The sequence below is a fragment of the Stenotrophomonas maltophilia genome (genome assembly GCF_025642255.1).
GTDB classification, from domain to species: domain Bacteria; phylum Pseudomonadota; class Gammaproteobacteria; order Xanthomonadales; family Xanthomonadaceae; genus Stenotrophomonas; species Stenotrophomonas maltophilia_P.
The window spans coordinates 3,181,562-4,057,500 of the sequence record NZ_CP106759.1; the positions used below are offsets into that span (position 1 = coordinate 3,181,562).

Genomic DNA, 875,939 nt, shown 5'->3' on the forward strand with positions numbered 1-875,939 from the left:
CCGCGTCCAGTGGCTTCCGCGCGCCATCGCTGGGCCAGCAGGGCTACCAGGCGGTGACCAGCACCATCATCAACGGTGACTTCTTCGAACGCGGCACTTTCCCCACCACCAGCCCGGCCGCACAGGCGCTGGGCGCCTCGCCACTGAAGGCCGAGACCTCCACCAGCTACAGCCTGGGCCTGGTGCTGCAGCCGGTGGACCGCCTGTACGTGACCGTCGATGCATACCAGATCGACATCGACGATCGCATCGCGCTGTCCTCCAACATCACCACCACGCCGGCTGCCGCCGCGCTGCTGGGCGGGCTGGGCCTGCCGCAGGTGACGGCCTTCTCGTACTTCACCAACGCACTGGACACGCGCACGCGCGGCGTGGACTTCGTCTCCAGCTATACCGTGCCCTTCAGTGCCAGCAGCCTGGAGCTGACGGCGGCCTACAGCTACAACGAAACCGAAGTGAAGCGGGTGAACGGGTCTCCGTCGGTGTTCCCGACGCTGGGTATCTCGCAGTCGCTGATCGGCCGCGATGAGATCGGCCGCATCGAGGACAGCTATCCGCGCGACAAGGCGATCCTCAGCGGCACCTGGCGCTCGGATCATTGGGAGCTGGGCCTGGCGGCCACACGCTACGGCAAGTTCACCGTGCGAAATTCGGCCACCGCGCTGCGTGACCAGACCTACGGTGATGCCTGGGTAGTGGATGCCTCGGCCAGCTACAAGCCGAGCAGCAACTGGACCCTGACCGTCGGCGCGGACAATCTGCTGGACAAGTATCCGGACCGGACGGCGGACCTGCAGAACTCGACCTTCGGCATGCTGCCGTACAGCAACTACTCGCCGTTCGGCTTCAACGGCGCGTATGTGTACGGGCGTATCAGGTACACCTGGTAAGCGGCACCGGTAACGCCGGGCCACGCCCGGCGGCGCGGTGGAACCTGCATCCCTTCTGTTCCGGCAGAAGGGATCGGCCCTGTACTGCTCAAACCATCCGTTCCACCTGCCGGGTTTGCTGCATCTGGCCGCTTGGGTGAAAATCGGGACATCCCCCTCCCCGAACCCTGCGAGTGCCGATGCACCATGACACCGACCTGATCAACATCGTCGCCGTTGGCCTGGGGCTCGCCTTCATCTTCGGCGCGCTGGCCAACAAGCTGCGTTTGTCTCCCCTGGTCGGGTATCTGGTTGCTGGCATCTGCGTGGGGCCATTCACCCCGGGGTTCGTCGCCGACCAGGCGCTGGCCAACCAGCTGGCCGAACTGGGCGTGATGCTGCTGATGTTCGGCGTCGGCCTGCACTTCTCGCTGAAGGACCTGATGGCGGTCAAGGCCATCGCCATCCCGGGTGCCATCGGCCAGATCGCAGTGGCCACCCTGCTCGGCTGGGGCGTGGCGTGGTTGATGGGCTGGCCGACACTGCATGGGGTGATCTTCGGCTTCTCGCTGGCCACCGCCAGTACCGTGGTCCTGCTGCGGGCGATGGAAGAGCGCCGCCTGCTGGAGACCATGCGCGGCAAGATCGCAGTGGGCTGGCTGATCGTGGAGGATCTGGCCTGCGTACTGGCACTGGTGATGATGCCGGTGCTCGCCGGCGTGTTCGGCCCCGATGCGGCCAAGGAAACCCACACCGTCGGCAGCGTGCTGGCCGATCTGGGCTGGACGTTCGTGCAGCTTGGCCTGTTCGTGGCCGTGATGCTGGTGGTCGGTCGGCGGGTCATTCCCTGGATCCTCGAACGCATCGCCGGCACCGGCTCGCGCGAGCTGTTCACCCTGTCAGTGCTGGCGATCGCACTGGGCGTGGCCTTCGGTTCGGCCATGCTGTTCGGCGTGTCCTTCGCGCTGGGCGCGTTCTTCGCCGGGATGCTGCTCAACGAATCGGAACTGAGCCACAAGGCGGCGCATGATTCGCTGCCGCTGCGCGATGCGTTCGCGGTGCTGTTCTTCGTTTCGGTGGGCATGCTGTTCGACCCCAACATCGTCGTGCAGCATCCGTGGCAGGTACTGGCCACGGTGCTGATCATCATGTTCGGCAAGTCCGCCGCCGCCTTCTTCATTGTGCGTGCGTTCGGCCACCCGAGCAGCACCGCGCTGACCATCTCGGCCAGCCTGGCGCAGATCGGTGAGTTCGCCTTCATCATCGCCGGCCTCGGTGTCTCGCTGCAGATCCTGCCGAAGGAAGGACAGTCGCTGGTGCTGGCCGGTGCACTGGTGTCGATCATGCTCAACCCGCTGGTGTTCGGCCTGCTCGACCGCTGGCAGGCGAAGCAGGAGCAGCTGCCGCAGGCGCCGGAGCCGGAAGAAGCCACCGGGCCCTCGCGCGACCTGCATGACCACGCCATCGTGATCGGCTACGGCCGCGTCGGCAGCGAGCTGGCGCAGGTGCTGCGCGACCGCGGCGTACCGGTGCTGGTGATCGATGACAACAAGGACCATGTCGAGCGTGCACATGCCAGTGGCCTCGCGGCGATCCGTGGCAGCGCCGCGGCCGACCGGGTGCTGGCCGAGGCCCACCCGGAGCGCGCCAAGATCGCCGTCCTGGCCATTCCGCAGCCACTGGAAGCCGGCGAAGCGCTGGCCAAACTGCGCGCGATCAATCCCGAGCTGACCCTGCTGGCACGGGCACACAGCGATGCTGAAGTGAAGCACCTGCTGGAACATGGCGCCGATGGCACGGTGATGGCCGAGCGCGAGCTGGCCTATTCGCTGGCGGAGATGATCATGTCCACCCCGCCCTACCGGAATCTCGGCCAGCACAGCATTCCGGTGGTGTGAGGCAGGGCGGATGGCGTAGCGCCGGGCCATGCCCGGCGGCTGCCATGAAAAATCCCCGGTCGACCCGCATCGACCGGGGATAGGTAACACCAGTGCCACGCCTTGGAGAGGCAGCTCCACCGTAGCGCATCGCGGCGGCGGTGGTGATCGCCACTGGCGATGACGACCAAGCGCCTGGCTATCAGGCGCCGGCCAGCGCCTGCTGCAGGTCGGCCTGCAGGTCGCCGATGTGCTCGATGCCGATCGACAGCCGCACCGTGTCTTCGCTGACCCCTGCGCGGGCCAGTTCATCGGCATCCAGCTGGCGATGGGTGGTGGATGCCGGATGGGTGGCCAGCGACTTGGCGTCACCCAGGTTGACCAGCCGCGTGAACAGCTTCAGTGCGTCCAGGAAGCGGGCACCGGCCTCACGTCCGCCAGGGAGACCGAAGGTCAGCACGCCCGAGCCCTGCCCACGCAGGTAACGCTGTGCGCCCGCATGCTCAGGGTCATCCGGCAGGCCGGCATAGCGCACCCACGCCACCTTGGGATGCTGCTTCAGATACTGCGCCACGGCCAGCGCGTTGGCGTTGATCCGTTCCATGCGCAGGGCCAGGGTCTCGATGCCCTGCAGGATGAGAAACGCATTGAACGGCGACAGTGCCGCGCCGGTATTGCGCAGCGGTACCACCCGCGCCCGGCCGATGTAGGCGGCCGGGCCGAGGGCGTCGGTGTAGACCACACCGTGATAGCTCGGGTCCGGCTGGTTGAGACGGGCGAAACGCTGTGGCTGCGCCGTCCAGTCGAAGCGGCCCGAATCGATGATCGCTCCCCCCAGACTGTTGCCATGGCCGCCGAGGTACTTGGTCAGCGAGTGCACCACGATATCCGCGCCATGCTCGAATGGGCGCAGCAGGAAAGGCGTGGCAACCGTGTTGTCGACAATCAATGGCACGCCGGCGGCATGGGCGACTTCGGCAATCGCGGCGATGTCGGTAACATTCCCGCGTGGATTGCCGATCGACTCCACGAACACGGCCTTGGTTCGGTTGTCGATGAGGGGAGCAAAGGCTGACGGATCGGCCGGATCGGCGAATCGCGCCTGGATGCCATACTGCGGCAGCGTATGCGCCAGCAGATTGAGGCTGCCGCCATACAGCGCACTGGCGGCGACGATGTTGTCGCCTGCTTCGGCGATGGTCTGGATCGCATAGGTGATCGCAGCCTGCCCGGATGCCAGCGCCAGCGCACCGATCCCGCCTTCCAGCGCGGCCAGACGTTGCTCCAGCACGTCGGTGGTGGGATTCATGATGCGGGTATAGATGTTGCCCTGCACCTTCAGATCGAACAGATCGGCGCCGTGCTGGGTGTCATCGAAGGCGTAGGCCACGGTCTGGTAGATGGGCACCGCCACTGCGCGCGTGGTCGGGTCGGGCCGGTAGCCGCCGTGCACGGCCAGGGTTTCCAGTTGCCACTGCGGATCACTCATCGCGTCAGGTTCCATCCGGGGAAACCTGCACGATAGGCGACCCCACCGCGCACGCTGAGAGCCGCTGGCGATGAGCCCGTAACCTGTGGTTATCAGGACCTGCCCGGCAGCCCGCAGGTTCCCGCCCCCATGGGCGGGAACCCGGCCGACATCAGGCCTTGGCGAACACCAGGTGACCGCCGTCGTTGCCGACCTCGATGGTGTCACCGTTGGCGAAGGCGCCCGACAGGATCTTCTGTGCCAGCGGATTCTCCAGCTGCGACTGGATCGCGCGCTTCAGCGGGCGTGCGCCGTACACCGGATCGAAGCCCACATTACCCAGCAGGTCGAACGCGGCATCGGACACCACCAGCTTCAGGCCGCGCTCGGCCAGCCGCTTCTCCAGCCCGCGCATCTGGATGCGCGCGATCTGCTTGATCTGCTGCTTGTCCAGCGGGTGAAACACCACGATATCGTCGAGGCGGTTGATGAACTCCGGACGGAAGTGCGCCTGCACCACCCCCATCACCGCGGCCTTCATCTGCATGTAGGCCTCCGGGCTGTCGTCACCGCTCATGTCCTGGATCTGGTGCGAGCCCAGGTTCGAGGTCATCACGATGACGGTATTGCGGAAGTCCACCGTGCGGCCCTGGCCATCGGTCAGGCGGCCATCGTCCAGCACCTGCAGCAGGATGTTGAATACGTCCGGATGCGCCTTCTCGACTTCGTCGAGCAGGATCAGCGAGTACGGACGGCGACGCACGGCTTCGGTCAGGTAGCCCCCTTCCTCATAGCCGACGTAGCCCGGAGGCGCACCGATCAGGCGGGCGACGCTGTGCTTCTCCATGAACTCGCTCATGTCGATGCGGACCATCGCGTCGGCGCTGTCGAACAGGAATTCGGCCAGGGACTTGCACAGTTCGGTCTTGCCGACGCCGGTCGGGCCCAGGAACAGGAACGAGCCGGCAGGCCGGTTCGGGTCGGACAGGCCCGCGCGTGAGCGACGCACCGCGTCGGACACCACCTTGATCGCCTCTTCCTGGCCGACCACGCGGTTGTGCAGCACCTCTTCCATCCGCAACAGCTTGTCGCGCTCGCCTTCGAGCATCTTGTTCACCGGGATGCCGGTCCAGCGCGACACGACCTCGGCGATCTCCTCATCGGTCACCCGGTCCTGCACCAGCTTGAAGTCCTTGTGCTCGGCTTCCTGGGCAGCCGCCAGCTGCTTTTCCAGTTGGGGCAGCAGCCCATACTGGATCTCGCTCATCCTGGCGAAATCCTGCCGGCGCTGCGCGGCTTCCAGCTCCAGCTTGGCCTGCTCCACCTGCTCCTTGATCTTTGTTGCGCCCTGCAGCGCGGCCTTCTCCGACTTCCAGATTTCATTGAGGTCGGAGAATTCACGCTCCAGCACCTCGATGTCATTCTCCAGATCGGCAAGGCGCTGCCGCGAGGCATCGTCCTTCTCCTTCTTCAGCATTTCGCGCTGGATCTTCAGCTGGATCACGCGCCGCTCCAGCCGATCCAGTTCCTCGGGCTTGGAGTCGATCTCCATGCGCAGGCGCGAGGCGGCCTCGTCCATCAGATCGATGGCCTTGTCCGGCAGCTGGCGGTCGGTGATGTAGCGGTTGGACAGCGTGGCCGCAGCAACGATCGCCGGGTCGGTGATCTCAACGCCGTGGTGCAGGGCGTACTTCTCCTTCAGCCCACGCAGGATGGCAATGGTGTCCTCCACCGAAGGCTCGCCCACGAATACCTTCTGGAAGCGGCGTTCCAGTGCGGCATCCTTCTCGATGTACTTGCGGTACTCGTCCAGCGTGGTGGCACCGATGCAGTGCAGCTCGCCGCGCGCCAGCGCCGGCTTCAGCATGTTGCCGGCGTCCATCGCACCGTCGGCCTTGCCGGCCCCGACCATGGTGTGCAGCTCATCGATGAACAGGATGATCTGCCCTTCGTTCTTGGCCAGGTCGTTCAATACGCCCTTCAGTCGCTCCTCGAATTCACCGCGGAACTTGGCGCCGGCGATCAACGCGCCCATGTCCAGTGACAGCACGCGCTTGCCGCGCAGGCCCTCGGGCACTTCGTCGTTGATGATGCGCTGGGCCAGCCCTTCCACGATCGCGGTCTTGCCCACGCCGGGTTCGCCGATCAGCACGGGGTTGTTCTTGGTCCGGCGCTGCAGTACCTGGATGGTGCGGCGGATTTCCTCGTCACGGCCGATCACCGGGTCCAGCTTGCCGCTCTCGGCGCGCGCGGTCAGGTCGATGGTGTACTTCTCCAGCGCCTGGCGCTGCTCTTCGGCGTTCTCCGACTGCACGTTCTCGCCGCCGCGCAGCTTGTCGATCGCCGACTGCAGGCGCGCCTTGTCGGCACCGGCGGCGCGCAGCGCCATGCCAAGCGTGCCGCCATCCTCCAGCGCCGCCAGCACGAACCACTCGCTGGCGATGAAGGCATCGCCGTGCTGCTGGGCCAGCTTGTCGGTGTGGTTGAGCAGGCGGTTGAGATCATTGCCGATCGACAGGTTGCCGGCCTGCCCGGACACCTTCGGCAGCGCGTCCAGCGCCTCGTCCAGGCGCTCGCGCAGCACCGGTACATTGACACCGGCCTGCGCCAGCAGCGGGCGCGTGCTGCCGCCCTGCTGGTCCAGCAGTGCGCTGAACACGTGGACCGGTTCGATGATGCTGTTGTCGCGGCCCACGGCCAACGACTGCGCGTCCGCCAGCGCCTGCTGGAAACGCGAGGTGAGCTTGTCCATCCGCATTGCGAATCCTCATCGGTCGTCAGTGCCGGCCCGTGCCGGCGATGCTGGAAAGATGCGGTTGCACCACCCGGTTTCAAGGGTGGCTGCGACTGCACCCCGGGGCCAGTCAGCCTGGGGCCAGCATGCCGGAGCGGGTGTGGTCGGCGCGTTGATCCGGATCAGTTACGCATGGCGGGCCGCGCCCGCGATCGCTCAGCGCGCGATCGCGCTGCGGATCGCCCGGAGCTGCTGCTTGACCGCCCGCGATTGCGCCACATCCATGCGCAGCAGGGCCTTCTGGCCAATCGAGCGCGCCTGCAGATCCGGATCCACGAAGCGGTAGCGGCCCCGTTCATCGCGTTGAACGAGGGGCGCCTGCTGCGGCTCCGGGGTCTCCAGCAGATGGTCGATCACCGCCACCAGGCGATCATTGAAGTAGCCCTCTGGCCGCCCAAGATCGACATAGGCCTGCTGGATCAACGGGTAGAAGCGCTTGTACGCCGTAGCCGTTGCCGCCGGGTCCAGCGCGGTGAATGCCTGCACATAGGGCGCATAGCGCGCGGCGTTGCTGGCGGCGATGCGTTCCCCGCCCTCGCCCGGCTCGACCTGCAGGCTCCCCGGCAGAGGCCGCGCGGCCAATGCGGTCGGCGGAACACTGGGCTTGTCCAGATTGTCGACCTGGGTCACCAGGCGCTGGATCAGGTGATCGCGCAGCAGCAGGGTGAGCGGCCGCTCCCCCTGGAACAGCTGGCTCAATGCGCTCCAGGCCGCGATATCGCTGTCGGCCAGTTTCGGCAGCGCGGGATCGGCCGCGGCTTCGGTGTCCAGCGGATGCTGGATGGCGGGCGGCGCCGGTGCGGTTTCTGCGGCCGCCTTCGGTTGTGGCGGTGCGCCAGCACTGGCGGGGGGCGACTGCACCGGCACCGGGACACCGTCCGCCAGGCTCTTGAGCTGATCGCGGAACAGCCAACCGCCCGCGCCACCGATCACCACCACACCCAGCACCCAGGGCCATACCGCCTTTCCACTCTGCATGATGCAGTCCCTCGTTTTCCATCTGCATGGACAAGGTGTGACCCTCTCGATTCCCGAGGGTTCCCCGCGTGTTCCGCTGCCGTTGGGGTTGGCGCCGCACGCAGGGCACGCTCACGCCTGCTTTGCGCGCGCTGCGCGAGGCTGTGCATCTTGTCGCGGGGAGACCGTGTCATGCACTACGCGTTGTACTACTGGACCGGCATCCAGGGACGTGGCGAATTCGTACGATTGGCCTTGGAAGACGCTGGCGCCGACTACATCGACATGGCGCGGATACATGGCGACGCCGCGATGCAGCCCTTTCTCGATGGCCACAGTGAGGGCGCGCAACCGTTCGCCCCCCCGTTCCTCAAGGCGGGGCGTGAGGTCATCGCGCAGGTCGCAGCGATCCTGGATTTTCTCGGCCCAACCCTGGATCTGGTGCCGCAGGCCGCGGCGCGGCGCATGCAGGCGCTGCAGTTGCAGCTGACCATTGCCGACCTGGTGGCTGAAGTACACGACACCCACCATCCGATTGCCGCGTCGAAGTACTACGAGGAACAGAAGACCGAAGCCAACGCACGTGCGGCGTCATTGCGCAGCGAGCGGCTGCCGAAGTTCCTCGGCTATTTCGAGCAGGTGCTGGCGGCCAACGGTGGCCGCCATGCACTGCGCGAGCACTCCTACGTGGATCTGTCGCTGTTCCAGCTGATGAGCGGGCTGGACTACATGTTGCCGCGCCGGATGCAGGCACTCACGCCGCGCCTGCCCCTGCTGCGGGCACTGCAGGAGCGGGTGGCGAAGCGACCGAACATCGCTGCCTATCTCGCGTCGGAGCGGCGATTGGCGTTCAACACCAACGGCATCTTCCGCCACTACTCCGAGCTGGACGGAGAGCGGTAGCGCCGGGCCATGCCCGGCGTGTTCCCGGTCAATGATCGGCGCGATCACCCAGCGGCTTCACCGCCTGCTTCTGCAGCGACAACAGCCCCAGCAGCAGTGCCAGCGCCACGTAAGCCCCTGCAAACTGCCAGCTGATGGTACGCGCCAGGCCTTCAAGGTCCCACGGCAGGTAGATGCCGCCGCGCGGATCCACCGAGTGGATCAGGCCGAACAGGGTCAGCACAGCCGCCACCAGCAGGAAGCCGCAGGCACGGCGCAGACGGCCGTCAACCATCGCGGCCACGGCGGAAATCCACAGCATCGAGGTGATGATGAAGCCGTTGCCCAGAGTGAAGATCACCGCCAGTTCCGGCAGGCCGTGTCCATCGAGCTTGGTCAGCAGCTGCGGCAGCTGGTCCGGTGCGATCCAGCCCGGCGCTTTGATCGCCAGCAGGTAGGCCACCGAAGGCAGGAAGCCGAACACCATCGCTCCGGCGTGCTGTCGCGGTGTGGCCTGGAAGGCCTGGGTGGTGATGTCGATGGCGACGTACACGATGATCGGCGCCAGCACCGCCAGCGGCAGCCACTGCACCAGCCCGGAAATGATGCCCAGCATGCCGCCGATGCCGACGAACAGGCCCGTCAGCAGCGTGTACCCGCTGCGTGCGCCCATGTGCTTGTATGCAGGCTGGCCGATGTAGGGGGTGGTCTGCGCGACACCGCCGCAGACACCGGCCACCAGCGTGGCCACCGCTTCCACCAGCAGGATATCGCGGGTGCGGTAATCATCCCCGGCCGCGCGCGCGCTCTCGGACACGTTGATGCCACCGACCACCATCAGCAGGCCGAACGGCAACAGCAGCGGCAGGTAGGTCATTGCCGTGGGCAGGCCGTCCAGGAAGCCCAGCGTCGGCAGCGGCAGCACCACCTGCGGCGGCGTCCACGCCGGCACGTGGAAGCCGGGGGCCCCCAGTCCCGCCAGACCGAGGCCGTAGTACAGGACGGTGCCGAACACGAACGCCAGCAGCACACCCGGGCCACGCACCGGCAGCCGGCCCTTGGCGATCAGCACATACAGCAGCAGGCCCAACGTGGTGAAGCCGACCAGTGGCGAACGCAGGGTTTCCAGCAACGGCAGCAGGCCCATCAGTACCAGCGCGATGCCGGCGATGGAGCCGAGCAACGCTGCACGCGGCAGCGCGCGGGTGACGGCTTCGCCGAAGAAGGAGAGCACCAGCTTGAGCGCGCCCATGATGACCAGCGCCGCCATGCCCAGCTGCCAGGTCGCAATGCCGGCGGCATGCGGGTCCATGCCCTGCTGCTTGAACGCGACGAACGCCGGACCGAGTACCAGCAACGCCATGCCGATGCTGGTGGGTGCATCCAGCCCCAGCGGCATCGCGGTGACGTCATCACGCCCCGTGCGTGCCGCCAACCGGCGTGCCATCAGGGTGTACAGCAGATTGCCGATCAGCACGCCGAAGGCGGTACCGGGAAACATGCGGCCGAACACCACGTCGGCGGGAAACTGGAAGATGCCGACCAACGCCATGGCGATGAAGCCGAGGATGGAGAGGTTGTCGACGACCAGGCCGAAGAAGCCATTGAAGTCACCGGCGACGAACCAGCGACGCGGTGCGGCGGAAGCGGGAGCGGACATGGAAGGGGCGATGGGGGTGGGGAGCGCCGATGGTAGGCCCAGCGGGGCCGGCGCGCCAATTCCACGGTGGAATGATGGGTTCCAGCCAACGGCAGGGCCCCTCGTGGCTGGACGCAAATCGCAGATTCCCGGGCTGGCCCGTGCGGGTGGGCGTCGCGGGGGACGCCGTGAACCCATCCCTGGGGGCTTGTCCGCGGCATCCATGCCGCGGACACCCCCGCGACGCCCACCCGCCCGGCCCCTGACAGTTTCCCGCGTGTGCCAGCCACGGAAGAGAATCAAAAGATCAAAAGCAAAGGCAGGCTCTCGTTGTAGCGCCGAGCGCATGCTCGGCTGCCATACGCGAAGCCTCTGAGCCGAGCATGGCTCGGCTACAGAAGATCATCCCGATCACTCCTTCGTTCATCCACGCATGGCGTGGATCTACCGTGTCGACCAAGGTCGACACCCATCAGGCAACAGCCATGCCATTCCGACAGATCACAGGAATCTGTCGAAGGCGGGGTGGGTCCGGTTGCGGGGGTGTCCGCGGCATGGATGCCGCGGCCAAGCCCCCAAGGACGGGTTTACGGCGTCCCCCGCAACCTGACCCACCCCGCCATCCCCCAGATAACCCGCTTCTGCTCTGGCTCTGGCTCGTAGCGGGTGCAGGGCGCAGCCCTGCATAAAACCCCAACCCTCACTTCTTCAGGAAGTTGTCCACCAGCAGATGCTTCACGTCGTCGAAGCGGCCATTCAACACCGCCTTGGCCGCATACAGGGCCGTACCCGCCACCTGTTTGGCCTCGATCTGCGGCGGCATCACCAGCTCCGCCCGGCTGGTATGCACGTCCAGCAATGCCGGACCGCGCTGGGCGAGGAAGTCCTGTACGGCCTTCTCCAGGTCCTCGCTGCGGGTGACCGTGCGGCCATGGAAACCGATCACCTCGGCCAGACGGCCGAAATCCGGATTCTTCAGATCGGTGTAGTTGTCCAGCAGCCCTTCCACCTTCTGCTCCAACTCCACGAAGTTCAACGAACCGTTGTTGAACACCACCACCTTGATCGGCAGCTTCTCCTGCACGGCGGTCAGCAGATCGCCCAGCAGCATCGCCAGGCCGCCATCGCCCGACAGCGAGATCACCTGCCGGCCCGGGAACGCCTTCTGCAGGCCCAGCGCCTGCGGCATCGCATTGGCCATCGTCCCGTGCAGGAGACTGGTGAGCGTGCGGCGACGGCCATTGACGCGGATATGCCGCAGCACCCACACCATCGGCGAGCCACCGTCGGCGGTGAACAACGCATCGTCGCTGGCGTATTTCGACAGCAGCGCGGTCAGGTGCTGCGGATGGATCAGTTCGCCCTCGCCCGGCTGCTCCTCCTGCTCACGCTTGGCCAGCGCCTTGTCGCGACGCTCGATACACTCGTCGAGGAACGTGCTGTCCTCGCGGGGTGGCAGCATCGGCAGCAGTGCATCCAGCGTCGGTGCGATGTCACCCACCACGCCCAGGTTAACCGGATGGCGGCGACCGAGATGGCTGCCATCGCGATCGACCTGGATGATCGTCGCCTTGTCCGGATAGAACTGCCCCCAGGCAAAATCGGCGCCGAGCAGCAGCAGCGTGTCGCACTCCATCAGGGTGTGGAACCCGGATTCGATGCCGAAGATGCCGGTCATGCCCATGTTGTACGGGTTGTCCGGCTCGACGAAGTCCTTGGCACGCGAGGTGTGCGCGATCGGGGCCTGCAGGCGCCGGGCCAGTTCCAGAAGCTGCGCATGGGCGCCCTGGCAACCGGCACCGGCATAGATGCCGATGCGCTTGCCCTGCCCCAGCAACCCGGCGATGCGCTGCAGCTCGCCATCCGACGGGCGCAGCACCGGCTGGGTGTAGTGCACCGAGAACGGTACATCGTGCTTCACCTCGGCCTGGCTGATGTCGGCCGGCAGGATCACCACCGCCACGCCGCGGCGGCTGATCGCCGCCTGGCAGGCCAGGGCGACCACGCGTCGTGCCTGCGCCGGGCTGTGCACCTGCTCGCAGAACACCGTGCAGCTGCCATAGACCGCCTTGAAATCCACTTCCTGGGGGAATTCCATGCCCAGTTCGCTGGTCACCACCTGGCTGGCGATCAGCACCATCGGTGCGCGGTTGCGGTTGCTTTCAAAGATGCCATTGATGAAATGCAGGCCGCCGGGACCGCAGGAGCCGGCACAGGCCGTCAGCTCGCCGCTCACCAGCGAGTCGGCGCCGGCGGCGAAGGCGGCCACCTCTTCGTGGCGCACATGCACCCATTCGATTTCGCTGCGATGCAGTGCATCGGTGACGTGGTTCAACGTGTCGCCGACGATGCCATAACAGCGGCGGACACCCGCCTGCTGCAGGGTATCGACAACGATCTCGGCAACGCGCTTGCTCATCGGATGCATCCTCGAACGGGGGAACGTCCGAGGCTAGACCCGACGAAGTGATGCCTCCGTGGGCAAGGCATGCATCGCCTCGACAGGCAAAGTACAGAGCGATATCGGGTCAATCGTTGACGTTGATCCAGCCCACCACCGCGCCGCTCTTCGGGTTGCGATACCGCACCTTCAGCCAACCCTCGTGTTCATCCAGCAGTTCCACGCGGTCGCCCTGCAGCAGGTAACGCTGGGTGCTGGGCGCACCGGGCCGGTCGAACAGGAACAGGCGCGCCGGCACCACGGTGGCCTGCTGGCTGCGCAGCGGGCCGTCGGGCGGTGCGCCCAGGCCATCAGCGATCGCGCTCTCCAGCACACGACCGGTGGGATCAAAGGTGCGCCAGACCGCCGACGGGCCCTGCTCGTCGGCCTGCACCCAACGCAGTGCGGCGTTCAGGGTATCGCCCAGCATCAAGACGCGCTCGGCGCGGTACAGATAGAGTTTCGCGCCTGCAAACCGGTACTGGTCCGTGTACCACATCGGGCCGCTGCGGCAGCTGCTGGTCAACGTGCGCGTGGCGGCATCAACGGTGAGCCCCATCAGGCCGCCGCAGTTGTCACGCCCATGGGTTTCGGCCTGCAGCGCGCGGAAACCACCGCTGGCCGGATCGTAGCGATACACCGCCACCGCTTCATTGACCATGCCGACCGACGCGCGCGCAACCAGCTCCGGGCGCCCATCGAAATCAACATCCTCGGCTGACAACCGCGAATTGCCGTCGACGTCCGGGGCACCCGGCAGGCTCAGCCGCTTGCCAGAGGGCAGCAGCTGCACGGCAATGCTGCCGTCCTCCGCCACCTCAGCCTGCACGCCAATGCCAGGTGCCGCCTCGAAGCGCAGCGGCGCATCGCTGTCAGCAGCGTGCGCCAGCGGTACCAGCAGGCCCGCCAGCAGGCCAATCACGGTGTCCCTGTGTCTCATCGTCTTTCCCTGCGGCGCCAGGGCGGCGCCTCCCGGTCAGAACGATACGTCAACGGCCTGTCGCGACCACAGCACCGACTGGTGCCCGGTCTGCTGCTTCCACGCCAGGCGGATGGCTTCGATGTCGGCACGACGCTGCGGGCTGTCTTCGTGCAGCACCACCAGTACCTTGGTGCGCAGGCGGTTCGGCGCAGCGTCACCCCGGAACAGCCACTGGCCGTAGGCATCGAACACGGTCAGGCCATCGGGGAAGCGCGGGGTCACTTCCTTGTCCAGGAACGTCCGCCACTGCGCCTCGCTGATGGTATCGGCCTGCGGTCGGTTGCCGGCGCCCTGCTCCTCGCCCACCCCGAAGTACAGCTCGCTGCGCACCCAGCCCTGGCCAGCGGACGGGCGTGCGGCATCCCCCTTCAGTTCAGCGGTCGTGGCCGTAGCGTAGGCGCTGGGCGCCTGCGAGGAGAGGCTGGCGCAGCCACTGGCGGCGAGCAGAACGGCGAAGGCAAGGCCAAGGTGTTTCATCGGTACAGCTCCGGGGAAGGGGGACAGTGCGAGCCGGCAGCGTACAGCGCCACCGGCCCGGCGTGCTGATGCCAACAGGGCATCAGCTCATGCCGGACCGGCAGGGGCTTGCATCAGCACCGGTCATCACGCGAAGATAATATATCGCTTCATCCGGATGGATGTAAGTGAAACTATCTCCCCCTTCCCCGTCGTCGTTGTTGCTGGAGCCCCCATGTCCGCCCGCCTGCCCGCGTCGCCGCTCGGCCTCGCCATTGCCCTTGCGCTCTCCCCCATCGCCCCGGCCCTGGCCCAGGACGCCACCAACCTCGACACCGTGATCGTCACCGGCACCCGTGCCGCCGACCGCACGGTGCTCGAATCCACCTCGCCGGTGGATGTGCTTACCGCCGAAGACATCCGCAAGGCCGGCGTGGTCAACGGCGAACTCGGCAGTGCGCTGCAGGCGCTGTTGCCGTCGTTCAACTTCCCGCGCCAGTCCAATTCCGGTGGCGCCGACCACGTCCGCGCCGCGCAGCTGCGCGGCCTGTCGCCGGATCAGGTACTGGTGCTGATCAACGGCAAGCGCCGCCACCACACCGCCCTGGTCAACACCGACAGCAAGATCGGCAAGGGCACCACGCCGGTCGACTTCAATGCCATCCCTGTCAGCGCGATCAAGCGCATCGAAGTGCTTCGCGACGGTGCCGGCGCGCTGTATGGCTCCGACGCCGTGGCAGGTGTCATCAATGTGATCCTCGACAATGGTGGCGACGGCGGCGAGATCGAAGCCAGCTACGGTGCAAATCACACCGATCTGAAGCCGATCGGCCGCACCCTTACCGATGGGCAGGCCGGCAACATCAGCGCCAAAGTGGGCACCTCGCTGGGTGAGGACGGTGGCTTCCTGCGCGTCGGCCTAGAGTACAAGCACCGCAACGGGACCAACCGCGCCGGCTTCGACCAGATTCCACCGTGGGACCAGACCCCGGACAACCTGGCACTGCAGGGCAAGCGCAACTACGTGCTGGGCGATGGTGAGAGCAAGGACATCAACCTGTGGCTCAACACTGAAATCCCGGTCGGCCAGACCTCCACCTTCTACGCGTTCGGTACCTTCAACCAGCGCGATACCGAAGGCGCGAACTATTTCCGCTACCCGGACGGCGAGGCCAACTGGAAGGAGGTCTATCCGAACGGTTACCGGCCGGTCTCCGAAGGCGAGAACCGCGACGTGCAGGCGGTCGCCGGTGTGCGCGGCCAATGGGGTGAGTGGAGCTACGACGGCAGCCTGGACCATGGCCAGAACGATTTCACCTATCGCCTGCGTGATTCGCTCAACGCCTCATTGGGCCCGGCCAGCCCGACACGCTTCAAGACGGCTGATTATGAGTACGCTCAGACAGTCGGCAACCTGGACCTGAGCCGTGTGTTCACCCAGAGCGACAGCATCAGCCATACGCTGGGCCTGGGCGCGGAAGCGCGCCATGAGCGCTACCAGACCCGTCCCGGCGACCCCGCCAGCTATGCGGCCGGCCCGTTTACCGACCGTCCCACCGGCTCGCAGGCCGGTGGCGGCCTCACGCCGCAGGATGCCGCCACCCTGTCGCGCGATGTGGCCAGCGCCTATGCCAGCCTGTCCAGCCAGTTCGGCGATCACTTCTCCAGCGACCTGGCTGCGCGCTACGAGCACAGCGATGATTTCGGCGGCGAACTGACCGGCAAGCTCGGCCTGCGTTACCAGTTCACCCCGGCCTTCGCCCTGCGTGGCGCGATCTCCAACAACTTCCGCGCCCCGTCGCTGGCACAGATCGGCTACGAGTCGACCTCCACTGGCTACAACGCCGGCGGCCAGCTGGTGCAGGGCCGGCTGCTGTCGGTCAACAATCCGATTGCCCGCGGCCTGGGCGCGCAGGACCTCAAGCCCGAAAAGTCGATCAACACGTCGCTGGGCTTCACCAGCCGCATCGGCGAGCACTTCGACCTGTCGCTGGACTTCTTCCAGATCGACATCGATGACCGCATCGCGCTGTCCGAAAGCATCACCGGCGATGCGCTGACCGACTACGTCGCCGCCAACTACGGCGTCAGTGGCCTGCAGAGCGCCAGCTTCTTCGTCAATGCCGCCGATACACGTACCCGTGGCGCCGAACTGGTCAGCAACTGGCGGCAGGCGCTGGGCAACGGCCAACTGCTGCTGACCGGCACTTACGCCTATACCAAGACCACGCTGAAGAACGTGCTGGCCACCCCTGCACAACTGCAGGCGCTCGATCCGGACTATGTGCTGTTCGGCATCGAAGAGACCAACACGCTGACCGACGCCACCCCGCGCACGCGCGGCAGCGTCTCTGCAGCATGGAGCAATGACCGCTGGTCACTCAGCAGCCGGGTGAACCGCTATGGCAGCGTCACCCGTGTCTTCAACTTCGGTGACGGTTACATTCCGCGCCAGACCTACCAGGCCGAATGGCAGCTGGATGCAGAAGTGGAGTATCGCATCAGCGCCCGATGGAGCGTGGCCATCGGCGGACAGAATCTGACCGACAACTACCCGGATCGATCCAATGAGGACATCCATTACTTCGGCAATCTGCCCTACGACGTGCTTTCGCCGATCGGCAGCAACGGCGCCTACTACTACGGCCGCGTCCGTTACACGTTCTGACCGCGGCTGACGCGTGTCTGCGGTGGTGCGGACCACGGGTCCGCACTGCCCCGCTCCGGTACCGCTCCCTTGTGCCGGCAACCGACAGACAGCGCCGACGCACCGTCGTCGCCTGCTCTCGACCCCACGTACACGCCCACGCTGGCAGGCTGGGCGTCATGGCTGAACCGCTCCCCCTGCGTCCGCCACCTCCATTGCTGGACGATGCCTGCGCGTTGTTCCTCGATGTCGATGGCACCCTGATTGAATTCGCTGCACGACCGGACGCCGTGCAGCTGCTGCCCGATGTGCGTGAGGCCATCGGTCGTATCAGCGAACGCCTGGAAGGTGCCGTAGCACTGGTCAGTGGCCGTCCTCTGGCACAGCTTGACCAGTTGTTCGCGCCTCTGCAGCTGCCTGCGGCCGGCTTGCACGGCCATGAACTGCGTGGCCAGGACGGACGCGTGCTGCGCGACGAACATGACGATGACACCGCCGAATGGCTGCATGCCCTGCATCAGCAGGCGATGCGTTTTGCCCATGGCCATCCCGGGGTACTGGTGGAAGACAAGGGTGTGGGCCTGGCCCTGCACTGGCGCGAGGCGCCGCACGCTGGAAGCGAGGTGCGGGCGTTCGCTGACCGCCATGTGCGCGGTCGCTCCAGCTACCGCCTGCAACCCGGCGATCACGTAGTCGAGTTCGTGCCCGTCGGCACCGACAAGGGCCGCGCGATCCGGCGGATGATGCAGTACCTGCCGTTCCGGGGCCGCCTGCCCGTGTTCCTCGGCGATGACCTGACGGATGAATTCGGATTCGACGCCGCCAACGGCCAGCATGGCTGGAGCGTGCTGATCGGCGAGCGTGAACCCAGCGCCGCCGTGTTCGCGCTGCCTGACATACGCAGCGTGCACGCCTGGCTGCGCGAGAATGCCTATTGACCCGGCCACCCCCACGGCCGCAACCGAGATGTACCGCGTGATGACCCAACCCGATCTTGATCTGGGCGTGGTCGGCAACGGCAGCTTCGGCGCCCTGGTCGACAAACATGCCCGTGTCGTCTGGAGCTGCCTGCCCACCTTTGACGGCGACCCCACCTTCTGTGCGCTGCTGGGCCCGAACCAGCAGACAGGCGGCGACTTCGCCGTCGAGCTGGAGGACTTCGCCGACAGCGAGCAGGAATACCTCACCAACACCGCCATCCTGCGCACGGTGCTGCGCGACACGCATGGAGGTGCGCTGGAGATCCTCGATTTCGCGCCACGCTGGCGGCAGAACGACCGCTTCTACCGGCCGGTCAGCCTGATCCGCCAGGTGCGGCCATTGGCCGGCAGCCCACGTATCGTCATCCGCGCACGGCCGCTGGCCGACTGGGGCGCACGTGTTCCCGAATCCACGTGGGGCAGCAACCACGTGCGCTGGATCCTGCCCGACCACGTGCTGCGGCTGACCACCGATGTGCCGGTCCGGATGGTCCGTGATGGCCTGCCGTTCGTCCTCAACCACCCTGTGCACCTGATCCTGGGCGTGGATGAATCGCTCAACCGCTCGATCAGCGGCTATGTGCAGGAAGCGTTCCAGCGCACGCGTGACTACTGGCGCGAATGGGTGCGCTATCTGTCGATCCCACTGGAATGGCAGGACGCGGTGATCCGCAGCGCGATCACTCTCAAGCTGTGCCAGTACGAGGACAGTGGCGCGATCATCGCGGCGATGACCACCTCGATTCCCGAGGCTCCCGGCAGCGTACGCAACTGGGACTACCGCTACTGCTGGCTGCGCGATGCTGCGTTCGTGGTGCGTTCGCTGAACCGGCTTGGCGCCACCCGCACGATGGAGCAGTTCCTCGGCTACATCTTCAACCTCGCCACCACCGACGGCACGCTGCAGCCGCTGTACGGCATCGGATTCGAGGCCAAGCTGGACGAGGACGAAGTCCCCAGCCTGTCCGGCTACCGTGGGATGGGCCCGGTGCGCCGCGGCAACCTGGCCTGGGTGCAGCGCCAGCACGACGTGTATGGCAGCGTGGTGCTGGCCTCCACCCAGTTGTTCTTCGATCGTCGCCTGCAGGACCCCGGGGATGCCCATACCTTTGCCCGGCTGGAACCGCTGGGCGAACAGGCCTTTGCCCTGCACGACGTCCCCGACGCAGGCCTGTGGGAGTTCCGCGGCCGCACCGAGGTGCACACCTACACCAGCGCGATGTGCTGGGCAGCCTGTGATCGCCTGTGCAAGATCGCCGTGAGGCTCAAGCGCGATGACCGTGCACGCTACTGGCGCGAGCGCGCCGACATCATCCACGCGCGCATCATGCAGCGGTCCTGGAGCGAATCGCTGGGCCACTTCACCGACACCTTCGACGGCCATCGCCTGGACGCGTCGCTGCTGCTGCTGGCCGACATCGGCTTCATCGATGCACTCGACGCGCGTTTCATCGCCACCGTCGAGGCCATCGGCCGCGACCTCAAGCATGGCAATTCGCTGTACCGCTACATCGCACCGGACGATTTCGGCGAGCCGGAAACCAGCTTCACCATCTGCACCTTCTGGTACATCGATGCGCTGGCGGCGATCGGGCGCATGGATGAGGCACGCGAGATGTTCGAGACGCTGTTGAAGCAGCGCAACCATCTTGGCCTGCTGTCAGAGGACCTGGCCTTCGACAGCGGCGAAGCGTGGGGCAACTTCCCGCAGACGTATTCGCATGTGGGTCTGATCACGGCAGCGATGCGCCTGTCGCGTTCGTGGCAGGAGGCATCATGAGTCGTCTGGTGGTGGTCTCCAACCGCGTTGCCGTGCCCGGCGAGAACCGCGCCGGGGGCCTTGCGGTGGGCCTGCTGGCTGCGCTCAAGGAGCGCGGCGGCATGTGGTTCGGCTGGAGTGGCAAGACCGTGCGTGATGGCAGCGGCGCGCTGCATGAACAGCAGGACGGCGACATCCGCTTCGTCACCATGGACCTGAACAAGCGCGAGGTGGACGGCTACTACAACGGCTTCGCCAACCGCACGCTGTGGCCGCTGCTGCATTTCCGCCTGGACCTGGTCGACTATGACCGCGGCACGCGCGAGACGTATCACAAGGTCAATGCGATGTTCGCGGACAAGCTCGCGCCGTTGCTGCGCGAGGACGATATCGTCTGGATCCACGACTACCATCTGATCCCGCTGGGTGCCCTGCTGCGCGAGCGCGGCATCGGCTGCCGCATCGGCTTCTTCCTGCACATCCCGATGCCCTCGGCGGACCTGCTGCAGGCCATGCCCGACCACCTGCGGCTGTTCTCCGCGCTGTATGCCTATGACCTGGTGGGATTCCAGACCCAGCGCGATGCCGACCGCTTCCAGACCTACCTGCGGCTGTTCGGCGGCGGTCGCGTGCTCGACAACGGCGAACTGGAGGCCCCGGGGGGGCGCCGCTTCCGCGCTGCCGCCTTCCCGATCGGCATCGACACCGGGCTTATCGCGCGTCAGGCCAGCACCGCAGCGGCCAAGGCCGCCGTGAAGAACCTGCGGGCCAGTCTGCGGGATCGGCAGCTGGCCATCGGCGTGGACCGCCTGGACTATTCCAAGGGGCTGCCCGAACGTTTCCTCGGCTTCGAACGTTACCTGCAGCGCCACCCCGACCAGCGCGGCACCCTGACCTACCTGCAGATCGCGCCGGTCTCGCGCGGTGATGTCACCGAGTACCGGCAACTGCGCAGCCAGCTGGAACAGATCGCCGGGCACATCAACGGTGGCCATGCCGAGCCGGACTGGACGCCGCTTCGCTACGTCAACCAGAACTTCACCCATGCCACCCTCACCGGCTTCTACCGCGCGGCGGCCGTCGGTCTGGTCACCCCGCTGCGCGATGGCATGAACCTGGTCGCCAAGGAGTACGTCGCCTCGCAGGACCCGGAGGATCCGGGCGTGCTGGTGCTGTCCCTTCTGGCCGGCGCCGCCGATGAACTGAAGCAGGCGCTGCTGGTCAACCCGCACGATCTGGACGGCGTGGCCGATGCCATCGCCACGGCCGCCACCATGTCGCTGCGCAAGCGCCAGGAGCGCTGGCACGCCATGATGGAGCACCTGCGCACCTACGACATCAACCATTGGCGGCGCAGCTACCTGGACGCCCTCGAAGGCTGAATCAGGCGCATTCTGTACGCCGAAACTTGACGCTTTTGGCTCGAAAGTAATTGCGCATGCAACCATCCCGCCGCTGTGGCGTGATCTCCACAGCCGCTGTCGCAAGTGGCACTCAGGCAGGCGAACGTCCTGCTGCCCCAAGGCTTCCAGCCAGCTGCGTGGCGTCCTCGCGACGCCATCGCGGAAAACGAAAGAAAATGAACCGGCGATATTTCATTTCGCATTGACGCGACCTCCCCACAGTGGCGCCCCCAGAGCTCCTGCAATCGACAGAAGCCGCACCGTGCACGACTGCGTGCACATCACTCCGGGGATCCACTGCATGCACGCGTACGACCGTTTCATCGAAGAAGCCAGCCACCGCCTGGGACTGGGCCATCGCACCCGTTGGGTGGTTGATGTGATTGCCGGCTGGATAGCCTCCCACCCGCGGGGACTGGACGGACTGGAGCAGACCTTCGAGCAGGCGGGCCTGGGGGTTCACTTCCGATCCTGGCGGCGTCCCGGGCAGCCGCCGCTGCCGGTGCTGGCCAGCGACCTGCAGCGTGCGCTGGGTGATCCGGTCATGGACCGGCTGGCCCGGCGCAGCAGACTGTCATCGGGGGCGTTCCGGGTCGTGGCCTGCGATCTGCTGCCGGGGCTGATCGCATTGACGTCCCAGCCCATCGAGCCGGCCCCTTCGGAGCCGCGCCAGCTGCGCAACCGCCCGCAGCGGCAGCGACCGCAGATGGCCGGCACCCTGCTCACCCCGCGGGTGCAGGGCATGGCCCTGCGCAGCCTGCTGTGGATGATGGCCGCCGTGGTCGTGCTCGGCGCTACCGCATGGCTGCAGCTGAAGGCACGCACGCCGCTGTGGACGCCACAGGTGATCGTCCGCGAGCACGACGCGCGGCTGTTCCTGCACCAGCGCGGCGCGCAGGTCTCGGTCCATGGCAGCCTGCCCAGCGACGCCCTGCGCCGCCGCCTGTGGAGCGCGTTGATTGCGGTGCATGGCGCAGGGCACGTCAGTGGCCGTATCGAGATCGATCCGCAGGCCCGGTCGCCGCGCTGGTTCGAGCGCCTGATCCGCACCCTGCCCTGCCTGCAGGGCGACGGACTGCGCCTGGAGTTCGCCGGCAACCAGCTGGATATCGACTCCACCGCCCTGAGCGAAGAGCGGCGCCTGGCGATCTCGCGGCAGCTCCGCCAGGATTTCCCCGCCCTGCGGATGAGTGGGCTGTGGGGTCCGGGCCGGGCGGCATTGTCGCGGCTGCCGGCCGATGCCGGCGCCGCGCAGCGGATCGCTGCGCTGAACCTGACCCGGCTGGAGTTCCATCCCGGCTCCAGCGAACTGCGCGGCAGCTCCAGCGAAACGCTGCAGGTGGTGGCCGACGCATTGCGCAGCACTGCGCCAGGCACACGGGTGGAAGTGGCCGCTCACACCGACAGCCAGGGCGCGTCCGAGGCCAACCGGCAGCTCAGCCAGCAGCGTGCGGACGTGGTGGTGACGGCGTTGCAGGCGCATGGCGTGCCGGCACCGACGCTGGTCGCGGTGGGGTACGGCGAGGAGCATCCGGTAGCCGACAACCGCAGCGAGGACGGCCGCGCGCGCAACCAGCGCATCGCCTATCGGCTGCTTGCGGCTCCGCACTGACACCGCGCGCGGACCGACCGGCGCATCAGTCCAGGAAACGGCCGGCCTGCTGCGTCGTCGCCAGCGTGCAGCGGTCGTGACGACCGAACCAGCGGTATCGGTTGCGGGCCAGCCTGCGATAGGCGGCATCCCGCCAGCTGCGCGGCAACAGGCGCAGCACGCCCGCCAGCCGCCATGCGCCTCCCAGCCCGGTCAGCACGCGCAGGATCGCGTCCGTGTCAGTCCAGGCGCCCTGCTCGTCCAGCAGCAGAAAGGAGCGCGGGTCCTGCGGATCCAGCCCATGGCTGCGCAGCAGCAGGCTGCCATGCGTACCCTGCATCGCTGCGAAGCGATAGCGCCCGTGGCGGTCCACACGCAGCAGGAAACGCACCCAGCGGCTGCACAGCGCACAGACGCCATCGAACACGATCACTGCGTCAGTGCGGGTCGAGCCAGCCTTCATAACGGATCAGCGCTCCAATCCAGGGCAATGTCACATCAACCAGGAAAGTGTAGCGCTCTGCGGCCCAGGCCTCGCGGCAGCGCACGCCGTCGAACCAGCGCGTCGGCAGCGGCAGCAGGCCGAACACGCGGACGCTGCGCACCGACCAGTCGATGCCGCCTTCACGCGCCCGCAGCTCGAATCCGAAGTGCACGGCACCGAGCTGCTCATGCAGACCGCCTTCCTGTGCCCACAGCCGCGACACCATCGGCCAGCGCCCGAAACGTCGCGCCCACTGCTCGCCTTGCCCGCAGGCGCTGAACACCACCTCGACCGGCAAGGCGTGCGCCTCCTTCGGCAGCCGCGCCAACGCGGCCAGCATGGGCACCAGCCAATGGCGGCCCCGTGCGATCCGCGCCTGCCCGGTACGGCGGCACGGCAGCGGCGCCGCATGCAACGCCTGCACCGGTGCTGCCAGGGTGGCGAAGGCCGGCCCCAGCACCTGCGCGAACAGCGGCACGGTCAGGGAGCGATCCAGGCCAGCGTTGCCATGCGGCCGGTGCGGCGGTCGCGACGGTGCGAATACAGGTCCGGATCGGCAATGGTGGAGATCGTGCCGCCAGACACCTGGGCCGGGTCCACGCCCACGGACTGCAGGCGCTGGCGGGCCAGTGCGAACAGATCGACCTTCCAGTGCCCCGCGCGGGTGGCCACGAAGGCGGCGGCCGCCGCCGGTTCGTGGCCGACGAAGGCCTGATACACCTCTTCGCCGATCTCATAGTCGGCAGGCCCTGCCGCCGGGCCCAGCCAGACCCGCAGCTGCGACGGCGCGGTGCGCATCGCGGCTACCGTGTGTTCCAGCATGCCATCGGCCAGGCCGCGCCAGCCCGCATGGGCCGCGCCCACTTCGCTGCCGTCGGCGGCGGCAAACACCACCGGAAGGCAGTCCGCGGTCAGGATGGCCAGCACCACCCCCGGCACCGACGTCACCGCGGCATCGGCCACCGGCTCGCTGGCCCCGGCCACTGGCGGGCCATCAAAGCGCAGCACGGTGGTGCCATGCACCTGGCGCAGCCAGTGCGGCGCGGAGGGCAGCGCCAGTCCCTGCTGCAGCAGTTGCCGGTTGTGTTCGACGTTGGCCGGCGCATCTCCATCGGCTGCGTGCCGGTTGCCCAGGTTGAACTGGGCAAAGGGTGCCGGCGAAATGCCCGCGCCGTGCCGGCGTGTGGTCAGCGCCCGCACGCCCGGCGGCGCCGGCCAGTCAGCCTGCAGCAGCGGCAGCGCGGTCGCCATCACCAGCGATCCCGCTCGCGTTCGGTAAAGGCCTCGCTGTCTTCGCGCAGCACCTTCATCAGGTGCAGCATGTCGTCCGGTACCGGCGCCGAATTGCGCACCGGCTCGCCGGTGATGGGATGCACGAACTCCAGCGTCTCGGCGTGCAGGGCCTGGCGCTTGAAGCCACGCAGCGCGGCCACCAGTTCGTCGCTGGCGCCCTTGGGCAGCTTCAGCGCACCGCCATACAGCGGGTCGCCGATGATGGGGTGGCGCAGGTGCGCCATATGCACGCGGATCTGGTGGGTGCGGCCGGTTTCCAGCCGGCATTCCAGCGCGGTGTGCGCCCGGAAGCGCTCGCGCAGGCGGTAATGGGTAATCGCGTCCTTGCCGTCTTCGCGCACCGCCATCTTCAGGCGGTCGCGCGGATGACGGTCGATCGGCGCATCGGCGGTGCCGCCGGCCACCAGAGCGCCCATCACGATGGCCAGATACTGGCGGTGCACATCACGCGCGGCCAGCTGTTCGACCAGGGCCGTCTGCGCCTCCAGGGTGCGGGCGACCACCATCACGCCGCTGGTGTCCTTGTCGAGGCGATGCACGATGCCGGCGCGCGGCAGAACCGCCACCGACGGGTCGCGGTACAGCAGCGCATTGACCAGGGTGCCGCTGTGGTTGCCGGCACCCGGGTGGACCACCAGGCCGACCGGCTTGTTGATCACCAGCAGGTGCTCGTCCTCGAACAGCACGTCCAGCGGGATGTCCTCCGGCTGGGCATCGGTCTGGGTCTCCAGCACCACGTTCAGGGTCACCACCTCGCCACCGCGCAGCGGATCGCGCGGCCGCGCCTGGGCGCCATCGAGCAGGACGTCGCCGGCCTTGATCCATTCGGTCAGGCGTGAACGGGAGTACTCGGGGAACAGTTCGGCCACGACGGCGTCGAAACGCCGGCCGGCGGCGGTGTCGGGGACGATGGCCTGGCGGGCCGATTCGGAGGGTTGTTCAGACATGGCAGGGGGGTATCTTTGAAATTTTGGGGTCCCGGCGGTCGGTTTCAGTCGCAGGACAGGACACTAGGCTATCATCGACCCTTCGTATTCCAGACGCGTCCCGCCTTGACCCCATGATCCGACGCTCCGCCATGCTCTCCGCGCCCGTCCGCCTCACCGCCCTGCTGCTGGTGCTGGTCATCGCCGCCACCGGCTGCCATCGCGGCGCCAAGAAGGGTGATCGCCCCGACGAGGGGACGCCGGTCGAACAGCTGTACGAGAAGAGCCACACGCTGATGAAGGGGGGCAACTGGAGCGGCGCCGAAGCCAGCTTCCGTCGCCTGGTGGCCCAGTATCCCTACGGCCCGTACACCGAACAGGCGATGATCGAAACCGCCTACGCGCAGTACAAGGCCGGCAAGCACGACGATGCGGTGTCGAGCATCGACCGCTTCATCCGGACCTATCCGACCCATCGCAACATCGCCTACCTGTATTACCTGCGCGGCCTGGCCAACTCCAACCGCAATACGGTTTTCCTGCGTCGCGTATGGTCCCTGGACCCCAGCCGCCGCGATCTGTCCACGCCGCACCAGGCGTATTCGGACTTCAACATCGTCGTTGACCGCTACCCGAACAGCCGCTACGCCGCCGACGCCCGCCAGCGGATGATCGAGCTGCGTGACGTATTCGCCCAGCACGAGCTGGACAACGCGCTGTACTACATGCGCCGTGGCGCCTGGGTGTCGGCCGCTGGCCGCGCCAACTACCTGCTGGAAACCTATCCGCAGAGCGCCTTCCAGTACGACGCCGTGGCAGTCCTGGCCGACTCCTACACCCACCTGGGCAACAAGACCCTGGCCGACGATGCCCGGCGCGTGCTGGAGCTGAACCAGCCCGATCACCCGTGGCTGGCAGGCAACTGGCCGAAGTACCCCTGGATGATCCGCAAGCTCAACCCGTTCGCAGGCGAGAAGTCCGCCAGTACCGGCCAGCGCAACGCGCGGCTGGAAAAGAAGTAAGAAAAGGGCCCCGCAAGGGGCCCTTCCTTTTTGTGGGGCCCGCCATGGCCGGGCCCTGCGGAGGCGCGGGCCTCAGCCCTTGTAGCCGTTGCTGATCGGATAGCGGCGTTCGCGGCCGAAGGCGCGACGGGAGACCTTCGGCCCCGGTGCGGCCTGGTGCCGCTTCCACTCGCTGATGCGCACCAGCCGCAGCACGCGGTCGACCACGGCCGCATCGTAACCGGCTGCAACGATCTCGGCGCGCGACTGCTCCTGGTCGACGTAGCGGTACAAAATGCCGTCCAGCACGTCATAGGCCGGCAGCGAATCCTGGTCCAGCTGGTTCTCGCGCAGTTCGGCCGACGGCGGGCGGCTGATCACGGCCGGCGGAATCACCGGCGCGCCCCCCACGGTATTGCGCCACTTCGACAGACCGAATACTTCGGTCTTGTACAGATCCTTCAACGGCGCGTAGCCGCCACACATGTCACCGTAGATGGTGGCGTAGCCGACCGCATACTCGCTCTTGTTGCCGGTGGTCAGCAGCAGGCCACCGAACTTGTTGGCCAGCGCCATCAGGATCACGCCGCGGCTGCGCGACTGCAGGTTCTCCTCGGTCACATCCGGGGTTGTGCCCTCGAACAGCGGCGCCAGCGATTCCATCAGGCCCTTGAACGCCGGCTCGATCGACACCGCTTCCAGCTTCACTCCCAACGCCTGGCACTGCTCTGCAGCCAGATCGTTGGACAGGCCTGCGGTATAGCGTGACGGCAGGCGCACGGCAGTCACGTTCTCGGCCCCCATCGCATCCACCGCCAGGGCCAGCACCAGGGCCGAATCGATGCCGCCGGACAGGCCCAGCCACACCTTCGTGAAACCATTCTTGCGGCAGTAATCCTGGATGCCACGGGTCACCGCGCGCCAGGCCAGGGCGTCCATGCTCTCGTCACCATCGTCCATCCAGACGTGCGGCATGAAGCGACGGCTGGCGCCGTCGTACTCCACCACCAGCCACTGGTCGACAAACGCAGCGGCAGCCGGGTGCACCGTACCGTCGCCATCGGCCACCACCGAAGCGCCGTCGAATACCAGTGCGTCCTGGCCACCGACAACATTGAGATACGCGATCGCCGCACCGCTCTCGCGGGTGCGCGCGGCCAGCACGGCATCGCGCTGGGCGTGCTTGCCGCGCTCGTAGGGCGAGGCATTGGGCACCACCACCAGCTGCGCGCCAGCACGCACGGTATCGGCCAGCGGCTCAGCGAACCACAGGTCCTCGCAGATCAGCAGGCCCACCGGAATGCCGTCGACGTCGAACACGCAGCTGCCGCCATCAGGGTCGACGTCGAAGTAGCGGCGCTCGTCGAACACCGCGTAGTTGGGCAGCTCGCGCTTGCGATAGGTCTGTTCGACCCGGCCATCGCGCAGCACGCTGGCGGCGTTGTACACCACCGCGCCCGCCGCCTGCGGCCAGCCGACCACAGCGGTGATACCGCGGCAGGCAGCCGCAATGCGCGCGATCGCCTGCTCGCATTCGTACAGGAACCCCGGACGCAGCAGCAGGTCTTCCGGCGGATAGCCGCTGACCGCCAGCTCGGGGAACATCACCAGCCCGGCGCCATACTCATCGCGCGCCTGGCCGATCATCTCGATGATGCGCTCGGTATTGCCGGCGACATCGCCGACCGGAAAATCGAACTGCGCCATCGCGATGCGGATCGAAGCCATGGAAGGTCCAGCCTGTGGTTGCAATGGCCCATTGTAACGCCGCACCGTGTGCCTGCCGGGCGGACCCTGCGGGTAGCGCCGGGCCATGCCCGGCGGATGACTGCGCGACGCCCAGACGCAGAAAAGCCGCCCGGAGGCGGCTTTTCCAAAGCAAGCCGAGCATGGGCTCGGCTCTACAGATCGTGCCGGCCGGAAGCCGGCAACAACCTTACTTCACCAGCTTGGCGATGGCAGCGCCCAGGTCGCCCGGCGAACGCACGGTGACGACGCCAGCCGCTTCCATGGCGGCGAACTTGCCTTCCGCCGTGCCCTTGCCGCCGGAGGCGATCGCACCGGCATGGCCCATGCGCTTGCCGGCCGGAGCCGAGGCACCGGCGATGAAACCGACGACCGGCTTCTTCACGTGGTTCTTGATGTATTCCGCACCGGCTTCCTCGGCGTCGCCACCGATCTCGCCGACCATGATGATGCCTTCGGTCTGCGGGTCTTCGTTGAACAGCTTCAGGCAGTCAACGAAGTTCAGGCCGTTGATCGGGTCGCCGCCGATGCCGATGCAGGTGGACTGACCCAGGCCGACTTCGGTGGTCTGCTTGACCGCTTCATAGGTCAGCGTGCCCGAACGCGACACGATGCCGATCTTGCCGGGCTTGTGGATGTGGCCCGGCATGATGCCGATCTTGCACTCACCCGGGGTGATGACACCCGGGCAGTTCGGGCCGATCAGCACGGTGTCCGGGTAGGAACGGGTCAGCACGTTCTTGACGCGCAGCATGTCCAGCACCGGGATGCCTTCGGTGATGCAGACGATGACCTTGATGCCGGCAGCTGCGGCTTCCAGGATCGCGTCGGCCGCGAACGGCGGCGGCACGTAGATGACCGAAGCATTGGCGCCAGTGCTCTGCACGGCGTCGGCAACGGTGTTGAAGACCGGCAGGTCGATGTGGGTGGTGCCACCCTTGCCCGGGGTCACGCCGCCAACAACCTGGGTGCCGTACTCGATCATCTGAGTCGCGTGGAAGGTGCCCTGCTGGCCGGTGAAGCCCTGCACGATCACCTTGGTGTTCTTGTTAATCAAAACAGACATGGGAATTTCCTTCGGTGTCGTGGATCAGGCGGCGTTCTTGACCGCTTCAACGACTTTCTTGGCGCCGTCGTTGATGTTGTCAGCCGGGATGATGGCCATGCCGCTGTCACGCAGCAGCTGCTTGCCTTCTTCCACGTTGGTGCCTTCCAGGCGCACCACGACCGGCACCTTGACGCCCACTTCCTTCACGGCGGCGATGATGCCCTCGGCGATCATGTCGCAGCGGACGATGCCGCCGAAGATGTTGACGAAGATGCCTTCCACCTTGTCCGAGGACAGGATCAGCTTGAACGCTTCGATGACGCGCTGCTTGTTGGCACCGCCGCCCACGTCCAGGAAGTTCGCCGGCTCGCCGCCGTTGAGCTTGATGACGTCCATGGTCGCCATGGCCAGGCCGGCGCCGTTCACCATGCAGCCGATGTTGCCGTCCATGGTGACGTAGTTGATGTCCAGCTCCGAAGCGGTCACTTCGGTTTCATCTTCCTGGGACTTGTCGCGCATCGCGACCAGTTCCTTGTGGCGGAAGTTGGCGTTGTCGTCGCTGTTGAACTTGCCGTCCAGCGCGTACAGGTTGCCGTCGTCCAGGATCGCCAGCGGGTTGATCTCAACCAGCGCCAGGTCCTTTTCGTTGAAGATGCGGTACAGGTTCACCATGATGTTGGCGAACTGGCCGGCCTGCTTGGCGGTCAGGCCCATCTTGAAGCCGATGTCACGGCCGTGGTAACCCTGCACGCCCTCGACGAAGTCCACATTCAGGGTGTGGATCTTGTCCGGGGTCTCGGCAGCCACCTGCTCGATTTCCATGCCGCCTTCCGAGGAGGCGATGTAGCTGATGGTGCGGGTGCCGCGATCCACCAGGACCGACAGGTACAGTTCCTTGACGATCTCACCGGCGGTGGTCACCAGCACCAGGTTGATCGGCAGCTCGACGCCGGCGGTCTGGTAGGTGGCCATCTTGGTGCCGAGCATCTTGGCCGCTGCGGCCTTCACGTCATCGACGGTCTTGCAGAACTTGACGCCGCCAGCCTTGCCGCGGCCGCCAGCGTGGATCTGCGCCTTGACCATCCAGGGGCCCTGGCCCAGCGACTGGGCGACTTCAACCGCCTCGTCCGGAGTAGCCGCGACCTTGCCGGCCGGGACCGGGATGCCGTATTCGGCAAGCAGTTGTTTTGCCTGGTATTCGTGGAAATTCATGCGTCACCGTGGGAATAGGAACGACCGCACGCAATTCCTCAGGGCCTCCGGGGGAGGCACCGGCACGGACCGCGGCGGGCCCACTATTGTGGCCGAGCCGGCGCCGGGGCGCAAAGAAGTCTGTACGCAGTACCGGATCCGGGCGGATTTCCGCTGTCATTCAGGCAGTTGCGGATCGCCGGCAGCCGCCCGGCCGCCCTCGCCACAGGCCGATTGCGCGACGCGGACCCGCGGCCGGGCATCGCCACGACCGTATACTGGGCATCTGCGTCCGCTCGGGCATGCCCGTCGCACAACCCAGATCCAGGCAGCCAGAAGGGGAGTTCCGGCGTGTCACCCAGTGCTTCATTGATCGACCGCATCGAATCGATTCCGCGGCGCGAGCTGTACTTCTTCGCCCTGTACCGGGTGCTGATCGCAGCCGTGATCGCCGCCCTGCTGTACAGCCCGTTGTCGATGATGGTCGGCGAGGCCCACCACCCGCGGCTGGCCTACACCGTCGGCGCGGCCTACCTGGCGTTGTCGCTGCTGGCCCTGGCGATCGGCCGCAACGAACGCTGGCTGCGGCCGATCGTGGTCACCGGCGTGCTGGTGGACATCATCGCCGCCATCCTGCTGGCCCACGCCCTGCCCGGCGCCAGTGCCGGCATCTCGATGTCGCTGCTGTTCAACATCGCCGCGGCCGCCACCCTGCTGCCGCTGAGCTGGGGTCTTGGGCTGGCCCTGGCGGCGAGCCTGGCAACGGTGGGCGAATACCTGTGGAAGCTGCTGGAGGGCGGCGACCCGACCCGCACCCTGGCCGAACTGGCGATGTTCACGACCAGTTACCTGGCCCTGGCCTTCATCAGCTACCAGGTCGGCAGCCGCGCCCGCCGCAACCAGCAGCTGGCCAACCAGCGCGGTGACGAGGTGGCCAATCTGTTCCAGATCAACGAACTGATCATCCGCCGCATGCGCACCGGCGTGCTGGTGGTGGATGCCGACAGCCGCATCACGCTGGCCAACGAGGCTGCCTCGATGCTGCTCGGCGACAGCGACGGTGCGGGCGGAACCGGCCGCCTCGATCTGGCCAGCGTCGCACCCGAGCTGGCCCGTCGCCTGCAGCGCTGGCGCAACGGCTGGACCCAGGACGAACTGCCGCTGCAGCTCAATCCGGACCAACCCGAAGTGCAACCGCGCTTCGCGCGCCTGCTGGCCGGCAGTGAACTGGCCCTGGTCTTCCTGGATGATTCCAGCGTGGTGTCGCGGCGCGCCGAGTCGCTCACCCTGTCGGCGATGGGCCGCTTCTCGGCCAGCCTGGCCCATGAGATCCGCAATCCGCTGGCGGCGATCAACTATGCCGTGCAGCTGCTGGAAGAAGGTACCGGCTTCAACGAAAGCGACCGCCGCCTGCTGCAGATCATCCGCCAGCAGTGCCAGCGCACCAACGGCATCGTCGAGAGCGTGCTGGGCCTGGCCCGGCGCGAACGTGCCACGCCGGAGAACGTGGATCTGGTCGCCTTCGTGCGCCGCTTCGTGCTGGAGTACAAGCAGGGCCAGACGCTGGAAACCGACAGCATCGAACCGATCGTCAGCGACACCTCGGTGCCGGCGCAGGTCGACACCCGCCACCTCTACCAGGTGCTGACCGTGCTGGTCCATAACGCCCTGAAGTACGGCCGCATCGGCCAGCAGCCGGCCCGCGTGCGGCTGCGTGTGGCCCGGCACGAACGCAGCGCGGTGATCGACGTGATGGACCGTGGCCCCGGCATTCCCGAAAGCGTGGCGGCGCAGCTGTTCCGGCCGTTCTTCACCACCTCCGAGCACGGCACCGGCCTGGGCTTGTACATCGCCCGCGAATTGTGCAGGGCCAACCAGGCACGGCTGGATTACATCCCGGTGCCAGCCGGCGGCTCGTGCTTCCGCTTGGTCCTGCCAGGTCCGCACACCCTGCTGCCCGATGGTTCCTGATTCTGTGCGTCAAACATTTGTCGCTTTCAGCCCCCTCGTTTATCTTTTCCGCCCATGAACGAAACCCGCAGCGCCCTCGTCGTCGACGACGAACGCGACATCCGCGAACTGCTGGTGCTGACGCTCGGCCGGATGGGGCTGCGCATCAGTACTGCAGCCAACCTCGCCGAAGCGCGCGAGCTGCTGGCCAGCAATCCTTATGACCTGTGCATCACCGATATGCGCCTGCCGGATGGCAACGGCATCGAGCTGGTCAGCGAGATCGCCCAGCACTACCCGCGCACACCGGTGGCGATGATCACCGCCTTCGGCAGCATGGATCTGGCAGTGGAAGCCCTGAAGGCGGGCGCCTTCGACTTCGTCAGCAAGCCGGTGGACATCGCCGTACTGCGCGGACTGGTCAAGCACGCGCTGGAATTGAACAACAGCGAGCGGCCCGTACCGGGCCCCGTCGCCGAACAGGGCGCCCGGCTGCTCGGCAATTCGCCGGCGATGGACGTGTTGCGTGCCACCATCGGCAAAGTCGCGCGCAGCCAGGCCCCGGTCTACATCCTCGGCGAATCCGGCGTCGGCAAGGAACTGGTCGCGCGGACCATCCACACCCAGGGGGCACGTGCTGCCGGGCCGTTCGTGCCGGTCAACTGCGGCGCGATTCCCGGCGAACTGATGGAGAGCGAGTTCTTCGGCCACCGCAAGGGCAGCTTCAGCGGCGCCCACGCCGACAAGCCCGGCCTGTTCCAGGCCGCCCATGGTGGCACCCTGTTCCTGGATGAGGTCGCCGAGCTGCCGCTGCAGATGCAGGTGAAGCTGTTGCGCGCGATCCAGGAGAAGTCGGTGCGCGCGGTGGGTGCGGCCAGCGAGGAACCGGTCGATGTGCGCATCCTGTCGGCCACCCACAAGGATCTGGCCGAGCTGGTCGAGGACGGCCGCTTCCGCCACGACCTGTACTACCGCATCAATGTGATCGAACTGAAGGTGCCGCCGCTGCGCGAACGCCGCCAGGATCTGCCGGAGCTGGCCGCTGCCGTGCTGGCACGGCTGGCCCGCAGCCACGGCCGCACCACGCCGCTGCTCGCGCCCTCGGCGCTGGAGGCACTGGCGCAGTACGCCTTCCCCGGCAACGTGCGCGAACTGGAGAACATCCTTGAGCGCGCGCTGGCCCTGGCCGAGGAAGACCGCATCGGTGTCGACGATCTGCGCCTGCCGCAACACGCCCCCCGCATGCCCGGCAACGGCACGGCCGCCGAAGCCGTGGTCGATCTGCAGCCGGGCAGTGCCGCCCTGCCCTCGTACATCGAACAGCTCGAACGCAGCGCCATCCAGCGCGCGCTGGAAGAAAACCGCTGGAACAAGACCCGTACCGCCGCGCAGCTGGGCATCACCTTCCGCGCGCTGCGCTACAAGCTGAAGAAGCTGGGCATGGAGTAAGGGCCGCAAGACCCAGCGGTCGGATCCCTTTCCGCAGGAAAGGGCTCCGACCCCGCCAGCACAACCGCGTCAATCCTTGGTAACGCGATTGATCTCGGCCAGGCTGGTCACGCCCGCCGCGACCTTCCTCAATGCCGACTGCCGCAGGTCATTGACCCCGATCGCCTGCGCGGCTTCGGCAATCTGCAGCGCATTGCCACCGGCCAGCACGATCGTGGCAATCTCGTCGGTCATCGGCATCACCTGGTAGATACCGGTGCGGCCCTTGTAACCCTCGGTGCATTCATCACAGCCCACCGCCTCATGCAGCTGGATGCCCTCATCCAGCTGGGCCTGGGTGAAGCCCTCGGCCAGCAATGCATGCTCCGGCAGCTGCGCCGGGCGCTTGCAGTTCGGGCACAGCCGTCGCGCCAGACGCTGGGCGATCACCAGGGTCACCGAACTGGTGATGTTGTACGGCGCGATGCCCATGTTCATCAGGCGCGCGATGGTCTGCGGCGCGTCGTTGGTATGCAGGGTGGACAGCACCATGTGGCCGGTCTGCGCGGCCTTGATGGCGATCTCGGCGGTCTCCAGGTCGCGGATTTCGCCGACCATGATGATGTCCGGATCCTGGCGCAGGAACGAGCGCAACGCAGCGGCGAACGTCATGCCGCGCTTGTTGTTCTGCTGCACCTGGTTGACGCCGGGCAGCCGGATTTCCACCGGATCTTCCGCCGTGGAGATGTTGCGCGTCTCGTCGTTGAGAATGCCCAGCGCGGTGTACAGCGACACCGTCTTGCCCGAACCGGTCGGCCCGGTCACCAGCACCATGCCGTACGGCTTGTGGATCGCATCCAGGAACAGCTTCTGCTGGTCGGGCTCATAGCCGAGCTTGTCGATGCCCAGCTTGGCGGCACTGCCGTCGAGGATACGCAGCACGACTTTCTCGCCGAACAGGGTCGGCAACGTGCTCACACGGAAATCGATCTGCTTGGACTTGGACAGGTTGAGCTTGATGCGGCCATCCTGCGGCACGCGCTTCTCGGCGATGTCCAGCTGTGCCATCACCTTCAGGCGCGCGGCGATGCGCTGGTTCAACTTCACCGGCGCGCGCGCGACCATCTTCAACAGCCCGTCGATGCGCAGGCGCACGCGGTAATCGTCTTCGTACGGCTCGAAATGGATGTCCGACGCGCCCTTGCGGATCGCATCGACCAGCACCTTGTTGACGAACTTCACCACCGGGGTGTCGTCGCCCTTGGCATCGATGCCGGAGTCGCCGCCCGCGCCATCCTCATCGCCCAGGCCCACGTCGAGGTTGGCCATCCCCTCATCGTCACCGCCCAGCGCGTCACCCAGCGTGTCGTGGCTGGCGTGCCACTGTTCCAGAGTGCGGCGGATCTGGTCCTCGTCGACCAGGATCGGCTCCACCACCAGGTTGGTGTGGAACTTGATCTCGTCCAGTGCGTGGGTCGGGTTGCTGGTGCCGACGAACAGCTTGCCGCCACGCTTGAACAGCGGCAGTACGTTGTGCTTACGCAGCAGTTCCTCGCTGACCAGGCTCATCGCGTTCTGGCTGGCATCGAAGGTCGAGACGTCGAACAGCGGCATGCCGAACTCAACCGCATTGGCCGCGGCCAGCTGTGCTGCCCCCACCACCTTGTTCTGCGCGAACCACTGCGGCAGCGGCTGCCGCGCGGCGGCGGCCCGGGTCATGGCGTCGCGGGCGGTGGCCTCGTCCAGCGCACCATCCTGGACCAGGCGGCGCGCCAGCCCGGTGATGCCGACAAGGTTGGGGGATGAAACAACGCTCATGGGAGTCCTCGTTACTCGTGCCCTGACGGCCGGAATTCAGTTTCAGAAACGGGTTGCCGGCCCATAGCGGCCAGGTAGCTCAGCAAACGCAGGGGTCCGCTTCCTCGCGCATCGGGCGCGAGCGCCTTCCAGTACTGGTCCGTCAGTTGCCGCGACGCCGTGGTATCCCCCAGCTGCCGCGCAGCGTGCTGCATTGCACCGAACAGATAATAGCCGGTGGCAGGGTCGGCCAGCAGCATCGGCGCATGCTCGCTGCCCAACAATCGCCGGCCTTCCGTGAGTACAGCGTGGTGGTCGTCGGTGGCCGCGGCGGCAACCAGGGCAAGGCTGGCGGACACGACGGGATCTGCCGGGGTGCAGTCCATCCAGTCGCGCTGCGCCCAGAGGGCCGCCCGCTGCGCTGCCGGCAGGAACGGGATCGTTTCTCCGGCCAGCACGAACAGCAGCCGGGTGGTTTCCATCGGAGATCCGTCCAGTTCGCAGCGCGCTGCCAGCCCACGCAGCGCCTGCGCACTCATCCAATCGGCATCCGCCGCATCCGTGGGCACCTCGCCCTGCAGGAAAGCTGCCACGGCCAGTGCGGTCGGACGTTTGTCATCCCGGCTGGACGCCGGTTGCGGCAGACCCGCCGCAGCACCCGTCACCTGCCCCGTTGGCGGCGCACTGACGATCCGCCAGGGGGCCGTCATCACCTGCTGGAAATCACGGGTGAACGCCCCCTGGAAACGTGCCACCGGGGCATTCAACTTCAAGGTCGGGAAGTAATCGGAATTGCGCGCGGCCGGATACAGAGGAACGAAGGCGCGCAGCGCTGCGTCATCCATGGACAGGGCGTTCTCCAGATCGGCCACCGAATGCACGCCGATCCGCGCCAGTTCCCCGCGCAGCTGCGGCTGTTGGAACAGGCTGCCCTTCATCGGCGGCAACGTGCCCTTCGGCGTCGCCACCAGGATCAGGTCGCCACGATTGGCCAGGTAAGCGCGCACATCGGAGAACTGTTCCAGCAGCCCCGCCAGTACCGAGCTGACCAGTTCGGGGGTGATCTCATACAGCTGCAGCCACTGCACGAACACGCCACCTTCGTTGAGCTGCTGTGGCACGAACGCATAGAACTCGTCGCTGAACAGCGCCGCCGTTCCACCCACCCAGGGATTGGACGGCTCGGAAATGATCAGATCGTACTTGCGCGGACTGGCGGCGAAATAGGACTTCGCATCGTCGATCACCACGTGCGAGCGCGGATCGTTGAAGGCGCGCTCGACACGCTCGCCGAACAGACGCGCGCCCTCCACCATGGCCGGCTCGATCTCCACCGTTTCCACGCGCCCGACGCGCTGGTCGCCCAACAGCGTGTGCGTGCTGAGCCCGGATCCGAAACCGATCACGCCGACGCGCTGGTAATCATCGCGCAGCGCCAACGGCAGAGCCGCCAGCAGGATCATGGTCGATTCGTCGCTGGTGGGTGCCTGTACCATCGACACGGCCATGCCTGCATCCACTTTGCCGTTGGTGGCGATGGCACGCATGCGGCCGATCGGCTGGGTGCTTTCATAGACCGCCACGGTGGCCGTCTGCCCATCGCGCGAGAACAGCATCGTGGCGGTATCCGCCAGACGGGCCGTGCCATGGCGGTACACCGACGAATTCAGCACCAGCGGATCGAAGCGGACCAGCACGACGGCCGCCACTACGCCAGCGACACCCAGCGCGCCAGCCTGCCACAGTGGCGAGCGCAGACGGCCCGGGGCCGCAAGCCGAAGGCGCTGCAGCAGCACCAGGCCCAGCACGATGTCGACCACTGCCGCGACCAGCAGCGCGTACTTCAGCCCCAGCAGCGGCATCAGCAGATGGATGGCCGCCAGCACACCGACGATCGCGCCGAGCGTATTGAACGCATAGGCCTGGCCGATCGCGCGCTCGCCCTGCCCGGCGCGCAGCAGCGCCAGGGTCAGCAGCGGCAGCGTCATGCCGGCGAAGAACGCCGCCGGGAACATCACCAGGCCGGCAATGGCGGCACTGGCCAGGTTGTACAGCACGTAACCATCCGCGCTGCGCACGATGACCCGCATCAGCCAGCCGACCCAATCGAAGGCCTGCGCATAGACGAACATCGAGGCCAGCGCCGCCAGCCCCATCCACACCTGCACCCAGCCTGCCACCCGCAGGGGCGACGGCATCCGGTCGGCGCGGCGGCGCAGCCACAGGCCACCGAAGGCGATGCCGAGGATGAACGCCGCCAGCATCAGCTCGAACGAATGCAGCGTGGTGCCGAGTGCGAGCGACAGCATGCGCACCCAGGTGATTTCGTAGACGAAGGACGACGCGCCGGTCGCCGCCGCGACCAGCAGCACCAGCCGCACCGGCACTGCGGTTTCCGGGCGTGCGCCGCCGGCCGCCGGCGCGGCGGAGGCCACTACCGCAGGCGCGCTGCCGTCGCGGGCCAGTGGATAGACCAGGATGGCCACCACGATGTTGAGCAGGCCGGCACTGAGGACGGTGCCCGGCAGCCCTACCGCCGGCAGCAGCGCGTAGGTGGCCACCAGGGCGCCGGCGGCCGCGCCCAGGCTGTTGGAGAAATAGAGCCCGGCCAGCACCTCACCCTGCGATCCGGGCTGCAGGCGCATGTAACCCGCACTCATCAGCGGGAAGGTCGCGCCCAGCAGGATGCATTGCGGCAACACCAGGGCCGTGGCCAGCGCCCAGCGCAGCGCCGTGGACGAGGTGCCCTCCATGCCTGGCATGAGGTGGGTGTACGCCCAACCGGTCACGCCCTGGAACAGCCCGTCGAAACCGATGCCCAGCACCCCGATCACCAGCTCGATGACCGCGTAGGCCAGCAGCGGCCGGCGCAGCAGCGCGCTGCGGCGGCTGACCAGCCACGCCCCCAGCGCCATGCCGCCCATGAACAGGATCAGCACCAGCGATTGCGCGTGCGAGGAATGCCCCAGGAACAGCCCCAGGTACTGCGTCCAGATGGACTGGTAGATCAGCCCGGCGAAGCCGGAGAGCACGAAGATCAGAAGCAGCCATGGGCCATGGCTGAATGAAGGACGGCGCATTGCGAACTCCCCAGTCGCACGGTCGAATCTGCAAGGAGACACCATCCGGGGGGCATCTCGCAAGGATTTACATGACTGTGTTGAGACTGCGAACAGGAATCGTCTTGATGGCTGCCATAAAAAAAGAACAGGGAGCCAAAGCTCCCTGTCCTTCATCCGATCACACTAGCTGTGAGAATCACTCTTCCGGAGTTTCTTCTTCACCGGCAGCGGCCTGGCAGGAACCCGGGCGGAACTTGACATCGATCGAGCCACCGCAGCTCCAGCTCGGAACCACGCCCTTCGAGCCATCACCCGACGGGGTCAGCGTGATGGTCTTGTTGTCAATCAGGGTATCGCCAACGCCCTTCGCAGTGGCAACGATCGACTTGCCATCCCATTCCAGCTTGGAGACGTACTGAGTTTCCTGGAAGTCCGGCTTCCACGACGCCGGCGGCAGGGCATTGTTGCTGGCCACGTATTCCGACACGTCGGTACGCAGCGAAGAAGCCGCAAGGATCACTTCCGAGACCTTGGCCTTCTTGGTGTAGTTCGAGTAAGCCGGCAGCGCGATGGCGGCCAGGATGGCGATGATCGCAACGACGATCATCAGTTCGATCAGGGTGAAGCCCTTCTGGTTCTTCATGGTGGTACGTCCCCAAGTAGTGGTGGTTGATTTTCCGGGTGCGGCAACCGGCCGGCCAGATGACCGGATGAGCAGGCTGCCCGTCCCCGCGGGTGGATCAACGCAGGTTGCGTGCCAATCTCCCATGGCCACGCCTCCCCCGATTTCCCCGCGCCAATGATGGCAGCTATTTCGCGGATGGGAACCCCCCTGCGCCGAATCTGCGATGGACGCGGCAATGTGACGCAGCGCGTCACCTTCCGCCTCGACGCGTCGAAAACCCTGCACGCCGTCACGTCGGCAGGCTCCCCGGACGGGCCTGAACCGGCTACCATCGCCGCTCAGGATGCCCGCCTGGGGATGGCGGGCCTGGGGAGCCAACATGTCTGTGAGTCGCAGTGCGATCAAGAAGGAGCCCGTGGCCCGCGCCACGATGGAGCTGCAGCCGTTTGTCTGGGAGGGGACCGACAAGCGGGGCATAAAGATGAAGGGCGAGCAGCTGGCGAAAAACGCCAACCTGCTGCGCGCCGAACTGCGCAAACAGGGCATCAGCCCGGGCCAGGTCAAGCCCAAGCCGAAGCCGCTGTTCGGTGCGGCTGGCAGGCCGGTCTCGCCGAAGGACATCGCGTTCTTCAGCCGGCAGATGGCCACGATGATGAAGTCCGGCGTGCCGATCGTGTCGGCGCTGGAGATCATCGGCAGCGGGCACAAGAACCCGCGCATGAAGAAGATGGTGGACACGATCCGCACCGACATCGAGGGCGGCTCGTCGCTGTACGAGGCCATCAGCAAGCATCCGGTGCAGTTCGATGAGCTCTACCGCAACCTGGTGCGGGCCGGCGAAAGCGCCGGTGTGCTGGAGACCGTGCTGGACACCATCGCCTCCTACAAGGAAAACCTGGAGGCGCTGAAGGGCAAGATCAAGAAGGCGCTGTTCTACCCGGCCATGGTGCTGGTGGTGGCGTTCCTGGTCAGCACGATCCTGCTGGTCTGGGTGGTCCCGCAGTTCGAGGAAGTCTTCCAGAGCTTCGGCGCCGACCTGCCGGCATTCACCCAGATGGTGGTGAACCTGTCGCGGTTCATGGTGTCGTGGTGGTGGCTGATCGCCATCGTCGCCATCGGCGCGGTGGTGGCGATCGCCATGACCTACCGGCGATCGGAGAAGATGCAGCACACCGTCGACCGGCTGATCCTGAAGGTGCCGGTGATCGGGCAGATCATGCACAACAGTGCGATCGCCCGCTTCTCCCGCACCACAGCGGTGACCTTCAAGGCCGGCGTGCCGCTGGTGGAGGCCCTGGGCATCGTCGCCGGCGCCACCGGCAACAAGGTCTACGGCGAGGCGGTGCTGCGCATGCGCGACGACGTTTCGGTCGGCTATCCGGTCAACATGGCGATGAAGCAGCTGAACCTGTTCCCGCACATGGTGATCCAGATGACCGGCATCGGCGAGGAGGCCGGCGCCCTTGACACCATGCTGTTCAAGGTCGCCGAATACTACGAGCAGGAGGTCAACAACGCCGTGGATGCCTTGAGCAGCCTGCTGGAACCGATGATCATGGTGTTCATTGGTACCATTGTCGGCGGCCTGGTCATTGCGATGTACCTGCCGATCTTCAAACTGGGCGCCGTCGTCGGATAAAAATACATGGCTTTTCTCGACCAGCACCCCGGCCTCGGCTACCCCGCCGCGGCCGGACTGGGACTGCTGCTGGGCAGTTTCCTCAATGTTGTCATCCTGCGCCTGCCCAAGCGGCTGGAATGGCAGTGGAAGCGCGATGCGCGCGAAGTGCTGGAGGAACCGGACTTCTACGAGCCGCCGCCGCCGGGCATCGTGGTCGAGCCGTCGCACTGCCCGCATTGCAAGCACAAGCTGTCCTGGTACGAGAACATCCCGCTGTTCAGCTGGCTGATCCAGGGGGGCAAATGCCGCCACTGCAAGGCGCCGATCTCGCTGCAGTACCCGCTGGTGGAAGCGATGACCGCCCTGCTGGTGCTGGCCTGCGTGTGGCAGTTCGGCTTCGGCTGGCAGGGCTTCGGCGCCATCGTGCTGACCTGTTTCCTGATCGCGCTGTCCGGCATCGACCTGCGCACCCAGCTGCTGCCCGACCAGCTGACCCTGCCCCTGATGTGGCTGGGCCTGATCGGCAGCATCGACAATCTGTACATGCCCGCCAAGCCGGCCCTGGTCGGCGCGGCCGTGGGCTATCTGTCGCTGTGGACGGTCTGGTGGCTGTTCAAGCAGCTGACCGGCAAGGAGGGCATGGGCCATGGTGACTTCAAGCTGCTGGCGGCGCTCGGCGCCTGGTGCGGCCTGAAGGGCATCCTGCCGATCATCCTGCTGTCCTCGGTGATCGGCGCCATCGTCGGTTCGATCTGGCTCTACAGCCGGGGACGCGATCGCGCCACGCCGATTCCGTTCGGCCCGTACCTGGCCATCGCCGGCTGGTTGTTCTTCATGTGGGGCGAACCGCTGGTGGAGCGCTACCTGGCCCTGAGCGGCCTGCGCTGAGGGGGCCGCCGTGAGCCGCTACGTGGTCGGCCTGACCGGCGGCATCGCGGCCGGCAAGAGCGAAGTGACGCGGCGCTTCGAAGCGCTGGGCATCGTGGTGGCCGACGCCGATCTGGCCGCCCGCGCGGTGGTGGCCACCGGCAGCCCGGCACTGGCCCGCATTGCCGACCGGTTCGGCACGGACATGCTGCTGGCCGATGGCAGCCTGGACCGGGCGCGCCTGCGCACCCATGTCTTCGCTGACCCGGCCGAACGGACGGCACTGGAAGCCATCACCCACCCCGCCATCCGCCTGTTGATGCAGCAGCAGTGCACGCAGGCGCCGAGCCCGTACGCCATTGCTGCGATTCCGCTGCTGACCGAGGTGGGCGGCCGCCAGGCCTATCCATGGCTGGACCGGATACTGCTGGTGGATGCACCCGAGGCCGTACAGCACGCCCGGCTGATGCAGCGCGATGGCATCGACGCCGCCCTGGCCGACCAGATGATCGCCGCCCAGGCCAGCCGCGCGCAGCGCCGGGCACTGGCCGATGACGTGGTGGTCAACGATGGGCAGCCGGACGACCTGCAGGCGCAGGTGGAGGCGCTGCACCAGCGCTATCTGGCACTGGCCGCGGGCTGACCCGCCGGGCACGTGCCCGGCGTTGCAGAATCGTCGTGGCAGTGCCCCCGACCATCACTGCAATGTGGCTGTCCCCCTGATTCTCTCGGCCTGCAGCTGCTGCTGCACGTGACACGTCAGTTCCCGCGCGGCCAGAATCAGGCCTTCCATCGCGCCCGGTGGCAGCACGTTCTGCTGGCCACCCCGCGTGCGCGCGATGTGCGCGGCGTACATCATCCGGGTCAGGGTGCCGAGACCTTCGACGGCGCGCCTGAGATCGGCAGGCTGCACTGCGTCGGCGCTGACGCCGCCGGCGTCGATTGGCGTCTGCTGGGCCGGCATATGGCCGTCGCAGCGGGACAGTACGTCCTCGACGCGCTGGGCGACGTCCGGAGACAACTGGCTGATCGAATCACCGACCAGTTGATGCAGGTTGGGGTAACGGATGCGATGCGACATGGCGATGCTCCTGGCAGCCGGCAGAGTGCGCGGACTGGCATCTTGGCCATCTGCACGTCCGGCAATCAGGAGGTAAAAGCGTCAACTGCCCTATAACTATCCGGAACCGTGAGATCGGACACGCAGCGGACGCGGCAGAGCGTGCGCGCGCCGGGTGTCTGGCCGTGCAGAACAGATGCGTTCATGCCGTTAGCGACAGCGACGCCCTGGAAGAGGCGTCCCTGCAGGGCCGGGCCCTGCTCCGCAGGCAAAGGATCTGCTACAGCGGCCTGGGCGAGAACGTCAGCGTTGCGATCACGCCCCGCTCGCCCCCGGGGCGCACGCTGACCTGCCAGCCGTACAGGTCGCAGAGGCGGCTGACGATCGACAGGCCGATGCCGCCGCCCTGCGAATGGCCCGCGTGCGTACCGCGGTAACCGCGCTGGAACAGCTTGGCCGCATCTTCCTCGCTCAGGCCCGGACCACTGTCGGTGACCGAGACCGAGTTGGCCCCTACGTGCACGCGGACTTCGCCATCCTGCGAGTACTTCACCGCGTTGCCGATGAGGTTGCCCAGCGCCACCGAAAGCGCGGCCTCGGGCGCGTCGATCACCAGGTTGCGCTCGCCCTCCAGCGCCAGTTCCAGGGGTTTGCCCCCCAGCTGCGCGCGGTGCGCGTCCAGCAGCTGCTCGGCCACGCGGGCAACATTGCTGGTGCCCTGCCCCCGCTCGTTCCGGGACAGCAGCAGCAAAGCGCCGATCAGATCACTGCACTGCTGCTCGGCACGCTGGATGCGCTGCAGGCGCTGCAGCACCTTTTCATCCAGGCCGGGACGGGTCAGCAGCAGCTCGGTGGCGCCGCGGATCACCGCCAGCGGCGTGCGCAGTTCGTGGCTGACGTCCGCATTGAACTCACGGTCGCGCTGCACCACTTCGGTCAATCGCGAGGAGTAGTCGTCCAGCGCCTGGGCCAGCTGGCCCACTTCGTCGTCGGGGAAGCGCGGCGCCAGCGGCTCAGGCTCGCTGGTGCCGCCCCGGTAGGCGCGCAGGCGGGCCGCCAGGTCCGATACCGGCTTCATCACCTTCGAGGCCGACCACCAGCCCAGCACCAGCGACAGCAGGCTGAACACCAGCACCGACAGTACCAGGGCGCGGTTGAGCTGCTTGCTGCCGCGCATGCTGTCGGTCATGTCATAGGCCAGGAAGAACCACGCATCGTCGGCCTTGCGCACGGCAAGCTTGTAGGCGTACGGCTGCCCCTGTTCGTCGGTCCCGCTGAGGTTGTAGTTGCCGGTCTGCAGGTCAGCCCATTGCGGCCAGGACTCACGCGCCTTGTCGAACTTGTCCGCCGAATAGGCATACGCGCGGATCTGCTGTACCGGCACGGCCGGATTGCGTCCGGGGTGCTCGTAGAAGCGACGGGCGTATTCTTCAATGTTGTGGTTGATCACATCCTCGACCAGCTGGTTCTCCACCCGAATCCGGGCCCAGTTGGTGGCGAACGCGAACAGTGTTGTCAGGCAGAAGCCCAACAACACGAATGACACGATGATTCGACTGCGCAGGCGGCGCCGATACGGCGTGCGCCGGCGCTCCCCCTTGGTTGCCACGGGATCAGCTTTCCGGGGTGGCGATGCGGTATCCGATGCCATGGCGGGTCTGGATCAGCGGCACTTCGAACGGCTTGTCGACCACGGCACGCAGACCGTGGATATGGACGCGCAGCGAATCCGAGTCGGGCAGCTCCTCGCCCCACACGCGGGTTTCCAGTTCCTGGCGGGTGACCACGGCCGGCGCCGCTTCCATCAGCGCCTGCAGGATTTTCAGTGCGGTCGGGTTGAGCTGCAGCAGCTTGCCCTGGCGGCGCACTTCCAGCGTGTCCAGGTTGTACTCCAGGTCGCCGGTTTCCAGCACGCGGGTCTGCACCCCCTTGCCACGTCGGGACAGCGCGTTCAAACGCACTTCCACTTCCTGCAGCGCGAACGGCTTGATCAGGTAGTCGTCCGCACCGGAATCAAAACCCGCCAGCTTGTTGTCCAGCGAGTCACGAGCGGTCAGCATCAGCACCGGGGTCTGCTTGCGTGCTTCGTTGCGAAGCTTGCGGCAGACCTCGATTCCGTCCATTCCCGGCAGGTTGAGATCCAGCACGATCGCGTCGAACTCGTGCACTACGGCCAGATGCAGTCCGGTCACGCCATCGGCGGCGAAGTCCACGGTGTGGCCCCGGTCCTCGAGGTAGTCGCCCAGATTGGCCGCAATGTCGCTGTTGTCTTCGATTACCAGGATTCTCACTGTCACCTCTAGTTGACGAATTTTCCGACGCGCTGGGCCTGGCCCATATCACGCTGTGCCTTGTCCTTCTGCCGGGCGCGCTCGGCGACAGTCATGCACTGCGTCGTGTGCCGGTTCGAACCCGTGGCTTTCTCACGTTGGCATATTAGACGACTATCTTCACGTGACTGTGTCAAAACCGTGTTCACGACCTGCTGGTCGTTGATGACATCGGTTCGTACCCGTTCAGGCATCAGATCCCGGTTCGGGTACTGCTCCACGGCAGCGCGCAGGCGCACCAGCGCTTCGCGGACCCGGCTGCGGTCGGCCATCGTCAGTTCGCTGTAGGTCTCGCCGTCGTTGAGTTCGACTTCGATGCGCTCGAGCTGCTGCTGCAGCGGCTTGCCGGAGGCAAAGACCTCGCCGCCCTGCTTGGATGCGGAGGCGGTGGCGGCCAGGGCCAATCCGGAGAACAGGAGCGCAGGCAAAAGGAGGGACTTCATGGCAAACGGATCCTTGTCTGAGTTGAGAGCCGACTGTATTCGCACCACCTTCACGCCAGCAAGTGCCACGCGTGGGGGCGGCGGACGGCCTAGCGGTTGCTGGCAGGGTTGAGATTGTTGAACGTGCGCTGGTCATTGATCAGCGCCTTGCCCTTTTCTTCGATGCGGCGACGTTCGGCGACAGTGAGGCAACGGCCCTTGGGCATGTTGCTGCCGGTGGTGCGCTGGTAGGTGCAGACCTGGCGGCTGTCGTCGTGCGCGCGGGCGAGCAGCTGGTTGACCCGCTCCTGGTCGTTGAACACCTGCGCCTGTACCTGCGGCGGCAGCTCATCGACCCGCTGCCGGTCCCCCATGCGCTGGGTGATGCGGGCCAGCGCCTGCTGGATCTGGCTGCGGTCATCGGCGCTCAGTTCGGCGTACTCCGGCGCCTGCAGCGCCTTCTCGACCTGTTGGACCTGGCCGGCAACCGGAGCCTGGCGATCCATCTGCAGGGCGCTCTTCTCTGTCTTGGCGACAGCAGCGCCCGACAGGCACAGCAACAACGCGATCATCGTGATGCGGTACATCGCCTACCTCCCGGTCCATCGGAACGAAGGCCCAACTCTACGAGCGCCCCTGGGTCGCCACAAGTGGCGCGTGGCCTACGGACGCGCATAAAAAAGGCCCAGGCGGTGCACCCGCCTGGGCCTGAAGTCGTATCCCGATACCGATCCTGCTGAGAGGCAGAGCTGCGGTTCGCTGAAGCCTACGCCCGCACCGATTAAAGGCATGTTAAAGCAGCGTCTCGCCGCCCAAAGAGAATCTCAACTTACTGAAAAATCAGGGTTTTTTCAGCTTCTCGACGTGCTCGATGATGCGCATGGCCACGTCCACCCCGCAGGCTGCCTCGATACCTTCCAGGCCCGGGGTCGAGTTGACCTCCAGCACCAGCGGGCCCCGCTGCGAGCGGATCAGGTCGACGCCGCAGACCGACAACCCCAGAGCCTTGGCCGAGCGCACCGCGACCTGCTGTTCGGCGCGGCTGGCCTTGGCCGCCACGGCGGTGCCGCCGGCGTGCAGGTTGGAACGAAAGTCGCCTTCAGGCGCCTGCCGCTGCATCGAGGCCACCACCTGGTCGCCGACCACGAAACAGCGCAGATCGGCCCCCTTGGCTTCTCCGATGAACTCCTGCATGAGGAAGTTGGCATACAGGCCACGCAGCGCCTCGACGATCCCGCGCGAGGCACTGGCCTTTTCGGTCAGGATCACGCCGCGCCCCTGCGTTCCCTCGTTGAGCTTCACCACATGCGGCGGCGGCCCCAGCATCGACAGCAGATCGACGGTGTCATCGGGGTTGTCGCCGAACACCGTGACCGGCATGTCGATGCCTTTGGCCGCCAGCAGCTGATGCGCGCGCAGCTTGTCGCGCGAGCGCAGGATCGCGTCGGACGGATTGGGCGTACGCGCGCCCATCAGCTCGAACTGGCGCAGGACCGCAGTGCCATATCGCGTGATCGACGCACCGATGCGCGGAATGACCATGTCCACACCGGTCATCGGCCGCCCTTTGTAGTGCATCGAGAATCCGTCGGCAGCGATGCGCATGTAGCAGCGCAGCGGATCGAGGATGCGCACCGTGTGGCCGCGCGCACGCCCCGCCTCGACCAGCCGGCGGGTGGAATACAGGGAGCTGTTGCGGGACAGGATGGCGAGCTTCATCGCGGCGGGATCGGTCGGCAGGCGCGCAGCATAGCGCGGCCGTGTGGCGGGCGGATGATGCCCCGCGGTTGCCGGGACAGGGGGCCACAGTCCAGCCAGCAACAGCCCGACACCGATGCCGTCGGGCTGCGGCTGCCGCGTTTTATCGGCCCGTATTGATCCGTGCAACGACCTCCCGCACCCTCTTGGTGTAGGCCGCCAAAAGCTCTCTGGACTGCTCCGGCGTGACCGCCTTGCCGACGTGGCCAGGCTGTGCGGCATAGTCCCGCTGGAAATCGCACATTTCCACGGATACCGCGCTGCTGACGTCGTCCTGCGCAACGGAGGGCGCACCGGTACTGCCATCCGCATTGACGTTGATCATGAACGCGCGGTCGCCCGTGTAGCCGCCGAAGCTGTTCTTCGCGTTGACCATCCCGCAGACAATCGTACCGTCGAACATCGCAAACGCCTGACGGATGACGATCTTTGCCGAGTCAGGATCCTTCAGCGCCCGACGGACCCCCGCCTCCGCTATGGCCCGATCAGCCTCGACCTTCTGCTTTCTTGCATCTTCTTCGGTCGGCGTGCATGCCGCCGCAATACCCATCAACGCAACCGCAAGAATCCGATTCCGCATTCCCCCCCCCTGCCACTGGCTTGAATGTTGCCGCACTTTACCGGCTTATCGCCCCGCCAGACCATCGGCAAGCACGGGAAGCGCCCACGCTTCACCGACTCACAGAGCCGGCAGGCACAGAAAGATGCAAAAGGGGAAACATCTAGGTTCGCGGCCGATCCGGAAAACACACGCATCGTTGCGGAAGATGGAGCGGGCGATGGGAATCGAACCCACGTCAGTAGCTTGGGAAGCTACAGCTCTACCATTGAGCTACGCCCGCGTCGCGTGGTGAAAGTCTATGCGGTCGAGCCGGTGTTGCGCAATGGTGGCCACCGCATGCGCCGGGCATGGCCCGACGCTACCATGCAGCCTTCCCAGGCCCTTGCGGGGCCTGGGAAGGTGCGTTCGTCAGAAACTGCCGCTGAAGCTGGCAAACAGCGTCGCGTCACGTGCACGCTTCTGCGCGGTGGAGGTGCTCAGGCCGATGTTGCTCTGCAGCCCGAACAGCTCCGTGCGGGCGCCCAGCACCAAGGTGGCGTAATCCTTGTCGAACTTCAGGCCCGGCACGCGGTAGCTGCCCAGCTCCGGCAGGGACTGCAGCCAGGCGCTGGCCTGCTTGGTGTCTTCGAACTCGTGGTCGTAGGTGGCCTGCACGTAGGGCTTGAAGGTGCCGCCATCGAAGCGCGCCTGCCAGCCGATGCGACCGACAGTGGAGTCCAGCTCCTGGTTGTTGTAACCCAGCGCAGTGGCCAGCGTGCCGGCGTCGGCGCTCTCCGTATAGCCGTCGATCTTCACCTTCTGCCAGATCACGGCAGCCACCGGACCGTGGCGGAAGCCGCCCTCGGTGCCGAACTCGTACCCCGCATTGATGGCGGCGGTGAGATTGCTGCCATCTGCCGAACCGCCATGCTCACGGGTGGCCGGACCCAGCTGCACCTTGCGGGTCACGTCGTAGTCGAGCCAGCTGTAGCTGACCTGCCCGTTGACCCAGGCACGCTCGCCGTACCAGCCAGCGAACAGGCCCAGCGTGGTGTCGGACTGGGTGAAATCGCCGCGGCTGTTGCCGAAATCGGCATCCATGCGTCCATAGCCACCGAAGCCGCCAAAGACCATGCCGTCACGCGACCAGTCGACACCGAACAGGCCGGCCGGCGCCAGGCCGTCGTAGAGATCGGCGTGGTCATAACGCTGCATGTCGCCGCGCACACCGCCCCACCACGACAGGCCGTCAGCGGGACGACCGCCCAGATGCATGCCGACCTGGTCGGCGCGCGAACGGCCGATGGTCTGCGCCGAATGGCTGAGCACCTGCTGCAGGCGCGGGCCTTCCAGCACGGATACCGCGTACTGGCCCAGCAGTGCATGGCCTGCCGTGGTCGGATGCACGCCGTCGGCGAACAGGTAGGTCTTCGCGGCATCCGGGCTGACGTAGGACGTCGGGTTGCAGCCGATGATGCTCTGCGTCGAATTGGCCGGGTCGATGGTGCAGGCCGTGCTGGTGACGTTGGTGAAACCGTACATGGCCGGATTGGCGGCCACTTCACTGAGCACCGTGAAGGTATCCAACGGGATGAATTCGATGCCCGCCTGCTTCAGCCCGCCATACAGGGCGTTGTTGTAGCCGGCCGACAGCGCGGTGGCGGCGGCGGCATTGGGGCCACGGAAGGACGGCGTCAGGCCGACGTTGGGCAGGTTCGGCACCAGCACGTACTGGGCGCCCGCCTGCTTCAGCGCGCCGACCAGGGCGATCTGGTCGGTGACGGCCGCGCCGATGATGGCCTGCGCCTGTGCCGGCGCCGCAGCGGCCGCGAACAGGTCGTTGGCGCCGCCCCAGACGGTGTACAGCGCGTTGGCATCGGCTTTGCCGCCATTTGCGGCCAGGTAGCGGGTGAGTTGCGTCTTCAGCGACGGAATGGGCCCCAGGGCACCAGTGACCTCCACCGACACGCGCGCACCGCCGGCGGCATAGTTGTCGCCGTTCTGGCCGTTGCCGTTGGGCGTACCGTTCAGGCCGTAGTAGTTGGCGACCTGCTGCGACCAGACCCAGCCCGGATTGGTGGTGAACTGGCCGGTGACCTGCTGTGTTGCCGGGGGCAGCAGCGGCCGGAAATAGCCCGCGTCGGTCAGGCTGTCGCCGAAGAACACCGCGTGCGAGTAAGGGGATTCGCCTGCCATGGCCGGAACCGCGGCCAGTGCGATCGCGGCCGCCATCAGGGAGCGGATCGGGCGTTTGCTGAGCAGCATGTAAAGAACTCCTGTGGGGACGTCATTGAGGATCCGGCGTGCGTACGCCGGCGCACGGTGAATGGTTTCACCGCACCGACGATTGCTCACGCTGCGCCGCCGCATGAATTGCCGCGCAGCCCGCCAATCGCAGGCTGCGCCGATGCGGGCGCCGTGCGGAGGAACGGATGGTTTCCGTCCTGACGGGCCATACGCGACAATGCCGCCATGAACATCCAGCTCAACGGCGAACCCCGCACCCTGCACGCTTCGGCAACCCTCCATGACCTGCTCGAGGCCGAGCAGCTGCTGCAGCGCCGGGTGGCGGTCGAGGTCAATGGCGAGATCGTCAGCCGCAGCCGCCATGGCGAGCACCGCCTTGCCGAAGGTGACGTGGTGGAGATCGTGCACGCCCTGGGTGGGGGTTGAGGCACGACGCCCACGCTGCGCGCTCGCCGGGCATGGCCCGGCGCTGCCCCTGCACCTGCCTCCCGGCGGCATCGAAGTGACGACCCCATCTTCAGGCGGATAAGCGATAATCGCGCCATGAACGTTCATGTCTCCCCCGATTCGCTGGTGATCGCCGGCAAGACCTACGGCTCGCGGCTGCTCACCGGCACCGGCAAGTTCAAGGATCTGGAAGAAACCCGCCTGGCCACCGAGGCCGCTGGCGCCCAGATCGTCACCGTGGCCATCCGCCGCACCAACATCGGGCAGAACCCCGGCGAGCCGAACCTGCTGGACGTGCTGCCGCCGGAGCGCTTCACCATCCTGCCCAACACCGCCGGCTGCTACACCGCCGAAGACGCGGTGCGCACGTGCCGCCTGGCCCGTGAACTGCTGGACGGCCACAACCTGACCAAGCTGGAAGTGCTGGGCGACCAGAAGACCCTGTACCCGGACGTGATGCAGACCCTCAAGGCCGCCGAACAGCTGGTCAAGGATGGCTTCGAGGTCATGGTCTACACCTCCGACGACCCGATCCTGGCCAAGCGCCTGGAAGAGATCGGCTGCGCTGCGGTGATGCCGCTGGCCGCGCCGATCGGTTCGGGCCTGGGCATCCAGAACAAGTACAACCTGCTGCAGATCATCGAAGACGCCCGGGTGCCGATCATCGTCGATGCCGGCGTCGGTACGGCATCGGATGCGGCGATCGCGATGGAGCTGGGCTGCGATGGCGTGCTCATGAACACGGCCATTGCCGGCGCGCGCAGCCCGGTGCTGATGGCCAGCGCGATGCGCAAGGCGGTCGAAGCCGGCCGTGAGGCGTTCCTGGCCGGGCGCATCCCGCGCAAGCGCTACGCCAGCGCGTCGTCGCCGGTGGATGGGTTGATCGGCTGATGACCAATCCTTTCGACAGCGCTGGGTCCAAGGCCCCGCCCAAGCCGTTCACCGTCAGCGAGGGGCGCCGCGAGGTGCGCAGTTTCGTGCTGCGCCAGGGCCGCTTCACGCCTGCCCAGCAGCGCGCGTTCGACGAACGCTGGCCGCGCTTCGGCCTGGATTACAGCGGCCAGCCGCGCGACCTGGACGCCACCTTCGGTCGCCCGGCGCACAAGGTGCTGGAGATCGGCTTCGGCAACGGCGCTGCACTGCGCTTTGCTGCCCAGCATGACCCGTCGCGCGACTACATCGGCATCGAAGTGCACGCGCCCGGTGTCGGCCGCCTGCTGAACGCCCTGGCCGACGACAACGCCGACCACGTGCGCCTGTACCACCATGACGCGGTGGAAGTACTGCAGAACGAGATCGCCGATGGCGCGCTCGATGAAGTGCGCATCTACTTCCCGGACCCGTGGCACAAGAAGCGCCACAACAAGCGCCGACTGCTGCAGCCGGCCTTCGCAGAGCTGCTGGTGCGCAAGCTGCGTGCGGGCGGCCGCCTGCACTGCGCCACCGACTGGGAAGACTACGCCGAACAGATGTGGGACGTGCTCGATGCGACCGCCGGCCTGGTCAACCGGGCCGGTCCACGGGGCAGCGTGCCGCGCCCGGAATGGCGGCCGCAGACCCACTTCGAGACCCGCGGCCAGAAGCTCGGCCATGGCGTCTGGGACCTGTTGTACGACCGCACCTGACGATCGCCCGAGGACGCCGCGCCCCACATGGATACCGCGCTGACGCTGACCAACGACATGAAGCTCGTACTCGGGCTGGTCGGCTTCACGATGGCGATGTTCCTGTTCGAGCGGATCCGCGCCGACGTCGTCGCGCTGGTGGTGCTGGTGGTACTGGGTGTGACCGGCCTGATCGCCCCGGAGGAAATCTTCGGCGGCTTCTCCGGCAACGCGGTGATGAGCATCATCGCCACCACCATCCTCGGTGCGGGCCTTGACCGCACCGGCGCACTGAACCGGCTCGCGGCCTGGCTGCTGCGACGCGGACATGGCATCGAGCAGCGCCTGCTGATGATGACCACGGCCATCGCCGGCCTGAACTCGTCCTTCATGCAGAACCCGTCGGTGATGGCGCTGTACCTGCCGGTCGCCTCGCGGTTGGCGGCACGCACCGGGCTGACCATGCAGCGGCTGCTGCTGCCGATCTCGGCGGCGATCGTGATGGGCGGTGCGCTGACCATGGTCGGCAACTCGCCGCTGATCCTGCTGAACGACCTGCTGGCCTCGGCCAACAACAACCTGCCCTCCGGCCTGGCCAGCATCGAGCCGCTGCGCATGTTCGCGCCGCTGCCGATCGGCGTGGCGCTGCTGATCGCCTCGCTGCTGTACTTCCGCTATTACGGCGATCGCAAGCTGATCGAGGAAGAGACCCTGGTCAACGATGGGGTCACCCCGGCCCGTACCGAGAGCTACTTCGCCAAGACCTACGGCATCGAAGGCGATGTGTTCGAACTGGTGGTCACCGCCGAAAGCCCGCTGGTCGGCATGACCCTGGGCGAGGCCGAGAGCCTGCATGACGCGCCGCTGCTGCTGGCGCTGAAGACCGGCAACGATACGCGGCTGGCGCCACCGGCGGAAATGCGCATCTGGGTGGGCAGTGTGCTGGGCGCGATGGGTCCGCGCGAGCAGATCGGCGATTTCGCCCAGAACCAGTTCCTGCGCATGTCCTCGCGGCTGAAGCACCTGGGCGACCTGTTCAATCCCAGCCGCGCGGGCATTTCCGAGGCGGTGGTGCCGCCGACCTCGAACGTGATCGGCAAGAGTGCGGCCGACCTGCGCCTGCGCAAGGAGCGCGGCATCAGCCTGCTGGCGATCAACCGCGACAAACAGGTGATCCGCGAGGACGTGCGCGACGTGCAGCTGCGCGCTGGCGACATGCTGGTCTTCCACAGCATCTGGACCGACCTGGCGCAGGCCGCCAAGAGCCGTGACTTCGTGGTGGTCACCGACTACCCGACCGGCGAACAGCGCCCGCACAAGTTCAAGATCGCCATGGCGATATTCGCGCTGACGATCCTGATCGCGCTGACCAGCAAGCTTCCGGTAGCGCTGACCCTGATGACCGGCGTGGCCGGCATGTTGCTGACGGGCGTGCTGCGGATGGACGAGGCCTATGCCTCGATCAACTGGAAAACCGTGTTCATGATGGCCGGACTGATCCCGCTCGGCTGGGCGATGGACTCCAGCGGCGCGGCGGCCTGGGTCGCCGGCCACACCATCGACAAGCTCCCCACCGGCATACCGGTGTGGGTGCTGGAGCTGGCCCTGGCGCTGCTGACAACGGTGTTCTCGCTGGTGATCAGCCATGTCGGCGCAACCATCGTGATGGTGCCCATCGCGGTGAATCTGGCGCTGGCGGCGGGTGGCAACCCCACCGCGTTCGCACTGATCGTGGCGCTGTCGGCCTCCAACAATCTGATGACGGCCTCCAATCCGGTCATCTCGATGATCACCGGCCCGGCCAACTACACCCCGCGCGAGATGTGGCGGGTCGGCGGACCGTTGTCGCTGATCTACACCTGTGTGGTGGTGCTGATGATCAACCTGATGTTCTGAGGGTCGGGTTCATCGGCAGGGCTGCGCCCTGCACCCGCAGAAGCAACGTCAACACCAACGCCAAAGGCAGGCACTCCGCCTTCGACAGATCGGTAGCGTCGAGCCATGCTCGACTGCATCTGGCCTCAGGCCAGGTAGACCTGCCCATCACGCACGTCCACCGGCACCGCGCGCAGGCGGTCGCCCTTGCAGGGGCCGGCGATGCAGTCACCGCTGTCCAGCGCGAACGAGGCGCCGTGGGCGGCGCAGACCAGATGCCCCTCGCGGCTCTTCAGGAACTGCCCCGGCGCCCAGTCCAGGCGACGGTCGGCATGCGGGCAGATGTTCAGGAAGGCGCGCACCTGTGCGCCGTCGCGATACAGCAGCAACGACTCGGCATCGCCCTCGACCACTGCTTCGACCTCGGCAAACGCACCATCGGCAATGGCATCAAGGGCGATCAGGGCAACAGCGGCAGTCATGGCGAAGGCTCGGACAGTAAAGAAGCATTGTCGCATGCCTGCTCAGGTGACTGGCTGCAGGATGAACACAAGTCATTGATTCGTAATAAGCACAGGCTATATTTAACGAGTTTTTCACTCAATGACAGTGCGGGCTCCCGATACTCTGGTTTCGCTGATTTCCCAGCCTATCGAGCCGCCATGTTCAATCGCGATTCCGCCTTCAACCAGTTCCGCACCCTGTTCGCGCCGCGCAAGCCGCGGCACCCGCTGGTGCGCGTTGCCGTGGGCCTGCTCGGCCTGGCGATCCTGGCCGCGATGGTGTTCATCGGCGTGTTCGTCGGTGCGGCGATGATCCTGGTCGGCCTGGCGTGGAAGCTGCTGGCCTCGCGCAAGGCGGGTGCAGCCCGACCGGCCGACCCGACCGTGGTCGAGGGCGAGTACCGGGTGGTGCGCAAGCCGGTGCTGCCGGCCTCGCGCTGAGCCCTGCCGGCCGGCGTGCCCGCTGACGGCGGGCGCCATGCGTTCTAGACTGCGGGCATTCCCTTCCTGGATGCCCGCATGTCCGATGTTTCCGATGTGATCCCTGCACCTGCCACGCCGCGTGTTCCGGTGGTGGGCGGTGGCAGCTTCCCCGTGCACCGCGTCTACTGCGTGGGTCGCAACTTTGCCGACCATGCGCGCGAAATGGGAGCCGCGGTGCCGGCGGCCGACGACCGCGGCCGGCCGATGTTCTTCAGCAAGCCTGCCGATGCGCTGGTGGTCGGCCATGACGATGCCATCCCCTATCCGCCCGCGACGGCCAACCTGCATCACGAAGTGGAGCTGGTGGTGGCCATCGGTCGTGATGCCCCGGCCGGCGAGCTTCCCGTGGCCGATGCCGAAGCGCTGGTGTACGGCTATGCCGTCGGCCTGGACCTGACCCGCCGCGATCTGCAGGCGGCCGCCAAGGAGAAGGGCCATCCCTGGGACGCCGCCAAGGGCTTCGATGCCTCCGCACCGATCAGCGAGATCGTGCATGCCGGCGAAGTGGGCGATCTGGCGGCGCTGAACCTGTCGCTGGAAGTCAACGGCGAAGTGCGTCAGCAGGCCCTGCTGGACCAGATGATCTGGAACGTGCCGGAAATCCTGCACGAGTTGTCCAAGCTGTGGCAGCTGCGCGCCGGTGACCTGGTGTTCATGGGCACGCCGTCCGGAGTGGCCGCACTGAAGCCGGGCGACCGTTTCAGCGCGCGCCTGGAAAACGTGGCCGAGCGCCACGGCGTGATCGCCGGCTGACACCACCTGCGCTACTCTGCGCGCTGTCCACATCCCCCACAGGAGAAAACACATGGGAGTGCTCACCGAATTCAAGGAATTCGCGATGCGCGGCAACGTCATCGACCTCGCCGTCGGCGTGGTGATCGGCGCCGCCTTCGGCAAGATCGTCACTGCACTGGTCGAGAAGATCATCATGCCGCCGCTGGGCCTGCTGATCGGCAAGGTGGACTTCTCGCAGCTGGCGTGGACGCTGTCGCCGGCACGCATCGGGCCGGACGGCAAGGAGATTCCGGCGGTGGTGATCGGCTACGGTGATTTCATCAACACCCTGATCCAGTTCGTGATCGTGGCGTTCGCCATTTTCCTGGTGATCAAGGTCATCAACCGTCTGTCGCGCAAGAAGGAAGCCGCTCCCGCCGCCCCGGCCGAGGAAGTGGTGCTGCTGCGCGAGATCCGCGACAGCCTGAAGAAATAAGGCGTAGCGCCGGGCCGTACCCGGCGAGCCCGCCGCATGTGAAAGCCCCGCTCCGGCGGGGCTTTCGCTTTGCCGGATGTGGCGGAAAACAGCGTTCGCTCCGGACATGACCTCCCGCCCATGCGCGCGTCTGAACGACTGTTAAGCTCCAAGGCTTGGTCCCTTCCCGGAGTTGTCCATGCGTCGCCGCGTCCTTGCCATCGCATCCTCCCTTGCCCTGCTGGCCGCCCCGGCCTTCGCGGCACCGCGCGCCACCACCCTGCCCCCGGCGTCGCTGGCCACGGCCGCGCAGCTGCGCGATCAGGCCCTGGCCGATGACACCGGCTGGAAGGTGGTCGAGTCGCTGACCACCGAAATCGGTCCACGCATCGCCGGCAGCGAAGCCGACGCGCGTGCGGTCGCCTGGGCCGAAGCCAAGTTCAAGGCCCTGGGTTTCGACAAGGTCTGGAAAGAACCGGTGACCTTCCCGAAGTGGGAGCGCCGCAGCGAACACGCCGCCGTGACCGGCAGGAACCCGCAGCCGCTGCAGATCACCGCACTGGGTGGCAGCCCGGGCGGTACCGTTGAAGCAGAGGTCGTGCGCTTCGCCGACCTGGCCGCGCTGCAGGCCGCGCCCGCCGGTTCACTGAAGGGCAAGATCGCCTTCGTCGATTACCAGATGCTGCCGTTCCGCGATGGCCGCGACTACGGCCGTGGTGGCGCGATCCGCAGCAAGGGACCTTCCGAGGCGATCCGCAAGGGCGCCGTCGGTTTCCTGATGCGCTCGGCCGGCACCGATTCGCACCGCGTGCCGCACACCGGCATCACCCGATTCGATGACGGCCTGACCCCGGTACCGTCCGCGGCCCTGTCGGTGCCCGATGCCGACCAGCTGGCACGTCTGCTGGCACGTGGCAGCACTACGGTGAAAGTCGCGCTGGACTGCGGCTGGGATGGTACTGCGACCTCCTACAACGTGATCGGCGAGATCACTGGCCGCACCCTGCCCAAGGAAGTCGTGGTGATCGGTGGCCATCTGGATTCGTGGGATCTGGGCACCGGTGCCGTCGATGACGGCGCAGGTGTCGGCATCACCATGGCCGCGGGGCATCTGATCGGCCAGCTCAAGCAGGCCCCCAAGCGCACGATCCGGGTGATCGCGTTCGCCAACGAAGAGCAGGGGCTGTACGGCGGCAAGGCTTACGCCGAAGCACATGCAAAGGACGTGGCGCTGCACCAGCTGGCTGCCGAGAGCGATTTCGGTGCCGGCCGCATCTATGCGTTCAATACCGGCTCGCCAAACCCGGAAGGCTCGCGCGAAGCGACCCGGCAGATCGCCGAGGTGATGAAGCCGCTGGGCATCGAGTACGCAGCCGACAAGGGCGGCCCGGGTCCGGATATCGGCCCGCTGGCGGCCAAGGGTGGCGCCTGGGCGTGGCTGGCACAGGATGGTTCGGACTACTTCCACCTGCACCACACCGCCGACGACACGCTGGACAAGATCGACCCGAAGGCGCTGGCGCAGAATGTGGCGGCATACACCGTATTTGCCTATCTGGCCGCAGAGGCCGACGGCAACTTCGGCAGTGAAGCCAAAGCGACCACACCGCCGAACGAGTGAGGGGGCCACGCCGGGCGATGCCCGGTGGGTGCTGCGGGAAAGGAGGTGCGGACCGAGGTCCGCACCCACCAGAGGGGATCGCACCCACCAGGCTGGGTCGCCCCATCTGCCCGGACAGTTACCGTTCCCACGCGCAGGTGTTGCGAACACCAAGCCGGTGCGGATCGAACAGGGGATCCGTCCCCAAGCGACGGTGGTGCTCGTAATCGCGCAGCGCGGCCAGCGCCGGCTTCTGCAGCAGCAGGATGGCGAAGATGTTCAACCAGCTCATCAGGCCCACGCCGATATCCCCCAGCGACCAGGCGACCGTGGCACTGTTCAGCGCCGAGTAGCCGGTGGCCAGCAGGAACAGCAGCTGGAACCCGCCTATCACCCACGGCATCGGGCGGTCCCGGCACAGGTAACTGATGTTGGTCTCGGCCATGTAGTACAGCGCCAGGATGGTGGTGAACGCAAAGGGTAGGATGGCCAACGCCACGAATGAACGGCCGAAGCCCGGCAATGCCGATTCCACCGCGTGCTGCACGAAACGCGGTCCGGCCTCGACGCCCGGCAGATTGCCCAGCAGCAGACGCGCATCATCCGGAATGCCGTTTACCGCCGGGTCGTAGACGTTGTACAGGCCGGTCGAAAGAATAAGGAAGGCGGTCGCACTGCACACCACCATCGTGTCGATATAGACCGAGAACGACTGCACCAGGCCCTGCTTGACCGGATGGGAGACCTCCGCTGCGGCCGCCGGGTGCGCACCACTGCCCATGCCGGCTTCGTTGGACAGCACGCCGCGGCGCACGCCCCACTGGATCGCCGTGCCGATCATGGCGCCGAACGCTGCATCCATGCCGAAGGCACTGCGCAGCACCAGCGCTGCGACCTCCGGCACTTTGTCCGCGTTGAGCACCATTACCATCGCGGCCACCAGCAGATAGGCGATGGCCATCAGCGGTACCAGCCACTGGGCGACACCGGCGATGCGGCGTACACCGCCGACAAGGATGGCACCCAGCGCCACCAGCAGTACGCCGGTGGTGAACACGACCGGTACATCCCAGGCTTCATTCACCGCGCTGGTGATCGCATTGGACTGCGTACCCGCCAGCATCGCGCCGGCCAGCACGGCGACCAGTGCAAACAGCACCGCATACCAGCGCTGGCCCAGTCCCTTCTCGATGTAGTAGGCCGGGCCACCCCGATACTGGCCACCGGCGTCGCGATCCTTGTAGATCTGCGCCAGCGTCGATTCGATGAAGGCGCTGGACGCACCCAGGAAAGCGACAACCCACATCCACAGGATCGCACCGGGACCACCGAAGGCGATGGCCATCGCCACACCGGCGATATTGCCAACGCCCACCCGGCTGGACAGCGACAGGGACAACGCCTGGAACGGGGACACCCCTGCATCGGACCGCTCATGGCGGAACACCAGGCGCAGCATGTCAGGCAGCGCGCGCAGCTGGATGAAGCGGGTGCGCACGCTGAAGTACAGGCCGGCGAGCAGGCACAGCACCACCAGGTAAGGGCTCCACACCACGCCGAGAAGGGCATTGACGATCGATTCGACGTTCATCGCGCCCCCTCAGAAGGACATGCCCAGGGCGACCTGGGGGCTGATGAGGCGGGCGGCATTGCGGCCGGCCACCGTGACCTCCACGCCGGCGATCAGGCCAAGCGAGGGACTGAAGTGGTACTGCAACGCAGGGGCGAAAGTCAGCGTACGGCTGGCCGGGCGCCATTCGTCGACGCGCGCGATGGCGCCGTCCGCGCCGGGAGCGAAGCCGCTGAGGCGTTGCCGGGTCTCGCGGCTGGCCGCCACTTCCATCACCGCCACCCAGCGGGGGTTGACGCTGTATTCGGCGCCGATCGACAGGCCCAGTACCGAACCGCGCGCGACGTGGCCCTGGAAGCCCGCGGCGGTACCGTACACGCTGGCACCGGTGAGGGCCGTGCGGGAAGGCGCCGGACCCGCGCTGAGCTGGGCACGCCAGCGCAGTGGCCGCTCGTTGCCCAGCCACACCACCTGCTGCACGCCCAGCGCGGCAACGGTACGCTGCACGCCGTCACCCTGCGCGTCGAGCGGATTGCCGGTGATGCGGTCATGGCTGCCCGTGCTGAAGCGCTGCACGAGCGCTACTGAAACCGCGGGCCGGGTGCCATCCGCATTGGCCGCCTGCAGCAGATACTGCAGGCGCGCAGTGGTGTCACCCGCGCGGAAACCCTGGCTGTGGGCGGCACCGGATTCGGCGCGCGACGCGCTCAGGTTGACCTGGCCGGTGATCCGCTCACCCAATCCATAGGCGATGGGCACCACCACCGTCCAGCCGCCACTACGTTCACCGCTGCGCTGGCGCTGGCCACGGTCATCGAAGTGATCACGGCTGTCGACACGTACCAGATAGGGTTCGATGTAGCCGCGCCCCTTCGGCATGCCGGCCGGATTCGGGGTGATCAGCGGACCCGTGAAATTGACGCCTTCCAGACTGCGTGCACTGGCATGCACATCGACCGACGCAAGCAGGCTTGACAGCGAGAGGAGCGCGCCGAGGGCGCAACGATGACGACCATGCATGTGGAACACCTTGCCTGACAGGAATGGAACTCCAACCTGCGTCGAGCAAGAGGGCGCAACAATGAGGCAAGTTTCAAAAGCATGCTTGATCGGAAAAATCAGGCTGTACGCAACGCAAGACGACGCAATCCGCCTTAAGCCGCCTTGACGCTGCACGACGTCCGCGGTGGTCCCGCCGGCACATCGCGCAAAAAAAACCCGGCCACGGGGGCCGGGTCCTGGCAGCCGATGGCGGCGACCTGTCCGTCAGCCGTCGCGACGGCTCGCCCACTGCGCCAGCAGCACTGCGGTGGCCGAGGCCACATTTAGGCTCTCCACCGCGCCACTGCCGGGAATGGAGACCTGCAGGTCACATTCCCCGGCCAGGTCGCGGTCCATCCCCTCGCCTTCGGCGCCCATGACGTAGACCAGACGCGCCGGCAGCGACGTGCGGAATACATCGTCACCGCCATCGACGAGTGTGGCCGCCAGACCGAAGCCGGCATCGCGCAGCTGGGCCATCGCCTGCGGGGTCGCAGGCAGCTGCACCAGCGGCACTGCTTCGGCACCGCCTTCGGCCACGCGGGCAGCCGCACCGGACAGCGCCAGCGTGCTGCCGGCCGGCAACAGCAGCGCCTTCGCGCCGAAGTGCGCCGCCGAACGCAGGATCGCGCCGAGGTTGTGCGGATTGCCTACGCCATCCAGCCACAGCGCCAGTGACGGGCCTTCGCCGATCTGCTGCAGCCACTGCGCCAGCGGCACGGTCGGCGCACGCAGCACGTCGGCCACCACGCCTTCGTGGTGGGTGGTGCCGGCCAGCTTGTTCAGATCGCCTTCCTCGACCACGCGGTAACCCACGCGGTTGGCCACGCACCACTTCAACAGCGGCTGCAGGCGCGGAATCCGGGCCTCCAGCAGATACAGCTTGCGCAGTGCCTGCGGCCGCGCTGCGAACGCGGCCAGCACGGCATTCAGGCCGTACAGGCGCAGCTCATCGCTGACTCCGCGTCCACCGCCGCCCGTTGCCGGCAGGTCCGTGCGCGGCAACGGTGTGGCGCGCGGCGGACGAGCGGACGGGCGGCGGTTGTTCCAGGGGTTGTTCACTTACACGTTCTCCTGCTTGCGCTGGCGCCAGAAATCGGCGTTCCGGATGCCCAGTGCATCGGGATCGAACGTCGGATCCAGGCCCAGCTTCTTCTGTCGTTCGTAATCGCGCAGCGCCAGCATGGCGGGCTTCTGGATGATGAAGATGGCGATGATGTTCAGCCAGGCCATCAGGCCCACGCCGATGTCACCCAGGCCCCAGGCCAGGGTCGCGTTGTGGAACGCACCGAACACCACCATGGCGATGATGCCCAGGCGCAGACACAACACGGTCAGCGGACGGTGCTTGTTGTGGTTCACATAGCTGAGATTGGTCTCGGCCATGTAGTAGTACGCCATGATGGTGGTGAAGGCGAAGAAGAAGATCGCCAGCGAGACGAACGACGCGCCCCAGCCCGGCAGCACGGCTTCAACGCCGGCCTGCGCATAGCCCGCCCCTTCCGGAATGCCGGCCAGGCCCTGGAACACCGGAGCCGCGCCTTCCACCGGCGAGTACACGTTGTAGGTACCGCTGGCCAGGATCAGGAACGCGGTGGCGGTGCACACCATCATGGTGTCGAAGTAGATCGCGAACGCCTGCACGTAGCCCTGCTTGGCCGGATGCGAGACTTCCGAGGCCGCCGCCGCGTGCGGGCCCGAGCCCTGTCCGGCTTCGTTGGCGTAGATGCCGCGCTTGACGCCCCATTCGATCGCCAGGCCCATCATCGCGCCGAACGCCGCATGGGTGCCGAACGCGCTGTTGAAGATGATGCCGAACATCTCCGGCACCTGGTCGGCATTGAGGATCATGATGACGATGGCCATCAGGATGAAGGCCGCCGCCATGAACGGCACCACGATCTCGGCGAAGGTGGCGATGCGCTTGACGCCGCCGAAGATCACCACGCCCAGCAGCAGCGCGACCACGATGCCGATGCCGAGCTTGAGCGCGGCAACCGATTCCATGCCGAAGGCCTGGCCATCCAGCGGCCCGCACAGCGCACCGCCACGGCAGGCATTGATGATGCTGTCGGCGATGGCATTGGCCTGTACGCCCGGCATCAGGAAGCCGGCGGCGATGATCGTGGCGATGGCGAAGGCCATGGCATACCACTTCAGGCCCATCGCCTTTTCAATGTAGTACGCCGGGCCGCCACGGTAGCGGCCTTCGGCATCCTTGGTCTTGTAGATCTGCGCCAGGGTGCATTCCACATACGAGGTGGATGCACCGAGGAAGCCCATCACCCACATCCAGAAGATCGCACCGGGGCCACCGAAGGCGATGGCCGTGGCCACGCCGGCGATGTTGCCGATACCCATGCGCCCGGCCATGGACATGGCCAGCGCCTGGAACGAAGAAACACCGGCGTCGGACTTTTCGCCCTTCACGGTGAGGCGGCACATTTCCACGAAGCCGCGGATCTGCATGAAGCGGGTGCGGACGCTGAAATAAAGGCCGGCCGCCAGGCACACGAAGATCAGTGCCTTGCTCCAGATGATGCTGTTGACGAAATGTACGGTAGCTTCCACGCGCGCTCTCTCCAGTCGGCGGGGTGAATGGACGTCCCGTCGGCTGGAAGGGACCGGTCGATTCTCCCTGATCGAAGGTCGCTGCGATAGCGCCGGAAGGCATCCGCCGGGCATGGCCCGGCGCTACCGGTTCCGCCGCGGGTAGCGCCGGGCCATGCCCGGCGCCGTTCAGGGCAGCTGGGTGCGCACCCGCGCGAACCGGCGCAGGTCATGCAGGGTGCCGCGCTTGTAGATGGCGCAGCGCTCCACGCCCTCTTCCTGGAAACCGTTCTTTTCCAGCACCCGGGCCGACCCCAGATTGAAGTCCACCACGGTGGCCTGAAGCCTGAACAGGCGCAGTCCGTCCATCACCCACGGCGCGAAGACGCCCACCACGCGGGTCATGATGCCCCGCCCCCAGTACGCCCGGCCAAGCCAGTAGCCCAGCTCGGCGGTATGCCCACGCTCGGCCACGCCCGGCTGGGCACCGATACTGCCGCAGGCCTGGCCGTCGATCTCGATGGCCAGTGCCAGGGTGCCCGGGGTCAACACGCGACCGGCAAGGAACGCCTCACCGTCCTCACGTGTGTAGGGATAGGGGAAGCGATCGCGCAGGCCGCGTGACACCTCGGCATCGTTGGCATGACGCAGCAGCGATTCGAGGTCGCCGCCGCGCCATGGACGCAGCTGGAAACCGTCGCCGCGCAGCACTGGGGTCGGGGCCCTTTCCTGCGGGGAAAGGGATCCGCCCCCGTCGGCGCGACGGTCAGGCATGCCCGCCCACCGAGGGCGACGCTGCTTCCTGCTTTTCCAGCTCGCGCTTCACTGCTTCCGGCGAGCGCGTGTACGGGGCCAGACGTGCGTAGAACGCCGGCACCACGAACAGCGACAGGAAGGTGGACAGGGTGACGCCGAAGATGATCACGATACCGATCGTGCCACGGCTCGCCGAACCCGGTCCACCGGCCACCACCAGCGGAATCGCGCCGACCACGGTGGCGATGGACGTCATCAGGATCGGACGCAGGCGCACCATCGATGATTCGATGATGGCCTCGCGCACGCTGCGGCCGTCGTCACGCAGCTGGTTGGCGAACTCGACGATCAGGATGCCGTTCTTCGCCGCCAGGCCGACCAGCATCACGATGCCGATCTGGCTGAACAGGTTCACTGTGCCCCCGCTCAACCACAGGCCGACCAGCGCGCCGAGCACGCCCAGCGGTACCGTCAGCATGATCGTCAGCGGATGGATGAAGCTCTCGAACTGTGCGGCCAGGACCAGGTACACCACCAGCAGGGCCATGGCGAAGGTCAGCAGGACCGCACCGCCGGCGCTCTGGTACTCGCGCGACTCGCCCTTCCAGTTCACCTGCGCGTACTGCGGCAGCTCCTCGCGCGCGACGTTCTGTGCCCAGGCAATGGCCTCGCCCAACGGGTAGCCCGGCGCAAGGCCTGCGCTGATGGTGATCGAGCGCAGGCGGTTGAAGCGGTTCAAGGTGCCTGCCTCGGCAACCTCGCTCAGGGTGACCAGGTTCGACAAGGGCACCAGCTCACCGGAGGTGGCACGCACGCGGATCGCGGCCAGATCGGCCGGCGTGGCGCGTCCGTCGCGGCCCGCCTGGACCAGCACGTCGTACTCTTCGCCGTTGTCGACGAAGGTGGTGACGCGACGCGAGCCCATCATCGTTTCCAGCGCCGAGCCGATTGCGGTGACCGGCACGCCCAGGTCGGCCGCGCGCTGGCGGTCGATGTTCACCCGCATCTGCGGGCGGGTTTCCTTGTAGTCCGAGTCGGGGCCGACCAGGCCGGGATTGTCGGCCATGCGCAGCAGGATGCGGTCGCGCCACTGCGCGATCTCGGCGTACTCCGGGCCTCCCAGCACGATCTGGAAGGGCTGGCCGCCGCTGCGGACCAGGCCACCGCCGACCTGCGTGCGCACGCGCACGCCCTGGATGGTGTCCAGCTCCTTCTGCAGCTCATTGGCGACCTCCGGGGTGCCTTCGCTGCGCTGGCGCCACGGCTGCAGGAAGATGCTCACCCGGCCGGTGTGCATTTCCTCGCTTGCGCCCCAGCCACCGGGCACGCGCGGGTTGGCGCGCACGATCGGCTTGTCCGCTCCGACGTGGGGCGCCAGCATCGCTTCGACCTGCTGCACCTGCTGCACGGTGTAGTCGTAGCCTGCGCCTTCCGGGCCGTCGATCATGATCTGGAACGAGCCACGGTCTTCGGCTGGCGCCAGTTCCGAGGGCAGCACCTTGATCAGCAGCCAGCTGGCAGCCAATGCCGCCGCCATCACCAGCAGGTAGATCCAGGTGCGATCGACGTGGCGCTGCAGGATGCGGCCATAGGCGCCGGCCAGCCGCTCCAGGTTGCGGTTGACGAAGCCATGCAGGCCACGCGGCGCCTGCCCGGTATGCGGCTTGAGCAGTTTGGAGGCCATCATCGGTGTCAGCGTCAACGCCACGAACGCGGACAGCGCCACGGCCGCGGCCAGCGCCACCGCCAGCTCGCGGAACAGGCGTCCGGTGTTGCCCTCGAGGAAACCGACCGGCAGGAACACCGCCACCAGCACCGCGGTGGTCGCGATCACCGCGAAGGCCACCTGCGTGGTACCCCGCTTGGACGCCACCAGCGGCGGCTCACCCAGATCGATCCGGCGCTGCACGTTCTCCACCACCACGATCGCATCGTCGACCACCAGGCCGATGCACAGCACCAGCGCCAGCAATGTCAGCAGGTTGATCGAGAAATCGAACGCGTACAGCGCGATGAATGCGGCCACCAGGCACACCGGTACCGTCACGGCCGGAATCAGCGCTGCGCGGAAGCTGCCGAGGAACAGCCAGATCACCGCCAGCACGAGGATCATCGCCTCCACCAATGTGGCATAGACGCGATCGACGGCCGCTTCGATGAAGGTGGTGTTGTCGAAGGCAACGAAGATCTGCGTGCCCTTGGGCAGCGTCAACGCGACCCGCTCGGCTTCGGCGCGCGCGGTGCGCGCGACGTCCAGCGAGTTCGCGGTGGAGGTCTTGACGATGCCCAGGCCGATGCCCGGCTCGCCATTGCTGCGGTAATAGGCGCGGCGCTCGGCCGACGCCAGCTCGATCTTCGCCACGTCGCCCATGCGCACGACGTAACCGTCGCTGCCCTTGCCCAGCGGGATGGTCGCGAAGTCTTCGGGCTTGATGTAATTGCGTTCCACGCGCAGGGTGAAATCGCGGTCGGTGGATTCGATGCGCCCGGCGGGCAGTTCCACGTTCTCGTTGCGCAGCGCGGTTTCCACATCACCGGTGGTCAGTCCACGCGCGGCCAGCTGATCGCGGTCCAGCCAGATGCGCATCGCATAGCGCTGGCGACCACCGATACGGACCTGGGCGACGCCATCGAGGCTGGAAAAGCGGTCGACCACATAGCGGTCGGCGTAGTCGCTCAGCTCCAGCGTATCCATGGTCGAGGAGACCATGTTGAACCAGATGATCGGATCGGCATCGCTCTCGACCTTGGCGATCTCCGGCGGGCGCGCCTCTTCCGGCATGCGGTCGGCAACCCGGCTGACGGCATCGCGCACGTCATTGGCCGCGGCCTCGATATCGCGGTTGGAGGTGAACTCGATGCTGACCTGCGAGCGGCCGTTGGTGCTGCGCGCGTTGATGGTATCGATGCCTTCGATGCCGGCGAGCGCATCTTCCAGCACCTGGGTGATCCGGCTTTCGATGACCGCTGCCGAGGCACCGGTGTAGTCGACCGAGACCGACACGATGGGCGGGTCGATGGCCGGCAGTTCGCGCAGCGTGAGGCGGGTGAAGGACATGATGCCCAGCACCAGCAGCAGCAGGCTCATCACTACGGCGAACACCGGCCGCTGGATGGAAACGTCGGACAGCTTCATCCGCCCTGTTCCTCGGTCGCGACCGGCGCAGGCGCATCGGCAGGCTTGGCACCGCTGGCCGGCGCCGCATCACGGGCGGCCACCTTCAGACCCGGGCGCAGCTTGCCGGTGCCGTCGACCACGATGCGCTGACCGGCGGCCAGCCCCTGCTTGATCTCGACCACGCCCGCACGGCGCGCGCCGGTGACCACGTCCACGCGCTCGACGCTGTCGTCGGCGCCGATGCGGTACACGAAACTGTCACGGCCCACCTGCACCACCGCGATCTCCGGGATCACCAGCGCCGGGCGCTCGGGGCGGAACAGGCGCACATCGAGCAGCATGCCCGGGCGCAGCGCATGGTCGGCGTTGGCGAAGTCGGCCCGCACGGTCACCGCGCGGGTGGCCGGGTCGATACGTGCATCGATGGTGGTGACCTCTCCTTCGAACGTGCGCCCCGGCCACGCGACGCTGGTCGCGCTGACCTTGTCGCCCGCCGAAAGCGCGGCCAGTTCCACTTCGGGCACCTGGAAATCGACGTGCATGCGCTCGATGTCGTCCAGAGTGGCAATCACCGTGGTCGGCGTCAGCAGCGTGCCAGGGCTGACCTGGCGGATACCCAGCACGCCTGCGAACGGCGCACGCACACGACGGTCGCCGATGTCGGCCTGCATCTGCGCGACACGGGCCTCGGCGGCATCGCGGATCGACTTCTGCGTATCCAGCGTGGCGCTGGACACCAACCGCTGCGTGGCCAGTTCGCGCTGCCGGCGGTACAGCTGGTCGGCCTCGTGGAAGGTGGCCTGCGCCTGCACCAGCGCCGCTTCCTGGGCCTGGCCACGCAGAGTCACGATCGGCGCACCCGCAGCGATCTGCTGGCCGCTTTCGAAGTGCACCTTCTCCACGATCTCACTGACCTTGGCGGTGACGCTGATCGACTCCCGCGCCTTGGCCGTACCCAGCGCCTGCAGGGTGTCGTTCCATTGCGTGGGCTGCACGATCTGCGCGGTGACCGGCACCGCTTCCCCCTGCCGTCGCGCGGCGGCCTCCTGTTTGCCTGCGCACCCGGCCAGGACGGCCAGGCTGAGGCCAAGGGCCAGGGTCGAAGCGATACGAGCCAACATGAACGGTCCTGATTGATCCACGGCCGCCGAGTGTAGGCATCCCCCCGCGAAGGCGGTATATGCCAAGCGTTTACCGGCGTGGAACCGGCGTCGCGATAGCGGCCTGAACCCGTTCCATGCAAGGGTCTGTGCGGCGGTGTCGGCGTATGTCGGGATGTATCCGGGCGGCCGCTGGGCGCGCCGCTGCCGTAGAGTCGGACAGGTCCGGCGGAGGGCGTCGGACCGGGTCGGATCCTGGCGGGGATCCGATCCGGTTGTTCCTCTCCCCGGCCGATCCATCGGGGCCTGGCCGCGTTGTTGCTGTTGCGACAGTTCTTCGCAGGTGCAGGGCGCAGCCCTGCCCGAGCATCCTCACACCGTGATGGTCTGGGTCAGCGATTCCCAGGTCGGCGGCAGCGGCCACGCGGCCACCTGGTTGCCGTCCAGCACCCGGCGCAGGTCCCGCGGATCGATCTGTGGCGCCAACACATGCACCAGCTCCAGCGCGTAATCGCGCAGCACGCGGTCACGCGGCAGAACCGCCCAGGCGATGCACTCCGCGATCGGAGCGGGTGCCGGCCATGCCTTGAGGTCTTCGTCGAGGGAACTGACCGCCATTTCGGCCAGCAGGCCCACACCCAGGCCGGTACGGACATAGGTCTTGATCAGATCGGCGTCCAGCGCAGTCAGCGCCAGATCCGGAACCAGCCCGTTGGCAGCAAAGGCACGCTGCAGCGACGAGTTCGGGCGCGTGGACGATTCATAGCTGATCAGGGGCTGGCGGGCGAGCGCCGCCAGGTCCGGTGCGCGGCCCGCGCGATCCAGCGGATGGCCCTTGGGCACCACCACCAGCCGCCGCCAGCGGAACAACGGTACGGCGATGCCATCGCCAGGCTCCCCACCGGCCGTACTGATGATGGCGATGTCCGCATCACCCTGGTTCAACCGATCCAGCGCATCGGCTTCGGCGGCCTGCTGCAGGTGCACGCTGACCTGCGGATACGCCTGCTTGATCGCCGCCACCGCCGGCGGCAGCACGAAACGCGCCTGGGTATGGGTGGTGGTCAGGATCAGCTGGCCCTGGCTTTCGCGGCGCTGGTTGGCCGCGTAGGTGCGGATGTTGTTGGCCTCGGCCAGCACGGCGCGCGCGCGGGAGATCACCTCGGTACCGGCCGGGGTAACGGACTCCAGGCTGCGACCCTTGCGTACGAACAACAGGAAGCCCAGCTCGTCCTCCAGCTGCTTGAGCTGCTTGGACAGGCCGGGTTGGGTGGCGTGCACGCGCGAGGCAGCCAGCGTGATGTTCAGCTCGGCGTCGGCGATGGCGACCAGATAGCGCAGCTGGGTCAGCGTCATGGGCGGGCAGGCAGCAGGGGCGGAGGTCCACTCTAGGGTCAATTGCCGTCACCAGCTTATAACCAAAGGTTGTTTAAGAAAGGCATCTGGTCATTTCCGGGCGTCATATGCCGGCGCTACGGTCAGCCGGCAGCCGCTGGCGTGAACAGCCAGCCCTCCCTCTTCCGCCCGCCGTCCTGGCGTGGCCCCGCCTCCGGAGCGCTTCCATGGCCCTGTACGACTCCATCCTCGACACCGTCGGCAACACCCCCATCGTCAAGCTGCAGCGCCTGGCGCCGCCGCAGGTCAGCCTCTACGCCAAGGTCGAGTCGTTCAATCCCGGCGGTTCGGTCAAGGACCGCCTGGCGCTGGCGATCATCCTCGACGCCGAGGCCCGTGGCCTGCTCAAGCCGGGTGACACCATCGTCGAAGCCACCTCGGGCAACACCGGCGTGGCGCTGGCGATGGTGGCCGCCGCCCGTGGCTACAAGTTCGTGGCGACCATGGTCGAGACGTTCTCGGTGGAACGCCGCAAGCTGATGCGTGCCTACGGCGCCAAGGTGATCCTGACCCCGGCGGCGGAACGTGGCAGCGGCATGGTGCGCAAGGCGCGCGAACTGGCCGAACAGCATGGCTGGTTCCTCGCCAGCCAGTTCGCCAATCCGGCCAACCCGGCCTACCACCGCAACACGACGGCGGCGGAGATCCTGCGCGACTTCGCCGGCAGGCGCCTGGACTATTTCGTCAGCGGCTGGGGAACCGGCGGAACCCTCACCGGTGTCGGCGAGGTGCTGAAGGTCGCACGGCCGCAGACCCGCATCATCGCCACCGAGCCAGCCGGCGCCGCGCTGCTCAAGGGCGATGACTGGAAGCCGCACAAGATCCAGGGCTGGACGCCGGACTTCGTGCCGGACGTGCTCAACCGCGACGTGGTGGACGAGCTGCTGAGCGTGGACGACGAACGCGCCATCGCCACCGCGCGCCGGCTGGCCGCCGAGGAAGGCATCTTCGTCGGCATCTCCGCCGGCGCCACGGTCGCCAGCGCGCTGGATGTGGCCAGCCGTGCCGAGCCGGGTTCGGTGATCCTGGCGATGCTTCCGGATACCGGCGAGCGCTACTTCTCCACGCCCCTGTTCGCCGACGTGAACGAAGGTTCCGACGACGACTGGCTGGCCGGCCTGCCGTGATGCACAGGGTCGGATCCCTTTCCCGTCCGGGAGAGGGCTCTGACCCTGCCTGCGCACCTCGGAAACATGGGGTCAGGGCCTTTTCCATACGGAAAAGGATCTGACCCCTCTCTGCTTCAGCCTGCGTGAAGGTGGCGACCGCCATCGTGCGTGAAGACCGTCGGATCGCAGCGCGTGAGACGGTCATGACGCAGCATCGATGGCCTGTCCCCTACGCTGGGTACAGCCGCCGCAGGTACTGCGCGGAACATCCGACAGGCAGGAGACGGACGCATGAAGATCGAAGTGTGGCAGGGCGACATCACGACCCTGGCGGTGGATGCGATCGTCAACGCGGCCAATGAATCGCTGCTGGGCGGCGGCGGAGTGGACGGTGCGATCCACCGTGCCGCCGGCCCCGGCCTGCTGGCCGAATGCCGGCAACTGCCGGAACTGCGCCCAGGCGTGCGCTGCCCGACCGGTGAAGTGCGCGCCACCGGCGCCCATGCATTGCCGGCGCGGCACGTGCTGCACACGGTGGGCCCGGTCTGGCACGACGGCCTGCGCGATGAACCCGCGCTGCTGGCCAACTGCTACTGGAAATCGCTGCAGCTGGCCGAATCGCTCGGGGTGCAGTCGATCGCGTTCCCGGCCATCAGTTGTGGCGTGTACGGCTATCCGCTTTACCAGGCCGCGCAGATCGCCGTGACGGAAACCCTGGCGTGGCAACGCAGCCATGCACAGCCGATGCGGATCGTGCTGGTTGCTTTCAACACCGCCACGGCCAAGGCGTATCAGCAGGCCCTGGCCAGTGCCGGGCAGAACGCGGACAACGAAGTGCGCGGCACGCTGCTGCCGCCACTGGGTGATACCGGCTTCGCTGCCGCGCATTGAACACGGGGCGGCGGCACTGAAGAAAAGGCCGGGCAATGCCCGGCCTTTTCATTGCGGCAGTGCCCCTGGACGCGTCAGCGGCTGGCCGCGTCGACCGCGGCGTCATCCGGCACGGCCGCCGCATCCGCCGCTGCGCGGGCCGCCGACGCCGCGGCGCCGGCAGCGCTGGCGCCATCGATCTGCACGCGCACCTCGACCAGGCCCTGCTCGTCGCTGAGGCTGGAAACATCGACGGTGTAATGACCGGCCGGCAACGATTCCTGCAGACGCGCGTTGGTGCCGTTGCCGCCGTCGTCGTCGACCAGCTCGACATCACCGCCGACCACACGCAGCACGGTGTCCACCTGACCGGAGATCGCATCCAGGCGAACGTCGCCCGGACGCTCCAGTGTCAGCAGGAAGCGACGGCGACCTTCGCTGTCGAGCATGGTGAACACGCTGCCCGACTGCGGCAGTTGGGTACCGTCGCGCTCGACGATGTTGCCCGGCAGCTCGGTGCGGGCAACGGTCAGCTTGAAGGTGCCGGACGCATCGTCGTCCAGCCCGCGCACGCCCAGTGTGTACTTGCCGGGCTGCAACGGCAGCGACAGGCGCGAATTGGTGCTGTCACCGCCATCGTCGTTCTCCGCGTCGATCTCGCCGCCCTTCAGCTTCAGCACGGTATCGAACGCATCGGACGACAGGTTGACCTCATAGAGGCCGGCCTTGTCCACCTGCAGGGTGTAGTCCTGCGATCCGGAAACCAGCATGTCCACGACTTCGCCGCTGCCTGCGATGGGCTTGCCGTCGTAGGGCACCAGCTTCTCTACCCGCAGGCGGTAAGGGCCGTAGGCGGTCGGGCTGTCGGCGTTGACCGCCACCTGGTAGGTGCCGGCACCGTTGGCGCGGAACGCCAGCGATACATCCCCGCTGCGCTCATAGCCGGTGCGGCTGCTGGCGACCAGGCTGCCATTGTTGAACACGGCAATCGAGCCACTGAGGGCACCGGTCAGCTTCATGCCCACCAGCTGCTTGTCCTCCAGCGTGATCTGGTACAGCTGGTGGTGGCTGCCGTCATTGAAATTGATGCCGCTGCGCGAGGTGATCTCGCCGGAAACGGGCTTGTCGAACTCGAGCGACGGGGCCTTGCCCACATCCGCATTGCTGCCGGAGCGGTTGCAACCGCCTGCGGCGAGGACCGTAGCAACGGCCAGCGTGATTGCTGCCAAACGCATGTTTTTTCTCCTTGGCCTTCCATGTGTGTCCCCCGGGCCGGCCGGGCCCGCGGGAGGCGGAAAAGATACCCGCAAAAGCAAACGCCGGCGTGAGGCCGGCGTTGCCCTGTTCATCCTGCGATGGAACCGATCAACCGTTCCACTTGCCCAGTGCAGCCAGGCCGTTTTCCTTGGCGCGCTCGAACACGGTCTTCTGCGCGGCGGCGTAGTTGCCCTTCATGTCCTTGGCCCACAGCTTCAGTGCCGCCTGCTGCATGGCACGGCCGTAGGAGAAGCTCAGCGGCCACGGCAGGTTGCCCAGCTGGTTCATCGCATTGAGGTGGGCGGTGGACTGTTCATCGCTCTGGCCGCCGGACAGGAACACCACGCCCGGCAGGATCGCCGGCACGGTGCTCTTCAGGCACATCACGGTGGACTCGGCCACTTCCTCGACGTCGGCCTGCTCTTCGCAGTCCTTGCCCGAGATGACCATCGAAGCCTTCAGGATGGTGCCTTCCAGCAGCACGTTCTGCTGGTACAGGGCGTCGAACAGCGAACGCAGGGTGGCTTCGGTGACTTCGTAGCAGGTCTCGATGTCGTGGTCGCCGTCCATGATCACTTCCGGCTCGACCATCGGCACCAGGCCGCATTCCTGGCACAGCGCGGCGTAGCGGGCCAGCGCATGGGCGTTGGATTCGATGCAGGTGCCCGACGGAATGCTCTCGCCGATGTTGATGACCGCACGCCACTTGGCAAAGCGCGCACCCAGCTTGTAATACTCCTGCAGGCGCTCACGCAGGCCGTCCAGGCCTTCGGTGACCAGTTCGCCCGGGCAGCCGGCCAGCGGATGCGCACCCTTGTCCACCTTGATGCCCGGAATCATGCCGTGGTCGGCCATGTACTTGGCGAACGGCACGCCGTCCTTGGTCGACTGGCGGATGGTTTCGTCGTACAGGATGGCGCCGGAAATGTGCTCGTTGAGCTTCGGCGTGGTCAGCAGCAGTTCGCGATAGGCGCGACGGTTCTCCTCGGTGTTCTCGATGCCCACGCCGGCGAAGCGCTTGGCGATGGTACCGGTGGATTCGTCGATCGCGATGATGCCCTTGCCCGGGGCAACCATGGCCTGGGCGGTTTCAGCCAGCTGTTCGATGCTCATGTACTTCCTGTGGCGGGTGCGGGAAAAACGTAAGTATAGCCCCGCAGCCCGTGGCCTCGACGTGGAGGCCAGACTGGAAACGATTCCAATGTCCGTTCAGGACAGGCGCTGTCCTGCGGCGTTCCGGTCAGAGCCCCGGTGGGGCTCCGACCCGGTTCCGCAGCGGTTACAGATCGCCCAGACCGCTGGCGCGACCGTCTTCGCCCACCTCGAGCAGGCGCAGGGTGTTGGTCGCACCGTGGGTTTCCATGTGCTCACCGCTGGTGAACACCACCCGATCGCCGGCCTGCAGCAGATCCGATTCGACCAGCAGGCGGATGCTGCCACGTGCGGCTTCGCGCGGGGTCAGGCCACGGCTGTCGAAATTGATCGGAAACACATCGCGCATCAGCGCCATCTGCCGGCGTGCGCCGTCATGGCGGGTCACCGCGAACACCGGTGCCTTGGCACGGAAGCGCGACAGGTAGCGCGCGGTACCGCCGGACTCGGTCATGGCCACGATGGCCCGCACGCCCACGTGCTGGGACAGGAACATGGTCGCCATCGCGATGGCCTGGTCGGCGCGCTCCAGGTTGCGCGGCGACGCATTGAAGTCGGTCTCGGTCTGGAACTGGCGCTCGGCGCCCAGGCAGATGCGCGCCATCGCCTCCACGGCCTTGACCGGATACGCACCGGCAGCGGTTTCGGCCGACAGCATCACCGCATCGGTGCCGTCGATCACCGAGTTGGCCACGTCCAGCACTTCCGCGCGGGTCGGGATCGGGCTTTCCACCATCGACTGCAGCATCTGGGTGGCAGTGATCACCACCTTGTTCTGCGCCAGCGAAGCCTTGATGATCTTCTTCTGCAGGCCCGGCAGTTCGGCATCGCCGATTTCCACGCCGAGGTCGCCGCGCGCCACCATCACCACGTCACTGGCCTCGACGATCTCCTCCAGGTTCTCGATCGCTTCGGTGCGCTCGATCTTGGACACCAGCGCGGCGTAGCAGCCGTGCGATTCGGCGATCGCGCGGGCATCGTTCATGTCCTGCGCATTGCGGCAGAAGGAAACGGCGATGAAGTCGACACCGATCTTGGCGACGATCCCGATCAGCTCCTTGTCGCGCTCGGTCAACGCGCCCAGCGACAGGCCACCGCCCTGCTTGTTCAAGCCCTTGCGATCAGACAGCACCCCGTCGTTGAGCACGGTGCTGATGATCCGCTCACCCTGCACCTCGACGACCTGCAGCTGCATCAGGCCGTCATCGAGGAGCAGGACATCACCGGGGCCGACGTCCTGCGGCAGGCCGAGGTAGCTCACACCCACCTGCGTGGCATCGCCGGCCGGTGCGTTGGGCGAGGCGACCAGATCGAAACGATCGCCCGCCTTGAGATGGATCTTGCCTTCGGCAAAGCGCTCGATGCGGATCTTCGGGCCCGGCAGGTCGGCCAGGATGCCCACTTCCACGCCCACCCGCTGCGCGGCAGCGCGCACGTCGGCGGCACGCTTGGCCTGGCCGGACGGGTCACCGTGGCTGAAGTTCAGGCGCACCACGTTGACGCCGGCGCGGAACAGATCCTCCAGCACGCCCGGCGGATCGGTGGCCGGACCGAGGGTGGCTAGGATCTTGGTGCGACGCTGACGCTCGAACATGGTGAATGGGCCTCTCCCGTTAAAGCACGGAAATTAGCACATCCTTCACGCCCCATGTATGCGGTTACAACCTTGTGCTGCCTGACTCTGCGGGACATGTAACGGACATCGCCCGGACATACGCCGGCGCAGGGTGCCCGGTATCAGGCCAACAGTGTCGTCAGCTGGACCGGTTCGCGTGCCAGCTGGCCCGCACCGGCTTCAGTGAGTTCCGCTTCGCCACCAAACCCCCACAGCACGCCGATGCTTCGCAGGCCGTGGTGACGCGCGCCCTCGATATCCATGCGACGGTCGCCGATCATCCAGCACTGCGTGGGCGACACCTGCAGCCGGCGCAGCGCTTCGCCGACCAGCTCGGGCTTGTGGCTGCGCGAACCATCCAGGGTCGAGCCGATGATGTCCTCGAACAATCCGCCGAACGGCAGATGGGCCAGGATCCGGCGCGCGTGCGGCTCGTTCTTGGCGGTGACCACCGCCAGGCGGTGGCCACGCGCATGCAAGGTGCGCAGGGCGTCCTCCACCTGGGGGTACACCGTGTGCTCGCGCCAGCCCTCGGCATCGAAGCGCTCGCGGTAGTACCCGACGGCCTGCTCCACCCGCGCCGGTTCGATGAACAGCGGCGCGAACGTGGTGCGCAGCGAAGGCCCGATCCAGCCCAGCAGCGTTTCCCGCGCCGGCACCGGATGCTCCATCTTCTGCAGCGCATAAGCGATGCAGGTGGTGATGCCCACCTGCGAATCGATCAACGTACCGTCCAGGTCGAAGAAGAGCGTCGCGCGTTCTTCCGGTGCCGGGTGGGCAGAACCGGCCTGGGTGCCGTCCGGGTTCATGCGCCGCGCGCGGCGAGCGCGGCCACGGCCGGCAGGGTCTTGCCTTCCAGGAATTCCAGGAACGCGCCGCCACCGGTGGAGATGTAGCTCACGTCCTTGGCGATGTCGAACTTGTCGACCGCTGCCAGGGTGTCGCCACCGCCGGCGATGGAGAATGCCGGGGACGTGGCGATGGCACGCGCCAGCGCTTCGGTTCCCTTGCTGAAGGCTTCAAACTCGAACACGCCGACAGGGCCGTTCCAGACCACGGTGCCGGCATTCGCAATCAGCTGCGCGTACTGGGCAGCGGTCTGCGGACCGATGTCCAGGATCAGATCATCTTCGGCGACCGCATCCACGGCCTTCACTTCGGCAATGGCGTCGGGCAGGAACTGCTTGGCCGTGACCACGTCCACCGGAAGCGGAATCTCGGCCCCGCGCGCCTTGGCGTCGGCAACGATCTTCCGGGCGGTGTCCAGCAGGTCCGGCTCGTACAGCGACTTGCCGACCTTGTAGCCGGCAGCCGCGATGAAGGTGTTGGCGATGCCGCCCCCCACGATCAGCTGGTCGACCTTGCCCACCAGGTTGGCCAGCAGTTCCAGCTTGGTGCTGACCTTGCTGCCGGCCACGATGGCCAGCAGCGGCTTGGCCGGTGCGTCCAGCGCCTGCGCCAGGGCATCCAGCTCGGCCATCAGCAGCGGGCCACCCGCGGCGACCGGGGCGAAACGGATCACGCCATGGGTGGACGCCTGCGCGCGGTGCGCGGTACCGAAGGCATCCATCACGAACACATCGCACAGCGCGGCGTACTTCTTCGACAGGGCTTCGTCATCCTTGCCCTCGCCGACGTTCATCCGGCAGTTTTCCAGCAGCACCAGCTGGCCCGGCTGCACCTCGACGCCGTCGATCCAGTCGCGCACCAGCGGCACCTCGCGACCCAGCAGTTCGGACAGGCGTGCGGCAACCGGTGCCAGCGAATCGGCTTCGCTCCACACGCCTTCCTTCGGCCGGCCCAGGTGCGAGGTGACCATCACCGCCGCGCCCTGCTCCAGTGCGCGCTTGAGCGTCGGCAGCGAAGCGGTGATGCGCTGTTCGGAAGTGATGCGGCCATTCTCGATCGGCACGTTCAGATCCTGGCGGATCAGCACGCGCTTGCCGGAGAGGTCGAGGTCGGTCATGCGGACGATGGACATGGGCAACTCTTGGGCTCAGGGACGGGGTGCCGGCGTTCGGCAGACCGTCATTGTATCGGCTGCGGCAGAACGGATGGCGCCGGCCGCAGCGCCGCTCCATGCGCGGCCGGGATTCGTCGGGATCTACGCCGAAGGCGAAGGCTTCTGCCTGAGCAGGCTGACCGCCAGACCGCCCACGACCAGGACCCCCACGCCCAGCAGCGCCCACAGCAGCCAGGCCTTCCAGTCCCGCTGCGGTTCCAGCGCTGCGTCTCCGGCCAGCGGCTCGGGACGGCCCTCCAGGCGTGCCAGCGTCGGCTGCCAGGCCGGATCGTTGCGCTGGCGAAGTTCCTCGATCAGCACCCCGATCGGCGCCTCCGCGCGGCGCGCCGTCGCGCTGCCCACCGCCAGTGCATAGGGCGCAGCGCCCTGGCTCAGGAACACCATCACTTCCGGCTGGTAGCCCAGGCGCAGGGTGGGGGCGCCGGCGATCTCCGCCGGGCTTGCCACCAGCTTCCAGTAGCGGTCGCGGTGCACATCGCCCAGCACCTGCGCCGCCGACTGCTGACGCGGGCCCTGCGTTCCCTGCTGCAGCTGATAGGCGATCCACGGTGCACTGCGTCGTTGCCACTCCGCGCCTTCATCGTCGCGGCTGAACAGCGTCCACTGCACCAGGCTGTTGTCGGTACTGGCGACATCGGCGCGCGCGATCGGGAAACGGCCGTCCAGTTCGAAGGTGTATTCGCCCTTGCCCTGCGCTGTCGGCGTCAGTGACAGCCATTCCCACGGCAACGTCGCCGGCGCCGGCGGAAGCTCGGCGAGCACGCCATGCAGGGCAGGCAGTCGCGCGTCGCCCTGCGGCAGCACGCGCAGATAGCGCGCATTGCCGTCAACCTGCAGGCGTCGCTGCAGCAATCGTTTGCCGGCGCGCTGCAGGTCCACCAGCGGAATGTCCCGACTGATGGAGCGCCAATGCTGCAGGTCATCGCTGGCATCAAGCTGCACCTGCGCCTGCAGCGGCTGGCCACTGTCGGCCCAATCCAGCACCAGCGCCGCCAGCGGCTGCTGGCCGAGCACGCTGGCATCGATCAGCCAGCCGCCCTGTCCGTTCACCGTGCCAGCACCGACACGCGCTTCGACCCGGCGCACGCGGCCGTCGGTATCGCGCTCGGTCAGCAACTGCAGGTCGTTGCGTTGCGCATCGGCCAGCGGCGGCAGTGCGAACCAGGGCAGCTCGCGCTGCACCGGCGGCTGTGCCAGCGGCGCGTCGGGTGCCAGCAATGCCGACGGCAGGGCCTGTCCGGCCGCGTTGAACACCTGCAGGTCACCCAGGTCTGCTGCGCCTGCACGGCGGTAGATCGCCGGTTCCAGCACCACCCGATAGGCGCCGGACTGCGCACTGGACAGCGTCAGCGGCCACTGCTCGGCGTACTGCGTGCGGTAGTCGGACGCGTGTACGGCCATGGTGGCGAACAGGCCCAGCATCGCCGGCACCACCATCCTGCTCCACATTCTCATTGGTTTTCCTCCACGGATGGCACCGCGCCCGGTGGCGCCGGTGCCAGATAGCCGACGACCGTACACAGCAGGCCATAGGCGATGAACGATGCGATCCCGAGCAGGTTGCCCAGGTGCTGGCGGTCGATGAGGACCAGCTTGGCCAGGACCACGCCCATCAGCACCGCACCGACCATCCACAACACACGTTGGCCACGACGCGAGCCCCATACCCAGGCGATCACGCCGAGCACGCTCCACAGCACGGTCAGGCTGGTCTGGGCCAAGCTGTAGCGCGCCATCGACGTACTCCAGGCCAGTCCCCCCCAGTGGTGCACGCCATGCAGGACCAGGCTGGTCAGGGCGATGAAGCCCGCCAGTGCCAGCACCGGCAGGCGCAGCCTGCGCAGCGCGGGCGGTGCCACATCGCTGTACAGCCAGCGCGCCAGCAGCAACAGGCTCAGCCACTGCCCCATCTCGGCCGGGTTCAGCACCGGCAGCCACGGCAGCGGTGCCGCAGTGCCCGGCAGCAGCTGGCCCAGCAGCCATCCGGTCGCCAGCAGCGCGAACAGCACGCACTGCAGCGGCACGCGTGCGGTATCGAATGCCGGGCCCAGCGGCCAGCGCAGCCAACCCCAGCGCCACAGTGACAGCGCGGCCAGCAGCAGCCAGGGCAGCGTCACCAGCAACAATGTCCAGCCCTGTGCCAGGCCAGCCTCGCCGCCTCCCCACAGGGCCAGCAGCGAAAGCAGCGATGGCCACAGCAGCCACCACAGGAACTGGGCGATGCGCGCCACCGTGTCGCCGCCCTGGCGCAGGCACAGCAACGTGCGCACCCCCAGCACGGCGAACAGCGCCCATGCCAGGGCGCCGTGGCCCGCGAACGGTTGCTGGTGTGCATGGCTTTGCGCCAATGCCAATGGGAACGCCATCGCCAGCATCGCCAGTGCGGTCATCCCCAGCGCACGTGCCGGTTGCCGGCGCTGCACCTCGGCTGCCAGCCAGGCGGTCGCCGCCGCCAGCACCAGCAGTGCATCGGCCTGCGAGGCATGCGCGAGGAAACGACCGATCTCGTGCACCCAGCCGCCGAGCCACCACAGCAGGCCCCACAGGTAGTAGACCAGGGCGATCTCATGACGTGCCCGGCGCTGGTAGCTCCACGCCGACGCCAACCCCGCCACGGCCAGCAGCAGCGCACCGATCGCGGTGGGATTGAGCAGCAGGCGCGCGTCCTCGTGCCAGTGGTTGCCACCTGCCACGAAGGCGAATGCCGCCGCCATCTGCAGCAGCGCAGCGGACACCTGTGGCAGCCAGCGCCTCTGGCGCAGACCGAGCCAGGCCAGCCCGGCACCTTCCAGCGCGAACACCGCACCGGTGGCACGGGCGGACAAGGCCAGCGGCACGGCCAGCGTGGCGAAACCCACCGCCAGCACCGCGTGCGACTGCGCCAGCACCGTATACGAGGCCCGGGCGATCAAGGCACGCGCCAGCACCGCGTAGATCACCGCCAGGCCCAGCGCGCACAGTGCCAGTGTCATCGGCTGTTCGTGCAGCATCGCCGCCTGCAGCGAGAAGGCGATCAACGGCGTGCCGAACACCAGGCTGCCATCGACCAGATCGCGGCGACCGGCAGGCTGCCTGCGCGCGTACAGCAGGGGAATCAGCAGATAGAAGGCGAAGAACAGCAGCAGGAACGGTTCGGTGCTGGAGAACTTCTCGGCCCTGTACTGAAGCACGCCCCAGAACGTGCCGATACCGAAGGTGAACGCGAAGCCCAGCAGGTTCAGCGCGCGCCACGGACGGAACCAGGCGATGGCGAAGATGCCGGCGTTGAGCACTGCGTAGTAGCTGAAGAGGCCGACATGGTTGCCACTTCCGGTCGACAGCCACAGCGGGGCCATGAAGCCCGCCAGGATGCCCAGCACCGCCAGGGTGCGCGAGTTCTGCAGCACTGCCAGCACGCACAGGCCGGCGACCAGCGCGATCGAACTGGCGAACGCAAATCCCGGCGCAAGCAGTTCAAAACGCTTGAATGCCGCGAAGATGGTCAGCAGCAGCACACCGATGGCGCCGCCCTGCAGGGCCAGCGCGAACAGGCGCCGGCGTTCGCGCTGATGCCAGCCGAAGGCCAGCAGGCCCAGCGCACCAGCGGTGACGGCCGCCAGCCGGAGTTCGACCGGGAGCACCAGCCAGCCCTGGTCACTGACGTACTTCAGCAGCGCGGCAACACCGGCCAGCAGCACCAGCATGCCGATCTTGACCGGCACGTTGCCCTCGGTGAACCAGCGTTTGACGGCGCCGATGCCACGCTCGAAGAAGCCCGGCCCGGCCGGCTCGACCGGCGGCGCAGGCGGGGGCGGCGTGGCCGGCAGCGGTGGTGGTGGCGGCGCTGCCTGCCGCGGCGGCGCCGGCACGGAGGATTCCGGCGCATGGGCCGCCACGGGAGAAGGTGCTGCCGCAGCCCGCGGTCGCTCCATGGCTGGCGCGTCCGTTGCCGGAACGGGGGCGGGCCCGGGCGGTGGCGCGGCAGCGCGCGGCGATTGCGACACATCGGCCAGTGCGCTCTCAAGCGCAGCGACCCGGCGCCGCAGGCCGGCGATCATCACCAGCGCGACCACCAGCAGCAGCGGAATCGCCAGCAGTATCAATACGACCAGGGCTATCAGTGCTTCCATTGCGTGCCTTCCCATGCGATCCCGCGCCCCTGCGGCGGCGGTCGGACCGCCCCATGCTACGACAGGGCCGGTCCCTCAAACGACGAACCCCGGCCAGGCCGGGGTTCGTGCGCGATCTTCGCCGGCCTTACTTGGCGGCGACGACCCTGGCCATTTCCAGGCACTTGTTGGAGTAACCCCACTCGTTGTCGTACCACGACACGAGCTTGACGAAGGTACCGTCCAGGGCAATGCCGGCTTCGGCATCGAACACCGACGTGTGGGTCTCACCGCGGAAGTCGGTAGCCACGACCTTGTCTTCGGTGTAGCCGAGGATGCCCTTCAGCGCGCCTTCGCTCTGTGCCTTCACTTCGGCGCAGATCTCGGCGTAGGTGGCTTCCTTTTCCAGCTCGACGGTCAGGTCGACCACCGACACGTCCGAGGTCGGCACGCGGAAGCTCATGCCGGTGAGCTTCTTGTTCAGTTCCGGAATGACCACGCCGACCGCCTTGGCCGCACCGGTGGAGGACGGAATGATGTTCTCCAGGATGCCGCGGCCGCCGCGCCAGTCCTTGTTGGACGGGCCGTCAACGGTCTTCTGGGTAGCCGTGGCGGCGTGCACGGTGGTCATCAGGCCACGCTTGATGCCCCACTTGTCATTGATGACCTTGGCCAGCGGGGCCAGGCAGTTGGTGGTGCACGAGGCGTTGGAGATGATCGCCTGGCCGGCGTAGGTCTTGTCGTTCACGCCGAACACGAACATCGGCGTATCGTCCTTGGACGGGGCGGACAGGATGACCTTCTTGGCGCCGGCATCGATGTGCTTCTGCGCGGTTTCCTTGGTCAGGAACAGACCGGTGGACTCGATGACCACGTCCACGCCCACTTCGTCCCACTTCAGGTTGGCCGGATCGCGTTCCTGGGTCAGGCGGATCTTCTTGCCGTTGACCAGCAGGTCGTTGCCCTGCACCGACACGTCAGCCTTGAAGCGACCGTGCACGGAGTCGTACTTGAGCATGTAGGCCAGGTAATCCGGCTCCAGCAGATCGTTGATGGCCACGATTTCGATGTCGTCGCCGAAGTTCAGCACCGCCGAGCGCAGGACGTTACGCCCGATGCGACCGAAACCGTTGATACCAACCTTGATTGCCATTTCTCAAGCTCCTGCAGCCGCGACGGGTGCGGCGGGGTGGATAGGGCCCACAAGTCTAGCAGGCCCGGCCTGGCCACCGCCGGCCAGACCGGGCCGGTGGCGGGCGGGCTGGCCGGATTTGATCCGGATCAAAGCGTTAGCGCGGCGTGAGGCCGAGACTGGCCCCATCCACCCCGCAACGAGAACACCCCCATGCGCAAGACCTCTCCCCTGATCGTGGCCAGCCTGGCCGCCGCCCTGTCCCTCGCCGCCGCCCCGGCGATGGCCCAGTCCAAGGGCGACTGGACCCTTTCGGCCGGCGTGCACCAGGTGGCACCGAAGTCGAACAACGGCTGGCTGGCCGGTGGCACGCTGAAGGTCGACGTCGACAACGACGTCAAGCCGACCATCACCGGCGAGTACTTCATCGCTGACAACCTGGGCATCGAAGTGCTGGCGGCACTGCCGTTCAAGCACGACATCAACATCAACGGCCTCGGCCGTGTCGGCAGCACCAAGCAGCTGCCGCCGGTGGTGACCGTGCAGTACCACTTCAACAGCAAGGGCAAGGTGTCGCCGTTCATCGGTGCGGGCGTGAACTACACGACCTTCTTCAGCGAAGACACCACGGGCGCGCTCAAGGACAGCCGGCTGAAGCTGCAGGACTCCTGGGGTCTGGCCGCGCACGCCGGCGTGGACTTCGCGATCGGCGAGAAGGGCGCGCTGCGCGTGGACATGCGCTGGATCGACATCGACAGCAAGGTGAAGCTGGACGGCCAGAAGATCGGTACGGTCAACATCGATCCGCTGGTCTACGGCGCCTCCTACGTCTTCAAGTTCTGAGCGCGGCCTCCGGCGTGGCGGGCCTGCCCCGCCCTCCGGCCAACCGCTGAACCCTCCGCAGCATGTTGCCCCGGTGATCGCCGGGGCTTTTTTCGGCTTACCCATCCGTGGCCACCTCGACCCGGTTGCGCCCGGACGCCTTGGCCCGATACAGCGCGGCATCCGCACGCGCCAGTGCCTGCTCCAGCGAATCGGCGCCATCGTCATGCCACCGCGCCACACCAATACTGACGCTCACCACCGGCGCGGCGTCCGAATCGGCATGGGCGATCGCCAGCGCCTGGACCTGCTGACGCATCCGCTCGAACGGCGCGGTTTCCGGCTCGCCTGGCGACCACTGCCCCAGCGCCACGAACTCCTCACCGCCGTACCGCGCCACCACCGAGTCAGCGCCGCGAAGCTGCGCGGCCAGCGTCACCGCCACCGCATGCAGGACCGCATCGCCCGCCGGGTGACCATGATGGTCGTTGTAGCGCTTGAAGTAGTCGATGTCGATCATCGCGATGCGCAAGGCGCCACGCGCGTGCGGCCGGCGGAGATAACGCTGGAAGATCTGGTTGGCACGACGATCGAATGCGCGCCGGTTGAGCAATCCGGTCAATCCGTCGTGGTTGGCCAGTGCATCCAGCCGCTGCTCGGCGCGCCAGGTTGCACGCGCCTGCCTTTCCAGGATGTAACTACCGAAGATGCCAGCCAGGTTGCTGGCCAGCACGAACGTCACGCTCTGCAGCATCTGCGCCCAGTGCCGGCCGACCTGCAGCTCCGCCAGCACGAACGCCGATGCGATCAGGGTTCCGGTCAGCGTGGCGACGCCGAAGCGCAGGCCACACAGGAAGTAGTTCAGCAGCAGGAACAGGCTGACGCCTTCATAGGGATAATCCACGCCGGCGCGATGCGCCGTCCAGATCATCGTCACCAGCGCCAGCCCGCTGATCAGCACCGCACCGCCCCCCAGCCACTGCAGATGGCGGCGGAACGCCGGGACGAAGGTGAGTGCTACCGCCACCAGCAGTACCGGCAGCAGCAGCCCGAGCCGCCAGCGCAGTACCTGTGCATGCACATCCGGCGGAAGCCAGAAATGGTCCAGCACGGCAAAGCCGATTGAAAAGATGCCGGCAACGGCACAGGCCCAGCGCATCCGCCAGACCACCTGTTCATCGAACGCGCGGGCAAAGCCGTCGTCCGCATGTACTGCCGTGATGCGCCGGTCCGTGATGCTCATCGCGATGTCCCCGCCCGTGGCCGCGCCAACGTACCGGTCCGCGCATCAAGGGCGCGTGGCGAGCGGCCATGCTGGATCAAACGCGTCCGGCCGCCGCCCCGCTAGAATGCCGGCATGAAAGCCCTGCATTCCCTGTTCCTCGCCGCCGCGATCGCGCCGGCTCTGCTGTCCGCCTCCGCCCCTGCCCATGCCTGGGGCGCGCAAGGTCATCGCCTTGTCGCTGAGGTAGCGGATTCCCGCCTCTCGCCCGCTGCACGCGCCGAAGTCGACCGCCTGCTGGCCACCGAACCCGGCGCCACCCTCGCCAGCGTGGCGCCCTGGGCCGACCAGCTGCGCGCCAAGGACCCGGGCCTCGGCCGCCGTTCCGCCGGCTGGCATTACGTCAACATCGCCGAAGACGGCTGTCACTACGAAGCGCCGAGGCACTGCACCAACGGCAACTGCATCGTCGAGGCGCTGAAGGCACAGAGCGCGATCCTCGGCGATCGCAGCCTGACCGACGGCGAGCGGCTGCAGGCCCTGAAGTTCGTGGTGCATCTGGTCGGCGACATCCACCAGCCAATGCATGCCGGCTACGGTCACGACAAGGGCGGCAACGACTTCCAGCTGCAGTACGGCAACCGCGGCACCAACCTCCATTCGCTGTGGGACAGCGGCATGCTCAACACCCGCAAGCTGGACGACAACGGCTATCTGCCGGTGCTGCGGTCGCTGCCGGCGCCGAAACTGGCGCGCCAGTCCAATCCGCAGCGCGATCCGCAGGCGTGGGCTGAAGCCAGCTGCCGCATTTCGATGCAAGCCGGCGTTTATCCAGCCTCGCGTAAGATCGGCGATGAATACACCGCGCGCTACCGCCCGGTGGCGGAAGCGCAGCTGCGGCTGGCCGGCGAGAATCTGGCGCAGCTGCTGAACCGCGTGCTCGCCGCACGCTGAGGAGGTTGCCGATGCCGGTCCAGGTCCAGTCGTTCTTCCATCGTGACAGCAATACCTTCAGCTACCTGGTCAGCGACCCGGCCAGCGGCGAGGCTGCGCTGATCGATCCGGTCCTGGACTACGACCCGGACACCGATGCCAGCAGCGAGTCGCCGGTCCAGCCGGCACTGCACGCGATCGAGCAGCAGGGGCTGCGGCTGAGGTGGCTGCTGGAGACCCACGCCCACGCCGACCATGTGTCGGCCGGGCGGCGGCTCAAGCAGCGTTTCCCTCACGCCACGCTGGCCATCGGTGAAGGCATCCGCGCCGTGCAGGCGACCTTTGCGCCGCGGTTCGGCCTGCAGCTTCCTGCCGCGGACAACATCTTCGACCACCTGTTCGCCGACGGCGAGACCTTCACGCTGGGCGAAGTGCGCGGCCAGGTCATCGCCGTGCCCGGCCACACCAGCGACAGCATCGCCTACCTGATCGGCGACGCACTGTTTACGGGCGATTCGCTGTTCATGCCCGACGGCGGTACCGCCCGCTGCGATTTCCCCGGCGGCGATGCGGCGCAGCTGTACCGCTCGATCCAGCGCCTGCTGGCGCTGCCCGAGTCCACCCGTGTGTTCGTCTGCCACGACTATGGCCCGGGCGGCCGCGACATCGCCAACGAGACCACCATCGGCGAGCAGCGCGCGCGCAACATCCACGTGCATGACGGCGTGGCCGAAGCCGACTTCGTCAGCGTGCGCCAGGCCCGCGACGCCACGCTGGCCGAGCCGGCGCTGATGCAACCGGCGGTGAAGGCCAACATCCAGGGCGGCGCCTGATCGACGCCGCTGTACTGGCCGGACATGGCCCGGCGCTACCCGGCATCACGCGCGATCATTTCCCCTGCGTACGGACCGTCTGCCGGCCCTTCACGATCTCGAAGGTGAAGGCGTACAGCAGGCTGACCGGCACCGGCTCGATGCGCTCGGCGCTCCCGCAGTCGCCGCGGTCGGCTGGGACCTTGCCGACCGGGTAGTGGCAGACCGCGGCAGCGCTGTACTTCCACATCGCCACCGCCTCCTGCGCCGCCTGCAGCAGCGGCGCGTTCTCCGCTGCAGCGCCGGCGGCGCACTCGGGGCGGTCGGTCAGCGGCAGGCTGCGCTCTACCATGCCTTCCGCATCGACCACCACCTGCAGGCAGATGGTGGTGGGCGCCAGTTCGGTACGCGGATCGCGGTCGCCCACCTTCGGATCAGGCGCCGCATACAGCTGCGGCATCCGATAGCCTTCGCCCGCTGCCAGCGCATAGGCCTGCACCTGGCCGCTGCCGCCCGCCGCTGTGGGCTGCAACCGCTGATGGCCGACACTCTCGCTGCGGGTGTCAACGGTGCCCAGTCGCTCCTGGGTGGCACAGCCGGCCAGCAGCGTGGCCAACAGAAGCGCGGCCTGCCTCACCGCGCGCGCTCCGCTTCCCTCTCGTCCTCACTCATGGAGAACGTCAGCGGAATGCGCACGGCGGAAGCCACCGGACGCCCATCCTTCAGGGCCGGCCGGAAGGTCCAGCCCTTGGCGGCCGTGATCGACACCGCATCGAACACACCGGGATTGGTGGCACTGAGCACCTGTACGTCGGTCGGCCTGCCCTCTGCGTCGATCTCGACCTTCAAGGTGACGACGCCGGTCAGGCCCTGCTGGAACGCAGACTCCGGATACTTCGGCGGTGCCATCCTCTCGACCTGCGCTGGACGCTGCAGGCCGGCCGCAGCGGCATCGGCCTGCGCGTACTCGGCTGGCTCGACGCCGATCGACGACACGCCGGCCATCCCGAGCTGGCTTGCCCACGCCACCGTGGCCAGGCCCGCGCAAACCCCGACCACCAGCACCTGCCCGGACACCCACGGCAATGCCTTCCGCTTGGACTGCTTCAACATGGCGATTCGCTCCTTCAACACGGGTTGGCTGCGCCAGTGACACACTGCCGGCGCAACCGGGTGAACCAGCTGCGCCTTCAGCAGCGTGCTGGCGTAAAGTCCGCGCAGCGCAGGCTGCGTGGCAATGGTGCGGGCGTCGCAGGCCAGTTCCTGGTCGCGCAGGAACCTGCGTGTTGCCCACGGCATCAGCGGATGGAACCAGAACGCTGCGCGTGCAAGCAGCAACGCGCCGTTCGCCCAGTGATCGCCATTGCGGCGATGGCTGCGTTCATGTGCCAGGATCAAGCCCTGCTCGCGTGCATCGAACTGCTGGTCGAAATCGGGGCCGACCACGATGCGCGGCCGCCACAGGCCGACCAGGGCCGGCAGACCGGGATCGGCACTGGCCTGCCAGCTGCCGTCGACGCGCGCCTGCAGACGGCCCAGGACACGTTCGAAGCGCTGCTGCGCGCGCAGGCTGCGCAGCAGACTGATCGCCACGCCAAGCATCCAGGCCAGCAGCAACCATTGCGACCAGCGCATGACCTGGGTGGGCTCGCCCTCCGGCGCGACAGGCATCACGTTCAGGGGCAGGGTCGGCACATGCTGCAGCAGGGGCAGCGCAGGCAACGGCAGCAACAGGCCTGCCAGCAGCAGGGGCAACAACCACCAGCTGCGATAGGCCAGCGAGGGCCCTCCCAGCCGCAGCAGCAGCGGCCGCATCGCCGCCAGCAGGATCACCGCCAGCGCCAGCCACACGCTGGCCCGCCACACGCTGTCGAGCACCTCACTCATGGTCCAGCTCCTGGATCAGCTTCTTCAGTTCGGCGATGTCCTGCGCGCTGAGCTGGCCGCGCTCACTGAAATGGGCAACCAATGGCGCCACCCGTCCTTCGAACACCCGGCCCAGAAAGTCCTGGCTCTGCGCCGCGACCCAAGCCTCGCGCTGCAGCAGCGGCCGATACAGATAGCGGCGGCCTTCGCGTTCGGCAGCGATCGCGCCCTTGGTCAGCAGGCGGTTGAGCAGCGTCTTGATGGTCGGTTCGGCCCAGTCCCGATGGACCAGTGCGGCAACCACCTCATCGGCACCGCGGGGCGCCTGCTGCCACAGCACTTCCATCACGACGGCTTCGGCCTCACTGATCGGATTCATTGTTTACGCCCGTAATCGACAATTCGATTACGCACGTAATCAAAACTGCTGTCAAGCCCTCCATCGACCTGCACTTCATGCGCTCTGGCCCAGCATCGGCCCTTCCGGTCCCGGAGTGCGCATGAAACCGCTGCCCAAGAAGGATTTCCCCGTCGAACAGGCCCGCCGCTTCCTCGAACCCGGCCCGATCGTGCTGGTCAGCACCGCATGGCGTGGCCAGCGCAACCTGATGACGATGGGCTGGCACATGGTGATGGGCTTCTCGCCATCACTGGTGGCGACCTATCTGTGGAACGAGAACCACAGCTTCGCGCTGGCGCGGGGCAGCGGCGAATGCGTGATCAATGTGCCGGGCGTGGAGCTGCTCGATACCGTAGTGGACATCGGCAACTGCAGCGGGCGGGAGGTCGACAAGTTCGCGCACTTCGGCCTGGATGCCCTGCCCGCCCGCGAGGTCGGCGCGCCGCTGGTCGGCCAGTGCCATTCGTGCTTCGAGTGCCGCCTGTACGACGACAGCCAGATCGAGACCAGCAACCTTTTCATCTGGGAGATCGTGCGTGCCCACGTCGCGCCACGGCCGAAACTGCCGCGCACCGTGCACTACCGTGGCGATGGCCGCTTCATGGTGGCCGGTGCGGAAGTCTCGCGTCGACGGCGGTTCAAGCCCGACATGCTGTAATGCCGGAACTCCCCTTACGCAGGACTGCCCCGGATGACCGAACACCTCACCGACCTGGACGCCGCCGTCGATTGGCTGTTCGCGCGCGTGGAAGGGCCGCTGCGGATCGGAGCACCGCTGGCGCTGGGCAAGCCACACCGGTTGCTCAATGCACTGTATGCACGGGTCGAGAACGATCCCTCGCACCCCCTCCAGCTCTACACTGCCCTGTCGTTGAATCCGCCGAAGGTGCGGGGCAGCGGCCTGGAGGCCCGCTTCCTGGGCCCCTTCGCGCAGCGCCATTTCGGCGAGGATTTCCCCCGCCTGGCCTATGCCGACGCGATCGCCCGTGACGCACTGCCCGCCCATGTGCAGGTGGAGGAGTTCTACATGCAGTCCGGCGCCCTGCTCGGTTCCCGGCAGGCGCAGTCCAGCTACACCAGCCTCAACTACACCCATGCCGCTGATGCAGTGGCCCAGCGCGCGCCGCAGGTGATCGTGCAGAAGGTGGCGATGCGCCCGGACGATCGCCGCCTCTCGTTGTCCTGCAACAACGACATCACCCAGGACACGCTCGATGCAATCGCCGCACGCGGCCTGCCGCGTCCGCTGATGGTGGCCGAGATCGATCCGCAGCTGCCTTATCTGGGCGGCACCGCCACGGTCGATGTGTCCTTCTTCGACCTGGTCATCACCCCGCCGCCGCCGTATCCGGCGCTGTTCGGCCTGCCGCGGCAGCCGGTCGCCGACGCCGACTATGCGATCGGCCTGTATGCCAGCACCCTGGTGCGCGATGGCGGCACGCTGCAGATCGGCATCGGCACGCTGGCCGATGCACTCAGCCATGCACTGGTGCTGCGGCATACCGACAACGCGCGCTACCGGCGCGTGCTGCACGCGCTGGACCCGCAGCTTGCGCGACATCCGCTGGTACAGGAAATCGGCGGCCTGGAGCCGTTCGAGATCGGCCTGTACGGCTGCAGCGAGATGCTCAACGAGGGCTTCCGGCGGCTGGTCCAGACCGGCGTAATCAAGCGCAAGGTGCATGACGACCTGGCGCTGATGCAGCGCATCGAGAACGGCAGCACGCTGTCCATCGACCATGCCACGCTGGCCGCCGAAGGCGAATACCTGCATGGCGCGTTCTACCTGGGCTCGCCGGAGTTCTACCAGTGGCTGCGCGAGTTGCCGGCGGATGAACGTCGCGCCATCGGCATGCGCCGCATCAGTGAGATCAACCAGCTTTACGGCGGCAACGAGACGCTGGAGCGCCTGCAGCGCCGCCATGCACGCTTCTTCAATTCCTGCATGATGGCCACTGCGCTGGGTGCGGCGGTCTCCGATGCCCTGGACGATGGCCGCGTGGTCTCCGGCGTCGGCGGCCAGTACAACTTCGTGGCGATGGCCCATGCCCTGCCGGAAGCACGCAGCGTGCTGATGTTCCGCGCCGCGCGCGATGACAAGGGCCATCGCGAATCGAACGTGCGCTGGAATTATGGCCACACCACCATTCCCCGCCATCTGCGTGATATCTACCTGGACGAGTACGGCATCGCCGACCTGCGCGGGTTGACCGACGAGGACTGCGTGCAGGCAATGGCGGCGATCACCGAGGCGCCGTTCCAGCAGGGCCTGCTGCAGCAGGCACAGGCCGCGCGCAAGCTGCTGGCCGCACCGCAGCCCGATCCGCAGCGGCTGCAGCGCAATACCCCGCAGACCCTGGCCGCAGCGCTGGCCCCCTTCCGCTCCGACGGCACCCTGCCCGACTACCCGCTGGGCAGCGACTTCAATGAGATCGAGCAGGTACTGGTCAAGGCGCTGAGCTGGTTGAAGGCCAACACGCAGACCCGCGGCGACAAGCTGCGTACCGTCTGGGCAGCGCTGCGGCAACCGGCCGGCGATGGCGATGCGGTGTACCTGCAGCGCATGGGCCTGCAGTCACCGAAGGACTTCAACGAGCGGCTGGACGCGCGCCTGCTGCGGCTGGCGCTGGCACGCACGGCCTGAAGCCGGTAGCGCCGGGCCATGCCCGGCGAGCAGCCGATCCGCCGGGCATGGCCCGGCGCCAGCCCAAAAGGAAAGGCCGGCTTGCGCCGGCCTTCCCTGCATCACATCGCGATGCTGCTTACAGCGCCTTGGCGGCGTCCACCACGTGCGCGGCGGTGATGCCGAAGTGCTTGTACAGCTGGTCGGCCGGGGCCGAGGCACCGAAGGTGTCGATACCGATCACCGCACCGTCCAGGCCGACGAACTGGCGCCAGAAACCAGTGACGCCGGCTTCCACCGCCACGCGCTTGCGCACGGCGTTCGGCAGCACCGATTCACGATATGCCGCATCCTGGCGCAGGAACACATCGGTGGACGGCATCGAGACCACGCGGGTCTTGAGGCCGGCCGCGTCCAGCTGGGCTTTCGCTTCCGTGGCCAGCGAGACTTCCGAACCGGTGGCGATCAGGATCACGTCCGGGGTACCGGCGGCGTCGGCCAGCACATAGCCGCCACGCTCGATCTGCGCGATCTGCTCGGCGCTCCGTGGCTGGTGCGGCAGGTTCTGACGGCTGAACACCAGGCAGCTCGGGCCGTCCTGGCGGGTGATCGCCGCCTTCCAGCTCACCGCCGACTCGACGGCATCGCACGGGCGCCACACGTCGTTGTTCGGGATGTAGCGCAGCGAGGCCAGATGCTCCACCGGCTGGTGGGTCGGACCGTCTTCGCCCAGGCCAATCGAATCGTGGGTGTAGACGTGGATGGCATGGGCCGGGATCAGCGCGCTCATGCGAACGCCGTTGCGGGCGTAATCGCTGAACACCAGGAAGGTGGCATCGAACGGAATGAAGCCGCCATGCAGCGCCAGGCCGTTGGCGATCGCGGTCATGCCGAACTCGCGCACGCCGTAATACACGTAGTTGGCGTTGGCGTCGTCGCTGGCGACCGAGGTGCTGCCCTTCCACAGGGTCAGGTTGGAGTGCGCCAGGTCGGCCGAGCCGCCGACGATTTCCGGCAGCAGCGGCGCGAAGGCCTCGATGGCCAGCTGCGAGGCCTTGCGCGAGGCGATCGTCGGGCCTTCAGCCGCGACCTTGGCGATGTACGCGTCGGCCTGGGCAACGAAGTCGGCCGGCAGTTCGCCGTGCGAACGACGGGTCAGTTCAGCGGCTTCGGCCGGATACTGGGCCGCATACTTGTCGAACAGCTGTTCCCATTCGGCCTGGCGCAGGGTGCCGGCACCGTTGGCGCGCCAGCCATCGTAGATGGCCTGCGGGATTTCAAACGGGCCGTACTGCCAGCCCAGCTGCTTGCGGGTGGCTTCCAGCTCGTCCTTGCCCAGCGGGGCACCGTGGCTGGATTCCTTGCCGGCCTTGTTCGGCGAACCAAAGCCGATCGTGGTGCGGCAGCAGATCAGGGTCGGCTTGTCGCTCTGCGACAGCGCGGCCTCGATGCCGGCCTTGATGCTCTCCGGGTCGTGACCATCGACATCGCGGACCACGTTCCAGCCATAGGCCTCGAAACGCTCCGGCGTGTTGTCGGTGAACCAGCCTTCGACGTTGCCATCGATGGAGATGTGGTTGTTGTCCCAGAAGCAGACCAGCTTGTGCAGGCCCCAGGTGCCGGCCAGCGAAGCGGCTTCATGCGAGACGCCTTCCATCAGGCAGCCATCGCCCATGAACACCCAGGTGCGATGGTCGACCACTTCCAGTTCCGGACGGTTGAAGCGCTGCGCCAGCAGCTTCTCGGCCAGGGCGAAGCCCACGGCATTGGCGAAACCCTGGCCCAGCGGGCCGGTGGTGGTTTCCACGCCGGGAGTTTCATGGCGCTCCGGGTGACCGGCGGTGTGGCTGCCAAGCTGGCGGAACAGCTTGAGCTGCTCGATCGGCAGGTCGTAACCGCTCAGGTGCAGCAGCGCGTACTGCAGCATCGAGCCGTGGCCGTTGGACAGCACGAAACGGTCGCGGTTGAACCAGTGCGGATTGCTCGGGTTGTGGCGAAGGTAGTCGTTCCAGAGCACTTCGGCGATGTCGGCCATGCCCATGGGCATGCCGGGGTGGCCGGACTTTGCGGTTTCAACCGCATCGGCGGCAAGGAAGCGGATGGCGTTGGCCAACTGGCGACGGGTAGGCTGCGTCATGGTTCTGTCGGAATCGGGAGGCGGCCGCGGACGTGCGGGCGGCCTATTGTCCCATAGTCACCGGGTGGGGGTCAGTTCCACTTGCCCGGTCGTGCGGGCGCTGGCCGGCAACGTCGTGATCTCCGCCGGATTCCGCATGTGAAAAGGGGGCGGAGCCCTTTCCCTGCGGAAAGGAATCCGACCCCGATCAGGTCGCCAGGACTCAGTCGCGGTCGGGAACCAGCGCCGGGCCGTCGTGGCCCTCGCCCTTGGCCACCAGGGTGGTCAGCGCCAGATCGCCGGTCACGTTCAGCGCCGTGCGGCACATGTCCAGGAAATGGTTCACGCCCAGGATCAGGCCGATCCCCAGCGGGTTGACCCCCACCATGGCGCAGATCATCGCCACCACCGGCAGCGAACCCGACGGCACGCCCGCGGTACCGATGCCCCCCAGGATGCACACCGCCATCACCATGATCTGCTGGCCGATGCTCAGGTCCACGCCGAAGAACTGGGCCAGGAAGATCACCGTCACGCCCTCGAACAGCGCCGTGCCGTTCTGGTTGGCGGTGGCGCCCACGGTCAGCACGAAGCGGGACACGCGCTGCGGCAGGCCCATCTGGTCGGCCACGCGCAGCGCGGTCGGCAGGGTGGCGTTGCTGGAGGCGGTGGAGAAGGCCATCACCGTCGCTTCCTGGGTATCGCGGAAGAACGACAGCGGCGAACGGCCCGACAGCCACACGGCGGCGCCGTAGGTCACCACCATGTGCAGGCCCAGTGCCAGCACCACCACGCCCACGTAGGCGCCCAGGCGGATGATCAGCTCGAAACCGAACAGCGCGGCCAGGTTGAACATGAAGCAGGCCACCGCATACGGTGCCAGGCGGATGACCAGGTTGATCAGGGTCATCGAGATTTCGAACACGCCTTCGATGGCGCGGCGCAGCGGGGCGACCTTCTCGTCATCGGTCAGCACCATGCCGATGCCGAACATCAGCGCGAAGAACATCAGCGAGAGGATCGCGCCGTTGTCGGAGGCCGCCTGCAGCACGTTGCTCGGCACGATCGACAGCAGCATGTCCATGCCCTTCGGCGTGCCATGGATGCCGGCGACGATCTCCTTGCTGCGTTCGGCGTTCTCCGAGAGCATCAGCGCGGCGGTCTGCGGATCGACGCCGACGCCGGGCTTGAGCAGGTTGACCAGCACCAGGCCGATGGCCACGGCGATGCCGGACAGCAGCACGGTATAGGCCAGCGTCTTCCAGCCGATGCGGCCGAGGGCGCGGATGTCGCCCATCTCCGACACGCCCATGATCAGCGCCGAGAAGATCAACGGCACGATCAGCATGAAGATCAGGTTGAGGAACAGCCCCGATGCAGGCGTGGTGATGTAGTCCATGACCCACTTGGCACCGGTCTGCAGACCATCGACGCTGCCACCCAGGGCGTGCACGGTCAGTCCCAGGATCAGGCCGATCGCGAAGCCGATGCCCATCTTCCAGTGCAGGGGCAACGTCTTCTTGCCGGCGGCAGCTGCTGTCATACGCAGGTTTCCTCGAAAAATGAATGCACTCTAACAAAGCGCGCAAGCGGCGCCGGTTCAGGTTCGGCGCTGCGGATACAGCGGCGCCAGCCCAGTGTCGGTGCCGCGGGCGGTCCCCGACCAGTGTGGTCCGTCACGGAAGGCCTCGCGCAACCGCACACGCAGCGGTGCCGGCTCTCCCTGCCCGCCCCATCGCACCTGCTGGAGGTCCTGCAGCACTCGGCGCTGGATCGGATCACCCAGCCTGGCGATGACCTGCTCCAGCCGCGGTACACCTGCCATCGCGCACAGCTGCGCTTCGACCTGGTCGAAGCCCTCGCCGTCCAGCACCCGGCGCAGTTCGGCGACGCTGCCGCGTCCTTCGCTGGCTTCCGGCCCGGACGGCGGCCCCGGCGGGCGAGTGGCACCGCGCATGGACGGCCCACCGCGTCCGCGCTGCCAGCCCCACAGCAGGGTCAGCAGCCACAGCAGCGCCAGGCCGATCACCGCGGCAATCCAGGGCCAGGGCTGGCTCGGCGTCCCCGAGGCGATCGGATCGGTGGGCGCAATGCGCGTGTCGTCGTCGGGCAGCGCTGCATCGGTGTCGATCGGCGGCGGCGGGGCGGGCGCGGCAGTGCCCGTACCGGCGCTGACCGTCAGTGCCAGGTCCGGCAGTCGTGCCTGCTGCGCGCTGCCGTCGCGCACGTTCCACCATGACACCCTCGGCCCCGGCACCTGCAGCGGACCCGGCTCGCGGGGCACGACGGAGTAACGACGGGTGATCTTCAACCGCGGGGTGCTGCCAGTGAAGGTCTCTTCGTACTGCGCCGGTTCGGCGAACACCTGCGCCGCCGTGCCGAGGTCCGGAACCGGAAGGTCGGTGAACTGGGCACGGGTGGCACCTTCGGCGATCGCTTCGACCACGATGGTGGCGGCCTCGCCGGTACGCGCAGTACTCGGCGCGCTGGTATAGCGCAACTGCAGGCCCTGCAACGGCAGCCACGGCTGCGGCGCCTGCACCGGCTGTGCCTGCACCTGCAGCGTGCGGTCGGCGCCGGTGGCGTTCATGCGGCCATCGCCCCCTCCGAAGAAGTCATCGAAGAAGCCGCCTGCGCTGCGGCCGTTGAAGCGCGCGCCGGCCAGGCGCAGTGTCCCGCTGCGCTCGGGAATCAGCAGGAAGCGGCGCTCGACCACGTTGTAGCGGCGTCCATTGACCTGCCTCACGTCGGTGCGGTCGTCGCCCACCCGCTGCAGCGAGGCACCGGCGGGCGTATCCACGATGAGCTCGCCGGAGGCCAGCTGCGAGGCGAAGAACAGGCGCACGACCACGCCAACGCTCTGCTGCACGTAGGGCGTGTCATCGTCGACATCGGTCTGTATGAACGCCATGGCCGCACCGTTGGCAGCGGTGACCGGGGCGGCGGCGTCCACCTGCAACGTCAGCGGTGCGGTCTGCGCAGTACCCACCTGCAGGGCCGGGATCGTCAGCGCGCCACTGCGTCGCGGTGTCAGTGCCACGCCATACAGACTGCGTTGCTGCATGCTGCCGTTGCTCCACTCCACCTGGCGGCTGCTGGTCTGCCCACTGAGATCGAAGTCACCGCGCAGCGGCGCGAAGTCGGGCGCACCGGCATCACTCTGCACGTTGAGGGTGACCGTATCGCCCATCGCGATGCGATCGCGGTCCAGCCATGCCCGCGGCTGTGCCCAGGCCATCAATGGCAGCCACAGCAGCAGCATTGCCGCACACCGGCGTAGGCCGTGCATGTTCATCGCCCTTCCCTCTTCCTGCGTTCGTTTTCCAGCTGGAACTTGGCACGCAGCAACGCGCCCGGATCATCCGGCACGCGCCGCATCCAGGCGTCCACCGCCTGTTGTTCCTCACGCTGGCGCGGCGTGCGGCCGTCATCGCCCGCCACGGTCGGATCATTCTTCTCCCGGCCCTCGCGCCCCTGTTCGATGGCCTGCTGCATGCGCTGTCGCTGCTGCGCGTCGGCCTCGGCCTGCGCATGGGCGTCCTCGGCCTGGGGCGGTGACGGCGGCCCCTGATTACCACGCTCACCGGGCCGCGGTTGCGGCTGGGCGCCGGCGTCTGAGGGCGGGGGGCGCTGCGAGGGCGCCTGCGGCTGTCCCTGCCCCGACGGCTGGCCCTGCTGTGGCTGGCCCTGCTGATCCTGCGGCGTCGAGGACGGCTTCCGGGGCGGATTCTGCTGTCCCGGGTTCTGCCGCTGGCCACCCGGCGACTTGCGCTTGCGTGCAGCATCGACAAACGCACGGTTGGCCACCGCGTCGGCCATCCCCGGGTGCAGGGCCAGTGCGCGATCGTAGGCGGCTATGGCATCGTCGTACTGGCCCTGGCGGGCCAGCACATTGCCGAGGTTGTACCAGCCGGCCGCGGTGTCGAGCCCTTCGAACTGCTGCCGGGCACGTGCGAAGTCACCCTGGCGGTAGGCCTGTACGCCTTCGGCCAGACGCTGATGCTGCACCTGGTCCGCCCGCTTCCACAGCGTGCCCTGCACCGGCCGCGTCTGTGCCTGCGCCTGCGCCTGCGCGCCGTCCGTCCACGGCAACAGGCCGACCGCCAGCACGGCAGCCAGCAGCGCACGCCGTCGGAACGCCAGCAGCGCAAGCAGCATCAACGGCGGCAGCAACCAGAAGCCTTCGTCGCGCCATTGGTGACCGGTACCCGGCCGCTGCAGCGCTGTGCCCTCACGGGCATCGAGCACACCCAGCGCGCGCAGGTCGCGGTCATCGGCGGCGATCCGCACATAGCGGCCGCCGCCGGCCGTCGCCACGGCGCGCAGGCGGCCTTCGTCCAGCGCGGCCTGGCGGATCTGGCCGCTGCTGTCGCGGTACGCGGCACCGCCCGGAGTTCCCAGACCCAGCACCGACACCTGCAGCCCCAGGCTGCGGGCCTGCGAAGCAGCGAGTTCGGCCTCATCGTCAGCCTGGTCGGTGACCACCAGGATCTGCCCCTGGGGCGTGCCGGTCTGCCGCATCAGCCGTGTCGCCCAATCGATGCCACGATCGGCACGCTGGCCATCGCGCGGCATGACATCCGGCGACAGCGCGTCCAGATAGAGCGCGACATTGCTGGCATCCTCGGTCAACGGAGCGACGGTATAGGCATCGTCCGCATAGACGATCAGCCCAACCTGGCCACCCTCGCGGGCGCGCAGCAACGTGCCGATCTTGGCCCGCGCCTGCAGCAGGCGCGACGGCGGCAGGTCGGTGGCGGTGATCCGGCTGGACAGGTCCAGCACCACCAGCAACGGTGCGCTGGCCTGGAACATCGGCTGCGCCTGCTGTCGCCAGCTGGGCCCGGCCAGGGCCAGGCACGCCAGCGTCCAGCCCAGCAGCTGCGCCCACGGCAGGCGCATGCGACGGCGCGGCCCCGACGCCAGCAGATGGGGCAGCAGATGGGCATCGACCGCCTGCCGCCATGCATCGCTGCGGCGCTGTCGATACACCGCTACGGCCACGATCAACGGCAGCGCGGCCAACGCCCACAGCCAGTCAGGCCGCAGGAAATGCAGCGCGTTCCAGTCCGGCAGATGGGATGCCAGGGCGATCATCGACGACGCTCCGGCCATGCCCACGCAAGCGCACCGAGCAGCAGCGCCACGCCCAGCGGCCAGGGATAACGCTCATCGCGCGGGCGCAGGACCGGCCCCTTCTCCGCGATGGGCTCCAGCCGGTCCAGCTCGGCATAGATGCCTGCAAGCTCGGCCGTGTCGCGGGCGCGGAAGAACTGGCCGCCGGTCATCCGGGCGATCTGCCTGAGCGTCGCCTCGTCCACCGGGTCCTGGTCGGCGGAAATCGGAATGCCGAGAAAGCGCATGCTGCCATCGCCGCCAAAGGCGACGGTGTGGATGCGCACGCCCTCGGCACGCGCTACCTCCGCCGCACGCAGCGGTTCCAGCACGCCTGCATTGCTGACGCCATCGGTGAGCAGGATCAGCACACGCTGGCCCTCGGGCTGGCTGCGCAGGCGCTTGACCGCAAGGCCGATGGCATCGCCGATGGCGGTCTCGCGCCCGGCCAGGCCGACCACGCTGTCGCGCAGCTGGTCGCGGACGCTGGCCAGGTCGGCAGTGAGCGGGGTCAGCGTATAGGCCCGATCACCAAAGATCAGCAGGCCGATGCGATCGCCTGCACGACGGTCAAGAAAGTCGGCCAGCACGGCCTTGGCGGCGGTCAGCCGATCGACGGCCTGGCCGCCGAGCACCATGTCGGCCTCGCCCATGCTGCCGGACACGTCCATCGCCAGCATCATCTGGCGCCCCTGCTGCGGCGGTGTGGTCGCCTCGCCCAACTGCTGCGGCCGCGCCAGCGCCACGCACAGCGCGATCCAGCCCAGCCACAGCAGCAGCGCACGCCACCTGCGCGCATCGATACGGCCTGCTCCGGCCAGGGCCTCCAGTTCGGTCGCGGCATAGGGCACGCGCAGCGCAGCGCCGGGGGCGGCACGGCGCTTCCAGGCCAGCATCAGCAACGGCAACGGCACCGCCAACAGCGCCAATGGCCAGGCCAGCTGCAGGTCCGGCCAGGGCCAGTAACTCGCCAGCGCACTCATCGGCGCCGCTCCTGCAGCATCGCCAGGTAACGTCCGCGTGCCCAGCGGCGCAGCACTGCGACATCGGCCGCATCCACCTGCGGCCGGTACGCGCCCTCGGCAAGCAGATCGCGCTGCGCCGCCGACAACGTCGCCTGCGGATCCACCCGCTGCCACCAGGCGTGGTCATGCAACGCTTCGCTGCCCGGCCGTGCCTGACGCGCGGCACGGCGCAGCAGGCCCGCAATGGCCGCCACCTCAGCGGCGGCATCGGTCGCGCCCGCCAGCTCGCGATCAAACGCCTGCAACCAGCGCTGCTGACGCCGACGGCGACGCCACCACAACAGGGCGAGGATCAGCAGCGCCAGCAGCAGAACCGCCCCGATCATCAGATAGCCGGGGGCCGGTGGCCACCACGACGGTGCCGGTGGCAGCTGCACATCGCGCAGGGGCAGGGCTGCGCTCATGCGGGTACCTCGGTAGGCGCCGGCGCCAGCCAGGCATCGCTGGCCGCGTCACTGCTCAGTACCTGCACATCGATGCGGCGTGCCCCCAGCTGGCGCTGCAGTTCCTGCAGCGGTTCAACGAAATGCGCATGCCACTGCGCCTGCACGTCGCTGCGGCGCAGGTCCAGTCCGATGCGCTGCTGGGCGGCAAGGAACTGCAGGGGCGCCGACGGCGGCTGCAGCTCCAGCGGATCGACCAGCAGCACCAGGCTGAGGTCGTGATGCTGGGCCAGCGCTCCCCATCGCGCCGGCGCAATGCGGATGGCCTGCTGCGGGTCGGCCAGCACCAGCAGCCGTGCACCCGGACGCAGTACGCGCGCCGCGTGGTCCAGCGCGCGCTCCAGGCCCAGGTCATCGGCCGGAGGTTGCGCATACCAGCGCGTCAGCGCGTCGAGCACGCGCAGCACGCCACGCGGCCCACCGGCCGGCGCCACCGGCGCTTCGCGGTCACTGCCGCGCAGCGCACCGATGCGGTCGCCGCGGCGCTGCGCCGACCAGGCGGCGACTGCGCCGGCACGCGCGGCCTGCACCGACTTGAAGCGCACGCGGGTGCCGAAATACAGCGCAGGCGAGGTATCGGCCACGATCAGACTGACCCGTTCGCGTTCGGCCTGGAACAGCTTGGTATGGGCACGACCGGTGCGCGCGGTCACGCGCCAGTCGATATGACGGGCATCGTCACCGGCGACGTACTCGCGCGATTCCGCGTACTCCATGCCGCGCCCGCGCAGCGGCGATGGTGCCTGCCCCGCATTGCCGGCGCGGCCGCGACGGGGCGGCGGCGGACGCTGGGCCAGACGGCGCAGCGCCACCAGCTCGGCCAGCTGCGGGCGCAGTCCATCGCCTTCGCTGGCGGACACTCCATGCTCCTGGGATGTATCGGTCATGCGCAGGCTCAGGGTGCCGGCACCCGGGCCAGCAGTTCCTGCACCAGCCGTTCGCCATCCCAGCCTTCGGCGGTCGCCTCGTAGCTCGGCAGCACGCGATGGCGCAGCACGTCCGCAGCCACCGCACGCACATCATCAGGGGTGACGAAGTCACGGCCGGCCAACCATGCGCGCGCACGCGCGCAACGCTCCAGCGCGATCGAACCGCGCGGGCTTGCGCCCCACGCGATGCGACGGCCCAGCGCGGGGTCGTAGCGGGCCGGATCGCGGGAGGCCAGCACCAGCTCCACCAGGTAGCGTTCCAGGGCCGGTGCCATGTGCAGGTCCAGTACCTGGCGACGCGCCTGGAAGACATCCTGCATCGGCATTTTCTCCGGGGCCGCCGGGGCTTCACCCAGCGCGCCGCGCGCACGTTCGCGCGCCAGCCGCAGGATTTGCGCCTCGGCCGTCTGGTCCGGATAACCGATGCGCACATGCATCAGGAAGCGGTCCAGCTGCGCTTCGGGCAACGGGAACGTGCCCTCCTGCTCAATCGGGTTCTGCGTGGCCATCACCAGGAACAACGAGGGCAACGCATAGGTGTGGCGACCCACGGTGACCTGGCGCTCGCCCATCGCTTCCAGCAGCGCCGACTGCACCTTGGCCGGCGCACGATTGATTTCATCGGCCAGCAGGATCGGATGGAAGATCGGGCCCGGCACGAATTCAAAACGGCCTTCCTGCGGGCGCCAGATCTCGGTGCCGGTCAGATCGGCAGGCAACAGGTCCGGGGTGAACTGCACGCGCGCGAAATCGGCCTCCAGGCGCGCTGCCAGGGCGCGGATGGCGGTGGTCTTGGCCAACCCGGGCGCGCCCTCCACGAGCAGATGGCCATCAGCCAGCAGCGCGATCAGCAGGCGCTCGACCAGGGCGGCCTGGCCGACGATCTCGGCCGACAGCGCCTCGCGCAACGTGTTGAACGCCGCGTGCAGGTGGGACGTGGCCGGCGTGGCAGCCGGCATTGCAGATTCGGGCATCGGCGGGGGCAGGTTCATGAGGGCCTTTGACCGGCACAGGACGGCACGGGTTCCCGACATCATCGCAGGGTGCCCCGGCGATGGCATCAAGAGACGCTGAACAGCGTCCACGCCCTGCGTGGATGCATGGCCGCAACGCAGACGGGGCCGCACATGGCGGCCCCGTTTCGCACCTGCTGCAGGCGGTGGCTCAGTTCTGCTTGGCCACGCGCAGCACCTTCGGCGTCACGAACACCAGCAGCTCGGCCTTGTCCTTGTTGCGACCGCGCTTCTTGAACAGATTGCCCAGGAACGGCACATCGCCCAGGAACGGCACCTTGCTGATGCTGTTGCGATCGGTGAACTCGTACACACCGCCGATCACCACGGTCTGGCCGTCCTCGACCAGCACCGCGGTATTGACTTCGCGGCGGTTGATCGACGGCACCGTACCGTAGCCCTGCAGTTCGATCAGGCGATCGACTTCATCCTTCTTGACCTGCATGTTCAGGAACACGCGGTTGTCATTGGTGATCGTCGGGGTCACCCGCAGCTCCAGCACGACTTCCTTGAACTGCACGTTCGGCGTCGAACCCGCGCCCCCGGCGGCACCGGTACCGCTGATGGTGACGTAACCGATCTCCTTGCCCTGCTTGATCATCGCCTCGCGCTGGTTGGTGGTGACCACGCGCGGATTGGAGATCACTTCGCCACGCGATTCCTCCTGCATGGCCGACAACTCGACATCCAGCAGGTAGCCCGCGTTGAGGATCGACAGCGCCAGCGAACCCGGGTTGTTGGCCAGGGCCACCGGCAGGTTCCAGTTCAGGCCACGCTCGATGGTCGAGCCGGTCGGCACGGGTGCCGGACCGACACTGCCACCGGCCTGCCACTCACGCACGGCCTTGGCGTTCTCCAGCGCGGTATCGACCTGCGATTTGCGGGTCTTGGCGTTGGCGTCGAGGCTGCCGCTGAAGTAGACATTGTCGCGGCTGCCGCTGATGCCGAACTTCGCACCCAGTTCGCGGGCGAAGGTGTCGGTGGCGATCACGATGCGGCTTTCGATCAGCACCTGGTCCACTGGACGATCGATCACCCCGATCAGTTCGCGCATGCGTGCGATCTTCTTGGGGATGTCGCTGATCATCAGCGTGTTGGTGCGCTCGTCGGCAACGATGCGGCCGCGCGTGGACAGGAACCCGCTTTCCTCCTGCGACGAGGAACCGCCACTTCCACCACCGCCACCGCCGCCGATGCCCTTGGCCTCGGTCAGCGCTTTGAAGATCTGCGTCGCGCTGTGGTAGTTGATCTGCACGTAATCGGTCACCAGGTCTTCGCGGTTCTCGATGGCGATGCGGGCGTCTTCCTTCTCCTGCTCGAACTTGGCCAGCTCGGCCTGCGGCGCGACCCAGATCACGCTGCCATCGCGACGCTTGTCCAGGCCCTTCGCGCGCAGCACGATGTCCAGCGCCTGGTCCCACGGAACGTTGACCAGGCGCAGGGTCACGTTGCCCTGTACCGAATCGGACGCCACGACATTGAGGTTGGATTCTTCGGCGATCAACTGCAGCACCGTGCGCACCGGCACGTCCTGGAAGTTGAAGGTGACCGGCTTGCCCGAGTAGCCACGCTGGCCGACGGCCTTCGCCGCCTGGGTGACCGTACCGGCGTTGACCGCACCGACGGCGGCGGGCGCCTGTCGCGGACTGATCTCGACCACGTATTCGTTGCCGCTCTGGTAGGCCAGCGACTCCACCGTACCCGCCGTGCTCAGCACCAGCTGGGTCCCGGCGCCCGATGGCTTGGCATCGATGCGCTGCACGGGCGTGGCAAAGTCGACCACGTTCATCGGCTTCTGCAGGTTGGCCGGCAGGCGCGCGTTGCCCACGTCGACCACGACGTTGCTGCCCTGCGTGCGCAGGTCGGGAATCGCGCCCTGGCCGTCGAACTGCAGGATCAGGCGGCCGACGCCATCATCGCCGCGCTTGAAATCGATCTTGGACACCGACAGGCCAGTTGTCGCCGGGGCCGAAGGGGCCACCGCGGTGCTGGCCGGTTTCTCCGCCGGTGCGGCGGCCAGCGCCGGAGCGCAGGCCAGCATCAGCGCGACTCCCAGCGCGCTGACACGGTTCAAGGTAGAGCGCCGGATGGGACGCAGCCCCTTGGCTTGGTGAAAGGTCATCGTGCTATCCCCAGTAAACGATCATTGATCTTCCAGCGCGAGCGTCGCTGGCCGTTCCAGCCAACCACCCGCGCCATCCGGCACCAGTTCGATCAGTTCAACGCGGTCCTCGAAGACCGCGGTGACCCGCCCGTCGCTCTGCCCCAGGTAGCCGCCCGGGCGGACCCGGTAGGTGACCTTGTCCGGCCCCATCACCAGCGCGACGGTGCTGCCGCCGGTGCCGATGGTGCCGACCATGTCCAGTGCGTCCAGCGGGAAGCCCTCCAGGGGCTCCTTGCGCCGGTTCGGGTCCGGTCGCAATCCGCCGTTCCCCTGCTGCGGATTGGTCCAGGCATCGGTGAACGGATCGCGCATGCCCTGCGCGGAGTATTCGAAGGTCTCGAACTGCTGCATCACCGGCAGCGGCTCCAGCGGCTGCGCCGGTCGCGCACGCTCGCCCTCCACCCACTTCTCCAGGTTCGGCGCATCGCCCGGCGTGCTGGTCACGCCGCGGCCACAGCCGGCCAGCAGCAGGACCGCCAGCACCATCGACCCGCGTACGATCTGTGCGCGCATCACTTCCCGCCCTCCTTGCCGGCGTCAGCGCTCTGCTGCGCCTGCACTTCGGCTTCGTCCAGATACCGGTAGGTCTTGACCGTGCCGGACAGCTCCAGCGCACCTGCGCGGACGTTGCCGCTGGTCTTGTCCTTGGGCTTGAGGTTGATGTCGTGCATGGTCAGGATGACCACCCGCGGCAACGAAGCCACGCCGCTGACGAACGCACCGAACTGGTGGTAGCTGCCCACCATCCGCAGCTTGATCGGCTTCTCGGCGTAGAACTCCTTGATCTGCTCGGACTCGGGTTCGAACAGCTCGTTGGACAGGCCGCTGGACAACGCGGTCTGCGAGATGTCGATGATCAGGTCCGGCATTTCGGTCTTGCTCGGCAGCTGCCGCAGCATCTGCTGCAGCACCTGCTCCATCTGTGCCAGCTGCTGCTTCAGCGGCGCCAGGTTCACCGCACGTTCCTGCTGCTTGGTGAACTCGGTGCGCAGCTCGGTCTCCTGCCGCTCCAGGCCCTCCAGTTCCTCGCGCTTGCCACTGATCAGCAGCATCCACGCCACGAACATGATGACCAGCGCCAGCAGCGCGCAGAAGACGATCTTGGCCTTCTGCGGCCAGTTGCCGATGTCGTTGAAATCCAGGTTCTTGAGATCGATCTTCTGGCTCATGCGCGATCCCCCTGCAACGGGGCGTGGAAGGCCTGCGGCGGCTGTGCCAGGCGGCTGCCCTCCGGCTTGGCCGGCGCAGCGGCCGGCGGGGCCGTTGCCGGGGGCGGCGTGGTGGCGGGTGCGGGTGCGGTGGCCGGTGCGGCGGGCGCGGCGGCTTCGGGCGCGGCCGACAGCGGTGCGACCGGTTCGGCGGCTGCGGCCGGTGCCACGGTGCCATCGGCATTCAGGCCCGGCGGCGCGGTGGCCTCCTCGCTCTGCGCCGGCAGCTTCACCTTGACCACGAACACATACGGCAGCGCCTTGATGTCCGATACCGGGCCCGGGCGACCGTCCTTGTCCTTGTCCGGCTCACGCGCCTCGATGATCGACAGCTCCGGACTGGCCATCCAGCCGGACGTCTCCAGGTTGCGCATGTACGCCGAAACGCGGGCGTTGGACTGGGTGCGGCCTTCCAGGGTAAGGGTGTCCCCTTCCTGCTTCAGGGCGGTCAGCACGACGCCATCGGGAATGGTGCGCACCAGCGCGTCGAACAGGTGGACCATCTGCGAGCGCTTGGCCTGCAGTTCCTCGATCACCTTCTTGCGCGCCAGCAGCCGCTCCTTCTGCGCGTCGAGGCGGTCGATCTCCTTGTTCTGCTCCTTGACCTTGTCGATCTCGGCCTGCAGGTAGGCATTGCGGTCCATCTGGCCGCTGACCTGGCGGTCGTAGTAGAACCAGATCATCAGCGACAGCAGCAGGCCACCCACGGCGGCCATGCCCAGCATTGCGTAGAACTCGCGCTGGCGTTGCTTGCGCCGTTCGGCGCGCCAGGGCAACAGGTTGATGCGTGCCATCAGTCGAAGCTCCTCAGCGCCAGACCGGTCGCGATCATCAGCGCGGGAGCATCCTGGGCCAGCGCATGCGCGTTCACCTTCGGTCCCAGCGTCATCTGCGCCAGCGGATTGGCGACCACGGTCGGCACACCCAGCTGCTCCTCGACCATTTCCGGCAGGCCCCCAAGAACCGCGCAGCCTCCGGCCAGCACGATATGATCGACACGATTGAATTCGCTGCCGGCGTAGAAGAACTGCAACAGGCGGCTGATCTGCTGGACCGTGGCTTCCTTGAACGGCTCCAGCACTTCCATCTCGTAGCTTTCCGGCAGCCCGCCCTGGCGCTTGGCCAGGCCGGCTTCCTCGTAGCTCAGGCCGTAGCGGCGCATGATCTCGTCGGTCAGCTGCTTGCCGCCGAACACCTGTTCGCGGCTGTACAGGCTGCGCCCGCCGCGCAGGACGTTCAGGGTGGTCATCGTGGCGCCGATGTCGACCAGCGCGACCACGCCGTCGGTGGACACCGGCAGCTCACTGGCAACCAGGGCGAAGGCGTTCTCGACCGCGAAGGCCTCCACGTCCATCACCTTGGCCTGCAGGCCGCCGAGTTCCAGCGCCGACTGGCGCAGTTCCACATTCTCGGACCGCGACGCGGCCAGCAGCACCTGGACCATCTCCGGGTTGTTCGGGATCACCCCGATCACCTCGAAGTCCAGGTTCACTTCCTCGATCGGATAGGGAATGTAGTTGACCGCTTCCAGCTCGATCTGCGCTTCCATGTCGTTCTCGTCGAGCTCGGCCGGCATCGGGATCACCTTGGTGATCACGGCCGAGCCGGCCACGGCGGCGGCGGCCTGCTTCGCCTTGCTGCCGGAACGGTTCAACGCCCGGCGGATGGCCTCACCCACGGCCTCCACCTCGACGATGTTCTTCTCCACGACCGCATTCGGCGGCAGTGGTTCCACGGCGTAATGTTCCACACGGAAACGATTGCCACTGCGGGAAAGCTGCAACAGCTTTACCGCAGTCGAACTGATGTCGACGCCAATAAGCGGCGACTGACTTTTTGGGATGAGCCCCACGGTTTCTCCCCTGCCGACGGGCACTTGGACGCAAGAACTGCGACCGCGCATTAATAACGTATTCTTAGCAAATGGCAACCGCCCTGCTGTGAATTCCCTCACAGGTTCACGATGCAGCCCCTGGCGTTTCCCCTTGCGCTCCCCGGTGCCGACCCCAGCCGCCACCTTGCGTAATCTATACTCTGCGACCACGAAATTCGCAATCGGAATCTGAACCCGATGACTCGACTCCGCCGCTGGCTGCGCTGGATCTTCCTGATTGTCCTGGTCCTGGCGCTGATCGGTGCGGCCGCTGTGGGCGGTCTCTACTACGCTGTGTCCTCCAAGCTCCCCGACGTGCAGACCCTGCGCGACGTGGAGATGCAGGAGCCGATGTACGTCTATGCCGCCGACGGCAAGCTGATGGCGGTGTTCGGCGAGACCCGGCGCACCCCGGTCACCATGAAGGAGGTGCCGGAGAAGCTCAAGCAGGCTTTCCTGGCCACCGAGGACGCCCGCTTCTATGAACATGGCGGCGTGGACTACAAGGGCATCGCCCGCGCGGTGTGGCTGCTGGCCACCACCAACGACAAGCGCGTGCCCGGCGGGTCCACCATCACCCAGCAGGTGGCCCGCCAGTTCTTCCTCAGTTCCGAGTACAGCTACACCCGCAAGCTGGCCGAGATCCTGCTGGCCCGCAAGATCGAGTCCGAGCTGAGCAAGGACGAGATCTTCGAGCTGTACCTGAACAAGAGCTTCTTCGGCAACCGCGCCTACGGTGTGGCCGCGGCGGCGGAGTTCTACTACGGCAAGAAGCTGGCCGAGCTGGACCTGGATGAGATGGCCTCGCTGGCCGGCATCCCGAAGTTCCCCTCCTCTGGCAACCCGATCTCCAACCCGGAACGCGCCCGCCAGCGCCGCGACAACTATGTGCTGCAGCGCATGGCCGATCTGAAGTTCGTCAGCCAGGCCGAGGCCGATGCGGCCAAGGCCGTGCCGATGCATGCCACCGCGCATGAGCCGCCGGTGCAGGTCGAGGCGCCCTACGTGGCCGAACTGGTGCGCCAGGAGATGATTGCGCGCTTCGGCGGCGATGTGGTCAACAAGGGATACCACGTCACCACCACCATCGATTCGACCCTGCAGACCGCGGCCAACCTGTCGGTGCGTGACGGCCTGCTGCTGTATGACCACCGCCACGGCTGGCACGGCGTGGAGAAGCAGGTGCAGCTGGGGGCCGGCGACGATGCCGCAGCTCTGGCCGAACATCTGCGCGGCATCCCGGCGCAGGCAGGCCTGCTGCCGGCGATCGTTGCCAGCGCCGGTGCCGATGGCAGCGCCACGGTGGTGCTGGCCAACCGCAGCGAGATCGTGCTGCCGGCCGGTGCCGCCCGGTGGACCAACAAGACCCCTGGCAAGCTGGTGCAGCGCGGCGACATCGTGCGTGTGCGCGCCGGCGACAAGCAGGGCGAGTGGCTGCTGGACCAGATCCCGCGCGGTCAGTCCGCGCTGGTCTCGCTGGATGCCCACAGCGGTGCGCTGAAGGCGCTGGTCGGCGGTTTCAGCTTCTCCGGCAACAAGTTCAACCGCGCCACCCAGGCCCGTCGCCAGCCCGGTTCGAGCTTCAAGCCGTTCGTCTATGCCGCAGCGTTCGACAAGGGTTACAACCCGGCTTCGATCGTGCTTGATGCCCCGGTCGTGTTCCGCGACCGCCGCGGCAAGACCTGGGCACCGCAGAACGATGGCGGTGGCTTCCGCGGCCCGATGCGCCTGCGCGAAGCCCTGGTGCAGTCGCGCAACCTGGTCTCGGTACGCCTGCTCGACGGCATGGGCGTGGACTACGCCCGCAAGTACATCAGCGAGTTCGGCTTCGCCGAATCGGAGCTGCCGCCGAACCTGTCGATGTCGCTCGGCACCGCCTCGCTGACCCCGCTGTCGGTGGCCCGTGGCTATGCCGTGTTCGCCAACGGCGGCTCGCGCGTGGACACCTGGCTGATCGACCAGGTGAACGACCGCGACGGCAACCTGGTGTTCAAGGAGAACCCGGCACTGGCCTGCCGCGACTGTGCCGGCAGCAGCGACCAGCCGGTCAGCCAGGTCGTGGACGGCTTCAACTTCGGTGCCCCGGCCCCCACGCCGGACCCGGCCGCCGCCAAGGCGCAGGCCACCACCGAAACCGCTGCCGCACCGGTCAACCCGGATGCGCGCACCGCGCCGCGCGCGATCGATGCACGCACCGCCTACCAGCTGGTGTCGATGATGCGCGATGTGGTCCAGCGCGGTACCGGCACCCAGGCCAAGGTGCTCGGCCGCGAGGACGTGGGCGGGAAGACCGGCTCCACCAACGACCACCGCGACGCCTGGTTCTCCGGCTTCGGCGGCCCGTACGTAACCACCGTGTGGGTGGGCCGGGATGACTTCCGTTCGCTGGGTTACCGCGAATACGGTGGCAAGGCCGCGCTGCCGATCTGGATCGAGTACATGCGCACTGCGCTGAAGGACACGCCGATCGCGCAGAACGACCCGCCCAGCGGCATGGTGCAGACCACGCTCAACGGCGCGACCGAGTGGGTCAAGGTGGAGGACATGGATCGCCTGACGGACTATGACCTGAACCTCAATACCCCGCAGGCCGACGCGGCTGCGTTCGATATCTTCTGACGCGCACCGCGGGCGTCACCGTCGAGCCGGCGCATGCCCGGCTCGATGGCCCGGCCAGCCGAGCGAGGGCCCGGCCCCGCATCCCTTCTCCATTGCCCACGCAGATGTCACACCGTTGCGCTAGTCTGTAGCCAGGTCGCAACAGGAGTTCCCGCATGCATCGCGCCCGCCAGCATGCCACCACCCAGACCCGTGAGCGTCGTCACCGCCTCGCCCACGAAGCCGCCCGCCTGATGGCCGAAGGCGGTATCCGCGACTTCCACCAGGCCAAACTGAAGGCGGCCAGCCGGCTCGGCATCCATGACGATGCCTCGTTGCCCCGCAATGTCGAGATCGAGGATGCGCTGCGCGAGTACCAGCGCCTGTTCGCTGGCCCCCAGCACGGCAACGAGCTGCAGCGCCGTCGCGAAGCTGCGTTGCGCGCACTGGAGTTCCTGCATGCCTTCGCCCCGCGCCTGGTCGGCCCGGTGCTGGACGGCACCGCCGATGCCAACAGCCCCGTGCAGGTGCATCTGCACAGCGACGACCCCGAAGCCGTGCATCGCTTCCTGGACGAACAGGGCATTCCGGCCGAGTCGCGCGTGCGCCGGCTGCGCCTGGACCGCGAGCGCAGCCTGGACGTGCCGGTCTGGGTGTTCAGTGCGGAGGACCTGACGTTCGATCTGGCCGTACTGCCGTATGACGCCCTGCGCCAGGCACCGCTGTCACCGGTCGACGAGAAGCCGATGCGACGCGCCTCGCAGGGCCAGCTGCGCGAACTGCTCAGCCAGGAGCAGATCGAAAGCTATCTCGGCAGCATCTGAGCCCCACAACGCAGACGCCCCACGCGGCGGACCGCGCGGGGCGTCGTCATGCATCAGGGCGACCGGACCGCGTCGCCCTGCCGGTTACCAGCCCACGCCGAAGCCCACGCCCACGGTGCGCTCACCGCTGTTGGTGAAGGCACCATTGAGGCTGAAGGTGGCCGAGCCGCGCTCGTTGAGCACGCGCTGGTAACCCACCGCCAGCGCCGACTCGCCTTCGGCATGGCCTACACCCGCGCCGAGGCGGTTGTAGGTCTGCAGGCCGGCGGTGTTCATCGCCATCGCCGCCTGCGCACTGCCCATTGCCGCCATGCGGTTCAGGCGCTTGTCCATCCGGTCCAGCCGGCGGTCCACGCTGGCCATCGCCTGGTCGGTGTAGGCCTGCGCCTGGTTCACCGCCTGATCCACGGCACGCGAGTCCACCTGCGGCAACGGATCGTCGGCTTCCGGCTTCGGCTTCGGCGTGTCGGTGGAGGCCACCGACGGCGCGTCCTTGACCGGCGGGGCCGGGGTCTGGCCGTCCGCCGGCGACTCGCCAGCGACGTCGTCCACCGCTGCCTGGCGGCTGGCCGTCGCCGACCCGTCGATCTGCGACTGCAGTCCGTCGATGCGGCCGTTGAGCTGCTGCTGCACGGCGTGCAGCTGACCGCCATTGACCGCATCGCGGCTGCCCGGCGCGATCATGCCGTTGGCCACGTTGCCCAGCACCCTGCCGTGCTCCCCGGCCAGCCGCAGCTGGCCGGTACCGTCACTGCGGATGCCGCCATCGTCGAACAGGCGCTCGAAACGCGCATCGATGCTGGCCAGATCCCGGCGCGTGTCGACCACCGCACCGTCGAGCGACTTCAGCGCATCGCCGACCGTCGCCTGCCGCTGGCCCTGCACGTGGAACTCCGGCGCGACGATGTTGCCGTCGGCATCCATGCGCATGTCGCCGCCGAAGGCAGCAAAGGCGCTGCGGAGCTGGGAGACGGTGGTGAGGTCGCTGGCATCGCGGCCGTTGGCAGCGTTGGTTACGCGGCGCTTGAGAGTCGCATGCCCCAATGAAACTTCATTGGCTCCTCGCGCTTCAGACCATGAACCAAGTGCAACACTCTGAGTGGCGCCAGAGTGAACTACAGCGGAAGAACCAAGTGCGACACCATTGAGCACTTGCACTTGCGAGCGCGCACCCAGCGCAAAGCCATTCTCCGCACCCTCATGAACCAATGCCGCACGACCCAGAGAAACTGAATTTTTGCCCCGAGCTTGAGCAAAACTGCCGATTGCAGTGGCCCCCTCAGCCATAGCCAATGTATCACTTCCCATTGCCGTGGCCAGCAGCCCTGCTTGTGCAGGCTTGCTCAGCTCGTCATAGCCCACGACCGCATAAAGGTGCTTCTCCTCCAGGCCTGCGATCCGCTGGTTGCTGGCATGAAGCTGCCCGCCCGTGACCACCTCCCGGCTGCCCGCATGGCTGATATCGCCTTCGCCAACGTTGATGAGGCGCGCGCCACCGAAATCGACGGCGGAACGGTCGGCGCCGAAGCGCACGGCACTGGCATCCGCCATCGCCCGCGCCTGATCCAGCGTATCGAGGCGCGCGTCCATCGCATCCAGTCCGCCACGATTGCTGTCCACGCCTGCATCCAGCGCGGCCAGCGCATCGCCTACCGTGCCGTGTACAGCGCCCTGCACGCCGTAGGAAGGAGCAATCACGCTGCCATCTGCGGCAAAGCCCGCGCCGCCGCCGAGTGCGTACACGACGCCGGAGAGCTGGTCGACGGTGGTGAGGTCATAAGCGTGGATACCGTTCATCGCATTGGTGACCTTTCGTCGGGCACCAGCTCCGCCCAAGGAAACCTCATTTTCCTCTGTAGCTATCGATCCGTAGCCCAAAGCAACGCTGTTACGTGCCTCTGCCAGAACCTTGGCTGCACCACCCAACGCAATACCGTTATTGCTCTGCACCTGGGAGCGAGCGCCCAAAGCGAATCCGTCCTCAGCCCCGTCAAGCACATACGCGGCACGCCCCAACGCGACGGAATTCTTACCTCGCGCGTGAGCAAAACTGCCGATCGCCGTGGCACCCTCGGCCATAGCCTTGGTATCACTGCCCAATGCCGTCGCCAGAATCGCAGCTTGCGCCGGCATGCTCAGATCGTCATATCCGACAACCACATACTTCTGCGCCTCCTCCAGCACCGACACCCGCTCATTCGTCACGAACAGCTGCCCGCCCGTGACCGCCTCGCGGCTGCCTGCACCGATCTCGCCATCAGCCAGGGCGACCAGACGCGCATCCTTCAGGTCCACCGTGCCATCCTCGCCGAACTGCACGACGCTGCCCAGGTCAGGCATGTAGTTGTCGAAGTCCACGCGCAACGCGTCCAGGTCTTCCCGCGCGGAAGCGATCTGTGCGCCCTGCTCGGTCACCTTCGTATTGGTGGCGAACAGCTGCGCGCCATTGACCGCCTCGCGGCTGTCGGCACTGAGTTGTCCGTCGCCCACGGCGAGCAGGCGGCCCCCCTCGAGGTCGACATTGCCGCCTGCGTCGAAACGCACCACATCGAACAGGTCCGGATCGAAGCCCTCGAAGTCCTCGCGCAGGCGGTCGATGTCCGTACGGTTGCGGGCGATCTGCGCGTTGCTGTCGAACAGCTGGCGGCCACTGACCGCATCGTCGCTGGTGGCCGACAGCTGCCCGGCAGCAACGCCGTGCACGCGACGCGCCTGGTAGCCCTGGTTGCGCACATCCAGCACGCCGCCGCTGTTGGCCGCACCCAGGCGAACGTCGCCGCTGGACGAGGTCTGGCCGAGCAGGCCACCGAGCACGTTGGCCTTGCCCTGTGCATCGTTGGCGGTGGACTGGGCGGCGTTGGCCACGGTGTGCGCCGTATTGGCCAGGGTGGTGGCCGTGGTCACGTTCTGGTTGGTGGTGTTGAGCTGGCGACCACTCACCGCGTCGGTACTGGCTGCACTCAGCACACCATCGGCAACACCACTGATGCGACGGTTGGCATTGCCCTGGTTGCGGACGTCGAGGAGGGTGCCGCTGTTCTGCGCGCCCAGCCGCAGATCGCCGCCGGCTGCCGCCTGGCCGACCAGGCCACTGAGCGTGGCGGCGGTGGCGGTGACCTGCGTGACGTTCTGGTTGGTGGCATGCAGCTGCCGGCCACTGACCGCATCGGCACTGGTGCTGCTGAGTGCCGCGTCGGCCACGCCGGTGACGCGACGGTTGGCGCTGGACTGGTTGCGCATGTCCACCGCGCCACCGGTATTGCTGGCACCGACGCGAACGTCGCTGTTGCCGGCACTCTGGCTGAGCAGGCCCCCCAGCGCGTGGGCCTTGGTCTGCGCATCGTTGGCGATGCTGTGCGCGGTGTTGGCCAGCGCATTCACCGTGGCGAGGTTCTGGTTGGTGGCATGCAGCTGCCTGCCGGTCACCGCCTCGGCGCTGGTGGTGCTCAGCGTTCCGTCAGCCACATTGACGATGTTCCGCTTCACCGTGGCACTGCCCACCGAGACCTGGTTGGCGCCGGTCGCCACCGAGCCCGCGCCCAGCGCGACGCTGTTGCCCGCCTGCGCATTGACCTTGGCGTTGGTGCCCAGTGCGATGGCGCCGCTGGAGGTGGCATCCACGGCGGCACGATTGCCCAGCGCCACCGAGGAGTCAGCCGCGGCGCCCGCCAGGGTGCCCGCGCTCACCGCGTTGGCGCCGCCCGCGCTGGCCTGGTAACCGAAGGCATTGCTGTGGGAGCCCTCCGCTTTCGCCGAATGGCCCACCGCCACGGCATTGCTGCCGGCCGACGCGCCTTGGCCGACGGCGGTGGTGGTGCTGGCCAGGGCCGTCAGCGCGCGTGTGGCATCGGCCTGGGCCGCAGTAGCTGCCTGGGTGACTGCGGTGACATTCTGGTTGGTGGCATGCAGCTGCTTGCCGGTGACCGCCTCAGTGCTGGTGCTGCTCAGCGTGCCATCGGCCACATTGACGATACGGCGCTTGAGATCGTCATTACCCACGGAGATTTCATTGTCGCTGCCGGACTTCGAGTGCTGCCCCAGTGCCACCGAGCCGGCATGGCTGGCTTCGGCCTGCGCCCCAAGCGCCACGGAGCCGCCGCGCCCGCCGGTGTACGCACCGTGCCCGATGGCGACTCCTTCCGCATAGCCTCCGGACCGCGCACCGGTACCCAACACGACGGCATGCTGCGCATTTGCGTTGGACAGTCCGGCCCCGTCGCCGATGACAATGGCTCCGGCTGCAGGTGCATTGGCCTTGCGTCCCAGTGCAATGGCGGTCTGGCCGCCCGCGCTGGCTTCTTCGCCGACACTGATGGACGTGGAGGTCAGCCGCGTTGCCAGAGCATCGGCCTGCTGCTTGGCTGCAGCAGCCACCTGGGCGGCGCTGGCAACATTCTGGTTGGTGGCATGCAGCTGCTTGCCTGTCACGGCTTCGGCACTGCTGGTGCTCAGCGTGCCATCGGCCACATTGACGATGCGGCGCTTGAGCGTGGCATTACCGACTGAGACCTGGTTGCTGCCGGAGGTGGTGGAGGAACTGCCCAGCGCCACCGAACCGGTGTGGTTGGCCAGCGCGCGGTCGCCAAGGGCGGCACTGCTCTCGGCCGTCGCTTCGGACAGATTGCCGACGGATGTAGCGAAGCGGGCGCTTGCCACACTGCCGCGGCCCAGCGCCGTGGCCTGGTTGGCGGTGGCCGCCGCCTGATAGCCCAGTGCGGTGGCATGGATCACGTCGGCCTTGGCGTCGTTGCCGATGGCCACGGCACGGTCGCCGGTGGCCGAGGCACGCAGGCCCGATGCCACGCCGCCATTGCCGCTGCGCGAGCCGGTGCCGAGCGCCACGCCGCCGTTGGACGCGGCAACGCGCTCACCGGCCGCATTGACGCCGCTGCGGGCATTGTTGCCCAGTGCAAGACCGTCATTGTTGTAGGCCAATGCCGCATTGCCGATGGCCACGCCGTTGTCGCCCCCCTCGGTCCGCGCGCGGTTACCCAATGCCACTGCACTGCTGCCGTCCGCAGATGCCAGGGTGCCCATCGCCACGGCGTTGCTGCCGGCGCTGGACGCCTGGAAACCCAGGGCGTTGCTGTAGCCACCGGACGCATCGGCGGCATTGCCGATGGCGGTGCTGTTGGTGCCCGTTGCAGTGGCACCGGTCCCAATCGCGATGCGGCTGCCATCCAGCCTGGCCAAGGCCTGCCCGGCTTTCGTCGCAGCCTGGTCTGCGGCCGTCTTCGCCGCGTTCGCCGTGCCCGTCGCGCTGGCGATGCTCTGGTTGGTGGCGTGCAGCTGCTTGCCGGTCACTGCTTCGCTGCTGGTGGTGCTGAGGGTGCCATCGGCCACATTGACGATGCGGCGCTTCAGGGTGTCATTGCCCACCGAGACCTGGTTGCTGGCACTGGTGACCGAGCCGGCGCCCAGGGCCACTGCATTGCTCTGCCCGGCATTGGCGTTGGCACCCAGCGCCACGGCCTTGCCGTGGCCGTCGGTCACGGCGTTCTGGCCGATGGCGATGCCCGCATCGTAGCCGCCGGAGCGCGCACCGCTGCCGATCACGATGGCGTGGTGTGCGTTGCCGTTGGCAAGTCTGCTGCCGTCACCGATGACGACGGATCCCTGCGCCTGTGCCTGCGCATTGTTGCCCAGCGCTACCGATCTGGATCCCGACGCCTGTGCCCTCGGCCCCATCGCCGTGGCATCGCTACCCTCGGCCCGGGCATTGCGCCCGACCGCGACCGCACTGTTACCGGACGCGCCAACGTAGCTGTTGAGGCCGATCGCGACGGCCCCGACTCCCAGCGCCGTGGCGCTTTTGCCGATCGCAGTGCCCCCTTCGCCGCTTCCCGTGCCCGCATTGATGCCGATGGCCACGCCACCGGCAAGTCCCTGGGCATTGTTGCCGATACCGATGCCGTCGAACGCCGTGACCGAACCCACGCCGATGGCCACGCCCTTGGTGCTGTTGACCGTGGAACCCCCACCGATCAGCACGTTCTGGTAGCTGGTAGTGCCGACACTGCGCGACGTGGCAGGCGAGCCGATGAACGCGCTCATCAACGCGTCCCACTCTGCCGGTGCTGCGTCAGCCTCCGCCGCAATGGCGTCGGGCACGCTCAACGGATCCGATGCAACCTCGGTCGCGAACGCGGGAGCGGCCAGCATCACGCACAGGGCGGCGGCAAGCGGGCGTGCCGCCGAAGCCGGCTTGCCGCGCGAACGGGTGTGCTCGCTGGCAACCGCCCAGCAACGCAGTCGGGTATTCCAGATCAAACGGTAGATGCGATTCATCGATGTCTCGGTGGTTGGGAAATGGGAACCTGGGGGCGAAAGGCCAGTCATGGGCGGTCAGGGCTGCAGCGTCTGCCGGTGCTCGCGGAAGCCGGCATGGCTGAGCCGGTAGTCGATCTCCACGCGCCCGCCAGCGCGGGGCACGAACGGCAGCGTCATCGCCGCGCCGGGGTAAAGGCTGCGTTTGATTTCGTGCGTGGTGCAGCGGCCGTCTGCGGCGCAGTCCTGCACCTGGTTGACGCCGAGCCGCAGCGTGCCGCGGTTCAACAGGCGATCACCGTCCAGGGCCATCTCGACGCGCCCCTCGGCGGGCAGCACATTGACCAGCACGCCCCAGACCAGGCTGACGCCGAGGGTGGCGCTGGCGCCCTGCACCGGTACCTCCGGCGTGCTGTCATCGGGACCGCGTACGCCTTCGAAGTAGACGCGGAACGCGGTTTCCTGCTCGACCGGCTGCAGCGGAATGATCCGTATCAGGCGCGTGCCGCCCCCTGCCAGACCGAAGCGTCCTGGCGTGACCGCCATGACGGCGGCGGTGCCGACGGCCTCATCGACTTCTTCCTCGTGGTCACTGGCCGGGTGCAGGATGCGTTTCACCGTGGCCTGCACGTACTGCGGCTGCGGTGATTGCGAATGCACGCGCACGGTCGTGGTCTTGCCGGCTTCGGCATGCACGCGCATCGGATGGACGTTGAGATTGGCCAGCACCGGTGCCGCTGGCAGAAGGGCCAGCAGCAGCGCGCCGGCCAGGGGAATCTTGCTCATGGGATCGGGTTCCAGGGGAAGGTCAGAGGCGGTCGGTCGGCAGGCGCATTTCGAGCTTGAGGCGGCCGTCGTAGTAGCCCTCGCGTTTCTCGGACGCCGGCACACGGGGGGTTTCCAGGGTCAGCGGCGTGGGCACGCAGTACACCCACTGGTTCATGTCGGGCAGCATCACCAGCCGCAGCTCGGCGGTATCGATGCCGCGCAGCAGCACTTCCTCGTTGTTGTGCAGGGCGATCTTCTGGCCGCTGTGGTCCAGGGTGAGCTGGTAGTCCAGGCGGTCCTGCGCCTCGCGCCCACCGTCGCGGTGCCAGACCGAGTACTGCGATGGCGGACGCCCGGGCGCGGCGGGGCCCATGTCACGCGCGGTGATGGCCAGATACTCGCTCTGCGAGCCCATGCCGTCGTACAGGCACATGTCCAGCACGGCGGTGCCCCCGATCGTGCCGGGTGAGGGAATCGGCCGGTAGTCCAGCTGCAGGCCCACCAGCGGCTCGGCCATGCCGAACTCGGGCAGGTAGATCATGGTGCGGTCGCGATCGGTGATGGTCAGATCGAACCGGAACACATGGGTGGCGATGATCGGGCCGTCAGGATCGATGCGCAGGTTGAGGCGGAGTTCTGCAGTCCAGCGGCCGGCGACGAGATCTGCGACGTCCTGATCCTCTATTACCAATCTTGCTGCTGTGCCTCCAGGAGGAACCTGGCAATCATTACTGGCGGATGTCCAAAGCGGAAATTTGGCTTGATCCCAATAATCGATACTGCAATCTCGTTCCCACTCCACACGCTCCAACCAGGCGACAGTCCGAAGGTCAATTCTTTGTCCACTTCTTTGCTCTCGAAAGCTGAGAGTGAAGTCCTTGCTAGCGAGCGGCCCCTCCTGAGTGTCATGCATTGGACACCTTCCTTGTCCAACGTCTCGATCACACGTCAAATGGATCTTCCCGTACCCCAGCTCCACCTCCCCATACCCGAGCACGGTCCTGGGCGCCCACAGCTCCAGCGCTTCGGGCGCGGAGCGGTCGAAGGTGCGGACGATGTCGGTGGTGATCACGCCGGTGGCCGGCGTCGTTGCCGGTGGGCGCTGTGCCAGCGCCTGTGCACTGGCAAGCAGGCAGGCCGCGGCCAGCACCAGCCTCCATGCGGTTCTCATCGCGCACCTCCACTCATCACGTTGCGTTCGTTGCGCCCCGCCACCGGGGCCAGTTCGTTGAGCAGCCGCTGTACCCGCGCCTGGTGGCGGATCGGTGCCGGCAACTGCTCCAGCGCCAGCGGTTCGCACTGCACCTGGCCGACCAGCAGCACCACGCTGCGGCGCTCACGCACGGTGAGCGGGCACTGCAGCAGGTCGCCTGCACGCAGCAGGTAGAGCACCGGCTCGCGCTGCGGGAACTCGGCGATGAAGCCGCCGTCGCGGCCCAGCGAGGGCACCGGCGCATTGAGGATGCGGGCGCCTTCCAGCGGGGTACCGGCGATGTCGCGTGCGTTGCCGATGAAGGTGTAGGTCACGTCCAGCGTGACCGGCAGCGCGATCACCTTTCCCGGTAGCAGGAAGGCGTGCTGCGCCGCGCCCAGGCGGGCGACACGCACTGCGGCGTCGCTGTCGTGCGCACTGGCGTCCTGCACGTCCACGCGGTGACGCTGGTAGCCGCCCAGCGGCAGCAGCCGGCGCTCGCCGAAGCCGAGGATGCGGCGCCGGTTGCTGCCGGCGCGGATGTCGGCAGCCGCGCCACTCAGCTCCAGATCGCGCGCATCGTCCACGCTGACCACTACCCCGGCATCGGCGCCATGGGCGCCGCCCCAGTGCAGCCCGCGTGCGGACAGCGACAGCCCCGACGTGTGGTTGCCGCTGTAGGCCAGTTCACCCCCACCGTGGTGCTGGTAGTACGACACCGATGCACCGCTCTGCCCGAAGCGGTTGTCGATACGGGCGCTGGCCAGCGCGCTGTAGCGGTCGTCGTTGTACGCGCTCAGCTCGGCGCCCAGATCGCGCGCGTCGCCGTCGCGCTCCTGCCGCAGCGAATGCGACAGGCCCAGGCGGGCATCCGGGCGGCTGTGCTGAGGCTGGCGCATGTCCAGCGCCACGCGCTGCTGCACGCTGCCGTCGTCGATCCGCTGCAGCCGCGAGACTGCAATGTTCAGGTAGAGGCCGCGATCACGGGCAGGCCCGCGCCCGCTGCCGGTGTCGGTGTCCTGCTGCCACACCCCCAGCCGGCTGCCGATGCTCAGTCCACGCCACTGCCGGGTACGGCTGTAACTGGCCTGCAGGCTGCGCGAGGTCTGCGCAGGACGCAGCGCCGGCACATGAGGCGGCAGCAGGCCCGGCGGCAGGCCCGTCCAGGCATCGTCGTCTTCGCCGGGCAGGCTCCACTCCGGGGTGAAGCTGCGCCGGCGCGTGTATCCCAGGTACAGGCTGCCGCCGAACAGGGGCGCCGATACCGAGGCACTGAGCGCATCGACACAACCGAAGCGGTCGTGCTGCACCGGTGTGCTGCTCTGGCACGCACCGCCGCGCAGGCGTTGCCGATAGACGTTCCAGGACGCGTAGTGGCGATAGCTCAGCTGCTGCTGCAGGCCGTGGCTGCCGTCGCCTCCGCTCAGCACGCCGACCATCGCCTGCAGGTCATGCCGCCCGAACTGCTGGCGTCCCTCCAGGCGCAGTTCGCCGTAACCGGTATCGCCGACGCGGGCGATCCCCGCTATCATGCCGTAGTTCCGCGCGAGGGGGATGCGCAACCCCGCCTGTACCGCCGTGTCGGACGCATCGCCGATGTCACTTGCACGTGTCGCATGCGCACGACGCCGCCCGCCCTGCACGAACCACTGCAGGCTGCGCTCGGACCAGTCGCCGCCCCGGCTGAAGGGTGCCTCCTCGCTGCGCACGAAGCGGCCATCCTCATAGATGCGCAGGGTGACGGTGTAGCTGCCGAGCGGAAACCGGCGCGTATCGAGATCGTTGACACCGGCCTGCAGGTAGAAGGTCTGCAGCAGGCGATCACCGTCGAAGGCATCCACGCGTGCATCACGGCCGAGCAGCACGGTCAACGGGGTGGAGGTGACGTTCGCGTCGGTATCGACGTAGGCCTGCGTGGTACCCACGCGCAGCCCCTCGAAGCGATCCAGCGGCAGCATGCCGAACCCGAAGGTGCCGCCCTGCTGGCTGGACAGATTGCGCCGGTCCATGCGGCCCAGCTGCACGTAGTGGCGCTGGGCAAGATCGTGGCGATAGTAGAGATCGTCCATCTGGAAGCGGTCATGCGCGCGATAACCCTGCCGCGCCTGGCGGCTGTAGTTCCAGCTGCTGGCGACATGGCCATCGCGCAGCACGCCAAGCACCGTGCTGCCCTGCACGCTCAACGCCTGATAGCCATCGCCCCCGCTGAAATTCACGGTCTGCTGCTGCAGCAGCGCGTTCTGTGCCTGCTCGGACACCTGGTGGAACGGCGAGCGCTGCGCGCTCTGCTGTGGCAGCCACCGGCGTGCCGGAAACAACATCAATACGCCGTCGCTTTCATCGAAGATGGCGTGCACCTGCGCGGGATCGTCCGGACTGTCGATCCAGCCGCAGCCGGGATCCGGTTGGCCGTAGGGACAGGCCAGATGACTGTTGCGCGGCAGCGGTGCAGCCAGTGCCGCCTGCAGCGCGTCGCGCGCATCGGCGCTGAGACCCAGGGCTTCCAGTACCTGCGCGGGCTGGTCCAGCTGCACCGTATCCAGCGTGACCCAGGCGGACCACAGGCCGGCCGACTGCCCGAACAGGCGTACCTCGACACGCTCGGTCTGGCCGCTGGCGAGGTCTTCGAAACCGGCCGGTACCGGCCGTGCGTGGACAGCCGGCAGGGTCGGAGTGGCCAACGTCAGGGCGAGCGCGACCGCCAGCCGGCTGTGGGCAGGTGCAGGTATCAACATGGGGAGACAACCGATGGCCGGCCGGCCCGCGCACGGGCCGGCGCGGTGGGGATTACGGCGCGGCGGTGTTCTGCGACACGACCAGCGCAACGGTGCCGCTGTACAGGCCCGCGAAGTTGATCTCGCCGGACACGGTCTGCTGCACGCGCAGCGGCATGGCGATCGACGCACCCGGAATCGCGCTGTCGAACAGATCGTCTGCAGCGAAGTCGATCGGGGTGGTCTCCAGGGCGCGGCCGTTGAGGCTGACCGTCAGCGGCACGTTGATGGCACCCGGTGCGGCGAGGTCGGGACGCAGCACGGCGTCGGCCGCCAGGCGCACGCTGACGTCCTTCTCGGTGTCGTTGGTGAAGATGCGCACATCTTCGCTCCACGACGACAGGCCGGCACCGCCGGCGCGGTAGACCAGCTGCACCGCGTCCGGCAGCGCGGTGCCGTCGGCCTTGAGCAGGGACAGGGTCGGATCGACGTTCGCCCACACGGTGATGTTGGTTTCCACGGCGGCCTGCGCGGTCAGCGAAGCGCCGGCGAGCGCCACGGCCAGGGCGGCCTTCTTGAACATGTGCGACATGGTTTCTCTCTCTGATGGATTGGGTTGCCTCCTGGATGGAAGCACTGCCGGCACGGACCTGCCCTGCCAGCAGCGCGGTCAAGGTATTGATCGGCTCCTGCGGTGTACATGCAACGTTTCTTGATTGCCGATTACGCGTACTTCTGCGACATCACACACGCATCGCGCGTGCCGTGACCAGCAGAATGCGACGCTTTCGGCATTGCTCCGACCAGGGCACGACCACGGCATGGGCAAAAAAAAACGCCCCCTTGCGGGGGCGTTCTTCCACGTTGCGGTTGCGGGGCGATCAGCCCTGGTAGTCGCGCACGTCGCTGCCGGTGTAGACCTGGCGCGGACGGCCGATCTTCATTTCCGGATCGACCTGCTGTTCCAGCCAATGCGACACCCAGCCGGAGGTACGGCCCAGGGCGAACATGACGGTGAACATCTCGGTCGGAATCTGCAGCGCCTTGTAGATGATGCCGCTGTAGAAATCGACGTTCGGGTACAGCTTGCGGGCGACGAAGTAGTCGTCCTGCAGCGCGGCCTGCTCCAGCTTCACGGCCACGTCCAGCAGCGGGTCCTGCACGCCCAGCTGCTTGAGCACCTTGCTGGTCATCTCGCCGATGACCTTGGCGCGTGGATCGAAGTTCTTGTAGACGCGGTGGCCGAAGCCCATCAGGCGGAAGCCGGAGGTCTTGTCCTTGGCCTTGAGCACGGCCGATTCCACGTTGTCGGCCGAACCGATTTCTTCCAGCATCTTCAGCACGGCTTCGTTGGCACCGCCATGGGCCGGACCCCACAGCGCGGTGACGCCCGCGGCAACCGACGCATACGGATTGGCACCGGTCGAGCCGACCAGGCGCACCGTCGAGGTGGACGCGTTCTGCTCGTGGTCGGCGTGCAGGATGAACAGCAGGTCCAGCGCCTTGACCACGTCCGGATTCAGTTCGTACTGGCCGTCGGCCGACTCGAAGGTCTGCTTCAGGAAGCGGCTGACGTAATCCAGCGAGGTGTCCGGCGTGTTGGCCGGCAGGCCCTTGCCGTGACGGTAGATCAGCGCCGAGAGGGTCGGCACCTTGGCGATCAGGCGCACGGCGGCCTGGCGGCGCTGTTCGGCGTCGGACAGGTCCAGCGCGTCGTGGTAGACGGCCGACAGCTGCGCGATCGCAGCAGCCAGGATGGCCATCGGATGGGCATCCTTGGCGAAGCTGCCGATCAGGGTGTTGATCGAATCGGGGACGTTGGCCTCGGCAGCCAGCTCATCGGTGAAGGCCTTCAGCTGCTCGGCGCTCGGACGCTCGCCGTTGATCAGCAGGTAGGCCACTTCGACGTAGCTCGACTTTTCCGACAGCTGTTCGATCGGGTAGCCGCGGTACAGCAGCACGCCCTTGTCGCCGTCGATGTAGGTGATGGCGGACTTGCAGCTGGCCGTCGCGGTGAAGCCGGAATCGTAGGTGAAGAACCCCGTTTCCTTGGTCAGCTTCGCGATGTCGACGCAGTCGTTGCCAAGGGTGGGTGTGATGACGGGCAGAACGACCGACGTGTCGCCGGCGTTGAGCGTGACCTGATCAAGATCGGACACTGTGTGCGCTCCTTCATGGGAAGGCGCCTGCCCAAGCGCATTGGTCAGGCACGTGAATGACGTCCACGACCTGTGTCGTGGATCACGCCATTATCGCACAGCAGCATTTGCCCGGTGCTAGACGGAAGTCGTAGACGGCAGGCGGCCGGAACCCGGCCAGCGAGTGGCCCGGATCGGCAAAAGCGTTGTCACGCGAACGCAGTGTTCTGTCCATCCAAACGCCTGTTGGGCAGGCGCCGGGGAAAAACAAACGGCCGCGCAGAGCGCGGCCGTCGGTTCGGAGCGGGATCGACAGATCAGCGCGCGTAGCGCTTCTGGAACTTGTCGATGCGGCCCGAGGTGTCGATGACCTTGTGCTTGCCCGTGTAGAACGGATGCGAAGCCGAGGAAATTTCAACCTTGACCAGCGGGTATTCGTTGCCGTCTTCCCACTGGATGGTTTCCTTCGTCGCCATGGTGGAGCGGGTCAGGATCTTGAAATCGGAGGTGACGTCATGGAAGACGACGTCGCGGTAGTTCGGATGGATATCGGCCTTCATGGGCTCACACCGTAAATGGGCTGGTGGTCAAGAGCGGCATTATAAGCACCGGCCGCCCCTTGGGGCAACCGGTGGCGTGGATCCGCGCTCAGTCCGCGCCAAGTGCCTGCCGCACAAGGCTTTCGAAGCGGGCCTGGTCGTAGGCCATCAGCAGGTCGCAGTTGTCCGGCTGGCCGGTCTGGCGGTTCCAGTCGACGAGGGTCGCGCCGCGACTGAACGTGCCGTTCAGTTCCACGTTCAGCGGCCGCGATTCCACCCGCAGCTGCCCTTCCGGGTTCAGCGCCCAGGCCATGGCCAGGGCATCGGCGGTGTACCAGCGTCCGCCCTTGCTGTCTTCGGACAGGCCACGGGTCTTGCGCGAGATCAGCTCATAGAAGCGGGCGCGCTCCGAATCGGCCTGCAGCCACGTCTCGGCCTCCTTCAGCGGCAGGCCGTGGGCGACGGTGGCTTCCCAGTCCGACACCAGCAGGTGCTTGAATGCGGTGAACACCACGTGCGCCGCTTCCGGATCGAAGGCGATGTTGAACTCCGCCGCCGGCGTGATGTTGCCGTGGCAGGTGACCGCGCCGCCCATCACCACGATGCGCTTGATGCGCTGAGGCAGGGTCGGGTCCAGCTTCAGCGCCAGCGCCAGGTTGGTCAGCGGGCCGAGCATCACCAGCATCAGTTCGCCGGCATGCTTGTGCGACAGGCGCAGGATCGCCAGCGCGGCATGCTCGGCTTCGGCCTGTCGGCCCGGCGGCGGCAGATCGACATCGCCGTAGCCATCACGGCCGTGCACATGCGCGGCATCGACGGAGGGATGCAGCAGCGGATCGGGGCTGCCGGCAAACACCGGCACGTCGGGACGGCCGACGATGTCGCAGAGCTTGAGGGCGTTACGGACGGTGTACTGCAGGCCGACATTGCCGGCGGCGATGGTCAGGGCGACCACGTCATGCCGTTCATCGGCAAAGGCCATCAGCAGGGCCAGGGCGTCGTCCACACCGGGATCGGTGTCGATCAACAGGGGGATCTTGTGGGTCATCGTTGCCGTCTTCAGATCGGCAACGAAGTGTGGACCGGGATGATGACCGTTGCAAGTATGGGGATTCTGGCAGGGCTGTGCCCTGCACCTGCCGGATCAACGGCAGACGCCAGAGCAACGGCAAAAGCTGGTTTTCTGGGGGATGGCGGGGTAGGTCCGGTTGCGGGGGACGCCGTGAATCCATCCCTGGAGGCTCGGTCGCGCCATCCATGGCGCTCACGCCCCCGCAACCGGACCCACCCCGCCTTCGACAGTTTCCCGCGGTCTGTCGGAACGGCGTTCTGCTCTGCCAGGTGTCGACCTTGGTCGACACATCCACGCAATGCGTGGATGAACATGGAAATGATCGAAAGCGCTGTCTGTAGAGTCGAGCCATGCTCGACTCCCGCGCGCAGCGCACAGAGGTCGCTTAGGCCGAGGCGTAGCGCACGGCCGCGCCGATCCAGCGGTTGACCACGCGGTCGGCCAGTGCGGGCTGCTGCGCCAGCAGGCGCTCGGCCAGGTCATGCACGCCGGGCAGCAGGCCGGCGTCGCGTGCCAGATCGGCGATGCGGAAGCCGGCCAGGCCTGTCTGCCGCGTGCCAAGCAGTTCGCCCGGCCCGCGCAGTTCCAGGTCCTTCTCGGCGATGACGAAGCCATCGTTGGTGTCACGCATGGTCTGCAGGCGCTCGCGCGCCATCTGCGAAAGCGGCGCCTGGTACAGCAGCACGCAGCGCGACACCGCCGAACCGCGGCCGACGCGACCGCGCAGCTGGTGCAGCTGGGCCAGGCCCAGACGCTCGGCGTTCTCGATCACCATCAGCGAGGCATTGGGCACGTCCACACCCACTTCGATCACCGTGGTCGCCACCAGCAGGTCGATGTCACCGGCCTTGAACGCGACCATCGTCGCCTGCTTCTCGGCGGCTTTCATCCGCCCGTGCACCAACCCCACGCGCACGCCCGGCAGCAGCGCCTGCAGCGATTCGAAGGTGGCCTGTGCGGGCGTGGCATCCAGCTCTTCGCTTTCCTCGATCAGCGTACACACCCAGTACACCTGCCGCCCTTCCGCGCAGGCCAGGGCGATACGTTCGATCAGCTCCGGACGGCGGTCGTTGTTCAGGGCCACGGTCTGCACCGGCGTACGGCCCGGTGGCAGTTCGTCGATGGCCGATACGTCCAGGTCCGCGTACTCGGACATCGCCAGCGTGCGCGGAATCGGCGTGGCGGTCATCACCAGCTGGTGCGGCACGCTGTTGCCGCCGGCGCCCTTGTCGCGCAGCGCCAGGCGCTGGTGCACGCCGAAGCGGTGCTGTTCGTCGACGATGGCCAGGGCGAGGTCCTGGAACACCACCGCCTCCTGCATCAGCGCGTGGGTACCGACCACCACCTGCGCTTCGCCATTGGCGACCTGTTCCATCACCTTCGCGCGCGCCTTGCCGGTGACCTTGCCGGCCAGCCAGGCGATACGTACGCCCAGCGGCTCCAGCCAACCGCGCAGATTGTTGAGATGCTGTTCGGCCAGCAGTTCGGTGGGCGCAGCCAGCGCGACCTGCTTGCCCTGCTCTACCGCCAGCATGGCGGCCAGCGCGGCCACCACGGTCTTGCCGGAACCCACGTCGCCCTGCACCAGCCGCAGCATGGGACGGGGTCGCGCGAGGTCTTCGCGGATCTGCTTGAACACGCGCGCCTGCGCACCGGTGAGGGCGAACGGCAGCTGCTTCAGCAGGGCCTTGGCCAGCGCACCGGGGCCGGCCAGCGGCGGCGCATGATGCGCCTGCAGCGCGATGCGTTGGCGACGCAGGCTGAGATGGTGTGCCAGCAGTTCTTCCATCGCCAGCCGGCGCTGCGCCGGATGGGTGCCGGCGGCCAGCGCGGCCAGGTCGGCATCCGGTGGCGGCCGGTGCACCGTCAACAGCGCACTGCGCAGCGACGGCAGGCCGAGGCCATCGAGCCAGCCAACGGGCAGCAGTTCCAGCGCGGCTTCTTCGGGGAGGCGATCCAGTGCCTGGCCGATCAGCCTGCGCATCGTCATCGGGCCCACACCTTCCACCGTGGGATACACCGGATCGAGGCGGTCGCCAAGTTCAGGATCATCGTTGCGCCCCAGCACCTGGTAGCTGGGATGAACGATTTCCAGGCCAAGGTGGCCCGGCTTGGGCGTTCCGAAACAGCGCAGGCGGTTGCCGACCGCGAACTGGCCGACCTGCTGCTGGCGGAAATGGAAGAAGCGCAGCACCAGGGTGCCCTGCCCCTCGTCCTCGACCGCCACCTTCAGCATCGGCCGGTAGCGCATGCCGCGCTCGACCGCGACGACGCGCACTTCCACCTGTGCCGGCACGCCGGATCGCAGGTCTTCGATGCGGGTCAGCCGGGTCCGGTCCTCATAGCGCAGCGGCAGGTGAAGCCAGAGATCCTGCAGGGTGGCCAGGCCACGCGCCTGCAGCTTGGCGGCCACGGCCGGACCCACGCCGGCGAGCATCGCCAGGGATGCTTCGCCGGACGGTGACAGGACCGGAGTGACCGCCGCCTTGCGTGCCACGGGGGCGTCAGTCGATGACCATCACCGCGTCGACCTCGAAGTTGGCGCCCTTCGGCAGGCCGGAGACTTCGATGGTGGAACGGGCCGGGAACGGAGCCTGGAAGTAGTCCTGCATGACCGCGTTGACCTTGGCGAACTCGCCCAGGTCGGTCAGGTACAGGCCAAGGCGCACGACCTGGTCCAGCGAACCGCCGGCAGCTTCGGCCACGGCCTTGAGGTTGTCGAACGCGCGGCGGGCCTGGGCTTCGACATCACCGGCACCGACGATGTCGCCGGTCGCCGGATCAAGCGGGATCTGGCCGGAGAAGTACACGGTGTTGCCGGCGCGCACGGCCTGCGAGTAAGGGCCGATGGCGGCAGGCGCCTTTTCGGTGTTGATGATCTGGCGGGACATGGTCGCTCCGGTGCATTTGGAAAACAGAGCGGCGATTGTAGCAACCCGGTAGCGCCGGGCCATGCCCGGCGACGTTTGGTTCATGCTGCGTGGCGCGCTCGCCGGGCATGGCCCGGCGCTACCGGTGCACCATCCACCCATGGTCTCCGGGCCGGGCGCATCCGTAGACTGGCTGCTGATTCCTGTGGGACCAAGCCATGGCAAACGTGTTCGACTCCCCCTTCAAGGGCAAGCTGCTGACCGAAATGGTCACCAACCCCAACATCCTCGTCGGCCGCTACAGCTACTACTCCGGCTATTACCACGGGCACGGCTTCGACGACTGCGCGCGCTACCTGCTGCCTGATCGCGACGACGTGGACAAGCTGATCATCGGCAGCTTCTGCTCGATAGGAAGCGGCGTCAGCTTCATCATGGCTGGCAACCAGGGCCACCGGCACGATTGGGCATCGACGTTTCCGTTCTTCTACATGCAGGAAGAGTCGGCCTTTGCCGCGGCCAATGACGCCTTCAGGCCGGCCGGTGACACCGTGATCGGCAACGACGTGTGGATCGGCGCCGAGGCGATGATCCTGCCGGGAGTGCGCATTGGCGATGGTGCCGTGATCGGTAGCCGGGCACTGGTGACCCGCGACGTGGCGCCCTACGCCATCGTGGGCGGCAACCCGGCCAAGGTGCTGCGCAGCCGGTTCGAAGCGGAGGACATCGCGCGGTTGCTGGAAATGGCGTGGTGGGAGTGGCCGCTGGCGCAGATCAAGGCGGCGATGCCGTTGCTGACCGCTGGGGATATCCCGGCGCTGCATGCGTATTGGCGCGAACAGGCGGCGTGATCCGACCTCGCGCATCGTGTGCACGGAATATCATCCACGCATGGCGTGGATCTACTTCAATCCGGGCTTGCGATGCGCCATCCGTAGAGCCGAGCCCATGCTCGGCTGCTTCAGGCAAGAGCAGCCGAGCGTGGGCTCGGCTCCACAAGAACCATCCACGCATGGCGTGGCTTTACTGGCGGCGCACCGACTGCACGACCGACAGGCGGCGCAGGCGCCGCATGACCTCGGCCAAGTGGTTGCGGTCGCGCACCTGGATGTTGAACGCCAGCACGGCAGCGTTGAAGTCGCGATCCAGATAATCCACGCGCTCGATGTTGGACTGGCTCTGCGCGATCGCGGCGGCAAGCTGGGCCAGCACGCCGGTACCGTTCTCCACCTCCACCACCAGCGAGGTGTCGTAGTCACCGGAAACGGTGGTATCCCAGCCGATCAGCACCCAGCGCTCGGGCGACTTGCGCAGCTCGGCCAGGTTCGGGCAGTCCATGCGATGCACCACGATGCCCTTGCCGGCGGTGTGGTACCCCATGATGTCGTCGCCGGGAATCGGCTGGCAGCAGCCCGCGAAGGTGACCACGCCGCGCTCGCTGCCATTGATCAGGATCTTCTCCTGCGAGTGGTGGCGCGAATGCGGGCCGCCACGCAGTTCCGCATAGGCCATCAGCGCCTGCGCGGCCTGGGTCGGCATCCAGTTGCCGAGCGCGACTTCCGCCAGCAGGGCCTCCAGACGCGGGAAACGGTGCTCGGCCAGGAATGCATCCAGGCGCCCCTTCGGCAGCCGCTCCAGCGAGGAATCCATCGCCTCCAGCGCACGGTCAAGCATGCGGTGGCCCAGCTGCACGGCGTCCTCGTGCTCCAGCTGCTTGAGCTGGTGGCGGATCGCGGTGCGCGCCTTGCTGGTGACCACGAACTCCAGCCACTGTGGTTTGGGCGTGGCCGAACGCGCGGTGATGATCTCCACCGACTGCCCGGAGACCAGCTTGGTGCGCAACGGCACCAGCTTCTTGTCCACGCGCGAGGCCACCGCCATGTTGCCGACATCGGTATGCACGGCGTAAGCGAAATCGAGCGCGGTGGAATTGCGCGGCAGGGCCAGGATCTTGCCCTTCGGCGTGAACAGGTAGACCTCGTCCGGGAACAGGTCGACCTTCACGTTGTCGAGGAATTCCAGCGAGGAGCCGGCCGCGCGCTGCGAATCGATCAACTCGACGATCCACGCGTGGGCACGGCTCTGCGCGCTGTTGGGAGAATCGCCACCGAACTTGTAGGTCCAGTGTGCGGCCACGCCTCGCTCGGCAATCAGGTCCATTTCCTCGGTACGGATCTGCACCTCGATCGGCGAGCCGTACGGTCCGAAGAGCACGGTGTGCAGCGACTGGTAGCCGTTGGCCTTGGGAATGGCGATGAAGTCACGGAAGCGACCGTCCAGCGGCTTGAACGTGGCATGCACCGAGCCCAGTGCGTGATAGCAGGTGGGCACGCTGCGCACGACCAGGCGGAACCCGAACACGTCCATCACCTGGTCGAAGCTCTTGTTCTCGTCGCGCATCTTGTTGTAGATGCTCCACGGCGTCTTGATGCGGCTGACCAGGCGGTGTTCGATGCCCTCCTTCGCCAGTCGCTGCGAGAGCTGCACTTCCACCTGCGCCATCGCCTCGCGGCGCACCACCGGCTGGCTGCGGATGTGCTTTTCCAGGATCGCGTGGCGCCACGGATACAACGCCTTGAAGCCCAGGTTCTGCAGCTCGCTCTTGACCAGGCTCATGCCCAGCCGCTGCGCGATCGGCGCGTAGATCTCCAGCGTCTCGCGGGCGATGCGGCTCCTCGCTTCGCGGCTCTGGGCGCCCAGCGTACGCATGTTGTGCAGGCGGTCGGCCAGCTTGATCATGATCACGCGCAGGTCGCGCGACATCGCCAGCAGCATCTTGCGGAAGCTCTCCGCGGCAGCTTCCTGGCGGTCCCGGAACTTCAGCTTGTCCAGCTTGGTCACGCCATCGACGAGTTCGGCAACCGGCTCGCCGAACTCGGCGGCCAGCGCCTCGCGGGTCAGCGGCGTGTCCTCGATGGTGTCGTGCAGGATCGCGGCGATCAGCGCTTCGACATCCAGGCCGAGCTCGGCCAGCACCTGCGCAACCGCCACAGGATGGGTGATATAGGGCTCGCCCGACTTGCGTGTCTGCCCAGCGTGCGCAGCGGCCCCGACTTCCCAGGCACGGCGCAGCAGCGGCAGCTGCTCCGGCGGCAGGTAATGGGCGGCGCGTTCAAGCTGGAGGACGTAGTCGGGTACGGCGGCAGTGGGGGCTGCGGCGACCTTGGCAGTGGGGCCTGGGTTCATGCCCGAAGCCTATTCCAGCGCGACGTTTACGGCAAATCCTGAATGCGAAACAGCCCGCACGGGGCGGGCTGTTCGGCGTGTCCAGCGATGACGTTGATCGATGCGATCAATCGTCGTTCTTGGACATGTCTTCATCGGCGACCACTTCCGCGGCGGCCCACTCCAGCGCTTCGCGCTCGGCGCGCTCACGCTCGGCCTTCTCGACTTCGTCGATCAGCGCGTTGTCGATCTTGCGGGCAGCGATCTCGCGCAGCGCCAGCACGGTCGGCTTGTCCTCGGTCTCGCTGTTGTCCAGCGTGGCCTGCACGCCATTGGCGAGCTGGCGGGCACGCTTGGAGGCCATCATGACCAGCTCGAAACGGTTGTTAACGACTTCCAGGCAATCTTCTACGGTGATGCGGGCCATACGGGCTCCCGGCGACCGGTCGGCCGCTCAGTCGAATGAGGGAAAGGGGACGGAGTGTACCGGCAGGGGCTGGACAAAATCAAGCCAACCCTCACCCGATTCTTTTGGAATCAGTCAGTTGCGCCCGGATCAGGGGTCAACAGGGCCTGGATCAGCCCGGCGTGGCGGACCTTCTGGGCCTCGCGGCGCAGGCGGCTGGCGGTGAAGATCGCGCACAGCTCGTCCACGGCGGTGTCGAACACCTCGTTGACGATGACGTAGTCGAACTCATTGAAGTGCAGCATCTCGTCGCGGGCGGCGCCCAGGCGCTGGGCGATCACCGCCTCGCTGTCCTGCCCACGCTTGCGCATGCGGTCCTGCAGGGCCTGCTTGGACGGCGGCAGGATGAACACGGTGACCGTGCCCGGTACCAGCTGCCGGACCTGCTGCGCGCCCTGCCAGTCGATCTCCAGCAGCACATCCTGGCCGGCCGCCAGCTGCGGTTCCACCGACTGCCGCGCCGTGCCCTTCCAGTCTCCGTGCACCCATGCATGCTCGAAGAAGTCGCCCGCAGCAATCATCTGCTCGAACTTCTCTGCGGTGACGAAGTGATAGTGCTCACCGTTCACTTCACCCGGCCGCATGGCCCGCGAAGTGAAGGAGATCGACAGGGCGATCTGCGGGTCGCGGGCCAGCGTCGCGTTGACGATGCTGCTCTTGCCGGCGCCTGAAGGGGCGGCAACGATGTACAGCGTGCCGCGCGCGATGGTGGCCGACGGGGTGGACGGGGCGCTCATGCACGGAACCCAACTGGTTGATTTCGCAAAATTTTTCCTCGATGTTCCAGACGTGGCGCGGAGGATCGCGCCAGGACGGCAGGGACTGCGCGGAACATCCTGGAACCAGGCCCGGCAGACGGCTCCCCGGGGTGCGGGCACGCAACTTTACCAGAGCGGCCCCTCCGCGCGCCCGGCCACACCCGGGCCGGCCTTGTGCCACATGGGCATGCGGGGGGCTGTGCTATAACCGGGGCATTGCGGTCGTTCCCGGAAAGACGCTCGCGGCATGCTGGCGGTTCTCCCCTTCGACGGCCGTACCCACCGACAGCCCGGAGGCCTGCACGCCTCCCCGCCATCCAAGGAGAACGGCATGCCCTCGATGAGTCGCCGCCAGTTCCTGAAGGTCACCGGGACAACCCTGGTGGGCTCCAGCCTGGCCCTGATGGGCTTCGCGCCCGGCATCGCGCTCGCGGAGGTGCGGCAGTACAAGCTGACCCGCGCCACCGAGACCCGCAACACCTGTACGTACTGTTCGGTGGCCTGCGGCATCCTGATGTACAGCCTCGGCGATGGCGCCAAGAACGCCGAGCCGAGCATCTTCCACATCGAGGGCGACCCGGACCATCCGGTCAACCGCGGCACGCTGTGCCCGAAGGGCGCCGGCCTGGCCGACATCATCCACAGCAAATCGCGCCTGCTCTACCCGGAATACCGTGCACCGGGTACGAACGAATGGAAGCGCCTGAGCTGGGACGACGCTCTGGACCGCATCGCGCGGCTGATGAAGGAAGACCGCGACGCCAACTTCGTGCAGAAAAACGAGGCGGGGCAGACGGTCAACCGCTGGCTGACCACGGGCATGCTGGCGGCCTCGGCCACCAGCAATGAAACCGCGGTGTTGACCCACAAGGTCGTCCGCTCGCTTGGAATGCTCGCATTCGACAACCAGGCACGTGTCTGACACGGCCCGACGGTGGCAGGTCTTGCCCCGACGCTAGGCCGAGGTGCGATGACGAATCACTGGGTCGACATCAAGAATGCCGACCTGATCCTGATCATGGGTGGCAATGCCGCCGAGGCACACCCGTGCGGGTTCAAATGGGTGACCGAGGCCAAGGCACACAACAAGGCCCGCCTGATCGTCATCGATCCACGCTTCAACCGCTCGGCCGCGGTGGCCGATGTCTACGCGCCGATCCGCACCGGCACCGACATCGTGTTCCTGGGTGGCCTGATCAACTACCTGCTGGCCGAGGACCGCATCCAGCACGAGTACGTGCTGAACTACACCGACATGTCGTTCCTGGTGAAGGACGAATTCGCCTTCACCGACGGCCTGTACTCGGGCTATGACCCGCAGAAGCGCAGCTACGACCGCTCCAGCTGGGACTACCTGTATGGCGACGACGGTTACGTACGCAGCGACCCGACCCTGAAGGACCCGCGCTGCGTCTACAACCTGCTCAAGCAGCACTACGCACGCTATACCGTGGAGATGGTCGAACGCATCTGCGGTACGCCCGCCGACAGCATCCGCCAGATATGGGACATGATCGCGTCCACCGCCGGCAAGGACAAGGCGATGACCATCCTGTACGCGCTGGGCTGGACGCAGCACTCCGTCGGTGCGCAGAACGTGCGCGCCGGCACGATGGTGCAGCTGCTGCTGGGCAACATCGGCGTGGCCGGCGGCGGCATGAACGCCCTGCGTGGGCATTCCAACATCCAGGGCCTGACCGACATCGGCCTGATGTCCGACCTGCTGCCGGGCTACCTGACACTGCCCAGGCAGGACGAGCAGGACTACAACGCCTACATCGCCAAGCGCACGCAGAAGCCGCTGCGCGCCAACCAGATGTCGTTCTGGCAGAACTACCCGAAGTTCCATGTCAGTCTGATGAAGTCGTGGTGGGGCGATGCCGCCACCGCCGACAACAACTGGTGCTTCGATCACCTGCCCAAGCTCGACAAGCCCTACGACATGCTGCAGGCCTACGAGCTGATGAACGAAGGCAGGATCCATGGCTACATCTGCCAGGGCTTCAACCCGCTGGCCTCGGCACCGAACAAGGGCAAGCTGATCAGCGCGTTCTCCAAGCTGAAGTTCATGGTCAGCATGGACCCGCTGGAAACCGAAACGATCGCCTTCTGGCAGAACCATGGCGCACTGAACGACGTCGACCCGAGCACCATCCAGACCGAAGTGTTCCGCCTGCCGACCACCTCGTTCGCCGAGGAGAACGGCGCGGTGGTGAACTCCTCGCGCTGGCTGCAATGGCACTGGAAGGGCGCCAACGCACCGGGCGAAGCGCGCAGCGACATCGAGATCATGTCCGAGCTGTTCCACCGCATCAAGGCGCTGTACGAGAAGGACGGCGGCGCGTGGTGGGAGCCGGTGCGCGACCTCGCCTGGAATTACGCCGACCCGAAACTGCCGACGCCGGAAGAACTGGCGATGGAGTACAACGGCAAGGCCCTGGTGGATGTGTTCGATCCGAAGGACCCGACCCGGCTGGTGCGCAAGGCCGGCGAACAGCTGGCCGCGTTCGGCGACCTGCGCGACGACGGCAGCACGTCTTCCGGCTGCTGGATCTACATCGGTGCGTGGGGGCCGACCGGCAACATGATGGCACGGCGCGACAACAGCGATCCCACCGGTATCGGCAACACGCTGGGCTGGGCCTGGGCGTGGCCCGCCAACCGCCGCGTGATGTACAACCGCGCCTCGTGCGACGTCGCCGGGCAGCCGTTCGATCCACGACGCACCCTGCTCGCCTGGAACGGCAGGAACTGGGGCAACATCGACGTGCCCGACTTCAAGGCCGATGAAGACCCGGCCGGCGGGATGGGCCCGTTCATCATGAACCCCGAGGGCATCGCCCGCTTCTTCGCCAAGGCCGGCATGGCCGAAGGCCCGTTCCCGGAACACTACGAGCCCTTCGACACGCCGTTGCGCAGCAACCCGCTGAGCCCGGGCCAGGCGCTGACGCTGAACAATCCGGCCGCGCGCGTGTTCGACAGCGACCGCGCGCAGATCGGCTCGCCGGACGAGTTCCCGCACGTGGCCACCACCTACCGGCTGACCGAGCATTTCCACTTCTGGACCAAGCACGGCAAGCTCAACGCCATCATCCAGCCGGAGCAGTTCGTCGAGATCGGCGCAGCCCTGGCCGAAGAGCTGGGCATCGGCAACGGCAGTCGCGTGCGGGTCAGCTCCAAGCGTGGCCACATCGAAGCCGTAGCGATGGTGACCAAGCGCATCAAGGCACTGCAGATCGATGGCAGGACGGTGCACCAGGTGGGCGTGCCGATCCACTGGGGCTTCCTGGGTGCTGCCAAGCCCGGTTACATCGCCAATACGCTGACCAACGCCATCGGTGACGGCAATTCGCAGACGCCTGAATCGAAGTGCATCCTGGTCAAGGTCGAGAAGGTGTAGGAGACACGCCATGTCACTGCAATCGCTGGACATCATCCGCCGCTCGGCCACCACCACGCCCTCGCCGCAGGCGCGCGGTGCCCACACCGGACAGGTCGCCAAACTGATCGACGTGAGCAAGTGCATCGGCTGCAAGGCCTGCCAGGTCGCCTGCATGGAGTGGAACGACCTGCGCGACGAGGTCGGCAGCTGCGTCGGCAGCTATGACAACCCGCCGGACCTGAGCGACCAGTCGTGGACGGTCATGAAGTTCCGCGAGTACGAGGACGAGAAGGGCAAGCTGGAGTGGCTGATCCGCAAGGAGGGCTGCATGCACTGCAGCGACCCGGGCTGCCTGAAAGCCTGCCCGTCGCCGGGCGCGATCATCCAGTACGCCAACGGCATCGTCGATTTCCAGGAGGAGAACTGCATCGGCTGCGGCTACTGCGTGACCGGCTGCCCGTTCGACGTGCCGCGGATCTCAAAGAAGGACCACAAGGCCTACAAGTGCACGCTGTGCTCGGACCGCGTGGCCGTGGGCCAGGAGCCGGCGTGCGTAAAGACCTGCCCGACCGGGGCGATCACGTTCGGCAGCAAGCAGGCGATGACCGAGCATGCCGCCGGCCGCGTCGAGGACCTGAAGTCACGCGGCTACGGGAATGCCGGGCTGTACGACCCGCAGGGCGTCGGTGGCACCCACGTGATGTACGTGCTGCAGCACGTGGACAAGCCGGAGCTGTACGCCGACCTGCCCAAGGACCCGCGCATCAGCCCCATGGTCGAGGTCTGGAAGGGGGTGGCCAAGCCGCTGGGCGTGCTGGCAATCGCCGCGACAGCCTTCGTGGGCTTCCTGCACTACATCGGCATCGGCCGCAACACGGTCAACGATGAGGAGGAAGAGCAGGCCGAGCACGAAGCAAAGAAGATCGAAGAGGAGCAGCGGCCATGAAGTACGCCCCGCACCCCCGCCAGATCGTGCGCTACCGCGCTCCGACCCGCATCAACCACTGGATCGTGGCGATCTGCTTCGTGCTGACCGCGCTGTCCGGCCTGGCCCTGTTCCACCCTGCGCTGTTCCCGTTGACGGCGCTGTTCGGTGGCGGGCCGTGGACACGCATCCTGCATCCCTTCGTCGGCCTGGCCATGGTGGTGGGCTTCGCCCTGCTCGCCTTGCGCATGTGGCGTGACAACCTGCCTACCGCCGACGACCGCGCGTGGCTGCGCGGCATGCGCGAAGTGCTGCGCAACGAGGATGAGACACTGCCACCGGTTGGCCGCTTCAACGCCGGCCAGAAACTGCTGTTCTGGGCGATCATCGGCTGCCTTTCAGCGTTGCTGCTGACCGGCTTCGTGATCTGGCGGCAGTATTTCAGCCATCTGTTCCCGATCGGCGTGATCCGTTTTTCGGTGCTGGTGCACGCACTGTTTGGCTGGGTACTGGTATGCGCCATCGTGGTGCACATCTATGCCGCGATCTGGATCAAGGGTTCGGTGCGCGCGATGACCCAGGGCAAGGTGACCTATGGGTGGGCCTACAAGCACCATCGGCAGTGGTTCAGGGACATCCTGCGCGGGCGGCGCGGAGAGGGGTAACGGCAGGGCCTGCGGCCCTGCACCCGCCGGATCAACGTCAACGTCAACGTCAAAAGCAGGTTGCCGCCGGATGGCGGGGTGGGTCCCGCTGCTGTTGGTGGGTGTCGACCTTGGTCGACACGATGAACACGGCAACAACCAATGGGGTCAGATCCGTTTTCCAGAGGAAGACGGATCTGACCCCGACCTTTCAGATGGCCGGCAACACGCTGGACGCCAGCGTCGACAACGGCGAGGATGGAGACTGGTTCTTCCGGCTGGCCCCGCATGGCGCAACGCATCCTTGAACCCGGTGAGATCGAGACGCTGGCCTCGCGCGATGTCCCGCGCATCATCCTGCCGGATATCGCCTCGCTGTTCGGCGGACGTGCGGACCGGCTGCGCAGCCTGGCCGGACGCAGTGCCATCGGTGGCTACCTGCAGCTGCTGGCGGCACTGGCCGATGCACAACAGGCGCTGCTGGACGAACTGACGCCGCAGCAACGCGAAGCGCTGCAGGCGCAGGCCCGCGCGCAGCAGTCGAGCGCGGCGGCCAGCGCCGGCATGCCATTGCGGCCCGCCAACACGCTTCAGCTCGATGGCCGATGGCGCGACTGGTTGCGCGCGCTGTGCCGGCACTGCGCCGATGAAGCCGGGCTGCCTGTGGAGACCCGACAGGAACTGCAACGGGTTGCCGCGGCCGCTGACACCTGGCTGGATGCACAGGCGCATGCGGTGCTTGAGCGCGACGACGCACCGTCGGTGGACGCGGTCGCTGCCCTGCTGGTGATGAACGCGCTGCAGGTGTACTGGGCCGTACTCGCGGCCAGCTTCCGCCCCACCGACCTGAAACCGCTTGCCGATGCACCCGGGCTGTGCCCGCTGTGCGGCTCGTTGCCGGTGGCCAGTGTGGTGCAGGCGCGCCCACCCTACGCCTCCTACCGCTATCTGTCGTGCTCGCTGTGCGCCTGCCAGTGGCACTACGTGCGCGTGCAGTGCAGCCAATGCGGCGCGGCCGGCAAGGACATCGCCTATCGCGCACTGGCCGAGGTCGACGGCGATGCAGGCGAGGTGGTGCGTGAAGGCGCGATCCGTGCCGAGACCTGCGAGCACTGCCACAGCTACCGCAAGATCCTGTACATGGAGAAGGATCCGGCGCTGGAGCCGGTCGCCGACGACCTCGGCACCCTGGCGCTGGATCTGTTGCTGGGCGAGGAAGGCTACATGCGCGCCAGCCAGAATCCGCTGCTCTGGCAGTCCGACGGCGACTGAACCGATGCCTCGCGTGCACGCCCCCACCGCCCCGGCCAGCGCCCTGCCCTCGCTGGACCGCCTGCTGCGCCTGCCGGCGTTGTCGACGCTGATCAGGGACCACGGCCGCAGCCGCATCGCCCATCTGCTGCGCGAGCACGTGCAGGGGTTGCGCGAGCGCAGCGGCCGCGGCCAGCTGTCACCCGAACAGCTGCAGCGGGCCGTCGCGGAACCCGGCGTGGTCGCGGCCCTGCAGTCGGCGCTGGCAGCCGATGCACGCCTGGATCTGCAGCCGGTATTCAACCTCACCGGCACGGTGCTGCATACGAATCTCGGCCGCGCGCTGTTGCCGGACGCGGCGGTACGCGCAGTGACCCGCGCGATGACTGCGCCGGTGGATCTGGAATTCGACATCGCCCTGGGCCGACGGGGCGACCGCGATGCGCGCGTGCGGGCACTGGTCTGCGAACTGACCGGCGCCGAAGCAGCGACCGTGGTCAACAACAACGCAGCAGCAGTCCTGTTGCTGCTCAACAGCCTGGCCAATCGCCGCGAGGTAGTCGTGTCGCGGGGCGAACTGGTGGAAATCGGCGGCGCCTTCCGCATTCCCGATGTAATGCGCAGCGCCGGTGCGCGGCTGCGCGAAGTGGGCACCACCAACCGCACCCATCCGGCCGACTTCGACAGCGCCATCGGCACGCGCACCGCGCTGCTGATGGAAGTGCACGCCAGCAACTACGCCATCACCGGCTTCACCGCCAAGGTCGATACTGCACGGATGGCATCGATCGCGCACGGGCACGGGCTGCCACTGGCGGTGGACCTTGGCAGTGGCAGCCTGTGCGACCTGTCTGCCCACGGTCTGCCGCGCGAACCTACAGTGCAGGAGACGCTGGCGGCGGGCGCCGACCTGGTCTCGTTCAGCGGCGACAAGCTGCTCGGTGGACCGCAGGCCGGGATCATTGCCGGCCGCGCCGACCTCATCGCACGCATCAACCGCAATCCGCTCAAGCGCGCCCTGCGTATGGACAAGATGGGCCTGGCCGCGCTGGAAGCGGTACTGGCGCTGTACCGCGAACCGGAACTGCTGCCGCAGCGGCTGCCGACCCTGCGCACGCTGTCCCGCGAACAGGGAGACATCCATGCGCAGGCACAGCGCCTGCTGCCTTCCGTGCAGCAGGCGCTGGCCGCGCATTACGCGGTTGAAGCGGTGCCGATGTACAGCCAGGTCGGCAGTGGCGCGCAGCCACAGGCGCAACTGGCCAGCGCCGGCCTGCGCATCCGCGTCGCTGCAGCTGCCGGGTTGGACCGTCTGGCCAAGCGCCTGCGCGGCCTGCCACGGCCGGTGCTCGGGCGCATTGCCGAGGATGCGCTGTGGCTTGATCTGCGCGGGCTTGAGTACGGGGATGAGGCTGCTTTCCTCGCCCAGTGGAGCGCGCTGCAGGCATGATCGTCGGTACCGCCGGGCATATCGACCATGGCAAGACCAGCCTGGTGCGGGCACTGACCGGCATCGAAACCGATCGCCTGCAGGAAGAGCGCGCGCGCGGCATCTCCATAGAACTGGGGTATGCCTATGTGCCGGTGGAGGCCGCACGCGCAGAGGGGTCTCCGGCGATGCTGGGCTTCGTCGATGTGCCGGGTCACGAGCGCTTCGTGCACACGATGGTGGCCGGTGCCACCGGCATCGATGTGGCGCTGCTGGTGATCGCCGCCGATGACGGCGTGATGCCGCAGACCCGTGAGCATCTGTCGATCCTGCAGCTGCTGGGTGTGGACCGCGCTGCAGTGGCATTGACCAAGATCGACCGTGTGGATGCGGCGCGCATTGCCGAGGCCGAAGCGGAGATCGTTGCCCTGCTGGCCGGTACACCGCTGCAGGGGTCTGCAGTATTCGCCTGCAACAGCACCGACAGCGCGGATGCCGGCATCCATGCGCTGCGCGCCCACCTGCATGCGTGGGCCGCCGCTAACGACAGCCGCCGGACGGCCCAGCGCCGCAGCGAGCTGTTCCGCATGCCGGTGGATCGCGTGTTCTCGCTGGCCGGTCACGGCACACTGGTCACCGGCGCGGTACAGGGCGGCGTGGCCGCGGTCGGCGCGCATCTGCAGTTGATGCCGACCGCCATCGACGTGCGCATCCGCAGCATCCATGCGCAGAACCAGGCCAGTGGACAGGCTGCCGCGGGACAGCGCTGTGCCCTGAACCTGGCCGCCATCGCCCGCGACGGCATCACCCGCGGCGACTGGATCGCCGATCCGCGCGCGCTGCAGGCCACCACCCGGGTCGACGTACGCCTTCGCCTTGCGGCACAGGTGCGGCCCCTGCGCGACTGGACACCGCTGCACATCCACTGGGGCACGATGCACCGGCAGGCCCATGTGGTGCTGCTGGAGGATGAAGACAGTGGCAACGGCCAGCTGGTGCAGCTGGTGTTCGATGCCCCGGTCTGCGCGATGTGCGGCGATCGCTTCATCGCCCGCGATTCGGCTGCAGCGCATACGCTGGGCGGCGGCACCGTGCTCGATCCCGATCCACCGCAACGACGTCGGCGCAGCCCGGCACGCCGGGCGTGGTTGGCAGCCCTTGAACAGCTCGCGGCCGGCGCCGGCGTCGGGCCGCTGCTGCAGCAGGCACCGGCCGGCATCGCGCTGGCCGCCCTGCAACGCTACTGCCGGCGTGAGGCCGCACAGATCGATCTCCCTGCAGATGCCCGGCGCATCGCCACCCGCGAGGACACGGTGATCATCCTCGCCTCGCACTGGCAGGCGCTGCGCGAACAGGTGATCCGCTCGCTGCATGACTGGCACGAGCGACGGCCGGACGAGCCCGGTGTCGACAGCGGGCGCCTGCAGCGCAGCACCCTGCCCGCGCTCTCGACCAGTCTCTGGAACGCACTGCTGCAGGACCTGTTCGACGATGGCGCGTTGCAGCGCGTGGGCGCGTGGTGGCGGCTGCCAGGCCACGACCATGCGCCGCCGGAACGCGAGCGCGCGCTTCTCGAACGCGTGCTCCCACGTCTGGATGCCGGTGGTTTCGATCCGCCCTGGGTGCGCACGCTTGCGGCCGATCTCGGCTTCGCCGAGGAGGAGATGCGTGCGGTCCTGCGCCGCGCCGCAGCGCGCGGCGAGCTGTTCCAGGTGGTGCCGGACCTGTTCTACGCACCGGCCCGCATCGACGCGCTGGCGGCAACGGTCGCCCGGCTGTCACAGGCAACCGGCATGGTGGATGCTGCAGCATTCCGCGATGCCATCGGCCTGGGCCGCAAGCGCAGCATCCAGATCTTGGAGTTCTTCAATCGCGTTGGCTACACTCGACGCGTCGGTGACCAGCATCGGCCGCGCGGCGACCTGCAATGGAACACCGCCCACGGATGACTGCACCGGTACCGCCGTACCTTCGGAAGGCATGCGCATCCGGGCATGCGGCTGGGCTTCAAACCCAGCAGGGGGCGTCGATCGCTCCCTGGTAGGTTCGACTCCTGCTGCCTTCCGCCATTCGTGTTCCTGCAGGAGATGCCGGCATGGCCTCGCATGTGCAGTCCCCACTTCCCCCGTCGGCCGAGGCTCCGCAGCGATTGACTTCGCTGGCCCACGGCGGCGGTTGTGGCTGCAAGATCGCACCCGGCGTGCTGGCCGAACTGCTGCGGGGCACCCCAGCGTTCCCTGCGCCGGCCGAACTGCTGGTCGGCCGCGAGACCAGTGACGATGCCGCGGTCTACCGGCTTGATGATCGCCAGGCGATCGTCGCCACCACCGACTTTTTCATGCCGATCGTCGATGACCCGTTCGACTTCGGCCGCATCGCCGCCACCAATGCGCTGTCGGACCTGTATGCGATGGGCGCGCGGCCGCTGTTCGCACTGGCCATCGTCGGCATGCCCATCAATACGCTGCCACAGGACACGATCCGCGGCATCCTGCAGGGCGGCGAACGTGCCTGTGCCGACGCCGGCATCGTGGTGGCCGGGGGCCACAGCATCGACTCGGTGGAGCCGATCTATGGCCTGGCCGCGATCGGCGTGCTGGATCCGCAGCGGCTCAAGCGCAATGCCGATGCCCGCGCCGGCGATGTGCTGGTGCTGGGCAAGCCATTGGGCGTGGGCGTGTATTCGTCGGCGCTGAAGAAAGAAGTGCTGAATGCCGAGGGCTACCGGCAGATGGTCGAGTCGACCACCCGCCTGAACAGCGTGGGCCTGCCCCTTGCCGCGCTGGACGGCGTGCATGCCATGACCGACGTCACCGGCTTCGGCCTGCTCGGCCATCTGCTGGAGGTGTGCCGTGCCAGCGGGGTCGCCGCCGAGGTGGACAGCACACAGGTGCCTCTGCTGCCGCAGACCCTGGACCTGCTGCAACGTGGCTGCGTTACCGGCGCATCCAACCGCAACTGGGCCTCGTATGGCGGCCAGGTGCATTTCGCCGAAGGCGTGGCCGCCCACTGGCAGCCACTGCTGACCGACCCGCAGACCAGCGGCGGCCTGCTCGTATCCTGCGCAGCGGACGCCGTGGATGCGGTGAATGCCGTTTTTGCCGGCGCCGGGTTTGCCCAGGCCGCGGTGATCGGCCACCTGCTGGCGGGGCCTGCCGGCGTCAGCGTGCGCTGAAACGATGAGGGCGCCCGAAGGCGCCCCGCAGCATCACTCGATGTTCTGCACCTGCTCGCGGATCTGGTCGATCAGCACCTTCAGCTCGACTGCGGCATTGGACGTGCGGCTGTCCACCGACTTCGAGCCCAGCGTGTTGGCTTCACGATTGAACTCCTGCAGCAGGAAGTCCAGGCGGCGGCCGACCGGCTCGCGCTGCGTGAGCACGCGGCGGATCTCGACGATGTGGCTCGACAGGCGGTCCAGCTCCTCATCCACATCCAGCTTCTGCAGCCACAGCACCAGCTCCTGCTCGGCGCGGCCGGGATCGACCGGATGCGGCAGATCGGCCAGGCGCGCAGCCAGCTTGGCACGCTGGCCATCACGGATGGCGGGAATCAGCGTGCGGACGTCACCCGCGATGCGCTCGATGCCATCCACGCGCTCGGCAATGGCCGCGGCGAGCTTGCCGCCCTCGCGCTCGCGGGCTTCGACGAATCCGTCCAGCACCTGATCCAGCAAGGCCAGCGCCTCGACCTGCAGGGCCGCCGCATCGGTGGCCTCGCCCCGGGTCACGCCCGGCAGCTGCAGCAGATCGGTGAAGCTCACCTGCAGGTTGGGAAAATCCGACGTCAGGCGGTGGGCCAGATGCCCGAGCTGGCCCAGCAGGGCCTCATCGACCTGCAGATTCCCCGCCGCGTCCGGCGCACGCAGTCGCAGCACCAGATCCAGCTTGCCGCGGCTCAGGCGCGCGGCGATGCGCTCGCGCAGCTGCGGCTCCAATGCCCGCAGCTCTTCAGGCAGGCGGGTGCCGACCTCCAGGAAGCGGTGGTTGACCGAGCGCAGCTCGCAGCCCAGCGTGCCCCACGGGGTGACCCGCTCGCCACCCGCGTAGGCGGTCATGCTTCGAATCATGGAATGTGTCCGGTGCGTGCAAAGGGGGAATGGTACCCTAGCGCCCTCACCAGAGCCCCCCTGCCCGCCCCGTGAAGGTCGCGGGCATGGCGGCGTACTCCCCGCCCTTACGGAACCCGCATCATGTCCGATTCCCGCCCCAGTGGCCGCCAGCCCGACCAGCTCCGTCCGGTCGTCATCCAACGCGGCTTCACCCGCCACGCCGAAGGCTCGGTACTGGTGTGCTTCGGTGAAACCCGCGTGCTGTGCACGGCCAGCGTCGAGAACCGGGTTCCGGGCTTCCTGCGCGGCAAGGGCGAAGGCTGGGTGACCGCCGAGTACGGCATGCTGCCGCGCGCCACCCACACCCGCAGCGACCGTGAAGCGGCGCGTGGCAAGCAGGGCGGCCGCACGCTGGAGATCCAGCGCCTGATCGGCCGCAGCCTGCGCGCCTGCGTGGACCGCAATGCCCTCGGCGAACGCACCATCACCCTGGACTGCGACGTGCTGCAGGCCGACGGCGGCACCCGCACCGCGGCCATCACCGGCGCCTACGTGGCCCTGGTCGACGCCGTGAACGTGCTCATCAAGCGCGGCGAGATCAAGCGCAACCCGATCCTGGGTGCGGTGGCAGCGGTGTCGGTGGGCGTTTACCGCGGCACTCCGGTGCTGGACCTGGACTATGCCGAAGACAGCGACTGCGACACCGACATGAACGTGGTGATGAACGATGGCGGTGGCTTCATCGAGCTGCAGGGCACTGCCGAAGGCCATGCCTTCCGCCGCGATGAACTGGACGCGCTGCTGGGACTGGCCGATAAGGGCGTGAACGAACTGCTGGCCGCACAGCAGGCGGCGCTGTCGGCATGAACCGGCGCCTTGCCCTGACCACCCTGGTGGTGGCCGACTATGACGAGGCCATCGCCTGGTACACCGGCAAGCTCGGCTTCGCACTGCTGGAGGACATCGACCAGGGCCACAAGCGATGGGTCGTGGTCGGACCGACCGACGGCAGCGCCGCCGCCCTGCTGCTGGCGCGCGCCAGTGACGAGGAACAGCGCAGCCGCATCGGCAACCAGACCGGTGGGCGCGTTGCGTTCTTCCTCAACACCGACGACTTCCACCGCGACCATGCGGCGATGCTGGCCGCCGGGGTGGAGTTCCTGGAATCGCCGCGCGAAGAGCCCTATGCAACGGTCGCGGTGTTCCGCGATCTGTATGGCAACACCTGGGACCTGCTGGAGCCCCGTCAATGAAGAAACTGGTACTGGCCAGCCACAACGCCGGCAAGCTGGTGGAGATGCAGGAGATCCTTGCCGACCTGCCGCTGCAGATCACCTCGGCCGCCGAACTGGGCCTGGGCGACGTCGAAGAGACCGGCCTGACCTTTGTCGAGAACGCGCTGCTGAAGGCGCGCGCGGCCTGCGAAGCGACCGGCCTGCCGGCGCTGGCCGATGATTCGGGGCTGATCGTCGATGCGCTCGGCGGCGCACCCGGCCTGTACAGCGCGCGCTATGCCGGCCACCCGACCAATGCCGCCGCCAACAACGCCAAGCTGCTGGACGCGATGGCCGACATCCCCGATGGCCAGCGCAGCGCCCGCTTCTATGCGGTGATCGTGCTCCTGCGCCACGCCACCGACCCGCAGCCGCTGATCTGCGAGGGCCGCTGGGAAGGGCAGATCATCCGCGAACTGCGTGGCACGAACGGTTTTGGCTACAACCCGGTATTCCTGGACACCACCCACGGCCTGACCGCCGCGGAAATGGAGCCAGCCCTGAAGAACGCCATCAGCCACCGTGCCATTGCCCTGCAGCAGCTCAAGCAGCAGCTGGCGACGCTGTACTGAAGCCATCCGATCGAGCCAGGGAAGCCGGCCAACGGCCGGCACTACCGATGAAGCCCATGCCGCACGCCCACGACCACTGCAACCACCTGCCCGGCGAAGCCTGCTCCGCTGACCACGACAGCCCACCGCGACTGGTGCCACCGCCACTGTCGTTGTACGTGCACCTGCCGTGGTGCGTGCGCAAATGCCCGTACTGCGATTTCAACTCGCACCAGGCCAAGGGCGAGCTGCCGTTCGAGGCCTACATCGATGCTCTGCTGCGCGACCTGGACCAGGACCTGCCGCTGGTCTGGGGCCGGGTGGTGCACAGCGTGTTCTTCGGTGGTGGCACGCCCAGCCTGTTCCCGCCGGAGGCGATCGATCGCTTCCTGCAGCAGGCCAGCGCCCGCCTGCGCTTCGCGCCGAACGCCGAGATCACGCTGGAAACCAATCCCGGCACCGCCGAGCATGGCCGCTTCGACCGCTACCGCGCGGCCGGCGTGAACCGCCTGAGCTTCGGCATCCAGAGCTTCGACGACGCCGCGCTGAAGCGGCTGGGCCGCATCCACGACAGTGGCGAAGCCGAGCGTGCGGTGAAGATGGCCCAGGATGCGGGGTACGACAACTTCAACATCGACCTGATGTACGCACTGCCCGAGCAGACGCTGGCCGGTGCCGAATCGGACCTCGAGCGCGCCTTTGCACTGCAGCCGGCGCACATCTCGCACTACCAGCTGACCCTGGAACCGAACACGGTGTTCTTCGCGCGCCCGCCGCAGGGCATTCCCGATGAAGACAACGCCTGGGACATGCAGGAACACTGCCAGGCGCTGCTGGCGCAGGCCGGCTTCGGCCAGTACGAGGTCAGCGCCTACGCGCGCCCCGGCCGGCAGAGCGCGCACAATCTGAACTACTGGCGCTTCGGCGATTACCTGGGCATCGGCGCCGGTGCACACGGCAAGATCAGTTCCGGCGCCGAAGAGCACGTGCTGCGGCGCTGGAAGCTCAAGCATCCGCAGGCCTACCTGGACAGCGCTGGCACCCCGGCGTCGTTCGGTGGCGATGACGTGATCACGCCCGCGCGGCTTCCGTTCGAGTACATGCTCAACCTGCTGCGCCTGCACGAGGGCTTCAGCCTGCGTGATTTTGAATCGCGCACCGGCCTGCCGCGCAGCGTGCTCGACGCACCGCTGGCCGAGGCCGTGCAGCGCGGCTGGCTGGAGACGGCCGATGGCCAGGTCCGCCCGACCGAACTGGGCCGCCGTTTCACCAATGATGTGGTGAGCCTGTTCCTGGACGAATGAGCGCCCCGTCGCATCCGCCGGGCATGGCCCGGCGCTACCCACCGGCCAGCATGCCGTCGCATCCGCCGGGCATGGCCCGGCGCCACCCAGCGGCCAGCATGCGGTAGCGCCGGGCCATGCCCGGCGTGCAGCGTGTGCATTCACCCTAAAGTAGCGCCGGCCTCGGCCGACACGGTAGATTCACAGGATCGCTCCGCGGGAATCCGGGTACCGCACGCCGATGTCAGCTGTCTTCTCCCTCTCCGCCACCGACGCTGCCCGCCTGGCCAGCACCGACCTGCCACCGCGGGTACGTGAACTGCTGGGGGCGTTGACCGGCCTGTGCCGGCAGGCACTGACCGCGCCGCTGATCCTGACCGTCGAAGCGCTGGAACAACTCCTGTTGCACGATGCCGACCGCGCGCGCAGTCCGCAGCAGCAGGCTGAACTGATGGCGCAGCGTAGCCAACTGCATGCCTTCGCCGGCCACTTCAGCGAGCGCATGCTCGATGCGGTGGCCGAGGCACTGGCGCGGCTGCGCGAACCGACCGCCTTCACGGCAGCAGCACCACCGCCCGCACTGCCGGGCACGATCGGCCTGTCGCTGGTCGACGAGCACGAGGTCGACCGCGACCTGCTGCTCACCGAAATGGTCCGGCGCGAGACGCAGCGCTCGGCCAACGCCCTGAACCTGCTCGGCCAGCGCCTGGGCGTGCTGGCTGCGGCGCCTGCGTTCGAAGCCGATACCCTTCCGCTGGCACCGCAGGCGCTGTGCGCGATGGTGCGCAGGGTCGCCGAACAGGATGGCCTCGGGGCAGAGGTGCAGCTGGCGCTGTATCGCAGTTTCGAGCGCCAGGTGCTGGAACGCCTGGGCGACCTGCTTGATCGGGCCAATGCCCTGCTCGCCCAGCAGGGCGTGCTGCCGGGCCTGGTCTACACCCCGTATCTGGCCCGCTCGTCGAGTACGCGACGGATCATCACCCAGTCCGTCGCTGGCGGCCGTGCCACGCAGCCAGCCAGGCGCGCGGCGGCCCCCATGACCGGCTGGGGCGAGAACCTGCCTGCCGGCTCCTGGTCGACCCTGATGCAGGATGCCTTCCAGTCCGGTTCCGCATCCGCTGCAGCGACCCCCGGGCTGACCACCGCCACCGGCACCCTGCTGCACGACCTGCTGCAGCGCGCGCGCGCCACGCCGGCGGCAGACGCGCCTGCGGTACCGACTGCTGCCGTCGATGCGGTATTGGCAAGGCTGCAAAACCAGGCCAGCGCCGCTACCGGTGTGGTCGACCTGCAGGCCGCCGTGGTCGCGCAGCTGCGCAGCGAGCATGGCCCGCATGCGCAGATCGGCAGCCATGATCGCGACAACCTGGACCTGCTGCGCCTGTTGATGCAGCAGATCCAGCAGCAGCAGCGCCCGGACCCGGTGCCCGCCGCCCTGCTGGCGCGCCTGCAGGTACCGTTGGCACGTGCAGCGATGGCCGATCCGGGCTTCTTCGTACGCGACGAGCATCCTGCGCGCGAGCTGCTCAACCATATCGCCGAAGCCGGTGCCCGCTGGCTGGGGGACGACGACGTCGATCCGCAGTTTCTGCAGCGCATGGCACAGAGCGTGCAGAGCCTGCTCGGCGAGGATGCACGCACGCCGGAAGCCTTCGCTGCTGCCAACGAAGAGGTGCAGCAGCACCAGCGCGCGGCCGCCCATCGCGCCGAACTGGCCGAACGCCGCCACGTCGAAGCCGCGCGCGGCAGAGAGCGGTTGGAACTCGCCAGGCGCCAGGCCAGCGCCCAGATCGAGCAGTGCTGCAGCACGCAGCAGCCGCCGCGCTTCGTCCAGACCCTGCTGCGCCAGGCCTGGTCCGACGCGCTGACCCTGACCCGGCTGCGCCATGGCGAGGACTCGCCCCAGTGGCAGGAGCGGCTGCAGCAGACCGAGCGCATCGCGGCCGTTACTGCAACCGCCGCCAACGGCGTCGATGGCACCGATGGCGCCTTGGCCGCCGATGTGGAGGCCGCGCTGCTGCAGGTGGGCTATCACGCCGAGGAAGCCTCAGCGGTGGCCCGTCGCCTGGCCACGCCCGGGGGCGAGGACGACAGCACGTCGCGTACCGAACTCAGCGCGCGGCTGAAGGCCCGCGCCCGGCTGGGCGAGCACACCGACAGCCGCAGTGCGTCCGCCCCTGCCGCGCCACGCAGCGGTGCGGAGGAGGCCGCCTACGAGCAGCTGTGCTCCCTGCCCTTCGGCAGCTGGTTCGACATCGACAACGGCGACGGCACGCTTCGCCGCCAGCGCCTGTCCTGGTACAGCCTGCTGACCGGCCATGTGCTGTTCGTCAATCCGCGCGGGCAGAAGATTGCCGAAACCGACCTCGACAGCCTGGCGCGGCAGATCAGCGCTGGGCGTGCGCATCTGGTCACCGAAGACAAGGGCCGGCTGGTCGACCGCGCCTGGAAGGCCAGCCTGGGCGCCCTGCGTGCGCTTGCCGGCCGCAACCCGCAGGACACCCCCGCATGAGCATGACGCCGCCGCAGGACACCCGCCGCGCCCCCCGACGCCAGGTGTCGGACCTGGTGCCGGTGACCGACCAGATGCGCGACTGCGTGGTCGGTCGCCTTGGCAATGTGTCCGAAACCGGCATGCTGATGCTGGCCAGCACTGCGCTGCGCGACGACGCGCTGTATCAGTTCCGCTTCCCGCTGCCGCTGGGCGATGGCCAGCAGGCAGCCATCGACGTGGGCGTGCACCTGTTGTGGAGCGAGCCGGCGCACGCCCCGGGACAGAGCTGGGTGGGCTTCCGGTTCCTCACCCTGTCACGCGAACACCGCCAGCTGCTGCGGCAGTGGGTAGGCGAAGACAGCGACGAAGGACCGCTTTCGACGGACTGACTGCCGGTTCCGGCACAGCGGTTTCCGCCGGTATGCGGCAGAATCTAGGGCCGTTTTCCGTGTCGAGCCACCGCAATGATCCAGCAAGACCCCGGCGCCCTGTATCCCGATCACCTGGCCGTGCTGTGCCGACGCGCCGAGCAGGCGCTGGCGCGCGGCGGCTTTGATCACCTCGTCGTGCCCAGCGGCACCCTGCACTACCAGGTGTTTGATGATCGCGACTATCCCTATGCGGTGAATCCGCAGTTCAAGGCATGGTTGCCGCTGACGCGCGTGCCCAACAGCTGGATCGTGTTTACGCCCGGCAAGCGGCCGGTGGTGATCTTCCATCAGCCGTTCGATTACTGGCACGTAGTGCCGGACGCGCCGAGCGGCTGGTGGGTGGAGCACTTCGACATCCACATCATCCGCACGCCGGACGAAGCGCTGGCGTTGCTGCCGGCCGATCCGTCGCGCTGCGCGATCCTGGGTGAGCCGCAGAGCGCCCTGGGCAGCCACGTGCCGAACAATCCTCCGGCGGTGGTGAATTACCTGGAATGGCACCGTGGCAGCAAGACGCCCTACGAGATCGCCCTGATGCGCCAAGCGCAGGTGCTGGGCGTGCGCGGCCATCGCGCCGCCGAAGCCGCGTTCCGCAACGGTGCCGACGAATTCAGCATCCACATGGCGTACTGCCAGGCGGTGGGCCAGGACGCCAATGAACTGCCCTACGGCAACATCGTGGCGTTGAACGAGCACGCCGCCGTTCTGCACTACACCGAACTGGGCCGCAAGGCACCGCAGCCGCTGCGCAGCTTCCTCATCGATGCCGGCGCCAGCGCGCACGGCTACGCCAGCGACATCACCCGTACCTACGCGGCGCACGGCCACGACGAATTCGCTGCGATGATCGCTGCCGTCGATGCCGCCCAGCAGCAGATGTGCGCGGCGGTGCGCCCGGGCGTTGATTACAGGACGCTGCACGTGGACGCGCATCTGTCGCTGATGGGCGTTCTGAAGGACTTCGGCGTCATCAGGGTATCGCCGCAGACCGCGCTGGAAACCGGCGTCAGCGCCGCATTCTTCCCGCACGGCATCGGCCATCTGATCGGCCTGCAGGTGCATGACGTGGCCGGATTCGCCGCCAGCGACGAAGGCGGCCGGATCGAACGTCCGGCGGGTCATCCCTACCTGCGTCTGACCCGCGTGCTGGAACCGGGGATGGTGGTGACCATCGAGCCGGGCCTGTACTTCATCGACATGCTGTTGAACGAGGTCAAGGACGCCGGCCATGGCGATGCGATCAACTGGGAGCGCGTGGACTTCTTCCGTCCGTATGGCGGCATCCGCATCGAGGACGAAGTGCTGTGCACCGACGGCGAAGCGGACAACCTGACGCGGCCGGAGTTTGCAGCAGCCAACGGTTGAGCCCCTCGTGGTTGGATGCTGAATCAAAGCAGCGCTTGGCGGGGCGGGTAGGCCATGCAGGGGACGCTGCAAGTACGTCCCTGTAAGCTCGATGGCGCCATCCATGGCGCCAACGCCCCTGCATGGCCTACCCACCCCACCTTTGACAGTTTCCTGCCGCGTCCAACCACGGAAAAGAAAAAAGAAAAGCAGAAGCGGGTCGCTCGCTGCGCTCGCTCCGTGTCGACCAAGGTCGACACCTACCAACAGCTACCGGACAACTGTCGAAGGCGGGGCACTGTGGGTTTGCGGGGTGTGAGCGGCATGGATGCCGCGACCAGGCCCCCATGGACGGGTTCACGGCGTCCCCGCAAACCCACAGTGCCCCGCCATCCCACGGATAGCCCGCTGTTGCTGTTGCTCCAGCTGTTGCGTCTGCGGGTGCAGGGCTGCAAGCCCTGCCGGCAACCCTCAACCCGCCATCACCGCTTCGATCTCGTCCGCACTCCGCGCCAGCCCTTCGGTCAGCACGCGATGGCCATCGTCGGTGATCAGCACATCGTCCTCGGTGCGGATGCCGATGCCACGCCAGCGCGGCTCCACCGTCGTATCGTCCACGCCGATGTACAGGCCCGGCTCGATGGTGAACGCCATGCCCGGCTCCAGCAGCCGCGAGTCCCCGGCCAGGCGGTAGTCGCCCACGTCGTGCACATCCAGCCCGATCCAGTGGCCGGTCTTGTGCCGGTAGAAACGCTGGTACAGGCCTTCGGAAAGATTCTTCTCCAGCGTGCCCTTCAGCAGGCCGAGCCGCAGCAGGCCTTCGGTCAGCGTCTGCACCGCCGCCAGGTGGCCGGCTTCGTAGGGTACGCCGGGCCGGGCCTGGGCCAGCGCCGCCGCCTGGGCCTGGCCGACCAGATCATGCAGCGCGCGCTGCTCGGCGCTGAAGCGCCCGTTCACCGGGAAGGTGCGGGTGATGTCGCTGGCGTAGCCACGGTACTCGGCACCCGCATCGATCAGCACCAGCTCGCCGTCGCGCGCACGCCCGTTGTTGTCGCGATAGTGCAGGATGCACCCGTTGCGGCCGGCGCCGACGATGCTGCAGTACGCCGGCACCGCATCGCTGGCGCGGAACACGCGCTCCAGTTCGGCCTGCAGCTCGTACTCATGGATGCCCGCCTTCGCCGCCTTCATCGCTGCCAGGTGCGCACGCACGCTGATCTGCGCGGCGTGCTGCATCAGCGCCACCTCCGCGCCGGACTTGAACAGGCGCTGCTCATGCAGCAGGTGGCCCAGCTCCAGGAACTCGTGCGGCGGCTGCGCACCGTGGCGCACCTGGGAGCGGACACGGTTGACCCAGCCGATCAGCTTCAGGTCGAAGTCCGCGTCACGGCCGAAGTGGTAGTAGACGCGCGAGCGTCCCTCCAGCAGGCCCGGAAGGATGTCGTCCAGATCGTCGATCGGATAGGCATCGTCCATGCCGAACTGCGCCACGGCGCCTTCCTGGCCGGCGCGGCTGCCGTCCCAGGCCTCGCGCTCGGCATCGCGTTCGCGGCAGAACAGGATCGCCTCGCCGTGACGACGCCCGGGAATCAGCACCAGCACGGCTTCCGGCTCCGGAAAGCCGCTCAGGTACTGGAAGTCCGAATCCTGCCGGTACGGGTAATGGGTATCCAGGCTGCGCACCTTCTCGGACGCGGCGGGCAGCACCAGGATGGCGTCTTCGCCGGCCATGTCCATCAGCTGCCGGCGACGACGCTTGTACTCGCCGGCCGCGATGCCGGTGCGCTGCTTGATGTCCATCAGTTCAGGCGCTGCCGGTGGCGCGCGGCCAGCACCACATCGCCGTGCAGCAGCAGCACCGCCACGCGGATGAATTCCTCGATCTCCGACAGCGCCTCATCGTCGTCCTCGCCACCCGCCTCGAAATCCTCGCTGGAAGCACGCGCCAGGCTGGCCATGTCGGTCAGCGCCTCTTCGCCCTCTTCGGACAGGGCCGGACGACGGCCGCCACTGCCCAGTCCGAATCCACCCAGGAAGGCGCGGGTCCAGCTGAACATGGCGTCGGCCTGCGCAGCCACGTCCTCGCTGTCGCTCAGCAGCAGCTCGAACGCGAAATCGCGGTCCTCCAGCTGCTTGATGGTGGCCTGCAACAACTGCCCGAGGGCGCTGTCGGCCGCCACCGGCGGCAGGCTGTCGTCGGCCAGCACACGCGCCGGCCAGTCGTTGCCGGGAGCTCCACCGGCGGCCAGCCAGCCGCACAGGCCGCCATGCAGCTCGGCAGCGGTGGCGCCCAGGCCCAGGTCCTGGCTGGCGCGGGAAACGTCGTCGACGGAGGGAAGTTCGGTCATCGTGCGGCTCGTTCGGAGAAGGAAACCCCGAGCGCGCACGCGCGCGCCCGTGAGCCCTGTAGTGTAGCAACCCGATAGCGACCTCCCCGTGGCCATCGGGGCCTGCTGCGACAGCGCTTGACCGCCCAGACCCGGCTTGCCTATCGTGCCTGCATGGAACCCGCCGATCCCCTTGCCCAGCTGCAGGACTTCGCCGCCCGCGTGGAAGCGTTGCTTGAACGCAACCAGCGCCTGGCCGAAGAGAACCGCAGCCTGCGCCACCAGCAGGAACAACTGGTGGCCGAGCGCTCGACGCTGCTGGCCAAGAACGAACAGGCGCGCTCGCGGGTGGAAGCGATGATCAGCCGGCTCAAATCCCTGGAGCAGCACACATGAGCGCCGAACCGGTCAGCGTCCGCATCCTCGACCGCGAGTACACCGTCGGCGTGGGTGCCGATGAACGCGACAGCCTGATGGCGGCCGCGCGCCTGCTCGACGCACGGATGCGCGAGATCCGTGGCAGCAACCGCATGGCGGCGGTCGACCGCATCGCGGTCCTGGCGGCACTGAATCTGGCCCATGAACTGCAGCTGTTGCGTGACGAGAACGCCCGCCAGGCCGTGGCCCTGCAGCAGACGCTGGCCGACCTGAACCGGCGGCTGGACCGCGCCATCGACGGCAATCCCTGACAGATCGCGCGACACGCGTCTTCTCATTTCTGAATTGGCACGGACTGTTGCCGACGAACGGCCTATCCAGATCAGGACCGGCCGCTATAATGGCCCTGCGTTCTCTGCGGTACTCGACGGCATGTGCAAACATTCGCCTTGTCCCTTAAGAACGACACCGGGAGCGCGACAGCGCCGGGAGTGCAGGTCCGCCTTGTAGCGGGAAGCCCGATGGTTCTCCAGCGTTCCCACTTGAGCCCCCGGGTTCAAGGTCGTTTCGCATGCATCGACATTGCGGAGAATGCAATATTCCAGCAAGGGCGGCGTCTTCGGGCGTCGCCCTTGTTCTTTCCGGCACAATGACGGCTGTTCCTTGCCGCACTCTGCCATGACCGACCCGCGCCAGGCCCTGCGCCACGACCTGCGGCAACGCCGCCGTGACCTTTCCGCCAGCGAGCGCATCGCCGCCGCCGATGCCCTTGCCGATGGGCTGCTGGCGTTGCCGTTTGCGCCGCTTCACGGCCACGTTGCCGGCTATTGGGCGCTGGACGGTGAGATCGCGCTGCATCGCTGGCAGCTGCAGCTGCCCGATGGACTCACCTACTGCCTGCCGGTGCTGGCCGGCGACACGCTGCGCTTCGCGCCCTGGCGGCCCGGTCAGCCCCTGACCGGCAACCGCTACGGCATTCCGGAACCGGACGTGGCCGTGGAAGACACGCTGGAACCGGCGCAGATGGCGCTGGTAGTGACCCCGCTGGTGGGTTTCGACACACAGTGCCGGCGGCTGGGCATGGGGGGCGGCTGGTATGATCGCAGCTTCGCCTTCCGCCACGACCGGCCGGCGCCGCCCTGGCTGGTCGGTGCTGCCTTCGCGGTGCAGCAGGTCGAGTCCTTGCCGGTGGCGTCGTGGGACGTGCCGGTGGATGCGATCTGCACCGAAGCCGGCACCCTGTTCCCCTCCGCTGCCCCCGTGAACGCATGACCGCCCGCAAGCGCTACTGGCTGATGAAGTCCGAACCGGACGCCTTCTCCATCGATGACCTGGCCAAGGTCAAGGTCGAGCCCTGGAACGGGGTGCGCAACTACCAGGCGCGCAACTTCATGCGCGATGGCATGCAGGTCGGCGACGGCATCCTGTTCTACCACTCCAATACCAAGGTCCCCGGCATCGTCGGCCTGGCCACGGTCGCCAGCCCGGCCTACCCGGACGATACCCAGTTCGACCCGAAATCCGACTACCACGACCCGAAAAGCACGCGCGAGAACCCGCGCTGGATGCTGGTGGACGTGGCCTTCGACCGCAAGCTCAGGCAGGTGATCGCGCTGGACGAGATCAAGCTGCACGCCGAAGCGCTCGGCGAGGGCTTCCCGCTGGTTGCCAAGGGCAACCGCCTGTCGGTGTTCCCGGTGACCGCCGCGCAGTGGAAGCTGCTGCTGTCGCTGGAAAAGAAATCCTGATTCCCTGCTGAGAGTTGCTCCCATGTCCGAAGCCAAGCGCCTGGCCGCCGAGAAAGCCATCGAGTACGTCGAAGACGGCATGATCGTCGGTGTCGGCACCGGTTCCACCGTCGCCTATTTCATCGATGCGCTGGCGCGCATCCAGCATCGCATCAAGGGTGCGGTGTCCAGCTCGGAACAGAGCACCGCGCGCCTGAAGCAGCACGGGATCGAGGTGATCGAGCTGAACCACACCGGCAACCTGTCGCTGTACGTCGACGGCGCCGACGAGTGCGATCCCGGCAAGTGCCTGATCAAGGGCGGTGGCGCTGCACTGACCCGCGAGAAGATCATTGCCGAGGCCAGCGAGCGCTTCGTCTGCATCGTCGACCCGAGCAAGCAGGTCCCGGTGCTGGGCAGGTTCCCGCTGCCGGTGGAAGTGATTCCGATGGCACGCAGCCTGGTGGCCCGGCAGATCCGCGACATGACCGGGGGCCAGCCGACCTGGCGCGAGGGCGTGGTCACCGACAACGGCAACCAGATCCTGGACATCCACAACCTGCAGATCACCGATCCGGAAAAGCTCGAGCGCGAACTCAACCAGCTGCCGGGCGTGGTCTGCGTCGGCCTGTTTGCCCGTCGCCGTGCCGACGTGGTGATCATCGGCGGCGAACCGCCGGTCGTGCTCTGACCCTCACGCGAAGGATCCTGACGATGTCGCTGCTGCGTTCGCTGCTGATGCTTCCCTTGCTGGCCCTGGCCGGCTGTGCCACCGATGCGGCCCGTCACTGGGTCGAACTGGACGGCGCCCGCTACCACGTGGAGCTGGCAACCAATGATGAGACCCGCGCACGCGGGCTGATGTTCCGCGACCAGATGCCCGTTGACCACGGCATGCTGTTCATCCATGACCGCGAGGAAATGCAGGCGTACTGGATGAAGAACACCAAGATCGCGCTGGACATCCTGTACTTCGACAGCCAGCGCCGGCTGGTGAGCCAGCAGCGCGACGTGCCGCCCTGCTCGGCCGGCGACATGTGTCCGCCCTATCCCAGCGGCGGCCCGGCCCGGTACGTGCTGGAACTCAACGCCGGCCAGGCCGAGAAGCTCAAGCTGAAGGACGGTACCGAACTGACCTTCGGCCCGGGCATCGAGAAGTAGGCCCACGCGGCCCGGCGGCCGGCCGGCACCCCGGTCGGGGTCGGATCCCTTTCGCACGCGGACGGGATCTGACCCCTGGATTTTTCACGCCACACCGCTTGAATCCGTCTGCGATTGCCGCCAGTCTGTGACCATGCCGGACCGGATCACACTCCCCGACTGGGATGCACTGGCCGACCTCGAAGACGAGGCGCTGCCGTTGTTGCCGACCGCGCTGCTGATCGCGCGCGATGAATATCCGGATCTGCAGCCGTCCACCTACGACGCGCTGATCCAGAGCCATGTCGACCACCTTCGCGCCGAAGTGGACAGCATCGAGCGCAGTCCGCTGAAAATGGCCGCGATCAATCGCCACCTGTTCGACGAACTGGGCTACAGCGGCGACCACGACGAGTATTACGATCCGCGCAACAGTTATCTCAACCAGGTATTCGAGCGCAGGCTCGGCAATCCGATCTCGCTGGCGCTGGTACAGATGGAGGTCGCGCGGCGGCTGGGCATTCCGCTGGACGGCGTGTCCTTCCCCGGCCACTTCCTGGTGCGCCTGCCGGTGGATGACGGTGTCCTGGTGATGGACCCGTTCAACGGCGGTCGGCCGCTGGATGTGGACGAACTGCGGGAGCGCGCAAAGTCACATCTGGGCGGGCAGATGCCCGACGACCAGGTGCTGGCGCAGATTCTCGATCCGGCACCGTCCCGCGCGATCCTGATGCGGATGCTGCGCAACCTGCACGGCGTGTATGCCGAGGCCGGTGAATGGGACCGTGCCGCGCGCAGTGCCGACCGCCTGCTGAAGCTGGCGCCGGAGCAGGACGACGCCCTGCGCGACCGGGGCCTGGCCTACCTGCAGCTGGAGTACCTGACGGGAGCCCGGCACGATCTGGGGCAGTACCTCAAGCGCAATCCCGAGGCCAGCGACGCGCAGTGGCTGCGCGAGAAGCTGATCGATCTGGGCGGGCCGATGCCACGGCTGCATTGAGGCGGTCGGTGCGCGGACCTGCGGCCCGCCCCACGTCCGTCAATCGACCTCGACCATCTCGAAATCGGCCTTGGTGACGCCGCAGTCAGGGCAGGTCCAGGTGTCCGGAATGTCTTCCCAGCGCGTGCCCGGCGCAATGCCCTCTTCCGGCAGACCGTCGGCCTCGTGGTAAAGGAAGCCGCAGACCACGCACATCCAGGTACGCAGGGTGGTGGGGGTGGCGTCGCTCATCGGATAATCGGGGTTGAATTCACGGGCCGCCATTGTCCCATCGCGGTCCACTCACCGGTAGCCATCGATGACCTCTGCTTCCCCGGCGCCCCGTGGCGTCTACCTCATCACCCCGGATGAGCCCGACACCGCACGCCTGCTGGCCCGCACCGCGCCCTTGCTGGCCGCCGGCGCCACCTGGCTGCAGTACCGCAACAAGACCGCCAGCGACGCGCTGCGGCTGGAACAGGCCACCGCACTGCAGGCGCTGTGCGCAGAGCACGGCGTGCCGCTGATCGTCAATGATGACCCGGTACTGGCCCGGGCCGTGGGCGCAGCCGGCGTGCATCTGGGCGGTACCGACGGCGACATCGCCAGCGCGCGCGCCCTGCTCGGTGCCGACGCCATCATCGGCGCCTCCTGCTACGACCAGCTGGCCAACGCCGAGGCCGCCGCAGCCGCTGGCGCCAGCTATGTGGCCTTCGGCGCCTTCTTTCCGACCACCACCAAGATCACCACCAGCCGTGCCCACATCGATCTGCTGCGGCAGAGCGCCGCACTGGGCGTACCGCGGGTGGCGATCGGCGGCCTGACGCCGGACAATGTCGGTCCCCTCATCGAGGCCGGCGCCGACCTGGTGGCCGTGGTCAGCGGCATCTACGCCGCAGCGGACCCGGTCGCCACCCAGCGCGCCTACCTCGCCCAGTTCCGGTAACACCCAGGAAACCCGATGAACCACGACCAGTCCCACGCCCTGTTCTCCCGTGCCCAGCACTTGCTGCCGGGCGGCGTCAATTCGCCGGTCCGCGCGTTCAAGTCGGTCGGCGGCGAGCCCTTCTTCGTCGAGCGCGCCGATGGCGCCTACCTGTACGACGTGGACGGCAACCGCTACATCGACTATGTCGGTTCCTGGGGTCCGATGATCGTCGGCCACAATCATCCGGCCGTACGCCAGGCGGTGAAGAAGGCCGTCGAACAGGGCCTCTCGTTCGGTGCGCCGTGCGCCGCCGAAGTGACCATGGCCGAGACCATCACCCGCCTGGTGCCGTCCTGCGAGATGGTGCGGATGGTCAACTCCGGCACCGAAGCGACCCTGTCGGCGATCCGCCTGGCCCGCGGTGCCACCGGTCGCAACCGCATCGTCAAGTTCGAAGGGTGTTACCACGGCCATGGCGACTCGTTCCTGGTGAAGGCCGGCAGCGGCATGCTGACCCTTGGCGTGCCCACCTCGCCGGGCGTTCCAGCAGGCCTGAGCGAACTCACCCTGACCCTGCCCTACAACGACTTCGAAGCCGCCACCGCGCTGTTCGAGGCACAGGGCAGCGAGATCGCCGGCCTGATCATCGAACCGGTGGTGGGCAACGCCAACTGCATCCCGCCGCGCGACGGCTACCTGCAGCACCTGCGCGAGCTGTGCACGCAACACGGCGCACTGCTGATCTTCGATGAAGTGATGACCGGCTTCCGCGTGGCGCTCGGCGGCGCGCAGGCGCATTACGGGATCACGCCGGACCTGACCACCTTCGGCAAGATCATCGGCGGCGGCATGCCGGTGGGCGCCTATGGCGGTCGCCGCGACCTGATGCAGCAGATCGCCCCCGCCGGCCCGATCTACCAGGCCGGCACGCTCAGCGGCAATCCAGTGGCGATGGCGGCCGGCCTGGCAATGCTGGAACTGGTCCAGCAACCCGGCTTCCACGCCGACCTGGCCGAGCGCACCGCACGCCTGTGCGAGGGCCTGGAAGCTGCGGCCGCAGACGCCGGAGTGGCCGTGACCACGACCCGGGTCGGGGCGATGTTCGGGCTGTTCTTCACCAGCGAGAAGGTGGAGACCTATGCGCAGGCCACCGCCTGTGACATTCCGGCGTTCAACCGCTTCTTCCACGCCATGCTGGACCAGGGCGTGTTCCTGGCACCGTCGGCGTACGAGGCCGGCTTCCTGTCCAGTGCGCACGACGATGCGGTGATCGAAGCGACGCTGGCCGCTGCACGCGTGGCGTTCAAGGCCGCCAAGGGCTGAGCCCTGCCCATGGCAGGTGCCAACCTTGGTTGGCACTGCCTTGCACCGTATCCACGCCTGGCGTGGATCTACTGCAACGTGTAGAGCCGAGCCATGCCCGGCTCATCGTACGCAGCGCGGAAAAGAGCAGTCGAGCATGGTGCGACGCTGCAAACGGCATCAACCAAAGACGAACGTGCCCTTCATCATCGCGAAGTGGCCGGGGAACGAGCAGAAGAAGGTGTAGTCACCGCCCTTCTGCAGGCCCTGGGTAGAGAAGCGCACGCGCGTGGTCTCGCCGCCGCCGATCACCTTGGTGTGCGCCAACACGCGCTTGTCGGCCTTCGGCAGGTAGCTGTCGGCCAGGGTCATGCGCATGCCCGCCATCGCCACCGGCTGGTAATCGGCACTGCGGGTCAGCACCCAGTTGTGGCCCATGGCAGTGGCGGCCAACTTGCCGGTGTGGCGCAGCGTCAGATCCACGGCGGTGCAGTCGGCGGCGACCTTGATCTCGCGGCTGCTGAAGCTCATCTGGTCGGTGCTGTCGATGCTCACCGCACACACACGCGCCATCGCCGACGGCGCCAGCATCAGCGCGCCCAGTCCCACTGCCACCATCCAAGCCTTCATCGTTGCCTCTCCTGCGGATTCAAGCGCCATTCTAGGCAGCCCCCCGTGGCCGCGTCTGCGACCGTCTGTCGCATGCCCGCTCCAGGGTTTCCCGCACACTTGCCGCAATGGCATGCTCGGCCGATGCGGATCGACCTGTTGCTGCTGGATGTAGACGGCGTGCTGGTGCATTACCAGCGCGCGCAACGCGTGCTGCATCTGGCGAAGGCGCTGGGGGTTCCGACGCAGGCCGTGCAGACCGCGTTGTACGACAGCGGGCTGGAAGCCGCGCATGACAATGGCTCGCTGGGCGGCCCTGCCTATCTGGCGCGATTGGGAGAGCTTCTGCACAGGACCATCGACGTGGACACCTGGACGGCAGCGCGGCAAGCCGCGAGCCATCCGCAGCGCGCAGTCCTGCAACGGCTGCAGGCCCTGCAGCTGCCGATGGCGGTGCTGACCAACAACGGCGCGCTGATGAAGCAGGCGTTGCCTTCCCTGCTGCCGGAGCTGTTCCCTGCCCTGCTGGGTCGCGTGTTCTGCAGCGCCGATTTCGGCCTGCGCAAACCGGCGCCGGAGGTGTTCCTGCGCACGCTGGAGATGCTTGATGCAGCGCCTGCGCACACGCTGTTCGTCGATGACCTGTTCGCCAACGTGCGCGGCGCACGCGCCGCTGGGCTGCACGGGGAAACGGTGCACGATGGCCGTGGGCTGGGCAAGGTGTTGAAGCGCTACCGGATCACGTGACCGCGGTAGAGCCGAGCCCATGCTCGGCTGCTGTTGCCTGACGTGGAGATGAGCCGAGCATGGGCTCGGCTCTACAGCGATTCCGCGGCAACGGGGTCAGCGCCAAGGCTTCAGCGTGCGGCGACGAACGCCGCAACAGCGGCACGCAGGCGCTTCAGGCCTTCGGCCACTTCTTCGTCGGTGATGTTCAACGACGGCACGAAGCGCAGCACGTCCGGACCGGCCTGCAGGGTCAGCAGGCCGTGTTCGGCCGCGTGATCGAGGATGGCACCGGCCTGCCCGGCGAAGTCCTTGGCCAGGACCGCGCCCAGCATCAGGCCGCGACCGCGTACGCCACTGAACACGCCGAATTCCTCGCTGATGCGGGCGAAACCATCGCGCAGCGCCTTCGACTGGCGGCTGACATTGGCGGCGATCTCAGGCGAGGACAGTTTGCGCAGCGCTACGCGGGCGACGGCAGCAGCCAGCGGATTGCCACCGAAGGTGGTGCCGTGCGCACCGAACTGCATGGTCTCGGCGACCTTCGGGCCGGCCAGCATCGCGCCGATCGGGAAGCCGCCTCCCAGCGCCTTGGCCAGGGTGACCATGTCCGGCACCACGTCATCCTGCCAGTGCGCGAACAGCGTGCCGGTACGGCCCATGCCCGCCTGGATCTCATCCAGCACCAGCAGCGCGCCGTGCTGGTCGCACAGCTCGCGCACGCGCTTGAGGAAACCGGACTTGGCCGGCATCACGCCACCCTCGCCCTGCACCGGCTCCAGCATCACCGCCGCCACGTCGCCCGCGGCCATCGCCGTTTCCAGCTGCACTTCGTCGTTGAAGTCGATGTAGCGGAAGCCACCGGGCAGCGGCTCATAGCCTTCCTGGTACTTCGGCTGGGCGGTGGCGGTCACCGCGCCCAGGGTGCGGCCGTGGAAGCTGCCGCGGAACGTGATGATCACCCGCTTGTCAGCCGGCCGCCCCTGGCTGGAGGCCCACTTGCGCACCATCTTGATCGCCACTTCATTGGCTTCGGCGCCGGAATTGCACAGGAACACGCGCTCGGCGAAGCGGCTGGCCTTCACCAGCTCTTCCGCCAGGTGCAGCGGCGGTGCGCTGTAGAACACATTGCTGGTGTGCCAGAGCTTGCCGGCCTGCTCGACCAGTGCCGCCACCAGATCCGGGTCGTTGTGGCCCAGGCCGCACACGGCGATGCCGGCCGCCAGATCGATGAACTCACGGCCCTGGCTGTCCCACACGCGGGCGCCCTGGCCACGCTCCAGCACCACCTGGCGAGGCTTGTAGACCGGCAGGTAGTAGTGCGAAAGGGAGATCAGCGGGTCGGTCGCGGAGGTCATGGCAGTCGGCAGGATTCAGGAATGCCCATTCTCGCGCCGGAACCCCTGCGGCACAATGCGCCCATGCGACCGTTCTCCGCCCCCCAGCTGAACCCCGCCACCGAAACCGGCTGGCGCCGCCAGTGGTTCGACATCATCTACCGGCACGATACCCGGCCCTCGCGCAATTTCGACCTGCTGCTGGTGGTGACCATCATCGCCAGCATCCTGGTGGTGATGATCGACAGCGTGCAGCACCTGCACGCCGAGTGGTCCACCAGCCTGTACGTGCTCGAGTGGGGCTTCACCCTCATCTTCACCGCCGAGTACCTGCTGCGGCTGGCGGTGGTCAAGCGCCCGCTGCGCTATGCCGTGAGCGTGTGGGGCATCATCGACCTGCTGTCGATCCTGCCCGCGTACCTGTCCATGTTCATCCCCGGCGCGCAGAGCCTGCTGGTGGTGCGCGCACTGCGCATTCTGCGCGTGTTCCGCATCCTCAAGCTGACCCGCTACATCGAGGAAAGCGGCGTGCTGATGCAGTCACTGTGGCGCAGCCGGCGGAAGATCCTGGTGTTCCTGTTCACGGTGATCACCATCACCATCATCGCCGGCGCGCTGATGTACGTGATCGAAGGACCGGAGAACGGCTTCAGCAACATTCCTGCCAGCATGTACTGGGCGGTGGTGACCATGGCCACGGTCGGCTTCGGCGACATCGTGCCGCAGACCGTGCTCGGCCGCTTCGTCACATCCGTGCTGATCCTGATCGGCTACAGCATCATTGCCGTGCCCACCGGCATCTACACCGCTGAACTGGCCAGCACCATGCGCGAGGCCGAGCTGGCGGCACGCCGCGATGCCCGGGGTTGCCCGCACTGCGGGCTGGAAGGCCACGAACCGGATGCACGCCACTGCCGGGCCTGCGGCAACGCGCTGCCGGAAGCCTTCAACCGCTGACCCGTACCTGCGCGGGGCGGTGAGCGGCCTGCCGCCGCTCCCGCCTCAGCGCATCTGATTGCTGGCACTGACCAGTGCGTCGGCACACTGGGCTGTCACCCGGATCTACTGCCGGTTGCTCTGGAACACCAGCGCGTTGTAGACATGCAGCAGTCGCCCGGCCGAACCCCGCGGGGCCATCGACGGCGAATCCAGCATGCGCCGCTCGAAGTCGTTGTACGGGGTCTTGCTGCTGACCCGCTGCAGGCGCTCCTTGCCCTCGCGACGGAAGTTCTCGGCTTCGCGCTCGAAGCTGTTCCAGTCCAGCTTGCCCGGCTCCTGATCGGCCACCTTGGCATGTGCTTCGTCGGAAATGCGATTGAAGGCCTGCAGCCGTTCATCGGCCTGCGCCGGATCGAAATCGTCGTCGCCCATCAGGTCCATGATCGCTTTCGCTTCCAGCATCATCGCCAGCCGGTAGTACTCGCGGGTGCGGCCCTCGGCCTGTTCCAGCGCCTTGAGGTGCTCGCGCTGGGCAGCATCGTTCTGGCGTTCCAGTTCAACGTTGAACGTTTCGCTGGCGCCGGCGAAGGCCTTGAACGCCGCCATCAGCGGCGCGTGCAGCTGCTTGCCCTTGGCGAACTGGTCGTCCTCATAATCCTGGCGCTCGTAGTAGTCGTGTGCCTCATGGCTGACCGGCACCAGTGCCTTAAGCGCCTGCAGGTAGCGGCCAGCCGCCGCATCGAGTTCCGGCAGCGCGGGCTGGGCCGCGATCGCCTCGGTGATCGGTGCGTCGCACTGCTTCATGTCGTAGTCGTCGATCTCGCTTGGTCCGTACACACGGGTCTCGCGTCCGCTCGGACCGGCCTCCAGATCCTTGATCCAGCCCGTGTAGGCGCGGGCGCTGCCATGCACCTCGGAATCGACCGCGTTGAAGCAGCCGATATAGGCGTTGAGCTTGGCGGTCAGCTGCTGCTGGGCATCCTGCGTAGGCGCGGCATCGGCCTTGTCGGACGTGCCGGACGAGGCGGGCGGCTTGCCACCACAGGCGACCAGGGCAAGCGACAACGACGCAGCGAGCAGCGCTGCAGTGGTACGACGGAACATCTACGCACATCCTTGTTGAAAACGATTACAGCCGCGAATTCTATCGCAGTTGGCCGATCATGACACTCGCATCGGATCAGTCGAGGAACAGATCCGGCAGCAGCGGCCGCGACGGATCCACCGCGTAGCCGGACAGGTCGGTGATGCCGGCCTGTGCCAGCACCTCGTCATCGATCAGGAACTGGCCGTGGAAACCCGCGGCTTCGCGTACCAGCACTGCATGCGCGGCATCGGCCATGATCTGCGGCGTGCGGCATCCCGCCGCGTCAACGCCGGGGATCATGTTGATGGCGTCGGTGGCGATCACCGTGCGCGGCCACAGCGCATTGACCGCCACGCCCTGCGGCCCGAACTCGGCGGCAAGACCGAGGGTGACGAAGCTCATGCCCATCTTCGCCAGCGTGTAGCCGGTATGCGCACCCCACCACTTCGGTTCCAGGCTCGGCGGCGGCGCCAGGGTAAGGATGTGTGGATTCGGGGCCTGCCGCAGGTACGGCAGGCAGGCCTGTGCGCACAGGAAACTGCCACGCGCATTGACCTGCTGCATCAGGTCGAAGCGCTTCATCGGTGTCTCCAGCGTGCCGCGCAGCCAGATCGCGCTGGCATTGTTGACCAGGATGTCGATGCCACCGAAGGTATCGACCGTAGCGGCGACGGCCGCCTGCACCTGCTCTTCCTCGCGGATGTCGCATTTCAACGCCAGGCCCTGGCCGCCGGCCGCATTCACCGCATCGGCAGCGCTGTGGATGGTGCCCGGCAACTTCGGGTTCGGCACCGACGACTTGGCCGCGATGGCCACGTTGGCACCATCGCGCGCGGCACGCAGCGCGATCGCCAGGCCGATGCCACGCGAGGCACCGGTGATGAAAAGGGTCTTGCCCTGCAGACTGCCCACGTTCCAGACTCCAGCGTATGCAATGAGCGGCTAGTATGCCGCGCCGACGCGGAGTTCACCCGGTCTTGACGATACTCGGGCCTCCAGTCAACGCACGAGGTCCACGCCATGCGCCGTTCCCGTCTGCTGCTGCCTGCCCTCGCACTCGCCCTGATGACCGCCTGCCAGGGCAGCTCGCCCGAGCCCGGCAAGGAACCTGTCGCCACGGACACCCCCAGCGCGGAGAAGGCAGCGACCGATGGCCGGATGCGCTGGAGCGAGGCGGTGGTGTGGGACGGCGATCTCAACGCCTGCCGTCAGGGAGGCGATGCGGCGACGCGCGACTGCCTGCGCGATGCGATGCGCAGCGGCGGCGCCAGCTCGGATGCAATCACGGCCGCCGAGCAGCTTTCCACCGGCGGCGAACTGGCCTATGTCAGCGCGTGGCATGAGCATGACGGACTGGGCGTGGCCACGGTTGAATATCCCTTCCGCGCCAACACCAACCAAGGCACGCGCCTGGTGGATGCAGGCGGCAAGCGCATCGATGTCGATGCGGTGCAGCTGGACGATGCGCTGCGCGCCGACCCGACTGTGCAGGCAGTGCTGAAGGCCAACCCGCAGGCGACGCCGTTCGCACCGGCGCAGGCCGCAGGCACCGCACCACTGGAAGGCGGCGGCATCCGCCTGCTGTACCGCACGCCGCTGCGCGACTGCCATGCCTGCCCGGATGTGGGGCAGCTGCAGATCGGCTATGACTTCGATGCCAAGCGGAACTTCATTGGCCAGCAGCTGGTGCCGGCAACGCCCTAGCGCTCCGGTGGCGCCGGGTGCCGCCGGGTGCCGCCGGGTGCCGCCGGGCCCGGCCTACCCGTACGCGCGTACCTGCCTGCGCAGCAGATGCGGCACGATCAGCCGGTGCATCGGGTCCACCGGCAGCATGTACAGGCGCCCGAACGCGTTGTGCGTATGCACCACCGTCGCCACTTCCAGCGTGTCACCCTGCCACTGCAGCGCCAGCTGCACGTGCAGGTGCCGGTCGTCATCCTCCAGCACGATGGCATCATCGTGCAGCGACTGCAGGGTGAAAATACCGAGCCGCTGCCCGGGACTCGGATGCTGCGCAGCCTGCACCGCACGCAGCGAACCCAGATCCTTCATCCCGAGCAGGCGCATGCCCTGGTTGCGCAGCGCCATCAGCCCGTCAAACCACGCGGGGACCGTCGCTGCCATGTCGCGATAGGCCTGCAGTGCACTGCGCCCCTGTCGATGGGTGGCGACGCGGCAGGCATGCACGAAACCCGCACCCGCCAGCTGCGGATGCAGGACGCTGGCCGCGGTCGGCAGCGTGGTCACTACGTTCCACCGTCTCACGGCTTCGGCCCCTGCCCTTCGTTGTCTTCCCAGTGCAGGATGCGCCGTGTGACGAAGCGGTAAACCGGCTTGCCGGTGGCGAACCACAGTTCGCGTACCCACGACGTGCGCTTGAGCACGCGCTTCTCCACCGGCGTCAATGACTCGCGGCAATACATGCGTTTGTGCTTGAGCAGATGGCGCAGGTCCTCGCGGGCCAGCAGGCGCATCCAGCGCGAGCGCGGATTGCCGATCACCGCCAGCTGGAAGTCGATCAGCGCCGGACGACCATCCTCGGTGACCAGCCAGTTGGCCTCCTTGGCCAGGTCGTTGTGGGCGACGCCGCGCCGGTGCAACTGCTGCAGCAGGCGCCGCGCGGCGCGGAACCAGGCGAGGTCGCCGCGCGGCGGGCGCTGGTACATGGCATCGCCGGCCATGAAACTGCGATCCAGGTGGCGGCCATCCCAATCGATCAGCTGCGGGACATCGGCCATGCCGTGGATATGACGCAGCGCGCGTGCTTCGCGCCGCGCCAGCCACCACGCCGGCAGGCGCAGCCACAACGGCGTCGCCCCCAGATCGCGGCGCACGAACGGCCCGTCGGGGCCCTCCATACGAAGGATGCGGCCGAAGCTGTCGGCCTTCAATGCATGTGGTGGGACGTCTGGCGAATGCGGCATGGCGCCATTCTAGGCGATGCCGACGGTGGCAAACGGTCGGCAAGCGGCTGGGAACCAGTCACCTTCACGCCTTTATAATCGGGCAATGGACTCTTCATGGATCGACGCCACCCTCGCGTGGATTGCCGCTCATCCCGTGCTGGCGGGCGCGGTCATTTTTCTGATCGCGTTCTGCGATGCGGTCATCATTCTCGGCGCCATCGTGCCCGCACTGCCCCTGCTGTTCGCCGTGGGCGTGTTCATCGGCCTTGGCCAGATCTCCGGGCCGTACGCGGTCGCTGCGGCAGCGCTGGGTGCGTTCGCGGGCGACGGCATCAGCTACTGGATCGGCCGCCGCTGGGGCGATCGCCTGCGCGGCGTGTGGCCGTTCAGCCGCTACCCGCAACTGCTGGACCGTGGCGAGAACCTGTTCCGCCGCAATGCCTTCAAGAGCATTCTGGTGGCCCGCTACGTCGGCGCGATCCGGCCGTTCGTCCCCGCCATCGCCGGCATGATGAACATGCCCGCCAGCCGCTACATGCAGGCCAGCGGCATCGCCAGCATTTCCTGGGCCGTGCTGTTCCTGGCGCCAGGCTGGATCCTGGGCGAAGCCTATGACGCGGTCGCGGCCGTGGCAGGTCGCCTGGTGGTGGTGGTCGGCCTGCTCGCGGTGATCCTCAGCCTGGTCTGGGCCATCGTGCTGTACGGCTACCGCTGGTCCGCCGCGCGCATGGATCATTGGCTGTCGCGCCTGCTCGACTGGTCCAACCGCCATCCGACTCTGGGCCGTTACACGGTCGGCGTGCTCGACCCGAAGCGGCGCGAGTCGGTGCCGTTGGCGATGCTGGCACTGATGCTGCTGCTGCTCGGCTGGGGCTGGTTCGCACTGCTCACCCTGGTGGTTGCGCACGGTGAACCGCTTGCGGTCGATCTGCTGGTGCACCAGGCCATGCTGGCGCTGCGCAACCCGCTGGCCGACTACCCGATGGCGGCGCTGGCCTCGCTCGGCGCATGGCCGGTACTGCTGCCGGCCACCGCCGCGGCGATGGGCTACCTGATCTGGCGCCGGCGCTGGATGGCTGCGGCGCACTGGCTGGCCGCGCTCGCCTTCGGCCTGGCCCTGACGCTGCTGCTCGGCGCGACCGTGGATGTGGTCCGCCCGGTCGACGCCAGCAGCGGCTTCGGCTTCCCGTCGGTATCGGTGACCATGGCCACCATCACCTTCGGCTTCTTCGCGGTCCTGATCGCGCGCGAGATGCCCGGCCGCACCCGCGTCTGGCCGTACCTCGTATCGGGCATCGTGGTCAGCCTGATCGGCTTCTCGCGCCTGTATCTGGGCGCACACTGGCTGAGCGATGTGATCGGCGGCATGCTGTTCGGCACGTTCTGGCTGCTGGTGCTGGGCATTGCTTACCGCCGCCGGTTCAACCGGTCGTTCTGGGTCAAACCGGTCGCCTGGCTTTTCTACGGCGTCTTCGCCGTTGCCGCGATGTGGTATGCGCCGCGCAACATCGCGGTGAAGCTGGAACGTTTCGAGCCGTCCCTGCCCGCCGCGCAGGCGATGGATATGCAGGCGTGGTGGCAGCACGACTGGTCCGCGCTGCCGGCGCGCCGCAACGAGTTCGACGATGACCAGCGCTGGCCGCTCGATGTGCAGGTCGCCGGTCCCCTGGCCCCGTTGCAGGCACAGCTGGAGGCACGTGGCTGGACGCTGCAGGAGCAGGCCGGTTGGCAGGAAGCATTGCTGATGCTGGACAAGGACACCGGTGCGGAGCAGCTGCCGGTCTTGCCGGCAACGCTGGACACGCGCGTGGAAGCATTGCTGATGGTGCGCCAGGGGGCGCGTCCGGACGAGCGCTACGTGCTGCGCCTGTGGCCGGCCGCCGTGCAGCTGCAGCCGGGCGACACGCCACTGTGGCTGGGCAGCGCACAGACCCTGCGCTACGAGCGCCACTTCCAGTGGATCGGCATGTGGCATCCGCTTCGCGGCGTGGACCCAGCCTTGAACGCGGTGAAGGACGCCGTGCAGGACCTGCCGCAACGCGAGGATGTGCACGGCGAAACCGGGTTGCCGGTACTGCGGTTGAAGACCGTCGCACCATGAGGAGCCGCCGGGCGTGGCCCGGCGCTACCGCGCGGGTTCCGGATGCCGCCGGGCATGGCCCGGCGCTACCGCGCGGGATGATTCTTTACGGCATCCAGCCCAGCAGCTGCTGCAGGCGCTGATGCGGGTCGTCCATCTGCAGCAGTTGCAGGCGCTGCTGTTCGCTCAACGGCAGCAGCTCGGCCAGGCGCCAGCCGACCCAGCTTGCCTGGTCCAGCAACGCAGGGTTGGCCGGAGCGTAGGCTTCGCCGGCCTGCTCGATGATGTGACCCAGCACGGTGGCCAGCAGCGCATGCTGTGGACGCAGCTCGTCATCCGGGTCTTCTTCGCACCAGCGCACATCGGCCACCACCAGGCCGTTGTCGCGCACCCGGGTGCGCTCGACATGGAAGCGGCGGGTACCGCGCAGGCGCAGCTGCAGCACGCCGTCGGCGCCGACATCGAAGTCCTCGATGCGTACCTGCACACCGTAGGCGGCCGGCGTTGCCGGCGCACCGACCTCCTGGCCATCAAGGATCAGGCAGACGCCGAATCCCTCCGCACTGCGGCCGCTGTCGCGGATCAGGTCCAGATAGCGGCGCTCGAACACGCGCAGGCCGATCGCCGCGCCAGGCAGCAGGGTGCTGTGCAGCGGGAACAGGGGCAGTGACGCGTCCGTGCTCATCGCGCCTGCAGTGCTGCAAGGAATCGGCGCGGCGCGCCGTCGAAGCCACCATTGGACATGAACACCACGTGGTCACCGCGGTGCACGCGCTCCTGCAGCTGTGCCAGCAATGCGTCGGTATCGGGTACCGCGTGCGCGTGGCCGCGCACCGCTGCGATCACCGACGCTGCGTCCCAGGCCAGCTCGGGACGATGCAGGAACACCACCTCGTCGGCCAGCGCCAGCGAGGGCGCAAGCGCGTGTGCATGTGCGCCCAGCCGCATCGAATTGCTGCGCGGTTCCATCGCCACCACGATGCGTGCATCGCCCACCTTGGCGCGCAGGCCCTCGAGGGTGGTGGCGATCGCGGTGGGATGGTGCGCGAAGTCGTCGTAGACGGTGATGCCGTCGTGGCTGCCGATCACTTCCATGCGCCGCTTGACGCTGCGGAAGCGCGCCAGCGCCGGGATCACCTCGGCCGGTGCCACGCCCACCGCATGGGCAGCGGCCAGCGCAGCGAGGCCATTGAGCACGTTGTGCCGCCCCAGCAGCGACCATTGCACATCGCCCAGCGCTTGCCCGTGGTGGTGCACGCGGAAGGCGCTGCCATCGGCGGCCAGCAGTTCGGCATGCCATTCCAGCGCCGGATCGAATCCGAAACGCTCGACCGGCGTCCAGCAGCCCATTGCCAGCACTTCGGCCAGGTGCACGTCCTCGCCGTTGACGATCAGACGGCCGCGCGCCGGCACGGTGCGCACCAGATGGTGGAACTGGCGCTGGATCGCGGCCACGTCCGGGAAGATGTCGGCGTGGTCGTATTCGAGATTGTTGAGGATGGCGACCAGCGGCCGGTAGTGGACGAACTTGCTGCGCTTGTCGAAGAAGGCGGTGTCGTACTCATCGGCTTCCACCACGAACTCACGGCCCTGACCGAGGCGGGCGGAAACGCCGAAATCCTCGGCCACGCCGCCGATCAGGAAACCCGGTGCGCGACCGGCATTCTCCAGCAGCCAGGTGAGGATGGTCGTGGTGGTGGTCTTGCCGTGGGTGCCGGCCACAGCCAGCGTGTCGCGGCCCGGCAGCACCTGCTCGGACAGCCACTGCGCGCCGGAGCTGTAGCGCTGGCCGGCGTCGAGCACCGCCTCCACGGCCGGGTTGCCACGCGAGAGCGCGTTGCCGATCACCACCTGGTCGGTGCCCGCCGGCACGCTGTCGACCCGGTAGCCCTGGTCCAGGGTGATGCCCAGCTGCTCCAGCTGGGTCGACATCGGCGGATAGATGGCCTGGTCACTGCCGCTGACCGTATGGCCCAGTTCCCGCGCCAGGGCGGCCACGCCACCCATGAAGGTGCCGGCGATTGCAAGGATATGTACGCTGCTCATGAGCGAGGATTGTGACCGATCACGGCTGTATAGGGCCAATGTCCGTAATGGGGTCAGACAAGTCCTACACCCGATGTGAGAAAACTCCAGCCACCTGTCAGGGAATTCCCGATAGCGATGTTCTGTGAACCCGGACACAATTCGGATTGCCAGCCGCAGTACCCGAACCGGTCCTACTCCCCAAGAGGCCATCCCCAAGGGAGCTCATGCTGCGGGGCCCTGAGCAAGCCCTCCGCTGGCACCTATGAAAACGACACAGGCCTGGTCCGCAAGGACCAGGCCTGTGTTCTGCATGCCGACCGCAGCCGGCCGCGCGCCTGGTTCAGGCCTTGATCGCGGCCAGGATGCGGGCTTCGATCTCGTCGAGCTCGCCGACGCCATCGACGCGGGCCAGGGTGCCCCGGCCTGCATAGAAATCCACCACCGGCGCGGTCTGGTCGTTGTAGACCTGCAGGCGCTGGCGCACCGATTCGGGATTGTCGTCGGCGCGGCCCTGCTCCTTGGCGCGGCCGGCGATGCGTTCGACCAGCAGTTCGGTGGCCACATCCAGCTGCACCACCGCATCCAGCGGCTGACCGATCTTGGCCAGCAGGCCGTCCAGCGCATTGGCCTGCGCCACGTTGCGCGGGTAGCCATCCAGGATGAAGCCCTTGGCGACATCCGCCTGGGCCAGCCGCGACTCAAGCATGCCCAGCAGGATCTCGTCCGATACCAGGTTGCCGGCATCCATCACCGCTTTCGCCTGCTTGCCCAGCTCCGAGCCCGCAGCGATCTCCGCACGCAGCATGTCACCGGTCGAGATGTGGGCGATGCCCAGCTTGTCCTTCAGGCGCGTCGCCTGTGTCCCCTTGCCCGAACCGGGCGGTCCCAACAGAACCAATCGCATTGACCTGACTCCAACGTGTTGAAAACAAAGAAGGTTCGCGTCCCGGACGGTCCGGTATCGCTGCACCGCAATAGCGCCACTTTACCGCATCCGGGTAATGTCCCTGCAATGTCCCTCCCCTGAGCAGGTAGAAGCATGCGCAACGGTACCCTCCTCTATGCCCAGTCCGGTGGTGTCACCGCGGTCATCAACGCCACCGCTGCGGCGGTGATCGAACAGGCCCGGGCCAAGGGCATCAAGGTCCTGGCGGCCCGCAACGGCATCCTGGGCGCCCTGCGCGAAGAGCTGATCGATACCAGCAGGGAGAGTGCGGCGGCCATCCGCGCCCTCGCCCATACACCGGGCGGTGCCTTCGGTTCGTGCCGCTTCAAGCTGAAGTCGCTCGATGCCGACCGTGCGCGCTACGAACGTCTGCTGCAGGTCCTGCGCGCGCACGACGTGCGCTGGTTCCTCTACAACGGCGGCAACGACTCGGCCGATACCGCGCTGAAGGTCTCGCAGCTGGCCAAGGCCTCCGGCTACGACCTGACCTGCATCGGCGTGCCGAAGACCATCGACAACGACCTGGCTGTTACCGATACCTGCCCCGGCTTCGGCTCGGCGGCCAAGTACACCGCGGTGTCGGTGCGCGAGGCGGCGCTGGATGTCGCGGCGATGGCCGAGACCTCCACCCGCGTCTTCATCTACGAAGCGATGGGCCGCCATGCCGGGTGGCTGGCCGCTGCCGCAGGCCTGGCCGGCAATGGCGACGATGAGGCCCCGCACATCATCCTGCTGCCCGAACGTGCCTATGACGAGGCGGCCTTCCTGGCCAAGGTCAAGGCGGTGGTCGAACGGGTCGGGTACTGCGTGGTCGTGGCCTCCGAGGGCATCGCCACGGCGGATGGCCGCTTCGTCGCCGATGCCGGCGGCAGCAAGGATTCATTCGGTCATTCGCAGCTGGGCGGCGTCGCCGCGCACCTCGCTGGCCGGGTCAAGGACCAGTTGGGGCTGAAGGTGCACTGGGCCCTGCCCGATTACCTGCAGCGCTCGGCACGTCACATCGCCAGCCGCACCGACTGGGACCAGGCGCAGGCCGTGGGCAAGGCGGCCGTGCAACTGGCATTGAAGGGCCAGAACGGGGTGATGCCGGTGATCGTGCGCAGCAGCGACGCACCGTACCGCTGGAAGATCGAGTCCGCGCCGCTGTCGAAGATCGCCAACCACGAGAAGAAGATGCCGGCCGGCTTCATCCGGCGCGACGGCTTCGGCATCACTGCCCGGGCGCGCGCCTATCTGTCACCGCTGATCAAGGGCGAAGCGCCACTGCCGTACGGCGCCGATGGCCTGCCGAAGTATGTGACGCTGAAGAACGTGGCAGTGAAGAAGACGCTGCCGGCCTTCGAGGTCTGACTGCGATCATGGCCCTGCGGATCGTCCGCCTCGGTTCTCCGCGCGTTCCGGGCGAAGGCCTGCGCATCGGCACCGTACGCCGCCCGCCGCGCGGCGTGCCACGCAGCGAGTTCGCCCGCCAGGACTGGTACGACGTCTGGTTCCCGACGTTGTCGCCCAGCGCGGAACGGGTGAAACAGGCTCGCGGGGCGACCACCGCGGCCGACTGGAATGCCTTCTTCCGCAGCTACCGTGCCGAGATGAAGGCGCCCGACGCAGCCCACGCGCTGGATCTGCTGGCCGCGCTGTCGCAGCACACCGACATCAGCGTGGGGTGCTACTGCGAGGATGAGGCGCACTGCCATCGTTCGGCACTGCGTGACCTGCTGGTGGCCCGCGGTGCGAAGCTGGCCGAGTGATGGCAGGGGTGCCGGCCAGCGGCCGGCACTACCGGGTTCTCCGCCGGGCATGGCCCGACGCTACCGGTGCGCGCCGAAGTACATCCACGCCCTGCGTGGCTTCGCCCTGCCGGACGGCGTCAGTTGCAGGCCTTGCCTTCCACCTGCAGCTGCGCGGCGAACATCGTCACCTGCGGAATCTTGCCGGCGGCGGCCTGCTTCTTTGCTTCTTCCAGATAGATGCGCGACTGCCCCTGGCCGTCCAGCGCCTGGCGGTTGTCGACCGGCAGACGCCACACCCGCACCACCGCCTGCTGTGCCGGGCACGTCGCGCTGGGCACGCGGATCACGTCATTGAGCTTCCAGCCCTTGTCGACAGCGGGCTGCGCCTTGGCGAAGTCGACAAAACGAGCGCGCGGCTGGCACTGCTCGCTGGTACGGACCACGGCGAATCGATACGGCTCGGCAGCCTGGCCGGTGAAGGCGCCCTCCAGCCGCGCACAGGCTTCGGGAATCTGCCGCAGCGTGTGTACCGCTCCCACCGCCTGCGGCGCACCCACCGCGCGTTGCAGTTCCGGGGTCTCGGCGGCAGATGCAGGCATTGCCGGCACAAGGGCGGCAAGCATCAACAGGGACAGACGCATGGGAGGGTCTCCTTCAGGACTGAGCGCAGGCTTGCAGAGGAAGGCTTAACAGGGTGCAAAGGCGCGTCGGTGGAGGGGCAAGCGCTGCGCCTTCCACGCACGGCGCTACCATCCGGGCGCATGTGCACGCATACTGCGGCCACCAGGGAATGCTGAACACCGCCATACGTCGGACGACCGCCACGGTCGGCACGGGTTGGTTCCAGGCTGCAGCCCGTCGTCCCCCTCGTGGTGAAGTTCATCGCCACTGGATGCTCATCATCCATTCTGCGGAGGGGTCTAATGCTGGAACGTCACGGGCTGTCATTGGCGCTGGGCTGCGCCATTCTCGCGATCCTGTTCGGAATCGTCTCGGCGCGCTGGATCCTGCGCCAACCCACCGGCAATGAGCGCATGGTCGCGATCGCCACCGCGATCCAGGAGGGCGCACGCGCCTATCTGAACCGCCAGTACCTGACCATCGGCATCGCCGGCGCGGTGTTGTTCGTGCTCGTAGGCGTGTTCCTGAGCTGGTACACCGCTGTCGGCTTCGCGGTGGGTGCGGTGCTGTCCGGCGTTGCCGGCTACATCGGCATGAACGTGTCGGTGCGCGCCAACGTGCGAACCGCTGAAGCCGCACGCAACGGCATCAGCGCCGCGATGGACGTAGCGTTCCGTGGCGGTGCGATCACCGGCATGCTGGTGGTCGGCCTGGGCCTGCTGGGCGTGGCCGGCTATTACGCCCTGCTGCTGCGGCTCGGGCTGCAGATGGACCAGGCGCTGCATGCGCTGGTCGGCCTGGCCTTCGGCTCTTCCCTGATCTCGATCTTCGCGCGCCTGGGCGGCGGCATCTTCACCAAGGGCGCCGACGTCGGCGCCGACCTGGTCGGCAAGGTCGAAGCCGGCATTCCCGAAGACGATCCGCGCAACCCGGCGGTGATCGCCGACAACGTCGGCGACAACGTCGGTGACTGCGCCGGCATGGCCGCCGACCTGTTCGAAACCTACGCGGTCACGGTGATCGCAACCATGCTGCTGGGCAGCCTGATGCTCGCCGAAGCCGGCGCCAACGCCGTGCTGTATCCGCTGGTGCTGGGAGGCGTGTCGATCATCGCATCGATCATCGGCGCGCTGTTCGTCAAGGTGAAGCCCGGTGGCTCGATCATGGGGGCCCTGTACAAGGGCGTGATCGTGTCGGGTGTTCTGGCGGCGGTCGCCTTCTACCCGATCACCACGGGGCTGATGTCCGACAACGTGCACGGTCCATTGGCGCTGTATGGCTGCGCCCTCATCGGCCTGGTCCTGACCGGCCTGATCGTCTGGATCACCGAGTACTACACCGGTACCCAGTACAAGCCGGTGCAGCACGTCGCCCAGGCGTCGACCACCGGACATGGCACCAACATCATCGCCGGCCTCGGCATCTCGATGAAGTCCACCGCGCTGCCGGTGGTGGCGGTCTGTGCCGCGATCTGGGGCGCCTACGCGCTGGGCGGCCTGTACGGCATCGCCATCGCCGCTACTGCCATGCTGTCGATGGCCGGCATGATCGTGGCCCTCGACGCCTACGGACCGATCACCGACAACGCGGGCGGCATCGCGGAGATGGCCGAACTGCCCTCGGAGATCCGGGACATCACCGATCCGCTTGACGCGGTAGGCAACACCACCAAGGCCGTGACCAAGGGCTATGCGATCGGCTCGGCGGCGCTGGCGGCGCTGGTGCTGTTCGCCGACTACACGCACAACCTGCAGGCGGCGAACCCCGGGCAGGAGTTCCGCTTCGACCTCAGTGACCACACGGTGATCATCGGCCTGCTGATCGGCGGCCTGATTCCGTACCTGTTCGGCGCGATGGCCATGGAGGCGGTGGGTCGGGCCGCAGGCGCGGTGGTGGAGGAAGTGCGCCGGCAGTTCCGCGACATCCCCGGCATCATGCAGGGCACCGGCAAGCCGCAGTACGACAAGGCCGTGGACATGCTGACCCGTTCTGCGATCCGCGAGATGATCCTGCCCTCGCTGCTGCCGGTGGTGGTGCCGGTGGTGGTCGGCCTGCTGCTGGGCCCACGCGCACTGGGGGGCCTGCTGATCGGCACGATCGTCACCGGCCTGTTCGTGGCGATTTCGATGACGACCGGCGGCGGTGCCTGGGACAACGCCAAGAAGTACATCGAGGATGGCCACTTCGGCGGCAAGGGCAGCGAAGCGCACAAGGCCGCGGTGACCGGCGACACGGTCGGCGACCCGTACAAGGACACGGCCGGGCCGGCGATCAATCCGCTGATCAAGATCATCAACATCGTGGCGCTGCTGCTGGTGCCGCTGCTGTAGCGGATCGGTGGAGCCGGGCGTGGGCCCGGCTCCACCCCCTCACGCGGACTCAGCGATTCCAGCGACGCCCACAGCGGCGCGGATCGCCGACATCGCCACGTTCGACACTCTGGGGCGGCTCCAGCCGTGGCGCCGGCCGGCTGAGCACATAGCCGGCGCTGACCGCGAAGAACAGGCCCACGCCCAGCAGCAGCCGCCAGGAAGGGTGTGCGCCCCAGCAGAACAAGGCGAACCCCACCGCCATGCCAGCGCTGGCCAATGCCTTGCCCCGGCGCGACACCGCGCCCTGTTCCCGCCACAGTCGCAGCGGCGGGCCGTAGCGAGGATGTGCCAGCAGCCGTTGCTCGAACCGTGGCGAACTGCGCGCGAAGCAGCCCAGCGCCAGGATCAGGAAGATGGTGGTGGGCATCACCGGCAGCAACGCGCCGATCACCCCCAGCCCGACCATCATCCAGCCCAGCGCGAACCACAGCCAGCGCATCAGCGCATCGCCCGCAGGCAGAGCCCGGGCATCAGCCGAACTCGATTTCAACGTGGCCATGCACGCTACGGAACGCGGCATCGGCGGCATCGATCACCTGCTGTTCCTGCGCGGCGCTCAGGGGCACCGCATCCAACGCGGCGGTGAATTCCCGCCAGTGGCGGGCCGCGCCATCCGGGTGCGCAGCCAGGTGGCGGGCACCGAACCCTTGGTCCAGGCCAAGCCGCGCGGCCATCTTGTACAGCACCGTGCCCCCCAGGTTGGAGCCTTCGGCCACGTACAGCCACCCCAGCGCCACCGGCAACGGCAGGTCACCTGCCAACGGCGCCATGTCCGCGCCAGGGAGATCCTGCCCCAGGTCGTGCAGATCAGCTGCCACCTGCTGCAGACGCCGACGCCCGGCCAGCCCCGGCAGCAATGCCTCCAGCGCCGGGCTGGCGTACAGCCGGTCGATGCTGCGATGGAAGCGGTACTGCACGCGCAGGAAGCGGGCGAAGCTGCCGAGATCGGCAAAGATGTCACCGGCCATGATGCGCTTGTCCAGTGCGCCGTGGCTGTCGCGCGTGGCGGCCTTGAGGCGCAGGCTGCGGCTGTCTTCAGGAGCGATATGTGCGTTCATGGAGGGTACCTGGGAGAGAGGTCCTGCTGTAGACGTGTGGCGCAGGGCTTTCCCCAAGCCCGCTTGCGTCGATAATGCCCCTCCCTCTTTCCCGCCGGGAACCGATGATGATCACCACCGAACCGCGCATGACCAACCTGTTCCTGCAGCTGGGCCTGGATGCCAGCGCCGAGGGCATCGCCCGCTTCATCCGCGACCACCAGCTGGCTACCGGCGTGGCGGTGGCCGACGCGCCCTACTGGAACGATGGCCAGCGGCAGTTCCTGGCCGAATCGCTGCAGGCCGATGCGGCCTGGAGCACGGTGGTCGATGAATTGAACGAGTCGCTGCACGAAGATGCGGTGAAGGCAGCGACCGGGCTGTAAGCCCGCAGTCGCGGCAAGGCGGTGCGGACCAAGGTCCGCACCCACCGAAGGCGCTCTGCGCAGGTAATCAGTACCTCCAGGTGAACGCAAGGCGCGCGGTACGGCCCGGGGCGGGCATCACGCCCAGGGCGAGCGGATCGAGATAGTAACGATCCGTCACGTTGTCCACATTCGCCTCCACCGACAGCTGGTCGCTGAAGCGCCAGCTGGCGAACAGATCCACCAGGGTGGTGGGCCGGTACAGCTGCTGGATCGCCGAAAGGCCGACATTCCAGTCCTTGTCCAGTCTGCTGATCGGGCCGGCGTTGTGGATCACCCGGGTGCCGAAGGTCAGGCGCTCGTCGAACAGGCGCGATCCAGCCGTCAGGTTCACCATGTAGCGCGGCGGGTTCTGCGTATTGGTGTAGGAACCCTCGAAGCCACCGTCCACGCAGTTGGGCGTACTGGCCAGTTCATCATTGTTGCGCTGTGCACCGTACGCCCGGCGCTCGGCGGCGATGTCCGGGGCGCAGGTCTTGGCCTTGAAGTAGTAATGCGCGGACAGGTCGGCAAATACCTTGCCGCTGTCATAGCTGGACTGGAACTCCATGCCTGAGACCTTGAACTGGTCGACGTTGCGGATCAGGCCGGCCGACAGCGTGCGGTAGTCACGCGTGATCAGGTCATCGATGCGCGTATCGAAGTACGCCAGCTTCAGCGCCAGGCGATCGCCGGCGGTGAACAGGTCATGGTGGACGGTGCTGGCACCGATTTCCCAACTGCGCGCGCGCTCCGGCTTCAGCTCTCCGACGGGTTTGGCAGCGGTGAACAGGCCCAGTGTCGTCTCGAACAGGCTCGGAAGCTTGGTGCCCTCGGCGTACTTCACGTAGACCATCGTGTCCTCGCTGAAGCGATAGGCCACGCTGGCGGTGGGTGAGAAGGCACTGTCGCGGCGACGGATCGGCTGCGACCAGGTCCAGCTGACCGGCACCTCCAGGTCTTCCGGTGCATCAGCGTCGTAGAAGTTCCAGCCACCGATGTCAGCCACCGTGCCTTTCTTGTACGGCGAGGCCAACAGCGAGGCCTGGGTGAACGCACCATCGGCGTCCGGATACCAGTTCAGCAGCGCGATGCGCTTGGCGCGCCAGGAGGGCAGTGCCGGGTTGCCATCCAGCAGCTCGGTGTAGCGGTACTGTCCCTGCACTTCATAGGCATCGGGTGTGGCCAGACGATTGCGGTCATGCACGTCCACCCGGTTCCAGCGGCCACCGGCCATCAACTCCCAGTGTTCGTCGGGCTGCCACTTCAGCGACGCCACCGCACTGTACTCCTTGCGCTCAGCGTTGCGCAGGAAACGGTTGTTGACCAGATCATCCTGCTTGATCGGTGCGGAGCTGCCCGGTGCGATGTCCTCGTCGCTGTAGGACAGGCCGTAGTCGAGCGTGAACACGCCTGCACGGGTATCGAAGATCGAGGTGTTGCTGGCATCCAGGCCGAAGCGCTTCTGTCGCAGCGGATTGCGGTAGGCATCCTTGTAGCCCGGATCGCCGCTGAAACTCGGCGCGTCGTACCACTCGGTACGGCGGTCGAAGTACCACGGCGTGATGCCGGTCAGGCTGTTGTACATCACGCTGTCAGCATCGGTGTACCAGGCGTTGACGCGCAGATCGATCCGTTCGCTGTCTGGATCGAAGCGATAGCGCAGGCTGTAGCTGTCCATGTCGACGTGGCCGGGATCCCACTGTGGGATGCGATCCCGCTCAACGCGGATGATCTGCGAGGCCATGATCTCGCCGGCGCGGCCCTCATAGCGGCGATAGCCAGCTTCGAGGGTCTGCGCATCGTCGATGCGCCAGGTGCCCTTGAGCAGGGCCGACGTCGAGCGCGAGGAGGTGTTGAACACTTCGGTGCGCGGCGGATTCAACGGTGCCAGCGTGCGCCGGGTCTGCGGAAAGTCATCGTATCCGTGCCTGCCGGAGAAGTAGTTGCCGTTGTCGCGGTGGGCGTACGCCGCGACCAGATCGAAGCGGTCCCAGTGCCCGGCGGCGGCAACGTTGAAGAACTGGCTTCCGGTGGCGCTGCGGTCCGTCCGGGGCACGGCGCTGTAAGCCGGCACGCTGTTGGCGCTGGCGTTGGCCAACCCAGCGCGCACGCGGACGCCGACGTCGCGGCCCTCGCGCAGGATGTCACCCACGTTCAGCGTCTCCATCTCCACCACACCTCCGATGCCGCCGGACGCGTTGGCCTGCAGGCTGGGGCCCTTGGTGATGGTCAGGCGGGAGATCAGGTCCGGATCAAGATAGCTGCGTTGTGACTGGCCGGCGTAGCCTCGGTAGGTGTCCATGCTGGACTGCCCGCCATCGATGATGACCGGCACCCGGCTCTGGCCCTGGATGCCGCGGATGTTCACGTCGAAACCGTTGCCCACGCGCGGATCACCGGCGGTGACCCCGGCCACGCCCTTGACGATGTCGCCGTTGGATGTGCCACGGAAGCGCTCCAGCGTTGTGCGATCCAGCGTGGTGGTCGAGCCGACGCTGCGATAGCTATCGAGCAGGCGCGCCTCGTCGCTGCCGATGCCTTCAGCGACGCGATCGCCGGCCACACGCAGCGGGCCGGTGATGGTCGGCGATTGCGCCTGCAGGGCGCCGGCCGCTGCCAGTGTCACTGCACCGTCGCCGACCCGGCGCACGCCCATGCCACTGCCCTGCAGCAGCCTTGCCAGCGCCTCGTCCGCGGTGAACGGGCCGCTGACCACCTGCGACGTGACGCCGCTGGCCAACGCAGCCGGATAGACCACCTGTACGCCGGACTGCCGCATGTAGCTGCGCAACGCGCTGTCGAGTGGCTGCGCGGGAATGTCGAAGCGCTGCGCGGCTGCCTGCGGGTTGGCAGTATCCTGGGCCAGCGCAGGCGTTACTGCGCCGGCGATACCGGCGGCGAGCAGTGCGACGCACAGGCGGGACGGGCGCGGAGTGCGGCCCGGACGTGGGGAATCGAACATGGAGAAACCTGTCAGGAAAGCGGAGCCGCAGGCGCGGCGTCATCCACGGCACGCGTGGACACGGCGACGTACGTGGCGGCTGCGGGTACGTTCGTGGAGTAAGACGAACGGCAGCGCCACAGCCCCAAGGGGGATCACTGCAGACCACGTCTCCACGCGTGACGCGGCGTCATCTGTGAACGATGACCACACCCATCGGCAGGCGGGTGATCCTCAGCCCCGTCGTCTCCGCGAGTGCATCCAGGGCCTGTTCGGGGCGATCGATACGCAGTGCGGCACTCACGGCCGGCAAGGTCGACAGGTCGCCCTGCACGAAGGTCGGACCGGCACGATAACGACCAAGCAGATGCACTGCATCGGCGACACTGGCCTGCTCAAGCAGCAGTTCGCCCTGGCGCCACGCACCCACGCTGTCGGCAGCGACATCGCTCAGGCGGACGACGCCGGACGCGGAACCGTACCGCGCACGCTGCCCCGCCTGCAGATAGGTCCAGCCACTGTCGGCCGGGGCGGCCACGCGCACCCTGCCCTGCCCGACCTGGGTTTCAACCGCTTCCTCGACCCGCGACACGGAGAATGCCGTGGAGATGTCTTCAACCACGCCGTTGCCTGCGGCCACGCTGAAGCGCCGCTGCGGATCGGCGACCACCTCGAACCAGGCGCGGCCACGCAGCAGATCGACCCGCCGAGTGCCCGCATCGAAGTGCACGGCGATCGCGCTGTCCGCGTCGAGCACCGCACGGCTGCCGTCGGGCAACTGCACATGCTGGACGCTCTGGCGGCTGCGGTGGTCCGCCTGCAGGCGCAGGGACGCTTCGGGCCAGATCATCAGCATCGCCAGGGCGGCAGCGGCAGCCGTCACCCAGCGCAGCCGCTGACGCCGGCGCCGGCGCCGCACCGCAGACGCGACGGTCGGTCGAGGGCCGAGGCTGCGCCACAGCGTGCGCTGCTGCTCGAAGGCGTGGCGATGGCCCGGTTGCGCCAGCCACTCTTCGAATTCGCACATGCCAGCATCGGTGATGTCGCCCGATGCCAGCCATGCGATCCAGCGCATGGCCTGTTCGGCCACGACGTCTTCGCAGGCGGCGGAAGAAGAAGTGTTCGGCGGGCTCATTGGCTGGCGGACAGGAATATTCACGCGCGGGGAGAGGGAACTGGACCGCAGGTACAGTCCAGCCATCAAGACGTTTGAGCCAGCCCCATCCCCAAGCGCGTCCGCTCAGCGGCCGCTGCGGGCCCAGGCCAGGCGCTGCAACGCGGCGCGGATGTGGTTCTCCACGGTGGTGACCGACACGCCAAGGCGACGCGCGATCTCGGCCTGGGTCAGGCCCTGCAGCCGATTGAGGCGGAAGATGGCGCGGGTCGGCTCCGGCAGGTGGCTGGCCGCATCGAGGACACGCTGCAGCTCATCCTGCGCCATCACCTGCTCTTCGGTGGACGTGGACGTAGCCTCGTCCGGTCCCCACAGGTAGTGATCGGCCAACAGGCGGTTGCGGCGCGTCGACTCGCGTCCATGATCGGTCGCCAGGTTGGCTGCCAGGCGGTACAGATAGGCCCTGGGATTGTCGATCAACGGGGCGTTGCCCACCCCGCGGGCCTTGAACCAGACAGCCTGGATCACGTCCTCCGCACCCGGGTCGCCCCCCAGGATGCGCTGCACCCGGCGCAGCAGCGCCGGCCGCTCTCGGATCAGCAGTTCGGTGAGGGTGGCGGCATTGGATGGCATGCGCGGAGCCGGTACGACGGGAGGGCGCCGCGCATGCTACACCGTCAATGCGAATCAGTCACGTTCTCATTTGAGAGGATCACAGGCAACCGATCAGCCCCTCATGAATCGAAATGCGGCTGCCTGGCGGCGTGACATGGATCGCACGGACGGGCGCGGCCTGCTCCAGCGCACGGAGTAAGTCCTCAAGCCGTGTTCCCGTCGCCACGGGCAGTGGACAGGCGAAACTGCGCAGGTCGACATCGATCCGTCCATCATCAGCCACCGTGGTGGCGCTGCCGGCGAAGGTCCAGATGCAGCTCTGGATGGCGCCGCTCGCCGCATGCACCGAGCAGCGCAACCGCATCGGCAGCAGATTGCTGTATTCGCCTTCGCAGAAGGTGTCACCGCAGACGTGGTCAAAGCTCTGCCGCAGCGACCGTTCGACCGCCAGGAAGCGTTGCCACCCAGCCGCCTGGTTGGGGAACAGGCGTGCATCCACATAGGCCGGCGCAGCGTGTGCCGCGCCGGCCAGCCCCATCAGGCCTGCAAGAACACCCCTCTTCAGCGCGCGCATCAGGCGGCCCTCCCGGCATTGCCCGGCCGCCCCAGGCAGGTCGGCAGTGTGTCGAAGACCGTCACATCGGTTCCCGGGAAGGGCTCGAACGCGCCCTCCTCCTGCTCCAGCGTCGCGTGGAACACCTCCACCGGAATCCCCTCCCCAAGGGTGACGGGGCAGATCCAGCGCGCATTGTCCACCTGCACTTCGCCGCGGACCGGTTCGACCTGCAGCTCGCTGGCCACGATGCCCCAGGCGCAGTGGCGTACGGTGCCGGCGTCGGCCTGCACGGCACAGCGGAACGTCAGTACCCGGTAGTTGCTGTACTCACCTTCGCAGAAGGTGTCGGCGCAGATGCCGTCGAACTCGCGCACCAGCGACGCCTGCAACCGGTGGAAGCGGTCCCGATTGGCTTGGAGCGAGGGGTAGTCGACAAGGTCGACATGGCTGGCGTGTGCCAGCGCCGGCAGGGTTGCGAACAACAGGAACGTGCCGCAGCAGCGGGTTGTCCAGGACATGGCGGGTATCTCCCAGGGAACGAGCCAGCAGCCTGCGCCGGCCGGCCTTCCGGGCCCATCGGGCAAGGCGGGCGCCGCAGGTCGTCCACCTGCGCAGCGGCCTGTAGGGGTCGCCCCACCTGCACAGCGGCCTGCAAAGGCATAAAATGGAGGGCTATCCGCCTACATCCCCACCTGGAGCACGACCATGGGTCTGGAACTCGTCTCGCCCGGCAAGAACCCGCCGGAAGAAATCAACGTCATCATCGAGATCCCGAAGGACTCGGAGCCGGTGAAGTACGAAGTGGACAAGGAAACCGGCGCGATCTTCGTCGACCGCATCCTGTCGACCCCGATGCGCTACCCGTGCAACTACGGCTACGTGCCCAGCACCCTGTGCGGCGACGGCGATCCGGCCGACGTGCTGGTGGTGCTGCCGCTGCCGCTGGTGCCGGGCTCGGTGGTGCGCTGCCGCCCGGTCGGCGTGCTGAAGATGAGCGATGAGGCCGGCAGCGACGAGAAGATCCTGGCCGTGCCGGTCGCCAAGATCTTCAGCGGCTATGCCCACGTGGAGGACATCGAGCAGGTTTCCAGCCACTGGCTGGAGCGCATCGGCCACTTCTTCGAGCACTACAAGGACCTCGAAAAGGGCAAGTGGGTCAAGCTCGACGGCTGGGGCGGCGCGGCGGAAGCCAAGCAGATCCTGATCGAAGCGCACGCGCGCTACCTGGAAGGCAGCAAGGCCTGATCCTGAACCGCGTCGCTCCGGTGTGTCCTGCCGGAGCGATGCGGGTCACGTTTCAACACCGCGGCACAGCACTCCGGGTGCTGTATTAGGTAAATTGCGTCACTTCACACGTCGTCGACATCCAGCGTCGAGACAGCCAGGGGATTGTGTCGTGCGTATTCTGCTTGTTGGAGATGCAGCCAGCCTGCCGGCCGAGCTGACCGAATTCATTGCCGATCTTGGGGAAGACTGGCAGCCGCTGACCGCCGCCGACGGCCACACCGCGATGACGGCAGTGGCGACGCAGGGCGTGGACGCGGTGATCGTCTGCCCGCAGCTGCCGGACCTCAATGCCACCACCTTGCTGGGGCAGATCCGGACACTGCGCCCGGAAACCATCCGTATCGCCCTGGTCGATGCCCAGCACGGCAACCGGCCACCACCGGCGCGCCTGATCGGCGTTGCCCACCGCTTCCTGCCGCTGCCACTGGCGCCGGAGGTGCTGCTGGAGGCCTTGACCAGCCTGGAAGAGCTGCGCGAGGTGCTGGACAGCCCGCGCCTGCGTGATGCCATCGGCCGCATCGAGAAGCTGCCTTCGCCGCCACACCTGTACCTGAGCCTGACCCAGGCCCTGGAACACGATGACGATACCGACAGCGCCGACGTGGCCAAACTGGTCGCCGCCGATCCTGCCATCGCCGCGAAAGTCCTGCAGCTGTCCAACTCGGCCTTCTTCAGCCAGGGCCGCACCATCGCCGATCTGCGCACGGCGGTCACCCGACTGGGCCTGTCCACCCTGCGCGACCTGGTCCTGGCAAGCGAGGTGTTCTCGGCACCGACGCTGTCTGCGGCCGAACGCAACTCGCTGCAGCAGCGCGCCCTGCTCGCCTCGCGCCTGGCCGCCCGCCTGCTGCCCGATTCCAGTGCGGAACTGGGTGCCACCGCGGCGCTGCTGGCTGACATCGGCCTGCTGCTGCCGGGCGTCCGCAACGAGCGCAGCGAGCCTGCGCTGGCCGGCGACCTCCGTCCCGGGCACGCCGAAGCCGGCGCCTACCTGCTGGGGCTGTGGGGCCTGCCGATGCCGATCATCGAAGCGGTGGCGTTCCACCTGCAGCCGCAACGCGCCACGACCCGCAGTTTCTGGGTGACCGGCGCGGTGCACGTGGCGCTGGCGCTGGTCAACGGCGATCCCGTTGACGAGGACTACCTGCAGCGCGCAGGCGTACTCAATCGATTGCCGCAGTGGCGTGAGCATGCCAATGCACTGATGGGGCTGACACCCACTGACGCCTGAGCAGCACGCAGGCGACTGCCGTCACCTCGCATGAGGGCGCGTCCAACGGACGCGCCCTTTTTTCTCTCTCAGCGCTGCGGACAGGCGTCCAGCACGCACAGACGCCATTGACGCTCGCACAGGGCCGGGGCGTTGCCCTTGGCCAGGCACTCCAGCCGGAGTTGCTCGCAGTACACACCGCCGCCGCAGACGATGATGTTCTGTGCGGACAGCGAGCCCACCAGCGTTGCATAGATCAGGACGGCGGCCGATACCTGGCGGAAAAGCGTGCGCTTCATATCCATCTCCCAGTGTCCGGTATTGGACGCACCTACTGTGCTGAATGCGACAAGAGCAGACAGTGACCGCACTCACTTTCCCGACCTGATCAGAATTCCCTTACAGAAATGAAAAGGGCGGACCTTGCGGTCCGCCCTCCTCGTTCTGCTATCGCACTTCGATGGATCAGAAGCGCTGGGTGTACTTCATGTACAGGAAGCGACCCACGTCGAAGCCGCCGTAGTAGGCGAAGCTCGAGTTCGGCTGGGTGAACATGATCGGACCCTTGTGGTCGAACACGTTGTTGGCGCCCAGCGCGATGGTGGCATCCCACGGTGCCTTCCAGCTGACCTGCAGGTCGTGGAAGGTGTTGGAGCCGGTCTTGCGCAGCGGCGACTTCTCACCGTTCTGGTAGCGGTCGGCGTCGTCGCACGGACGGTTGGCCACGCAGGCTTCATTCATGCCCGAGTAGTAACGCGCGGTGTACGCCACGCCGAAGTCACCCTTCGACCAGGTCAGGCCCAGGTTCGAACGCACGCGGAACAGGCCCGGCTCACCGACACGGCCGATGGTGATGTTGTCACCGTCAGCGTTCTGGCCCTGCTCGTCGTACTTGGCCAGGTAGCTCGTCTGCCAGTCGATCGCGAACTGGCCGATGGCCAGCTCCGGCAGGCGGTACTTGATGCCCAGGTCGTAGCCCTGGGTTTCCATCTGGCCGAGGTTGGCCAGGCCGTAGGTCATGCCGTTGATGTGGCCATCGCCTGCACGGGTGTGTGCGGCGCAACGCGAAGCATCGCCCAGCACGTAGCAGTCACGCAGGATGCGGTCGACGCTGTCAGCGATGATCATGTCGCTGATTTCGTACTTGTACCAGTCCAGCGAGATGTCCAGGCCCTGCACCCAGCGCGGGCTCCAGACCAGGCCGACGGTGGTGCTCTTGGAGGTTTCCGGGGTCAGGTTCGGGTTGGCACCCGAGATGAACTGGTCCGGCGTCGCACACGGGGTCGAGGTGCACGGAATCAGGCCCTGGCCCAGCTGGGTGTAACCGACCGGGACGCCCGCCGCCGAGCAGGCCGCGTTGCCGTTGACCGAGCCCGGCGCGGTGATGCCGCACGGATCGGTGTACGACTCGAAGCTGCTGCTCAGGCCACCGTACAGGTTGTCGATGGTCGGAGCACGGAAGCCCTCAGCCCAGGTACCGCGAACCAGCAGCTCGTCCAGCGGACGCCAGGTGAAGCCGAACTTCGAGTTCAGGGTGTCGCCGAAGTTGCTGTAATCCGAGTAACGGGTCGCAGCATTCAGGGTCAGTTCCTTGGCAAACGGCATGTCCGCCAGGACCGGCACGTTCAGTTCCAGGTAGACCTCGTCCAGCGAGTACTCACCCTGGGTGGTCTGCGCGCCCAGGCCGGTGGACTGGCCCGACTGTGCGAAGGCATCCGGCGAGAAGCGGCCTTCTTCCTTGCGGTGCTCGACGCCCACGGCGAAGCCCAGGTCACCGGCCGGCAGGGTCACGATCGAACCCGACAGGTTGGCGGTGAAGCTGGTGGTCTTGGTCAGACCGGTATCGGTGAAGTACGGGAACAGGAAGTCCTGGGTGGCCTGGTCGGCCAGCGAACCGGCACCGGCAACGCCGAACGGCAGCAGCGGGTTCCACGGACGGCAGCCGCTGGTGGCGAGCGGATCGGACATGCTGGTGCCGCAGCGGGCGACGCCATCAGCACCGATGAACGAAGCGCCCAGCGCCTGTTCCGATGCGATCAGGCTCATGTCGCCGTGACCACGCTTGGTGGTTTCGTTGCGGTTCCACAGCGCGCCGACGTCCCAGTCGAAGGTCTTGCCGGCGAAGTCGAAGAAGCCGCTGATGCTCGGGGCGAAGCGCAGGGTCTTGACCTGGCTTTCGGTGGTGCGCGGCACTTCCCACAGACGGCGGCGGAAGGTCAGGTCTTCACCGGTCGGGTTGAACGCGCTGTCGGCCGACAGCGGGGTGTCGAAGGATGCCGACTGGTACGGATAGCCTGCGATCTGCTGGGTGGTGTTGCGCTCGTTGTAGAGCACGTCAGCGTTGAACGAGATCGCGTCGGTGAAGTCGTAGTTGCCGTTGACGTACAGCGACTTACGCTCGATACCGGTCTGCACCATCATCTGCTGGTTGGCATTGACGGCGTCAGCGGAGGTTTCCAGACGGTAGTCGGCGCGGTTGGCCGGGTTGCCGCCATCACGCAGGGTGTACCAGCGCTGGTCGCTCGGGCCGACATAGCCCGGCTCGCCCTGCTTCAGGTTCGGGGTGACGCACGGGTCGCAGAAGCCACCCTTCTGGTTGATCGGGCTGGCGCCCGAACCCGGGTAGTTCGGGCCGGCGTTGCCGTCACGGCTGAACCAACGGTCCTTCGCCCACACCGGATCCTGCTTGGAGTACTCGGCGGACATGGTGATACCGCCGCGCTCGCCCATGCTGCCGAGGGTGAACGAATAGGTTTCGGTGTCGCCGTCGCCCTTGCCGTACTGACCGACATAGACGCTGGCTTCAGCGCCGTCGAAGCGCTTGCGGGTGATCACGTTGACCACGGCCGCGATGGCGTCCGAACCGTAGATGGCCGAGGCGCCGTCCTTCAGGATCTCGATGCGCTCGATGGCGGCCATCGGGATCTGGCTCAGATCCTGGTAGCCGGCGGTGGTCGCGCCCAGGCGCTTGCCGTTCATCAGCACCAGGGTGCGCTGCGCGCCCAGGTTGCGGATGTCGACGTAGTAGCCACCGACGTTTTCGCCCGAAGCCAGCGACTCCGAACGGGAGATGGCCGGGGAGCCGGCCGAGGTCAGGTTCTGCAGGACGTCGGCAACCGAGGTGTAGCCCTGCTTTTCCAGGTTCTCACGGCTCAGGGTGACGATCGGCTGCTGGGTTTCAACGGCAGCGCCGCGGATGCGCGAGCCGGTGACCGAAATGCGGTCCAGGTCGGTGGTGCCCTTTGCTTCCGGTGCTTCCTGTGCGGAAGCGAAGGCGGGCGCCAGCGCCAGCGCAATGCCGGCCGGCAGCAGGCCGAACCGCACTGCGGGGTTACGAACGTTCATCAATCTCTCCAAGGTACGTGTTAGCAGCGTGTTAAAACACCCCAGCACGTTACGATTGCGTTGCAGCGCTGTATTTGCGCGAACCAACCAGAGACTTTGCGGATTGTGGCGGGAGCAAGCCGCCGTTTTCCCTGAAGCGCGAAGCGGACTGCCCGTAGCGGGCGCGGAACGCCCGGGCGAAGCTGCAGCAGTTGTCGAAACCACTGGCCGCAGCGACCTCTCCCACCATCATGTCGGTGTCGCGCAGCAGGTCGGCGGCGCGCTCCAGGCGCAGCCGTGCCGAAAGCGACTGCGGGCTTTCTTCATACAGGCTCTGGAACGTCTTGGAGAGATACCAGCTGGAGAAGTTGGTCAGCTCGGCCAGTTCGCCGATGCGTACGACGCGGTGGCTGTTGCCTTCCAGATAGAGGCGGGCGCGCTGCATGCGACCGAACACCTGGCGCTTGCGGCTGCGCGAACGGCCAGGGCAGCGCTGCACGTTGTCGGCCAATCCACGCTGCAGGCCGGCCAGATGCAGCAGCAGCGGGCGCAGGTGCTGCGCCGGGTGGCCACTGGCCAAGGCATCACGCCACAGGCGCAGCGCCACGCGAGCGTCACTGCGGCCCATCCGGCCGCGGCCCGCGTACAGGCCGCAGTCGGCCATCTCCGCCAGCACACGCAGCGCTTCCACGTTCAGGTTCAGGCCGATGCACAGCCCGTTGCGCCCTGCCTGCACCAGCGGGCGCGATTCCTTCTCGAACGCGATCCATTCGCCGTGGCGCAGGCGGAAGCGCCCCTCCTTGGCCTCCACCCAGGAGCTGCCGCGCACCTGCATCCACACGGTGAAGCTGCTGCCCGCGGTCTGCAGGCTGCCGAGCCGGGCCACGCCCAGGCAGGTCGGCACGACGTCATCGAGTGCCTTGTCCAGGGAGACGGATTGGCCACGATCGGCCAGTGAGAGTTGACGCATGGTGCACCACGGATTTGCCAAGTACAGGCCTCCGTTTTGCCCAATCAGGCGGCACCGCGTCAGGAAAGACCGACGAGATCGCCACGAATTCGCGGCGAGATCCCGACGAAAAAATTACGAAGGCCCATTTCCCTTGAACATCAACATCTTGGAGAAGGCCGGGAACAGCGCTGGCGCCTTTTCGGGCAGCCGCATCACGCCGATGTCGGCGCCATCACTGACTGCCAGAGCGACAAACAGGGCCGTCCCGTCTGCGCTGGCGCTGAGTCCGTTGCTCGCGCTCAAGCGCTGCGCGTCCAGGCAGCGCCCGGCATCCTCCTGCCCGGCGGCGATGCGGACGAGGATGGTGCTGCAGCGGGTGGAACTGCCGAGATAGCCGATGCTGTCGTGGCCGGCAACCGTCCACGAGCGGTAGCGCCAGCGGCTGGGTTTGTCCTCGCTGATCTGCCGCACGCTGTCCGGGGACAGCGCCGCGTCCGCCGCCCACAACCCCTCCGCCGCCAGGCGGGTGAACAGCACCCGACGGCCTGCGCGGTCAAAGCGGACCTGGGAGACGCCGTCGATGCTCGCCAGCCGCCGCCAGGGTTGGGTGCTGCGATCGAACAGACTGAGCCGCGTACGCTGGTCGGCATCACGTTCGACCACCAGCAGCTGCTCGGGCGTGGCGCCATACAGCGCCTGCAGCGGCTGTTCGGCGGGCACGGGCAGCGGTTGCAGACGCTCGTCGCGGGGTGCGATCTCGTAGACCACCGCGCGACCGTGTGCATCGCGCCCAACCACCAGAAGTTGCCGGCTGTCGGCCGACCAATCGGGGGCCTGCCGTGCTTCCGGGCGCAGGCCCTCGATCGGCCGCAGCGAATCGGGGCGTTGCATGTCCGCCCACCAGAGAGCGAAGCTGCCCGAGCGGTCAGAGGTGAATACCAGCTGGCGACCGTCCGGTGCTGCCATCGGTTGACCGTCGCGACCGCTGGACGCAAACAGGCGCTCCGGTTCACCGCCCTGCATCGGCACCTTGAACACGCCGAACTGTGCACGGCGATGGACGAAGGCCAGCATGCCGCCATGCCGCGATACCGCCGGCCACTGCGCGTCATCCAGTCCGGCATCACGCAGCGTGCGCCGCTCGATGTCGAGGTAATAGAGCCGCACCTCGCTGTCGACCCGGCGGCCGAACACGATGGTGCGGCCGTCGCCAAGCCAGGCCCATCCGCGCAGCTCGGCCGACTCGCTGGTCAGCTGCTCCGGCGTGCCACCCGCGGCAGGAACCCGCCACAGGTCGCCCATCTGCGGGTTGCGCACGAACACCAGCCATTTGCCGTCCGGCGAATAGCGCGGCGCGTAATCGAAATCGTCCTGATCGACGGCGTACTGCAGCGGCTGCCACTGTCCGCTGGCCAGATCGAGTACTCGGATACCGCGGTGGGCATAGCGGCCCACCATGCTGCCGAATACCAGGCCGCGCCCGTCGGGTGTCCAGTCGAAGCTGAGCAGCTCGGTGCCATCGCAGCGCGTGGCCTGGCGCAACGCGCCGCCGGTCGCACTGGCGATCAGCACCTGACAACCCCCATCGGCGGAGAAGCGGGCAAAGGCGATGTCGCGTCCATCCGGCGACCAGTTCGGGAAGCGGTCAACCGCGCCCGCAGGAGGAACAAGCAGCTGCCGCGCCGGCGCGTTGCCGGACGTCTGTACCTTGATCGCACCACCGCCCAGGCCATCCTCGCTGGCGCCTTCGTAGGCCACCTGCGAACCATCCGGCGACAGCGTGGGATAGGTTTCGAAGCCTGCGGTGGCGGTGATCAGCCGATAGGGCCGCTGCGGGCTGCCGATCACCCGCGTGCCGTTCTCCACCGCCGCCTCCACCGGAGAGCTGGCCGGCGCACGGCGCAGCAGCAGGACCGTCATCACCAGCAGTGCGGCCAGCATCAACAGGCCCAGCACCAGCAACAATCGACGTCGCAGGTAGCGCCAGCGACGGCGTCGCATGTCCTCCGGGGCTGGCGTGTGCACTTCCACGACCGCGTTGGAATCGCCAGCCGCGCCTTCGGCATCGACCGCCAGTTCCGCTTCGGGCTCGGGCATGGCCTGCACCGGCACGCGCAGGCGGTAGCCGGTCTTGGCGATCGTCTCGATATACGCCTGGCCGTTGTCATCGTCGTTGGCGAAGGCTTTGCGCAGCTGGGTGACCGCCTGCGTCAGCACATCGTTGGTGGGCAGCGTATCGGGCCACACCTCGGCGAACAGTTCTTCGCGGGTGACCACGCGCCCGGGTTGCCGCAGCAGCACACGCAGCACGCCCAGCGCCTTCGGCGTCAGCCGGCGCGGGCGACGCGCGCCGGCAACTTCGACCTCTCGCGAGGACAAAGTGACGACACATTCGCCGATCCGGATCCGATCAGATTCGGTGGGCTGGATTTCGCTGCGGTTCATTTTTTGCTAAACAGTAGAGACAGTTTCCGGGCAGTGTTCGCCTTCGATACCGTCCCCAACGGGGAACAGCGAAAAGCCAGACTCCGCACAAAGCATCGGCGCATACCGCAAAAACAATGGAGCGCGCGAATACTAGCCTATGCCGGTTACCTCGCCTATCGCGTGGTCGACATCAGGCTCTCTCTCGCCGACGCATTCACATAACTTCGCATCATCATTCGCGCCCTTTCGGGCGCGAAATTTTTATCTTCCATTCATTTTCAGAAACGCCGCAGCATGGTCAATCCGACCAGCCGCGAAACCACCAAAGCCACGTACATCACGCCTGAGAACTGCTCCAGCATGACCAGTGCGCGTGCCTGCGGATGCAGCGGCACGACATCGCTCAGGCCGACCCCGGACAGCAAGCTGAAGCTCAGATAAAGCAGCTCCATCCAGCTTCGCTGAGGTCCCTCGCTGCTGCCCTGGAAACTGCCCGGATACCACTGTTGGCACACCCCAAATGCGAAGGCGAATGCCCACGCCAGCAACGTGAAGGTGGCGCCGGCCGCGAACAGCTCGTCGCGGGTGACTTTGTGGTCCTGCAGCATGTAGGCGATCAGGGCGCCGGCCGTATAGAAGTAGAGCAGGCTCTCCAGCAGCTGCGCGGTGGTCACCAGCGCGGCGCGGTCCAGCAGCGCGCCGGCGATGGAGAACACCACCGCCGGAATCGCCAGCAGCAGCGCCAGCCATGTACCCAACGGGCTGCGCTGGACCACCCACAACGCCAGGCCCAGCACCGCCATTCCAAACATGCCCAATGCGGCGCGGCCGGCGGCCGTGTCGTCCAGCGCGGGATACAGCATCACCGCCAGCAGCTGCGCGCCCAGCAGCCACGCGGACGGATGGCGGCGGGCGATGGCCAGCCAGCGGGTGGTCACGGCAACAGGCATGGCGTCCCTTCCCCGGAAAGATGGGCGGAGGATAACGGGATGCGCGTGAGGCGCGCGATGCAGCGCCGCCGGGGCACGCCCGGCGACGCCAGTCCGATCAGCCCTGCTGGTAGACCTCCGCGCCCGCAGCGCGGAACTGCTCGGACTTCTCCTTCATTCCGGCCTCGGCGTACTCGCGCACGTCCTGGGTGATCTTCATCGAGCAGAAGTGCGGCCCGCACATCGAGCAGAAGTGCGCCAGCTTGTGCGCGTCCTTGGGCAGCGTCTCGTCATGGAATTCCTTTGCCTTCTCCGGGTCCAGCCCGAGGTGGAACTGGTCTTCCCAACGGAACTCGAAGCGCGCCTTGCTCAATGCGTTGTCGCGGACCTGCGCGCCCGGATGCCCCTTGGCCAGGTCGGCCGCATGTGCGGCGATGCGATAGGCCATGATGCCGTCGCGCACATCCTGGCGGTTGGGCAGGCCAAGGTGTTCCTTCGGCGTCACGTAGCAGAGCATCGCGGTACCGAACCAACCGATCATCGCTGCGCCGATGGCACTGGTGATGTGGTCATAGCCGGGCGCGATGTCCGTGGTCAGCGGCCCCAGCGTATAGAACGGAGCCTCACCACATTCGCGCAGCTGCTTGTCCATGTTTTCCTTGACCAGCTGCATCGGCACGTGCCCGGGACCTTCGATCATCGTCTGCACGTCATGCTTCCATGCGATCTTCGTCAGCTCGCCAAGCGTTTCCAGCTCGCCGAACTGCGCCGCGTCGTTGGCGTCTGCGATGCAGCCCGGGCGCAGCCCATCGCCCAGCGAGAAGGTCACGTCGTAGGCCTTCATGATTTCGCAGATGTCCTCGAAGTGCGTGTAGAGGAAATTCTCCTTGTGATGGGCCAGGCACCACTTGGCCATGATCGAGCCGCCGCGACTGACGATGCCGGTCACCCGCTTGGCGGTCAGCGGCACGTAGCGCAGCAGCACGCCGGCATGGATGGTGAAGTAGTCCACGCCCTGTTCGGCCTGTTCGATCAATGTGTCGCGGAAGATCTCCCAGGTCAGTGCCTCGGCACGGCCATCGACCTTCTCCAGGGCCTGATAGATCGGCACCGTGCCGATCGCCACCGGCGAGTTGCGGATGATCCACTCGCGGGTCTCGTGGATGTGCTTGCCGGTGGACAGGTCCATCACCGTATCGCCCCCCCAGCGGATCGCCCACACCAGCTTCTCCACTTCCTCGGCAATGCCGGATGACACCGCGCTGTTGCCGATGTTGGCGTTGATCTTGGTCAGGAAGTTGCGGCCGATGATCATCGGCTCGCTTTCCGGGTGGTTGATGTTGTTGGGCAGCACCGCCCGGCCACGGGCGATTTCGTCGCGGACGAACTCCGGGGTGATGATCTTCTGGATGGATGCGCCAAAGGCTTCGCCCGGATGCTGCTGCAGCAGGCCTGCATCGCGGATCGCGTCCAGCCGCTGGTTCTCGCGGATGGCGACGAATTCCATCTCCGGCGTGATGATGCCGCGGCGCGCATAGTGCATCTGGGTGACATTGCCACCCGCACGGGCGCGGCGCGGCAGGCTGCGGGCCGGGAAGCGCACCGCATCGAGCTTCGGGTCGTGCTCGCGATCGCGGCCGAAGGAAGAGCTCAGGCCATCAAGCTGTTCGGTGTCACCCCGCGCTTCGACCCAGGCACGGCGCAGGGCCGGCAAGCCCGCGGACAGGTCGATACGCACGTCAGGATCGGTGTAGGGGCCGGAGGTGTCATACACCGTGACCGGCGCGTTCTCTTCGCCGCCGAACAGGGTCGGCGTGCGGCTCAGTGTGATCTCGCGCATCGGCACGCGCAGGTCCGGGCGCGAGCCGGTGACATGGATCTTGCGCGAGCCGGGAATCGGCCGGGTCACGGATTCGGAGAGTTGCTGGGCCTGTTGCTGCAGGGCGGAGAGCTGTGCGTTCATCGGGCATCGTCCAGGAGGGTCAGGGACGAAGCGGCGGCGCACTGCCCCCGCACGCGGACGGCCCTTGGGCCGCGTCCGGGTTCGGTTGCATTGCAAAGCTTCCCTACGCCGGTATGAGCCGGATCAGGTTCCAAGGGACTGTCTCAACCGTGGCCGATGGCCGCGGTACCCCCGCTTCTTGCCGGCATTAGACCATAGAAGTCCTGCAACAGGGCGAGCCCACGGGGCGGCTGCGCGTCACGCGCCATTGATGAATTAACGCAACCATGACGTCGCGTTCAGTAACGTGCACGCGCATCGTGTCGCTGCGACCGATGACGCATCGCCGCCATCGCGGCCCCTGCCCGGCTAGCGCTCGAGTGCCGCCGGCCCCTCGCTGCAAGCATTTGCTCGCTCCCTCAATCCCTTTGATCGGAGAAGCTCCTTCATGGTGTTTCGTGTTTCCATCGCACTGGTCCTGTTGCTGGTGCTGCTTGCCGGCGTAGCACCCGGTCCCTTCAACGCCGTGGTGCAGAGCATCCTCGGCGAACTCATCCGCGGCATCGGCTGGCTGTACCTGCTGGTGGTGTTCCTGGCGCTGGTGTTCCTGATGTACCTGGCGTTCGGCCGCTTCGGCAACCTGCGCATCGGTGGCGAAGACGCCGAACCCGAATTCTCGCGGGCCAGCTGGATGTCGATGCTGTTCGCCGCCGGCATGGGCATCGGCCTGGTGTTCTGGGGGGCGGCCGAGCCGATCTCCCACTTCAGCAAGCCGCCGGAAGGACTGGCACCGGAAAGCATGGACGCCGCACGTGCAGCGATGCGCTATGCGTTCTTCCACTGGGGCCTGCATCCGTGGGCGATCTACGCGCTGATCGGTCTGGCAATGGCGTGGTTCCAGTTCAACCGCAACGGCCGCGGGCTGGTCAGCGACATGCTGCAGCCGATCATCGGTCATCATCATCGGGGCTGGATCGGACGGATTGTCAACATTGCCGCGGTGGTGGCCACGGCAATCGGTGTGGCCACCACGTTGGGCTTCGGCACCATCCAGATCGCAGCCGGCATGCAGCGCGTGTTCGGCGTGCATGCCGGTGTGCCGCTGCAGCTGACCATCATCGCCGTCGCCTTCGTGCTGTACATGGCCTCCACCCTCAGCGGCGTGGAGCGCGGCGTGAAATGGCTGTCGAACTTCAACCTGGCACTGGCCGCCCTGCTGCTGGCACTGGTACTGGTGCTCGGGCCGACCGGCGCGATCTTCAATACCTTCACCACGACGCTGGGGTCCTACCTGAACCAGCTGGTGACGATGAGCCTGCGCATGTCACCGTTCTCCTCCAGTACGTGGGTCGCCGACTGGACGATCTTCTACTGGGCCTGGTGGATTTCCTGGGCACCGTTCGTGGGTTCGTTCATCGCGCGCATCTCGCGTGGCCGCAGCGTGCGCGAGTTCGTGGTGGGCGTGGTACTGGCGCCGACGCTGCTGGGCTTCTTCTGGTTCTCGGTGTTCGGTGGCACCGCGATCTGGTCGCAGATCTTCGGCCATGCAGACCTGGTACAGGCGCTGGGCAACGGCTATGAGACCGTACTGTTCACCCTGTTCGACAGCATGCCGCTGCCATTGCTGCTGTCGTGCATCGCGCTGGTTCTGCTGATGATCTTCTTCGTGACCTCGGCTGACTCGGCGGTGCTGGTGCTGGCCAGCATGTCCACCGACGAGGCAGGCGACCCGCCCGCCAAGCGCAAGCTGGCCTGGGGTGTGGGCATCGCACTGATCGCAGGTGCGTTGCTGCTGGCCGGCGGCCTCGACGCGCTGCAGGGCATGATCACGATCTCGGCACTGCCATTCGCGCTGCTGATGGTGCTGGTGATGGTCTCGCTGTACCGGGTACTGGACCAGGAGTACACGCGGGAGCGGCGGCAGGCACAGCGCCAGCGGCACATGATCGATGCGTGGATCGCGCGCGAAATGGCGGCACAGGAAGAAACCCAGGCCGAAGCAGCGCGCGCGCAGGATTCGGATTGAGGGTGTTCGGCAGCCTGCGCCGGAAAAACACGAAGGGGTCGGATCCGTTTCCTCTGGAAGACGGATCCGACCCCAACCCACAGCGCGCGGCTGTTGCCTTTGATCTTCTTCTTTCTCTTCCGTGGCTGACGCGCACGGAAATTGTCGGGGGGCGTGCGGGTGGGAAGGACGGGGGTGTCCGCGGCATGGATGCCGCGGCCAAGCCTACAAGGACGTATTCACGGCGTCCCCCGGCATTCCCATCCGCACGCCCCCATCCATGATCGGCTCTGGCGATCAGCCGCGAGGGGGCTCAGCCCGGTGGCCGGGACCTTAATACCCCGCCGCCTGCCCATCCTTCCGACTCTCCGACGCGCCGTAGTACACGCCCGTGTCCGGATCCCGCATGATCGCCTGATACCCGCCGTACGGACCATCGGCGAACACGATGCGATGCCCCTTGCGCATCAGCGCGCGCACCGTTTCGTACGGGAAGCCCGTCTCCAGGTTCACCTCCCCCCCATCGGTCATCGCCGTGGCCTGACCGGTCGGCTCCGTGGAACCTTCATGCTGGATACGCGGCGCATCTCCGGCCTCCTGCAGGTTCATGCCGAAGTCCACCAGGTTCATCACGATCTGCGCGTGGCCCTGCGGCTGCATCGCACCGCCCATCACGCCGAAACTGGCATAGGGCTTTCCATCCTTGGTGATGAACGCCGGAATGATGGTCTGGAACGGGCGCTTGCCCGGTGCGTAGCCGTTCGGATGGTTCTTCTGCAGCACGAACATCTCGCCGCGGTCCTGCAGGATGAAACCGAGCCCCGGGGGCGCCATGCCGCTGCCCATCCCGCGGTAGTTCGACTGGATCAGCGACACCATCATGCCGTCAGCATCGGCCACGGTCATGTAGATCGTATCGCCCTCCTCCAGCTGCTTCGGCGTGCCCGGCTGCACTTCCTTCAACGCCTTGTCCATGGAAATCAGTGCACGCCGCTGCGCGGCATACTCCTTGGAAATCAGCTTCTGGACCGGTGCGGGCTGGAAGGCCATGTCGGCGTAGAAGCGCGCACGATCGGCGAAGGCCAGCTTCTTGGCCTCCACGAACAGATGCACGTGCTCGGGCGAGCCGAATGGAATCTTCGAGAAGTCGTAGCCTTCAAGTACGTTGAGAATCTGCAGCGCGGCGATGCCCTGGCTGTTCGGCGGCAACTCCCATACGTCGTAACCGCGATAGTTGCTGCTGACCGGCTCGACCCACTCGCCGTGGTGGTCGGCCATGTCCTGGTAGCTCAGGTAGCCACCATTGGCCTTGAAGTAATCGCCGATGGTGTGGGCGATCTCGCCCTTGTAGAAGGCATCCCGGCCGCCGTCGGCCACCTTCTGCAACGTATCGGCCAGGTTCGGGTTCTTCCACATCTCGCCCTTGCGCGGGGCATGCCCGTTGACCGTGAACTGTTCCTTGAAGCCGGGATACTGCGACAGCCGTGGCACGGAACGATCCCAGTAATAGGCGATCACCTCGGCCACCGGGTGGCCTTCGCGCGCGTAGCGGATGGCGGGCGCAAGATTGTCGGCCATGGGCTTGCGGCCAAAGCGGCCATGCAGGGCGAACCAGCCATCGACGGCACCCGGCACGGAGACCGGCAACGGCCCGGTCGCCGGGATCTCCTTCAGGCCGCGGCGCTGGAACTCGGCCAGGGTCAGCGACTTCGGCGAGCGGCCGGACCCGTTGTAGCCGTACAGCTTCTGTGTCTTCGGGTCCCAGACGATGGCGAACAGATCGCCACCGATGCCATTGCCGGTCGGCTCCATCAGGCCCAGCGCAGCATTGGCGGCGATGGCGGCATCGACCGCCGAGCCGCCGGATTTCATCACGTCCAGTGCGATCTGGGTGGCCAGTGGCTGCGAAGTGGCCGCCATGGCGTGAGGCGCGATGACTTCCGAGCGGGTGGCGAAGGTGTGGCCGGTGATGCGGTCGGCAGCGAGGGAAAGCGCGGGCATGGCCGCCAGGACGGCGGCAGCCAGCAGGGAACGGGCAAGGCGTCGGGACACAGTCGGGTTCCGATGGAAGGGTGGTAGCACCGATCATCGCCGCTGCGGCCTTCACGCGGTATCGGGCAGAGGTCATGGGGCGAGGCGGCCGCGGCGACCGCTGCCGGCACCGGGTCATGCCCGGCGGGCAGACCCCCCGAAATCCGCGCAAAAACCTTGGTGAAAGGAGTGAATTCGGGTTCACCGAAACACTTTCAGCGGCAACCATCCTTGCGCCACAAGCGATTCCGCTGGACGCAGCGGAAAGTGCCTGGAATCACCCCGACAAGGGTTGACATCGTCAAAACAGCTGTGTTTCTCTCGATCACATGCTGCAACACAACACACCACCGCGAACCCACATCGAAGCCGCCGACATCGGCGCCGCGTCGCTGCGTTCGATTCTTGTGCTCGTACTTATTACCCAACCAACAGGTGCGGGACGAGCCAGCGTGTAAGCAGATAGAACACACCGGAACTCGATCAAAAACCCGCACCCGCCCAGGTGCGGGTTTTTTCATTTCAAGACCTGGTTTCAGACGCAACCACCATGACCACCGCCTTCTGCAAAACCCGGACCTGCTGCACCACGATGCCTCGTGGCGGCCGTTCCTGTGCGATGCGCGGCCCCTCCTCCACCGCTTTCCCCTGACCGGCCGGTACGTCGCTTCGACGACCGGCCGTTCTTTTTTCTTCCCACCGCAAGGAACCTCCCCCATGAGCACCAACGACCTGCCCCAGACCAAGATCGCCGTCATCGGCTACGGCAGCCAGGGCCGCGCCCACGCACTGAACCTGCGCGAATCCGGCTTCGATGTGGTGGTAGGCCTGCGGCCGGGCGGCCCGACCGAAGCCAAGGCCCAGGCCGATGGCTTCACCGTCGTGGCTCCCGCCGATGCGGTGAAGGATGCCGACCTGGTCGCCGTGCTGACTCCGGATATGGTGCAGAAGAAGCTCTACAACGACGTGCTGGCGCCCAACATGAAGCAGGGCGCGTGCCTGCTGTTCGCCCACGGCCTCAATGTCCACTACGGCATGATCGAGCCGCGCGCCGACCTGGACGTGGTGCTGGTCGCACCGAAGGGCCCGGGCGCGCTGGTGCGTCGCGAGTACGAGATCGGCCGTGGCGTTCCGTGCATCTGGGCGGTCTACCAGGACACCAGCGGCCAGGCCGCGCAGCATGCGCAGGCCTATGCGACCGGTCTCGGTGGCGCCCGCGCCAATCTGATCCAGACCACCTTCAAGGAAGAAACCGAGACCGACCTGTTCGGTGAGCAGGCGGTGCTGTGCGGTGGCGCCTCGGCGCTGGTACAGGCCGGTTTCGAGACCCTGGTGGAAGCCGGCTACCAGCCCGAGATCGCCTATTACGAAGTGCTGCACGAACTGAAGTTGATCGTGGACCTGTTCTACGAAGGCGGCATCTCGCGCATGCTGGAATTCATCTCCGAAACCGCGCAGTACGGCGACTACGTCAGCGGTCCGCGGGTGATCGATGCCGGCACCAAGGAGCGCATGAAGGAAGTACTGAAGGACATCCAGGACGGCACCTTCACCAAGAACTGGGTGGCCGAGTACGAAGCGGGCCTGCCGAACTACAACCGGTTCAAGCAGGCCGACCTGGAGCATCCGATCGAGAAGGTAGGCAAGGAACTGCGCGCCAAGATGGTCTGGTTGCAAGGACAGGCCGCGTAACCACGCGGCCCTCCCCCACCCGCTTGCAAGGTCCCCCATGAACTCTTCCACACACCGCAGCGCGCCACCCAACGGGGCGCGCTGGCTGACCCAGGCACTGGAGGCCGAAGGCGTCCGCACGCTGTTCGGCTATCCCGGCGGCACCATCATGCCGTTCTACGACGCGCTGGTGGATTCGTCGTTGAAGCACATCCTGGTGCGGCACGAGCAGGGCGCGGCGCTGGCCGCCAACGGTTTCGCGCGCGCCAGCGGCCAAGTGGGCGTCTGCGTGGCCACCTCCGGCCCCGGCGCATCGAACCTGGTCACCGGTATCGCCGATGCGATGCTGGACTCGGTGCCGATGGTCTGCATCACCGGCCAGGTCGGCACGCCCCTGCTGGGTACCGACGCCTTCCAGGAGCTGGATGTGTTCGGCCTGACCATGCCGATCGTCAAGCACAGCTGGCTGGTACGCAGCGTCGATGACCTGCCCCGCGTGGTCGCCGATGCCTTCCGCATTGCCCGCGAAGGACGTCCCGGCCCGGTGCTGATCGACCTGCCCAAGGACGTGCAGGTGGCCGATGCCAGTCACCTGCCGGTGCATGTGCCGAGCAGCGTCGAACCACCGCCGGCAGCCACCGGCGACGCCATTGCCGCCGCCATCGCAGCGCTGGCGGCGGCGGAGAAGCCGGTGGTGTATGCCGGCGGTGGCATCGCACTGGGCGATGCAGTGCAGGACCTGCGCGATTTCGTCGAGGCCAGTGGCATTCCCACGGTGATGACCCTGCGTGGACTGGGTGCTCTGCCGGCACACCATCCGCAGTCGCTGGGCATGCTGGGCATGCACGGCACCCGCGCTGCCAACATGGCGGTGCAGGAAAGCGATCTGCTGCTGGTGCTGGGCGCACGGTTCGATGATCGCGCCACCGGCAAGCTGGCGGAGTTCGCTCCGTTCGCGCGCGTGGTCCATATCGATGCCGATGCGTACGAGATCTCCAAGCTGCGCAGCGCCGACGTCGCCGTGCCCGGCAATGTCGGCCACGCCATCCGTGCCCTGCATGCGGCCTTCCCCTCCCCCAGGGCCCATCAGGACGCATGGCGCAGCCGCTGTGCGCAGCATCGCGACCGCTTCGCCGCCCGCTACGACGCGCCTGGCCAGCACATCTACGCACCGGCGCTGCTGAAGCGCCTGAGCGAACTGGCACCCGCCGACACGGTGATTGCCTGCGACGTCGGCCAGCACCAGATGTGGGTCGCCCAGCATTGCCGTTTCAATCATCCGCGCAACCATCTGACCAGCGGCGCGCTGGGCACGATGGGCTTCGGCCTGCCGGCGGCGATGGGCGCGCAGTTTGCCTGCCCGGAGCGCACCGTGGTGCTGGTGTCCGGCGATGGCAGCTTCATGATGAACGTGCAGGAGCTGGCGACCATCGCCCGGTGCCGGTTGCCGGTGAAGATCGTGCTGCTGGACAACAGCTCGCTGGGCATGGTCCGGCAGTGGCAGGAGCTGTTCTTCGCCGAGCGCTACAGCGAGATCGATCTGTCCGACAACCCGGATTTCGTCGCCCTGGCCCAGGTGTTCGGCATCGCCGCCAGCCGCATCGATTCGCGCGATGACGTCGAAGGCGGCCTGGCCGCGCTGCTGGCCGAGCCGGGCCCGGCGTTGCTGCACGTAGCCATCGACGCGCGCGCCAACGTGTGGCCGCTGGTGCCGCCGAACACCGCCAACAGCACCATGCTGGAAAGCAATCCAGCCCATGCCCGCCAGGAGATTCCCAATGCAATACCGGCTTGACCTGGTGCTGCAGCCGGCCGAAGGCGCGCTGCTGCGCGTGATCGGCATGGCCGAGCGCCGTGGCTTCGCGCCGCGTTCGATCAGCGGTGCTCCGGACGCCGCCGATGACGGACGCTGGCACCTGCAGCTGGTCGTGGACGGCCAGCGACCGGCGGAGACGCTGTGCCGGCAGATCGAAAAGATCTACGACTGCGTATCGGTGGAGCTGACGCCGGTAGACAGCAGCGTCGAAGGAGTATCGCAATGAACACCCGTACCGTTGTGACCACGGTGCCGGTACGGAGGCGTCTTCTTCGCCGCCCGTACCCGCATGCGGTGGTCGCGCACACCGCACCGGTGGCCCATGCCGGCCGCTGATACCAGCAAGGAAAGTGATGTCGGCGACGTAAGCGTCGCCGATGTCCTGGCCGCGCAGGCGCGCCTGCGCCGCTTCCTGCCGCCCACGCCACTGCATCATGCCGAACGCTTCGGCACCTGGCTGAAGCTGGAGAATCTGCAGCGGACCGGCTCCTACAAGGTGCGCGGAGCGTTGAACGCCCTGCTGGCCGGCCGCGAGCGCGGTGACAGCCGCCCGGTGATCTGCGCCTCGGCAGGCAATCACGCCCAGGGCGTTGCCTGGGCCGCCTACCGGCTGGATGTCCCCGCGATCACCGTAATGCCGCACGGTGCACCGGCAACCAAGATCGCCGGTGTCGCCCATTGGGGTGCCACCGTACGCCAGCACGGCAACAGTTATGACGAGGCCTGCGCCTTCGCCGTCGAACTGGCGCAGCGTCATGGCTATCGCTTCCTGTCCGCCTTCGACGACGCCGACGTGATCGCCGGCCAGGGGACGGTCGGCATCGAGCTGGCCGCGCACGCGCCGGACGTGGTGATCGTACCGATCGGCGGTGGCGGCCTGGCCGCCGGCGTCGCCCTGGCGCTCAAGTCGCAGGGCGTGCGCGTGATTGGTGCGCAGGTGGAAGGCGTGGACTCGATGGCCCGTGCGATCCACGGCGATGTCCGCGAGATCGCCCCGGTGGCATCGCTGGCCGATGGCGTGCGGGTGAAGATCCCCGGTTTCCTGACCCGTCGCCTGTGCAGTTCGCTGCTGGACGACGTGGTGATCGTGCGCGAGGCCGAACTGCGTGAAACGCTGGTGCGGCTGGCACTGGAAGAACACATCATCGCCGAAGGCGCGGGCGCGCTGGCACTGGCTGCCGGTCGACGCATCGCCGGGCGCCGCAAGTGCGCCGTGGTCTCCGGCGGCAACATCGATGCCGGCGTGCTGGCCGGCCTGCTGACCGACATCCGCCCACGCCCGCCGCGCAAGCCGCGCCGGCGTCGCGCCGAGACGCCCCGCCCGCCGGCACGGACCGGCGTCACGCCCACCACCGCTGCCCCCCTTCCCCCCTGCACGCCGTTGCACCTGTTGTCGAGGAGATCTCCCTGTGACCACCATCGAACGAATTACCACCCCGCGCATCCGCATCTTCGACACCACCCTGCGTGACGGCGAGCAGTCCCCCGGCTGCAGCATGAGCCCACCGCAGAAGCTGGTGATGGCGCGTGCGCTGGACGAACTGGGCGTGGACATCATCGAGACCGGCTTCCCGGCCAGCTCGCAGTCCGACCGCGAAGCGATGGCCCTGATCGGCCGCGAACTGCGCCGTCCGGGCCTGAGCCTGGCCGTGCTGTCGCGCTGCCTGCAGGCCGATATCGAGACCTCGGCACGTGCCCTGGAAGCTGCGGCCAACCCGCGCCTGCACGTGTTCCTGTCGACCAGCCCGCTGCACCGCGAGCACAAGCTGCGGATGACCCGCGAGCAGGTGCTGGAGTCGGTACGCAAGCATGTATCGCTGGCCCGTTCCTACATCGACGATGTCGAATTCTCGGCCGAAGATGCCACCCGCACCGAGCTGGACTACCTGATCGAGGTCTCGCGCGTGGCCATCGCCGCCGGCGCCACCACCATCAACCTGCCCGACACCGTCGGCTTCACCACGCCGGAGGAAATCCGCGCGATGTTCCAGCAGGTCATTGCCGGCGTGGCCGACGTGCCCAATGCCGCCAACGTGATCTTCAGCGCGCACTGCCACAACGACCTGGGACTGGCTGTGGCCAACTCCCTGGCCGCCATCGAGGGCGGCGCCCGCCAGGTCGAGTGCACCGTCAACGGCATCGGTGAACGCGCCGGCAACTGCTCACTGGAAGAAATCGCGATGGCGCTGAAGGTGCGCCAGGCCTTCTACGAGCAGGACACCGCGATCAACACCCCGCGCATCGTCGGCACCTCGCAGCTGCTGCAGCGCCTGGTCGGCATGCCGGTGCAGCGCAACAAGGCCATCGTCGGCGCCAATGCCTTCGCCCATGAATCGGGCATCCACCAGCATGGCATGCTGCGCCATCGCGGCACCTACGAAATCATGCGCCCGGAAGACGTGGGCTGGGAGGATTCGCAGATGGTGCTGGGCCGCCACAGTGGCCGCGCCGCCGTCGAAGCGCGCCTGCGTGCACTGGGCTTCTGGCTGGACGAAGAAGAGCTGAAGCTGGTGTTCGAACAGTTCAAGGGCCTGTGCGAGCAGCAGCGGGTGGTCACCGATGCCGACCTGCAGACCTTGATGCAGGGCGGCGCCAATGCACAGGGCTATCGCCTGGCCTCGATGACCATCAGCGATGTCGGCAGTCGCGCCAATGCACTGGTCGAGCTGTCCGACCCGGACGGCAACCGCGTGGCCGAGACCGCGCAGGGCGATGGCCCGGTGGATGCGCTGTTCGGCGCGTTGTCGGCCGCCACCGGCGTGCAGCTGATGCTCGACAGCTATCACGTGCACAGCGTCGGCATCGGTGCCGATGCACGCGGCGAGGCCAACCTGAGCGTGCGCCACGACGGCATCGAATACGACGGCACCGGCACCAGCAAGGACATCATCGAAGCCTCTGCGCTGGCCTGGCTGGACGTTGCCAACCGGCTGCTGCGCCAACGCCAGGCTGCTGCCAGCAGCGTCAGCGAAACCGCCACCCCTGCTACCGCCTGAGAAACCTGACATGAGCGCCTTCGACACGACCACGTCCGCTACGGCGGGCCAGCAGTGGAACGCCCAGGACTATGCGATCGATGCCGGCTTCGTGCCGCTGCTCGGCGGCGCGGTGTCGCGCCTGCTCGACCCGCGCGCCGGTGAGCACATCCTCGATCTGGGCTGTGGCGATGGGGTGCTCAGCAGTGAACTGGCGTTGAGCGGTGCACGCATCCACGGCGTGGACGCGTCGCCGGAACTGGTGATCGCCGCGCGCGCGCGCGGCGTCGATGCGCAGGTGATGGACGGCCATGCCCTGTCCTTCGACAGCGCGTTCGACGCAGTGTTCAGCAACGCCGCGCTGCATTGGATGCGCCACCCCGACGCCGTGCTCGAAGGCGTGCGCCGTGCACTGCGTCCCGGCGGCCGCTTCGTGGCCGAGTTCGGTGGCCATGGCAACGTGGCGACCATCATCGCAGCGGTGCAGGCCGCACGTGCTGCGCATGGCCATGGCGCCAGCGGTTTCCAGTGGTATTTCCCGACCGCCGACGCCTATGCCGACCGCCTGCGCCAGCACGGCTTCCAGGTGCAGCTGATCGAATGCCTGCCGCGCCCCACCGCACTGCCGACCGGCGTGGCAGGATGGCTGCGGGTGTTCGCCGCACCGCTGCTGGACGACCTGCCGGTCGAGGCCCGTGCCACCGTTCGCGAGGCCGCCGCGGCCCTGCTGGCCGACCTGCCCCGCAACGCGGCGGGCCAGCCGCTGGCTGACTACGTGCGCCTGCGCGTACTCGCGCGCCGCCGTTGACTTGACCCTTTCCCGTTATTTCCCGATGTTCGTTCAATCGTACTTCTGCCAGGCAACCGCATGACCTCCGCACCCCGCACCCTGTACGACAAACTGTGGGACGCCCACGTGGTCGTTCCCGAATCCGACAGCGCCCCTGCGGTGCTGTACATCGACCTGCACCTGATCCACGAGGTGACCTCGCCGCAGGCGTTCACCGAGCTGCGCGAACGCGGTCTCCGCCCACGCCGGCCGGACCGCACCAAGGCGACGATGGATCATTCCACGCCGACCCTGCCGGCCACCGCCGACGGCCGGCTGCCGTACGCCAGCGCCGCCTCCGAGGCGCAGGTCGCCACGCTTGCGCGCAACTGCAGCGAGCACGGCATCGAACTGTTCGACATGAGCTCGGACAACCGGGGCATCGTCCATGTCATCGCGCCCGAGCAGGGTTTCACCCAGCCCGGCATGACCATCGTCTGCGGCGACAGCCATACCTCCACCCATGGTGCGTTCGGCTCGCTGGCCTTCGGCATCGGCACCAGCGAAGTGGGTCATGTGCTGGCAACACAGTGCCTGCTGCAGCGGAAGGCGAAGACGCTGGCAATCACGGTCGACGGCCCCCTGGCGCCGGGCGTCGGCGCGAAGGACGTGGTCCTGCACATCATCGGTGTGATCGGCGTCAACGGCGGCACCGGCCATGTGATCGAGTTCCGTGGCAGCACCATCGAAGCGATGGACATGGAGCAGCGCATGACCCTGTGCAACATGTCCATCGAGGCCGGCGCGCGCGCGGGCATGGTGGCTCCGGACCAGGTCACCTTCGATTTCGTCGCCAACACGCCACGCGGCCCCAAGGGCGCCGATTTCGAGGCGGCCGTGGCCCGTTGGCAGGAACTGCGCAGCGATGAAGGCGCCCGCTTCGACAGCGAAGTCCACATCGATGCAGCCGACATCCGTCCGACCTTGACCTGGGGCACGCATCCCGGCACCGCCATCGCGGTCGATGTGCCGATTCCTGCGGCCAACGACGCCGCCGCGCAGAAGGGCCTGGACTACATGCATTTCCAGGCCGGCCAGGCACTGGCCGGCACGCCGGTCGATGTCGTGTTCGTCGGTTCATGCACCAACGGCCGCCTCAGCGACATGCGCGAAGTGGCACAGGTGCTGCGCGGCCGCCGCGTCGCCGAGCGCGTGCGCATGCTGGTGGTACCGGGCTCGGAGATCGTCAAGCGCCAGGCCGAAGCGGAGGGCATCGATGAGATCGTGCGTGCAGCCGGTGCCGAATGGCGCGAGCCGGGCTGCTCGATGTGCATCGCCATGAATGGTGATCTGGTCGCCCCCGGCCAACTGGCAGTGAGTACCAGCAACCGCAATTTCGAGGGCCGCCAGGGGCCGGGCTCGCGCACACTGCTGGCCTCGCCGATGAGCGCCGCCTGGGCGGCGGTGAAGGGCCACGTGGCCGATACCCGCGAACTGTTCGCGCAGGAGGTGGCGTAATGGCCGGTTTCCGCACCTTGACCTCGTCCAGCGTCGTGCTGCACCAGACCAACATCGACACCGACCAGATCATTCCGGCCCGGTTCCTGTCCACCACCGAGCGTGCCGGACTGGGCCGCAACGCGTTCAATGACTGGCGCTGGCAGTCCGACGGTTCGCCGGTGGCCGATTTCGCCTTCAACCAGCCGCACAACGCCGGCCGCAGCATCCTGCTGGCGGGCCGCAACTTCGGCTGTGGTTCCTCGCGCGAGCACGCGCCGTGGGCGCTGACCGACCTGGGCCTGCGCGCCATCGTCAGCAGCGAGATCGCCGACATCTTCCGTGGCAACTCACTGAAGAACGGCCTGCTGCCGATCGTCCTGGACGAAGCCGACGTTCAGGCGCTGATGCAGCGCCCCGACGACGAACTGACCATCGACGTGGCGGCACGCGAGCTGCGTACGCCGGATGGCCGGGTCTACTCCTTCCCGCTGGATGGCTTCTCGCAGACCTGTCTGCTGGAAGGCGTCGATCAACTGGGTTATCTGCTGGGCCGCGTCCCTGACATCGAACGTTACGAGAGTGAGCATGCACGCTGAGATCGTTGTACTCCCCGGTGATGGCATCGGCCCGGAAGTGGCCGCCGCTGCGGTTGCGGTCCTGAAAGCCATCGCCGAACGCTTCAACCACACCTTCACGTTCAGCGAGCACGATATCGGTGGCATCGCCATCGATCGCCATGGCGAGCCCCTGCCCGCCGCCACCCTCGCCGCATGCCAGGCCGCGAATGCCGTGCTGCTGGGTGCAGTGGGTGGACCGAAGTGGTCCGACCCGAACGCCAAGGTGCGCCCCGAGCAGGGCCTGCTGGCGATCCGCAAGGCGCTGGGCCTGTACGCCAACCTGCGGCCGGTGCGTACCCATGATGCCGCCCTGGGGGCATCGCCGATCAAGGCCGAACTGCTCAAGGGCGTGGACTTCGTGGTGGTACGCGAACTGACCGGCGGCATCTACTTCGGCGACAAGACCCGCGATGCCGACAGCGCCAGCGACCTCTGCCGCTACACCGTGGCCGAAATCGAGCGCGTGCTGCGCAGCGCGTTCCGCCTGGCACAGCAGCGCCGAGGCAAGGTGACCTCGGTGGACAAGGCCAACGTGCTGGAGACGTCCCGCCTGTGGCGCGACGTCGCCGCCCGCATCGGCCGCGAGGAGTTCCCGGACGTCGCGCTGGAACACCAGCTGGTCGATTCGATGGCGATGCACCTGCTGGCCAAGCCACGCGAATACGACGTGATCGTGACCGAAAACATGTTCGGCGACATCCTCACCGACGAGGCCTCGATGCTGGCCGGCTCACTGGGCCTGCTGCCGTCGGCATCACTGGGAGAACCGGGTGCGGTCGGCATCTACGAGCCGATCCACGGTTCGGCACCGGACATCGCCGGCAAGGGCATCGCCAACCCCTACGCGACGATCCTCAGCGCGGCCATGCTGCTGCGCCACTCGCTGGGCCTGGATGCCGAAGCGGCGGCGGTGGAGGCGGCCGTGCACGCGGTGCTGGATGATGGCGTGTTCACTGCTGATCTGGCTGCAAAGGGCCAGGCCGTGAGCACGGCGGCGGCGACCGACGCCGTGCTGGCGAAGCTGGGCTGACCCGCCGGGCGGCACCTGTAGCGTCGAGCCATGCCCGATGGCTGTTGCATGAGCCGGGCATGGCCCGGCGCCACAGGTGCAGTGCGGTGGAGCCGCGCCCGGCGTGGCCCGGTTATTTGGTGGTGTAGCCACCGTTGACCAGCACCGTCTGCCCGGTCATCCACCAGCCGTCGGTGACCAGAAAACGGATCCACGGCACGATATCGGCAATGTCGGTCAGACCGGTGCGGGTGAACGCGGACAGCGCCGCCGCGGTCTTGTGATACGCCTGCGCATCGGCACTCTCGGCAGGATAGAAGAACGGCGTGTCCATCGGCCCGGGACCGATCGCGGTCACCGAGATGCCCCGCTCGCCGAACTCCTTCGATGCCGCGCGGGTGAAGTGCTCCACCGGCGCCTTGGTACCTGCATAGCTGGAGTAGAACGGCGTGTAGGCGCCCAGCAGCGACGTCACCAGGGTGCAGATGCGGCCACCATCATTGACGTGACGGCCGGCCTCCTTGAGGAAGAAGAACGCCGCCTTGGCATTCACCGCGCTCATCTCGTCGTACTCCGCTTCGCTGATCTCCAGCAGCGGCTTCTTCAGGACCTTGCCGACGGTATTGATGGCGACATCGGGACGGCCGACGGCTGCGACAGCGTCGGCGAACAGGCGCTCCATGGCGGCAGCGGAGGTCAGGTCGCCCTGCAGGGCCACGGCCTTGCTGCCCGCAGCCTGGACCGCCGCGACGGTCGCTTCGGCGTCGGCCTGGCTGGCGTCGCTGTTGTAATGGATGACGATGGCCCCGGCGCCGTGGGCGGCGAAATCGCGGGCGAGCAGGCCACCGAGGTTCTTGGCACCGCCTGCGATCAGCACGGTCTTGCCCTTGAGGGAGTGGTCGGTCATGGCTTCGGTCTCGGAGTGGGGCTGTCCGGGATGGCAACCCTGCCCCAATGACGATATCGTGCGGAAAATGCGGATAAAGCCCGCAACATTGACTTAACTTTCCAGATCGAGCGAACAATGGATCGGATCGACCGCTTCCGCATCTTCAGCCGGGTGGTGGAGTGCGCCAGCTTCACCCGCGCCGCCGACCAGCTCGGACTGCCCCGTTCCACGGTATCGGCGGCGGTCGCCGAACTGGAGCAGCGGCTGGGTACGCGCCTGTTGCAACGCTCGACGCGACGCGTCTCCACCACCCACGATGGCGATGTGTTCCACGCCCGCTGCCTGCGCCTGATCGCCGAGGTCGAAGATGCCGAATCGCTGTTCCGCCAGGAGGACGCGCAGCCGGTCGGCCTGCTGAGGATCGACGTACCCAGCCGCATCGGCAGGCGCATCGTGGCGCCGGCGCTGCCTGACTTCTTCGCCCGTTACCCGCAGGTGGAGGTGGATCTGGGCATGACCGACCGCGCAGTGAACCTGATCGAGGAAGGCTGCGATGCGGTGTTGAGGGTCGGCCAGCTGGGCGATTCCAGCCTGGTTTCGCGCACGCTGGGCACGCTGGACTTCGTCAACGTGGCCGCGCCGTCCTACCTGCGCGCGTACGGCGTCCCGCAGCAACCGACGGACCTGCAGCAGCACCGGGCGGTGAACTACGCCTCGCCGACGACCGCGCGGGTGGAACCGTGGGAATGGCAGGACGGAACCCAGCTGCGCACGCTGCCCATGCAGGGTTGGGTGCGGGTGAACAGCGCCGAAGCCTCGATCGCCTGCTGCGTGGCCGGACTGGGACTGCTGCAGATTCCGCGCTATGACGTGCAGGACGAGCTGCAGTCCGGCACGTTGGTGGAAGTGATGCCACGGCACGTCGCACAACCGTTGCCGGTGACCCTGCTGCAACCGCATCGGCAGCATCGGGCACAGCGCGTGCACGTATTCCTGGAGTGGCTGGTGCCACTGCTGCGGAGCGGCCTGCAACTGCAGTAGATCCACGCCATGCGTGGATGCTTCTGTAGAGTCGAGCCATGCTCGACTCATCCCATCATCGCGCAAAGAGCAGCCGAGCATGGCTCGGCTCTACAGAAAGCAGATCCCGCGAGCAGAGCCGTGCCAACCAGGGTTGGCACCTGCCAGAGGCGGTGGTCCTGGAACCCGGGGGCATTACGCCCCGGATTCATCCGGCTTCACCCGGAACCACGCCGCATACAGCGCCGGCAGGAACACCAGGGTCAGCACGGTACCCACGATCAACCCGCCCATGATCGAGATCGCCATCGAGCCATAGAACGCGCTGCGCGACAGCGGAATCATCGCCAGCACCGCCGCCAGGGCGGTCAGCACGATCGGGCGGAAACGCCGTACCGTCGCGTCGATGATCGCATGCCAGCGATCATGCCCGGCATCGATGTCCTGCTGGATCTGGTCTATCAGGATCACCGAGTTGCGCATGATCATGCCGGCCAGCGCGATCGTGCCCAGCAGCGCCACGAACCCGAACGGTGCACGGAACAGCAGCAGGAACAAGGTCGCGCCGATGATGCCCAGCGGTGCCGTCACCAGCACCATCGCGGCACGCGAGAAGCTGCGCAGCTGCAGCATCAGCAGCGTTGCGACCACGATCAGGAACAACGGCATGCCTGCCTTGATCGAGTCCTGGCCACGTGCCGAATCCTCCACCGTTCCGCCGGTTTCCAGCAGGTAACCGCTCGGCAGTGCAGCGCGGATGCCATCCAGCGTCGGCAGGATCTGCTGCACCACGTCCAGCGCCTGGCTGCCGTCGCTGATATCGGCACGCACGGTCACGGTCGGCAGGCGGTTGCGATGCCAGATGATGCCGTCCTCGAACACGTACTCCAGGCGCGCCACCTGCGAGAGCGTCACCGACGTGCCACTGGCGGTGGGAATGGCCAGGCTGCCCAGCATGCCCAGCTGCACGCGCTCGTTCTCCGGCCCCCGCAGCAGCATCTCGATCAGGCGATTGCCCTCGCGATAGGTGCTCACGCTCATGCCCGACAGCGAAGTGCCCAGCAGCTGGCTCACCTGCGCACTGCTCACGCCCAGCGCGCGCGCACGGTCCTGGTCAAGCACCAGCCGCACGACCTTGCTCGGCTCGCTCCAGTCCAGGTTCACGTTCATCACATGCGGGTTCTCCCGCACCTTGTCCTGTACCTGGCGTGCGATCGCCTGCACCTGCTCGATGTGCTCGCCGGAGATCCGCAGCTGCACCGGGTAGCCCACCGGCGGACCGTTCTCCAGCCGCGTCACGCGCATCTGCACATCCGGGAACTGCGGGATCACGTCCTTCAGCAGCCAGTCGCGCGTGGCCTCGCGCGCCTTGGCGTCTTCGGTGAGCACCACGAACTGCGAGAAGTTGGTCGCCGGCAGCTGCTGGTCCAGCGGCAGGTAGAAGCGCGGCGAACCGGTACCCACATAGGCCACATAGTTGGCGATGCCCTCACGGCCCTTCAGCAGCTTTTCCAGCTTGCTGGCCTGCGCCTGCGTGGCCTGCAGCGACGCGCCTTCAGCCAGTTCGATATCCACCATCAGTTCCGGGCGGGTCGAATCCGGGAAGAACTGCTGCGGCACGAAGCGGAACATCAGCAGCGAGAACACGAACAGGGCCACCGTTGCTGCGATTACCCACCAGCGGTGGCGCAGGCACATGTCCAGGAAACGGCGGAAACGCGTGTAGAACGGCCGCTGGTACGGATCGTGGTCGTGTGCATGCTCCTTCGGTGCGATCCAGCGCAGCAGCGCCGGATGGCGATCGGCCCAGGCCAGGCGCTTCGCACGCCAGCGACCGGCCAGGCTGTCCGGCTTGGGCAGCTGCGGATTGAACAGATCCGGCAGCATCTTGTCACCCAGGTACGGAATGAACAGCACCGCCGCAATCCATGACACCACCAGTGCGATGGTCACCACCTGGAACAGCGAACGGGTGTACTCACCGGTGCTTGACGCCGCCGTGGCGATCGGCAGGAAACCTGCCGCCGTGATCAGCGTACCGGTGAGCATCGGGAACGCCGTGGATTCCCAGGCGAAGCTGGCCGCGCGCAGGCGGTCGTAGCCCTGTTCCATCTTGGTGGCCATCATCTCCACCGCGATGATCGCATCGTCCACCAGCAGGCCCAGCGCCAGCACCAGAGCGCCCAGCGAGATCTTGTGCAAGCCGATATCGAAGTAGTGCATGACGAAGAAGGTCATCGCCAGCACCAGCGGAATGGTCACGCCCACCACCAGGCCCGTACGCAGGCCCAGCGAGAAGAAGCTCACCAGCAGCACGATCACCACCGCTTCGGTCAGCACCTGCACGAACTCACCCACCGACTCTTCCACCGCATGCGGCTGGTCGGAGACCTTGCGCAGGTGCATGCCCGCCGGCAGCGTCTTCTGCAGGCGCTCGAACTCGGCATCCAGCGTGGAGCCCAGCTTCAGGATGTCGCCACCGTCCTTCATCGCGACCGCAATGCCGATCGCATCCTCACCCATGAAGCGCATCTTCGGCGACGCCGGATCGGCGAAGCCGCGCTTGATCTCGGCGATATCGCCCAGGTGCACGGTGCGGTCGCCGGCCTGGATCGGGAAGCGACGGATGTCATCGATGCTCTGGAACTGGCCGGTCACGCGCAGCTGCACGCGATCGGTCGGGGTCTCGAAGAAGCTGGTGGCGCTGATCGCGTTCTGGTCGGCCAGCGCCTGCTGCACCTGCTGCAACGACACGCCCAGCGTGGCCAGCTTGGTGTTGGACAGCTCGATCCAGACCTTCTCGTCCTGCAGGCCCTGCAGCTCGATCTTGCCCACGTCCGGCACCCGCTGCAGTTCCAGCTGGATGCGATCGGCGTAGTCACGCATCACGGCGTAGTCGAAGCCCTGCCCGGTCAGCGCGTAGATGTTGCCGAAGGTGTCGCCGAACTCATCGTTGAAGAACGGACCGACGATTTCGCGCGGCAGGTTCGGCTTGATGTCGCCCACGCGTTTGCGCACCTGGTACCACAGGTCCGGAATGGCCTTGGAGCGCAGGCTGTCCTTGGCCGCGAAGATCACCTGCGACTCGCCCGGGCGCGAGTAGGAGCGGATGAACTCGTACTGCCCGGTGTTGAGCAGCGCCTTCTCGATCGGCTCGGTCACCTGGCGCGAGACCTGCTCGGCGGTCGCGCCCGGCCACATCGTGCGTACCACCATCACCTTGAAGGTGAACGGCGGATCCTCGGACTGGCCCAGATGCTTGTACGACCAGGCGCCGATGAGGGCGAAGGCGAGCATGGCGAACAGCACCAGCGCGCGGTTGCCCAGCGCCCATTCGGATAGATTGAAACGGCGCACAGGCTTACTCCTTCGCCTTCGGTGCGGCAGCCGGCGCTGCGGGCTTCAGCACCGGGCGATTCTGCCGGTCCACCGCGACGACCTGCTGGCCGGATCGCAGCAGATGGCCGCCCGCAGCCACCACCCAGTCGTCGGCGTCCACGCCGGACAGCACCGGCACGGCGTCGATGCCATAGGCGCCCGTGCTGACGGTGACCGATTTCAACGTGCTGCTGGCCGGGTCCACCACCCACACACTGGTTGCGCCACCTGCACCGCGCTGGAGAGCGGCCATCGGCAGCTGCAGGGTGCCGTGGCGGCCGGCGCTGCTGAACACGCGCGCGCTCTGCCCCAGCTCGACATCGGCCAGTGCATCGGCGGGCAGGCTGACCCGGGTTGCGTAGGTCCGCGCCTGCGGATCGGCGGCGGCGGCGATCTCGCGGATCGTGCCGGGCAGGCGCTGCCCCGGGCGGTTCCACAACTCCACTTCCACCGGCTGGCCTACCGCGTAGTCGCGGATGGTGGCTTCCGGCAGGTCGATCAGCACTTCGCGGCCACCGTCTGCGGCCAGGTTGAAGATGGTCTGGCCCGCGGCCACCACCTGCCCGGCTTCCGCCTCACGGCTGGCGATCACACCATCGGCCGGCGCACGCAGCTGGGCGTAGCCGGCCTGGTTGCGCAGCACGTCCAGGTTGGCCCGGGCCGCGTTGGCCTGGCCCTGCGCGGCCTTGAACGCGGCAGACTGCTGATCCAGCTGCGAGCGGCTGACCAGCTGCTGGTCGGCCAGCACCTGGTAGCGCTTGAGATCGTCGCGGGCGCGTACCAGATCGGCTTCGGCCGCGGCCAGCTGCGCCTGCGAGGCGCGCGCCTGCAGGGCGAAGTCGGCGACATCCAGCTCGGCCAGCACCTCCCCCTTCTTCACCCGTTGGCCGGCGTCCACATGGCGCTTGACCAGGTTGCCGCCGACGCGGAACGACAGCGGGCTCTCCTGGCGTGCCCGGACCGTACCGGGAAACGCCGCCGGCGCCTGCCCGACCTGCTCGCCGGGATGCACCACCAGCACCGGCACGGCCGCCGGTGGCGCCTGCTCCTGTCCCGAACAGGCTGCCAGCGCAGCCACCCACACGATACCGCCCATCCAGCGCACGATCTTCATCGGTCAACGTCCTGACAACACTGAGTCCAGCAGGGGAGCCGCAACGTCCGGCCCAATTTAGTAAACTGGCCGGTATAGTATAAATATCGAACCGCTTGGTCTAGTATTGCCGCAATGAGTTCTTCCACTTCCCGCAAGCCGTCGGCCAAGCCTGCTGCCAAGGCCGCCGGACCCGGGCGTCCCAAGGATCTTGGCAAGCGCGCGGCGATCCTCGAGGCGGCCAAGACCCTGTTCATCGAACAGGGCTATACCGGTGTGAGCATGGACAGCATCGCTGCCCAGGCGGGCGTGTCGAAGCTGACGGTGTACAGCCATTTCGGCGACAAGGAGACCCTGTTCTCCGAGGCCGTGCAGTCCAAATGCATCGAGATGCTGCCGGATGCGCTGTTCGTGGCCGACGCCGAAGGGCCACTGCGCGACCAGCTGATCGGGATCGGCCTGGCCTTCTTCAAGCTGATCACCTCCGACGCGGCGATCTCGATCCAACGGGTGATGATGGCCCCGGAGACCGACGAACGCCTGCGTGAGCTGTTCTGGCAGGCCGGGCCCGAGCGCACCTGCGAGGCGCTGGCCGACTTCCTGCGCTCGCGCAGCGAGCGGGGCGAGCTGCAGATTCCCGACCATCACCTGGCCGGGCAGCAGTTCCTGACCCTGGTCAAGGGTGAAGTGCACATGCATATGATGTGCGGCATGCCACTGTCATCGGTGGAGATCGATCCTGTCACCCACGTGGCGGCCAGCGTCGACTTCTTCCTGCGCGCCTATGCGCCCGGAGGAGCCGGAACCGGCTGAAACGGCAAAGCTGAACGAACCGGTGGTCGCGATGACTTCCGGCACTGCGACCCCGGCCCCCCGGCAGCGGATGCTCTGGGCGCGCCGCCGGCCTCCGGCACCGGTAAAATGGCCGGCCCACTGCGCTGGATTTGAACCTCATGACGATTGATTACGCCCACGCCCGCGAACTGATGGTGGAACAGCAGATCCGTCCCTGGGACGTGCTGGACATCAAGGTGCTCGACGTACTGGCCCGCCTGCCGCGCGAGGCCTTTGTCGCCGACGCGCACCGGGCACTGGCCTACGCCGATGTTGAACTGCCGATCGGCAATGGCCAGAAGATGATGAAGCCCGTCATCGAGGGCCGTACCCTGCAGGCGCTGGACCTGCAACCGGGTGACGAAGTGCTGGAGATCGGCACGGGCAGCGGCTTCCTGGCCGCCTGCATCGGCGCGCTGGCGCGCGACGTGCTGAGCCTGGAGATCGATCCGGAACTGGCGACCGCCGCGCGTGCGCGACTGGATGCCTCCGGCCTGGGTACCAACGTCCGTGTGGAAGTGGCTGACGCGCTGGCATGGCAGACCGAACGTCGCTTTGACGTGATCTGTGTCACTGGTGCTGTCAACGTGGTGCCGTCACAGTTCGCCTCGTGGCTGCGTCCGGGTGGTCGCCTGTTCGTGATCCAGGGCCGTTCGCCGGCGATGGAAGCGCTTCTGATCAAGGCCGATGGCAGCACCGAATCCCTGTTCGAGACCGATATCGATTACCTGCGCGGTGCCGCCCCGGCACCCCAGTTCCACCTCTGAGTCCAAGGAAGCCGCAATGATCCGCCGATCCCTCGCTGTTGCGCTGGCCACTGCCCTGCTGCCGTTGTCTGCCCATGCCGCTGACCTGTTGCAGGTCTACGAGATGGCGCGCAACGGCGATCCGCAGCTGTCGGCCGCCGAATCCACCCGGCTGTACGACAAGGAAGGCGCCGTGCAGGCGCGCGCTGCCCTGCTTCCGCAGATCAACGGCCAGGCCACGCTGAACCGCACACGCAGCGAAGCCAACGCCGATGCCAATACCGGCACGGTCAGCAGCAAGCGCCGCAACTACACGATCGACGGTTCGCAGACCCTGTTCAACTGGACGCAGATCAACAACCTGCGCTCGCAGCGCGAACTGAGCAAGGCGGCTGACTTCACCCTGGATTCGGCCAACGACAGCCTGATCGTCCGCACCTCGGCGGCCTACTTCAACGTGCTGGTGGCGATCGAATCGCTGAATGCCGCACAGACCAACGAAGCGGCCGCGAAGAAGCAGTTCGACTTCGCCGACAAGCGCCTGGAAGTGGGCCTGGCGCCGATCACCGACGTGCACGAAGCGCGCGCGCAGTATGACCAGGCGCGCGCCAACACCATCGTCGCGCAGAACACCCTGGCCGATAACTACCAGGCGCTGACCGAACTCACCGGCCAGCCGGTGCTGAACCTCAAGGGGCTGCCGGCCGACTTCCGTCCCGAAGTGCCGGCCAACCGCGGCAACATCGATGAACTGGTGCAGCAGGCGACCAGCCAGAACCCCTCGCTGAAGGCGCAGGAGCTGAAGGTCAGCGCGGCCGAGGCCGGCGTGCAGGCCGCCCGTGGCGCCCACTACCCGACGCTGTCGCTGGGCGGCAGCTGGGGCAAGACCGCGACCTGGGGCGACAGCACCGGTTCGGGTTCGCTGTCCCCGGATGCGCGCACCAACAGCATCGGCCTGACCCTCAGCGTGCCGATCTTCGCCGGCGGCGCCACCCAGTCCGGCGTGCGCCAGGCGCTGGCCCAGCGTGACATCGCCCAGGATGGCTACGAACAGCAGAAGCGCGCGCTGGATCGCAACACCCGCAATGCCTACCAGACCCTGGTGCAGGGCATCAGCGAGGTGGAAGCACGCCGCCTGGCCGTCGTCTCGGCACAGAGCGCGTACGACGCCTCGCAGGTCGGCCTGGAAGTGGGTACCCGCACGGTGCTGGACGTGATCCAGAACCAGCGCATCCTGTTCTCGGCACAGCTGGACTACGCGCAGGCCCGCTACACCTTCCTGCAGAACCGCCTGCTGCTGAGCCAGTCGCTGGGCGCGTTGGACGTGGCCGAACTGCAGGACATCAATCGCCTGCTGACCCAGGACGCGGGCAATCCCGCCACGACCACGCAGTAAGTCGTCACCCGCGTTGACGGAAAGCCACCCGACCGGGTGGCTTTTCTGTTTGTGCCGCGGCGATGAGATCTAGCGCAGGAGCGGCAGCAGGCACAACGCTGCTGCCGCCATGCCCAGCACGGCGTCGGCAGGCGAGCGCGTCACCTCGCTGCGCCGCTGAAGTCCTCCCAGGCACACGGCGGCCACCACCAGCAGTCCCACCGGCCCCGGCATCGTCGGCAAGACGCCGGCCGGCAGCCACAGCGCCAGCAGGGTCGCCAACAGGATGATCGCCACGGTCGCCACGCACGCCGCCGGTGGGTCGCCCTCGTTTCCAAGCGGCCACAGCGGCAGCGCCAGCCGCGTCGCCAGCATCAGCAGCACCAGCTGCAGCGCCGCCAACCCTGCATAGCCTGCCAGCGGCAGCCACGGCAACATCCAGGACAACTGGGGATGGCTTCGCAGCGCAACCGTCAAGGGCCGGCTGCTGGCCAGCGCTGGATAGTCGACCAGGCCCGCCTGCAGTGCGGCCAGTGCGATCAGCATCAGCGTCGCCGCGACGAGCACCATGAGCATCGTCAGTGGGCGTCGCGCCAGCCCGCCAACAGGCAACCCGGGAACGCCCAGTGCCAGGCCGGCGCTGGCAAAGATGCCCAGCAGCGGCACAGCCGCAGCGAGCACGCCTCCCAGGCCGAAGCGATACGGTGCAGTGGCGGGGGGGACCCATGGGATCCAGTGCGCGTAGTGCACATACCGGGCCGCCAGCGCCAGCAGCAGCACGCCGATGCCGATCTTCACGGTCAACAGCGCGCACACCAGCAGCACCGTCCGCGCCGGTCGCATCAGCGCGGTGGCTCCCAACAGCAGCAGGCCTGCAGCGGCCGTCACCTGCACCGGCAGCGTACCGGCGCTGGATGCGCCCGCCGCCGCCAGTGCCGCATGCAGATGGCCAGCCCCGGACTGCGCCGCACCCGCCAGCGTCGCCGTGCACTCCAGCAACAACGCCAGGCACAGTACGCGGGCAATCGACCGCCCCCAGCCGGCCACCAGCAGGCCATGCAGGCCATGCAGGCCATCGGCCATATCCGCCTGCGTCACCACCCTGTACAGGCATGCCAGCACCAGCGCCGCACCGAGGGCTGCGAGCAGCAGACTGAGAACGACGGCCGGCCCCGCCTGCGCCGCCGTGTACTGACCGACCCGTGCGATGACACTGCCACCGAGCAGCAACGTCATCAGGATCACGCCCAGATGATCCATTCCAAGCCGATGGCCATCGCTGCCGCTCATCTCAAGCTCCCTTGATGCCGTCCAAGCACGGTCGACATCAGGCTGGCAGCCTGTGTTGGCAATCGATAGTCAATTTGCATCTGCATGCCGCGAGGTGTGATCCGAGGCACGTTGCGGCGTCGGCAATCGGTCCTGCGGCGACAGAACGATGGCCGTCAAGCAGGCTTAATCCAGTTGATCGCGACAGTACGGCGGCGAGCGCGCCGCGTGCGGCTCAGCCGCGGGGCGGTGGCAGGTGCGGGGCCACCAGCGCCAGCGTCCGCTGCAGCGCGCCGCGCCCATTGCTGACCAGCGTGCATCCAGCGTGCGCCATGTCCTCGCGGGCCTGCGGATCCTCCAGCAGGTGCTGCAGCAGACCGCCGACCGCCTGCACGTCTTCGCCGATCAACAGCGCACCGGCCTCGCGCATGCGCCGCGAGATCTCCGAGAAATTGTGCAGGTGCGGACCGGTCACCGCGGCAGTGCCCATCGCCGCCGGCTCCAGCAGGTTGTGGCCACCGATCGGCTGCAGGCTGCCGCCGACGAAGGCAACCTGCGCACAGCCATAGAACGGCATCAGTTCGCCCAGGGTGTCGATGATGAAGGCATCGGTATCGGCGGACGGCCACTGCTGCGCACGGCGGGTCGCCACGTTCCAGCCCTGCTCGCGCGCCAGCGCCTCCACCTTCGGGAAGCGCTCGGGATGCCGGGGTGCCCACAGCAGCAGCAGGTCCGGATGGTGCTGGCGCAGGCGCCGGTGCAGATCGATCACCGCCTGCTCTTCGCCATCATGGGTACTGGCCGCGATCCAGACCGGTCGCGTGTCAGGCACCCGTGCGTGGAACTGTTCGATGAAGGCCTGCACGTCCGGCGTGGCGATGTCGAACTTGAGGTTGCCCAGTGCCTGCACCTGGTCAGGCGCCGCCCCCAGCTGCACGAAGCGCTCTGCGTCGTCCTGCGACTGGGCCGCCACGCACGTCACCGTGCGCAGCGCGCGGCGGATCAGTGCGGCCAGCAGCCGGTAGCCACGCAGCGAGCGGGCCGACAGGCGGGCATTGAGGATGTAGACCGGAATGTCGCGGTCACGGCAGCCGAACAGCATGTTCGGCCACAGTTCGGTTTCCAGGATCAGCGCCAGGCTGGGCTGGAAGTGGCCGAGGAAACGGTTGACGCTGCCGGGCACGTCATACGGCAGGTAGACGTGGTCCAGCGCATCGCCCCACAGCGCGCGCACGCGCTCGGAGCCGGTGGGGGTGATGGTGGTGATGACCCAGCGGATGTCCGGGCGCTGCTGGCGCAGGGCGTTGACCAGCGGCGCGGCGGCGTTGACCTCGCCCACCGAGACCGCATGCAGCCAGACCCGTGGCTGGCCGCTGGGCTGGGGATAGGAGGCGTAGCGCTCGTCCCAGCGGCGGAAATACTCACGGACCCGGAAGCCGCGCCAGACCAGGTGGTACACGGTGATCGGCAGCAGGATGTAGAGCACGACCGAATACAGGCCGCGCAGGATCCATTCGACAGGGTCTTTGCGCATGCGGCAAGGATACGGGACACCCCCGGGAAAGACACGCAGCCGGATTGCTAGAATGGCGCCATGTCCGATGCCTCCACTGCCGTCCGCCCGTCACTGCGCGATCCCCGCAACTGGCCGATGTTCGCCGCCATGTACGGCGCTTTCGCCATCGCCCGCCTGCCGTGGATGCTGCAGCGCGCCCTCGGTCGCGGGGTGGGGTCGATCGCCTGGCGCCTGGCCGGAAGCCGTCGCCGTGCAGCCGAGGTCAATCTCGCACTGTGTTTCCCGGAAAAGGACGATGCCTGGCGCAAGCGGTTGGTTCGCGACAGCTTCGATGCCCTGGGCGTGGGCGTGTTCGAGTGCATCCGTGCCTGGTGGGGCAGCATCGACAGCATCCGCCCGCAGGTGCAGATCGAAGGGCTGGAGCACCTGCGGCAGATGCAGGCCGAGGGTCGCGGCGTGCTGCTGGTGTCCGGGCACTTCATGACCCTGGAGATGTGCGGCCGCCTGCTGTGCGACTACGTCGACCTGTCCGGCATGTACCGTAAACACAAGAATCCGGTGTACGAGTGGGCGGTGAAGTTCGGCCGCCTGCGCTATGCCAAGGCGATGTTCGCCAACGAGGACATCCGCGCCACCGTGCGCCACCTGAAGAAGGGCGGCTTCCTCTGGTATGCCCCCGACCAGGACATGCGTGGCAAGGACACCGTGTTCGTTCCGTTCTTCGGCCACACCGCCGCCACCATCACCGCCACCCACCAGCTGGCGCGGATGACCGGTTGCGCGGTCATTCCGTACTTCCACCGCCGCGAAGGCGGGAAGTACTTCCTGAAGATCGGCGCGCCGCTGGAGAACTTCCCGAGCGAGGATGTGGAAGCCGATACCGCGCGCGTCAACCAGGCGATCGAAGAGATGGTGCGCGAAGCCCCTGACCAGTACCTGTGGATCCATCGCCGCTTCAAGCGCCAGCCCGGCGGGCGCAGCGACTTCTACAAGTAGACCCAGGCACGCCTCGATCCGCCCGGATTACCTGCCCGTTTCCATCGCGCGTGGTGAGTCATCCGCGTCACGCGCCAGCAGGCTGCCGGCGAACAGCGCCGCCAGCAGCACGGTCAGCCCACCCCAGAACGCAGAGTAGAACGCCAGGTGGGTGTTGAGCGGGAACACGGTGACTGCCAGCGCCAACATCGCCGGCCGCGCCCGCTCGCGGGCCGCGGTCGGTGCGAAGCGCCACGCCCGCCAGGCCTGTGCCACGGCGGCCAGCCACAACAGCAGGCCCAGCACGCCGGTCTCGGCCACGATCTCCAGCACGATCTGGTGCGCGTGCAGGGCCGGTTCCGCGCCCCACACCGCGGTTCCCTCCCCTGCGACGCAGGCGGGATACGCGTCGCGGAAGCCACGCGCGCCGACACCGTTGATCGGATGTGCTTCGATCATGCAGGCCGCTGCGCTCCAGATCCGCGCACGCCCGGACAACGCCTGGTCGACGCCCGTCTCGTCCCCCTCCCAGGCCATCGTCGTGCGCAGCACGCGCTCGCGCAGCTGCGGCACGCTGGCAACCAGGACCCCGGCCCCCAGGACCCCGACCATCGCCAACAGCGCCAGCCGCTTCCAGCCGAACTGGCGCATGCCGCTGTAGGCCAGCACGAGCGCGAAGGTGATCCACGAGGCGCGTGAGCCGGCCAGCAGCAACACACTGCCGAGGGCCGCAGCGGCCAGCAGCCAGCCGGCAGCACCGAAGCGGCGCGCCAGCGGCAGCAGCAGGAACGGCGACAGGCTGGCCAGCACCTGGCCGAATTTCAGGTTGCACGGGCCCAGCACGCCACTGAGCCGGTCGGCCAACGCCGCTTCATCGGCCGGGCACAGCGCACGCCCGCTGATTGCCAGTTTGAGCTGCTCCAGCGACCAGAACCATGGGCTGGTGCCGGCCACCGCCTGTGCCAGCGCATCCAGCGTCCAGGCGCCGGTGATCACCGCCAGTCCACCCAGGGTGAGTCTGCGCCGCTCCGGCGTGGCCACTGCGATCGCTACCAGCCACATGAAGGGCAGGTAGCGCAGGCCTGCTGCCGCCTTGGTCCACGAGGCCGACGGGTCGATCGCATCGAATGCGGAAAATGCCTGCGGCAACCAGTAGCCGAGGAACAGGATCGAGGTCAGCGCCCAGGCCGCCGGGCTCAGCAGATGCGGCCGGCGCTGCAGGCGGCGGATGACCATGCGCACTGCGGCATAGATCGCGCCCAGGCCCAGGACGGTCTCGGCGATGCCTGGCAGCGGCCACAACGCCACGTAGGCAAGCACCCACCAGGGCGCCCAGCGCCCGGCGCGTTCATCGCGCAGGACGGCTGCGGTGTCAGCCTGCGAGGTCGGCATAGAGACGGAGGGTATCGCGCTGCATGGCCTGCAGGGTAAACGGGATACGGCCAGGCAACGATGGCGGCTGCGCCAGAAGGGCCAGCGCACGTTCACCCAGTGCCTGCGCATCTCCCAGCGGCACCGCACCGGTGGGCTGGAGCTGCTGCAGCAGTTCGCCCACCCCACCGTGGTTCCAGCCGAGCACCGGTCGGCCCACCGACAGTGCTTCCACCACGGTACGGCCGAAGGCTTCGGGCTTGTCGGACAGCTGCAGCACCAGATCGCTGGCGGCATAGGCCTGGGCAATGCGGGCGGTCGGCGTGCTGATGTGGACCGCGTCTGCGATGCCGAGCGTGGCGGCCTGGCGGCGCAGGTCGGCCACATAGGCTTCGCGCCCCGGCTCGTCGGTGCCCAGCATCCACAGCTGCGCCGGCACGCCGGCAGCGCGGACGTCGGCCAGCAGCTGCAGCGCGTGCGCGTGCCCCTTCAGGCGCGTGCCACGGCCCGGCAGCAGCAGCAGCGGCCCGTCCACCCCGGCCAGCCACGGGTAGTCCGCCACCAGCGACAGGCGCGGCCGGCGATCACCGCGCGCCACCCGCGGGAACTGACTGACATCAACACCACGCGGGATCACCCGCAGGTGGTCCTCCGGCACGGTCGGATAGTGGCGCTGCACGTATTCGCGCACGCTGTTGGAGACACAGATCACGCGCTCGCCGCTGGTCATCACCGCGCTGTAGCGGCTGGGCGAGTTCAGCCCGTGCACGGTGGTTACCCAGTGCGGCCGCTGCGCCTGCGGCATCGCCCGGATCGCATACAGCCCCAGCCACGCGGGCAGGCGCGAGCGGGCGTGCACGATATCGGCGCCGACCTCGGCGAACAGGCGACGCAGGGTCGGCAGATGACGCGGGGTCAGCAGCGACTTGCGGCCGATATCGAGGGTGAGATGCTCGGCACCGCTGGCCAGCAGCGGTTCAACGAGGCGGCCACCGGCAGACACCACCAGCGCGCGATGGCCGGCTGCCACCAGTGCCGACGCGATTTCCAGGGTCGAGCGCTCGACGCCGCCGGAGTGCAGCGCCGGCAGCAACTGCACCACGGTCAGTCGACGCATCGGTGAAGGCCGTTCAGTCAGCCAGTACGAACACGGAACCGCAGTACGGGCACTGCGCTTCACCGTTGGGTTCGTCTTCGATCGCCAGGTAGACCCGCGGATGCGAGTTCCACAGCGCCATCTCCGGGGTCGGGCAGCTCAGCGGCAGGTCGCTGCGGTGCACGGTGTAGCGCTTCTCGGCGTTGGCGGGCGCGGTGGCGGTATGGCTCATGGCGGATGTCGATGAACGGATTGCGAGGCCTGCGATTCTAGCACCTGGGGCGGCGACCCGGCCGCCCCTGTCCTTTCCTGGCCCCCGCCCCCTGACAGCCGGGACCTGCCAGCGCCCGGCCTACTGGAAGTCCAGCGACAGCTCCAGGAAGGCCGAGCGGCCATAGGCGTTGTAGATGCCCTGGTCGTAGTACGGCCAGTTGCCGTTGCTGCGGTCGATCGGCGGCATCTCGTCGGTCAGGTTGTTGACCGTCAGCAGCAGGCTGGCCAGGTCATTGATGCGGTAGCCGACCGTGGCGTTCCAGGTGGTCCACGGGCCGATGTTGCGCTGCTCGCCACGGCTGTCCCAGGTGGGCGCGTTGCGCACGCCGAACGCACTGGCGCTGAACGGCCCGCGCTTCCAGTTCACGCCCAGCGTGGCCCGGTACTGCAGTTCATTGGAATTGCCGCAGCACAACTGGTCGTAGACCGGATCGCCTTCCTTGTCCTGGGTGGTGTGCTTGAGCGGGCGGTAGTAGCCCGCATTGACCGTGAAATCTCCCACCGACGACGTACCCCAGCGATAGTCCAGCGCTGCCTGCACACCGGTCTGGCGTTGGCTGGCGATGTTGATCGGGTAGGAGAACACCTTGTCCACACCGTTGGGGTTGAGCGGATCGGTGGCCGGCTTGCGCTGCACCTGGCCCAGGACCTGCTGGCAGGTGGGCGAGGTGATATCGAAGCGGGTCTGCCCGTTCTCCGATACGCCCAGCCGGCAGTTGGCCTCGGTGTCGAGGATGCTGTCGGTACCGAGGATGCGTACTTCGTTCTCGATCACCACCGAGTTGTAGTCCACCGACAACGTCAGCGCGTTGTCCAGTGTCGACCACACCGCACCATAGGTGAACGTGCGTGCAGTGATGTCCTTCAGATCGCGGTTGCCGGTACTGGAAGACAGCACCGCCAACCCGGACTGCTCGCAGTCATCGAAGTTGTCGGAGGTGTATCCGGCCTGCCGGCACTGGTAGAGGTCGGTGTTGGTGGTATAGCCGCTGCTCTCGCGGGAAAACAGGTAGAACATGTCCGGCGAACGGAACGCAGTGGCGTAGCTGCCACGCAGCAGCAGCGATTCGATCGGCCGGTACTCCAGGCCAAGCTTCCAGGTCGCCTTGCCGTTGCCGCCACCGCCCTGCAGGGCGTACTTGTCGTAGCGGCCGGACAGGTTGGCGCTGAAGGTATCGATGATCGGCACCTGCAGTTCCGCACCCAGCGCGTACAGATCCCGCTGGCCCTGCGCCGAGGTGCCGGCGGTCTGCCCGCGGAACAGCACACCGGCATCGGGATCGGCCGACTGGTTGAAGAATTTCTCGCGCTGGCCCTGGGCGATCAGCGCGAAACCGACGTCGCCGGCCGGCAGGGTGAACAGCGAACGATGGGTCAGCAGTGCCGTCACTGCCGTGCGCGACGCGCTGGATGCAGCACGGTTGAGGCCGCTGAAGCTGTCGTACTGGTCACGGGTGATCGGCTGGTACAGGCGCGACAGGTCCGGGGCGTAGACCTCGTAGCCATCCTGCATGCCCAGCATCGGCCCCAGGTAGTAATCGTCCACGCCGTTCCGGGCGAGGAAGTCGGTGGATTTGCGGGTGACATCGGTGCTGGAACGGTTGACGTAGACGTCGTAGTCGAAGCTGCCCAGCACGCCACGCACGCCGGCGGTGACGTTCAGCGATCGCGTGTAGACGCGCTGGTCCTTGGCATCCAGGCCGACTTCCTCGGGCGCGTAGATGCGCTGCCACTGCTCGTACTGGCCGCTGGTGCGGTTGTAGAAGGTCTTGTTCCAGAACGGGCTGCCACCGCTGTAGGTCGGCCGGCTGAAGCCGAACAGGATGTCCGAGTACAACTCGGTATCCGGGCTGAGGTGATAGCGCAGGAAGGTGGTCGCGTTGACGTCCTGGCTGGCGTTGTACAGCGACGCGGTGCCGACGTTGTCGGGGGTGCCGCAGTAGTAGCCGCCGCCGGAAATGTCGCGGTGCGCGTACACGGTGCTGCCACCGAACAGATTCGACAGCGGCGCGCAGGTGGCCGCGCCCGGGTCGATGTAGGCGTTGGGCCCCTGGCGCATGCGCAGGAAGCTGCGCGATGGATCCTGCGGCCCGGTCGGGTTGTCGTTGACGCTGTCGATGCGGCTGCGGTCGAAGGCGTAGATCGCCTTCTGGTTGATGTATTCCAGCCCGTAGCTGATATCGAGGTTGCCGAAGGTCTGCCCACTGCTGGCGCTGAAGCGCTGGCTGGAACCGCCGCCCTGGCTGTAACCACCGACGCGGTAGCGCAGATGGGTGCCTTCCACGCGGTCTTTCAGCACGATGTTGACTACGCCGGCCACGGCCGACGAGCCATACACCGAGGACTGGCCACCGGTGAGCACATCGATGCGTTCGACCATGCCCAGCGGGATGTTGGCAATGTCGGCGATGCTGGTGTTGCCGTTGTAGGCCAGCGGATAGCTGTTGATCGGCCGCCCGTTGATGAGGGTAAGGGTGTAGCTGGGGTCCAGACCGAACAGGCTGATGGTCTTGGCGCCCGGAGTGTAGAAGCCGGTTCCCTGGGAATCCTGCACCGACCCATTGGAGACCGGCAGCGAGCGCAGCGCATCGAACACCGTGGTGAAACCCTGCGCCTGGATCTGCTCGGCGGTGATGGTCGTCACCGGTGAGGGGCCCTCCACCTGCGCGCGCGGAATGAGCGACCCGGTCACCGTGACCGCATCCAGGTCGCGCGTACGCGGCGGATCGGCGCCCTCCCCTGCGTTGGAGGACTGGGCCTGCACGGCCAGCGGCGACAGCAGCAGCGAAGACATCAACAACGACAGCAACCTGGGTTTCATCAAGCGCTCTCCAGAGACGGATGACGGTCCTGCCGGTGGGGGGCGGACGGGAGGGTCGTGGATGGACGGTGGTGACGGGCAGCAGCAAGCGCAGGCCGCCCGCCCGGATCAGGGCATGCAGGGTGTTCCGGGACAGATGGAAGGGTTGGGATCGGGACGGGAAGGACGCCGCCTTCCCCGGGCCTGGACCCCGGCCACTTTTAAATCGATCCAATCCCCTCTGTCAATAATTTGAAATGAAACGTTTTTCCCGGATTTGGATCGAACTAATTGCACTTGTCAGGGGGCAACGCACTGAGGCAGGATCGGGACCACTCCGACGACCCGATCGCATGGCCCGCCCCCACCGGACCGGCATCGCTCCTTTCCACCGCCCCTGGGCGGCGGGCGCGATGCTGGCCGTGGTACGTGCCGATGCGGGTCCTGCCTGCCGCCTGCCCTTCCGGGAGACCCTGCATGACCCTGTCCGATCCGCGCCGCGCCCTGCTTCCGCTCGCCCTGGCCCTGGCCTGCGCCACGCCCGCCCTGCCCGCAGTGGCACAGGGCCTGCAGACCTCGTTCGAGGCAGGTGAGCCCGCACCGGCCAAGGCCGGCGGCGCGCTGCAGGTGCAGATCGGCACCGGTCCGGCGGCGCCGTATGCGGCCAAGCGCAACGCGGGCTACAGCGGCCTGCGCGCGCTGCACTATCAGGCCGACGGTGGCGCGGCGCGGCGCGACCTGTTCAGCACGGACCTGACCATCGACGCCGACACCACCCTGTCCTGGCTGGTGCTGCCGGAGATCGTCGACAAGGACACGGTGGCCTCCACCTACGTCTCGCTGGACCTGCGCCTGGACGATGGCAGCCGCGTATCGGCCAGCTCCGCGCGTGATCAGCACGGCATCGCCGTGGGCGCGCGTGCGCAGGGCGATTCGAAAACGCTGTATCCGCAGCAGTGGGCGCGCAAGGCCGTACGCCTGGGCGATGTGCCTGCGCTGCGCGGCCGCCGGGTGGTCGCCATCGAGCTGGAAGTGGCCAGCGCCGACGGTGCGCCGGTGTCCGGCTGGATCGATGACGTGCGCCTGGATGCGCAGCCGCGGCAGGTGCCGCAGCGGGTCTCGGACTGGGTGCTGACCACCCGCGGTACGCAGGCCAACGGCACGTTCTCGCGCGGCAACAATTTCCCGGCCACGGCGGTGCCGCACGGCTTCAACTTCTGGACCCCGGTGACCGATGCCGGTGCACTGAACTGGCTGTACCGCTGGAACGAGCAGAACGATGCGAACAACCGCCCGCAGCTGCAGGCGCTCGCGCTGAGTCACCAGCCCAGTCCCTGGATGGGCGACCGCCAGACCTTCCAGGTGATGCCGTCGGCCAGCCGCGGTGTGCCCGAGGCCGACCGCAGCAAGCGGGCGCTGTCCTTCGACCGCACGCACGAGAACGCGCGCCCCTACCGCTACGACGTGCGCTTCGACAACGGCATCGCCGCCTCCATCGCGCCGACGGACCACGCCGCGGTCTTCCGCTTCGATTTCCCTGCGGAAGGTGATGCCAACCTGCTGTTCGACAATGTGGATGCGCGCGGCGGGCTGACCCTGGATGCGGCCACGCAGACACTGTCCGGCTACACCGACACGCGCAGCGGCCTGTCCAACGGTGCCGGCCGCATGTTCGTGGTGGCCCGCTTCGACCGGCCCTGGCGCAGCAGCGGACGCATCGACAGCGGCCGCCCGACCGGCTACATCAAGTTCGATGCCGGCAGCGATCGCCGCGTCACCATGCGCATTGCCACCTCGCTGATCTCGCTCGAACAGGCGCGGCACAACCTTGCTCTGGAGATTTCCGCCACGGATACGCTGGAAAGCGTGGCCGGCCGCGCCCAGGATGCCTGGGATGCGCGCCTGGCCCGCTTCGATATCGGCGATGCCACGGACGACCAGAAGACCACGCTGTACTCCAGCCTCTACCGGTTGTACCTGTATCCCAACTCCGGCCACGAAAACGTCGGCAGCGCTGCCGCCCCCGAGTGGCGTTACGCCAATCAGGCCAGCGCCAGCGAGAACAACACCGATGGCAGTGACAGTCGCACCTTCAGTGGCGTGCGCGATGGCCGGGTGTTCGTCAACAATGGCTTCTGGGATACGTTCCGCACGACGTGGCCGGCGTACGCACTGTTCACGCCGGAGGACGCCGGCCAGCTCGTGCAGGGTTTCATCGAGCAGTACCGCGCGGGCGGCTGGATCGCCCGCTGGTCATCGCCGGGCTACGCGGACCTGATGGTCGGCACCAGTTCCGACGTGGCCTTCGCCGACGCATGGCTGAAGGGCGTCGGCGGTTTCGATCCCGCCGAGGCCTATGCCGCGGCGCTGAAGAACGCCACCGTGGTACCGCCCGATCGCCATGTAGGGCGCAAGGGCATGGACCGCTCGACGTTCCGCGGCTATGCCAGTGCCGACGTGCATGAAGGCATGTCATGGACGATGGAAGGCGCGCTGAACGACTTCGGCATCGCCAACATGGCCGAGGCACTGGCCAAGCGCGCGACCACCGCCGCGCAGCGCGAGCGCTACAGCACCGAAGCCGACTACTTCCGCTACCGCGCTGCCGGCTACGCGACCCTGTTCGACCCTGCCGCCGGCTTCTTCCAGGGCCGCAAGGCCGACGGCAGCTGGCGCGTGGACGCCAAGGACTACGATCCGCGCGTGTGGGGCCACGACTACACCGAATCCAACGGCTGGACGTTCGCCTTCACCGCCGCGCACGATGGCGAGGGCCTGGCCGCGCTGTACGGTGGCCGCGACAGGCTGGCCGCCAAGCTCGATGCCTTCTTTGCCACGCCGGAGACCGCCGATGCAGCGTTTGCAGGCTCCTACGGCGGCATCATCCATGAGATGACCGAAGCGCGCGACGTGCGCATGGGCATGTACGCGCACAGCAACCAGCCGGCGCACCATATCCCGTGGATGTATCTGTACGCCGGGCAGCCCTGGAAGACCCAGCAGCACGTGCGCGAGATCCTGTCGCGGCTGTACGTGGGCAGCGAGATCGGCCAAGGCTATCCGGGCGATGAGGACAATGGCGAGACCTCCGCATGGTACGTGCTGGCTTCGCTGGGCCTGTATCCACTGCGGATGGGCGCGCCGGAATACGTGATCGGCTCCCCGGCATTCAGGCACGCCCGGGTGGAACTGCAGGGTGGCGCGGTGCTGACCGTCAACGCGCCGCAGAACTCCGCGGAGAATGTCTACGTCCAGTCGCTGAAGATCAACGGCACGCCATGGACCCGGACCTGGGTACCGCACGAGGTGATCGCCAAGGGCGCGACGCTGGACTTCGAGATGGGCCCGCAGCCTTCGCGCTGGGGCACAGGCGCCGACGACGTGCCCCGTTCGCTGACCGCACCGGGCCAGCGACCGCAGATGCTGCACGATCTGCTGGGCAGCGGCACGCGCGCTGCGCTGGCCGATGGCCGCGCCGTGCCCGCGCTGTTGGACGACGATGCGACCACGGCCGTTCCGCTGGGCGCGGGTGCCACCCTCATGCTGAGCGCCGTGGGTGATGGCGCGCCGACGATGTATACGCTGACCAGCGGCGAAGGGCCGATCCGGGGGGCCGGATGGACGCTGGAAGCCCGTAACGGCGATGGCCGCTGGACCACGCTGGACCAGCGGCGTGGCGAAGACTTCAGTGCTGCGCGGCAGACCCGTCCGTTCCGCATCGCCTCGCCCTCACGCTATGCCGAGTACCGCCTGCGCGTAACTGCGCCGGGACGCCTGCAGCTGGCTGAGATCGAACTGCTGTCCCCCTCCACTGTACGGTGACCCCATGCGCATTCGCCTGCTGCCCCTTGCACTTGCTGCATTCACCCTGCCCGGCATTGCGCTGGCCCAGCCGTCGCAGAGCCGGGCCTTCGATGGCCAGTTCACCCGCGAAGGCATCACGTTGCACTACCAGGATGCGACCGGTGCGCTGGCCGCACCGGCACGCCAGCGCATCGTCGATACGTTCTATTCCGCCTACCTGCGCGAACGGGCGGACTTCCACCCGGCGGCACCGGCCGAGGTGCACATCGTGATCGATCCGGCCTACGACGGCGTCGCCTACGTGGGCGAGAAGGACAAGGCGAGCACCATCACCATCAACCCGGGCTGGCTGGTGAAGCACCCCGATGACATCGACCTGGTGACCCACGAGGCGATGCACATCGTGCAGGGCTACCCGAGCTACGGCGACACGCGGGTGCCGGGCTGGCTGGTGGAAGGCATCGCCGACTACGCCCGCGACCGCTACGGCACGGACAATGCCGCAGCGGGCTGGGCGCTGCCGGAAAAAGTGGGCAAGGGCCAGAGCGTGGAAAGCGGCTACCGGGTAACCGGGGCCTTCCTGAAATGGGCCGAAGCTGGACACCCCGGCTTGGTACTGGCGCTGGACAAGGCCCTGCGCAACGGCCAGTACACCCTGGCGCTGTGGCAGCAGCACACCGGCAAGGGCCTGCCGGCGCTATGGGCCGAGTACGCCACGCCGCGTTCGGATGCCCCGCCGCCGGCACCGGCACGAGGCGGCAAGCGCTGACCGGTAGCGCCGGGCCATGCCCGGCGGAATGCCTGATTTGCCGCGCTGCGCGCTCGCCGGGCATGGCCCGGCGCTACCGATCGCGTTGACGAAGGATTACGCCTTCTTTTCCGCTTCCAGCTGCTTGCGGATCTGCGCATCGACCGCGGCGATGGCGGTCATGTTCAGGATGCGGCGCGAGGTCGCGCTGGTGGTCAGGATGTGCACCGGCTTGTTCACGCCCATCAGGATCGGGCCGATCGCCACGCCATCGGTGAACACACGCACCAGGTTGTAGGCGATGTTGGCCGCTTCCAGATTGGGCAGCACGAACAGGTTGGCGCGACCCTGCAGGGTGGAACCCGGCAGCAGCTTCTGGCGCAGCGCCTCGTCCCAGGCGGTATCGCCCTGCATCTCGCCGTCCACGTTCAGGCGCGGATTGCGCTTGAGCAGCAGCTCGCGGACCTGGCGCATCTTCAGCGCGTCCTTGGAATCGTGGCTGCCGAAATTGGAGTGCGACAGCAGCGCCACCTTCGGTTCGATGCCGAACAGCTTCATGCGGTACGCGGCCTGCAGGGTCGCCTCGCAGATCTGCTCGGCACTGGGATCTTCCTGCACGTGCGTGTCGACGAAGAAGAACACGCCCTGCTGGTTGATGACGCCGGTCATCGCCGAGGTCGAGGTGACCTTCGGCTCCAGCGGCAGCACGCTGCGGACATAACCCAGCTTCTTGTGGAAACGGCCGACGATGCCGGTCAGCATTGCATCGGCTTCGCCACGCGCGACCATCACCGCGGCGATCAGGGTCGGCCGCGAACGCATCAGGTTCTTCGCCGCCGCCACGGTGACGCCGCGACGACCGGTCAGCCCGTGGTAGTACTGCCAGTATTCGTTGAAGCGCGGATCGTCATTGATGTTGGTGATCTCGAAGTGCTCACCAGCCTTCAGGCGCAGGCCCAGGCGCTCGATGCGCGCTTCGATCACGTCCGGCCGGCCGATCAGGATCGGATGTGCGAGCCCTTCATCGACCACGTTCTGCACCGCCTGCAGCACCACTTCCTCTTCGCCTTCGGCGTAGACCACGCGCTGCTTGTCGGTGCGTGCACGGTCGTACACCGGCTTCATCATCAGGCTGGTGCGGTAGACGAACTGGGCCAGCTTGTCACGGTAGGCACCCATGTCGGCGATCGGCCGGGCGGCCACCCCCGAGTCCATCGCGGCCTGGGCCACGGCAGCGGACAGCTCCACCAGCAGGCGGCGATCGAACGGGCGCGGGATCAGGTACTCGCGGCCGAAGCTCGGGGTTTCACCGCCGTAGGCCGAGCCCATGTCGGTCGCGGCGCGGCGTGCCAGTGCGGCGATGGCGCGCACGCAGGCGATCTTCATTTCCTCGTTGATCGCGGTGGCGCCCACGTCCAGCGCACCGCGGAACAGGTACGGGAAGCACAGCACGTTGTTGACCTGGTTCGGGTAATCCGAACGGCCGGTGCCGATGATCGCGTCCGGACGCGCCGCACGCGCCACTTCCGGCATGATTTCCGGGGTCGGATTGGCCAGTGCGAAGATCACTGGGTCCGGCGCCATGGTCTTGACCATTTCGGCGGTGAGGATGCCGGGCGCCGACAGGCCCAGGAAGATATCCGCGCCGTCGACGATCTCGGCCAGGGTGCGCTTGTCGGTGTCGCGTGCGTAACGCTGCTTTTCCGGGTCCAGATCGGTACGACCGGTGTGGATCACGCCCTCGCGGTCGAACGCCAGGATGTTCTCCGGCTTCAGGCCCAGCTGCACCAGCATGTTGACGCAGGAAACGCCCGCCGCGCCCATGCCCGTGGTCGCCAGCTTCACCTCCTCGATCTTCTTGCCGGTGATCGCCATGGCGTTCAGCACCGCCGCGCCGACGATGATCGCCGTACCGTGCTGGTCGTCATGGAACACCGGGATCTTCATGCGCTCGCGCAGCTTGCGCTCGACCACGAAGCATTCCGGCGCCTTGATGTCTTCCAGGTTGATGCCGCCGAAGGTCGGCTCCAGCGAGGCGATGATGTCGACCAGCTTGTCCGGATCGGTTTCGTCCACTTCGATGTCGAACACATCGATGCCGGCGAACTTCTGGAACAGCACGCCCTTGCCTTCCATCACCGGCTTGCCGGCCAGTGCGCCGATGTTGCCCAGGCCCAGCACCGCGGTGCCGTTGGAGATCACCGCCACCAGGTTGCCGCGGGCGGTCAGCTCGCTGGCCTGCTGCGGGTCGGCCTTGATTGCTTCACAGGCGTACGCCACGCCCGGCGAGTACGCCAGCGACAGGTCGCGCTGGGTCAGCATCGGCTTGGTCGCGGAGACCTTGATCTTGCCCGGCGGGGACATCCGGTGGTAATCGAGGGCGGCCTGTTTGAAATCTTCGTTGGACATCGACGTTGGATACATGAATGGGCAAGAGGGACAGGGGATCATACCCCCGTTGGGGCGCCCGGACCTGTCGCTATCCTGTCGCAGGCATGCTGCGACCGCACAATTCCCTGGCGTATGCGACAACCTGGAGCCACCAGCTTCGGCGCTGCCCATGACAGCCATGGGACGCCTTGAAACGCCGCGGGGCCGCACCACTCACGTGACCGGCCCCGCGGTACCACACACCTGGATCAGCCCTTGGCGGGCAGTGCCTCCGGCACGGCATCGACCGGCGGCGGCAGTTCGCTTTCGCGACCATCCAGCGCCAGCTTCAGGCGGTCACGGTCCAGTGCGCCTTCCCAGCGCGAGACCACCACCGTGGCCACGGCATTGCCGATGAAGTTGGTCAGCGAGCGGCATTCGCTCATGAAGCGGTCCACGCCGAGGATCAGCGCCATGCCAGCCACGGGCACTTCCGGCACCACGGCCAGGGTGGCCGCCAGGGTGATGAAGCCGGCACCGGTGACGCCGGCCGCGCCCTTGGAGCTGAGCATGGCGACCAGCAGCAGCGCGATCTGGTGGCCCAGGGTCAGTTCGGTGTTGGTGGCCTGGGCGATGAACAGCGCCGCCAGGGTCATGTAGATGTTGGTGCCGTCCAGGTTGAACGAGTAGCCGGTGGGGACCACCAGGCCCACCACCGACTTGCTGCAGCCGGCCCGCTCCATCTTCTCCATCAGCGACGGCAGCGCCGACTCGGACGAAGAGGTACCCAGCACCAGTAGCAGTTCGGCCTTCAGGTAGCGGGCCAGCTTGAACACCGAGAACCCGCACAGGCGGCAGACCACGCCCAGGATGACCGCCACGAACAGGAAGGCGGTGATGTAGAACGAACCGACCAGCCAGGCCAGGTTGATCAACGACCCCACGCCGTACTTGCCGATGGTGAAGGCGATCGCGCCGAAGGCGCCGATCGGAGCAGCCTTCATCAGCATGTGCACCAGCTTGAACACCGGAGCCACCAGCGCTTCGAGGAAGTTCTGGATCGGCTTGCCCTTCTCGCCGACCGACGCCAGCGCGATGCCGAACAGCACGGCCACGAACAGCACCTGCAGGATGTTGCCGTCCACGAAGGCGCTGATCAGCGTCTTCGGGATGACATCCATCAGGAAGCCGACCAGGGTCAGGTCATGCGACTTCTCGACGTAGCTGTGCACCGCGGTCTGGTCCAGCTCGGCCGGGTTGATGTTCATGCCCGCGCCAGGCTGTACGACGTGGGCCACGATCATGCCCACCACCAGCGCCAGCGTGGAGAAGAACAGGAAGTAGGCCATGGCCTTGGCGAACACGCGGCCGACCGTGCGCAGGTGGGTCATGCCGGCAATGCCGGTGACGATGGTCAGGAAGATCACCGGCGCGATGATCATCTTCACCAGGTTGATGAAGGCATCGCCGAGCGGCTTCATCTTCTCGCCGATCAGGGGTTCGTAATGGCCGAGGATGGCGCCCAGGACGATCGCCACGATCACCTGGAAGTACAGCTGGCGGTAGATCGGCAACGGCTTTGCAGGCGCCGGGGCAGCGGTCGGGATGTGCATGGCGGACTCCGGGGAAGGGCGTTTTCAGGCACGTACGGCCCCGGAACTGCATGGGAGCCGATACCGTGGAAGCTGGTCACCGCCCCCCTCGCTCCACGCGCAGGGTGGCGACCAATGGACGCCTTTGTACGCGCCGGGCACGCCAACGCAGATAACCTATTGGTACTAGCCCCCCGGTTCAGGTGGCCGGCCCCCCTAAACTGGCCCGGCATCGCACCGCGCCGGGAGGCCGGTGGCGCGGGCTGAACGGCCCGTGGCGTCCCTGCCCAAGTTCCGGCCCTGGCGGCCGTTGTTGTCCTGACCCTACGCAATCCGAGAGAGCCGCACCCAACATGCGCCCCATTCCCACCCTGCTGGCCCTGTCGCTGGCCGCCCTGCCCGCCTTCGCGTCCGCTGCCGATTTCGACAACTGGCCGACCAAGTACGCGTTCGGCGACGGCACCGAGCTGGCGGCCACCGCCAACATCGCCTACGACTACAACGATTTCTCCTCCGGCAGTGGCCTGGACGATGACGATGCCGTGCGCCGCAAGGAATTCGGCGCCACGCTGAAGAAGAAGGGCGTGTACGACGCGATGGTGTACTACGACTTCCAGGCCGACACTTGGCTGGACGTGTTCCTGCGCCTGGAGAGCAAGGCCTTCGTGGGCCGCGACATCGGCCGCTTCCGCTTCGGCTACATGAAGACGCCGGTCGGCCTGGATGCCAACACCTCCTCGCGCGCCGGTAGCTTCCTGGAGACCGCGCTGCCGGTGCAGGCGTTCTACGCCGGCCGCCGCACCGGTGTGGAATGGGTGCTGGAGCGCCCGCAGTACCTGCTGCAGGCCGGTGCCTACGGCGGCAAGGACCTGCAGGGCGACAACCCCGGCACCACGCAGGCGGTACGTGCGGTGTGGACGCCGGTGAAGGCGCCTGGCGATGTGATCCACCTGGGCCTGGCCTACTCGCAGGAAAACCCGCGCGGCTACCGCGATGGCCGTGACGTCCATCACGAGGCCAGCGCACGGTTGCGCGCGCGCCCGGAAGCCGGCCTGACCGACATCCGCTACGTGGATTCCGGCGCGCTGGTGACCGCCGACCAGATCCGCCGCACCGGCCTGGAAGGCATCTGGATCCGTGGCCCCTTCTCGCTGCAGGCCGAAGCGCTGCAGGCCACTGTCACCCGCAACGACGGCAAGCCCGACTACACCGGCCACGGCCAGTACGCGATGGCCAGCTGGGTGCTGACCGGCGAGTCCCGTCCGTACAACGCCGGCGCCGTGGCCAACATCAAGCCCGCCCACGACTATGGCGCGGTCGAGCTGGTGGCACGCTACAGCCGCCTGGATCTGGACGACGGCAGCATCCTGGGGGGCCGTCAGCACGACCTGACCCTGGGCGCGAACTGGTACCTGACCAGCCATTTCAAGTTCCAGGCCAACTACGTCAAGGTCGATGCCAGCCGCCGCGGTGTGCACAGCACCCCGGAGATCTTCGAACTGCGCGCACAGATGCACTTCTGATCCGCGCCACGGTGCGGAATCCGGCGGGCATGCACGTCATGCCCGCCCTCACTGCGTAGACTGCCGCCATGTACTGGCTCGGCCGCCACCGGATGCTGCTGCTGACCCTCCTCGCGCTGGCCGGAGGCACCGTGCTGTGCGCGATCGCGGCGGGCCACTACGCGTGGCGCAGCGCCTTGGCGGCCGAGAGCACGCAGGTCCAGCGCCAGCTGCAGCTATACGGCCAGGGCCTGCAGCAGCGTATCGACCGCTTCGGCACCCTGCCGCAGGTGATGGCACTGGACCCGGACCTGCTGCGCGTACTGCGCACGCCGCCCTCGCCCGCCGAGCGCCAGCAGCTGAACCTGAAACTGCAGCGCGCCAACCAGGTCACCCGAACCTCCACCCTGACCCTGGTCGGCCGCGATGGCGTCGCGGTCGCGGCCAGCAACTGGGACCAGCCGACCACCAACGTCGGCGAGGACTACAGCTACCGGCCCTATTACCAGCAGGCCCTGGCCCACGGCCGCGGCCGCTTCTACGGCATCGGCATGACCACCGGCGTGCCCGGCTATTTCATGTCCGAGGCGATCGTCGACGACCGCGGCCAGCGCATCGGCGTGATCGTGATCAAGATCGAGCTGTCGGCGCTGGAACAGGAGTGGCTGAACAGCCCGGACGTGGTGCTGGCCAGCGACAACCATGACGTGGTGTTCCTGTCCAACCGCGATGCCTGGCGCTACCGCCTGCTGCGGCCGCTGGGCGCGGACGAGCGCCGCGAGATGCTTGATGCCCGCCAGTATGCCGACCGCTCGTTGCAGCCCCTGCGGGTGCGTACCGAGGATGTGCTGGCCGATGGTGGCCGCATGGTGCGCCTGCTCGACCCGGTGCTGCCGCAGGCGATGCTGTGGCAGAGCCTCGCACTGCCCGACGAACACTGGAACCTGCATCTGCTGCACGATGCCAGTGCCGCCACCAGCGCCGGACGCGGTGCCGCCCTGGCCGGCGCCGCTGCGTGGCTGGCGCTGGGGTTCCTGCTGCTGTTCGTGCAGCAGCGCCGGCGCCTGGCCCGGCACCGCCAGCGCAGCCGCAGCGAACTGGAAACCCTGCTCAAGCAGCATGCACAGGAACTGCGCACCGCCCAGGACGGATTGCTGCAGGCTGCCACCGATGCCGACAGCGGCCTGAGCCGCAGCCTGGAGCACCTGCCGCAGGGCGTGGTGATCATTGATCGCGAACAGCGCCTGGTCGCCTGGAATTCCCGCTATCTGGAACTGTTCCGCTTCCCGCCGGGGCTGGTCCGTGTCGGCCGGCCCATCGAAGAGCTGTTCCGCTACAACGCACGCCGCGGCCTGCTCGGGCCGGGGCCGATCGACGAGGCCATCGAGCGTCGTCTGAACCACCTGCGCAGTGGCCGCCCGCACATGCGCGAGAGCGAAAAGGACGATGGCACCGTTCTGGAGATCCGTGGCAATCCGCTGCCTGATGGCGGCTTCGTCACCAGCTACGCCGACATCACCAGCTACAAGAACGCTGCACGCGAACTGCGGTCACTGGCCGATGCGCTGGAACACCGCGTGGCCGAGCGCACCCATGACCTCGACGAGGCCCGCCGCGAAGCCGAACAGGCCAACCGCTACAAGACCCGTTTCGTCGCATCCGCGGTGCACGACCTGCTGCAACCGTTGAACGCCGCGCGCATGTTCGTCTCCGTGCTGCGCGGCAAGCTGACCGACCCGGCGCAGCAGCAGACCACCGACCACATCGATGCCGCACTGGCCGCGCAGGATGCCATCCTCAACAGCCTGCTCGACATCGCGCGACTGGAGTCAGGCAGCCTGCCCACGCGCGTGCATGCGTTCCGGCTGGGCCCGCTGCTGCAGACGCTGGCACGCGAGTTCGGCATCGCCGCGCAGACACGCGGGCTGGTCGTGGACTGGGTGGATACCCGCGCGGTGGTGGTCAGCGACGAAGCACTGCTGCGCCGCATCCTGCAGAATTTCCTGTCCAACGCACTGCGCTACAGCGAGCGTGGCCGGGTGCTGCTCGGCTGCCGCCGGCGCGGAGACCAGTTGTGGATTGAAGTGCATGACCAGGGCCCCGGCATTCCTGATGCGCTGCAGGGTGAAATCTTCGAGGAATTCCGCCGTCTGCACGATGGTCACCAGCGCGGCGCCGGCCTGGGCCTGGCAATCGTCGACCGTATCGGCCGCCTGCTCGGCCATCCGATCCGCCTGCGCTCGCAACTGGGGCGAGGCAGCGTGTTCGCAGTGGGCGTACCTCTTGGCGATGCCAACGCGATTCCCGCTGTTGCGCAGGCACCGGCGCAGGCACAGGAACCGGCGGCAGACAATCCGCTGCGCGGCCGCCGCGTGTGGGTGATCGATGATGATCCGCATGTCTGCGCTGCCAGCCGTGCCCTGCTGGAGCGCTGGGGATGCGAGGTGGTGCTGGCCGATGGCCCCCAGGCCGCGCTACAGCTGGCCGGCGTGGGGTCCGTCCCGGAGCTGGTGCTGCTGGACGTTCGCATGGGCGACCATCACGGGCCGGTGCTGTACGAAGTGCTGGCCGAGCACTGGCAGGCACGGCCGCCGGTGGTGCTGGTGACCGCCGAGCGCGACGCAGGACTGCGCGAAATGGCGGCCGAACGAGGCTGGGGCATGATGGCCAAGCCGGTGAAGCCGCCCGCGCTGCGGGCGCTGATGACACAATTGCTGATCCGCCATCGCGGGTGACATGTAACGCAGTTCATGGTTGAGGTCGGACACGCTCCTTGTTCGTCCGCTCACGGCGAAGAAAAAGAAGATCAAAAGCGGGTCGCGACGCCGCGCTTGCCCGTGTAGAGCCGAGCCCATGCTCGGCTCCACAGAAGGCGGCCGGACAGGCTGCTTCTGCTTTTGATCTTTTCCCTTTTCCGTGGGTGGCAGGCCACCGAAATCTGTCAGAGATCGGCCGGGTTGGGTTCGCGGGGGCGTCCGCCGCATGGATGCGGCAGCCAAGCCTCCAGGGACGGATTCACGGCGCTCCCGCATCACCTTCCGGCTCAAGCGCCTTCACCAGCACCGCGGCCTGCGTGCGGCTGTGGCATTCGAGCTTCTTCAGGATCGCGGTGACATGCACCTTCACCGTGTTTTCGGCCAACCCCAGCGTGTAGGCAATCTGCTTGTTGAGCAGGCCATCGGCCAGGCACAGCAGCACCCGGAACTGCTGCGGTGTCAGCTGCGCCAGGCGGCTGGCCAGCAGTGCATCGGCCTCAGAACGCTCGGCCGCCATCGCCGGGAACCACAGGCCACCCTCCAGCACCGCCGTCACCGCCTCGCCAATGGTCTCGGCGGGCGCCGACTTCGGGATGAAACCGGCTGCGCCGAACTGCTGCGCGCGCCGGATCACCCGGGGATGATCGTTGGACGACAGGATCACCACCGGAATGTCCGGATGCGAGCCACGCACGTGCAGCAGCGCGGAGAAACCGTGGGCACCGGGCATGGTCAGGTCGAGCAGCACCAGGTCCACGTCAGGATGCGCATCCAGCGCCTCGGCGAGCGCTTCGGCACTGGCCACCTCGCGCACCTGGGCAAGTGGCAGGCTCTGCCGCAATGACTGCACCACCGCCGAACGCAGCAACGGGTGGTCATCGGCGATCAGGATGGTGTATTCGCTCATGCGGCCATTGTACGGGCAGCGCACTGCATCCGCCGGGCATGGCCCGGCGCTACCAGGGCATCAGCGCCCCGCCGGCTCCACGCTGCTGCGCCAGGCATCGAAGAACTGGCGCCGCTTGAGCGCGTCCAGGTAGACCAGCAGTCCCGGCCCAAGCTGGATCGGGCGCCGGCTGCGACCGGGCGCATCATCGCGCCGGGCATCGCTGCGCACGATCGGCATCAGCCGCGCCTCGCGCGACAGCACCTGCTGGCCACGCGGCGACAGCAGGTAATCGAGGAAACGCCGCGCCTCCTCCGGATGCGGACCGGTGCGCGGGATCACGGCCGTGCGCAACACCACCAGCGTGTAGTCCTCCGGCTCGATGATGGCCAGTGGCGCGCCGGCATCGATGCGCGCCTGCGCGTACGAGCCGAGCACGTTGTAGACCAGCGACAGCTGGCCGCTGGCAACCTTGTCCAGCAGCACCCCGGTGCGCTCCTCGCGAACCACCTCGTTGTCGCCGAGCGCCCCGAGCAGCGCACCGGCAATGCTGCCACGCTGCGCATCCTGCGTGGCCAGCAGGTAGCCCACGCTGCTGCGTTCGATGTCGTAGGTGCCCACCCGTCCGCGCAGGGGCGCGCCTTCCGCGCGCAGCAGGTCCAGCAGCTGCCGGCGTGTATGCGGCACCTTGGCAGCAGGCAATGTGCGCGTGTTGTGGACCATCACCACCGGCTCGTAGCTGATCCCGAATGCCTCGCCCCGCCACTGTGCCCAGGCCGGCAGCGCCGCGGTCTGCGCCGAGCGGTGTGGCAGGGCATGACCGTCATTGACCAGCTTGGTCTGCAGGTCCATGCCGCTGGAGATCAGCAGATCCGGCGACGCATGGCTGGTGCGGTCCTGCAGGTAACGCGCGTACAGATCCTGGGTGATGATGTCCTCGTACACCACTTCCGTGCCGGGATGCAGCCGCTGGTAATCGGCGATCACCACGGCGAACACCTCGATGTCGGTGGTGCCGTGGATGCGCAGCTGGGCAGTGGCGGTCTCACGTGCGGGGAAACGGCGCACATCGCCGGGTGCAGCCTGCGCAGGCAGAGCCAGCAGCAGCGCGATGACGGCGGCAAACAGGCGGATCATGGGTTGCTCCGGGGCAGGCGGATGGTGGCGATCAGCCCCCCCTGCGGGCGGTTGCTGAGGTCGATATGGCCTGAATGGCTGTCGATCACGCGTTTGACGATGGCCAGCCCCAGGCCGGCGCCACCGGATGGCACGCCTTCGCCACGGGCGAATCGCTCGAACACCCGTTCGGCGTCGGCCGCGGCGATGCCCGGGCCGTGGTCGGCAATGGTCAGCACCGCCTGGCCGCCCTCGACCGTAAGTGCGATCTGCAGCGGACCATCGCCGCCATACTTCAACGCATTGTCGACCAGGTTCTTGATCGCCTCGCGCAGCAGCAGCGCATCGCCGTGCACATGCACCTGCTCGGAAGTGACGGCCAGCTGCACGCGCGGCGCGGGACCGGCCTGCGGCAACGCATCGTGCAATGCCTGGTGCACGGTTTCTGCCAGATCCACCGGCGCGAACCGCTGCAGATGCGAACGGTGGATCACGCTGGCATCGCTGAGCAGCTGGTTGAGCAGCCGGCTCATGTGCGTGGCATTGCGCTCGATGGCCTGCAGGCTGCGCCGCATGTCCTGCGGGTCGTCATCATCCAGCGCCAGCTGCGCCTGCGCGCGCAGGGCGGCCAGCGGGGTACGCATCTGGTGCGCGGCTTCCGCCATGAACGCGCGCAGGGTCTCGTTGCTGCTCGACAGCCGCTCCATGAAGCGGTTCAGCGCCGCCACCATCTGGTCCATCTCACGGGGCACACGTGCATCCAGCGGCTTCAGGTCCGACGGTTCACGGCGCGAGAGTTCGCGTTCCACCCTCACCAGTGGCCGGAATGCACGGTGTACACCGAAGGCGACCAGCGCCAGCAGCAGACCGGACAGCACACCGATCGCCAGCAGCGACCGGTTGACCATGTCCTGCGCCACCGCCTCGCGCGCGCGCCGGGTCTGGCCGACCTGCACCAGCACCTCGCCCTGCGCGGACGCAGCAGCGAAGCTGCGGCCCACCACCACGAACCGCACGGTCTCACCGCTGTAGCGCGCATCGAAGAACTGCGGTTGGCTCCCCGGCCGCCGGGGTGGCACCGGCAGGTCGCCGTAGCCGGTGATCAGCGTGCCGCGACTGTCCGCGACGCGGTAGAACACCCGGTCCTCCGGCGCCATCGCCAGCAGGTCGAGCGCCGCGTACGGCAGGTCGACCTGCCATTGGCCATCGGCCAGCGCCACCGAATCCGCGATGGACAGTGCAGAGGACGCCAGCAGGTGATCGTAGGAGCGATTGGCCGCACGCTGGCCGTAGTCGCGTGCGGCAAACAGCAGGGCGACTGCGAACACCGCCAGCAGCGCACCCAGATACAGCAGCAGGGTCCGCCGCAGCGAACCCGGCGCGGCCGCTGCCGGGCGCGCGTCAGCCATCGCTGTCCACGCCTTCGTCGCGGGCCTCGAGCAGGTAGCCGACGCCGCGCACGGTCGTGATGCGCAGCGGCGCGTCGGCGAGCTTCCTGCGCAGGCGGCCGACATAGAGCTCGATCGCGTTCGGCCCGGCCTCGTCGTCGAAGCCGAACAGGCCGTTGCCGATCTCATCCTTGCCGACCACGTGGCCCAACCGGCCGACCAGGATTTCCAGCAGACGGTACTCGCGGTTGGGCAGCTCGATGGGCTCGCCATCCAGGGTGACCCGATGCGCGGCATTGTCGAACTGGAAGCCGCCCACCTGCACCACCTCACTGGCCTGGCCGCGGGCCCGCCGCAGCAGCACGCGGCAACGCGCCTCGAACTCGCGGAAGTCGAAGGGCTTGCCGAGATAATCATCGGCACCCACGTCCAGCGCCTGCACGCGGTCCTCGATGCCGTCGCGCGCGGTCAGCATCAGCACCGGCGTGCTGTCGCCGCGCTCGCGCATGCCGGCCAGCACGCGTAGCCCATCAAGCTTGGGCAGGCCGATATCCAGCACCACCAGATCGAAACTCTGGTAGCGCAGCACGCTTGCGGCGGCCAGGCCATCGGCCTGCCAATCCACCGCGTGCCCACTGCGGCGCATGCGACGGATGATCGCATCAGCCAGATCCGGGTTGTCTTCAACCAGCAGCAGGCGCATGGGGACAAGCGTGGGAGGGGAAGCGAATGCTACCGCATGCGGCCCGGCCTGCCCGCCGGGCGTGGCCTGGCGCTACCCGGGCGTCGCGGGGGGGGATGGATGGACCGGCGCGACCGGGCAGCCTGCCCGGGGGTAGCGCCGGGCCATGCCCGGCAAGCGCAGCGGCCGCTTTTACGCTGCAACGCACAAACCGCTGACAGGCGGATGACAGCTTGCGCGACCCAGACTGCGGCCGCGCACCATCCGGTGCCCACGATTGCCGCGCGCCTGGCGCGCACCTGGGAGGGTTTGTGGAATTCACGTTTGCCTGGCCGCGTTCCGCCGCCATGATGGCCCTGGCTGCGTTGGCTGCGCCGGCCTTTGCCGCTGATGACGAGCGGCCGGTCACCGCCACGCTGGGCGGTCGCCTGCACCTGGACTTCGCCACGTTCGACAATGACAACCGCGGTACGCCGAACAAGGATGACACCGAGATCCGCCGCGCCTGGCTGGATGTCTCCGGCAGGTTCTTCGTGGTTGACTACAAGATGGAAGCCGACTTCTCCGGCGACCGTGTAGAAGCCAAGGACGTCTACCTGGCACGCAGCTTCGGCAAGGCCGGCAAGCTGACGGTCGGCCAGTTCAAGCAGTACTTCTCGCTGGATGACCGCACCAGCTCCAACTACGGCAGCTTCCTGGAGCGCGGCAATGCCGGTACCACGCTGGCGCCGCTGTACCGGCTGGGTGCCTCGTGGCAGGCCAATCCGGGTGACTTCACCTGGGCCGCCAGCGTCTACAGCCTGGAGAGCATCGATGCCTGGCAGGTGAAGGGGCGCGCCGCCGGCGGCCGCGTGACCTGGGCGCCCTCGCCCAGCGACGGCGATGTACTGCACCTGGGCCTGTCGCTGGCCCGTGAGGCGTACGACAACCCTGGCGCCAACGGTGTGCCGGCACTGCGCATCCGCCCGCGCCCCGCCGGCCATCTGTCCGATGAGAGCCGCCTGACCCTGGTCGATTTCTCCGCAGGCCGCGATACCGACGTCAACAAGTGGTCACTGGAGTACGCCCAGGTCCGCGGCCCGTTGTCATGGCAGGGCGAGTTCAGCGGTGCGACCTTCGATGACGGCGCCCAGCGCGGCGACGTCATGGCCGGCTACGGCATGCTCAGCTGGTTCGTTACCGGCGAGAGCCGCGCCTACGACCGCAAGACCGGCCGCTTCGCCAGGGTGAAGGACATCCGCCACAAGGCCGGTGCCTTTGAAGTGGCGCTGCGCTACGACCGGATGTGGGGCGCGCAGCACCTCGACGGCGCTCCCGACCTGCGCCGCGGCAGTACCGAAGCCTGGACGCTCGGCGGCAACTGGTACCTGCGCGACAACCTGCGATTCATGCTCAACGTCATCGAAAGCCGCAACCGTGACCGCCTGGCCGGGATCACGGTGGACCGCACGCGCGCCGTGACCGGCCGCCTGCAGTACGACTTCTGAGCCTCTTCCACGCCCTCCTCCGCACCCGCCCCTCCCTTTCCCACGTCCTGTTTTCTCAAGGAGTCCGCAGATGATGCTGAGCATCCTCGGCTTTGGCATGGTCATTACATTCATGTACTTGATCATGAGCAAGCGGCTGTCACCGCTGGTGGCCCTGATCACCATCCCGATCCTCTTCGCGCTGATCGGTGGCTTTGGCGCCGGCATCGACGAAATGATGCTGGAAGGCATCAAGAAGATCGCGCCGACCGGCGTGATGCTGATGTTCGCCATCCTCTACTTCGGCGTGATGATCGACGCGGGACTGTTCGATCCGCTGGTGCGGGTGATCCTGCGCTTCGTCAAGGGCGATCCGATGAAGATCGTGCTCGGCACCGCCGTGCTGGCGATGCTGATCTCGCTCGATGGCGATGGCTCGACCACGTACATGATCACGGTCTCGGCAATGCTGCCGCTGTATCAGCGGCTGGGCATGAACGCGCTGAACATGACCTGCGTGACCATCCTCGCCGGTGGCGTGATGAACCTGACTCCGTGGGGCGGCCCGACCGCACGCGCCGCCACCGCACTGCACGTTGATCCTGCTGATGTGTTCGTGCCGCTGATCCCGTCGATGGTGATCGCCTGCGCGGGCGTGCTGCTGCTGGCGTGGTACCTGGGCCTGAAGGAACGCCGCCGGCTGGGCGTGGTGACGCTGCCCAAGGGCGGCAGCTGGATGGACAGCAGCGTGTCCGACGACAGCAATGCGCTGCCGACGGTTGAGGATGCCGAGGACATCAAGCGGCCCAAGCTGCTGTGGGTGAACCTGGTGCTGACCCTGGTCCTGATGACCGCGCTGATCGTCGGCGTGCTGCCGATGCCGGTGCTGTTCATGGTCGGCTTCGCCATTGCCTTGGTGATCAACTACCCGAACCTGGCCGAGCAGCGCCGTCGCGTGGTTAACCACGCCGGCAACGTGCTGTCGGTGGTGTCGCTGATCTTCGCGGCGGGCATCTTTACCGGCATCCTCAACAACACCGGCATGGTCGAGGCGATGTCGCACAGCTTCCTGGCGGTGATTCCGGATTCGTGGGGCCCCTATCTGGCGGTGATCACTGCCGTGGCCTCGATGCCGTTCACCTTCTTCATGTCCAACGACGCGTTCTACTTCGGCGTGTTGCCGATCCTGTCCGAAGCCGCTGGCAACTACGGCATCACGCCGGTGGAAATGGCCCGCGCCTCGCTGGCCGGCCAGCCGGTGCATCTGCTCAGCCCACTGGTGCCCTCCACCTACCTGCTGGTGGGCCTGGCCAAGGTCGAGTTCGCCGACCACCAGAAATTCACCCTGAAGTGGGCCATCGCCATCTCGCTGCTGTTGATGGTCGGCAGCCTGCTGTTCGGCCTGTATCCCCTCGCCGCCTGATCCCGTTACCAAGGAGCGTTCCGCAATGACTCTTCGCATCGCTTACGTCACCAGCGGCATGGGCAGTGTCGGCACTGCCATCTGCCAGAGCCTGGCCCGCGCCGGCCATACCGTTGTTGCCGGCTGTGCGCCGAACTCGCCGCGCAAGGCCAACTGGCTGCGCGAGCAGCGCGAGCAGGGCTTTGACTTCATCGCCTCCGAGGGCAATGCCACCGACTGGGCCTCGACCAGCGCCGCCTTCGCCAAAGTGCGCGCGGAAGTGGGAGAAGTGGACGTGCTGGTCAACAACTCCGGCGGCAGCCGCGACCTGCTGTTCCGGCAGATGACGGTGGAGGACTGGAACGCGGTGATCGCCTCCAACCTCAACGCGCTCTTCAACCTGACCAAGCAGGTGGTCGATGGCATGGCCATGCGGGGCTGGGGACGCATCATCAACATCGGTTCGGTCAGCGCCCACAAGGGGCAGATCGGCCAGGTGAACTACGCCACCGCCAAGGCCGCCATGCATGGCTTCAGCCGGGCGCTTGCCGCCGAAGTAGCGTCACGCGGAGTGACGGTCAACACGCTCTCGCCGGGCTACATCGCCAGCCAGGCCATCAGCAGTTTCCCCCCGGATGTCCTGGACCGCCTGGCCGCATCGGTGCCGGTGCGGCGCCTGGGCCGTCCGGAAGAAGTCGCCGGCCTGTGCGCCTGGCTGGCCTCGGACGAGGCGTCGTATGTGACCGGCGCCGATTATCCGGTCAATGGTGGGCTGTACATGGGCTAATGAGCCGCCCCGGGTGCGCCGCCAACGCGGCGGCGCGTACCCGCATGGGTGTTCCGTAAAGAAGCTTTCATGTTCCGTTCGCATAGTGGGGCGGCATCGCGCACGCACGCCGGTGCCCATCCCCCATGCAACGGACCACCATGCAGACTCGACACCTGACGATCGCCGTAGCGATCGCGCTTTCCGCCGCTACCAGCGCCTCCGCCGCCGATACCGACGCCGCGCCCAGCGCGCAGACGCTGGATACCGTCTCGGTGATCGGCCAGGGCGAGACCCGTCAGGTGCAGCGCATCACCAGCGTCGACAAGCAGGTGCTCCCGCCAGGCACCAGCGGCCAGAAGATCCTCGATCGGCTGCCGGGCGTCTCGGTGCAGTCCAACGATGCGTTCGGCGCCAATGAGGAGTCGCAGACCATCAGCCTGCGCGGATTCGACAAGAGCCGGCTGGGCTATACCCTCGATGGCATTCCGCTGGGCGACAACAGCTACGGCAACTACAACGGCCTGAGCATCGCCCGTGCGCTGATCGCCGAAAACCTGGCCGGCGCCGAGCTGTCGCAGGGCATCGGTTCACTCGGCGTGGCCTCGACCAGCAACCTCGGCGGCACCATCCAGTACTTCTCGGCCGATCCGTCCACCGAGTTCGGCGGCCGTGCCAGCGTCACCGTCGGCGACGACAATCAGCGCCGTGGATACCTGCGCGTGGATACGGGCGACCTCAACGGCTTCTCTGCGTATGTCTCCGGCGTTCACCAGGACCAGGACATGTGGGCCGCGCCGCATCAGAACCAGACCACCCGCCAGTTCAATGCCAAGGCCGTGTGGAACGTGGGCGACCATCGTTTCGGTGCGTTCGTGGCGACCTCGCGTGCCAGCCAGGCCAACTACGCCTACCTGTCCAAGGACATGCTGGCCCGGGGCCTGGGCTGGGACTGGAACATCTATGCGCCGGACTGGAACCGCGCGGTGGCCGCCGCCTACTGCGCGCCGGCTACGCGTGATCCGGCGCGGTGTGCCTACAGTGGCGGCGTCACCAGCATCGACGATGCGTACTACCAGAGCCGTGCGCTGCGCGATGACAACCTGTACTCGATCGATGCCGACCTTCGCCTGGGCGAGCAGGGCCGCCTGAAACTGCTGGCCTACCACCATGACAACCGCGGCCAGGGTCACTGGTGGGCGCCGGGCCAGCCGTCCTACCCCGGCACCGACCGGATGCTGCCGATCTCCATCCGCAGCACCAACTACACGATCAACCGCGACGGCATGACCGCAGCGCTGTCATGGACGGCGGGCATCCACGAGCTGGAAGCCGGCCTGTGGTACGAGCAGAACGACCACAACGTGTCGCGCAATTTCTACTACATCAGCGGTCCGTTCCTGGACGACCTGTACCTGAAGAATCCGGACCGCCTGCTGTTCAACCAGGACTACGACATCCGCACGCAGCAGTTCTACGTGCAGGACCGCATGCGCTTCCTCGACCAGCGCCTGACCGTTGATGTCGGCATCAAGAGCCCGAACACCCGCATGCGTGCCACGGCCCGCCCGGGCGTGGAAACCCGCCTGGCGTCCGGCACACTGACGGCCAAGGAGTCGGCGCTGCCGCAGCTGGGCGTGGGCTTCAAGCTCAACGCCAACAACGAGCTGTTCGCCTCGTACGCCGAGAACATCGCCGCCTTCGTCGGTGGTGGCAGTGGCGGCCCGTTGCAGGTGGCACCGGAATCGTTCGCTGCCAGCGCCGACCTGGAACCGGAAAAGTCGAAGAGCTTGGAGGCCGGTTTCCGCACGTTCGGCGAGAAGTACCAGGCCTCGATCGCCGCCTACAACGTCACGTTCGACAACCGCCTGCTGTCACTGAACCCGTGCTCCAGCATCGAAGTGGGCACCCGACCGGAGTGCGTGACACGCTTCATCAACGTCGGCTCGGTGAAGAGCCACGGCGCGGAACTGACCTTCATCCTCAAGCCGGTCGATGGCCTGCAGTGGTACAACGCGCTGTCCTGGAACAAGACCACCTACGAAGATGACTACATCTCCGGCGGCGCGGTGGTGCCGGTGGCCGGCAAGATCACGGTGGACACGCCGCAGCGCATGGCCTCCAGCGAAATCAGCTGGAACCGCGATGGCTTCTTCGCCAGCCTGCGTGCCAAGTACACCGGCAAGCGTTATTACACCTACACCAACGATCAGTCGGTGCCGGGCGTGACCACCTTCGATGCGGGTGCCGGCTATGACTTCGGCCCTGGGCTGGGACTGCGCAACGTGCGGGTCTCGTTGAACGCGACCAATCTGACCAACAAGCGCTACGCCGGCCAGCTGAGCTCGTTCGCGCCGACCGACCCGGAAGGCAAGCGCTACGCGATCCACGCCAGCGCACCGCGGCAGGTGTTCATGACGGTGGCGGCAGAGTTCTAAGTCAGAAGCGGGCGCTGCGGCGCATCGAGTGTTCCTGCATGGCGCGGGCAGGCAGGCCCATGCAGGATCCGCCAACGCATGTCACTCCGGCGCCAGCTGGTCCATCCGTATCCGGTTGGCAAACAGCGAAAACGCCAGCATGCCGGCCAGGCCATTGGCCCGGCTGACCCAGTGCGGCAGCCAGCGTGGTGGCTTCAACACCCCGGCCTGGAACAACGGTGCGAACGCGATGGCGTCCTGCAGGCTCATCTTGCCCGCGAACAGCCACCGGCAGACCTGCAGGCGATCCTCGGCCAGCATGTGGCGGAAGAAGGTGTGCACCGAAACCAGCCCGCGCAGGTACACGGTGTCCTTGGTGAAGGCCAGCCCGCCGCCGGGGGGCACCCCGCGGAACACGCGCTGGGCCGATGCGAAGCTCTCTTCCGGGTTCTGCCCGGCATCGCAGAAGTAGCGGAACACCTCGATGAAGTCGGCGCCCTCGCGGGCCATCGCGATGGCTTCGGTACGCAGGCTGATCCGCTTCAGGCGCTCGATGTCGATGCTGCCGGTGATCTGCTCGGCAAACGTGGCCAACCCTTCCTGGGTAGCCGTCACCCGGGGTGAGGACAAGGCCAGGCTGGGCAGCACCGGTTGCTCCCGGCCATTCAACGCGGTCAGCGAATGCACCAGTGCTTCGTGATGGAACAGCTGTGCACGATCGTAGGCGCTGAAACGCGCACTGGTACGCAGGCGGATCCGCGTCGGCCCGGCAGCCGCCTTGGACACCAGTTCCGGGTCCAGCTGCACCTGGATGATCCGCGATTCGAAGAAGGCATCCAGATCGTTCTGCAGCTGCAGTTGCAGCGCGATCGCAGACACCGGTACCTGTTCTTCCGGCGCCAGCAGTTCATGGTCCAGCTCGGCCGCGATCTGGATGAAATGGCGCGCTGCATCGCGCGTGCTCGGGCCATTGCCCGGCAAGGGCTGTTCGGGGGCGCCGAACAGCTGCACCGAACAGGTGTCCACCGCTGCGGTACCCAGGCCCTCCAGCAGGCGTGCGGCCAGGTCCCAGCTGTGCGCGGACTGCTGCACGTAGTGACCCAAGGGATGCCCCGCGTCGCAGTCGGCGGCGATGGCCGCCAAGGTGCGGCGTTCCTCGCTGAAATCCAGCTTCGGGTAATCCACCTTCGGCAACTGCGGCTGCCCGCGCGCAACGCTGTCCAGGAACGGTGCCTGCACCGTCGCCGGCCAGCTGGTCAGGCCCAGCAGGCGGATGCCACCCACGGCCTCGACCAGCCGCGCATCGAGCGCCGCATGGTGGGCCACCTCGCGATCCAGCACGGCGGTCGTTTCCATGCGCGGACTATAGCGCCCTGCCCGGCCGTGCGCTGTCCTCCGCGCGCCCAGCATCAGTGAAGGCGTTACCCCGGCAACCCGGGATGAATCTCCATGCAGCCGCGCCCGTGGCCGGCTGCCTCATCACCGACGTCGCGGCTTTCCTGCCGGACGGAACTGCTGGCCCTTGCCTTTCCTGCCACCTCGTTCCTGCGCGGTCTCGGCCTGGCGCACGGCCAGCTTGGCGGCCGCAGCCGCCACTTCTTCCTTCAACTTGAAGTAGTTCAGCAGCCGGCTTTCCTCGATCTCACCCGCGTCGATGGCCGCCCGTACCGCACAACCGGGCTCCTGGTGATGCGAGCAGTCGCGGAAGCGGCACTGTTCGGCCAGTGCTTCGATATCGGCGAAGCCCCCTTCGGCCAGCGTCTCCTCGCCGGTCGGCTTGAGCTCGCGCATGCCGGGCGTGTCGATCAGGCAGGCGCCGGTCGGCAACGGCATCAGCGCACGATGGGTGGTGGTATGACGCCCGCGTGAGTCGTTGGCGCGCACCGCATTGGTCTTCATCCGCTGCTCGCCAAGCAGCGTGTTGGTCAGCGTGGATTTGCCGGCGCCGGAGGAGCCCACCAGCACCACGGTGCGGCCCGGCCCCAACCATGGCTGCAGCACAGCCACGCTGCCAGCATCCAGGCCATTGATGGCATGCAGGGCGATCCCCTGCATTTCCAGTTCTTCCAGCACCGCCAGCGCATCTTCGCTGTATTCGGTCTGGTCGGCCTTGGTCAGCACCACCACCGGTTCGGCACCGCCGCCGCCCACCAGCAGCAGGTAGCGCTCGATACGGCGTGGATTGAAGTCCGCATCCAGCCCGCAGACGATGAACACCGTATCGATGTTGGCCGCGATCACCTGCTGGTGATAATGCTCGCCGGCGGCACCGCGCTTGATCGCGGTGCGACGTGGCAGCAGCGCCACGATGCGGATGCCGTCGAGCAGCACCCAGTCGCCGACCGCCGGCCGCTCATGGCTGGGAAAGCGTGGCCGCTGCCATTCCGGCAGCGATTCGGCCTTGATCGCAGCGTCCGGGGCGTCGGCCACGACATAGTGCGTACGGTGCTGCTCGATCACCCGGGCCGGGCGGGCCTGCGGGTGCTCGGCCATCATGGCCTGCCAGTCGGCCTGCTGCGCCGGGCCCGGCCAGGGCCAGCCGATGGTCTGCAGGGCGGTGAAATCGGGGGTCTGGGTCATCGCCTCCATTCTACCCGTGCCAACGCCGCTCCAGCCCAGCAGCGGCGGGCCCTGGGGGCCTTGCCATGCAGTGCAGCAATTCCGCTACCATGGAACCTCCATGCCATCCGACGGCTCACCGACCATGTCAACCTCCGCGCCCAAGCCCCTGGCCACCCGCGAGCGCCTTTCCGAAGTGCGCTACGAAATCCGCGGAGAACTGGCCCGGCGAGCCCGGGAGCTGGAGGCGCAGGGCCGCAAGCTGATCAAGCTCAACATCGGCAACCCCGGCAATTTCGGCTTCCGCGCCCCGGAACACCTGCAGCGCGCGATCGCCGACGACATGGGTCGCACCGATCCCTATACCCACCAGCAGGGCCTGCCGGTGGCGCGCGAGGCGATCGCTGCCTACTACACCCGTCGCGGCGCTCCCGACGCGCACCCGGACCGTGTGTTCGTCGGCAACGGCGTCAGCGAACTGATCGACCTGTCGCTGCGTGCGCTGCTCAACCCCGGCGATGAAGTGCTGGTGCCGTCCCCGGACTACCCGTTGTGGTCGGCCTCCACCATCCTCAACGACGGCCGGCCGGTGTACTACCGTTGCGCCGCCGAGAACGGCTTCCAGCCGGACCCGAGCGAGATCGAGACCCTGGTGTCCTCGCGCACCCGCGCGATCGTGCTGATCAATCCGAACAATCCCAGTGGCGCCAGCTACCCGCGCGAACTGCTTGAACGCGTGGTGGACATCGCGCGCCGGCACAACCTGCTGCTGCTGGTCGACGAGATCTACGACCAGATCCTGTATGACGAGGCGGTGTTCCAGCCGGTCGCACCGCTGGCGGGCGACCATCCGTGCCTGACCTTCAGCGGGCTGAGCAAGGTGCATCGCGCCTGCGGCTGGCGCGTGGGTTGGGCGCACCTCAGCGGCGATGACGCACGCCTGGGCGACTTCCGCGCGGCGATGGACCTGCTCAGCGCGCTGCGCCTGTGCGCCAATGTGCCCGGCCAGTACGCCATCGAAGCCGCGGTGAACGGGCCCGACACCATTTCGGCACTGTGTGCCCCGGGCGGGCGCCTGTACGAAACCCGCCGCGCGGTGATCGAAGCATGCGAGGCCAGCGAGCATCTGTCGCTGGTGGCCCCCGCCGGCGCGCTGTACGCCTTCCCGGCGGTGGTCGGCGCTGCCGCCAAGGGCTTCGACGATCACACCTTCGCCCTGGACCTGATGGACAACGAGGGCGTGCTGGTGGTGCCAGGTTCCAGCTTCAACGTGCCCTACCGCAACCACTTCCGCGTAACCCTGCTGCCGGAGGCCTCGGTGATGCGCGATGTGTTCGCCCGCATCGACCGCGTGCTGGCCCGCCGCGCCGAGGATGCAACCAAGGTCGTACCGATCAAGCCACGCCGTTCGGTGGCCTGAGTCGTGGGCTTGTCCTATCTGGCGCTGGGCGACTCCTACACCATCGGTGAGGCCGTCGCGGTCGAAGGCCGCTGGCCCCATCAGCTGGCCGCCGCGATGCGCGCACAGGGCGTCGCGCTGGCCGATCCGCAGACCATCGCCACCACCGGCTGGACCACGGACGAGCTCGATGCCGGCATCGACGAGGCCGCCCCGCAGGGGCCGTTCGACTTCGTCAGCCTGCTGATCGGGGTCAACAACCAGTACCGCGGCCGCCCGCTCGACGAATACCGCACGCAGTTCCAGGCCCTGCTGCAGCGCGCGATCGGTTTTGCCGGCGGCCGTACCGATCGGGTGCTGGTGCTGTCGTTTCCCGATTGGGGCGTGACGCCGTTCGGCGCCAGCAGCGGCCGACACCGTGGCCGCATCGGCATCGAAACCGACGCGTTCAACGCGGCTGCGGAGCAGGTCTGCAGTGGCCTCGGCGTCGACTTCGTCGACATCACCGACATCAGCCGCGTCCACGGTCACGACCCGGCGATGATCGCCGAAGACGGTCTGCACCCCTCCGCGCGCATGTATGCATTGTGGAGCGAGCGCGCCTTGCCGGTCGCCCTGCGCCGGCTCGGCGACGCGGGCTGACCCGATGGACGGCACGCCACGGAATGGCACGCCCCTGCCCTGCTCCCCGCTGACCTCCCCGCAGGCCCGCGCGATCGCCGAGGCGTTCCGACCTGCACAGGCCTGGGGCAGCCGCCGCGACTATTACTACACCCGCGGCAAGCTCGGCAGCGATCCGTTGTACGACGGCGTGCTGCAACAGCTGCCCGAGGATGGCCAGCCGGTGCTGGACCTGGGTTGCGGACTGGGCCTGTTCGCGCATGTGCTGCGCCAGCGCGGGCGCGGCCAGCCCTACCTCGGGGTGGACGTGGACGCCGCCAAGATCGAGCGGGCGCGGCAAGCCGGTGAAGGCCTGCCGGCCGTGCGCTTCGAATGCCTGGATGTGCAGGCTGCGCTGCCGTCGCACGTCGGCCATGTACTGCTGCTGGACGTGGTGCAGTACCTGGATGCCGGACCGCAGCAGACGCTGCTGCGTGCCGCAAGCGCGCGGGTGTCCCCCGGAGGACGGCTGCTGCTGCGCACGCCGCTGGCGACCGGTGATGGCCGGGACCGCACCACGCGGGTCGCGGACCGCCTTGCCTGGCTGGTGGGCTGGATGGGTACCCGCCCGCGGCACTATCCCCAGCCGAAGACCCTGCTGGCGACACTGAGCGAAGCGGGATTGCGCGTCGCCGCACCACGGCCGCTGCACGGGCGCACACCGTTCAACAGCTGGCTGGTGGTGGCCGAACGGCCTAGGTGACGCCGCGCGTGGCCCGGCGCTACCGGATGCCTGCCCATTCCCCTGGTAGCGCCGGGCCGTGCCCGGCGGATTCCGTGCGTGCCGCTGCGCTATACCGAAGGCAGCGTTGCCTTCAATCCACGCTGATCCAGTGCCTGCAGCACGCGTTCGATGATTACCAGGTTGTGGCCATGGGCGGCCCCCTCATGCAGCAGCACGATGGCGCCCGGGCGAAGATCCGGCAGCAGGCGCTCCAGCACGCGCTCGGGCGTACAGCCGACACCATCGAAGCCGCGGGCGCTCCATCCCACCCGCACCAGGCCCAGGCGGCGCAGCACCGGGCCCACGAACGGATTGGTCATGCCCACCACCGACCGGTACCAGCGCACCGGCGTGCCCGACAATGCCTGCAGCGCATGCTGGCAGCCTTCGATCTCCGCACGCATCGCCTTCGGTCCCAGTCGCCAGAAGCGCGCCTGCGGATGGCTGAAGCTGTGGTTGCCCAGATCGTGCCCGCGGCGCAGGATCTCGGCCACCAGCGCCGGCTGGGCCAGGGCCCGCTCGCCGACCAGGAAGAATGTCGCCCGCGCCTGATGCCGATCCAGCAGATCAAGCACGGCCAGCGTGTCCGCACCGGGACCGTCATCGATGGTCAGCCAGACCGCGTCGTCCGCCTGCGCCAGGCGGCTCAGCACCGGCGTGTAGAAGCGGCTGTTGGGCAGGAACACCGGCACGATGAACAGCGCGTGGCTGGCCACCATCAGCGGCAGACCCCAGTGCCATCCCGCCAGCACCCAAGCCAGGATCACCCCCAACTGCGACGCCACCAGCCAGGGCAGCCAGCGCCATGGCCGGGGCGGAATGCGATGCAATGTTCCTGCGCTGCTCATACCCCATGATGCCATGAGGGGTAGAATCGAAGATTCGAATTACTGGACCCCCGACTTCCCATGTCTCTCGATCCTGCCCTGCGTTCGCGCATCGAATCCCTCCTCAACGCCAACCGCGTCGTGCTGTTCATGAAGGGCCAGCCGTCGATGCCGCAGTGCGGCTTCTCGGCCAAGGCCGTGGGCGCGCTGCAGGACCTGGGCGTCGAGTTCGCTCACGTCAACGTGCTGGCCGACCAGGAAATCCGTGAAGGCATCAAGGCCTACGGCGACTGGCCGACCATCCCGCAGCTGTACATCGACGGCGAACTGGTCGGTGGCAGCGACATCGTGCTGCAGATGGCCGCCAGCGGCGAACTGAGCAGCGTGCTGGGCCTGCCCGCGCCGGACCGCACCCCGCCGCGCATCACCGTCACCCCGGCCGCGGTGGAGATGCTCAAGGGCGCGCTGGCCGACGCCCCGGGCGCCGCCCTGCAGCTGAGCATCGATGCAGGCTTCCAGCCCAACTTCCAGCTCGCTCCGCATGACGAGGCTGCGATCGCCGCCGAATCCAATGGACTGCGCGTGCAGTTCGACCTGGCCAGCGCGCGCCGTGCCGAAGGCATCACCATCGACTGGGTGGACGACATCCGCGGCAAGGGCCTGGCCATCGACAACCCGAATGCGCCCAAGCCGGTGCAGGAAATCAGCGTGCGCGACGCCGACGACCTGGTGCGCGCCGGCAACGCGATCCTGGTGGACGTACGCCCGGCTGACGAGCGCGCCATCGCCGCCGTCGGCGTGCCGTTCAAGGTGTTCGACGGCAACGGCCGCGCCGAGCTGGAAGCACTGCCGAAGGACACCGCACTGGCCTTCCTGTGCCACCACGGTGGTCGCAGTGCGCAGGCTGCCGAGCAGTTCCGCGCGCTTGGCTTCACCAAGGTCTTCAACATCACCGGCGGCATCAACGCCTGGTCCGAAGAGGTGGACAACGGCGTGCCGAAGTACTGATCGGCTGCAGCGCGGAACAGGAAAACGCCGGCGCACGCCGGCGTTTTCCGTTTCCTGCCTGTCCCGCGCGTGGCCGGCCCCGCCCGGTCAGCCGGCAAACCCGCCTTCGGCCAGGTAGTCCAGTTCCTCCGGCGTGGGAATGCGGCCCAGCACGGCGTTGCGGTGCGGGAAGCGGCCAAAACGGCGGATGATGTCGCGATGCAGGTCGGCGTACTGCAGGTATTCCTTGTCACCCAGCACGTCGAACATGGCCACCGAACGGTCCTGGTCCAGCGGATCCTCGGAATGCTCGAACGGCAGGTAGATGAAGGCCCGCAGCTTCGGAACCAGCTGCAGGTCCAAGCCTTCCTCGATGGCACGCATGGCGTAGTGCCGGGCCAGCCCATCGGTGGCGTAGGAGTGGGCGGTGCCACGGAAGCAGTTGCGCGGGAACTGGTCCAACAGCAGCATCAGGGCCAGCGCACCCTCGGCGCTGCCCAGCCAGTGTTCGCGCGCACGCGCGGCCGCAGCGAAATGCTCATCGAGGAACAATCGGCGGAACTGCGCGTCGAACGCATCGTCGCGGGCGAACCACTTCGCAGGGCCCGCCTCCTTCCAGAATTCCACCACCTGCGCGGCAACGTCCATTACCTACTCCCGGGCCCGGACGTCCCGCGCCCGGCCCTCATCATCATTCGTCGAAGCGCAGATGGCGGACCGACTTGCCGTTGCGCCGGATAAGCTTAAGCGCCTCGATGCCGATCTGGATATGGTTTTCCACGAACTGGGAGCTGACCTTGGCATCGGAGGCTTCGGTCTTGACCCCGTCGGGAATCATCGGCTGGTCCGAAACCAGCAGCAGGGCGCCGCTGGGGATGTGGTTGGCGAAGCCGGCGGCGAACACCGTGGCCGTTTCCATGTCGATGGCCATGCAGCGCATCGCGCGCAGCCGTTCCTTGAATGCCTCGTCGTGTTCCCAGACCCGCCGGTTGGTGGTGTAGACGGTACCGGTCCAGTAGTCGTGCCCCAGATCGCGGATCATGGTCGAGACCGCGCGCTGCAGGGCGAAGGCCGGCAGTGCCGGTACTTCCGGTGGCAGATAGTCGCCCGAAGTGCCTTCACCACGGATCGCGGCGATCGGCAGCACCAGGTCGCCCAGCTGGTTCTTGCGCTTCAGGCCCCCGCACTTGCCCAGGAACAATACCGCCTTGGGCATCACCGCCGACAGCAGGTCCATGATGATCGCGGCATTGGGGCTGCCCATGCCGAAGTTGATCATCGTGATGCCATCGCTGGTGGCGCTGGCCATGGGCCGGTCCAGGCCGACGATGGGCGCACCGGTCAGTTCGGAGAAGGTGTGCAGGTAGCCGCCGAAGTTGGTCAGCAGGACGTGCGGGCCGAACTGGTCCAGGGGCACGCCGGTATAGCGCGGCAGCCAGTTGTCGACGATTTCCTGCTTGCTCTTCATGCTCGGTCCGGAACGGCGGGGACCGGCTATTTTCGGCCAGTGGGGCGACGCCGTCGAGGCACGCGGTCGCACCCTGTGAAGAAGGTCACTTGGCAAGCCCACCGCTGCCCGGCTAGCGTCAGCGGTTGCTTACGTAGCCGAGGGGATCTGCATGACGTCGACGTTGTTGCGCGCCGGGCTGGGGCTGGCGCTGGTTACGCTGGCCGCCGCGCCAGCACTGGGCGCCTCGCGCTTCATGGCCGATCCTTACCCCAGCACCTATCGGGCGCAGCCCGACGCGCCGGTGCTGATCCACAACGCAACGGTGCTGACCGGCACCGGCCAGCGCCTGGACAATGCCGACGTGCTGCTGCGTGAGGGCCGCATCGTTGCTGTCGGCCAGCAGCTGCAGGCCGAGGCCGATGTCACCCGCATCGACGCGCAGGGCAAGTGGGTCACCCCCGGGCTGATCGACGTGCACTCGCACCTGGGTGTATATCCAAGCCCGGGGGTCGGCGCGCACAGCGATGGCAACGAGATGACCGCACCGGTCACGGCCAATGTCTGGGCGGAGCACTCGGTGTGGCCGCAGGATCCCGGCTTCGCTGCCGCCCTGGCCGGCGGCGTGACCAGCATGCAGGTGCTGCCCGGCTCGGCCAACCTGGTCGGTGGCCGCGGCGTGACCCTGAAGAATGTTCCGGCCATCACCTACCAGGCGATGAAGTTTCCCGGCGCGCCGTGGGGCCTGAAGATGGCCTGCGGCGAGAACCCCAAACGCGTCTATGGCGAAGGCAAGGGTGTGACGCCTGCTACCCGGATGGGCAACGTCGCCGGCTACCGCGCAGCCTTCATCGATGCCGCCGACTACATCACCAAGAACACGCCCAAGGCAGCCAAGCGCAAGCGCTGGTTCGGCAGCGACAAAGGTGACAGCGCGGGCGATGCCGGTGGCAAGCGCGATCTCAAGCTGGACACCCTGGCCGGCGCGATCCAGGGCGACATCCGCGTGCACATCCACTGCTACCGTGCCGACGAAATGGCCACCATGCTCGACCTGGCCAAGGAATTCGGTTTCAAGGTGGCAGCGTTCCACCATGGCGTGGAGGCCTACAAGCTGGCCGACCGGCTGGCGGGGGACGGCGTCTGCGGTGCACTGTGGGCCGACTGGTGGGGCTTCAAGATGGAAGCCTTCGATGGCATCCCCGAGAACATCGCGCTGGTGGACCGGGCGAAGAACAGCTGCGCCATCGTCCATTCCGATTCGCCCGAAGGCATCCAGCGCCTGAACCAGGAGGCCGCAAAGGTCATGGCCGCCGCGCGCCGCGCACGCATGGCCCCGATCACTCCTGAACATGCGATCACCTGGATGACCGCCAATGCCGCCAAGGCGCTGGGCATCGAGCGCCAGACCGGCACGCTGGAGCCCGGCAAGATGGCCGACGTGGTGGTGTGGAACGGCAATCCCTTCAGCTCCTACGCATTGGCCGAGCAGGTCTATGTCGATGGCCGCCGCCTGTACGACCGCAGTGCGTTGCCGGCAACGCCGCAGTCGGACTTCCAGCTCGGGCAGGAGGTGCACTGATGGCCGGTTCCATGCAGATCGCAAGGTCTTCCAGCCGCAACCGGGCATGGCTCGGCGCTGCGATCATGGTGCTGGCAGGCATCACCGGCGCGGCATCGGCACAGGATCTGCTGGTGCGCGGCGCAACGGTTCACACCGCCAGCGCACGCGGCAGCCTGCAGCACGCCGATGTGCTGGTGCAGGGCGGCATCATCCGTGCCGTGGGTACGGGCCTGGCCGCACCGGCCGGCACGACCGTGGTTGAAGCCGATGGCCGCCCGCTCACGCCCGCGCTGTTCGGTGGCATCGCCGAGATCGGCATCGAGGAAGTCTCGGGAGAAGCGAGTACGGTCGACAGCAGCCTGAAGATCGGCGAGCAACCGCTGCGCCCGGAGTTCGACGTGACCCTGGCCTACAACCCCGCGTCGGTGCTCATTCCGGTGGCGCGACTGGAGGGCATCGGCTTCACCGCGCTGGGCGCCGTCACCGGCGGTGGCTTCGTGGCGGGCCAGGGTGGGGTGATGCGGCTCGATGGCAGCGCCGACCCGCTGGGTCCACGTGCGCTGTTCCTGCGGCTGGGCGCCGCAGCGTCGGAACTGACCGGTCATTCGCGTGCAGCACAGTGGATGCTGCTGCAGCAGATGGTGGATGAAGCGCGCGGCCAGGTCGCCGCCGATTCTCCGCACGCCGTGCTGACACCGGCCGGTCGCCGCACACTGTCGCGCTATCTGGCCGGCCAGGGCCGCATCGTGGTTGAAATCGATCGCGCTGCCGATATCCGCCAGCTGCTGCGCTGGGCTGCACGCGAAAAGGTGAAGATCGCCCTGTCTGGAGCCAGCGAAGCCTGGCAGCTGGCGCCGGAGCTGGCTGCGGCCGGCGTGCCGGTGTTCGTCGACGTGCTGGCCAACCTGCCGGCCAGCTTCGACCAGATCGGCGCCACCCTGGAAAACGCGGCACGACTGCAGCGTGCGGGCGTGCCCGTCAGCTTCGTGCAACGTGGCGATGCCTCGCACAACGCACGCAAGATCCGCCAGCTCGCAGGCAATGCGGTAGCCCATGGCCTGCCCTGGGCCGACGGGCTGGCAGGCCTGACCCGGGTTCCCGCACAGGCGTTCGGGGTGGCCGACCAGATCGGCAGCATCGAGCCCGGCAAGCGCGCCGACCTGGTGCTGTGGGAAGGCGACCCGCTGGATGTGGCGCACTATGCCGAACAGGTCTGGATGGGCGGGCGGCCGATGCCGATGCGCTCGCGCCAGACCGACCTGCGCGACCGCTATCTGCAGCGCAACGCGCAGCCCTGACCGACGAGGAAAGCCCCATGGCCCCGCTGCACTGGTACTTCGATTTCGTCTCGCCCTACTCCTACCTGCATTGGCAGAAGGTCAAGCAACTGCCCCAGTTCGCACAGGTACAGCCGGTGCCGATCGCCTTCGGGGCGGTGCTGCAGCAGCTTGGCAATCTCGGCCCGGCCGAGATCCCGGCCAAGCGGCGCTTCATCTACCGCCAGTTGCTCTGGAACGCGCAGGCGGAAGGCGTGACGCTGCGCTTCCCGCCTGCCCACCCGTTCAACCCGCTGGCCGCTCTGCGGCTGTGCCTGGCCGCAGGCGGCGGCGCGCAGGCCGTGGACGTGCTGTTCGACTGGATCTGGCGCGAGGGCAACGCCGCCGACAGCGCCGAGGCGCTGCGCGAACCCGGCGCGCGGCTGGGCATCGCGGATGTGGCGGCCGCCACGGCAACCGCAGAGGTCAAGGAGCAGCTGCGGCGCAACACCGAGGCTGCGCTCGCGGCCGGCGTGTTCGGCGTACCGACCTTGGCCATCGGCGACGAGCTGTTCTGGGGCAATGACGCGCACCCGCTGATGGCCGCTGTGCTGGCCGATCCGGACCTGCTGAAGCAGCCGGAATGGCAGCGGGTGGAGGCCCTGCCGATCGCGGTACAGCGCAGACGCTGAACAGGGCGCCTGCGCTTCCCTCGCGCGCGGGCTCCCGTTTTGAGATATTTTTCACACTTCCGAACCAACAACCGCCCTGGAGGGGGAGCCGCGGATGCGCATCGGAATCGTCGTCGACTCGGCCTGCGACCTGCCGCAGGCGTTCATTGCCGAACACAACATCGTGCTGCTCCCGATCACCGTACGGATCGGCGAAGCCGTACTCGCCGACCACCGCGACGAACAGGCCACGCTCAGCTTCCTGCACGCACACGTGGCCGAACATGGTGCCGAGGCGGAGACCATCCCCTTCAGCGTCAACCAGATCCGTGACCTGTTCCTGCAGCAGTTGGTGATCGACTACGACCACGTCTTCTGCATGACCATCACCAAGACCCGCAGCCCGATCCACGACAACGCCCTGCAGGCCAGCTTCGCCATCCTCAACGACTACAAGCCGGTGCGGCAGGCCGCGGGCTACAACTCGCCCTTCGCACTGCGCGTGCTCGACACCCAGAACCTGTTCGCCGCGCAGGCGGTGACGGCGGTGGAGGCGGTTCGCCTGCGCGACAGCAACGCCAGCGTGCAGCAGATCCGCGAGCGGCTGGAGGAACTGGCCGGCAACGTGCATGGCTACATGGTCACCCGTGACCTGTATTACATGCGGGCCCGCGCGCGGCACAAGGGCGACCGCAGTGTCGGCCTGCTCAGTGCCGCGCTGGGCAGCGCACTGGACATCAAGCCGGTGCTGCACGGCTACCGCGGTGAGACCGGCCCGGTGGCCAAGATCAAGGGCTTCGACAATGCCGTGCAGAAGCTCTTCGCTGTGGTCGGCCAGCGCGTGCGCAGTGGACTGATGACACCGACAGTCTGCGTCAGCTATGGCGGTGAGCTGGAGGAGCTGCGCGCCCTGCCCGGCTATGCGCAGCTGACGGACGTCTGCGCCACCCACGGCGTCACCGTGTACGAATCGGTGATGAGCCTGACCGGCATGGTCAACGTCGGCAAGGGCGCCGTTACCGTGGGCTTTGCCGATGGACCGCATCGGTTCGAATGAGGGCGGGCGACGCCTGCATGCAGGTGCGCCGGATGTACACAAGCATTGCACCGCGTCTATGCCAGCCTTGCCGCACTTCAAGGAGATCACCATGCCTGCGCAGTACCACATCAGCCTTCCCGACCCGTCCAAGGCCCGCGGCAACGACCCCGACCTGTCCTTCCATTCGCAGGGCGCCGCCGGCTTTGCCGAAGAACTGCAGGACGCCCTGCGCAGCGGCGCGCTGTTCGAGCGCTGGAAAGCCAAGCAACCCGATCCGGATGCAGTGGAGCCGCAGTGGGGCGTGACCGACCCGGACGCCACCGTAACCGGTGAGCAGAAGGACCTGCGCATCAACCTGGTGGCCACCACCCGCATCGACAGCGATGTGTTCAAGCAGCGCCTGCGTCTGCTGGCCGGCCATCACTGGGAACTGCGCGACGTGCGTTGAGCGGCGAACGCGCTGGCGTCTGCTGGGCTTCGCCCGTCGAAGCCCTCATCGCGCGGACGTGGGGCGGGCCTGGCCGTATTCGGACCGCAGCGCATCGCCACGGATGAAGTCCGTCATCAGCTGGAAGTACCCGGCCGGCTGCCGTGTCGATACACGTTCCCCGGCCGCATCCAGCTCGAACTCGTACATGCCATGATCGGCGTCTGCATACACGGCCGTGTAGATCGGCCGTCCCTGGCCCTGCAGAACCGCAAGACGCCTGAGCGTCTCTCCCGGCGGTGCATCGCGGTCCTGCCCGCCAAAGATCCACAACTGCGGCACCTGCAGATGCGTGAGCACCGGTAAAGGGTCGTAATGGGCCGGCACCCCGTCCAGCAACCGTGGCCCCTGCTCGCGTGCAGTCACCTCCGGAGTCGACAAGAGATACCCGGTAATGTTCCCGCGTACCGCAGGGAACCAGGGCGCATGCTGGTAACGCTGCTTCACCTCCGCCAGTACATCGAATCCCTCGGTGAATCCGCTCTCGACGATGGTCGCCACCGCATCGGCGATCTGCATCGCCTGCGCAGTGGCTTCTGCGTCCTGGCCGGCCCGCTGCATGTCGAAAGCGATCGCCTCGCGGTCTTCCTCCAGCGGCGAGACCGCCAGGCCGAAGCTGATCACGATGAAATCCACAGGCTCGATGCGTGCCGCCAGCGGCGCCACCCAGCCACCCTGGCTGCCGGCCTGGTAGCCGACCCGCTGCGCACGTGCCCCCGCCAACCGGCGTGCTTCGCGCGTGGCCAGGATCAGATCATTGGCCAGGGTCAGGTAGTTCTGCGTGTACCGCCCGCCAGAGCGTCCCGTGCCCCGCTTGTCGTACGCGAACACGGCGATGCCGGCACTGGCGAACTCGCGCTGCAGCGAGTAGCGCTCCAGCGCGGAGCTGTTCTCCGCACCATGCACCAGCACCACCAGTGGAACCGGCGCATCGCCCGGAGGCAGCGTCAGCCGCCCCTGCAGCGTTGCGCCGGCACCGCTGAAACGGGTGTCGATCTGCCGCAGCGGAATGCGCTCGCCCTTCATTCCATCGACGCTGATGCCGCGCTTCCCACAGTCCGTGAGCACCATCCGGTGCCCGTCCGGCTGCCCGGTCCAGCCGCGGGTACTGGTCCAGGCATCGCCCGCGGTGCGCTGCAGTGCGCCGCTGCGACCATCTGGCGTGCGCCACCGCAGTTGATCGCCCGCACCCGGGCCGATGTCCAGCGTACTGCCATCGGCCATCCGATAGCTCGCAGCGGCGCAAGGCGACGCCGCCGTGGCCGCGACCGCCTGCGCACTGAAGGCCATCGCGCTCCACGCGGCCAGCGACACCAGGGTTCTGTGCATGTCTGCTCCTCTCCACACTGGTGGGTGACGGTGAACCGGCTCCCGCGTGATCGCCAGCGCGGTGCGACGGAGTGCGGGTACCGCCGACGAAGGCGCGTCCGCGGGCGACAGCCACCAGCGGCGGAACCGCGTTGCCCTGGCGAATGCGCGGGGCGGGGTCTAGCGGCGGTCTGCACCGGCCAGCGTTGCGCCCTGCATCGCCACACGATTGCGTCCCGCGCGTTTGGCCACATACAACGCCGCATCCGCATCGGCGAGCAGCTGCCCGGCATCGGCTGTTGCCGGCGGATGCAGGAATGCGATGCCGATGCTGATGCTGACCCGCCCTTCCGGCAGCTGCAGCGCTTCCACCGCGCGTCGCAGCCGCTCGGCCAAGGCCTGTACGCCGTCCAACGCCGTGCCTGGCACGATCACCGCGAATTCCTCACCGCCGTAACGCGCCACGCTGTCGCCCGCACGCCCGGCGCTGTGCTGCAGCAGCGCCGCCACGGCCTGCAGGCAACGGTCGCCGGCGGGATGACCATGGGCATCGTTGAACGCCTTGAAATGATCGATATCGACCAGCAGCAGCGCCAGTTCGCTGCCGCTCCGCCGCGCCCGGTTCCATTCGGCCTGCAGTTCGGCATCGAACTGGCGGCGGTTGGCTACGCCGGTCAGGCCATCCTGGCGCGCGAGCTGGTCGAGCCCGGCCTGCCGTTCCAGCAGATCGATCTGCAGAAGCGCACTGCGCAGGCTGAAGCCCAACGTGGCCAGAACGAATCCAGCCAATGCCAGGGGCCTGGCATGGTCCACCACCAGGGTGCCCACCACCAGCAGCAGCAGCGGCAGGATGATCGGGCCGCCGGCCTGCACCAGCCGGGCCAGCCGCGGCTGCAGCACGAATCCGGTAGCTGGCGACCGCCGCAGTGCCAGCAGCGCGAGCAACAGGAACGGCACGTCGATCAGCAGATCGTTGTAGGCGCCGAAAGACTGTTCGGAGGTGAAGTGGTTGATGTAGTAGGCCACCAGCAGATAGGCCAGCGCGTACAGCGCCAGCGCGCGGAACACGCTGCGTCGCTCCGGGACATCACAGGACACCCAGCGCACGATGGCAAAGACAGCGATGCACAGGTTCTGGATATCGAACATGCGCTGCATGTTGGTCAGCGCCTGGTCGTCGATGCCGACATGGTCGGCAAATGACTGGGTATGCACGAAGAACAGCACGCCCAGCAGGGCCGCCATGATTCCGTCGATCACGCTGATGGCCCAGCGCTCCCGCCGCGAGCGGGCCAGGATGAACACCAGCGGCACGCCATACAGCACGTACAGCAGCAGGCTGGCGCCCGGGGTGATGTCGGGGCGGTCGGCACGGAGTGCATCGAGCATGTTGATGCCCATGCCCCCCGCCCACAGCAGCAGTGCCAGCGCGATGGCACGCCAGCCCAGCGCGGCGCGATCCGCACGCGCGCGCCACAGGCATGCGGCGGCGGCCAGCAGCGGCGCGCCGGTGAGGAACACGAACGAACCCAGGCCTGCCGGCCCCGGCCACAGGGCCACGACCAGGCCATGGCCGAACACGTACAGCAGCGCCAGCACTACCGGCATGCATCCCCCACTGCGCAAGCCTGTCTGCACGCACGATAGCGCGACAGGCCGCCATGGAGGCGTGATCCACGCCACACCTGCTTCCCCTGCCCCTGCGCCGGGCATGGCGCGGCGCTACATCGACGCAGGCGGTCCGTCGCGCCGGGGCATGCGCGGTTGCGTCCCCGGGACCGCAGCTGTCACGCGGGCTATTCAGCCGTGCAGCGCGCGGGCGTGGTGAGCGATGTGCTCGCCGATGAAGCTGGCGATGAAGTAATAGCTGTGGTCGTAGCCATCCTGCAGGCGCAGGGTCAGCGGATGGCCGACGGCGTCGCAGGCCTGCTGCAGGCGCTGCGGCTGCAGCTGGCTCTGCAGGAACTCATCGGCCCCGCCCTGGTCCACCAGCAGCGGCAAGCGTTCGCTGGCCGCAGCGATCAGTTCGCAGGCATCCCACGCGGCCCAGTCGGCGCGGTTGTCGCCCAGATAGGCCTGGAACGCCTTCTGTCCCCAGGGCACCTGGCTGGGGGCAACAATCGGCGAAAATGCCGACACGCTGCGGTAACGCCCCGGATTGCGCAGCGCGACCACCAGTGCACCGTGACCTCCCATCGAGTGACCACTGATCGCGCGTGCCCCGGTCACCGCGAAGTTCGCCTCGATCAGCGCCGGCAGTTCCTGCGCCACATAGTCATGCATGCGGTAGTGCTTGGACCACGGCTCGCGGGTGGCGTTGAGGTAGAAGCCGGCACCCTTGCCCAGATCGTAGCCCTCCGCGTCGGCGACATCGTCGCCACGCGGGCTGGTGTCGGGCGCGACCATAATCACGCCATGTTCGGCCGCATAGCGCTGCGCGCCCGCCTTGGTGATGACGTTCTGTTCGGTGCAGGTCAGTCCGCTCAGCCAGTACAGCACCGGCAGCGCCTGCGTTTCCGCCTGCGGCGGCAGGTAAACGGCGAACTGCATGTCGCAGCCCAGCGTGGACGAGGGATGACGGTACACGTCCTGCCAACCGCCGAAGCAGGCACGATGTTCGATGCGTTCCATGGTGTCTCTCCAGAAGGGTGGCAGCCCTGATGGCCTGCCACCCGGGATGGCTCAGTAGTGCACGACCGAACGGATCGACTTGCCTTCGTGCATCAGATCGAAGGCATCGTTGATCCCGTCCAGATCCATGGTGTGGGTGACGAACGGCGCCAGTTCGATGTCGCCCTTCATCGCGTCCTCCACCATGCCCGGCAGCTGGCTGCGACCCTTGACGCCACCGAAGGCCGTGCCCATCCACTTGCGGCCGGTGACCAGCTGGAAGGGACGGGTGGAGATTTCCTGGCCGGCGCCGGCCACGCCGATCACCACGCTCTGGCCCCAGCCACGGTGCGCGCATTCCAGCGCCGCGCGCATCACGTTGACGTTGCCGATGCACTCGAAGCTGTGGTCCACGCCCCAGGTGGTCATTTCAACAATGACCTGCTGGATCGGCTTGTCGAAGTCCTTCGGATTGATGCAGTCGGTCGCACCGAACTCACGCGCCAGCTCGAACTTGGACGGATTGGTATCCACCGCGATGATGCGGCCGGCCTTGGCCTGGCGCGCGCCCTGGATCACGGCCAGGCCGATGCCGCCGAGGCCGAACACTGCCACGCTGTCGCCTTCCTGCACCTTGGCCGTGTTGTGCACCGCACCGATGCCGGTAGTGACACCGCAGCCGAGCAGGCAGACATGTTCCGGGTTCGCCTGCGGATTGATCTTCGCCAGCGAGACTTCGGCCACCACTGTGTACTCGCTGAACGTCGAGCAGCCCATGTAGTGATAGATCGGCTCGCCGTTGTAGCTGAAGCGGCTGGTGCCATCGGGCATCACGCCCTTGCCCTGGGTCGCGCGTACCGACACGCACAGGTTGGTCTTGCCACTCTTGCAGAACAGGCATTCGCCGCACTCGGCGGTGTACAGCGGAATCACGTGGTCACCCGGCTTGACGCTGGTCACGCCCTCGCCTACTTCCACCACGATGCCGGCACCTTCATGGCCCAGCACCACCGGGAACAGACCTTCCGGATCATCCCCTGACAGGGTGAACGCATCGGTGTGGCAGACGCCGGTGTGGGTGATCTTGACCAGCACTTCGCCGGCCTTCGGCGGGGCGACGTCGATCTCGACGATCTGCAGCGGCTGGCCGGGAGCAAAGGCGACGGCGGCACGGGATTTCATGGTGGGATTCTCCAAAGACAGGCAGTAACAGATGGACGACGCTATGCTGCGCCGTTGCTTATTTCAGGTACGAGCGGATCAGCCCGCTCATCTCGCGCACGCGCTCGGCGCGCTGTTCATCGGACGCTGCGGGTTGTCCGAACTCTTCGCGCAGGTGGGCTTCCATCACCTCGGACATCAGCCCGTTGACCGCCCCGCGGATGGCGGCGATCTGCTGCAGCACGGGCCCGCAGTCGGCGCCGGCTTCCAGCGCACGGTCCAGTGCATCGCACTGGCCGCGGATGCGGCGCACGCGGGCCAGGACCTTCTTCTTCTCTTCGGGAGAGTGCGGCATGGCAGGGTGACCCAGGAACTATACTGGGGGATAGTATACACAGGTGGCGGAAAGGTACATCCTGCGCCTCAGCGCAGGCGGTGCGCGGGTACGCCCTCGTGCGTCATCTTCACCGGCAGGATGCGGCCCTGCGCGTCGAAGTACAGGCGATCGATCGCGGTGACGCGGGCATTGCGGTCGGTCTGGTCGAGCGGCCGGCGGTGGTAGACGATGTACCACGTGTCATCGCCGGGCGCGTGGATCAGGGAGTGGTGCCCGGCGCTGGTCGCGATGGCCGGGTCCTGCTGCAGGACCCGGCCGATGCGTGTGAACGGCCCGGTCGGCGCGTCGGCGATCGCATAGGCCACCGAGTAGTCCGGCTCGCCCCAGCCGCCTTCGGACCACATGAAGTAGTAGCGGCCGCCCCGCTTGAACATCAGCGGACCTTCCACGTACTCCGGCGCCGGCGTGATCTCCTTGAACAGCGTGCCGTCGTCCCAGGGCAGCAGGCCGCTGAAATCCGCCTTCAGGCGCACGATGTTGGCGTGCTTCCAGCCGCCATAGATCATGTACCAGGCACCATCGTCATCCTTGAACACATACTGGTCGATCGGCTGCGCGCCATTGTGGAACGCGCCCACCAGTGGCTTGCCGAGCAGATCGCGGTAAGGCCCTTCGGGCTGGTCGGCCACGGCCACGCCGATGCCACCGGTCTCGCCGTCGTTCTGGATGTCATTGGCGGAAAAGAAGAAGTAGTAGCGCCCTTCGTTGGCCACCACCGAGGGTGCCCACAACGCCTGCCTGGCCCAGGGAATGTTCTCGATGGACAGCACGCTGTCGTGCCGGCGCCAGTGCACCAGGTCGGGCGACGAAAAGGCATCGAAGGCAACCTGTTCTGCATAGGGCCGCGAGCGCGTGGGGAAGATCCAGTAGGTGCTGCCGAATACGGCCGCCTCCGGGTCCGCGTACCAGCCCGGCAGGATCGGATTGCCGGACATCACCGGTGCCTGGCTGTCACGCGCATCCGCGATGCCGACGCCAGTGGCTGCGAGCAGCACGGCCAGTGCGGCCCCCCTCCCCCATTCGCGCAGTCCCATCAGAGCCACTCCCATGCAGGTTCGATCGCTCGAGTCTAGAACGATCGCCGGCGCCTTTCCGCGACACGCTGCCTCAAACCGCGCACCCTCTTGATCGACGGGAATCATCGGCGCATGGTGCCTGGCACAACGCAGGGCCCGGGCCATGATCCCCTTCATCATCAATCTGGACGTTCCGGACCTCGCGGCCGCCGAGGCGTTCTACACACGCGCCTTCGGCCTCCATGCCGGGCGCCGTCTCGGCCCGGAGGTGCTGGAACTGCTGGGCGGCCCGACACCGCTCTATCTGCTGCAGAACGAAGCGGGCAGCGCAGCTACCGTCGACGGTGACGTGCGGGATTACGAACGTCACTGGACCGCGCTGCACATCGACTGGATCGTGGAGGACCTCGACGCCGCCCTTGCCCAGGCGTTGGCGGCAGGCGCGGCGCTCGAGCAGGCGCCACGCGAGCGTTCATGGGGGCGCATCGCAGTACTGGCGGATCCGTTCGGGCACGGCTTCTGCCTGATCCAGTTCACCGGCCCCGGCTACGACGCCTTGCTGGATTGATCGGCGGAATGCACCGCGCCCGCCGCCAGCATCAGCGCACGTAGGCGAATGATTCGTCCAGCCGCTCGAATCCGATCAGCTGCTGCACCAGCGCCTGCGCCTGATCCTCATCGATCTCTCCCTGCTCGATCTCTGCGCTGCGTGCAAACAGGGCCTCCAGCGCAGTGGCCTGGTCGTCCCGCAGCCACGCGCGATGCGAGCCCAGCCAGCGCTGGAGATTGTCGGCCAGGTCACCGTGCGACAACAGCGTGTAGGGGGCCTCGTAGTCCGCCACTGCCTCCACCATCTTGCGGAACAGGAAATCCTGAAGGTTGCGGGCCAGTACGTCAGCGCGATCATCGTCGTGCCACACCAGCAGCACCGGCGGCTCGTCGCAGCCCGGCGCATTGGTCCAGAAGCAGTAGCTGTCACCGGCCCCCGTGCGGGCGAACGGCAGCAGCTGCAGATCCTGGCGCAATGGGTTGTAGTGATCCTCTGCAGTCAGCTCCTGCCAGGCCTCGAGCAGTTCGCCACGCTCAAGCGGCTCGTAATCCTGCGCATACAGCAGAATCGGCGGTACCGGTTGCAGCTCCGAAAGGCACACCTGCGCCCATTGCGGATGGGTCGCCCCCCAGCTCAGCCGGTCTTCCGTATCGAGCCGGTGGTAGAGAGCAGGAAAGGTCTGGCCGGTGGCCAGTTCGATCTCGGCAAGCGTATGCATGAACGTCCCTGTGATTGGATCGGCGCGCACTTTACCTCGACAGGCAGCGTCCGCGCAGGCATGGATCTATTCGCGCAGCATGTCCACGAATGCGCGCAAGGCCGACGCCATCTGCCGTTGCCTGGGGTAATACAGCACGAAGCCGGGAAACGGTTCGCTCCAGTCCTGCAGTACCGCCACCATCCGCCCGGCTTCGATGTGTGGGCGCGCGGCATCCTCGAGCACATAGGCCAGGCCGAAGCCATCCAGCACCGCGCGCATGATGGTGGTCTGCTCGCTCAGCGTCAGTCGCCCACGTACGTCGATTTCCAGCGACTGCCCATCGCGGTCGAACTGCCACTTGTACAGGTGACCGCTGGCGAAGCGGAAGCGGATGCATTCGTGCTGCAGCAGGTCGCGGGGATGCTGCGGCGCCGGGTGCTGGCGCAGATACTCGGGCGAGGCCACGATCATGCCGTGCAGGGCCGGGCCCAGCGGCACGGCCACCATGTCCTCGGGCACGAACTCATGCAGCCGCACGCCGGCATCGAAGCCTTCGGCAACGATGTCCACCAGCCCATCGTTCTCGGTCAGCTCCAGGCGCACATCGGGGTGCGCGCGCAGGAAGCGGGTCAGGCGTGGGCCGAGCTGGGTCGGCACTGCCGCGCGGGCCGCGTTGATGCGCAGCAGGCCCGTCGGGCTGTCCCTGAACTGGTTCATTTCCTCCAGCGCCTCGTGCACCTGGCCCAGCGCTGGCTGCAACCGGTCCAGCAGGCGCTGCCCGGCCTCGGTCAGGGCCACGCTGCGGGTAGTGCGATGGAACAGGCCCACCCCCAACCGCTCTTCCAGTGCCCGGATCGCATAGCTCACCGCCGAGGTCGACAGGGCCAGTTCGGCGCCGGCCCGGCGGAAGCTGCGGTGGCGGGCCACCGCCGCGAAGGCGGCCAGGTGGGTGAGATTGTCAGTGGCCATGATTGTGCAGTCTGCCTTGATGAATCATGCCGATATCCACGCTTTGTGGGCGGGTATGAGGGGCGTATTGTAAAACGCCTTTCCACAAACCCCGCCAAGGATTCCCCATGTCCCTCGCCCATGGTTATGCGGTGCGTACCAATACCGCTCCGCTCGAGCCCTTCACCTTCGAACGCCGCGCCGTCGGCGCCAACGATGTCCGCATCGAAGTGCTGTACAGCGGCATCTGCCACTCCGACCTGCACCAGGCCCGCGACGACTGGGGCGGCGCGGAGTACCCGATGGTTCCCGGCCACGAAATCATCGGCCGCGTGGTCGAAGTCGGTCCGGCCGTCACCCGCCTCAGCGTCGGCGATATCGCCGGCGTCGGCTGCATGGTGGATTCCTGTCGCCATTGCGATGCCTGCGACCACGACCTTGAGCAGTACTGCGAAAAGGGCCCGACCTATACCTACAACAGCCGCGACCGCAATACCGGTGAGCTGACGATGGGCGGCTACTCCGACCACATCGTGGTCGAGCAGCGCTTCGTGGTGAAGGTCTCCGAGACGCTGGACCTGAAGGCCGCCGCGCCGCTGCTGTGCGCCGGCATCACCACCTACTCGCCGCTGCGCCACTGGAAGGTCGGCCCCGGCCAGAAGGTGGGTGTGATCGGCCTGGGCGGTCTGGGCCACATGGGCGTGAAGTTTGCCAAGGCGATGGGCGCCACCGTAGTGATGATCACCACCACCCCGGAAAAGGGCGCCGACGCCAAGCGCCTGGGCGCGGACGAGGTGCTGGTCTCGCGCGATCCGGCGCAGATGAAGGCGCACGCCAACAGCTTCGACTTCCTGCTCAACACCGTGCCGGTCAGCCATGACACCAACCCGTACATGAGCCTGCTCAAGCGCGATGCCACCATGTGCCTGGTCGGCGTCATCACCGAGCTGGACCCGCCCCTGATGGGTGCCAGCGTGATCTTCGGCCGCAAGCACGTCACCGGCTCGGCCATCGGCGGCATGGCCGAGACCCAGGAAATGATGGATTTCTGCGCCGAGCACAACATCGTCAGCGATGTTGAGGTGATCGACATCAAGGATGTCAACCACGCGTGGGAGCGCATGGCGAAGAACGATGTGCGCTATCGCTTCGTGATCGACATGGCCAGCCTCAAGGCCTGACGGCCCGGCTGATGGAATGAAAAACCCCGGCGTGGAGGCCGGGGTTTTTTCTGCGCGCAACACCCGCCGGGCATGGCCCGGCGCTACCGGAGCCATTGTGGGTAGCGCCGGGCCATGCCCGGCGGCCGCATTCAGTACGCGAATTCCCGGAACACCGGGTCCACGTTGCCGTGCCAGCGACCATGGAACAGCGCCAGCTTGCGCTCGGCCGGTGTCAGGCCGGATTCGACGATCTCCTGCAGCACATCCAGGAACTTGCTCTCGTCCTGGCCATCGGCATTGCGCGCGGCGCGCCGCTTCAGGCCCTCAACGGAAATCTTCACCGCCTCGCGCGCCAGATCGCGCACGGTGCCATCGCGGAACGGCAGGTTCATCGCATGCTTCGGCACGCCGTCGCGCAGGACATGGCGCTCGGCCAGGGTGAAGTCACGCACCAGATCCCAGGCGGCATCCAGCGCGGTGTCGTCGTACAGCAGGCCGACCCAGAACGCCGGCAGGGCGCACAGGCGGCTCCACGGGCCGCCATCGGCGCCCCGCATTTCCAGATACTTCTTCAGGCGCACTTCCGGGAACGCCGTGGTCGTGTGGTCAGACCAGTCGCGCAGGGTCGGCAACTCGCCCGGCAGCACCGGCAACCGGCCCTGCATGAAATCGCGGAAGCTCTGCCCGCTGGCATCGTGGTAGATGCCATCGCGGTAGGAGAAGTACATCGGCACGTCCAGCAGGTAATCGACGTAACGCTCATAGCCGAAGCCATCCTCGAACACGAAGTCGAGCATGCCGGTGCGGTCGGCGTCGGTGTCGGTCCAGATGTGCGATCGATAGCTCAGGTAGCCGTTCGGCTTGCCTTCGGTGAACGGCGAGTCGGCGAACAGCGCGGTGGCGATCGGCTGCAGTGCCAGCGAAACGCGGAACTTTTTCACCATGTCCGCTTCGCTGGCGTAGTCCAGGTTGACCTGCACCGTGCAGGTACGGGTCATCATGTCCAGGCCGAGCGAACCGACCTTGGGCATGTACGCGCGCATGATCCTGTAGCGGCCCTTCGGCATCCACGGCATCTCATCGCGCGCCCACTTCGGCTGGAAGCCCATGCCCAGGAAGCCCAACTGGAGCTCGCCGGCCACCTGCGCCACTTCGTTCAGATGGGTACCGGTCTCCACGCAGGTCTGGTGGATGGTCTCCAGCGCCGCGCCGGACAGTTCCAGCTGGCCGGCCGGTTCCAGCGTCACCGACGCGCCATCGCGCAGCAGGGCGATGGTGTTGCCGTTTTCCTGCACGGGTTCCCAGCCGAAACGGACCAGGCCGTTGAGCAGGGCCTCGATGCCACGCTCGCCTTCAAAGGCCGGCGGTCGCAGGTCGTCCAGGCGGAAGCCGAACTTCTCGTGCTCGGTGCCGATGCGCCACTGCGCGCGGGGCTTTTCGCCGGAGGCGATCACCTCCACCAGCTGCGAGCGGTCGGTAATGGGCGTATCGGCGACGTGGCTGGGGCTCGACAAGGGGAAGACTCGCTGTACGGTGACGGGGGATGTGGGGCTGGGAGCCTTCCATCGCAAGGGCGCACTATAGCGTGGCGCCCCGTCGCAGCATGCGACGGAGACGGGTTTCAGCATCCTACCGACGACCTCTTGACCCTCGTACACTGCAAGGCATGACCCGTCATTCGCGCCATCCGGAACGACACAGGGCCGACCGCGTCGGCTGGCTGCGCGCCGCCGTGCTCGGCGCCAACGACGGCATCGTTTCAGTGGCAGGGCTGGTGGTCGGCGTTGCCGCCAGTGGCGCATCGGCCAGCACCCTGCTGGCCACCGGCCTGGCGGGCACGGTCGCAGGGGCGATGTCGATGGCCGCCGGCGAGTACGTCTCGGTGCAGACCCAGGCCGACACCGAAGGCGCCGACCTGGCGATGGAGAAGCGCGAACTGCAGGACGATCCGCACAGCGAGCTGGAAGAGCTGGCCGCCATCTACCGCCATCGCGGCCTGGCCCCGGCGCTGGCGCGGCAGGTGGCCGAACAGCTCACTGCCCACGATGCCCTCGGTGCGCACGCTCGCGACGAACTGGGCATCACCGATACCCTGCGCGCCCGGCCGCTGCAGGCCGCACTGGCCTCGGCCGCAGCCTTCACCTGTGGGGCGGCCCTGCCGGTGCTGACCGCACTGCTGGCACCGGCCGACTCCGTGGCAGGGGTGACCACCGCCAGCACCCTGCTGGGCCTGTGTGTGACCGGCGCGATGGCGGCCCGCGCCGGAGGTGCGCCTGCCCTGCGCGGCGCCCTGCGCGTCATGTTCTGGGGCGCACTGGCAATGGCTGCAGCCGCCGGCGTCGGCCGGCTGCTGGGAGCCCACGTGACATGACCACGATGCTGCCCGCCGCAACGGCGCTGCTGGCCGAGATGTCTTCGCTGGCCGGTTGTGATCGCGCCGAGGGTTATGCCTGCATCACCGCGCGGCGCGAACATGGCGCCAGCTCGGTGGAGATCCCGCAACCGCAGTTCGCGATCCTGCTGGAAGGACGCAAGCAGGTACGTACCGCACACCAGACGCTGGAGTTCGCGCCCGGCGACATACTGCTGCTGACCCAGCGTTGCCGCATCGACGTGGTCAACCGTCCAGACCCGCGCAGCGGCCGTTACCTCAGCGCCATCGTGCCGCTGTGTGCGGAAGTGCTGGCCGCGGCGCGGACACTGTGGAACGAGGAACTGCCCAGCGCCGGTCCGTCGATGGCGCGGTTGTCGCTGGCCGAACATGGCGCCGTGCTGCGCCGCTGGCGGCAATCGCTGCAGGATGGCCATTACAGCGACGCCCGGCTGGCCCTGGCCTCGATGGTGCTCACCCTGTGCCGGCAGGGCCACGGCAACCTGTTGCTGCCCACTGCACCGACGCTGGGTGAGCAGATACGGGATCGCGTCGCCGCTGAACCTGCGCGCGACTGGCAATCGCGTGATCTGGAGGAGCAGTTCGCACTGAGCGGCGCCACCCTGCGTCGTCGGCTTGCGGCCGAGCGCACCAGCCTGCGCCAGCTGCTGACCGAGGCACGACTGGCCCACGCCATGCAGTTGCTGTACACCACCGACCTGCCGCTGAAGACCGTGGCCGCACGCGCGGGCTACCGTTCCGCGGCCAGTTTCAGCAAGCGCTTCGCCGAGCAGTACGGACTGGCTCCTACAGACATCTGAGGGGGTCAGGCAGGGCTGCGCCCTGCACGCGCAGAGGCAACGGCCGAAGCAACAGCAACAGCGGGCATTCCGTGGGAAAGCGAGGCACTCTGCGCCGCCTTCGACAGATTCCGGCGGCTGATCGAATGAAGTTCCGGGGTCAGATCCGTTTTCCCGCGGAAAACGGATCTGACCCCAAGAGCATTTCCGACAGATCGTGGAAAACTGTCGAAGGCGGGGTGGGTCCGGTTGCGGGGGCGTGAGCGCCATGGATGGCGCGACCGAGCCTACAGGGACGTATTTACGGCGTCCCCCGCAGCCGGACCCACCCCGCCATCCACGGATAGCCCGCTGTTGCTTCGGCCGTTGCCTCTGCGGGTGCGGGGCGCAGCCCTGCCAGCACACTCCCTTCCCTGAGCATTCCGCGCAGCGGTTTGAGCGCCGCGCGCACGCCGGCCACGGCACGCTAGCCGCAACGGAACCGCCCTTCCTCCATCGAGAACCCTCATGACCCTGCATCACCTGCCGCTGCGCGGCGCCCTGCTGCTGGCCCTGGCTGCGCTGCCGCTGACCGCACTCGCCGAAGCCACCTCACCCGCACCCACCCGGCAGATGCCCGGCGTCTATCACCACCGCATCGGCACCCTGCAGGTCACCGCCCTGTTCGATGGTGTGGTCGCACTCGGCCGGCAGGAAGTGGTCGACGTGCCGCCGACGCTGGTCACCCGCCTGCTGGAAGGCCGCTATGTCCCCGAAGACAGCAAGGGCCTGCAGACCGCGGTCAATGCTTACCTGATCCGCCAGGGCAATCACCTCACCCTGGTCGACACGGGCACCGCACAGTGCTTCGGTCCCGGCCTGGGCCAGGTACTGGGCAACCTGCGTGCCGCAGGCGTGGATCCGGCCGAGGTGGACGACATCCTGCTGACCCACGCCCACCCCGACCATCTGTGCGGCGTGCTCGACGCGCAGGGCAAGCCGGCCTATCCGAACGCGACGGTGTGGCTGTCCAGGGCCGACGCGGACTACTGGCTCAACCCGGCCAGCGAAACCACCGCACCGGAGGGCGTGCGCTTTGCCTTCCCGCTCGCCCGAACCGCCGTGGCGCCTTATCAGGCCAGCGGCCACCTGCGTACCTTCCAGCCTGGCGATGCCCTCCCCGGCGGTGCCCTGGCGATGGATACCCATGGCCACACCCCCGGCCACGTCTCTTACCGGTTCGACAGCCAGGGCCAGTCACTGCTGGTGTGGGGCGACGTGCTGCACTTCCACGCGGTGCAGTTCGCCCACCCGGAAGCCGCGTTCGAGGCCGATTCGGACCGCAAGGCGGCCACGGCCAGCCGCCGCAGTCTGTTGCAGCAGGCCACCGCCGGGGCGTGGTGGGTGGCGGGTGCGCATCTGCCTTTCCCGGGCCTGGGCCACGTGCGCAGGGACGGCCAGGCCTATGCCTGGGTGCCGGCGGAGTATTCGCCATTGTGAGGGTGTGCCGACCAAGGTCGGCACCCACCGATCCGGCAGCGCCGGGCCATGCCCGGCGGGCAAGAGGTTATTCCAGGCCCAGCCAGCCACCGATCACGGCACGGGCTTCGTCCACGCCGGTGCGGTCCTCACCGGAAAACACCTGCACGCTGACGCTGTCGCCGTAGGCCGACTGCAGTTCCTTGCGCACCTTCTGCAGCGTCTGCATCTGCTGGCCGCGGCCCAGCTTGTCGGCCTTGGTCAGCAGCGCATGCGCCGGCAGGCCGCGCTGTACGGCGTAAGACAGCATCTGGCGGTCGTAGTCCTTCAGCGGGTGGCGGATGTCCATCACCACCACCAGCCCCTTCAGTGCCTCCCGGGTACGGAAGTACCTGTCGATGAAGGCCTGCCAGTGCGCCTGCAGCTCCAGCGGCACCTTGGCGTAGCCGTAGCCGGGAAGGTCGACCAGGCTTGCTTCCGGGGTGATCTGGAAGAACACCAGCTGCTGCGTGCGGCCGGGGGTCTTGGAAACGCGGGCCAGGGCATTCTGCCGGGTCAACGCATTGAGGGCGCTGGACTTGCCGGCGTTGGAGCGGCCGGCGAAGGCCACTTCGGCCCCTTCGTCGGGCGGCAGCTGCCGCGCGTTGTGGGCCGAGAGGTGGTAACGGGCGCGTTCAAGGAGCAATGACATGCGCATAGGATCGCATGTTGCGGCGCCGCGCGCCCGTGCCGACGGCCCCAGCGGGGATTTTGCTGCACTGCTTCGTTGACCGTGCGTGGAAACGCCGTTGATAATCCGGGCGATGCCGGCGGCCACCGCCCGGCCCGGTCCATACGGAGCTTTAGCATGCGCCACGCTCGCGTTCTTGCCGTATCCGCCCTTGCCACTGCTGTCGTGGTTGCCGCCGCTGCGTTCGCGCAGACCACGTTGACCCCGCTGCCCGACAACGGGCCGATCAACACCGCCTCGCTGGAGGTGGATTTCAGCAAGACGACCTGGGGCGATGCCAAGGCTGGCCAGGGCAAGGCTGCGGCCTGCGCGGCCTGCCATGGTGCCGACGGCAATTCCACGGTCGAGATGTACCCGTCCATCGCCGGCCAGAGCGAGCGCTATGTCGCCCAGCAGATGGCCCTGATCGCCAACGGCCAGCGCAGCTCCGGTGCGGCAGTGGCGATGGTGCCGTTCGTGCAGAACCTCACCCCGCAGGACATGCGCGACATCGGCGCGTTCTTCGCCACGCAGAAGGCCACCGCCGGCATCGCCGACGACACCGAGGTGACCGAAGGCCCCTACAAGGGCATGAAGTTCTACCAGATCGGCCAGCAGCTGTACCGCGGCGGCGACGCGTCGCGCGGGCTGCCGGCCTGCATGGCCTGTCACGGCCCCAGCGGCGCCGGCAACCCGGGCCCGGCCTACCCGCATATCGGTGGCCAGCACGCCAGCTATGTCGCGCGCCGCCTGCAGGAGTACCAGGCCGGGCAGACCAACGAAACCGACAAGGCGCACTTCCAGATCATGGCCGCGGTGGCACAGAAGCTGACCGAACAGGAAGTGCAGGCGCTGTCCAGCTACCTGCAGGGCCTGCACAACCGGGCCGACGACGTGGTCACCGAAGCCACGCCGGCACGACCGGCCGCCGCCCCCTGACCGCCACTGGTCGGCCCGGGCCGCCACCGCGGCCCGCGCCTGCGGTATGTTTCCTTCACGCCGGCGACTGCGCCGGCGTTGCTTTTTCAACGGAGATGCGTGTCGATGAGGTTGATTCCCCGCCTGCTGTTGTCCCTGCTGGTGCTGCTGCCGATGGCCGCCAGTGCCGCCCCTGCCGCAGCCCCGCTGGTCGAAGGTCGCGACTACGAGCGCATCGCCCAGGCCGGTCCGTTCCAGCCGCTCGCCGGCAAGATCGAAGTGGTCGAGGTGTTCGGCTACACCTGCCCGCACTGCGCGCGTTTCGAACCACAGCTGGAAGCCTGGGCGGCCAAGCTGCCGGCGGATGTGCGCTTCACTCCGGTGCCGGCGGCGTTCGGGGGCGCCTGGGATGCCTGGGCGCTGGCCTATTACGCCGCCGAAGAAGTCGGCGTCGCCAAGCGCAGCCATGCGGCCGTGTTCAAGGCTCTGCACGAGCAGGGCACCCTGCCGATGCAGAATGTCTCGGCCGATGAGCTCGCCACCTTCTACAAGGCGTACGGCGTGGCGCCCGAGCGTTACACCCAGGCCCTGCGGGGCGACGCCGTGCAGAAGAAGGTCGACGCGGCGCGGGCATTCGCCCAGCGCACCCGCATCCCCGGTACCCCGGCGCTGATCATCAACGGCCAGTATCTGGTCCGCGGCAACAGCTTCGACGACCAGCTGCGCATTGCCTCGGCGCTGATCGCCCAGGTCCGCGCCAACCGCGGCCGCTGAACCAACGCCCACTCCCGACACGGCGCTGTCGCCGCCGCGTGTCATCATTTCCCCCTGGCCGGCGCCCGCCGCCGGCCCCACCATTCCAGATGCTGGAGACGCTTCCATGAAGATCCGCTACGCCCTCGCACTCGCAGCGCTGCTGCCGATCCTGGCGGCCTGCAAGGCCGACGACGGCACCGCCAACACCTCCGCCGCCCCGGCCGAGCCGACCACCACCCCAGCCAGCACCGAGCCCGCTGCGGCACCGGCCGCTGACAGCGCAGGCGCGGCCCCGGCAGCCGAAGGCGAGAAGGCCGCCGAAGCCGCTCCGGCGGCCGCTCCGGCCCCGACCACCACCGCACTGACCGGTCCGGCGCCGGTGGCCGGTGAGGACTACCAGGAAATTCCGAACGGCCAGCCCTTCCAGCCGGTTGCCGGCAAGGTCGAAGTGGTCGAGATCTTCGGCTACGTCTGCCCGGCCTGCGCCGCCTTCCAGCCGCTGGTCGGCCCGTGGAAAGCCGGTCTGCCGGGCGACGTGAACTTCGTCTACGTGCCCGCCATGTTCGGCGGCACCTGGGACGACTACGCCCGTGCCTTCTATGCCGCGCAGACGCTGGGCGTGCAGGAGAAGACCCACGAGGCGCTGTACGCCGCCATCCACTCGCAGAAGACCCTGAAGGGCGAACGCGGCCGTGATTCGGTCGAGGACATCGCCAAGTTCTACGCCGGCTACGGCGTCGATCCGAAGCAGTTCGCCGCCACCATGGGCAGCTTCGCGGTGAATGCCAAGACCAACTCGGCCAAGCAGTTCGCGCAGCGCAGCCAGATCAGCGGCACCCCGTCGATCATCGTCAACGGCAAGTACCTGGTGAAGGGCAAGAGCTTCCCGGACATGCTGCGCATCGCCGACCACCTGATCGCCCGCGAGCGCGGTGCGGCCCAGGCTCACTGATCCAAGAGAAGCTGTCCCCGGCCGTGAATTCCCCCTCTACACGGACCCTGCGTCTGCTGACGGCCAACATCCAGGCCGGCTCCAGTACCCGCCGCTACAGCGACTATGTGACCCGCAGCTGGTCACATGCGCTGCCGGCGGGTCGCAAGCGCAGCAGTCTTGATGCGATTGCCACACTGGCGCGTGGGCACGACATCGTTGGCCTGCAGGAAGCCGATCCAGGCAGCCTGCGTTCGGGCTTCACCAACCAGACCCACTACCTGGCCCAGCGTGCCGGCTTCAACTACTGGAGCCACCAGCCGAACCGGCGCATGGGCGGGGTGGCATCCAGTGCCAACGGCCTGCTGAGCAAACTGGAGCCGGTGGAGGTGCAGGACCACGCCCTGCCCGGCCGCATCGGCGGGCGTGGCGTGCTGCTGGCCAGGTTCGGTGATGGCAGGGACGGCCTGGCCGTGGCCGTGGCCCACCTCTCGCTGGGTGCCGGCTCGCGGATGGCACAGCTCGGTTTCATCGCCGAGCTGCTGTCCGACCACCCCAATGCCGTGCTGATGGGTGACTTCAACTGCCTGGCCGAACGGCCGGAAATGCAGGTGCTGTACCAGAAGACCCGGCTGCAGCCTCCAGGCTGCATCGTGCCGACATTCCCCAGCTGGCGCCCGGACCGCGCCATCGACCACATCCTGGTCAGCAGCAGCCTGCAGACCCGCGCGGTCGAAGCCGTACCGGCGGCCTTCTCGGACCATCTGGCGCTGGCCATGGCCATCGACGTACCGGCCAGCGCCCTGCGCTGATCGGTAGCGCCGGGCCATGCCCGGCGAACGGAACCCAATCCGCCGGGCATGGCCCGGCGCTACCCCGCCTGCAATGCCGGCGCCTTCGACCGCCGCGCCGTCATCGTGCTCCCCACCGAAGCCACCACGGTGCAGCCGATCGCCAGCCACTGCAGTCCATGCAGGTGTTCGTGCAGCAGCAGCATCGCCCACAGTGCGGCCACCGCCGGCTCCATGCTGATCAGGATGCCGAAGGTTTCCTTCGGCAGGCGCTTGAGCGCCACCATCTCCAGCGACATCGGAATCGCACTGGACACCAGTGCCACCAGCAGGCCCGCCAGCAGGATCTTCGGATCGAGCAGGGCCGCGCCGGCATGGATCACCCCGACCGGCACCACCACCAGCGACGCCGCCAGCAGGCCCAGCGACACCGAATGGCCGGCATGCAGGTGGCCGGCGCGCTTGCCGAACACGATGTACAGGCCCCAGCACGCCGCCGCACCCAGTGCATACAGCACGCCCACCGGGTCCAGTGCCGCCGCACCGCCCAGCGGCAACAGCAGGAGCAGGCCGACCACTGCGCATCCCACCCACAGGAAATCGATCGGGCGCCGTGACGACAGCATCGCCACGGTCAACGGCCCGGTGAACTCGATGGCCACCGCGATGCCGAACGGGATCGTGCGGATGGCCATGTAGAACAGCAGGTTCATCAGGCCCAGCGTGAGCCCGTAGCGCAGGATGGTGATCGCATCCGCGCGGCGGGTCTTCCAGCGCCAGGGTCGCCAGAACAGCAGCAGCAACAGTGCGGAGAAGCCCACGCGCAGCGCGCTGGTGCCCTGCGCGCCGATCAGCGGGAACAGGTGCTTTGCATAGGACGTGCCAACGGACAGCGCCGTTACCGAGCCGAGCACCGCCAGCGCCGGCAACATCGGCGCGAATCGTGAAGTCTGCATGCGTCCAGTCTATTGCGTCGACGGCGAGCACTTGGCTCAATTACCGGCCCGTCCATGCAACTTCTGCTCACCATGGCCACTGCCCCCGTGCTGGACAGCTTCGACCGCGCCATCCTCACCCTGCTGCAGCGGGATAACACGCTGCCACAGCGGGAGATCGCCGAAGCCGTGCACCTGTCCACGCCGGCCGTGCAGCGGCGGGTCAGGCGTCTGCAGGACAGCGGTGTGATCGCGGCCAATGTGGCCGTGGTGGCGGCGGCGCGGATCGGCCGACCGCTGACCCTCATCGTCGAGGTGCGCATGGTCAGCGAGCAGCGTGATCGCGTGGCGCCGTTCAAGCAGCGCGTGCAGGACGACCCGGCGGTGCAGCAGTGCTATGCCATCACCGGTGACGGCGATTTCCTGCTGGTGCTTTCGGCCACCTCGATGGAGGAATACGACGCCATCAGCGAGCGGCTGTTCGGTGGCGACGACAACATCGAACGATTCCGCACCGCGGTGGCACTGTCCACGCTGAAGCGCAGTTTCGAAGTCCCCCTGGAATGAACCGGCCTCGACACCCACCGCGCCATACTGGCGCGGCATGAATCCTTCGCCCCGCACACCCTCCACGTCTTCCGCCCGCCTGCTGCGCCGTTGGCTGCTGCGTGCGTTCCTGCTGGTCGTCACCGTCGTTGCCGCCCTGTCCGTCTGGAACAGCCGCTGGGCCGAAGCGCCGAAGATGCTGTGGTCATTGGCCCGGATGCCACCGGCCACCGAGCTGCCGGTACCGGTGGACGGCGTGCGGCCGGGCCAGATCGCCGATACCTTCGGCGCGCCGCGCGGGCGCGACCGCAGCCATGCCGGCATCGACATCTTCGCCGCGCGGGGTACCCCGGTCCGCAGCGCGACCCCGGGCGTGGTTGCCGAGGTGCGGGAAGGCGGCCTGGGCGGCCGTCAGGTCTGGGTGATCGGCCCCGGCCGCGAGCGCTACTACTACGCCCATCTGGAGAGCTGGGCCGCAGGCCTCGCGCGCGGCCAGGTCGTAGGCGCGGGCGATCTGCTCGGCCACGTCGGCGACAGCGGCAACGCCAAGGGCACCCCGCCGCACCTGCACTGGGGCATCTACGGCGCAGACGGCGCACGGGATCCTCTGCCACTGCTGCGCCGCTAAGCCGCCGGACGGCGATCTCCCGCAGCAGCCTGACGATCCAGCGCTGCGCGCCCCTGTTCATGATTTGTAAATAGGAATAGTTCGTATTAACATTCCTTTCGATTGCAGCGTCGCCAGGAAGGCGCGCCCGCCTTTCCCCTACCCTTAGCGCCTCGCCTCCTGGATGTCGGCCGAACGCGCATGCTCGCCCAGGAATCCCATGAACCGTCCTGCATTCCGTATCCCGCAGCCTCAGCGGCTGTCCGTTGCCGTGCTCGCCGCACTCTGCGCCATCGCCCCGACCGCCTTCGCAGAAACTGCCACCGATGCGACCACCCTCGACAAGGTGGTGGTCAAGGGCGAGCGCGCGGAGGGCTACTCGGTGCGCCGCACCTCGGCCGGTACCCGCTTCGACCTGACGCCGCGCGAGATTCCGCAGTCGGTCAGCATCATCAGCCATCAGCGCATCGAAGATCAGAACCTGGACGACATCATCGACGTGCTGGCCAACACTACCGGTGTGACCAGCACGCAATCGGACAGCGAGCGCACCGAGTTCTATGCGCGCGGCTTCTACATCGACAGTTACCAGTTCGATGGCCTGCCCACGCAGATGGTGCAGAACTGGAGCTACGGCGATTCCGGCCTGGACCTCGCCCTGTATGACCGCGTGGAGGTGGTGCGCGGCGCCACCGGCCTGCTCAGTGGCGCAGGCAACCCGTCCGCCTCGGTGAACCTGATCCGCAAGCATGCCGACAGCGCCGAGCTGGCCGGCAGCGTATCGGTGAACGTCGGCAGCTGGGGCCGTACCCGTACCACCGTGGACGTGGGCAGCGCGCTGAACACCAGCGGCACCGTGCGTGGCCGGGTGATCGGCAGCTACCTCGACACCGACGCGCAGATGGACCGCTATAACCAGCACAAGACGCTGGGCTACGCGGTGATCGACGCCGACCTGACTCCGGACACGCAGTTGAGCGTGGGCTATGACTACCAGCAGAAGCGCGCCAATGGTGCGACCTGGGGCGGCTTCCCGATGCTGTTCTCCGACGGCTCGGCCACCGGCTACGACGAATCGTTCAACGCCAGTCCGAACTGGACCTACTGGGACACCACCAGCAAGCGTGCGTTCGCCACCCTGCAGCACGCCTTCAGCAATGGCTGGAAGTTCAAGGTCGGTGCGACCCACGATGAGACCAAGGCCGACGACAAGCTGTTCTACCCGGCCTACAACGACTGGACCAGTGGTGCCTCGTTCTTCGACAGGACCACCGGCACCGGCATTTCGCCGTCGGCCGGCTTCTACAACACCGAGCGCAAGGTCAACGCGGTCGATGGCTATATCGACGGCCCGTTCCGGCTGTTCGGCCGCGAGCACCAGTTCATGGCCGGCCTGAGCTACAACAAGCGCGAGTACGCCAACTACGGCGACTACCAGATTGGCGGCCCCGGCCAGAGCTGGGACCCGTTCACCAGCTACCTTGGCTGGACCGGCGACATCTCCGAGCCGAACTGGAACCCGCTGGCGCTGGCCAGCGAAGGCACGATCACCCAGAAGGCCGGCTACATGGCCACGCGCCTGTCGCTGGCCGACCCGCTGAAGCTCATCGTCGGCGCACGCTACACCGACTGGAAGAGTGAAGGCGAAGGTGCGGACCGCTCGCACAAGGTCACCACGCCCTATGCCGGCCTGGTATTGGACATCAACGATACCTTCTCCACCTACGCCGCCTATACCGAGATCTTCCAGCCGCAGACACTGAAGGACCGCAACGGCAGCTACCTCGATCCGGTCGATGGCAAGAGCTACGAAGTGGGCGTCAAGGGCGCCTGGTTCGACAACCGCCTCAATGCTTCGCTGGCAGTGTTCCGCATCGAGCAGGACAACGTCGGCCAGGCCACCGGTGAGCCGGTGCAGGGCAGCCAGAACGAATTCGCCTACCGCGCCGCGCGCGGCACGGTCAGCCGCGGCTTCGAATTCGAACTGAACGGCGAGCTGGCCCCGGGCTGGAACGCGACCTTCGGTGCCTCGCGTTACGTGGCCAAGGATGCCAACGATGCCGACATCAACACCAACCTGCCGCAGACCGCGCTGAAGCTGTTCACCAGCTACACGCCGCAGTCGCTGCAGGCACTGACGGTCGGCGGTGGGGCAAACTGGCAGAACCGCATCTACTATGCGGTGCCGGCCTACGGCCGCATCGAGCAGAACGGCTATGCCCTGGTCAGCGCCTTCGTGCGCTACCGCATCTCGCCGGAGTTCAGCGTGCAGGCCAACCTCAACAACCTGCTGGACAAGCAGTACCTCTCGCAGATCAACGGCTACGGTGCGTACGGCGATGGCCGCAACGGCTCGCTGACGTTCACCTGGTCGTTCTGATCAACTGCAGGGAATCAGCCGGGCATGGGCTCGGCTCTACACCCGCAGGGCAGCGCCGGAGTGTCCGGCGCTGCCCCTCATCACATCAGAACCGCAGGTCCGCGCGCATGTACCAGTAGCGGCCACGCGGAATGTCATAGGTCGACGCGTCATAGCCGTTCAGCGAGCACGACAGGCAGATCGGGGGATCCTTGTCGAACACGTTGTTCAGGCCAGCGGTCAGCTGCAGTCCCTTCATCCAGTCGATCCTGTAACCCACCTGCAGATCATGGAAGGTGGTCGCCGAGAGCGTGTTGGTGCCCGCCACCTGGTTGCTGCACACCGGGAACGCCACGGCGTCGCCACAGTCTTCGGTCAACTCGGAGATGTGCCGCACCGTCCAGTTCGCGCTCCAGTTGTCCAGTGTCCAGCCGATGCTGGCGTTGCTGGTCCATTCCGGAATCGAGCTGTCGGCCACTTCCACGCCCGGCTTCTGTGGCTGCCGCTGGCCGGCCGCACCGGTGGCCTCGTAACGACCGACGAAGGTGTTCTTCCAGCCCAGCTTGAACTGGCCGATCGAGGTCTGCGGCAGGGTCCAGAACAGGTCCACGTCCCAGCCATCGGTCTTGATCGAACCCAGGTTGGTCAGTCGGTTGTTGAAGCTGCTGACCGCGCCGGTGCTGGCACGGGTGATGCCATCGCAGTACACCGGATCCAGCGTATCCACGCACAGGTCCAGCTGGGTCTGCGCGTTGATCGCCTGGATCGCGCCATCGATGTTGTGGCGGTAGAACGTCACTTCCACGTCGAAGCGCTCCGACCAGGAGGTGTTGTTGCCGAACCACGGGCTCCAGACGAATCCGGCACTGAAGCTGCGTGAACGCTCCGGTTCCAGCTCGCGGTTGCCGCCGGTGGTCACCGAGATCTGCGAGTTGGCCTGCTGGAAGCCGGCCGGCACGCCCAGCGCGGCACAGTTGGCGGCGCTGCCACGCGGCGGCGTGCCGCCCAGGCCGATCGAGCACGGATCGAACAGCTGCAGGTCCGCGCGCGCGGCCGAGCCGTACAGTTCGCCGATCGACGGCGCGCGGAAGCCTTCGGCATAGGTGGTGCGCAGCACGAAGTCATCGGTCACCTGCCAGCGCAGGCCGTACTTGGGCGTGAACTCACCACCGAAGGTGGAGTAATCCGAGTAGCGGCCTGCCAGACTCAGGTCGAGCTTCTTGCCCAGTGCCGAATCGGCGAAGATCGGCACGCTCAGTTCCAGGTAGGCTTCATTGACGTCGTACGAGCCGGAGGTCGGCTGCGACGGCACGCCGTTGTAGTGACCGATCACCGTCAACGGGTCGGGCTGGTACCAGCCTTCGTACTTGCGGTACTCGTAACCGGTGGCGAAGGACAGCGGGCCGGCCGGCAGGTTGAACAGATCGCTGGACAGATTGGCGGTGAACAGACTCAGCTCGTTCTGGCTGCGGTCGCGTACCACCGGCTGGATCCAGCGCAGCATGTCCGGGGTGATGGAACCGGCACCGCCGAAGATGTTCAGCGGCACGCAGCCCGGCGTCGCCGCACATGCGGCAGGATCGCCCAGCGCCAGGTTGACGTTGTAGATGTTGTAGCTGCCGTAGTTGGTCTGTTCGGCCTTGTTCTTGCTGTACATGCCGTTGACGTCCCAGAACCAGCTGCGGTCGGCCGCCTGGAAGTTGCCGACCAGGCCGGTGGCGAAGTACGTGGTGTTGACCTCCTGCTCGAACACGCGCGCGCCACCTTCCACCGGGCGGCGGCCGACCAGGCTCATGTTGCCGGACGACACCAGGTCGAAGCCGAACGGGTTGTAGGGATTGAGCGCCGAGATGGTGATGTTGTCGGCCAGCGGATTGCCGGTGGCGCCATCGGGGCCGAAGAACAGCGGCTCGGGGCCAGCCTGGTTGGTCGACTCGCGACGGTTGCCCAGTGCCTTGACGTACCACTGCACGTTGTCGGTGATGTCAAAGCGGAACTGACCGAAGAGGCCCTTCCGCTCCGACGGCGTCAGCACCATGTTGTACTCGGCGAAGTTGAAACGGTCAGCGCTGGTGAAGCAGTGGTAGTCGTCAGTGCGGTTGCAGCCGGCACTGCCGTCATAGCGTGGATTGCTCACGCCGGTGTTGGGCACGATGTTCTGCTGCGCGCCCGTGTTGGGGTCGACAAAGGCGAAGCGGCCCTGCGGAATGGCACCGCTGCCGAAGGCCAGGCCGGTACCGGGAATCGGGAAGCGCGACTGTTCACGGTCCTTCGCATACACCGGATCCTGCTTGGTCCAGCTGGCGCCGAGGAACAGACTGAAGCGATCACCGCTCTTGCCCCAGGCCAGGTCCACGCCCTTCTGCGTGCCGTCGCCCTTGCTGTATTCGCCGTAGTTCAGGGTCACCTGGCCGCCATCGAAATCACGGCGGGTGATGATGTTGACCACGCCGGCGATGGCATCGGAGCCGTACAGCGACGACGCGCCGTCTTCCAGCACTTCGATGCGCTCGACGATGGCCAGCGGAATGGTATTGAGATCGGTCGCGGCGCCGACACCCGACGCCGATGACTCATTGACCCAGCGGATGCCATCGACCAGCACCAGCACGCGCTTGGCCCCCAGGTGGCGCAGATCGACCTGCGCCGAACCCGCACCGACGCCGCTGCCATCCGGGGGGAAGCCGAAGTTGCCGGACGAATTGAACTTGGCATTGAGCGCCGAACCGGAGCCGGTGAGCTGCTGCAGCACTTCGCCGATCGAACTCAGGCCGGTGCGCTCGATGTCGCCGCGCGTCAGGGTCTGGATCGGAACCTGGCCCTCCACTTCAGCGCGCTTGATGCGGGTACCGGTGACCTCGACCGCGTCCAGGTTGGTGGTGGACTGTGCGGCGGCGCCCAGCGGTGCCAGGGCAGTCACGCACAGGGCGACGGCAACCGCCAGGGGGCGGTGGTGCAGGTGATTCATTCGCTCTCTCTCCAAAGGAATGTCGGGACATTGGCTGCCGTACGCCCCTCCTGCATGGCGGCAGCGTCTCCTTTGTAAACAAGTAGTCAAAATCACGGCGTGATGACCGACACCCTTTCACGCGGGCTTGACGCGATTGACGGGCAATCGCATCAGATAGCGACAGATTCTGTGCCGTGTCCCAGCCTTGGCGCGCTGACCACGCGCCTGTTGCGACAGCAGGTGCCGGCATCCGCGGAATGCTCCAAAGCACTCTTGGTGGAGGGGCTGTGCATCGACAGCCCCTCGTCCGCTGCTCAGCGCACGAACGCAACGCGCTCCATGCCGGTGGCCTCGGCCGCCGCCAGGATGCGTGCCATCCCTTCGTACTCGGCCGCCGGATCGGTCGCGATGCGCAGCTCCGGCAGGTTGCCGGCATGCTCACCCGCCTGCGCCTGCAGGCGCGACTGCAGATCGGCAATGGCCAGAGGCTGGCCGTTCCAGCTGAGCTGGTTGGCTGCATCCAGACGCAGTTCGATCGGTGGCGGCGGGTCCGGCCGGGCGACCACGCGATCGGTCGCCTGCGGCAACTGCACTGCGATCGGCCGGGCCACGATCGGTGCGGTCACGATGAAGATGATCAACAGCACCAGCATCACATCCACCAATGGCGTGACATTGATCTCCGCCAGCGGGCCATTCCTTCCTGCGCTACTGAACGCCATGTGCCGCTCCCTGCAGCCGGGCGGTTCGCCCGGCTCTGACGTTACGCCGGCATCCCGCCGTTGCGGCAGAGGCTGCATGCACCTGCATTCAGCCGCCGTTGCCTTCGCCTGGCGTGCACGCGATGCGAAACTGAATTCAGCCAGTGCCCGCTATGCTGGCGCCATGACCCGACGCTCTTCGACCGCCCTGTCCCTGCTCCCGCTGGCCTCCCTGCTGCTGATCGGCTGCGCCGGTGCCCAGTCCCTCGATGCCCAGAACGCGCAGCTCAAAGCCGCCATCGCCGCTGCCGAACGCGGCCAGTTCGATCCCGGCCAGGCTGCCGCGCTCAGCCGCCATCCGGCCTATGGCTGGCTGGAGTACGCCAATCTGCGGCGCAACATCGACACGGTCGACACTGCCCAGGCGCAGGCCTTCCTCAAGCGTTACGAGGGCCAGGCCGTGGCCACCACCTTCCGCAGCGTGTGGCTGCCTTCGGTGGCACGCCGGCAGGACTGGCCCACCCTGCTCGCCAACTGGGTGCCTACCGACAATCTCGGCCTGCGCTGTGCGCAGTTGACCGCCCGACAGGTGACCGGCGGCGTCGATCCGCAATGGATCAGCGACGCCCAGGAGCTGTGGCGCCGGAACGGCAAGTCACTGCCCGACGGCTGCGATGCGGTGTTCGCCGTGCTGCAGGCCCAGGGGGGCCTGAGCGACGCACTGCGCTGGGAGCGCATCGACGCGGCCGCCGACGCGCAGCAGCCGGCGGTGATGCGCAGTGCCGCGCGCGGACTGCCGGCTGCCGACTTGGCGCTGGCCAACACCTATGCTGCGTTCGTCGACAAGCCCAACGCCAGCGCACTGAACTGGCCGCGCAATGATCGCAGCCGGCGCATCGCCACCGATGGCCTGGTCAAGCTGGCCAAGGCCGATCCGGATGCCACCGAGCAGCAGCTGCCGCAGTACGCGCAGGCCCTGGGCCTGAGTGCCGAGCAGCAGGCCCAGGTGCGCTACCAGATCGCGTTGTGGACGGTCGCCTCCTACCTGCCTGATTCCGCGCGGCGCCTCAATGCAGTCCCCGACGCCGCCTACGACGAGCGCCTGCATGAATGGCGCGTGCGCGAAGCGATGTCGCGTGGCGACTGGCCGGCGACCCTGGCAGCAATCCGCAAGATGGCGCCGAAACAGCGCAATGATCCACGCTGGCGCTATTACGAAGGACGCATGCTGGAGAAGACCGGGCAGGCACAGCAGGCACAGTCGCTGTTCCGGGAGGCCGCGCGCACGCCCACCTTCCACGGCTTCCTCGCGGCCGACAAGCTGCAGCAGGGCTACACGCTGTGCCCGTGGAAACCCAACGACAGCGAACAGGCCAAGGCCGCAGTGGCTCGCGATCCTGCCATCCAGCGCGCAGTGGCGTTGTTCCAGATCGATCGCGCCGGCTGGGCGGTGGCCGAATGGAACAGCGCGCTGTCGCGCTTCGATGACACCCAGCGCCGACTGGCCGTGCGGGTGGCCCAGGACAACGGCTGGTTCGACCGCGCGGTGTTCTCCCTCGGCAAGCAGCCGCAGGAACAGCGCCTGTACGATCTGCGCTTCCCCCTGCACCATGACGCCACGATCCGCCGCGAATCGGCGCGCAATGCCATCGATCCGGCCTGGGTCGCTGCGGAAATCCGCGCCGAAAGCATCTTCACTCCGCGCGCGCGCTCGCCTGCCAATGCGATGGGCCTGATGCAGGTGCTGCCGGCCACCGGTGCCGCCGTGGCAAAGTCCATCGGCCTGACCGGCTACGGCGGTGCCGACAGCCTCTACGACCCCGACACCAACATCGCCATCGGCACCGCCTACCTGCGCCAGCTGATGAACAAGTACGACGGCCTGCCCTATGTGACCATCGCCGCCTACAACGCGGGTCCGACGCCGACGGCACGCTGGCAGAGCCAGCGCCCCGGTTTCGATCCCGACCTGTGGATCGAGACGATCAGCTACAAGGAAACGCGCGAGTACGTCGCGCGCGTGCTGGCCTTCAGCGTGATCTACGACTGGCGCCTCAACGGTGACGCCCTGCCGCTGAGCGACCGCCTGATGGGACGCCTGGTCGACAAGCGCAAGCGCTTCAGCTGTCCGGCGGACGCGGGCCAGGGCGGCGACTGATTCGGCTCTGCACGCCGGGCATGCCATCATCCCCGCCATGAAGATCTATCTTGTCGGCGGCGCCGTGCGCGACCGCCTGCTGCAGCGTCCCGCCGGCGACCGCGACTGGGTGGTGGTCGGGGCCACGCCTGCGCAGATGGAAGCGCAGGGCTTCAGCGCCGTGGGGCGGGACTTCCCGGTGTTCCTGCATCCGCAGACCGGTGAGGAATACGCCCTGGCCCGCACCGAGCGCAAATCCGGCCGCGGTTATCGCGGTTTCGTGGTCGATGCCGATCCGGCGGTAACGCTGGAAGAGGACCTGCAGCGCCGCGACTTCACCATCAATGCCATTGCCTGCGACGAAGACAGCGGTGCGCTGGTCGATCCTTACGGCGGCGTGCGTGACATCGAGCAGCGCGTGCTGCGCCACGTCGGTCCTGCCTTCGTTGAAGATCCATTGCGCGTGCTGCGCGCGGCCCGCTTCATGGCCCGCTTTGCCCCGCTGGGGTTCACCGTTGCCCCCGAAACCATGGCGCTGATGCGCGAGGTCGCTGCCAGCGGTGAGCTCGACGCGCTGGTACCAGAGCGCGTCTGGCAGGAACTACGAAGGGCGCTGGCAAGCGAACGGCCTTCGGCGTTCCTGCGCACCCTGCACGAGGCGCACGCACTGGGCCCGGTCCTGCCCGAGCTGGAAGCGCTGTATGGCGTTCCGCAGCGTGCCGAGTTCCATCCGGAAATCGACACCGGCCTGCACCAGGAGATGGTCAGTGACATGGCAGCGGTACTGGCCCCGGGCGATGACCTGGTCGGCTTCGCCGCGCTCACCCACGATCTCGGCAAGGGCCTCACCCCGCCGGAGGAATGGCCGCGCCACATCATGCACGAGCAGCGCGGCATCACGCCGCTGAAGGCGCTGTGCGCCCGCTTGAAGGTCCCGGCCGAACACCAGCAGCTGGCGGAAGCGGTCTGCCGTGAGCACTTGAACGTGCACCGCATCGACGAGCTCCGCGATGCCACCGTGCTGGAACTGCTCGGTCGCTGCGACGCGCTGCGCCGGCCCGAGCGCATCGCGCGCATCGCACTGTGCTGCGAGGCCGACAAGCGCGGACGACTGGGATTCGAGGACAGTGACTACCCGCAGGGCGAAACGCTCAAGCGCCTGCATCAGGCGGCGCTATCGGTACAGGCACGGGATCTGGATACGACGCACTTGAAAGGCCCGGCGATTGGTGAAGCACTGGCCAGGGCGCGGGTGAAGGCGATTGCGGCGGCACGCTGACGCTGGAGTGGGGGCTGAGGTGCCTTGAAGCTGGTCCATGCCAGGCGTTTGGCTGGAAGACCCCACGCCGAGACTCACGCACTGCAATGCCGACTCTCTGTCGATGAAAACCTCAAAGTGATCGTCGAATCACTTCTCAGCGGCAATCCCGGTCCTTATGCGACACCACATGTGAGCGCATCCGGATCCACCACCGGCACCGGTGTGGTCAGTGCGCCATGCCCCGCGTGATCGCAGCAGCGCGCTGCTTCAACTGCGCCACGGCATCGGGAATCATCTCCATGCCCACGTCCAGGCCGGGGTTCAGCACCAGGCCGACACCGTCGCCGATTCCGGCCAGCAGCGCATGCACCGCGATCGGCATGGCATGCGCGAACTGCGGCAGCTGTTCGTGCCACAGGCCGGCACGCTCGGGGGCGGTGAACACCGCGAACATCGGCTCGCCACTCTCGCTGGTCAGCACCAGGGGCGAGATGCTCTCATCCCATGCGCCGTCTTCGCCGATGGCCTTGTCCAGCAGCACGAACGCCGTCGAGGTCAGCAGCCCATCGAGGAACTGCGACGCGGTCAGCGTGCCATCCTGGGCCTGCAGCAGGCGCACCTCGAGGTCGTTGAGGGGTTCGAACGGGGTGTCGTGGTCCATGGTCGCTTCCGCTACGTGATTGCAGGAGAGACTTTAACAGGCCGAGCCCTCGAGCGATGAACCGGTGTCAGCGGACCCTTCCGCGGCTCGCTTTCCTGCGTGCAGATCAACGCCCCGAGCAGGCGGGCTGGGCCAGCAGCCAGTCCTGCGCGGCCTGCAGACCGGACGCTCCGGGGGCGGTGGGCTGATCCGGCTGCAGCTGGCGACCGTCACCCTGCCCCTGGCGGTCGGTCATGACATTCACGGTCAGCAGCAGCATGCTGCCATCCACCAGGGGCACGGGTTGATTGCCGGTGGAATAGCCTGCACTGGGCTGCCCGAAACTGCGGCTGCCGGGCTGGCCGCGGAAGGCCAGCGCCACGGCCTCGCCCGAACTGGCAGTACGGGGGCCGAACACCACCGCGACCGGTGCGGGACCGCCGCGCAGCGCATAGGCCGCCTGGCGCGAGCGAAGCCGCGAATTCGCGCCATCCAGGACCTCTCCGTCGCGCTGTCGCCACGGCCGTTGCCCTTCGGCGCTGCGGAAGCCGCCGATCACGGCCCCTTCCTTATCCGGGGTGCCCTGCAACAACGGCAGCAGTCCCAGCAGCATGGGCCACATGTTGCCGCCGCCATTGCCGGACAGATCCACCACCCAGCCGCACCGCGTGCCGTCATCCAAGGCCACGATGCGGTGCTGCAGCGCCAGCGCGTAGGTTCTGCGAGCGTCATACCGTGCCTGCTCGCCCGCCTGAGGATCGTCCAGGAACGGGCTCACCTGCAGTACACCGACGCGCGCATCGGCCTGCCACGGCATTGGCGATGCCGCATCCTGGCCGGCCTTCAAGCGTTGCGCACGCCCGGAACGATGGCGTTGCAGGCTGGGCGGAATCCAGCGGCCATGGCCGCCCGTGCTGCGGGTAGCGGCGTCATCCAGCAACTGGCGCCGGCCAGCATCATCGGTTGCGGCGGCCAGCGTCGCGCGTACACCGGCCCAATCGACACGGTCGCGATACAGCGCGCGCGCCTCCAGCAGCTGCAGCATCTGCACCTGCGCCTCCGGTGAGGGCAGTTCAACCGCGGATGCCGAGGCCGTTGCGGCCATCGTCTGCGCAGCCCACAGCACGACCACCGTCGCACCCGCCCGGCGCACTCCGTTGCAGATCTGCATACGACGTTCCTTGCCGTTGAGTCAGGCGTCCAGCATAGCGGGTTGATGATCGGCACGGCCATCGCGCAGGTTGTCGCATCTGAGCTGGCTGGCAGCGCAGGCATTGCGCGATGCCGACACGGCGCTCCGGTCACGCGACAGATGGGCGATACGGACACACACATTGCAACTTTGCCCATGTCATCGCGCTGTCGAAGGCGTGACCCTGATGCTGTCGGCGCTCCCTGCGCTGACCGGGATTGGCGTCCCGAATGAAGCTTTTCAGCGGCGGGCTTGCGACAACATCGCGGGCCCGAATAGTGCACCCTCCGTCGTTCTGCGGCGGGCGGTGCGTGGGGATCTCCGGATCCGCCGGCTTTTTCTCCGTTGAAAAGCTTCACCGGCACGCCAACCCGCACCGCCCGCCACCCTGCGCCCCGCAGGTGGCCTTGCCTGTGAGGTTGCTGCCATGACCCTGCCCCATCCCACCCATCCCCGCCTGCACGCGCTGCTGGGTGATGCCCTGCCTGGGCTGCGGCTGCCCGCCGCTGCCGCCGACATCCTGGAAGATGCGCTGGCCGCAGCCCACGAGAACGTGCCGCAGCCTGCATTCTTCGCCCGGTTACGCAGCATCGCGCGCGGCGACGGTGCCAACGGCCAACCTTGGCCCGAAACGCGGATCACGGAAGCGAGGGCGCGTGATCTGGCCGGCGCTACGCGCTGCCTGGCCGCAGTGTCTTCCTGCGCAGGACTGCTGCTGGCCGCGCAGGCGGCGCGGGAGATGGACGATGCCCGAGCGCACTGCCCGCCGCAGGTGGAAGAAGGGCTGCTGCACGCGGTACAGGTGCTGGCCGATCACGCGGGGGCGCTGGTGGAGCCCGCAGCGGCAGTCCCCGGCCAGCAATGAGCCGAGCTGGCCCTGCTCCACCGCAGGTGCGTCCATACCCCGGCGCTGTCAGATCTTGAGATAGATCCTGCGCCGGTCCAGCCACCACACGACGCCCCACCACAGCGTGACGAAGGCCAGGGCCTGCAGCATCGACGCCAGCTCCAGCGCACCCGGCATCGCCGCCGCCAGCTGCTGCCAGACCCAGCCCCAGGCGCCGGTTGCCAACAATGCCACCGACATCACCGAGGCCCCCAGGTACGCGGTGATCGCGTTGACGCCGAAACGACGGCCCCACGCGGGCCAGCCCTTCTGGTCGATCAGCACATGCGCCAGCCACAGGGCCAGCGCCGCAAGACCTCCGGTCCACAGCACGTAGCTGGGCGTCCACAGCTGCTTGTTCAACGGCAGCACAATGGCAAGCAGCAGGCCCAGCACTGCCGTTGCGGCGCCCAATCCTGCCAGCGCCACAGCGCGACCTCTGCGCAGCAGTGCGCCGGCCAGCAGGCCCAGGGTGGTGCTGGCCAGCGCGCCCAGCGTGCTCAGCAGCCCTTCCGGGTCATGGCCAAGCCCGGTATCGGCGTGCCATTGGTAGATCCACGGGGCGAACAGAGCGGTATCCAGACGGCTGGCCGGGTTGGTCCATGGCGCCAGATCACCGAGGCCGAGCAGCAGCACGGTATAGCCCACCAGCAGCCCGACAAGCACTCCGACCTGCACGTGCAGCCGCGCATACACCGCCAGCAGGCCAACCAGCGCCGCACACACCGCGATGCGTTGCAGCACGCCCCAGATGCGGAAGTGATGCGTATCCAGCGCCCACCAGATCAGCAGATGCAACAACGCGCCGGCTACCAGGATGCGCAGCGCGCGCTCCAGCACGCCACGCGCCAGTGTGGGTCGCTTCGAAGCATCGAGCGCGCGCGGTGCCACGCTGAAGGCCATCGACACGCCCACCAGGAACAGGAAGAACGGGAACACCAGATCGGTGGGCGTGCAGCCATGCCAGTCCGAATGACGTAGCGGTGCGAACACCGCACTCCAGTCGCCTGGGTTGTTGACCAGCAGCATCGCCGCCACGGTGATGCCGCGCAGGGCGTCGATCGAGCCCAGGCGCGCTGACGGCGCAGCACTCATCAGGCGGCCTCGTACTGTCCGGCAATCCAGGTGCCCCGCACCTGCAGGGCATCGTCCAGCAGCACCAGGTCGGCCTGGTAACCCTCGGCGATGTGGCCCAGCCGGTCGTCCACATTGAGGAACTGCGCCGGATAGGTCGAGGCCATGCGCGCCGCTTCGGCAAGCGGCTGGCCGAGCAGGTGCACGGTGTTGCGCACGGCCGTGGCCATGTCCAGTGCCGAGCCGGCCAGCGCGCCAGCTGCGTTGCGCACCACCCCATCGACGGCAGTGATGGTCTCGCCATACAGCACATAGCTGGGATCATCGGCGCCGACCGGCGGCATCGCATCGGTCACCAGCAGCAGGCGGCCGCGTGGCTTGGCCGCCAGCGCTACCCGCAGGCTGGCCGGATGCACGTGCACGCCGTCGACGATGATGCCGATCCAGCTGTCGCGATCTTCCAGCGCGGCACCCACCGCGCCCGGCTCCCGGCCCTGCAGCGGCGACATCGCGTTGTACAGATGGGTGAAGCCGCGCACGCCGGCATCCAGGCCGGCGCGGATCTCTTCGTACGTTCCAGCGGTATGTCCAGCCGCGACGATCACCCCGCGCTCCACCAGTGCGCGGATCGACTCCAGCGGTACCCGTTCCGGCGCAAGGGTGAGCAGGGTCACGCCATTGTCCAGCGAGGTGGCCAGCGCGATCTCCTCCGCATCGGGCACGCGGAACTTGCTGGCGTCGTGGGTCCCCTTCCGTGCCGGGGCGATGTACGGCCCTTCCAGATGGATGCCGATGACACCGGGCACGCCTTGAGCGATGGCTTCGCGCAAGGCGGCGATCGCCTCGCGCATCACCGCCACGTCATCACTGATCAGCGTCGGCAGCATCGCGGTGGTGCCGAAACGGCGGTGCGCCTGCGCGATGGTGCGCAGGGCCGCCACGTCCGGCGTGTTGTTGAACAGCGCGCCGCCACCGCCATTGACCTGCACGTCGATGAAACCCGGCAGCAGCCAGCCGCCGCCGAGATCGACCTGCTCGGCCGCCTGGCCCACCTGCGGCGCGGCATCGGGGAGCAGCGCGCTGATCTTCCCGTCCTCGATGAGCACTGCCAGGTCATCGCGGAAATCATCCCCGATCAGGATGCGGGCATTGCGCAGCACGGTTGCCATCACACGGTCTCCGTGACCTTGTTCAGATGCGGCGGCAGGTCCGGGTTGAACCCGCGGCGCAGCGCCAGCGCATTGATCGCACGGTAGAAACTCTGCACGGTGAGCAGCGGAGCGCACAACGGATGCGGCGCGGCAGCCACCGGCAGGTTGCCTGCGGCGCCGGCCATCCATACCTGCGCACCACGCGCTGAGAACTCCTCCACCACGGCACGTGTGCCCGCGCCGGTCTCATCGGGCTGGGCGAAAGCCAGCACCGGGAAGCCGCGGCCGACCAGCGCCATCGGGCCATGCTTGACCTCGGCCGAGCTGTAGGCCTCGGCATGCAGACTGCAGGTTTCCTTGAACTTCAGCGCCGCCTCCTGCGCGGCGCCAAGGCCGAGCCCACGCCCGAGCACGAACAGGTTGGTGGCGTCCACCAGGCCATCGGCCAGCGCCGTCCAATCGCACTGCCATGCCTCGCGCAATGCATCCGGCAGCAGCTCCAGCGCAGCGCGCAGGCCACTGTCCTGCTTCCAGTAGGTGGCCAGCTGCAGCAGTGCCGCCAGCGACGCCAGGTAGCTCTTGGTCGCGGCCACACTCTTCTCCGGGCCCGCATGCAGCGGAATCACCGTGTCGGCCAGCTGCGCCAACGGCGAATCCTCGACATTGACCAGTGCGACCACGCGCGCGCCGGCGGCCTTGGCCGCTTCGGCATTGCGCAGCAGATCCGGACTCTTGCCCGACTGCGAGATGACGATGAACAGTGCACCGCGCAGCTGCAGCGGCGCGGCATACACCGAGCCCACCGACGGCGAGGCGGAGGCGACCACCAGGCCCAGCTGGGTTTCCAGCAGGTACTTGCCGTAGGTGGCGGCATGATCGGAGCTGCCGCGCGCGCAGGTGACCACGAACGGGGGTGGCGCGGCGCGCAGGCTGGCAGCCAGCGTCTCCATCGTGGCGTGGTTGCGCGAGAACTGGCGGGCGACGACGTCGGCCGCTTCAGCGGCTTCGGCGAACATCAGGGTGGAGGTGGGGTCGGACAGCGACATGGCGGGCTCAGGCAGGATCGGAAGGGAGTGGGCGGGCGCCGGCGGGACGCATCGGCGCAGTCGACCCGCGCACTACCAGCTGCGGCACGAAGCCCTGGTTGTGCAGCGGTGCAGGCGCGTCGTCATAGGCATCGCTGCGCAGCTGCGCGATCAGCAGGCGCGCGGCGTGGCGTGCGATGTCCTCGGTGGCCTGCTTGGCGGTGGTCAACGGCGGCCAGGACTGGCGCGAGAACGGGCTGTCCTCGAAGCCGGCAATGGACAGGTCGTAGGGCACGTTCATCCCCGCCGATTTGGCAGCGGCCAGCACGCCCGCAGCGATTTCATCGTTGGAACCGAAGATGGCGGTGGGCGGCTCGCGCAGCGCCAGCAGGCGGCGCGCGCCCCGGAAACCGTCGTCGAAGGTGTAGTCGCCCTGCACCACAAGATGCTTGTCCACGGTCATGCCGTAGTCCTTCAGCGCCGCTTCGTAGCCGGCATAGCGTTCGCCGGAAGAGCGGTGCGAGCTGCCACCCCACAGGAAGCCGATGCGCTGATGGCCCAGCTGGATCAGATGCTCGGTGATCTCGTAGGCCGCTTCGCGGTCGTCGACGAACACGCAGGCTCCGTCCGCCGGGTCCTCGGTCGCCGCGATGATGCGCACCAGCTTGATGCCACGTGCGGTCAGCGCCTGCACCAGATCGCGGCGCTCGGACATCGGTGCGGTCAGCACCAGGCCGGCCAGGCGCGAGCGCTGTACCCAGTCGGCCAGTTCATCGGCCAACAGGGGCGAGCTCGAGTCGCAGGGGTGGATCTGCAGGCCGAAGCCGGTCTCCCGGCACGCGGCCAGCACGCCGTTCTGCACGCCGATGATGTGGTACGGGTTGGGGTTGTCGTAGACCAGCCCGATCACGAAAGTGGTCCCGCTGCGCAGGTTGCGCGCGGACGGATCGGGCTCGTAGTCGAGCTCGGCGATCGCCCGCAGCACCCGTGCGCGGGTGGCCTGCATCACGGAGGGCTCGTTGTTGATCACCCGCGAGACGGTCTTCAGAGAGACCTTGGCCTTCTCCGCGACGTCCTTGATGGTCGCTCTGCGCATGGGTTTTCCCTGGGGTTGGCTGCCGTCCATCATCGCCTATCAGCGCTCCTGCGGCAGGCCGGCGCGGTGGCCGATGACCGAGTAGAACAGGATGTACAGGTAGCACGGCACCATCAGCAGCACGAACACCAGCTGGAAATCGATGTGCTGCTTGAGCACGGCGAACAACTGCGGAATGATCGCGCCACCGGCGATACCCATCACCAGCAGCGCCGAGCCGGTCTCGGTGAAACGGCCCAGGCCACGGATCGCCAGCGGGAAGATGGCCGGCCACATCATTGCGTTGGCAAAGCCCAGCAGGGCCACGAAGGCCACCGAAACGTAGCCGTGGGTGGCCCAAGCACCGAGGCAGAACACCACGCCCAGTACCGCCGAAACGGTCAGGTAGCGCGACTGCGAAACCACCCGGGGAATCAGCAGCAGGCCCACCACGTAGCCAGCCAGCATCGCCGCCAGGGTCAACGAGGTGAACATCTTGGTCTGGTCCAGCGGCAGGTCGAAGCCGTGGCCATAGGTACCGATGGCATCACCGGCCATCACTTCCACGCCGACATACACGAACAGGCAGAGCACGCCCAGCCACAGGTGGGGGAACTGGAAGATGCTGCTGCGCTCGGCCGCGCCGGCGGCCGTCGGGGTGGCGTTGGCCTCGGAGGACTTGATCTCCGGCAGCGGCGAGAACAGTACGGCGACGGCCAGCAGCACCAGCAGGCCGGCCATCGCCAGGTACGGCGCATGGATCTTGGCGGCGAACTCATTGAGCAGGGCCGCCTTGGTGACCGCGTCGGCCGCCTGCACCTGCTTGTCCAGGTCACCGATGCCATGCAGCACCAGGGTGCCGATCAGCACCGGCGCCAGCATGCCGGCGATCTTGTTGCAGATGCCCATCAGCGCGATGCGACGCGCTGCGGTCTCGATCGGGCCGAGGATGGAGATGTAGGGATTGATCGCCGTCTGCAGCAGGGCCAGGCCGCTGCCGATCACGAACAGCCCGCCCAGCGCGCCGGGGTACCAGCGCTGCGTCGCGAATTCACCGAAGAGTGCCGCGCCGCCGGCCATCACCAGCAGGCTCAGGCTGAGGCCCTTCTTCATGCCGGTGCGGCGCAGGATCCACGACGACGGCAGGGCCAGGAAGAAATAGGACAGGTAGAACACCATCAGCACCAGGAAGGCGCCGACCTCGCTGAGCTCGAAGGCCAGCTTGACGAAGGTGATCAGCGGGCCGTTGAGCCAGGTGAAGAAGCCGATCAGGAAGAACAGGACGCCGACGATGGCGATGGAGGTGGCCACGTTCGGGCGCGCGCTTGCAGCGGGGACGGCGGACATCAGGAGGGCTCCTGCGGCGACGGTCGCAGAACGCGGCGTCGGAGAGTGGCTGGGAACAACGTTGTCACATTCTTTCGATGGACAACGGCGGTTTGTCAACTTCCCTGCGCGGGGCAGCGCAGGCCATGCTGCATCGCGCAACCGCCGCGTGCGGTCGCGTGCTGAATGCGCTGGAGCCGTTGAGCCCCGTGCAGCAAGGGCTCCGGCGTGAAGGCGCTGTTCACGCCATGGAAACGTTTACCGCACGCCCCATTCGTTGCGCCGCAGCAACGAAAGTGTCACGAACTCGTTGACATCGTTGTCAGCGGGGTTACAGACTCCGCCCAACAGCCGGCCTCACCCTCGGATCCGGCCCCCTCTTCAGCAGGAGCCCGCGTGACCGCCAGCCATCCCGCCCCGGCCCATGTCCTGTCCCGCGTCGCGCCCTCGTTCCTGGCCGCCGACGTCGGCGGCACCCATGTGCGTGTCGCCCGGGTCCAGGCCAGCGGCGATGCCGCCCATCCGGTGCAGGTGCTGGAATACCGCAAGTATCGCAATGCCGACCACGCCGGCCTGAGTGCGATCCTGTCCGACTTCCTGGGCGACGGCCCGCGCCCGGCGCATTGCGTGGTGGCCACGGCCGGTTATGCGCGCGAAGACGGGACGGTCATCACTGCCAACGTGCCCTGGCCGCTGTCCGCGCGGCAGATCGAGGCCGACGTCGGCGTACAGCAGGTCCACATCGTCAACGACTTCGAAGCGGTGGCCTATGCCGCGGCACAGGTCGACGCCAGCGGCGTCCTGCACCTGTGTGGGCCGGAAAGCGCCCCGCGCGGACCGACCCTGGTGGTCGGTCCGGGTACGGGCCTGGGTGCGGCACTGTGGATCCCGACCGCCCATGGCCCGGTCGTGCTGGCTACCGAAGCCGGGCAACCTACGCTGGCCGCCAGCACCGAACTGGAAATGGCCATCGTCCGCCACATGCAGCGCGAGCGCGCTCACGTGTCGATCGAGCACGCAATCTCCGGCCCCGGCCTGATGAACCTGTACCGCGCGGTGTGCGCCCTGCAGGGACAGCAGCCCACCCTGGCCAGTCCGGACGCGGTCACCGCCGCGGCGATGGCCGGCACTGATGCGCACGCACGCAAGGCGCTGGATGTGTTCTGCGGCCTGCTCGGCAGCACCATCGGCGACATGGCCCTGTTCTACGGCGCCCATGGGGGCGTCTATCTGGCCGGCGGCATCCTGCCGCAGATCCGCGAGTACCTGCGCACCAGCACCTTCGTCGAGCGCTACCTGCAGAAGGGGCCGATGGGCGAAGCACTGGCACGCATCCCGGTGAAGGTGGTCGAGCACGGCCAGCTGGGCGTGGTCGGTGCTGCCAGCTGGTACCTGCAGCAGTCGGCCGCCTGACACCGCAACAGGCTTCAACGCAATCGCAGCACGCAGTACGTGGCACGCCAATGCACGGGACATCGCCGCCGCCCCGCGCACGTCAACGCAACCGCAACCGAACACCGCCGCCGGCACCCAATCGAGTGATGAGGAGAGACATCATGAACACCCGCAAGACCCTGCTTTCGGCCGCCATCGTCAGCTGCCTCGCTTTCAGCGCACATGCCCAGCAGGCTGCGCCGACCGCAACCGACCTGGACACCGTGACCGTCACCGGCATCCGTGGCTCGATGGAGAAGTCGCTGGATACCAAGCGCGAAGCCAACGCGCGCGTGGAAGTGGTGACCGCCGAAGACGTCGGCAAGCTGCCGGCGCACAATGTGGCCGACACCCTGCAGCGCCTGCCCGGCGTCAACATCAGTTCGTCCAGCGCCGACGAAGGCGGCTTCGATGAAGCCGACCGCGTCAGCCTGCGTGGCACCAGCCCGAGCCTGACCCAGACCCTGATCAACGGCCACACCGTCGGCTCGGCCGACTGGTTCGTACTCAGCCAGGGCAACAACGTCGGCCGCAGCGTCAGCTACTCGCTGCTGCCCTCCGAGCTGGTGAGCTCGGTGGAAGTGAACAAGTCCTCGCAGGCCAAGCTGCAGGATGGCGGCACCACCGGTACCGTCAACATCATCACGCGCAAGCCGCTGGAGTTCGCCAAGCCCTTCAGTGCGGAAGCCTCGGTAGGTGCGGTCCGTTCGGACCAGGCCAAGTCGACCGACCCGCAGTACTCGGCGCTGTTCAACTACAAGAATGACGCCAACAACTTCGGCGTGATGCTGCAGGCCTTCTACCAGAAGCGCGAGCTCCGCCGCGAGGCGCAGGAAATCCCGGGCGGTTTCACCCGGATCGGCGCCGATGATCCGGTGGCCCTCACCAATCCGGACCTGATCGGCGTGGCCGTCCCCGGCCTGCTGGGTTCGACCCTGTTCGAACAGACCCGCGAACGCAAGGGCGGGCTGGTGACCATCCAGTTCAAGCCGACCGATACGCTGAACCTGTCGCTTAGCGGCTTCTCCTCCAAGCTGGAAGCCAACAACTACAACCGCAATTTCATGCTGTGGGGCGGCAACTTCGCCAAGTCGCAGGCGCCGAACCCGGGCTACACCGTGACCGACGGCGTGCTGAGCAATGCCACCTACGCGGGCGTCCCGGGCACCAACTACGGTGTCTACGACATGATCTACCGTGAAGCCACGGCCAAGACCAACTACGTCACGTTCGACGCCGACTGGCAGATCAACGACACCCTGGACATGAAGTTCCAGGCCGGTACCACCAAGGGCACCGGTGAAACCCCGCGCCAGTTCATTGCTGAAGTCACGCTCGGCCAGGGCGGCGGTGCCAGCTGGGCAACGCACGGCGCCGGTTCGCCGGTGGACTGGAACATCGGCGGCGACATCAGCCCCAGCGGCGTCACCAGTTTCGGCACGTGGGGCAACCAGCTGGTCCGCGCCGAAGACAAGGAAGACTGGGCCACGCTGGACTTCAGCCAGTATTTCGGCACCGGCGTGCTGAACTCCGTGGACTTCGGCGTGCGCTTCGCCGACCACGAACGCGAAGCGCTCTCGCCGGAAGGTGCGACCCCGGGTGACATCTGGTCCGCACTGCAGGGCAGCGCCACCGCCAACTATCCCAGCGGCTTCGCCGGTGATGTCGGCGGCACCTTCCCGCGCAACATCTGGTACTACACGCCGGATGCACTGAAGAACGCGATCATCAACAACTCCACCTGGCTGGCCGGCAACGATGGCCCCACCGGCCGCCACAACTACGGTGCCGAGTGGAAGGTGAAGGAGAAGAACTTCGCCGGCTACGTGCAGGCCAACTTCAGCGGCGACTGGTGGAGCGGCAACGTCGGCCTGCGCTACGTCAACATCAAGCAGGACATCAACACCTACAACGCGGTCAGCAATGCCGCCGATGCCGATGTGAGCAGCCTGTTCGGCATGTGGGAGCGCACCGCCTTCCAGAACAAGCGCAACCGCGTCCTGCCCAGCGCCAACATCAAGTTCGACCTGGACGACAGGCTGGTGCTGCGCGTGGCCGCGTCGCAGACCCAGACCCTGCCGGATTATTCGGCCCTGGGCGCTTCGTCGTGGGGTTCGGACCTGAACAAGACCGGCGGCGGTGGCAACCCGAACCTGAAGCCGACCCTGTCCACGAACTTCGACGCCAACCTGGAGTGGTACTTCATGCCGCGCGGCCTGCTGTCGGTCGGTGCGTACCACATGGACATGAAGGACTACATCGCCTTCGACGTGGTCTCGCGCCAGCTGTACAGCGAACTGACCAACCAGCTCGAGACCTACCAGATCTCCACCCCGATCAATGCCGACGGCAAGGTCACCGGCGTGGAAGTGGCCTATGAGCAGCCGATCGGCGAGTACTTCGGCATCAACGCCAACTACACCTACGCCAACGGCACCACGGCCCACACCTGGTCCGACGGTTCGCACAACCTGCTGGGTACCTCGAAGAACACCTACAACGTGGGGGCCTACTTCGAGAACGAGCGTTTCGGAGCACGCGTCAGCTACACGCACCGCTCGTCGTTCCTGATCAGCCTGTCGGGCACCAACCCGTACTACCAGGATGATTTCGGCACGCTGTCGGCCTCGTTGAGCTACAAGGCCACCGACTGGCTGAGCATCAGCCTGGATGCGCTGAACCTCAACAACCCGACCTACAAGTACTACCAGACCGCGGCCATTCCGACGTCGTTCTACAGCAACGGCCGCCAGTACTACCTCAACTTCCGCTTCAAGTACTGATCCATCGGCCGCGTCATCGCCGAGTCGTGCACGCACGCCGGGCCTGGGTCATTCCGGGCCCGGCGTTTTTCATGTATAGCGTTCATCGCACCGTTCCAAGGAGTCGTTCCGATGGTCAAGCCCTTCCGCGCCAGGATGCACGGCGCACTGCTGCTGGGCAGCCTGTTTGCCCTGCTGCCGGCCCTGCCGGCCTTCGCCGCCGATCCGGTGCCCGCCGCTGAAGCTCCTGGCCCGCAGCTGCGCGCCAACAGCCTGATGCTGATTCCTGCCCCCGCCAGCGTGCAGCCCGGCCAGGGCAGTGGCATCACTGTATCCGCCACGACCGCGCTGTACGCAGACGGCGAGGCCGCACAGCGGGTCGCCACCCAATTCGTCGACCTGCTGGCGCGCAGCGGCGGCCCGCGCCTGGCGCTGGCTACCGGCAAGGCTGCGGCCAAGGCAGGCGGCATCCGCTTCCAGATCATTCCCACCTTCCGCGACAGCGGCGAGAGCTACACGCTGGACAGCACCGCGCAGGGCGTGCTGGTGCAGGCCGGCAACGAGACCGGCCTGTTCTACGGCGCCACCACGCTGGCCCAGCTGGCCACCGGCGGCAGCCAGGGCGCGCTGCCGGCCGTGCAGATCCAGGATGCGCCGCGTTTCCCCTGGCGGGGCTTCATGCTCGACTCGGCGCGGCATTTCCAGAGCCTGGACGAGATCAAGCGCGTGCTTGATGCGATGTCCGCGCACAAGCTCAACACCTTCCATTGGCACCTGACGGATGACCAGGGCTGGCGCATGGAGATCAAGCGCTACCCGAAGCTGACCGAGGTCGGCAGCTGCCGCCTGCCGGCCGGCGATGGCGGCATCGATCCGGTGACCAGACAGGAGTACCCGTACTGCGGTTTCTACACGCAGGAGCAGATCCGTGAAGTGATTGCCTATGCAGCCAAGCTGCACATCCAGGTGATTCCGGAAATCGACGTGCCGGGCCATGCCACGGCCGCGATCGCCGCCTATCCGGAGCTGGGCTCGATCAGCACGCCGCTGAAGCCGATCAGCGAATGGGGCGTGTTCCCCAACCTCTTCAACGTGGAAGACAGCACCGTGACCTTCCTCGAGAACGTGCTGGAGGAGGTGATCGCACTGTTCCCGGCGAAGTACGTGCACGTGGGTGGCGACGAGGCCGTAAAGGACCAGTGGGAGGCGTCCGCGCAGATTCAGCAGCGCATGCGCGAGCTGGGCATCAAGGATGAGATGGCCATGCAGAGCCACATCATCAAGCGCCTGGAGACATTCCTGGAGGAACACGACCGGCGCCTGATCGGCTGGGACGAAATTCTCGAGGGCGGGCTGCCCCCCCAGGCTACGGTGATGTCCTGGCGCGGTACCGAAGGCGGCCTGGCCGCTGCCAGCGCCGGCCATGACGTGATCATGTCGCCGGTCGGCTACCTGTACCTGGACTACCTGCAGACCGCCTCGCCCAATGAACCGCCGGGCCGCCCCACGCAGGTCAACCTCGGCAAGCTCTACAACTTCGAGCCGGTGCCGGACGAACTGCCCGCCGACAAGCGCGGACACATCCTCGGCCTGCAGGCGAACATGTTCACCGAGCACACCCGCAGCTATGCGCGGCTGCAGCACAACCTGTTCCCACGCCTGGCGGCGGTGGCCGAGACCGGCTGGAGCCCGCCCGGGAAGCGTGACTTCCGCGACTTCCTGGCACGCCTGCCGTCACAGCTGCAGCGCTACCGCGCATGGGGACTCGCCTATGCACAGACGCCGTTCGAAGTGGGCGTGGAGTACCACGATGATCGCGCCGCAGGCACGGTGACGGTGTCGCTGGCCAACCCGCTGGGCTACGAGGTGCGCTACAGCACCGATGGCCAGCCGGTGACCGCGCAGTCGCCGCTGTACCAGCAGCCGCTGACCGCGAAGGTGCCCGCCACGGTACAGGCCGCAGCGTTCTACCAGGGCCGGATGCTGGCCGCAGAGCCCACCGTAGCCGCGTTCACTCCGCAATCGCTGCTCGCCCGCCGCAGCGACGAACTGCTCAGCTGCGTTGGCAACAAGGGCCTGGTACTGCGCCTGGAAGACGATGGCCCGCGCGAGGGCGCACGCGCGGTCTTCAACGTGGACATCTTCCAGCCCTGCTGGCGCTGGCCACAGGCGCAGCTGGACGGCATCGGCAGCGTGGAGGTGCGCGCCGGTCGCATCCCCTACTACTTCCAGCTGGCGCATGACGAGCCGAACCGTCGCTTCGAGAAGGCCAGGCGCGCGCACGGCGAGATGCTGATCCGCCGGGGCAGCTGCACGGGCAAGGTGCTGGCCGAAGTCCCGCTGCCGGCCACGCCCGATGCCGATGGCTTCGTGAGCCTGCGTGCGACGCTGCCGAAGGGCACGCATGGCACCGACGACCTGTGCATCAACTTCACCGGTGATACCCGCCCGGCGATGTGGGTGCTGGACGAAGTGACGCTGCAGAAGTAACCGGAAGGCTGTGGAGCCGGGCCATGCCCGGTTCCACTTCAACCAGGGAAGGCGTGTCAGCCCCGCCAGCGCAGCAGGAGGTCGCGCAGCGGGGTCAGCGCGAGGCCCAATCCGGCAAGAACGCCAACCGTGTTGGCGAGGGCGTCCATCGGGTCGGCCATGCGGTCGCGTGTCAGCGCCCCCTGTGCGAACTCGATCCCGATTCCCATCAGCACCAGGCCCAGCCCGACCCACAGCAGCGGACGTCCTTGCCGGAACAGCTGCACGGCACTGCCGGACAGAATGAAGTACGCCAGGAAATGCTCGACCTTGTCGCCGTTCTCCGGCACGGGAATCGGTGGCGGGGGAATCAGGCAGACCACGATCACAAACAGCACGGCCAGCACCCACAGCGCAGTCCATAGACGCGGCCGCCGCAGCGGCTTGATCATGCGCGTCGCGCTCACAGGCGCCAGCTCAGATCGCCCAGCGCGAACGCCGGCTCGAAGTCGATTCCACGCTGCAGGCCGATCGCCTGGAAGCGCTCGCCCATGCCGGTCGGCAGGGTCAGCTTCTTCACCTGGTCGCGCAGCTGGATGCGCCCCACTTCATCGGTACGCTCCTCGGCCAGGCTCAGCACCTGGTCCAGGCCATTGCCGATCAGGAAGCTGGCCTGGCTGCAGTACCCCGCCAGCTCGAAGCCACCGTGCAGGCCCGCTTCGGCCATCGCGGTGAAGTCCACCGAGGCCGTGATGTCCTGCAGGCCCGGCCAGCGATGCACGTCGTTATGCACGTGGTGGCGGTAGAAGGCGCGCACCGTGCCGTCGTCGCGATCGTGCTGGTAGAACTCGCTGCGGCTGTAGCCGTAGTCGATGAACAGCATCGCGCCACGTTGCAGGCCGCCAGCCACTGCCTGCAGCCAGTACGGCAGCTGCGGCAGCACCTCTGAGCGGTATCCGTCGGCGAAGGGCCTTTCGAGATAGCGTTCGATGTGGCGCACGGCGCCGTTGAGCAGAATATCGGCCGGCTGCGCGCCACGGATGAAGTTGCCCTCCGCGTCCAGTTCCACGGTCTCCTCGTAGACCTCGCCGTCCCTGATCAGGAAGCGCGGGGTCGGAAGTGCGTCGATCACCTCGTTGGCGAACACCACACCTTCCCAGTCCTCTTCGAACGGACGCTCGATCCAGTCCACGCGCGTGGCCAGCTCTGCCGGCAGCGCCTGTTGCAGGCGCTGCTGCTGGCGCTGGCGCAGGTCGGCACTGGGTTCAAGGATGGCATAACGCGAAGGCACCGCATCCAGCTCGGCCAGCCGCAGCAGCACGGCTTCGGCGAAGGCACCGGTGCCGCCACCCAGTTCCAGCATCCGCGACTGCGCACCGAGCTGGGCGAACACCGGCGCCAGCGCATTGGCCACGCTGCCGGCGAACAGGCCGCCCAGCTCGGGCGCGGTGGTGAAGTCACCACCGCCACCGAACTTGCTGGAACCGGCGCTGTAATAGCCCCACCCGGGTGCGTACAGGCACAGTTCCATGAAGCGGGAAAACGGCATCGCGCCCCCCTGGGCGAGGATTTCAGCGCGCAGTGCGGCGGCCAGCTGGTCGCTGTGGGCCAGGGCGTCGGCATCGGGCAGAGGGAAGGTAGGCTGCATGGCGTCTTCGAATGCGGTGACAATGGTGCACAGGATAGCCGAGCCTTGGAGGACCCTCGATGAGCGAAACCGCCCCCGTGGCCCTGATCACCGGCAGCGCGCGCCGGATCGGCGCCGCCATCGCACGCCAGTTCCACGCCTGTGGCTGGTCGGTGGTGCTGCATGCCAACACGTCCAGCGCCGAGCTGCAGCAGGCCGCCTTCGACCTGGACAACGTCCGTCCGGGCAGTGTGCTGGCCCTGCAGGCCGACCTGCGCGATGCCGGCGCCCTGCCCGATCTGGTCGAACAGGCCGTGGCCCACTTCGGCCGCCTCGATGCGCTGGTCAACAACGCGTCCAACTTCTTCCCCACCCCGCTCGGCCAGGTGACCGCCGAAGCGATGGATGAGCTGTACGCGGTCAATGCGCGTGCACCGCTGCTGCTGTCACAGGCGGCCGCGCCGTACCTGCGCCGCCAGCAGGGCTGCATCGTCAATCTGACCGATCTGCACGGCACCGACCCGATGCGCGACCATGTGGCCTACACCATGGCCAAGGCCGCACTGGAGATGGCCACCCGGTCACTGGCGCTGGAACTGGCGCCGAAAGTGCGGGTCAATGCGGTCGCCCCCGGTGCGATCCTGTGGCCCGAGCAGGGAAAGGACGATTTCGCCCGCGAGGCCCTGCTGGCGCGCACGCCGCTGGCACGCACCGGCACGGTGGAGGAGATCGCCGAGGCGGTGTACTGGCTGGTGGCCGAAGCCAGCTTCGTCACCGGCCACACCCTGCGCGTGGATGGCGGACGCACGGTGAGTTGAAGTCCGCCGGGCATGGCCCGGCGCTACCGATCTACGTAGGCGAGCGCAGCGGCCCTCATTCCAGGTCAACCACCTCGAATGCCTCGCCAAACTGAGCGTGTGCGCGCCACAGCGCCGCCAGGGCCAGGCCGCTGACCGGGTCGATGAAGTCTGGCGCGATGTCCGCCAGCGGCTTCAGCACGAAGGCGTGCTTCAGCTCGGGGCGCGGAATGCGCAGATGGCCCGGGCCTTCCACGATGTGGTTGCCGTAGAACACCACGTCGATGTCCAGGGTGCGGTCGGAGAAGCGCGGACCACTGCGATCACGACCGTGGGCGTCTTCCAGTGCGTGCAGCCAATCATCCAGCGCCTGCAGCGGCAGATCGGTCTGGATCAGCACGCCATTGTTGAGGAAGGCCGGGCCATCGAAGCCGACCGCGGCCGTGCGGTAGGCCGGAGACACCTGCAACGCGCCGAAACGCTCGCGCAGGGCCGCCACCGCGGCGTGGAGATGGCGGCGGGGCTGGACGTTGCTGCCCAGGCTGAGGAGCACGGTGGTCATGCGGTTCAGGTGACGGGTCTGGGGGGCGTGGGCATGCCGTCGTCACGGCGGCCTGCCTACAATCCGGGACGCACATGATAGGGCACCGACATGACCTATTGCGTTGGAATCGAGGTGGACCAGGGCCTGGTCTTCGCTGCCGACACCCGGACCAATGCCTCGCTGGACGATGTGCGCGTGCACCGCAAGCTGCACGTGTTCGAGTATCCCGGCCAGGCGGCCTACGTGTTGATGGCGGCGGGCAACCTGGCCACCACCCAGTTGCTGGTCTCGCGCCTGACCCGGGACGCCAGCGAGCGGCGCACGCCCAACCTGCGCGACATGACCCATCTGTTCGAAGCGGCTGCCTACGTCGGTCGCCTGCTGGTGGACAGCCAGGTGCACGGCGGCCACAGCGAGCACGGCCATGACGGCGTCAACACCCAGGCCACGCTGATCTTCGGCGGCCAGGTCGCCGGCGAACGCCCCGGCCTGTACATGATCTACCCGCTGGGCAATGCCATCGCCGCCTCGCCGGAGACCCCCTACCTGCAGATCGGCGAGTCCAAGTATGGCAAGCCGATCCTCGACCGCATCCTCAGCCCAGCCACGCGCCTAGAGGACGCCGCACGCACGGCGATCGTGTCGCTGGATTCGACCATCCGTTCCAACCTGTCGGTCGGGCTGCCGATCGATCTGGCATTGCTGCGCGACGGCGAGCTGCGGATCGCCCAGCAGCTGCGGCTGGGCGCGGACTCGCCCCTGTATGCGGACATCCACCAGAACTGGTCACGGCGGCTGGAACAGGCCGTGGACAGCCTGCCACGCTTCCCGTGGGAGACCCCGGAACGGCCGGCGTGACCTGCCGCCGGGCATGGCCTGGCGCTACCTACCGCTTCCGGTAGCGCCGGGCATGGCCCGGCGACGCAAATTCAGCCCAGTGCCTCTGCCACAGCGCGGAACACCTGCTGCATCTGCAACGGCTTGCGCAGCACATGCACCTCGATGCCATCAGGGAATGCATCGGCCGGAACGTCCACTGACGCGTCTTCCAGCACCAGCGCCGGCCCCCGGTAACCCAGCCCGGCCATTTCGCCCAGCAGCTGGCTGGCCGGCAGCAGTTTGGAGCCGGCGTCGGCGATCACCAGCGCCGGCATCGCCTCCTGCTGCATCCAGCGCAACGCCGCCGGTCCATCGGAAGCCAGCTGCAGCTGATATCCCTGGCTGGACAGCGCGTTGCCCAGCAGCGACAGGCGCGTGGCTTCGCCATCGACCACCAGGATCGACTGGCCACTGCCGAGTGCCACCAGCTGCTCGATCGGCTCGCCGCTCTCGATGGTGTCACGCATCGGCAGGCGCAGCTCGAAACAGGTGCCCTGCCCCGGCTGGCTGGTGACCGTGATGCTGCCGCCAGCACCTTCGACGATGCGCTTGCAGGAAATCAGGCCCAGGCCGGTACCGTCCGCCTTGGTGGTGAAGAAGGGATTGAACAGATGCGAGAGCGTATCGGCATCCATGCCGATGCCTTCATCGGCCACGGCGATGCGCATCCAGTCCACACCGTCGCGCTCGCCGGCATGGCTTGCGGTCAGGCTCAGGCGGCCGCCGCTGGGCATCGCCTGGATCGCATTGAGTGCCAGGTTCAACAGCACCTGCTGCAGCTCGGTGTAGTTCGCATCGACCGCCAGGCCCTCATCCTCCACCTGCAGGTGCAGGCGCACCGCATCGGGCACGTTGCTGCGCAGCAGCAGCGCCACCGCGTCGAACAGGCCGTCGATCTGCACGCGTTCGCTGGGCTTGCGCGAGCCACGGACGAACGACAACATCGATTCCGCCATTTCATGACCGCGGCGGCCGCACTCGGCGATCACATCCGCAAGGTGGTGCAGCTGCGGATCATCGGTGCGCGCCTTCAGCAGGTCCGGCATGATCAGCAGCGGCTGCAGGATGTTGCGCAGGTCGTGGCTGAGGCCAGCGGCGAGCAGCGAAAGGCTTTCCAGCCGTTGCGCGCGCATCAGCTCGGTCTCCACGCGCGAACGCTCCACCGCGCTGCGCGCCTCGCGGATCGCACGGGCCACCGCCGACGGCAGGCGCGCCGGCTGGTGCTTGATGATGTAGTCGTTGGCGCCCTTCTGCAGCGCCGCCACTGCATTCTCCTCACCCATCGTGCCCGAGACGAAGATGAAGGGAACGTCCGGCGCCGTCTCGCGCACGATGCGCAGGGCATCGTCGCCGGAGAAACCCGGCATGCTCAGGTCGGACAGCACGATATCCGGCTGGAATGCGGCCAGCGCCTGGCGCAGTTCCGCCTCGCTCTCAACGCGCTCGAAGCGGGCTTCCAGGCCCGCATCCAGCATCTGTTCGGACATCAGCTCGGCGTCTTCCGGCGAATCCTCCACCAGCAGGATGCGCAGTGCCCCGAGGGAGGGACCGGTCAGGGGCATGGGCTTACTCGAGTTCCGGTGCCTGGTTGATCAGTGCCCAGAACTTGCCCAGGGTCTGCACGGCACCGAAGAACTGGTCCACGTCCACCGGCTTGACCACGTAGGCGTTCACGCCCATGTCCCAGCTGCGGGCCAGATCGCTCTCTTCGCGCGAGGACGACAGGATCACCACGGGAAGGCGCTTGAGCTCCTCGTGCTCACGGATCTGCCGCAGCACTTCCAGGCCGTCCATGCGCGGCATCTTGATGTCCAGCAGCAGCACCGCCGGCAGGCCCTCCTCGCGGCTGGCGAAGGTGCCGCGCCGCAGCAGGTAGTCCATGACCTCCACGCCGTCCTCGACGTGCACGATGGGATTGGCCAGGCGGGCTTCCTGCAGGGCGTCGATCGCCATCTCGGCATCGGCCGGGCTGTCTTCGGCAAGAAGGATGGTGCGCAGAGTCGTCATGCGGAGGGACCTTGTTTGTCCGCGTCGAGCGCGGGAGGCAGGTAGAAGTGGAAGGTTGCGCCGGCGTCCGGCTCGGCTTCGGCCCAGACCCGGCCTCCATGACGGGTCAGCACGCGGCGTACGCTGGCCAGGCCGATGCCGGTACCGGGGTAATCACTGGCCTTGTGCAGGCGCTGGAACACGCCGAACAGCTTTCCGGCATAGGCCATGTCAAAGCCTGCACCATTGTCGCTGACCGTGAACTGATGGCCGCCATCGGGCTGCGCCTGGTAATCCACGCGGATCTTCGCCGGTTCGCGGTTACTGGAATACTTGACCGCGTTGCCGAGCAGGTTCAGCCACACCTGGCGCATCATGTTCTCATCGGCCACCACGATCGGCAGCGGTGCGATGTTCCATTCGACGTGATGGACCTGGCCACTGCTTTCAGCCTCGGCCTGCAGGTTGGAATCGAGCATCGCGCGGGTATCGGACACCAGCGACTGCATGTCCACTGCCTGCTGGCGCATCGCTGCGCGCCCCAGCCGCGAATAGACCAGCAGATCGTCGATCAGCGTCGCCATGCGCCGCGCCGAGCTGGAGATCACCCCAAGGTAATGCAGGCTCTTCTCGTCGGCGCTCTCGCCCAGGTGGCGCGACAGCTTGTCGGAGAAGCCGGCAACGTGGCGCAGCGGCGCGCGCAGGTCATGCGACACCGAATAGCTGAATGCTTCCAGCTCGCGATTGACCTCCGAGACCTGCGCCACCTTGCCTTCCAGCTGGCGGTTCAGTTCCTCCACACGCGACTGCACGGCGCGCTGCACGGTGACATCGCTGACGGTCAGCAACACCACTTCATCGTCGGTATCCGGCAGCGGCATGCGCCGCGCGTTGAGCAGCATGTAGCGCACCACGCCCTCGGAGGTGCGCTGTTCGTGCTCGAAGTCCCACAGCTCGCGACCGCGCAGCAGCACATCGACCAGGCGCTGGCGCACGACGGCGTCCCGCCAGGCGCCGTCGCCGACGTCATCCAGCAGCAGGCCATCGGCACGTTCGTCCTGCAGACCGTACAACTCGGCAAAGGCCGGATTGTGCAGCTGCACGCGCAGCTCGCGGTCGAGCAGCACGATCGGCTCACGCACGGTCTGCAGTACTGAGGCAGCGCGCGCGGCCGAGCGCAGCGACTGCCGTTCGGCCTGCAGGCGCCGACCGATCTGCCGCTGCAGCAGCCAGAGCACCAGGCCGAGCAGCGCCAGCTGTACCACCAGCGAGCTCCACGAGACGAATTCGGTCTGCCTGCGCTGCCGCGCAGCCTGTTCGGCCCGCTCGGCCAGCAGCGCCTGCTCGCTGTTCTGCAGCTCTTCAACCACGCTGCGGATCGGGTAACGGGTGCTCAGGTCCTGTACCAGCGCGCGCTGGTCACTGTTCGGTTCGGCCTTGGCCAGCGCGCGCGCCACCGCCAGCCGCCCTTCCAGCATGGACTCGATGCGACCGATGCGGATCAGCTGCTCAGGATTATCGCGTGTCATCCGGCCCAGCTCTGCGAGTCGGCCGGGAATCTCGTTGGCCTTGGCCATGCGCTCGCGCAGGCCGGGCGCGTCCACGCCCTTGGACAGCGTCAACGCCGCCGACTCGACATCGCGCACATCGGCCTGCAACTGTTGGAGCGCCACGCCAACCGCCTGCGTATGCGTCACCCAGGCCATGGCTTCTTCGTTTTCACGCTGAAGCTTGCGCTGGGTCAACCACGGCACGACGATGATCGCGGCGGCAGCCAGCGCCAGGGCCGGCAATCGCCAGCGATCCCAGATGTCGTCACTGAACACCAGCGCCATAGTTCCTCATCAGCACGGCCGCAGAGGGATGGGCCGGAGAGCCCAGCTGCGGCGGAACCGGCAATATAGCGCAGGCGATCACACCTCTGGAATGTCTGGCCCCGGCAGCTGAACGGTCCAGAAAACATCATGAGTGGAGCCGGGACTGGCCCGGCTCCACCGTCATGCAGCTGTATTGCAGCGCCCCGACGGGGCGGCGCCCGGGATCAGCGCTTGGCGGCCGCATTGACTTTCAACGCGCTGGCATCGACGCGGGTGACGCCCTTGATGCCCTTGGCCGTGGTGACGGCCTTGTCATGCTCGGCCTGGGTCGCCACCGTGCCGCTGAGGCTGACGACGCCATTCACGGTTTCCACCTTGACCTCGGTGCCCGGCACATTGCTGCTGGCAAGCAGGTCGGCCTTCACCTTGGTGGTGATCCAGGTGTCGGTCACCGGCTCGTTGGAGTCGTGGCGATCGGCGTGGGTCATCGCCGAATGGTCGGTGGCAGGCGGACTCTTGGCTGCCGGATCCTTGGCGAATGCAGCCGAGGAGGACAGTGCCAGGCCCAGGGTGAGGGCCGAAGCAATCAGCGTACGGGTCGGGTTGTTCATCGTGTGTTACCTCCTGCGGAATGTGGGGCCAGTGTGGCCGCAGCGCCGTGCAGCAGGCGTGGCGCTACGGTCACGCCGCCGTGAATCGCGCCGGCTTTCAACGCAACCGTTCAGCTTTGGATCCTGGCCCCCGTCGTTTACCCTGCATGTCTGATCTGCGCGGAGCACTGCCATGCGCCCTGACCTGCAACTGGCCCTGATCGGGTACGGCCTTGCCGGCCGCGTTTTCCACGCGCCGCTGATCCAGCACACCCCGGGACTGACCCTGCACAGCGTGGTCAGTTCACAGCGCGACCTGCTGCTGCGCACGTTCAGCGATGTACGCGTGCGCGCGGCACCCCGGGACGTATTCGACGATCCGGCGGTGGACGCGGTGGTGATTGCCACGCCGAATGACCAGCACGCGCCATTGGCGATGTCAGCGCTGGCCGCTGGCAAGCATGTGCTGGTGGACAAACCCTTCGCACTGGACGTGGCCGAAGCCGAAGCCGTGCTGGCGGCGGCGCGCGATGCAGACCGCATCGTCACGGTGTTCCAGAATCGCCGTTTCGACGCGGATTTCCTGACGCTGCAGGCCCTGCTGGCCGAAGGTGCGCTCGGCGAAGTCGCCGAATGCCATGCGCATTTCGATCGCTACCGCCCGCACGTGCGCGAGCGCTGGCGGGAGCAGGAGGGGCCTGGCAGTGGCCTGTGGTACGACCTTGCACCGCATCTGCTGGATCAGATGCTGGTGCTGTTCGGCTGGCCGCAGGCGATCGACGCGGACCTGGCGGTGCAGCGCGAAGGGGGCAGCGGCATCGATTACTTCCATGCGGTGCTGCATTACCCGAGGCACCGCGCGATCCTCCATGCCGGTTCGCTGGTGGCGGCACCGGCGCCCCGGTTCGCCGTGCACGGCAGCCGCGCCAGCTGGATCAAGCAGGGCCTGGACGTGCAGGAAGCACAGCTGCGCCGCGGCGTTGCGCCGGGCGCGCCTGGCTGGGGCATCGACCCGCGTCACGGCGAGCGGGTGTACTGCGATGCCGAGGACAACGTGCAACGCAGCACGGTCGACAACCTGCCGGGCGACTATCGCCGCCTGTATGCCCAGTTCGCTGCGGCGATGCAGGGTGACGGTGAACCCACGGTCAGCCCGTTGCAGGCGCTGCAGGTAATGCGCTTGCTGCAGGCTGGCAAGGACAGCGCTTGCGAGGCCCGGCGCATCGCACTGAACTGATCGCGGTCCGCGGCCCGGAACCCCACGGCAGCGCCGAAGGGCTCCGGTCCTGGCGCTTACGACTTCTTGATCGCATGCCCACCGAATTCATTGCGCATCGCCGCCAGCAGGCGGTCAGTGAACGAATTCGACTCGCGCGACCGCAGGCGTTCCAGCAGCGAGAGCGTGATCACCGGCGCCGGCACATCCAGCGCGATCGCTTCGGCCACGGTCCAGCGGCCTTCACCGGAATCCTCCACGTAGGGGGCGATGCCATCCAGCGACGGATTGCGCTTGAGCGCCTCGGCACTCAGGTCCAGCAACCACGAACGCACCACGCTGCCATGGCGCCAGACCTCGGCAACCTGCGCCAGGTCCAGCTCCATGTCCTGCTTGCGTTCCATCAGTGCGAAGCCTTCGGCGTAGGCCTGCATCATTCCGTACTCGATGCCGTTGTGGACCATCTTGGTGAAATGGCCCGCACCGGGAGGACCGACGCGTGCCCAGCCCCGATCCTCCGCCGGCGCCAGCGTGCGCAGCAGCGGCGCAACCTGCTCCACCACCTTCGCCTCACCGCCGACCATCAGGCTGTAGCCCTCCTGCAGACCCCAGATGCCGCCGCTGGTGCCGCAGTCGACATAGCCCAGGTCGTCCTCGGCCAGCGCCTTGGCGCGGCGGATCGAATCCTGGTAATTGGAGTTTCCGCCGTCGATGACGATGTCACCCTCGGCCAAGTGCGGGGTCAGCTGGCCGAGGGTCTGGTCGACCGTTTCGCCCGCCGGCACCATCAACCACAGCACGCGCGGCACCGGCAGCGCGGCGACCGCGGCGGCCAGTGAATCGACCACTTCGATGCCGGCCTCCGCGGCGCGCTGGCGGGCGCCCTCGCCCGGGTCGTAGCCGACCACGCGGTGGCCGCCGCGATGCAGGCGCTGGGCCATGTTGGCGCCCATGCGGCCAAGGCCGATCATTGCAATATCCATTGTTTCACCTTCAGTTGGGGTCTAGGGTCAGGCTGCCTGGCCTGCCGGTTGACGCACAGTGGCGCAGCTGCGCCTCGCGCCAACGCCGGTAGAGCGTGGTATGCAGATTGTGCACCGCCAGGTCGATCGAAAACGGCGTTCGTGGATTGCGGTCGAGCAGCCGGGCGATGTGGTAGCCGATAGGACGTATACCGCGCGGATGCACGTAGATCACGAACTGCTGGTAGAACGGATCGTCCAGCACCTGATCCATGCGTGCCAGGCGGGCGTGGTAGCGCGCTGGAAGGCGCGCCCGCAGTCCGGGGTCGCGTTCGAACAGGAGCCGCTCGAAATAGCGCCGCCCCACCCGCGGCAGCCCCTGCGCCAGTTGCCACAGCTCGGCGTTGCGCTGGTCGTACCAGGCCAGGCCTCCGTGGCGGGCAAGCGCCTGTGCTGCGTCTGGCCCGACGTCGACCACGACGAAGTTCTCGGCCTGGTTGCTCAGATCGTCCAGCGTGCTTTTGTCGTATACGTGTTCGATGAAGCCGGGCACGCCCGCGAAGGCCTGACGTCCCCTCGCCGAGGTGCGCACGGCTTTGCCGTCGGCAAGGAAGTCGCCCGCATGCGCACCGAGCAGGACACTGTCGGTGCCGTGCAGCGCGATGAAGGTGCCGATCGACAGTTCGCCTGCGGTGAACTCCGCGTCGAACGCAGCATCGCCATACAGCTCACGCTGCGTTGCCAGCTGCGCGACCTGGCGGCCGACACCGCATTCGGCACGCACCGCACCGCCGTAGAACGCCTGCAGCGCGCGGCTGTTGCCATCCACGGGAACGTAGCCGCGGCCGAAGCTGCGCACGCGTTGCCACCCCTGCGCCCGTGCGCCCTGCATCCCGAAGCCGATCCAGCCCAGCTGTGCGCCGGAGAAGCGGAACTGCGGGTTGCCCTGCAGCGACGTGGCGGCACGCCGGGTCGCCGCGCCCAGTTCGAAGGCATAGGCACAGACCGTGGCAGGATCCTCCAGCAGCTGCTGCAGCAGCGCCTCGCGCTGCGCCCCGTCCAGCGTCTGCGGCCATCGCACACGCAGATCACCTGCGGCCTGCGCCTCGGCCAGCGATGCCCGGGTGCACACCGGGCCACCCTGGACCTGCGGCGCACTGACCGCAGCCACTTCAAACCGCCAGCCCAGCCGCTGCAGCAGGCCCTGCGTGCAGTCCGCGGCCGCCGCCGCGCTGCCTGCCGGCGAAGCCAGCAGCAGGGCCATGACCATCAGCCCACGCCGCACGCTCAACCCTGATCCGTCGCCGCCGCCGGCTCCGATACGGGGGGAGCAGGCAACCGTTCCGGAACCGGCGGCGCCTCACCGGGGGCGGCCGGCAGGTACTGCTGCAGGCGCTGGAAGAACCGGCGGTAGAAGTCGGCATCGGTGATGGTGCTGCTGGCGACCTTCACCAGGGAATCGTCATTGCTGCCGAACGGCAGCGATACCGAACCCAGCGCGCCCACGCCCACGCTGGCCGAGGTCGGGCTCTTCTTCAACGCATAGCGGTCCTGCACCGCGCTGACGAACACCAGCGACTGGCCGCCACGCGGCGCGCAGGAGATGCGGAGTACCAGCTGCTCGTGATCGTCCTCGCGTGGCTGGAAGTTCTTGCTCCCCTCCACCTGCGTGTCATCGACGCGGGCGATCGCATAGCCCTGGCTGAGCAGGGCCCGTCGCGCCGCTTCACAGGCATCGGCCGGGCGGCTGTCGACCGTCCGGGAGAAGGTGTCGCCGGAATCGAAGGACTCGCGCAGTACGGTGCTGTCGGCGGCGCGGCCACCGCAGGCCGACAGGATCAGGGTACTGGCGATACCCACGGCAACGCTGCACAGAGGGGAGACCCGCATGGGAACTCCTGCGAGAAAGGTAGCTGCAAGGGTAGTCCCGCCCCCGTGTGCGGCAGGTCGACAGCACCGCTGGCGGCGCAGGCTGTTGCTCCCGGTTCATGCACCGGCAGCCCCGGCCATGGCCCGACAGCGTCCGCCAACCGCTGCGCTCGCCGGGCATGGCCCGGCGCTGCCCGTCAACGCAGACGGGGCCGGCATTGCCGGCCCCGTGGGGTACTTCATGTCACGCGTGGCTCAGTCGGCCCAGCGACCGGCCCCGGTGGACTGCGGCAGCACCTGCGCCGACAGCGGGCGATCATTTGCCAGCAGATTCACCGCATCGGCCAGGATCGCAGCGGATTCACGCAGCAGCGGGTCCGGTCGCTTCTCGGCGGCCTTCTCACGGGCGGCATCCTTGACGATATCGCGCTCGTTGCCAGTCAGGCCGTCATCGCTGCTGTCATCGGCCAGCGGATCCAATGCCAGGCCCAGCTCCTTGCGCATGATCTGGCGCTCCTTGCGCTGGGTGTCCTGGCGTTCCCGCTCGGCACGACGCGTCGCCTCATTGAGCGAGACATACTTCTTCGCCGCTTCGGCACGGAACTGCTCGACATCCTCGTTCCACCACACGAATTCCTTGTCGGTGGCGATGCGTGCCTCGTGGCGGGTTTCCAGCTTCGGCAGCAGCGGCGCGAAGTTGCCGTACTGCGTATGCGGCACCGCGGCGATGCGGGTCCACGGCAGGGCGTTGTCGTAGGTGCTTTCGCCGAACTCGGTGGCATCGACGCTGGCGGGGAACGCCAGGTCCGGCACCACGCCCTTGTGCTGGGTGCTGCTGCCGCTGATGCGGAAGAACTGGGCGATGGTCAGCTTGACCTGGCCGAAGCGCTGCGTTTCGCCGCTCGGCCAGCGGTCAAGGTCGACGATGTTCTGCACGGTGCCCTTGCCGAAGGTGGTCTCGCCGATCACCAGGCCGCGGCCGTAGTCCTGGATGGCACCGGCGAAGATTTCCGACGCCGAGGCCGAACCACGGTTGACCAGCACGGCCAGCGGGCCGTCCCACGCCACGCCCTGATTGCGGTCGCTGTTGACGGTGATGCGGCCGCCCGATTCACGCACCTGCACCACGGGGCCCTGTTCGATGAACAGCCCGGTCAGTTCGATCGCCTCGTCCAGCGAGCCACCACCGTTGTTGCGCAGGTCCAGCACGACGCCGTCGAGCTTGTCGTTCTTGAAGCCCGCCAGCAGCTTGGCCACATCGCGCGTGGCCGACGCGTAATCGGCGGCATTGCGGCGACGGCCCTCGAAGTCCTGGTAGAAGGTCGGCAGCTTGATCACGCCGATCTTCCGTGCCGGCTCGCCGTTGGCGGCCGGAATGGTCATGGTTTCACCCTTGGCGGCCTGCTCGGCCAGGCGCACCTTCTGCCGGGTCAGGACCAGGGTGTGATGCTTGCCATCGGCGCCCTCCTCGGCCGGGATGAACTCCAGCTTGACCTGGGTATCCTTGGCACCGCGGATCTTGGCCACGACGTCGTCGATGCGCCAGCCGATCACATCCTCGACCACGCCCGACTTGCCCTGGCCGACACCGACGATGCGGTCACCCGGCTTCAGGGTGCCATCCACGGAGGCCGGTCCGCCGGCGATGATCTCGCGGATCACCACCATGTCGTCCTGGCGCTGCAGCTGCGCACCGATGCCTTCCAGTGACAGCGACATCGCCTGGTTGAAGTTCTCGGCGGTACGCGGAGTGAAGTAGTCGGTGTGCGGATCGACCGCACTGGTGTAGGCGTTGAGGAAGAACTGGAAGACATCCTCGCCCTTCAGCTCGTTGACCGACTTCTCCAGCGTCGCGTAACGCTTGTCCAGCGTCTTGCGGATGTCGTCCGGCTTCTTGCCGGCCAGCTTCAGGCGCAGCCAGTCGTTCTTGACCGACTTGCGCCACAGCTCATCCAGCTCGGCATTGCTGGCTGCCCACGGCACCTTCTTGCGGTCGTACTCAAAGCGCTCGTCGGTGGTGAAGTCCGGCTCCTGCCTGAGCAGCTTGCGTGCGTAGGCCACGCGCTCGCCTACGCGCTGCTTGTACACCGCGAAGACCTGGAAGGCCGGCTCAAGTTCACCGCCACGGATGGCATTGGCGATGTTCGCCTCGAAGGGTGCGAAGCGCGCCACATCGGCCTGGGTGAAGTACTGCTTGCCGCCGTCCAGGGTCTCCAGGTAACGCTTGAACACATCCTTGGAGGTGGCTTCATCGAGCGCACGCGGACGGTAGGCGTACCGGCTGTCGGACAACAGGCCGTACACCAGCTTGGAGGTGGTCACCTGATCGGCGGTCGCCGCAGCCGGCAGCGCCGGCGAATCGGCCTTGGCCGACAGCGCCAGCGGCGCTACCAGCGCCAGGGCCATCAGGAATGCGGGGGCTTTGAATTTCATGAACGTGCTCGAAGGCGCCTTGCCAAGGGGGAGACTGCGTGGTGTTCAGACATCACGACAGTGCCGAAAGTTGCCGGGTTTGTCACCCGTCCGCATCCGGTGGAAAACCAGCCTAGCGGGGCCGGTGTAGCAAATTGTGAATGCAGGCGAAGGCGTGCGGACCAACGGTCCGCGCCCACCACGGTGGTAGGCACGCCCATCGGTAGCGCCGGGCCATGCCCGGCGAGCGCAGCGGGAAAGAACCGCCGGGCATGGCCCGGCGCTACCGGTCAGGAAACGCCGGCGCCCTTGGCCTGCACGTCGGCGTGGTACGAAGAGCGCACCATGGGGCCGGAGGCGACGTGGCTGAAGCCCAGCTCATACCCGTAGTCTTCCAGCGCCTTGTAATCCTCGGGCGTCCAGTACTTCAGCACCGGGTGGTGGTGCGCGGTCGGCTGCAGGTACTGGCCGATGGTGATCATGTCCACGTCGTGGGCACGCAGGTCACGCATCGTCGCCTTGATCTGCTCGAAGTCCTCGCCCAGACCCAGCATGATGCCGCTCTTGGTCGGCACCTGCGGGTGCTGGGCCTTGAAGTTCTTCAGCAGCGTCAGCGACCACTGGTAGTCCGCGCCCGGGCGCACGTTGCGGTACAGGTCCGGCACGGTCTCGATGTTGTGGTTGAACACGTCCGGCGGGTTCTGCGCGAGGATGTCCAGCGCGCGCTCCATGCGGCCCTTGCCGCGGAAGTCCGGGGTCAGCACTTCGATGCGGGTACCCGGCGACTTCTCACGGATGGCGGTGATGCAGTCGACGAAGTGCTGGGCACCGCCGTCGCGCAGGTCATCGCGGTCGACACTGGTCACCACCACATACTTCAGGCCCATGTCGGCCACCGTCTGGCCGAGGCTGGCCGGCTCGTTGGCATCCGGCGGCTTGGGCCGGCCGTGGGCGACGTCGCAGAACGAGCAGCGGCGGGTACAGACCTCGCCCAGGATCATGAAGGTCGCCGTACCGTGGCCGAAGCACTCATGGATGTTCGGGCAGCTGGCTTCCTCGCAGACCGTCACCAGGCGGTTCTCGCGCAGCTTGGCCTTCAGGTTCTGGACCGCATTGCCCGAGGGAATGCGCACGCGGATCCAGGAGGGCTTGCGCAGCACCGGTGCATCGGCGAACTGAACCGGCGAACGGTTGATCTTGTCCCCGCCCAGCTGCTTGACGCCGGCCTGCAACGGTGCGGCGGTCGGAATGTCGCCCTGCACGATCTGCAGGGGAATGGTGCGGGCAGTGGTTTCAGTCATGGCAGTTCCGGGGAGCGGTCACGCGGCCGCAGAGAGATCAGGCAGTTCGGGCACCTGCTGCAGCCGCAGGCCGAACTGGCGGGCCAGCTGTTCCAGCAGCACCGTCTTGACGGCATCCATCCCGGACGGCCCGCCCAAGTCTACCACCGAGGTCACCTGCAGCCCCTGGTAACCACAGGGGTTGATGCGGTGGAAGGGTTCCAGGTCCATGGCCACGTTGAAGGCCAGGCCATGGAAGGTGCAGCCACGGCGCACGCGGATGCCCAGCGCGGCAATCTTGGCATTGCCAACGTAGACGCCCGGGGCACCTTCGCGGCGTTCGGCACCGATGTTCCATTCGGCCAACGTATCGATGATGGCCTGCTCGATGCGGCACACGTAGTCGCGCACGCCGATGCCCAGGCGCGGCAGGCGCAGCAGCGGGTAGATTACGATCTGCCCCGGCCCGTGGTAGGTGACCTGGCCGCCGCGGTCCACGTGCAGCACCGGGATCGCCCCCGGCGCCAGCACATGCTCGTCCTTGCCGGCCTGGCCGAGGGTGAACACCGGATCGTGTTCGACCACCCACAGCTCGTCGGTCGTCTCGTCAGCGCGCTGATCGGTGAAGCGCTGCATCGCCCGCCAGACCGGCTCATAGGCCTGGCGGCCAAGGTCGCGCACCAGCGCCGGACGCGGCGGGCGGTTTTCCGGAGCGGCGTCGGCCGGGCAGCTGTCGGCTACAGCGTCCACTTCACTTCCGGGTGATCGCGCAGCGCCCGATGGGCGGCGTCGTACTGTTCGCGGGTCTCGGCCTTGAACACCAGCCGGACCGACACGTACTTGCCATTGGACGAATGCTTCCAGCTGATGCGCTCGTTCACGACGTCGAGGCCTTCGGCCTGCAGCAGTCGGGGAAGCTCATGCTCCAGGCCGCGGTTGGCCGGGCCCATGGCGCTGAGCTCGAACTGGCCGGGGAACTGGAAGCCGTGGTCGGGGTTGTCGGACTTGATTTCCATGGACCCATTATCGGGCCGCAGGGCAACAAACCCAAGAGTATTCATCCAGGTCAACACGGACACCGGCAGGCCGCTGCGTTGCACCTGAATTCCCATTCAGCTTCCTGCTGCGCCGGGGCGCGGCACGCCCCGGCGCCGGTTGTCGTCACGAGACAATGTCGTTTTCGGAACAGACAAGTGACCGGGACGCGCTCGTACCGTCACGCGGGCCGGGGTACCGTGTCGTTGCATATAACGACAGACGACCACCCCTTTCCCCATGAGCATTCCATCCATGCGTAGCGTCGCAGCCCTCGGGCTGTCCGGCCTCCTGGCCGCCGCCCTCCCCCTTGCCGCGCAGGCCGCCGAACAATGCGGCCCCGATGCCATGCGTGAGCACCCGCCGCAGATCAATTTCCGCGTTGACAACGACCTGTTCGGCGGCCGCCACCAGGACCAGGGGTATACCAACGGTGCCGAACTGACCTTCGTATCACCGAACCTCGTCGATTACACCGACGATCCCTGCCTGCCGCGCCTGGCGCGCTGGGTCAACGGCTATCTGGAGCGCCTGCACCCGGGCCGGTTCGAACAGCAGAACATGATCTTCAGCATCGCCCAGGGCATCTTCACCCCGACCGACTTCACCCGGAAGGATCTGATCAAGGATGACCGCCCCTACGCGGGCGTGCTGATCGCCAGCTTCGGCTACAACGCGCGCAGTGGTGATCGGCTGCAGACCACCCAGCTGACGCTGGGCGTTGTCGGTCCGTGGGCCCAGGGCAAGCAGGTGCAGAACGCTGTGCATGAGGTGCTGGGCGACGAGAAGTTCCAGGGCTGGGACAACCAGCTGCACAACGAGCCGCTGGTGATGCTGACCCATGAGCGGATGCGTCGTTGGCCGGGCGACGCCAGCATCAACGCGGGCGGCTGGGGCTGGGACGCGATCAGCCACTACGGCGGCTCGGTCGGCAACCTGGCGACCAAGGCCAACATCGGTGGCGAGGTGCGCTTCGGCTGGAAACTGCCGGATGACTTCGGCAGCACGCCGCTGCGTCCTGCCGGCGAGAACACCGCGCCGACCCGCGGTGGCAGGCCGAGCGGCTGGTCATGGCACCTGTTCGCCACCAGCGATGCCGCCTGGGTGATCCGCAACATCACCCTGGACGGCAACACCTTCCGCAACAGCCACAGCGTCGACAAGCGCCACATCGTGGCCTACGGCGGCTACGGAATCGCGGTGATGCGCGGTCGCTGGAAGTTCGCGGCGGCGCGCTACCACAGCACCCGCGAGTTCAACGGCCAGCGCGAGGCACCGGTATTCGGCAGCTTCACCATCAGCCGTTCGCTCTAGAACAGTGCGGACATCTGGTCCGCACATTGGCTGCAACGGAAAAGGCCGGCATGCGCCGGCCTTTTCCTTTTCATGTCAGCGCACGTCGCTGCGCATCATTCCGATTCCCACCACATCCAGAAGCTGTCCCACAGGCGCTTGAAGAAACCGGCCTGCTCGACGGCAGCCACCGCCACCAGCGGCGCTTCGGCCACCACCTTGCCATCCAGGCTCACCTTCACCGTGCCGATCTGCTGGCCGGCCGTGAACGGCGCTTCCAGGGTCTTGGGCACATCGATGCTCGGCTTCAGATCGTTGTAGCGGCCACGCGGCACGCTGACCAGCATCGGCTGCGCCACGCCCAGCTGCACCTTGTCACTGGTGCCCTTCCACACCTTGTGCTCGGCGACGGCCTTGCCCGGCTCATACAGGCGGTGCGTTTCGAAGAACCGGAAGCCCCAGTTCAACAGCGCCAGGCTGTCATCGGCGCGCTGCTTCTCGGAGGCGCCGCCCAGCACCACCGCGATCAGGCGCTGGTCGCCGCGCTGCGCCGAACTCATCAGGCAGTAGCCCGCCTCGGAGGTGTGCCCGGTCTTGATGCCATCGACACTGCCGTCGCGCCACAACAGCAGGTTGCGGTTGGGCTGCTTGATGTTGCCGACCTGGAATTCCTTGATCTTGTTGTACGCGTAGGTTTCCGGGTAATCACGCACCATCGCCCGGCCCAGCAGCGCCAGGTCATAGGCGGTGCTGTGGTGGCCCGCGGCGGTCAGGCCGTGGGCGTTGACGAAGTGCGAGTTCTTCATGCCGATCTTGGCGGCGTAGCTGTTCATCAGCGAGGCGAAGGCTTCCTCGCTGCCCGCCACGTGCTCGGCCAGGGCGATCGCGGCATCGTTGCCGGACTGGATGGCCATGCCCTTTTCCATGTCTTCCAGGCGCGCGGTCTGGTTCACCGGGAAGCCGCTGTAGCTGCCGTCGGTACCCGCACCGCCTTCGCGCCAGGCGCGCTCGCTCATCATCACCTGGTCATCCGCACGGACCTTGCCGTTCTTGACCTCAGCGGCGATCACGTAGGAGGTCATCACCTTGGTGATGCTGGCCGGCGCCAGCTGCTCGTGGATGTTCTCGCCCGCCAGCACCTGGCCGGTGGCGTAGTCCATCAGGATCCAGGCCTTGGACACACTCGGCACCGGGGCCGGTGGCGTGGCCACGGTGGCCGGAGCCGCAGCGGCGGCAGGTGCAGGTGCGGCCGGGGTCGGCAGCGGCGTCTGGGCAGAAGCCAGGCCCACCACCAGGGTGGCGGCCAGGGCGGTGGCGGCGGAACGGAAATTCATTGGACAGCGGGCTCCAGGGACGGCCGGGAATGGAGGGGGAACAGAATGGCCATTGTAGGCCGGGGGGGCCCGGGCCGGCAGCACCGACCCGGGCGGGATCAATCCTTGACGATCTGCGGCGATCCAAGGCCCAGACCGGCGATGCGGCCGACAAGTTCCGCGGCACTGGCATGGTCGCTGGCGGGTACGCGCAGACGGAAGAGCGTGCGGCCACCGGCGGCGATGTCGCTGATGGTCGCGCCGACGATGCCGGCCGCATTGAGCTGGCCCATCGCACGATTGGCATTGTCACGGTTGGAGAAGCTGGCCACCTGCACCATCACCGCACCCACCACCTGCTGCGACAGCGTGGGGCTGCTGGCCGGTGCCGCGGAAGCGCGCGGCGCCGTGGCGGCGACCCTCGCCGGCGCAGCGGCAGGTGCCGCAGTGCGGACGCCCACTGCACTCGGCGGCAGGCTGCTGACCGCCACGTCCGGCAACGTGCTGACCACCGCCTGCGTGGTGGCCGGCTGGCCCCGGGTCGGCGCCGCATCGGCAGGCAGGCGTTTGACCAGGCGGTCGATGTCGCTGTCGGCCGCCGGGCGCGTGGCGACAGTGCTCGCCATCGTCGTCGCCGCACCGGCAGCGGCGGCGGCTTCGGCCGCCCGGCGCTCGCGGCGCGACGGCTTCTGCGCCAGCAGATTGCCCTCACCCGGCTGCAGCGCGCGCACCTCCACATTGCCGGTTCCGCGCTGGGTGATGCCCAGGCGTACCGCAGCGGCATAGCTCAGATCGACCACGCGGCCATCGTGGAACGGGCCCCGGTCATTGACCCGCACGATCACCGACTCGCCGTTGTCCAGATTGGTCACGCGGGCGAAGCTGGGCAGCGGCAGCGTCTTGTGCGCAGCGGTGAACTGGTACATGTCGTAGACCTCCCGGTTCGAGGTCAGGCGGCCATGGAACTTGGCGCCGTAGTACGACGCCGTACCGCGCTCGACATAATCGCGGGTATCGTCGAGCACCTTGTACGACTTGCCCAGCACCACGTACGGCGATTTGTTGCCGATGGCCGAGCGTGTTTCAGCCGTCACTTCCGGCTCGGGAATGCAGGCCACGTTCGGAATGTAGGTCGGCGTGCTGTCTTTCACGCCCGGCCGGTACAGGCCGCCGGCGGTGTAGTTGCCCCGCGTGTTCGGGTCTTCCTTGGCCGCCGCATAGGGCGATCCCTCCGGACAATGCGCCGGGCGCGTGCCCCTGCCCTGCACCACCGTACCGGAAGGCGTTCCACCGTGGCCGGCGGTGGCCGGCTTCTTCGGCGCGCTGCTGCAGGCGGCCAGCGCGAGGACGATCAATCCAGGGACCAGCCATCTGATGTTCATGCCGGGGGCAGCTCCTGTCCGGCAATGGCCTGCGACAACTGGAACACGGCCATCGCATACATCTTCGAGAGGTTGTAGCGGGTGATCGCGTAGTAGTTCTGGAAGCCCAGCCAGTACTGCTTGCCGGCGCTGCCCTCGAGCGTAACCGGAGTGGCCGTCGCACCCGGCTGTACCGGTGCGGCAGGCTGATAGCCACGCTGGGCCAGATCGGCCAGCGACCAGGTCGGTGCCCACTCGGTCGGATTGAATTCCTCGCGCCCCGGAGCGAGTGTCGCCGGCACGGCCACCTGCCCGCCCCGGACCCAGCCTCCCTTCTTCACGAAGTAGTTGGCAATGGAGGAAAACACGTCGTCGTAGCTGTTGAACAGGTCACGGCGACCGTCGCCGTTGCCATCCACGGCATAGTCCAGGTAGCTGGACGGCATGAACTGGCCCATGCCCATCGCACCGGCATAGCTGCCCTTGAGCGTGGTGATGTCGAGTTTCTCCTCGCGGCCCAGTTCAAACAGCTTGGCCAGTTCATCACGGAAGAACAGCTCGCGGCGCACCTCGCGTTCCAGCTTCTCCGGATCGCCGCTGCGCGGGTAGTAGAAGGCCAGCGTGTACAGCGCATCGAGCACGCGGTGGTTGCCGGCATTCCTGCCATAGCTTGTCTCCACGCCGATGATCGCCACGATCACCTCGGCCGGAACACCGGTGCGCTGCTGCACGCGATCCAGCTCGGCGCGGTGTTCGGCGAGGAAGGCACGGCCCCCCTCGATGCGCGCCTTGCTGATGAACATCGGCCGGTATTCGTTCCAGGGTTTGACCCGTTCGGCAGGGCGCGACATCGCGGCGATGATCGGCTGGCGCACCTGCGCCTGGTCGAGCACGCGACGGATCTCGTCGGGCTGGAGTCCGTAACGCTTGGCGGTATCGGCGATGAAGGTGGCGCGCGCAGTCTCGAACGGAACCGGCGTGAGATCGACCGGCGGCGCGGTGGCGGCGGTGGCTTCCGGCGCGGCCTCGGCCGGTCCCTTGGGCTTGGTGGCCGGATGGCGCGGCGTACTGCTGGCCTGCGGTGAAGACGGTGGAGATGTCGGCTGGGTCGCGCAGGCGACCAGGCCGAGGGTAAGCATGCAGGCCAGAGTGCGTCGAATCATCGTCGCAGGTTAGCAGGTCATGGATGAATTAAAACCCCTAACACCATGAATCACAACGATTTGCTTGCAAGCAGTCGAAATTGTGAAAACGATGTGAGCGATCCATCGTATTCAGTTGAGAGGTTGCCGGTTGCGTCCCCATCCCCGCAGACGCAACCGGCGACCGGATCCGGTCGATACGCGCGCGGCTGCCGCTCCCCAGTGGCAGTGCCCCGCGCGCCTGTATCCGTTGGATCAGTACTGCTTCCCGCCCGACGCCCCCTCGCGCTGCAACGATAGACGGCGCGCCGTGCCGAACGGGCCGCCATTGTGCAGGCCGTTTACGACAAGTCCATTGATCAAAATCAACGCAGTGTAAAAGTGTGAACCAGATAACGTTTTTTTAGGGCTTTGGTCGGCAGACCTGCTGTCGCGCGTCTTCATGGGAACGCTTCCATGAAGGGCCTTGCGCAAGCGTTGGAGGGCCCCGCCTTGCGCGAAACCGCAGACGTGCCGCAACCCGCACCGGCCGCGCGCTCCCGGAGGTACTAGCCGTAGCCGCCGTGCACGGGATTGTGGCTGCGCACCGCCATCACCAGCCCGAAGCCGGCCAGCAGCGAGACGGCCGACGTACCGCCATAGCTGATCAACGGCATCGGCACGCCCACCACCGGCAACAGACCCGAGATCATTCCGCCATTGACCAGCACGTAGACGAAGAACGCCAGGCCGGTGGCACCGGCCAGCAGCCGCGAATAGGAGTCGCGCGACTGGCTGGCAATCCACAGGCAGCGCCCGATCACCACCAGGTACAGCGCCAGCACGACGGCCACGCCGATCCAGCCGAATTCCTCGCTCAACACCGAGAACGCAAAGTCGGTGGTCTGCTCGGGAATGAAGTTCAGGTGCGACTGCGAGCCTTCGCCCCAGCCCTTGCCGTCGAACCCGCCGGAACCGATCGCGATCTTCGACTGGATGATGTTCCAGCCCGCGCCCAGTGCATCCATTTCCGGGTCGAGGAACATCATGATGCGGTCCTTCTGGTAGGGCCGCAGCAGCCAGAACCAGGCCACCGGCGCAACCGCGGCCACGCCGCCCACGCCCAGCCCCACCCACCACCATGGCAACCCGGCCAGCAGCAGCACGAACACGCCGCTGGCGGCGATCAGCACGCCCGTGCCGAAGTCCGGCTGCAGCATCACCAGACCGGTCGGCACGCCGATGATGACCAGCGACACCAGCACCGTATTGATGCGTGGCGGCAAGGGCACCCGGTGCAGGTACCAGGCCACCATCATCGGCAGGCTGACCTTCAGCAGTTCAGCCGGCTGCAGGTAGAAGAACTTCAGGTCCAGCCACTGCCGGCCGTATTTGCCGGTACCGAGCACGAACACCGCCAGCAACGGGATCATCGAGATCGCGTAGATCATCGGCGTCGCCGAACGGATGCGCAGGATCGGTACCCGCGAGATGGCCCACAGCGCGGCCATGCCCACGGCGAATCGGGCGCCCTGCGCCATCACCAGGCTGTCGCCGCCTGCACTCTTCAGCGTGGCCAGGCCGATCATCATCAACGCGCCCAGGGCAAGGCACAGCACCCAGTCCAGCGTGCTGAAGAAGCGCCGCAGCATGTCCCCGGCCCATCGCAGGAAGGCCTTCATCGCGTCGCCTCCGCAGCTGCCGGTGGACGCGGCGCGGCAGGCAGTGCCGGTGCCGGCGCAGCGGGTGTTCCCGGCTGCGGCTGGGGCTGCGGGGCCGCAGCGCCGATCAGCACCGGATGCTCACCGACCTGCGCGGCGGCAGCATCCCCCGCCTGGCGGGCGCCCACGTCCTCGTTGTCGAAAGCGGTCGCACCGATGGCGGTGGTGCCGCGTTCGCTGTCCAGCGGCTGGATGCCATCGGGCATCTTGCCCAACAGCCAGGCATCGAACACCTTGCGTGCGATCGGCGCAGCTGCCGAGCCGCCGTAACCGCCGCCTTCCACCGCGATCGCCAATGCGATCACCGGCTGATCAGCCGGCGCGAAGCCAACGAACAGCGCACGGTGGCGCAGGTGCATCGGCAGGCTCTTGGGATTCACCGCTGCCGTGCCACGGCGGCTGACCACCTGCGCGGTGCCGGTCTTGCCGGCCATCACGTACGGCGCCCCGACCGCCACCCGCCAGCCGCTGCCGCCGGGCTGCATGGTCGCCATCATGCCTTCGCGCACGGCCTGCACGTTGTTCGGATTGGGGCTGACCGGCTTGCTGTCGCGTGCCGGCACCCCGGTCCACTCGCTGTCGAACCCTTCGCGCTGCTGGATGACCAGGTGCGGCGTGCGCAGCTGCCCGCTGGCCAGACCGCTGACGCCCCGCGCCAGCTGCAGCGGGGTGACCTTCCAGTCGCCCTGGCCGATGCTGATGTTGACCGTATCGCCGGGGTACCACGCTTCCTTGCGGGTCTTCCGCTTGTACGCCGGTGACGGCAGGATGCCGCCGATCTCGCCGGTCAGGTCGATGCCGGTCGGCTGGCCGAAACCGTAATAGTCCATGTAATGGTCGAAACGCTCGATGCCCAGGTCCAATGCCAGCCGGTAGTAATAGGTATTGACCGAATTTGAGATCGACTTGCGCAGGTCGGTCCAGCCATGGCCGCCACGGTTGGCATCGCCCCAGCCGCGGCTGGTGCCGGGCAGGTAGAACATGCCGGTGGACAGGATCTTGTCTTCCGGGCGGCGCACACCGGCGTCCAGACCGGCCAATGCGATCAGCGGCTTGAGCGTCGAGCCGGGGGCCACGCCGCCCAGTACAAGGCGGTTGAACTGCGGGCGCGATGGATTGTCGTTCAACGCTTTGAAATCGGCGTGGGAGATGCCGTTGACGAACAGGTTCGGGTCGTACGACGGCAGGCTGACCATCGCCAGGACCTCGCCCGTGCGCGGGTCCATCGCGACCGCCGAGCCTTCCTGGTCGCCGAAGGCGGCAACCATCGCCCGCTGCAGGTCGGCGTCGATCGACAGGCGCAGGTCGACACCGGACTGCGCGGCAACGCGGCCGATGGTGCGGATCGCACGGCCCTGCACGTTGGTCTCCACCTGCTCGTAACCGACCTTGCCGCGCAGCTGCTGCTCGTAATAACGCTCCAGGCCCGACTTGCCGATGTGGGTCAACGCGGCATTGCCCTCGCCAAGGATCTCCAGATCCTTGTCATCGACACGACCGACGTAGCCGATGATATGCGCGAACAGATCGCCGTACGGATAACGACGGGTCAGGTAGGGCTCCAGCTCGACACCCGGGAAGCGCCAGCGATCGACGGCGAAGCGTGCCATCTCATCGTCGGTCATGCGCAGCTTGAGCGTGACCGGCAGGAACTTCCGGCGCGCCTTGCGCGACTTGTTGAACGCCTCCAGCTCTTCCGGACTGATCTCGATGATCTTTGCCAGTCCTTCCAGCGTGGCATCCATGTCCTTGACCTTGTCCGGGGTCACGTCCAGGCGGAAAGCCGGCACGTTCTCGGCCAGCAGGCGGCCGTTGCGGTCGTAGATCATGCCGCGCCCCGGCACCACCGGCCGCGGCTTGATGCGGTTGGCTTCCGAACGGGTGGCGTAGATGTCGTGGTCCAGCACCTGCAGCTTGAAGTACCAGCCGCCCAGCCCGAGCAGGCAGACCAGCACCCCCAGGAAACCCAGCGCCGCACGACGGCGGAACTGCTCGGCTTCGGCGTGCGGGTTCTTGACCTGGCGGCGCGGAATCATGGCTCAACGCCCGCGTTTGCCGAAACGCACCGCGTCCAGCAGCACGAATACCAGCGGCCACAGGCCCATGCCCAGCAGCGGCGCCCACCAGTACGACCACGGCAGCGTCGGCTCATCCACCACGATGTGCACCAGCGCGCTGACGATGCGGTCGTTGAACAGCAGGCCACCAATGGCGAGCATCTGCTGGGATATCGGGAAGAAGCGGATGCGGGCTCGGAAGCGCTGCAGGATGAAGGCCAGCATCACCAGGCGCAGCGCTTGTTCACCCAGCACCCCGCCATACAGCAGGTCGGCGACAACGCCACTGGCGAATGCGATGCCGAGACCAACGCGCTCGGGCGTTTCGATCACCCAGTACGCCAGCACCAGCGCCAGCCAGTACGGGCGCAGCGGCTGCAGCAGGGCCGGCAACGGCAGCAGGCCCAGCAGCAGGGCCACCACCAGACTGGCCGGCAGCACCCAGGGATTGTCGCGCAGGCGGCTCATCGCTGGACCTCTGCGGCGGCGGCCGGTCCGGTTGCCGGCTGCGGATCCGGGGCGGTCGAAGACGCCGGAGTGACGGCCGGCGCCGACGGCTGCCCTGCGCGGGTGTCTGCCGGTGCTGCTGCCGGAATTGCCGGGACCGGCACGGTAGCCGCATTGGCTGGCCCGCCCGGCGCGGTGTCCTCCAGCTGCAGGCGTACTTCCGGCGGGATGCGGATCGCTGCGCCCGGGCGCAGCAGCAGCACATCGCGGCCGCGGTCGAGCTGTGCGGCCGGCTTCAGCTCACCGACCAGGAAGGCATGGGTGTCATCCGGGCGCAGCGCGGTGATGGTGCCGACCGGGAAACCGGCCGGGAAACGGCCACCGAGACCAGAGGTGACGATCTCATCGCCCACTTCCACCCCGGCACTGAGCGGGATGTCGCGCAGTTCCAGCGTATCGCCGCGACCGTAGACGATCAGGCGGACACCGTTGCGGGCCACGGTCACCGGCACGGCATGGTCGGGGTCGGTCAGCAGCAGCACGGTAGAGGTGCCGCCGGTAACGCTGATCACCTGGCCCATCAGCCCACCGGCGTCGATCACCGCCTGGCCGACATGCACTCCCTCGCGGCTGCCTGCGTCGAGCACCAGACGCTGTTTCACTGGGTCCAGGTCGATATCGAGGATCGGCGCCAACTGCACGTCCAGGCCGCTGCGCTCGGCCACGTTCAACAGTTCGCGCAGCTGGGCATTGTCCAGCGCAGCGGTCTGCAGACGGGTCAGGCGGGCGTTGGCCAGCAGCAGCTGGTTGCGCAGCTCGCGGTTCTCGCTGACCAGCTGGCTGTGGCTGGCCGCGTTGTCCTTGACCTGGCTGCCCAGCTTGCCCGGCAGGCCTGCCAGGGCCCAGACCGGCTGCACCAGGGTGTTGGCCTGTTCGCGCAGGCGCGCCAGCCAGCCGGCCTGGTCGTCGAGGACGATCAGGGTGATGGCCAGCGCGAGATAGGCCAGCAGCCGCAGCGGGCTGGCGGCATCACCGGATCGGGAAGCAACGGGAGGACCGGCGTAGGGCGGCACGGCAACGATTCAACTGGCAGAAGGCGGAGGGGAAACACGCGGACGCCCCGCCGGTGCCGGCCCGCCAACGCGACGGGCCGCACCCCGGAGGGGCGCTGCGGGCAGGAACGGCCGGGACGGCTTATTCCGGCGCAAAGAACTCGTTGCCGTGCATGTCGACCAGCTCCAGCGCACGACCACCGCCGCGGGCCACGCAGGTCAGCGGATCGTCGGCCACCTGCACGTGCAGGCCGGTCTCCTCGGAGATCAGGCGATCCAGGTCGCGCAGCAGGGCGCCACCACCGGTCAGCACGATGCCGCGCTCGGCGACGTCGGCGCACAGTTCCGGCGGCGTCTGCTCCAGGGCCAGCTTGACCGCGCTGACGATGCCCGACAGGGGTTCGTGCAGGGCTTCGAGCACTTCGTTGGAGCTGATCTTGATCATCTTCGGCACGCCCTCGGCGAGGTTGCGGCCGGAAATCTCCAGCTCCTGCACCTCTGCCTGCGGGTAGGCACAGCCCAGCTCCACCTTGATGCGCTCGGCCGTGGCTTCACCGATCAGCATGCCGTGGTTGCGGCGCACGTAGTTGGTGATCGACTCGTCGAAGCGGTCGCCACCGATTCGGACGGAGGCCGAATAGACGATGCCGTTGAGGGAGATGACCGCCACTTCGGTGGTGCCACCGCCGATATCGATGACCATCGAGCCACGGGCTTCGGTGACCGGCATGCCGGCGCCGATCGCAGCGGCCATCGGCTCTTCGATCAGGTACACGTCGCGGGCACCGGCTTCCTCGGCCGATTCCTTGATCGCACGACGCTCGACCTGGGTCGAGCCGGCCGGCACACAGACCAGCACGCGCGGACTCGGGCGCAGCACGCGGGACTTGTGCACCTTCTTGATGAAGTGCTTGAGCATCGCCTCGGTATAGGTGAAGTCGGCGATGACGCCATCCTTCATCGGGCGGATGGTGGTGATGTGGCCCGGGGTACGGCCCAGCATCTGCTTGGCCTCGGCACCGACGGCTGCCACCGAGCGGGTGCCACCGATGGCACGGTCCTGGCGCACGGCCACGACCGACGGCTCGTTCAGCACGATCCCCTGCCCGCGCACGTAGATGAGGGTGTTGGCCGTGCCCAGGTCGATGGACAGGTCATTGGAGAACATGCCACGGAGTTTCTTGAACATCTGAGGAAGGAGTCCTGAGGGGTGTCGTGCCCGCCGCGGGATGGCGAAAAAATGGGCAGAAATCGAGGCCGACAAGCCTAGCAACCCGCCTGCCGCCGAGCAAGGAAAAATCCAGCTGAACCCGCGTCTTCACAGGCTTTGGGCCTGATCCGGCATCACCCGCTTCTGGCCCTGAGCGGCACCAGCGGGTAACCTTTGCGCCGTCGGGCGCCCAAGGGCGCCGTTTGCTTGCCCGTCGAAGCGGGCAGGCCCACCCCAAAATTCACCGCATAGGCTTACATCGATGTCCGCTCTGATCTGTGGTTCTCTTGCCTTCGACACCATCATGGTGTTTCCGGACCAGTTCAAGAATCACATCCTGCCGGACAAGGTGCACATCCTGAACGTGTCGTTCCTGGTCCCGCGGATGCGCCGCGAGTTCGGCGGCTGCGCCGGCAACATCGCCTACAACCTGCATCTGCTGGGCGGCCACCCGATCCCGATGGGCACGGTCGGCTCGGACTTCGGCCCGTACCGCGAGTACTTCGATGGCCTGGGCATCGACCTGTCGCGCGTGCGCGTGATCGATGAGCTGTTCACCCCGCAGGCCTTCATCACCACCGACCACGACAACAACCAGATCACCGCCTTCCACCCGGGCGCGATGATGCGCTCCTACGAGAACCACGTGCGTGGCGTGCCGGGCGTGACCCTGGGCCTGGTCGGCCCGGACGGCCGCGAAGGCATGATCCAGAACGCGCTGGAGTTCCACGAGGACGGCATCCCGTTCATCTTCGACCCGGGCCAGGCCATGCCGCTGTTCAACGGACCGGAGCTGCGCCAGTTCATCGAGCAGGCCGACTACGTGGTGGTCAACGACTACGAGTCGAACCTGCTGCAGGAACGCACCGGCTGGGACGAGAAGGAAATCGTCAGCCGCGTGCAGGCCTACATCACCACCCGCGGCCCGAAGGGCGCGGTCATCCACACGCCGGACAAGAGCTACGACATCCCGCCGGCGCACGAGCGCCGTGTGGTCGATCCGACCGGCTGCGGCGATGCCTTCCGCGCCGGCCTGATCTACGGCATCCAGAAAGGCTACGACTGGCTGACCATCGGCCGCATGGGCAACCTGATGGGCGCACTGAAGGTCGAGCACCCGGGCACCCAGAACCAGCGCTTCACCTTCGATGAGTTCAACGAGCAGTTCAAGCAGCAGTTCGGTTACGCGCTGGGCGCGTAAACCGAGCTGCCCGCGCATCTGCTCGGTGGGTGTCGACCTGGGTCGACACTGCCGGCCAGCGGCCGGCACCACCGGAACTTCCGACCGACACGTTGCCTGCTGTCTGTAGAGCCGAGCCCATGCTCGGCTTGCGCGCGCCAGCGCGATCTGACCGCAGAGCAGCCGAGCGCGGGCTCGGCTCTACACGGTCATGCGCCCTGCCACGCTGCCAACAGGGCGCGGCAATCGGCGAAGTGCCAATCCGCGCGGCCCGGCCACGGGTTGTCAGGCAGGTTGACCAGCACGGTGTGGGTGCCGGCGGCACGGCCGCAGTCCAGATCATAGGCGTGGTCACCCACCATCACCGCCTGCGCGGCGGCAATGCCCCAACGCCGCAGGTGCTGCTGCAGGCCATCCGGCGAGGGCTTGGGCACCGCTTCTTCGCGGCCGATGATGTCGGCATCGTCGAACAGTTCCCCGACCCCGATCGCCTCCAGCGTCAGCTTCGCCAGCGCATGGTCGTTGCGGGTCAGGATGCCCAGCCGGCAGCCAGCCGCCGCCAGCGCGCGCAGCAGCTTCACCGCGCCCGGTGCCGGCAACGCCTCCTCGGCCAGCCCGCGCTCGTGGTCCAGCAACCACTCACGCTTGGCCTGCGCCGATGCGTCGGGCAGCGCCGCGATATGGTCGAGGATGTCTTCCTCGGCGGCGATCTCCAGTGCGCGGCGGATCGCGGCGAAATCATGCACGGCCACAGTCAGCGTGCCGTCCATGTCGAACACCCAGTGCCGGATCGCGGACAACGCGTGCACTGCGCTGCCCGTCGCGATCATCACTGCCACCACGACGGCATGCGGCTTGCGTCCACGCCCCCGGTCTCGAACACCGCCGTGCGGGTGCCGCCGGCCTTGACCGGGAACTCGATGCTGATCGACTTGCCCTTGCGCGCCAGCTTCCACAGCGCCTTCTGATCGGTGATGAACAGCGCAATCGCCTCATCGGTCTGCGGCCGCCAGGCGGCCATCGACACCGGCTTGCCGTCGTCCACGGTCACCTTCACCGTGCACTTCGGGCAGCGGAAATCGCCGGCCTGCAGCACCAGGTAGGCGTGCCGCTTCCACTCCGGATGATCGCGGAACACCAGCTGCACCGGCTTTGCGCCGCTGCCATCCACGTCCACCCGTTCCTTGCTGTAGATCTGCGCCGACACCTGGTTGCCCTTGTTGCCGACCGGTATCTGGTTGTACTGCCACAGCGCCTGCATGCGGCGCAGGTCGCGCGCGGCATCGCCCTTGGCCTTGACCTCGTCGAAGCCTGCGGCGATGCGCTCGGCGGCGGCCGTGTCCTTGTACTCATCCAGCAGCGCGGCGCCATGCAGTCGCGCGCGCTCCCAGTCCTGCGCGGCGACGGCCATGTCGTACTGCCTGGCCACGTCCTCGGCCTTGGCTTCCTTCTGCGCCTGAACGGCGGCCGCGGCGGCTTCCTGCGCCTTGCGCTCTTCTTCGGGATTGCTGCAGGCGGCCAGGGCCAGGGTGCAGGCGGTGAGCAGGATCAGTCGTTTCATGGCAGAGGTCCTTCGTGTTTTTCGCATGCTTGCAAAGTCGAGCATGGCTCGACTCTACAAAAAAAGCGCCGGGCAGTGCCCGGCGCTTGTTCTTACTTGGCTTCGGCCTTGGCCAGCATGTCCTGGACCGAGGCAGTGGTGATCGGATGGTAGCCCGGCTTGGCCTTCTCGAAGGCCTGCTTGGCCAGCTCCAGCCCCTTCGGCGTCTTCACCAGTTCGGCGTAGATCGGCAGGATCAGCTTGCGACGGCCGACACGCTCGATGAATGCCGCCGCGGCCTCATTGGCCGGCTCGTAGCCGCTGCGGATGGCCAGCGGATACCAGCGCATGGCGATCTCGCCATTCGGCGTGCCCGTGAAGTGGAAGGCCTTGTCCAGCGTGGCCAGCGTGTCCAGCGGCTGGGTCGTGCCCAGGCCGTCGATGAAGCGCACCCACTCCTGGGTGCTCCAGTCAGCGATGACCTGGCTGCTGGGCACGGTGCCGGCGCTGGTGAACGCAATGCGCGCGGTATCGACGCTGCCGAAGTTGCGCGACTGCGCCTTGGCCGCGAACGCCGGGATGCCCGGCTCGTCCAGCCATGCCTTCAGTTCGGCTTCCGTCACTGCCGACGGGTTCTTCGGCAGCAGGTTCTTCTTCAGGTACTCGACGAACTGGTCGGTACTCGCGCTCTGGAAGGCGTGGTCATCGAACCAGCCGCGCAGGAACGGATCGAAGGTCTCGCGGCCGAAACGCTGTTCCAGGAACTCCAGGAACCAGGAACCCTTGACGTAGGCCACCTGGCTCAGGGCTTCATCGGGGTCACGCTCGTTCAGCGGCGGCAGCGCCAGCGCCTGGTCGGCGGGGCTCATGTCCTTCACTTCCGCCAGCAGATCGGTCTGGTCGATCTGCCGCTCCATTTCGGCCATCTCCTTGCCGTACAGCGCTTCGGTGATGCGGCCCTGGACGTAGGTGGTGAAGCCTTCGTTGAGCCAGATATCCTTCCAGCTCGCGTTGGTCACCAGGTTGCCCGACCAGCTGTGCGCCAGTTCGTGGGCGACCAGCGACACCAGCGACTTGTCGCCGACGATCACAGTCGGGGTGGCGAAGGTCAGGCGCGGGTTCTCCATGCCGCCGAACGGGAACGACGGCGGCAGCACCAGCATGTCGTAACGGCCCCAGCGGTACTCGCCGTACAGCTTCTCGGCAGCACCAATCATCTTCTCGGTGTCCTCGAATTCCTTGGCCGCCTTGCCGACCATGGTCGGTTCGGCCCAGACGCCGGAGCGGCCGGAGATCGGCTCGAACACCAGATCGCCGGCGGCGATCGCCAGCAGGTAGGACGGGATCGGCTGCGGCATCTTGAAGGTGTAGTCACCATCACGCGCGGCCTTGGGGTCGTTGTCGGCGCTCATCAGCACCATGACGTCCGGGCGCGAGACCACGTGCGCGCTGTAGGTGAAGCGCACGCTCGGGGTGTCCTGCAGCGGCACCCAGGAACGGGCATGGATGGCCTGCGACTGGCTGAACATGAAGGGCAGCTTCTTGCCTTCGGTCATCGACGGCGCCAGCCACTGCAGGCCCGAGGCGGTCGGCGCGGTGTGGTAGGTCACCTCGACCTTGGCCGGCTGCTGCGGGGCCTCGATGGTCAGCTTGCTGCCGAACACCTTGTCGGCCGCCGCCAGCTCGAACTTCAGCGGGCTGCGCGCGCCGTCAGCGGCAACGGCTTCGACCTTGGACACGGTCAGCTCGCGGGTGTCGAGCACCAGCTGCGTGGCGTCCTTCTGCTTCCATTCCAGGGTGTAGGTCGCGGTACCGCCGATCTGCTTCTGGTCGAAGTCCAGCTTCAGGTCCAGCGCGATGTCCTTGATGACGACCTTGTCCGGCTCGGCGTACGAGCTTTCGTCGTGGCTGCGGTTCTCGGCGTTCACGGGAGCGGCGGGGGCCTTTTCGGCAGTCGGGGCGGCGGCGGGCGCGGCCGCCTCCTGGGAGCAGCCAGCGGCCAGGGCCACGGCCAACGGAAGGAGCATCAGCGGATTGCGCATGAATCGGGACCGTTACGGGGAGCAAACCCCAATGGTACCTCCCTCCGGCCCCGCAGGCGTTGCGCGGTGCGGGGTAAGGCGGGGCGGCGGGCGTTGCCAGGTAGCGCCGGGCCATGCCCGGCGAGCGCGCAGCGCGGCCTGCGTCGGACCTTGCGAGCGTCTGATCGAACAGCCGCCGGGCATGGCCCGGCGCTACCGACGGATGCCGGGCTATGCCCGGCGGCCCTGGATGCCTTACAGCTTGTAGCCGGAGTGGATCGACACGATGCCGCCGGTCAGGTTCTTGTAGTGGCAGCGCTCGAAACCGGCCTCGCCCATCATGGCCTTCAGCTCGTCCTGCGGCGGATGCTTGCGGATGCTCTCGGCCAGGTACTGATAGCTGTCCGAATCATTGGCGAACAGCTTGCCCAGCTTCGGCAGGATCTTGAACGAGTGGAAGTCGTAGATCGGCTTGAACCAGTCGGCGGTGACCTCGGAGAACTCCAGCACACGCGCCTGGCCGCCGACCTTGAGCACGCGGTACATCTCGCGCAGGCCGGCATCCTTGTCGGTCACGTTGCGCAGGCCGAAGGCGATGGTGACCAGGTCGAAGCTGTTGTCCGGGAACGGCAGGGCCTCGGCATTGCACTGGACGTAGTCCAGGCCCAGCACCAGGCCGCGGTTGGTGAGGCGATCACGGCCCACCGACAGCATGCCGGCATTGATGTCGCCCAGAACCACCGAACCTTCGGCGCCGACGCGCTCCTTCAGCAGGGCGGCAATGTCGCCAGTGCCCCCCGCGAGGTCAAGCACGCGGTCACCGGGCTTCACCTGCGCGGTCGCCACGTAGTAACGCTTCCACGCCCGGTGCACGCCCAGGCTCATCAGGTCGTTCATCAGGTCGTAGTTGCGCGCGACCGAGGTGAACACCTGCCCGACCAGCTTCTGCTTGTCCTTGGCGGCGACGTCGCGGAACCCGAAATGGGTGGTACCGGATTTGTAGGGGGATTCGCTCATGCCCCGATTATCGCACCGCCAGGGCCGCTGCGGGGGAACGGCGCCTTATCATGGCAGCCCATGACCTTCCGGAGCCCCGCATGATCACCACACCTGATTACCAGGCCCTGCTGCAGACCGCCATCGCCGAAGCCCGCCAGGGCCTGGCCGAGGGCGGCGTGCCGATCGGCGCGGCGCTGTACCACAACGACGGTCGCCTGCTCGGCTGCGGCCACAACCGCCGGGTGCAGGAAGGCGATCCCTCCGTGCACGGCGAGACCGACGCCTTCCGCAAGGCCGGGCGCCAGCGTCGCTACCGCGACACGATCATGGTCACCACCCTGGCCCCGTGCTGGTACTGCTCGGGACTGGTGCGCCAGTTCAACATCGGCACCGTGGTGGTCGGCGAGTCCCGCACGTTCCAGGGCGGCATCGACTGGCTGCGCGAAAACGGCGTCAATGTGATCGACCTCGACAGCCAGGAATGCGTCGACCTGCTCGGGAGCTTCATTGCGCAATATCCCGAGATCTGGAACGAAGACATCGGCGAATGAGTGCCGTGGACTGACCCCAGCCCGCGTTTAATGAATGCTTCATCCGCGGCAGGCCCTTGTGCAGTCAGCGTCTGCGGCGTTCGATGTGACGCGCTGCGCACTCCGTCGGCACGCATGCACACGCCGCGGTAACACCCCACCGCTCCGGCACGCCTACGGTGGGGTTACCGGGGCCCCCTACCCCGGCGGAGCCAGCCATGTGCGCGCACGCTGCAAGCCCCACGCCCAATCTGATCCTTGACGGAATCCGCGCCCGCCTGCGGGGCCAATATCGGTTGCATCGGCGCGGTGCCCTGTTCTGGACCGCTTATCAGAGCATGCAGCTGGAACTGGTGCGCGACCATCCACGCGACCACGTCCGCCTGTGCAACGCGATGGCGGACATCGCTGAAGACCTCGGCGTGGTCGAGCACGCCCAACTGATCGGCAATCGCAACGCTGTTTCCACATTGCGATGACACCGCTTCCACCGGTGATCAGGCAACACTGCGATTCCCCCCACTCCACGTCCACCTCAACCGATTGGATCGACATGCACACTGAAGTCCCTGCCATTCCCCCGGTCATCGACGTCGATGCGGAACTCGAGCACTGGCGCCGCCAGCATGCCGACGGTGCGCTGCCTCATAATTCGTTCGGTTCCTACGTACCCTGGATCAAGTTCGCCTGCGATTCGCTGATCACCCAGCCGCGCGCCAGCAACGAGCAGCGTGACGAGATGTTCCAGACCCAGTATGCGCTGCAGATCATGCCGCGGCTGAGCGAAGCACAGGCCCGCGAGTTCGTTGACCGCTGCTGGCAGCACGTCTACCAGGCCAGCCGCGTGCGCCTGCAGGACGCACCGCGGCTGCGCGCCTGAGCAGGCCTGCTGCACGCAGGCTGCACGGCCACGCGCCGATCATCACGTCATCCCAGCGGGACGACGACGATGAAAGCAAGAAACCTGTTCAATACCATCGCCAAGAAGGCCGCGGCCGCCACCGGCTCTCCGTGGACCTTTCTGGTCGCAGTAGCCATCGTGGTGGTATGGGGCATCTCCGGCCCGGTGTTCGGCTTCAACGACACCTGGCAGCTGGTCATCAACACCGGCACCACCATCATCACCTTCCTGATGGTCTTTCTGATCCAGCACACGCAGAACGCCGATACCGCGGCGATGCAGATCAAGCTGGACGAACTGATCCGGGCCACCGCGGAAGCCAACAACGAGCTGCTGGATCTGGAAGAACTGGACGAACAGCGGCTGGAAGAGATCCGCGCCGAGTATGAGCGGATGGCACGCGAAGCCGGCGACGCCCTGGCCCGTGTGCGGGCCTGCCACACGGTGCGCCGTGATGATGAAGCGGTGTAGCCCTGACGCGACGACCCGCGAACGCGTGATCGAAGCGCCGCCGGGTATGACCCGGCGCTACCGTAATCCACGTCGGACCATGCCCGGCGAGCGCGTAGCGCGGCCTGCGTCAGGCCCTGCGAATGTCTGACCGAAAAGCCGCCGGGTATGACCCGACGCTACCACAATCCCACCGACAGGTAGCGCCGGGCCATGCCCGGCGAGCGCGCAGCGCGGCCTGCGTCAGGCCCTGCGAATGTCTGACCGAAAAGCCGCCGGGTATGACCCGGCGCTACCGGAATCCCGCCGACAGGTAGCGCCGGGCCATGCCCGGCGAGCGCGCAGCGCGGCCTGCGTCAGGCCTTGCGAATGTCTGACCGAGAAGCCGCCGGGTATGACCCGGCGCTACCGGGATCCCGCCGACAGGTAGCGCCGGGCCATCCCCGGCGAGCGCACAGTGCGGCCTGCGTCAGGCCCTGCGAACGCCTGATCGAAGCGCCGCCGGGTATGACCCGGCGCTACCGGAATCCACGTCGGGCCATGCCCGGCGCGTCCCGTCAGCTGCGTTCGTGCCACCCGCCGCCCAGCACCTTGTACAGGGTGATGCGGTTGGCCTGCTGGGCCAGTTGCGCCTGCAGCCGCGTCTGCTGCGCGCTGTAGGCCGTACGACGCGCGTCGAGCAGGCTGACGAAGCTGTCCAGGCCGGCGTCATAGCGTGCCTGCGACAGCCGGTTGGCCTGCTCGGCCGCGTCGACCAGACGCTGCTGCGCGCTGACCTGCTCATCCAGGCTGACATTCATCGCCAGCGCATCCGCCGCTTCGCGGAAGCCGTTCTGGATCGCCTTCTCGTACTGCGCCAATGCGATATCACGATCTGCATTGGCGATGTCGAGATTGGCACGCAGACGGCCGCCCTGGAAGATCGGCAGGGTGATCTTCGGCAGGAAGCTCCACACGCGCGTGCCGCTGTCGAAGAGGTTCGACAGTTCATTCGATCCGCTGCCGATGCTGCCTGTCAGCGAAATGCTCGGGAAGAACGCTGCGCGGGCAGCGCCGATGTTGGCGTTGGCGGCCAGCAACTGGTGTTCGGCCGCCATGATGTCCGGGCGCAGCAGCAGCACGTCGCTGGGCAGGCCGGCCGGTGGTGGGGCCAGTGCCAGCAACTGCGGCTCGATGCCATCCGGCAGCAGAGCCGGGTCGACCTGGCCACCGGCCAGCAGCGCCAGGGCATTGCGGTCCTGCGCGAGCTGGCCGCGCAGGCGTGCGGCATCGGTGCGCGCGGTTTCGACCAGGGTGCGGGTCTGGGTCAGTTCAAGTGCTGAACTGCCGCCACGTTCATGGCGTGCTTCTGCCAGGCGCAGCGAATCCTCATAGGTCTTCAGCGTCGCTTCGGCGATCTTCAGCTGCTGGCTGTCGGCGCCGTAGGTCAGCCACGCCGTTGCCGTCTCGGCCACCAGGCTCAGCTGTGCATTACGGCGGTTGGCGGCGATGGCAAAGTACTGCTGCAGGGCTGCTTCGCTGAGGTTGCGCACGCGGCCGAACAGGTCCAGCTCGAATTCGGCCACACCGACGCCGGCAGTGAACTGCTCGGTGACTCCCGCATCCGTACCTGTGCGCTCCATCTGCCCGGTGATGGCCACACCCGGCACCCGGTCGGCGCGCTGCACCCGGTACTGGCCGCGTGCGCGCTCGACATTGAGCACGGCCACACGCAGGTCGCGGTTGTTGTCCAGCGCCTGGCCGATCACCTGCTGCAGGCGTGGATCGGTGAAGAAGTCACGCCAGCCCAGCGTGGCCACATCGGCAACCTGGCCCTGCGTGGCCTCTGCCGGCCACTGCGCAGGAATCGCCGGGGCAACGGCCGTGTCCTTCGGCGCGAGGGTGGAGCAGCCGGCGACCGTGAGCACGGCGGCCAGGGATACAGCAAGAGAAGAGAGTTTCATGGCGACACCTTGGGGGTCACGGTGGTAGCGCCGGGCCGTTCCCGGCAGCTACGTGGTAAGGCATCCGCCGGGCATGGCCCGGCGCTGCCGGATTCCATCACTCGGCGGTCCTGCGTTTGAACACGCGCTGCACCACCACGAAGAACAGCGGCACGAAGAACACGCCCAGCGCGGTGCCGACGATCATGCCGCCCAGCACGCCGATGCCGATGGCCTGCTTGGCGCCGGAACCGGCACCGGTGGAGATCGCCAGCGGCACCACGCCCATGCCGAATGCGAGCGAGGTCATCACGATGGGACGCAGGCGATCGCGCACGGCATGCATGATCGATTCGATCAGGCCGGCCCCCTTCTCCAGGTTTTCCTTGGCGAACTCGACGATCAGGATCGCGTTCTTGCTGGTCAGGCCCACCGTGGTCAGCATTGCCACCTGGAAGTAGATGTCGCGCTCCAGGCCCTTGAAGGTGTTGGCCAGCACCGCGCCGAGGATACCCAGCGGGGCGGCCAGCAGCACGGCGGTCGGAACACTCCAGCTTTCGTACATTGCGGCCAGGCACAGGAACACGATCATCAGCGACAGCGTGTACAGCAGCGGGGTCTGCGAGCCGGCCTGGCGTTCCTGATAGGACATCGCGGTCCACTCGATGCCGAAGCCCGCCGGCAGCTGCTTGGCCAGCTGCTCGATCTCCACCATGGCGTCACCGGAGGCGACTCCCGGGGCCGGTTCGCCCTGGATTTCCATTGCCGACACGCCGTTGTAGCGCTCCAGGCGCGGCGAGCCGTAATCCCAGTGCTTGCTGGCGAAGGCGCTGAACGGAACCATCTCGCCCTTGTCGTTCTTCACCGACCAGAGATCGAAGTCCTCCGGCACCATGCGGAACGGCTGGTCGGCCTGCACGAACACGCGCTTGACGCGGCCACGATCGACGAAATCATCGATGTACGCGCTGCCCCACGCGGTCGCCAGGGTGGTATTGACCTGGGCGATCGACAGCCCCAGCGACGTTGCCTTGGCCACGTCGATGTCGATGCGGAACTGCGGCGTGTCTTCCTGGCCGTTCGGGCGGACGTTGGCCAGCTTCTTGCTGCCGGCCGCCAGGCCGAGCAGCTGGTCACGCGCGGCCACCAGTGCATCGTGGCCTTGGCCGCTGTTGTCCTTCAGGAAGAAGGTGTAGCCCGAAGCGGTACCCAGCTCCGGGATCGCCGGCGGCGGGAAGGCGAAGATGAAGGCGTCCTTGATCCCACCCAGCGCAGCCATGGCGCGGCCGGTGATCGGCATCACGCCGTTGTCGGCGTCACGCTCGCTCCAGTCCTTCAGCTTGACGAAGGCCATGCCCGCGTTCTGGCCCATGCCGGCGAAGCTGAAGCCCTGCACCGAGAACACCGACTCGACCGCCGCCTTCTCGTTCTCCAGGAAGTGGTTCTCCAGTGCCGCGATCGATTCCAGGGTACGTTCCTGGGTGGCGCCGACCGGGGCCTGCACCAGCGCCATCAGCACGCCCTGGTCTTCATTGGGCAGGAACGAGCTGGGCAGGCGCACGAACAGAACCGCCATCAGTACGAACAGCGCGGCGACGATGCCCATGAAACGCCACGGACGGTTCAGGATGCCGCGTACACCACGCTGGTAGCTTTCGCTGGTGCGGTCGAAACCCCGGTTGAAGCCGTTGAAGAAGCGACCGGCCAGGCCGCGGTGGGCGACATGATGCTCGCCCTTCTTCAGCGGCTTGAGCAGGGTGGCGCACAGCGCCGGGGTCAGTACGATCGCGACCAGCACCGACAGCGCCATCGCCGAAACGATCGTGGCCGAGAACTGCCGGTAGATCACGCCGGTGGAGCCACTCATGAAGGCCATCGGCACGAAGACGGCCGACAGCACCAGGCCGATGCCGACCAGTGCACCGGTGATCTGGCCCATCGACTTGCGGGTGGCCTCCAGCGGCGACAGGCCCTCCTCGGACATGATGCGCTCGACGTTCTCCACCACCACGATGGCGTCGTCCACCAGCAGGCCGATCGCCAGCACCATCGCGAACATGGTCAGCATGTTCACCGAGAAGCCGAGCATCGCCAGTACGCCGAACGTGCCCAGCAGCACCACCGGCACGGCGATGGTCGGGATCAGGGTGGCGCGGAAGTTCTGCAGGAACAGGTACATCACCACGAACACCAGCACGATCGCTTCGATCAGGGTCTGCACGACGCCCTTGATCGACACGCGTACGAACGGCGTGGTGTCGTACGGAATCTCGGCCTTCAGGCCGGCCGGGAAGAAGTTCTTCAGGTCGTCCAGCGCGGCATCCACGCCGGCGGCAGTGTCGAGCGCATTGGCGCCGGTGGCCAGGGTGACGGCCAGGCCGCTGGCCGGCTGGCCGTTGTAGCGGGTGACGAAGTCGTAGGACTCCGCGCCCAGCTCGACGCGGGCGACATCACCCAGGCGCAGTTCGGCACCGTCCTGCGCGCCGCGCACGACGATGTTGCGGAACTGCTCCGGCGTCTGCAGGCGCGACTGCGCATTGATCGTGGCGTTGAGCTGCTGGCCCTTGACCGAGGGCGCGCCGCCCAGCTGGCCGATCGCCACCTGTGCGTTCTGTGCCTGGATCGCTGCGGTCACTTCCGGCACCGACAGGCCGTAGGTATGCAGCTTGTGCGGGTCCAGCCAGATGCGCATGGCGTACTTGCCGCCGAAGACCTGGATGTTGCCCACCCCCGGGACTCGGCTCAGGCGATCGACGACATTGGAGCCGACGTAATCGGCGATGTCGTTGGCATCCATGCTGCCGTCTTCGGAGACGAAGGCGATCACGTTCAGGAAGCCCGAGCTGGACTTGGCCACGTTGATGCCCTGCCGCTGCACTTCCTGCGGCAGCAGCGGCATGGCCAGCTGCAGCTTGTTCTGCACCTGCACCTGCGCGATGTCCGGATTGGTACCGCTCTCGAAGGTCAGGGTGATGGTCGCCTGGCCGTTGGCCGAGCTGTTGGAGGAGAAGTAGATCAGGCCATCAAGCCCCTTCATGTTCTGCTCGATGATCTGCGTCACCGAGTCTTCGACCACTTTGGCCGAGGCACCCGGGTAGGTGGCGCTGATTTCCACCGCCGGCGGAGCGACGTTGGGATACATCGAGACCGGCAGCTTGAACAGGGCCAGGCCGCCGGCGAGCATGATGATGATGGCGATGACCCACGCGAAGATGGGTCGATCGATGAAAAAGCGTGCCATGGAATTCTCCGCTTACTTCGCGTCGCCGGCCGGAGCCGCAGGCGGGGCAGCGGCCGGCTTGGCCGGTGCGGCGCCCTTTTCGGTGGCGTTGACCGGCATGCCGGGGCCGATCTTCTGCAGGCCTTCGACGATGACCTTGTCGCCGGGCTTCAGGCCATCCTCGACCAGCCACTTGTCGCCGATGGTGCGGCTGACCTTGACCGGGCGGACTTCGACCTTGCTGTCCTTGCCGACCACCATCGCCGTGGTGTCACCCTTGGCATCGCGGGCGATGCCCTGCATCGGCACCAGCACGGCGTCGCTGCGCACGCCGCCACCGATCACTGCGCGCACGTACATGCCCGGCATCAGCAGGCCATCGGGGTTTTCCACCTTGACCCGCAGGCCGAAGCTGCCGGTGGCTGGATCGACGCTGACTTCGGAGAACTCCAGCGTGCCCTTGTGCTCGAAAGCGCTGCCGTCTTCCAGCAGGATGCTGACCGGCGTCTGCTGGTTGTCCTGCAGGCGGCCGGCGGCCAGCTCGCGGCGCAGCTGCAGCAGCTCGGCCGAGGACTGGGTGAGGTCGACATAGATCGGATCCAGCTGCTGCACTGTGGCCAGGGCGTCGGCCTGGCCGGCGTTCACCAGCGCACCCTGGGTGACGCTGGACTTGCCGATGCGGCCGCTGATGGGCGCGGTGATGCGGGCGTAGCCCAGCGTGACGTTGGCCGAATCCAGCGAAGCCCGGGCGGCGCCGACGTCGGCCTCGGCCTGCTTCTGCGCGGCTACGGCGTTTTCCAGATCCTGCTGGCTGACCGCATCGACCTTGGCCAGCTCGGTGATGCGCTTGGCACTCAGGCGCGCGGCGTTGGCCGTGGCTTCGGCGCGGGCCAGCTGTGCGCGGGCACTGTTGGCCTGGGCGCGGTAGCTGGCGTCATCCAGCTGGTACAACGGCTCGCCGGCCTTGACCATGCCGCCCTCGGTAAACAGGCGCTTGGCCACGATGCCGCTGACCTGCGGACGGACTTCGGCCACCAGGAAGGCATTGGTCCGGCCCGGCAACTCGCGGGTCAGGCCCACGGTCTCGGACTTCAGCGTGACCACGCTGACCTGGCCGGGCCCCTGTTCGGGGGCCTGGGGTTCGCCGCCACAGGCGGCCACGGTCGTGGCGATGGCCAGCGACAGCGCAAAGGGTCGGATTCGGCTCAGCAACATGGGGAAGGCTCTTGGAAGGAAGAATCTCAGCAGGCGCTGATACGGCGGACACTTCCCGGGAACGGGTTGAGGCCTCTCGTACAACGCCCCCCCCGGGCAGGCATGGGTGCCGGAACAGGACAGCCACGCACACGACGGGAACGATGGAGGTGAAATATACATACATGCTTGTTTGTTTGTAAACAGGTACAATTCAGCCACGTTTCACCCGTACTCGTACCCATGGCCCGCAAGACCAAAGAGGACACCCAGGCAACCCGGGAAGGCATCCTTGACGCCGCCGAAGCCTGCTTCCATGAACATGGCGTGGCCCGTACCACGCTGGAGATGATCGGTGCCCGCGCCGGCTATACCCGCGGCGCCGTGTACTGGCACTTCAAGAACAAGGGCGAGGTGCTGGCCGCGATCATCGAACGGGTGCACCTGCCTTTCATGCAGGAACTGGAGCGCACCTCCACCGAGCAGCGCGATACGCCGGTGCATGATCTGCGCGCGGTGATGATCCATTCCTTCATCGAGCTGTCCGAAGACGAGCGCCTGCGCAAGACCATGGAGATCATGCTGCGCAGCGATGCTTCGGCCGACACCAAGGTGCTGACCGAACTCCAGCAGGCCGGTTTCCGCGACGCGCTGGACCGGATGGAGCGTGCGCTGCGACGCGCGCAGGCGCTGGGCCAGCTGCGCGAAGGCGCCGACCCGAAGATCGCCGCGCGCATGCTGCACGCGACCGTGCTGGGGGTGCTGCATGGCGCGATGGTCGAGCCGGATCTGATGGATCTCCAGCGCGACGGCATGCTCGCGCTGGACATGACCCTGGCCGCCTACGTGAAGGAAGGCGTGTTCGAGCCGGGCACCGTACCTGCGCCGTTGCCGGAGGCGTGAGCGAACAGGGGTCAGAGCCCTCGCCAGGGCGAGGGATCCGACCCCTCAAACAAGAAGGCCGCCTTTCGGCGGCCTTCTGCGTTACAGGATGTAGCGGCTCAGGTCCGGATCCTGCACCAGTTCACCCAGATGCGCATCGACGTAAGCGCTGTCGATGGCCAGGGTCTCGCCATCGCGGTCAGGCGCTTCGTAGCTGAGCGAATCCAGCAGGCGCTCCAGTACCGTATGCAGGCGGCGGGCACCGATGTTCTCTTGGCGCTCGTTCACCTGGAAGGCGATCTCGGCCAGGCGGTCGATGGCGTCGGCAGTGAAGCTGACCTTGACGCCTTCGGTGGCCAGCAGCGCTTCGTACTGCTTGGTCAGCGCCGCCTTCGGCTCGGTCAGGATGCGCACGAAATCACCCTTGCTCAGCGCGCCCAGTTCCACGCGGATCGGGAAACGACCCTGCAGCTCCGGAATCAGATCGCTCGGCTTGGCCAGGTGGAAGGCACCGGAAGCGATGAACAGGATATGGTCGGTCTTGATCGTGCCGTACTTGGTCGACACGTTCGAGCCTTCCACCAGCGGCAGCAGATCGCGCTGCACGCCTTCACGCGAGACGTCGCCACCACCCACGTTGTCACCGCGCTTGGCAACCTTGTCGATCTCGTCGATGAAGACGATGCCATGCTGCTCGCAGGCTTCGATCGCCGCAGTGCGGATATCGTCCTCGTTGACCAGCTTGCCGGCTTCTTCCTCCAGCAGCAGCGGGCGTGCCGCCTTGATGGTCAAGGTGCGCTTGTGCGCCTTGGCACCACCGCCGAGATTGGCGAACATGGACTTCAGCTGCTGGCCCATCTCCTCCATGCCCGGCGGCGTCATGATGTCCATGCTGACGTTGGCGGCCAGATCCAGTTCAATCTCGCGCTCGTCCAGCTCGCCATTGCGCAGCATCTTGCGGAACTTGATGCGGGTTTCGTTGTCCTGTGCCGACGGCTCGTTGCGCGCCACTTCCGGGTCGAAACCGATGCCGCCGCTGCGGCGTGGCAGCAGCGCATCGAGAATGCGGTCTTCGGCACGTTCTTCTGCCTGGGTGCGCACGCGCACCTTGGCCTGCTCGCGGTACAGCTTGACCGCGGTATCGGCCAGATCGCGGATGATCTGTTCGACGTCCTTGCCGACGTAGCCGACCTCGGTGAAACGGGTCGCTTCGACCTTCACGAACGGCGCATTGGCCAGCGTGGCCAGGCGACGCGCGATCTCGGTCTTGCCGACGCCGGTCGGGCCGATCATCAGGATGTTCTTCGGCATGACCTCGTTGCGCAGCTCGGCCGGCAGCTGCATGCGGCGCCAGCGGTTGCGCAGGGCGATGGCCACGGCGCGCTTGGCGTCATGCTGGCCAACGATGTGCCGGTCCAGCTCCTGCACGATCTCGCGCGGCGTCATGGTGGCGGAGGAAACTTCGATCTTCGACATGGATGGGCTCACGAATGCGTTGTCGATGACACCGGAACCAGACGGCCCGGCCGGTAGCGCCGGGCCATGCCCGGCGGATCAGGGAGCGTCACAGCTCCTCGACCACCACGTTGCGGTTGGTGTAGATGCAGATGTCGCCCGCGATGTTGATCGCTTCACTGGCGATGGTGCGCGCATCCAGCGCCGTGTGCGCCATCAGCGCGCGGGCCGCCGACAGCGCGTAGGAACCGCCGGAACCGATGGCGATGATGCCGTCTTCCGGCTCGATCACATCGCCGGTACCGCTGATGATCAGCGAGGTTTCCTTGTCGGCCACGGCCAACAGTGCTTCCAGCTTGCCCAGGCGACGCTCGGTGCGCCAGTCCTTGGCCAGCTCGACGGCGGCACGCTGCAGCTGGCCGTGCTTTTCCAGCTTGGCCTCGAACAGCTCGAACAGGGTGAAGGCATCGGCGGCCGCGCCGGCGAAACCGGCCAGCACCTGGCCATCGCGACCCAGCCGGCGCACCTTGCGCGCATTGCCCTTCATCACGGTGTGGCCGAGCGTGACCTGGCCGTCGCCGGCAATGGCCACATGCTCGCCGCGACGCACGCAGACGATGGTGGTGGCGTGGAAAACGTTGGGGTTCTGACTGGGGTCCATGCGGCCTCCGATAGCTGTTCCCGGGACATGGGGACAGCGCCGGGGCCGATCAAGCCTGCGCGGATGGCTGCCGTTCAGGGCTCGGGCGCCAGCGGCCGCTGCATCCGCCGGGCATGGCCCGGCGCTACCACTGCCGCCGGGCGTGGATTGGCGCTACCGGCGGCGCTTGGCGCGCGGATGCGCAGCGTCGTAGACCTTGGCCAGGTGCTGGAAATCCAGATGGGTGTAGATCTGCGTGGTGGCGATGTCGGCGTGCCCCAGCAGTTCCTGCACGCCGCGCAGGTCGCCGGACGACTCGAGGATGTGGCTGGCGAAGCTGTGCCGCAGCATGTGCGGATGCACGTGCTTGAACAGCCCTTGCCGCTGCGCCAGCTGGCGGATGCGGATCTGCACCGCGCGCTGGCTGATCGGCCCGTTGCGGCCCGGAAACACCGGGGTGGCCGGGGCGCCGCCGCTTTCGCTGCGCCAGGCGAGCAGTGCCTCGCGCGCCGGCTTGCCGAACGGTACCCGACGCTGGCGGTTGCCTTTGCCCATCACGTTGACCAGTCCGCTGGCAAAATCCAGGTCACGCCAGGTCAATGCGCAGACCTCGCTCAGGCGCAGGCCGGAGGAATAGAACAGCTCCAGCAGCGCGCGGTCGCGTCGCCCCAGCTCGCCTTCCGGTTCCAGTTCGACCAGTTGCACTGCTTCATCGGCGTCGAGCACCTGCGGCAGCCTGCGCGGCGCTCGCGGTGCCTTCAGGGTGGCCGCTGGACTGACCTCGATGCGGCCATGCCTGAGCAGCCACGCATAAAAGCTGCGGCAGGCAGACAGCCGCCGCTGCAGGCTCTTGGCCGACAGGCCCCGGCGATGTTCATCGGCGACGAACTGTCGCACGGCGTCAGCATCCAGCGCCTCCACCGGCACGCCCCGCGGCTCGGCCCATGCCGCCAGCGCATCCAGGTCGCGACGGTAGGCGTCCAGCGTATGCGCCGACATCCGCCGTTCCACCTGCAGGTGCTGCAGGAACGCCATGACCGCGCTCATCGCCGCCGCGCTCCGCTCAGTCCTGGAAGCGCTTGAGGCCGGTGGCCAGGGCCTCGCCCATCATGCGCAGGAACAGCGTGCCCATGCCCGGGTAGAAGCGGTTCGGGTCATGGCTGCCGACCGCGATCAGGCCGACACCCGGCAGCGGCAGCAGGGCGGTGGTCTGCACCTCCTCACTGCGCGCGCCATACAGCACCGCGTTCTTTTCCGGCTGCAGGCGGCCGCAGATCGGCTCACCGTCCTTCAGGCAATCACGGAAGGGGCCCAGGCGTGGATCGTCGGCCGCGATGACCTGCAGCCATTCGGCCTGTTCCAGCCCGGCCACCGGCACGTGCACGACCAGCCGCACCAGATCACCCGCAAAATCCTCCTGCAGCGAGGCGGCCATCGCACGCAGGGTATCGGCGGCACTGCCCTGCTTCATCAGTGCCAGCGTCAGCTGGTGGGTGCGCACCGCCAGCCGTTCGTTGACCTGGGCGGTCGCGCCCAGATCGGCCAACCGTCGCGCCAGCTCGCGGTTCTTTTCCCGCAGCAGCTCCAGCTGGTAGCTGGCCAGCGATGCGGTCGGGCCGTCATCGCGCGGCACCACCAGGGTCAGCGCCAGGTCCGGGAACTGCTTGAGGAAGGCCGGATGGCGCCGCAACCAGGCAGCGACTTCATGGGCCCCGAGCTTGTCGACGGTCTCAGTCATGCGATCCACTCCCCTTCGAAGACGAATGCGGTGGGGCCGGCCATCACCACGGGCTGCCCCTCGCCCGGCCACTGGATGCGCAGTTCGCCGCCGGGCAGGCTGATGCGTGCATCGCGCTGCAGGCGACCGCGCTGCATGAGGGTGACTGCGGCTGCACAGGCGCCGCTGCCGCAGGCGAGGGTCTCGCCGACGCCCCGCTCGAACACGCGCAACCGCGCATGGTCCGGCGCGATGACCTGGGTGAAACCCACGTTCACCGACTTCGGGAACGAGGCATGCTGCTGCAGCAGCGCGCCGACGCGCTCGACCGGCGCCGCATCGATCAGGCCCACCTCGATCACGGCATGCGGATTGCCCATCGACACCGCAGCAAACCGCACGCTCTCGCCCTGCAGCGGCAGCAGATACTCCTCGCGCGGGTGGGCAAAGCCGACCAGCGGCACGCTGGCAGGTTCGAATGCGGGTACGCCCATGGTCACCGCATACTGGCCCTGGCCCAGCACCTGCACCGCATGGCTGGCCAGTGGGCTGTCGATGACGAATGCATCGCCCTGGGCACTGCCCTCGCGCACCAGCCAGGCCGCGATGCAGCGCGCGCCGTTGCCGCACTGCTCGGAATTGGAGCCATCGGCGTTCCAGATCCGGTACGAGGCGACCGAGCCTTCGACGCGCGGGGCCTCGATGGTCAGGATCTGGTCGCAGCCCACGCCGGTGTGGCGGTCGGCCAGGCGCGCGGCCAGCTGTGGCGTGGGCGGCGCGGTGCCGTCGCGCAGGTCGATCACTACGAAATCGTTACCCGCGCCGTGCATCTTGCTGAAACGCAGCGCGGTGGAACCGGTCTTACTCATTCCCGTCGTCCACCTTCTTCACCGGGTCCGGGGTCACCGACGGACTGCCGTCACCCGTGTCCTGGGTGGCAGGCGGGGTGGCTTCGCCGTCGGCATCGGTGGCCGGCTCGACGGTCTCTTCCACCGGCACCGGCTTCTGCGGCAGCACCAGCGGGCCCTTGTTGCCGCAGGCGGACAGGAACAGCAGCGAGGCCGCTGCCAGCGGAATCAGGATGGCGTTTCGATGGGGAATCTTCATGCCCCGAGTATAGCCACTGCCGGCTGAGCGGTTGGTGGAGGGTACGGCCCCCATGGCAGCGCCGGGCCATGCCCGGCGGAAGGGTCAGTCCTGCGGCGGCAGCGGCCGCGTCCACAGCCAGATCGCCACCACGGTCATGCTGCCGATGGAAAACCATTTCACCCAGGCGATCGGCACGCACCACAGCATGATCCCGGCGCAGACCGCCATGGTGATCGTGGCCATCCATTTGCCATAGCGGCTGACCGCGCCATGCGCCTGCCAGTTGCCGATGGCCGGCCCGAAGCGCGGATGCTGCAGCAGCCAGGCATGCAGCCGCTCGGAGCCGCGCGAGGCGGCCCATGCCGAGATCAGGATGAATACGGTTGTCGGCAGCCCCGGCACGAAGATGCCGACGATGCCGGTGCCGAGACTGACATAGGCGAGCAGCCACCATGCCCAGCGGAAACGCACCGGCCGGCGGGTCGGGGCTGCGTCCTGGGCGGCAGGCGGTTCAGGCAGGCTCATGCTCGCAAGGATAACGGTTCGGGGTGCCCGGCAACGCCCGGCACCCCGCCGCAATCACGGTGCTGCGATACCCAGCTGCTGCAGCACGAAGGCATACGATTCGGACAGCTCGCGGTAACGCTGGAAGCGACCCGACTTGCCGCCATGGCCGGCCTCCATGTTGGTGCGGAACAGGATCGGGTAATGGCCAGTGTTGTCGTCGCGCAGCCTGGCCACCCACTTGGCCGGTTCCCAGTACTGCACCTGCGAATCCCACAGGCCGGTACCGACGAACAGCGCCGGATAATCCTGCTTCCTGACATTGTCGTAGGGCGAGTACGAGAGCATGTAGTCGTAGTACTGCTTCTGCTCCGGGTTGCCCCACTCGTCGTACTCGTTGGTGGTCAGCGGGATGGTCGGATCCAGCATGGTGGTGACCACGTCCACGAACGGCACCTGCGCCACCATCACCCGGTAGTCCTGCGGCGCCTGGTTGGCCACCGCCCCCATCAGCAGGCCACCGGCACTGCCACCGGACGCGGCCACGCGATCCTTCGCCGCCCAGCCCTGGGCCACCAGTCCACGGGTAACGTCGATGAAGTCGTTGAAGGTGTTCTGCTTGTGCAGCAGCTTGCCGTTCTCGTACCAGTCGCGGCCCATCTCCTGGCCACCGCGGATGTGGGCGATGGCATACACCACGCCGCGATCGAGCAGGCTCACTGCCGTCTGGTTGAAGTACGGGTCCATCGACATGCCGTAGCTGCCGTAGGCGTACTGGAACAGCGCGCCCTTGCCGTCCTTCTGGTAGCCCTTGCGGTAGACCAGCGACACCGGCACCTTCACGCCATCGCGCGCGGTGATCCAGACGCGTTCGGTTTCGTACTTCGATGCGTCATAGCCGATCACCGGCTGCACCTTCAGCTGGCGGCGCTCGCCGGTGGCGGTGTTCAGCTCGAACACGGTGGTCGGGGTGGTCATCGAGGTGTAGACGTAGCGCAGCCATGGCGTATCGGCCTCGGTGTTATCGCCCAGGCCCATCGAGTACGCCGGCTCATCGGCCTTCACGTAGTCGCTGCGGCCATCCTTGAACAGCAGGCGGATGCGCTCCAGGCCTTCGGAGCGCTCGGCAATGGCGGTGAAGCCATCAAACAGCTCGAAGCCTTCGATGAACACCGCATCGTCATGCGCGATCCAGTCCTTCCACTGCGCACGCGAGGTGGCATCGGTCGGTGCGGTGACCAGTTTGAAGTTCTTTGCACTGTCGTTGGTACGTATCACCCAGCGGCCATCGTAGTGGTCGGCGTCGTACTCGACGTCGCGCTGGCGTGGCGCCAGCACGGTGAACGTGGTCGGGTCGCTGGCCGGCGCGTAGCGCTCTTCCGACGACACGGTACTGTGCACGCCGATGGTGATGAAGCGGTCGTCGCGGGTGCGGCCGATGCCCATGTAGAAGCTGTCGTCCTTCTCTTCGTATACGACGGTGTCGGCGCTGGCCGGGGTGCCCAGCACGTGCTTCTTCACGCGCACGGTCAGCAGCGTTTCCGGATCGTTCTCGACGTACAGCACGGTGCGGTTGTCGTCGGCCCAGACCAGGTCGCCGGAACTGCCGGTGATCACGTCGGGCAGCACCTGCCCGGTCCGCAGGTCCTTGAAGCGGATCGTGTACTGGCGACGGCCCACGTCATCGTCGGCCCAGGCCAGCAGCTGGTTGTCCTGGCTGACTTCCATCGAGCCGACATTGAAGTAGCCCTTGCCGGCGGCCATTGCGTTGACGTCCAGCAGCACTTCTTCGGCGGCATCCATGCTGCCCTTGCGGCGTGCGTGGATCGGGTAGTCCTGCCCGGTCTCGAAGCGGCTGTAGTACCAGTAGCCGCGCTCGCGCGCCGGCACGCTGGAATCATCCTGCTTGATGCGGCCGACGATTTCCTTGTACAGCGCGTCTTCCAGCGGCTTCAATGGCGCCAGCACCTGGTCGGCATAGGCGTTCTCGGCCTGCAGGTAGGCCAGCATGTCCTTGTTCGCGCGCTTGTCGTCACGCAGCCAGTAATAGTCGTCGTTGCGGGTCGCGCCGAACGGGGCCTTGACCTCGTGCGGATGCCGGGCGGCGTCCGGCGGAACAGGCAGGGGGACGGCGGTAGCGGTGCTGGTCATCAGGCTGGCGAGCAACAGGCAGAGGGTGGACTTCATGAGATAAGGCTCCAGGCGCTTCAATGCAATGGTCTTCGACGGGATCGGTTCCCTTTCCCCGAACAGCGATCTGACCCCAATCCCGTCGGCACCACAACCCTGCAGGTCGTCACGGTGCGGGTCCGCCGGCAGCGGTCGGCGTACCATGGGCGCATGAGTACCCTGCCCCACCCGCCGGTCTACAGCCGGCGCAGCCATGAAATCGCTCCTTTCCACGTGATGTCCCTGCTGGCCCGCGCGCAGGCGCTGGAACAGGCCGGCCACGATGTCATCCACCTGGAGATCGGCGAACCGGACTTCACCACGGCCGCGCCGGTGGTGCGTGCCGGCCAGGCGGCCCTGGCCGCCGGGCACACGCGCTACACCGCCGCACGCGGCCTGCCTGCGCTGCGCCAGGCAATCAGCGGCTTCTATCGCAGCCGTTACCGGCTGGATGTGGACCCGGAACGCATCCTGGTCACTCCTGGCGGCTCCGGCGCGCTGCTGCTGGCCAGCAGCCTGCTGGTCGACCCGGGCCGGCACTGGCTGCTGGCCGATCCCGGCTATCCCTGCAACCGGCATTTCCTGCGCCTGGTGGAAGGTGCCGCACAGCTCGTCCCGGTCGGTCCGCAGACCGCTTACCAGCTCACACCCTCGCTGGTGCAACAGCACTGGAACACGGACAGCGTCGGCGCACTCGTCGCCTCGCCGGCCAACCCCACCGGCACGGTGCTGTCGGCCGATGAACTTGCGGCGCTGTCACGCGCACTGCACGCACGCGGCGGGCACCTGGTGGTGGACGAGATCTATCACGGCCTGACCTACGGCGTGGACGCGGCCAGCGTATTGCAGGTCGATGACAGCGCGTTCGTGCTGAACAGTTTCTCGAAGTACTTCGGCATGACCGGCTGGCGCCTGGGCTGGCTGGTGGCGCCGCCCGCAGCGGTGCCCGAACTGGAGAAGCTGGCGCAGAACCTGTACATCAGTGCGTCGAGCATCGCCCAGCATGCAGCCCTGGCCTGTTTCACCGATGAATCGATGGCGATCTTCGAACAGCGACGGGAGGCCTTCCGCCAGCGTCGCGATTTCCTGCTGCCGGCGCTGCGCGAGCTGGGCTTCCGCATCGAGGTGGAGCCGCAGGGCGCGTTTTATCTGTATGCCGATGTCAGTGCGTTCACCGATGATGCCCAGGCGTTCTGCGCACACTTCCTCGAAACCGAGCATGTGGCCTTCACCCCGGGCCTGGATTTCGGCTTCCACCGCGCCAACCAGCATGTGCGCCTGGCCTATACCCAGGAAATACCGCGGCTGCAGGAAGCGGTGGAGCGCATCGCGCGCGGGCTGCAACATTTCCGCTAGCGCCGGGCCATGCCCGGCGAGCGCGCAGCGCCGCCCATGAAAAACGCCGCCCGGGGGCGGCGTTTTTCATTTCGTCATTTACCGCCCAGGCGCTCCCACAGGAAGCTGTAGGCCAGGGCCGCCATGTGCGCGGCCTGCGCGTTGTTGGCTGCGCCGCCATGACCACCTTCGATGTTCTCGTAGTAGGTCACATCCTTGCCGGCATCGATCATCTTCGCCGCCATCTTGCGGGCATGGGCCGGGTGCACGCGGTCATCGCGGGTGGAGGTGGTGAACAGCACCGGCGGGTAGTTCTTCTTCGCGTCGAACAGGTGGTACGGCGAGAAGGTCTTGATGAACTCCCAGTCGCTGGTATCGGGGTTGCCGTACTCGGCCATCCACGACGCGCCGGCCAGCAGGTGGCTGTAGCGCTTCATGTCCAGCAGCGGAACCTGCACCACCACCGCACCGAACAGCTCCGGGTACTGCGTCAGCATGTTGCCGGTCAGCAGGCCGCCGTTGCTGCCGCCCTGCACGCCCAGGTGCCTGGCACTGGTGATCCTGCGCTTGACCAGATCCTGTGCCACCGCGGCCATGTCCTCGTAGGCCTTGTGACGATTCTGCTTCAGCGCCGCCTGGTGCCAGCGTGGGCCGTACTCACCGCCACCACGGATGTTGGCGACCACGTACACACCGCCCTTCTCCAGCCAGGCGCGGCCCATGCCACCGGAATAGCTGGGTGTCAGCGAAATCTCGAAACCGCCGTAGCCGTACAGCAGGGTCGGATTGGAGCCGTCCAGCTTCATGTCCTTGGCATGCACCACGAAGTACGGCACACGGGTGCCATCCTTGCTGGTGGCGAAGTGCTGCTCGATCACCTTGCCCTCGGCATTGAAGAAGGCCGGCATGGTCTTCAGCGTTTCCGGTGCCTTGCCGATCTCGGCCAAAGCCAGGGTGGTCGGCGTCAGATAGTCGGTGGCGGTCAGCCAGACCGCATCGCTGTCGTCGCTGTCCACTGCGCCCACGGCCAGAGTGCCGAATGCCGGCGCGCCGACAAACGCGCTCTTCTGCCAGCCATTGGCGCCCGGGGTCAGCACGGACAGGCGATTCTTCACATCGTCCAGCACGTTCAGGACGAGGTGGTTCTTGGTCCAGGTCGCACCGGCCAGCGAGGTGGTCGCGGTCGGGGTGAACAGGACCTCGAAGTCACGCTTGCCGGCCAGGAAGTCATCGAGCCGGGTCGCCAGCAGCGAGCCGGACGCGTAGGTCTTGCCGCCCACGGTCCAGGCGTCGCGCAGCTCCAGGGTCAGCCACTGCTTGTGCAGGCCCTTCTCGGCGGAGTTCGGCGCATCGATCTTGGTCAGCGTGCCATCGTCGCCGCGCAGGTAGACCTCATTGTTGTAGAACGCCAGCGTGCGGCTGACCAGGTTGCGCTCGAAGCCCGGGGTGTCATCGTGCATCGCCGCGATGTACATGTCCTCCGGCTTGCCTTCGTACACCACGCTGGCCGACGACATCGGCGTCCCACGCTTCCACAGCTTGGCCACGCGCGGGTAGCCGGAGGTGGTCATGGTGCCGGCACCGAAATCGGTGTAGACGAACACGGTATCGCGATCGATCCAGTTCAGGCCGCCCTTCGACTCGGGACGGAAGAAGCCATCCTCGATCCAGCGCTTCGTCGACAGATCGAACTCGCGGGTGACATCGGCATCCGCGCCGCCGCGTGACAGCGCGATCAGGCAGCGGCTGTAGTCCGGGCGCAGGCAGTCGGCGCCGTGCCAGACCCAGTTCTCGCCCTCGGCCTTGTTCAGTGCGTCCAGGTCAAGCACGGTTTCCCACTGCGGCGAGGCCTTGCGGTACTCGGCCAGGGTGGTGCGCCGCCACAGGCCACGTTCGTGCTGCTTGTCCTTCCAGAAGTTGTAGTAGTAGTCGCCGATCTTCTGCACGCCGGGAATCTTGGCATCCGAATCGAGCACCTCACGGATGCTGGCCTCCATCTGCCTGAAGGCCGGAGTCTGCGCCAGGCGCGCCTCGGCCTTGGCGTTCTGCTCCTTGACCCAGGACAGCGGCTTGTCGCCGGTGACGTCCTCCAGCCAGGCATAACGGTCGGTATCTTCAGCAGCCACGGCGGTCCCCACCGAGGCAGCGGTCATCATGCCAGCCAGCAGGCAGGCGGAAGCGAGTCGTGACATTGCAGCTCCAGGCAGTCATAAGCCGTGGAACGCTAGCACGGATCCGGACACCGCCCCCGTGTCGAAGGTCAGGCCGCCGCCGTTGCGCCGCGCCGGCCGCGCGCGCCGGCTGCCCTGCGGCGGCGCGCCTGTCCACCGGTACGACGCGACGACCGCCGCCGCAGCGACGGCAATGGGCAGCGCAGCAACGCCCACCAGGCCACCAGCGGCATGCCGATCAGCCACAGGGGCAGCCAACCCAGCCAGGCACTGCTGCCACGGGCGGCCGGCCACACCAGGACCAGTGCGACGCCGGCCAGTGCCAGATGCTGTACACCTCGCAGCAGGCGCGGATCGGCGCGTTCGCTGACGCGTTCAGTCGAGGGGCGGCGTGTGAGGCGTGCGCTCATGCGGGTTTCTCCGGTGGACAATGCAACACAGCTTGGGCAAGGGCCTTCTCATACGCTGCGACACCATTGACGGACCGCGTGCACACAGTCGACCATGCGCGTGCAAGCCCACTGGAGCCCGCTCCCGCATGACTTCGATCCGCCCGCTCTGCGCCGTGCTGCTAGCCCTGTCCCTGGCGGGCCCGGCGCTGGCTGCCAGCGATCCGCCGTCGCCGCGTGCCGCGGCGCCCCGCGCCCCCGATCCGAACGCGCCGATCGATCTGCAACGTTTCATGGGCACCTGGTACGTGATCGGCCGCGTACCGAACTTCGTCGAGCGCGGTCACGTTGCCAGCGTCAACGAGTACGCGCTGCGCGACGATCACAAGGTTGCCATCACCTACCGCTACCGCAACGGCTTCAGCGAACCGCAACAGGAGATCCGCGCCCGTGCCAGCGTCGACCCGGACAGCGGCAACCATGGCTGGCGGACCTGGTTCTACCGCGTGGTGCCGACCCATTCGCGCGTTCTGGAAGTGGCGCCGGATTACTCCTGGGCACTGATCGGCTATCCGGGCCGCGAGATGGCGTGGATCTTTGCCCGTCGGCCTGACATGGACAAGACGCTGTACAAGGAGCTGGCCGAGCGCCTGCGCGACGAGTACGGAGTGAATACCGACAAGCTCAAGCGGGTGCCGCAGCGCCCGGACCAGGTCGGCAAACTGGGCTATGAAGTGCCCAACGCGCGGTGAGACGACGCCGCCGGGCATGGCCCGGCGCTACTGGAACGTCCGCGTGGCAGGGTAGCGCCGGGCCATGCCCGGCGGACGTGCCGGTTACCTGCGGGTGTAATGTGCGACCAGACGGTCGCCGAGCATCTGCAGCAGCTGCACCAGCACCAGCAGCAGCACCACGGTCACCAGGGCGACGTCGGTGTGCGAACGCTGGTAGCCATCACGGAACGCCAGATCGCCCAGGCCGCCCGAGCCGATCGCACCGCCCATGGCGGTGAAGCCGATCAGCGCAACGGTGGTGACCGTGGCACCTGCGATCAGGCCCGGCCGCGCTTCCGGCAGCAGCACACGGGTGACCAGCTGCCAGGTGGTTGCGCCCATCGCCTGGGTCGCCTCGATCACCCCACGGTCCACTTCGCGCAGCGCGGTTTCCACAAGCCGCGCATAGAACGGTGCGGCGCCGATCACCAGGGGCACGATCGCACCGCGAACACCCAGCGACGTCCCCATCATGAACAGCGTCACCGGAATCAGCACGATCATCAGGATGATGAAGGGCACCGAGCGCAGCAGGTTGACCACCAGCGCCAGCACGCCATAGGCGAACGGACGACGCTTCATCTGCGGCGCACCGAACAGGTACAGCAGCACGCCCAGCGGCAGCCCGATGGCCAGGGTCAAGGGCAGCGAACCGGCCAGCATCAGCAGAGTGTCGATGGTGGCCTGGCCGATATCGGCCCACTTGCCGGCATCCAGGTGGCGGAAGAATCCGTCCGCAGCAGCAATGATCATCGACGCAGTTCCTCGACATGCACGCCAGCGGCCACGAACGCGGCCTGCGCGGCGGCGTGATCGCCACCGACCAGGGCCACGACCAGTTGGCCATACGGTGTGTCCTTGATCCGGTCGATACGCCCGGACAGGATGTTGTAATCGACCCCGGTCTGGCGCGCGATGCTGCCCAGCAGGGGTTCGTAGGTATCGCCACCGAGGAAGGTCAAGCGCACGATGCGCCCACTCACGGCGTCGAAATCACGGTGCAGCGTTCCTTCGTCCACATGCTCCGATTCGCTGACGAAACGGCGGGTGGTGGGATGCTGCGGATGCAGGAACACCTGGGTGACCGGACCGGTCTCCACCAGCTGGCCGGCATCGAGCACCGCCACCCGGTCGCAGACGCGGCGGATCACATCCATCTCGTGGGTGATCAGCACGATGGTCAGGCCCAGCTCGCGGTTGATCTTCGACAGCAGCGCCAGCACCGACGCGGTGGTCTGCGGGTCGAGAGCACTGGTGGCCTCGTCGCACAGCAGGATCTGCGGGCGGGTGGCCAAGGCACGGGCGATGCCCACGCGCTGCTTCTGGCCTCCGGACAGCTGGGCCGGGTACTTCTGTGCGTGTGCCTGCAGGCCGACGGTCTGCAGCAGCTCGGCCACCCGGCTGTCGATCTCCGCCTTCGGTGTACCGGCCAGCTCCAGCGGGAAGGCGACGTTGCCCGCCACCGTGCGCGAGGACAGCAGGTTGAAGTGCTGGAAGATCATGCCGATTCGCCGGCGCAGCGAGCGCAGGCCGTCGGCATCCAGCGCGGTGATGTCCTCGCCTCCGATCAGCAATCGGCCACCGGAAGGCTCTTCCAGGCGGTTGATCATGCGGATCAGCGTCGATTTGCCGGCACCGGAATGACCGATGATGCCGAAGACCTCGCCGGCCTCGATGGTCAGGTCCAGCGGTTGCAGCGCGCTGACCGCGCGGCCGGCAACGGCATAGGATTTGTGCAGGCGCTGGAACTCGATCACGGGAGCGGCTCACCGGCAGGCGACAGAAGGGGGCGTGCAGCCTACCAGCGCCGGCGGTCGCGCGCCCGCGCCATGGGCCAGAATGTTATTCCTTTTGGTTCTAAGACGCCTACTCCGGCGCGGATTCCGGGGTCAGAGCCCCTGTGGGGATCTGACCCCGCTCCCCGGCCAAACCGGTTCAGGGATGATCCAGCGGCTTCGGCGGCTGCTGGCGGTTCACCCGCTCGCGGTGCAGCAGGTACAGGCCCGACGCCACGATGATCGCCGCCCCCACCCAGGTGTAGCCATCCGGCAACTGCCCCCAGAAAGCCAGATCCCATCCGATCACCCAGACCAGGCCGCTGTACTCCAGGGGCGCGATCATGGATGCCTCGCCCAGCTGGAAGGCCTTGGTCAGGGCGATCTGACCCAGCGCACCGGCCAGCCCCATGCCCGCGATCAGCGGCGCGTGCGCCAGCAGCAGCGGCCTCCAGCCGGGAATCGCCAGCAGGCCCGCGCCGATCGCCATGATGACCAGGAACCAGACCACCATCGACTGCGAGGTGTCGGTACGGGTCAGCAGGCTGACCGTGATCGCGGCAACGGCGTAGGCGGTGGCCGCGGCCAGCACCATCAGGCCCGGCACCGAGATGAACCCATCCACGCCGGGCCGCAGCACCACCAGCACGCCGACCAGGCCGATGCCGATGGCCACCCAGCGACGCGGTCCGACCCGTTCGCCCAGCAGCGGCACCGACAGGGCCGCGATCAGCAGCGGCGCGACGAAGTAGATGGTGTAGGCGGTGGACAGTGGCAGATCGCGCAACGCGAACACGAAGCAGCCGATCATCGCCATGCCCAGCGCGCCACGCAGCAGATGCAGGCCCCAGCGACGTGGCACCAGCGAACGCGGGCCCGCGCTGACCAGCACCCAGACCAGCACGAACGGCAACGACGCCGCGCCGCGCAGGAAGGTCACCTGCAGGGTGGGATAGCTGGCCGCCAGCTGCTTCATGCCGGCGTCCATCAGGGAGAAGCAGGCGACCGCGGCGACCATCCAGGCCACCGCGCGCGAGGGGGAGCGTTGCACGTTCATGGCCCATTATCGCCGAGCCGGCGGCGGGATGCCGTTGCAGCGATGCCCAGCGCCACGGAAAGCGGGCAGGCTGGCCGGCGCGATAGAATGTCCGCACTGAATTCTGTGGAGCATCGCCCATGCCTTCCTTCGACGTCGTCTCCGAAGTCGACACCCACGAGCTGACCAACGCCATCGACCAGGCCAACCGCGAACTGAGCACCCGCTTCGATTTCAAGGGCGTGGACGCCAAGTTCGAGCGTGATGGCGATGTCATCAACCAGTTCGCGCCGACCGAGTTCCAGCTCAAGCAGATGAACGACATCCTGCGTGCGCGTCTGGCAGCGCGCGGCATCGACGTGCTGAGCCTGGAGTTCGGCGACATCGAGACCAATCTGGCGCAGGCGCGGCAGAAGATCACCGTCAAGCAGGGCATCGAGCAGAAGGTGGCCAAGAAGATCGCCGCCGCACTGAAGGACGCCAAGCTGAAGGTGGAAAGCCAGATCAATGGCGACAAGCTGCGCGTGCAGGGCAAGAAGCGCGACGATCTGCAGGACGCGATCGCAGTACTGAAGGCCGGCAAGTTCGAGCTGCCGCTGCAGTTCAACAATTTCCGCGACTGACTGCTCCGCCGGGCGTGGCCCGGCACCGCGCTCGATCAATCACGCAGCAGCTTGTACAGCGTGGTGCGCGAGATGCCCAGCTGACGTGCGGCCAGACTGAGATTGCCGTCCGCCGCCTGCGCCGCCCGGCGCGCCGCTTCACGCTGCTGATCGCGCAGCGCCGGCGCCGCCATCGTCGCCGGTGAAGACCGTCGCACGCTGTTGCCAGCGACCTTGCGCGGCGCCTGCAGATGCTGCAGGTAGACCGCACTGCCCTCGCCCAACCGGACCCGATGCGGCGCCCCCGGCTGCAGCAGGCGCCGCCGCTGTGCGGCACTGGCGCCGGCAAACACCGCTGCAATATCCAGCAACGGCAGTGGCCCGCGCCGCGGCAGGCCCAACAGACGCCGGGCCACACGGTTGGCGGCGCGCAGCTGGCCATCCTCCTGCACGGCCAGCAGCCCCTGCAAGGGTGACGCCAGCCAGCGCGGATCATGCTGCAGCGCCAGCAGGTGCACATCGGCAAGCGTGTGGAACAGGCGATTCTCGCTGGCCAGTGCGGCCTGCCGGAAATAGCCCTGCAGCAGCGAAGGATCGCGCTCACCCAGCCCGGTGATATCGATCACTCCGCATACCCGCCCGTCGAGATCGTGCAGGGGTTCACTGAGGCAGAACACCGGAGCGAAACGCTGCAGGTAATGTTCATTGCCGCGCACCAGCGCTGGCAGGTCGTCGGCCAGGCTGACCGCCGGCGCGGTGGTGCCGATCTCGCTTTCGCCCAGCCGCCGCCCGACCTGGATCGGCCGCAGCAGGGGCGAGTCTTCCAGGCCATGCGCCTGCTGCGCGATCACCATGCCCTCGCGGTTGGCGCAGAACATCGTCCAGCCACGTCCGCCGAAAGCGGCCCACAGCTGTTCCAGCTCCGGTTGCACGCAGCGTGCCAGGCGACGGTCGTCGCGCTGTGGCAGATGCCGGCCATCGCTCTGCAGCGGCAGGTAGACCGGTTCCTGCCCGGGCTGCAGGCCAGCCGCGCGCGAGCGCATCCACGACTGCTGCAACGGCTGCGGCAACACGTTCAATGAGCGCGCATCGCCCTCGGCAAAGGCCGCGCGTGCCGCTACCAGCTGCTGTTGCCCGACGGAGGTTGCGATCATGGGCGCAGCGTACACCCGCCAGCGGCAACGCCACGTTACGCTCCGATGAGGTATTGGCCTGCGGTTGCCGCCCATCCGGCAGGTGCAGGGCGAAGCCCTGCAGCCCTGCCCTCAGATCACGCCGCGATGCGCAGGATCGGCTTCAGGGTGATGCCCCGGGTGCTGTCCTCGGCCGCCTGGTTGATCTGCTCCAGCGGGTAGAACTTCACCAGCCTGTCGAACGGGAAGCGGCCCTGCTGGAACAGCGTGACCAGCTGCGGAATGAACATCTGCGGCACGCTGTCGCCTTCCACGATGCCACGGATGCTGCGGCCACCCAGCAGCAGGTTGTTCACGTCGAAACTGGCGGTCGTGCCCAGCTTTGGTGCACCGACCACGCCCATCATGCCCAAGCCCCCCAAGGCCTCGATACCCGCAGAGAGCACCTCCGGGCGACCGGTCGATTCCAGCGCGAAATCAGCGCCACCGCCGGTGATGGCGCGCACGGCCTCGACCACATCGGTCTCGCGGCTGTTGACCACGTGGGTGGCGCCCAGCTCCAGCGCGAGTGCCAGCCGCGACGGCACCACATCGATGGCGATGATGGTCGTGGCACCGGCCACCTTGGCCGCCATCACCGCACTCAGACCGACTGCGCCGGCACCGTAGCTGGCAAAACTGCTGCCCGAGCGTACCTTCAGCGAATTGAGTACCGCGCCGGCACCGGTCTGGATGCCGCAGCCCAGCGGGCCCAGCAGTTCCAGAGGCGCATCGTCGGGCACTTTGATCGCATTGATCTCGCGCGCCAGCGCATAGGTGGCAAACGAAGACTGCGCGAAGAAATGGTCGTGCAACGGCTGACCCTGCCCATCGGTGATGGCGGTATGGCCGTGGCCATCATCGCCCCCGAAGTTCAGCGCGAAGAAATCCCTGCAGTAGGCGCCATGACCGCCCCGGCACGGATTGCAGTGGCCGCAGGCGCCATAGGTCAGCACCACGTGATCCCCTGCTTTCAGTTCCTTTACGTTGGGGCCGACCGCCTCCACGACGCCGGCGCCTTCGTGACCCAGCACCGCGGGCAACGGCACCGGGTAGTACTGATCGCGCACGATCAGGTCGGTGTGGCACAGGCCGGTGGCTACCACCTTCACCAGGACCTCATCCTCCTGCGGGCCGCGCAGCCGGGCCTGCTCGATGACGAAGGGTTGTTCCTTGCCGCGGACCACTGCGGCGGTGATCTCGCGTGTTGCCGTATTGTCGTTCATCGTGATGGCTCCTTCGATCAGATCGGGTAAGCGGGCGCCTCGCCCTTGACGGTCAACCACTGCCACTGCGTGAACTCCTCCCAGTTGGCGGGGCCGCCGATACTGGTGCCATTGCCGGATGCTCCGACGCCGCCAAAGGGATTGATCACCTCGTCGTTCACGGTCTGATCGTTTATGTGCAGCAGTCCGGTGCGCAGGCGCTCGCCGAGCTTCAGTGCGCGGCCGACATTGCTGGAAACGATGGCCATCGACAGGCCGTACTCGCTGTCGTTGGCCAGGCGCACGGCATCGTCGTCATCGTCGAACGGCACCACCACCGCCACCGGCGCGAAGATTTCTTCGTTGAACGCCGGATTGTCAGCAGCGACGTTGCCAAGCACGGTCGGCGCGAAGAACAGATCGCGATAGGTACCTCCGGCCTCCAGCGAGGCACCGGCCTGCACTGCCTGCTCGACCACGCGCGTGGCGTGGTCGCGCTGGCCGGCATTGATCAGCGGACCGATCGCCACGTCTTCGCGCGCCGGATCGCCCACCTTCAATGAATTGGCCTTGGCCACCAGCTTCTGCAGGAACGCGGAGTGGATCTTCCGCTGCACCAGCACGCGGCCGGTCGCCATGCAGATCTGGCCCTGATGCAGGTAGACCCCCCACGCGGTGTTGGCCACCGCCAGGTCGAGGTCGGCATCATCGAGGATGATCAACGAGTTCTTGCCGCCCAGCTCCAACGAGACCTTCTTCAGATGCTTGCCCGCCGCCTCTCCGACCTTGCGCCCGGCGGCGGTGGAGCCGGTGAACTGGATCATCGCCACGTGCGGATCGCTGGTCAGCGCAGCGCCGGCCGCGCCATCACCGGGCAGCATGTGCAGAACGCCTGCCGGCAGGCCGGCCTGCTCGAACAGGCGTGCGATCACCGCCCCGCCGCACACCGCTGTGCGCGGGTCAGGTTTGAGTACCACCGCGTTGCCCAGCGCGATGGCCGGCGCCACCGCGCGCATGGCCAGATACAGCGGGAAGTTGAAAGGCGAGATGACCCCCACCACACCCAGCGGTCGGCGCCGCGCCAGATTCAGCCGGCCCGGCTCGGAAGGCAGAATCTCGCCGGTGCTGCGCGACGGCAGCGCCGCAGCCTCGTGCAGTGCCTTGATGGTCACCTTGGCCTCAAAACCTGCCTTCAGGCGGGTGGAGCCGCTTTCGCGTACCAGCCATTCGACCAGGGTGTCGATGTGTTCTTCGGCCAGGCGTGCCGCTTTGCGCAGCACTTCAGCGCGCTGTTCGTACGGAGCCGCCGCCCACGCCTGCTGCGCCTGCGCAGCGGCCGCCGCCGAGCGCGCCACCTGCGCCGGGTCGGCCAAGCCGATCTGGCCGAGCGTGTTACCGGTGGCCGGCTCGATCACCGGCTGCCGTTGCGCGGCCGCCTGCCACCGGCCATCGAAGAGGGCGCCGGCCCAAAGGGCGTCCGGCAGCCACGGAGAAGATGCAGTCATGGGTGTCCTCCTGTGTCGTGCGTCCATTCCACGCCTACCGCCCGCAGCAGGCAATCGGCCATCTGCCGGTGGCCTGCAAAGGCTTGAATCGGCGGGGATTTGCAGCATGGCGACTGTCCAGTTCCTGCACAGTGAACAGCGCAGCGGCGGCACACTGCCTACAATGGCGACCTCGCCCGCCGATGTGCCCGCCATGACCGATATCGCCCTGCCCACCGACGACCCGATCGCCGCCACCCGCCTGTGGCTGGAGCGCATCGTCATCGGCCTGAACCTGTGTCCGTTCGCCAAGGCCGTATATGTGAAGGACCAGGTCCGCTTCGTGCTCAGTGATGCCACCACCCCCGAAGCACTGGTCGAACAGCTGGCCGAGGAACTGGTGCTGCTGCGGGACACGCCGGCCGAGCAGATCGACACCACCCTGATCGTGCACCCGCAGGTGCTGACGGATTTCCTGGACTACAACGACTTCCTCGACAACGCCGACGCGGCGATCGAGGCGCTCGATCTGCAGGGCATCCTGCAGGTGGCCAGCTTCCATCCGGACTACCAGTTCGAAGGCGTGGCCGCCAACGACGCCAGCAATTACACCAACCGCGCGCCCTATCCCACGCTGCACCTGCTGCGCGAGGACAGCGTGGCACGCGCGGTGGACGCCTTCCCCGATCCGGACGTGATCGTCGAGCGCAACATCCAGACGCTGGACCGCATCGGCGTGGACGGCTGGCATCGCCGCCTGCGTGGCGAAGACCTGTCATGAGCGCGGCTCCGCCGATCGCTGCCTGGCCTGCCGCGCCGCTGGCGGGCAAGGTGGTGCTGGTCACCGGTGGCGCCAATGGCATCGGCCGCGGCATCGCCCAGGCCGTGCTCGGTGCCGGCGGCCGCGTGCTGATCGGTGATCTGGATACGGAAGCCGGCCACGCCTGCCTGGCCGAATGGCAGCGCGATGACGATGCGGCGTTCCAGCCCCTGGACATCACCGACGAAGCCAGCGTGCGCGCGTTCATCGCCACGGCGGTGCAGCGGTTTGGCGGCATCGATGGCCTGGTCAACAATGCCGGCATCGCCGGTGCGCACGGTACGCCGCTGCAGGACATGGCGTGGGACGAATGGCAGCGCCGCCTGTCATCGCTGCATGGCGCTTTCCTGTGCAGCCGGCATGCCCTGCCGGCACTGTCATCCGGTGGCGCCGGCGCCATCATCAACATCGCCTCGACCCGCGCCCGGCAGTCCGAAGCCCATAGCGAAGCCTATGCCGCGGCCAAGGGCGGACTGGTGGCATTCACCCACGCGCTGGCAATCAGCGCCGGACCGGCGGTACGGGTGAACAGCATCAGTCCGGGCTGGATCGGCACCAGCGAGTGGCAGGCGCCCTCCCGGCGCCATGCGCCCGAGTATTCGGCCATCGACCACGCACAGCATCCGGTCGGCCGCGTCGGCCGCCCGGAAGACATCGGCGCGCTGGCGGTGTACCTGTTGTCGCCGCTGTCCGGATTCACCACCGGCCAGGATTTCATCGTCGACGGCGGCATGACCCGCAGGATGATCTACGCCGAATAGAGCACCGCTTTCCGGTAGGTGCGGACCTTGGTCCGCACCATTGCCAGGAAGTGCCAACCAAGGTTGGCACCTACCAGAGCGGCTTACGCCATGCCCGAATGGCGCAGCAGTGCATCGATCTGCGGCGCACGGCCACGGAAGGCCTTGAAGTTCTCGGCCGCTGGACGGCTGCCCCCGCGCGAGAGGATCTCGTCGCGGAAACGTGCACCGGTCGCGGCCAACGCCTGCGGTGCTTCCTCGAACGCCGCATAGGCATCGGCACTGAGCACCTCGGCCCATTTGTAACTGTAGTAGCCGGCCGCATAGCCACCGGCGAAGATGTGGCTGAACTGATGCGGGAAGCGGTTCCAGGCTGGCGGATGATTCACCGCCACTTCGCCGCGCACGCGCTCCAGCAGTGCCAGCACACTGTCCTGCGTGGGCTCGAACTGGCTGTGCAGCAGCATGTCGAACAGACCGAACTCCAGCTGGCGGACAGTCGCCATGCCGCTGTGGAAATTGCGCGCGGCCAGCATGCGCTCATACAGCGCACGTGGCAGCGGTTCACCCGTCTCCACGTGCGCAGTCATGCGCTGCAGGTGGTCCCATTCCCAGCAGAAGTTCTCCATGAACTGGCTGGGGAGCTCCACCGCATCCCATTCCACGCCATTGATGCCGGCCACGCCCAGCTCACCAATCCGGGTCAGCAGCTGGTGCAGGCCATGGCCCATTTCATGGAACAGCGTGGTCACTTCATTGTGGCTGAACGTAGCAGGCCTGCCGCTGGCGCCGCGACCGAAGTTGCACACCAGGTACACCAGCGGCGTCTGCACGCTGCCATCGGCACGCTCGCGCCGGTTGCGGCAATCGTCCATCCACGCACCGCCGCGCTTGCCCTCACGGGCGTACAGATCCAGATAGAACTGGCCTACCAGCGCGTCCTGCGCATCGACCAGGCGGAAGAAGCGTACGTCCTCGTGCCAGACCGGCGCGCTGTCCTCCTGCACGCGCAGTCCATACAGCTGCTCGATCACCGAGAACAATCCACCCAGCACCTTCGGCTCGGTGAAGTACTGTTTCACCTCCTGCTCGGAATAGCTGTAGCGCGCCTGCTTCAGGCGGTCGGCCGCGAACGCCAGGTCCCAGGCCTGCAGGCTGTCGATGCCCAGGTGGTCACGCGCGAACTGCTCCAGTTCGGCACGGTCCCTGGCCGCGAACGGCTTGGCGCGCGACGCCAGGTCACGCAGGAAGCCCAGCACTTCGGCCGGGTCCTGCGCCATCTTGGTGGCCACCGAGTAGTCGGCGTAGGAATCAAAGCCGAGCAGTGCGGCCAGTTCGGCCCGCAGGGCCAGGATGCGGTCGATGTTGCCGCTGTTGTCCAACGCGTCATCGCCGAATTCGGAAGCGCGCTGCGCGCTGGCCCGGTACAGGATCTCGCGCAGGTCACGATCTTCGGCCCAGGTCTGTACCGGCAGATAACACGGCATCTGCAGCGTCAACTTCCAACCGTCCCTGCCATCGTTCGCCGCTGCCGCACGCGCGGCAGCCTTCACGTCGTCCGGCACGCCGGCCAGGCGTGCTTCGTCTTCCACGATCAACGACCACGCATCGGTGGCGTCCAGCACATTCTGCGAGAACTTCGCGGACAGCGCCGACAGTTCTTCCTTGATCGCGGCGAACCGCTGCTGGGCGTCCGGCGCCAGCTCCGCGCCCCCCAGGCGGAAGTCGCGCAGCGTATTGTCCAGCACCTTGCGCCGGGCCTCATCGAACGACCCCGCCTCCGGGCCGGTGGCCAATGCCTGGTACTGGCGGTACAGCGCCAGGTTCTGGCCCAGCGCACTGGCGAAGCGGGTCACCCGCGGCAGGTTGCTGTTGTAGGCCTCGCGCAGTTCCGGCGTGTTGACCACGCCCTGCAGGTGGCCGACCAGGCCCCAGGCGCGCCACAGCCGCTCGGTGGCATCGTCCAGCGGGACCACGAAGGTGTCCCAGCGGACCGGCTGCACCTGCTCGGCTGCGTTGACGGCGGCCTCGGCCTCGGCCAGCAGCACGTCCAGCGCCGGCGCCACGTGCTCGGGGCGGATCGCCTCGAAGCGCGGCAGGCCGGAGAAATCGAGCAGGGGGTTGGCAGCGGTCACGGCAGATCTCCAGTTACGGGCCCGAGGAGCGGGCAGCCCAGTCGATATGGCGCTGGCCGGAGCCGCAGACAAGGGGGGCGCGCCGATCATTCACGTCGGCCTTACGGGGTCGCGCGGAAGCTCTGGGTGCGGGGGAGTCCGCAGCGGAACATGCCGATAGAGGCCCCACATGGAAGGTCTGGCTCAGGTTGCAACCGCGTTGCCGGTCCGGTCGCTGGCGCTGTCTGCCAGCGCGGAGGAGTTGTCCTGGATCGCCACATTGTGCGATCCCGGCGATGATGCCCGGCGCCATCTGCAGGAGCTGCAGGTGCTCATGCAGCAGGGCGGCATCCTCAACGATGAGCAGGAGTGGTACCCGTTCGAGGTGATCGAACGCGGTGCCCGCCACCTGCACCCGGGGCACGAGCGTGAGTTCGTGATCTGCGTGCTGCTGTGGCTGCAGGCGCTGGCCCAGGACCGCATCAGCAGCCTGGACCCACGGCTGCACCTGGATGATCGCGCGATGGACATCGAGGCGCTGCCTGATGCGCTGCGCGATGCGGTGCTCGACGCGTTCACTGCGGCGGGATACTGATCGGGATGCGCCGCTGCGCTCGCCGGGCGTGGCCCGGCGCTACCGGGATCGACGGGCTCTGATACGCCGCTGCGCTCGCCGGGCATGGCCCGGCGCTACCGCGATCGACGGGCTCTGGTAGCGCCGGGCCATGCCCGGCGGAGGCACCGCAGGCTTACAGCGCTTCCAGGCTGCAGCACGGCAGCGCAGGCAGGCCCTGACCCGCCACGGCCGCGGCCAGCTGCGCATCGGCACCGTCCACATCGATGCCCTGTCGTGCGTACCACGCCGGGTCGTAATAGCTCTGCGCGTAGCGCTCGCCACTGTCGCACAGGATGCTGACGATGCTGCCGTGGCGGCCGGCTTCGCGCATCCACTGCGCCGCCTGCAGCACACCGATGAAGTTGGTGCCGGTGGAGCCTCCCACGCGCCGACCGAGCTGCCGGCTGACGTGGCGCATGGCTGCCAGGCTCAATGCATCCGGCACCTTCACCATCGCATCGACGCTGGTTGGAATGAAGCTCGGCTCCACCCGCGGTCGGCCGATGCCTTCCACACGGGAGCCACCGCTGCAGGTCAGGTCACGCCACTGCTGCTCGCCCGCCACCGCCGCCTGGTAGCCCTCGAAGAACACCGAGATCTCCGGATCCGCGCAGAGGATGCGGGTGTCGTGCCGCCGGTAGCTGACGTAGCGGCCCAGCGTGGCCGCAGTGCCGCCGGTGCCTGGGCTGCACACGATCCACTCGGGTACCGGGCTGGGCTCTTCGGCCATCTGCTTGAAGATGGACTCGGCGATGTTGTTGTTGGCGCGCCAGTCAGTGGCCCGTTCGGCGTAGGTGAACTGGTCCATGAAGTGACCGCCGGTTTCGCGCGCCAGCCGTTCCGATTCGCAGTTGAGATCACAGGCGCGCTCGACCAGGTGGCAGCGGCCACCATGGAATTCGATGGCAGCGATCTTTTCCGGCGAGGTCGTGGCCGGAATCACCGCGATGAAGGGCAGCCCCAGCAGGCGTGCGAAATACGCTTCGGACACCGCGGTCGAGCCGCTCGACGCCTCGATCACCGGCCGCCCTTCGCGCAGCCAGCCGTTGGCCAGCGCGTACAGGAACAGCGAACGCGCCAAGCGGTGCTTGAGGCTGCCGGTGGGGTGGCTGGATTCATCCTTCAGGTAGACATCGATGCCTTCGAACCCGGGCAGCGCCATCGGGATCAGGTGGGTATCGGCGGACCGGTTGAAATCGGCTTCGATCTTGCGGATGGCCGCAGCCACCCAGGCGCGCTGGGACATGGAACGCCACTTCGGTGAGTACAGCTGCGCATTCTACTCCGCCCGCACCGCTGCAACGGGCGCCGCGGCCGCCCTGCACGGCCACGGCGCCTCCACTTCAGATCTTGAAATCGTCGTATGCGATCCGCTCTTCCGTCACCCCCAGCCGCTGCAGCAGCTGCCGGGTCGCGGCCAGCATCGGTGGTGGCCCGCACAGGTAGAACTCGCAGCCGGAAAGATCCGGATGCCGTTGCAGCAGATCCTCATGGATGGCGTCATGCACGCGCCGGCCAGTTCCCTGCCCGGACCAGACGGGATGCCAGCTGAAGTTCGCGTGCGCTGCCTGCAGGGCCTGCATCTGCGCCATGTAGGGGCAATCGCGGTCGCTGCGGGCACCGTACCAGTAGTGGATGCGCTCCTGCCCTCCCTCGGAAAGCCGATGTTCGATCATCGCCCGCAGCGGCGCCATGCCGGCGCCGGCTCCGATGAAGATCTTTTCCCGGGACACGCCGCTGAGCGCGAAATCACCGAACGGTCCGCTGTAGCGGACGCGATCGCCGGGGCGCAACGCGTACAGATAGCTGGACCCTTTGCCCGGCGGATGCCGCTTGCCCTGCTGCCAGCCAGGGCTGAACCGGGCCAGCAGCACCAGGCGCCCCGCTTCGGCGGCAACCGGCATCGCCAGCGAGTACGAACGACGCACCGCCGCCTTGTTGTGCAGGGTTTCCGGCAGGGCCAACGGTGCCCAGTCCTGCCGGTGTTCGTCCGGATGCCAGAGCGCGGAACGGGGCAGCTCGTATTCGGGCACATGCAGCTGCAGGTAGCAGCCGGGTTGATAGAGTGCGTCGGCGGCGTGGTCGGGACGCAGGTGGATCTCGCGCAGGAACGGGGTCACCGCTTCGATCCGCTCGACCGTTGCCTCATGCTCGGTCCACAGGCTGGCACCGCCGGCTACCTCGATCTCCATATCCGCCTCCACCTGCAGGTTGCAGGCGAGCCGGCAGCCGACCTTCAGGCGCGATCCGGCCAGGTGCGCCCGATCTGCGGCGGAAGGGGTTCCAGCCTGTCCACGGACCCGGACTTCGCACAGTCCACAGCTCTGCCCGCCGCCGCAGTTGGAAGGCAGGTTCACGCCTTCGCGGGCCAGCGCCAGGTAGACACTGTCCCCCTGCGCCGCGGCCACGGTGCGCAGGTGCGTGCCTCCCGGGGCGAACACTGCCAACTGCCGGCGGCTGCGCCATCGATGTGGAACGAACTCATGCAGGCGGACGCTTGCCAGCAGCAGCCACGCGCCGGTCAAGGCCATCCACAGCCCCCCCAGCCCCATCCCCACCACCAGCGGATTGTTGAAGTTGGCCCGCGCCGCGTAGTCCATGATGTGCAGCATCCAGAACACATCGAACAGCCGCCACGTTGCGGTGCGATGCTCGAGCACCTGTCCGCTGTCGGCGGAGACGTAGACGGTGGTGTCCTGCGCATCGCCGAAGTCCACCCGCCACACCGCGTCGGGATGGCCGCGCGTCTCCAGACTGTGCGCCAGATGCACCGGCGCTGCGGGCACGCCCTGGCCACGGTAGGCGGCCTGCGCGACGCGCAGCGCGATCACCGGATCGATGGTGATGCGCCTGCCATCACGCGCATCGATCACCTCGGTGCCTTCCGCTGACTGCAGTCGATACACCGGCGCCTGCAGCAGCCAGCCGCTGTCCAGGGTCGCGGCCGGCCACCGCGCAGCACGCAGCGCATCGGCCGGTGAGACGGTATCTGCCGGCCATGCCAGGGGCGCCGCGGGCGCAGCCCGCTGCGAAGTGCCGGCGATCCGGTCCGGGTCAAGCAGGCTCATGCCCAGTCCACTGCCGAGCCAGACCAGGAACTGCAGTCCCACCAGCACCCCGATCCACCTGTGCAGCCGGCGCAGCCACGGCGTCATGCGCGCCTCCTCTGGCCGAAGCTGTAGAACAGCAGCCACACGCCACTGAGGCCGAATGCCAGCCCGATCACCGATGCGACGCGCAGCAGGCCATTGTTGACGTCGGTGCGCTGCTCGTAGTCCATGATGTGGAACATCCACAGGAAATCGAACCAGCGCCACAGGCTGTGCCGGCGCGCCAGCAGTTCACCGCTGTCCGGTGACAGGTACAGCGTGGTGCTTCCGCGGTCAGCGAAATGGACGGCCCACATCGGCACCGGTCGCGTCTTCACTTCCGACGGCGCACGGGTCACCCATTCCACCCGCGCGACCTCGCCTGCGCCCTGGTACAGCGCTGTGGCCAGCGCGATGGCGCCATCCCGGTCCAGCCGCGGCAGGCGCTCTCCACTGCGGGCATCGACCAGGAAGCGTTCCGGTCCGCGCTGGACGTCGTAGACCTCACGCTCCAGCAGCCGCTTGAGGCGGAACGACTGCAGGCCGGGATAACGCGCGGCCAGCACATCGACACCGACCCGATCATGCACCGGCGCCAGCGGTTCGCCACGGACATGGGCCAGGTGGTCGCCATGGATCACCTGCAGCGGCACCACGGTCATGTAGACCCCGCTGAGCATCCACAACAGCGCCTGCACACCGATCACCAGTCCGATCCATTTGTGGGCGCGGCGCGCCCAGAATGCGGGTTTCATCTACCTTCTCTCCCTTGCGGAGCACCCCCGCCGCAGGCGACGGGGGCGCGTGCGATCACCAGCGGTAGCCGATGCGTGCATACCAGCGACGACCGAGCAGGTCGTAGGTCATGGTGTCTGTGTTGGCGTCGGTATAGCTCTGGATGAACGGCGCCGAGCGATCAAAGACGTTGTCCACGCCCAGCGCCACATCCAGCGCCTTGCTGACCGCGTACCTGAGCTGGAGATTGTGATAGAACACCGATGGCGCATGATCACCGATGTCGCCACGCGCGGCATTGATGTCGTCGGCCCGGCCGATGTACTGGGTGGTCCAGGTACCGGACCATTGCCCACGGGACGCGTTCATCGACATCAGTCCACGCCACTTGGCATAGCTGCCACGGCCGCCGGTGATCCTGCCGGCATACGTGATCACCTCTGCTCCGGCATACGGGCGCACGTCATAACGCTGAAGGTAGGAGATGTCGGCACTGATGCTGGCGTCCATGCCCCACGGCTTGAACTCGTAGAGTGCGCCCAGGTCGTAGCCACTGACCTGCTCATCGGCCGTGTTCACCGGCTGCGATGAGAGGTAGTTCACTTCGCCGGTGCGCGGGTCGCGGGTGAAGTTGCTGGCGTCGCAGAACGGATGCGCCAGCGACGGAGTGTTGTAGCAGATGGCCAGCTTGGTGGAGCCGGCGATACGCTGGATCGCGTTCTCGATGCGGATGCGGTAGTAGTCCAGGGTGAGCGTCAGCCCGGGTGCGAACGTGGGTGTCCACACCACCCCGGCGGTGAAGGAGGTCGCATCTTCCGGCTCGAGATCCGCATTGCCGCCGGACGTGGTCAGGATGGTATTGCCCGGCTGCACGTAACCAGCCGGCACGCCATCGGCCTGGCAGTTCGCACGCACGATCGAGCTGGCCGGCAGTCCGCTCCAGCCACTGCAGGGGTCGGTGGTGGTGAGGTTGCCCTCGGACACGCCACCGAACAGTTCGGGGATGTTGGGAATGCGGAATGCCGTAGCATAGGTGCTGCGCAGCTTCAGCGAAGGGCTGACCTGCCAGTCCAGCCCGGCCTTGTAGTTGAAGTCGCGCCCGAACAGGTCGTAGTCGGACACGCGGCCGGCCAGGTTGAGGTACAGCGAATCTGCGATGACCGCGTCCTGCAGCAGCGGCACCGCCAGCTCCATGTACGCTTCCTTGGCCGTGTATCGCCCGGCGATCGGATCCTGCTGGTTGGTGTTGCCGATGCCGAGCACGGTCAACGGATCCGGATCACGCCAACCGCGCTCCCTGCGCACCTCCACGCCCGCGGCGAATCCCACCCAGCCTGCCGGCAGCTCGAAGATCTGCCCGCTGAGATTGGCGGTGAAGCTCTTCTGCTCGTTTCCGCCGGTATCGCGCGAGGTGTACAGGATGTAATCCAGCACGTCACGGCTCAGGTCCCCGTAGCCGAGATAGTCGCCGCAGGGAATCGCTGCGCCGGGCGCGGTACTGCACAGGGACCGGTCCAGCGTCTGGTCGACGCGATCGAGGTTGGCGACATTGTCCGAACCATCCACGCCGGTGTTGCGCCCCCAGTTGAAGGCCACCGACCAGTCCCAGCTGGTGCCGAACTGGCCTTTCAGGCCCGCTACCACCCGGTAGGTGTCGGTCTCCTGGAAGAAGTGGCGGGGACCGGCCTCTTCCAGGCGCCGGCGCTGCAGCAGCAGATCCTGCCCGGTGGGATTGGTCGGATGGTCGGCGGCGATGTTGATCGGCCGGTAGACGCCCAGCCCACCCGAGGTCGCCAGCTGCCTGGACTGGCGGTTGGTGTACATCGCTTCGATGAACGCGCGTGTGCTGTCATTCAACTGGCTGTCGCCGAACACGCTCAGGCTGAGCCGCTCGATCGGGTTGACCGCGTTGAGCGTGGGATTGCCGTTGTAGTTGTGCTTGGCCGCCGAATAGGGCTCGTAGAAATCGCCGTCGCCTCCGGGCACCTGGTTGAAGTTGACCCGTCGGCCATCCGCCAGCAGTGCACGACCACCGATGGTGGACGAACTGCCGGAGCAGACCAGCCGGCCATCGGATTCGATCAGGCCGCAGGGCGCGCGCGAGGCCATGTTGACCGCTCCGCTGTCGAAGTAGCTGACCGCAGCCATCAGCGAGCCGCGTTCGCTGCTGACACCCCAGCTGACATCGACCGAGGTTTCCTCGCCGTCGCCCTGGCTGGTCTGGCCATAGCGCACCACCGCTTCGGCACCCTCGAATCCCTGCTTGGTGATGATGTTGACCACGCCAGCCACCGCATCGGCGCCATAGATTGCCGATGCACCGTCCTTGAGCACCTCCACGCGCTCGATCAGTGAGACCGGAATGACATTGAGGTCGACCGAACTGTTGGCGCCGGTGCCGCCATTGACGATGCGCCGGCCGTTGAGCAGGACCAGGGTCCGGTTGATGCCGAGACCGCGCAGATTGACCTGGGTGGTGCCGTAGCCGTTCTCGGCCCAGTACGCATTGCTCTGGCTGCCCGCGAACCCTGCCGAGGCCGGCAGGCGCTGCAGCAGGGTTTCCACCGAGGTGGCGCCGGAACGTTCGATGGCCTCGGCATCGACCACGCTCACCGGGCCGACGCCTGACAGCTGCGCGCGCTTGATGTGGCTGCCGGTCACCTGCACGGTATCCAGCGTGCGTGCCTTCGCATCGGGCGACTGCGCATCCTGCGCGGCGACGGAGTGGACAACGGAGACGCACAGCAGACTGCCGATGGCCGCAGCCATGGCATTGGACTTCAGATACATGTTTTCTCTCCCGCAGGAATACTGTCTCTGGGTGCCCCCGCCACGATTCGGGCAAAGGGACACGACGGCGTCATGTCGACGCGGGGACAGCCGCTCAGGCGATGGGAGGTCGGAATACGCGGGAAAGTTTGCTGGCAGGCAGGATCAGTGCCGGCAGCGCAATGTCCAGCGCGATGCGCGGATGGGCGCTGGGCAGCAGCAGCGATGGCATCGGAGGGTAGAGACTCAACAGGCAGCGGCAGTCGCAGCCGGCCGCATCGACACAGCTGCAGTGATCCTTGTGCACGTCGCCGGCGGCCACCGGCGCCTGATCATGGCGGGTGTGGCCCGACGCCGGTGCCGCGCTGCGCGGTGTTGCCTGGCAGCCCGCAATCGCCCGGCCCGCGGAGCCTGCAGCGTCCCCGCCAGGCAGCGCCATGCGCGTCCCCGCCCACGCTCCGAAGACACCTTCGAAGAGGAGCACGGCCATCAGCAGCAGCGGCAGCCATCGGCGGTAAGGCATGGGACCCCTGAAGACCCTCGGTTATTTGTATATACATACCATCATTAGCGCGGCAGGCAACGGGCTGTCAACCGCCCGCGACGATGCGCGGGCGTCTCGCCATCCCTGCCGGATTCCCCTGCGTCCCACTGCCGCGCCGTACTGCTCTGGTTGCAGGCATTTCACCCGACGTTGCGGAAGCGCTCATCCCATTGCGGACGCACACCGATTATCCTGCGCTGCAACATGACCCGACGATCCCAGATCGACAACGAGGATGCAAGCGAAGTGTGGGTTCCGGCAACTGCCGGTTTCAGATGCAACTTCCAGCCACTCTCCGCGGGTCATTTCCCTCCATTGCTGACAGGACGCGAATCATGAGCCTTTCTTCCCTCCAACAGGTCCCCGGCGTCGCCGCCCAGGCCCCGGCCGAAACCACCGGCTTCGTGTTCAACCACACCATGCTGCGGGTGAAGGACATCACCGCCTCGCTGGACTTCTACACCCGCGTGCTGGGCTACCGGCTGATCGACAAGCGTGACTTCGCCGAAGCGCAGTTCAGCCTGTATTTCCTGGCCTACGTGCCGTCCGGCGCCGTGGTGCCGGAAGACGATGCCGAGCGCCGCCTGTGGATGGCCGGCCTGCCGGGCGTGCTGGAGCTGACCCACAACCACGGCACTGAAGCCCAGGATGGCCCGGTCTACCACGACGGCAACAGCGATCCGCGCGGCTTCGGCCACATCTGCGTCTCGGTGCCCGAGCTGGAAGCTGCCTGCCAGCGCTTCGAGGATCTGGGCGTGCCGTTCCAGAAGCGCCTGACCGACGGTCGCATGAAGAACATCGCCTTCATCAAGGACCCCGACGGCTACTGGGTGGAAATCATCGCCAACGCCTGATCCGGAAAGGGGCACAATTGCGCTGGCGCCAGGCCATGCCCGGCGGCCTTGCTCCGATATTCATCGCATGGGAAGCAGGCCGCGCTGCGCGCTCGCCGGGCGCGGCCCGGCGCTATCCACACTGTCCCCTTTTCTGCAGAGGTACGCATGGAAACTATGGAACTGCACCGCGGTCGATTGATCGATCACCTGCAGCTGGTGGTGCGCGACCTGCCGGCCAGCCGCCGCTTCTACCAGGCGGTGTTCGACACGATCGGCATTCCGGTTGCCGGCGAAGGGCCGGACTATTTCTGGGCTGACGAGCTGTTCATTTCCACCGCCAGCAGCGAAGCCGCTGCCGGCCAGCTGACCGGACGCCACCACCTGGCATTCCAGGCGCGCGATGCGGCGACCGTCGATGCGTTTCATGCTGCCGCCATCGCCGCTGGCGGCACCGACAACGGCGCACCGGGCGAGCGCCCCTATCATCCGGGCTACTACGGCGCGTTCGTGCTTGACCCGGATGGCAACAACATCGAAGTGGTCTATCACGGCCCGGCGCGCTACAGCGCCGATTCGGTGAAGGTGACGTTCTGATTCCACCGCTGCCGTGAACGAAGAAGCCGGGCAGTGCCCGGCTTCTTTTTTTCTACTGCGCCGGCGTCAATGCGCGGCCATGTAGATGTCCTGCAGCACGGCCTTTTCCAGCTCCAGCTCGCCCAGCAGATTCTTCACGATGTCGCCCAGGCTGAGGATGCCGACCAGGCGCGTGCCATCGGTGACCATCAGATGACGGCGCCGCGAGTACGTCATCAACGACATGGCCTGCTTCAGGGTGGCCTCGGGTGCGATGCCTTCCAGCCCCGTGGACGGCAGGGTGGAAATCACCCGGCGGCCGGCCTGCGGGCCATCGTCAGCCAGGGTACGCACGATGTCTTTCTCGGAGATGATGCCGACCGGCGCATCATCCTTCATCACCACCAGGGCAGCGATCCTGTTCGCGCTCATCTTGTGGGCGGCGGCACCGATGGTGTCTTCCGCATCGATGGTGATGACAGCTTCTTTCTTGGATTGCAGGAGTTCGCGGACGTTCATTCTTGTTTCCTGTTGCAGGTCACTGAAGTCAAAAAAGTGTGCTCTTCCGATTCGCCCCCTCCCCGGGAACAGACCTTTCAGCGCACGTCTGGCGCACCGGTCTGCCCATGGGGAATGCATCGGCAAGGCGAGGTGCTGCAACGCGAACGAGGCGGGTCCGGCAACGCAACCCGTATCTCGGTCGGCTCGATTCTACGACTGCGATCCTCGGTCACTACCGGCATCGATAGGACAGTACGTCGTGGGAACCTGCCGACAATCCAGAGAATGGCACTGCGGCTGAAACCGCCGCTGAACACAAGCGGTGCCGTACGTTAAAGATTGATTGCCTGCTGCCGAGCGCGGACAGAACACCCTGCGGGTGTCCCACTTGGCGCTGTGAGCGGCGCAAACGAAAGGGGGCCACGTGGCCCCCTTCACCTGCAGCATCCCATGCAGCCGACGGCAGTTACTCCACCGTCACGCTCTTGGCCAGGTTGCGCGGCTTGTCCACGTCGGTGCCACGCGCCAGTGCGGTGTGGTAGGCCAGCAACTGCACCGGAATGGTATGCACCACCGGACTGAGCACGCCCGCGTGGCGCGGCGTACGGATCACATGCACGCCTTCGCTTTCGGAGAAGTTGCTGTCCTGGTCGGCGAACACGAACAGCTCGCCTCCCCGCGCGCGGACTTCCTGCATGTTCGACTTCACCTTCTCCAGCAGGCTGTCGTTGGGGGCGATCACCACCACCGGCATGTCCTCGTCCACCAGCGCCAGCGGACCGTGCTTGAGCTCGCCCGCCGGATACGCCTCGGCATGGATATAGGAGATCTCCTTGAGCTTGAGCGAACCTTCCAGTGCGATCGGATAGTGCAGTCCACGGCCCAGGAACAGCGCGTTGGATTTGCGCGCGAAGCGCTCGGCCCAGGCCGCGATCTGCGGCTCCAGGTTCAACGCGTGCTGCACGCTGCCCGGCAGGAAGCGCAGCTGCTCCAGATAGTCGGCTTCCTGTGCGGCATCGACGCGCCCATGCAGCTTGCCCAGCACCACGGTCAGCTGGAACAGCGCGGCCAGCTGGGTAGTGAACGCCTTGGTCGAAGCCACGCCGATCTCGGCCCCGGCACGGGTATAGCAGACCAGTTCACTGGCGCGTGGAATCGCGCTTTCCGGCACGTTGCAGATAGACAGCGTGTGCTGGTGGCCGAGCGACTTGGCGTACTTCAGCGCCTCCATCGTGTCCAGCGTTTCGCCGGACTGGGAGATCGTCACCACCAGGTGCTTCGGGTTCGCATACGCCGCGCGGTAGCGGTACTCGCTGGCGATCTCCACGCTGCACGGCAGGCCGGCGATGGACTCGATCCAGTAGCGCGCGGTCAGGCCGGCGTAGTAGCTGGTGCCGCACGCCAGGATCTGCACGCCTTCGATGCCCGCCAGCACCGCCTCGGCATTCCTGCCGAACAGCTCGGCCGGGAAGCCACCGGCGTCGATCGCCGCCTCGATGGTGTCACCCAGCGCGCGCGGCTGCTCGTGGATTTCCTTCTGCATGAAATGGCGGTAAGGGCCGAGTTCCAGCGAGGCCAGCGACACGTCGGACAGGTGCACCTCGCGCTGTACCGGCTGATCGTGCTCGTCGAAGATGCGCACGCCCTCGCGGCGCACCTCGGCCGTGTCGCCCTCCTCCAGGAAGATCACCTTGCGGGTGGCCGAGATCACCGCCGAGACATCGGAGGCAACGAAATTCTCGCCCTCGCCCAGGCCGACCAGCAGCGGGCAGCCCATGCGTGCGCAGACGAAGCGCTCCGGCTCGGCACGGCTGACCACGGCCAGTGCATAGGCGCCGGTGAGTTCCTTCACGGTGCGCTGCAGCGCCACCAGCAGATCGTCACCGCTCTGCAGATGATGATGGATCAGGTGGGCGATCACTTCGGTGTCGGTCTGCGACTCGAAGGTGTAGCCCAGCGCGCGCAGCCGCTCGCGCTGTTCTTCATGGTTCTCGATGATGCCGTTGTGGACCAGGGCCACGCCCTGGCTGATGTGCGGATGCGCATTGGCCTCGGTGACGCCGCCATGGGTGGCCCAACGCGTATGGCCGATACCCAGCTGCGCATTGAACCCCTCGGCGGCGGCGGCAGCGGCCATCTCGGCGACCCGGCCGGTACGGCGGACGCGGTGCACGTCAGGTTGATCGGTCGCGTCGATCACCGCGATGCCTGAAGAATCGTAGCCGCGGTACTCCAGTCGCTTCAGACCTTCGATCAGCACCGGCACCACGTCGCGATCAGCGATCGCTCCCACGATTCCACACATGTCACGCATTTCCTTGAAGACGGTCGCGGCATTCTAGCGTGCGTGTCCGGTTTCCCCCTCCTGTCCGCTTAATGAATGTGTCCGCACAGGTGTCCGCGGACACCCGGACACCGCCACTCGAATTGCAACTCATTGATAGGAAAGGAAATAAAGTTGGCACGCAACGTGCTTGGTATGGATCACCACCGTCAGGCACGAACCCGATGATCCGCGACACTTCCGCCCAGGACCAGATCGTTTCCTCCACCCCGGCCCGCCCGACCGCCGCCGCCTGGCATCGCTACCGTTGGCCGGCACTGGGCAGCATCGCCCTGCTCGCCGGCATCGGCTGGGCCGTGTACGCCTGGGCAAACGCCAGCCGCTCGTTCGACAGCAGCCGGGTGCGCATCGCCGAAGTGCAACGTGGCGACCTGGTGCGTGACATCGCTGCCGACGGCCGTGTGATCGCCGCCAACAGCCCGGTGCTGTATGCGATCTCCGCCGGTACCGTGGACCTGAAGGTCGTGGCCGGCGACGTGGTCAAGAAGGGACAGGAGCTGGCGATCATCGACAGCCCGGAACTGCGCAGCAAGCTGGCCCAGGAACAGGCCACCCTGGCTGGCCTGGAAGCCGAGGCCAGCCGCGCCGCGCTGGACGCAACGCTGGCCCGCGCCAAGTCGCGCAAGGAAACCGATCAGGCCACCATCGAGCGCCAGGCTGCCGATCGCGACCTGCAACGCTACCAGCGCGGCTTCGACGGCGGTGCGGTGCCGCAGATCGACCTGGCCAAGGCCCAGGACAGCCTGAAGAAGGCCGACATCAGCCTTGCCAACGCCACCACCGATGCCCGCCTGCAGAGCCAGGGCGCCGACCTGGATGCACGCAACAAGCGGTTGCTGGCCGATCGCCAGAAGGCGGTGGTGGCCGAAGTGCAGCGCCAGGTCGATGCGCTGACCCTGCGCGCGCCGTTTGATGGCCAGGTAGGCCAGGTGCAGGCCACCCAGTCCACCAACCTGGCGGCCAATGCGCCGGTGCTGGGCGTGGTGGACCTGTCCAAGTTCGAAGTCGAGATCAAGGTTCCGGAAAGCTTCGCTCGTGATCTGGCCATCGGCATGCCCGCACAGCTCACCGGCGGCAACGGCCAGCCGTTCCCGGGCGAGATCAGCGCGGTGTCGCCGGAAGTGGTGAACGGCGAGGTCAATGCCCGCGTGCGCTTCGCCGACAAGCAGCCCGAAGGCCTGCGCCAGAGCCAGCGGATGTCGGTCCGGGTGCTGCTGGATACCCGCAAGAACGTGCTGAAGGTCGAGCGCGGCCCGTTCGTCGAACAGGGCAACGGCGTGGCCTACGTGATGGATGGCCGCACGGCGGTGCGCCGTCCGGTGGAACTGGGCGTCAGCAGCCTGGGCGAAGTGGAAATCAAGTCGGGTGTGCAGCCGGGCGACCGTATCGTGGTCTCCGGCAGCGACCTGTTCAAGGACGCCGAACGCGTCTCCGTCAACTGATACATCCTGGAGAGAGGACACCCCATGTACATGCTCGAAATGCGTTCGGTCGCCAAGGTCTTCCGCACTGAACAGGTGGAAACCCATGCACTGCGCTCGCTGGAACTGCAGGTCAAGGAGGGCGAGTTCGTCGCCGTCACCGGTCCCTCCGGCTCCGGCAAGACCACCTTCCTCAACATCGCCGGCCTGCTGGAAACCTTCACCAGCGGCACCTACCTGCTTGATGGCGAGGATGTCAGCCAGCTCGGTGACGATGCGCGCAGCCGCCTGCGCAACCAGAAGATCGGCTTCATCTTCCAGGGCTTCAACCTGATTCCGGACCTGAACCTGTTCGACAACGTCGACGTGCCGCTTCGCTACCGCAAGATGAGTGCCGGCGAGCGCCGTGAGCGCATCGAGAAGGCGCTGACCCAGGTCGGCCTGGGCTCACGCATGAAGCACTACCCGAACGAACTGTCCGGCGGCCAGCAGCAGCGCGCGGCGATTGCCCGTGCCCTCGCCGGCAGCCCGCGCCTGCTGCTGGCCGACGAACCGACCGGCAACCTGGATACGCAGATGGCACGTGGCGTGATGGAGCTGCTGGAGGAAATCAACGCGGCCGGCACCACCATCGTCATGGTCACCCATGATCCGGAACTGGCCGCGCGTGCGCAGCGCAACGTGCACATCGTCGATGGCCAGGTCACCGACCTGGTGCGCGAGCCGGTGCTGGCCACCCCGCGCCGCATCGTCGCCGTCAACGAGTGAGGGCATGCCCATGTTCGCCTACTACGCTCGACTGGCGGTACGCAGCTTCCGCCGCAACAAGGTACTGACCGCGCTGATGGTGGTGGCCATCGCACTGGGCATCGGTGCCTCGATGACCACCCTGACCGTGTTCCATGTCCTGTCCGGCGATCCGATTCCGGAGAAGAGCGACCGCCTGTTCTACGCGCAGCTCGATCCGCGGCCGCGCTCCGGCTACCTGACGGACGAGGAGCCGGAAGGCCAGATGACGCGGTTCGACGCCGAAGCCCTGCTGCGCGAGAAGCGCGCCGTGCACCAGGCGATGATGAGTGGCGGCAGTGCCATCGTCGAGCCGGAGGGCAGCACCCTCAAGCCGTTCTCGGTGGATACGCGCTGGACCTCGGCGGACTTCTTCCCGATGTTCAACGTGCCGATGCAGTACGGCCGCGCCTGGTCTGCCAGCGACGACGATGCGCACAGCCGCGTGGTGGTGCTGTCCAAGGCCATCAATGAAAAGCTGTTCCAGGGCGCCAACAGCGTGGGCCGGGAGATACGCGTGAACAGCCAGTCGCTGCGCGTGATCGGCGTGATGAAGGAATGGAATCCCGAACCGCAGTTCTTCGACCTGACCACCGGTTCCTACGGCAAGGACGAGGACCTGCTGGTGCCGTTCTCCACTGCCATGGATCTGGATTTCGGCAACAACGGCAACATGAACTGCTTCCGCGACGGCGGCCCGGGCGGCGACAGCCACTCGCTCAGTGCGGCCTGCACCTGGATCCAGTACTGGGTCGAGCTGGAGCCGGGCAAGGTCGATGACTACCGCCGCTATCTGGTGAACTACTCCGACCAGCAGCGCGCTGCAGGCCGCTTCGAGCGTCCCGCCAACGTGCGTGTGCGCAGCGTCATGGAGTGGCTGGACTTCAACGGTGCGGTGCCCAGCGACGTGCGCCTGCAGATGTGGCTGGCGCTGGGCTTCCTGGGCGTGTGCCTGGTCAATACGGTCGGTCTGCTGCTGGCCAAGTTCCTGCGCCGCAGCGGTGAGATCGGCGTGCGGCGTGCGCTGGGTGCCAGCCGTGGGCAGATCTTCCTGCAGTGCCTGGTCGAAGCCGGTGCCATCGGTGTGGTCGGCGGTGTGCTCGGCATCGGCCTGGCCCTGATCGGTCTGGCCGCAGTGCGCAGGCAGCCGGTGGAGTACGCCCAGCTGGCCCATCTGGACGGCAGCATGCTGCTGCTCGCCCTCGGCCTGACCCTGCTGGCCAGCCTGGCCGCCGGATTCCTTCCGGCCTGGCGTGCCATGCAGGTCACCCCCGCCATCCAGCTCAAGTCGCAGTAAGCACAAGGACACTGCCATGGATATCCGCCCCATCCTCAGCACGCTGCGCCGGCACAAGACCGCCGCTGCCCTGATCGTGCTGGAAATCGCGCTGACCTGCGCCATCGTCTGCAACGCGTTGTTCCTGGTCAGCCAGCGCGTGGAGAAGATCACCCAGCCCAGCGGCCTGGCCGAGAACGAACTGGTGATCGTCCGTACCAGTGGCATCGGTACCCAGACCAATGCCATGGCGCGTACCCAGGAAGACCTGGCCGCGCTGCGCGCCGTTCCCGGTGCGACCAGCGTGACCAAGGTCAACCAGCTGCCGTTCCGCCCCAGCTCGTCCAATACCAGCATCTCGCGCGAGCGCGACCAGGAACGGCCGACGACCTCGGCGACGCTGTACATGTTCAACGAAGGTGCGTTGTCCACCCTGGGCCTGCAGCTGGTGGCCGGCCGTGACTTCCTGCCCAGCGAGTACATCGACTTCGAGGACGCACGCAAGTCGGCCAGCACCACACCGGACAAGGCATCGGCGGTGATCCTCAACCAGGCCGTGGCCGAGAAGATGTTCCCGGGCCAGAACCCGCTGGGCAAGACCTTCTACATGGGTCGGCAGGCGCTGCACGTGGTGGGCGTGGTTGCCCACCTCGCGCCGCCGACGGACTGGAACAACAACACCACCCTGTCGATGATCCTGCCGGTGCGCACCGACTTCGCCAGCGGCGGCCCGTACATGCTGCGCACCACGCCTGAACGCCGCGATGAAGTGCTGAAGGGTGCCCTGGCGGCCCTGGAACGCAACGATCCCAACCGCCTGGTGCGCGAGAAGCTCAGCTATGAGGACCAGCGCAACGACTACTTCAAGAACGACCGGGCGATGGTCGGGCTGCTGGTCACCGTATGCATCGCCCTGCTGGTGGTGACGGCGCTGGGCATCGTCGGCCTGGCCAGCTTCTGGGTGCAGCAGCGCAGCAAGCAGATCGGCATCCGCCGTGCCCTCGGTGCCACCCGCGGCCAGGTGCTGCGCTACTTCCAGACCGAGAACTTCCTGCTGGCCTCGCTGGGCATCGTGCTGGGCATGCTGGCGGCCTACGCCATCAATCTGTGGTTGATGAACATGTACGAGCTGCCTCGCATGCCGCTGCTGTACCTGCCGCTGGGTGCGGTGCTGCTGTGGGCACTGGGCCAGATCGCCGTGTTCGGCCCTGCGCGCCGGGCGGCCGCCGTGCCTCCGGCCGTCGCCACGCGGGGGGCCTGACATGCGCGCACCTTTCCTGGCGATGATGCTGATGCTGCCACTGCCGGCCCTTGCCGGCAGCAGCAACCAGCAGACCATGAGCTGGCAGGACGACGGCGCCCATGTGGCGCTGGCTTCCTCGGGTGGCCACGTGCGGGTCGATGCGGCGCATCCGGAGGCGCGCTTCGGCGTGCGCCGTGGCGACCGCATCCTGCGCGTGGACGATACCGCCGTGCAGCAGGTCGACCAGCTGACAGCCGCGATGCAGGCCACCGACGCATCCAGCGTACGGCTGCTGCTGCAGCGCGATGGAAAGACGCTGACCGTGCCGGTGTCCCTGGCTGGCTGGCGGCCCCTGCTGTCACCGCCCACCGCACCACCACCGCCGCCGGCTCCGCCGCCGCCACGACGGTGATCCGGCACCGGCTGCAGGGCGGCAGCTTTTAGCTATGCTTGATGGGTGGCGCCGGCTCCTGCCGGCGCCCTGGAACCTACAGCTCTCTCCGGCGCTGCCCATCCCTTTTTCCAGAACCGGTCCATGCCCGCGATCCTCATCATCGACGACAACGCCAGCGTGGGCACCGCGCTGGACGTGCTGTTCTCCCTGCACGACATCGACACGCTGCAGGCACAGAGCCCGGCCGAAGGCCTGGCCCTGCTCGAATCGCAGCCGGTGGACCTGGTGATCCAGGACATGAACTTCAGCGAGGACACCACCTCCGGCGAGGAAGGTGAGGCTCTGTTCGCACAGATCCGCGCACGCCACCCCGACCTGCCGGTGATCCTGCTGACCGCCTGGACCCATCTGAGCAGCGCGGTGGACCTGGTCAAGGCCGGCGCGGCCGATTACCTGGCCAAGCCCTGGGACGACCGCAAGCTGCTGACCACGGTCAACAACCTGCTGGAACTGTCCGAAGCACGTCGCGAACTGGACCGTCGGCGCGAACGCGAGCAGCGTCAGCGCACCGCGCTGGAACAGAAGTACGACCTCAGTGGTGCCGTCTTCGCCGATCCTGCCAGTGAACGCGTGATCGCCCTGGCCTGCCAGGTCGCACGCTCCGAACTGCCGGTCCTGATCACCGGACCCAATGGCGCCGGCAAGGAGAAGATCGCGCAGATCATCCAGGCCAATTCGCTGGTGGCAAAGGGACCGTTCGTCACGGTCAACTGTGGTGCGCTGCCGTCCGAGCTGATCGAAGCCGAGCTGTTCGGCGCCGAGGCAGGTGCCTACACCGGTGCCAACAAGGCGCGCGAAGGCAAGTTCGAGGCGGCCGATGGAGGCACCCTGTTCCTGGATGAGATCGGCAACCTGTCGCTGGGCGGGCAGATGAAGCTGCTGCGCGTGCTGGAGACCGGTCGCTTCGAGCGCCTGGGCTCCAACCGCGAACGCCAGGTCAAGGTACGCGTGGTCAGCGCCACCAATGCCGACCTGCCGGCGATGATCCGCGACGGCACGTTCCGCGAGGACCTGTACTACCGCCTCAACACCGTGGAGCTGGTGCTGCCGCCGCTGGCCGAGCGGCCCGGCGACATCCTGCCGCTGGCCGAACGCTTCCTGGCGGGCGGCAAGCCGTTGTCCAGCGCCGCCGCTGCCGCGTTGCAACGGCACCCGTGGCCGGGCAACGTGCGCGAACTGCGCAACGTGATCCAGCGCGCCGAGCTGCTGGCCACCGGCAACCGCATCGAAGTGACCGATCTCAACCTGCCACGCGCTCCGGCTGCGCCACGCCCGGCGCCGAGCGCCGGCAACGATCCGGACCGCACGCGCATCGAGGAGGTACTGGCGCGCAATCATGGGGTCATCGCGCAGGCGGCCGCCGAACTCGGTCTCAGCCGCCAGGCACTGTACCGGCGCATGGACCGCCACGGCATTCCGCGCGAATGAAGCGACGCTCGTTCACCTTCCGCCTGTTCCTGCGCCTGCTGCCGGTGCTGGCGCTGGCTGCCGCGCTGCCCTGGCTGCTGGCCTACTGGCTCGACCACGGCTGGGCGGTGGCCATCGTATCCACGGTGATCCTGCTTGCCCTGATGTGGTGGGCGCTGCGCCGCGCCACCGCACCGGTCCGCTCGCTGATGCGTGCGTTGTCCGGCACCACCAGCAGCTACCGCGATGGCGAGTACAACTTCGGCGTTCACTGGGAAGGCAACGACGAACTGGGTGACCTGGTGAAGGCACATCGCGAGCTGGGCGACGTGCTGCGCGAGCAGCGCCAGGGTCTGGTGCAACGCGAACTGCTGCTGGACACGATGGTGCAGAACACGCCCGTGGCGATGCTGCTGATCGCATCAGGCGGCGATGGCATCGCCCGTGTGGTGTTCTCCAACCTGGCTGCGCGCAAGCTGCTGCATGGTGGCTGGAAGCTGGAGGGCCAGCGCCTGGAGGAGGTGCTGGAGCAGGTGCCGGTGGAACTGCGCGACGCCATCGCCCGCGGCGGCGACAGCCTGTTCGCGGTGCAGGCCGAAGGCGAGGACGGCGACGAGGATGACGAGCAGGTCTACCATCTCTCGCGGCGCGCGTTCCATCTCAATGGACGGCCCCATGATCTGCTGCTGGTGCGTCTGCTCACCGCCGAGCTGCGCAGGCAGGAGGTCCAGACCTGGAAGAAGGTGATCCGGGTGATCAGCCACGAGCTGAACAATTCGCTGGCACCGATTGCCTCGCTGGCGCATTCCGGAGGGGAACTGGTCAAGCGTGAGCGGTTCGACCGCCTGCCGGAGATCTTCACCACCATCGAAGATCGCGCCCGCCACCTGGAGGGATTCATCCGCGGATACGCACGCTTCGCCAAGCTGCCACAGCCCCAGCTGCAGACCGTGCACTGGGCCCCGTTCCTGTCCAGCCTGCGCCAGCAGATTCCGTTCGGCATGGAGCAGGAGCCGGACGAGGAGATGAGCAGCCGCATCGATATCGCGCAGTTCGGGCAGGCACTGCTGAACCTGCTGAAGAACGCGCACGAAGCCTGCGCGGAAGCCGATCCGCCCAACGATGACGTGCAGGTGCAGTTGACCCGCCTGCCCCAGTGGCTGCGTCTGGATGTGCTTGATCGCGGCAAAGGCATGAACGAGCAGGTACTGCAGAATGCGTTGATGCCGTTCTATTCGACCAAGCGCAACGGCACCGGGCTGGGACTGGCGCTGACCCGGGAGATCGTGGAGGCGCACGGTGGACGGGTGTCGCTGCAGAACCGCAGTGAGGGTGGGTTGTGTGTTTCGATCCTGCTGCCGGCGGGGTGAGGTGACGCTCCGGGAAGCGGAAGCGGCCGCTCCACTCGCCGGGCATGACCCGGCGCTGCCCGACATCATTGGCGAAGGCACCCCGGAACGACCTTCAGCCATCCATCGAAGACAGGACACGCCGCATCGCCACCCGTAGATGCATCGGAAACCCCAATGCGGCTTCCTCCGCCATCACGGCCTGCAGCCCGTCACCCCATTCCTCCTGCGCAAGCCCCACGAATCCCTCGCCGGCATAGAACGGCGCATTCCACGGCACGTCTGCCAGCGTCGTCAGCACCGCAGAGCGATAGCCCTGGGTCCCGGCCATTGCCAACGCGTGCCGCAGCAAAGCACGACCATGGCCACGACGCGCATGCGCCGGGTCCACATCCATCTGCAGCACATGGAATTCGCCGCACAGCCCGCCTGCCAGCAGGTAACCGGCGATGCCGCCGCCGTCGGCGTCATCCACCACCCACAGCTGCCCACGCCGGAGGCCGTCCCGCAGCGCCTGCAGATCCAGGCCGTGGCCGGCGAACACCGGATAGGCTTCGTGGCCCTTCAGCAGTTCGCCGGCACGCTGTTCGATCGCCGGCAGCACGCCGAGCTCGTCGGCATGCGGAATCCGTGGCTCAGGATTTCTTGACCGGCCGCTTCCAGCCATCGATGGTTTCCTGCCGTGCGCGTGCCAGCGTCAGCTTGCCGTCCGGCGCGGTGCGGGTGATGACCGAACCGGCGGCGATGGTGGCGCCCTCGCCGATCAGCACCGGCGCCACCAGCGAGCTGTTGGAACCGATGAAGGCATTGTCGCCGATGGTCGTGGTCGACTTGTTCACGCCGTCGTAGTTGCAGGTGATGGTGCCGGCGCCGATGTTCACCTTGCTGCCGATCACCGCATCGCCCAGATAGGTCAGGTGGTTGGCCTTGCTGCCCACGCCGAGGGTCACTTTCTTGGTCTCCACGAAGTTGCCTACGTGGACGCCATCGGCGAGCACCGTGCCCGGGCGCAGCCGGGCGAACGGACCGACGGATGCGGCACCTTCGGTGACCACCCCTTCCAGGTCGCAGTGCGCGCGCACTTCGGTGCCCGGCCCGAGCGTCACGTCCTTGAGTCGATTGAACGGGCCGATGGTCACGCCATCTCCCAGCACCACCTTGCCCTCGAGAATGACATCGACATCGATGAGCACATCGCTGCCGACCGTCACGCTGCCGCGGATATCCAGCCGTGACGGGTCCAGCACGCGCGCGCCCTGCGCGCACAGCGCACGTACTGCGCGGCGCTGCCACGCGCGCTCGAGCTGCGCCAGCTGCCAGGGATCGTTCGCCCCTTCTGCTTCCTGCACATCGGCCACCAGTGCCATCTCGGCCGGGGTGAACTCACGGGCTGCAAAGGCAAATACGTCGGTCAGGTAGTACTCGCCCTGCGCGTTGCTGTTGGACAGCTGCGAGAGCCACCGGCGCAGCGCGGTCGATTCGGCGGTGATGATGCCGGTATTGATCGTGCGCACGCGCAGTTGGTCATCGCTGGCGTCCTTCTGTTCGACGATGGCACCGACCCGGCCCTCGGCGTCGCGCAGCACGCGGCCATAACCGGTCGGGTCATCCACATCGGCCACAAGCACGGCCAGCCGGCCCGGCTGCGCCAGCAGGTCGCGCAGCGTCTGCGCGCGGATCAACGGCACATCGCCGTACAGCACCAGCACCTGCGCGGCGTCGGGCACCTGCGGCATCGCCTGCGCGACCGCGTGGCCGGTCCCCAGCTGCCGTGCCTGCTCGGCCCATTGCAGGTCGGTCTGGTCGGCGAAGTGGCGCCGCACTGCCTCGCCACCATGGCCATACACCACGTGGATCGCAGCGGGGTCCAGCTCGCGGGCGGCAGCGATGACATGCGCGAGCATCGGCTGCCCGGCGATCGGCTGCAGCACCTTCGGCAGCACCGACTTCATGCGCTTGCCGGCACCTGCGGCCAGGATGATCACGTGCAGGGGTTGGGTCATGGGGGGAATCCGTGGTTCGATGACACCGATTCTAGAGCGTGGCCCGTTAACATGGATGCCCCTCCTTCTTCAGCATGCCGATGAGCCTCATCCGCCAGGGAAGCACCTACCTCGTCATCGGGCTCGTGCAGCTGCTGGTCGACTGGGTGGTCTTCGTGGCGGCCACCGCACTGGGGTTGCCGGTTGCACCGGCCAACGTCACGGGCCGGCTGGCGGGGATGCTGCTGGGCTTCTGGCTCAACGGTCGCTACACGTTCGCCGAGCCGGGCACGCACAAGCTGGGCTGGAAGCGCTTTGCGCGCTTCTGCGCGCTGTGGCTGCTGCTGACGGCGGCCAGCACGCTGCTGGTCAGCCTGGTCGACCAGGCTCTGGGCCTGCGCTACGCGTGGCTGGCCAAGCCGCTGGTCGAGGGCGGACTGGCGGCGGTGTCGTTCCTGCTGATGCGCCACGTGGTCTACCGCTGACCGGCGGTGATGGCGCACAAACAAAAACGCCGGCACGAGGCCGGCGTTCCTGTGGGTGTGGCGAGCCTCAGTGCTTGAGGTTCTTGCGCAGGCGCTCCAGCGCCTGCAACTGGACCACGGCTTCGGCCAGCTTCTGCTGGGCTTCGGCCACTTCCATGGCTTCACCACGGTTGGCCAGGATGCGCTCGGCTTCTTCCTTGGCCTTGCGGACCGAGGCTTCGTCGATGTCCTGCGCGCGGATCGCGGTGTCGGCCAGCACGGTCACCACCTGCGGCTGAACCTCCAGGATGCCGCCGGAAATGGCGAAATCCAGCTGCTCGCCGTTCGGCGTGGTCACCACCACCTTGCCCGGCTTCAGGCGGGTGATCAGCGGTGCGTGCTTGGGCGCGATGCCCAGTTCGCCCAGCTCACCGGTGGCCACGACCAGGGTCGCTTCGCCACGGAAGATTTCCTGCTCGGCGCTGACGATGTCGCAACGGATCGTGCTCATGCAAATCTCTTCGCTGTTCGCGGTGGCGCGATGCCACCGTGGAGGTCCACCGGCCCGGGCGGCTGCCCGGCGCCGGCGTCAGGTGGGGCAGGATCGCTCCCGCCCCTCCCGGATCAGGCCTTCTCGGCCATCTTCTTGGCCTTCTCGACCGCTTCTTCGATGCCGCCGACCATGTAGAACGCCTGCTCCGGCAGGTGGTCGTACTCGCCATCGACGATGGCCTTGAAGCCACGGATGGTGTCCTTCAGCGGCACGTACTTGCCCGGCGAACCGGTGAACACTTCGGCCACGTGGAACGGCTGGCTGAAGAAGCGCTCGATCTTGCGGGCGCGCGACACGGCCTGCTTGTCTTCTTCGGACAGTTCGTCCATGCCCAGGATGGCGATGATGTCCTTCAGTTCCTTGTACTTCTGCAGGGTCTGCTGGACGCGCTGGGCGGTGTCGTAGTGCTCGTGGCCGATGACCAGCGGGTCCATCTGACGGCTGGTGGAGTCCAGCGGATCGACGGCCGGGTAGATACCCAGCGAGGCGATCGAACGCGACAGGGTCACGGTCGAGTCCAGGTGGGCGAAGGTGGTCGCCGGCGACGGATCGGTCAGGTCGTCCGCGGGAACGTAGACGGCCTGGATCGAGGTGATCGAACCGTTCTTGGTCGAGGTGATGCGCTCCTGCAGGACGCCCATTTCCTCGGCCAGGGTCGGCTGGTAACCCACGGCGGACGGCATACGACCCAGCAGTGCCGACACTTCGGTACCGGCCAGGGTGTAGCGGTAGATGTTGTCGACGAACAGCAGCACGTCCTTGCCCTTGCCGTTCTCGTCCTTCTCGTCGCGGAAGTACTCGGCCATGGTCAGGCCGGTCAGCGCGACGCGCAGGCGGTTGCCCGGCGGCTCGTTCATCTGGCCGTACACCATCGCCACCTTGTCGAGGACGTTGGAGTCCTTCATTTCGTGGTAGAAGTCGTTGCCCTCACGGGTACGCTCACCCACGCCGGCGAACACGGACAGACCGCTGTGCGCCTTGGCGATGTTGTTGATCAGTTCCATCATGTTGACGGTCTTGCCGACGCCGGCGCCGCCGAACAGGCCGACCTTGCCGCCCTTGGCGAACGGGCACATCAGGTCGATGACCTTGATGCCGGTTTCCAGCAGCTCGGTGGCCGGGGACTGGTCTTCGTACGACGGTGCCGCACGGTGGATTTCCCAGTTGTCGCTGGCAGCGACCGGGCCGGCTTCGTCGATCGGACGGCCCAGCACGTCCATGATGCGGCCCAGGGTGCCGGCGCCGACCGGCACCGAGATGCCACGACCGGTGTTGGTGGCGACCAGGTTGCGCTTCAGGCCATCGGTGGAACCGAGGGCGATGGTACGAACCACGCCGTCGCCCAGCTGCTGCTGGACTTCAAGGGTGATTTCGGTGTTGTCGACCTTCAGTGCGTCGTACACCTTCGGCACCGACTCACGCGGGAATTCGACGTCGACGACCGCGCCGATGATCTGAACGATCTTGCCCTGACTCATTGCTGCATCCTCTAAATGTGTGCTTTGAACGAACGCGGTCAGACTGCTGCCGCGCCGCCGACGATTTCGGAGATTTCCTGGGTGATCGCTGCCTGGCGCGCCTTGTTGTAGACGAGCTGCAGCGTACCGATCAGCTTGTTGGCGTTGTCGCTCGCCGCCTTCATCGCGACCATGCGTGCGGCATGTTCGGAGGCGACGTTTTCCAGCAATGCCTGGTACACCAGCGACTCGATGTAACGCGTCATCACGTGCTCGAGCACGGTCGCGGCATCGGGTTCGTACAGGTAATCCCAGTCGTGGTGCGCGACCTGCTTCTCGGCCGCCGGCAGCGGCAGCAGCTGATCGAAGCTGGCCTTCTGCGTCATGGTGTTCACGAAGCGGTTGTAGACCAGGTACACGCGGTCGACCTTGCCTTCAGTGAAGGCGTCGAGCATGACCTTGATCACACCGATCAGCGATTCCAGCTTCGGCACGTCGCCGATGTGGGTCACGCTGCCGACCATGTTGACCTTGACGCGGCGGAAGAAGGTCGATGCCTTCTGGCCGATGGTCACCAGATCCACTTCCGCACCCTTGTCCTGCCATGCCTTGGCTTCGCCCAGCATCTTGCGGAACAGGTTGTTGTTCAGGCCGCCGGCCAGGCCGCGATCGGAGGAGATCACGATGAAACCGACCCGCTTGACCTGCTCGCGCTCGACCAGGAACGGATGCTGGTAATCGGTGCTGGCCTGCGCCAGGTGGCCGATCACCTGCTTCATCGCCTGCGCGTACGGACGCGAGGTCTTCATCCGATCCTGCGCCTTGCGGATCTTGGAGGCCGAGACCATCTCCAGGGCGCGCGTCACCTTGCGGGTGTTCTGCACGCTCTTGATCTTGGTTTTGATTTCGCGTCCGCTTGCCATCTCTTGTTTCCCGTGGCGCGGGGCTGATGCCCCGCGTTGTTCAACGGTGGAACGAGGCCACGCCCCGTTCCCCATGCGCTGTTACCAGCTGCCGGTGGTCTTGAAGTCGGCGATGCCCTTCTTGAAGGCACCTTCGATATCGTTGTCCCAGCCACCGGTGGCGTTGACCTTGTTGATCAGCTCGCCCTGGGTGTTGGCGAAGTGGGCGTGCAGGCCCTCTTCGAACGCCAGCAGCTTGTTGACCGGCACGTCGTCGAGGTAACCCTCGTTGACGGCGTAGATCGACAGCGCCTGGTTGGCGATCGACATCGGCGCGTACTGCTTCTGCTTCATCAGCTCGGTGACGCGCTGGCCACGTTCCAGCTGCTTGCGGGTGGCTTCGTCCAGATCCGAAGCGAACTGCGCGAACGCAGCCAGCTCACGGTACTGGGCAAGCGAGATGCGGATGCCGCCCGACAGCTTCTTGATGATCTTGGTCTGCGCCGAACCACCGACGCGCGACACCGAGATACCGGCGTTCACGGCCGGGCGGATGCCGGCGTTGAACAGGTCGGTTTCCAGGAAGATCTGGCCGTCGGTGATCGAGATCACGTTGGTCGGAACGAAGGCGGACACGTCGCCGGCCTGGGTTTCGATGATCGGCAGCGCGGTCAGCGAACCGGTCTTGCCGGTGACCTTGCCTTCGGTGAACTTCTCGACGTACTCCTCGGACACGCGGGCAGCGCGTTCCAGCAGGCGCGAGTGCAGGTAGAACACGTCGCCCGGGTAGGCTTCACGGCCCGGCGGGCGCTTCAGCAGCAGCGAGATCTGGCGGTAGGCAACGGCCTGCTTGGACAGATCGTCGTACACGATCAGCGCGTCTTCGCCGCGGTCCATGAAGTACTCGCCCATGGTGCAGCCCGAGTAGGCGCTGATGTACTGCATCGCAGCCGATTCGGACGCGGTGGCGGCCACGACGATGGTGTGGGCCAGGGCGCCGTTCTCTTCCAGCTTGCGCACGATGTTGGCGATGGTCGATGCCTTCTGGCCGATCGCAACGTACACGCACTTGATGCCGGTGCCCTTCTGGTTGATCACCGCGTCGATCGCCATGGCGGTCTTGCCGGTCTGGCGGTCACCGATGATCAGCTCGCGCTGGCCACGGCCGATCGGGATCATCGAGTCGACCGACTTGTAACCGGTCTGCACCGGCTGGTCGACCGACTTGCGCCAGATCACGCCCGGAGCAACACGCTCCACTGGAGCGGTCACGTCGGTGCCCAGCGGGCCCTTGCCGTCGATCGGCTCGCCGAGCGCGTTGACGACGCGGCCCAGCAGTTCCGGACCGACCGGCACTTCCAGGATGCGGCCGGTGGTCTTGGCGACGTCGCCTTCGCGCAGGTGCTCGTAGTCACCCAGGACCACGGCGCCGACCGAGTCGCGCTCCAGGTTCAGGGCCAGGGCGAAGGTGTTGTTCGGCAGTTCGATCATTTCGCCCTGCATCACGTCGGCCAGACCGAAGATGCGCACGATGCCGTCGGACACGCTGGTCACGGTGCCTTCGTTGCGCGATTCCGCGGCCAGCTTGACCTTCTCGATGCGGTTCTTGATCAGTTCGCTGATTTCGGAGGGGTTGAGCGTGGTTGCCATCGTCAAGTCCTAGTGCCGGCAGCGGGGCCGGACGTTAAATGAATTCAGTTAGCGAGCGCGGTCTGCAGGCGGGCCAGCTTGCCCTTCAGCGAACCATCGATGACCACGTCGCCGGCGTCGATCACGGCGCCGCCGATCAGCGAGGCATCGACCGCAGTGGTCACATCGACCTCGCGGTTGAAGCGCTTGCGCAGCGCGACCTTGATCGCGTCCAGCTCACCGGCCGACAGTTCGGCGGCCGAGGTCACGGTGGCCTTGACCACGTGCTCGGCTTCGGCGCGCAGGGCGTCGAACATGCCGGAGATCTCCGGCAGCAGCGGCAGACGATGCGATTCGGCCAGGATGGCCAGGAAGCGCGAGAAGCTTTCGCCGTGGGTCGCCGGCGCCAGCAGGGCGACAGCGTCGTCACGACCGAGCTCCGGGTTGGCGAGCAGGGCCGCCACGCGGGGGTCGGCGGCGACGTGGGCGGAGAACGCCAGGGCGTCCGACCACGGCGCGAACGCGCCTTCGTCGCGCGCGGTCGCGAACGCGGCGCGGGCGTACGGGCGGGCAAGCGTGAGGGCCTGGCTCATCCTTAGATCTCCGAGGCCAGCTCGTCGAGCAGCGCCTTGTGGGCGTTGGCGTCGATTTCGCGCTTGAGCAGCTTTTCGGCACCGGTCACGGCCAGCGCGGACACCTGCTTACGCAGATCTTCACGGGCACGGTTGGCGGCGGCGTCGATCTCAGCCTGGGCCAGTTCCTTCTGACGGGTGGCTTCGGTGATCGCTTCGGTACGGGCTGCGTCGACGATCTGGTTGGCGCGCGCGTGGGCCTGGTCGATGATCTCGTTGGCCTTGGTGCGGGCTTCCTTCAGCGCTTCGTTGACCTTCTCCTGCGCCTGGGCCAGATCTTTCTGGCTGCGGTCGGCAGCAGCGAGGCCTTCAGCAATCTTCTGCTGGCGCTCTTCGATCGCGTTCATCAGCGGCGGCCAGATCTTGGTCGCGATGATCCAGATCAGACCAGCGAAGGCGAGCGCCTGCGCAAGAAGGGTGAAATTGATATTCATGGTTAGCTCGATCGCTGGTTTCGGGGTGGACGCGCCGCCGGGGCGGCGCATCCGGCCTTCATCCGAAACCGGGTGCATCAGCACCCGGTCGTCTCAAACCGCTGTATCAGCCGGCCAGAGCCTTGGTGACGGCACCGGCGAAGGCGGCCGACAGCGGGTTGGCGAAGGCCAGCAGCAGGCCGACGGCGACCGAGATGATGAACGCGGCGTCGATCAGGCCGGCGGTGATGAACATGCGGACCTGCAGGACCGGGATCAGTTCCGGCTGGCGGGCGGCCGACTCCAGGAACTTACCAGCCATGATGGCCAGACCCAGACCGGCGCCCAGCGCGGCCAGGCCGATCATGATGCCGACGGCGAGGGCGGTGGAGCTCTGAATCTGCGCGAAGTTGGTCAGGACGGCGAAGTACATGGTTATCTCCAGGAACTTAAGTTGCTAAGGGTGATGAAACGGATGAAGGTTGAAACGCGTTGAAGCTTGAAACTCAGTGAGCGTCTTCCGACAGGCTCAGGTACACGATCGACAGCATCATGAAGATGAAGGCCTGCAGCGGGATCACCAGCAGGTGGAACAGCATCCAGCCGAGGCCGAACGCACCACCGGCAATGGCGCCGAAGAAACCGGCACCACCCAGCACCCAGATCAGCAGGAACACGATTTCGCCGCCGAACATGTTGCCGAACAGTCGCATCGCCAGGGAGATCGGCTTGCTCAGCCACTCGACGATGTTGAGGATCAGGTTGAACGGCATCATCCACTTGCCGAACGGAGCCGTCAGGAACTCCTTGATGAAGCCGCCCAGTCCCTTGGACTTCAGCGCGAAGAACAGCATCAGGAAGAACACGCTGATGGCCATGCCCAGGGTGGCATTGACGTCGGCGGTCGGCACCGGCTTCCAGTAATGGATGCCCGCCAGCTCCAGCGGCTTGGCGATGAAGTCGGCCGGGATCATCTTGATGAGGTTCATCATCAGGATCCAGAAGAAGATCGTGATGGCGATCGGCGTGACCAGCTTGCTCTTGCCGTGGTAGGTGTCCTTGGCCTGGCGGTCGACGAACTCCAGGCAGATCTCCACGAAGGCCTGCCACTTGCCCGGCACGCCAGCCGTGGCCTTGCGGGTGCCCAGCCAGAAGGCGACCACGATCACCAGGCCCATCAGGACCGCGGTGAGGAAGGTATCGACGTGGATATGCCAGAACATCCCGTCGCCGTTGCCGACCGGTGCGGTCAGGTTCTGCAGGTGATGCTGGATGTAGCTGGTAGGGGTTAGAGCCTCGCCCGCCATGTGTCCGGAACCTTAGTTAATTGAATTCTGTCAACGCCTGGCCATCGCCAGGACCTGGAACATCAAGCCGACGGCGATACCGGCCAACAGCGCCAATGCAGGCAGCTTGAAGACCAGGAACCCCACCAGCAGGACGCCGAAAACGACTACCCACTTCGCCACGATCGCAATGATCAGCCGTGCCATTGCCGACCCCGCAGCCAGGGCACCCCCGCCCAGCGCCATCCGTGCCGCGACCCAGCCACCGGCCGAGATCGCCACGCCGGATGCCAGGGCACCGAGCGCGTACTTCGGCCCTACCAGCAGGAAGGCCAGGGCCAGGACAGCCACTGCGGCCAGCGGGTAGACCGCGGCGCGCAGCATCAGTCGCCGACCCGCTTCAACGGAGTTCAGCACAGGACGTCCCGCGTGGTTGCAAGTGGAGGGCTGAGGCGGCTACAGCAGGGGGGCCTCATCGAGCCGCCAAATTATAGCAATGGGACAATTTGCGAGACAACCGCTGCCTGTTCATCCCGGAAGGGCGCAAGTTGCGGTAACGGTTACATTTTTGCGTGCCGCCCAAGGGACAATGACGTCCACATGATGCTGCGGTGCAGCGCATTGAACTTTGGTCGCACGCCTGGGAACTTTCCGCGACCTTGCCGGTCCGACCTTCCGACCTGCCTGCAGCAACCTCGTCGACGCTTCGCCCCGCAGGTCCTCGATGGCCCCGAAGCCCGGCTCCGGGGCCATCCTTTTTCATGGTCGTGACAGCGCTGAACCGTGCACACGCCATCGACCATACGTTCACGCATGGTGGACGAGTGCGTCCTGCACAGTGGGCTTCATTCTGATGAACCACTGCAAGGACTCTTCGATGCGCTCCGTCCCCACCCTGCTCGCCCTCTCCCTGCTTGCCGCCGGCGCATCGTTCGCCAGCGCCGCCCATGCCGCCGAAGGCGATGACCGTTTCGCCCTGCGCCTGGGTGCGATGAACATCGATTCGGACAACACGCTGCGCGGCAACACCACTGTCGCCGGCCAGGACGTCGGTTTCTCGGAAGATTTCAAGCTCGGCGGCAAGGAATGGGAACCGCGGGTAGACGGCATGTTCCGCCTCAGCGACCGCCAGCGCTTCCTGTTCAACTACTTCAAGTACGACAAGGACCGGCGCGAGACGCTGGGCCAGGACATCTCCTTCGGCGGCGTCAACGTGCCGGCTGACAGCTTCGTCAAGGCCGAGCTGAAGTACCAGGTGGCCAGCCTGGTCTACGACTACTCCGTTGTCGACACCGACACCTTCGATCTGGGCCTGCAGCTGGGTGCGGAGTACGCCAAGGTCAGCACCAAGGGCTATGCGGACCTGGGCACCGTGTATGAAGGCCAGTTCCTGGACGAGAAGACCGACGGTGTGGCACCGGTGGTCGGTGCACGCCTGAGCTTCACCCCGTCCGAGAAGTGGATGATCACCCTGCAGGGTCAGTACCTCAACACCCGCTGGGGCAGCTTCGACGACTACAAGGGTGACCTGAGCCGCGCCAATGCCATCGTCGATTACCGCCTGACCAAGAACTTCGGCCTGTTCGCCGGCTACGACTGGTTCAAGCTGGATGCGGACAAGAAGGGCAGCGACGGCACCATCGGTCTGAAGCAGGAATTCAAGGGCCCGGTGGCCGGCGTCAGCTTCGTGTTCTGATTCCTGCCCCTTCCATCGCACTCTCTCCTGGCGCGGCCTCCGGAACATCGGGGGCCGCGTTTTTTTGTGCTGCTTTGTCCTGCCGGGGTAAAGCGGCATGGTCGAGCGCTGGAGGGAGAGGGGGCTGCATGCGAATGTCCCCCGGCGCCGGCCTACCGTCACCTCCTCCTTTACTTCGCACGCAGCCCCCTCTCCCTCCGCGTGTCAGGCCGCCACGCGCCTGTTGAAGTGGCTCTGTGGCTGGACCCTCCGCACGCCGAGCCGCTGCGCGAGTGGCAGGCGTTTGGACAAAGTAAAGGAGGAGGCGACCGCCGCAGGCGGACGGCGGGGGACATTTGTCCAAGCGCCTGCCGCTCACGCAGAGGCCCGGACGCTCGCGATCACACATGCCGCAATCGCAGGATCGCGGGTGCGCAGGAGTGAGAGGAGGCTGCATGCGAATGTCCCCCGGCGCCGGCCTGCGGCCGTCACCTCCTCCTTTACTTCGCATGCAGCCCCCTCTCCCTCCGCGTATCAGGCCTCCACGCGTCTGCTGAAGTGACTCTGCGGCTGGACCGTCCGCACGCCGAGCCGCTGCGTGGGTGGCAGGCGTTTGGACACAGTAAAGGAGGAGGCGACCGCCGCAGGCGGGCGACGGGGGACATGTGTCCAAATGCCTGCCACCCGCGCAGCGGCCCGGAAGCTCGCGACCACAGTCACCGAAGCCACAGAAGCCACCAACAAAAAACCCGGCTTTCGCCGGGCTTTCCGTTTCACCGGGCATGGCCCGGCGCAAGCGCCTTACTTCTTCTTCGGCATGTACAGATCGGTGATCGTGCCGTCGTAGATTTCCGAAGCCATCGCCACCGATTCACTCAGCGTCGGATGGGCATGGATGGTGTGGCCGATGTCTTCGGCTTCCGCGCCCATCTCGATGGCCAGACCGATCTCGGCCAGCAGGTCACCGGCATGCACACCGACGATCGCGCCACCGATGATGCGGTGAGTCTCTTCATCGAAGATCAGCTTGGTGAAGCCCTCGGTACGACCGATGCCGATCGCGCGGCCACTGGCCGCCCACGGGAACTTGGCCACGCCGACCTTCAGGCCCTTGGCCTTGGCCTCGGTCTCGGTCACGCCCACCCAGGCGATCTCCGGATTGGTGTAGGCCACCGACGGAATCACGCGGGCCACCCACTCCTTCTTGTGGCCGGCCGCCACTTCAGCCGCCAGCTTGCCCTCGTGCGTGGCCTTGTGGGCCAGCATCGGGTTGCCGACGATGTCACCAATGGCGAAGATGTGCGGCACGTTGGTACGCATCTGCCGGTCAACCGGGATGAAGCCACGCTCGGTGACCTGCACGCCGGCCTTCTCGGCATCGATCTTCTTGCCATTCGGCGAACGACCCACGGCGACCAGCACGCGGTCGAAGGTCCCCTGCGCCAGCGCCGGCGACTGCCCTTCCTCGGCCGCCTCGAAGGTCACGGTGATGCCCTTGGCATCGGCGGTGACGCCCGACGCCTTGGTCTTCAGGTGAACGTCGATGCCCTGCTTCTTCAGGCGGTCGGCCAGCGGCTTGACCAGGTCCTTGTCGGCGCCCGGCATCAGCTGGTCCATGAATTCGACCACGGTGACCTTGCTGCCCAGCGCACCGTACACGGTCGCCATTTCCAGGCCGATGATGCCGCCACCGACAACCAGCAGCGAACCCGGCACTTCGGCCAGCTCCAGCGCGTCGGTGGAATCCATCACGCGCTTGTCGTCCCATGGGAAGTTCGGCAGCTTCACCGCCTGCGAACCGGCGGCGATGATGCACTTCTGGAAGCGCAGCAGCTGCGTGCTGCCGTCAGCGGCGGTGATCTCCAGCTCGTTGGCCGACAGGAACCGGCCGACACCCTGCACGTTGCGCACCTTGCGCTGCTTGGCCATGCCAGCCAGACCCTTGGTCAGCTGGTTGACGACCTTTTCCTTGTACTGGCGCAGCTTGTCCAGCGTGATCGTCGGCTTGCCGAACTCCACGCCGAAATCGCCGGCATGGGCGACTTCATCGATGACCGCCGCCGCATGCAGCAGTGCCTTGGACGGAATGCAGCCGACGTTGAGGCAGACGCCGCCGAGGCTGGCGTAGCGCTCGACCAGTACCGTATCCAGGCCGACATCGGCTGCGCGGAACGCGGCGGTGTAGCCGCCCGGGCCGGAGCCCAGCACGACCATCTCGCATTCGATGTCGGCCGGCTTGCCGCTGGCCAGCGCCGGCTTCGGTGCGGCCGGTTCGGCCGGGGCACGATGCGACGGGGTGACCGGCGGCTTGCTGGCCGGGGCGGCGGCCGCCGGCGCAGGTGCGGACGCCTTGGCCGGGGCCTCGGCGGCTCCTTCGGTGTCCAGCAGGACCACCACGGCCCCCTCGGACAGCGTATCGCCGAGCTTGACCTTCAGTTCCTTGACCACACCGGCGGCCGAGGACGGCACTTCCAGCGTGGCCTTGTCCGATTCCAGGGTCACCAGGCCCTGGTCCTTCTTCACCGTATCGCCGACGGCGACCAACACTTCGATCACCGGCACATCGCTGTAATCGCCGATGTCGGGAACCTTGACTTCAATCGTGGCCATGGTGGTTTTCCTCATGCCCGGCCGGGGTGGCCGGCGGGCTGTCACTGCGTTTCGTCAGGCGGCCGCGCCAAGGGCGACGGCCACACGGTGGGGGCGAAGCGGGTGCCTTACAGCAGCACGCGACGCATGTCGGCCAGTACCTGCGAGAGGTACGTGGTGAAGCGTGCGGCCAGGGCGCCATCGATGACGCGGTGGTCGTAGCTCAGCGACAGCGGCAGCAGCAGCTTCGGTGCGAATTCCTTGCCATTCCAGACCGGCTGGATGGAGGACTTGGACACGCCCAGGATGGCCACTTCCGGCGCATTGACGATCGGGGTGAACGCGGTGCCACCGATCCCGCCCAGCGAGCTGATCGAGAAGCAGCCGCCACTCATGTCGGCCGGGCCCAGCTTGCCGTCGCGCGCCTTCTTGGCCAGCTCGCCGGTTTCCTGCGCGATCTGCACCACGCCCTTCTTGTCGACGTCGCGGATCACCGGCACGACCAGGCCGTTCGGCGTATCGGCGGCGAACCCGATGTTGAAGTACTTCTTCAGGGTCAGGTTCTCGCCGCTGGCGTCCAGCGAGGCGTTGAACTCCGGGAACTTCTTCAGCGCCGCGGCGCTGGCCTTGATCAGGAAGGCGAGCATGGTCAGCTTGATGCCGGCCTTCTCGTTCTCCTTGTTCAGTGCCACGCGCAGTGCTTCCAGATCGGTGATGTCGGCCTGGTCGAACTGGGTGACGTGCGGAATCATCGCCCAGTTGCGGGCCAGGTTCGCGCCGGAGATCTTCTTGATGCGCGACAGCGGCTGCACTTCGGTCTCGCCGAACTTGCTGAAATCGACCTTCGGCCACGGCAGCAGGTTCAGCCCACCGCCTGCGGCGGCAGCGGTGCCGCCCGCGGCCGGAACGCCACCACTGAGCGCGGCCTTGACGAATTTCTGCACGTCACCCTTGGTGATGCGCCCGCCCTTCTCGGTACCGCTGATCTGCAGCAGGTCCACGCCCAGCTCGCGGGCGAACACGCGCACCGCCGGGGTGGCATACGGCACCTTGGCCGGCAGCACGCCATCGGCGTTGAACTGTACGGGCGGGCTGGACGGAGCGCCGGCCGACGCGATCTCACGAGCCGCCAGCTTGTCCGGCTGGGCGGGCACAGCGACCGGCTCGACCTGGGTGGCGGTCTCGGCAGCGGCCGGGGCCGCCGCAGCCGCTTCGCGGGTCGGCGCCGGCGCAGCAGCACCCTCGGCTTCGATGATGGCCACCACATTGCCCTGCGACAGGGTGTCCCCCACCTTGACCTTCAGTTCCTTGACCACACCGGCCACCGAGGACGGCACTTCCATGGTCGCCTTGTCGCTTTCCAGCGTGACCAGGCCCTGATCCTTCTTGACGGTGTCGCCCACGGCGACCAGCACTTCGATGACCGGGATGTCGGTGTAATCGCCGATGTCCGGCACCCGGGCTTCAACCGCACCGCCACCGGCAGCCGGGGCGGCCGGCGCGGCAGCCGCCGGGGCCGGGGCGCTCTGGGTGGCAGCCGCCGGGGCAGCGGCCTTGGCCGGGGCCGGGGCCGGAGCGGCCGGCGCTGCGGCCTCGTCTGCCGCCACTTCGATCAGCGCCACGACCTTGCCCTCGGACAGGGTGTCACCCACCTTGACCTTGATCTCCTTGACCACACCGGCCACCGAAGACGGCACTTCCATGGTCGCCTTGTCGCTTTCCAGCGTCACCAGGCCCTGGTCCTTCCTGACCGTATCGCCAACGGCGACAAGCACCTCGATTACCGGGATATCGCTGTAGTCACCGATATCGGGGACAAGTGCTTCCTTGATTTCGGCCATGGGGATAACTCCGGCAATCTGGTGTAGGGAAACGTCTATTGTGCGGCCAGCGGGGGCCAGCGCCAACCGTTACAGGTGTTTTCAGTACGCACGCAGCCGGGACACGCTGTTGCCCATGGGGCGCAGGCACCTCCAGTGGGTAGCGTATTGTCCGCACGATGTCCGCTTCATGTCGCCAGTGCATCGGCCACCGGCTGCCAGGCCTGACGCAGGCGCTGCAGCGACCAGGCCGCATTGGCCGGGCTGGTCGAGGGCAGCGCCAGCACACGCGGTGGCTCCCCCAGGACAGGCAGCACCCAGCGCTGGAATGCCTGCATCGACGCAGCACCATTGCAGCCGATCAGCTGCAGCTCAGGCAGCAGGGCGATCAGTTCCGGCAGCGCGTTGGCCACTTCCGTGCCACGCACGATGTCCGCATCCAGGCTGCCCCGGCGCTCGCATCGGCCGATCACATCCCACACCCCGACACCGGCGGCGTTCAGCGCGCGCATGCGTTGCGGATAGGGCAAACCGGCGTCAAAGCCGCAGATATCGGACATGAGCGGCCAGAAACGATTGCGTGGATGCGCGTAGTACTGGCCAGCGTGCAGCGACGCAGCACCCGGCATCGAACCAAGCAGCAACACGCGCGATCGCGTGTTCACCTGCGCGGGCAGGCCGGTGCAGAGCGTTGGCGCGCTCACGGTTTGTGCAACTGCATGAACATTCCTCCAGAGCAAAAACCCCATGAAAACAGGCTTTTCGAACTCATCGCTGAACAGAGCGAACTATTTTTTAACGCGCGTCGGATTCGATTCATGTTGAGGCGACTACGGTGTGCTCGCCCCGCAACCGGGGGCCCAAAAACAAGAAACATTAGGAGATACCCCCATGCGCTCCATCCGTATCCTGAGTCTCGCCCTGCTGACCTCGGCCGCCTTCGCGCCGGCCGCTTTCGCCCAGGACAGCAGCACCACCGACACCGCCTCGGGCAAGCATTTTGCCGTGGTTGGCGGCGTCACGCTGCTGCAGCCGAAGAATGATCCGATCACCGGCGTCAAGAAGCTCGATGGCGGCCCGGCGCCGACCGTCAGCTTCAGCTACTACGTCAACGACAACTGGGCCGTTGAGCTGTGGGGCGCTGCCGACAAGTTCGATCACCGCGTCAAGGGTCCGGGCAACACCCGCCTGGGCAGCGTCGAGCAGCAGCCGGTCGCGCTGAGCGGCCAGTACCACTTCGGCCAGGCCGACAACGTGTTCCGCCCGTTCGTGGGCGTGGGCTACTTCCAGTCGGCCTTCAGCAACGAATCGCTGGCTGACGGCAGCAGCTCCGACATCCGCCTGAAGGATGCCAAGGGCGTGATCGGCACCGTCGGCGTCGACATGAACATCAACTCCACCTGGTTCGCCCGTGCTGATGCCCGCTACATGCGCGCCCGCCCGGACGTGAAGGTTGGTGGCGAGAAGATCGGCGAAGCCAAGCTGGATCCGTGGACTGTCGGCGTGGGTATCGGCGCCCGCTTCTAAGCACCGTCTGCTTCACTGTCTGTACGCGACGGGCCCTTCGGGGCCCGTCGTCGTTTTCGTCACCCGCGTTCTGTGTAGAGTCGGGTCGTGCTCGACTGCTTTTTTCCGGACGTCGAGCAGGGCTTGACTCTGCAAAGGACGGAAGGCCGGTGATCGGGATGGACAATGTCGACCTGCTGGTGATCGGAGGTGGCATCAACGGCGCCGGCATCGCACGCGACGCCGCAGGCCGCGGCCTGCGCGTGCTGCTCTGCGAGCAGCACGATCTTGCGTCACATACCTCCAGCGCCAGCAGCAAGCTGGTCCATGGCGGGCTGCGCTACCTGGAACAGGGCGAGTTCGGCCTGGTGCGCAAGGCGCTGGGCGAACGCGATGTACTCCGCAGGCAGGCGCCCTGCCTGGTCCGGCCGCTGCGCTTCGTGCTGCCCTGGGAACCCCACCTGCGGCCACGCTGGATGCTGCGGCTCGGCCTGTGGCTGTATGACCACCTCGGCCATCGCGGCGCAGCGTTTCCGGCTTCGCGCGCACTGCACCTGCCACACGACCCGTTGGGCACGTGGCTGTCGCCATCGTTGCACCAGGCCTTCAGCTATACCGACGCGCAGGTGGACGATGCACGCCTGGTATTGCTCAACGCGCTGGATGCCGCGCAACGCGGCGCGCGTGTACAGGTTCGCACCCGCTGCGTCGAACTGCACGGCGAGCAGGGCCACTGGCGGGCGGTACTGGTCGATGCAGCGGGACAGCAGCAGACGGTGCATGCACATGCCGTGGCCAACGCGGCCGGTCCCTGGGCCGGAGGCCTGCTGCAACGCATGCAGGCGCGCAGCGGCACACCGGCCCTGCGCCTGGTGCAGGGCAGCCACATCGTGCTGCGCCGGCCCTGGCCCGATGACAGCGCCTGCCTGCTGCAGCAGCCCGACGGACGGGTCGTATTCCTGCTGCCCTTCACCCACGACCACCTGCTGGTGGGTACCACCGACACCGACTATCAGGGCGATCCGGCGCGCTGCCACGTGCTGCCTTCGGAAGTGACATACCTGTGCGAGGCGGCCAACCGCTATCTGCGCCAGCCGATCACGGCGACGGAGGTGGTCTGGCAGTTTGCCGGCGTGCGCCCGCTGCTGGCCGACCCGGATCCGCGCGCGGCACGACTCAGCCGCGACTATCGCCTGCAGTTGCAGGTGCAGGGCGCGCCCGCCGTGCACGTGCTGGGGGGGAAGCTGACCACCTACCGCGTTCTGGCCGAAGAAGCGCTGGATCTGCTGCGGCCCCACCTGCCGCAGATGGGGCCGGCATGGACGGCAGCCGGGACGCCGCTGCCGGGCAGCGACTGGGGCGATGCCGTGCAGGCACGCTCTCACCTGCGGAGACTCGCACCGTGGTTGCCTGAGGACACTACGCGGCGCTGGGCCGAGGCCTATGGCAGCCGCAGCACCGAGCTGCTGCACGGGGTGCAGGGCATGGACGATCTCGGCGAACACTTCGGCGGTGGGCTGCACGCCCATGAGGTCGTGTTCCTGCGCGATCACGAATGGGCGCATACCGCCGAGGACATACTGTGGCGGCGGAGCAAGCTGGGACTGCGGCTGGACACCGCACAGGTGGCACGCCTGCAGGACTGGTTGGAGGAACAGCAGCACCAGGCCATGCCCGGCCGATCGCGGTGACACCCGGCATGGCCCGTCGCTGCCGATGCAGTAGGATTTCCCCATCGCTACCGGAGACGCCGCATGACGCCCCGCTACGTGCTGGCCATCGATCAGGGCACCACCAGTTCGCGCGCGATCCTGTTCGATCACGCCGGCGACATCGTCGGCAGCGCGCAACGTGAGTTCGCCCAGATTTTCCCGCAGCCCGGTTGGGTGGAACATGACCCGCGCGAGATCCTCACCAGCGTCTACGCCACGCTGACCGAGCTGCTCAGCCGCGAACAGATCGACCCGCGCCACATCGCCGCACTGGGCATCACCAACCAGCGCGAGACCACCGTGGTCTGGGAACGCGCCACGGGCCAGCCGATCCACAACGCCATCGTCTGGCAGTCCCGGCAAAGCCAGGCCATCTGCGAGCGGTTGCGCTCGCAGGGGCACGAAGCGCTGATCCGTGAACGCACCGGCCTGCTGATCGATGCCTACTTCTCGGCCACCAAGGTGCGCTGGATCCTCGATCACGTGGAAGGCGCACAACAGCGCGCGGAGCGTGGCGAACTGCTGTTCGGCACCATCGACAGCTGGCTGGTCTGGAATCTCAGTGGCGGCCAGGCACACATGACGGACTACAGCAACGCCGCACGCACGCTGCTGTTCAACATCCACACCCTGGACTGGGACGACGAGCTGCTCGCGCTGCTGGACATTCCGCGCGCCATGCTGCCGCAGGTGCGTGACTCCAGCGCGGTGTACGCGCACACCCGGCCGCAGTTCTTCTTCGACCACCCGATTCCGATCGCCGGTATCGCTGGCGACCAGCAGGCCGCGCTGTTCGGCCAGGCCTGCTTCCAGCCGGGCATGGTGAAGAACACCTACGGCACCGGCTGCTTCATGCTGATGCACACCGGAACGCAGGCCGTGCGTTCGCACAATGGCCTGCTGACCACCATCGCCTGGGGCCTGGACGGGCGCGTGGAGTACGCACTGGAGGGGTCGATCTTCATCGCCGGCTCGGTGGTGCAGTGGCTGCGCGACGGCCTGCGCATGATCGATCGGGCCAGCGACAGCCAGGCGCTGGCCGCGAAGGTCGGCGACAGCGCTGGCGTCTATCTGGTGCCGGCGTTCGTGGGCCTGGGTGCGCCTTACTGGCGCAGCGACGTGCGTGGAGCGATGTTCGGCCTGACCCGGGGCACCAGCAGGTCGCACTTCGTGCGTGCAGCATTGGAAGCAATGGCTTACCAGACCCGCGATGTACTCGATGCCATGCAGTCCGATGCAGGTATCGGCCTGAGCGAGCTGCGTGCCGACGGCGGCGCGATCGGCAACGACTTCCTTGCCAGCTTCCAGGCCGACATTCTCGGCGTTCCGCTGCTGCGGCCACGGCTGACCGAGACCACGGCGCTGGGCGCGGCCTACCTGGCCGGGCTGGCGGTGGGATTCTGGGAAAGCCGCGAACAGATCGCCGCGCAATGGGGACTGGACCGCCGTTTCGAGCCGCAGATGCCGGCAGCACGGCGCGAGACGCTGTATGCCGGGTGGCAGCAGGCGGTCGCCGCCACCCTGGCCTTCCACGTCGATTGAGGGCGGTAGCGCCGGGCCATGCCCGGCGAATCAATCCCCAATCCGCCGGGCATGGCCCGGCGCTGCCCCAACATCAGAACGCCGGCAGCACGGCACCCTTGTACTTGGTCTCGATGAACGTCTTCACCTGTGCGCTGGTGAGCGCCTTGGCCAGCTTCTGCACGCGCGCGTCATCCTTGTTGTCGGGCCGGGCCACCAGGAAGTTCACGTACGGCGAGTCCTTGCTTTCGATCGCCAGCGCATCCCGGGTCGGGTTCAGACCCGCATCCAATGCATAGTTGGTGTTGATCAGGGCCAGGTCCACCTGATCCAGTACGCGGGGCAGCATCGCCGAATCCAGCTCGCGGAACTTCAGCTGCTTCGGATTGGAGACGATGTCGCGCTGGGTTGCCAGCGCATTGGTCGGATCCTTCAGCTCGATCACACCGGCCTTGTGCAGCAGGATCAGCGCCCGGCTGTTGTTGCTCGGATCGTTCGGGATGACCACATCCGCGCCTTCGCGCAGTTCGGCCAGCGACTTGATCTTGCGCGAGTATGCGCCGAACGGCTCGATGTGCACGCCGATCACCGTCACCAGATCGGTCTTGCGGTCGCGGTTGTAGGCGTCCAGGTACGGCTCGGTCTGGAAGTAGTTCACGTCCACCTGCTTCTGCACCAGCTGGTCGTTGGGCTGCACGTAGTCGTTGAACACGCGCACGTCCAGTTCCACGCCTTCCTGCTTGAGGATCGGCTTGACCACCTCGAGGATTTCGGCGTGCGGCACGGCCGTGGCGGCCACCACCAGCTTCTGCGAAGGCTCGCCGGACTTGCCGCAGGCGGTCAGGGCCAGCGCAGCGGCGAGCAGGGGCAGCAACAGGGTCTTCTTCATGGGCGGAATGATTCTCGGGGGGAGGTCAGGATCTATCGTAGTTGCTCAGGGCCAGCTCGAGCAGCGCCTTGGCCTGCTCGCGCAGCATCGTCGGTTCGACGATCTCGGCATCCGAGCCGTAATGCAGCACATCCATCAGCAGTTCGCGTGACACGCTGTAAGGCACTTTCAGCTCATAGCGGCCGTCGGCCAGGAAACGGCCCTGCTGCTTGGAATGCCAGTGCTCATCGGCGACCCAGCGCGCAGCCTTGGCGCTGAACAGGATGGTGGCCCAGCCCTTCGGCGCACCGGAGAAAATGCCGTAGCTGGCACCCAGCTGCTCGTCCAGTTCGCTGTCGGCCACGTCACGGGCCGTGTGGTCGATCACCCGCGCCTTGTGGATCCGGTCCACCGCGAAGCTGCGGAGGGCCTCGCGGTCGTGGTCCCATGCATCGAGATACCAGTTGTCGCGGTAGTGGGTCAGGCGCTGCGGCGAAACAGTGCGCTTGGTCGGTTCGTCGGTGGAACGGGCGCGGTACTCGAAGCCCAGCTGGCGCCGCTCGAGCACGGCCGAAGCCACGCTGCGGAAGCTGCCTTCGTCGAATTTGCGGCCGCGATGCGGAATGACCCGCACCCGGTCCACCGGCCAGCTGGAGACCCCCGCCTGCGCGGCCAGCAGGCTTTCGATGCGCTGCTGCAGCGGTGCCAGCACCGAAGACAGCACGCCCCCGCCGGTACGGGCCAGCAGGTGCTGCGATGCCAGCAGGGCATGCAGCTCCTCCGAGCTGAGCCAGAGGCCGGGCAGTTCGAAGCGGTCGCTTTCGTCGGCGTGATAGCGGAAGCCGGCCTCGCCATCGCCCTCGATCGGCGCCATCAGCGCGTCGCGCAGGAACGCCAGGTCGCGGTAGACGGTGGCACGGGAACAACCGAGCTTGTCCTGCAGGGTCGCCACCGTCACCGGATAGCGCGCGGACTTGAGCAGACGATGCAGGGCGGTGATGCGTTCGTATCGGTCCATGCCCCCGATTATGTCCGAGTCGCGGGTCTTGTGTGGGGGGTTTGGGCTATCGTGGGCGCCCCGCCCTCTGCGAAAGCCCTCCCATGCGCCGGTTGCCCGCCCTGCCCCTGCTGGCCTGCCTGCTGCTGGCTGCCTGTGGTCGCCCCCCAGCGCCGTCCGGCGGCGACGCGGTCGTTCCGCAGGCCGACCCGGCGCAGGCGGTACTGGCCGCCAGCCAACGGTTCGCCGCCCTGCGCAGCTTCCACGCGGAACTGGAAGTGCTGGGTACGCCACAGCCGGTCCGCAGTGCGATGGACTTCGTGGCCCCGGACCGGTTCCGGGTACAGACGGCGGCCGGTGCACAGACCATCATCGGTGACACGATGTTCCTGCAGGCCGACGGGGCCATCCGCCAGGTGCCGACACCGCCCGGTCTGCTCGAGCAATGGCGGACACCGCTGCCGGCCGACGTCGCGCCCGCGGCGCTGCAGGCCGAGGATCTGGGCAGCCAGACGCTGGACGGGGTCCAGACCCGCCGCTACCGGCTGCGTGGCGCCGGCCCCGGCGAGCGCCTGGAGTACTGGGTGGATGGGCAGGGCCTGCCACGCCAGATCGTGCGCAGCGGCAGCAGCAACGGCAAGGTGTTCCAGCTGCGCCTGCGCTATTCGCGCTTCAACGACCCCTCCCTCCGCATCGAGCTGCCCTGAATGGGGAGCGGTGACAACGCCTGCTGAAGCGGCCAGCGCCATGGGGCGGACGGCCATCACGCTTCCAGTATCATCACGGGTTGTTAACCGCTTCGGAGAAGCCTCGATGTCCCTGCGCGTGTCCCTGCTGATTCCCCTGCTGCTCTGCGCCCCGCTGGCGTACGCGCAGGATGCATCCGAACTGGCGGCGATGTCCTCGCCCTGGAGCGGCAGCGGCGGCGAGCTCGGCTTCGCCTCGGCACGCGGCAACAGCAGCACCGAGAGCTTCAACGGCCGCCTGCGCCTGCGCTACACCGACGGTGACTGGGTGCACAGCATGGACCTGTTCGGCCTGCGTTCCAGCTCCAAGGTGACCGAGACCAACGACGACGGCACCACCACCCGCCGCAACAACACCACCGCCAACCGCTACACCGGCAGCGCCGGCAGCGCGCTGCAGCTGGGCGAGCACCGCCAGCTGACCGCCACGGTGCGTACCGAGCGCGATGACTTCGCCACCTACGACCGCCAGAGCTCGTTCGGTCTGGGTTACGGCACCCGTCTGTGGAGTACCGAGCGCTTCTATTTCGATGCCCAGGTCGGCCCCGGTGTGCGCCGCACCCACAGCACCGAGGATGATCGCACCCGTACCGGGCTGATCGGTCGTGGCCTGTTCGACATGAAGTACTCGCTTACCGAGAACACCGATCTGGTCAACACGCTGCTGGTCGAATCGGGGTCGTACAACACCTTCGGCCAGAACGATTTCGGCCTGTCGGTGAGCATGAATGAACACCTGGCCTTGAAGGCCGGCTGGCAGGCCCGCTACAACAGCGACGTCGCGGTGGACAAGCGCAAGACCGATACGCTGACCACCATGAACGTGGTCTACAAGTTCAAATAAGCGAAACGGGCGCCTGGCGCCCGTTTTCGTTTCTGTTCCGTAGCCCCTGGCCGAGGAAATCGGCCGGGTCAGGCGTTCAGCAGCTCAGCCGCACCGCCATCGAGCAGCCTCTGCGCCACGCGCTGGCCCAGCGCGTCCGGGTCGCTGGCCGGACCCACGCCTTCGGCGCGCACCGCACGGCCATCGCTGGCGCTGCCGACCAGCCCCTGCAGGTGCAGGTCCTGCCCCTGCCACTGCGCGATCGCCGCCACCGGCACATGGCAGCTGCCATGCAGCGCGCGGTTCATTGCCCGCTCCGCTTCCACGCAGGCCCGTGTCGCGGCGTCATCGAGCGCAGCGAACAAGGCCATCAGCGGCGCATTGCTGCCGTCGCACTCCACGGCCACGGCGCCCTGCGCCGGCGCCGGCAGCCAGTGCGGCGGCTGCAGGCGCAGCACGATCCGATCGCCCAGTCCCAGGCGCTCCAGCCCGGCGACGGCCAGCACGATGGCGTCGTAGCCCCCGTTGTCGAGCTTGGCCAGGCGCGTATTGACGTTGCCACGCAGGTCCAGCAGTTCCAGGTCCGGGCGCAGCGCACGCAGCTGGGCCTGGCGGCGCAGCGAGGACGTGCCGACGCGCGCGCCGATGGGCAACGCATCAAGCGAGGCATAGAGGTTGGAGACGAAGCCGTCGGCCGGGTCATGACGGGGCAGCATGGCCGGCAGCACGAACGGCGCATCCAGTTCCATCGGCACATCCTTCAGCGAATGCACGGCGCAGTCGGCGTCGCCGCGCAGGATGGCCAGCTCCAGTTCCTTCAGGAACAGGCCCTTGCCACCGATGGCGGCCAGCGAGCGGTCGAGCACTTCATCGCCGCGCGTGCTCATCGGGACCAGCTCCACGTGCAGGCCGGGATGGGCCTGGCGGAGGCGGTCGGCGACGTGTTCGCTCTGCCAGAGGGCGAGCGGGCTCTTGCGGGTGGCGATGCGGACGGTTTCCATCCGGTCATTATCGCGCCTTCGGCGCGGATACGGCCAACGGCGGAGCCCCTCATGGCTGGCTGGGGACAAGGCTGAAGCAACAGCCGTGCTTGGCCGGGCGGGATGGGCTGCGCAGGGGCCGCTGCAAGCACGTCCATGTAAGCTCGGTCGCCGCATCCATGCGGCTCACGCCCCTGCGCAACCCACCCCGCCCGGCCTCTGACAGTTTCCGTGTGCGCCAGCCACGGAAGATCAAAAGAAAGAAGCAGAAACAACAGCCAGCGGCTCTCGGGGTCAGATCCCTTTTCCTGCGGAAAAGGGATCTGACCCCTCTCTCCCACCCGATAACACGTTGCCGTCCGTCACCGGGAAATTCGCGAGGGTGAGTCGGACACTCACAGATGCCGCAGTTCCTGCTTCAGCGTCGCCACACAGCGGCGGCTGACCTCCAGCGGCTGCTTGCCATGCCGGAGCACCGCCTGCACCTGCCCGCCCACGCCACGACGCAGTTCCACCAGTTCGTGCCGCGCCACCAGACAGTTGCGGTGGATGCGCACGAAGCGGCTGGCGAATTCCTCCTCCAGCGACTTCAGCGACTCCTCGATCAGGTCCTCACCGCGCGCGTGGTGCACCACCACGTACTTTTCCTCGGCCTGCAGGTAATGGATGTCATCCAGCGGAATCAGCCGCAGGCTGCCCCGCAGCCGGGCGCACAGCATGCTGCGTGCCTGTTGCCCCGCATCGTGCTGTGGCTGCCCCCCGCGCCCGGCCAGAAAGGTCCGTGCGCGCGCGATGGCCGCTGCCAGCCGCTCGGCACGCACCGGCTTCATCAGGTAGTCGATGGCCGCCGCTTCGAATGCCGACAAGGCATGCGCGTCATAGGCCGTACAGAACACCACCGCCGGGCGTGGCTCGAAGCTGGCCAGGTGACGGGCCGCTTCCAGCCCATCCAGTCCGGGCATCGCGATGTCCAGCAGCACCAGGTCCGGCTGCAGTTCCGCGCAGGCGTGCAGGGCCTGCTCGCCGTTACCGGCCTCGGCCACCACGTCCACCCCCTCCTGCGCGGCCAGCAGGCTGCGCAGGCGCTCGCGCGCCAGCGGTTCGTCATCGGCGATGACTACCCTCACGATCGTTCCCTCACTGGATCGGCACCGTCACCTGGCAGGCATAGTAGCCCTCGCTCCAGCCGGCCGTCATCCGTGCGGCACTGCCGAAGCGCCACGCCAGGCGATGACCGATGCTGTGCTGGGCATGCCCGGCGCCGCGTGCCAGGGCCAGCCCCGGCATCTGTGGATCGGGAGCGGGATTGCGTACGCGGATGTGCAGCTCGTTGCCTTCGCGCGCCACGTGCAGCTCGACGGTGCCACCTTCCGGCAACCGCGAAATGCCATGCAGCACCGCGTTTTCCACCAGTGGCTGCAACACCAGCCGCGGCAGCGGCTGCTCCCACGGCAGCGGCTCGTCACGCTGCCAACGCACCTGCAGGCGCTCTCCCAGGCGCAGCGACTCGATCGACAGGTAACGCTCGGCCAGCTCGCATTCGGCCTGCAGGGTGGAGTCTCCATCGCCCGCCCCCAGCGCCGCGCGGAACAGATCGGACAGGTCCAGCACGGCGCGTTCGGCCACCGCCGGATCACGATGCAGCAGGCTGGCGATCAGATTCATGCTGTTGAACAGGAAATGCGGACGGATCCGGGCCTGCAGTGCATCGGCCTGTGCACGTGCGTTGGCCTGCACCTGCGCGGCCCAGCGGTCGCTCACGTAGAAGTAGCGCAGGGCCAGCGCGCTGATCAGTGCGCTGGTGGCCGCACTGCCAAGGGTGAAGCGCCAGAAGCTGATGCCACGGGCGAAGCTGTCGCCCAGCACGGCATACAGCGCGTGGATGATGCCCGCGCAGACCACGGCGATCAGCGCCGCCAGTGCGATCGCCGCAGCGGCGCCCAGCAGCGGTGGCAGCCTCGACAGCGCCTGCCGCAGCATGCACAGGCTGGCGGTCACCGCCAGCGCCAGCCAGAGTGCGAAACCGCTGGCCGAAAGCAGCTCGCCCACCGTCCAGTGACGGCTGCCATCGGGCGCCAGGGCCAGCAGCACCACCACCAGCTCGGCCAGGCCGAGCATCGCCGCCAGCCGCCGCAGGCGGCACAGTTCCGGCATCCAGGGAGGCGTGCTGGCCGGAGACATGGGTCAGGCGACGCCCAGGCGTTCCTGCAGCCAGTCACCCAGGGCATCGATCTCCTCGGCACAGACCTGGTGCGCCATCGGGTAGCTGTGCCACTGCACCTGCAGGCCCAACGCGCGCAGCGCCTGCGCGCTGTGTGCGGCTACCGCCTGAGGAATGACCGGATCGCCGCTGCCGTGGGCCATGAACACCGGCACGTCCACTGCGGTAGCCACGCGCTCGGCGCTGTCCGCGTCGGGCAGGTAGGTGGACAGCGCGATCAGCCCGGCCAGCGGCGCCGTGCGCGACAGCGCGGCGGTAAGAATGATCGCGCCCCCCTGCGAGAAGCCGGCCAGGAAGATCTGCTCCGGCGTGATGCCCCGCTCGATCTCGCGGGCGATCAGGGCCTCTACCTGGGCCACCGATTCGCGCACGCCGGCCATGTCGGCGCGGGAACGGAAATCCATGCCGACGATGTCGTACCAGCCGCGCATCGGCACGCCGTTGTTGATCGTGATCGGCCGCACCGGGGCGTGCGGGAACACGAAGCGCAGCGCCGGCCAGTGCGGACGCACCAGCTCCGGAACGATCGGGGCGAAGTCATGGCCATCGGCGCCGAGGCCGTGCAGCCAGATCACCGACCACTGCGGCGAGGCGCCGGTTTCCTGTTCCACCGTTTGCAGCATGTTGCGGCTCCTTCAGATGCGAGCCGCATTATGCCGCCGGTGTGGGGCGATCAGTACAGCGGCGGCTGTTCGGCCGCTTCCCGGCGCAGCTGCGCGGCGCGTACCAGCACCGGCGGCGGAATGTTCTCCTCGGGGATGTCGAGCAGGCCCAGCCGGTGCAGGAACGCACCGGGACCGCGCGACGAGGTCAGTGCGACCACCGGGATGGCCAGCACCATGCCTATCACCACCGGCGCCATCCATGCCGCCAGCGACGGCGAGACCAGCCAGGCCAGCACGCCCATGAAGGCGCCGAACAGGCCCAGGCCGCCGTAACCGCGCACCAGCGCCATCCAGGAAATGCCACCGTCGTCGCGCTGCTGGGCGTCCCACCCCGAGTCGCGTCCGGACAGCACTTCGGCCACGCCGCGGGACTGCACATACATGACCACCGGCGCCATCAGTGCCGCCAGCACGGTCTCCACCAGCATCGACACGAAGGCACGGAACGCACCGCCGCAGCCACGACGATCCACCGGGTCCAGCAGCATCGCCAGGTAGCCCAGCACCTTGGGCATCAGCAGTACCGCCATGGTGGCGGCGAACAGGCGCACCACCTGCTGCTCGTCCTGCGCGCGCCAGTACACGCCGGGCGCCAGGTGCAGCACGGCATTGAAGTCGATGCCTTCCTGGAACAGCGGGATGGCGATGCCGATCAGCATCAGCATCGCCCACATGGGCGCAGTGAAGTAATGGCCGATGCCGATCAGCATGTGCATGCGGCTGATCCAGTGCAGGCCGCGGCTGCCGACCACCTTGCCGTGCTGCAGGTTGCCCTGGCACCAGCGACGGTCGCGCACCAGCAGGTCGGTCAGGGTCGGCGGGCCTTCCTCATAGCTGCCCCCCAGGTACGGCACCATGTGCGCGGCCCAGCCGCCACGCCGCATCAGCGCGGCTTCGACGAAGTCGTGGCTGAGCACGTGGCCGCCGAACGGCTTGCGCCCAGGCAGCGATGGCAGGCCGGCATGGTCGGCGAAGGCACGGGTGCGGATGATGGCGTTGTGGCCCCAGTAGTTGCTTTCAGCGCCGTGCCACCAGGCCACGCCCCGGGCGATCACCGGCCCGTAGACGCGGCCACCGAACTGCTGCATGCGGGCGAACAGGGTGCGTCCGCCGATCACCGACGGCAGGGTCTGAATCAGGCCGACGTCAGCGTTGTGTTCCATGCCGGCCACCAGGCGCACGATGCTGTCGCCGGTCATCAGGCTGTCGGCGTCCAGGATCAGCATCTGCGGGTAGGCCCCGCCGAAGCGGCGCACCCAGTCGGCGATGTTGCCCGCCTTGCGGCCGCTGTTGTCGCCACGACGGCGGTAGAACAGCCGCACGCGGCCGTCGGGCACCTGCTCGCGGAGCTCGGCGAAGACCTGCTCTTCGGCCCGCGCGATATCGTCACGGCGGGTGTCACTGAGCACGAAGAAGTCGAAACGCTCCAGCTGGCCGGTGGCCGCCACCGATTCGTAGATCGCACGCAGGCCGGCCAGCAGCCGGCGCGGATCCTCGTTGTAGGTCGGCATCAGCAGCGCCGTGCGGCTGTGCACGGTGGGCAGCGGCTTGTCCGGATCAATGCCCAGGCGATAGCCACGGTCGAACACGGCGGTGAGGAAGCCTGCCACCGCGCTGGCGAACGACAGCGCGATCCAGGCGAACAGGCCCACGAACAGCACCAGCAGGCAGGCTTCGAGCACGCTGATGCCGTTGACCGACAACACCCGCCACATCATCCGGGTGGCCGCTGCGGTCATCACCAGCGTGCCGCCCAGGATGTACAGCCGACGCAGGCCGATCAGGCGTGGCGAGGTGCGGTGCCGGCGCACCCTGAGCTGCCCTTCGCGCAGGGTCTGCTCGGGCATCGGCAAGGGCACTTCGGCAGGCAGCAGCGCCCAGCCGGCGTCAGGCCCGGCCGATTCCGCCTCCGCATGGATGGTCTGCACCCCCATCGGCGCCTACTCCGCGCAGTCGGCATGGCCGGCCGTCCGGGCCAGGCTGCATGCACGAAGGTTCCCGGCGCGCCTTCCCGGCGCCCGCACTTGTCCTGGCTGCGTCGGCCTGAGGCCGCGCAGTCGCTGTCTGTCACTACCGGAACCCACACGATCTCCAACGGGGCGGAATCGAAAATGCGGCCCAGTCTAGGCCGCTACATGTAAGCCGGGTGCGAAGGCCTACGCCGGGATTTCTCCCCATTCAGCAAACAGCAGGCGAGGCTGCCGACGGCCTGCCGGATCGACCGCAATTGGATCGAGCAAAACGGGCGGCGGCACATCCCTCGGCGATCGCGCTGGCGACGGGGCCAACGCGATCGATCGTACTTCAGCAGCGCGCGTTACTCGTCCTGCAGGACGACGCCGGCCGCGTCCTGCAGGGCAGCGGTGCGCGCACGGTCCATCGCCACCGCCAGTTGCTGGCGGGCGAGCAGTTGTTGGGCCTGCACCACTTCGGGTGTGGGCAGAAGCACCGGTCCCGGTGCGTTTTCCGGTGTAGCGGGTGTGGTCATGCAACCTCCGTGGACATCCCCGCTGCCGCGCGGGTCCAACCGGGCGGCAGCGGAACTGCGCACCCTATCCTAAAAACAAGGCGGATGGGTGACGTGCAAGCCGGTGAGGCCTGCGCCTGCAAAGGGCATGCGTCACGTTCCAGGCACGCAGCGCTGGATCCTGAATAGGCATTTCCGGTAGCATGAAAACGTTTTCTCACAGGGAAGTTCCTCCCATGAATACCGTCGACCTCACCCACTTCAGCCCCAAGTGGCAGTTCCGCTTCAACTTCTACCGCCAGCACGGCGCGCCCAAGGAGCCCGGCTTCAAGCAGGCCTGGCGGGCCCTGTCCTTCGGCGACCGCCTGAAGATCAACCTGAACATCTTTGCCCTGTTCTTCGGCCCCATCTACCTGCTGATCCTGGGCATGTGGCGCAAGGCGCTGGTGGTGATCGGCATCGCCATCGGCCTGGCGGCCATCACGATGTTCCTGCCCGACATCGTCGGCCGCGCGGTGTTCATCGCCTTCAATGTCCTGGTCGCCTCCAGCACCAACTACAGCTATTACCTGGAAAAGGTGGAAGGCCGGACCGGCTGGAACCCGTTTGAAGGAATGTTCTGAGCCACTCAGACCTGCGCACGGACGCGCGGCAAGGATGCAACCGACGCCCGGCCCCCGCCGGGCGTCTTCGTTTCCGGCATCAGGCAGCGCGCAGCGTGGCCGTCGTGCCCGTGCCCGCTTCCGACTGCAGCCGGAAGCGGGACACCGCCACCGCAAGCTGCTCGGCCTGCTCTTCCATCGCGCGCGCGGCAGCACTGGCCTCTTCCACCAGCGCCGCATTCTGCTGGGTGGTTTCATCCATCTGCACCACGGTCTGGTTGACCTGCTCGATGCCGGCCGACTGCTCGCGCGAGGCGGCCGAGATCTCGGCCATGATCTCGTTGACCCGCCCGACCTGGCCGACGATCTCCTGCATGGTGTTGCCTGCGCGGTGCACCAGCTGCGCACCGCTGCCGACTTGGGCCACCGATGCGTCGATCAGTCCCTTGATTTCCTTCGCCGCTGCGGCCGAGCGCTGGGCCAGCGCGCGCACTTCGCTGGCCACCACGGCGAAGCCGCGACCCTGTTCGCCCGCACGCGCGGCCTCAACGGCGGCGTTCAGGGCCAGGATGTTGGTCTGGAAGGCGATGCCGTCGATCACCGAGATGATCTCGGCGATGCGTTGCGACGAGGTTTCGATCTGCTGCATGGTCTGTACCACCTGGCCGACCACCTTTCCGCCTTCGCTGGCCACGTCCGCCGCCGATGCGGCCAACGTGTTCGCCTGCAGGGCATGATCGGCATTCTGGCGCACGGTGGAGGTCAACTCCTCCATCGACGCTGCCGTTTCTTCCAGGTTGGCCGCCTGCAGTTCGGTGCGACGCGACAGATCGCTGTTGCCCGCGGCGATCTCACCGGCCGCAAGGCGGATGCTCGCCGCCGACTGCTGGATCTGGCCGACGATATGGGTCAGCTGTTGCGCAGTGCTGTTGGCATCGTCGCGCATCACCGCGAACACACCGTGGAAGTCGCCCTGCATGCGTGCACTGAGATCGCCGGCGGCGATGGCGCGCAGCAGCGTGGAAAGCGCCGCGAGGTTGTGGTCGCTGGCCTGCATCATCGCGTTCAGCGTGGTCACCATGCGGCGGAAATCGTGCTCGAACCGCTCACTGTCACCACGCACGGCAAAGTCGCCGGCGGCAGCAGCGGCGGCCAGCTGCTGGATCTGCTCGTTGATCGCCGCCAGGTTGCTCTTGGTGGTGGCCATGGCGGCGGTGAACACCGCCTTCTCGCCCGGCAGCGGCTCCATGTCCACGCTCAGATCGCCCACCGCGTAGCGCTGCATCACGTCCACCAGCCGCTGGGTGACCGCATTGCTGGACGCCACCAGCTGATTGCTGTCGGCCACCATGCGACCGTACTCCCCCGGGAAGGCCGCCGCGTCCATCCGGTAACTGAGCTCGCCCGCATCATGGCGGCGTGCCATCTCCGCCTGCGCCGCCATCACAGCCTGCAGCTGTCCCCGCATGCCCTGCATCGCCTCGAGCAGGCGCCCGACCTCATCGTTGCCGCGCGCCGGCAGCGCGGTGTCCAGCTTGCCCGCCGCCACGTCACCTGCAATGCGTACCGCCTGCGCCAGCGGCCGGATCGCCAGGTGACGCAGCAGCAGGTAGACGCCGGCGCTCAATGTCAGCGCGGCCAGCACGCCGACCAGCAGCGTCAGCCACAGCAGCTGGCGAGCCTCGGCCACGATCACGGCATGCGGCACCACCACACCCAGCGCGAAGCGCTGCGGGGCATCGCCAACCCGCAGTGGCACGTACAGGCGCACATTGCCGGCGGCATCCGGCTCGAACGCTTCGACGGTCCTGTCGGCCGCGATTCCGGCCAGCATGTCGCGGGTGAAGGCATCGGTGCGCGGCTTGCCGATCTCGGCGGCGTCGGCCGAAGCCAGGACTACGCCCTTGGGCGAAAGCAGTTCAACGCGGCCTGCTCCCATCGGCGCAAGCGTCGCCAGATGCTTCTGCAGCGCCGCCAGCGAGAAATCGACGGTGAACACGCCGAGGAACGTGCCGTTCTCCACGATGGGCGTGCTCAGGGTGCTCATCAGCACCTGCTGGCCGGCGATCTCATAGGCATAGGGCTCGCTCACCTTGGGCAGCTTGTCGCGGCTCGGCCCCATGTACCAGTCACCGGACCCGCTGGCGGTGTCGGTGTAGTCGGTCATCACCGACTGCTGCGGCTTGCCGTCCTGCCAGGCCCAGTAGCTCATGTAGCGACCGGTGGCGTCATGTGCCTCGCTGTTGACGAACTCCGCGTCCTTGCCATCGAAGGCATCGGCCTCCCACATGGTGCTCTTGCCCAGCCACTCCGGGTGCGCGCGCAGCTGTTCGCCGAGCACGGCCGCCAGGCTGGCACGATCAGGCTGGTCGCCCCGCGCGCGCTGGGCCAGGACGGCCTCGACCATGGCATCGTTGCTGGCGAAGCCGGTGCCCAGATCGGCCGCAACCTGGCGCGCTTCGGCATGCGCCTCGCTGGCCATGGTCTGCCGCGACGCGTTGATCAGGCTGGCACTGGCCTGGCGGTAGATCAGAAAGGCGGTCAGGCCGAAGCACAACAGCGCGATGGCAGCGGTGCCCAGCATCAGCTTGTGGGCGATGCTGCCCGGACGACGGGCAGCGGCGGAGCGGGAAGACGGCATGGGAGGGTCCGCAAGGCAGGTCAGGACATCCGGCACCGCGTTGGCGCCGCGCTGGTGCGCGATCCCTCGCGCGGCGACCTGTCTGAGCCGGGCGATGCCCGGCACCGCAAGGGCGCACCGGGTTAGCGGCCGTTCCGCGGCGGGGTTGAGCCGTTGCCCTGCGTCAAGCTGAATGCACTCAGTTTGGGATGGCTCATACGTGCGGCGAACCTACTCGACCACCCGGTCCTTCAGCCACTGCGTGCGTGGCAGCACTTCGATGCTGCCTGCCGCGTACTGCTGCAGTACATCGTCCGGACCGTAGCGCGGCTGCCAGCCCAGCACCGCAACCGCACGGCTGCCGTCGTACACGCGGTCGATGCTCAGCGGCAGTGGCCAGCCGCGGCGCTCGAACTCGGCCAGCAGCTGCGGTGCGCGCCGCGCCAGCACCCGGCGTGGCTGGGTGGCCAGTTCCAGGCAGTCCTCGCGCCGGAAGGGGGTCGGCGCGCAGGCGATGTAGCGCTGGAACGGTGCGCCCGCGTTGTGCAGCAGCGCGGCATGCGCGCTGGCCACATCGCGTGCGTCCAGGCCCCGGTGCAGGCGGAACATCGCCATGCGCTCGGGAGGCTCGGGGAAGCAGCGGCCCATGCGCAGCACGCGCACGGCGAACGCCTCCGATGCCGCCGCTTCGGCCAGCGCCTCGGCCTGCAGCTTGGTGCGGTGGTAGATCGTCCTGGGCAGGGGTTCAGTGTCTTCGTCGATCCAGCGGCAACCGCCCGCCACCACGGCATGGCCGTACAGGGCGGTGGTGCTGGTCAACACGAAGCGTCCGACGCCAGCATCGCGCGCCAGCCGCAGCAGCTGCGCGGTCGCCTCCACGTTGATCTGCTGGAACACCGTGTCCGGCACCAGCCCGACATGCGGTGCATGCAGCGCAGCGGTGTGGATCACCGCATCCACGCCGCGCACGGCACGCTCCAGTGCCTTCGTGTTGGTGACGTCGGCAATGATGCGTGTAGTGGCGAACGGGCTGCGATCCAGCCCGATGACTTCATGGGTGGCCGCCAACGCGCCGAAGATCGCGCGCCCGATCCGCCCGGAACTTCCGGTCAACAGAATCTTCATTGAGTCCATTCACTCAACAGCGCCCGGGAGCTACCGGGATGAACCGATTCTAGGCGTGGCCTGTGTCCAGGGCGATAGCGGCGCTGCGCAAGTGCAGCGTCAACAGCAGGCAGGCACAGCGTGAAGGCCACGCGCCATCCGCGGACGCACCGTTAGCCTGCCGTCGGCAAGCATGAGACTCCGCCACGCCGAGAGAGATCCCCTATGGCCAGCAGCAACCGCGGGTTCGCGTCGATGGACCAGCGCACGCAGCGCGCGATCGCCGCCAAGGGTGGGCGCGCCGCCCATGCCTCCGGCAACGCCCATGAATTCAGTCCCGCCGAGGCGCGCATTGCCGGCCGCAAAGGAGGCGAAGCCATCAGCCGCGATCGCCAGCACATGGCCGCGATCGGTCGCGAAGGCGGGCATGCACGCCACGCCCGCGCACAACAGCAGCGCCAGCAGTCCGATCAAGGTCCACAGGGCCGCGACGAACCGGGTCAGCAGGACTGAGCGACGCGCCTCAGCCGTGGCTGAGGAGGTTCAGCAGGCGCCCGAACGGGTCCCGCACGAAGAACCGGCGCACGCCCCATGGCTCCTCGACGGGGCCATACACGACGTCGATGCCAGCGCTGCGGATCCGTTGCAGAACGTCATCCAGATCGTCCACCTCGATCGACAGGTCCGGTACCGGCGTTCCCGACCCGCCCTCGCTGGCGAAGCTGAGCTGCGCAGGCGCAGTGTGCTGCCCGGCGTAGGTGACGATCCAGCCATGATCCATCACCACCGGCATGCCGAGGATGCCGCCGTAGAACGCGGCGGCGCGCGTCGGATCGGGTGTGGCGATGTTGGCGACGATGCGTCTGACAGCCATGACGTTCCTGTTCAATGAGGGGCAAAAACGAAACTGCGCGACCGGCAGGCACGCCGTCAATCTTCAGGGGGCGTGTACAGACTGATGCGGCAGGGCGCGAAAAGTGTGGCTTCCGTCACGAAACATTAACGCGTTAACAAAATTCCCGTCACATCGCTGGGGGTGAAACGCATCCAGGACAGTTAGCGGCTGGGTAGACCGTCAATCAAGGAAGTTTGCCTGATGAATCACCCGCTGCATGGCCGTTCGTCCCGCTCCCGTTCCCCCTTGCAACGCCCGCTGGCACTCGCGGTGGCCAGCTCCCTGCTGCTGGCAGCCGCCCTGCCGGCGATGGCCTCCGATTCACTCGATGCCTGGCAACAGCAGCGCCAGCTGCAGGCGGCGTGGGCCCAGCCAGGCGGTGCACAGACGGACGCAACCGTTGGTGCTTCGGCGCAGGCCACGTCCACCCCGGTCCTGGGCAACGCGGGCGACGCCGCCAGTTGGCACAGCGACGAGTTCAATGCCGACTGGGGCCTGGCCGCGATGGGGGCCGACCATGCCTATGCCCGCGGCCTGACCGGCCAGGGTGTACGCCTGGCGCTGTTCGATTCCGGCTCGGCGCTGGCCCACCCGGAATTCGCCGGCCGCAACACCACCAGCATCACCATCGGCCCGGACTGCGCGACGGCGGGGATCGTCGCCGGCGAAGGGGCCTGCGCGCAGACCCGCGGCGAACAACCCGGCTACAACTATTACGGCCTCGGTGCCGGGGTGCCGGCGGCGCTCGCCGGTCGCCTGATCGCGGCCGGCCTGCCCTACGGCTTCAGCTACGCCGATCATGGCACCCACGTGCTGGGCACCATCGGCGCCAACCGCGACGGCACCGGCATGCATGGCGTGGCCTTCGGTGCCGACCTGACGGCAGCGCGCGTGTTCGGTGACACCTACTATGAGTGGCGCCTGGATCCGGATGGTTTCTATCGCCCCCGCGCGGTGTACCGCACCGACCCGGACGACGACGCCGTACTGGACATGTATGCGCAGATCCAGGCGCAGGGCGTGCGCGCCATCAACCACAGCTGGGGCATCTCGACCCGCAACATGAGTGCCGCGGCGCTCGACCGCCAGTACGCCGCGATTGGCGCGGATTACGACGTCTACGGCAGCATCTACGCAGGCAGCGACGCTGCCCCCGGGTCGACCCTGATCCAGGTGTGGTCGGCCGGCAACGGCAGCGGGGCCGTCGCGGGCATCACTGCGGCCCTGCCCCGCTGGAAGCCGGAGATCGAACCCTACTGGCTGGCCGTGGCCAACGTGCGCCAGCCGGTCGCCGACGATGGCGAAACCGACTATGTGCTCGACGACAGCTCCAGCATCTGCGGTGCCGCCGCCAACTGGTGCATCTCCGCCCCGGGCACCGACATCGCCAGCACCATCGTCTCCGGTGAGATCCAGGGACGCATCGAGGAAACCAGCGAGTACCTGCGGCTGATCATCGACAGCGAGAACACCGAGTACACCTACGGCCTGAAGACGGGCACCTCGATGGCGGCGCCGCACATCACCGGCGCCCTGGGGCTGCTGTTTGAGCGCTTCCCCTACCTGGACAGCGCACAGGTCCGCGACGTGCTGCTGACGACCGCCCGCGATCTGGGCGATCCGGGCATCGATGAGATCTACGGCTGGGGCATGGTCGACCTGCGCAAGGCCATCGAAGGCTTCGGCTCGCTGCGCGTGGACACCGATGTGGTGATGAACCAGAAGGCCGGTGGACTGAAGGTCTGGGAAGGCGAGGCCTGGGATGACTGGACCAACGACATCGGTGGCCCCGGCAAGCTGACCAAGTCCGGCATCGGCTGGCTGCGCCTGAGCGGCGACAACAGCTTCAACGGTGCGGTGGTGAACGATGGCGTCCTGGAATTGAATGGCGCCAACACGCTCACCTCGGCAGTGGAGGTGAAGGGCGGCCAGTTCCTGCTCAACGGCTCGCTGGTCTCCACCGCCCTGAACACCACCGGCGGCGTCAGCACGGTCAGCGCCGGCGGCGTGCTTGACCACAGCAACCTGGTGGTCGATGGCGGCGTGGTCTCCTTCAACGGCACGCAGGCCGGCGGTAATACCACCGTGGGCGCCAACGGCCTGCTGAAGGGTGTCGGCACCCTGGGTACCACCCGGGTCGACGGCATCATCGCGCCGGGCAATTCGATCGGCACGCTGACCGTCAACGGTGACTATGTGCAGGGCGCTACCGGTGTGTTCACGTCTGAACTGGCGCCGGGAGGCCGCAGCGACCAGCTGCACGTCACCGGCACCGCCACGCTGGACGGCACGCTGGTCGCGCTGCCCGAACCGGGCGTGTACTACCTGGGTGAGCAGTTCAACATCCTGCGCGCCGACGGTGGCATCAACGGTCAGTTCGCCCGTACCGACTTCAGTGCATTCTCGCCGTTCCTGCAGTTCAGCCTGGCCTACAGCGCCAATGGTGCGCGCATCGACGTGGCCCGGGGTGCGCTGCTGGCCACCGCGGCCACCACGCGCAACCAGCGCGCCGTCGCTGGCGTAGCCGATGGCCTGGCGATCAACCAGGGCCTGCCCCGGCCGCTGACCCAGCTGTTCCCCGCCCAGGTCGGCGCCGCGCTGGACGGCCTGAGCGGCGAGCTGCATGCCGCCACGCCGCTGGTGCTGGTCGAGAGCAGCCGCTACGTGCGTGATGCAGCCTTGTCGCGGCGTGCGGGCAATGCGTCGCCGGGCAGCACCGGCGACGCGACCGGTGCGTGGGTACAGGCGATCGGCGGCAACGGCAAGCTCGATGGCGATGTCGAAACCGCGCGCACGGATGCCAACAGCAACGGCCTGCTGGTCGGTATCGACCGCGAGTTCGATGGCTGGCAGGCCGGCGTACTGGCCGGCACCGGCCGTACCGACGTCAAGCAACGCGACCGCCGTGCCAAGTCGAAGATCGACAACACCCACTTCGGTGCCTACGCCAGCCACAGCTGGGGCGGCTTCGGTCTGCGCGGTGGCGTGGCCTGGAGCAAGCACGAGGCAGAGAGCACCCGCGAGCTGGCGTTCGCAGGATTCAGCGACACGCTCACCGGCCGTTATGACGCCCGTACCCGCCAGGCTTTCCTCGAAGCCGGCTACCGATTCGGCTCTGCTGAAGGCGGCCTGGAGCCCTACCTGCAGGTTGCCCGCGTCGAAGTGGACCTGAAGCGCATCAGCGAGCGGGGCGGCGCCGCCGCACTGCAGGGCGAAGTGGAAGACACCCGTACTACCGTGGCGACCGCCGGGCTGCGCTTCGACAAGGGTCTGAAGGCATCCTTCCAGCAGGACAGCTGGCTGCACCTGCGTGGCGCGGTGGGTTATCGCCGGGCCTCCGGCGACCGCAGCCAGGTGGCCAACCTCGCCTTCGCCAACGGTGGCGGCGCGTTCGCCGTCAGCGGAGCGCCGATCGCCGACAGCGCTGTCGTGGCCGAGCTGGGGCTGTCCGCGTGGCTGACCCCGCGGCAGTCGCTGGAGCTGGGCTACAGCGGCCAGTTCGGCAGCGAGAGCCGTGACCACGGCGCTACGGCGCGCTGGTCCGTGCGCTTCTGATCCACGTTCAACTTACCTTCTGAAGAGCATTGGGGCGGCCTGGGGCCGCCCCTTTTTTCTCCGACAATGCAGCCCGCGCGATCAGGCTGCCTTCATCGCGTGCTTCCGCGCACGCATCACGTTGTGGCATTCCTGCACTTCCGGCAGCAGCTGGGTCACTTCCTGGCGTACCGCCGGCGGCAGGCCCTCATCCTTCAGCGCGTCCTTGAAAGCTGCCAGCAGGCGGTCTTCCGATTCTTCCAGCTCGGCCACATAGCCATAGTTGGTGTCGCCGAACGCTGCGCGCACCTTGCCGTAGAACTGCTGCATCGAGCCGACCAGGGTGCCGTGCTCTGCAGGCTTGCCACCGGTGGCCGCAACCGCGCCACTGAGTGCCGACACGATGCGGCCCTTGACGCCGGCAATGCGGGTGAACAGTGCCGCCAGCTCGGCGTCCTTCACCTTCGTGGCCGCCTCTTCGTAGAACGACTTGCCGTCGCGTGCGATCTCGATCAGGTCGTTGAGACGATGTTCGATGGTGGACTGGGTGCTCATGTTCTGCTCCTGAAGTTCAGATTCGTTGGGAACCGACAACGGTGTGCGTTGCCTGCATCACTACCTTGGACAAAGGAATGTGGCCCCGGGGTGAGCGTCGTTTGATGCATGCATCACGTCGCCCAACGCGGCCTGACCGCCGTTACCAGGGCACGAAAAGGATGATCCCGGTAATCACCAGCACGGCGGCCAGCACTCCCAGCAGCACCTTCCCTTGTCGCCAGCTCGGCGTCGGTTTTCCTGGCGTATTCATCGTGTTTTCTCCTGTCGATGCGGACGCTGGCAGCCTGATGCATACGCCAGCGTCGGCACGTGCACGCCATGTGCATCGCGCGTGCACATGTGAGGGCCCTGCATGGATCATGCCGGTGGACAGCGAGATCGCGCTCACTGCATGTACGCCGGGCATCAACGCCGGGCCCGCTACGGTCATCCTTCCTTCCCGACTGGAGCCGCACATGGCCATCAAGACTGCCGAAGACCTGTTCATCCACGAACTTTCGGACATCTACAGCGCCGAGAAGCAGCTGACCAAAGCCCTGCCCCGCCTTGCCCGTGCGGCCGAGAATCCGGATCTCGCCGCCGCCTTCGAAACCCATCTGGAGGAAACCCAGGGCCAGATCGAGCGGATCGACCAGGTGGTCGAGACGCTGGGCATCCGTCTCAAGCGCATCAAGTGTGCAGCGATGGAAGGGCTGGTGGAGGAAGGCAAGGACGTCATCGACAGCATCGACAAGGGACCGGTGCGTGATGCCGCACTGATCGGTGGCGCCCAGAAAGTCGAGCACTACGAGATCGCGTCGTACGGCACCATCGCCGCGCTGGCCAAGCAGCTGGGCTACAAGGACGCGCTCCCCCTGCTGCTGGAAACACTGGCCGAAGAAAAGTCGACCGACGAGAAGTTGACCCTGCTGGCCAAGGGGGGCGGCAACGCCAAGGCAGCACAGGCCGCCTGATTTCCACTGCGATACGCCGCCAGGGACGGCGGCGGCAACAGGAGATCCCGATGCATCCGGATATCATCGGCTGGATGGCGACCCTTGTGCTGGTCGCCACCTTGCTCAGGCAGATGGTCAAGCAGTGGCGTTCGCCACATCCCGAGACACTGTCACGATGGTTGTTCGCAGGCCAGATCGTGGCCTCGGCGCTGTTCACCCTCTACAGCCTGATGCTGGGCAGCAGCGTCTTCGTGGTGACCAATCTGCTTCTGTTGGCGACGGCTCTGCTTGGGCAGGTGTTGGCGCGGCATCGCCAGAGGCAGGCCCCCCTCCCTCCCCCCTGTTGATCACCGCTGGCGGATACCGGCCGGCCCGGGATCGCCGAACAGGACCTGATCGCGGGGACAGAAAAAGCTGCGTCGCCGGGTTCTGCCCAGATACTGCTTGCTGACGGGGCCGCCACATCGCGGACAGCTGCGTTTGGCATGCACCTGCCAGTGCTTCTTGAGCTCGTGACGACGCTTCCATTCCAGGAACTCGTAGCTGTAGGTCCTGGCTTCGCGGATCAGTGAACCCAGCCTGCGCGGCGGCAGGTCACCCACACGCGTGGCCGGGTGTACGCCGATCCGGAACAGCACTTCGTTCTTGATGATGTTGCCAACGCCGGCAAAAACGTTCTGGTCCAGCAGTGCGTCGCACACCAGGACGTCAGGCATCGCTTTCAGGCGGCGGCGCGCGAGCCGGGGGTCCCACGCATCGCTCATCACATCGGTGCGCCAGTCGTAAGCTTCTTCCAACGGGCCGTCGATGAGTTTGACCGAACAGGCATAGAGGTTCAGTTCGCCGGCATCGAACCTCAGCGATACGCGCGGAGGCGAAGGCTTGCGCTCATCGATGCGCCAGCTGCCGAACAGCATCAGATGGATCCGCAGGGTATGCGTGCCGAACTCCAGCAGGAAGTGCTTCCCCCAACTGCGCACGGATCGCACGCGCTGCCCTGCAAGCATGGACAGGTCAATCCGGCTGTTGCCCCCGACATGTCGCAGTATCTGGCCGGTGAACATCTCGGCGGCCTCGCGCAGCAGCACGATGGAAGGGCCTTCAGGCATGGCCGTGTTCTCCGAGCAGTGCCTGCAATCGCAGTGCATTGCTGACCGCATGGCCCTGCGCCGTGTTGTCCAGGATCATCCAGGCGCAATGGCCGGCACGCGCGCGGTCCCTGAGCAGCCCGGCCAGCCGTGCCAGTGTGGTCTCGTCATAAGCGCTGCGATAGATATCCGGCTGGCCGTGCCATCGCCAATAGCTCCAGCCGCGGGCCCCGCCCGGCTCGCCCGCCTGCGCGACCCGCGCCGGGTCCGCCGCCACGCGCGCGATGTCATGGACCGCCAGCAGCGCATCCACCTCGGCACTGAACCAGGACGGATGTCGAGGCTCACACGCCACCGGCCTGCGCGTGCGCCGACGCAGATCGTGCAGAAACGGTTCGACGTGCTGCGGCTCGTACGCCAGGCTGGGAGGCAACTGCAACAGCAGCGCACCCAACCGGCTGCCGAGTTCTTCCACCGCAGCCAGGAACGGGTCGAGCAGCGGGCCGGCACCGCGCAGCCGCTGCTCGTGCGAGATGGAACGCGGCATCTTCACCGTGAAGCGGAAATCGTCCGGAACGGAAGCGGCCCAGCGCCGATAGGTCTGGGGCAGGTGCGGGCGATAGAACGAGGAGTTGATCTCGACCAGGGAAAGGCGCGTGGCGTAGCGCTGCAGCAGACTGTCGCCTCCACCGAAGCTGGAGCGATCCGCCGCCGACAGGGACCATCCTGCGCAACCGATGCGTATCCGCGTTCCGGCAGCGTGCTGCCCCACCCCAACGCTCATGACCCGTCCCCGCCAGAAAGCGCGGCCTGCATCATCGGTCCGCCCTGACCGGTTCGCAGCAGAGGCGCCGTCAACAGCTGCAGCCTGTCCAGCGCGCTGGTCGGGATTCCGCTGATGGCCGTGCTGCGCACGAACCCGGTCCAGTCGGACAGCGCCACCCTCCCGAGTTCCGTGTGCTCCACCTGCAGCCAGCCCATCCGCCAGTGCGAGAACTGGCGGCGACCGATGCGACCGCGGTTGAGCTCGACCACACTGTGATGGCTGCCGCTGTCGAGGATGCGCCGCCACGCGGCGTCCACGCCCTGCTGTGGCCCCTCCAGATACTGCAGGAAGCGATGGCCATCGAACAGAAGCACGCCGGTGATGTCCGCTGCTTCATTGAATGCCACCGCGTCGTCGACGAGACCGCGCAGGCGCTCCGCGCTCAATGAGGCAACGGCTTCGCTCGCATAGGCAATCGCACGCAGAGGCATGGGGGCACCGACGGTTGCAATAGGCTCTACCTTAGTCTTCGCCGCCGAAGGTCCAGTGACTTCGGCGTGGAGACTGCGTTCAAGTGTGGGGTCGACTCTGCACTCGAGGAGATGGCACGAGGTATACGGCAGCCCAACACGGGAGACATTCCAGGGCCGACCAGAACCGGAACCCGGGCAACAGCAATCGCGGTTTCGCTTCGTTGCAGTGGTGCTCCAGCCCCTCGCCCTGCCCGTTGCCGCCGATGCGCGCTCAGGCCTGCAGCACGGATGAGGGAGCCGCAGGCGGCATCGTGTACGTGCGCGCGGCAGCGGCCGGCCGACCCTCCGCAGCGGACAGCACCTGCATGACCCGATGCTCGGCTCGACGCTGCGTGACCTCCACGCCCACCACGTAGACGAAGCGGCCATCGAACTTGGCCTGTGCGCCGTCGAGGCCGTCTGCCAACAGCAGTGCCCGCTTCAGCGACTTCATCCAGGCGCGGGAGGGCACCCTGTCAAGTTCGACGACGACTGCCATGCCACCGCAGGCGAGCGGCATGCTTTCCACGCGCAGCACCTGGGGCGCAGACAGGGATCCGGAAGCGTTCATTGGGCGACTCCTCGTGCGGGGACGGCGGCAGTATCCACAGTGATCGCCAAGGCATCGTCAACGTTGCCGGCCCATCCGTGCACGCTGCCTGCACGGCACGCGCGGCTTCGCGTCGACACCACATCATCTCCGCATCGCCTTGATGGCCTGCGGCGGACACTGTCGTTCCCACGGCTCTATAGACCTACCTCATGCCTCGCACGACCGGCCAGCCTCCCTGCAATCTGCTTCTGGTGGAGGACCAGTTCGATCTGGCGGCACTCATGGAACAGGCACTTGAGGACAGTGGCGACCACGTCACCCATGCCTACAGCGTGTTTGATGCCCTCGGCCTGCTGGACCGTCAACGGTTCGATGGCGCGGTGCTGGATGTGGAACTGCGCGATGGCGTGGTGTTTCCGGTAGCCGACCGCCTGGCCGAACTGAAGATTCCCTACCTGTTCGTCTCCGCGGTGTACGACCAGCTGGTACCTGCACGCCACCGGCGTGCCCCCTTCGTCGCCAAGCCGTTCCACATCGAGGGCCTGCAACGCGCTGTCCGTCAGACGCTCTGCAGCGATACGGCGGCGGGAGGCCAGCGCCGTGGATGTTCGCTGCGCTGAACACCGTCGAGCCGCCCATCGTCGAGCGATCCATGGCATGGCTGCTGGAACGCGAGCAGCCCTGGTATGCGCGATGGCACCTACGACACGCTCTTCGCACTGATGAATCCAGCCTAGCGCAGGCACGGAATGCAATGTAGGCCGCCGCCGGCAGACGCCGGCGGTGGCTTCAGCGCGCGCTGCGCCGGCAGGCCGCCTGCACCAGCATCAACTGCGCGACCAGGATCAGCATCGCGCATCCCGACAGCAACCACGGGTCGATGTACCACTGCGCGTTGAAGCTGAAGCTGCCTGAGGAAATCCGCTTCCAGCCGTTGAAGTGCTGCATCGCCGCCACCACGAACGCGAAGCCTCCCGCGGAGAAGGAGAGCCAGGGCACGACGATGCCGCCGGGCCGCGCGAACAGGGTCAGCACCCCCAGCACGCCGATGACCGTGCGCTGCACACGGCAATAGGGACAGACGTAGGCCAGCCCGCTCCACTCCACCGACCACGCCAGCAGGCTCACCAGCACAGCCACGGCGCCTGCGATGTACAGGGTCTTCGCTGGAATCGTCATGCCGCCATCGTCTGCCATCCTATGCCTCCTTCGTCTCCGGACCCGCGCAGGGTAGCGTGAAACGCGCCGTATGACCCCACCCCGCAGCCCTGTGCGCGGAATGCTCTCAACGCGGGCTTCACCGGCTCTGGAGTCCGATCGGCCCATCTCCTGTGCCCTCGCGCACGGCCACCCTGCCTGTCTCCGCCTGAGGATATCGACGTGAACCACTCATCGCCTCCCCTTGCCATCCTCGTTGCACGCGTACTGCTGATGCTGCTGTTCCTGGTCTCCGGCCTTGGCAAACTCGGCAACCTGGCCGGCACACAGAGCTACATGGAGACGATGGGCGTGCCCGGCATCCTGCTGTGGCCAACCATCGCGTTCGAGATCATTACCGGCCTGTGCATCCTGCTGGGCTTCCAGACCCGTCTGGTCGCCGCGGTCCTGGCCGCCTTCAGCCTGGTGACCGCCTTCATCTTCCATCACCAGTTCAACGATCCCACCCAGCAGATCATGTTCCTGAAGAACATGGGCATCGCCGGTGGCTTCATTCTGCTGGCCTGCACCGGCGCCGGCCGCTACAGCATCGATGGTCGCCGGCGTCGCGGATGAGGGCAGCCTCGTCCATCTGAGGCTGACGGGGGTGGCGGCGTGTCGTTTTTCACCGCTCCCCCGCCTTCGCGATCTGCGCCGGCGCCCGACACCGCGCCAGTTGCGGGCCCCTGCCTTGCCTGCATCGGCGGGCCTGTGATTACGTGGTGCTCCAGATCGGCAACGCGCAAGGTCCTGCATGAGCGACACGGTGGATACCTTCTGCCCCTGGATCATCGGCCGTCCCTGCCTGCCGGTCGGCGAATGGGCGGACTGGTCACAGGTGCTGGTGGCAGTGGTGATCGGCTTCGCTGCCATCTATGTGCCCTGGCAGATGTCCCGCGCGCAGACCCAGCGCCGCATCACCACCTCGCTGACACTGTGCGGCATCACCCTCTTCCAGTTCCTGCAGGCGGCGAAGCTGGCCACGGATCGATCCGGCGACACACAGCTGTATCGCTACCACCGCACCTGCGGCATGGACATGCTCAACTCGCTGCGTCAGATTCCAACGCACGAGCTGATCGACTGGGATGTGATCCACGCACGTATCCATCTGGAGATGCGCTGCGTGCAGCTGATCGAGTACGCCGACAACTGGCATATCGAGCAGGAGGGCTTCGCGCGCCTGCCCGACAGTACGCTGGAGGAGCTGGCGCACCGCATCGGCCTGCTCCATGCAAGCCTGGATGAGGTGCGCGGCCTGCTGTTGCGCAGGCGGATGTTCTGGCCATGGCTCTCGCGCCGGGTCGTTGCCTTCGAGCGGCTGCCGACAGCGCCCGGGCCGGTCAGCCGGAGCGCATCAGCGATCCAATAGGGGTGGCCGACGCCAAGCCCGTTGATCACACGGTGGGGACCGTACCCCCATCGATCCGATACTCCGTCCCTGCGATCGACGCGGAGCGCGGGGAGGCCAGGAAAGCGATCAGGTCGGCCACCTCCTGTGGCTTGGCAGGTCGACCCACCGGAATCCCGCCCAGCCAATCCATCACGATCTTCCTGCCACCTTCGTAATCCGTTCCGGCCTCTGCGGCCATCCTCGCCGCGAACGCCACGGACGCCTCGGTCTCGATCCAGCCCGGCGCAACGCTCAGTACGCGCACTCCCTTAGGTGTCACCTCTCTGGCAAGCGACTTGCTGTACGTGGTGAGAGCGCCCTTTGCCGCAGCGTACGCAGTGGTGGACTCCGGCAGCGGCAGCACGCGCTGGATCGAGCTGACATGGATCACCACACCCGAACCCTGGTGCAGCATCGCAGGCAGCAGTGCACGGTCCAGGCGCACCGCGGACATGAGATTCAGGTTCAGCTCGGCGAACCAGTGCGCATCGCTAATGGCAGCGAAGCCACCACCGGGCGTGTTCGAGCCTCCGAGCACATTGATCACGATGTCCACACCTCCCCACTGCCGGAGGACGGCCTGCGCAAGGTGATCCGTGCCTTCCGCGGTCGACAGGTCGGCAGCGACGTAGGTGACGCCCTCGCGCGTCTGGGTGGGAACGGTACGCGCGGACGTCGTCACGCGCGCTCCGGCCTCCGCCAGGGTTTTCACAACGGCAGCCCCCAGTCCCAGCGTTCCTCCTGTGACCACTGCCCTCAGGTCCTTCAGTTGAAGGTCGAAGTTCATGCCGTGATCTCCAGCGATGCGATCCGGCCACGCTCCAGTCGAAAGCGGTACGTCAGAACCGTCGGGCTGCCGGGAAAGTCACCAGTGACGTCGGCCTGCACCCTGTGGATGTCGTCCTGCCGCTCGATGGCAAACGGCACACTCGTCGCGTGGTACCGGGCCGTTGCCTCGGCCATGAACGCCTTGATGGCATCGATGCCCACGTAGGTATGTCCGTCGTCCTTCATCACCGCGTGTGCCGTGAAGCACTGCGTCAAGGCGTCCGGGTTCTGCTCTGCCGCGAAGTACGCCGCAATGGGCTCGGGAAGGGTCAAGGCGCTCACGTTTCTGTCTCCTCGGGTGGATGGCCCGTAGGATGCTCACCCAGGCTAATTTATTGAATATCCTAGAATCCGGATGGGCTCTTTAGAAACGAGTACATAATGCGCGGATCCGACTTTGCTGAACTCAGGGCCTTTGTTGCCGTCGTGGAGCGTCAGAGTTTTGCGCGAGCCGCAGAGCATCTTGGCCTGTCGCCTTCGGCGCTGAGCCAGACGATCCGCCAGCTCGAAGGTCGCATCGGCGCCCGCCTTCTGAATCGCACCACGCGCAGCGTCGCACCCTCGGCAACGGGCGAACTGCTCTACAGGCGCATCGCCCCGCTGTTCCGGGAGATGGCTGCTGCAGTGGCGGATGCCGGTGAGGCGACGGGGCGGATGAGCGGCACGCTGCGCATCAACACGCTGGGCATCGCGGCAAGGACGGTCATCGCCCCACGGCTTGCGCGCTTCCATCGCGCGCATCCTGATGTCGTGCTCGACATCGTGGTCGACGATGCGCTGGCCGATATCGTCCGGGGCCGCTTTGATGCAGGCATCCGCGTCGGCGGCCAGCTGGAAAAGGACATGGTGGCCGTCCGCCTCACTCCCGACATGAAGATGATGGCGGTGGCATCGCCCGACTACCTCTCACGTCGAGGCACCCCCACCTCGCCGGCCGAGCTGCACGAGCACGCGTGCATCAACTGGCGACTCGAGATGGATGGCAGGCACTATCGCTGGGAGTTCGAGAAGCAGGGGCATCGGCTCGATGTAGCCGTCGATGGCCCTGTCATCACCAATCACGCTGACGTCGGCATTGCTGCTGCGCTGGGTGGGCTCGGCATTGCCTATCACTTCGAGCAGGACGGCGTAGGCGAACTGCTGGCCCAGGGGCGGCTGGTCAGGGTCCTGTCGGACTGGTCGATCTCACGCCCCGGGCTGTTCCTCTACTACCCGAGCCGGCAGCATCGACCCGCCCTGCTGGGCGCCTTCATCGACTGTCTTCTGGATCAAGGGCCATTCGATGAAGGGAAGCAGACAGAGGTGCGGTTGCGCTGAGGATGGGGTGGGCCCACCCGCAAACGAACTGAAACGGTTCTGGATATCCGATCCACGTCGAGGCGACGGTCCGCTTCGCGCTGCAGGATCGGCCATGACGGGATCCGGCCGCCGCGCACGATGACGCACGCCCGGCGGCCTTCGCTTCAGGCCTTCGATGACGCCGGGGATTTCCGGCGACGCGCCTTGGGCACCATCTTCGTCGGTGGCGGGAGGCGTTCCACCTTGCCGGGGCGCACCGCATTTTCGTCGCCATGCAGCGTCAGCAGCGACTCCATGAGATGCTCATCGCTGCTGGAGCAGACCCCAAGCAGCACCACCTCGTCACAGCCCTCGGCCGCGATGTAGGCGTGGCCCATGTTGGAATCGATGTAGACCGACTGCCCGGCCTCGAGCACGACCGGATCGTAGAATTCGGTATGCACTTCCATGCGGCCTTCGAGTACGTGGATGTACTCCTCGCCGGAGTGGTGTACCAGGGCACCGAATTCCTCGATGGTTTTCGCCCGCACACGGGTCAGTACCGGGATCATGCGCTTGCGGCGCAGCTCCGGGCAGAGATAGAAATAGTCATAGTTTGGCGTGGTGACCCGGATCGCGTCCTCAATGCGGCCGATGCTGCGGCGCGCGGTCACCGACGGCTCTACGGCATCGGCATCCTCGGCGAACAGCTCGGACATCCGCAACTGCAGCCGCTGCGCGAGCTGCAGGAGCTTGTCATAGCTGAGGGTCAGGCGATCGTGCTCGACCTTGGACAAGGTGGACAGCGGAATGCCGGAGTGTTCGCTCATCTGCTTGAGCGTCCAACCCTTGCGAGCGCGCAGCGACCGCAGCAGTCCGCCAATGGTGGGGTGTTGTGACGTCATTCTTGCGGTATCTCCTGGAACACCAGTACTTCTGCTGGAACCTCCCAGCCCGGGCCATGATCACCCTCGGGGATGTCCTTTGGAAAGAGCAGTTCCCTGCCCAGGCACCCTGGCCCGGGACTTTCGGCACGGGTTGACAATTCTCTGATTAGGATCATTATCGCCAAATCAGGATATATCCGCCACCGTGCGACGTGCCAGACGCACAGGAGGCCGTCCAGTCGCTTCAGTTCGGAGAGCGTTCGATGCGTAAGATCCCTGTCCTCCTGTGCAGCGCGGTGCTGACCATGGTCGCTGCGCTGCCGCTGCAGGCCCAGCAGGCCATCGCTCCGCCCGTATCGGTGCCGCCGACAACGGCGCCCGTACCCACCGCGCCCTCCTTGCTGCCGGCCGCAGAGAACACGCCTTCCGCGCCGTCAGCAGGCGCGCCGGTACTGACCCGCGAAGACGCCGAGGCCTGGCTGGACGGCATCATGCCCTATGCACTGGCCAACGGCGACATCGCCGGCGCCGTCGTGGTGGTGGTGAAGGATGGGCGGATCCTGGTGCAGAAAGGCTACGGATACGCCGACCTGGAGAAGCGCGCACCGGTTGATCCGGAAAGCACGCTGTTCCGCCCCGGCTCTGTCTCCAAGCTGTTCACCTGGACGGCGGTGATGCAACTGGTCAGCCAGGGCAAGCTGGACCTGGACGCCGACATCAACACCTATCTTGATTTCAAGATACCGCAGCGTGACGGCAAGCCCATCACGCTGCGGCACGTGATGACCCATACCACCGGAATGGAAGAGCAGATCCGCGGGCTGATCACCTCCCGCCTGGACGAGGTGGTACCGCTCGGTGATGCACTCAAGAACTGGACACCCGAGCGCATCTACGCACCGGGCACCACACCGGCCTATTCGAACTACGCCACGGCACTGGCCGGCTACATCGTCGAGCGCGCCTCGGGCCAGCCGTTCTACGACTACATCGACGCGCAGATCTTCAAACCGCTGGGCATGAAACACTCCAGTTTCCGCCAGCCATTGCCGGCAACGCTGCTGTCCGGCATGTCCAAGGGATATGAGCGCGCATCGTCCGGCGAGGCCAAGGAGTATGAATTCATCAGCCTGGCGCCCGCCGGCAGCCTGGCCGCCACGGGATCGGACATGGGCCGTTTCATGATCGCCCACCTGCAGGACGGTGCTTTTGGTGATGCGCGCATCCTCGATGCCGCCACTGCACAGCAGATGCACTCCACCGGTCAGGCGTCGATCGGACCGCTGAACCGGATGATGCTGGGTTTCTACGAGACCTCGGTCAATGGCCACCGTGCCATTTCGCATGGTGGCGATACCCAGTGGTTCCATAGTGACCTGCAGCTGTTCCTGGACGATGGCATCGGCCTGTTCGTGTCGATGAACAGCGCCGGGCGCGACGGGGCAACCGGACACATCCGCACTGCGCTGTCGCGCGGCTTCGCCGACCGTTACCTGCCCGGCAAGCCGGCCGCACCACAGGGCGTGTCGAAGGAGGAGGCCCTCCTGCACGCTTCACAGATGGCAGGCACGTACGTAAGCAGCCGCCGTGCGGACAGCAGCTTCGTGTCGCTTTCCAATCTTCTGGGACCAGTAAAGGTCATCGCCAACGACGATGGCTCCCTTACCGTGAGCGCGGCGATCGGCTACGGTGGCGCGCCGAAGAAGTGGCGCGAGATCGCACCATACGTCTGGCAGGACACCACCAGCACCGATCGCCTGGCGGCAGACGTGGTGGAAGGAAAGGTCACGCGCTTCACCCTGGAACCGTACGCACCGATCATGGTTTTCCAGCGCCTGTCGAGCTGGCACGCCGCCTACCTGCCGCTGCTGATCGCCAGCCTGATCGTCGTGCTGCTGACCGTGGTCGCCTGGCCGGTGTCGGCACTGGTCCGTCGTTATTATGGCGTGCCCTACCGGCTGAGCGGCGTGGACGCACGCGCCCATCGCCTGGTGCGGATCGGTGCGCTGCTCTCGCTGCTGGCCACGAGCGCCGCGCTGGCGCTCGTGGCGAGCATGCTGAGCGCCCTGGAAATGACCTCGCCAAGAAGCGACGTCATGATCAATGTGACGCGCCTGTTCGCCACCGTTGCCCTGCCCGTCGGCGCAGCGTTCGCGGTCTGGAATGCCTGGCATGTCCTGCGCAGTCAGCGCAGATGGTTGGCCAAGCTGTGGGCCGTGCTGCTGGCACTGGCCTGCCTGTTCCTGCTGTGGCTCGGCTTCGCGCAGCATGTCATCGGATTCGGCGCGAACTACTGATGCCACCGGCCGGCGGGGCCTCCGCCGGCCGCCCCCCTCCTTCCTTCTGCACGAGGCAGTGGTGGCCCTTCGACTTGAGCTGCACAACGAACCGTTGCCGATGTCGGCACCGTTCCGCATCGCCGGACATGTCTTCGAGGCAATGCCCGCCACCGTGGCGACCCTGTACGACGCGGACTTCATCGGCCGCGGCGAGGCTGCCGGCGTCTACTACAACGACGACCAGCCGGACACGATGAAAGCCACGCTGGAAGCACTGCGTCCACGCATCGAAGCCGGCATCGACCGCGATGTGCTGCGCCAGCTGCTGCCCGCAGGTGGCGCGCGCAATGCATTGGATGCCGCGCTGTGGGAACTGGAGGCACAGCGCAGCGGGCTGCCGGTATGGCAGCTGGCCGGCCTGGATGGTGTGCGCCCGCTGTTGACGACCTTCACGGTGGGCGCTGATACACCGGAGGTCATGGCCGAGCGCGCAGCCGCCTATGCGCAGGCACGCGCGCTGAAACTCAAACTGACAGGCGACCCCGAACTGGACACAGCTCGCGTGCGCGCCGTACGCGCACGCTGTCCGACGCCGTGGATCGGGGTGGACGCCAACCAGGGCTACACCGCGGCCACGCTGCCGTTGCTGCTGCCGGCACTGGTCCAGGCGCACATCTCGCTGCTGGAACAGCCCTGTCGGCGCGGGCACGAATCCGACCTGGACGGCATCGAACGCCCACTGCCCTTCGCCGCCGATGAAAGCATCCTTGACCTGGCCGAACTGGAAGCGTTGCACCATCGTTTCAACGTCATCAACATCAAACTCGACAAATGTGGCGGGCTGACCGAAGGCCTGATGATGGCCCGTCGCGCGCGTGAGCTGGGCAAGCAGGTGATGGTCGGGAACATGTGCGGGACCAGCCTCGCGGCGGCACCGGCCTTCGTGCTCGGGCAGTTCTGCGACATCGTCGATCTGGACGGCCCCACCTTCCTGGTGAAGGATCGCACGCCTTCGGTACGTTACGTGGATGGTTTCATCGATTGCGGCGACGAGGTATGGGGGCCGCGGACCCACCCATGAGCATGCCGGCCGATCTCCATGGCAAGACCTGGTTCGGCCAGCCGCGCGGACTGACGATCCTGTTCCTGACCAACATGTGGGAGCTGTTCTCCTACTATGGCATGCGCACGATGCTGGTCTATTACATGACCAAGCAGCTGCTCTTCGCACAGGAAAAAGCATCTTTCGTCTACGGCCTGTACACGGCGATGGCGTACTTCACGCCGATCATCGGCGGGATCATCGCTGATCGTCATCTCGGCAAGCGCAACGCGGTCATCCTGGGCGGCAGCATCATGGCCTTCGGCCATTTCCTGATGGCGTTCGATTCAATGTTCTACCCCGCGCTGGCGACGATCGCGCTGGGTAATGGCCTGTTCCTGCCCAGTCTACCCAGCCAGATCAACGACCTGTACGCCAGCGACGATCCCCGCCGTGGGCGGGCCTACAACGTCTATTATGTCGGCCTCAACATCGGTGGCCTGCTGGCCCCGCTGGTGTGCGGCACCCTGGGCGAACTGTACGGTTGGCATTATGGCTTCGGCGCCGCCGGCATCGGCATGTTCATCGGGCTGCTGATCTACGTGGCCGGTCGCCGTTACCTGCCACCGGAGCCACCCCGCCGCACGCGGGTGATCACCGATGCCGGGCCCACCCGCAGCGACCCGCGGATCTGGTGGTTGCTGCTGGGCGTTGGACTGGCCGCGACGATTTTCCGTGGCGCCTACGAGCAGATCGGCAACACGCTGCCGTTGTGGATCGACAGCCGCGTTGACCGTGTGGTCGGAGGCTTCCTGGTACCGATGACGTGGTTCCAGTCGCTCAATCCGCTGCTGGTGATCGCGATCACCCCCGTACTGCTGGCCCAGTGGCGACGTCGTGCAGACCAGGGCCGTGAATCCTCCCCGGCCCGTCGCATGGCCATCGGTGCCTTGATCGTCGCCGTCGCCTACGTGCTGCTTGCCGGGCTCGCTGCGGGTGCCGGCCAGATGCTGGTCAACGGACTCTGGCTGGTGGCCTTCTTCATGATCCTGACGCTGGGTGAGCTGTACATCCTGCCGACCGGGCTGGGGCTGTTCGCCCGGCTCGCGCCACCGCGCCTGGGCGCGACCACCGTTGCCTCCTGGTTCCTCGCCGTCTTCAGCGGCAGCCTGCTGGCGGGACTGGTGGGCACGCTGTGGTCGAGGACCAGCCACGCCGGCTTCTTCCTGCTGCTTGCCGGGCTGGCCGCGGTTGCCGCGCTGATCCTGTGGCGGCTGGATCGGCCGATACGTTCGTTGTCATCATGATGGAGAAAGCACCATGCCGCGATTCACGCCGACCCTGCTCGCCTTCACCCTCGCCCTCGCCGCCTGTACCACGGCCCGCAGCGCCGATGCGCTCCCGCGCTACGACCTGGTAATCCGCAACGGCGTGGTCTACGACGGCAGCGGCAGTTCGCCCCAGCGCGTGGACGTGGCAGTGCGGGATGGTCGCATCGTGGAGCTGTTGCCCGCCGGCAAGGCGGCGCTCGCCGGGAAGGAGATCGACGCCGGCGGCAAGGCAGTCGCCCCGGGTTTCATCAACGTGCTGAGCTGGGCGACGGAGTCGCTCATCGTTGATGGACGCGGTGTCAGTGATACCAAGCAGGGGGTGACGCTGGAGATCTTCGGCGAAGGCTGGTCGATGGGACCGGTCAACGAACGCATGAAGGCCGATGCCCTCAAGCAGCAGGCCGATATCCGATACGACATCCCCTGGACCACCCTCGGTGGCTACCTGGAACATCTGCAGCAGCGGGGCGTCACACCCAATGTCGCGTCGTTCATCGGCACTGCGACGGTCCGCATCCATGAGCTCGGCGAGGACGACGTCAAGCCAACCCCCGAGCAGCTTTCCCGCATGCAGGACGTGGTTCGCCAGGCGATGCGCGAAGGAGCGCTGGGCGTAGGCAGTTCGTTGATCTACCCGCCGGGCAGGTTCGCCGAAACCGACGAACTGATCGCGCTGGCCAAGGCCGCTGCCGAATCCGGTGGCGGATACATCTCCCATATGCGCAGCGAAGCCGATCGCCTGCTCGAAGGCATCGATGAGGTCGTGGCCATCGCACGTGCAACCGGCCAGCATGCCGAGATCTACCACCTGAAGGCAGCCGGCGAGAAGAACTGGCCGAAGATGCAGCAGGCGATCGATCGCATCGAGGCAGCGCGCAAGGAAGGACTCAAGCTGAGTGCGGACATGTACGTCTACACCGCAGGCGGGACATGGCTTGCGGCGAGCATGCCACCGTGGCTGCAGGCCGGTGGCCACGACGCGATGATCCGGCGGCTCAAGGATCCCGCCAAGCGCGCGCGGCTGATCGCCGAAATGCGCGATCCGAACGTGCCCTGGGAAAACCTGCGCATGCTCGCCGGATCGGATGAACGATTGGTTCCAATCGAATTCAAGAGCGAAGCACTGAAGCCCCTGGCCGGAAAGTCACTGGCAGCGATCGCGCGTGAACGCGGGACATCCGTTGAAGAAACAGCGATGGACCTGATCGTCGAGGACGACCACCGCATCGGCACCGCCTACTTCCTGATGAGCGAGGACAACATCGAGCTGGGGTTGAAGCAGCCGTGGGTGAGCCTGGGTTCGGATGCCGAGTCCGCCGCGCCGGAAGGTGTTTTCCTGAAATCCAGCACGCATCCGCGCGCCTACGGCAACGTGGCGCGTTTCCTCGGCCACTACGTCCGCGACCGCAAGCTGATGCCGCTGGAAGAGGGCATCCACCGACTTACCGGCCTGCCGGCCAGCAACTGGAAGCTGACTGATCGGGGTTGCCTGCGCGCGGGCTGTCATGCCGACATCGTGATCTTCGATCCCGGCACCATCACCGATCACGCGACCTACGAAAAACCCCAGCAGTACTCGACCGGCGTCAGCGATGTCTTCGTCAACGGCGTACAGGTGCTGCGCGAAGGCGAGCATACCGGCGCCACGCCGGGCCAGGTGGTCCGAGGGCCGGGCTGGACGCCAGCCACGCGCTGACCGCTTCACACATGATTTTTCTGAATGTATTGACAATTCTCCGATTAGGATCATTATCCCGGATCAGGACAGATCGCGTGCGAAGGGCGACATGTCGACGCCAGACCATCACTGATTCAACCTTGCCCGGGAGAGCAGGCATGACCCAGTTCCAGTCCGCACGGCCGTGGTACCGCACCCACCTTTCCCTTTCGATCGCTGGCGCGCTGGCCTGTTGCAGTGCTTCGGCACTCGCACAGGACGGCACGAACGCGGCGAATGCAGGTGCCCAGCGCACCGATGCCCAGCAGCTCGATACCGTGGTGGTCACTGCCAACAAGCGCGAAGAGAATGTGCGTGAAGTGGGCGCCTCGATCAGCGTGATCGGTGAACGCCAGTTGGAAAACACCGGCGCGGTCTCGCTGTCAGACTATGCCGCCTATATTCCCGGCCTGCAGGTGCAGAACGACGGCACCCCTGGCCTGACCCGCGTGTCCCTGCGCGGCATCTCCGCGCTGTCGTCCGGCGCGACGGTGGCCACCTACATCGACGACGTGCCCGTCGGCTCCAGCGGGATCTACCAGGGCGCCAGTGCGCTGATGCTCGACCTGATGCCCTACGACATCAGCCGCGTCGAAGTACTGCGCGGTCCGCAGGGCACCCTGTACGGCGCAGGCGCCATTGGTGGCCTGCTGAAGTACGTGACCCGCGCGCCGGAAGTAGTGGGTGAAGAAACCCGTGTGGGTTTCGGCCTGCGCTCCGTGCAGGGCGGCGGCCAAGCCTGGAACGCGCGCCTGGGCGCCAGCCTGCCGCTGAAGGACGAGCGGCTCGGCCTGCGCATGAGCTTCGCCCGCAACGGTCTTGCCGGCTTCACCGACAACGTCATCGACGGCCGCAAGGACATCAACGCCGGCGACCAGATCGGTGCCCGTACTGCGCTGGCCTGGGATGGTGATGCATTCGATCTCGGACTGTCGGTGCTGCACCAGCGTATCCGCAGTGATGATCGCGCCGGTGTGGCGCTCGATCCGGAAACACTGACGCCGCTGTTCGGCGAACAGAAGGACACCGTCTGGCAGCCGCGTCCCTTCTCCAAGGACCTGACGCTGGTGTCGCTGAGCATGGACTGGGACCTGGGCTGGGGCAATCTCGTATCGGCAACCGGCTGGTCGCAGACCAAGACCATGGACCAGATCGACGCGACGACACAGTTCGGTGAAGTGGCCGACCTGTTGCTGGGCCTGCCCGCGCCGGGAAGTTCCAGCCTGCGCTACGGTTACGACATGGACAAGATCACCCAGGAGTTCCGCCTGCTGTCCAAGGATGGTGGAACATTCGAATGGATGGTCGGTGGCTTCTACACCAAGGAAGACAGCAAGCAGGATCAGGTGGCCAGTCTCGCCGAGCGGGATGGCACGCCGCTGCCGCCGCCCTACGATGCGCAGTTCGGCACCCTGGCGGTCATTGGCCTGCCCAGCACCTACAAGGAATACGCGGTGTTCGCCAATGGCTCCTGGCGCATCAGCGATCGCTTCAAGCTGGACCTCGGCGTCCGCCAGGCGCGCAATGACCAGTGGTACAGCCAGCGGGTATCGGAAGGCATCCTCGCACCGATCGGTGTAACCACCGGAACCTCCAGCGAGAATGTGTTCACCTGGAGCGTGAGCCCGCAGTTCAAGCTCTCCGACGACATCATGCTGTATGCCCGCGTCGCCACCGGGTACCAGCCCGGTGGCCCCAACGTGGCGATGGTCGGCATTCCGCCGCAGGTGGATTCGTCGATGCTCGACAGCTATGAGGTCGGTATCAAATCGCAGTTCGCCGATCGCCGCGTCACGTTCGATCTTTCCGTCTTCCGCATCGACTGGGACGACATCCAGGTTTCCTCTTCGTTCAACGGCATCAGCGGCCTGGTCAATGGCGGCCAGGCCACCAGCGAAGGCGTTGAGCTTTCTTCGCAGTTCAGTGTCACCGATGCATTGACGCTCGGGCTCAACGGTGCCTACACCAACTCACGGCTGAAGAACGATTTTGACCCTACCGTGATTCCGCAGGATGGGTTTGATTTCATCCAGTGGACCGGCCTGGCCGACGATCGCATGCCGTATTCCCCGCGACTGTCCTGGACGGCGACCGCCGAATACGCGTTTTCCACCGCCAACGGCTACAACGGCCAGATCGGCGGCGCGTTCCGCTGGACCGGTGAACGCTTCAATGGCACCACCGAACGGCAGCGCTTCACTGCCCCCGGTGATCCAGATACCCAGGTGATGCCGGACGTCATCACCTCGCCGCTGAAGCTCGGCAGTAACCATTCCCTCGACCTGTATGCCGGCATCGGCCGTGGCAGCTGGGAACTGCGTGCTTACGTCAACAACGTGACCGGGGAGGACGGCTGGCTGACGCTGGCACGCGTCGCCGGTGCGCTGTCGCGGGTCAACTCGCACGTGGCCGCAGTCCCCGTACAACCGCGGACGTACGGCATGGAGCTGGACTTCCGGTTCTGAGCCTGGCCTGCATCGCTTCACTGCCGCCGTTCATCCTCCCACCCCCTTCGGGACCCGCGCATGCAGACCGCCGTTTCGAGCTTGCACGAAGCCGCAGCGCTTCCGCAGCCCTACCTGTTGTTCCTCGGCGACACCCGGGAGCCGAACTATGCGAAGACCGCCTACGGCCTTCGCGACTGGGCACGCGAGCGCTGCGTGGGTGAGTTCGCGTGCGAGGATGTCGGCGTCAGCGCCGGCCTGCCCTTTCTCACCCCCGAGCATGCCCGCATGGCGGGCGCCCGGGCGATGGTGATCGGCGTCGCCAACCCCGGCGGACATATCCCCAACGCGTGGATTCCGTTGCTGTTGCAGGCACTGGAAGCCGGCCTGGACCTGATCGGCGGCATGCACATGCGGCTGTCGGACATCGATACCCTTCGCAACGCGGCACGCGCGCTCGGCCGTAGGCTGATCGATGTCCGTGAGCCACCACGCAACCTGCCCATCGCCAGCGGCATCCGTCGCACGGGCAAACGCCTGCTCACTGTCGGCACCGATTGCGCGCTCGGCAAGAAATACACGGCGCTCACGCTGGCCCGCGCGTTCCAGGCCCGCGGGGTTGATGCGGATTTCCGCGCCAGTGGTCAGACGGGCATCCTGATCGCCGGCGCCGGCATTCCGATGGACGCGGTCATCGCGGATTTCGCCGCCGGCGCAGCTGAAATGCTGTCTCCCGATGCGGACCCCTGCCATTGGGACGTGATCGAAGGCCAGGGATCGCTCTCACATCCCGCCTACGCCGGCGTATCACTGGCCCTGCTGCATGGCAGCCAGCCGGACGTGGTGGTGGTCTGCCACGAGCATGGACGCGACCATGTGCTGGGCTATCCCCACTATGCGCTCCCCTCGCTGGAAGACACGGTCGAGCTGGCCCTGACCCTGGGATCGCGCACCAACCCGGACATCCGTTGCGCCGGCATCAGCCTCAATACCGCGAAACTGGAGGCGGACGCCGCGTACCGCGCCATCAATGCGCTTTCCGACCGCCTCGGCATGCCCGTGGCCGATCCCGTGCGGGGTGGGGAATCATTCGATGCCCTGGTAAGCGCCTGCCTGGCCAAGCAGGCAGAATGAGCCGATGACCAACGCCGCGACGCGATTCCAACGTTGGATACTTCCCGGTCTTGCCTTCAAGGCCGCGGTGATCGGCGGCGGATACGCGACGGGCCGCGAGTTGGCGGAATACTTCATTCCCAGCGGCCCCCAGGGCGGCATGCTGGCGATCCTGGTAGCGATGGCCTGCTGGAGCCTCGTCTGCGCACTGACCTTCGCGCTGGCGCACGCCACCCGCAGTTTCGACTACCGCAGCTTCTTTGAAATGCTGCTGGGGCCGTTCGCTTTCCTGTTCGAGCTGGCGTACGGCATCTTCATGGTGCTCATCCTGGCGGTGTTCGGAGCAGCGGCAGGGGAAATCTTTTCGGCGTTGCTGGGTTGGCCGACACTGGCCGGCACGCTGCTGCTGATGGTGACCATCGGATTCTTCGTCACCTTCGGCAACGATACCGTGGAGGCCCTGTTCAAATGGGTCTCCGTACTGCTGTATGGCACCTATGCCGCCTTCCTGGTGCTGGTGCTGGCCCGCTTCGGCGATGCGGCGTTCACCACGCTGTCGGAGCCGCAACCGACCACCGGCTGGCTCCAGGGCGGCTTGACCTACGCGGGTTACAACATCGTCGGCGCGGTGATCATACTGCCGCTGGCCAGGCACTTCCTCAGCCGTCGCGATGCCGTGGTGGCCGGCGTGCTGTCCGGCCCGCTGGCGATGCTCCCGGGGCTGTTCTTCTTCCTGTGCATGCTGGCGTGGTATCCGCAGATCGGAACCGTCGCGCTGCCTTCGGACTTCATCCTGCGCCAGTTGAACCTGCCGGTATTCCATGTGCTGTTCCAGCTGATGATCTTCAGCGCTCTGCTGGAAAGCGGAACGGCCGTCGTGCATGCCTGCAACGAACGCATCGCCCGTACGTTCGCAGGAGGTGATGGTGCGGGACTGGGCAAGCCCGCACGGTCGATGATCGCCGGCGTTCTGCTGGTCGGCTCCATTTTCATCGCTGATCGCGTGGGCCTCGTGGCGCTGATCGCGCAGGGCTACCGGGGACTGGCCTATATGTTCCTGTGCCTCTACATCCTGCCGCTGCTGACCGTTGGCAGCTGGCGCCTGTTGCAACGTGCTGCGCGCCGCACGGCGCCTACCGCCCATTCCTGATCGGAGATCGCGCATGACCCGCACGTCCAGAACATGGAAGACAATGATCTCCTGCGCGCTTTTCTGCGTGGCGGCACTGGCCCACGCACAGTCCTCGCTGCCGGCGGACTTTGATGCCCGTGTTCTGCAGGCGATGAAATCCCGCGAGGTACCGGGCATGGCGATCTCCATCGTCAAGGACGGGCAGATCGTGCAGGCCCGGGGATATGGCGTACGCCGCCTGGGAGGCAGCGAGCCGGTCGATGGCGATACGATCTTTCCCACCGGCTCGACCGGCAAGGCCGTTACCGCCGCCGCGCTGGCGATTCTGGTGGATGAGGGCAAGCTGGGATGGGACGACAAGGTGATCGACCACCTGCCCGACTTCCGCATGTACGACCCGTGGGTCACCCGCGAAATGACCGTGGCGGACCTGCTGCTGCACCGCAGTGGCCTGGGACTGGGCGCAGGCGACCTCCTGTTCATTCCGCGCACGTCCCGCACGCGCATGGAGATCGTGAGAGCACTGCGCCATCTCAAGCCCGCCACCAGTTTCCGCAGTGGGTATGCGTACGACAACATCCTGTACATCGTGGCCGGTGAACTGATAAGCCAGGTCAGCGGGCAGTCCTGGGAAACCTTCGTGGCCAACCGGATCTTCAAGCCGTTGGGCATGACAACCGCCGTCAGCGACGAGGCCAACCGGTTCGCCACTGCCAATCGGGTACAACCGCATGCACGCCTGGACGCACGGCTGCGCGGCCTGGGAAAACAGCAGATGCTGCCTGAGCGGGAAGGTCTGGGCCAGGTGGGCGCTCCCGCCGGCGGCCTGTCGTGGAGCGCAAAGGATTTTGCCCGCTGGATGCTGGTGCAGTTGGGTCAGGGCGCGCTGCCCGATGGTGGCACGCGCCTGTACAGCGAGGCCTCCGCACGCGCGATGTGGACACCGCAGGTGCCGACCCCCATCAGCCCCTATCCGGCTCCGATCAGCGACATCACCCCGCAGTTTTCCGGCTACAGCTACGGGTGGTACGTGCAGGACTATCGCGGTGTGAAGGTGATACAGCACGGCGGCGCGGTGTTCGGTGTGATCACGTTCGTCGTGCTGGTACCCGACCGGAAACTCGGTATCGCCCTGCAGATGAACGCCGAGGACGTGGACGTGCTCCGTGGCCTCGGTTACGAGCTGATGGATCATTATCTGGGCTTTGAGCGGCGCGATTGGGTGGGCGCTTTTTCGAGCTGGTACCAGGATCGCCTGACCGGCGGATTGAAGGCACTCAAAGACATGGCGCCGATCGCACGCACCGCTTCGCGTCCATCGCTGCCGGCACGCGGCTACGTGGGTCGCTACGCGGATGCGTGGTATGGCGAAGCGACCGTCGCCGAACAGGGGGGAACGCTCCGCATGGATTTCACCCGCACCCCCAACATGGTGGGTACGCTGCGGCATTGGCAGTACGACACGTTCCGCGTCGACTGGGATGACACGGCGCTCGAACCCGCGTTCGTGACCTTTGCGTTGAACGCGGAAGGACACGTGGCGAACATCACGATGAAAGCGGCGTCACCGCTTGCGGACTTCAGTTACGACTACCAGGACCTCAGGTTCGAGCCGGCCGGGAGATAGGTTTCCTGGCCGCTCCAGGGGCGGGGGCGGTTGCTGCCCTGCGCTCTCACCGGGTCCTTCACGTTGATCCAGGCCACGGCCGGCAACTGGCTGAACTGACTACTACACTGTTGAAGCCCTCTCGCTATTGCGTCACAGTTCGTCACTTCCTATGGAGCTGCCGCATGCACGGAACGACTCAACACCTCAGGATCGCAGCAGCCGGAATCACCCTTATGCTGCTGGCAGCCTGCACCTCTGTTGGCGACATGCGCAGTACCGGACCTGTAGCCACTTTTTCGTCCAATCAGGATCCCTTAGCCGCTGCCACTTGTGTCCGTGACGCATGGGGAGAGGTGAGCATTGGAGGATCACGATGGCAGTATGTGCTTGAGCCCCGTTCCGATGGCTACTCCGTGTCGAACTCCAATGGCGGCGTCCCGGCGGAGTTTGTTGAGGTCGCCCCTCGAACTGGAGGGGGAAGCGATATCAGGTTCTACAGCAAATTCCTGAAGCGCCGACAGGCTCGATACATCGAGGCCGTCACCCAATGTGGTGTCCGCTCACAGTAATCCCAGTTCTTGGTCCTCGCGAAGATCACCCCTTTTGCCGGGATGACTGCCATGCGCTGATTCAACTTGCATGTACTTCGGCCTCCAGCTTGGTCTCGGCCGAAGTTCTGCGTGGCCACAGCGCTGCCTTGATTCGCGCCAGTTCCTCGGCCCCGGCCTCGCCGAGATTCAGCCCAGCTACACTGGGCGCCGACGCAGCGCGCCTCAGTGATTCTGTATAGCTGCGAGGGCCGGGAGGTCGATCGGTTGTCTTGGGGGCTGTTGCCGTTCTGGGCCAGAGCCAAGGCAATGCAGGGCTCATCCAACGGATCCAGGGGAAAGACCTTCCTTCGTCCGCTTGGCGAGCAACTCCATTCCAATTTACCAGCACTATCGGACATCCCCGGACTTCACTGGACGTCAATGTGGTGGGCCCACCAGGATTCGAACCTGGAACCAAAGGATTATGAGTCCTCTGCTCTAACCGTTGAGCTATAGGCCCGTGCAACGTGAAAGTGTAGTTGAGTCAGGCCCTCTCTCGCCACCGACCGGCCGCAGAAGCGTGCCTCAGCCGAAACGATTCCCCATGGCCCGGACCCGAGCCGCATTCTGTCCGGCCACTCCCAGCAGCACCTTGGAGCGCAGCAGGCCAGACGCTGCAACCCGCTCCCAGAAATCTACCGCGAGCGGAGCTGCCCATTGCAGGTGATCCAACTGGCCTGCGCGCCGTGGTGCGACCGGGGGAAGCGGCGTTGTCGCCCGCAGAACGCCCGTTCGCGAGGGGGCCAGGGACATCGGCAGCATGTCGTAGGCAGGGGCAAGCGGCAACGCCCCCCCCGATCCAGCAGATGGAAGCCGACGTTGCGCTGATGCATATCGGTATTGCCGATCAATTGCCCAAAGGCGTGCAGCCGCGACAGGACGGTTGCGGTCTCCTGATGGATCCACCGCTGCGCCAGCAACTGCTCACCCGCCTGCCCCCAATCCATGGTTACGTCACCCACATACGCCGAGGACAGGGTCAACAGCGACACAAATCCACGCCGTCCCAGTGTGCCCGGCAAGCGGTCAAACCGCTTCACCTCCAGGAAGGTGTGGCTGTTGGTCTGGATGAGCGACGATTCTGCTGCAGATACACCCGCCTCGCGCAGAACCTCAAGCGCCAGATGCTCGCAGGCCAACAGGTCTGCCCACCGCTCGGCAGCCTCCCCCGCGCCCGGCAGGGCGAACTTCACCAGCGCGGCATAGCGGCCGCCATCGTGCTCGACCGTCGCGGTGAACTTGGGCTGTTCGCCGCCGGGCGAGGAGCCGACGTCTTCGCCTTCCAGCGCAGCAGTTGCCCATTCGGGATAGCGCTGCTTCCGATCCTCGCTGCGCACGCGGTCCGGCGGTGTGTCCATCGTCGCAAGAGCAGACGCAACCGCGTCCGCGCCCAGCAGCAGCTCGCCGACACCGGTACCACCTGCGCGCGGCCCAGCCGCACGACCGCGCCTCCCGCGTCGGCGACCAACCGCCCCAGGGTCGCGCGAGTGATCCCAAGGCCCGCCAGAAGATCGCCCGCCGGCACCGAATTAATTTACGAAAAAAGAAAACCCCGCCGAAGCGGGGTTTTCCAGTTCACGACACAACCGCTGGAATCAATCGATATCCAGGAAGCTGCGCAGCTGTTCCGAGCGGCTCGGGTGACGCAGCTTGCGCAGCGCCTTTGCTTCGATCTGGCGGATGCGCTCGCGGGTCACGTCGAACTGCTTGCCGACCTCTTCCAGCGTGTGGTCGGTGTTCATGTCGATGCCGAAGCGCATGCGCAGCACCTTGGCTTCCCTCGGGGTGAGGCCGGCCAGCACGTCACGCACGGTTTCAGACAGATTGATGTTGGTGGTGTTCTCGATCGGGGACTCCACATTGGTGTCCTCGATGAAGTCGCCCAGATGGGAATCCTCGTCGTCGCCGATCGGGGTTTCCATCGAGATCGGCTCCTTGGCGATCTTCATCACCTTGCGGATCTTGTCTTCCGGCATGTCCATTTCCTTGGCCAGCTCCTCCGGCGTGGCCTCGCGGCCGTACTGCTGGAGCATCTGGCGGGAAATGCGGTTCAACTTGTTGATCGTCTCGATCATGTGCACCGGAATACGGATGGTGCGCGCCTGGTCGGCGATCGAGCGGGTGATGGCCTGGCGGATCCACCAGGTCGCATACGTGGAGAACTTGTAGCCGCGGCGGTACTCGAACTTGTCCACGGCCTTCATCAGGCCGATGTTGCCTTCCTGGATCAGGTCGAGGAACTGCAGGCCGCGGTTGGTGTACTTCTTGGCGATCGAGATCACCAGGCGCAGGTTGGCCTCGACCATTTCCTTCTTGGCCTTGCGCGCCTTGGCTTCACCGTAGGCCATGGCACGGCTGATTTCCTTCAGCTCTTCCAGGTCCAGCTGGGTCAGCTTCTCGATGTCGATCGTGGCCTGCTGTTCGGCAATGATCTGGTCCTTCACCTCACGCAGCGCCGACGACCACTTCTGCTTGCGCTTCAGTGCGTCTTCCACCCACTCCAGGTTGGTCTGGTTGCCTTCCCAGGAGCGGATGAAATCCTTGCGCGGCATGCGCGCGGTGACGGTGGCCAGGTTCAGCACGCGGCGCTCATGGCTCTTGATCTCGGCCATGGTGTCGCGCAGCTGCTTGGTCAGCACGTCGGTCAGCGGCAGCGGCAGCTTCAGGGTGACGAACACGGCCGACATCTCTTCGCGCAGGCGCGGCAGATTCTTCTTGTCGCCCTTGCCGGCGGCCTTCTTGAAGGCATTGAAGGCATCGCTCAGCGCCTGCATGCGCGCAGCGACTTCCTCCGGGTCCGGACCGGTCGGTGCGGCTTCCTCATCGGCGCCGTCGACATCATCGTCCTCGTCCTCGTCGGCTTCGGCGTCGGCATCGTCGCTGTCATCGGCGGCGGCCGCCGGCGGAGCCGGCTCTTCGTCGGTCAGGTCGTTGAAGCCGACGATCACTTCGGCCAGGCGCTTCTTGCCTTCCTTGTGGGCTTCGTAATCGGACAGCAGCGATTCGACCGACACCGGGAACTGGCCCAGTGCGGCCTGTACCTGGCCCAGGCCTTCTTCGATGCGCTTGGCGATGGCGATTTCGCCTTCGCGGGTCAGCAGCTCGACAGTACCCATTTCGCGCATGTACATGCGCACCGGGTCGGTGGTACGGCCACCTTCGGTGTCGAGCGCGCTCAGCGCGGCAGCGGCTTCTTCGGCCGCGGTGTCGTCGACTTCGCGGTTGCCGGTGTTGCCGTCGTTGAGGAGGAGAGTCTCCACATCCGGCGCAACTTCATGGACATCAATGCCCATGCCGTTGATCATGCCGATGATGTCTTCGATCTGTTCCGGGTCGACCATGTCGTCCGGCAGATGGTCATTGACTTCGGCGTAGGTCAGGTAGCCCTGTTCCAGGCCCTTGCTGATCAGTTGCTTGATTTCGGATTGGGCAGGACGTTCGTTGGCCATGTAGTGCTCGCGCCACCGGCTGGGTAGGAAATAGGGAACGTAGCATTATACCAGCCCGGGGCCCCGCCTGCCGGGCGGTGGTCCCGGCGGCTTCAGGGCCTGAGAAGGAAGGTCACGGGACCATCATTGACCAGGCTGACGATCATATGGGCACCAAAGCGGCCCGTTTCCACCCCTGGCGCGTGATTTTCACGGCAGATGTCGACAAATCGATTGAACCCGCGTTCAGCCTCGGCCGGCGGCGCCGCAGTGGTGAAGCTGGGGCGCATGCCCGACCGGGTGTCGGCCGCCAGGGTGAACTGGCTGACCAGCAGCAGGCCGCCGCCGGTATCGCGCAGCGAGCGGTTCATCTTCCCGGCTTCATCGGCAAACACCCGGTAGCCCAGCAGGCGCTCGGCCATGCGCTGCAGCTGCGGCTCGGTGTCGCCCGGCTCCATTCCCACCAGGGCCAGCAGGCCAGGGCCGATCTGGCCGACGGCCTCGCCATCGACGTGGACGGCGGCCTGGCTGACGCGTTGGATCAGGACGAGCATCTGTGGGTTTCCGGTCAGGGGGCCGGCCACGATAGCAGCGCCCTTGGCTAAACTTGCGTGGATGAACCCGCAACGCAAAGCCCGGCTGGCCTATCGCGCCACCACCCTGTTCACGCGCCTGCCCTGGCCGCTGCTGCGCGGCGTCGCGCAGGCCCTGGCCTGGGCCTGGATCCGTCTCAACGCCCGTGAGAGTCGCGTCACCCGCCGCAACCTGGAGCTGGCCTACCCGGATCTGGACCCCGTCGCGCGCGAGCGCCTGCATCGCGATCTGCTGCGCTCCACCGCCCTGCAGGCCATCGAGACCCTGCGCCTGTGGAGCCGCCCGCCGGCCGAGAACCTGCGCCTGCACCTGAAGCAGCGTCACGGTGAAGCGCTGTATGACGCGGCGCTGGCCAGCGGCAGGGGCGTGATCGTGGCCGCGCCGCACTTCGGCAACTGGGAGCTGCTGAACCAGTGGCTGGCCTCGCGCGGACAGATCGCCATCGTCTACAAGCCGCCGGAGGATGAAGCCAGCGACGCGTTCCTGCAGCTGGTGCGGGGTGGCCAGAACGTGCAGCAGGTGCGCGCCGAGGGCCCGGCGGTGCGCCAGTTGTTCAAGGTACTCAAGGATGGTGGCGCCACCGGCATCCTGCCGGACCAGCAGCCGAAGGCCGGTGACGGCGTGTTCGTTCCGTTCTTCGGTGTGCCGGCGCTGACCATGACCCTGGTCAACCGCCTGGCCGAACGCACCGGCGCCATCGTCCTGTATGGCTGGTGCGAGCGCATTGGGCCAGACATGGAATTCGCCCTGCACGTCGAGCCGGCCGACCCCGCAGTGGCCGACCCGGACCCGCAGACTGCGGCCACCGCCCTCAACGCCGGGATCGAACGCATCGCCCGCCGCGATCCGGCGCAGTACCAGTGGACCTACAAGCGCTATACGCTGCGGCCACCGGGCAGCGGCGAGGATGATCCCTACGCGACCGAGGAACACCCGCACTGAGTCCCACCGTGCCGCCCTGCGACCGGCGGCCGCAGCACGTTGAATACGACGCCGGCGCCCCCATAGAGACTGCGATGTCCGCCTCCCCCGGTCCTGCCATGCCTGCTGCCTCCTCCCTGTTCGGCGACCCGGCCGCGATCCGCTGCGAGCGCGCGGTCGCGGAACTGCGCGCCGGTCGCCCGGTCCTGCTTCACGACGGCCAGGGCCAACGCCTGGCCGTGATCGCGCTGGACAGCGCCACCGCCAGCAGCTTTGCCGCCTTTGCCAGCGCAGCGCGCGAGCGTCATTACCTGTTCCTGACGGCGACCCGCGCCCGCGTGCTGGGGGTGGAGGCACCTGACGGTGTGCGCCTGCCGCTGGCCGGTATCGCCTTCGACGCCCTGCCGACGCTGGGCTACCTGCGCGAGCCCGGGCCGATGCCGGCTCACTGGACCGCAGGCGATGCCTTCGATGCCGGCGCGGTTGAACTGGCCCGCCTGGGCCTGCTGCTGCCGGCCATGGTCGCGGTGCGCCTGGATGTGGATGATGCGACCTTCGACGGCGCCGCCGACGTCGCCCTGTGCGACCTGGCCGAAGGTGCGGCGCACGCCGCCCACGACTATGAGCTGGTCGCCCGTTCGCCGGTACCGCTGCGCGATGTCGGCATGACCACCTTCGCGGTGTTCCGCGGCGGCGTTGCACAACGCGACCAGGTGGCGATCATCGTCGGCGACCCGGACCTGTCTGCCGTGGTGCCGGTACGCGTGCACTCCTCGTGCCTGACCGGCGACCTGTTCGGTTCGCTCAAGTGCGACTGCGGGGACCAGCTGCGACGCGGTCTGCGCAAACTGAAGGAACTGGGCGGCGGCGTGCTGCTGTATCTGGACCAGGAAGGCCGGGGAACGGGCATCGCTGCAAAGATGCGCGCCTATGGCTACCAGCACGACGGGCTGGACACGATCGACGCCGATGCACAACTGGGCTTCGGCGCCGATGAGCGACGCTATGGCAGCGCCGTGGCGATGCTGCGCGGCCTGGGCATCAGCCGCGTGGCCCTGCTCAGCAACAATCCGACCAAGGCACAGCGCCTGCGCAATGCCGGCATCGAAGTGCTGGACTGCATTCCGGTCACTGGCGAGATCACGGCCGAGAACGAACACTACCTGCGCACCAAGGCCGACCGTGCCGGCCATCTGCTCGATGTCGATGCACTGATCCAGGCGGCGCAGTAGCGCGCCCGACCTGCTACCGTCTGCGCGGTGCGGCTGCGGCCGCCCCGCCTGCCCTGCCGCCCGACGGAGCCCGTGTGACCGACCAGCCTCTTCCTGCTGTGCCCATCAACGACTGGCAGCCGCTGCCGGCCCGCGCCGCACGCCTGGCTGCGCTGGAAGGCGCATTCGGTGGACTGTTCGTGCCAGGCGCACCGCTGGCAGCCGCGTGGTGGTTCTTCGATCTGCCTGCCGGGCTGTGGGGTGCAGCGTCGGGCCTGCTGGTCGGCGCCCTGTTCGGCGCGTGGCTGGGCCATCGCCGCCTGACCCGCACACGCTGGCGCCTGGACGCACAGGGCCTGGGCCTGCGCAGGGACCTGATGTGGCAGACCGAAACGCAGGTACCGGTCTCGCGCGTGCAGCACCTGGATCTGCGCCGTGGTCCGCTGGAGCGGCGTGCCGGCCTGGCGACGCTGATCGTGCACACCGCAGGCACCCGCCTCAGTGCCGTGACTGTCAGCGGCCTGGATGATGCCGACGCCGAACGCCTGCGCGACACCCTGGCCCACCAGCTCGACCAGGACGCCGACGCCCTGTGAGCCAGCCACCGCCCCTGCCGCCCCCGCTGCCACGCGGCGGCGACGAACAGCGCCTGCACCCCTGGTCATGGCTGTTCGTGCTGCTGATGCAGCTGCGGCATTACTTCCTGCCACTGGTCGCGCTGCTGGTGTTCGGCCAGCGCGGCGACCGCGACCCGCTGTGGGCGCAGCTGATGCCGCTGCTGGCCATCGCCGCGCTGGTGGTGGTCTCGGTGCTGCAGTACCTGAGCTACCGCTACCGCATCGGCAGTGATGCGATCACCGTGCGCAGCGGGCTGCTTGCGCGCAACCGCCGGGAAATTCCCTTCGCCCGCATCCACAACGTGGAAGTGCGGCAGAACCCGTTGCACCGGCTGTTCGGCGTGGCCGAGCTGCGCCTGGAGTCGGCCGGCGGCGTGCGCCCGGAGGCAGAGATGCGGGTGCTGCGGTTGGACCAGGCATTGGCACTTGAGCAGCTGGTGAAGCAGCGCGGAAAGGCGCCTGGCAACGCACCGGCTGCCACCGCCGACCCGACCGATGAAGTGCTGCTGCGTATGTCCACCGCCGAAGTGATCCGGCTTGGCCTGCTGTCCAACCGCGGCTGGGTGCTGTTCGCCGCCGCCATCGGTGCGCTGCTGCAGGTGATCCCGCGCCGTTCGCTGGACGGCGTGATCTCCAGCGGAGGACGCGAGGCGTTCGGCTACGCCAGCCAGCTGCACGAGGGCCTTGCCGGCCTGCTGATCCTGGCCGCGCTGGTGCTGGTCGCAGGCTGGCTGCTGATGCGCCTGCTGTCGGTGGTGCTGGCCCTGCTGCGCTATGCCGGCTTCACCCTGACCGAGCAGGAACACCGGCTGACGGTCGCGGCAGGCCTGCTCAGCCGCACGCGCAGCAGCGTGGCGCGCCGGCGCATCCAGGCCTGGACCCTGCGTGAAGGCACCCTGCAACGCTGGTTCGGGCGGCGCCAGCTGCAGATTGACAGCGCTGCCGGCGGCCCCACCCGCGAGGAAGATCGGGCGCTGCGCGAACTCGCGCCGCTGGCACCGGCCGCCGACTGCGATCATCTGGTGCAGCACCTGCTGCCTCAGCTGCAGTGGCCGCCCGCGCACTGGCAGCCGGTGCCGCAGCGCGGCTGGTGGCGGTTGTGCCTGGGCAGCGTACTGCTGGTGCCGTTGCTGGCCGCCGCGATGTACTGGCGCTGGGGAACACCCGGCCTGCTGGTGCTGGGCTGGCTGCCGGTCGCGCTGTGGGTCGCCCATCGGCAGATGGCGCGCATGGGCTGGCATCTGGATGATCGCTACGTCGCGGTGCGCGGCGGATGGTGGAGGCGCTGGTGGCGCTGGGCGGAACTGGACAAGCTGCAGGGCCTGCGCCTGCAGCGCTCACCGCTGGACAGGCTGCTGGGCACGGCCAGCCTGCAGTTGGACACCGCAGGCGCGCATGGTGATGTGGCCCTGGCGCTGCATTACCTGCCGCACGCACAGGCACGGGCGCTGATGGCGCAGCTGGCCGCCGCGCTGCCGCGCCGCAAGCTGCGCTGGTGACCCGTTGCCGCCCTTCCGCGCCTGGCGTGGATCTACTGTAGAGCCGAGCCCATGCTCGGCTTGCCACAGCCGAGCGTGGGCGTGGCTCTACATCCCCCGATCACCGCTGTGATGGCCCCCAGTAGCCCAGATCCCTGCGGATCTGCAGGTCACGCATCCAGCTGCCGAAGGGTTTGCGGCGCAGCGCGCCCATCTCGCCGGACAGGAAATCCTCGGTTGCGGCAATCACCCGCTCACTGGAGCGGCCGTCACGGTACGGATGGATCGCGTCGGCATAGCGCACGATCTCCGCCTGCAGGGCGGCATCCGGGTGCAGCGCGCGCTGCAGCATGACGGGCAGCTGCGCCGGCACGTCGAAATCGATCATGTGCGGTTTCGGGACGCGGTTGCGGAAGGTCACCACCGGCTTGTGCTGGACGATGAACTCCGAAACGATCGAAGACGTATCGGACACCAGCACATCAGCGGCGCGCTGTGCGGCCATGACCTGCTCCGGTTCGATGAAGCGGGCATTGGCGCCGGCCAGCGCACGGTAACGCTCGAACAGCTCCGGCGGGCACTTCGGGTGCAGGGTCAGCAGCCAGTAGCGTTCCCCGACCGCGATGTCGGCAGCGATCTGCGCATGCAGATGCGGGGCGGCGCTGAGCCGCTCGGTGAAGGTCGAGCCGAACAGGATCACCGGACGACCGCCCGCCGCTGCGCGCAGCGCGGCGCTTTCGCCACCATCGTCGCGGAACAGCGGGTCCAGCTTCGGCCAGCCGGTCTCGGCCACCGCGAAGTGACCCTGCAGGGCGGCGATGTCGCGGAACGGCGCGGTGGTGGCCGGGCCCTGGGTGCAGTACAGGTCGAACATCCCGCGTACCCGGAAATGGCCACGTGCGCTGTCGCGCTTCTCCACGTTGAAGCCATGGAACAGCTGCACCTTGGCACCGGACAGGAACGTCGGCACCCAGTTGGCCGCGCTGTACACCGCGCGCGGGCGCATCGCCAGGGCCTGCTTCAGGCCGATCACGGGCACGCCCGGCAACTGGCTGCCGGCGGCGCCACCTTCGAACCAGGCAGCCACCTCCTGCCCGGACGCGTGCAAGGCCTGCGCCAACGGGGCGAGAATAGGCAGCGCATAGCGCTCCGTCGCAAACAACAGGTACCCGGCCATCATGTCCTCCACGACCGCTCCCATCGAACGGCCTCGCATCTCGGCGTGCATTATCGCGTTCAACGAGGCCGGCCGCATCGGCGACTGCCTGGCCTCGCTGGCCTTCTGCGACGAGATCATCGTGGTGGACTCGTATTCCAGCGACGCCACCGTGGCCATCGCCGAGGCCGCCGGTGCCCGCGTGCTGCAGCGGCCGTTCGATGGCTTCCGCAGCCAGAAGGCGTTCTGCGTCGAGCAGGCAGCACATGACTGGGTGGTGTGCCTGGATGCCGACGAGCGCATCAGCCCGGAACTGCGCGCCTCCATCGAACAGGCCCGCGAGGGGGGATTCAGCGGCCACGCGGGCTACCGCTTTGCCCGCCTTTCAGAGTATTTCGGCCGCTTCCTGCGCCACGGCAACGCCTATCCGGACCGGGTGATGCGCCTGTTCGACCGCCGCCGCGGCGGCTGGCGCGGCACCCGTGAGATCCACGAGGCCGCCAGCGTCGATGGCAGCGTCGGCACCCTGCGCGGTGACCTCATCCACTACCCCTACCGCTCGCTGCAGCAGCAACTGGCCAAGACCGAGAAGTACGCGCGGATGATGGCCGAGCACGAGTTCGCACGCGGCAAGCGCGCCACCCTGGGCAAGCTGGTGCTGGCACCGGCCTGGCGCTTCTGGCGGGGATTCATTTTCCGCGGCGGTTTCCGCGATGGTTGGCACGGCCTGGTCTATGCCTACGTGCGTGCCAACTACGTGCGGCAGAAGACCATCATGCTGTGGATGCTCGGCAACGGTCAGGCGGTGGCCGACCCGCCGCAGCCCTGATCCGCCGGGCATGGCCCGGCGCTACCGCTCCCGTGCACCTGCGTGCGCCGGGCATGGCGGTGCAGGGGTAGCGCCGGGCCATGCCCGGCGGCGGGGCGTCAACCCGCGTTGGCCCCGCGGTGGCGGGCACCTTCCAGGATCGACAACCCGGCCAGCAGGCCGACGATGGTGACGTAGAAGCTGGCCGTCATCTGGTGCGCGAACATCGACTGGGTCAGCCCGCACAGCACGTACGTGGTCACGATCATGATCCCGGCCGCGGCAGGCCCGCGGAACGTACTGCGCCCGCTGCGCCGATGCAGGCGCACGAACACCCACAGCGGAACGCCATACACCGCCAGCAGCAGCAGCAGGCCGGGCATGCCCTGGGTGGCGGCCCATTCGGCTACGTCGTTATGGGCATGGCCAAGGTGGCAGCGCTGTTCGTCCGGGTTCTCGCGGCAGACCGGCACACGCTGCATCGCGTCATCGAAGTGGCCGATTCCGACACCGACCAGCGGGTGGTCCAGGAAGGTATCCCAGGCAACCTGCAGACGCTCCACGCGGGCACCGGCGGAAGAGTCGCTGTCGCCCTGCTCCATGCGCTGCATGTCGCTGTGCAGCTCGCTCAGCCGCACCTGGTGACGCAGCTCGGGCACCGACAGCAGCAGGGTGGCGCCAATCGCCAGCATGCCTGCCAGCACCGACAGGCGGGCGGTGCCGGTCCGCCAGCGCAGGCTCAGCGCGAGCACCACCAGCAGAGCCAGCAACGCCGCGAACACGCCACGGCTGCCGGTCAACACGATGGTTCCACAGCCGGCCGCCATGCCGACGATCACCAGCGACCAGCGTCGCGAAGGTCGGCAGAACACCAGCAGCACCATCAGCACCATCACGATGTCGGCCAGCACGATGGCATTGGTGAACAGCTCCGCACGCGGAGCCCCCTGCAGTACCTGCCACAGCGACATCGCGAAGGTGACCAGCAGCCCGGCCAGCGCGCCACGCCAGAGCCAGCGCAGGTCCGGGCGCAACGCGCAGACCCACAGGGCGATCCAGGGGATCACCACGAAGCGCGAGCGGTTGTCGACATCGCGCAGCCCCTGCTCGAACAGCAGCACCGACAGCAGGCCCAGTGCCAGCACCGCGAGCATCAGCCAGGTCAGCACCTTCACCGGCTGCCCGCCCATGTGCCGGGCGCGCCACAGCAGTTCCGGCGCCAGCAGCGTGCTGGCCAGCAGCAACAGGCCATACGGAAGCAGGTTGATTGGCACGGTAAGCACCAGCGCCGGAAGGCAGAACAGACCGATCTGCGCCAGCCAGTGCGCCGTGCGCTGCCGACCGCCGACGGGGGCACCCGGCAGGTCGCCGGCCGCGGGGTTCAGGTTGTCCGGTGGAGCTGGCACGTCGGAAGTTTCGCTGCGGGTGTGCGGGAAGAACGGGGGCGGCCACAACGGCCACTCCCAGTGTGCTGTTTTACTGCCTTTGTCGCCTGTTGGGCAGTCTGGACAAGCGTGGACACAGGTCGTTATCCCCGTTCCTGCAAACGCCGTTCACGTTCGCGCTCGCGATCGCTGGCCCGGCAGGGCGCGACCACCGCCTCCGCCGGCACCAGCCACCAGCGTCGACGATTGGCCACGCCCGCCGGTTCGGCCCGGTCGCGGTCCACGCACGGCAACAGGGCGTCCTCCTGCACCAGCAGCCAGCGCCGCGCCGGCACCAGCCGCTGCCAGCGCGTCGCCGCCTGCAGTTGTTCATCCCAGGGGGTGTTGAAGCCGAACGTGGCCGCCGGTCGATCGGCCATCAGCAGGTTCTGTTCCTTCCAGGCCACCAGGCCCAACTCGGCCTGCGGACCGATGCGCTCCCCCACATGGCGCATCAGGCCCCGCGCCGAACCCGAATCGTTCAACAGCGGGTAGCCCACCAGGCTGTACAGCACCCACACCGTGGCCAGGGTCGACACCATGGCCAGATGACGCCGGCCACGGCCGGACAGCAACAGGCTGGCCACACCGCAGGCGCCCATCGCCAGCGCCGCCCAGGCCAACGCATCCATCACGCCCGGTGCCAGACCACGTTCGTGCTCCAGCCTCGTCTCGAATCCCGGCTCGCCCAGCAATGCCAGTGCGCCTGCCAGCAGCGTGCCCAGGGCCAGAGCCAGCGTGAACAGCCCCAGCAGTGCCTGCACGTCGCGACGGCGCAGAAGGCCGGGCAGCAGCGGCGCCAGGGCCAGGCAGAACATCGGCAGCGCAGGGAGAATGTACACATCGCGCTTGCCCTCGGGAATCGAGAAGAACAGCACGATCAGCAACCACCACCCCAGCAGAAGCAGGTAGCGCGCGTCGCGTCGCTGCAGCCGGCGGCGCCAGGCCGGAATCGCCCACGGCAGTGCCAGGAACGCGGGAATCCACATCGACGGCATGATCGCCAGGAAGTACCACCACGGCTGGTGATGGTCCCAGGACTGGGCATAACGCCCTGCGGTCTGCTGGAACAGGATGTCGTCCATGTAGGCGCGGTACTCGTCCAGCCCGGTCGCCAGCGCCGCCAGCACCATCGGCAGCAGCCACAGCGCCACGGCCAGCAGGAACGCCAGCGGCGCCAGCCAGAAGCGCAGGTCGCGCGCATGCAGGCGCACACCGTTCCACCGCAGCGCCGAGCCGATCACGGCCGGAACGAGCATCAGCAGGGCGATCACGCCCACGCCCTTGGTGATGACGCCGATCCCGGCGAAGAACCAGCCCAGCCACCACCAGCGCCATGCCGGGCCCAGCAGCAGGTGGCGCAGCAGCCCGTAATTGGCCAGGGTGATGAACAGCACCACCAGCGGATCGATCTGTGCCTTCTTCGCCTGGAAGGTGAACTGCAGTGCGAACAGCAGTGCCCAGCCTGCGTACAGGCCGACGCGTCGCGTCCACAGCCGGCCGCCGAGATCGACCACGCACCACAACGTGCCCAGCGCGGCGATCAGCGAGGGCAGCAGGAACGCCAGCCGCCAATCGCCGATCAGGTGATAGAGCGTGGCCTGCCACCACATCAGCATCGGCGGCTTGTCCGAGTACAGCTCCAGGCCGCGATGCGGGAACAACCAGTGACCGCTGTCCACCATCTGCTTGGCGACGAGCGCGAAGCGCGGCTCATCCGACGGCCAGGGATCGCGCAGGCCGAGTCCAGCCCCCAGCACCAGCAGGGCCATCACCACGAACAACCACGTCTCTCGCGACGCGCGGGTTTTCAGCATGAGGACTTGAACGGCAGCGGATTCACACCGCTTTTAGCAGACGCGCGTAGAAGAATCCGTCAGCATCGCTGTCACCGGGCAGTCGTTGCCGTGCAATGCCTTCGCAATCCAGCCCGAACGCCTCGTCCAACGGCTGTGCCACCGCATCCGGGTGCCACTTCAGGAACGCGCGGATCTGCTCGATGTTCTCCGCACGCAGGATCGAGCACGTGGCATACAACAGGACGCCACCGGGGCGCAGCATCGACCAGCATGCCTCCAGCAGCCGGGCCTGAACGCCGACCAGCGCATCGATGTCCTCGGCGCGGCGGTGGAACATCACATCCGGCTGGCGGCGGATCACGCCCGTGGCCGAACAGGGCGCATCGAGCAGGATCGCATCGAACGGCGTGCCATCCCACCACGCGCCAGGATCGCTGGCGTCTGCCGCCAGGGTCTGTGCGCCCTCACCGACACCCGTGCGCGCGTACGTGTCACGGGCACGCGCCAGGCGACGGGCGTCGATGTCCAGCGCCAGCAGGCGCAGGCTGGGATCACGCTCCAGCAGGTGCGCCGACTTGCCGCCCGGTGCGGCGCAGGCATCCAGTACCCGCGCCCCGGCGGCCGGCGCCAGCGCATCGGCCGCGCACTGCGCCGACAGATCCTGCACCGAGAGCGCGCCCTCGGCGAAGCCGGGCAGCTGGTTGACAGCGACCGGCGTCGCCAGCCGCAACGCGTCCGCACTGAGCGGACTCGGCTCGGCGACGATACCGGCCTCGGCCAGCACGGCCAGGACTTTCTCGCGGCCACCGTGCTGGCGGTTGGCGCGCAGCCACAGCGGCGCAGGCTGCAGGCTGGCGCTGAAGATCGCCTCGGCCTGCGCCGGCCAGTCGCGCTCGATGGCCTCGGCCAGCCAGGCCGGAAATGCATCGCGGGCCGGCTGTTCCGGGAATCCCTCACGCTGGGCGCGGCGCAGGATGGCATTGACCAGGCCCGCCTGGCGCTCACGGCCCAGCGCACGCGCTGCGTCGACGGTGGCCGACAGGGCCGCGTGCGCCGGCAGTTCCAGTACGTCCAGCTGGGCGAAGCCGACCATCAGCAGCGTGCGCAGGTCTGCATCGCGCGCCGAGAGCGGCTTCTGCATCCACGCCTGCAATGCCGCGTCATAGGTACTGCGACGGCGCAGCACGGCAAAACACAGCGCTTCCAGCAACGCCCGATCACGGCTGTCGGCCAGCTTCGGCAGGGCCCACGCCAGTTCCGCCTTCAGCGAACGGCCACGGGTGAACACCTGGGCCAGCACGCGTGCGGCCAGCATGCGGGTGGCTGCACCCGGCGCCGCCCTGGCGATGGAGAAGTCATTCTGTTTCGTCACCGCTTACGCTCCCACGCGCAGGTCGCGACGGGCGTTGAGGTAATCGGCGGCAGTGATCGCCTTGCCACCTTCGCGCTGCAGCACGCGCAGGCGCAGCGCGCCCTGGCCGCAGGCAATGTCGATGCCTTCGCGGCCGGCAGCAAGTACCGTTCCCGGTGCCTGGCCGTGCTCCATCGCCTGCGCCACGGCGCCATGGATGCGCACGCGCTCGCCGGCCAGCGTTGCTTCGGCGACAGGCCACGGGTTGAACGCGCGTACGGTCCGCGCCAGCACCGCTGCATCCTGCGCCCAGTCCAGCTTCGCCTCGGCCTTGTCCAGCTTGTGTGCGTAGGTCACGCCCTGCTCCGGCTGCGGCCGCGCGATCGGCTTGATGCCGGCGCGCAGCAGTCCCAGGCCATCGGACAACACCTGCGCACCCAGCTCGGCCAGCTTGTCGTGCAGCTGGCCACCGGTATCGGTGGCCGCGATCGGCAGCGCCTGGTGCAGCAGCACCGGGCCGGTATCCAGTCCGGCTTCCATCTGCATCAGGCACACGCCCGTGGTCTCGTCACCGGCCTGGATCGCGCGCTGGATCGGCGCCGCACCGCGCCAGCGCGGCAGCAGCGAAGCGTGCACGTTCCAGCACCCGTAGGTCGGGATGGCCAGCACGGCCTTGGGCAGGATCAGGCCGTAGGCCACCACCACCATCAGGTCCGGCTTCAGGTCACGCAGCTGCTGCTGGGCCGCTTCGTCCTTCAGCGATTCGGGCTGGTACACCGGAATGCCGCGGGCCACCGCCTCAAGCTTCACCGGCGAGGGGGCCAGGCCGCGACCACGGCCTGACGGACGGTCAGGCTGGGTGTAGACGGCCACGACCTCGTGGTGGCGCGCCGCTGCGCGCAGCGATGACACCGCGAATTCCGGCGTACCGGCAAAGACAATCCTCATGGCTACCCCACTTGCAGGATGGATTCGTGCAGGAAAGAAAACGGCGCCGTCGGCCGGCGCCGTACAGCCCGCGCGCTGCGCGCGGGCACGGGCCACCCCTGCGGGCGGCCCGGAGCGGCGATCACGCCACGTGCTTGCGCTGCTTGGCCAGCTTCTTGCGGACCATCTCGCGCTTGAGCGGCGACAGGTAATCGATGAACAGCTTGCCGTCCAGGTGATCCATCTCGTGCTGGATGCAGGTGGCCAGCACTTCACCGGCCTCCATCTGCTGTTCCTGGCCATTGCGGTCAAGGAACTTCACGGTGATGGTGTCGGCACGGGTCACGTCGGCGAAGATGCCCGGCACCGACAGGCACCCTTCCTGGTACACCCGGCCCCCGTCCTTGGCGACGATCTCCGGGTTGATGAACACCAGCGGCTGGTTCTTCTCTTCGCTGACATCGATGACCATGAAGCGCTTGTGCACGTCCACCTGGGTAGCGGCCAGGCCGATGCCCGGCGCGTCGTACATGGTCTGGAACATGTTGTCGACCAGTTCCTGGAAGGCCGGCGTGGTCACTTCGGCGGCGTCGATCAACGCGGCCTTGGTACGCAGGCGCGGATCGGGGAACTCAAGAATCGGGAGGAGGGCCATGGCAGTTTCCGGATAGGGGGCCGGCACGCCGGCATACGTCGCAGATTCTAGCTGCAACGCTTGCCTTGCGCCCCGGTTTCTGGACTATAGTGCGCGGACCTGTTGGGGAATCAGGGCTTCACACCTATGTTGCTTCGTTTTCGTACGGTCGTCGCCGCGGCGATGCTGACCGTGGCTGCCTATGCTACCGCCGTGGAAGTGAATGGCGGGCACCCGGATACCTATGTGGTCCGAAAAGGGGACACGCTGTGGGATATCGCCGCGCGTTTCCTGCAGAAGCCCTGGCTGTGGCCGGAGATCTGGCAGGCCAACCCGCAGATCGCCAACCCGCACCTGATCTATCCGGGTGACGTGCTGAGCCTGGCCTACCTGGACCGTGTGACGGCCCAGCCCGGGCCCCGCCAGGAGGCCCCGATCGATGCCATTCCGCTGGCCCAGGTCGAGCCGTTCCTGAAGCAGCTGAGCGTGGTCGACCGCATCGACCACCTGCCCTACGTGGCGGGCCTGGAAGAAGACCGCCTGCGCGCCAGCAGTGGCGAAGCCGTGTACGTGCGCCTGGCCGATGCCCAGGTCGGGCAGCGCTGGGCCGTGGTCCGCCCGACCGTGCGCTATGGCGTGCCCAAGCCCACCGAGGACCTGACCGCCAATGGCGAGGTCACCCCCGGCAGCGGCAACCTGTGGCGGGCCTACAACGCGCCGACGCGACGTGCGCACCAGATGCTGGGCTACGAGCTGATGCAGGTCGGCACGGGCACCATCACCCAGGTTGCCGGCGGCAAGGTCGAAGCGTCCACCCTGGTGCTGGACAAGAACAGCGGCGGGCGTGAAGTCCGCGCCGGCGACCGGCTGGTGCCGGTCGAGGCAAGGCCCTACGACCTGCAGTTCGTCCCGCATGTGCCGGCGGCGGGCGTCGAGGGCGTGGACGTGCGCGTGCTCGCGGTGACCGACATGTTCAGCGTTGGCGGGCCACGCGATGTGATCGCCATTTCGGCGGGCCGCGCGCAGGGCGTGGACAACGGCACCGTGTTCTCGCTGTGGCGGCCGGGCCGCCACGTCGCGCACCGGATGAAGTACCCGGGGTCCTCGCGCATGGATGATTCGCTCAGTACCGGCGCCGGCCGGGTCTCGCTGCCCGACGAGTACGCCGCGCATGCGATGGTGTTCCGCACCTTCGACAACGTCAGCTATGCGCTGGTGATGCAGGGCGTGAAGCCTGTACGAGTGGGCTACAGCGCGCTGCATCCGGACACGAAGTAGGGTTGCCGGGAACATCCCTGACAGCCGCACGCGAAGGCGCCCTAGGGCGCCTTTGTTGTCTGCGGTCGATAGTGGGGGGATGACCAAGCAGGCAGATGAGGCGCTGGTGCGCCTGGTGATGGCGGGAGGCGCGCTGGCGCCGCGGCGGGCACTGCTGCAGGGCGCGGGCAGCGCCGAAGCGGCCCTTGCGCTGGGCGTGGCCGGCTGGCGCGCCCATGGCTGCACCCCGGAGCAGTGCGCAGCACTGGAACGCCCCGATGCGCAGCGGTCGAAAGCCGCCCTGCACTGGCTGCAGGACGACCACCATCACCTGCTGGCCGTTACCGACCCGGCCTTCCCGCCCCTGCTGCCGGAGGTCCCCAACCCGCCGCTGGCGCTGTTCGTGGCCGGCGACCCCGGCCAGGCCTGGCGCCCGGCGGTGGCGGTGGTTGGCAGCCGCTCACCCACACCGGCCGGTCGGGCACTGGCGGCGCGTTTTGCCGGCAGCTTCGCCGAAGCCGGACTGGCGGTCGCCAGTGGGCTGGCGGCCGGTATCGATGCGGCCGCCCACCTTGCGGTGCTGGACGCCGGCGGCAGTACCGTTGCCGTCATCGGAACGGGCCCCGACCGTGCCTATCCGGACCACCATGCGCCACTGCAGGCCCGGATCGGCGCCGAGGGTGCCGTGCTCAGCGAGTACCTGCCCGGTACGGCTGCCCGTCCCGGCCACTTCCCCGCGCGCAACCGGCTGGTGGCCGGGCTGGCCCTGGCCACCGTGGTGATCGAGGCGGCGCACCGCTCCGGTGCCCTGATCACGGCGCGTCTGGCCGCCGAGGCCGGTCGCGAGGTATGCGCCGTGCCCGGCTCGGTGCTCAATCCGCGGGCGGCCGGCTGCCACCGCCTGATCCGCGAGGGAGCTGCCCTGGTGGAACGGCCCGAGGACGTGCTGGAGCTGCTGGCCCCGGCCCTGCGCCAGCAGCTGCCGGCCTTGCAATCGCGGCTGGCCACCCCCACTGAACAGGCAGTGCCAGCCGACCTGCCGGCACGCTGGGTCGGCGACCCTGACTACCAGCGGTTGTGGCAGGCCCTGGACCTTGACCCAATCAGTATGGATTCACTGATCACGCGCTGTGGATTGACGGCGCCGCAGGTGTCCTCCATGCTGCTGGCCATGGAACTTGCGGGAATCGTGGTCTGCGTACACGGCCGCTACTGTCGAACTCCCTAGTTTCTTCACCTCCACAGCGTCGCGCGACGCAGGCCGAGGGGCAATGAAAGAGAGCATCCTGGATGTACTGCTGTACCTGTTTGAACACTATTTCAGCGAAGATGCGGACCTGATCCGTGACCGCGATTCGCTCCAGAACGGCCTGATCCAGGCCGGATTCAGCCCTACCGAGATCAACAAGGCATTCGACTGGCTCGATGCCCTGGCGGCACAGCGTCCGAGTGTGGCCCAGGCGCGGGTCGATGGCCCGGTGCGCATCTATCACGGGCCCGAGCTGGACAAGCTGGACGTGGAATGCCGCGGTTTCCTGCTGTACCTGGAGCAGCACGGCATCCTCGATGCCGACCAGCGCGAGCTGGTGCTGGACCGGGCGATGGCGTTGGACCAGGACGAACTGGACCTGGACGATCTGAAATGGGTCGTGCTGATGGTGCTGTTCAACCAGCCCGGCGCCGAGGCGGCTTACGCCTGGATGGAAACGCAGATGTTCATGGACGAGCCAGAACCCCTGCACTGACCTTACACTTGGGGCATAGCGCATTCAGGAGCGTGCCCCGTGAGCGAGTGGTTCCATGCAGAAGGCAACCGGCAGCAAGGCCCACTGCCGGCAGAACAGCTTGTCGAGCTGTTCCGCAACAATCAGATCAGCCTGGACACCCTGGTGTGGCGCGATGGCCTGCCGCAATGGCAGCCATTGCGCAGCGTGGTGGATGAGCTCGGCCTGATCGTACCGGCCGTCGATGCCGCCCGCGACGAACCCGGGCTGCAGCCCCCTGCCCCGCAGCCTCCGGTACTGCCGGCGGCAACCCCCTATGCCCACAGTGCGCCCGCGGCCGCGTTGCCGCCACCGAAGAAGGGCCTGTCCGGCTGCGCCCTGACCGCCATCATCGGCGGGGCACTGCTGCTGGTGGTGGTACCCATCGTGGCGATCCTGGCGGCCATCGCGCTGCCTGCCTACAACGACTACACCCTGCGCTCCAAGGTCGCCACGTCGCTGACCGCACTGCAGCCGCTGAAGGACCAGGTGCAGCATTTCGCCGATGAGGAAGGACGCTGCCCGGGTGCCAACGATGCCGGTTTCCCGGCGCCGGGGGACTTCTCCGCCGCAGGCCTGTCAGCGGTCCACATCGGCCGCTTCAACAACGGTCATTGCGGTATCGAAGCCACGGTGGCCGCGCCCGGCAAGACCATCGATGGCGATCTGCTGTGGCTGGAATACGACCGCGACAGCGGCCGCTGGGAATGCAGCGGCGAAAGCAACGACAAGTATCTGCCGCAGCAGTGCCGCGGCTGAGCCATCGGCACTACACCCCAAGCAAGGACGACCCAGGAGGGACACACAATGACTGAGTGGTATTTCGCCGAAGGACAGCAACGCCAGGGACCGCTGCCGGTCGAGGACATCCGCCAGCGCTTCCAGCGCGGCCAGCTGACACTGGATACGCTGGTCTGGCGTGAGGGCATGGCGCAATGGGCCGCGCTGCGGCAGGTGGTCGACGAGCTCGGCCTGCAGACCCTGGCCAGCGCCACCACGGCCGCTGACAGTGGCGGCTTCGACCTGCGCAGCGACTACCAGGCCATCGACAACGGCACGGCGCCGCTGCCCGGCACCGGCGCGCTCAGCAGTTCGCCCTACAGCGCGCCGGGCACCGCAGCCATGGCCGGCCACGCACAGCCGGTGATGGGCGGCGAAGTGGTGTACGCAGGCTTCTGGAAGCGCGTGGCTGCCTATGTGATCGACTACTTCGTGCTGCTCATCCCCGGCACGATCATCGGCGTCATTTCCGCCCTGGCACTGGGTGCGGGCATGGGGGCCGCCGGCAGCGGCGAGTCGGCCATCGAGATCATGGGCCAGCTGGTCAGCGGCCTGCTCAACCTGGTGATCTCCATGGTGTACTACACCTGGTTCCACGCCTCGCGCGGCGGTGCCACCCTGGGCAAGATGGCCGTCGGCATCAAGGTCGTGCGCAGCAACGGTGACCGGCTGACCGTGGGACGTGCCTTCGGACGCTACTGGGCCGCCGTGCTGAGCGGCCTGATCCTGTGCATCGGCTACCTGATGGCCGCGTTCACCGAGCGCAAGCAGGGCCTGCACGACATGATGTGCGACACCCTGGTGGTGGACCGCTGGGCCTTCACCGACCAGCCGCAGCTGCAACGCCGCGAGCTGGGCGTGGTCACCATCGCCGTCCTGGTCATCACCGCCCTGCTGGCCCTGGCCGGCCTGGTCCTGATGGTGGCGGCCATCGGATTCATCGCCAAGATGGCCTCCTGACCGGCCATCCTCACGCCTGGGCGCTTGACATGGAGCGTCCGGGCGTGATTCCTCTAATAAGGAAACCTGAACGCCCGGCACCCAACCGGGCGTTCAGTTTATGGATTTGCCCGTGGCCGCTTCACTAATGCGGCCGTTTGCTCCACCCTAGCGGCCCCTCCCCTGCGGCTCGCCCCACAGACACTGCTGCCATGCCCAAGCACCTGCTCATCGTCGAATCGCCGGCCAAGGCCAAGACGATCAACAAATACCTCGGCAAGGACTACACCGTCCTGGCCTCGTATGGGCACGTGCGCGATCTGATCCCGAAGGAAGGCGCGGTCGATCCGGACAACGGGTTCGCCATGCACTACGACGTGATCGACAAGAACGAGAAGCATGTCGATGCGATCGCCAAGGCGGCCAAGGGTGCCGATGACATCCTGCTGGCGACCGACCCGGATCGCGAAGGCGAAGCGATCAGCTGGCACATCGCCGAGATCCTGAAGGAGCGCGGGCTGGTCAAGGACAAGCCGATGCAGCGCGTGGTCTTCACCGAGATCACCCCGCGCGCCATCAAGGAAGCGATCAACCAGCCGCGGGCCATCGCCAGCGATCTGGTGGACGCCCAGCAGGCACGCCGTGCGCTGGATTACCTGGTCGGTTTCAACCTGTCGCCGGTGCTGTGGCGCAAGGTACAGCGCGGCCTGTCCGCCGGCCGCGTGCAGAGCCCGGCACTGCGCATGATCGTCGAGCGCGAGGAAGAGATCGAAGCCTTCATCGCGCGCGAATACTGGTCCATCGCCGCCGAATGCGCGCACCCGTCGCAACACTTCAATGCCAAGCTGGTGAAGCTGGACGGACAGAAGTTCGAACAGTTCACCATCACCGACGGCGATACCGCCGAGGCCGCCCGCCTGCGCATCCAGCAGGCGGCGCAGGGCTCGCTGCACGTCACCGACGTGGCCAGCAAGGAGCGCAAGCGCCGCCCGGCGCCGCCGTTCACCACCTCCACCCTGCAGCAGGAAGCCTCGCGCAAGCTCGGCTTCACCACCCGCAAGACCATGCAGGTGGCGCAGAAGCTGTACGAAGGCGTGGCAATCGGCGATGAGGGCACGGTCGGCCTGATCTCCTACATGCGTACCGACTCGGTCAACCTGTCTCAGGATGCGCTGGCGGAAATCCGCGACGTGATCGCCCGCGATTACGGCATCGGTTCGCTGCCGGACCAGCCCAACACCTACCAGACCAAGTCCAAGAACGCCCAGGAAGCGCACGAAGCGGTGCGACCGACCTCGGCGCTGCGCACGCCGGCGCAGGTGTCGCGGTTCCTGACCGACGACGAGCGCAGGCTGTACGAACTGATCTGGAAGCGCGCGGTAGCGTGCCAGATGATTCCGGCCACGCTCAACACCGTCAGCGTCGACCTGTCGGCCGGCAGCGAACACGTCTTCCGTGCCAGTGGCACCACCGTGGTCGTGCCCGGCTTCCTGGCCGTGTACGAGGAAGGCAAGGACAGCAAGAGCGCCGAAGACGAGGACGAAGGCCGCAAGCTGCCGGCGATGAAGCCTGGCGACCGCGTGCCGCTGGAACGCATCCTGGCCGAGCAGCACTTCACCCAGCCGCCGCCCCGCTTCACCGAGGCGGCACTGGTCAAAGCGCTGGAAGAGTACGGGATCGGTCGTCCCTCGACCTACGCCTCGATCATCCAGACCCTGCTGTTCCGCAAGTACGTGGAGATGGAAGGTCGCAGCTTCCGTCCGTCCGACGTCGGTCGTGCAGTGTCCAAGTTCCTGTCCAGCCACTTCACCCAGTACGTGGACTACGACTTCACCGCCAGGCTTGAAGACGAGCTGGACGCCGTCTCGCGCGGCGAGGAAGAGTGGATCCCGCTGATGTCACGCTTCTGGGAGCCGTTCAAGGAGCTGGTCGAGGACAAGAAGGAATCGGTCGATCGTGCCGAAGCCAGTGGTGCGCGCGAGCTTGGCACCGACCCGAAGACCGGCAAGCCGGTCAGCGTGCGCCTGGGTCGCTTCGGGCCGTACGCCGCCATCGGCAGCACCGCCGAAGATGCCGAGGAGAAGCCGAAGTTCGCTTCGCTGCGCCCGGGCCAGTCGATGCACACCATCACCCTGGAAGACGCGCTGGAGCTGTTCCTGATGCCGCGCGCGCTGGGTGAGGACAAGGGCGAACCGGTCAGCGTCGGCATTGGTCGCTTCGGCCCGTTCGCCAAGCGTGGCAGCACCTATGCCTCGCTGAAGAAGGAAGACGACCCGTACACCATCGACCTGGCCCGCGCCGTCTTCCTGATCGAAGAGAAGGAAGAGATCGCGCGCAACCGGATCATCAAGGAATTCGAAGGCAGCGACATCCAGGTGCTGAATGGCCGCTTCGGCCCGTACATCAGCGACGGCAGGATGAACGGCAAGATTCCCAAGGACCGCGAGCCCGCCTCGCTGACGCTGGCCGAAGTGCAGCAGCTGATGGAAGAAACCGGCAAACCGGTGCGCAAGGGCTTCGGCGCGAAAAAGGCCGCTGCCAAGAAGGCACCGGCGAAGAAGGCAGCGGTGAAGAAGGAAGCCGCGCCGAAGAAGGCAGTGGCCAAGAAGGCACCGGCCAAGAAGGCGGCCGCGAAAAAGGCGCCGGCAAAGAAGGTCGCCGCCAAGAAGGCACCGGCGAAGAAAGCGGCCAAGAAGGTCGTCAAGAAGGCCTGATGTGGGACAGCGCCCGGCCATGGGCCGGGCGCAGGCAGTGCAGTACCCGGTCCGCCGCCGCCTCGATGGCGCCGGTCCACCCCATCTGCACGCGGTGGGAGGATAATGAAGGCCCATGCCGGGCCGGTCGCCACCATGAAAGAACTCACCCTGGATTCTGCCGTCACCCTGCTGCGCTCCGGCGGCGTGATCGCCTATCCCACCGAAGCGGTCTGGGGCCTGGGATGCGACCCGTCGCACGAAGCGGCGGTGCACACGGTGCTGCGGCTGAAGCAGCGGCCGATCGAGAAAGGCATGATCCTGGTGGCCGCCGAGCTGGCGCAGCTGGAAGGCTGGGTACGCCTGCAGGCGTTGCCCGACGAGCGTCAGCGTGCAGTGCTGGCCAGCTGGCCCGGCGCCAACACCTGGATTCTTCCTGCCGGATCACGCGCGCCAGGCTGGATCACCGGCGAACACAGCGGCATCGCGGTGCGCATCAGCGCCCACCCGCTGGTGGCGGCACTGTGCCACGCGTGGGGCGGGCCCCTGGTCTCCACCAGCGCCAACCTGGCCGGCGAGCCACCGGCACGCAGCCGCGAGGAACTGGATCCGCGCCTGCTGCGCCTGCTGGACGGCATCCTGGACGGCCCGACCGGCGGCCTGGCCCAGCCGACGCCGATCCGCGATGCGCTCAGCGGCAACGTCCTGCGATCCTGAGCCGCCCTGTGGACGCGCGGATTGCGCCGCTCCGCCGGATCCCGCACGCTGCCTCCATGAGCCCGCTGCGCGCCGCCCTCTGCCTGAGCCTGCTGCTGCCATTGACCGCCACCGCCGGCGACGATGTGCGTGTCTACCGCTGTGTCGGCAGCAATGGCGCCGTGGCACTGCAGGACACGCCGTGCAGCAGCGGCCGCCAGGAAGTGCGCGACCTCCAGCGGCCGCGTGATCCGGCGCCGCAGGTGGTGCGCAGCGACGCCGCGCCCGCAACCAGCACGCCGCCGGCCGTGATCGAGCGCGAGGTCCGGCACGTCTACGTCCAGCCTCCGCAACCGATGTACGAATGCGTTACCGCCGACGGCGAGCGTTACACCAGCGACAGCAACGAAGGCAATCCACGCTGGGTCCCGCTGTGGACCACGGTCTGGTCGCCGCGCGGCCATTTCGGGCCAGGCCATCCCGGGCCCCGCCCGGCCACGGGCGCATCGGCCGGAGGTCCGCCGATCTACCGGCCACCTGCGGTCGGCGTCGGCGTGCAGGTGCCGGCAGGCAACATCCTGGTCCGCGACACCTGCCATGCGCTGCCGCCGCAGGAAGTCTGTTCGCGCCTGCGCGATCGCCGCTGGGAGCTGGACCGCCGCTACAACAGCGCGCTGCAGAGCGAGCGCACCGCGATCAGCAACGAACAGCGCGGTATCGATGCGCGCCTGTCGCGCGACTGCGGGCGTTGAGCCCCTGCCCGTGTAGGCTGCACGCATGAGAAGAGCACTCTGGCTGGTTCTGGCGCTGCTGCCCGCAAACGCGTTCGCCGAGGACATGGTGATCTACCGCTGCACATTCAGCAGCAGCGACGTTCCTACCCTGCAGCGCACGCCCTGCCCCGAAGGCAGCACGCAGCAGATCCAGCGGGTACCGGAGCCATCAGCGACTCCGGCACCGCGCGTGGAGCCGCCCGCCGGCCAGGAAATGGAGCTCGCCCCGTCGTCAGCGCCGCCGCCGGCAGCGGCGGACACGCCGCGCGGGCTCGACCAGGCGCGCACCATCATGGAAGCGGGCATGGTTGAACCCGCTGGCGGCGGCGACGCCATTCTGGACAGCGCAGCGCTGCCGCTGCGGACGGACCCGGCAAGCCGCAGCGACACCGCGCCACGGGCACCGCTGCCGCCGATCTTCCAGTGCAGCAGCGAGGAAGGAAGCCGCTACCTGCACGAGTACGAGGCGGCGCCACCGCACTGCGTGCTGCTCGACGTACAGGGTCTTGGCGGTGTCACCCCGGCCAATGCCGCCAGCTGCGAAGTGGTACGCGACCGCTGCGAGGAGGTTCCCGAGATCCAGCGCTGCGGCATCTGGCAGCAGCGCCTGCGCGACGCCCGGGGGCGCGAGCGCTTCGCCGCGCCGGAGAACCTCGACGCCGCGCGCAGCGAGCGCGAGCGTCTGCAGGCCGTGCTCAAGGCCAGCGACTGCCCGGTACCGGGGTGAGGACCTGCCGGCGTGGCGCGGGCCCAACGCGGTGACGGTCAGAACCCGTAGCGCAGGAAACCGCCGTCCACGGCGATGCATTCGCCGGTGACATAACTCGCCGCCGGCAGGCACAGGAAGCCCACGGCCGCGGCGACTTCCTCCGGCTCACCGATGCGGCGCATCGGCGTGCGATCGATGACTTCCTCGTAGTAGTCAGGGTCGGACAACGGCCCGGAGGTGCGGCGCGTGCGGATGTACCACGGCGCCACCGCGTTCACGCGGATGCCATCCTCGGCCCATTCCACGGCCAGGTTGCGGGTCATCTGGTGCATCGCCGCCTTGCTCATGCCGTACACCACGCCACTGCGCACATGGGTCAGGCCGGAGACGCTGCCGACGTTGACGATGGCCGACGAGGCGTGACGTGCCAGCAGCGGATGCGCATAGCGCGACAGTTCAAACGCCGAGAACAGATTGGTCTCGAAGATGCCGCGCCACTCGTCCTCGGTATAGTCGATGGCGGCGCGGGTGATGTTGCCACCCGCATTGTTGACCAGCACGTGCAGGCCATCGGCATGGTCCTCGACCCAGTCCAGGATCTGCCGGCGATCCTCGTCGTCGGAGACGTCGGCGGCAAGCGCGCGCACCTGCTGGTCGGGATAGGCGTCGGCCAGCTCGTCGCGCGCGGTTTCCAGCGCGTCGATGTCGCGCCCGACAATCATCAGGTCGGCACCGAAGCCGGCCAGTTCACGCGCGATGGCCAGGCCGATGCCGGCGCTGGCGCCGGTGATCAGTGCGGTCTGCCCGTCCAGTCGCCACCGTTGCTGTGTCATGTGTCCTCCCGGGCTGCGCCCGCTGTGTTCCGATGCAGAAAGGATACGCGCTCACGGCACGCCCCTGCCGGCGGTGCCACACTGGCCGCACGCCCGTCGTGGAGAGCCGCCATGCGCATCCTGATCCTGTCCGTACTGCTGTCGGCGACTGTATTGCTGGCCGGCTGCCAACGCCCACCGGCACCGGACCCGGAACGGCCGCCGGAACCCCAAGCCCTGGCCCGTGCAGCGCAGCAACCGATCGATCGCGCGCGCGCCGTGCAGAAGACCGTCGATGATGGCGCCGAGCGCGAGCGCAGCGCGGAAGCCGACGCAGCGCGCTGATCGCCGCGATGGCGCCGTCAGCGGAGCGCCGCCAAACGAAAACGCCCGGCCAAGGGCCGGGCGTTTTCCGTCGATCCACGCTACGCGTGGCTGGCTGTGCTCAGAACCCGCAGAAGCAGTACGCCAGGGTCTTTACCGGAGCGCCGTTACCCTTCTCGCGCGCGGCGTTCTCGACGAAGCGCAGCTGGGTATCCACTTCCGGCATCGTGCGCGCCAGCATCATCCGCGCCACGCCCGAATCGGACAGCATCCAGGCACCAGTACGGCTGCCGGCAAACCCACTGACGAACTGCGCGAACGGGGTCGCGGCCTTTTCGATGTAACGCACGCGGAACTTGTCTTCGCCGCCCAGCTTGGCGCGGCTGGCGGCGTCGGCCACGGCGTCTTTCAGGCCACCGAAGGCATCGACCAGACCACGTTCCTTTGCCTGCGCGCCACTCCAGACACGGCCACGGGCCACCTCATCGATGGCCTCGACCGGCTTCTTGCGTGCTTCGGCGACACGTCCGGTGAAGTCGGCATAGCCCTTGTTGATGACCGTCTGGATGACCTGGCCCACCGCCGGATCCATCGGCCGGGTGACGTCGAACGCACCGGCGAAGCGCGTGGTGCCGACACCATCGGTATGCACGCCGATCTTGTCCAGCGCGCGGCTGAAGTTCGGGATCATGCCGAAGATGCCGATCGAACCGGTGATGGTCGAGGGATCGGCGTAGATGCGATCGGCATTCATGCTGATCCAGTAACCACCGGACGCGGCCAGGTCACCCATTGACACCACCACCGGCTTGCCGGCGGCCTGCAGGGCCACCACTTCACGGCGGATCTGCTCGGAGGCGAACACTTCGCCACCCGGCGAATTCACGCGCAGCACCACGGCCTTGACCTGCTCGTCGTCGCGCGCAGCGCGCAGCAGCGCCGACGTGGACTCACCACCGATGCGGCCGGCCGGCAGGTCACCGCCACTGATCTCGCCCGCGGCAACCACCACGGCCACCTGCGGGCGTGCATCCACTGGACTGCGGCGGGCGTCGAGCAGGGCCATGTAGCGACCGAAATCGACATTGCGGAAGCCGCCCTCAGCGTCTTCATCGGCCACGCCGCGTTCGATCATCAGGTCTTCGAACTCCTCGCGGGTCTTCAGCGCGGTCACCAGCTTCTGCTGCAGGGCGAACTTGGCCAGATCGCCACCGGCAGCCGCCACGCCTTCGGGCAGCGTATCGATACCGGCGGCCAGCTGCGCCGGATCCAGCCGGCGCGCCTTGGCGATGTCGCCCAGATAGCGCTGCCACACGTCGTTCATCCAGTACAGGTCGGCTTCCTTGGCTGCCGGCGAAGCGGCATCGAGCACATAGGGCTCGGCCGCGGACTTGTACTCGCCCACCTTGAACAGGTGCACGTCCACGCCCAGCTTGTCCTGCAGGCCGGAGCGGAAGTACTGGCGGTAGCGACCCAGACCCTCGAGCACCACCGATCCCATCGGATCCAGGTAGACCTCGTCGGCCTGCGCAGCCAGCAGGTACTGCGACTGGCCCATGCTTTCGCTGTAGGCCACCAGCTGCTTGCCGGACGCGCGCAGGCTCTGCAGCGCGGCGGCGACTTCACGCAGCGAAGCGAAACCGGAGGGCTGCAGCTTGTCCAGTTCCAGCACCACGCGTTCGATCTTCTTGTCGTCGCGCGCCGATTCGATCACCCGGACCAGGTCACGCAGCTGGACCTCTTCGGCGCTGTTGTCGCCCACGGCCTTGGCCAGCGCGCGGCTGACCGGATCGGCACTGAACTGCTCGACCAGGCGCCCTTCCGGCGCGATCACCAGGGTCGTGCGGTCCTGCAGCGATTTGCTGGCGCCGGCGCCCATGCCGGCAGCGATGACGAACACCACCAGCAGCAGGAACAGCAGGCCGAAGAACACCAGGTTGAGGATCAACCGGCGGGTGAAATTCATGACGTCCCACAGCCCGATGAAGAAACTGGCGACGGGATTGCGACGCGCCTGGGGCAGCGGGGGCACGGGTTGATTCATGGAGCGCTCCGGATGGCTTCTTGCCGTGGTAACAGCATAGCCGGTGCCGTGTGAGGCGGCATCGGACACAAGTCAGGGGATCGCCCGTCACGGGGTGACGGGCGGAGGGTCAGGACAGCGCGGACTGGCCGATGCGCTGGCTGCTGCGACGCAGGCGCCAGCCCATCAGGATGGCGGCGGCAGTGAGGCCGACGATCAGGCCGATCCACATGCCCTGCGGGCCCATGCCCAGCCCCAGGCCGAGCCCGGCGCCGAGCGGCATGCCCAGGCCCCAGTAGGCGAACATGGCGATGAACATCGGCACGCGGGTGTCCTTCAGGCCGCGCAGAGCTCCGGCCGACAGCACCTGGATGCCGTCCGGGAACTGGAAGGTGGCCGCGTACAGCAGCAGCGTGGAGGCCAGGCCGGCCACCGCCAGATCGTTGGTGTACACCCCGACGATGGCATCGTGGCCGAACAGCAGCACCAGTGCGGACAACGTCTGTGTACCCATGATGATCGCGTAGCCGGCCCAGGCTGCACGACGCACACCGAAGCCATCACCCCGCCCCACTGCATGACCCACGCGCACCGTGGTGGCCTCGGCCACGCCCATCGGGATCATGAAGCACAGCTGCGCCACGTTGATCGCGATCTGGTGGGCTGCCGCCTCGTTGGCGCCGAGGCGGCCGATCAGCAGCGCGGTGACGATGAACAACCCACCTTCCATCAGCACGGTGATGCCGATCGGCAGACCGGTGCGCAGCAGGTCCCAGATCGCCTTCCAGCGCGGCCACTCGAAGTGCGAGAACAGCTGCAGATGGGCGAATCGCCGGGTACGCCACAGATAGAGGGCAAATGCGCTTGCCTGCAACCACATCATCACCGCCGAGGCGATGCCCAGGCCCTCGGCACCCAGCTCCGGGAAGCCCAGCTTGCCGTTGGCCAGCACGTAGCCCATCGGCGCCAGCACCACCAGGCCGCCGAAGCCGATCAACATGGTCGGCAGCGTCCAGTGCATGCCCTCGCTGAGATAGCGCATGCAGAAGTACAGCGTCAGCGCCGGCCCGCCCCAGCGCACCGCATGCAGGAACGCTGTTGCGCCGGGCACGATGTCCGGCGCGATGCCGAAGGCGGGCAGCAGCGGCGGCACCACCGTGAGGAAGGTGAACATGATCAGGCCCAGGCCCAGCGCCAGCCACAACGCCTGCCGGAACAGCGGACCGATCTCGCGCTCGCGGCCGGCGCCGTGCAGCTGTGATACCGAGGCGGTCAGCGAGATCAGCGTGCCGATCGGAATCAGCATCGGCAGCCAGAGCAGGGCCGTGCCGATGGTCACGGCCGCCAGGGTTGAGGTGGCGTGATGACCGGCAATCACGTTGTCGACGAAGGAGATCAGGCCGGTGGAGACATGCCCGAGCACGAGCGGCAGGGCGAGCAGACCGGTGGCGCCGACTTCCTTGCTGAAGCGCGGCGTGGAGGTTGCGTTGGACATGGGATGCAGAACGCGAACTGCGGTTGCGCGCGAAGGGCACAGGCACCGGGTTGCGGGCCGTCATCTTACGCGCGCGGTGCGTTCATTCCCATGACATGGCGTGAACGCTGGGTTTGACCGCGCGCTTACTGGCCGGCCTGGCGCTTGAGCCAGGCGTCTCGTTCCGCAGCAGGTACGGCGAGGAACGCGCTGCGCACCGCATCGCGTTCTTGCGGCGGCGTGCGCTGGGCCACCAGCGCCAACTGCGCCAGCTGTGCCGGGCTGAGCTGGTGCAGCACGGCCAGTGCACTGTCGCGCTGCTGCGGTGGCAGGAAGCCGAACAGCCCATGCAGCTTGGGAAACTCCACGCCCAGTTGCGGCCCCAGCCGCCAGCCATCGCGGAACGCCTGGTCCTGTGCCTGGAATTGCGAGCGCAGGCGCTCCTGCTGTGCGGCCGGCAGTGCGGCGAACCGCGTGGCCGCCTGACGGATGCGTTCGCGCTCGCTTTCCGGCAGCGCGCGCCAAGCGGCGTAGTCGGCGCGGCGCTGCCGCTGCTGCTGCGCGTCGAGCTGGACGAACGCGGTGGGTGCCGCCGATGGCGGGACCGCGGGCGTGGCCGCCGGCGCGGGTGGCAGTGGAACATTCAGGGTCTGGGGCGTTGCGGACAGCGACAACGGGATGGCCAGCAGCAGGCTGGTGATCACGGACTTATTCATCGGCGGCGGCGGTTTCCAGCACTGCGCTGGCCGGCTCTGGCCGGCTCGGCTTGGTCTGCGACTCGTCCACCGGCAGCGGACCACCGGCGGCCGTCCAGGCATACAGATCGGCCTCGGCCAGCAACGGATAATCGCGGTCGGCCAGCATTGCTGCGTCATCGCTGGCCGGGGCGCTGTCCGCCTGCGGCGTGGCAGCGACCGTGCTCGGCGGCAGCGCCTCGACCGTGACCGGGCCGGCCTCGGCAACGACCCCCTCCGGCAGCGGCGCATCGCTCACCAGCGACCGACCGCTCCAATGGCGCCAGCCCAGAGCGGCTGCCAGCAGTACTGCCACCGTCAGCAGCAGGATCGCCGGCCCGCGCCAGCGCGGTCGGGCATCGGGGCGCCGGCGCCGGGGGCTGGCAGCGCTCCGTTCATCGCGCTGCGGTGCCCTCCAGCTGGACGTCGGCGCCTGCGGATTGCTGCTGGTGGCAGCTGCCGGCTGCTGCAGCTGCTGCAGGCGCTGCGCCGGCAGGTCGCGGATGCGCTGCTGCACCTGTTCGGCCAGGCCGCGCCAGGCAACGGCATCCGGCTGACCCTGGGCATCACGCGGGCAGGCATCGGCCAGCAGCTGCTGGTAGCCGGCCTCATCACGATCGAGTACCCGCGTGGCGATGTTCTCATCCAGGCTGCCGCCCACCCGCAGCAGCAGGGCCAGCCGTGGCAGCGGTGCCATGCCGCCCAGTGCGGCGAGTGCCGGCGGCCACTGGCCCGGGGCCGGCTCGCGCAGTGCCTGCCGCTGCCCCAGCAGGGTCCAGAAGCGGGTCGGCCACTGTGCCATCGGCAGATCGCTGGCAACGGCCGAGAAGGCGCGCATCACCGCCACCAGGGTCTGCTCGGCCCGGGCCGGGTCGCCGCATTGCAGCTCCGCCACTACCAGGGCACGGCGCTCTACGCCACGCAGAAACGCCGACAGCGCACCGGCCGCGGTCGAGGAAACAGGGGCGGGCACAGCGGTCATCGGTCACTCCAGAGGTCTGCCGGCATGATAGCGGCAGGCCATCGGCGCCCGGCAGGACTTGCGTCCGTGGGCACTTCATGCTGCAGGTTGTGCACAGCACCACGCTGGCGCCCGGCAAAACCGCGACATCTCGCTGAATTCACTCTGTTTCAGCAATGTTTCACACATAACATATTGATTTTAATACATTTTAAAGTATGGCGATTTTTTGACCAACCCAAGGGCGAGGCCGTCGCCATCGGCGTCCTGCGCAGCCGTTGACCGGTAACGCACAGTGTTATCCACAGAACGTGTGGATAAGACTGAATCTCCAATGGACACCGATATTTAGGTGACATTTATGATTCGGCGACGTCCCCCGTGTGGGCCTTCCGGGCGGCATGCGGGTGCACACGGCCCGTTACACTGCCCCGATGCTCGACCCGATTCCGACCCTGCAGGTCGCCCTGCCCGTCCCCCTGCCCCGCCTGTTCGACTATCTGTCGCCGCAGGGCGATGCCCCGGACGTGGCGGTCGGCTGCCGGGTGAAGGTGCCGTTCGGCAACCGCGAACTCATCGGCGTGGTGGCCGGCCACGGCCAGGCCGACGACGGCCAGGGCCTGCGTCAGGCGCTCGCGTGGTGCGACCCCGCGCCCCTGCTGCAGGGCGAACTGTGGCAGAGCCTGCAATGGCTGGCCCGATACACCCACGCGCCGCTGGGCGAAGTGCTGAGCACGGCCCTGCCGGGGCCGCTGCGGCACGGCGAAGCCCTGCCCGACACCCATCATTGGGGCTGGCAGCTGACCGCCGCAGGCCACGCGCAGCGCGGCACGCTGCGCGCAGGCAGCCGCCCGCGGCAGTTGGCGGAACTGCTGGCCGACGCCGTCGTGGACGAGGACGTGCTGGGGGCGCGCATGGAGGACTGGCGCAGCGCGGCGCGCAGTCTCGGCAAGCGCGCACTGGCCGAGCGCGTTGCACTGAGCGTGGCGCCACAGCACGCGCAACCGCTGCCCGGCCCGACCCTCAATCCGGACCAGTCCGAAGCCGTTGCCGCGATCAACGCCGCGGAGGGGTTCCAGCCCTTCCTGCTCGATGGGGTGACCGGCAGCGGCAAGACCGAGGTCTACCTGCAGGCGATCATCCACTGCCTGGCCCAAGGCCGGCAGGCGCTGGTGCTGGTGCCCGAAATCGGACTGACGCCGCAGACCCTGGCGCGTTTCCGCGGCCGCCTGGGCATCGCCGTGCATGCGCTGCATTCGGGATTGAACGACAACGAGCGCGCGCGCGTCTGGGCAGCCGCCTCGCGCGGCGAAGCGCGGGTGATCGTCGGCACCCGCTCGGCGGTGTTCACGCCGCTGCCGCAGGCCGGCCTGCTGATCGTGGACGAGGAACATGACGGCAGCTACAAGCAGCAGGACGGCATCCGCTACCACGCGCGCGATTTCGCCCTGGTGCGTGCCAAGGCGCTGGGGGTTCCGGTGCTGCTGGGCAGCGCGACACCGTCGCTGGAAACCCTGCACAACGCCTATGCCGGTCGTTACCTGCACCTGCGCCTGAAGCAGCGCGCCGGCGACGCGCGGCCGCCACGCGTGCGCATCCTGGATGTGCGCAAGCGTCCCCTGCAGGACGGTCTCTCGGCCGAAGTGCTGGCCGGCATCGGCGAGCACCTGCAGCGCGGCCAGCAGGTGCTGGTGTTCAAGAACCGGCGTGGTTACGCACCGGTACTGCTGTGCCATGACTGCGGCTGGACGGCGCCGTGCCAGCGCTGTGATGCGCCGATGACCGTGCATGGCGGCGGCCGTCGCCTGCAGTGCCATCACTGCGGTGCGCGGCAACCGGCGCCACTGGCCTGCCCCGCCTGCGGCAGCCTGGCCCTGCAGCCACAGGGAATCGGCACCGAGCGGCTGGAGGAGCACCTCACCGCCGCTTTCGCCGAGTACCCGGTGGTGCGCATCGACCGCGGCACCACCGCCCGTCGCGATGCGCTGGAACAGCAGCTGGCCAAGCTGGGGGACCAGGCCGGCATCCTGGTCGGCACGCAGATCCTGGCCAAGGGCCACGATCTGCCCAGACTCACGCTGGTGGTGGTGGTCGGCATCGACGAGGGCCTGTTCTCGGCCGATTTCCGCGCCAGCGAGAAACTCGCGCAGCAGTTGATCCAGGTCGCCGGCCGCGCCGGGCGCGCCCGCGATCCGGGCGAGGTGTGGCTGCAGACCCACCATCCGGGTCATCCCCTGCTGGAGACGCTGGTCAACGGCGGCTACCACCCGTTCGCGCAGGCCGAACTGAACCAGCGGCAGGCCGCCGGCTTCCCGCCATTCGCGCATCTGGCACTGATGCGTGCCGAAGCGCAGCAGGTGGAGCACGCCAACGCGTTCCTGCTGGCTGCACGGCGACTGCTGGGCGAACAGGCGCTGGTGGAAGCGTACGGACCGATGCCGGCACCGATGCCGCGCCGGGCCGGCTACCAGCGCACGCAGCTGCTGCTGTCATCGGCACAGCGCCCGCCTCTGCACGGCGTGCTGGCGCAGCTGGTACCGCAGCTGTATGCCTTGCCGGAAGCCCGCAAGGTGCGCTGGTCGCTGGATGTGGATCCGACGGATCTGTATTGAATGCAAGCGGAATCCGCCGGGCATGGCCCGGCGCCATCGTTACCGCGCGCGATTCCCGCTTACGTCAGCGGTGACATCACGCCGCGCTGGTAAGCGGGTCGCTCACGCAGGCGGGCGTACCACTCAGCCAGGTGGGGCAGGTCCGGACGCTGGATCGGCAGTTCATACCAGGCGTACACCAGTGAACCCAACGGGATGTCGCCCATCGCGAATGTCGCGCCCGACAGCCACGGCTGCGTGGCCAGCGTCGCGTCGGCCATCGCCAGGTAATCGGCGGCGCGGACGATGGCGGCATTGATGCGCGATTCGTCGCGGTCTGCCGGCGCCGTGCGCATGATGCCCCAGATCAGATCGCTGTACAGCGGCGCCATCCGCGAGGTGCTCCAGTCCATCCATTTCTCGGCCTGTGCGCGTTCCATTGGATCCTCCGCGTACAGCGTCCCCAGCGCGTAGCGCGCGCTCAGGTAGCGCACGATGGCGTTGGACTCCCACAGCGGCAGGCCCTGGTCCTCGATCACCGGCACCAGGCTGTTGGGGTTCATCGCCAGGTATTCCGGCGTCTGTGTGCCACCGTGGCTGCCGCCCACTTCGATGGACTCGTAGGGCAGGCCGATCTCTTCGGCACACCACAGCACCTTGCGGACGTTGCTGGAATTGCGACGGCCCCAGATCTTCAACATGCGGGTATTCCTTGCGGGCAATGCAAGCGGCAACGATACGCCTGATCGGTGTACATGTGGGCGTGCGGAATGATGCGCGGGGGCGTCGGCCGGGCATGGCCCGGCGCTACCGGTTCTTCTTCGGCAGCGCGCGCACGTAGGACGACTTGCCATCCTTCTTCAGTTCGAACAGACCGATCGCCGCCAGCAGATCACTCAGCTTTCCATAGCCGTAGTTGCGCGAATCGAACGAGGCCTGGTTGGCGATCTGGCTGCCCACCGGCCCCAGGTGCGACCAGCCGTCTTCGCCTTCCGCTGCGGACACGGCGCGGCGCAGCATCTTCACCAGACGTGTATCGCTGCGCATTTCCGCGCCGCTCTTGCGCGGGCGCACTTCCTCGCCGCTGCCCGTTTCACCGGTGGCCGGCTCGATGGCACCCGGCTCTGCCGTGCCCTGTTCCACTTCCGGCACGCTGGCATGGGCCTGGCCCAGTGCTTCCAGATAGGTGAATTTGGAACAGGCATTGACGAAGGGTTCCGGCGTCTTCTTTTCGCCGAAGCCATACACCTTCACCCCGTCGGTCAACAGGCGCATCACCATTGGAGTGAAATCAGCATCGCTGGAGACGATGGCGAAGCCGTCGAGGTTGCGCGCGTACAGCAGGTCCATCGCATCGATCACCATGGCCATGTCCGAGGCGTTCTTGCCCTTGCTGTAGGCGAACTGCTGGATGGGCCGGATCGCATACTCGTGCAGCACTGCCTCCCAGCCTTTCAGCCGTGGGCTCTTCCAGTTGCCGTAGGCACGGCGGACATTGGCCACGCCGTAGCGGGCCACCTCCGCCAGCACTTCGTCGATCTTCGATGCGGGCGCGTTGTCGGCGTCGATCAACAGGGCGATGCGCTTTTCCGGTTCGCTCATGGGCCTCTCGCTGGCGGTTGCCTGAATCCGAGTATCGCCGATCCGCGCGCACGCTGACGTGACAGGCCGCCGCCGTGCGAAGATGCCGGACGGTTCCCCATGCCCCCTGGAGTGAGTCGATGAGTCGTGAGCGCGTTCCCCACCTGGTCGTTGTCGGCGGCGGTTTTGCCGGCCTCTGGGCCACCCGTGCGCTGGCACGCGAACGCATCCGCATCACCCTGGTCGACCGCCGCAACCATCACCTGTTCCAGCCGCTGCTGTACCAGGTCGCCACTGCAGGCCTGTCAGCGCCGGACATCGCCGCACCGCTGCGCCACATCCTCGGCCACCAGCGCAACGTGGAAGTGCGGCTCGGTGAGGTCGTGGCCATCGACAGGCAGCTCCGCCAGGTGCGGCTGGCCGACGGCAGCACGCTGGACTACGACAGTCTGCTGCTGGCTACCGGCGCCACTCACGCCTACTTCGGCAACGACCAGTGGGCCGATGATGCGCCCGGCCTGAAGACCCTCGACGATGCCATTGCCCTGCGCCGCAAGCTGCTGCTGGCGTTCGAGCGCGCCGAAGCCGAACCGGACCCGGCCAGGAAGGCGGCATGGCTCAGCTTTGCCGTCGTCGGCGGCGGCCCGACCGGCGTCGAACTGGCGGGCACCCTGGCCGAGATTGCGCGCCATACGCTGCGCAATGAATTCCGCCACATCGATCCGGCCAGCGCCAAGGTGCGCCTGGTGGAAGCCGGTCCACGCGTGCTGTCCTCGTTCCCGGAAGTGCTCTCGCTGAAGGCGCGCCGGCAGCTGGAAAAGCTGGGTGTGGAAGTGCTGACCGGAACGCCGGTGAGCAACATCGACAGCCAGGGCTTCACGTTGGGTGACCAGTTCGTGCCGGCGCGCACCGTGGTGTGGGCGGCCGGCGTGGCCGCCTCGCCGCTGGCGCGCACGCTGGACGTGCCACTGGACCGTGCCGGGCGCGTGCAGGTGCAGCCGGACCTGACCCTGCCCGGGCATCCGGAACTGTTCGTGGCCGGCGATCTGGCCGCGGTGAACCAGGCCAACGGCAAGCCCGTGCCAGGCGTAGCGCCCGCCGCCAAGCAGATGGGCAAGTACGTGGCCGAGGTCATCCGTGCACGCCTGCACGGCAGGCCGGAGCCCGGGCCCTTCAAGTACGCGGACTACGGCAACCTGGCCACCATCGGCCGCATGGCCGCCATCGTGCACCTGGGGCGCCTGCAGCTGTCGGGCGTGCTGGCCTGGTGGTTCTGGCTGGCCGCGCACGTGTTCTTCCTGATCGGCTTCCGCAACCGCATCGTGGTGCTGCTGAACTGGGCGGTGGCGTATTGGAGCTACCAGCGCAGCGCACGCATCATCTTCGGCGATGACCAGGATGACCGCCGGCCGAAACGGTAGCGCAGGTCTGCAAGGGGTCAGATCCCTTTCCTGTGGGGATCTGACCCCACATGGTGTGAACCTACTGCTGCATCAGGCCCATTTCGTCAGCACTCACCTGCATATACATGAACGCAGCGGCCTCGTCGGACATTGACTGCCCCGGCGGAAAGCTGTCGAGCCACGCGGTGATACGCGCATGACGGTCTTTCAATGCATCGCCCATCGCTTGCTTCTCCGCGTCAGTGGCACGTTCCTGCATCTCGCTGCGCAGCAGGTCATCGCCGATGCCCCATTTTTCGGCGAGCGGAATCAGATCGACCAGTTCGGCCGGCACCAGATCGCGGCGTAAACGGGGCGTATTCGGCGCGGTCAGGCCACGCTGCGAGGCCAGCTCGGCGGCGGTACCGATCTGCCCGTGCTGAAGCGGCGACGGCGGTGCCGGTGTCTGCGTGCAGGCCTGCAGGGCCAAGCAGAGGGTCAACAGCAGCATCCAACGGACCTTCATCGGATCGATCCCTGTGTCGATGGTCGCAGCGATAATCGCATGGTCAGAGTTCCTGTCGTCGCATGTTGTGAATGTCCTGAACCTAGTGATGGCGGAGGGCCGGAGCCGAGCACGGCCCGTCTCTAAAGAATTCCCTCGGTCGGCGCCTGCAACCACGCCAGCTTGCGCTCGCGCGGCAGCCGTTTGAGCTGCCACTCGGCGCGCGAAGCCGCGGAGCGGTCCGGGTACTCACGCACGGCCAGGATGCGCAGCGGCGGGCGGGCCCGGGTGTAGCGCGCCCCCGTACCGGCGCGATGGGCGGCGAAACGCGCGTCCACGTCGGTGCTGATGCCAGCGTAGTAGCTGCCATCGTGGCATTCGAGCAGGTACAGGAACCACGGGCGGTGGGATGGGGACATGCCGGGATTATGCCGTGCTGCACCGCAGCGGATATACTGCGCGCGAATGCAGGAGAGAGGCGCCGCGCTGGCGCCCGCCGAAGGCGCAGGCTCCCATGATCGCTCAGGCCGGTGGGCTGGAATCCCACCAACCATGCATTCGACTCGCCGAGCTGGAGAGAGGTCACCGGGCATGCCCGGCACGATCCGCCGAAGGGGCACGCGGCCTACGCCGCTGAACTCTCAGGCAAAAGGACAGCGGGAGCGGCACCGGTCATCGTCATCCCGTCATTGCGCAGGCAATGGCGGCGTCCGCGCATGGCCGGCCCCACCGCGTCCGGAGCCTGTTCCATGTTGCTGTCCATCATCTACCTGATCGCCATTTCCGCCGAAGCCATGACCGGCGCACTGTCCGCGGGACGCCGCCGCATGGATCTGTTCGGCGTGGTCATGATCGCCTGCGTTACCGCGCTCGGCGGTGGTTCACTGCGCGACATCCTGCTTGGCCACTATCCGCTGGGCTGGGTCAAACATCCCGAGTACCTCGGCTTCACCGTGTGCGCGGCGCTGATCGCCACCTGGGTCGCACGCTGGATGCACCACTTCCGCCGCACCTTCCTGGTGCTCGACGGCCTGGGCCTGATCGCCTTCACCCTGATCGGTTGCTCGATCGCACGCGAGGCCGGTCATGCCACACCGATCGTGCTGATCGCAGGCATGCTGACCGGTGCGTTCGGCGGCGTGCTGCGCGACATTCTGTGCAACGAAGTGCCCCTGATCTTCCAGAAGGAGCTGTACGCGATCATCGCGCTGCTGACCGGCGCCGCCTATCTGCTGCTGCTGCACTGGAACGTGTCCGATGCCACGGCCATCCTGTGCTGCCTGGCGGGCGGCTTCGCCCTGCGCCTGCTGGCGATCCATTACCGCTGGGAAATGCCGAAGTTCGTGTATCACGACGAAGTGCATTGAACGATGGCGTGTTCGCCGGGCGTGGCCCGGCGCTACAGAAGAGCGGTATCCACGCATAGCGTGGATCTAGAGCCTGAACTTCATAGGGCTGCCCCCCGCGCGTATCCGCTCTGGATAGTCATCCGACGGATACAGTTGGGGTTCGCATCCCCAACCGCTGTCGGAATCGTGGGCTTCCAGCAACGCAGGATCGATCCATTCGCACAAGTAGTCGCTATCAGATCGTCTTTCGAAGCCTGGACAGTTCACTTTTCCCTCCACTTCAATGGAGTTGTGGGTGCTGCCGAGGTAGCTAGCGCTCAGGTGCCCCGCCACTTGGGTGTAAGTCCCCGTCTCGAGGAAAGTCTGAACAGTCAGATCGCCACCTACGGCCAAAATCCCATCATTTAGTGAGCACGCGTGGAGATGCTCACACACAAGATCGTCGCGTACGAAGACCCAACCACCACAGTCAAGATTGCGGGCGCTGAGACTGCCCAGGACGATCACACACCGGGTCTCGCCCAGATCATTGAGCGCCAGCGTGCCTTCTACGCTCAGATCTCCGTCGACGATCACGCAATCCGTTTCCCAGTCCGAGCGCCAGTCGCCAACGAGGGACGCCGCAGGCACCACCTTGTACGAAGCGGGGACTCACGATCATCGCTCGGTTGGTCGGCAGAGGCCGCGATCATCGCCCTGGCCTTCAACGTCGTACGCAGAAGTGCCTGGTCTCCTTCGTTGCGGTAAAGCTCGATTCTTTCATCAAGCTCCGCCAGCAGACTTGCCGTCGTCGCGGGAGACGAGGGTTCAAACCAGTCCTCGATGACGGAGATCGCATCATCGGCAATCGGGCCGCCCTTCAAGCGAACGAGGGCCGCTGCGGCCTCTCCGGAAACTGATCGGCATTCTGGCCCCAGCGGGCTGTCGTCGGGGAAAACGTACATCGGCGGGGTCCAGCCAGGCGAGGCCCCGATCTTCGGCCCAAGCCGCAAGCAGGTTCCATGCAATTCTTCCGAAATCGTGCCGTGGCCTGCCCCTATCCACGCATGGCGTGGATCTACCGCGTCAACCGCATCGTGAATGGTCGGGGTTCGCACCACCCCGGCGATGGACCTGGCGCTGTCGCTCATGCGCAGCGCCAGGCGCATCGCCGGTGCGGACGGGCCGGTCTCCAACTCCGACCGGCCCTGATCGCGGCCGCACCCCCGCAGGCGCAGGCCGCCATCCACACACATGCCGCGCTCAGGCGGCTTCTGACACCGTCACTTCGCGACGGACGCGCACGGCCGCAGCCAGTCGCTCCAGCACCGTCACCGTGGTGTCCCAGTCGATGCAGCCATCGGTGATGCTCTGTCCGTAGACCAGCGGCTGGCCTTCCACCAGTTCCTGCCGGCCTCCCACCAGATGGCTCTCGATCATCACGCCCACGATGCGCTGTTCGCCGTCTTCCAACTGAACGGCGATGTCTTCGATCACCTTCGGCTGGTTTTCCGGGTTTTTCAGGCTGTTGGCATGGCTGGCATCGATCATCAGCCGCGTCGGCAGCCTGGCCTTGGCCAGTGCCTGGCAGGCGTCGGCCACGCTGGCCGCGTCGTAGTTCGGCTGCTTGCCGCCGCGCAGGATCACATGGCAATCCGGGTTGCCGGTGGTCGAAACGATGGCGGTGCCGCCCTGCTTGGTCACCGACAGGAAGTGATGCGGGTTGGAGGCCGCGCCGACCGCATCGGCCGCGATCTTGACGTTGCCATCGGTGCCGTTCTTGAAGCCCACCGGGCACGACAGGCCGGAGGCCAGTTCGCGGTGCACCTGGCTTTCGGTGGTGCGTGCGCCGATCGCGCCCCATGCCACCAGGTCGGCGATGTACTGCGGCGAGATCACGTCGAGGAATTCAACGCCGGCCGGCAGGCCCAGCTTGTTGATGTCGCGCAGCAGGCCGCGGGCAATGCGCAGGCCCTTGTCGATCCGGAAGCTGCCGTCCAGGTCCGGGTCATTGATCAGGCCCTTCCAGCCCACCGTGGTGCGCGGCTTCTCGAAGTACACGCGCATGACGATCTCCAGCTCGCCGGCCAGCGCGTCGCGCAGCGGCTTCAGGCGCTGTGCGTACTCGATGGCCGCATTCGGATCGTGGATCGAGCACGGGCCGACCACGATCGCCAGGCGATCGTCGCGGCCATGCAGGATCTGGTGCAGGGCCGCGCGCGAAGCACTGACGGTGTCGGAGGCTTCATCGTCACACGGCAGCATCGCCAGCAGCTGGGCAGGCGGTGTGAGCGGTTCGATGGTGCGGATGCGCAGGTCGTCGGTATGGGGGGGCATGGGGGAGGTCTCCGGTACGTTGGGGGTCCCCAGCGAGGCGGCATGAAAAAAGCCGCCAGGTTCGCTGGCGGCTTTCGGGAATGCGTCTGAAGCTTTCTTCAGGGTGAGCGCAGTCCTTCCTCCGCCAGTGGCTTCGGAAAGTAATACCAGTAAAAGCGGGTAGCGGCTGCGTTCATGGGATGTATTGATAGCACAGCTTCTGCGCAGTACAAAATGTTTCATCCGCAACTGGGGCAGCGGTTCAGCAGCACGGCGATCTAGCGGCTGCCATGCACTTCCACGTCCAGCAGCAGGCCCTCGTGGATATCGGCCCAGCGCTCCAGCACCTGATCCAGCTCCCGCCTCGCCTCCTCCAACTGCTCGGGGTTGAGCAGGGACCGCGCCGTGTAGAGATCGGAGACCAGCCGCCGCAGGGTCGATTCCGGTATCGCCACCGAGGGCCCGTCCACATCCGGCAACTGCAACGCCGGGGTGTCGCCGGGAGGGCCGAACAGCGTGACCTGGAGCGTGCTCTGCATGATCGACTTCCCTGTGGGTAGACGTGGGCAATGCACTGTTTACCGCGTTCGGATGACCGGCGCATGTGCCGGTGTACGGATCGATCGTGTCGCGACTGGACCGATGGTGCCACCGCGTTGAGATCTTCCTTCCAGGCTTCCCACCCTTCGGCCCGGAAGGGGCGTGCAGGCGATCGATGCGCGGTTATACGGGCAATGGCATATGCGATACATGTGCTCAAGATGGTTTGCCACCGGAAAAGGGTGGCCGGGTCGGCAAAGCCCGAGGAGATGTTGTTTACGCTTGTCAGCCGGCGTCGCCGTGGGCGGCGCCGGCTGGCAATCCGTCCGCGTTCCATGGCGGGCGGTGCGGGGGGGCGCTTGCGCCCGCCGGATCAGTGACCCGGTCTTTGCCGCCACGTACCGTCCGCCACCTCTTCCGGTGGCGGTGTCGTCTGTCCTGTACGGAGCACACGCCATGAACACACCACACGTTCCCTTCCCCGGTGCCCACCCCGATCCGGCCAATGCCGATCAGGCGCCGTTCGATCCCAACAGTCTGGTCGCCCACCTGCAACGCATCGGCAGCGGTGCGGCCGCCGATGGCCAACCCTGGCCCGAGCGCCATCCAGCGAACGGCCGACGCATGATGCTGGCCGATGCCGATGGCGCACTGGCCGGCCTGCGCATCGTGCAGGAGGTGCTGCTGGCCGCCGAACGCTGCCGCCAGAATGCCGCGCCCGAACATCGCGTGAGCGACCGGGTGATGGAAGGGTTGATGCTGGCATCCCTGGGGCTGGCCACGCATGCGGCCGAACGCCTGCAGCCCCACTAGCCGCGTCCGCGCAATGTGACCGGGCCCGATGGCCCGGTCATGGGCCGGCACCCGCCGGATCACAGTGAACGCAGTGCGCGCCTGCGGATGTAGGCGTTGGCAGGGCTGTCGCGCTCGCGTTGCCAGCGTGTGCACAGGTCACGCAGCCACTGCGGCTGGGTCTTCCCGGCATCGTTGAGCCAGTTGCCGACGGAATCCTGCACATAGCGTTCGGGATCATCAGCCAGTGCCTCCAGCAGCGAATGCGCGTGTTCGGGATGCTGCTTGAAGAGAGCGATGTGCGCCGCCCAGACGCCACGGGGACGCAGTGCTTCACAGGCAAACCGGCGCAGATGGGCGGACGGTTCCTGCGTCCACGGCTGCAGGCATTCAAGCGCCAGCAGTGGCCCGGCAACGATGTCGGTGCGCAGCGCCAGCCACGCCCATTCGCGCACGCCGAAATGCGGATCATCTGCCAACGGGCGCATCTTCTCCAGCTTCACCGGCAGGGAGGCGGTGGCATCGCCACCGATCAGGTAGCAGGCCCAGCCGCGCACGGTGTCGGATGCATGCGACTGCCATTGTGCAGGATCACCCTGCCTGGCCTCACGCAACAGCGTTGCCGCCAGAACCATGCGCTGGGTAATGCCTTTGCTGGCGGCATCGCGCATGCATTGAATGGCAGTCTCCGGCAGCACCGCAACGGTCTGCAGCAACACCGCGAAATCCACGGCCAGACATTCCGCCAGATGCGTGCTGGCGGCTGTCCCGGTATCCAGTTGATGCTTTCGCGCCGGGCTGATCGCTGCGCTCACTGCGGGTCCTTCCGTCCGCCGCCGGTGTGCTGCCACACCTTGGCCAGCAGCTGTGAGAGCTGCACCTGCTCGGCAGTGTCCAGGCCGTTGAACAGGCCCGCGATCCACTGCGTGTGCTGATTGAAGAGGTCTTCGGCCAGGCGCTTGCCCTGCACGGTCAGCACGATCTGGAGGCGACGGCCATCGTCCGCATCGCTGCGCCGCTGCAGCAACCCTTCGCGCTGCAGGCCATCGAGCAGGCCGCTGATGGTGGCGCGGGTCACGCCTGCACGTTCGGCCAGCGCATGCGGCGACAGTGTGCCGCCGGCACCGTGCAGCAGGAACAGCACGATGAAGCGGCCTTCACTGAGCCCGTGCGGTGCCAGCCGGCTGGCGCAGTCGCGATCGATCGCCGAGGACAGCGACAGCAGCTGGAAGCACAGATGCAGCAGGGCGACATTGGCGTGGCCACGTCGCCGGGCCTCATCCAGAAGGGCGCCATGTTTTGCCTCAAGCACGGTGATTTCCAATATGTTTAGGCGCCTAATCATATTCATGACGGGATGGAACGCAACACCTACGGGGCCTGCCGCCGGGCCCGGCCGGGCGCACTCCTCGCGCAGGGGGCTGCAAGCAGCCGAAGCTGCGGTAGCATCGCGCCACGTCCCGCCAGGAGTTCCACGCATGCGCCGTGCCGTCCTGCTGTTGCTGACGCTGTTCCCCGCCGCCGTAATGGCCGCTCCCCCTCCCGTGCCCTCCCCGGCCCGGATCGATGCCGAAGCCAAGCGCCTGATGCAGGTCGCCCACGCCCGCGGGATGGCAGTGGCCGTCGTCGACGGTGGCAAGGTCGTGCACGTCGCCGCCTATGGCGAGCGCAACGCTGCCGGCGAACCGCTACAGACCGACACGGTGATGTATGCGGCATCGCTGACCAAGATGGCCTTCGGCCACCTGATCGCGCAGCTTGCACAGGACAAGGTGATCGATCTGGATGCCAGCATCGCCAGCGCGCTGGACAGACCGCTACCGGACTATCCGGCCGAGCCGAAGAAGTACGCCGATTACACCGTGCTGGCCGGCGACGAACGTTGGCGCCGGCTGACCCCGCGCCTGCTGCTCAACCATGCCAGCGGCTTTGCCAACTTTGCATTCCTGGAACCGGACGGAAAACTGAAATTCCACTTCGATCCGGGCAGCCGCTATGGCTATTCCGGCGAAGGCCTGATCCTGCTGCAGTTCGTGCTGGAGCGCGGGCTGGGCCAGGACGTGGGGACGCTCATGCAGCAGCGCGTATTCGACCGCTTCGGCATGCCCCGCACCAGCATGATGTGGCGCGAGGATTTCGCCACGAATCTGGCCGACGGCTGGACCGTCGAAGGCACGACGGAACCGCACGATGAACGCAGCCGCGTGCGTGCCGCCGGTTCGATGGACACGACCATCGCCGACATGGGCAATTTCGCGGCCGGCTATGTCAGTGGCCAGGGGCTGTCGGCATCGATGCGCCGGGAGCTGGTGCGGCCGCAGCTGCCGATCACCACCGCCAGCCAGTTCCCGACACTGCAGCCGGAACTGCCGACGGCGCAGCGGCGCAGAAACCTGGCTGCGGGACTGGGCGTGGTGACATTCACCGGTCCACAAGGCGCAGGCTTCTACAAGGGCGGACATGACGATGCGGTGGGCAACACGCTGGTGTGCGTCGAACAAGGCCAACGCTGCGTGGTGATCCTGGGCAACGATGTGCGCGCCGAAGCGGCCTTTCCGGCACTGGTGCGCTTCGTGCTGGGCGAGACGGGGGTGCCGTGGGATTGGGAATACGGCGCCACGAAGGCATTCGTGCGCTGACAGGTCGACCACGGTCCACGTCCAGCAGAGGGGGCGGAACGCCCACAAAAAAGAACCCCGCCTTGCGGCGGGGTTTTTCACTTCATCGGGAACAACGCAGACCTTAGAAGTCCATGCCGCCCATGCCACCCATGCCGCCCATGCCACCGGCGCCGCCCAGGGCCGGCTCGTCCTTCTTCGGAGCTTCGGCAACCATGGCTTCGGTGGTGATCATCAGGCCAGCGATCGAGGCCGCGTTCTGCAGCGCCGAGCGGGTCACCTTGGTCGGGTCCAGGATGCCGAACTGCAGCATGTCGCCGAACTCACCGGTGGCGGCGTTGTAGCCGAAGCTGCCGCTGCCTTCCTTGACCTTGTTGACGATGACGGACGGCTCTTCGCCGGCGTTGGCGACGATCTCGCGCAGCGGGGCTTCCATCGCGCGCAGGGCGATCTGGATGCCGTGGTTCTGGTCTTCGTTGGCGCCCTTCAGGCCGGCCAGCGCGGTGACCGCACGGACCAGTGCAACGCCGCCGCCCGGAACCACGCCTTCTTCAACGGCTGCACGGGTAGCGTGCAGGGCGTCGTCGACGCGATCCTTCTTTTCCTTCATTTCGATTTCGGTGGACGCACCCACCTTGATCACGGCAACGCCGCCGGCCAGCTTGGCCACGCGTTCCTGCAGCTTCTCGCGGTCGTAATCCGAGGAGGTGTCCTGGATCTGGGTCTTGATCTGCGCAACGCGCGATTCGACCGCAGCCTTGTCGCCCACGCCGTCGATGATGGTGGTGTTCTCCTTGGAGACCTGCACCTTCTTGGCGCGGCCCAGGTCCTTGATGGTGGCCTTCTCCAGCGACAGGCCCACTTCTTCGGAGATCACGGTGCCGCCGGTCAGCACGGCCATGTCTTCCAGCATCGCCTTGCGACGGTCGCCGAAGCCCGGGGCCTTCACGGCCACGACCTTGACGATGCCACGGATGGTGTTGACCACCAGGGTCGCCAGCGCTTCGCCTTCGACTTCCTCGGCCACGATCAGCAGCGGCTTGCCGGCCTTGGCGACGCCTTCCAGCACCGGCAGCAGGTCACGGACGTTGGAGATCTTCTTGTCGTGCAGCAGGATGAACGGGTCATCCAGGTCAGCGGTCTGCGACTGCTGGTTGTTGATGAAGTACGGGGACAGGTAGCCGCGGTCGAACTGCATGCCCTTGACCACGTCCAGCTCGTTGTCCAGGCCCGAGCCTTCTTCAACGGTGATCACGCCTTCCTTGCCGACTTCCTTCATCGCGTCAGCGATGATCTGGCCGATCGACTCGTCCGAGTTGGCCGAGATGGTGCCGACCTGGGCGATCGCCTTGTCGTCAGCGGTCGGCTTGGAGATGTTCTTCAGCTCGGTGACGGCAGCCACGACGGCCTTGTCGATACCGCGCTTGAGGTCCATCGGGTTCATGCCGGCAGCAACGGCCTTGGCGCCTTCGCGGATCAGGGCCTGGGCCAGCACGGTGGCGGTGGTGGTGCCGTCGCCGGCGTCGTCGTTGGTGCGCGAAGCAACTTCCTTCACCATCTGCGCGCCCATGTTCTCGAACTTGTCAGCCAGTTCGATTTCCTTGGCGACGGAGACGCCGTCCTTGGTGATGGTCGGGGCGCCGAAGCTCTTCTCGAGCACGACATTGCGGCCCTTCGGGCCGAGGGTGGCCTTGACGGCATTGGCGAGAACGTTGACGCCGCGCACCATGCGCGAACGGGCGTCTTCACCGAAACGGATATCCTTGGCAGCCATTGCAATTACCTCATTGGTCGCGCCGGGCCGTGCCCGGCGGCTGGGATGTGGGGATCAGGTTGAAACAGGTCGCGGCGGGGCTCAGCCGATGACGGCGAGCACGTCGTCTTCGCGCAGGACCTTGTACTCGACGCCTTCGCTCTTGTACGAGCTGCCGGCGTACTGGCCGTAGATGACCTTGTCACCGACCTTCAGCGACGGCGCGCGCACGCTGCCGTTGTCCAGCGGCTTGCCGGGGCCGACGGCCACGACTTCACCCTTGGTGGACTTTTCCTTGGCCGAGTCGGGGATGACGATGCCACCGGCGGAGATTTCGTCGGCTTCGATCGGCTTGACCACAACGCGGTCGTGCAGCGGCTTGATGCTCATAGGAGACCTCTTAAGTGATTGATTGGTCTAAAAAAGTCCGGCGATGTTAGCACTCGCACCAGGCGAGTGCCAGAACCGCACGTGAAGAAACCCGACAAGGTCGGGAGCACGGCAGAGATGGAGCCCTCCGGGAGGCTTTCAAGGGGCGTCGCGAAAAAAGTTTCCGCGCCGGACGCTGCGGCAGTGCGGTGGGGTGGCCCCGAATTAGGTGACCAACGTCGCACTGTCAGATATCTGACGTTCATTTACGACAAAGTGTCACTGGATCGGCCTTAGGCTCGGCCGCGCATTCCCAATCACAAGGAGTCGTCGATGCGATTGCTGTCCCCGCTCGCCACCGCCTGCGTGCTGGCCCTGGCCACCGCGCCGGCCCAGGCCGAGGTCTTCATCAACGAACTGCATTACGACGACAGCACCGCAGCCGGTGACGTCGGCGAGGCGATCGAGGTCGTGGCCACCGCCGGCGAGGATCTGTCCGGCTATCGGCTGTATCTCTATAACGGCAGCACGCCGTCGGCCGCTTCGGTGTACGCCAACACGGCCCTCCCTGCCGGCAGCGCGGCCGGGTGCGGCAGCGCCACCCTGGCCGTGGTCAGCTATCCGACCAACGGCATCCAGAACGGTCCCAACGACGGCATCGCGCTGGTCGACGCCAGCGGCAAGGTGGTCCAGTTCCTCAGCTATGAGGGCACGATCACTGCCTCCGGCGGTCCTGCCGCAGGCATGACCAGCCAGAACATTCCGGTGGCCGAGACCAACAGCACGGCCCCTGGCACCTCACTGCAGCTCACGGGCAGCGGCAGCCAGTACGCCCACTTCACCTGGGCCGAATCGGCGACGCAGACCTTCGGCAGCTGCAACAACGGCCAGACCTTCAGCGGTGGGGGTACGCCCGGTCCCAATACGCCGCCATCGGTGTCCACCACCACCCCCGCCCAGGGCAGCAGCACGTTCCCGGCCGCGGCCGATCTGGAAGTGGTGTTCAGCGAGACGGTGAACCTGGCCAGCGGCGCCTTCGCGCTGAGCTGCGGCGCCTCCGGCAGCGTACCGCTGACCCACCCGGCCAGCGGCAGGAGCGTGAAGCTGTCCACCAACACCGCGCTGGTGGCCGGTGAGGCCTGCCGCTTCGACATCCGCGCCGCGCGCATCACCGACCTGCAGGGCGCGCATCCGGCTGCCGACAGCCGCATCGCCTTCACCGTGGCCAGCGCCACGGGCAACCCCGATCCGGGCAATCCCGGCGTACCGGCGGGCTACTACTCCAGGGTCAACACCTCCAGCCCGAGCCAGCTGCGCTGCTCGCTGCACGCGACCATCAAGGGCCACACCGCCTATCCGTACAGCGGGTCGGGCACCAGCACCTGGACCATCCTGGAGATCGCCGACGAGGATCCGAACAATCCCAACCGCATCCTCGATGCCTATCGCAACCGCAGCTACGCCAAGGTCAGCGATCGCGCTGGCACGGGCAGCGGCCTGACCTACAACCGCGAGCACACCTGGCCGAACTCGCTGGGCTTTGCCAGCACCACCGGCGACAAGGGCCTGCCGTACGCGCCCTACACCGACACCCACATGCTGTACCTGACCGATGCGCAGTGGAATGCCGACCGCGGCAACAAGCCGTTCGGCAAGTGCGATGCCAACTGTGGCGAGCGCGCCACCGAGGCCAACAACGGCCATGGCGGCGGCAGCGGCGGCTACCCGGGCAATTCCAACTGGGTGCGCACGCCGGACGGCAACACCGGCACCTTCGAGGTGTGGGGCCATCGCAAGGGCGACATGGCGCGCGCGGTGATGTACATGGCGATCCGCTACGAGGGCGGCAAGGATGCAGCCACAGGCCAGTCCGAGCCGGACCTGGAGCTGACCGACGACCGCAGCCGGATCGTCAGGACCAGCAGTTCGCCGGCCTACATGGGCCTGCTCTCGACCCTGATCGACTGGCATCTGTCCGATCCGCCGGACGACGCCGAGCGCGCGCGCAACGACGTGATCTACAGCTTCCAGGGCAACCGCAACCCGTTCATCGACCACCCCGAGTGGGCGACGCCGGCGTTGTTCACCTCGGCCAAGCCGGCGACCTGCCAGCTGGCCAACTGACCGCGCAACGCAGCGGTCCATCGCCGCCGCCGGACCTTGATCCGGCGGCGGCCCTATACTCGACGGTCATGCCGACCGTCGATCCCGTCCTGCTGCTGTTGACCACCTGCCCGGACCGGGCCAGTGCCGAGCGCATCGCGCATGCGCTGGTCGGCGAGCGCCTGGCCGCCTGCGTGACGCGCCTGGAAGGGGCGCAGTCGACCTACCGCTGGCAGGGCGAGGTCACTACCGATGCCGAGCTGCAGCTGCTGGTGAAGACTACGGCCAGCCGCGTGGAGGCAGCGATGGCACGGATCGTCGAACTGCATCCGTATGAACTCCCCGAGTGCATCGCGGTCGAAGCCCGGGCCGGACTGCCGGCCTATCTGGATTGGATCCGGGCGCAGACCCGGGAGGACACCGCTTGATGAATCTGTTTGCCCGTGCCGCCGCGCTGTGCGCCCTGCTCTCGCTGGCCCTGCCTGCATTCGCCCTGGACGAGAAAGATCTGCTGCCGGTGGACCAGGCGTTCGCGCTGACCGCCAGTGCGCCGGAGCGGAACCAGATCCAGCTGCAGTTCAAGATCGCGCCGGGGTACTACCTCTATCGCCACCGCACCAGCGTCAAGGCCGACCCGGCCTTCAATGCCGGTGCGCTGCAGATGCCCAGCGGCACCAAGCACCACGACGATTTCTTCGGCGAGGTCGAGACCTACCGCGAACGCCTGCAGGTTTCGCTGCCGGGCGCCCCGACGGATGCGGCCGGCACCCTCAGCCTGGAAGTGCGCTACCAAGGCTGCGCCGATGCCGGTGTCTGCTACCCGCCGCAGAAGCGCGTGGTCCAGGTGACACTGCCCGGTGGTGGCGGTGGCGCCGCAGCCGCCCTGCCAACCGCGCGGGTCACCGGCGTGAGCGCGTTCAACACTCCGCTTGCCGGGGCCGGCAGCGGTGGTGGCCTGCGCCTGCCCGGCAGCAGCAACAGCCAGGCGCTTCCGCTGCCCTCCGAACAGGCCTTCGGCTTCGACGCGATCGCCAGCGATGGCAACACCCTGCTGCTGCGCTTCAGTCCCGCGCCGGGCTACTACCTGTATCGCGATCGCACCTCGCTGAAGCTGGAAGGCAGTGCCGGTGTGCTGGCAGATGCGCCGCGCTGGCCCGCCGCGCAGTCGCATCGCGACGAGCACTTCGGCGATGTGTCGGTTTACTTCAACCAGGTCGAAGTGCCGCTGCCGCTACGCCGCACGGTGACCGACGCGGTGGACAGCACACTGGTAGTGACCTTCCAGGGTTGCCAGACCGATGGCATCTGCTACCCGCCGATGACCCGCCGGGTGAAGCTGTCGATCCCCGCGGGAAAGATCAGCGCCCACGCCGGCCAGCCTGCGCCACGCAGCGAAATGATCCGACCGCTGCCGGCGGGCAGCGCCGCACCGCGCGAGGCGGCCAACGGCACCCCGTTGCGCCTGCTGCCGACCGTGCCGAACAGCGAACCGGCGCGTGCCGATGTGGCCGGCGCGCAGGCAGGGTTCGCCGCCGATGCGCGGGGCGACAACGCGCTGCGTACCCGCCCGCCGGCCACGACCCCGGATCCGGACCGTTCGTTCCTGTGGGTGCTGCTGCTGGCACTGGCCGGTGGCCTCGTACTGAACCTGATGCCCTGCGTGCTGCCGATCCTGTCGCTGAAAGTGCTGGGCCTGGCACAGAGCGGTGAGAGCGCCGAGCGCGCCCGCAGCCACGCCATGTGGTACACGCTGGGCGTACTGGTCGCCTTCGCGGTGATCGGCGCGCTGATGGTCGGCCTGCGCATGCTTGGCAATGCGGTGGGCATCGGTTTCCAGCTGCAGCACCCAGGCGTGGTCGCGGCACTGGCCTACATCATGTTTGCGGTTGGCCTGAGCCTGTCCGGCGTGTTCACCCTCGGCGGTGGCCTGGGCAACCTCGGCCAGTCACTCGCCCGTCGCAGCGGTCCGGCCGGCGATTTCTTCACCGGTGCGCTGGCCTGCGTGGTCGGCAGCGCGTGCGTCGGTCCGTTCATGGGAGGCGCGGTCGCCTATGCCTTCGTTGCCACGCCCGTACAGGCGATGGCCGTGTTCCTGTTCCTGGGCCTGGGCCTGGCCCTGCCGTTCCTGCTGATCGGCTTCGTGCCGGCGCTCGCGCGGCGCCTGCCCAAGCCCGGCCCGTGGATGGAAACGCTCAAGCACGTGCTGGCGTTCCCGATGTATGCCACCGCACTGTGGCTGCTGTGGGTGCTGGGCAAGCAGCGTGGCGTGGACGGCATGGCGCTGGCGCTGGGCGGACTGCTGCTGCTGGCCCTGGGCCTGTGGTTGTTCGAGCGCAGCCGCTGGCGCAGCCAGCGCGCCGCCGGCCTGCTGGGCGTGCTGCTGGCAATCGCCGCGCTGGTACCGGTGTGGGGCGTGACCCAGCTGAAGCCACCGGCACGTGCGGCACAGGCCACCAGCGAGAACGTCGTGGAGTATTCGCCGCAGCTGCTCGACCGCCTGCGTGCCGACAACCGCGTGGTGTTCGTCAACATGACCGCCGACTGGTGCGTAAGCTGCAAGGCGAACGAGCGCGCCGTGCTGTCGCGACCGGAGTTCAGGGAGCTGCTCAGGCGCACCAACGCGGTGTACATGCGCGGCGACTACACCAACGTGGACCCGCAGATCACCGCTTTCCTCGATGAGCACAAGGCCGTGGGCGTTCCGCTTTACGTGGTGTACGGGCCCGGCGCACCGCCGACGGTGCTGCCGACCCTGCTTACCCAGGCCGTGGTCGAAGAAGCGCTGCTGCGCACCGCACGATGAGGTGGCAACGGCCAGCGCTGCTGTGGACCGCGGTGCTGGCTGCCGGCCTGGGCCTGTGGGCCGGCCATCGGCTGACGCCGGTGCCGGCGGCGGACGCTGGCGATCCAGACGTGCAGCCACCTGCAGCACCGCTGCCCGTGCTGCAGGCAGGCGATGCCCTGCCCGCACTGGTGCTGCCGGACCTGCAGGGACAGCCGCTCGATCTGCGCCAGCGTTTTGCCGGCCGGCCGCTGCTCATCAATGTCTGGGCCAGCTGGTGCGGGCCCTGCGTCGAGGAAATGCCGGAACTGTCGCGCTTCGCGCAGGCGCAGCAACCTGACGGCGTGCAGGTGCTGGGGCTGGCGCTGGATACACCCGAAGATGTGCAGCGCTTCCTGCAGCGGGTGCCGGTGGACTACCCGATCGTGCTGGAGACGCCCGGTCCGCGCGATGCCAGCGTGCAGCTGGGCAATGCCCAGGGGCTGCTGCCTTACAGCGTGCTGGTGGATGCACAGGGCCGCATCGTGAAGCAGAAGCTGGGGCCGTTTGCCGCCGGCGAAGTGCAGACGTGGGCCCGGCTGTAAGCCTGGCCGCGGCCGGCATCCACGCGTCCTGATCCCGGTCAGACCAGAGAGCGCGCCCAGAGCTGGGACACCTGTGGCTGGCCGAACAGCTGCTCGTGCTGCTCGGTCATCAGTTCGAAGCCGGCCCGTTCGTACAGGCCGCGGGCGTCGATGAGCGCGGCATTGGTCCACAGCACCATGCGCTTGTAGCCCACCGCGCGCGCGAAGCTCATCGCCTCGTCCACCAGTCGCTGCCCGATGCCCCGCCTGCGCGCGCTGGCATCGACATGCAGCAGCCGCAGCTTGGCATTGTGCGCGTCGTGCCGGACCACGAACACCGACCCCACCGGGGTGCCGTCCAGTTCAGCGATCCAGCAGCGCTCGGTCTGCGGGTCGTGTTCGCGCAGGTAGCGGGTGACGATGTCGGCCACCAGCGCTTCAAACTCCGCGTTCCATCCGAATTCGCGTGCATACAGCGCGCCGTGCTTCTGGATCACCCAGCCCATGTCGCCGGGGCGGGGATCGCGCAGCACGCAATCCGACGATGCACCTCCCAGCAGTGCCTGGATGTGCGCCATCGCCTCAAGAAGGCGCTGGCATCCTGCTTCGCTGATATCTCCCAGCATGGCAGCGACGCTTTCGCTGGACGCTGCATCCAGCTGTGCGAAGGCGGCGCGGCCCGCCTCGGTCAACACCAGCCGGTTCGCGCGCGCATCCATCACCGACGGTTCGCGTTGAACCAGACCGCGCGCCTGCAGCCCGCTCAGCAGCCGGCTGAGGTAGCCCGCGTTGAGGTCCAGCCGATGGCCCAGCTGCGCAGCCGTGATGCCCTGGCCCGCCGCCAGTTCGAACAGCACCCGCGCCTCGGTGAGGGTGAAGTCGCTGTGCAGCAAACGCTCCTCGAGCACCGCGATCCTGCGGGTGTAGAAGCGGTTGAAGGCGCGGACCTGTGCGACGGGATCGGAAGTGAGCGCAGACACGGGGACGTTCCTGATGGTTGCCTTGGGCACATAGTACATGCCTTGAGCAACCATATAAGGCTGTTTTGCGATCCATTCCGCGTCTTGGCGCCTTAAAACGAAAGATTCGTTGCAGTACGGTTTACGTTCTGTTAATTCTGCGTTTAGCGACCAGGGCCCTGGCTGCAAGGAGAACCAACAGGATGAACGACTGACCGACAAACCACTCAAATCGACTGCAGGGTGCATGCATGAAACACGGAATTCGCAGAAGTGTTCAGGCTCCAGACGCAATCACGCCATTGGCATCCGCAGTAATGGTGGCCCTCGCCACCGCGCTGCTGTCCACCAGCCCCGTTGCACGGGCGCAGGACAGCGGCACATCGACGACGCCCGACGCGGCCACCACCCTGGATACCGTTTCGGTACTGGGCAGCCGCACCAAACCGCGCACGGTGTCCTCGTCGGCGGTGCCGATCGACATCATCAGCGGTGAAGAGTTCCGCAACCAGGGCGCGACCGACGCCCTCGACCAGCTCAAAGTGCTCGTGCCTTCCTTCAACGTCAGCACGATTCCCATCGACGATGCGGCCAGCCTGGTGCGTCCGGCCAACCTGCGTGGCCTGCCGCCGGACAACACCCTGCTGCTGGTCAACGGCAAGCGTTTCCACCGCTCGGCGGTGATCACGTTCCTCGGCCACGGACTGTCCGACGGCGCACAGGGACCGGACCTGTCCGTGTTCCCCTCGCTGGCGCTGGAACAGGTGGACGTGCTGCGCGACGGCGCAGCGGCACAATACGGCTCGGACGCCATTGCCGGCGTGCTCAACTTCAGCCTGAAGAAGCTGCGCGAAGGCGGCACCGCCGAGGTGTTCGCCGGCCAGTACTACGAGGGCGACGGGCTCACCACCCAGTACTCGGCGCAGATCGGCCTGCCGCTCACCGAGCACGGCTTCGCCACCCTTACGGCCGAATGGCGCAACGCCGACGACACCTCGCGCAGTGTGCAGCGCGACGATGCCGCCGCGGTCGCAGCGGCAGGCTACCCCGGGGTGAAAGATCCTGCGCAGATCTGGGGATCGCCGAAGGTGGACGACGACCTCAAGCTGGTCGCCAACCTCGGTTACGACACCGAGAACGTGGAGTTCTACCTGTTCGGCAATTACGCCAAGCGTGAAGTGGATGGCGGGTTCTACTACCGCGACCCCACCGCACGTTCGGGCGTCTACTCCAACGATGGCGGCCAGACATTGCTGGTGGGCAACCTGACCGGCGTGGGCGCATGCCCCACCATCGCCCTGCGCGATGGCGCCGGCAACCTGCTGCCGTACGGCACCGTGAGCGGCGCGGTGGCTGCCCTGCCCGCCAACTGCTTTACCTTCCTGTCCAGCCTGCCCGGCGGCTTCACCCCACGCTTCGGCGGCAAACTGGAAGACGCCTCGGTGTTCGCCGGCGCCAAAGGCACCTGGGGTGAGTGGTACTGGGACGTGAGCGGCTCCTGGGGACGCAACGACATCGAGTTCACCATCTACAACACCGTCAACGCCTCGCTCGGTCCCGACCAGCCGGCCGGGCTGTTCTTCCGCCCGGGTGGCAATACCCAGACCGAAAAGAACCTCAACGTGGACGTCAGCCGGGACATCCCGGTCAGCTTCAGCAGCCAGCCGCTGCGCCTGGCGATGGGTGCCGAATGGCGCGAGGAGAGCTTCAGGATCAGCCCCGGTGACGGCCCGTCCACAGCCATCGGGCCGCTGACCGAACAGGGCTTCGCGCTGGGCTCCAACGGATTCAACGGCTTCAGCACGCGCACCGCCGGCACCTTTGATCGTCGCAACTGGGCCGCCTACGCCGACCTGGAAGCCCAGCTCACCGAGCGGCTGCTGCTGGCCGGTGCGCTGCGCTACGAGGACTACGATTCGTTCGGCAGCACCACCACCGGCAAGCTCACCGCGCGCTTCGACTTCAACGAGCACTTCGCTCTGCGCGGCGCCTACAACACCGGCTTCCGTGCACCAACGCCCGGCCAGGCCAACATCAGCCAGATCAGCACCGTGTTCGGCGGTACCGCACTGGAAGACATCGCCACCCTGCCGCCGACCAATCCGATTGCCCAGCTCAAGGGCGCGCAGCCGCTTACTCCGGAAGAGTCCAGGAATGTGTCATTGGGCGCGGTGTGGACCGAAGGTGACTGGCTGGTCACCCTGGACGGCTATCAGATCAAGGTGGAAGACCGCATTGCCCTGAGCACCAGCTTTGCGGTCACTCCGGAAGAGCGTGCGGCGCTGGTGGCCGGCGGCAATGCAGAAGCCGCTTCCATCTCGCAGGTGACCTACTTCGGCAACGCCTTCGATACCACCACCACCGGCGTGGACCTGGTGACCAGCTTCAAGAGCAACCACTTCGGCGGGGTCACCACCTACTCGCTGGCGGCCAACTGGAACCGCACGAAGGTGGACCGCTACGACACCGACTTCATCGACGAAGCGCGCGTGTACAAGCTGGAGAAATCGCTGCCCAGGACCAAGGGCTACTTCAGCATCAATCACCAGCGGCAGATCTTCCACGCCAATCTCCGGTTCAACTATTACAGCAGCTGGTACGAGGATCACCTGGACAGCGGCGTGATCTCCGCCGAGGACGGCGGCCTGCCGATCTACGGGGGCAGCGCGTTGATCGTGGATGCGGAGGTGGGCTGGAAGTTCGATTCGGGCCTGTACGTCAGCGTGGGCGCGCAGAACCTGTTCGACCGTGTGCCGGCCAGCAACCCCTGGGGGGGCGTGGCCGGTGCGCAGTATCCGGTGCATTCGCCCTACGGATTCAACGGCGGGTTCTATTACACGCGGGTGGGCTGGAAGTTCTGACGCAGGTGCAAGTGCGCGCAACGGTGGCCATGGAAGGCCCCGTCGCTGGCGCCACCCCACCGGCTTGACCGCAGGCAGGGCGCCCCCGAGAATTACGCGACTAATTCTCATTTGCTGTTGCGCAGGATGCGGGCGGCAGCCCTCCTGGCTTTCATCCCCCGATGTTCAAGAACGTCCTGTTCCAACTGCACTGGCTGCTGGGCATCACGGCCGGCACCGTTCTGGCCATCATGGGCCTGAGCGGCGCAGCCCTGTCTTTTGAAGATGAACTGCTGCGCGCCGCCAACCCCGGCTTCGCCGCCATCGCCGAACATCACGCCGAAGGCCAGCAGCCGCTCCCCCTGAGCGAGCTGGTGCCGATGCTGCAGGCCGACAGCAAACGGCCGTTGCAGCGGCTGCGCGTGGATGCCAGCGGCCAGCGCCCATCGGTGGCCCGTTTCGCCGGCGGCAAAGCGCACTGGGTGTACTTCGACCCATACAGCGGCGAGCGCTTCAGCGCCCTGCGCGGGCAGGCCTTCTTCGACTTCGTCGAAGACCTGCACCGCCACCTCGCCGCGGGCGAGCGCGGAAAATGGATCACCGGCAGCTGCGCGATCGCCCTGCTGTTCTTCACGCTGTCCGGGCTCTACCTGCGCTGGCCCCGCCGCTGGTGGCACTGGCGAAGCTGGCTGGCCGTGGAATGGAAGCGCAGCGGCCGCGGCTTCCTGTGGAGCCTGCATTCGGTGGCCGGCACCTGGGTGCTGCTTATCTACCTGATGAGTGCCCTGACCGGCCTGTGGTGGTCGTTCGACTGGTATCGCAGCGCGGCCAATGCCCTGCTCGGCGTGGCGCCACCGGCCAAGCAGGTGATCGATGCCGGCGCCGTGCTCGACCTGCGCCGCGTGGAAGCGACGCTGTACGCGCAGGCCGGGGTGCGCACCGGTTACATCGACCTGCGGCTGCCCGAGAAGCCCGGCCAGGCACTGAATGTGCGGACCATGGCGGGCGATCCAGCATTGCGCGGCGGCCATCATGACCGCGCGCACGATCTGCTGCAGCTCGACCCTGCCAGCGGTGCGATTTTGGACGCGCGTCCCTACGCGCGCCAGGGCGCTGGCGGTCAGCTGGCTACCAGCGTGTTCGCGCTGCACTCGGGCAGCTACTTCGGGATTCCCGGGCGCATCATCGTGATGCTCAGCAGCCTGGGCATGAGCCTGTTCTTCATCACCGGCTGGCTGCTCTATCTCGACCGTCGCCGCAGCCAGCGCGCCGCACGTGCGCTGCGCCAGCCGCTGCCGGCGGCCGCAGCCAACGGCGCCGCATGGCTGATGGTGCATGCCAGCCAGAGCGGCCTGGCCGAGCAGCTGGCATGGCGCGCGGCAGCGCAGCTGCAGGCCAGCGGACAGGCGGTGCAGGTATTGCCGCTGGCAAGGATCGACGCGCACCGCCTTCAGGCGGCGAGCCACGCGCTGTTCGTGCTCAGTACCTTTGGTGACGGCGAACCGCCGGATTCGGCACGACGTGCCTCGCGCCAGCTACTGGGCCGATCCCTGGACCTGGCCACACTGCAGTTCGGCATGCTCGCGCTGGGCGACCGCCAGTACCCGCACTACTGCGCCTTCGGCCGCCAGTTCGATGCGTGGCTGCTGGGCAACGGTGCCCGCGCGATGTTCGACCGCATCGATGTGGACGCTGCATCGGTCACGGCACTGCGCCAGTGGCAGCAGCAGCTCGGCCTGTTGACCGGCATTGCTGCCGACGACAGCGTGCTGCCGGCGGCCACCCGCATGCACGACTGGCAGCTGCTGGATCGCCAGCAGCTGAACCCGGGCAGCGTCGGTGGTCCGATCTGGCGGATCCGGCTGGCCGCGCCGGATGACGTGCAGTGGCAGGCCGGCGACATCCTGCATATCGCGCCGCGGCACAGCGCCGCGCATGCCCGTGCGGTACTGCTGGCGCATGGACTGGACCCGCTGCAACCGCTGCTGATCGAAGGCGACACGCAGACCCTGCAGTGCCTGGCCAGCGAACGCGAACTGCCGGACGCGGCCAGTGCGCTGCAGGTGCAGGATGCCGGACGCTGGCTGACGGCCCTGCCCGTACTGCCGGGCCGCGAGTATTCGATCGCCTCGTGCCCGGCCGATCGCGTGGTGGAACTGGTCGTGCGCCTGGTGCACGACAACAACGGGCGCCCGGGGCTGGGTTCGGGCTGGCTGTCGCTGCATGCGCCGGCAGGCGCGCACATCGCCGCGCGCGTGCACCGCAACCCCGGCTTCCATCGCGTGCCGGGCGCACCCATGGTGCTGATCGGCAACGGCACCGGCATCGCCGGCCTGCGCGGCCTGCTGCGCGAGGCGGCACACGCAGGCGAGCACGGCCACTGGCTGCTGTTCGGCGAGCGCCAGCGCGCTCATGACTTCCTGTTCGCCGATGAGGTGAGCGCATGGCAGGCGCAGGGCCATCTGATCCGGGTCGACCTGGCGTTCTCGCGCGACGCAGCGGGCGGTTACGTCCAGGACCGCCTGCGGTCGGCCTGCGATGAACTGCGGGAATGGATGCAGCGTGGCGCCGTGATCCATGTCTGCGGCTCGCTGCAGGGCATGGCCGAGGGCGTGGATCAGGTACTGCGGGGCGCGCTCGGTGACGAGGTGGTGGAAACGCTGCTCGAGAGCGGCCGCTACCGGCGCGACGTGTATTGAGCCGCGCCGCCGGGCTGGACCCGGCGGCGGACGCGATCATGCCGCCGCGCGGGCCTGACGGTCCGGCTGCAGGCGGAACGCGGACACGGCTTCGGCCAGCGCGCGCACCTGCGCCTGCATCTGCGCGGTCGACGAGCCGGCGTCTTCCACCAGGCTGGCATTGCGCTGGGTACTGGCTTCCATCTGCACGATGGCGTGGTTCACCTGGGCGATGCCTGCGTGCTGATCCTGCGAGGCGCTGCGGATGCCGGCGAGCAGGTCCGCCAGCTGCTGCACGCTGCCGACGATCTCGTCCATGGTGGTGCCCGCCTGCGCGGCCTGCACGCTGCCCTGGCCGACGCGTGCCACGGAATCCTCGATCAGCGCCTTGATCTGCCTGGCTGCCTCGGCACTGCGCTGCGCGAGCAGACGCACTTCCGCCGCCACCACCGCGAAACTGCGGCCCTGCTCTCCGGCACGCGCAGCCTCCACGGCGGCGTTGAGCGCAAGGATGTTGGTCTGGAATGCGATGCCGTCGATCAACTGGGTGATGTCCCCGATGCGGTGAGATGCTTCACTGATGCCCTGCATGGTCTCCACCACCTGACCGACGGCCACCCCACCCCGCTGTGCAACCGCTGCAGCCCCCTGCACCAGCGCGTCGGCACGTTCGGCGGCGTCGGCGTTGCGGCCGACGGTGTCGGTCAGCTCATGCATCGAGGCTGCGGTCTCTTCCAGATTGGCCGCCTGCTGCTCGGTACGCTGCGAGAGGTCGTGATGGCCGGCAACGATTTCACCGACACCGCTGTCCAGGCTGGCAGCGGCGCGCTGGATGCGGGTCACGATGCGGCCGAGCTGTGCGACGGTTGCATTGGCATCGTCGCGCATGCGTGCGAACACGCCCTGCAGCTCGCCTTCCATGCGTACGCTGAGATCCCCACGGGCCAACGCCGCCAGCAGTGCCTGCAGGTCCCCCAGGTTGGTTTCAAAGGTGGACAGCAGGCGGTTGATGCTGGTGGACAGCGTATGCACGAAACCGTGCTTGCCCTGCAGCGAAATGCGCCCGTGCAGGTCACCCTGCGCGGCAGCGTCGACCAGTGCCGCCACCTCGGTCTCCAGCAGCGTTTCCAGCGCACGGCTGCGCCACTCCAGCGCCACGCCCAGGAACTGGTCGTCATCGACGATGGCATTGGCGATCAACTGATAGCGCACACCGGCATGACTGATTTCCCGCTCCTGGCGGTGGCGCGCGTCGACCAGGCTGGCCAGGGCCGGATGCAGGTCCCGCGCGTCAGTGCCGACCAGCGCGTCGGCCTGCAGGCCCAGCACGTGCCGCAACGCAGGATTGGCGTAGGCCACCTGGCCTTCGGCATCGACCACCATCAGCCCGGTCTGCGCGCAGTCCAGGGCCTGGCGTACGCGCGTGTTGCCACGGGCCATCGCACGCTCGGTCTCGATGCGCGCACGCAGCCGCTGCTGCATGTCCACCAGGCGCTGTGCCAGCTGGCCGATCTCGTCGTTGGCGTTGTGCACGCGCAACGTGGTATCGAGCCGGTCATCGGCGATGTCGCTGGCGAACCGCAGGGTATCCTGGATCGGCCTGCGCACCGCGCGCAGCACCAGCAGCAGGCTGGTGATCAGCACGCCGGCCACCAGCAGCAGGGTGAGGGCGAACAGCACGCTCATGGTGCGTGCACCGGCCTGCTGCCGCGCCTGCGCCAGGGCCAGCGCCTTCACCTGTGCCTGCTGGAAGGCGGCGAGCGCGGGCGCCACGCCGGCAGCCGTCTCCAGCAGCGATTGCGTCTCCACGTCAAGGCCGACGCGGGCAGCGGTATAGCCGAGCAGTGCCGACTGATAGGCGTCCATGCCGGTGCGGAGCGCCTCCTGCACGTCGGGCGGCAGCCCCGCCAGCGCCAGATCGAACGGCAGCTTCTCTTCGCTTGCACGGTCGGCATGAGTCGAATCGCCATCGAGCAGCAGCAGCGCTTCCTGGCGCCGCATCTTCTGCAGGTGCAGCGCCAGTGCCGGCCGGTCCAGGCCATCCACCCGCTGCTGCAGGGCATCGGCGGCCTGCTGCAGTTGTGCAGCCAGGCCGGCATCACCCCGCCCCATCTCATCCACACGTTCGAACAGCGCGGCCACTCCCTGCGAGAATCCCTCGGCGGCCTCGGTGAGCGCCTGCAATGCCTTGCGGCGACCGGCATCCATCGGCATCGCCCTGAGCGCATTCAGATCGACCTGCAATGCCTGCTGGGCAGCCTGCAGCTGGCTGCGGTCAGCGTCGTCGAAACTGCGTGCATACTGGGTCTGCAGGCGACGCGCCTCCGCCACCCGTGTCGCCAGGCGTGCGGCCAGATCGCTGCCACGCTGGTAACTGGCCTGACTGCGTGCGGCCTGGCTGCTGGCATAACCGGTCCAGGCATGGACAGCGGCAATCGCCACCAGGCCCGCGCCGCAGACCAGCAGGGTGGCCTTGAGTTTGTTGGCCACGCTGAGTCGATGCGGCTGCAGCCAGACCAGCAGGCGTGGAAACGCCGAGCGCATCGCGATGAGACGGGTGCGCAGGGACCGAAGGGGGACGGCGGCCGACATCACAGACTCCAGGCGGAAGGACGCACCTGTATCGGCCTGACCGGCGGCAACTTTAGGCACATTGCCGATGCCGTGGCACGCACCGTGCCGGTTGCGCTATTTGTACCGGCCCCAGGCGACGGAGACGTGACACAGCGCCCGCGCTTGACCTCAACCCCGGTTGCGGTTGCACAGTGGGATTCTTCCCACCGGCCGCCCTCGCCATGACCCCGCTCGACGTCCCCCGTTATCTTCAGCGCCTGCAACTGGATGCTCCGCCGTCGCTGGACCTTGCCGGACTGACCCTGCTGGTGCAGCGCCACAACGCCCTGCTCCCTTTTGAAACCCTCAGCAGCCTGCTGCGCGACGCGGTGCCGATCGATCTGGACAGCGTGCAGCACAAGCTTCTCGACCAGCAGCGCGGCGGTTACTGCTTTGAACTCAACGGCGGCCTGCTGGCGCTCCTGCAGGCAGTGGGCTTCGACGCACAGCCGCTGAGCGCGCGCGTGCTGCTGGCAGCACAGGACGATGCCCCGACGGCGCGTACCCACCTGCTGCTGCGCGTGCACGTGGAGGGAGAGGACTGGCTGGTCGATGCCGGCTTCGGTGGCCTGACGCCGACGGTGCCACTGCGGCTGCACGAAACGGCGCCGCAAACCACGCCGCATGAGTCTTTCCAGCTGCAGCAGCTGCCGGGCGGGGACGATTTCGTGCTGTCCGCCCAGGCGGGCGACGCATGGCGGGCGCTGTACCGCTTCGACCTGCGGCCGCCAGCGCCGATCGACAACGTGGTGGCCAACTGGTACGTGTGCACGCACCCGGATTCGGGTTTCCCTGGCCAGCTGCGCGCCTCACTGGCCGGCCCGGACTGGCGGCGCACCATCGGCAGTGGCAACTACACCGAGTACCGCCCCGGGCAGGCGCCGCTCAAGCGCCCGCTGCGCGATGCCGCCGACGTGCGCGACGTGCTGCAGTCGGCATTCGGCCTGCGCGTGCCGGACGATGCGCGGCTCGATCCGGCGATCACCGATTGGCTGCAGCGCTCGCACGCCGCATCACGGTAGCACCGCGCGGCACGGTGCCCGGGTTACGGCGTCACCGGCGCCTGCAGCGCAATGCGGTTGCCCTCGCTGTCGCAGATCTCGGCCACCCGCCAGTGGCCGGCACCATGCAGTTGCAGGTAGAAGGCAATGGCGCGAGCAGGTCGCTGGCCGGAATCTCGACATGCGCGATGGGGTGCATCGTCGCAGGATGGCGCCGCCCTGACATTCCGTGCGCATCGTTGCGGGCATGCTGGCCTGCCCACCCTTCGCGGAGCGCTGCATGACCCTGGCCGATCACCGAAGTGCACTGACGCCACTGGGCCATCTGCGCGTCGCCATCAATCTGGGGAATCCGGTCCTTGCGAGGGGCGACGCACGATCGCCGCGCGGCCCCTCGGTGGAGCTGGCCACCGCGCTGGCGCAGCGGATGGGCGTGCAGGCGCGATTCACCTGTCACGATGCGGCCGCATCGGTGGTCGCGGCGGCAGCCGACGACGCATGGGACCTGGCCTTTCTCGCCATCGATCCGGCACGAGCCGATCGCATCGCCTTCAGTGCACCGTATGTGGAGATCGAAGGAACCTACCTGGTGCGCGAGGACAGTCCGGCGCGGCAGGTGGCCGATCTGGACCGCGATGGGCTGCGCATCGCCGTTGGCCGGGGTGCCGCCTACGATCTGTTCCTGAGCCGGGAACTGCGGCACGCCACGATCGAGCGTGCCGACACGTCGGCGGCAGCCATCGATCTGTTTGACGCGCGGCGCCTGGATGCCGCCGCTGGCGTGCGCCAGCCACTGCAGGCCTGGGCACTGCAGCATCCGGGACACCGCGTGCTCGCCGACCGCTTCACTGCGATCCAGCAGGCCGTGGCCGCACCTGCGGCGCGCCCCGCTGCCGCCCTGCGGGCCCTGTTCGACGAGGTCGAGGCGATCAAGGCAGGGCCCCTGCTCGAGGACGCTTTCGCACGTTCCGGACAGGCGGTCACCCTGGTGCGATGACGCAGCAGTGGCCCGCAGCACGCGACAGGTGGCTGCGTGCGCCGGGCCGGATCAGCCCTGCGTCTCCATGTGCCGCGCATGCTCGCTGGCCTGCGCATGCAACCACTCACGGAAGGCGAGGAATCCACGGTGGCGCGCCGAGCGCTGCGGATACACCAGCCAGTGCGGCCAGGCGGTTTTCAGCCGCTGCTCCGACAGCGCGACCAGCTGGCCCGAATCCAGCAGCAGGCGCGCGCGCGTCAGCCGGCCCAAGGCCACACCGACGCCATCGAGCGCTGCACGGTGATGCGCTTCCGAATCGTCGAGCACCGCCACGAACCGCGAAGGGGGGCTCTGCCCGATCAGGGCAAACCACGCGGCCCATGCGCCATCCGGATCGCCCAGCAGCGGCCACTGCGCCAGTGGAGCACGGTCGATGCCGCCCATCCGCGCGATCAGCGCCGGGCTGGCCATCGGCACCAGCCACTCATCGAACAGCCGCTCGACCACCAGCCCGGCCCATTGCCCGCCGCCTACGCGCAAGGCCGCGTCGAACTGCAGCTGCCGATCGAAATCGACAAGACGTTCGCTGGACTGCAGGTTGATCTCGATCTGCGGGTGTGCGGCGACGAAATGACCCAGCCGTGGCACCAGCCATGCGGAGGCCATCGACGGTACGGCGCTGATCGTCAGCACATGTTCGGCGCGCGCGGCGTAGCGCTGGAACACCTCGTTGATTGCATCCAGGTGCGGCCCGACCCGATCGAGCAGGCGCTGGCCCTCCAGGGTCAGTGCGACCCCGCGCGCCTGGCGGACCAGCAGCGGCTGGCCGAGGCGTTCTTCGAGCTGCCGCATCTGGTGGCTGAGCGCGCTGACGGTCAGGTTCATCGACGCCGCGGCGCGTGACAGGTTGCCCAGGCGCGCGGCAGCCACGAAACCCTGCAGGGCATGGAGGGGTGGGCGGGACATGAGGCTTGAATCCTGTTCAAGTCAAGCTTGCGGAAATGTCGCTTTTTACGTCCTCATGCTGCCCGTATCGTTCAATCCACTCAAGTGGAGCGACGATCATGAACATCTTCAGCAGTCTGTTGTTCCTGCACGGTCACATCGCAAGCGCCGAGCTGGCCCGCCAGTTGGCCACGCCGGTGGCCAGCACGACCGGGGCACCGGCAAAGCCGTACCGGACCACACACCTCGACCGTCCAGCTGCGGCAAAGGTGCCTTGCCCCACCTGCCCCGCCCCGCGCTGAGCGCGACAGCGGCGGGCTCACAGGGGCCGGGCCGCTAGTGCCCGTACCAGGCCTGCACATGGGGCGGCAGCGATGGCAGCGGGTCGATGTCCAGCGCGCGATAGCCATCGAGGGTATCGCGCAGCACCGCCGGTCCGGGGCTGCCCGGCATGCGCAGGCTTTCCTCTTCCGGCAGCTGCAGGGCGGCCCAGTCATGCAGGCGATCCAGCCGCTGGACCATGGCGGCGCGCAGCCAGGGGCGCAGCGGGAAGGTCCGATATCCGCGCCCATCCAGCGTACGCACAGCATCGGACAGGGCCTGGTTCGCGCCACGCACCCATTCGGTGCGTCCGCCGGCCTTGTCCTGCACGGTCATCGGTGCCGGCGCGCGATGGGCTCGGAAGGGGGCACGCAGCTCCAGCTCCAGGTCACGCGCATCGCGCTCGGTTTCCGCCTCCACCAGCGCCCCGGCGCACAGATCGAAGAACTCGAACCAGCGCCGATGCAGTGCGCTGATGCGACCGAGCGGGTCACGCGAGAAGCCGATCTTGGCGTAATCCTCCCAGGCGCAGGGAAAGACGTAGGCGAAGACACGACCATCGATGCGGATCTGCGGTTCCATCGGCGCAGGCTGCATCGCTTCGGACGCGATGGCAACCGGGCCGAACCGTGCGCCGTTCGGGTCACGGCCGCTGCAGCACGTCCTCCACTGCGGCAGCCACGTCGGTGTTGTCGATGTAGCTGCCATCATTCCACCGCACATGCTGGCGGTAACCGGCGTCGATGCCGCGCACGCGGGCGGTGAGCCGCTCGGCGCCGGCGCCCTTGGCCCACAGCGGTACCAGTGCGTTGGAGTGATTGCCGGTGGGGCGGAAGCTCATCCCCGGCATCCGCCCGCGCCCGTTGTTGCGCACCGGCTCGAACGCCACCTGCTGCGCGTCGGGGCCCATCGGCATGCTGTTGTCGTGGTCGGTGGTGACGATCAGCAGATTGCGCTGCCATCCGCCGTTGCGCTCGATCCACGCCACCACCGCCGATACCGCATCGTTGAACTCGACCGTCTCTTCGATCAGGCGGCCGTACTGCGGCTGGTCGCCGCACTGGCCGTAATGCCATTCCGTGCCGCACGCGCTGGTATGCGCGGCCCAGTCGGTGGCCCCGCCTTCCACCATCAGGAACAGGCCCTTGGACGAGCGCTGCTGCAGGAACTGCAGGGCGCCGCGGGTCATGGTCGCCAGGTCCGGCACGCTGTCGATCTTCCTCACGCCGGAGGGAGTGGTCTCATCCCTGCCCAGGACCTGCAGCTGACGCGCCTGCTGCAGGGTGCTGGCCACACGCGGTACGCCGATCAACGGGCGGTCGGCTGGCACCCTCCCCTGTGCAAGCGCAGCGAACGCTTCCTTGCTGCGGATCAACCGCCACGGTCCGGCAGGATTGCCAGCGATGGGGGTGCCTGCTTCCAGCTGCTGCCAGTCCTGCTGCGACACCCACTCCCAGGGGTTCGCGCAACCCTCTTCCTTCACTGCGCCTGCATCGTCATCGCAGGCGCGGCCATCGACGCTGTAGCCGGGGCCGCCGGTTCCCATGACCAGGTCCATGTGGCCCTGCGCCAGCATCTGGTGGGCGATGGCATGGTAGTTGTTGCGCGACGCGTTCTGCGCGGCGAACGCGGCCGGTGTCGCGTGCGAGAACGGCACCGAGGTGACCACACCGGTTGCCATGCCCAGGCGCTTGGCGCGCAGGGTGTTGAACTCGACCGCGACGCCGTCGTTGTCGACGTTGATGGCGTTGTTGTACGTCTTGATGCCCGACGACAACGCCGTGCCCGCCGCGGCGCTGTCGGTCGCCACCGCGGCCAGGTACTGATAACCGGCGAACGGAAGATCCGCTGCCGGTACCGGGGTGGCATCCCATGCTTTCGCGGCGTCGTAGCCGAGCGTCTGCGCCGAATCGTGCGTGGGCTGGCTGCTGGCGTTGAGCGGGAACGTGGCCACCGCAAGGCGCTGCGGGAAGTGCGCGTACGGGGCGCCTTCGCGGCTGCCATACTGCCAGTACGCGGCGGCATCCCAGGTTCCCCAGCCCGCGCCGTCGTTGATCATCACGATCACGTTGTGCGGGTAGCCGCCGGTCGCCACCGGCGCCTGCGCACGCGGTGCCGGCTGGCAGCCGGCGAGGGCTGCCAGCGCGGCCAGAATCGAAGGGTAGAGCCAACGGCGCGGCGTGTGTGCGGTCATCGTGCATCCTGTGGGGTCGGGCAGGCGGCCCGGAATGCGCGACGTTATATCATTGCAATATTGCAGATTCACGCATCGTGGCAGCGGTATCCTGTGGAACGTCTCCCCTGCCGCGCCACCATGCCGTCTCCACGTCCCCCGGTCTCCTCGATCACCCTGGATGCCGGCAGCTTCGCGGTCATCCACCAGGAGAACGCCGACCTGCAGCGTCCGCCTGCTTCACTGACCAAACTGATGACCGCGTACGCAGCCTACGAACAGGTCGCATCCGGCGCCGCCGGTTGGGAGATGCCGGTGACCGTTGCCGCCGAGGACGTGCAGGCGGTTGCTGACGATGAAACGCGCATGGGCCTGGTGCCCGGCGAAACGGTCACGCTGGGCCGGCTGCTGCAGGGCATGCTGGTGGTATCGGGCAACGACGCGGCCCTTGTGCTTGCCCGCCATCTGCACGGCTCGCAGGCGGCGTACCTGCAGCACATGAACGCGCTGGCGCGGCGTCTCGGCCTGGGCAGTACCTGGTTCGCGTCGGTGTCCGGCATCACCACGCCGCGGCACGTATCCAGCGCACGCGACATGGCGGTGCTGGCGGGCCGCCTGCTGGCAGATCATCCGCAGGTGCTGGCCATCACCGCACAGCCGGCGTTCGCGCACGGGACGTTCAGCCGCAGCAACCAGAACGCACTGCTCGCCGATGAAGGTGTGGACGGCCTGAAGACCGGCTATACCCGCGCGGCCGGGTTCTGCCTGGCGGCTACGGCGCGCCGCCCCATCGCCGGACACGCGCAGCCGGTGCGATTGATCACCGTGGTGCTTGGCTCGGAAGACCGCGAAGCACGCGATGCGCGGGTGCGCAGGCATCTTGCCAGTGGATTCGCCGCGTTGGCCGGCGACACCGTCGCAGAAGCCTGAGCTGCGCGGGCAGTCAGTCCCGTACAACGGTGGATACGATCACCCGCTGCAGTTCGCGTTCCGCGTCGGCTTTGCCGATCGCGCCATTGGCCACCGCTTCGGACAGCGCTTCGGCAGCGCCGAGGATCGCCCAGCGCCCCTCCACCGGTACCTGGCCGTCACCGGCGAACGGGCCCAGCCAGTCCGCGCAGTTGTCGATGAACTCCTGCTGGTAGCAGTGACGCACCTCGCGCAGCTCCGGCGCGCCGACCAGCGCTGCGAGGATGCTCTGCACGTCGCTGCCCTGGCTCAGCACGCAGTCGATGTAACCGGACGCGATGGCCGCTGCGCGCGCGGTCAGTTCTGCCGGCGCCGCGGCGATACGGTCATTGAAAATGAGCGTCTGCCGCTGGTCGTAGTCATGGTAGAGCGCCGCCAGCAGGCCGTTGCGCGTCACGAAGTGATCGTAGGCCACCGGCTTGGTCACGCCCGCCGCTTCGGCCAGGCGCCCCAGGGTCAAGGCATCGGTGCCTTCGGCGCCTACCAGCGCCCATGCGACATCCAGCAGCTGGCGGGCCCGCTGCTCGCGGGTCAGTCGGCGACGCGTGGGGGTGTCGGTGGCAGGCATCGGCGGAACACGGCTGTCAGCTCGTTGGATGTCCGATTTTACGGCCGATCTCCATCGCGGTCTGCAGATGCGCCGCGGCCGCCCCGGTGTCCGCCTCCAGCAGCAGGGTGGAGGACAGCACGCGCGCGCCGCAGTAATCGAAGATGCCCATGTCGATCTGCGTGTTCATGGCCGCGCCATAGCCACGGCGTTCAATCATCGCGGCATCGGCACCCCCGATGCCGACCAGATGCACCTGCAGCCGCTGCAGCCGCTTCTCCACTTTTCCATCGGCACCCTCAGCGTAGGCCCAGCCCTGGGTGAAAACGCGATCGATCCAGCCCTTCAGCAGCGCCGGGAACGACCACCAGTAGAGCGGGTAGACCAGCACCAGCGTGTCGGTCGCATCCAGCCGTGCGTGCTCGGCCGCCACATCGGCCGGTGGCGGCGCGATGCCGCGGAACAGGGCCTGGTCCTGCCCGTTGAAGCGCGGGTCGAAGCCTTCGGCCATCAGATCGGCCATGGCGGTGGTATTGCTCTCATCGGCATCGGCGATGGCCTGCGCGATGCGAGCGGCTACCGCGTGGGTCAGCGAGGCAGGATCGGGATGGGCAACAACAATCAGGCTGTGCATGGGCAACTCCTTGGAGATTAGTTACTAATGGTAACTAGCGAACCCAGCCCGATCAGCACTGCCAGCAGGACACTGTTTCTGGCGTTCTGTATCGCCTCAAGTCAAATGCAAATGATTCGTGATACGATTGTTAAGGAGATCTGAAACCCCACACGGACGTCCCAGCCATCGCCAGTGGACCCCCTCACCCGGAGTACCGCGCGATGTTGCATGCCAGTCTGAAGTCCCGTCGTTCCGTTGCCACGCTGGCCGTGGCCATCGGCCTTGCCCTCGCCTCCCAGGCCCACGCCGAGGCGTCAGTCGATGCCGCCGCCAAGCAGATGGACACCGTGGTGGTCACCGCCACCGGCGCCCAGCAATGGATCCGGGATGCCCCCGCCAGCATCAGCGTGATCACCCGCGAGGACATCGAGCGCAAGCCGGTCAGCAGCATCGGCCAGCTGTTGAGCACCGTGCCCGGCGTGACCGGCGGTTACGCGCTGTCCGGTGCGCAGTCGAAGATCCGGCTGCGCGGCCTGCCGGAGCAGTACACACTGATCCTGATCGATGGCCGCCGCCAGGGCAGCTCGGCCGGCGTGAACTATCGTGATGACCTGGGCCCGCAGGATCTGAACTGGCTGTCGCCGGACATGATCGAACGCATCGAAGTGGTGCGCGGCCCGATGTCCTCGCTGTACGGATCGGACGCGATGGGGGGTGTGATCAACATCATCACCCGCAAGATCGCCGACCACTGGGGCGGCTCGGCCACCTTCAACTACAGCAAGCCCGATTCGGACACCCGCGGCAATACCACGCAGATGGGAGCGCTGTTCAGTGGCCCGCTGACCGACAACCTGGGCGTGCGCATCGGCGCCAACGTCACTGACCGCGAATCTGACCGCGGCGCGCGGCAGACGCCGGGCAACAAGGCAGAGAACGCCAACGTGCTGTTCGACTGGCGCATCAGCGACAGCCACGTCGTGGGCGTGGAGGCCTCGCGCGGAACGCAGCGCAACAGCGGGGCCGGCCAGGTCAACAGCTGGGGACTGTCCAAGCTGGTGCAGACCGGCTACGTGATCCGCCATGACGGCACCTACAGCGACGCCACCACGTCGAAGACCACGCTGGTGCAGAACGAATACGAAGACAAGGGCAGCGACGTCGGCAACCGTTCGAAGGAAACGGTGTTCGATACCGCCTTCAACACCGGCTTCCACTGGGGCGTCGAGCACAGCCTGAATGTGGGCGGGCAGTGGAAGCGCGAGGAGTTGGAGAACAGCGACACCATCGGTACCGTTCCGGTCACCTGGACGGGCAGCGGCCGCATCAGCCCGACCAGCGAGGCCGACTCCTGGGCGCTGTTCGCCGAGGACCACCTCACCCTGCACGAGCGCTTCGTGCTGACCCTGGGCCTGCGCTGGGACAACACGGAAAACTACGATGACAACCTGAGCCCGCGCATCTACGGCGTCTGGCACCCGGCCGATGCATGGACCGTGCGCGGCGGCATTTCCAAGGGCTTCCGTGCCCCCAACCTGAAGCAGGGAACGGCCGGCGCTGCGACCCAGTCCGGCGGCAACGGCTGCCGTGCCCTGACCGCCGAAGGCTGGAGCAGCCGTTCGGTGAATGCCGACGGCACGCGCGGCTGCTACATGGCCGGCAACCCGAACCTGGAACCGGAGACCAGCACCAACTACGAGCTGGGCGTGGGCTTCGACCGCGAGGGCTGGTCGGCCTCGGCCACCTACTTCCTGACCAACTTCGACGACAAGATCGAACAGGTGCCGCTGAGCCAGATTCCCGGCCAGACCACCAGCTTCGTCAACGGCTACTGGTGGACGGTGGCACAGAACATCCAGAAGGCACGCACCCGCGGTGTGGAAGCCAGCGTGACCGTGCCGCTGCACGAACGCCTGAACTGGACCACCCACGCCACGCGCATGCTGGAATCGAAGAACCGCACCACCGGCGCTACCCTGCTGGTAGTACCGGAGCTGACAGCCAACACCTCGCTGGAATGGCAGGTGACCGATGCCTGGTCGTTGAATGCCAGTGCGCAGCACATCGGCAAGCAACTGGTATCGGCCACCAGCGCGACCTTCGCCAAGGCGTACACCACCTGGGATCTGGTGACCGGCTTCGACGTGAACGACAACCTGACCCTGCGTGCCGGCGTCCTGAACGTGGGCGACGTGTCCACCATCGACGAAGGCAACAACTACGACGGCGGCGCGCGCACCTTCTTCGTGGGCGCCACCGCACGGTTCTGATGCAGCACTGGCTCGGATCCCTTCGCGCAGCGAAGGGATCCTGCCGTGCATCCGCGGCCCTGCCTCAGCGGAACAGCGCGTTCAGCGCCGCACCCGATGCTGCCGCCTGCAGGCCATCAAAGCGGCCTTCCTGCTGGATGGGATCGGTGGCCCGCATCAATCCCCCCCACGCCGCACGGGCCAACGCCCCGCCCAGGCTGACCCGGCGTACCCCCATCGCAGCGATGTCCTGCAGCGTCAGTGACGTCGGTCCGCCCACCAGCAGGTTCACCGGCTTGCCGCCGGCCGCGGCCACCACCGCCTGGATCTGTTCGGCCGTGGTGATGCCCGGTGCGTACAACACATCGGCACCTGCGGCCGCGTAGGCACGCAGGCGCTGCAGCGTGTCTTCCAGATCCGGTACGCCCACGAAGAAGTTTTCCGCCCGGCCCACCAGCAGCACATCGGCCGCGGCGCGATCGATGGCCGCACGCGCCGCACGCAGGCGTTGCACGGCCTCCTCCAGCGGGCGCAGCGGCGCGTCGGCCAGACCGCTGGCATCTTCAATCGACAGAGCGGCGATGCCCGTATCCAGGGCCGCCGTCACGGCCTCAGCCACGTCCTGTGGCGTGGCGCCGAAGCCATCGCCGAAGTCTGCGTTCACCGGCAGGTCGGTGGCGGCCACCATCAGCCGCAGGTGGTCAAGCGTCGCCTGCAGCGATACCGCACCATCGGGGCGACCTTCGCTCCATGCACACCCCGCGCTGGTGGTGGCCAATGCCAGGAAGCCCTGCCGCTGCAGGTAGCGCGCGCTGCCGATGTCCCACGGATTGGGCAATACGAAGCAGCCCTGCGCATGCAACTGCCGGAACGTGGCACGTCTGCGGGCAGTGGTGGCATCTGCGCTGTTCATGGCGGGTATCCGTGCGGTGAGCTGACCACCCTATCCGGGCGGCGCACAGGACTCAACGCACCTGCGGCGCAGCATCAGGTGATGCCACCGGATCATTGGACGCGGCCCCGCATCCGTCCGACGGTGACGGTCCGCCGTCCACGGAAACAACCATGCCGCGCTCCCCGCATTCTTCTGACGCCATTGCTGGCGACGACACCGATGCACACCAGGCCGCGCCGTTCTCACCCAGCCGGCGCCGCCTGATCGCATCGGCCGGCCTGGCCGCAGGTGGCCTGGCCGGCGCCACGCGTCCGGCCGCCGCAACACCGGCCCGAGAGGTGGCGAACACGACCGCACCGGGGCGTCCCGGATTCCAGGCGATCGTCCCGCCGCCGGCGCAGGGCCGCAGTCCCTGGGGACAGGACACCGCCAGCGAACCGACCCCACGACCGCGCAGCACACGCCCGGGCGAATCGCCATTGCCGACCCTCCCACGCCCCTACACCGACATCAAGAGTTACCACGCCCACATCTATTTCGACGAGGACACCTCGGCCAAGGCCGCACTGATCCGGCGCTGGGTGGCGGAACGCTTCCCGGTGGAACTGGGCAACTGGAATCCGGAGCCACGCGGCCCCCATGTCACCCCGTCCTTCTACTTCGGCTTCACCAACGATCTCCTGCCGGTCGTGGTGCCATGGCTGCAGCTCAACAGCCTGGGCCTGACGATCCTCATCCACCCCAACACCGGCGATGGGCGCGCCGACCACCTGCATTACGCGCTGTGGGTGAACCGCGCGCAGCCGGTGAACGCCTTCGACTGGCCCGCGCCCCGGCCGGGCGAACAGGAGCCGCTGGAACAGGTGTTCCCCAACGTCGTGCCGACGCGGCCGCTGGAAACCTGAGCAGACCCGCCCGGCCTGGCCGGGACAGGAGCGGCTGGCCGCCATCGTCGGCGTACGTGCGGGTATCAGCAGCCGTCGCCACGTTCAGCGCGCCTTGAGGCGCTGCCCGGCATACGGGCACAAGCGCTTCCAGCGATTTCAAACAATCGATTGAAACGCGGCAAACTTCGCCGAACTGGACAGCATCGGCCGCTTCCGCCAGACTGCCGCCCTTTCCAGTCGATCGGATCCCATGGCGAAGCTGCTGGTCCTGCACGGCCCCAACCTCAACCTGCTCGGTACCCGCGAGCCGGAGGTCTACGGCCACACCACCCTGGCCGATATCGACCAGGCGCTGGCCCGCCAGGCCGACGCCGCCGGGCACGTGCTGGAGAGCCTGCAGTCCAACGCCGAACACGCGCTGGTGGACCGCGTACAGGCCGCCCGCACCGACGGCACGGCGTTCATCCTGATCAACCCGGCCGCGTTCACCCACACCTCGGTCGCCCTGCGCGATGCGCTGGCGGCCGTGGCCGTGCCGTTCATCGAAATCCACCTGTCCAACCCGCACGCCCGCGAACCGTTCCGCCAGCACAGCTATTTCAGCGACAAGGCGGTCGGCGTGGTGTGCGGCTTCGGCGCCGACAGCTACCGCTACGCGATGGACGCGGCGCTGCTGCGGTTGTCCGCCACCTGATTGTCGACCCGGGCGCCCACGGCGCTCTCCTCACCTAGATAGAAACCCAAGAGGCCCTCATGGATCTGCGCAAAATCAAGAAGCTGATCGACCTGCTGGAAGAGTCGAACCTGGCCGAAATCGAAATCAAGGAAGGCGAAGAGTCCGTGCGCCTGTCGCGCGCGCCGGTCGCCGGCTATGCCGCCCCGGTCGCCGCTCCGGTGTATGCCGCCCCTGCCGCGCCGGCGCCGCAGGCAATGCCGATGCAGTCGCCGACCGAAGCCTCCACCGGCGGCACCGCCAAGCCGGGCCCGGCGCTGCCGGAAGGCCACGTGCTGCGTTCGCCGATGGTCGGCACCTTCTATGCCTCGTCCGCTCCGGACAAGCCGGCCTTCGTCACCGTGGGCCAGCAGGTCAAGGAAGGCGAAACCCTGGCCATCATCGAAGCGATGAAGATGTTCAACCCGATCGAAGCCGACGCGTCCGGCACCATCGTCGCCATCCTCGGCGAGAACGGCCAGCCGGTGGAGTTCGACCAGCCGCTGTTCGTGATCGGCTGAGGGGCACGCCATGCTCGACAAAGTCGTCATCGCCAACCGAGGGGAGATCGCGCTGCGCATCCTGCGCGCGTGCCACACCCTGGGCATCCGCACGGTGGCCGTGCACTCCACGGTCGACCGCAACCTCAAGCATGTGGCCATGGCCGACGAGTCGGTCTGCATCGGCCCGGCGCCGTCGCCGCAGAGCTACCTCAACATCCCCGCCCTGATCGCCGCGGCAGAAGTCACCGATGCCCAGGCCATCCATCCGGGCTACGGCTTCCTGTCGGAGAACGCCGATTTCGCCGAGCGCGTGGAGGAATCCGGCTTCATCTTCATCGGCCCCAAGGCCGACACCATCCGCATGATGGGTGACAAGGTCGAAGCCATCCGCGCCATGAAGGCCGCCGGAGTGCCGTGCGTGCCCGGCTCGGGCGGCCCGCTGGGCGAGGACATCGTCGCCAACACCAAGATCGCCCGTGAGATCGGCTACCCGGTCATCATCAAGGCAGCGGGCGGCGGCGGCGGTCGCGGCATGCGCGTGGTGCACGCCGAAGCCTCGTTGAAGACCTCGATCGAAACCACCAAGAGCGAAGCGAAGGCGGCGTTCGGCAATGGCGAGGTCTACATGGAGAAGTTCCTGGAGAACCCGCGCCACGTGGAGATCCAGGTGCTGGCCGACGGCCAGGGCAATGCCATCCACCTCGGCGAGCGCGACTGCTCGATGCAGCGCCGTCACCAGAAGGTGGTCGAGGAAGCACCGGCACCGGGCATCACCGCCGAGCAGCGCGAGCAGATCGGCAAGGTCTGCGTGGAGGCCTGCATCCGCATCGGCTACCGCGGCGCCGGCACGTTCGAGTTCCTGTACGAGGACGGCCGCTTCTACTTCATCGAAATGAACACCCGCATCCAGGTGGAACATCCGGTCACCGAAATGGTCACCGGCATCGACCTGGTGGCCGAGCAGCTGAAGATCGCCGCCGGCCAGAAGCTGTCGATCAAGCAGAGCGACGTGGTGCTCACCGGCCATGCCATCGAGTGCCGCATCAACGCCGAGGATGCTGAAACCTTCGTGCCGAGTCCGGGCACCATCACCGGCTTCCATCCGCCGGGCGGCCCCGGCGTGCGCGTGGACACCCACATCTACAGTGGTTACCGCGTGCCATCGAACTATGACTCGATGATCGGCAAGCTGATCGTGCACGGCCCGGACCGCGAAACCGCGATCGCCCGCATGCGGGTGGCGCTGAGCGAAATGGTGGTCGACGGTATCAAGACCAACATCGCCCTGCAGCAGCGGATCATGCGCGACAAGGGCTTCCAGGCCGGTGGCCAGAACATCCACTACCTGGAAAAGCGTCTGGCCGAGCGCAAGAACAAGCCGATCGCGCTGACCTGATCGGCACAGGTGCCGGACACGAAAAGGGCGGGGATATCCCCGCCCTTTTCTGCTTTCTGCAGCGCCTTCCCCCGCGCCCGGCGTACCGGGAAAAGCTGCCGCGCGTGAGGGCCCGGCGCTGCAGGATCGGTGTCAGTGCCTGTCGGCCGCGGTTGCCGGAATCTGCGAGTTCGGCAGCGGGCGCACACCATTGGGCGAGGTCGGATCGACGATCACCATGGTCTCGGTCGAGCCATCGGGCCAGACCACCTGGAAGGTGCTGCCCGCCGGCAGCGATGCGAACGGCACGCCGCTCTGCGCGCGATAGACCGCAGCGACCTGGCTGGCGCCGGCGCGGCGCAGGTCTTCCTGTGCCTTCACCGTGGTCAGCTCCACCTTCGACAGATGCCGGTAGCGATCCTCGTAGGTATCGATCATCAACAGGCCCACCGCGCCGGCCGAATACGCCACGAACAGTGCCACCCAGAACCAGAACTTGGCTCCGTGAAGGAATCGACGGTAGTTCATGGCCTGCTCCCCCTTCCAATCAATCGCTTGATCCATTCGTTCATCTTCCCAGCACCTTGCCGCGAAACCGCAGCGTCATACACGAAATCCCGGAAATCCTGCGTCTCATCCTGCGAACAGATCCCTCCATTCGCACAAAAACTGTTGACCAGCACGCTGTCGGCCCCACACGGTAGACCGAGTTCGCAGGCCGCAAGCCGCCACGCCATTTCGCTGAGCTGCTCGCCGGCCACCAGCCCGTCCAGTGCACTGTCACCGGCGGCGCGCACGCCCATTCCCGGAGCGAGGGCCATGAATGCCTCCGGATCGCGCGACAGGCGCACGCGCTCGACCAGGCCACGGCGGTAGTCCGCGCTGTCATGCAGCGGCTCACCTTCAGCGAACAGCGCGGCTTCGGCCGCCAGATTGCCCTGCGCGGCCGCCTTGCGACGCTCCGCCAGCACCAGCGCCGCGCCCAGTTTGTCGCCGGGCACGAACCCGCCGCAGCGCTGGGCCACGCGCTCGCGCGCATCGACCATGGCCGGTGCGGCACTCAGGCCCAGCCCCGCCAGCACGTTGTTGTCCAGGCGATACCCCCCGGGATCGACCGCGTACTGCGCGCAGTAGTCATACACCCGGCTGAGCATCCAGCGCGCTTCGTGGTTGCCACCGTCGGCCTGCGCACGCAACCGCTGCGCATAGGCGAACAGATCGGTGGCGCCCTCGATGTCGGCCCGGATGTCCAGCGGCAGGCCGGACGGCAGTGCGCCGCCCCGCTCGAAGGCCGCCAGACGCCGCGCCAGCGCCTCGGGCATGACCGGCATCGTCGTCCCATCCTCGTTGCCCGCCACCTGGGCCGTCGGCAGCCCGGAGGCCGCGACCGGAGACGATACCGAGCCCACGTGCCCGCTGGCCCGATACCCGGCCACGCCCAGCACGGCCACCGCCGGCAGCACGAGCAACCAGGTTTTCAGGGTCGGAGCGAGGGCCATCGGCAACGGAAAGCGTCGGGGGCGCACAGGAAAGCGCGCAGTTTAGCAAGGCCCGGCAGGCCTGTCTGAACGGGGGGCGTTCATCTCAGAGCATACGGAGACGCCCCGATGGTCTAGCATGGCCCCCTTTCCCGCGATTGCCCCCGATCCCATGCCGTTCCTGGAACTGACCCTGCGTTGCACCGAAGCCACCCAGCCCCGCTATGAGAATGCGCTGGAGGACGTCGGGGCGTTGGCCGTGACCCTGCTCGATGCCGAGGCCGACACCAGCAACGAGCAGGCGATCCTGGAACCGGGCGTGGGCGAGACGCCGCTGTGGGACAGCCTGGTGCTGACGGCGCTGTTCCCGGCTGACAGCAACGCGCTGTTGCTGCTGGCGGCGCTGGAAGCGTTCGACCCGGAACTGGACTGGAGCGGTGGCAGCTTCCGCGCCGTCGAGGACGAGGACTGGGAGCGTGCCTGGCTGGACCAGTTCCAGCCGATGGACTTCGGCAGCCGCACCTGGATCGTGCCGTGGAACCATGAGCTGCCGGAGGCGGCGCAGGCCGCCGACGCGGCCGTCGTCCGGCTGGACCCGGGCCTGGCCTTCGGCTCCGGTACTCATCCCACCACCGCGCTGTGCCTGCGCTGGCTGGACCAGCTGGCCGTGGACGGCCAGCTGCAGGGCCAGCGCGTGCTCGATTTCGGGTGCGGCTCGGGCATCCTCGCCTTGGCTGCGCTGAAGCTGGGCGCCGCCGAGGCGATCGGCGTGGACAATGATCCGCAGGCCCTGGTCGCGACCGCCGACAATGCCGAGCGCAATGGCGAGCAGGGCCGCATGCAGGTCTATCTGCCACAGGACGAGCCGGTGGCAACCTATCCCATCGTGGTCGCCAACATCCTCGCCTCGGCCCTCGATGCGCTGGCCGAGCTGCTGGCCGCGCGCGTGGCCGGCGGTGGCCGCATCGCACTGTCGGGCATCCTGCATGGACAGGAGCACGAACTGCTGCAGCGTTACAGTGCCTGGTTCGACGACCTGCAGGCGACCCGCGATGGCGACTGGATGCGCATCACCGGCGTGCGCCGCGCCTGATCGTGTTTGAATGAGCGCTCGACCCGAACCCGCACCGTGAGCATGTCCGAGCCGACCCCCGCACGACGTCCACTGGCCACCTTCCTGCGCCCCGCGCCGGAAGGCGGAACGGCACCTGCCGTCGAGGCGCACGTCGATATGCCTGCACAGGCCGGTCCGGCGCCCGAACCCACTGCGGCGGAGATCGAACATGCGCCGGCAGCGGCGGTGATCACTGCGCAACCCGTTCCGCAGCACACCGATGATGTGCCCCCGCATGCCGCGGCGGTGGCATCACCATCGAACCATGACGCACCCGGTTTCCTCGCCCGTGCACCTTCACGCTCGCGCCCGGCGCCGCGCTGGCACTGGCTGCTGGTGGCGGGGCTGGCGGCGCTGCTGATCCTGCAGAGCGTGCTCGCCGACCGCGCGCGGCTGGCCGCCGATGCCGGCCACCGCACATGGCTGGTGGCGCTGTGCAGCGTGCTGCGCTGCAGCCTGCCCGCCTGGCACGAACCCACCGCCTTCACCATGACCAGTCGCGACATCCGCCCGCTGCCTGGTCAGGCCGGCGTACTGCAGGTGCAGGCCAGCATCCGCAATGACGCGCGATGGCCACAGGCCTGGCCCGACCTGCGGCTTTCGCTGTCCGATGCGGACGGACGGGTCATCGGCAGTGACGTTTTCAGCCCCACGCAGTACCTCGGCGAGAACCCGGGTACCGCCGTGCTGGAACCGGGTCAGAGCGCACACATCGCGTTCCGCGTGCAGGAGCCTGCGGCGTCCACTGTCGCATTCACCTTCGAGTTCCTGTGATCGGGACGAAGGCGACCAGCCATGGCAGGTCGGGCACGCTCGCGCTAGACTGACCGCCACCACCTCATCCGGCCGCGCGCTCCGCGTGCACGGGCCAACCAGATCGGGAACCCCCTTGAACGCTGTCCTTTCTCGTCCTGACAACAGTCGTGGCGCTCCCCGGCCACCGCTGCGCGAACACGTCGCCCAGTCCGTGCGCCGGTACCTGCGCGACCTTGATGGCTGCGATGCAGACGACGTCTACGAGATCGTGCTGCGCGAGATGGAGATTCCGCTGTTCGTGGAAGTGCTCAACCACTGCGAAGGCAACCAGAGCCGGGCCGCGGCGATGCTGGGCATCCACCGTGCCACGCTGCGCAAGAAGCTGAAGGAATACGGCATCAGCGCCTGAGCGCGGATGGCGACGTCGTGGAAGCGGGGTCACCCGCCGCCGCCCGCCTTCCAGTAATACCGCACCACGTGGAAGAACACCGGTGCGGCGAAGCACACCGAATCCAGCCGGTCGAGCATGCCGCCATGGCCCTCGATCATGTGGCCCCAGTCCTTGATGCCACGGTCGCGCTTGATCGCCGACATCACCAGGCCACCCCAGAACCCCATCAGGTTGATCAACAGCGACAGGCCGAACGCCTGCAGCGGCGTGAACGGCGTGATCCACCACAGCGCAGCGCCCACCACGCTGGCACTCAGCACGCCACCGATGAAGCCCTCCACTGTCTTCGACGGCGACAGCCTGGGCGCGATCAGGCGCCTGCCCAGCAGCTTGCCCCAGATGTACTGCAGCACGTCCGAGGACTGCACCACGATCACCAGGAACGCCAGCAGCAGCACGTTGCGCGCGGGCTCATGCCCGGGCACACGCAGGTTCAGCAGCAGGGGCACGTGCGAAATGCAGAACACGCAGATCATCAGCCCCCACTGCACCTTGGCCGTGCGCTCCAGGTAATGCGTGGTGTCACCGCCGATGGTGGCCAGGATCGGCAGGAACAGGAACGCGTAGACCGGAATCAGCAGCGTGTACATGCCATACCAGTCGATCCACACCAGGTAGTACTGCCAGGGCAGCACGATGTAGAACGCCGCCAGCAGCGCGTAGTAGTCACCTGACCGGGTGGGCGCCAGGGTGATGAACTCGCGCAGGGCAAACAGCGAGATGATCGCGAACAGCACGATCACCCCGGCCCGGCCGAACAGCAGCGCTAGGCCGACCACGATTGCCATCACCCACCAGGCGCGGATGCGCGAGACCAGGTTGGCGATGACCGCGCTGGGCCGTCCACGCTGCCGCCAGCGCAGGGTCTCGGCCACCAGCGTCGCCAGCACCAGCACCGCGCCGACCCCGGCGAACAGCAGCCCGGTCTGCTGGCCCACGCTGCGCGCGGCGAGATCACCCGATACGGCGATCAATCCGCTCATGCGCGTCCTCCGCCCGGTGCCAGATCCAGCAGCGCCTGGCGGCTGCGCTGGAGAAACGCCGCCTTGTCCTCGTCGGCCTGCAGCCGCAGCGGAGTACCGAAGGTGGCCGTGCACAGCAACGGCAATGGCAGGAACCGTCCCTTGGGCATCACCCGCTTCAGGTTGTCGATCCACACCGGGACGAATTCCAGTTCCGGACGCTGCCGCGCGAGATGGTAGATGCCACTCTTGAACGGCAGCAGCGGCTCATCGCCGACGTTGCGCGTGCCTTCCGGGAACAGGATCAGCGAGCACTCCGCATCCACCGCCTCACGCAGCGCCTGCAGCGGATCCTGCTGGCGGCGCGCCGCTTCGCGCTCGACCAGCACGCCGTTGAACACCGCATCGATCAGATAGCGCCGCAGGGCGTCGCGCTGCCAGTATTCGGCGGCCGCCACCGGACGCACCTGCCGCCGCAGTGCCGGCGGCATCGACGACCAGATCAGCACGAAATCCCCGTGGCTGGCGTGGTTGCCGTAGTAGACACGGCGCTCGCTGGAGGGCGCGCAGCCGACCCACAGCGCCCGCGCGCCGGTGAGCACATGGATGGCGCCACTGCAGGCGCGGGCGATCAGTTCAGCAAACATCGATGTCTCCCCTCAGGTCTGCGGCCACAGCACGGCCAGCAGCAGCGTGGCGAACTGCAGCAGCGCTGCCGCGTACTGACGCAGCAGCAGGCCCCGCATGCCCGCCCAGCGCACATCCCATCCGCGCGTAGGCGCCTGTGCGTCGCGGCGGCGCAGGCCGGCGACATGCAGGGCGGCGTCCACCCGTTCGGCCGCCGCCTCACCGTGCAGATTCTCCTGCAGCAGCAGCTGCAGGAGGCTGGCGTCCAGCTGTACGCGCACCGCGTAGTACGCCTGCACCATCCCCGCCGCCACGCTCAGCAGCAACAGGCCGGCCGCGAACATCGCCAGTCCCGGCTCGATGCCCAGCAGCAGCAACGCCACCAGCAGCAGTCCCAGCGACAGCGCAGCGGGCAGCCGGCCCTGGCGCAGCAGCAGGCGCATCATCGGCAGGTCGACAGCGAGGCTCATGCGGGGCTCTCCGAGGTGATGGCGGCCTGGATGGCGCGCAGGTGGTCGTCATGCAGAACGATGGAGGGCCGCGCGGCACGTATCCGTGCAACCGCCTCCGCTGCGTCCCGTGCCCGGCCGCTGCACAGCAGCCAGGTCGCTACGCTGGCCGCACTGCGCGAATAGCCCAGGGCACAGCACACCAGTACTGGCCCCTGCATGCGCAGGCGTTCGATGGCGGTAGCGGCCTCGCGCAGCTGCGCCGGCGAGGGCACCACCATGTCCAGCATCGGAACGCTGGCATACGCAGCACCTGGCGCCCGGCACGACAGCTCTGCGCAGGTATCGACCACGCCGTGCAGTGGCGACGCCAAGGCCGCCCGTGGAATCCGTCCCAACCACACGCCATCGGCCACCGCCGAGGGCTGCGGTGCCCGCCATGTCCATAGCCGCGAATTGATCCAGGCGGCGCCCAGGTAAGGCGCGAGCAGCCAGCGCGCGGCCATGGTCAGGCGCCCGTCGTCGCGCTTCTGGAACATGGCCGTGCCCAGTCCGGCGTACGCCAGCGCCACCAGCAGCAGCGAGATCGCCGGCCACAGCAGCCACAGCGCAGTGCCTCGCAGCGCCAGCGCCGGCACCAGCAGCACGGCGGCACCCAGAAGGTAGAGCAGCGCCAGCCGCCACCGCGCGGGATCCTCCGCGGACTGCCAGGCACGCAACGGCGGTGTTCCCTGGTCCGGCCACAGCCACACGCACAGCCAGCCCACCAGCAGGCCGGTGGGAATGTCGATGAAGTGATGCTGGAACGTGGTCAGCACCGAAATGCCGATCAGCAATGCCCACGCATGCAGCACCAGCCGCCAGCCGCCCTGCAGGTAGTGGGCGAACTTCACCCACAGCACGATCAGCAGCACGATGTGCAATGACGGCGCCTGGTTGAAGGGCTTGTCGAACCCCAGCAGCACCTCGAACAACCAGCCATAGGCACCGCCCGTCTCCGGCCGCTCGAAGCTGAAGCGCAGCGGCCACAGCAGAAAGCAGGCCACTGCGATCACCTGAGCACTGAGCAGCCGCAGCGCATGGCGGTCCAGCTCCAGGCGCTGCCGGCACAGGAAGAACGACACCGCGTAGAACAGGTCGATCGACCAGTACGGCACGATCGTCCAGGGCACGAACGGAATGCGCGTCTCCCAGTCGAACACGACAACCGGAACCACGTCGTGGCGGCCGGCCATCCAGTTGGCAAAGCCATAACTGGCAAAGAAGAACGGGCCCAGCACCGCCAGCCACAGCAGCGCGCGGCGCCACGGACGCGGTGCCTCGGCAACGATCGGCGTTGCGGTGATGGCCATCAGGCGACCCGACGTGCCAGCGATACGGTGAAGATGCCGAACGCATCGATGCGCTGGGTCACCTTCTCAAAGCCCGACAGCCGCACCAGCTCGTCCATCTCCTGCTGGGTGCGCCGTCGCATGACCCAGGCCGCGCCCCCGCGGTGGCTGGTGAGTGCACGGGCGATGAATTCCAGCTGCGGGTGCCAGGGCTGGCCGGTATAGGCCAGGTAGCCCCCCTCCGGCACCACCGCGGCAATACCCTGCAGCGAACGCAGCACGGCGTCGTTGTCGGGGAACAGCTCGTACAGCCCTGAGACCACTGCCAGCGTCGGCGCGGGATCCACCGTCGCCAGCAACGCCGGATCGAACGCATCGCCCTGCTCGAAGCGGGCGATGTCGGCGGCTCCCAGCCGTTCGATCAAGGCCTGGCCCTGGGTCACATTGAGCGGGCTGAAATCGCGCAGCACGATGCGGTCGGCGCGCTGTTCGCCCTGGCCCAGAGCTTCCAGCACATACCGGCCATGGCCGGCGGCCACGTCCAGCACCTGCACCGGCAGATCCTGGCCGCGCAGGCGCGTGGCGGCATCTCGCAGCAGTTCCTGCAGGTGCTGGCCACGCACGCGGATGCCGCGCCAGCCGATCGCATCGAGGTAGTTGCGGTCGATCATCCGCCCCAGCGGCCCCTTGCCCCGCGCTTCGTCGCGGTAGATGTAGTCCAGCGTGCTGCCGGAGTCGAAACCGGTCTGCAGGCCCAGCGCGATGCCTTCGGACAGGGTGCCGCCCAGGCGCAGGCCCGCACGCACCCCGCGCCAGCGCAGGTCGGCCAGGCTGTTGCGTTCCGGAGGCCAGGCCAGGATCTCCGACTCCTCGAACGTCGGCCCATGCCGATGCGCGTCGCGCCGCGACAGCGTGCGCAGCGGTTCGGCGAAACGCGCCTGGATGAAGTCGCGGATGCGCGCCAGTGCCGGTGCACGATCGCGCTCGCCCAGCGTGTCGTGGAAGAAACCCGGCAGGTACACGCGCTCCTTGATCGGACTGGACAGGCGCTCATAGAAGCGGTCCTGCGGACCACGGTGCACCACGAAGTCGGAGCCGGACACCAGCAGTTGCACCGGCACGCTGATCGCCTGCGCGTCGGCCACGATGCGGTCGGCGGCTTCATACAGGCCCAGCAGCACGCGTACCGAGATCGGCCGGGTGATCAGTGGATCGGTGCGGTAACTCTCCACCCGTGCCGGATCATGCGTCAGCCACTGCGGCTTGACGTAGCTGCTGACGAAGAAATTGCCGCGCAGCTTCTGCATCAGGGCCAGGCCTGGACGTGCGAACGGCACATACAGCTTCACCTTGAATGCCGGTGACGCCAGCACCAGCGCGCGCAGGCGGGGGGCATAGTCGTGTACCCAGGTCGCAGCGATGACCGCGCCCACGCTCTGCGCGACCACGACGATGTCCTCGACCGCGATGCCGTGCTCGCTGCCGATGTGGGCGATGAAGCTGTCCAGGTCGCGCACCAGCGCAGGGAAGCCCGGTGCGTCGCCACGCTCGCCCGGCGAGCGGCCGTTGCCGCGCGCGTCCCAGGCGAAGAAGGCGATCTCCGGCAGGTCCAGCTCGTCGACCAGGTGGGCGACCCGCCCTGAATGCTCGTGGCCACGATGCAGCAGCACGATGGCCCGGACCGTGCGCCCCGGTGGTGTGCCTGCGGCCGCAACCGGCCAGTGCCGGTAGAACAGCGGTACTTGGTCGAAGCTGTGGAATTCCCGTTCCTGCACCTGACGCATGCCTTCTCCTGGTGGGCTGTTGACTTATCGCTGCGCTGTGGCCGCTTCCTTCAGTCCCCGCCGGACGCGGTTGACCGCCGTTACCCCGCACAGCAGCGCCATCGCTGCGGCCACGCCGCCGACCGTCAAGGCACCGGCCCAACCGAACGCCAGCAGCAGGCCCAGCAGGCCGATGACGAAGGCACGGTCGCTCTTGCCCATCGGGCCGTCATAGCGGCGGCTGGCACCGACCATCAGGCCCAGCACGCCGGCGTACTCGCTCAGTGCTGCGCCCCAGGCCAGCAACCACAGCGCTTCCGGGCGAACGCCCGGCACGCTGAGCAGACTCAGGTACAGCGCCGCATCGGCCACCACATCGCACAGCTCGTTCAGATAGGCGCCCAGCCGCGACTGCTGGCCGAACTCGCGGGCCAGCATGCCGTCCACGGCATTGAGGGCCATGCGCAGCAGCATCCACAGCGGCAGGGCCAGATACAGCAGCGGTTGCTGTGGCGCACAGCACCAGACCACGACGGCGACCAGCAGCGAGACCACGGCAGCGGCCACGGTCACGACATTGGCGGTGATCCCCGCGCGATGCAGGCCGCCTACGGCCGGACGCAGCAGGTCCTGGAAACGTCCTTTCAATGCATAGATCGACACGATCCGAACCCGCAGCTCCCTGGCAGTTCCGGCACAGCCTACCCGATTGGGAGCGCACCTCCGTCGAAATGTCCGCGGCGCGGCGCCGGCCAAGGCATACCGAAGGCGGCCGCAGGGCCGTTGGGGCCGGTCAATTTTGCCGCCGCCGCCCGCCGTCGGCCCCCACCGCCTACAATATCGGCCCCGCTCCGCTGCCGATTGCCCTGTCCCATGACTGCTGATCTGTTGCCCGTCCGTCGGGCCCTCCTCTCCGTTTCCGACAAGACCGGCCTGGTCGAGCTGGCCACCGCTCTGGCCGCCCGCGGCGTCGAGCTGCTGTCCACCGGCGGCACCGCCAAGGCGATCCGTGATGCGGGCCTGGCCGTGAAGGACGTCGCCGAGGTCACCGGTTTCCCGGAAATGATGGACGGGCGGGTCAAGACCCTGCACCCGATGGTGCACGGCGGCCTGCTGGGCCGCTCGGGCCTGGATGACGCCGTGATGGCCGAACACGGCATCGGCGCCATCGACCTGCTGGTACTGAACCTGTACCCGTTCGAATCGGTCACCGCCAAGGCCGACTGCACCCTGGCCGACGCGGTGGAGAACATCGACATCGGCGGCCCGGCCATGCTGCGCTCGGCGGCCAAGAACTTCGCCCGCGTGGCCGTGGCCACCGACCCGTCGCAGTACGCCGAGCTGCTGGGCGCCCTGGACACCCATGATGGCCAGCTGCCGGCGGCCACCCGCTTCGCCTTCTCGGTCGCCGCGTTCAACCGCGTCGCCCAGTACGATGCGGCGATCAGCAACTACCTGTCGGCGGTCACCGCCACCGACGCCGCCGTGCCGGTGCGTGCCGAGTACCCGGCGCAGATGAACTCCACCTTCGTCAAGGTGATGGACCTGCGCTACGGCGAGAACCCTCACCAGAGCGGCGCGTTCTACCGCGACCTGTACCCGGTGCCGGGCACCCTGGCCACCTTCCAGCAGCTGCAGGGCAAGGAACTGAGCTACAACAACCTGGCCGATGCCGATGCCGCCTGGGAATGCGTGCGCCAGTTCGATGCGCCGGCCTGTGTCATCGTCAAGCACGCCAACCCGTGCGGCGTGGCGGTGGGTGCCGGCAACGGCGATGCCTACGAGCTGGCCTACGCCACCGACCCGACCAGTGCCTTCGGCGGCATCATCGCCTTCAACAAGCCGCTGGACGCCGCCACCGCACAGGTCATCCTGGACCGTCAGTTCGTGGAAGTGCTGATCGCCCCGGACTACGAGCCGGCGGCGCTGGAATACGCGCAGAAGAAGGCCAACGTGCGCGTGCTGCGCATTCCGCATGGCGACGGCCTGAACAACTTCGACAGCAAGCGTGTCGGCTCGGGCCTGCTGCTGCAGTCCTCGGACAACCGCGGCATGACCCGTGACGAGCTGAAGGTGGTCAGCAGGCTGGCGCCGACCGACAAGCAGTTCACCGACCTGCTGTTCGCCTGGAAGGTGGCCAAGTTCGTGAAGTCCAACGCGATCGTCTATGCCAAGGACAACCGCACCATCGGCGTGGGTGCCGGCCAGATGAGCCGCGTGTATTCGGCGCGCATCGCCGGCATCAAGGCGGCCGACGCGAACCTGGTGGTTGAAGGCTCGGTGATGGCTTCCGATGCGTTCTTCCCGTTCCGCGACGGCATCGATGCCGCCGCCGCCGCCGGCATCAAGGCGGTCATCCAGCCGGGCGGCTCGATGCGCGACGCCGAGGTGATCGCCGCCGCCGACGAGCATGGCCTGGCCATGGTGTTCACCGGCGTGCGCCACTTCCGCCACTGATCCGCATCACCAAGCCGGGCCCTGCCCGGCTTTTCTTTTCTGCTTACGAGAACCCTGTCCCATGAAGATCCTCGTCATCGGCTCCGGCGGCCGCGAACACGCCCTGGCATGGAAGCTGGCCCAGTCCTCCCGCGTCGATGAGGTACTCGTGGCACCCGGCAACGCCGGCACCGCCACCGAAGACAAGTGCCGCAACGTGGCGGTGAAGGTCACCGACATCGATGGTCTGCTGGCCCTGGCCCAGGCCGAAGGTGTTGAACTCACCGTGGTCGGCCCGGAAGTGCCGCTGGTGGCAGGCGTCGTCGATCGGTTCCGTGCCGCCGGCCTGCGCATCTTCGGGCCAACCGCCGCCGCTGCCCAGCTGGAAGGCAGCAAAGCCTACGCCAAGGACTTCCTGGCCCGGCACAACATCCCGACCGCGTTCTACGCCGTGCACACCGACGTGGAGGCGGCACTGGCCTACATCCGCGAGAAGGGTGCGCCGATCGTGGTGAAGGCCGATGGCCTGGCCGCCGGCAAGGGGGTGATCGTTGCAATGACCCTGGCCGAGGCCGAGGATGCGGTGCGCGACATGCTCTCCGGCAACGCATTCGGTGACGCCGGCGCACGCGTGGTGATCGAGGAATTCCTCGACGGCGAGGAAGCCAGCTTCATTTCGATGGTCGATGGCGTGCATGCGCTGCCGATGGCCACCTCGCAGGATCACAAGCGAGTCGGCGACGGTGATACCGGGCCGAACACCGGCGGCATGGGCGCATACTCACCGGCCCCGGTGGTCACGCCGGAGGTGCACGCGCGGGTGATGCGCGAGGTGGTGAACCCGACCGTGCAGGGCATGATCGCCGACGGCATTCCGTTCACCGGCTTCCTTTACGCCGGCCTGATGATCGATGCCAGCGGCGCACCGAAGGTGATCGAGTTCAACGTGCGCTTCGGTGACCCGGAAACCCAGCCGGTGATGCTGCGCCTGCAGTCGGATCTGGTCGAGCTGGTGGAAGCCGCCATTGATGGCCGCCTGGACCAGGTGCAGGCACAGTGGGATGCGCGCCCGTCGCTGGGTGTGGTGCTGGCCGCGAAACCTTACCCGGAATCGCCGGTCACCGGCGATGTGATTTCCGGCCTGGATGAGGTGCCGGCCAGCGCCAAGGTCTTCCATGCAGGTACTGCACTGGTCGCGCAGGGCAGGGTGGTCAGTGCCGGCGGCCGCGTGCTGTGCGTGGCGGCGCTGGGTGACAGCGTGCGTGATGCGCAGGCCAACGCCTACGCCGGTGTGGCCAAGGTCAGCTGGGCCAACGAATTCCACCGCAACGACATCGGCTGGCGCGCGATCGCGCGTGAGCACGCGTAAAAGGCAGCGGACTGCTGCTTGGCAGGCCCAACAAAAAACCCGGCAATGCCGGGTTTTCTGTTGGATACCTGTGATGTCACATCACGCGGTGAACAGCGCCTTCATCTTCTTCAGGGCATTCGCCTCGACCTGGCGGATGCGTTCGGCCGACACGCCGTACTCGTCTGCCAGTTCCTGCAGCGTCACCTTGCTGTCCGCATCCAGCCAACGGCGGCGGATGATGTCACGCGAACGCGCATCCAGTTCGGCCATGCCTTCGCGCAGCAGCTGCAGCTGGTTGTCCTCGCTGTCGGCACGCTCGTAGGCCATCGACGGATCTTCATCGTTGGCCACCAGGTATGCGGCCGGCGACGGCGGCGCATGATCATCATCCTCGTCGCTGGGCGCATCGAAACCGATATCGCGACCGGACAGGCGCGACTCCATTTCCATGACCTCGCGCTCGGACACGTTCAGATCCTTGGCCACCGCGCTGACTTCCGCGGCGTTCATCCAGCCCAGGCGCGTCTTCGACTTGCGCAGGTTGAAGAACAGCTTGCGCTGCGCCTTGGTGGTGGCGACCTTGACGATGCGCCAGTTCTTCAGGATGAACTCGTGCATCTCGGCACGGATCCAGTGCACGGCGAAGGAAACCAGGCGCACGCCCATGTCCGGGTCGAAGCGCTTGACCGCCTTCATCAGGCCGATGTTGCCTTCCTGGATCAGGTCGCCCAGGGCGAGGCCATAGCCGTTGTAGCCGCGGGCCACGTGCACCACGAAGCGCAGGTGCGAATGCACCAGCTCACGGGCAGCGTCCAGATCGTTGCCGTCGCGGAAGCGACGGGCCAGGTCCTGTTCGTCATCGACCGACAGCACCGGGATCTGGTGCACGGCACCGATGTAGGCGTCCAGCGAACCGAGCGCACTGGGAATCGGGAGATTGTTTGCCACAAGGGCAGTAGAGGTGTTCTGGCTCATAGGCACCCATCTTAGCAGTCCGGGATTTGGACTGCTAAAGGAGGAAAAAGTTCCAGCATCCTATTGATGCAACACTGGTCCCAAACAGAGCCCTACCGTAGCGCGATTTGATGACAGTGGCGAGCGCGCTTTTCGGGATTCACAATCCCTTGGAATTCAACCAATTACCTGCTGGAAACCGGCCGATTCCGGTCAAGCGGAGCTGAACGGGCCGTTCCGGAGGCCCATTCAGGCCAGGAAACGTTGCCCGGTGTTCAGGCCCGGCCGCCTGCGGAGGTCAAAGCGCCGCGCGCGGCGGCAGCGACCAGTCGATCGGCGCCTGCCCGCGACGCTGCAGGTAATCGTTGGCCATCGAGAAATGCCGGCAGCCGAGGAAGCCACGATGGGCCGACAGCGGCGAGGGATGCGGGGCTTTCAGCACACGGTGGCGCCGGGTATCGATGACCTTGCCCTTCTGCTGCGCGTAGGCCCCCCAGAGCATGAACACCAGGCCTTCGCGTTCGCGGTTGAGCACATCCACCACATGGTCGGTGAAGCCTTCCCAGCCGCGGCCCTGGTGGGCGCCGGCCCTGCCCTCCTCCACCGTCAGCACGGCATTGAGCAGCAGCACGCCGCGCTGCGCCCACGGCACCAGGCAGCCGTGATCGGGACGGGGGATGCCCAGGTCGCCTTCGATCTCCTTGTAGATGTTCAGCAGCGATGGCGGCACCGGAACGCCGGCGGGCACCGAGAAGCTCAGTCCATGCGCCTGGCCGCGCCCGTGGTACGGGTCCTGGCCCAGGATCACCACTTTCACCTGTTCGAACGGCGTGGCGTCGAACGCCGCGAAGATCTGCGGCCCCGGCGGGAACACCGCCGCGCCGGCCGCCTTGCGCTGGCGCAGGAAGGTGGAGAGTTCGCGCATCTGCGGCTGCAACAGGTAATCGCCGACCTGCTGCTTCCAGCTCGGTTCCAGCTGGATCGTCGGGGTGTCCACTACGTCATCGGTCATCGCAACAGGGGTCCATCGTTCAAGCGGGCCAGGCGCAGCTGGAACAGCACCTTGGTCACCAGCAGGCGCTCCTCGATCGGCTTCAGCACCAGATCATTGGCACCGGCCTGCAGCAACCCGGTCTGGTTGTGTGGATTGCCGTCGCCGGTCATCACCAGCACCGGCAGTCGGCGTTTGCCGTAGCCGAAATCCACGCGCACGCGCTGCACCACGTCGCGTCCGCTCAATTCGCCCTTCAGGGTGACGTCGGTCAACACCAGGTCGATGCGGTGGCGGCTGCGGCCCAGCGATTCGGCCGTGAGCAGGGTGAAGGCCTCTTCGGCACTGACCACGTGCAGCACGTTGAGCTGCTGGCGTTCGAGCATGCGCTTGGTCGCCTCCGCCACCACCCGGCTGTCCTCGATGTAGAGGATGGTCGCCCCGGGAATGGTCTGCGGCTGCACATAGCCACGGATGAAGGTCGCCAGCGCCTCATGGCCCAGCGCCTTGTCGAAATAGTCGGTGACGTACTCGGTGAAGCGCCGCTGCTCCAGATGCTGCTGCGCATCGCCGGAGACGACGATCACCGGCACGTATGCCTGGCCGGCAGCTTCGCGGACCGTCCGCGCCAGCGCCAGGCCGTCGCCATCACGCAGGGTCAGCGAGGTGGTGACCAGGTCCACCGGCCCCTGCGCCAGCGCCTGCTGGGCACCCTCGATGCTGTCGCAGCCGATCACCTCCACGCCCGGCAGATCACGCTGCAGCACGTCGGCGATCAGCTTGCGCACCAGTTTGGAACCGTCGACCACCATCACCCGCGTAGCGGGCCCTTCAAGGTGCTTCAGCGCTTGCGGTTGCATGCCGGTCTCAGGTGTCGGTCGGGCGGGTCTGGCGGAGGAAGTGGCCGGTGACCAGCCACGCGCCCAGCCATCCCAGCAGCAGCGTGCCCAGCAGGACCAGGCTGCCATGCAGCAGGTCCAGGCCGTGCAGCACGAACGGGCTGCCGTAGCTGCGTGACAGGTCAGCCAGCGGCGCGCGCAGGGCGGCGCCGGCAACACCGATCAGGGCCAGCGCCACCGCGCCGGCGCCCAGCCCGTACCAGGCGCCCAGATACAGGAAGGGCCGGCGGATGAAGCCATCGCTGGCGCCGAGCAGCTGCAGTACGCCGATTTCCTCGCGCCGTGCCTGGATGTCGAGGCGCACGGTATTGCCGACCACCAGCGCAGCGCCGACGCCGAGCAGCACCGAAAGCACCTGTACCAGCCGCGCGCCGAACGCCAGCCACGCATCCAGACGCTGCCGCCACAGCGCATCGTGCTGCACCAGATCGGCCTCGGGCAGGCTTTCCAGCGCACGCGCCAGACGCGCATCGTCCTTGCCCTGCCCCGGGGTGATGACCAGCAGCGAAGGCAGCGGATTGTCATTCAGCGCGTCGATCGCCTCGCCAAGGCCGGCATCGCGCAGCTCCTGCAGCCCTTGCTCGGGCGTGCGCACGGTCACCTCGCCGACGTCATCGCGGTCGCGCAGCTGGCCGGCCAGGCGCAACGCACCCGGGCCATCCACCGTGCCCTTGAGGAAGACATTGATGTCGCGCGACTGCTGCACGCTGCCGGCGAAATGCTTGAGGTTGTCCAGCGCGATCGACAGGCCCAGTGGCAGTGCCAGCGCCAGCGCCATGACCATCACCGTCAGCAGGGTCGCCCACGGCTTGCGGCAGGCGCGGCCCAGGCTGAACACCACGCTGTGCACGTGGTGCTGGAACCACACGCCGAGACGCGAGGGTGCGGCGGCTTCGCTGTTTTCGTTCTTCGCCATGCGTTACTCCGCCAGATCCTGCGGCGAGATGTCGTCCACCAGCCGGCCGTGGTCGAGAATCAGCACGCGCTTGCGCATGCGACGCAGCAGGGGAAGGTCGTGGCTGACCACCAGCACACTGGTGCCGCGCGCGGGCAGCTCGGCAAACAGGGCCATGATCTCCGCCGCCAGGGTCGGGTCCAGGTTGCCGGTCGGCTCGTCGGCAACCAACAGCTTGGGTTCACCCACGATGGCGCGGGCGATGCCCACGCGCTGCTGTTCGCCGGCCGACAGCTGCGATGGCAGCGCCTTCTCGCGATGGCCCAGGCCCATCCGTTCCAGCACGGAACGCACGCGCTTGCCGATGTCGCCACGGCGCGTACCGCGCAGGATCAGCGGCAGTGCCACGTTCTCGGCGATGGTCCGGTCCATCAGCAGGCGATGGTCCTGGTACACCGCACCGACCGCGCGCCGATGGCGCGGGACGTCGCCGCCGCGCACCTTCAGCAGGTTGCGCTCGTCGAAGACCACCGCGCCGCGGCTGGGCCGCTCGTCGAGGTGGATCAACTTGAGCAGGGTGCTCTTGCCCGCCCCGGAATGGCCGGTGACGAACAGCATCTCGCCCGGCGCGACCTCGAAGCTGACGTCGATCAGTGCTTCGTGGCCACCGGCGTACTGTTTGCTGACATTGTCGAAGCGCAGGACACTCATGCCCCGATTATGCAGGACCGGCGCGAAGTATCGATAGCGCCGGGACGCGCCCGGGTGGAATCGTCGATCTGCCGCTGCGCGCGCCGGGCATGGCCCGGCGCTACCGCTGACCGGGTGCGCCGATCAGCCGCCCGACAGCATCCGGCGGATCTTGCGGCCGATGCGGGTCAGGAACGAGTCGGCGGCGTCGGTGCTGCGCACCGGCTTGGCCACCACGTGAACCGGCGTCACCGGCGAGGCACCGTTGCCGGCGCTGCCGTTGGCGACCATCGCCTCGCCACCCTCGACCGGACGGCCATGGCGACGACGACGGCGCTTGCGCGGCTTGCGCTCGCCGTCCGCCGCGAGCTCCGGAGCACCTTCGGCACGCGGCGGACGCGGCGGGCGCGGGGCCTGGGCCGGGGTGCCGGACCCGGCACCTTCCACCGGCGCGGTCGCGCCCTGCTCGCCTTCCACCCGCGGCTTGCGCGGACCACGCGAGCGGCGTTCGCCGCTGCGCTCGCCCTCGCGGCGCTCGCCACGGCCGGCGCCGGAGCGACCACCGCTGCGGCCACCGCCACGACGCTCTTCCTCGGCGGCGCGGGCTTCGCGCGCCTCGCGGAAGATCTGGCCGACGCTCTCGTTCTCGTCACCGTCCTCGCCAGCGACCGTGGCCGGGCGTTCCGGACGCGGCAGTGCGGTCATCAGTTCCTTGGTGACCGGCTCGGACGGAATCTTCTGTTCGATGTAGGCCTCGATGTCCGGCAGGCTCATCGCATAACGCTCGCAGGCGAAGCTGATCGCGTCACCCTCTTCGCCCAGGCGTGCGGTACGGCCGATGCGGTGCACATAGTCTTCGGCGTCGAACGGCAGGTCGTAGTTGTAGACGTACTTGATGCCGTCGATATGCAGGCCGCGGGCAGCCACGTCGGTGGCGACCAGGATTTCCAGCTGGCCCTTCTGGAAGCGGTTGAGCAGGCTCTCGCGCTTCTTCTGCGGCACGTCGCCGGACAGGACGCCGACCCGGTACCCGGCCTTTTCCAGCGAACGCGCCACGCGCTCGACGAAGACCTTGGTGTTGACGAAGACCATGGTGCGGGCGCCCTCGCTGCGCGAGAGCAGGCCCAGCAGCAACGGGATCTTCTCGTCGTCGGCCGGGAAGTAGATCTTCTGGCGCACGCGCGCGGCGGTCACTGTTTCAGCTTCGACCACCAGCTTCTGCGGCTCGTTCATGTGCTCGTAGGCCAGCTCCAGCACGCGATGGCTGAGGGTGGCGCTGAACAGCAGGGTCTGCCGGGTGGTGCGCTCGGGCATGCGGCGCAGCAGGAAGCGGATGTCCTTGATGAAGCCCAGGTCGAACATGCGGTCGGCTTCGTCCAGCACGCAGATCTCGCAGGCGTGCAGCGAAACCACCTTGTGCTGCTTGACGTAATCGATCAGGCGGCCGGGGGTGGCGATGATCACATCCACGCCCTGCTGCAGGATCTCGCGCTGCTTGTCGTAATCCACGCCACCGTAGACGAGGGCGAAACGCAGGCCCAGGTCGGAACCGAACTTCACGGCGTCCTTGTGGATCTGGATCGCCAGCTCGCGGGTGGGCGCCAGGATCAGCGCGCGCGGGTCTTCCGCCTTGCGGTCGGCCAGCGCCGGGCGGCTCAGCAGGCGGTTGACCACGGCAACCAGGAACGCCAGCGTCTTGCCGGTGCCGGTCTGGGCCTGGCCGGCGACATCACCACCGGCCAGCGCGACCGGCAGTGTCAGCGCCTGGATCGGGGTGCAGCGGGTGAATCCGGCTCCTTCAAGGCCGGCCTGCAGGGCCGGATGCAGCTCAAAGGAGGAAAAGGTCAAATCGGTCAGCGGTTTGTCGCTCATGAGTCCGTCTTGGTATGGCCACCGGCCAGCGGGCGGGCGGCACTGCATCGTCTGGGGGCACCGTCGCAAACTGCGGCCCCTGCGGCGGGTCGGCGGACCGGGGACCACCGGGTCCGCGCGCCGCTCAATGCCCCAGTTTAACGCACTCCGGCGGCCAAACCGGAATGAGCCGTCTCACACAACCGCGAGACCGGCCCGTGCGGGACGCCTCTTCACCCAGCCACACCGCGCTTGAACAGCCCTGCCGGGGTCGCTGGAGTCCGCGGCTGCCGGCCCCCACTTCAGGAGGACAGTGAAATCCGACACATACCGCGCTTCGAAGCGATCACGATACGCTGGGTTCCAGCCGGCCACTGTCCATGCCCCGCGATAGGGGTACACTGCCGGCCGTGAGCGTCCAGGCATCCCGCCGAACGCACCGCGGCAGGACGCCGCGAGGCAACGACGAGGGTCGCGCCACCGGGCAAGGCCCAGTTCACCCACCTCCGGCCTGGCCGGGTGCAATCCAAGACGAGAAACCAAGATGAGCGACAAGGTTGTACACGTCGGCGATGCCGACTTTGATAGCGCCGTGCTGAATTCCAAGGAACCGGTGCTGGTCGATTTCTGGGCCGAGTGGTGTGGCCCGTGCAAGATGATCGCCCCCGCGCTGGACGAGCTGGCCGATGCCTACCAGGGCCGCGCCAAGATCGCCAAGGTCAACGTCGACAACAATCGTGCGCTGGCCGCCAAGTACCACGTGCGTTCGATCCCGTACCTGGTCGTGTTCAAGGATGGCGAGAAGGTCGGCGAGCAGATCGGCGCGGTGGGCAAGGCCCAGCTGGCCGGCCTGCTGGACAAGGCCCTGGCCTGATCCTGTAACGACTCCGGCAGCCGCCCGGTGCGGCTGCCGGCAGGCGCGGACCGCGCCTGCATGAATGCTGTTCCCGGCGACCCTTGCACGGCGCCGCGGGCCGATGATAGTGTCGGCACATCCGGCCGCGTTCGCGTGCCGCACCTTCTGGACGCAGTTTCTTCCAGACCCATCCCCAACGTTCGCCGCCCCAGCCGGGCGCTCGCACCTTCAAGCGAGGAATAACGCTCTTGTCCGATAACACTCCCGAAACCGGCAGCGCAGAAGCGCCCGCCGAAAAGCGCGTGCGCAAGGCCCGCGTGACCAAGGCTGCCGCACCGGCCGCCGCCGAAACCAGCGCGCCCCCCGCGCAGCCGACCCTGCCGCTGGCCGCCGCGCCCGAAGCACCGGCGCCGGCCGCAGCCGCTCCCGCGCCGAGCGCGCCCGCCGCCGAGGCCCCTGCCAGCAGTGGCGGCGGTGAAGGCGGTGAGGGTCGCGAATCCGGCCAGCCGCGGCAGCAGAACCCTCAGGGTGGCGGCCAGCATCAGCACAACCAGAATGGCCAGCAGGGCCAGCAGGGCCAGGGCCAGGGCAACCGCCGTGACCGTTTCCGCAACCGCCGCGACCGCGACCGCAACAACCGCTTCCGCGATGACGGCATGCCCAACGAGGGCGGCGAGCAGCAGGCCTTCGTGCCGCGCGTGCAGCCGACGGTGCCGGAAGGCTTCCCGGTCTATTCGCTGAGCGATCTCAAGCGGATGCCGGCACAGAAGCTGCTGGAAATCGCCGAACAGCTGCAGATCTCCGAAGGCGTGGCGCGTGCCCGCAAGCAGGATGTGATCTTCGCCCTGCTGAAGGTGCTGACCCGCCATGGCGACGGCGTCGCCGCCGATGGCGTGCTGGAGATCCTGCCGGACGGCTTCGGCTTCCTGCGCGCGGCCGAAGCCAGCTACCTGGCCGGCCCGGACGACACCTACATTTCGCCCAGCCAGATCCGCCGTTTCAACCTGCGTACCGGCGACCACCTGTCCGGCCGCATCCGCTTCCCGAAGGACGGCGAGCGCTACTTCGCGCTGTCGATCGTGGACACCATCAACGGTGAGCCGCTGGAAGCGTCGAAGAACAAGGTGCTGTTCGAGAACCTGACCCCGCTGTTCCCGCGTCGCCGCTTCACCCTGGAGCGCGGCAACGGTTCGTCGGAAGACATCACCGGCCGCATCCTCGACCTGATGGCCCCGCAGGGCAAGGGCCAGCGCTCGCTGATCGTCTCCCAGCCGAAGGCGGGCAAGACGATGATGATGCAGCAGGTCGCCACCGCGATCACCACCAATCATCCGGACGTGCACCTGATCGTGCTGCTGATCGACGAGCGCCCGGAAGAAGTGACCGAAATGCAGCGCACCGTGCGCGGCGAGGTCATCAGCTCGACCTTCGACGAGCCGGCCGCACGCCACGTGCAGGTCGCCGAAATGGTGATCGAACGGGCCAAGCGCCTGGTCGAGCACAAGAAGGACGTGGTGATCCTGCTGGACTCGATCACCCGCCTGGCACGCGCCTACAACAACGTCGTGCCGAGCTCGGGCAAGGTGCTGACCGGTGGTGTGGACGCCAACGCCCTGCACCGCCCGAAGCGCTTCTTCGGTGCCGCGCGCAACGTTGAAGAAGGCGGCAGCCTGACCATCATCGCCACCGCGCTGGTCGACACCGGCTCGAAGATGGACGAGGTGATCTACGAAGAGTTCAAGGGCACCGGCAACAGCGAAGTGCACCTGAGCCGCCGCATCGCCGAGAAGCGCGTGTTCCCGGCCATCGACATCAACCGCTCCGGCACCCGCCGCGAAGACCTGCTGATCGAGCCGGAACTGCTGCAGAAGATCTGGATCCTGCGCAAGCTGCTGCATCCGATGGATGAAATGGCCGCGATGGAATTCCTGCTGGACAAGATGAAGAACACCAAGTCCAACGACGAGTTCTTCGGTTCGATGAAGCGATAAGAAGAAAGCCCCGCACTGCGGGGCTTTTTTTTGCTCGGGAACGGCGCATTCGCCGGGCATGGCCCGGCGCTGCCTTCGGTTACGGGCAGGCCACCGCGCCCTCGGCGGTGGCCGTGTTGGCCGTCAACCTGACCTGGGTGAATGCCGCGGCGAACGGCGCGTCGGCGCTGACCACGAACGGGGCTTCCACCGCGCCCAGGTCCACGCCGCGCTTTGCAAAGCAGGCCAATGGCACGGTCACCGTCTGCTTCTGCCCGGGCGCCAGCGCGACCAGCTGCGGGGCGATGTCCACCCCACCCTCACAGCCGCTGCCACACTGCATGGTCACCTTCACCGGCGATGCCGGGCGCTTCACCAGCTGCACATCGAACTGCAGCGCGCCGTTGCTGCGCGCCAGTGCGCCGAGATTGCGGCGCGAGGTGCTGCGTGCGATCAGCTGCGCCGGGGCCCGCCAGGTCACCTCCTTGGCGTCCTGCTGGGTGTTCACCTGCACGGTGCGCACCTGCACCACCGGCTTGGCGGTGGGCCAGCGCAGCGTAGCGTTCAGATCATTGCCAAGCGGTTGGGTCGCTCCCGCGGCGGCAACGTGCAGGGCGAATGGCGGCGTGTCGGCGCGGTTGAAGATCGGCAGCACGGTGACTTCGCCGCAGCTGTCCGGGTCAGCTTCCTCGAGCCTGGCGACCTTGCCGCCCTTGGCGTAGCTGAGGCCATAGCCAAGCGCGAACAGCGCCGGCTTCTTCGCGTCGGGCTGGTCGATCGGTGCCGGGCACGGAACGCCCGGCCACGGGAAGCTGAGGCGTCCACGGAAGTCGTGTGCCGGCTTGCCGCCCTTGCCCGCCACCAGCACATCAGTCACGCCCTTGCCTTCGGTGCCCGGCAGCCAGGCGGCGACGAAGGCGCTGGACAGATTGAGCAGGTCGTTGACATACATCGGGCGACCGGACAGGTAGACGGTCACCACCGGCTTGCCGGTTGCAGCTGCGGCCTTCAGCGCGGCCAGGTCCTGCGGGTAGGCCCGGCTGTGGCTGACGGTATCCGAAGCGAGAATATCGCCGTTGGTTTCCGCATAGGGCGTCTCACCGATCACCGCCAGCACCACATCGAAAGCCTTCGGATCGACGCCTTGGCCATCGGCGCTGAAGCTGACCTTGTCCGCCCCCAGTTCGGCGCGCAGCGCGCCCAGCACGGAATCGGCGTTGGGAAAATCGGAATTCCTGTTCTCGGTGCCCTGCCAGGTCAGCGACCAGCCACCGGACTGGTCGCCGATGCTGTCGGCGCTCTTGCCGACCACCAGCACCCGCGCATCGCGGCGCAGCGGGAGTGCCTCGCCTTCATTCTTCAGCAGCACCAGCGATTCGCGCACGGCACGCCGGGCCAGGTCACGGTGCTGCACGGCCCTGGCATCGCCGGCGTAGCGGCTGTCGGACGGCTTGTGGTCGAACAGGCCCGCGCGCAGCTTCACCCGCAGGATGCGGGCGACCGCATCGTCGATGCGCGCCAGCGGAATCTCACCGCTCTTGACCTGCGCGGTGGTGTTGGCGATGAACGCTTTCCAGTCGTCGGGCACCATCACCATGTCGATGCCGGCATTGATGGCCTGCGCACAGCTGTCGTTGCGGCAGCCCGGCACCTGCGCGATGCCGTTCCAGTCGGAGACGACAAAGCCATCAAAACCCATCTTGTCCTTCAACGCATCGGTCAGCAGCGCCTTGCTGCCGTGCATCTTGCCGTAGTCCACGCCTGCGGCGCGGTCGTTCCAGCTGTTGAACGAGGCCATCACCGTCTGCGCACCCTCGGCAAGCGCACCATAGTATCCCTGCGCGTGGACGTTGATCATGGTGTTCTTGTCGACCAGCGCCTCACCCTGGTCGCGGCCGTTGTCGGTGGCACCATCGCCCAGGTAGTGCTTGGCTGTGGTGACCACGTTACCGTCGTCCTTGAAGGTGCCCTGTGCTCCCTTCACGTAGGCGTGGGCGTAGCTGCGGATCACCGCCGGGTCGGACGAATAGCTCTCATAGGTGCGGCCCCAGCGAGGGTCATGGGCCACGGCCAGGGTGGGTGCGAACACCCAGCCGATGCCGGTGGCGCGCACCGAGCGCGCGGTCGCCTCGCCGATGCGTTCGATCAGTTCGGCATCGCCGGCCGCGCCCAGGCCGATGTTGTGCGGGAACAGGGTCGCACCCAGCACGTTGTTGTGGCCGTGCACCGCATCGGTGCCCCAGATGACCGGCACCGGCGTCTTCGCATCGGTTGCCAGCGATGCAGCGTGGTAGGCATCGGCCAGCTGCAGCCAGTCCTGCACGCTGGCGTGCTTGTCCATGCCCGGCCAGGAGCCACCGCCATTGAGGACCGAGCCGATGTAGTAGCGGCGCACCTCGTCCGGCGTGATGGTCTTGATCTCGGCCTGGGTCATCTGCCCGATCTTCTGCGCCAGCGTCATCTGCGCAAGGATCTCCTGCACGCGCCTTTCGATATCCGCATCAGCAGCGATCACGCTGTGGACGCGCGGCCAGTCCTGCAGGCGTTCGCCCGTGGACGGCGCGGCACCCGCCGATGCGGCCAGGGCGGCCAACAGACAGCCGGAAAGAAGGGTCTGGGTGGGGCGCTTCACTGGGTACTACCTCCGTGGATGACGTTCCTGGCGTGCGGGACTGCAGCGGCACGTCGGTATGGGCGATCGGACGCCCGTCCTGACAGCGCTGTCATATAAGCCTGCCTGCATCGTGTCAATGAGCGATCGCACATCCTGTGGCGGCAATCGCGTAGCGGCGGGCTTTGCGGCCGACGCAGCACACGGCCCGCGGCGGTGGGTGTTGCGACGCGACAAGAATTCAGGACGTGCCAGTCCCCCTCGCGTCGTGGCACCATCCGCCTGCTCCGGCAACACCGACATCGCAGGTACGCACTACCATCGGCGCGTCGCCGCCGCCTTCCAGGAGGATCCACCGCATCATGCGCAGTCGAATCGAGGATGTCGCCGCCGTTGCCGGGGTATCGATCAAGACGGTGTCCCGCGTGCTCAACCGCGAGCCCAACGTGCGCGAGCAGACCCGCGAACGGGTGCTGGCGGCCGTGGCGCGCCTGGGCTACAAGCCCAATCTCTCCGCGCGCAGCCTGGCCGGACAGCGCTCGTACGCGCTGGCACTGGTCTACAACAATCCTTCGCGCAACTACCTGATGGAAATCCAGAACGGCATGCTCGAGGCCTGCCACGCACAGCACTACAACCTGATCCTCGGCCCGGTGGGCACTGGCCGGCGTACCCTGCCCGACATGACCGCGCTGTTCGAGAACTCGCGTCCGGATGGCGTGGTGCTGATCCCGCCGCTGACCGACGACGAAGTAGTGCTGTCGTACCTGGAAGAGCATGACATTCCCTTCGCCTGCATCGCCCCGCGACACCCGGAGGGACGCATCGGCGTGCGCATGGATGAAACCACTGCGGTGGTCGAGCTGATCGGTCACCTGGTCGCGCAGGGCCACCGCCGCATTGCCCACATCAAGGGGCCGCGCGCGCATGGTGCCTGCCAGTGGCGCTACGCCGGTTACCGCCAGGCCCTGCGGCAGGCAGGTATCGCCTACGATCCGGCGCTGGTGGTCAACGGCCAGTTCTCGTTCGAGTCCGGCGTGGACGCAGCCAACCTGCTGCTCGACATGGATGAGCCTCCCACGGCAATCTTCGCCGCCAACGACGACATGGCCGCGGCCGTGTATCGCGTCGCGGGCGAACGCGGCCTTCGCGTGCCGCGCGACCTCTCGGTGTGCGGGTTCGACGACACCCCGATCGCAGGGCACATCTACCCTGCACTCACCACCGTGCGCCAACCGACCTCGCACATGGGGCGGCTGGCCACCGAACAGCTGATCGAGCACATCCGTGCCGAAGCCGCTGGCCGCATGATCACGGTCGAGCACGCGGTACTCGAACGCGAGTCGACCGCCGCACCACGGCGACGTTGAGCCAGCGGCGAACCTGCGGCTCACGCGGCAGGCAGCCGCGAACCCTTCCATGCATAGAAGGCAATGTAGAGATAACACAGCGCCGGCAGCAGGAACGACAGCTGCAGGCCATGATTGTCGGCAAGCCAGCCCATGGCCAGCGGGATGACCGCACCGCCGACGATCGCCATCACCAACAGGCTTGAAGCCTGTCCGGTGAGAGCTCCAAGGCGGGTGATCGCCAGCGCGAAGATGGTCGGAAACATGATGGAGTTGAACAGTCCGATGCTCACCACCGCCCACTTGGCCAGGCCACCCGTGGTGGAGACGGTGATGCCGAGCAGCAGCACCACCGCGAGCGCGAAAAGACCGAGCAGCCAGCGCGCATCCAACCGCGCCAGCAGCGCCGCGCCAAGCAGGCGCCCGACCAGCGCACCGCCCCAATAGAGCGAGACATAACCGGTGGCCTCCTGCTCGGTCATGCCCTGGCCGATGCCCGGCGAGGACAGGAAGTTGACCAGCACGCTGCCGATGGAAACTTCCGCGCCCACGTAGCAGAAGATGGCCAGCACACCCAGTCGCACATGGCGATGGCGCAGGACGTCCCACGGCCGGCTTCGCGCGCCGGTGCGTTTCTCCACGCCGGGAATGGTGGGAAGACGGAACATCCAGATCGCTGCCGCCAGCAGGAACAGGACCACGGCCAGGCCGAAGTACGGCAGCTGCACCGATTGCGCTTCGGCTGCACGGTAGGCCAGTGCTTCGGCCTGCGGCAACAGCGCCAGCTGCTCCTCGCTGCGCGGCTGCGCCGACAGGATCAGCAGGCCACCGAACAACGGTGCCAGCGTGGTGCCCAGCGAGTTCATCGATTGCGCCAGGGTCAACCGGCTGGAGCTGGTGCGCTCCTCGCCCAGCAATGCCACGTAGGGGTTGGCTGCCACCTGCAGCACGGTGATGCCAGTGGCCAGCACGAACAACGCTGCCAGGAACAGCCCATAGACATGGGCGGCCGCAGCCGGCCAGAACAGCAGCGAGCCGACGCCTGCAATGGCCAGCCCGGCGACGATGCCGCGCTTGTATCCCACCGCAGCCACCAGCCGGCCAGCAGGCAGCGACATCAGGAAGTAGGCGCCGAAGAAGGTGAACTGGATGAGCATCGCCTGCACCCAGCTCAGCGCGAACGCCGCTTTCAGGTGCGGAATGAGGATGTCGTTGAGGCAGGTCAGGAAGCCCCACATGAAGAAGATGGCGGTGACCACCGCCAGTGCGCGGGTGGTGCCCTGCACGTGATGTCCTCGAATGGTCGTTGCTGTGTCCATTGCTTGTCCTTCCAGTCAGTGATCGAAGCCATCCTGCGGTCATGCGTGACATTTGCAGCCATTGTGATTGTCCAGCGCTGTCAGTCCGACGAATGCCCTGACACGTGCGGGCTGAAAGCTGATCCGCGCAGTTTTGTTCTGCACCGCACAACACTTTCCTGCCCTCGTGTTGGCAGCGCTGTCATCCCTGCAAAACCGCTGCAGATGCCGTCGCACAAGGCGTTGTTTCCGAAGCGACGAGGTTCTGGCAACGATTTCACAGCGCGCCTTGCGACCGCCGACGCGGCGCACTTCATGGCAGTTTGTTGACAACGCTGTCAAGCGTCGCTCCAATCCGGGCCACATGCAGTAGTCCGTGATTGAACGAAGCAGGATCGCCATTACCGAATTCCCTGGGGAGGGAGCTTCCATGAAGACGTACAAGGCAGTACCTCGCAAGACGATGCTCACTTCCGCGCTGCTGGCTGCGCTGGCCGCCCCGGCATGGGCACAGGACGCACCCGGCACCAACGAACCAGTCGATCCGACCACGCTCGATGCGGTGCAGGTCACCGGTATCCGCGGCAGCCTGACCTCATCGATGAACCTCAAGCGCGACAGCCAGGGCGTGGTTGACGGCATCGTCGCCGAGGACATCGGCAAGTTCCCGGACACCAACCTGGCCGAATCATTGCAGCGCATCAGCGGCGTTTCCATCGACCGCACTTCCAGCGGCGAAGGGTCCAAGGTGACCGTGCGCGGCATTGGTCCGGACTACAACCTGGTGCTGCTGAACGGGCGGCAGATGCCGGCGTCGAATCTGGGCAACGGCGGCGGTGGCCTGTCCGGCTCGCGCTCGTTCGACTTCGCCAACCTCGCTTCCGAGTCGATCTCTGCGGTGGAGGTATACAAGACCAGCCGCGCCGACAATCCTGCCGGTGGCATCGGTGCCACCATCAACATCAAGACACTGCGGCCGCTGGAGTCCGAACCAGTGATCAGCCTTGGCCTGAAGGCGGTCAACGATTCGTCCAACGACAACCTGCCGCGGACCCTGCGCGGCTCCAACGTCACCGGTGAGCTCTCGGGCATCTTCAGCCAGCGCTACGCCGACGATCGCTTCGGCGTGACGTTCAGCGCCAGCCACCAGGAACGTGATTCCGGCTTCAACCAGGCCACCGTGGCCGAGGGCTGGGCCACGTTCAAGGGCGACGAGAGCGCGGACTGGCGGGCACTGCCGCTGCCGGGCCAGGGGTATTCCGACCGCATCACCAACCGCCCCGGCCCCGACGACGTCTACGCACGTCCGCAGAACACCGCCTACAACGTCAATGGCGTGCAGCGGCAGCGCACCAACGCGCAGGCGACGTTCCAGTGGAAGCCGGCCGACAATGTCACCACCACGCTGGACTACACCTATGTCGAGAACAAGGTGCAGCAGCAGCGCAGCGAGCTGTCGGTCTGGTTCAACTATGGTCCGGGCGACAGCATCTGGACCAACGGCCCGGTGTCCGCGCCGATCATCTACAGCGAGGACATGACCAATTCGGACGTGTCGATGGGCGGCGCCAAACTGGCCACCAAGACCGACATGCACTCGCTGGGCTTCAACGTCGACTGGGAAGTGAACGACGCGCTGGACCTGTCCTTCGATGTGCACAACGCCGAGTCGGAATCGCGGCCGGACAGTCCCTATGGCTCGGCGGGCGTGCTCGGCGTGGCCGCCTTCGTGCGTGGCACCACCACCGTCGACTACAGCGGCGACCTGCCGATCATCAACATCGCACTGCCGCCGGGCGGCGTGCAGGCCTCCGACGCACTGGTCACCGGCTCGGTGTTCCAGAACAGCTACAACAAGTCCAAGGTGCAGCAGTATCAGGGCCGCGGCACGTTCCGCTTCGCCGACTACTCGGCGCTGGACTTCGGCGTGGGCCACACCCAGGTGGAGAACCGCTCTGCCTCGGCCATCATGCAGCGCAACAGCTGGGGCGGTCTGGGCTCTCCGGCCGACTACGCCGATGACATCTGGTACGCCGACAACATGGGCAAGTACTTCAAGGCATTCTCCGGCCACAACGATCCGCGCCTGACCGGCCAGTTCCTGGTGTTCGACTTCGACCGCCTGATCGATCGCGCGGCCCAGGTCGGCACCGATTCCGATCCGGCCTGCCCGAGCTGCTACTACGCACCGACGGAATACTCCGAGGACATCCGCACCACCGAGAAGTCGAAGAGTGCCTACCTGCAGTACCGCACCACGTTGGATTGGTCGATGCCACTGCACGTGGCCGTCGGCGCGCGCTACGAGCAGACCGAGGTGGAGTCGAATGCGCTGGTGCGCGTACCGACCGGCATCAGCTGGAGTTCGGCCAACGAGTTCAACATCGACTACGCCGCCGATCGCGGCTTCGTCGGTGGCAAGGGCAAGTACGACTACGTGCTGCCGAACGTTGATCTGAAACTGGACCTGGCCGAGACGCTGGCGCTGCGCGGCAGCTACAGCCGCACCCTGGGCCGGCCGAGCTGGACGCAGATCCAGAGCGGTCAGTCGCTGGCCGACATCGTGCGCACCCAGGGCGGCACCGGCACCCGCGGCAATCCGGGTCTGGAGCCGCTGATCTCGGACAACTTCGATCTGTCGCTGGAGTGGTACTACGGCGAGGCCAGCTATGCCTCCGTGGGCTTCTTCCGCAAGAACATCAAGAACTTCATCAGCGATACCATCGTGCGCGAGAACGCCGGCACCCTGCATACGCCGGTCGGTGGCGCGTACTGGAACGAGGCACTGGCATCGGGCTGCGGCACCACCGACATGCCCTGCATCCGCGACTACATCTTCACCAACCATGCCGGGGATCCCGGCGTGACCTATACCGGGCGCAATTCGGCCGGGCAGATGACCGGCACCATCGTCGGCCAGCCCAACGACCCGGTGGCCGGTTTCGACATCACGGTACCGGCCAACCAGCACTCGGATCACCTCGACGGCTGGGAAGTGGCGGTGCAGCACCTGTTCGGCCAGTCCGGCTTCGGCGTGGCCGCGAACTACACCAAGGTGAAGTCGGGGCTGACGTTCAACAACCTCAGCCTGGGCGACCAGTACCCGATGATCGGCCTGAGCGATTCGGCCAACGTGGTCGCGTTCTACGACAAGAACGCCTGGCAGATCCGCGCGGCCTACAACTGGCGCGACAAGTTCCTCAACGGCATCGGTGGCCAGGGCCCGAACCCGAACTACACTGCCGCGTACGGTCAGCTCGATCTCAACATCAGCTACGCGGTCAGCGAACAGCTGACGCTGAGCCTGGAAGCAATCAACCTGACCGACGAGACCATGCGCACCTATTCGCGGCACACCAACATGCTGCGTTATGCCACCCAGACCGGTCCGCGCTACATGTTCGGCGTCCGCTACAAGTTCTGACCGGCGGCGGAGGGCTCGTGGAGCCGGGTTCATGCCCGGCCCACGCCGCACGGGTGCATGATGCGCGGACCCAAGGCCGCCGGGCACGGGCCCGGCCCTCCATCACGACCAGGATGTCCACGCATGCTGCCCCACCCCCGACCCATCGATGACGTGCGGGACCTGGACCCGGATGAGCTGCCGGCCCGGCTGCACACCTGGACCACGCCGAAGGTGATCCGCGGGCTGGTCGCGCACTGGCCCCTGGTCGCGGCCGCGCGCCGCTCGCCTGCGGAGGCGGTTGCGCACCTGGCCGCGTTCGACCACGGGCAGATGCCGGTGACCGCGACCACGGCAGCACCCGACGCCGGCGGCCGGCTGTTCTACAACGCGGACATGAGCGGCTTCAACTTCCGCCGCGAGCAGGTACCGTTGAAAGTGGTGCTGGCCACGCTGCTGAAGTACGCCACCGATCCGGCGCCGCCGTCGATCTACGTGGCATCGACGACGCTGGACAGCTTCCTGCCCGGCTTCACCCGGGCCAATCCGCTGCAGCTGGGCGTGGACGAACCTCTCAGCAGCATCTGGATCGGCAACCGCTCGCGCATTGCCGCCCATCAGGACGTACCGGACAACCTGGCATGCGTGGCGGCCGGGCGCCGCCGGGTGACGCTGTTCCCACCGGACCAGATCGACAACCTGTACATCGGCCCGCTCGATTTCACTCCCGCTGGGCAGGCGATCAGCCTGGTCGATTTCCACGCACCTGACCTTGATCGCTTTCCGCGCTTCCCGCAGGCGCTGCAGCAGGCGCTGGTGGCCGAACTTGAACCGGGCGATGCGGTCTTCATCCCTTCACTGTGGTGGCACCACATGGAAGGTCTGGAAACATTCAATGTGCTGGTCAACACCTGGTGGCGGCCGGTGCCGGCCTGGATGGACTCGCCGATGAATGCCCTGATGCTGTCGATCCTGGCCCTGCGCGGATTGCCCGCGGCACAGCGCGCGCAGTGGCGCGCGATGTTCGACCACTATGTGTTCGCCGACAGCGAGGCGGCGACCGCACACATACCGATGCAGGCGCAGGGTGTGCTGGGAACGCTCGACGCGGCGGCGGCCGCGCACGTGCGCCAGACCCTGCTGCGCCGCCTGCAGCGCTGAGGCCGCCGGTCGCGCCGGGCTTCACCCGCGCCGACGCCGTTTCTGGCGATAATGCTGCCTGCATTCCGCCTGCGCCTGCCCGCATTGCGGTCCCCCCCGCCCCATCCTGCTCCGCATGCGCCTGATTTCGCCCCGCCTCAACCTGGGCAAGCTGATCCTGGCCCTCGCCCTGCTCAGCGCCATCATCGCCCTGGCCAATACACTGCTGGCCAGCTACCGCGTGCAACGCGACCAGCTGGTCGGCAACACGCTGGAGGCCAACCGCGTCTATGCCAGCAAGCTGGCCGAGACGACCCAGAACTTCCTGCTGTCCGCCCAGCAGCAGTTGGCCTACAGCGCGACCCGGCTGGGCGAGGCGGACATGGATCCGCGCCAGGCGCAGGGCGAAGCCAGCCGCCTGCAGCTGCAGTCGAGCAGCTTCAACTCCTCGCTGGTCGTGGATGCCGATGGCCTGGTGATCGCCACCTCGCCCCAGACGCTGCAGCTCCAGGGCGAGATCCTGCACAGCGCGGGCAACAATGCGGCACTGGCCTCCCGTCAGCCGATGATCAGCGATCCCTACCAGTCGGCCACCGGCAAGCTGCTGGTCTCACTGTCGCATCCGATTTTCGACGGCCAGGGCCGCTACCGCGGCTATATCAGCGGCACCCTGTACCTGCGCCAGCGCAGCGCGCTGCATACGCTGCTGGGTACGCATTACTATCGCGACGGCTCGTATCTGTATGTGGTCGACCGCCATGGCCGCCTGCTGTACCACGTCGAAGGCGAGCGGGTGGGCGACTATGTGGTCGGCAATCCGGCGGTGACGGCGGTGATCCACGGTGAGCGGGGAGCGCAGCAGGTACGCAACAACCGCGGTGTATCGATGCTGGCCGGCTATGCCCCGGTCGCTGTCACCGGCTGGGGCATCGTCGCCCAGCGGCCCACCGAAGCCACCCTGCAGCCACTGTCGCGGCTGATGTCGGCGGTGATCTGGAACGCGATCCCGCTGGGTGTGTTGTCACTGGTGATCACCTGGTGGTTCGCCCGGCGCATTTCGCTGCCGCTGTGGCAGCTGGCGCGCAACGTGCAGGCCGGCGAGGACACCGGCAACGCGATCAGCCATGTCAACGGCATCCGCGCCTGGTACTTCGAGGTTGCCCAGCTCAAGCATGCGGTGCTGCACAGTTTCAACGCACTGCAGGACCGGATCGGCACGCTCAACCGCGCCAGCCGCACCGATCCGATGACCGGTCTGTTGAATCGTCGCGGGCTGCAGCATGCGCTGGATGCGCTGCAGGCGCAGGGCATTCCCTTCGCGATCCTGGCGCTGGACATCGATCGCTTCAAATCGATCAACGACGGCCATGGGCATGACGTCGGTGATGCCGTCATCGTCCATATCGCCGAGCAGATGCGCCGCCACTCGCGCGAGAGCGATCTGTTGTGCCGCGCTGGCGGCGAGGAGTTCCTGCTGCTGTTGCCGGGTATCGGTACCGAGCCTGCGCGCCAGGCCGCCGAGCGCCTGCGCCAGCACATCGCCGATCACCCCTTCGCACCGGTCGGCACGATCACGGTGTCGCTGGGCGTGGCCCATTTCCCCAGCTTCCATGCCGATGCCGAGCAGGCCCTGCGCCTGGCCGACAAGGCCCTGTACCTGGCCAAGGAACAGGGGCGCAACCGGGTAATCGTCTACCCCCACGCAGACTGAAGCGCAGGCGCGCGGGGCTACGCCAGCCGGTGGCTGGCGGCATAGGGCGGCGTGTCCGGATAGTCGCCACTGGCGAAGCGGGCCTGCAAGGCCTGCCACCAGCCGGGATCGAACAGGTGCCGATAGTGCTCACGCACGGCCGCCAGTTCGCCGGCCGGCAATCCCATGAAGGGGCCGAAGCGTTCGGGGAACACATCGCGCGGGCCAACGTGGAACCAGGGCTCGTCGGCCATCGCCTCTTCCGGCGAGCTCGGCTGCGGCCAGGCACGGAACACACAGTCGCTGACGAGGCACAGTTCGTCGTAATCGTAGAAGACCGCGCGGCCGTGACGTGAAACACCGAAATTCTTCGGCAGCATGTCACCGGGGAAAATGTTGTTGCGCGCCATGTCGGTGATCGCCTGCGCGTAGTCGAGCACCGCAGCGCGCACCGGCTCTGCGCCCTGCTCGCGCAGGTACAGGTTCAACGGGCGGAAACGGCGCTGCACGTAGCACAGCGCCACTTCCACTTCGTCGCCATCGACGCGGATGCTCTGCGCGCACTGGCCCAGCAGTTCGTCAAGCAGCGCCGGCGCAAAGCGGTCGCGCGGGAAGCGCAGGTGCCGATAGGGTTGCGCGTCCAGCAGGCGGCCGACACGGTCCAGGTTGAACACCAGCGCGTACTTCTCTTCCACCTGCTGCCGTGACATCGCCTTCGGCCAGGCGAAACGATCGCGGATGAGTTTGAACACCAGCGGATAGCTGGGCAGGGTGAACACGGCCATGACCATGCCGGGGGTGCCTTCGGCGTGGACCAGGCGCTCGTGTGGATGTTCATTGAAATGGCGGAAGAAGGTGCGGTAGCGCTCGGTCTTGCCCTGCTTGGCACGGCCCAGCACGGTGTAGATTTCGTCGATCGGCTTGCCCGGCAGCAGGCTGCGCAGGAACACCACGGCGTCGCCGACGGTGGCCAGGTCGGCCTGGAAATAGCTGCGCGACACGCCGAACAGGTGGGCGACATCGCGGCGACGGGTCAGCACTGCATCGGCACGCAGGCCCTGTTCGTCGTTGACCAGCGCGATCACGCAGGGCGAGAAGCGATGCTCGCCGAAGACGCGCCCTACCAGATAGGCGCGACGCTCGCGGTAGAACACGGTATCCAGCAGTTCGATGCTGCGTACCGGCGTATCGCCCCAGTGCGCAAGATCATCCTGCAGGCGCACGGCGATGGCGGCGGCACAGCGCAGCTGGTGCGCATAGGGAACATCGAAGCGATAGTCAGCCAGCACCCGCTGCAGCGCCTCCACCGGGCGCGTCGGTGAGACCGCATAGGTGTGGCGGGCGACCGGATGGGTGATCGCATCGGACGGCTCGACATCGAAGGCGATGAACTCCACCGCCGGGTCCACGCCGCGAGTGGCGAACAACCGCCGCGACAGCGTGTTGTAGAACGTCTTGTACAGCTCGGCGTCGATCAGCCCCTGCAGCAGGGCGCTGTAGGCGCCGTGCACCTGCAACCACAGCGAGCGCTCGCCGATCGCCTCGCCGGCAAGCCGGCGCAGTGCATCCATCTGCTCGGCGATGCACAGGTCGTACAGGGCGATGCGCTCGACGGCGTCCTGGCGGGCACCGTTCCAGTCGCGCTGCTCGAAGCGCTGCCGCGCGCGGGCGGTGATCGCCGCGAAGCGGGCATGGTACTGCTCGAATCCATCGCGGATGGCGCCTGCGATGCGCGGCGCCAGTTCGGCAGCGATGTCAGGCGTGGACATGCAGGGCTCACCGGAGAAGATGGCTCAACCATACGCCGGCGTGGGGTGGAATGGGTAGAGCCGGGCCATGCCCGGCTCCAACAGGCATCGGCTCAGATGGCCAGCTCGGCCTCCACTTCCTGCACCTTGCGCCGGGCCAATGCCAGATTGGATTTGCTACGGTCCAGCACGATGTAGAAGAACAGGCCCTTCTTCCTGGCCACCGGGCGCATGATGTGGTACGCCCTGCCCAGCGAGATCAGGATGTCCTCGATGCTGTCGTTGAGGTTGAGCGACGCTGCGGTTTTCATCTTCGCGCGGATCACTTCGGTGTTGCCGGCTGCCGCCACTTCCATGTCCATCCCCGCACCGGCTTCGCCCAGCAGCATGCCGCTTTCATAGTCGACCAGCGCCACGGCCTGCGCGCCATCGATACCCATCAGTGCATTCAACGATTCAGTCAATCCAGACACGTTGCACCCCTTGTCGGTGTAGGTTCGAGCCCCTCGTTCCCCTGCGGCCGGGCTCACGGTCCGCCGAGTTCGGCCAGGATCGCCTGGCCACATTCCCTGCTCTGCCACAGCACCTGGCCGATCACGCTGCGCTGGTCGCAGGCTGCCATCAGCAGCAGCGGCACACGCCCTTCACCGTGAATGGCCAGCATCAGCACCTTGCCGCCCGCGGCTTCCAGCATCAGCGTCTGCAGGTCTCCCAGGACCAGCTCGCGCCCTACTGCTGCCGCCAACGCCAGCATTGCGCTGGTCATCGCGGCCAGGCGTTCACCACGCCCTTCGGCGCCGGCGCTGACCAGCGCGAAGCCATCGACACTGGCCAGCACCACGGTGCGCACCCCTTCCACCCGGTGCTGCAGGTCCTGCAGCAACGGCTGCAGGCGTTCGCGCTGGCGTGCATCGGGCAGCAGTGCGGCCTGTCCGTCAGCCATGCGCGGTCACCAGCGCGTACGCTTCGATCTCGCTCATCAGCACATCCATCAGCAACAGCCCCTGTTCGCGGTCGCGCGCATCCAGCGGCAGCAGCGGCAGCGGTTGGCCGTCGATCTGCGCATGTGCTGCCCACTGTTCCATCGCGGCCGCCGGTGCCTGGTCCAGATGGGTCACCGCCACCACCAGTGCCAGCGCCGGTCCGAACGGCCGCAGCACCTGCAGGTAGCCGTCCAGTTCGGCAGCCACGCCGGCACGTCGGCCATCGAGCAGCAGCACCGCGCCGCGCGCGCCCTGCAGCAGGATCGGCCACAGGAAATCAAAACGTTGCTGACCCGGTGTACCGTACAGGCGGAGGCGCTCGCCATTGGGCAGATCGATGTCGGCGTAATCGAGCGCCACCGTGGTCGATGCCTTGTCGGCGCCAAGCCGATCGCTGTTGGCGACGTCGGTGTCCACTACCGTGCCGGCGGCGATGCTGCGCACCAGCGTCGACTTGCCGCTGCCCATGCCACCCAGCACGACCACCTTGTGCTCACGCATTGCGTTCGCTCCCGCGCAGGTGGCGCCACAGCCGGGCCAGCAGCCCATTGTCGTTGCCCGTGCCGCGCATGACCGTCACCGTCGCCGCAGGCGCCGGTTGCAGCTGCGCATAGCCACACAGATAAGCGGCGTGCACGAAATCGCGTACTGCAGCCTGCGGAAGGTCGAGCAGCACGGCACACTCGTCCACCGTACAGGCGCGCTTGAGCAGCAGCGAGCACAGGCGGAAGCCATCGTGATCGTGGCCCAGTACGCGGAAGTCAGGCCAGCGCAGCAGTTTCACCGAGGCGACGCGCAGGCGCTCGTCCAGGGCCTGCCAATGCGGGCTGCGCTGCGCCCACTGCCACAGCAACGGGCGCAATGGCTGCCGGGTGCGATCTGCCGCCTGGGCCTGCAGCTGCGCTGCTGTCAGCGCATCGAGCCAGAGCTGTTCGAACCCCCGCGCAAGGCGTTCGACCAATGCCACGACGGGCTCGTGCAGTGCGATGGCCTGGTCCTGCTCCAGGTCCAGCAGCAGCAGGGGCGCAGCGGCATCCCCCAGCAGCGCGTATCCCTGCCGCAGTGGCAAGCGCTCGCGCAGCAGGCGGGTGATCGCGTGTGCACCATCGGCCAGGCGGATCGGCGCGGGCACGTGTGGAATTACGGGTTCCGGTGGGCGCTGCATGCCACGCAGTGCGCGGCCGATGGCGCCGTCATCGAGCACACGCTGCTGGCCATCGCCGTCGCGCAGCTGGCCACCGGGATCTTCGATCCAGCACTGCAGGCGGGGCCGCTGCTGGCGCATGCGCAGGGCCGCGTTGCGCAATGCGGGCGTATCGCGGATGACCAGCAGATCACAGTCGTCCAGATCCTGGCTGCGGCGGATCTGGCCGTCAGGCAGGGCCGAAGCGATGCGCAGGCGCCTGAGCAGGGCCTGCTCTCCCTGGATATCGGTTCCCACTACCAGCACGCGTGCCATCCGTGTTCCCCGTGCGACCGCCTCCCCGGCGATCTCGCGTCGCCAAGGCTAGGTCATCGCCCGCGGCATCCGTCGTGATCGACCGCTCAGATTGACAGTGCCCGCGCCTACGCACGCATCGGTTCTGCGACGGCCATCGCGGGCAAGTTTCATGCCGTATTGACGGCATTCCGACAGCTGACGGAAGTCACGTTTTCATCGCTTGGGGTCAGATCCCTTTTGCATGGCAAAAGGGGATCTGACCCCGGAGCCAAAAAGAAACCCGCGCCGAAGCGCGGGTTCCGGGGTCACGACCGAACGGCGATGGATCGATCAACCGCGCAGCTGCTCCAGCGCGGCGTTGAAGGTCGCGCTCGGGCGCATCGCCTTGCTGGCCTTTTCCACGTCCGGGCGGTAGTAGCCGCCGATGTCCACGGCCTTGCCCTGCACTGCGATCAGCTCTTCGACGATCTTCTGCTCGTTGTCGGTCAGGGCCTTGGCCAGCGGGGCGAAGCGTGCCTTCAGTGCGGCGTCCTCGTCCTGCGCGGCCAGGGCCTGCGCCCAGTACAGCGCGATGTAGAAGTGGCTGCCACGGTTGTCGATGCCACCGAGCTTGCGCGAAGGCGACTTGTCGTTGTCCAGGAACTGGCCGTTGGCTTCGTCCAGCGCCTTGGCCAGCACACGGGCTGCTGCATTGTCGTAGCGGTTGCCCAGATGCTCCAGCGACGCTGCCAGCGCCAGGAACTCACCGAGCGAATCCCAACGCAGGTAATCCTCTTCGACGAACTGCTGTACATGCTTGGGGGCCGAGCCGCCGGCACCGGTCTCGAACAGGCCACCACCGGCCATCAACGGCACGATCGACAGCATCTTGGCGCTGGTGCCCAGCTCCATGATCGGGAACAGGTCGGTCAGGTAGTCACGCAGCACGTTGCCGGTCACCGAGATGGTGTCTTCGCCCTTGCGGATGCGGGCCAGCGAGAACGCGGTGGCTTCCACCGGCGGCAGGATGCGGATGTCCAGGCCGGCGGTGTCGTGGTTCTTCAGGTACTGCTCGACCTTGGCAATGACCTGCGCGTCATGGGCGCGGGCAGCGTCCAGCCAGAACACGGCGGGGGTGCTGCTGAGGCGCGCGCGCTCGACCGCCAGCTTGACCCAGTCCTGGATCGGGGCGTCCTTGGTCTGGCACATGCGCCAGATGTCACCGGCCTCCACCGCGTGCTCGAACACCACGCTGCCCGCGTCATCGGTGACCTTGACCACGCCGTCGGCGGCGATCTGGAAGGTCTTGTCGTGCGAGCCGTACTCTTCGGCCTTCTGCGCCATCAGGCCGACGTTCGGCACCGAGCCCATGGTGGCCGGGTCGAAGGCGCCGTGCGCCTTGCAGTCGTCGATGACGGCCTGGTAGACGCCGGCATAGCAGCGGTCCGGGATGACCGCCTTGGTGTCCTGCAGCTTGCCTTCGGCATTCCACATCTTGCCGGAGTCGCGGATCATCGCCGGCATCGAGGCGTCGACGATCACGTCGCTCGGCACGTGCAGGTTGGTGATGCCCTTGTCCGAGTTGACCATCGCCAGGCCCGGGCGCTGCGCGTACTCGGCCTTCAGGTTGGCTTCGATGGCGGCGCGGGTGGCCTCCGGCAGCGACGGCAGGCGCGCGACCAGGTCTCCGATGCCGTTGTTGGCATCGAAACCGGCCTGCCGGATGGCGTCGGCGTGCTTGGCCAGCACGTCCTTGTAGAACTCTTCCACGACCACGCCGAACATGATCGGGTCGGAGACCTTCATCATGGTCGCCTTCAGGTGCAGCGAGAACAGCACGCCCTGGCTCTTGGCATCGGCGATCTGCGCGTCGATGAAGGCAGCCAGCGCCTTGCGGCTCATCACGGCGGCATCAACGATCTCACCGGCCTTGACCGCGGTCTTTTCCTTCAGCACGACGGTGCTGCCGTCATTGCCATGGAAGGTGATCTTCAGGGTGCCGGCGTTGGCGAGGGTTGCCGACTTTTCGCTGCCATAGAAGTCGCCCGCGTCCATGTGCGAGACGTGCGACTTCGAATCGGCGGACCAGGCGCCCATGCGATGCGGATGCTTGCGGGCATAGTTCTTCACCGACAGCGGCGCGCGACGGTCGGAGTTGCCTTCGCGCAGCACCGGATTCACCGCGCTGCCCTTGACCTTGTCGTAGCGCGCCTTGTAGTCGCGCTGCTGGTCGTCGGCCGGCGTTTCCGGGTAGTCCGGCAACGGATAGCCCTGGTCCTGCAGCTCCTTGATGGCCGCCTTCAGCTGCGGCACCGAGGCGGAGATGTTGGGCAGCTTGATGATGTTGGCGTCCGGCGTGGTCGCCAGCTGGCCCAGCTCGGCCAGGTCGTCACTGACCTTCTGCTCCTCACCCAGCAGTTCCGGGAACTGCGAAAGAATGCGCCCGGACAGCGAGATGTCGCGGGTTTCCACCACGATGCCAGCGGTGGCGGTGTAGGCATCGACGATCGGCAGCAGCGACTGGGTGGCCAGGAACGGGGCTTCGTCGGTCAGCGTGTAGAGAATCTTGGACATGGGGGACTTGGACTCTGTAGCAGTGCTCAGGGAAAGCCCGGCGGCAGCGCCGGACCACGTGCAACCGTGTCTCGCGCGGGGCCTGGCCCCACGCTTTCCCCCGTCGCCGTCAGGGTGGGCGCGCGGCGGGGAAACCCCTGCATTGTCGCGTTTTCAGCCGCGCGGGGCAAAGCCGCGCCATACGCGCCGGTACTGCAACGCAGTGATTCACCCGGCTGGGGGTGTCACGCAAAAAAAGACGCAGCCTCGCGGCTGCGTCCATCGTGAGCCCTGCCGGGAGAGAGTCGGCAGGACTTACTTGACCTCGAACTCCTGCGGCGTTCCGGCCGCCTTACCATCAACCATGACTTCGGCGCGGTACTTGCCGGCCGGCCAGCCATTGGCATTCTTGAAGGTGATGTTGGTGGTCTCGGCACCGCTGGTGTTCAGCGTGGCATTCTGCTCGCCGGCGACCTGACCGTCCTGGAAGGTCAGCTTGGCGCCGACGTTGACGTTGTTGGCAGCACCGTCTGTGCGGACCGACACGATCACATCGTCCTTCGGCGCGAACAGTGCTGCCGGAGCGACGGACTTGTCCGCTGCCGCCGTCTTGCCGACGGAGACGGAGGAGACGGCTACTGCCGCCTCAGACATCGGCGGCGGCGCGCCGGTCATCGGTGCCGGGGCCGTTTCGGCCGGGGCGGTGGCAGCGGGCGCTGCATTGCTGTCGGTCGACTCTTCCTTCTTCTTGCAACCCACCAGGGCGACGCTGCCCAACAGGGCGGTCAGCAGGGCGGTCTGGAGCGGCGTGGTCTTGATCATTCGGTGTTCCTCCCAGGATTGTCGGATGGCGTGCGGGCGCGGCCGGCTTACTTCGGTGGCAGTTTCAGGGTCTGGCCAGGGAAAATCTTGTCCGGGTCATCGAGCACGTCCCGGTTGGCTTCGAAGATCTTCTTCCAGGCATTGGCGTCGCCAAGATGCGCCTTGGCGATCTTCGACAGCGAGTCCCCCTTCTGCACGGTGTAGGTGCCGCCGCTGACCACCTCGGCGGTGCTGTCCACCGAGCCGCTGACGCCGGAGAAGTCCGCCTTCGGTGCCTGCTGGGCGGTACTGTCGACGCTGGCGCTGACGCCGGAGAAATCAGCTTTCTTCTCGGTACTCATCCACAACTCCCGTCTGCATGACTACGTGGTTCGCACGGTGCCATGGCGGTTGTTAAATGGGGATGGTGCAGATGTGAAGCCGCCCCCCCGGGGGGCTGAACAATCGGGAGATGGACACCCCCTGCCCGCTGCTCCACCGGTAGCGCCGGGCCATGCCCGGCGGCGGTGGCTGGGACCGCTGCGCTCGCCGGGCGTGGCCCGGCGCTACCCGCAACCGCCTGCGGGGGATCGGTGGGGCCGCTGCGCTCGCCGGGCGTGGCCCGGCGCTACCGTAACCGCCTGCGGCGGTTACTGGCGCAGCTCGCGGTAGGTCGCGGCCGGGGCAGCGATGCCGGGGCTGGCGCGCCATGGATTGATGTCGAGGCCGCCGCGACGCGTGTAGCGCGCTTCCACTTCCAGCCACTGCGGCCGGCAGCGCGCGGAGACCTCGCTGAAGATCCGCTCCACGCACTGCTCGTGGAATTCCGCGTGCTCGCGGTAGCTCACCAGATAGCGCAGCAGGCCGGCCCGGTCGATCTTCGGCCCCCGATAGCGCAGGCTGACCGTGGCCCAGTCCGGCTGGCCGGTAACCGGGCAGTTGGATTTCAGCAGCGCGGAGACCAACGTCTCCTCCACCGGCTGCGCAGCGTCGGCCGAGAGGAAGTCCGCCTGCGGGGGGCCGTAGCAGTCGATCTCCAGGTCCAGGCCGTCGATGGATTCGCCCAGAGGTACCGGGCGCAGTTCGGGCAGGCCGAACGCCACCTGCACGGGTGCGCCGGCACAGGCTGACAGATCGTCGACAAGACGCGCATGCAGTGCCTCGGCACTGTCGATGCGGGTGCTGTTGAGGGAATTCAGGTACAGCTTGAACGACTTCGATTCGATCAGGCACGGCGAGGTGCAGGGCACCTGCACGGTGGCAACGGCCACCTGCGGCTTGCCACGCGGGTCGAGCCAGCTCAGCTCGAACGCATGCCAGCGATCATGGCCGACGAACGGCAGCGCGGTGTCGTCGAGGCCGATCTCGGCGCGGGCGGCGCGGCGGGGGATGGGAAACAGCAGGCCGGGATCGTACTGCGACGGGTAACTGACCTCGCGACCGAGGCTGGAATCCTGGGGGGTGTTCATGGGGCCATTGTATCGCGACGCGGCCGGGCCTCCGGCCGGGCCGGCCAACGGCGGAGCCCCTCCGTGGTGGTTTTGTCGGTTGGTCGTGGAAGGCGGTCTATCGGCTTGGCCGGGTGGGTAGGCGGGTCGGGGGACGCCGTAAACCCGTCCTTGGGGGCTTGGCCGCGGCATCCATGCCGCGGACACCCCCGCCCCGCCTACCCACCCGGCCCCTGACAGTTCCCTGCACGCAGCCACCACCACGGGAAAGATCAGAAAAATCAAAATCAAAAGCCAATCCTTCAGACATTCCCGATGTCTGCCTGTGTCGACCAAGGTCGACACCTACCAACAGCCCCGTGAACCTGTCGGGGCCGGGGCGGTGTGGGCCTGCAGGACCGTTGGCGCCATGGATGGCGCCATCGAGCCCCCATGGACGGGTTTACGGCGTGTCCTGCAGGCCCACACCGCCCCGCCCAACCAACAGAAATCCAGCACCGCTTTTGCCGTTGACGTTGCCGTTGCTTCAGGGGTGCAGGGCTGCAAGCCCTGCCGGAAACCCTCACCCTGCCGGAGTGCCGGCACCGTGCAGGTAATCCAGGCTCACCTGCAGCAACGCACGCAGTCCCACGTCCAGCGCCTTCTCATCCAGCAGGAACTTCGGCGAATGATTGGCCGGTGCCGTCGCCGGATCGATGCCCACGCTGGTGGAGCCGACGAAGAAGAACATGCCCGGCACCTCCTTGGCATACAGCGAGAAGTCCTCCGCGCCCATCTGCAGGGGCGGTTCGTACACGTTGTCCTTGCCCACCACCGCCTGCAGGCTCGGCAGCATGCGTGCCGTCAGCGCCGGATCGTTGACCGTGGCCGGGTTGCCCTCTGATTCGTAGATGTCGGTGACCGCCTTTGCCCCGTGCGCGGCCGCAGTGTGCTCTGCGACGTTGCGCAGGTCGGCGAAGATCTGCTGGCGCATGCCCTCGTCGAACGTGCGGATGGTGCCGACCATCTCCACCTCGTCCGGAATGATGTTGTAGCGGATGCCGCCGTTGATCGCACCGAAGGTGAGCACCGCCGGCTGCTTGGACAGATTCGCGCGACGGCTGACGATGGTCTGCGCGGTACCGACCAGATCGGCCGTGGCAACGATCGGGTCGACACCGTTCCACGGCGCGGAGCCATGCGTCTGGCGACCGATCACCTTGATGCCGAAGCGGTCCGAGGCGGCCATCAGCGGACCGCCACGCACGGCGATCTGACCGGCCTGCACGCTGGAGAACACATGCAGGCCGAACACGGCTTCCGGCTTGAAGTCGGCGAACAGGCCCTCCTTCAGCATCAGCGCGGCACCGCCTTCTTCCGGCGGCGGCGCGCCCTCCTCTGCCGGCTGGAAGATCAGCATGACCTGGCCCGGCAGGTCCTTCTTCATTGCCACCAGCGCCTCGGCCACACCCAGCAGGGTGGCGGTATGGGCATCATGGCCGCAGGCATGCATCACGCCCACCGTCTGCCCGCGGTACTGATCGGTCGCCTTCGAGGCGAACGGCAGGCCGGTCTGTTCGGTCACCGGCAGCGCGTCCATGTCGGCGCGCAGGGCGATCTTCGGACCCGGCCTGCCGCCTTCGATGATCGCCACCACGCCATGATGGGCAATGCCGGTCTTCGGCTTCAGGCCCATTGCGCGCAGGTGCTTGGCGACCTCGGCCGAGGTCCGTACTTCGCGGTTGGACAGCTCCGGATGCTGGTGGAAATCACGGCGCCACTCCACCACTTTGGCCTGCAGCCGCTGTGCGGCCGCGGTCACCTCGGGACGCTGCCCGTCCTGGGCATGGGCAAGGGCCGGCAGGGCCAGGATCAGGGCGGACAGCAGCAACGAACGGCGCATCTCGGTACTCCACGGCAGGGTTCTGCACCTGAATGTAGGGCAACGCTGCCTTTACGGGAACCTCCACGGCCGGCACCGGTCCTAGCGCCCGTCCCATCCGTCATGCAGGAAACGTGATGTGGCACAGGTATGCTTTGCGCATTGCCCACCGGGCCCCGCCCGTCCAGCCCTCTTGGAGTCCTTGAATGTCACGTGTTTGGAAGATCGTGCTGCTGGTCGTGGCGGTACTGGTGCTGGCCGTGGTGGGCCTGCGCGTGCTGGGCGGTGGCAAGGACAAGGCCGGCAGGCCCGGCGTCGCCGCCGGCCAAGGTGGCGATGACGCCGATGCCGCACCGGTACCGGTGACCGTGGTCGACGCCGTGCGCCAGGACGTGCCCGTCTACGCCAGTGCGCTCGGTACGGTCACCGCGATGAATACCGTCACGGTCAGCCCTCAGGTCGGCGGCCAGCTGATGAGCCTGAACTTCCGCGAAGGCCAGGAAGTGAAGCAGGGCGACGTGCTGGCGGTGATCGACCCACGTACCGCCCAGGCCAGCTATGACCAGGCCGCTGCCGCCAAGCGCCAGAACGAGGCGCTGCTGGCGACCGCGCGCTCCAACTACCAGCGCTCCAATGCCCCCGAGTACCGCCAGTACGTCGCCAAGACCGATCTGGATACACAACGCAACCAGGTGGCACAGTACGAAAGCGCAGTGGCCGCCAACGAGGCGAGCATGCGCTCGGCGCAGGTGCAGCTGCAGTACACCAAGGTCACTGCGCCGATCTCGGGCATCGCCGGCATCCGTGCAGTCGATGCCGGCAACGTGGTCAACGCGGGCACCGCCCTGGTCACCCTGACCCAGATCCACCCGATCCACGTGCTGTTCAACCTGCCCGAACGCCAGCTCGGCGATGTGCGCCAGGCACAGGCGGCCGGCAGCGTTCCGGTGGCTGCGCTGGACCGTGCCGATTCGCACGTGCTGTCCGGCGACGGCAAGCTCGATGTGGTCGACAACCTGATCAGCGCCGACAGCGGCACCTTCAAGGCACGCGCGGTGTTCGACAATGCGGACAACGGCCTGTGGCCGGGCCAGTTCGTCAATGTGCGCATGCAGCTGCGCACCATCGGCGGCGGCGTGGTGATTCCTACCCAGGCCGTGCTGCGTGGCCCGGACGGCGAGTATGTCTACGTCGTGCAGGGCGACAACACGGTGAAGATGCAGACCGTGCGCAGCGGCGTGGAAGTGGGCGACAGCCACGTGCAGATCGCCGAGGGCCTGAAGGGCGGCGAGCGGGTGGTCAGTGAAGGCCAGTTCCGCCTGAAGCCCGGGAGCAAGGTCACGGCCCTGAAGCCCGGTGAGACCCCGGCTGCACCCACCGAGGCCGAATTGAAGGCCGCCGAACAGAAGAGTGGCGGCGCAGGCCGCCGCGGTGGTGGCCCGCGCTGAGCGCAGGCCACCGATTCCTTTCGCGCCGGCATCGACGCCGGCGCTGCCATTGAAGCGCCAGCAAGGATCAGTCCGTGGGTTTTTCGACGATCTTCATCCGCCGCCCGATCGCCACCTCGCTGCTGATGGCGGGCCTGTTGCTGCTGGGCATTCTCGGTTATCGCAAGCTGCCGGTGTCGGCACTGCCGGAAATCGATGCGCCCAGCCTGGTGGTCACCACCCAGTACCCGGGTGCCAATGCCACCACGATGGCCTCGCTGGTCACCACCCCGCTGGAGCGGCAGTTCGGCCAGATCTCCGGCCTGGACCTGATGACGTCCGATTCGTCGGCCGGGCTGTCGACGATCATCCTGCAGTTCTCGATGGACCGCGACATCGATATCGCCGCGCAGGACGTGCAGGCGGCGATCCGCCAGGCCACCCTGCCCTCGTCGCTGCCCTACCAGCCGGTCTACAACCGGGTGAACCCCGCCGATGCGGCCATCGTCACCCTGAAGCTCACCTCGGACACGCGCCCGCTGCGGGAGGTCAACAACTACGCCGATTCGATCCTGGCCCAGCGCCTGTCGCAGGTGCAGGGCGTGGGCCTGGTGTCGATCGCCGGCAATGTCCGCCCGGCGGTGCGCATCCAGGTCAATCCGGCGCAGCTGTCGAACATGGGCCTGACCCTGGAAGAACTGCGCAGCGCGCTCACCCAGGCCAACGTCAATGCGCCGAAGGGCTCGCTGAACGGCAAGACGCAGTCCTACAGCATCGGCACCAATGACCAGCTGTCCAGTGCCGCCGAATACCGCGACACCATCATCAGCTACAAGAACGGCCGCCCGGTGCGGCTGTCGGACGTGGCCGCGGTGGTGGACGGCGTGGAGAACGACCAGCTTGCCGCATGGGCCGACGGCAAGCCGGCTGTCCTTCTCGAAGTGCGCCGCCAGCCGGGCGCCAACATCGTGCAGACCGTCGAGCGCATCCGCGCGATCCTGCCGCAGTTGCAGGGCGTGCTGCCGGCCGACGTGCATCTGGAGATCTTCAACGACCGTACCGAGACCATCCGCGCCTCCGTGCACGAAGTGCAGTTCACCCTGGTACTGACCATCGGCCTGGTCGTGGCGGTGATCTTCGTGTTCCTGCGCCGCCTGTGGGCCACGATCATTCCTTCGGTGGCGGTACCGTTGTCGCTGGCCGGCACGTTCGCGGTGATGGCGTTCACCGGCATGTCGCTGGACAACCTTTCGCTGATGGCACTGGTGGTCGCCACCGGCTTCGTTGTCGACGATGCCATCGTCATGATCGAGAACATCGTCCGTTACATCGAGCAGGGCAAGAGCGGCAAGGAAGCGGCCGAGATCGGTGCGCGCCAGATCGGCTTCACCGTGCTGTCGCTGACGGTATCGCTGGTGGCAGTGTTCCTGCCGCTGCTGCTGATGCCCGGCGTCACCGGCCGCCTGTTCCATGAGTTCGCCTGGGTGCTGAGCATCGCGGTCGTGCTGTCGATGCTGATCTCGCTGACGCTCACCCCGATGATGTGCGCCTACCTGCTCAAGCCCGACGCGCTGCCGGAAGGCGAGGACGCGCATGAACGGGCGCACGCGGCCGGCAAGCAGACCGTGTGGAGCCGCACCGTCGGCCTGTATGAGCGCAGCCTGGACTGGGTGCTGGACCACCAGCGCCTGACCCTGGCCGTGGCCGGCGGCGCCCTTGTGCTGACCGTTCTGCTGTACGTGCTGATTCCCAAGGGCCTGCTGCCCGAGCAGGACACCGGCCTGATCACCGGCGTGGTGCAGGCCGACCAGAACATCGCGTTCCCGCAGATGGAGCAGCGCACCCGGCAGGTGGCCGAAGCGCTGCGCAAGGATCCGGATGTGACTGGCGTGTCGGCTTTCATCGGCGCTGGCAGCATGAACCCCACGCTCAACCAGGGCCAGTTGTCGATCGTGCTGAAGAAGCGCAGCCAGCGTGATGGGCTGGACCGGATCCTGCCGCGCCTGCAGGAGGCCGTCGCCGGGATTCCCGGCGTAGCGTTGTATCTGAAGCCGGTGCAGGACGTCACCCTCGACACCCGCGTGGCCGCGACCGAGTACCAGTACTCCCTGTCGGACGTGGACGCGGCCACCGTCGCCACCCAGGCCACGCGCCTGACCGAGGCCCTGCGCCAGCGGCCGGAGCTGGCCGACGTGGACAACAACCTGTCCAACCAGGGCCGTGCCCTGCAGCTGACGATCGATCGTGACAAGGCCAGCGTGCTGGGCGTGCCGATGCAGACCATCGACGACACGCTCTACGATGCGTTCGGCCAGCGCCAGATCTCGACCATCTTCACCGAGCTCAACCAGTACCGCGTGGTGCTGGAAGTGGCACCGGAGTTCCGCACCAGCACCGCGCTGATGGAGCAGCTGGCGGTGGCCTCCAACGGTGCTGGCGCGCTGACCGGCACCAACGCCACCAGCTTCGGCCAGGTCACCTCCTCCAACTCCTCCACGGCCACCGGCATCGGCGCGCAGAACACCGGCATCACGGTCGGTGCCGGCAACATCATTCCGTTGTCGGCGCTGGCCGAAGGCCAGGTGACCAGCGCGCCGCTGGTGGTCAGCCACCAGCAGCAGCTGCCGGCCGTGACCGTCTCGTTCAACGTCGCGCCGGGCTATTCGCTGTCCGAAGCGGTACGCGCGATCCAGGAGACCAAGGACAGTCTGGACATGCCCGCGCACCTGCATGCCGAGTTCATCGGCAAGGCCGCCGAGTTCACCGGCAGCCAGACCGATGTGGTGTGGCTGCTGCTGGCCTCGCTGGTGGTCATCTACATCGTGCTGGGCGTGCTGTACGAGAGCTACATCCATCCGATCACGATCATCTCGACCCTCCCGCCGGCAGGCGTCGGCGCGCTGCTGGCGCTGATGCTGTGTGGCCTGAGCCTGTCGGTGGACGGCATCGTCGGCATCGTGCTGCTGATCGGCATCGTCAAGAAGAACGGCATCATGATGGTGGACTTCGCGATCGAAGCACGCCGCGCCGGTGCCAACGCGCATGAAGCGATCCGCCGCGCCTGCCTGCTGCGCTTCCGCCCGATCATGATGACCACGGCTGCGGCCATGCTCGGTGCGCTGCCACTCGCGCTGGGTACCGGCATCGGCTCGGAACTGCGCCGTCCGCTGGGCATCGCCATCGTCGGCGGCCTGCTGCTCTCGCAGCTGGTGACGCTGTACACCACGCCGGTGATCTACCTGTACATGGAGCGCTTCTCCGAGTGGCTGGCGCGCCGCCGCGAGCAGCGCGCACTGCGCGAGGGCACGCTGCAGGAGCCGCAGGCATGACCCCTGCCCCGCTGCTGCGGGGGGCCGCGCGATGAACCTGTCCGGCCCCTTCATCCGCCGCCCGATCGGTACCGCCCTGCTGGCCATCGGCCTGTTCATGGTGGGTCTGATCTGCTACCTGAGGCTGGGTGTATCGGCACTGCCGAACATCCAGATTCCGGTGATCTTCGTGCATGCCAGCCAGGCCGGTGCCGACGCGGCGACGATGGCCTCCACGGTCACCGCACCACTGGAGCGTCATCTGGGCCAGCTGCCGGGCATCGATCGCATGCGCTCGTCGAGCTCGGAAGGCAGCTCGCTGGTGTTCATGATCTTCCAGAGCGACCGTGACATCGATTCGGCGGCGCTGGACGTGCAGACCGCGATCAATTCCGCGCAGGCCGATCTGCCCTCGGGCATGGGCTCGCCGATGTACCAGAAGGCGAATCCGAACGACGACCCGGTGATCGCCATCGCACTGACCTCGCAGACGCAGTCGGCCGATGAGCTGTACAACGTGGCCGACTCGCTGCTGGCCCAGCGCATCCGCCAGATCAGCGGCGTGGCCTCGGTGGACATCGCCGGCGCGTCGACGCCGGCAGTGCGCGTGGACGTCAACCTGCGGCTGATGAACGCGCTGGGCCTGACCGCCGACGACCTGCGCAACGCGGTGCGCGCGGCCAATGTGACCTCGCCGACCGGCTTCCTCAGCGATGGCAACTCCACCACCGCGATCATTACCAACGATTCGGTGGCCCGCGCTGCGGACTTCGCCAACCTGGTGGTGAAGACCGAAGGCGACGGCCGGGTGATCCGCCTGAAGGACGTCGCCAACGTCTACGACGGCCAGCAGGACGCCTACCAGGCGGCATGGTTCGACCACAAGCCCGCGGTGGTCATGTATGTGTTCACCCGCGCCGGCGCCAACATCGTGGAGACCGTCGACCGGGTGAAGGCGCAGATCCCGACGCTGCGTGACTACCTGCAGCCGGGAACCACGATGACGCCATACTTCGACCGCACGCCGACGATCCGCTCGTCGCTGCACGAAGTGCAGATCACCTTGCTGATCAGCCTGGCGATGGTGGTGCTGACCATGGCGCTGTTCCTGCGCCGGCTCGCCCCGACCCTGATCGCGGCCGTGACGGTGCCGCTGTCGCTGGCCGGCGCCGCACTGGTGATGTATGCGCTGGGCTTCACCCTGAACAACCTGAGCCTGCTGGCGCTGGTGATCGCGATCGGCTTCGTGGTGGACGATGCGATCGTGGTGATCGAGAACATCATGCGCCACCTCGACGAAGGCATGCCGCGCCTGCAGGCAGCGTTCACCGGCGCACGCGAGATCGGCTTCACGATCGTCTCGATTACCGCCTCGCTGGTTGCGGTGTTCATCCCGCTGCTGTTCGCCAGCGGCATGATGGGCGCGTTCTTCCGTGAGTTCACCGTCACCCTGGTGGCGGCGATCGTGGTCTCGATGATCGTCTCGCTGACGCTGACGCCGGCGCTGTGCAGCCGGTTCCTCAGTGCGCACGACCATCGCGCGGCACCCTCGCGCCTGGGCCGCTGGCTGGACGCCGGCCACGAACGCATGCTGCGCATCTACACGGTGTTCCTCGATTTCTCCCTGCGCCACGCGTTGCTGCTCTCGCTCACGCCGCTGATCCTGATCGGCGTGACCGTCTTCCTGTTCGGCGCGGTGAAGAAGGGAGCCTTCCCGCCACAGGACACCGGGCTCATCTGGGGCCGCGCCAACTCCAGCGCGACCGTGTCCTTCGAGGACATGGTCAACCGCCAGCGCCGCATCACCGACATGCTGATGGCCGACCCGGCGGTGAAGACCGTCGGCGTGCGCCTGGGCAGTGGCCGCCAGGGTTCCAGCGCGCAGTTCAATGTCGAACTGAAGTCACGCAAGGAAGGCCGCCGCGAGACCACCGCGCATGCACTGGCGCGACTGAGCGCCAAGGCCGACCGCTATCCCGACCTGCAGCTGCGGCTGCGCGCCATCCAGGATCTGCCCAGCAACGACGGCGGCGGCTCCAGCCAGGGCGCGCAGTACCGCATCTCGCTGCAGGGCAACGATCTGGCGGCGCTGCAGGAGTGGTTGCCGAAGCTGCAGGCGGAACTGAAGAAGAACCCCAAGCTGCGCGATGTCGGCACCGACGTGGACAACGCCGGCCTGCGCCAGAACATCGTGATCGACCGCGCCAAGGCCGCGCGACTGGGCGTCTCGGTCGGTGCCATCGACGGTGCGCTGTACGGTGCATTCGGCCAGCGCCAGATCTCGACGATCTACTCGGACATCAACCAGTACAGCGTCGTGGTCAATGCCCTGCCTTCGCAGACGGCGACCCCCACCGCACTGGACGAGGTCCATGTGCGCGCAGGCAATGGCGAGATGGTGCCGATCACTGCGGTGGCCACCCAGGTATCGGGGCTGGCGCCTTCGCAGATCACGCATGAGAACCAGTACACGACGATGGACCTGAGCTACAACCTCGCCCCCGGCGTCAGCATGGGCGAGGCAAAGGCGATCATCGATGCGACCGTGGCCGGCATGCGCATGCCGGGCGACATCCGCCTGGCCGACGATGCGGGCTTTGGCTTCAATTCCGATCCCAGCGACATGCTGATCCTGGTATTGGCGGCGATCCTGACCGTGTACCTGGTGCTGGGCATGCTGTACGAAAGCCTGATCCATCCGGTGACGATCCTGTCCACGCTGCCGGCGGCAGGCGTAGGCGCGCTGCTGGCCCTGTTCGGTACCAACACCGAGCTGTCGGTCATCTCGATGATCGCGCTGGTGCTGCTGATCGGCATCGTCAAGAAGAACGCGATCATGATGATCGACTTCGCGCTGGTGGCGCAGCGCGAGCACGGACTGACCCCGCGCGAGGCCGCACGCGAGGCCAGCATCGTCCGCTTCCGGCCGATCATGATGACCACGATGGTGGCCATCCTGGCTGCGGTTCCGCTGGCAATCGGCCTGGGCGAAGGGTCGGAGCTGCGCCGGCCGCTGGGCATCGCGATGATCGGTGGCCTGCTGTTCTCGCAGAGTCTGACCCTGCTCAGCACGCCGGCCCTGTACGTGATCTTCTCCTGCCTGGCCGAGCGTTGGCGGGCGCGGCGCGCGCGCAGGCGCGAGGCGAAACTGCTCAAGCGCGCGCAGCGCGCCTAGCCTCGGTAGCGCCGGGCCACGCCCGGCGCGCCGCTACCACCCGGGCGACGCTCACGGTTTGACGCGCTGTAACGAAAAGAGAACAATTCGCAACCAGCCATGGTCCTGCGCCCCTGCGGCGCCCCGCTCCCAGTTCACGGACAGCCTGCGTGATCCCAGCCACTGCCTCTTCCCCCAACCATGGGTGGATGGCCTGTGGCCGTCCGCCGAGGAATCCGATCGATGCCTTCGTTCCGCACCCCGCGCCTGGCCCTGCTGGCCGCCGCCCTGTCCACCGCCTGCGCAGCCCATGCGCAAGCCCCGGCTGATGCCCGCAGCGCCACCGACCTGGACGCCATCAAGGTGGTCGGCGAACGCACCCACACCGAAGCCGGCGCGCTGGGTGACCGTGCCCTGCGCGATACCCCGTTCGCCATTACTGCGGTCGGCCGCGAACAGCTCGAGCAGCGCCAGGTCGTATCGCTGGGCGAAGCCTTCCTGTTCGATCCATCGGTCACCACCCAGGTAAGCGCCTACGCCAGCGGCTGGAGCTCGCCCATCCGCAACCGCGGCATCGATCTGAACTACGACAGCTACCGCGTGAACGGTCTGCAGGTGTCCTCGTGGGGCACCGAATGGCCGCTGGAAGTGATGGAACAGGTGGACCTGCTGAAGGGCCCCGGCGGCTTCCTGTACGGCTTCGGCGCGCCCGGCGGCATCGTCAACTACATCACCAAGAAGCCGACCGATACCCGCACCTTCTCGGCGCAGCTGGGCTGGCGCGAACAGGCCATCATCAGTGGTGGTGTCGATGCCGGTGGCCGCTTCGGCAACGAAGATATGTTCGGCTATCGCTTCAACGCGTATCAGGAGAAGGGCGAAACCTTCAACGGTGGCCATGTCGACCGCAAGGTCGGCGCGCTGTCGCTGGACGCGCGCCTGAGCGATGCGCTCACCTGGACCTTCGACGGCGTGTTCCAGTCGCGCGACCTGAGCGAAGAGTCGCCGCAGTACTACTTCATCGGCATGACCTCGCTGCCGCGGCCGATTGCCGGCGACGTCGACAACAGCGTGCCGGGCACCTACTACGATACCCGTTCCAGCCTGCTGTCCACGGCGTTCACCTGGCAGATCAACAGCGGCTGGAAGGCCAGCCTGAGCTACGGCGTCACCACCTCCTGGAACGACGTCAACAAGATCTTCGCCTACATCGACGATCCGAACGGCGACTACAACGTGAATGTGTATGAGCTGGGCGGCAAGAGCCAATGGAAACTGGCGCAGGCGCTGGTGCAGGGCGGCTTCCGCACCGGCCCGCTGCAGCACCAGCTGGTGGCCGGCGTCAGCCACCAGACCGGGCTGGGCTGGGACCGCCCCTACGAGTGGAACACCATTGGTCGCGCCAACCTGTACCAGCGTTCGGCCATCCGCCACGACGCGGTGGGTTCGCGGGTGATGACCCGCGGCGATGAAACCGTGCAGCAGGCCGTATTCGCCAGCGATACCGTGGACTTCGGCGGGGGCTGGTCGGTGCTGGCCGGCTGGCGCTACAACGACTTCGAGACCAAGGGCCGTTACCACACCTACCCGGTCACCCCGACCTATGCGGTGATGTTCAAGCCCAGCGAGGCCGTGACCCTGTACGCCAGCTACATTGAATCGCTGGAAGCCGGCAGCCGCGTGGGCAACCCCTACATCAACGCCGGTGATGTGCTGGGTCCGACCATCAGCAAGCAGTACGAGGTCGGCGCCAAGGTAGAAGCCTCGCGCTGGAATGCGAACGTGGCCGCATTCCGCCTGGAACGCGGTGCCAACATCGACCAGCCCACCGACGCCGGCCTGCGCCTGGTGCAGGATGGCATCACCCTGTACGAAGGCGTGGAAGCCAGCGCCGACCTGCACCTGACCGATGCGCTGACCGTGGGTGGCGGCGTGACCTGGCTGGACCCGACCTACGACAGGCTGTCGCCCGACAATGCCGCGCAGGAAGGCAACCGCACCGTCGGCGCCGCGCGCTGGAGCGGTGTGCTGCATGCCAGCTACCAGCTGCCGTGGGTCGATGGACTGGAAACCTATGCTGCCGTGCGCTACTACGGCGATGTCTGGTACGACGCCGACAATACCCTGAAGCTGCCCGACTACACCCTGGTCAATGCCGGTGTGGGCTACCGCCTGATGGCGTCGGGGCACCCGGTCACCCTGCGCGCCAGCGTGGAGAACCTGGCCAATCGCAGGTACTGGTCGAACGCGGGCGTCGGCCTGCCGCGCACCTTCGCGGTGAGCGTGCGCTGGGAGATGTAACCCGGCTTGTGCGGGTGCGGACCGTGGGTCCGCACATTGAACACCGCACCCACGCGCACACCGCCATAATGGAGGCAATCCGCCGCCCGAGCCTGCATGTCCGCGTCCCATTCCCGCCTCAGCCGCCTGTGGGCACACGAGAAAGCCAGCTATGGCCTGCGCGTGTTCATCGCCCTGTCGGCTGCGATGGCCGTGTGCTGGCAGCTGGACGCGCTCCCCGCGCTGCCCGGGGCGTTCCTTGGCATCATCGCCAGCGCGATCGCCGAAACCGACGACAACTGGTGGGGCCGCACCAAGGCGGTGCTGCTGTCGCTGCTGTGCTTCTGCATCGCCGCCGCCTCGGTGATCGCGCTGTTCCCGTGGCCGTGGCTGTTCATCGGCGCACTGGCGTTGTCCACCTTCGGCCTGACCCTGCTGGGTGCTCTGGGCGAACGCTACGCCTCCATCGCCCAGGCCACGGTCACCCTGGCCATCTACACCATGATCGGGCTGGAACAGCATGGCGGCGCCGGAGATCTGCCACGTGCGTTGCATGCGGTCAGCCACCTGCTGGCCGGTGCAGTCTGGTATGGCCTGCTGTCCATCGTCTGGACCGCGCTGTTCGCCAACCGCCCGGTGCGCGAACGCGTGGCCCGTCTTTACCAGGAACTGGGCCGCTACCTGCAGCTGAAAGCCGCCTTGTTCGAGCCGGTGCGTGAGGCCGACCTGCAGCGCCGCCAGCTGGACCTGGCCGAACAGAACCGGCGTGTGGTGGGAGCCCTGAACGAAGCAAAGACGGCGATCCTTGCGCGCTTCGGCCGTTCCGGCCGGCCCGGGGTCAACTCCGGCCTGTACCTGCGCCTGTACTACATGGCGCAGGATTTCCACGAGCGCGCCAGCTCCTCGCACTATCCCTATGGCGCACTGGTGGATGCGTTCTTCCACAGCGACGTGCTGTACCGCTGCCAGCGCCTGCTCGATCTGCAGGGGCAGGCCTGCGCGCGTCTGGGCGAAGCCATCCGCCTGCGCCGCCCGTTCGTGTATGGCGAGAGCAACCAGCAGGCCGGACGCGACCTCGCCGACGCGCTGGCCTACCTGCGCGACCAGCAGCGTCCGCAATGGCAGCGCCTGCTCGGTTCGCTGGATCTGCTGGTGCACAACCTGCGCAGCATCGAGCGCCGGCTGCTCGACGCCGAACGCTCCGAGGCCAGCCTGGACAATGTCGACACGCGCCTGCGTGACAGCAACCCGCACACCCTGCGCGAGATGGGGGTACGGCTGCGCCAGCAGCTCACGCCCGGCTCGGTGCTGTTCCGCCATGGCCTGCGCATGGCGCTGGCGCTGATCGCCGGCTTCCTGGCGATCCGCCTGTTCAATGCCCAGAACGGTTCATGGGTGCTGTTGACCATCGTCTTCGTGTGCCGGCCGAACTTCGGCGCCACGCGCCAGCGCTTGGCACAGCGCATCGTCGGCACCCTGGCCGGCCTGGTATTGACCTGGGCCCTGCTGCAGCTGTTCCCACAGCTGCACGTGCAGCTGCTGATCGCCTTGCTGTCGGCGCTGCTGTTCTTCTTCACCCGCACCGATCGCTACCTGGTGGCCTCGGCCGCGATCACGGTGATGGCGCTGACCTGCTTCAACCTGATCGGCGATGGCTTCGTGCTGATCGTGCCGCGCATGGTGGACACGATCCTGGGCTGTGCGATCGCTGCGGCGGCCGCCTTCCTGATCCTGCCGGACTGGCAGGGACGCCAGCTGCATCGGGTGCTGTCACGGGTACTGGATACCGCCGCGCGTTACCTGGATGCGGTGCTGGGCCAGTACCGCAGTGGCATGCACGACGACCTGGCCTACCGTATCGCCCGCCGCGACATGCACAACGCCGATGCGGCGCTGTCCACTGCACTGTCGAACATGCTGCGCGAGCCCGGCCATGTACGCCGCAACCTGGATGCCGGCTTCCACTTCCTGGCGTTGTCCAACACCCTGCTCGGTCATCTGTCGGCACTGGGTGCCCACCGCGACCAGGTCGACAGCTACGCCGGCGACCCGCTGGCACTGGCCGCCGGCGACCGGGTGCGCAAGGCGCTGCAGCAGCTGGCCGGCGCGCTGGCCGCACGGCAGGCGGTCGCGGAGGATGACAATGATGCCGACCGCGCAGTCGCCGCGGAGCTGGAGCAGATCGAGGACGTGATGCCACCGAAGCTGCAGTTGATCCGCACCCAGATGGCATTGGTGCTGCGCCTGCTGCCGAAGCTGCGTGCCGCCGCCAACGAGGCCGTACGCAGCCTGACCTGACCGCCACCCGGCAGCACTGGATCCGGGCCCGGCCGGCGGGCAGGAATGCTAGGCTGCGCCGGTCAAGGAGATTCCATGTCCGGTCACAACCAGTTCGCCCTGCTGCGCCAGCGCCGCTTCCTGCCGTTCTTCATCGTGCAGGCGCTGGGCGCTTTCAACGACAACGTATACCGGCAGGCCATCATCGGCCTGCTGTTCTACCTGGGCGTGTCCGAAGAGCAGCGTTCGCTGTACACCACGCTGGCGCCGGCGATCTTCATTCTTCCCTATTTCCTGTTCTCGGCATTGGCCGGGCAGATCGCCGACAAACTGGAGAAGTCGCGGCTGATCGTGATCACCACCACGATGGAGATCGTGATCATGTCGCTGGCAGCGATCGGCTTCCTCACCGAGAACCTGCCGTTCCTGCTGGTGGCGCTGTTCTGCACCGGCATGCAGTCGACCCTGTTCGGTCCGGTGAAATACTCGGTGCTGCCCTCGGTACTCAAACCCGAGGAGCTGACCGGTGGCAACGGGTTGGTGGAGATGGGCACATCGATCTCGATCCTGTCAGGGATGATCATCGGCGGCGCCGTGTTCCTGCTGGCGGGCAGCCACGGGCCCGTGTTCGCGGCATCGCTGGTCATCGCCCTGGCGGTCTGCGGCAACATCGCGGCGCGATTGATTCCCAGGGTCGATGCCGGCGACCCGGGCCTGAAGATCAACTGGAACCCATTGCCGGAGTCGCTGGTGGTGCTGCGCATGGCACGCCAGCAGAAGGCGGTGCGCAACGCGATCCTGGGCGTGTCCTGGTTCTGGTTCGTCGGCACCGTGCTGACCTCGCAGCTGCCGAATTATGCGCTGGCCAACCTGGGCGGCGAACCCAAGCTGTACCTGCTGGCACTGGCGCTGTTTTCCATCGGCACCGGCGTTGGCTCGCTGCTGTGCGAGAGGCTGTCGGCGCGCACAGTGGAGATCGGCCTGGTGCCGCTGGGCGCGTTCGGCATGACCGCGTTCCTGCTCGATCTCTACTTCGCCCGCAGCGGCGAGGCCACCGTGCAGGGGCTGAGCATCACCCAGTTCCTGCAGCAGCCCGGCAGCGTGCGCATCGTCATCGACCTTGTCGGAATCGGCCTGTTCACCGGCATCTTCGTCGTTCCGCTGTTCGCCCTGATCCAGAGCCGCACGCCGAAGGCGCAGATGTCACGCGTGTTCGCCGCGTTGAACATCCAGAACTCCGGTTTCATCGTGTCCGCCGCACTGCTGTCGCTGGCCGCGCGCGAACTGCTGCACTGGAGCATCCCGCAGCTGTTCCTGGCGCTGGCGATCGCCAATGCCGTGGTGGCGATCTACATCTTCACCATCGTCCCCGAATTCCTGATGCGCTTCCTGAGCTGGGTGATGGTGCGCACCCTGTACCGGCTGCGCCCGCATGGCATCGAAGCCAATGTGCCGGATGAAGGCGCAGCACTGATCGTCTGCAATCATGTCAGCTACATGGATGCACTGATCCTGTCGGCGACGATTCCGCGCCCCGTACGCTTCGTCATGTACTACAGGATCTTCAACATCCCGGTGATGCGCTGGATCTTCCGCACCGCCAAGGCCATCCCGATTGCCGGGGCTCGCGAGGACGAGGCCTTGATGCAGCGCGCGTTCGAGGAGATCGATGCGGCGCTGGCCGAGGGTGAGCTGGTCTGCATCTTCCCGGAGGGAGCACTCACCCGCGATGGGCAGATGGCGCCGTTCAAGTCCGGCGTCGAGAAGATCCTCGAACGCCGGCCGGTGCCGGTGGTGCCGATGGCCCTGCGCGGGATGTGGTCGAGCATGTGGAGCCGGCGCGACAGCCGGCTTGGCCGCATGCGGGTTCCGCGCCGCTTCCGCGCCACCGTCGAGGTGGTGGCGGCGCCTGCCATCGATGGTCGCAGCACCGACGCGCCGGCACTGGAAGCCCAGGTCCGCGCCCTTCGCGGCGATCACGCCTGACGCAATCCCCCCGTTCGCGCGTAGCCGGCCCCCGCCCCACATACGCCAGCGTCAAGCGCCATGCCCGTCATTGCCGGGCTGAAAACGCATACATGCGACGCAGGTTGCGGTAGATTACGCACCCACAGGGGGGAGGTCCGGCCCGTTCACAACGGTCGGCCACCAAGGAATGGAGTCTCACGTTGAATCAACCGCCACCACTCGGCCGTCCGGTCTACATCCCCAACCATCTGGTGTGGGCGATCCTGACGACGCTGTTCTGCTGCCTGCCGTTGGGCGTGGTGTCGATCGTGTATGCCGCCCAGGTCGATGGCCGCCGCGCGGCCGGCGATCTGGCGGGAGCCTATAGCGCGTCACGCAAGGCGGGCTGGTGGGCGGCGGCTTCGGCCGCGGCCCTGCCGGTCCTGTTGCTGTTGTGGTTCGGGCTCTTCGGCGGCCTGGCCGCACTGGGCGCTCTTTCCGACCATTGATCCACCACCACCCATCAAGGAGCTTGAATCATGAACACCGCTACTCCGCAGGTCCCGAACAACCTGGTCTGGGCGATCCTGAGCACCCTGCTCTGCTGCCTGCCGGTCGGCATCGTGTCGATCGTCTATGCGGCACAGGTCAACGGCAAGCTGGCCGCTGGCGATATCGCCGGTGCACAGGACTCGTCCGCCAAGGCCAAGAAGTGGGCCATCTGGTCGGCCATCGCCTGGGTCATCATGGTCGTGCTGTATGTGCTGTTCTTCGTCGTGCTCGGTGGCATCGGCGCGATGAGCAACGGCAGCTACTGAGGCCTGCGGACGGATCCGGCCGCGTCCGCGCCGGATCCGTCCTCGCCTGATGGTGTCCGCTCTTCCTTCCCGGCTCGCCCGCTGGGCACCCTTGCTGGCCTCCACCGGCCTGGCCGCAGGCGCGGCCGTGGTGCTGCGCAACGTCGATCCCTACGTGGCCGGCAATCCCCTGCCGGGCTGCCCGCTGTACGCACTCACCGGCCTGTATTGCCCCGGCTGCGGCAGCACGCGCTGCCTTTACTCGCTGGTCCATTTCGATCTGGCCGGCGCGATGGCGATGAACCCGCTGCTGGTCATCAGCCTGCCCCTGCTGCTGCTGATGCTGCTGAACATCGCCGGCATCCGCCCGCGTGTGCTTGATCCGCTGATGCGGATTCTGGCCAATCCCATGTTCTGGCTGTGGCTGCTGCCCGGTTACGCACTGCTGCGCAACCTGCCGTGGGCACCGTTCACCGCACTGGCGCCGGTCTAGATTCCCACTTCGCGTCCAGGCGCGTCGCGACGCGTGCTGCGGTCAGGCCGCACGCGCCTGGCCAGCGGCTACGTCACCCAGCCGGCGATCACCAGCACGGCCAGCACCGCCAGCCACAGCAGCAGCATCCGCCAGACCAGACTCATGGCATCGCGCAGGTCGGGCAGACGTTGCCAGACCGGCAGCAGGCCCGCCTCGGTGTAGTCATGCGCGTCCTCGCGCAGCTCGGCATTGACGCTGGCCCGCGCCACCGCACCCAGGAATCCGATGCCTCCGACCAGGCGCTCGCCATGCGCTTGCCGCCATGCCTTCCACGCCGTGTCGAAGTTGCCGACCAGTGCCATCGAGAACGCCATCAACTGTGCCACCGGCCATTCGATCCAGCCCAGCAAGCGCTGGGCCACTGCCAGCGGTTCCACCGGTACGCGTGCACGCATCGGGCTTTCGGACATCAGCGCCAGCAGGCGATAGCCCAGCGCGCCCACCGGGCCCAGCAGCAGGAACCAGAACAGCACCGCAAACCAGCGGCGCAGCGCATTGAGTACGGTCGCCTCCACCAGCGAGGGTACATCCTCGCGCAGGCTGCCACCGGCCGCCTGCAGATGGCGCACGGCCGCCTGCCGGGTCGGTGCGTCATCGGCATCGATGATCGCTTCGATGTCGCGGTCCAGGTCGCGCGGCCCCCAGCACCAGGCCAGAACCGCCACGCCCAGCAGCAACGCGGGCAGCCCGAACAGCACGCCGCGCAGCAGCCAGGCCAGCAGCGCCATCAACACCAGCGGCGGCAGCAGCGCCAGTACCACGCCCATGGGGCCCTGCCAGGCCTTGCCGCCGTGCGCATCCAGCCAGCCCAGCCAGCGCCGGAAGCTGTCAAAGCGGCGCAGCGAGGCGGCAGCGGCCGGGGCGACATGGCCCAGGGCCAGTGCAACCAGCACGGCAGCCAGAGTGGTGAACATGGCAGGTCTCCCTACGAAACAAGGCGCTCGGCGTCGCTACCTTACCCGTCGCGACGCCGCCATCAGCGGTCTGCCGCACTGTAACCCGGGCCGTGTTCAGGTGGCGGCAATGGTCGCCGCCGTTCTGACAGGCCGGTGCGTTCTTCAACCCCGCTGTTGGCGATACCAGTGCTCGATCAGCCCCCGCGAAATCGAGATCGGCGGCGACAGGCGGATGCCCTGGCCATCATCTTCGACATCACGTGCCAGCGCCGCGCCCACCTCGTCGGCACTGAACCAGCGCGCATCCTCCAGTTCGCCATCCACGGTCGGCACATCGTCCTGCGCCTGCGCACGGAACCCCACCATCAGCGCGCCCGGGAACGGCCAGGGCTGTGAACCGAGATACTGGCAGGCAGTGATGCGCACCCGGCTCTCCTCGTGCACTTCCCGCACCACGGTCTGTTCGAAGGTCTCGCCTGGTTCGACGAAACCCGCCAGTACCGAATAGCGGCGCGGCGCCCAGTTGGACTGCCGCCCCAGCAGCAACCGGCCCTGGTTTTCCACCGCGACGATCACCGCCGGGTCCACCCGGGGATAGTGTTCGATCGCGCACTGCCCGCAGCGGCCAACGAAGCCACCGCGGGCAAAGGCCACCGCCCCCCCGCAGACTCCGCAGAAGCGCGTGCGCGAATGCCAGTAGGACATGCCGCGCGCGTAGCTGAAAGCGGTCGCATCGGCCACCGGCCACAGCAGTGCCGCCTGGCGCAGGTCGAGCCGGCCAGGCGCAGTGACGGCAACCGCGGACGCTTCCACCGAGAACCAGGCCTGCTCACCCCGCAGACCCAGGAAGATCGCGGCACCGGGGCCGCCCCCGATGTCGGCGCCGGTCAGCGCCAGTGGCTGGTCATCAGCACCGGTGAAGGCACTGCCGTCCTGGTCAAGCACGAGAACCCGCGCATCCGGCCACAGGCGTGCCAGCACATCGGCATCTTCGCGCAGGGCATCGGCGCGCTCCAGCGGTTCGCCAATGAAGGCGAAACCGGACAGCGGCGAAAGAATATTGGACATCCAGCAAGCCTGCCGCCATTCGATGCGGGTGGCAAGGTCGGCGCTGTGCGCATTCTGCTGTGAGGTGTGGAGACCGCTCGACACACCTGGCGCGGAGCGCAGGCCCCGCGCCCTGCAATCACATGCTGAAGCTGCTGCCGCAACCGCAGGTGGTCTTCGCGTTCGGATTGCGGATCACGAACTGCGCGCCGGTCAGGCTCTCGGTGTAATCCACTTCAGCCCCCATCAGGTACTGCAGGCTGAGCGGGTCGACCAGCAGGGTCACCCCGCTGGTCTGTACCGCCAGATCGTCCTCGGCACGGTTCTCGTCGAACTCGAAACCGTACTGGAAGCCCGAACAGCCGCCACCCTCGATATACACACGCAGCGCCAGATCGGGGTTGCCCTCTTCCTGGATCAACGACTTGACCTTAGAGGCCGCTGCTTCGGTGAAGTTCAGCGGCCGCTCCAGCGACTGGTAATCGGGCGCGGCCGCCGTGGGGGCGCCGGGCAGGGAGACTAGCGTGCTCATGGCATCAGCATGGGGGCACCGGCGGTGGCTTTCAAGCCATCGCTTCGGCCAGCTTGCGTCGGGCCGCCGTGTCGCCCTTGCCACTGGCGGGATCGCCGCTTTCAGGTGCAGGCAGGGCCGCCAGCGGTGCGCTGGCATGGATCAGGCGTCCATTCAGCTGGGCCCCGGCGTTCATCTCCACCACCTCGTAGTGGACATTGCCGTTGACCCGCGCGCTCGGGGTCAGTTCGACCTTTTCGGTGGCGTGGACATCCCCCTCCAGGCGGCCGCTGATGACCACCACCTGGGCACGGATCTCCCCTTCGATCACGCCATGCTCGGCGAGCGTCAGGGTCGCGGTGCTGGCGCCTTCGGCGGCGATCACCTTGCCATGGATGCGACCTTCCACGTACAGGCCACCACTGAACTCCACATCACCGCGGATCACCACCTGGTTGCCGATCAGGGCATCCACCACCAGCTGGCCGTCACGGTTGGATTTGCTGTTTCCGAACATCTGCCTACTCCCCTTTGCTGGCCGGCGCGCCGGCCTGTTTCCAGTCGAATACCTGGGTGGCGCCCCCCGCACCACTCCCCAATGTCACCCGCACGCGTTGCGGAGTGAAGTCAGCCGGCAGCATCACGCTGCCGGTGAGCTGCTGGAAGTACCGGAACGAGTAGTCCTGTCCCGGCACCTTGCTGCGCTGGTGCAGATCATCCCAGCTGATCGTGGCCAGCTTGCCGTTCTTCACGCCTTCCACGGTGAAACGCATCTGCCCCTGGCTGATGGCCCCGCGGTTGAGGTTCTGGGTCAGCACGGCGGTGTACTGCCAGGTGCCGGCCGATTCCGGGCTGAACTCGATCGAGTGGGTGTTCAGGCCCTTGCGCTGGCTGGTCGAACCGACCAGGCGCTCATAGAAGGCGACGTCCGCGCGCAACCCGGCGATCTCTTCGTCGCGCTCGGCGAGCGAGGACTGCACTTCGTTGTTGGCGGCGCGGCTGATGCGGTCGGAGGCTTCCAGCGTGGCCTGCTTCTGGCGCAGTTCGGTCAGCTGCGCCTGCAGGCTCTCGGCACGCTTCTCGGCCGCCTGCAACCGTTGTCCCTGCTCGCCACGCGGCGCCCCCATCCAGCAGCCTCCGATCGTGGCCAGCACCAGGCTGAGCAGCCAGATGCCTCCAATCACCCACAGGCGACGGCGGTCCGCGGGCGGATGTGACGCGCCGGGCAGGCGGACCTGCACGCGCATGGGAGGACGGTTGGTCATGGGTAGATCCCGTGGCATCGCGGGCGCGACACCGGCACGGCCCGTGTGGCAAACGACGGGCTAGTGTATGACAGGATCGGCAGGATTCCTGCGCTGGAGGCGACCGAGGTCTGTGGCGTTCAGGCACGCCATCGTCGATAGTGTGGCCCCTCGCACAGTTCCGCCGTCGGAGCATCGCCATGACCGAAGCCCACCTGTTCGTGATCGGCATCCTGCTGGCCTGGCTGGCCGGCATCCGTGTCTACCTCACCGTCTTCGGTGTCGGCCTGGCCGGCCTGCTCGGCTGGGTCGACCTGCCGCCCGCCCTGCAGGCGACCGAGTCGTGGTGGGTGCTGGGTACCTCAGCGGCGCTGGCCGTGACCGAGTTCTTTGCCGACAAGATTCCCGGCGTGGATTCGGTCTGGGACCTGGTGCAGACCCTTGCCCGGGTCCCCGCCGGCGCCTTCCTCGCCGCCGCCACCCTGTCGCCGGATGGGCAGCTGGGTACCGGTGCGCTCGCTGCCGGCGCCGGCGTTGCCCTGGCCAGCCATGGCCTGAAGGCGGGCACCCGTGCCCTGCTCAACACCTCGCCGGAGCCGGCCAGCAACTGGGTCGCCTCGATCGCCGAAGACACCGTGGTGGTTGGCGGCCTGGCATTGGCCCTGGCACACCCCTGGATCGCGCTGGTCGTGGTGCTGGCATGCAGCCTGGCCGGCGCATTGCTGGTCTGGCTGGCATGGCGCGCTCTGTGGCACGGCGTGCGTTGGCTTGCCCGTGCCGGCAACGGCACTGACCGGCAACAGCCACGCACCAGATGAACGCCGGGCGTGTCGCATAATGGCTGCGATCATCAGGAGCCCCCATGGCCGCAATTGAATCCCCCGCAGGCGTCCGCCCGGGTCGCGCTGAAACGCCACCGGCCGATCATTGGCAACGCTGGGCCACTGCGGTGGTGGACGCGGGTGCCTCCCCCTCGGTTCCGTCCAGCGTCGCTGACAGTGGGCCTGCCTCCGGCGGTGCTCCGCCGCCGCTGCCGGGCGTCACCTCACAGCCCGAGGCGGGCAACCACGACCCGGCACCGGCGCCGGCGGATTCACCATACCGCGTGCTGATCGTCGAGGACGACCGTGCGCAGGCCCTGTTCGCGCAGAGCGTGCTGCACGGCGCCGGCATGCAGGCCATCGTGCTCAGCGATGCCGAAGGCGTCCAGCAATCGATCAAGGACCATCGCCCTGACCTGATCCTGATGGACCTGCACCTGCCCGGCCTGGACGGCATGCGGCTGACGGCGATGATTCGCCAGCAGCCCGGCCTGCAGTTGCTGCCCATCGTGTTCCTCAGCGGCGATCCCGATCCGGAGCGCCAGTTCGAAGTGCTCGACAGCGGTGCCGACGACTACCTGAGCAAGCCGATCCGGCCGCGGCACCTGATCGCGGCGGTCGCCAACCGCATCCGCCGTGCCCGCGCGCAGGCGGCAACCTTGCCCGGCGCCTCCGGCACGCCGGCCACCAGCAATCCTGAAACCGGCCTGCCGACGCGCCATCATGTGCTGCAGCAGCTCAATGCCGCCCTGGCCCACCATGATCGTGGCGGCCTGTTCTTCATCGAGGTGGCCAGCGCGCTGGGCCTGCGCGAGCGCTATGGCTACGCTGCGTTCGAACGGCTGATGGTGCAGGCCGGACAGCGCTTGGCCGAAGCCGGCCATCCGCACCTGCTGGCGCGCCTGAACGACAACAGTTTCCTGCTGCTGGCGCGTGATGCCGATGAGGACAGGCTGGAGAGCGTGGCCGCCACCCTGCGCGAGCAGCTCTCCGCGAGGGCCTTCGTGATCCGCGATGACGAATCGGTGCACCTGCGTGGCGTGGTCGGCTATGCACCGCTGTCGCCCGGCTTCGAGGATGCCGCCAGTGCGCTGGAAGCCGTCGAGCGCACGACCCTGCAGGCGCGCCTGCTCAGTGCCGGCGTGGCCGGCCACGTGCATCGGCAGGCCATCAGCGAACAGGAGCATCTGGCCCTGCTGGAAGGCCAGCTGGAACTGGCTTACCAACCCATCGTCGCCGTCGCCGGTGGAGGCAGCGCGCAGTACCAGGTCCTGCTGCGGCTGCGCCAGGCCGACGGCACCGTGCTGACCGCCGGCCAGGTGATTCCGGCCGCCGAAGCCGCCGGCCGCATCGCCGACCTCGACCAGCAGGTGCTCGATCATGCGCTGGGCCTCCTGGATCTGTACCGGCATGCCACCCAGCCGCTCAATCTGTTCGTCTCGCAGTCGCTGCGTACCCTGCAGCGCGACGCCTTCGCCGACTGGCTGCTGGAGTCGCTGCAGCAGCGCGACCTGCCAGGCAGTGCGCTGGTCATCGACGTGCGCCTGCCTGATGCGCTGATCCACACCGTGCCGCTGCAGCAGTTCTGTCAGCGCATGGCGCAAGCCGGCGTGCGCTTCTGCCTGAGCCAGTTCGAGCCCGGCAACGATGCCGACGCGCTGCTGGGCCAGCTGCCGCTTTCGTTCGTACGCATGGCTGCACGCTTCTCCAGCAGCCACGCCAATCCAGGCACGCGCGAAGAACTGCGCAGGGCGATCGAGCGGGCGCACGGCGCCGGTCTGCAGATCATCGGGCAGCAGATCGAAGATCCGCAGGCAGCGGCCGCGATGTGGGTGGGAGGGGTCGACTACATCCAGGGCAACATGGTGCAGTCCGCCGGCAGCGACCTGAACTTCGACTTCCACAACGCGGTGCTCTGACATGCCGCTGTGGGCAGTGCTGCTGGTGGCCCTGGCCGTGGCGGCCATCGCGCTGCTGCTGGCGGGGCTGCGCCTGCGCACGCGCAGCCAGGCGCTGGCCGCACTGCAACGGGATCGTGCCGCGCTGGCCAGCGAGCGCGACCAGCTGCGCCGCACCACCGAGCGCCAGGGCCAGCTCGAACAGCAGTTGCTGCAGGCCAAGCAGGCGGCCGAGGCGGCGGTGCTGGCCAAGGGCGAGTTCCTGGCCACGATGAGCCACGAGATCCGTACGCCACTCAACGGCATCCTGCCGATGCTGGAGCTGATCGCGCGTGGCCCGCTGGGCGAGGACCAGCGGCAGATGCTGGCCACCGCATCGGCCAGCTCGCAGCAGCTGCTGCGTATCGTCGACGACATCCTCGATTACTCGCGGTTGGAAGCACAGGCACTGGAGCTGGAGATCACCAGCTTCAATCTGCGCGAGCTGCTCGACGCCGTGGTGCAGCTGATGCAGCGCGCTGCCGACGCCAAGGGACTGGCACTGGTGCTGCAACTGGATCCGACGGTCCGCCTTCCCGTGCGCGGCGATCCGGTGCGCCTGCGGCAGGTGCTGAGCAACCTTCTGGCCAATGCCATCAAGTTCACGGCACGCGGCCAGGTGCAGCTGCGCGTGCAACGGCTGGGCGAAGGTCCGGCCCAGCACCAGTTGCGCTTCGAAGTGATCGACACCGGCATCGGCATCGACGAGGCCCAGCAGGCACGCCTGTTCCAGTCCTTCAGCCAGGCCGATGCGTCGACCACCCGCATCTATGGTGGCACCGGCCTGGGCCTGGCCATCTGCAAACGCATCATCGACCTGATGCACGGCCACATCGGCGTCCAGTCGACCCCCGGCCAGGGCGCCCGCTTCTGGTTCGAGATTCCGTTGTTGAAGGTTCCCGGCGACCTGCCGGCGATGGCACGCGCACCGGCCACCCTGCTGCTGTTCAGTGCCGACAGCCACCTGCAGGCGCGCATCGAACGCATTGCCGCCCATCACGAGCTGCAGGTGCAGGTCATCGACGGGATGGACGCGCTGGCCGAGCGGCTGCGAGCCGTGCCCCGCCCCGGGCACGCTGCGCCGGCCTGGCTGCTGATCGATGCGCCTGCGCGCCGCAGCGGCGGAACCCGCCTGCGGCAGGCGCTGGCTGCGCGCGGTGAGGACGACACGCTGCAGGTGCTGTGGCTGCAGGACGAGCCGCTGCCCGCGCAGGAGCGCCATCGCCAGCTGCCGGTCGCCTTCGAGGATGCCGCCCTGCACGCCCTGCTTGCCACGCCCACCGCCAGCGCGCGCCCGTCCGCCTGGCTGGCTGCCGCCGAAGAGGGCCAGGCACCGGCTGCCCTGCCAGCGCTCGGTCTACGCGTGCTGCTGGTGGAGGACAATACGGTCAACCGCATGGTGGCCGAACACCTGCTGCGGGTATTCCAGTGCGAGGTCCGCAACGCCGTCGATGGTGAGCAGGCACTGGTCGCGCTGCGCGAAGGCGGTGTGGACGTAGTCCTGATGGACTGCCAGATGCCGGTGCTGGACGGTTACGCCGCGACGCGCCAGTGGCGCGAGGAAGAGATCGCAGCCGGAGGCCGGCGCCTGCCGATCATCGCCATGACCGCCAATGCCATGGCCGGTGATCGCGAACGCTGCCTGCGAGCAGGCATGGACGATTACCTGTCCAAACCGATCGCGCGCGACACGCTGCACGCGCTGCTGCTGCGCTGGGGCCCCAAAGCCCTCCCCACGCCGGCAGTTCCGGCGGCGGCAGCGAAGGCCGGTCCAGAACCTGTCGCCCACCCGGTTCTGGACCGGAACGTGCTGGACGAGCTGCAGGCGGTCATCGGTGATGCCGCCACGCAGATCGTATCGGTGTACCTGGAAGACGCACCGGCGATGGTGCAGGCGCTGCAGCAGGCGGCGCAGGACCACGATGGCCAGCGCCTGCAGGCAGTCGCGCACAGCCTGAAGTCCTCCAGCGCGAATGTCGGCGCGATGTCGCTGTCGGCGGTCGCACAGCGGATCGAGCACGAGGCCCGCGCCGGCAGTCTGCAGCGCCCCGCCGTTGCGGTTGCGCTGCTGGTGGCCGAATTCGCCCGGGCACGGGTGGCGCTGGGCGGGTACCTGGCACAGCATCGCGCCGGCCAGGCGGGCTGACTCACTCTTCGAGCTTGCTCAGCAGGTACTTCGGTTCGCCGATGCGCTCGATCAGGTCCAGCTGCGTTTCCAGCCAGTCGATATGCTCTTCCTCCGAATCGAGGATCTTCACGAACAGCTGGCGGCTCACATAGTCGCCGACCGAATCGGCATAGGCCACCGCCTCGCGCAGGGTGACCACGCCATCACGCTCGAGCGAGAGGTCACACTGCAGGATCTCGGTCGGGTTCTCGCCGATGCGCAGCTTGCCCAGCGCCTGGAAGTTCGGCAGTCCTTCAAGGAACAGGATGCGGTCGGCGAGCATGTCGGCATGCTTCATCTCGTCGATCGATTCCTTGTACTCATGCTCTGCGAGTTCCTTGATGCCCCAGTTCTTCAGCATCTTGGCGTGCAGGAAATACTGGTTGATCGCGGTCAGCTCGTTGTAGAGGACCTTGTTGAGGAATTCGATGACCTTGGTGTCGCCCTTCATGGGGATACTCCTGCACGCTGAAAACGCAGGCACTTTACCGCCTTGCGTGCGGTCGTGAAGGAACGCGAATCGTGCGCATTGGCCTGTGCGGCCGCACGTGAGGGATGCGCAGGCGCGGTATCAACGCACCGCGGAAAAGACAGTCAGGCGACCTGGGCCAGACCGAGTACCGGCAACGGCAGATCGTGGGTGGCACGTGCCTTGGCCAGCAGCTCGCCGGCCATGTCCAGACAGGACCCGCAGGTCGCGCCGCATCCGGTGCGCATGGTCAGCTCGGCCACCGACGTCACGCCATGGCTGGCGGCTTCGCGGATCTGGTGGTCGGTGACTCCGTTGCAGATGCAGACGTACACAGGCGGGAACCGGGCTGACAGGCCAGAAGCGGCCTGGTCGCTATTCCAATGGAAACGAGAATGGTTGTCAATCAGAGACCTGAACCATTCTCGATACCGTTCAGGCGGTCAGCTCGTCGGTCCTTCCTGCGCCTTTTTGGGCCAGTAGCCCCTGCTGCGCGGCCGCTTGCGCGGTCGGTCGTGGCCCGCGGTGTTGCCGGGCATCCACGCTTCCGCTGCGCTCTTCGGCATGGCAGTGACGCCCTGCCCCGCCACCCCGCGCGCCAGCGGCGCCAGGTGTCGCAGCGCGCGCGCGTAGACGCCGCGCTTGAACATCACCACATGCTCCACCGGATACCAGAAATCCACCCAGCGCCAGTGATCGAACTCCGGCGAATCGGTATGGTCCAGGCACACATGGGATTCGTCACCGGTCAGGCGCAGCAGGAACCAGACCTGCTTCTGGCCGATGCAGACCTGCCGTTCATTGCGGCGGACCGCCCGCGCCGGCAGCTTGTAGCGCAGCCAGCCGGGCGTTGCCCCCAGCACTTCCACGTGCTCAGGCAGCAGGCCGGTCTCTTCCTGCAGTTCGCGATACATGGCCTCGACGGGCGTCTCGTCGGTGTTCATCCCACCCTGCGGGAACTGCCAGCCATCCCGGCGCACGCGTCGTGCCCAGAACACCTGCCCGTCCTGCCGCATCAGCACGATGCCGACGTTCGGTCGATAGCCGTCCGGATCGATCACGATGCGGACTCCTAAAAAAATCTACTGGTCAGGACTATCCCACGCCGCCTGTCAGGCGACAAGCGCGGCACAAATGTGTTGACAGTCCCACGGCGTATCAGCAGAATAGCGGGCTCACCAAGGCTATGTAGCTCAGCCGGTTAGAGCACAGCACTCATAATGCTGGGGTCGGTGGTTCGAGTCCACCCATAGCCACCATGCTGAAGTTGTTTTTCAGCGTGAAAAGTGAGAAAATAGTTACACGATACATTGCCCCGTCGCCAAGCGGTAAGGCACCTGACTCTGACTCAGGCATTCGGTGGTTCGAATCCATCCGGGGCAGCCAAATTAAACGCAGAAGGCCAGATCGAAAGATCTGGCCTTCTGCGTTTCTGGGCTCCGCGGGGGCTCCCCTCCAGAGAGAACCCCGGGGTTGTTCGCAGGAATGGGCTCTGACCCCACTCTCTCCAATGCACAACCCCGAAACGGCAAAAGCCCGGCCAAAGCCGGGCTTCTGCTTTTTCCAACCAGCGGGCTCCCGGAGGAGCCCAGCCAGGCGCAGTGGATCAGCGCTTGGAGAACTGGGTGGCGCGACGGGCCTTGTGCAGACCGACCTTCTTACGCTCGACTTCACGGGCGTCACGGGTCATGAAGCCAGCCTTGCGCAGCTCGGACTTCAGGGTTTCGTCATACTCGACCAGCGCACGGGCGATGCCCAGACGGATCGCACCGGCCTGGCCGGTGGTGCCGCCGCCGGTGGCGGTGACCAGGATGTCGAAGCTTTCGGTGTTCTTGGTCAGCTCGAGCGGCTGGCGCACGATCATGCGCGCGGTCTCACGACCGAAGAACTCGTCCAGCGGACGGCCATTGACGGTGATGTTGCCCGAACCCTTGCGCAGGAACACGCGAGCGGTGGAGGACTTGCGGCGGCCAGTGCCGTAGTTTTGAGTGATAGCCATGATTAGATATCCAGAACCTGCGGCTGCTGTGCGGCGTGCGGATGCTCAGTGCCGGCGTAGACCTTGAGCTTGCGGTACATCTGGCGACCCAGCGGGCCCTTCGGCAGCATGCCCTTCACGGCGATCTCGATCACGCGCTCCGGGTGGCGCTCCAGCGCCTGGGCCAGGGACTCGGTCTTCAGGTTGCCGATGTAACCGGTGAAACGGTGATACATCTTGTCCTGCAGCTTCTTGCCGGTGACGGCAATCTTTTCTGCATTGATGACGACCAGGTAGTCGCCGGTATCAACGTGCGGGGTGTAGACCGGCTTGTGCTTGCCACGCAGACGGCGGGCCAGCTCGGTGGCGAGACGGCCCAGGGTCTTGCCCTCGGCGTCGACGAGGTACCAGTCGCGCTGGACGGTCTCGTTCTTGGCAGTGAAAGTGCTCATGAAGAACTCTAGGTTAGGTCGGGCTCATTGCGGCGAAGGACTCGCCGGAACTCTGCCACGCGTTGTGAAAGGTGAAGCGCAAGAGGCGGGATTGTACGCAGGTCCAGGCCCCGGCGCAAGCCGCCCCCTGTCCCGGGTTGGCAGGGGCGCGGGCGCGGGCGAGAATCGGCGGGTCTCCCGCCCCACCGTATCGCCATGACCGTGCTCCGCCAGACCACCCCGCTGGACCACCTGCTGACCGAAGCCCAGCGCGCCCTGGACACGGTGTTCGGCAACCCGCCGGCCAGCCGCCCCTATCCGGCGGTGGACACCGACGAGCCGGGCATGGACGCCCGCCAGCGCCGCCATGCGGCCGGGCTGATGCGGATCAACCACGTCGGCGAGGTCTGCGCGCAGGGCCTGTATTTCGGCCAGGCCGCCGTGGCCCGCGACCCGGCCACCCGCGAGCATCTGCTGGAGGCAGCGCAGGAGGAAACCGACCACCTGGCGTGGTGTGCCACCCGCCTGGCCGAACTGGACAGCCGGCCGAGCCTGTTCAACCCGCTCTGGTACGCAGGCAGTTACACCATCGGCACTCTGGCCGGGCTGCGCGGTGATGGCTGGAACCTGGGTTTTGTGGTCGAGACCGAACGCCAGGTCGAGGCCCACCTGGATGAGCATCTGGTCGATCTCCCGGCCGCCGACCTGCGCAGCCGCGCGGTCATCGAAGTGATGAAGCAGGACGAGGCCCGGCATGCGGACCATGCCGAGCAGGCCGGCGCCCGCCGCCTGCCCTTCCCGATTCCGGGGGCGATGGCGCTGGCCTCGAAGGTGATGAAGACCATCGCGTACCGCCTCTGAACGGCCGCCGCGCATGGCCCGGCGCTGCCGGCAACGCGGCATCGGACGCCTCAGCGCCGGCTCAGTTCGGCGACACCAGCTTCAGGCCGATCACACCGGCGACGATCAGGCCCACGCAGGCCAGGCGGGCCGGTGAAGCACTGTCGTTGAACAGGTAGATGCCCAGCACTGCCACGCCCATGGCCCCGATGCCGGTCCAGATGGCATAGGCCGTGCCGACCGGAATGCTCTTCATGGCCTGGCTCATCAGGTACAGGCTGATCAGCGCGGAAACGACCGTGGCGGCCGTGGGCAGTGGCTTGCTGAAGCCTTCGGAGTACTTCATTCCAAGCGCGAAGCCGATCTCGAACAGGCCGGCCAGCAGCAGGTAGATCCAGGGCATGGGTGGGGTCCTTACCTAGTGGTTGAAAAACGAAAACGGCCCGGTGTCTTCACACCGGGCCGTAGGTCGGTACATCGCCGTGGAACTATGAATTGCGCAGCACGCAGGTTCCACGGGGCGGGTCGTCCCGCCTGGGTGACGATGCCTGCCGGCATCGCACAGGGGTGTTACTCGGACAGGTTGCGACCGTGGAACAGCTCTTCGATCTCGCGCTTGAGCAGCGCCTCGATCTTCATGCGCTCCTTGAACGACAGGTTCCTGGCCTTTTCCTCGAACAGGTACTGATCCAGGTCGAAGTCCTTCAGGTGCATCTTCGTGTGGAAGATGTTCTCCTGGTAGACGTTGACGTCGAACATCTCGTAACGCGACTTGATGTTCTTGGCCAGGAAGTTCTGGATCGAATTGATCTTGTGATCGATGAAGTGCTTCTTGCCCTTCACATCGCGGGTGAAGCCACGGACGCGGTAGTCCATGATCACGATGTCCGATTCCAGGCTCTCGATCAGGTAGTTCAGGGCCTTCAGCGGCGAAATGACGCCACAGGTGGCCACGTCGATGTCCGCGCGGAACGTCGCGATGCCTTCCTGCGGATGGGTTTCCGGGTAGGTATGGACGGTGATGTGGCTCTTGTCCATGTGCGCGACCACGGCGTCGGAGATCAGCTCCTTGCCCGCCAGCTTCTTGTCGATCACCGGCTCTTCGGAGATCAGGATGGTCACCGAGGCACCCTGCGGATCGTAGTCCTGGCGGGCCACGTTCAGGATGTTGGCGCCGATGATCTCGGCGACATCGGTCAAGATTTGAGTCAGCCTGTCGGCGTTGTACTCTTCATCGATGTATTCAATGTAACGCTGACGCTCCTCTTCGGTGCGCGCGTAACACACGTCATAGATGTTGAAGCTCAGCGCCTTGGTGAGGTTGTTGAAACCCTGCAACCTCAGGCGAGGCAACGGCTTGACCACGGCGGTCGATTCCTGTGTAAGAAGAGAAAGGGTGAATTATGGGGCAAACCGCCCCCGGGGGGAACGTGAAGACGCAAGAGTTCTGGCACACTGTTTGCCCTTAACAATTGCGCTGGTTAAGCTCCGCTATCGACCCCGTGAATCCGTTCATGCGCAGAGGGAGCGCCCCTATCGTGTCAACCGTGCGCCTAGCTAGCAGTCCACTGGCCCTGGATATCGCAACAATTGATCGTTTCCTGGCGCACAGCCACAGGCGGCGATATCCCACCCGGACCGACGTCTTCCGACCAGGAGACCCGGCGGGAACCCTGTATTACGTCATCAGCGGCTCGGTTTCGATCATGGCCGAGGAAGATGACGATCGTGAGCTGGTGCTGGGCTACTTCGGTGCCGGCGAGTTCGTCGGCGAGATGGGCCTGTTCGTGGAATCGGACCGCCGCGAGGTGATCCTGCGGACCCGCACCGCCTGCGAGCTGGCCGAGATCAGCTACGAGCGCCTGCATCAGCTGTTCCTTGGCCCGCTGTCGGCCGACGCGCCGCGCCTGCTGTACGCGCTGGGCCAGCAGATCTCCAAGCGTCTGCTCGACACCAGCCGCAAGGCCAGCCGCCTGGCGTTCCTGGACGTCACCGACCGCATCGTGCGCACCCTGCACGATCTGGCCCAGGAGCCGGAGGCGATGAGCCACCCGCAGGGCAGCCAGCTGCGCGTCTCGCGGCAGGAACTGGCGCGCCTGGTCGGCTGCTCGCGTGAGATGGCCGGCCGCGTGCTGAAGAAGCTGCAGACCGACGGGCTGCTGCATGCCCGCGGCAAGACCGTGGTGCTTTACGGCACCCGTTGAACGTTGAGCACCCGGTGGGTGCGGACCTTGGTCCGCACTCCTTCGCGCGCTAGGCTCGGTGCATGGAACTGAGCAGCGAATTCTGGTGGTTCATTCTCATCGGCCTCGGTGCGCAGCTCGTCGATGGCGCGCTGGGCATGGCCTTCGGCCTGGTCTCCTCGTCGGTGATGCTGAGCATGGGATTGCCGCCGGCCCAGGTCAGCGCCAGCATCCACACCGCCGAAGTGTTCACCACCGGCGCCTCCGGTGTGTCGCATCTTGCGGCTGGCAATGTCGATAAGCGCCTGTTCGTGCGCCTGGCACTGCCCGGCGCGATCGGGGGTGCGATCGGTGCCTATGTACTCGCCCAACTGCCCGGCGATTTCATTCGCCCGTTGATCTACCTGTACCTGCTGGTGCTTGCCATCGTCATCCTGGCCCGTGCTGCCGGGCGCTGGATGCCCAGCGGCGAGATCCGCCGCGTGCCGGTTCTGGGCTTCTTCGCCGGCCTTCTGGACGCCAGCGGCGGCGGTGGCTGGGGCCCGATCGCCACGTCCACCCTGCTGGCGCGTGGCGGCCAGGCCCGTACCACGATCGGCACTGTCAACGCAGCCGAGTTCGTGGTCACCCTGACCATCTCGGCCACCTTCCTGCTGTCGATGGGGGTGCAGCACCTGCAGATCGTCGCCGGGCTGCTGATCGGCGGCATGATGGCCGCGCCGGTGGCCGCGATCCTGGTCAAGCGGGTCAAGGAACGCTGGGTACTGGTCGCGGTTGGCGTGCTGGTACTGGGCATCAGCCTGTTCCAGATCGGCCACGCGGTGACCGGGTACCTGGCGCGCTGACCGCGCCCCGCGCCCGCCGGGCATGGCCCGGCGCTACCGGATGGCTTGCGGATTCGCCGGGCATGGCCCCGCGCTGCGGGATGGCGTGCAATGGCACGGCGCCATCGGGCGGCAAGGGGTGGCGCCGGGCCATGCCCGGCGGGCCCGGTGGATCAGGCCTTGTCGCCGCCGCGGTCGACGCAGCCCCAGTTGAGGATGCGGGTGCCCGCCGGCAGTACGCTGCGGAAGAACGCCACCTTGCCCGGCTTCGGGTTGACCACTACCGGCGCCTTCGCCGCCAGCAGCAGCGGCAGATCCGCAGTGCTGTCGGAGTAGGCAATGTCAATGTCGCCGTAGCCACGTTCACGCAGCATGCGCATCTTCTCTTCGTTGTGGCAGTGACGGGTCGGCCCCACCCCTCCCAGGCGCGGCCCGACCTCCGTGCCGATGACCGGCACGTCCTGGTGCGCAACGAAGGCCAGGATCGCGCGGGCCAGTTCGGGCGGGGCGCCAGTCGCCACCACCACGCGATCCCCCTTTGCACGGTGCGCGGCGAACACCTCCAGCGCCTGCGGCAGCAGCTTGGCGCGCATCTGCGCCTCGTTCCTGATCACGTAGGCGTCGATCACCCGGTTGAACTCGCGCGCACGATGCAGGCCGAAGCTGCCGATCCACACGTAGATCGAAATGCCGGCACGGCGGGTCGGCAGCATCGCCACCATCGGCCCGGCAATCGGGGTGACCAGCAGCGCCGCGAGCATGCGCAACGGGTTGCGCTTGATCAGCGAGGCGAACAGGTGCGTGCCCGAATCACCGTCGTACAGGGTGTGATCGAAGTCGAAGACCACCAGCGGCGCATCCGCGCGTGGCGTCGGGTAATGCGTTTTCATGCCGCGAAGAATAGCTGACGCAGGCCCTCGCCCGGCTCTTCCACGCGCATGAAGGCCTCGCCGACCAGGAACGCGTGGATGCCGGCATCACGCATCAGCGCCACGTCCTGGGGCCCGAGGATGCCGCTCTCGGTCACCAGCAGGCGGTCGCGCGGCACGGCCAGGCGCATGTCCAGGGTGGTCTGCAGCGAGACCTCGAAGGTGCGCAGGTTGCGGTTGTTGATGCCGATCATCGGCGCCGGCACCTGCAGCGCACGCTCCAGCTCGTCGATGTCGTGCACTTCCACCAGCACGTCCATGCCCAGCGACAGTGCCAGTTCCGACAGCGTGGCCAGCTGGGTATCGTCCAGCGCCGCCACGATCAGCAGGATGCAGTCAGCGCCCAGCAGGCGCGCCTCGTACACCTGGTAGGCATCGATCACGAAGTCCTTGCGCAGCACCGGCAGCGTGCAGGCCTCGCGGGCCTGCTGCAGGTAGGCGTCGGCGCCCTGGAAGAAATCCACGTCGGTCAGCACCGACAGGCAGCTGGCACCACCGAACTCGTAGCTGACCGCGATGTCGGCCGGGCGGAAATCCGGGCGGATCACGCCCTTGGAGGGGCTGGCCTTCTTCACTTCGGCGATCACCGCGGGGTCGCCGTTGGCCACCGCCGCCTGCAACGCACGCACGAAGCCACGTACCGGCGGGGCGCTGGCCACGGCGGCCTGAAGCTCCTGGAGCGGGCGCTGGGCGCGGCGCTGGGCTACTTCTTCGGCCTTGCGGGCCAGGATCGTCTGCAGGATGTCGCTCATCGTCTTCGGTTCGGTGCGGGGGCGGTGAGGACGGCCATTATCGGCCATCGACGGGGTCAGGCTGAACCACGCGCTCAGGCAACCAGCGCGCGGGTGGTCTCAACATACTGCTGCAGGCGCTGGCGGGCGCTGCCATTGGCGATGGCGGCGCGGGCACGGGCCAGGCCGTCACCGATGTCACTGGCCACGCCGGCCACGTACAGCGCGGCGCCGGCATTGAGCGCGACGATGTCCAGCGCCGGGCCGGGCTCGTTGTCCAGCACCGCGCGCAGCAGGGCGATGGACTGCTCCGGGCCATCCACGCGCAGGTTGCGGCTGGCCGACATGGCGATGCCGAAGTCCTCCGGGTGGATCTCGTACTCGCGCACCCTGCCGTCGCGCAGTTCACCAACCAGGGTGCCGGCGCCCAGCGAGATCTCGTCCATGTTGTCGCGGCCCCAGACCACCATGGCGCGCTCGGTACCCAGTTCGCGCAGCACGCGCGCCTGGATGCCCACCAGATCGGGGTGGAACACGCCCATCAGCACCGACGGTGCGCTGGCCGGATTGGTGAGCGGGCCGAGGATGTTGAAGATGGTGCGCACGCCCATCTCGCGGCGCACCGGCGCCACCACCTTCATCGACGGGTGGTGGATCGGCGCGAACATGAAACCGATCCCGGTCCGCTCGATGGCCGCGGCCACCTGCTCCGGCTGCAGCTCGATCACCGCGCCCAGTGCCTCCAGCGCGTCGGCGCTGCCGGACTTGGACGACACGCTGCGGTTGCCATGCTTGGCCACGCGCGCGCCGGCAGCCGCCGCGACGAACATCGCGCAGGTGGAGATGTTGAAGGTATGCGAACCATCGCCCCCCGTGCCGACGATATCGACCAGGTTGGAGGTATCGGCCACCGGCACCGGCCGGGCGAATTCACGCATCACGGTGGCCGCCGCGGCGATTTCGTCCACGGTCTCCTTCTTCACGCGCAGGCCGGTGAGGATGGCTGCCGTCATCATCGGCGAAACATCGCCACGCATGATCTGCCGCATCAGGTCGACCATCTCGTCGAAGAAGATCTCGCGGTGCTCGATGGTGCGGTGCAGGGCTTCCTGGGGGGAGAAGCTCATCGGGATTGCTCCTTGGACTCAGGCGGCCGGTCGCTGCAGGAAATTGCGCAGCAGGGCGTGGCCGTGTTCGGTGAGGATGGATTCGGGGTGGAACTGCACGCCTTCCACCGGGAAGTGGCGATGGCGCAGGCCCATGATCTCTTCGATCGAGCCGTCGTCGTTCTCGGTCCAGGCGGTCACTTCCAGCACATCGGGCAGGCTGTTCTTGTCCACCACCAGCGAGTGGTAACGGGTGGCCTGGTAGCGGTCCGGCAGGCCGGCGAAGACGCCCTTGCCTTCATGGCGGATCGGCGAAGTCTTGCCGTGCATGATGTTGCCCGCGCGGATCACCGCGCCGCCATAGACCTGGCCGATGCCCTGGTGGCCCAGGCAGACACCGAGAATCGGCGTGGTCGGGCCCAGGCGTTCGATCAGCTGCAGCGACACGCCCGCCTCGTTGGGCGTGCACGGGCCGGGCGAGATGACGATGCGTTCGGGCTTCTGCGCGGCGATCTCATCCACGCTCATTGCATCGTTGCGCACCACCTTCACCTCGGCACCCAGCGTCTGCAGGTACTGCACGAGGTTGTAGGTGAAGCTGTCGTAGTTGTCGATCATCCACAACATGGTCGGGTTCCGTCGCTTATCGGGAGTGGGCGTACACGTGGGTGCCGCACAGGGAGAGGGCCAGGTACAGCGGAAGGTGCCGCAGCGCAGGCCACGGCGCAGGGTGCCTTACAGGCCCTTGGCGGCCTGGGCGACGGCGCGGAACAGCGCGCGGCCCTTGTTCATCGTCTCGTCCCATTCCTTGTCCGGGTCCGAGTCGTAGACGATGCCGGCTCCGGCCTGCACGTACAGGCGGCCGTCCTTGATCACCGCGGTACGGATCGCGATCGCGGTATCGGCATCGCCGTGCCAACCGATGTAGCCGATGCTGCCGGCGTACACGTTGCGCTTGATCGGCTCCAGTTCGCGGATCACTTCCAGCGCGCGGATCTTCGGTGCGCCGCTGACGGTGCCGGCCGGGAAGGTGGCGCGCAGCACGTCGGCATAGCTAAGGCCCGGCTGCAGCTGCCCGGTCACCTCGCTGACGATGTGCATGACGTGGCTGTAGCGTTCAATCACGAACTGCTCGCCCACTTCCACCGTGCCGGCCTTTGATACGCGACCGGCATCGTTGCGGCCGAGATCGATCAGCATCAGGTGCTCGGCACGTTCTTTCGGATCGGCCAGCAGCTCGGCTTCCAGTGCCAGGTCCTGCTCGACGGTGGCGCCGCGCGGACGCGTGCCGGCGATCGGGCGTACGGTGACTTCGCCGTCCTGCAGCCGCACCAGGATTTCCGGCGAGGAGCCAACCACCTGCAGGTCGCCGACATCCAGGAAATACATGTACGGCGACGGGTTCAATGCGCGCAGCGCGCGGTACACGTCCACCGGGCGTGCGTTGAACGGCACGCTCAGGCGCTGGCTGAGCACCACCTGGAAGATATCGCCGGCGCGGATGTATTCCTTGCTGCGCTGGACCGCATCGACGAAGCCATCGCGGGTGAAACCGGAGACGAAATCGGATTCATCCAGCACATCGCTGTTGAGCGGTGCGGGATAGCCGGCACCCGGTGCACGCAGCTTTGCGGTGAGCGCATCCAGGCGCGCCTGCGCCTGCTCGAACGCGCCGTCGACGCGCGGGTCCGCGTGCACGATCAGGTACAGGCGGCCCTTGAGATTGTCGAATACCGCCAGCTCGTTGGAGTGCAGCAGCAGGATGTCCGGCGTGCCCAGTTCATCGCGGCCGGCCGGCGGTGCCAGGCGCGGCTCGATATAGCCGATGCACTCGAAACCGAACCAGCCGACCAGGCCACCGGTGAAGCCCGGCAGGCCCTCCAGCTTCGGCACCGAGTGGGCGCTGCGCAGCGCCTCGACTTCGGCAAACGGGTCGGCCACCTCGCGGGTTTCCACCACCTGGCCGTCTTCGCGCACGGTCAGCGTATGGCCATGGAAGGCATACACGCGGCGCGCCGGCAGGCCAATGATCGAGTAACGACCAAAGCGTTCGCCGCCTTCGACGGATTCAAACAGGTAGGTATTGGGGCCGTCGGCGAGCTTCAGATAGACCGAAAGCGGCGTGTCCAGGTCGGACAGCACTTCGCGGACAACGGGAATGTGGGTGTGGCCTTCAGCGGCCTGCAGCTGAAACTGAGCGTGCGAGTTCAAGACGACTTTCCTTCCGGGACACAGCGTTATGGGGGCGGACGACGGCAACGGGCCACCATCGCCACCAACGGCGTGCGGAAGAAAGGGTATGCGGGGTCGTCAGGCTGGACACCCCTTGACTGTATCGCAGCTTGGACGGGAGTGGAACCCCGCAGCGCCAGGCGTGGCAGCCACCTTACGTGGCCAGCAGCGGGCAATCGGCCGGCAGATGCATACGCACCCGGCCAGCCACGCAGTCGATGCGGAACCGTCGCGCCTGCACGGGCTCACCGTCCAGGTTCAGGGTCAGTGGCTGCGCCGACTCGAGCTGCAGCCAGGGCAGCCGGACGCGGGTGGCCACCCGTTCCAGCGCCGCTTCCTTGCCACCTGTCAGCATCTGCCCCAGCGTCGACGCCACCTCCCCCTCCAGTTCGGGTACGACGGTGACATCCAGCAGGCCGTCATCGATCAGTGCCTGTGGGCACAGCTGCTGGCCACCACCGGCCTGCCGGCCGTTGCCGATCCCCAGCGCGATGAAGCCGCCCTCCCAGGCGAAGTCCGGGCCCTGCAGACGCGCGGTGATCGGCTCGATCCGCCCCAGCTTGGCGATGCCGGTGATCACGTAGGCCAGGCCGCCGAGCATCTTCTTCAGGCCGGCATCGGTTTCCACGGTGACCTGCGTGCCGAAACCGCCACTGGCCAGGTTGGCGCACCACCAGGACGTGCCATCGGCATCCACGCGCAGCAGATCGATGGCATGTGCCGTGGTCTGCCCGATCAGCGCGAGCGCGGCCTCCGGCTCGGTCGGAAGGTTCGCCGAGGTGGCGAAGTCATTGGCGGTGCCCATCGGGACCAACGCCAGCGAAGGCAGGGCATCGGCGGATTCATCGCGGTGGGCCAGCGTTTCGGCCACCGCACTGAGCGTGCCGTCGCCGCCTGCCGCCACGATCACGTCTACCCCGTGGTCGATGGCCTCGGCCACGTAACGCTCGGCGTCACCTTCCTCCCAGGTCACCCGTACCTCCAGCTGCACGCCCCGCTCCCGCCAATGGCGCACCGCGTCGCGCAGCTCGTCATTGCCTGCGGACTTGCCGTTGAGGATCAGGCGCCAGCGCGGTGCGGTCATGCGGGGATTCCGGTGTGGGGTGGCACAGGCTAGCAACGCACCGTTTGCCGGCAGTGAATGTCACATGCGTGTCATTCAGCTCCCGGAGAATGGAAGGCCATAGCAGGGACGACGGATGGAGGCAGGATCAGCCTCCCACGCATGCAGCAAGGCCACGCCAACGATGGGCGTGGCCTTTTTTTTGAAGTCGCACCCGGGCGCGATCGTCAGCCGTTGGCGAAATCGTGCAGCGCCTGGCCCTGCAGCCGGTATACGGTCCACTCATCCTGCGGTTTCGCGCCCGCTGCGGTGTAGAACTCGATGGCCGGCGTGTTCCAGTCCAGCACCGACCATTCGAAGCGACCGCAGCCTTCGGCGACCGCCTGCCGCGCGATGTATTTCAGCAGCGCCTTGCCAGCGCCCGCGCCCCGCTGCTGCGGGCTGACATACAGGTCTTCCAGGTAGATGCCCTTGCGGCCCAGCCAGGTGGAGTAGTTGTAGAAATACACCGCATAGCCGATGGCCTCGCCATCGGCTTCACAGATCAGCGCGCGGGCAGTTGCGTCGGGACCGAACAGGCTTTCGGCGATGCCGATCTCGTCGGTCTGCACCGAATGCTCGGCCCGCTCGTAGATGGCCAGCTCACGGATGAAGCGCAGGATCAGGCCCGCGTCGGCGGCAGTGGCCGGGCGGATGTTCAACACGGCCACCGTGCTCATGCCTCAGCCTCGCGCCGCAGCGACGTTGGCGCGCATCTGCGCGATCACATCCTGGTAAGGGGTCTTGGCATTGAAGATGGCCGAGCCGGCGACGAAGGTGTCGGCGCCCGCAGCCGCGATCTCGCCGATGTTGTCGGCCTTCACGCCACCGTCGATTTCCAGGCGGATGTCCTTGCCGCTGGCATCGATCTTCTGGCGGACCACGCGCAGCTTGTCCAGCGCCGAAGGAATGAAGGCCTGGCCGCCGAATCCCGGGTTGACCGACATCAGCAGCACCAGGTCCAGGTCATCCAGCACCCAGTCGAGGATGTCCACCGGCGTGGCCGGGTTCAGCACGATGCCCGGCTTGCAGCCCAGCGAACGGATCAGCTGGATCGTGCGGTGCACGTGGCGGCTGGCCTCCGGATGGAAGCTGATGTAGGTGGCACCGGCTTCGGCGAAGTCCGGGATGATGCGGTCCACCGGCTCGACCATCAGGTGCACGTCGATCGGCGCGGTCACGCCGTGCTTGCGCAGTGCCTGGCAGACCATCGGGCCGATGGTCAGGTTGGGTACGTAATGGTTGTCCATCACGTCGAAGTGGACCCAGTCCGCACCGGCGGCCAGGACGTTGTCGACTTCCTCGCCGAGGCGGGCGAAATCGGCGGACAGGATGGAGGGGGCGATGAGGCAGTGGGACATGGCCGGGCCTTGCAACGAGGGGAAAGGGGTCAGCGCTTGCGCAGGGTCTTGATGCGGTCGTAGGCGGCGTTGATGCGCCGCGACTTCTGCTCGGCCTGCTGCTGCAGCTCGGGGGCGGCGCCGCCAAGCTTGTCCGGGTGGTACTGCGAGATCAGCTTGCGGTAGGCGCGCTCGACCTCGGCATCGGTGGCCTCGGAGGTCAGCCCCAGCTCCCGGTACGGGTTCTCCTTGTTCAGGCGGAACCAATCCGAATCAAAGGCATGGCCGATCAGCAGGCCGACCACCGCGCCGAACAGCGGATTGGGCCGGAACAGCAGGGCGCCGGCGATGAATCCGAGCAGTTTTCCGTACCAGCGCATGGCGCTCCGGGGTCGACCGACGAAATGGACGCTCATTTTACGTCACAGCGGGCCCGGACGGCTTTACACTAGGCCGCCCGCTGGTCAGCGGGCCCGCCGGGTCCGTTGGGCAGCCGTATCGACAACGCCCCAGGAGTGCCCGTGCCAACCACGCTGTTGCAATCCGATCTCCCCGGCCTGCCCTTGCGCCACCGCGGCAAGGTGCGTGATGTGTTCGATATCCCGCGCGAGCGGCTGCCTGCAGGGACCCCGCCGGGCGACTACCTGCTGATGGTCGCCACCGATCGCCTGTCGGCGTTCGACGTGGTGCTGCCCGACCCGATCCCCGGCAAGGGCGAAATGCTCTGCCAGGTCTCCAATTTCTGGTTCGCCAAGACCGCGCACCTGATGCCCAATCACCTGACCGGCATCGACGTGGCCAGCGTGCTGCCTGAAGGCGTGGACCCGGCGCTGTACGCCCGGCGCGCCGTGGTCACCCGCAAGCTGAAGCCGGTGCCGGTGGAAGCGATCGCCCGCGGCTACCTGATCGGCAGCGGCTGGAAGGACTACCAGCGCACCGGCAAGGTCAGCGGCATCGACCTGCCCGATGGGCTGCGCCAGGCCGAGCAGCTGCCCGAACCGATCTTTACCCCCTCGACCAAGGCCGCGGTGGGCGACCATGACGAGAACATCGATTTCGATGCGATGGTGCGGCAGGTCGGCGCCGAACTGGCCGAGCGCGTGCGCGATGCCACCCTGCGCATCTACAAGTTCGCCGCCGATTACGCCCGCGAGCGCGGCATCATCCTGGCCGACACCAAGTTCGAGTTCGGCACCGATGCCGACGGCCGCCTGTACATCATGGACGAGATGCTGACGCCGGATTCATCGCGTTACTGGCCGGCCGACGAGTACGAAGTGGGCACCAGCCCGCCCAGCTACGACAAGCAGTTCGTGCGCGATTACCTGGAGACGCTGGACTGGGGCAAGACCGCCCCGGGCCCGAACATCCCGGCGGAGATCATCGAGCGCACCCGCGCCAAGTACGCCGAGGCGCTGCAGCGTTTGGCCGGGATCAGCGTCGACTGATCCCCTGCGCCCCCGGTCGCAGCGACCGGGGGCGTCCTGCCCGGCAGCGCCCAGGGTGGCGCTGTGCGAAGGCGCCCGGGAGTATGCTGTCGGCCTCACCGGAGGAAGCGAAGAAGCATGCAGACCACCACCGAGCTCGCGCGGCCGATCGACCGCTACTTCGCCAGCTACTCCGACGATCACCGCAATACGATCAACCAGCGCATCCACGTGGTCGCGGTACCGGCCATCCTGTGGTCGGCCGTGGCCCTGCTGTGGTGCCTGCCCCCCCTGATCACCTGGTTCCAGTACGGCATCTGGTCGGCGTTCGCGATGTTCAGTGCCTGGTGCTTCTACAACAAGCTGTCGCGTCCGCTGGGCATCGGCATGCTCATCCAGTTCTTCGTGTTCGGCTGCCTGTGCCGCCTGCTGGAGGCCGAGATCGGCCTGCACAACCTGTTCTGGCTGGCGGTGACGGTGTTCGTGGTGGCCTGGATCGCGCAGTTCATCGGGCACAAGTTCGAGGGCCGCAAGCCCAGCTTCCTGACCGACCTGACCTACCTGCTGATCGGCCCGGCCTGGGTGATGGCCAAGCTCTATCGCAGGCTCGACTGGCGTTACTGACACGCCTCCGGGCGGGCGTCACCCTCGCTTCCTGAACGGGCGGATTTCCTCACCTGCGGTCCACCGCCGGCCTGCCAGCCTGCACGCTCTGCCCCTCTGGCGGGGCGCCTGCCGCAGCGGCAGCCCCTGTGCGACAGGGCCTGCGGTCGCCGTGCGCGGGCGTAGGGTGCAGCCGGCCGCAGCCCCTGGCCGGCACCGCGGAGGAGATGCTGCGCTGCAAAAAAATGAATCAGCGAACGTTACAGGCAGTTGATCGCCGTTCGATGGCTTTCGGCGACATTTCGCAGCCTGTTATCCTCACTGACCTGCTCGTGAATCATGGATTCCCTGCATGCTCCCCAGCCTGCCTCTGCTGCTGGCCCTGCCGTTCCTGATGGCAGCGGCTGTTGCGGCCTTCCCCCGTAGTTCGCGCTCGACTGCTGCCTGGCTGGCGGCGCTGGCGCCGTTGGGCGGCCTGGCCATTCTCGGCTGGCTCACCCCGGCGGTGCTCGACGGCCAGATCGTCCGCACCCTGCTGCCCTGGCTGCCGCAAATCGGCTTGGACTTCCATCTGCGGCTGGACGGCCTGGCCTGGATGTTTGCCGGCCTGGTGCTGGGCATCGGCGCGCTGGTGGTGCTGTACGCGCGGTACTACCTCAGTGCGCAGGACAACGCCCACCGCTTCTACTGCTACCTGCTGCTGTTCATGGGCGCCATGCTCGGCATGGTGCTGTCGGGCAACCTGCTGTTGCTGATGATCTTCTGGGAAATGACCAGCATCAGCTCGTTCCTGCTGATCGGCTTCTGGTCGCATCGCCAGGATGCGCGCGAGGGCGCACGCATGGCGCTGGTGATCACCGGCGGCGGCGGGCTGGCCCTGCTCGGTGGCGTGCTGCTGATCGGGCGCATCGTCGGCAGCTTCGACCTGGATGTGGTGCTGGCGGCCGGTGAACAGATCCGCGCCAGCGCGCTGTATCCCTATGCCCTGTTCCTGGTGCTGGCCGGCATCTTCACCAAGAGCGCGCAGTTCCCGTTCCATTTCTGGTTGCCGCATGCGATGGCGGCGCCGACACCGGTCTCGGCCTACCTGCACTCGGCCACCATGGTCAAAGCAGGCGTGTTCCTGCTGGCGCGCCTGCATCCGGCACTGGCCGGCAGCGACCTGTTCTTCTATACGGTGAGCGGCATCGGCGCGCTCACCCTGCTGATCGGCGCCTGGAACGCGATCTTCCAGCACGACCTGAAAGGGCTGCTGGCGTATTCGACGATCTCCCACCTGGGCCTGATCACCCTGCTGTTCGGCCTGTCCACGCCGATGGCGGTGGTCGCCGGCGTGTTCCACATCCTCAACCACGCCACCTTCAAGGCCTCGCTGTTCATGGCCGCCGGCATCATCGACCATGAGACCGGCACCCGCGACATGCGCAAGCTGGGCGGGCTGCGGAAACTGATGCCCTTCACCAGCGCACTGGCGATCATCGCCTCGCTGGCCATGGCCGGCATTCCGCTGCTCAACGGCTTCCTGTCCAAGGAAATGCTGTTCGCCGAGGCGATCAGCGCCGGCGGCACCGAGACCATGCGCATGGCGGTGTCGATTGCGGCGTTGCTGGCCGGCGTGTTCGGCGTGGCCTACAGCCTGCGCTTCGTGCACGACACCTTCTTCGGCCCCGGCCCGCACGGGCTGGACCGCGTTCCCCATGAACCGCCGCGCTGGATGAAGGTACCGGTGGAACTGCTGGTGGTGGTCTGCGTGGCAGTCGGCATCGCGCCCGCGCTGACGGTGGCGCCGGTCCTGCATGCCGCTGCCGCCTCCATCCTCGGCAGCGCCATGCCCGAGTACAGCCTGTCGGTATGGCATGGCTTCAACCTGCCGCTGGCGATGAGCGCGATCGGCGTGGTGGGCGGTATCGCCCTGTACTTCGGCCTGCGCAAGCTGATCAACCTGCATGCCGTGACCAATACCACCACCGGCCGCAACGTGTTCCATGCGCAGCTGGATGCGGTTTCCGCACTGGCCATGCGCCTGACCAACGGCATTGCCAACGGCAGCCTGCAGCGGATGCTGCTGGGCCTGGTGCTGGTCGCGATCGTGGTGGCCGCCGCGCCGTTCGTGGCGAACCCGGCGTCCCCGAACTGGACCGCGCCGCAGCCGATTCCACTGCTGGGCTGGGCGTTGTGGCTGGTGATGATGGGCTGCGCGATCGCCACGCTGCGCGTGTACAAGCAGCGCCTGCTGGCGGTGCTGCTGGTGGGCGGCGTCGGCCTGATGGTGGCGCTGACCTTCGTGTTCCTGTCGGCACCGGATCTGGCACTGACCCAGCTGCTGGTGGAGATGGTGACCCTGGTCCTGATGCTGCTGGGGATGAACTATCTGCCCGCGCAGTCCGGACCGGAGCGGCCGCGCTGGCGCAAGCGCCGCGACGCGCTGATCGCGGTCATCGCCGGTTCCGGTCTCGGCGCGCTGGCCTATACCGCGATGACCCTGCCGCCGAACACCATGGCCGGTGAGCTGGTGGCGCGTGCCCTGCCCGAAGCGTATGGCCAGAACGTGGTCAACGTGATCCTGGTCGACTTCCGCGGCTTTGATACCTTCGGCGAGATCACGGTGTTCGGCATCGCCGCGCTGGTGGTGCACGCGCTGCTGCGCCGCACGCGGATGGCCCCGGAGCAGATCATGCCCGGGCCGCCGATCAAGCTGCCGGTACCGGCCGACCTGGCGCAGATCATGTTCCCGCTGACGCTGACGGTCTCCATCTTCCTGTTCCTGCGCGGTCACAACGCCCCGGGCGGCGGGTTCATCGCCGGCCTGGTACTGGCGGTGCCGCTGCTGATCCAGTACGTGATCCAGGGTACGGCATCGGTGGAGTCGCGCTTCGGCTTCGACTACATCCGGTGCATCGGCACCGGCCTGCTGATCGCCCTGCTCAGTGGCAGTGCTTCGATGCTGTTCGGCGTGCCGTTCCTGACCAGCGGGCACCTCGACCTGCACCTGCCGCTGATCGGCGACGTGCCGCTGGCCAGCGCGATCGGCTTCGACATCGGCGTGTACCTGGTGGTGTTCGGTGGCGCCATGCTGATGCTGTCGATGATGGGCACGGTCAAGCCCTCTCGAACCCGCACCGCCCGCAAGGGCGAGATCGATCTGCAACGCCGTTCGGCCCGCACCGGGGAGATGCACTGATGGAACTGGCCCTGGCCACTGCGATCGGCGTGCTGACCGCCATCGGCGTGTACCTACTGCTGCGGGCGCGCAGCTTCGACGTGATCCTTGGCATGACCTTCCTGTCCTACGCCACCAACCTGCTGATCTTTGCCGGTGGGCGCCTGGTGCAGGGCAAGGCACCGGTGCTGCAGGAAGGCGTCGAAAGCCACCTGGGCAACTACACCGACCCGTTGCCACAGGCGCTGGTACTGACGGCCATCGTGATCGCCTTCGCGATGACTGCAGTGAGCATCGTGCTGGCCATGCGCAGCCGCAGCGACAACCACAGCGACCACGTGGACGCGCACGAGCCCGATGACGATGCGCCGCCGCGCCAGGGCGAGGACCGCGCATGAACCATCTGGTGATCCTGCCGATCCTGGTTCCCCTGCTCGGCGCCGCACTGTCACTGTTCGTCGAGCATCGCCGCTATGGTCCGAAGGTACAGCGGACCGTGGCCTGGACGGCACTGGCGGCCCTGGCCGTGGTGGTCGGGCTGCTGTTCGCCGATACGGCAGGCGGTGACATCCGCGTCTACCTGCTGGGAGACTGGCCCTCGCGCCTGGGCATCGCGCTGGTGGCCGACCGGCTGTCGGCGTGGATGCTGCTGACCACCCTGCTGCTGGCCATCCCCTGCCTGCTGCATGCCTGCTCGGGCTGGGACCGGCGCGCGCCGCACTTCCATGCGCTGTTCCAGTTCCAGCTGGTCGGCCTCAACGGTGCGTTCCTCACCGGCGACATCTTCAACCTGTTCGTGTTCTTCGAGGTGATGCTGATCGCTTCCTACGGCCTGCTGCTGAGCGGCGGCCGTGGCCTGCGCATGCGCATCGGCCTGCACTACGTGGTGTTCAATGTCACCGCATCGACGCTGTTCCTGATCGCACTCGGCCTGCTGTACGCCTCGCTCGGCTCGTTGAACATGGCGGAGCTGTCGCAGCGCATCGCCGAGGTTCCGCCGGCACAGCTGACCCTGGTGAAGGCCACGATGGGCCTGCTGCTGCTGGTGTTCTGCGCCAAGGCCGCCCTGATGCCGCTGTACCTTTGGCTGCCCGAATCGTACGCGCGCGCACCTGCTGCGGTCGCTGCGCTGTTTGCGATCATGACCAAGGTCGGCCTGTACGCCGTGCTGCGCGTGCAGATGCTGTGGTTCGGCGAGGACGCCGGCGCGATGGCCGGATACGGACGCGACTGGCTGCTGTGGGCCGGCGTGGCCACGCTGGTACTGGGCGGCCTGGGCGCGTTGGCCGCCGCGCGCCTGCGCGTGCTGATCTCCTACCTGGTGATCGTCTCGGCCGCGACCCTGTTCATTGCCTTCGCGGTGGGCACGCCGAAGGTGCTCTCCGCCGGTCTGTACTATCTGCCACACAGCAGTTTCGTCGCTGCCGCGCTGTTCCTGGTGGCCGACCTGATCCGGCGCCGACGCGGCGGTGCCAGCGACCGCAAGGAAGTGATCGCACCGATGCCGGGCAAGGAAACGCCGGCGGTACTGTTCCTGATCGGCGCCGTGTCGGTCGCCGGACTTCCGCCGCTGTCGGGCTTCCTGGCCAAGGCCGCCCTGCTGGCCGGGATGCCGGCGCAGTACACCGGCGCGGTATGGACGGCCGTGCTGGTCAGCAGCCTGCTGGTCATCATGGGCCTGACCCGAGGGGGCATCCGCCTGTTCTGGCGCGTGCCGCTGCCCGAGCCGGACGCGCCGCCGCCCCGCAAGGCCAAGCTGCGCAGGGTCGAGCTGTTCGCTGCCTGCATCCTGCTGGCCTACGGCATCGGCATGACCCTGGCCGCCGCCCCGCTGATGCGCCATACCGACGCCACCGCCGCCCAGCTGCTGCAGCCGGGCGAGTACGTGCAGCAGTTGCGCGCGACCACACCGGAGATCCGCCAGCCATGACCGCGCAACGTTCCCTGTTCCGCCGCCTGGTACCGTCGCCCGCACTGAGCATGATGGTGGTGGCGTTCTGGCTGCTGATGTCCGACAGCTTCAACCTTGGCCAGATCCTGCTGGGCCTTGTGCTGGGCGTGGTCGTGCCGCTGTTCGCCGCGCGCCTGGACCGCGAGTTCGCCCGCATCGGCACGTTGCGCCCGGTACCGAAGCTGCTGTGCGTCACCCTGTGGGACATCCTGATGTCCAACATCCGGGTGGCCCTGCAGGTGCTCGGCCCGGAGAAGAACATCCATCCGGGCTTCATCTGGCTGCCGCTGGACATCGCCAACATCCACGGCATCGCCGCGCTGACCAGCATGATCACCCTGACCCCGGGTACGGTGTCGGCGGCACTCAGCGACGACCGCAGGTTCCTGCTGGTGCACGTGCTGCACCTGGAGGATCCACAGGCGCTGATCGACACGATCAAGCAACGATACGAAGCCCCGTTGATGGAGATCTTCCCATGACCGGTTTTGAAGTCATCCAGACCACCCTGGTGGTATGCATGCACGTGGTCGGACTGGCCATGCTGCTGGCGACCTGGCGCCTGCTGCGCGGCCCGAGCGTGCCTGACCGCATCCTCGCCCTCGACACACTTTCAGTGACTGCCATCGCCGAACTGATGCTGTTCGGCATGTACCTCAACTCGCCGATCTACTTCGAGGCCGCACTGGTGATCGCCATGCTCGGCTTCGGCAGCACCGTGGTGCTGAGCAAGTTCGTGCTGCGCCGGGACATCGTCGAATGATCACCGCGATCCAGATCGGCCTGTCGGTCCTGCTGCTGTTCGGCTGCTTCTTCATCCTGGTCGGTGCGCTGGGCCTGGTGAAGCTGTCGACCTTCTTCAAGCGGCTGCATGCGCCGACCAAGGCCAGCACGCTGGGCGTGGGCTGCGTGCTGGTGTGTTCGGTCTGCTACCACATCTTCCTCGGCCAGGATCCGCAGCCGCGCGAGCTGCTGATCACCGTCTTCCTGTTCATCACCGCGCCGATCAGCGCGCACATGATGGCCAAGGCCGCGTTGTCGCTGCTGATGGAAACCCGTCCTACCCTGCCCGGCAACGAACGGGCTGCCGAAGAGCAGCTGCCGCCGCCGGAGCCGGCGCGGAAAGAAGAGCAGAGCCCGACACGCTGATCACACGACTCCCCGCATCCACTCAGGGCGGGGATCTGCTGCCGAGCCGTGCATGGGCTCGGCGCTACAGTGCCGGTGCACCCACCAGCAGCAGTTCCAATACGAACCAGCCGACGAACGCCACCAGCAGGATCACGCCTTCGCCACGGCTGATCTTCAGGTCGCCACGCAGCATCGGATACAGCACCAGGGCAAAGGCCAGCAGCGCGGGCAGTTCCAGGCGCACGAACGATGCCGGCAGGGCCAGCGGCTGCAGCGCCGCCATCGCGCCGATCACCAGCAGCAGATTGACCGCGCTGGAGCCGAGCACGTGGCCCAGCACCATGTCGCCATGGCCACGCCGCGCGGCGGCGATGGCGGTGGCCACCTCCGGCAAGGCCGTGCCGATCGCAAGCGGCAGCAGGCCGACCAGCAGCGGCGTCCATCCAAGTGCGACGCCGAAGTCGGCCGCCGCGCCAACGACCAGCCGCGCCCCCCAGTAGAGGGCCACCACGGCCACCAGCACACGCAGCATATTCAACGGCAGGCTGGTGCGGCTCAGCGCCGATCGTGCGATGGCCGCCTGCACATCGGCGGTCTCACTGCGGCCACGGCGTATCAGCACGGCCTGCATGACGACGAAGCCGGCCAGCAGCACGACACCTTCCCAGCGCGCGAGGCGGCCATCCAGCCCGAACAGGATCAACAGAACGCCGGCCCCCAGCAGCGACCACCAGAGCACGGCCTGCAGGCGCGCGCGCAGCAGCAACGGGGCCGCGATCGCCGCGATCGCCAGCGTCAGGCCCAGGTTGGCGATGCTGCTGCCCACCGCGTTGCCCAGCGCCAGTTCCGGCTGGCCCACGGCCAGCGCGCGGGCGTTGACCACCAGCTCCGGCATCGACGTCGCCACGCCGAGCAGCAGCAGACCCGCCGTGAACGGGCGGGCACCGAAGCGCTGGGCCAGGCCGGAAACGGCCTTGACGATGGAGTCTCCGCCGAGCCCCAGCAGCAGCAGGCCAAGCAGAAACCAGGCGATGGCAATGGCGATCATCGAGCACTCCCCCAGCGGTCGTCGCGCGATTCTACGCTTGGCCCGGCCGCGAGGCTGGGCGCTGCATCAAGGATCAGCCACAACCTTCGGTGTAATCGACCTGCGGGGTCTGGCCGACCCGCCACGCGCTGACCCGGCCGTCGGGCCCCAGGGCGAAATCGATCACCGCCGCACCTTCCTGCGCCGGACGCACGCGCAGGTGCTGGGCCTTGTCGTCGTACTTGTCGGGACCGACATCGGCACGCTCCGGATACAGCACCTGCAACTCGCCCAGGGTCATGCCGACCCTGCCGCCGCCTGGCGCGGTGATGGCGGCGCTGCGCACGTCATAGCGGACCAGCTTGCGGCCTTCGATCATCAGGCGTGGGTCATCAGCCTGCTGCGGACGCAGGAAATAGCAGTCCTCGTTGCCGTCGTCGGCCGGCAATGGCCTGCCTGCCGCATCGCTGCCCAGCCCCTGCAGCGGCGCGCCGAAGCCGCTGCGCACCTCGGCGATGCCCGCACCCAGCGCCACCCCGCCGAAACCGTTCAAGCGCGCGGGGCTGTCGGCGCGGGCATCGTTGGCCGGCCGTGACGCCAGGTCCGGATCGGCCGATTGCGCCGGGCCGGTGGCACTGGCGGTCTCGGCCGGCGAGTCGCTGCCGCTGCCGGCCGCTCCCTGTTTGTCCGAACCACCGCCACAGGCGGTCAGGGACAGCAGCATCAGGCCAGCCAATGGCAGCAGTTTCATCGGTGTCGCTCCAGGAGGGATGGGCGGACGCTACCGCAGGCCGCGTGCAGGCGCTGCATTGTCATCGCTGTTTCATCGCCTTCGTTCAGGCTCGGCGTGCACCGTCCTGGCTGTCCCATCCATGCAACCGCGCAAGACCGATCTCGCCCGAACCGCGCTGCAGGCGCACCGCGCGCCGCTGGACATGCGCCAGCGCCGGTTGCTGATCCTGTGCGATGGCCAGCGCAGCGTCACCGAGCTGAGCGGGCTGATGGGCCAGGAGACGCCGGCCATGCTGATCCAGCTGATCCATGCCGGCTATCTGGAAGCCGACGCCCCTCCTCCCGCAGTGACGGCATCCGGGCCCACCCCTGCACGGCCGCAGACACCCGCGACCGCGGCCACGCCGATCGAACGGCGTCGCTCGCTGGTCGCCTCACGGATCTATGTGCTGGGTATCCTGGAGCTGCAGCGGCATCCACAGGCAGCGGCGCTGTTCCGCGACCTGCAGCAGGCACGTGCGCAGACCGATGTGCTGCAGGTGCTGCACTCGGCGTTGCAGGTACTGCCCACGCTGACCTCCGAAGGCTACTGCGAACGCGTACGGCAGCGGCTGCTGGAAGTCCTGCCGCTGGAGCACTGCGACGCCTTCACCGATGCCGCATGAGGCTCATCGGAAGTTGTTGCGCAACCCTGCCCAGCACTGCTGGTAATCGGCCTGCCGGTGCCCGGCATCAAGCGCCTGGGCGGTCGGGCGGATCACCGCGCGGGTCTCGAACATGAAGGCCATGGTGTCCTTGACCACGTCAGGCTTGGACAGATCGGCACTGGAGGCCCTGTCGAAGGTCGGTGCATCCGGTCCGTGGCCGCTCATGCAGTTGTGCAGGGAGGCGCCGCCCGGCACGAAGCCTTCGGCCTTGGCATCGTAGGCACCGTGCACCAGGCCCATGAACTCGCTGGCGATGTTGCGGTGGAACCACGGTGGCCGGAAGGTGTTCTGCGCCACCAGCCAGCGCGGCGGGAAGATGGCGAAATCCATGTTGCTGGTCCCTGCTGTGTCGCTGGGCGAATGCAGTACCAGGAAGATCGACGGGTCCGGGTGGTCGTAGCTGATCGAACCGAGGGTGTTGAAGCGGCGCAGATCGTAGCGGTACGGCGCGTAATTGCCGTGCCAGGCGACCACGTCCAGCGGCGAATGGTCGATCGGCGCGCGCCACAGGCGTCCTTCGAACTTGGCGATCAGTTCGAACTCACCGTCGAGGTCCTCGAAGGCCGCATGCGGGGTTTCAAAGTCGCGCGGATTGGCCAGGCCGTTGGCGCCGATCGGCCCCAGATCGGGTAGCTTCAGCAGGGCGCCGTAGTTCTCGCAGATGTAGCCCCGGCTCGGGCCATCAGGCAGCTCGACGCGGAAGCGCACGCCACGCGGAATCACCGCGATCTGCTGCGGTTCGATCTCGATCACGCCCAGCTCGGTCAGCAGGCGCAGGCCACCCAGCTGGGGCACGATCAGCAGTTCGCCGTCGGCATCGTAGAAGTAGCGGCCAACCATGTCCCGGTTCGCGGCATACAGATGAATGCCGACGCCGGCGTGGGCATCCGGCGAACCATTGCCGCCCATGGTGTACAGCCCTTCGACGAAGTCGGTGGGCAGTTCCGGCAGCGGCAGCGGGCTCCAGCGCAGCTGGTTCGGCGAGGCCGGCTGCGAGCCGAAATCGCACTGCAGGCGCGATTGCGCGAACGGGGTGAACTCACCATGGGTCACCGCCGGGCGGATCCGGTACAGCCAGCTGCGCCGGTTGCTGCCGCGCGGCGCGGTGAAGGCGGTGCCGGACAGCTGCTCGGCATACAGGCCATGGGCCACCTTCTGCGGCGAGTTCTGCCCGACCGGCAGCGCGCCGGCCACGGCTTCGGTGGCGAATTCGTTGCCGAAACCGGACTGGTAGCCACGGGCGGTGATGGAGGTGGACATGGGGGCTCCTGGAACGGCAAGGCCGGAACGGAAAGCCGCCGGGCATGGCCCGGCGCTACCGCTGAGGGTGCAGGTCTGAAACGTTACAGCACGCCGCGGCGGATCTGGTCGCGCTCGATGCTCTCGAACAGCGCAGTGAAGTTGCCTTCGCCGAAACCTTCATTACCCTTGCGCTGGATGATCTCGAAGAAGATCGGGCCGATGCAGTTCTGGGTGAAGATCTGCAGCAGCTTGCGCTGGTGGGTTTCCGGATCGGCGTCGATGAGGATCTTGTTCTTCGCCAGGCGCGGCACGTCCTCGCCATGGTTCGGCACGCGCTGGTCGATCACGTCGAAGTAGGTGTCCGGTGTGTCGAGGAAATCCACGCCCTGCGCACGCATCGCCTCGACGGTCTCGTAGATGTTCTCGGTGAAACAGGCGATGTGCTGGATGCCCTCGCCCTTGTAGGCGTCCAGGTATTCGTTGATCTGGCTCTTCGGATCGGACGATTCGTTGAGCGGAATGCGCACGATGCCGTCCGGCGCGGTCATGGCCTTGGACACCAGGCCGGTCTTCAGGCCCTTGATGTCGAAGTAGCGGATCTCGCGGAAGTTGAACAGCCGCTCGTAGTAGTCCGACCACTGCTGCATGTTGCCGAAGTACAGGTTGTGGGTCAGGTGGTCGATGAAGGTCAGGCCGAAGCCCACCGGATGCTGATCGACGCCGGCGATCGGCTCGTAGTCGCCGTCGTAGATGCTGCCGGCGCTGCCATAGCGGTCGACCAGGTACAGCATGCAGTCACCGATGCCCTTGATGACCGGCGCGCCGACCGCCTTGCTGTCCGGCTTGAAGCCGATGGCCTCGGCACCGTTGCCCAGCGCGGTCTGGTAGACCTCCTGGCCCGGCTTCTTGAAGCGGATGGCGAAGCCGCAGGCGCACGGACCATGCTTTTCGGCGAAGTCGGCAGCGAACGAATCCGGGTCTTCATTGACCAGGAAGTTGACGTCGCCCTGGCGATAGACGGTAATCGGACGCTGCTTGTGCCTGAGCACCGCCGTGAAGCCCATCCTGCGGAAGTAGTCGTGCAGCTCCTGGCCGCGGCCGGCCGGGGCAGCAAACTCGACGAACTCGAAACCATCGATGCCCATCGGGTTCTCGAAGGTGGTGACCTGCATGCCCGGATTGGGATGCGAGGAGGGCTGGACTGCGGTATTCATGGCGGGGCTCCGAATCGGTACCGCATCGGTACAAACCAGGTGCGGGCAGGTAACGACCCGGCGAGAATGCAGGGTCTGGACCCAACCCTTATAGTTACACTTGAAACCACCAGCAAGGTGCACCGCAACATGAGCCCCGCCGATCCCGCTTCGACACGCCTGCGTGCATCGCACGTCCTGCTCGACCTGGAACAGTTCCTGCCCTACCGGCTGAGCGTGCTGTCCAACCGGGTCAGCGGCAACATCGCCAAGCTGTACGGTGATCGCTACGGTCTGGCCATTCCGGAATGGCGGGTCATCACCATCCTGGCGCTGTATCCCGGGTCGTCGGCCAGCGAGGTCTCCGACCGCACGGCGATGGACAAGGTGGCGGTCAGCCGCGCGGTGGCGCGCCTGCTCGAGCGTGGCTTCATCAAGCGCGAGACCCATGGCGACGACCGTCGCCGCTCGGTCCTGGCCCTGTCGGCAGCGGGCTTCGAGGTGTACGAGACCATCGCGCCGCTGGTGATCGAGATCACCCGCAAGCTGATGTCGGTGCTGAGCGAGGAGGAGGAACAGCTGCTGGAGACGCTGATCCTGCGCCTGGCGGGCGATGGCCTGGAACGGATGGGCGAAGGCGTCTGAGGCGTGCCGCCGGGGCTCGGCCCCGGTCTCAGGACAGCACGGTTCAGCTCAGGTGCTTGCGCCGCGCATGGATCCACGGCACTGCGAGTGCACCGATCGCGCCACCGGCAAAGCCCAGCGACGCGGCAACCGTGGCCGCTTCGACCGCCCCCGGCAGAGCCAGCGCGGCAGCCACCAGCAGCAGCGACGGCACGCCGACGAAGGTGCCGAGGAAGAAATGCCAGCGCGGCGACCACGTGTTGAGCTGCAGCAGGCTGACCGGTTGCCATGCTTCGCCGGCTGCGTCTTCGGCCATCTTCGCCACCACCTTGCCCAGATCCACCTCGGGCAGCGCGCGTCCCTGGCGCGCGGTCGCCAGCGCCTCGGCAACGGCGTCCACGGGCGGGAACGCGGACGGCCATGGCACCGGTGCGGGCACCCCGTACGCCGTCAACAGCGGCACGCTCAGCCATGGCGCGACCAGTGGACGCATGCGACGGCGAGCGTGCACGCACCAGACCTGCGACTGGCCATGCGCGACCACGCTGTACAGCGCCAGCTCGGTGGCCGCCGGATAGCCCAGCATGGTCACCCGCGCGGCCAGGCTGTCCTGCCCCACGGCACGCAGGAAGCCCGCGCGGCTGCGCCCCTCCTGCATCCACGCCACGCCCAGCGCCCCGACCAGAAAGGCTTCGGCCACGTCCCTGCCGCCCGCAGTGGCGCGTTCGTCACTGGCCAGGTACCACGCCAGCGACTTCGGTTCGGCCACATCCGGCAGGCCCCAACGGCTGTCGTCGCCCAGCACATGACGCACCGGCAGGCGTGCGGCCGCGGTCTCGCCACGTTCTCCCGGCTGCAGGAACGGCAGCACGCCCTGGATGAAGTTGGACAGCTCGATGGCGCGTACGCCGTTGCCCTGCCATTCCGGCGGCAGCAGGCCGGCCAGCTGGCCCTGCGACGCCAGCGCATCGAGTCGCGATTTCTGTTCCACCAGCGTCTGCACCGCGCCCTTCAGCACGACGTTGTCAGGCAGTGCGATCTGCGGCAGGCGATGGTGCGGCGGGGCCGCTTCGGGGGCACTGTCGCCGATGCCGACGTCATCCAGCAGTGCGTCCTGTGCCGGCAGGGTCACGCCCTCGCCAGCACCACCCTCGCCCAGGCTGCTGGCAGGATCGGGCAATCGTTCGGCGTGGTCGCTGTGCATGGGCGTTCCGGTAGGGTGCGTCGACGTCGGGTCGACCGGGAGCCTTGCCGGTAACGGCGTGCGTGCGATGAAATTGAGGCGGCGATGCTGGGAATGTGACGGCGCGCGCATCCGCCGGGCATGGCCCGGCGCTACCGATCAGGCGCCCACTGCTTGAGGAAGGCCATCACCTGCGCCGGCAGGTAGGTCTCGCCCCTGCGCATTGCCGCCGTTGCCTGCGGTGCCAGCAGGGTGCCGTCGGCATCGAGCACCAGCAGGTAGGGGTAGTCGCGGCCCATCTCCGGGAACTGGCCGAGGAAAGCGCTGTTGGGCTTCTCGTCGCTCTCGTTGACCTTCACCCACACGTAGTGGGCATCGCGGAAACGGCGCAGGTCGCCATCCCCCTCCACGATCTGGTCCAGCGCATGACAGCGGTCGCAGCCGGCGTTGCCGACCTCGAGGATGATGCGCTTCTTGCCACGCTGGGCTTCCACCTTGGCGGTGGCCAGATCGTCGGCGGGGTCGCGGGCCGGGTCGAACTGTGCACTGAGCCCGGCGATGGCGGCGATATCCGCCGCCACCGGGGTGTTGCCCGAGGCCACCGGTTCGCTGGGGTCAGCGACCGGTGGCTCGGTGGGACGGGTATCCAGTGGCTGCGTCGGCCCGGTGGCGGCGGGTGGCGGGGGTTGCGAACACGCGCCGATCAGCGCCGCACAGACCATCCCCATCGCACCACCGAGCTTCGTACGCATGCCAGCTACCCTCTCATCACTTGACGCCGTGCATCAGCTTGTTGATCAGCGGGGCGATCAGGAACAGCACCACGCCGGAACCGATCAGGGCCCAGAAGCCGAAGGTATACCCCTTCAGTGCCGAATCGATCGTCATGCCGCCTTCACCACTGACGGCGCCGGCGAAGATGCCCGACAGGTTGTTGCCGATGCCGGTGGACAGGAACCAGCCACCCATGCCGAAGCCGACCAGGCGGACCGGGGCCAGCTTGGTCACCATCGACAGGCCGATCGGCGACAGGCACAGCTCACCGACGGACTGGATGACGTAGACCATGAACAGGGTCCAGAACGGGATCTTGCCGTCCACGACCATCTGCGACAGGGCAAACATCAGCAGGGCGAAGGCCGCGCCGTTGAACAGCAGGCCCAGGCCGAACTTGCGCGGGATGGACGGATTGGCGCGACCCAGGGCCACCCAGATCCAGGCGATCAGCGGCGCCAGGGTGATGATGGCCACCGAGTTCACCGACTGGAACCACGCGGTCGGGAAGGTCCAGTTGCCGAAGTCACGGTTGACGATGTTCTCGGCCAGGAAGGTGAACGAGCTGCCGGCCTGTTCGAAGAACATCCAGAACATGACGTTGAACGCGAAGATGATCAGCATGGCGATCACGCGGTCGCGCTGCACCTTGCCCTCGCGGATGCCTTCGACCAGCAGCAGCACGGCCAGCGCAGCGAACATCACGCCCAGGATCCAGGCCAGCGCGGTGGCGCCGGTCGCCAGCAGGAAGTAGGCGACCGGGATGGCCACCAGCGCGCCTACCAGCACCATCACGATGCGACCGAAGCCTTCGGCACCGGCCGGCGGTGCGCCGATGCCCTTCAGGCCGGCCCGGCCGATGTAGAACCACACCAGCGAGATCAGCATGCCCACGCCGGAGGCGATGAACACGACCTTGTACGACGGCATTTCCGAAGTGCCGAACACCTTGCGGGCCAGGTACTCGGTCAGCACCGGGGCGATCATCGCGCCGATGTTGATGCCCATGTAGAAGATGGTGAAGCCCGAATCGCGGCGCTCGTCCTTCAGGCCATACAGCTTGCCGACCATGGTGGAGATGTTCGGCTTGAACAGGCCGTTGCCCACGATGATCGTGGCCAGGCCGAGCTTGAACAGATGCTCTTCCGGCAGCGAGATCATGAACAGGCCGGCCGCCATGATGATCGCGCCGGTCAGGATCGAGCGCTGGTAGCCCAGCACCCGGTCGGCCACGTAGCCGCCGAAGATCGCCGCCGCGTACACCAGCGCCAGATAGGCACCGTAGATACGGCTGGCATCGCCCTCGCCGGCGGCGTTGCCGTTGTAGAACTGGGCGACGATGTAGAGCACCAAGGCCCAGCGGATGCCGTAGAACGCAAAGCGTTCCCAGAACTCGGTCATGAACAGCATCCACAGCGGGCGCGGGTGGCCCAGCGTGGTCTTGAAGTCCGGCAGCGCCGGCTCCGGGGTGTTCGCAGTGGCGTTTACGCTCATGCGGGATTCCTGGTTCGGTGGATGACGAGCACGTCCGATGTGCAATGGAGCAACGCGCGAGGATCACCGACTTGTGGCGTTCACGTCAAATACACGCCGTTTGAGGCAGGTGCCCGCCTGCTCGCTGAACTTGCATCTGAAACGATCCAGCCGCCGGCCGGGATCCGGATGAATGGGGATCAGCCCAGCTCCGGCGGGGGCGCGGCCTGCAGCGTGGTCCGCACCTGGAACAGCTCGGGGAAGAAGGTCAGCTCCAGCGCCTGGCGCAGGAAGCCGACCCCGGACGAGCCTCCGGTACCACGCTTGAAGCCGATCACCCGCATCACCGTACGCATGTGGCGGAACCGCCAGAGCTGGAAGGCCGTCTCCAGGTCCACCAGGTCCTCGCACAGCGAATACTCGCGCCAGTAGCGGTCGGTGTCCTGGTAGATGCGCTCGAAGACCGGCTGCAGGGCGTCGTCGGCCACATGCGGCTGGGTCCAGTCGTGGGTCTCATACATCGCCGGCACGGCGTGGCCGAAGCGGGCCAGGTACTTCAGGAATTCCTCGTACAGGCTGGGTGCCTCCAGCACGCTCCGCAGCTGCGCCTGCCCGGCCGGATCATGCTCGAACACCTGCAGCATCTGCGCGTTCTTGTTGCCCAGCAGGAACTCGATGTAGCGGTACTGCAGCGACTGGAAGCCCGAGGAAGGCCCCAGCACGTCGCGGAAGCCCATGTACTCGGACGGGGTCAGGGTTTCCAGCACCGACCACTGCTCGGTGAGCTGGCGCAGCACCTGCTTGCTGCGGGCCAGCACCTTGCGGCACTGCCAGACTTCATCGCGCTGCAGGAAGCCGATCGCCGCGCCAAGCTCGTGCCCCAGCAGCTTCAACCACAGCTCCGACGTCTGGTGCTGGATGATGAAGAGCATCTCGTCATGGTGCGGCGGGTTGGACAGCGGCTGCTGGGCACTGAGCAGCTGGTCCAGCCGCAGGTAGCCGCCGTAGGTCAGCCGGCCGTGCAGGTCGGTGTGGATGCCGGCTTCGAGATCGCGTTGGTTGTTGTCGACGGACATGGGCGGGACCAGATCGGGGGCGGCAAGGGTAGCGCGTTGCCGCCGCGCTGGCAGCCGGAAGGTCCATACCGGGCTGTGCGGTGAGCCGTGGATCACCCGGCAATGGCGGGCCCGCGCGTGGAACCGTTTGCGACGTTGCGCCGGCAGTCAGCCGGAGGCGTATTCTGATGCTATGCAGCAACGACTGAATACGTTGTTGTTATTGGCCCTCCACCCGCCGGCAGGGGTACAACGGGGAATCGCCGTGTTGCGCCGCAGGAAGGCTATTTCGTACGCGTTCCTTAACATGGCGATTCATATCATTTGTAACTTCTCTGTCGAAGGTGCAGTACGCGATGACGGTTGCCGCTGAATTCAAGATCGAATACCTGCAGTATCTGGATGCGGACGGCACGCTCGTCCGCGACGACCTGCCCGAATCCCTGAAGGATCCGCGCGTCCTGGTGCCGCTGTTCAAGCAGATGCTGTACGTACGCACGTTCGACAGCAAATCCATCGCCCTGCAGCGCACCGGCAAGCTGGGTACCTATGCCGCCTGCCTGGGTCATGAGGCTGCGCACGTGGGCATCGGCGCCGGCATGCGCGAAGGCGACGTGCTCGGCCCGAGCTACCGCGAGTACGGCGCGATGTTCATGCGTGGCGTGCGTCCGTACGACGTGCTGATGTACTGGGGCGGCGACGAGCGCGGCAACGACTTCACCGGCAATGCGGTGAAGGACTTCCCGTTCTGCGTGCCGATTTCCACGCAGTGCCTGCACGCTGCGGGCGCCGCGCTGAAGTTCAAGCTCAACAACGAGCAGCAGGTCGCGGTGGCGGTGTGTGGCGATGGCGGCAGCTCGAAGACCGACTTCTATGCCGCACTGAACTCTGCCGGTGCCTACAAGCTGCCGCTGATCCTGTGCATCGTCAACAACGGCTGGGCCATCTCGGTGCCGCGCTCGGCGCAGACCGGCGCCGAAACGCTGGCACAGAAGGGCCTGGCTGGCGGCCTGCACTGCCTGCAGGTGGACGGCAACGATCTGATCGCGGTGTTGGCGGCGATGGAACAGGCGCGCGAGCGCGGCCTCGCCGGCGAAGGCGGCACCGTGCTGGAACTGATGACCTACCGCCTGTCCGACCACACCACCGCCGACGACGCGCGCCGCTACCGCGACGACGCCGAAGTGAAGGATGCCTGGACCCGTGAGCCGATGCTGCGCCTGCGCAAGTACCTCACCGCCCAGGGCGTGTGGAGCGAGGATGAAGAAAAGGCCTGGGTGGAGCAGTGCGGCGCCAGGGTCGACGAGGAAGTGAACCAGTACCTCAATACCCCGGTGCAGCCGGTCGAGGCGATGTTCGACTACCTGTATGCCGATCCGCCGCCGGATCTTCTGGCCCAGCGCGCGGCCGCCATTGCCCTGGAGCAGCGCCATGGATGACATCAAGACGGGCGCTTCCGCTTCCCAGGCCAATGCCGCCGACAGCGCTGCTGTCGCTGGTGGAGACATCGCAATGACCGCTACCCCCATCACCCTGATCGAAGCCATCACCCAGGCGCTGGCCTGGGAGCTGGAACACGACCCGTCGGTGCTGGTGCTGGGCGAGGACGTGGGCGTCAACGGCGGCGTGTTCCGCGCCACCGCCGGCCTGCAGCAGCGCTTCGGTGCGCAGCGCATCCTCGACACCCCGCTGGATGAAACGACCATCGCCGGCCTCACCGTCGGCCTGGCCGCGCAGGGCATGAAGCCGGTGGCCGAAGCCCAGTTCGATGGCTTCGTCTACCCGATGGTCGACCACATCATCTGCCACGCCGCGCGCTTGCGTACCCGTACCCGTGGCCGCCTGCACTGCCCGATGGTGCTGCGCGTGCCGTGGGGCGGTGGCATCCGTGCGCCGGAACACCACAGCGAAGCCAACGAATCGATCTTCACCAACGTGCCGGGCCTGCGCGTGGTGCTGCCGTCCAGCCCGCAGCGCGCCTATGGCCTGCTGCTGGCCGCCATGCGCGATCCCGATCCGGTGATCTACATGGAGCCCAAGCGCATCTACCGCCAGTACAAGGAAGTGGTCGTCAACGACGGCGAAGCCCTGCCGCTGGACGTGTGCTTCGTGCTGCGCGACGGCACCGACGTGACCCTGGTCGCCTGGGGTGCACAGGTGAAGGAAGCGCTGGAAGCGGCCGACAAGCTGGCTGGCGAGGGCATCAGTGCCGAAGTCATCGACGTGGCCACGCTGCGTCCGCTGGACTTCGCCACCATCGCCGAGTCGGTGTCCAAGACCGGCCGCTGCGTGATCGTGCAGGAGGCCCCGAAGACCGCGGGCTTCGGTGCGGAAATCGCCGCGCGCCTGGCCGAGGAATCCATGTACGACCTGCTGGCCCCGGTCGAGCGCGTTACCGGCTACGACACCCACATTCCGCTGTTCCGCCTGGAGATGAAGTACCTGCCGAGCGTGGACCGGATCGTGACCGCGGCCAAGCGCGCGGTGGCGGCAGGCTGACATGCGGGCCCGCCTCCTTGGGGCTTACCGCAGCCAGTATCCCAACCCGCTCCGGTTCCGCACCGGCCAGATCGTCGAAGTAGGCGTACGTGACGAGGAATGGCCGGCGTTTGCCTGGGTACGCACCAGCGATGGACGCGCCGGCTGGGCGCCCGTCGCCTGGCTGCAACTGCTGGACGACGGTCGCGCCGAAGCCCTGCGCGATTACGACGCCCGCGAGCTGGATGTGGAAAGCGGCGAGATGGTCAAGCTGCATCACGAACACGGCGGATGGTGGTGGTCCGAGCGCGCCAATGGTGCGACGGGCTGGCTGCCGGCCCGCGAACTGGAACTGCTGGAAGAGAACTGCAAATGAGCCAGACCAAGAATTTCAACCTGCCCGACCTGGGCGAAGGCCTGCCGGACGCGACCATCGTCGAGTGGTTCGTGAAGGAAGGCGATGTGATCAAGCTGGACGAGCCGCTGGTGTCGATGGAGACCGCCAAGGCCGTGGTGGAAGTGCCGTCGCCGGTCTCCGGCAAGGTGCTGAAGCTGTCCGGTGCGGCCGGTGACATCATTCCGACCGGCTCGGTGCTGGCCAGCTTCGAGATCGACCCGAACCTGCCGCAGCGTGCCGATGGCCAGGACACCGGCCACAGCCACGGCCATGCGCCGGCACCGGCTGCGGCCGCAGCACCGACCCCGCCGCCGCTGCCGACTCCGGCACCGGCCGCCGCCGAGGACGCCAAGGCCGAGCGCGATGACGCCGGCACAGTGGTCGGCGCGATGCAGAGCTCCAATGCCGTGCACACCGAGCAGGCGCTGGCCGTCGGTGGCGTCAAGGCCGTACCGGCGGTGCGTGCGATGGCCCGCAAGCTGGGCGTGGACCTGAGCCGCGTGCGCGCCACCGGCAGCGATGGCGCGGTGACCATGGCCGACGTCAAGCAGGCCGCCGCCAACGGCACCGCCAAGCTCGGCGCCGCGCCGGCCCCGGCTGCCGCTGCGGCCTATGCCGCGCCGGCCCCGGCGCAGGTGTCTGCGCCGGTTCAGAACGAAACCCGCACCCCCTTGTCTGCGGCGGGCAAGCCGATGCGCACGCAACCGCCGGGCGTGGTCGCCAAGGGCCAGCCGGAACCGCTGAAGGGCGTGCGCCGCAACATGGCGCGGGTGATGGCCGATGCGCACAGCAAGGTTGTACCGACCACGCTCAACGACGACGCCGACATCCATGCCTGGCTGCCCGGCAACGACGTCACCGCCCGCCTGGTGCGTGCCATCGTGGTTGCCGCGCAGAAGGTGCCGGCGATGAACGCCTGGTTCGATGGCGAAGCGCTGACCCGCACCCTGCACGCGCAGGTGGACATTGGCATCGCCGTGGACACCGACGACGGCCTGTTCGTGCCGGCCCTGCGCAACGCCGACATGCTGGATGCCCGTGGCATCCGCGAGGGCGTGAACCGCCTGCGCGAGCAGGTGGAAGCGCGCTCGATCGCGGCCTCGGAACTGAGTGGCTACACCATCTCGCTGTCCAACTTCGGCATGTTCGCCGGCCGCTACGCGACCCCGGTCGTGGTGCCGCCGTGCGTGGCCATCGTCGGTGCCGGCCGTGCCCGCCATCAGATGACCCCGGTGATGGGCGGCGTGGAAGCGCACAAGGTCATCCCGCTGTCGGTCACCTTCGACCACCGCGCAGCCACCGGCGGCGAAGCTGCCCGCTTCCTGCGCGCGATGATGGACGACCTGGCCCTGGCCAGCTGATCGACCACCACCTCTGAAACACAGAAGACGCCGGGCAGTGCCCGGCGTTTTTTGTACGCGCTCTACGGTGAGCCGAGCCCATGCTCGGCAGCTTCTTGCTGGTCAACCGAAAGGTGGGCGGAACCACATCCGGGAACAGCGGAACCGGCAGGTACCGGCTCCCCTCATTTCAACCGCGCGCGGGCAGGCCCTCGGCGCGGCTGTACACACGCAGGCGGTGCCCATCCGGATCAACACCCACGAAGGTATGCCCGAATTCCAGGGTGACCGGGGCCTGCACGATCTGCACGCCGAGTGCGCGCCACGCGTCGTGCATCTGCTGTACAGCCTCCGGGTTGGCGACCACCATCGCCAGTTCCGCGGCGCCGGCCTGCGTGGACACCGGCGGCTGCACGTCATCGCGCTGCCACAGGCCGAGCGCGGCGCCGTCGCCGAGCAGGAACAGGGCAAAGCCGGGCGACTGCTCGACGGGGGGTGTGCCGAGGATGCCGCTGTAGAAGGCGGCGCTGGCAGCGACATCGCTTGCGTACTGCAGCAGGGTGCTGGACCTGAACATGGGGACGCTCCGTTGTTGGGAGCCTTCATGGTGGTACCGCCCTGCTGACAGATTCTGTCAGCAGCATCGCGATTGTTCGCCCGCTGTTCGCCAAGCTCGAAGGCCGTCGAGCAAGCCCGATGCTACGAACGATCCAACCAGTCCGGTGCGATGCCCTGGGCCTTCTGCCAGCGCCGCAGCAGGATCGCGCGTGGCACGTGATAGCGATCCTCCAGCGCGCGTACCTGCCGGATGCGGTCCAGCCGGAAGTGGCGGAAGTCTTCGCGGCTCTCGCACCACGCCGCCAGCATCGGAACTTCGTCGAAGTAGCCCAGCGCGAAGGGCCAGACGATGCGCTCGCTGCGCTGGCCGTGCGCATCTTCGTAGCCGAACTTCAGGCGCTGCTGTGCGCTTACGGCTTCGCGCACCGCCTGGAGCCGGGCCGCCGGCACCTTGGCCGCTGTTCGTGAAGGGCCCACGCGCAGACCGCTGTCACGCAGTGCCTCGCGGCGGGCGGCGGGCAACACATGCGCGATGCGCGCCAACGCATCACGGGCAGCCTCGGCCAGCGCCGGCTCGGTGCGGGCCGCCACCCAGCGCAGGCCCAGCACCAGCGCGTCGATCTCGGCCGGTGGCAGGGTCATCGGCGGCAGCGTGTCGCTCGGCGCGAGCTGGTAGCCGACGCCGGCCTCGCCGCGCAGGTCAGCGCCCTGCCCGCGCAGCGTCTCGATGTCGCGGTACAGCGTACGCAGGCTGATACCCAGCGCATCGGCCAGCACCTGTCCGGCCACCGGCCGTCGATGGCGGCGCAGCAGCTGCAGCAGCTGGGTCAGGCGCAGCGCACGCGACATCAGCCGACCAGTGCGCTTGATGTCACCACGTGCTCACCCGGTTGCGGGGCCAGCGCGGCTCCGGTCAGTGCCTTGGCGATCTCGGCGGCTGGATTGATCCGCCATGCCCGCGGCAGTGCCGGCCCCAAGGCACCGAGCACCGCCAGTGCGAAACGCTCGCCACGACGGACCTCGGTGCGCTCGCCGCCGATCAGTCCAGGCCGCACCAGGGTCAGCGAGGCGAAGCCCAGCGCGCGCAGGTCACGCTCCAGCTCGCCCTTCACCCGGCTGTAGAAGATCGACGACTGCGGGTTGGCACCGGCGGCGGAATTCAATACATAGGTCTTCGCGCCCTGTGCCTGTGCGAGGCGGGCGAACGCCAGCGGATAGTCATGGTCGATGCGGTGGAAGGCCGCGCGGCTGCCGGCTTGGGCGATGGTGCTGCCCAGCGCGCAGATGACCGCGTCCACGCGCGCCCACTCAGGCGAGGCCGGCAGCGCGTCAAAGGCCAGCACCGGGTTCTCCAGCTTCCCATGGGTCAACGCCAGCGGACGCCGGGTGGGCGCGATCACGGCGCTGCAGCGCGGGTCGTCCAGCAACCCGGGCAGCGTCAGCCCGCCGACCAGGCCGGTCGCCCCCAGCAACATCACGCGCATCACCACCTCCCGTGCGGCATCCTGTCGCCCATCCTAGCCGTTCAAGCCATCGGCAGCCGCGCCGATATGCTGGAACCAGACCCTGCCAGCCCCAGGATTCGCTCCATGACGGACCACCCCGACCCGCGCCCCGCCCCCGGCACCGCCCTCGGTCCGCCGGCACGCGTGCGCGCGGTGGCCGACGCGGGTGAGGGCGAGCGCGTGGTCCTGCAGGGCGGCAGCAGCGCAAGCCTGCAACGGCTCTTTGCCGGTGCCGATGCGCCGGAGCCGCTGCTGGCCGCGTTCGCCAATGGCATGGCGACGCTGCCGGGCGAACTGGGCGACATGGGTGATCGCCTGCAGTCCGCGCAGGCCAGCGCCGACTGGCCACGCTACGGGCGGGCGATGCGGCAACTGATCGACAAGTACATCCGCACCATCGACCAGCATTCACCGGATGGGCAGCCCGACAGCCTGCGCCTGTCCGAACAGCTGCGCCTGCTGCTGGGCGGCGCGGTAGTGGCGCTGCTGCAGCACGACCCGGACCTGCGCGAGCAGGCGCAGGCGCTGTCCCTTCGCCTGCGCCACTGGCAGCCGGGCAGCGCCCTGGAGCCGATCGAGCAGGGTGTGCGCGAGCTCGGCCATCAGATCGGCGTGCGTGCCGGCAGCTGGCAGGAACAGCAGGCGCTGCTGCTGGAGCTGTTCGCACTGCTGCTGGAGAATGTGAGCGAACTGCTGGACGATCGCAGCTGGCTGCAGGGCCAGATCGCGGCGGTGCGGCAACTGCTGTCCGGCCCGCTGCAGGCCGAGGCGGTTGAACGAACGCGTGCCGAGCTGCGCGAGGTGATCTACCGGCAGGGCCTGCTGCGCCAGGGCATCGACGACTCCAAGGCGGCGATGCGCGGACTGATGGGGGATTTCATCGAACGCATGGATGGCATGGCCACCAGCACCGGTGAATACCATGACCGTATCGGCAGCTACGCACTGCAGCTGCGCGAGGCGCGCAGCATCGCCGATCTGAACCAGCTGCTGCAGGAGGTGATGCGCGATACCGGCAAAGTGCAGCAGCAGGCCGCGCAGGCACGCGACCACCTGGCCGCCGCACGGCTGGATGTGGAGCGCGCTGAACAACGCATCGCCGAGCTGGAACAGGAACTGCGCATGGCCGGCGACCTCGCGCGCATCGATCCGCTGACCCAGGCACTGAACCGCCGGGGCCTGGACGAACTGCTGCAGCGCGAGCTGGCGCGCGCCGAACGCAACAACACGCCGCTGGGCGTGGCGGTGATCGATCTGGATGACTTCCACCAGACCAACAACGCGCATGGTCACGCCGGCGGTGACGCGCTGCTGCAGCACATGGTGGCGGTGTGCAGGCTGCTGCTGCGCGCCACCGATGGCATCGCGCGGCTGGGCGGCGACGAGTTCGTGCTGGTGCTGCCGGAGACCCCCGGTGCGGACAGCATGGCCACCGTGCAGCGCCTGCAGCGCTCACTGGCGCATCGGGTACTGACTGTGCAGGACCGGCGCGTGCCGGTGCATTTCAGTGCCGGACTGGCGCAATGGCAGCCCGGCGATGACAGCGAGGCGCTGCTGCGACGGGCCGACGAGGCGCTGTACGCGGCCAAGCGGCAGGGCAAGAACCGCGTGCAGGCGGGCTGAAGCGCTCCGCCGGGCATGGCCCGGCGCTACCGCCGCCCGTCCGGCGACGCGGCTACTTCCCGCGCAGCTTCTGGATGCCGGTCACCGCCGCCAGCACGATGGCGCCAGCGACGATACCCACCACCATGTTGGCAACCGCGCCGATCAGCCAGCCCCACTGGCCCTGGCCACCGAGCGCCTGCACCGCGTGGTGCAGCGCCGGCACGTTGTGCACCAGAATGCCGCCGCCGACCAGAAACATGGCCACGGTGCCGGCGATCGACAGGAACTTCATCAACCACGGCGCCGATGCGACCAGGCCGCGTCCGAACGCTGCGACCGCTCCGCCCTTGCGCGAGAGGTACAGGCCCGCGTCGTCCAGCTTGACGATGCCGGCAACCAGTCCGTAGACGAACACCGTCATCGCCAATGCGACCACCACCAGGGTGAGCACCTGCTGGGAGAACGAGGCGGCGGCAACCACGCCCAGTGTCAGGACGATGATCTCGGCAGAGAGGATGAAGTCGGTACGGATCGCACCTTTCACCTTGTCCTTCTCCCACGCCACCATGTCCACCTGCGCATCGGCCAGTGCCTTGCGCCGCTCGGCCTGGTGCTCGGCGTCCTCGTCCGCCGAATGCAGGAAACGGTGCGCCAGCTTTTCCACGCCCTCGAAGCACAGGAATGCGCCACCGATCATCATCAAGGGCACGATCAGCGGCACGTTCCAGCCACGACCATGCAGCCAGGCTTCCAGGGCGCTGATCGCCAGCGCGGCCGGAACCAGGATCACCTTGTTGAGCAGCGAGCCTTTGGCCACCGCCCAGACCACAGGCAGTTCACGGTTGGCAGAAACACCGGTTACCTGCTGCGCGTTCAGCGCCAGGTCGTCGCCAAGCACACCGGCCGTCTTCTTCGCGGCCACCTTGGTCAGGATCGAGACGTCATCGAGCAGCGTCGCGATATCGTCGAGCAGGGCAAACAGGCTGGCACCGGCCATGGGGGTTCCAGGAGGGAGGATGGACGGATTCTGACCGATCCAACGGCCCGGGAGGAAGTGGATTCACCGCGTGCCTACCCTGCCCCGGCCAGACTGGCGAGGTGATCCCGTTCCGCCGGGCATGGCCCGGCACTACCGGTCGTTGTCCACAAGGAGTGCCGTTTGAACAATCCGCCCACCGCCACTGGCAATCCACCGCTGGTAAAAGGCATGAGCCGACGCAGCCAGATCCTGCGCCTGCTGATGCGCTACCGTCATTCGGGGGTGTTCTCCGGCATGAACCTGGACGCAGCCGGCAGCCAGGCCGAGGTGCCGGCCGACGGCAATCCCGAGCAGTTCGTCAGTGACCTGGAAGCGCTGGGGCCGACGTTCGTCAAGCTGGGCCAGATGCTGTCCACACGTCCAGACATGGTGCCGGTGGAGTTCGCCACGGCACTGGAGCGCATGCAGGAGAAGGTGGCCGAGATTCCGGTCGAACGCATCCATGCCATCGTCGAGCAGGAGCTGGGGGCACCGGTGAGCAAGCTGTTCGCGGCCTTCGACCCCGAGCCGCTGGGCTGCGCCTCGATCGCCCAGGTCCATCGTGCGGTGATGCATGACGGCCGGCAGGTCGCGGTGAAGGTGCAGAAGCCGGAGGTCGCCGCGCAGCTGCGTTCGGACCTGGAAGCGTTGCGCAGCTTCGCTCTGGCCGCCGATCACCTGACCCAGGTCGGCCGCCGGGTCCGCCTGCGCGACTGGCTCAACGAGTTCGCCAAGACCCTGATGCAGGAGCTGGATTACCACGCCGAGGCCGAGAACCTGGCCCGCTTCGGCCGCCATCTGCGGCCCTTCCGGCGCCTGTGGGTCCCGCAGCCGATCTGGGATTACAGCAGCCAGCGCGTGCTGACCATGGAGCTGGCCACCGGCGTTCGCGTGGACGCGATACCCGGCGTACGCCGTACCGAGCAGTCGATGGACCCGCTGGCAGCCGCGCTGATCCGGGGCTACCTGGACCAGATCTTCGTGCATGGCGAGATCCACGCCGATCCCCATCCGGGCAACCTTCGGGTGATGCCCGATGGTCGCCTCGCCATCTTCGATCTGGGCATGGTCGCGCACATGCCACCGCGGCTGCGCGAGCGCCTGCTGAAGATCCTGTTCGCCGCCGTCGATGGCCGCGGCGAAGAAGTGGCGGACGATCTGATCAGCATCAGCACCCGGCTGGAAGCCTTCGACGAGGAGCGTTACCTGCGCGAGACCGGCCAGTTGATCGCGCGCTATGCCGCCAGCGGCAACTTCTCCGAGGGACGCGTGGTGCTGGACATGGTGCGCATCGCCACGGCCTGTGGATTGCGTACGCCGCCGGAACTGAGCCTGCTGGGCAAGGCGCTGCTGAACCTGGAGACGGTCTGCCGCCTGCTCGCGCCCGAACTGGACACGCGCCGCATCGTCGAACGCCAGCTGCAGCATGTGATGCGCGCGCGCCTGAAGAAGTCGCTGTCGGCCGCCAACCTCGCCAGCGAGGCAATGGAGCTGCAGCAGCTGCTGCGCGATGGGCCGCGCAAGCTGTCGGACATCATGGCCCTGCTGGCCGAGAACCGCCTGCAGATGAAGGTGACCGGGCTGGAGGAATCACGGCTGATGGAGAACCTGCAGAAGATCGCCAACCGCGTGGCGGCGGGCATCATCAGCGCAGCGCTGATTCTCGCCGCATCGCTGATGATGAAGCTCGATACCGGCTGGCATGTGTTCGGTTACCCGGCGATCGCGCTGGTGCTGATGCTGATCGGCGTGGCGTTGGGGCTGGGCATCGTCACCAGCGCGCTGTTGTTCGATCGGCGCGCGCGGGCACGCGAGGAACGCGGCCATCGATGAGCGGAGTGCGTGGTGCGCGATATGTGCACCTGCGCCATACGTCCATCTCCGAAGTGCCGCATTCATGCGGTTCTTAATGCAATCCAACGCGCATTTTCACGCTCGTTTTACTTGATCGCGCTGTTACCGCACGCGGTCGATCAACAAACATTTCAGTCAGGTTCGTGCATGCACTATCGGGTCATCGGCCTGTCATGCACACATGCTAGCGGCAGCGCCGGTCGGATGGACACGCGTCGGTACGACGTCCATCGCACCACCCCGTTCACTGCCGAAGCCGCCTATGCTCTGGATCCTTCTGCTGTCGTTGTTGCTGCTGGTCTGGCTGTTCCTCGCTTCCGACAAATGGATGTGGTGGAAGGCCGGTTCGTTCTCACTGCTGTTGCTGGCGCTTAGCACGTGGTGGCTGATCGACAAGCTCTCCGGTGACGGACTCAACGCCGCCACGCTGTACCACCTGGGTGCGGACATGGAGGGTGCCGGCGTCGCCGACTTCAAGGGCTACATCGCCGGCTTCATCGTGCTGGCCCTGGTTTCGCTGCTACCGCTGTTCGCCACGCGGGTCCGCCGCTGGCATCGGCCCGGACGGGGTGCGGCCTGGTTCGCCGGCTTCGCCGTCGCATGGGTGGTCACGCTCATGGTCAGTCCGCTGGCGCGCGACGGCCAGCGTCTTTACCAGCAGCTGCGACCGGTTGATTTCGCGCGCATCGCGCCGGAATACCAGGTGCCTACCCAGCCGTTGCAGCGGCCGCGCAACATCGTCTGGATCTACGGCGAAAGTCTTGAACGCACTTATCTGGATGAGAACGTGTTTCCCGGGTTGATGCCCAATCTCAATCGTCTGGCCGCCAGGTCGTTGGATGTGCGCGGCCTGGCATCGGCCGAAGGCAGTGGCTGGACCATCGCCGGGCTGGTGGCATCGATGTGCGGCGTGCCGCTGACCACCTCGCAGGGCGATGAGAACAGCATGGACCGGATGGGCAGCTTCCTGCCCAAGGCCGTGTGCCTGGGCGACTACCTGAAGCAGCAGGGCTACACCAACCATTATCTGGGCGGCGCCAACGGCCAGTTCGCCGGCAAGGGCCAGTTCCTGGCCAGCCACGGCTTCGACGAAGTACATGATCTGGCGTGGTTCAAGCAGCAGAAGAAGATCGGGCGCATTCACTACTCTGCTTGGGGCGTACACGATGACGTGCTGCTGGACACCGCCTACCAGCGCTTCGAGCAGCTCTCGCGCGCCGGCGCACCGTTCATGCTGACCACGCTGACCATGGATACGCACCATCCCGCAGGCCACCTGCCGGTGTCGTGCAAGGACGAACGCTACCAGAGCCAGTACGGCAACATCGGCCTGCTCAACGCGCTCAAATGCACCGACCGCCTGATCTCGCAGCTGGTCCAGCGCATCCAGGCCAGTCCGTACGGCAAGGACACGCTGATCGTGATCGCCTCGGACCATCTGGCGATGCCCAACGATCTCAGTCACGTGCTGGCCAGGCAGAAGCGCGAGAACCTGCTGCTGTTCCTCGGTGATGGCGTGGCGCCGCGCCAGCTGGCGGCGGAGAACGGCTCGACGCTGGACTCCGGCGCCACCCTGCTGGGCCTGCTCGATCCGGGCCTGCGCACGATGGGCTTCGGCCGCTCGCTGCTGGACGAAACGCGTGCCCCCAGTGCCAGCGTCGCGGCGCGTCGCGATGGCGGCCGCGATTACCCGCAGTACCTGGCATTCGCCCGGTCGCTGTGGCTGGGCGAGCCGACCCGCGAACTGCGGATCGACAACGACGACCAGGTGGTGGTGGGCATGCAGCACGTGCAGCCGCCGGTCCTGCTGGAGTACGACAAGGACTGGGGCCTGAAGTCGGTGTATCTGGAGAACACGTCCCGCCAGTTCGACGATGCCGATCCGGACAACACCCTGGCCTATGTGGATCGCTGCACCGCATTCGAGGATGGGTCGGCCGACGGCGACTGGTGCGCCTTGCTGGTGAACCGCGACAACGGCATCAAGCTGTACCGCGACGACGACCTGCGTGGTGGCATCGCGGTGGACGCGCCGCTGGATGCGTTCCAGGGACCGCGCCCGAGCGTGCGCCAGGCCCACATGATCACCCAGAAGGGCCGCCGCACCCGCGCCGGCCAGTACATGCTGCAGCTGGTGGCAAGCACGCGCCCGGATCGCGGTTTCTGGATCGAGGCCGTGTCATCGCAGCGCAAGGTGGTGCTGGCCCAGCAGTGGGTCCAGCCTGATGCCGACGGCAAGATCAATGTGTCCTTCGGACTGGATCATGAAGTGGACGATCTGGAGATCCGCGCCTGGTTGAATCACGCCGAGAAGCTGGCCGTGGATACCTTCGCGCTGGTGCCTTCGCGCAGCCGACCGCGGGGATAGGGTTTTCCGCAGGGCTGCGCCCTGCACCCGCTACGAGCTGGAGCAAAGGCAACAGCAACAGCAAGAGCGCGCATTCCGTGGGATGGCGGGGCGGTGTAGGTTGTCAGGACACGCCGTAAACCCATCCATGGGGGCTCGATGGCGCCATCCATGGCGCCAACGGTCCTGCCAACCCACACCGCCCCACCTCTGACGGTTTCCGGCAGCCGTAGGCAGGTGCCGACCTTGGTCGACACTTCTGTCAGATATCGAAAGCAATCTGGGGGTCAGATCCGTTTTCTGCGGAAGAAAACGGATCTGACCCCAAAAGCAATTCCAGCAGATCGCGGAAATCTGTCGAAGGCGGGGGGGGCCGGTTGCGGGGGCGTGAGCCGCATGGATGCGGCGACCGAGCTTACATGGACGTACTTGCAGCGGCCCCCGCAACCGGACCCACCCCGCCATCCCATGGAATGCTTGGTGTTGCTGTTGCTGTTGCTCCGGCCTCGGCAGGTGCAGGGCGCAGCCCTGCCGGGAATCCCCTACTCCTGGGGGTCGCGGGTGATGTGGATGTCCGTTGGCGTGGACAGCGGAATGTTCCGCTCCGCCAGGATCTGCAACAGACTGAAATACAGATCGCTGCGGGTGCCGTACACCTGCCGTGGGCTGGCCACGTAGGCGAAGCTGTTGATGGTGATCTGGCCGCCGGCAATGCCGTCGATGTACACCGTCGGCGCGGGCGTCTGCAGCACGCTGGTGTGCGCGCCATAGGCATCCAGCATGGCCTGCCGCAGGCCGGCGACGTCGGTGCTGGTCGGTACCGCGAACTGGATCTGGATGCGGCCCTGGTTGTTGCCCATCGTCATGTTGCGGATGGTCTTGGTGATCAGCTCCGAGTTGGGCACGATCAACGTGGACTTGTCGCCCACCTGGATCTCGGTCGAGCGCACATTGATGCGGCGGATGTCGCCTTCCTGGTCACCCAGCTTCACCCAGTCACCGATCTTCACCGGTCGCTCGGCCAACAGGATCAGGCCGGAAACAAAATTCTGGGTGATCGCCTGCAGGCCGAAACCAATACCCACCGACAACGCACTGACCAGCAGCGCCAGCTTCTGCAGGTTCAGTCCCATCACCGTCAGGGCCCACAGCACCGCGATGATGATGCCAAGATAGCGGGCGACGGTGCTGATTGAATTGCGCGCGCCCAGATCCAGTTCGGTCTTGGGCAGGTAGGTGTCGGCCAGCCAGCGCTGCACCACCTGCATCACCCCCAGCCCGGCCAGCAGCACGCCGATGGCCAGTACGATGCGGCCCGGCTCCAGCGTCAGGTCCTTGGCGATGGGAATGCCATTGGCCAGCGACGCGAAGCGCTCCACGATCGAGCCGACATTGCCGAAGGGCGCGGCCAGTGCCAGCAGCGCAATCAGGACCACGAAGGTGCGCAGCACCGCCGACAGCAGCACGCCGGCCTGCTCCAGCCTGGAGACGCTCAGGCCGGTGCTGAGCAGGATGGTCTGGCCAACCTTGCTGTCGGCGTTCAACAGCCAGGTGCAGAAATCATCGACGAACTTGAACAGCAGTGTGGCTGCCAGCACCACGATGCTGCCGCCGATCAACTGCTGGTTCACGAACTTGGCGAAGTTCACATAGCCCAGCAGCGTGGCGATGATCGCCGCCACCACCGCGATGTTGCCAGCCACGCGCGCCAGTACCAACCAACTGCTGCGGCGCACCGGCTGCTGTGCGCCGAGACCATCGGCCTGCGCTTCCAGCTTCGCTTCGGCTTCAGCCGTCTGCCGCCGGTGCAGGCGTGCCAGGGTCACCAGCATGGCCATGATCAGGCCGAGGTAGGTCAGCGCAATCACGCCATCCAGTGCCACCGTGGTCACGTCGCTGGTGCGGGTGGCACGGTCAATGGCCACCAGCACGTTGCTCAGCCAGGCCAGCGCAGCGGCACCCCAGGCGTACTTGCGCAGCTTCAGCGCGGCGGTGTCATCCAGGTTCAGCAGCCGCCAGGAGGGGCGCCTGGGCATCAGCAGGCACGCGCTGAGCGCGGCGATGAAGGCCGCAGCGAAGGTCGCCGCCACCAGGCCATCGGCCACGTTCTGCAGGCGCGGGGCGATGCCGCCAATGGCATTCAGCGAAGCCACCAGCACCACCACCGCATAGCCCGGCAGCAGGGTGCCCACCAGCAGCAGCCACATGGCCAGGCCGGAACGGCGCAGGCGGCCGTCCGGCGCGCGTTCCGAGGCGGCAAACCGGCGCCCCAGCGCGCGCAGCCACAGGCGCAGCGGGAACATCATCACCAGTGCTGCGGCCAGGCCGAGCAGCAGGGTGCCCCAGCCGTGGGTGTCGATGGCCTTGGCCAGGGTGTCACGCCCCTGTTGCGCCAACGGGCGCACGCGGGCGATGTCATCGGGAAGCTGATCGGCCACCTGCCGCCAGAGCGACGGCGACAGCGGTGAATCGACCTTGCGGCCCAGTTCCTCGCTGATCTGCGCGGAACGTTGCTTGTCGATGTCCGCACTCAACTGCTGGGCACGCACCGCGATGGCTTTGGCTTGGGCCACCGAGGCGGCCAGGGCATCGCTCTCGCGGCTGAGCGTACGCCGCTGCGCGGCCAGGTCGGGGGGCTCGGTGGTGCCCTGCGGCGCTTCACCCAGCTGAGCCAGCTGCTCTTTGAGCTGGTCCAGCTGTGGCTGCAGGGACTTTTCCAGCGCCTCTGCATCCCGCTTGGCCTTCGAGGCGTCCTCTGAAAGCGTGCCGAGTGTTTCGGTGGCTTCGGCGTCGTCGCGCTTGCGCGCGATCTCCTTCAGCGTGCTGTCAATCTGTGCCAGCTGCTGCTTCGGCGTAGGCGCCTCATCCTGGGCGAACACCGGCGCGGACAGCAGAAGGGCGGCGCCCAGCAGCAGGCCCAGCCAGGGCCCGCGCGTGCGGATCGATTGCAGGAAGGAAGACACGCCAGATGCACACCGGTTCGCGCGGACCACCGCGCCTGCGCGCGACTATACGGCACGACCGGTCAAGGTCGGATGCCCGGGGCGGCACCGCCCGCGGCACCCGCCCCCGCGGTTCAGTACTTCAACCGCAGCTCCTCCACCGTCGGCTGCTGCAGCGCATACCAGTCCTGGAACTCTTCTTCGGTGATTTCGTCCGGGGCGTACACCGCCACCGGAGGCCAGTCGTGGTCGGTCGGCAGCGGCTGGCGCGGACCGGCGCGCAGGCTGTAGCTGACGCCCTCATAGTCCACCAGATCGTCGACCTGCGGCCATTGCTCGCGCGCGAACGCGGTTTCACTCTTCAACAGGATCACCTGGTACATCGGCACCTCCACTTCAGGTTGGATCGGAACACCCGGCGCTGGCGGCAGGATACCGCCGCGCCGATGACAGCGGGAATGACGCCGCGGCGACGCAATGTTCTGGACACCGCCATCGCTCCGGCTTCACCCGCTCGTGGCGAGGCCGTCGGCATCGTGGAGGCCCGTTCCCGCTGCGCCTGCCGATGACCGAACAGCTGCCACTGAAGACCGTCGCCGACCTCAAGCTGCCCCGCTACCTGGGCACCTGGTATGAGATCGCGCGCCTGCCCATGCGCCACGAGCCGGAAGGCTGCACCGATGTCTCGGCGCACTACAGCCTGCTCGACAACGGCAACGTCAGCGTCCACAACCGCTGCCGCATGGACGGCCAGGTCGAGGAGGCCAGCGGCGAAGCCTGCCCCGTCGACAACGACAGCGCGCGCCTGGAAGTGAGCTTCCTGCCCAAGGGCCTGCGCTGGCTGCCCTTCGCCAAGGGCGACTACTGGGTCATCCAGATCGCTCCGGACTACAGCGTGTCGCTGGTTGGCAGCCCCGATCGCCGCTACCTGTGGCTGCTGGCACGCGAGCCGAAGCTGGACGCCACCGTGCGGGACCATTATCTGGCCACGGCGCGGCTGCAGGGCTTCGATCTGTCCGAACTGATCCACACGCCGCACACCGGCCATCCCACCGCCTGACCCATCACCATGGACCTGAAAAGTGGCTATCCCTGGTGGGCCGTACGCAATGGCCTGATCCAGGCATTTCCCCCGCTGGAGGGCGACCTGCGCTGCGATGTGCTGGTGGTCGGCGGCGGCATCACCGGCGCACTGATCGCCGATGAGCTGTCACGTCACGGTCACGAGGTCGCCCTGATCGAGCAGCGCGACATCGGTTGGGGCAGCACCGCCGCCAGCACCGCGCTGTTGCAGTACGAGATCGACACCCATCTGCTGGAACTGGCCCAGCGCTATGGCCACGACGCGGCCACGCTGGCCTACCGGGCCTGTGCCGAGGCGATCCCGGCACTGGGCGAAGTGGCGCGTGGCCTGAAGGACGTGGACTTCCGGCGCATGGACAGCCTGTACCTGGCCAGTCGCCACCGCGACGTGCCCCGCCTCATGGCCGAGGGCCAGGCACGCCGCAGCGCCGGCCTGGACGCCCGCTGGCTGGACCCGGAGGCGCTGGCGGAGCGCTTCGATGTGGACGCCGGCGGCGCATTGCTGACCCGGCAGGCAGCGCGGGTCGACCCTTACTGCCTCACCTATGGATTGCTGAAGCGGGTGCGCCAGCGCGGCGGCCACATTCACGATCGCACCGTGCTGCACACGCTGACGCCAGGCACACGGGGCGTTACCGCCAAGACCGAATCAGGCGCGACGATCCGCGCAGGCCACGTGGTGCTGGCGATGGGATACGCCAACCAGCGCTGGCTCTCGCAGCGCGTCGCACGCAACCGCAGCAGCTATGCCTTCATTACCGACCCTGTCGATGCCGCGGTGCTGGGCCCCCTGCAGCGCACGATGGTGTGGGAAAGCGCGCGCCCCTATCTGTACCTGCGGGCCACCGGCGACCGTCGCCTGCTGGTGGGCGGGCTGGACGATGCCATCGATATTCCGGCACGGCGCGACCGGCGGGTGGAAGGCAAGGCGGACAAGCTCATGAAGCAGCTGCTGCACTGGTTCCCCAAGCTCGACCCGGTGCCGGCATTCTCATGGGCCGGTACCTTCGCCGAGACCGCCGACGGATTGCCGTTCTTCGGCCCGCATGAACAGTGGGGGCCGCGCGTGCACCTGGCAATGGCCTACGGCGGCAATGGCATCACCTATTCCATGATCGGCGCACAGCTGCTGCGGGCCCGCATCGAGCGGCGCAAGCATCCGCTGGCGGAGCTGTTCGGGTTCGGGCGGCTGTGACCTGCAGCCGGGCATGGCCCGGCTCTACCCCAATCCGGCGCCGACAGGCATCATTCAAGCACGCCCTGCTAGCGTCGGCCTGTAACGCCGCGTGTGGCGTGGTCCCTGTCCGCTGGAGCGCCAAGATGATCCGCCCCCTGACCCTGCTGTTGTGCCTGGCCCTGCCCGGGACCGTGCTCGCCCAGTCCGCTGCCGGCGCCACCGCACCGCAGGCATCCGGGCTGGATCTGACATTGCCGCAGGCGCCGATGCGTTACCTCAACGATCCGACGTTGCAGCAGGACCCGCCGGGCACCTACTACGGTGACAAGAGTGGCCCGCGCGTGCACGACGATGCCGGCATCGCCGACGTGCAGGACGACAAGGTGAAGGTCTCCGGCAGTTTCACCACCGGCATCGGGTACTCCAAGCGGGGTGGCAACAGCCACTACAACGCCGCCACGCTGAATCTGAGCAAGAACTACACCACCGACGAGGGCAAGACCCGCGGGGTGAACCTCAACATCCACGTCAGCGAAGGCGAGGGCCCGGGCTTCTTCGGCCCGTATGGCGGCTACTACGGTCGCGGCCCCGGCTACTGGGACTACCCGCCGCCCTACGGCTGGTAAGCAGCGCCGGGCCATGCCCGGCGAGCGCAGCGCATGCATCAGGCCGCCGGGCATGGCCCGGCGCTGCCCGAGGCGCTCAATCCAGCCAGCCGTCGCGTTCGCTGTGCAGGATGCGGCCGTCATAGCCGCTCAGGCGCACCTCGACCTTGTGGTTGCGGGCATTGCGCGCTTCCAGCGACCAGGTGGCGCCATCGCGCTCCAGCGAGTGGATCTCGCGCAGGCCCTGCGACTGTGCCTTGGCCAGCACCTGCTCGGTCGGCAGCAGCGCGCGGCCGTTGTGCTCATCGAAGATCTCGCCGGTCTTCGGGTCCACGTAGACCTCGCTGAAGCGGCCATCGGCGCGGCTGACGTCGGCTTCCCACAGGCCGTCATCGCGTTCGATCTCGTGGATCTGGGTGTAGCCGGCCTTGCGCAGGGCCTGCTCGGCCTGGGCCATGCCCAGCGGTGCAGCGTGCGCGGCCGGAGCGATGGCCAGCACGGCGACGGTGGCGAGGGTGAGCGACTTCAGCATGGGAGTTCTCCTGTTCGTGGCCGGACCATTCCGGCAGCACCACGATGCCGCGGTCGGCTAACAGCCCCTTAGCGGCCATCGTTAGTCGGCTGTTAGTCGGCGGTGCCATGCTCGCGCCTGTCGCCATCGCCCGAGGATCCGTCACCGATGCTGGTCTCCCTGCCCCTGCTGCTGGCCCTGGCCACTCCGGGCTCCGCTGCCGGCCCTGCGCCGGACCCGGCGCAGCAGGTCGCGCGCCGCGCCGTGCAGCAGGGCCGTTACGTGCCCCTGGAACAGGTGGTGCGCGACGCGCTCAGGCGCCAGCCCGGCCAACTGCTGGAGGTGGAGTTGGACGACGCGGTGTACGAGGTGGAGATCCTGCGTGACGACGGCGCAGTGGTGGAGCTGGACTATGATGCGCGCAACGGGACGTTGTTGAAGATGGAACTGGACGACTGATGCGGATCCTGCTTGCCGAGGATGACACCGAGCTGGCCAAACGCCTGCAGCCCCTGCTGGAGCAGGCCGGCTACGTGGTCGATGTGGCCACCGATGGCCGTCGTGCGGAAGAGATCGGCCAGATCGAGGACCTGCATGCCGCGGTCGTCGATCTTGGCCTGCCCGGCCTGGATGGACTGAGCGTGATCGAGCGCTGGCGTGCCCATGGCCGCGATTTTCCGGTGCTGGTGCTGACCGCACGCAGCCGCTGGCACGACAAGCTGGCCGGCTTCGATGCAGGCGCCGATGACTACCTGACCAAACCGTTCCAGGCCGATGAACTGGTGCTGCGCCTGCGTGCCCTGATCCGCCGCAGCCGGGGCCACGCCAGCCCGCGCCTGCAGTGCGGCCCCCTGCAGCTTGACGTCAACGCCGGTCGCTTTGAACTGGACGGGCAACCGTTGCCGCTGAGTCCCCAGGAGTTCCGCGTACTGAGTTACTTCATCCATCACGCCGGCCGCGTGATCAGCCGCGACCGCCTCGGCGAACAGGTCTTCGAAGGCGGTTACGATCCGGACTCGAACGCGCTGGACGTGCTGCTTGGCCGGGTGCGGCGCAAGCTGGGCGTGGAACTGATCCATACCGTGCGTGGCCAGGGTTGGCGGCTGGCCGAGGCATGAGCGCGCGCCAGCCTTCATTGCGGCGGCGGCTGCTGCTGGTGGGGGGCATCGGCCTGGTGCTGGTGTCGGTGCTGGCCAGCGTGCTGCTGGGCGAGCTGTTCAAGCGCAGCGCGCGCGACCGTCTTGACGGCGAGTTGCAGCAGGACATGCTGACTCTGCTCGCGCAGGCGGAGATCGATCCCGACGGACAGCTTCGGCTGCGCCAGGAACCCAACGACGCGCGCTTCCAGCGTGTGTTCTCCGGCGCCTACTGGCAGATCACCGACCGCAACGGCAAGGTGCTGCTGCAGTCGCGCTCGCTGTGGGACCAGACGCTGCCGGTCACGGCCACCGGCCCGACCGAGCGCAATCTGAGCGGGCCGATGCAGCAATCGCTGCGTGCCCGTGTGCAGCAGGTGCGCCTGCCACGTGCATCGCAGCCCTACATTGCGCTGGTTGCCCATGATCGCAGCGCGCTGGACGCGGACACCGCCGCCTTCCGTCAGCGCAGCGCGCTGGCGCTGGGCCTGCTGGTCGCGGCATGGCTGGCGGTGCTGGCCAGCCAGGTGCATTTCGGCCTGCGCCCACTGCGCGGCCTGGGCCAGCAGCTGGAACGCATCCGCCGTGGCGATGCCGAGCGCATCGACCGCAGCCGGCTGGATCTGGAGATCGCGCCGCTGGCCGACGAGCTCGATGCCCTGCTCGATCACCACCAGCGCATGGTCGCGCGTGCGCGCAGCAGCGCCGAGGACCTGGCGCATGCCCTGAAAACGCCGCTGAGCGTGCTGGCGGCCGAGGCGGAGGGTGAAGGACGCGGCTGGCGGCGCACGGTGCACGAACAGGGCGCGCGCATGCGTGCGAGCATCGACCGCTACCTGGCCGCCGGCCTGGCCGTGGACCACCACCAGCGCAGCGATGTGGCGCCCGCAGTGGAGGCACTGTGCCGGTTGATGACCCGCGTGCATGCCGGCCGCCGCATCCGCTTCCAGATGGACGTCGCACACGGGCTGACCTTCGCCGGCGCAGCCACCGACCTGGAGGAGATGCTGGGCAACCTACTGGACAACGCCGGCAAATGGGCCGCCAGCGAAGTACGCCTGCGGGCCCTGGCCAAACAGGACCGGCTGCATATCGAAGTGCGCGACGACGGCCCGGGGCTGGACGAAGCCAAGCTGGAGAGTGTCCTGCAACGTGGCGTACGCCTGGACGAACGGGTGGAAGGCAGCGGCCTGGGCCTTGCGATCGCAGCGGAGATCGCGGCCAGCCACGGCGGCTCACTGCGCCTTTCCAACGAGAACCCGGGGCTGCGCGCGCGGCTGGAACTGCCGCTGGCCCCGACGGACGCCCCGTCTCCCCGGTAGAGCCGCCCCGGCGCTGCACGACCCGCCTCAGCGCTGATGCATCCACCAGCAGTCGATGGCGTCGAGCACGATGTGGATCACCAGGCCGATGCCCACCAGGCGGGTCTTCTTCGGCACGCACAGCCCGGCATACACCGCGATCGCCGGCGCGGTGTGCAACGGGTGGAAGCCGATGCTGCAGCGGTTCGGCGCGTAGATCGGATCGGCCAGCAGATGGTCGAGGTCGATGATCCAGCCCAGCAGCATCAGCAACCACGCCGACGCAAAGCGCTTGTGCCAGAACAGCCATGCCAGCAGGGCCGGCACGGCGGCATGCAGGAACAGGTGGAAGATCGCGCGGGCGCTCATCAGGACCGATAGCGCCGGGCCATGCCCGGCGTTGCCGCAGGCATCAGACCAGCGGCTCGTCGGACAGGTAGGTGTAGCCGGTCAGGCCCGCCTCCAGCGCCTGCGACAGTTCCTGCGCACGCTCCGGCGACAGCCCGGCGGCAGCCACGCGCTGGGCATAGGCCGCGCGCAGGTCGTCCAGCCGGTAGCCCACGTAGTCCAGCATCACGTCGGTGGTGTCGCCACGACGCTGCTGGGTGATCGCGTAGCCGTCCGCATCGGCCACCACTTCCACCGCGTCGGTGTCACCGAACAGATTGTGGATGTCGCCCAGGATCTCCTGGTAGGCACCGACCATGAAGAAGCCGATGCGGTAGCTCTCGCCGTGCTTGATCGCGTGCAGCGGCAGCGAACTGTCCAGGCTCTCGTTCTCGACATAGGTCTTGACCATGCCGTCCGAGTCGCAGGTCATGTCGGCAATGATGCCGCGACGGTCCGGAACTTCGTCCAGCCGCTCGATCGGCACGATCGGGAACACCTGGTCGATGGCCCACGCGTCGGGAATCGATTCGAACACGCTGAAGTTGACGAAGTACTTGTCGACCAGGCGCTCGTTCAGTTCATCCAGCGCCGGACGGTGGCTCTTCTCGTCATAGCTCAGGCGCGCACGCACGCCGTGGGCGATGGCGTAGAACAGGTCGTCGATGCGCGCACGCTGCGGCAGGTCGATCTGGCCCAGCGCGTAGCTGGACAGGCCTTCGGCATGGAAGTGCTGCGCCTCCTGGAACAGTTCCACCGCCGGGCGCACGTCCAGTTCCTCGTGGATCTCGCGCAGATGACGGATCGAAGCCGGCTCGTCATCGTGCTGGTCCGGCACGCGGCCTTCCTGCGCCTGTTCCACTTCGGACACATTCGCGATCAGCACTGCATGGTGCGCGGTCATCGCACGGCCGCACTCGGTAACGATGCGCGGGGGGGGCAGGCCGTGCTCTTCGCAGGCGTTGGCCAGCGGCTGCACGATGTTGCTGGCATACGAATTCAAGCCGTAGTTGATCGAGCAGAAGCTGCGCGAACGGGTGCCTTCGTAATCCACGCCCAGGCCGCCGCCCACGTCCACGTGGGTGATCTTCGCGCCCAGCTGCGACAGTTCAACGAAGTAGCGGGTGGCTTCGCGCATGCCGTTGGCGATGTCGCGCACGTTGGAGATCTGCGAACCCATATGGAAGTGCAGCAGGCTCAGGCAATCGGCGTACTCGGTATCGCGCAGCGACTTCCACAGGTCCAGCAGCTGGCGCGGGGACAGGCCGAACTTGGCCTTGTCGCCCCCGCTGTTCTGCCACTTGCCGGCGCCCAGCGACGCCAGCCGCATGCGCACACCCAGGCCGGGCTTCACGTCCAGCGCCTTGGACTCTTCCAGCACCAGCTTCAGCTCGGACGGCTTCTCGATGACGATGAAGGTCTGCAGGCCCAGCTTGCGACCGATCAGGGCCAGGCGGATGTACTCACGGTCCTTGTAGCCGTTGCAGACGATCAGGCCGCCCGGGCGCGACAGTGCCAGCACCGCCATCAGCTCCGGCTTGCTGCCCGCTTCCAGGCCGAAGCCCTCGCCGTGGTGGCTGGCCAGGGTACCGGCCACGCCGCGGTGCTGGTTGACCTTGATCGGGTACACCGCGGTGTAACCACCCGCGTAATCCCAGTCCTGCTGGGCCTGGGCGAATGCCGCCTGCAGCTTGCCCAGGCGCTGGCCGAGGATGTCCGGGAAGCGCACCAGCAGTGGCAGCTTGGCGCCCGCCTCGCGGGCGGCGTCCACCACCTTGGGCAGCGACACCACCGGGCCGTCCGCCCCGGTCGGTCTCACCACCATGTGCCCGGCCTGATCCACGTCGAAGTAACCATCCGCCCAATGCGGGATCGAGTAGGTCTTGCGGGCTTGGTCGAGGGACCAATCGGTCATTTCAGTCGGCCTTGTTGGCAATAAAAGGGGGGGCATGATAACGCCTATATGCCCACAGGTTCGTTATCATGCGCGCCCGCGCCCGTGACCCGGCTCCTGCCGGACCTGAACAGGCCGATCCGTCCGGATGTGGCTTGCGCCACGCGGCCCCGTGCCGCCAACCCGGCTCTACCCCCTCCGAACAGGACCCCAGAAGGACACGTCCCATGACTGACAGCAACAACTGGTACATCGAGCATTTCGAGCGCACCGGCTCGGCCATCGGCTACCGCATCACCGGCAAGCTGGACGAGGTGCAGTCGCCCTTCCAGAAGATCGAGATCTTCCAGACCACCGACTGGGGCAACCTGATGACCATCGATGGCGCCATCATGCTGACCAGCAAGGACAACTTCTTCTATCACGAGATGATCAGCCACCCGGTGCTGTTCACCCACGCCGCCCCCAAGCGCGTGGTGATCATCGGTGGCGGCGACTGCGGCACCCTGCGCGAAGTGCTCAAGCACAAGGGCGTGGAGAGCGTGACCCAGTGCGACATCGACGAGCAGGTCACGGTGATGGCGCGCAAGCACTTCCCGGAGCTGTGCGACTCCAATGACGATCCGCGCGCCGAACTGCTGTTCGACGACGGTGTGGCCTACATGGCCAACTGCCCGGCCGGCAGCGTGGACGTGGTGATCGTGGACTCCACCGACCCGGTCGGCCCGGGCGAAGGCCTGTTCAACAAGGCCTTCTACGAGAGCTGCTTCAAGGCGCTGAAGGACGATGGCATCCTGGTGCAGCAGTCCGAATCGCCGCTGATGCAGCTGGAACTGATCAACGAGATGCGTACCGAGATGGGCAAGGCCGGCTTCGGTTCGTTCAAGACCCTGCCGTTCCCGCAGCCGTGCTACCCGACCGGCTGGTGGAGCGTGACCATGGCGCGCAAGGGCGACAGCAGCTTCGACTTCCGCCAGGCTGATTCGGCCGCCAAGACCTTCACGACCCTGTACTACACCGCCGCGCTGCACACCGGCGTGCTGGTGACCCCGCCGTTCGTGCAGGCGGCACTGAAGAGCTGATCCAACAAAAAACCCGCGCTGGCAGCAGCGCGGGTTTTTCATTTGCGGGCAACGCCGGGCGATGCCCGGCGTTTCGCTTACAGCGCCCAGATTCCGGCAATCACCGCCGCCACCAGGCCCCACTTGATGACCTGGTAGGCCACCACGCTGCGCTCGCGCAGCGCCTTGGCCTTCAGGCGCACCTTGTACAGGCTGCCGAATGCCTTGTTGACACCCCCGGTCGGATCACCTGGCAGGTTCGGCGAAGCGCCACCGGCCAGCAGCGTGGCGGCCACCGCACGGTTGAACAGGCCCGGCAGGCCGAAGCGCAGCGGGCGCGCGATGTCGCAGAACAGGATCACTCGGTCCTGCTCGGTCTCGTTATGCGCGTGGTGGATGTAGGTTTCGTCGAACATCATCCACTCGCCGTCGCGCCAGCTCTTCCGGATGCCGTCCACTTCGATGTAGCAGGCATCATCGTTGGGGGTGCTCAGGCCCAGGTGCAGGCGCAGCGAACCGGCGAACGGATCGCGGTGCGGACGCAGCTCGCTGCCCGGCGGCAGCTGCGCGAACATCGCTGCGCGAACATCCGGAATCGACTCGATCAGGGCCACGGTCTTCGGGCACAGCGTCTTCGCTGACGGGTGCGAGGGGCCGTACCAGCGCAGGTAGAAGCGCTTCCAGCCACGGCGGAAGAACGAGTTGAAGCCCGCATCGTTGAAACTGCTGGACGCAGCGATCTTCTGCGCATCGCGCAGCGCCAGCGCCTCGTCACGGATCATCTGCCAGTTCTGGCGCAGGGGTTCCAGCTGCGGGAACTCCTTGCCCGGGTCCAGAAACGGCGTGGTCGGCACCTTCGAGAACATGTACATGACCACGTTGATCGGGGCCATGAAACTGGAGTGGTCCAGCAGCTGGCGCGACCAGCGCGCGCGGACCTTGCCACGGAAGTGGATGTACAGCACGCAGGCCACGAACAGCACTGCCAGTACGATCTTGATCATCAAAAACTTTCCTCCGGCGGCAGCCGGAACGGGAATCAGGGGGCGATGCACGGCGCAGGCGGCCGGCATCGGTGGCAACGCGGCAGGGGACGGGGACGTGCCGGAACGGGGCGGCCGCCGATGTCGCGGATGAACAGCTTATGGTCGGCAGGCCGTGCGCCGGGGTCAAGCCACACGTGCGCCATGTTCAGCGGCGCTTGGCTGAACGGGTGGATTTCTTCTTCAAATTATTGATTTTCAATGCCCCAAGCCGAGAAGTGAGACGAAATTGTCCGCCCGTGCGCGACGAACTGTTCCAGCCACGGCCCCGACATTTCTCCGACAGAACGTGGATTAGCGAACTTGCCGGTACTAAAATTGACTTAACGAAAGTTTAGCCAGTTTCCCCCGCCTCACCGGTTCGCTTGACGCTTCAGCGCCGCCCACCGGGTCGTCCGAGACCCCGCCATGCCCCTTCCTGCCTCCCCCTGCCAGACCTGCGGCGATGACGCCACCACGCCCCTGCTGCTCAAGCGTGGCGAACGCCTGCTGGCCCCCGATGTCTATCGCACCTGCCTGGATGGCCGCGAGGCCGTCATCAAGGACTACTCCCGCTATCGCGGCACGCCGCTGTCGCTGGTCGCACGCCTGATGGTGCGCCGTGAAGCGCGCATGCTGCAGCGCCTGGGCGGCTGGAAGCACGCGCCGGCGCTGCTGGGAACACTGGGAGGCCTGGCACTGGGCATGGAGTTCATTCCCGGCCAGACCCTCAGCACCGCCCAGGCAGTCGGCAATGAAGTGTTCGAGCAGCTGCAGCACGCACTCAGCCGCCTGCATGCGGCCGGCATCACCCATAACGATCTGCACGGCACCAACGTGGTGGTCAGCGGCGGCGTACCGGTGCTGCTTGACTTCACCTCGGCCTGGCGCGCACCGCGCTGGCTGCGCCGCAATCCGCTAACCCGGCAGATGCGCCGCAGCGACATGAAGAACCTGCTGAAGATCCGCCAGCGCGTGACCGGGCAGGCGCCCAGCGCCACCCAGGCCGCCCTGGTGGCCGACCCCGGCTGGGTGGCCGCAGTGCGCCAGGGCTGGAAGCGGTTCTATAAGTGGGCGAAGCGCCGGTAAGCGTCGCTCCGCTCACCGCTTTACCGCTCCTTGTAGAGCCGAGCCCATGCTCGGCTGCTCTTTGTAGAGTCGAGCAAGCTCGACTCTACATGACGGCGGAAGGGCAGCCGAGCATCGGCTCGGCTCTACAACATCCCGCCGGACGGCTTACAGCGCGTCTGCGTCCAGCTCGCCGGTACGGATACGCACCACGCTGCCCAGGTCATACACGAATACCTTGCCGTCGCCGATCTTGCCGGTACCGGCCGCCTTGACGATGGCTTCCACCACCGCCTCCACCTGGTCATCGGTCACCGCCACTTCCAGCTTCACCTTCGGCAGGAAGTCGACCACGTACTCGGCGCCACGGTACAGCTCGGTATGCCCCTTCTGGCGGCCGAAGCCCTTGACCTCCGTCACCGTGATGCCGGTGACGCCACGCTCGGCCATCGCTTCGCGCACGTCGTCGAGCTTGAACGGCTTGATCACCGCCATGACCATCTTCATCGTCGATCTCCTGTCTTCCGGCGTGGAGGATAGCGCCTGAACGCGCCCGGTGCGACGCCGCGGCTGCCTGTCCGGGCAGCGCGCGCCGGCAGTATCCTTGTGGCTGAACGGCCTGCCCGCGCCTGATGCGCGGGCGCCACCCACGGAGCACCCCATGATCGACCTGAACCAAATCGATGACCTCGCCCGCCGCCTCAGCGACCTGGTGCCGCCGGGCCTGCGCGAATCACGCGAGGAACTGCAGGCCACCTTCAAGAGCGCGCTGCAGGCTGGGCTGGCCAAGCTCGATCTGGTCACGCGCGAGGAATTTGAAGTGCAGCGCGCGGTGCTGCTGAAGACCCGCCAGAAGCTGGATGCGCTGGAAACAGCGGTGCGCGAGCTGGAAGGGCGCCGCGCCGCAGAATGAAAAAGGAGGCGCGCTGCGCCTCCCACTTACAGATTATTTCCCGGATGGGGCCTTGCAGCAAGGCCCACCTGGCCCCCTAGACTCGCCGGCCTGTCGATCCGGCAGGACAACCTGGGGGTATCGCGATGACGCAGGACACCGAATGGACACCCGTTTCGCAGGACACCTGCGATCAGGTCGCCGGGCCGTTCTATCACGGCACCCGGGCCGACCTGGCCACGGGCGATCTGCTGGTTGCCGGCTACGGATCCAACTATCGCGATGGCGTGGTGATGAACCACATCTACTTCACCACGATTGCCAAAGGTGCCGGGCTGGCCGCGGAGATGGCCCGGGGCGAGGGGCGGCCGCGTGTGTACGTGGTGGCACCGACCGGGCCGTTCGAGGACGACCCGAACGTCACCAACAAGAAGTTTCCCGGGAACCCGACGCGGTCGTATCGCAGTGCGCAGCCGCTGCGGATTGTCGGTGAGATCACCGAGTGGGAACCCTACGATGCGGACTTCATCCGGCAGTTGAGGGAATTCGTCGCATCGGGGAGTGGCGAGATCATCAACTGATGGTCTATTGGTGCTGAGCGTTGCGCACATCTTCATCGGCATCGTAGATGTCAAGGCCGAGCTCGATGCCGCGCTCTCCCAGGGCGAGCAGGACCTTGGGCGAAAGCGAGACACCATCATTGCTACTGCCCATGAAAAGGCCGCAGAACAGGTCAGGCCGGAACCGTGCCAGCGACTTCCATATGGCGGGATCTCCGGTGAGCTGATCAAGGATCTCAAAAATCTGAGCCTCCAGATCTTCAGGCTCACGACGCATCGCGGCCATTCGCCAGCTTCCGGTCCTGGCGATACGCACGACGCCCGAGTGGCTGCCTGCAAGTTCCTGGCCCTTGTGATGCGAGGCGGTTGGAGCCGCCCCCAGCAGAGCACTGATCTCATCCGGCAGAAGGTCGTCGCCGAAAAATCGAAGCGTTACCAGGGAATGATCGAATGCTGCCATTGAAGTCGGGTCGTCCTTTTGGAATGTCTTTCAGTATGCGCGTCCCGTCGATGTCAGCCTTGATCGGACCTGCGCGATTGCCCAGTGCCTGGCACGCCTGTCCATCAATGCGCGGGCTGCGTCTGTAGTGCACTTGGCCCCCTGCGCAGCAGGTACATCGCGACCAGGAAGGGCCACAGGGAGTTGATGGAAGAGAACAGGCGCTGGGTGAGTCCCCTGAAACCCTGCGGATCCGCGCCCACCAGGTTCAACCATAGATAGACCACTGCCGCGATGCTCACAACGGCAGTCACGGCATAGGCCCTTCGGTTGGCCGACCAGGCCCGCAGTTCGATATGCGACATCGCCGGCGCAATGATGTTCGCGATACCGATGGCGTAGAAGCCGTGCATCGGATGACCCATGGGCCAGAGCCCATTGGTCAACATGGAGACGCCAAAGATCATCCAGCAGGCGGCACCCACGGCGATCCGGCGACCGGATTCCCGCCATAGCGCGATGGCAAACAGTACGAACCCCAGCCCGCAGCCGATGGCGGCGATCCGTCCGCACAGGCTTGCGAGCGCGGGTGCCTGCAGCAGCTCGCTGGCGTGCTGTGCAATCGGGTTGTAACCGGGTGCGAGCATCGCAGCAACGGTGGTCCAGAACAGGAACCATGGCAGGGGTATCAGACCCGCGAAAAGAAGAGGTCGGCTGTGACGCAACATCTGCAATGATCCTTGTCGGGGTCTGCGGGGGCGGCGAATCCATTCAAACACCACCGCCTTCTCGTACTGCGGGCAGCCACGTCCCCGTGCCTGCCGCGGCAGTCAGACTCGGCGTGGCGCGCTGGACGGTCAATAGGTGGGAAGTCACTCGCACCTTCGCAGGCGCGCGCCGCACGCTGTCGCAATCAACGCACTCGTCTCTCTCCAACAGACGAATCTGACGGATCCGTCCCAGAAATGCCGAAAGCCCCGCCGTTCAAGCCTCTCGCGCCACTTCCCCCTATGCGACAATGCCAGAAACGTCTCGGGCCTTGGCGGCATTGGCCCCGATCCCTTGGCATTCCCCACAACGGCGGGTAATCGTTGCTCCGCCATCGTGCATCGGTGGCCGGGCCTCGAAAACCCGTCGTTGGGAAGTAGTTTGCGCCTGCCAGCCGGCACCACCGCAAGTGGTGTCGGCTGGCAGTCCGTCTGCCGGCTATGGCGGGCGGTGCGTGGGGGCCTCGTGCCCGCCGGTTCCCAACAGCCCGGTTTTCGAGCCACGCATCGTCCGCCACCTCCATCGGTGGCGGCTTCTGTCTGCTTTCAAGGAGCCTGCCATGACAACACCGCATTCCCCGCCGCCGCGCCCCGTCCAGGAAGCGCCCTCGCCCTCGCCCTCACCCGAACCCCCCAAGACCCCAACACCCTCATTGCTGCCCTGCACAGCATCGGGTCCGGTGCAGCATCTGATGGCCGGCCCTGGCCCGAACGCCATCCCCTGCGAGGTCGGCAGATGGCACTGGCCGACGCCGACTGTGCGTTGGCAGGGCAGCGCATCGTGCAGGAGGTCGCGCTGGCGGCCGAGCGCACGCGCCAGAACGGAGCGCCCGAACAGTTCGTGGGCGATCGGGTGATGGAAGGCTTGCTGATGGCCAATCTCGCGCTGACGTCCCTCATCCAGGAACGGGTGCGACCACCGGCCTGAGCCTGCGCTGGCCCCCATCCAAGGCCTCCACGGGCGGGCTGCCACCCGCCCGTGCCGTCGCATTCCCTCAGTAGTCGTAGCTCACGCTGACGCGCAGCGAGCGCGGTGCCTGCCGTACCGTCGCTGCGCCGTACAGCGGGTCCGGCTGCCCCGGATCCAACTCGGAGTACGGCGATTTCCACAACGCCACCTGGCTGTTGAATACGTTGAACACATCCAGGTTGAAGCCCAGTCGCCCAGCCGCCACCGAAGGCCGGTAGGAGACACCCAGATCCAGCTGTTTCAGCCAGGGCAGCCGCCCCTGGCTGCCCGGAGGCGCGGGCTGGCCGTTGTAGAAGTGGTAGGCAATGCCGTAGCCGGAAGGGTCTTCGAAGTTCGGGCCATACGAACCCAATGCGCTGAACGGCGCGCCGGAAATCACCTTGATGTTGGCCGAGACCAGCCATTCCGGCGTCAACTGGTAGTAACCATGCAGCTTGAACTGGTGGGTGTGGTCGTTGCTCTGCGGCCCGTTGGTGTGTTCCATCAGCTGCGCGTAATCCCAGGCCTGCGTGGTCGACACCGCCGTCTGGCCGATGCCCGACAGCAGCTGCCCTTCGGTGGTGCCATAGCTGCGCGACCACGTGTAGTCCGCCCGGCCATACCAGCGGCCATCAAACGGGTGCTCCAGCGACAGGTTCACCGCGTAGTAGTTGCGCTTGAACCTGGGGAAGCCCATCTCGGCATTGGTCAGCGGCACGCTTACGTAGTTGCCGCTGGTATCGACCAGATTGAAGGTGTTCGCACGGCCAGGATTGATCAACCAGCAACTGACCGGATTGCTGTCCTTGGTGACGTCATACCCCAGGCTGTCGGCCTTGGCCAGCACCGCGCCGATATCGCAGTAGTCATCCACGCCGCTGCGCAGCACCCGATAGGTCGCCTTCGCGCCGTACACCCAGTTCTGGCCGAGCGCCCTGCTGAAGCCCAGGATGAACTCGTCCTGGTAGGACGGCTCGATGCCGGAGGTCGCCACCGTCTTCGGATCGGGCAGCACGCCGTAGTAGTTGTTGGCCGACACCGCGCCGGAGAACGCGGTGAGGTCGGTTGGATAACCGTTGCTGTCGATGCCGCCATAGGTGTAGTACGTCGAGGTGGCCAGCGTCGCGCCCGCCGCGTTGAAGGCCGGGTTGAGCGGCAGCGCGAGGTAGTAGCGACCCGCGTTGCCGAACACCTTGAAGCGCCCGTCGCCGTCGACGTCCCAGCTGAAGCCCAGCCGCGGCGCCCACTGACCGCTGGTCTGCTTGATGTAGGCGTCGCCATCGCGGTTGTAGTTGGTGAACTGATCCAGGCGCAGGCCCAGGTTCAACAGCAGGCGGTCGGTCACCTGCCAGTTGTCCTCGATGTACTGCGCCCGCTGCGAGGCGCGTACCGACGCCAGTGCGCTGTAGATGTACTGGCGCACGTAATAACCCTCCTCACCATTGCGGATGCCGCCGGTGGCCGGCACGCCCAGGCCGGTATTGAGGGGCACGTTCGGGTTGGACTGGCCATAGATCCAGTAGTAACCGTCGGCGGAGGCCACCGAGCCACGGTTGAGCGCACGGGCATTCTGGTTGTCGATGCCGACCGTGATGCTGTGGTTGCCCCATCTGTAGTTCGCATCCAGTCGCAGGTTGTTGGTGCGGTTGCCGCGATCCGGGTTGACCAGCAGCGACGTGGTCTGCGCATTGGTGATCGGCGTACCACCGTTCAGCGCCGGATTCTGCAGCGTGGCGCTGCTGATGTAGGTCAGGCTTCCGTCGTAGGCCGGGTTGCCGATGTAGTCATCGGTACGCATTTCGCCATACTGCGCGCTGACGGTAAGCCGGTCGGTCAGGTAGCCGGTGTACTTGGCCGTCCACAGGTCGCCACCGGTCTTGGTGGTGTCTTCCTTGCCACGCTGCGCACCGCGGGTGAGCGTGTCGTAGTCGTAAGCGAAGCTATCGCCCCGGAAGACATTGCGGCTGGAGGCTCCGGTCAGTTCCAGCAGGTGGTTGTCGGTGATGTTCCAGTCCAGCTTGGCGTACCAGCGCGGGCGGTCGTACTCATAGCGGGAGTAGGCATTGGTCGCCTCCACATTCTTGACGTCGGTGCCCTCACGGCGCTCGAGCTCGTACGAGCCGAAGAAGAACAGCCGGTCTTCCAGCAGCGGACCACCGGCGTAGATGCTCTGCGTGGTCACCCACTCGCGGTCCTGGCTTTCCGGTGAATACAGCGCGCCATTGCCCGGGTAACGCACATCGTCCTTGTCCGAGCGCGTGGACGCTGGTTCCCAGGTGACCTGGCCACCGAATCGCCACTGATTGGTGCCGCGCTTGCCCACCGCATTGATGACGCCGCCATCGGAACGGCCGTACTTGGCGCTGTAGCCACCGGTGTAGATTTCCTGCTGGTCGATGCTGCCGTAGGGCAGCGTGAGGCCACCCAGACCGCGCAGTGGATCGGTGCTGTTGAAGCCATTGATGTAGTAGGCGTTCTCGGCAGCGGACGAACCGCCGAAGCTCACCAGCTGTGCACCGGTCGGGCCGGCATAGGTGCCATTGCCACTGTTGCCGTTGACCCCGGGCGCAAGCTGCGCGATCGCCTCGGCCGAGCGACCCAGTGGCAGGCGCTGCAGCTGCTCGGCCGTGATCACCGTGCGCGAGTCCACGCTGCTGACATCGATCGCAGCCGCTGCCCGGTCGGCGCTGACCTGCACACCGTCCAGCCGGGTGACGTCAGCGAAGGACACCTCGGTACTGGCGCCTACCGTCAGCGAAATGCCCTCGCGGGTCTGCAGCACGTTCCCTTCGGCATCGCGTGCTTCCACCACGTAGCGGCCCAGTGGCAGCTGGCCGACGGTAAAGCGGCCTCGCCCATCGACCGTCACCTCGCGGGTGAGGCCGGTATCGCTGCGAACGAAGATGCGCTGGGCGGTGGCCGGCGCCTGTCCGGCGATCGCGCCGGTGGTGGACTGTGCATGAAGTGTGGGAGACGCGGTGGCAAGCAACACCGCCAACGCCAGCAATCGCGGGCGCAGTGAAGAACGAGCTGTCGTCATCGTGGGCTGTACGGGTAGTGGGGGAAGCAATGCCAGCCGCAATCGGTGGACCAGACATCGCACATTCATTAACCCCGCCCGCGCCCCAATGCAGAAATGCTCAGTGGTTATCTGCTTTTGGCCGACCGTCATAGCGCGCCGCGAGCGCGTCGGTGCCGCACCCTCGTGCCACGCAGGAAAGCCCTAGGCGCTTGGCCAGCAATGCCTGATGGCGACGGGCAGAGTGATGGCCGCACCATCGAGCCTCTCTTTGCAGGAAGCACACATGAGCCTGGCCCTGGTCTACAGCCGTGCCCGCGCCGGGGTCGAGGCCCCGCTGGTGCGGGTGGAAGTACATCTTTCCGGTGGCCTGCCCGCCACCCAGATCGTCGGCCTGGCCGAAACCAGTGTGCGCGAGTCGCGCGAACGCGTACGTGCGGCGCTGCTCTGCGCGCGCTTTGATTTCCCGCAACGGCGCATCACCCTGAACCTGGCGCCCGCCGACCTGCCCAAGGAAGGTGGGCGCTACGATCTGGCCATCGCTCTGGGCATTCTTGCCGCCAGTGGCCAGATCCCGCCGCAGTCGCTGCTGCCGTACGAGTTCCTGGGCGAGCTGGGCCTGACCGGCGAGCTGCGCCCGGTTGCAGGCGCGCTGCCCGCCGCGATCGCGGCGGCCGAAGCGGGCCGCATCCTGGTGGTCCCACCGGGGAATGCGGCCGAATCGGCGCTGGCCGAACACGCCGACGTGCGCGTGGCCCGCACGTTGCTGGAATGCTGCGCCGGGTTGGGCAATCCGCGCCTGCTGCCGCAGGTTGAGCGGGTGGACACCATGCCCCCGCCGCTGCCGGATCTGGCCGATGTGCGCGGGCAGGTGCATGCACGGCGCGCGCTGGAAGTGGCTGCGGCCGGCGGGCACCATCTGCTGCTGATCGGCAGCCCCGGTTGTGGCAAGACCCTGCTTGCTTCACGCCTTCCCGGGCTGCTGCCGGCGTCCACCGAGATCGATGCGTTGCAGCTGGCGGCCATCGCCTCGGTCAGCGGCGAAGGGCTGGACCCGAAGCGATGGCGGCAACGACCGTTCCGCGCGCCACACCACAGCGCCAGTGCTGCGGCACTGGTGGGCGGCGGCAATCCGCCCTGCCCCGGCGAGATATCACTGGCGCACCATGGGGTGCTGTTCCTGGACGAACTTCCCGAATGGAACCGCAGCGCGCTGGAGACCCTGCGCGAGCCGCTGGAATCGGGCCACATCCGCATCGCCCGCGCTGCACGCAGCGTGATGTTTCCGGCGCGGTTCCAGCTGGTCGCGGCGATGAACCCCTGCCCCTGCGGTTGGGCCGGCGACCGCAGCAACCGTTGCCTGTGCACCGATGAGCGGATCACCCGCTATCGCGCGCGAGTCTCCGGCCCGTTGCTGGACCGCATCGACCTGCACGTCGCGGTGACGCGCATGGATGCGGTGGAGCTGCGTGAGAGCACGCCGCTGGGCGAGCCCAGTGATGCGGTGCGCGGGCGGGTGGAGGCTGCGCATGCGCGGCAGCAGATGCGCGGGGGACTCAATGCGCATCTGCCGCCCGCTGCGCTGCGCGCGTGCACGCGGTTGGGCGAGGCCGACCAGGATCTTCTGGAACACGCCATCGAGCGCCTGCAGCTGTCAGCGCGTGCGATGCATCGCATTCTGCGCGTGGCACGCACGATTGCCGATCTGGCCGGGTGCGAGAACATCCAGACCGCACATCTGGCCGAGGCGATTGGCTATCGACAGCTGGATCGGGGGAAGGCGAGCCAATGATGCTGCGTCATGACCGCAGCCGCTCCAGCAATGCCGGCAGCCATTCCGGCTTGAACACGCAGGCAGGCTGCTCTCTCATTTCCTCTGCGCGCCACCACTTCCAGTCCGTGATCGTGGCGTTCTCCTCTTCTGTCCAGCCGTCACGTCGAATGGCTGGCTGTGCGGGAGCGTGAACCAGAAAATACGTCTCCAGCCATCGCGCGGGTGTCGAACGGGCGACCGCATAGACGGCGTCCCTTTCCTCAACGAGCCTGCCGATCTGCAGGTTCAGTCCGGTTTCTTCCCGGAGCTCGCGCCGCGCCGCGTCCAGATAGCTCTCGCCCGGCAGAAGTTCACCGCCCGGGGTCGCCCAGAAGGGCGCGTGGTGTTCGTCGTGGTACCGGAACAACAGAAGCCTTCCGTCTTCATCGACGATCACCAGGCGCGCGGATCGTCTGGTCTCCATGATTTCCTCCGTCTGTCGATGCCCGCTGGACCGCACACGATAGGCGAAAGCTCAAGAGATGAAAAAGAACATGCGCAGCTGCTTCATGCCGCAGTCATGGCGTGCGGGCCCTTGGCGGAACGGGCGACGAGGCTTGGCAAACGTCGGTGGATCGGCCAAAGTTCGGGCTTCATGTCTCCTCATGCGCGCGGCCCATGACACGCCTGCTCATCATTGAAGACAATCCTGAGCTGGTAGCCAATCTGTATGCGTTCCTGGAACCACTGGGCTACGTGCTGGACGATGCGCGGGACGGCGCCAGCGGGCTGCGCCGCGCGACGGAGAACGACTATGACGCCGTTCTGCTGGACCTGATGCTGCCCCGCCTCGATGGGATGACGCTGTGCCACAGGCTTCGGCAGGAGTTCCAGAACCCCATACCGATCCTGATGCTCACCGCGCGCGACCAGGTGGACGACCGGGTGCAGGGCCTTGCCCTGGGCGCGGATGATTACCTGGTCAAGCCGTTCTCACTGGCCGAGCTGGATGCCCGCATCAAGGCCCTGGTACGTCGAGCCCAGGGCCGGCAGGTGGACACGGTGATCGCGTGGCAGGAGCTGCAGGTGGATACGCGCTCGCCGCAGGCATGGCGGTGCGGCAAGGCGATCAGCCTTACGCCGACGGCCCACAAACTGCTCGTTTCACTGGTGCGGGCGGCGCCGGCCGTCGTGCGCAAGCAGGACATGGAGTACCTGATCTGGGGTGACGAGCCGCCTGACAGTGGCGCGTTGCGAACGCATATCCACGAGTTGCGTCTGCAGGTGGATCGGCGCTTCGACTACCCGCTCATCGCAACGGTGCACAGCGTAGGCTGGCGTCTTTCCAACGCCGCGCCCGGGCAACCGGAGTAGATCATGCCGACGGGGCCGACGGCGTGGACGTCGATCTATCAGCGGATGTCGCTGCGGACGCGCATCACGGTCTCCTTCGTGCTGCTGATGGCCGGAGCCATGTGCTTCATCGCCGTGGTCGAGCTCGTCGACTATGACGAGGTACGCGCCTCGGCGGTCTCACGGGCGCAGGATGGCGAGGTACGCAGGCTGGAGGATGCGATCCGCCTTGGATCACCACGCGTGGTCACGCAGGACAGTCAGCTCTATGACGAGGAGAACGTGCCGACCGTGCTGCGCCAGTATGGTCCCGGTTACCACGGCGAGCCCGCACCCAACGAGTGGCACCTGCGGGTGTTCGATGTCGAGGGCAAGCGCTACTACCTGCTCCAGGACGGCGAGCACTATGCCTACCTTGAGCACCTGATCAATGCCTTCGCTGCACTGGTCATCCTGACCTGCGTACTGTGTGCCTACTGGATCGGGCGACTGACGTCGGCCCACGTCATCGCTCCGATCACCCGACTTTCCGAGGCGGTGCAGCACACATCCAAGCCGTTCCCGTACCAGGACGCGCGCGACGAAATCGGCGTTCTTGCGCGTGCCTTTGCCCAGCATAGCGATGAGCTGGAGCGGTTCCTGCACCGCGAGCGGTGCTTTGCCGGAGACGCCAGCCACGAGCTGCGTACGCCCTTGGCCATCATCGCTGGCGCGGCCGAGACACTGCTTCACCAGTTGCCGTCCGACAGCCATCTGCTGCCCAGCGCCGACCGCATCCTGCGGACCACACAGGAGATGCAACGCCAGCTGACCTGCCTGCTGCTGCTCTCCAGATCCCCTGCGAGCCTTTCTCTGACCGACGTCCCGTTGCGTGCCATTGTCCAGGAGTGCATGGCACGCTGCGCACCCTGGCTCGCAGGGAAGCCCGTGACACTGCGGCTGGATGCCCCAGAGGAGGTCACTGTGGTCACCCATGCGGAGCTGGCGCATTGCGTCGTGTGGAATCTGCTGCGCAACGCCTGCCAGTACACCGACAAGGGCGAGGTCCGCATCGACCTGCGGGAGGGCGAGCTGGCCATCGCCGACACCGGTCCGGGCCTGCCCCCGACCATCGACCCTGCCCAGTTCAGCAGGTTCCTTCCCAGCGCACGCCAGGATGGCGAAGGGCTGGGGCTGTCCATCGTGCAGCGCGTGGTAGAGCACCTTGGGTGGCAGATGAAGGTGGAGACATCCGCTCAGGGGTGCCGATTCCTGCTTCACCTGTCCTCGCCGCAAGCGCGTGCCTGACACTTTGCTGACATTGCCAGCCACATTCTGGCCACCTTTTCATGGAGAGGCAGGTCACCAATGCAGCAGCAGGCACCGCAGGGCGAGGGCAAGTACCGGCACGGCAGAACCGGATTCCGACGCATCCTGCACACCCTGATTCACTCACGCGACGGTTTCATCGCCACATTCCGCGGGGAGGCAGCATTCCGCCAGCTGCTTGTCCTGCACGGCCTGCTCATGACGATCGCCTGTGTGCTGGACATCAGCGCGGTGGAGCGTGCCGTGATGCTGGCCGTCAGCCTGCTGAGCCTCGTGGTTGAACTGCTCAACTCGGCCATCGAGGCGGTGGTCGATCGCATCTCGCTCGAGTACCACCCCCTGTCGAAGAACGCCAAGGACATGGGCAGCGCTGCGCAGAGCGTGGTGCTTGTGATGGTCGCGCTGGTATGGGCGGTGATCCTGCTGGGTCCGCATCCGCAGCTGACAACTTCCTGATGAACGCGTCCAGATACTGCGCGCCTCTCTGGCTCCGCAGGATCTGCACGTGCGCGATTGCTTCACGTGGCATCGGCCACATCCGGTAACGCTTGTCTGGCTCTCGGCCGCGTTCTTCGCAACGGCGGGCAACATGGCCCTCTGGAAGAGCCTGTGGTCCATCGTGGAGATCCATGGCTTTCGCAGCGTACTGTTCATCGGCTCGTTGCCATTGCTGCTGTTCTGCCTGTTCAACCTCCTGCTGACACCCGTCGGGATGCTGCCCTTGCTGCGCAAGCCGCTTCTGGCGCTGCTGCTGATCGTCAGCAGCGCCGCCAGCTACTTCATGCTGCATTACGGCGTACTGATCGACAGAAGCATGGTGCAGAACGTGCTGGAGACCAATCAGGCCGAGATGGCTTCCTACTTCTCGCTCCCGCTGGTGCTGTCCGTCCTCCTGCTGGGCGTGCTGCCCTCATGCATCCTGCTGCTCATGCGGACGGGCAATCACGGCCGTCCGCTGCGATCCTCCCTGGTGTGGCTGGCAAACGTTCTTGCCACGATGATGGTGCTCGTCACCATTGCGTTGGGCTTCTACAAGGACTATTCATCACTGCTGCGGAACAACCGCTATCTGAGGGAACAGGTACTGCCACTGAACATCGTGCGGCACACCTATGGCCATCTCGGCAGCAGCCACCGCGCCCGTCTCCAGCCGCTGCGCACATTGGCCGACGACGCCGTGCGTGCACGGGGCCCCCGACCCCGGCTGGTGATCCTCGTCGTAGGGGAGACCGCCCGATCCCGGAATTTCCAGCTCAACGGCTACGACAGACCCACCAACCCGATGCTGTCGCGCAAGGACAACGTCATCAGCTTCCAGAGCGTATCGTCCTGTGGGACCGCCACCGCGATCTCCCTGCCGTGCATGTTCTCATCCATGCCGCGCACACGGTTCGATGCGGAGAGGGCCGCGTCGCAGGAGAACGTCCTCGACATCCTGAGGAAGACCGGTGTCGACGTGGTCTGGCGTGACAACAACAATGGCGGCTGCAAGGGCGTGTGTGCGCGGGTGCCGACGGATTACATGGGACAGTTGAAGGTCGACAGCCTGTGTACCAACGACGATGGCACGTGCCTTGACGAAATCCTCCTTCACGGGCTGTCATCGCGCATCGAAGCCATGCAGGGCGACGGCCTCGTCGTTCTGCACCCGCTGGGCAGCCATGGCCCCACCTACTTCCAGCGATACCCCGCAGACGCCCGTCTCTTCAGTCCAACCTGCGACAGCAACCAGATCCAGAAGTGCAGCAATGAAGCGCTGGTCAACACGTATGACAACACGCTTGTCTATACCGATCGCATGCTCGGCAGTGCGATCGACCTGCTGCAGTCCTACTCGGACGACCGCGATGTGGCCCTGATCTACGTTTCCGACCACGGTGAGTCACTCGGCGAGCACGGCCTGTACCTGCATGGAACGCCCTACCTCATCGCGCCACAGGAGCAGACCCAGGTGCCCATGATCATGTGGTGCTCCGCGCAGTTCGCCTCCCATGCAGAACTGGATCCTGCGTGCCTGCGCCGCGATGCGGCTACGCGGGTGTTCAGCCATGACAACCTGTTCCACTCACTGCTGGGCCTGTTCCAGGTCAGTACCACCGAGTATCACGCCGGGCTGGATGTCTTCGCCGGATGCCGCGGGCCATCAGCGGGGTCCGGTCCTCGCGCGATCGCCTGCCCCGCTGCGCGAGGCACCTCTGCCCCGGGCAGCGACGGCTGCCAGACGGCGACTGACGAGACCGTAGAGGTCCTGCAGTTCGGCCGAACGCTCGGCAGTGGTATTGCTGCCGAACATGACCCGCGCGAGCGCGACTTCCTGGGTGTCCGCAGGAAATCGCAGGCGGGTGCGGTAGACCGCCTGCAGAACCAGCCAGGCCCGCCGCAGGCCCCCGCCGGGTAGGGGGCGGACAAGACGCTCATAGACCTGCCAGAACTGATATTCGGCGTCGAGATCGACCCCGGGCACAGCGCAGGGCGCGGGTCGCGGGCATGCTCGGACGCCCGGACGGATCGGTGGTTGGGCGGAATCGGACTGGGCCATGCCAGGAAGCATGACGCGGCAACATTGTGTGAACCTTGCGTCGACGCAGGAGACGGCCTACCGCCGCGGACCCTACCGCAGCACGAAGCGCTCGATCGCGCGTGCCACGCCCTCGTCGGCATTGGTGGTGGTCTCGAAGCGCGCCACGGCCTTCACCGCATCGATCGCGTTGCCCATCGCCACGCTGGTGCCGGCGTACTGCAGCATGGTCAGGTCGTTCTCCTGGTCGCCGATGGCCATGACGTTGGCACGGTCGATCCCCAGGTGCTCCGCCAGTTTCTGCAGGCTGGGGCCCTTGCCTGCACGATGATCGAACACCTCCAGGAAGAACGGTGCGCTCTTCAGCACCGCGAAACGCTCGGTCAGCTCACTGGGCAACCGCGCAATGGCCGCATCCAGTACCTCCGGCTCATCAATCATCATCAGCTTGATGAAGGACATGGTGGGATCCATGTCGGCCACTCGGCGGTACGACAGCGGCATGCGCGAGAGGTGCGAGTCGGCCACCGTGTAATAGCTGATGTCCTGGTTGGGCGTGTACATGCGCTGGCTGTCCAGCGCCTGGAAGTGCACGCCCAGTTCGCGCGCCACCTGCTCGCAGAACAGGAAATCGTCAAAGCTGAGCGGGTACTCGACCACCGTTTCACGCGTGCCGATGCGCTGCACCAGGCCGCCGTTGCAGGCGATGCAGTAGTCGTCGTTGCCATCGATGCCCAGTTCGTGCAGGAACGGCGCCAGGCCGGGGACCGGGCGGCCGCTGGTCAGCACGATGTGCACGCCCAGCGCGCGCGCCTGCGCGATAGCCTGCTTGGCGCGTGCGGTGAGCGCGTGGGTGGGATCCAGCAGGGTGCCATCCATGTCGATGGCGACCAGTTCGACGGTCGATTGCCTGCGGCCCATGTCCATTGCGTTCAACTCATGCGGGGCACGCCAGTTTACCCCCTCATGCCCGGTTCACCTCTTTGCCCACGTTGGCCGGGATACTGCCAGAGCCTGTGCGTCCCACACCGCAGGACGGCCCGTTGACCGCCCTTCCCTGGAGAAGCTTGCGACGCATGACCTACCGTGCCCCCGAAACCAACGACAGCGCCCCCTTGGCCCAGCAGATCGAGCAGATGATCGACGAGCTGCCCGGTGACCAGGTCAGCGTCGGCACCTTGCTCGGCGCGCTGGGCGATGAAGGCCTGCTGCTGATCGTGATCCTGCTCTCGGCCATCTTCATCATTCCGGTGTCGATTCCCGGGCTGAGTACCGTATTCGGTGCCTCGATCCTGCTGATCGGCCTGAGCCGGGTGCGCAACCGCCCGCTGTGGGTGCCCCAGAAGCTGGCCCGTCGCGAGATCGCCACCGACAAGCTGAAGGCCAACCTTGGCCGCGCACTGAAGTGGGTGCACCGCATGGAGCGCCTGTCGCGACCGATGCGGCTGGCGGTGATGGTGCGCTCGAAGAGAATGATGCGCCTGAACAACCTGGCCCTGATCGTGGCCACGCTGCTACTGATGGCGCCGGCCGGGCCGATTCCCTTCAGCAACACGCTGCCGGCACTTGCCCTGATGTCCTTCGCCATCGGATTCATCCAGCGTGATGGCGCGGCGGTGGCGGCCGGCTATGCCTTCCTGGTCGCCACGGTTGCGTACTTCGGCGTGCTGCTGGGCGGCGTCGGGTTTGCGGCCGAATCGGTGTTCAGCGGGATCCGCAGCGGTACCACGGAACTGTAGAGTCGAGCCCACGTTCGGCTGCTCTTCGACCTGTACGCGGAAACCCAGCGCTGCGCGCGTAGGCCGAGCATGGGCTCGGCCCTACAGAAGCCAGATCCAGAGCAGTCGAGCATGGCTGGACTCTGCAGAGCTACCTGGCCGACACACGCCACACCACATCGCCGACGTCGTCGGCCACCAGCAGGGCGCCCTCGCTGTCGATGGCCATGCCCACCGGTGCGCCCCTCAATGTCTTCTCGTCCTCCGAGGCAAAGCCACTGACCACGGTCTGCGGACGCCCCGTCGGCCTGCCATCCTTGAACGGCACATACACCACTTCATAGCCGCTCAGCGGAGAGCGGTCCCAGCTGCCATGTTCGCCGATGAAGGCGCCGCCGTGGTACTTCGCCGGCAGTGCCTGGCCGGTATAGAACAGCAGCCCCAACGGTGCCACGTGCGAACCGATGGCGTAGTCCGGGCGGATCGCTTTGGCCACCAGATCCGGCCGCTGCGGCTGCACACGCTCGTCCACATGCTGGCCGTAGTAGCTGTACGGCCAGCCGTAGAAACCATGTTCCTGTACCGAGGTGAGATAGTCCGGCACCAGGTCGGCACCGATCTCGTCACGCTCGTTCACCACTGCCCACAGCCTGCCGGTGCTGGGTTCCCAGTCCAGGCCGGTGGGGTTGCGCAGGCCGGAGGCATAGATGCGGCTGCCGCTGGTCGCCACGTCCACCTCCAGCACCACCGCGCGCCGGTACTCGATGGCCAGGCCGTTTTCGGTGATGTTGCTGTTGGAGCCCACGCCCACGTACAGCTTGCTGCCATCGCGGCTGGCCAGCAGATCCTTGGTCCAGTGGTGGTTGACGGTGCTGGGGAGGTCGGTGAATTCGCTGCCCTTGTCGGACATGCGCGTTTCGCCGGGCACGTAGTGGTACTTCATGATGTTGTCGGTGTTGGCGACGTACAGCGTGTCGCCGATCAGGGCGATGCCGAATGGCGAATGCAGGCCCTCGATGTAGACGTGCTGGCTCCATGTGGCAGTGCCAGGCGCGCGCCGCAGCAGCGTGACCCGGTTGCCTCCCTTGCCGGCCTTGCCCGAGCGCGCCTTTACCTTGCCGGCAATCCATTGCTTGGGGGTGGTGACCGGCTCGGTGCCCGGACCGTTGCCTTCCACCACCAGCACATCGCCATTGGGCAGGGTCAGCAGGCGGCGCGGGTGCTGCAGGTTGGCAGCGATGCGCTCGATCTTCAGTCCGTCGGCCACCGACGGCGCCTGCCCAACGGCCCAGCCCACCCCGCGCGGTACCTGCATGGGCGGCATCAGGTAGTTCTCCGGCGCCGGCAGCGGCGGATGCGCACCGGATTGTTCGCTGGGGTGATATTCGGCTTTGCCGGCACACGCCGACAGGATTGCGGCCAGGACCAGCCCGCCTGCAGCAGGCACGATGCGATCAACCATGACGGCCTCCTTGCAGCACCGGCGGCTGCAGTGACAACAGGACATGGCCAAGACCGATCAGTGCAACGGTCAGCGCTGACAGGATCGTGCCGGGAACGGCCACCGCATACGCATCACGGCTGTGCACGAAGGCGTTCCAGATGGCCAGGGCGACCGCCACCAGATTGAGCAGGAAATCGAGGCGGTCGATGCGCGTGGCAGTGTTGCCCCGGCGCCAGACGGCGAACAGGTTGATCAGTCGCGGCACGATGGCGATGAGCAGGCCGAACGTGATCAACCAGGCCGCAGATTTGCCCCACATCACCTCGGCAGAGTTGAGGTAGATGGCATCGAAGATGAGGGCGCCGACGAAGAAGCCGAACGGGATCGGGTTCAACAGGCTGAACAGCGTCGTGCCAAGGCCACGATGGGCCTGGGCCAGCGGATTGACCATCGTCCTGCTCCATTGCGGGGAAGTGCAGGGGCCTTGGTAGCACAGTCGGTGGTGAAGGCGCGCGATGAGCCTTCGGTTCTGCGACGAGGCCAGGCTCGGCCTTACAACAGGAATGCGCAGTCGTCATTACCGCGAGACATAAGTGTTTGTGACGCAATCGGCACATCTGCAGATTGCTGCCGTGAAGAGGTAGGGGGTTCTCGGTTGTGTCGCGTTTGGCTCGTTGCGATGGGGCAATTCCGTCCCGCCGTCCTGCCAGGCCGATTCACAACAGAAGGATTCGTGTATGAAGCGACACACGCACCACTCCGCGCCACCGCGCTCCGCGCGGCTGGCCCTGGCCACTGCCCTGGTACTGGGCAGTTTGGCCGTGACCGCCCAGGCCCAGCAGGCCGATCCGCTGGCCGGCATCCAATGGCATCTGCTCAACACCGGGCAAGCGGTACAGGGCGACACGCGCCCGGTTGCCGGCAATGATCTGAACGTGGATGGGCTGTTCCGCAATGGCATCCGCGGCGAAGGAGTGATAATCGGCATCGTCGACGACGGCCTGCAGATCGCCCACCCGGACTTGGCCGCCAATGTGGCAGCCGTGGCGGGCAAGAACTTTGCCAACAACTCCAACAACCCCTCCCCCTCCGCTCCGGATGTGGACAATCACGGCACCATGGTCGGCGGCATTGCCGGCGCGGTGGGCGCCAACGGCGTGGGCGTGCGCGGCGTCGCCCCGGCGGCCACGCTGAAGGGCTTCAACGTACTGGCCTCCGATGCAAGCGGCAGCCAGACGGCCAACATCGAGTACTCGTGGTGGGACGGCGCAGAGGCCGCCGACGTGCAGGTGTTCAACAACAGCTGGGGCGCAGGCCCGGGCAACCCGAACCTGCCGTTCGCGTTCAGCGAGAACGATATCCGCGCGTACGAGCAGGCCCTGTCCGGCACGCGCGGCGGCAGCGGCGGCATCTACGTGAAGTCCGCCGGCAACAACTTCAACAACGCATCGATCAGCCAGACGCAGGATGTCTGCACCACCGACACCAAGAACCGCGGCACCGGCTGCGTGCCTGCCGGCCGCGACCCCCGCAACAATCTGTTCAATGTGATCACCGTGGGTGCGGTGCGCGCCGACGGCGTGCGTTCGTCCTATTCGTCCACCGGTGCCGCGCTGTGGGTGTCCGCATTCGGTGGCGAGTACGGCTGGCAGCGGCAGGTCGTCCCGGGCCAGCCTGCCGTCCGCTACGATCCGGCCATCGTCACCACCGATGTCACCGGCTGCGCGCAGGGCAGCAACAAGAACACGAGCCTGCGCAACACACTGGACGGCAATCAGTCCGCTGTCGACAGCACCTGCAATTACACCGCCAAGATGAATGGCACCTCGGCCTCGGCGCCGATGGTGTCGGGCGTGGCGGCGCTGGTGCTGGAAACCAATCCCAACCTGACGTACCGCGACGTGAAGTACATCCTGGCCACCACGGCCACCCGCAACCACCCGAACCAGCCTGCCGTGACACTCGCCGATGGACGCACGCTGGTGCCGGGCTGGACCGTCAACGCTGCAAACCGGGCCTACAGCAACTGGTACGGCTTCGGCGTGGTCAACGCAGCGCGCGCGGTGCAGGTCGCAGAGAACTTCCAGTCGCTGGGCCCGCTGGTGGACAGCGGGTGGCGCAACACCACGCGCCGGGTCGCCATCGGCAACACCTCCGCTGCGGCAGCGCGGCTGACGGTGCAGCTGGCCAATGTCGCACGCAACGTCGAATCGGTGCAGCTGGGCTTCCGGGTGAATCACAGCAACAGCCGCCAGCTGCAGTTCGTGCTGGTTTCGCCCAGCGGGACGCGCAGCGTGGTGCAACCGGCGTTCACCTCGATCGGCTCCGGCCTGTCGGGTTCCGTGGCGATCCAGCGCAACTTCACCAATTGGGACCTGCTGTCCAGCAACGCCTTCCTGGATGAGACCGGCAACGGCACCTGGACCCTGGAAGTGACCGACATGGGGCAGTCCGCGAACGCAGCGTCGCGCGGCAGCCTCGAATTCTTCAAGATCCGCGTTCTGGGGCACTGATGATGAAGACGACCATTCTGTTGACCACCCTCGCCGTCGCGGCGATCTCCTCTACCACCTGGGCGCAGAGCTCGACCCAGGCCCCCACAGCCCGGAGCCTGTCTGCCGTGGACGCACAGGAACTGAAGGCCAGGGCCACGGGCCGCGCGTTCAACGTGGGCGCGACCCGCTTCCAGCTGGCGCCGTCGGCCACCGTGCAGCAGGCCAAGGGCGGTGAGTTCCGCATCATGCCCTCGACCGACGCACCGGCGCCCGCCACCGGTACCCGCAGCAAGCGCTCCACCGAGGCCAGCAGCACCGGCGCCGCTGCACGTCTGGATGCTGGTGCCGGCAAGTTCGCCGCCGCCGTTTCCAGCGACGGCGCGCCGGTGGTGGCCACCTCCCGGGTAAAGGTCTTCTTCACCGATGCGGCCTCCGCACAGCGCGCGGCAACGGCCACCGGCGGCACCGTGGTGAAGGTGTCCAAGGCCTCCGGCCGTGCGATCGTCGAGTACCCATCGGTGAACGCCGCACTGGACGCGACCACACGACTGCTGTCGACCGCCGGCATCCGCGCCGCCGAGCCCGACGTCGTGCAGTGGGAAGAAACCAAGTAAGGCGGTAAAGCGTTGTGTGGTATCCCCGGCGGGCCGGCTCTCCCGGCCGGCCGGGGACTTTGCCGGAGTCGACCGGCGGCCCGGTTCTCTCCCCCATGTCTGGCGTCCACTGCGCAAGAACTGCTAAGCGCAGCGGCAGCCGATCCGCTACTGTGCCGGACAGTGCAGCGGGGATGGCGGGATGAGCGCGGCAGGCAAGGCGTTGTGGTACATCGAAACCCATGCGGGCCGTCCGCTGGCGTTGGCCGATATCGCGGCAGCCGCTGGCCTGTCGCCCTTCCATCTGTCGCGTCTGTTCCACGCGCGCATCGGCACGTCGGTGATGCGCTACCTGCGCGGCCGCCGCTTGAGCATGGCAGCGCAGCGGCTGGCCGACGGCGCCGACGAAATCCTGCCGGTGGCGATGGACGCGGGTTATTCCACGCATGCCGCGTTCACCCGTGCCTTCTGCGAGCAGTTCGGGCAGACCCCCGAACGGGTGCGCGAGTCCGGCACTGCGGATCTGGTCCTGGTGCAGGCTGCGCGCGTGGACGACATTCCCACCGCCTGCAGCGTGGCACCGCGCCTGCTCGACACGCCTTCGTTCCAGGTGGCCGGAATCGGCATGCGCCACACCCGCCACAGCAGTGGCGCCATCCCCGGCCAATGGGCGCAGCTCAACCGGGAATGGCCCAAACCCGCACCGGTCAGTTTTGGTGTATGCCACGACAGCGATGACGACGGCGGATTCACCTACCTGGCCGCATTGCCCAGCGCCGCGCTAACCTCGATTCCAGCACATTGGCAGCGCCTGCAGATTCCCGCGCGCCGCTATCTGGTGGCCTGGCATGACGGCCACATCTCGTCCATCCGCGCCACCTGGTTCTGGTTGCTGGATCACTATCTGCCCACCTCCGGATTGAGTCTTGCCGCGGCGCCGGACCTGGAACGCTACGACGCCCGCTTCGACGAGCACAGCGGCAATGGCGGTGTGGAGATCTGGCTGCCCGTGGACCCCCACCCCTGATGAATGCAACACACTGAAAGGAGTCGTGCGATGCGCTTGATGCACCTGCTGCTGGGCCTGGTCCTGATTGCCCCCGCGTCGCTCGCCGGCGTCCCCGGCAGTGGCCTGGCCGGCGAACACCAGGCGGTGACCACCGTGGCCAGCGCTGCGGTACGCGATGCGCAGCAGCGCGATACGCTTCGCTACACCGTCTGGTATCCGGCTATGGCGGGCAGCAGCGAAGTGCCACTGCGTATCGGTCCGCCCGATGCACCGCTGTTCGTGGTGGGCCAGGCGGCGCCGGAGGCCGCCATTGCCGGTGGCCGCCTGCCGACCTTGCTGCTCTCGCATGGCAACGGCGGCAGCGCCCGCATGATGGGCTGGCTGGGCACCGCGTTGGCGCGCGCCGGTTATCTGGTGATCGCCGTCGACCATCCCGGCAACAACGGCGTGGATGAATTGACCCTGCAGGGCAGCATGCTGAGCTGGCTGCGTGCGGATGATCTGCGCGCCGCATTGGCCGCCGTGCAGGCCGATCCCAAGCTGGGGCCGCACGTGGATGCGGAGCGGATCGGTGTAATGGGCTTCTCGGCCGGAGGCTACACGGCCCTGCTGGCGGCGGGGGCGCGACCGGACCTGCGGCGGTTGCGTGACTTCTGCGAAGCCCATCCGGATGACGGTGTGTGCCAGCCCCAGAGCGAGGCGCCGTCGCACACCCTGGAGGCTCGCAAGGCCGCGGCGGCGGCGGCGGATCTGGCGCCGTGGATGGCCCACGCCGATGATGCCCGCCCGGTCCCGGGTGTGCGCGCCGTGTTCCTGATGGCACCGGCGATCATGCAGGCGTTCCCGCCCCAGCAGTTGCAGGCGCTGCGGCAACCGGTGTCGATCATCCAGGGCGCGGCGGACACGGTCGCTCCTGCAGCCACCAACGCGGAGGTCGCCAAGGCGTCCATCACGGAGGCGAGACTGGATGTCCTGCCCGGTGTCGGCCACTACGACTTCCTGTCCGAATGCACGCCGCTGGGCCAGCAGCGACTGCCCGCCCTGTGCAGCAGCCAGACGCCAAGAGCGCAGACGCATGCACGCACCGTGGCGGAGGCGCAGCGGTTTTTCGAGGCCGCCCTGAAGCCGCGACCATAGCGCTTCGCGACGCCCGGTTGCACGGATGACGACGGCGCGCGAAGGCCCGTGCCACTACACTGTCAGCGCACGCTTCGAGGCGGAGAGACCATGCGTCTGTTGCATCTCACCCTGCCGGTATCCGACGTCACCGGGGTGGCGGCCTATTTCCGCGATGTGTTGCAGCTGCCGGTCAGCGGCAACCGCATCCACATCGGCTGGAGCACGATCGAGCTGCGGCTGGCCGAGGACGTCGCGGTCGGCGGCGTGCACCTGGCCTTCAACGTGCCGGACAACCGTTTCGCGGCCGCCATGACCTGGCTGCGCGAGCATACGCCGCTGCAGCGCAACCCGGCAGGACTGGACTACTTCGCGCTGGAAAGCAGCTGGCAATCGCAGTCGGTGTACTTCACCGGCCCGGATGGACTGATCCTGGAGCTGATCGGCCGGCGCCGGCTTCCCTGCAGTCCGCAGGAGGGCGCCTTCCATGGCAGTGAGATGACCTGCCTGAGCGAAGTCGGCCTGCCCAGCCACGATGTCGATTCGGTGCGCCTGCAGGCCGCCGGGCGCTTCGGCCTGCAACCCCTCAGCGCGCCCTCGGCCCAGTTCGCACCGATGGGCGATGACGAAGGCCTGCTGATCGTCGTTGCCGCCGACCGGCGCTGGTTCCCCGAACAGAAGGACCTGCCCAACGCACGGGGATTGCAGGTGCTGATGGGAGATGTACCCGCGGGCGAGCTGCGGGATGCGGAATTGGGCTGGGAGGTACGCGCCGTACCGCATCGGCGGGGCTGAACGGGCCGTGTGCCGTGCAGGAACCTACAATGGCGCTTCCTCCCGTTGCCGGACCCTCCATGCGCCGCATCCTGCTGTTGTTTGCCCTGTTGTTGCCCGCTGCCGCGGCGACGGCCGTGGATCTCCAGGAGGGCGACCTGCTGTTCGTCACCGCAGGAGACAGTGGCCTGAGCGCTGCCATCGATGATGCGACCGGTACGCAGGCTCATCCCGGTTTCGATCATGTGGGTCTGGTGGCCGCCACGACGCAGGGCTGGGAAGTGCTGCATGCGGACGAGAAGGGCTCGCGCCGGCAGACGTTGGCTGCGTTCCAGCAGGACGCGCGCGCCCGGCTGCGGCAGATCGTGGTCTACCGCCTGCGCGCACCGCACAACGCTGCCATCGGCGACGCCGTCGCCACCGCGCGTACCCTGCTTGGAAGGCCCTACAACGCCTCCTACGTGCCGAACGATGACAGCTACTACTGCTCGGACTTCATCGAACGTGCCTTCCGTGCCCACCATGTATTCGCGCTGCAGCCGATGAACTTCCGCAATCCGCAGACCGGGAAGATCGCCCGGCATTGGATCGACCTCTACCGCAGCATGGGCATGGACGTACCGCAGGGCGTACCGGGTACCAATCCCAACGACATGTCGGCGGCGCCCGTGCTGGAGCGGATCGGCACACTGGAATGAGAAGCCCCGCACAAGGCGGGGCTTCAGGCGATGCTGGACAGGGACGCGAGGGTCACTCTTCCTCGTCCTGCCCGCCCTGCTGCTGGTTGCGCTGGCCGCGCTGCTGCTGTTCCTGCTGCTGTTGCTGCTGCTGATCGCGACCGCGCCCCTGCTGATCCTGCTGATCCTGCTGCTTCTGGTTCTGCTGGTTCTGCTGGTTCTGATTGTGCTGGCCCATTGCGGTGTCTCCAGTGCCACTCGCGGAATGCGGTGGTTGCGGCCATCGTCTGCAGCGGTGGGTTAACCATGCGTTGTGACGCAGCTACAGAAATGTGCATGCGCGTGAATGAACCGGCGTGGCGCCTTGTGCCGCAAGCGGCTGAAGGATTCATGTGGGTTCGGCATGTGCTCATGCCCGCAGAGGCTGTGACCCATTCAGCGGCGCCCGCCCGGCCCGGCCGCGCAGCGGGCGCAGCACCTCATGGCATCACAGGCGGCACGTAATCCAGCGTCATGCCCAGCAACCACAGCAGGCCCAGCACCAGCGGGATGTGCACCAGGAGCTGGATGAAGGTGAAGCCGACGATGTCGCGGGCCTTCAGGCCCAGCACGCCCAGCAGCGGCAGCATCCAGAACGGATTGATCAGGTTCGGCAGTGCTTCGGCGGCGTTGTACACCTGCACAGCCCAGCCCAGGTGCGCCTTCAGTTCGTTGGCCGCCTGCATCACGTACGGTGCTTCGATGATCCACTTGCCGCCGCCGGAGGGAACGAAGAAGCCCAGGACCGCCGAGTACACGCCCATCACCAGAGCGAACGTATCGGTGCTGGCGATGTGCACGAACAGGCTGGACAGCCGGTGCGCCAGCGTCTGCCCATCGGCGCCGGCCGCGTGGGTGAGGATCATCGCGATGCCGCCATACAGCGGGAACTGGATCAGCACACCGGTCGTGCTGGGCACCGCCTTGGCCACCGCGTTGAGGAAGCTGCGCGGGCGCCAGTGCAGCAGCAGGCCGAGCGAGATGAACAGGAAGTTGTAGGTATTGAGGTTGGCGATCGCGGTCACCACCGGCTTGTTGGCGAACTCGTTGAACAGCCATCCGAAGGCCAGCAACGAGAGCAGCACGGTCAGCAGCGGGCTGTATTCGAGCCATTCGCCGGGGCGCGTGCGGCGCTGCAGCGGCTCAGGCTCGGCCTGCGCCGCACCGGGAAACGATTCAGCGGTGCGCGCACTGCCAGTCGCCGGCGCGGTCAACCAGGCAATCAGCAGTGACACCAGGATCAACGCCGCGGTCAGCACGATCGACTGCCACAGGAAGATGGTTTCAGTGAAGGGCAGTACGCCGGTGATCTCCACCAGCCCCGGCGGCATGCTGGCCGGGTTCGCCTGCAGCTGCGCAGCCGAAGAACTCAGGCCCATCGCCCAGACCGCGCCCAGGCCGAGGTAGGCGGAGGCACCTGCGGCGCGGTAGTCCATGCGCAGATCGGTCCGGCGCGCCAATGCACGCACCAGCAGACCGCCGAACACCAGCGAGAAGCCCCAGCTGAGCAGCGAAGCCAGCATGCTGACCAGGCCTACATAGACCACTGCACCGCGCCCCGTGCGCGGCACCCGCGCCAGCAGTTCGATGAAGCGCGCCACCACAGGCGCAGTGGCCACGGCATAACCGCCGATCACCACGAAGGCCATCTGCATGGTGAACGGAATCAGGCTCCAGAAGCCATCGCCAAAGGCACTGGCCGTGGTCTGCGGCGTGGAACCGAAGCCGATGGCTGCCAAGGCGACGATGACCACGCCCAGCACCGCGAACACGTAGGCATCAGGGAACCACTTTTCCGCCCAGGAGGCCGAGCGCAGCGCTGCGCGCGCCATCCAGCCATCCTGTACTGCTGCCGTCGAGGCCATCACCTACCCTCCCAGGTTCGATGGCTCGATTCTCGGCCTCGCGGCGGGGACTGTCAGTCGCCTATTGGTCGTAGGACGGCATCGCGCCCCTGCCCGGCAGCCCCTGTCAGCGCAGCGCCAGATCCAGCGCGATACCGGCAAACAGCGCCGCGCCGACCCAGTTGTTGTGCAGGAACGCCTTGAAGCATGGCCCCCGCTCGCGGTTGCGGCAGATCCAGAATTCGTACACCACCAGCGCCGCAGCCACCGCCAGGCCGGCCAGGTACCCGCTCCCCAGGCCGGCGCGCACACCGACCAGCGCCATGGTCGCCAGGAACAGGGCGTAGAGCACCCCTTGGATCACCAGATCCAGGTCCCCGAACAGGATCGCCGTGGAGCGCGAGCCCATCTTGAGGTCGTCCTCGCGGTCGACCATGGCGTACCAGGTGTCATACGCGGTCGACCAGAGGATGTTGCCGGCGTACAGCAGCCAGCCCAGCAGCGGCACTTCGCCCTGCACCGCGGCGAATGCCATGGGAATACCCCAGCCGAACGACATGCCCAGATAGACCTGCGGCAGGTGCGTATAGCGCTTCAGGTAGGGATAGCTGGCGGCCAGGAACACGCCGATGAAGCTCATGCCGATGGTCAGCCCGTTCAGGGTCAGCACCAGTCCGAATGCCACCAGCATCAGTACCGCGAACAGCACCAGCGCGGCACGGCCACTGATCGCCCCCGTCGCCAGCGGACGGGCCTTGGTGCGCTCCACATGCGGGTCGAGCCAGCGATCGGCGTAGTCATTGATGACACACCCCGCCGAGCGGGTCAGCCAGACACCCGCGGTGAACACGAACAGGGTCCACAGCGGCGGCATGCCGCCTGCCGCCAGCCACAGCGCCCACCAGGTGGGCCACAGCAGCAGCAACGTGCCGATCGGACGATCCGCACGCATCAGACTCCAGTAATGCCGCCAGCGCGGCGTCGCCGGCGAATGCGGCGAAGTGAGGGGGGTATCGGCCATGGGGATAGGATACTCCGGCGCTGCTGGAACGACTTTGCCAGCCGGGGGGAGATTTGTGCGGCAAAACTGGATAGAATGCCCCTCCCGCACCGCCTCATGGCGCTGCGATGCCCGCCTCGGTCAACCTGATGGCGTGGCGGTTCTACAACGCGCCCGTAGCTCAGCCGGATAGAGTAGTGGCTTCCGAAGCCATTGGTCGGGGGTTCGAATCCCTCCGGGCGCGCCATCTTTCCCTGCTCAGGCCATCGATTGTTGGCCCACCGGCACGGCCCCGGAATCAGCAGGGCGCTGATCTTCCACGCTAAGAACTGGAAGCCGGCAGCCGCCGAGCGCAGGCCCAGCGCCACAGGGGCGAGCACACCGGTCCACACAGCAACGCCGGGCATGGCCCGGCGCTACCGTGGGTGTACGGATCAGTACGTGCCGTCGAAGGCAAAGATCGGCTTGCGCTGCTTCCACGCGCCAGCGGTGAAGTCAGGGAACTCCAGCGTCTGGAAGCCATTGGCAATGGACTGCTCGGACAGCGGGGTGATCGCGCTCCAGGTCACTGCATCGTAGATGTCGATCGGCATCGGCGCCTTGGCCTTCAGTGCCTCGACGAACGCATGGATGACGAACCAGTCCATGCCGCCGTGACCGGCGCTGGCCGCGGTGTCGGCATGCTGCTTCCACAACGGGTGCTCGTACTGATCCTGGTAGGTCTTGAACTCTTCCCACTGGTGCGGCGGGCTGCGGCCTTCAATGTGGATCGAGTGGTTGACGTCCATCCACAGACCCTTGGTGCCCTGCACGCGGAAGCCCATCGAGTACGGTCGGGGCAGCGAGGTGTCGTGCTGCAGCAGGATGGTCTCACCGTTCTCGCAGGCAAGCGTGGTGGTCACGATGTCACCCAGCTTGAACTTCACTTGGGTGCTGGGGTGGGTGGTGCCACCGCTCTTGGCCACGGTGTACTCGTGCAGGCCGCGTGCCTTGGTCGCGAAAGCGTTGATATGGGTGAAGCGGTTGCCGCGGTTGATGCCGGTGTACATCGCGCACGGGCCGATGCTGTGGCTGGGGTAGAGCTCGCCGTTGCGCTCCACCGAATGCTCGGTGCGCCAACGTGCCTCGCTCCAGCCCTTGGGACCGAACTCCACGCCACTGTCGTAAGGCTGGCTGGGATCACCGGAGTTGAACTTCACCCCGCGCAGGTCGTGCTGGTAGCCGGCCTGCAGATGCACCAGCTCGCCGAACAGGCCCTGTCGCACCATCTGCAGGGCGGCCATCACATCGCGGCGGTAGCAGACGTTCTCCAGCAGCATGTACGGCGTGCCGGTCGTGAGCTGGGTCTTCAGCACATCCCAGTGGTCCTGCAGGGTGATGCCGGCCACCACCTCGCAGCCTACGGCCACGCCCGCCTGCATGGCGGCGATCGCCATCGGCGCGTGGTATTCCCACGGCGTAGCGATGATCACGCCATCGATGCCCTTCTGTTCCAGAAGGCGCTTCCAGGCGTTGCTGTCGCGATCCTGGCCATAGGCCTTCGGCGCAGGCTTGCCGGCCTTGGTTACCATGTCCACGGCACGACCCAGCATGATCGGCTCGATGTCGCACAGTGCAATGACCTCGACATCGTCGCGGCGCACCAGCTCCTTCAACAGCACCTGGCCGCGCATGCCGGTACCGATCATGGCCAGGCGGAGCGTGCGCCCGCGCGCCCAGGCCGGGGTCTGTGGCAACAGGCTGCTGGCGGCGACGGCGGCACTGGCCGCGATGAACTCCCTGCGTTTCATGGCAAACATCTCTCCTCTTGGAAGCGCGCCGGCCGCAACCGGCGCGCTGGATCACTCGAACCTGCTTACTTGAATCGATAACCGATGGTCACACTGTAACCACGGCCGAAGATCGTCGCGTAGTCGCTGGAGTCACCCAGGAAGCTGTTCGGATCGTAGAACGGCAGCCGGTCGAACAGGTTCTTGACGGTGAAGCTCAGGTTCCAGGCGTCATCGGGGCGCCAGGTGACGCTCAGGTTGGCGGTCCACCAGGACGGCGCGCCGTCGCACTTGCTGGCCTGCAGCGCCAGGTAGCCGGCGGTGCAGGTCTCCTTGTTGTTATCCACTTCATCCACGCGGTCACGGGCCCACTTGGTACCGCCCACATAGTTGACGAACATGCTGGTGGTCACCTGCTTGTAGGTCCAGTCGGCGTTGAGCGTGGCGCGCAGGCGCGGGTTGTTGTAGTAGCCCACCACGTCGCCGTAGTACCAGCCGCTTTCCTCATCCATGTAGTAGCGGTTGCGATTGGCGATGGTGGCGGCCAGGCCCACGTTCAGCCCGCCCCACTCGCCCAGCGAGAAGCGGCTGCGTGCGTCCACGTCGAAGCCGTCGACCAGGGTCTTGCCGCGGTTCTTGTACTGGCCGACCACGCTGGCCACGTTGCCCACGCTGTAGCCGGGCAGGACCGAGGGGCAGCTCACACCGCTGGCCGGGTCGGCGCACATCGCCGCCAGCTGGGCCAGGTTTGCACGATCGGCATCAGTGATCGGCGAACGGGTGGAGGAGATGATGTCGGTATCACGGCTGAAATCCGGGGCGACGATCTCGTTGTTGCGGTAGATGAACCAGTAGTCGGCCGACACCGACAGCCAGCTGGCCGGCTCGTAGACGAAGCCCAGGGTGGCGATCTTGGCCTTCTCCGGCTTCAGGTCCTGGTTGGGCTGGGTCATGCGGGCCACGGTGCGGCTGCAATCGACGTTGGCCAGGCTCTTGCCCAGGTCCACGTCACCGGCGCGCTGCGACTGCCGCAACAGGTCGGCGATCGCGTTGGTCTCGGCGCAGCGCACCTCATCGCGGTAGCCACCGAGCTGGGCGAACACGCCACCGCTGCCGGACTCGGCCAGGCTCGGCGCACGGAAGCCGGTCGAATAGGTGCCGCGCAGCATCAGTTGATCGAATGCCTGGTACTTGAAGCCGATCTTCGGTGCGACGTTGGCGCTGAAGTTCGGGTATTTGTCCACGCGGACCGCGGCATCCAGTTCCAGCTTGTCGGTGATCGGCGCCACCGTTTCGGCGAACAGTGCATAGGTGTTGCGCGCACCGTCGAACCACGAGCCGCCCTGCTGGGTGATCAGGCCGGCGGCTGCGTCGGCATTGCCCGGCGTGTAGAAGGTTTCGCGGCTGGCATTGAAGCCGAACGCGGCGCGCATCTCACCGGCCGGCAGCTGGAACAGCGGGCCTTCGATCTTGCCGTCCAGGGTGTGCAGGCGCGTCCAGGACTGGATGTCGAAGGTCGGGAACGCCTCGCGGATCAGCGCTGCGTTGGCTTCGCTGATCTCACCGAACTTGTATGCCGGATGGTCGGAAATGATCACCCGCCCGGTACCCGGATCCACCGAGTAGGGGCCGAAGGCCTTCTCGAAGCCCTTCAGGTTGACGTTGATGGTCTGGTAGGTGGTGGAGTGCGTGCCGGCGGTGGCGAAAGCAGTTTCCCAGTTCCAGTCACCCATGTTGCCACGTGCACCGGTCAGCACGCGGTAGCTCTTGTCGGTGTTGCGCTGGCCGAAGTAGTTGGCGCCGGCATCCTGCAGCAGGTACTGCAGGCCGACTACGCCGCCCATCATCGCCTTCAGTTCAGGGCTGGCGTGGTTGTACTCGTTGTTCGGCCCCAGGTAGGGATACAGGAACTGGTTGACCGTAGTGCCGGTATCGCGGGAGAACCAGCTGGTCGGATTACCGGTGGTGGTGCCATAGCTGCGGGGTGTACCGCCATTGGCACGCAGATCGATGTCGGTGTAGGTCGCCTCGGCGAAGATTTCGGTCGAGTCGCCCACCAGGAAGGTGCCATTGAGGTAGGCGGTGTTGCGCTCGGACTTGGCGCCGGCGTCGATCTCGTTGTTCATCCAGGTCTCCCAGACACAACGCGGACCGGCGGCCTCGCCCTGCAGCACGTTCTTGCACCCGGGTGCGGCCTCCTGCACGCGGCGGCCGGTGACCGGATCGAAGGCGAAGTAACTGCCCGGGTTGAACTCACCCGGCTTGCTGCCCACGCCCAGGCGCAGGTTCGTCAGGTAATTGGGATTGTTGACGTAGTACTGCTCGGGACGCTTGTCGTAGAAATCACGCAACGGGATCGCGTCACGGCGGTACATGTTGACCGCACCGTAGATGTTGAAGCGGTTCTCGGCCAGGTCGCCGAAGCCGGCGGTGATGCTGGCCTGGCGCTCACCGTAGGAGTCGATGCGCGATGACGTATCGTTGGTGAAGTTGATCTCCGCGCCCTGGAAGTTGCGCTTGGTGATCACGTTGATCACACCGGCCACGGCGTCGGTGCCGTACACCGCCGAAGCACCATCGGTGAGCACTTCCATGCGTTCGATGGCGGCAGCCGGGATCGCATCGATGTTGACGAACTGGGTCTGGAAGCCGGCGGGTGCGCCGTAGTACGACAGGCGACGACCGTTCAGCAGCACCAGCGTGCCCTGTGCGCCCAACCCACGCAGATTGGCCTGCGAGGCACCATCGGAGCCGGTGAACAGCGAGCGCGAATCCTGCTGCGCCGGGCGGGCAGCCGGCAGGTTGTCGAGCACCTGCAGCAGCGTACGCGCACCCATGTTCTGGATGTCCTGCTTGCTGATGACCTGGACCGGCGAAGCGGTTTCCACATCGGTACGGCGGATGTTGGAGCCGGTGACCTCGATGCGGGCCAGGTCGGTGGCGTTGTCCTTGCTGTCCTGCGCAGCGGCAGGCAGGGCGACCGACAGCAGCGCGCCGGCAATGGCCAGCGTCAGCGGAGCGATCGTGCGACAGGGGGGGCGGCGGTAGCGTGCGGGCAACATCGGGGTTCTCTCCTGGCAGGGGTGCGGCGCGAATGTGGATCAGCGGGCAAAACGCTCCCGGGCCACGGCCAGCAGGCCGCAGTCGGTATGGGCGGGGGAGGAGCGGTGTTACGAAGGGGTCATGGGGCGACGATGCTGGCGGAGTCGCCCTCCTGGCCGATCAGCACGGCGTTGGCCCAGTTGGCACAGACCTGGGCGGGTTGACTGCCCTGCGCACCCAGCGTGCGCAGGCTCAGGGTGGTAAGGCCACGGATGTCCAGCTCCGGCTTGACCACGCCGGGCGCCTTCACCAGGCCGCTGTCGTAGAGCAGGCGGTTGTCGCCCCAGACCTGGAACTGCAGGCCGCCTGCGCTGCGGCAGGCATCATCAATGCCCAGATCCGCACGCAGCAGGCGCCAGCCGCCCTGCAGACGCAGGTCGATGCGGCTGTTCGCGCCCACTCCCAGGCCACGGCGGAACTGCAGGCCGTTCATGCGCATGCCGGCCTCGCCACGGAACGCCTGGTCGGCGCGCACCTGGCTGGCCAGCGCGGCCGGCACCGGCAGCTCGGAGAGATAGCGCTGCCGGGCCGGTCGCTCCGGTTCCTGGTGCTCGAGGATGTGGAAGGTGGACAGCGCGATCGGGCCGACATCGCGTGGCTGCAACGCGTCGAACGCGCGGGCGCTGCCCTGTGCCGCAGTGACCATCGGGTCGGTGCTGCTGGCGCCGTCACCTTCGGGGTTCTGCACGCTCAGCACCCGGAAACGCAGCAGGCGACCGGCGTGTGCGGGGAAGTCGATGCGCTGCATTCCTTCCTTCAACTGCAGCCGGCCCCGGGCGATCGGCTCGCCCCATTCGCCATTGCTGTCGCCCAGGTACACCTCGTAGTCGCGAACCTGGCCATGCTTCCAGTTCTTGTCGTTGCGTGGCGCCAGCTCGATGCCGTCGATCATCCGGCGCTCACCGAAGCCGACCACCCATTCGTGGGCGCCGGTGCGCACGGCCTGGTTGCGCACGCTGCGGAACCAGGTGGACGGGTCATCGTCGAACGCGTTCTCCAGCGGATGGCCAGGCTCTTCCGCTGGGCGGTTGACCACCAGCAGGCTGTCGGCCGGCAGCTCGCGGCCGAGCACCGGCGCGGCCGGATAAGCATCGTCCGCAGCGGCGGCGGTCACGGCGAAGTCCAGCTGCACCTGCAGTGGCTGGCGGATATCCTGCGTGGCGGTACGCACATGGACGGTGCCGCCACGCTCACGGGCATCGAAATACCAGCCTTCGTCGGCACCGTTGAAGGCTGCCGCGTCGGCCAGCGCGGGCAGCACACGGGCGCCGGCCTGCACTGCGCGCGGGGCCTGCCGGCTCAACACGCGCAGGCCGTAGCGACGCTGCGCCAGCTGGCCCTGGTAGGTGCCCTGCACGGCCGCGATCTGCACCTGGACCGGGCCACTGCCCTGTGCCGGCGCCTGCACGCGGATCTGCTGCGTGCTCGATTCGCCCTGCTGGTAGCGGCGGGTGTTGCCGTCGTCTTCGTACAGCGTGTACTGCGAATCGCCCTGCGGATAGAGATCGAAGGTGACCTCGTCCAGCGGCTTCTCGCCATCGAACAGCATCGACGGATACATCGGCAGGATGGCCCCGGCGCGCACGAACACCGGCAGCGTGGCCAGGTCGACCTGACGGTCGAGCTGGCGGCCCTCGGCGCCGGCCTGCATGCGGCGGCCGTCCCAGTAGTCGATCCATCCACCGGCCGGCAGATGGATGTCGCGCCGCCAGCCACGGCTGGCCGCCTGGCTGCGGTAGACCGGTGCGATCAGCAGATCACGGCCCAGCAGGAACTGATACTTGTAGGTTTCGTCCTGCGCGTGCGGATCGCGCGGGTAATCCCACATCAACCCACGCACCGGCGGCGCGCCTGTCTGCGCGGCGTCGTGCACCAGCCCGTACATGTACGGCGTCAGCCGCATCTTCAGTTTCAGATAGTCGCGGTTGATGCTGCGGTAGGGTTCGTCGTACCACCACGGGTGCTTGCGCGCGTTCGACGACCAGCCACTCATGCCCATCAGTACCGGAGTGAAGGCCTTCCACTGCAGGTCGCGGGTGTAGGTCTCGGCGCTGCCGCCGAAGATCGCATCGACATCGCCACTGGCATAGGCCATGCCGGACAATCCCGAGCCGACCAGGGTCGGCACGTGCCAGCGGATGTAATCCCAACTGCTGCTCTGGTCACCGGTCCAGGCGACCGCGTAACGCTGGATGCCGGCCCAGCCCATCACCGTCCACAGGAAGGGACGCGAATCGGAATTGTCGACGATGCCATTGAACGCCTGGCGGTTGGCATCCATCGCGAACTGATAGCCCTTGCCGGTCCAGGCCACATCCAGCTTCTGTACACGGCTGCCGGCCTTGCCGACTTCCCAGGCGATCTTGTCGACACCGTTCTCCGTCCACAGGCCGGTGCGGAAGCCGTATCCGGCCAGACCCTTCACCGTCTCGGGCAGCTGCTTGTAGCCGCAGCCATAGCCGTCGTTGGGCAGGATCCAGCCACCGGGCATGTCGTGTGCCCGGTACTGCTTGGCCACGCTGTCGACCACGTCAGGCGTGGTGCCGGTCGGGCCATCGCTCCAGCCCTCGGGCACGGTGCCCGGCTTCTTCGCGTTGTCGCCGTCGTTGTAGCAATCGGCATCGCCATAGGACAGCGCCCAGCGCGCGACCATGTTGGGACGGCCGGTCAGCTGCGTGTAGCGCTCGATCAATGCCGGCAGATCGGCACCGACGAAGTAGTAGGCGTCGAAACGATCTTCGCGATGCAGCAGGGTGGACTGATCGGGCTGGCGCAGGTCGTAGCTGCCGTCGCTCCACGTATTGCGCAGCATGCCCCAGCCGCGGCTGCTCAGCAGCATCGGCGCCGGGCTCGGTCGATCACCCTCTTCCCAGCCGCCGGAGTAGGACACCTCAAGCTCGCGTCCCTTGAACTGGTAACGGCCATTCTGCTGGCCGCCGCCGAAGAATCCTTCGTCGGGCTGCGACGAGAGTACCTGCACGCTCTGTGCAGCATCCAGGTCCAGCGGCTGCAGCTCCTGCCACAACGCAGTGGGCTGGCCATTGTCCAGACGCTCCAACCGCAGGCGCAGCGGCTGGCGCTGTACGTGCAGCACGAGTGCGCCGGTGCGCAGACGGATCTCCTGCGCATCTTCTTCCAGCTGTGCCTGCACGTCGGCACTGGGCTGGGGCAGCACGATCGGCGCGGCCTTGTCGCCGGCTCCGGTCAGTACCCCCTTGCGCCCCGCCTGTACACGGACAATGTCGGCAGCCGGCAGTTCGATGCGCACACGCGCGCCGGTGTCGGTCTGCAGGTCCCAGGCGGGCGTGCCCGCCTTGCTGGCGGTGACCGAGCGCAGGTTGCCGATGGGTTCGGCGTGGGCCGACATGGACGCCAGCAGCAGCACCGGCAACAGGGCCAGCATCAGCGGCGAGCGACGAATGCAGATTTCCACGCGGACTCCCAACCCGTTCACCGGGCGTTTCGAAAGCGGTTGGGCCGACTCTAGGGCAGGGATTCGAAAGATGTCAACAAATGGAAAGCAAAAAGTAAGATAAGTTCGACTAAAACGAAAGGTGATGCGGCGCAGTACTTTGTGTAATCGCTTGCACTCCCCTGTTAAGCTTGGTGCGATACGGCATTTTTCGATTCCTTTCGTTTGGGACGATTGCGGTCTGTCAGAAACGCCAAGCGCTCTTTATCTTTCTTTTTGCTTTCGGTATTTGACATTTCGAAAGAAAACACAGATCGTGCGATGGCCCAACTGGAACCTCCGAATGGACGTCACCCTGCTTTCCGATGTGTCCGCCTGGCAGCGCCGGGGCGGAGCCGATACCGCTACTGAAATCGCCCAGCAGCCAGCACTGTGGGACGCGCTTGCACAGGATCTGCTGCAGGCCCGCGAACGCCTGCAGGCCTTCCTGGGCGACCGCCTCGACAATCCCGATCAGCGCGTGTTGTTCACTGGCGCCGGTAGTTCCGGCTTCATCGCCGAGATGGTGGCCGATGCGATCAACGCGCAGTGGGCCGCTGACGTCCGTGTGGTGCATACCACCAGCCTGCTGACCCATCCGGCGCTGTATCTGCAACGCGACCGCCCCACCCTGCTGGTTTCGTTCGGCCGCAGTGGCTCCAGCCCGGAAAGCGTGGCAGCGGTGGACCGTGTGCGCAGCGACGTGGATGACGCACGCTTCCTCGACATCACCTGCAACGCTGATGGCGAACTGGCCCGGCGCGGTGCCGGCCGTGCCGATACCTGCACCCTGTTGATGCCGTCGGCCAGCTGCGACCGTGCCTTTGCGATGACCAGCAGCCTGACCTGCATGCTGCTGGCCGCGCTGACCGTGTTCGACCGTTCACCGTGGCAGACGCGGGTGGCGCGCCTGACGCAGCTCGCTGCGCTGGTCCGCGAAGGCCAGGCGCAGTGGGATGCACCGGTGGCCGCGCTGGCACAGCGCCCCTTCAACCGCGTCATCTACCTGGGCAGCGGTCCGCTGGAAGCGCTGGCGCGCGAGTGCGCGCTGAAGGTGCTGGAGCTGACCGCCGGCCGCGTGCTGGCGCTGGCCAACACGCCGCTCGGCTTCCGCCACGGCCCGAAATCCACGCTGGATGGCAGCACCCTGGTGATCGTGCTGCGCAGCGTGCAGCCGCTTGCACGCCGCTACGAGCAGGATCTGCTGGACGAGCTGCGCCGCGATGGCGTGGCCGGCCAGGTGCTGGCCATCGGCCCGCATTCGGACATCGGTGCCGACGATGACTACACCCTCGCCGTACCCGTCCTGGAGCCGGTTCTGGATGATCCCTGGCTGGCGCCGGTGTGGCTGGCCTTCGGCCAGCTGTTCGCACTGCAGCGCTCGGCCGCGCTGGGGCTGACCCCGGACAATCCGTTCCCCGACGGCACGGTGAACCGCGTGGTCAAGGGTGTCACCATCCACCATGGCTGAGTTGATCGCCCATGCCTGCTACGGCATCGATATCGGCGGCACCAAGATCGAGCTGGTGGCGTGCGATGCGGCGATGCAGGTCACCTGGCGCCGCCGGGTGGCCACTCCGCAGGGTGACTACGATGGCTTTCTGCGGTCGGTGGTGGCGCTGGTCGCCGACGCCGACGCCGCACTGGGCCGCAACGATGCGGCCATCGGCATCGCGCTGCCCGGCGTGCGTGACCGCCGCACGGGCCGCCAGCTAAGTGCCAACGTGCCGGCGCTGACCGGCCACAGTGTGGCGGCCGACCTGCAGGCACGCCTGCAGCGTCCGCTCCATTTCGGCAACGACCTGCAGTGCTTCGCCTTGTCCGAAGCCCATGGCGGCGCAGCCGACGGCTACCCCAGCATGTTCGGCGCGATCCTCGGCACCGGCGCCGGTGGCGGCTTCTGCCTGCAGGGCCGCCTGCTGTCCGGCTTCAACGGCCTGGCCGGGGAGTGGGGCCACTGGAGCGTGCCGGGCCACCTGCTGCAGCGTCACGGCCTGCCGTTGATCGACTGCGCGTGCGGCCTGCAGGGCTGCGTTGAGCGCTATGTATCCGGCAGCGGCCTGGCGATGATCGAACGCCACCTGGGCGGCGCGGCCGTCGATGCCAGTGCGGTGATCGCACTGGCCGAAGGCGGCGATGCGCGTGCACGCAGCGCGCTGGACATCCACCGCGACCTGCTCGGCCACAGCCTCGCTGCGCTGGTGCTGGCCCTGGACCCGCATGTGATCGTGCTCGGTGGCGGCCTCTCGCAGTACACCCCGCTGTACCAGCAGCTGCCGGCGGCAATCGCTGCCCATCTGTTCAACGGCGTGCAGGTGCCGCCGATCGTGCCCCCGCGCTTCGGCGATGCCGGTGGCGCCCGCGGTGCCGCGCTGCTTGCCTGCCAACCCTCGTTTTCCTGATTGTCCGGAGCATGACCATGTCCCCGTTGCAGACCCTGCTTGCCTCCCACCGCGCCGGCCACAATGTGGGCCTGTACAGCGTCTGCTGCAGCAACGAACAGGTGCTGCGCGCGGCCATGCACGTGGCACTGGCACACGACACGGTGCTGCTGGTCGAAGCCACCTCCAACCAGGTCGACCAGTTCGGCGGCTACACCGGCATGACGCCGCCGCAGTACCGCGACTATGTCGGCACGCTTGCGGATGAGGAAGGCTTTCCGCGCACGCGGCTGATCCTGGGCGGCGACCACCTCGGTCCGAACGCCTGGCAGAAGCGCCCCGCCGCCGAAGCGATGGCCCACGCGCGCGTGCTGATCGAAGCCTACGTGGCCGCCGGCTTCCACAAGATCCATCTGGACTGCAGCATGTCCTGCGCCGACGATCCGGTGCCGCTGCCTGATGCCACCGTGGCCGCGCGTTCGTCGGAACTGGCGACGATCGCCGAGCGCACGGCTGCCCGGCTCGACCTGCCGGCGCCGGTGTACGTGATCGGCACCGAAGTGCCCGTTCCCGGCGGCGAAGCCTCGCTGGCCGGTGGCCTGCAGGTGACCACGCCGGCAGCCGCCGCGCAGACCCTGGCCATCCACCAGCAGGCATTCGATACCCCCGAACTGCGCGATGCCTGGCAGCGCGTGATCGCGATGGTGGTGCAGCCGGGCGTTGACTTCGATCACAGCAGCGTGCACGAGTACGACCCGGTCGCCGCCAACGCGCTGGCCGACTTCCTCGAGCAGCAGCCGCGCATCGTGTTCGAGGCGCACTCCACCGACTACCAGCGCGAAAGCGGACTGCATGCGCTGGTCCGCGATCATTTCGCGATCCTCAAGGTCGGCCCCGCCGCCACCTTCGCCTATCGTGAGGCGCTGTTCGCGTTGGCAGCGATCGAACAGGAGCTGCTGCCGGCTGCGCAGTGCTCGCGCCTGCCACAGGTGCTGGAGGAGGTGATGGTGGCGCAGCCGAAGTACTGGCAGCCCTACTACCAGGGTGACGAGGCGACACTGCGCCTGTTGCGCAGTTATTCCTTCAGTGACCGCTGCCGCTACTACTGGGGCGAACCGGCACTGCTGCGCGCCGTGCAGACGCTGTTCTCCAACCTGGAGCAGCACACGCCACCGTTGGTGCTGCTGAGCCAGTACCTGCCGGAGCAGTACCGCGCCGTGCGTGACGGCCGCCTGGCCAACACGCCGACGGCCCTGGTGCAGCACCGCATCGGCCAGTGCCTGGGCGAGTATGCCCGCGCCTGCAGCGCCAACCAGGCAGGCAAGCGCGGTCAGGACACACGATCCGCTGCCGGCATTGCTGCGAACGGCTAATCTCTACCCCTCACAGCAGACCCGAGACTCCGCCATGCGCAACACCCGCTCCCGCCGGCAACAGATCCTGCAGCTGCTGATCGAGCACGGCTCGGTGCAGGTGGCCGATCTGGTCGAGCGCTTCGGCGTGTCCGCGGTGACGATCCGCGCCGACCTGACCCACTTCGAGTCGCAGGGCCTGGCCAACCGCACCCACGGTGGCGCCAATCTGGTGCGCACGCCTCCGCAGGAGCAGGACATCCATGAAAAGGATGCGCTGAATCTGCCCCTGAAGGAGTCCATCGGCGCCTGCGCGGCGAACCTGGTGCAGGCCGGTGACAACATCATCATCGACTCCGGTTCGACCACCATGACGCTGGCCCGCCATCTGCGTGGCCGCCGCGATGTGACGGTGATGACCAATGGCCTGAACATCGCGTGGGAACTGGCCAATGCTGCCGGCATCAATGTGCTGCTGACGGGCGGGCTGCTGCGTCAGCAGTCGTTGTCGCTGCAGGGCAGCCAGGCCGAGGCCAGCCTCAATTCCTACAGCTTCGACACCCTGTTCCTGGGCGTGGACGGGTTGGACCTGCAGTTCGGCCTGACCACCCACGATGAGGCGGAAGCGCGCCTCAACCACCGCATGGTCGAGCGCGCGCGGCGCATCGTCGTGCTGACCGACGCCTCCAAGTTCGGCCGTGTCAGCCTGCATCGCATCGCCCGCCTGGATCAGATCCATACCGTCATCACCGACGCCGGCATCGACGACGCAACCCGCGAGGGCCTGCAGCGGCTGGGCATCGAAGTGATCATCGCCGAGCCGCCCGCATGACCGACACCCGTTCCCTGCATGGCCGCATCCTCACCCCGCTGGGGTGGCGACGTGGGCATGTCCACTTCGACTCGCATGTGCGCCAGCTGCAGGTGGACGACCACAGCGGCGGTGATGACCCGCAGCTGCAGGTGATCCTTCCCGGTTTCATCGATCTGCATGTGCACGGCGCTGCCGGTGTAGACCTGATGCAGGGCGGCGACGTCGCCCGCACCATCGCCCGCACCCACCTGCGCTTTGGTACCACCACGCTGCTGGCGACCACCCTGACCGCCGGCCTGGACGAGATCGAGTACGCCCTGCAGGGCGTGGCCGCCACCATGGCAGCACCGGACGACGAGGCCGCATGCATCGCCGGCGTGCATCTGGAAGGGCCGTTCATCAGCCCTCAGCGCCTGGGCGCACAGCCCAACCGTACGATCGAGGCGACGCTGGCGCTGGTGCAGCAGCTGCATGCGCTGGCACCGATCCGGGTGATGACGCTGGCGCCGGAGATCGGCGAACACACGGCGCTGATTCCTGCGCTTTCGGCGATGGGCATCCGTGTGCAGCTCGGCCACAGCGCGGGTACTTACGAAGAAGGTGTGGCTGCTCTGCAGGCGGGTGCATCCGGCTTCACCCATCTGTTCAACGGCATGACCGGCGTCGATCACTATCGCCCGGGCATCGCGGCGGCGGCGCTCGCCCATGCACGTTACGCCGAGATCATTCCCGACCTGCAGCACATCCATCCCGGCGTGATCCGCCTGGCCGCGCGCGCGATTCCGCGCCTGTACGCGGTGACCGACGCTACGGCCGCCACCGGCATGCCGGATGGCGAGTACGCGCTGGGCGAACAGCGCGTGCACAAGTGTGGCGGTTGCGTGCGGCTGGCGACCGGTTCGCTGGCCGGCAGCGCGCTGACCATGGACCAGGCACTGCGCAACCTGGTGCGTGTGGGGCTGGATCTGGCCGACGCCTCGCAGCGCGTTTCCACGTTCCCGGCCGACTACCTGGGCCTGGGCGATCGCGGTCGCATCGCGCCCGACGCCCGCGCCGATCTGGTGGTGCTGGACGCTGGACTGCGCCTGCAGCAGGTGGTGGTGGGTGGCCGGGTGGTCGAGCTGCACTGAGCAACATCCCTGCCGTAGAGCCACGCATCGCGCGGCGCCACAGAACGCAATCTGCGAAGAACCGCCGCCGGGCAGGGCCCGGCGCTACCACAGGAACTGCCGATGACTGCAAGCACCGCTCCGCGCTGGCCCGTACGCTATCTGCTCTTCATCGGCGGCCTCGGCGGCCTGCTGTACGGCATCGATATCGGCATCATTGCCGGTGCCCTGCCCTATCTGGAAGCGACCGCCAGCCAGGCCTGGCAGCTCAGCAGCCAGCAGCTGGGATTCGTCGTTGCAGCCGTTCTGCTGGGCAGTGTGCTGTCCTCTTTGTTTGCCGGCATGGTGGCCGATCTGATCGGACGCCGCGGCGCGATGCTGCTGGCTGGCGTTCTGTTCACCGCCTCCATTCCCATCATGGCGCTCGCTTCGGGCTACACGCCGCTGCTGCTGGGCCGACTGCTGCAGGGCATCAGCGGCGGCCTGATCGGAGTGGTGGTACCCCTGTACCTGGCCGAGGTGCTCAGTCCGGAGCGGCGTGGCCGGGGTGCAGCGATGTTCCAGCTGCTGCTGACCATCGGACTGGTGCTGGCGGCGCTGATCGGCCTGTACCACGCCCAGGCCGTGGATGCCGCTGCCGAAACCGTGCGCTCGCTGCCGCTGGCACAGCAGGCGCAGGAACTGTTCGCCGTGAAGGACCATGCGTGGCGGACCATCTTCTGGAGCTGCCTGACGCCGGGCCTGGTGTTCTGTGCCGGCATTTTCTGGCTGTCGGAGTCGCCGCGCTGGCTGGTCCGCCGTGGTCGGGTGGACGACGCCCGTCGCAGCCTGCTGCGGGTGCTGCCGGCCGCCGAGGTCGAGCCCACGCTCGCGCGCATCCAGGCACCGGAATCCAGTGGCACGAACGGCAGGCGTGATCCGCTGCTCAGCCGCCGCTACGTGGTGCCCTTCGTGCTGGCCTGCGTGGTCCTGGCCTGCACCCAGGCCACCGGCATCAACTCGGTGCTCGCCTATGCGGTGAACATCCTCAACCAGGCGGGCCTGTCCGGTTCGGTGGCCAATGGCGCCGACGTGGCGATCAAGCTGCTCAATGCGGTGATGACCGTGGTCGCGCTGCTGCTGGTGGATCGCAAGGGCCGCAAGTTCCTGCTGATGCTCGGCAGCGGCGGTATCTGCGTGGCGCTGCTGGCCGCCGCCACCCTGTTTTTCCAGGCCGAACGCAGCCGCGCCGATGTGCAGCCGCAGCTGCAGGCCGCAGCCAGCGGCGATGGCCTGCATCTGGTACTGGACGAGGCACAGTGGCAACGCCTCACTGACGGCATCGACAGCGAAGGCCGTCCGATGCAGCTGACCGTGTCCTACGCCTATGGCGACTTCACCAACGTGCGCGCACTTCGCAGTGACAACCTGATCGATCGCGAGCTGCGCATCGACCGTGCCGGCACCGTGCAGCCGGACAGCGTCATCGGCGCCTTCTTCCGCACCCTGCACCTGAATCCGTTCGCAGACCCGGCCGGCGCCGCGCACGCACCACTGCGCATCGAGCAGGCGCGGATCGGACCGGTGCCAACGCCGGCCCACGGCTGGGCGGTGGCCGCCTGCATCCTCGTGTTCGTTGCCTTCTTCGCGGTGGGCCCTGGCGTCTGCGTATGGCTGGCACTGTCCGAGCTGATGCCCAACCGGATCCGCTCCAATGGCATGAGCATCGCGCTGCTGATCAATCAGTTCGTGTCCACCACCATCGCCGCGATCTTCCTGCCGACCGTGGGCCACTATGGCTACGCCAGCATGTTCCTGTTCTGGGCGGCATGCACATTCGTGTTCTTCCTGGTGGCTGCGTTCTGGCTGCCGGAAACCAAGGGCAGGTCGCTGGAGGAAATCGAGGCCAGATTCGCGACCAGGCAGCGCTGAGCAGGGTTCAGGGCGCCGGCACCCGCTGGCCGGTGATGTGCCATGCCAGTTCCTGCGCCTCGGCCACGCTGGGCAGGCCACTCAACATCATCGATTCGCCGAACGGGCCACTCACCGTCGCCACCGTCAGCACGCGGCCATCCACGCTGATCGCCACCCGCTTTCCCACCAGTGCGGCCGTGCCATCGTGGATGCGCTGCTGTGCCTCCTTGCGATAGCGGATCTGCAGGCCGGGCTGCTGGCTCTGGTCCAGCACGTAACGGACATCGGCGATGTCGGCACTGCCGGCAATCGGCGGCTCACGCAGCGCGAGTGTTTCACCCTGCCACTGTACCGCCGTGCCGTTGCCGGCAGCATCGATCGCGCTCAGACGCACATCCACGCCCGGACGCGGCGCATGATCCCTGCCAGCCTCCGCATCCGCTGTTGCGCCGGGCATGCAACCGGCCAGGCCCAGCACCGCGACCAGCAGAAGCGAACCCGCCCGCCTCACTTCAGCTTCCTCAGCTTGAATGCCACCAGCACCTGCAGCAGCCCATACAGCAGGCTGCCGATGCCGATCCACAGCGTGGTCACGGCCACGCCCGCGTAGGGATTGGCCGCAAACAGCAGGCCCAGCACCACCGCCAGCACACCACTGAGTATCAGCAACCACTCGCCCTGGATCTGCCTGCGCACGCGGATTGCGTACACGATGCGATAGATGCCGGCCACCAGCAGCCACGCTGCCAGGAACAGCACCAGCACGCTGGCGGTGGCGAGCGGATTGATCACCGCCAGAATGCCGAAACCGAGCGAGGCGATGGCATACAGCGCCAGCCAGCCACGCGAGGCACCGCTGCCACCGCTGATCAGCGCGAACAGGCTGATGACACCTTCGATGATGGCCATCACGCCCAGCGTCCAGGCCAGGGCCGTCGCCGCCGACAGCGGCCAGCCGATCGCGATGATGCCGAAGCCGAGTGCGACCAGGCCATACAGCAGCAGGATCCACCAGCTGCGACCGACCGCCGACAACAGGGGAGAAAAGGGGGAATTCATGACCACTCCTTCGATCCGGAATCGGCTTCATCCTAGCCCTTGGCGATGAAGAGGGCGATCACGGAACCCGTGCGCAGACCCACACGCGCACCTCTGCGGCACCCACGCAGCGTAGTGTCTCGGCGATTTCCATCACGGTGCTGCCGGTGGTCATCACATCATCGACCACGGTCAGCCGCGGCGGCACCGGCGCATGTGCATCGAAGGCGTCGAACAGGTTGTCCCTGCGCTGTTCGGCCGTGCGTTCGGACTGTGGTGCCGTATGCCGGCGACGGTACAGGCCCTGCCAGACCGGCATCGGCAGCAACCGGCATAGTTCGGCGGCCTGGTTGTAACCACGCTGGCGCAGGCGCCGATCATGCAATGGCACCGGCACGAGCGGCGCGCACGACCAGGGCGGCGGCGCGCGTTGCATCAGCTGCGCGAGCAGGCGTCCGGCCGCCAGGTCCTGATGGAACTTGTAGCGCACCAGCAGCTGGTCCACCGGCGGCAGGTACAGCAGGCTCGCGTGCGTGGCCAGCTGCGGTGGTACCTCCTCGCGGCAGCTGCCGCAGACGATCAGGGCCGCATCCGGCAGCGGCAGCGCGCAGCGCAGGCAGGCGCGACCCGACCACGGCAGTCCGGCGTAGCAGGCCGGACAGAGATCCAGCTCGTCGTGACCCGGGTCATTGCAGACCAGGCAGCGTAGTGGAATCAGCAGGCGCAGCAGCCGTTGCAACGGGGCCCCGGCGACGATGCGGTGGACGATGCGCATGCGGCAGGCTCGCGCATGGCAGGCAGCGACGCCATCGGCGGACGGACCAGACATGGGTCGGTGAAATGCCCGTCATCGTGTCCCGACGGGTATGACCCACCATGCCCCCTACTGCATGGCCTGCCAGGGTGGCTGCCGGTCGCCTCTCCCTGGCAGCATCTGCCGGGCACGTACGCGGATCACCTACTTTCGACCGGGATCGACGGACGTGGCATCGGCCGATGGGCCAGGCACCATCAGCAGCTCGGCCAGGCCACGATAGATCGGCACCCGGCACACCAGACCGGATACCCCACGGGCAATCAGTACCGTGGCCAGAATCGGCAGCAGCAGGTCACCGCTGTCCGTCAGTTCCAGCGAGATCACGGCGGAGGTCAGCGGCGCCTGGGTGACGCCGGTCAGATACGCACACATGCCGAGCAGCACGAACGCGCGTGGATCCACGCCGGGCATCAGTACCGCCAGGTTGTGGCCCAACCCGGCACCGACCGCGAGCGCAGGCGAGAACAGGCCCCCGGGGATACCGGCCACATAGGAGGCCAGATTGGCCAGCAGCTTCATCAACCCGAACTCATGACCCACCAGCGCGTGACCCTGCACCAGACTGCGTGCCTGTTCGTAGCCGGTGCCGAACGCACCTTCACCAAACAGCATCGCCAGCGCCACCACCACCAGGCCGCAGCCGGCGGCCAACAGCACGGGATGGCGCTGGCGCAGTTGCCCCAGCCAGCGCGGACGGCCTGCCGCGCTCGCCAGTACGGCGCGCGCGAACAGTCCTCCCAGCAATCCCGCCACCACACCGCACAGCAGGATCGCCAGCCAGCCCTGGCCCAGCGGAAGCCGCGCCGAAACACGGCCGAAGTAGGTGTAGTTGCCCAGCAGACCCAGCGATACCACACCACCGACGATCACCGCCGTCAGCAGCGTGCCCGAGAACCGGTGCTCGAAGCGGCCGCTGAGTTCCTCGATGGCGAACACGATGCCTGCCAACGGGGTATTGAAGGCTGCCGCGATGCCTGCGGCGCCGCCCGCCAGCAGGAAGTGCGACAGCTCACGCGGGTCCTTGAAACCAAACCAACGACCGAACAGGTACATCAGGCTTGCACCCACGTGCACGGTCGGACCTTCGCGGCCGACCGAAGCACCGCCCAACAACGACAGTGACGTCAGCAGCAGCTTGCCGGCCGATACCGCCGGTGAAAGATTCGTCGCGCGGAACGAGGCATCCGGCTTGTCCAGCGCAGCGATGACCTGGGGAATGCCGCTGCCGCGGGTAGGCTTCAGTACACCGCTGGTCAGCCATGCCAGCAGCGCGAAGATGCCTGGCGTCAGCAGCAGCGCCCACCACGGCGAATGGGTGGTGATGCGCTGGAACAGATGGAACGCCGCGTCGCTGGCCTCGGCGAACAGAATGGCCACCAGCGCCACGGCCACGGCACCGCCCCAGAGTGCGGCGCGGCGGCGCCAGGCCTCGCTGAGGACCAGCGCGGCGATGCGTCCGCGAAGACGATGGAGATCGGTCATGGGACAGAGTCTGCGCGCAAGCGCTTCCGTTGGGCGGTAGTCACTGTGGCCGCAAGCCTTGCAGGAAGCGGTGAAACGCGGCCATCCGCGTCGGGCCTGATCAACCGATGCACTGTAAACCACTAAAAACACTCACGGGTTGACAGCCTTTCCACCCCCCTCCACACTGCCGCCCTCGCTCCACTCGTACCCGGGTCCCGCCATGGCCACTGCCGTCCGCCACGACTGGCAACACGATGAACTGCAGGCGCTGTTCGAACTCTCCCTCCCCGACCTGTTGTTCCGCGCCGCTGCAGTCCATCGCGAGCACTTCGACCCCGCCCGGGTGCAGGTCTCCACGCTGCTGTCGGTGAAGACCGGCGGCTGCCCGGAGGACTGCGCGTACTGCCCGCAGGCCCAGCGCTACAGCACCGGCGTCAACGCACAGAAGCTGATGGACACCGAAGCGGTACTGGCCAAGGCGCGCCAGGCCAAGGCTGCCGGTGCGTCGCGCTTCTGCATGGGCGCGGCCTGGCGATCGCCGAAGGATCGCGACATCCCGAAAGTGGCCGCGATGATTGCCGGGGTGAAGGCACTGGGCCTGGAAACCTGCGCCACGCTGGGCATGCTCAGTGGCGACCAGGCACGGGCACTGAAGGACGCAGGCCTGGACTACTACAACCATAACCTCGACACCGCGCCGGACTATTACGACTCGATCATCCATACCCGCCAGTACCAGGACCGCCTGGACACGCTGGAGCACGTGCGGGATGCAGGCCTGAAGACCTGCTGCGGCGGCATCGTCGGCATGGGCGAGACGCGGGCGCAGCGCGTGGGCCTGCTGCTGGCCCTGGCCACGCTGCCGGCCCATCCGGATTCGGTGCCGATCAACAGACTGGTGCAGGTGGCCGGTACGCCGCTGCACGGCAGTGCCGAACTGGACCCGTTCGAGTTCGTGCGAATGATCGCGGTGGCACGCATTGCCATGCCGCGTTCGATGGTGCGCCTGTCGGCCGGCCGCGAGGCGATGAGCGACGAACTGCAGGCGCTGTGCTTCCTGGCCGGCGCCAACTCCATCTTCTATGGCGACAGGCTGCTGACCACCGGCAACCCGGAAAGCGAGCGCGATCTGGCATTGTTCGCGCGGCTGGGCCTGCAGCCGATGGCGGTGCAGGTGGACGCCGAGGGCCACGACCACGGCGGTACCGTGCATGCCGATATCGGCAGCGATGCACCCGGCTGCGGCTGCGCTCACGCAGCCTGAGACGGGGCCCGAGCAGGCGTCGCGGCAACGCGCTACCCTAGCCGCCCCGTCGCCGCCTCCCGCCGCCATGGCCCGCCCCGACCTCACCGCCCGCATCCAGGACCAGCGCGCGCTGCGCGATGCCCAAGGTCGTCGCCGCCCACGGCGCACGGTCACCCGCCGCGATGGCGTCTGCCTGGAAGTGGAAGGCCGCTGGCTGACCGGCTTCTGCAGCAACGACTATCTGGGCCTGGCCCAGCAGTTCAGCGTGGTCAATGCATTGCAGGACGCGGCCGCCCGCGAAGGCGCCGGGGCCGGCGCATCGCACCTGGTCTGCGGCCACCACGCGATGCACGATGCTCTGGAACGCGAAATGGCCGAGTGGCTGGGCTACCCGCGCGCACTGCTGTTCGGCAGCGGTTTTGCCGCCAACCTGGCGGTGCAGCAGGCGCTGCTGAGCGAAGAAAACGACGTCTGCGTGCAGGACAAGCTCAATCACGCCAGTCTGCTCGATGCCACGCGGCTAGCCGGTGCGCGTCTGCGCCGCTACCCGCACCTGGATGCGGAAGGGGCCATGCGCCAGCTCAGGCACGCAGCCGATGGCGCAGCGATGCTGGCCACCGATGGTGTCTTCAGCATGGACGGCGACGTCGCGCCGCTGCGCGCACTGTCACTGGTCGCGCGCCTGCAGCAGGCACTGTTCTATGTGGACGATGCACATGGCGTTGGCGTGGTCGGCGATGGCCGGGGCACGGTGGCGGCCGCCGGTCTGGGCGTGGACGACGTGCCGTTGCAACTGGTCACCCTGGGCAAGGCGCTGGGCAGCGCCGGCGCGGTGGTGCTGGGCCGCGAAGACCTGATCGAGCATCTGGCCGAAACCGCCCGCCCCTACATCTACACCACCGCGATGCCGCCGGCGCTGGCGGCGGCGGCACTGGAAGCAGTGCGCCTGGCACGCCGCGACAACTGGCGCCGCACCAAGCTGGTCGACCTGATCGCACTGTTCCGCGGCGAAGCGCGCCGCCACGGGCTGGACCTGATGGCATCGGAGACACCGATCCAGCCCCTGCTGTGCGGCGATGACCACACCGCACTGGCGCTGTCCAAGGCGCTGGAGCAGGCGGGATGGCTGGTCGGAGCGATTCGCCCGCCGACCGTTCCAGAGGGCAAGGCACGCCTGCGCGTCACCCTCTCTGCCCTGCACACGGCAGACCAGGTGCGGGGGCTGGTCGAGGCCATCGCCAGCGCGCGTGATCGCCTCTCGATCACGCCGCGCGAGGCCACGCCACCGCCGTTGCCGGCCCTGGCTTGAGGTTCGGCTGGTTTCCGCATGCATATCGAAGTCGCCGGCCAGGGGCCGGACCTGGTACTGATCCACGGCTGGGCCCTGCAGGGCGGTGTGTTCGCGCCGCTGGTCCAGCGCCTGGCGCAGCAGTTCACCCTGCACCTGGTCGATCTTCCCGGACACGGCCACAGCCGCGGGGACACCACGCCGTTGCGCCTGCCCTTCGTGGTCAACGCGATCGCCGCCGCCACGCCACCGGCGGTGTGGTGCGGGTGGTCGCTGGGCGGGCTGTTCGCACTGCATGCCGCGGCGACCCTGCCGAAAGTGCGGGGACTGGCGATGATCGCTGCCACGCCCCGCTTCGTGCGCGGCGACGACTGGCCGCATGCGGTGGAGCCGGCCGTGTTCGAGCAGTTCGGCCGTGAGCTGGCCGGCGATTTCGGTGGCACGCTGGAACGATTCCTGGCCCTGGATGTAATGGGTTCGGCGCACGCCCGCGAGGAACTGCGCACCCTGCGCCAGCGCCTGGTGGAACGCGGTGCACCGACCGCACGCGCCCTGCGGGAGGGTCTGCAGCTGCTGGAAAGCACCGACCTGCGCGGCGCCCTGCCGGCACTGGGCAAGCCCAGCCTGTGGATCGCCGGTCAACGCGACAGGCTGGTGCCACCGGCCGCCATACAGGCTGCAGCGGCGCTCGCGCCCGGCGGACAGGCGCTGACCATCGCTCACGGCGGCCACGCCCCCTTCCTCGGCCACGCCGACGAAGTGGCCGCCGTCCTGCAACGCTTCGTTGCCGGCCTGACACCGGCGGATGACGGACAATGACGTTCCTTCGAACTGCGCAGGGCTGACGCATGGATCTGGGTATCAAGGGCCGCTGGGCCCTGGTCTGCGGTGCAAGCAAGGGGCTGGGCCTGGGATGCGCGCGCGCACTGGTGCGCGAAGGCGTGAACGTGGTGATCGTTGCGCGCGGCGAAGCAGCGCTGCAGGCCGCCGCCGAGCATCTGCGCGCACTGCCCGGCGCCGGCGAGGTGCACGCGGTCGCTGCCGACGTCAGCACAGAAGCCGGACGTGCCGCTGCGTTGGCCGCCTGCCCGCAGGTGGACATCCTGGTCAACAACGCGGGCGGGCCGCCGCCGGGCGATTTCCGCAGCTTCGAGCGTGACGACTGGATCGCTGCACTGGACGCCAACATGCTGGCCCCGATCGCGCTGATCCGCGCCACCGTGGACGCGATGATCGAGCGCGGCTTCGGCCGCATCGTCAACATCACCTCGTCGGCGGTGAAGGCGCCGATCGATACCCTGGCGTTGTCCAACGGCGCGCGCAGTGGCTTGACCGGCTTCGTCGCCGGTCTGTCGCGGCGCACGGTCGCCCACAACGTCACCCTCAACAATCTGCTGCCTGGCCAGTTCGACACTGATCGCCTGCGCGCCAACTTCGCCCACAGCGCGGGCAAGGATGGCGATGCCGGAGAGATCGCCGAGCGCCGCCGCCAGCAGATCCCCGCCGGCCGCTTCGGCACCGCCGACGAGTTCGGCGCGTCCTGCGCTTTCCTGTGCAGCGCACAGGCCGGCTACATCACCGGGCAGAACCTGCTGATCGATGGCGGCGCCTACCCCGGTACGTTCTGAGAGATTCTGCAATGCCGTCCCACTTCGATCCCCGCCATGTGCGCCGTGCGTTCTCCCGCGCCGCCAGCAGCTACGACGCCGCCGCTGCCCTGCAGCGCGAAGTGCAGTCACGGCTGGTGGAATCGCTGGACTACCTGGAGGCACGCAGGCCCGAGGTGGTGCTGGACATCGGTGCCGGTACCGGCCATGCCAGCGCACTGATGAAGAAGCGCTGGCCGAAGGCACAGGTGATCGCGCTGGATATCGCCCTGCCGATGCTCGATCAGGCCAGGCGCCAGGCCGGGTGGTGGAAGCCCTTCCAGCGCCTGTGCGCCGATGCGGCGGCGTTGCCGCTGGCCGACAACAGTGTGGATGTGATCTTCAGCAATCTCTGCCTGCAATGGGTGGACGATCTGCCTGCAGTGTTCGCCGGCTTCCGCCGCGTGCTCAAGCCCGGCGGCCTGCTGTTGTGCTCGACTTTCGGGCCGGAAACCCTGATCGAGCTCAACGAAGCGTTCGCTGCTGCCGATGATCGCCCGCACGTCAGCCGTTTCGCGCAGATCGCACAGTTCGGCGACGCGCTGATGATGGCCGGCTTCCGCGACCCCGTGCTGGACCGCGACCTGTTCACCCTGACCTACGAGGATCTGCCCGCCTTGATGCGCGAACTGCGGGCGATGGGCGCGACCAATGCGCGGGTGGACCGTCGGCATACGCTGACCGGCCGCGGGCGCTTCGCCGCTGCGGCGGCCGCCTACGAGCCGATGCGCCGTGCCGATGGCACGCTGCCCAGCAGTTGGGAAGTGATCTATGCCCATGCCTGGGCACCGGACCCGGGCGCGCCGATCCGCGAAGGCGGCCACGACGTGGCCTCGGTACCGGTGTCGGCCATTCCGATCCGCCGCAAGCAGACCTGATCGATCGATCACGGGTGATGCGCCGACCAAGGTCGGCACCCACCCAAGGCAGGCGGCAGCCGCTCAGGTATTGGCCGGCGAACTCAGCGGTGGCCGCACCAGATCGCGATGGAAGAAATAGATTTCCTGCAGCAGGAAACGCCAGCTGGTGTGGAAGCTGCGGAAGCGGGTGCTCGGCGTCGATGACGCCAGCGCATCGATGCCCAGCGCCCGGCTCAGGCGCAGCGCGCGTGCCATGTGCAGCGGATCGCTGACGATGATCACCCGGTGCAGGTTGCGCTGGTCCATCAGCCGCTTGGCCTCGATCAGATTCTGCACGGTGTTGCGCGAGGCGGTTTCAATCAGGATCGCGTCGTCCGGAACGCCGTGCTTGAGCGCATAGCGCCGCGCCACCTGCGATTCGGAGAAGCGGGCACCGCTGCCGCCATATCCTCCGGTGAAGATCAGCAGCGGTGCATACCGGGCCTCGTACAGGTCCAGGCCATGACGGATGCGCTCCTCGAAGACCGGCGACGGCTTGGCGTCATAGGCGGCCGCACCGAGCACGATGATCGCATCGGCCTGGGCGGCCTGATCGCGCTCTCCCACCCAGACGATCCATGCGGTCACGCCCAGCAGCCAGATCACCAGCAGCACGAACAGCCGCCACGCCCAACCGAACAGGCCGGTACGCTCGCGGTGCCGGCCGCGGCTCAAGGCATGCCCCAGCGCAGGGCGGGAAGATCGACGTTGCCACCGGACAGCACCAGGCCCACCCGCTGCCCGGCAAACCGTTCCGGCTGGGACAGCACCGCCGCCAGCACCGTCGCCGAAGACGGTTCAACCACCTGCTTGAGCACCTCCCACAGCAGGCGCATCGCCGCCAGGGTGGCGGCGTCGTCGACCACGATGACCTCCGCCCCGGCAGCACGCAGCAGCGCGAAGTTGGGCGCACCGATCAGGGTGCGCAGGCCATCGCAGACGGTATCGGGGGTGAACGCGCCCTGCCGCTCGCCAGCGGCCAGCGAGCGGGCGGTATCGTCGGCACCAGCCGGTTCGGCCAGCACCAGCCGGGTCTGCGGGCCGGCCAGCTGCAGCGCCAGCGCAGTACCGCTGGCCAGGCCACCACCGCCCACTGGCACCACTAGCACGTCGAACGGCCCGTCGCTGTGCAGCAGTTCCAGCGCAGCGGTGCCCTGCCCTGCCATCACCGCCGGATCGGCATACGGGTGCACCAGGGTTGCACCGGTGTCGGCCTGCACCCTGGCGCAGGTGGCCTCACGCTCGGCAATGGTCGGCGCGCAACGCCAGAGCGTGGCTCCATGGCGCGCGATGTTGGCCAGCTTGGCGGCGACAGCGCCCTCGGGCACCACCACATGGCAGGGAATGCCCCGCGTCCGTGCCGCCAGCGCCAGGGCCGCGCCATGATTTCCCGATGAATGGGTGACCACACCTCGTGCGGCGCGCTCGTCCGACAGCGACCAGACGGCGTTGCAGGCGCCCCGGAACTTGAACGCGCCGCCCCGCTGCAGGTGCTCGGCCTTGAAGGCCAGGCGTGCGCCGGCAAGCGTGTCGAGGGTGCGCGAGCGCAGCACCGGCGTCACACTTGCGTGCGGCGCGATCCTCGCGGCGGCAGCCAGGACATCTTCGGCACGGGGCAACAGTGAATCGCTCATGACGCAAGATTAACGTATGCCCTCGTGCTGGCGACCCCGGCACGGGTCATGCCAGCATGCAGGCCTTCGCCGCCATTCATCCTGGGTGGTGGAATTAAGGGCCGATTCAATGCCCACGCCCGAAGCTGACTGCACACCCGTTCTGGGGGGACCCACATGAAAACGCGCCTGATGCTTGCCGGTGGCCTGTTGCTGGCCCTGACCGGCTGCACCACCTACGACTATGTCGGCGGTGGCCGCAGCGGCAGCTACTACCACGGTGCGCCGTCGGTGGAGTACCGCTACCCCGCCGGCTATCCCTACAACTACGGCCCGTACTACGGAGGCTATGGCGGCTATTACGGCGGCTATGGCTACCCGTATTACTCGCGTCCGATCTATCGTCCACCGCACAATCACCGCCCGCCACCGCGCCCGCCGGGCAATGGCGAGAACCGTCCGCCGCGTCCGCCTCGCGAGAACAATGGTGGTTCACCGTGGCGGAACATGGACTCGATGCGACGCCCGCCGCAGCCGAGCGTGCAGCGCCCGGCACCGCCGGCCCGCCCGGCGCCGGCACCGAGTGCGCCCAGGATGAACGGTTCCCCCTGGCGCAACATGGATCGTGCGACGCAGCGCACACTTGAGCGCTGAACCGTCTTGCATTTCACACGGTCCAAGCGGCAATCTAAAGCGGTTGTGACGGCCCGCGTCACAAAGTGACAAGAAGCGGTATGGGCCGTCGCGGAAAGCTCTACGTCGATATCCGACAGGAACATCTGGATCCCCCCTGTTCCGGCCCTGTCGGATGTCGGCACCTCTGAAGGCAGACGGCCCCGCAATGCGGGGCCGTCTGTTTTTGCGGATGCCTTCCGCGAAGAAAAACAGGGCCGGACAGTCCCCCGACTGCCGGCCCTCTGCTCCCCCATCGTGCGCCTGTACCGGCCCCTGTTCCAATTCCGGTCACGGGCGCCTTCTGCGCCAGCCACGATGGGTGCTATTGGGTTATCTGCAAAAATCCTGCCAACTTTAGGGTCAATTTCGTCCGGCCCTGGCTTCTCCGGGCGTCGCCCTGCCGAATGGCGCTAAAATCGCCACCCCGGCACCGCCTCCGGCCGCGCCCGCCCCCATCGACTCCGCCCCCATGACCCACTCCTTCCATCGTTACGACGTCATCGTCATCGGCGGTGGCCACGCCGGCACCGAGGCCGCGCTGGCCGCGGCCCGCACCGGCGTGCGCACCCTCCTGCTGACCCACAACATCGAAACGGTGGGCGCGATGAGCTGCAATCCGGCCATCGGCGGTATCGGCAAGGGCCATCTGGTCAAGGAGATCGACGCGCTTGGCGGGGCGATGGCGCATGCCGCCGACCGCGCCGGCATCCAGTGGCGCACGCTCAATGCCTCCAAGGGTCCGGCGGTGCGCGCCACCCGCTGCCAGGCCGACCGCAACCTGTACCGCATGGCGATCCGCGCCCTCGTCGAGGGCCAGGCCAACCTGACCGTGTTCCAGGCGGCCGTCGATGATCTGGTCATCGAGGGCGACGCCGTGCGCGGCGTCATCACCCAGACCGGCCTGCGCTTCGATGCGGAGGCGGTGGTGCTGACCGCCGGCACCTTCCTGGCCGGCAAGATCCACGTCGGTCCGACCCAGTACGCCGCCGGCCGCATGGGCGATCCGCCGGCCACCACGCTGGCCGCACGCCTGCGCGAGCGCCCGTTCCAGGTCGACCGCCTGAAGACCGGCACGCCACCGCGCATCGACGGCCGCTCGCTGGATTACAGCGTGATGGACGAGCAGCCCGGTGATACGCCGCGGCCGGTGATGTCCTTCCTCGGCTCGGTGGACGAACATCCGCAGCAGGTCAGCTGCTGGATCACCCATACCACCGAGCAGACCCACCAGATCATCCGTGACGCCCTGCACCGCTCGCCGCTGTACAGCGGCCAGATCGAAGGCATCGGCCCGCGTTACTGCCCCTCCATCGAGGACAAGGTGGTGCGCTTCGCCGAAAAGGCCAGCCACCAGATCTTCGTCGAGCCTGAGGGGCTGGGCATCGTCGAGATCTATCCCAACGGCATCTCCACCTCGCTGCCGTTCGACGTGCAGCTGGAGATGGTGCGCAGCATCCGGGGCTTCCAGAACGCGCACATCACCCGCCCCGGCTACGCCATCGAGTACGACTTCTTCGATCCGCGCGGGTTGAAGGCTTCGCTGGAAACCAAGCTGGTCAACGGCCTGTTCTTCGCTGGCCAGATCAACGGCACCACCGGTTATGAAGAGGCGGCCGCGCAGGGCCTGCTGGCCGGCCTCAATGCGGCCCGCCAGGTGCGCGGCCTGGATGGCTGGTGCCCGCGCCGCGACGAAGCGTATCTGGGCGTGCTGGTGGATGATCTGATCACCCACGGCACCAACGAGCCGTACCGCATGTTCACCAGCCGCGCCGAGTACCGGCTGCAGCTGCGCGAGGACAACGCCGACCAGCGCCTGACTCCGGTTGGCCGCGACATGGGACTGGTCGATGATCGGCGCTGGATGGCGTTCGAGGCCAAGCAGGCTGCCGTAGCCGCCGAACGTGCGCGGCTCGGTGCGCTGTGGGCGACCCCGGCCAATGCCCTGGGCCGCGAAGTGCAGGACACGCTGGGGGTGACTGTCAGCCGCGAAACCAATGTGCTCGACCTGATCAAGCGCCCCGAGCTGGATTACGCGCAGCTGATGCAGGTGCCCTCGCTCGGCCCGGCAGTGGCCGATGGCAAGGTGGCCGAGCAGGTGGAGATCGGCGTGAAATACGCCGGCTACCTGGACCGCCAGCGCGACGAGATCGCGCGCCAGCAGCGGCACGAAGCCACGCCGATCGCTGAAGGCTTCGACTACGCCAGCGTGCGTGGCCTGTCGGCCGAAGTGCTGCAGAAGCTGGAACGTGTGCGTCCGCAGACCATTGGCCAGGCGCAGCGCATCCCCGGCATGACGCCGGCCGCGATCTCGCTGCTGCTGGTGCACCTGGAGCGTGCACGGCGCGGACGCGTGGCGTAACGCAGCATCGACGGTGGCGCTGGGCCATGCCCGGCGAGCGCAGCGGCCCGCGTATCATCGTCGCGATCGCCCTGATTTCCGGAGACACCGATGACCCCGCTGCGCCCTTTCCGCGACAAGATGCCGGTGCTCGGCGCACGCGTATACGTCGACCCGGCGTGTACCCTCATTGGTGACGTGGAGCTTGCCGACGATGTTTCGATCTGGCCGGGTACCGTCATCCGTGGCGACGTCAATTTCGTCCGCATCGGCGCCCGCACCAACGTGCAGGACGGCACCATCATCCACGTCAGCCATCACAGCCCGTACAACAAGGCCGGCCATCCGACCCTGATCGGCGAAGGCGTGACAGTCGGCCACGGCTGCATCATCCATGCCTGCAGCATCGGTGATTACAGCCTGATCGGAATGGGCGCCTGCATCCTCGATGGCGCGCGCGTGGAGCGCCACGGCTTCGTCGGTGCTGGTGCAGTGGTGGGCCCGGGCAAGGTGGTCGGCGAAGGCGAACTCTGGCTGGGCAATCCCGCCCGGCCGGCGCGCACGCTGAGCGACAGGGAGATCGAGTCGCTGCATTACTCGGCCGACCACTACGTCCGGCTGAAGGACGAATACCTGGGCTGAGGCCCTCGACTGCCGGCGCGCTCTGCTAAAGTCTGGGCCCGACCAGGAACTGTCGAGACCCCCATGCCTGTGGTTGCCAGCCGGAGAGGACTCCAGCGCCCACAACGAAGGCCGTCGCTCTGATGGCCGCACCGATGCTCGACACCTACCGCGAGGTGGTGACGCCGGAAGGCGTGCCGCTGCAGCTGCCGGCCGCCGGTCCGGTGCCACGTGCGCTGGCCTGGCTGGTCGATCTGGCCATTCGTTTCGCGATTCTTGCCGCGCTGTCGATCCCGCTGGCACTGTTGAAGGAATTCGGCACCGGCCTCTACCTGGCCCTGATGTTCCTGGTGTACTGGGCGTATCCGATCGTCTGCGAGGCGCTGTGGGGCCGCACCCCGGGCAAGCGCGCGCTGGGCCTGCGCGTGCTGGCCCGTGATGGCGCGCCGGTGGGCTGGATGGCGGCGATCACCCGCAACCTGCTGCGGACCGTCGACATGCTGCCGTTCGCCTATGCGCTGGGCCTGCTCAGCAGCCTGTTCGACGCGCACGGCCGCCGCCTGGGCGATCTGGTCGCCGGCACCGTGGTGGTGCACGCGCCGGCGCTGTACCTGCCGCCGCCGGCCACCATCGACAGCGTGCTGGCGCCGCCGCAGCCGCTGCGGCCGGAGGAACAGGCGGCGCTGCTGGCCTTCGCCGAGCGTGCCCCGCGGCTGGCACCGCTCCGCCAGCAGGAACTGGCCGCCATCGCCGAACCATTGACCGGCACCCATGGCCAGGTCGGCGTGCTGCGCCTGTATGCGATGGCCAACTGGTTGCTGGGACGGCGATGAAGCAGGAACAGTTCGTCGCCCGCCATCAGCAGGAATGGCTGGACCTGGAGCAGTGGCTGCTGATGCGTGCCGGCGCCTCCCGCCGTCGCCGCCGCCAGCCCGCGGCCACCACGCTGGACGACACTGCGTTTCCACAGCGTTACCGGCGGCTGTGCCAGCAGCTGGCACTGGCCCGTGAGCGGGGCTACAGCCCGCAGTTGGTGCAGCGCCTGCAACAGCTGATGCAGCAGGGCCACAGCGTGCTGTACCGGACACCTCCCACGCGCTGGCGGCGCGCGCTTGAATTCCTGGTGGCCGATTTCCCGCTGCTGGTGCGCAGCCAGGCACGCAGCATGTGGGCCGCCCTGGCGATGTTCGCGCTGCCGGCGGTGGGCTGCTTCGTGCTGGTGCAGCTGTACCCGGACCTGATCCACCAGGTGATGGACAACCGCCAGATCGCCGAAATGGAACGCATGTACGACCCGGCTGCCGAACGCCTGGGCCGCGACAGCGGTACCGACTGGATGATGTTCGGCCACTACATCATGAACAACATCAGCATCGCCCTGCGCACTTTCGCCAGTGGCCTGCTGGCCGGGCTGGGCACGCTGCTGGTGCTGTTGTTCAACGGCGTCATCATCGGCGCGGTGGCCGGCCACCTGCAGCACATCGGCCATGGTGATCCCTTCTGGCGCTTCGTGGTCGGCCACGGTGCATTCGAGCTCACCGCCATCGTCATCGCAGGCGGCGCCGGTCTGCAGCTGGGCATGAAGCTGCTGGCGCCCGGACGCCGCAGCCGCCTGGACGCACTGGTCGAAGGTGGCCGCATCGGTGCCCGGCTGTGCCTGGGCGTGGCCTTCATGTTGCTGGTCGCGGCGTTCGTGGAGGCGTTCTGGTCGTCCATTGCCGAAGTGCCGGCGTGGGGCAAGTTCAGTGTGGCCGGGGTGCTGTGGGCCGGCGTGCTGCTGTGGTTGTGGCGTGGCGGACGCGGAGGCGGCGATGCGCATTGATCGCCTGGACGTCGTGCTGCGCGCACGCAGCGGCTGGGAAGCGATGGAGCTGGGCAGCGCGCTGACCCGCCGGCATGCGCGTGCGGTGTGGGGCAGCTGGCTGCTGGCCAGCGCACCACTGTTCGTGATCGCCAACGCACTGGGCTGGTGGCTGGACGCATTCGGCCTGGCCTGGCTGCTGATGTGGTGGTGCAAGCCCGTGTTCGAACGCGCGCCGCTGTATGTGCTGTCACGCGGTGTGTTCGGCGAGCCGGTCACCGCCCTGGCCGCCCTGCGGGCACAGCGGCAGTGGGGCAACCGTGGTTTCTGGGGCTACCTGGGCTGGCGTCGCTTCAGCGTGCTGCGCAGCCTGTGCCTGCCGGTCAACCTGCTGGAGGGCAACACCGCCGAACAGCGTGGTCCGCGCCGGCGCGCGGTCGCAGCCGGCGCGGCGGGTCCGGCGCTGGTGCTGACCGTCGCCTGCATGGTGTTCGAGGGCGTACTGGTCGCAGGCGCGATCGGCGCGGTGTTCATGTTCATCCCGTTCGAGCTGCTCTCCGATTCCTGGCGCGCGGCCTGGGACATGATCGGCAAGGACACGCCCGCCTGGGCGAAGCTGGGATTCAATCTGGCCTGCTGGCTGGCCTCCGTGCTGATCGGGCCGTTCTACGTCGGCGCCGGGTTCGGCCTGTACTTGAATCGACGTACGCAGATGGAAGCCTGGGACGTGGAGATCGCCCTGCGCCGGCTGCGCGAACGCCTGCTGCCGGTTGCCTCGTCGCTGGCGCTGCTGCTGTGCCTGGCACTGCCGCTCACCTCCATGCCGGTGCACGCGCAGGAGGGTGACGCATCGAGCAACCGCAAGAGCGACGCGCGCCGGGCACCGCAGATCAACCCCGGCGATACACCCGCCATGATCTTCGGCGACACCCCGGTGGATACCGCGGGCTTCCGCCAGGCCGTGAACCGCGCCTACGAGGATCCATTGCAGCGCCCGACCCGCCAGGTCACGCAGTGGAAAGCGATCGAAGAGGCGGAAGAGAAAAAGGACGCACGCAAGGAACTGGAACGCGACGGCAGCAGCCAGAGCCAACGCACGTCGCGCAGCAGCAGCATCGCCTGGCTGGCGCGATTGGCCGAATGGGGCCTGTGGGGCCTGCTCGGTGCCCTCCTTCTGGTGCTGGTGCTGACTGCACGGTTGTGGCTGCCGTGGCTGCGCGGCTCGGGCCGCCGCCGGGCCGCAGCGGCGCCGCACGTGGTCGAGGAACAGGTCGAGCTGCCGTTGGTGCTGCCGCCGGACGTGGCGACCCAGGCTGGTCTGCTGTGGGACCAGGGCCGGCCGCGCCAGGCGCTGGCCCTGTTGTACCGGGCCAGCGTGCGCACGGTCAGCGAGCGTGCCGGCATCGCACTGCCTCCGGGCGCCACCGAATCGCAGTGCCTGCGTGCCTCGCGACGCATGCCCGACAGCGTCGACCGTGAACTGTTCGCGCGCATCGTGCGGATGTGGCAATACGCCGCCTACGGTGGTCACCTGCCCAGCCGCGGCGATTTCGATGCGCTGGCCACGACCCTGCGCCAGCAGTACGGGTGGCAGGCATGAACCCGCGCCTGTTCTGGTCACTGTTGCTGGGGACGCTGCTGCTGCTCGGCGTGCCACTGGCGATCCTGTTCATGCGTACCCATGAGCGGGTCACCGAAACGGTCACGCTGCCACCGCAGGGCGAGGCCCGTTACAACCCGCTGTACGTGCTCGGGCAGGCGCTGCGCGCCGATGGCGGCATCGAGGTGCATGCGCGGCCGCGGCTGGACCTGCAGCAGATGGCGCTGGGGCCGCAGGACACGGTGGTGCTGCTGCAGGACAGCAGCGAGCTGCCGGCGCCGGCCGCCAGGGCGCTGTTGGCGTGGGTCGACGGCGGTGGCCATCTGCTGCTGCGCACGCCGCCGCCGGCCGAGGACGATGCCGGCAGCACGCAGGGGCCGCTGCTGGATGCACTCGGCGTGGACAGCCTTTACCAGCGCAGCGACTGCCAGCCCTTCCATGTCCAGGACGATCCCGGCCACGTGGAATTCTGCCAGGGCCGCCGCTTCACGCTTGGCTTCGCCGCTGAAGCGCGGACCGAACGCCGGTGGGGCAGCGGGCACGACCTGGTGTTCGCGCGCCTGCGTCACGGCCAGGGCCGGGTGAGCGTGCTGGCGGACATGGATTTCATGCGCAGCGAAGTGGAGTCGCAGGCCGCGCGGATGGCCGCAGCCAAGGGCCAGGCCAGCGACGGCCTGCACGACCGTTCCCACCGCGATCTGACCCGCTACCTGCTCGATCCCAATTACGGCAAGGGCGCCATGTGGCTGGTCTATGCCAGTCGTCCGCCGTCACTGTGGGTGCGCCTGTTCTACCAGGGCTGGCCGCTGTGGGTACCGCTGCTGATGGCACTGCTGGCCTGGCTGTGGGCGCGCTCGCAGCGGTTCGGCAGCCTGTTGCCATCGCCCGTGATCGAGCGCCGCTCGCTGCTGGAACATGTGCGCGCCAGCGGCGAACTGCTGCTGCGCTTCGGCCAGGGCGTGCGCCTGTACCAGGCCGTGCATGCCCTGTTCGTGCATCGCCTGCGCCTGCGCGCGCCACTCGCTGCTGCGCTGGAAGGCGCGCCACGCGAACAGGCCATCGCCGAGCTGCTGCAGTGGCCGCGCAGCCGCGTTGCCAGTGCCCTGACTCCCCCTCCGCCGCACGATTCCTCCGCCCTGCGCGAGCGCATCCGCTTGCTGCTCCAGATGAGATCCCTGCTATGACCGAAGTCCCCGAACGTCCGGCGGCCGCCAATGCCCGCCTGATCGAACGCGTCGACGCCATCCGCCAGGCCGTCGGCCACGCCTTCATCGGCCAGGCCGACGTGCTTGACCAGATCCTGGTTGCCCTTCTGGCTGGCGGCCATGTCCTGATCGAAGGCGTGCCCGGACTGGGCAAGACACTGCTGGTGCGCGCACTGGCGCAGGCACTGGAACTGGACTATGGCCGCGTGCAGTTCACGCCGGACCTGATGCCCAGCGATGTCAGCGGCCACGCCGTCTACGATCCGAAGAGCGAGAGCTTCAAGATCCGTCGCGGGCCGGTGTTCACCAACCTGCTGCTGGCCGACGAGATCAACCGTGCACCGGCCAAGACCCAGTCCGCACTGCTGGAAGTGATGCAGGAGGGCCAGGTGACCATCGAAGGCAAAGCCTTCACCCTGGCGCCGCCGTTCATGGCCCTGGCCACGCAGAACCCGCTGGAACAGGAAGGCACCTACCCGCTGCCGGAAGCGCAGCTGGATCGCTTCCTGTTGAAGGTGCTGATCGACTATCCGCAGCTGGAGGACGAGAAACGCATGGTCACGGCCATCACCCGTGGCCGCGCCGCCAGCGATTTCGATCTGAGCCGGGTGCCGCGCGTACTGGGCGCCGGAGAACTGCTGCAGCTGCAGCAGGCCACGGCCGCGATCACCGTCGATGACGAAGTGATCGACTACGCCGTGCGCATCGTCGCCGCCACCCGGCAATGGCCCGGCATCGCCGTGGGCGCTGGACCGCGTGGCAGCATCGCGCTGGTGCGTGCTGCGCGCGCGCAGGCCGTGCTGGCAGGTCGTGACTTCGTCACCCCTGATGACGTGCGCGACATCGCGCGTCCGGCGCTGCGCCACCGCATCGCGCTGGCACCGGAACTGCAGATCGAAGGCCAGGACGCCGACGATGTGCTGGGTGCGCTGCTGGCCAAGGTGGAAGCACCGCGCCGATGAGGCCTGCGCCGCTGCTGCTGGTCCTGCTGCTGGCCTGGGCTGCGCTGGGAGGCGTGGTGCTGGCCGGCGCATTGCCGCGCTGGAGCTGGGCACTGGTCGCCACGGTGATCGGTACGCTGGCGTTGCTGGACCTGTGGCGGCAGGCCCGGCGACCGTCGCCACAAGTGCAGCGCGAGCTGCCCGAAGCGCTGGCCCTGGGCGTGCGCCGCGAGGTGGGCCTGCGCCTGCAGACCACAGAGCCGATGCGGGTGCAGGTATTCGATCTCGTGCCGGGTGGCTGGCCGCTGGAGTCGCTGCCCCAGCGCGTGCAGCTGCGTCCCGGGCATGCCTGCGCGCTGCACTACACCCTGCAGCCGCAGCAGCGCGGACGCTTCCGCTTCGAGGGCGTGCAGCTGCGCATCCGCTCGCCATGGCGCCTGTGGTGGCAGCAGCGCACCCTGCCCCCTCTGCTGGACGTCCGCGTCTATCCGAACTTCGTGCCGCTGACCCGCTTCGCGCTGTTCAGCGCCGATCAGGCCTCACGTCTGGTGGGCGCCCACGTGAAGCGCCGGCGTGGTGAAGGCACTGACTTCCACCAGATGCGCGAGTACCGCGTCGGCGACAGCCTGCGCCAGCTCGACTGGAAGGCCACCGCCCGCGCACGCAAGCTGATCTCCCGCGAGTACCAGGACGAGAAGAACCAGCAGTTGCTGCTGATGCTCGACAGTGGCCGCCGCATGCTGGCCAGCGAAGGCGGACTCTCGCACTTCGACCATGCCTTGAACGCCTCGCTGGTGGTCGCCTATCTGGCGTTGCGGCAGGGCGATGCGGCTGGCCTGTTCGCCGTCGGCGGCGAGCGTCGGTGGGTGCAGCCACAGCGCGGCATGGGCACCGTCGAGCATCTGCTGCGGGCCAGCTACGACCTGCAGCCGCAGCCGGTAGCCACCGATTACCTGGCCGCCGCCACCGAAGTATCCCTGCGCCAGCGACGCCGTGCGCTGGTGATGCTGGTCAGCAACGTGCGCGACGAAGACATCGAGGACCTCCTGGCCGCGGTGCGCCTGCTGCAGCGCCGCCACCTGGTGTGCGTGGCCAGCCTACGCGAGCACGAGCTGGACGGCGCGCTCGAAGGCGAGGTGCATACGCTGGAGGACGCCGCGCAGGCCGGCGCCGCGGCGCTGTACCTGCAGCAGCGCGCGAAGGCGCACGAGGCACTGCGCAGCGAGAAGGTGATGGTTCTGGACGTGACCGCCGATGCCCTGCCGGCCGCGCTGGTGGAACGCTACCTGGCCGTGAAGCGCGAAGGCCTGCTCTGACCGGTAGCGCCGGGCCATGCCCGGCGGATCACCGCACACGCCGGGCATGGCCCGGCGCTACCGTCCACTACGTGTGCGGGTGCGCACCGTGCTCAGACGTAGATCCGCGTCGGCGCCTCGTCAACGATCGCGTGCGGTACGAAGCGCGCGCTGTCGCGGGTGATCGCGCTGTCGTCCTCGCGGATGCCGATGCCACAGGCGTGCTCACCGACCACCCAGCTGCCGATCAGCGGATAACCGCCTTCGAAGCGGGTCAGCGGATGCGCGCGCTGGATGATCGCCGGTCCATCGTAGGGGCCGTCGCTGCGCTGGGTGCTGCCATCGGCCAGATGCATTTCGATGTTGGCGCCTTCGCGCGAGAACAGCGGCTTGCGCACCCATCCGGTGGCCAGCGCGCTGCCGTCGTCGAAGTGCGCCTCCAGCAGGTTCGGGTGGCCGACATTGCGCTGCCACAGCAATGGCAGGATGCCCTTGTTGCTCAGCACCGCCTTCCATGCCGGTTCCAGCAGCTGCACGCCCGAGCCGGGCAGCGCGCGGCCAAACTCCTCGGCCATCAGGTCTTCCAGCGGATACAGCTTGAACAGCGTGCCGATCACCGAATCGTCCAGCGCGGTGAAGCGGCCATCCGCGGACAGGCCGATGTCTTCGATGGCGATGCCCTGCCCGTGCAGGCCTGCCTGCGAAGCACAGTCGCGCAGGTATTCCACCGTGCCGCGGTCCTCTTCCGAACTGCCCACGGCGCTGAAGTACAGCGGTGGCGGCAGGCGGCCGGCGAGCTCGCCGAAACGTTCGACCAGTGCCTCATGGATGGCGTTGAACTGGTCGGCATGCTGCGGCAGGCGGCCGGCGTTGCGCTGGTCCTCCAGCCACTGCCACTGGAAGAAACTGGCCTCGAACAGCGAGGTCGGCGTGTCGTAGTTCAGCTCGTACAGCTTGGCCGGACCGGTACCGTCATAGGCCAGATCGAGCCGGCCGTACAGATGCGGCTGGCGCTGGCGCCAGCTGTCGGCGATCCAGTCGCGGTAATGCGCGGGAATCGCCAGCTGATCCATCAGCCGCTCGCTGGCCACCACGTCGCCGACAAGGTCGAGCGCCATCTGGTGCAGCTCGGCGCTGGGATCTTCGATGTCCTGTTCGATCTGGCGCAGGGTGAAGGCGTAATACGCGCTTTCATCCCAGTACGGCTGGCCGTCGATGGTGTGGAAGCGGAAACCGGCTTCCTCCGCGCGCGCCCGCCAGTGGGCGCGCTCGGCGATACGGATACGCTGCATGGGTCGATCAGCCGCCGTAGCTGCCGCTGGTGCTGCGACGCGCGCTGGTGTTGCCGAAGCCACCCCGGCTGGCGGTAACGGCACGGTTCGGCTCGGCGGTGACCGGTGCCAGGCCAGCCTTGCCGGCGCCGATGCCGCTGGCGGTGTTCAGGCCACCCGTACCGCCCGGGGCCGAACGCGCCCAACCCGCATTCTTGTCCTGGTAGGCCGGTGCCGACGCCGGCGCCTGCGGGGCCAGGCCACCGCGGTTGCTCAGCATCTGGGACATGAAGAAGCCCATCATCATCGGGCCGATGAACGAGGTACCTGCCGACGTGTGCTGCTGCACGCACTGCTCGGGCTTGTAGTCCTGCTCGCAGGCTTCCTTGGTGGCGTACTTCGGCGCAGCGTCGGCGGCCTGCTTCTGCGCCTCGGCGAACGCGTTGCGGCACGACGACGGATCACCGGTGGCCTCGGTGCAGGCCTCGACCGAAGTGAACAGGCCTTCCTGCACCTTCACCTCCGGCTCCTTCTGGCAGGCGGTGAACAGCAGCGGTGCGGCGCTCATCAGCAGCAGCGCGGTGGTGCGGGAACGTTTCATGGCCTCATGCCTCAAGCAGCGGATCAATACCCCAATGATGCCCGATCCGGGCCAACAACCGGAATCGGCAAAGTCCGAAAGATGAACGGCGTTTCATTTTCGTCAGGCCCGATCCGCCATCGCCGCATCGCCCGGCGGCGCCGCGCAGACGAGCGGTGGTTGCAGCAGCAACCGAAAAAATTGGCGATGATCGTCCGACACCCCATGTCGTACGGCCCGCCCGTTCCGCCAGCCATGCCCGAATACCGCTCCCGCACCTCCACCGCCGGCCGCAACATGGCCGGCGCCCGCGCCCTGTGGCGTGCCACCGGCATGAAGGACGGCGATTTCCACAAGCCGATCATCGCCATCGCCAACTCGTTCACCCAGTTCGTACCGGGCCACGTGCACCTGAAGGACCTCGGCCAGCTGGTCGCGCGCGAGATCGAGAAGGTCGGCGGCGTCGCCAAGGAGTTCAACACGATCGCCGTGGACGACGGTATCGCGATGGGCCACGACGGCATGCTGTATTCACTGCCCAGCCGCGAGATCATCGCCGACTCGGTCGAATACATGGTCAACGCGCACTGCGCCGATGCGATGGTGTGCATTTCCAACTGCGACAAGATCACCCCTGGCATGCTGATGGCCGCACTGCGCCTGAACATCCCGGTGGTGTTCGTGTCCGGCGGGCCGATGGAAGCGGGCAAGACCCGGCTGTCCGGGCACAAGCTGGATCTGGTCGATGCGATGGTCATCGCCGCCGACGAGAGCGCCAGCGATGAAAAGGTGGCCGAGTTCGAGCGCAGCGCCTGCCCCACCTGCGGCTCCTGTTCGGGCATGTTCACCGCCAACTCGATGAACTGCCTGACCGAAGCGCTGGGCCTGTCGCTGCCCGGCAACGGCTCGACCCTGGCCACCCATGCCGACCGCGAACAACTGTTCCTGCGCGCGGGCCGCCTGATCGTCGAACTGTGCCACCGCTGGTACGGCGGCGAGGAAGAGAGCGCGCTGCCGCGGGGCATCGCCACGCAGGCCGCGTTCGCCAATGCGATGACCCTGGACATCGCCATGGGCGGATCGACCAATACCATCCTGCACCTGCTGGCCGCCGCGCAGGAAGCCGAAGTGGACTTCGACCTGACCCACATCGATGCGCTGTCACGGCGCGTGCCGCAGCTGTGCAAGGTGGCGCCGAACACGCCCAGGTACCACATGGAAGACGTGCACCGCGCGGGTGGCGTGTACGGCATCCTGGGCGAACTGGCGCGCGGCGGCCTGTTGGATACCACCGTGCCGACCGTGCACAGCCGCACCCTGGCCGATGCTCTCGAGCGCTGGGATGTGGCGGTCAGCAGCGAATCAAGCGTGCACGACTTCTTCCGTGCCGGCCCGGCCGGCATCCCCACCCAGGTGGCTTTCAGCCAGGCCACGCGCTGGCCCACGCTGGACGTGGACCGCGCCGAAGGCTGCATCCGCAGCGTCGCGCATGCCTACTCGGCAGAAGGCGGACTGGCCGTGCTGCGCGGCAATCTGGCCGAAGACGGTTGCGTGGTGAAGACCGCAGGCGTGGATGAATCCATCCACGTGTTCGAAGGCAGCGCGCGCGTGTTCGAGAGCCAGGACGCGGCCGTGGCCGGCATCCTCGCCGACGAAGTGAAGGCGGGCGACGTGGTGGTCATCCGCTACGAAGGCCCGAAAGGCGGTCCCGGCATGCAGGAAATGCTCTACCCCACCAGCTACCTGAAATCGAAGGGACTGGGCAAGCAGTGTGCACTGCTGACCGACGGGCGCTTCTCGGGCGGTACGTCCGGGTTGTCGATCGGGCATGCCTCGCCGGAGGCGGCAGCGGGCGGTGCGATCGGGCTGGTACGCGACGGCGACCGCATCCGCATTGATATTCCGGCGCGGCGGATTGATCTGCTGGTGGATACGGCGACGTTGGATGCGCGCCGTGCCGAGCAGGATGCGTTGGGATGGAAGCCGCGTGAGGCGCGCCCGCGCAAGGTCACCAGCGCGTTGAAGGCCTACGCCCTGCTGGCCACCAGCGCCGACAAGGGCGCCGTACGCAACACCGCGCTGCTGGGCGATTGAATTGCCGTGGGGTCGGATCCCTTTCGCAGAAAGGGCTCCGATCCCGGCACAGCATTCCAGTCACTGTGGATCGCAATGATGGTCCAGCCGTGCATGTGACTCGCCGCGCGTGCAATCGCGCAGTATCAGTCCAATCTTCGAGGCTGCCGGCCAGCGGCCGGTACTACCCGTACGATCTGCTACGGTGTCCGGGTACTCACCGACACGGAGGTTGTGATGACGTTGCTTTCGCTTGCCCTGGCCGCTGCGTTGGGCGCCCCACCCGAACCGTCGAAGGCGCCGGACTGCAGCTACGACCGCGATGCGATGCTGACGATGGAACCGGATGCGTTCGACCAGGATCTGGAAGGTGGGTGGCGCCCGTTGGCTGACCGCGGCTGCCACCGCGAGGCCGCTGATCTGCTCGCCGCCTACGCTGCACTGCCCAAGGCTGCAGGCAACACCACGATTCTCTGGCATGAGGGCCAGATGCGCGCCGAGGCGGGCCAGTACAAGCAGGCAGTTGCGCTGATGCAGCGAACCTACAAGCCCAAGGACACCGACCCCGGTTACTGGAACGCCTACGTGGACGGCACGATCGCCTTCCTGCAGCGCGATCGCGCTGCGCTGGAGAAGGCCCGTGCGACGCTGATTGAAATTCCCACGCCGGAGGTGCTCGCGGAGGCCGTCAAGAACGGGCGATACCACTTCACCACGCCGGCAGGCCAGGAGGTGGATGTGCCGTGGCCGCCGAACCTGGAGGTCCTCGACGGGTTGTTGCGCTGTTTTGAACGCGACTACCCCACTGCGATGGGCGACCAGGCGTGCAGGAAACCGGAAGGGGGCTGAGGGGGACGTGCTTGCGGGGGTCAGAGCCCTTCCTGCGGAAGGGGTCCGACCCCGTCTCAGCCGATCACGCGCTTGAACGGGGGCAGTGCGTCGATGATGCGCTTGCCGTAACGGCGGGTCAGCAGCCGCGAATCGAGGATGACCACGCGGCCGGTATCGGTGGAGGTGCGGATCAGGCGGCCGGCGAACTGGGTCAGCGTGCGCAGCGCGTGCGGAATGGCGATCAGGTTGAACGCGTTGAGTCCACGCGCCTCGAACCACTCGCTGAGGGTGGCGGTCTGCGGATCGGTCGGCACCGCGAACGGTACCTGGGTGATCACCACCGTGGTGCAGGCTTCACCGGGCAGGTCGAGGCCCTCGCCGAACGAGTTCAGCCCGAACAGCACCGAGCCCTCGCCCGCCGCCACGCGCCGCAGGTGTTCGTCGATCAGCCGGGTCTTGGACATCTCGCCCTGTACCAGCACCTGCTTGCGGCGCGCGGCAGGCATCAGTCCGGCGACTTTCTCCATCTTCCAGCGCGAGGTGAACAGCACCATCGAGCCCTTGGCCCAGTCCAGCTCCGTGTCGAGGTAGCGCGCCACCTCGCGGGGATGGCCTTCGCGGTCGTCGGGCGTGACCGGGAACTTCGGCACGATCAGCTCGGCCTGGTTCGGCAGGTCGAACGGCGAGGACAGCGAAACCATCTCGGCTTCCTCGGGAATGCCATTGTCGATCGCCAGCGACTGGAAATCGCCACCGCCGGTCAGCGTCGCCGAGGTCATCACCACCGAGTCCACCTCGTCCCACAGCAGCTTGCGCAGCACATGCGCGGCCGAGACCGGTGAGCCATGCAGCACCAGATCGCCGTCGCGGGTGGCGGTGACCCAGCGCGCCATCGGCGGCGCACCGTCCTTGTCCTCGCGGCGCCAGGCCTGCCAGAGGTTGTACTGCTGCTCGATCATCTCCAGCGCCATGCCGAGGTTGCGCTGCAGGCGCTCACGCGCCGGGTCGTCCGGCTTGCCCTTGGCCACCTGCGCGGTGGCGGCATGCGCCCAGTTGTAGAGGCTGCGGGTATCGTCGGCCAGCGCTTCGATCGGCTCGCGCCACGCTTCCGGCAGGCGACCGTTGGCCGCGCGCCACATCGGTTCCTCGTCGGCCGGCGCTGGCATCCACACCGCTTCGACATGGTCGCGGAATGCGCGCAGCTGCTTGGCCACGTTGCTGGCGACGTCGATGGCTTCGTTCGGCAGCAGGTTGCCGAGGCGGTCCTTGTCGACCGCACGGTACGCGCCGGCAATCAGGATCTGCAGGCGGCCGGTGCGTTTGGCCATCTCGTCCAGCGCCAGGCTGGCCGCGCCCTGGTCGATGGCGACGTTACCGATGTGATGGCCCTCGTCCAGCACCAGCAGCATCTCCGAGGGCGCGGCGATCAACGGCTGGCCATTGTCACTGTCGCCGATCGACAGCGCCGACAGCAGCAGCGCGTGATTGGTCACCACGATCTGCGCATCACGCACGGTGTTGCGCGAGCGCAGCACCGCGCACTGCGCCGAATACGCACAGCGCCGCCCGGCGCAGCCCGAGGCTGGCGTGGTGATGCGGCTGCGCAGGCCGGGGCTGATGGTCTCCGGTGCGTTGTCAATGTCGCCATCCCAACTGCCACTGGTGAAGGCGTCGGTCAGGCGCTTGGCGATATCCATTTCGATCGGCGCCAGCGGCCGGTCGAACAGGGGCGCGTCATCCTCGAACATGCCGCCCTGCGAGCCCTCGCCCTGGGCCTCGGCGGCATTGCGCGTGCACAGGTAGCGGGTGCGGCCCTTGGCCAGGGCCACGGTCGCTTCCAGTCCGGTGGCCTTGAGGAAGTTCGGGATGTCGCGCTCGACCAGCTGCGACTGCAGCGCCACGGTACCGGTACTGATCACCAGCTTCTTCTTGCTGGCCAGCGCGATCGGCACGCCGGCGGTCAGGTAGCCCAGGCTCTTGCCGACGCCGGTGGGTGCCTCGACCACGCCCACGCCACCGCTTTTCGACAACGCGCGCGACACCACGCCGATCATCTGGCTCTGCGAGCGGCGCGTGGAGAAGCCGGGAGTGTTGGCCTGCAGCGTCGTATAAGCCTTGCGGATCGCGTCCTTCAAGGGCTCATCGAGCGTGCGCGGAGCGGCGACGGTTTCGGTCACGCCGGGAACTACCGTGGCTGGATCAGGCCGGTCATTGTCGCATGGCCGGCGGCCGGGACCGAGGCGCGTGCGCTGAACAGGGTCAGCGGCGTCGGGCCTTGGCGGTCATGGGCTGGATGGCCGTACAGCGCCGGGGCAGATGCGGCGCTTCCGCCGGGCATGGCCCGGCGCTACCCGCCCATCGACGGTCGCGCCGGGCCATGCCCGGCACGACCTTACCGGCCTGCCACAGGCGGCCGCTGGCGCAGCAGGCGCACCAGCGCCCAGACCAGCAGCACCATGCCGATCGCTTCCACCATCGCCAGAGCGAAATGCAGCACGCCCAGGATGGCGCTCATGCTCGATACCGCGCTGAAGTCACCGCTGCTGACCATCCACATCGGCAGGATGCCCGCTGCCATGCTGCCGAGGCTGGCCAGCAGCAACAGCAGCAGCCCGGCCAGCGCGCCGCTGCGGGTGGCATCGCGCGGCGCGCCCACCACCCACACCAGGCCCACGCACAGCGCGATCAGCACCGGCAGGCGCACGCCCACCATGCTCAGCACCGTCACCAGCAGGGTCATGTTGTCCATCGCTCAGTCCTCGCCGGCCAGCGCCAGGGCGCCCTGCCGCAGCTGCTGGTAGACCTCGTCGGTCTGCGGGCGCACACCGTGCCACTGCAGGAAGCTCTCGGCGGCCTGCTCGACCAGCATGCCCAGGCCATCGACGGTATTGCGGCACTGCGCCGCGCGCGCCCAGGCCAGGAACGCGATGGCCGCCTCGCCGTAGTTCAGGTCGACCGCGGTGGTCATCGAATTGACCAGCGACAGCGGCAGCTTGAACTCCACATCGCGGTCACGGCCGGCCGAGGTGGCGTTGACGATCAGCTCGAAGTCACCCAGCTCGCGCAGGTCTTCCCAGTAGCGGCTGATGGCGCGGCCCGGCTCGCCCATCGCGTCGATCAGTTCATCGGCGCGTTCCGGCGTACGGTTGACCACCACCAGCTCGGTGATGCCGGCATCGAGCAGCGCCGGGGCGACGCTGCGGGCCGAGCCGCCGGCGCCGATCATCAGCACCCGGCGGCCGCGCAGGTCCAAGCCATGGCGGTCGGTCAGGTCGCGCACCAGGCCGATGCCGTCGGTGGTGTCACCATGCCAGCGCTCGCCCTTGCGCAGCAGCGTGTTGACCGAACCGGCGCGGCGCGCACGGGCCGTCAGCGTGGTGCAGACCGCAAACGCGGCTTCCTTGTGCGGCAGGGTGACGTTGGCACCGACACCACCTTCGGCGGCGAATGCTTCCAGGCCGGCGAGGAAGGCGTCGGGGGCAAGGTCGATCGTGCGGTAGTCGATGGCGATGCCTTCCTGGCGACCGAACGTCGCGTGGATCTGCGGCGACTTCGAGTGGGCGACGGGGTGTCCGAAGACGGCGTAACGGTCGGTCATGGATTCCTCAAGCTGGCTAGACTGATGCTCTTTCGTGCACGGACCCGGATGATGCGCATCACCCCGACCCTGCTGGTGCTTGCCGCCAGTCTACTCTCTGCCCCCGTGGCGATGGCGTTGAACGAGTACGGCATCGAAGGCATGGGCGTGGTCTCGACCCGTGCCGACGAGGCTCGCGGCACGATCAGTGCCGACGGCCAGCGCATCGTTTTCGCCCGCCGCGGCGAGGGCGGCTGGGGCCTGTGGCAGGCCCGCCTGATCGATGGCCGCTGGCAGCAGGCACAGGCCCTGGCGGTCGATGTCAGCGGTGAGGCCCGGGATCCCTACTTCAGCCGCGATGGCCGCTGGCTGCTGTTCGCGGCGGGCACCGAAGGCCAGCTGGCGCTGTACCGTGCCGCCGTGACCGGCGATGGCCAGCTTGGCAACGCACAGGCCCTGCGCGGCGAGCGTGGGCGGTACGAAGAGCGCGGTCCAGCGCTGAGCATGGATGGCCGGCGGCTGTTGTTCGCGCGCCAGCAGGGCCGTGACGCCGGTTGGGATCTGTTCGTGGCCACCCTGGATGCCGAGGGCGCGCGGGGCCCGGCCACCGCGTTGGCGGCATTGAACAGCGCCGATGACGAGACTGACGCTGACTGGCTGGGCAACGATGGCGCCGTGGTGTTCAGTCGTGGCAGCGGCACGAGCGCGCAGGTATGGAGCAGCGGGTGCGCCTGGAGCGGCGTGGCGCTGCAGCCGCTGGGGCTGTCCTTCAACCAGGCAGGCGGCTGGACCGGTGCGCCGGTGATCGACAACGCCAAGCCGGGGGAAATGCTGGTCGCCAGCAGTGCGGCGAAGGCGCCGCGTGCCGGGGGCGTGGATCTCTACCGGTTGGCGGTACCGAAAGTGCCTGCCGTGGCCGGCTGCATGCGGTAGATCCCGGCCCGGGCACCGCAATCAGCGCGACAGCACCTTGGCGCGCTGCTGTTCGTAGTCCGCCTCGCTCAGCTGGCCCCTGTCCTTGCGCTGGTTGAGCGCGGCCAGCTCGGCCTGCACGCTGTCCGGCAGGGACTGTTCACGGGCGATCCGACGGGCGGCGGAGAGCTGCTCGGGAGGGCGTTTGCTCGCCCGCCAGGCTGCGATGAACACGCAGACGATGACGGCACCGAACACCAGCGTGCCGACGCCCCAGATCAGCCATTGCATCCATCCCAGTTCGGGTCCCATCAGCCGTTCCTCCCTCCATCGATGGCGCTATTGTCAGCGCTCGCGCAGCCAGCGCGCCACCTGTGGCGCGAAATAGGTCAGCACGCCATCGGCGCCGGCGCGCTTGAAACCAAGCAGCGACTCCATCACGCAGGCGCGCTCGTCCAGCCAGCCATTGGCGAACGCCGCTTTCATCATCGCGTACTCGCCACTGACCTGGTAGGCGAAGGTGGGCACGCCGAACTGTTCCTTCACGCGACGCACCAGATCCAGATACGGCATGCCCGGCTTGACCATCACCATGTCAGCGCCCTCTTCCAGATCCAGCGCGATCTCGCGCAACGCCTCGTCGCCGTTGGCCGGGTCCATCTGGTAGGTCTTCTTGTCCGCCTTGCCGAGGCTGGCCGCGCTGCCCACCGCGTCGCGGAAAGGGCCGTAGAAGGCCGAGGCGTACTTGGCCGAGTAGGCCATGATGCGCACATTGAGGTGATGGTCGGCATCGAGCGCGCGCCGGATCGCACCGATGCGGCCATCCATCATGTCCGACGGCGAGACGATGTCCGCGCCGGCTTCGGCATGCGACAACGACTGCCTGACCAGCGCTTCGACCGTGATGTCGTTGAGCACGTAGCCCTTGTCATCGATGATGCCGTCCTGGCCGTGGGTGGTGTAGGGGTCCAGCGCCACATCGGTCATCACGCCCAGCTCCGGGAAGCGCGACTTCAGGGCGCGGATCGCACGCTGCGCCAGTCCGTCCTCCACCCATGCCGCCGAGGCATCCAGCGACTTCTGCGAGGCGTCGATCACCGGGAACAGATCGATCACCGGGATGCCCAGCTCCAGCGCCTCTTCGGCCACTTTCAGCAGTTCCTCGATGGACAACCGCTCCACACCGGGCATCGACGGCACAGCGGTGCGGCCGGCCGGTTCGTGCACGAACACCGGATAGATCAGATCGTCGGTGGTCAGCGTGTTCTCGCGCATGAGGCGGCGTGAGAACTCGTCATGGCGCATGCGCCGCGGGCGGTAGTGGGGATGAGGCATGGCAGGCTCCGAGGAGTGGCTAGTGCAACAGGTAGCCCTGCGGCAGCAGGGGTTCGGGCAGGGGGCGTTCACCGAGCGCGTCGAGCTGGTCGATCTCGATCGTGCGCACCAGCGCGTCCAGCGGCAGATCGTTCGGCTCCAGGCCGAACGGATCTTCCATTTCTTCGCCAAGCTGGTCCAGGCCGAAGAAGGCGTAGGCCAGCACCGCCGACAGCACCGGCGTGCCCCAGCCCAGCGAACTGGCCAGGCCGAACGGCAGCAGCACACAGAACATCCACGCGCAGCGGTGCAGCAGCAGGGTGTAGGCGAACGGCAGCGGCGTGGTCAGGATCCGCTCGCAGCCTGCCTGGATCGAGGACATCGCATGCAGGCGGTCTTCCAGCTGGGCGTACAGGATCGGATCGAGATCGCCGCTGCGCAGCGCCTGTGCCAGTTCGGCGGCGATCATCGCCAGCAATGCATCGGGTACGTTCTCGCGCTCGGCCAGCTGCGCACGCTGGCGCTTGTCCAGCCACGGCAGGGCCGCCAGCGCCACGATGCGGCCGCGCAGGCGGGCGGCCAGCGCATGGGCGAAGGCGGTGGCCAGATAGGCGATGCGACGGCGGCGGCCTGCGTCATCCACCAGCAGCAGGTTCACCTGCCGGGCCAGTGAGCGCGATTCGAATACCAGCTGCCCCCACAGCTTGCGGCCTTCCCACCAGCGCTCGTAGCAGGCGCTGTTGCGGAAGCTCAGGAAGATCGACAGGACCAGGCCCAGCAGGGTGAACGGCGTGACCGAGACGCGCTCGATGCCGATCGGCGGCGCCAGTTCCACCACCGCGGCGACGGCGATGGACAGGATCAGGATGGCCAGCACCTTCGGTGCGATCGCCGGAACGATCGATCCGCGCAGGATGTACAGCAGTTGCCAGCCGTGGGGACGAGGTCGGATGATCATGGGGCAGCCGCGCCGGGCGCGGATTCACAGGCACGCGCAGGCTCGCGCAGCCGTTCATTGTACGCCCCTGCCCGGCTGCGGGCCGCAGCCCTGCGACGCCCGGTCGCACCCGGCCGCAGGTTCAGATCACGCCACCGCCCAGGCCCAGGCGCAGGATGCCCACCACCACCACGATGCCGTTCAGGACCAGGCCGGCCCAGGCCCGGCCGCGCTTGCTCGGGTGGGTGAACAGGATGCCCAGCGCAGCGATCACCGCGCCGACCGCAGCGAACGGAATGAGGAACCAGTTGCCCCAGCCCAGCAGCGGTATCAGCGCCAGGATCATCCACAGCAGCGCCAGTACACCCCACAACAGACTGATCACACCCATCGCCGCTCTCCCGCAGTTGGTTCCCGGCCCCAACCATAGACGTTCCGGCCGCCGTCGCCTACTCCCGTTGGCGGGCCGCTCACCTCGGCCGTGCTAGCGTCTGGATGCCCAGCGCACAGGGCGTTGGCGCCGATTCAGAGTGGCCCACCGATGATCCCATCCAGTCCTGCAGGGGTATTGCCATGAACATCCGTTGGGCCGCACTGGCGGCCATGCTGCTGGCCGCCGCCGGTTGTGCCAGCACCTCCAAGGTCATGCTGGGCCGCGCGCGGGCGCCAATCGACCCGGCACAGGTGCAGATCTATTCAACGCCGCCGGCCGGCTCGCAGGAGATCGCCCAGCTGGAATCCGCCTCGGCGGTGGGCTTCGGCACCCAGGGCCAGACCGACGCCGCCGTGGCGCGGCTGAAGCGCGAAGCCGCAGCACTGGGCGCCAACGGCGTAGTGCTGATGGGCGTGGGCAGCAGCGGCTCGCCGGTGGGCATGTCCGTGGGCGCCGGCAGCTATGGTTCGCATGTGGGCGGCGGTCTCGGCATTGGTATTCCGACCACGCAGAAGCGCGCCGCAGGCGTGGCGATCTGGGTACCGAACCCGGCGCCGCCGGCACGGTTGCCGACCCAGGTGATCACGCCACAGCGGTGACGCAGCAGCGTCACCGCGGGTAGCGCCGGGCCGTGCCCGGCGGCATTTCGCTCTTCCCCGCTGCGCTCGCCGGGCATGGCCCGGCGCTACCGTTACTTCTTCCGGTACTTCGGCACGAACACCTGGTTCACTGCGTCGGCCAGCTGATCCGGCGGCAGCAGGCCCTGGTCGAGCAGGAAGTTGTTGAACGCCAGGCGGTCGAACTTCGCGCCCAGTGCCAGTTCGGTCTGCATGCGCAGCTCCAGGATGCGGGTGTAGCCATAGAAGTAGCTGCCCGCCTGGCCAGGCATGCGCACGGTGTAGCGGTCCAGCTCCTGGGTGGCCATGGCCTTGGACAGGCCGACCTGTTCGATCAGCACCCGTTCGCCGTTTGCACGGTCGGTCAGGCCGAGGTTGAGCATCGGATCAAGCATCGCGCGCGCGGCGCGCAGCAGGCGGAACTGCAGGGCGATCATCTGCCCGTCCAGAGGCTCGTACGGCACCATCTCCGCTTCGGCGTACAGCGCCCAGCCTTCCACGTTCACCGAATTGAACGCGAACATGGTGCGCGCGAGCGAGACGCCCCGCTCGACCATCGCGGTGAACTGCAGCTCATGGCCGGGACGGCCCTCATGTGCGCTTAGGGTCCACGCGGCCGCACCAAAGTTGAAGTCGTCGTACTGGGCGCCGGCACCGGCCGCCGGGTTGCCCAATGGCAGTACGAAGGTGCCCTGCTGCCCGGTGTTGTTCACCAGCGGTGCCGGCAGGAAATGCGGTGCCGGGCTGGCGGCGCTCTCGGCAGCCGAACCCAGGCGCATCTGCATGGCGCGCTTGGGCACGTCGACAATGCCGTGCTCGCGGATCAGTGGATCGATGGCGTCGATCACCTTGCGATAGTGGCCTTCGAGCTGGTCGTCGGCGATCTTGTCGGCCTTCAGTGCGCGGATCACGGCGACCGGATCGGTCGGGTCGGCGACCTTCAGGCCCTTCTCCTTCACCACCAGCGGCGCCAGCTGCTGCATCGCCGAGCGGGTTTCCATGAACTCCAGCTGGGCACGCTGCATCAGCAGCTTCGGGTCGATGTCGATGCCGACCTGCTTGAGCTGGTATGCGTAGAGCGGCGCCGGCAGGCGCGTGTCGGTACGCGCCTTCGGCAGCACCTCCTTGCGCGTCCAGGCCGCGTACTCCTTCATCTGCCCCGCCAGGGCCCTCATCGCTTCATCGGCGCCGCTGATCTGGTACTTCTTCAGCAGCGACTCGATGCCGCTGATGTAGGTCTCGACATTGTCCAGCGACTGCTGCACTTCGATCTTCGTCGGCTGCAGCAGCGCGCTGTCCTTCAGGCGTTCTTCGTAGCGCTGGCGCGCCAGCGTGGTGAAGGCGGTGCCGCCCGGCGTCAGCCCGGCGTACGCCTTGAGGCGATCAAGCGCCTTGGCCCGGCGCTCGGCCGGCACCTGGTCGGACAGCAGAAGATTGAGGCCGCTGAACACCGTCTGCGGCGCATCGGTCCACGGCAGCAGGTACTTGTCGTTGAGCTCGCTGCCCTCGATGTTCTGGTTGGCGGCGTGGATCATGATCTGCAGGTCCTGGCGGACGTTGGGATCCTTCTCCGTGGCCAGCCTGGCCTGCAGCTCGTCGCGCGCCTTGGCGGTCGCGGCACGGAAGCGCGCGCCGTTGTCCGGGCCGAGGTCGGCCACCTTGTCGTCATAGCCCGGCACGCCGAAGAAGCCGGTCTGCTCGGGCTGGAACGGTCCCTGCGCGTCGAGCAGGATCTGCGCCAGCGCATTGCTGCGCGCGACCCAGGCGGGGCTGGCAGGCGTGGTGGCCTTGGCGGCCGGTGCGGCCAGGGCCGGGGGGGCGGACAGCAGCGGTGCAGCGGTCAGGGCCAGGGCGACGGCCAGCGCGATCGGCTTCATGAAGCACTCCAGGACAGGGTTGCCCGCACCCTACGCGCTCATGGCGATGGCGACAATCGGTGGGAAGTCATGGCGCCGGTCAGAACGCGGCCGTCATCGGGCAGCCACCGCGCTCGCGGCAGGCCTGCAGTTCGCACTCCTGCGCAGCCTCCTCATCGTCCAGCGCGGTCAGATCGAAGGTCTGTTTGTCCGCACCCAGCACATACATCACCGGGTAGTCCCAGACATCGTCGCGGCGGATGCCCTGCACGAACAGGCGACCTTGCGCATGGGCCCCTTCCAGCGACACGGTCAGGCCCACATCGCGCTCACCGGTGATCGCGGTCTGCATGCTGCCCAATGGCAGCGAGCCGGCGCGCAGCGGTTCGCCGAAGGCCTCCACCAGCTCGATGCTGCATCCGGCGCGCCGCATCGCCTCACGCATCGGCGGACTCTCGCGTGCGGCTTCGCCCCAGCGCATCACACTCCATGCCGCGGAACCGCCCAGTACGCCCAGGAACACCACCACGGTCAGTGGCATCGCCCATCGCCAGTGACGGCGCCACCAGCCGGGGGGATGGGCGGGATGGCCAGGAACAGGGGGTGGCAGGTGGTTCATCGGCGGGCTCCTTCCCGGTTGTCACTCAGGGTTTCAGGCAACGTCCCAGGAACGCTTCCGCCACACGGTAGCGGTGCAGCGCATCGGCACCGGACAGGCCATGCTTGGCGCCCGGGTAGGTCATCAGTTCGAAAGGCTGGCCACGCTTCTGCAGCGCACTCATCAGGCTGGTCGAATTGGTGAACAGCACGTTGTCATCGGCCATGCCGTGGATCAGCAGCAGGGGTGAGCGCAGTCCGTCGATGTGGGTCAGCACGCGCGCTTGGCGATAACCGGCCTCGTTGCGTGCCGGCAGATCCATGTAGCGTTCGGTGTAATGGCTGTCGTACAGCCCCCAGTCGGTGACCGGTGCACCGGCCACGCCGCAGGCATAGCTGTCGGACGCCTTGGCCAGCAGCATCAGGGTCATGTAACCGCCGTTGGACCAGCCCTGCACGCCGATGCGCGCGGGGTCGACCCAGGGTTGCTGCTTCAGCCATGCCACGCCGCGCAGCTGGTCGGTCACCTCCACCGTGCCCTGCCTGCCATAGAGCGCGCCGCCGAACTCACGGCCACGCCGTGGGGTGCCACGGTTGTCGAGCGAGAACACCACGTAGCCCTGCTGCGCCAGGTACTGGTTGAACAGATGATCGCCACGTCCGGGCCAGCTGTCGGTGACGGTCTGGCTGGCCGGGCCGCCATAGACGTACACCGCCACCGGATAGCGCTTGGAGGGATCGAAGCCGGCAGGCTTGATCAGGCTGTAGTTGAGCGGCGTCCGGCCATCGGCAGCGGTCAGGGTGCCGAATTCGACCGGTTGCTGCGCATCGCGATAGCGCGCGTAGGGATGCTTGGGATCGGCCAGATCATTGTCCACCAGCGTCGCGATCTTCTCACCGTTGGCGCGGTACAGCTCGATCTGCGGCGGTGTGGTGCTGTTGGACCAGCTGTCGACATAGACACTGGCGTTGCGCGCGAAGCTGGCGCTGTGCATGCCCGGCGCCTTGGACAGCCGCTGTGGCGCCTGTCCGCCCTGCAGCGGGACGGAGTAGATCTGGCTCTCGCGCGACGTCTCGATGCCGGCGCGGAAATAGGCCTTGCCGGCCGCTTCATCCACAGCCAGGAGTTCATCCACGGGCCAGTCACCGTGGGTCAGCGCGGTGGCCTTGCCCGTGCTGTCGATGCGGTACAGATGCTGGAAGCCGGTACGCTCGGACGACCACAGCATGCTGCCGTCCTGCAGGAAGCGCAGGCTGTTGTGCAGTGGCACCCAGGTGGGGCTGGTTTCATGGGCAAGCACGCGCTGACGGTTTGAGTCCAATGCCACTTCCACCAGATCCAGCTGCCTCTGGTCACGCGACTGTCGCTGGAACGTCAGGTGCTGGGCATCACGCCAATCCACGCGCGCCAGGTAGATGTCCTGTTCCTTGCCCAGGTCGATCCAGCGCGGCTGTGCCGCGGCGGCCGGCGCGATCACGCCCAGCTGCACGCGCACATTGGCATCGCCGGCGGCCGGGTAACGCTGTTCGATGACATCGGTGCGGTCTGCATAGACCTCGTAGCGCTTCTGTACCGGTACCGGTGCTTCGTCGATGCGGGCGAAGGCGATGGCCGAATCATCCGGCGCCCACCAGTAGCCGGTGTGGCGGTCCATTTCCTCGTCGGCCACGAACTCGGCCACACCGTTGCCGATGGTGGCGCTGCCATCGCCGGTCAGCTGCAGCTGGCTGCCATTGGCCAGATCGATCACCCACAGGTTGCGGCCGCGGATGAAGCTGACGAAGCCGCCTTTCGGCGACAGCTTGGCGTCGGTGGCAAAGCCTTCGCCGTGGGTCAGCTGGCGTACTGCTGCCGGACCCTGCTGCTTCAGGTCGTACAGGTAGAGCTCGCCGCCGAGCGGGAACAACAGGCGCTGTGCGTCCGGCGACCACTGGTAATCGACGATGCCGGTCATCGCCGCGATGCGCTGGCGTTCGCGGCGGGCCTTCTCCTCGTCGCTGAGGGTCTCGGTGCCCGGCAGCACCACCTTGGAGTCGACCAGCAGGCGGGTCTGGCCGCTGGCGATGTCGTAGGTCCACAGATCCAGCTGGTTGCGGTCGCTGTCCTTGCCGCGCAGGAAGCTGACCTGCGAACCGTCCGGAGCGACCTTGGGCTTCATCAGGGTCGGCCCGGACAGCGGCAATGGACCGGTGATGGCTTCCAGCGTCAGTTTTTCAGCGTGGGCGGCAGTACTGGTGGCGAGCATGAGGGCAAGCGAAGCGAACAGGTGGCGCATGGAGGATCCCGGCAAACGGCAGGTCCGCCACCGCAGCATGTGCGGTGGCGATCAGCCCCCATCCTAACCAAGCCCGTGCGGGAAGGCAGCATGACCTTCTGCCCATGGCAGGGACCGGGCACGGCACATCGGCCGTTGACGGACGGGTAGCGCCGGGCCATGCCCGGCGAGCGCAGCGGCCTGCGCAGGACCCTCAGCGCTGGCCGAACAGATGCTTGCGCTCGTCATCGCTGAGCGGCTTGCCGGCGTTCGGATTGACCTGCTGGCGCAGCGCATACGCCCGCTGGGTGGCCGGGCGCGCGGCGATGGCCTGATGCCAGCGCTTGAGGTTCGGGAAGGCATCGAAATCTGCCGGCAGCGCGTCGTAGGCACCGACCCACGGATAGCTGGCCATGTCGGCGATGGTGTACTCCTCGCCGGCCAGGAAGGCATGCCCGGCCAGCCGCTTGTCCATCACCCCGTGCAGGCGCCGCACCTCGTTGTCGTAGCGCTCGATGGCGTAAGGAATCTTCTGCGGTGCGTAGACGTTGAAATGCCCCATCTGGCCGCTCATCGGGCCCAGCCCGGCCATCTGCCAGAACAGCCATTCCAGCGTGGCGATGCGCCCACGCGCATCGCTGGGCAGGAAGCGACCGGTCTTCTCGGCCAGGTACAGCAGGATCGCACCGGATTCGAACACGCTCTGCGGCGCGCCGCCGTCAGCCGGCGCATGGTCGACGATGGCCGGCATCTTGTTGTTGGGCGAGATCGCCAGGAAGTCCGGCTTGAACTGGTCGCCCGATCCGATGTTGACCGGGTGGATGCGGTACTCCAGCCCGCTTTCCTCCAGCATCAGGGTGACTTTATGGCCGTTCGGGGTAGGCCAGTAATACAGATCGATCATGGCAGCGGCTCGGGTGCGGTAAGGAACCTGAAGTCTAGTGCGAGAGTTGGCTTGGCACCGTCATGGCGGGCCGGTAACCTCGCTCCTCCCCCGCAACGCACTGTCCTGCATGTCCCCCCAACGCCCCCTCTCCCCGCTGTCCTCGCTGATCTTCGCCTCGCGCTGGCTGCAGCTGCCGTTGTACCTGGGCCTGATCGTCGCCCAGGGTGTCTACGTGTTCCTGTTCGGCAATGAACTGTGGCACCTGATCTCCCACTCGGCCTCGATGGGCGAGCAGCAGATCATGCTGATCGTGCTGGGCCTGATCGACGTGGTGATGATTTCCAACCTGCTGGTGATGGTGATCGTCGGCGGTTATGAAACCTTCGTCTCGCGCCTGCGGCTGGAAGGCCATCCCGACCAGCCGGAATGGTTGAGCCACGTCAATGCCAGCGTCCTGAAGGTGAAGCTGGCGATGGCGATCATCGGCATTTCCTCGATCCACCTGCTGAAGACCTTCATCGCCAGCGGTTCGCTGGGCGGCCTGCCGCTGTGCGCGCCGGAACTGATGAACGTCGCCGCTGCCAACATCGGTGCCGCCAGGTGCTCGACCTTCACCGAGCAGGGCGTGCTCTGGCAGACCATCATCCACTGCGTGTTCATCCTCTCGGCGATCGGCATCGCCTGGACCGACAAGCTGATGTCCAACAGCCACGACAAGGCACAGGCGCATTGAGGCGCTGGCCGGTGGTGGCGCGGACGCCACCGCCGGTCGTCGCTGCCGCCCTTGTACGCAGCGCTGGCGGGGATGCTAGATTGCTTCCTCGCCGTTGCCGGCGGTGGCGTCGGGAAACGCCACCCTGCCGTGCTCGGACCCACGGTCCCGGCCATGCGTATCAATGATTTACGTAACGTCGTCTTCTTAGAGGGGAGCAGGATGTCGCACGTCACAACGATCACCGCCGCGCGCCGGTGGCTGCCGGTTGCCTTGGTACTGGCCCTGGCCGCCTGCTCGGGCAAGGAAGAAACGCCTGCCCCTGCCCCGGCAGGATCGCCTGCCGCTGCGGCGCCGGCGACACCGGTAGTGGCCGCCAAGGTGCAGTCGATGGGCACCGAGCAGCTGCGCGAGTCGGCCAGCCAGGCGCTGCGCGAGAACCGCATGTACGCCCCGGCCGGCGACAACGCCATCGAGTACTACCTGGCCCTGCGCGACAAGACGCCGGACGATGCCGCGGTGAAAAGTGCGCTGACCGACCTGCTGCCCTACACCCTGATCGCGGCCGAGCAGCATCTGGGCCGCGAGGACTTCACCGAGGCGCAGCGCCTGGTCGCCCTGATCGAGAAGGTGGATGCCTCCGCACCGGCCCTGCCACGCCTGAAGGAAGGCCTGGCCAAGGGTGTGGAGAACGCGGCCAAGCGCACCGAGTCGGAAGCGGAGCGGGCCAAGAAGGACGCCGAGGACCGTACCCGGCAACAGGCCGAGCAGCAGCGCCTGGCCGAGCAGCGTGCCAAGGAAGCCGATGCGGCCAGGCAGATCGCCGCACAGCAGGATGCCGCCCGCCGTGACAGCGAGCGCGAGGAAGCCGAGCGCCAGGCCGCCGCACGGCGTGAAGCGGAGCAGAAGCAGCAACAGGCCGCTGCGCAGCAGGCCAATGCCGCACGCCAGGCACCTGCCGCCGCGCCCAGCCTGCGTCCGGTCAGTACGCCGGCCCCCCGCTATCCGGCCGACGCCCTGCGCGCTGGCACGTCCGGCGAGGTACTGGTGGAGATCACCGTGGGTACCGACGGCTCGGTGGTGAACGCCCGCGTGCTGCGTGCGACGCCCGCGCGCATCTTCGACCGCGAAGCCATGAACGCCGTGAAGCGCTGGCGTTTCGAGCCGGTCAGCGCTCCGGTCACCACCCGCCGCACTCTGGTGTTCGCGCCGGGCGGCTGAGCCGGGACATCCCCGCCAACGATCACGACAAGGCCCGGTCTGTCCGGGCCTTGTTCGTATCAGCGCGCGCCGTCGATCAGGTGCTGCAGGGCCGGATCGCGTGCCCTCAGGATCCGGAACAGGCCCAACGCATGCAGACCCGGCAGCAGCGCGCGCAGGTCGGCTTCCGCCGCTGCCCGGGACGCAGGGCTGCCGGCGGGATCCTGCCAGTCGCGGACGCTGGCAAGGAAAGCGCCCACGCTGCCCTTGCGCACGGTGAGGCCGTTGGCGACCACGTCGTTCTGATGGTCAGGGAGGATGTCTTGAGGCTGCATGAGGAACTCCTTTCGGCGAGTGGAGTGCAGTGTGGACGCTGCTGTCTGCCGGATCTGCCGTATAACTGCCAGTTGATATGGCATATCAGACATCCCCCGCCCTGATTGACCCGCCCCTGGTCGACACCGCCCGAGGGCCGGTGCTGCTGACCGCGCAACTGGCCCTGGACCGTCCACGCCGGACCGCCCGGCACCAGCACGCCCGCGGGCAGCTGCTGGGGGCGCGACAGGGCCTGCTGCGGATCGAGGCAGGCGACCTGCACTGGCTGCTGCCAGCCGGCCATATGGCGTGGGTTCCTCCCGGACTGCCGCATGCGCTGGCCAGCATCGGCCCGTTCGATGGCTGGAGCCTGTACCTCGACGCAGCGACCTGCACGCGACTCCCGGCACGCCCACGCATCGTGCAACCGGGCCCCCTGCTGCAGGCAGCCGTGGATCGCGCGCTGCGCTGGGCGCCCGCACCGCTCGACGCGGTGCAGGAGCGTCTTGCCGGCGTCATTGCCGATGAGATCGACGCCAGCACACCGCTGCCGCTGGCCTTGCCGCAGCCACGCGATCGGCGCCTGCGGCGCGTTGCTGCGGCGTTGGCGCGTGCACCACAGGACACCCGCAGCGTCGAGGCCTGGTCCCTTGCCATGGGACTGTCCAGCCGCACCCTCGCGCGCCACTGGCGCGCCGAAACCGGCATGACACTCAGCCAGTGGCGCCAGCGCCTGCGCGTCCTGCTGGCGCTGCCGCGCCTGTTGGCCGGGGAGCCGGTGATCAGCGTGGCGCTGTCGCTCGGCTACGACACCCCCAGCGCCTTCATCGCCGTGTTCAAGCGCGAGATGGGGGTGACGCCTGCGCGGTATGCAGAGGGCTGACGTATTCAGCACTTCCTCTGCCTGCCTTCGCGCCGCAGAGTGCCTGCCGGGGCCGATGTCCCGGATCGGTACCACGTCGCCGATACCTGGGAGAACTTCGACCGACTGGCCCCGGTGATCGCCCGGCGCTTCGCCGCTTGGCAGGCAACGCGAACCTGAAAACAGCGAGGCCCGGAATGACCGGGCCTCGTTCCCTATCCGCCGGGCAGGGCCCGGCGCTTCCACTGGCGGTCAGCCGGAAATCGCCAGGCGTTCGTTGTGGTAGCGGCGCACGGCGGCAAACCACAGCAGTGCGGCCAGACCGAGACTGGCGCCCAGATAGATCGCCCAGACGCTGGGACTGATCACTTCGTGGCGGATGACCTTCAGCAGCATCTGGTTCTGCGACAGGAACGGCACCGCGTACTGCCACAGCTCGCTCTTCAGCGGGTAAGCGACCAGCGCGTAGCCGGGCAGCATCGGCAGCAGCATCAGCCAGGTCATGTGGCTCTGCGCTTCCTTCATGCTCTTGGCCGCCGCCGACAGGAAGGTCAGCAGCGAGGTACCGATCAGCAGCATCGGCAGCATCACCAGCAGCATCTGCAGCATCGAGCCGACATTCATGTTGAACTGGCGGCCGATGTTGCCCGGGGCGATCTGCGCGCTGACCTTGAAAGCCACCAGGGTCAACAGCAGCGACGCGAAGCCGACCACGCAGGCGGCGGCGATCTTGCCACTGACGATCGCGCTGCGTGAGCCGGGCGTCGCCAGCAGGGGCTCGAGTGACTGCCGCTCGCGTTCGCCTGCCGTGGCGTCCATCACCAGATAGGCGCCGCCGATGAACGAGGTCAGGGTCAACAGCACCGGCAGCAGCATCGACAGGATCATGCCCCGTTTCGCTTCGGCACTGGCCAGATCCTGGCTGCCCACGTCCAGCGGACGCGCGACCTGGGCATCCACGCCGCGTGCCATCAGCCGCAGTGCGCCCACCTGGCCGTTGTAGGTGGCCAGCGCCGCTTCCAGGCGTGCGCTGGGCACTTCGGCGGCACGCCGGGTGCTGTCCTTGATCACCTCCACCAGCGCCGGCCTGCCCGCGGCCCAGTCCTCGCCGAAGTCATCGCTGATGCGCAGCGCGACGTCGATGTCCTGGTTGCGGATGGCCGCAGCCAGGTCCTTGGGTGCTGCGCTGGCGTTGAGCCCCTGCGCGGCCAGGAAGCGGACCAGGTTCGGTGCGTTGTCCGCGCCGATGGTCGGAATCTGCAGCGGTTGCTCGATCTGCGTGCGCACGCGGCTCTCGGCCAGCTTGCCCATGCCCAGCAGCAGCACCGGGTACAGCAGCGGACCGAACAGCAGGGTCAGCATCAGCGTGCGGCGGTCGCGGGAGAGATCACGCAGCTCCTTGCGCATCACCGTCATCAGGGTCGACATCATGCTCATGCGTGCAGGCCCTCTTCGCTGCCGATCAGTTTCACGAACGCATCTTCCAGATTGGCTTCGCCGGACTGCGCGCGCAGCTCATCGGCACTGCCGGCGGCCATGACCGTGCCCTTGGCGATGATCACGATGTGGTCGCACAGTGCAGCCACCTCCTGCATGATGTGGCTGGACAGAATCACGCACCGCCCTTCCTCACGAAGTCCCAGCAGGAACCGGCGCAGTGCACGGGTGGTCATCACATCCAGGCCGTTGGTCGGCTCGTCGAGAATCACATTGCGCGGATCGTGCACGAGTGCGCGCGCGATCGCGGTCTTGGTGCGCTGGCCCTGCGAGAAGCCATCGGTCTGGCGGTCGAGGATGTCGCCCATGTCCAGCGCCTGCGACAGCACGTCGATGCGCTCGCGGATGCGAGCTTCGGACAGGCCGTGCAGCCGGCCGAAATAGGCGATGTTCTCGCGCGCGGTCAACCGCTTGTAGACGCCCCGCGCATCGGGCAGCACGCCCAGGTGGCGACGGACCTCCACGGGATTGCGCGCGGCATCGATGCCATCGACGCTGATGCTGCCCTGGTCAGGCGTCATCAGGGTGTACAGCATGCGCATGGTGGTGGTCTTGCCGGCACCGTTCGGGCCAAGCAGACCGGTGATGCGACCGTCCTCGGCGCGGAAGCCGACATCGGCCACCGCCTGGATGCGGCCGGTGCGGGTATCGAAGGCCTTGTGCAGGTTGTCGGCGACGATCATGGTTCCCATCCGTTGAACGAGGTGAACGCCGGCACGTAGCTCAGCGTATCCAGGCAGCTGGCATCCAGCGCCTTGGCATCGGTGCTGTCGATGAACTGGCCCAGCAGGCGGGGCATGCAGCCGGCGGAGAGCGTGCCGTGGCCCTGGCCGCGCGCGACCAGTGCGCGCCCCTGCGGCAGCCCCTTGAGCACCTGTGCGGCGTAGCGCGGTGGCGTGACCGGGTCCAGTTCACCGGACAGCAGCAGCGCCGGCACCTCACTGCGCAGCGGTGCGGCATCCGCGGCGGGGGCCGCGGTGTGCGGCCAGACAGCACACGGCGCGAAGAAGGCGCTGGCCACCTCGTTGCCGAACAGGCGCTCGGCATTGGCGGCTGGCGCGTGGTAGCGCGGAGCGTCCTCGCTGCAGATCACCGACCACTGCATGCCGCGGTTGATCTGGAAGCCCATGCTGCGGTTGGCACCGCGTGCCAGCGAGGCGAGCGGCGCGTAGCGGCCCTGCGCAGCCTCGTCCAGCACCAGCGGCAACAGCGAGGCGTACTGCGGAACATAGGAGAAGGCGAACGCCAGCCCCATCACGCTGTCCGGCGTCAGCACGTCGCGCCGCGGCGCGTTCGTGCCGGGGTCGCGGTAGTCAACGGTCACCGGCGCGGCGCGCAGCGTATCGAGCACGCCGCGCAGCTGCCTGCTGGTGTCGCTCGGAAAGCGCTTGCTGCACGCCGGGTCCTTGCGGCACTGGGCCGACTGCAGATTGATCGCGTCTTCGAAGGTATTGGCGAAGTCACCCCCGACCACCAGCTCGTTCGGAACGACGCCGTCGATGACGATGCTGCGGGTGTGCTGCGGATAGGCCGCGGCATAGCGCTGGGCCACGCGGGTTCCGTAGGAACCACCCACCAGGTTCAGCGCATCCACGCCCAGCGCCTGGCGCACGGCATCCAGATCGGCAACGGCGTCGCGGGTGGTGTAGAACCGCGCATCGGCACGTCCCTGCAAAGAGCTTGCGCAGCGCTGGGCGTAGTCGCGCAGCAGCGCCTCGCTGGGGGGGGCCTCTTCGTCGAACGCCAGTTCCTTGCCATCTGCGCCCAGGCAGTTGAGCGGGTTGGAGCCACCGGTGCCGCGCTGGTCGATCAGGAAGATGTCGCGTTGCTTGCGAACCTGGCGCAGGGCGGTATCGACGATGACCGCCACCTCGCTGGCCGCCTGCCCGGGCCCGCCGGCGAGGAAGAACACCGGATCCGGTTGGCCGGAGCCACTGTTGCCCGATTCCAGCCAGGCGATACGGAGGTTGATCTTCCGCCCTTGCGGCTGCGCCCTGTCCTCGGCCACCTGCAGGGTGGCGCACTGTGCCTCGACGTTGGCGCTGGCGCCCATCGTGGTCAATGTGCAGGGCTGGAAGTCGATCTGTCCGTAGCGGCGGCCGGGCGTTTCCGCCGCCGCATCGGCGCTGCCGGAAGGCGCCGCGCCGCAACCGGCAAGCAGCAGGCTGGCCAGCGCGCCGGCCAGTGCGAGATGGTGTCTTTGCATCGTGCTCGTTTCCCCTGGAAGACGTTCCTGTCGACCACGACGGGCTGCCGCGGAAGATGTGACCCAACTTACACGGGCAGGAGGCTGGCGGCGATGGGCAATCGTCACTGGAAAGCCAGGCCCATGTCGGCCGGATCGAATGCGGCGTCGCATCATGGCGAGCAGCGCAGCCGTCGGCCACGCAGACTCATGGAGAACCCAGGAGATTCCCATGAACGCGTGGTACCTCAGCGGCCTCGATCACCGCCCCTTCCAACACCTGTTCGAACAGAGCGACCGCGCGCTGGCTGCGCAGGGCATCCTGCGACGCTGGGCCGGGGATCGCGGCGGCCATCCGTGCCGGGTCAGCCTGTCCGACCCCCCAAGTGGCGCCGAACTGCTTCTGCTGCCCCATACCCACCTGGCCACGCACTCGCCCTATCGCGCGTCCGGTCCGATCTTCGTGCAGCGCGGCGCTACGCGCTGCGTCCTGCCCGCCGGGGTCGTTCCGCCCTACGTCGAGCGACGGCTTATCTCACTGCGCGCCTACGACGAGGATGCACTGATGATCAGCGGGCAGGTCTGCCCCGGCAACGAGGTCGGGGTGCAGCTCGATGTGCTGTTCGCCGATCCCGCGGTGGCCTTCGTGCAGTTGCACAACGCAGGCTACGGGTGTTTTTCGTGCCAGGCGGACCGGGTGGATCAGGACGCGCTGACACACGGCGTCGCGTGATCGGCACCACGCACGACGCGTGACCTTCTGCGCATCCGTTCAGGCCTGCGTGAAGCCTGTGGGAAAGGCTTCACGCAGGCAGTCACGGAACGGCACTTCCAAGGTACCGCGCGATGCAGCGCACCTCGATACTCGCCGAGGTGCCGCCGACCGTCCGCTGCGCAGCGCAACGCCTGCGGTCACCGTTCCCATCGACGACCACAAGGATGCGCCATGTCATTCCGATCCACACGTGTTGTGCTGGCCAGCTCATTCGCAGCCGCCGGCCTGATCTGCCTGGCCAGCAGCGCATTCGCGCACGGCACCATGACCACGCCGGCCAGTCGCGTCTACGCTTGTTTCCAGGGCAATCCGGAGAATCCAACCAACCCGGCCTGCGCCGCCGCGAAAGCACTCGCCGGCTCGCAGGCGTTCTACGACTGGAACGGCATCAACCAGGCCAACGCCAATGGCAACCATCAGGCCGTCGTACCCGACGGCACGCTGTGCAGCGGCAACAACCCGACCTTCCGCGGCCTGGATCTGAACCGCAGTGATTGGCAGACCACGCCGATCCAACCCGATGCGAACGGCAGGTTCACCTTCGTGTTCAAGGCCACCGCACCGCATGCCACGCGTGACTGGCGATTCTTCGTTACCCGCGAAGGCTGGACACCGGGCAGTCCTCTGCGCTGGGCGGACCTGCAGGAGTTCTGCACACTGGGCAACACCCCGCTGTCCGCCGATGGCACGTACAGGCTGCAGTGCCCGCTGCCACAGCGCACGGGCCAGCACGTGATCTACAACACGTGGCAGCGCGCGGATTCGACCGAAGCGTTCTACACCTGCATGGATGTGCGTTTCGAGGGCGGCAGCACTCCCCCGGCATCGCAGTGGCAGGATGCCGGCCCGCTCACCGCGCGTGGCGATCTGCCGGTCGGCACCGTCCTGGCGCTGCGCGTGTTCAACGCCAGCGGCAACGATGTGGAGCGGGTGGAGGCCACACTGGCCAGCGGCCAGACGGCGGCCACGCAGTGGCCGCTGGTGCTGGCCCGCAAGGTCAATGGCGCCAGCCAGCACGCTCGGGTGGGCGTACTGTCCAACGGCACGATCACGCCGACGGCGTCGGCGACCGGCAACCGGGTCTATCTGAAAGAAGGCAACCGCTTCCAGCTGGACACCCGGGTACCCGATCCGGGCACGCCTTCGCCGGGCGGCGACTTCGACTACGTGTACCCGGCAGGCATCGGCAGCTATGTGCCCGGGCAGAGCGTGGTGAAGGGCAGCGATGGCCGGCTGTATGCCTGCCGCCCGTTCCCTGAAGGCGCGTGGTGCAACGTCAACGCCGACGCGTACCGGCCGGGCGTGGGCGCAGCCTGGCGTGATGCCTGGGTGCCGTACTGAGACCGGCGCGGTCTGCGGGAGGCGGCTGGCGCCGCCTCTCCGCAGCGCACTCACTTGCTGCTGACGTACTTCTCGCGGCGGATCTGCGGGTTGCCCAGCCCGGCCGCCTTGAGCAGCTCGGCGCAGGCATCGACCATGTCCGGGTTGCCGCACAGGTAGGCGATATCGGTGGCCGGGTCCGGCGTGAAACCAGCCAGGGCCTGCTGCACGTAGCCATGATGGACGTCGGCGTGGGCCTGTTCCGGCAACTCCCGCGACAGGCACGGAACATAGCGGAAGTTCGCGTGTTTTTCGGCGAAACTGTAGAAATCTTCGCTGTACAGCAGTTCGCCCGGGCTGCGTGCACCCTGCAGCAGGACGACCTGCACGCCGCGTTCGGTCATGGCCCTTTCCAGCAGTGGCAGCATCGAGCGATAGGGGGTCACGCCGGTACCGGTGGCGATCAGCAGATAGCGCGCGTTGTGATCGCCGGGGTTCAGGCAGAACCGCCCGTACGGGCCGGACGCGCTGATCTGGCCGCCGGTTTCCAGCGCCTCGAACAGCGCTGTAGCGGCGCCGCCGGGCACGAAACTGACCGCGATATCCACGGCTTCGCCGGGCCCCAGTGCGTGATCATGCAGGGTGGCCAGGGAATAGCTGCGCTTGGTCTCGGTGCCATCGGCGTAGCTGAAATGGACCTGGATGAACTGGCCGGGCTGGAAATCCAGCGGCTGGCCATCGTCGCGCACGAACTGGTAGTGGCCGACGGTCGGGGCCAGCATGCGGCGGCCGACCAGCTTGAGGGGGAATTGAACAGGCACGACTTTTCGGGACAGTGTGTAGCCGGGGCAAGCCCTCGGGGTCTTCTATAATAGCCCTTCCCCGCCCCTCTCCAGCGCCAGCCCATAGGCGCGAAGGCTTCGAGCTTGGCATCCCTGAACGATACGGCGCCCGCCCTGCGCGTGCGCGACCTGCGCAAAACCTACGACAACGGAACCCAGGCCCTGAAGGGGGTCTCGCTGGAGGTCGCCCCGGGCGACTTCTTCGCCCTGCTGGGCCCCAACGGGGCTGGCAAGTCCACCCTGATCGGCATCATCAGCTCCCTGGTCAACCTCAGCGAGGGCCAGGTGGAGGTGTTCGGCAGCGACCTGGTGCGCAACCGCAGCGCGACCATGCGCCTGATCGGCCTGGTGCCGCAGGAGATCAACTTCAACCTGTTCGAAAAACCCTTCGACATTCTTGTGAACTACGCCGGCTTCTATGGCGTACCGCGCGAGGAAGCGGAGCAGCGCGCGGAAGAGGAACTCAAGCGTGCCCATCTGTGGGAGAAGGCGCAGGTGATGAGCCGCACCCTGTCCGGCGGCATGAAGCGCCGGCTGATGATCGCCCGCGCGATGATGACGCGTCCCCGCCTGCTGATCCTGGATGAGCCGACCGCGGGCGTGGACATCGAGATCCGCCGCGACATGTGGCGGGTGCTGAAGGAGATCAATGCGGCTGGCACGACGATCATCCTCACCACCCACTACCTGGAGGAGGCCGAGTACCTGTGCCGGCATCTGGCGATCATCAACCACGGCCGGATCGTCGAGCAGGGGCCGATGCGTGCGCTGCTGGCCAAGCTGGACGTGGAAGGCTTCCTGCTGGACATCGATGGCGATCTGCCGGTGCAACTGCCGGCGATCGAGGGCGCAACCCTCAGCGCGCCCGACGCGCACACGCTGGACATCGACATGCCACGGGCGATGGATCTGAACCGCGTGTTCGCCGCGCTGAATGAAGCCGGCATCCGCGTGCGCTCGATGCGTACCAAGAGCAACCGCCTGGAGGAGCTGTTCGTGCGCCTCACCGGCAATCAGGAGAAATCCGCATGAGCACCACCGAGCTGACCGACGGCCAGCGCAACCGCGTCGCGCTGCTGACCATCGTGCGCCGCGAAGTGACCCGGATCATGCGCATCTGGGGCCAGACGCTGGTGCCGCCGGCGATCACCATGACCCTGTACTTCCTCATCTTCGGCGGCCTGATCGGCTCGCGCGTGGGCGAGATGGGCGGGTACAGCTACATGCAGTTCATCGTGCCCGGGCTGGTCATGATGAGCGTGATCCAGAACAGCTACGGCAACATCAGCTCGTCCTTCTTCGGCGCCAAGTTCGGCCGCCACGTGGAAGAGCTGCTGGTGAGCCCGATGCCGAACTGGGTGATCCTGTGGGGTTACGTGGCCGGTGCGGTACTGCGCGGCCTGATGGTCGGCGTGATCGTGCTGATCATCGCGATGTTCTTCACCCCCGTGCGCATCCCGCACCCGCTGGTGACACTGACCACGGTGCTGCTGGGCGCCACCATCTTCTCGCTGGCCGGCTTCATCAATGCCGTGTACGCGAAGAAGTTCGACGACGTGGCGATCGTTCCGACCTTCATCCTGACCCCGCTGACCTATCTGGGCGGCGTGTTCTATTCGGTGAAGCTGCTGCCGGCCTGGGCTGAAGCGGCGACCCATGCGAACCCGATCTTCTACATGGTCAACGCGTTCCGCTACGGCCTGCTGGGCAGCAGTGACGTGCCGCTGTGGGTCGCGTATGCGCTGATGATCGGCTTCGTGGTGGTGCTGACGGCGGTGGCGCTGTGGCTGCTGCGCCGCGGCGTGGGCATGCGCAGCTGAGCGCCGATCGCCGGGATCGCGATCCCCGGCACACCCGCAACATTGGTTCCGCAGACAACGGTGAACGTGCAATGCGCATCCTGATTCTCGGCGCCGGCGGTACCGGCGGTTACTTCGGCGGCCGTTTGGCCCAGGCCGGTGTGGACGTGACCTTCCTGGTCCGCCCTGCCCGCGCCGGGCAGCTTGCACGCGATGGACTGGTGATCCGCAGTCCAGTCGGCGATGCCGCATTCCCGGTGCAGCACGTGACAGCCGATGCGCTGCCCGCGCTGGCCCGGGAGAGGCCCTTCGACCTGGTCATCCTCAGCTGCAAGGCCTACGACCTGGACAGCTCGATCGAGGCCATCGCGCCGGCGGTGGGCCCCCTCACCACCGTGCTGCCGATCCTCAACGGGCTGCATCACTACAACGATCTGGATGCACGCTTCGGCCGCGAGGCGGTGCTGGGCGGGCTGTGCTTCATCAGTGCGACCAAGGCACCGGACGGTGCGGTGGTGCATCTGGGGAAACCCGCCAAGCTCACCTTCGGGGAACGCGACGGTGGCGCGCTCTCGGCGCGCGTGCGTGCCTTCGCAGCCGCCTGCACGCAGGCCAACCTCGATCACCTGGCCAGCGAACGCATCGGCCAGGAGCAGTGGATCAAGTACACCTTCCTCACTGCGCTTGCCGCGGCGACCTGCCTGTTGCGCGCGGACATCGGCACGATTGTCGCGACCGATGATGGCACGGCCATCGTGCAGGGCCTGTACGACGAGTGCCTGGCCGTGGCGGAGGCGGCCGGTGAGGCAGTCCCGGCGGCAGCGCAGGACACTGCGCGCGGCACGTTGACCCAGGCCGGCTCGGCATTGAAGGCCTCGATGTTGCGTGACCTGGAGGCCGGGCAGCAGGTGGAGGCCGGCCACATCGTCGGTGACATGCTGGCGCGTGCACGCAGCGCCGGCCAGCAGGGCGTGCTGCTGCAGGTCGCCTACAGCAGCCTGCAGGCCTACCAGGCGCAGCGCCGGGCGTGAGCCTGACGCTGCCCGCCGGTCCGTTGCCCGGACGGGTGCTGATCCTGGGCATGGGCTGGAGCGGGCGCGTACTGGCGGCTCGCCTGGAAGCGCTGGGCGTGCAGGTCGCCGGCACCGTACGCGATCCGGCCACGGCAGCCGTCGATGGCCTGCGCTGCCATCGACTCTGCGCTGGCACAGCCCCTGCACCCGCGCTTCTGGATGACATCGCGCGCGCCGATGCGGTGCTGGGCAGCATACCGCCCGATGCCGACGGCGACCCGGCAGTGCGCATGCTGCGCACGGCACTGGAAGACAGTCCCGCATTGCAGTGGGTGGGCTATCTGTCGTCGACGTCGGTGTACGGCGACCGCCAGGGCGGCTGGATCGATGCGGACAGCGTGGCCGACGCCACCGGGCCTGCGGGCCTGCAGCGCCTGCGCGCGGAGTCGCAATGGCGCGCACTGGCCAGCCGGCGCGGCATCGCCTCGGCAGTGTTCCGGCTGCCCGGGCTGTATGGTCCCGGCCGCAACGCACTGGTGCAGCTCGCGCAGGGACGTGCCCGCCATGTGCTGAAGCCGGGCCTGCTGTTCAACCGCCTGCATGTACAGGACCTGGTGGCGGTGATCATCGCGGCGATGCGGCGACCCACCCTGCAGGCGCTGTACCTGCCCAGCGACGATGAGCCGGCACCGCCACAGGACGTGCTGGCCTTCGCCGCGCAGCTGGGAGGCTTTGCGATGCCACCGGCAATGGCGTGGGACGACCCGGCGCTGAGCCCGGCCCTGCGCCGCTTCTACGAAGGCAGCAAGCGCATCGACAGCCGCGGTACGCGCGAAGCGCTGGGGTGGGCGCCGCAGTTTCCGACGTATCGGGAAGGGCTGACGGATCTTGCCGCTTCGCTCGCCGGGCATGGCCGAGCGTCACCGGATCCGGGCATTCACGGCTGACGTGTAGTGTCGGCGTCGGGCAGCCGGAAGAAGGCACGGGCCGCCGCCGTGGCATGGGCTGCGGTCAGCACGACATCCTCGCCACGATCACGGGCCAACTCCTCGACGATGTGCGAAAGGAACATCGGTTCGTTGCGGCGATCCTTCGGCATCGGCTTGAGCGTGCGCGGCAGCAGGTACGGCGCATCGGTCTCGATCATCAGGCGATCGGCTGGAATGCTCTTCACCAGCTCGCGCAGGTGCGCCCCGCGACGCTCGTCGCAGAGCCAGCCGGTGATGCCGATGTACCAGTCCTGGTCGAGGTAATCAAACAACTCCTCCCGTTCACCGGTGAAGCAGTGCACCACCGCCGGCCCGAGGCGACCCTCGAAGTTCTTCATCTGCGCCATGAAGTCGGCGTGCGCGTCGCGCTGGTGCAGGAACAGCGGCTTGCCGTTCTCCGCCGCCAGCTGCAGCTGGCGCTCGAACGCACGGTGCTGGGCAGGTCGCGGCGAGAAGTCACGGAAGTAGTCCAGTCCGCACTCGCCGACCGCCACCACTTCCGGGTGGGCATGCAGGGCGCGCATCTCCGCATCGCATTCTTCGGTGTACTCCACCGCATGATGCGGGTGTACGCCGGCCGTCGCATACAGGAATCCCGGATGCTGCTGGGCCAGCTGCAGCGCCAGCGGAGAGTGCTCGCGGCTGGCCCCCGTGACCACCATCTGCACCACCCCGGCCTGGCGGGCACGCTGCAGCACGGCGTCGCGGTCGCGGTCGAAGGAGTCGTGGGTCAGATTGGCGCCGATATCGATCAGGTGCATGGTCATCGCGGAGGAAATGTGCCTGCGCATTGTACCCGCGCCCAGCGTGGCCCCTTATCCTTTGCGCATGAACGCCCCGCACTTCCCCATTTCTCCGCTGCTGCCGCAGATCCAGCAGCATCTGGCCGCACAGCCACGGCTCGTGCTGGAGGCACCACCGGGCGCCGGCAAGACCACCCAGGTACCGCTGGCGCTGCTCGATGCACCGTGGCTGCAGGGCCGCAGGATCATCCTGCTGGAGCCGCGCCGGGTGGCCGCGCGCAGCGCAGCGATGTTCATGGCAAGGCAGCTCGGCGAGGAGGTCGGCGATACCGTCGGCTACCGCATCCGCTTCGAGAACCGGGTGTCCGCGCGCACCCGCATCGAGGTGGTGACCGAAGGCATCCTGACCCGCATGCTGCAGGACGACCCGTTGCTGGAACAGGTGGGCGCGATCCTGTTCGACGAGTTCCATGAGCGCCACCTCAGCGGCGACCTGGGATTGGCACTGGCGCTGGACGTACAGGCACAGCTGCGCCACGACCTGCGGCTGGTGGTCATGTCGGCGACCCTGGATGGCGAGCGGCTGGCACGCTTCCTCGACGCACCCCGCTTGAGCAGCGAGGGCCGCAGCTACCCCGTGACCGTCAGCCACTTCCCGGCGCGTCGCGAAGAATCGCTGGAACTGCAGGTCCGCCGCGCAGTGCAGCAGGCGCTGGTCGAGCACCCGGGCGACGTGCTGGTGTTCCTGCCTGGCCAGCGGGAGATCGCCCGCGTGCAGGCCGGTCTGCAGGAATCGATCGGCGGCAACACCGAGGTCCTGGCACTGCATGGCGAACTGCCGGTGGAGCAGCAGGCGCGCGTGCTGCAACCCGCAGATGAGGGCCGCCGCCGCGTGGTGCTGGCCACCAACGTGGCCGAATCCTCGGTGACCCTGCCCGGCGTGCGCGTGGTGATCGACAGCGGCCTGGCACGCGAGCCCCGCTATGACCCGAACAGCGGCTTCACCCGCCTGGACGTGGTGGCCATTGCGCAGGCCTCGGCCGACCAGCGTGCCGGTCGTGCCGGCCGCGTGGCCGAGGGCGTGGCCTGGCGCCTGTGGCCGCAGTCGCAGCGGCTGGAGCCTCAGCGGCGTGCCGAGATCGACCAGGTCGAACTGGCAGGACTGGCGCTGGAGCTGGCGGCGTGGGGCAGCAGCGACCTGCGCTTTCTCGATCCGCCCCCAAGCGGACCGATGGGTGCGGCGCGCGAGCTGCTGCACCGCCTGGGCGCGTTGTCGGAGTCGGGCGCGATCACCGCCTTGGGCCGACGCGTGCTGGCGCTGGGTACCCATCCACGCATGGCTGCGATGCTGCTCGCCGCCCCTGACCCGCACGCACAGGCGCTGGCGGCCGATCTGGCGGCGCTGCTGGAAGCACGCGACCCCCTGCGCCAGGGCGGCGACGCACTGGCGGCACGCTGGCGCGCGCTGGCCGCGTTCCGTGCTGGCCGCGCGCCGGCCGATGCCAGTCGTGGTGGACTGGCTGCCATTGATGCCGCCGCGCGCCAGTGGCGGCGTCGGCTGCGCTGCGATGCCGCGCCCCCTGCCAGCATCGAAGCGCACGCGCTGGGCGATCTGCTGGCGCACGCTTTTCCCGATCGCATCGGCTTCCAGCATCCGGGCGATCCGCTGCGCTACCTGCTCGCCAACGGGCGCAGCGCGCGCCTGCATGAACTGAGCGATCTGCGTGGCGAACCGTGGCTGGTCGCCAGCGAACTGCGTTTCGAGGCCCGCGATGCGCTTCTGCTGCGCGCCGCGCCGGTCGATGAGGACCATCTGCGCAGGATCTACCCGCAGCGCTTCGTCACCACCGACACGGTGCGCTGGGACGGCGAACGGCGTGCGCTGGTCGCACTGCGCGAAACCCGCTTCGATCGCATCGTGCTGGACAGTCGCTCGGCGGGCCGGGTCGACCCGGAACACGCGGCCGGCGCCTTGACCGAGGCTGTTGCCGAGCTCGGCCTGCAGGCACTGCCGTGGACCGAGGCCCTGCGCCAATGGCAGGCACGGATGGAGTCGCTGCGTCGCTGGATGCCCGAGCTGGAGCTGCCCGACTGCAGCGATGCCACGCTGCTCGCCACCCGCGCGCAGTGGCTGCAGCCTGCGTTTGCCGGCAAGAGCCGCCTCGATGCGCTGGACGAAGCCAGCTTCGCAGAAGCGCTGAAGTCGCCCCTGGCATGGTCACAGCGGCAGCTCGTGGAGCGGCATGCGCCAACCCGCATCACTGTGCCCTCCGGGCTGGAGCGGCCCATCACCTATGCACTGGACAGCGAGTCCGGCGAACCGCTGCCACCGGTGCTGGCCGTGAAGCTGCAGGAGTTGTTCGGACTGGCAGACACTCCCCGCATCGCCGATGGGCGCGTGCCACTGACCCTGCACCTGCTGTCACCCGGCGGTCGTCCGCTGCAGGTCACCCAGGACCTACGCAACTTCTGGGAAAACACCTATGCCGAGGTGAAGAAAGAGATGAAGGGCCGCTATCCCCGCCATCCCTGGCCGGACGACCCGTGGACGGCCACCGCCACCCACCGGGCCAAACCACGGGGAACATAGCAATCCTGCCTGATCCTGAATGGAGCGCGTAGAGTCACGCCGTGTGACTGCCCGACTGACATACCGTTTACGGGCAACGCGCCACACTGGACTTCGACCCGAGGCAAAGGACCCCCGCATGAGCAGACTGACCGTGATTACCGACCGCGCCCTGGAGCGCGCCCTGGACCTGGCCCACACCGCGGGCGACGGCCTGAAGAGTGCCGGCGGCAGCCTGCGCCATCTGGGCCCGCAGGCCAGCGACTGGATCAAGACGGGAGCGGCACTGGGCGCAGTGAAGACCGGTGGCAAGGTTGCCACCAAGTTCGCCCGCCGCAATCCGGCAGTGACCATCGCCGCCGCGGCAGTGGGTGTGGGTCTGCTCGGCTATGCCCTGTATCGCAAGCAGCAGAAGAAGAAGGCGGCCAATGGTCAGGTCGTTGATGGCCAGGCGCAGCGCATCAGTGCCCGCGACCGCCGCAACGACACCGTGGTCGACGAGCACAGCGATATCGGCAGCGACGCCTGAGGCAGGCGGCTGCATCCGGGCCGGAGATCGCCTGTGGGTGATCTCCGGCCCGTTTCGTTTCAGCCGATCTGCCGCCACTGTCCGGGGCGCAGATCATCCAGCCGGTAAGGACCCATTGCCACCCGCACCAGGCGCAGGGTGGGCAGGTTCACGGCGGCGGTCATCCGCCGTACCTGGCGGTTGCGCCCTTCGCGGATCGTGATCGCCAGCCAGGTATCGGCAACGGTCTTGCGGAAGCGCACGGGCGGATCGCGCGTCCACAGCTCCGGCGCGGGATCGAGCGGTTCGACCTTCGCCGGCAGGGTCGGCCCATCATTGAGGATCACGCCGCTGCGCAGGCGCTGCAGCTGTTCCTCGCCAGGCGTGCCTTCCACCTGCACCCAGTAGGTCTTGTCGGCCTTGTGCTTCGGGTCGGTCAACCTGTGCGCCAAGGGACCGTTGTCGGTCAGCAGCAGCAGGCCTTCGCTGTCATGATCTAGCCGGCCGGCCGCATAGACACGCGGCGGCAGGCCGAACCCCGCCAGGGTCGGGCGCGGCGGGACGCTGCGATCGGTGAACTGGCACAGCACATTGAACGGCTTGTTGAAGGCAATCAGCATCGCAGGCACGGCAGGCGGTGGATGCGGCATTGTCCCATCCCGGCGCTGCCATCGCGATCACGGGCGCCTCAGCCGAAGACCTTCCACTTCAGCAGGAACGAAACAAGCACCAGCGCAATGCCACAGGCCGATGCGATCGCCGCCCGCCGCCGCTGGGACGCCAATGGCGGGCTCGCACGGCGCGCGCGTTCATCCTGCAGGATGCCGATCAACAGCACCGCGAACCCCACCGCGCCCAGCAGGTCATAGGTATTGCCGCCATGGAAGGCGAAGTCGAACAGGCGTACCAGCACCAGTACTGCGATCACGATGTACAGGATCTTCTTCAACCGCTCACTCCTTTGACTGTCGCGCCGGGCCAGGCCCGGCGGATACACGTGTGTCCATTGCCGCTTGCGGCTGCGAGGCTTCGACTCAGGGCTTGATGAAGCGCAGGGTCATGCGATCGCTTTCGCCGATGGCCTGGTACTTCGCGGCGTCGGCCTTGTCATGCTGGTTGGTCGGCGGCAGGGTCCACACGCCGTTGGGATGATCCTTGGTGTCGCGCGGGTTGGCATTGATCTCGCTGCGCGCATCCAACCTGAAGCCGGCGGCCTCGGCCAAGGCGATCACCTGCTGCTGGCCGACATAACCAGTGTCATCATCGTCGGCCACATCGGCCTTGGCGCGGTGCTCCACCACGCCCAGCACGCCGCCCGGCTTGAGCACGTTGAAGAAGCCCTGGAACATGCCCTGCGCCTGGCCGGCCTTGCGCCAGTTGTGCACGTTGCGGAAGGTCAGCACCACATCGGCCGAGTTGGCCGGTCCGAACACCGGCTTGGCCGGATCGTAGGCGACCACGACTGCTTTGCCGAACTGTGCCGGCGCACCGGCGAACTTCTTCTCCAGGCCATCGCGGCTGCGCTGCTGGTAGTCGCGGCCACGACCTTCTGCCACCGCCATCGGGTCGACCACGGCTGCCACGTACCGGCCCTTGTCATGCAGCAGCGGCGCGAGGATTTCCGAATACCAACCGTTGCCCGGAGTGATTTCGATGACGGTCTTCTCCGGTGCCACCGAGAAGAAGGCCAGCGACTGTGCCGGATGACGGTAGCCATCACGCTTGACGTTGGCCGGATCACGGGTCGACGCCTTCACCGCAGCGTCGATGGCGGGCGACACCTGGATCTGCGCCGGCGCCACCACGGTCGGCGCAGCATACGCGGGCATGGCGGCAAGCAGGGCGGAAGCAAGCAACAGGCGGTAACCACGCAGGGACGAAGCAGGCATCATCGGGGAGACTCCAGCGGAATGATGCGGCGAGACTAGCAGTCACCGCGCGCCAGGTGTTCACAAATCGTTAGCCGCGCGCCCGTCGCGGAACACTGTTTTGTGGTCAGCGCCGCAGCGCGGTAACACAACGCGTTCTATTCTGGAGCACTTCCCCCAAGGAGACCGTGCCCATGACGGCAACCCGTGAACTGGGCCGTTCCGGCCTGCATGTACGTCCGCTCGCCTTCGGAGGCAATGTGTTCGGCTGGAGCGCCGACGAGAAGGCCAGCTTCGCCCTGCTCGATGCCTTCGTCGACGCCGGCTTCAACCTGGTCGACACCGCCGACGTGTACTCGGCCTGGGTGCCCGGCAATGTGGGCGGCGAATCGGAAACGCTGATCGGCAGGTGGTTCGCCCGCAGCGGCAAGCGCGAGAAGGTGGTGCTGGCGACCAAGGTCGGCAAATGGGCCGAGCGCCCGGGGCTGACCCCGGACAACATCAATGCGGCGGTGGAAGACTCGCTGCGTCGCCTGCAGACCGATGTGATCGATCTGTACCAGGCCCACGAGGATGATGAGTCGACACCGCTGGAAGCCACGCTGGCCGCGTTCGGTCGCCTGATCGAAGCCGGCAAGGTGCGCGCCATCGGTGCCTCCAACTACAGCGCCACCCGCCTGGCCGATGCGCTGAAGGTATCCACCGATTACAAGCTGCCGCGTTACGAAACCCTGCAGCCGGAGTACAACCTCTACGACCGCGCCGGCTACGAGACCGCGCTGGAACCGCTGGTGCAGCGCGAGCAGATCGGCGTGATCGGCTATTACGCACTGGCCAGCGGCTTCCTGAGCGGCAAGTACCGCACGGCAGCCGATGCGGGCAAAAGCCCGGCGCGGGGCGAGAACGTGGTGAAGCGTTATCTCAACCCGCGCGGCCTGCGCATCCTGGAAGCGCTGGATGACGTGGCCAGCAAGCACACTGCCAGCCCGGCACAGATCGCACTGGCATGGCAGATCGCACGGCCGTCGATCACCGCGCCGATCGTCAGCGCCACCAGCGTCGAACAGTTGCACGACCTGCTGGCCGCGGCGAATGTATCGCTGAGCGTGCAGGATGTCGCGCAGCTGGACGCGGCAAGCGCGGAAGGCTGAGATTGGCCGGGGCCGGTCGCCGGCCGGCTCCGGCATCGGGCAGAAGAAAATAATTCAACAAAATGGTTGCGCACGACTAAATCGTGGTTTATCGTGCGCACCTCGTTTCAACACCCGCCTGGATGTTTCCCTTGAACGCGCATTTCTCCGCCATCGCCACACTGCTGCCATGCCTGCGCATGGATGTGCTGGCGCGCGCGTCCGGCAAGGAAGCACTGCCCACAACGGCCTGATACCCGCCCTGCGGAGATCGGCCACCCCGATCTCCGAGGCTTGACGACGCCCTCGGAACGCATGTCCCGGGGGCGTTTTCGTTTGCGTCGGCACAAGGACCCGCGATGCCAGAACTGCACCCCGCGCGGCATTCCGCCGCACACTGATCGGCCATTACCTGCACGCCGGAGTTTATCTTCGCGCGGGCGGCCGTGCCCGGACATTATCTGCATCGCCTCACAACATTATCGCCCGCCGATAATGTCGATGGCCTGCACCCTCGATTTTCCAACGGTCCCGCTTCAATGGCGGGCTGGTGCGCGCGGCGCTGCCGTAGCGTATGCCGGAGGTCGCGGACATGCCCTCGCCTGGATCGCCTGCTGGTCGCAGGCGCCGGTTCGCCGGCACGCGGTTCGATTCCGCGCGGTTCCCAACTGGATAGCTCAGCCTGGTCAGAGCAACGGATCCTGAGTCCGTCTGTCGTGGGTTCAATTCCCACTCCAAACCACATGACCTGTCACGTCATGACTTGAAGCAACACCCGGGACGCACGTCCCAGCGGCCATCGTCGCCATCCACGGACATCGCCTTCGGGCGGAGAAGTGGAAGCAACGGACCGCACGCCGGGCCCCGGTCCGCCGTCACTGCCCGCCTTGGTCCACCCCGGTGCTGCCTGCCGGCGGCGCCCATGGCGGTACTGCCGGCGCACCGAAGGCTCCGCGCGCGGACCGTCCACCGGTGGCCGCCCTCTTCCGCGGCCTGCACGGGGTGTGCAGGCCGCCTCGCCACGACCTGATCGGCCCGGGTCGCGGCGATGGATTTCCATCGGGTCGAACCACCAGAGCCATACAAGGAGAGACTCCCATGTTCTGGACCATCAAGGTCGTGATCGGCGACGGCGAGCGCGGCCTGGTGTATCGCAACCGTCGTTTCCAGCAGGTGCTGCTGCCGGGCGTGCACCGCCTGTCGCGGTTCGGCGGCTCGCCGCACGTGACCGTGCACAACGCATCGAAGGGCAGCGCCTACAGCGGCAGCGACCAGGACAGCCTGATCGACGCGCTGGGAGCACAGCTGCACGAACACTTCGTGCTGGCCGATATCGGCGCTGCACAGGTCGGTCTGCTGCTGCGCAATGGCCGTATCGACGATGTCCTGCCGCCTGGCAGCCGCCATCTGTACTGGCGGGGTTCGGTCGACACCGAGGTGCGCGTGATGGCCCTGGGTGACGAACCGCGCGTGCCGGCCAACGTGCAGCAGCGCCTGGGCCAGCTGGGCGTACTGCCGCGCGTGGCGGTGATCAGCACCGTGCCGAGCGAATCGGTCGGCCTGCTGTTCATCGACGGTACGCTGCGACAGACCCTGGATGCCGGACTGCACGCGTTCTGGAATTTCAACGGCAACGTGTCGGTGGAGCGCGTCGAACTGCGTGCGCGTTCGCTCGACGTGTCCGGCCAGGAGCTGCTCAGCCGCGACAAGGTGACCCTGCGGGTGAACCTGGCCGCGACCGTGCAGGTGGTCGACCCGGTGCGTGCACACCGCACGCTCAGCAACGCCGACGAGTTCATCTACCGGCAGCTGCAGTTCGGCCTGCGCCAGGCAATCGCCACGCGCAGCCTGGATGAGCTGCTGGGCGAGAAGGCGGCGCTGGACGGTGAGATCGCCGCGCACGTGCGCGCCGCGATCGAGGGCCACGGTGTGCAGCTGCTGGGTGTCGGCATCAAGGACGTGATCCTGCCGGGCGAGATGAAGGAGATCCTCAACGGCGTGGTGCTGGCCGAGAAGCAGGCACAGGCCAGCGTGATCCGCCGCCGCGAAGAGGCCAACGCCACCCGCTCGCAGCTCAATACCGCCAGGCTGATCGAGGACAACCCGGTGCTGATGCGGCTGAAGGAGCTGGAGGCGCTGGAGAAGGTCACCGAGAAGATCGACAAGCTCACCGTGTTCGGCGGCCTGGATGGCGTGCTGAAGCAGCTGGTGACGATGAAGTAGGGGGCTGGGGCGGCGCAGGGACGCGCCGCCGGCCCATCAAGGAGATGGATTGCAACATGGAAACTCAACACACCTATCAATGGCTGCATGCCGAGGGCACCACGCCGATCAAGGGCTGGGTGAACGGCGTGCCGCTGGAAGCGCAGGCCCATGAGCAGCTGCGCAACATCGCCGCCATTCCATTCGTCGGGCCCTGGGTGGCCGTGATGCCGGACGTGCACCTGGGAAAGGGCGCGACCGTCGGCTCGGTGATCCCGACCCGCGGGGCGATCATTCCGGCGGCGGTGGGCGTGGACATCGGCTGCGGCATGGCCGCGGTGCGCACGACGCTGCAGGCCAACGACCTGCCCGATGACCTGCGGCAGCTGCGCAACAGCATCGAGCGCAGCATCCCGGTCGGCAACGGTCGCGGTGGCGAGCATCAGCGCATGCCCGACAGCATCCACACGCGGCTGGTGCAGTCCGGCCTGGCCGCTGGCCTGGAGAAGATCAAGGACAGGCATCGCCGGATCCGCACCGACAAGCTCGATCGCCAGCTGGGCACGCTGGGAGGTGGCAACCACTTCATCGAGCTGTGCCTGGATGAAACGGATGCCGTGTGGGTAATGCTGCACAGCGGCTCGCGTGGCACCGGCAACCTGATCGGCACGTACTTCATCGAGCAGGCGCGTCGCGAGCTGGAGCGCCGCGTGCTCGGCTTCCATCTGCCTGACAAGGACCTGGCCTTCTTCATGGAAGGCGAGCCGCTGTTCGACGACTACGTGGAAGCGGTGTCCTGGGCGCAGGACTACGCGCGGCACAATCGCGAGGCGATGATGGCGCGCGTGCTGGCCGAGATGCGGCATCGGCTGCCGCCGTTCCGGCTGGCGGCGATGGCCGTCAACTGCCACCACAACTACGTGCAGAAGGAAACGCACGCCGGGCAGGAACTGCTGGTCACCCGCAAGGGTGCGGTCAGTGCACGCCAGGGCGAGCTGGGCATCATCCCCGGCAGCATGGGCACGCGCAGCTACATCGTGCGTGGCAAGGGCAATGCAGACAGTTTCCACAGCTGCAGCCACGGCGCAGGCCGGGTGATGAGCCGCGGCACGGCACGCGAGCGGATCACCCTGGCCCAGCACCGCGAGGCGACCGCGCATGTGGAATGCCGCAAGGACAGCGGCGTGCTGGATGAATCGCCGGCGGCGTACAAGTCGATCGACGACGTGATGGCCGCCCAGCTCGACCTGGTGGACGTGGTCCACACACTGCGCCAGGTGCTGTGCGTCAAAGGCTGATGGGGCGGGCCGGGTGTCGTTCAAGAGAGCGGAATCCGGCCCTTTCCGTCACCCGATGCTGTCTTCGCTGACCAGCGCGTGATGTACGCCGATCCCGGCACGCACCCCTTCGGCGGCGGCCAGGGTGATATTGCCAACCGTGGTCGCGTCGCCTGCGGCGTACACGTTCGGCACCGAGGTCTGCTTCATCGCGTCCACCTCGATCAGCACGCCGAGCGGGCTTTCGACCAGCGCGCAGCCCAGCTGCTGCACCAGCGGCGTGGCCATCGCCTGGGTGGCTGGAACGAACAGCGCGCGCTGGGCGATGCGACGGCCATCGGCCAGTTCCACTTCCAGCCAGGTCGGCTGGTCGCCCTGCACGGCAATCACCGGCGAGATCTCGATCTGCACGCCACGCTGCTGCATGGCCACGCGTTCCTCCTCACTGATCTCCCCCGCCTGGCTGAAGAAGGTGACATTGCCCCAGTCGGCGAACAGCGGTGCCTTGCCGGCCGACATCGGATGGCCGCCGAGCACGCCGATCGCTCCGCCGCCGACTTCGTAGCCATGGCAGTAGGGACAATGCAGCACGGTGCTGCCCCAGCGCTCGGCCAGGCCGGGCAGGTCCGGCAGCTGGTCACTGATGCCACTGGCCAGCAGCAGCTTGCGTGCGGCCAGCACCTGGCCATCCGCGGTGCGGACCTCGACACCGTCGGGGCTGGCGGTGGCGTGCGCGGCCTCGGCATGGATCCAGCGCACGCTGGGATAGTCCAGCAGCTGCTGGCGCGCCGTCTTCAACAGCTCGGCACCACTGATGCCGTCCAGGCCGATGACGCCATGCGAATGGCTGGCCGCACGGTTGCGGGGCAGGCCGGCGTCGATGACGGTGACCGCGCGGCGTGCGCGGGCCAGGATCAGGCCCGCGGCGATGCCGGCGTAACTGCCGCCGACGATGATCACTTCAGGATTCATGGTGTCCTTCCAGGGAGCGGTGATGGGCGAGGTGGCGCGCGAACTCCGCGCCGAGCTGGTCGAGCGTGGTGGACTGCAGGCGGTGTTCCAGCAATCGCTGCGCTTCGCGGGCACCATCGAGCAGCGCCGAATCGACCAGTTGCTGGATCGGGCAGCCACGACCTGCGCCGCGTGTGCCGATCTGCACCAGCGGCGGTGCGCCGACCGCCAGGTAGATGTCGTGCAGGGTGATGCGGGTGGCATCGCGCGCCAGCTGGCTGCCACCGCCGTGCCCGCGTGTGCTGCGCACCAACCCGGCCTTGTGCATCTGTGCCAGCAGCCGGCGGATCACCACCGGATGGGTCGGCAGGCACATGGCCAGCTGTTCGGAGGTGCGCGGCCCCTGCTGGCCCACGAGATGGGCCATCACGTGCAGCGCGTCGGAAAGCGGGTTCGAGGATTTCATGTAACAACAATAGTTACATTTATATCCCCTGTCGAGCGTCCTGTTTCGTTCCATATGGACACATCTGTCCTATGAAACATTTCCTTCACCTCGTTGAACGAAACGATAATGTGATCCTTATCGCACTTCAGAGCACGCGAGATCAGGTCGATACCGCATCGCCCCCCTTCCGAGATCTCGCCCCATGAATGCCTCTCCCCATGCGCCGCGACTGCAGACGAAGCTGCTCGGCGCCGTATCCCTTGGCCTCGCCGTCATCCTGCTGTGTGCGTTGGCCGGCCTGGCGTCGGCCTGGCTGAAGCTGTCTGCCGAGGTGCCTGCCGAAGTCGCCCATGGCCGCGATGCCGAACGCCTGCAGCGCGAGTTCCGTGGCCAGGTGCAGGAATGGAAGAACGTGCTGCTGCGGGGCCACGATCCGGTCCTGCGCCAGCGTCATCTGGATGCATTCGACAGCGAAGGCAGAATCGTCGATGGACTGGCACGCGGGCTGGCCGGCAGCCCCGATACCCGTACGCGCGAGCTCGCCCTCGCCTTCGCTGGCCTGCATGCGCAGCTGCAGAAGGACTATCACGCTGCACTGCAGGCGTTTGCTGCTGCCGGCTACGATGCCACTGCCGGCGATACCCTGGTGCGGGGCAAGGACCGCGCGGTGGCCGCATCGCTGGACGCGCTGAGCACGCAGGCCACCCGGGTGGCCGAGGCCGCGGTGGCCACGCGCGCGCAGCAGGCAAGGCAGATGCTGCTGCTGTGCGCGGTGCTGACCGTGGTCGCCGCTGCGCTGCTGCTGATGGGCCTGGCCTGGTGGCTGCGCCGCGCGGTGGTGCAACCGGTGCTGGCGGTGGAGGCGGCTGCGCGCGCCGTGGCCGCTGGCGACCTGCAGCACGTCGTGCAGGTTCGCAGCCGCGATGAAGTGGGCCGGCTGGCGCAGGCCATGCAGGCCGTGCAGGCCACGGTGGGCGGCGTGCTCGAGGCGCAGGCGGCAATGGCGAAGGCGCATGACGCCGGCTCGATCAGCTATCGCATGGATGCCAGCGCCTTCCCTGGCGCATTCGGAACCATGGTGGCCGACAGCAACGCGCTGGTCGACGCGCACATCCGGGTGAAGATGCGCGCGATCACGATCATGGGCCGCTATGCGGTGGGCGATCTCAGCGAGGACATGGAGCGCCTGCCAGGCGAGAAGGCCGTCATCACCGAAGCGCTGGATACTGCCAAGGCCAACCTTGGCACCATCAACGGCGAGATCCGCCGCCTTGCCGCCGCCGCTGCGGCCGGCGATTTCAGCCAGCGCGGTGACAGCGCGCGCTTCGAGCATGACTTCCGCGCGATGGTGGAGGGCCTGAACCAGCTCATGCAGACCACCGAGCAGAATCTCGGCGAGGTCTCAACGATGCTGCGCGCGATTGCCGATGGCCGGCTTGGCGCGCGCATGCACGGCAGCTTCCAGGGCGTGTTCGCCCGCATCGCTGGCGATGCCAACACGACTGCGGCGCAGCTGGCCACCATCGTCACCGACATCAAGCACACTTCGGGCAGCATCCATGCCGCGGCCGCCGAGATCGCCGCCGGCAACAACGACCTGTCGCGCCGCACCGAGCAGCAGGCTGCCAACCTGGAGGAGACGGCAGCATCGATGGAGGAACTGACCTCCACCGTGCGCCAGAACGCCGAGCACGCACGCCAGGCCAACCAGCTTGCGATCGGCGCGCACGAGGTTGCCTCGCAGGGCGGCGAGGTGGTCACGCAGGTGGTGGCGACGATGGGGGCGATCGAGGCCTCTTCGCGGCAGATCGCCGACATCATCAGCGTGATCGATGGCATCGCCTTCCAGACCAATATCCTGGCGTTGAACGCAGCGGTGGAGGCTGCGCGTGCCGGTGAGCAGGGCCGGGGCTTCGCCGTGGTGGCCAGTGAGGTGCGTACGCTGGCGCAGCGTTCAGCCAATGCGGCCAAGGAGATCAAGACGCTGATCGATACCTCGGTGGACCAGGTAGCCGATGGCGCACAACGCGTGCGCCAGGCGGGCATGACCATGGCCGAGATCGTCGCCTCGGTGCAGCGCGTGACCGACATCATGGCCGAGATCTCCGCCGCGTCGCAGGAACAGAGTGCAGGCATCGAACAGGTCAACCAGACCGTGGTGCAGATGGACGGCGCGACCCAGCAGAATGCCGCGCTGGTGGAAGAGGCCAGCGCCGCCGCGCGCAGCCTGGAGCAGCAGGCGGACCGGTTGATGGACGCGGTGGATGTGTTCAATCTGTCGCCCCCCGCGGCGAGCGGCGATGCGCTGGCGCGCGCGGCCTGAAGGACTGCATGGACCCTGTGCAGCCGAGCATGGGTCCGGCTCTGCCGAACGCGCAGGTAACGCCGGGCCATGCCCGGCGAGCGCGGCATGCCTCAGCGCAGGTAATCCGACTGCACCATCGCGTCACCGAGATGGTCCAGGAACGAGCTGATCCGCGCCGAGACCGCCGTGTTGCGGTAGTACACGGCGTGGATCGGCTGGTAGACATCCAGCGTCTGTGCAGCCAGTACCGGCACCAGCGTGCCGGCAGCACGGTCGCGTTCGGTGACGAAGTCCGACAGGCAGGTGATGCCCACCCCTTCCACCGCCAACCGGCGCAGGGTCTCGCCGCTGGATACGGCGATGTCCGGCCGTACCAGCAGCTGGCCGTCGGCGTCGCCCGGCACGGGCCAGCGGTTCAGCGATTCGGGTTCATTGAATCCCAGCAGCGTGTGCTGACCCAGCGCCGCCACGCTGGCCGGTTCACCGTGCTCGGCCAGGTAGCCCGGGCTGGCCAGCAGCTGCAGCCGGCAGCGGCCCAGCGAGCGCGCGTGCAGCGTTGAGTCGGCCAGTGGGCCGATGCGGATGGCCACGTCGGTGCGTCGTTCCAGCAGGTCGATGTAGCGTTCGGAACTGTTCAACTCCAGCTGCACCTCCGGGTATCGCGCGCGGTAGCCCGCCACCAGGGGGACGATCACGTGCAGCACGAACGGCATGGCCGCATCCACCCGCAGGCGTCCAGCCGGGCGCTCGCGGCGCGCCGCCATCTGCTCTTCGGCCGACTCCACCGCGTCGATGATCGCCCGTGCATGGCGCAGGTAGGCCTCGCCTTCGGCGGTCAGGTGCAGCCGGCGCGTGGTACGGGTCAGCAGGGTGGTGCCCAGCTTGTCCTCCAGCCGCCCAAGCGCCCGGCTCACCCCGGAAGGGGTCTGACCCAGCTGCTCGGCGGCGGCACTGATCGAACCGCTGTCGATCACGGCCAGAAAGGCCTGCATTTCATCGAGGGTGGTCTTCATGGCGCCATTATTGACCACCAGGCAAGAGTGATTGGCGTGAAGACCGGTTTTTCGACAAAGGTGGGCCGCGCACACTGCGCGCCTTCCTTCCTCCGGAGCCCGCCATGATCCGCGGCATTCCTCTCGCCCTGCTGGCGCTGACCCTGGGCGCCTTCGCCATCGGCACCACCGAATTCGTCATCGTCGGCCTGATTCCGACCATCGCCGCCGACCTGCAGGTCAGCCTGCCTTCGGCCGGCCTGCTGGTCTCGCTGTACGCCCTGGGCGTAGCCATCGGCGCGCCGGTGCTGACTGCGCTGACCGGCCGCGTGCCGCGCAAGACCCTGCTGGTAGCACTGATGGCGCTGTTCACGCTGGGCAACGTCATCGCCTGGATGGCACCGGGCTACGCCTCGCTGATTGTCGCCCGCATCCTGACCGGCCTCGCCCATGGCGTGTTCTTCTCGATCGGCTCGATCATCGCCACGGCGGTGGTGCCGAAAGAAAAGGCCGCCAGCGCGATCGCGATCATGTTCACCGGGCTGACCGTCGCACTGGTGACCGGCGTGCCGCTGGGCACCTTCATCGGCCAGCACCTGGGCTGGCGCGCGACCTTCCTGGCCGTGGCCGGCCTGGGTGTGATCGCCCTGGTCGGCGCGGCGCTGTTCGTGCCGCGCACTGTGCCGCAGAGCGCGCCCGCCCGCTTCCGCCAGCAGCTGGCCGTGCTGGCCCAGCCGCGCCTGCTGCTGGTCTACGCGATGACGGCACTGGGCTACGGCGGCACGTTCCTGGCCTTCACCTACCTGGCGCCCATCCTGCAGGACGTCACCGGCTTCTCGGCCAACGCGGTCAGCCTGGTGCTGCTGGTGTATGGCGTGTCGGTGGCGATCGGCAATCTGTGGGGCGGCCGCATGGCCGACCGCATGGGTCCGGTTCCGGCGCTCAGGCGCATCTTCGCCCTGCTGGCCATGGTCCTGTTGGCGCTCACCTTCACCGCCTACAACACGGTGTTGATGTTGCTGACGGTGCTGGCCCTGGGTGCGGTGGCCTTCGGCAACGTGCCCGGACTGCAGGTCTATGTGGTCAAGCAGGCGCAGCGCTATGCGCCGCAGGCCACCGACGTGGCATCCGGACTGAACATCGCTGCATTCAACATCGGCATCGCCCTGGGCGCATCGCTGGGTGGTCTGGTGGTGGAGAACGTCGGCCTGATGCATACGCCGTGGCTGGGCGCGCTGGTGGTGGTGGGTGCCTATGCATTGACCGTGCTCAGCGGCCGCCTGGACCGTCGGGACGGCATCGACGACCGCGCCGAGGGCACCGCGATCACCGCACACTGATACGACGCCGCTCACTACCGACGCATCTCCACGCCTGCGCAATGCACCGTTGCCGGCATGCATGCAGGCCCTGCCCTACCCTTGTGCGGATCTACCGCGCCCTTCCCCCCATTAGCTGGAGTTCCCCCATGACTGTCCCCGCTTTCGGTCTCGGCACCTTCCGCCTGAAAGGCCAGACTGTGATCGACTCGGTACGCAACGCACTGGACGTCGGTTACCGCGCCATCGATACCGCGCAGATCTACGACAACGAGGCCGAGGTCGGCCAGGCCATCGCCGAATCCGGCGTGCCGCGTGACGAGATCTACCTGACCACCAAGGTCTGGATCACCGAGTTCAAGCGCGATGCGCTGCTGGCCAGCCTGCACGACAGCCTGAAGAAGCTGCGCACCGACCATGTCGATCTGGCGCTGATCCACTGGCCCTCACCGAACGACAAGGTCGACGTGCCGATGGAGGAGTACCTGCCGGCGCTGGCCGAAGCCAGGGCGCAGGGCCTCACCCGGGAGATCGGCATCTCCAACTTCACCATCGCGCAGACCCGCAAGGCGATCGGCATCCTCGGCGCCGACGCCATCGCCACCAATCAGGTCGAGATCCATCCATACCTGCAGAATCGCCTGCTGGTGAAGTTCCTGCAGGAAAACGGCATCCCTGTCACCGCCTACATGAGCCTGGCCTATGGCGAAGTCATCAAGGACCCGGTGATCCAGGCCATCGCCGGCCGCCACCAGGCCACGCCGGCACAGATCGCACTGGCATGGGCACTGCAGCAGGGCTTTGCAGTGATTCCGTCCTCGACCCGGCGCGAGAACCTGGCCTCCAATCTGGAAGCGGCGGCCATCCGTTTGACCGAGGAGGACATGGCACAGATTGCCAGGCTCGACCGCGGGCATCGGCTGGCCAATCCGGAAGGCATCGCGCCGGCCTGGGACTGAGCCGAAGCCGCCGGGCACGGCCCGGCGCTACCGGACGATGACGATGGGGGCCGCCGGGCGCGCTCCGGCGCTACCGGATCGCCACAGGTAGCGCCGGGCCATGCCCGGCGGGCCCTTCAGTCCTGCAGCAGCCACCCGCGCATCGCCGCACTGACCTCATCCGGCTTCTCCATCGGCGCCAGGTGCCCGCAGTCGGGCACCACCACCAGCTGCGAGTGCGGTACCAGCGCGTGCATCTCCTCGCTCACCGCCAATGGCGTGATGCGGTCGTTGGCACCGCACACGATCAGCAGCGGATCGCGATATCCGGCCAGCACATCGTGGCCGTCACGACGTTCCAGCGCGCTCTGCCGCAGGAACACCTCCGCGCCAAGACGCGCCGTCATGTCGCGCACGCGCTGCACCAGTACATAGTCGTCCAGCCGCGAGGCATCGATGTAGCTGCGCATCAGGGCGTCACCGAATCCATGGAACTTCCCGGGCAGGCGCACGCTGGCGCGCTGGCTGCGACGCTGCTCGGCACGCTCCGGCGAATCGGCGTGGATCGAGGTATCGATCAGCGCCAGCCGCAGCACCCGCTCCGGTGCCACGCGCAGGATCTGCTGGGCAACGAAGCCTCCCAGCGAGAACCCGGCCAGCGCGAAGCGCGCAGGTGCCTGCGCCAGCACATCCTCGGCCACCGCCAGCAGGGTCGCGCCGCGGGTCTGGTCGCCCACGCTGCACTCGGCGATATCGGCCAGGTCGGCCAGCTGCGCGCGCCACAGCTCGGCATCGTTGAGCAGGCCGGGGAGCAGCAGCAAGGGGATGCGGTCAGTCATGGCCCGCATTGTCGCAACCGCACGGACGGTATGCCACGATCACTGCTGCATTACGACGCCGCCGATGGGATGACCGGCCGGACCGGAGTGCTGTGCTACCGCACGGCGGTGGTGGAGCGATTGCGTGGGGGACCGCCGGGCACGGCCCGGCGCTACCGATGAGGAACCCTCACGCCACCGGCGGTACCTCGGGAACGTCCACCTGCTGCACCGGCAGGGTCACCACCATCACCGTCGGGTCGTCCGGGTCCAGCCGGGTCTTGAAGCCCAGGCTCTGGCACATCGCCAGCATGGTGCTGTTCTCGCGCAGCACCTGTCCCTCGACCATGTGCAGCCCCAGCCACTTCGCATACTCGATCATGATCGCCATCAGGCGCCAGCCGATGCCATGGCCCTTCAGGTCGGAGCGGATCAGGATGCCGTACTCGCCGCGGTGATAATCCGCATCCGCGTGCAGGCGCACGGCGCCGAGCATCTCGCCGCTGCGCGGTTCGATGGCCACCAGCGCGATCGAGCGCGCATAGTCGAGCTGGGTCAGACGGGCGATGAACTCGTGGCTGAAGTGCTTCACCGACTGGAAGAAGCGCAGGCGCAGATCCTCGTCGCTGACCCGGGCAAAGAACGCGCGGAACAGCGCGTCGTCCTCGGGGCGCACCGGGCGCACGAAGGCGTGACCGCCATCGGACAGCTCGATGGTGCGCTCCCACTCCTTCGGATACGGGAACACCGAGAAGCGCGGATGGCCGCGACCCTTGTGCAGGATGCGCGAAGGCGCGATGGCGACGCGTGCATCGAGAGCGAGAATGCCCTTGCCATCGACCAGCAGCGGATTGATATCCAGCGTGCGCACTTCCGGAATGTCGGCGGCCAGCTGCGCCAGTTTCACCAGCGCCAGGGCCAGTGCGCGCTCATCGGCAGCGGGAACATCGCCATAGGCCTTTAGGATCCGCGACGCACGGGTACGCCCGATCAGCTCGTGGGCCAGGCGCAGATCCAGCGGCGGCAAGGCCAGTGCCTTGTCGTTGATCACCTCCACCGCCGTGCCGCCGCGACCGACCACGATCACCGGGCCGAAGGTCGCGTCATCGGCGATGCCCACGATCAGTTCACGCGCTTTCGGGCGGACGATGGTCGGCTGCACCAGCAGACCGTCGATGCGTGCATCCGGGCGCAGCTGGCGTGCACGCGACAGGATCGCCTTGGCCGCAGCCTGCACCGCCGGCAGCGTCGACAGGTTCAGGCGCACGCCGTCCACTTCGGACTTGTGCGGGATGTCCGGTGACAGGATCTTCAAGGCGACGGTCGCACCCCGCTCCAGCAGCGGCTGCGCCAGATCCATGGCCTCGTGCGCGTCGCGCGCATGCATCACCGGCGCGGAGGGAATGCCATAGGCCTTCAGCAGCTCGTGCGTGGCCAACGGGTCCAGCCACTGCTGGCCGTTGGCCAGCGCGGCCTCGACCAGCGTGCGCGCCGCGGCCGCATCCACGCTGAAGTCCTGCGGCAGGCTCGGCGGGGTTTCCATCAGTGCGTTCTGCGCTTCCCGATAGCGCACCAGATGCTGGAAGCCACGTACCGCTTCGGCTTCGGTGGGATAGGTCGGCACGCGCGCCGCATTGAGCGTGGCGGTGGCCTGGTCATCGTTGCCCAGCCACACGGCGAACACCGGCTTGTCACGATGGTGGCGCGGGCGCAGGCCGAGGGTGCGGGTCAGCGCCTGCGCGGCGTCGGCCGAGGAGGTGAACGCCGTCGGTACGTTGACCACCATCACCGCATCGTTCTCGTTGTCGGCCAGCAGGGCCTCGATGGCCGCGGCATAGCGATCACCATCGGCATCCACCACGATATCCACCGGATTGCTGCGCGACCAGCCCTGCGGCAGCACCGCATCGAGCTTTTCGACCGTGCTGTCGGACAGGTTCGCCAGGGTTCCGCGCAGCGCGGCCAGCTGGTCCACGGCCAGCCGGCCGACGCCCCCCCCATTGCTGAGGATGGCCAGCCGACGGCCCGGGAAGGTACCCAGCCGGCCCAGGGTCTCTGCGGCGGTGAACAGCTCGTCCAGGGCACCCACGCGCAGCAGGCCGGCGCGGTTGAACGCAGCGCCGTAGACATCATCGGCTCGTGCAAGCGCCTGCACATGGGTATCGCGGCTGCCAGGCTGCACGCGCTCGCTGCGGCCGGACTTCACCACCACCACGGGCTTGGCGCGTGCGGCCGCACGCGCCGCCGACATGAATTTGCGCGCGTCCTTGATCTGTTCGACGTAGAGCAGGATGGCGCGCGTGCGGTAATCGGTGGCGAAATAGTCCAGCAGATCGCCGAAGTCGACGTCCAGCGTATCGCCCAGCGAGACCACGGCGGAGAATCCCACCGAACGCGCCACGCCCCATTCCACCAGCGCCGCGGCGATCGCCGAGGACTCGGAGATCAACGCAAGATCGCCAGCCTGCGGGAAGTGTGCGGCGATGCTGGCGTTGAGCCGTGCATGCGGCGCGATCACACCCAGGCAATGCGGGCCCAGGATGCGCAGACCGTGCCGGCGGGCCACGGCCTCCACCTGCGCCGACAGTGAACCCGGGCCATCCCCCAGATGCGCGGTGAGGATGATCGCCGCCTGCACACCCCGCTCGGCCGCGGTACGCACCACCTGCGGCACGATGGCGGCCGGCGCGGTGATCACCACGAGATCCGGCACCCAGTCCAGATCCTTCAGCCGCTTCACCGTGCGGATGCCATCGATTTCGGCGTGGCGCGGGTTGATCCACGCCACCTTGCCGGGGAAGCCCGTACCGCGCAGGTTGCGCATCACCGCGCGGCCGGCCGAGCGCTCGCGCGGACTGCCGCCGATCACTGCGACCGACTGCGGGCGGAACACTGACTGCAGGTGGTAGGTACTCATGCGCCTACGGTACACGCACCCGCGCAACAGGCGCATGATCCAGCGCAACAAAGCAGGCGGGGGATGCGGCGCCCCGCCGCATGCGGGGCGACAGGGCCCTACAGCAGCGTGCCGCGCAGGATCATCGCGGCGATGCTGAAATAGATCACCAGCCCGGTCACGTCGACCAGCGTGGCCACGAACGGGGCGGATGCGCTGGCCGGGTCGAATCCCAGCCGCTTGAGCACGAACGGCAGCATCGAACCCGACAATGACCCGAAGGTGACGATGCCCACCAGCGCCGCACCGATCGTGATCGCCAGCAGCACCCAGTGCTCGCCGTAGTCGTGCAGGCCACCCAGCTGCCAGATGACGATGCGGACAATCGCCAGGGCACCGAGAATGGCACCCAGCACCATGCCGGTCGGAATCTCGCGCAGGGCCACCTTCCACCAGTCGCGCAGGCGCAGCTCGCGCAGCGCCAGGCTGCGGATCAGCAGCGAGGTGGCCTGCGAGCCGGAGTTGCCGCCGGAACTCATGATCAACGGGATGAACAACGTCAGCACCACCGCGCGTGCCAGTTCGTCCTCGTAGTGCTGCATGGCGCTGGCCGTCAGCATCTCGCCCAGGAACAGCACGCTCAGCCAGCCGGCGCGCTTGCGCAGCATCTCCAGGAAGCCGATCTGCATGTACGGCTTGTCCAGCGCTTCCATGCCGCCGAACTTGTGCGCGTCTTCGGTGGATTCCTCGATCAGCGCATCAAGCACGTCGTCCACGGTGACGATGCCCAGCATCCGCTGGCTGGCATCGACCACCGGAATGGCCAGCAGGTCGTGGCGACGGATCAGTCGCGCCACCTCTTCCTGGTCCATCAACGCGTCCACGGTTACCGGCGGATTGACCTGGGCCACCTCGAGGATCGACTCCTCGGGCAGGCCGGTGATCAGGCGGCGCATGGTCACCACCTGCTGCAGACGCTGGCTGGCCGGGTCCAGGACGTAGATCGCGTACACCGTCTCGCGCGTGCGCTCGACCTGGCGGATGTGCTGCAGCGTCTGCGCCACCGTCCAGCTGGCCGGCACGGCGACGTACTCGGTGGTCATCAGCGCACCGGCCGTGTTTGGCGGGTAGCCGAGCAGCGTCTGGATGGCCTGGCGGGCATCGGCGCCCAGCAACGGGATCAGCCGCGCGCGCTCGTCCTCATCCAGTTCGTGAACGATGTCGGTGGCGCGGTCGTCGGCCATCAGCCCGAGCAGCGCAGCGGCCCGCGCCGGCGGCAGCGCGGCCACCAGCTCGCCGCTGCGATGCAGTTCGGGGGCTTCCAGCATCTTCACTGCACGCGGCAGCGGCAGCGCCGCCAGCGTGTCGGCAGCGCGCTGCAGCTCCAGCGTGTTGAGGAACTCCACCGCGTCGGCGGTGTTGTAGTCCGCCAGCGGTGCCGCCAATGCAGCGGCATCGGCCACTGGACGCAGCAATTGCTTCTGGTTCATCGGTTTGCCTTGTGGGGTGCGACCTCGCGCAACGCCAACGCAGGCGAACCGTCCCGATGTCAGGCGGTGGCCATCGCTGGCGTCGAACGAGGTCGACTTCTACTGTCGCTGGACATGGGTTGGGAACTCCGGGATGCGTGTGCCGGCGGCAGGCCGCCAGCGGCGGGCAGTCTGGACCTGCCGGCCGCGCAGGTCAACCCGCAGCGGCCATTGCCGCGCGTGCACGATGCGGCGCGCATAATGTCGCAGCGGCGTCCGCCGCCCCTCTCCTCCCCGCACCCACGTACGGCAGGCCTCTGCGATGACCAGGTATTCCCATGCATAGCGGCGGTCTGGAACTGGCCCTGGTCCTGCTGCTGGCGGCCGTCATCGCGGTGCCGGTGTTCAAGCGCTTCGGCTTCGGCGCGGTACTGGGCTACCTGGCCGCGGGGGTGGTGCTGGGGCCGGATGGGCTGGGCTTCGTGCAGGACGCCGACCGCATCCTCGGTGCGGCCGAGATCGGCGTGGTGATGCTGCTGTTCGTGATCGGGCTGGAACTGTCGCCGGCCCGCCTGAAGGTGATGCGGCGCTCGGTGTTCGGCGCCGGTGCCGCGCAGGTGGCGCTGTCCGGCCTGGTACTGGGCGGCCTGCTGCTGCTCGATCACTTCCAGTGGAAGAGCGCGCTGGTGGTGGGCGTGGCGCTGGCGCTGTCCTCCACGGCCGTGGGCCTGCAGCTGCTGTCCGAGCACAAGGCGATCAACAGCGACCACGGCCGGCTCGGCTTTGCCATCCTGCTGTTCCAGGACCTGATCGCTATCCCGCTGCTGGCGGCCATCCCGCTGCTGGGCGGCGTCAAGAACCAGACGCTGCGTTGGGAGGATGCCGCAGTGGCGCTGGGCGCGCTGGCCGTGGTGATCCTGTGCGGGCGGCCGGTCCTGCGCCGGCTGTTCGGTGTCATCGCCCGTACCCGCAGCCCGGAGGTATTCACCGCCACCGCCCTGCTGGTCGTGCTGGGCACGGCGTGGTTCATGCAGGAGGCCGGCCTGAGCCCCAGCCTGGGTGCGTTCCTGGCCGGCGTGCTGCTGTCCGATTCCGAGTTCCGGCACGAGCTGGAAGCGCAGATCGAGCCGTTCAAGGGCCTGCTGCTGGGCCTGTTCTTCATCGCCGTCGGCATGGGCATCGATCTCGACCGCATCGCCGCCGAACCGTGGCTGATCGCCGCAGGCGTGGCCATCCTGCTGGTGGTCAAGTTCAGTCTGCTTTATGCCATCGGCCGCATCGCCCGGCTGGGTTCGCGGCAATCGCTGCTGCTGGGCAGCGTGCTGTGGCTGGGCGGCGAGTTCGCCTTCGTGGTGTTCAACGAGGCGCAGCGCGCGCATCTGCTGGGCAACGCCAACCACGACCGGCTGGTGGCCATTGTCGGCCTGTCGATGGCGATCACGCCGCTGCTGATGATCGCCCTGATGCGGCTGCTCGGACAGGAGAAGGTGGCCCCGCGCGCCGCGGCCGACGCCGACAAGGTCGCGCCGGACAACCGGCCGAAAGTCCTGATTGCCGGCATGGGCCGCGTCGGCCAGGTGATCGCGCGCCTGCTGACCGCACAGAAGGTGCCGTTCGTGGCACTGGAAGCGAACCCGGACACGGTGGCCGACCTGCGTCGCTTCGGCAACCAGCTCTACTATGGCGATCCGACGCGCCCGGAGATGCTGCGCGCCGCCGGTGGTGAACATATCGATGTGTTCGTGATCACCGTGGACGACCCGGAGACCAATCTGCGTGCGGTACGGATGGTGCGGCGCCTGTATCCGGAGGCGAAGGTGCTGGCACGTGCGCGCAACCGCCAGCATGCATGGCGACTGATGGACATGTCGGCCGAACCGTTCCGCGAAGTGTTCGCTACCAGCCTGGAAATGAGCGGTCGCGTGCTGACCGCGCTGGGGGTGGCACCCGAGGTTGCCCAACGCCATGTGCAGCGCTTCCGCGAACACGACGAACAGCTGCTGCGCGACCAGTACCTGGTGTACGACGACGAGGCGGCCGTGATCCAGACCTCGCGCGATGCCCGCAACGACCTGATGCATCTGTTCGAGGCCGACGCGGAAAGCGACGGCGACACGCAGCGCTGACGGCGAAAGGGCTGCCGAGCATCATCGGCATTCCGCATGATCGGGGTCAGAGCCCTTTCCAACGGAAAGGGTTCTGACCCCCGATTCTCAGCCGTTGTCGCGCAGGAACCGGGCCATCGAGGACACGCCCGGTACGCGCGGCTCGAACTCGCCGGCAACGTCGATGAAGCCACGCATCACGGCGATCTCGCGCGGACTGCGGTTCAGGCTGTCCCGCACGTCTGGGTCGGCGCCGGCACGCAGCAGGCGCTGTACCAGCAGCGGCAGGCCGTGCAGCGCCGCCAGGTGCAGCGGGCCGAAACCACGCGGATCGCGCACGTCCAGGCTGACATCCTCTTCCAGCAGACGCTCCACCGCGGCCATCACCACCTGCTCGTCGCAGGCCGTACCCGGCTCGGCGCGCGCTCCCAGCAGCAGCAGCAGCGGTGTGACCGAACCGGCGGCGGCCTGGTCCGGTTCGGCACCGGCCAGCAGCAGCGTGTCCAGCAACGCCAGCAACCGCGGGCGGTCACGTGCGCTGAAGCCGTACAGGGCCGCGCAGTGCAGCGGGCCCAGTTGCTGCGCGTCTCCGGCGTGTACATCGGCACCTGCGGTCAGCAGGCGCGCGACGATGTCCGGCAGGCCCAGCGCGGAGGCCAGCATCAGCACGGTCACTCCCCCCGGCAGCCGGTGTTCGAGCTTGGCACCGGCATCGAGCAGGGCCGACACGATCTCGACCTGGCGCATGCTGACCGCGGCCGACAACGGCGTTGCGCCGCTGGCCGCTGCGTGCTGCGGATCGGCGCCCCGTGCCAGCAGCAGGTCGGTCACCGCCAGATGGCCGCCGCCGGCGGCACGCAGCAGCGCCGTGCAGCCCTGCGCATCCACGGCATCAACGGCGAACCCCAGATCGATCAGGCGACGCACCGCATCGACATCGCCGGCCATCGCCGCAGAGGGCAGGTCGGCATCGCGCAGGGTACGGCGTGGCAGTGGCCACACCCGCCAGTCCAGCCAGTCGGCCAGATCACGACGACCACTCGACAGCGCCACACCCAAGGGGGTCTGGCCATCGGCGGCGCGTGCCTCCGGCGAGGCGCCGTGCTGTACCAGCAGCTTCAGCGCACCTTCCCGGGCCAGCGCGGTCGCCAGGTGCAGGGCGGTCATGCCATGGCTGTCGCGCGCCTCACGGTCGACACCGGTCTTGAGCAGGGCCTGCTGCAGGCGCAGCCAGCCCAGGCGCACCGCCAACGACAGCGGCGGATCGCCTGCCGGCGATGCGGCGAACGGATCAGCACCCCGCTCCAGCAGTTCCAGCGCCAGCTGTTCCAGTCCGCGGGCCGCCTGATCGTGCTGCGCGCAGGCGGCCAGGAAACGGGCCAGGCCGCCGCGGCCGGCCGGCGACAGGCCATGCTGCAGCATGACCTGCAGCGCCGGCACCGCATCGACGCCGCGCGACAGCAGCGCGAACATCGGCGTGTCGGCGCAGGCATCACGCACATAGGGGTCGGCACCATGGGCCAGCAGCCAATCCACGGCACGCGGCTCCAGCGCCAGCTCCGGATCCAGCAGCAGGCTGCCCAGCTCCTGCGGCTGGCACAGCCTGGCCAGGGCGGCCATGCCATCGGTGTTGCCGAAGCCCAGTGCTTCGCGCAGCAGGGTCAGCGGCGGTCGATCAGGCAGCAGGCCACTGGCGCTGGCGGCCTCACCGCGCTCGGCCAGGCCATCGCTGACCGCCGCAGGCAGCGGATAGGACGGATCAAGCAGCGCGACGATGGCCCAGCGACCGGCTTCGGCCGCGTAGTCGACCGCACGCCGACCGACCGGATCGGCCGCATCGGCGGTGATGCCCAGTTCGACCAGGCGCTTGACCAGCAGGGGCGAAACCGTATCGGCCATGGCCGCCAGCTGCACCGCGTTGCGGCCCTCGCCATCGACAGCCACCAGGTCGGGCTTGTGCGGCAGGAGGTGTTCGATGACGGCGGCGCGACCGGCACGCGCGGCCTCCAGCCACGGCGTGCGACCGAGCGCGTCGCGTGCTTCCAGGTTTGCACCGGCAGCGAGCAGCACGCCGATGATTTCAACGTGGCCGGCCAGGGCCGCTTCGTGCAGTGCGCTGCGACGCTGGCGGTCGCGCGCATCCGCACGCGCCTTGTGCTTGAGCAGCAGCTGCACGCCGGCCGGATCATCGTCTTCGGTGGCGGCTGCGGCGAGCAGGACCGGCGTGCCGTCCGCCGGCTCGGTGCGGGCACCGCGTTCGAGCAGGAAGCGGGCCAGGCGCCAGTTGCCTACCTGGCAGGCCACGGCCAGCGGGGACCAGCCCTCGTGGTTGAGTGCATCCACTTCGGCCGCGGCATCGCGCAGCAGCGCGGCAACGCCGGGGTCGGAGCTTCGAGCCGCGTGGTGCAGCGGCGTGTTGCCCTCGCTGTCGGTAGCGCGAGAATCGGCGCCATTGGCCAGCAGGGTCATCACGGCTTCGGGGCGACCATGCCAGCTGTCGCGGGTGGCCGCCAGCAGCGGCGTCATGCCCCGGTGCGGCGCGTTCACATCGACCCCGCGGGCAATCAGTTCACGCAGCAGGCGCAGGTCCGGCAACACCGCCGCCAGTACCGCCAGGCTGCGCTGATCACGCCAGTTCGGGTCCGGCAACGCGTGCGGGTCCGCGCCGGCCTGCAGCAGCTGCAGCGCCCGGTCGATGCGACCGTGGCGCGCCGCTTCATGCAGCGCAGGCGTCAGTTCCTGCGGGGCCATCGCCTCCAGCGGCGTGGTCTCGCTGGCAGCGGGGAACAGCGGCGCGTGTGTCGCACCGGCATCGGCCAGCGGGCCCGGGTTCACGCGCAGCGACACCAGTGGCGCCGGTGCGACCCGCTGCAGCAGCAGATGCAGCAACGGCGACCCCAGCAGCACGGTCAACGTGGCGGGCCAGCGCGCGCTTTCCGGCAGCAGCCCTGGCCATGCCGGCAACACCACCAGTGCGGCCAGCGCGATCACCAGCGCGGCCACGACAAGGCCACGCCAGGCGGTGAGGTCACGGCCGGCCAACGCCTGCCAGTGCTGCGCCAGGCTGCCATCCAGCCGCTCGACATCATTCCACAGCGGCCACGTACGCCAGGCCGCCAGCAAACCGGCACTGACCAGCACGCTCAGCCCGAGCACCGCCGCCAGGCTGCCGCTGTCGCGCAGTGCCGCCAGCGGCCAGGCCAGCAGCAGGGCCAGCAGTACCGGCGCGGCGGTCCACAGCGCCAGCAGGGCCGGCAGGTCCTGCTGCGCGATCAACTTCGGCGGCAGTACCGCACGGCTGCGCCGCCACCACGAAATGCCCAGGGCATACGCCGGCTGCGCCAGCGCAGCAAGCACCGCCCCCGGCAGGCCGCCGACGGCGGCACCCAGCGCCAGCAGGGCACCCAGGACGAAGGCGATCGACAGGGCGCGCGGACGGGAAAGCTCAGTCATTGTGGCGCGGCATCATGCTGGTCACCGACGGCGGCACCTGCAGGTAGAACCCGCGTTCGCTCATTTCGCTGCGCACCTTGGCCGGATCGGCCTGGGCGAGGCGGCGCTGCGGCTCCAGGGCCACGTCCAGGACGAAGGTGAGCGTGCCCAGCGACGCCACCAGCGGCGCAGGCAGCGCGCTGAAGTCATCGCGTCGGGGAACGTAGACGAAGGTGTCCGGCTTGAGTTGGCTTTTATAGACGTAGGCGTGCATGTCCACGGGACGATAACCCGGGAAGAGCCCTGATTGTGTCGGAAAGCCGACACCGGGGAAAGCCGTCGGCCGACGATGCCGGCAGGATCGACGGCGTTTCCCCGGCGGGGTTCAGCAATGTGGCGGCGGCGTTCAGCCTCGGCCGCCGCCACACGGATGCTTACTTGACCTTGGCGTAGGTGCCCTTCAGGGCGACGCCGGCCACGAACGTGCCCGCCCAGCACTCGTAGTTGCTCGCGCTCCTGAACTCGTTCTTCTTGTAGTAGCTGACGATGTCGACCACCGCATTGGCGCCACGCGAGCGGGCGCCGTCCTGCAGTGCGCGCAGCGCCGACAGCGCCACCCAGCGGCAGGCTTCGGCATCGCTCTTGTTGGCGGCGTTGGTCTTCCGGTTGGTGACGTCTTCACCCAGACGCTGCTGCACGCTGACCGGCTGCCCGGCCAGATAGAAGCGCACGCTGCCATCGATGCCGGCATCGCGGGCGGCCTGCGAGCTGACAAGTTCCTGCAGGGACTGCTCGACTCGGGTGTCACGGGCGGAAGCCGTGGCAGTCACAGCCAGCAGAAGGGTGGCACTGGCGATCATCAGGGTGCGGCGCATCGAAACATCTCCTTGTCCGGGGTGCGTTGGGGGTGGTGCGGATGGGGTGCGGGGGTCATTCGCTCCAGCGGCGGAATACCAGCGAGGTATTGATGCCGCCGAAGGCGAAGTTGTTGCTCATCACGTACTCGGCCTGCAGATCGCGGCCGTGCCCGGTGATGAAGTCCAGCTGGCCGCAGCGCGGATCGACCTCGGCCAGGTTGAGGGTCGGCGCGAACCAGCCGGCACGCATCATCTCGATGCTCAGCCAGGCTTCGAACGCTCCGCACGCGCCGAGCATATGCCCGACGTAGCTCTTCAGCGAGCTGATCGGTACGCGGCTGCCGAACACCTGCGCGGTGGCCTGTGTCTCGGCGATGTCGCCGTGATCGGTGGCGGTGCCGTGGGCGTTGACGTAGTCGATCCGCGCCGCGTCGAGCCCGGCGTCCTCCAGGGCCAGGCGCATGGCCTGGGCCATGGTGTCGGCGCTGGGCTGGGTGACGTGCTGGCCGTCGCTGTTGGTTCCGTAGCCGACCACCTCGGCAAGGATGGACGCACCGCGTGCGAGGGCGTGCTCCATGTCCTCCAGGATCAGCGTGCAGGCGCCCTCGCCCAGTACCAGGCCGTCGCGGCCTGCATCGAAGGGCCGCGGCGTCGACTGCGGCGCATCGTTGCGCACGCTGGTGGCGAACAGGGTGTCGAACACCGCTGCAGCGGTGGCGTCGAGCTGCTCGGCACCGCCGGCCACCATCACCGTCTGCTTGCCGCTGCGGATGGCTTCATACGCCGCTCCGACGCCTTGGCTGCCTGACGTGCAGGCGCTGGAGGTGGTGTAGACACGCCCGGACAGGCCGAAGAACACGCCGATGTTGACCGGCGCGGTATGGCTCATCATTTTCAGGTACGTGGTGGCACTGATGCCATCGGTCGTGAACTCGTTGAGCATGCGGCCGAACTCGCCGGTCGCTTCGTGGCTGCCGGAGGACGAACCGTAGGCCACGCCGGTGCGGCCGCTGCGCAGCACCGGATGCTCATGCAGGCCGGCCTCGCGCAGGGCCATCTCGGTGGCGCGCACCGACATGATCGCGACCTTGCCCATCGAGCGGGTGGTCTTGCGGTTGTAGTTCGGCGGCAGCGTGAAGTCCTGCGCGGGCGCGGCCAGCTTGGTGTTCAGGCCCGCGTAGACGTCCCATTCCGGCATGGTGCGCACTGCGTTGCGGCAGCTGCGCAGGTGCGCGTGGATGGTGGGCCAGTCGTGGCCAAGCGGACTGATGGCAGCGGCACCGGTCACCACCACGCGACGATCAGCGGCCATCAGAGCATGCCCCCGTTGACCGAGATCACCTGCCGGGTGATGTAGCCGGCCGGCTCGGACAGCAGGAACGCGACCGTTGCGGCCACCTCATCGGGATGCCCCACGCGGCCGGCCGGAATCAGCTTCAGGGCGTGTTCGACCACTTCATCGTTGAGCATTTCGGTCTCGATCAGGCCCGGGGCCACGCAGTTGACGGTGATCTGGCGGCTCGCCAGCTCCAGCGCCAGCGCCTTGGTGGCACCGATGATGCCGGCCTTGGCCGCGCTGTAGTTGACCTGGCCGCGGTTGCCGGCCAGCCCGGACACCGACGACAGGGTGACGATGCGACCGGGCCGGCGCCGCCGCACCATCGGCATGATGAGCGGATGCAGCACGTTGTAGAAGCCGTCCAGGTTGGTGTGGATGACCTGGTCCCAGTCTTCGGACGACAACGCAGGAAATGCGCCGTCGCGGGCGATGCCGGCATTGCACACCACGCCGTAGTACGCGCCGTGCGCCTCGACATCGGCCTCCAATGCGCCGCGTGCTGCATCCCGGTCGGCCACATCGAACGCCAGCACGCGGGCCTGCCGGCCCAGTGCCTGGATTTCGTCCACCACTGCCTGCGCCTCGTCCACGCGGCTGCGGCAGTGCACGGCTACATCGAACCCATCGCGCGCGACGCGCAGCGCGATGGCCCGGCCGATGCCCCGGCTGGCGCCGGTGACCAGCACGCTCCGATTCCCTGTCATGCCTGTCCACTCTCCAGATAGGCCATCGCGTCGGCAGGTTCGTACACCGACACGTTGGCGGTCGCCCATTCTTCGTCGCCTGCCAGGATCCGGCAGGCGAACATCCCCAGTCCATTGTCGCCCAACAGCTCGCAGCGCGCCTGTACGCGAAGGCGGCTGCCCACCGGAAAACCGCTGCGCTGGCTGCCATAACGGCGACTGCCCAGCAGGAATCCGAGCTGCGGCCGGTTGCCGGCAGCGCGTGCACGGCAGCCGGCCCAGGCCGCGATGGCCTGCGCCATGTATTCGATGCCAATCCAGGCCGGCACCTGCCCATCCTCGACGAACAGCCCGCTCGCCGGCACGACCAGCTCGGCCTCGATGCCGTCCTCGTCCCAGTGCATGATGCGCTCCAGCAGGCACATGTCCTGCCGGTGGGGCACCACGTCTTCAATGGCATACACCGTATTCATCCGCACTCCAGTGCCAGCACGGCGTTGCTGCCGCCGAAGGCGAACGAGTTGCTCAGCACGCGCCGGGGCGGCTGCGCCAGGAAGGTGGCCGGCGCCACCAGCGGCAGCGGCGGCAGAGCCGGATCAGCGATGCCATCCCACCAGTGCGGTGGCAACTGCTGCCGGCAGTTCTCGGCAAGCACGATCCAGCACAGCGCCGCCTCGATCGCCCCCGACGCACCCAGGGTGTGGCCGGTGAGTGGCTTGGTGGAACTACAGGGAACGTCATTGCCCAGTACCTGCGCCACCGCCAGGCTTTCCATCGCATCGTTGTGGCCGGTGGCAGTGCCGTGCAGGTTCACGTAGTCGACATCGGCGGGCGACCAGCCGGCACGATGCAGCGCCTGCTGCAGGGCGTCGATTGCGCCAAGGGCCTGCGGATCCGGCGCCGACATGTGATGTGCATCGGCGGACTCGCCCCATCCGGCCAGGCATACCGGGCCAGGTTCGCGGGTCAGCAGGAACAGCGCAGCGCCCTCGCCGATGTTGATGCCGGCACGATGCTGCGAGAAGGGATTGCAGCGCACTGCCGAGACCGATTCGAGCGCATTGAAGCCTGCCACGGTGAAGCGGCACAGCGAGTCGGCACCCCCGGCGATGACCGCATCGACGGTGCCGGCACGCAGCATTCGCGCGGCCGACATCAGCGCCTTGGCACTGGACGAACAGGCGGTGGACAGGGTCCACGCCGGGCCCTGCGCGCCGCTGCGCTGACGCACGAACTGCGCGGTGGTGCCCATTTCCTGCTGTGCGTAATCGAAACCTTCAGGCCAGCAGCCCTGCTCCGCATGGGTCCGCAGTGCCTGCTCCGATTCGCCGATGCCGGAGGTGCTGGTGCCCAGCACCACCGCCACCCGATCAGCGCCATGGCGTGCAATGGCCGCGCTCACCGCAGGCGCGATCTGCGCCAGCGCGACCTCCAGCAATGCATTGTTGCGCCCGCGCAGGGATACCGGCAGGTCTTCCAGCGTCGGCAGTGGCGTGCGCACTTCACCCAGCGCCAGGGTACGCCCCGGCAGCAGGCGGTCGTTGTCGCTCAGGCCGCCCGGAGCATCGGCGAACATCGCCGATGCCACGGCGCCGCGGCCTTCGCCCAGCGCGCAGACCAGGCCGAGGTCGTTCAGGTAGATCGGTGTATTCATCGCGCCTGCCCGGCCATGTCGATCGATTCGATGCGCAGGGCGTAACCCTCGGCACGGTTCTCCAGCTGGACGCTGCCATCGTCCAGGCGCCGCAGCTGCAGCCAGACCGTACCGCTGCGGGACAGGCTGCGCTGGCGGCCGTCATCGTTGACCTCCCAGCCCGCCGGCAATGCCGCAGCGATCGCCGCGGTCGGCCACAACGCGAACTGCAGGTCATCCAGTACGCGTTCGGCACGCACCTGCGGAGGCAGCCACGGCGCACGCTGCTGGGTCAGTTGCCGGCCATCCCACTGCAGGCGCACGCCGGTCTGGCCCATGGCCTGCACCGCCAGCCGCACCTGCTGTGCGTCGGCTTCGAGCAGCGCATCGAGATCGCGCTCATGGCTGCCGAACCGGAAATGCAGCTGCTGCTGCAGTGCCAGCGGCGCTGGCAGGCTGGCCGGCGACAGCCGCAGCGGTGGCAGCTGCACCTGCGGGCGTGGCATGCGCCCGGCACAGGCGACCAGCAGCAGGCACAGCAGCACTGCAGCGGAAAGGGCCATCAGGCGCCGCACAGTTCCTCCAGCACGCGCATGCGACGGCCGCTGGGGTCGGCCACGTAGGGGTTGTTGGTGTCCCAGGCGTATCCGGCCAGGATGGAACTGATCATGTCGCGCACGTCCGGCTGCGGGTCGGGGTGGTAGATGATCTTCTGGAAGCCGCCCTGGTACCAGCTTTCGACGAAACGACGGAAGGTTTTCACGCCGGCACGCAGCGGAACGGAGAACTCGGCCTCCCAGTCCACAGCCTGCCCGGCATAACGGCGCGCCAGGCACTCACTGGCCAGCTGCGCCGATTTGAAGGCAATGGTCACGCCCGAGGAGAACACCGGGTCGAGGAACTCGCCAGCGTTGCCAAGCAGCGCATAGCCCGGGCCCCACAGCGAACGGACATTGGCCGAATAGCCCGTGATGCGGCGTACCGGCAGCACCGCCCATTCGGCATTGGCCAGCAGGCGGGTCAGGTTCGGATCCTCGCCGACGATGGCCTGCAGCTTCTGCAGCTCGTCGCCTTCGTAGCGATCAAAGAACGAGGGCTCGGCCACCACGCCCAGCGAGCAGCAGCCGTTGGAGAACGGGATCGTCCAGTACCAGACGTCGATGTGCTCGGGGTGGGTCGTGATGAGGATCTTGTTGCGGTCGAAGTCCGCTTCGGCCGGAATGTTGTCACGCACGTGGCAGAAGATCGCGCCACGCACCGGGAAGTTGGAGGGTGACTCCAGATCCAGCAGGCGTGGCAGCAACCGCGCGAAGCCGGAGGCGTCGAGGATGAAATCGGCCTCGATGCGGTACTCACTGCCATCGGGACGGCGCACGTTGACGGCAGGCTGCTCGCCCGGCTCGACCGACAGCACCTCGTCGCCGAAACGCAGCGTGGTACCCATCCGCTCGGCGCCCCGCGCCAGCACGTTGTCGAAGTCGGCGCGCTGCACCTGGTAGGTGGTGCCCCAGCCGGGCGAGAACTTCTTCCTGAAGTCGAATGCGGTACGCGCCTGGCCATGCACGAAGGCCGCGCCATTCTTGTGCTGGAAGCCGGCTTCGACCACATCCTGCAACAGGCCTGCCGCTTCGATGTACTCCATGCTCTGCGGCAGCAGGCTTTCACCGATCGAGAAACGCGGGAACTGCTGGCGTTCGATCATCAACACCTGGCGACCCTGCCGGCGCAGCATCGCAGCAGCAACGGAACCGGCCGGTCCGGCGCCGATGATCAGGATTTCGGTGCGTTCCACAGCATCCACAGCAGTACTCATCGGGGCGTCCTTGTTGCTCGATAGAGGGAGAGAAGAAGAGCCGAAGGCGGACTCAGGCCGCCGGCAGATCATGCGGCGGCGGCCGGAACAGCGGCGAGATCAGCCAGACCAGCCCGATACCGAACAGCAGGGTCAGGCCGAACGCGCGCAGCGCCGGAGTCTGCGACAGGCCCAGCAGGCCGAACGACAGCCAGGTACTGGCCGCACCCACGCACACCGCCAGCCATGCACTGGCGTCGCCACGATGCTCGATCAGGAAGATGCCATAGTCGATGCCCATGCCCAGCAGCAGCATCAGCGCCAGCACGTTGAACAGCTGCAGCGGCTGGCCGAACAGGCCCAGCAGGCCCAGGGTCAGCGCACCGGCGATCAGGGTCGGGGCGAACACGCGCCAGGCCTGGCGGCGATAGCGCAGCCACAGCGCGCCGAACACCAATGCGATGCCGACCAGCAGCAGCCCGCCCATCAGCTTGCGGTAGTGGCCCAGCAGCGTGGAGAAATCGGAGGTTCGGTCTACCCAGCGCACGCCGGGCAGGCCTTCGGCGGCACGTTCCAGCGTGGCCAGAGCATCGGCACGCGACAGGTCATCGACCATCACCACGCTGATCATCTGCCCACCGACCTTACCCACCCACAGGTGGCGGAACGGCTGCGAGGCTGGCGAGGCCAGGAAGGCGTCGGCGGTGAGCGGCGCTGCGGCAAACTGCGGTCGCAGCAGCGGCTCGCCCACGGCTTCGGACACAGCCGACAGCACGCCGGGCTCCACCTTCGCGGTCAGCGCAGCATCGGCCTGCTGCCGGGCCGGTGATGGCAGCCAGTCACTGATCGCGCGGTAGCCACCAATGCGCTTGTCATCGGCCAGTACACGCAAGCGTTCGGTCAACGCCTCTTCGCGCTGCAACAGCTGGGCGGCATCGCTGCCCTGCACCAGGTAGAACTGTGCCGGGCTGGGCATGCCCAGCAGCTGGCTCAGGCGGATCTGCTGGGCCATCAGCGCCGGTGGAGACGACTGCAGGCTGCGCAGGTCGTCGTTGCTCTGCAGGCGCGCGATGCCCACCGCGGACAGCGCCAGCGCGGCCACCACGAAGATCGCCACCGGGCGCCGGCCGTGCACGCGCGGGAAACGTTCCAGCGTATTGCCCAGCCAGTGCGAGAAGCGGGTCTGGCGGATCTCGCCACCGTCGAGCCACGGGAACCAGAAGATCACCGTGAGGAACGCTGCTGCCAGGCCCACCACCGAGAACAGCGCCATCTGGCGAAGGCCCGGGAACGGGGCCAGGCCCAACGCGAGGTAGGCCAGCGCACTGGTCAACAGCGCCAGCCACAGGCCGGGCAGCAGATGCCGCAGCAGCTTCCAGCGACGGTCGGCCGGTTCGGCCTGGCGCGACGCAAACCAGTGGATGCCGTAGTCCTCCGCTACACCCACCAGCGATGCACCGAACACCAGGGTCAGCACGTGCACTTTGCCGAACACCAGCACGGTCACCGCCAGCGCCACGCCGCAACCGATCAGCAGCGACGCGGCCACCAGCAGGATCGGCCGCAGCGAACGGAACGCCAGCCACACCAGCAGCAGTACCGCGGCCAGTGAGCCCCAACCGATCGTGTTGATCTCGCGGTTGGCCTGCACCGCAGCGGCTTCGGCGTGCAGCGGCACGCCGGCATGCAGGATTTCCAGCTCGGGCGCTGCGGCCCTGGCCGCCTTCCCGGCCCGCTCCAGCAGGCCATCAAGATGGCGCTCGCCATCGAGCTGGAACGCCGAACCCGGCGTATCGAACTGCAGCGCCGCCCAATGCTTGCCCTCGGCTTCAAGCAGGCCATCATCACCCAGCCGCAAGCCCGAACCCTGCGCCTGCTGTTGCCACCACTGCGGCCACAATGACAGCGGATCCTGCCGCCATTCGGTGAGCCGCGGCGCACCCATCGGCCCGTACAGCGCGGCGAGTGCCTGTTCGGCCAGCGCACCGGTTTCCGTGCTCTGCAGCTGGTCACGCTGGGCCGGGGTCAGCAGGCGGTCGCGATACGGCGCGTAGAACGCACGCGCCTCGTCGAACCAGCCTTCAATGGACCCACTGGGCACCAGCAAAGCGCTCTCGGCATCTCCAGCCATGGCCGCAGCGAACGCGGCCTGCGCCCGCTTGGCGGCGGCGCCATCCTGGCTGCCGAGCAGCACCACCACCTGCCGCGAACTGCCATCGGCGATGCGCCGGGTGACATCGCTCAACAGGCGGTCATGTGCATCCTGCGGCAACAGCGCGAGGATGTCGGTATCGATCCGCGGTTCCTGGCTCCACAGGCGCCACTGCTGCACGCCCAGTACCAGCAGCAACACCAGCCAGGCGATGCCCAGCCAATGCCACCAACGCCGCAACCGGTCCGGTGCGTTCAACGCCACGGCGTCACTCAAAGCGGCGCGCCTCGTCGGGGTTCAGCGTGGCGGGGGCTTCACTCAACGCGCTGAACTGGATCTGCGTGCGGTCCTTGTTCGCCTCGACGATCTCGACCTGGCGCACATAGCGGTCACCCTGCAGCGTCAGCGACTCGAAGGCCTTGGCCAGCATCGCCGACTTCGGTGTCAAACGCAGGCGCCAGCCCTGCCCTTCACGGCTGGCCGCCACGTTGAACTGGCCGGAGAGTGCCTGCACGTCGCCACTCATCAGCGCGAACATGATCGCATTCACCGAGCGCATCGCCGGCTGCTGCCGTGCATCGAGTTCAACGCGGGTGCTGCCATCGCGCTGGCGGCTGAGGATGCGGTCGGCGGTGACCACCACCTCGGAGGGGAACGGCGTGAGCGTGGTCCAGATCACACCGTGCTGGCGCGCGACCACGAACCGGCCGTGCGAGCGCAGCGGATTCCTGAAGCCACTGACCTGCTTTTCCTGGCTGAACTGGCCACGCAGCACCTCCGGACGCGCCACCGCCTGGGTGATCGCGTCGACGGCAGGATCGGCCGCCTGTACACGCGGTGCGGCCACCAGCAACAGCGCGCACAGCAGCACGCCTGGAAGACGGGCGAGCATGTTCATGGCGCGGGCACTCCCAGACGTTCCCACAGTACCGGCGGGCATTGGTACAGCATCTCCTTGCTGGCGGCATCCACCGCGACCTGGATGGTCATGGCCCGGGTGGCCACCTGGCCGCTCTCCGCATCCAGGATCTCGTAGTCGATCTTCAGCCGGTTCTCCCATTCGACGATGCGTGCACGCACCAGCAGCCGCTGGTTGAACAGCAGCGGTCGCACGTATTTCACGCGCGCATCGACCACCGGCCACAGGTAGCCCGATGCGAGCATCTGCGGGTAGTCGTAGTCGTGGCGCTGCAGCAGCGCACACCGGGCAATCTCCAGATACTTGAAGTAGTTGCCATGCCAGACCACGTTCATCGGATCGCAGTCGTGGAAGGCGGGGCGCAGCTCGATTTCACAGACCAGGTCATTCACCGGAATACAGTTCCCAACGTTGCGCGCGGATCTCCACCAGCAGTTCCCGCAGTTCGCGATCCAGCGCGCGGTCTTCCTCGACCAGCGCGATGCGCTGCCCCAGGTCCACATACATGTCGGCCAGACTGCCATGCAGCTGCGCGTTCAGGCCAACCCGCTCGCGCAGTGCCAGGCCCTGGCGGGCGGCGATCAGCATCGCCGCCACCACCTGTTCAGTCAGTTCGATCACACGCAGGCAGTCGCGCGCGGCGATGGTGCCCATGCTGACCTTGTCCTGGTTGTGGCATTCGGTCGAGCGCGAGAACACACTGGCCGGAAGGGTCTGCTTCAACGCTTCGGCGGTCCACGCCGAGACGCTGATCTGCAGTGCCTTCAGCCCGTGGTTGATTGCTGCCCGCGGGCCGGTAGCCGCCGACAGATTGGCGGGCAGGCCGTGGTTGTATCGCGCATCCACCACCAGCGCCAGCTGCCGGTCGAGCAGGTCGGCAAGGTTGGCCACGGTGTTCTTCAGCGTGTCCATTGCCAGTGCGATATGGCCGCCGTAGAAGTGGCCGCCGTGCAGGATGCGCTCGCCGTCGGCATCGATCAGCGGGTTGTCGTTGGCGCTGTTCAGCTCGGTTTCGATCAGCTGCCGCAGGAAGGGCAGGCTGTCTTCCAGCACGCCGATCACGTGCGGGGCGCACCGCAGCGAGTAACGATCCTGCAGGCGCTGTTCGTTGCGCGGCGGCCGTTCGCTGTGCAGGTCGCGGCGCAGCCGTGCGGCGATGCGGGCCTGGCCCGGATGCGGCTTGGCCGCGAACAGGGTCTCGTCGAAATGGTGCGCGTTGCCGTCGCTGGCCAGCACGTTGAATGCGGTCAGGCGGGTGGCCAGGCGCGCCAGGTAGTCGGCACGCTGCCAGGCCAGGCAGGCCAGGCCGGTCATCACCGCAGTGCCGTTCATGATCGCAAGGCCTTCCTTCGGCCGCAGCTTCAGCGGGACCATGCCGATGCTCGCCAGTACTCCGGCAGCCGGTTGCACGCGGCCATCGTGCAGGACCTCGCGCTCGCCGCACAGCACCGCCGCCACGTATGACAGCGGCGTCAGGTCACCGCTGGCGCCGACCGATCCCTCCGCCGGGATCATCGGCAGCACGTCATGCCGCAACAGTGTGGCCAGGCCTTCCAGCAGGGCTACGCTGACACCGGACATGCCACGCACCAGCGACGCCAGACGGGCAGCCAGCACCGCGCGGGTCTCGGCCGGGTCCAGGTAACGGCCCAGTCCGCAGCCATGGTAGGTGTACAGGTGGTGCGGCAACTCGGCCACCAGCGCCGGCGGGATGTTCACCGTGCACGAATCGCCGTAGCCGGTCGTCACGCCGTAGATCACCCCGTCCTCGCGCAGCAGGCGGTCGAGAAAATCGGCACCGCGCTGGATGTGGGCACGGAAGGCCGGGGCCTCGCTCAGTGCGGCCTCGCACTGGCGATGGGCCAGCGCCACCACGTCTTCGATGGTCAACGGTGCGTCGCCAAAGCGGCACACGGGTACGGCGTCAGTCGTCATGCGGAGCCTGATCCCAGAAGGGGAAGAAATTGAACCAGTCCAGCGGGGACTGGATGACCTGCAGTTCGAGCCACTGCGCGAAACGCTGCGCCTGCCCTGCCAGTGCCGCGTCCCGCGAGCCACGCGGCAGCACGATGCGATCGGCGAACTGCTCGAAGGCGACCCGGTACCCCTGGCCTTCATGCAGGCAGGCCATGGTGTACACCGGGCAGCCCAGTGCCGCCGCCAGCACGTAGGCACCGATGGGGAACGGGGCACGGTGGCCGAGAAAATCCGCGGTGACGCTGCGTCCACCCTGCACTGGCGTGCGGTCGCCGACGATGGCCACGAAGCCACCGGCAGCCACGCGCTCGGACAGCATCATCGCCGTGGCCGGCCCCATCGCGGTGACCTGCACCAGTTCCACCGTTGCCAGCGGGTCCAACCGCTGCAGCAGGCGATTGAAGCGCTGCGCGTGCGCGGTGTGCACCAGCACGGTGATGCGGAACCCCGGCACCTGTTCGGCCAGCACCTGGCACAACTCCAGGCAGCCGATGTGGGCGGTCAGGATCAGCCCGCCTTCGCGGCGTGCGATCCTGTCCAGCACCAGATCGCGCCGCAGCTGGATGCGCTCGGGCGGATAGCGTCCGCCCAGGCCGAGGATCTTGTCCAGCAGGGTGTCGGCGAACGCGAAGAAATGGCGCAGGCTGTCGCGCCGCGTCGGCTCGCGGCCCAGCGCGCCACTGTGTGCCTGCAAGCGCTGTAGATACTGCAGTGATGCCTGCCGGGCCACGCGGTTGCCCAGCCAGTGGCAGAGCACCACCGGCCACACGCACAGGCGGAACGGCCAGCGCCCGAACCACCGATGCACCCAGCACAGGAACAACACGCCGGCCACCGATGTGGATTCACCGATGTCGGCCCAGTGCGGCGCACCTTGGGGGGCGGCCATCTCAGCCCTGCCCCTGCAGGCGGCGCCAGAGCAGGCGCGGTGCGCGCCGGAGCATGCCGAAGAACAGGCGCGCATGCATGCGGCTGATGCGTACGTTGTCGCGCCACACATCGAAATGCGAGACACCGTCTGCCGGATAGGTCACCCGCGTCGCCAGATGTTCCACCGGCACCTGCCGCCAGTACAGCCGCACCATCACTTCGGTATCGAAATCCATGCGCCGGCCGATGGTCTCTTCGCCCATCAGGCGCAGCACCGGAGGCAGTGGATAGACACGGAAACCGCACATGGTGTCGCGCAGATGCAGCGACAGCGTGTTGATCCAGACCCAGACATGCGTTGCGTAGCGACCGTACAGGCGGGCCTTGGGCACACTGGCATCGTAGGCGGGAATGCCGCAGATCACCGCGTCCTGCCGCGCACGCGCGGCCGCGATGAAGCGCGGCAGGTCGCCGGTGTCATGCTGGCCGTCGGCATCGATCTGCAGCACGTGGCTGCAGCCCCGCCTTGCGGCCTCGGCGAAGCCCGCCAGCATCGCCCCACCCTTGCCCTGGTTGACCGGCAGACGCAGCAGATCGACCCCTTCACGCTGCGCCAGCGCCTGCAGCACCGAAGCACATGATGCATGCGAGCCATCGTCCACAAGCAGGCAGGGCAGGCCAGCGCGCTGCACGCCATCGACCACCGCGGCGACAGCATGTTCGTGGTCGTAGACGGGAATCACCACCAGTGGCGCGAACGCGGCACCGGCATCGGCCGGATCACTGCGCATCGGCGAAGACCATCCTGCCACTGGCGTGTACGCCATGCACGGAGGCATAGCGGAAGACCAGCACGTTGCGTGCGGTATCCCAGTCCAGATGCAGCGTCAGCTCGTCGCCCGGACGCGCCACATGCTGGAACTTCACCGCATCCATGCGCACGAACCCCTCCGGCATCGCAAAGGCCTGCCGGGCAAAGCGCACCGCCCAGTCCACCTGGGCCACGCCGGGCAGGATCGCGGCCTGCGGGAAATGTCCCTGGAACGGGCGCAGCGCCGGGTCCAGGGTCATGCGCAGGGTAGCGCTGGCCGCCTCGCGCCGATCCCATACCGGCACCGGCATCGACGGCTGGAACAGGGCCACCAGCGCGGCCTGGGTCACCTTGCCCTGCGCATTCACCGGCAGCGTGGGTACCAGCCGCCAGCGGCGCGGACGGGTCACGGCGTCATGGCTCTGTGCCAGGCGCGCGGCCAGCCGCTGGCCCAGCGCGCGGCGCGCGGCATCATCGGCATCAAGCAGTGCCGCATCGGCCGGCACCACCACGGCCGCCAGCTGCTCGCGCTGGCCGGGCAGCACCAGCACGCGCACGTCATCGACGTCCGCGTCGTCGCGCAACGCACGTTCCAGCGCATCGAGCGAAACGCGGCGCTCTTCGATCTTGACGATGCGGTCGGCGCGGCCGAGCAGGCGGAAGCAACCCTCGGCCAGCGCTTCCACCCGATCCTGCGTGCACCACCAGTCGCGGCTCTGCAGATGGGGTGAAGCCACCGCCAGGCAGCCTCCCTCGATTCTCCACTGCACCCCCGGAAGCGGCTGCCAGGGCGGAAGATCGGTATCCCAGCGACGCCAGGCGATGCCGCCGGTCTCGCTGCTGCCGTAGACCTCGGTCGGTGCGACTGCCATCCATTGCCGCACCTGCCGCGCTGCCTCTTCCGGCAGCGGGCCGCCAGAGGAGAACACAGCGCGCAGGTGGCCCTGCAGGCTGGCCCAATCCAGCTGCGCAGGCAGGCGCTTGAGGTGCGCCGGGGTCGCCACCAGCACCGTCTGCGTGCCCGCCAGCGCAGCGACCAGATCCTCATGGAAGAACCGCCGCGGATGGATCAGGCGACCGGCGGCCAGCGGCCACAGCACGCGGAACAGCAGGCCGTAGATGTGCTGGTGCGACACCGTGCCATGCACCTGCGCGCCTTCCAGCTGTGCGCCGAACGCGGCCTGCAACGCATCGACCTCGCGCGCCAGCTGGTCCAGGCGCTTGTCGATCGCAGTGGGTTCGCCGGTGCTGCCCGACGTGAACACGCACAGCTCGCAGGCATGCTCGTCCAACGCATCCAGCTCGACCTGCGCACCGGCGGCCGCCATCATCAGTGGCCGGTAATCACGGGAAACGTCACCGGCAAAACCGCTCACCTGCGGCTGCAGGGCCTGCAGCGTGGCGGGCAGGTTGTCGGCGGCCAGGAACACCCGCTTGCCGGCGTGCCAGGCACCGAACAGCGCCTCGGCGAACGACACGGCATCATCGAAGTACAGCGCCCAGTCACGGCCGTCAGTGGCGGCAAACGCCGTACGCCAGGCCACTACGCGCTGGCGGAATTGCTGATGGTCGACCACTTCGCCATCGCGGATGCCGACAGCACGCTGCGGCCGCGCATCCCGCAGCAGCCGGTCCAGGGCAATCCACTCAGCCATGGGCGTGCGCCGCCTTCACCCGTCGCCGCACCAGCCATTCGCCTGCGAACAATACGCCCATCATCACGTACGCCAACAATCCGTTGTAGAGCATCCAGACCCGATCCGATGCGTACAGCGCGGTGAGCAGGGCCAGACTGCCGTTGAGAACGAAGAAGCCGCACCACACCTGGGTGACGCGGCGGGTATAGGCCACCGCGAACGGTGGCAGGTCCGGCTCCTGCAGCCGCGCCAGGCGCTCCACCAGCGGCGGCCCGAACCGCAGGCTGATGGCGAACACGCACAGCATCACCACGTTCACCAGCGCCGGGTACAGCTTCAGCGGCAGCGCCTGGTTGAGCACGGTGGCCAGCACCGCCAGCAGTCCGGTACCGGCTGCAGCAGCCCACCACAGCGGCTGGCGCGTGCTCAGGGCACGCAGCAATGCCAGGGTGAACAGCAGCAGTGCCAGCCAGCGCGGCTCGAAGCGGCCCATCGCCAGGTAGACGAGCAGCGGGTAGGCCAGCGAAATCGCCGCCACCACGACCGTACGCGCGCGTGCCAAGGCGGAGCCGCCCGCGCTGCGGTCAGGCTGCTGCCTGGTCCGGCAGCAGCCGGTGCACGACATCCACGATGTCCTGCACGGTGCGCACGGCCTTGAACGCTTCCGGCTGCAGGTTGCGGCCGAGCAGCGGCTTGAGCTGCACGATCAGGTCGACCGCATCGATGCTGTCGATGTCCAGGTCGTCATAGAGACGTGCCTCGGGGGTGATCCGGGCCGGTTCGATCTCGAAGCTGTCGGTCAGGATGTTGACGATGCGTTCGAACAGTTCATTCTTGGTCATGGCAGCTCCTGGCGCCGTTACGACTGGCGGGCGGCGACGAACTCGCCGAGCGCGCGCACGCTGGAGAAATGGCGCCGGGTCTCTTCCGAGTCGGACGACAGGCTCACACCGTACTTCTTCTGCAGCGCCAGGCCCAGTTCCAGAGCGTCGATCGAATCCAGGCCCAGGCCCTCGACGAACAGCGGCGCAGTCGGATCGATGTCCTCCGGCGTGATGTCCTCCAGTGAAAGCGAGGAAATGATCAATTCCTTGATCTCGTGCTCAAGTGCTTGCACGGGTCGAATCTCCAGACAGGTCGAAATAACGAGAAAGGTGCTCGGTGACGCGGCGTGCTGCCAAGGCATCCCCCCTTGGCGCGTCGTCTTCGGCCAGGAATGGCGCGATCGGGATATCTTCGCCGATCTGCAGCCGAACGTGAAAGCGACGTGAGGGCACACGATACCATTTCTGCCCTTTGCTCAGGGTTGGCGGGGTACAGGTGATCCGCACCGGCGTGATGTCCAGCCGGCCGCGGACGGCGATATTGGCGGCCCCACGCTGAAGCCTCGGCGACTGGCCGGGCACGCTGCGGGTCCCTTCCGGGAAGATGACCAGGCTGCCGCCGGCCCGTACCGCGGCCACGCAGTCATCGACCAGGCCGGCCCCGTCGTCATTGGAAATGTAGCCGGCGGCCCGGACCGGGCCCCGCATGAACGGGTTGCGGGCCACCGCCCGTTTGACCACGCAGTCGGCATTGGGCAGCAGCGAGACCAGGCAGACCACGTCGATCAGGGTGGGGTGGTTGGCCAGGACCAGCAGGCCGTCGCGCTGCAGGCGCTCGCGCCCTTCGATCTCATAGGTCATCACCCCGAGCCCGCGCATCAGCCGCAGGTGGCTGGCGAACGCCACCTGCACTACGCGGCGGGCGCGACGGCGGCGGGCCACCGGATCACGCATCAGCAGCAGGACCGGCATCACCACGGCGCCCAGCAGCAGGCCCCCGATGCCGAACGCAGCAAAACTCAGGCCGGTGCCCACCACCCGCCAGGCAAGATCGAGGCGGCGCAGCGCCTCAGCCACGGCGGCTCCAGCGCCAGCGCTGGCCATTGGCAACGTGTTCCAGCGCCGGCGCGCCCGCGAGCAGGAAGCGGTGCAGGTCCAACGCGTGCGGCAACAGGCCGGGCGCGGCGGTAACCGGGGCCGGCGCGTCATCCCACTGCAGCGACAGCGTCGGCAGCGCCTGTGTCGGCGCCACCACACGCCAGCACCAAGCGAAGAACGGATCGGGTTCGTCGGCGAACGTCGCGTAAACTTCGGGCAACGGCGACTCGTAGACCACCACCCGCACTTCGCGGGCGCCATCGGCCAGCAGACCGGCGGCCTCCAGGCAGGCGGCCTCCACCGTCGCCTGGCCGGCAGCCAGCGCCAGATAGTTGCCGCGATGGCCACGAGCGATCGAGTACAGCGCAGCGATCGCGTTATGGACCGACAGGCCGAATCCGGTGGGCGACAGGGGCTGCTCGTTCACCAGCGCCCCGAGCAGGTCCATCGAGCGCGCTACATCACCATGGCGGCTGGCAAACACCAGCGGTACCTGGCTGTCGGCCCCTTGGCCATCCTCGCACCAGCAGGCCGTCTGGATCGCCATCCGCCCCAGCCGCTCGATGCGGCGGCGCTGCATCGCGGGCACCTCGGACAGCGCCGGCGTGCCCTCGCCCTGTGGCAGGAAGGGTGCGTCAGCCCAGCTCAGCCACTGGCTGCGCTCGCTCAGGCCAGGTGCCCAGGCAGCCCAGTCGACGATGGAGAATTCGATCATCTAGCGATGGTGCTTCATCAGGAGAACGATGGCACGAGCCATTATGGCGACGCGCGGCGGCCCCCCGTCCCTGCAGCCGTGCGTCCGTCCAGGACGTCGCCGGCTGCCCCCCTGGCGGCCGGAAAGGAGCGCACGCTAGCACGTCCTGCGCAGGGTGTGCAGGTTTCACATTGCACAACACGGGGCCGGCACCTGTGGCCCCGCACGCCATTGCTCAGTGGTAACCGGCTCCGGCCTGCACTTTGCCGCGGAATACCCGGTACGACCACGCCGTATAGCCGAGGATGACCGGCAGCAGAATGACCAGCCCGACCAGGGTGAAGCCGAGCGAGGACGCCGGTGCGGCTGCCTGCCACAACGTCATCGAGGGCGGCAGCAGGTACGGCCACATGCCCAGCACCAGGCCCAGGAAGCCGAGAATGAACAGCGCCAGGCTGAGCAGGAACGGCGGCAGGTCGCGGCATGGATGCGTGGCGCTGCGCCACAACGCAGCGGCCACCGCCAGGGTCAGCAACGGCACCGGTGACAGCCACCAGAAGTTGCCGTCACTGAACCAGCGCGCCATCAACCGCGAGTCCAGGAACGGCAGCCAGCTGCTGACCAGGCCCATCGCTGCGATCACCGCCACCACCAGCGGCCGTGTCAGCTGCCGCGCCAGCGCCTGCACGCGCCCTTCCGTCTTCAGGATCAGCCAGGTGCTGCCCAGCAATGCGTAACCGGCGACCAGCGCCGCGCCGGTGAGCATCGCAAACGGGCTGAACCAGGCAAACGCACCGCCGTGGTAGACCCCGTCCACCAGGGGCAGCCCCTGCACCAGCGCGCCCAGGATCACGCCCTGGGCGAACGTGGCCAGCAGCGAGCCGAGCGCGAACGCCACGCTCCACAGCCTCCGCGAGCGATGCGCCTTGAAGCGGAATTCGAAGGCCACGCCGCGGAACACCAGTGCCACCACCAGCAGCAGCACCGGCAGATACAGCGCCGACAACAGCACTGCATAGGCCTTGGGGAACGCCGCCAGCAGGCCGGCGCCGCCCAGCACCAGCCACGTCTCGTTGCCGTCCCAGATGGGCGCAGCCGTGTTCATCATCAGGTCGAGCTGCTCCTCGTCCTCGGCGAACGGCGCAAGGATGCCGATGCCCAGCACGAACCCGTCCAGCACCACGTACATCAGTACGCCGAAGCCGATCACCGCGAACCACGCCACCGGCAGCCAGGTCACCAGGTCCATGTCAGCGCTCCTCCAGCGGTTCGTCGGCGGCGGACAGCGGCCGTGCCGGGGTGTGGCTGCCGTGGTCCAGCGAGGGCCCCTGGTCGTGGGGCTGCGGTCCATGGCGCAGGATCTTCACCAGGTACCAGATGCCCCAGCCGAAGACGAAGGCGTAGCCGACGACGTAGACCCCCAGCGACAGCGCGGTCATCCATGCGCTCTGCGGGCCGACCGCATCGGCAGTACGCAGCACGCCGTAGACCACCCACGGCTGCCGCCCCATCTCGGTGACGAACCAGCCGGAGAGCAGCGCGATGAAGCCGCTCGGCAACATCCAGTTCCAGCCGCGCAGCAGCCACGGCGAATCCAGCAGCTTCCTCCGCCACAGCTGGAACGCTGACACCCATGCCAGCAGCAGCATCAGCGTGCCCAGTCCAACCATGATGCGGAAAGCGAAGAACACCGGCGTCACCGGTGGCCGTTCGCTGGCCGGTACCGAAGTCAGCGGATCGAAGGTGCCGTCCAGCGAATGGGTCAGGATCACGCTGCCCAGCTTCGGAATGGCGACTTCGAAGTCGTTGCGCTCTTCCTTTTCGTTGGGCAGCGCGAATACCACCAGCGGCACGCCCTCGCCTTCGCCGGATTCATGCCAGTGCGCTTCCACCGCCGCGATCTTCATCGGCTGGTGCTTGAGGGTGTTCAGGCCATGCATGTCGCCGACGAAGATCTGCACCGGCACGGTCAGCGCGGCAAACGCCACGGCCGCGATCAGCATGCGTCGGCCCGCCTCCACGTGCGTTCCCCTGCGCAGGTACCACGCACCCACGCCGCCGATCACGAAGCAGGTGGTGATGAACGAGCCCAGCGCCATGTGCGCCAGCCGGTACGGGAACGACGGGTTGAACACCACCTGCCACCAGTCCACCGGATGCACGATGCCATTGACCATCTCGTAGCCGGCCGGGGTGTGCAGCCAGCTGTTGGACGACAGGATCCAGAACGTGGAGAACAGCGTGCCCAGCGCCACCATGCAGGTGGACAGGAAATGCAGGCGCGGCGAAACCCGGCCCCAGCCGAACATCATCACGCCCAGGAAGCTGGCTTCCAGGAAGAACGCGGTCAGCACCTCGTAGGTCAGCAGCGGGCCGATGACGGTACCGGCCACCTCGCTCAGGCGCGGCCAGTGGGTGCCGAACTGGAAGGCCATGACGATGCCGCTGACCACGCCCATGCCGAACGATACGGCGAAGATCTTCTGCCAGAAGAAGTACAGCTCCCGCCAGACCGGGAGACGGGTACGCAGCCAGCGCCATTCGACGAAGGCCAGCCAGCTGGCCGTGCCAATGGTGAAGGCCGGGAACAGCACATGGAAACTGATGACGAATCCGAACTGGATCCGGGACAACAACAACGCGTCCAAGGGACGCCTCCTGCCTGCGACCGGTGGGATACCGGACCACTTTAGGAATATTTCGTTACGCCGGGATGCGACCGGGTGACGCGCTGCTTCACTCTGTCGCAGGGGAAGCCGCCGGGCATGGCCGCGCCCCATGACCTGCCGGCGCCGATCCGCCGGGCATGGCCCGGCGCTACCCATTGATCCCCAGGTAGCGCCGGGCCATGCCCGGCGAGAGCCTCAAGGCCAGAAGTACCAGGCACCGGCCGCCAGCAGCGCACCCACCAGCAGCACCTGCACCACCACATAGCCCACGCCACTGTCGCGCGACTCAGTGGCAATACGCGTCTGCAACGCCTCACTCACGTCCGGGGTCTGTTCCTGCCGCGCCTGTTCACGCAACGCCTGCGCCAGCGCGCGCTCGTCGGCATCGCGGGGATCGGTCGGTGGGTTCACAGCAGTTCTCCGGCGGTGGCATGCCGCGTCAGTTCCTGCTTCAGGAGCAGACGCGCGCGGTGCAGGTGGCTCTTGATGGTACCGCGCGCAAGACCGGTCACCTGCTCGATCTCTGCCAGGTCGAAATCCTCCAGGTAATGCAGGCCGACGATCAGGCGCTGCGGCGGGCTCAACCGCTCCAGCGCCGCACCCAGCTGGCGGCCGGCCTGCAGCGCTTGGCTGAGTTCGGCCGGGCCCGGTCCCTCGTCACCGATGCCCAGATCCTCCGGTACCTCCACCGCCACCATCCACTGCGCTTCCAGGCGCCGGCGACGCAGGTGCTGCAATGCGGTGGTGTAGGCCACCCGTGAGATCCAGGTCCGCAGCGAGGATTCGAAGCGGAACCGGTGCAGTTGCCGGAACACCGCCAGGAAGGTCTCCTGCAGCAGGTCAGCGACCTGATCGCGGTCACCCACCATGCGCCCGATCACATGCGCGCACGTGCGCTGATGGGCCTGCACCAGCTGCGCGAACGCCGGTTGCGAGCCATCGATGATGGCCCGCACCAGCGCCGCATCATCTTCGATGACCGCGGCCGCCGCGGCGTCCTGCCGGCGGCGGCCGCGCAGGGCGGACAGGGCTTCGCCCAGCAGGCTCATGCGCACCGCTCCCCCGGGGCGTGTGGCATGCCGGCGCTCAGCTCTTGCGCACGGCGGGGCGGGTGAAGTGCCAGGCCAGCAGCTGGCCCAGGCCGGCACTGCCCACCAGGGCGGCGGCGGCGCCAAAGGTGAGGTCGCGAGCGCCCAGGACTTCCAGCAGGCCCATGGCCAGGGCCAGGCACACCAGGCTGATGCCCCAGCGCAGCGCGCCCTGGCGGCGGCGCTCTTCCTCCAGCACGGCCAGGGAGCGGATCACCTCCTCGGGCACGTGCGGTGCGACCAGCTTGCTGCGCGCGCGCGCATCGGCGATGGCGTGGATGGCGTAGGCGATGCAGATGAAGAGGGTGATCGGGATGAGTTCCTGCATGGTCGTGCTCCTGTGCGGTGAATGATGCGGGTTCAGGAGAATGGATGCGCGATGGGGGGCACCGGTTGCACCGCTTTGCCGATCCCGCTGCCATGACCTGTGGCCCCCTCCTGCGGCGCGAACGGCTGCTACCCTTGCCCGGTTTCCTTTTCTGGTGCCGTCCGCCCATGTCCCGAGTGCTGCCCCTGTCCCTCCTGCTGTCGGCCGTGCTGGCCGCACCGGCCGCCCATGCCGCGCCGACGCCGATCACCATCGAACAGGCCATGGCGGATCCGGACTGGATCGGTCCGCCGGTCGAGAAGGCCTGGTGGTCGTGGAACAGCCAGCAGGTCGAGTACCAGCTCAAGCGCAACGGCAGCCCGGTGCGCGACACCTTCCGCCAGCCCGTGGCCGGTGGTGTTGCGGCCCAGGTGGCAGACGACCAGCGCGGCACCCTGGACGTGGCCGATCCGGTCTACGACCGCACCCGCACCCGCAGCGCCTTCGTCCGCAACGGCGACGTGTTCGTGCGCGACCTGCGCAGCGGCGCGCTGACCCAGCTCACGCGCAGCAACGAGCGCGCCAGCGGGGTGAACTTCGCTGCCGACAACGGCGTGATCTGGCGGGTGGGCCAGAACTGGTTCCACTGGACCGCTGCCGGCGGCGTGCAGCAGGTTGCCAGCCTGAAGGCCGACAAGGACCCCAACAGCGCGCCCAAGGACGACCTGCTGCGCGACCAGCAGCTGCGTACCCTGGAAACCCTGCGTCGCGACCGCGAGCAGCGCGAGGCATTGAAGGACCAGGACCAGCGCTGGCGCCAGGCCGACCCGACCCGCGCGCCGGGCCCGGTATACCTGGGCGCCGACGTGGAGATCGCCGACAGCGTGCTGTCGCCGGACCTGGGCCACCTGATCGTGGTGACCACGCCGAAGGACTTCGACGAGGGCCGCACCAGCAAGATGCCGCTGTACGTGACCGAATCCGGTTACGAGGAAACCGAGGACACCCGCACCCGCGTCGGTCGCAATGGCAACGAGCCGCACACCCTGTGGTACGTGGACGTGCGCAGCGGCAAGGCGCAGAAGCTGTCGCTGTCCGGCCTGCCGGGCATCGCCACCGACCCGCTGGCCGACCTGCGCCGCAAGGCCGGCAAGGAGGCGCTGAAGGGCGAACGCAGCGTGCAGGTGATGAGCGACTTCATGGGCGGCGGCATGCGCTGGAGCGCCGATGGCCAGCAGGCGGCGGTGATGCTGCGCGCCAACGACAACAAGGACCGCTGGATCGTCAGCATCGGCAGCGACGGCCGCGTGCAGAACCGCCACCGGCTGACCGACAACGCGTGGATCAACTGGGGCTTCAACGATTTCGGCTGGATGGCCGATGGCCGCACGCTGTGGCTGCTGTCCGAGGAATCGGGCTTCTCGCACCTGTACACCCAGGCCGGCACTGCCCGGCCGCAGGCGCTGACCAGCGGCAAGTGGGAGACCTCCGCGCCCGTGCTGTCGGCCGACGGCAAGGGCTTCTACTTCCTGTGCAACCAGCAGGCCCCGCACGATTACGAAGTCTGCGCGGTCGACACCGGCAGCCGTCAGGTCCGCGAGCTGACCAGCCTCAACGGCGTGGAAGACTTCTCGCTGTCGCCGGATGGCCAGCAGCTGCTGGTGCGCTACTCCGGTGCCTACCTGCCACCGCAGCTGGCGGTGCTGCCCAGCGCGGGCGGCCAGGCCCGCGTGCTGACCGATACCCGCAGCGCCGACTTCAAGGCGCGCCAGTGGATCCAGCCGAAGCTGGTGGCGGTGCCGTCCAGGCATGGCGCCGGCGTGGTCTGGGCCAAGTACTACGAACCCGAGCACAAGGAGCCGGGCAGGAAGTACCCGATCGTGATGTTCGTGCACGGTGCCGGCTACCTGCAGAACGTGCACCAGCGCTACCCGGCCTACTTCCGCGAGCAGATGTTCCACAACCTGCTGGTGCAGAAGGGCTACATCGTGCTGGACATGGACTACCGCGGCAGCGAGGGCTACGGCCGCGACTGGCGCACGGCCGTCTACCGCAACATGGGCCACCCGGAACTGGAAGACTACAAGGACGGCCTGGACTGGCTGGTGGACACCCAGCAGGGCGACCGTGACCACGCCGGCATCTACGGTGGCTCCTACGGCGGCTTCATGACCTTCATGGCGCTGTTCCGCGCACCGGGCACCTTCAAGGCCGGTGCCGCGCTGCGCCCGGTGGTGGACTGGCACAACTACAACCACGCCTATACCAGCAACATCCTCAACACGCCGGACATCGATCCGGAGGCGTACCGGGTGTCCTCGCCGATCGAGTACGCGCAGAACCTGCAGGACAACCTGCTGATCGCGCACGGCATGATGGATGACAACGTGTTCTTCCAGGACTCGGTGAACCTGACCCAGCGCCTGATCGAGCTGCACAAGGACAACTGGTCGATCGCCCCGTACCCGCTGGAACGCCACGGCTACGTCCGCGCCGACTCCTGGCTGGACCAGTACAAGCGCATCCTCAAGCTGTTCGAGCAGAACCTGAAGTGAGCAGTGCCGCGGCCACGATCCACATCGTGGCCGCGGTCATCGTCGACGACCACGGCCGGGCGCTGGTGGTACGCAAGCACGGCGCCGACCGCTTCATCCAGCCCGGAGGCAAGCCCGAACCGGGCGAAACGCCACTGCAGACGCTCGCCCGCGAACTGGACGAAGAGCTGGGCGTGCGCCTGCTCGCCGACCCTGCCGTGGCGCTGGGCCATTTCCAGGACTGGGCGGTGAACGAGCCTGGTCATCGCGTACAGGCCGAGGCCTGGTGGGTGCAGGTACAGGGCACGCCGCAGGCACGCGCGGAAATCGCCGAGCTGGCGTGGGTGCCGCTGCGCCCGCCCCATGGCCTGCGCTTGGCACCCTTGAGCGAACACCATATCCTGCCGGCCGTTGCCACCCGGGTGGCGACCCGCTGAAGACGCCACTGCAGCCAAGGACATCGGATGTCGCTTCAACCGCCCCGGCACCGCCCTGCCATGCCGCTCAACCCGGAGGATTTCGTGCGGCCGCTCGGCCTGGCGTCGCTGCTGATCTGCGCAGCGTTCGTGGTGGCCATGGCGATTCAGGCGCTGGTGGTCTGGCAGCTGTCCGACGGCCCGTTCTGGCGGTGGATGCTGCTGTCGGCCACTGAACAGCAGTTCCCGCCAAGCCTGCTGTGGATACTGCGCAAACCAGTGGACGCTACCCTGTGGCTGATGCTGTCAGCGATCCCCGCCGTGCTTTCCAGCTGGGGATTCGCCCGGCGACGTCGCTGGGGCCTGTGGAGCTACGTGGCATTGCTGTGGCTCTCGGCCCTGGCAAACTTCGCCGTCGCCGGGTGGCTGGACAGCGTCGTCGCCGACGTCATCGGGCGTATCGTCGATCCAGGCACACTGCGCGAAGCGCGAACCCAGCACATCCTCATGTCGCTGACCTTGTTCGGCGGCGCCTTCGCCCTGCTCGTCGCGCAGGGCTGGCTGGCCTGGCGCCTGCTGCGGCCGGATATCCGCTCCTGCTTCCACTGACCTGCCCTCACCCGCGGCGTGCGGCAGGCCCTGCGGTAAAGTACGCGTCATGAACGAATTCGAGCGCGTGCGCGCCTACCTGACCGACCTGCAGGACCGCATCTGTGCGGCGATCGAAGCGGCCGACGGCCAGGCCCGCTTCCAGGAAGACCTGTGGCAGCGCGCTGAAGGCGGGGGGGGCCGTACCCGCGTGCTGCGCGACGGCGCGGTGTTCGAACAGGCCGGAATCGGCTTCTCGGATGTCTCCGGCAGCCGCTTGCCGCCGTCGGCCTCGGCCAACCGCCCGGAGCTGGCCGGCGCCTCCTGGCGCGCCACCGGCGTATCGCTGGTGTTCCACCCGCTCAACCCCTATGTGCCCACCACCCATGCCAACGTGCGCTTCTTCCAGGCGCAGCGCGACGGCGAAGTGGTGGCCAGCTGGTTCGGGGGTGGTTTCGATCTGACCCCCTTCTATCCCTTCGACGAGGACGTGCGCCATTGGCATCAGGTCGCCCACGACCTGTGCGCGCCGTTCGGTGAAGAGCGCTACAGCGCGCACAAGCGCTGGTGCGACGAGTACTTCTTCCTGCGCCACCGCAACGAAACGCGCGGCATCGGCGGCCTGTTCTTCGACGATCTGCACGGCGATTTCGAACGCGACTTCGATTACCTGCGGGCGGTCGGCGACGGCTTCCTCGATGCCTATCTGCCGATCGTGCAGCAGCGCAAGGACATCGCCCATGGCGAGCGCGAGCGCGAATTCCAGCTGTACCGGCGGGGCCGCTATGTGGAATTCAACCTGGTCTACGACCGCGGCACGCTGTTCGGCCTGCAGAGCGGCGGCCGCAGCGAAAGCATCCTGATGAGCCTGCCGCCGCGGGTGCGCTGGGAATACGGCTTCACCCCCGAGGCGGGCAGTCCGGAAGCCCGGCTGGCCGATTACCTGGTCCCGCGCGACTGGCTCTAAGGCATCTCGCGGGGCGGCGTGGCCGTCCCCGCACGCATGCCGCCGGCCCTACGCGTCCGTGTGCCGGGCGATGATCGTGATGTGGCCGGTGGTTTCCAGCAGCGCCACCTGCACATCATCGATGCGCAGGCAGCCCTGCTGGCGCATGGCGGCATCGAAATCGGCCCGGCTGATCAGTTCGCGGCGCAGAACATCCCGCAACAGGGTGCCGTCACGGGCGATCACCACCGGTTCCCCCTCGATCAGGCGCTCCAGGCGGCGGTTGCGGGTGGTCACCCAGCCCACGCCGTAGTTGAGCAGGATCAGGGTCGCGGCGAGCAGCAGGCCACCGCCCAGGGACGTGTCCTGGCCCAGCAGCGCGTTCTGCACCGCGTTGCCCAGCAGCACGATCAGCAGCACGTCGAACGGGGTGATCTGCCCCAGCGCGCGCTTGCCGCTGAGGCGCACCAGGCCCAGCACGACGGTGTAGACCACCACCGCGCGCAGGATGAACTCCCACCACGGCATCGCCAGTGCGAACAGATCGTGCATTGCGGGCTCCCCTGCTGGGCGGTGGCCCAGCCTAGCAGCCGGCAGCCTGCCGGCGGCGCAAATAAAAAGCCCCGCTGACCAGGGGGAGGTCAACGGGGCCGGGGAACGGGCACTTGGGGAGGAGTCCCCGTTCCGAGATCTGCTCCAGGGGATGGGAGAGATCCACAACAGGCATTGCGCCTGTCGAGAGCTATAGAACCACTCCGAACACTAACGGTTCGTGAAGGGAGCCAATTTAATGAACCGCAATGGGGCGAGTATTCATGGCCGAGTCAGAAACTGTGGCCAGATGAACAAATTCACGTCGTTTCAGGACCGAAAGCGACTCAGTGTGCCTCGTCCCAGTTCTTGCCTATGCCGGTGTCGACCACCAGAGGGACACGCAACTGTGCCGATTGCGACATACGCTGCACCACATTTTCCCGCAGCTCCTCGACAAACGCAGTCTCGGTTTCGAACACCAGTTCATCGTGCACCTGCAGGATCATCCGCGCCGGCGCCCCGCTGTCGCGCAGCCAGCGGTCAACATCCACCATCGCGCGCTTGATGATGTCGGCAGCGGTGCCCTGCATCGGCGCGTTGATCGCCGCGCGTTCAGCACCGGCACGCAGGCCCTGGTTGCGTGCATGGATATCGTTCAGATACAGGCGGCGGCCGAACAGCGTCTCCACATAGCCCTGGTCACGGGCCTGCTGGCGCATCCGCTCCATGAAGTCACGCACGCCCGGGTAACGGCTGAAGTACAACGCCACATAATCCTGCGCCTGGCCCCGGTCGATGCCCAGGTTGCGGGCCAGGCCGAAGGCACTCATGCCGTACATCAGGCCGAAATTGATCGCCTTGGCCGCGCGGCGCTCGTTCGGCGTCACCTCGTCCAGGGTGCGGCCGAACACTTCTGCGGCGGTGGCGCGGTGCACGTCGGCGCCCTGCTCGAAGGCGCGCACCAAGCCCGGGTCTTCGGACAGGTGGGCCATGATCCGCAGTTCGATCTGTGAATAGTCGGCGGCCAGCAGCTGGCAGCCCTCCGGTGCGACGAAGGCGCGGCGGATGCGGCGGCCATCTTCGGTGCGGATCGGGATGTTCTGCAGGTTCGGGTCCGAGGAGGACAGGCGGCCGGTGGCAGCGCCGGACTGGTGGTAGCTGGTGTGCACCCTGCCGGTATCCGGGTTGACCATCTCCGGCAGCTTGTCGGTATAGGTGCTGCGCAGCTTGGCCAGGCCACGGTAATCGAGGATCACCCGCGGCAGCTCATGCTGGTCGGCGATCGCCTCCAGCGCCTCTTCATTGGTGCTGGGCTGGCCCTTCGGAGTCTTCACCACCGCCGGCAGCTTCAGCTCGTCGAACAGCACGGCCTGCAGCTGCTTCGGCGAATCCAGGTTGAAACTGCGCCCGGCCAGCTCGGTGGCCTTCTGCTGCGCGGCCAGCATGCGCGAAGACAGGTCCTGGCTCTGCCGGCGCAGCTCGTCGGCATCGATGCGCACGCCGTTGGCCTCGATGCTGGCCAGTACCGGCACCAGTGGCATCTCGATGTCGCGGTACACGCTGTCCAGGGCCGGTTCGGCCAGCAGCTGCGGTTGCAGCGCGCGGTGCAGGCGCAGGGTGATGTCGGCGTCCTCGGCCGCATAGCGGCTGGCCTCGTCGATGCCCACCTGCGAGAACGGAATCTGCTTGGCGCCCTTGCCGGCCACGTCCTCGAACTTGATGGTGGTGTAGCCCAGGTAACGCAGGGCCAGCGAATCCATGTCGTGGCGGGTGGCGGTGGAATTGAGCACGAAGCTCTCAAGCATGGTGTCGTCGTGGTAACCCTGCACCTCGACACCGTGGCGCCGCAGCACATGCAGGTCGTACTTGCCGTGCTGGCCCAGCTTCTTCCTTGCCGGGTCCTGCAGCACCGGGCGCAACGCGTCCAGCACCTGCTGCAGCGGCAGCTGCGCCGGTGCGCCGGGGTAGTCATGGCCCACCGGGATGTAGGCCGCCCTGCCCGGCTCGACCGCCAGGCTGACACCGACCAGGCGCGCGCGCATCGCATCCAGCGCGTCGGTCTCGGTATCGAAGCTGATCAGGTCGGCCTGCTGCAGCCGCTCCACCCAGGCCTGCAGCTGTCCGCTGGTAAGCACGGTCTCGTATTCACCTGGCGCGGCCAGTGCCGGATCCAGCGTGCCCTCGGCCGGTGCCTCCGCACTGCCACGGGCGAAGCCGGCCGCCGTGCCACGCAGGCTCGGTGCCGCCTCGCTGGCCACGGCCGGTGCCGGCAGCGGCGCCCCCAGTTCCTTCAGCGCCTGGGTGAACCCGTAGCGCGTGTACAGCTCGGTCAGCGCCGGCACGTCCTGTTCGCGCAGCGCCAGCGTGGTCGGGGTGGCCTCCAGTGCGACGTCGGTGCGGATCGTCACCAGTTCGCGGTTCAGCGGCAGGCGCTCCAGCGCCGCACGCAGGTTCTCGCCGATCTTGCCCTTCATGGCCGGCGCGGCGGCCATCACGCCCTCCAGGTGCTGGTACTCCGCCAGCCACTTGGCGGCGGTCTTCGGCCCGCACTTCTCCACGCCCGGCACGTTGTCGACGCTGTCGCCCATCAGCGCCAGCAGGTCGACGATCTGGTCGGCGCGCACACCGAACTTCTCCATCACCGCCGCGTCCGAATCCATGCGGCTGCCGGTCATGGTGTTGACCAGCTCGATGCCCGGCCGCACCAGCTGGGCGAAGTCCTTGTCGCCGGTGGAAATCGTCACCTTCAGGTCCTGCGCCTGGCCCTGCAGGGCCAGCGTGCCGATCACATCGTCGGCTTCCACGCCCGGAACGCGCAGGATGCTGATGCCCAGCGCTTCGACGATGCGGCACATCGGCTCGACCTGGCTGCGCAGCTCGTCGGGCATCGGGGGACGGTTGGCCTTGTACTGGTCGTACAGGTCATCACGGAAGGTCTTGCCGGGCGCATCGACGACGAACGCGACGTAGGCCGGCCGCTCCTTCAGCGTCGAGCGCAGCATGTTGACCACGCCGAACAGCGCGCCGGTGGGCTCGCCCTGTGCATTGGACAGGGGCGGCAGCGCGTGGAACGCGCGGTACAGGTAACTGGACCCGTCGATCAGGACTAATCTGCTCATGCAGCGATTCTACGCGCCTGTCCCTGCACAGCGGCGACACGGCGCATGCCCGACGATGGGGCATAATCGAATCTCTTTCCAGGCAAAGGACCACCGCCCATGAAGACTCTGATGCTGGCCTCCCTGCTCCTGCTTGCCGGCTGCGCCAGCATGGGTGGCGCCGGGGCGCCCCCGGTCGACGTCAAGGGCGCCGAGGTCTCCAGCCGCACCATGAGCAACGGCGACACCATCGAGGAGTACCGCGTGGCCGGGCAGCTGCGCATGGTCAAGGTGACGCCGTCGCGGGGTGCCCCGTTCTACATGTACGACAAGAACGGCGATGGCCGCATGGACACCGACAAGGACGGCGTCTCGCCGGTGTACTGGAAGCTCTACAGCTGGTGATGTGACAGAGGTCGGATCCCTTTCCGCAGGATCCGACCCCAGCGAGCCCGGCTGCATAAAAGATGACGCCGGCGCGCATCCTGCGGCCGGCGTCGGTGTCCCCTCCCCGGGAACACGTGCCTCAGCGGATGACCAGCACCGGAAGCGTGCTGCGTGCCAGCACCTCGGCGGTCTGGCTGCCCAGCAGCACGCGGGTCACGCCACGACGGCCATGCGAGGTCATCACGATCAGGTCGCTGTTGCGCTCGGCAGCGGTCTCGATGATGCCGTCGGCCGCGTAGCGGTCCAGTACGTGCACCGGGTTGGCGGTAATGCCCTGTTCGGCGGCCTTGGCCAGCGCCGGCTGCAGCACCTTCTGCGCGCCTTCCTCGCGGTCGGCCTTGTACTCGGGGCTGTTCATGTAGCCCACGCTCCAGCCCATGGCGTCGTACATGCCGACGGCCCACGGCTCGGAAACGGTGACGATATCGACCTCGGCGTTGAGGTCCTTGGCCAGCTCCAGGCCCTTGGCCAGGCCCTTGTCGGCCAGCTCGGACCCGTCGGTGGCGATCAGGATGCGCGTGTACATGGTAGGGCTCCGTGGCAATCCGCCGGATGGGAACGCCACCATTGCACACCCGATGTGCACGTGGCGCTTTGAGCAGGATCAATCCGGCGCCTGTAGAGCCGAGCCCATGCTCGGCTCCGGATGGATGAGCCGAGCGTGGGCTCGGCTCTACAGGTGGCCCTCTCAGGCGATCTGCACCACGCGTGCGTTCTGGCACAGCGGGTAGCTGGCCACGAACCCGGCGATCGCATCACGCATCGCCTCGAACGACTGGCCGTACATGTACAGCGCGGTCTCGGTCGGGCCCTGCCACCAGCTGCAGATCTCGCCCAGGCCATCGATGCGTTCGGACAGCTGTTCGAACACATGGTTGGAATCGCATTGTTCGTAGACCTCGTCCGGCAGGTTCTGGCCATCCAGATAGATGCCCAGGCCTTCGGTGACGCCGAAACCGCGGTCGCCGTCCCCGGCGCCCTGCACCTTCGATCCCTTCGGCGCACCCAGCTGCTCCAGCAGATCGATCAACTTCGGCACACCTGCCGCGTCATGAAGCGCCACCTCGATGTCGCCGTACTCGACCTCGCCGTCATCGGAGAGGGCGGTCCCGCCGCCGGTGATTTCGCCCACTTCGGCGGCCTGCAGCAGCGCGTCGAGCGGATCCTCGAACAGCTCGTGGCGATGCTCAGGCTGCAGCCTGGCGTTCAAGGTCACGGTGACATGCAGCGTGGGCTCGGTCATGGGGGCATTCCTGGAAGAGATGCCGCCTATTGTAGAGCCGAGCCCATGCTCGGCTGCTTTCCCCGCCGGAAGCAGCCGAGCATGGGCTCGGCTCTACAGGTATCCCAGCGACCCCTCGACGGGAATCAGATCACCGTCAGGTTGGCGTAGGCCATCACCAGCCACTTGCTGCCGGCGTCGGCGAACTCGACCTGCACGCGGGCGTGGGCGCCGTTGCCTTCGTAATCGGTCACCATGCCTTCGCCGAACTTGGGATGGCTGACCAGCGCGCCGAGCTTGATCGGCGGCAGCTCGATGGCGGCATGCCCCATCACCCGGCTGCTGCCCAGCGACGCGGGACGCGAGACCTGCACCTTCGGCCGCACTTCATGCAGCAGCCCGCGTGGAATCTCACGCAGGAATCGCGAAGGCAGGCTGTAGTTGTCCTGGCCATGGATGCGGCGTGATTCGGCGTAGCACAGCACCAGCTTCTGCCGCGCCCGGGTGATGCCCACATACGCCAGGCGCCGCTCTTCCTCCAGCCGGCCGCTTTCTTCCAGCGAACGCGCGCTCGGGAACAGGCCATCCTCCATGCCGGCCAGGAACACCAGGGGGAATTCCAGGCCCTTCGCCGAATGCAGGGTCATCAGCTGCACGCCGTCCTCGCCGGCCTGCGCCTGGCCCTCGCCGGCCTCCAGCGCAGCGTAGGCCAGGAACGCCACCAGCTCGTCCATGTCCTCGCCCACTTCCTCGATGTCATCGGCACGCCGCACGAAGCGCGAGGCGACCGAGACCAGTTCGTCGAGGTTGTCGGTGCGCGATTCGGAGTCGAGCGAATTGCGGCTTTCCTTGCTCCAGTGCTCACGCAGCTGCGAGCGCGAGAGCACGTGGTCCACGCGCTCGGCCAGGGTCATGTCCCGGGTCTGCGCCTGCAGTTCGTTGACCAGCACCAGGAAGCCCGCCAGTGCGTTGCGCGCACGCGCGGCCAGCGCATTGCCCTGGGTGACCAGCATGGTGGCTTCCCACAGCGAAATGCCCTGCGCTCGTGCCTCGCGCCGCACTTCGTCGAGGGTGCGTTCACCGATGCCGCGGGTCGGCGTGTTCACCGCGCGCTCGAAGGCGGCATCGTCGTTGCGGTTGGAGAGCAGGCGCAGGTAGGCCAGCGCGTCCTTGATCTCGGCGCGTTCGAAGAAGCGCATGCCGCCGTACACGCGGTACGGCACCTGCTCGCTCAGCAGAGCTTCTTCCAGCGCGCGCGACTGGGCATTGCTGCGGTAGAGCACGGCCACTTCGGTGTAGCTGCCACCATCGCGCACCCACTGGCGGGCACGTTCGACGATGTAGCGGGCCTCGTCCATCTCGTTGTACGCCGCGTACAGGTCGATCGGCTCGCCGTCACCGCTGTCGGTCCACAGCTGCTTGCCGATGCGATCGGGGTTGTGCGCGATCACCGCGTTGGCAGCACCGAGGATGTTGGCCGTGGAGCGGTAGTTCTGTTCCAGGCGGATGGTCTGCGCGCCCGGGAAATCACGCAGGAAGCCCTGCACGTTCTCCACCTTGGCACCGCGCCAGCCGTAGATGGCCTGGTCGTCGTCGCCGACCACGAACACATGGCCGGACTCCCCGGCCAGCACGCGCACGAAGGCGTACTGGATGGCATTGGTGTCCTGGAACTCGTCCACCAGGATCTCGCGGAAGCGGGCGCGGTAGTGCGCCAGCAGGCCGGGATTGTCACGCAGCAGCTCATGCGCGCGCAGCAGCAGTTCGGCGAAGTCGACCAGGCCGGCACGGTCGCAGCGCGCCTGGTACTCGATGTAGGCCTGGCGCATGGTTTCCAGCCACGCATCGTGCGGCTCGGGCTGGATGTGCTGCGGGCGGCGGCCTTCATCCTTCTGTTCGTTGATCCACCACGCGATCTGCTTGGGCGGATGCTTGCCGTCGTCGATCTCCAGCGCCTGCACCACACGCTTGACCAGCCGCAGCTGGTCGTCCGAATCCATCACCTGGAAACCTTCGGGCAGCTTCGCGTCCTGCCAGTGCAGGCGCAGCAGGCGGTTGGCCAGGCCGTGGAAGGTACCGATCCACATGCCACGGCTGCCATGCGGCAGCTGTGCGTCGATGCGGTGGCGCATCTCGCCGGCGGCCTTGTTGGTGAAGGTCACCGCGAAGATGCCATGGGTCGGCACGCCTTCGACTTCATGCAGCCAGGCGATGCGGTGGGTAAGTACGCGGGTCTTGCCGGAACCGGCACCGGCCAGCACCAGGTGGTGGCCGGGGGGAGCGGAGACGGCTTCGCGCTGGGCCGGGTTCAGGCCATCAAGCAGGTGGGAGACATCCATGCCCCCATTTTACGGCATCGCCGTCGCGGCTCCTGCGACCACCTGGGTGGCCAGTGCCTGCGCCTGCTGGCGCAGTTCAGGCACCGCCAGGCTTTCCCACAGGCTGCCGATGCGCAGGCTGCCAAGTACGCCCAGCCGCGCCTGCGGCTGGCCGCCGGCGCTGCGCACGCGGTCGCCGGGCACCGTGCTGTCCAGGCCCAGCCCATGCGGCCCGGGACGGGCCAGGCCATCGGCCTGAAGCTGCTGCAGCAACGGATTGCGCAACGCGGTGGCGCGGGTCTCCAAACCGGTGGCGTTGATCACACCCCCGATCGTCCACTGCTGCGGGTGTCCGGCCGCATCGTGGCCCGACAGCTGCAGCGCATCGCCCTCACGCCAGACCCGATCCAGGCGTGCGCGATGCACGCGCAGCTGACCGCTGGCCTGCAATGCGCGCAACTGTGCATCGACCTCTTCGGCGATGCGATGGCGATGTACATCCCAGTAGCGCACCACATGGCGCAGGAACCGCCGCTGGTCGGCCTCGTCGAGGCTGCACCACAGCGCCTGTCCATGCGGACGGAGGCGGTCCATCACGCCCTGCCAGGGCAGGCCATCCGCCTCGGCCCGGCGCACCTGCCGGCGCAGCGTGCGCAGGCGCTGGCGCAGCGTCATCGGCAGCAGGGGGGCAGGGTCGAAATCAGGCAGGCCCGCGTGCGCGTGCGGCAGCGGCAGCAGGCCGTGACGGGAAATCACATGCAGCGGGCCGGTGTGACCGGCCGCGACCAGCGCCAGCACCGTATCAGCCATGCTCAGACCGGAACCGACGATGGCCAGCGCGTGCGCGCCTGCCAACGCGCGCACGCCGTCGTAGTCCCAGGCTTCGACCACGGTGTCGGCAGGCAGTCCATCGGCACCGGCCACCGGCAGCGGACGCATGCTGTTGCCGGTGGCGAGCACCCCCTGCGCGGCATGCCATGTGTGGCCATCGCCCAGCTGCAGGCGGTAACCGGAGTCATCCGGGGTGAGGCCCCGCACCGGCTGCGCGATCACCTGCAGCTGCGCCGGGCTGGCCGCAACCGCCTCCTGCAGACGCTGCTGCAGGTACGCGGCGAAATGATGGCGGCCGACATAACGCTCGCCCAGCACCTCGCGCGTCTCGCCCGGGTAGGCGTTGACGGCCATCAGGTAATCGAGGAAGTCAGCCGGCTGCTCGGCGAACGCACTCATTTTCGCCGCCGGCACATTCAGCAGGTGCTCCGGCCACGGCGTGGCATAGGCGATGCCCTGGGCCAGCTGCGAGGCGGGTTCGAAGATGGCCAGCGCCAGTGGCGACCGGGCCTGGCGCAGCACCTGGATCGCCACCAGCACCCCGGCCGCACCACCACCGATGATCGCCAGGTCCAGTTCGCCATTACACGGTGAATCAGTCATGTGCCGATTGTAGGCCATCGGCCATGACGGGCCGGAGTGCCGCCGCGTGCGCAATGATCGAGACCGCTCGAGCTCCGGCGCACCGGTTCACATCAACGCGTCGGCCAGGCGTGCGATGCCTTCGCGGCTGCGGCGCCAGGCAGGACGCTTGCGCCACTGCTGCAGATCGAGCTGGCGCGACTGGCGCAGGTAATCGTCTTCAATGGCACACAGCTGCGTCACCAGCACGCGGTCGTAGCAGACCAGACCGATCTCGGCATTCAGCGCGAACGAGCGGATATCCATGTTGATCGAGCCGAGCACCGCGATGTCTTCATCCACGCTCATGTGCTTGGCGTGCAGGAACTGCGGCTCGTACAGGGCAATGCGCACGCCACAGCGCAGCAGCTCGTCGTAGTAGGCCTCCTGCGCCCAGGCGGTCAGCCGCTGGTTGTTGCTGGCCGACAGGATCAGCTGCACCTGCACCCCGGACAGCGCGGCGATGCGCAGCGCGCTCAGGGTCGCTTCGTCCGGCACGAAGTACGGGGTGACCATCACCAGCCGCCGGCGGGCCAGATGGATCAGTGCGGCGACGGCATCACGCGCGTTGCTGTACGGATAGGCCGGCCCGCTGGGCAGCAGCTGGGTGGCAACATCGTCGCTGCACTCGGGTACGTCGGCAATGACGTCCAGGCGCTGGCCGGTCTCGATGTACCAGTCGCTGGCGAACACGGCTTCCAGGTGTGCCACCGCCGGGCCGCGCACACGCGCCACCAGCTCGCGGTTGGGATGGCCTGGCACGAACTCCGGCCGTGCCAGGTTCTGAGAACCGATGTAGCCCACTTCGTTGTCGATCACCGCAATCTTGCGATGGTTGCGCAGGTCCATGCGGCCGCTGCGGCGCCAGCGCAGCCCGCCGGGCAGCATCGCCCGCACTTCGATATCGCGCGCCTGCAGGCGCTTGCGGTAGGCGCGCAGGCCGCGCTTGGCGCCCACCGCGTCCAGCAGCACCCTGCACTGCACGCCGCGGGCGGCGGCACGCTGCAGCGCCTCGACGATGGCCTCGCCCACCGAATCGTCGAACATCAGGTAGTACAGCAGGTGCACGCGGTCTTCGGCCTGGTCGATGTCGGCGATGAGCGTGTGCAGCGATTCGTCGTAATCGGTGAGCAGATCGACGGCGTTGCCGTGCACCGGCATGAAATCGCCCTGGCGCTGCACCAGCGGCACGATTTCCGCACTGGCCGTATCCGGTTCCGGCTTCCAGCGCAGGCGGCGCTGCAGCGCCTGCTCTTCGCGGATGACCTGCGAGGCCTCGGCCTGGCGGCGGATGCGCTCGCGCGACAGCCACGGGTGGCCGAACAGCAGATACAGCGGCAGGCCCAGCAGCGGCACGAAACCGACCAGCAGCAGCCAGCTGCGGGCCGCGCCCGGCGTGGTGCGGGTCGGAATCCAGCACAGCGCGACCAGCCGGATCAGCCAGTCGATCAGCAGCAGATACGATCCCAGCAACCACTCAACCAGCATCGCGTCGTCCGTCGGCAGGTGATGGGCCATTCTGCCCAGCAGGGTGTGTAGAGTCGAGCTTGCTCGACTGCCTCAGCGCAGCCGGGCACGGGCTCGGCTCTACAAGGGAGGGCCGGCTTCAATGCCGCACCGGCACCTCGCTCAGCTGGCGAACCGATTCGGCGTGGCGGCGGCCGTTGAGCGCCATGCAGGCAATGGCCTGCGCCGCCCGCTCCAGCTGTGCCTCCGGCAGCGTCGGCGGTGCGCCGTTGGCCAGTGCCAGGTGGTGGTCGCACAGCAGCAGCGCCATGCCCTCGATGCCTTCCAGCATGCGCTGCAGGCGCAGCCAGCCCAGTTCCAGGTCCTGCCGGTGTGATGGGGTGTTCATGCAGCCTCCTTCAACGGATCTGGCCACCGGTGAAGGTGGCGGACGATGCGTGGTTGCAATACCGGGAAGCAATCAATGAGCAAACGAACCGGCGGGCGCGAGGCCCCCACGCACCGTCCGCCATAGAGGCGGATAGGTCACCAACCGTCGCCGGAGGGATCTCCGGCGACGGCGGGCGAGTCTACTCATGATTGACTTCACGGGATTGCAAGCCCGGCCACTGCAACCGCAGCGGCTTGCCATCATGGGCGCGGCAGGGCCCGTCGTTCCAATCGATTTGAACCGCGCGAACTGCCGGAACCGGTAGGAAGAATCACTTATCGCATTCGGCCCATGATCCCGCGCACTGCGCCATAGGCGACAGCCTGCGCAAGGAGTACGGCCGTGCCGGCCAAGGGTCGGCACCCACCAGACCAGACGACAGGCATGAAAAAACCCGCCACAAGGGCGGGTTTCTTCGCGGGGACCAGCAATCCTTGCGGATTACTTGATCTTGCCTTCCTTGTACAGGACGTGCTTGCGCACGACCGGATCGTACTTCAGGAATTCCATCTTCCCCGGGGTGTTCTTCTTGTTCTTGTCCGTGGTGTAGAAGTGGCCGGTACCGGCCGAGGAAATCATACGGACCTTATCGCGCTTGCCTGCCATGATGCTTTACTCCTCAGACCTTTTCGCCGCGCGCACGCAGCTCAGCCAGAACGGAATCGATGCCGTTCTTGTCGATGGTGCGCAGTGCATGCGCGGAAACACGAAGCTTGACCCAGCGGTTCTCGCTGGCCACCCAGAAACGGCGCTCGTGCAGATTCGGCAGGAAACGACGACGGGTCTTGTTGTTGGCGTGCGAGACGTTGTTACCCGTCTGCACTCGCTTGCCGGAAACCTGGCATACGCGGGACATTGCGCACCTCGATAGTAGTTGTTGTCAGCCCGTAGCCCGGGAGACGGCGGCCTCGGTGGTTGCCCACCACACGTCAAGAGAATCAAAGGGTTACGCTGGCGTTGGGCGACCGGGGACGTGCTCCCGGGGGCGCCGCCCGGCACGAAACCGGACACAGCGAGCCGCGCATTATGCATGCAATCAAGGCCTTGCGCAAGTTACCCACAGGAGCGGCCGGGCGTGGGCTCGGCCCTGCGGGTCCATCACCCCAGCGCTTCCACCACCCAGTCGATGAATACCCGCAGGCGCTGGCTCATGTGCCGGTTCGGCGCAAACATGATGTGCATCGGCATCGACGGCAGCTGCCAGGCCTGCAGCAGCGGCAGCAGTTCACCGCGTGCCACGTGCGGCTCGGCCATGTAGCTGGGCAGGGCGACCACGCCCAGCCCGGCCAGGCCGGCGGCGAGGTAGGCATTGCCGTCATCGAAGCCGACCGTATGGCGGCCCTGCACCTGGACGGTCTCATCGCCGCGCCGCGCGGCGAAGACCCGCGCCCGCCCGCTGCGTGGGCTGAGCAGCCCGACCATGTGGTGCTGCGGTCCCTCCAGCGCGCGCGGATGCTCCGGCAGACCAAAGCGCTGCACGTAGTCCGGGCTGGCGTGGAAGCCGATCGGCAGCTCGCCCAGCGGCCGTGCCACCAGGGCCGGGTCGGCCGGGGTGCCGCCACGGATCACGCAGTCGACGTTGTCGGCGATGACGTCGACCTCGCGGTCGCTGACGCCGATGTCCAGCTGGATCTCGGGGTAGCGCGCCTGGAAGTCCGGCAGTGCCGGCACCAGCCGCAGCCGCGCATAGGGCCCGGGCACGTCGATGCGCAGGCGGCCGCGCGGCTGCACGGCGGCATCGCCCAGGCCACCCTCGACCTCTTCCAGCTCGGCCAGCAGGCGGGCAATGCGGGGGTAGTAGGCCGCACCATCGGCGGTGACGCTGACCCGCCGCGTGGTGCGGTTGAGCAGGCGCAGACGCAGGTGCGCTTCCAGCTGCTGCACCAGCTGGGTCACCGTGGTGCGACTGATCTGCAGGGTCGTCGCGGCACGGGTGAAGCTGCCGGTCTCCACCACACGGGCAAAGGCGCGCATGGCCTCGAAGCGATCCATCGGCGATCCGATTGTTTGGGTTGTGCGATCAATCTAGTCCGATCATCGCGGTATATCCAGACAACAATCGCGAGCAGGATGGCGGTTCTTCCCATCAGGCCCTTCCCATGTCACACCGCGATGTCGTTTTCCCCGTTGGCCGCCAGGCCCTGTATGACCGCAACCGCTACTCTCCGGCGATCCGGTCCAATGGCTTCCTGTTCGTCTCCGGGCAGGTCGGCAGCCGCGAGGATGGCTCGCCCGAACCGGACTTCGAGGCGCAGGTCCGTCGCGCCTTCGACAATCTCAATGCGGTGCTGGCCGCCGCAGGCTGCACGTTCGATGACGTGATCGACGTGACCGTGTTCCTGATCGATCCGGAGAACAACTTCGAGAAGGCCTGGGCGATCGTGCCCGAGTACTGGGGAGAGGCGCCCCACCCCACCCTGACCGGTATCGGCGTGACCTGGCTGTACGGCTTCCAGTTCGAGATCAAGGTGATCGCGAAACTGCCGTGAGCGGAACGCCGCCGGCCCGCACCGGCTGCCAGGGCTACTCGGATGCGAACTGCAGCGTGCGGCGCCAGCGCAACGGCTTCGCCTGGCGGGCCGGGTCGGGGCCGAACCGGCTCAACCAGCCTGCCGCAAGCGCACGCTCGCGCAGGCGCTCACCCACGCCCTCGGCATGCTCCACCTCAACGTGGGTCACATTGCCCTCCGCATCCACATCCATCGCCCAGACCAGCGTGCCCACCCACTCGGCCGGCGGAATGGACGCGTCGTAGTTCGGCCGCCCAGCCACGTACGGCTGGTCGTGCCGCAGGTACAGGGGCGACGTTTCGAGCCGGTGGTCCACGCGGATCTGTGCACTGCCACGGCGCCCATCGCCCAGCACGGCGTCGACGGTCCACATCCCCACGGCACCGGCGGTGCCCAGATCGGCCTCGTAGCATTTCTTGCGGCCACGGTAATCCTCATGGGCCGTGCGCGAGACCCGTCCACCCTTGGCATCGCGGATCTCGATCTGCAGCCCACCCACGTCGGTGTCGTCGAGATCGGCGGCCACGCAGATACGATGGTCATGCTGTCCATCGGCAATGAACAGCTGTGTCTGCGAGCGCGCCAGTGCATCGGCCGGCGTCGGCGACCACAGGAATTCCACATAGACGTCGTCGGCTGCGCGGGCGGCCGGGCTGGCCAGAAGCAGCACCAGGCCTGCGGTGGCAATGCGTGCGTTCATCTTCCTGCCTCGGTGACGGGACTCGATGCGGGGCGGGGGTGGAACAGCGCAATCACCCCCAGCTGAACGGGAGATTCCGACGAATTCCCGAAGTGGCCATTGATATTGTATCCGGCGAAAACCGCTTGCTAGCCTCCCCTCCATGCGCCGGATCGCCCGCCACCTACGCTCGTACCTGCTGATGCTGCTGATGGCGGCATTCGTGGTCGTGCCGGTGGCCGACGCGCTGGCGTGCGCGGTGGAACCGCATGCCAGCGTGGCACATGTGGAGTCGGCGGCCGATGACACCGCAGGCGACAGTGACAGCAAGCACACCGGTGCCTGCACGCATAACCACTGCCACCATTCCACCTCCAGCCTGCCGGCGAACACCTTCGCCGCCTTCGATGCGCCGCTGCCGGCGCGCTGGATGACGGCCGGCGATGCGACGGCCTACGCCGTCGCCCAGGATGAACTGACGCGTCCCCCCCGGGCGTGAGCTGAGCGCGTCCCGCTGCTGCGGGCTCCCGTTTCACTCACAACCGGAATCCCCCTATGTCGATCCTGACACCACGGTCGCCGCGTGCGGCCGGGCTGGTCGTCGCCGTGTTGCTGGGCCTGGCCCCGGCGGCATCGGTGATGGCGCAAGCTGCTCCTTCCTACGACACCCTGCTTGAACGACTGGACCAGCTGCCCGGCGCCCGTGTGGGCTCGGCGCTGGCCGAGGCTGCCGACGCCCGCGCCGACCAGGCCCGTGCGCTGCCCAATCCTTCCCTTTCCTGGTCGGCCGAGAACGCGTGGGGCACCGGCTCCTACGGCGGCATGGGCAAGGCCGACAGTGTGCTCAGCCTGTCCCAGCCGCTGGAGGTCTGGGGCCAGCGCGGCGCGCGCGTACGTGCCGCCCGTGCCGAGGCCCAGGCCGCCAATCTGCGTGGCGCGCAAAGCCGCAGTGATGTTGCCGGCCAGCTGGCCGCGGCCTACGCACAGGCAGAGAGCGCATTGCGCCGCTACACCCTGGCCGAAGAGGCGCTGGCCCTGACCCGCGACGATGCCAAGGCCGTCAATGCCATGGTCAGGCAAGGGCGTGAACCGCAACTGCGTGCGGTGCAGGCGCAGAGCGAGGTGGCCAATGCCAGCGCCGCGCTGGACGAGGCGCAGGCCTTCCGCGACGCCGCGCTGGCGCGCCTGGCCGGCGCCGCGCTGCTGGATTCGCCGGTGCAGTCGATCGACAGCAGCCTGCTCGACCGCGCACCTCCGCTGCCACGCGGCGCCACCGATGCCGCACTCGCGGTGCGTATCGCCGAAGCCGAAGCCGATGCGGCCGGCCGGCTGGTGGACGTCGAGCGCAAGCGGGCGCTGCCCGACCTGAGCCTGACCGCCGGACAGACCCGCTTCCGCGAAGGCGGCGAACGCGCTTACACGCTCGGCGTCAGCCTGACCGTGCCGTTGTTCGACCGCAACCGGGGCGGCATCCGTGCCGCCAGTGCCGACCAGCGCGCGGCCGAAGCCCGCCTGGACCAGCAACGCCGCGACAGCGAGGCCGGACGGCTGTCGGCCATTGCCGGGCTGAAGGCCGCCAGCAGCCGCACCCGCGCCGCCGATGAAAGCGTGGTGGCGGCCGAGGAAGCCTATCGGCTGGCCCGCGTCGGCTTCGATGCCGGACGCATCTCGCAGCTGGAACTGCGCAGCACGCGCAGCGCGCTCATTGCCGCCCGCGGCACCGCGGTGGATGCACGCCTGTCGCGCGTCGCCGCGGAAATCGATCTTGCCCGCCTCGAGGGGCGCGCACCCTTTATGGAGGCCCCATGACACTGTCCCGTTCCTTTCCCCTGCTTGGCGGCGTCGTGCTGGCCGTTCTCCTCGCCGGCTGCGCCGGCAACGCACAGACACCGGAAACAGCCGATGCCACTGCCGCCAAAGCCGGCAGCGATGACGGCCACGGCCACGCAGCCGACAGCCCGGACGCCAAGGCCGAGGCGACCAAGGCACCGGCCGACGCCGACGAAGGCGTGGTGCAGCTGACGCCGGAACAGATCAAGGCGTCCGGCATCGAAGTGGTGGCCGTCGGACGCGGTGGTGGCGGCTCCACCCGCCTGTCGGGCCGTGTCGAACCATCGGTGGGCGCACGTGCCTCGGTGGCGTCCACCGTGAGCGGTCGCGTCGAACGCGTGCTGGTGGCACCAGGCACAGCGGTGAAGCAGAACCAGGCCTTGGCGATCGTGGTCAGCGGCGAAGCCGCCGTGTTCCGCGCCAACGCTCTGGCCGCATCGGCCGAAGCCGAGGCGGCACGCCTGGCCTACGGCCGCGACAAGGCGCTGGTCGAACAGGGCGTGGTCGCCCGCCAGGAGCTGGAAGCATCGCGCGCCCGTTCGCTGGCCGCACAGGCGCAGGCGACTGCCGCACAGGCGCAGGCCGCGGCCAACGGTGCGCCCGATGCCAGTGGCCGCGTGCGCATCACCAGCCCGGTGACCGGCATCGTCGGCAACGTCCAGGTCACTCCAGGTGGCGTGGTCGCCGCAGGCAGCGCGGTGGCCGATGTCGCCGATCCGGCGATGAACGAGCTGGTGTTCACCGCACCGCCTGCGCTGGCCGCGCAGGTCACCCCGGGCATGACGCTGGACGTCACGGTGCCGGGCGGCAGCTTCACCGCCACGGTCACCGGCTCTGCGGCCGACGTGCGCCAGCAGGGCGGCGTGGCGGTCATCCGCGCGACGCCGGTGGAGGCGGCCTTGCCGCCGGCCGGTTCGCCGGTGTCGGCCAGGGTGGTCACCGAAGGCCGGGACAGTGCACTGAGCGTGCCAGCCGATGCCGTGCAGAACGTCGACGGCAGCAGCGCCGTGTTCGTCGCCGTGGAAGGCGGTTTCAAGGCACAGCCGGTGCTGGCCGGCCGTCGTGCCGGTGATCGCATCGAGATCCTCGGTGGACTGAGCGGCAACGAGCGCATCGTCGGCACCAATGCCTTCCTGCTCAAGGCCGAACTGGCCAAGGGCGAAGCCGAGCACGGCCACTGAGGAGGCGACCATGTTCAAGCTCATCATTGAATCAGCGGTGCGCTTCCGCTGGCTGGTGGTGTTCCTGGCGGCGCTGATCGCGGCCTGGGGCCTGTTCCAGCTGGGCAAGCTGCCGATCGACGCCGTGCCGGACATCACCAACCGCCAGGTACAGATCAACACGGTGGCACCTGCGCTGACACCGGAACAGATCGAGCGGCAGGTGACCTACCCGCTGGAAACCGCGCTGGCCGGCATTCCCGGCCTGACCACCACCCGTTCGCTGTCGCGCAACGGCTTCTCCCAGGTCACCGCGATCTTCACCGACGCGACCGACATCTACTTCGCCCGCCAGCAGGTGGCCGAGCGCATGCGTGAAGCGGCGGAAGATCTGCCCGATGGCGCGTCGCCGCTGCTGTCGCCGGTCACCACCGGCCTGGGCGAGGTGCTGATGTGGACGGTGGACTTCACCCCGTTCGATTCCACCCGGCTGGCCAGACCGGGAGATGCGGGCTGGCAGGCCGGCGAGGTCTACCGGACGCCGGAGGGCAGCCTGCTGCGCACGCCGGAAGAACGCGCCACCTACCTGCGTACGGTGCAGGACTGGATCATCGCGCCGCAGATGCGCTCCAGCCCGGGATTGGCCGGCGTCGATACGGTCGGCGGGTACGTGAAGGAGTACGGCGTGCACCCGGACACTGCCAGGCTGGCTGCGCATGGCCTGGGCCTGGCCAACCTGGTCACGGCACTGCAGCGCGCCAACGTGCAGGCGGGTGCCGGTTTCGTGCAGCGTGCCGGCGAAGGCCTGGTGGTACGTGCGGACGGCCTGGCACTGACCACTGATGATCTGGCGCAGGCCCCCGTTGCGACCCGCAACGGCGTGGTGGTGCGCGTGGCCGACGTGGCCGATGTCGATCTCAGCCGTGCACCGCGCCTGGGTGCGGCCAGCCGCAATGGTCACGAGGCCGTGCTCGGTACCGCCCTGATGATCGCCGGTGGCAACAGCCGCACCGTCGCGCAGGCGGCAGCGGCGCGCCTGGAGCAGGTCAACAGGTCGTTGCCGGCCGACATCGTGGCCGTGCCGGTGCTGGACCGCAGCGTGCTGGTGAACTCCACCATCAGAACCGTGGCAAAGAACCTCACCGAAGGTGCGCTGCTGGTGGTGGTGGTGCTGTTCCTGCTGCTGGGCAACCTGCGCGCGGCAACCATCACCGCGCTGGTGATTCCGCTGTCGTTCCTGTTCGCCGTGATCGGCATGAACCGCTTCGGCATCAGCGGCAATCTGATGAGCCTGGGTGCGCTGGATTTCGGCATCCTGGTGGACGGTGCAGTGATCGTGATCGAGTCAACGCTGCTGATGCTGGGCCAGCGCCGCGCCGAACTGGGCCGTGCGCTGACCGCGATGGAACGTCTGCGCGTGGCGGCGGAGTCGGCGCGGAAGATGGCGCGTCCAGCGGCGTTCGGCCAGTTGATCATCCTGCTGGTGTTTGCGCCGATCCTGACCCTGGAAGGCGTGGAAGGAAAAACGTTTCATCCGATGGCCGCCACGTTCATGCTGGCTCTGGTGGGTGCCTTCCTGTTCTCCTTCACCTTCGTGCCGGCCATGGCTGCGCTGCTGGTGCGCGAGCCGAAGCTGAAGGAAAGCGGGGCGCACGCCGATGACGGCGAACACGAAACACGCCTGATCCGCGTGCTGCGCGCACGCATCGAACCGGTGATCCGCAAGGCGGTGGACCACCCGCGCTCGGTGCTGGCCGGCGCGGTGATGATGGTGGTGGTGGGCATCGGTTCGTTCTCGCTGCTGGGCCGCGAATTCATGCCGACGCTGGATGAGGGCAACGTGGCGATGCAGGCGCTGCGCGTACCGTCGACCTCGCTGGAGCAGTCGCTGGCGATGCAGCTGGCGCTGGAAAAGGCGATTGCCGGGCAACCGGAAGTGGAAACCGTGTTTTCGCGCACCGGTACCGCTGAAGCCGCGATCGACCCGATGCCAACCAACATCTCCGACAGCGTGATCGTGCTGAAGCCGCGCAAGGAGTGGCCCGATCCGACGCTGGACAAGGAGGCGCTGGTGGCGCGCTTCGAGGCGCTGGCCGGGCAGCAGCTGGGCAACAGCTTCGAGTTCAGCCAGCCGATCGAGCTGCGCTTCAACGAGCTGATCTCCGGCGTGCGCACCGACCTGGCGGTGATGATCTTCGGCGATGACTTCAGCCAGCTGCAGAAGGTGGCCGACCAGGTCGCGTTGAAGCTGCGTGCGGTGGACGGTGCGGCTGACGTGCGGGTGGAGCAGATTTCCGGCCTGCCGACCCTGAACGTGAAGATCGACCATGTCGCCGCCGCGCAGTACGGGCTGACCGCTGCGGACGTAAGCGATGCACTGGCCACCGGCATCGGTGGCACGGCGGCCGGCAAGATCTTCGAGGGCGACCGACGCTTCGACGTGGTGGTGCGGCTGGACGATGCCGCGCGCAACGATCCGGACCAGCTGTCATCGCTGCCGATTGCCACACCGGCCGGACTGGTCATTCCGCTGTCCTCGGTGGCCCGCATCACGGTCAGCGAGGGACCGAACCAGATCAGCCGCAACAATGGCAGCCGCCGGGTGGTGGTGCAGGCCAATGTGCGCGGCCGCGACCTGGGCGGCTTCGTCGGCGAAGCGCAGGCAGCGGTGGCCGACGTGGCGCTGCCGCCGGGCGCCTATCTCACCTGGGGTGGCCAGTTCGAGAACCTGCAGCGCGCGGAAAAGCGCCTGGCAACGGTGGTACCGGTCGTGTTCCTGCTGATCGGCAGCCTGCTGTTCATGGCCCTGCGCAGTGGCAAGGAAGCCGTGCTGGTGTTCAGCTGCGTGCCGCTGGCGCTGGTCGGCGGCATTCTCGCCCTGCTGCTGCGTGGCATGCCCTTCTCGGTATCGGCTGCGGTCGGCTTCATCGCCGTGTCCGGCGTGGCCACGCTGAACGGCTTGGTGTTGATGCAGGCCATCCGCGAGCGGCTCGATGCCGGTGACCTGCCCCTGCAGGCGGCAATCAACGGTGCCGCCAGCCGGATCCGCGCGGTGCTGACCACGGCACTGGTGGCGATTGTCGGCTTCATCCCGATGGCGATCGCCAGTGGCTCCGGTGCGGAGGTGCAGAAACCGCTGGCGACGGTGGTGATCGGTGGCCTGATCACGGCGACCGCGCTGACCCTGCTGGTGCTGCCGACCTTCGCGGCGCGCGTGGCCAGACCGCGGCCGGTGCGCTGAAAGACGACGGGGCAGGATCATGTGATCCGGCCCCGTCTGCCGCGCTTCGCGCTCGCCGGGCGTGGCCCGGCGCTACCACCGCGCATTCCGGTAGCGCCGGGCCATGCCCGGCGGCATTTCGGATCAGGCCTGCTTGCGCTGCGCGATATAGGCCTGGATCTGCTGTTCCAGTACCGGCAGCGGCACCGACCCCTGCTTGAGCACGGCGTCATGGAAACCCTTGACGTCGAACTTGTCGCCCAGCTCCTTCTCTGCCTGTGCGCGCAGGCGCACGATGGCGATCTCGCCGAGCTTGTAGCTCAACGCCTGGCCCGGCCAGGAGATGTAGCGATCCACTTCGGTGGTCACTTCGTGCTCGCTCAGCGCGGTATGGTCACGCAGGTAGGCGATGGCCTGTTCCCGGGTCCAGCCCTTGCTGTGCACCCCGGTATCGATCACCAGGCGTGCCGCGCGCCACATCTCGTAGGTGAGGCGACCGAAATCCTCGTAGGGGGTTTCATAGATGCCCATCTCCACGCCCAGCTTCTCGCTGTACAGGCCCCAGCCTTCGCCGTAGGCGGAGATGTAGGCGTTGCGGCGGAACTCGGGCTGTTCGCCCTGTTCGGCGGCGAGCGCGCCCTGCAGGGCATGACCGGGATCGGACTCGTGCAGGGTCAGCGCTGGCAGGTTGTACAGCGGCCGCGCCGGCAGGTTGTAGGTGTTGAGCCAATAGGTGCCCATGCCACCGCGGCCTGCGGTCCAGAACGGCGCGATGTCCGGCGGCACCGGCACGATGGTGAAGCGCGCGCGCGGCAGTGTCATGTACTTGCCGATGACACCATCGATGCGCTTGGAGATCCACGCCGCCCGATACAGCAGCTCGTTCGGGGTCTTGGCGTAGAACTGCGGATCGGTGCGCAGGAAGGTCAGGAATTCGCCGAAACTGCCCTTGAAGCCGACCTGCTGGATGATGTCGTTCATCTCCTTCTGGATGCGCGCGACTTCGCCCAGGCCGATGCGATGGATCTCATCCGGCGACAGGTCCAGCGTGGTGTATTCGTGGATCTGCTGCCTGTAGAACGCCTTGCCCTCCGGCATCGCTTCGGCCGCCAGGGTGGTACGCGCCTGCGGCACGTACTCATTGACGAAGAAGGTACGCAGCTGCTGGAAGGCCGGCACCACCTTGCCGCTGATCGCCGCACGGGCCTGCGCCTGCAGCTGCGCCTGCTCGGCCGCCGGAATGCTGGCCGGCAGCTTCTTGAACGGCGCGTACAGCGGCGACTCGGTAGGGTCCTTCAGCTCGGCGACGGTGGCAATGGAGACCTCGCGCCCGTCAAGCACCGCGCGGGGCACGCTGAAACCCCGCTTGAGTCCGGCGCGCATGTTCTCGGTCTGCTGGTCGAAATAGCGCGGTACATCGTCCAGGCGTGCGATGTAGTTACGGAAGTCCTGCGCGGTCTTCATCTCGCGCCGGGCCATGAACGAGAGATTGGACCAGAACGAGGAATCGGAGTTGAACGGCATCTCGTAGGCCCGCAGACGCACCTCCTCGGCGAGGTTGAACACCTGGTCGCGGTAGATCGCGTAGTTCACCTGGTTGTCGGCGCTGAGTGTCTTCGGGTCGATCTTCTTCAGCTCGGCCAGGGTCTGGTCCCAGACCTTCAGGCGCGCCTGCTGCGCGGCCGCGCCCACATCGGGCAGCCGCGTGGCGTTGGCCGGCGCGTCGCCATCCTCGCTGGCTTCACCGCCCCCGGCCTGGCGCCACTTCCATTCCTTTTCGTACAGCGCGCGGAAGGCGGCATCGGCCGCCGATTCGGTGGTCGCAGGGGCGGACGCCGCGAGCGCGGGCGGAGCCGCCACGACGGCAGCCGGAGCGGACAGGGCGATGAGCAGGGCAACGGCAAGACGGGTTTTCACGAGCACAGGTTCCCGGGAAGGCAGACGCCGATCATGGCACCGCCGGACAGCCGGGGCATGGTTCAAAAGTCCTGCCTGCGCTGCAGGACCGGTAGCGCGGGGACCGCACACCTTCGCCGGGCATGGCCCGGCGCTACCGGCGTTCGATCCCGCCCAGGTGCCGCCTCAACGGTTGGATCGGTAGCGCGGGGCCATGCCCCGCGAGCGCGCAGCGTGCAGAACGGACACCTCTCCGGCGCTACCTCAATGGCTGGCTTTGTCCCGCTTCCAGCCGCGGTGCCGGATGTCCAGGTGCAGGCTGTACAGCGCGGTGAACGCCGGGAACAGGTTCTGCAGCACGCCCACCGAATCCTGCTTGGCCGAGAACAGGAAGTAGCTCAGCGTCATCAGGCTGCCGATCACGCTCATGTACCAGAACAGGCGCGGGATGACCGGCTTGCCGGCACGCCGGGAGGCGATGAACTGGACCAGCCAGCGGCCGCCGAACATCAGTGCGCCGGTATAGCCGATCAGCTTCCAGCCCGTCACATGCAGGCCGGTCCAGAACAACCAGGTCAGCGGCTGGTCGAGCCAGTGCAGCGCCATCATCGTTCTTCCACCGCAGTACGCCTGCTGCGGGTGATCAGCCAGGCAACGCCCCGCAGGTCGCGGATGCCGACCAGCGCACGGCCGAGGTTGTTGTACTTGGAGACGCCAGCGGTACGGTGACGATGGTTGACCGGCACGCTGGTGGTCTTCCAACCGGCACGCTGCATCAGCGCCGGCAGATAGCGGTGCATGTGGTCGAAATACGGCAGGTCGAGGAAGGCTTCGCGCTCGAACAGCTTGATGCCGCAGCCGGTGTCGGGCGTATCGTCGCGCAGCATGCGCGCCCGGATGCGGTTGGCCCAGCGACTGGCCCAGCGCTTGCTGCCGCTGTCCTGGCGGTTGACGCGCCAGCCGGCAAACAGCTTCACCTGCCCGTCGGCAGCATCGCGGGCCGCCAGCAGCTTGGGGATGTCGGCCGGATCGTTCTGGCCATCACCATCCAGGGTGGCGATCCACGGCGCACGGGCATGCTTGACACCGGTGCGCACCGCTGTGCTCTGCCCGCTCTGCTCGACGTGGTGCAGCACCCGCAGCTCCGGCGTGGTGGCTTTCAGGCCCTGCAGCACCGCCAGGCTGTCATCGCGGGAGTGATCGTCGACATAGACGATCTCGAACGGCAACCGGCCCCGCAGTGCCGCGACGATTTCGGCGATCAGGGGCGCGACATTGTCGCGCTCGTTGAATACGGGGACGACAACGGAAAGCTCGGGTTGGCTCATGGGTCACTCGGCCAAGAGGGGACAAAGACCGCGCATTCTCCGAAGCCGAGGTTATCCGAAGATGAATCCGGCTGTGTGAGGATTGCTCCTCAGGCGCGATCGCCGAAATACTCGCGGCACCACTCGACGACGGGCGGCAGCCCCTGCTCGATCGGGGTCACCGCATCGAAGCCGAATGCGTCATGTGCGCGGCGGGTGTCGGCCATCGTGCGGACCATGTCGCCCGGCTGCATCGGCTTGTAGACCTTCTGCGCAGGGCGGCCGGCGGCCTGCTCGATGACGCTGATGAAGCGCTCCAGCTCGACCGGCGTATGGTTGCCGAGGTTGAATACCCGATGCGGTACCGGACCGTCGGCCGGGTGCGCGAGCGCGCCGAGGATACCCGACACGATGTCGGAGACATGTGTGAAATCGCGCTGCATGCGCCCCTGGTTGAACACCTCGATCGGGCGCCCGGCCAGGACGGCACGCGAAAACAGCAGCGGCGCCATGTCCGGCCGTCCCCACGCGCCGTACACGGTGAAGAAGCGCAGGCCGGTGGCACGCAGGCCATACAGCTGCGCGTAGGTGTGCGCCATCAGCTCGTTGGCAGCCTTGGTGGCCGCGTACAGCGAGCGCGGCTGGTCCACGCGCTGGTCCTCGGAGAACGGCGGCGTGGCCGAATCGCCGTACACCGAACTGCTGGAGGCGTAGACCAGATGCTGCACGCCGCGGTGGCGGCACAGTTCCAGGATATTGACGAAGCCGACCAGGTTGCTGTCGACGTAGGCCTGCGGATTCTCCAGCGAGTAGCGCACCCCGGCCTGCGCGGCCAGATGGATCACCGCGCTCGGCTGCAGTTCGTCGAACAGCGCGGCCAGGCCTTCACGGTCGGTCAGGTCAAGCGTGCGCAGATCCAGCGTGGGGCACAGCGCGGCCACGCGGTCCCGCTTGATCTGCGGGTCGTAGTAGTCGTTGAAGTTGTCCAGGCCCACCACCGGCTGGCCCGCCTCCAGCAGCGCGCGGGCGGTGTAGGCACCGATGAAGCCGGCAGCGCCGGTGAGCAGGATGGTCATTGCAGGTCTCTGTCCACGTGCCGGGCGACTCAGCCCTGGCGGGTCCGCAGCTTTTCCAGCACGCCGTCGAGGGTATCCAGATCGGTGTAGTGGATGATCAGCTTGCCCTTGCCGCCGCGGCCGTGGCTGATCGCCACCTTGGTCCCCAGCGACTCGGACAGTTCGGTTTCCAGCGAGGCGATGTCGGCCTGCTGCACCTTCGGCGTGGCCGCCGGGCGGTTGCTCGGCACCTTGCCGGCGGCGAAGGCCTGCGCGCGGCGCTCCACTTCACGCACCGACCAGCCTTCATCGGCCGCTTCCTGCGCCAGCTTGCCGGCCAGTTCCGGGGCCAGGGTCAGCAGCGCGCGGGCGTGGCCCATTTCCAGGCGGCGGGTTTCCAGCAGCAGGCGGATGGCCACCGGCAGTTCCAGCAGGCGCAGCAGGTTGGACACCGCCGCGCGCGAGCGGCCGACGGCCTCGGCCGCCTCGGCATGGGTCAGGGTGAACTCGCTGATCAGGCGCTGCAGCGCCTCGGCTTCTTCCAGCGGGTTGAGGTCTTCGCGCTGGATGTTCTCGATCAGCGCCATCGCGATGACGGTGCGGTCTTCCAGTTCGCGCACCACCACCGGCACTTCGTCCAGACCGGCCAGCTGCGAGGCGCGCCAGCGGCGTTCGCCGGCGACGATCTCGAAGTTGCCCGCCGGCAGCTGACGCACCAGGATCGGCTGGATCACGCCCTGCGACCGGATCGAGTCCGCCAGTTCGGACAGCTTGCCCTCGTCCATTTCGCGACGCGGCTGGTACTTGCCCGGCTGCAGCTGGCCCACCGGCAGCTTGCGCAGCACCTCACCCGGCAACGGTTCGATCACCGCGGTGGTGGCCTGCACCTGGCTGACCGCTCCCTTCGGACCGAGCAGCGCATCCAGGCCACGGCCGAGGCCTCGCTTCTTGGCTGCCGGCTTGCTGCTGGTCATCAGACGGTCTCCACGGCCTTGGTGGCCTTGTTGCGTTCGTTGTTGCGACGGATGATCTCGCCGGCCAGGCCCAGGTAAGCCACGCCACCGCGCGAGGCGCGGTCGTAGCCGACGATGCTCTGGCCGTGGCTGGGCGCTTCGGCCAGGCGCACATTGCGCGGCACGATGGTGCGGAACACGCGGTCGCCGAAGTGTTCGGTCAGTTCGGCCGATACGGCGTTGGCCAGGTTGTTGCGCACATCGAACATGGTACGCAGCACGCCCTCGATCTCCAGCGCCGGGTTCAGGCTGGCGCGCAGCGCCTCGATGGTTTCCACCAGCGCACTCAGGCCTTCCAGCGCGTAGTACTCGCACTGCATCGGCACGATCACCGAATCGGCGGCGGCCAGTGCGTTGAGCGTCAGCAGTGAAAGCGCCGGCGGGCAGTCGATCAGGATGTAGTCGTACTCGTCGCGGATCGGCGCCAGCGCGCGCTTCAGGCGCTGCTCGCGCTCGCCCTGCGCCATCAGCTGGATCTCCGCAGCGGTCAGGTCGATGTTGCCGGGCAGCAGGTCGTAGCCTTCCGCGGTCTGCACGCGCACGTCGGCGGCGGTGTTCTCGCCCAGCAGCAGGTCGCAGGTGGACGCCGCCAGCTCACGCTTGTCCACTCCACTGCCCATGGTCGCGTTGCCCTGCGAATCCAGGTCGACCAACAGCACGCGCTTGGGTGCGTTGGCCAGGGAAGCGGCCAGGTTGACGGCGGTCGTGGTCTTGCCGACGCCACCCTTCTGGTTGGCGATGGCGATGATGCGGGCCATGCGGGTGTGCCTCGTCGACGGATGCTGGGACCGGTCATTATGCGTACAACCGGGCCCGGGCGGAAATCGTGGATCGCCAACCCCTTGTCGCGCAAAGGGTTGGCGGCGGGATCAGGGGCCTGTAACGGTGACCAGGTGGCGCTCGCCCGCCAGGCCGGGCACGCTCAACGGGGCCACGTCGCGCACCTGCCAGCCTGCCGGCAGTGCGGCGATCTCTTCATGCGGGTAGACGCCCTTCATCGCCAGCAGCACGCCGCCAGGACGCAGCAGGTGGCCACCGACGCGGATGATGCCGGCCAGCGTGTCCATCGCGCGGGCGGTCAACTGGTCGTAGTGGCCGGCCTCGTCCAGCGCTTCGGCGCGCGACTCAGCCACGCGGGCATTGCCCAGGCCGAGCTGGCGCACGGCCTCGCGCATGAAGCGGGCCTTCTTGCCGTTGCTCTCGACCAGGGTGACCTGCAGACCCGGGCAGGCGATCGCCAGCGGGATACCGGGCAGTCCAGGACCGGTACCGAGGTCGGCCAGGCGGCCATCGGCCACGAACGGCTGCATGGCCAGCGAATCGAGCAGGTGACGGGTGACCATCTCCTGCGGGTCGCGGATGGCGGTGAGGTTGTAGGTGCCGTTCCAGCGGTGCAGCAGGCCCAGGTAGCGCAGCAGCGGCGGCGCCAGTGCGGCGTCCAGGCCCATGCCGGCCAGGCCCTGCTCCAGCGTGGCGGTCACGCCGGCGGGAAGTTCGTGTTCGCTCATGCCGCCATTATCGCCCGTTTCCCGGGCTGATTCGCCGCTTCATTGCGGATACCAGGCCAATGCGGCACGGAACTGGCCGCTGGCCTGCCATTCGTGCAGATGCCACTGCCGGGCATCACCCAGCGCAGGGTCGCACCAGCGCAGGTGCAGGGCGCCGTCGACACCTGGCGCCAGCTGCAGGCGATGCAGGCCGAACGAAATGCCCTGCCCGTGTGCCTTCAGCAGCGCCTCCTTGGCGCACCAGACACGGAAGAACCAGTGTTCGCGTTCCGCGGCGTCCAGGCCCTGCAGCCAGGCCACCTCTTCCGGATGGAAGAAGCGCTGCACGATCTCCAGCAGGCGTGGGCGCGGGCGCAGCAGTTCCAGGTCCACGCCGAGCCGTACACCTTCACCCAGCGCCACCAGCAGCACGTCGCCACTGTGACTCCAGCCCGTGCCGTGGTCGGCCAGCGCACCGGTCAGCTCGGGTCGGCCCTTGTCGTCGCGGACCAGCGGCAGTGCCTCCGGCGCGAGATCCAGCGCCTGTGCCAGCACCTGCCGGGCCTGCGGCTCACCGCGCTGGCCCGGCACATGTGGCCGCCGCCAGACCGTCACGGGCCCGAAGCGCCAGGGGCCATCCAGGGTGGCTGGCAAGCTCATCCGCACGCAACCGTCACGCGATTGCACGACGGGTTCACAGCCATGCGCGTCAACTGGTCACGGTTTTCCACCGGAGGTTCGATCATGGGCATCATCATCTGGCTGATCGTCGGCGGCATCGTGGGCTGGCTGGCAAGCATCATCATGAAGCGCGATGCGCAGCAGGGCATCATTCTCAACATCGTGGTCGGCATTGTCGGCGCGCTGATTTCCGGCTGGCTGTTCGGCGGCGGCATCAACGAAGCGATCACCATCCGCACCTTCCTGTTCTCGCTGATCGGTGCGGTGATCCTGCTGGCGATCGTCAACCTGTTCACCCGCAAGAGCATACGTTGATCCGACGGGCAGCGCCGGGCACGGCCCGGCGCTACCTCACCCCAACTGCACCCATGCCGGCGCGTGGTCGCTGGGGCGCTCCCAGGTACGTGGCTCGCGGTCGATGCCGGACGCCACGGCGCCGCCCTTGAGCGCATCGGAGACCAGGGTGAGGTCGATGCGCAGGCCCAGATTGCGGCGGAAGCCCGCCGCGCGGTAATCCCACCAGCTGAACGTGCCGGCTTCCTCGTTGTGCAGCCGGAAACCGTCGTGCAGGCCCAGCTGCAGCAGCTTGTTCAGCGCGCCGCGCTCGGCGGTGGAGGTGAGGATGTGGTTCTCGTTCCACACCTCCGGATCATGCACGTCGCGGGCGTCCGGGGCGATGTTGAAGTCACCCAGCACGACCAGCTTCGGGTGCCGCTGCAGTTCCTCGCCGATCCAGGCGTGCACGGCCTCCAGCCAGCGCAGCTTGTACGCATACTTGTCGGTGCCGACGTCCTGGCCGTTGACCACATACAGGTTGATCACCCGCAGGTCGCCAAAGGTGCCGGCGATGACGCGCTTCTGCTCGTCCTCGAAACCCGGAATGCCGATCTGCACGTCCTGCGCCGGCTCGCGTGACAGCAGTGCCACGCCGTTGTAGGTCTTCTGGCCGGCGAATACGCTGCGGTAGCCGGCGCCGATCAACGCCGCATCCGGGAACTTGTGGTCCTCCAGCTTGGTTTCCTGGATGCCGACGATGTCCGGGCCGAACTCCTTGAGCCACTGCTCCAGGTGCGGCAGGCGGACGTTGAGCGAATTGACGTTCCACGAGGCGATCTTCATGGGGGCATTCTACCCGGGCCTGCTTTGGTAGGCGCCAACCTTGGTTGGCGCATGGATGCCCCGCGTGCCAACCAAGGTTGGCACCTACCAGTAGAGCCACGCCATGCGTGGCTTCACCGCAGCAGCAGCTTCAACATCCCCGCAATCTTCGAATACGGCGGCCGCAGCCTGTCGCTGGCCGCCCAGCGCGACTGCCACAGCACCGGCAACCGCTTGCTCATCGCATCGAACCCGGCGCGGCCGTGGTACGCGCCCATGCCGCTGGCGCCCACCCCGCCGAACGGCAGGCCATCGGCGGCGAAGTGCAGCAGCGTGTCGTTGACCGTCACTCCCCCGGCCACCACGTTGGCGAGAATGCGCTCCACGGTGGCGCGGTCGTGGCTGAAGGGATACAGCGCCAGCGGCCGGTCGCGGGAGAGAACGTCGACCAGCGCCGCATCCAGATCCGGGTAGGCGCGCACCGGCAGGATCGGCCCGAAGATCTCCTCGCGCATCAGGTCCAGATCGTCCGGCGGGTCCAGTACCACGGTCGGTACCAGCAGGCGCTCGCGGCCGGCGCGAGCCTCATCCACGTGCGCCAGCGGAATCACCGGCACCCCGCGTTGCCGCGCCTGTGCCAGATAGCCCTGCAGGCGCTGGTACTGGCCTTCGTTGATGATGCGCGTGTAGTCGCCGGCCTCGCTGAAGTCACCATAGCGCTCGCGTACCTGCTGCTGCAGCGCCTGCACGAACTCGCGCTGACGCGCGCTATCGATCAGCACGTAATCCGGCGCGATGCAGGTCTGGCCCGCGTTGAACCACTTGCCGGTGGCCAGCCGTGCGGCGGCTTTGTCCAGCGGGAAATCACGGCAGACGATGGCCGGCGACTTGCCGCCCAGTTCCAAGGTAACCGGTACCAGATGCTCGGCTGCCGCTGCCATCACCTTGCGGCCCACGGCCGTCGAGCCGGTGAACAGCAGATGGTCCAGCGGCAAAGAGGAGACCGCTGCGGCTACGTCCGCCCCACCCTGCACCACCGCCACCCGATCGGGCGGGAACACACTGGCCAGCAGATCGGCCAGGAACGCGCTGGTGCGCGGGGTATGTTCGGACGGCTTCAGCAACACATGGTTGCCGGCAGCGATGGCGGTGGCCAGTGGCACCAATGCCAGCGTAACCGGGTAGTTCCACGGCGAGATCACCCCGACCACGCCCAACGGCGTCGGCCGCAGCTGCGCGCGCGCCGGCCACAACTTCCATCCCGCCGATGCCCGCTGCGGCTTCGACCAGCGCCGCAGGTGGCGCCGCAGGTGGTCGATGGCCGACAGCACGCTCATGCCATCGGCCAGTTTCGATTCAACGTGGGCGCGATGGCCGAAGTCCTCGGCGATGGCCTGGGCCATTTCATCCAGACGCGGCTTCAGCGCCTCGCGCAGGCGGCGCAGGTCGGCTTCGCGCTGATCCAGCGACGGGCGCTGCGACTGCCAGGCGCTGCGCAGGGTGTGCAGGAGGTCGGGGAGGTCGGCTGGGGCGGTGGTCGTCATGGGCCGACTATACGGGGTGCGGCACTGTCCGACGGAGTCAGATACCTTTCGCGCGCGAAAGAGATCTGACCCTGGGCGCGAGATGGCGGGTGGCTTCGGATGCTTTTCAACCACGATTACGGCATTGAACGCTGTCTTTTCGCGTCTGCGGAGTTTTGTGCCGCGCGCTGCGCGGTCGCCGAGCATGGCTCGGCGCTACAAGGCAACGAAAAGGCCGTGGTCTGCACCACGGCCTCTCCTTCATCCGGTGAACATCATTCCTACTTGGTGATATCCACGTCCTTGGTTTCACGCAGGAACAGGCCACCGATCACCACCGACATCAGCGCGATCGCGATCGGATACCACAGGCCGTAGTACAGATTGCCGGTACCGGCCACCAGCGCGAAGGAGATCGCCGGCAGGAAGCCACCGAACCAGCCGTTGCCGATGTGATACGGCAGCGACATCGAGGTGTAGCGGATGCGGGTCGGGAACAGCTCGACCAGGTAGGCGGCGATCGGGCCGTAGACCATGGTCACGTACAGCACCAGCAGCCACAGCATGAAGATCGTGCCCGCAATGTTGATGCGCGCGCTGTCCGCCTTGGCCGGGTAGCCGGCGGTGGTCAGGGCGGTCTTCAGTTCGGCACCGAACGCGTCGGCCTTGGCCTTGCCTTCGTCCTTGCTCAGTCCCGCCGCTTCATACGAGGTGACGCTGGCGCTGCCGACGTTGACGATCGCCAGCGAACCCGCCGCTGCCGGCTGCACGTCGTACGGCACGCCCGCCTTGGTCAACGCGGCGGTGGCCACGTCACAGGAGCTGGTGAACTTGCGCAGGCCGACCGGATCGAACTGGAACGAGCAGGTGGACGGATCGGCCACGACCAGGGCCGGCGAGCTGCTGCGGGCCTCTTCGATGGCCGGGTTGGCGAAGTGGGTCAGGCCCTTGAAGATCGGGATGTAAGTCACGGCAGCCAGCAGGCAGCCGGCGAGGATGATCTTCTTGCGGCCGATACGGTCGGACAGCCAGCCGAAGAAGATGAAGAACGGCACACCCAGCGCCAGTGCGGCTGCGATCAGCAGGTAGGAGGTGGTGGCGTCGACCTTCAGCATGCTGCTGAGGAAGAACAGCGCATAGAACTGGCCGCCGTACCAGACCACGGCCTGGCCGGCCGCTGCGCCGAGCAGGACCAGCAGCATCAGCTTCAGGTTGCCGCCCTTCAGGCTGTCACGGAACGGCGTCTTGGAGCCCTTGCCTTCCGACTTCATCTGCTGGAACAGCGGCGACTCACTCAGCTGCAGGCGGATCCACACCGAGATGCCCAGCAGCACGATGGACACCAGGAACGGAATGCGCCAGCCCCAGGCTTCGAATGCTTCATTGCCCAGGAAGTAGCGGCAGGCCAGGATGATCAGCAGCGACATGAACAGGCCCAGCGTGGCGGTGCACTGGATGAAGCTGGTGTACAGGCCACGCTTGTCGTCCGGGGCATGCTCGGCCACGTAGGTCGCCGCGCCGCCGTATTCGCCACCCATCGCCAGGCCCTGGGCCAGACGCAGGATGATCAGGATCACCGGCGCGGCAAAGCCGATCGACGCGTAGTTGGGCAGCACACCGACCAGGAAGGTCGAGATGCCCATGATCAGGATGGTGACCAGGAAGGTGTACTTGCGGCCGATGCGGTCGCCGAGGCTGCCGAAGAAGGCCGCGCCGAACGGTCGCACGAAGAAGCCGGCGGCGAACGCCAGCAGGGCGAAGATCATGCCCGTGGTTTCATTGACTCCGCTGAAGAACTGCTTGGCGATGATGGCGGCGAGCGAGCCGTACAGGAAGAAGTCATACCACTCGAAGACCGTACCCAGGCTCGAAGCGAAGATGACTTTCTTGTGGCCCTTGGTTAGGGTGCCCGCGGGATTGTGCGCGGTGCTGGGTGTGCTGGACATGAGACGCTTCCCCTCCGAAGCAATCGTTGTTGGTAGGTGCCGACGGTGGGTCGGCACTCAGTATCGGTAGCGGCCGACCTGGGTCGGCGCGCCGTCAGAAGCTGTACTTCGTGGTGAACTGCAGCCGGGTGATGTCACCCTTGTTGCCGTTCTCAATCTCGCGGCGGCCATACATCAGCTCGGCGCCGACATCGACCTTGGGCAGCGGTGAGTAGAAGATGTTGCCGCGGATGCTCTGCACGCTCTTGGTGACCAGCGGGCCCAGCACGCTGTCGTTGTCGTAGTCGCTGCGCGCATAGATCAGGTTGGTGCGCAGCTTCGGCGAGAACGCATGGCGCCAGCCCACGTAACCGGCCAGAACGCCGGTCGGATTGAGCTCGTCGCGGGCGATGTCATAGGCCGAGTCGGCGGTGATGCCCAGGCCGATGTAACGCGCGATGCCCTCGCCTCCGGTGAACTGGTAATGCAGCGAATCGCTGTCGCCCATCACCCACTTGCCGCCCAGGGTCAGGCCGCCGGCAACCTTGTCGGCCTTGGCGCCGGTGGTCTGGTTGTCGACCTTCAGCTGGCGGACGATGCCGCCGACGCCGAAGGTGCCCCAGTCGCCCTTCCAGCCGTAACGCATCGTCAGATCAGGCAGGCTGCCGCGATCGGAGTTGGCGCTGGCGTTGGTCCAGGCGCCGGTGACCGGATTGCGGGTACCGGTAAGCGTGGTGGTTTCCGGGTTTTCCAGGGCAACGCTGAAGCCGCCGCTGGTGTAACGCACCTGTGCCTGGCGTACGAAGATCACACCGTCGGTCGGGCCGACGAAGTCGACCGCTTCCGGCAATGCGGCCGCGTCCATGAAGTTGGACCAGGTCTGGCCGGCGAGCCAGTTGTTCCAGTACATGTAGGCATGGCGCAGGGTGACGCCGTAGGTGTTGGTGGCGGTCTGGTTGCCGAGCGAGTTGCCGAAGAAGTCCATCTCGAAGAACGCGCCGGCCTTGTTGCCGGACTCGCTCACGTTGTCGATGCCCAGGTTGAAGCGCGAGAACTTTGCGTGGGCGTTGTAGTCGGTGCCCGAACGCCTGCCGTTTCCGCCGGCGCCTTCCACCGGGGTCTGGCCCGGCAGATACAGCGAACGGCCAGTGGCATCGTCGGCCAGCTGGCCGTCACTGGTCTGGGTCGCCAGGAAGTCAGCCTTGATGAAGCCACCGATCTTGACCGTGGTACCCGGTGCGGCACCCGGAGTGATGGTGGTGACCTGGATCGGCTGCTTGCCGGCCGGCACCGCCGGCTTCTGCTCGGACTGCACGGTGCGGACTTCGGTCACCGCCTGCTGGGTCTGGGCGATCTGGGTCTGCTGCTGTTGCTGCGAAGACAGCAGCAGCTGGACCTGGCGCTCCAGTTCGGCGACGCGTGATTCGAGTGCTTTCTCTTTGGCGGTCTCTGCGAACGCCATGCCCGGTGCGACCAGGGCGACCAGCAGGCAGGCCGCCAAAGGTGTGCGCACGGCTTTCAACGTACGGTGGCTCATGTTGCCCTCTCTCCCAAGTGGCAAGGTGATGCCGCGCGTGGGGCACGGTCGAGCCGAGACTGCGGGGCACATGCGCGCACCGGCTATTCGCCATTGGTCGAAGCCGGGCCCGCAGGGCGCCCACTTTCGACCATGGTCTAAGCACAGTGGTGACGCGGCCGGGGGTGGATGGGGCAAACTGAGGGGGATCGGTCGTTGCGATGCTGCGACCGCACATACAAAGTCAACGTGCAAGTGAGGGTGCCATGGCTGATATCTACCCCGTCGATCCGCAGTTCGCCGCCAAGGCACGCATCGACAAGACGTCCTACCAACAGCAGTACCAGGCTTCTGTGACCGACCCGGAGGGTTTCTGGGGCAAGGCCGCCGAGCGCCTGCAATGGATGCGCACGCCGACGAAGATCAAGAACGTCAGCTACGACCTGGCCGACTTCCACATCAAGTGGTTCGAGGACGGCGAGCTCAACGCCAGCGTCAACTGCCTTGACCGCCAGCTGGACAGCCGTGGCGACAAGACCGCCCTGCTGTTCGAGCCGGACAGCCCGGACGCACCGGCCCAGCACGTGACCTATCGCGAGCTGTACGAGCGCACCTGCCGGCTCGGCAATGCGCTGCGCAACCTGGGCGTCGGCAAGGGTGACCGGGTCACCATCTACCTGCCGATGATCGTCGATGCTGCCGTGGCCATGCTGGCCTGCGCGCGCATCGGTGCGATCCACTCGGTGGTGTTCGGTGGCTTCGCGCCGAACTCGATCGCCGATCGTGTCAGCGACTGCCAGAGCAAGCTCATCATCACCGCCGACGAGGGCCTGCGCGGTGGCCGCAAGGTTCCGCTGAAGGCCAACGTCGATGCAGCCCTGAAACTGCCGGGCACCAACACCGTGGAGACCGTGCTGGTGGTGCGCCACACCGGCGGCGCGGTGGACATGCAGGCCCCGCGCGACCGCTGGTTCCATGACGTCGTGGACAGCCAGCCCTCCACCTGCGAGCCGGAGCGCATGAACGCCGAGGATCCGCTGTTCATCCTCTACACGTCCGGTTCCACCGGCAAGCCGAAGGGCGTGCTTCACACCACCGGCGGTTATCTGCTGTACGCGGCATACACCCACGAAGCGGTGTTCGACCTGCGCGAGGACGACATCTACTGGTGTACCGCCGACGTCGGCTGGGTCACCGGCCACAGCTACATCGTGTACGGCCCGCTGGCCAACGGCGCGACCTCGCTGATGTTCGAGGGCGTGCCGAACTACCCGGACACCTCGCGTTTCTGGAACGTCATCGACAAGCACAAGGTGTCGATCTTCTACACCGCCCCGACCGCCATCCGTGCACTGATGCGCGAAGGCGAGGAGCCGGTGAAGAAGACCTCGCGCGCCTCGCTGCGCCTGCTCGGCAGCGTCGGCGAGCCGATCAATCCCGAGGCCTGGCGCTGGTACTACGAGGTGGTCGGCGACAGCCGCTGCCCGATCGTCGATACCTGGTGGCAGACCGAGACCGGCGGCATCCTGATTTCGCCGCTGGCCGGTGCGATGGACCTCAAGCCGGGGTCGGCCACCCTGCCCTTCTTCGGCGTACAGCCGGCGCTGGTGAATGCCGATGGCGAGATCCAGGACGGCCCGACCGAAGGCAATCTGATCATCCGTGATTCCTGGCCGGGCCAGATGCGCACGGTGTACGGCGACCACCAGCGCTTCATCGACACCTATTTCCGCACGTATCCGGGCAGCTACTTCACCGGCGACGGTTGCCGCCGCGACGAAGACGGCTACTACTGGATCACCGGCCGCGTGGACGATGTGATCAACGTGTCCGGCCACCGCATCGGCACCGCCGAGGTCGAAAGCGCGCTGGTCTCGCACCCGAAGGTGGCAGAAGCCGCCGTCGTCGGCTTCCCGCACGACGTGAAGGGCCAGGGCATCTATGCCTACGTCACCCTGGTGGCCGAGGAAGCGCCGAGCGAAGAGCTGCACAAGGAGCTGATCGCATGGGTGCGCAAGGAAATCGGGCCGATCGCCACCCCGGACCACCTGCAGTGGGCACCGGGCCTGCCCAAGACCCGCTCGGGCAAGATCATGCGCCGCATCCTGCGCAAGATTGCTGAAAACGCGCCGGACCAGCTCGGCGACACCTCGACCCTGGCCGATCCGTCGGTGGTGGCGTCACTGGTGGACGAACGCAAGGTACGCTGACGTACGACCCGGGGTCGGACCCCTTTCCGCAGGGAAAGGGCTCTGACCCCAGGGGCCTGGCCCCCGAACAGTTTCCCCACGGTTCCCCCCGACCATGACCACCCTCCTGATTGCAGATGACCACCCGCTGTTCCGCGAAGCCCTGCGTGGGGCCGTACAGCGGGTCATCCCCGGCGTGCAGCTGTTCGAGGCTGACAGCGTGGAAGCGCTGTATGCGCTGGCCGACCAGCACAACGATGCCGACCTGGTCCTGATGGACCTCAACATGCCGGGTGCACAGGGTTTCAACGCACTGGTGCACATGCGCTCGCTGCATCCTCACCTGCCGGTGGTGGTCGTCTCCGCGCGGGAGGAGGCCACGGTGATGCGCCGTGCGCTCGATCACGGTGCGCTGGGCTTCATTCCCAAGTCCGCCGACTCGGACACCATCGGTCATGCGCTGGGCACCATCCTCGACGGCGAGACGTGGGCCCCGCCGGAGGCACACAACGTGCCACCCACCGAGCGCGAGGAACGCGAGGTCGGCCAGCGCCTGCGCGAGCTGACGCCGCAGCAGTTCCGCGTGCTGCAGATGCTGGGCGCCGGCCGCCTGAACAAGCAGATCGCCTACGACCTCAACGTCTCCGAAGCGACGATCAAGGCACATGTGACCGCGATCCTGCGCAAGCTGGGCGTGACCAACCGCACCCAGGCGGTGCTGATGGCTGGCAAGCTGGCCATCGACGACGACGCGATCGTGCTGCCGCCGGAAGAAGACTGACCGTGCCGGGCTGCGGAGCAGAGCACGGGGTCTTGTGATGCCCTCGTAGAGCCGAGCCCGTGCTCAGCCCACGCCGCGCAGGTGTTCGTACAGGATCGTCGCGCCGATGATCACCAGGATCGCGCCGCCAATGATCTCGGCACGCTTGCCAACCATGCTGCCCAGCACGCGGCCGAGCATGATGCCGACGGTGACCATTGTGAGCGTGCACAGGCCGATGACCGCCGCCATCACGCCGATATGGACGTCCATGAACGCCAGGCCGATGCCCACCGCCATCGCATCGATGCTGGTGGCGAAACCCGTCAGCGCCAGCTTCCAGAAGCCGTGGTGCTGCGAAGGGTCTTCATCTTCTTCACCCTCATCCGGACGCAGGCCGTTGTAGATCATGTGGATGCCCAGCGCGCCGAGCAGGCCGAAGGCGATCCAATGATCGAAGGCTTCGACGTACTGCAGGGCGGCACGGCCGAGCAACCAGCCGATGATGGGCGTGATCGCCTCGATGACGCCGAAGATGATGCCGGCACGCAGTGCATCGCGGAACACCGGCTTGCGCATCGCCGCACCCTTGCCGATCGCCGCGGCGAAGGCATCGGTGGACATGGCAAAGCCGATCAGGAGGATCGAAATGGGGGACATGTGTGGCTGCTGAGGTCGGGCTAGGACGGACGCACGGCCTGCGCTCGCGCCCAACCTGACGTTGCGCGCGCGGGCCGCTGGTCTCGCCAACCATCATGGTTGTCCACGCCACGGCGCACTGGCCGAGTATGTTGACGTGGACGATTCCTGCGTAGGAATCCGGCTACTCCCCAAGGGGACGCGAAGCTTAGCATCGCGATTCGCGTGTGGCACATTTCTGGTGAAACGCGCAGGCAGGGCTGGTTTGTATAGCGATGGCTATATCAGCACCGCACTGCGCGCGGAGCCGAGCATGGGCTCGGCTCTACAGTTGCCATCAGGCTTCGTTGCTGCCGGCGTCGCGCAGCGCGCCGAGGAAGGCGCGCAGCGAGGCCGGCTTGATCGGCTTGGTCAGCACCCGATAACCCCGCTCGCGCGCCATCCGCTTCAGCTCATCGCGACCATCGGCAGTGAGCAGGGCACCGGGCAGCGGATATCCTGCCGCCTCGCGCAGTGCCACCAGCGCGTCCAGGCCATCCATGCGGTCATGCAGGTGGTAATCCACCAGCATCACCTGCGGGCGCTCGGCAATCTTTTCCAGCGCCTGATCGACGGTGGCGGCGGTGATCACCTGCACCTGCCAGCGACCCAGCAGCGCACGCATGCCGTCGAGGATTTCCTCGTCATTGTCCACGCACAGCACGCGCAGGCCGGCCAGCGAATCGCTGCGCACCGGCGTGGCGGCCACCTGGACCGCCGTGGCAGGCTCGGTGTAGCCCGGCAGAGGCGCCACGCGCGGCAGGATGATCGAGAACATCGACCCGCTGCCGACGCGGCTGCGTGCGTTGAGCCGATGGTCCAGCAGGCGCGAGATGCGCTGGCAGATCGACAGGCCCAGGCCCAGGCCCTGCTCGCCCCAGTCGAAGGGCTGCTGGTAGCGATGGAACTCATCGAAGATCTGCCGCATGTGATGCTCCGGGATGCCGGGGCCGGTATCCCACACCTGCAGTTCCACTTCCTCGCCCCGGTGGCGCACGGCCAGCACGATGCGGCCCTGCCGTGTATAGCGCAGCGCGTTGGCCAGGAAGTTCTGCAGCACACGCCGCAGCAGGCGCCGGTCGCTGCGCACCCATGCCGGGCGCGCGAACAGATCCAGGCGCAGGCCACGGCCGGCGGCAACCGGCGTGTACTGTGCGGCCAGCTCGCGCATCAGCGCGCTGACGTCGAACTCGCCGATGACCGGATGCAACCCACCTGCATCCAGCCGCGATACGTCCAGCAGGCCATCCAGCAGCTCCTCGGCCGCGCGCAGCGAGGCATCCACGCGCTCGGCCAGATGCTTCTGCTCGTCGCTCACATGAACGCTGTCACGCAGCGCCGAAGCGAACAGGCGCGCGGCATTGAGCGGCTGCAGCACGTCGTGGCTGATCGCGGCCAGGAAGCGGGTCTTCGACTGCTGGGCGGCTTCAGCTTCGTGGGAGCGCTCGGCGACGCGCTGTTCCAGCGTTTCGTTGGCTTCCAGCAGCGCCTTCTCGGCGTGCTTGTAATCGGTGATGTCGTTGTAGCTGGTCACGTAGCCGCCGCCAGGCAGGGCCTGGCCACGCATCTCGATCACCTTGCCATCGCTGCGCGTGCGCTCGAACACATGCGGTGAACCGGCGCGCATGTAGCCGATGCGGCGGTTGATCTGCACCTCGATGTCGCCCTCGCCCAGCTCCCCCCGTTCGGCGTTGTAGCGGATCAGGTCGGCCACCGGGCGGCCCACGTACAGCATGCCGTCGGGGTAGCCGAACATGTCCTGGTAGCGGCGGTTCCACGCCGTCAGGCGCATGTCCGGATCGACCACGCTGACACCTGCACTGATGTTTTCCAGCGTGGTGGACAGGATCTCGCGGTTGAAGCGCAGTTCCTGCCCGGCTTCGTCCAACACCGCCACCACCTCACCCAGGTCCATGCCGGAGCCGCGCAGCAGGCTGGTCAGGAGCAGGCGCGCGGAGGCGGCACCGATCGACGCGGCCAGCAGGCGCTCGGTGAACTGCACCCAGGGCCGGTCGGCCGGCGCGGAAGACTGCAGTTCGCGGCCCAGCGACTGCGCCTGCTCGAAGAACGAACGCCGCGCATGGCGCTCGCCCACCACGCGCGAGGCCAGCGCCAGCAGGTCGCCCACATGCACGTGGCCCGGCCAACCGCCGGCGACCGAGGGGCGCTCGGCGTACGGATCGAGGAAGGGCGCAGCACGCAGTCGCTCGTCCACCCCCGGCCGCCAGCGTGCGGACACCAGCATCATCGTTGCTGCATTGACCAGCAACGACCAGAAGGTACCGTGGGTCAGCGGATCCCAGCCGGTCATGCCGAACAGCTGCTGCGGGCGCAGCCATTCGATGCCGAACGGGCCCTGCTGGACCCAGCCGGCGTCGACCCATCCCGCCATGGTCATCGCCGGCAGCAACAGGGTATAGAGCCAGGTGGCGAAGCCGAGCAGCATGCCGGTTTCCACGCCGCGGCGGCTGGCGCCACGCCAATACAGGCCGCCGATCAGGCCCGGTGCGAACTGCGCTACCGCGGCGAACGCCATCAGGCCGTAGGACGCCAGGGTGCTGTCGTTGCTGCTGCTGCGGTAGTAGCTGTACGCCATCAACGCGAGCAGCAGGATCGCCAGGCGGCGGATCCACAGCACGCGTGAAGCCACGTCGGCTGCTTCCTGGTGATCGCCACTGCGGCGCAGCAGCACCGGCATCACCAGATCATTGCTGACCATGGTGGCCAGCGCGATGGATGAGACGATGACCATGCCGGTGGCGGCAGAGAAGCCCCCCACATAGGCGACCAGCGCCAGCGCGTTGCGGCCCTCGGCCAGCGGCAGCGCCAGCACCATCGCATCGTCGGCGACGCTGCCGCCGGTGCCGAACAATGTGACGCCCGCGGTGGCGATGGGCAGCACCATCGCCGAGATCAGCACCAGGTAACCACCGAACATCCAGCGTGCACGGCGCACGTCGCGTACATCGCCACATTCGACCACCGCGACATGGAACTGGCGCGGCAGGCAGACGATGGCGAGGAAACTGAGCAGGGTCTGCGAAATGAATCCCACCGGCGGCAATCCGGTGAACAGCGTATGCACCGACTCGACCACCGCATCGGTGCGGTCGGTCAGCCACACATAGGCGAATACGCCAACGGCGAGCATCGCCAGCAGCTTGATCACCGATTCCAGGGCGATCGCCAGCATCATGCCGTGGTGATGCTCGGTGGCATCCACCTGGCGCGTGCCGAACAGCGTGGCGAACAGGGCCATCAGCAGGGCGACATACAGTGCGGGATCGCTGAAGAAGCCGGTCGGGCCGGTGTTGCCGGTCAGCACCTGCAGGCTCATCGCCACCGCTTTGTACTGCAGGGCCAGGTAGGGAACGATGCCGATCAGGGCGATGATCGCCACCAGCGCGGCCAGGCGCCGCGAGCGGCCGAAGCGCGAGGAGATGAAATCGGCGATGGACACCACGTTCTGGCTGCGGGCGATCAGGGCCAGGCGCTCGATGATGCGCCAGCCGAACAGCAGCAGCAGCAGCGGCCCGATGTAGATCGGCAGGTAGCCGATACCGTTGCGCACGGCGGTGCCCACCGCGCCATAGAAGGTCCAGGACGAGCAGTACACGGCCAGCGCCAGGCTGTAGACCACCGGCCGCAGCCAGGGCCGGTCCGGGTACATCGGCCGACGGTCGCCCCACCATGCCACGCCGAACAGCAGTGCGGCATAGGCAACCGAGACCAGCAGCAGGATCCAGCTGGAGACCACGCGCGCGTTTCCGTCAGAGGAACCCGCAGTGTAGGCCAGAGGCGGCCAGACGTACGGGCTCGTTGGGGGCAACACCCCCCACCGGCGTGGGGGGCCTACGCGGTGCGGGCCACGACCGGGGTCGTGGCCGGCGTCTTACTGGGCCGGAACGCCCATTTCCTTCAACAGTTCCGGCGCCGGGTAGACCTTGGCCAGCAGCCAGCGCAGATAGCGCATGTCCACGTGCACGGCGCGCTTGTAGCGCGGATCGAACCACCAGCTGGCACTGACCGATTCCCAGTTGCTGTCGAAGTTCAGGCCAATCAGTTCACCCTTGGCATTGAGCACGGGCGATCCCGAGTTGCCGCCGGTGGTATCGAGGTTGGTCAGGAAGTTGACGGTCTGTGTCTTCAGGGCCGGATCGGCCGTGCTGCCGAAATCACCCTTGGCGATGGCGGCCAGCAGCGGAGCCGGCGCATCGAAGGGATAGACGTTGGTGTTCTTCTCGACGATACCGGCCACCGTGGTCACCGGCGAGTAGGTCACGCCGTCACGCGGGTGCAGTGCCTCGACCTTGCCGTAGCTGATGCGCAGGGTACGGTTGGCATCCGGGTACACCGCGCGGCCCTGCTTGGCACGCCAGGCGAACAGCGCCTGCATGTAGGCCGGGCGCAGGCGCAGCTGCTCGCCTTCGCGGGTCTTGCTCTCGTTCTCGATGCGCAGCTGCGCCGCCACCAGCGGCGCGGCCACTGCGATCAGCGGATCGGGTGCCAGGGCCTTGCCATCGCGCGCAGCGGCGAAGCGCGAGAGACGCTGCGCCTCGTCGCCCAGCCGGGTGCTGGCGTAAAGCGTGTCCAGCGCCTGCGCCAGCTGCGCCGGGGTGCGGCCGAAGGCGGCATCGAACTCGGCCACGCGCTGCGCGTCCGGCAACTGCTGGTATCGCGTAAGCAGGGTGGTCAGCAGCGCCTTTTCGACCTCCGCTGCATACCGACGCTGCACCTGCTTGAGTACGCCCTCGATCATCGCCTGGTCGCGCTGCTGGTAACCGCTTTCGCGCTGTGCATCCGGCTTGGCCGACTCGATGCGCAGGCGTTCCAGCAGCAGCGCCGAGCGCAGCAGCTGGCTCTGGTTGGCCATCTGCTCCAGCAGCAGGTCGCGCTCACCCACCGCCGCACCCTGCGAGAGATTGGCCAGCAACGCCTGGATGTCACTCCGGTACCGGCGGTCGGTGGCCGCCAGCATGGCCGACTCGTCGGCAGCGCGCTGCGCCTTGGCATCGCTGCGCAGCAGGCCTTCCAGCTCACCGGCGGCGCGCTTGCGGTTGTTCTTCAGCGACTGCAGCTGCGAAGCGTAACGGGTACGCGCCTGCGCGTCCTTGGCAGTTGCCACCTCGATGGTGTCGATCATCTGCTGGAACACCGACACCCGGCGCGGCAACACCGCATCGACCTGGCTGGCGAACTCGGCCGCGGTGCGGTGGCGGTAGGTGATGCCCGGGTAACCGGCCAGCATCGCGTAATCGCCCTCCTTCGGACCTTCAACGGACATCTTCAGGTGCGCCGGTGGCTGATACGGCACGTTGTCCTTGCTGTACGCGGCCGGCTTGCCATCCTTGCCGACATAGGCACGCAGCAGAGTGAAATCGCCGGTATGGCGCGGCCACATGAAATTGTCGATCTCGTCGCCATAGTTGCCGATCGCACGCGGCGGCGCGTAGACCAGGCGCACATCGCTCAGTTCCAGCTGGGCAATGCGATAGAAATCGGTGCCGTAGTACATGTTGGCCACCGAGCAGCGCACGCTGCCGTTCTTCTCGCACTCCGCCACGATCTGCTTGCTGGCCGCATCGACCGCATCGAAGTACGCACGGCCGGTCTTGCCACGGGCATTGGCCAGCACCTGATCGGTCACCTTGTCGAAGCCGACGGTGACCAGCACACGGAAGTCCGGATTGGCCGGCCGCTCGTCGGCGCGCCCCTTGGCGATGAAGCCGTTGTCGATCAGGTTGTGCTCGGGCGAACTGTTGTACTGGATCACGCCCATCGCCACATGGTGGTTGGTCAACAGCAGTCCGTCGGCGGAAACGAACGAACCGGTGCCGCCTCCGGCCCGCACCACGGCGCTCAGCGGTGGTGCGGTGACGTTGGCCAGGTCGGCCGGATCGCCCATGAAGCCCGCTGCGCGCAGCGGCTTGGCCAGCTCCGGCAGCTGGGTCGGCATCCACATGCCTTCATCGGCATGGGCGCCCGCAGCGAGGGTGAGGCCCAGGGCCAGGGCGGCAGGAAGGGTTTTGCGTGGCGACATGAGGCGATCCGGTACGACAGAACAGCCCGGGACCATAGCCGCTGGGGCCGGCAGGGGCAACGGCCGATGGTTGGGGGCCGGGCGCGGCCCGGCGCTACCGGTCGATGGCGGCGGGTTACTTCTCCCGCCGCCAGTTGATCGAGCCGCGGTTTTCCACCGTGCTCGACTCCACTTCCACGTCGAAACCGCGGCGCAGCAGATACTTCAGGGTGATCACCGAACCGGCGCCGACCAGCGATACGCCATAGCCCACATACAGCTTGGGCGAGATGTACTTGCCCACGCCGATCACCGATCCGCCCAGCGCGCGCGACTGGCTCACGCCCGCATCGTCCAGGCCCAGCTTGGCCCCCAGCTGCGATGCCAGCAGGCCGCTGCCGGCCGACAGTGCGGCCGAGGCTGCATTGACCTGCTGGGCCTGGTCGCTGCTGGCACCGGTGAGGCTGCGGCCCAGCACCAGGTAGGCCAGCGCTTCGGACTGCGACATCGCCGGGTCGGACCACACGTCCGCACGCGGCTGCTGTGCACGGCCGGTCACGTCGATGCCAGCGGTGACATCACCGATCCGGCGCTCGGCGCGGATGTTGATGCGCGGGTCGGATACGGCGTTGTAGTTCCAGTTGAGGTTGCCGCGGGTGATGGTCAGGTCCTGGCCATAGGCCTTGTAGCGGCCACTGACCTCCAGCCCGCCATTGGCGGTCATCTCGCGACCAGGCTTGGCCCAGACCTGCATCTTGCCGGTCAGCGCGCCCTTCAGGCCGAAGCCGGTCATCTTCACCTTGTCGCCCAGGCTGACGGTCAGGTCCATGTCCAGCGGCGAGGTGCGCGATTCCTCCGGATCGGCCGGGTCCAGCACCACCACATCCTCGGAAACCGACGTCCCTCGGTCCAGCCGCTCAAGATCGATGTCCGCCTCCGGCACATGCACGGTGCCACGCAGCTCCATCGCAGCCTTGGCCAGGGTGAAGTCCAGATTGGGGTTGGCGACGATGCGCAGTTCGCTGGTATTGGACACCAGCACGTTCTCGCCGTGGATCTTCAGCTGCAGCGGCTGCGCATCACCGAACCAGGACAGGCCGCCATCGACATACAGCGTGCCCTGGCCCGAGTTGGCCTGCGCGGTGATCTTGGCCGAGCCGTCGGGCTGGGCGACGAAGCTGCCCTTGCCCTGGTCGAACGTCAGCCCCAGCGCGGGGAATTCGCCCTTGAAATTGCTCAGCTGCGCGTCGCCGCCCAGCGACGGCTGGCCACGGGTACCGCGCAGGCTGACGTGGCCCTCGATCAGGCCGGTCGGGCGCACGATGTCCGGCGAGAACAACTCCAGCCAGTACAGCCGCGACATGTTGAGGTAGAGCTCACCGTTCAACGGCGCGCTGGCTTCCCAGCCGGTCTGCATCCTGGCATCGACGAAGCCGTTGCCCTGGAAGCCCATGCCCAGATAGCCCTTGATGCTGGCCGGGGTCATGTCCAGCTTCAGCGAGAACTGGTCATAACGCACCAGTTCGCCCCGGGTGCTGTCGCCACCGACGTTGCGGTTCTCGCCCAGGCGCACCCCGCCCTCCAGCGAACGCACTTCGACGTGTCCTTCCCACGCATTGCCGCGCGGCCGGATCTGCGCATCCAGACCGAGCTCGCCGCGCAGGTAGATGCGACGTCCGGACTGCGGCGGCAGCCACGGCTGCACCAGTGCCAGCGGCAACGCATCGCCGCGCACCACCAGGCCCTCGCGCGGCCAGTTCGCCTGCGCACAGAGCGCCCCGCTGCTGGCGGCAGCCAGGCAGGCCTCGGCCAGCGTGTAGCTGCCATTGTTGATGGCGAAGGCGGCCGGCGCGCGCAGCGCCCAGGCATCGCCCTTCACCGGTGCGATACGCAGCGAAGCCAGTTCGCCCCGCCATTGCTGGCCCTGCTGGCGCAGGCTGCCCTGCAGGTCGATCGCGCCCAGTTCGTTGCGGGTCTGTGCCGCCAGGCGCAGGTTCGACACGCTGCCCTGCGCATCGATGTTCAACCGTTCCAGCAGCATGCCCGCGTTGACCTGCTGTCCCTGCACGGCCAGCGTGCCGCTGTCGCCACGCCACGGCAGCCGCCCCTTGATGCTCAGGCTCTCGGCGCCATAGCCATCCCAGTTGAGGTTGTTGCCGACCAGGTCCGCGGTGATGTCCGGTGCGTCACGCGGGCCGGTCACCTGTACCTGCCCGCGCAGGCCGCCATCGGCGCCAGGCAGCAGGTCGCTCAGCTGCAGCGGTTCGAAACGTGCGTCGATGTCCAGGCGGTCGCCCACCTTGCCCGAGGCGGTGACCCGGCTGCTGCCGACGGCCAGCTTCAGCTCGCCCTGGCCCTGTTCGCCCTGCAGCGCGAACTTGCCCTGCGCATCGAGGTTGCGCTGACGCAGCACGCCCTTCAGCGACGGCAGATCGACCGTGGCTTCCAGCGTGCCGGCAGTACCCGGCGGGGCATTTGCCGGCGGCGGCAGCTGGCGGCCCTTGGACGCCAAATTGCCCGACAGCCGGCCATTCCATCCAGGCACGAAATAGCCCGGATCGAAGTCCTTCAATGTGGCCTTGGCATCCCAGTCCAGCTGCGGTGCCCATGCCACCTGGCCCTCCACCTGCAACTGCCCGCCGGGCGTCTGCGCCTGCAGCTCGCGGATCGAGGCCGCCTGGTCGTTGCCGCGCACGTCGAAACGCAGCTGCGCCTTCTGCTGCTCACGCTCCACGTCGGCACGACCGATCGCAGCCCATGCCTTCAGCGTCCCTGCCAGGCCGAAGCGGGCTTCCTTCAGTGTCACCGGTACGGGCGGACCACCGGCGGTGTTCGGATCCTCCGCCGGCACCCAGGTCAGATCATGGGCGATGACCGAGAAATCGAGTTTCTGCTGGTCTTCCTGGCTGAAATCAGCGGTACCTTCCAGGCGTGCCTCGCCCCCCAGTCCCTTCACCACCAGCGGCGAGACCTTCAGCACCTGGTCCTGCAGCGAGATGACCGAGGGCGCCAGCTCCAGCGCCTGCTCGCCCTGCTTCACCGTGCCGCGCAGCTGGGCGTTGCCGCCCTTGCCGGTGGCGCTGAAATCCAGCGCGAGTGGCGCGATGGCCGAACCCGCGAGCGCTGGCGACAGCAGAGCCGGGTCCAGTTCGTCGCTGCGCACGGTCGCGCTCCAGCTCGGATCGGTCCGCCCGTCAAACACCAGCATCGCATGCAGCGGTTTGGGCGCGCGCCCGGCCACGGCCACTTCCATGTGCGCCAGATTGCCCCGTGCAACCAGGCCGAGCGTGGCGGCCGTGCGCCCACGCGGCGCCGGCAGCACCGCGGTGACGGTCACGTCGGTGTCGTAGTCCTTGGCCGGGATGTAGCGGCCCTGGGCGGTGAAGTTGCCCATATCGCTGTCCACGACCAGCGCGCGCGCCTGGAATTCGCCGTTGGCGATTTCCACCCCGCCGCGCACGCGGCTGATGTCGATCACCGGTTCACCGGCCTGGGTCACCCGGAAACCGTCGATGGCGATGGCGTCGGCCTGGATGGCCAGCGGCATCTCGATCTGCGGCAGCGAGTCCGGCCACGACGGCAGCTTGAACGGCTCCTCGCTCTTGGCCAGGTTCAGCGAGGCATTGGTCAGTTCCAGCCTGTCGAGCAGCAGTTTGCGGCCCAGCAGCGGGCGCAGGTCCGGCTCCAGGTACGCGCGCTCGGCATGGAAGTGGATGTCGTCATAGCGGAAGTCGACGTTGTAGAGCGTCAGCGGGCCGGCCACCGGTCCTTCCACCTTGTCCCAGGTGAAGCTGGCACCCACCGGCAGGCGCGCGACCACCTGCGCCAGCAGCACGTCACGGCCGGCCACGGTCTGCAGCAGCCAGTACAGCAGCAGCAGGCCGAGCAGGACCAGACCCAGCACGCCCACGCCGGACCATGCCCAGAAGCGGCGGCGGCGATAGAAGCGCACGCGCGGCGGCGGTGTTCCCGGGGTCTGTGCGGGCGTGCTCACAGGTCCGCTCCGATATTCAGATACAGCTGGAACTGCGAATCCGGGTTGTTCAGGCCGTGGGCCACGTCGATGCGCACCGGGCCCACCGGCGACTTCCAGCGTACGCCGAAGCCCACACCGGTATGCAGGTCGATGGTGTTGTCGAAGGCACTGCCGGTATCGACGAATACCGCCGCACCCCAGGGGCCACCGTTGAAGTAGTGCTCGTACTCGGCCGAGCCGATCACCAGGTTCTTGGCACCCAGCGCGTACTTGTCCGGCGCGGGCGTGCGCGGGCCCACCTCGCGGTAGGCATAGCCACGGATGCTGCGGTCACCGCCAGCGAAGTAGCGCAGGCTGGGTGGCATCGCCACCAGATCGCTGGTCCAGGTGGTGCCCCCCTCGCCACGCAGGATCAGGCGGTTGCTTTCGCCCACCGGAACGTACCAGCGAAGCACGGCATTGGCCTGCACGAAGCTGGTATCGGAGCCGGCGCCTTCAACGCCCGCGCGCACGGTGGCCGTGCCGCTGATGCCTTTGCGCGGGAACATCTCGTCATCGACATTGACGTAGTCGGCCACCAGCTGCGGATAGACCAGCGTGGAGGTGTTGTAGACCGCGTCGGTGAACTCGGTACCCGATGCATAGCGCCAGCGCTCGCGCAGCGCGTTGACCGACGCGATCGCGGTCCAGTATTCGTTGATCTCGCCGCTGCGGCTGGCGATCAGCTTGAAGTTGCGCAGGTCGATGTAGTCGGTCTGCTCGTCGTAGGCGCTGGCGGCGAAGGTATACCAGCCATCAAGCCAGGCGAACGCGGGAATCCGGTAGCTGGTCACCAGGCTCTTGCGCTTCTGCGCATAGTCCAGCTGGGTGTTCATCTTGTGGCCGCGGTTGTTGAGGAACCGCCGCTCGACACCGCCGCGTACACCGGGACCACTCTCGCTGCCGTAGCTCAGGCCCGCGGTGTAGATCGTGCGCTTGGCACGGGTCAGCTTGACGTCGACCGGCACCTCACCATTGTCGTCGGCCTGGTCCGGCCGCGGCTGGATGTCGATCACGCTGAAGTAGTCGAGCTTGGTCAGCGACTCGCGCAGCCGGTCCAGCTTGCCTTCGTGGTAGTAGCTGCCCTGTTCCCAGTACACCAGCGGATCGAACAGCTTGTCGACGAAGTAATCCTGCTCGAACCGGACCGGGCCCATGTTGTAGCGGCGGCCGCTGTCCCAGGTCAGGTCGATGTCCGCGGCGTTGTCGGCGCGGGTGATCTGTACCTGGCGCTGGGTGTAATCGGCATCGAAGTAGCCACGCTCGGCCAGGCGGCGGGTGATGGTGATCTTGCTGGCTTCGTACTGGGTATGTTCGAAACGCTGGCCCTTGCGTGGCTTGAAGGCGGTCAGGTCATCCTGCAGGTACTGGTCATACATGGCCGGCCCGGTGATGTCGATGTGCTCGCGCCGCACCGTCACCGGCGTGCCCTTGTCGACGTGGATCAGGACCTGCACATGCTCGTCCTGGCGCGGCGCCTCCACCGTGATCACCGGGTTGTAGTACCCGAACGGCTCCAACGCCTGCCGGGTCTGCCGCTCGGCCTGTGACAGCAGGTACTCCAGCCGCGATTCACCCTGCTCCTTGCCGATCGTGTCGTACAGCGTGAGCGATTCCTGGATGTTCTCGATGATCGCGGCGTCGTCGCCCTTGTCCAATCCCTTGATGTCCACCTTGTCGATGGTGCCGCGCGCGTGGGCCACGGGGGTGGCGACCAGCGACAGGACCATCAGCGGCAGGGCGTATTTCTTTGGCTGCATGCGGCACAGCATACCGACCCAACGTGACGATGCGAAATGCATCACGCCTTCAGGCATCGGTTGTTAAGTGGCGGTCAAAATACGCGTTACCGACATCATCCGCATGATGTCGGTAACGCCGGGCCATGCCCGGCGGCTTCTTCCAGCACCACACCGCGCGTTCGCCGGGCGTGGCCCGGCGCGACCACTCAGCTCGACAGATGCTCGATCGCGGCGACCTTGCCCAGTCGCTCGCCCAGCAGGGTCAGCAGCGCCAGGCGATTGCCGCGCAGTGCGGGGTCTTCGGCATTGACCATCACACCATCGAAGAATGCATCGACCTGCGGGCGCAGGCGGGCCAGGCGGGCCAGCACGGCCACGTAGTCCTTCTGATGCAGGCTGGCGCCCGTGTCGTCGATGGCGGCGGTGACGGCTTCGGCCAGCGCGCGCTCGGCCTCCTCCTGCAGCAGCGACGGGTCGATCTGGCCCGGAATGTCGCCTTCAGCCTTACGGAGGATGTTGCGGATGCGCTTGTTCGCGGCGGCCAGGGCCTCGGCCTCGGGCAGCGCTGCAAACGTGCCGATCGCGTCGAGGCGGCGATCGAAGTCGTACAGCGACGCCGGCTTCAGTTCGGCGACCGCGTTGAAGTGGGTGGCCGGCACGCCCTTGTCGGCGTAATAGCCCTTCAGGCGATCCAGGATGAAGTCGTACAGCTCACCCACATCGGCCTGCACGCCACGCGCAGCCAGGCCCTGGTTGGCGCCGGCCAGCAGCGCGCGCAGGTCCAGCTCGAAGCCACTCTCGATGATCGTACGGGCCAGGCCCAGTGCGTTGCGGCGCAGGGCAAAGGGATCCTTGTTGCCGGTCGGCTTCAGGCCCGCCGCGAACCCGCCGGCCAGTGTGTCCACACGCTCGGCGATGGCCAGCACCTTGCCCAGCGGCGACAGCGCGATGTCATCGCCACCGAAGCGCGGCTGGTACGCCTCGTCGAGGGCCAGCGCCACGTCCGGCGATTCTCCGCCCGCCACCGCGTAATGGCGGCCGGCGATGCCCTGCAGTTCCGGGAACTCGTTGACCATGCGCGACTGCAGGTCGTTCTTGGCCAACTCCGCGCTGCGGCGGGCCTGCACCGGATCGGCACCCACCTGCACGGCAACCGCTTCGGCCAGCGCCGCCACGCGCGCGACCTTGTCCGCCACGCTGCCCAGCTTGGCCTGGTAGGTCACGGTCTTCAGGCCCTCGCCCATCGCGGCCAGCCCCTGCTTCAGGTCTTCATCGAAGAAGAACTTGGCATCGGCGAAGCGCGGGCGGATCACGCGTTCGTAGCCCTTGGCCACTTCGGCCACATCCTTCGACTCGATGTTGGCGATGCCGATGAACTGCTCGGTCAGCGTGCCCGCGTCATCCAGCACCGGGAAGAACTTCTGGTTGATCTCCATCGTTTCGATCAACGCTTCCTGCGGCACGGCCAGGAAGGCGCGCTCGAAGCTGCACAGCACTGCCGAGGGCCACTCGACCAGGGCCACCACCTGCTCAAGGTTGTCCTCGGTGATGCGCGCACTGCCGCCAGCCTTGCCGGCGGCGGCTTCGACCTCGGCGACGATGCGTGCGCGGCGCTCGGCCGGGTCGACCAGCACATGGGCCGCGCGCAGCGATTCGACGTAGTCCTGCGGCTGGGTCAGCCACACGGTCTTGTCATGGTGGAAGCGATGGCCACGGCTCATGCGGTCGGCCTTGAGGCCGAACAACTCGGCCGCGACCACATCCTTGCCGTGCAGCAGCACCAGCCAATGCACCGGCCGCGCGAAGCCCCACGGGTGGTCGCCCCAGCGCATCGGCTTGGGGATCGGCATGGCGGCGATGGCCTCGCGCAGGATCTCAGGCAGCAGATCGGCGGTGCTCGCGCCCGGCGTCACCGCGCGATGCACGAAACGCTCACCCTTGTTGTCGGTGGTCTTCTCCAGCGCGGTCCAGTCGATGCCGGCCTTGGCGGCGAAGCCCTGCAACGCCTTGGTCGGCTGGCCTTCGGCATCCAGCGCGATGTTCAGGTACGGGCCCAGCACTTCGCTGTGCTGCTCCGGCTGTTCCAGGCCGACGCCCGGCAGCAGCACGGCCAACCGGCGCGGAGTGGACAGCGGGCGTGCATCGCCCGTGTCCAGGGCGATGCCGCGCTTGCGCAGGCCTTCGACAACACCGTCGAAGAACGCCTGGGCCAGGCCCGGCAGCGCCTTGACCGGCAACTCCTCGGTGCCCAGTTCGATCAGCAGGGGGGACAATTGGCTCATCGGTTCGATCCTGTGGTGGGGGGCGCAGCGCGCAACGCGTCCGGCGCCCCGGGGTGTGATGAAAAGCAGGGTGGAGAGCGGCCCTCAGGCTTTCTTCGCGCCCGGGAAGCCCAGCTTCTCGCGCTGCTCGTAATAGGCCCGGGCCACCGCCTGGGCCAGCGCACGCACGCGCAGGATGTAGCGTTGGCGTTCGGTCACGCTGATGGCGCGGCGCGCATCCAGCAGGTTGAACGTGTGGCTGGCCTTCATCACCTGCTCGTAGGCCGGCAGCGGCAGGCCCACTTCGACCAGCTTCTGCGCCTCGCGCTCGCAGGCGTCGAAGCGGTGGAACATTTCTTCCACGTCGGCATGCTCGAAGTTGTAGGTGCTCTGCTCCACCTCGTTCTGGTGATAGACGTCACCGTAGGTCACCGGCTGTCCGTCCGGCCCGTAGGTCCACACCAGGTCGTAGACGTTGTCGCAGTTCTGCAGGTACATGCACAGGCGCTCGAGACCGTAGGTGATCTCGCCCAGCACCGGGCGGCACTCCAGGCCACCGGCCTGCTGGAAGTAGGTGAACTGGGTCACTTCCATGCCGTTGAGCCAGACCTCCCAGCCCAGGCCCCAGGCACCCAGGGTCGGCGACTCCCAGTTGTCCTCGACGAAGCGCAGGTCGTGCACCAGCGGGTCGATGCCCAGCGCCTGCAGCGAATCCAGGTACAGCTGCTGGATGTTGTCCGGCGCCGGCTTCATCGCCACCTGGTACTGGTAATAGCGCTGCAGGCGGTTCGGGTTCTCGCCGTAACGGCCGTCGGTGGGACGGCGCGAGGGCTGCACGTAGGCCGCGTTCCAGCCTTCCGGACCGATCGCACGCAGGAAGGTCGCCGGGTGGAACGTACCGGCGCCCACCTCCAGGTCGAGCGGCTGGATGAGCACGCAGCCCTGCTGGGCCCAGAACTGGTTCAGGGTCTGGATCAGGCCCTGGAAGGTGATCGGAACGGTCGGGGTCGCGGACATGCGGACGATTCTTGGCCGGCAAGGGGGTGCGCTAGTATAACGGCCGACCTGCGGGGCATTCCGTACCCGGGAGGAGCAGGCAGATGGAACATCGGCTGCCGGCGGGCACGCCCGGCGAGCCCGGCGCGGTACCGCTGCCGTGGGGCCGCCTGCTGTTTGAACAGGTCTCGGCCGCACTGCTGGCCGATGGCCTGGTGGCCGGGCAGGACCGCGAGCGCGTGCGGTTTTCCGCGCAGGGCGCCCGCAACGCCAGTGAAGTCCATCCGCTGGTACTGCTGTCCAACCTCAAGCTTGCCGCCAGCGACGGCGGCGAACTGACCCTGGAACGCCTCACCGAGTGGCTGGCGCGGCGCACCGGCACCCGCTACCTGCGCATCGACCCGACCCGCGTCGATGTGGCGGCGGTCACGGCCCTGGTTTCGCACGCCTATGCGCGCCGCCATCGCTTCCTGCCACTGGCGGTGGACGCCGAACGCGTGCTGGTGGCCACCAGCGAACCGCTGGTACAGGAATGGCGCCGCGACCTGCAGCACCTGACCCGCCGCCGCATCGAGCTGGCCGTGGTCAATCCGCTGGACCTGCACCGCTACACCATGGAGTTCTACGGCGTCACGCGCTCGGTGCGTGGCGCGCGCGGCGACGTGCGCGGCGAGGTGAACACCGCCCTGCCCAGCTTCGAGCAGCTGGTCGAGCTCGGCCGCACCGGCGACGTCAATGCCGACGACCAGCACATCGTGCACATCGTCGACTGGCTGCTGCAGTACGCCTATGAGCAGCGTGCGTCGGACATCCACCTGGAACCGCGCCGCGACATGGGCCGCATGCGGTTCCGCATCGATGGCGTGCTGCACAAGGTGTTCGAGGTGCCACCGGCGGTGATGACCGCCGTGGTCAGCCGCATCAAGGTGCTGGGCCGCATGGACCTGGCCGAGCGTCGCCGGCCGCAGGATGGCCGCATCAAGACCCGGTCACCGGGTGGGCGCGAGGTGGAAATGCGCCTGTCGACCATGCCCACAGCGTTCGGCGAGAAGTGCGTGATGCGCATCTTCGACCCGGATGCGGCGTTCAAGAGCATCGACCAGCTGGGTTTCAGCCCGCAGGAGGCTGCCGGCTGGAACGCCCTGGTCGAGCGTCCGCACGGCATCGTGCTGGTGACCGGCCCGACCGGCTCCGGCAAGACCACCACCCTGTACTCCACGCTCAAGCGCCTGGCCACCCCGGACGTGAACGTGTGCACGGTGGAGGATCCGATCGAGATGATCGCGCCGGAGTTCAACCAGATGCAGGTGCAGACCAACATCGACCTGGACTTCGCCAGCGGCGTACGCACCCTGCTGCGGCAGGATCCGGACATCATCATGATCGGCGAGATCCGCGACCTGGAAACCGCGCAGATGGCGGTACAGGCGTCGCTGACGGGCCATCTGGTGCTGTCCACCCTGCACACCAACGACGCCCCCTCGGCCATCACCCGCCTGCTCGACCTGGGCGTGCCGCATTACCTGCTGGCCTCCACCGTCAACGGCATCCTCGCCCAGCGCCTGGTGCGCACCCTGTGCCCGCACTGCAAGCAGCCGCATACGCTCGGTGCCGCCGATTGGGCGGTACTGGCTGATAGCCATGCCGCATATCCAGATGCCGCCACGCCCTGTCGGCCGGTCGGTTGCCTGGAGTGCCGGCGCACCGGTTTCCTCGGCCGCATCGGCCTGTATGAGTTGCTGCCATTGGGTTCGCGGCTTCGCGCGCAGATCCGCGCCGACATGGATCTGGCCGGTTTCAGCCGTGCCGCCCGTGCCGAGGGCCTGCGAACCCTGCGCCAGGCGGGGCTTGAAAAGGTGGCGCAGGGGCTGACTACAATCGAGGAAGTCCTGTCTGTCCTGCCGCCCCCGGATGAACCCAGCGCCCTTCCTGATTCTTGAAACCGGCCGTCCAGTGCCCTCGCTGCGTCGTTATGGGCGTTTCCCGCACTGGATCCGCGTCGCCGCCGGCCTGGAAGAACACGAGACGGTGGTGGTCGATGTCGAGCACGGCGGCGTCCTGCCCGACCCGCGCGCGTTCGCCGGGGTGATGGTGACCGGCTCGGCCGCTTTCGTCACCGACCACGCCGACTGGAGCGAGCGCAGCGCGGCGTGGCTGCGGCAGGCCGCCCACGATGACGTGCCGGTGTTCGGCATCTGCTACGGGCACCAGCTGCTGGCGCATGCGCTGGGCGGCGAAGTGGCCTACAACCCGGCCGGACGCGAGTCGGGCACCATTGAACTGGAGCTGCAGCCGCAGGCAGCACAGGACCCCCTGTTCCAGGGGCTGCCGCAGCATTTCGCGGCACACGCGACCCATCTGCAGACCGTACTGCGTGCCCCCGAGGGGGCCGCCGTGCTGGCACGGTCGCCGCAGGATGGCTGCCATGCCTTCCGCTGGGGCCGGCAGGCGTGGGGCGTGCAGTTCCATCCCGAGTTCGCCACCCACCACATGCGCGGCTACGTGCGTGCGCGGGCTGACTGCATCGGCCGCCACGGTGGCTGCGCCCGCAGCATCGAGCGCGCGGTCAGCGCCGCCCCCCTGGCCCGGCAGCTGCTGCGCCGTTTCGTCCGCCAGGCGCGGCAGTCTTCAGCCCAGCCGGCGGCAAAACAGGGATAATCGGCGGCGCGGGTACTGCCCGCTCCCCTTCTGTCCTCTCCGGATGTCCATGAAAGAGATTCGCAAGCTGCCGGCCTCGGCGGGCGCCCAGTGGTTGCTGGATACGTTCTCCCTGTACCGGCGTGCACCGCTGCAGCTGGCGCGGATCGGCCTGACCTGGATGCTGGTCAGCTGGGTGGTCACCCTGCTGTCCACCCTGGTGCCCGGCGCGCTGGGCCTGGCCGTGCAGCTGATGACCCTGGCCGTCTCGCCGATCATGTTCGGCGGCATGCTGTACGCCATGGGCGAGATCGACGATGGCCGGCCCGGCCTGGTCACCCACCTGCTGCAGCCGATCCGTGACCACCGCGTCAGCCACCTGCTGGTGCCGCTGGCGATCCAGGTGCTGGTGGTCCTGCTGCTGGGCGTGCTGCTGTACCTGATGATCGGTCGCGAAGGCTTCGCCGCCTTCAGCGACGTCATGGCACGGATGGAAGAGATCGCCCGCAGCAACCAGCAGGTCAGCCCCGAAGCCGCCGCCGAACTGGTCGCCCAGCTGCCGGCCACGCGCATCGCACTGTGGATGCTGCTGGTGTTCGTGACCGCCATCGCCCTGACCCTGGCGATGTTCACCCAGCCAGCGCTGGTGGTGTTCGACAAGCAGAGCGGCATGCACGCGCTGCGCCTGAGCCTGCAGGGCTGCATCGAGAACATCGCGGCGATGGCGGTGTTCGCTGTGCTCGGCGTGATCGCCGCCTTCTGCGGCTACATCCTGTTCGTGATCGTGATCCAGATCGCGATGCTGCTGGGGGGGCAGATGGTGGCCGTGTTCATCGCACAGCTGCTGCTGACCACCGTGGTGATGCCGCTGTACGTCGGCGCGGTGTATGCCGCCTGGAAGCAGATGTTCGTGCACCGTGGCAGCCGTGGCGCTCCGCCGCTTCCGGCCACGCCGCCGGTGAACGACGTCTTCCACGCCTGAGCACGCCCAACGGTAGCGCCGGGCCATGCCCGGCGGGCTCTACCCATGCCGGGCATGGCCCGGCGCTGCCGCATCACGCGGCGGGCTTCTTCACCACCGAGGACGGCACCAGCCACCGCGCGGCATGGATGCCCAGCTCGTACAGCAGGCACATCGGGATCGCCAGCATCAGCTGCGAGACCACGTCAGGCGGCGTCAGCACGGCCGCCACCACGAAGATGCCCACGATCGCGTAGCCACGGCCCTCCTTGAACTGCTGCGGCGTCACCCATCCCAGCAGTACCAGGATCACCATCGCCACCGGCAGCTCGAAGCTGCCACCGAAGGCGAAGAAGATCGCCAGCACGAAATCCAGGTAAGCGTTGGCATCCGGAGTGATCGCGATCACATCGGGGCTGAAGGTGGTGAGGAAGTGGAACACCGCCGGCAACACCAGGAAGTACGCGAAGGCGCAACCGGTGTAGAACAGCAGCACCGACGACACCAGCAGCGGCACCGCCAGGCGTTTTTCGCGGGCATACAGTCCCGGCGCGACGAAGGCCCACAGCTGGTACAGCAGCCACGGCACCGCCACGAACAGCGCGACGAAGAAGGTCAGCTTCAACGGAGCGAAGAAGGCGCCGGCCGGGTTGGTGGCGATCATCGTCTGGCCGTTCGGCAGCTGCGAGACCAGCGGTTCGGCCAGCGCGTTGTACAACTTCTGGGTAAAGGGCAGCAGTGCCAGCAGCACCACGCCCAGGCCCAGCAGCGCACGCACCAGGCGGCCGCGAAGCTCCACCAGATGCTCAACCAGCGAGCTCTCGCCGAAATCCTGTTCGCTCATCGGCCGCGCTCCTCGCTCTGCGACGCTGGCACCGGACGGGTGTCGTCTACATCCGCTGCGGATGCAGCGGACGCCCCGCCGGCATCGGCCGCAGTGCCGTCGCCCATGGACGCGGGAGGTGCAGCCTGCTGTGCCTGGCTGACATGCGGCGGCAGGTCCGCCGGCGCCGGTGCCCGCGTCTCCTGCGCCAGCGCATCACCCTGCTGCTGTGCCTGCGCGGCTTCGCGACGGATCGCCTCGCCGCTGGCACGCAACTGGTTCTCGGTGTCCTGCATGCCCTGCCGCACGTCCTGCATCTGCCGCTTGATCTCTTCGGCCTGCAGTTCGCGCTCCAGTTCCTGTTTCACCGAGTCCCACTGATTGCGGGCACGACGGACCCACAGGCCGGCAAAACGGGCCGCCTTGGGCAGACGCTCGGGACCGAGCACCACCAGGGCGACCACCGCAATGACCAGCAGTTCGCTGAAGCCGATATCAAACACCGCGACCGCTCCGGATCAGCGTGCGTTGCGGTCGTGCTCGTCCTGCGCGGTGCGCGAGGCGTCCTGGCTGCGCGTCTCATCGCCCAGCTGCGCGTTCGGCTTGTCCTCGTCGCGCATGCCCTTCTTGAATTCCTTGACCGCCGAACCGAGGTCCTTGGCGCCGCTGGTCAGACGCTTGGTGCCGAACACCAGCAGGACGATGGCCAGCACGACCAACCAATGCCAGATGCTGAAACTGCCCATAAAGACGCTCGTTACGTTAGTGATCAGGCTGTCGAGCATAGCGCACCGGCCGTTAGCCGGCGCGCGTGACGAAAGTCAGTTCCCGCCCAGCGTCTCCGTGCGGATTTCGCCTTCATTGACCGGCTGGAAGCCCTGCTGCTGTGGCGGCGGGTTCTGCGGCACGTTCTGCAGGGGCGCGGTGGTGGCTTCCGCCGGGACCGCCGGGGCTGCCTGAACAGGCGGCGGTGCGACCGTCGGCGCCGGAGCCGGGCGCGAGGCCGTGCCACCATTGCCACCGCGGTTGTTGCGCGCGGCATAGGTCGCCTCCTCCAGGCGATCACGGAAGGCGACCACATCCATCGACGGCGCACCTGCTGCCCGGCCCTCGAAGATCATCCGCGGCGTGGTGTTGCTGCCATAGGCGTCAAGGTTGGCGGCATCGTCGATCTGCAGCACCGCACCGTCCAGGGCGACGCCGGCGAACAGGCCACGCGCACGCGACCACGACCAGATTTCGGCCTTGAGCTGGCCGTCGGTGGCCGCGGCCGCATTGCGGCCGACCGGACCGGCCGCCACACCGGCATCGGCGCCCAGGGTGAACTTGCCGTTGACCAGGTTGTCCAGGCTGCGGTCGTTGCGGAACACCAGCACCACGTCCGACGACTGCACGCCGGCCTGGAAGCCAATGCTGCCGCCGGTGAGCTTGACGAAGACCGGGTTGGACCACGCGCCGTTGGGCATGCGGACCGACATCAGGCCATGCCCACGGCGGCCACCGATGACCAGGCCTGCCTTGATCGTGTCGGGAATGACGATGACCGCGCGGCCTTCGTCGAGCAGTTTGTCCGGAATCCCCTGTTCAGGGATTTCCTGGATTTCAGCCAGCACACGCACCGCGTTGCGGGCGCGCTGGTCTTCCTGCGGCCCGGCCATGGCCTGGCTGGACAGCAGGCTGGCGGCGATCAGCAGGGCTTGGATCGGGCGACGCATGGCAGGCTCCAGAAGTCAGTCCATAGGAAGATATAGCAAGTGACTGAAATTAGTAGTGTTGTGATGAATCGGCAATGAGCGTCATCGGTCCCGCATCGGAGATGACTATGCCTGCGATGCAGATCCTGCATCCCGATACAGCGGCAGATCGGCGACAATGAGCCCCATGCTCGACGCACCCGATACCGCCGTGCTGGCGGTCAACCTAGGCACGCCCGAGACGCCGACGGCCCCCGCCGTACGCCGTTACCTGGCTGAGTTCCTGTCCGACCCGCGCGTGGTGTCGATTCCGGCGCTGCTGTGGCAGCCGCTGCTGCGCGGCCTGATCCTGCCATTGCGCAGCGGCCGCTCGGCCGCCAAGTACGCCCAGGTCTGGCTGCCCGAGGGCTCGCCGCTGATGGTCCATACCCGGCGGCTGGCGCAGGCCATGCAGGCACTGCTGCCGACCCTGCGCGTGCGCCATGCGATGCGCTATGGCGAACCCGCATTGACCGCGGAACTGGACCGGCTGGCGGCGGAAGGCGTGCGGCGCATCGTCGTGCTGCCGCTCTATCCCCAGTATTCGACCACCACCACCGCATCGGTGGAGGATCGTGTCGATGCCTGGCAGCGCAGGAATCCGGGCATCACGGTCAGCCTGGTACAGGACTACTCGGTCGACCCGGACTGGGTCGCGGCCGTGGCAGCCTCCATCCAGCGCTACTGGCAGGCGCATGGCCGTGGCCAGAGGTTGATGTTCTCCTTCCACGGCATTCCACAGCGCCTGGCCGATGGCGGTGATCCCTATCCGCAGCGCTGCGAAGCCAGTGCGCAGGCGATCGCCAATGCGCTGGGCCTGGAACGGAGCGAGTGGCAGCTCGGCTACCAGTCGCGTTTCGGGCGCGAGCGCTGGTTGCAGCCGTATGCCGAACCCAGCCTGTGGGCGCTGGCCGAGGCCGGCGTGAAGCAGATCGACGTGGTCTGCCCCGGCTTTGCCACCGACTGCCTGGAAACGCTGGAAGAAGTCGAGATGGGATTCACTGAAACCCTCGCCGAACGCGGCGCACGGATGCGTTACATCCCCTGCCTCAACGATGGATCCGAGCACGCGCGTGCCTTGGCACGGCTGGCCGTGGCCTCGCTGGCATGAGCCTGCAGGGGTTCGAACTCGAGGTCGGCGGCGCGCGCGTGGCCGGCCTGCGCAATCACGGGGACGGCCCGCGTGTGCTCGCCCTGCACGGATGGCTGGATAACGCCGCCAGCTTCGTGCCACTCGCACCGCATCTGCCCCATCTGGATCTGGTGGCCATCGACCTGCCTGGCCATGGCCACAGCGCCCATCTCCCGGCCGGCGCCAGCTACACCACCGCTGCCGCGATCTGCCACGTCCTTGACGTGGCCGACGCGCTGGGCTGGGAGCGCTTCAGCCTGCTCGGCCATTCGATGGGTGCGGGCATCGCCAGCCTGACGGCGGCGGTCAGTGACCGCATTGAACGCCTGGTCGCCATCGAAGCGCTGGGCGGCCTGCGGGGACCGGAAGAGGACACCGCGGATCGGCTGCGTGAGCATGTGACTGCCACGCGCGCGCTATCGCGCAAGCAGCTCAGGGTCTTCCCCGATCTTGCCGCGCCAATCCGCGCGCGGATGATGACCAACCAGCTCAGCGAAGGCTGCGCGCGCCTGCTGGTCGAGCGCGGGGTCGAGCCTGTGGAGGGCGGCTATCGCTGGTGCAGCGATCCGCGCCTGATGCTGCCCACCGCCATCCGGCTCAGCGAGGGCCAGATCGACAACCTGCTGCAGGCCATCGCCTGCCCTACGCAGGTGATCTACGCGACTCCCGCGCAGTCGTACTATCCCGAGCCGATGCGCAGCGAGCGACTGCAGCACCTGCGCGACGGGCGCCTGGCCGTGTTTCCGGGCAACCATCACCTGCATATGGAAGCGCCCGCCCAGATCGCGGCAGTGATCCAGCCGTTCCTGGGACACGGCAGCGCCGGCTGAAACATCGGCTGCTGAAACGCATAAAGAAAAACCCCGCTGCGTGAGCAGCGGGGTTTTTGGGTATAAACCCTGGCGATGACCTACTCTCGCATGGCTTGAGCCACACTACCATCGGCGCAGCTGCGTTTCACTTCCGAGTTCGGGATGGGATCGGGTGGTTCCACAGCGCTAATTTCACCAGGGAGGCTTTTGGAGAGTCGCACTCGTCCCGAGGGACAAGGCGCCAGCCTCGCATAGTTCTTGTGACGTAGCGTGCACTTGGATGCTCTTACGACGCTGTCGTAAAGCCAAGGCAACTTGAGGTTATATGGTCAAGCCGCACGGATCATTAGTATCAGTTAGCTCAATACATTGCTGTACTTACACACCTGACCTATCAACCACGTAGTCTACATGGTTCCTTCAGGGGGCTTGTGCCCCGGGAGATCTCATCTTGAGGCGCGCTTCCCGCTTAGATGCTTTCAGCGGTTATCGCTTCCGAACATAGCTACCCGGCAATGCCACTGGCGTGACAACCGGAACACCAGAGGTTCGTCCACTCCGGTCCTCTCGTACTAGGAGCAGCCCCTCTCAAATCTCCAACGCCCATGGCAGATAGGGACCGAACTGTCTCACGACGTTCTGAACCCAGCTCGCGTACCACTTTAAATGGCGAACAGCCATACCCTTGGGACCGACTACAGCCCCAGGATGTGATGAGCCGACATCGAGGTGCCAAACACCGCCGTCGATATGAACTCTTGGGCGGTATCAGCCTGTTATCCCCGGAGTACCTTTTATCCGTTGAGCGATGGCCCTTCCATACAGAACCACCGGATCACTAAGTCCTAGTTTCCTACCTGCTTGATCCGTCGATCTTGCAGTCAAGCACGCTTATGCCTTTGCACACAGTGCGCGATGTCCGACCGCGCTGAGCGTACCTTCGAGCTCCTCCGTTACTCTTTAGGAGGAGACCGCCCCAGTCAAACTACCCACCATACACGGTCCCCGACCCAGATAATGGGCCCAGGTTAGAACGTCAAGCACGACAGGGTGGTATTTCAAGGATGGCTCCGCCACAGCTAGCGCCATGGTTTCATAGCCTCCCACCTATCCTACACAGACGAACTCAACGTTCAGTGTAAAGCTATAGTAAAGGTTCACGGGGTCTTTCCGTCTTGCCACGGGAACGCTGCATCTTCACAGCGATTTCAATTTCACTGAGTCTCGGGTGGAGACAGCGCCGCTGTCGTTACGCCATTCGTGCAGGTCGGAACTTACCCGACAAGGAATTTCGCTACCTTAGGACCGTTATAGTTACGGCCGCCGTTTACTGGGGCTTCGATCAAGAGCTTCGCCTTGCGGCTGACCCCATCAATTAACCTTCCAGCACCGGGCAGGCGTCACACCCTATACGTCCACTTTCGTGTTTGCAGAGTGCTGTGTTTTTGATAAACAGTCGCAGCGGCCTGGTTACTGCGACCCTCTTCAGCTATAGCTCGCACGAGCCACCAAAAAGGGTGCACCTTCTCCCGAAGTTACGGTGCCATGTTGCCTAGTTCCTTCACCCGAGTTCTCTCAAGCGCCTGAGAATTCTCATCCTACCCACCTGTGTCGGTTTACGGTACGGTCTGCGTAAGCTGAAGCTTAGGAGCTTTTCCTGGAAGCGTGGTATCAGTGACTTCGCCTTAAAGGCTCGTCTCGGTGCTCGGTCTTAAAGGATCCCGGATTTGCCAAAGATCCAAACCTACCGCCTTTCCCCGGGACAACCAACGCCCGGTACACCTAACCTTCTCCGTCCCTCCATCGCACTTACGCGAGGTGCAGGAATATTAACCTGCTTCCCATCGACTACGACTTTCGTCCTCGCCTTAGGGGCCGACTCACCCTGCGCCGATTAACGTTGCGCAAGGAAACCTTGGGCTTTCGGCGTGCGGGTTTTTCACCCGCATTATCGTTACTCATGTCAGCATTCGCACTTCCGATACCTCCAGCAGACTTCTCAATCCACCTTCGCAGGCTTACGGAACGCTCCTCTACCGCGCATAACAAAGTTATGCACCCCAAGCTTCGGTTCAGTGCTTAGCCCCGTTAAATCTTCCCCGCAGACCGACTCGACCAGTGAGCTATTACGCTTTCTTTAAAGGGTGGCTGCTTCTAAGCCAACCTCCTGGCTGTCTGTGCCTTTCCACATGGTTTTCCACTTAGCACTGAATTTGGGACCTTAGCTGTGGGTCTGGGTTGTTTCCCTTTTCACGACGGACGTTAGCACCCGCCGTGTGTCTCCCATACAGTCCGTCTCGGTATTCGGAGTTTGCAATGGTTTGGTAAGTCGCGATGACCCCCTAGCCATAACAGTGCTCTACCCCCGAGAGGATACATATGAGGCGCTACCTAAATAGCTTTCGAGGAGAACCAGCTATCTCCGGGTTCGATTAGCTTTTCACTCCTAATCACACCTCATCCCCTACCTTTGCAACGGGAGTGGGTTCGGGCCTCCAGTGCGTGTTACCGCACCTTCACCCTGGGCATGACTAGATCACCCGGTTTCGGGTCTACTGCCCGCGACTATGCGCCCTTATCAGACTCGGTTTCCCTTCGCCT

The 875,939-nt window shown here is 67.3% G+C and carries 760 protein-coding genes, 7 tRNA genes, 2 rRNA genes, 1 other RNA gene, 3 pseudogenes and 4 riboswitches (2 of these 777 running past the window's edge); of the genes and pseudogenes, 333 read left to right on the forward strand and 440 right to left on the reverse strand.

Annotated features, from left to right (window positions below; genetic code table 11):
* Nucleotides 1-890: the final stretch of a TonB-dependent receptor plug domain-containing protein gene (locus N8888_RS14625; protein ID WP_263175437.1), read on the forward strand. It extends 1,498 nt beyond the left edge of the window; 890 of the gene's 2,388 nt are visible here — the last part of the coding sequence; its start codon lies beyond the left edge, outside the window; the stop codon is at nucleotides 888-890.
* Between the two features lie 179 nt (nucleotides 891-1,069).
* Nucleotides 1,070-2,767 carry a YbaL family putative K(+) efflux transporter gene (ybaL, locus tag N8888_RS14630; protein WP_053519386.1) on the forward strand — a complete coding sequence of 566 codons (1,698 nt, stop codon included), beginning with the start codon at nucleotides 1,070-1,072 and terminating at the stop codon, nucleotides 2,765-2,767.
* Between the two features lie 181 nt (nucleotides 2,768-2,948).
* On the opposite strand, the gene N8888_RS14635 is transcribed toward ybaL, so the two are convergent.
* The 3 genes from N8888_RS14635 to N8888_RS14645 all read right to left on the reverse strand — a co-directional run bounded on the left by N8888_RS14635 (nucleotide 2,949) and on the right by N8888_RS14645 (nucleotide 7,986).
* A complete protein-coding gene (locus N8888_RS14635; RefSeq protein WP_065182586.1) occupies nucleotides 2,949-4,235 on the reverse strand; it encodes an O-acetylhomoserine aminocarboxypropyltransferase/cysteine synthase family protein in 1,287 nt (428 codons plus the stop codon).
* Nucleotides 4,236-4,386: 151 nt separating this feature from the next.
* A complete protein-coding gene (clpB, locus tag N8888_RS14640) occupies nucleotides 4,387-6,972 on the reverse strand; it encodes an ATP-dependent chaperone ClpB (RefSeq protein ID WP_111187257.1) in 2,586 nt (861 codons plus the stop codon).
* Between the two features lie 192 nt (nucleotides 6,973-7,164).
* Nucleotides 7,165-7,986 carry a DUF3014 domain-containing protein gene (locus tag N8888_RS14645; protein WP_263175441.1) on the reverse strand — a complete coding sequence of 274 codons (822 nt, stop codon included), beginning with the start codon at nucleotides 7,984-7,986 and terminating at the stop codon, nucleotides 7,165-7,167.
* Nucleotides 7,987-8,157: 171 nt separating this feature from the next.
* On the opposite strand from N8888_RS14645, the gene N8888_RS14650 reads away from it, so the two are divergent.
* Entirely contained in the window at nucleotides 8,158-8,868 is a 711-nt protein-coding gene (locus N8888_RS14650; protein ID WP_263175442.1) for a glutathione S-transferase, read from the forward strand.
* Nucleotides 8,869-8,896: 28 nt separating this feature from the next.
* On the opposite strand, the gene N8888_RS14655 is transcribed toward N8888_RS14650, so the two are convergent.
* From N8888_RS14655 to N8888_RS14670, 4 genes are all read right to left on the reverse strand, one after another.
* Complete coding sequence (locus tag N8888_RS14655) at nucleotides 8,897-10,507, reverse strand: SulP family inorganic anion transporter (RefSeq protein WP_111187260.1); 1,611 nt, start codon at nucleotides 10,505-10,507, stop codon at nucleotides 8,897-8,899.
* 679 nt (nucleotides 10,508-11,186) lie between these two features.
* Nucleotides 11,187-12,905 (reverse strand): thiamine pyrophosphate-dependent enzyme, encoded by a 1,719-nt coding sequence (locus N8888_RS14660; RefSeq protein WP_263175443.1) that lies wholly within the window; start codon nucleotides 12,903-12,905, stop codon nucleotides 11,187-11,189.
* 109 nt (nucleotides 12,906-13,014) lie between these two features.
* Nucleotides 13,015-13,866: an XAC2610-related protein gene (locus tag N8888_RS14665; RefSeq protein ID WP_263175445.1), complete on the reverse strand. Its 852-nt coding sequence runs from the start codon at nucleotides 13,864-13,866 to the stop codon at nucleotides 13,015-13,017.
* 36 nt (nucleotides 13,867-13,902) lie between these two features.
* Nucleotides 13,903-14,385 (reverse strand): DUF3574 domain-containing protein, encoded by a 483-nt coding sequence (locus tag N8888_RS14670; RefSeq protein ID WP_053517005.1) that lies wholly within the window; start codon nucleotides 14,383-14,385, stop codon nucleotides 13,903-13,905.
* Nucleotides 14,386-14,599: 214 nt separating this feature from the next.
* On the opposite strand from N8888_RS14670, the gene N8888_RS14675 reads away from it, so the two are divergent.
* The 5 genes from N8888_RS14675 (at nucleotide 14,600) to N8888_RS14695 (ending at nucleotide 22,765) form a co-directional block, all read left to right on the forward strand.
* Nucleotides 14,600-17,032, forward strand: a complete 2,433-nt coding sequence (locus N8888_RS14675) for a TonB-dependent receptor plug domain-containing protein (protein ID WP_164150962.1) — start codon at nucleotides 14,600-14,602, stop codon at nucleotides 17,030-17,032.
* Between the two features lie 158 nt (nucleotides 17,033-17,190).
* Complete coding sequence (otsB, locus tag N8888_RS14680) at nucleotides 17,191-17,949, forward strand: trehalose-phosphatase (RefSeq protein ID WP_263175450.1); 759 nt, start codon at nucleotides 17,191-17,193, stop codon at nucleotides 17,947-17,949.
* A 40-nt stretch (nucleotides 17,950-17,989) separates the two neighbouring features.
* Nucleotides 17,990-19,771 carry a glycoside hydrolase family 15 protein gene (locus N8888_RS14685; protein WP_053517094.1) on the forward strand — a complete coding sequence of 594 codons (1,782 nt, stop codon included), beginning with the start codon at nucleotides 17,990-17,992 and terminating at the stop codon, nucleotides 19,769-19,771.
* Complete coding sequence (gene otsA, locus N8888_RS14690) at nucleotides 19,768-21,132, forward strand: alpha,alpha-trehalose-phosphate synthase (UDP-forming) (protein ID WP_053517011.1); 1,365 nt, start codon at nucleotides 19,768-19,770, stop codon at nucleotides 21,130-21,132. Before N8888_RS14685 ends, otsA begins: the two co-directional genes overlap by 4 nt.
* A gap of 322 nt (nucleotides 21,133-21,454) precedes the next feature.
* Nucleotides 21,455-22,765, forward strand: a complete 1,311-nt coding sequence (locus N8888_RS14695) for an OmpA family protein (protein WP_197572149.1) — start codon at nucleotides 21,455-21,457, stop codon at nucleotides 22,763-22,765.
* A gap of 25 nt (nucleotides 22,766-22,790) precedes the next feature.
* Here N8888_RS14695 and N8888_RS14700 read toward each other — a convergent pair whose 3' ends face one another.
* From N8888_RS14700 to rluD, 4 genes are read right to left on the reverse strand one after another with little or no spacing between them, the layout of a single operon-like run.
* On the reverse strand, nucleotides 22,791-23,207 hold the full coding sequence (locus N8888_RS14700; RefSeq protein ID WP_253120073.1) for a thiol-disulfide oxidoreductase DCC family protein: 417 nt from the start codon (nucleotides 23,205-23,207) through the stop codon (nucleotides 22,791-22,793).
* Nucleotides 23,182-23,688, reverse strand: coding sequence for a DUF4166 domain-containing protein (locus tag N8888_RS14705; protein ID WP_430542989.1), 507 nt, complete (start codon nucleotides 23,686-23,688; stop codon nucleotides 23,182-23,184). Before N8888_RS14705 ends, N8888_RS14700 begins: the two co-directional genes overlap by 26 nt.
* 20 nt (nucleotides 23,689-23,708) lie before the next feature.
* On the reverse strand, nucleotides 23,709-24,479 hold the full coding sequence (gene pgeF, locus N8888_RS14710; RefSeq protein ID WP_065175783.1) for a peptidoglycan editing factor PgeF: 771 nt from the start codon (nucleotides 24,477-24,479) through the stop codon (nucleotides 23,709-23,711).
* Nucleotides 24,479-25,468: a 23S rRNA pseudouridine(1911/1915/1917) synthase RluD gene (gene rluD, locus N8888_RS14715; protein ID WP_053517019.1), complete on the reverse strand. Its 990-nt coding sequence runs from the start codon at nucleotides 25,466-25,468 to the stop codon at nucleotides 24,479-24,481. The genes pgeF and rluD overlap by 1 nt, the downstream gene beginning before the upstream one ends.
* A 113-nt stretch (nucleotides 25,469-25,581) precedes the next feature.
* On the opposite strand from rluD, the gene N8888_RS14720 reads away from it, so the two are divergent.
* The gene (locus N8888_RS14720) at nucleotides 25,582-26,469 is read left to right on the forward strand and encodes an outer membrane protein assembly factor BamD (protein ID WP_053517021.1); all 888 of its coding nucleotides are present in this window, start codon (nucleotides 25,582-25,584) and stop codon (nucleotides 26,467-26,469) included.
* A 72-nt stretch (nucleotides 26,470-26,541) separates the two neighbouring features.
* Here the strand turns inward: N8888_RS14720 and N8888_RS14725 are convergent, their stop codons facing one another.
* The 3 genes from N8888_RS14725 to sucC all read right to left on the reverse strand — a co-directional run bounded on the left by N8888_RS14725 (nucleotide 26,542) and on the right by sucC (nucleotide 30,454).
* A complete protein-coding gene (locus N8888_RS14725; RefSeq protein WP_065181642.1) occupies nucleotides 26,542-28,176 on the reverse strand; it encodes an NAD+ synthase in 1,635 nt (544 codons plus the stop codon).
* A gap of 208 nt (nucleotides 28,177-28,384) precedes the next feature.
* Nucleotides 28,385-29,260 carry a succinate--CoA ligase subunit alpha gene (gene sucD, locus N8888_RS14730; protein WP_005418610.1) on the reverse strand — a complete coding sequence of 292 codons (876 nt, stop codon included), beginning with the start codon at nucleotides 29,258-29,260 and terminating at the stop codon, nucleotides 28,385-28,387.
* Between the two features lie 24 nt (nucleotides 29,261-29,284).
* Nucleotides 29,285-30,454, reverse strand: coding sequence for an ADP-forming succinate--CoA ligase subunit beta (gene sucC / locus N8888_RS14735; protein WP_005418614.1), 1,170 nt, complete (start codon nucleotides 30,452-30,454; stop codon nucleotides 29,285-29,287).
* Between the two features lie 330 nt (nucleotides 30,455-30,784).
* Between sucC and N8888_RS14740 the strand changes: the two genes are divergently transcribed.
* Together N8888_RS14740 and N8888_RS14745 are read left to right on the forward strand one after the other, a co-directional pair.
* A complete protein-coding gene (locus tag N8888_RS14740; RefSeq protein WP_053517024.1) occupies nucleotides 30,785-32,404 on the forward strand; it encodes a sensor histidine kinase in 1,620 nt (539 codons plus the stop codon).
* Between the two features lie 54 nt (nucleotides 32,405-32,458).
* A complete protein-coding gene (locus N8888_RS14745) occupies nucleotides 32,459-33,832 on the forward strand; it encodes a sigma-54-dependent transcriptional regulator (protein ID WP_053517026.1) in 1,374 nt (457 codons plus the stop codon).
* Nucleotides 33,833-33,901: 69 nt separating this feature from the next.
* Here N8888_RS14745 and pilB read toward each other — a convergent pair whose 3' ends face one another.
* The 3 genes from pilB to N8888_RS14760 all read right to left on the reverse strand — a co-directional run bounded on the left by pilB (nucleotide 33,902) and on the right by N8888_RS14760 (nucleotide 39,313).
* Nucleotides 33,902-35,629, reverse strand: a complete 1,728-nt coding sequence (gene pilB, locus N8888_RS14750) for a type IV-A pilus assembly ATPase PilB (RefSeq protein WP_053517028.1) — start codon at nucleotides 35,627-35,629, stop codon at nucleotides 33,902-33,904.
* A gap of 11 nt (nucleotides 35,630-35,640) precedes the next feature.
* Nucleotides 35,641-38,688 (reverse strand): fused MFS/spermidine synthase, encoded by a 3,048-nt coding sequence (locus N8888_RS14755; RefSeq protein ID WP_263175468.1) that lies wholly within the window; start codon nucleotides 38,686-38,688, stop codon nucleotides 35,641-35,643.
* Between the two features lie 178 nt (nucleotides 38,689-38,866).
* Nucleotides 38,867-39,313, reverse strand: a complete 447-nt coding sequence (locus N8888_RS14760; protein ID WP_053517032.1) for a pilin — start codon at nucleotides 39,311-39,313, stop codon at nucleotides 38,867-38,869.
* 361 nt (nucleotides 39,314-39,674) lie between these two features.
* Between N8888_RS14760 and N8888_RS14770 the strand changes: the two genes are divergently transcribed.
* The 3 genes from N8888_RS14770 to coaE are packed head-to-tail and all read left to right on the forward strand — an operon-like array spanning nucleotide 39,675 to nucleotide 42,426.
* Nucleotides 39,675-40,934: a type II secretion system F family protein gene (locus N8888_RS14770; RefSeq protein WP_263175469.1), complete on the forward strand. Its 1,260-nt coding sequence runs from the start codon at nucleotides 39,675-39,677 to the stop codon at nucleotides 40,932-40,934.
* Between the two features lie 6 nt (nucleotides 40,935-40,940).
* Nucleotides 40,941-41,804 (forward strand): prepilin peptidase, encoded by an 864-nt coding sequence (locus N8888_RS14775; protein ID WP_053517036.1) that lies wholly within the window; start codon nucleotides 40,941-40,943, stop codon nucleotides 41,802-41,804.
* 10 nt (nucleotides 41,805-41,814) lie between these two features.
* Complete coding sequence (gene coaE, locus N8888_RS14780; protein ID WP_053517038.1) at nucleotides 41,815-42,426, forward strand: dephospho-CoA kinase; 612 nt, start codon at nucleotides 41,815-41,817, stop codon at nucleotides 42,424-42,426.
* A 54-nt stretch (nucleotides 42,427-42,480) separates the two neighbouring features.
* Here coaE and N8888_RS14785 read toward each other — a convergent pair whose 3' ends face one another.
* From N8888_RS14785 to N8888_RS14825, 9 genes are all read right to left on the reverse strand, one after another.
* On the reverse strand, nucleotides 42,481-42,864 hold the full coding sequence (locus N8888_RS14785; protein ID WP_053517040.1) for a hypothetical protein: 384 nt from the start codon (nucleotides 42,862-42,864) through the stop codon (nucleotides 42,481-42,483).
* 259 nt (nucleotides 42,865-43,123) lie between these two features.
* Nucleotides 43,124-44,494, reverse strand: a complete 1,371-nt coding sequence (locus N8888_RS14790; RefSeq protein ID WP_053517042.1) for a sensor histidine kinase — start codon at nucleotides 44,492-44,494, stop codon at nucleotides 43,124-43,126.
* Nucleotides 44,457-45,134: a response regulator transcription factor gene (locus N8888_RS14795; protein WP_053517044.1), complete on the reverse strand. Its 678-nt coding sequence runs from the start codon at nucleotides 45,132-45,134 to the stop codon at nucleotides 44,457-44,459. The genes N8888_RS14790 and N8888_RS14795 overlap by 38 nt, the downstream gene beginning before the upstream one ends.
* Before the next feature lie 8 nt (nucleotides 45,135-45,142).
* Nucleotides 45,143-45,616 carry a hypothetical protein gene (locus N8888_RS14800; protein WP_065175768.1) on the reverse strand — a complete coding sequence of 158 codons (474 nt, stop codon included), beginning with the start codon at nucleotides 45,614-45,616 and terminating at the stop codon, nucleotides 45,143-45,145.
* An 89-nt stretch (nucleotides 45,617-45,705) separates the two neighbouring features.
* Nucleotides 45,706-46,182: a hypothetical protein gene (locus N8888_RS14805; protein WP_263175474.1), complete on the reverse strand. Its 477-nt coding sequence runs from the start codon at nucleotides 46,180-46,182 to the stop codon at nucleotides 45,706-45,708.
* Between the two features lie 253 nt (nucleotides 46,183-46,435).
* Nucleotides 46,436-47,314: a 30S ribosomal protein S6--L-glutamate ligase gene (gene rimK / locus N8888_RS14810; protein WP_263175475.1), complete on the reverse strand. Its 879-nt coding sequence runs from the start codon at nucleotides 47,312-47,314 to the stop codon at nucleotides 46,436-46,438.
* 142 nt (nucleotides 47,315-47,456) lie between these two features.
* Entirely contained in the window at nucleotides 47,457-47,903 is a 447-nt protein-coding gene (locus N8888_RS14815; protein WP_065181652.1) for a hypothetical protein, read from the reverse strand.
* A gap of 218 nt (nucleotides 47,904-48,121) precedes the next feature.
* Nucleotides 48,122-48,195, reverse strand: a tRNA-Gly gene (locus tag N8888_RS14820).
* Between the two features lie 128 nt (nucleotides 48,196-48,323).
* Nucleotides 48,324-50,126 (reverse strand): autotransporter outer membrane beta-barrel domain-containing protein, encoded by a 1,803-nt coding sequence (locus N8888_RS14825; RefSeq protein ID WP_263178416.1) that lies wholly within the window; start codon nucleotides 50,124-50,126, stop codon nucleotides 48,324-48,326.
* Nucleotides 50,127-50,366: 240 nt separating this feature from the next.
* Between N8888_RS14825 and thiS the strand changes: the two genes are divergently transcribed.
* The 4 genes from thiS (at nucleotide 50,367) to N8888_RS14845 (ending at nucleotide 54,088) form a co-directional block, all read left to right on the forward strand.
* Nucleotides 50,367-50,567, forward strand: coding sequence for a sulfur carrier protein ThiS (gene thiS / locus N8888_RS14830; RefSeq protein ID WP_053517056.1), 201 nt, complete (start codon nucleotides 50,367-50,369; stop codon nucleotides 50,565-50,567).
* 117 nt (nucleotides 50,568-50,684) lie between these two features.
* On the forward strand, nucleotides 50,685-51,479 hold the full coding sequence (locus tag N8888_RS14835) for a thiazole synthase (protein WP_053517058.1): 795 nt from the start codon (nucleotides 50,685-50,687) through the stop codon (nucleotides 51,477-51,479).
* Nucleotides 51,479-52,213 (forward strand): tRNA (guanosine(46)-N7)-methyltransferase TrmB, encoded by a 735-nt coding sequence (trmB, locus tag N8888_RS14840; protein WP_053517060.1) that lies wholly within the window; start codon nucleotides 51,479-51,481, stop codon nucleotides 52,211-52,213. The genes N8888_RS14835 and trmB overlap by 1 nt, the downstream gene beginning before the upstream one ends.
* 27 nt (nucleotides 52,214-52,240) lie before the next feature.
* On the forward strand, nucleotides 52,241-54,088 hold the full coding sequence (locus tag N8888_RS14845; RefSeq protein WP_053517063.1) for an SLC13 family permease: 1,848 nt from the start codon (nucleotides 52,241-52,243) through the stop codon (nucleotides 54,086-54,088).
* Nucleotides 54,089-54,213: 125 nt separating this feature from the next.
* Here the strand turns inward: N8888_RS14845 and N8888_RS14850 are convergent, their stop codons facing one another.
* Complete coding sequence (locus tag N8888_RS14850) at nucleotides 54,214-54,549, reverse strand: Rieske (2Fe-2S) protein (protein WP_263175480.1); 336 nt, start codon at nucleotides 54,547-54,549, stop codon at nucleotides 54,214-54,216.
* Between the two features lie 180 nt (nucleotides 54,550-54,729).
* Between N8888_RS14850 and N8888_RS14855 the strand changes: the two genes are divergently transcribed.
* The 4 genes from N8888_RS14855 (at nucleotide 54,730) to N8888_RS14870 (ending at nucleotide 57,863) form a co-directional block, all read left to right on the forward strand.
* On the forward strand, nucleotides 54,730-55,011 hold the full coding sequence (locus N8888_RS14855) for a hypothetical protein (RefSeq protein ID WP_128988456.1): 282 nt from the start codon (nucleotides 54,730-54,732) through the stop codon (nucleotides 55,009-55,011).
* Between the two features lie 78 nt (nucleotides 55,012-55,089).
* Nucleotides 55,090-55,806, forward strand: a complete 717-nt coding sequence (locus N8888_RS14860; RefSeq protein ID WP_065181655.1) for a fumarylacetoacetate hydrolase family protein — start codon at nucleotides 55,090-55,092, stop codon at nucleotides 55,804-55,806.
* Nucleotides 55,807-55,858: 52 nt separating this feature from the next.
* A complete protein-coding gene (gene mscL, locus N8888_RS14865) occupies nucleotides 55,859-56,263 on the forward strand; it encodes a large-conductance mechanosensitive channel protein MscL (protein ID WP_053517072.1) in 405 nt (134 codons plus the stop codon).
* 178 nt (nucleotides 56,264-56,441) lie between these two features.
* Nucleotides 56,442-57,863, forward strand: coding sequence for a M28 family peptidase (locus tag N8888_RS14870; RefSeq protein WP_053517073.1), 1,422 nt, complete (start codon nucleotides 56,442-56,444; stop codon nucleotides 57,861-57,863).
* 118 nt (nucleotides 57,864-57,981) lie between these two features.
* On the opposite strand, the gene N8888_RS14875 is transcribed toward N8888_RS14870, so the two are convergent.
* The 8 genes from N8888_RS14875 to N8888_RS14910 form a co-directional block, all read right to left on the reverse strand.
* Nucleotides 57,982-59,433, reverse strand: coding sequence for an alanine/glycine:cation symporter family protein (locus tag N8888_RS14875; RefSeq protein ID WP_263175484.1), 1,452 nt, complete (start codon nucleotides 59,431-59,433; stop codon nucleotides 57,982-57,984).
* A 9-nt stretch (nucleotides 59,434-59,442) separates the two neighbouring features.
* Nucleotides 59,443-60,432, reverse strand: a complete 990-nt coding sequence (locus tag N8888_RS14880) for a hypothetical protein (RefSeq protein WP_263175486.1) — start codon at nucleotides 60,430-60,432, stop codon at nucleotides 59,443-59,445.
* 246 nt (nucleotides 60,433-60,678) lie between these two features.
* Nucleotides 60,679-61,515 carry a TrmH family RNA methyltransferase gene (locus tag N8888_RS14885; RefSeq protein WP_263175487.1) on the reverse strand — a complete coding sequence of 279 codons (837 nt, stop codon included), beginning with the start codon at nucleotides 61,513-61,515 and terminating at the stop codon, nucleotides 60,679-60,681.
* Nucleotides 61,516-63,024 carry an alanine/glycine:cation symporter family protein gene (locus N8888_RS14890; protein ID WP_065175761.1) on the reverse strand — a complete coding sequence of 503 codons (1,509 nt, stop codon included), beginning with the start codon at nucleotides 63,022-63,024 and terminating at the stop codon, nucleotides 61,516-61,518.
* A gap of 168 nt (nucleotides 63,025-63,192) precedes the next feature.
* Entirely contained in the window at nucleotides 63,193-63,777 is a 585-nt protein-coding gene (locus tag N8888_RS14895) for a GNAT family N-acetyltransferase (RefSeq protein ID WP_263175489.1), read from the reverse strand.
* On the reverse strand, nucleotides 63,770-66,895 hold the full coding sequence (locus N8888_RS14900) for an efflux RND transporter permease subunit (RefSeq protein WP_065181659.1): 3,126 nt from the start codon (nucleotides 66,893-66,895) through the stop codon (nucleotides 63,770-63,772). Before N8888_RS14900 ends, N8888_RS14895 begins: the two co-directional genes overlap by 8 nt.
* Complete coding sequence (locus N8888_RS14905) at nucleotides 66,892-67,998, reverse strand: efflux RND transporter periplasmic adaptor subunit (protein ID WP_053517087.1); 1,107 nt, start codon at nucleotides 67,996-67,998, stop codon at nucleotides 66,892-66,894. Before N8888_RS14905 ends, N8888_RS14900 begins: the two co-directional genes overlap by 4 nt.
* Nucleotides 67,999-68,349: 351 nt before the next feature.
* Nucleotides 68,350-69,333 carry a LysR family transcriptional regulator gene (locus tag N8888_RS14910; RefSeq protein ID WP_053517088.1) on the reverse strand — a complete coding sequence of 328 codons (984 nt, stop codon included), beginning with the start codon at nucleotides 69,331-69,333 and terminating at the stop codon, nucleotides 68,350-68,352.
* Between the two features lie 206 nt (nucleotides 69,334-69,539).
* Between N8888_RS14910 and cysK the strand changes: the two genes are divergently transcribed.
* Complete coding sequence (gene cysK, locus N8888_RS14915) at nucleotides 69,540-70,499, forward strand: cysteine synthase A (RefSeq protein WP_065175759.1); 960 nt, start codon at nucleotides 69,540-69,542, stop codon at nucleotides 70,497-70,499.
* A gap of 273 nt (nucleotides 70,500-70,772) precedes the next feature.
* Nucleotides 70,773-71,372, forward strand: coding sequence for an O-acetyl-ADP-ribose deacetylase (locus N8888_RS14920; protein WP_053517092.1), 600 nt, complete (start codon nucleotides 70,773-70,775; stop codon nucleotides 71,370-71,372).
* 74 nt (nucleotides 71,373-71,446) lie between these two features.
* Here the strand turns inward: N8888_RS14920 and N8888_RS14925 are convergent, their stop codons facing one another.
* The 8 genes from N8888_RS14925 to gap all read right to left on the reverse strand — a co-directional run bounded on the left by N8888_RS14925 (nucleotide 71,447) and on the right by gap (nucleotide 82,639).
* On the reverse strand, nucleotides 71,447-72,586 hold the full coding sequence (locus tag N8888_RS14925) for an ABC transporter substrate-binding protein (RefSeq protein ID WP_065175758.1): 1,140 nt from the start codon (nucleotides 72,584-72,586) through the stop codon (nucleotides 71,447-71,449).
* Between the two features lie 130 nt (nucleotides 72,587-72,716).
* Complete coding sequence (locus tag N8888_RS14930; protein WP_053518502.1) at nucleotides 72,717-73,721, reverse strand: class I fructose-bisphosphate aldolase; 1,005 nt, start codon at nucleotides 73,719-73,721, stop codon at nucleotides 72,717-72,719.
* A gap of 166 nt (nucleotides 73,722-73,887) precedes the next feature.
* Complete coding sequence (pyk, locus tag N8888_RS14935) at nucleotides 73,888-75,354, reverse strand: pyruvate kinase (protein ID WP_065175757.1); 1,467 nt, start codon at nucleotides 75,352-75,354, stop codon at nucleotides 73,888-73,890.
* 143 nt (nucleotides 75,355-75,497) lie between these two features.
* Nucleotides 75,498-76,184, reverse strand: coding sequence for an HAD hydrolase-like protein (locus tag N8888_RS14940; protein WP_053518497.1), 687 nt, complete (start codon nucleotides 76,182-76,184; stop codon nucleotides 75,498-75,500).
* Nucleotides 76,181-77,356, reverse strand: coding sequence for a phosphoglycerate kinase (locus tag N8888_RS14945; protein ID WP_053518495.1), 1,176 nt, complete (start codon nucleotides 77,354-77,356; stop codon nucleotides 76,181-76,183). The genes N8888_RS14940 and N8888_RS14945 overlap by 4 nt, the downstream gene beginning before the upstream one ends.
* 123 nt (nucleotides 77,357-77,479) lie before the next feature.
* Nucleotides 77,480-78,853: a DUF3999 domain-containing protein gene (locus N8888_RS14950; RefSeq protein WP_263175495.1), complete on the reverse strand. Its 1,374-nt coding sequence runs from the start codon at nucleotides 78,851-78,853 to the stop codon at nucleotides 77,480-77,482.
* Complete coding sequence (locus N8888_RS14955; protein WP_263175497.1) at nucleotides 78,850-81,507, reverse strand: DUF2339 domain-containing protein; 2,658 nt, start codon at nucleotides 81,505-81,507, stop codon at nucleotides 78,850-78,852. The genes N8888_RS14950 and N8888_RS14955 overlap by 4 nt, the downstream gene beginning before the upstream one ends.
* 127 nt (nucleotides 81,508-81,634) lie before the next feature.
* Nucleotides 81,635-82,639, reverse strand: a complete 1,005-nt coding sequence (gap, locus tag N8888_RS14960; protein ID WP_053518489.1) for a type I glyceraldehyde-3-phosphate dehydrogenase — start codon at nucleotides 82,637-82,639, stop codon at nucleotides 81,635-81,637.
* 192 nt (nucleotides 82,640-82,831) lie between these two features.
* Here gap and N8888_RS14965 point away from each other — a divergent pair, with 192 nt between their 5' ends.
* Entirely contained in the window at nucleotides 82,832-83,461 is a 630-nt protein-coding gene (locus tag N8888_RS14965; RefSeq protein ID WP_053518487.1) for an OmpW/AlkL family protein, read from the forward strand.
* 97 nt (nucleotides 83,462-83,558) lie between these two features.
* Here N8888_RS14965 and N8888_RS14970 read toward each other — a convergent pair whose 3' ends face one another.
* Nucleotides 83,559-84,683, reverse strand: coding sequence for a GGDEF domain-containing protein (locus N8888_RS14970; protein WP_262219116.1), 1,125 nt, complete (start codon nucleotides 84,681-84,683; stop codon nucleotides 83,559-83,561).
* A 114-nt stretch (nucleotides 84,684-84,797) separates the two neighbouring features.
* On the opposite strand from N8888_RS14970, the gene N8888_RS14975 reads away from it, so the two are divergent.
* Nucleotides 84,798-85,616 (forward strand): S1/P1 nuclease, encoded by an 819-nt coding sequence (locus N8888_RS14975; protein ID WP_065175752.1) that lies wholly within the window; start codon nucleotides 84,798-84,800, stop codon nucleotides 85,614-85,616.
* A gap of 11 nt (nucleotides 85,617-85,627) precedes the next feature.
* Nucleotides 85,628-86,428, forward strand: a complete 801-nt coding sequence (locus N8888_RS14980) for an MBL fold metallo-hydrolase (protein ID WP_197600554.1) — start codon at nucleotides 85,628-85,630, stop codon at nucleotides 86,426-86,428.
* Nucleotides 86,429-86,483: 55 nt separating this feature from the next.
* Here N8888_RS14980 and N8888_RS14985 read toward each other — a convergent pair whose 3' ends face one another.
* The 3 genes from N8888_RS14985 to N8888_RS14995 are packed head-to-tail and all read right to left on the reverse strand — an operon-like array spanning nucleotide 86,484 to nucleotide 88,652.
* Nucleotides 86,484-87,044, reverse strand: coding sequence for a hypothetical protein (locus N8888_RS14985; RefSeq protein ID WP_065175751.1), 561 nt, complete (start codon nucleotides 87,042-87,044; stop codon nucleotides 86,484-86,486).
* A complete protein-coding gene (locus N8888_RS14990; protein ID WP_263175501.1) occupies nucleotides 87,041-88,294 on the reverse strand; it encodes a M56 family metallopeptidase in 1,254 nt (417 codons plus the stop codon). Before N8888_RS14990 ends, N8888_RS14985 begins: the two co-directional genes overlap by 4 nt.
* Nucleotides 88,287-88,652, reverse strand: coding sequence for a BlaI/MecI/CopY family transcriptional regulator (locus N8888_RS14995; RefSeq protein WP_263175502.1), 366 nt, complete (start codon nucleotides 88,650-88,652; stop codon nucleotides 88,287-88,289). The genes N8888_RS14990 and N8888_RS14995 overlap by 8 nt, the downstream gene beginning before the upstream one ends.
* 121 nt (nucleotides 88,653-88,773) lie before the next feature.
* On the opposite strand from N8888_RS14995, the gene N8888_RS15000 reads away from it, so the two are divergent.
* A complete protein-coding gene (locus N8888_RS15000) occupies nucleotides 88,774-89,331 on the forward strand; it encodes a flavin reductase family protein (RefSeq protein ID WP_053518474.1) in 558 nt (185 codons plus the stop codon).
* A 33-nt stretch (nucleotides 89,332-89,364) separates the two neighbouring features.
* Entirely contained in the window at nucleotides 89,365-91,317 is a 1,953-nt protein-coding gene (locus N8888_RS15005; protein WP_263175505.1) for an acetyl-CoA hydrolase/transferase C-terminal domain-containing protein, read from the forward strand.
* A gap of 118 nt (nucleotides 91,318-91,435) precedes the next feature.
* Here the strand turns inward: N8888_RS15005 and tkt are convergent, their stop codons facing one another.
* The 13 genes from tkt to N8888_RS15070 form a co-directional block, all read right to left on the reverse strand.
* The gene (tkt, locus tag N8888_RS15010; RefSeq protein ID WP_263175506.1) at nucleotides 91,436-93,433 is read right to left on the reverse strand and encodes a transketolase; all 1,998 of its coding nucleotides are present in this window, start codon (nucleotides 93,431-93,433) and stop codon (nucleotides 91,436-91,438) included.
* Between the two features lie 202 nt (nucleotides 93,434-93,635).
* Nucleotides 93,636-94,955 carry a dicarboxylate/amino acid:cation symporter gene (locus tag N8888_RS15015; protein WP_053518469.1) on the reverse strand — a complete coding sequence of 440 codons (1,320 nt, stop codon included), beginning with the start codon at nucleotides 94,953-94,955 and terminating at the stop codon, nucleotides 93,636-93,638.
* Between the two features lie 57 nt (nucleotides 94,956-95,012).
* Nucleotides 95,013-96,707 carry a BatD family protein gene (locus tag N8888_RS15020; RefSeq protein ID WP_263175508.1) on the reverse strand — a complete coding sequence of 565 codons (1,695 nt, stop codon included), beginning with the start codon at nucleotides 96,705-96,707 and terminating at the stop codon, nucleotides 95,013-95,015.
* Nucleotides 96,704-98,509 carry a VWA domain-containing protein gene (locus tag N8888_RS15025; RefSeq protein WP_263175509.1) on the reverse strand — a complete coding sequence of 602 codons (1,806 nt, stop codon included), beginning with the start codon at nucleotides 98,507-98,509 and terminating at the stop codon, nucleotides 96,704-96,706. Before N8888_RS15025 ends, N8888_RS15020 begins: the two co-directional genes overlap by 4 nt.
* Nucleotides 98,506-99,510 carry a vWA domain-containing protein gene (locus N8888_RS15030; protein ID WP_253118327.1) on the reverse strand — a complete coding sequence of 335 codons (1,005 nt, stop codon included), beginning with the start codon at nucleotides 99,508-99,510 and terminating at the stop codon, nucleotides 98,506-98,508. Before N8888_RS15030 ends, N8888_RS15025 begins: the two co-directional genes overlap by 4 nt.
* Nucleotides 99,507-99,956, reverse strand: a complete 450-nt coding sequence (locus N8888_RS15035) for a DUF4381 family protein (protein ID WP_253118326.1) — start codon at nucleotides 99,954-99,956, stop codon at nucleotides 99,507-99,509. The genes N8888_RS15030 and N8888_RS15035 overlap by 4 nt, the downstream gene beginning before the upstream one ends.
* A complete protein-coding gene (locus N8888_RS15040) occupies nucleotides 99,953-100,882 on the reverse strand; it encodes a DUF58 domain-containing protein (RefSeq protein WP_065181673.1) in 930 nt (309 codons plus the stop codon). Before N8888_RS15040 ends, N8888_RS15035 begins: the two co-directional genes overlap by 4 nt.
* 8 nt (nucleotides 100,883-100,890) lie before the next feature.
* On the reverse strand, nucleotides 100,891-101,916 hold the full coding sequence (locus tag N8888_RS15045) for an AAA family ATPase (RefSeq protein ID WP_263175513.1): 1,026 nt from the start codon (nucleotides 101,914-101,916) through the stop codon (nucleotides 100,891-100,893).
* A gap of 172 nt (nucleotides 101,917-102,088) precedes the next feature.
* The gene (locus N8888_RS15050) at nucleotides 102,089-104,059 is read right to left on the reverse strand and encodes a type IV pilus secretin PilQ (protein ID WP_053518459.1); all 1,971 of its coding nucleotides are present in this window, start codon (nucleotides 104,057-104,059) and stop codon (nucleotides 102,089-102,091) included.
* A 21-nt stretch (nucleotides 104,060-104,080) separates the two neighbouring features.
* Nucleotides 104,081-104,614, reverse strand: a complete 534-nt coding sequence (locus N8888_RS15055) for a pilus assembly protein PilP (protein WP_053518457.1) — start codon at nucleotides 104,612-104,614, stop codon at nucleotides 104,081-104,083.
* Nucleotides 104,614-105,270 carry a type IV pilus inner membrane component PilO gene (locus N8888_RS15060; protein ID WP_053518455.1) on the reverse strand — a complete coding sequence of 219 codons (657 nt, stop codon included), beginning with the start codon at nucleotides 105,268-105,270 and terminating at the stop codon, nucleotides 104,614-104,616. The genes N8888_RS15055 and N8888_RS15060 overlap by 1 nt, the downstream gene beginning before the upstream one ends.
* A complete protein-coding gene (locus N8888_RS15065; RefSeq protein ID WP_180875903.1) occupies nucleotides 105,267-106,103 on the reverse strand; it encodes a PilN domain-containing protein in 837 nt (278 codons plus the stop codon). The genes N8888_RS15060 and N8888_RS15065 overlap by 4 nt, the downstream gene beginning before the upstream one ends.
* On the reverse strand, nucleotides 106,103-107,161 hold the full coding sequence (locus tag N8888_RS15070) for a pilus assembly protein PilM (protein WP_053518451.1): 1,059 nt from the start codon (nucleotides 107,159-107,161) through the stop codon (nucleotides 106,103-106,105). The genes N8888_RS15065 and N8888_RS15070 overlap by 1 nt, the downstream gene beginning before the upstream one ends.
* A 219-nt stretch (nucleotides 107,162-107,380) precedes the next feature.
* Here N8888_RS15070 and N8888_RS15075 point away from each other — a divergent pair, with 219 nt between their 5' ends.
* Both N8888_RS15075 and N8888_RS15080 read left to right on the forward strand, forming a co-directional pair.
* Complete coding sequence (locus N8888_RS15075) at nucleotides 107,381-109,801, forward strand: penicillin-binding protein 1A (protein ID WP_193396526.1); 2,421 nt, start codon at nucleotides 107,381-107,383, stop codon at nucleotides 109,799-109,801.
* A gap of 155 nt (nucleotides 109,802-109,956) precedes the next feature.
* Nucleotides 109,957-110,604 carry a hypothetical protein gene (locus tag N8888_RS15080; protein ID WP_263175517.1) on the forward strand — a complete coding sequence of 216 codons (648 nt, stop codon included), beginning with the start codon at nucleotides 109,957-109,959 and terminating at the stop codon, nucleotides 110,602-110,604.
* An 84-nt stretch (nucleotides 110,605-110,688) separates the two neighbouring features.
* Here N8888_RS15080 and N8888_RS15085 read toward each other — a convergent pair whose 3' ends face one another.
* The 10 genes from N8888_RS15085 to N8888_RS15130 all read right to left on the reverse strand — a co-directional run bounded on the left by N8888_RS15085 (nucleotide 110,689) and on the right by N8888_RS15130 (nucleotide 128,185).
* On the reverse strand, nucleotides 110,689-116,892 hold the full coding sequence (locus tag N8888_RS15085) for an ESPR-type extended signal peptide-containing protein (RefSeq protein WP_263175519.1): 6,204 nt from the start codon (nucleotides 116,890-116,892) through the stop codon (nucleotides 110,689-110,691).
* 57 nt (nucleotides 116,893-116,949) lie between these two features.
* On the reverse strand, nucleotides 116,950-117,657 hold the full coding sequence (locus N8888_RS15090; protein WP_180875899.1) for a pilus assembly protein: 708 nt from the start codon (nucleotides 117,655-117,657) through the stop codon (nucleotides 116,950-116,952).
* A 22-nt stretch (nucleotides 117,658-117,679) separates the two neighbouring features.
* Nucleotides 117,680-118,810: a CblD like pilus biogenesis initiator family protein gene (locus tag N8888_RS18770; RefSeq protein WP_317629466.1), complete on the reverse strand. Its 1,131-nt coding sequence runs from the start codon at nucleotides 118,808-118,810 to the stop codon at nucleotides 117,680-117,682.
* Nucleotides 118,807-121,566 (reverse strand): TcfC E-set like domain-containing protein, encoded by a 2,760-nt coding sequence (locus N8888_RS15100; RefSeq protein WP_263175522.1) that lies wholly within the window; start codon nucleotides 121,564-121,566, stop codon nucleotides 118,807-118,809. Before N8888_RS15100 ends, N8888_RS18770 begins: the two co-directional genes overlap by 4 nt.
* A 52-nt stretch (nucleotides 121,567-121,618) precedes the next feature.
* Nucleotides 121,619-122,137 carry a CS1 type fimbrial major subunit gene (locus N8888_RS15105; protein ID WP_065181680.1) on the reverse strand — a complete coding sequence of 173 codons (519 nt, stop codon included), beginning with the start codon at nucleotides 122,135-122,137 and terminating at the stop codon, nucleotides 121,619-121,621.
* Between the two features lie 289 nt (nucleotides 122,138-122,426).
* The gene (locus tag N8888_RS15110) at nucleotides 122,427-123,704 is read right to left on the reverse strand and encodes a citrate synthase (protein WP_263175524.1); all 1,278 of its coding nucleotides are present in this window, start codon (nucleotides 123,702-123,704) and stop codon (nucleotides 122,427-122,429) included.
* 296 nt (nucleotides 123,705-124,000) lie between these two features.
* The gene (locus N8888_RS15115; RefSeq protein WP_005410871.1) at nucleotides 124,001-124,243 is read right to left on the reverse strand and encodes a type B 50S ribosomal protein L31; all 243 of its coding nucleotides are present in this window, start codon (nucleotides 124,241-124,243) and stop codon (nucleotides 124,001-124,003) included.
* 88 nt (nucleotides 124,244-124,331) lie between these two features.
* Nucleotides 124,332-125,270, reverse strand: a complete 939-nt coding sequence (locus N8888_RS15120; RefSeq protein WP_263175555.1) for a nucleoside hydrolase — start codon at nucleotides 125,268-125,270, stop codon at nucleotides 124,332-124,334.
* Between the two features lie 409 nt (nucleotides 125,271-125,679).
* Nucleotides 125,680-127,731, reverse strand: coding sequence for an ATP-dependent DNA helicase RecG (gene recG, locus N8888_RS15125; RefSeq protein ID WP_430542990.1), 2,052 nt, complete (start codon nucleotides 127,729-127,731; stop codon nucleotides 125,680-125,682).
* A gap of 67 nt (nucleotides 127,732-127,798) precedes the next feature.
* Complete coding sequence (locus tag N8888_RS15130; RefSeq protein ID WP_053519454.1) at nucleotides 127,799-128,185, reverse strand: RidA family protein; 387 nt, start codon at nucleotides 128,183-128,185, stop codon at nucleotides 127,799-127,801.
* 197 nt (nucleotides 128,186-128,382) lie between these two features.
* Here N8888_RS15130 and catB point away from each other — a divergent pair, with 197 nt between their 5' ends.
* Nucleotides 128,383-129,015 carry a type B chloramphenicol O-acetyltransferase gene (catB, locus tag N8888_RS15135; RefSeq protein WP_111186780.1) on the forward strand — a complete coding sequence of 211 codons (633 nt, stop codon included), beginning with the start codon at nucleotides 128,383-128,385 and terminating at the stop codon, nucleotides 129,013-129,015.
* Nucleotides 129,016-129,187: 172 nt separating this feature from the next.
* Here catB and N8888_RS15140 read toward each other — a convergent pair whose 3' ends face one another.
* From N8888_RS15140 to gmk, 3 genes are all read right to left on the reverse strand, one after another.
* Complete coding sequence (locus tag N8888_RS15140) at nucleotides 129,188-131,350, reverse strand: RelA/SpoT family protein (protein WP_053519455.1); 2,163 nt, start codon at nucleotides 131,348-131,350, stop codon at nucleotides 129,188-129,190.
* A 106-nt stretch (nucleotides 131,351-131,456) separates the two neighbouring features.
* Nucleotides 131,457-131,756 carry a DNA-directed RNA polymerase subunit omega gene (gene rpoZ, locus N8888_RS15145; protein ID WP_005410877.1) on the reverse strand — a complete coding sequence of 100 codons (300 nt, stop codon included), beginning with the start codon at nucleotides 131,754-131,756 and terminating at the stop codon, nucleotides 131,457-131,459.
* Nucleotides 131,757-131,866: 110 nt separating this feature from the next.
* Entirely contained in the window at nucleotides 131,867-132,532 is a 666-nt protein-coding gene (gene gmk / locus N8888_RS15150) for a guanylate kinase (RefSeq protein ID WP_053519456.1), read from the reverse strand.
* A 352-nt stretch (nucleotides 132,533-132,884) separates the two neighbouring features.
* Here gmk and fdnG point away from each other — a divergent pair, with 352 nt between their 5' ends.
* From fdnG to selD, 8 genes are all read left to right on the forward strand, one after another.
* Entirely contained in the window at nucleotides 132,885-135,953 is a 3,069-nt protein-coding gene (gene fdnG / locus N8888_RS15155; protein ID WP_262100489.1) for a formate dehydrogenase-N subunit alpha, read from the forward strand.
* A 10-nt stretch (nucleotides 135,954-135,963) separates the two neighbouring features.
* Nucleotides 135,964-136,881 (forward strand): formate dehydrogenase subunit beta, encoded by a 918-nt coding sequence (gene fdxH / locus N8888_RS15160; protein WP_065175731.1) that lies wholly within the window; start codon nucleotides 135,964-135,966, stop codon nucleotides 136,879-136,881.
* Nucleotides 136,878-137,525, forward strand: a complete 648-nt coding sequence (locus tag N8888_RS15165) for a formate dehydrogenase subunit gamma (RefSeq protein WP_164150895.1) — start codon at nucleotides 136,878-136,880, stop codon at nucleotides 137,523-137,525. The genes fdxH and N8888_RS15165 overlap by 4 nt, the downstream gene beginning before the upstream one ends.
* A gap of 267 nt (nucleotides 137,526-137,792) precedes the next feature.
* Nucleotides 137,793-138,776 carry a formate dehydrogenase accessory protein FdhE gene (gene fdhE, locus N8888_RS15170; RefSeq protein WP_263175605.1) on the forward strand — a complete coding sequence of 328 codons (984 nt, stop codon included), beginning with the start codon at nucleotides 137,793-137,795 and terminating at the stop codon, nucleotides 138,774-138,776.
* A 4-nt stretch (nucleotides 138,777-138,780) separates the two neighbouring features.
* A complete protein-coding gene (gene selA / locus N8888_RS15175) occupies nucleotides 138,781-140,205 on the forward strand; it encodes an L-seryl-tRNA(Sec) selenium transferase (protein ID WP_430542959.1) in 1,425 nt (474 codons plus the stop codon).
* A complete protein-coding gene (selB, locus tag N8888_RS15180) occupies nucleotides 140,202-142,133 on the forward strand; it encodes a selenocysteine-specific translation elongation factor (protein WP_263175609.1) in 1,932 nt (643 codons plus the stop codon). Before selA ends, selB begins: the two co-directional genes overlap by 4 nt.
* A gap of 24 nt (nucleotides 142,134-142,157) precedes the next feature.
* Nucleotides 142,158-142,253, forward strand: a tRNA-Sec gene (locus N8888_RS15185).
* Between the two features lie 26 nt (nucleotides 142,254-142,279).
* Nucleotides 142,280-143,359 carry a selenide, water dikinase SelD gene (selD, locus tag N8888_RS15190; protein WP_111186784.1) on the forward strand — a complete coding sequence of 360 codons (1,080 nt, stop codon included), beginning with the start codon at nucleotides 142,280-142,282 and terminating at the stop codon, nucleotides 143,357-143,359.
* Nucleotides 143,360-143,392: 33 nt separating this feature from the next.
* Here selD and N8888_RS15195 read toward each other — a convergent pair whose 3' ends face one another.
* On the reverse strand, nucleotides 143,393-144,253 hold the full coding sequence (locus tag N8888_RS15195) for a YicC/YloC family endoribonuclease (RefSeq protein ID WP_053519464.1): 861 nt from the start codon (nucleotides 144,251-144,253) through the stop codon (nucleotides 143,393-143,395).
* Nucleotides 144,254-144,376: 123 nt separating this feature from the next.
* Here N8888_RS15195 and rph point away from each other — a divergent pair, with 123 nt between their 5' ends.
* The 7 genes from rph to pepQ all read left to right on the forward strand — a co-directional run bounded on the left by rph (nucleotide 144,377) and on the right by pepQ (nucleotide 151,633).
* The gene (gene rph / locus N8888_RS15200; protein WP_197572420.1) at nucleotides 144,377-145,102 is read left to right on the forward strand and encodes a ribonuclease PH; all 726 of its coding nucleotides are present in this window, start codon (nucleotides 144,377-144,379) and stop codon (nucleotides 145,100-145,102) included.
* Nucleotides 145,099-145,488, forward strand: a complete 390-nt coding sequence (locus N8888_RS15205; protein ID WP_074899697.1) for a VOC family protein — start codon at nucleotides 145,099-145,101, stop codon at nucleotides 145,486-145,488. Before rph ends, N8888_RS15205 begins: the two co-directional genes overlap by 4 nt.
* On the forward strand, nucleotides 145,485-146,081 hold the full coding sequence (rdgB, locus tag N8888_RS15210; RefSeq protein WP_005410891.1) for an RdgB/HAM1 family non-canonical purine NTP pyrophosphatase: 597 nt from the start codon (nucleotides 145,485-145,487) through the stop codon (nucleotides 146,079-146,081). Before N8888_RS15205 ends, rdgB begins: the two co-directional genes overlap by 4 nt.
* Nucleotides 146,082-146,137: 56 nt before the next feature.
* Nucleotides 146,138-147,364: a radical SAM family heme chaperone HemW gene (gene hemW, locus N8888_RS15215; RefSeq protein ID WP_111186808.1), complete on the forward strand. Its 1,227-nt coding sequence runs from the start codon at nucleotides 146,138-146,140 to the stop codon at nucleotides 147,362-147,364.
* Nucleotides 147,365-147,584: 220 nt separating this feature from the next.
* Entirely contained in the window at nucleotides 147,585-149,855 is a 2,271-nt protein-coding gene (locus tag N8888_RS15220) for a DUF1631 family protein (RefSeq protein WP_263175624.1), read from the forward strand.
* Nucleotides 149,852-150,226 carry a PilZ domain-containing protein gene (locus N8888_RS15225; protein WP_065175725.1) on the forward strand — a complete coding sequence of 125 codons (375 nt, stop codon included), beginning with the start codon at nucleotides 149,852-149,854 and terminating at the stop codon, nucleotides 150,224-150,226. The genes N8888_RS15220 and N8888_RS15225 overlap by 4 nt, the downstream gene beginning before the upstream one ends.
* A gap of 75 nt (nucleotides 150,227-150,301) precedes the next feature.
* Nucleotides 150,302-151,633, forward strand: a complete 1,332-nt coding sequence (pepQ, locus tag N8888_RS15230) for a Xaa-Pro dipeptidase (RefSeq protein WP_065181689.1) — start codon at nucleotides 150,302-150,304, stop codon at nucleotides 151,631-151,633.
* 450 nt (nucleotides 151,634-152,083) lie between these two features.
* Here the strand turns inward: pepQ and N8888_RS15235 are convergent, their stop codons facing one another.
* Complete coding sequence (locus N8888_RS15235; RefSeq protein ID WP_111186809.1) at nucleotides 152,084-153,406, reverse strand: aminopeptidase P N-terminal domain-containing protein; 1,323 nt, start codon at nucleotides 153,404-153,406, stop codon at nucleotides 152,084-152,086.
* A 5-nt stretch (nucleotides 153,407-153,411) separates the two neighbouring features.
* Nucleotides 153,412-153,960: a UPF0149 family protein gene (locus N8888_RS15240; RefSeq protein WP_053519828.1), complete on the reverse strand. Its 549-nt coding sequence runs from the start codon at nucleotides 153,958-153,960 to the stop codon at nucleotides 153,412-153,414.
* Nucleotides 153,961-154,113: 153 nt separating this feature from the next.
* Between N8888_RS15240 and N8888_RS15245 the strand changes: the two genes are divergently transcribed.
* The 8 genes from N8888_RS15245 to N8888_RS15280 all read left to right on the forward strand — a co-directional run bounded on the left by N8888_RS15245 (nucleotide 154,114) and on the right by N8888_RS15280 (nucleotide 158,184).
* The gene (locus tag N8888_RS15245) at nucleotides 154,114-154,335 is read left to right on the forward strand and encodes a TIGR02449 family protein (RefSeq protein WP_005410898.1); all 222 of its coding nucleotides are present in this window, start codon (nucleotides 154,114-154,116) and stop codon (nucleotides 154,333-154,335) included.
* Nucleotides 154,332-154,628 carry a cell division protein ZapA gene (locus N8888_RS15250; protein WP_053519829.1) on the forward strand — a complete coding sequence of 99 codons (297 nt, stop codon included), beginning with the start codon at nucleotides 154,332-154,334 and terminating at the stop codon, nucleotides 154,626-154,628. The genes N8888_RS15245 and N8888_RS15250 overlap by 4 nt, the downstream gene beginning before the upstream one ends.
* 98 nt (nucleotides 154,629-154,726) lie before the next feature.
* Nucleotides 154,727-154,912, forward strand: a non-coding RNA gene (gene ssrS, locus N8888_RS15255) — 6S RNA.
* An 83-nt stretch (nucleotides 154,913-154,995) separates the two neighbouring features.
* Nucleotides 154,996-155,589 (forward strand): 5-formyltetrahydrofolate cyclo-ligase, encoded by a 594-nt coding sequence (locus N8888_RS15260; protein ID WP_053519830.1) that lies wholly within the window; start codon nucleotides 154,996-154,998, stop codon nucleotides 155,587-155,589.
* Entirely contained in the window at nucleotides 155,586-156,065 is a 480-nt protein-coding gene (locus N8888_RS15265) for an EVE domain-containing protein (RefSeq protein WP_193396846.1), read from the forward strand. The genes N8888_RS15260 and N8888_RS15265 overlap by 4 nt, the downstream gene beginning before the upstream one ends.
* A gap of 22 nt (nucleotides 156,066-156,087) precedes the next feature.
* The gene (rpiA, locus tag N8888_RS15270) at nucleotides 156,088-156,735 is read left to right on the forward strand and encodes a ribose-5-phosphate isomerase RpiA (protein WP_065175077.1); all 648 of its coding nucleotides are present in this window, start codon (nucleotides 156,088-156,090) and stop codon (nucleotides 156,733-156,735) included.
* Nucleotides 156,736-156,758: 23 nt separating this feature from the next.
* Nucleotides 156,759-157,205 carry a DUF192 domain-containing protein gene (locus tag N8888_RS15275; protein WP_053519833.1) on the forward strand — a complete coding sequence of 149 codons (447 nt, stop codon included), beginning with the start codon at nucleotides 156,759-156,761 and terminating at the stop codon, nucleotides 157,203-157,205.
* Nucleotides 157,206-157,338: 133 nt separating this feature from the next.
* On the forward strand, nucleotides 157,339-158,184 hold the full coding sequence (locus N8888_RS15280; RefSeq protein ID WP_053519834.1) for a SirB1 family protein: 846 nt from the start codon (nucleotides 157,339-157,341) through the stop codon (nucleotides 158,182-158,184).
* A gap of 39 nt (nucleotides 158,185-158,223) precedes the next feature.
* Here the strand turns inward: N8888_RS15280 and N8888_RS15285 are convergent, their stop codons facing one another.
* Nucleotides 158,224-158,448 (reverse strand): rubredoxin, encoded by a 225-nt coding sequence (locus tag N8888_RS15285; protein ID WP_053519835.1) that lies wholly within the window; start codon nucleotides 158,446-158,448, stop codon nucleotides 158,224-158,226.
* A 34-nt stretch (nucleotides 158,449-158,482) separates the two neighbouring features.
* Here N8888_RS15285 and thiE point away from each other — a divergent pair, with 34 nt between their 5' ends.
* Nucleotides 158,483-159,109 carry a thiamine phosphate synthase gene (thiE, locus tag N8888_RS15290; RefSeq protein WP_111186788.1) on the forward strand — a complete coding sequence of 209 codons (627 nt, stop codon included), beginning with the start codon at nucleotides 158,483-158,485 and terminating at the stop codon, nucleotides 159,107-159,109.
* A gap of 15 nt (nucleotides 159,110-159,124) precedes the next feature.
* Complete coding sequence (hemL, locus tag N8888_RS15295) at nucleotides 159,125-160,414, forward strand: glutamate-1-semialdehyde 2,1-aminomutase (RefSeq protein WP_065175080.1); 1,290 nt, start codon at nucleotides 159,125-159,127, stop codon at nucleotides 160,412-160,414.
* Between the two features lie 159 nt (nucleotides 160,415-160,573).
* On the opposite strand, the gene azu is transcribed toward hemL, so the two are convergent.
* Nucleotides 160,574-161,023 carry an azurin gene (azu, locus tag N8888_RS15300; RefSeq protein ID WP_050509801.1) on the reverse strand — a complete coding sequence of 150 codons (450 nt, stop codon included), beginning with the start codon at nucleotides 161,021-161,023 and terminating at the stop codon, nucleotides 160,574-160,576.
* 123 nt (nucleotides 161,024-161,146) lie between these two features.
* On the opposite strand from azu, the gene N8888_RS15305 reads away from it, so the two are divergent.
* Nucleotides 161,147-161,749, forward strand: coding sequence for an HAD-IA family hydrolase (locus tag N8888_RS15305; protein WP_111186789.1), 603 nt, complete (start codon nucleotides 161,147-161,149; stop codon nucleotides 161,747-161,749).
* 110 nt (nucleotides 161,750-161,859) lie between these two features.
* Here the strand turns inward: N8888_RS15305 and N8888_RS15310 are convergent, their stop codons facing one another.
* Nucleotides 161,860-163,086, reverse strand: a complete 1,227-nt coding sequence (locus tag N8888_RS15310; protein ID WP_111186790.1) for an acetylornithine transaminase — start codon at nucleotides 163,084-163,086, stop codon at nucleotides 161,860-161,862.
* Nucleotides 163,087-163,149: 63 nt separating this feature from the next.
* Here N8888_RS15310 and N8888_RS15315 point away from each other — a divergent pair, with 63 nt between their 5' ends.
* Nucleotides 163,150-164,022: an ion transporter gene (locus N8888_RS15315; protein ID WP_053519846.1), complete on the forward strand. Its 873-nt coding sequence runs from the start codon at nucleotides 163,150-163,152 to the stop codon at nucleotides 164,020-164,022.
* Nucleotides 164,023-164,127: 105 nt separating this feature from the next.
* Here the strand turns inward: N8888_RS15315 and N8888_RS15320 are convergent, their stop codons facing one another.
* On the reverse strand, nucleotides 164,128-165,108 hold the full coding sequence (locus N8888_RS15320) for a YiiG family protein (protein WP_263175643.1): 981 nt from the start codon (nucleotides 165,106-165,108) through the stop codon (nucleotides 164,128-164,130).
* Between the two features lie 76 nt (nucleotides 165,109-165,184).
* Entirely contained in the window at nucleotides 165,185-166,003 is an 819-nt protein-coding gene (locus N8888_RS15325) for an SDR family oxidoreductase (RefSeq protein ID WP_053519841.1), read from the reverse strand.
* Nucleotides 166,004-166,111: 108 nt separating this feature from the next.
* Between N8888_RS15325 and N8888_RS15330 the strand changes: the two genes are divergently transcribed.
* A complete protein-coding gene (locus N8888_RS15330; protein ID WP_111186792.1) occupies nucleotides 166,112-166,795 on the forward strand; it encodes a hypothetical protein in 684 nt (227 codons plus the stop codon).
* Between the two features lie 54 nt (nucleotides 166,796-166,849).
* Here the strand turns inward: N8888_RS15330 and N8888_RS15335 are convergent, their stop codons facing one another.
* Together N8888_RS15335 and N8888_RS15340 are read right to left on the reverse strand one after the other, a co-directional pair.
* Nucleotides 166,850-167,338, reverse strand: a complete 489-nt coding sequence (locus N8888_RS15335; RefSeq protein ID WP_430542960.1) for a DUF2867 domain-containing protein — start codon at nucleotides 167,336-167,338, stop codon at nucleotides 166,850-166,852.
* 14 nt (nucleotides 167,339-167,352) lie between these two features.
* On the reverse strand, nucleotides 167,353-168,015 hold the full coding sequence (locus tag N8888_RS15340; protein ID WP_262100478.1) for a serine/threonine-protein kinase: 663 nt from the start codon (nucleotides 168,013-168,015) through the stop codon (nucleotides 167,353-167,355).
* An 85-nt stretch (nucleotides 168,016-168,100) separates the two neighbouring features.
* On the opposite strand from N8888_RS15340, the gene N8888_RS15345 reads away from it, so the two are divergent.
* A complete protein-coding gene (locus N8888_RS15345) occupies nucleotides 168,101-170,098 on the forward strand; it encodes a bifunctional DedA family/phosphatase PAP2 family protein (RefSeq protein ID WP_065181701.1) in 1,998 nt (665 codons plus the stop codon).
* 85 nt (nucleotides 170,099-170,183) lie between these two features.
* On the opposite strand, the gene N8888_RS15350 is transcribed toward N8888_RS15345, so the two are convergent.
* From N8888_RS15350 to N8888_RS15360, 3 genes are all read right to left on the reverse strand, one after another.
* Entirely contained in the window at nucleotides 170,184-170,762 is a 579-nt protein-coding gene (locus N8888_RS15350; protein WP_053519216.1) for an LON peptidase substrate-binding domain-containing protein, read from the reverse strand.
* Nucleotides 170,759-172,123, reverse strand: coding sequence for a UDP-N-acetylmuramate:L-alanyl-gamma-D-glutamyl-meso-diaminopimelate ligase (mpl, locus tag N8888_RS15355; RefSeq protein WP_065181702.1), 1,365 nt, complete (start codon nucleotides 172,121-172,123; stop codon nucleotides 170,759-170,761). Before mpl ends, N8888_RS15350 begins: the two co-directional genes overlap by 4 nt.
* Before the next feature lie 322 nt (nucleotides 172,124-172,445).
* On the reverse strand, nucleotides 172,446-173,009 hold the full coding sequence (locus N8888_RS15360; RefSeq protein WP_053519211.1) for an adenylate kinase: 564 nt from the start codon (nucleotides 173,007-173,009) through the stop codon (nucleotides 172,446-172,448).
* A 135-nt stretch (nucleotides 173,010-173,144) separates the two neighbouring features.
* Here N8888_RS15360 and N8888_RS15365 point away from each other — a divergent pair, with 135 nt between their 5' ends.
* The gene (locus N8888_RS15365; RefSeq protein WP_053519209.1) at nucleotides 173,145-174,401 is read left to right on the forward strand and encodes a 6-phosphofructokinase; all 1,257 of its coding nucleotides are present in this window, start codon (nucleotides 173,145-173,147) and stop codon (nucleotides 174,399-174,401) included.
* 8 nt (nucleotides 174,402-174,409) lie between these two features.
* Nucleotides 174,410-174,799: a DUF488 domain-containing protein gene (locus N8888_RS15370; protein ID WP_053519206.1), complete on the forward strand. Its 390-nt coding sequence runs from the start codon at nucleotides 174,410-174,412 to the stop codon at nucleotides 174,797-174,799.
* 119 nt (nucleotides 174,800-174,918) lie between these two features.
* Here the strand turns inward: N8888_RS15370 and N8888_RS15375 are convergent, their stop codons facing one another.
* The gene (locus tag N8888_RS15375) at nucleotides 174,919-175,422 is read right to left on the reverse strand and encodes a hypothetical protein (protein WP_065175090.1); all 504 of its coding nucleotides are present in this window, start codon (nucleotides 175,420-175,422) and stop codon (nucleotides 174,919-174,921) included.
* A 282-nt stretch (nucleotides 175,423-175,704) separates the two neighbouring features.
* Between N8888_RS15375 and N8888_RS15380 the strand changes: the two genes are divergently transcribed.
* Nucleotides 175,705-177,732, forward strand: a complete 2,028-nt coding sequence (locus tag N8888_RS15380) for a sodium-translocating pyrophosphatase (RefSeq protein ID WP_053519201.1) — start codon at nucleotides 175,705-175,707, stop codon at nucleotides 177,730-177,732.
* Nucleotides 177,733-177,781: 49 nt separating this feature from the next.
* Here N8888_RS15380 and N8888_RS15385 read toward each other — a convergent pair whose 3' ends face one another.
* Nucleotides 177,782-178,213 carry a YbaN family protein gene (locus tag N8888_RS15385; protein WP_065181703.1) on the reverse strand — a complete coding sequence of 144 codons (432 nt, stop codon included), beginning with the start codon at nucleotides 178,211-178,213 and terminating at the stop codon, nucleotides 177,782-177,784.
* Between the two features lie 31 nt (nucleotides 178,214-178,244).
* Nucleotides 178,245-178,832, reverse strand: coding sequence for a biliverdin-producing heme oxygenase (locus N8888_RS15390; RefSeq protein ID WP_053519197.1), 588 nt, complete (start codon nucleotides 178,830-178,832; stop codon nucleotides 178,245-178,247).
* A 107-nt stretch (nucleotides 178,833-178,939) separates the two neighbouring features.
* On the opposite strand from N8888_RS15390, the gene N8888_RS15395 reads away from it, so the two are divergent.
* Nucleotides 178,940-179,197, forward strand: a complete 258-nt coding sequence (locus tag N8888_RS15395) for a DUF2789 domain-containing protein (RefSeq protein ID WP_053519195.1) — start codon at nucleotides 178,940-178,942, stop codon at nucleotides 179,195-179,197.
* Nucleotides 179,198-179,264: 67 nt separating this feature from the next.
* On the opposite strand, the gene N8888_RS15400 is transcribed toward N8888_RS15395, so the two are convergent.
* The 5 genes from N8888_RS15400 to N8888_RS15420 all read right to left on the reverse strand — a co-directional run bounded on the left by N8888_RS15400 (nucleotide 179,265) and on the right by N8888_RS15420 (nucleotide 184,962).
* Nucleotides 179,265-182,180 (reverse strand): TonB-dependent receptor, encoded by a 2,916-nt coding sequence (locus N8888_RS15400; RefSeq protein ID WP_263175656.1) that lies wholly within the window; start codon nucleotides 182,178-182,180, stop codon nucleotides 179,265-179,267.
* Between the two features lie 169 nt (nucleotides 182,181-182,349).
* The gene (locus tag N8888_RS15405) at nucleotides 182,350-183,294 is read right to left on the reverse strand and encodes a FecR family protein (RefSeq protein ID WP_263175658.1); all 945 of its coding nucleotides are present in this window, start codon (nucleotides 183,292-183,294) and stop codon (nucleotides 182,350-182,352) included.
* Nucleotides 183,295-183,399: 105 nt separating this feature from the next.
* The gene (locus N8888_RS15410) at nucleotides 183,400-183,906 is read right to left on the reverse strand and encodes an RNA polymerase sigma factor (RefSeq protein WP_053519189.1); all 507 of its coding nucleotides are present in this window, start codon (nucleotides 183,904-183,906) and stop codon (nucleotides 183,400-183,402) included.
* Nucleotides 183,907-183,985: 79 nt separating this feature from the next.
* Nucleotides 183,986-184,462 (reverse strand): hypothetical protein, encoded by a 477-nt coding sequence (locus N8888_RS15415; RefSeq protein WP_263175660.1) that lies wholly within the window; start codon nucleotides 184,460-184,462, stop codon nucleotides 183,986-183,988.
* A complete protein-coding gene (locus N8888_RS15420; protein WP_111186800.1) occupies nucleotides 184,462-184,962 on the reverse strand; it encodes a hypothetical protein in 501 nt (166 codons plus the stop codon). Before N8888_RS15420 ends, N8888_RS15415 begins: the two co-directional genes overlap by 1 nt.
* Before the next feature lie 187 nt (nucleotides 184,963-185,149).
* On the opposite strand from N8888_RS15420, the gene ppa reads away from it, so the two are divergent.
* Together ppa and N8888_RS15430 are read left to right on the forward strand one after the other, a co-directional pair.
* Complete coding sequence (ppa, locus tag N8888_RS15425; protein WP_111186801.1) at nucleotides 185,150-185,689, forward strand: inorganic diphosphatase; 540 nt, start codon at nucleotides 185,150-185,152, stop codon at nucleotides 185,687-185,689.
* Between the two features lie 151 nt (nucleotides 185,690-185,840).
* Nucleotides 185,841-186,962 carry an HDOD domain-containing protein gene (locus N8888_RS15430; protein WP_053519181.1) on the forward strand — a complete coding sequence of 374 codons (1,122 nt, stop codon included), beginning with the start codon at nucleotides 185,841-185,843 and terminating at the stop codon, nucleotides 186,960-186,962.
* Between the two features lie 68 nt (nucleotides 186,963-187,030).
* Here the strand turns inward: N8888_RS15430 and N8888_RS15435 are convergent, their stop codons facing one another.
* The 6 genes from N8888_RS15435 to thiC all read right to left on the reverse strand — a co-directional run bounded on the left by N8888_RS15435 (nucleotide 187,031) and on the right by thiC (nucleotide 196,536).
* Nucleotides 187,031-187,240 (reverse strand): hypothetical protein, encoded by a 210-nt coding sequence (locus tag N8888_RS15435; protein ID WP_053519179.1) that lies wholly within the window; start codon nucleotides 187,238-187,240, stop codon nucleotides 187,031-187,033.
* Between the two features lie 166 nt (nucleotides 187,241-187,406).
* Nucleotides 187,407-190,286, reverse strand: coding sequence for a TonB-dependent receptor plug domain-containing protein (locus N8888_RS15440; protein WP_263175667.1), 2,880 nt, complete (start codon nucleotides 190,284-190,286; stop codon nucleotides 187,407-187,409).
* A 49-nt stretch (nucleotides 190,287-190,335) separates the two neighbouring features.
* On the reverse strand, nucleotides 190,336-191,235 hold the full coding sequence (locus N8888_RS15445) for a helix-turn-helix transcriptional regulator (protein ID WP_053519175.1): 900 nt from the start codon (nucleotides 191,233-191,235) through the stop codon (nucleotides 190,336-190,338).
* Nucleotides 191,236-191,349: 114 nt separating this feature from the next.
* Nucleotides 191,350-193,662, reverse strand: coding sequence for a winged helix-turn-helix domain-containing protein (locus N8888_RS15450; protein ID WP_263175669.1), 2,313 nt, complete (start codon nucleotides 193,660-193,662; stop codon nucleotides 191,350-191,352).
* 260 nt (nucleotides 193,663-193,922) lie between these two features.
* The gene (locus N8888_RS15455; protein WP_053519170.1) at nucleotides 193,923-194,594 is read right to left on the reverse strand and encodes an ion channel; all 672 of its coding nucleotides are present in this window, start codon (nucleotides 194,592-194,594) and stop codon (nucleotides 193,923-193,925) included.
* Between the two features lie 97 nt (nucleotides 194,595-194,691).
* Nucleotides 194,692-196,536, reverse strand: a complete 1,845-nt coding sequence (gene thiC, locus N8888_RS15460; protein WP_263175672.1) for a phosphomethylpyrimidine synthase ThiC — start codon at nucleotides 196,534-196,536, stop codon at nucleotides 194,692-194,694.
* A gap of 82 nt (nucleotides 196,537-196,618) precedes the next feature.
* Nucleotides 196,619-196,719: riboswitch (TPP riboswitch) on the reverse strand.
* 244 nt (nucleotides 196,720-196,963) lie between these two features.
* On the opposite strand from thiC, the gene N8888_RS15465 reads away from it, so the two are divergent.
* Entirely contained in the window at nucleotides 196,964-198,541 is a 1,578-nt protein-coding gene (locus N8888_RS15465) for a BCCT family transporter (RefSeq protein ID WP_053519166.1), read from the forward strand.
* Nucleotides 198,542-198,853: 312 nt separating this feature from the next.
* Here N8888_RS15465 and ggt read toward each other — a convergent pair whose 3' ends face one another.
* On the reverse strand, nucleotides 198,854-200,572 hold the full coding sequence (ggt, locus tag N8888_RS15470; protein ID WP_053520297.1) for a gamma-glutamyltransferase: 1,719 nt from the start codon (nucleotides 200,570-200,572) through the stop codon (nucleotides 198,854-198,856).
* Between the two features lie 696 nt (nucleotides 200,573-201,268).
* Here ggt and ilvC point away from each other — a divergent pair.
* The 9 genes from ilvC (at nucleotide 201,269) to leuB (ending at nucleotide 210,929) form a co-directional block, all read left to right on the forward strand.
* Nucleotides 201,269-202,243 (forward strand): ketol-acid reductoisomerase, encoded by a 975-nt coding sequence (gene ilvC / locus N8888_RS15475; protein ID WP_053520296.1) that lies wholly within the window; start codon nucleotides 201,269-201,271, stop codon nucleotides 202,241-202,243.
* A 37-nt stretch (nucleotides 202,244-202,280) separates the two neighbouring features.
* Nucleotides 202,281-204,017, forward strand: coding sequence for an acetolactate synthase 2 catalytic subunit (gene ilvG / locus N8888_RS15480; protein ID WP_263175675.1), 1,737 nt, complete (start codon nucleotides 202,281-202,283; stop codon nucleotides 204,015-204,017).
* Entirely contained in the window at nucleotides 204,001-204,264 is a 264-nt protein-coding gene (locus N8888_RS15485) for an ACT domain-containing protein (RefSeq protein WP_263175676.1), read from the forward strand. The genes ilvG and N8888_RS15485 overlap by 17 nt, the downstream gene beginning before the upstream one ends.
* A 63-nt stretch (nucleotides 204,265-204,327) precedes the next feature.
* Nucleotides 204,328-205,509, forward strand: coding sequence for a threonine dehydratase (locus N8888_RS15490; RefSeq protein WP_430542961.1), 1,182 nt, complete (start codon nucleotides 204,328-204,330; stop codon nucleotides 205,507-205,509).
* Complete coding sequence (locus tag N8888_RS15495; RefSeq protein WP_065181712.1) at nucleotides 205,448-207,034, forward strand: 2-isopropylmalate synthase; 1,587 nt, start codon at nucleotides 205,448-205,450, stop codon at nucleotides 207,032-207,034. Before N8888_RS15490 ends, N8888_RS15495 begins: the two co-directional genes overlap by 62 nt.
* 10 nt (nucleotides 207,035-207,044) lie before the next feature.
* Entirely contained in the window at nucleotides 207,045-207,821 is a 777-nt protein-coding gene (locus tag N8888_RS15500; RefSeq protein ID WP_111186152.1) for a class I SAM-dependent methyltransferase, read from the forward strand.
* A 60-nt stretch (nucleotides 207,822-207,881) separates the two neighbouring features.
* A complete protein-coding gene (gene leuC / locus N8888_RS15505; RefSeq protein WP_065181714.1) occupies nucleotides 207,882-209,300 on the forward strand; it encodes a 3-isopropylmalate dehydratase large subunit in 1,419 nt (472 codons plus the stop codon).
* A complete protein-coding gene (gene leuD, locus N8888_RS15510; RefSeq protein ID WP_263175679.1) occupies nucleotides 209,300-209,878 on the forward strand; it encodes a 3-isopropylmalate dehydratase small subunit in 579 nt (192 codons plus the stop codon). Before leuC ends, leuD begins: the two co-directional genes overlap by 1 nt.
* Nucleotides 209,868-210,929 carry a 3-isopropylmalate dehydrogenase gene (gene leuB, locus N8888_RS15515; RefSeq protein WP_263175681.1) on the forward strand — a complete coding sequence of 354 codons (1,062 nt, stop codon included), beginning with the start codon at nucleotides 209,868-209,870 and terminating at the stop codon, nucleotides 210,927-210,929. Before leuD ends, leuB begins: the two co-directional genes overlap by 11 nt.
* A 112-nt stretch (nucleotides 210,930-211,041) precedes the next feature.
* On the opposite strand, the gene N8888_RS15520 is transcribed toward leuB, so the two are convergent.
* Nucleotides 211,042-211,815, reverse strand: coding sequence for an SDR family oxidoreductase (locus N8888_RS15520; RefSeq protein ID WP_053520099.1), 774 nt, complete (start codon nucleotides 211,813-211,815; stop codon nucleotides 211,042-211,044).
* 117 nt (nucleotides 211,816-211,932) lie between these two features.
* On the opposite strand from N8888_RS15520, the gene N8888_RS15525 reads away from it, so the two are divergent.
* Nucleotides 211,933-212,838, forward strand: a complete 906-nt coding sequence (locus tag N8888_RS15525) for a LysR family transcriptional regulator (RefSeq protein WP_053520100.1) — start codon at nucleotides 211,933-211,935, stop codon at nucleotides 212,836-212,838.
* Nucleotides 212,839-213,012: 174 nt separating this feature from the next.
* Here N8888_RS15525 and N8888_RS15530 read toward each other — a convergent pair whose 3' ends face one another.
* Together N8888_RS15530 and N8888_RS15535 are read right to left on the reverse strand one after the other, a co-directional pair.
* Entirely contained in the window at nucleotides 213,013-216,174 is a 3,162-nt protein-coding gene (locus N8888_RS15530; RefSeq protein WP_111186155.1) for an efflux RND transporter permease subunit, read from the reverse strand.
* Nucleotides 216,175-216,178: 4 nt separating this feature from the next.
* Complete coding sequence (locus tag N8888_RS15535; protein ID WP_065181718.1) at nucleotides 216,179-217,309, reverse strand: efflux RND transporter periplasmic adaptor subunit; 1,131 nt, start codon at nucleotides 217,307-217,309, stop codon at nucleotides 216,179-216,181.
* Nucleotides 217,310-217,423: 114 nt separating this feature from the next.
* Here N8888_RS15535 and N8888_RS15540 point away from each other — a divergent pair, with 114 nt between their 5' ends.
* The 3 genes from N8888_RS15540 to N8888_RS15550 all read left to right on the forward strand — a co-directional run bounded on the left by N8888_RS15540 (nucleotide 217,424) and on the right by N8888_RS15550 (nucleotide 220,264).
* Entirely contained in the window at nucleotides 217,424-218,101 is a 678-nt protein-coding gene (locus N8888_RS15540) for a TetR/AcrR family transcriptional regulator (RefSeq protein WP_065175109.1), read from the forward strand.
* A 140-nt stretch (nucleotides 218,102-218,241) separates the two neighbouring features.
* A complete protein-coding gene (locus N8888_RS15545) occupies nucleotides 218,242-218,889 on the forward strand; it encodes a protein-L-isoaspartate O-methyltransferase family protein (RefSeq protein WP_053520104.1) in 648 nt (215 codons plus the stop codon).
* A gap of 16 nt (nucleotides 218,890-218,905) precedes the next feature.
* Nucleotides 218,906-220,264: a TolC family outer membrane protein gene (locus N8888_RS15550; RefSeq protein WP_065175111.1), complete on the forward strand. Its 1,359-nt coding sequence runs from the start codon at nucleotides 218,906-218,908 to the stop codon at nucleotides 220,262-220,264.
* A 69-nt stretch (nucleotides 220,265-220,333) separates the two neighbouring features.
* On the opposite strand, the gene N8888_RS15555 is transcribed toward N8888_RS15550, so the two are convergent.
* Together N8888_RS15555 and waaA are read right to left on the reverse strand one after the other, a co-directional pair.
* On the reverse strand, nucleotides 220,334-221,533 hold the full coding sequence (locus tag N8888_RS15555; RefSeq protein ID WP_263175688.1) for an amino acid transporter: 1,200 nt from the start codon (nucleotides 221,531-221,533) through the stop codon (nucleotides 220,334-220,336).
* A gap of 214 nt (nucleotides 221,534-221,747) precedes the next feature.
* Nucleotides 221,748-223,046 (reverse strand): lipid IV(A) 3-deoxy-D-manno-octulosonic acid transferase, encoded by a 1,299-nt coding sequence (gene waaA / locus N8888_RS15560; protein ID WP_263175689.1) that lies wholly within the window; start codon nucleotides 223,044-223,046, stop codon nucleotides 221,748-221,750.
* A gap of 60 nt (nucleotides 223,047-223,106) precedes the next feature.
* On the opposite strand from waaA, the gene N8888_RS15565 reads away from it, so the two are divergent.
* Nucleotides 223,107-224,024, forward strand: coding sequence for an LpxL/LpxP family Kdo(2)-lipid IV(A) lauroyl/palmitoleoyl acyltransferase (locus N8888_RS15565; protein ID WP_053517401.1), 918 nt, complete (start codon nucleotides 223,107-223,109; stop codon nucleotides 224,022-224,024).
* A 27-nt stretch (nucleotides 224,025-224,051) separates the two neighbouring features.
* Here the strand turns inward: N8888_RS15565 and N8888_RS15570 are convergent, their stop codons facing one another.
* From N8888_RS15570 to N8888_RS15585, 4 genes are all read right to left on the reverse strand, one after another.
* Nucleotides 224,052-225,395, reverse strand: a complete 1,344-nt coding sequence (locus tag N8888_RS15570) for an O-antigen ligase family protein (RefSeq protein ID WP_263175694.1) — start codon at nucleotides 225,393-225,395, stop codon at nucleotides 224,052-224,054.
* Complete coding sequence (locus N8888_RS15575; protein ID WP_263175696.1) at nucleotides 225,376-226,491, reverse strand: glycosyltransferase; 1,116 nt, start codon at nucleotides 226,489-226,491, stop codon at nucleotides 225,376-225,378. Before N8888_RS15575 ends, N8888_RS15570 begins: the two co-directional genes overlap by 20 nt.
* Before the next feature lie 13 nt (nucleotides 226,492-226,504).
* Entirely contained in the window at nucleotides 226,505-226,702 is a 198-nt protein-coding gene (locus N8888_RS15580) for a zinc-finger domain-containing protein (RefSeq protein WP_053517405.1), read from the reverse strand.
* Between the two features lie 120 nt (nucleotides 226,703-226,822).
* Nucleotides 226,823-229,564 (reverse strand): TonB-dependent receptor plug domain-containing protein, encoded by a 2,742-nt coding sequence (locus N8888_RS15585; protein ID WP_081284377.1) that lies wholly within the window; start codon nucleotides 229,562-229,564, stop codon nucleotides 226,823-226,825.
* Between the two features lie 456 nt (nucleotides 229,565-230,020).
* On the opposite strand from N8888_RS15585, the gene N8888_RS15590 reads away from it, so the two are divergent.
* The gene (locus N8888_RS15590; protein WP_263175698.1) at nucleotides 230,021-233,365 is read left to right on the forward strand and encodes a GH92 family glycosyl hydrolase; all 3,345 of its coding nucleotides are present in this window, start codon (nucleotides 230,021-230,023) and stop codon (nucleotides 233,363-233,365) included.
* 4 nt (nucleotides 233,366-233,369) lie between these two features.
* Nucleotides 233,370-234,116 (forward strand): basic secretory protein-like protein, encoded by a 747-nt coding sequence (locus N8888_RS15595; RefSeq protein ID WP_263175700.1) that lies wholly within the window; start codon nucleotides 233,370-233,372, stop codon nucleotides 234,114-234,116.
* A gap of 96 nt (nucleotides 234,117-234,212) precedes the next feature.
* On the opposite strand, the gene N8888_RS15600 is transcribed toward N8888_RS15595, so the two are convergent.
* Together N8888_RS15600 and N8888_RS15605 are read right to left on the reverse strand one after the other, a co-directional pair.
* Entirely contained in the window at nucleotides 234,213-236,504 is a 2,292-nt protein-coding gene (locus tag N8888_RS15600; RefSeq protein ID WP_065175119.1) for an NADP-dependent malic enzyme, read from the reverse strand.
* A 230-nt stretch (nucleotides 236,505-236,734) separates the two neighbouring features.
* Nucleotides 236,735-238,078 (reverse strand): dicarboxylate/amino acid:cation symporter, encoded by a 1,344-nt coding sequence (locus N8888_RS15605; protein WP_053517411.1) that lies wholly within the window; start codon nucleotides 238,076-238,078, stop codon nucleotides 236,735-236,737.
* A 332-nt stretch (nucleotides 238,079-238,410) separates the two neighbouring features.
* On the opposite strand from N8888_RS15605, the gene N8888_RS15610 reads away from it, so the two are divergent.
* Entirely contained in the window at nucleotides 238,411-239,580 is a 1,170-nt protein-coding gene (locus N8888_RS15610) for an OprO/OprP family phosphate-selective porin (protein WP_053517412.1), read from the forward strand.
* A 68-nt stretch (nucleotides 239,581-239,648) separates the two neighbouring features.
* Nucleotides 239,649-242,294 carry a hybrid sensor histidine kinase/response regulator gene (locus N8888_RS15615; protein WP_065175120.1) on the forward strand — a complete coding sequence of 882 codons (2,646 nt, stop codon included), beginning with the start codon at nucleotides 239,649-239,651 and terminating at the stop codon, nucleotides 242,292-242,294.
* A gap of 280 nt (nucleotides 242,295-242,574) precedes the next feature.
* Here the strand turns inward: N8888_RS15615 and N8888_RS15620 are convergent, their stop codons facing one another.
* Genes N8888_RS15620 through N8888_RS15635 form a run of 4 tightly spaced genes read right to left on the reverse strand, consistent with a single transcriptional unit; the run spans nucleotide 242,575 to nucleotide 246,408 of the window.
* Entirely contained in the window at nucleotides 242,575-243,222 is a 648-nt protein-coding gene (locus tag N8888_RS15620; RefSeq protein ID WP_053517414.1) for a response regulator, read from the reverse strand.
* 60 nt (nucleotides 243,223-243,282) lie between these two features.
* Nucleotides 243,283-244,338, reverse strand: coding sequence for an ABC transporter substrate-binding protein (locus N8888_RS15625; protein ID WP_263175704.1), 1,056 nt, complete (start codon nucleotides 244,336-244,338; stop codon nucleotides 243,283-243,285).
* Nucleotides 244,335-245,726 carry a sensor histidine kinase gene (locus tag N8888_RS15630; protein ID WP_164152822.1) on the reverse strand — a complete coding sequence of 464 codons (1,392 nt, stop codon included), beginning with the start codon at nucleotides 245,724-245,726 and terminating at the stop codon, nucleotides 244,335-244,337. Before N8888_RS15630 ends, N8888_RS15625 begins: the two co-directional genes overlap by 4 nt.
* Nucleotides 245,719-246,408, reverse strand: a complete 690-nt coding sequence (locus N8888_RS15635; RefSeq protein ID WP_053517418.1) for a response regulator transcription factor — start codon at nucleotides 246,406-246,408, stop codon at nucleotides 245,719-245,721. The genes N8888_RS15630 and N8888_RS15635 overlap by 8 nt, the downstream gene beginning before the upstream one ends.
* 326 nt (nucleotides 246,409-246,734) lie before the next feature.
* Here N8888_RS15635 and N8888_RS15640 point away from each other — a divergent pair, with 326 nt between their 5' ends.
* The 4 genes from N8888_RS15640 (at nucleotide 246,735) to N8888_RS15655 (ending at nucleotide 252,459) form a co-directional block, all read left to right on the forward strand.
* Entirely contained in the window at nucleotides 246,735-247,874 is a 1,140-nt protein-coding gene (locus tag N8888_RS15640; RefSeq protein WP_065175123.1) for an OprO/OprP family phosphate-selective porin, read from the forward strand.
* Between the two features lie 73 nt (nucleotides 247,875-247,947).
* Nucleotides 247,948-249,276, forward strand: coding sequence for a CitMHS family transporter (locus tag N8888_RS15645; RefSeq protein WP_053517450.1), 1,329 nt, complete (start codon nucleotides 247,948-247,950; stop codon nucleotides 249,274-249,276).
* Nucleotides 249,277-249,301: 25 nt separating this feature from the next.
* Nucleotides 249,302-250,042: an acetoacetyl-CoA reductase gene (gene phbB, locus N8888_RS15650; RefSeq protein WP_263175707.1), complete on the forward strand. Its 741-nt coding sequence runs from the start codon at nucleotides 249,302-249,304 to the stop codon at nucleotides 250,040-250,042.
* A 140-nt stretch (nucleotides 250,043-250,182) separates the two neighbouring features.
* Nucleotides 250,183-252,459 (forward strand): TonB-dependent receptor, encoded by a 2,277-nt coding sequence (locus N8888_RS15655; protein ID WP_263175709.1) that lies wholly within the window; start codon nucleotides 250,183-250,185, stop codon nucleotides 252,457-252,459.
* 81 nt (nucleotides 252,460-252,540) lie between these two features.
* Here N8888_RS15655 and N8888_RS15660 read toward each other — a convergent pair whose 3' ends face one another.
* A complete protein-coding gene (locus N8888_RS15660; protein WP_065175125.1) occupies nucleotides 252,541-253,794 on the reverse strand; it encodes a flavohemoglobin expression-modulating QEGLA motif protein in 1,254 nt (417 codons plus the stop codon).
* A gap of 123 nt (nucleotides 253,795-253,917) precedes the next feature.
* A complete protein-coding gene (gene rsgA / locus N8888_RS15665; RefSeq protein WP_065175126.1) occupies nucleotides 253,918-255,027 on the reverse strand; it encodes a ribosome small subunit-dependent GTPase A in 1,110 nt (369 codons plus the stop codon).
* 115 nt (nucleotides 255,028-255,142) lie between these two features.
* Between rsgA and N8888_RS15670 the strand changes: the two genes are divergently transcribed.
* The 3 genes from N8888_RS15670 to N8888_RS15680 are packed head-to-tail and all read left to right on the forward strand — an operon-like array spanning nucleotide 255,143 to nucleotide 257,759.
* Nucleotides 255,143-256,417: a pyridoxal phosphate-dependent aminotransferase gene (locus N8888_RS15670; protein ID WP_065175207.1), complete on the forward strand. Its 1,275-nt coding sequence runs from the start codon at nucleotides 255,143-255,145 to the stop codon at nucleotides 256,415-256,417.
* Nucleotides 256,418-256,420: 3 nt separating this feature from the next.
* A complete protein-coding gene (locus N8888_RS15675) occupies nucleotides 256,421-257,038 on the forward strand; it encodes an SGNH/GDSL hydrolase family protein (protein ID WP_065175127.1) in 618 nt (205 codons plus the stop codon).
* A gap of 4 nt (nucleotides 257,039-257,042) precedes the next feature.
* Complete coding sequence (locus N8888_RS15680) at nucleotides 257,043-257,759, forward strand: class I SAM-dependent methyltransferase (RefSeq protein WP_263175712.1); 717 nt, start codon at nucleotides 257,043-257,045, stop codon at nucleotides 257,757-257,759.
* Between the two features lie 89 nt (nucleotides 257,760-257,848).
* On the opposite strand, the gene N8888_RS15685 is transcribed toward N8888_RS15680, so the two are convergent.
* Nucleotides 257,849-258,628 (reverse strand): polysaccharide deacetylase family protein, encoded by a 780-nt coding sequence (locus tag N8888_RS15685; RefSeq protein ID WP_053517427.1) that lies wholly within the window; start codon nucleotides 258,626-258,628, stop codon nucleotides 257,849-257,851.
* 60 nt (nucleotides 258,629-258,688) lie between these two features.
* Here N8888_RS15685 and grxD point away from each other — a divergent pair, with 60 nt between their 5' ends.
* Complete coding sequence (grxD, locus tag N8888_RS15690) at nucleotides 258,689-259,615, forward strand: Grx4 family monothiol glutaredoxin (protein ID WP_053517428.1); 927 nt, start codon at nucleotides 258,689-258,691, stop codon at nucleotides 259,613-259,615.
* A gap of 87 nt (nucleotides 259,616-259,702) precedes the next feature.
* Here grxD and N8888_RS15695 read toward each other — a convergent pair whose 3' ends face one another.
* Entirely contained in the window at nucleotides 259,703-260,242 is a 540-nt protein-coding gene (locus tag N8888_RS15695) for a DUF924 family protein (RefSeq protein WP_065175129.1), read from the reverse strand.
* 43 nt (nucleotides 260,243-260,285) lie between these two features.
* On the reverse strand, nucleotides 260,286-261,062 hold the full coding sequence (locus tag N8888_RS15700) for an AMP nucleosidase (RefSeq protein WP_053517431.1): 777 nt from the start codon (nucleotides 261,060-261,062) through the stop codon (nucleotides 260,286-260,288).
* A 151-nt stretch (nucleotides 261,063-261,213) separates the two neighbouring features.
* On the opposite strand from N8888_RS15700, the gene N8888_RS15705 reads away from it, so the two are divergent.
* From N8888_RS15705 to N8888_RS15725, 5 genes are all read left to right on the forward strand, one after another.
* The gene (locus N8888_RS15705; protein WP_262219078.1) at nucleotides 261,214-262,623 is read left to right on the forward strand and encodes an amidohydrolase; all 1,410 of its coding nucleotides are present in this window, start codon (nucleotides 261,214-261,216) and stop codon (nucleotides 262,621-262,623) included.
* Between the two features lie 11 nt (nucleotides 262,624-262,634).
* Nucleotides 262,635-263,903 carry an amidohydrolase family protein gene (locus tag N8888_RS15710; RefSeq protein WP_429000948.1) on the forward strand — a complete coding sequence of 423 codons (1,269 nt, stop codon included), beginning with the start codon at nucleotides 262,635-262,637 and terminating at the stop codon, nucleotides 263,901-263,903.
* A 17-nt stretch (nucleotides 263,904-263,920) separates the two neighbouring features.
* Entirely contained in the window at nucleotides 263,921-264,553 is a 633-nt protein-coding gene (locus tag N8888_RS15715; protein WP_065181734.1) for a 2-hydroxychromene-2-carboxylate isomerase, read from the forward strand.
* 94 nt (nucleotides 264,554-264,647) lie between these two features.
* Nucleotides 264,648-265,589: a DegV family protein gene (locus N8888_RS15720; RefSeq protein WP_053517434.1), complete on the forward strand. Its 942-nt coding sequence runs from the start codon at nucleotides 264,648-264,650 to the stop codon at nucleotides 265,587-265,589.
* A 91-nt stretch (nucleotides 265,590-265,680) separates the two neighbouring features.
* On the forward strand, nucleotides 265,681-266,019 hold the full coding sequence (locus N8888_RS15725; protein ID WP_053443843.1) for a hypothetical protein: 339 nt from the start codon (nucleotides 265,681-265,683) through the stop codon (nucleotides 266,017-266,019).
* A 45-nt stretch (nucleotides 266,020-266,064) separates the two neighbouring features.
* On the opposite strand, the gene N8888_RS15730 is transcribed toward N8888_RS15725, so the two are convergent.
* The 6 genes from N8888_RS15730 to N8888_RS15755 form a co-directional block, all read right to left on the reverse strand.
* Entirely contained in the window at nucleotides 266,065-267,387 is a 1,323-nt protein-coding gene (locus tag N8888_RS15730; protein WP_081279736.1) for an alpha/beta hydrolase family protein, read from the reverse strand.
* A 159-nt stretch (nucleotides 267,388-267,546) separates the two neighbouring features.
* The gene (locus N8888_RS15735; protein ID WP_263175722.1) at nucleotides 267,547-268,974 is read right to left on the reverse strand and encodes a GGDEF domain-containing protein; all 1,428 of its coding nucleotides are present in this window, start codon (nucleotides 268,972-268,974) and stop codon (nucleotides 267,547-267,549) included.
* A 192-nt stretch (nucleotides 268,975-269,166) separates the two neighbouring features.
* Nucleotides 269,167-269,997: an S-formylglutathione hydrolase gene (fghA, locus tag N8888_RS15740; RefSeq protein ID WP_263175724.1), complete on the reverse strand. Its 831-nt coding sequence runs from the start codon at nucleotides 269,995-269,997 to the stop codon at nucleotides 269,167-269,169.
* Between the two features lie 51 nt (nucleotides 269,998-270,048).
* A complete protein-coding gene (locus tag N8888_RS15745; RefSeq protein ID WP_065175135.1) occupies nucleotides 270,049-271,158 on the reverse strand; it encodes an S-(hydroxymethyl)glutathione dehydrogenase/class III alcohol dehydrogenase in 1,110 nt (369 codons plus the stop codon).
* 58 nt (nucleotides 271,159-271,216) lie between these two features.
* Nucleotides 271,217-271,492: a metal/formaldehyde-sensitive transcriptional repressor gene (locus N8888_RS15750; RefSeq protein ID WP_053517440.1), complete on the reverse strand. Its 276-nt coding sequence runs from the start codon at nucleotides 271,490-271,492 to the stop codon at nucleotides 271,217-271,219.
* Nucleotides 271,493-271,560: 68 nt separating this feature from the next.
* Complete coding sequence (locus tag N8888_RS15755) at nucleotides 271,561-272,583, reverse strand: glycoside hydrolase family 43 protein (RefSeq protein WP_262100456.1); 1,023 nt, start codon at nucleotides 272,581-272,583, stop codon at nucleotides 271,561-271,563.
* 130 nt (nucleotides 272,584-272,713) lie between these two features.
* Here N8888_RS15755 and N8888_RS15760 point away from each other — a divergent pair, with 130 nt between their 5' ends.
* Entirely contained in the window at nucleotides 272,714-273,118 is a 405-nt protein-coding gene (locus N8888_RS15760) for a VOC family protein (protein ID WP_065181737.1), read from the forward strand.
* A gap of 31 nt (nucleotides 273,119-273,149) precedes the next feature.
* Here the strand turns inward: N8888_RS15760 and N8888_RS15765 are convergent, their stop codons facing one another.
* Both N8888_RS15765 and N8888_RS15770 read right to left on the reverse strand, forming a co-directional pair.
* Nucleotides 273,150-273,818: an SMI1/KNR4 family protein gene (locus tag N8888_RS15765; protein ID WP_263175729.1), complete on the reverse strand. Its 669-nt coding sequence runs from the start codon at nucleotides 273,816-273,818 to the stop codon at nucleotides 273,150-273,152.
* A 66-nt stretch (nucleotides 273,819-273,884) separates the two neighbouring features.
* Nucleotides 273,885-274,769, reverse strand: a complete 885-nt coding sequence (locus N8888_RS15770) for a LysR family transcriptional regulator (RefSeq protein ID WP_053517444.1) — start codon at nucleotides 274,767-274,769, stop codon at nucleotides 273,885-273,887.
* Between the two features lie 107 nt (nucleotides 274,770-274,876).
* Here N8888_RS15770 and N8888_RS15775 point away from each other — a divergent pair, with 107 nt between their 5' ends.
* The gene (locus N8888_RS15775) at nucleotides 274,877-275,929 is read left to right on the forward strand and encodes an NAD(P)-dependent alcohol dehydrogenase (RefSeq protein WP_053517445.1); all 1,053 of its coding nucleotides are present in this window, start codon (nucleotides 274,877-274,879) and stop codon (nucleotides 275,927-275,929) included.
* A 131-nt stretch (nucleotides 275,930-276,060) separates the two neighbouring features.
* On the opposite strand, the gene N8888_RS15780 is transcribed toward N8888_RS15775, so the two are convergent.
* Entirely contained in the window at nucleotides 276,061-277,425 is a 1,365-nt protein-coding gene (locus N8888_RS15780; RefSeq protein WP_065175138.1) for a glutamate--cysteine ligase, read from the reverse strand.
* A 152-nt stretch (nucleotides 277,426-277,577) separates the two neighbouring features.
* On the opposite strand from N8888_RS15780, the gene N8888_RS15785 reads away from it, so the two are divergent.
* The 3 genes from N8888_RS15785 (at nucleotide 277,578) to N8888_RS15795 (ending at nucleotide 280,561) form a co-directional block, all read left to right on the forward strand.
* The gene (locus tag N8888_RS15785; RefSeq protein ID WP_065175139.1) at nucleotides 277,578-278,282 is read left to right on the forward strand and encodes a VIT1/CCC1 transporter family protein; all 705 of its coding nucleotides are present in this window, start codon (nucleotides 277,578-277,580) and stop codon (nucleotides 278,280-278,282) included.
* Complete coding sequence (locus tag N8888_RS15790) at nucleotides 278,279-279,103, forward strand: helix-turn-helix transcriptional regulator (protein ID WP_065181741.1); 825 nt, start codon at nucleotides 278,279-278,281, stop codon at nucleotides 279,101-279,103. Before N8888_RS15785 ends, N8888_RS15790 begins: the two co-directional genes overlap by 4 nt.
* Before the next feature lie 486 nt (nucleotides 279,104-279,589).
* A complete protein-coding gene (locus tag N8888_RS15795; RefSeq protein ID WP_263175732.1) occupies nucleotides 279,590-280,561 on the forward strand; it encodes an MBL fold metallo-hydrolase in 972 nt (323 codons plus the stop codon).
* Nucleotides 280,562-280,628: 67 nt separating this feature from the next.
* Here N8888_RS15795 and yihA read toward each other — a convergent pair whose 3' ends face one another.
* Nucleotides 280,629-281,231: a ribosome biogenesis GTP-binding protein YihA/YsxC gene (yihA, locus tag N8888_RS15800; RefSeq protein WP_053519877.1), complete on the reverse strand. Its 603-nt coding sequence runs from the start codon at nucleotides 281,229-281,231 to the stop codon at nucleotides 280,629-280,631.
* A 156-nt stretch (nucleotides 281,232-281,387) separates the two neighbouring features.
* Between yihA and N8888_RS15805 the strand changes: the two genes are divergently transcribed.
* From N8888_RS15805 to N8888_RS15820, 4 genes are all read left to right on the forward strand, one after another.
* On the forward strand, nucleotides 281,388-282,188 hold the full coding sequence (locus N8888_RS15805) for a c-type cytochrome (protein ID WP_263175734.1): 801 nt from the start codon (nucleotides 281,388-281,390) through the stop codon (nucleotides 282,186-282,188).
* A gap of 105 nt (nucleotides 282,189-282,293) precedes the next feature.
* Nucleotides 282,294-282,941, forward strand: a complete 648-nt coding sequence (locus N8888_RS15810) for a thiol:disulfide interchange protein DsbA/DsbL (RefSeq protein WP_053519865.1) — start codon at nucleotides 282,294-282,296, stop codon at nucleotides 282,939-282,941.
* Between the two features lie 106 nt (nucleotides 282,942-283,047).
* Nucleotides 283,048-283,875 (forward strand): thiol:disulfide interchange protein DsbA/DsbL, encoded by an 828-nt coding sequence (locus N8888_RS15815; RefSeq protein WP_128990475.1) that lies wholly within the window; start codon nucleotides 283,048-283,050, stop codon nucleotides 283,873-283,875.
* A 53-nt stretch (nucleotides 283,876-283,928) separates the two neighbouring features.
* The gene (locus N8888_RS15820) at nucleotides 283,929-284,666 is read left to right on the forward strand and encodes an endonuclease/exonuclease/phosphatase family protein (RefSeq protein ID WP_180875876.1); all 738 of its coding nucleotides are present in this window, start codon (nucleotides 283,929-283,931) and stop codon (nucleotides 284,664-284,666) included.
* Nucleotides 284,667-284,725: 59 nt separating this feature from the next.
* Here N8888_RS15820 and N8888_RS15825 read toward each other — a convergent pair whose 3' ends face one another.
* Nucleotides 284,726-285,601, reverse strand: a complete 876-nt coding sequence (locus tag N8888_RS15825) for an EamA family transporter (protein WP_197572194.1) — start codon at nucleotides 285,599-285,601, stop codon at nucleotides 284,726-284,728.
* A 72-nt stretch (nucleotides 285,602-285,673) separates the two neighbouring features.
* On the opposite strand from N8888_RS15825, the gene N8888_RS15830 reads away from it, so the two are divergent.
* From N8888_RS15830 to fhuE, 3 genes are all read left to right on the forward strand, one after another.
* The gene (locus N8888_RS15830; RefSeq protein WP_180875850.1) at nucleotides 285,674-286,147 is read left to right on the forward strand and encodes an Lrp/AsnC family transcriptional regulator; all 474 of its coding nucleotides are present in this window, start codon (nucleotides 285,674-285,676) and stop codon (nucleotides 286,145-286,147) included.
* A gap of 37 nt (nucleotides 286,148-286,184) precedes the next feature.
* A complete protein-coding gene (locus tag N8888_RS15835) occupies nucleotides 286,185-286,754 on the forward strand; it encodes a M23 family metallopeptidase (protein ID WP_263175738.1) in 570 nt (189 codons plus the stop codon).
* Between the two features lie 199 nt (nucleotides 286,755-286,953).
* A complete protein-coding gene (gene fhuE, locus N8888_RS15840) occupies nucleotides 286,954-289,113 on the forward strand; it encodes a ferric-rhodotorulic acid/ferric-coprogen receptor FhuE (protein ID WP_262219064.1) in 2,160 nt (719 codons plus the stop codon).
* Nucleotides 289,114-289,198: 85 nt separating this feature from the next.
* On the opposite strand, the gene N8888_RS15845 is transcribed toward fhuE, so the two are convergent.
* Both N8888_RS15845 and N8888_RS15850 read right to left on the reverse strand, forming a co-directional pair.
* A complete protein-coding gene (locus tag N8888_RS15845) occupies nucleotides 289,199-292,060 on the reverse strand; it encodes a TonB-dependent receptor (protein WP_065181748.1) in 2,862 nt (953 codons plus the stop codon).
* Nucleotides 292,061-292,356: 296 nt separating this feature from the next.
* A complete protein-coding gene (locus tag N8888_RS15850) occupies nucleotides 292,357-292,764 on the reverse strand; it encodes an ExbD/TolR family protein (RefSeq protein WP_111186180.1) in 408 nt (135 codons plus the stop codon).
* 163 nt (nucleotides 292,765-292,927) lie between these two features.
* Between N8888_RS15850 and N8888_RS15855 the strand changes: the two genes are divergently transcribed.
* Nucleotides 292,928-294,901 (forward strand): transglycosylase SLT domain-containing protein, encoded by a 1,974-nt coding sequence (locus N8888_RS15855; protein WP_263175740.1) that lies wholly within the window; start codon nucleotides 292,928-292,930, stop codon nucleotides 294,899-294,901.
* Between the two features lie 37 nt (nucleotides 294,902-294,938).
* Nucleotides 294,939-296,159: a multifunctional CCA addition/repair protein gene (locus N8888_RS15860; RefSeq protein ID WP_262219062.1), complete on the forward strand. Its 1,221-nt coding sequence runs from the start codon at nucleotides 294,939-294,941 to the stop codon at nucleotides 296,157-296,159.
* A gap of 208 nt (nucleotides 296,160-296,367) precedes the next feature.
* Here the strand turns inward: N8888_RS15860 and N8888_RS15865 are convergent, their stop codons facing one another.
* Nucleotides 296,368-296,802 (reverse strand): SseB family protein, encoded by a 435-nt coding sequence (locus N8888_RS15865; RefSeq protein WP_005411035.1) that lies wholly within the window; start codon nucleotides 296,800-296,802, stop codon nucleotides 296,368-296,370.
* 106 nt (nucleotides 296,803-296,908) lie between these two features.
* Nucleotides 296,909-297,952 (reverse strand): S41 family peptidase, encoded by a 1,044-nt coding sequence (locus N8888_RS15870; protein WP_263175757.1) that lies wholly within the window; start codon nucleotides 297,950-297,952, stop codon nucleotides 296,909-296,911.
* A 448-nt stretch (nucleotides 297,953-298,400) separates the two neighbouring features.
* Between N8888_RS15870 and N8888_RS15875 the strand changes: the two genes are divergently transcribed.
* Nucleotides 298,401-298,838 carry a hypothetical protein gene (locus N8888_RS15875; protein WP_065181752.1) on the forward strand — a complete coding sequence of 146 codons (438 nt, stop codon included), beginning with the start codon at nucleotides 298,401-298,403 and terminating at the stop codon, nucleotides 298,836-298,838.
* Between the two features lie 48 nt (nucleotides 298,839-298,886).
* Here the strand turns inward: N8888_RS15875 and N8888_RS15880 are convergent, their stop codons facing one another.
* Genes N8888_RS15880 through N8888_RS15900 form a run of 5 tightly spaced genes read right to left on the reverse strand, consistent with a single transcriptional unit; the run spans nucleotide 298,887 to nucleotide 304,531 of the window.
* Nucleotides 298,887-299,954: an acyltransferase family protein gene (locus N8888_RS15880; protein WP_263175759.1), complete on the reverse strand. Its 1,068-nt coding sequence runs from the start codon at nucleotides 299,952-299,954 to the stop codon at nucleotides 298,887-298,889.
* A complete protein-coding gene (nagA, locus tag N8888_RS15885; RefSeq protein WP_263175761.1) occupies nucleotides 299,954-301,102 on the reverse strand; it encodes an N-acetylglucosamine-6-phosphate deacetylase in 1,149 nt (382 codons plus the stop codon). Before nagA ends, N8888_RS15880 begins: the two co-directional genes overlap by 1 nt.
* Nucleotides 301,102-302,130, reverse strand: coding sequence for an SIS domain-containing protein (locus tag N8888_RS15890; RefSeq protein ID WP_053519280.1), 1,029 nt, complete (start codon nucleotides 302,128-302,130; stop codon nucleotides 301,102-301,104). Before N8888_RS15890 ends, nagA begins: the two co-directional genes overlap by 1 nt.
* A gap of 7 nt (nucleotides 302,131-302,137) precedes the next feature.
* Complete coding sequence (locus N8888_RS15895) at nucleotides 302,138-303,205, reverse strand: LacI family DNA-binding transcriptional regulator (protein ID WP_049466708.1); 1,068 nt, start codon at nucleotides 303,203-303,205, stop codon at nucleotides 302,138-302,140.
* A gap of 39 nt (nucleotides 303,206-303,244) precedes the next feature.
* Nucleotides 303,245-304,531, reverse strand: coding sequence for a sugar MFS transporter (locus tag N8888_RS15900; RefSeq protein WP_164150696.1), 1,287 nt, complete (start codon nucleotides 304,529-304,531; stop codon nucleotides 303,245-303,247).
* 375 nt (nucleotides 304,532-304,906) lie between these two features.
* On the opposite strand from N8888_RS15900, the gene N8888_RS15905 reads away from it, so the two are divergent.
* The 3 genes from N8888_RS15905 (at nucleotide 304,907) to N8888_RS15915 (ending at nucleotide 311,196) form a co-directional block, all read left to right on the forward strand.
* Nucleotides 304,907-305,923, forward strand: a complete 1,017-nt coding sequence (locus N8888_RS15905) for a glucokinase family protein (protein WP_053519284.1) — start codon at nucleotides 304,907-304,909, stop codon at nucleotides 305,921-305,923.
* A gap of 143 nt (nucleotides 305,924-306,066) precedes the next feature.
* Nucleotides 306,067-308,727: a TonB-dependent receptor gene (locus tag N8888_RS15910; protein ID WP_263175771.1), complete on the forward strand. Its 2,661-nt coding sequence runs from the start codon at nucleotides 306,067-306,069 to the stop codon at nucleotides 308,725-308,727.
* Between the two features lie 111 nt (nucleotides 308,728-308,838).
* Nucleotides 308,839-311,196, forward strand: coding sequence for a beta-N-acetylglucosaminidase NagX (locus tag N8888_RS15915; protein WP_197600929.1), 2,358 nt, complete (start codon nucleotides 308,839-308,841; stop codon nucleotides 311,194-311,196).
* A 56-nt stretch (nucleotides 311,197-311,252) separates the two neighbouring features.
* On the opposite strand, the gene N8888_RS15920 is transcribed toward N8888_RS15915, so the two are convergent.
* Together N8888_RS15920 and N8888_RS15925 are read right to left on the reverse strand one after the other, a co-directional pair.
* The gene (locus N8888_RS15920; RefSeq protein WP_065175153.1) at nucleotides 311,253-311,627 is read right to left on the reverse strand and encodes a VanZ family protein; all 375 of its coding nucleotides are present in this window, start codon (nucleotides 311,625-311,627) and stop codon (nucleotides 311,253-311,255) included.
* Between the two features lie 11 nt (nucleotides 311,628-311,638).
* On the reverse strand, nucleotides 311,639-312,823 hold the full coding sequence (locus tag N8888_RS15925; RefSeq protein ID WP_128990003.1) for a class I SAM-dependent methyltransferase: 1,185 nt from the start codon (nucleotides 312,821-312,823) through the stop codon (nucleotides 311,639-311,641).
* 59 nt (nucleotides 312,824-312,882) lie between these two features.
* Between N8888_RS15925 and N8888_RS15930 the strand changes: the two genes are divergently transcribed.
* A complete protein-coding gene (locus N8888_RS15930; protein ID WP_053519294.1) occupies nucleotides 312,883-313,620 on the forward strand; it encodes a pteridine reductase in 738 nt (245 codons plus the stop codon).
* A gap of 55 nt (nucleotides 313,621-313,675) precedes the next feature.
* On the opposite strand, the gene folK is transcribed toward N8888_RS15930, so the two are convergent.
* Nucleotides 313,676-314,161 (reverse strand): 2-amino-4-hydroxy-6-hydroxymethyldihydropteridine diphosphokinase, encoded by a 486-nt coding sequence (gene folK, locus N8888_RS15935; RefSeq protein ID WP_065175155.1) that lies wholly within the window; start codon nucleotides 314,159-314,161, stop codon nucleotides 313,676-313,678.
* 90 nt (nucleotides 314,162-314,251) lie between these two features.
* On the opposite strand from folK, the gene N8888_RS15940 reads away from it, so the two are divergent.
* The gene (locus tag N8888_RS15940) at nucleotides 314,252-315,001 is read left to right on the forward strand and encodes a proteasome-type protease (RefSeq protein ID WP_263175775.1); all 750 of its coding nucleotides are present in this window, start codon (nucleotides 314,252-314,254) and stop codon (nucleotides 314,999-315,001) included.
* A 71-nt stretch (nucleotides 315,002-315,072) separates the two neighbouring features.
* On the opposite strand, the gene N8888_RS15945 is transcribed toward N8888_RS15940, so the two are convergent.
* From N8888_RS15945 to N8888_RS15960, 4 genes are all read right to left on the reverse strand, one after another.
* Nucleotides 315,073-316,584, reverse strand: a complete 1,512-nt coding sequence (locus N8888_RS15945) for an ATP-binding response regulator (protein WP_263175777.1) — start codon at nucleotides 316,582-316,584, stop codon at nucleotides 315,073-315,075.
* A gap of 4 nt (nucleotides 316,585-316,588) precedes the next feature.
* The gene (locus tag N8888_RS15950; RefSeq protein WP_053519303.1) at nucleotides 316,589-317,029 is read right to left on the reverse strand and encodes a response regulator; all 441 of its coding nucleotides are present in this window, start codon (nucleotides 317,027-317,029) and stop codon (nucleotides 316,589-316,591) included.
* Nucleotides 317,026-318,843 (reverse strand): sensor histidine kinase, encoded by a 1,818-nt coding sequence (locus tag N8888_RS15955; RefSeq protein ID WP_111186189.1) that lies wholly within the window; start codon nucleotides 318,841-318,843, stop codon nucleotides 317,026-317,028. Before N8888_RS15955 ends, N8888_RS15950 begins: the two co-directional genes overlap by 4 nt.
* A gap of 206 nt (nucleotides 318,844-319,049) precedes the next feature.
* Complete coding sequence (locus N8888_RS15960) at nucleotides 319,050-319,436, reverse strand: BON domain-containing protein (RefSeq protein ID WP_053519307.1); 387 nt, start codon at nucleotides 319,434-319,436, stop codon at nucleotides 319,050-319,052.
* Between the two features lie 172 nt (nucleotides 319,437-319,608).
* Here N8888_RS15960 and N8888_RS15965 point away from each other — a divergent pair, with 172 nt between their 5' ends.
* Nucleotides 319,609-320,652, forward strand: a complete 1,044-nt coding sequence (locus N8888_RS15965) for an oxidoreductase (RefSeq protein WP_263175781.1) — start codon at nucleotides 319,609-319,611, stop codon at nucleotides 320,650-320,652.
* Nucleotides 320,653-320,708: 56 nt separating this feature from the next.
* On the opposite strand, the gene gnd is transcribed toward N8888_RS15965, so the two are convergent.
* From gnd to N8888_RS16000, 7 genes are all read right to left on the reverse strand, one after another.
* Nucleotides 320,709-321,614 carry a phosphogluconate dehydrogenase (NAD(+)-dependent, decarboxylating) gene (gnd, locus tag N8888_RS15970; RefSeq protein WP_053519312.1) on the reverse strand — a complete coding sequence of 302 codons (906 nt, stop codon included), beginning with the start codon at nucleotides 321,612-321,614 and terminating at the stop codon, nucleotides 320,709-320,711.
* A 10-nt stretch (nucleotides 321,615-321,624) separates the two neighbouring features.
* On the reverse strand, nucleotides 321,625-322,863 hold the full coding sequence (locus N8888_RS15975) for a hypothetical protein (protein WP_263175784.1): 1,239 nt from the start codon (nucleotides 322,861-322,863) through the stop codon (nucleotides 321,625-321,627).
* Between the two features lie 17 nt (nucleotides 322,864-322,880).
* Nucleotides 322,881-323,483, reverse strand: coding sequence for a DUF2242 domain-containing protein (locus tag N8888_RS15980; protein ID WP_263175785.1), 603 nt, complete (start codon nucleotides 323,481-323,483; stop codon nucleotides 322,881-322,883).
* Nucleotides 323,484-323,717: 234 nt separating this feature from the next.
* Nucleotides 323,718-325,895, reverse strand: coding sequence for a carboxy terminal-processing peptidase (locus N8888_RS15985; protein ID WP_053519630.1), 2,178 nt, complete (start codon nucleotides 325,893-325,895; stop codon nucleotides 323,718-323,720).
* Nucleotides 325,896-326,164: 269 nt separating this feature from the next.
* Nucleotides 326,165-327,175, reverse strand: coding sequence for a lipoyl synthase (gene lipA / locus N8888_RS15990; protein ID WP_065175161.1), 1,011 nt, complete (start codon nucleotides 327,173-327,175; stop codon nucleotides 326,165-326,167).
* Between the two features lie 18 nt (nucleotides 327,176-327,193).
* Nucleotides 327,194-327,904, reverse strand: a complete 711-nt coding sequence (gene lipB, locus N8888_RS15995; RefSeq protein ID WP_263175789.1) for a lipoyl(octanoyl) transferase LipB — start codon at nucleotides 327,902-327,904, stop codon at nucleotides 327,194-327,196.
* Nucleotides 327,892-328,170, reverse strand: a complete 279-nt coding sequence (locus tag N8888_RS16000; protein WP_053519645.1) for a YbeD family protein — start codon at nucleotides 328,168-328,170, stop codon at nucleotides 327,892-327,894. The genes lipB and N8888_RS16000 overlap by 13 nt, the downstream gene beginning before the upstream one ends.
* 274 nt (nucleotides 328,171-328,444) lie before the next feature.
* On the opposite strand from N8888_RS16000, the gene N8888_RS16005 reads away from it, so the two are divergent.
* On the forward strand, nucleotides 328,445-329,503 hold the full coding sequence (locus tag N8888_RS16005; protein WP_263175792.1) for a lipid A deacylase LpxR family protein: 1,059 nt from the start codon (nucleotides 328,445-328,447) through the stop codon (nucleotides 329,501-329,503).
* Nucleotides 329,504-329,598: 95 nt separating this feature from the next.
* Here N8888_RS16005 and N8888_RS16010 read toward each other — a convergent pair whose 3' ends face one another.
* The 9 genes from N8888_RS16010 to N8888_RS16050 all read right to left on the reverse strand — a co-directional run bounded on the left by N8888_RS16010 (nucleotide 329,599) and on the right by N8888_RS16050 (nucleotide 339,743).
* The gene (locus N8888_RS16010) at nucleotides 329,599-330,816 is read right to left on the reverse strand and encodes a D-alanyl-D-alanine carboxypeptidase family protein (RefSeq protein ID WP_053519634.1); all 1,218 of its coding nucleotides are present in this window, start codon (nucleotides 330,814-330,816) and stop codon (nucleotides 329,599-329,601) included.
* Nucleotides 330,817-330,914: 98 nt separating this feature from the next.
* Entirely contained in the window at nucleotides 330,915-332,177 is a 1,263-nt protein-coding gene (locus tag N8888_RS16015; protein ID WP_197600926.1) for a septal ring lytic transglycosylase RlpA family protein, read from the reverse strand.
* Nucleotides 332,174-333,319 (reverse strand): lytic murein transglycosylase B, encoded by a 1,146-nt coding sequence (gene mltB, locus N8888_RS16020; protein WP_197572549.1) that lies wholly within the window; start codon nucleotides 333,317-333,319, stop codon nucleotides 332,174-332,176. Before mltB ends, N8888_RS16015 begins: the two co-directional genes overlap by 4 nt.
* 234 nt (nucleotides 333,320-333,553) lie before the next feature.
* Entirely contained in the window at nucleotides 333,554-333,742 is a 189-nt protein-coding gene (locus N8888_RS16025; protein WP_155760164.1) for a hypothetical protein, read from the reverse strand.
* Between the two features lie 104 nt (nucleotides 333,743-333,846).
* Nucleotides 333,847-334,959 carry a rod shape-determining protein RodA gene (rodA, locus tag N8888_RS16030; RefSeq protein ID WP_111186195.1) on the reverse strand — a complete coding sequence of 371 codons (1,113 nt, stop codon included), beginning with the start codon at nucleotides 334,957-334,959 and terminating at the stop codon, nucleotides 333,847-333,849.
* Nucleotides 334,956-337,034 carry a penicillin-binding protein 2 gene (gene mrdA / locus N8888_RS16035; protein WP_128989985.1) on the reverse strand — a complete coding sequence of 693 codons (2,079 nt, stop codon included), beginning with the start codon at nucleotides 337,032-337,034 and terminating at the stop codon, nucleotides 334,956-334,958. The genes rodA and mrdA overlap by 4 nt, the downstream gene beginning before the upstream one ends.
* Before the next feature lie 3 nt (nucleotides 337,035-337,037).
* On the reverse strand, nucleotides 337,038-337,523 hold the full coding sequence (mreD, locus tag N8888_RS16040) for a rod shape-determining protein MreD (protein ID WP_111186196.1): 486 nt from the start codon (nucleotides 337,521-337,523) through the stop codon (nucleotides 337,038-337,040).
* Nucleotides 337,520-338,575, reverse strand: a complete 1,056-nt coding sequence (mreC, locus tag N8888_RS16045) for a rod shape-determining protein MreC (protein WP_111186197.1) — start codon at nucleotides 338,573-338,575, stop codon at nucleotides 337,520-337,522. Before mreC ends, mreD begins: the two co-directional genes overlap by 4 nt.
* Nucleotides 338,576-338,696: 121 nt before the next feature.
* Nucleotides 338,697-339,743, reverse strand: a complete 1,047-nt coding sequence (locus tag N8888_RS16050; protein ID WP_005411077.1) for a rod shape-determining protein — start codon at nucleotides 339,741-339,743, stop codon at nucleotides 338,697-338,699.
* Between the two features lie 283 nt (nucleotides 339,744-340,026).
* On the opposite strand from N8888_RS16050, the gene N8888_RS16055 reads away from it, so the two are divergent.
* Complete coding sequence (locus tag N8888_RS16055) at nucleotides 340,027-340,965, forward strand: carbohydrate kinase family protein (protein WP_053519641.1); 939 nt, start codon at nucleotides 340,027-340,029, stop codon at nucleotides 340,963-340,965.
* Nucleotides 340,966-341,153: 188 nt separating this feature from the next.
* On the opposite strand, the gene N8888_RS16060 is transcribed toward N8888_RS16055, so the two are convergent.
* The 4 genes from N8888_RS16060 to ubiE all read right to left on the reverse strand — a co-directional run bounded on the left by N8888_RS16060 (nucleotide 341,154) and on the right by ubiE (nucleotide 345,522).
* Nucleotides 341,154-341,774: an HAD family hydrolase gene (locus N8888_RS16060; RefSeq protein ID WP_111186198.1), complete on the reverse strand. Its 621-nt coding sequence runs from the start codon at nucleotides 341,772-341,774 to the stop codon at nucleotides 341,154-341,156.
* Nucleotides 341,774-342,505, reverse strand: a complete 732-nt coding sequence (locus N8888_RS16065; protein ID WP_262101455.1) for a hypothetical protein — start codon at nucleotides 342,503-342,505, stop codon at nucleotides 341,774-341,776. The genes N8888_RS16060 and N8888_RS16065 overlap by 1 nt, the downstream gene beginning before the upstream one ends.
* A 92-nt stretch (nucleotides 342,506-342,597) precedes the next feature.
* Nucleotides 342,598-344,526, reverse strand: coding sequence for a M1 family metallopeptidase (locus N8888_RS16070; RefSeq protein WP_263175811.1), 1,929 nt, complete (start codon nucleotides 344,524-344,526; stop codon nucleotides 342,598-342,600).
* A 234-nt stretch (nucleotides 344,527-344,760) separates the two neighbouring features.
* Nucleotides 344,761-345,522 (reverse strand): bifunctional demethylmenaquinone methyltransferase/2-methoxy-6-polyprenyl-1,4-benzoquinol methylase UbiE, encoded by a 762-nt coding sequence (ubiE, locus tag N8888_RS16075; protein WP_053520441.1) that lies wholly within the window; start codon nucleotides 345,520-345,522, stop codon nucleotides 344,761-344,763.
* 80 nt (nucleotides 345,523-345,602) lie between these two features.
* Here ubiE and N8888_RS16080 point away from each other — a divergent pair, with 80 nt between their 5' ends.
* From N8888_RS16080 to N8888_RS16095, 4 genes are all read left to right on the forward strand, one after another.
* Nucleotides 345,603-346,055 (forward strand): nucleoside deaminase, encoded by a 453-nt coding sequence (locus N8888_RS16080; RefSeq protein ID WP_197571616.1) that lies wholly within the window; start codon nucleotides 345,603-345,605, stop codon nucleotides 346,053-346,055.
* Nucleotides 346,056-346,252: 197 nt separating this feature from the next.
* Nucleotides 346,253-346,513 (forward strand): hypothetical protein, encoded by a 261-nt coding sequence (locus tag N8888_RS16085; protein ID WP_180876838.1) that lies wholly within the window; start codon nucleotides 346,253-346,255, stop codon nucleotides 346,511-346,513.
* 74 nt (nucleotides 346,514-346,587) lie between these two features.
* A complete protein-coding gene (locus N8888_RS16090; RefSeq protein WP_065175172.1) occupies nucleotides 346,588-346,914 on the forward strand; it encodes a hypothetical protein in 327 nt (108 codons plus the stop codon).
* A gap of 69 nt (nucleotides 346,915-346,983) precedes the next feature.
* Nucleotides 346,984-347,406: a low affinity iron permease family protein gene (locus tag N8888_RS16095; protein WP_111186203.1), complete on the forward strand. Its 423-nt coding sequence runs from the start codon at nucleotides 346,984-346,986 to the stop codon at nucleotides 347,404-347,406.
* Nucleotides 347,407-347,942: 536 nt separating this feature from the next.
* Here the strand turns inward: N8888_RS16095 and smeF are convergent.
* The 3 genes from smeF to smeD form a co-directional block, all read right to left on the reverse strand.
* Complete coding sequence (smeF, locus tag N8888_RS16100) at nucleotides 347,943-349,328, reverse strand: multidrug efflux RND transporter outer membrane subunit SmeF (RefSeq protein WP_053520171.1); 1,386 nt, start codon at nucleotides 349,326-349,328, stop codon at nucleotides 347,943-347,945.
* Between the two features lie 97 nt (nucleotides 349,329-349,425).
* Entirely contained in the window at nucleotides 349,426-352,548 is a 3,123-nt protein-coding gene (gene smeE, locus N8888_RS16105; RefSeq protein ID WP_263175817.1) for a multidrug efflux RND transporter permease subunit SmeE, read from the reverse strand.
* Nucleotides 352,549-352,560: 12 nt separating this feature from the next.
* Nucleotides 352,561-353,742, reverse strand: coding sequence for a multidrug efflux RND transporter periplasmic adaptor subunit SmeD (gene smeD / locus N8888_RS16110; protein WP_065175174.1), 1,182 nt, complete (start codon nucleotides 353,740-353,742; stop codon nucleotides 352,561-352,563).
* A 222-nt stretch (nucleotides 353,743-353,964) separates the two neighbouring features.
* On the opposite strand from smeD, the gene N8888_RS16115 reads away from it, so the two are divergent.
* On the forward strand, nucleotides 353,965-354,624 hold the full coding sequence (locus N8888_RS16115) for a TetR family transcriptional regulator (RefSeq protein ID WP_065175175.1): 660 nt from the start codon (nucleotides 353,965-353,967) through the stop codon (nucleotides 354,622-354,624).
* Between the two features lie 81 nt (nucleotides 354,625-354,705).
* Here N8888_RS16115 and hslU read toward each other — a convergent pair whose 3' ends face one another.
* From hslU to N8888_RS16155, 8 genes are all read right to left on the reverse strand, one after another.
* Nucleotides 354,706-356,079 carry an ATP-dependent protease ATPase subunit HslU gene (gene hslU / locus N8888_RS16120; RefSeq protein WP_053520175.1) on the reverse strand — a complete coding sequence of 458 codons (1,374 nt, stop codon included), beginning with the start codon at nucleotides 356,077-356,079 and terminating at the stop codon, nucleotides 354,706-354,708.
* Nucleotides 356,080-356,167: 88 nt separating this feature from the next.
* Nucleotides 356,168-356,719, reverse strand: coding sequence for an ATP-dependent protease subunit HslV (hslV, locus tag N8888_RS16125; RefSeq protein WP_053520176.1), 552 nt, complete (start codon nucleotides 356,717-356,719; stop codon nucleotides 356,168-356,170).
* 153 nt (nucleotides 356,720-356,872) lie between these two features.
* A complete protein-coding gene (gene xerC, locus N8888_RS16130; RefSeq protein ID WP_053520177.1) occupies nucleotides 356,873-357,745 on the reverse strand; it encodes a tyrosine recombinase XerC in 873 nt (290 codons plus the stop codon).
* 16 nt (nucleotides 357,746-357,761) lie between these two features.
* Nucleotides 357,762-358,436 (reverse strand): DUF484 family protein, encoded by a 675-nt coding sequence (locus tag N8888_RS16135; RefSeq protein WP_065175177.1) that lies wholly within the window; start codon nucleotides 358,434-358,436, stop codon nucleotides 357,762-357,764.
* The gene (gene dapF / locus N8888_RS16140; protein ID WP_065175178.1) at nucleotides 358,433-359,284 is read right to left on the reverse strand and encodes a diaminopimelate epimerase; all 852 of its coding nucleotides are present in this window, start codon (nucleotides 359,282-359,284) and stop codon (nucleotides 358,433-358,435) included. Before dapF ends, N8888_RS16135 begins: the two co-directional genes overlap by 4 nt.
* On the reverse strand, nucleotides 359,277-359,522 hold the full coding sequence (gene lptM / locus N8888_RS16145; RefSeq protein ID WP_053520180.1) for an LPS translocon maturation chaperone LptM: 246 nt from the start codon (nucleotides 359,520-359,522) through the stop codon (nucleotides 359,277-359,279). The genes dapF and lptM overlap by 8 nt, the downstream gene beginning before the upstream one ends.
* An 84-nt stretch (nucleotides 359,523-359,606) precedes the next feature.
* Complete coding sequence (locus tag N8888_RS16150; protein ID WP_128990379.1) at nucleotides 359,607-360,029, reverse strand: YbaN family protein; 423 nt, start codon at nucleotides 360,027-360,029, stop codon at nucleotides 359,607-359,609.
* Nucleotides 360,030-360,083: 54 nt separating this feature from the next.
* Nucleotides 360,084-362,159, reverse strand: a complete 2,076-nt coding sequence (locus tag N8888_RS16155) for a S9 family peptidase (RefSeq protein WP_428992960.1) — start codon at nucleotides 362,157-362,159, stop codon at nucleotides 360,084-360,086.
* On the opposite strand from N8888_RS16155, the pseudogene N8888_RS18820 reads away from it, so the two are divergent.
* Nucleotides 362,137-362,202: pseudogene (locus N8888_RS18820) on the forward strand (hypothetical protein); the annotation flags it as partial. The gene N8888_RS16155 and the pseudogene N8888_RS18820 overlap by 23 nt on opposite strands.
* Nucleotides 362,203-362,348: 146 nt before the next feature.
* Nucleotides 362,349-363,533 (forward strand): pyridoxal phosphate-dependent aminotransferase, encoded by a 1,185-nt coding sequence (locus N8888_RS16160; protein ID WP_197572571.1) that lies wholly within the window; start codon nucleotides 362,349-362,351, stop codon nucleotides 363,531-363,533.
* Nucleotides 363,534-363,607: 74 nt separating this feature from the next.
* Here the strand turns inward: N8888_RS16160 and N8888_RS16165 are convergent, their stop codons facing one another.
* Both N8888_RS16165 and N8888_RS16170 read right to left on the reverse strand, forming a co-directional pair.
* Complete coding sequence (locus N8888_RS16165) at nucleotides 363,608-365,704, reverse strand: prolyl oligopeptidase family serine peptidase (RefSeq protein WP_053519813.1); 2,097 nt, start codon at nucleotides 365,702-365,704, stop codon at nucleotides 363,608-363,610.
* 68 nt (nucleotides 365,705-365,772) lie between these two features.
* Nucleotides 365,773-366,093 carry a hypothetical protein gene (locus tag N8888_RS16170; protein ID WP_053519814.1) on the reverse strand — a complete coding sequence of 107 codons (321 nt, stop codon included), beginning with the start codon at nucleotides 366,091-366,093 and terminating at the stop codon, nucleotides 365,773-365,775.
* A 128-nt stretch (nucleotides 366,094-366,221) separates the two neighbouring features.
* Here N8888_RS16170 and N8888_RS16175 point away from each other — a divergent pair, with 128 nt between their 5' ends.
* Nucleotides 366,222-366,824, forward strand: coding sequence for a lipocalin family protein (locus tag N8888_RS16175; RefSeq protein WP_053519815.1), 603 nt, complete (start codon nucleotides 366,222-366,224; stop codon nucleotides 366,822-366,824).
* An 84-nt stretch (nucleotides 366,825-366,908) separates the two neighbouring features.
* Here the strand turns inward: N8888_RS16175 and N8888_RS16180 are convergent, their stop codons facing one another.
* The 3 genes from N8888_RS16180 to N8888_RS16190 form a co-directional block, all read right to left on the reverse strand.
* Nucleotides 366,909-367,598 carry a methionine ABC transporter permease gene (locus N8888_RS16180; RefSeq protein WP_053519816.1) on the reverse strand — a complete coding sequence of 230 codons (690 nt, stop codon included), beginning with the start codon at nucleotides 367,596-367,598 and terminating at the stop codon, nucleotides 366,909-366,911.
* On the reverse strand, nucleotides 367,595-368,602 hold the full coding sequence (locus tag N8888_RS16185; protein WP_065181774.1) for a methionine ABC transporter ATP-binding protein: 1,008 nt from the start codon (nucleotides 368,600-368,602) through the stop codon (nucleotides 367,595-367,597). The genes N8888_RS16180 and N8888_RS16185 overlap by 4 nt, the downstream gene beginning before the upstream one ends.
* 178 nt (nucleotides 368,603-368,780) lie before the next feature.
* The gene (locus tag N8888_RS16190) at nucleotides 368,781-369,677 is read right to left on the reverse strand and encodes a DMT family transporter (protein ID WP_065175182.1); all 897 of its coding nucleotides are present in this window, start codon (nucleotides 369,675-369,677) and stop codon (nucleotides 368,781-368,783) included.
* Between the two features lie 119 nt (nucleotides 369,678-369,796).
* Here N8888_RS16190 and N8888_RS16195 point away from each other — a divergent pair, with 119 nt between their 5' ends.
* Entirely contained in the window at nucleotides 369,797-370,279 is a 483-nt protein-coding gene (locus N8888_RS16195) for a YajQ family cyclic di-GMP-binding protein (protein ID WP_053519819.1), read from the forward strand.
* 35 nt (nucleotides 370,280-370,314) lie between these two features.
* On the opposite strand, the gene N8888_RS16200 is transcribed toward N8888_RS16195, so the two are convergent.
* The 3 genes from N8888_RS16200 to N8888_RS16210 all read right to left on the reverse strand — a co-directional run bounded on the left by N8888_RS16200 (nucleotide 370,315) and on the right by N8888_RS16210 (nucleotide 374,140).
* Entirely contained in the window at nucleotides 370,315-371,412 is a 1,098-nt protein-coding gene (locus N8888_RS16200) for a helix-turn-helix domain-containing protein (RefSeq protein WP_263175831.1), read from the reverse strand.
* Nucleotides 371,413-371,528: 116 nt separating this feature from the next.
* A complete protein-coding gene (locus tag N8888_RS16205) occupies nucleotides 371,529-372,656 on the reverse strand; it encodes an NAD(P)-dependent alcohol dehydrogenase (protein ID WP_263175833.1) in 1,128 nt (375 codons plus the stop codon).
* A 17-nt stretch (nucleotides 372,657-372,673) separates the two neighbouring features.
* Entirely contained in the window at nucleotides 372,674-374,140 is a 1,467-nt protein-coding gene (locus N8888_RS16210) for a benzaldehyde dehydrogenase (RefSeq protein ID WP_262218931.1), read from the reverse strand.
* Nucleotides 374,141-374,333: 193 nt separating this feature from the next.
* Between N8888_RS16210 and N8888_RS16215 the strand changes: the two genes are divergently transcribed.
* Complete coding sequence (locus N8888_RS16215; RefSeq protein ID WP_053519826.1) at nucleotides 374,334-374,900, forward strand: DUF1415 domain-containing protein; 567 nt, start codon at nucleotides 374,334-374,336, stop codon at nucleotides 374,898-374,900.
* Nucleotides 374,897-375,700, forward strand: a complete 804-nt coding sequence (locus tag N8888_RS16220; RefSeq protein WP_053519823.1) for an SDR family oxidoreductase — start codon at nucleotides 374,897-374,899, stop codon at nucleotides 375,698-375,700. Before N8888_RS16215 ends, N8888_RS16220 begins: the two co-directional genes overlap by 4 nt.
* Before the next feature lie 83 nt (nucleotides 375,701-375,783).
* Here the strand turns inward: N8888_RS16220 and N8888_RS16225 are convergent, their stop codons facing one another.
* Nucleotides 375,784-377,814 carry a M3 family metallopeptidase gene (locus N8888_RS16225; RefSeq protein WP_053519824.1) on the reverse strand — a complete coding sequence of 677 codons (2,031 nt, stop codon included), beginning with the start codon at nucleotides 377,812-377,814 and terminating at the stop codon, nucleotides 375,784-375,786.
* A gap of 169 nt (nucleotides 377,815-377,983) precedes the next feature.
* On the opposite strand from N8888_RS16225, the gene N8888_RS16230 reads away from it, so the two are divergent.
* Complete coding sequence (locus N8888_RS16230) at nucleotides 377,984-378,388, forward strand: hypothetical protein (RefSeq protein ID WP_197572356.1); 405 nt, start codon at nucleotides 377,984-377,986, stop codon at nucleotides 378,386-378,388.
* Between the two features lie 154 nt (nucleotides 378,389-378,542).
* Here the strand turns inward: N8888_RS16230 and N8888_RS16235 are convergent, their stop codons facing one another.
* From N8888_RS16235 to N8888_RS16255, 5 genes are all read right to left on the reverse strand, one after another.
* A complete protein-coding gene (locus N8888_RS16235) occupies nucleotides 378,543-379,655 on the reverse strand; it encodes a PLP-dependent cysteine synthase family protein (RefSeq protein ID WP_065181781.1) in 1,113 nt (370 codons plus the stop codon).
* 97 nt (nucleotides 379,656-379,752) lie between these two features.
* Nucleotides 379,753-381,564 carry a 2Fe-2S iron-sulfur cluster-binding protein gene (locus N8888_RS16240; protein ID WP_345780482.1) on the reverse strand — a complete coding sequence of 604 codons (1,812 nt, stop codon included), beginning with the start codon at nucleotides 381,562-381,564 and terminating at the stop codon, nucleotides 379,753-379,755.
* Nucleotides 381,561-382,253 carry a PepSY domain-containing protein gene (locus N8888_RS18785; protein ID WP_065181783.1) on the reverse strand — a complete coding sequence of 231 codons (693 nt, stop codon included), beginning with the start codon at nucleotides 382,251-382,253 and terminating at the stop codon, nucleotides 381,561-381,563. The genes N8888_RS16240 and N8888_RS18785 overlap by 4 nt, the downstream gene beginning before the upstream one ends.
* A gap of 55 nt (nucleotides 382,254-382,308) precedes the next feature.
* Nucleotides 382,309-385,023, reverse strand: a complete 2,715-nt coding sequence (locus N8888_RS16250) for a TonB-dependent receptor (RefSeq protein WP_111186214.1) — start codon at nucleotides 385,021-385,023, stop codon at nucleotides 382,309-382,311.
* Nucleotides 385,024-385,117: 94 nt separating this feature from the next.
* On the reverse strand, nucleotides 385,118-385,525 hold the full coding sequence (locus N8888_RS16255; protein WP_053518715.1) for a CopL family metal-binding regulatory protein: 408 nt from the start codon (nucleotides 385,523-385,525) through the stop codon (nucleotides 385,118-385,120).
* Between the two features lie 356 nt (nucleotides 385,526-385,881).
* Between N8888_RS16255 and gloA the strand changes: the two genes are divergently transcribed.
* Together gloA and N8888_RS16265 are read left to right on the forward strand one after the other, a co-directional pair.
* Nucleotides 385,882-386,400, forward strand: a complete 519-nt coding sequence (gloA, locus tag N8888_RS16260; protein WP_053518716.1) for a lactoylglutathione lyase — start codon at nucleotides 385,882-385,884, stop codon at nucleotides 386,398-386,400.
* Between the two features lie 147 nt (nucleotides 386,401-386,547).
* Nucleotides 386,548-386,976 (forward strand): VOC family protein, encoded by a 429-nt coding sequence (locus tag N8888_RS16265; protein WP_053518717.1) that lies wholly within the window; start codon nucleotides 386,548-386,550, stop codon nucleotides 386,974-386,976.
* 66 nt (nucleotides 386,977-387,042) lie between these two features.
* Here N8888_RS16265 and N8888_RS16270 read toward each other — a convergent pair whose 3' ends face one another.
* Nucleotides 387,043-387,474 (reverse strand): CBS domain-containing protein, encoded by a 432-nt coding sequence (locus tag N8888_RS16270; protein WP_053518718.1) that lies wholly within the window; start codon nucleotides 387,472-387,474, stop codon nucleotides 387,043-387,045.
* A gap of 448 nt (nucleotides 387,475-387,922) precedes the next feature.
* The gene (gene glmS / locus N8888_RS16275) at nucleotides 387,923-389,761 is read right to left on the reverse strand and encodes a glutamine--fructose-6-phosphate transaminase (isomerizing) (protein ID WP_053518721.1); all 1,839 of its coding nucleotides are present in this window, start codon (nucleotides 389,759-389,761) and stop codon (nucleotides 387,923-387,925) included.
* Between the two features lie 203 nt (nucleotides 389,762-389,964).
* On the opposite strand from glmS, the gene N8888_RS16280 reads away from it, so the two are divergent.
* From N8888_RS16280 to N8888_RS16310, 7 genes are all read left to right on the forward strand, one after another.
* Nucleotides 389,965-391,242 carry an efflux RND transporter periplasmic adaptor subunit gene (locus N8888_RS16280; RefSeq protein WP_053518722.1) on the forward strand — a complete coding sequence of 426 codons (1,278 nt, stop codon included), beginning with the start codon at nucleotides 389,965-389,967 and terminating at the stop codon, nucleotides 391,240-391,242.
* 24 nt (nucleotides 391,243-391,266) lie between these two features.
* Nucleotides 391,267-391,989 (forward strand): ABC transporter ATP-binding protein, encoded by a 723-nt coding sequence (locus N8888_RS16285; protein WP_053518723.1) that lies wholly within the window; start codon nucleotides 391,267-391,269, stop codon nucleotides 391,987-391,989.
* Between the two features lie 10 nt (nucleotides 391,990-391,999).
* Complete coding sequence (locus tag N8888_RS16290) at nucleotides 392,000-393,304, forward strand: ABC transporter permease (protein WP_053518747.1); 1,305 nt, start codon at nucleotides 392,000-392,002, stop codon at nucleotides 393,302-393,304.
* A 16-nt stretch (nucleotides 393,305-393,320) separates the two neighbouring features.
* Nucleotides 393,321-394,544 carry an ABC transporter permease gene (locus N8888_RS16295; protein WP_197571332.1) on the forward strand — a complete coding sequence of 408 codons (1,224 nt, stop codon included), beginning with the start codon at nucleotides 393,321-393,323 and terminating at the stop codon, nucleotides 394,542-394,544.
* Nucleotide 394,545: 1 nt separating this feature from the next.
* Nucleotides 394,546-394,938: a PDZ domain-containing protein gene (locus N8888_RS16300; RefSeq protein ID WP_180876814.1), complete on the forward strand. Its 393-nt coding sequence runs from the start codon at nucleotides 394,546-394,548 to the stop codon at nucleotides 394,936-394,938.
* 123 nt (nucleotides 394,939-395,061) lie between these two features.
* Nucleotides 395,062-396,408, forward strand: a complete 1,347-nt coding sequence (locus N8888_RS16305; protein WP_074899853.1) for a sigma-54-dependent transcriptional regulator — start codon at nucleotides 395,062-395,064, stop codon at nucleotides 396,406-396,408.
* A complete protein-coding gene (locus N8888_RS16310; protein WP_053518729.1) occupies nucleotides 396,405-397,757 on the forward strand; it encodes a sensor histidine kinase in 1,353 nt (450 codons plus the stop codon). The genes N8888_RS16305 and N8888_RS16310 overlap by 4 nt, the downstream gene beginning before the upstream one ends.
* A 94-nt stretch (nucleotides 397,758-397,851) precedes the next feature.
* On the opposite strand, the gene N8888_RS16315 is transcribed toward N8888_RS16310, so the two are convergent.
* Both N8888_RS16315 and glmU read right to left on the reverse strand, forming a co-directional pair.
* Nucleotides 397,852-398,403, reverse strand: a complete 552-nt coding sequence (locus tag N8888_RS16315; protein ID WP_197571330.1) for a GNAT family N-acetyltransferase — start codon at nucleotides 398,401-398,403, stop codon at nucleotides 397,852-397,854.
* Nucleotides 398,372-399,739 (reverse strand): bifunctional UDP-N-acetylglucosamine diphosphorylase/glucosamine-1-phosphate N-acetyltransferase GlmU, encoded by a 1,368-nt coding sequence (glmU, locus tag N8888_RS16320; RefSeq protein ID WP_263175847.1) that lies wholly within the window; start codon nucleotides 399,737-399,739, stop codon nucleotides 398,372-398,374. Before glmU ends, N8888_RS16315 begins: the two co-directional genes overlap by 32 nt.
* 80 nt (nucleotides 399,740-399,819) lie before the next feature.
* Here glmU and N8888_RS16325 point away from each other — a divergent pair, with 80 nt between their 5' ends.
* Nucleotides 399,820-400,203: a GtrA family protein gene (locus N8888_RS16325; RefSeq protein WP_053518733.1), complete on the forward strand. Its 384-nt coding sequence runs from the start codon at nucleotides 399,820-399,822 to the stop codon at nucleotides 400,201-400,203.
* 67 nt (nucleotides 400,204-400,270) lie between these two features.
* Here the strand turns inward: N8888_RS16325 and N8888_RS16330 are convergent, their stop codons facing one another.
* The 9 genes from N8888_RS16330 to N8888_RS16370 form a co-directional block, all read right to left on the reverse strand.
* A complete protein-coding gene (locus N8888_RS16330) occupies nucleotides 400,271-400,693 on the reverse strand; it encodes a F0F1 ATP synthase subunit epsilon (protein ID WP_005419509.1) in 423 nt (140 codons plus the stop codon).
* Between the two features lie 113 nt (nucleotides 400,694-400,806).
* Nucleotides 400,807-402,213 (reverse strand): F0F1 ATP synthase subunit beta, encoded by a 1,407-nt coding sequence (gene atpD, locus N8888_RS16335; protein WP_049429233.1) that lies wholly within the window; start codon nucleotides 402,211-402,213, stop codon nucleotides 400,807-400,809.
* A gap of 38 nt (nucleotides 402,214-402,251) precedes the next feature.
* Nucleotides 402,252-403,115: a F0F1 ATP synthase subunit gamma gene (atpG, locus tag N8888_RS16340; RefSeq protein ID WP_053518734.1), complete on the reverse strand. Its 864-nt coding sequence runs from the start codon at nucleotides 403,113-403,115 to the stop codon at nucleotides 402,252-402,254.
* Between the two features lie 81 nt (nucleotides 403,116-403,196).
* On the reverse strand, nucleotides 403,197-404,744 hold the full coding sequence (gene atpA / locus N8888_RS16345) for a F0F1 ATP synthase subunit alpha (RefSeq protein WP_053518735.1): 1,548 nt from the start codon (nucleotides 404,742-404,744) through the stop codon (nucleotides 403,197-403,199).
* Between the two features lie 44 nt (nucleotides 404,745-404,788).
* Nucleotides 404,789-405,316, reverse strand: coding sequence for a F0F1 ATP synthase subunit delta (locus tag N8888_RS16350; RefSeq protein ID WP_053518737.1), 528 nt, complete (start codon nucleotides 405,314-405,316; stop codon nucleotides 404,789-404,791).
* 2 nt (nucleotides 405,317-405,318) lie between these two features.
* A complete protein-coding gene (locus tag N8888_RS16355; RefSeq protein WP_053518738.1) occupies nucleotides 405,319-405,789 on the reverse strand; it encodes a F0F1 ATP synthase subunit B in 471 nt (156 codons plus the stop codon).
* A gap of 106 nt (nucleotides 405,790-405,895) precedes the next feature.
* Complete coding sequence (atpE, locus tag N8888_RS16360; RefSeq protein WP_005411133.1) at nucleotides 405,896-406,201, reverse strand: F0F1 ATP synthase subunit C; 306 nt, start codon at nucleotides 406,199-406,201, stop codon at nucleotides 405,896-405,898.
* A gap of 73 nt (nucleotides 406,202-406,274) precedes the next feature.
* Nucleotides 406,275-407,075, reverse strand: a complete 801-nt coding sequence (gene atpB, locus N8888_RS16365; RefSeq protein ID WP_053518739.1) for a F0F1 ATP synthase subunit A — start codon at nucleotides 407,073-407,075, stop codon at nucleotides 406,275-406,277.
* A 30-nt stretch (nucleotides 407,076-407,105) separates the two neighbouring features.
* Complete coding sequence (locus N8888_RS16370) at nucleotides 407,106-407,471, reverse strand: hypothetical protein (protein ID WP_180876808.1); 366 nt, start codon at nucleotides 407,469-407,471, stop codon at nucleotides 407,106-407,108.
* A gap of 460 nt (nucleotides 407,472-407,931) precedes the next feature.
* Here N8888_RS16370 and N8888_RS16375 point away from each other — a divergent pair, with 460 nt between their 5' ends.
* Nucleotides 407,932-408,750: a hypothetical protein gene (locus N8888_RS16375; protein ID WP_053518741.1), complete on the forward strand. Its 819-nt coding sequence runs from the start codon at nucleotides 407,932-407,934 to the stop codon at nucleotides 408,748-408,750.
* 780 nt (nucleotides 408,751-409,530) lie between these two features.
* On the opposite strand, the gene lpdA is transcribed toward N8888_RS16375, so the two are convergent.
* The 3 genes from lpdA to N8888_RS16390 all read right to left on the reverse strand — a co-directional run bounded on the left by lpdA (nucleotide 409,531) and on the right by N8888_RS16390 (nucleotide 413,842).
* Nucleotides 409,531-411,339 (reverse strand): dihydrolipoyl dehydrogenase, encoded by a 1,809-nt coding sequence (gene lpdA / locus N8888_RS16380; RefSeq protein WP_111186219.1) that lies wholly within the window; start codon nucleotides 411,337-411,339, stop codon nucleotides 409,531-409,533.
* Between the two features lie 107 nt (nucleotides 411,340-411,446).
* Nucleotides 411,447-413,159 carry a dihydrolipoyllysine-residue acetyltransferase gene (gene aceF / locus N8888_RS16385; protein ID WP_065175200.1) on the reverse strand — a complete coding sequence of 571 codons (1,713 nt, stop codon included), beginning with the start codon at nucleotides 413,157-413,159 and terminating at the stop codon, nucleotides 411,447-411,449.
* Nucleotides 413,160-413,326: 167 nt separating this feature from the next.
* Complete coding sequence (locus N8888_RS16390) at nucleotides 413,327-413,842, reverse strand: DNA-deoxyinosine glycosylase (RefSeq protein WP_262101438.1); 516 nt, start codon at nucleotides 413,840-413,842, stop codon at nucleotides 413,327-413,329.
* Nucleotides 413,843-414,029: 187 nt separating this feature from the next.
* Between N8888_RS16390 and N8888_RS16395 the strand changes: the two genes are divergently transcribed.
* From N8888_RS16395 to glpK, 3 genes are all read left to right on the forward strand, one after another.
* Entirely contained in the window at nucleotides 414,030-414,665 is a 636-nt protein-coding gene (locus N8888_RS16395) for an OmpW/AlkL family protein (RefSeq protein ID WP_053520322.1), read from the forward strand.
* A gap of 158 nt (nucleotides 414,666-414,823) precedes the next feature.
* Entirely contained in the window at nucleotides 414,824-416,335 is a 1,512-nt protein-coding gene (glpD, locus tag N8888_RS16400) for a glycerol-3-phosphate dehydrogenase (RefSeq protein ID WP_111186221.1), read from the forward strand.
* Nucleotides 416,336-416,398: 63 nt separating this feature from the next.
* Nucleotides 416,399-417,898, forward strand: a complete 1,500-nt coding sequence (gene glpK / locus N8888_RS16405; RefSeq protein ID WP_263175913.1) for a glycerol kinase GlpK — start codon at nucleotides 416,399-416,401, stop codon at nucleotides 417,896-417,898.
* 73 nt (nucleotides 417,899-417,971) lie between these two features.
* On the opposite strand, the gene N8888_RS16410 is transcribed toward glpK, so the two are convergent.
* Nucleotides 417,972-418,766 (reverse strand): MetQ/NlpA family ABC transporter substrate-binding protein, encoded by a 795-nt coding sequence (locus N8888_RS16410; RefSeq protein WP_053520324.1) that lies wholly within the window; start codon nucleotides 418,764-418,766, stop codon nucleotides 417,972-417,974.
* Nucleotides 418,767-418,791: 25 nt separating this feature from the next.
* Nucleotides 418,792-419,763 carry a helix-turn-helix transcriptional regulator gene (locus tag N8888_RS16415; RefSeq protein ID WP_053520325.1) on the reverse strand — a complete coding sequence of 324 codons (972 nt, stop codon included), beginning with the start codon at nucleotides 419,761-419,763 and terminating at the stop codon, nucleotides 418,792-418,794.
* Between the two features lie 83 nt (nucleotides 419,764-419,846).
* Between N8888_RS16415 and N8888_RS16420 the strand changes: the two genes are divergently transcribed.
* Together N8888_RS16420 and N8888_RS16425 are read left to right on the forward strand one after the other, a co-directional pair.
* The gene (locus N8888_RS16420) at nucleotides 419,847-420,449 is read left to right on the forward strand and encodes a LolA family protein (RefSeq protein WP_065175203.1); all 603 of its coding nucleotides are present in this window, start codon (nucleotides 419,847-419,849) and stop codon (nucleotides 420,447-420,449) included.
* Between the two features lie 106 nt (nucleotides 420,450-420,555).
* On the forward strand, nucleotides 420,556-421,332 hold the full coding sequence (locus tag N8888_RS16425) for a DUF481 domain-containing protein (protein WP_065175204.1): 777 nt from the start codon (nucleotides 420,556-420,558) through the stop codon (nucleotides 421,330-421,332).
* 68 nt (nucleotides 421,333-421,400) lie between these two features.
* Here the strand turns inward: N8888_RS16425 and hemC are convergent, their stop codons facing one another.
* The 6 genes from hemC to N8888_RS16455 form a co-directional block, all read right to left on the reverse strand.
* On the reverse strand, nucleotides 421,401-422,312 hold the full coding sequence (gene hemC / locus N8888_RS16430) for a hydroxymethylbilane synthase (protein WP_065175205.1): 912 nt from the start codon (nucleotides 422,310-422,312) through the stop codon (nucleotides 421,401-421,403).
* Between the two features lie 374 nt (nucleotides 422,313-422,686).
* The gene (locus tag N8888_RS16435; protein ID WP_053517196.1) at nucleotides 422,687-423,418 is read right to left on the reverse strand and encodes a LytR/AlgR family response regulator transcription factor; all 732 of its coding nucleotides are present in this window, start codon (nucleotides 423,416-423,418) and stop codon (nucleotides 422,687-422,689) included.
* A 10-nt stretch (nucleotides 423,419-423,428) separates the two neighbouring features.
* Complete coding sequence (locus N8888_RS16440; RefSeq protein WP_263175918.1) at nucleotides 423,429-424,472, reverse strand: sensor histidine kinase; 1,044 nt, start codon at nucleotides 424,470-424,472, stop codon at nucleotides 423,429-423,431.
* Nucleotides 424,473-424,475: 3 nt separating this feature from the next.
* A complete protein-coding gene (locus N8888_RS16445; RefSeq protein WP_065174484.1) occupies nucleotides 424,476-425,135 on the reverse strand; it encodes an alpha/beta hydrolase in 660 nt (219 codons plus the stop codon).
* A gap of 50 nt (nucleotides 425,136-425,185) precedes the next feature.
* Entirely contained in the window at nucleotides 425,186-427,111 is a 1,926-nt protein-coding gene (gene mdoH, locus N8888_RS16450) for a glucans biosynthesis glucosyltransferase MdoH (protein WP_262218941.1), read from the reverse strand.
* Nucleotides 427,112-427,494: 383 nt separating this feature from the next.
* On the reverse strand, nucleotides 427,495-427,665 hold the full coding sequence (locus N8888_RS16455) for a hypothetical protein (protein ID WP_164972337.1): 171 nt from the start codon (nucleotides 427,663-427,665) through the stop codon (nucleotides 427,495-427,497).
* 215 nt (nucleotides 427,666-427,880) lie between these two features.
* Between N8888_RS16455 and N8888_RS16460 the strand changes: the two genes are divergently transcribed.
* On the forward strand, nucleotides 427,881-428,267 hold the full coding sequence (locus N8888_RS16460; protein ID WP_263175922.1) for a DUF2628 domain-containing protein: 387 nt from the start codon (nucleotides 427,881-427,883) through the stop codon (nucleotides 428,265-428,267).
* A 79-nt stretch (nucleotides 428,268-428,346) separates the two neighbouring features.
* Here the strand turns inward: N8888_RS16460 and N8888_RS18775 are convergent, their stop codons facing one another.
* Nucleotides 428,347-430,887 carry a methyl-accepting chemotaxis protein gene (locus N8888_RS18775; RefSeq protein WP_317629470.1) on the reverse strand — a complete coding sequence of 847 codons (2,541 nt, stop codon included), beginning with the start codon at nucleotides 430,885-430,887 and terminating at the stop codon, nucleotides 428,347-428,349.
* A 210-nt stretch (nucleotides 430,888-431,097) separates the two neighbouring features.
* Nucleotides 431,098-431,991 (reverse strand): NAD-dependent epimerase/dehydratase family protein, encoded by an 894-nt coding sequence (locus tag N8888_RS16475; RefSeq protein WP_263175924.1) that lies wholly within the window; start codon nucleotides 431,989-431,991, stop codon nucleotides 431,098-431,100.
* 204 nt (nucleotides 431,992-432,195) lie between these two features.
* On the opposite strand from N8888_RS16475, the gene N8888_RS16480 reads away from it, so the two are divergent.
* Complete coding sequence (locus N8888_RS16480; protein WP_197572100.1) at nucleotides 432,196-432,483, forward strand: KGG domain-containing protein; 288 nt, start codon at nucleotides 432,196-432,198, stop codon at nucleotides 432,481-432,483.
* A 10-nt stretch (nucleotides 432,484-432,493) separates the two neighbouring features.
* Here the strand turns inward: N8888_RS16480 and N8888_RS16485 are convergent, their stop codons facing one another.
* Complete coding sequence (locus tag N8888_RS16485; RefSeq protein ID WP_111186114.1) at nucleotides 432,494-432,844, reverse strand: VOC family protein; 351 nt, start codon at nucleotides 432,842-432,844, stop codon at nucleotides 432,494-432,496.
* Nucleotides 432,845-433,066: 222 nt separating this feature from the next.
* Between N8888_RS16485 and N8888_RS16490 the strand changes: the two genes are divergently transcribed.
* Nucleotides 433,067-436,420, forward strand: a complete 3,354-nt coding sequence (locus N8888_RS16490) for an autotransporter domain-containing protein (RefSeq protein ID WP_263175929.1) — start codon at nucleotides 433,067-433,069, stop codon at nucleotides 436,418-436,420.
* 81 nt (nucleotides 436,421-436,501) lie between these two features.
* On the opposite strand, the gene N8888_RS16495 is transcribed toward N8888_RS16490, so the two are convergent.
* Entirely contained in the window at nucleotides 436,502-436,954 is a 453-nt protein-coding gene (locus N8888_RS16495; RefSeq protein WP_053517176.1) for a PA2169 family four-helix-bundle protein, read from the reverse strand.
* Between the two features lie 458 nt (nucleotides 436,955-437,412).
* Between N8888_RS16495 and N8888_RS16500 the strand changes: the two genes are divergently transcribed.
* Both N8888_RS16500 and N8888_RS16505 read left to right on the forward strand, forming a co-directional pair.
* Nucleotides 437,413-437,910 carry a YciE/YciF ferroxidase family protein gene (locus tag N8888_RS16500; RefSeq protein WP_065174478.1) on the forward strand — a complete coding sequence of 166 codons (498 nt, stop codon included), beginning with the start codon at nucleotides 437,413-437,415 and terminating at the stop codon, nucleotides 437,908-437,910.
* Between the two features lie 50 nt (nucleotides 437,911-437,960).
* Nucleotides 437,961-438,239, forward strand: a complete 279-nt coding sequence (locus tag N8888_RS16505) for a hypothetical protein (protein WP_111186229.1) — start codon at nucleotides 437,961-437,963, stop codon at nucleotides 438,237-438,239.
* On the opposite strand, the gene N8888_RS16510 is transcribed toward N8888_RS16505, so the two are convergent.
* The 4 genes from N8888_RS16510 to N8888_RS16525 form a co-directional block, all read right to left on the reverse strand.
* The gene (locus tag N8888_RS16510) at nucleotides 438,240-439,001 is read right to left on the reverse strand and encodes a DNA-formamidopyrimidine glycosylase family protein (protein WP_197572099.1); all 762 of its coding nucleotides are present in this window, start codon (nucleotides 438,999-439,001) and stop codon (nucleotides 438,240-438,242) included.
* Nucleotides 438,994-439,764, reverse strand: coding sequence for a DUF72 domain-containing protein (locus N8888_RS16515; RefSeq protein WP_263175932.1), 771 nt, complete (start codon nucleotides 439,762-439,764; stop codon nucleotides 438,994-438,996). Before N8888_RS16515 ends, N8888_RS16510 begins: the two co-directional genes overlap by 8 nt.
* Nucleotides 439,761-440,237: a BLUF domain-containing protein gene (locus N8888_RS16520; RefSeq protein WP_263175934.1), complete on the reverse strand. Its 477-nt coding sequence runs from the start codon at nucleotides 440,235-440,237 to the stop codon at nucleotides 439,761-439,763. The genes N8888_RS16515 and N8888_RS16520 overlap by 4 nt, the downstream gene beginning before the upstream one ends.
* Before the next feature lie 253 nt (nucleotides 440,238-440,490).
* Nucleotides 440,491-440,829 (reverse strand): hypothetical protein, encoded by a 339-nt coding sequence (locus N8888_RS16525; RefSeq protein WP_227255307.1) that lies wholly within the window; start codon nucleotides 440,827-440,829, stop codon nucleotides 440,491-440,493.
* Between the two features lie 191 nt (nucleotides 440,830-441,020).
* Here N8888_RS16525 and N8888_RS16530 point away from each other — a divergent pair, with 191 nt between their 5' ends.
* Both N8888_RS16530 and N8888_RS16535 read left to right on the forward strand, forming a co-directional pair.
* Nucleotides 441,021-441,431, forward strand: a complete 411-nt coding sequence (locus N8888_RS16530) for a response regulator (RefSeq protein ID WP_262218948.1) — start codon at nucleotides 441,021-441,023, stop codon at nucleotides 441,429-441,431.
* A pseudogene (locus N8888_RS16535) lies at nucleotides 441,401-441,505 on the forward strand (glutathione S-transferase family protein); the annotation flags it as partial. The gene N8888_RS16530 and the pseudogene N8888_RS16535, both read left to right, overlap by 31 nt.
* A 95-nt stretch (nucleotides 441,506-441,600) precedes the next feature.
* Here the strand turns inward: N8888_RS16535 and N8888_RS16540 are convergent.
* The gene (locus N8888_RS16540) at nucleotides 441,601-442,008 is read right to left on the reverse strand and encodes a hypothetical protein (RefSeq protein WP_065174466.1); all 408 of its coding nucleotides are present in this window, start codon (nucleotides 442,006-442,008) and stop codon (nucleotides 441,601-441,603) included.
* Between the two features lie 234 nt (nucleotides 442,009-442,242).
* Between N8888_RS16540 and N8888_RS16545 the strand changes: the two genes are divergently transcribed.
* Nucleotides 442,243-442,584: a DoxX family protein gene (locus tag N8888_RS16545; protein ID WP_219631776.1), complete on the forward strand. Its 342-nt coding sequence runs from the start codon at nucleotides 442,243-442,245 to the stop codon at nucleotides 442,582-442,584.
* 178 nt (nucleotides 442,585-442,762) lie between these two features.
* Nucleotides 442,763-443,380 carry a hypothetical protein gene (locus N8888_RS16550; RefSeq protein ID WP_111186239.1) on the forward strand — a complete coding sequence of 206 codons (618 nt, stop codon included), beginning with the start codon at nucleotides 442,763-442,765 and terminating at the stop codon, nucleotides 443,378-443,380.
* Between the two features lie 25 nt (nucleotides 443,381-443,405).
* Here the strand turns inward: N8888_RS16550 and N8888_RS16555 are convergent, their stop codons facing one another.
* The gene (locus N8888_RS16555) at nucleotides 443,406-444,188 is read right to left on the reverse strand and encodes an SDR family oxidoreductase (protein ID WP_263175937.1); all 783 of its coding nucleotides are present in this window, start codon (nucleotides 444,186-444,188) and stop codon (nucleotides 443,406-443,408) included.
* On the reverse strand, nucleotides 444,185-444,511 hold the full coding sequence (locus N8888_RS16560; RefSeq protein ID WP_065174462.1) for a nuclear transport factor 2 family protein: 327 nt from the start codon (nucleotides 444,509-444,511) through the stop codon (nucleotides 444,185-444,187). Before N8888_RS16560 ends, N8888_RS16555 begins: the two co-directional genes overlap by 4 nt.
* Nucleotides 444,512-444,610: 99 nt before the next feature.
* Between N8888_RS16560 and N8888_RS16565 the strand changes: the two genes are divergently transcribed.
* A complete protein-coding gene (locus N8888_RS16565) occupies nucleotides 444,611-445,546 on the forward strand; it encodes a LysR family transcriptional regulator (RefSeq protein WP_065181598.1) in 936 nt (311 codons plus the stop codon).
* Between the two features lie 146 nt (nucleotides 445,547-445,692).
* On the opposite strand, the gene N8888_RS16570 is transcribed toward N8888_RS16565, so the two are convergent.
* On the reverse strand, nucleotides 445,693-446,412 hold the full coding sequence (locus N8888_RS16570; RefSeq protein ID WP_164151289.1) for a helix-turn-helix domain-containing protein: 720 nt from the start codon (nucleotides 446,410-446,412) through the stop codon (nucleotides 445,693-445,695).
* Nucleotides 446,413-446,657: 245 nt separating this feature from the next.
* Here N8888_RS16570 and N8888_RS16575 point away from each other — a divergent pair, with 245 nt between their 5' ends.
* From N8888_RS16575 to N8888_RS16610, 8 genes are all read left to right on the forward strand, one after another.
* Nucleotides 446,658-448,691, forward strand: a complete 2,034-nt coding sequence (locus N8888_RS16575) for a serine hydrolase domain-containing protein (RefSeq protein ID WP_263175940.1) — start codon at nucleotides 446,658-446,660, stop codon at nucleotides 448,689-448,691.
* A gap of 61 nt (nucleotides 448,692-448,752) precedes the next feature.
* Nucleotides 448,753-449,754, forward strand: a complete 1,002-nt coding sequence (locus N8888_RS16580) for a dipeptide epimerase (protein WP_263175942.1) — start codon at nucleotides 448,753-448,755, stop codon at nucleotides 449,752-449,754.
* On the forward strand, nucleotides 449,751-451,022 hold the full coding sequence (locus N8888_RS16585; protein ID WP_227255308.1) for a peptide MFS transporter: 1,272 nt from the start codon (nucleotides 449,751-449,753) through the stop codon (nucleotides 451,020-451,022). Before N8888_RS16580 ends, N8888_RS16585 begins: the two co-directional genes overlap by 4 nt.
* Before the next feature lie 13 nt (nucleotides 451,023-451,035).
* On the forward strand, nucleotides 451,036-452,742 hold the full coding sequence (locus N8888_RS16590) for an N-acyl-D-amino-acid deacylase family protein (RefSeq protein WP_263175944.1): 1,707 nt from the start codon (nucleotides 451,036-451,038) through the stop codon (nucleotides 452,740-452,742).
* 140 nt (nucleotides 452,743-452,882) lie between these two features.
* Nucleotides 452,883-455,228 (forward strand): TonB-dependent receptor, encoded by a 2,346-nt coding sequence (locus N8888_RS16595; RefSeq protein WP_263175946.1) that lies wholly within the window; start codon nucleotides 452,883-452,885, stop codon nucleotides 455,226-455,228.
* 60 nt (nucleotides 455,229-455,288) lie between these two features.
* Nucleotides 455,289-456,341, forward strand: a complete 1,053-nt coding sequence (locus tag N8888_RS16600; RefSeq protein WP_180876539.1) for an N-acetyltransferase DgcN family protein — start codon at nucleotides 455,289-455,291, stop codon at nucleotides 456,339-456,341.
* A 4-nt stretch (nucleotides 456,342-456,345) separates the two neighbouring features.
* Entirely contained in the window at nucleotides 456,346-457,470 is a 1,125-nt protein-coding gene (locus N8888_RS16605; RefSeq protein ID WP_263175948.1) for a YkvI family membrane protein, read from the forward strand.
* A 13-nt stretch (nucleotides 457,471-457,483) separates the two neighbouring features.
* Nucleotides 457,484-459,079, forward strand: coding sequence for a serine hydrolase (locus N8888_RS16610; RefSeq protein WP_263175950.1), 1,596 nt, complete (start codon nucleotides 457,484-457,486; stop codon nucleotides 459,077-459,079).
* A 956-nt stretch (nucleotides 459,080-460,035) separates the two neighbouring features.
* Here N8888_RS16610 and N8888_RS16615 read toward each other — a convergent pair.
* From N8888_RS16615 to dtd, 4 genes are all read right to left on the reverse strand, one after another.
* A tRNA-Ile gene (locus N8888_RS16615) sits at nucleotides 460,036-460,111 on the reverse strand.
* Between the two features lie 175 nt (nucleotides 460,112-460,286).
* Complete coding sequence (locus N8888_RS16620; RefSeq protein WP_263175952.1) at nucleotides 460,287-461,009, reverse strand: HipA domain-containing protein; 723 nt, start codon at nucleotides 461,007-461,009, stop codon at nucleotides 460,287-460,289.
* Between the two features lie 237 nt (nucleotides 461,010-461,246).
* On the reverse strand, nucleotides 461,247-463,100 hold the full coding sequence (rpoD, locus tag N8888_RS16625; protein ID WP_053517130.1) for an RNA polymerase sigma factor RpoD: 1,854 nt from the start codon (nucleotides 463,098-463,100) through the stop codon (nucleotides 461,247-461,249).
* 92 nt (nucleotides 463,101-463,192) lie between these two features.
* Entirely contained in the window at nucleotides 463,193-463,633 is a 441-nt protein-coding gene (gene dtd, locus N8888_RS16630; RefSeq protein ID WP_053517128.1) for a D-aminoacyl-tRNA deacylase, read from the reverse strand.
* 61 nt (nucleotides 463,634-463,694) lie between these two features.
* Between dtd and N8888_RS16635 the strand changes: the two genes are divergently transcribed.
* The 4 genes from N8888_RS16635 to N8888_RS16650 all read left to right on the forward strand — a co-directional run bounded on the left by N8888_RS16635 (nucleotide 463,695) and on the right by N8888_RS16650 (nucleotide 467,921).
* Complete coding sequence (locus N8888_RS16635) at nucleotides 463,695-464,615, forward strand: lauroyl acyltransferase (RefSeq protein WP_065174456.1); 921 nt, start codon at nucleotides 463,695-463,697, stop codon at nucleotides 464,613-464,615.
* Nucleotides 464,616-464,689: 74 nt separating this feature from the next.
* Nucleotides 464,690-465,826 (forward strand): GTP cyclohydrolase II RibA, encoded by a 1,137-nt coding sequence (gene ribA / locus N8888_RS16640; protein WP_065174455.1) that lies wholly within the window; start codon nucleotides 464,690-464,692, stop codon nucleotides 465,824-465,826.
* 74 nt (nucleotides 465,827-465,900) lie between these two features.
* Nucleotides 465,901-466,401, forward strand: coding sequence for a PH domain-containing protein (locus N8888_RS16645; protein WP_053517123.1), 501 nt, complete (start codon nucleotides 465,901-465,903; stop codon nucleotides 466,399-466,401).
* On the forward strand, nucleotides 466,398-467,921 hold the full coding sequence (locus N8888_RS16650) for a PH domain-containing protein (protein WP_262218952.1): 1,524 nt from the start codon (nucleotides 466,398-466,400) through the stop codon (nucleotides 467,919-467,921). Before N8888_RS16645 ends, N8888_RS16650 begins: the two co-directional genes overlap by 4 nt.
* Before the next feature lie 100 nt (nucleotides 467,922-468,021).
* Here N8888_RS16650 and N8888_RS16655 read toward each other — a convergent pair whose 3' ends face one another.
* The gene (locus N8888_RS16655; RefSeq protein WP_197600810.1) at nucleotides 468,022-469,080 is read right to left on the reverse strand and encodes a CDP-glycerol glycerophosphotransferase family protein; all 1,059 of its coding nucleotides are present in this window, start codon (nucleotides 469,078-469,080) and stop codon (nucleotides 468,022-468,024) included.
* Between N8888_RS16655 and N8888_RS16660 the strand changes: the two genes are divergently transcribed.
* Nucleotides 469,079-469,885, forward strand: coding sequence for a glycosyltransferase family 2 protein (locus N8888_RS16660; RefSeq protein WP_053517120.1), 807 nt, complete (start codon nucleotides 469,079-469,081; stop codon nucleotides 469,883-469,885). The two genes, N8888_RS16655 and N8888_RS16660, sit on opposite strands and share 2 nt — an antisense overlap.
* Before the next feature lie 98 nt (nucleotides 469,886-469,983).
* Here the strand turns inward: N8888_RS16660 and N8888_RS16665 are convergent, their stop codons facing one another.
* The 5 genes from N8888_RS16665 to def form a co-directional block, all read right to left on the reverse strand.
* Nucleotides 469,984-471,249, reverse strand: a complete 1,266-nt coding sequence (locus N8888_RS16665) for an O-antigen ligase family protein (protein ID WP_053517197.1) — start codon at nucleotides 471,247-471,249, stop codon at nucleotides 469,984-469,986.
* Between the two features lie 143 nt (nucleotides 471,250-471,392).
* Nucleotides 471,393-473,105, reverse strand: a complete 1,713-nt coding sequence (locus N8888_RS16670) for an ArnT family glycosyltransferase (protein ID WP_197571987.1) — start codon at nucleotides 473,103-473,105, stop codon at nucleotides 471,393-471,395.
* A 22-nt stretch (nucleotides 473,106-473,127) separates the two neighbouring features.
* Complete coding sequence (gene rsmB, locus N8888_RS16675) at nucleotides 473,128-474,459, reverse strand: 16S rRNA (cytosine(967)-C(5))-methyltransferase RsmB (protein ID WP_164151330.1); 1,332 nt, start codon at nucleotides 474,457-474,459, stop codon at nucleotides 473,128-473,130.
* A gap of 3 nt (nucleotides 474,460-474,462) precedes the next feature.
* Nucleotides 474,463-475,386, reverse strand: coding sequence for a methionyl-tRNA formyltransferase (gene fmt / locus N8888_RS16680; RefSeq protein ID WP_053517116.1), 924 nt, complete (start codon nucleotides 475,384-475,386; stop codon nucleotides 474,463-474,465).
* Nucleotides 475,387-475,507: 121 nt separating this feature from the next.
* Nucleotides 475,508-476,020, reverse strand: a complete 513-nt coding sequence (def, locus tag N8888_RS16685) for a peptide deformylase (protein WP_053517114.1) — start codon at nucleotides 476,018-476,020, stop codon at nucleotides 475,508-475,510.
* 126 nt (nucleotides 476,021-476,146) lie between these two features.
* Here def and N8888_RS16690 point away from each other — a divergent pair, with 126 nt between their 5' ends.
* The 9 genes from N8888_RS16690 (at nucleotide 476,147) to N8888_RS16730 (ending at nucleotide 485,627) form a co-directional block, all read left to right on the forward strand.
* Entirely contained in the window at nucleotides 476,147-477,277 is a 1,131-nt protein-coding gene (locus N8888_RS16690; protein ID WP_053517112.1) for a LysM peptidoglycan-binding domain-containing protein, read from the forward strand.
* Nucleotides 477,278-477,356: 79 nt separating this feature from the next.
* Nucleotides 477,357-478,484: a DNA-processing protein DprA gene (dprA, locus tag N8888_RS16695; protein WP_262101412.1), complete on the forward strand. Its 1,128-nt coding sequence runs from the start codon at nucleotides 477,357-477,359 to the stop codon at nucleotides 478,482-478,484.
* Nucleotides 478,485-478,527: 43 nt separating this feature from the next.
* Nucleotides 478,528-479,001, forward strand: a complete 474-nt coding sequence (locus N8888_RS16700; RefSeq protein WP_053517108.1) for a DUF494 family protein — start codon at nucleotides 478,528-478,530, stop codon at nucleotides 478,999-479,001.
* Nucleotides 479,002-479,040: 39 nt separating this feature from the next.
* Entirely contained in the window at nucleotides 479,041-479,778 is a 738-nt protein-coding gene (locus N8888_RS16705; RefSeq protein ID WP_263175958.1) for a pilin, read from the forward strand.
* A gap of 48 nt (nucleotides 479,779-479,826) precedes the next feature.
* Nucleotides 479,827-480,759: an RDD family protein gene (locus N8888_RS16710; protein WP_053517104.1), complete on the forward strand. Its 933-nt coding sequence runs from the start codon at nucleotides 479,827-479,829 to the stop codon at nucleotides 480,757-480,759.
* 191 nt (nucleotides 480,760-480,950) lie between these two features.
* Nucleotides 480,951-483,452, forward strand: coding sequence for a DNA topoisomerase I (locus N8888_RS16715; RefSeq protein WP_180876531.1), 2,502 nt, complete (start codon nucleotides 480,951-480,953; stop codon nucleotides 483,450-483,452).
* A 105-nt stretch (nucleotides 483,453-483,557) separates the two neighbouring features.
* The gene (locus tag N8888_RS16720; protein WP_080375246.1) at nucleotides 483,558-484,148 is read left to right on the forward strand and encodes an L-threonylcarbamoyladenylate synthase type 1 TsaC; all 591 of its coding nucleotides are present in this window, start codon (nucleotides 483,558-483,560) and stop codon (nucleotides 484,146-484,148) included.
* A 56-nt stretch (nucleotides 484,149-484,204) separates the two neighbouring features.
* Nucleotides 484,205-484,879, forward strand: a complete 675-nt coding sequence (locus N8888_RS16725; RefSeq protein WP_128987731.1) for a DUF4124 domain-containing protein — start codon at nucleotides 484,205-484,207, stop codon at nucleotides 484,877-484,879.
* A 25-nt stretch (nucleotides 484,880-484,904) separates the two neighbouring features.
* Nucleotides 484,905-485,627 (forward strand): hypothetical protein, encoded by a 723-nt coding sequence (locus N8888_RS16730; protein WP_263175962.1) that lies wholly within the window; start codon nucleotides 484,905-484,907, stop codon nucleotides 485,625-485,627.
* A 38-nt stretch (nucleotides 485,628-485,665) separates the two neighbouring features.
* On the opposite strand, the gene N8888_RS16735 is transcribed toward N8888_RS16730, so the two are convergent.
* The gene (locus tag N8888_RS16735) at nucleotides 485,666-486,442 is read right to left on the reverse strand and encodes an SDR family oxidoreductase (RefSeq protein ID WP_065181584.1); all 777 of its coding nucleotides are present in this window, start codon (nucleotides 486,440-486,442) and stop codon (nucleotides 485,666-485,668) included.
* Between the two features lie 111 nt (nucleotides 486,443-486,553).
* On the opposite strand from N8888_RS16735, the gene N8888_RS16740 reads away from it, so the two are divergent.
* On the forward strand, nucleotides 486,554-486,766 hold the full coding sequence (locus N8888_RS16740) for a hypothetical protein (protein ID WP_053515748.1): 213 nt from the start codon (nucleotides 486,554-486,556) through the stop codon (nucleotides 486,764-486,766).
* Between the two features lie 100 nt (nucleotides 486,767-486,866).
* Here the strand turns inward: N8888_RS16740 and sppA are convergent, their stop codons facing one another.
* The 4 genes from sppA to N8888_RS16760 all read right to left on the reverse strand — a co-directional run bounded on the left by sppA (nucleotide 486,867) and on the right by N8888_RS16760 (nucleotide 491,958).
* Nucleotides 486,867-488,789 carry a signal peptide peptidase SppA gene (sppA, locus tag N8888_RS16745; protein ID WP_065174443.1) on the reverse strand — a complete coding sequence of 641 codons (1,923 nt, stop codon included), beginning with the start codon at nucleotides 488,787-488,789 and terminating at the stop codon, nucleotides 486,867-486,869.
* 109 nt (nucleotides 488,790-488,898) lie between these two features.
* Complete coding sequence (locus N8888_RS16750) at nucleotides 488,899-490,263, reverse strand: MATE family efflux transporter (protein WP_053515745.1); 1,365 nt, start codon at nucleotides 490,261-490,263, stop codon at nucleotides 488,899-488,901.
* Nucleotides 490,264-490,388: 125 nt separating this feature from the next.
* Nucleotides 490,389-490,958 carry a DUF3106 domain-containing protein gene (locus tag N8888_RS16755; protein ID WP_053515743.1) on the reverse strand — a complete coding sequence of 190 codons (570 nt, stop codon included), beginning with the start codon at nucleotides 490,956-490,958 and terminating at the stop codon, nucleotides 490,389-490,391.
* A complete protein-coding gene (locus N8888_RS16760) occupies nucleotides 490,951-491,958 on the reverse strand; it encodes a hypothetical protein (RefSeq protein WP_128987728.1) in 1,008 nt (335 codons plus the stop codon). The genes N8888_RS16755 and N8888_RS16760 overlap by 8 nt, the downstream gene beginning before the upstream one ends.
* A gap of 413 nt (nucleotides 491,959-492,371) precedes the next feature.
* Here N8888_RS16760 and N8888_RS16765 point away from each other — a divergent pair, with 413 nt between their 5' ends.
* Complete coding sequence (locus N8888_RS16765; RefSeq protein ID WP_065174441.1) at nucleotides 492,372-494,549, forward strand: primosomal protein N'; 2,178 nt, start codon at nucleotides 492,372-492,374, stop codon at nucleotides 494,547-494,549.
* Between the two features lie 59 nt (nucleotides 494,550-494,608).
* On the opposite strand, the gene N8888_RS16770 is transcribed toward N8888_RS16765, so the two are convergent.
* Both N8888_RS16770 and N8888_RS16775 read right to left on the reverse strand, forming a co-directional pair.
* Nucleotides 494,609-495,229 (reverse strand): glutathione S-transferase family protein, encoded by a 621-nt coding sequence (locus N8888_RS16770; RefSeq protein WP_065174440.1) that lies wholly within the window; start codon nucleotides 495,227-495,229, stop codon nucleotides 494,609-494,611.
* Between the two features lie 106 nt (nucleotides 495,230-495,335).
* Nucleotides 495,336-496,130: an NYN domain-containing protein gene (locus N8888_RS16775; RefSeq protein ID WP_053515735.1), complete on the reverse strand. Its 795-nt coding sequence runs from the start codon at nucleotides 496,128-496,130 to the stop codon at nucleotides 495,336-495,338.
* 119 nt (nucleotides 496,131-496,249) lie between these two features.
* Between N8888_RS16775 and N8888_RS16780 the strand changes: the two genes are divergently transcribed.
* Complete coding sequence (locus tag N8888_RS16780) at nucleotides 496,250-497,530, forward strand: NAD(P)/FAD-dependent oxidoreductase (protein ID WP_065174438.1); 1,281 nt, start codon at nucleotides 496,250-496,252, stop codon at nucleotides 497,528-497,530.
* A 61-nt stretch (nucleotides 497,531-497,591) separates the two neighbouring features.
* Here the strand turns inward: N8888_RS16780 and N8888_RS16785 are convergent, their stop codons facing one another.
* Nucleotides 497,592-498,002, reverse strand: coding sequence for a hypothetical protein (locus tag N8888_RS16785; RefSeq protein WP_263175968.1), 411 nt, complete (start codon nucleotides 498,000-498,002; stop codon nucleotides 497,592-497,594).
* A gap of 137 nt (nucleotides 498,003-498,139) precedes the next feature.
* Nucleotides 498,140-498,415, reverse strand: a complete 276-nt coding sequence (locus tag N8888_RS16790) for a GIY-YIG nuclease family protein (protein WP_263175970.1) — start codon at nucleotides 498,413-498,415, stop codon at nucleotides 498,140-498,142.
* A 39-nt stretch (nucleotides 498,416-498,454) separates the two neighbouring features.
* Nucleotides 498,455-498,544: riboswitch (glycine riboswitch) on the forward strand.
* A 13-nt stretch (nucleotides 498,545-498,557) separates the two neighbouring features.
* Nucleotides 498,558-498,663: riboswitch (glycine riboswitch) on the forward strand.
* 82 nt (nucleotides 498,664-498,745) lie between these two features.
* On the opposite strand from N8888_RS16790, the gene N8888_RS16795 reads away from it, so the two are divergent.
* Nucleotides 498,746-499,363: a trimeric intracellular cation channel family protein gene (locus tag N8888_RS16795; RefSeq protein WP_053515730.1), complete on the forward strand. Its 618-nt coding sequence runs from the start codon at nucleotides 498,746-498,748 to the stop codon at nucleotides 499,361-499,363.
* 66 nt (nucleotides 499,364-499,429) lie between these two features.
* Here N8888_RS16795 and N8888_RS16800 read toward each other — a convergent pair whose 3' ends face one another.
* From N8888_RS16800 to N8888_RS16815, 4 genes are all read right to left on the reverse strand, one after another.
* The gene (locus N8888_RS16800) at nucleotides 499,430-499,921 is read right to left on the reverse strand and encodes a hypothetical protein (protein ID WP_263175972.1); all 492 of its coding nucleotides are present in this window, start codon (nucleotides 499,919-499,921) and stop codon (nucleotides 499,430-499,432) included.
* Nucleotides 499,918-500,475 carry a hypothetical protein gene (locus N8888_RS16805; protein ID WP_263175973.1) on the reverse strand — a complete coding sequence of 186 codons (558 nt, stop codon included), beginning with the start codon at nucleotides 500,473-500,475 and terminating at the stop codon, nucleotides 499,918-499,920. Before N8888_RS16805 ends, N8888_RS16800 begins: the two co-directional genes overlap by 4 nt.
* 112 nt (nucleotides 500,476-500,587) lie before the next feature.
* Nucleotides 500,588-501,661 (reverse strand): 3-deoxy-7-phosphoheptulonate synthase, encoded by a 1,074-nt coding sequence (locus tag N8888_RS16810; protein WP_263175975.1) that lies wholly within the window; start codon nucleotides 501,659-501,661, stop codon nucleotides 500,588-500,590.
* 257 nt (nucleotides 501,662-501,918) lie between these two features.
* Nucleotides 501,919-502,179: a hypothetical protein gene (locus N8888_RS16815; RefSeq protein ID WP_053515725.1), complete on the reverse strand. Its 261-nt coding sequence runs from the start codon at nucleotides 502,177-502,179 to the stop codon at nucleotides 501,919-501,921.
* Between the two features lie 457 nt (nucleotides 502,180-502,636).
* On the opposite strand from N8888_RS16815, the gene N8888_RS16820 reads away from it, so the two are divergent.
* Nucleotides 502,637-502,993, forward strand: coding sequence for a hypothetical protein (locus N8888_RS16820; RefSeq protein ID WP_263175977.1), 357 nt, complete (start codon nucleotides 502,637-502,639; stop codon nucleotides 502,991-502,993).
* 59 nt (nucleotides 502,994-503,052) lie between these two features.
* Here the strand turns inward: N8888_RS16820 and N8888_RS16825 are convergent, their stop codons facing one another.
* Nucleotides 503,053-503,787: a DNA alkylation repair protein gene (locus N8888_RS16825; RefSeq protein ID WP_263175978.1), complete on the reverse strand. Its 735-nt coding sequence runs from the start codon at nucleotides 503,785-503,787 to the stop codon at nucleotides 503,053-503,055.
* Entirely contained in the window at nucleotides 503,784-504,284 is a 501-nt protein-coding gene (locus N8888_RS16830; RefSeq protein ID WP_065181579.1) for a MarR family winged helix-turn-helix transcriptional regulator, read from the reverse strand. The genes N8888_RS16825 and N8888_RS16830 overlap by 4 nt, the downstream gene beginning before the upstream one ends.
* A 166-nt stretch (nucleotides 504,285-504,450) precedes the next feature.
* Between N8888_RS16830 and N8888_RS16835 the strand changes: the two genes are divergently transcribed.
* Nucleotides 504,451-505,611: a serine hydrolase domain-containing protein gene (locus tag N8888_RS16835; protein ID WP_263175980.1), complete on the forward strand. Its 1,161-nt coding sequence runs from the start codon at nucleotides 504,451-504,453 to the stop codon at nucleotides 505,609-505,611.
* 103 nt (nucleotides 505,612-505,714) lie between these two features.
* Here the strand turns inward: N8888_RS16835 and groL are convergent, their stop codons facing one another.
* The gene (groL, locus tag N8888_RS16840; protein ID WP_053515717.1) at nucleotides 505,715-507,364 is read right to left on the reverse strand and encodes a chaperonin GroEL; all 1,650 of its coding nucleotides are present in this window, start codon (nucleotides 507,362-507,364) and stop codon (nucleotides 505,715-505,717) included.
* Nucleotides 507,365-507,445: 81 nt separating this feature from the next.
* A complete protein-coding gene (locus tag N8888_RS16845) occupies nucleotides 507,446-507,733 on the reverse strand; it encodes a co-chaperone GroES (RefSeq protein ID WP_006396661.1) in 288 nt (95 codons plus the stop codon).
* A 312-nt stretch (nucleotides 507,734-508,045) separates the two neighbouring features.
* On the opposite strand from N8888_RS16845, the gene N8888_RS16850 reads away from it, so the two are divergent.
* From N8888_RS16850 to N8888_RS16865, 4 genes are all read left to right on the forward strand, one after another.
* Complete coding sequence (locus N8888_RS16850) at nucleotides 508,046-509,836, forward strand: endonuclease (RefSeq protein ID WP_263175993.1); 1,791 nt, start codon at nucleotides 508,046-508,048, stop codon at nucleotides 509,834-509,836.
* 68 nt (nucleotides 509,837-509,904) lie between these two features.
* The gene (cutA, locus tag N8888_RS16855) at nucleotides 509,905-510,243 is read left to right on the forward strand and encodes a divalent-cation tolerance protein CutA (RefSeq protein WP_053515713.1); all 339 of its coding nucleotides are present in this window, start codon (nucleotides 509,905-509,907) and stop codon (nucleotides 510,241-510,243) included.
* Nucleotides 510,240-512,618 carry a protein-disulfide reductase DsbD family protein gene (locus N8888_RS16860; protein ID WP_111186270.1) on the forward strand — a complete coding sequence of 793 codons (2,379 nt, stop codon included), beginning with the start codon at nucleotides 510,240-510,242 and terminating at the stop codon, nucleotides 512,616-512,618. The genes cutA and N8888_RS16860 overlap by 4 nt, the downstream gene beginning before the upstream one ends.
* Nucleotides 512,615-513,181: a TlpA disulfide reductase family protein gene (locus N8888_RS16865; RefSeq protein WP_053515709.1), complete on the forward strand. Its 567-nt coding sequence runs from the start codon at nucleotides 512,615-512,617 to the stop codon at nucleotides 513,179-513,181. The genes N8888_RS16860 and N8888_RS16865 overlap by 4 nt, the downstream gene beginning before the upstream one ends.
* A 38-nt stretch (nucleotides 513,182-513,219) precedes the next feature.
* Here N8888_RS16865 and N8888_RS16870 read toward each other — a convergent pair whose 3' ends face one another.
* Nucleotides 513,220-514,140, reverse strand: a complete 921-nt coding sequence (locus N8888_RS16870) for a bifunctional helix-turn-helix transcriptional regulator/GNAT family N-acetyltransferase (RefSeq protein ID WP_065181626.1) — start codon at nucleotides 514,138-514,140, stop codon at nucleotides 513,220-513,222.
* Nucleotides 514,141-514,436: 296 nt separating this feature from the next.
* On the opposite strand from N8888_RS16870, the gene N8888_RS16875 reads away from it, so the two are divergent.
* The gene (locus N8888_RS16875) at nucleotides 514,437-516,980 is read left to right on the forward strand and encodes a TonB-dependent receptor plug domain-containing protein (protein WP_164151368.1); all 2,544 of its coding nucleotides are present in this window, start codon (nucleotides 514,437-514,439) and stop codon (nucleotides 516,978-516,980) included.
* A 161-nt stretch (nucleotides 516,981-517,141) separates the two neighbouring features.
* On the forward strand, nucleotides 517,142-519,658 hold the full coding sequence (locus N8888_RS16880; protein ID WP_263175997.1) for a PepSY domain-containing protein: 2,517 nt from the start codon (nucleotides 517,142-517,144) through the stop codon (nucleotides 519,656-519,658).
* A gap of 36 nt (nucleotides 519,659-519,694) precedes the next feature.
* Here N8888_RS16880 and N8888_RS16885 read toward each other — a convergent pair whose 3' ends face one another.
* Nucleotides 519,695-522,229 carry a methyl-accepting chemotaxis protein gene (locus N8888_RS16885; protein WP_263175998.1) on the reverse strand — a complete coding sequence of 845 codons (2,535 nt, stop codon included), beginning with the start codon at nucleotides 522,227-522,229 and terminating at the stop codon, nucleotides 519,695-519,697.
* 203 nt (nucleotides 522,230-522,432) lie between these two features.
* Here N8888_RS16885 and N8888_RS16890 point away from each other — a divergent pair, with 203 nt between their 5' ends.
* Both N8888_RS16890 and N8888_RS16895 read left to right on the forward strand, forming a co-directional pair.
* On the forward strand, nucleotides 522,433-523,272 hold the full coding sequence (locus N8888_RS16890) for an arylamine N-acetyltransferase family protein (protein ID WP_111186275.1): 840 nt from the start codon (nucleotides 522,433-522,435) through the stop codon (nucleotides 523,270-523,272).
* Nucleotides 523,273-523,531: 259 nt separating this feature from the next.
* Nucleotides 523,532-524,248 carry a transporter substrate-binding domain-containing protein gene (locus N8888_RS16895; RefSeq protein ID WP_263176001.1) on the forward strand — a complete coding sequence of 239 codons (717 nt, stop codon included), beginning with the start codon at nucleotides 523,532-523,534 and terminating at the stop codon, nucleotides 524,246-524,248.
* Nucleotides 524,249-524,299: 51 nt separating this feature from the next.
* Here the strand turns inward: N8888_RS16895 and N8888_RS16900 are convergent, their stop codons facing one another.
* A complete protein-coding gene (locus tag N8888_RS16900) occupies nucleotides 524,300-525,196 on the reverse strand; it encodes a LysR substrate-binding domain-containing protein (protein WP_065174425.1) in 897 nt (298 codons plus the stop codon).
* Nucleotides 525,197-525,294: 98 nt separating this feature from the next.
* Here N8888_RS16900 and N8888_RS16905 point away from each other — a divergent pair, with 98 nt between their 5' ends.
* On the forward strand, nucleotides 525,295-525,477 hold the full coding sequence (locus N8888_RS16905; RefSeq protein ID WP_197571077.1) for a hypothetical protein: 183 nt from the start codon (nucleotides 525,295-525,297) through the stop codon (nucleotides 525,475-525,477).
* Nucleotides 525,478-525,511: 34 nt separating this feature from the next.
* On the opposite strand, the gene N8888_RS16910 is transcribed toward N8888_RS16905, so the two are convergent.
* Both N8888_RS16910 and N8888_RS16915 read right to left on the reverse strand, forming a co-directional pair.
* Nucleotides 525,512-526,078, reverse strand: a complete 567-nt coding sequence (locus N8888_RS16910; protein ID WP_065181563.1) for a GIY-YIG nuclease family protein — start codon at nucleotides 526,076-526,078, stop codon at nucleotides 525,512-525,514.
* Between the two features lie 61 nt (nucleotides 526,079-526,139).
* Nucleotides 526,140-527,690: an alkaline phosphatase gene (locus N8888_RS16915; protein WP_263176008.1), complete on the reverse strand. Its 1,551-nt coding sequence runs from the start codon at nucleotides 527,688-527,690 to the stop codon at nucleotides 526,140-526,142.
* Nucleotides 527,691-527,810: 120 nt separating this feature from the next.
* On the opposite strand from N8888_RS16915, the gene N8888_RS16920 reads away from it, so the two are divergent.
* Nucleotides 527,811-528,599 carry a D-alanyl-D-alanine carboxypeptidase family protein gene (locus N8888_RS16920; protein WP_263176010.1) on the forward strand — a complete coding sequence of 263 codons (789 nt, stop codon included), beginning with the start codon at nucleotides 527,811-527,813 and terminating at the stop codon, nucleotides 528,597-528,599.
* Between the two features lie 13 nt (nucleotides 528,600-528,612).
* Here the strand turns inward: N8888_RS16920 and N8888_RS16925 are convergent, their stop codons facing one another.
* Nucleotides 528,613-529,206 (reverse strand): TetR/AcrR family transcriptional regulator, encoded by a 594-nt coding sequence (locus N8888_RS16925; RefSeq protein WP_053515691.1) that lies wholly within the window; start codon nucleotides 529,204-529,206, stop codon nucleotides 528,613-528,615.
* A gap of 16 nt (nucleotides 529,207-529,222) precedes the next feature.
* Entirely contained in the window at nucleotides 529,223-529,819 is a 597-nt protein-coding gene (locus N8888_RS16930) for an NAD(P)H-dependent oxidoreductase (RefSeq protein WP_053515689.1), read from the reverse strand.
* A gap of 203 nt (nucleotides 529,820-530,022) precedes the next feature.
* On the opposite strand from N8888_RS16930, the gene N8888_RS16935 reads away from it, so the two are divergent.
* The gene (locus tag N8888_RS16935) at nucleotides 530,023-532,071 is read left to right on the forward strand and encodes a TonB-dependent receptor domain-containing protein (protein ID WP_263176011.1); all 2,049 of its coding nucleotides are present in this window, start codon (nucleotides 530,023-530,025) and stop codon (nucleotides 532,069-532,071) included.
* A gap of 64 nt (nucleotides 532,072-532,135) precedes the next feature.
* Here the strand turns inward: N8888_RS16935 and N8888_RS16940 are convergent, their stop codons facing one another.
* Nucleotides 532,136-532,963, reverse strand: a complete 828-nt coding sequence (locus N8888_RS16940) for an isocitrate lyase/PEP mutase family protein (RefSeq protein WP_180875469.1) — start codon at nucleotides 532,961-532,963, stop codon at nucleotides 532,136-532,138.
* 152 nt (nucleotides 532,964-533,115) lie between these two features.
* On the opposite strand from N8888_RS16940, the gene N8888_RS16945 reads away from it, so the two are divergent.
* The 4 genes from N8888_RS16945 (at nucleotide 533,116) to accC (ending at nucleotide 536,443) form a co-directional block, all read left to right on the forward strand.
* Nucleotides 533,116-533,850, forward strand: a complete 735-nt coding sequence (locus N8888_RS16945) for a DOPA 4,5-dioxygenase family protein (RefSeq protein WP_263176013.1) — start codon at nucleotides 533,116-533,118, stop codon at nucleotides 533,848-533,850.
* A 232-nt stretch (nucleotides 533,851-534,082) separates the two neighbouring features.
* A complete protein-coding gene (gene aroQ, locus N8888_RS16950) occupies nucleotides 534,083-534,526 on the forward strand; it encodes a type II 3-dehydroquinate dehydratase (RefSeq protein WP_053515684.1) in 444 nt (147 codons plus the stop codon).
* A gap of 59 nt (nucleotides 534,527-534,585) precedes the next feature.
* Nucleotides 534,586-535,065 (forward strand): acetyl-CoA carboxylase biotin carboxyl carrier protein, encoded by a 480-nt coding sequence (accB, locus tag N8888_RS16955; protein WP_053515682.1) that lies wholly within the window; start codon nucleotides 534,586-534,588, stop codon nucleotides 535,063-535,065.
* Between the two features lie 10 nt (nucleotides 535,066-535,075).
* On the forward strand, nucleotides 535,076-536,443 hold the full coding sequence (accC, locus tag N8888_RS16960; protein WP_014648613.1) for an acetyl-CoA carboxylase biotin carboxylase subunit: 1,368 nt from the start codon (nucleotides 535,076-535,078) through the stop codon (nucleotides 536,441-536,443).
* Nucleotides 536,444-536,575: 132 nt separating this feature from the next.
* Here the strand turns inward: accC and N8888_RS16965 are convergent, their stop codons facing one another.
* Together N8888_RS16965 and N8888_RS16970 are read right to left on the reverse strand one after the other, a co-directional pair.
* Nucleotides 536,576-536,950 (reverse strand): hypothetical protein, encoded by a 375-nt coding sequence (locus N8888_RS16965; protein WP_065174417.1) that lies wholly within the window; start codon nucleotides 536,948-536,950, stop codon nucleotides 536,576-536,578.
* Complete coding sequence (locus tag N8888_RS16970; RefSeq protein ID WP_053515678.1) at nucleotides 536,947-537,921, reverse strand: hypothetical protein; 975 nt, start codon at nucleotides 537,919-537,921, stop codon at nucleotides 536,947-536,949. Before N8888_RS16970 ends, N8888_RS16965 begins: the two co-directional genes overlap by 4 nt.
* A 151-nt stretch (nucleotides 537,922-538,072) precedes the next feature.
* On the opposite strand from N8888_RS16970, the gene prmA reads away from it, so the two are divergent.
* The 3 genes from prmA (at nucleotide 538,073) to fis (ending at nucleotide 540,179) form a co-directional block, all read left to right on the forward strand.
* The gene (gene prmA, locus N8888_RS16975; RefSeq protein ID WP_053515676.1) at nucleotides 538,073-538,993 is read left to right on the forward strand and encodes a 50S ribosomal protein L11 methyltransferase; all 921 of its coding nucleotides are present in this window, start codon (nucleotides 538,073-538,075) and stop codon (nucleotides 538,991-538,993) included.
* A gap of 42 nt (nucleotides 538,994-539,035) precedes the next feature.
* Entirely contained in the window at nucleotides 539,036-539,788 is a 753-nt protein-coding gene (locus tag N8888_RS16980) for a DUF3426 domain-containing protein (RefSeq protein ID WP_053515674.1), read from the forward strand.
* Nucleotides 539,789-539,903: 115 nt separating this feature from the next.
* Nucleotides 539,904-540,179 carry a DNA-binding transcriptional regulator Fis gene (gene fis / locus N8888_RS16985; RefSeq protein ID WP_005419706.1) on the forward strand — a complete coding sequence of 92 codons (276 nt, stop codon included), beginning with the start codon at nucleotides 539,904-539,906 and terminating at the stop codon, nucleotides 540,177-540,179.
* A gap of 29 nt (nucleotides 540,180-540,208) precedes the next feature.
* Here fis and N8888_RS16990 read toward each other — a convergent pair whose 3' ends face one another.
* Genes N8888_RS16990 through N8888_RS17015 form a run of 6 tightly spaced genes read right to left on the reverse strand, consistent with a single transcriptional unit; the run spans nucleotide 540,209 to nucleotide 546,016 of the window.
* Nucleotides 540,209-541,204: a phosphatidate cytidylyltransferase gene (locus tag N8888_RS16990; RefSeq protein WP_053515673.1), complete on the reverse strand. Its 996-nt coding sequence runs from the start codon at nucleotides 541,202-541,204 to the stop codon at nucleotides 540,209-540,211.
* A complete protein-coding gene (locus tag N8888_RS16995) occupies nucleotides 541,201-541,830 on the reverse strand; it encodes a lysophospholipid acyltransferase family protein (RefSeq protein ID WP_111186286.1) in 630 nt (209 codons plus the stop codon). The genes N8888_RS16990 and N8888_RS16995 overlap by 4 nt, the downstream gene beginning before the upstream one ends.
* 12 nt (nucleotides 541,831-541,842) lie before the next feature.
* The gene (locus tag N8888_RS17000) at nucleotides 541,843-542,280 is read right to left on the reverse strand and encodes a hypothetical protein (protein WP_065181556.1); all 438 of its coding nucleotides are present in this window, start codon (nucleotides 542,278-542,280) and stop codon (nucleotides 541,843-541,845) included.
* Entirely contained in the window at nucleotides 542,277-543,611 is a 1,335-nt protein-coding gene (locus N8888_RS17005; protein ID WP_430542963.1) for a phosphatase PAP2/dual specificity phosphatase family protein, read from the reverse strand. Before N8888_RS17005 ends, N8888_RS17000 begins: the two co-directional genes overlap by 4 nt.
* Nucleotides 543,611-545,374, reverse strand: a complete 1,764-nt coding sequence (locus N8888_RS17010; protein WP_263176043.1) for a bifunctional alpha/beta hydrolase/class I SAM-dependent methyltransferase — start codon at nucleotides 545,372-545,374, stop codon at nucleotides 543,611-543,613. The genes N8888_RS17005 and N8888_RS17010 overlap by 1 nt, the downstream gene beginning before the upstream one ends.
* Nucleotides 545,375-545,398: 24 nt before the next feature.
* The gene (locus N8888_RS17015; RefSeq protein ID WP_065181553.1) at nucleotides 545,399-546,016 is read right to left on the reverse strand and encodes a CDP-alcohol phosphatidyltransferase family protein; all 618 of its coding nucleotides are present in this window, start codon (nucleotides 546,014-546,016) and stop codon (nucleotides 545,399-545,401) included.
* Nucleotides 546,017-546,226: 210 nt separating this feature from the next.
* Here N8888_RS17015 and purH point away from each other — a divergent pair, with 210 nt between their 5' ends.
* Both purH and purD read left to right on the forward strand, forming a co-directional pair.
* The gene (gene purH, locus N8888_RS17020) at nucleotides 546,227-547,810 is read left to right on the forward strand and encodes a bifunctional phosphoribosylaminoimidazolecarboxamide formyltransferase/IMP cyclohydrolase (RefSeq protein ID WP_065174411.1); all 1,584 of its coding nucleotides are present in this window, start codon (nucleotides 546,227-546,229) and stop codon (nucleotides 547,808-547,810) included.
* Nucleotides 547,811-547,871: 61 nt separating this feature from the next.
* Nucleotides 547,872-549,158 (forward strand): phosphoribosylamine--glycine ligase, encoded by a 1,287-nt coding sequence (gene purD, locus N8888_RS17025; RefSeq protein WP_263176046.1) that lies wholly within the window; start codon nucleotides 547,872-547,874, stop codon nucleotides 549,156-549,158.
* A gap of 81 nt (nucleotides 549,159-549,239) precedes the next feature.
* On the opposite strand, the gene rpoH is transcribed toward purD, so the two are convergent.
* The 6 genes from rpoH to rhlB form a co-directional block, all read right to left on the reverse strand.
* Nucleotides 549,240-550,115 (reverse strand): RNA polymerase sigma factor RpoH, encoded by an 876-nt coding sequence (gene rpoH / locus N8888_RS17030; protein ID WP_053515659.1) that lies wholly within the window; start codon nucleotides 550,113-550,115, stop codon nucleotides 549,240-549,242.
* A gap of 277 nt (nucleotides 550,116-550,392) precedes the next feature.
* A complete protein-coding gene (gene ung / locus N8888_RS17035) occupies nucleotides 550,393-551,106 on the reverse strand; it encodes a uracil-DNA glycosylase (protein WP_053515657.1) in 714 nt (237 codons plus the stop codon).
* Nucleotides 551,103-551,945: a response regulator gene (locus tag N8888_RS17040; RefSeq protein WP_193395996.1), complete on the reverse strand. Its 843-nt coding sequence runs from the start codon at nucleotides 551,943-551,945 to the stop codon at nucleotides 551,103-551,105. The genes ung and N8888_RS17040 overlap by 4 nt, the downstream gene beginning before the upstream one ends.
* Before the next feature lie 7 nt (nucleotides 551,946-551,952).
* Nucleotides 551,953-552,900 carry a permease-like cell division protein FtsX gene (gene ftsX, locus N8888_RS17045; protein WP_053515654.1) on the reverse strand — a complete coding sequence of 316 codons (948 nt, stop codon included), beginning with the start codon at nucleotides 552,898-552,900 and terminating at the stop codon, nucleotides 551,953-551,955.
* Between the two features lie 3 nt (nucleotides 552,901-552,903).
* Nucleotides 552,904-553,590, reverse strand: a complete 687-nt coding sequence (gene ftsE, locus N8888_RS17050) for a cell division ATP-binding protein FtsE (RefSeq protein WP_053515652.1) — start codon at nucleotides 553,588-553,590, stop codon at nucleotides 552,904-552,906.
* A 123-nt stretch (nucleotides 553,591-553,713) separates the two neighbouring features.
* Nucleotides 553,714-555,441, reverse strand: a complete 1,728-nt coding sequence (gene rhlB, locus N8888_RS17055) for an ATP-dependent RNA helicase RhlB (protein WP_065181549.1) — start codon at nucleotides 555,439-555,441, stop codon at nucleotides 553,714-553,716.
* A gap of 523 nt (nucleotides 555,442-555,964) precedes the next feature.
* Between rhlB and trxA the strand changes: the two genes are divergently transcribed.
* A complete protein-coding gene (trxA, locus tag N8888_RS17060; protein ID WP_025878607.1) occupies nucleotides 555,965-556,294 on the forward strand; it encodes a thioredoxin in 330 nt (109 codons plus the stop codon).
* 230 nt (nucleotides 556,295-556,524) lie between these two features.
* On the forward strand, nucleotides 556,525-558,267 hold the full coding sequence (rho, locus tag N8888_RS17065; RefSeq protein WP_111186290.1) for a transcription termination factor Rho: 1,743 nt from the start codon (nucleotides 556,525-556,527) through the stop codon (nucleotides 558,265-558,267).
* A gap of 79 nt (nucleotides 558,268-558,346) precedes the next feature.
* On the opposite strand, the gene N8888_RS17070 is transcribed toward rho, so the two are convergent.
* On the reverse strand, nucleotides 558,347-560,878 hold the full coding sequence (locus N8888_RS17070) for a glycoside hydrolase family 3 protein (RefSeq protein ID WP_263176068.1): 2,532 nt from the start codon (nucleotides 560,876-560,878) through the stop codon (nucleotides 558,347-558,349).
* Between the two features lie 341 nt (nucleotides 560,879-561,219).
* On the opposite strand from N8888_RS17070, the gene N8888_RS17075 reads away from it, so the two are divergent.
* Nucleotides 561,220-562,227 carry a LacI family DNA-binding transcriptional regulator gene (locus N8888_RS17075; protein ID WP_053515642.1) on the forward strand — a complete coding sequence of 336 codons (1,008 nt, stop codon included), beginning with the start codon at nucleotides 561,220-561,222 and terminating at the stop codon, nucleotides 562,225-562,227.
* A 20-nt stretch (nucleotides 562,228-562,247) separates the two neighbouring features.
* Here N8888_RS17075 and N8888_RS17080 read toward each other — a convergent pair whose 3' ends face one another.
* The gene (locus N8888_RS17080) at nucleotides 562,248-563,525 is read right to left on the reverse strand and encodes a sugar MFS transporter (protein ID WP_111186562.1); all 1,278 of its coding nucleotides are present in this window, start codon (nucleotides 563,523-563,525) and stop codon (nucleotides 562,248-562,250) included.
* Nucleotides 563,526-563,934: 409 nt separating this feature from the next.
* Here N8888_RS17080 and N8888_RS17085 point away from each other — a divergent pair, with 409 nt between their 5' ends.
* The 3 genes from N8888_RS17085 (at nucleotide 563,935) to N8888_RS17095 (ending at nucleotide 569,758) form a co-directional block, all read left to right on the forward strand.
* On the forward strand, nucleotides 563,935-566,928 hold the full coding sequence (locus N8888_RS17085; protein WP_111186563.1) for a TonB-dependent receptor: 2,994 nt from the start codon (nucleotides 563,935-563,937) through the stop codon (nucleotides 566,926-566,928).
* 123 nt (nucleotides 566,929-567,051) lie between these two features.
* Nucleotides 567,052-568,068: a cupin-like domain-containing protein gene (locus tag N8888_RS17090; protein ID WP_065174396.1), complete on the forward strand. Its 1,017-nt coding sequence runs from the start codon at nucleotides 567,052-567,054 to the stop codon at nucleotides 568,066-568,068.
* Between the two features lie 115 nt (nucleotides 568,069-568,183).
* Nucleotides 568,184-569,758 carry a sensor domain-containing diguanylate cyclase gene (locus tag N8888_RS17095; protein ID WP_053515759.1) on the forward strand — a complete coding sequence of 525 codons (1,575 nt, stop codon included), beginning with the start codon at nucleotides 568,184-568,186 and terminating at the stop codon, nucleotides 569,756-569,758.
* A gap of 17 nt (nucleotides 569,759-569,775) precedes the next feature.
* Here N8888_RS17095 and aceK read toward each other — a convergent pair whose 3' ends face one another.
* From aceK to N8888_RS17145, 10 genes are all read right to left on the reverse strand, one after another.
* Nucleotides 569,776-571,506: a bifunctional isocitrate dehydrogenase kinase/phosphatase gene (aceK, locus tag N8888_RS17100; RefSeq protein ID WP_053515635.1), complete on the reverse strand. Its 1,731-nt coding sequence runs from the start codon at nucleotides 571,504-571,506 to the stop codon at nucleotides 569,776-569,778.
* A 92-nt stretch (nucleotides 571,507-571,598) separates the two neighbouring features.
* Entirely contained in the window at nucleotides 571,599-571,958 is a 360-nt protein-coding gene (locus N8888_RS17105; protein WP_111186564.1) for a hypothetical protein, read from the reverse strand.
* 53 nt (nucleotides 571,959-572,011) lie between these two features.
* A complete protein-coding gene (locus N8888_RS17110; protein WP_053515632.1) occupies nucleotides 572,012-572,428 on the reverse strand; it encodes a roadblock/LC7 domain-containing protein in 417 nt (138 codons plus the stop codon).
* Nucleotides 572,421-572,969: a GTP-binding protein gene (locus N8888_RS17115; RefSeq protein ID WP_197601419.1), complete on the reverse strand. Its 549-nt coding sequence runs from the start codon at nucleotides 572,967-572,969 to the stop codon at nucleotides 572,421-572,423. Before N8888_RS17115 ends, N8888_RS17110 begins: the two co-directional genes overlap by 8 nt.
* A complete protein-coding gene (locus N8888_RS17120; protein ID WP_197601421.1) occupies nucleotides 572,962-573,927 on the reverse strand; it encodes a hypothetical protein in 966 nt (321 codons plus the stop codon). The genes N8888_RS17115 and N8888_RS17120 overlap by 8 nt, the downstream gene beginning before the upstream one ends.
* A gap of 312 nt (nucleotides 573,928-574,239) precedes the next feature.
* Nucleotides 574,240-576,462, reverse strand: a complete 2,223-nt coding sequence (locus N8888_RS17125) for an NADP-dependent isocitrate dehydrogenase (RefSeq protein WP_263176080.1) — start codon at nucleotides 576,460-576,462, stop codon at nucleotides 574,240-574,242.
* A gap of 294 nt (nucleotides 576,463-576,756) precedes the next feature.
* Entirely contained in the window at nucleotides 576,757-577,263 is a 507-nt protein-coding gene (locus N8888_RS17130) for a hypothetical protein (RefSeq protein WP_053515624.1), read from the reverse strand.
* 47 nt (nucleotides 577,264-577,310) lie between these two features.
* Nucleotides 577,311-577,604 carry a LysM peptidoglycan-binding domain-containing protein gene (locus N8888_RS17135; RefSeq protein WP_053515622.1) on the reverse strand — a complete coding sequence of 98 codons (294 nt, stop codon included), beginning with the start codon at nucleotides 577,602-577,604 and terminating at the stop codon, nucleotides 577,311-577,313.
* Nucleotides 577,605-577,892: 288 nt separating this feature from the next.
* On the reverse strand, nucleotides 577,893-578,711 hold the full coding sequence (gene queF / locus N8888_RS17140) for an NADPH-dependent 7-cyano-7-deazaguanine reductase QueF (protein WP_065181541.1): 819 nt from the start codon (nucleotides 578,709-578,711) through the stop codon (nucleotides 577,893-577,895).
* A gap of 541 nt (nucleotides 578,712-579,252) precedes the next feature.
* Nucleotides 579,253-580,572: a M20 family metallopeptidase gene (locus N8888_RS17145; protein ID WP_053515620.1), complete on the reverse strand. Its 1,320-nt coding sequence runs from the start codon at nucleotides 580,570-580,572 to the stop codon at nucleotides 579,253-579,255.
* A gap of 185 nt (nucleotides 580,573-580,757) precedes the next feature.
* On the opposite strand from N8888_RS17145, the gene N8888_RS17150 reads away from it, so the two are divergent.
* The 9 genes from N8888_RS17150 to N8888_RS17190 all read left to right on the forward strand — a co-directional run bounded on the left by N8888_RS17150 (nucleotide 580,758) and on the right by N8888_RS17190 (nucleotide 596,234).
* The gene (locus N8888_RS17150; protein WP_053515617.1) at nucleotides 580,758-581,999 is read left to right on the forward strand and encodes an efflux RND transporter periplasmic adaptor subunit; all 1,242 of its coding nucleotides are present in this window, start codon (nucleotides 580,758-580,760) and stop codon (nucleotides 581,997-581,999) included.
* 74 nt (nucleotides 582,000-582,073) lie between these two features.
* Complete coding sequence (locus N8888_RS17155) at nucleotides 582,074-585,307, forward strand: efflux RND transporter permease subunit (RefSeq protein ID WP_263176086.1); 3,234 nt, start codon at nucleotides 582,074-582,076, stop codon at nucleotides 585,305-585,307.
* A 31-nt stretch (nucleotides 585,308-585,338) separates the two neighbouring features.
* Nucleotides 585,339-588,461, forward strand: coding sequence for an efflux RND transporter permease subunit (locus N8888_RS17160; RefSeq protein WP_111186819.1), 3,123 nt, complete (start codon nucleotides 585,339-585,341; stop codon nucleotides 588,459-588,461).
* 222 nt (nucleotides 588,462-588,683) lie between these two features.
* A complete protein-coding gene (locus tag N8888_RS17165; protein ID WP_111186820.1) occupies nucleotides 588,684-590,741 on the forward strand; it encodes a TonB-dependent siderophore receptor in 2,058 nt (685 codons plus the stop codon).
* 96 nt (nucleotides 590,742-590,837) lie between these two features.
* Nucleotides 590,838-593,018: a YccS family putative transporter gene (gene yccS, locus N8888_RS17170; RefSeq protein WP_065174388.1), complete on the forward strand. Its 2,181-nt coding sequence runs from the start codon at nucleotides 590,838-590,840 to the stop codon at nucleotides 593,016-593,018.
* 75 nt (nucleotides 593,019-593,093) lie between these two features.
* The gene (locus tag N8888_RS17175; RefSeq protein ID WP_065181538.1) at nucleotides 593,094-594,983 is read left to right on the forward strand and encodes an MFS transporter; all 1,890 of its coding nucleotides are present in this window, start codon (nucleotides 593,094-593,096) and stop codon (nucleotides 594,981-594,983) included.
* 182 nt (nucleotides 594,984-595,165) lie between these two features.
* A complete protein-coding gene (locus N8888_RS17180; RefSeq protein ID WP_053515606.1) occupies nucleotides 595,166-595,453 on the forward strand; it encodes a CD225/dispanin family protein in 288 nt (95 codons plus the stop codon).
* 30 nt (nucleotides 595,454-595,483) lie between these two features.
* On the forward strand, nucleotides 595,484-595,762 hold the full coding sequence (locus N8888_RS17185; protein ID WP_065174386.1) for a CD225/dispanin family protein: 279 nt from the start codon (nucleotides 595,484-595,486) through the stop codon (nucleotides 595,760-595,762).
* A 52-nt stretch (nucleotides 595,763-595,814) separates the two neighbouring features.
* On the forward strand, nucleotides 595,815-596,234 hold the full coding sequence (locus N8888_RS17190; RefSeq protein WP_263178431.1) for a DUF2752 domain-containing protein: 420 nt from the start codon (nucleotides 595,815-595,817) through the stop codon (nucleotides 596,232-596,234).
* Nucleotides 596,235-596,302: 68 nt separating this feature from the next.
* Here N8888_RS17190 and ampE read toward each other — a convergent pair whose 3' ends face one another.
* The 5 genes from ampE to N8888_RS17215 all read right to left on the reverse strand — a co-directional run bounded on the left by ampE (nucleotide 596,303) and on the right by N8888_RS17215 (nucleotide 599,995).
* The gene (ampE, locus tag N8888_RS17195; RefSeq protein ID WP_263176091.1) at nucleotides 596,303-597,190 is read right to left on the reverse strand and encodes a regulatory signaling modulator protein AmpE; all 888 of its coding nucleotides are present in this window, start codon (nucleotides 597,188-597,190) and stop codon (nucleotides 596,303-596,305) included.
* 144 nt (nucleotides 597,191-597,334) lie between these two features.
* Nucleotides 597,335-598,240, reverse strand: a complete 906-nt coding sequence (gene nudC, locus N8888_RS17200; protein ID WP_263176094.1) for an NAD(+) diphosphatase — start codon at nucleotides 598,238-598,240, stop codon at nucleotides 597,335-597,337.
* Between the two features lie 118 nt (nucleotides 598,241-598,358).
* A complete protein-coding gene (gene erpA / locus N8888_RS17205; RefSeq protein ID WP_053515598.1) occupies nucleotides 598,359-598,751 on the reverse strand; it encodes an iron-sulfur cluster insertion protein ErpA in 393 nt (130 codons plus the stop codon).
* A 31-nt stretch (nucleotides 598,752-598,782) separates the two neighbouring features.
* Nucleotides 598,783-599,247, reverse strand: a complete 465-nt coding sequence (locus N8888_RS17210; RefSeq protein ID WP_053515596.1) for a bactofilin family protein — start codon at nucleotides 599,245-599,247, stop codon at nucleotides 598,783-598,785.
* A 4-nt stretch (nucleotides 599,248-599,251) separates the two neighbouring features.
* On the reverse strand, nucleotides 599,252-599,995 hold the full coding sequence (locus tag N8888_RS17215; protein ID WP_053515594.1) for a DUF6776 family protein: 744 nt from the start codon (nucleotides 599,993-599,995) through the stop codon (nucleotides 599,252-599,254).
* Between the two features lie 179 nt (nucleotides 599,996-600,174).
* On the opposite strand from N8888_RS17215, the gene N8888_RS17220 reads away from it, so the two are divergent.
* The 3 genes from N8888_RS17220 to N8888_RS17230 are packed head-to-tail and all read left to right on the forward strand — an operon-like array spanning nucleotide 600,175 to nucleotide 604,878.
* Nucleotides 600,175-600,792 carry a DUF4126 domain-containing protein gene (locus tag N8888_RS17220; protein ID WP_111186823.1) on the forward strand — a complete coding sequence of 206 codons (618 nt, stop codon included), beginning with the start codon at nucleotides 600,175-600,177 and terminating at the stop codon, nucleotides 600,790-600,792.
* 44 nt (nucleotides 600,793-600,836) lie between these two features.
* Nucleotides 600,837-602,714, forward strand: coding sequence for an EAL domain-containing protein (locus N8888_RS17225; RefSeq protein WP_065174381.1), 1,878 nt, complete (start codon nucleotides 600,837-600,839; stop codon nucleotides 602,712-602,714).
* A 1-nt stretch (nucleotide 602,715) separates the two neighbouring features.
* Nucleotides 602,716-604,878 (forward strand): ATP-binding protein, encoded by a 2,163-nt coding sequence (locus tag N8888_RS17230; protein ID WP_197600281.1) that lies wholly within the window; start codon nucleotides 602,716-602,718, stop codon nucleotides 604,876-604,878.
* A gap of 1 nt (nucleotide 604,879) precedes the next feature.
* On the opposite strand, the gene bfr is transcribed toward N8888_RS17230, so the two are convergent.
* The 3 genes from bfr to N8888_RS17245 all read right to left on the reverse strand — a co-directional run bounded on the left by bfr (nucleotide 604,880) and on the right by N8888_RS17245 (nucleotide 606,429).
* On the reverse strand, nucleotides 604,880-605,350 hold the full coding sequence (gene bfr / locus N8888_RS17235) for a bacterioferritin (RefSeq protein WP_005414691.1): 471 nt from the start codon (nucleotides 605,348-605,350) through the stop codon (nucleotides 604,880-604,882).
* A gap of 143 nt (nucleotides 605,351-605,493) precedes the next feature.
* Nucleotides 605,494-605,703, reverse strand: a complete 210-nt coding sequence (locus N8888_RS17240) for a (2Fe-2S)-binding protein (RefSeq protein WP_032951724.1) — start codon at nucleotides 605,701-605,703, stop codon at nucleotides 605,494-605,496.
* A gap of 108 nt (nucleotides 605,704-605,811) precedes the next feature.
* A complete protein-coding gene (locus tag N8888_RS17245; RefSeq protein ID WP_053515586.1) occupies nucleotides 605,812-606,429 on the reverse strand; it encodes an RNA pyrophosphohydrolase in 618 nt (205 codons plus the stop codon).
* 121 nt (nucleotides 606,430-606,550) lie between these two features.
* On the opposite strand from N8888_RS17245, the gene N8888_RS17250 reads away from it, so the two are divergent.
* Both N8888_RS17250 and N8888_RS17255 read left to right on the forward strand, forming a co-directional pair.
* A tRNA-Met gene (locus N8888_RS17250) sits at nucleotides 606,551-606,627 on the forward strand.
* 52 nt (nucleotides 606,628-606,679) lie between these two features.
* Nucleotides 606,680-606,754: transfer RNA gene (locus N8888_RS17255), tRNA-Gln, on the forward strand.
* 220 nt (nucleotides 606,755-606,974) lie between these two features.
* Here N8888_RS17255 and rpsI read toward each other — a convergent pair.
* Together rpsI and rplM are read right to left on the reverse strand one after the other, a co-directional pair.
* On the reverse strand, nucleotides 606,975-607,367 hold the full coding sequence (gene rpsI / locus N8888_RS17260; RefSeq protein WP_053515585.1) for a 30S ribosomal protein S9: 393 nt from the start codon (nucleotides 607,365-607,367) through the stop codon (nucleotides 606,975-606,977).
* Nucleotides 607,368-607,369: 2 nt separating this feature from the next.
* Entirely contained in the window at nucleotides 607,370-607,798 is a 429-nt protein-coding gene (gene rplM, locus N8888_RS17265; RefSeq protein WP_005414692.1) for a 50S ribosomal protein L13, read from the reverse strand.
* A 195-nt stretch (nucleotides 607,799-607,993) separates the two neighbouring features.
* On the opposite strand from rplM, the gene coq7 reads away from it, so the two are divergent.
* On the forward strand, nucleotides 607,994-608,638 hold the full coding sequence (coq7, locus tag N8888_RS17270) for a 2-polyprenyl-3-methyl-6-methoxy-1,4-benzoquinone monooxygenase (RefSeq protein ID WP_053515583.1): 645 nt from the start codon (nucleotides 607,994-607,996) through the stop codon (nucleotides 608,636-608,638).
* A 61-nt stretch (nucleotides 608,639-608,699) separates the two neighbouring features.
* On the opposite strand, the gene N8888_RS17275 is transcribed toward coq7, so the two are convergent.
* Together N8888_RS17275 and speD are read right to left on the reverse strand one after the other, a co-directional pair.
* Nucleotides 608,700-609,020, reverse strand: a complete 321-nt coding sequence (locus tag N8888_RS17275; RefSeq protein ID WP_005411314.1) for a DMT family transporter — start codon at nucleotides 609,018-609,020, stop codon at nucleotides 608,700-608,702.
* Between the two features lie 167 nt (nucleotides 609,021-609,187).
* Entirely contained in the window at nucleotides 609,188-609,982 is a 795-nt protein-coding gene (speD, locus tag N8888_RS17280; RefSeq protein ID WP_019661504.1) for an adenosylmethionine decarboxylase, read from the reverse strand.
* A gap of 149 nt (nucleotides 609,983-610,131) precedes the next feature.
* Here speD and crp point away from each other — a divergent pair, with 149 nt between their 5' ends.
* Nucleotides 610,132-610,821 (forward strand): cAMP-activated global transcriptional regulator CRP, encoded by a 690-nt coding sequence (crp, locus tag N8888_RS17285; RefSeq protein ID WP_010482649.1) that lies wholly within the window; start codon nucleotides 610,132-610,134, stop codon nucleotides 610,819-610,821.
* Between the two features lie 62 nt (nucleotides 610,822-610,883).
* Nucleotides 610,884-611,645, forward strand: coding sequence for a sulfite exporter TauE/SafE family protein (locus N8888_RS17290; RefSeq protein WP_065181533.1), 762 nt, complete (start codon nucleotides 610,884-610,886; stop codon nucleotides 611,643-611,645).
* Between the two features lie 152 nt (nucleotides 611,646-611,797).
* On the opposite strand, the gene N8888_RS17295 is transcribed toward N8888_RS17290, so the two are convergent.
* The 9 genes from N8888_RS17295 to N8888_RS17335 all read right to left on the reverse strand — a co-directional run bounded on the left by N8888_RS17295 (nucleotide 611,798) and on the right by N8888_RS17335 (nucleotide 619,444).
* A complete protein-coding gene (locus tag N8888_RS17295) occupies nucleotides 611,798-612,514 on the reverse strand; it encodes a haloacid dehalogenase-like hydrolase (protein WP_053515578.1) in 717 nt (238 codons plus the stop codon).
* On the reverse strand, nucleotides 612,511-613,305 hold the full coding sequence (gene trpC, locus N8888_RS17300) for an indole-3-glycerol phosphate synthase TrpC (RefSeq protein ID WP_263176180.1): 795 nt from the start codon (nucleotides 613,303-613,305) through the stop codon (nucleotides 612,511-612,513). The genes N8888_RS17295 and trpC overlap by 4 nt, the downstream gene beginning before the upstream one ends.
* A 74-nt stretch (nucleotides 613,306-613,379) precedes the next feature.
* Nucleotides 613,380-614,411, reverse strand: a complete 1,032-nt coding sequence (gene trpD / locus N8888_RS17305) for an anthranilate phosphoribosyltransferase (RefSeq protein ID WP_128988929.1) — start codon at nucleotides 614,409-614,411, stop codon at nucleotides 613,380-613,382.
* An 18-nt stretch (nucleotides 614,412-614,429) separates the two neighbouring features.
* The gene (locus tag N8888_RS17310) at nucleotides 614,430-615,017 is read right to left on the reverse strand and encodes an anthranilate synthase component II (RefSeq protein WP_263176184.1); all 588 of its coding nucleotides are present in this window, start codon (nucleotides 615,015-615,017) and stop codon (nucleotides 614,430-614,432) included.
* 108 nt (nucleotides 615,018-615,125) lie between these two features.
* Nucleotides 615,126-616,601 carry an anthranilate synthase component I gene (gene trpE / locus N8888_RS17315; RefSeq protein ID WP_053515567.1) on the reverse strand — a complete coding sequence of 492 codons (1,476 nt, stop codon included), beginning with the start codon at nucleotides 616,599-616,601 and terminating at the stop codon, nucleotides 615,126-615,128.
* A gap of 175 nt (nucleotides 616,602-616,776) precedes the next feature.
* Nucleotides 616,777-617,706 (reverse strand): lipid kinase YegS, encoded by a 930-nt coding sequence (gene yegS, locus N8888_RS17320; RefSeq protein WP_263176186.1) that lies wholly within the window; start codon nucleotides 617,704-617,706, stop codon nucleotides 616,777-616,779.
* A 206-nt stretch (nucleotides 617,707-617,912) separates the two neighbouring features.
* Nucleotides 617,913-618,395: a GNAT family N-acetyltransferase gene (locus N8888_RS17325; RefSeq protein ID WP_065174518.1), complete on the reverse strand. Its 483-nt coding sequence runs from the start codon at nucleotides 618,393-618,395 to the stop codon at nucleotides 617,913-617,915.
* Nucleotides 618,396-618,407: 12 nt separating this feature from the next.
* Entirely contained in the window at nucleotides 618,408-619,085 is a 678-nt protein-coding gene (rpe, locus tag N8888_RS17330) for a ribulose-phosphate 3-epimerase (RefSeq protein ID WP_065174373.1), read from the reverse strand.
* A gap of 29 nt (nucleotides 619,086-619,114) precedes the next feature.
* Nucleotides 619,115-619,444 (reverse strand): J domain-containing protein, encoded by a 330-nt coding sequence (locus N8888_RS17335; RefSeq protein WP_005411327.1) that lies wholly within the window; start codon nucleotides 619,442-619,444, stop codon nucleotides 619,115-619,117.
* 141 nt (nucleotides 619,445-619,585) lie between these two features.
* Between N8888_RS17335 and N8888_RS17340 the strand changes: the two genes are divergently transcribed.
* From N8888_RS17340 to N8888_RS17375, 8 genes are all read left to right on the forward strand, one after another.
* The gene (locus N8888_RS17340; protein WP_053515559.1) at nucleotides 619,586-620,512 is read left to right on the forward strand and encodes a phosphoribosylaminoimidazolesuccinocarboxamide synthase; all 927 of its coding nucleotides are present in this window, start codon (nucleotides 619,586-619,588) and stop codon (nucleotides 620,510-620,512) included.
* Nucleotides 620,513-620,629: 117 nt separating this feature from the next.
* Nucleotides 620,630-621,115: an Mpo1 family 2-hydroxy fatty acid dioxygenase gene (locus N8888_RS17345; protein WP_053515557.1), complete on the forward strand. Its 486-nt coding sequence runs from the start codon at nucleotides 620,630-620,632 to the stop codon at nucleotides 621,113-621,115.
* Between the two features lie 331 nt (nucleotides 621,116-621,446).
* The gene (locus N8888_RS17350; protein WP_065174372.1) at nucleotides 621,447-624,275 is read left to right on the forward strand and encodes a monovalent cation/H+ antiporter subunit A; all 2,829 of its coding nucleotides are present in this window, start codon (nucleotides 621,447-621,449) and stop codon (nucleotides 624,273-624,275) included.
* A complete protein-coding gene (locus tag N8888_RS17355; RefSeq protein ID WP_053515553.1) occupies nucleotides 624,275-624,652 on the forward strand; it encodes a Na+/H+ antiporter subunit C in 378 nt (125 codons plus the stop codon). The genes N8888_RS17350 and N8888_RS17355 overlap by 1 nt, the downstream gene beginning before the upstream one ends.
* Nucleotides 624,649-626,184: a monovalent cation/H+ antiporter subunit D gene (locus N8888_RS17360; protein WP_128988919.1), complete on the forward strand. Its 1,536-nt coding sequence runs from the start codon at nucleotides 624,649-624,651 to the stop codon at nucleotides 626,182-626,184. The genes N8888_RS17355 and N8888_RS17360 overlap by 4 nt, the downstream gene beginning before the upstream one ends.
* A complete protein-coding gene (locus N8888_RS17365; protein WP_262101382.1) occupies nucleotides 626,181-626,687 on the forward strand; it encodes a Na+/H+ antiporter subunit E in 507 nt (168 codons plus the stop codon). The genes N8888_RS17360 and N8888_RS17365 overlap by 4 nt, the downstream gene beginning before the upstream one ends.
* Nucleotides 626,684-626,968 (forward strand): K+/H+ antiporter subunit F, encoded by a 285-nt coding sequence (locus tag N8888_RS17370; RefSeq protein ID WP_053515548.1) that lies wholly within the window; start codon nucleotides 626,684-626,686, stop codon nucleotides 626,966-626,968. Before N8888_RS17365 ends, N8888_RS17370 begins: the two co-directional genes overlap by 4 nt.
* Nucleotides 626,965-627,354, forward strand: a complete 390-nt coding sequence (locus N8888_RS17375) for a Na+/H+ antiporter subunit G (RefSeq protein ID WP_053515546.1) — start codon at nucleotides 626,965-626,967, stop codon at nucleotides 627,352-627,354. The genes N8888_RS17370 and N8888_RS17375 overlap by 4 nt, the downstream gene beginning before the upstream one ends.
* A gap of 64 nt (nucleotides 627,355-627,418) precedes the next feature.
* On the opposite strand, the gene N8888_RS17380 is transcribed toward N8888_RS17375, so the two are convergent.
* Both N8888_RS17380 and N8888_RS17385 read right to left on the reverse strand, forming a co-directional pair.
* A complete protein-coding gene (locus tag N8888_RS17380; protein WP_263176223.1) occupies nucleotides 627,419-628,384 on the reverse strand; it encodes a sodium:calcium antiporter in 966 nt (321 codons plus the stop codon).
* Nucleotides 628,385-628,457: 73 nt separating this feature from the next.
* Nucleotides 628,458-629,114, reverse strand: coding sequence for a hypothetical protein (locus N8888_RS17385; RefSeq protein ID WP_263176224.1), 657 nt, complete (start codon nucleotides 629,112-629,114; stop codon nucleotides 628,458-628,460).
* Nucleotides 629,115-629,235: 121 nt separating this feature from the next.
* On the opposite strand from N8888_RS17385, the gene N8888_RS17390 reads away from it, so the two are divergent.
* Entirely contained in the window at nucleotides 629,236-629,760 is a 525-nt protein-coding gene (locus N8888_RS17390) for a hypothetical protein (RefSeq protein ID WP_263176226.1), read from the forward strand.
* Nucleotides 629,761-629,763: 3 nt separating this feature from the next.
* Here N8888_RS17390 and hmgA read toward each other — a convergent pair whose 3' ends face one another.
* Together hmgA and hppD are read right to left on the reverse strand one after the other, a co-directional pair.
* Nucleotides 629,764-631,062, reverse strand: coding sequence for a homogentisate 1,2-dioxygenase (gene hmgA, locus N8888_RS17395; RefSeq protein ID WP_053515539.1), 1,299 nt, complete (start codon nucleotides 631,060-631,062; stop codon nucleotides 629,764-629,766).
* Nucleotides 631,063-631,145: 83 nt separating this feature from the next.
* Nucleotides 631,146-632,258 (reverse strand): 4-hydroxyphenylpyruvate dioxygenase, encoded by a 1,113-nt coding sequence (gene hppD, locus N8888_RS17400; RefSeq protein WP_227255313.1) that lies wholly within the window; start codon nucleotides 632,256-632,258, stop codon nucleotides 631,146-631,148.
* 129 nt (nucleotides 632,259-632,387) lie between these two features.
* On the opposite strand from hppD, the gene N8888_RS17405 reads away from it, so the two are divergent.
* Entirely contained in the window at nucleotides 632,388-632,882 is a 495-nt protein-coding gene (locus N8888_RS17405) for a MarR family winged helix-turn-helix transcriptional regulator (RefSeq protein ID WP_065174367.1), read from the forward strand.
* Between the two features lie 43 nt (nucleotides 632,883-632,925).
* Here the strand turns inward: N8888_RS17405 and N8888_RS17410 are convergent, their stop codons facing one another.
* From N8888_RS17410 to N8888_RS17425, 4 genes are all read right to left on the reverse strand, one after another.
* Nucleotides 632,926-634,065, reverse strand: coding sequence for a hypothetical protein (locus tag N8888_RS17410; protein WP_164151947.1), 1,140 nt, complete (start codon nucleotides 634,063-634,065; stop codon nucleotides 632,926-632,928).
* A 131-nt stretch (nucleotides 634,066-634,196) separates the two neighbouring features.
* Nucleotides 634,197-634,796 (reverse strand): thioredoxin family protein, encoded by a 600-nt coding sequence (locus N8888_RS17415; protein ID WP_053519849.1) that lies wholly within the window; start codon nucleotides 634,794-634,796, stop codon nucleotides 634,197-634,199.
* A gap of 16 nt (nucleotides 634,797-634,812) precedes the next feature.
* Entirely contained in the window at nucleotides 634,813-636,312 is a 1,500-nt protein-coding gene (locus N8888_RS17420; RefSeq protein ID WP_053519850.1) for a peptide MFS transporter, read from the reverse strand.
* A 179-nt stretch (nucleotides 636,313-636,491) separates the two neighbouring features.
* Nucleotides 636,492-637,367 (reverse strand): tryptophan 2,3-dioxygenase, encoded by an 876-nt coding sequence (locus N8888_RS17425; protein ID WP_053519851.1) that lies wholly within the window; start codon nucleotides 637,365-637,367, stop codon nucleotides 636,492-636,494.
* A 335-nt stretch (nucleotides 637,368-637,702) separates the two neighbouring features.
* Between N8888_RS17425 and pdhA the strand changes: the two genes are divergently transcribed.
* The 4 genes from pdhA to N8888_RS17445 are packed head-to-tail and all read left to right on the forward strand — an operon-like array spanning nucleotide 637,703 to nucleotide 641,582.
* Nucleotides 637,703-638,785, forward strand: a complete 1,083-nt coding sequence (gene pdhA, locus N8888_RS17430; RefSeq protein ID WP_053519852.1) for a pyruvate dehydrogenase (acetyl-transferring) E1 component subunit alpha — start codon at nucleotides 637,703-637,705, stop codon at nucleotides 638,783-638,785.
* Nucleotides 638,778-639,845, forward strand: coding sequence for an alpha-ketoacid dehydrogenase subunit beta (locus N8888_RS17435; protein ID WP_053519853.1), 1,068 nt, complete (start codon nucleotides 638,778-638,780; stop codon nucleotides 639,843-639,845). The genes pdhA and N8888_RS17435 overlap by 8 nt, the downstream gene beginning before the upstream one ends.
* Before the next feature lies 1 nt (nucleotide 639,846).
* Entirely contained in the window at nucleotides 639,847-640,200 is a 354-nt protein-coding gene (locus N8888_RS17440) for an SH3 domain-containing protein (RefSeq protein WP_053519854.1), read from the forward strand.
* Complete coding sequence (locus N8888_RS17445) at nucleotides 640,197-641,582, forward strand: dihydrolipoamide acetyltransferase family protein (RefSeq protein WP_053519855.1); 1,386 nt, start codon at nucleotides 640,197-640,199, stop codon at nucleotides 641,580-641,582. The genes N8888_RS17440 and N8888_RS17445 overlap by 4 nt, the downstream gene beginning before the upstream one ends.
* A gap of 169 nt (nucleotides 641,583-641,751) precedes the next feature.
* Here N8888_RS17445 and N8888_RS17450 read toward each other — a convergent pair whose 3' ends face one another.
* The 3 genes from N8888_RS17450 to N8888_RS17460 all read right to left on the reverse strand — a co-directional run bounded on the left by N8888_RS17450 (nucleotide 641,752) and on the right by N8888_RS17460 (nucleotide 643,603).
* Complete coding sequence (locus tag N8888_RS17450) at nucleotides 641,752-642,138, reverse strand: VOC family protein (protein WP_263176239.1); 387 nt, start codon at nucleotides 642,136-642,138, stop codon at nucleotides 641,752-641,754.
* Between the two features lie 122 nt (nucleotides 642,139-642,260).
* Nucleotides 642,261-642,968: a helix-turn-helix transcriptional regulator gene (locus N8888_RS17455; protein ID WP_065174363.1), complete on the reverse strand. Its 708-nt coding sequence runs from the start codon at nucleotides 642,966-642,968 to the stop codon at nucleotides 642,261-642,263.
* Nucleotides 642,968-643,603, reverse strand: coding sequence for a Rossmann-fold NAD(P)-binding domain-containing protein (locus N8888_RS17460; protein ID WP_053519858.1), 636 nt, complete (start codon nucleotides 643,601-643,603; stop codon nucleotides 642,968-642,970). The genes N8888_RS17455 and N8888_RS17460 overlap by 1 nt, the downstream gene beginning before the upstream one ends.
* Nucleotides 643,604-643,708: 105 nt before the next feature.
* Between N8888_RS17460 and N8888_RS17465 the strand changes: the two genes are divergently transcribed.
* A complete protein-coding gene (locus tag N8888_RS17465; protein ID WP_053519859.1) occupies nucleotides 643,709-645,247 on the forward strand; it encodes a GGDEF domain-containing protein in 1,539 nt (512 codons plus the stop codon).
* Between the two features lie 52 nt (nucleotides 645,248-645,299).
* Here the strand turns inward: N8888_RS17465 and N8888_RS17470 are convergent, their stop codons facing one another.
* Nucleotides 645,300-646,226 carry a DUF808 domain-containing protein gene (locus N8888_RS17470; RefSeq protein WP_111186575.1) on the reverse strand — a complete coding sequence of 309 codons (927 nt, stop codon included), beginning with the start codon at nucleotides 646,224-646,226 and terminating at the stop codon, nucleotides 645,300-645,302.
* A gap of 210 nt (nucleotides 646,227-646,436) precedes the next feature.
* Between N8888_RS17470 and N8888_RS17475 the strand changes: the two genes are divergently transcribed.
* Together N8888_RS17475 and N8888_RS17480 are read left to right on the forward strand one after the other, a co-directional pair.
* On the forward strand, nucleotides 646,437-648,080 hold the full coding sequence (locus N8888_RS17475) for an ABC1 kinase family protein (RefSeq protein WP_227255316.1): 1,644 nt from the start codon (nucleotides 646,437-646,439) through the stop codon (nucleotides 648,078-648,080).
* 283 nt (nucleotides 648,081-648,363) lie between these two features.
* A complete protein-coding gene (locus tag N8888_RS17480; RefSeq protein ID WP_263176246.1) occupies nucleotides 648,364-650,469 on the forward strand; it encodes a phosphoglycerol transferase I in 2,106 nt (701 codons plus the stop codon).
* 521 nt (nucleotides 650,470-650,990) lie between these two features.
* Here N8888_RS17480 and N8888_RS17485 read toward each other — a convergent pair.
* Both N8888_RS17485 and N8888_RS17490 read right to left on the reverse strand, forming a co-directional pair.
* The gene (locus N8888_RS17485; protein ID WP_263176248.1) at nucleotides 650,991-653,411 is read right to left on the reverse strand and encodes a DUF3772 domain-containing protein; all 2,421 of its coding nucleotides are present in this window, start codon (nucleotides 653,409-653,411) and stop codon (nucleotides 650,991-650,993) included.
* Nucleotides 653,412-653,524: 113 nt separating this feature from the next.
* Nucleotides 653,525-653,773, reverse strand: a complete 249-nt coding sequence (locus N8888_RS17490; protein WP_053520409.1) for a hypothetical protein — start codon at nucleotides 653,771-653,773, stop codon at nucleotides 653,525-653,527.
* 182 nt (nucleotides 653,774-653,955) lie between these two features.
* Here N8888_RS17490 and N8888_RS17495 point away from each other — a divergent pair, with 182 nt between their 5' ends.
* From N8888_RS17495 to N8888_RS17505, 3 genes are all read left to right on the forward strand, one after another.
* A complete protein-coding gene (locus N8888_RS17495) occupies nucleotides 653,956-654,450 on the forward strand; it encodes a lipocalin family protein (RefSeq protein WP_053520408.1) in 495 nt (164 codons plus the stop codon).
* Between the two features lie 9 nt (nucleotides 654,451-654,459).
* The gene (locus N8888_RS17500; protein ID WP_263176250.1) at nucleotides 654,460-655,668 is read left to right on the forward strand and encodes an NAD(P)/FAD-dependent oxidoreductase; all 1,209 of its coding nucleotides are present in this window, start codon (nucleotides 654,460-654,462) and stop codon (nucleotides 655,666-655,668) included.
* 125 nt (nucleotides 655,669-655,793) lie between these two features.
* Nucleotides 655,794-656,276: a hypothetical protein gene (locus N8888_RS17505; protein ID WP_053520406.1), complete on the forward strand. Its 483-nt coding sequence runs from the start codon at nucleotides 655,794-655,796 to the stop codon at nucleotides 656,274-656,276.
* Nucleotides 656,277-656,352: 76 nt separating this feature from the next.
* Here N8888_RS17505 and N8888_RS17510 read toward each other — a convergent pair whose 3' ends face one another.
* Entirely contained in the window at nucleotides 656,353-656,787 is a 435-nt protein-coding gene (locus tag N8888_RS17510; RefSeq protein WP_262218987.1) for a PepSY domain-containing protein, read from the reverse strand.
* A 147-nt stretch (nucleotides 656,788-656,934) separates the two neighbouring features.
* On the opposite strand from N8888_RS17510, the gene N8888_RS17515 reads away from it, so the two are divergent.
* Genes N8888_RS17515 through N8888_RS17525 form a run of 3 tightly spaced genes read left to right on the forward strand, consistent with a single transcriptional unit; the run spans nucleotide 656,935 to nucleotide 659,224 of the window.
* Nucleotides 656,935-657,225 carry a PepSY domain-containing protein gene (locus tag N8888_RS17515; protein WP_053520369.1) on the forward strand — a complete coding sequence of 97 codons (291 nt, stop codon included), beginning with the start codon at nucleotides 656,935-656,937 and terminating at the stop codon, nucleotides 657,223-657,225.
* Nucleotides 657,225-657,884: a response regulator transcription factor gene (locus tag N8888_RS17520; protein ID WP_053520370.1), complete on the forward strand. Its 660-nt coding sequence runs from the start codon at nucleotides 657,225-657,227 to the stop codon at nucleotides 657,882-657,884. The genes N8888_RS17515 and N8888_RS17520 overlap by 1 nt, the downstream gene beginning before the upstream one ends.
* Nucleotides 657,881-659,224 carry a sensor histidine kinase gene (locus N8888_RS17525; RefSeq protein ID WP_263176255.1) on the forward strand — a complete coding sequence of 448 codons (1,344 nt, stop codon included), beginning with the start codon at nucleotides 657,881-657,883 and terminating at the stop codon, nucleotides 659,222-659,224. The genes N8888_RS17520 and N8888_RS17525 overlap by 4 nt, the downstream gene beginning before the upstream one ends.
* A gap of 27 nt (nucleotides 659,225-659,251) precedes the next feature.
* On the opposite strand, the gene N8888_RS17530 is transcribed toward N8888_RS17525, so the two are convergent.
* Complete coding sequence (locus tag N8888_RS17530) at nucleotides 659,252-659,572, reverse strand: DUF6122 family protein (RefSeq protein WP_263176257.1); 321 nt, start codon at nucleotides 659,570-659,572, stop codon at nucleotides 659,252-659,254.
* A 43-nt stretch (nucleotides 659,573-659,615) separates the two neighbouring features.
* Nucleotides 659,616-661,505 (reverse strand): arginine decarboxylase, encoded by a 1,890-nt coding sequence (gene speA, locus N8888_RS17535; RefSeq protein ID WP_053520373.1) that lies wholly within the window; start codon nucleotides 661,503-661,505, stop codon nucleotides 659,616-659,618.
* 206 nt (nucleotides 661,506-661,711) lie between these two features.
* Here speA and speE point away from each other — a divergent pair, with 206 nt between their 5' ends.
* Entirely contained in the window at nucleotides 661,712-662,566 is an 855-nt protein-coding gene (speE, locus tag N8888_RS17540) for a polyamine aminopropyltransferase (protein ID WP_053520374.1), read from the forward strand.
* Between the two features lie 77 nt (nucleotides 662,567-662,643).
* Here speE and N8888_RS17545 read toward each other — a convergent pair whose 3' ends face one another.
* Nucleotides 662,644-663,549, reverse strand: a complete 906-nt coding sequence (locus N8888_RS17545) for an aspartyl/asparaginyl beta-hydroxylase domain-containing protein (protein ID WP_053520375.1) — start codon at nucleotides 663,547-663,549, stop codon at nucleotides 662,644-662,646.
* A 447-nt stretch (nucleotides 663,550-663,996) separates the two neighbouring features.
* On the opposite strand from N8888_RS17545, the gene N8888_RS17550 reads away from it, so the two are divergent.
* The gene (locus N8888_RS17550) at nucleotides 663,997-664,656 is read left to right on the forward strand and encodes an RIO1 family regulatory kinase/ATPase domain-containing protein (RefSeq protein WP_053518133.1); all 660 of its coding nucleotides are present in this window, start codon (nucleotides 663,997-663,999) and stop codon (nucleotides 664,654-664,656) included.
* 147 nt (nucleotides 664,657-664,803) lie between these two features.
* Here the strand turns inward: N8888_RS17550 and N8888_RS17555 are convergent, their stop codons facing one another.
* A complete protein-coding gene (locus N8888_RS17555) occupies nucleotides 664,804-665,142 on the reverse strand; it encodes a P-II family nitrogen regulator (protein ID WP_065174353.1) in 339 nt (112 codons plus the stop codon).
* Between the two features lie 154 nt (nucleotides 665,143-665,296).
* Between N8888_RS17555 and ubiK the strand changes: the two genes are divergently transcribed.
* Together ubiK and arr are read left to right on the forward strand one after the other, a co-directional pair.
* Entirely contained in the window at nucleotides 665,297-665,548 is a 252-nt protein-coding gene (ubiK, locus tag N8888_RS17560; protein ID WP_053518135.1) for a ubiquinone biosynthesis accessory factor UbiK, read from the forward strand.
* Between the two features lie 125 nt (nucleotides 665,549-665,673).
* Nucleotides 665,674-666,108, forward strand: coding sequence for an NAD(+)--rifampin ADP-ribosyltransferase (gene arr, locus N8888_RS17565; RefSeq protein ID WP_074900061.1), 435 nt, complete (start codon nucleotides 665,674-665,676; stop codon nucleotides 666,106-666,108).
* Nucleotides 666,109-666,112: 4 nt separating this feature from the next.
* Here arr and N8888_RS17570 read toward each other — a convergent pair whose 3' ends face one another.
* Nucleotides 666,113-666,547: a DUF4279 domain-containing protein gene (locus tag N8888_RS17570; RefSeq protein ID WP_263176261.1), complete on the reverse strand. Its 435-nt coding sequence runs from the start codon at nucleotides 666,545-666,547 to the stop codon at nucleotides 666,113-666,115.
* A gap of 104 nt (nucleotides 666,548-666,651) precedes the next feature.
* Nucleotides 666,652-667,254 (reverse strand): DUF998 domain-containing protein, encoded by a 603-nt coding sequence (locus tag N8888_RS17575; protein ID WP_263176263.1) that lies wholly within the window; start codon nucleotides 667,252-667,254, stop codon nucleotides 666,652-666,654.
* Between the two features lie 599 nt (nucleotides 667,255-667,853).
* On the opposite strand from N8888_RS17575, the pseudogene N8888_RS18780 reads away from it, so the two are divergent.
* A pseudogene (locus N8888_RS18780) lies at nucleotides 667,854-668,221 on the forward strand (hypothetical protein).
* Between the two features lie 67 nt (nucleotides 668,222-668,288).
* Here N8888_RS18780 and N8888_RS17585 read toward each other — a convergent pair.
* Nucleotides 668,289-671,282, reverse strand: a complete 2,994-nt coding sequence (locus N8888_RS17585) for a TonB-dependent receptor (protein ID WP_263176266.1) — start codon at nucleotides 671,280-671,282, stop codon at nucleotides 668,289-668,291.
* Nucleotides 671,283-671,547: 265 nt separating this feature from the next.
* Here N8888_RS17585 and N8888_RS17590 point away from each other — a divergent pair, with 265 nt between their 5' ends.
* Nucleotides 671,548-673,053, forward strand: a complete 1,506-nt coding sequence (locus N8888_RS17590) for a YifB family Mg chelatase-like AAA ATPase (protein WP_263176267.1) — start codon at nucleotides 671,548-671,550, stop codon at nucleotides 673,051-673,053.
* A gap of 7 nt (nucleotides 673,054-673,060) precedes the next feature.
* On the opposite strand, the gene N8888_RS17595 is transcribed toward N8888_RS17590, so the two are convergent.
* Nucleotides 673,061-673,498, reverse strand: a complete 438-nt coding sequence (locus N8888_RS17595; RefSeq protein WP_053518143.1) for an NUDIX hydrolase — start codon at nucleotides 673,496-673,498, stop codon at nucleotides 673,061-673,063.
* A 194-nt stretch (nucleotides 673,499-673,692) separates the two neighbouring features.
* Here N8888_RS17595 and N8888_RS17600 point away from each other — a divergent pair, with 194 nt between their 5' ends.
* The 4 genes from N8888_RS17600 to N8888_RS17615 are packed head-to-tail and all read left to right on the forward strand — an operon-like array spanning nucleotide 673,693 to nucleotide 678,073.
* On the forward strand, nucleotides 673,693-674,388 hold the full coding sequence (locus N8888_RS17600) for a response regulator transcription factor (protein ID WP_111187239.1): 696 nt from the start codon (nucleotides 673,693-673,695) through the stop codon (nucleotides 674,386-674,388).
* Nucleotides 674,389-674,391: 3 nt separating this feature from the next.
* On the forward strand, nucleotides 674,392-675,654 hold the full coding sequence (locus tag N8888_RS17605) for a sensor histidine kinase (protein WP_263176271.1): 1,263 nt from the start codon (nucleotides 674,392-674,394) through the stop codon (nucleotides 675,652-675,654).
* 60 nt (nucleotides 675,655-675,714) lie between these two features.
* Entirely contained in the window at nucleotides 675,715-676,131 is a 417-nt protein-coding gene (locus N8888_RS17610; RefSeq protein ID WP_111187238.1) for a diacylglycerol kinase, read from the forward strand.
* 49 nt (nucleotides 676,132-676,180) lie between these two features.
* A complete protein-coding gene (locus N8888_RS17615; protein WP_263176273.1) occupies nucleotides 676,181-678,073 on the forward strand; it encodes a phosphoethanolamine transferase in 1,893 nt (630 codons plus the stop codon).
* A 213-nt stretch (nucleotides 678,074-678,286) separates the two neighbouring features.
* On the opposite strand, the gene yidA is transcribed toward N8888_RS17615, so the two are convergent.
* Entirely contained in the window at nucleotides 678,287-679,120 is an 834-nt protein-coding gene (yidA, locus tag N8888_RS17620) for a sugar-phosphatase (protein WP_065174342.1), read from the reverse strand.
* A gap of 149 nt (nucleotides 679,121-679,269) precedes the next feature.
* Between yidA and N8888_RS17625 the strand changes: the two genes are divergently transcribed.
* Entirely contained in the window at nucleotides 679,270-679,932 is a 663-nt protein-coding gene (locus N8888_RS17625; RefSeq protein WP_111187236.1) for an exopolysaccharide biosynthesis protein, read from the forward strand.
* Between the two features lie 130 nt (nucleotides 679,933-680,062).
* Here N8888_RS17625 and N8888_RS17630 read toward each other — a convergent pair whose 3' ends face one another.
* Complete coding sequence (locus tag N8888_RS17630) at nucleotides 680,063-681,373, reverse strand: PQQ-dependent sugar dehydrogenase (RefSeq protein ID WP_262218994.1); 1,311 nt, start codon at nucleotides 681,371-681,373, stop codon at nucleotides 680,063-680,065.
* Nucleotides 681,366-681,806: a DUF2231 domain-containing protein gene (locus N8888_RS17635; RefSeq protein WP_053518153.1), complete on the reverse strand. Its 441-nt coding sequence runs from the start codon at nucleotides 681,804-681,806 to the stop codon at nucleotides 681,366-681,368. The genes N8888_RS17630 and N8888_RS17635 overlap by 8 nt, the downstream gene beginning before the upstream one ends.
* A gap of 286 nt (nucleotides 681,807-682,092) precedes the next feature.
* Here N8888_RS17635 and N8888_RS17640 point away from each other — a divergent pair, with 286 nt between their 5' ends.
* The 6 genes from N8888_RS17640 (at nucleotide 682,093) to N8888_RS17665 (ending at nucleotide 688,040) form a co-directional block, all read left to right on the forward strand.
* Nucleotides 682,093-683,868: a S8 family serine peptidase gene (locus tag N8888_RS17640; RefSeq protein ID WP_263176277.1), complete on the forward strand. Its 1,776-nt coding sequence runs from the start codon at nucleotides 682,093-682,095 to the stop codon at nucleotides 683,866-683,868.
* A complete protein-coding gene (locus N8888_RS17645; protein ID WP_317629473.1) occupies nucleotides 683,868-684,464 on the forward strand; it encodes a S8 family serine peptidase in 597 nt (198 codons plus the stop codon). The genes N8888_RS17640 and N8888_RS17645 overlap by 1 nt, the downstream gene beginning before the upstream one ends.
* Nucleotides 684,465-684,645: 181 nt before the next feature.
* Entirely contained in the window at nucleotides 684,646-685,470 is an 825-nt protein-coding gene (locus tag N8888_RS17650; protein WP_263176280.1) for an AraC family transcriptional regulator, read from the forward strand.
* A 30-nt stretch (nucleotides 685,471-685,500) separates the two neighbouring features.
* Entirely contained in the window at nucleotides 685,501-686,589 is a 1,089-nt protein-coding gene (locus tag N8888_RS17655) for an alpha/beta hydrolase family protein (RefSeq protein ID WP_263176282.1), read from the forward strand.
* Nucleotides 686,590-686,679: 90 nt separating this feature from the next.
* Entirely contained in the window at nucleotides 686,680-687,363 is a 684-nt protein-coding gene (locus N8888_RS17660; RefSeq protein WP_263176284.1) for a VOC family protein, read from the forward strand.
* A 59-nt stretch (nucleotides 687,364-687,422) separates the two neighbouring features.
* The gene (locus tag N8888_RS17665; RefSeq protein ID WP_053518162.1) at nucleotides 687,423-688,040 is read left to right on the forward strand and encodes a YiiX/YebB-like N1pC/P60 family cysteine hydrolase; all 618 of its coding nucleotides are present in this window, start codon (nucleotides 687,423-687,425) and stop codon (nucleotides 688,038-688,040) included.
* Nucleotides 688,041-688,092: 52 nt separating this feature from the next.
* On the opposite strand, the gene N8888_RS17670 is transcribed toward N8888_RS17665, so the two are convergent.
* The 3 genes from N8888_RS17670 to ubiA form a co-directional block, all read right to left on the reverse strand.
* The gene (locus N8888_RS17670) at nucleotides 688,093-688,257 is read right to left on the reverse strand and encodes a hypothetical protein (protein WP_180875603.1); all 165 of its coding nucleotides are present in this window, start codon (nucleotides 688,255-688,257) and stop codon (nucleotides 688,093-688,095) included.
* Between the two features lie 241 nt (nucleotides 688,258-688,498).
* On the reverse strand, nucleotides 688,499-689,923 hold the full coding sequence (locus N8888_RS17675) for a short-chain fatty acid transporter (RefSeq protein ID WP_180875604.1): 1,425 nt from the start codon (nucleotides 689,921-689,923) through the stop codon (nucleotides 688,499-688,501).
* Nucleotides 689,924-690,029: 106 nt separating this feature from the next.
* Nucleotides 690,030-690,923 (reverse strand): 4-hydroxybenzoate octaprenyltransferase, encoded by an 894-nt coding sequence (gene ubiA / locus N8888_RS17680; RefSeq protein WP_263176285.1) that lies wholly within the window; start codon nucleotides 690,921-690,923, stop codon nucleotides 690,030-690,032.
* Nucleotides 690,924-691,072: 149 nt separating this feature from the next.
* Between ubiA and N8888_RS17685 the strand changes: the two genes are divergently transcribed.
* Nucleotides 691,073-691,149 (forward strand) — tRNA-Arg (locus N8888_RS17685).
* A 187-nt stretch (nucleotides 691,150-691,336) separates the two neighbouring features.
* Here the strand turns inward: N8888_RS17685 and N8888_RS17690 are convergent.
* The 3 genes from N8888_RS17690 to N8888_RS17700 form a co-directional block, all read right to left on the reverse strand.
* A complete protein-coding gene (locus N8888_RS17690; RefSeq protein ID WP_263176287.1) occupies nucleotides 691,337-692,692 on the reverse strand; it encodes a Gfo/Idh/MocA family protein in 1,356 nt (451 codons plus the stop codon).
* 65 nt (nucleotides 692,693-692,757) lie between these two features.
* A complete protein-coding gene (locus tag N8888_RS17695) occupies nucleotides 692,758-695,733 on the reverse strand; it encodes a TonB-dependent receptor domain-containing protein (RefSeq protein WP_065181474.1) in 2,976 nt (991 codons plus the stop codon).
* 119 nt (nucleotides 695,734-695,852) lie between these two features.
* Nucleotides 695,853-699,206 carry a TIM-barrel domain-containing protein gene (locus tag N8888_RS17700; protein WP_263176291.1) on the reverse strand — a complete coding sequence of 1,118 codons (3,354 nt, stop codon included), beginning with the start codon at nucleotides 699,204-699,206 and terminating at the stop codon, nucleotides 695,853-695,855.
* 322 nt (nucleotides 699,207-699,528) lie between these two features.
* Between N8888_RS17700 and N8888_RS17705 the strand changes: the two genes are divergently transcribed.
* From N8888_RS17705 to N8888_RS17730, 6 genes are all read left to right on the forward strand, one after another.
* Nucleotides 699,529-700,695, forward strand: a complete 1,167-nt coding sequence (locus N8888_RS17705) for an SIS domain-containing protein (RefSeq protein ID WP_263176292.1) — start codon at nucleotides 699,529-699,531, stop codon at nucleotides 700,693-700,695.
* Complete coding sequence (locus N8888_RS17710; RefSeq protein WP_053518015.1) at nucleotides 700,688-701,626, forward strand: ROK family protein; 939 nt, start codon at nucleotides 700,688-700,690, stop codon at nucleotides 701,624-701,626. The genes N8888_RS17705 and N8888_RS17710 overlap by 8 nt, the downstream gene beginning before the upstream one ends.
* A gap of 17 nt (nucleotides 701,627-701,643) precedes the next feature.
* Nucleotides 701,644-702,978, forward strand: coding sequence for a D-tagatose-bisphosphate aldolase, class II, non-catalytic subunit (locus tag N8888_RS17715; protein ID WP_263176294.1), 1,335 nt, complete (start codon nucleotides 701,644-701,646; stop codon nucleotides 702,976-702,978).
* Nucleotides 702,979-703,012: 34 nt separating this feature from the next.
* A complete protein-coding gene (locus N8888_RS17720) occupies nucleotides 703,013-703,789 on the forward strand; it encodes a DeoR family transcriptional regulator (RefSeq protein ID WP_053518011.1) in 777 nt (258 codons plus the stop codon).
* Nucleotides 703,786-704,901 carry an N-acetylglucosamine-6-phosphate deacetylase gene (locus tag N8888_RS17725; RefSeq protein ID WP_263176297.1) on the forward strand — a complete coding sequence of 372 codons (1,116 nt, stop codon included), beginning with the start codon at nucleotides 703,786-703,788 and terminating at the stop codon, nucleotides 704,899-704,901. The genes N8888_RS17720 and N8888_RS17725 overlap by 4 nt, the downstream gene beginning before the upstream one ends.
* Before the next feature lie 102 nt (nucleotides 704,902-705,003).
* On the forward strand, nucleotides 705,004-706,791 hold the full coding sequence (locus tag N8888_RS17730; protein WP_263176299.1) for an MFS transporter: 1,788 nt from the start codon (nucleotides 705,004-705,006) through the stop codon (nucleotides 706,789-706,791).
* Nucleotides 706,792-706,798: 7 nt separating this feature from the next.
* On the opposite strand, the gene N8888_RS17735 is transcribed toward N8888_RS17730, so the two are convergent.
* From N8888_RS17735 to N8888_RS17750, 4 genes are all read right to left on the reverse strand, one after another.
* On the reverse strand, nucleotides 706,799-707,230 hold the full coding sequence (locus N8888_RS17735; RefSeq protein WP_180877115.1) for a SecDF P1 head subdomain-containing protein: 432 nt from the start codon (nucleotides 707,228-707,230) through the stop codon (nucleotides 706,799-706,801).
* A 50-nt stretch (nucleotides 707,231-707,280) separates the two neighbouring features.
* Nucleotides 707,281-707,832 (reverse strand): HdeD family acid-resistance protein, encoded by a 552-nt coding sequence (locus N8888_RS17740; protein ID WP_065174321.1) that lies wholly within the window; start codon nucleotides 707,830-707,832, stop codon nucleotides 707,281-707,283.
* A gap of 58 nt (nucleotides 707,833-707,890) precedes the next feature.
* Nucleotides 707,891-708,586, reverse strand: a complete 696-nt coding sequence (locus N8888_RS17745; protein ID WP_263176302.1) for a ComFC family protein — start codon at nucleotides 708,584-708,586, stop codon at nucleotides 707,891-707,893.
* A gap of 183 nt (nucleotides 708,587-708,769) precedes the next feature.
* A complete protein-coding gene (locus N8888_RS17750) occupies nucleotides 708,770-710,110 on the reverse strand; it encodes a chloride channel protein (RefSeq protein WP_263176303.1) in 1,341 nt (446 codons plus the stop codon).
* A gap of 202 nt (nucleotides 710,111-710,312) precedes the next feature.
* Between N8888_RS17750 and bioB the strand changes: the two genes are divergently transcribed.
* The 5 genes from bioB (at nucleotide 710,313) to bioC (ending at nucleotide 715,150) form a co-directional block, all read left to right on the forward strand.
* The gene (bioB, locus tag N8888_RS17755) at nucleotides 710,313-711,356 is read left to right on the forward strand and encodes a biotin synthase BioB (protein WP_111187215.1); all 1,044 of its coding nucleotides are present in this window, start codon (nucleotides 710,313-710,315) and stop codon (nucleotides 711,354-711,356) included.
* 67 nt (nucleotides 711,357-711,423) lie between these two features.
* Entirely contained in the window at nucleotides 711,424-712,647 is a 1,224-nt protein-coding gene (gene bioF / locus N8888_RS17760) for an 8-amino-7-oxononanoate synthase (protein ID WP_111187214.1), read from the forward strand.
* 18 nt (nucleotides 712,648-712,665) lie between these two features.
* Nucleotides 712,666-713,445, forward strand: coding sequence for a pimeloyl-ACP methyl ester esterase BioH (gene bioH / locus N8888_RS17765; RefSeq protein ID WP_065174316.1), 780 nt, complete (start codon nucleotides 712,666-712,668; stop codon nucleotides 713,443-713,445).
* Between the two features lie 29 nt (nucleotides 713,446-713,474).
* Nucleotides 713,475-714,254 carry an SDR family oxidoreductase gene (locus N8888_RS17770; RefSeq protein ID WP_053517992.1) on the forward strand — a complete coding sequence of 260 codons (780 nt, stop codon included), beginning with the start codon at nucleotides 713,475-713,477 and terminating at the stop codon, nucleotides 714,252-714,254.
* Nucleotides 714,255-714,265: 11 nt separating this feature from the next.
* Nucleotides 714,266-715,150, forward strand: coding sequence for a malonyl-ACP O-methyltransferase BioC (bioC, locus tag N8888_RS17775; protein WP_053517990.1), 885 nt, complete (start codon nucleotides 714,266-714,268; stop codon nucleotides 715,148-715,150).
* 63 nt (nucleotides 715,151-715,213) lie between these two features.
* Here the strand turns inward: bioC and N8888_RS17780 are convergent, their stop codons facing one another.
* Nucleotides 715,214-715,846, reverse strand: coding sequence for a YdcF family protein (locus tag N8888_RS17780; protein ID WP_111187213.1), 633 nt, complete (start codon nucleotides 715,844-715,846; stop codon nucleotides 715,214-715,216).
* Nucleotides 715,843-716,805: a pyridoxal-phosphate dependent enzyme gene (locus N8888_RS17785; RefSeq protein WP_065174314.1), complete on the reverse strand. Its 963-nt coding sequence runs from the start codon at nucleotides 716,803-716,805 to the stop codon at nucleotides 715,843-715,845. The genes N8888_RS17780 and N8888_RS17785 overlap by 4 nt, the downstream gene beginning before the upstream one ends.
* Nucleotides 716,806-716,961: 156 nt before the next feature.
* Here N8888_RS17785 and N8888_RS17790 point away from each other — a divergent pair, with 156 nt between their 5' ends.
* From N8888_RS17790 to N8888_RS17830, 9 genes are all read left to right on the forward strand, one after another.
* Entirely contained in the window at nucleotides 716,962-717,438 is a 477-nt protein-coding gene (locus N8888_RS17790) for a hypothetical protein (protein WP_053517985.1), read from the forward strand.
* A 490-nt stretch (nucleotides 717,439-717,928) separates the two neighbouring features.
* Nucleotides 717,929-719,818, forward strand: a complete 1,890-nt coding sequence (gene mnmG, locus N8888_RS17795; RefSeq protein ID WP_065174313.1) for a tRNA uridine-5-carboxymethylaminomethyl(34) synthesis enzyme MnmG — start codon at nucleotides 717,929-717,931, stop codon at nucleotides 719,816-719,818.
* 90 nt (nucleotides 719,819-719,908) lie between these two features.
* Nucleotides 719,909-720,439 (forward strand): gamma carbonic anhydrase family protein, encoded by a 531-nt coding sequence (locus N8888_RS17800; protein ID WP_074900109.1) that lies wholly within the window; start codon nucleotides 719,909-719,911, stop codon nucleotides 720,437-720,439.
* A gap of 122 nt (nucleotides 720,440-720,561) precedes the next feature.
* On the forward strand, nucleotides 720,562-721,251 hold the full coding sequence (locus N8888_RS17805) for an RDD family protein (RefSeq protein WP_053517981.1): 690 nt from the start codon (nucleotides 720,562-720,564) through the stop codon (nucleotides 721,249-721,251).
* Nucleotides 721,248-722,240, forward strand: coding sequence for a stage II sporulation protein M (locus N8888_RS17810; protein WP_197572683.1), 993 nt, complete (start codon nucleotides 721,248-721,250; stop codon nucleotides 722,238-722,240). Before N8888_RS17805 ends, N8888_RS17810 begins: the two co-directional genes overlap by 4 nt.
* The gene (locus N8888_RS17815; protein ID WP_263176314.1) at nucleotides 722,230-723,819 is read left to right on the forward strand and encodes a DUF4129 domain-containing protein; all 1,590 of its coding nucleotides are present in this window, start codon (nucleotides 722,230-722,232) and stop codon (nucleotides 723,817-723,819) included. Before N8888_RS17810 ends, N8888_RS17815 begins: the two co-directional genes overlap by 11 nt.
* A complete protein-coding gene (locus N8888_RS17820; RefSeq protein WP_263176315.1) occupies nucleotides 723,816-725,003 on the forward strand; it encodes a DUF4350 domain-containing protein in 1,188 nt (395 codons plus the stop codon). The genes N8888_RS17815 and N8888_RS17820 overlap by 4 nt, the downstream gene beginning before the upstream one ends.
* The gene (locus tag N8888_RS17825) at nucleotides 725,000-725,986 is read left to right on the forward strand and encodes an AAA family ATPase (RefSeq protein WP_053517976.1); all 987 of its coding nucleotides are present in this window, start codon (nucleotides 725,000-725,002) and stop codon (nucleotides 725,984-725,986) included. Before N8888_RS17820 ends, N8888_RS17825 begins: the two co-directional genes overlap by 4 nt.
* A complete protein-coding gene (locus N8888_RS17830; RefSeq protein WP_065174310.1) occupies nucleotides 725,983-727,281 on the forward strand; it encodes a DUF58 domain-containing protein in 1,299 nt (432 codons plus the stop codon). The genes N8888_RS17825 and N8888_RS17830 overlap by 4 nt, the downstream gene beginning before the upstream one ends.
* 92 nt (nucleotides 727,282-727,373) lie before the next feature.
* Here the strand turns inward: N8888_RS17830 and N8888_RS17835 are convergent, their stop codons facing one another.
* A complete protein-coding gene (locus N8888_RS17835) occupies nucleotides 727,374-728,552 on the reverse strand; it encodes a glutathionylspermidine synthase family protein (RefSeq protein ID WP_263176317.1) in 1,179 nt (392 codons plus the stop codon).
* A 7-nt stretch (nucleotides 728,553-728,559) separates the two neighbouring features.
* Nucleotides 728,560-729,132: a DUF1190 domain-containing protein gene (locus N8888_RS17840; protein ID WP_263176318.1), complete on the reverse strand. Its 573-nt coding sequence runs from the start codon at nucleotides 729,130-729,132 to the stop codon at nucleotides 728,560-728,562.
* Between the two features lie 234 nt (nucleotides 729,133-729,366).
* Here N8888_RS17840 and ilvD point away from each other — a divergent pair, with 234 nt between their 5' ends.
* A complete protein-coding gene (ilvD, locus tag N8888_RS17845; protein ID WP_263176321.1) occupies nucleotides 729,367-731,205 on the forward strand; it encodes a dihydroxy-acid dehydratase in 1,839 nt (612 codons plus the stop codon).
* A 216-nt stretch (nucleotides 731,206-731,421) separates the two neighbouring features.
* Nucleotides 731,422-732,033, forward strand: coding sequence for a hypothetical protein (locus tag N8888_RS17850; RefSeq protein WP_263176323.1), 612 nt, complete (start codon nucleotides 731,422-731,424; stop codon nucleotides 732,031-732,033).
* Nucleotides 732,034-732,089: 56 nt separating this feature from the next.
* Here the strand turns inward: N8888_RS17850 and dinG are convergent, their stop codons facing one another.
* The 3 genes from dinG to aroE form a co-directional block, all read right to left on the reverse strand.
* Nucleotides 732,090-734,192, reverse strand: a complete 2,103-nt coding sequence (gene dinG, locus N8888_RS17855) for an ATP-dependent DNA helicase DinG (RefSeq protein WP_053517971.1) — start codon at nucleotides 734,190-734,192, stop codon at nucleotides 732,090-732,092.
* Between the two features lie 215 nt (nucleotides 734,193-734,407).
* Nucleotides 734,408-734,764: a hypothetical protein gene (locus N8888_RS17860; protein WP_053517969.1), complete on the reverse strand. Its 357-nt coding sequence runs from the start codon at nucleotides 734,762-734,764 to the stop codon at nucleotides 734,408-734,410.
* A gap of 3 nt (nucleotides 734,765-734,767) precedes the next feature.
* A complete protein-coding gene (aroE, locus tag N8888_RS17865; RefSeq protein ID WP_065174307.1) occupies nucleotides 734,768-735,613 on the reverse strand; it encodes a shikimate dehydrogenase in 846 nt (281 codons plus the stop codon).
* Between the two features lie 48 nt (nucleotides 735,614-735,661).
* On the opposite strand from aroE, the gene N8888_RS17870 reads away from it, so the two are divergent.
* On the forward strand, nucleotides 735,662-736,525 hold the full coding sequence (locus N8888_RS17870; RefSeq protein WP_253119200.1) for a TolB family protein: 864 nt from the start codon (nucleotides 735,662-735,664) through the stop codon (nucleotides 736,523-736,525).
* Between the two features lie 21 nt (nucleotides 736,526-736,546).
* On the opposite strand, the gene N8888_RS17875 is transcribed toward N8888_RS17870, so the two are convergent.
* From N8888_RS17875 to N8888_RS17890, 4 genes are all read right to left on the reverse strand, one after another.
* Nucleotides 736,547-736,816: a DMAP1-binding domain-containing protein gene (locus N8888_RS17875; protein WP_263176328.1), complete on the reverse strand. Its 270-nt coding sequence runs from the start codon at nucleotides 736,814-736,816 to the stop codon at nucleotides 736,547-736,549.
* Nucleotides 736,817-736,849: 33 nt separating this feature from the next.
* Nucleotides 736,850-737,839 (reverse strand): porphobilinogen synthase, encoded by a 990-nt coding sequence (hemB, locus tag N8888_RS17880; RefSeq protein ID WP_263176330.1) that lies wholly within the window; start codon nucleotides 737,837-737,839, stop codon nucleotides 736,850-736,852.
* Between the two features lie 19 nt (nucleotides 737,840-737,858).
* Complete coding sequence (locus tag N8888_RS17885) at nucleotides 737,859-738,776, reverse strand: bestrophin family protein (RefSeq protein ID WP_053517963.1); 918 nt, start codon at nucleotides 738,774-738,776, stop codon at nucleotides 737,859-737,861.
* A 121-nt stretch (nucleotides 738,777-738,897) separates the two neighbouring features.
* Entirely contained in the window at nucleotides 738,898-739,146 is a 249-nt protein-coding gene (locus tag N8888_RS17890) for a hypothetical protein (RefSeq protein ID WP_006475755.1), read from the reverse strand.
* A 182-nt stretch (nucleotides 739,147-739,328) separates the two neighbouring features.
* Between N8888_RS17890 and N8888_RS17895 the strand changes: the two genes are divergently transcribed.
* Complete coding sequence (locus N8888_RS17895) at nucleotides 739,329-739,787, forward strand: hypothetical protein (protein ID WP_053517962.1); 459 nt, start codon at nucleotides 739,329-739,331, stop codon at nucleotides 739,785-739,787.
* 92 nt (nucleotides 739,788-739,879) lie between these two features.
* On the opposite strand, the gene N8888_RS17900 is transcribed toward N8888_RS17895, so the two are convergent.
* The 4 genes from N8888_RS17900 to N8888_RS17915 all read right to left on the reverse strand — a co-directional run bounded on the left by N8888_RS17900 (nucleotide 739,880) and on the right by N8888_RS17915 (nucleotide 745,417).
* Complete coding sequence (locus tag N8888_RS17900; RefSeq protein ID WP_253119136.1) at nucleotides 739,880-741,682, reverse strand: DUF885 domain-containing protein; 1,803 nt, start codon at nucleotides 741,680-741,682, stop codon at nucleotides 739,880-739,882.
* A gap of 79 nt (nucleotides 741,683-741,761) precedes the next feature.
* On the reverse strand, nucleotides 741,762-742,280 hold the full coding sequence (locus N8888_RS17905) for a cytochrome c oxidase assembly factor Coa1 family protein (RefSeq protein ID WP_065181454.1): 519 nt from the start codon (nucleotides 742,278-742,280) through the stop codon (nucleotides 741,762-741,764).
* 25 nt (nucleotides 742,281-742,305) lie between these two features.
* The gene (locus N8888_RS17910) at nucleotides 742,306-744,534 is read right to left on the reverse strand and encodes a dipeptidyl aminopeptidase 4 (protein ID WP_065181453.1); all 2,229 of its coding nucleotides are present in this window, start codon (nucleotides 744,532-744,534) and stop codon (nucleotides 742,306-742,308) included.
* Between the two features lie 193 nt (nucleotides 744,535-744,727).
* A complete protein-coding gene (locus tag N8888_RS17915) occupies nucleotides 744,728-745,417 on the reverse strand; it encodes a glutathione binding-like protein (RefSeq protein ID WP_263176354.1) in 690 nt (229 codons plus the stop codon).
* A 109-nt stretch (nucleotides 745,418-745,526) separates the two neighbouring features.
* Between N8888_RS17915 and N8888_RS17920 the strand changes: the two genes are divergently transcribed.
* Together N8888_RS17920 and N8888_RS17925 are read left to right on the forward strand one after the other, a co-directional pair.
* Nucleotides 745,527-746,132, forward strand: coding sequence for a TIGR00645 family protein (locus tag N8888_RS17920; RefSeq protein WP_263176356.1), 606 nt, complete (start codon nucleotides 745,527-745,529; stop codon nucleotides 746,130-746,132).
* 201 nt (nucleotides 746,133-746,333) lie between these two features.
* Nucleotides 746,334-747,332, forward strand: a complete 999-nt coding sequence (locus N8888_RS17925) for an energy transducer TonB (protein ID WP_053519576.1) — start codon at nucleotides 746,334-746,336, stop codon at nucleotides 747,330-747,332.
* Between the two features lie 59 nt (nucleotides 747,333-747,391).
* On the opposite strand, the gene N8888_RS17930 is transcribed toward N8888_RS17925, so the two are convergent.
* Entirely contained in the window at nucleotides 747,392-747,646 is a 255-nt protein-coding gene (locus N8888_RS17930; protein WP_111187202.1) for a hypothetical protein, read from the reverse strand.
* A gap of 77 nt (nucleotides 747,647-747,723) precedes the next feature.
* Between N8888_RS17930 and N8888_RS17935 the strand changes: the two genes are divergently transcribed.
* A complete protein-coding gene (locus N8888_RS17935) occupies nucleotides 747,724-748,509 on the forward strand; it encodes an AraC family transcriptional regulator (RefSeq protein WP_111187201.1) in 786 nt (261 codons plus the stop codon).
* A gap of 231 nt (nucleotides 748,510-748,740) precedes the next feature.
* On the opposite strand, the gene N8888_RS17940 is transcribed toward N8888_RS17935, so the two are convergent.
* From N8888_RS17940 to N8888_RS17950, 3 genes are read right to left on the reverse strand one after another with little or no spacing between them, the layout of a single operon-like run.
* Nucleotides 748,741-749,925 (reverse strand): ABC transporter permease, encoded by a 1,185-nt coding sequence (locus tag N8888_RS17940; RefSeq protein WP_065174299.1) that lies wholly within the window; start codon nucleotides 749,923-749,925, stop codon nucleotides 748,741-748,743.
* Nucleotides 749,922-750,668 (reverse strand): ABC transporter ATP-binding protein, encoded by a 747-nt coding sequence (locus tag N8888_RS17945; protein WP_065174298.1) that lies wholly within the window; start codon nucleotides 750,666-750,668, stop codon nucleotides 749,922-749,924. Before N8888_RS17945 ends, N8888_RS17940 begins: the two co-directional genes overlap by 4 nt.
* Complete coding sequence (locus N8888_RS17950) at nucleotides 750,665-752,191, reverse strand: alpha/beta fold hydrolase (RefSeq protein WP_053519571.1); 1,527 nt, start codon at nucleotides 752,189-752,191, stop codon at nucleotides 750,665-750,667. Before N8888_RS17950 ends, N8888_RS17945 begins: the two co-directional genes overlap by 4 nt.
* Nucleotides 752,192-752,402: 211 nt before the next feature.
* Between N8888_RS17950 and N8888_RS17955 the strand changes: the two genes are divergently transcribed.
* Nucleotides 752,403-752,903, forward strand: a complete 501-nt coding sequence (locus N8888_RS17955; protein ID WP_111187199.1) for a DUF1203 domain-containing protein — start codon at nucleotides 752,403-752,405, stop codon at nucleotides 752,901-752,903.
* Nucleotides 752,904-753,116: 213 nt separating this feature from the next.
* Nucleotides 753,117-754,286, forward strand: coding sequence for a lytic polysaccharide monooxygenase (locus tag N8888_RS17960; protein ID WP_263176362.1), 1,170 nt, complete (start codon nucleotides 753,117-753,119; stop codon nucleotides 754,284-754,286).
* Between the two features lie 50 nt (nucleotides 754,287-754,336).
* On the opposite strand, the gene N8888_RS17965 is transcribed toward N8888_RS17960, so the two are convergent.
* Complete coding sequence (locus tag N8888_RS17965; protein ID WP_080375334.1) at nucleotides 754,337-755,086, reverse strand: ferredoxin--NADP reductase; 750 nt, start codon at nucleotides 755,084-755,086, stop codon at nucleotides 754,337-754,339.
* Between the two features lie 84 nt (nucleotides 755,087-755,170).
* On the opposite strand from N8888_RS17965, the gene N8888_RS17970 reads away from it, so the two are divergent.
* From N8888_RS17970 to N8888_RS17985, 4 genes are all read left to right on the forward strand, one after another.
* Nucleotides 755,171-756,139 carry an ABC transporter ATP-binding protein gene (locus N8888_RS17970; protein ID WP_164150561.1) on the forward strand — a complete coding sequence of 323 codons (969 nt, stop codon included), beginning with the start codon at nucleotides 755,171-755,173 and terminating at the stop codon, nucleotides 756,137-756,139.
* Nucleotides 756,136-756,927 (forward strand): ABC transporter permease, encoded by a 792-nt coding sequence (locus N8888_RS17975; RefSeq protein ID WP_053519566.1) that lies wholly within the window; start codon nucleotides 756,136-756,138, stop codon nucleotides 756,925-756,927. Before N8888_RS17970 ends, N8888_RS17975 begins: the two co-directional genes overlap by 4 nt.
* 71 nt (nucleotides 756,928-756,998) lie before the next feature.
* Nucleotides 756,999-757,937, forward strand: coding sequence for a 2-dehydropantoate 2-reductase (panE, locus tag N8888_RS17980; protein ID WP_263176365.1), 939 nt, complete (start codon nucleotides 756,999-757,001; stop codon nucleotides 757,935-757,937).
* On the forward strand, nucleotides 757,934-758,866 hold the full coding sequence (locus N8888_RS17985; RefSeq protein ID WP_263176367.1) for a Rossmann-fold NAD(P)-binding domain-containing protein: 933 nt from the start codon (nucleotides 757,934-757,936) through the stop codon (nucleotides 758,864-758,866). Before panE ends, N8888_RS17985 begins: the two co-directional genes overlap by 4 nt.
* Here N8888_RS17985 and N8888_RS17990 read toward each other — a convergent pair.
* Complete coding sequence (locus N8888_RS17990; protein ID WP_065174512.1) at nucleotides 758,857-759,669, reverse strand: TatD family hydrolase; 813 nt, start codon at nucleotides 759,667-759,669, stop codon at nucleotides 758,857-758,859. The two genes, N8888_RS17985 and N8888_RS17990, sit on opposite strands and share 10 nt — an antisense overlap.
* Before the next feature lie 67 nt (nucleotides 759,670-759,736).
* Between N8888_RS17990 and hrpB the strand changes: the two genes are divergently transcribed.
* Together hrpB and N8888_RS18000 are read left to right on the forward strand one after the other, a co-directional pair.
* Nucleotides 759,737-762,241, forward strand: coding sequence for an ATP-dependent helicase HrpB (hrpB, locus tag N8888_RS17995; RefSeq protein ID WP_263176368.1), 2,505 nt, complete (start codon nucleotides 759,737-759,739; stop codon nucleotides 762,239-762,241).
* 118 nt (nucleotides 762,242-762,359) lie between these two features.
* Nucleotides 762,360-762,749 (forward strand): hypothetical protein, encoded by a 390-nt coding sequence (locus tag N8888_RS18000; RefSeq protein WP_065174291.1) that lies wholly within the window; start codon nucleotides 762,360-762,362, stop codon nucleotides 762,747-762,749.
* A 59-nt stretch (nucleotides 762,750-762,808) separates the two neighbouring features.
* Here the strand turns inward: N8888_RS18000 and N8888_RS18005 are convergent, their stop codons facing one another.
* The 3 genes from N8888_RS18005 to N8888_RS18015 form a co-directional block, all read right to left on the reverse strand.
* Complete coding sequence (locus tag N8888_RS18005; RefSeq protein ID WP_263178439.1) at nucleotides 762,809-763,348, reverse strand: pseudouridine synthase; 540 nt, start codon at nucleotides 763,346-763,348, stop codon at nucleotides 762,809-762,811.
* A gap of 68 nt (nucleotides 763,349-763,416) precedes the next feature.
* Nucleotides 763,417-763,677 (reverse strand): hypothetical protein, encoded by a 261-nt coding sequence (locus tag N8888_RS18010; protein ID WP_065181442.1) that lies wholly within the window; start codon nucleotides 763,675-763,677, stop codon nucleotides 763,417-763,419.
* Nucleotides 763,678-763,762: 85 nt separating this feature from the next.
* Nucleotides 763,763-764,620 carry a class I SAM-dependent methyltransferase gene (locus N8888_RS18015; protein ID WP_263176369.1) on the reverse strand — a complete coding sequence of 286 codons (858 nt, stop codon included), beginning with the start codon at nucleotides 764,618-764,620 and terminating at the stop codon, nucleotides 763,763-763,765.
* 170 nt (nucleotides 764,621-764,790) lie between these two features.
* Between N8888_RS18015 and N8888_RS18020 the strand changes: the two genes are divergently transcribed.
* The 4 genes from N8888_RS18020 (at nucleotide 764,791) to N8888_RS18035 (ending at nucleotide 769,226) form a co-directional block, all read left to right on the forward strand.
* Nucleotides 764,791-765,747 (forward strand): aldo/keto reductase, encoded by a 957-nt coding sequence (locus N8888_RS18020; RefSeq protein WP_053518125.1) that lies wholly within the window; start codon nucleotides 764,791-764,793, stop codon nucleotides 765,745-765,747.
* Between the two features lie 647 nt (nucleotides 765,748-766,394).
* Nucleotides 766,395-766,468, forward strand: a tRNA-Gln gene (locus tag N8888_RS18025).
* Nucleotides 766,469-766,824: 356 nt separating this feature from the next.
* Nucleotides 766,825-767,949 carry a slipin family protein gene (locus N8888_RS18030; protein WP_111187196.1) on the forward strand — a complete coding sequence of 375 codons (1,125 nt, stop codon included), beginning with the start codon at nucleotides 766,825-766,827 and terminating at the stop codon, nucleotides 767,947-767,949.
* A gap of 56 nt (nucleotides 767,950-768,005) precedes the next feature.
* Entirely contained in the window at nucleotides 768,006-769,226 is a 1,221-nt protein-coding gene (locus N8888_RS18035; RefSeq protein WP_263176371.1) for an RtcB family protein, read from the forward strand.
* A gap of 48 nt (nucleotides 769,227-769,274) precedes the next feature.
* On the opposite strand, the gene N8888_RS18040 is transcribed toward N8888_RS18035, so the two are convergent.
* Both N8888_RS18040 and N8888_RS18045 read right to left on the reverse strand, forming a co-directional pair.
* Entirely contained in the window at nucleotides 769,275-770,177 is a 903-nt protein-coding gene (locus N8888_RS18040) for an NAD(P)/FAD-dependent oxidoreductase (RefSeq protein WP_197600231.1), read from the reverse strand.
* Nucleotides 770,167-770,622: an Rrf2 family transcriptional regulator gene (locus N8888_RS18045; RefSeq protein ID WP_053518119.1), complete on the reverse strand. Its 456-nt coding sequence runs from the start codon at nucleotides 770,620-770,622 to the stop codon at nucleotides 770,167-770,169. The genes N8888_RS18040 and N8888_RS18045 overlap by 11 nt, the downstream gene beginning before the upstream one ends.
* 184 nt (nucleotides 770,623-770,806) lie before the next feature.
* On the opposite strand from N8888_RS18045, the gene N8888_RS18050 reads away from it, so the two are divergent.
* The gene (locus N8888_RS18050) at nucleotides 770,807-772,927 is read left to right on the forward strand and encodes a methyl-accepting chemotaxis protein (RefSeq protein WP_263176373.1); all 2,121 of its coding nucleotides are present in this window, start codon (nucleotides 770,807-770,809) and stop codon (nucleotides 772,925-772,927) included.
* 92 nt (nucleotides 772,928-773,019) lie between these two features.
* Here the strand turns inward: N8888_RS18050 and N8888_RS18055 are convergent, their stop codons facing one another.
* Complete coding sequence (locus tag N8888_RS18055; protein WP_053518115.1) at nucleotides 773,020-773,922, reverse strand: LysR family transcriptional regulator; 903 nt, start codon at nucleotides 773,920-773,922, stop codon at nucleotides 773,020-773,022.
* 104 nt (nucleotides 773,923-774,026) lie between these two features.
* Here N8888_RS18055 and N8888_RS18060 point away from each other — a divergent pair, with 104 nt between their 5' ends.
* Nucleotides 774,027-775,241 carry an MFS transporter gene (locus N8888_RS18060; RefSeq protein WP_053518114.1) on the forward strand — a complete coding sequence of 405 codons (1,215 nt, stop codon included), beginning with the start codon at nucleotides 774,027-774,029 and terminating at the stop codon, nucleotides 775,239-775,241.
* A gap of 128 nt (nucleotides 775,242-775,369) precedes the next feature.
* Complete coding sequence (gene dkgB / locus N8888_RS18065; protein ID WP_128989949.1) at nucleotides 775,370-776,179, forward strand: 2,5-didehydrogluconate reductase DkgB; 810 nt, start codon at nucleotides 775,370-775,372, stop codon at nucleotides 776,177-776,179.
* Nucleotides 776,180-776,295: 116 nt separating this feature from the next.
* On the opposite strand, the gene N8888_RS18070 is transcribed toward dkgB, so the two are convergent.
* The 3 genes from N8888_RS18070 to mgtE form a co-directional block, all read right to left on the reverse strand.
* Nucleotides 776,296-776,997 carry an alpha/beta fold hydrolase gene (locus tag N8888_RS18070; protein WP_263176374.1) on the reverse strand — a complete coding sequence of 234 codons (702 nt, stop codon included), beginning with the start codon at nucleotides 776,995-776,997 and terminating at the stop codon, nucleotides 776,296-776,298.
* 169 nt (nucleotides 776,998-777,166) lie between these two features.
* A complete protein-coding gene (locus N8888_RS18075) occupies nucleotides 777,167-779,893 on the reverse strand; it encodes a bifunctional acetate--CoA ligase family protein/GNAT family N-acetyltransferase (RefSeq protein WP_263176375.1) in 2,727 nt (908 codons plus the stop codon).
* Nucleotides 779,894-779,991: 98 nt separating this feature from the next.
* Entirely contained in the window at nucleotides 779,992-781,362 is a 1,371-nt protein-coding gene (mgtE, locus tag N8888_RS18080; RefSeq protein WP_053518107.1) for a magnesium transporter, read from the reverse strand.
* A 317-nt stretch (nucleotides 781,363-781,679) separates the two neighbouring features.
* On the opposite strand from mgtE, the gene N8888_RS18085 reads away from it, so the two are divergent.
* Entirely contained in the window at nucleotides 781,680-783,467 is a 1,788-nt protein-coding gene (locus tag N8888_RS18085; RefSeq protein ID WP_053518104.1) for a monovalent cation:proton antiporter-2 (CPA2) family protein, read from the forward strand.
* A gap of 87 nt (nucleotides 783,468-783,554) precedes the next feature.
* Here N8888_RS18085 and N8888_RS18090 read toward each other — a convergent pair whose 3' ends face one another.
* The 26 genes from N8888_RS18090 to N8888_RS18215 all read right to left on the reverse strand — a co-directional run bounded on the left by N8888_RS18090 (nucleotide 783,555) and on the right by N8888_RS18215 (nucleotide 808,249).
* Complete coding sequence (locus tag N8888_RS18090) at nucleotides 783,555-786,899, reverse strand: ankyrin repeat domain-containing protein (RefSeq protein ID WP_128989955.1); 3,345 nt, start codon at nucleotides 786,897-786,899, stop codon at nucleotides 783,555-783,557.
* On the reverse strand, nucleotides 786,892-787,152 hold the full coding sequence (locus N8888_RS18095; protein WP_053518100.1) for a YcgL domain-containing protein: 261 nt from the start codon (nucleotides 787,150-787,152) through the stop codon (nucleotides 786,892-786,894). The genes N8888_RS18090 and N8888_RS18095 overlap by 8 nt, the downstream gene beginning before the upstream one ends.
* A gap of 160 nt (nucleotides 787,153-787,312) precedes the next feature.
* Nucleotides 787,313-787,753, reverse strand: a complete 441-nt coding sequence (locus N8888_RS18100) for a hypothetical protein (RefSeq protein ID WP_053518098.1) — start codon at nucleotides 787,751-787,753, stop codon at nucleotides 787,313-787,315.
* A gap of 55 nt (nucleotides 787,754-787,808) precedes the next feature.
* On the reverse strand, nucleotides 787,809-789,047 hold the full coding sequence (locus tag N8888_RS18105; protein ID WP_065174278.1) for a beta-ketoacyl-ACP synthase: 1,239 nt from the start codon (nucleotides 789,045-789,047) through the stop codon (nucleotides 787,809-787,811).
* Nucleotides 789,047-789,778 (reverse strand): 3-ketoacyl-ACP reductase FabG2, encoded by a 732-nt coding sequence (locus N8888_RS18110; protein ID WP_053518094.1) that lies wholly within the window; start codon nucleotides 789,776-789,778, stop codon nucleotides 789,047-789,049. Before N8888_RS18110 ends, N8888_RS18105 begins: the two co-directional genes overlap by 1 nt.
* Nucleotides 789,775-790,230 carry a hotdog family protein gene (locus N8888_RS18115; RefSeq protein ID WP_053518092.1) on the reverse strand — a complete coding sequence of 152 codons (456 nt, stop codon included), beginning with the start codon at nucleotides 790,228-790,230 and terminating at the stop codon, nucleotides 789,775-789,777. The genes N8888_RS18110 and N8888_RS18115 overlap by 4 nt, the downstream gene beginning before the upstream one ends.
* Nucleotides 790,227-791,411, reverse strand: a complete 1,185-nt coding sequence (locus N8888_RS18120; protein ID WP_065174276.1) for a beta-ketoacyl-[acyl-carrier-protein] synthase family protein — start codon at nucleotides 791,409-791,411, stop codon at nucleotides 790,227-790,229. Before N8888_RS18120 ends, N8888_RS18115 begins: the two co-directional genes overlap by 4 nt.
* Nucleotides 791,408-791,953, reverse strand: coding sequence for an ApeN family LolB-like membrane protein (locus tag N8888_RS18125; RefSeq protein ID WP_263176382.1), 546 nt, complete (start codon nucleotides 791,951-791,953; stop codon nucleotides 791,408-791,410). The genes N8888_RS18120 and N8888_RS18125 overlap by 4 nt, the downstream gene beginning before the upstream one ends.
* Nucleotides 791,953-793,203 (reverse strand): NAD(P)/FAD-dependent oxidoreductase, encoded by a 1,251-nt coding sequence (locus tag N8888_RS18130; protein WP_263176384.1) that lies wholly within the window; start codon nucleotides 793,201-793,203, stop codon nucleotides 791,953-791,955. The genes N8888_RS18125 and N8888_RS18130 overlap by 1 nt, the downstream gene beginning before the upstream one ends.
* Nucleotides 793,204-793,255: 52 nt before the next feature.
* Nucleotides 793,256-795,610, reverse strand: a complete 2,355-nt coding sequence (locus N8888_RS18135; protein ID WP_263176385.1) for an ApeM family transporter — start codon at nucleotides 795,608-795,610, stop codon at nucleotides 793,256-793,258.
* Nucleotides 795,603-796,232 carry an outer membrane lipoprotein carrier protein LolA gene (locus tag N8888_RS18140; RefSeq protein ID WP_065174273.1) on the reverse strand — a complete coding sequence of 210 codons (630 nt, stop codon included), beginning with the start codon at nucleotides 796,230-796,232 and terminating at the stop codon, nucleotides 795,603-795,605. The genes N8888_RS18135 and N8888_RS18140 overlap by 8 nt, the downstream gene beginning before the upstream one ends.
* Nucleotides 796,229-796,645 carry an acyl-CoA thioesterase gene (locus tag N8888_RS18145; RefSeq protein ID WP_414488004.1) on the reverse strand — a complete coding sequence of 139 codons (417 nt, stop codon included), beginning with the start codon at nucleotides 796,643-796,645 and terminating at the stop codon, nucleotides 796,229-796,231. Before N8888_RS18145 ends, N8888_RS18140 begins: the two co-directional genes overlap by 4 nt.
* Nucleotides 796,638-798,188 (reverse strand): HAL/PAL/TAL family ammonia-lyase, encoded by a 1,551-nt coding sequence (locus N8888_RS18150; RefSeq protein ID WP_065181425.1) that lies wholly within the window; start codon nucleotides 798,186-798,188, stop codon nucleotides 796,638-796,640. The genes N8888_RS18145 and N8888_RS18150 overlap by 8 nt, the downstream gene beginning before the upstream one ends.
* On the reverse strand, nucleotides 798,178-799,119 hold the full coding sequence (locus N8888_RS18155) for a lysophospholipid acyltransferase family protein (protein ID WP_053518078.1): 942 nt from the start codon (nucleotides 799,117-799,119) through the stop codon (nucleotides 798,178-798,180). The genes N8888_RS18150 and N8888_RS18155 overlap by 11 nt, the downstream gene beginning before the upstream one ends.
* Before the next feature lies 1 nt (nucleotide 799,120).
* Nucleotides 799,121-799,891 carry a glycosyltransferase family 2 protein gene (locus N8888_RS18160; protein WP_053518077.1) on the reverse strand — a complete coding sequence of 257 codons (771 nt, stop codon included), beginning with the start codon at nucleotides 799,889-799,891 and terminating at the stop codon, nucleotides 799,121-799,123.
* The gene (locus N8888_RS18165) at nucleotides 799,881-801,566 is read right to left on the reverse strand and encodes an ApeI family dehydratase (protein ID WP_111187188.1); all 1,686 of its coding nucleotides are present in this window, start codon (nucleotides 801,564-801,566) and stop codon (nucleotides 799,881-799,883) included. The genes N8888_RS18160 and N8888_RS18165 overlap by 11 nt, the downstream gene beginning before the upstream one ends.
* Nucleotides 801,559-802,110 carry a COG4648 family protein gene (locus N8888_RS18170; protein WP_053518075.1) on the reverse strand — a complete coding sequence of 184 codons (552 nt, stop codon included), beginning with the start codon at nucleotides 802,108-802,110 and terminating at the stop codon, nucleotides 801,559-801,561. The genes N8888_RS18165 and N8888_RS18170 overlap by 8 nt, the downstream gene beginning before the upstream one ends.
* 22 nt (nucleotides 802,111-802,132) lie before the next feature.
* Nucleotides 802,133-802,390: an acyl carrier protein gene (locus N8888_RS18175; RefSeq protein WP_053518073.1), complete on the reverse strand. Its 258-nt coding sequence runs from the start codon at nucleotides 802,388-802,390 to the stop codon at nucleotides 802,133-802,135.
* Between the two features lie 17 nt (nucleotides 802,391-802,407).
* On the reverse strand, nucleotides 802,408-802,665 hold the full coding sequence (locus tag N8888_RS18180) for an ApeE family acyl carrier protein (RefSeq protein WP_053518072.1): 258 nt from the start codon (nucleotides 802,663-802,665) through the stop codon (nucleotides 802,408-802,410).
* Nucleotides 802,652-803,449 carry a lysophospholipid acyltransferase family protein gene (locus N8888_RS18185; protein WP_053518128.1) on the reverse strand — a complete coding sequence of 266 codons (798 nt, stop codon included), beginning with the start codon at nucleotides 803,447-803,449 and terminating at the stop codon, nucleotides 802,652-802,654. Before N8888_RS18185 ends, N8888_RS18180 begins: the two co-directional genes overlap by 14 nt.
* Nucleotides 803,442-804,185, reverse strand: a complete 744-nt coding sequence (locus N8888_RS18190) for a beta-ketoacyl synthase chain length factor (protein WP_263176394.1) — start codon at nucleotides 804,183-804,185, stop codon at nucleotides 803,442-803,444. The genes N8888_RS18185 and N8888_RS18190 overlap by 8 nt, the downstream gene beginning before the upstream one ends.
* Nucleotides 804,186-804,399: 214 nt before the next feature.
* Nucleotides 804,400-805,413, reverse strand: a complete 1,014-nt coding sequence (cydB, locus tag N8888_RS18195; RefSeq protein WP_263176397.1) for a cytochrome d ubiquinol oxidase subunit II — start codon at nucleotides 805,411-805,413, stop codon at nucleotides 804,400-804,402.
* Nucleotide 805,414: 1 nt separating this feature from the next.
* Nucleotides 805,415-806,812 (reverse strand): cytochrome ubiquinol oxidase subunit I, encoded by a 1,398-nt coding sequence (locus tag N8888_RS18200; protein ID WP_053518068.1) that lies wholly within the window; start codon nucleotides 806,810-806,812, stop codon nucleotides 805,415-805,417.
* 216 nt (nucleotides 806,813-807,028) lie between these two features.
* Nucleotides 807,029-807,244 carry a hypothetical protein gene (locus N8888_RS18205; protein ID WP_111187187.1) on the reverse strand — a complete coding sequence of 72 codons (216 nt, stop codon included), beginning with the start codon at nucleotides 807,242-807,244 and terminating at the stop codon, nucleotides 807,029-807,031.
* Nucleotides 807,241-807,882 (reverse strand): RNA polymerase sigma factor, encoded by a 642-nt coding sequence (locus tag N8888_RS18210; protein ID WP_053519922.1) that lies wholly within the window; start codon nucleotides 807,880-807,882, stop codon nucleotides 807,241-807,243. Before N8888_RS18210 ends, N8888_RS18205 begins: the two co-directional genes overlap by 4 nt.
* Before the next feature lie 37 nt (nucleotides 807,883-807,919).
* The gene (locus tag N8888_RS18215; RefSeq protein ID WP_053519923.1) at nucleotides 807,920-808,249 is read right to left on the reverse strand and encodes a hypothetical protein; all 330 of its coding nucleotides are present in this window, start codon (nucleotides 808,247-808,249) and stop codon (nucleotides 807,920-807,922) included.
* Nucleotides 808,250-808,416: 167 nt separating this feature from the next.
* Here N8888_RS18215 and N8888_RS18220 point away from each other — a divergent pair, with 167 nt between their 5' ends.
* The 4 genes from N8888_RS18220 to hemF are packed head-to-tail and all read left to right on the forward strand — an operon-like array spanning nucleotide 808,417 to nucleotide 812,733.
* Nucleotides 808,417-810,783 carry a S9 family peptidase gene (locus N8888_RS18220; RefSeq protein ID WP_065181421.1) on the forward strand — a complete coding sequence of 789 codons (2,367 nt, stop codon included), beginning with the start codon at nucleotides 808,417-808,419 and terminating at the stop codon, nucleotides 810,781-810,783.
* Nucleotides 810,780-811,199 (forward strand): NUDIX hydrolase, encoded by a 420-nt coding sequence (locus tag N8888_RS18225; RefSeq protein WP_164150441.1) that lies wholly within the window; start codon nucleotides 810,780-810,782, stop codon nucleotides 811,197-811,199. The genes N8888_RS18220 and N8888_RS18225 overlap by 4 nt, the downstream gene beginning before the upstream one ends.
* A gap of 27 nt (nucleotides 811,200-811,226) precedes the next feature.
* Entirely contained in the window at nucleotides 811,227-811,787 is a 561-nt protein-coding gene (locus N8888_RS18230; protein ID WP_065174265.1) for a phosphatidylglycerol lysyltransferase domain-containing protein, read from the forward strand.
* Between the two features lie 49 nt (nucleotides 811,788-811,836).
* The gene (gene hemF, locus N8888_RS18235) at nucleotides 811,837-812,733 is read left to right on the forward strand and encodes an oxygen-dependent coproporphyrinogen oxidase (protein ID WP_053519927.1); all 897 of its coding nucleotides are present in this window, start codon (nucleotides 811,837-811,839) and stop codon (nucleotides 812,731-812,733) included.
* A gap of 48 nt (nucleotides 812,734-812,781) precedes the next feature.
* Here hemF and N8888_RS18240 read toward each other — a convergent pair whose 3' ends face one another.
* Together N8888_RS18240 and polA are read right to left on the reverse strand one after the other, a co-directional pair.
* Nucleotides 812,782-813,264: a DUF421 domain-containing protein gene (locus tag N8888_RS18240; RefSeq protein WP_053519928.1), complete on the reverse strand. Its 483-nt coding sequence runs from the start codon at nucleotides 813,262-813,264 to the stop codon at nucleotides 812,782-812,784.
* A gap of 326 nt (nucleotides 813,265-813,590) precedes the next feature.
* The gene (gene polA / locus N8888_RS18245) at nucleotides 813,591-816,365 is read right to left on the reverse strand and encodes a DNA polymerase I (protein WP_263176405.1); all 2,775 of its coding nucleotides are present in this window, start codon (nucleotides 816,363-816,365) and stop codon (nucleotides 813,591-813,593) included.
* Between the two features lie 99 nt (nucleotides 816,366-816,464).
* On the opposite strand from polA, the gene N8888_RS18250 reads away from it, so the two are divergent.
* Nucleotides 816,465-816,749, forward strand: coding sequence for a DUF2782 domain-containing protein (locus N8888_RS18250; RefSeq protein WP_053519930.1), 285 nt, complete (start codon nucleotides 816,465-816,467; stop codon nucleotides 816,747-816,749).
* A 121-nt stretch (nucleotides 816,750-816,870) separates the two neighbouring features.
* On the opposite strand, the gene N8888_RS18255 is transcribed toward N8888_RS18250, so the two are convergent.
* From N8888_RS18255 to N8888_RS18295, 9 genes are all read right to left on the reverse strand, one after another.
* Nucleotides 816,871-817,317 (reverse strand): universal stress protein, encoded by a 447-nt coding sequence (locus N8888_RS18255; RefSeq protein ID WP_053519931.1) that lies wholly within the window; start codon nucleotides 817,315-817,317, stop codon nucleotides 816,871-816,873.
* A gap of 162 nt (nucleotides 817,318-817,479) precedes the next feature.
* Nucleotides 817,480-818,034 (reverse strand): hypothetical protein, encoded by a 555-nt coding sequence (locus tag N8888_RS18260; protein ID WP_049433087.1) that lies wholly within the window; start codon nucleotides 818,032-818,034, stop codon nucleotides 817,480-817,482.
* A gap of 125 nt (nucleotides 818,035-818,159) precedes the next feature.
* Entirely contained in the window at nucleotides 818,160-820,352 is a 2,193-nt protein-coding gene (gene uvrD / locus N8888_RS18265) for a DNA helicase II (protein ID WP_053519932.1), read from the reverse strand.
* A 9-nt stretch (nucleotides 820,353-820,361) separates the two neighbouring features.
* Nucleotides 820,362-821,783 (reverse strand): FAD/NAD(P)-binding protein, encoded by a 1,422-nt coding sequence (locus N8888_RS18270; protein WP_263176408.1) that lies wholly within the window; start codon nucleotides 821,781-821,783, stop codon nucleotides 820,362-820,364.
* Nucleotides 821,784-821,852: 69 nt separating this feature from the next.
* Nucleotides 821,853-823,271, reverse strand: coding sequence for a cardiolipin synthase (gene cls, locus N8888_RS18275; RefSeq protein ID WP_053519935.1), 1,419 nt, complete (start codon nucleotides 823,269-823,271; stop codon nucleotides 821,853-821,855).
* A gap of 118 nt (nucleotides 823,272-823,389) precedes the next feature.
* Nucleotides 823,390-823,638 (reverse strand): hypothetical protein, encoded by a 249-nt coding sequence (locus tag N8888_RS18280; protein WP_263176410.1) that lies wholly within the window; start codon nucleotides 823,636-823,638, stop codon nucleotides 823,390-823,392.
* Nucleotides 823,639-824,121: 483 nt separating this feature from the next.
* Nucleotides 824,122-824,289 carry a 50S ribosomal protein L33 gene (gene rpmG, locus N8888_RS18285; protein WP_169411268.1) on the reverse strand — a complete coding sequence of 56 codons (168 nt, stop codon included), beginning with the start codon at nucleotides 824,287-824,289 and terminating at the stop codon, nucleotides 824,122-824,124.
* 10 nt (nucleotides 824,290-824,299) lie between these two features.
* Entirely contained in the window at nucleotides 824,300-824,536 is a 237-nt protein-coding gene (gene rpmB, locus N8888_RS18290) for a 50S ribosomal protein L28 (protein ID WP_005411638.1), read from the reverse strand.
* A gap of 242 nt (nucleotides 824,537-824,778) precedes the next feature.
* The gene (locus N8888_RS18295; protein WP_053517725.1) at nucleotides 824,779-825,672 is read right to left on the reverse strand and encodes a LysR family transcriptional regulator; all 894 of its coding nucleotides are present in this window, start codon (nucleotides 825,670-825,672) and stop codon (nucleotides 824,779-824,781) included.
* A 107-nt stretch (nucleotides 825,673-825,779) separates the two neighbouring features.
* Here N8888_RS18295 and N8888_RS18300 point away from each other — a divergent pair, with 107 nt between their 5' ends.
* Nucleotides 825,780-826,169: a RidA family protein gene (locus tag N8888_RS18300; protein ID WP_263176485.1), complete on the forward strand. Its 390-nt coding sequence runs from the start codon at nucleotides 825,780-825,782 to the stop codon at nucleotides 826,167-826,169.
* Between the two features lie 34 nt (nucleotides 826,170-826,203).
* Here N8888_RS18300 and N8888_RS18305 read toward each other — a convergent pair whose 3' ends face one another.
* Complete coding sequence (locus N8888_RS18305; RefSeq protein WP_262100256.1) at nucleotides 826,204-826,890, reverse strand: hypothetical protein; 687 nt, start codon at nucleotides 826,888-826,890, stop codon at nucleotides 826,204-826,206.
* A gap of 142 nt (nucleotides 826,891-827,032) precedes the next feature.
* On the opposite strand from N8888_RS18305, the gene N8888_RS18310 reads away from it, so the two are divergent.
* From N8888_RS18310 to N8888_RS18325, 4 genes are read left to right on the forward strand one after another with little or no spacing between them, the layout of a single operon-like run.
* Nucleotides 827,033-827,368, forward strand: coding sequence for a hypothetical protein (locus N8888_RS18310; protein ID WP_053517722.1), 336 nt, complete (start codon nucleotides 827,033-827,035; stop codon nucleotides 827,366-827,368).
* Between the two features lie 56 nt (nucleotides 827,369-827,424).
* The gene (locus N8888_RS18315; protein WP_053517721.1) at nucleotides 827,425-828,678 is read left to right on the forward strand and encodes a TolC family protein; all 1,254 of its coding nucleotides are present in this window, start codon (nucleotides 827,425-827,427) and stop codon (nucleotides 828,676-828,678) included.
* Nucleotides 828,675-829,880, forward strand: a complete 1,206-nt coding sequence (locus tag N8888_RS18320) for an efflux RND transporter periplasmic adaptor subunit (RefSeq protein ID WP_263176493.1) — start codon at nucleotides 828,675-828,677, stop codon at nucleotides 829,878-829,880. Before N8888_RS18315 ends, N8888_RS18320 begins: the two co-directional genes overlap by 4 nt.
* Before the next feature lie 10 nt (nucleotides 829,881-829,890).
* Nucleotides 829,891-833,100: an efflux RND transporter permease subunit gene (locus tag N8888_RS18325; RefSeq protein ID WP_263176495.1), complete on the forward strand. Its 3,210-nt coding sequence runs from the start codon at nucleotides 829,891-829,893 to the stop codon at nucleotides 833,098-833,100.
* 123 nt (nucleotides 833,101-833,223) lie between these two features.
* Here N8888_RS18325 and N8888_RS18330 read toward each other — a convergent pair whose 3' ends face one another.
* The 8 genes from N8888_RS18330 to N8888_RS18365 form a co-directional block, all read right to left on the reverse strand.
* The gene (locus N8888_RS18330; RefSeq protein WP_263176498.1) at nucleotides 833,224-834,996 is read right to left on the reverse strand and encodes a DUF885 domain-containing protein; all 1,773 of its coding nucleotides are present in this window, start codon (nucleotides 834,994-834,996) and stop codon (nucleotides 833,224-833,226) included.
* A 243-nt stretch (nucleotides 834,997-835,239) separates the two neighbouring features.
* Entirely contained in the window at nucleotides 835,240-835,581 is a 342-nt protein-coding gene (locus N8888_RS18335; protein ID WP_053517717.1) for a lipid-A-disaccharide synthase N-terminal domain-containing protein, read from the reverse strand.
* Nucleotides 835,581-836,303, reverse strand: a complete 723-nt coding sequence (locus tag N8888_RS18340) for a glycosyltransferase family 2 protein (RefSeq protein WP_065174256.1) — start codon at nucleotides 836,301-836,303, stop codon at nucleotides 835,581-835,583. The genes N8888_RS18335 and N8888_RS18340 overlap by 1 nt, the downstream gene beginning before the upstream one ends.
* An 89-nt stretch (nucleotides 836,304-836,392) precedes the next feature.
* Nucleotides 836,393-837,358 carry an NAD-dependent epimerase/dehydratase family protein gene (locus N8888_RS18345; protein WP_263176502.1) on the reverse strand — a complete coding sequence of 322 codons (966 nt, stop codon included), beginning with the start codon at nucleotides 837,356-837,358 and terminating at the stop codon, nucleotides 836,393-836,395.
* Between the two features lie 29 nt (nucleotides 837,359-837,387).
* Nucleotides 837,388-838,311: a ParB/RepB/Spo0J family partition protein gene (locus N8888_RS18350; RefSeq protein ID WP_053517713.1), complete on the reverse strand. Its 924-nt coding sequence runs from the start codon at nucleotides 838,309-838,311 to the stop codon at nucleotides 837,388-837,390.
* Nucleotides 838,311-839,108 (reverse strand): ParA family protein, encoded by a 798-nt coding sequence (locus N8888_RS18355; RefSeq protein ID WP_053517712.1) that lies wholly within the window; start codon nucleotides 839,106-839,108, stop codon nucleotides 838,311-838,313. The genes N8888_RS18350 and N8888_RS18355 overlap by 1 nt, the downstream gene beginning before the upstream one ends.
* A gap of 111 nt (nucleotides 839,109-839,219) precedes the next feature.
* A complete protein-coding gene (gene rsmG, locus N8888_RS18360) occupies nucleotides 839,220-839,858 on the reverse strand; it encodes a 16S rRNA (guanine(527)-N(7))-methyltransferase RsmG (protein ID WP_053517711.1) in 639 nt (212 codons plus the stop codon).
* Nucleotides 839,859-839,897: 39 nt separating this feature from the next.
* Nucleotides 839,898-840,497 carry a 4'-phosphopantetheinyl transferase family protein gene (locus N8888_RS18365; RefSeq protein WP_065174253.1) on the reverse strand — a complete coding sequence of 200 codons (600 nt, stop codon included), beginning with the start codon at nucleotides 840,495-840,497 and terminating at the stop codon, nucleotides 839,898-839,900.
* Between the two features lie 84 nt (nucleotides 840,498-840,581).
* Between N8888_RS18365 and N8888_RS18370 the strand changes: the two genes are divergently transcribed.
* Nucleotides 840,582-840,833 (forward strand): GlsB/YeaQ/YmgE family stress response membrane protein, encoded by a 252-nt coding sequence (locus tag N8888_RS18370; protein ID WP_005411656.1) that lies wholly within the window; start codon nucleotides 840,582-840,584, stop codon nucleotides 840,831-840,833.
* 36 nt (nucleotides 840,834-840,869) lie between these two features.
* On the opposite strand, the gene xth is transcribed toward N8888_RS18370, so the two are convergent.
* The 4 genes from xth to N8888_RS18390 form a co-directional block, all read right to left on the reverse strand.
* The gene (xth, locus tag N8888_RS18375) at nucleotides 840,870-841,637 is read right to left on the reverse strand and encodes an exodeoxyribonuclease III (RefSeq protein WP_065174252.1); all 768 of its coding nucleotides are present in this window, start codon (nucleotides 841,635-841,637) and stop codon (nucleotides 840,870-840,872) included.
* Between the two features lie 113 nt (nucleotides 841,638-841,750).
* Nucleotides 841,751-843,160 (reverse strand): coniferyl aldehyde dehydrogenase, encoded by a 1,410-nt coding sequence (locus N8888_RS18380; RefSeq protein WP_263176531.1) that lies wholly within the window; start codon nucleotides 843,158-843,160, stop codon nucleotides 841,751-841,753.
* 260 nt (nucleotides 843,161-843,420) lie between these two features.
* On the reverse strand, nucleotides 843,421-845,085 hold the full coding sequence (locus N8888_RS18385; protein ID WP_053517700.1) for an MFS transporter: 1,665 nt from the start codon (nucleotides 845,083-845,085) through the stop codon (nucleotides 843,421-843,423).
* Nucleotides 845,086-845,179: 94 nt separating this feature from the next.
* The gene (locus N8888_RS18390; protein WP_053517699.1) at nucleotides 845,180-846,601 is read right to left on the reverse strand and encodes a DcaP family trimeric outer membrane transporter; all 1,422 of its coding nucleotides are present in this window, start codon (nucleotides 846,599-846,601) and stop codon (nucleotides 845,180-845,182) included.
* A gap of 245 nt (nucleotides 846,602-846,846) precedes the next feature.
* Here N8888_RS18390 and acs point away from each other — a divergent pair, with 245 nt between their 5' ends.
* Together acs and N8888_RS18400 are read left to right on the forward strand one after the other, a co-directional pair.
* Entirely contained in the window at nucleotides 846,847-848,790 is a 1,944-nt protein-coding gene (acs, locus tag N8888_RS18395) for an acetate--CoA ligase (RefSeq protein ID WP_065181408.1), read from the forward strand.
* A 94-nt stretch (nucleotides 848,791-848,884) separates the two neighbouring features.
* Complete coding sequence (locus N8888_RS18400; protein WP_005411662.1) at nucleotides 848,885-849,550, forward strand: response regulator transcription factor; 666 nt, start codon at nucleotides 848,885-848,887, stop codon at nucleotides 849,548-849,550.
* A 63-nt stretch (nucleotides 849,551-849,613) separates the two neighbouring features.
* Here N8888_RS18400 and N8888_RS18405 read toward each other — a convergent pair whose 3' ends face one another.
* From N8888_RS18405 to glyQ, 7 genes are all read right to left on the reverse strand, one after another.
* The gene (locus N8888_RS18405; protein ID WP_053517695.1) at nucleotides 849,614-850,189 is read right to left on the reverse strand and encodes a manganese efflux pump MntP; all 576 of its coding nucleotides are present in this window, start codon (nucleotides 850,187-850,189) and stop codon (nucleotides 849,614-849,616) included.
* Between the two features lie 88 nt (nucleotides 850,190-850,277).
* Nucleotides 850,278-850,367, reverse strand: a riboswitch (yybP-ykoY riboswitch).
* A 138-nt stretch (nucleotides 850,368-850,505) separates the two neighbouring features.
* Nucleotides 850,506-853,964 carry a hybrid sensor histidine kinase/response regulator gene (locus N8888_RS18410; RefSeq protein WP_053517694.1) on the reverse strand — a complete coding sequence of 1,153 codons (3,459 nt, stop codon included), beginning with the start codon at nucleotides 853,962-853,964 and terminating at the stop codon, nucleotides 850,506-850,508.
* Nucleotides 853,965-854,099: 135 nt separating this feature from the next.
* Nucleotides 854,100-856,247 (reverse strand): S46 family peptidase, encoded by a 2,148-nt coding sequence (locus N8888_RS18415; RefSeq protein ID WP_263176547.1) that lies wholly within the window; start codon nucleotides 856,245-856,247, stop codon nucleotides 854,100-854,102.
* 115 nt (nucleotides 856,248-856,362) lie between these two features.
* Nucleotides 856,363-860,220 carry a translocation/assembly module TamB domain-containing protein gene (locus N8888_RS18420; protein ID WP_263176549.1) on the reverse strand — a complete coding sequence of 1,286 codons (3,858 nt, stop codon included), beginning with the start codon at nucleotides 860,218-860,220 and terminating at the stop codon, nucleotides 856,363-856,365.
* Nucleotides 860,217-862,013: an autotransporter assembly complex protein TamA gene (locus N8888_RS18425; RefSeq protein WP_053517726.1), complete on the reverse strand. Its 1,797-nt coding sequence runs from the start codon at nucleotides 862,011-862,013 to the stop codon at nucleotides 860,217-860,219. The genes N8888_RS18420 and N8888_RS18425 overlap by 4 nt, the downstream gene beginning before the upstream one ends.
* 176 nt (nucleotides 862,014-862,189) lie before the next feature.
* Nucleotides 862,190-864,265 carry a glycine--tRNA ligase subunit beta gene (glyS, locus tag N8888_RS18430; RefSeq protein ID WP_263176551.1) on the reverse strand — a complete coding sequence of 692 codons (2,076 nt, stop codon included), beginning with the start codon at nucleotides 864,263-864,265 and terminating at the stop codon, nucleotides 862,190-862,192.
* A gap of 84 nt (nucleotides 864,266-864,349) precedes the next feature.
* Complete coding sequence (gene glyQ / locus N8888_RS18435; protein WP_053517689.1) at nucleotides 864,350-865,261, reverse strand: glycine--tRNA ligase subunit alpha; 912 nt, start codon at nucleotides 865,259-865,261, stop codon at nucleotides 864,350-864,352.
* Between the two features lie 83 nt (nucleotides 865,262-865,344).
* Between glyQ and N8888_RS18440 the strand changes: the two genes are divergently transcribed.
* The 3 genes from N8888_RS18440 to N8888_RS18450 are packed head-to-tail and all read left to right on the forward strand — an operon-like array spanning nucleotide 865,345 to nucleotide 868,859.
* Nucleotides 865,345-867,180: a GspE/PulE family protein gene (locus N8888_RS18440; RefSeq protein ID WP_111187173.1), complete on the forward strand. Its 1,836-nt coding sequence runs from the start codon at nucleotides 865,345-865,347 to the stop codon at nucleotides 867,178-867,180.
* The gene (locus N8888_RS18445; protein ID WP_053517686.1) at nucleotides 867,152-867,898 is read left to right on the forward strand and encodes a glutamine amidotransferase; all 747 of its coding nucleotides are present in this window, start codon (nucleotides 867,152-867,154) and stop codon (nucleotides 867,896-867,898) included. Before N8888_RS18440 ends, N8888_RS18445 begins: the two co-directional genes overlap by 29 nt.
* A 49-nt stretch (nucleotides 867,899-867,947) precedes the next feature.
* A complete protein-coding gene (locus N8888_RS18450) occupies nucleotides 867,948-868,859 on the forward strand; it encodes a BPSS1780 family membrane protein (protein ID WP_065174240.1) in 912 nt (303 codons plus the stop codon).
* A gap of 73 nt (nucleotides 868,860-868,932) precedes the next feature.
* On the opposite strand, the gene tatC is transcribed toward N8888_RS18450, so the two are convergent.
* The 4 genes from tatC to N8888_RS18470 all read right to left on the reverse strand — a co-directional run bounded on the left by tatC (nucleotide 868,933) and on the right by N8888_RS18470 (nucleotide 871,376).
* Complete coding sequence (gene tatC / locus N8888_RS18455) at nucleotides 868,933-869,682, reverse strand: twin-arginine translocase subunit TatC (RefSeq protein ID WP_010482410.1); 750 nt, start codon at nucleotides 869,680-869,682, stop codon at nucleotides 868,933-868,935.
* Nucleotides 869,679-870,164: a Sec-independent protein translocase protein TatB gene (gene tatB, locus N8888_RS18460; RefSeq protein ID WP_065181400.1), complete on the reverse strand. Its 486-nt coding sequence runs from the start codon at nucleotides 870,162-870,164 to the stop codon at nucleotides 869,679-869,681. Before tatB ends, tatC begins: the two co-directional genes overlap by 4 nt.
* 15 nt (nucleotides 870,165-870,179) lie before the next feature.
* Entirely contained in the window at nucleotides 870,180-870,407 is a 228-nt protein-coding gene (tatA, locus tag N8888_RS18465) for a Sec-independent protein translocase subunit TatA (protein ID WP_053517682.1), read from the reverse strand.
* Nucleotides 870,408-870,482: 75 nt separating this feature from the next.
* Nucleotides 870,483-871,376, reverse strand: a complete 894-nt coding sequence (locus N8888_RS18470; protein ID WP_053517681.1) for a lipid-binding SYLF domain-containing protein — start codon at nucleotides 871,374-871,376, stop codon at nucleotides 870,483-870,485.
* Between the two features lie 166 nt (nucleotides 871,377-871,542).
* On the opposite strand from N8888_RS18470, the gene hemH reads away from it, so the two are divergent.
* Both hemH and N8888_RS18480 read left to right on the forward strand, forming a co-directional pair.
* Nucleotides 871,543-872,505: a ferrochelatase gene (gene hemH, locus N8888_RS18475; RefSeq protein ID WP_053517680.1), complete on the forward strand. Its 963-nt coding sequence runs from the start codon at nucleotides 871,543-871,545 to the stop codon at nucleotides 872,503-872,505.
* Nucleotides 872,502-873,356 (forward strand): alpha/beta fold hydrolase, encoded by an 855-nt coding sequence (locus N8888_RS18480; protein WP_263176560.1) that lies wholly within the window; start codon nucleotides 872,502-872,504, stop codon nucleotides 873,354-873,356. Before hemH ends, N8888_RS18480 begins: the two co-directional genes overlap by 4 nt.
* Nucleotides 873,357-873,423: 67 nt before the next feature.
* Here N8888_RS18480 and rrf read toward each other — a convergent pair.
* Both rrf and N8888_RS18490 read right to left on the reverse strand, forming a co-directional pair.
* Nucleotides 873,424-873,538 (reverse strand): 5S ribosomal RNA (gene rrf / locus N8888_RS18485).
* 125 nt (nucleotides 873,539-873,663) lie between these two features.
* A 23S ribosomal RNA gene (locus N8888_RS18490) occupies nucleotides 873,664-875,939 on the reverse strand; it runs 604 nt beyond the window's last position.

Bases quoted from the DNA above. Each gene is read 5' to 3' on its own strand.
- ybaL (WP_053519386.1), top strand. From the start codon at position 1,070: ATGCACCATGACACCGACCTGATCAACATCGTCGCCGTTGGCCTGGGG.
- N8888_RS14635 (WP_065182586.1), bottom strand. From the start codon at position 4,235: ATGAGTGATCCGCAGTGGCAACTGGAAACCCTGGCCGTGCACGGCGGC.
- clpB (WP_111187257.1), bottom strand. From the start codon at position 6,972: ATGCGGATGGACAAGCTCACCTCGCGTTTCCAGCAGGCGCTGGCGGAC.
- N8888_RS14645 (WP_263175441.1), bottom strand. From the start codon at position 7,986: ATGCAGAGTGGAAAGGCGGTATGGCCCTGGGTGCTGGGTGTGGTGGTG.
- N8888_RS14650 (WP_263175442.1), top strand. From the start codon at position 8,158: ATGCACTACGCGTTGTACTACTGGACCGGCATCCAGGGACGTGGCGAA.
- N8888_RS14655 (WP_111187260.1), bottom strand. From the start codon at position 10,507: ATGTCCGCTCCCGCTTCCGCCGCACCGCGTCGCTGGTTCGTCGCCGGT.
- N8888_RS14660 (WP_263175443.1), bottom strand. From the start codon at position 12,905: ATGAGCAAGCGCGTTGCCGAGATCGTTGTCGATACCCTGCAGCAGGCG.
- N8888_RS14665 (WP_263175445.1), bottom strand. From the start codon at position 13,866: ATGAGACACAGGGACACCGTGATTGGCCTGCTGGCGGGCCTGCTGGTA.
- N8888_RS14670 (WP_053517005.1), bottom strand. From the start codon at position 14,385: ATGAAACACCTTGGCCTTGCCTTCGCCGTTCTGCTCGCCGCCAGTGGC.
- N8888_RS14675 (WP_164150962.1), top strand. From the start codon at position 14,600: ATGTCCGCCCGCCTGCCCGCGTCGCCGCTCGGCCTCGCCATTGCCCTT.
- otsB (WP_263175450.1), top strand. From the start codon at position 17,191: ATGGCTGAACCGCTCCCCCTGCGTCCGCCACCTCCATTGCTGGACGAT.
- N8888_RS14685 (WP_053517094.1), top strand. From the start codon at position 17,990: ATGACCCAACCCGATCTTGATCTGGGCGTGGTCGGCAACGGCAGCTTC.
- otsA (WP_053517011.1), top strand. From the start codon at position 19,768: ATGAGTCGTCTGGTGGTGGTCTCCAACCGCGTTGCCGTGCCCGGCGAG.
- N8888_RS14695 (WP_197572149.1), top strand. From the start codon at position 21,455: ATGCACGCGTACGACCGTTTCATCGAAGAAGCCAGCCACCGCCTGGGA.
- N8888_RS14700 (WP_253120073.1), bottom strand. From the start codon at position 23,207: ATGAAGGCTGGCTCGACCCGCACTGACGCAGTGATCGTGTTCGATGGC.
- pgeF (WP_065175783.1), bottom strand. From the start codon at position 24,479: ATGGCGACCGCGCTGCCGCTGCTGCAGGCTGACTGGCCGGCGCCGCCG.
- rluD (WP_053517019.1), bottom strand. From the start codon at position 25,468: ATGTCTGAACAACCCTCCGAATCGGCCCGCCAGGCCATCGTCCCCGAC.
- N8888_RS14720 (WP_053517021.1), top strand. From the start codon at position 25,582: ATGATCCGACGCTCCGCCATGCTCTCCGCGCCCGTCCGCCTCACCGCC.
- N8888_RS14725 (WP_065181642.1), bottom strand. From the start codon at position 28,176: ATGGCTTCGATCCGCATCGCGATGGCGCAGTTCGATTTTCCGGTCGGC.
- sucD (WP_005418610.1), bottom strand. From the start codon at position 29,260: ATGTCTGTTTTGATTAACAAGAACACCAAGGTGATCGTGCAGGGCTTC.
- sucC (WP_005418614.1), bottom strand. From the start codon at position 30,454: ATGAATTTCCACGAATACCAGGCAAAACAACTGCTTGCCGAATACGGC.
- N8888_RS14745 (WP_053517026.1), top strand. From the start codon at position 32,459: ATGAACGAAACCCGCAGCGCCCTCGTCGTCGACGACGAACGCGACATC.
- pilB (WP_053517028.1), bottom strand. From the start codon at position 35,629: ATGAGCGTTGTTTCATCCCCCAACCTTGTCGGCATCACCGGGCTGGCG.
- N8888_RS14755 (WP_263175468.1), bottom strand. From the start codon at position 38,688: ATGCGCCGTCCTTCATTCAGCCATGGCCCATGGCTGCTTCTGATCTTC.
- N8888_RS14760 (WP_053517032.1), bottom strand. From the start codon at position 39,313: ATGAAGAACCAGAAGGGCTTCACCCTGATCGAACTGATGATCGTCGTT.
- N8888_RS14770 (WP_263175469.1), top strand. From the start codon at position 39,675: ATGTCTGTGAGTCGCAGTGCGATCAAGAAGGAGCCCGTGGCCCGCGCC.
- N8888_RS14775 (WP_053517036.1), top strand. From the start codon at position 40,941: ATGGCTTTTCTCGACCAGCACCCCGGCCTCGGCTACCCCGCCGCGGCC.
- N8888_RS14785 (WP_053517040.1), bottom strand. From the start codon at position 42,864: ATGTCGCATCGCATCCGTTACCCCAACCTGCATCAACTGGTCGGTGAT.
- N8888_RS14790 (WP_053517042.1), bottom strand. From the start codon at position 44,494: ATGGCATCGGATACCGCATCGCCACCCCGGAAAGCTGATCCCGTGGCA.
- N8888_RS14800 (WP_065175768.1), bottom strand. From the start codon at position 45,616: ATGAAGTCCCTCCTTTTGCCTGCGCTCCTGTTCTCCGGATTGGCCCTG.
- N8888_RS14805 (WP_263175474.1), bottom strand. From the start codon at position 46,182: ATGTACCGCATCACGATGATCGCGTTGTTGCTGTGCCTGTCGGGCGCT.
- rimK (WP_263175475.1), bottom strand. From the start codon at position 47,314: ATGAAGCTCGCCATCCTGTCCCGCAACAGCTCCCTGTATTCCACCCGC.
- N8888_RS14815 (WP_065181652.1), bottom strand. From the start codon at position 47,903: ATGGGTATTGCGGCGGCATGCACGCCGACCGAAGAAGATGCAAGAAAG.
- N8888_RS14825 (WP_263178416.1), bottom strand. From the start codon at position 50,126: ATGGCGGCCGCGATCGCACTGGCCGCGGTTCCGGCCATGGCAGGCGAA.
- thiS (WP_053517056.1), top strand. From the start codon at position 50,367: ATGAACATCCAGCTCAACGGCGAACCCCGCACCCTGCACGCTTCGGCA.
- N8888_RS14835 (WP_053517058.1), top strand. From the start codon at position 50,685: ATGAACGTTCATGTCTCCCCCGATTCGCTGGTGATCGCCGGCAAGACC.
- trmB (WP_053517060.1), top strand. From the start codon at position 51,479: ATGACCAATCCTTTCGACAGCGCTGGGTCCAAGGCCCCGCCCAAGCCG.
- N8888_RS14845 (WP_053517063.1), top strand. From the start codon at position 52,241: ATGGATACCGCGCTGACGCTGACCAACGACATGAAGCTCGTACTCGGG.
- N8888_RS14850 (WP_263175480.1), bottom strand. From the start codon at position 54,549: ATGACTGCCGCTGTTGCCCTGATCGCCCTTGATGCCATTGCCGATGGT.
- N8888_RS14855 (WP_128988456.1), top strand. From the start codon at position 54,730: ATGTTCAATCGCGATTCCGCCTTCAACCAGTTCCGCACCCTGTTCGCG.
- N8888_RS14860 (WP_065181655.1), top strand. From the start codon at position 55,090: ATGTCCGATGTTTCCGATGTGATCCCTGCACCTGCCACGCCGCGTGTT.
- mscL (WP_053517072.1), top strand. From the start codon at position 55,859: ATGGGAGTGCTCACCGAATTCAAGGAATTCGCGATGCGCGGCAACGTC.
- N8888_RS14870 (WP_053517073.1), top strand. From the start codon at position 56,442: ATGCGTCGCCGCGTCCTTGCCATCGCATCCTCCCTTGCCCTGCTGGCC.
- N8888_RS14875 (WP_263175484.1), bottom strand. From the start codon at position 59,433: ATGAACGTCGAATCGATCGTCAATGCCCTTCTCGGCGTGGTGTGGAGC.
- N8888_RS14880 (WP_263175486.1), bottom strand. From the start codon at position 60,432: ATGCATGGTCGTCATCGTTGCGCCCTCGGCGCGCTCCTCTCGCTGTCA.
- N8888_RS14895 (WP_263175489.1), bottom strand. From the start codon at position 63,777: ATGCCTGACCGTCGCGCCGACGGGGGCGGATCCCTTTCCCCGCAGGAA.
- N8888_RS14900 (WP_065181659.1), bottom strand. From the start codon at position 66,895: ATGAAGCTGTCCGACGTTTCCATCCAGCGGCCGGTGTTCGCCGTAGTG.
- N8888_RS14905 (WP_053517087.1), bottom strand. From the start codon at position 67,998: ATGTTGGCTCGTATCGCTTCGACCCTGGCCCTTGGCCTCAGCCTGGCC.
- N8888_RS14910 (WP_053517088.1), bottom strand. From the start codon at position 69,333: ATGACGCTGACCCAGCTGCGCTATCTGGTCGCCATCGCCGACGCCGAG.
- cysK (WP_065175759.1), top strand. From the start codon at position 69,540: ATGGCCCTGTACGACTCCATCCTCGACACCGTCGGCAACACCCCCATC.
- N8888_RS14920 (WP_053517092.1), top strand. From the start codon at position 70,773: ATGAAGATCGAAGTGTGGCAGGGCGACATCACGACCCTGGCGGTGGAT.
- N8888_RS14925 (WP_065175758.1), bottom strand. From the start codon at position 72,586: ATGCGTTTGGCAGCAATCACGCTGGCCGTTGCTACGGTCCTCGCCGCA.
- N8888_RS14930 (WP_053518502.1), bottom strand. From the start codon at position 73,721: ATGAGCATCGAACAGCTGGCTGAAACCGCCCAGGCCATGGTTGCCCCG.
- pyk (WP_065175757.1), bottom strand. From the start codon at position 75,354: ATGTTCGAGCGTCAGCGTCGCACCAAGATCCTAGCCACCCTCGGTCCG.
- N8888_RS14940 (WP_053518497.1), bottom strand. From the start codon at position 76,184: ATGAACCCGGACGGCACCCAGGCCGGTTCTGCCCACCCGGCACCGGAA.
- N8888_RS14945 (WP_053518495.1), bottom strand. From the start codon at position 77,356: ATGTCCATCGTCCGCATGACCGACCTCGACCTCTCCGGCAAGCGCGTG.
- N8888_RS14950 (WP_263175495.1), bottom strand. From the start codon at position 78,853: ATGAGAATGTGGAGCAGGATGGTGGTGCCGGCGATGCTGGGCCTGTTC.
- N8888_RS14955 (WP_263175497.1), bottom strand. From the start codon at position 81,507: ATGGAAGCACTGATAGCCCTGGTCGTATTGATACTGCTGGCGATTCCG.
- gap (WP_053518489.1), bottom strand. From the start codon at position 82,639: ATGGCAATCAAGGTTGGTATCAACGGTTTCGGTCGCATCGGGCGTAAC.
- N8888_RS14965 (WP_053518487.1), top strand. From the start codon at position 82,832: ATGCGCAAGACCTCTCCCCTGATCGTGGCCAGCCTGGCCGCCGCCCTG.
- N8888_RS14970 (WP_262219116.1), bottom strand. From the start codon at position 84,683: ATGAGCATCACGGACCGGCGCATCACGGCAGTACATGCGGACGACGGC.
- N8888_RS14975 (WP_065175752.1), top strand. From the start codon at position 84,798: ATGAAAGCCCTGCATTCCCTGTTCCTCGCCGCCGCGATCGCGCCGGCT.
- N8888_RS14980 (WP_197600554.1), top strand. From the start codon at position 85,628: ATGCCGGTCCAGGTCCAGTCGTTCTTCCATCGTGACAGCAATACCTTC.
- N8888_RS14990 (WP_263175501.1), bottom strand. From the start codon at position 88,294: ATGAGTGAGGTGCTCGACAGCGTGTGGCGGGCCAGCGTGTGGCTGGCG.
- N8888_RS14995 (WP_263175502.1), bottom strand. From the start codon at position 88,652: ATGAATCCGATCAGTGAGGCCGAAGCCGTCGTGATGGAAGTGCTGTGG.
- N8888_RS15000 (WP_053518474.1), top strand. From the start codon at position 88,774: ATGAAACCGCTGCCCAAGAAGGATTTCCCCGTCGAACAGGCCCGCCGC.
- N8888_RS15005 (WP_263175505.1), top strand. From the start codon at position 89,365: ATGACCGAACACCTCACCGACCTGGACGCCGCCGTCGATTGGCTGTTC.
- tkt (WP_263175506.1), bottom strand. From the start codon at position 93,433: ATGACGCAGCCTACCCGTCGCCAGTTGGCCAACGCCATCCGCTTCCTT.
- N8888_RS15015 (WP_053518469.1), bottom strand. From the start codon at position 94,955: ATGACAGCAGCTGCCGCCGGCAAGAAGACGTTGCCCCTGCACTGGAAG.
- N8888_RS15020 (WP_263175508.1), bottom strand. From the start codon at position 96,707: ATGAACATGCACGGCCTACGCCGGTGTGCGGCAATGCTGCTGCTGTGG.
- N8888_RS15025 (WP_263175509.1), bottom strand. From the start codon at position 98,509: ATGATCGCCCTGGCATCCCATCTGCCGGACTGGAACGCGCTGCATTTC.
- N8888_RS15030 (WP_253118327.1), bottom strand. From the start codon at position 99,510: ATGAGTGCGCTGGCGAGTTACTGGCCCTGGCCGGACCTGCAGCTGGCC.
- N8888_RS15035 (WP_253118326.1), bottom strand. From the start codon at position 99,956: ATGAGCGCAGCCCTGCCCCTGCGCGATGTGCAGCTGCCACCGGCACCG.
- N8888_RS15040 (WP_065181673.1), bottom strand. From the start codon at position 100,882: ATGACCGATACATCCCAGGAGCATGGAGTGTCCGCCAGCGAAGGCGAT.
- N8888_RS15045 (WP_263175513.1), bottom strand. From the start codon at position 101,916: ATGAACCTGCCCCCGCCGATGCCCGAATCTGCAATGCCGGCTGCCACG.
- N8888_RS15050 (WP_053518459.1), bottom strand. From the start codon at position 104,059: ATGACCTTTCACCAAGCCAAGGGGCTGCGTCCCATCCGGCGCTCTACC.
- N8888_RS15055 (WP_053518457.1), bottom strand. From the start codon at position 104,614: ATGCGCGCACAGATCGTACGCGGGTCGATGGTGCTGGCGGTCCTGCTG.
- N8888_RS15060 (WP_053518455.1), bottom strand. From the start codon at position 105,270: ATGAGCCAGAAGATCGATCTCAAGAACCTGGATTTCAACGACATCGGC.
- N8888_RS15065 (WP_180875903.1), bottom strand. From the start codon at position 106,103: ATGGCACGCATCAACCTGTTGCCCTGGCGCGCCGAACGGCGCAAGCAA.
- N8888_RS15075 (WP_193396526.1), top strand. From the start codon at position 107,381: ATGACTCGACTCCGCCGCTGGCTGCGCTGGATCTTCCTGATTGTCCTG.
- N8888_RS15080 (WP_263175517.1), top strand. From the start codon at position 109,957: ATGCATCGCGCCCGCCAGCATGCCACCACCCAGACCCGTGAGCGTCGT.
- N8888_RS15085 (WP_263175519.1), bottom strand. From the start codon at position 116,892: ATGAATCGCATCTACCGTTTGATCTGGAATACCCGACTGCGTTGCTGG.
- N8888_RS15090 (WP_180875899.1), bottom strand. From the start codon at position 117,657: ATGAGCAAGATTCCCCTGGCCGGCGCGCTGCTGCTGGCCCTTCTGCCA.
- N8888_RS18770 (WP_317629466.1), bottom strand. From the start codon at position 118,810: ATGAGAACCGCATGGAGGCTGGTGCTGGCCGCGGCCTGCCTGCTTGCC.
- N8888_RS15100 (WP_263175522.1), bottom strand. From the start codon at position 121,566: ATGTTGATACCTGCACCTGCCCACAGCCGGCTGGCGGTCGCGCTCGCC.
- N8888_RS15105 (WP_065181680.1), bottom strand. From the start codon at position 122,137: ATGTCGCACATGTTCAAGAAGGCCGCCCTGGCCGTGGCGCTCGCCGGC.
- N8888_RS15115 (WP_005410871.1), bottom strand. From the start codon at position 124,243: ATGAAGGCCGATATCCATCCGAACTACCGCGACGTCGTCTTCCATGAC.
- N8888_RS15120 (WP_263175555.1), bottom strand. From the start codon at position 125,270: ATGACCCACAAGATCCCCCTGTTGATCGACACCGATCCCGGTGTGGAC.
- recG (WP_430542990.1), bottom strand. From the start codon at position 127,731: ATGCTCGCCGGCGTGGGTCCGGCCGTGGCCGCCAAGCTGCAGGCGCGT.
- N8888_RS15130 (WP_053519454.1), bottom strand. From the start codon at position 128,185: ATGTCCCGCCAGATCATCAACACCGAAAAGGCGCCTGCCGCCATCGGC.
- catB (WP_111186780.1), top strand. From the start codon at position 128,383: ATGGCAAACGTGTTCGACTCCCCCTTCAAGGGCAAGCTGCTGACCGAA.
- N8888_RS15140 (WP_053519455.1), bottom strand. From the start codon at position 131,350: ATGAACCCAGGCCCCACTGCCAAGGTCGCCGCAGCCCCCACTGCCGCC.
- rpoZ (WP_005410877.1), bottom strand. From the start codon at position 131,756: ATGGCCCGCATCACCGTAGAAGATTGCCTGGAAGTCGTTAACAACCGT.
- gmk (WP_053519456.1), bottom strand. From the start codon at position 132,532: ATGAGCGCCCCGTCCACCCCGTCGGCCACCATCGCGCGCGGCACGCTG.
- fdxH (WP_065175731.1), top strand. From the start codon at position 135,964: ATGTCACTGCAATCGCTGGACATCATCCGCCGCTCGGCCACCACCACG.
- N8888_RS15165 (WP_164150895.1), top strand. From the start codon at position 136,878: ATGAAGTACGCCCCGCACCCCCGCCAGATCGTGCGCTACCGCGCTCCG.
- fdhE (WP_263175605.1), top strand. From the start codon at position 137,793: ATGGCGCAACGCATCCTTGAACCCGGTGAGATCGAGACGCTGGCCTCG.
- selA (WP_430542959.1), top strand. From the start codon at position 138,781: ATGCCTCGCGTGCACGCCCCCACCGCCCCGGCCAGCGCCCTGCCCTCG.
- selB (WP_263175609.1), top strand. From the start codon at position 140,202: ATGATCGTCGGTACCGCCGGGCATATCGACCATGGCAAGACCAGCCTG.
- selD (WP_111186784.1), top strand. From the start codon at position 142,280: ATGGCCTCGCATGTGCAGTCCCCACTTCCCCCGTCGGCCGAGGCTCCG.
- N8888_RS15195 (WP_053519464.1), bottom strand. From the start codon at position 144,253: ATGATTCGAAGCATGACCGCCTACGCGGGTGGCGAGCGGGTCACCCCG.
- rph (WP_197572420.1), top strand. From the start codon at position 144,377: ATGTCCGATTCCCGCCCCAGTGGCCGCCAGCCCGACCAGCTCCGTCCG.
- N8888_RS15205 (WP_074899697.1), top strand. From the start codon at position 145,099: ATGAACCGGCGCCTTGCCCTGACCACCCTGGTGGTGGCCGACTATGAC.
- rdgB (WP_005410891.1), top strand. From the start codon at position 145,485: ATGAAGAAACTGGTACTGGCCAGCCACAACGCCGGCAAGCTGGTGGAG.
- hemW (WP_111186808.1), top strand. From the start codon at position 146,138: ATGCCGCACGCCCACGACCACTGCAACCACCTGCCCGGCGAAGCCTGC.
- N8888_RS15220 (WP_263175624.1), top strand. From the start codon at position 147,585: ATGTCAGCTGTCTTCTCCCTCTCCGCCACCGACGCTGCCCGCCTGGCC.
- N8888_RS15225 (WP_065175725.1), top strand. From the start codon at position 149,852: ATGAGCATGACGCCGCCGCAGGACACCCGCCGCGCCCCCCGACGCCAG.
- pepQ (WP_065181689.1), top strand. From the start codon at position 150,302: ATGATCCAGCAAGACCCCGGCGCCCTGTATCCCGATCACCTGGCCGTG.
- N8888_RS15240 (WP_053519828.1), bottom strand. From the start codon at position 153,960: ATGACCGAACTTCCCTCCGTCGACGACGTTTCCCGCGCCAGCCAGGAC.
- N8888_RS15245 (WP_005410898.1), top strand. From the start codon at position 154,114: ATGGAACCCGCCGATCCCCTTGCCCAGCTGCAGGACTTCGCCGCCCGC.
- N8888_RS15250 (WP_053519829.1), top strand. From the start codon at position 154,332: ATGAGCGCCGAACCGGTCAGCGTCCGCATCCTCGACCGCGAGTACACC.
- N8888_RS15260 (WP_053519830.1), top strand. From the start codon at position 154,996: ATGACCGACCCGCGCCAGGCCCTGCGCCACGACCTGCGGCAACGCCGC.
- N8888_RS15265 (WP_193396846.1), top strand. From the start codon at position 155,586: ATGACCGCCCGCAAGCGCTACTGGCTGATGAAGTCCGAACCGGACGCC.
- rpiA (WP_065175077.1), top strand. From the start codon at position 156,088: ATGTCCGAAGCCAAGCGCCTGGCCGCCGAGAAAGCCATCGAGTACGTC.
- N8888_RS15275 (WP_053519833.1), top strand. From the start codon at position 156,759: ATGTCGCTGCTGCGTTCGCTGCTGATGCTTCCCTTGCTGGCCCTGGCC.
- N8888_RS15280 (WP_053519834.1), top strand. From the start codon at position 157,339: ATGCCGGACCGGATCACACTCCCCGACTGGGATGCACTGGCCGACCTC.
- N8888_RS15285 (WP_053519835.1), bottom strand. From the start codon at position 158,448: ATGGCGGCCCGTGAATTCAACCCCGATTATCCGATGAGCGACGCCACC.
- thiE (WP_111186788.1), top strand. From the start codon at position 158,483: ATGACCTCTGCTTCCCCGGCGCCCCGTGGCGTCTACCTCATCACCCCG.
- hemL (WP_065175080.1), top strand. From the start codon at position 159,125: ATGAACCACGACCAGTCCCACGCCCTGTTCTCCCGTGCCCAGCACTTG.
- azu (WP_050509801.1), bottom strand. From the start codon at position 161,023: ATGAAGGCTTGGATGGTGGCAGTGGGACTGGGCGCGCTGATGCTGGCG.
- N8888_RS15305 (WP_111186789.1), top strand. From the start codon at position 161,147: ATGCGGATCGACCTGTTGCTGCTGGATGTAGACGGCGTGCTGGTGCAT.
- N8888_RS15310 (WP_111186790.1), bottom strand. From the start codon at position 163,086: ATGACCTCCGCGACCGACCCGCTGATCTCCCTTTCGCACTACTACCTG.
- N8888_RS15315 (WP_053519846.1), top strand. From the start codon at position 163,150: ATGCGACCGTTCTCCGCCCCCCAGCTGAACCCCGCCACCGAAACCGGC.
- N8888_RS15320 (WP_263175643.1), bottom strand. From the start codon at position 165,108: ATGTTCCGTCGTACCACTGCAGCGCTGCTCGCTGCGTCGTTGTCGCTT.
- N8888_RS15330 (WP_111186792.1), top strand. From the start codon at position 166,112: ATGCGCCGTTCCCGTCTGCTGCTGCCTGCCCTCGCACTCGCCCTGATG.
- N8888_RS15340 (WP_262100478.1), bottom strand. From the start codon at position 168,015: ATGCCGCATTCGCCAGACGTCCCACCACATGCATTGAAGGCCGACAGC.
- N8888_RS15345 (WP_065181701.1), top strand. From the start codon at position 168,101: ATGGACTCTTCATGGATCGACGCCACCCTCGCGTGGATTGCCGCTCAT.
- N8888_RS15350 (WP_053519216.1), bottom strand. From the start codon at position 170,762: ATGAGCACGGACGCGTCACTGCCCCTGTTCCCGCTGCACAGCACCCTG.
- mpl (WP_065181702.1), bottom strand. From the start codon at position 172,123: ATGAGCAGCGTACATATCCTTGCAATCGCCGGCACCTTCATGGGTGGC.
- N8888_RS15360 (WP_053519211.1), bottom strand. From the start codon at position 173,009: ATGCGATTGGTTCTGTTGGGACCGCCCGGTTCGGGCAAGGGGACACAG.
- N8888_RS15365 (WP_053519209.1), top strand. From the start codon at position 173,145: ATGCGCAACGGTACCCTCCTCTATGCCCAGTCCGGTGGTGTCACCGCG.
- N8888_RS15370 (WP_053519206.1), top strand. From the start codon at position 174,410: ATGGCCCTGCGGATCGTCCGCCTCGGTTCTCCGCGCGTTCCGGGCGAA.
- N8888_RS15375 (WP_065175090.1), bottom strand. From the start codon at position 175,422: ATGCGTCTGTCCCTGTTGATGCTTGCCGCCCTTGTGCCGGCAATGCCT.
- N8888_RS15380 (WP_053519201.1), top strand. From the start codon at position 175,705: ATGCTGGAACGTCACGGGCTGTCATTGGCGCTGGGCTGCGCCATTCTC.
- N8888_RS15385 (WP_065181703.1), bottom strand. From the start codon at position 178,213: ATGCGCTGGCTGTGGTTCGCGCTGGGCTGGATGATGGTCGGGCTGGGG.
- N8888_RS15390 (WP_053519197.1), bottom strand. From the start codon at position 178,832: ATGAACGCACATATCGCTCCTGAAGACAGCCGCAGCCTGCGCCTCAAG.
- N8888_RS15395 (WP_053519195.1), top strand. From the start codon at position 178,940: ATGATCACCACCGAACCGCGCATGACCAACCTGTTCCTGCAGCTGGGC.
- N8888_RS15400 (WP_263175656.1), bottom strand. From the start codon at position 182,180: ATGTTCGATTCCCCACGTCCGGGCCGCACTCCGCGCCCGTCCCGCCTG.
- N8888_RS15405 (WP_263175658.1), bottom strand. From the start codon at position 183,294: ATGAGCCCGCCGAACACTTCTTCTTCCGCCGCCTGCGAAGACGTCGTG.
- N8888_RS15410 (WP_053519189.1), bottom strand. From the start codon at position 183,906: ATGCCATCCAATGCCGCCACCCTCACCGAACTGCTGATCCGAGAGCGG.
- N8888_RS15415 (WP_263175660.1), bottom strand. From the start codon at position 184,462: ATGCGCGCGCTGAAGAGGGGTGTTCTTGCAGGCCTGATGGGGCTGGCC.
- N8888_RS15420 (WP_111186800.1), bottom strand. From the start codon at position 184,962: ATGTCCTGGACAACCCGCTGCTGCGGCACGTTCCTGTTGTTCGCAACC.
- ppa (WP_111186801.1), top strand. From the start codon at position 185,150: ATGGGTCTGGAACTCGTCTCGCCCGGCAAGAACCCGCCGGAAGAAATC.
- N8888_RS15435 (WP_053519179.1), bottom strand. From the start codon at position 187,240: ATGAAGCGCACGCTTTTCCGCCAGGTATCGGCCGCCGTCCTGATCTAT.
- N8888_RS15440 (WP_263175667.1), bottom strand. From the start codon at position 190,286: ATGAACGTTCGTAACCCCGCAGTGCGGTTCGGCCTGCTGCCGGCCGGC.
- N8888_RS15445 (WP_053519175.1), bottom strand. From the start codon at position 191,235: ATGCGTCAACTCTCACTGGCCGATCGTGGCCAATCCGTCTCCCTGGAC.
- N8888_RS15450 (WP_263175669.1), bottom strand. From the start codon at position 193,662: ATGAACCGCAGCGAAATCCAGCCCACCGAATCTGATCGGATCCGGATC.
- N8888_RS15455 (WP_053519170.1), bottom strand. From the start codon at position 194,594: ATGCCTGTTGCCGTGACCACCCGCTGGCTGGCCATCGCCCGCCGCCAT.
- thiC (WP_263175672.1), bottom strand. From the start codon at position 196,536: ATGAACGCACAGCTCTCCGCCCTGCAGCAACAGGCCCAGCAACTCTCC.
- N8888_RS15465 (WP_053519166.1), top strand. From the start codon at position 196,964: ATGGTGTTTCGTGTTTCCATCGCACTGGTCCTGTTGCTGGTGCTGCTT.
- ilvC (WP_053520296.1), top strand. From the start codon at position 201,269: ATGAGCACCAACGACCTGCCCCAGACCAAGATCGCCGTCATCGGCTAC.
- ilvG (WP_263175675.1), top strand. From the start codon at position 202,281: ATGAACTCTTCCACACACCGCAGCGCGCCACCCAACGGGGCGCGCTGG.
- N8888_RS15485 (WP_263175676.1), top strand. From the start codon at position 204,001: ATGCAATACCGGCTTGACCTGGTGCTGCAGCCGGCCGAAGGCGCGCTG.
- N8888_RS15490 (WP_430542961.1), top strand. From the start codon at position 204,328: ATGCGGTGGTCGCGCACACCGCACCGGTGGCCCATGCCGGCCGCTGAT.
- N8888_RS15500 (WP_111186152.1), top strand. From the start codon at position 207,045: ATGAGCGCCTTCGACACGACCACGTCCGCTACGGCGGGCCAGCAGTGG.
- leuC (WP_065181714.1), top strand. From the start codon at position 207,882: ATGACCTCCGCACCCCGCACCCTGTACGACAAACTGTGGGACGCCCAC.
- leuD (WP_263175679.1), top strand. From the start codon at position 209,300: ATGGCCGGTTTCCGCACCTTGACCTCGTCCAGCGTCGTGCTGCACCAG.
- leuB (WP_263175681.1), top strand. From the start codon at position 209,868: ATGCACGCTGAGATCGTTGTACTCCCCGGTGATGGCATCGGCCCGGAA.
- N8888_RS15520 (WP_053520099.1), bottom strand. From the start codon at position 211,815: ATGACCGACCACTCCCTCAAGGGCAAGACCGTGCTGATCGCAGGCGGT.
- N8888_RS15525 (WP_053520100.1), top strand. From the start codon at position 211,933: ATGGATCGGATCGACCGCTTCCGCATCTTCAGCCGGGTGGTGGAGTGC.
- N8888_RS15535 (WP_065181718.1), bottom strand. From the start codon at position 217,309: ATGAAGATCGTGCGCTGGATGGGCGGTATCGTGTGGGTGGCTGCGCTG.
- N8888_RS15540 (WP_065175109.1), top strand. From the start codon at position 217,424: ATGAGTTCTTCCACTTCCCGCAAGCCGTCGGCCAAGCCTGCTGCCAAG.
- N8888_RS15545 (WP_053520104.1), top strand. From the start codon at position 218,242: ATGACGATTGATTACGCCCACGCCCGCGAACTGATGGTGGAACAGCAG.
- N8888_RS15550 (WP_065175111.1), top strand. From the start codon at position 218,906: ATGATCCGCCGATCCCTCGCTGTTGCGCTGGCCACTGCCCTGCTGCCG.
- N8888_RS15555 (WP_263175688.1), bottom strand. From the start codon at position 221,533: ATGAGCGGCAGCGATGGCCATCGGCTTGGAATGGATCATCTGGGCGTG.
- waaA (WP_263175689.1), bottom strand. From the start codon at position 223,046: ATGCGCAAAGACCCTGTCGAATGGATCCTGCGCGGCCTGTATTCGGTC.
- N8888_RS15565 (WP_053517401.1), top strand. From the start codon at position 223,107: ATGTCCGATGCCTCCACTGCCGTCCGCCCGTCACTGCGCGATCCCCGC.
- N8888_RS15570 (WP_263175694.1), bottom strand. From the start codon at position 225,395: ATGCCGACCTCGCAGGCTGACACCGCAGCCGTCCTGCGCGATGAACGC.
- N8888_RS15575 (WP_263175696.1), bottom strand. From the start codon at position 226,491: ATGCGTCGACTGACCGTGGTGCAGTTGCTGCCGGCGCTGCACTCCGGC.
- N8888_RS15580 (WP_053517405.1), bottom strand. From the start codon at position 226,702: ATGAGCCATACCGCCACCGCGCCCGCCAACGCCGAGAAGCGCTACACC.
- N8888_RS15585 (WP_081284377.1), bottom strand. From the start codon at position 229,564: ATGAAACCCAGGTTGCTGTCGTTGTTGATGTCTTCGCTGCTGCTGTCG.
- N8888_RS15590 (WP_263175698.1), top strand. From the start codon at position 230,021: ATGACCCTGTCCGATCCGCGCCGCGCCCTGCTTCCGCTCGCCCTGGCC.
- N8888_RS15595 (WP_263175700.1), top strand. From the start codon at position 233,370: ATGCGCATTCGCCTGCTGCCCCTTGCACTTGCTGCATTCACCCTGCCC.
- N8888_RS15600 (WP_065175119.1), bottom strand. From the start codon at position 236,504: ATGTCCAACGAAGATTTCAAACAGGCCGCCCTCGATTACCACCGGATG.
- N8888_RS15605 (WP_053517411.1), bottom strand. From the start codon at position 238,078: ATGCACATCCCGACCGCTGCCCCGGCGCCTGCAAAGCCGTTGCCGATC.
- N8888_RS15610 (WP_053517412.1), top strand. From the start codon at position 238,411: ATGCGCCCCATTCCCACCCTGCTGGCCCTGTCGCTGGCCGCCCTGCCC.
- N8888_RS15615 (WP_065175120.1), top strand. From the start codon at position 239,649: ATGTACTGGCTCGGCCGCCACCGGATGCTGCTGCTGACCCTCCTCGCG.
- N8888_RS15620 (WP_053517414.1), bottom strand. From the start codon at position 243,222: ATGAGCGAATACACCATCCTGATCGCCGATGACCACCCGTTGCTGCGT.
- N8888_RS15625 (WP_263175704.1), bottom strand. From the start codon at position 244,338: ATGATCCGCCTGTTTGCCGCCGTCATCGCGCTGCTGCTGGCTCTGCCT.
- N8888_RS15630 (WP_164152822.1), bottom strand. From the start codon at position 245,726: ATGGCTGACGCGCGCCCGGCAGCGGCCGCGCCGGGTTCGCTGCGGCGG.
- N8888_RS15635 (WP_053517418.1), bottom strand. From the start codon at position 246,408: ATGCGCCTGCTGCTGGTTGAAGACAACCCGGATCTGGCTGATGCGATC.
- N8888_RS15640 (WP_065175123.1), top strand. From the start codon at position 246,735: ATGATGGCCCTGGCTGCGTTGGCTGCGCCGGCCTTTGCCGCTGATGAC.
- N8888_RS15645 (WP_053517450.1), top strand. From the start codon at position 247,948: ATGCTGAGCATCCTCGGCTTTGGCATGGTCATTACATTCATGTACTTG.
- phbB (WP_263175707.1), top strand. From the start codon at position 249,302: ATGACTCTTCGCATCGCTTACGTCACCAGCGGCATGGGCAGTGTCGGC.
- N8888_RS15655 (WP_263175709.1), top strand. From the start codon at position 250,183: ATGCAGACTCGACACCTGACGATCGCCGTAGCGATCGCGCTTTCCGCC.
- N8888_RS15660 (WP_065175125.1), bottom strand. From the start codon at position 253,794: ATGGAAACGACCGCCGTGCTGGATCGCGAGGTGGCCCACCATGCGGCG.
- rsgA (WP_065175126.1), bottom strand. From the start codon at position 255,027: ATGGAGGCGATGACCCAGACCCCCGATTTCACCGCCCTGCAGACCATC.
- N8888_RS15670 (WP_065175207.1), top strand. From the start codon at position 255,143: ATGTCAACCTCCGCGCCCAAGCCCCTGGCCACCCGCGAGCGCCTTTCC.
- N8888_RS15680 (WP_263175712.1), top strand. From the start codon at position 257,043: ATGGACGGCACGCCACGGAATGGCACGCCCCTGCCCTGCTCCCCGCTG.
- N8888_RS15685 (WP_053517427.1), bottom strand. From the start codon at position 258,628: ATGAGCAGCGCAGGAACATTGCATCGCATTCCGCCCCGGCCATGGCGC.
- grxD (WP_053517428.1), top strand. From the start codon at position 258,689: ATGTCTCTCGATCCTGCCCTGCGTTCGCGCATCGAATCCCTCCTCAAC.
- N8888_RS15695 (WP_065175129.1), bottom strand. From the start codon at position 260,242: ATGGACGTTGCCGCGCAGGTGGTGGAATTCTGGAAGGAGGCGGGCCCT.
- N8888_RS15700 (WP_053517431.1), bottom strand. From the start codon at position 261,062: ATGAAGAGCAAGCAGGAAATCGTCGACAACTGGCTGCCGCGCTATACC.
- N8888_RS15705 (WP_262219078.1), top strand. From the start codon at position 261,214: ATGACGTCGACGTTGTTGCGCGCCGGGCTGGGGCTGGCGCTGGTTACG.
- N8888_RS15710 (WP_429000948.1), top strand. From the start codon at position 262,635: ATGCAGATCGCAAGGTCTTCCAGCCGCAACCGGGCATGGCTCGGCGCT.
- N8888_RS15715 (WP_065181734.1), top strand. From the start codon at position 263,921: ATGGCCCCGCTGCACTGGTACTTCGATTTCGTCTCGCCCTACTCCTAC.
- N8888_RS15720 (WP_053517434.1), top strand. From the start codon at position 264,648: ATGCGCATCGGAATCGTCGTCGACTCGGCCTGCGACCTGCCGCAGGCG.
- N8888_RS15725 (WP_053443843.1), top strand. From the start codon at position 265,681: ATGCCTGCGCAGTACCACATCAGCCTTCCCGACCCGTCCAAGGCCCGC.
- N8888_RS15730 (WP_081279736.1), bottom strand. From the start codon at position 267,387: ATGCACAGAACCCTGGTGTCGCTGGCCGCGTGGAGCGCGATGGCCTTC.
- N8888_RS15735 (WP_263175722.1), bottom strand. From the start codon at position 268,974: ATGCCGGTAGTGCTGGCGCTGCTGTACGTGTTCGGCCATGGCCTGGTC.
- fghA (WP_263175724.1), bottom strand. From the start codon at position 269,997: ATGGAACGCATCGAACATCGTGCCTGCTTCGGCGGTTGGCAGGACGTG.
- N8888_RS15745 (WP_065175135.1), bottom strand. From the start codon at position 271,158: ATGAAATCCCGTGCCGCCGTCGCCTTTGCTCCCGGCCAGCCGCTGCAG.
- N8888_RS15750 (WP_053517440.1), bottom strand. From the start codon at position 271,492: ATGCCGCACTCTCCCGAAGAGAAGAAGAAGGTCCTGGCCCGCGTGCGC.
- N8888_RS15755 (WP_262100456.1), bottom strand. From the start codon at position 272,583: ATGGGAGTGGCTCTGATGGGACTGCGCGAATGGGGGAGGGGGGCCGCA.
- N8888_RS15760 (WP_065181737.1), top strand. From the start codon at position 272,714: ATGATCCCCTTCATCATCAATCTGGACGTTCCGGACCTCGCGGCCGCC.
- N8888_RS15765 (WP_263175729.1), bottom strand. From the start codon at position 273,818: ATGCATACGCTTGCCGAGATCGAACTGGCCACCGGCCAGACCTTTCCT.
- N8888_RS15770 (WP_053517444.1), bottom strand. From the start codon at position 274,769: ATGGCCACTGACAATCTCACCCACCTGGCCGCCTTCGCGGCGGTGGCC.
- N8888_RS15775 (WP_053517445.1), top strand. From the start codon at position 274,877: ATGTCCCTCGCCCATGGTTATGCGGTGCGTACCAATACCGCTCCGCTC.
- N8888_RS15785 (WP_065175139.1), top strand. From the start codon at position 277,578: ATGACCCGTCATTCGCGCCATCCGGAACGACACAGGGCCGACCGCGTC.
- N8888_RS15790 (WP_065181741.1), top strand. From the start codon at position 278,279: ATGACCACGATGCTGCCCGCCGCAACGGCGCTGCTGGCCGAGATGTCT.
- N8888_RS15795 (WP_263175732.1), top strand. From the start codon at position 279,590: ATGACCCTGCATCACCTGCCGCTGCGCGGCGCCCTGCTGCTGGCCCTG.
- yihA (WP_053519877.1), bottom strand. From the start codon at position 281,231: ATGTCATTGCTCCTTGAACGCGCCCGTTACCACCTCTCGGCCCACAAC.
- N8888_RS15805 (WP_263175734.1), top strand. From the start codon at position 281,388: ATGCGCCACGCTCGCGTTCTTGCCGTATCCGCCCTTGCCACTGCTGTC.
- N8888_RS15810 (WP_053519865.1), top strand. From the start codon at position 282,294: ATGAGGTTGATTCCCCGCCTGCTGTTGTCCCTGCTGGTGCTGCTGCCG.
- N8888_RS15815 (WP_128990475.1), top strand. From the start codon at position 283,048: ATGAAGATCCGCTACGCCCTCGCACTCGCAGCGCTGCTGCCGATCCTG.
- N8888_RS15825 (WP_197572194.1), bottom strand. From the start codon at position 285,601: ATGCAGACTTCACGATTCGCGCCGATGTTGCCGGCGCTGGCGGTGCTC.
- N8888_RS15830 (WP_180875850.1), top strand. From the start codon at position 285,674: ATGGCCACTGCCCCCGTGCTGGACAGCTTCGACCGCGCCATCCTCACC.
- N8888_RS15835 (WP_263175738.1), top strand. From the start codon at position 286,185: ATGAATCCTTCGCCCCGCACACCCTCCACGTCTTCCGCCCGCCTGCTG.
- fhuE (WP_262219064.1), top strand. From the start codon at position 286,954: ATGAACCGTCCTGCATTCCGTATCCCGCAGCCTCAGCGGCTGTCCGTT.
- N8888_RS15845 (WP_065181748.1), bottom strand. From the start codon at position 292,060: ATGAATCACCTGCACCACCGCCCCCTGGCGGTTGCCGTCGCCCTGTGC.
- N8888_RS15850 (WP_111186180.1), bottom strand. From the start codon at position 292,764: ATGGCGTTCAGTAGCGCAGGAAGGAATGGCCCGCTGGCGGAGATCAAT.
- N8888_RS15855 (WP_263175740.1), top strand. From the start codon at position 292,928: ATGACCCGACGCTCTTCGACCGCCCTGTCCCTGCTCCCGCTGGCCTCC.
- N8888_RS15860 (WP_262219062.1), top strand. From the start codon at position 294,939: ATGAAGATCTATCTTGTCGGCGGCGCCGTGCGCGACCGCCTGCTGCAG.
- N8888_RS15865 (WP_005411035.1), bottom strand. From the start codon at position 296,802: ATGGACCACGACACCCCGTTCGAACCCCTCAACGACCTCGAGGTGCGC.
- N8888_RS15870 (WP_263175757.1), bottom strand. From the start codon at position 297,952: ATGCAGATCTGCAACGGAGTGCGCCGGGCGGGTGCGACGGTGGTCGTG.
- N8888_RS15875 (WP_065181752.1), top strand. From the start codon at position 298,401: ATGACCCTGCCCCATCCCACCCATCCCCGCCTGCACGCGCTGCTGGGT.
- N8888_RS15880 (WP_263175759.1), bottom strand. From the start codon at position 299,954: ATGAGTGCTGCGCCGTCAGCGCGCCTGGGCTCGATCGACGCCCTGCGC.
- nagA (WP_263175761.1), bottom strand. From the start codon at position 301,102: ATGGCAACCGTGCTGCGCAATGCCCGCATCCTGATCGGGGATGATTTC.
- N8888_RS15890 (WP_053519280.1), bottom strand. From the start codon at position 302,130: ATGTCGCTGTCCGACCCCACCTCCACCCTGATGTTCGCCGAAGCCGCT.
- N8888_RS15895 (WP_049466708.1), bottom strand. From the start codon at position 303,205: ATGCGCAGAGCGACCATCAAGGACGTCGCGGAGAAGGCCAAGGTCTCT.
- N8888_RS15900 (WP_164150696.1), bottom strand. From the start codon at position 304,531: ATGTCCGCCGTCCCCGCTGCAAGCGCGCGCCCGAACGTGGCCACCTCC.
- N8888_RS15910 (WP_263175771.1), top strand. From the start codon at position 306,067: ATGAACACCCGCAAGACCCTGCTTTCGGCCGCCATCGTCAGCTGCCTC.
- N8888_RS15915 (WP_197600929.1), top strand. From the start codon at position 308,839: ATGGTCAAGCCCTTCCGCGCCAGGATGCACGGCGCACTGCTGCTGGGC.
- N8888_RS15920 (WP_065175153.1), bottom strand. From the start codon at position 311,627: ATGATCAAGCCGCTGCGGCGGCCGCGTCTATGGACTGCGCTGTGGGTG.
- N8888_RS15925 (WP_128990003.1), bottom strand. From the start codon at position 312,823: ATGCAGCCTACCTTCCCTCTGCCCGATGCCGACGCCCTGGCCCACAGC.
- N8888_RS15930 (WP_053519294.1), top strand. From the start codon at position 312,883: ATGAGCGAAACCGCCCCCGTGGCCCTGATCACCGGCAGCGCGCGCCGG.
- folK (WP_065175155.1), bottom strand. From the start codon at position 314,161: ATGACCACCGTGCTCCTCAGCCTGGGCAGCAACGTCCAGCCCCGCCGC.
- N8888_RS15940 (WP_263175775.1), top strand. From the start codon at position 314,252: ATGACCTATTGCGTTGGAATCGAGGTGGACCAGGGCCTGGTCTTCGCT.
- N8888_RS15945 (WP_263175777.1), bottom strand. From the start codon at position 316,584: ATGCCCCTGACCGGTCCCTCCCTCGGGGCACTGCGCATCCTGCTGGTG.
- N8888_RS15950 (WP_053519303.1), bottom strand. From the start codon at position 317,029: ATGACGACTCTGCGCACCATCCTTCTTGCCGAAGACAGCCCGGCCGAT.
- N8888_RS15955 (WP_111186189.1), bottom strand. From the start codon at position 318,843: ATGGCGCTGGTGTTCAGTGACGACATCTGGGATCGCTGGCGATTGCCG.
- N8888_RS15960 (WP_053519307.1), bottom strand. From the start codon at position 319,436: ATGAACAACCCGACCCGTACGCTGATTGCTTCGGCCCTCACCCTGGGC.
- N8888_RS15965 (WP_263175781.1), top strand. From the start codon at position 319,609: ATGCGCCCTGACCTGCAACTGGCCCTGATCGGGTACGGCCTTGCCGGC.
- gnd (WP_053519312.1), bottom strand. From the start codon at position 321,614: ATGGATATTGCAATGATCGGCCTTGGCCGCATGGGCGCCAACATGGCC.
- N8888_RS15975 (WP_263175784.1), bottom strand. From the start codon at position 322,863: ATGGTCATGGCCCTGCTGCTGGCTTCGCCGGCAGGCAGCGCGGCGGCG.
- N8888_RS15980 (WP_263175785.1), bottom strand. From the start codon at position 323,483: ATGCGGGTCTCCCCTCTGTGCAGCGTTGCCGTGGGTATCGCCAGTACC.
- N8888_RS15985 (WP_053519630.1), bottom strand. From the start codon at position 325,895: ATGAAATTCAAAGCCCCCGCATTCCTGATGGCCCTGGCGCTGGTAGCG.
- lipA (WP_065175161.1), bottom strand. From the start codon at position 327,175: ATGACTGAAACCACTGCCCGCACCATTCCCCTGCAGATCGTGCAGGGC.
- N8888_RS16000 (WP_053519645.1), bottom strand. From the start codon at position 328,170: ATGGAAATCAAGTCCGACAACCCCGACCACGGCTTCCAGTTCCCCGGC.
- N8888_RS16005 (WP_263175792.1), top strand. From the start codon at position 328,445: ATGCGTAGCGTCGCAGCCCTCGGGCTGTCCGGCCTCCTGGCCGCCGCC.
- N8888_RS16010 (WP_053519634.1), bottom strand. From the start codon at position 330,816: ATGAATTTCCGTTCCGCCGCCACCGCCCTGGCCGCCACCCTGGTGGTG.
- N8888_RS16015 (WP_197600926.1), bottom strand. From the start codon at position 332,177: ATGAACATCAGATGGCTGGTCCCTGGATTGATCGTCCTCGCGCTGGCC.
- mltB (WP_197572549.1), bottom strand. From the start codon at position 333,319: ATGATTCGACGCACTCTGGCCTGCATGCTTACCCTCGGCCTGGTCGCC.
- N8888_RS16025 (WP_155760164.1), bottom strand. From the start codon at position 333,742: ATGAAGACGCGCGACAGCAGGTCTGCCGACCAAAGCCCTAAAAAAACG.
- rodA (WP_111186195.1), bottom strand. From the start codon at position 334,959: ATGAAGGCCTTCCTGCGATGGGCCGGGGACATGCTGCGGCGCTTCTTC.
- mrdA (WP_128989985.1), bottom strand. From the start codon at position 337,034: ATGATTCCGCGCCGCCAGGTCAAGAACCCGCACGCCGAAGCCGAGCAG.
- mreD (WP_111186196.1), bottom strand. From the start codon at position 337,523: ATGAGCCGCCTGCGCGACAATCCCTGGGTGCTGCCGGCCAGTCTGGTG.
- N8888_RS16050 (WP_005411077.1), bottom strand. From the start codon at position 339,743: ATGTTCAAGAAACTCCGTGGCATGTTCTCCAATGACCTGTCCATCGAC.
- N8888_RS16055 (WP_053519641.1), top strand. From the start codon at position 340,027: ATGTCCGCTCTGATCTGTGGTTCTCTTGCCTTCGACACCATCATGGTG.
- N8888_RS16060 (WP_111186198.1), bottom strand. From the start codon at position 341,774: ATGATCGCGACGGGCAGCGCAGTGCACGCGTTGTCCGCGATCCGGCAC.
- N8888_RS16065 (WP_262101455.1), bottom strand. From the start codon at position 342,505: ATGAAACGACTGATCCTGCTCACCGCCTGCACCCTGGCCCTGGCCGCC.
- N8888_RS16070 (WP_263175811.1), bottom strand. From the start codon at position 344,526: ATGCGCAATCCGCTGATGCTCCTTCCGTTGGCCGTGGCCCTGGCCGCT.
- ubiE (WP_053520441.1), bottom strand. From the start codon at position 345,522: ATGAGCGAATCCCCCTACAAATCCGGTACCACCCATTTCGGGTTCCGC.
- N8888_RS16080 (WP_197571616.1), top strand. From the start codon at position 345,603: ATGATCACCACACCTGATTACCAGGCCCTGCTGCAGACCGCCATCGCC.
- N8888_RS16085 (WP_180876838.1), top strand. From the start codon at position 346,253: ATGTGCGCGCACGCTGCAAGCCCCACGCCCAATCTGATCCTTGACGGA.
- N8888_RS16090 (WP_065175172.1), top strand. From the start codon at position 346,588: ATGCACACTGAAGTCCCTGCCATTCCCCCGGTCATCGACGTCGATGCG.
- N8888_RS16095 (WP_111186203.1), top strand. From the start codon at position 346,984: ATGAAAGCAAGAAACCTGTTCAATACCATCGCCAAGAAGGCCGCGGCC.
- smeF (WP_053520171.1), bottom strand. From the start codon at position 349,328: ATGAAACTCTCTTCTCTTGCTGTATCCCTGGCCGCCGTGCTCACGGTC.
- smeE (WP_263175817.1), bottom strand. From the start codon at position 352,548: ATGGCACGCTTTTTCATCGATCGACCCATCTTCGCGTGGGTCATCGCC.
- smeD (WP_065175174.1), bottom strand. From the start codon at position 353,742: ATGTTGCTGAGCCGAATCCGACCCTTTGCGCTGTCGCTGGCCATCGCC.
- N8888_RS16115 (WP_065175175.1), top strand. From the start codon at position 353,965: ATGGCCCGCAAGACCAAAGAGGACACCCAGGCAACCCGGGAAGGCATC.
- hslU (WP_053520175.1), bottom strand. From the start codon at position 356,079: ATGTCGAAGATCGAAGTTTCCTCCGCCACCATGACGCCGCGCGAGATC.
- hslV (WP_053520176.1), bottom strand. From the start codon at position 356,719: ATGGACCCCAGTCAGAACCCCAACGTTTTCCACGCCACCACCATCGTC.
- xerC (WP_053520177.1), bottom strand. From the start codon at position 357,745: ATGAGCGCGGTCATGGCGTTCCTGCAGCACCTGCAGGTGGAACGGCGG.
- N8888_RS16135 (WP_065175177.1), bottom strand. From the start codon at position 358,436: ATGACTGAGACCGTCGACAAGCTCGGGGCCCATGAAGTCGCTGCCTGG.
- dapF (WP_065175178.1), bottom strand. From the start codon at position 359,284: ATGAGTAAGACCGGTTCCACCGCGCTGCGTTTCAGCAAGATGCACGGC.
- lptM (WP_053520180.1), bottom strand. From the start codon at position 359,522: ATGAAGATTCCCCATCGAAACGCCATCCTGATTCCGCTGGCAGCGGCC.
- N8888_RS16150 (WP_128990379.1), bottom strand. From the start codon at position 360,029: ATGAGCCTGCCTGAACCGCCTGCCGCCCAGGACGCAGCCCCGACCCGC.
- N8888_RS16155 (WP_428992960.1), bottom strand. From the start codon at position 362,159: ATGACCAGCACCGCTACCGCCGTCCCCCTGCCTGTTCCGCCGGACGCC.
- N8888_RS16160 (WP_197572571.1), top strand. From the start codon at position 362,349: ATGAGTACCCTGCCCCACCCGCCGGTCTACAGCCGGCGCAGCCATGAA.
- N8888_RS16165 (WP_053519813.1), bottom strand. From the start codon at position 365,704: ATGTCACGACTCGCTTCCGCCTGCCTGCTGGCTGGCATGATGACCGCT.
- N8888_RS16170 (WP_053519814.1), bottom strand. From the start codon at position 366,093: ATGAGCGCACGCCTCACACGCCGCCCCTCGACTGAACGCGTCAGCGAA.
- N8888_RS16175 (WP_053519815.1), top strand. From the start codon at position 366,222: ATGACTTCGATCCGCCCGCTCTGCGCCGTGCTGCTAGCCCTGTCCCTG.
- N8888_RS16180 (WP_053519816.1), bottom strand. From the start codon at position 367,598: ATGATCATTGCTGCTGCGGACGGATTCTTCCGCCACCTGGATGCCGGC.
- N8888_RS16190 (WP_065175182.1), bottom strand. From the start codon at position 369,677: ATGAACGTGCAACGCTCCCCCTCGCGCGCGGTGGCCTGGATGGTCGCC.
- N8888_RS16195 (WP_053519819.1), top strand. From the start codon at position 369,797: ATGCCTTCCTTCGACGTCGTCTCCGAAGTCGACACCCACGAGCTGACC.
- N8888_RS16200 (WP_263175831.1), bottom strand. From the start codon at position 371,412: ATGATCGCAACCTCCGTCGGGCAACAGCAGCTGGTAGCGGCACGCGCG.
- N8888_RS16205 (WP_263175833.1), bottom strand. From the start codon at position 372,656: ATGAACGACAATACGGCAACACGCGAGATCACCGCCGCAGTGGTCCGC.
- N8888_RS16210 (WP_262218931.1), bottom strand. From the start codon at position 374,140: ATGACTGCATCTTCTCCGTGGCTGCCGGACGCCCTTTGGGCCGGCGCC.
- N8888_RS16215 (WP_053519826.1), top strand. From the start codon at position 374,334: ATGACCGATATCGCCCTGCCCACCGACGACCCGATCGCCGCCACCCGC.
- N8888_RS16220 (WP_053519823.1), top strand. From the start codon at position 374,897: ATGAGCGCGGCTCCGCCGATCGCTGCCTGGCCTGCCGCGCCGCTGGCG.
- N8888_RS16230 (WP_197572356.1), top strand. From the start codon at position 377,984: ATGGAAGGTCTGGCTCAGGTTGCAACCGCGTTGCCGGTCCGGTCGCTG.
- N8888_RS16235 (WP_065181781.1), bottom strand. From the start codon at position 379,655: ATGTCCCAGCGCGCCTGGGTGGCTGCGGCCATCCGCAAGATCGAAGCC.
- N8888_RS16240 (WP_345780482.1), bottom strand. From the start codon at position 381,564: ATGACGCCGTGGCTGCGCCGGCTGCACAGGTGGATCGGGGTGCTGGTG.
- N8888_RS18785 (WP_065181783.1), bottom strand. From the start codon at position 382,253: ATGAAACCCGCATTCTGGGCGCGCCGCGCCCACAAATGGATCGGACTG.
- N8888_RS16250 (WP_111186214.1), bottom strand. From the start codon at position 385,023: ATGTATCTGAAGTCCAATGCCATGGCTGCGGCCATCGGCAGTCTGCTG.
- N8888_RS16255 (WP_053518715.1), bottom strand. From the start codon at position 385,525: ATGCCTTACCGCCGATGGCTGCCGCTGCTGCTGATGGCCGTGCTCCTC.
- gloA (WP_053518716.1), top strand. From the start codon at position 385,882: ATGAGCCTTTCTTCCCTCCAACAGGTCCCCGGCGTCGCCGCCCAGGCC.
- N8888_RS16265 (WP_053518717.1), top strand. From the start codon at position 386,548: ATGGAAACTATGGAACTGCACCGCGGTCGATTGATCGATCACCTGCAG.
- N8888_RS16270 (WP_053518718.1), bottom strand. From the start codon at position 387,474: ATGAACGTCCGCGAACTCCTGCAATCCAAGAAAGAAGCTGTCATCACC.
- glmS (WP_053518721.1), bottom strand. From the start codon at position 389,761: ATGTGTGGAATCGTGGGAGCGATCGCTGATCGCGACGTGGTGCCGGTG.
- N8888_RS16280 (WP_053518722.1), top strand. From the start codon at position 389,965: ATGATCCGCGACACTTCCGCCCAGGACCAGATCGTTTCCTCCACCCCG.
- N8888_RS16285 (WP_053518723.1), top strand. From the start codon at position 391,267: ATGTACATGCTCGAAATGCGTTCGGTCGCCAAGGTCTTCCGCACTGAA.
- N8888_RS16290 (WP_053518747.1), top strand. From the start codon at position 392,000: ATGTTCGCCTACTACGCTCGACTGGCGGTACGCAGCTTCCGCCGCAAC.
- N8888_RS16295 (WP_197571332.1), top strand. From the start codon at position 393,321: ATGGATATCCGCCCCATCCTCAGCACGCTGCGCCGGCACAAGACCGCC.
- N8888_RS16300 (WP_180876814.1), top strand. From the start codon at position 394,546: ATGCGCGCACCTTTCCTGGCGATGATGCTGATGCTGCCACTGCCGGCC.
- N8888_RS16305 (WP_074899853.1), top strand. From the start codon at position 395,062: ATGCCCGCGATCCTCATCATCGACGACAACGCCAGCGTGGGCACCGCG.
- N8888_RS16310 (WP_053518729.1), top strand. From the start codon at position 396,405: ATGAAGCGACGCTCGTTCACCTTCCGCCTGTTCCTGCGCCTGCTGCCG.
- N8888_RS16315 (WP_197571330.1), bottom strand. From the start codon at position 398,403: ATGGCTGGAAGCGGCCGGTCAAGAAATCCTGAGCCACGGATTCCGCAT.
- glmU (WP_263175847.1), bottom strand. From the start codon at position 399,739: ATGACCCAACCCCTGCACGTGATCATCCTGGCCGCAGGTGCCGGCAAG.
- N8888_RS16325 (WP_053518733.1), top strand. From the start codon at position 399,820: ATGAGCCTCATCCGCCAGGGAAGCACCTACCTCGTCATCGGGCTCGTG.
- N8888_RS16330 (WP_005419509.1), bottom strand. From the start codon at position 400,693: ATGAGCACGATCCGTTGCGACATCGTCAGCGCCGAGCAGGAAATCTTC.
- atpD (WP_049429233.1), bottom strand. From the start codon at position 402,213: ATGAGTCAGGGCAAGATCGTTCAGATCATCGGCGCGGTCGTCGACGTC.
- atpG (WP_053518734.1), bottom strand. From the start codon at position 403,115: ATGGCAAGCGGACGCGAAATCAAAACCAAGATCAAGAGCGTGCAGAAC.
- atpA (WP_053518735.1), bottom strand. From the start codon at position 404,744: ATGGCAACCACGCTCAACCCCTCCGAAATCAGCGAACTGATCAAGAAC.
- N8888_RS16350 (WP_053518737.1), bottom strand. From the start codon at position 405,316: ATGAGCCAGGCCCTCACGCTTGCCCGCCCGTACGCCCGCGCCGCGTTC.
- N8888_RS16355 (WP_053518738.1), bottom strand. From the start codon at position 405,789: ATGAATATCAATTTCACCCTTCTTGCGCAGGCGCTCGCCTTCGCTGGT.
- atpE (WP_005411133.1), bottom strand. From the start codon at position 406,201: ATGTACTTCGCCGTCCTGACCAACTTCGCGCAGATTCAGAGCTCCACC.
- atpB (WP_053518739.1), bottom strand. From the start codon at position 407,075: ATGGCGGGCGAGGCTCTAACCCCTACCAGCTACATCCAGCATCACCTG.
- N8888_RS16375 (WP_053518741.1), top strand. From the start codon at position 407,932: ATGCGCTCCGTCCCCACCCTGCTCGCCCTCTCCCTGCTTGCCGCCGGC.
- lpdA (WP_111186219.1), bottom strand. From the start codon at position 411,339: ATGGCCACGATTGAAGTCAAGGTTCCCGACATCGGCGATTACAGCGAT.
- aceF (WP_065175200.1), bottom strand. From the start codon at position 413,159: ATGGCCGAAATCAAGGAAGCACTTGTCCCCGATATCGGTGACTACAGC.
- N8888_RS16395 (WP_053520322.1), top strand. From the start codon at position 414,030: ATGCGCTCCATCCGTATCCTGAGTCTCGCCCTGCTGACCTCGGCCGCC.
- glpD (WP_111186221.1), top strand. From the start codon at position 414,824: ATGGACAATGTCGACCTGCTGGTGATCGGAGGTGGCATCAACGGCGCC.
- glpK (WP_263175913.1), top strand. From the start codon at position 416,399: ATGACGCCCCGCTACGTGCTGGCCATCGATCAGGGCACCACCAGTTCG.
- N8888_RS16410 (WP_053520324.1), bottom strand. From the start codon at position 418,766: ATGAAGAAGACCCTGTTGCTGCCCCTGCTCGCCGCTGCGCTGGCCCTG.
- N8888_RS16415 (WP_053520325.1), bottom strand. From the start codon at position 419,763: ATGGACCGATACGAACGCATCACCGCCCTGCATCGTCTGCTCAAGTCC.
- N8888_RS16420 (WP_065175203.1), top strand. From the start codon at position 419,847: ATGCGCCGGTTGCCCGCCCTGCCCCTGCTGGCCTGCCTGCTGCTGGCT.
- N8888_RS16425 (WP_065175204.1), top strand. From the start codon at position 420,556: ATGTCCCTGCGCGTGTCCCTGCTGATTCCCCTGCTGCTCTGCGCCCCG.
- hemC (WP_065175205.1), bottom strand. From the start codon at position 422,312: ATGGAAACCGTCCGCATCGCCACCCGCAAGAGCCCGCTCGCCCTCTGG.
- N8888_RS16440 (WP_263175918.1), bottom strand. From the start codon at position 424,472: ATGTCTCCGGCCAGCACGCCTCCCTGGATGCCGGAACTGTGCCGCCTG.
- N8888_RS16445 (WP_065174484.1), bottom strand. From the start codon at position 425,135: ATGCTGCAAACGGTGGAACAGGAAACCGGCGCCTCGCCGCAGTGGTCG.
- mdoH (WP_262218941.1), bottom strand. From the start codon at position 427,111: ATGGGGGTGCAGACCATCCATGCGGAGGCGGAATCGGCCGGGCCTGAC.
- N8888_RS16455 (WP_164972337.1), bottom strand. From the start codon at position 427,665: ATGACCACACCCGCTACACCGGAAAACGCACCGGGACCGGTGCTTCTG.
- N8888_RS16460 (WP_263175922.1), top strand. From the start codon at position 427,881: ATGAATACCGTCGACCTCACCCACTTCAGCCCCAAGTGGCAGTTCCGC.
- N8888_RS18775 (WP_317629470.1), bottom strand. From the start codon at position 430,887: ATGCCGTCTTCCCGCTCCGCCGCTGCCCGTCGTCCGGGCAGCATCGCC.
- N8888_RS16475 (WP_263175924.1), bottom strand. From the start codon at position 431,991: ATGAAGATTCTGTTGACCGGAAGTTCCGGGCGGATCGGGCGCGCGATC.
- N8888_RS16480 (WP_197572100.1), top strand. From the start codon at position 432,196: ATGGCCAGCAGCAACCGCGGGTTCGCGTCGATGGACCAGCGCACGCAG.
- N8888_RS16485 (WP_111186114.1), bottom strand. From the start codon at position 432,844: ATGGCTGTCAGACGCATCGTCGCCAACATCGCCACACCCGATCCGACG.
- N8888_RS16490 (WP_263175929.1), top strand. From the start codon at position 433,067: ATGAATCACCCGCTGCATGGCCGTTCGTCCCGCTCCCGTTCCCCCTTG.
- N8888_RS16495 (WP_053517176.1), bottom strand. From the start codon at position 436,954: ATGAGCACCCAGTCCACCATCGAACATCGTCTCAACGACCTGATCGAG.
- N8888_RS16500 (WP_065174478.1), top strand. From the start codon at position 437,413: ATGGCCATCAAGACTGCCGAAGACCTGTTCATCCACGAACTTTCGGAC.
- N8888_RS16505 (WP_111186229.1), top strand. From the start codon at position 437,961: ATGCATCCGGATATCATCGGCTGGATGGCGACCCTTGTGCTGGTCGCC.
- N8888_RS16510 (WP_197572099.1), bottom strand. From the start codon at position 439,001: ATGCCTGAAGGCCCTTCCATCGTGCTGCTGCGCGAGGCCGCCGAGATG.
- N8888_RS16515 (WP_263175932.1), bottom strand. From the start codon at position 439,764: ATGAGCGTTGGGGTGGGGCAGCACGCTGCCGGAACGCGGATACGCATC.
- N8888_RS16520 (WP_263175934.1), bottom strand. From the start codon at position 440,237: ATGCCTCTGCGTGCGATTGCCTATGCGAGCGAAGCCGTTGCCTCATTG.
- N8888_RS16525 (WP_227255307.1), bottom strand. From the start codon at position 440,829: ATGAACGCTTCCGGATCCCTGTCTGCGCCCCAGGTGCTGCGCGTGGAA.
- N8888_RS16530 (WP_262218948.1), top strand. From the start codon at position 441,021: ATGCCTCGCACGACCGGCCAGCCTCCCTGCAATCTGCTTCTGGTGGAG.
- N8888_RS16540 (WP_065174466.1), bottom strand. From the start codon at position 442,008: ATGGCAGACGATGGCGGCATGACGATTCCAGCGAAGACCCTGTACATC.
- N8888_RS16545 (WP_219631776.1), top strand. From the start codon at position 442,243: ATGCTGCTGTTCCTGGTCTCCGGCCTTGGCAAACTCGGCAACCTGGCC.
- N8888_RS16550 (WP_111186239.1), top strand. From the start codon at position 442,763: ATGAGCGACACGGTGGATACCTTCTGCCCCTGGATCATCGGCCGTCCC.
- N8888_RS16555 (WP_263175937.1), bottom strand. From the start codon at position 444,188: ATGAACTTCGACCTTCAACTGAAGGACCTGAGGGCAGTGGTCACAGGA.
- N8888_RS16565 (WP_065181598.1), top strand. From the start codon at position 444,611: ATGCGCGGATCCGACTTTGCTGAACTCAGGGCCTTTGTTGCCGTCGTG.
- N8888_RS16570 (WP_164151289.1), bottom strand. From the start codon at position 446,412: ATGACGTCACAACACCCCACCATTGGCGGACTGCTGCGGTCGCTGCGC.
- N8888_RS16575 (WP_263175940.1), top strand. From the start codon at position 446,658: ATGCGTAAGATCCCTGTCCTCCTGTGCAGCGCGGTGCTGACCATGGTC.
- N8888_RS16585 (WP_227255308.1), top strand. From the start codon at position 449,751: ATGAGCATGCCGGCCGATCTCCATGGCAAGACCTGGTTCGGCCAGCCG.
- N8888_RS16590 (WP_263175944.1), top strand. From the start codon at position 451,036: ATGCCGCGATTCACGCCGACCCTGCTCGCCTTCACCCTCGCCCTCGCC.
- N8888_RS16595 (WP_263175946.1), top strand. From the start codon at position 452,883: ATGACCCAGTTCCAGTCCGCACGGCCGTGGTACCGCACCCACCTTTCC.
- N8888_RS16600 (WP_180876539.1), top strand. From the start codon at position 455,289: ATGCAGACCGCCGTTTCGAGCTTGCACGAAGCCGCAGCGCTTCCGCAG.
- N8888_RS16605 (WP_263175948.1), top strand. From the start codon at position 456,346: ATGACCAACGCCGCGACGCGATTCCAACGTTGGATACTTCCCGGTCTT.
- N8888_RS16610 (WP_263175950.1), top strand. From the start codon at position 457,484: ATGACCCGCACGTCCAGAACATGGAAGACAATGATCTCCTGCGCGCTT.
- N8888_RS16620 (WP_263175952.1), bottom strand. From the start codon at position 461,009: ATGGACACACCGCCGGACCGCGTGCGCAGCGAGGATCGGAAGCAGCGC.
- rpoD (WP_053517130.1), bottom strand. From the start codon at position 463,100: ATGGCCAACGAACGTCCTGCCCAATCCGAAATCAAGCAACTGATCAGC.
- dtd (WP_053517128.1), bottom strand. From the start codon at position 463,633: ATGCTCGTCCTGATCCAACGCGTCAGCCAGGCCGCCGTCCACGTCGAT.
- N8888_RS16635 (WP_065174456.1), top strand. From the start codon at position 463,695: ATGAACCCGCAACGCAAAGCCCGGCTGGCCTATCGCGCCACCACCCTG.
- ribA (WP_065174455.1), top strand. From the start codon at position 464,690: ATGTCCGCCTCCCCCGGTCCTGCCATGCCTGCTGCCTCCTCCCTGTTC.
- N8888_RS16660 (WP_053517120.1), top strand. From the start codon at position 469,079: ATGTCCTCCACGACCGCTCCCATCGAACGGCCTCGCATCTCGGCGTGC.
- N8888_RS16655 (WP_197600810.1), bottom strand. From the start codon at position 469,080: ATGATGGCCGGGTACCTGTTGTTTGCGACGGAGCGCTATGCGCTGCCT.
- N8888_RS16670 (WP_197571987.1), bottom strand. From the start codon at position 473,105: ATGCTGAAAACCCGCGCGTCGCGAGAGACGTGGTTGTTCGTGGTGATG.
- fmt (WP_053517116.1), bottom strand. From the start codon at position 475,386: ATGAGGATTGTCTTTGCCGGTACGCCGGAATTCGCGGTGTCATCGCTG.
- def (WP_053517114.1), bottom strand. From the start codon at position 476,020: ATGGCCCTCCTCCCGATTCTTGAGTTCCCCGATCCGCGCCTGCGTACC.
- N8888_RS16690 (WP_053517112.1), top strand. From the start codon at position 476,147: ATGTTGCTTCGTTTTCGTACGGTCGTCGCCGCGGCGATGCTGACCGTG.
- dprA (WP_262101412.1), top strand. From the start codon at position 477,357: ATGACCAAGCAGGCAGATGAGGCGCTGGTGCGCCTGGTGATGGCGGGA.
- N8888_RS16700 (WP_053517108.1), top strand. From the start codon at position 478,528: ATGAAAGAGAGCATCCTGGATGTACTGCTGTACCTGTTTGAACACTAT.
- N8888_RS16710 (WP_053517104.1), top strand. From the start codon at position 479,827: ATGACTGAGTGGTATTTCGCCGAAGGACAGCAACGCCAGGGACCGCTG.
- N8888_RS16715 (WP_180876531.1), top strand. From the start codon at position 480,951: ATGCCCAAGCACCTGCTCATCGTCGAATCGCCGGCCAAGGCCAAGACG.
- N8888_RS16720 (WP_080375246.1), top strand. From the start codon at position 483,558: ATGAAGGCCCATGCCGGGCCGGTCGCCACCATGAAAGAACTCACCCTG.
- N8888_RS16725 (WP_128987731.1), top strand. From the start codon at position 484,205: ATGAGCCCGCTGCGCGCCGCCCTCTGCCTGAGCCTGCTGCTGCCATTG.
- N8888_RS16730 (WP_263175962.1), top strand. From the start codon at position 484,905: ATGAGAAGAGCACTCTGGCTGGTTCTGGCGCTGCTGCCCGCAAACGCG.
- N8888_RS16735 (WP_065181584.1), bottom strand. From the start codon at position 486,442: ATGACACAGCAACGGTGGCGACTGGACGGGCAGACCGCACTGATCACC.
- N8888_RS16740 (WP_053515748.1), top strand. From the start codon at position 486,554: ATGCGCATCCTGATCCTGTCCGTACTGCTGTCGGCGACTGTATTGCTG.
- sppA (WP_065174443.1), bottom strand. From the start codon at position 488,789: ATGAATCAACCCGTGCCCCCGCTGCCCCAGGCGCGTCGCAATCCCGTC.
- N8888_RS16750 (WP_053515745.1), bottom strand. From the start codon at position 490,263: ATGTCCAACGCAACCTCCACGCCGCGCTTCAGCAAGGAAGTCGGCGCC.
- N8888_RS16755 (WP_053515743.1), bottom strand. From the start codon at position 490,958: ATGAATAAGTCCGTGATCACCAGCCTGCTGCTGGCCATCCCGTTGTCG.
- N8888_RS16760 (WP_128987728.1), bottom strand. From the start codon at position 491,958: ATGACCGCTGTGCCCGCCCCTGTTTCCTCGACCGCGGCCGGTGCGCTG.
- N8888_RS16765 (WP_065174441.1), top strand. From the start codon at position 492,372: ATGCTCGACCCGATTCCGACCCTGCAGGTCGCCCTGCCCGTCCCCCTG.
- N8888_RS16770 (WP_065174440.1), bottom strand. From the start codon at position 495,229: ATGTTGAAGATCTGGGGCCGTCGCAATTCCAGCAACGTCCGCAAGGTG.
- N8888_RS16775 (WP_053515735.1), bottom strand. From the start codon at position 496,130: ATGAGCGAACCGGAAAAGCGCATCGCCCTGTTGATCGACGCCGACAAC.
- N8888_RS16780 (WP_065174438.1), top strand. From the start codon at position 496,250: ATGAGTCGTGAGCGCGTTCCCCACCTGGTCGTTGTCGGCGGCGGTTTT.
- N8888_RS16785 (WP_263175968.1), bottom strand. From the start codon at position 498,002: ATGCTGCTGTTGACCCTCTGCTTGGCCCTGCAGGCCTGCACGCAGACA.
- N8888_RS16790 (WP_263175970.1), bottom strand. From the start codon at position 498,415: ATGTCCCCATCCCACCGCCCGTGGTTCCTGTACCTGCTCGAATGCCAC.
- N8888_RS16795 (WP_053515730.1), top strand. From the start codon at position 498,746: ATGTTGCTGTCCATCATCTACCTGATCGCCATTTCCGCCGAAGCCATG.
- N8888_RS16805 (WP_263175973.1), bottom strand. From the start codon at position 500,475: ATGAGCGACAGCGCCAGGTCCATCGCCGGGGTGGTGCGAACCCCGACC.
- N8888_RS16810 (WP_263175975.1), bottom strand. From the start codon at position 501,661: ATGCCCCCCCATACCGACGACCTGCGCATCCGCACCATCGAACCGCTC.
- N8888_RS16815 (WP_053515725.1), bottom strand. From the start codon at position 502,179: ATGCAGAGCACGCTCCAGGTCACGCTGTTCGGCCCTCCCGGCGACACC.
- N8888_RS16820 (WP_263175977.1), top strand. From the start codon at position 502,637: ATGAACACACCACACGTTCCCTTCCCCGGTGCCCACCCCGATCCGGCC.
- N8888_RS16835 (WP_263175980.1), top strand. From the start codon at position 504,451: ATGCGCCGTGCCGTCCTGCTGTTGCTGACGCTGTTCCCCGCCGCCGTA.
- groL (WP_053515717.1), bottom strand. From the start codon at position 507,364: ATGGCTGCCAAGGATATCCGTTTCGGTGAAGACGCCCGTTCGCGCATG.
- N8888_RS16845 (WP_006396661.1), bottom strand. From the start codon at position 507,733: ATGAGCATCAAGCCGCTGCACGACCGCGTTGTGGTCAAGCCGATCGAA.
- N8888_RS16850 (WP_263175993.1), top strand. From the start codon at position 508,046: ATGCGATTGCTGTCCCCGCTCGCCACCGCCTGCGTGCTGGCCCTGGCC.
- cutA (WP_053515713.1), top strand. From the start codon at position 509,905: ATGCCGACCGTCGATCCCGTCCTGCTGCTGTTGACCACCTGCCCGGAC.
- N8888_RS16865 (WP_053515709.1), top strand. From the start codon at position 512,615: ATGAGGTGGCAACGGCCAGCGCTGCTGTGGACCGCGGTGCTGGCTGCC.
- N8888_RS16875 (WP_164151368.1), top strand. From the start codon at position 514,437: ATGGTGGCCCTCGCCACCGCGCTGCTGTCCACCAGCCCCGTTGCACGG.
- N8888_RS16880 (WP_263175997.1), top strand. From the start codon at position 517,142: ATGTTCAAGAACGTCCTGTTCCAACTGCACTGGCTGCTGGGCATCACG.
- N8888_RS16885 (WP_263175998.1), bottom strand. From the start codon at position 522,229: ATGTCGGCCGCCGTCCCCCTTCGGTCCCTGCGCACCCGTCTCATCGCG.
- N8888_RS16890 (WP_111186275.1), top strand. From the start codon at position 522,433: ATGACCCCGCTCGACGTCCCCCGTTATCTTCAGCGCCTGCAACTGGAT.
- N8888_RS16895 (WP_263176001.1), top strand. From the start codon at position 523,532: ATGACCCTGGCCGATCACCGAAGTGCACTGACGCCACTGGGCCATCTG.
- N8888_RS16900 (WP_065174425.1), bottom strand. From the start codon at position 525,196: ATGTCCCGCCCACCCCTCCATGCCCTGCAGGGTTTCGTGGCTGCCGCG.
- N8888_RS16905 (WP_197571077.1), top strand. From the start codon at position 525,295: ATGAACATCTTCAGCAGTCTGTTGTTCCTGCACGGTCACATCGCAAGC.
- N8888_RS16910 (WP_065181563.1), bottom strand. From the start codon at position 526,078: ATGGAACCGCAGATCCGCATCGATGGTCGTGTCTTCGCCTACGTCTTT.
- N8888_RS16915 (WP_263176008.1), bottom strand. From the start codon at position 527,690: ATGACCGCACACACGCCGCGCCGTTGGCTCTACCCTTCGATTCTGGCC.
- N8888_RS16920 (WP_263176010.1), top strand. From the start codon at position 527,811: ATGCCGTCTCCACGTCCCCCGGTCTCCTCGATCACCCTGGATGCCGGC.
- N8888_RS16925 (WP_053515691.1), bottom strand. From the start codon at position 529,206: ATGCCTGCCACCGACACCCCCACGCGTCGCCGACTGACCCGCGAGCAG.
- N8888_RS16930 (WP_053515689.1), bottom strand. From the start codon at position 529,819: ATGCACAGCCTGATTGTTGTTGCCCATCCCGATCCTGCCTCGCTGACC.
- N8888_RS16935 (WP_263176011.1), top strand. From the start codon at position 530,023: ATGTTGCATGCCAGTCTGAAGTCCCGTCGTTCCGTTGCCACGCTGGCC.
- N8888_RS16940 (WP_180875469.1), bottom strand. From the start codon at position 532,963: ATGAACAGCGCAGATGCCACCACTGCCCGCAGACGTGCCACGTTCCGG.
- N8888_RS16945 (WP_263176013.1), top strand. From the start codon at position 533,116: ATGCCGCGCTCCCCGCATTCTTCTGACGCCATTGCTGGCGACGACACC.
- aroQ (WP_053515684.1), top strand. From the start codon at position 534,083: ATGGCGAAGCTGCTGGTCCTGCACGGCCCCAACCTCAACCTGCTCGGT.
- accB (WP_053515682.1), top strand. From the start codon at position 534,586: ATGGATCTGCGCAAAATCAAGAAGCTGATCGACCTGCTGGAAGAGTCG.
- accC (WP_014648613.1), top strand. From the start codon at position 535,076: ATGCTCGACAAAGTCGTCATCGCCAACCGAGGGGAGATCGCGCTGCGC.
- N8888_RS16965 (WP_065174417.1), bottom strand. From the start codon at position 536,950: ATGAACTACCGTCGATTCCTTCACGGAGCCAAGTTCTGGTTCTGGGTG.
- N8888_RS16970 (WP_053515678.1), bottom strand. From the start codon at position 537,921: ATGGCCCTCGCTCCGACCCTGAAAACCTGGTTGCTCGTGCTGCCGGCG.
- prmA (WP_053515676.1), top strand. From the start codon at position 538,073: ATGCCGTTCCTGGAACTGACCCTGCGTTGCACCGAAGCCACCCAGCCC.
- N8888_RS16980 (WP_053515674.1), top strand. From the start codon at position 539,036: ATGTCCGAGCCGACCCCCGCACGACGTCCACTGGCCACCTTCCTGCGC.
- N8888_RS16990 (WP_053515673.1), bottom strand. From the start codon at position 541,204: ATGAGCGGATTGATCGCCGTATCGGGTGATCTCGCCGCGCGCAGCGTG.
- N8888_RS16995 (WP_111186286.1), bottom strand. From the start codon at position 541,830: ATGTTTGCTGAACTGATCGCCCGCGCCTGCAGTGGCGCCATCCATGTG.
- N8888_RS17000 (WP_065181556.1), bottom strand. From the start codon at position 542,280: ATGAGCCTCGCTGTCGACCTGCCGATGATGCGCCTGCTGCTGCGCCAG.
- N8888_RS17005 (WP_430542963.1), bottom strand. From the start codon at position 543,611: ATGGCCATCACCGCAACGCCGATCGTTGCCGAGGCACCGCGTCCGTGG.
- N8888_RS17010 (WP_263176043.1), bottom strand. From the start codon at position 545,374: ATGCGTCAGGTGCAGGAACGGGAATTCCACAGCTTCGACCAAGTACCG.
- purH (WP_065174411.1), top strand. From the start codon at position 546,227: ATGACTGCTGATCTGTTGCCCGTCCGTCGGGCCCTCCTCTCCGTTTCC.
- purD (WP_263176046.1), top strand. From the start codon at position 547,872: ATGAAGATCCTCGTCATCGGCTCCGGCGGCCGCGAACACGCCCTGGCA.
- rpoH (WP_053515659.1), bottom strand. From the start codon at position 550,115: ATGAGCCAGAACACCTCTACTGCCCTTGTGGCAAACAATCTCCCGATT.
- ung (WP_053515657.1), bottom strand. From the start codon at position 551,106: ATGACCGATGACGTAGTGGACACCCCGACGATCCAGCTGGAACCGAGC.
- N8888_RS17040 (WP_193395996.1), bottom strand. From the start codon at position 551,945: ATGCAACCGCAAGCGCTGAAGCACCTTGAAGGGCCCGCTACGCGGGTG.
- ftsX (WP_053515654.1), bottom strand. From the start codon at position 552,900: ATGGCGAAGAACGAAAACAGCGAAGCCGCCGCACCCTCGCGTCTCGGC.
- ftsE (WP_053515652.1), bottom strand. From the start codon at position 553,590: ATGAGTGTCCTGCGCTTCGACAATGTCAGCAAACAGTACGCCGGTGGC.
- rhlB (WP_065181549.1), bottom strand. From the start codon at position 555,441: ATGAGCGACAAACCGCTGACCGATTTGACCTTTTCCTCCTTTGAGCTG.
- trxA (WP_025878607.1), top strand. From the start codon at position 555,965: ATGAGCGACAAGGTTGTACACGTCGGCGATGCCGACTTTGATAGCGCC.
- N8888_RS17075 (WP_053515642.1), top strand. From the start codon at position 561,220: ATGCGCAGTCGAATCGAGGATGTCGCCGCCGTTGCCGGGGTATCGATC.
- N8888_RS17080 (WP_111186562.1), bottom strand. From the start codon at position 563,525: ATGGACACAGCAACGACCATTCGAGGACATCACGTGCAGGGCACCACC.
- N8888_RS17085 (WP_111186563.1), top strand. From the start codon at position 563,935: ATGAAGACGTACAAGGCAGTACCTCGCAAGACGATGCTCACTTCCGCG.
- N8888_RS17090 (WP_065174396.1), top strand. From the start codon at position 567,052: ATGCTGCCCCACCCCCGACCCATCGATGACGTGCGGGACCTGGACCCG.
- N8888_RS17095 (WP_053515759.1), top strand. From the start codon at position 568,184: ATGCGCCTGATTTCGCCCCGCCTCAACCTGGGCAAGCTGATCCTGGCC.
- aceK (WP_053515635.1), bottom strand. From the start codon at position 571,506: ATGTCCACGCCTGACATCGCTGCCGAACTGGCGCCGCGCATCGCAGGC.
- N8888_RS17110 (WP_053515632.1), bottom strand. From the start codon at position 572,428: ATGGCTGACGGACAGGCCGCACTGCTGCCCGATGCACGCCAGCGCGAA.
- N8888_RS17115 (WP_197601419.1), bottom strand. From the start codon at position 572,969: ATGCGTGAGCACAAGGTGGTCGTGCTGGGTGGCATGGGCAGCGGCAAG.
- N8888_RS17120 (WP_197601421.1), bottom strand. From the start codon at position 573,927: ATGGCACGCGTGCTGGTAGTGGGAACCGATATCCAGGGAGAGCAGGCC.
- N8888_RS17125 (WP_263176080.1), bottom strand. From the start codon at position 576,462: ATGTCCAAGATTCTCTACACGCTGACCGACGAAGCCCCGTTCCTGGCC.
- N8888_RS17130 (WP_053515624.1), bottom strand. From the start codon at position 577,263: ATGATCAAGACCACGCCGCTCCAGACCGCCCTGCTGACCGCCCTGTTG.
- N8888_RS17135 (WP_053515622.1), bottom strand. From the start codon at position 577,604: ATGAGTACCGAGAAGAAAGCTGATTTCTCCGGCGTCAGCGCCAGCGTC.
- queF (WP_065181541.1), bottom strand. From the start codon at position 578,711: ATGAACACCCCCCAGGATTCCAGCCTCGGTCGCGAGGTCAGTTACCCG.
- N8888_RS17145 (WP_053515620.1), bottom strand. From the start codon at position 580,572: ATGCGCCGTTCGTTGCTGCTGTCCGCCCTGATCCTGGCCCTGCCGGCC.
- N8888_RS17150 (WP_053515617.1), top strand. From the start codon at position 580,758: ATGTCACGTGTTTGGAAGATCGTGCTGCTGGTCGTGGCGGTACTGGTG.
- N8888_RS17160 (WP_111186819.1), top strand. From the start codon at position 585,339: ATGAACCTGTCCGGCCCCTTCATCCGCCGCCCGATCGGTACCGCCCTG.
- N8888_RS17165 (WP_111186820.1), top strand. From the start codon at position 588,684: ATGCCTTCGTTCCGCACCCCGCGCCTGGCCCTGCTGGCCGCCGCCCTG.
- yccS (WP_065174388.1), top strand. From the start codon at position 590,838: ATGTCCGCGTCCCATTCCCGCCTCAGCCGCCTGTGGGCACACGAGAAA.
- N8888_RS17175 (WP_065181538.1), top strand. From the start codon at position 593,094: ATGTCCGGTCACAACCAGTTCGCCCTGCTGCGCCAGCGCCGCTTCCTG.
- N8888_RS17185 (WP_065174386.1), top strand. From the start codon at position 595,484: ATGAACACCGCTACTCCGCAGGTCCCGAACAACCTGGTCTGGGCGATC.
- ampE (WP_263176091.1), bottom strand. From the start codon at position 597,190: ATGTTCACCACTCTGGCTGCCGTGCTGGTTGCACTGGCCCTGGGCCAT.
- nudC (WP_263176094.1), bottom strand. From the start codon at position 598,240: ATGTCCAATATTCTTTCGCCGCTGTCCGGTTTCGCCTTCATTGGCGAA.
- erpA (WP_053515598.1), bottom strand. From the start codon at position 598,751: ATGAGCACGCTAGTCTCCCTGCCCGGCGCCCCCACGGCGGCCGCGCCC.
- N8888_RS17210 (WP_053515596.1), bottom strand. From the start codon at position 599,247: ATGTTCGGAAACAGCAAATCCAACCGTGACGGCCAGCTGGTGGTGGAT.
- N8888_RS17215 (WP_053515594.1), bottom strand. From the start codon at position 599,995: ATGACCAACCGTCCTCCCATGCGCGTGCAGGTCCGCCTGCCCGGCGCG.
- N8888_RS17220 (WP_111186823.1), top strand. From the start codon at position 600,175: ATGACCGAAGCCCACCTGTTCGTGATCGGCATCCTGCTGGCCTGGCTG.
- N8888_RS17225 (WP_065174381.1), top strand. From the start codon at position 600,837: ATGGCCGCAATTGAATCCCCCGCAGGCGTCCGCCCGGGTCGCGCTGAA.
- N8888_RS17230 (WP_197600281.1), top strand. From the start codon at position 602,716: ATGCCGCTGTGGGCAGTGCTGCTGGTGGCCCTGGCCGTGGCGGCCATC.
- bfr (WP_005414691.1), bottom strand. From the start codon at position 605,350: ATGAAGGGCGACACCAAGGTCATCGAATTCCTCAACAAGGTCCTCTAC.
- rpsI (WP_053515585.1), bottom strand. From the start codon at position 607,367: ATGGCTATCACTCAAAACTACGGCACTGGCCGCCGCAAGTCCTCCACC.
- rplM (WP_005414692.1), bottom strand. From the start codon at position 607,798: ATGAGCACTTTCACTGCCAAGAACGAGACCGTCCAGCGCGACTGGTAC.
- coq7 (WP_053515583.1), top strand. From the start codon at position 607,994: ATGACCGTGCTCCGCCAGACCACCCCGCTGGACCACCTGCTGACCGAA.
- N8888_RS17275 (WP_005411314.1), bottom strand. From the start codon at position 609,020: ATGCCCTGGATCTACCTGCTGCTGGCCGGCCTGTTCGAGATCGGCTTC.
- crp (WP_010482649.1), top strand. From the start codon at position 610,132: ATGCGCAGAGGGAGCGCCCCTATCGTGTCAACCGTGCGCCTAGCTAGC.
- N8888_RS17290 (WP_065181533.1), top strand. From the start codon at position 610,884: ATGGAACTGAGCAGCGAATTCTGGTGGTTCATTCTCATCGGCCTCGGT.
- N8888_RS17295 (WP_053515578.1), bottom strand. From the start codon at position 612,514: ATGAAAACGCATTACCCGACGCCACGCGCGGATGCGCCGCTGGTGGTC.
- trpC (WP_263176180.1), bottom strand. From the start codon at position 613,305: ATGAGCGACATCCTGCAGACGATCCTGGCCCGCAAGGCCGAAGAAGTA.
- trpD (WP_128988929.1), bottom strand. From the start codon at position 614,411: ATGAGCTTCTCCCCCCAGGAAGCCCTGCACCGCACCATCGAGCACCGC.
- N8888_RS17310 (WP_263176184.1), bottom strand. From the start codon at position 615,017: ATGTTGTGGATGATCGACAACTACGACAGCTTCACCTACAACCTCGTG.
- yegS (WP_263176186.1), bottom strand. From the start codon at position 617,706: ATGACCGCACCGCGCTGGCGCCTGATCCTCAACGGCAAGTCCGCAGGC.
- rpe (WP_065174373.1), bottom strand. From the start codon at position 619,085: ATGTCCCACTGCCTCATCGCCCCCTCCATCCTGTCCGCCGATTTCGCC.
- N8888_RS17335 (WP_005411327.1), bottom strand. From the start codon at position 619,444: ATGCGCTGGTACGGAAAACTGCTCGGATTCATCGCCGGCGCCCTGCTG.
- N8888_RS17345 (WP_053515557.1), top strand. From the start codon at position 620,630: ATGCAGACCACCACCGAGCTCGCGCGGCCGATCGACCGCTACTTCGCC.
- N8888_RS17350 (WP_065174372.1), top strand. From the start codon at position 621,447: ATGCTCCCCAGCCTGCCTCTGCTGCTGGCCCTGCCGTTCCTGATGGCA.
- N8888_RS17355 (WP_053515553.1), top strand. From the start codon at position 624,275: ATGGAACTGGCCCTGGCCACTGCGATCGGCGTGCTGACCGCCATCGGC.
- N8888_RS17360 (WP_128988919.1), top strand. From the start codon at position 624,649: ATGAACCATCTGGTGATCCTGCCGATCCTGGTTCCCCTGCTCGGCGCC.
- N8888_RS17365 (WP_262101382.1), top strand. From the start codon at position 626,181: ATGACCGCGCAACGTTCCCTGTTCCGCCGCCTGGTACCGTCGCCCGCA.
- N8888_RS17370 (WP_053515548.1), top strand. From the start codon at position 626,684: ATGACCGGTTTTGAAGTCATCCAGACCACCCTGGTGGTATGCATGCAC.
- N8888_RS17375 (WP_053515546.1), top strand. From the start codon at position 626,965: ATGATCACCGCGATCCAGATCGGCCTGTCGGTCCTGCTGCTGTTCGGC.
- N8888_RS17380 (WP_263176223.1), bottom strand. From the start codon at position 628,384: ATGATCGCCATTGCCATCGCCTGGTTTCTGCTTGGCCTGCTGCTGCTG.
- N8888_RS17385 (WP_263176224.1), bottom strand. From the start codon at position 629,114: ATGAAACTGCTGCCATTGGCTGGCCTGATGCTGCTGTCCCTGACCGCC.
- N8888_RS17390 (WP_263176226.1), top strand. From the start codon at position 629,236: ATGCAACCGCGCAAGACCGATCTCGCCCGAACCGCGCTGCAGGCGCAC.
- hmgA (WP_053515539.1), bottom strand. From the start codon at position 631,062: ATGTCCACCTCCATCACCGCCCGTGGCTACCAGTCCGGTTTCGGCAAC.
- hppD (WP_227255313.1), bottom strand. From the start codon at position 632,258: ATGAATACCGCAGTCCAGCCCTCCTCGCATCCCAATCCGGGCATGCAG.
- N8888_RS17405 (WP_065174367.1), top strand. From the start codon at position 632,388: ATGAGCCCCGCCGATCCCGCTTCGACACGCCTGCGTGCATCGCACGTC.
- N8888_RS17410 (WP_164151947.1), bottom strand. From the start codon at position 634,065: ATGCACAGCGACCACGCCGAACGATTGCCCGATCCTGCCAGCAGCCTG.
- N8888_RS17415 (WP_053519849.1), bottom strand. From the start codon at position 634,796: ATGCGTACGAAGCTCGGTGGTGCGATGGGGATGGTCTGTGCGGCGCTG.
- N8888_RS17420 (WP_053519850.1), bottom strand. From the start codon at position 636,312: ATGAGCGTAAACGCCACTGCGAACACCCCGGAGCCGGCGCTGCCGGAC.
- N8888_RS17425 (WP_053519851.1), bottom strand. From the start codon at position 637,367: ATGTCCGTCGACAACAACCAACGCGATCTCGAAGCCGGCATCCACACC.
- pdhA (WP_053519852.1), top strand. From the start codon at position 637,703: ATGACGGTTGCCGCTGAATTCAAGATCGAATACCTGCAGTATCTGGAT.
- N8888_RS17435 (WP_053519853.1), top strand. From the start codon at position 638,778: ATGGATGACATCAAGACGGGCGCTTCCGCTTCCCAGGCCAATGCCGCC.
- N8888_RS17440 (WP_053519854.1), top strand. From the start codon at position 639,847: ATGCGGGCCCGCCTCCTTGGGGCTTACCGCAGCCAGTATCCCAACCCG.
- N8888_RS17445 (WP_053519855.1), top strand. From the start codon at position 640,197: ATGAGCCAGACCAAGAATTTCAACCTGCCCGACCTGGGCGAAGGCCTG.
- N8888_RS17450 (WP_263176239.1), bottom strand. From the start codon at position 642,138: ATGTTCAGGTCCAGCACCCTGCTGCAGTACGCAAGCGATGTCGCTGCC.
- N8888_RS17455 (WP_065174363.1), bottom strand. From the start codon at position 642,968: ATGTCGCGTGCGCTGCGCCTGACCCAGCTGCTGCAGCTGCTGCGCCGC.
- N8888_RS17460 (WP_053519858.1), bottom strand. From the start codon at position 643,603: ATGCGCGTGATGTTGCTGGGGGCGACCGGCCTGGTCGGCGGGCTGACG.
- N8888_RS17465 (WP_053519859.1), top strand. From the start codon at position 643,709: ATGACGGACCACCCCGACCCGCGCCCCGCCCCCGGCACCGCCCTCGGT.
- N8888_RS17470 (WP_111186575.1), bottom strand. From the start codon at position 646,226: ATGGCCGGTGCCAGCCTGTTTGCCCTGCTCGACGATATCGCGACGCTG.
- N8888_RS17475 (WP_227255316.1), top strand. From the start codon at position 646,437: ATGAGCCGACGCAGCCAGATCCTGCGCCTGCTGATGCGCTACCGTCAT.
- N8888_RS17480 (WP_263176246.1), top strand. From the start codon at position 648,364: ATGCTCTGGATCCTTCTGCTGTCGTTGTTGCTGCTGGTCTGGCTGTTC.
- N8888_RS17490 (WP_053520409.1), bottom strand. From the start codon at position 653,773: ATGTACCAGGTGATCCTGTTGAAGAGTGAAACCGCGTTCGCGCGCGAG.
- N8888_RS17495 (WP_053520408.1), top strand. From the start codon at position 653,956: ATGACCGAACAGCTGCCACTGAAGACCGTCGCCGACCTCAAGCTGCCC.
- N8888_RS17500 (WP_263176250.1), top strand. From the start codon at position 654,460: ATGGACCTGAAAAGTGGCTATCCCTGGTGGGCCGTACGCAATGGCCTG.
- N8888_RS17505 (WP_053520406.1), top strand. From the start codon at position 655,794: ATGATCCGCCCCCTGACCCTGCTGTTGTGCCTGGCCCTGCCCGGGACC.
- N8888_RS17510 (WP_262218987.1), bottom strand. From the start codon at position 656,787: ATGCTGAAGTCGCTCACCCTCGCCACCGTCGCCGTGCTGGCCATCGCT.
- N8888_RS17515 (WP_053520369.1), top strand. From the start codon at position 656,935: ATGCTGGTCTCCCTGCCCCTGCTGCTGGCCCTGGCCACTCCGGGCTCC.
- N8888_RS17520 (WP_053520370.1), top strand. From the start codon at position 657,225: ATGCGGATCCTGCTTGCCGAGGATGACACCGAGCTGGCCAAACGCCTG.
- N8888_RS17525 (WP_263176255.1), top strand. From the start codon at position 657,881: ATGAGCGCGCGCCAGCCTTCATTGCGGCGGCGGCTGCTGCTGGTGGGG.
- N8888_RS17530 (WP_263176257.1), bottom strand. From the start codon at position 659,572: ATGAGCGCCCGCGCGATCTTCCACCTGTTCCTGCATGCCGCCGTGCCG.
- speA (WP_053520373.1), bottom strand. From the start codon at position 661,505: ATGACCGATTGGTCCCTCGACCAAGCCCGCAAGACCTACTCGATCCCG.
- speE (WP_053520374.1), top strand. From the start codon at position 661,712: ATGACTGACAGCAACAACTGGTACATCGAGCATTTCGAGCGCACCGGC.
- N8888_RS17545 (WP_053520375.1), bottom strand. From the start codon at position 663,549: ATGATCAAGATCGTACTGGCAGTGCTGTTCGTGGCCTGCGTGCTGTAC.
- N8888_RS17550 (WP_053518133.1), top strand. From the start codon at position 663,997: ATGCCCCTTCCTGCCTCCCCCTGCCAGACCTGCGGCGATGACGCCACC.
- N8888_RS17555 (WP_065174353.1), bottom strand. From the start codon at position 665,142: ATGAAGATGGTCATGGCGGTGATCAAGCCGTTCAAGCTCGACGACGTG.
- ubiK (WP_053518135.1), top strand. From the start codon at position 665,297: ATGATCGACCTGAACCAAATCGATGACCTCGCCCGCCGCCTCAGCGAC.
- arr (WP_074900061.1), top strand. From the start codon at position 665,674: ATGACGCAGGACACCGAATGGACACCCGTTTCGCAGGACACCTGCGAT.
- N8888_RS17570 (WP_263176261.1), bottom strand. From the start codon at position 666,547: ATGGCAGCATTCGATCATTCCCTGGTAACGCTTCGATTTTTCGGCGAC.
- N8888_RS17575 (WP_263176263.1), bottom strand. From the start codon at position 667,254: ATGTTGCGTCACAGCCGACCTCTTCTTTTCGCGGGTCTGATACCCCTG.
- N8888_RS17585 (WP_263176266.1), bottom strand. From the start codon at position 671,282: ATGACGACAGCTCGTTCTTCACTGCGCCCGCGATTGCTGGCGTTGGCG.
- N8888_RS17590 (WP_263176267.1), top strand. From the start codon at position 671,548: ATGAGCCTGGCCCTGGTCTACAGCCGTGCCCGCGCCGGGGTCGAGGCC.
- N8888_RS17595 (WP_053518143.1), bottom strand. From the start codon at position 673,498: ATGGAGACCAGACGATCCGCGCGCCTGGTGATCGTCGATGAAGACGGA.
- N8888_RS17600 (WP_111187239.1), top strand. From the start codon at position 673,693: ATGACACGCCTGCTCATCATTGAAGACAATCCTGAGCTGGTAGCCAAT.
- N8888_RS17605 (WP_263176271.1), top strand. From the start codon at position 674,392: ATGCCGACGGGGCCGACGGCGTGGACGTCGATCTATCAGCGGATGTCG.
- N8888_RS17610 (WP_111187238.1), top strand. From the start codon at position 675,715: ATGCAGCAGCAGGCACCGCAGGGCGAGGGCAAGTACCGGCACGGCAGA.
- yidA (WP_065174342.1), bottom strand. From the start codon at position 679,120: ATGGACATGGGCCGCAGGCAATCGACCGTCGAACTGGTCGCCATCGAC.
- N8888_RS17625 (WP_111187236.1), top strand. From the start codon at position 679,270: ATGACCTACCGTGCCCCCGAAACCAACGACAGCGCCCCCTTGGCCCAG.
- N8888_RS17630 (WP_262218994.1), bottom strand. From the start codon at position 681,373: ATGGTTGATCGCATCGTGCCTGCTGCAGGCGGGCTGGTCCTGGCCGCA.
- N8888_RS17635 (WP_053518153.1), bottom strand. From the start codon at position 681,806: ATGGTCAATCCGCTGGCCCAGGCCCATCGTGGCCTTGGCACGACGCTG.
- N8888_RS17640 (WP_263176277.1), top strand. From the start codon at position 682,093: ATGAAGCGACACACGCACCACTCCGCGCCACCGCGCTCCGCGCGGCTG.
- N8888_RS17645 (WP_317629473.1), top strand. From the start codon at position 683,868: ATGATGAAGACGACCATTCTGTTGACCACCCTCGCCGTCGCGGCGATC.
- N8888_RS17650 (WP_263176280.1), top strand. From the start codon at position 684,646: ATGAGCGCGGCAGGCAAGGCGTTGTGGTACATCGAAACCCATGCGGGC.
- N8888_RS17655 (WP_263176282.1), top strand. From the start codon at position 685,501: ATGCGCTTGATGCACCTGCTGCTGGGCCTGGTCCTGATTGCCCCCGCG.
- N8888_RS17660 (WP_263176284.1), top strand. From the start codon at position 686,680: ATGCGTCTGTTGCATCTCACCCTGCCGGTATCCGACGTCACCGGGGTG.
- N8888_RS17665 (WP_053518162.1), top strand. From the start codon at position 687,423: ATGCGCCGCATCCTGCTGTTGTTTGCCCTGTTGTTGCCCGCTGCCGCG.
- N8888_RS17670 (WP_180875603.1), bottom strand. From the start codon at position 688,257: ATGGGCCAGCACAATCAGAACCAGCAGAACCAGCAGAACCAGAAGCAG.
- N8888_RS17675 (WP_180875604.1), bottom strand. From the start codon at position 689,923: ATGGCCTCGACGGCAGCAGTACAGGATGGCTGGATGGCGCGCGCAGCG.
- ubiA (WP_263176285.1), bottom strand. From the start codon at position 690,923: ATGGCCGATACCCCCCTCACTTCGCCGCATTCGCCGGCGACGCCGCGC.
- N8888_RS17690 (WP_263176287.1), bottom strand. From the start codon at position 692,692: ATGAAACGCAGGGAGTTCATCGCGGCCAGTGCCGCCGTCGCCGCCAGC.
- N8888_RS17695 (WP_065181474.1), bottom strand. From the start codon at position 695,733: ATGTTGCCCGCACGCTACCGCCGCCCCCCCTGTCGCACGATCGCTCCG.
- N8888_RS17705 (WP_263176292.1), top strand. From the start codon at position 699,529: ATGGACGTCACCCTGCTTTCCGATGTGTCCGCCTGGCAGCGCCGGGGC.
- N8888_RS17710 (WP_053518015.1), top strand. From the start codon at position 700,688: ATGGCTGAGTTGATCGCCCATGCCTGCTACGGCATCGATATCGGCGGC.
- N8888_RS17715 (WP_263176294.1), top strand. From the start codon at position 701,644: ATGTCCCCGTTGCAGACCCTGCTTGCCTCCCACCGCGCCGGCCACAAT.
- N8888_RS17720 (WP_053518011.1), top strand. From the start codon at position 703,013: ATGCGCAACACCCGCTCCCGCCGGCAACAGATCCTGCAGCTGCTGATC.
- N8888_RS17725 (WP_263176297.1), top strand. From the start codon at position 703,786: ATGACCGACACCCGTTCCCTGCATGGCCGCATCCTCACCCCGCTGGGG.
- N8888_RS17730 (WP_263176299.1), top strand. From the start codon at position 705,004: ATGACTGCAAGCACCGCTCCGCGCTGGCCCGTACGCTATCTGCTCTTC.
- N8888_RS17735 (WP_180877115.1), bottom strand. From the start codon at position 707,230: ATGCCCGGCGCAACAGCGGATGCGGAGGCTGGCAGGGATCATGCGCCG.
- N8888_RS17740 (WP_065174321.1), bottom strand. From the start codon at position 707,832: ATGAATTCCCCCTTTTCTCCCCTGTTGTCGGCGGTCGGTCGCAGCTGG.
- N8888_RS17745 (WP_263176302.1), bottom strand. From the start codon at position 708,586: ATGCGCATCGTCCACCGCATCGTCGCCGGGGCCCCGTTGCAACGGCTG.
- N8888_RS17750 (WP_263176303.1), bottom strand. From the start codon at position 710,110: ATGACCGATCTCCATCGTCTTCGCGGACGCATCGCCGCGCTGGTCCTC.
- bioB (WP_111187215.1), top strand. From the start codon at position 710,313: ATGGCCACTGCCGTCCGCCACGACTGGCAACACGATGAACTGCAGGCG.
- bioF (WP_111187214.1), top strand. From the start codon at position 711,424: ATGGCCCGCCCCGACCTCACCGCCCGCATCCAGGACCAGCGCGCGCTG.
- bioH (WP_065174316.1), top strand. From the start codon at position 712,666: ATGCATATCGAAGTCGCCGGCCAGGGGCCGGACCTGGTACTGATCCAC.
- N8888_RS17770 (WP_053517992.1), top strand. From the start codon at position 713,475: ATGGATCTGGGTATCAAGGGCCGCTGGGCCCTGGTCTGCGGTGCAAGC.
- bioC (WP_053517990.1), top strand. From the start codon at position 714,266: ATGCCGTCCCACTTCGATCCCCGCCATGTGCGCCGTGCGTTCTCCCGC.
- N8888_RS17785 (WP_065174314.1), bottom strand. From the start codon at position 716,805: ATGAGCGATTCACTGTTGCCCCGTGCCGAAGATGTCCTGGCTGCCGCC.
- N8888_RS17790 (WP_053517985.1), top strand. From the start codon at position 716,962: ATGAAAACGCGCCTGATGCTTGCCGGTGGCCTGTTGCTGGCCCTGACC.
- mnmG (WP_065174313.1), top strand. From the start codon at position 717,929: ATGACCCACTCCTTCCATCGTTACGACGTCATCGTCATCGGCGGTGGC.
- N8888_RS17800 (WP_074900109.1), top strand. From the start codon at position 719,909: ATGACCCCGCTGCGCCCTTTCCGCGACAAGATGCCGGTGCTCGGCGCA.
- N8888_RS17805 (WP_053517981.1), top strand. From the start codon at position 720,562: ATGGCCGCACCGATGCTCGACACCTACCGCGAGGTGGTGACGCCGGAA.
- N8888_RS17810 (WP_197572683.1), top strand. From the start codon at position 721,248: ATGAAGCAGGAACAGTTCGTCGCCCGCCATCAGCAGGAATGGCTGGAC.
- N8888_RS17815 (WP_263176314.1), top strand. From the start codon at position 722,230: ATGCGCATTGATCGCCTGGACGTCGTGCTGCGCGCACGCAGCGGCTGG.
- N8888_RS17820 (WP_263176315.1), top strand. From the start codon at position 723,816: ATGAACCCGCGCCTGTTCTGGTCACTGTTGCTGGGGACGCTGCTGCTG.
- N8888_RS17825 (WP_053517976.1), top strand. From the start codon at position 725,000: ATGACCGAAGTCCCCGAACGTCCGGCGGCCGCCAATGCCCGCCTGATC.
- N8888_RS17830 (WP_065174310.1), top strand. From the start codon at position 725,983: ATGAGGCCTGCGCCGCTGCTGCTGGTCCTGCTGCTGGCCTGGGCTGCG.
- N8888_RS17835 (WP_263176317.1), bottom strand. From the start codon at position 728,552: ATGCAGCGTATCCGTATCGCCGAGCGCGCCCACTGGCGGGCGCGCGCG.
- N8888_RS17840 (WP_263176318.1), bottom strand. From the start codon at position 729,132: ATGAAACGTTCCCGCACCACCGCGCTGCTGCTGATGAGCGCCGCACCG.
- ilvD (WP_263176321.1), top strand. From the start codon at position 729,367: ATGCCCGAATACCGCTCCCGCACCTCCACCGCCGGCCGCAACATGGCC.
- N8888_RS17850 (WP_263176323.1), top strand. From the start codon at position 731,422: ATGACGTTGCTTTCGCTTGCCCTGGCCGCTGCGTTGGGCGCCCCACCC.
- N8888_RS17860 (WP_053517969.1), bottom strand. From the start codon at position 734,764: ATGGACAACATGACCCTGCTGGTGACGGTGCTGAGCATGGTGGGCGTG.
- aroE (WP_065174307.1), bottom strand. From the start codon at position 735,613: ATGACCGACCGTTACGCCGTCTTCGGACACCCCGTCGCCCACTCGAAG.
- N8888_RS17870 (WP_253119200.1), top strand. From the start codon at position 735,662: ATGATGCGCATCACCCCGACCCTGCTGGTGCTTGCCGCCAGTCTACTC.
- N8888_RS17875 (WP_263176328.1), bottom strand. From the start codon at position 736,816: ATGGGACCCGAACTGGGATGGATGCAATGGCTGATCTGGGGCGTCGGC.
- hemB (WP_263176330.1), bottom strand. From the start codon at position 737,839: ATGCCTCATCCCCACTACCGCCCGCGGCGCATGCGCCATGACGAGTTC.
- N8888_RS17885 (WP_053517963.1), bottom strand. From the start codon at position 738,776: ATGATCATCCGACCTCGTCCCCACGGCTGGCAACTGCTGTACATCCTG.
- N8888_RS17890 (WP_006475755.1), bottom strand. From the start codon at position 739,146: ATGGGTGTGATCAGTCTGTTGTGGGGTGTACTGGCGCTGCTGTGGATG.
- N8888_RS17895 (WP_053517962.1), top strand. From the start codon at position 739,329: ATGAACATCCGTTGGGCCGCACTGGCGGCCATGCTGCTGGCCGCCGCC.
- N8888_RS17900 (WP_253119136.1), bottom strand. From the start codon at position 741,682: ATGAAGCCGATCGCGCTGGCCGTCGCCCTGGCCCTGACCGCTGCACCG.
- N8888_RS17905 (WP_065181454.1), bottom strand. From the start codon at position 742,280: ATGAACCACCTGCCACCCCCTGTTCCTGGCCATCCCGCCCATCCCCCC.
- N8888_RS17910 (WP_065181453.1), bottom strand. From the start codon at position 744,534: ATGCGCCACCTGTTCGCTTCGCTTGCCCTCATGCTCGCCACCAGTACT.
- N8888_RS17915 (WP_263176354.1), bottom strand. From the start codon at position 745,417: ATGATCGATCTGTATTACTGGCCTACCCCGAACGGCCATAAAGTCACC.
- N8888_RS17920 (WP_263176356.1), top strand. From the start codon at position 745,527: ATGTCCCCCCAACGCCCCCTCTCCCCGCTGTCCTCGCTGATCTTCGCC.
- N8888_RS17925 (WP_053519576.1), top strand. From the start codon at position 746,334: ATGTCGCACGTCACAACGATCACCGCCGCGCGCCGGTGGCTGCCGGTT.
- N8888_RS17930 (WP_111187202.1), bottom strand. From the start codon at position 747,646: ATGCAGCCTCAAGACATCCTCCCTGACCATCAGAACGACGTGGTCGCC.
- N8888_RS17935 (WP_111187201.1), top strand. From the start codon at position 747,724: ATGGCATATCAGACATCCCCCGCCCTGATTGACCCGCCCCTGGTCGAC.
- N8888_RS17940 (WP_065174299.1), bottom strand. From the start codon at position 749,925: ATGAGCATGATGTCGACCCTGATGACGGTGATGCGCAAGGAGCTGCGT.
- N8888_RS17945 (WP_065174298.1), bottom strand. From the start codon at position 750,668: ATGATCGTCGCCGACAACCTGCACAAGGCCTTCGATACCCGCACCGGC.
- N8888_RS17950 (WP_053519571.1), bottom strand. From the start codon at position 752,191: ATGCAAAGACACCATCTCGCACTGGCCGGCGCGCTGGCCAGCCTGCTG.
- N8888_RS17955 (WP_111187199.1), top strand. From the start codon at position 752,403: ATGAACGCGTGGTACCTCAGCGGCCTCGATCACCGCCCCTTCCAACAC.
- N8888_RS17960 (WP_263176362.1), top strand. From the start codon at position 753,117: ATGTCATTCCGATCCACACGTGTTGTGCTGGCCAGCTCATTCGCAGCC.
- N8888_RS17975 (WP_053519566.1), top strand. From the start codon at position 756,136: ATGAGCACCACCGAGCTGACCGACGGCCAGCGCAACCGCGTCGCGCTG.
- panE (WP_263176365.1), top strand. From the start codon at position 756,999: ATGCGCATCCTGATTCTCGGCGCCGGCGGTACCGGCGGTTACTTCGGC.
- N8888_RS17990 (WP_065174512.1), bottom strand. From the start codon at position 759,669: ATGCACCTGATCGATATCGGCGCCAATCTGACCCACGACTCCTTCGAC.
- hrpB (WP_263176368.1), top strand. From the start codon at position 759,737: ATGAACGCCCCGCACTTCCCCATTTCTCCGCTGCTGCCGCAGATCCAG.
- N8888_RS18000 (WP_065174291.1), top strand. From the start codon at position 762,360: ATGAGCAGACTGACCGTGATTACCGACCGCGCCCTGGAGCGCGCCCTG.
- N8888_RS18005 (WP_263178439.1), bottom strand. From the start codon at position 763,348: ATGCTGATTGCCTTCAACAAGCCGTTCAATGTGCTGTGCCAGTTCACC.
- N8888_RS18015 (WP_263176369.1), bottom strand. From the start codon at position 764,620: ATGATGCCTGCTTCGTCCCTGCGTGGTTACCGCCTGTTGCTTGCTTCC.
- N8888_RS18020 (WP_053518125.1), top strand. From the start codon at position 764,791: ATGACGGCAACCCGTGAACTGGGCCGTTCCGGCCTGCATGTACGTCCG.
- N8888_RS18030 (WP_111187196.1), top strand. From the start codon at position 766,825: ATGTTCTGGACCATCAAGGTCGTGATCGGCGACGGCGAGCGCGGCCTG.
- N8888_RS18035 (WP_263176371.1), top strand. From the start codon at position 768,006: ATGGAAACTCAACACACCTATCAATGGCTGCATGCCGAGGGCACCACG.
- N8888_RS18040 (WP_197600231.1), bottom strand. From the start codon at position 770,177: ATGAATCCTGAAGTGATCATCGTCGGCGGCAGTTACGCCGGCATCGCC.
- N8888_RS18045 (WP_053518119.1), bottom strand. From the start codon at position 770,622: ATGAAATCCTCGAACCCGCTTTCCGACGCGCTGCACGTGATGGCCCAT.
- N8888_RS18050 (WP_263176373.1), top strand. From the start codon at position 770,807: ATGAATGCCTCTCCCCATGCGCCGCGACTGCAGACGAAGCTGCTCGGC.
- N8888_RS18055 (WP_053518115.1), bottom strand. From the start codon at position 773,922: ATGAAGACCACCCTCGATGAAATGCAGGCCTTTCTGGCCGTGATCGAC.
- N8888_RS18060 (WP_053518114.1), top strand. From the start codon at position 774,027: ATGATCCGCGGCATTCCTCTCGCCCTGCTGGCGCTGACCCTGGGCGCC.
- dkgB (WP_128989949.1), top strand. From the start codon at position 775,370: ATGACTGTCCCCGCTTTCGGTCTCGGCACCTTCCGCCTGAAAGGCCAG.
- N8888_RS18070 (WP_263176374.1), bottom strand. From the start codon at position 776,997: ATGACTGACCGCATCCCCTTGCTGCTGCTCCCCGGCCTGCTCAACGAT.
- N8888_RS18075 (WP_263176375.1), bottom strand. From the start codon at position 779,893: ATGAGTACCTACCACCTGCAGTCAGTGTTCCGCCCGCAGTCGGTCGCA.
- mgtE (WP_053518107.1), bottom strand. From the start codon at position 781,362: ATGAACCAGAAGCAATTGCTGCGTCCAGTGGCCGATGCCGCTGCATTG.
- N8888_RS18085 (WP_053518104.1), top strand. From the start codon at position 781,680: ATGCATAGCGGCGGTCTGGAACTGGCCCTGGTCCTGCTGCTGGCGGCC.
- N8888_RS18090 (WP_128989955.1), bottom strand. From the start codon at position 786,899: ATGACTGAGCTTTCCCGTCCGCGCGCCCTGTCGATCGCCTTCGTCCTG.
- N8888_RS18095 (WP_053518100.1), bottom strand. From the start codon at position 787,152: ATGCACGCCTACGTCTATAAAAGCCAACTCAAGCCGGACACCTTCGTC.
- N8888_RS18100 (WP_053518098.1), bottom strand. From the start codon at position 787,753: ATGCGCCGCACCCTGATGATCGCCAGTGCCACCCTTCTGCTGGCTGTG.
- N8888_RS18105 (WP_065174278.1), bottom strand. From the start codon at position 789,047: ATGGCCGCTGATCGTCGCGTGGTGGTGACCGGTGCCGCTGCCATCAGT.
- N8888_RS18110 (WP_053518094.1), bottom strand. From the start codon at position 789,778: ATGACAGGGAATCGGAGCGTGCTGGTCACCGGCGCCAGCCGGGGCATC.
- N8888_RS18115 (WP_053518092.1), bottom strand. From the start codon at position 790,230: ATGAATACGGTGTATGCCATTGAAGACGTGGTGCCCCACCGGCAGGAC.
- N8888_RS18120 (WP_065174276.1), bottom strand. From the start codon at position 791,411: ATGAATACACCGATCTACCTGAACGACCTCGGCCTGGTCTGCGCGCTG.
- N8888_RS18125 (WP_263176382.1), bottom strand. From the start codon at position 791,953: ATGGCCCTTTCCGCTGCAGTGCTGCTGTGCCTGCTGCTGGTCGCCTGT.
- N8888_RS18130 (WP_263176384.1), bottom strand. From the start codon at position 793,203: ATGAGTACTGCTGTGGATGCTGTGGAACGCACCGAAATCCTGATCATC.
- N8888_RS18140 (WP_065174273.1), bottom strand. From the start codon at position 796,232: ATGAACATGCTCGCCCGTCTTCCAGGCGTGCTGCTGTGCGCGCTGTTG.
- N8888_RS18150 (WP_065181425.1), bottom strand. From the start codon at position 798,188: ATGACGACTGACGCCGTACCCGTGTGCCGCTTTGGCGACGCACCGTTG.
- N8888_RS18155 (WP_053518078.1), bottom strand. From the start codon at position 799,119: ATGGCCGCCCCCCAAGGTGCGCCGCACTGGGCCGACATCGGTGAATCC.
- N8888_RS18160 (WP_053518077.1), bottom strand. From the start codon at position 799,891: ATGCGCAGTGATCCGGCCGATGCCGGTGCCGCGTTCGCGCCACTGGTG.
- N8888_RS18165 (WP_111187188.1), bottom strand. From the start codon at position 801,566: ATGGCTGAGTGGATTGCCCTGGACCGGCTGCTGCGGGATGCGCGGCCG.
- N8888_RS18175 (WP_053518073.1), bottom strand. From the start codon at position 802,390: ATGACCAAGAATGAACTGTTCGAACGCATCGTCAACATCCTGACCGAC.
- N8888_RS18190 (WP_263176394.1), bottom strand. From the start codon at position 804,185: ATGATCGAATTCTCCATCGTCGACTGGGCTGCCTGGGCACCTGGCCTG.
- cydB (WP_263176397.1), bottom strand. From the start codon at position 805,413: ATGGACCTGGTGACCTGGCTGCCGGTGGCGTGGTTCGCGGTGATCGGC.
- N8888_RS18210 (WP_053519922.1), bottom strand. From the start codon at position 807,882: ATGAGCCTGCTGGGCGAAGCCCTGTCCGCCCTGCGCGGCCGCCGCCGG.
- N8888_RS18215 (WP_053519923.1), bottom strand. From the start codon at position 808,249: ATGCAGGAACTCATCCCGATCACCCTCTTCATCTGCATCGCCTACGCC.
- N8888_RS18220 (WP_065181421.1), top strand. From the start codon at position 808,417: ATGTCCCGAGTGCTGCCCCTGTCCCTCCTGCTGTCGGCCGTGCTGGCC.
- N8888_RS18230 (WP_065174265.1), top strand. From the start codon at position 811,227: ATGTCGCTTCAACCGCCCCGGCACCGCCCTGCCATGCCGCTCAACCCG.
- hemF (WP_053519927.1), top strand. From the start codon at position 811,837: ATGAACGAATTCGAGCGCGTGCGCGCCTACCTGACCGACCTGCAGGAC.
- N8888_RS18240 (WP_053519928.1), bottom strand. From the start codon at position 813,264: ATGCACGATCTGTTCGCACTGGCGATGCCGTGGTGGGAGTTCATCCTG.
- polA (WP_263176405.1), bottom strand. From the start codon at position 816,365: ATGAGCAGATTAGTCCTGATCGACGGGTCCAGTTACCTGTACCGCGCG.
- N8888_RS18250 (WP_053519930.1), top strand. From the start codon at position 816,465: ATGAAGACTCTGATGCTGGCCTCCCTGCTCCTGCTTGCCGGCTGCGCC.
- N8888_RS18255 (WP_053519931.1), bottom strand. From the start codon at position 817,317: ATGTACACGCGCATCCTGATCGCCACCGACGGGTCCGAGCTGGCCGAC.
- N8888_RS18260 (WP_049433087.1), bottom strand. From the start codon at position 818,034: ATGACCGAGCCCACGCTGCATGTCACCGTGACCTTGAACGCCAGGCTG.
- uvrD (WP_053519932.1), bottom strand. From the start codon at position 820,352: ATGGATGTCTCCCACCTGCTTGATGGCCTGAACCCGGCCCAGCGCGAA.
- N8888_RS18270 (WP_263176408.1), bottom strand. From the start codon at position 821,783: ATGGCCTACAATCGGCACATGACTGATTCACCGTGTAATGGCGAACTG.
- cls (WP_053519935.1), bottom strand. From the start codon at position 823,271: ATGCTGGTTGAGTGGTTGCTGGGATCGTATCTGCTGCTGATCGACTGG.
- N8888_RS18280 (WP_263176410.1), bottom strand. From the start codon at position 823,638: ATGAACACCCCATCACACCGGCAGGACCTGGAACTGGGCTGGCTGCGC.
- rpmB (WP_005411638.1), bottom strand. From the start codon at position 824,536: ATGTCCCGCGTATGCCAGGTTTCCGGCAAGCGAGTGCAGACGGGTAAC.
- N8888_RS18295 (WP_053517725.1), bottom strand. From the start codon at position 825,672: ATGGATCGCTTCGAGGCCATGCGCGCCTTTGCCCGTGTGGTGGAGACC.
- N8888_RS18300 (WP_263176485.1), top strand. From the start codon at position 825,780: ATGTCACACCGCGATGTCGTTTTCCCCGTTGGCCGCCAGGCCCTGTAT.
- N8888_RS18305 (WP_262100256.1), bottom strand. From the start codon at position 826,890: ATGAACGCACGCATTGCCACCGCAGGCCTGGTGCTGCTTCTGGCCAGC.
- N8888_RS18310 (WP_053517722.1), top strand. From the start codon at position 827,033: ATGCGCCGGATCGCCCGCCACCTACGCTCGTACCTGCTGATGCTGCTG.
- N8888_RS18315 (WP_053517721.1), top strand. From the start codon at position 827,425: ATGTCGATCCTGACACCACGGTCGCCGCGTGCGGCCGGGCTGGTCGTC.
- N8888_RS18320 (WP_263176493.1), top strand. From the start codon at position 828,675: ATGACACTGTCCCGTTCCTTTCCCCTGCTTGGCGGCGTCGTGCTGGCC.
- N8888_RS18325 (WP_263176495.1), top strand. From the start codon at position 829,891: ATGTTCAAGCTCATCATTGAATCAGCGGTGCGCTTCCGCTGGCTGGTG.
- N8888_RS18335 (WP_053517717.1), bottom strand. From the start codon at position 835,581: ATGGCGCTGCACTGGCTCGACCAGCCGCTGACCTGGTTGTTCTGGACC.
- N8888_RS18340 (WP_065174256.1), bottom strand. From the start codon at position 836,303: ATGAGCCAACCCGAGCTTTCCGTTGTCGTCCCCGTATTCAACGAGCGC.
- N8888_RS18345 (WP_263176502.1), bottom strand. From the start codon at position 837,358: ATGACCATCCTGCTCACCGGCGCTGCCGGCTTCATCGGTGCCTACACC.
- N8888_RS18350 (WP_053517713.1), bottom strand. From the start codon at position 838,311: ATGACCAGCAGCAAGCCGGCAGCCAAGAAGCGAGGCCTCGGCCGTGGC.
- N8888_RS18355 (WP_053517712.1), bottom strand. From the start codon at position 839,108: ATGGCCCGCATCATCGCCATCGCCAACCAGAAGGGTGGCGTCGGCAAG.
- rsmG (WP_053517711.1), bottom strand. From the start codon at position 839,858: ATGAGCGAACACGAACTTCCCGCCGGCGTGACCGCCACGCTGGAGCAG.
- N8888_RS18365 (WP_065174253.1), bottom strand. From the start codon at position 840,497: ATGAGCTTGCCAGCCACCCTGGATGGCCCCTGGCGCTTCGGGCCCGTG.
- N8888_RS18370 (WP_005411656.1), top strand. From the start codon at position 840,582: ATGGGCATCATCATCTGGCTGATCGTCGGCGGCATCGTGGGCTGGCTG.
- xth (WP_065174252.1), bottom strand. From the start codon at position 841,637: ATGAAGATCGCCTCGTGGAACGTCAATTCGCTCAACGTCCGCCTGCCG.
- N8888_RS18380 (WP_263176531.1), bottom strand. From the start codon at position 843,160: ATGACGACCACCGCCCCAGCCGACCTCCCCGACCTCCTGCACACCCTG.
- N8888_RS18385 (WP_053517700.1), bottom strand. From the start codon at position 845,085: ATGTCCAGCACACCCAGCACCGCGCACAATCCCGCGGGCACCCTAACC.
- N8888_RS18390 (WP_053517699.1), bottom strand. From the start codon at position 846,601: ATGAGCCACCGTACGTTGAAAGCCGTGCGCACACCTTTGGCGGCCTGC.
- acs (WP_065181408.1), top strand. From the start codon at position 846,847: ATGGCTGATATCTACCCCGTCGATCCGCAGTTCGCCGCCAAGGCACGC.
- N8888_RS18400 (WP_005411662.1), top strand. From the start codon at position 848,885: ATGACCACCCTCCTGATTGCAGATGACCACCCGCTGTTCCGCGAAGCC.
- N8888_RS18405 (WP_053517695.1), bottom strand. From the start codon at position 850,189: ATGTCCCCCATTTCGATCCTCCTGATCGGCTTTGCCATGTCCACCGAT.
- N8888_RS18415 (WP_263176547.1), bottom strand. From the start codon at position 856,247: ATGTCGCCACGCAAAACCCTTCCTGCCGCCCTGGCCCTGGGCCTCACC.
- N8888_RS18425 (WP_053517726.1), bottom strand. From the start codon at position 862,013: ATGCTGTGCCGCATGCAGCCAAAGAAATACGCCCTGCCGCTGATGGTC.
- glyS (WP_263176551.1), bottom strand. From the start codon at position 864,265: ATGAGCCAATTGTCCCCCCTGCTGATCGAACTGGGCACCGAGGAGTTG.
- glyQ (WP_053517689.1), bottom strand. From the start codon at position 865,261: ATGTCCGCGACCCCGACCGTTCCGATCACCTTCCAGGGCCTGATCCAG.
- N8888_RS18440 (WP_111187173.1), top strand. From the start codon at position 865,345: ATGGAACATCGGCTGCCGGCGGGCACGCCCGGCGAGCCCGGCGCGGTA.
- N8888_RS18445 (WP_053517686.1), top strand. From the start codon at position 867,152: ATGAACCCAGCGCCCTTCCTGATTCTTGAAACCGGCCGTCCAGTGCCC.
- N8888_RS18450 (WP_065174240.1), top strand. From the start codon at position 867,948: ATGAAAGAGATTCGCAAGCTGCCGGCCTCGGCGGGCGCCCAGTGGTTG.
- tatC (WP_010482410.1), bottom strand. From the start codon at position 869,682: ATGAGCGAACAGGATTTCGGCGAGAGCTCGCTGGTTGAGCATCTGGTG.
- tatA (WP_053517682.1), bottom strand. From the start codon at position 870,407: ATGGGCAGTTTCAGCATCTGGCATTGGTTGGTCGTGCTGGCCATCGTC.
- N8888_RS18470 (WP_053517681.1), bottom strand. From the start codon at position 871,376: ATGCGTCGCCCGATCCAAGCCCTGCTGATCGCCGCCAGCCTGCTGTCC.
- hemH (WP_053517680.1), top strand. From the start codon at position 871,543: ATGCTCGACGCACCCGATACCGCCGTGCTGGCGGTCAACCTAGGCACG.
- N8888_RS18480 (WP_263176560.1), top strand. From the start codon at position 872,502: ATGAGCCTGCAGGGGTTCGAACTCGAGGTCGGCGGCGCGCGCGTGGCC.